The sequence below is a fragment of the Burkholderia singularis genome (genome assembly GCF_001718875.1).
Taxonomy (GTDB): Bacteria; Pseudomonadota; Gammaproteobacteria; order Burkholderiales; family Burkholderiaceae; genus Burkholderia; species Burkholderia singularis.
This window is the reverse complement of the sequence record NZ_CP013448.1, coordinates 339,326-1,262,071: the sequence shown is the minus strand read 5'-3', so window position 1 is coordinate 1,262,071 and position 922,746 is coordinate 339,326. Positions and strand designations below refer to the sequence as shown.

Below are 922,746 nucleotides of genomic sequence, written 5' to 3'. Positions count from 1 at the left end.
CGTTCTGAACGCCCATCGCCGCGGCGCCGAGCAGGCCGCATAGAATCGTGCGCGGCGCGTCGGCGTCGGCGATCGGCGAGGCGATCACGCCGGCCAGCATGAATCCGGCCAGCAGCATCGCCTGTAGCGCATACAACGCACGTGCCCGCGCGCCATGACCGAGCAAGCGCATCCGATGGTCGAGCATGCGCGCGCCGACGATGCCGGCAATGAAAGCCGGAAACGCGAGCCACTTGATCGCGAGACCTTGTCCGACGCCGGCCAGACCCGAACCGATCAGGATGAAGTTGCCGGTCACGTGCGCGGTAAACAGGCCGAACAACGCGACGAAGCCGAGCGTGTCGACATAGCCGGCGATCGACGCGAGAAACACGTCCTCGCCACGCACGCGGTCCGGCGCGGCAGCAGTGCGCGCGGTTACTTGCTGCGTCGGCATGACCCGGCTTCCTGGAATATGTCGACTGCGCCGGCAATGGCGGCGCGCGACGAGATCAGATAACGCATGTTTCGCTCCGGTTTCGCCGGCGGGTCCGGCTTGCCGAGTGGCGTCCGGCCGATGCGGCAGTTCGGGAGCAAGACTAGTGAAGGCCGGCCTGAATGTCATGGCGGCGGGCTGAATTTTTCTGAATGCCCCGCTCGCGCACCGGACGTGCGGCTTAACGGCGACGCTCCCGCAACGGAGCGCGCGACGGCAACGGCCGGGTCGCGCGCCGTATTCCATGCCGCAATCGTGCTATTTTTCGCTCGATAGTTTAAGCATGCGCGCCATCGGGCGCGCATGCATGACGGAAAGAAAACGCAGTACGCCGGCCCGCGAACGCGGAACGGACGCCGACGGCAATGCCGTCCCGCCAGGCCGGCGGCTCGTGCCGGAGGCGCGCGAGCGGCAGAGCGTCGAAAAGGCGATCTAGCACTTCGCGACGCATGGCTTTCCCGGCAGCACGCGAGACAGATCGGTGTCACCCGGCCGCTGCTGTACCGCTACTTCCCTGGCAACGAAACGCCGATCGACCGCGTCTACGACGAGATCGATATGCGGATCCCCGACTGGAAAAAATTGATCGCCGACCGCACGCTGTCGCTGCAGGAGCGGCTCGTCGCGTTCTCCTGCGCTCACCCGCATTCAGTCACAGCGTCTTAACCAGGAAGACGCGTGCCGTGCCCGCCGGCAGGCACGGCACCTCGCCGAAAACCTTGTAGCCCTGCTTCTCGTAGAATTTCGGCGCCTGAAACGAAAGCGTATACAGGACGGCGCTGACGCATCCGCGGCGCTTCGCCTCTCAATCCTCGCCGACATCGTCTCCAACGACAGTAGGCCGAGTATGTGCTTGCGCCTTCATCATCAGAACTGTGCCGTCACCTGAAAACCGACCGTGACACGCGCGGTCGGGAACCGGACGGCTTGTAGATTGGCGTACCGGCGGCGCGCTTCCTCCATTAAGTTGAGCTGTTGCTGGGAGTGGCAGATGGCACCGCTCTAAACGATCGGAATCAACCTGCTCCGGCAATACTCCATTAGGAGGGCGATATTGATATATCCGCCTGCGCCGCATTTGTGCTGTCACGCCGTTGGATTACCGAGATTTTTAAGTATGACCATCGGGGCGTTCATGCTGCCGATTTGATCGCAAGCAGTGACGCAAAGTAAACCTCACCTCGCATCCGATCTTTCAGATTTGAAAAAGATCGTCTCGGGTTGTACAAGGTAATGTCGTCACCGAACGAATGCCGGGCATGGCTGGCCGGCTCATATGCCTTGAGGTTCCTTATACTTGGCACTTCGTCAGACAAACACGATGCCGCGCCAAGCTCCCTTGCCGCCCCATGAACAGTCTGATATCTCGATCCAGCACTGCGTCCGTAGTGGCGATTGCAGGGAGCTAACTGCGCTGGTCGCTGTTAGCAATTTCCGACTGCCCATATTTTGAGAAGGTCCCTTCCAACACTCCGACCGCATGGACTGCTTCTAGCGTAATCACCATTCGATGGGCCAATACCCTGCCGCTAACGCAGGCTACCGCAGCCGTCAAATATACGAAGCCTCGCGCCGCCGGAATGTCGCTGGTGTCGAATGCCCACACCTGATTGGCGCGGTTGATCGTCATCCCCAAAGTAGATACGGCCGGATCTTGTGCTACTTGTCGCGGCGGTTCGTATTCGGTTTGCAATACTGCACTTCGATGCCCATACGCTTCATCAGCGTGCCACGTGCCGATGTCCCATCTTGATACTTTCTCGGCACAGCAGACGCGCCAGCATGCGCGCGCTCGAAAGTGGGGTCCGTCTCGCTGACCGACCGCGATTTGCAATAGACGCTTGAGCGGAAAAATCCACTGAGCCTACCCGCTGTACGGCAGCCAGTGCGTATTCGTGGTCAATCATTGCCTTGCGCTCAATACTCCACCTTGCTGAGTGCGCTTTCTATTCTAAAAAGCGTTCTCCAACATCAATTGCTCGATCCTTGCGTGAAGCACCTTGATATCCACGGGCGGCTCGCCTAGGTCTGTTGTGTTCGCTCCAAATATTTCCGCCACGCGCTCCTGCAACTGCTTTTTCCATTCCGTGATTTGATTTGGATGGACGTCGTACTGCTGCACCAGTTCTGCCAGCGTCTTATTCCCTTCAGGGTCGCAAGCGCTATCGCGCCGAGCAATCGCTTTGGCGATGAGTGTCATAACCACTCCAGTTTGCCGATTGCCGAAGGCAGCCCACGAAAAAGATATATTTAATTTGAAACTTATATCGACTCGAAAATAAAATCAAACGCCTTATAAAATATCCACCATCATTAAATTATAAGTCCTATTGTTAGGCATGCTTGTTATGTGTTAATTTGATTACACAACACCAAATTTCAACCTTCCTGAGAGAAATGACATGCATTCGAGATGCTCGGCGTACCGTATTTTTATCATACATGCGCTATCCATTTTATCGATCATCGCCTCTGCGCCCGCACACACGGCAAGCCTGTCTGGTCCTAATGGAGAGTTATATGTCCCCGAGGCGCATCACAACAAAATCAGTGTAATCGATACCAAAACATCCAAAATAATTCGAAGCATCCCGATCAACGATATCCCTGTCCTTCCGCTAGGCAGCAGGCCAACAGTACTAGTTGCGACACCAGATGGAAACAAGATTTATAGTGACAATTTCGGACTGATTCCGCCGACGATCACTGCCGTCAATAGAAAGACTGGCAGCGTCAAATCGATTCAATTGTCGAGCGTTCCCCTCGGCGCCTCGATCTCGAACGACGGCAAAGAAATCTATCTGCCGCAAGGCACGTACAGCGTCGAAGTCGTCGCCACCGATAGCGACAAGGTCGTCCGCCGACTCTCGTTTTCCGATGTCCCGGTCGCAGCAATCGAAGGTCCCGACGGGCACTTGTATGTCGGATTCGCGAACGGCGAACTTGGCTCGTTCAACGTCCAAACGGGAAAGACCATACGCAAACCGATCAAGATCGGCGGAACATTACCGGCGTGGTTCACGTTCACGCGGGACGGCAAAAAGTTATATGTTGATGCCGTGAACGCAATTAGCGTCATCGATCTGCCGAGTTGGACGCTCGTCAAGCAGATCCCAACGGGCGACGAAGCATCACAACGCTCGACAGATCCATGGCCGTTCACATCGACGCTCGCGCCCGACGGCAAAAAACTCTACGTCACGCTGCTCGGCGAGTCCGGCGTGCTGGTGATCGACGTTGCGACAGATACGGTCATCGCAAAGATCAAAACGGCAGGCTCCACCACAGGCGTCGCGTTCAGCGCGGACGGCTCGCGCGGCTACATTACAGACATGGGCCCCTCGTTGTCGTTCCTAAAGAACCCGACGGGCGGTGCACTGCTAGGAAACGTCTGGATCGGCTTTGGTCTGCTGGGTTCCGGACAGGTGGTCGTATTCGATCCGAAAACGGACGAACCGATTGGCGAGCCCATTCCGACCACACCAGGCCCCGGCATCCCGGTCTGGGTTCCTCCGCTTGGTTAGCGGCGCGTTCCGGCCACTCGGACGCCCGTCGGCCGATTCGGCCCGCCGTCCTTCGAGAATCCGCTGCGCACATCGCGCTTAGCGCGTTCGATACCGATCCACTCGTTCATCTTCTGTTATGTCAGCACACAAGCACGATCATGCGATAGTCATCGGCGGCAGCATTGCGGGTTGTCTAACGGCTGAAGTACTGTCGCACCATTTCACTACGGTAACGATAATCGAAAAGGGAGATTTCGACGACGACACGAGCGACCGGCAGAGCGTGCCCCAGGAAAAGCACACGCACGTGCTCCTGCTCGAAGGGCAACGCCTGATGGAACAAATCTTCCCCGGCTTGACTGAAGATCTGACACGCGCCGGCGCGATAACAGCCGATCTGATCAATGACGTCCGATGGTTCCAATACGGACGCTGGAAGAAACAGTACGCCAGCGAGTTGCATTCGGTGTTCTTCAGCCGGCGCCTTCTCGACAATCAATTTCACCGTCGGATACGCAAAAATTCAAAGGTAGATGTTCTATCGAACACTGCGGTCACGGATTTGATTATTTCAAGGACGAACGGCCGTTTGAGCGTCGCTGGCGTCAAGATATCGAAGCCGGACGACAGTATCGCGACGCTGTATGGTGCACTCGTCGTCGATGCCAGCGGCCGCGGGTCCCGTATGGCGAATTGGCTATCGGCTGCGGGAATCGACGAGCCGCAACAGATGTTGGTCAAGACGAATCTGGGATATGCATCGAGAATCTATCGGCGGCGCCCCGAACATCGAGACTGGCCGGCCGTGGTAATTTGGCCGACACCACCCGAGCAGATGCGCATCGGGCTCATGCTGCCTATCGAGGGAGACCAATGGATGGTGTCCGCGGGCGGCTGGTTCGGATCGTTTCCCAATCCGGATCCAGATGAATTCGTCGAATTCATGCGCACACTGCCCGTCCCAGACATATACGAGCGCATTCGCGACGCCGAGCCGGGAACCGGCGTGTCGGGATTCAGGATGCCAGGCAGCCGATGGAATCGCTTCGATCGGCTCGAAGATTTCCCGGATGGGCTGATTGTCATTGGTGACGCGTTTTGCAGCATCAACCCTTTTTTCGGCCAAGGCATGACGCTGTGCGCAAAGCAGGCGCACACGCTTGAGCGCCACGTTCCACGATGGCTTGCAGCCCACTGCTCAACACGGGAAATTCAATCGCAATTCGTGTCGGCCATACGCCCCTCGTGGAGCATGGCAACGTCTGAAGACATGCGTTTCCCGCAAACCGAAGGAGAACGGACGCTATTGACGCGGATCATGCATTGGTACGGCGCAGGAGTGGCGCGCGTATCCGCATCGAACCATCGGGCAAGGCAAACTCAACTCGAGGTCATTCATATGTCGAAATCCCCGAATCACCTGCTCCACCCGAGCATCTTCGCCCGAATCATCGTCGACAGCATGACGGCCGTGAAATAGCCCACGTCGGCCGCGCACCAAGGCCACGGCGCATAAAACCGGATTCGCATCCGATGCCGAGCATTCCTCTTTGCGTCGACGCATTCACTACCTCACCGCATCTTTCCAGGAGACCGCCATGAGTTCCGACATCGCCGAGCGGGACGATCACGGCCCCGCAGTCGAAACCGCCGGCCTCTCACCGAGCACGTCGTTTGACGATATCGACGGATGGACGAAGACGGCTATCCGGCAGACTGAAACCACGCTCGATCGCCTCTTGCCGTCAGCCGATGCGCAGCCTTCCATCCTGCACGCCGCCATGCGATATGCAATGTTTGGCGGCGGAAAACGCCTGCGCCCCTTACTTTGCCACGCGGCGGGTGAACTGGTCGGGGCTTCGTGTGAGGCTTTGGCGCAGGTCTCTGCCGTGATCGAGATGATCCATGTATTTTCGTTGATTCAGGACGACTTGCCTGCAATGGACAACGACGACCTGCGACACGGCCGATTGTCTCTGCACAAACAGTACGATGTTGCGACCGCGCTCCTCGCAAGCGACGGCCTCATTTCGCAGGCGTTTCACACACTGAGCGAAGTTCCGTTGCCGCCGGACATCCGTGTCACGCTGATGCGCGAACTGGCGTCGTCAATAGGCTCATCGGGCCTGACCGGCGGGCAATACATCGATTTGACGAGCATTGGTACACATCTCGATCGAACGGAACTTGAACAAATGCATCGGATGAAGACCGGTGTGTTAATACGGGCCGCCGTCAGAATGGGGGTGCTGTGTGGCCCCGCCTCCGGAGAGAAGCTCAGTGCGGCTTGGCCCGCCGTGAGTGAATACGGTGATCGTCTCGGGCTCGCTTATCAGGTCGTCGACGATATCCTCGATTCGACCGCCACCACCTCAGCGCTCGGTAAGACCGCCGGTAAGGATGCTCAAGCGAACAAGGCGACCTACGTCACGGTGTTAGGTCTGGACGCGTCTCGCGCTTGGGCGCGGCAACTCGCCAACGAAGCGCTGGCGGCGCTTGCGCCATTCGGCATCCAGGCACATTTCTTGAGAGAAATGGTCAAACGCGTCTTGTACAGACTGTTCTAAGCGTCGCGCAACCCGTGCGCGCGCCCGCTTCGACTCGTTTCGACGCGTGCCGCTGCCACGGTGCCATGCGATTTCCTTTTAAGAACATACCGCAGACTCTACGCAGGAGGGAAATCCGGTGGTCACACCTTCGACTCAAACTGTAGCGTCGATACTCTGCCCGTTTCCTTTGCGGGAAATCCGGCCAGTTGACGCACACATCACCCAGACATCGGAATGGATGATTCAATCGGGCCTCGTTGGAAGCGATGCCCACGCACGTGCGCTGGCCAGCGTAGGCGCACATTACATGATGTGCTGCTATCCGGATATCGCGGCCGATCGGATGCGGGATTTGATTGATTTTGCCGCATGGAATTGCCTGTTGGACGATTTTGTGGAAAACGGGCCGTTGAGTAATGATCTCCCCGGGATGACGCATTTTCTGAAGTCCATCGGATACATTTGCGACACGTCAAACTACCTCTGCCCTTCCGATTTCGGATTCGATCGCGACTATCGCATCGCCAAGGCCCTAGTCGACGTGAAAAGCCGAATTTCCGCGTGGGCATCCTCCGTACAGATCCACAACTTGATGTGCGCCACCAGCCATTTCATGTCAGGCCTTGCATGGGAAGTCGCGTATACGAACATGAAACAGACTCCTGATCTCAATACGTACTGTGCAATCAGAACGGCAAACTCCGGCATGTACATGGCGAACGCGCTGGCGGAATGCGTCAACAACGTGGAGCTGACGCCGGCTGAACGCGCGTGCCCTGAGATTCAGGCGCTAACACAATGCATATTATTCGTGCTCGTCATCGACAACGACCTCTATTCGCATCACAAGGAAAAAAGCGGCTGTGCCGCGTTTCCGAGCATGATCGATATCCTTATGCATTCACGCGGCAGTAAAGACACACACGCCGCGCTATTGGAAGCGCTCGATCTGAGAAACCAGTGCATGCGCTGCTATCTAGCGCTGAAAGCGAAATGCCGGCGATCCTTCGGTAATCGACTCGATATATATTTCAAGGGACTCGAAGACATCATCAGCGGAAATCTGGTATTCGGCAGCACATGCGCTCGATATGCAGCACCGGGAAGCCCTCAATTTCTCGGCACGACGAACGCGCCATACGTTAGAGCCGACAGCATTCAAATCCCCGTGGCCGACGCACTCGACCTTCCTGTATCTCCCCCTCGGCACATTCCGTCAATCGACTGGTGGTGGACATTAGTCCACTGAAACAGACGAGTCGTACCGGATGCGATGCGAAGAATCGGTGTTCCATTTCAACGGAGCAGCCTGCCGGTTGTACCTGCGAATGTCGCGCATGAGCTTTTTGTCGATATCCTTCGTGCGGGTAAGTACGTCCCGCGTAATGACGTCTCGCTGGATGCAGGCGAACCAATTCTCGACCTGATTGAGCCGTGACGAATATACGTGGGAGTGTAATGTACCGAGACCCTCGCGAGGCCTAGCAGAAAACTTGAACTGCGTCGGTCTCGTGGCTGCTCACGTTGTCGCAATTAACGTGAATCTCCTTTCTAACGAGCAGTGCCAATCTCACCTCGATGAGGAACACGGCCAACTGGGCGCCGGTGTGACATAGCGCAGTTTTGCCCAGTACCTCGCCGATGGCGATATTCAATGTAGTACCAGGCCCAACGTACCGTTACCCGTTACGTTCGTACTCCAAGCAACCGTCGTCCCCCGCTGAACGCCCGCGCAACCTCGCGGCTGCACATGTGCGATAATTCAGCCCAGAACGTAGTCCATACAGATAGGCCCGTTCCTGTAGAACGGTTTTAAATCGAAGAGCCGGGGGTTAGGTTCGGTTCCCCTCGCCCGCTCTGCTTTTCCAGCCCTGAGCGCAATCCGTTCGCAGCCGTGGCATCGCGAAGCCGCCTCGTCGAAGGCGGCTTTTTTGTATTTCCGAACTCCGGCGCAGACCGGCCCGGCTGCCCGCTTCGCTTTCACCGCTACGATGATTCACGACGACCCGATCCCTCCCGGCACGCCGCACGACGACGCCAACGATATCGCCCCCGACGCCGCAGCGGCCACGCCCGCCGCCGATGCCGACAACCCGCTGCGTCTGCGCCGCATCCGCAGCTTCGTCACGCGCGCCGGCCGCGTATCGACCGGCCAGCGCCGCGCGCTCGACGAACTAGGTCCGCGCTTCGTCGTCCCGTATGCGAATGCGCAGCCGGACTGGGACGCGATCTTCGGCCGCCGCGCACCGCGCGTGCTCGAAATCGGTTTCGGCATGGGCGCGTCGACGGCGGAAATCGCCGGGCTGCGCGCTAATGAAGATTTCATCGGCGTCGAAGTGCACGAGCCCGGCGTCGGCGCACTGCTGAAGCTGATCGGCGAGCAGCAGCTCGCGAACATCCGCATCGTTCAGCACGACGCGGTAGAAGTACTGGAGCAGATGATCGCGCCCGAAAGCCTCGACGGCGTTCACATCTTTTTCCCGGACCCGTGGCACAAGGCGCGCCATCACAAACGCCGGCTGATCCAGCCGGCGTTCGTCGCGCGGCTCGCGACGCGTCTCAAGCCGGGCGCGTACCTGCATTGCGCGACCGATTGGCAAAACTATGCGGAACAGATGCTCGACGTGCTGAGCGCCGACCCCTCGCTCGACAACACCGCCGACGGCTACGCGCCGCGCCCCGACTATCGTCCGGTGACGAAGTTCGAGCGCCGCGGCCTGCGGCTGGGGCACGGCGTATGGGATCTGGTGTTCAAAAAGCGCGGACGCTGAGCGTTCACGCCCAGTCGATCCAGCCGCTGTATCCGACGAGCAGCACGAACAGCCCGAACACGATCCGATACCACGCGAACGGCGTGAAATCGTGCGACGCAACGTAGCGCAGCAGCCAGCGCACGCACGCGAACGCGCTGACGAACGCCGCAATCAGGCCGATGCCGAACAGGCCGAGCAAATCGGCGTCGAACGCACGCCAATCCTTGACGGTTTCGTAAAGCGTCGCGCCGAAGATCACCGGAATCGCGAGAAAGAACGAGAATTCGGTCGCGACGCGCCGCTCGAGCCCGAACAGCATGCCGCCGATGATCGTCGAACCGGAACGCGACATGCCCGGTATCAGCGCGAAACATTGCGCGAGGCCGACCTTGAGCGCATCGAGCGGCGTCAGCGCATCGATCGATTGCACGCGTGCGGGCGCAGCGCGGTCGCGCCGTCCCTCGACCCAGAGGATCACCGCGCCGCCCGCGATCAGCGCAACCGCGACCGGCACCGGCGCGAACAATACCGATTTGATGGTCTTCTCGAACAGCAGCGCGAGCGCGACCGCGGGCACGGTCGCAATCACGACATTCAACGCGAAACGCCGCGCCAAAGGCTGAGTCGGCAATCCGGTCACGACGTTCGCGATCCTGCGCCGGTATTCCCAGCAAACGGCGAGAATCGCGCCAAACTGAATCACGACGTCGAACGTTTTCGCATACTCCGCATGGAAATGCAGAAAGCTGCCCGCGACGATCAAATGCCCCGTGCTCGATACCGGCAGAAACTCCGTCAATCCTTCGACGATGCCCAGCACCAGCGCCTTGACAATCAATACCCAATCCATTCGTGACCTCTCTCGTAGTGTGCGGGACGGGGCCACTGCACCGCCGCGGCCACGTCGGCCGCGCGCGGCGCGATGTCACTTTTCGACGATCGCCACACGTATGCCGTTTGTAAGGATTGTGATTGTACCGGGTTCGTAATTGACACCGGCAAATTGCAATTGCTCCGGCTTGAACGTATAGATCGGGTAATCGGTCAGCACGCGGGTGGCAAGCAACCCTGCCGCCGCGCTGATCTGCTGCGCGTAGGCTTGCGCATCGCCGTCGACGTTCACGCTGTCGACGGCGGGCGCCTTCAGCACGACCGAACGGCTCGGCGGGTCATAGGCGAGCTGGCCGGACACCGTGAACGTGCCGTTGACCGGCTCGCGCAGGAACGGGCTCGCGAAACGCGCATCGAGCTTGACGGCGACCCGGTTGCGCTCGGGTTGCAGCCCGACGACCGGATTGGCCAGCGCGACGTCGACCACCTGCGCAACCGTCTTCTGATACGGAAACTTGCGGGCAACCGCTCTTTGCACGTCGCTTTGCGAAAACGTGTAGTGGTCCGGAACAAACGGAAACGTCGACGCGCACGCGGCCAGCGACACAGCTGCGCCCGCGGCCGCGCACGCGGCAATCAGAAAGCTGCGCCGTCCCGGCGCGCTCGTGTGGGTCATGCTTGACTCTCCTGCTGACGCAAACGGCCCGGCGGCGGCGCGGCAGGCTGCGTTGCCGCTTCGAGCCGGGTGAGCCACGCAAGCGCGTCGGCGCGCGACGCGCCGCACATCTCGTCGCTCGGCTGCAGGCCCGAGCAGCACGCGGGCCGCTCCGGACGGCCGAAGATCGCGCAGCGCTCGCCGTCGAGCAATTGCGCGCAGCGCACGCCGGCCGGCTTGCCGGCAGGCATGCCGGGAATCGGGCTCGAAATCGACGGCGCGATACAACACGCGCCGCAGCCCTGCCGGCACGCATGCGCGGTTATCTGGTCCGAACGCTCGGCAACTTCGCCCGTCATCACATCAGGTATCCGAAAAACATCGACGACAATCGAGCACGCCGGTTACAGGCGCGCTCACGCAAAGCGGTATTGTGCCATCGGCGGCTGCGACGTTATTACACAATTCGATGAAATCGCCGCTTTATATACTGGCTGACGTCAGAGAGCACGAGCCGAGCCTTCCCCATGACGCCGCCGAACCCGACCGAAGCGCTGTTGCGCCCCGACCTGCTCGCCAAATATTCGGCGAACGGCCCTCGCTATACGTCCTACCCCACCGCGCCGCAATTTCGAGACGATTTCGATCCCGCCGACTACGTGCGCGCGGCCGCGGACCCCGGCGCGTCGACGAGCGATCTGTCGCTTTATTTTCACATCCCGTTTTGCGCGACCGCGTGCTTCTATTGCGGCTGCAACAAGATCGCGACCGGCAACCGCAAGCGCGCACGGCCGTATCTCGATCAATTGAAGCAGGAGATCGCGCTGCAGGCGGCGCTCTTCGATCCCGCGCGCACCGTCACGCAGCTGCACTGGGGCGGCGGCACGCCGACCTTCCTGTCGGACGACGAGACGGCCGAGCTGATGGCGGCGATTCGCGAACGCTTCACGCTCGCGCCGGATCACGCGGGCGAATTCTCGATCGAAATCGACCCGCGCACCGCGTCGAGCGCGACGCTTGCGCATCTGCGCACGCTCGGCTTCAATCGCGTGAGCCTCGGCGTGCAGGACATCGACCCCGCGGTGCAACTCGCGATCAATCGCGTGCAGCCGCTCGAGATGACGGCCGAGCTGATCCGCGCGGCCCGCGCGATGGCGTACCAATCGGTCAGCGTCGATCTGATCTACGGGCTGCCGCATCAAAGCGTATCGGGCTTCGCGCGCACGCTCGACGCGATCGTCGAACTTGCGCCGGACCGGCTGTCGGTGTTCGGCTATGCGCATCTGCCGCGCCTGTTCAAAATGCAGCGCCAGATCGATGCCGCCGCGCTGCCCCCGCCGGCGACGCGGCTCGCGCTGCTCGGCACTGCCATCGAGCGGCTGACGCAGGCGGGCTACGTCTACATCGGCATGGACCACTTCGCGCGTCCGGGCGACGAGCTGGTGCGCGCGCAGCGCGACGGCACGCTACAGCGCAATTTCCAGGGTTACAGCACGCGCGCGGATACGGATTTGATCGGCGTCGGCATGTCGTCGATCGGCAAGGTCGGCGACGTCTATGCGCAGAACGCGAAGGATCTGCCGGGCTACGGCGCGGCGCTCGCGCGACGGCGCGTGCCGATCGCCCGCGGCATCCGGCTCACGGCCGAGGACCGGCTGCGGCGCGACGTGATCACGCATCTGATGTGCAATCTGGTGCTGCGATACGCGCCGTTCGACGCCGCATACGGCATCCGCTTTGCACACAAGTTCGCGCACGAACTCGACGCGCTGCGCGGCTTCGAGCGCGACGGCCTGCTGTCGATCGAAAGCGATCGTCTGACGATTCATCCGCCGGGGCGGCTGTATGTACGCAACGTCGCGATGGCGTTCGACGCGTACCTAGCGGGCGCGCACGACGCGCGCTATTCGAAAACCGTCTGACCCGATGTGGCCGAATAGCGGCAACGGCGCCGCGCGCGACGCGCCGCCGGCCGCGCAACGCAATATGCTGCGCACCGCGCGCATTCGGCCGCCGTTATTGATAAAGTGACGGTTTTCCCGCACTTTCCGTTTCCGACGCACGATGCGCACGACGCAAGCGACCCGCGCGGTCGAACGCCTGAAAACCCGCAGCGGCAACCCGCAGTACACGGCAGTCGGCATGCCCGGGGGCCTGTTTTATCTGGTCGACCGCTCGGGCGGCGCGGCCGAGAAGCTCTGCGCGCCGTTACCGCTCGACGCCTTCGTCGCCTTCGTCGACGAGTTCGGCCCGAAAAAGCCGCGCAAGGCCAGCAAGCTCGATCTCGCATTCGAGGCGCAAATCAAGAACAGCAAACGCTAGGGCCGCAACCGGTTCGCGGCAGGATCTCGCCCCCGTTTGGTACAATTCCACCGTTTTTCGTCCCCCGCCCACGGCCGTTCAGGCTGCATGACCCCATGATGAATATCGAAAAAGCACGTTTCAACATGATCGAACAGCAGATCCGCCCCTGGGATGTGCTGGACCAGGACGTCTTGAGCCTGTTGTCGGTCGTCAAGCGTGAGAACTTCGTGCAGGCCGCGTACCGCGACCTAGCATTCGCCGACGTCGAACTGCCGCTGCCCGGCGGCCAGAAGATGCTGTTTCCGCGCGTCGAAGCGCGCATCCTGCAAGAGCTTGCGGTGAAGAAGCACGAGAACGTGCTCGAAATCGGCGCGGGCTCCGGCTACATGGCGGCGCTGCTCGCCGCGCGCGGCCAATTCGTGACGACGGTCGAGATCGACCCGGCGCTCGCCAAGTTCGCCGAGGACAATCTGAAGAACAACGGCGTGACGAATGCCGAGGTCGCCACGGGCGACGGCTCGCGCGGCTGGCCCGCGAAGGCGCCGTATGACGTGATCTGCGTGTCGGGCGGGCTGCCCGCGATTGCGCAGGAATTGCTCGAGCAACTGAAGGTCGGCGGCCGTCTGGCCGCCTTCGTCGGCGGCCGGCCGGTGATGAAGGCGCAAATCGTCACGCGAATCGACGACAAGCAGTACCGCGTCGCCGACGTGTTCGAAACCTACGTCGATCACCTCGTCAACGCGATCGAGCCGTCGCGCTTCAAGTTCTGAGCCGGCGGCCGACGATGCAGATCCTCACCGCCTCCGCGCTCGCCGAATGGCTGCGCGACACGTCGCGCGCGGCGCCTGTGGTGCTCGACGTGCGCGAGCCGTGGGAAGTCGCAACAGCGAAGATCGACGGCAGCGTGTCGATTCCGATGCAGCAGATTCCCGCTCGCAGCGAAGAACTCGACGACGATGCCGAGATCGTCTGCGTCTGCCATCACGGCATGCGCAGCGCGCAGGTCGCGATGTTTCTCGAATCGCGCGGCTTCACGAAACTCTACAACCTGCAAGGCGGCATCGACGCGTGGTCGCGCGACGTCGATCCGTCGGTGCCGCGCTACTGAGCGGCTGAGCCGAAGCGGCACGCGGCGATAACCGAAGCAACGCACGCCCGGGCCACGCGAATCGAGCCGCGCGAGCGATCCAAGCGCGGCGGGCGCCGCCTCCGATATGCGGCGCTTGCCGCGCCCGCCGCGCTACTCCGTTTCCTTCAATGCTTCGGCGACGATCGCGAACAGTTCGACGAGTTGCGCCTCGTCGACGATCAGCGGCGGCGAGAACGCGAGGATGTCGCCCGTGTAGCGCACCATCGCGCCCTTCTGAAAGCATTTGACGAAGACCTCGTAAGCGCGTGCGCCGGGCGCGCCGTCGCGCGGCTTGAGTTCGACGCCGCCGACGAGGCCGAGATTGCGCACGTCGATCACGTGGCGCGCATCCTTCAGCTTGTGGATCTCGCGCTCGAACACCGGTGCGACCTGCGCGGCGCGCGTGAGCAGCCCCTCGCGCTCGTACAGATCGATCGTCGCGACGGCGGCCGCGGCCGCGAGCGGATGTCCCGAATACGTGTAGCCGTGGAACAACTCGATCCCGGCGGGCGCGCCGTCCACGATCGCGTCGTGGATAGCGCCGCTCGCGGCGACCGCCCCCATCGGCACCGCCGCGTTGTTGGTGCCCTTGGCCATTGTCAGCAGATCGGGCGTGACGCCGAAAAACTGCGACGCGAACGGCGCGCCGAGCCGCCCCCAGCCGGTGATCACCTCGTCGAAGATCAACAGGATGCCGTGCTTGTCGCACAGCGCGCGCAACCGTTCGAGATAGCCTTGCGGCGGAATCAGCACGCCTGTCGAGCCCGCGACCGGCTCGACGATCACCGCGGCGATCGTCGACGCGTCGTGCAGCACGACGAGCCGCTCAAGCTCGTCGGCGAGATGCGCGCCCCAGGCGGGCTGCCCTTTCGAGAACGCAGCCTCGTTCAGATTCAGTGTATGCGGCAGATGATCGACCGACGGCAGCAGCGCACCGCTATAGGCTTTGCGATTCGGCGCGATCCCGCCGACCGAGATTCCGCCGAAGCCGACGCCGTGATAGCCGCGTTCGCGACCGATGAAACGCGTGCGTTGGGCTTCGCCGCGCGCGCGGTGATACGCGAGCGCGATCTTGAGCGCGGTATCCACCGCTTCCGAGCCCGAGTTGGTGAAGAAAATGTGTTTCAGGTCGCCCGGCGTGTGGCGCGCGATCCGCGCGGCGGCTTCGAACGCCTTCGGATGGCCCATCTGAAACGTCGGTGCGAAGTCCATCTGAGCGGCCTGCGCCTGTACCGCGGCGACGATCTCGTCGCGGCCGTGACCCGCGTTCACGCACCAGAGGCCGGCCGTGCCGTCGAGAATCCGGCGGCCGTCGTGCGACGTGTAATACATCCCCTTGGCCGAGACCAAAAGACGCGGTGCCGCCTTGAACTGCCGGTTCGCGGTGAACGGCATCCAGAACGCGGAAAGATCGGGGGTCTGCGAAACAGGCTCGGTCATCAAAGGCTCCTTGGAGAATCGTTCGAATGATGGGCACGCGGCCGCGCCGCGCGAGCGGATCACGCGCCCGGCAAGCCGGCCGCAGCCACGCACGGCAAAAACGATTGGGCAGGCACGTCGAGAGTGTAAGCACGCCCCGCCCGGTGCACAACCATGCAGCACGCGCGCGCGCCGCGCTGCACCGCTTCGGACCATGCCGCGCCCGCGTGCGTGCGCACACGCACCGCCGCACGCGAGCAAGCCCCGCCGACGGGCACGCACGCACGCCGGGCCGATCTGGCACATGCCTTGCGTAATCGGACGCGCCGCACGCTCGCGAGCGTGCGTCCACACCACTCCAACCGGCAAGGGGAACTCGATGAAACGTCGCAGTCTTTTGAAGTTCGGGTCGATGGCAGGCGCGCTCGCCCTCACGGGTCGCAGCCCGTTCGCGCGCGCGGCGGACGCGGGCAAAGGCCCGATCAAGGTGGGTATCCTGCATTCGCTGTCAGGCACGATGGCCATCTCCGAGACTTCGCTGAAAGACACCGCGCTGATGACGATTGCCGACATCAATAAAAACGGCGGCGTGCTCGGGCGGCCGCTCCAGCCGGTCGTCGTCGATCCCGCGTCGAACTGGCCGCTGTTCGCCGAAAAGGCGCGGCAGTTGCTCACGCAGGACAAAGTCGCGTGCGTGTTCGGCTGCTGGACGTCGGTGTCGCGCAAATCGGTGCTGCCGGTGTTCGAGGAGCTGAACGGCCTGCTCTACTACCCGGTGCAGTACGAAGGCGAGGAAATGTCGCGCAACGTGTTCTATACCGGCGCCGCGCCGAATCAGCAGGCGATTCCCGCCGTCGAATACATGATGAGCGCCGAGGGCGGCGGTGCGAAACGTTTCTTCCTGCTCGGCACCGATTACGTCTACCCGCGCACGACCAACAAGATCCTGCGCGCCTTCCTGAAATCGAAGGGCGTGAAGGATGCCGATATTCAGGAAGTCTACACACCGTTCGGCCACAGCGATTATCAAACGATCGTCGCGAACATCAAGACCTTCGCGCAAGGCGGCAAGACCACCGTGATCTCGACGATCAACGGCGATTCGAACGTGCCGTTCTACAAGGAACTCGGCAATCAGGGGATCAAGGCGGCCGAGGTTCCCGTCGTCGCGTTTTCGGTCGGAGAAGAGGAGCTGCGCGGGATCGATACGAAGCCGCTCGTCGGCCATCTCGCCGCGTGGAATTACTTCATGTCGGTCAAGGGGCCGGCGAACGCGAAGTTCAAGGACCAGTTCGCCGCGTGGGCGCAATCGCAGAACCTGCCCGGTGGCGCGAAGCGCGTGACCAACGATCCGATGGAGGCGACCTTCGTCGGCATTCACATGTGGAAGCAGGCGGTCGAGAAAGCCAAGAGCGCCGATGTCGACAAGGTGCGCGCCGCGATGATCGGGCAATCGGTCGCCGCGCCGTCGGGCTTCACGCTGACGATGGACGGCAACCATCATCTGCACAAGCCGGTGATGATCGGCGAAATTCGCGGCGACGGTCAGTTCAACGTCGTCTGGAAGACCAAGACGGCGATCCGCGCGCAGCCTTGGAGCCCGTACATCGCCGGCAATCAGGGCAAGCCCGACGTGATCGGCTCGATTCCGGCATTTCTGCGGCGGCGCGCGGCGGCGCTCGCGTGACGTACTTCGCGGGCGGCGCGTCCGTGGCTACATGCGGACGCTTTGCGCGCGCCGACGCGCCACGGCGCACGGCCGCACGGCGGATTTTCTTTTCATTCATGAGGACAGGCTGATGCTCACGCCCTTGAGCCGCGCGGTGCGCGCCTTTGCCGTGCGCACCGCCGCGGCGTTCGCCGTCTGCGGCGCGCTCGTGCTCGCCGCGCCTTGCGCGGCGTTCGCGCTCGCGAATGCCGACGTCGCCGCGCTCGCCGGCGACGACTTCGACGCGAAGCTCGCCGCGATCGATCATCTCGCCGCCGACGGCAGTGCCGCCGCCGTCGCGCTGCTGCACGCGCTCGCCGACGGCAATGCGCTGGCCACCGACGCGGGCCGCCTGCTGATTCAGGCCGGCGACGGCAGCACCCGCGACGTGCTCACGCAAGCGGGCACGCCCGCAGGCGACGCGCAACCGGTGACGCTCAACAATCTGCTTCGCACGAAGATCGCGAATGCGCTGTCGGGTATCGATCTGGCATCGCCCGACGTCGCCACGCGGCGCAACGCGATCGATGCGCTGTTGAAGAATCCCGACGCGTCGGTCAAGCCGATGATCGACGCGGCGCGCGCGAAAGAGACCGATCCGGCGCTCAAGCGCCGCCTCGACACATTGTGGGCGATCGCCGCGCTGCACGACGCGGACCCGGCGCGACGCCTCGAAGCGGTACGGCTCGTCGCCGCGCGCAACGATCTCGACATGATCGAGCAATTGCGCCCGCTCGTCGCCAAGCGCGCCGACGCAAGCGATGCGGAGCCCGACGCGCAGGTGCGCGCCGCCGCGCAGCAGGGCCTCGACGCGCTGTATGCGATCCAGCGCCGCGGCGAAATCGCGGGCACGCTGTTCGCGGGGCTTTCGCTCGGCAGCGTGCTGCTGCTTGCGGCGCTCGGACTCGCGATCACCTACGGCCTGATCGGCGTGATCAACATGGCGCATGGCGAATTTCTGATGATCGGCGCCTATGCAACCTACGTCGTGCAAACGCTCGTGCAACACTATCTGCCCGGTGCGTTCGACTGGTATCCGCTGATTGCGATTCCCGCGTCGTTCGTCACGGCTGCCGCGGTGGGCATCGCGCTCGAGCGGCTCGTGCTGCGGCATCTGTATGGCCGCCCGCTCGAAACGCTGCTCGCGACGTTCGGCGTGAGCCTCATCCTGATCCAAGCGACGCGGACGATCTTCGGCGCGCAAAACGTTCAGGTGACCAATCCGGCATGGATGAGCGGCGGCGTCGCGGTCATGCAGAACCTGATCCTGCCTTACAACCGGCTCGCGATTCTCGCGTTCTCGCTCATCGTCGTCGGCATCGCATGGGCCGTGTTGACGAAGACGCGGCTCGGGCTGTTCATGCGCGCGGTCACGCAAAACCGCCAGATGGCCGCGTGCGTCGGCGTGAAAACCGCGCGTGTCGATTCCCAAGCATTCGCGTTCGGCGCAGGCATCGCGGGCCTGGGCGGCTGCGCGCTGTCGCAGATCGGCAATGTCGGCCCGGATCTTGGCCAGAGCTACATCATCGATTCGTTCATGGCGGTCGTGCTCGGCGGCGTCGGCCAGATCGCGGGCACCGTGCTTGGCGGCTTCGGCCTCGGGCTCGTCGGCAAGGCCATCGAGCCGTTCTGGGGCGCGGTGCTCGCGAAGATCGCGGTGCTCGCAATGATCGTGCTGTTCATCCAGAAACGCCCACAGGGCATGTTTGCGCCGAAAGGCCGAAGCGCGGAGGCGTGACGACATGAATTCGACGACTCAATCGTTTTCCACGGCCGCGGCAAGCGCCCCGCGATCGAGTGGGCAAGCCCACGCCGAACCGGCTGCCGGGCCGATCACGCCGCCGAGCGCGCCGCGCTTCACACTCGATCTGCCGCCGCGCGCCGCGCTGCTGCCGCGGCGCGCGTGGCTCGCGCTCGTCGCGCTGTGCGTGGCGGTCGGCATCGGCGTGCCGCTCGCCGCGCTCGTCGTGCCTGAATCGAGCGCATTTCATCTGTCATCCTACGCAATGACGCTCGGCGGCAAGCTGATGTGCTACGCGATCGCGGCGCTCGCGCTCGATCTCGTCTGGGGTTACTGCGGCATCCTGAGCCTCGGGCACGGCCTGTTCTTCGCGCTCGGCGGCTATGCGATCGGCATGTACCTGATGCGCGAGATCGGACGCGACGGCAAATACGGCAGCGATCTGCCCGATTTCATGGTGTTTCTCGACTGGCATGCGCTGCCGTGGTACTGGCAAGGCACCGAGCACCTCGCGTATGCGCTCGCGCTCGTCGTGCTGGTGCCCGCCGCCCTCGCTTGGGTGTTCGGCTTCTTCACGTTCCGCTCGCGCGTCAAGGGCGTGTATCTGTCGATCATCACGCAAGCGCTGACATTCGCTGCGATGTTGCTGTTCTATCGCAACGAAACCGGCTTCGGCGGCAACAACGGTTTCACCGATTTCAAACGGATCGCCGGCTTCGCGATCACGTCGCCCGGCACACGCACCGCGCTGTTCCTGCTCACGTTCGCGGCGCTCGCCGCGTCGTTCATCGCCGCGCGCGCGATCGTCGTGAGCAAGCTCGGACGCGTCGTCACCGCGATCCGCGACGGCGAGACGCGGCTGATGTTCGTCGGCTACAGCCCGCTTGCGTACAAGCTATTCGTGTGGACCGTATCGGCCGTGCTGTGCGCGATCGCGGGCGCGCTCTACGTGCCGCAGGTCGGCATCATCAATCCGAGCGAGATGTCGCCGGGCAATTCGATCGAGATGGCGATCTGGGTGGCCGTCGGCGGGCGCGGCACGCTGATCGGTCCGATCATCGGCGCATTCGCGGTCAACGGTGCAAAGAGCCTGTTTACCGCTTACTTCGCCGAATATTGGCTGTTCTTCCTTGGCCTTATTTTCGTGCTCGTGCCGCTCGTGCTGCCGCGCGGGATCATGGGCGCGGGCGCGGCGCTCGCGCGCAAAGGAGCGAGCCGATGAGCCCGCGCATGATCCGGCCGCGCCGCGCCAAGCAGGCGGGCGACGCCGGCCCGAGCGCCGTCAGCGGCACCGCGGCGCTGTCGCATGTCGTCGAGCCGGGCGCGATCGATACCTCGCACGGCACGATCCTGTATCTCGAAGACATCGAAGTCAGCTTCGACGGCTTTCGCGCGTTGAAAAAGCTGTCGCTTGCGATCGACGCGGGCGAGCTGCGCTGCGTGATCGGTCCGAACGGCGCGGGCAAGACGACGATGATGGACGTGATCACCGGCAAGACGCGTCCCGACTCGGGCTGCGCATTCCTCGGCCAGACCCTCGATCTGACCCGGATGAACGAACCGCAGATCGCGCGCGCGGGTATCGGCCGCAAGTTCCAGAAGCCGACCGTCTTCGAGCAGCATCCGGTATGGGAGAACCTCGAACTCGCGATGCAGGCCGACAAGCGCTGGTTCGCGTCGCTGCGCGCTCGGCTCGAGCGCGCGGCGCAGGCGCGCATCGAGGAAACGCTCGCGCTGATCCAGCTCGAGGACAGCGCGTACCGGCTCGCGGGCGAGCTGTCGCACGGGCAGAAGCAGCGCCTCGAAATCGGCATGCTGCTGATGCAGCGCCCCGCGCTGCTGCTGCTCGACGAACCGGCGGCCGGGATGACCGACCACGAAACGATGATGCTCGCCGAGCTGTTGAACACGCTGCGCGGCAGTTGCTCGATGATGGTCGTCGAGCACGACATGGAGTTCGTCGCGGCGCTCGCGGGCGATACCGGCCGCGTGACGGTGATGGCCGAAGGCGCCGTGCTCGCGCAAGGCACGCTCGATCAGGTCAAGCGCGACGAAGCGGTGATCGAGTCTTATCTCGGACGATGATGCGATGCTGACGATCGAATCACTGAATCAGTATTACGGTGGCAGCCATATCCTGCGCAACGTGAGCCTCACCGCCGACGACGGCAAGCTGACCGTGCTGCTCGGGCGCAACGGCGTCGGCAAAACGACGCTGTTGCGCTGTGTGATGGGCGTCGTCGCCGCGAAAAGCGGCGCCATTGCATGGGGCGGCAAGCCGCTCGGCTCGCTGCCGCCGTATGCGCGCGTCGCCGCGGGCTTGGCGTATGTGCCGCAAGGCCGTGACATCTTTGCGCGGCTGACGGTCGAGGAAAATCTGCTCGTCGGCGCGGCAAGCCGCCAAGCACCTTCCAAGGTGCCGGACCGAATCTACGATTTATTTCCAGTCCTGAAGGATATGCGTGCACGGCGCGGCGGCGATCTGTCCGGCGGTCAGCAGCAGCAGCTTGCGATCGGCCGCGCGCTGATGAGTGAGCCACAACTGCTGATCCTCGACGAGCCGACCGAAGGCATCCAGCCGTCGATCATTCAGGACATCGGCCGCACACTCAGGCAACTCGTCGACGAAACGCGGATGACGGTGCTGCTCGTCGAGCAGTACTACGATTTCGCGCGCTCGATTGCCGATCGCTACTGGGTGATGAGCCGCGGCGAGATCGTCGCGGGCGGCGCGGGCAGCGAGATGGACGCGCATCGCGTGCGGGAGATGATCGCGGTTTGAGCCGATTGTTCGAGCGGTTTTCCGGCGTGCGGCGAAGCAACCGGGCCGGGCCGCCCCCGCACGGCCGAACAGTGCGGCCGAACGCACTCGCCGATGCGCTCGCGCAGTGCGGCCGATATCCTGTAGCATGAGTGCGCCCGCCTTTTCCGCGCCTGACGATGTCCGCCCACGAACCTCATGCCACGCTCGCCCGCCCTGCCGCCAAGGCGTGGCACGCCCGTCTCGAACTTGGCTTCGAACTGCATGGCGCGCGCACGGCGCTCGTCCATCGGCGGCATGCGGGTCCGCTGCGCGTTCAGCGCGCGCTCTACCCGGAAGGCGACGCGATCTGCCATGCGGTGATCGTCCATCCGCCCGGCGGCATTGCCGGCGGCGACACGCTCGACATCGACGTTCGGCTCGCGCCCGGCACGCATGCGGTGCTGACCACGCCCGGTGCGACCAAGTGGTACAAGTCGAACGGTCTCGATGCGCGGCAGCGGATCGCAATCGAGGTCGGCGCACACGCAAGGCTCGATTGGCTGCCGCAAAACAACCTGTTCTTCGACGCCGCGCACGCGTCGCTCGATTTCGCGCTGACGCTTGGCGCCGGCGCGAGTGCGCTCGGCTGGGATGCGACGCAGCTCGGCCGTCAGGCGGCGGGGGAAACTTGGGCGGCAGGCCGCATCGCGTCGATCTCGACGCTCATCGGGCCATCCGGGAAGCCGCAATGGATCGAGCGTGCGCGCCTCGATGCGGCCGATCCGCTGCGCACCGCGCCACAAGGGCTCGACGGCTTCTGTGTCTACGGCACGCTATGGGCGTTAGGCGCGGCTTGCACCGACGCACTCGCCGAGACGATCGCCCCCACGCTGCCGTTCGACGACACATTGCGCGCGGGCGTCACCTGCGTGGCGCCCGGCACGATGCTGATCCGCGCGCTCGCGCATTCGATGGAGGCGCTGCAGCGTCTGTTCATCGAACAATGGCTCGTGCTGCGGCCGCTCGTGCACGGCGTCGACGCGATGCCGTTGCGGCTTTGGCAAACCTGATGCGCGCCGCACGATTCTGACACACGCCTTTCGGCGAAATACCCCATGACGGTGCGCGGCGCACCGGTTTGCGGCATCGCACCGCCCGAAAATCGCATGGCACACGCCTTGCTGACTTACCTGCGCGCCTGCTTGCGTATTTGCCCAGTTGCGGTGCTACGATAACCGCGCGGTGAGCGCCAAATTCACCATCCAGATATTACGTTTTCCAAAATGTTTCTTTCATGAAACTGACTCCCCGAGAGAAAGACAAGCTGCTGATTTTCACGGCGGCGCTCGTCGCCGAACGTCGCCGCGCGCGCGGTCTCAAGCTCAACTATCCCGAGACGGTCGCGTTCATCACGGCCGCGCTGATGGAAGCGGCGCGCGACGGCAAGACCGTCGCCGAGGTGATGCACTACGGCACCACCCTGCTCACGCGCGACGACGTGATGGAAGGCGTGCCGGAAATGATTCCCGATATCCAGGTCGAGGCGACCTTTCCCGACGGCACGAAGCTCGTCACCGTCCACCATCCGATTGCGTGAGCCTGCGATGATCCCCGGCGAAATCCTCACCGACGACGGCGAGCACGAACTGAATGCGGGCCGTCAAACGATCGCGCTGGTCGTGGCGAACACGGGCGACCGTCCCGTGCAGGTCGGCTCGCACTATCACTTCCACGAAGCCAACGACGCGCTGTCGTTCGATCGCGAAGCCGCGCGCGGCTTCCGGCTGAACATCGCCGCCGGCACCGCGGTGCGCTTCGAGCCCGGCCAAGCGCGCACGGTCGAACTCGTCGCGCTCGTGGGCGCGCGTGCAGTCTACGGCTTCCAGGGCAAGGTGATGGGGCCGCTCTGAACGCCGTGGCCGCACCGCATGCGACGCGCGGCCCCTCCTTTCCGGAACATCCAAGCAACGCAAGGATTCGCAACATGACACTACGCTTGAGCCGCCGCGCGTATGCGGAAATGTACGGGCCGACCACAGGCGACCGCATCCGCCTCGCGGATACCGATCTGCTGATCGAAATCGAGCGCGACTACACGGTCTACGGCGATGAAGTGAAGTTCGGCGGCGGCAAGGTGATCCGCGACGGGATGGGCCAATCGCAGCTCGTGGCGGCCGACGTTGCCGATACCGTGATCACGAACGCGGTAATCGTCGATCACTGGGGCATCGTGAAAGCCGATATCGCGATCAAGCACGGCCGCATCGCCGCGATCGGCAAGGCCGGCAATCCGGACATCCAGCCCGGCGTGACGATCGCGATCGGCGCGGCCACCGAGATCATCGCGGGCGAAGGATTGATCGTGACCGCGGGCGGCATCGACACGCACATCCACTTCATCAGCCCGCAGCAAATTGACGAAGCGCTCGCCTCGGGCGTGACGACGCTGATCGGCGGCGGCACGGGTCCGGCAACGGGCACCAACGCGACCACCTGCACGCCCGGCCCGTGGCATCTCGAACGCATGTTGCAGGCGGCCGACGGCTGGCCGGTCAATCTCGGTTTTCTCGGCAAGGGCAACGTGAGCCTGCCGCAGCCGCTCATCGAGCAGATCGAAGCCGGCGCGATCGGCCTGAAGCTGCACGAAGACTGGGGCTCGACGCCCGCCGCAATCGACAACTGCCTCACGGTTGCCGACGACACCGACACGCAAGTCGCGATCCATACCGACACGCTGAACGAAGCCGGCTTCGTCGAGGCAACGCTCGCCGCGTTCAAGGGCCGCACGATCCATACGTACCACACCGAAGGCGCGGGCGGTGGCCACGCGCCCGATATCCTCAAGGCGTGCGGCGAGCCCAACGTGCTGCCGTCGTCAACGAATCCGACGCGCCCGTACACGATCAACACGCTCGACGAGCACCTCGACATGCTGATGGTCTGCCATCACCTCGATCCGTCGATCGCCGAGGATCTCGCATTTGCCGAATCGCGCATCCGCCGCGAGACGATCGCGGCCGAAGATATCCTGCACGATCTCGGCGCGCTGTCGATGCTGTCGTCCGATTCGCAGGCGATGGGCCGCGTGGGCGAAGTGATCGTGCGCACTTGGCAGACCGCTCACAAGATGAAGGTGCAACGCGGCGCGCTGCCCGAGGACAACCCGCGCCACGACAACTTCCGCGCGAAGCGCTATGTCGCGAAATACACGATCAACCCGGCGCTCACGCACGGCATCGCGCACGAAGTCGGCTCGATCGAACCCGGCAAGTGGGCCGATCTGGTGCTCTGGGAGCCCGCGTTCTTTGGCGTGAAGCCCGCGATGATCATCAAGGGCGGCATGATCGCGCTCGCGCAGATGGGCGACCCGAACGCGTCGATCCCGACGCCGCAGCCCGTCCACTACCGCGATATGTTCGCCACGCGCGGCGGCGCGCTCGCGCGCACGTCGCTCACGTTCGTGTCGCAACTGTCGCTCGATGCGGGCATCGCCGAGCGCTACGGACTCGCGAAGCGGCTCGTGCCGGTGCGCGGCTGCCGCACGGTAACCAAGCGCGACATGATCCACAACGCATGGCAGCCGGCGATCAGCGTCGACCCCGAAACCTACGACGTCGTCGCCGACGGCACGCTGCTGACCTGCGAGCCGGCTCACGTGCTGCCGATGGCGCAGCGCTATTTCCTGTTTTGAGTCCTGAATAACCGACCATGCGCACGATCGACAAACGTATCGCCCCGCACGTGAAACTTGCTGCGTCGCTCGTCGCGCGCGCGCCGACCCTCACGCTCACCTACGATGCGCGCTGCAAGAGCCGGCTCGCCGCAACGCTCGACAACGGCGAGGAAATCGCGCTCGTGCTGCCGCGCGGCACGGTGCTCGCCGACGGCGACGTGCTCGTCGCCGACGACGGCGCGCTGGTGCGCGTGGCCGCGGCCGCGCAAGCCGTGCTCGTCGTGCGCGCCGCCGATACCCTGACGCTCACGCGCGCCGCCTATCACCTCGGCAACCGGCATACGCCTATCGAAGTGGGCGCCGATTATCTGAAGCTCGAATACGATCCCGTGCTCGCCGACATGCTGACGCGCCTCGGAACCACGGTCGAACGCACGCACGCGCCGTTCCAGCCCGAAGCCGGCGCTTATGGCGGCGGGCACCGGCACGGCCACGATGCGACGTTTGCCGAAGATTACGCGCTCGCGCAGCAGGTGTACGGCGAGCACCACGGGCACTCGCACTCGCACTCGCACTCGCACTCGCACGAACACGATCACGATCACGATCACGATCACGATCACCAGCATGGTCCTTCCTGCGCACACGCTCATGGCCATCGACACGACTGAACTCGTCGCGCTGCTGCATCTGGCATCGCCGGCGCTGCCGATCGGCGCGTACAGCTATTCGCAAGGGCTCGAGGCCGCGCTCGATACGGCGCTGATCCGCGATGCCGACGGCGTGCGCGACTGGATCGCAAGCGGCCTCGCCGACGTGCTCGCGCATGGCGAACTGCCGTTGCTCGCGCATCAGCTCGAACGCTGGCGCAAGCACGATGCCGATGCGCTCGCCGCCGCGAACGACGAGTTCGTCGCGAGCCGCGAATCGGCGGAACTGCGTCGCGAAACCGAGCAGATGGGCTGGTCGCTCGCCCAGCTTTGCGTGTCGCTCGAATGGGGCGATGCCGCACGTCGTGCGACGCTCGCGCGCCTGTCGCCCATCGCACTGCCGAGCGCGTTCGCGTTCGCCGCCGCCGCGCACGGCGCGAGCCCCGATGCGACGCTCGCCGCCTACGCATTCGGCTGGATCGAGAATCAGACGGCCGCCGCGATCAAAGCGGTGCCGCTCGGCCAACTGGCCGGCCAGAAGATCATCGCGGCGCTGCGCGAGCCGATCCGCGACGCCGTGCGCCGCGCGCTCGCGACGCCGCCTGCCGCGATCAACACGTTCGCACCGCAGCTCGGCATTCTGTCGGCTCGCCACGAATCGCAATACTCGCGCCTGTTCCGCTCCTAAGCCGCGGTTCGCATGAATCGCCCAAGCATCCCGATCATCATGAACACACCTGCCTCAAACGTTCCCGCCTCCACGGCGCCCCGCCGCACGAAAAAACTTCCGCCGTTGCGGGTGGGCATCGGCGGCCCGGTCGGCTCCGGCAAGACGACGCTGCTCGAAATGCTCTGCAAGGGCATGCGAGATCGCTATGACCTCGTCGCGATCACGAACGATATCTATACGAAGGAGGATCAACGGCTGCTGACCATCGCGGGCGCGCTGCCGGAGGAGCGGATCATGGGCGTCGAGACGGGCGGCTGCCCGCACACGGCGATTCGCGAGGACGCATCGATCAATCTCGAAGCCGTCGAGCGCATGCTCGCGCGTTTTCCGCAGGCGGACATCGTATTCATCGAATCCGGCGGCGACAACCTCGCCGCGACGTTCAGCCCGGAGTTGTCCGATCTGACGATCTACGTGATCGATGTCGCGGGCGGCGAAAAGATTCCGCGCAAGGGCGGGCCCGGCATCACGAAATCGGATTTGCTCGTGATCAACAAAACGGACCTCGCGCCGCTCGTCGGCGCGAATCTCGACGTGATGGCCGCCGACACGAAGAAAATGCGCGGCGAGCGCCCGTATGTGATGTGCAATCTGAAGGCGCTCGACGGCGTCGCCGACGTGATCGCGTTCATCGAGAAGAAAGGATTGCTGAGCGTCTGACGTCCGGCAACGGCGCGCCCATTGGCGTGCGCGGCAGCAGCCACAGCTGCGCGGCCGCGCGCGACGGCCGGCGCGGAAGCTGGAGCCGGGCTGACAGCCGCCACGCATCCGCGCGATAGCCTGCCGCCCTGCGGCACTCAAGCGCCGAGCCCGCCCGCCTCTTCGTCGATACCGGCCACATCGCCGCCATCGCCGCCGGCCGCGCTTGCGACACACGGCGGCGGCAGCAACGCGCTCAGCACGTCGATGGTGCGCGCGGTCGCGCCGCGGTGCCGCGCGGCGAACGCCGCGCCGGCCGCGCCCATCGCCGTGCGGCGCGGATGGTCGGCAAACAGTGCATCGGCCGTGCGCGCAAGCTCCGCCGTATCCTGCACCTGCACACAAGCGCCTGCCGCGACCGCGTCGGCCGTCGCCTGCGTGAAATTGAACACGTGTGGCCCAATCAGCACCGGCACGCCCACCGCGCACGCTTCGATCAGATTCTGCCCGCCGAGCGGCAGCAGGCTGCCGCCGATGAACGCGAGGTCCGCGGCTGCGTAATACGCCACCAGTTCGCCCATCGAATCGCCGAGCAGCACCGCGACATCCGCCGGCAGCGGCGCGGCGGCCGGCCGGCCGGCCGCCGCGGCAGCGCCGTCGTCCGCCCATTCGGTGCGCCTCATGCAACGCAGCCCGCGACGCTCGACGAGCGCCGCGACTTCGGCAAAACGCTGCGGATGGCGCGGCACGAGCACCAGCAGCGCGCCGGGCGTGTTCATCGCGGCGAACGCATCGAGCACGAGCGCTTCCTCGCCCTCGCGCGTGCTCGCCGCAATCCACACCGGCCGGTTGCCGATCGCCGCGCGCCACGCGCGCCCGCGTGCGGCAAGCTCGGGCGGCGGCGCCATATCAAACTTCAGATTGCCGAGCACCGCGACGTTGCGCGCGCCGAGCGCATTCAGCCGCTCGGCATCGGCCGGGCTCTGCGCGAGCACGCGCGAGAAACCGCCGAACACGTCGCGCACGGCCGCGCCGAACTTCGCCGCGCGCTTGAACGAGCGCGCCGACATCCGCGCGTTCGTCAGCACCAGCGGCACGTCGGCACGGCGGCATTCGTCGATCAGCGTCGGCCACACCTCGGTCTCCATCACGAGGCCCAGCGACGGCTGCCATGTGCTCAGAAAACGCCGCACCGCAAGCGGCAGGTCATAAGGCAGGTAACAGCGCAGCACGCGAGAGCCGAATAGCTGCTCGCCCGTCGCGCGGCCGCCCGGCGTCATATGCGTGAGCAGGATGCGCACATCCGGGCGCGCGCGCAGCAGCGCATCGATCAGCGGTTGAGCGGCGCGCGTCTCGCCGACCGACACCGCATGCACCCACACGATCGGCGTGCGTTCGTCGACGCCGCGCGCGCCCGCGCGCCCCGGCCCATAGCCGAAGCGCTCGCCGATATGTTCGCGATAGCCGCGCTCGCGCCGCGAGCGCCATAGCAGACGCAACACCGCGACCGGCGCGATCAGCCACCACAGCACACGATAGATCGCTCTCAACATCGCCCGGGCGCTCCCGCCGAAACGTCGCGCGCGCTCAAACGAGCGTCCTGCCCGTCAAACGTTCGAGAATGCCGAGCGGCGCGCGCTCGGGACGCACCATCGAATCCACGGGCAAAAAGAACGTCTGCTCGAGCATGAACTGGCCGGACATCACCGCGTGCGACGTTTGATCGGAAAAGCACACCCATACGCTGCCGGGCGGAAACGGCATGGTTTGTTGCGGGCTCGTTCTTTGATAGTCGAGATCGGCCTTCATGCAGTCGTGCAGGTTCAGCATCAGATGGTCATACGCGCTGCGCTTGGTCTTCGTCACGCGCAGCAGCGCGAGCAGAAACGCCGAGCCCGGCAGTTGCGGCCTGATCCGCGGCAAGAAGCGCTTTGCGACGTCCTCGAACGGCTCGCCAACGCGCCACACGCGCGGCACGCCTGCCGGATTCACGTTCGTGAACACGCGCAGGATGCGCTCGCCGTAATTGGGCCGCGACGGAAACGCGTCGACGTGCAAGCGGCTGTCGTCCTTGCGCCACGACGTCTGCCGCGTCTCGACCTGCATGAGGCGCAGGCTCGTCGGCGCGACGCGCAGCTTGCCGCGGTATTCGGGCAACAGCCCGTCGACGAGCGTGCATGCATGCTGCGCGAAGCGCGCGACCAGCGCGCGCACCGCCGATTGCGTGACCGCATCGCCGATCACGCCGGCGAGCGCGCCGCCCATCGGCGCGAGGCTGATGTTCTTGCGCTTCGGATCGGCAAGCGCCGGATCGAGCAGCGCTTCCTCGCCGCCGTCGATCGGAAAGCGCAAATGCGGGAAAAACAGCACCTTGCCGTCCTCGAGTGCGGCAAGCAGTTGCTCGCGCGGCACGGACAAGCGCTGGCCGCTCCAGTCGGCGGAGTCGATATGGATGATCTGGGATTCGCTCATGAGATCGCGTCAAGAATTACAGCAAGCCGAACGACGCGAGCGCGTCCTTCACCTGCGAAAGGGACGGCGGCGCGCCCGCCGTGCCGAGGTTGACGACGTTGGGCGACCAGTAGCCGCCCGTGCGCCAAGCCGTCGCGAAATTGTACAGTTCGACGGTCGGGCGCTTGAGCGCCGCCGCGATGTGGACGAGGCCCGTATCGACGCCGACCGTCGCCGCCGCGCCGTCGATCAGGCCGACCACGGCGGGCAGCGACAGCTTCGGCGGCACGATGGCCGCCGCGCCGAACGCGTTGGCGAGCCGCTCGCTCGTCGCGCGCTCGGCGTCGCTGCCCCACGGCAGCACGAGCGACATGCCGCGCCGCACGAGCGCCTCGCCCAGCGCCAGCCATGCGTCGTCGGGCCATTGCTTGTCGGTGCGCGACGTCGCATGCACGAACACCACATACGGCACGGGCAGGTTCAGATCGAGCGTGGCGAGCGCGCGCGACGCGGCCGCCGTGTTCAGCCCGAAATCGACCGGATCGCCGGGCGCGGGCGCCGGAACGCCCAGCGCCGCCGCGACGAGCTGCCGCGAGCGTTCGACGACGTGCGTGCGCGGCGCGATCGGCACACGCCGGCGATAGAAGAAGCGCACTGGCCATTCGTAGCCGGCGCCGTCGGTGCGGTTGCCAAGGCCGACGAGCGGGCCGCGCGCCCAGCTCGCGACCCACGCGGTCTTGATAAGCCCCTGGCAGTCGATCACGAGGTCGTAGCGCTCCTCGGCAAGCCGGCGCCTGAATGCGCCGATCTCACGCCACGTCGCGACGGAGCCGAGCCGCTTGCGCCAGCGCCGCAACGAGAATGGCAGCACGTTGCGCACGCCGTCGACGAGTCCGACGAGATCGGCGAATCCCTCCTCGACGAGCCAGTCGATCCGCGCATCGGGATGATGCCGGCGGATGTCGGCAATCACCGGCATGTTATGCACGACGTCGCCCAACGACGACACGCGCACGATCAGAATTTTTTGCACGCTGAAAACAAAGCCGGCGAAGGCCGGCTCGAGGCCGAAAGGACGGATTTTATCGCGCCCGGCGGCCGACATAGACAAAAAGCGGCGAACGCCCGCTGGCGTCGCCGCTTTTGTCGGTAAAGCTTGCGAAAGCGCAAGCGCGGCGCGCAACCGTGGTTGCGCGCCGCGCCGTCGCTCAGAACGGCAGGTCCGCGTCCGGCTTGGCCGCCTTCAGCGCACGGCGGAAATCGTCCTGAATGCGTGCGAGCCCATCGGCGGTGGTCGCCTCGAAGCGCAGCACGATAACGGGCGTCGTATTCGACGAGCGCGCGAGGCCGAAGCCGTCCGGATACTCGACGCGCAGCCCGTCGATCGTCACGATCTCGTCCGCGCCGTCGAACTTCGCGTTCGCGCGCAGCGCATCGATCAGCTTCACGTTCTCACCCTCTTCGAGCTTCAGGTTCAGCTCGGGCGTCGACACCGCGTTCGGCAAGCCGTTGAGCAGCGCGCTCGGGTCCGCGACGCGCGCGAGAATCTCGAGCAGCCGCGCGCCGGTGTAGAGGCCGTCGTCGAAGCCGTACCAGCGATCCTTGAAGAACACGTGGCCGCTCATCTCGCCTGCCAGCGGCGCGCCGGTCTCGCGCAGCTTGGCCTTCACGAGCGAGTGGCCCGTCTTCCACATCAGCGGCTCGCCGCCCTTCTCGCGCACCCAGTGCGCGAGATTGCGCGTGCATTTGACGTCGTAGATGATCTGCGCGCCCGGATTGCGCGACAGCACTTCCTGCGCGAACAGCATCAACTGACGGTCCGGATAGATGATCTGGCCGTCCTTCGTGACGACGCCCAGGCGATCGCCGTCGCCGTCGAACGCGAAGCCGATCTCGGCATCGGTTTGCTTGAGCTTGCCGATCACGTCCTCGAGGTTCTCCGGGTGCGCCGGGTCCGGATGATGGTTCGGGAAATTGCCGTCGATATCCGTATAAAGCTCGACCAGCTCGCAGCCGAGCGCCTTGAACAGGCGCGTGGCGAGCGGGCCGGCCACGCCGTTGCCCGCGTCGACCACGAGCTTCAGCGGCCGCGCGAGCTTGATGTCGCTCGTGATCCGCTCGACGTACTGGTCGGCGACGTCGTATTGCTCGTAAGCGCCGCTGCCGCTTTCGAAGCGCTCGTCGACGATCCGCTTGTAGAGCGCCTGGATCTGCTCGCCGTAGATCGCCGCGCCGCGCAGCACCATCTTGAAGCCGTTGTAGTCGGGCGGATTGTGGCTGCCGGTGACGACGATGCACGAATCGACCCGGCGCTCGCCCGCCTTGAGCGCGAGCGGCACGCTTGCCGCGAAGTAGCCGACCGGCGTCGGCACCATGCCGACGTCGACCACGTCGACGCCCGCGGCACGCAGCCCGTCGGCAAGCGCGGCCGACAACTGCGGCCCGGACAGGCGGCCGTCGCGCGCGATCACCACGGCGTCGCCGCCGGCTGCGCGCACTTCGCTGCCGAACGCACGGCCGATCGCGCGAGCGACGTCGGCATCGAGCGTCTTGCCGATCACGCCCCGAATATCGTATGCCTTGAAAATGGATTGGGAAATCATCGATTCACTCTCAGTCTTGCATTGGAAAAATTTGCCGCCCCGGACGGAACATCTGGCGCCGGCTGCCGCGAACCCCGGACAATTTATAATCGCAGGTTTGCGGCAAGCCGATCGCACTAACGGATCATCTCATTCTAATGCCTAGTTGCTTCATTGCAGCAAAACCGTTCATTAATACAGCGCGTTCGGTGATCTTGGATACAGTTTCCTTTTCAATTCTTTTATGCTGAAGCGGATCGCCAATCCCGAGGTCGGGCGAGCCGTCGCCAACCTGGCTTGGCTCGGCATCGAGCGCGTCACGCAAATCGGCGTCGCGATCGTCGTGAGCGGGCTGCTCGCCCGCTATTTCGGTCCGGACGCGTTCGGCAAATGGCAGTACGCGAACACGCTGCTGCTCGTGCTCGCCCCGCTCACGTGGGTATGCGGCGCCGAAATCCTGGTGCCCACGATCGTCCAGCGCAGCGGCGCGGAGTTGGGCGCCGTGCTCGGCAGCGCGTTCGCGCTGCGCTTCGCGGTGTCGGTCGCGGCGCTCGCGCTCACGTGGGCGGCAATCGCCGCGGGCGCGCTCGATCCGCTCGTCGGCGCGATGCTCGCCGGGCTCGCGCTCACGCTCGCGCTGCGCGAGCCGTTTGTCGGCGTCGTCAACGCGTGGCTGCAGAGCATGACTTACAGCAAGCCGCAGCTCGTCGCGAGCATCGCGGCCGCGCTCCTGAAAATGGCGCTCGTCTGGCTGCTGGTGCGCGCGAGCGTCGCGCCGGCGCGCTTCGGCTGGCTGTGGGCGCTCGAAGCCGCGCTGATCGCGGGCGCGCTGATCGCGTACTACCGCGCCAAGCATGGCGGCGTGCTCGGCTGGCGCATCGAGCGGCCGCTCGTGCGCGAGTTCGCGACGACCGGCACCGTGTTCTGGCTCGGCCTCGTCTGCATGTACCTGTTTCTGAAGCTCGACCGGCTCATGCTCGAGCGCTACGTGACGTTCGCCGAACTCGGCCGCTATGCAGCCGCGCAGCAGTTGAACGAGAACTGGATCACGCTCGCGCTGATGCTCGCGCAGACAATCGCGCCCGCGTTCGTCTATCGCGTGCACGACGCCGCGCAGCTCGCCCGCAACATCCGGCGGCTCGTCGGCATGACCGCCGCGCTGATGATCTCGGGCGCGCTCGTGCTCGACCTGCTCGCGGGTTTCATCATCCGCAAGGTGTTCGGGCCCGGCTTTGACAGCGCGGTCGAAATCTTCCGCTGGGCGGTGTGGCTGTCGGTGCCGGCGGGCATCGAGGCGATCAGCAATCTCGTCGTGCTCAAATATCAGGCGAAATTCGTGTTGCTCGCGAAATGGGTGATCGCCCTGGCGCTCGCGGCGCTCGTCAATCTGATCGCGATTGAGCGCGCCGGGCCGCACGGCGCGCTCGCCGGCCTAGCGGCCGGCTATCTCGCCGCGGCGGCCGTCAATTTCTACTATATCCGCTTGAAGCTGCGCCCATGACGCCCGCACCCGACTTGCCCGATACGCACGGCGCCGCCCGCTCGCTCGACGACGTCGCGGTGCTGATCCCCGCCTACAACGCTCAGGACGATCTCGTGCGCACGCTCGCGTCGTTGCGCGAGGACGCGGGCGTGCGCGTGCTCATCGTCGACGACGGCAGCACGCCGCCGATCGTCGCGCCGCAGCTGCCCGGCCTGTCGATCGACGTGCTGCGGATGCCGCAAAACGGCGGCATCGAGCGCGCGCTCGCCGCCGGCATCGACGCGCTCGCCGCGCGCGGCTTCCGTTACGCGGCGCGCATCGACGCAGGCGACCTCGCCGTGCCGCACCGGCTCGCGAAGCAGCGCGCGTATCTCGCCGCGCACCCGCGCGTCGCGTGCGTCGGGATGTGGACGCAGGTGGTCTCGCGCGACGGCCGGGCACTCTTCATGCTGACCCCGCCCGCCGAGCCCGCCGCGCTGCGCCGCACGCGCTTTTTGCGCTCGCCGCTCGTGCATCCTTCGGTGATGCTCGATATCGACGCGGTGCGTGCGGTAGGCAACTATCGCGTTAAATATCGCGCCGCGGAGGATCTCGATATTTTCTTGCGGCTGATGGAACGTTACGATTGCGCGAATTTACCCGAACTCGGTTTGTATTACGAATTGAACGAGGGCGGCATCAGCGCGACCAAGCGACGCCGGCAGATTGTGTCGACGCTCGCCCTCGTCGTGCGCCACTTCGACGCGCTCAACCCGTGCGACTGGCTCGGCCTCGCGAAGAACCTGCTGCATTTCGTGACGCCGTATACGCTGTTGCAGCGTATCAAGCGCAGGCTGTTCGCGCGGCATGCGCGAGCGTGACGCGCCGCCCCGTAATTTTGCCCGACATGACATTCGCCTCATCTTTGCCCAACGCAAGCAGCCTTCGGCCCCGGCCTTCCGGCAGCTCGGCGTGCCCGCCCTCAGACGGCCCGGGCCGCACGCTTCGTCCACTGCCCGCGCGCGCGGCATCGGCGCGCACGCGCCGTTCCGACGCCGCGCCACGCTCATGAACGCCCCCGCCGCCTTGCGCATCGTCCTCGTCTGCAATACCGCATGGGCGATCTACACATATCGGCACGGCCTGATCCGGATGCTCACCGCGCGCGGTGTGCAAGTCACCGTGCTCGCGCCGCGCGATCGCACCGCCGAGCTGCTGGTGCAGATGGGCTGCCGCTACGTCGAGTTGCCCATCGCATCGAAAGGCACGAACCCGCGCGAGGATCTGCGCACGCTCGGCGCGCTGTACCGCGCGTATCGCGACATCCGTCCCGATCTCGTGTTCCATTACACGATCAAGCCCAACATCTACGGCTCGATCGCGGCGCGGCTCGCACGCGTGCCGTCGGTCGCGGTGACGACGGGCCTCGGTTACGTGTTCATTCAGCCCAGCCGCGCCGCTCAAATCGCCAAGCGCCTCTACCGCTTCGCCTTCCGTTTCCCGCGCGAGGTCTGGTTCCTGAACCGCGACGATCTCGACACGTTCGAGCGCGAGCGCCTGCTCGCGCATCCCGGGCGCGCGCGGCTGCTGCACGGCGAAGGTGTCGATCTCGATCAGTTCGCGCTCGCGCCGCTGCCCGCGCGCGACACCTTCACGTTCGTACTGATCGGACGCCTGCTGTGGGACAAGGGCGTGCGCGAATACGTCGATGCAGCGCGCGCGCTGCGCGCGCGCTATGCACATGCGCGCTTCGCGCTGCTCGGCCCGGTCGGCGTGGACAATCCGAGCGCGATCTCGCAGGCCGACGTCGATGCATGGACGCGCGACGGCGTGATCGACTATCTCGGCGAGACTCACGACGTGCGCCCGTACATCGCGCGCGCCGACTGCGTGGTGCTGCCGTCTTACCGCGAAGGCGTGCCGCGCACGCTGATGGAGGCGTCGGCGATGGGCCGGCCGATCGTCGCGACCGACGTGCCGGGCTGCCGCGACGTCGTCGACGACGGCGTCACGGGCCTGTTGTGCGCGGCGCGCGACAGCGCGAGCCTTGCCGCCGCGCTCGCGCGCATGCTCGACATGAGCGTGGCCGAGCGCCGCGCGATGGGCGAGCGCGGCCGGCAAAAGGTCGCTCGCGAGTTCGACGAGGCGAAAGTCGTCGAGCGTTATCATCAAACCATTTCCGCCCTGACGGGCGTCACACTTTGACGGAGCAACCAGCATGAGCACGAAGGGCACGATCCTCGTCACGGGCGGTGCGGGCTACATCGGATCCCATACCGCCGTCGAACTGCTCGATTACGGCTACGACGTCGTGATCGCCGACAACCTCGTCAACAGCAAGCGCGAAGCGATCGCACGGATCGCGCAGATCACCGGCAAGACGCCCGCGTTCCATGAAATCGACGTGCGCGACGAAGCCGCGCTCGAGCGCGTGTTCGATGCGCACCCGATCACGGCGGCGATTCATTTTGCCGCGCTGAAGGCGGTCGGCGAATCGGTCGCGAAGCCCGTCGAGTACTACCGGAACAACCTCGACAGCCTGCTCGCGCTGCTGCGCGTGATGCGCGAGCGCAATGCAAAGCGCATCGTGTTCAGCTCGTCGGCAACCGTCTACGGCGTGCCCGAGCGCTCGCCGATCGACGAATCGTTCCCGCTGTCGGCGACCAACCCATACGGCCAGACCAAACTGATGGCCGAGCAGATCCTGCGCGACGTCGAAATCGCCGATCCGCAATGGCGCGTCGCGACGCTGCGCTATTTCAATCCGGTCGGCGCGCATGCGAGCGGCCTCATCGGCGAGGACCCGGCCGGCATTCCGAACAATCTGATGCCGTATGTCGCGCAGGTCGCGGTCGGCAAGCTCGAGAAACTGCGCGTGTTCGGCAACGACTACCCGACGCCCGACGGTACCGGCGTGCGCGACTATATCCACGTCGTCGACCTCGCACGCGGCCACATCGCCGCGCTCGACGCGCTCGACAAGCGCGATGCGAGCCTGACCGTCAATCTCGGCACGGGCCGCGGCTACAGCGTGCTCGAAGTCGTGCGCGCATTCGAGGCGGCCTCGGGCAAACCGGTGCCATACGAACTCGTTGCACGCCGACCGGGCGACGTCGCCGAGTGCTACGCGAACCCGGCCGCCGCCAAGCAGATCATCGGCTGGCAGGCCGAGTACGATCTCGAGCGCATGTGCGCCGACCACTGGCGATGGCAGGAGAACAACCCCAAGGGTTTTGTATAATCCGCTGTCCAATTCGCGGGCACGCTCATGCTCAGTTTCGCCGCCGGTTTCATCGTCTCGCTTCTCGTCACGCTGCTCATCGTCCGCTATGCGCATCTGCACGAGAAATTTTCGATCGACAACGATCTTGCCGGCGTGCAGAAATTCCACGCGCGGCCGGTGCCGCGCGTCGGCGGCATCGGCATTCTGCTCGGGTTGACGGTTGGCACCGCGCTGTTGTCGCGCAAGTATCCGGCCATCGCCGGCAGCATCCTCGGGCTCGCCGCGTGCGGATTGCCCGCTTTCGCTTCGGGACTGATCGAGGATCTGACGAAAAAGGTCACGCCCGCCGCGCGCCTCGTGTGCACGATGGCGGCCGCGGCGCTCGCGTTCGTGCTGATGGGCGTCGCGATCACGCGCATCAGCGTGCCGCCGCTGGATTTCCTGCTTGGCTACGCCGCCATTTCGGCCGCGATCACGGTGCTCGCGGTCGCCGCGCTCGCCAACGCGGTCAACATCATCGACGGCTTCAACGGCTTGGCTTCGATGGTCACGTTCATGATGTTCGCCTCGCTCGCCTACGTCGCGTTCCAGGTCCGCGATCCGGTCGTGATGTCCGCGTCGTTCGTGATGATGGGCGCGATCATGGGATTTTTCATCTGGAATTTCCCGGCCGGCCTGATCTTCCTCGGCGACGGCGGCGCCTACTTCATCGGCTTCATGCTCGCCGAGCTTTCGATCTCGCTCGTGATGCGGCACCGCGAAGTGTCCGCGTGGTATCCGGTGCTGCTCTTCATGTATCCGATCTTCGAGACCTGCTTCTCGATCTACCGGAAGAAATTCGTGCGCGGCATGTCGCCCGGCATCCCGGACGGCGTGCATCTGCACATGCTGATCTACAAGCGGCTGATGCGCTGGGCGGTCGGCACGCGCGCCGCGCATGAACTCACGCGCCGGAACTCGCTGACGTCGCCGTATCTGTGGCTGCTGTGTCTGATCGCGATCATTCCCGCGACGCTCTTCTGGCAGCACACGATCCATCTGTTCGCATTCGTGATCGTGTTCGCCGTGACCTACGTATGGCTGTACATGAGCATCGTGCGCTTCAAGTCGCCGCGCTGGATGGTCGTGCGCAAGCAGCATCTGCCGAAACAGTGACAAAAAAGCGCGGGCAGAAAATCCTGCCCGCGCTTTTTTACGTCGATGATTCACCCGCCTGCGAATAGCCGGGCCAGCTCAGCGATTGCCTTGCCGCGACACCGGCTGCGTCCTCGCGCGGCCCCGGCCCGCTGCGGCGTACCGCCTGCGACGACCCACCTCTCGCAGCCTGAACGACAACGGCCCGCTCACGCCTCCCGGCCACGGCTGCCGGCGCGGCCCGCGGCGGGCGGCACGCTCTGCAGCGTCGGGCCGACCGCCGGCTGATATTCCGGCACCCAGCGGCGCAGATCGCGCCGCACCTCGTCGTCGCTCAGCACCCGGTGCTGCATCAGCCACGGCAGCAATTCGTCGAGCAGATGGTCGGGCACTTCGCGCGCCTTCGCGGTACGCAGCTTCGGATGCGGCGTGCGGGTAGTCGTTTCGTCGTCGGCGAGCAGTTCCTCGTAGAGCTTCTCGCCCGGACGCAAGCCGCTGAACTCGATGCGGATCTGGTCCTCGGTGAAGCCATACAGACGAATCAGATCGCGCGCGAGATCGACGATCCTCACCGGCTCGCCCATGTCGAGAATGAAGATCTCGCCACCCTGCCCCATGCTCGACGCCTGCAGCACCAATTGCGACGCTTCCGGAATCGTCATGAAAAAGCGCGTGATCTCCGGATGCGTGACCGTCACCGGGCCGCCCTTCGCGATCTGCTGCTGGAATTTCGGGATCACGCTGCCCGCGCTGCCGAGCACGTTGCCAAAGCGCACCGTTTCGAACTGCGTGCGCGTGCTCGTCTGCTGCAATGCCTGGCACGCCATCTCGGCCAGGCGCTTGCTCGCGCCCATCACGTTCGTCGGATTGACGGCCTTGTCGGTCGAAATCAGCACGAAATGCCTGACGTCCTGACGAATCGCCGCGCGCGCGACCCGATAGGTGCCGAGCACGTTGTTGCGCAGCGCCTGCCACGCATTGAGTTCCTCCATCAGCGGCACGTGCTTGTAAGCGGCCGCGTGGAACACGATATGCGGCGCATAACGCGACATCACCTGATCGAGCAGCAGCGAATCCTTCGCATCGCCGATGATCGGCACGACGGGCTGATCGGGGAAGCGCTCGCGCAGCTCTTCCGTGAGCCGGTACATCGCATATTCGGACAGATCGAACGCGATCAGTTGCGCGGGCTGGAACCTCAGAATCTGGCGGCAGAGTTCCGAGCCGATCGAGCCGCCGGCGCCCGTGACCATCACGACGCGGCCGCGCAGCAGCGCTTCGACGTGTGGCGTGTCGATCGTCACGGCGTCGCGGCCGAGCAGGTCTTCGAGGTCGATCTGGCGAATTTGAGACAGAATGCCCTGGCCCGGCATCAGCGCCTTCAGCGACGGCAGCACCAGCGCCTTCACGCCTGCCCGCACGCACAGCGTCGCGACGCGGCGCTGCACTTCGACCGGCGCGGACGGAATCGCGATGATCGCGTATTCGACCTTGGTCGTCTCGGTCCAGTGCGCGAGATCGCCGATCGGACCAAGCACCTTGTAGCCGTAGACTTCACGGCCCTGCTTTGTCGCATCGTCGTCGAGCAGGCCGACAAGACGCCACTCGCCGGAGCGCGACAGCTCGCGCGCCAGGTTCGCGCCGGCCGTGCCGGCGCCGAGCACGAGCACCGGCTTGCCTTGTCCGACGAGGCCGCCGTACAGGTAGAACTCCTTGGTGGCACGGTAGAGCGCACGCGCGCCGCCCATGATCAGAAACAGCAGCAATGGCGAAAGCAGCAGAACCGAACGCGGAATAATCGGCGTCGGCTGGAACATCACGGCACCGATCATCACGATGATGCCGCCGCCCGCGAGCGCCTTCGAGATCCGCATCAGATCGGGCAGACTAGCGAACACCCACAGGCCCCGATACAGCCCGAACACGTGGAACATCAGCGCGTAGACGGGCAGCACCCACGACAGCGCGCTCAGCGAGCCGTGCAGGAACTCCGGCGGGACGCTACCGTTGAATCGGACCAGATAGGCAAGCAACCAGGTGGCGACGACGGCCACCAGATCGAACAGAAAAGCACTGAGCGAAAGCCATGATGCTTTGCGTCGCAACATCGGCAGGAAACCTCATGAGTTGTTTTCAGCGTCGGCTAGAGCCTCGCGCCAGCGCCTATCGATCGCAACGCCGATACACGCGAGAACGCCGTACCACGCGATAAATAGAAGCCATTGAAGCAGCGCGTCGCAATTCAGCGCCCACAAGGCAAGTATTATGCCTGTGAGCATGACGAGGTACCAATATACGGCAGTACGCCCATGACCGATCCCGGAGCGCACCATTCTCTGATAATAATGCTCGCGGTGCGCCTGCCAAAACCGTTCGCCTCGTAACAAACGTCTCAGGAGTGTTACAGATGCATCGGCGATGAAAGGCGCAAATACCATCGCGGGAAACCATATCGGCCAAACCGCCGTCCGCCATCCCCAAAAACCCAGCGCTCCGGCTAGAAAGCCGAGCGGAATCGAACCGGCATCGCCAAGAAACAGCTTCGCCGGATGAAAGTTCAGCAGCAGAAAGCCGAATGCCGCTCCGGCAACCGCCGCGCCGGCCACGGCCAAATCCGCGGAGCCGGAGGGCCCGATCTGTGCCGCCACCGCGTAAGCGCCGAATCCGAACAGCGCCATACCGCCCGCAAGGCCGTCCGCTCCATCCATGAAGTTATACAGATTGATCAGCCAGACCATTACGAAGCCGATGCTTCCGAGCAGCCACCATGGCGCGGCGGCCGGATACGCGAACAGCAGCGCGGCAACGGCGGCCAGGTGCGCGGCAAAGCGCACGCGGGCGGATAAGCCGCGCCTGTCGTCGAACTGCGATAACGCGGCGAGCGCCGCTGCCGCAACCGCGATCAGCCACAGCCGCGGCGCAAGCAACAGGATTGCCGCGATGCACACCGGGACGATGCCCCATCCGCCGACTCGAGGCGTCGGCCGCGAATGCAGCGAGCGGTGGTTGGGTATGTCGGTCGCAAGCCGCCAGGCCAACCCAGTGGCAAGAAGCGTGCGCAAGACGAGCGTCGACGAAATGGCGGCAATGCCCGCCACCGCCATGGTTTCCAACGATGTTGCCATGGTGAAATGCATGCCCCCTAGCTCTCGATATTGCGCGCCCGGTACCAAGCCGCCGTCGCTGCCAGACCCTGCCAGGTCGTGAACGGCGGCTGCCAGTCGAGCACCCGCTTGATCCGGCCGGTATCGAGTTGCAAACTTCCCGTCAGACGATCGATCTGCGCGGTACGCCCCGTCAGCCTGCCAGCCGCGCGCAACACGCCGGCGGGCACCGGGAGCAATCTCGCCGGACGGCCGATCGCCTCGCCCGTCATACGCAGCAGCGCGGCAACCGACGGTGCATCGTCGTCCGCGACATGAAAACAGCCTCCCGCCGCGCGCGGATCGATCGCACATCGGGCTAGCGCATCGGCAAGGTTGTCGACGTAGACGATGCTGCGCCGCGCGGCGATCGCGCCGAGCGGCAGCGGTATGCCCCGCGCCACGGCGTCCATCATCCGCAGGAAGTTTGCGCGCACACCGGGGCCGTAGACGAGCGGCGGGCGCACGATCACGACGTCGAGACCGCAAGCTTGCCCGAACTGCCGCAGCGCCGCCTCCGCATCGCGCTTCGATCGGCCATACGGATCGTCCGGCAATGCCGGATCGTCTTCACGCAACGGCCGGCCACCATCGGTTTCGGCAATCGCCTTGATGCTGCTCACGAACACGAAGCGACGCGCGCCGTGGCGCCGCGCGGCTTCGGCCACGCGCAACGAGCCCTCGACGTTCGTCGCGCGGAAAGCCGCTTCGGGATCGGCCGCCGTGTCGTTCATCACGTGCACCCGCGCGGCCAGATGCACAACGCAATCGAGATCCGGCCATCGCGCCTCGGCGAGTCCGGCAAAATCGCGGCCGTCGTGCGCCCACTCCCGCACGCCTTCGACGCATTCGCCCGTCCGCCGAACGAGCCCCGTCACGATATGTCCGCCGGCCAGCAACGCACGGCACAAGGCGCGGCCGACGAATCCGTTCGCCCCAGTCACGACGACTCGGCTCATAACCATTTCCAGCCGAATCGGTTATAGAACTTGAATGCCGACGCAACGAACATGCGAATGTGCGCGAATCCCTTGCGCGCCGCCCCTCCGCCGTGATGGAGAATGCATACTGCGGGCACATAGGCGATGCGCGCGAGTTCCGCGGCGCGCAAACTCAGATCATAGTCCTCGAAGTACAGGAAATAGCGCGCATCGAAGCCTCGCAGCCGCTTGAGCAGCTCGGTGCGAAACAGCATGAAACAGCCGCTGACGATCGGCGGATCCCATACGATCTGCGTTTCGTCGATGCATTCGCGCATCTCGTATCGGGACAACCGGCGCGCGAACGGCCGGCGCAGCGAGGTCGGCAGAAACCCCCGCACGAACAGGTCCAGCAGCGCCGGATAGCGGCGGCACAAATACTGGAGATGGCGCTCGCCGTCATAGATGCGAGGCGACAACAGCCCGGCCTCGGGATGCGCGTCGAGAAAATCGAGCGCCTGGACGAGCGCATCGGGCTCGAGATCGATATCGGGATTCAGCACCAGATGATAGCGGCTTCGCGCGCGTTCGATGCCGAGGTTATGGCCGCGTGCATATCCGACGTTGCCGTGCCCCGCGATCAGCGTGCAACCGATGCCCGCACGGGCGAGCGCTCCGAGACGCTCGGACAGATCGGGCAAGCCGCCGTTGTCGATGAGAAAGATGTCGAGCGCGATGCCGGGGCGGGCTGCTTGCAGGCACTCGCACGCCGAGATCAGGCTGGTCAGGGTTTGCACAATCTGCGCGCGGTCAGGGTAATACGTCACGACCGAAATCGATAATCCTTCGCCGCTGGACGGTGGAGAACGGCGAGACGGAGATTCGACGAAATGGGATGCCACGTGCTGACGGAACCTTCAATAAGGGCGGAAATCATCGGCGCGATTGCGCTTGCCCGCCGCGGCGCTCCATTGCATTGGGGCCTGCGGCGATTATCGTGCGTTTGCCAAAGCGATTGGCCTACCCGGCGCGGCTTGCGTATCGGCCGATATGCTTCGGAGGTCGAACCAGACGGCCGTGCATAGCGCCCTTGCCGCGGGGACGCCGCGGCGAGCTGTCGGCGCAGCCGCCGCCCGCACGGTCTACGCCCGCCCCACACCGCGAGAGCGCGCCGCATTCTACCACTGTGGCCCGCCGCGCCCGCCGCGCCGGCGCCGCCGAATCGCGATGCTATGATACCCGATGCACCTATGTCGGATTGGACGATGACCCCCCCGAAGCTCGGCTTTATCGACTCGTTGCGCGGCCTTGCCGCGTTGTATGTTCTGCTGTACCACTTCACGCCCATCACGACGCCGTCGGCAGCGGCGCCTCGATGGCTCGCGCCGTTTACAGGGCTCGGCGGCTCGGGCGTCACGCTTTTCTTCGTCGTCAGCGCGTTTACGCTCTGCCTGTCGATGGACACGCGCAAGCAGGACGAATCGACACCGCTTCTCAATTACTATCTGCGCCGTTTCTTTCGCATCGCTCCGCTTTTTTATGTCTGGATGGTCTTGTACTGCATCCGCGACAAGGCCATATTCGGCGCTGTCCATTCGCCGGCGGAGATCCTGCGTAGCCTGTTCTTCGTATTCAACCTAAGCCCCGGTCACGAGCAAGGCTTCGTCTGGGCAAGCTGGACGCTCGGCGTCGAAATGCTTTTCTACGTATTCTTCCCGGCGGTGTTCCGCTACGCGAGCAACGTCGGCCGGGCCTTGGCGTTCTTGTTCGCCGCGCTGCTCGTGCGCTCCTTTTGGCATGCGCTCGTGCCGCATCTGATATCCGACCCGGCCGTTGCCGCCACGTACTACAATTTCAGCCTGCTGCGCCACTTGCCGACATTCGCATTCGGCATCGTCGTCTATCGTGTATATGGCTTGCTCGATATCGAACGCGCACGGCGATATGGAATCGGTGAATTGTTGGTCGCCGCCGCCGTCGCGTTGCTGCTTGCCCTCGCATACGGTTTCGTCCAAATCGGCGAACTCGAAGGGCTGACGATCGAAGCCGTCATTTACGGCATGCTGTTGGTTGGCTTGGCGATCAAGCCGCCGGCCGCGCTGGTCAACCCGCTGACGCGTTTCTACGGAAAGATCAGCTACTCCGTCTACCTGAGCCATGCAACGACGCTGTTCCTGATGTCCAAGCTGTTCGCGGCGATCTATGCGCGCATCCCCTACGTGACGCTCGCCTATGCTCTGTCGGTGACGGCCGGCGTGGCTGTCGTCACCGCGCTGTCGTGGTTCACCTACACGTTCGTCGAGACGCCGGGCAACAATCTCGGCAAGGCGGTGATCCGCGCCATTCGTCGGCGCGGGACCGGCAGCCTCACGGCCTGAAAGCCGATGCGGCCAATCAGGGGCGGCGCCGCCCCCGCGCGCGCCTCGCTCACGCGTCAGTGAACCAGCTCGTCGCGCACGCGCGCGTCGACGTTGAATTGCTCGCAAAGCTGCTGCATATACCGATCCGCCAACTCGGCGACCGACGCGCCGATCGCGTGATGCTGCCGCACCCAGAGCTGAATACTCCGGATCTCCTTGAGCAACGCTTCGGCATTTCCACCGATCGTCACGCTGCTGCCGTGCCGGCGATGCAGATTCAGCGCATTCGACGAGAATGCGATCATGCCCTGGCTGACGACCCGCAGATACACCATCCAGTCGCCCGCGACCCGGAACTGCCGGATCTCGTCGAAGTGGCGCTGCAAGACTTCGTCGAGCGTGGACCGCTTGAACACGACCGCGCTGACGTTCGGGATGGTGTTTTTCACCGCCAGCGCGCCGGCGATTTCGTCCGCGCCGGCGCCGTGGTAGGACGCATTCCATTTGACGCTGGAGATGTCGGCCACATAGTCGCGATAGTGCTCGCAGACGACTTCGCCCGACTCCGTCATCTGCTTCGATTCGCAGTAGCTCAACACGGTACGCTCGTCCTCGAATCCCGCCATCACCGTCTCGAGAAATTCGGGTTGGGCCAGATCGTCCGCTTCGGCAATCCACACATAGTCGCCGCGCGCGAGTTCGACGCCACGCTTCCATTGCGTGAACACAGAACCTGAATTGACGCTGTTGACGATCAAGCGATTGTCGACGCTCCGGTTCGCCAGCTGCTCGCGGATCGCGCGCACGCTGCCATCGGACGAATTGTCGTCGAGCACGATCAGTTCGTAGACCGGATAGGTCTGCTCGAATACCGAATTCAGACGCTCCCCGATATAGCGCTCGTAGTTGTAGTTCGGCACGACCACCGACACGCGCTTGAATCCGCAGCCAAGCATGTCGAGCAGATCGAATACGTAAGATCGGAACGAAAACGCTTCGGCAACGATCGCCGCCCCTTTCGCACCAAGCTCCCTTGCATGCTCGGGCCGCTCGATCAATTCGCGCAGCGCGCGGGCAAGGGCGTCCACGTCCTCGAACGGCACGACGACGCCGCACCCCTGCTTCAACAAATCGCAACTGCCGCTCGCACCTTCGAAGCCGACGACCGGCACGCCGACCTCGAGCGCCTCGAGCACGACGGACGGGAATGGGTCCTCGCGCGACGTCAGGACGAGAACGTCCGCCCCCGCGTAATAGAAATCCGTATCGGATTCGAGCCCGGTCACGACGAATCTGTCCGTCAACCCATGCTTTGCAATCAGCGCGTCGACCTTGGCCTTCGCGTCGCTGTCCCAGTGTCCGACCCACACGAAATAGACATCGTCCCGGTCGGCGAATGCGGCAGCGGCTTGCGCAAACAGGTCGACACCTTTGCGTAGATCGGCATAGCCTACGCCCAGCATGATTTTTGCGCCGCTCGGCAAACGCAGCCGCTCGCGCAACATCGAACGCGCCCGCTCGATATCGTGGCGCAGACGGTTTCGCTTATAGAGCCCCTGCGGCCGCACGCGCACGTTGCGATCGTTCAGCCGGGTAAATCGGCCAAACGACTGGTGCACCATCTCCGCGGGAAACACGACAGCCCGCGCGTGCTCCGCGATCTCGGCGGCGTGCCGCTCGAGCTTGTACTTCGACAGCATTCCCTGCAGTTCGTGAATCAGCGCGATGCAGTTCACGCCGCTGCGAGACAGCGTACCGACGAACAATCCCGAAACCGTCGTATTGCAGATCGCGAATCGGAAACCCTGCTGTGCAAGCTCGTCGGCCAAGCCGCGCGCCTCGTCGCCTTCAGGATCGACTCCGGACAGATCATGCACGATGCCCCAGCGTTCGAACTCGGCCTTCAGCGGCCCCTCGCCGAGCAGCACCGTCGTGACCTCGATGCCGAAATCCGTCGTCAGCGTCTTGACAAGATTCAGCGCGAGATACTGGGCGCCGTGCGCGTAAGCGTCGTGCGAAACCACCAGCACGCGACGCGTGGCCGCGTTGCGATTGGCCTGCGTCAATGCATTGCGGGTCGCTTGCAGCCACGCATAGCCGTATCGGCGATCCGGCTCGAGATGCGCGCCTTCCGCCCATTCGTTCCACGCATTGATGAAAACGAGACGCTCATCGGGATTGTCGATGCGTTGCACGGTATCGGTCGCGGCGTTGTACAACCACTCCTCGTATAGCTTCGGCGTCGAACCGACGAATACCGCGCCTCGCCCAGGCTTGCGCGCCTCGTTGTCCCACGAAGGCGTCACGCCGCGCAACAGCCGGTATTCCGTGTCCGGATAAGCGCGGCTGCGCTCGACGAAATGCGTCCAGTCCATGATGTAGCCGGAATACTCCGGGTTGATCAACGTGACGCTGTCGGCCTTCGACGGAGGCTGACTGTTGTTCGGCGGAAACTCGATCGCCGCATCGAACCCATATTCGCGCGGGTCTGCTTTCTCGAACGACTGGGTATAAGCGAGATACAACTCTCCCAGGCCGTTCGCGCGCGCCCAATCGCGCCACCGCTTGACGGTCGCGCGCGCATCGGGCAGCAGATTGGGACGATATACGAGCAACAACGGGCGGCCGTTGATGCGGATGTAGCGCTCATCCCGCATGTATTGCGCGATGTGCTCGATGAACGCCATATCGTCCTCGGGCGAATGATGCTGCGAGATCAGCAGTTCCTGATCGAGGCCGTCCCAACGCCGCGACCAGTTCTCGTTCGCCCAGCACAGACAGAACGGCAGATCGAATTCCCGATGATCGAGGTATTGTCGAATCGGCGCCTCCATCAGGCGCTTGCCGCCAAACCAATAGAAGTAGAAACAAAAGCCGCCAAGGCCCGCCGCCTTTGCAAGCTCGACCTGCCGCTGCTGCACGGCAGGAATGCGCAGATCATAAAATCCCAGCTCTCCGGGCAAGTGGGGCTGATAGTGGCCGACGAACTGAGGCACCGCACGCGTGACATTCGTCCATTCGGTAAACCCGCGCCCCCACCACTCGTCGTTTTCCGGAAACGGATGGAACTGCGGCAAATAGTAGGCGATCGCCCGCACCGGCACTTGTCGCGGCGGGCTCGGCGGATGAGCCTGATAATCGGATGACGGCGTCACGGCCGTGACCGGGAACTCACTGGGAGCGGACGTCTTCGTCTGCGTCGCCGGAGCTGCTGGCACCGCTGGCTCGGGCGCGCGAGCGGCCTGAGCGGCGCTCGCCCGATTTGCCGCCTCCTCTCGCAGACGGCTGCGCAACGCGGCCCACTCCTGATAGGCGCGCGTGTGCGAAAACAGCCCCGGCAGCAATCGGAAGAAAGCGCCTTTGACCTTTCGCTTAAACGGCGCCGGCATGGGCAATCTGCGATACACGAGCTTGCCCGCCGATCGGATCGCGGCCGAGCGCGCCTCGCCGCCCTGCATTATCCGCTTGGCAAAGCGCAACGGCTTGGTCAAACGCCAAGACGTACTCGAAAGAATCTCGCCGATTTGCGCATCGAGTTCGCGAAGCCGCGCTTCGTCGTGAATCTGACCGTTGCGGCGGCCTAATTCGGCGACGACGCGAAAATGCTCGTTCACGATACGCTCACGCTCTCGCTCGAGCGCGAGCAGCCGTTCGGATTTGTCGGCGAGTTGAGCGCTCACCCCCTCCAATTGCGCATTCTTCTCGTCGAGCGCCTTTCCGAAGCGCATGCGCAGCGAGCGCTCCGTGACGGCAAACAGATCCGTCAGCTCGGACAATCTGCGCAGCATGTGGTCGATATCGGCATCGGCCGTGGAAGACTCGGCACGATCTTGCGACTCCTTGCGCGCGCCGAGCAGCTGCATCGCCTCGCCGATTCGCGCCTTCAACATGTCCAGTTCCGCCTGCGACGCCATCGCAAGACCAGCGATCGCCTCGACTTCCGAGCGCACGACGAATCGAACGGATAATGCCCAGTTGTTCGCGATGCGGCTCAACACGCGTTCCGGCACGGGTATTTCAAACCACGGGTTGCTCCCGGGCACGACAAGCGTGATGGGCCACCCGCTGCCGAGCCGATGCGCGCCGAATATCTCGGGCGCCGCGTCCGCGTCGTCATGCCAGGACCACACGGTGCGGCCGTCCGCATCGAGCAAATCGACCGCATGCAACTCGACGACGCCCGGACGATCGCTCGGATCGAACCGCAGCCTGCGGACATGCAACTCGGTGGACGGCTCTCGCAACTCGAGACGCGCGACGCGTTCGGTATTGTCGGCCAGCACGTGGCAGCCCATTGCGTGACGTTCCGACCATTTGTCGTCGACATCCGTCTGCCAATAGATCTTGCATTCGATGCGCGCGCTGTCGGCGGATTCGCCCGCGCCGGCAACGGCCTCGTACATCGTGGCGTCGAGCGCCGGCAGCGCGACGTCGGCCGCGAGCGCGATGAAGTACAGCGGGCGGGCAACACCGACATGCTCCGAATCCTTGCCCGGACCTTCATGCGTCAGCGTGCGCACCCCGGTTTCCCGCGGCTCCAGTCCGGCGAGCATCGATCCCGTCACGACCCGCTGACCGTAAAGCGCCACCTGCGAAAACCGCGTGCGCAACAGCGATTCGAATTCGTCGAGATAGAGTTCCTTCACATGCCACGGGTTCGAATAGCCCGTCACATCCGAGTATTCGTGCTTGTTAGGGCTCGAAATGATCAGGAGTCCGCCCGGGCGCAACACGCGCTTGATCTCACGGATCATCGCCTCGTGCTGATCGTGGTGCTCGATGGTCTCGAAGCTCACGACGAGATCGACGCTCGCGTCGCCAAGCGGAATGTCGGCAGCCGATCCGACGATGAACTCGAGGTTGCCGGTGCGATGACCGTAAGTGGCCGCCGCATGGCGAACGGCCTCCTCGCTGATATCGACGCCGACCACGGAGGCCGCCGTTTGCGCGAGCGCAAACGAGCCATAGCCCTCGCCGCACGCGATGTCCAACACGCGCAGGCCAGCAGCAAGCTTGCGCGCGACCAGATATCGATGCATGTGCTCAACTTCGATCTGCGCCGACATACCGGGGATGTATCGTTCGCCGTCCCAGGCCAAATCGTCGTTGTGCTCGGACATGTTTCCTTGCTCCTTGCCGGATGGGGACAACGTGTCCTCCAGATTTTTCAAATAATCGTTTGACATATGAATCGCGCCGTTTACGCGTTGGCCGCTATGGCCGACACGCCGACGCGCAGCATCGGCACGGCGAGAAGATAATTCGCGACGCTCGACGAATGCACGCGTATCGGCAACGCGTCGTGAATCCAGTGCAACTGAACGTGGTCCTGCTGCGTCCCATCGGCAATGGCGACGTTGACCGAATACTCGCCAACCGGCAATACCGGCATGGCAAACGAGAAACTCGCGACGAGCGTATCGCCCGCGCCGCACGACGCGCGCTTGTCCCGATACGTCAGATAGGTGTTCTCGCCGAATAGCGGCTGCCCGAGCTGATCGTTGAAGAAAAATCCGACGATGGGCGAGCGCACGTCCTCATTGATGAATGCGGACACGCGAAGCGTGACGTCTTCCCCGCCCACGGCCCATGCAAGCGGCCGATTCTCGCGGTCGACGAACCGGACGTCGACGATACGCGCCGCACCGCTGCCGAACGACGCCGCATGCGGCTCGAAACGCAGAATCTCGATGTCGTTGCGATAAGGCGTCCGATTGATCGTCGCCAGGCGTGTATCGCGCGCCGCGTCGACCGGCGCGGCAAGCGCCGCGCGTTTGGGCGCCGGCCGCGCTCCATCGTCCGGCACCGTGGGAGCGGTATCGAAATAAGCATCCAGATAGGCTTCGCAGACCTCATCGGGATCGCCCTCGAGGCGAACCTCCCCCTTGTCGATCCAGATCACGCGCGAACACAACTTCTTCACGGTCGACGTATCGTGACTGACGAATAGGATAGTTCCCTTTTTCCGGAACTGATCCATGTATCGCAAGCACTTCTGATTGAAGAACGTATCGCCGACGGCCAGCGCCTCGTCCACTACCAGGATGTCGGCATCGACATGCGCGATCACCGCGAACGCAAGGCGCACGAACATCCCGCTCGAATAGGTCTTGACGGGTTGATCGATAAACTCGCCGATGTCGGCGAACTCGATGATCTTGTCGAGCCGCTCGTCGACTTGGCGGCGGGTAAGCCCGTGCAACTGCGCGTTCAAATAAACGTTCTCGCGGCCGGTGTATTCGAGATCGAATCCCGAACCCAGTTCGAGCAGGGCCGCGACTCTGCCTACCGTCTCGATCGAACCGCTGCTCGGGTTCAAGGTTTGGCAAACGATCTGAAGCAACGTGCTTTTCCCGGAGCCGTTTCTCCCGATGATGCCGATCGTTTCACCCTTGGCGACCGTGAAGCTGACGTCGTTGAGCGCCCAGAAGACACTGCCATATGACGCCGCCTTGGCCCGCGCGTACTCACGCGATGCGCCGGGCAGCACGCGGCTCGCGGCGCCGAATGCGGCTTGCTTGAGCCGATTCGCCGGCAGATCGTACGAACGGAATCCCTTTGCCACCCTTGACGCGCGAATGACAATCTGCTTAGACATCAAAGCCACTTCCTGGAAGACGCGATCGCCTCGCGACCACAAAAGAACCCGGTTCGTCTGAGCCAGGTGTAACAGATTATTTTAACAAACCGTCGATGGATCGGTGCTGAGTATACTTCATGCGGCATTGGGCTCCCGCACGCCGCGCCGCCTCCTGCCGTTACCGAACGTAACGGCGCGCACCGTGTCGATGTACGAATCAACTGCGAGGCGATGCCGCTGCGCGCCCTTCTCGATCCCGACGCAAGGTTGTTCAGCCATGTTCATCATCTTCGGCTCACCCCGCTCCGGCACGACATTACTCAAGGAAACGCTTAACCTGCATCCGGATTTGTTCATACCGATGCAGACGACCCTGATCAGCACGAGTGCGCATATTGCCGGCAGCATTTCCCAATGGGACGAGGCCGCCGACGTCATCGCCCGCTCGCTCGTCGCGTCCGACGATTTCCCGGTCGTTTTCGGCGCCCATTTTACGAAAGCGGAGATCGTCGACGTCATCCAGTCGGCGCCTCATTCACTCGCCGGCGTGCTTCAGGCGCTCTACGGCGAATTCGCCCGCCGACTCGGCAAGCGGGAATGCGGCGACAAATCGCCCGACGACCTGCTTTCGATTCGCAAGCTCGAACAAGTCGGACTGCTGAACGCCTCGATCAAGTTCGTTCACATCGTCCGCGACGTGCGGGGCTCGGTCGCATCCCTGCTCAACGTGGACTGGGCACCCGCCGATATCGAAGAATGCTTCCCGCGAATCTGGAATTACACTAATTTGCATTTGTATCACGCGCTCAAGGACAAACCGAACTACCTCCTCGTACGCTACGAGGATTTCGTCTCCCAGCCCGAGGCAACCATCAAGCGCCTCACGGCATTTCTCAACGTGCCGTTTCTCGAATCGATGCTCGACGCGAACCAGCGCGGCCTCGAATTGCGCGCCAATCCGAGCCATCAAAATCTCGCACGGCCGTTCATGCCGGATCGCATCGAAGCATGGCGCAATCAGCTGCCACAAAACGTGGTGAAACACTGCGAGTACAGCGCGCAGGAAGGACTGCAAACATTCTGTTACACCTGATGCCGCGAATCCGCGGCGCGGTCATGCGGCAGCAAACGGTCCAAACCTCTATGAGATAATGCGGTTGCGCTCGGCCGCCCAGGGCGCACGCCGCGTCTTCGTCGCGGCGTCCATGCCGCGGCAGCCCGCAATTCGCTCATCTCTCGTACCACCACGCTGTACTTGCCCGCACACCCATGCAAAGCTTTAGTGCCTCGCCGATGTACCTGTTGACATCGCTCGTGAAGAATCGCCGGCTCATGCTCGACCTCGCACGGCGAGACGCAGTCGGCCGCTACAAAGGGTCCGCGCTCGGCATCCTCTGGTCGATGCTGACCCCGCTCTTGATGTTGAGCGTCTACACCTTCGTGTTCAGCGGCGTATTCAAATCTCGCTGGGGCAACGCATCGACGCCGGGATCGCACGGCGAATTCGCCGTCGTGCTCTTTGCGGGCATGATCATGTTCAACGTATTTTCCGAATGCGTGAATCGCGCGCCGTCGATCGTTCTCGTCAACACGAACTTCGTGAAGAAGATCGTCTTCCCGCTCGAGATTCTGCCGTGCATCTGCCTGCTGTCGGCGCTCTTTCACGCATTCGTCAGCATCACGATCCTGTTGATCGCCGAATTCCTGATACAAGGCAGCGTGCCTGTAACGGCGCTGATGTTGCCCATCGTTCTCGCGCCGCTCTGCTTGCTGATTCTCGGCATTTCTTGGATTCTGTCGGCCACCGGCGTGTATCTGCGCGATATCGGCCAAACGATCGGCATTTTCGTGACGGCGCTGATGTTTCTCTCGCCGATCTTCTTTCCGGTGTCATCGCTGCCGCCGAGCGTTCAAGCGCTTGTGTACTGGAATCCGTTGACCTTCCCGATCGAACAAAGCCGCAACGTGCTGATCTGGGGGAAATCGATCGATTGGACGATGTGGTGCTCGTATCTCGCCGTCAGCTTGATCGTCGCATGGATCGGCTTCGCATGGTTCCAGAAGACGCGAAAAGGGTTTGCGGATGTCATCTGAGCACGTTATTCAGGTCGCATCGCTGAGCAAGGGTTTCAAGACCTACGATCGTCCGTCGGATCGGCTGCGCCAGCTCGCGTTCAATTTCGCCGCGCGCCTGGCCCCGGCCGCCTCGTTGAAATCGTGGCTGCATCGCCGCGCCGACAACGCGGGCCGTACCTTCTGGGCGCTGCGCCACATCGATTTCACGGTCAAACGCGGAGAAACGGTCGGCATCATCGGCCGCAACGGCTCGGGCAAGAGCACGCTGCTGCAGATGATCTGCGGAACGCTGTCGCCGACGGAAGGCACGATCCGCACGACCGGGCGCATCGCCGCGCTGCTGGAGCTGGGTTCCGGCTTCGATCCGGAGTACACGGGGCGCGAGAACGTCTACATGAACGGCCAATTGCACGGCCTAACGCAGGAGCAGATCGACGAGCGCTTCGCGGCCATCGAGGCGTTTGCCGATATCGGCGAATTCATCGATCAGCCCGTCAAGACCTATTCGAGCGGGATGTTCGTGCGGCTCGCGTTCGCGGTGATCGCGCACGTCGACGCGGATATTCTGGTGATCGACGAAGCGCTGGCCGTCGGCGACGCGTTCTTTACGCAAAAGTGCATGCGGTTTCTGCGCAAGTTTATGCAAAGCGGCACCGTTCTGTTCGTCAGCCACGATTCCGCGGCAATCCGCAGCCTTTGCACGCGGGCGATCTGGATCGATCACGGCAAGATCATCGACGAAGGCGACCCGAAAGCCGTCAGCAACCGCTATCTCGAGGCATTCTACGAAGCACAGCAAGGCAGAAGCAATATCGCCGCGTCCGCCACCGCTGCGCTTGCCGTCCAACCCGCCGCGCATCAAGAGGATCGGTACGATCAACGCAGCCAGTTCCCGTGCCACGATACGGCAGCGAGCGGCTTCACGCTCGACCCGGAACGAGCGGATTCGTCGCACGTTGACAACGCGATCGTCCATTCCGTCGAACTGACGAAGGAAGACGGCAGCCGGCTGCTCTGGACGGCCGGCGGAGAAATCGCGACGCTTCGCATCGACGCGTCGGTACGCCGGCGCGTGTCGGAGGCGGTCGTTGCGTTCGTCGTCAAGGACAAGCTCGGGCGCATGCTGTTCGGCGATCACACGTATTGGGCGTCGTACCATCATCCGATCGATCTCATCAATCACGGACACCTGGCAGCGGAATTCACATTCGAAATGCCAATTCTCGCGCCGGGCGATTATGCGATCGACGTCATCGTCGCGGACGCCGGAGCGACCGGTAATCAAACGCTGCGGCACCAACACGACGCTTACGTGTTCAAGTCGGAAGCCGCGTCGTCTTCAACCGGCCTGATCGGCTTGCCGATGCGGCAGATCTCGCTGTCCGTCGACTCCGCAGCGCCTGCGCAGGCCGATACCCTGCCGTCATGAATTCGAAGGCGGTTTCGGCAAGCGCTTTCGCACGTCGCGGCCGCCTCTGTCGAAAACATCCGGCAAAAGGATGAACGCGGCCCGCCGCCCGGCTTTTCCGCTCAAATTCCCAATCGCTCGATCGCATCGAACAAGCTCGCGATTCGCACGAATCCTTCGTCCGCGTTCGCCGCCGCCGTAGGACCAAGCAGATAGCGCGCACCGACGCCTGCCGATGCAGCAGCAGCCATGTCTGTGACGGAATCGCCGATCATCGCGGATCGCGCCATGTCGATCGCGTGCTCGCGCTGGGCGGCAATCAACATTCCCGGTGCGGGCTTGCGGCACGTGCATGTCGTCAGATACTCGCCCAGCCCAGCCGTCGGATGATGAGGGCAGTGATACACCTGGGTAATGGATGCGCCTTCGGCCGCGAATCGCTGCAGCAACCACGCAGTGAAGGCGGCGAACGTCGCTTCCGAGTAAAATCCGCGCGCGATGCCCGCCTGATTCGTAACGACGAACACGTCGTAGCCCGCATGTCCCGCCCGGCGAACGAGTTCGAATATGCCGTCGATGAACACGCAATCTTCGGGACGGTGAAGATAGCCAATGTCGACGTTGATGACGCCGTCGCGATCCAGGAACAGCGCCCGCCGCGCATTACTCGGCATTGTCGCTCGCCATTGCCGGCACGCGCGTCTGCGCAAGAGCGTAATCCTCCGGCACACCGATATCGATCAGTTCGCTGACGCTCGGCACCGCGGCAACGTGTAGCTCCGGCAGGCATGCGTAAAGATAATCCTGCTCGAACGAAAAGCGCTCGCCGGGCACGCGCCGCAGGAACGGCTCACGCTTGAGCAGGTAGACGCCGGCGTTGATGAAGCCGTGACCTTGCCGCCCCTTCTCGCGAAACGCGATCACCCGATGCGACATCGCATCGAAATCCACCGCGCCATAGCGCGACACGTCCGGCAATTCGGCAACCGCCATCGCGAGATCCACGCCGGGCTGCGCCGCAGCCGCCGACAGCGCGGCCAGTTCGACGATCGCCATCGTGTCGCCGTTCAGCACGTAAGCGGATTCGGCGTCGACGCGGGCCATCGCCTTCGCAATGGCGCCACCGGTGCCGAGCGGCGCGTCTTCGACGACGTAATGCAGCCTGAGCGCGCCAAACGTCTCGCCGAAATGGCTTTCGATGATTTCGCGTTTATAGCCCACCGCCAGATAGACGTCAGTGAGCCCCTGTCGTTCGAGACGCCGCAGGATCCACCAGAGAAACGGCTTGCCGGCGACATCGGCCATCGGCTTTGGAAGATCGGGAACGACGCTGCGCAACCGCGTTCCCAGCCCGCCAGCAAGGACGATCGCGGGCGTCATGAGCGGGCGAACACTGCGGATTCGACGAGGCCGCACACAACGTGTCCGAGCAGGATATGCGTTTCCTGGATCTTCGGCGTTTCGCATGACGGCACCTCGATACACACGTCGGCTAGCTCGCGCATCGCATTGCCGTGCTCGCCGGTGAATCCGGCGACGTAAAGCCCCTTGTTGCGTGCCTCTTCCATCGCACGCAGGACGTTCGGCGATTTGCCCGATGTCGAGATGCCCCAGAACACGTCGCCCTTCACGCCGACCGCCTGAACCTGACGAGAAAACAGCTTCTCATAGCCGTAATCGTTGCCGATCGCCGTCATCACGGAGGTATCGGTCGTCAGCGCAAAAGCCGGCAATCCGGGGCGATCGAAATTGAAGCGGCTCACGAATTCGCCGGCAATATGCTGCGCGTCCGCCGCGCTGCCGCCGTTGCCGGCAATCAACACCTTGTTGCCCGACTCGAATGCGCGCACGATCGTCCGGGCAAAACCGGCCACCTTGTCGAGCAACGCATCGTCGGCGCGGATGGCCGTGAAGATGTCGACGGCCTTGGTGATTTCGCGACGAATCGCATCCTTCATCATGTTCTCCACGAATAGGCCCCGTGTTTCGTGAAATTGCAAGTGAATGCCTGGCCGTTGAATGGCTGGAGCGCGCGGATGACGTTCGGACGCTTCGTGGGATCGACGATGAACATCATGAAACCGCCGCCGCCCGCGCCCGACACCTTGCCGGCTCTCGCGCCCGCCGCGATCGCGGCGTCGTAGATCGCATCGATGTTCGCATTGCTGATGCTGGTCGCCATCTTCTTTTTCGATTCCCACGACAGGCGCATCGATTCGGCAAAGCTGTCGAAATCGCCCTTGAGAATCGCCTCCTTCATGCGAAGCGCTTCCTGCTTGACGCGATGCATCGCTTCCACCGAGACCGCATTGCCGCGCTTCATGCTTTCGGTCTGTTCCTGGATGATCTTGGCGGACTCACGCGACACTCCGGTATAAAACAGCACAAGCGCCGACTCCAGTTCAGCGAGCACCGACTGCTTCACACGCAACGGATTGACGATGACGCGATCCTTGTAGAACTCCATGAAATTGAAGCCGCCGAATGCCGCCGCATATTGGTCCTGCTTGCCGCCGGCGAGCGCCAGATCAACCCGTTCGATATCGTATGCGAGGTGCGCTATCTCATACTCGCCGAGCGGAATTTGCAGATATTCGACGAACGCATGCAGCAGCGCCACGACCATCGTCGACGACGAGCCCAACCCCGATCCGGGCGGCGCCTCCGAGTGCGTCGTCACCTGGACAGCCAGCGGCTTGCCGCCGTTGTAATCGCGGACCACCCGGTTGTAGACGCCGACATGCAACTCGAGCCCTTTGACGAGTTTCAACGGCGCGGCCATCGGGCCACTCCACGCCACGGAGTTGTCCGCGGCGACGAGTTCCACCATGCCATCGTGGTACGGCGTGATCGTCGCGTATGCATATCGATCGATCGTCGCGTTCAGCACCAGTCCGCCGAAATCGTCGGAGTACGGGGAAACATCCGTCCCCCCGCCCGCCAGCCCGAGACGCAGCGGCGCGCGAGCGCGCACGGCTTCCTTCTTCTGACCAATGCTCATCGGGGTCATCGCTAGTTCGTTTGTAGGTCGAGTGCGAACACATCGCGCATCGCGTCGCTCGAAAAATGACTCGCCACATACGCGCGTCCCGCATCCGAAAGCGCCTGCCAGCGGGCGTCGTCGCGAATCAAATCGATCACGTACTGCGCGAATGCGGCCGGATCGTCCGTCGCAGGCACCAGCTCGTCGAGCCCAGGCAGCCCTTGGAGCCCCACCGGCGTCGTCACGAGCGGCGCGCCGAAATTCAACGCCTCCACCACCTTGTTCTTCACGCCCGCGCCGAAGCGCAGCGGCACGACCGCGACGCGCGCGCCGTCGTACAACTCGGCGAGCCGCTCGTCGGTCACGTAACCGGTCACGGTAACGTTCGATGCGGCGAGCGCCTTCACCTCGTCGGTCGGATTCGAGCCGATCAACATCAGGTCCGCGTCCGGCACCGCTTCAACGATTCTCGGCAGGATATCGCTCACGAACCACTTTGCCGCGTCGACGTTGGGCGGATGCCCGAACCCCGCGACGAAGATGATGCGGTTGCGCTCGCGCGCATACGGCCTGGCGGCGGACGCCGCCCTCGGCTGGAAGAAGTAAGGCGGCAACGTGCGCGCATTCACGCCTGGCGCCATTTCGTTGACCACTGCGGTCTCGTCGTCCGACGGATAATAGACGACGTCGACACTTCGCCAAATCTTCATTTCGAGCGCGCGCATTGCTTCGGCATCCTTGCGCAGGCGCGTATTGCCCGAGACCTCGAACTCCTTCAGCGCACGGGCAAAATGGAGATCGTGTCCGTAGTACAGCAGCTTTGCCTTGGGCGCGTACTTGCGCAGCGGTGCGATGAATGCCTTCGACACGTGCGGCCGGTTCAGGAACACGTAATCGATCGCCTGGTCGGCATGCCGGACCCACTCGTCGAAGCCGTCGATGAACTGCGGACCGTAGAACACTTCGATGCCAAGTTGCTGCAGTGGCTTCACGTATGCTTCGTCATACCAAATATTGCTCGGCCAGAATTTCACGTTGAATCCCATCTGGATAAACACGTGAATGAAGCAGACAAGCGATCTCGAGCCCGCATCCCGATCCGGCTGCGGAACATAGTGATCGACGATCAGCAGTGTCTTGCGGTGGCGTGTGCGGTCTCGGGCTGCGCCGACATGCGTGCCGTTGTCGAAATGTTCGCGGCTCAGTACGTTGTGCCAGCGCTCGCGGAATTTCTTCTGATTCTCGACCTGATAGGCCTTGATACCCGTGCTCGTGTCCGTGCCGTTCGACACGCCTTCGTAGTGAATGATCATCGATTCGGGCTGGTAGTACACCTTCTTGCCCGCGCCGCGCACCTTGAACGCAAGATCGGAATCCTCGCAGTAGGCCGGCGCGTAGCGTTCGTCGAACCCGCCGAGCGCGTCGAACAGTTGCTTCGGCAACAGCAACGAAGCGCCCGACGCGTAATCGATTTCCTTGACGTAGTTGTACGCGCTCTTCGACGGATCATCGAGCCGGCCGAAATTCCACGCCGAACCGTCCTTCCACATGATGCCGCCCGCCTCCTGGAGGCGGCCGTCGGGATAGACCAGCTTCGAGCCCACCATGCCGCAATCCGCACGGGTGGCGAACAACGCGAGCATCGAGTCGAGCCAGCCGGAGGTCACTTCGGTGTCGTTGTTCAGAAAATACAGGTACTCGCCGCGCGCGAACGTCGCCGCACGATTGCACGAGCGCACGAAACCGAGATTTTGTGGATTCTCGACAAAGCGCAACCCCGGCACGTTTCGCAAGCGCAGGATCTGCTGGCAACCCGATGCATCCTCCGCGACGATCACTTCGATCGGCACGGCCGGCAGATGCTCCGCAATCGATCGCAGACATGACAGCGTATAAGGAAGATTGCCGTAGGCGGGAATGACGACCGAAACCTTCGGTGCATCGACTTCGGCAAATCGCAGGCTCGCCAGCACCGCGTCGATTTCTTGCGCCTCGGCAAGCGGCGCTCGGCCAAGCACTTGTTGAAGCGGCGCATTTTGCCGCTTCCACGTCTCGTAATAGACCGTGCCCTCAAACAACGATCCTGCCAGCGTGAATACGGCGTTGGTCAACCGAGCCTTGTTGCGCGAACTGAGCGGGACGGCCTGGTAGAGCTTGCGCCCGATTCGTCTGGCATGCGGCCGCAGCGAACTCAGCAGCCGATTGCGCATTTGCATAAACCCATCATCCTGTTGCGAAACCGCGCGTCAGCGATCCTCGAGCCCGAGATCGTCGATCACGAGCGCCAGCGCCTGACGCCAATCGAGTCGCTGGAGCATGAACCGCCGATCGAATTTTCCGTTGTCGAGAATCGAATTAGCCGGGCGGCGCGCCGGCGTCGGATAGGCGTCGGACGAAATGGGCTCGACGGTTTCCGTCTTGACCGCTTCGGCGCGCGCCGCACGTGCGGCGTCGACGATCGCCGATGCAAACCCGTGCCATGATGTCGCGCCGGCCGCGGTCATGTGAAAGAGGCCGGATTCGAACTGGCCGGCCCGGCGCTCGCGCTGAGCGTGGGCGACCACGTGCGCCGTGAGGTCCGCGATCATGCGTGCGGACGTCGGCGCGCCGATCTGATCGGCGACGACGCGCAGCGTATCGCGTTCATGCGATAGACGCAGCATCGTGCGCAGAAAATTGCGGCCGCGTGCGCCGTAAACCCATGTCGTGCGCAACGTCAGCCAGTCACCCGCAACCGCTTCGATCGCCTGCTCGCCGGCGAGCTTCGTTCGACCATATGCATTGACAGGCGAGGTCGGCATGGTTTCGACATATGGAACACCAGAGGTGCCGTCAAACACGTAGTCGGTCGAATAGTGAACAAGCAATGCATCGTGCGCACGTGCGGCTTGCGCCAGCACGCCGACCGATTCCGCATTCACCCGATGAGCGAGTGCTTCCTGCTCCTCCGCCAGATCGACCGCCGTATAGGCTGCCGCATTGACGATGACGTCCGGCTTGACGGATGCGACCAGCGCGACCAGCGTCTCGGGCTTGGACAGGTCGGCCGTTTCGCGACCGCACGCGACGACGTCGCCAAGCGGCGCGAGCGCTCGACACAATTCCCATCCGACTTGCCCGTTCCGACCAGTAACCAGAATCCTCACGCGAAAACCTCCGCGTCGCTCAGCTTCGCGCCAGCCACATCTTTCGCGGCAAGCAACGGCTCGAAATCGATCGGCCACTCGATCCCGATCGCGGGATCGTTCCACACGATGCTTCGCTCGAATTCGGGATACCAGTAATCGGTAGTCTTGTAGAGGAACTGCGCGGACTCCGACAACACGACGAAGCCATGCGCGAAGCCAGGCGGCACCCATAGCTGCCGATGATTGCCGCTCGACAGCATGACGCCCACCCATTTACCGAAGTTCGGCGAGCTTTTGCGGATATCCACCGCGACGTCGAACACTTCGCCTTCGACAACGCGCACGAGCTTGCCCTGCGCATGCTGAATCTGATAGTGCAGCCCACGCAACACGCCCTTCGCCGAGCGCGAATGATTGTCCTGGACGAACTCGACGCCCGCCTCCACCCGCTGCGCGAATTCGCCCGCATTGAAGCTTTCGAAGAAGAAGCCTCTCGCGTCGCCGAACACCTTCGGCTCGATGAGCTTGACTTCAGGCAGCGCCGTGGGCGTTACTTGGATGGCCATGCGACTTGGTCCGTGAGAATGTTTTTCAGATACTGGCCATAGCTGTTTTTCAACAAAGGCTGGGCGAGCTTGAGCAATTGGTCTTGATCGATCCACTGCCTCCGGTACGCAATCTCCTCGGGACATGCGACCACGAGCCCCTGGCGCTTTTGCAGCGTCGCGATAAACGTCGCGGCCTCGATCAGCGAATCGTGCGTGCCGGTATCGAGCCACGCGTAGCCGCGGCCCATGATCTCGACATCGAGCGTGCCCGCCGCGAGATAGCAGGAATTCACGTCGGTGATCTCCAGCTCACCGCGCGCTGACGGCTTGATGTCGGCCGCGATGTCGCACACCTGGTTATCGTAGAAGTACAGCCCCGTCACCGCGTAGTTCGAACGTGGCTTTGCGGGCTTCTCCTCGATCGACAGCGCGCGGAATTCACGATCGAACTCGACGACGCCATAGCGCTCCGGATCGTGCACGTGATATGCGAACACCGTCGCGCCCGCCTGCTGCGCCGACGCCCGCTCGAGTTGCTTCGCGAGATCGTGGCCGTAGAAGATGTTATCGCCGAGAATCAGTGCGGACGGATCGTTGCCGACGAATTCCCGGCCGATGATGAACGCCTGCGCGAGCCCGTCCGGCGACGGCTGCACCGCGTAGCGGATGCTCATTCCCCACTGGCTGCCATCGCCCAGCATCGCCTCGAAGCGCGGCGTATCCTGCGGCGTCGAGATGATCAGCACGTCACGGATGCCCGCCACCATCAGCGTCGACAGCGGATAGTAGATCATCGGCTTGTCGTAGACCGGCAGCAGCTGCTTCGACACTGCATGCGTGATCGGATATAGCCGCGTGCCGGACCCGCCGGCGAGAATGATGCCTTTACGTGCCATCGCGAATGCCCTCAAGCGCGTTGCGCGTAGTTTGTCTCGACCCATTTGCGGTATTCGCCCGACGCCACTTCGTCGACCCACACCTGGTTATCGAGATACCAATCGACGGTCTTCGCCAGCCCCGTCTCGAACGTCTCGGCCGGCTTCCAGCCGAGTTCGCGCTCGAGCTTGCGCGCGTCGATCGCATAACGGCGATCGTGACCGGGACGATCCTTCACATAGGTGATCTGATCTCGATACGAACCGGCAGCCTTCGGCCGAGCCTTGTCGAGCAGATCGCACAACGTATGCACGACGTCCAGATTCTTCTTCTCGTTCCAGCCGCCGACGTTGTACGTCTCGCCCGGCACGCCGCGCGCGAGCACTTCGCGGATCGCGCTGCAATGATCGCCGACATAAAGCCAATCGCGCACGTTCTGGCCGTCGCCATAGACGGGCAACGGCTTGCCCGCGAGGGCATTGGCGATCATCAGAGGAATCAGCTTTTCTGGAAACTGATAGGGGCCGTAGTTGTTCGAGCAATTTGTCGTCAGCACCGGCAGCCCATATGTATGATGATAAGCGCGCACCAAGTGATCGGACCCCGCCTTGGTCGCCGAATAGGGGCTGTTCGGCGCATACGGCGTCGTTTCGGAGAACTGCGGATCGGTCGCGGACAGCGAGCCGAACACTTCGTCCGTCGACACATGCAGAAACCGGAACGCGGCTTTCGCGTCGGCGCCGAGCCCATTCCAGTATTGGCGAGCCGCTTCGAGCAACGTAAAGGTGCCGACTACGTTCGTCTGCACGAAATCCGCCGGTCCATGAATCGAACGATCGACATGACTTTCGGCGGCGAAGTGGACGATGGCGCGCGGCGTGTGCCGCGCGAGCAATGTATCGATCGCGGCGCGCTCGCAAATGTCGACCTGCGCAAACACATGCTTCGGATTCCCTTGCAACGATTTCAGCGTGCCGAGATTTCCCGCATACGTCAGCTTGTCGACGTTCAGCACCGCTTCGTCGGATTGGGCCAGCCAGTCGAGCACGAAGTTGGCGCCGATAAACCCGGCGCCGCCCGTTACCAATATCATGGGATTCCTTTGCTGAAATTGGGAGTCGGTCGAACAACCGGCTAATGCAGCATGGCGTGCGTCTTCGTGCCAGACCGCTCAAGTCAAACCGCCGGTTGCGGTCGCGCAGTTCTTCGAGCCGCACGTCCAAGTTCGGCAGCGCACTACCGCTACTGCCCTACAAAGCCATAATTATACGGGCGCGGAAGTCAAAAAACATCCCTCTGACATCTGGAAACAGCTTGACAAACGTTCTCTCAATTGTCGCAAACCCGAGATACTTTCCCCATGAAAAAGGGTTACGCATCAAATTTTCTTCGCGCGGCGCTTACTCTGATTAACACGATTTCCTGTGTTACCGTCGATTTCCGTTTCGCTACAAACGTCAAACAATGACAAATTTTTCTCGCCCCGCTCCCGTCGCGTTCGGCGACATCCAGGGCTGCCATGCCGCCTATCGGCGGCTCGCCGACAAGCTCGCGCCATCCGCCGATACCCCATTGTGGTTCGCTGGCGACCTCGTCAACCGTGGCCCGGCGTCACTTGCAACGCTGCGTGAAATCGCCGCGCTCGGGGAGCGCGCGGTCGCCGTGCTCGGCAATCACGACCTGCATCTGCTCGCGGTCGCGGCAGGCATCCGTTCTCCGAAGCCGGGCGACACGATCGGCGAAATCCTCGATGCACCCGATGCGGACGCGTTGCTCGAATGGGTTCGCCATCGGCCGTTCGCGCATTTCGAGCAAGGGATGTTAATGGTGCATGCGGGCGTGCTGCCTCAATGGGACGCAACGCTCACGCTCGAACTCGCCGACGAACTGCAACGGGCGCTTCGGGCACCGAATTGGCGTGATACGTTGTGCGAACTATATGGTAACGAGCCCAATCAGTGGCGCCCGGATTTGAAGCGCAAGGAAAGGCAGCGCGTCGCGTTCAACGCGTTCACGCGGATTCGCTTCTGCACTGCCGAAGGCGCGATGGAATTCCGCTCGAACGGCGGCCCTTCGTCGGCGCCCGACGGCTATCTGCCCTGGTTCGACGTGCCTGGACGCAAAACGGCCGAAGTCACGGTCGTGTTCGGTCATTGGGCTGCGCTGGGCCTGATGCTGCGCGATAACCTGGTGGGGCTGGACTCGGGATGCGTATGGGGCAACCGGCTGTCGGCAGTGCGGCTGACCCATGATCCGAGCGCGCGCGAAGTCATGCAGGTCGCGTGCGAGCGCTCCAGCGCCGCAAAGGAATAAGCGAAACTCCGTATGAGCGCCGCCGGCCTACCCCCCTTCTCGACGCGGCACCGCCCCGACGTCGCCGCCGGCGTCGATTCCTTGCGCGTCCCCGCTGCCGCCCTGCTGCGCGCCCGCCGGATAAGCCGCGTCCCGCAGCCGCGCCAGCTCCGCATCGAGCGGCCGGCCGGCGTCGCGCTGCATCTGCGCGAGCGCGTGCGCGACCGCGGCGCGCGCGCGCGCCGCCATCTCGCGCCGGTCGCCGGTCGCCGCGATCGGCTCGCCGACGTACAGATGCGCGGTCAGCGGCCCGCTCTCCAATACCCGGTCGAGCGACTTGCCAAGCGACAGTTCACCGACATACGCCGGCGCCAGCGACTGACGCCCGTGCGCATCCTCATACATCAGGCAAATCGGTTGCACCGCGCACTGGGCCTCGACCACGGCTTGGAACATATTCGAATGGAACGGCAAAAGCCCGAGTCCATCGGACGTCGTGCCCTCCGGAAACACGCACATCAGTTCGCCGTTGCCGAGACGAGCGGCCAGCTCGTGCATGATCCGCTTCGCCTCGCTGCGCTTCTCGCGCTGAATGAACACGGTGCCCAAACGCTCGGCCAGCCAGCCGATCACCGGCCAGTCCCGCACCTCGGCCTTGGAGACGAACGGCGTCGGCCGCCACGCATTGATCACGTAAATATCGAGCCACGACACATGATTGCCGACCACGAGCGCGCGCGCGTCGAGCCGCGCGCTGTCGTTATGCACGACGAGCCGCATCCCGCAGAGCCGCAGCATCTTCAGGGTCCAGCGCTGCGTGAGTTGCCGGCGCCGCGCGGGCGCCGCGCGCCGAAAACGGATGGCGACGATCGCCATTCCAGCCAGCAGATGCAGGACGAGGCGCGCCTTGCGGAGGGCTTTCATGATGGGCGCTCGCGTCAACGGCGCTCGAAAGCGACCTGGCCGGCAACGAGCGTCGCGCACACCTGCGTCGGCAGTTCGTAGCCGAGGAACGGCGTATTGTGCCCCTGGCTCTTCAGCGCGCGCGGCTCGACATACCAGTGCGCGCGCGGATCGAACACGCACAGATCAGCTGCCGCGCCCTCCGCGATCCGGCCGGCCGGCAGCTTCAGCACATCGGCCGGCGCCGAACTGATCTTCGCCAGCGCCTGCGCGAGCGGCACGCCCGCCTCGCGCGCCCACTTCACCGTCAGCGACAGCAGCAGTTCGAGTCCCGTCGCGCCCGGCGTCGCTTCCGCGAACGGCAGCAGTTTTTCATCGTCGTCGACGGGGGTGTGGTCGGAGCAGATCGCGTCGATCGTGCCGTCGGCCAACGCCGCGCGAATCGCTTCGCGGTCGCGCTCATTGCGCAGCGGCGGATCGAGGCGAAATTGCGCATCGAAATAGCCGATGTCGACGTCAATCAGATGCAGGTGATTCACGCCGACGTCGCAGGTCACATTCAGGCCCTCGGCCTTCGCCGCGCGCACAAGCGCGATACCCGCCGCCGACGACAGCCGCGCGACGTGCACGCGCGCGCCCGTCACGCGCATCAGCTCGAACAGCGTATGCAGCGCGATCGTTTCGGCCGCGACCGGCACGCCCGACAGGCCGAGCCGCGACGCAACCGGCCCGCTCGCCGCGACGCCGCCCTTCGCGAGAAACGCGTCGACCGGGCGCAGCCACACCGTATAGCCGTAAGTGCTCGCATATTGCAGCGCGCGCAGCAGCACCTGCGTATCGGTGACGGGCACGTTCGCCTGCGTGAAGCCGATGCACCCCGCTTCGGTCAATTCGACCATCTCCGTGATCACGCTGCCCTTCAGGCCGACGGTCAGCGCGCCGAGCGGATACACGTGCGCCTGATGCAGATTGCGGGCGCGAAACTTCAGCATCTCGACAAGGCCGGGCTCGTCGAGCACGGGATCGGTGTCGGGCGGACACACGAGGCTCGTCACGCCGCCCGCGACGGCCGCGGCCATCTCCGATTCGAGCGTCGCCTTGTGCTCGTAGCCGGGTTCGCGCAGCCGCGCCGACAAGTCGACGAAGCCCGGCGCGACGATCATCCCGGTCGCGTCGATCGTCTTGGCCGCGTTGAAATCGGCGGGCGCGCTCGCGCCGATCGCCGCGATTTTTCCGGCCGCGACGAATACGTCGGCCTGCCGTTCGGTGCCGGCCGCCGGATCGATCACCGTGCCGCCTTTGATATGAATCTTCATGCGCTGTCTGCTTATGCGTTGAATGCGTGAATGCGTCGAGTCCGATGCGCGGCGCACTGCGGCGGGTACGAGCCCGCGCCGCCGCGCGCGGTCAGTCGCTGTTGCCCGCGACGGTGCCCATCACCGCCATGCGCACGGCAATGCCGAAAGTCACCTGGTTCAGGATCACGGATTGGGGACCGTCGGCCACCTGCGAGTCGATCTCGACGCCGCGGTTCATCGGGCCGGGGTGCATCACGATCGCGTCGGGCGCGGCCAGCGCGAGACGCTCGGGCGTAAGCCCCCAGCTTTTGAAATACTCCTGCGCGGACGGCAGCAGCGCGCCGCTCATCCGTTCGTTCTGCAAACGAAGCATGATGATCACGTCGACGCCCTTCAGACCTTCATCGAGATTGTGGAATACCCGCACGCCCATCTGCTCGAGCCCGCCAGGCAGCAGCGTGCGCGGGCCGATCGCGCGCACCTCGGGCACGCCGAGCGTGGTCAGCGCGTGGATATCCGAGCGCGCGACGCGCGAGTGCAGGATATCGCCGACGATGGCCACGCGCAGCTTCGTAAAATCGCGCTTGTAGTGGCGGATCGTATACATGTCGAGCAGGCCCTGCGTCGGATGCGCATGGCGGCCGTCTCCCGCGTTGATCACGTGCACGTGCGGCGCGCAGTGCTCGGCGATCAGGTACGGCGCGCCGCTCGACGCATGGCGCACGACGAACAGATCGGCATGCATCGCCGACAGGTTGTTGATCGTGTCGAGCAGCGATTCGCCCTTGCTCGTCGACGACGCGTTGATATTCAGATTGATCACGTCGGCGGACAGGCGCTTCGCCGCGATCTCGAACGTCGTGCGGGTGCGCGTCGAGTTTTCGAAGAACAGGTTGAATACCGATTTGCCGCGCAACAGCGGCACCTTCTTCACTTCGCGGTCGGTCACGCTGACGAATTGCTCGGCGGTGTCGAGGATCTGGTTGACGATCGCGCGGGGCAACCCCTCGATCGTCAGCAGATGCTTGAGCTCGCCGTTCTTCGTGAGCTGCGGATTGCCCTTCAGGAAGCCGTAGCGATGGCGCTCGGCGGGCGCGGACGCAGCGGAGGTGCCGGTGCGGCCGGAAATGTCGGTCGTCATGATGTGCGTGATTCCAACGTGTTGCTGAACGGCACGCCCGCGCAAATCGGGCGCGGGCGGCCGGAATGCATGACGCTGCGGCCTCAGAGGCCGCGCGCCTCGGTGCGAAGCGTGAACGCGGCGGCGTCGGTGCGCTCGAGCACGAGCGTCGCGTCGGCCGCGACGTCGAGCGTGCCGCCGACGAAGCGCGCCGCCACCGGCAGCTCGCGCCCGCCGCGATCGGCAAGCACCGCCAGTTCGACGGCGGCGGGACGCCCGTAGTCGAACAGTTCGTTGAGCGCGGCCCGCACGGTGCGCCCGGTGTACAGCACGTCGTCGACGAGCACGATCCGGCGCCCTTCGACCTCGAACGGCAGCGAGGTCGGACTCGCCTGACTGTGCAGCCCCTTTTTCGCGTAATCGTCACGATGCAGCGCGACGTTGACGACGCCGAAGCCCGGCGCGGCCAAATCGCGCGCCAGACGCTCCGCAAGCCATGCACCGCCGCTGTAAATGCCGGCAACGACGGGGCCGTGCGGCGCTGAGAACGCGGCTTGCCCATAGGCGCCGCGAATCTGGTCGAGCAGGACGCGGTAAAGCGCCTCGGCATCAATGAAGCTCATGATGGTCGGACAACTCGTCGAGATATTGTTGAAGAATGATGCGGGCGGCCTCGGCATCGATGCGCGCCGCGGCCGCGCCGCGCGCGCGCAAATCCGCGCGCGCGTCGACCGACGAGTAACGTTCGTCGACCCAGCTCACGGGCAGATTGAAGCGTCCGTTCAATTGATTGCCGAAGCGCTTGGCCTGCTGCGTCATCTCGTGCGGCGCGCCGTCCGGATGAAGCGGCAAGCCGACGACGAGCGCATCCGGCTGCCACTGCGCGATCAGCTCGCCAATCGCCTTGAAGCGATGCTCGCGGTTTAGATTGGGGATGATGACGAGCGCACGGGCCGATCGAGTCAGCCGATTGCCGATCGCCACGCCGATACGCTTTTCGCCGTAGTCGAACGCAAGAAGCGTCGCGTCGCGCGCAAGCGCCGCGCTCATGCGTGCCCTGCCTCGCCGGAGAGCATCGACGAACTGACTCCAAGCAAACCGAGCGCCGCCTCGAAACGCTCCTCGGCGGGCGTATCGAACACGATGCGCGGATCGGCCTCGACCGTGAGCCAGCCGTTCTTCGAGATTTCCTCTTCGAGCTGGCCCGCGCCCCAGCCGGCATGACCGAGCGTCAACAGGAACCGCTTCGGGCCCGTACCCGTCGCGACCGCCTCGAGCACGTCCTTCGACGTCGTCATCTCCAGCCCGCCTTCGACCGTCATCGATGAGTTGTACGAACTGCCCTCAACCGGCTCGTGCAGCACGAAACCGCGCTCGGTCTGCACCGGGCCGCCGAAATACACGGGGATGTGCAGAAGCGGCTCGATTTCGAGCTTCAAATCGATACGGTTGAAAAGCGATTCGAGATCGATATCAGTCGGACGATTGATGACGAGGCCGAGCGCACCGCGCTCGCTGTGATCGCAAAGATAGACCACCGTTCCTGAAAACGTCGGATCGGCCATGTTCGGCATGGCGATCAGAAACTGGTTGGTGAGATTGATGCGATCGGAACTCTTGGACATAGTTTGAATTTTAGCAAAGACCTCGCACGCCACGGTCGCCGCGCGAGTCGACACGATGTTCACTCACTCTATCACGCGTTCGAAACCCATCGATGTACCGTCCCGCGCGCTGTTGCCCGGCACCGCGCAATACATGCTGCCACGACTTTCGCGATTTTTCGGTACGCGTCTTCAAGGTTCTTGTAACACACTTTGACACACCTGCTCGGCTCACCCGGCCCGCGCAGCTTATACCGGAGGGGCGTCCAAGCCCGACAATGCATGGGCGAGCGCCGCGCGCGCCGCCGATAGATCGGGCGGCGCCATGCCGGCTGCGATCTTGTGCAACGCGGCACGCAGCGCTTCGGCCGCCTGGGCGCAGGCCACCGGGCTGGGCGCAAGCCCGGCGCCGAGATGGGCGCGGCGCCGCCATGCAAGCCCCAGCGCATCGGCGAGCAGCGCCGTATGCCCGAGGCCGAGCGCACACGCGGCCGAACCGACGCGATACGCGGCCTGCGCCGCGCGCAATGCCGCGCCGGCATCGACCGTGCGCGCATCCAGCGTAAGCTCGCTCATCGATGCATCCGCCGTTTGCAAAAAATCCTCATATGCATGACCGTTGACGACTACCGCGCCGAGTTCACGCGTCGGCTCGACGCGCACCGCGTCCGCCTCGGCGCGCGCGGCGCCCGCCTCCCACAACGCCTCGGAAGCCTGCGTCCCCGCAACATGCCAAGCGACGGTCAACCCGTAGTCGTGCAGCAGCTCCACATCGGCGCCGTCCTCCGCCGCCGCGCCGTACAACGCGTAATCGCGCCAAAAGAGCGCGAGCGTCTGCCTGACGAGCGCGTCGGGCGCGATTCGCAAGCCGTGCGCCTGCTCGCCGAGCAGCAGATTGCAGCGCGCGAGAAAACGCTTGAGTTCGACACCGCCGCTCGCGCGCAGCACCCGGATGCACGCAAGCGCAAGCCGCCAATAATCGTAAGGAAACGGACCCGCGAGTTCGGCCACGCAATCGGCAAGCCCGTCGAGCGCCGCGCTGGACGCTGCTTGCGGCGCGCGCAGCGCACCGAGCAATGCCTGCTCGTAACGTGCGCGCAAATGCGCGAGCGCATGTTCCGACAACGGATACAGCGTCGCGGCCGGCACTGGCCGCCCGGCAAGCGCCAGCGCGTCGGGCGGCGTGTCGGCGCGCAAATCGCCCGCGGCCTGCACGCGCAGCGCCCGATAGTGCTCGAACAGAACCGGCGAGCACGCAAGCTCGCGCAAATTGCGCCTCTCGACCGCCGCCCGGAAATCCCGCAACGCCGTTTCAAACTCGACCGGCTGCAACTCGATCGACGCAAGCGGCGCGGCTTGCGCCAGGGCATTGCAGAAGCGCTCGGCCGCAAGCCAGCCCGCTTCGCGCAACACGGCGGCCGCCGCGGCAAGCGAGGCGGCCGGATCGGCACGCCGCGCGAACGACTGCTGCGCGGCTTGCAATGCCGCATCGGCAGCCGGTACCGCACCGCCTCGCGGATTGGGCAACGCGTCCGGGATCGGGAGTGATGCGAATTCGCGGAAAGTGGGCACGAGCGTCAGCACCAGAAACATAGCCGCGCCGCAAGCAGCGCAGGAAGACCGCCGATGCCGTTGCGCCTTACCGCCCGCCCTCGCTCACGCGGGACCGGGCGGCCGGAGATGGCGGTCAGATCTGAACCATCTCGAAATCTTCCTTACGCGCGCCGCACTCGGGGCATGTCCAATTGATGGGAACATCTTCCCAACGTGTGCCCGGAGCGATCCCCTCTTCCGGCAACCCAGCTTCTTCGTCGTAGATCCAACCGCAGATCAGGCACATCCAGCTTTTATGTTCCATCTTAAGCCGCGTAAAGAAAAGTCGTCGATTTCAAAAGAGCCATGATGGTACCGTGTCGGCGCCGGGCTGCCTAGCAATCCGCCTTCTAGCGCGCCAGCGTGCCGGATCACGTTAAAAAAAAGCTCGATTCGGCAAATTCCGCCTCATAATGGCTGCGCGCACGCACATCTCAGGCGCATCTGGCCCGCTTCACCGTTTTTTCTTTCCCCATTTCCATGTCCAGCAACACCCCTCCGATCGTCCTCACTTTCGGCCTGTCCGACCCGACGGGCGGCTCCGGCTTGCAAGCCGACCTGATGACCCTGGCAAGCATGGGCTGTCACGGTGTGTCCGTCCTGACGGGCTATACCGTGCGCGACTCCGCCGCATGCGACGAAGTCACCGGGCTCGATCCCGACACCGTCGCCGCGCAAGCGCGCATGCTGCTCGAAGACATGCCCGTCGCCGCCTTCAAGATCGGCGCCGCGACGCGCGCCGAGGTCGTGAGCGCGATCGCCGAGGTGGCCGCCGACTACGACGGCGTGCCACTCGTCCTCGCGCCGGATTTCACGCTCGACGACGAGCACGTGCTCGCCGCCGACGAGTTGCGCGAATCGATCGCCGACCTGCTCGCGCCCCAGACGACGTTGCTCGTTGCCGATCATGCGACGCTTCTCGCGCTCGCGCAGCCCGACGGCGACGCCGAAGCGCCCAATCTGGACACCGCGCTGGCTCATTTGCTGAGTCAAGGCTGCGAGTACATTCTGGCGACGGAAACAGGCTCGCACCGGCTCGTCAACTCGCTGTACAGCGAGGAAGGCCAGATCCGGCAGGATTTGTGGGAACGCACGCCGCACCGGCTGATGGGCATCACCGACACGCTCGGCGCGGCGATCGCCGCACTGCTCGCGAACGGCCAGGAGCCGCCGGAAGCGGTGCGCGAAGCACAGGAATATCTGTACCAGGCGGCGCGCGGCGCATTCCGGCCCGGCATGGGCGCCTATCTGCCGGATCGGTTTTTCTGGGCGCGCAGCAATGATGACGAAACGCCGATGGCGTCGGCGATCGGCAAGCGCGCGCGCTGACGCCGCCCCGCCGCCCGCGCTCGATCACCGCGCCGCGCGAGCTTGCCGAAGAGACGAAGGCGCGCGCCGCGCCGGCAATGTTCTATCGTTGGACGCCCGGGCTGCGGCTTCCCGCTTTCTGCTTCAGGCCTGCGGCGTTCAGCCGCTCCAAACGAAAACACCCGCGTCGCCGCGGGTGTTTTCGTTTGGGAGAACGCGCGTCGCCGCGCGTTCCTCGATGCAACCGGCGTGATGCCGATTACATGTCCATGCCCATGCCGCCCATGCCGCCCGGCATACCGCCCGGCGCCGGAGCGTCTTCCTTCGGCAGCTCGGCAACGGCTGCGTCCGTCGTCAACAGCAGGCCAGCAACCGATGCCGCGTTTTGCAGCGCGGTGCGCGTGACCTTGGTCGGGTCGACGACGCCGGCTTCGACCATGTCGACGTACTCGCCCGTCGCCGCGTTGTAGCCGTAGTTGCCCTTGCCTGCAGCAACTGCCGCCACCACGACGCTCGCTTCTTCGCCACCGTTCGTGACGATCTGACGCAGCGGCTCTTCCATCGCGCGCAGCACGATCTTGATACCGGCGTTCTGGTCAGCGTTCGCGCCGCTCAGCGATGCGATCGCGGTACGTGCGCGGATCAGCGCAACGCCGCCGCCCGGGACGATGCCTTCTTCAACGGCCGCGCGCGTGGCGTGCAGCGCGTCTTCGACACGCGCCTTCTTTTCCTTCATTTCGACTTCGGTCGCAGCACCGACCTTGATCACCGCCACGCCGCCGGCCAGCTTCGCCACGCGCTCTTGCAGCTTTTCACGGTCGTAGTCCGACGTTGCCTCTTCGATCTGCGTGCGGATTTGCTTGACGCGCGCTTCGATGTTCGCAGCTTCACCTGCGCCGTCGATGATCGTCGTGTTTTCCTTGCCCACTTCGATGCGCTTGGCCTGACCGAGTTCGGCCAGCGTAGCCTTCTCGAGCGTGAGGCCGGTTTCTTCCGCGATGACCTGGCCGCCGGTCAGGATCGCGATGTCTTCCAGCATTGCCTTGCGGCGGTCGCCGAAGCCCGGCGCCTTGACCGCAACGGTCTTCAGGATGCCGCGGATGTTGTTGACGACCAGCGTTGCAAGCGCCTCGCCTTCGACGTCTTCAGCGATGATCAGCAGCGGACGGCCTGCCTTCGCGACTTGTTCGAGCACCGGCAGCAGATCGCGAATGTTCGAGACCTTCTTGTCGTGCAGCAGCACGTAAGGGTTCTCGAGAACAGCGACTTGCTTGTCCGGGTTGTTGATGAAGTACGGCGACAGGTAGCCGCGGTCGAACTGCATACCTTCGACGACGTCGAGTTCGTCGGCGAGCGACTTGCCGTCTTCGACGGTGATCACGCCTTCCTTGCCGACCTTGTCCATTGCCTCAGCGATGCGATCGCCGATCGACGAATCGCTGTTCGCCGAGATCGCGCCGACTTGCGCGATTTCCTTGTTCGTCGTGCACGGCTTGCTGATCTTCTTCAGCTCTTCGACTGCCGCAGCAACGGCCTTGTCGATACCGCGCTTCAGGTCCATCGGGTTCATGCCCGATGCGACGTACTTCATGCCTTCGCGAACGATCGATTGCGCGAGAACGGTTGCCGTCGTCGTGCCGTCGCCTGCGTTGTCGCTGGTCTTGGAAGCAACTTCCTTGACCATTTGCGCGCCCATGTTCTGGAGCTTGTCCTTCAGCTCGATTTCCTTGGCGACCGACACACCGTCCTTGGTGACCGTCGGGCCGCCGAAGCTGCGCTCGAGCACGACGTTGCGGCCCTTCGGACCCAGCGTGACCTTCACTGCGTTGGCGAGAATGTTCACGCCTTCGACCATCTTCGCGCGAGCGGAATCGCCGAATACGACGTCTTTAGCTGCCATCTTCTAACTCCTTGGATTCTTGAGAATATGTACCGTTAAGTGAACGCTTACTTGGCGTTGACCACAGCCATGATGTCTTCTTCGCGCATCACGAGCAGTTCCTGGCCGTCGACCTTGACGGTCTGGCCAGCGTACTTGCCGAACAGCACACGATCGCCGACCTTCACGTCGAGCGCGATCGCCGCGCCTTTGTCATCGCGCTTGCCCGGACCGATGGCGAGCACTTCACCTTGATCCGGCTTTTCAGCTGCCGCATCGGGAATCACGATGCCCGAGGCGGTCTTGGTTTCCTGATCCAGGCGCTTGACGATCACGCGATCGTGCAACGGACGAAGGTTCATATTCACTCCTCTCTTGAATGAGACTGAAGAACGCTGGGAAACTGCCGGCCAGTGTACCGTCCGGCAGGAATTGTTAGCACTCTCGTGCAGCGAGTGCTAATTATATGGACGGGTTTTGACAAATTCAAGAAGCGGGAATTGCAGAAATTTCGGAGGGGTTACGGCGCACGGAAACCAACGGCTCGCGCTTCCCCATTGAAGAAAATTTTTTAAGAACAAGGATCTGCGAAATAACCCGCCCGCGCTGCAACCGCAGAGGGGGCTTCTGCCGCCCCGGCGTCGACCCATATCTCGGTGCTCATGCGGATCGATCCGCTATGCGAAGCCGGGGCGCTGCGTGCGGACGCCGCACAGCATCTTAGGGATGGATCGGATTATCGCGAGCAGCCGCCGCGCACGATCTTCCGCCCTCTAATCCGCAGACAAATGCAGCCCATATCGGCGCGGGCAAACAAACGGCATCGGCCCGCGGCCGTGCCGTGTCACTCCGTTGACTCGGGTTAGCTTCCGCATTGCAAAGGCGCGTACGCGTCACGCGGCACCCTCGCCCGCCGGCCAGCGAACTTTATCTCGACAGAACGCCTGCCCGCGTCGGGGCAGGCGCGGCGTCGGAGGCACGCAGATTCGCCGCCCCCACACCTGAGCCCGCAATCGGCTTCGGTATCGTGCTCCCCAGGCCCGGCAATGCGCGCAGCACCGTTTCGGCCGACGAACCGACCGAATCGATGGCGCTGCCGATCGCGGCGGCTCCCGTCGAGAACGCCGAACGCGCGATATTCGCAGTGCTGCTGCCGAGCGCGGCACTGCCCAATGAGATTGCACTGTCCGCAGCTGTACGCAAGCCGGCGTAGCCCGGTTGCGTGTCCGGCAGGACGCCCGTCCCGCCCGCGCCCGTCAACGCGCGGGCAACCGCGCCGAGCGCCGCCGCGGCGGAGTGGCGCAGCTCGCCGGCCGCCAGCGTATCGATCGCGCCGCTCACGACATTGGCAATCGGGACGATCGGATTGCCGCCCCCCGAGCCAACGCGGCCGAACGCCTCCGCAACGTTATTGAGCGCGCTCGTCAAAACGCCCGCCGGGTTGATGGCCGGCAGCACGTTCATGACATCGCCGAGCGCATTCGCCACCGGGCTGGCATTCGCCGCGACAGCCAGCACGTCCACCGACGAACCCGCCGTCGCTTGCGCCGCGGCCGCACTGCTCGCGATGGTCGCGCTCGACGGGTCGCCCGAGGTATTCGAAAGCAAGCCGCCGGCATGGCTCACGGCGTCGCCCGGCGCGCCCGCCGAAGGGCCGCCGCCCTGCAACGCGACGGCCGGCTCGCGCACGTACCCTGGCATATCCGTCGAGCCGCGAACGCCAGCGCGTGCCGCAACATCCGGCACGCCGTCGGTCGATGCGGCCCACGCGCCGCCCAAGCTGGCGCTACCGGGTTCACCGGCCGAAACCCGGGCCGTGCCGAAGCCCGTCCGTTGCGCAACGGCAGGCGCCGGCATCGCGCTGAATGCCGCTGTGGCCGATAGCGCGATGGCCGTCGACCTGAAGCGATGTTTCATTGATGTGATCTCGTGTGAAGGGATGCTGCCGCCGTCGCGACTAGAATCTCCGCGCACAAAGCATGCCAACCGATTTCGGCCGTCGCCCACACACCATTCCACCCAACGAAACCGAACAACAGAGTATTTAGTGTTTCAACTCCACGCAGGCACAATCGCCCTTACGCCGCCCACCGGCGTCGTTACGTTTTGCGTAACGTAACAAATGAATTTTCCGTTACATGATCGCTGATGAAATGCATATCACGGTCCTATACGCCGCTCGCCAGAAATTCATCAAAAATAAAATCAAACATACCGAGACTTCATAAAAAAACGGCTCATCCGACTCAGCTCACCACCAATACGGCATCGCACGCTGACACCATTCACGCGCACCTCTGCCGGCCGGACGCGCAAATTCACTCTCTTTCATTCGTCGTTAATTGTTTTTCATTCGGCCAGCTACCAACCATTTGCATAAATGGCGATCTCCTCATCGCGCATTCAATGTCGATATTTCTTATCTGAGCAATCAAATCCGATTTCGTAGGATTTCAAAAATTCCCAAAAAATCTAAATCGATTGCGATCGCGCCGCCCGCCTATCCGGCAATCCGAAAGACCGTCGGCCGACGACGAAAGCAATGCGCGATGCCGCGCTATGCCGCATTCTCCATGCCGGACGCCCGCTTTTGCTTCAACGGAATGTCTTCGCACGCCGGCCGGTCGTTCACGGCACCCGTCTGACGCTCCCGATACGATTCGCCCCACTCGCGCAGGCTGATCAATACCGGCGCGAGCGTCTGGCCAAGCGGCGTCAGCTCGTATTCAACCTTCGGCGGCACCTGCGGATAGACATGGCGCGCGACGATGCCATCCGCCTCCAGCTCGCGCAACTGCAAAGTCAGCATCCGCTGCGTCGTATTGGGCATGAGCCGCGTCAACTCCATGAAGCGCCGCTTGCCACGCAGCAAATGAAACAGAATGACGGGCTTCCACAATCCGCCGATCACGGAAAGCGTCACTTCGACATCGCATCCGCTCTTGCTGTCCAGTCGCTTGGGTCGCATGTTCATACCTACATAATTGACAGTACCAGCTTTAATTGTACGTTCTTGCGCACATCGAAGTACGTCGAGACAATTCGATCAACGTCGATCTCGCAGCGCACCACCGTGCGCTCGCCATTCACAGGAGTCGGAACATGAAAGCCATCATGCTGCGCCAGCCCGCTGGCCTCGAACAGCTCGCCCGCGTCACGCTCGCCGATCCGGGCGCGCCGGGCGCCGGCGAAATTCGCGTGCGCATCCACGCAAGCTCGCTCAATTATCACGATCTCGGCGTCGTCACCGGCAGAATGAACACGGCCGACAAGCGCATTCCGATGTCGGATGGCGCGGGCGTCGTCGAAGCGATCGGCGAAGGCGTCACGGAGTTCGCGCCCGGCGATGCGGTGGTATCGACGTTCTTCCCGCAATGGCTCGACGGCGCTCCGACGACCGCGGATTTCGCGACGGTGCCTGGCGACGGCGTCGACGGCTATGCGCGCGAAACCGTCGTGCGGCCCGCGCACTGGTTCACGCGCGCGCCAAGCGGCTATACGCACGAGCAAGCCGCGACGCTGACGACAGCCGGCCTGACTGCATGGCGCGCGCTCGTAGTCGACGGCCGCCTGAAGGCCGGCGACACCGTGCTCGTACTCGGCACGGGCGGCGTATCGATCTTCGCGCTGCAATTCGCAAAGCAAATGGGCGCGCGCGTGATCGTCACGTCGTCGTCGGACGAGAAGCTCGAGCACGCGCGGACGCTCGGCGCCGATCACGTCGTCAATTACCGGCGCGACGCAAACTGGGCCGCGAAGGTGCTTGAACAAACGAGCGGCGTCGGCGCCGATTACGTGATCGAAGTGGGAGGGCCCGACACGCTGCCGCAATCGATCGCCGCGTGCCGGATCGGCGGCCACATCGCGTTGATCGGCGTGCTCACGGGCATCGCAGGCCCCGTGCCGACCGTCACGCTGATGACGCGGCAGCAAAAGCTGCAAGGTCTCATTGTCGGCAGCCGCCGGCATCAGATCGACATGGTGCGCGCGATCGACGCGACGGGCATCAAGCCGGTGATCGACAGCACGTTCGCACTCGACGACATTGCCGAAGCATTCCGTCATCAGGCCGCGGGCAAGCACTTCGGCAAGATCTGTCTGTCGATCTAGCCGAAACGCGCGGCAGCGCGGCGAACCCGGCGGCACCGCGCGCTTGGCCCGCGCGATCGGATTGCATCACGGCGAAGCTCGTCGGCGCGCTCGGCGTCGAACAAGCGGGGGCGTTGCCGTGACCGGCGCACGCTGCCTGCGGGTGCGCAGAGGCGCCAGTCTCGGTGCCTGCGGGCAGCGTGCGCCGCACGCCGTGCCAGCCGCGCGGCGCGCTGCCGCGAAACCGCGTCGCCATCGCGACCTTCATGGCCGGCGCCACGATCATCACATCATCACGTCCGCGCGCAAATGGTAAGCCGGGTGCGCCTACATGCTGGGCGGCGCGCGCGACGCTACACCGCCGTCACATTCCGCTGTTCGTCGTAGGCGGCGCGCGCATCGAGCACCGCGCCGATATTCGACTCCGCCCATGCGATGAGCGGCCAGACCGAGGCCGCGAGCGTCTGACCGAGCGGCGTGAGCGCATATTCGACCGAAACCGGCATCGTCGGATAAGCCGTGCGGGCAACGAGGCCGTCCCGCTCGAGCCGCTTGAGCGTTTGCGACAAGACCTTCTGCGACAAGCCTTCGATATGCCGCAGCAACGTATTGAAGCGCAGCGGCCGATGCGCAAGCAACGCAAGAATCAGGACAGTCCATTTGTCCGCGATGCGGTCGAGCACATGCCGGGTCGGGCATTGCGCCGCGTAAACGTTGCCGTCGCGCGGCGCGTCGAGCAGCGACGGTTGCTCGCCGGTAACCTGCTGACTCTCAAGTACGCTCTTTTCCATCATCGCCACCCCGTCTATAGTTTCCGCTGGTAACTACCAGTATCGCAGATACTATCACCGGCTCACCCGCCTAGCGCGCCATGCGCCACGCGGCCGGTGCGAACCCATGCTTTTTTACCGCGGAGTCCTTTATGCCCTTGCGCATCATCGCAGCACTCGCCGTCACGGCGGCATCCGTCCTCGGCTCGAGCCTCGTCCATGCGCAAAGTAACCGGTCGACGCTACGGATCGATGTCTACAACCCCGGAGAAAAAAGCGTCTTTCCCGTTTCGTCCGAGATCGTCACCGGCCGCACGGGCGCGATCCTGATCGACGCGCAATTCCAGCGCAACGACGCGCAGGCGCTGGTCGACAAGATCAAAGCAACCGGCAAGCCGCTCAAGCTCGTCTACGTGAGCCATAGCGATCCGGACTACTACTTCGGCCTCGATACGATCAAGGCCGCGTTCCCGGACGCAAAAATCGTCGCGACACCGCAAACGGTCGCCGCGATCAATGCCAACAAGGACGACAAGCTCGCCTACTGGGGGCCGATCCTGAAGGACAACGCCCCGCATGCGCTCGTTGTCCCGCAGCCGCTCGACGGTGACACGCTGACGCTCGACGGCCATAAGCTGCGCGTCGTCGGCCTCGACGGCCCGACTCCCGAGCGCACGTTCTTATCGATTCCGTCCGAGCGCGCCGTGGTGGGCGGCATTCCCGTCGCGGCGAACATCCACGTGTGGATTGCCGACACGCAAACGCCCGAGTCGCGCCGCCACTGGATCGAGACGCTCGACCGGATTGCCGCGTTGCATCCGGCGCGCGTCGTGCCGGGCCACTACCTCGCGAATCCGGACGGCAGCAAGCCTTACTCGCTCGCGGCCGTGAAGTTCACGCGCGACTATCTGATCGCGTTCGAGGCGCAAGCGGCCAAGGCCAAGAATGCCGCGGAACTGATCGCGGCGATGAAGGCGCGCTATCCGAATCTCGGCGACGTGTCGTCGCTCGAGATCAGCGCGAAAGTCATTAAAGGCGAGATGCAATGGCCGGTCGTGCGCGCATCGGGCGCGGCTGCGGCGGCAAGCCAATAAGCCCGCGGGCGATTTGGCGCCGTCGGCATGCGTGACGAGGATATCGAACGCGGCAACGTTCGCGCGGATGCGCGCATCGCGCGCCGAAGCGGCTACGCATTCCGCGGTGCGCGCAATCCGGATCGATGGCCCGGTCTGATGCATGACCCGCCACGCATACCGTGAGCCGCTTTCCGTCGCAATCTAGTATTTTGGATTTTCCTCCAATATACTAGACCGCATGAATGTCAACCAATTGATCGCCCGGCGCGTGCGCGCATTGCGCGATTTCCACGGCTATTCGCTCGATGCACTAGCCGAGCGCAGCAAGGTGAGCCGCTCGAACATCTCGCTGATCGAACGCGCGCAGAGCAGCCCGACGGCCGTTGTGCTCGAGCGGCTCGCCACCGCGCTCGGCGTGCCGCTCGCGTCGCTGTTCGAGGACGAGCCCGCCGAACGAACCGCCTCGCCGCTCGCGCGCGCGGCCGAGCAGCCGGTCTGGAAAGATCCGGCGTCGGGCTACGTGCGCCGGACGTTGTCGCCGTCGATGCCATCGCCGCTCACGCTCGTCGAAGTGCGGTTCCCCGCCGGCGGACGTATCGCCTACGATGCCGGCGAGCGCAACGCCGACGTTCATCAACAAATCTGGATGCTCGACGGCGAGATGGACATCACGACTGGCGATGACACGTGGCGCGTCGCGGCCGGCGACTGCCTCGCGATGCGCATCGATCGTCCGACCCTCTTCTTCAATCCGGGCCGCAAGACCGCGCGTTATGTCGTCGCGCTCGCATCAGCGCCCGCCGCGCACACAGGACGATCCGGATGAACGACGCAATCGACGCCATCGGCATACGCCGGATCGGCCCAAACGAGGCGGCCGCATATGTCGACGCGCTCGCCGACGTGCTGCTCGACTGCGTCGACGGCGGCGCGTCGGTCGGCTTCATGGCGCCGCTCGCGCCCGAGCGCGCGTGCGCTTTTTGGCGCGATGTGGCCGCGTGCGTCGCGCGCGGCGAGCGCGTGCTGTTCGTCGCGGAGCAGGCCGATGGGCGCGTTGTCGGCACCGTGCAGATGATCGTCGGCCTGCCGGAAAACCAACCGCATCGTGCCGACGTCGCGAAGATGCTGGTGCGACGCGACGCGCGCCGCCAGGGCGTCGCGCGGCGGCTGCTGGCGGCACTCGACGACACCGCGCGCGAGCTCGGCAAAACGCTCCTCGTACTCGATACGGCAACGGGCAGCGACGCCGAGCGGCTCTACCAGAGCGCCGGCTGGCAATGCGTCGGCGTCGTGCCAAACTACGCGCTGATGCCCGACGGCGCGCCCTGTTCGACGACGTTCCATTACAAGCGGCTCTGAGCCCGGCGGCACCCGTCTTGCGCTGCGGTTCGTTCGATTGTCCGGCCGCGTCGCCATACTGTAAGCCCGTCGTCTCGGCCGTTGCGTCTGCGAGCCCATGCGTGGGAGCATCCGAACACCTCTCTCACGACGAGCGATTCCCGATGACGTTGAGCCCTACGTTCGCATTCATCGTAACTTGTCTCGGCTTCGGCTTCATTCCGGGCCCGGCGTTGCTGCAAACCGTCTCGCTGACGCTCCAGCATGGGCGGCGCGCGGGCGCGCTGTCGGCGCTCGGCATCCATCTCGGCGCGCTCTTGCAGATTGGCGCGGTTGCGATCGGCGCAGTCGTCGTGCTGAACACGTCGCCGTGGCTCTATCACACGCTGCGCATCGCGGGCGGCGCCTATCTGATCTGGCTCGGCATCCAGCGCGTGCGCGCCAGACCCGACGCCGGCGGCGCGCCATCGCAGATGCCGAAAAACGTGATCTCGTCGAGTGCGCTGATCGAGGCATCGAATCCGAAGTCGGCGCTCTTCTATTTGTCGTTCCTGTTGCAATTCGTCGATCCGTCGGCGCCGCTCGATGTCGGCTGGCAGCTTTTCCTGCTCGGCGCATCCGCGAATCTGCTGTTCTCGCTCGCCGATCTGGTCTGCATCGCGCTCGCCCATCCGCTGCGCAAGCGCGCGGCGCCCGGCGGCCTGGCAATGACCGTCGGCCGCTATCTGGCGGGCGCGCTCTTTATCGGGCTTGGCATCGCCGCGATCGTCACGCGCTGACGTTGCGTCGAAGTCGGGCCGCGCTCGCACGCGCTTCGTTTCGTTTACCTGATCGTCCGGCATCGAGCCTTCGGCATTGCCCGATGCCGGCGAGCCACGCCGCCGCGCATCGCATCGAGGCGCGGCTCCCGCCGGCCGCGCAGCCGCGCTGATAGCCGCGCTTATCAGGCTGCGCCCGGCATCGAAAGAGCACAGACAGAACAAGTAATATATATGTAATGATTCGCTGCGAGGATCGCATCCCGGTCGGCAGCGGCAACCCGTGTCGGCATGCCCGTGCTCCGATGTCTCCTTGTTCTTCCCCCTTTCATCTCACAGGATCGACGATATGCTCTTCAAACGCTCGTTCGCATGCGCGCCCGTCGTGCTCGGCTGCGCCGCGGCGCTCACACTTGCCGCGTGTGGCGGCGACGACGACCCGAACTACACGCGCCCGATCGCCGCGAAGGTACAGGTCATCGGCCATCGCGGCGCGAGCGCGCTGCGCCCCGAGCACACGCTTGCGTCATATCGCAAGGCCATCGAGGACGGCGCGGACGTCATCGAGCCCGATCTCGTCGCAACGCGTGACGGCGTGCTCGTCGCGCGCCACGAGAACGAAATCTCCGGCACGACGAACGTGTCGACACTGCCGCAATTCGCGAGCCGCAAGACGACAAAGACGATCGATGGCGTCCGCTTGACCGGCTGGTTCACCGAGGACTTCACGCTCGCCGAACTCAAGACGCTGCGCGCGCGCGAGCGGATTGCGCAATTTCGTCCGGCAAACACCAGCTACAACGATCAGTTCGAGATCCCGACCTTCGACGAGATCATCGCGCTCGCCAAGCAGATGTCCACGCAGGTCGGCCGCACGATCCACCTCTATCCGGAAACCAAGCATCCGACCTACTTCCAGTCGATCGGCCTGCCGCTCGAGGACCGCTTGATCGACGCACTGCGCAAGGACACCTACACCGCGCGCGACGCGACCATCTACATCCAGTCGTTCGAAGTCGCGAATCTGAAGGCGATCCGGAACCGCATCGGCGCGAGCCAGCCGAACTGGAAGCTCGTGCAACTGATGGACGAGCCCAAGCAGCAGCCATACGACTTCGTGAAGGCGGGCGACGCGCGCACCTATGGCGATCTGTCGACACAGCGCGGCATGCGTGAAATCGCAGCGTATGCGAATGCGGTCGGCCCGTACAAGACGTCGATCATTCCCGTCGACGCGAACGGCACGCTGCAGCAACCGACCGACTACGTGCGCAACGCACACGAGGCGGGACTGCTCGTGCATCCGTATACGTTCCGGCCGGAAAACAATTTCCTGCCCGCCTCGCTGAAGGACGGCGGTGCGCCGAGCGCGCGCAATACGTCCGGCTCGGTGCGCGAAATTCAGGCATACCTGCGCGCGGGCATCGACGGCTTCTTCACCGACGATCCGGCCGTCGGCCGCACGGCGCTCGACACGTTGCGCCGCTAAGCCGCCCTTCCGAGCGGCGCGCCCAGTACGCGCGACATGCGCGAGCCCGCCATGCGCCGCGGCTCGCGCGTTCGTCGCGCGGCGCGGCCCGCGCATGCCGTGCGGGTGTCAGCAACCGGCAGCAGCGGCCGCCCCAACCCGCTTACAATGCTGCGCGTTCCGTATCAAACAAAGGAGACGCGCGCGATGACGCACGGCATTCATGGTGAAAAGCGCTGGTATGCGCTGATCGTTCTTTGTCTGGGCGTGCTGATGATCGTGCTCGATTCGACGATCGTCAACGTCGCGCTGCCGTCGATCGGCACGGACCTGCATTTTTCCGAAACCGCGCTCGTGTGGGTCGTCAACGCGTACATGCTGACGTTCGGCGGCTGCCTGCTGCTCGGCGGCCGGCTCGGCGATCTGTACGGCCATCGACGGATATTCCTCGCCGGCTTGACGCTTTTCACGCTCGCGTCGCTCGCCTGCGGCATCGCGCAATCTCAGGCGGTGCTGATCGCCGCGCGCGCGGTGCAGGGAACGGGTGGCGCGGTGGTCTCGGCGGTGTCGCTGTCGCTGATCATGAATTTGTTCACCGAGCCCGGCGAGCGGGCGAAGGCGATGGGCGTCTACGGCTTCGTCTGCGCAGGCGGCGGCAGCCTCGGCGTGCTGTTGGGCGGCGTGCTGACGAGCGCACTGAGCTGGCACTGGATCTTCCTCGTCAATCTGCCGATCGGCGTGGCCGTCTACGCGCTGTCCGCCGCGCTGCTGCCGAAAATCCGCGCGCAGGCGGCCGGCGCACGCCTGGACGTCGCGGGCGCCATCACCGTCACCGCGTCGCTGATGCTTGCCGTCTACGGCGTCGTCAACGGCAACGAAGCCGGCTGGCTGTCGACGCAAACGATCGCGCTGCTTGGCGCGGCGGCAGCGCTGTTCGCGGCGTTCATCGGCATCGAGGCGCGCGTCGCGCATCCGCTGATGCCGCTTGCGCTCGTCGCCAAGCGCAATGTCGCGATCGCGAACGCGATCGGCGTGCTGTGGGCCGCCGCGATGTTCGCGTGGTTTTTCCTGTCCGCGCTCTATATGCAGCGCGTGCTCGGCTACCAGCCGCTCGAAGTCGGCCTGGCGTTTCTGCCCGCCAATCTGATCATGGCGGCATTCTCGCTCGGGCTGTCGGCGAAGATCGTGATGCGCTTCGGTATCCGCGCGCCGATCGCCTTCGGGCTTGCCGCCGCCGCGCTCGGTCTCGCGCTGTTCGCCCAGGCTCCGGCGAACGGCAGCTTCGTCGCGCATGTGCTGCCCGGCATGGCGCTACTCGGCTTCGGCGCGGGCATCGCGTTCAATCCGGTGCTGCTCGCCGCGATGAGCGACGTCGCACCGAACGATTCCGGGCTCGCGTCGGGCATCGTCAACACGTCGTTCATGATGGGCGGCGCGCTCGGCCTCGCGGTGCTCGCCAGCATCGCCGCCGCACGCACCGACGCGCTCGCTGCCGCGCACATTTCGGCACAATCCGCTCTCAATGGCGGTTATCACGCGGCATTCGTCTGCGGCGCGATCTTCGCCGCGCTTGCCGCATGTCTCGGGTTCGCGCTGCGCGCCCCGGCACGGACAGCCGGCGACGCCGAGCTGCGCAGCACCGCGCATTGACGCGACCGGCATGGCAAAGCGGCTCGCGCGGAGATCGGTGATACGCGCGCCTGCCGGGCGATTGAAGCCGCCTGTTTCACCGACGCAAAGGCGCGGCGGACGATGCGTTATTCCGCGCGCGATTCACCCGGCCCGGTGACGTCGCACGCTGCGCGCCACTTGCCTGCGTCAGATCCGCGGCTCCTCACGCGCGGCCGACGGCGGCCCGGTTCCCGTTGCCCGCCCGCCGCCGACGCCCCGGCGTTCGCAATTCGCGCCTCGCCGCGCGTGAAACCTCGCGCGCCAGCCGCGGCGCGACACCGCGCTTGCACGCGCCTGTCGAACGCAAGCCGGCGCCGCGCGCGCGATACCATCCGGCGGCCCGTTTTTGCGCGCTCCGGCGCCGGCGCGCGAGTTTTGCGACAATGGCGGGCCTTGGCAGCCCGCCGCCCGTCACTTTCAAACGCCTAACGCCCCCGCCGATGCCGTTGCCTCATATCGATCTGCTGTACTCCCTGTCCGGCCTCTTCGTCGGCTTTCTCGTCGGTTTGACGGGCGTCGGCGGCGGCTCGCTGATGACGCCGATTCTCGTCCTGCTGTTCAATGTCCATCCGGCGACGGCGGTCGGCACCGATCTGCTGTACGCGGCGGTCACGAAAGCCACCGGTACGTTCGTGCACGGGCTCAAAGGCACGGTCGACTGGCGAATCACCGCCCGGCTCGCGGCAGGCAGCGTGCCCGCCGCCACCGCCACGCTATGGATTCTGCATACGCGCGGGTTGCATGCGCAGAGTACGGGCCGGATGATCGAGTGCGTGCTCGGCGCGGCGCTGCTGCTGACCGCGCTGTCGCTGTTGTTCCGGCCGCAGCTCGCGGCGCTTGCCGCGCGGCATGCGCGCGCGCTGCCGCCGAGCCCCGCGCGCACGCTCGTCGCGACTGTCGTGACGGGTATCGTGCTCGGCGTGCTCGTGTCGCTGACGTCGGTCGGCGCGGGGGCGATCGGCGTGACCGTGCTGCTGCTTCTCTACCCGGCGCTCACGACGACCCGGATCGTCGGCTCCGATATCGCGCACGCGGTTCCGCTCACGCTCGTCGCGGGTATCGGGCATTGGCTGCTCGGCTCGGTCGATTGGTCGATGCTGGCATCGCTGCTGCTGGGCTCGCTGCCCGGCATCGTGGCGGGCAGCCACCTGTCGGCGCGCGCGCCGGAAAGCCTGCTACGGCGGGTGCTGGCGGCGACGCTGGTTGCGGTCGGCGCGAAGCTGGTGCTCGCGTAGCGCCCGCGAGCCGAATCTGCAACGCGGCTGGCCGGGCCGAGCCGCCGCGAAGGCCGCCCGCTATTTGGCGCGTACCGCAGCGTATCGCCGCGCCCCCCGCTCGCCGGGTTTGGACGGCGGAGGCCTGCATGGCGTGCGGGTCAGCTCAGCGTTCAGGTTGACGAACGCTCAGGGCTGCACTTCGGCGCGCAAGCGCCCGGCAAACGGCCGACCGCGCTCGCCGCGTTCGGACAATCGGCAATCGGCGCTCGCCGCGTCATCCGATTCAGCCCGATCCGCGCCGGGCGGCCGGCCGGCAAAAACCGGCATTCCGCCCGTCGGCGCGGCCGGCAATGACAATGCAAAACGCATAACGAAAAAAACCGAAATCGCGCGCCGGAGCAAAATCAGAGCGGCACGTCGATCACGCCCGCGCTCGCCTTGATCGCATTGGCCGCACCCGGCGCCGGATCGATCGGCGGCAGATTCGCCGCCGACAGCGCGGGCGCCGAGCCCGGTGTGCCGCCGCGCGGCGTCGTGCGAATCACTTGTGACGGCGGCAGCGGCGTGCCGTTTTTCAGATGACTCCACATCAGATTCAGCGCGAGCAGATCGTAATAGTGGACAGGCACGTAACGCGTATCGAAACCCGGCGCGGACAGGAACGCATCGAAATGCTGGCCGTTCGTCACTTCGTAGAACGAAAGCTGGCTCCGGCTGCCTTCGGCCAGGCTGTTCTGCGCGACGTAGGCACGCGACGCGTGATTGACGGGCACGAGCGCGTCGCTTCTGCCATGCACGATGATCGCCGGCTTGTGTCGCAGATTCGCGTTGACGCGCACCGCATCGACGCTCGCGCCGATGCCGAGCTGATTCGCGCTCCAGATCTGACGCAGGCACAGCGCGCCCGCGAAGCTTGCATCGGGCGTCGCCAGCCGATGATCGACGCCGCCCACGGCGCCGTTGAACACGAGGTTGATGCCATTGGTCGGCGCAATGCCGTTGCCCATTCCGTACAGATTCGTCATCGGCGACACCGACGCCGGTGCGACCGCACCCGTCGCCGGGTTCGTCGTCGCGAAACTGAAATTGCAAAGATTGTCGGTGACGCCGGAACGCGTGTAGGCGTTCGCATACGTGACGGCGATCGCCGGAATCGCCTGCGAATCCCACATCGGCGCGTGCAACAGATCGGAATCGGCAAGATAGCCGGCCGCATGAAGCTGCGCAAGCGCGTCGCTTGCCTGGCTCGGCGTGTCCGCGCCCGCGACGAGCCCGGCTGCAGCGAGCGTCGCGCAGCGCTGCGCGCGGATCGCTTGCGTCTGCGCAAGCGGCAGCGTGCCGAGATACGGCGCGCCGGCCACCGCGGGCGCGGCGGCCGCGCACGGCTGAAGCAGGTTCGCGAGACTCGCGTAGTCGGCGAGCGGCCGGCCGAACGACGGCACGCTCACGCCATTCTGCTCGACCGTCACGCCCGGCGCGAGCCGCACGTTGATTTGCGGCTCGCCGACGACGACCGCCGTGATCCAGCCGCGCGTGTCCTGCTCGGCCGCCGCGAGCGCCGCGCCGCCGCCGTTGCTGACCGATGCGGCGATCGTCGTGATGTCGCCGGGCCGGTAGCGGATGCCGTGGTGCCGGTCGCCGATGCGCGGGCCGTACTGCTCGTTGAGCGCCCAGTACGCGAATTCGACTGCCTGCAGCGTCACGCGCCCCCAGTCCTGTTCCGGGTTCTGCTGCGAATGCGCATGCTTGTACGCATAGCGGTACGGATACGCGCTATTGAACGCGGCAAGCGCGGAACCCGGCTCGCTCGCGGTGAAGAGGCTCGCGTGCCCGGCGCTCGACGCGTCCGCGAGCGTGCCGTCGATCCGCGTGATCCGGTTCGTGCCGATTTCGTGCGCGCCGTTGCCGCCGCCCTTGTCGTTGTATGCGACCGCGCATCCGCGCTTGAGCCCCCATTCGCCCGCCGTCGCGATTGCGCCGTACACGCCGCGCGAGCCCGACGACGTCGCCGTCACGATGCAAGGATTCGCCGGATCGAAGCTCGCCGGCACCTGCACGAGCAGCGTGACGTTTTTGCGGCCGCTGCCGTCGTCCGAGTAGGCAAGATATTCGGTGCCGGGGATCTTGCCTTCGCCGAGCGTATCGTGGCCCGCGAGATCGACGTTCGGTCCCCAGAAGCGCCCGTAACCGCCGTTCGGCGTCATATCGACGAGCGCGCGATAGTTCGTGTAGATCGCCAGACGGCGCAGTTCCGCCGCGCTCGGCTGCGCCGGATTCGCGAAGCCGGGCCGCGTCGCGCTGCCCAGCCCGGTCTTGCCGAGCCCGGCCGTCAGCAGATCGTCGCTCGCGCCGTCGTAAGCGCTCACGCTCACATTGCCCGCGATGAAATCCGGCTGCGTATTGACCGGTGCGCCATCGTCGCCGTTGCACGCGCCGAGCAGCGCGCTGCTGACGCACGCGAGCGCCAGCAGCCATGCCCGCTTCGATCGGACTGCGATCCTCGTCATTTCCCGCCCCCTGTTGTCTTGCGCTGTCCGCGGCGAACGCCGTCGCCTCCCGGCCAGCGCGCGCCGCGGGCGGCGGCGCGCCGGATGCGCGCTGCCGCCCCGCGCGCGTCACCGCCTCACTGCATTTGCACGGACAGCTTGTTGGTCACCGACGTCACGCCCGCGACGCTCTTGGCCGCCGAGACCGCCTTGTCGATCTGCGACGCATCCGGCACCGACCCTTCGAGCGTCACGGCGCCGCCGCCTTTCGAGCGCACGGTAATGTTCGACACATCCACCCCGTTGGCTTTCGAAATCGCCTTGCGCACCGCGTAGCCGAGCTTGCGGTTCGCGTGCCGCGCGCTCTTGGCGGCTGCCTTCGACGCGCTTTGCGCAGCCGCCGCGGGCGCCGAGGCGCCCGGCGCCGCGTCGCTTGCCTGCGCAAACACGTTGCCGCCCGTGAGCGCCAGGACGATCACGCCCCCGAGTGCCTTCGATACGATCGATTTCATATGCTCTCCTGATTTCTGATTGATTTTGACGGGCACCACGGCCGGCGCAGCACAACGGGTTCGCGATAAGAACACCGACGCGACGGCCCCGCACAATGTAATCCACAGTCCGCACGTGCGCCAAGTATTCGCGCAACGGGCATGCGGTGCGGCACCGCGGCGGCCCCAAGCGCCGCAATGGCGGCGAACTCGGGTACTATCGCCGCGAGCAGATCGCCAGCCGTCACCCCGCCCATGAAGCCAACCCCGCCACGCCGCTCCCGGCAGCATCCGATCGTCGCCCGCTTCGTCGCGGTGTCGTGGCGCGATCTCGCGATGTCGATCGGGCCGACCGTGCTGCTGACAGCCGCCGCGATCTGGCTCGCCATCGCCCTCCTGCAGCCCGCGCCGCCGACATCGCTGACCATCTCCGCAGGCCCGCCCGGCAGTTCGAACTGGCTTGCCGCGCAAAAATATAAGCAGATCCTTGCAAAAAATGGCGTCACGCTCAACGTGCTCCCGTCCGCCGGCTCGGCCGAGAATCTCGCGCGGCTGTCCGATCCGGCGCAGCGCGTCGACATCGGCTTCGTGCAAAGCGGCATCGACCGTAAGGACAAGCACGAGAATCTCGTATCGCTCGGCAGCATCGGCTACGTGCCGCTCGCGATACTCTACCGCGGCCCCGTGGTGGAGCGGCTGTCGCAGTTCAATGGCAAGCGGCTCGCGATCGGCGCCGAGGGCGCGGGCGCGCACGAACTCGGCCTGGCCCTGTTGAAGATGAACGGCATCGTGCCGGGCGGGCCGACCGAGCTGCTGCCGCTGTCGGGCGAGGACGCGGCGCGCGCGCTGACCGAAGGCCGGATCGACGCCGCGTTCCTATCCGGCGATTCGACGCAGATTCCAGTGATGGCGAAACTCTTTCGCGCACCGGGCGTGCATTTCTATTCGTTTACGCAGGCGGAGGCGTACACGCGGCGCTTCCCCTATCTGACGGAAATCACGCTGCCGATGGGCGTCTATGATCCCGGCACCAACCTGCCGCCCACGGACATCCACACGCTGTCGCCCACCATCGAGTTGATTGCGCGCGACACGCTGCATCCGGCGCTCTCCGATCTGCTCATCGAAGCCGCGCGCGACGTCCACCATCGCGCGACGATCCTGCAGCGCGCCGACGAATTCCCGTCGCCCGTCACGCGCAGCAGCTTCCCGCTGTCGGACGACGCCGCGCGCTATTACAAATCCGGCAAGACCTTTCTGTACCGGAAGATGCCGTTCTGGGTCGCGAGCCTCGTCGACCGGCTGCTCTTTATCGTGGTGCCGCTCATCGTCGTGCTGATTCCGGGGCTGCGGCTCGTGCCGGCGCTATACGGCTGGCGTGTGCGCTCGCGGATCTATCGCTGGTACGGTGCGCTGATCGCGCTGGAGCGCGGCGCGCTCGGCGAGCACACCGCCCGGCAGCGCGCCGCGCTGCTCGATAGGCTCGATAACGTCGAGAACGCGGTCAACCGGATGAAGATGCCGCTCGCTTACGCGGGGCAGTTCTACGTACTGCGCGAGCACATCGGCTTCGTGCGCGAGCGGCTGATCGCACGCGAGCCGCAATCGCGGCCGGCGCACGCAAGCGGCGCGCCGGCCGCCGCGGGCAGCCCGCCCGCGCACGACGCGCCGCATGGCGATAGCACTGCGCCGCACGGCGATAACGGCGATAACGGCGATACGCAGCCCGCCGGCACGCCCGCCGCCGATGCGCCGTTCGCGAACGCGCCGCGGCCCGGCCCCGCTGAAGAACGGCACAAGCATCCGTGACGTTCGTATGACCCATGCCGCGCCGGCCAGTACCCGGTTCACCGGAGCGCGGCGCAATACGCCCGAGCCGATACGTATCGGCCCCGGCCATCCCCGCGACGGCTGCATTTGTCCCCGCCGCCGCGTAACATTGCGACACGACGCCGCCCGTTGCGTCCCTTCCGTCAGGAGATCCTCGATGACCGTCGGCATCGACGCTTCGCAGCCGGCATGGTTTTACGATTTCGTGTCGCCGTTCTCGTACCTGCTGCTCGAACAGCATGGCAAGTGGCCGCGCGTATCGTTCGCGCTCACGCCCGTATCGCTGCTGGATCTGCATCGTCACTGGGGCCAGCGCCCGACGTCCGACGTGCCGGCGAAACGCGTTTTCACTTATCGGCACGCGCTTTTTCGCGCCGAGCAGCTCGGCATTGCGTTCAAGATGCCGCCTGCGCACCCGTTCGACGCGTCGCGCGTGCTGTTGCTCGCGACGCTGCTGAATGGCGACTTCCATGCGATACGCGAGATTTTCCGCTTCATCTGGCGAGAAGGCCGTGATCCGGTTGAACCTGGTAATTTCGCTGAACTCTGCGGACGAGTCGGAATCGCGCACGACGATCCGCGGCTCGCGTCGGACGAAACCCGTGCACAGTTGCGCCGCAATACGGACGATGCAATCTCGCTCGGCGTGTTCGGCGTGCCGACGTTTTGGCTGAACCGTCAGCTATTCTGGGGCGAGGATGCGCTGCCGATGGTGCTCTATTGCGCACGCACGCCGAGCTGGCTGGAATCGAAGGAAGTCACGCGGATCAGCACGCTGCCGTCGGGCCTTGCATGACGGCGCGTCGTGCGTCGCGGGCGGGCGTGCTTCGCTGACGGCGCGGCGCGCCATGATCGACGCTCATCGAGCCGGCGGTCGGATCAAGCGTGACAGAAAGTTTCCTGCAGATGGGACCAACGCACCCGCCCCGTGCGCAGATCGCGCTCGAACACCGCCGTCGACCGGCGCGACGGCAGCGCACCCGTCGCATCCGTTTGGTGCTCGACGTAGCTGACGATCGCGAGTTCGCCGAGCACGGTGAGCGCGCGCATCTGCGAAAACGTGATCGCCAGCCCCGGCTTGCGGCCCGCGAGCCGGGCGAACAGCGCGCGCAACGCGTCGTGATCGTAGAGATGGCCGTCCGTGCCGATCATCGTGAAGCCGGGCGCGAAATGCGCCATCAGCGCGTCGAGCGCGGCGGGCCCGGATGCGTCGCCCGCGAGCCAGTCGCGAATCGCGTCGCAAGCGGCGACGAGTTCGTCGAAATAGGGTTGATGCGCTTGCATGGATCTCTCTGCCGTTTTGAACGAGCGCGACGCACGCCGCGCGAACTGAACTCGCGAGTGTACCTGCGACGTCAGCGGCATGCCGCCGACGCGCGCCGCGATACGCGCGGCTGGCATCGCCGCGCACGGGCCGCCAAGGCGGCGAGTCTTCGCCCCGCGCCGGCGTCGCCAGCCGCCGCCCGGCGGCGCAAACGCCCGATACGGCTGCGTCACGGAACCGCCCCGCGATGCCGGTCCGCGATCCATGAGGCGCCCCGCCGCCATCGCGCCGGGACATCGTGCATCAGCGCGCGGGAACCGGATCGAGCCCGGTCTTCCGGATATCGGCCGCGGCGCCCGGCGATGCAAGATAGTCGAGCAACGCGCGCGCTTCACGCGGATGCTGCGCGCCGACCGGAATGCCGCCCGCATAGCGCGTGATCGATTGCAACGGCTCCGGAATCTTGCCGACGAACGTCACCCCCGGCACCGGCAACAATTCGCTCACCTGCTGGAAGCCGAGTGCATACGTGCCGTCGGCGACCTTCGTGGCGACCGGAACGCGCGGCACCATCGTCGCCTTCGGCCCGACCTGGGCCTCGACGCCCAGGCGCTTGAAAAGCGCGTCGCGAATATACACGCCGCTCGCGCTATCCGAATACGCCACCGATTTCGCCTGCAACAGCGCCGCTTTCAGCGCCTCGGGCGTGCTGATGTCGGGCGCGGGCTCGCCGTCGCGCACGACCGCCCCGATACGCGAATCGGCCAGCTCGACGCGTGAAGCCGGATCGATCTTGCCTTCGCGGATCAGCTTGTCGAGCGCGTAGCCGACCATGATCACGACATCGGCCGGCTCGCCGCGCGCGAGCCGATTCGGAATCGCCTCGGGCGTCGCGCCCATCGACGGTCCCCAGGCGATGTCGAGCGTATTGCCGCTCGCCGCTTCGAATTTCGGCGCGAGCAGCTTGTACGCAGCCGTGAAGCCGCCGGAATTCATCACGTGCAATTCGGCCGCGCCGGCCGGCGCGGCGGCTACGCCAACGGCAACGGCAGCAGCAATGGCTGCGGCAAGCCGCGGCGCGCGGCGAAGATACTGTGTCAGCGAAGATCTCATCATCATGGCGGTGCCCGGCGCGAGGGTTGGAAGGCAAACGCCGACGATCTTCGCTGAAACCGGTTCTTCCGGAAATCAGGGGCTGCCAGGATAGGAGCCTCGGCCGGAACGCTTCGCAACGCCGACGCCAAGGCCACACCCGGCAACCTCAGGATTGCGGCGCGCCCTTAAGCCCCCAGTCGCGGCAGGCCGGGCAACCTTGGCGCCTCTGGCCGCCGCACGACGCCCCATTCACCGCGCCCGCCCCCCGCTCACCGCCTGCACCGCGCGCAGAATCGCCTCGCCCGTCGCGGGCGCCGTGAGCGGCGGATTGATCGCATCGCCGCCCACCGACGCAATCGCATCGCGAATCGCGAAGAACACCGAAAACGGCAGCAGCAGCGGCGGCTCGCCGACCGCCTTCGACCGGTGAATGCTGTCCTCGGCATTGCGGTTGTCGAACAGCTTCACGCGAAAATCCGGCGGGCAATCGTTGACGGTCGGGATCTTGTAAGTCGACGGCGCATGCGTCATCAGCGTGCCGTCGTCGCGCCACCACAGCTCCTCGGTCGTGAGCCAGCCCATCCCCTGGATGAACGCGCCTTCGATCTGCCCGATGTCGATCGCCGGATTCAGCGACGCGCCGACGTCGTGCAGCACGTCCGCGCGCAGCACGCGCATCTCGCCGGTAAGCGTATCGACGATCACTTCCGAGACGGCCGCGCCGTATGCATAGTAGAAAAACGACCGGCCCGTCAGCGTCGCCTGATCCCAATGCAGCTTCGGCGTGGCGTAAAAGCCGTCGGACCACAGCTGCACGCGCGCGCGATAGGCGTGCGCCACCACCTCGTCGAACGGCACGACGGCATCGCCGATCCGCACGCCGTCATAGGCGAAGCGCACGTCGGCCGGCTGCGCGGCGCCGTTGCCGAAATGCCCGGCAGCGAACGCGGCGAGCCGCTCGCGCAACTGGCGCGCGGCGTCCTGCGCGGCCTTGCCGTTCAGATCCGAGCCGGTCGACGCCGCGGTTGCCGACGTGTTCGCGACCTTGCTCGTATCGGTCGCCGTCACGCGGATGCGCTCGAAGCTCACGCCCAACTCGTGCGCCACCACCTGCGCAACCTTCGTGTTGAGCCCCTGGCCCATCTCCGTGCCGCCGTGATTCACGAGGATCGAGCCGTCGGTATAGATATGAACGAGCGCGCCCGCCTGATTGAAATGCGCGACGTTGAACGCGATGCCAAACTTCACCGGCGTCAGCGCGATGCCTTTTTTCAGCACCGGACTTGCCGCATTGAACGCACGCGTCGCGGCTCGGCGCGCGCGATAGTCGCTCGTCGCCTCCAGCTCGTCGATCAGCTCGTGCAGCACGTTGTCCTCGACCGTCTGGCCGTAGGGCGTCACGTTGCGCTCGGTCTTGCCGTACAGGTTCGCGCGGCGCACGTCGAGCGGATCGCGGCCGAGCGCGCGCGCGATGTTGTCGATGATGTACTCGATCGCGAACGCGCCCTGCGGGCCGCCGAAGCCGCGAAACGCGGTGTTCGACTGCGTGTTCGTCTTCCCGCAGCGGCCGGTAATCGACACGTCGGGCAACCAGTACGCATTGTCGAAATGACAGATGGCGCGCGTCATCACCGGCCCGGACAGGTCGGCGGAAAACCCGCAGCGCGACGTCATGTCGACCGAGACGCCGGTGATCACGCCCGCGTCGTCATAGCCGACGTCGTACCGGTAATGGAAATCGTGGCGCTTGCCGGTGATCATCATGTCGTCGTCACGATCCGGGCGCAGCTTGACCGGGCGCTGCAGCTTCCATGCGGCAAGCGCCGCGCAGCACGCGAACAGGCCCGACTGCGATTCCTTGCCGCCGAAGCCGCCGCCCATGCGGCGGCATTCGACGAGCACGTCGTGCGACGCCACGCCAAGCAGGCGCGCCACCACGTGCTGCATCTCGCTCGGATGCTGCGTCGAGCTGTACACATGCATCGCGCCGTCTTCCTTCGGCACCGCGTAGGCGATCTGCCCTTCGAGATAAAACTGCTCCTGGCCGCCGAGCGTCAGCTCGCCCGCGTCGCGATGCGCGGCGCGTTCGATCTGCGCGGCCGCCTCGCCGCGCGCGAGCGTCATCGGCGGCACCACGTAGGATTCGGCGGCGCGCGCTTGCTGCGCGGTGAGGACCGCCGGCAGCGGATCGTATTCGATCTGCGCGCGGCGCGCGGCACGCCGCGCGGCGTCGTGCGACGTGGCGACGACGACGAAAATCGGCTGCCCGACATACTGAACGACGCCGGGCGCGAGCACCGGATCGTCGTGGACGACCGGCCCGCAATCGTTCACGCCCGCAATGTCGTCCGCGGTCAGCACCGCAACGACGCCGGGCGCCGCGCGCACCGCGTCGAGCCGCATCGACGCGATCTTCGCATGCGGCTTCGCGGACAGGCCAAGCGCCGCATGCAACGTGCCGGCGACGAGCGCGATGTCGTCGGTATAAGTCGCGCGGCCGCTCACGTGCAGATGCGCGGATTCGTGCGGACGCGACACGTGCACTTGCTTGAAGCCGTCGGTGTCGGCAGCCACGCTCAGGAAAGGTTCGGTTTGCTGATTCATGATTCGATGCTCCATACGCTTCGTGCCGGCCGCTCAGGATGCGGCCGGCTCGGCCGCCGCCGTCGCGCGCACGTTCACCGCCGACGCGGGCAACGGATCGTGCGGCCGGGTTTCCAGCCAGAAGCGGTACAGCAGGTTCTTCGCGGTCGCGAGCCGGTATGCACTTGTCGCGCGCATGTCGGTGAGCGGCGCGTAGTCGTCTTCGAGCGCGCGCATGGCCGCGTGCGCGGCGGCTTCGTCCCAGACCGCGCCGGCAAGCGCAGCCTCGGCATGCGCCGCGCGCCTGGGCGTTGCCGCCATGCCGCCGAACGCGATGCGCGGCGCGCGCACCTTGTCGCCGTCAGCGATGAACGCGAACGCCGCGCAGACCGCGGAGATATCGGAATCGAAGCGCTTCGACAGCTTGTATGTGCGCAATTTCAGCTTCGCGCGCGCACCGGTGCGCTTGGGCACCTTCAGCGCAACGACGAACTCGTGCTCGGCCATGTCTTTCTTTTGATAGCCCAGATACAAATCCTCGAGCGGCAGCTCGCGCATCGCATCGCCGCCGCGCAGCACGGCCCGCGCGCCCAGCGCGATCAGGCCCGGCATCGAATCGCCGATCGGCGAGCCGTTCGCAACGTTGCCGCCGAGCGTGCCGGCGTTGCGGATCGGCAGCGACGCGAAGCGCTTCCACATCTCGGTAAGCTCCGGGTAATGCACGCAGAGCGCCGCATACGCCTGCTCGACGCTCACGCCCGCGCCGATCTCGATCCAATCGCCGTCGTCGGCGATGCGGCGCAGCTCGGCGATCTGGCCGACGTAGACGATATCGCCCAGATCGCGCAACTGCTTGGTCACCCACAAGCCGACGTCGGTGCTGCCCGCGAGCAGGCGCGCGGCGGGCTTGGCGGCCTTCAGCCGCGCCAGCTCGTCGAGCGTGCGCGGCGCATCGAACGTGCGGCCCGCGTGCTCGTAATGAAACGTGCCGCGGCGCGACAGCGTCGCGAGCGTGCGCGCAAGCGCGGCGAAGTCGGCCGGCGCACGCGGCGGCTCATGCGCGCCGCGCGCATCGAACATCCGCACCGCCGCGTCGACGATCGGCCGGTAGCCAGTGCAGCGGCACAGATTGCCCGTCAGCGCGTCGGCAATTTCGGCGCGCGACGGCACTTCGCCCGGCCCGCCGCATTGCGCGCGCTGCACGTGCCGCTCGTACAACGCCCACATCGACATGACGAAGCCCGGCGTGCAAAACCCGCACTGCGAGCCGTGACACTCGATCATCGCGCGCTGCGCCGGATGCAGCGCGCCGCCCGGCTCGCGCAGATCCTCGACCGTGAACAGCGCGCGGCCGTCAAGCGTCGGCAGGAACTGGATGCACGCGTTGACCGCCTTCAAATCGACGCCGCCTGCATCGTTAGGCTCGCCGATCACGACCGTGCACGCACCGCAATCGCCCTCCGCGCAACCTTCCTTCGTGCCGGTGCAATGCGCGTCCTCGCGCAGATACTGGAGCACCGTGCGGGTGACCTCCGCGCCGCTGACCTCGCGGATCGCCTGACGATGATAAAAACGGATCGGCTCGCTCATGCTGTGTATATCAGTCGTAGTCGTTCGATGAAAAAAGAAACGATTCCGGGTACGCGGGCCGGCCCGCGCGGCACCCTGGGCACCGTCACGCTCACAACGCTATCACCGACAAATTCCCGAACCCATAGCCGGCCCCGCATGGGCGTTATATCGCGGCGGCGATATCGCCCCGGCGGCCATGCATTGAACTAAACGGTCCATGCAGGCAAACCGGTTCCATGTGAGAATCCGATTTTCGCATCCGCCGATGCGCGCTTCGTTCCGTCCCCTTCCATGCCCGCCGATTCCGACTCCTTCGCCCGCAGCGCGTCCGCGACGACGCTGCAAATCGTCAGCGTCGTATCGTTCACGTTCATCTGCTATCTGACGATTGGCCTGCCGCTCGCGGTGCTGCCCGGTTTCGTACACGCCGAACTCGGCTTTTCCGCGATCGTCTCGGGCGCGGCAATCAGCATCCAGTATTTTGCGACGCTCGCGTCGCGGCCGCTCGCCGGGCGCTTCGCCGATACGCTCGGCCCGAAGCAAACCGTGCTGCGCGGCCTTGCCGCCAGCGGCGCGAGCGGCGTGCTGCTGCTCGCGGCGTTCGCCGCCGCACGCTGGCCGGCCGCGAGCATCGCGCTGCTGGTGGCGAGCCGGCTCGTGCTCGGCGTCGCCGAAAGCCTCGTCGGTACGGGCGCGATTCTTTGGGGGATCGGCCGCGTCGGCGCCGCGCACAACGCGCGCGTGATCTCGTGGAACGGCATCGCGACCTACGGCGCGCTCGCGCTCGGCGCGCCCGTCGGCGTCGCACTCGCGCATGCGTTCGCGCCCGCCGTGCTCGGCCTGCTGATGATCGCGCTCGCCGCGGCCGGCTATGGAGCCGCGCGGCTGATCGCGCCCGTGCCGCTCGTGCATGGCGAGCGGATGTCCTATGCGAGCGTGGTCGCACGCGTACTGCCGCATGGCCTCGGCCTCGCACTCGGCTCGGCCGGCTTCGGCTCGATCGCAACGTTCATCACGCTTTATTACGCGGAGCGCCACTGGCCGAATGCGGCGCTGTCATTGACGCTGTTCGGCACGCTGTTCATCGGCGCCCGGCTGCTGTTCGCGCATACGATCCAGACCCACGGCGGATTCCGGGTGGCGATCGTGTCGTTCGCGTTCGAATCCGCGGGCCTGCTGCTGCTCTGGCTCGCCCCCGTGCCGCATATCGCACTCATGGGCGCGGCGCTGACCGGCTTCGGCTTTGCGCTGATCTTCCCCGCGCTCGGCGTCGAAGCCGTCGCGCTGGTGCCACCCGCGAGCCGCGGCGCGGCGCTGTCCGCGTACTCGGTGTTCCTCGACCTGTCACTCGGCATCACCGGGCCGCTCGCCGGCTACGTTGCCGGCGCATTCGGCTATCCGCAAGTATTCCTCTGCGCGGCCGTCGCGGCGGCCGCGGCGGTGGCGCTGTCGATCGCGCTGCACCAACGGCAAAAGCGCACGGGCGAAAGCGGCGCGGCCGCCTGAGCGGCACGCGCAACCCATCGGCCGCATGCATCGGCCGCCCGGCGTCCGCCAATACAGGCGCGCCGCGGGCTCGCGCAGCAAGCGCCCGCTTCGTCACGCGCGGCTGGACAGCGCCTGTTCGAGCGCCGCGACGCCCGCCGGCAAATCGACGCGCGCATGCAGATCGATCATCGTGCGCCCAAGCGCGTGCAGCGTGCGAAACAGATTGTGTTCGCGGCACTGCTCGCCCATCTGCCCGATCCGCACGATCGGCGGGCCGAACGAACCCGAGATCTCGACTTGATGCTGCTTCGAGATATGGCCGCAAATGAGGCCCGGCGTCAGCCCCTGCGGCACGGTGATGCCGACCACCGAGTTCAGCCTGCACGATTCGGGCGCGTAGAGTTCGAGCCCCATCGCGGTAACCCCGGCCTGCAGCGCAAGCGAGCAGCGCTGGTGGCGCGCGTAACGGCTCTCGAGCGTCTCCGCGCAGACGAGCCGCAGCGCCTCGTGCAGCGCCAGCACGCCTGATACGGGCGCCGTGTAGTGATAGCCGGCGTTGTGCCAGAAATTCTCGGCGAGCGCCATGTCCAGGCACCAGTGCGTGTTCGGCTCGGGGCGGTGCTTCATCCGCTCCCACGCGGCGTCGGAAAACGCGATCAGCGAGACGCCCGGAATCGACGACAGCCCCTTCTGACCGCCGGTGATCACCGCGTCGATACCCCACGCGTCCATATCGAGCGGCATCGTCGACAGCGTGCACACCGCGTCGACGACGACGAGCGCACCCGCCGCTTTCGCGAGCGCGGCAATCTCTTTGAGCTCGCGGTTCCAGACCGTGTTCGACGTCTCGCCGTGAACGATCGTGACGATCTCGGGACGCTCGCGCGCGAGCGCCTCGGCAATCTCGTCGAGACTCGCGACCTTGCGATCGGGCACATCGACGAGCACGACGCTCGCGCCGACGCGCGTTGCCATCTCGGCCATCCGCGCGCTGAAAAAGCCGTTCTTGATCGACAGCACCTTCGTGCCGGGCCACGCGAGATTCGACACCGCCATTTCCATCGCAGCCGAGCCTGGGCCGGCGACGCCGAGCACCCATTTCGAGCGCGTCTGGAACACATAGCGCGCCATTTCCTTCACCTGCTCGATGATCTTCGCCATCGTCGCGCCCAGATGGTTGATCACGATCGCATTCGCCTTCGCGACCGCCGCCGGAATCGGCACGGGCCCGGCGCCCATCATCAGAAGCGGCTCCTCGGGCAGGATTGCATCGAGCGGAACGACGACAGGGCAGGGAATCGGCGAGTGATCGGGGCTGGACATGGGAGCGAGAGCAAAAAACCGTTAGAGGAAAATAGCAGCGAGTTCATCGATCATTCCTTGAACTGTTGCAATACGCAAGCGTTCTATCCTGTCATCACTAACAGGATGGATGCGGCGCACTGCGACTTGACGCGCCGCAGCAATTCATTTCGCCGAAGCCGGCCGGAAAATACCTGCATCCGGACTAAATAGGCCGAAACGTCATCAAAACCGATTCGACTATTAATGGAAGAGAACCGGTTTTTGCGACCCGAATCCTCAAATTTTTGACAGTCTTGCATTAATCATTCGATGCGCCGCAGCAAGTCTTTACGTTCGCATTCGGAAATGCATTTTTGATGATTTTGCAATTCATCCGTAAAAATCACCGCTGACGAATATGTGAGCCGATAGGTTATCCGCGCGTCTCGCCCTCCGAACATAAGGAGCAGATGTGTCCCGAACGCCTTTCCCGGCTCCGCCCGCCGGCTTGAGGAAGCGCCCGGCCGCCTTATAAGCCAGCACTCGTGAATGCGCACCGATTTATATCATTTTCAGCCAAATAATTATTTAGTTGACTAATGCGACCAGCCTATTGAACAATTTACGCAGCCTTCGACGATTTGATATTTACACGTCCCGCGGGTCGATCCGACGGCCTGCGGGATGTCTTCGCCGGAGGTGAGAAAAACACAAGATAATCATTTAATGGGCCAACCTAAACCATGAACCAGATCCAGACCATGCGTGTATTCGTATGTGTCGCCGAGCTGCAAAGCTTCCGGCGAGCAGCTCGCAAGCTCGGCGTATCGAATGCGCTAGTCACGCGTTCGATCGCAATGCTCGAGACGCATCTGAACACACGCCTCATCCATCGCACCACGCGCAATCTGTCTCTGACCGAGGCAGGCATCCGCTATCTGGATGGCTGTCGCGCGCTGCTGGAGGAATTCGACCAGCTCGAGGCGTCCGTCGAGCGCGCGGTGCACGAGCCGGTCGGCACATTGCGCATCGCGGTGTCCGGGCTCTTGCCGCCCAGCCGGATCACGCCCCTCGTCGACAGCTACCGGCGTCAGTATCCGAAAGTGCGCGTTCAGCTCACGCTGACCGAAGGGCCAATCGACGTGATCGACGCCGGCTATGACGCCGGCCTCGTCACGGGCGGCCATCTCGACGGCAATCCGACGCTGATCGGCCATCCGCTCGCGCCCAACACACTCGCGCTCTACGCCGCGCCGTCCTATGTCGAGCGGCATGGCGCGCCGCATCGCCCCGACGATCTGGCACGCCACACGTATATCGCGCTGCCCGCCGATCAGCACGCGCCCACTTGGCGTTTCATCGATCCCGATCACCAAACGCACGTCGTTTCGCTGCAACCGGTTTATACGGTCAACAGCACGTCGATGCTGCTCGCCGCCGCGCTTGCCGGCACCGGCGTCGCGGTGCTGCCGGAGAGCTATATCGCCGATGCGCTCCAGAGCGGCGAACTCACGCGGCTCCTCGGCGACTACCGGATCGACGATCCCGACACGCAGCTATCGATCGTCTACCCGAATCGCCAATTCCTGCCGCCGCGTACACGCAGCTTCGTCGAGCATGCGCTCTACCACCTCGGCGGCCAGAAATCCGATTCGAACGGCCATTACTACATGCATGACGCGAGCGCGGGCAGCCGGGCAGACGTCGTCGTCGGGCTACAGTGACATTGGGCTGCAGTCCGGCTCAAGCCGGCTGCAGTAAACTGGCGCGCACCTGTAGCGGAGGCGACGCGTGCGCGTGATTCTTTTCAGCAGCCGGCAATACGACAACGATTCGTTCACCGCGGCCAACCGGCCGTTCGGTTACCGGCTGCATTTCCAGCCCTCTCATCTCGACGCGGAAACGGCAGTGCTCGCGCGCGGCTATGACGTCGTCTGCGCGTTCGTCAACGATACGCTCGACGCGGCCGTCCTCGATACGCTCGCCACCGGCGGCACGCGCGTCATCGCGCTGCGCTCGGCGGGCTTCAATCACGTCGATCTCGCGGCGGCCGAGCGGCTCGGGCTCACCGTGGTGCACGTGCCTGCCTATTCGCCGCATGCGGTCGCCGAACACGCGGTCGCGCTGATCCTGGCGCTCAACCGGCGCCTGCCGCGCGCCGTCGCGCGCACCCGCGAAGGCGATTTCTCGCTCACCGGCCTGCTGGGCTTCGATCTGTTCGGCAAGACGGTCGGCGTGATCGGCACGGGCCTGATCGGCAGCGTGTTCGCGCGGATCATGTCGGGCTTCGGCATGCGGGTGCTCGCCCACTCGCTGCCGCCGCACGACGACGCGCTGATCGCGCTCGGCGTGCGCTATGTCCCGCTCGACACGCTGCTCGCGCAATCCGACATCGTCAGCCTGCACTGCCCGCTGCTGCCCGGCACGCATCATCTGATCGACGCCGGCGCGCTCGCGCGCATGAAGCCGGGCGCGATGCTGATCAACACGAGCCGCGGCGGCCTCGTCGATACGCAAGCGCTGATCGATGCGTTGAAACGCGGCCAGCTCGGCCATCTCGGGCTCGACGTCTATGAGGAGGAAAGCGGGCTTTTCTTCGAGGATCACTCCGACCATCCGCTGCAAGACGACGTGCTCGCCCGCCTGCTCACATTCCCGAACGTGATCGTCACGGCCCATCAGGCGTTCTTCACGCGCGAGGCGCTTGCGCAGATCGCGCAAACGACGCTCGCGAATATCCGCGCGTGGCAGGACGGCACGCCGTGCAACGTGGTCGCCGTCCGGCGGGGATAACGCGCGCCGCGGAGGTGTACCGGGCGATGCGGATTGGCAGTGAGGTGCGGGTATTCGCGACGTGGACGGTTCGGGCGGTTCGGACGGTTCGGACGGTTCGGACGGTTCGGGCAGGCCAGGCGGGCAAGCTCGCGGCAAACGCCTGCGCGGCGCACCGTCCTTGCGCTCTTAGACGAATCGCCTGACCCGGCCGACGTAATCGCATGATCGATGCTCGACTGCGCGCCCCGCCCGCCTCCGCTGCCCACGCCTTTCAGCCAGCCCGAAACGGCGCATTTTTTCCGCATCCCGAGCCCGCGCCTCGCGGCGCATCCGCCCCGGCGCCCGTGTCCGCCGCCGCCATCGGGCCAGCCATCGCTTTTTATCGGCCTGTCTTCGGAGTCTGCTATCGTGGCGGCGATTCCAGCTTCCGGCCCACTCTGCATCACCGCTGAGCACCTGCCTATGCGTTTCGACGACTCCGCGCTCGCCGCCGTCTACCGGGCGATCTTCGAGCGGCGCGACATGCGCCATTTCACGTCCGCCCCAGTCGATCCCGCCGTGCTCGCGCGGCTGCTACGCGCCGCGCACCACGCGCCGAGCGTCGGCTTCATGCAGCCTTGGCGATTCATACGCGTGACCGATCCGGCGCTGCGCGAGCGCATTCACGCGCTCGTCGACACCGAGCGCCGTGCCACCGCCGACGCGCTCGGCAAACGGCACGACGAATTCATGCGGCTGAAGGTCGAAGGCGTGCGCGAATGCGGCGAGCTTCTCGTCGTCGCGCTCGCCGACGGACGCGAGCAGCACGTATTCGGCCGCCGCACGCTGCCGGAGATGGATCTCGCGTCGGCCGCCTGCGCGATCCAGAATATATGGCTCGCCGCCCGCGCCGAAGGGCTCGGCATGGGCTGGGTGTCGCTGTTCGATGTCGACGCGCTGCGCACGCTGCTCGCAATGCCCGACGGCGCCAAGCCGATTGCCGTGCTGTGCCTGGGTCATGTCGACGAATTCTACGCAAGGCCGATGCTCGAGGAGCAACGCTGGGCGGCGCGCATGCCGCTCGAAGCGTGCGTGTTCGAGAACGGCTGGGGCCACCCGTCCGCGCCTGCGCGCACCCTCTGATCCGTCCCCAAACGTCAGGGTTTTTACTCAGGTAAAATCGCAACGATCCGCCTGCATGTCACGCGCACCGCAATCCCGCGGCGCGATGCGCGCGGTGCTGCGCCGAGTTCCCGCGATGCCCCTACCCCTCTTTGCCCTTGCCGTTGCCGCATTCGGTATCGGTACCACCGAGTTCGTCATCATGGGACTCCTGCCGAACGTCGCGCGCGATCTCGGCGTATCGATTCCGGCAGCGGGCATGCTGGTGTCCGGCTACGCGCTCGGCGTCACGATCGGCGCGCCGATCCTCGCGATCGTGACCGCCCGAATGCCGCGCAAGGCTGCGCTCCTCGCGCTGATCGGCGTATTCATCGCCGGCAACCTGTTCTGCGCGATCGCACCCGGCTATGCGGCGTTGATGATCGCGCGCGTCGTCACCGCGTTCTGTCATGGCGCATTCTTCGGGATCGGCTCGGTCGTCGCGAGCAGCCTCGTCGCGCCGAACAAGCGCGCGCAGGCGATCGCGCTGATGTTTACCGGCCTGACGCTCGCCAACGTGCTCGGCGTGCCGCTCGGCACCGCGCTCGGCCAGGCGTTCGGCTGGCGCGCGACGTTCTGGGCCGTCACCGGCATCGGCGCGGTCGCGGCGGCGGCGCTCGCCGTGTGCGTGCCGAAACACCTCGACATGCCCGCGGCCGGCATTGCGCGCGAATTCGGCGTGCTGCGCCATCCGCAAGTGCTGATGGTGCTCGGCATCAGCGTGCTCGCGTCGGCGAGCCTTTTCACGGTGTTCACCTATATCGCGCCGATTCTCGAGGACGTGACCGGCTTCACGCCGCATCACGTCACGCTCGTGCTGCTGCTGTTCGGCCTCGGCCTGACCATCGGCGGCACGGTGGGCGGCAAGCTCGCCGACTGGCGGCGCATGCCGTCGCTCGTCGCATCGCTCGCGTTGATCGGCATCGTGCTCGCGCTGTTCTCCAGCACGATGCACGCGCCGTATCCCGCGCTCGTCACGATTTTCGTATGGGGCATGCTTGCGTTCGCGATCGTGCCGCCGCTGCAGATCTTGATCGTCGATCGCGCGAGCGAAGCGCCCAATCTCGCGTCCACGCTCAATCAAGGCGCATTCAATCTCGGCAATGCGCTCGGCGCATGGCTCGGCGGCGCGGCAATCCATGCAGGCGTGCCGCTCGCGAAGCTGCCATGGGCGGGCGCGGCGCTCGCGCTCGCCGCGCTCGCGCTGACGCTGTGGTCGGCCTCGCTCGAGCGGCGCGCGGTTGCGAGTCCGGCCTGATCACGCCCGGCTGCGAACCGCTCGCGCGGACCGCGATGTACGAACGGTCCGCAAGCGTCGGACGACGGCTCGCGGGACGAGCGCCCACATCGCACCGCGTCGTGGCCGCTGCGCGCGCGAAGCATGAGACTTGCAGTCGTCAGCGTGACAGGTTCGAAAATAGGCATCGCGGGGCCAATCCGGTTCAGTTGCGGTTCGATTCACGCATCGCCCGTGACGTCCGGCACGCGCGCGGGTCGATCATACGGAACCTGGAGCAATCACGCAGGCCGGTGTAGCATCTGCGCCGTTATGAAAACCATCGTCACACGCGATTTTCTCGCGCTCATCCTCAGCGTGGCGGTCGTCGGCCTCGGCACGGGCGCCACCCTTCCGCTCACCGCGCTCGCACTGATCGAAGCCGGCCACGGCACCGACGTCATCGGTATGCTGACCGCCGCGCAAGCCGGCGGCGGCCTTGCGATCGTACCGTTCGTGTCGCGCATTGCGAAGCGCCTCGGCGCGCGCCGGGTGATCGTCGCGTCGACACTCGTGCTCGCGGCGGCAACGATCCTGATGCAGCTCACGTCGAATCTCGTCGTGTGGGGCGTGCTGCGCATCGTCTGCGGCGCGGCGCTGATGCTGCTTTTCACGATCGGCGAAGCATGGGTCAATCAGCTCGCCGACGATTCGACGCGCGGGCGCGTCGTCGCGATTTACACGACCAATTTCACGCTATTCCAAATGGCGGGCCCGGTGCTCGTCAGCCAGATCGCCGACTGGACGAGCACACGCTTCGCGCTCACCGGCGCGCTGTTTCTGCTGTCGCTGCCGACGCTCGCGTCGATCCGGCAGGCGCCGCTCGCCGACGATGCGCATCACGAGCCGCACGATCACTGGCGGCGCGTGCTGCCGCAGATGCCCGCGCTCGTCATCGGCACCGGCTTCTTCGCGCTGTTCGACACGCTTGCGCTATCGCTGATGCCGATTTATGCGATGAATCACGGCGTGGCGAGCGAAGCGGCCGTGCTGTTCGCGTCGATCATCCTGCTCGGCGACACCGCGATGGCATTCCCGCTCGGCTGGCTCGCCGACCGGCTCGGCCGGCAGCGCGTGCATCTCGGCGCGGCGTGTATCGTGCTCGCGCTGCTGCCGCTCGTGCCAGTTACCGTCGCGACGCCGTGGCTGCGCACGCCATTGCTGTTCGTGCTCGGCGCGGCGGCGGGCGGAATTTATACGCTGTCGGTCGTGGCATGCGGCGAGCGCTTTCGCGGCGCGGCGCTCGTGACCGCGAGCGCGCTCGTGTCGGCGTCGTGGAGCGCGGCAAGCTTTGGCGGGCCGCTCGTCGCGGGCGCGCTGATGGCGCATTGGGGCAGCGAAACGCTGATCGGCGTGCTCGCCGCCGGCGCGCTCGCGTTTCTCGCGGCGGCGCTGTGGGAACATCGGACGATTGGACGACGCGCGGCCGCATCGCCGCGTTGACGGTTTCGTGATGACGCGCGTCGACGCGCGAGCCCGTGCAACCACTTGAAGCGCGCAACGCTCACCACCCACCCTGCAAGCTCATGCGGGCCGGCGGCCCCCATACCGCCGCCGGCCCGCGAAGCGCGCGTCTTGCGCACGAACCCCGCACGCACGGCCGCCGCCGCGTCATCACGTCATCGCGTCATCGCGCCGTCAGCCCGGCAGCGCAGGCAGAACCTTGCCGGCACACGTCCCGAAACCGACTCGATACCCGTCGCCTTGACACCAACCGGCCAGCGTCAGTTCATCGCCGTCCTCGATGAACGTGCGCGCGCCGCCGCCGGTGAGCGGCACCGGCTCCTTGCCGTTCCAAGTCAGCTCGAGCAGGCTGCCGAATGCGTCCTTCGTCGGCCCGCTGATCGTGCCCGAGCCCATCAGATCGCCGATTCGCGTATTGCAGCCGGATACCGTGTGATGCGCGAGCTGCTGCGCGATCGTCCAGTACAGATACTTGAAGTTGGTGCGAGAGATCGTCGTCGCGTCGGGCGCGCCTTCCGGCTTCAGCCGCACCTCGAGCGTGATGTCGAACGCGCTCTCGCCCGTATCGCGCAGATACGCGAGCGGCGGCGGCGTCTGCTGCGGCTGCGCGGTGCGAAACGGCTCGAGCGCGTCGAGCGTGACGATCCAAGGCGAGATCGTCGTCGCGAACGTCTTGGCGTTGAACGGCCCGAGCGGCACGTATTCCCATTGCTGGATATCGCGTGCGCTCCAGTCGTTCAGGAGCACCATGCCGAATACATGCGACTGCGCGTTCGCACATGCGATCGGCTCGCCGAGCGCATTGCCGCGCCCGATGATAAAGCCCGTCTCCAGTTCGAAATCGAGCTTGCGACACGCGCCGAACACCGGGCGCTCGTGGTCCGGCAGCTTCAGTTGCCCGTTCGGCCGGCGCACCGGCGTACCGCTGACGACCACCGACGATGCGCGCCCGTTGTAGGCGATCGGCATCTCCGACCAGTTCGGCAACAACGCGTTCTTCGGGTCGCGGAACATCGAGCCGACGTTCGTCGCATGTTCTTTCGACGAATAGAAATCGGTGTAGCCGGGGATGTCGACGGGCAAATGCAGCGTCGCGTCGCGCTGCGCGACGAGCACACGCTTGCGCAACACCCCGTCGTCACGCAGCCGCGCGTTGCCGCGCTCGAGCAGCTCGCTCAATTGGACGCGCACGCTGCGCCAAGCGTCACGGCCAAGCGCGATGAAATCGTTCAGCGAAGGCCGCTCGAACACGGCCGCCGAACCGGCGCCCGGCACCGTCAGCAAGCCCGTGCGCTGCAGCGCCGCCAGATCGACGATCGCGTCGCCGAGCGCGACGCCCGCGCGGCGCGTCGAAAAACGCACGTCGCTGAAGATGCCGAACGGCAGGTTCTGAATCGGAAAATCGCATGCAGGATCGTTCGCCGAATCGAGCCAGCTTTTACGCGCCGGATCGATGCTTGCCTGCCATGCCGCGTGCAGCATTTCGCTCTGTTGATCGGATTGGATGCTCATCGACGCTCCGGATTGAAGTGTTTATTCAGGCCTTGCCAGCATTCGAAATAATTCGCCTGCAACTGAGCGCTCTCGAGCGCGAAGCGGGTTGGACGGATCAGCGTGCGGGTCTCGAACATGAAGGCCATCGTGTCGGCCACCTTGTGCGGCTTGGCCGTATCGCTCGCGCACGCCTTCTCGAACGTGTCCGCATCCGGCCCGTGCCCCGACATGCAATTGTGCAGGCTCGCGCCGCCCGGCGCGAAACCTTCGGCCTTCGCGTCGTAGACGCCGTGCACGAGCCCCATGAACTCGCTCGCGACGTTGCGATGAAACCACGGCGGGCGGAACGTGTCCTCCGCCACGAGCCAGCGCGGCGGGAAAATCACGAAGTCGAGCGTATCGACGCCGGGCGTGTCGCTCTGCGCCTGCAGCACGAGGAAGATCGACGGGTCCGGATGATCGTGGCTGATCGAGCCGATCGTGTTGAAGCGCCGCAAGTCGTACTTGTACGGCGCATAGTTGCCGTGCCATGCGACGACGTCGAACGGCGAATGGCCGATCTCGGCGCGCCAGAAACGGCCGTTGAGCTTCGCGACGAGTTCGAACGCGCCTTCACGGTCTTCATACGACGCATGCGGCGTCAGGAAATCGCGCGGATTCGCAAGCCCGTTCGAGCCGATCGGCCCGAGATCCGGCAGGCGCAGCAGCGCGCCGAAGTTCTCGCAGATATAGCCGCGCGCCTGCCCGTCCGGCAGCGCGACCGCAAAGCGCACGCCGCGCGGAATCACCGCGATCTCGAACGGCTCGACGTCAAGCCGCCCCAGCTCGGTCATGATGAAGAGCCGGCCCTGCTGCGGCACGATCAATAGCTCGCCGTCGGCGCTGTAGAAAAAGCGCTCGTGCATCGAGCGGTTTGCCGCGTACAGATGGATCGCGCAGCCGCTCATGGCCGCGGCCGAGCCGTTGCCGCCCATCGTCACCCAGCCGTCGACGAAATCGGTCGGCTGCGCGGGCATCGGCAGCGGGTCCCAGCGCAACTGGTTCGGCGGCGTCGGCGGCACGTCGTGCGAATCGGCGAAATCGGCGATTACCCGGCGCTCGCCCGGCACGGATTCGAACGGCCGATGCATGGCCGCGGGCCGAATCCGGTACAGCCACGAGCGGCGGTTGTGCGCGCGCGGCGCAGTGAACGCGGTGCCGGACAACTGCTCCGCATAAAGTCCGTATGGCGCGCGCTGCGGCGAATTGCGCCCATGCGGCAGTGCGCCCGGCAGCACCTCGGTCGCGAATTCGTTTGCGAAGCCGCTCTGATAGCCGGCCTCGCCCGGTTTCGAAAAATCCAGCGTCATGATGGTCGTTTTCTCCATTCAGGCAACATGCGGCGCGGCCGGATCGCGCCGGCGCGCAACGCCCGCGAGGCCAAGCACGAAGATCGCCGAGCCCAGCACCGGCACCGCGGCCGCGTGAAACAGCGCGTCGTGCGTCCAGCCCAGCGCGATCAACTGCCCGCCGACGAGCGGGCCGAGCACCGAACCGACGCGGCCGATGCCCAGACTCCAGCCGATGCCCGTCGAGCGCAGCGACGTCGGGTAATAATGGCCCGCGAGCGCATTGACGGCCGGCTGTCCGCCGACGATACAAAACCCGCCGACGAATACCGCCGCGAGCAGCAACGGCAGCACGTGCGCGACCGGGCCGATCAGGCCGACCGCGAGCGCGGCGCACGCGAAGCAGGCGAACAGCACGCGCGCGAAGCCGTGCCGCTCGATCAACCAGCCGAGCAACAGCGTGCCCGCCACGCCGCCCGTCTGCAGCACCGTGCCGACAACCACCGCCGTCTCGTTCGCATAGCCCGCATCGCGGATCACAGTCGGCAGCCAGTTCGATAAAAAATACAAGTCGATCAGATTCATGAAGCTGATCGCCCACAACAGCAGCGTGACGCGCGCGCGCCCCGCGCGAAACAGCTCGGCCACCGGCGCGCCGCGCGGCGCGGCCTCGCGCACGACGAGCATCGTATCGGCGGCGAGCGGCAGTTGCGGCGCGAATCGCGCGAGCCACGCGCGCGCCGCCCGCTGTCGGCCGCGCAGCACCAGAAACTGCGGCGACTCGGGCAAACGTGCGGCCATCGCCAAGGCAAGCACGAGCGGCGCCGCGCCGCCGACGAAGAACACCGCGCGCCAACCGAACGCGGGAATCAGCGCAGCGCTGACGAAACCGCCCAACGCCGCGCCGAGCGTGAAGCCGCACGACACGATCATCATCCGCTTCACGCGATGCGCAGCCGGGCTGCATTCGCCGACGAGCGCCATCGCGTTCGGCATGATGCAGCCGAGCCCCAGGCCCGTGACGAAGCGCAGCGCGATCAGCGCGGGAATCGTCGGCGCGAACGGCGTGGCGAGCATCGTCGCCGCGAAAAACAGCGTCGCGCCGATCAGCACCGGCCGGCGGCCGATCCGGTCGGCCAGCACCGACAAGCCGAGCGCACCGATCAGCATCCCGAACAGGCTCGCGCTGAACACGGGGCCGAGCGCCTGCTTCTGCACGCCCCATTCGGCGATCACGCTCGGCGCGACATAGCCCATCGCTTGCGCGTCGAAACCGTCGAGCACGAGACTCAGCCCGCACAGCGTCAGCAGTAGCGCGTGGAACGCGCGATGGTGCGTGCCGTCGATCACGCGCTCGACTTCGAGCACGCGCGCCGCCTCGGGTGCCCGCGCGCTCATTGCGTTGCCCGCCCGGCCCCGGCAAGCGGCGACGCCGCGACAGCATGCGCGCCGCCGCGCGCGAGCGCCATCGCCTCGCGCAGCACGTCGAGATCGCCGACCTGGTTGGCCAACAGCAGGATCAGCTTCGCGTTGACGCGTTGGCTTTCGTCGTCGGACAGATCGCGGTGCATGTCGATCAGCGCTTCGTAGAATGCGTCCGGGTCCGCCAGACGCGGGCGGGTGTCGAGATGGCGCATCGGGTACCTCCTGTCTCCATTAGTATGACGGGGCAGCATGTTCACGCGGCGCCGATCGCGCGCAGCAGCGCGGCGCGCACCGCGCGCGCATCCGCCGATCGCATGCGCGCGCACACGTGCTGATCCGGACGCAGCAGGTAGAACGTGCCGGGGCGCGCGTCGTAGCGCTGCGCGGCGAGCCCGTCGACGTCCTCGATCACATCGACGCCCGGCACCGCGCGCCCCTGCGCGCGCGGCACGACGAGCACCGGCGCGATGGGCAGCGCCTGATCGCGCGTCAACTCGACGAGCGCCTGCGCATCGTCGATCGAGCCGAACCAGAGGCCCGAGAAGCCGCCCCGCACATGCTGCAGCAGCCAGCCGGGCTCGCCGCGCGCGACGACGGGCGCATCGATCGCGACCGCGCCCGGCACCGGAGCGCCGTCGAACGCGTCGCCCGCGCGATCCGCGGTATTGAGCGGCGAATCGGCGAGCACCGCGGGCACCGACAGTCGCCCGCTATTGACGAACCCGCGCGCGAACTCGCAATCGCGGGCCAGTTCGAGCGTGGCGTCGCGAAACGTGCGCGACATCGCGCACTTCGGCGTGATGAAATCGGTCGCGCGCGTCGAATGGCGGATGTTCTCGTCGGCGGCGAATTCGCGCTCAGTCGCGTAGGTGTCGAGCAGCGCATCGGGCGCGCGTCCGCTTAGCACGAGCGCGAGCTTCCACGCCAGATTGTCGGCATCCTGCACGCCGCTGTTCGCGCCGCGCGCGCCGAACGGCGACACGCCGTGCGCCGCATCGCCCGCGAACAGCACGCGGCCATGCCGGAAGCTGTCCATCCGCTGGCAACGGAACGTATAGACGCTGACCCATTCGAGTTCGAACTCGGCATCGGGGCCGAGCAACGCGCGCACGCGCGGGATCACGCGCTCGGGCGCCTTCTCCGCGACCGGGTCGGCATCCCAACCGAGTTGGAAGTCGATCCGCCAGATGCCGTCGGGCTGCCGATGCAGCAGCACCGACTGGTTGCGATGAAACGGCGGATCAAACCAGAACCAACGTTCGGCCGGAAACGGTGCGCTCATCTTCACATCGGCGATCAGGAAGCGGTCCTTGAACGTGCGGCCGCGGCTGTCGAGCCCCATCATCGCGCGCAGCGGGCTCTTCGAGCCGTCGGCCGCGATCACGTATCGCGCGCGCAGCGTGTACGGGCCATCGGGCGTCTCGACCTCGAGCGTCACGTGATCGGCCGTCTGCCCGATGCCCGTCACGCGGTTCCTCCAGCGCAGATCGAGATTCGGCAGCTCGCTCGCACGCTCGGCCAGATAACCTTCGACGTAATATTGCTGCAGATTGACGAACGCGGGCCGCTGGCATCCCGCATCCGGCAGCAGATCGAACGCGTAGATCAGCTCGTCGCGCAGGAACACCTTGCCGACGTTCCAGCCCACGCCCTTTTGCGCAATCCGCTCGCCGCAGCCGAGCCGGTCCAGAATTTCGAGCGTGCGCTTCGCGAAGCAGATCGCGCGCGAACCGGTCGCGAGGGTGTCGTCGTCGTCGAGCAGCACGACGGGCACGTCGCGCTGAGCCAGATCGATCGCCGCCGCCAGTCCGACCGGCCCCGCGCCGACCACCACCACCGGATGCGGCGCGAGTGCGTCGGCGTATTCGGCGCGCGGCCGGCAACCGAACTTCAGCGTCTGGTAATCGGTGCTCATGGTCGCCGCGCTCAGCCTTCGAGGGTTTGCCACATGTCCTTGTCGCGCTCGGCCGTCCAGATCCGCGGGTGCGGATATTGGGTCGCCTCGTCGAACGCGCGCGTCACGTCAAACGGCATGCAGTGATCGAAAATCACCCATTCGCCGAATTTCGGCTTCAGCGCCGCGTAGGTTTCCTTGTACAGCGCGTTCAGATCCTTGCCCGCCGCCGCGCCCGCCTTCACGCTCGCATACAGCTCGCTGACGAACGCGCGCGTGCCGGCAAGCCCGAGGGCGACCTCCTGCGGTGTCTTCAGCGCCGCGCCGCGGCCCGGCACGAGCTTCTCCGGCTTGAGCGCCGCGATCGCGTCGAGCGTATGCGGCCAGTCCTCGAAGTACGCATCGCCCGCATACGGCGTTGCGCCATATTCGACGAGATCGCCCGACAGCAGCACTTTCTCCTGCGGCAGCCAGACGACCGTGTCGCCCTTCGTGTGCCCGCGTCCCAACTGCAGGATCTTCACCTCGAGTTTGCCGAGCCAGAGCGTCATCTCGCCTTTGAACGTCAGCGTCGGCCACGTCAGGCCCGGCACCGACTCGACCGAGCGGAACAGCCGCGGAAAGCGCTCGATCTCGCTTTTCATGTCGGCCGCGCCGCGCTCGACGATCAGGTCGTAGGTGTCCTGGCTCGCGATCACGTGATCGGCGCCGTACGCCGACGCGCCCAGCACCCGCACCGCGTGGTAGTGCGTGAGCAGCACGTACTTGATCGGTTTGTCGGTGACTTCGCGAATGCGGCGGATCACGTCCTGCGCCATCACGGGCGTCGCCTGCGTATCGGCCACGAGCACCGCATCGTCGCCGATGATGATCCCGGTGTTCGGGTCGCCTTCGGCGGTGTAAGCGTAAGCATGCTCGGACAGGCGCTCGAACGTCACCTGCTTGTCAGTCAAATCCGCCTGCGAGGCGAATGTCTTGTCACCGGCCATCTTTCCTCTCCTTGCTCCGCTCGGCAAAAGCGCCGCTTCGATCCGTAGTGGGCAGAACCACACGTCTGGTCTCCCGATGGGCGACCCATTGATTACGAATAGTACAATCGATTTCGATTAGTGAAATTAACGTATACCCTAATCCCCCGGCCAGGCCCGATATCGATATGAGCAAATCGCGCAACCAATCAGGCGCGGCGCTGCTACTATCATTCGTATAGACGGCGGCCGATTCGGCCGCCTTTCTTCCATCCGGAGTCCATGGTTCCGCCCACCATTGCCGAACTCGTCGCCCGCGCGGGCAAGCTGCCGTTTCTGCGCGAGCACCTCGCGCTCGACGACGACGCGCACGGCGCGCACGCGTATGCGCAGCTGCGCGATGCGCGTCTCGAAAGCGCGTATGAGCCGATTTACGACGTGTCGATGCCGGGCGCGCCGCAATCGGCGTCGCTCACCGACGCGATCGAGCGCTACGGCGACGAGCTAGGCTTTCAGGCCATTACGCAGATGGGCGGCGCGCCGTTCGATCCGTTTGACGCGGTGGCCGACGATCAGTCGCTCGTCGCGCTCGACCGGCTCGCGCGCAGCCTGCATGCGATCAATTTCTTCGGCGCGCAGCGGCACGGGCTGCTGTTCCTGCGCGTGCACGAACGGCTGCTAAAGAGCGTCAAGTACGACCACGGCAAGCATTTCTCGAGCGTGCTCGAGAGCTTCGGCCTGAGCCCCGAGCGCATCGTGATCGAGCTGCCGGCCGCGGCCGTCGCACATAAGACCTTTCTCGGCTATCTGACGAAGAGCTATCAGCACTACGGATTCAAGGTCGCGGACAAGCTGCCCGATCCGGGCCGCATTCTCGCCGTCGAATCGGAGATGGCGCGCCCCGACTACATCAAAATGGACGCGTCTGCCGCGCTGCGCGAAGGCATGGTGAAGGCGCTCGTCGGTTATGCGCAGCGCGTGCACATTCCGCTCATCTTCGATCACGTCGTCGATGAAACGCAGTTCGAGCTGTTGCGCCAATATGACGTGAGGCTCGTGCAAGGGCCGGTGTTCTCGCACCCGGCTGCGGTTTGAAAAAGCAGAAGAACGGGCGACTGATGCGCGGCCGCCCACGTCGCGCCGCGCATCAGTCGCCGCCGTCGAACACCGGCAGGCTGCCCGCCACGTCAAGTCCCGGCACACGGTTGGCGTACCAGGTGTGCGCGCCTGGGCGAATCCGTGACGGATCGTCGAGCGTCGCGTAATTGAATTCGACCGTCTCGGGCGCATTCGACCGTCGATATTCGAGCTGCGTGCCGCACTGCACGCAGAAACGCCGCTCGGCCCACGTGCTCGACGCGTACACGCGCGGCTCGCCCTTCACGTATTCGAATGCGCCAATCGGCACCGACGCCCACGCAAGCACGGCGGCGCCAGTCGTCCGCTGACATAGCCGGCAGTGGCAAAAGCCGGCGCTCGCGGGCTCGACGGTGATCCGATAGCGAATCGCGCCACATGCGCAACCGCCCGTCAACGGTTGGAAACTCGGCATCATCGATCTCCTGCACACATATTTTGCTGCGGCGATCGCGCCGCAATGGGGCTGCGGCGTTCAGATTACAACCGATTTCAGGCAACGGGCACCATCGGCGGACCGCAACTGGCAACTGGCAACTAGCTACCGGAATGCGCACCGGTGCGGCGCGGCAACCGACAGCCCGAGTTCACGTGCAACGACGCATGCATAAATAGGACGGCGCAACGCGACTGACGTAACACCGTCGACGCCCCCGTAAACGCGCCCCCCTGCGCGCCATCCGCCCGGCCGCCCGGCATTCGGCGCAAGCCGCCGCCTCGCACCGCAAACGGCCGGCCTGCTATGCGGTGGGCCCAAGCCGCTTCGCAAGCGCCTTCAACTTCGGCCCGATCCGGTCGCGAAACACGTCCTCGCCCATCGACGACGCCGGCCCGCTGCAACTCAGGATCAGCCAGCGCCCTTCGCGCGGTTCGCGAAACGGCACCGCGACCGCATTCACATCGGCGTGCCAGTCGCGAAACGAATAGCAGCAGCCTTGCACGGCGAACGCGTCGACCGCGCGCTGCGCCGCCTCGACGAGCGCGGCCGCCGCCCGCCCCTTGCCCGCCGCCTTGCGCAGCTCGGCGAACAGCGCCGCGCGCACATCGGGCGGCTGTACGGCGAGATACGCCCGGCCCATCGAACTCGTCAACATCGACAATCGCGAACCCGACGCAAGCCCAAGCGTCAATGCCGTCTCGCTACGGATCGTCTCCAGATAGATCATGTCGAGACCGTCGCGGCACCCCAGCGACACGGCCGCGCCGATCTCGCGCGCCAGCGCCTGCATGTGCGGCCGAGCGAGCGCGAGCGTATCCGAGCCCGCGAGCAGCGCATAACCGAGCGACAACACACCTGCATCGAGCGCATATTTGCCGAGCGTGTCGTCGTAACGCAAATAGCCGAGTACGGTGAGGGTATAGGCAAGCCGGTTGACGGTCGCCTTCGGCAGGCCGGTACGCTCGACGAAATCGCGATTGCCGAGCATCGTCTCGCCCGGCCGGAACGCGCGCAGCAGATCGAGCCCGCGCGCAAGCGCGACGACGAACTTGCGCGCATCGAGCGCATCGTCATCGATGGTCGGAACATGCATGCGATGGTACACTGAGGCCGAAATGCAGAACATTGTTCCGCACAGCAGAACTTCAGTCAAGTGAGGAGACATCGCGATGGCCGCTGCAAGCTTTCATTGGGACGATCCGCTGCTACTCGATCAGCAGCTCACCGGCGACGAGCGGATGGTCCGCGACGCCGCGAGCGCCTATGCGCAACGCAAGCTCGCACCGCGTGTGACCGAAGCGTTCCGCCACGAAACCACCGACGCGGCGATCTTTCGCGAAATGGGCGAGCTGGGCCTGCTCGGCCCGACGATCCCCGAGCAGTACGGCGGCCCCGGCCTCAACTACGTGAGTTACGGACTGATCGCACGCGAGATCGAACGCATCGACTCGGGATATCGCTCGATGATGTCGGTTCAGTCGTCGCTCGTGATGGTGCCGATCCACGAATTCGGCTCCGACGCACAAAAGGAGAAATACCTGCCGAAGCTCGCGACGGGCGAATGGATAGGCTGCTTCGGCCTCACCGAGCCGAACCACGGCTCCGATCCAGGCAGCATGGTGACGCGCGCGACGAAAGTGCCAGGCGGCTATTCGCTGTCCGGCGCGAAGATGTGGATCACGAACGCGCCGATCGCCGACGTGTTCGTCGTCTGGGCGAAGCTCGACGAAGACGGCCGCGACGCGATCCACGGCTTCATTCTCGAAAAGGGCTGGAAGGGGCTCACCGCGCCCGCGATCCACGGCAAGGTGGGCCTGCGCGCGTCGATCACGGGCGAGATCGTGCTCGATGAAGTGTTCGTGCCGGAAGAGAACCGGCTACCGAACGTCACCGGCCTGCGCGGCCCGTTCACGTGCCTGAACTCGGCACGCTACGGCATCGCGTGGGGCGCGCTCGGCGCGGCCGAGTCGTGCTGGCACACCGCGCGCCAGTACGTGCTCGATCGGCATCAATTTGGCCGCCCGCTCGCCGCCAATCAATTGATTCAGAAAAAACTCGCCGACATGCAGACCGAAATCACCCTCGGCCTGCAAGGGGTGCTGCGTCTCGGACGGATGAAAGACGAAGGCACGGCCGCCGTCGAGATCACGTCGATCATGAAGCGCAACTCGTGCGGCAAGGCCCTGGACATTGCGCGGCTCGCGCGTGACATGCTGGGCGGCAACGGCATTTCCGACGAGTTCGGCGTCGCGCGGCATCTGGTCAATCTCGAGGTGGTGAACACCTACGAGGGAACGCATGATATCCACGCGCTGATCCTCGGCCGCGCGCAAACCGGCATTCAAGCATTCTTCTGAGCGGCTCGCGGCCCATCTCGATACCGGCCGCGCAACGCGCCGACTTGGCCGGCGCTCGCCGCGAGCGGCTTCGGTGGCAACCAAGCACTGTTCGCCCGCACGGGTCACGCGCACGCTTCATCGCTTCATGGATTGGGTTCGAGCCCGCTCCACTGCCCGTCGCACGGGCGGCATCGAAACCGCCGCTCGCTTCGCCAACAAAAACCCCGGCACTGCTGGCCGGGGCTTTTCGTCAGACGACAATCACGCCATGCCAAACCACACACGGCGCGCGCCGGTCATTTGTTCGGCTGCGGCGTCAGGCGCAGATACGGGCGCACCGCGTTGAAGCCTTTCGGGAAGCGCTGCTTCAGTTCGTCCGGGTCCTGCAGCGACGGCACGATCACGACGTCGTCGCCATCCTTCCAGTTGCCGGGCGTCGCCACTTTGTAGTTGTCGGTCAGTTGCAGCGAATCGATCACGCGCAGCACTTCGTCGAAATTACGGCCCGTGCTCGCCGGATACGTGATGATGAGGCGCACCTTCTTGTTCGGATCGATCACGAACAACGAGCGCACGGTCAGCGTTTCGTTCGCGTTCGGATGGATCATGTCATAGAGCTGCGACACCTTGCGGTCGGCGTCGGCGATGATCGGGAAACCGACGCTCGTGGCCTGCGTCTCGTTGATATCGTCGATCCAGCCCTTGTGCGACTCGACGCTGTCGACCGACAGCGCGATCACCTTTACGTTGCGCTTGTCGAATTCGCCCTTGAGCTTCGCGGTCAGCCCAAGCTCCGTCGTGCAAACGGGCGTGTAGTCGGCGGGATGCGAAAACAGCACGCCCCAGCTATTGCCGAGCCACTCATGGAATTTGATGCGGCCGAGACTCGAATCCTGTTCGAAATCCGGCGCGAGGTCACCAAGACGCAGACTCATATTGCAGCTCCTTGATCTAGCATGGATTGGGCGCCCAGGCACAGGATATGCCCGGACAAGCCTTCAGGTTAAGGGATGAGGCATCCGGCGAAAACGATTATTCCGTCAGATATTCATTCCTTTTTATCATTTTTGCCGGGTGCGGTTTGACTATTTTGGAAACTTTTTCGTTCCGGAGCGTCTCTCTAAGTGATCGCAAGTCGTTTACCATGTTAGCCAAGCGCGATCCTGCGCCGCCTGCGACGGGACGCCGCGCCCGAACACAGGCGCGGGTCTTGCTGCGATCCCGTACCGGGCCCGCGCCCCCAAGCAAGAAGGGAGTCGCAATGTCGGAAGTCAACAAGGAGAAACTGATGTCGGATATCAAAACTGTTCTCGCGGATGCGGAAGACTTGCTGAAACAGGCCGCAAGCAGCACGGGTGATCGCGCGAACGAACTGCGCGACAAGGCGCTCACGCGCTTGAAGCAGGCAAAGGAAAAAGCGGCCGACGTCCAGGTGGTTGTGGTCGAGAAAGGCAAGAAGGCCGCACGCGCCACCGACGACTACGTGCACGAGCATCCTTGGACATCGATCGGCATCGCAGCCGGCGTCGGCGTGCTGATCGGCCTTTTGATCAACCGCAAGTAACATCGGCACGGCTCCAAGGGCGGCTCGATCCCGCTCGCGCCCATGCGGCGCACCGGGCGGTGCCGTAGCGCACCGCCGTCCTTCATAGGCACGCACTTCATTCATGACGACAGAAACCTCATCGCATGGGCCGCTGCGCCGCCTGCTCGGTTCCGCGTTCGCACTGTTGCAGACCCGGCTGGAACTCGTCGGCATCGAGATCGCCGAGGAGAAGGAGCGCCTGCTGGCCATGCTCTTTCTCGGACTCGCCGCAATGACGCTCGCAACAATGGCGCTCGTCAGCCTCACGGCGCTCGTCGCGATCGTGTTTTGGGATAGCTATCGCTGGCAAGCGCTCGCCGCCATTACCGGACTCTATGCGTTTGGCGCGCTCGTCTGCGTGCTGAAGGTGCGCGCCGGGCTGCGCAACGCGCCGGCGATATTCGATGCCACGCTGAACGAACTGGAAAAAGACCGCGAGCTGTTCCGCGGCAAGCCGTGAACGCCGGCATTCGTTTTCCGTTCTGTTTTCGGTTCCGCCCTTCTCCATTTTGTCACGCGCCATGAGCCACTCCGCTACGGACCCACGATTTCGCACCGCCTCGCACAAGCGACGCATCAGTGCCGCCGAGCACCGGGCGCTGCGCAAGGAATTGCTGCTGCTGCGCTCCGGCGCCGAGCGCGCCGAATTCGCCCACGCCGGCGCCGAATTGCGTCAGTCCGTCACGCAGTTCAAATGGCTGAAACTGATTGTGCCGGGCCTGTCTGCGAATGTGTTCGGCAAATCGGCGAGAAACGTCAATACGGTGTTGGGCGCGCTCGTCAATCAATATCCGCTGCTGAGTTCGCTCGCCTCGATCCTGCTTGCGAAGCCCGCACGAACATTGCTGCGCGTGAGCGCGCGCCCCGCGCTCAAATGGGGCGCCGTCGGGTTTGCCCTGTGGAATGTTTATCGAATCTGGAAGCAGATGAAAAGCGATAACCGGCAATCCGGTTCGCAGACGCGGAACCGCAAATCGTAACGCGTGGGCAGGTAGCGGGGATCACCGAATGGCACTTTCGCGTCTGGCACTTCGCATGGAATCGGCCGGCCATGCAGTGCCTGCGGTATAGCCATCCCGCGCGCGCCATCTCTATCTCTGCCCGCGCTCCGGCCGCGCATATCCCCGTTGTTTCGCCTCGCAGTCGCGCTGGTTGTCTGGCCTCGCCCCGTCGGCATTCGCCTATCCTATCGAGCACTCAATTCGTCAACCAGCAAGCCCCCACACCGGAGGTTTGCTGCCCGGCTGCGCCGTCCATTGCGCGATTCTCGCGCGTGCCGTCCGCATACAGCACAAAGACACCGCAACCATCGTCGCGCATCGGGCCATTCGTCGCCGGGCCCGCCTCCAGCGCGTATCCGCCGTGCGCTTCTTCGGCCGTCATTTTCAGCCAATAGACCGCACCACCTGTTTCAGGTGCCCGACTCAACCCGTCAGGCAATGCGGCGGGCAAGGTTTCGCCGAATGCATCGACATATTGCGCCGCGCGATATAGCGCGGCGACCGCACTCAACCGATGCCCTCGTTCGACGTGACGCCGATACGATGGAATTGCGAATGCCGCGAGCACCGCCACGATCGCAAGCGCGACAATCACTTCAATCAGCGAGAATCCGCGACAATTCGCGGCACCTTTCGTTGACGACATCGCCCCTCTGCACTAAGCCGGCCTACCTACGACTCGCCGCCACCGACGCTCGACCCGCCCGCGCTCGACAACGATCTGCAGTTGCAGCCACTCGCCCGTATCCCGCGTCGCGCCGATACCCCGTGCAGTCACGACATACGCGCGCGCACCGGGCCGCGCGGGCAGGCGCCACGCCTCGATCACACAGCTCGGCGCTTGTGCTGCATTAGGCCAATTTGGATATGGCGCGAATGCGCGGCTACCGTCGAACGCGCCTGGGCTTCGCCATTCGGCCGGCTCGCCGGCAGCGTCTTCCGCTGGCGCGGCATCGTGGGCGGCCGTGCCGTTCAGCAGCGCATCGGCGCAGGCATCGAGCGCCGCGTCGGCTGCATGAAAAGCAATCAACCGGCTGGCAAGACTCGTCGTGCGCCGCATTTCCGTCGCCGCGATTTCGAACCATGCGGACGACATCACGGCAAGCGAAGCCGTCACGGCCAGCACGCCCGGCAACGCGACGCCCCGCGAACGATATCCGCAACGCGCCCACCGCTTGGTTGCACAGCGCATGCGCCAGCATTCGGCGCTTACCGAAGTTCGGTTCGATGGCAATACAACCGCCGATGAAGCACTCATCCGTTCCTCCGATTGCGAACCGCAACATAACGGCGCAATACGAGCCTTGCTCGAGTATCCGTGGCCACCACTGCTCGTCCCGAACAGTCGACATAGCGCGCCGCACGGCCAGTCGGCCTTCCGCGCACCTCAATACAGACGGCAACGGCTGCGACGCTATCCCAGGCCGAAGCAGACAGCGCCGATGCATCAACCCACTCCGAGGCACCGCGCAACCGGTAACGCAACCACAATCGCTCGACACCTTCGACGAGTGGCTGCGCAAGCCCGCGCCTGCCGCTGCCTTCGCAATACAGCTCAGGCTCGCCCGTCGACGCGCTGACACGCGTGTAAAAGCGATTGACGATCAACGGTTTCGCATCAGCCGCACCGACACCCTGACCGAGGCAATCCGTCGCCTGGCCGGTTACCGTAAGCCACGTCGACACGCCGTCGCCAACGTAGCGCACGACGAGCCCGTCCGAGCCACTCGCAAGCGGATCGCATGCCGGCTGAGTATCCGCACCGACAGCCCGTGCCCGCACACATCCGAAGAGTCCAGGCGCCGGCAGCACATCGTGCGCATCAAGTGGCACGAAACCGGCCATCTGAATCTGCTGAGCGAGCAACACAAGCGCCGCTTGCGCCGAATCGCGCATCCGTGCGGCATCCGCCGCCGCCGCATACGCTGCCCGTTGGACGCGATAAAGCGACACCGCCGTTAGCAAAATCAGCAAACCGAGCGTCATCGCGACCATTGCCTCGATCAACGTATGGGCGCGCCAATGCGATATCCGATTCATCCGCCGCCCGCAGTCGCAAAGGCAAGCGCCACACATCGCACGCCGCCCGCCGTTACAAAAACCCCAGTGCAACTCGATGGACCTTCGGCTGCCGGCTGTGCACCGGCCCACTCGATTCGCAGCGTCGCCATGCCGCCGCCCGCGCCGACAAGCGCCAACTTGCCATGCGGCAACGCAGTCACCGCTGCTTGCCAGTCAATGCCCGCCGGTCCGACAGACCGGGCCGTTTCAGCCCAGGAATCGGCGAGAAGCCATGCCTGCTCGCGATATACGGCATCACGCTCGCTGCGTATCGCCGCAAGCAATGCGGCAATCACACTGAGCGCGGCCATCGCAAGCAGTGCCGACGCGACTGTCACCTCCACCAGCGAGCCGCCCCGCGTCATACGGCGGCGCTTCACGCCGGCGCTCCACAACCGCCCTCCGTGATCCGCACGCGGCCGCCCGACGCGATCCGCAAACAACGCAGCCAGCGCTCGCCGCGCCATACGCCCGATGCATCGTGTGGCGTAAATTCGAAACTCCGAAAACCGCCGATCACTTGTCCTGCCGGCGGCGTGAACACAATGTCGCCGCCCGCACCCGTCACGGCCACCTGCGAATCGCGCGCGAAACGCCGCAGCACGCGCGTACCGCGAGCGCCATCCGCAACGACCACCAACCAGCCGCACGACCAATCGGTCGCACTATCGTTACAGGGCCGGCCCGCCGCGATACATCCGGCTGCCGTGCCGGCCCGGCATAGCACGACGCGAGTGCCGAGTCTGAACGCTTCTGCACGCGCATAAGCCAACGCCGCGCCGAATATGCGAGCGCGCGCCTCGACCCGATCGCGCATTCGCGCTCCGGAGAGCGTCGATGCCGTCAACGTCGTGGCGAGCGCGATCAGCACAAGCACAACCATCAGCTCGATGAGCGTAAATCCCGCCGCTACCCGCCAGTTGCTGCCCGCCTGCATCGTGCGCCTCCGTCAATCCAATGCGTCGACTCTACCGGTACGTGCACATGCATACCATCTGCCGATTGGCCGAGTCGCGCGTCATGGCGACGCGAACGACAATCGTCCAGGCGAGCATGGTTGCCGCGCGATAAGCCCGGGCAATGCACACAAGAAACGGACGGATTACGGAATGAAAAAGGAAAGGAAATATGCAAGCTCAACGCTTGCGCGGCGGCTTCGCGGGCGCCGTGCGCCGGAATTCTTCGATCACGTCCGCGAACTCGGACACGTCCTCGAACCGCCGATAGACAGACGCGAAACGCACATAGGCAATCGTATCGAGAGCGCGCAGCTCGTTCATTACGAGTTCGCCGAGCCTTTCACTACGGACCTCGCGCTCGCCGGATGCGAGCAATTGATATTCGATGCGTGCGACCGCCGCGTCGATCGCGTCAGCCGCAACGGGACGCTTGCGCAGCGCCAGTTGCATGCTTGCGACGATCTTGCGGCGATCGAATTCGGTGCGGCTGCCATCTTTCTTCACAACGGCAGGCAACGCCAGCTCGACCCGCTCATACGTCGTGAAACGCTTATCGCAGGCCGAGCAGCGGCGGCGCCGGCGTATCGCGGCGCCGTCCTCCGACACGCGAGAATCCACTACTTGCGTGTCGTCGTGCCGGCAAAACGGGCAGCGCATGGCCGATCAGCGGTAAACCGGGAACCGCTTCGTCAGCTCGGCGACCTGTGCACGCACACGCGCGATCGTCGCTTCGTCCTCCGGATTCTCCAGCACGTCGGCGAGCAGATTACCCACGAGTTCGACCTCCTGCGGGCCAAAGCCGCGCGTCGTCATCGCCGGCGAGCCAAGACGGATACCGCTCGTCACGAACGGTTTTTCCGGATCATTCGGAATCGCATTCTTGTTGACCGTGATGTGCGCCGCGCCGAGCGCCGCTTCCGCCGCCTTGCCGGTAATGTTCTTCGCGCGCAGATCGACGAGCATCACGTGGCTTTCGGTACGGCCGGACACAATGCGCAGGCCGCGCTTTACGAGCGTGTCGGCCAGCACGCGTGCGTTCTCGACCACCTTCTGCTGATACGTCTTGAACTCAGGCGACAGCGCTTCCTTGAACGCCACGGCCTTCGCCGCGATCACATGCATCAGCGGGCCGCCCTGGATGCCCGGGAAGATCGCCGAATTGATCTGCTTCTCGTATTCGGCCTTCATCAGGATCACGCCGCCACGCGGGCCGCGCAGGCTTTTGTGCGTGGTCGTCGTGACGAAATCGGCGTGCGGCACCGGGTTCGGATAGACGCCCGCGGCAATCAGCCCCGCGTAGTGCGCCATGTCGACCATCAAGTAAGCGCCGACCGACTTCGCGATCTTCGCGAGACGCTCGAAATCGATCTTCAACGCGAACGCCGACGCGCCCGCGACGATCATCTTCGGCTTGTGCTCTTCAGCGAGCTTCTGCGCGGCGGCGTAGTCGATGTCCTCGCTTTCGTTCAGGCCATAGCTGACGACGTTGAACCACTTGCCCGACATGTTGACCGGCGAGCCATGCGTCAAATGGCCGCCGTGCGCAAGGCTCATCCCCATGATCGTGTCGCCCGGCTTGAGCATGGCGAAAAACACGCCCTGGTTCGCCTGCGAGCCGGAGTTCGGCTGCACGTTCGCGGCTTCGGCGCCGAAAAGCTGCTTCACACGATCGATCGCAAGCTGCTCGACGATGTCCACGTACTCGCAGCCGCCGTAATAGCGCTTGCCCGGATAGCCTTCCGCATATTTGTTGGTGAGCTGCGAGCCCTGCGCCGCCATCACGGCCGGGCTTGTGTAATTTTCCGAAGCGATCAGCTCGATATGCTCTTCCTGGCGAGTGTTCTCTTGCTGAATCGCTTGCCAAATTTCGGGGTCCACATTCGCAATGGTGCTCTGGGCTCTGTCAAACATACGGTTTCCGTTAAGTGTGTACAGGTTGACCGAAAATGGCCGAATATGTCGCCCGGCCAGCTCGACACGGTGGAGAGCCAGCTCGACGTAGCGGAGGATTCCGTGGAACGCGAGGCAGGACAGCCACCGGCGATGCGCACGCGACACGGCGCACAACGGCTGCCCAGGCGAACGGCAAAAGCGAACCCCGCGCTTCACGGTGGGACGCTCCACCTTGGCCCCGAAAGGCCTTATCGCCAGTCACGCAGGGAGATATTGAGCGCATTAGTTTATTGGATGCACGGTGAATAGGCAACCAAACGGAGCTTGCCGGACCATGCCGGCCAAAAAAAGGGGCAAATTGATTGGCACCGCCAGCCCGGTCTGCGCGGGGCGCGCGTCTGGCGCATCCCGGCCTTGTCGCACCGCCGCAATGCCAGTAGGCTAGCGTGTTCCACCAAGCAAGCGTCCCAAGCGTCCATCAAGGAGCAGCAGCAATGATCGTGTTCGTCACCGGCGCGTCGGCGGGTTTCGGCGCCGCCATCGCCCGGATCTTCGCCAAAGGCGGCCATCGCGTCGTCGCCACCGCGCGCCGCAAGGATCGTCTCGACGCGCTTGCCGCCGAGCTAGGCAACGCGCTTTTGCCGCTCGAACTCGACGTCCGCGACCGGGCGGCCGTCGAAGCCGTGCCGGCGTCGCTGCCCGCGGAGTTTGGCGCGATCGACGTGCTCGTCAATAACGCAGGCCTCGCGCTCGGCGTCGAGCCTGCGCACAAGGCAAGCCTCGACGAATGGCAAACGATGATCGACACGAACTGCTCGGGCCTCGTCGCGGTCACGCGCACACTGTTGCCGGGCATGATCGAGCGCGGCCGCGGCCATATCTTCAATCTCGGCTCGGTCGCGGGCAGCTATCCGTACCCCGGCGGCAACGTCTACGGCGCAACCAAGGCGTTTGTACGCCAGTTCAGTCTGAATTTGCGCGCGGATCTGGTCGGCACGCCGCTGCGTGTGACCGATATCGAGCCGGGCCTCTGCGGCGGCACCGAATTCTCGAACGTGCGCTATCGTGGTGACGACGCAAAGGCGGCAAATGTCTATGCGAACGTCGCCCCACTCACCGCGCAGGACATCGCCGACACGATCTACTGGATCGCCACCCGCCCCGCGCACGTAAACATCAACACGATCGAGATGATGCCGGTCGCGCAAGCCCCTGCCGGGCTGACCGTTCATCGGAGCTGAGCCGGGTCGAGCGCGCGGGGGCCCGCAAAGCCGCCCCGCGCGACGACATACCGTTACGAATCGAAATCGCCGTTCCGGTAGAATGCGCGCCATGATTGAGCCCACCCAACAGCCAGACGCAGCGCCAGACTTTGTGTGGCCCGTTCGCGTGTACTACGAGGATACCGATACCGGCGGCGTCGTCTATTACGCGAACTACCTGAAATTCTTCGAGCGCGCGCGCACCGAATGGCTGCGTGCGTGCGGCGTCGACCAACGGCGCGTCGCCGACGAGACGGGAGCGATCTTCGTCGTCTGCGATGCCGCGCTCAACTACCGCGCCCCGGCGCGGCTCGACGACGCGCTCACGATCACCTGCAAGATCGACCGGCTCGGCCATGCATCGGTGACGTTCACCCAACAGGCGTGGCGGGACGATATGCTCCTCGTCACCGCCAAGGTGAGAATTGCCTGCGTCGATCGCACCGTGTTCCGATCGAGCCTGATCCCGCCGCCCGTCTTCGAGGCGCTCAAGCGGGGGCCGGCCGCGCGCGGCCTGCGCGGCGGCGGTGTCAACGCCGAGCGCCCGGGTGCCGTTTAGACACTGCCGATGAACTTCACCCCCGTGACCCGCTACTAAGCTAGGTTCGGCGGGGTGCCTGCGGCGCGCCAAACCGAATGGCCCTGCAGCGCGCCGCCGGAATATTCCGGCCGGGCACCCTGGTCAGGCCCTCCCCGAAGGGGACGTTAATCAAACCTCTATGAACACTGCTCAAGACCTGTCGATCATCTCCCTCGTCCTCAATGCGAGCGTGCTCGCTCAGGCGGTGATGGGGCTCCTGCTCATCCTGTCGCTGATGTCGTGGACCTTCATTTTCCGCAAATGGTTTGCGATCCGCCGCGCCCGCGCGCAAACCGAGCGCTTCGAGCGCGACTTCTGGTCGGGCGGCGATCTGCAGGCGCTGTACCAGAGCGCGGCAAACAATCGTCACACGATCGGCGCGCTCGAGCGGATCTTCGAATCGGGGATGCGGGAATTCCTCAAAGCGAAGGAAAAGCGCCTGAGCGATCCGACACTCCTTCTCGATGGCGCCCGCCGAGCGATGCGCGCATCATTCCAGCGTGAAATGGACGTTCTCGAATCCAACCTGTCGTTCCTCGCGTCGGTCGGCTCGGTCAGCCCGTATATCGGTCTGTTCGGCACCGTCTGGGGGATCATGAACTCGTTCCGGGGGCTCGCGAACGTGCAACAAGCCACGCTCGCGAACGTCGCGCCCGGCATCGCCGAGGCGCTCGTCGCAACCGCGATCGGCCTGTTCGCCGCGATTCCGGCAGTCGTCGCGTATAACCGCTACGCGCACGATATCGACCGCCTCGCGATCCGCTTCGAGACGTTCATCGAAGAATTCTCGAACATCCTGCAGCGCCAAGCGCAATAAGGAGCACGCGATGGCCGGCACTCCCATTCGTTCCAGCATGCGCGGCGGCCGCTCGCGCCGCTCGATGGCCGACATCAACGTCGTGCCATACATCGACGTGATGCTCGTGCTGCTCGTCATTTTCATGGTCACGGCGCCGCTCGTCGCGCCGTCGATCGTCAATCTGCCGACCGTCGGCAATGCGGCGCCGCAGGATCAGACGCCGCCCGTCGTCGTCAACATCCGCGCCGACGGCAAAATAAGCGTTCGCTACAAGAGCGAATCGGGCGCGTCGCAGGAAGATGCGATGACGAAAGCCGAGCTTGACAGCTTCATCGTGTCGCGCCAAGCCGATCACCCGGATCAGCCGGTTGTGATCGCGGCGGACAAGACGGTTCAGTATGACGCGGTCATGTCGGTGATGTCCGATCTGAAGGCGCGCGGCGTGAAGCGCGTCGGCCTGCTCGTCAAATCGCAATGATGTCGAGCCAACCACGCGCCGCCTATCCGCACAAGCCGCCGCGCGAACGCGGCACCGGCCGCGCGTTCCTGCTCGCGGCGCTGATGCATGTTTTGCTCGCGCTCTTTCTTTATCACGGCATCCAGTGGCCAAACAGCACGCCCGCAGGCGCGCAGGCCGAGCTTTGGACCGAGATTCCGGACACATCCGTGCCGCGCCCCGCGCCACCCGTGAAGGCGGCCCCTGCTCCCGAGCCCGTCAAGAACGACGAAGCGGATATTGCGTTGCAGCAAAGGCGGCGCGCACAGCAGGCCGCGGCCCGCGAAGCCCAACTCGAAGAGCAGCGCCGGCAGCGGCTGAAGGCACAACAGCTTGCCGCCCAACAAGCCGCGCAGCTTGCCGCCCAGCAGGCGGCGGAGCGCGAGAAGCAGAAGCAGGCCGACAAGCTCAAGCAACAACAGCTCGCCTCGGAACAGCAGCGCAGGCTCGAGCAACAAAAGCTCGAGCAGCTGAAGAAGCAAGAGAAGCAGGAGCAGCTTGCCGCCCAGAAGAAGGCCGAGGCCGAAAAAGCGGCGAAGGCCGCGGCGGCGGCCAAGGCGAATGCGGCGGCGCGCGCGAAGCTCGACAAGGAACGGCAGGCCCGCCTCGCGCAACTGCAAGGGATGGCCGGCTCGGGCGGCGGCGAAGGGCTCGCGAAGAGCGGCACCGGCACCGGCTCGGGCGGCACCGCGGCGTCCCCCGGCTACGCGGACAAGGTACGGCGGCGCGTGAAGCCGCACATCGTTTGGGGCGGCGAGCGCGAAGGCCTCGTCACCGTCGTCTCGATTCGTTGTACGCCGTCGGGCGACGTGCTCAGCGCGTCGATTCGCCGTTCCAGCGGAAATTCGGGGTGGGATCAGGCCGTGATCAACGCGATCCAGGCATCGGTGCCGCTGCCGCCCGACACCAACGGCCAAACCCCCAGCCAGATTACGATTACCTTCAGGGCGGCGGAATAGACGTATTTACGCGTACACTCGCGCCGTCGCGACGGGAACGAATCGGGTATCTTTGAGTCTTTCGCGCAAGCAAGCACATACGGGAACAGGAAGCATGAGTTTGATGACGAAGCTAGGTTTTAGGGCACTCGTGGCCTCGTGTTTGATCGCGGCGGGCGCCGGCGCCCACGCGCAAGTGAACGTATTGATCACGGGCGTCGGCTCCACCCAGTTTCCGATCGCCACCGCCAATTTCGTCAACGAAGCGAGCCTGCCTCAGCAGGTCACGTCGATCGTGCGCGCCGATCTGGCCAGAAGCGGCAAATTCACGAACGTCGACGCAGGCAGTACGCCCGTGCCCGAAACGGCGTCGCCGGACTTTGGCGGATGGAAGGCGAAAGGCGCGAACGCGTTCGTCGCGGGCAGCGTGACCCGCGAATCGGGCGGCCAGTACAAGGTCAACTTCATCCTGTACGACACGGTCAAACAACAAAGCCTGGGCGGCCTGTCGCTGACGGCGTCGAACGACGGCGAAGCGATGCGCAAGGCCGGTCACAAGATCGCCGATTACATCTATCAAAAGCTCCTCGGCGTGCGCGGCGTGTTCAACACCCGCCTGTCGTATGTACAGCGCACCGGCAATTCGTACCGGCTGCTGATCTCCGACTCCGACGGACAAAATCCGATTCCCGCGCTCACGAGCAAGGAGCCGATCATCTCGCCGGCGTGGTCGCCGAGCGGCACCAAGGTCGCGTATGTGTCGTTCGAGCTGAAAAAGCCGGTCGTCTACATTCACGATCTGCCGACCGGCCGCCGCTACGTGATCTCGAATCAGAAAGGCAATAACAGCGCGCCCGCGTGGTCTCCGGACAGTCAGACGCTCGCGGTTGCGCTGTCGCTCACGGGCAACACGCAGATTTATTCGGTCAATGCGTCGGGCGGCGGGCTCAAGCGCCTCACGCGCAGCGGCTCGATCGACACCGAACCGTTCTATTCTCCTGATGGCAAGTGGATCTACTTCACGAGCGACCGCGGCGGCGCACCGCAGATTTACAGAATGCCGGCCGAAGGCGAAAGCGCCGGCGCGGCGCAGCGCGTGACGTTCACCGGCAGCTACAATACAAGCCCGCGGGTCAGCCCGGACGGCAAGCTGCTCGCGTACATCTCGCGTACCGGCGGGGGCTTCAAGCTGTATGTCCAAGATCTGCAAACAGGGGCGGCGAACGCCGTCACCAACACGACGCGCGACGAGTCGCCGAGCTTTGCGGCGAACGGCCAGTACATTCTGTACGCCACTCAGTCGGGCGGCCGCAGCGTACTTGCTGCCGTCCCCTCCGACGGCAGCGCGCCGCCGCAGATCCTGTCCATTCAGGGCGGCGTGCGTGAGCCGTCCTGGGGACCCTTCATGCAATAACCACAAGGAGAATCAATATGATGTCGAAAAAACTTCGTCTTGCGCTCGCGATGCTAACGATCGGCGTGCTCGCCGCGTGTAAGTCGGGCGTGAAGGTCGACGAAAACGCCAATCAAAACGCATCGCAAACGAATCCGGAAAACGTCGCGCAAGTCACCGTCGACCCGCTCAACGATCCGAACAGCCCGCTCGCAAAGCGCAGCATCTATTTCGATTTCGACAGCTATTCGGTGCAGGATCAGTACCAGCCGCTGCTGCAACAACACGCGCAATACTTGAAGAGCCACCCGCAGCGCCACGTCCTGATCCAGGGCAACACCGACGAGCGCGGCACCAGCGAGTACAACCTCGCGCTGGGCCAGAAGCGGGCCGAAGCCGTGCGCCGCGCGCTGTCGCTGCTCGGCGTTGCGGATACGCAGATGGAAGCCGTGAGCCTCGGCAAGGAAAAGCCGGTGGCGCTCGGCCACGACGAAGCGTCGTGGGCGCAGAACCGCCGCGCGGACCTCGTCTATCAACAGTAAGTCACGGAAGAATCGCTGTATGACGCACCGTTTTTCCTGGATGCACACCGCCGCTTCGTTGTGCATGGCCGGCGCGGCTCTTGCGGCTGCGCCGGCTCATGCCGGCCTTTTCGACGATGACGAGGCCCGCCGCGCGGTGCTCGACCTGCGCAGCAAGACCGAGAACCTGACGAGTCAGCTGTCGGCCGCACAACGCACGATCCTCGACCAGTCAGGCCGTCTCGACCAACTGAATCAGCAGGTCGCGACGCTGCGTGGCGAAAACGAGGATCTGACGAACCGCCTGACGACGCTCGAGCGTCAACAGAAGGAGTACTACACCGATCTGGACGCGCGCCTCAAGAAGTTCGAGCCGCAGCAAAAGACGGTGGACGGCGTCGAAGGCACGGTGCAGCCGGGGGAAACGGACGCGTTCAACGCCGCGTCTCAGCAATTTCGCAACGGCAACTTCAAGGGCGCGGCGGCTTCGTTTCGCTCATTCATCGCGAAATATCCGCAAAGCCCCTATCAGCCCACCGCGCAATATTGGCTCGGCAACGCGCAGTATGCACTTCGCGACTACCGTGGCTCGAGCGCGACGTGGCAAAACCTCGTAAAGAACTACCCGCAGCATCCGAAGGCGGCCGACGCGCTCGTCGCGATCGCGACGAACCAGATCGAACAAGGCCAGAAAGCCGCTGCGAAGAAGACGCTCGAGCAGGTCGTCTCGCAATACCCGGGCACGGATGCCGCACAGGCTGCGCAAAGCAAGCTGGATGCGGTCAAGTAGCGGAAAAATGCGGTTCGCGACGATCGAATTTATTGACAACCCTGTAAAGCGGCCGCTATAATTTTGCCTCTTTGGGTCGTTAGCTCAGCTGGTAGAGCAGCGGACTTTTAATCCGTTGGTCACTGGTTCGAATCCAGTACGGCCTACCAAAGAATTAGAAGTAGATTCATGATGTTACCACGAGTATATAAAGCGAGTCACTTTACCGTGGGTAGCTTTACCGTGGGTAGCTTTACCGTGGTGCCAGTTGTGGGGAGTGGGTGCATCGCGCACCCATGACCTTCGGATCACTTCCGAAGCCCCGGCGTACAGGGTCGTCACCCTGTGCTGAGTTATTTCCTCCTTCTGCGAGGCAGCCGTGATCGAACCCGATGATTGGCGCTCCCTCGTCGCTGCTTCACTGAAAACCATCTGCCCCGCCTGTAATTCCCCGAAGGTAACTGCTGGTGCCTGCGCCGTTGGCAGCGCCACCGTCCATCAGGAATACATCTGCGAGGACTGCCAGTACGAATTTACTGCGCTGTTCGCCCTCGTGGGCTACTACCCCGGCCAGCCGGCGTAGCAGACGCCGCATTTCGATGTCACACGACGACCGTGGCCTCGCCCCAAATGGTGTTGTAGGCCTCGACTTTGAGTGAAGCGGTGCCCGCGTCGACCCTCACTATGGTAGCGGGCGAACGCGCTGCAAAGTCCTTGAGGGATTGGGTAAGGGTCCACACCTGCGCATCGTCCACGACAATTAGACGATCGTGCAACAGGCCCCGCGCCGTGAGTCGTACTTCGACGGGCCTGCCCGCGCCATACTGTTCCGCCCATCGTTGAGCCACTGGCCGCAGCCCCGACGCTACGGTTCGCTTGTCGGACAGCACGCGGACCCGCTTACCTTCAGGAACCAACACCGCATAGTCGGTCAGAACCTTCTCGTCAGCGTAAGGGTCGACAATGAGGACGTTGGAATCAGTAGCCGACATGATCTTCGATATTTTGGCGATTGCTGTGAACGACTCGCCTACCGGAATAAACGCGCCGGTCGTCGCCGCGGACACTTTCAGTTCCGCCCGCGCAAGAGCACGATGAAGAACGGCGACGATCTTTCCCGCGTGTTTCTGGCGCAGGACCGAGTCCAGACTGTCGCCCGCGCCCTTAAGCGCGACCGCATCGATCAAATCCCCAGATTCCTCCACAAGGGCGACCGCCCTTCCTAACCACATGCTAGTGTCGGCCGTCACGGGTGCCTGCAAGTCGGGCATAGTCTCAATGAGTCGGCCAAGTTGAACGTACAGCGATTCAGGGTCGAGCGGCATAGGATAAATGTGCGAGTTCGGTTCGTGCCACGTTACGGTGTAAGCGGGAATTCTGCCATCAGACCGCTTCTAACCGATACCAATATGAACGAACCGCGAACTGCGACGCGGGTGTCCGCTCGGGTCGTCACCCTGTGCTGAGTTAATCAGCGTGCAAACTGTCCAGAATGTCGGCGGCCTCGCGGCCCGTGTTGTCCGGGCAGAGATGCGCGTACTTCTGCGTCATCGTTGCGTTGGCATGCCCGAGCAGGTGCTGCACCTTCACCAGCGAGACGCCCTTCTGCACCAGCCGGGACGCGAACGTGTCCCGGAACGTATGAGGCGTCACGCGATCCCGCGACGGGTCGTCGTTGAGACCGCAGGCGTCGATGGCCGCTTGGATCGCGCCGGTAGCATGGCCTCGGCACTCGTCACCATCCGCCCACCGCGTCTTCCCCTGCCCCGCTATCTCCTGCGCCGGGAAGACGTACGACTTCGGCCGCACATCGTCCCTACGACGCTTCAGGATGTCCAGCGAGCGCCGCGTCAGGCGCAAGCCGCCCTCGTTGTCCACCTTCGATCGGTACAGGTACAGAAGGCCCGCATCGAGGTCAACCTGCGGCCAACGAAGGCCGGCGATCTCCTCGTACCGCGCCCCGGTGTCGAGCAGCAGCGTCACGAGGTCCAGGTTGTCCAGTCCTGACACGTCGTCGGGACGCACGCACTTCCGCAGCTCCTTCAGGAGGAGCGCCTCCTCCTCCAGCGTGAGCCATCGCAGCTTGCCCTTCGACTCCTTCATCTTCAGGCTGGCCGCGCGGTTCCGGCGGTCGCTCCAGATGATCGCCTTGGACGGCATCACGACATTCAGGCTTGCCGCGTATCCCATGAGCGTCTGAACGAGGCTGATCTCGCGGTTGATCGTTGCCGGCGAGTTGCCCTCGGTCATGCGTTGCGACTTCAGCTCGACCAGATGACCCTGAGTCAGTTCGTGCACCATTAGCGTCTTGGCGAGGCCATAGCGCTTCCCTTCCACCAGCTCCCAGACCCGGCCGACCTGGACCAGCTCGTCCCCAAACAGCTTGCGGACGCGGCTCGTGTTGTTCTTGTGGTCTCGGTGAGTGATCTCGGATGCAGCGAGCCATTTCTCGGCTACTTGATGCAGTGTGAGCCGCTTCACCCCGTCCCGCGCGAGTCGCTGATCCTCAAGCGCCTCACGTCTCTTGTCGACTTCCACTGCCTGCGCATCGCGCTTCGAAGTGGTCTTCGTGCTGCCCCGGTAGCGCTTGCCGCTAACGACGAACTCGTACCACCACACTTCCGAATCAGGCCGCTTGTACAGCGTCATACGCCCTCCCCGTGGGACAGAGGCTGCGCCCCGCCGCGCAGGGATTCGAGGCATGCCCACACAGGGCCGCTACCGTGCTCTGCGGGCGCACTGAGAATCATGCGGAAGTCCGACGTGCGGATGACATAGCTGTCATCAGTCGGATAATAAGAGACCGTCAGTTCGAGGTCCCCGAGAACTACTGAAAACCACGGCCAGCCAGGTATGTCTTCGACATACTCACCGACGCAGGCGGCGGCCAAGGCTTCACTCGCCCGTCTATGCAGACTTTCGAGCAGACTTCTTTGGTGCTGGTTTGATTGTTTTTCCGCTTCGCGGAAGTTTTTCAAGTGCATAAGGGTCTTTCCCATACATGGCTTCGTACACAAACGGCCGGCAGTAGTACAGGTACTGTTTTGCGAACTCCGCCGAATCGACCCGAAGCAACTCCGCCCACTGCCGGATATCGTGTTCCGGCAAAAGGGAGGCACCGCGCTCGACCTGGCTAACGAACACGGGGTATCCGTAGTTGAGATGCACAGCCATTTCGAGCTGCGTCATCCCGGTCTCCTCGCGCTTGGCCTTCAACCACTGGCCGAAGCGCGTGCGAAGCTTTGTTGTCGACTCGTCAACTTTCATGGTCATGGCGAAACTCCAGTAACGCAAGGTTGTTAGAGTTCGCTAATGTACACCAATACGCTGTACTATGAAAACGTATAAGCAATTCGCTTTACGTCATCCTCTCAGGTTACTCACTACTGACGACTCATGGCCGTTGGGAGATAGTAAGACATCGTTTGCAAACTCCCAAATGGTATCTCATAATTACCTTTCGGTAACTTATAGCAACATTTTATCGATTGAAAACTCCCAAATGGTTCCTTGCTTCACGTACAATCGCGCGAGATTCACGCCCGAGCGGGCAGGAGGAAGTCATGCACGCCGTAGCTCCCGCTGCGATATTCCTGGAACGTCTCTACGAAGCAATAGGCCACGACAACCTTTACAGTTGGGGTCGTAGCGTCGGCATCACAGATGGCACCCTGCAAACGATTAAGCGCGGAAGTGTGCCGAAGGCAGAGGGACTCATCGCTATCGCTGACGCAACGAGTAAATCAATTGATTGGTTGCTTGGCCGAGATGAATTACCAAATGGTAGCTCCACCGGTAGCAAACCGGCAACGAACACCCCGGCCAATGAGTTCGTGTATGTCCCGCGCTACGACGTGAAGGCTTCGGCTGGCGTAGGCTTCTGGCTAGGTGATGAAGGCAAGGCGCGTTTCACAATGGCGTTCCGGCGTCACTGGGTTGAGCACTATCTCCATGCGGACCCAAAGGACCTAAGCGTCCTACGTGTCCATGGGGACTCCATGTATCCGGTACTCCACGAAGGCGACAACATCCTCATCAATCACGCTCACACGACTCCACAAGACGGCATTTACGTGCTAAGGCTTGATGGGCAAATTCTGGTCAAACGTCTCCAATGGATCGGGTCATCGACAATCCGGGTGATCTCTGCAAACCCGGATTACCCACCCTACGAAGTGACGCTAAATAGCCCCGAAGATCAACGGGACTTCTCAATCATCGGGCGGGTCGTGTGGTACGGACGACAGCTCTAAGAGGTCTTATAGAGGCGTAGGCGGCCCAGGGAGGTCAACCTGTGCGGAGTTAATCCGCGTGATGGTTTGGGCGGGCTCAGGCTGTTCGGGAACGGCGCATCGGGGACCCGCGCTTTGCGCCGGACATGTAGGAAAGCTCCCCCGCCGCCCCCCTCAGAAAAACGAAGCGCGGGGATGCGCGTGTTTGTCCGCGTTCGCGGCGCGGCCCAAAATTCTAGACGAGAAATCATGCGCCCGCGTGCAGGTACAGCCAGCCGCGATAGAACTGCGGCGCGAGATACCAGCGCCGCCAGTCGCGCCGTATCGCGTTATCCAGACACGTGCGCAGTTCGAAGGGCAGTTCCCGCCGATCCGAAAAGCCGACACCGTGACCGGCACATGTCAAAAACAGGTCGTGCCCGAATGCGGCGGCCGGGCTTCCCGCGTCCGGATGGGTGCCGTAGCCTTCGCATTCCATCGCGGCGGCGCACATATCCGGGTGCGCTTCAGCGAAGCGCCGGACGAACGCGGCGGCCGTGTCGTGCGCCTTGCGCGTTGCGCGGGGGCGCGTGCCTTCCGGGCAATCCGCCCAAATTGCCGCGATGATGAAATGACGCGCGGCCGTGTCGATTTGATCTGCTGTAAGCATGGCCGTTACTCCCCGTCCTGTTCGTCGTCGCGTGCCGACCATTCGCGTTCCGATACGCGTTCGGCCATGTCATCCGCCGCGCGGGCCGCGTCGCGCTCGTCGTCGTATACGTGCGAATATTCGATTTCGCTCGCCATACGTTCGCCCATCGACCAACCGGGCAGAAAGCCGCGACCGTGAGGCAAGCGGAAAACAATGCCGCGTATTGTGTTGCCGTCGCCGTGTTCGTCCGTGAACCATCCCGTATGCTCGATGTTCGCGCCGTCGATCTCGTCGCACCATGTCCAGCGCAAGGCCGGCATACCGTCCGATTCGAGATAGAAGCCTTTGCCCGTGCTATTCGGTTTCGGCGTGTGGTAATACTCACCGCACGGGTACGCGACGCGTTCGGCAATGCTCGCAAACCGTTTCGGCATGCATGCGACGTGGCGGGGCCAAGCGAACCCCGCGAAATGAAACTCAGTTTTGAGTGTGGAAAGGCGAACCATTGCCGTGCTCCGTTTGATTGGTCTCGTCAGTAGCGGCACCACCGCTAGACCCCGCGAAGGGGTTTCGACCTAAGTAACTCGCTTTACTTGCGGGCGCACTAAATCCACCGCGACGCCGAAAATCTGAGGCGCGGGAATAGCTCGCGAACGTGCGCTCGTGCTTCCTCAACGCTTTCGTGATCGAACGTGATCTCTTGCCACCCGCCGCGGTTACCCTCTCTCCAGCAGACCGCGCGGCCGTGCATGACGTCGAATAGCGCCTGTGCGTTCGCTTCGCCCTGAAGCTTGATCGTTACGCGCATCGTGGTCCCCTTACCGATGCCAGTACGTCACGCCGTCGAACTCGACGCTTGAATAGTCGTGTTGCAATTCCCGCGCAGCCTGCGCCCAATCGATGCAGTTGTTCGGCCACTTCGCGCTACTGTCGATTGCTCCGATGTCTTCCGCGAGTTGCACCGCGTGTTCCTCAAAGTGGCTGTCGCGAATCAACATGAGCGGATACCAGTCCCCTTCCCATTGGTGATCGCCGCCATAGCCCCGGATGTCATCGAGCAGCGATTCAAGCGCTTCCAGCTCTTGCGGTTCGCCATCCTCAATCTTTGCCCATGCGCCGGCCCCGTGCTGCTCGTCGTATTCTTCGCGCGATTCGCGCAGCTCTTCAACGCGGTCCGTGATGTCGCGAACGTCGATGATGTCGTCGTTACTCGTAATGTCGGTCATGCTCTACTCCGTTTCGTTGCTAGTGGACTCATCAGCGCACGCCTGACGTGCGGACCCGGAATGCTCCGGGTTTCGTCCTTTCGACTCATCAACTCGCTTTACTAGCGGGCGCACACTGCCCACTGGTCAGCGTCCTGCGCCGCCGGTAGCTCGATAACATCTGCGATCTCTTCGAGCGTCAACGGCTCAACCAGCTCGACGGGAATCAACGTCTGCCGCTGGAACAGTTCAGCATTGCTCATCGCCCTTCCTCCTCATTCGCCCGTAAGGTCAATCGCGACCGGCCATCCGAACGCATCGCGGATTTGCGCGGCGTATGCGCGGGCACGTGCGGCCGTGGCCGTCTACATCGATCATGAGAAACTTTTCCATATCATTCACTCGCTTCACTTGATAGCCTCAAAATACCCGGCGCGATACGCCAGAGAATCACCGCACGGCGGTCGGTTGCTCATTGCATCATTCCAACCCGCTGCCCACTGCTTTATCTGTTGTGCGTCCATCAATGCCCCGGTCAATATGTGCTCAACCAGACCGGATCAACGGCCGCACGCCAGCTAGGGCGGAACCAGACACCGTAGCGCTCACGCAAAATGCGGTTTGCGCGGCCCCGAATTAGCGGGGATTCCCCGTGCGTCGCAATGTAAGCGACTCGCCCCATAATTTTCATCTCATTGACTCACTTTATTTACAGGCGAACCGATGCCCGCCCGACCCGGCTCAGTGTACGAACAGCTTTGCAATCGCCGTCGCCGCGCCCACCAGCGCCGCCCCGTACACCAGCGGCATCCACCGGCTTTCACGGTTCAGCTTTTGTGTCTCCGCGAGCAGCTTACCGGCTTCAACTTGCAGCTTGGCAATCTCCGCCTCAGTCTTGAGAATATCCAAGGGCTTCCCCTGTTGCGATGTTGTCTGACTCATTCTAACTCCGTCGTAACGTCAGTGATTCGCTCTATCCGTCAGCGCGTCGTGCGCTTCGGTAGGTCGAATAGTGAACGTGAAGCGATGTAATGTCAATCACTCGCTTTATTTGTTGACTGCATTGTGGGGTCTTTGTGTCCCCCGTAGATGCCCGTGACTCTCCGTGAGTCACCGGATAGCAAGGGATGAGTCAGGGCTGCGGCATACAGCGACAAGCGAAGCGCAGCACAGGCGAACCATGCGGCCTAGGCGGTCTCAGAGACATCCTATAGAGGCATAGGCTCCCCGGCGGTATCACCTTGTGCTGAGTTAATCGGGTGTCCGTGATGGCCCGTGACGGCCCATGCTCGCCCGTGTGAGCGAGCGCGAAGCGCGAGCGGCGCAGAGAACAAAAAAGCAGAGGCACGTAAGCACACGCGTGCGAATGAAAGCGAGCGCGGCGCAGTGACGCCCGTGCTGCTCAGGGCAGCCCGTGACGGCCCGTGCCGTCCGCCGTTACTGGGCCACCGTCTACCTAGTCCGATGGCCGTTGCGCGTAGCGCCTTATGAATCAATGAGTTATCGAGCGCCGCTAGTGCGACGTGGGGCCTTTCGTGGGGTCTAGGGTGCCGCCACGCCCTACCGTGGCCGTGCCGGGATTGCTTCATCCGGCCAGAGAAGCGCTCGGGGCCGCATGGGGGGATTTTGGCTCGCGCGGCCGGGAACACCTTGTCGCGCATTTTCCGGACAAAAATGAGCCTGCGCTTCCCGTGGACTCCCGTCACTTCCCGAGATGTCCAGGACGCGCCAGGAAGGCCCAGGACGGGCTGCTGCGCTTTCGTAATACCAAACCAGCGGCATCGTGTAAGATGCCCGCCTCGAACGCTACGAGGACAACAATGACAACCACGAGGACACCAAGAAAAATCACTACGGCTGCTGCGCTCGTCGCGTGCTTGGCGGCTGCTTTTCCGGGGATTGGGGAGGCCGCAATCGCCAGCGTTGACGACGTGGCGGAGTGCAGCAGCACTGGCGCGATGGCGGGCAAGGTAGCAGTGGCACTCGCGGCCGGCACATACACCGTACAGCAGCTTCAAGCCGAAGCAGCAAAGGCGTCCGGCGCTCGCGCACGCAAGCTCGGTTTCATTCTCGAACAGGTGCAAACCGGACAAGCCGCAGGAGAAGACGACCCACTGCTTTACGCATCCCACACCGCTGCTTTGTGCATGCTCGCTCGATAACCTTCGGAGGGCCATGTGAAATACATCGCAGTCTGGGTACTGGGCGTCGTCCTTCTTGCGGTTTTGCCGATCGGATTCGGTGACAACGTATTCGCGCGTTACGCGATAGGCGTCGGCGTCGTTACGGCCGGAGTGATCGCATGGGCAATGCTCGGCGGCAGAGGAAAGTCCGAGCCGTCCTGAAGCTACAAGACGGCCCGTGACCTTCAGAGGTGGTAATGGTCGGTGTGCTGGTGAACCAGCTCCCCGTCGAAAGTACGCAGCGAGTAATCGCCCGCAGCATTTCGCAGACACCCTTCGATGAACTCCTCCAGGAGGGCATCCTCCTCGGCCTCCTTCATCTCACGGGCCGCTTGATCTACGTCGACGCGGAGCGTGTTGACCAGTTCGGCCACGGCACCGGCGAGAGCATCCAGGCGGTCGTCATGCTGGAGACAGTTGCGCTCGCGGGTCACGTGAGTCAACTGGTACATCAGCACGCCATCCGCCGCGACTGACTCGTCCACAACCAGCCGGTGTGTCGTCATGACCGGCTCCAGCGTCTCGATGATCCGGACTTCCTTCTGGGTGCGGCTCCACTCCGCCTCCCGCACGGTACAGCCCGAGGTATCGCCGGGCTTCTCGGCGGGCCACAGCTTCGCCAGGATCGGCTCGAACGCGCTGATCCAGACTGCACCGGCGTAGTTCGGCTCGACCACGATCTCGTGGACTTTGTGCGTCTTCGCCGCGACCGCGATCTCGGCCATCGCCGTGCCGGGGTCGCCGGAGACGCCGCCGGTCGCCACGGCGTACAGCATGCCGTTGAGCGTCTTCACGATGGCCCAGGCGGTCTCGTCCTTCCCGCGTCCCGAGGGGTCAACGAATAGGAGCGACTGCTCGTACTCGCGCCACTCGGTGTCCACGAACAGCGGGGCCACCCAGTGGTCTCCCGTGAACCCGAAGTTCTTCAGGTCGATGCGGCGGTTGCGTCCGTTGGAGTCGTGCCCCCACTGAACGATCTGCGGTGCCTTGAACGGGTTGCAGGCCATCACGATCAGGTCACCCTGCTTCAGCGGATAGCGTTCGGCATCCGAGAGCGAAGTGTCGAGCTGGAACTGGAGGGCAAAGTACGACCGGCCCTTGGCCTCACGCGCCTGGAGTTCAATCTCGTTGAATCGCTCCGGGTCCGTGGGCTTCCACTGGATGCTGTCATCCAGGTCCACTCGACGCGCACGAGGCGCGAGGCAGTCCAAGTCGTCCATCCCTTCGCGCTTGAACACGTAGGACTGGCGCTTGTCCGCCATCGGATACCGCGCCGGGAGAATCCAGCCGGTAGCGCCCATCTCACGAATCAGCTTCGTGTAGATCGACTCCTCGGTCTGCGGCGTACCCAGGTAGATCACGTCTGCCCCGCCGGTGACCTTGATCGCGGCGAACTCGTTCGTCTTGTGAAGCAGACGCTCGCGTGCGTCCTCTGTTCGCGAGTTGTCCACGACCTCGATGTCGTCAGCTACGATCAGCGTGGCTCGGGAGCCGGTGATCTGTCCGGTGATACCGACACTTCGCACGGAGGGAGATTGGGAGATTGAGGCCCCATTCACGTCGAAGGAGATCGCCGTATCGCGCTGGTCATCTCTTGGCCGCAGGTGCTGCAAGATGTCCATGTTCATCAGGATCATCTTCGTCATCGAGACGAACTCTTTCGCCTTGTTGCCCGACGCTGAGACCACGAGAATCTTCTCGCGAAATGGGTCGCGGTATAGACGCCAGATGACGAAGCCCGAGGTCACGTAGGACTTCCCGATACCTCGGAACGCCTCAATGATGTCTTCGCGGAACAGGTCGTCCGGGTCGCCCATTCGGACACACCCAGTTCGATCCGGCTCCTCTGCTTCGGGACCGAACCACTCGAAGTAGTTGCCCTCGGCGTCGATGCCGTACCCGGCCCATCCGAACATCAGGAAGTACGCGATGTCGTATTGGGCCGGGGTCGGCTCGGGCAGACTTAGATGCTCCCAGATGAGCGCGAGGAGGTTTCGGAAGTCCTCGCGAATCGGGTCATCGGTCTGCCACCACCACGGTCGGCTCAATTCGGACGCGCACCGAACGGCAGCTTGCGTTCATACGCAGCGAGCATGCCCTGCGCCTTGCCGGTCTGCGGGACCTTTTCCTTCTCCTGCGGATTCAGAAGATCCTTGAGATACGCCCGGACAACGGACAGAAACGAAGAGTCCGGGGGACTCATCAGAATCTCGCCCGTGGTCGGGTCGAGTACAGGGCCATCCTTGTTCGTTACCGGTTGGCCCTTCAGACCATCCAGGAGGCATTGCTCGAACTTCTCCTGGATGGCCGTGCGCTTGTCGCTCACGTCTTGTCGTGTTTGAGTGTCGTCGTGATCCACCGGACGAGTCCGGGGTTGTCGCGGAATACGTTGGTAAGCCCCGTTGCCAGGGAGCGCACGTAGTCCTCCTCAACCTCGCCGCCATACTCACGGCCTTGGGTGAAGCGGATTGCGTGCATGATTTCGTGGAGGGTTGTATCGACCTCATCGAAGCCAGTCTGCCCGTCCGTGATGTAGATCGTCCGGGAGTCCTGGTCCATGAGGCCGTAGACGGCTTCATCGTGCTCGTCGGGCGTCGGCGCAATGCCGAAGTACCGCCCGAGAATCCTAAGCCGTTCGGGACGGCCAGCGCTCAATTGCCGGAGCCGCCCGCCCGGAGGTGGATGAGCTTCTCCAGGAACTGTTCACCGAGCACCGACGAGGCCGCTGCGAGACCGATGACGGCCATCTGGCTCATCCCTGGGATGAATGCCAGTAGCGAGCCAGCGGCAACCGCAAGACCCGCGCTGACGATGGAGCGGCCGATGGCAAGCCGCCACGTGAACTTCTCGTTGGAAGCCAGCAGCTTCCCAAGGCCGATGATGACGCCCATGCCGATCAGTACCGCGAGGAACTGGCGAAAGGTGAACTGGTCGGTCATTACTTCTTCGTCGCTTTCTTCGCGCCCAACGTGTCAGCCGAGGCTTCCTTCGGCGGGTAAATGTCGCCCACGCCGACCGGGAAGTCCAAGTCTACTTCGGCCGCCAATGTACCGTAGGTACTGTCAGTACGCTCGCCAGGGAACGTGATCGCGTAGACTTGATCGTTCTTGGTCCAGATTAGTTTCTTGTCTGCCATATTGATGTTAAGGTGAATTAAGAAAGGGTAGTGACATGCTGAACAGCAACTGGAGATGCACGCGTAAGTGATGATCAGCAACATCGTTTGACCCTGGGTCAGGCGAAACCGATGGCCAGCAACTGGCGCTGACCCAGGGTCACGCAACATGCTGGGCATCAACTTGGTGACCCAGGTGGGTCAAATCTAATGTGCTGCACAACGGCCCAAGTGGGTCACTTCTAAGTTGCTGTTGACAATGCACGGAGGCGGGCTCCGCCTCAAGATTTGCTACGCGGCGCAGCAAGTTCTTTAGAACTACTGCGTGTATAGGGATGATCTGGGTGTAGTCCACTGTAAGAGCCGCACCAGCGGGAGAAACGAAGCCATCACGGTCTACCATCTCTATGAGGTTGGGGTCTTCATCAGGCGTCGCGTTCAACATCTCGACGCCATTGTCACTCGCAGCCGCGCCAACTTCCTGCGCAAGGAAACCGCGCTGGACGATATCCGAGTCGCCCTTCTTAAAGGAGTAACTATTGACTTCTTGGACAAAGCGGAGCGCATACTCCTCGGGGATTGGAGTTACGTCCCGTTTCAGGCGCACATCGGATGTGGTCCAGAACTGTTGCGCCATAGCTCCACTATTTGGGGCGTACAGTCCGACCCAAAGGGTATTACTGCTCGCAATCACGCCAGTCCCACCATTGTTGAGGTAGCCGAAGTTAGCCACCGTTTGGCTAGTGCCCCCTTGCGCCATGAGCCGCCCAGGAACCTGCACGTTTCCCGCTGCATCAATGACGGTATACATATAAGCCGAACTCGGGCCGACACGTATCACAAAATTCCGTTGGCCCGTGTCGTTATATAAGAATGATGCATCTGAAGCACTCACACCCTGGCCAAACGCGAGACTACCTTTGAGAATACCACCAGTGTTTAGGTCCAGCGGAGTAAGGTTTGTCCTGTCCCACACGCGAGCGCCGTCAACGTAAAAGCCTCCTTTCACATCCCATTTTCCCGTCCGTGCATCGTAATAACCGTTGATATTCCCCTGGTGGTCAGATATGCCTATACCGCACCATGCGCGAATTTTGAGGTTGTACGTGCTATAAGAGGCACCGTCCCCTGTACCATTACCGATGCCGTTTGAACCATACGCATTCCAAGTTAGATCGCCACCAAGGGTGGCCCCCTCCTTAAATGTTTGTAGCGTGGCCCAAGTGTTTTTTGCGCTCAATACGGGCACAACATCGCCACTGTTGCCCGTACCGTATGTCGCGGCGGTCCCTAGGCCCAGGTTAGTTCTGGCGGCTGCCTTGTCCGCGATGTCCGACAGATTTTTTTCCCGGATCAACGCGCTTGCAAGAGTTGCTGCCGCGTCCGCAGCGCTAGCGGAAGCAGCGCTGGCAGAGTTTGCCGCACTCTTGGCCGCCGCCACAGTGTTGACTTCGGATGTTTTAGCATTCGATGCGCTGGCAGCCGCCGCAGCCATTGATTGCGCAGCACTGGCCGCAGAATCTCTCGCATTCGACTCCGACTGCGCAGCAGCAGCGGCCGACGATGCAGCACCCGCCGCGCTAGAACCGGAGGCCGTCGCGGAGTTCTCTGCGGTAATAGCCGAAGCAGCCGAGGCCGTCGCAGCATTAGTCGCAGCGGTAGCTGAATCCGATACCGTCTGCGGGAGCGTCTGGTACAACAAAAGCAAGTCTGCCACCTGACTCGCTAGAGTCTTCAGGAAGGATGCGGACGGGATGACGTCATAACCGAGTCGCGTGCCATCCGTACCCGCATAGGGCCGCTTGAGAGTTAATTGAGTCGAGGAAATTACTTGGTCAATCTCGTAGAGATGACCATCGTTGACGACAGCGAAAATGTCACCGGACTTCACGTTCGTAATGAACTGGGTCCCTTCAGCAGCGACAACGTTCGAGCCGTTGGTCACCGAGACGGTCCCCGTTGAATACCATGCCATGCTTTAGAGGTAAGAAACGTCCACGATAAGCCCCGACCAATAGGACGGAGAAGGGTTGATAACTACGTTGTCGATAGGGAGGACGTTGCTGTTTTGGGCTACGGCGCACATGTAGGCGGTCCCGCCAGCATGCAGCCAACACGAGATCAGCCCTTGGACACGTCCGAGCCTCATCTCTGGATTGGTGTACCCGCGCGTCACGTACTGCCACGATGACATCCCGAAGACCGTGGCGATCTTCGATACTCCGTAGGTATATTGAGTCCGCTGATAAATTCCCTCGGGTTGCTGCGTATTTATTGGCGGCAGGTTCCCTTGCGCAAACCCGAGCACGTTTAGGAACGGAATACGCGTATCCGCTACCAGTTCACCCGACGCGCTCCAGCACTGGAGTCCACAGTTGGGGCCTGATACTGGGCAGTTGGACATCCGGTCGAACACGTACACCTCAAACGTCGTCGCTTGCCAGGACCAAAAGGTCGCAACCCACGAGTTGCCGCCCTGAACCTGGAGCGCGAGCAGAGCCACCGGAGTCCCAGGCGCGTACACCGCCAAAATAGGGTTAGCTGCCGAAAATTGGTACGTGCAGTTGCAATGGAACTGAGCGGAATTATTTCCGTCACTGGGCACCGTAGTCAGAGTCGTGCGCTGCCTGAAACCAAAGTTGATCGTGTCCCCGTCGATCTGATAGAAGCCCGTATCGGTCCACGCTTGGAAGCCCGACACTAGTAGACCCCCATCAGCAAATAACCAGGTGTCGCATTACCCGCAGGGTATGAATAAGAAATGGTATCCCCCAAAATAGAGATATTTGGATAGACGCTAAGGCCACCCCACGGAATTAAATCAGGCTGAAAACACGCGAACGCTTGTCCCTGCGCAAAACGGCCGTCCACGAAAGCCCCAGACCCACCGCTGATTCGCTGGAGCGAAATCACACGCCCGCAGCGTTTGGTAGCGTCGAACACAAGGTTTCCTGCCGCATCCCAAATCTGTAGACCTGCCGCCATTACCAAATACCTAGGCGAACACGCATAACATTGTTGCCGTCATACGCGCGAACCTGCTGACTGTCGATCTCCATGCGCTGCCCAGAGGCAGAGGTACGTAGCAAGCCGATGTTTGCAGACAGCGCGGACAGGGACGGCGTAGAAATTCCCTCGGGTGTAATTAAAGTCCCAAGGCCAGAAGGCGAGTATGGCGACAGACGCGTCGCACTCGGGAACGTTTCGGCCAACATGGGTTGCGTGATGAACAGCCACGAGTCCACAGCGGGCGCTACGTTCATGCCCTTGTGGAATTGCAGCCGCGCAGATGCTGCATTCGATGGTGCCTGCGCGATAGCGCCGATACGGACGTAACCGGTAAGTGCCTTGCCCCCGGCAGCCTGTCCCACGGTGGTCGTAGTACCGACTGAGCCAAACCCGGCGAAGCCAATGACGGCCCCATTGCTATCGCACCACTCTACGCCAACGTTAGCGGCACAGCGATGTATGCCCACGTAGCCAGAAAACTCATAGAAGTTGCCACCGATAACAGGAACGAGGTCGGTGTACACGCCCACCAGCGGACCATTGGGATCAGTGCCACCCCATTGGCCCCTGGAGTACACGTACATCGTGTGCCCCCCTGCTACGGTCCAGTCCGGGTTGTCCAGGCCCAAGTCGCCTGAGCCTCCATTGCCCGCCCATGTGTACCAGCCCTGTAGGTTCATCAGGCGTGAATTTTTGAGCAGGTTTACGCCGAGGCCCACTTGAAGCTTGTCAGTCGAGATAGAACCCGCCACGAGCTTGTCGCCCGTGATGGAGTTCGCTTTGATGGTTCTGGCCTCCACTGAGCCGTCAACCAGAACACGACCCGGCAGCGTCTTATCCCCTACCCTGACTGAAGGCACCACGAGCGTCGGAGAGCCGTCCACGATGCCAGATTCGAGGAATGGGACGAGCGGCCCGTTTGCATTATTTGGATCGCAGAAAACGACGCCGTTCGCCATTAGCGCGATCTTCGAACCAACGTAGTCGTTGTTTGCCGTCGCCGCGATGCCGATCCCGCCCATAACGATCGTGCCATCGTCACGCTTCACTTGCGCCTTCAGCGTGTACTGCGCCTCCAGATTAGAAACCTTGCCGTTCGTCGCGTCGATTTGCGTGTGCATGTCCTGCACGACCAGAGCAAGGTTGCCGTCAATCTGCGACTGCAACGTCGTGATCTGGGACGCAAGCGCGGCATCTTCCTTAACCCTGGCTTCTTGCTCAGTCTGAACAAGCGCCGAAATTTCGGTTAGCTTGCCATCGAGAGTATGGTTCACCTTTGCCTCAAGCGTGTCCACCTTCCGCGCCAAAACCGCGTCCTGCTTTACTTGCGTAATGGCGGCGGAAATGACCGACGCGGCGAGTTCCTCGCTACCGTCTAGTGAGTCGAGAGCGTCAAGGTGTGCCGACAATTGATCCGTCTTCGCCGCGAGAATCTCGTTCCCTGTTTGTAGAAGCGTGATGTCCGAGCGGACTGCGGCTGAGAGGTTGCCAACCTTCAGGTCCATTGCGTCCATGCGCTGGTATAGCGCAGACTCCCCTGCTGTTCGGCCGTCTATCTCCTGCTGAATCTGGTCGAGCAGTGCCTGAGCGCCGTTCTCGACCTTCGTGAGTCTACTGTTCAAGCCGTCAAACTGACCCAGGCCAGCTTCAAGGACGCCTTGGATGTACGAGAGATCGTTAAGCGCCCCGGAAATTGTCTCGATCTCATTGGTCAGGTTCGAGATCACAGTGCCCACGGCACCGGTCATACCGCCGCTGCGCTCCTGAATTAGGAATAGGCACTGAAGCCTTGCGCGGTTGAGGTCTTCCGCAGTGAGATTCGCTGCATCCCGAAACTCCGCGAGCGACACGAGGTCCGGCGTGGACCGATTGATGACAAGGGGCAAACCGGCAGGGAACGGATTCCCATACAGGTCTGCACACTTGATGGTGTGGTCGTCAATGAACGAAAACTTTCGTGCCGCGCCATTGACGGTTACGAACACGTCCGACCGATTCAGATAAGGCCAGTCGAACTCCCAGACGGTCGTGGTGCCGTCCGTCTGGTACGTCGTCGGAAAGGTCATTGGTCTGCTGAGATCATCCTTGCGATCATTTGGAGTTGTTGATTCAACGGCGCGAGCTGGAGCGCCTTCTTTCCCACCTTGTCGAAGTCGCCGTTCAACGAGTTCGCGGCGATGCTTTCCAGCGTCTCGACGTTGCCCTTCCACGGCCCCATGAGGTTCGCGAGCCAGGAGTTCTGCGAGAACTTAGATGCGCCGCCACCGAGCGTCCAGCCGAGGTGATCGTTCAGCACGGGGTCCACGAGCTTCACTGCGGCGTCCGTGTAAGAACCCGCCATACCGAGGAGACCCGAACGCTGGATCACGTTGTACGCGAACTGCTGCGGATCCTGCTCCGAGATGTCCTGTCCCTTGCGGAACGTCGCGATGACGTTCATGAGCACGCCGGCCGCCAACGCCGTCCCGAGAGCCGACGCGAAGCGCATGTGGTCGCCGGTGACGAATCCGTGCTGCACACCAGCTCGGATGAAGTTGTTGGAGAACTGCATCGCCATCGACTGGAACTGGAGAAACATCTTCCCGTACCACTTGTCCATCAGGAGCGGCTGATTGCCGTAGCCGGACGTGTACGATGCTCGCTTCTGCGCCTTGATGAGTGCAGACTCCAGCACGTACTTCATGTGGTCGCCGTCGCGCTCATTGAGCCACTTCGAGATGCCCGGCGAGAACAGGCCGCGCCGCTGCTCTGTTCCGTACTTCGAGAACAGCTCATTGAGGCGCTTCGCCTCCGGTTCCCCGATGCCGAGTGCGCCAAGCTGCGCAACCCTGCTCTTGTCGAGCCTGTCGTATTGCGCGACCCACCTGCGGATGTTGGCGAGTTGGACGAGTCCGGCCGTGCGCCGAATGTTGTCCGACCACGACTTCATCAGGGACAGCTTGTTTCCGTAGTCGGCCATCGTGTTCATGGCCGTCTCGATAGCACGCGTCGCCTGACGCACGCGCCCCGTGCCGAAGCCCAGGATTCCCTCGGCCTCGCCACGCCCGAGAGCACGGTCTGAGGAGTTCAGGTGTGCGCCAGTCTCCAGAGAGCCGAGAATCATCTCCAGCCCCTGCGCGTCCTTATCGCCCTTGGCCGCCTGCTTCAGGATGTACTGATAGTCCCGTGCTCCCTTGAACGCGAGGGTCTTGATGATGGAACCCTTGGCAGTCAGTGCGGCTGAAGCCAAGTCCCCAATGGCAGAGAACACGAAGCCGCCCATGTATCGAATGACGCCCATCTGCCGAAGGCGATCCGCAATCCACACGACGCCGTTGTGGTCCTTGACATCGTACTTGCCGAGTATGCGGTCGTGGGCGTGACGCACATCCTCCAGAGCCGAGGCCTTCTCTGCTTGGTACGCTGCCCGTTGCTTCGGGTCCGTCGTGCTACCGATGAGCGCATCGTAGTCGTCCTGCACTTCGCGCAGGATGTCATCGATACCTCGTCCGCCCAACGCCCGATGCGCCGCAAGCTGACCGCCCAGGTCCTTCATATAGCCTTGGAATGCGTCGTCGGCATTGCCAGCCAGGAAACCATCCTCAACGAGGCGGTTGTATTCCTCGAAGCTGAACTGGAACTGGCGTTCCTTCAGGCGACCCGAGGTTGGCGACTTGTCGAGCAGAATGCCGCGCGGCGCTCGGTCCGTGCCGCGCAGGGAATTCACGAGGTCGTCTACGTACTTTGTGAGCGGCGACGCGTTGGCGACACCCCTCCTAGCCTCGAACGCGGTTTGCCGAAGCTGACGCGTCGCGCGGTCAGCAGCCTTCGCCGCAGCCCGCGCCTCCATGCCCGTGAGTTTCATGACATCGAACGCCAAGCGTCGCGCGTCCCGCGCTTCGTTCAACGCCTTCTTCAATTCCGCGACCGCTGCAAGGTGGTCGTTGACCTCCTTGCGCAGTCCCGGATTCAACAGGGACTCGGCTTCGTTCTCGATGATGGTGTTGACCTCCTTCGCTGCCGCGTCGTGCCAGCGCCGCATGTCCGCCTGTTGCTGTGCCAGGCGGTCGAAGGTTGCGTTGGCTACCCGGAGATCGCCTTGAGCAGCCGAGCGCTCTGCCAAAGCATCGCGGATTTCCTGACGGAGCTTCTGAATCTCCGCCCGGTTCGCGGTTCGCTCGGCGTGCAGCGCTGCTCGTTGCTGATTGAGCGGGTTCTTGGCTCGGGCGAGTTCGCGCCCTTCGAGGTTCGCGGAGACATCCCTGAGTTCCCCCAGGACATCTCGCTTCTCAGCGAGGATTGAATCGCCCTTCGCCTTCAAGGCGTCAACGAGCGACTTTGCTTCGCCTACGTCAGCAGTTGCCTTCAGCGCCTCAGCATGACGCGCACGCGCTTTCGCCACCGCAGTCGCTGCATCATCCAGCGCGTAACCGCCTTCGACCAGCTGCCGCTGGATGTCGCCCAAAGCGGCCTCGTCGCCGCCCAGGCGATGGAGCGCCGATTCGATGGCGTCGCTCGCCCGCTGCGCCCTGAGTTGGGCGGACGCCACGGAACGAAGCACGGCTCGGCGCTCGATGTCCCGAGCCGCCACGCGCATCTCCTTGATTTTCGCGTCACGCCAGTCCTTCTCAGTCCCCTTCAGCCAGTCCAGGACGGTTGCTGCTTTGTCCTGCGCTTTGAGCTGGCGCTGCTGATAATCCGCGAGCTTCGACAGCAGGTACTGATTCTTGAAGTCCTGCTGCTCACCGGCCCATTGGCGGAGGACGGAATTGACCATCGTGTCGTCCCCGGACTTCTTCAGTTCGTCCCAGGACGCCGGTAGCGGTTCTTCGCCCTCGACGCGCGGACGCGCCGGGTCAGCGATGAACCCATTCTCGCGCAGCCAGTCGTCTGTCGGCTTGGATTCCAGGTGCTCCATGAAGAATGCCTTGAGCCGCTCGGCGTTCTCATCGACCGCGTTCCGCATCCAGCGCTGCGGCATCCCGTATCGACCCTCTACGAGGTTCTCCGGATCAAGGAGACCGTGCTTGACGGCCTCATCCTTCATCGACTCGTAAGCGTCGTGGTAGACCTTCTCGGCCTCGTAGACGCGCAGGTGTACTAGCTTCGCCTGCTCCAGCGAAAGCCCGTCCGCCGTCAGCCTGTCCATGACGGCCTGGGAAATCACGTCGTTGGACGCGCGTGCATTCGAGCCGCGCTGGATCAGCGAGATCGCCTCGTTGAACGTGGTCTGCGACACGGCATTGATATCCTTGGACCCTTGCGTGATCGTGTTGACCACGTTGCCAACGCCGGTTCGCGCCCCGGACTGCCCCAAGTCGGCGTTCGCCGCTGCGTAGACCGAGGAGACCTTGCGCCGCACATTACCCATCTGCTGCTCGTAGATCGTCTTCAGCGTCTCCGCTTCGAGGCCTGTGGACTTGCCCTCAGCCATCGCACGAGTCAACAGGCCGCCCGTGTCCATCAAGCGCAGCATCGTGTCTCGCGTGAGCGAATTCGAATAGCCTCCCAGGCGTTGCAGCGGCGTGTACTTTCCGAGCGTCGTCGCCCAGTCCACCGCCCGAGCAATGGGGTTCTTCGATGTAGCTATGAGCGTATCGGTGTCGGCCGTCGATCGCGCAGCGCCGATGGAGTCTGCACCGAATGTCATGCCCTCGTCAGGCATCTGCCCGATGTGGTGCTCGTTGATCGGGATCGGGCGGTCCAGGTTGTCGGGGTGCAGCGGATTGTCGGGGTGCCCCGCGACGAGCGGGTTGTCAGGTTTGGCGTGCCGGAAAATCGCACCGAGTCCAGCGCCTAGGGTCATGCCGACCCCGATGTTCATGAACGCTTCCTCAGCCGTTTGCGCGTCGTTGAGCGCCGAGACGCCCACTTGCTGCAACGCGATCTCCGAGCCGCCGGCGACTGCGCCGCGCACCGCACCAGCCAACAGACCGGACCCGATCCTGGCCGACGCGAGAGCACCTGCGCCTTCGGCGACCGGGCCGAGCAACAGCGTCGCGTCGAGCATGGCGACCGGCATGGTCGCCACTGACTGCCAAGTATCGGCGGCAGCCAGCGTCTCGCGATCCTTGAGGTTCCGGCGCTGCGCCGCCGCCCACGCCTCGAACGCTGCTTTCGAATCGATGTTCTCGAAGGTCATCGAGCCGCCCGTAACGAGCGGCAAGAGGTCCTGGTACTGGTCCTTGTTCTGCTCGATGAACGCGTAGGGATTGAACGTGGGGTCAGCCTGCGCCCGGATGTCGTCGTCGTGGTAGTTGTTGATGAGCTGCCCCAGAAGTGTGCTGGAGCGCCACGTCGCGGCAGCCACGTCCATCGTGTCCGGGCGGTTCAGATGCGCGTACTCGATGTCCTCGGGCACGTAGCCCGTCTGCGCTGCTTTGAGCGGGACGCCGGAATAGGCGGGAACCGCTTCGACCACGTTGGGGGTGTTGTTCGTGTCTGCCATAGTGTGAGAGACCCGCCGAAGCGGGAGGTGTTACTTCGTGTAGTTGGAGGTCGTGGACGCCACCTGCACCGCTGCGCCCTTCACGCCGAGGAACAGATTGGCCTCTGCATTGCGCCGCGCCTGGAGCGCCTTCTGACTCGAAGAAGCCGAACGAATCTTCTGCGCGATCGCTTGCGGGTCCGCGCCCTGCTTCACAAGATCGGGAATGCCGGTCTTCTTGAAGTTGCCGTAGCCGAAGTTGTAGAGCATAGACACCAGCGCTGCCCGCTGGTAATCGGTCAGCGGCTTGTTGCCGGTCAGGTGATCCAGTTGTGCATTGACCTGATAGATCATGTACTGCCGCAGCTTCATGCCTTGCTCCGGCGTGATGCTGGCTACGCCGTTCACGATCTTGTCGTAGCCGGACGAGTCAATACCGAGCACCTTCTGGAAGACCTGGCGCGAGTCTCGGTTGCCGGTGAGGTTGTAGCCGTAGCCGATGGAGACCTCGCTCGTCGTCTGCGGCGTGACCTGTCCCGGCTTCACGAAGATGTCGCCGGGTTTCCGGAGGGGCGAATAGACGCCGTGATAGGCACGACCTTCGAAACCTTCGGTGCCGCCGATGGCCTTGTCTGCCTGGGGGAACCAACCGTTGCCGTCTTGATCGGCCCCGGGGAACGGGGGAACCACTGAGGTGTTCTCCTTCAGATATTGGAAAAACGACGGGAGGTCCCAGAGAGAGCCTGCCGTCGCGGGTTGGTCTGCAACCTGTCGCTGAACACGCAGCTCCCCGTTCATCGTCTTGCTATCGATGATGTTCTGGAGAGCGTCATGCGTGATCTGCGCAGGATCGAGTGATGGGTCAGCCGGAAGAGCCGACCCTTGATCAAGGGAATCTGTCATCGAATGAACAGCGGATTTGCGTTGTGTGCCTTGATGGCTTCGCGCTCCCTTTGCGTCGCCTCGAAGTCCTTGGCCTTCTGAGCGCGGATGGCTTCGGCCTCGACATGCCCGACCTTCAGATGGAAGCCGTAGTTGAGCGTGTACTGGTTGAGGTCCCGGTCATAGACCGCGAACACACCGGGAGGCAGGTTGTCCTTGAAGAACTGGGCCGCCGCCTTCGGGTCCGCAGGAACCTCGCCTTGCACGAGGTCGCCCACACTGGGTCCCTTCCCGAGCGCTGTAGCGCCGCCTGCTGCGTCCGGAGTCGCCGCGCCGGTAGCGCTGACCGGAGCTGCCTTCCTGTTACGAATGGCGAGCTTCTGGCCGACGTGGAGGATGATCGGGTTGTCCAGTGAGTCGTGAATCTCTGACAGCCCAGTGCGGTCCGGGCGCTTTAGCGAAAGCCCTGCGGAATCCGGAACGATGCCGGGCAACGCTTTGCTGAGGCTTCCCAAGTCGTCTTGCGCAGTCTTGAACGGGTCCTCCTCCGCATTGGCGGCGTTCGCCATCGGGAACGACGAATAAATCGGGGCGTAGCCCTTGGTGATCGAGTACGGGTGGTCCGGCGCTGCGTTAAGCGGCGAACCAGCAGCGCGACCCTTACCGCCGAACGGGTCCTCGATGATCTTCACCGTCCCGTTCATGCCGACGGTTGCCATGCGGGTGCCCTTGAAAACCGTGGCAGCGTTCGCGACCGCGGTGTCCAAGTCCACCTTGCCGTTGGCCCGTTGCGCCATGAGCTGCTTGATTACGATGCCTTGGAACTGCTGGCGAAGATCAGAGGACATCGACGTCGCCGGGTTCCAGATGAGACCTTTGCGCCCAACGTCTTCGAGCATCGCCTTCGACATCGCCTTGTTGACTGCGGCGTCCACGTCGGACTGCTTCTTCCCTGGAAGCAGCGGCTCCCAATTGATGCTGCCGCCGTTGCCGATCTTCTCCAGCACCTTCGCATCCATGCCGCCGTCGCGAATGCTCTTGTAGACCTGCGACACGTCGCCGTTCGTCGGGGCGGTCGCTTTCACGCCCCAGTACATTGCAGCGGCTTCGTCATCCTTGCCTAGGTACTGGCCGAAGGCGTGATCGCCTACTACGTCGTGGATGCGGTCCATGATGCGCCAAGCTCGTGCGGCACGGTCAGGGTCGCCGGATTTGATGGCGGACTGGAGGTCGTTCTGGATTCGCGGGGGCATCGTGCCATCCGAGATGTCCCGGATACCAGGCGCAGTGACCCATCCCACAAACTCCGAACCGGCTTGGTCCGACGCAAGCGGGTCAGGGAGACCTGCGTTGCTCTGCATCGATTGCAGCAGCGCGGGGAATCGAGCGCCGCCGTCCTCGCGCAGCTTCTGGACCATGTACGGGTCGTAGGATTTCTTGACCGCCTCGGCCGGGTCTACGCCCGCCAGCGTCGCGATGGTGTGGATATTGTGCGTGCCGTTCACGCCGCGCTCCGCGAGGCCCATGTAATTGATGACCGCCTTCTGTTTCGCGGCAGCCTCCAGACCGGCGAATACCGGCCCGAACTTGTCCAGGCCGACGCCGTGATTCGCGTCTACACGGTGTGCCTGATAGACCAGTCGCGCCCAGTCCTCCGGCGTCGCGTTCGGGTTCATCTTGAGGGCGATAGCTGCGAGCCGAACACCATCGACCTCCTCAGCCGCCTGGACGGACTTGATCGTCTGAATCTGTCGTACTGCGTCCTCGGACATCTTGTCGTATGCGACCGGATTACGGTCAGCCCACCCCGACTTCTCCAGCACGTTGAGGAGACCCAGGGCCTGCGTCTTGTTGCGGACGCTGCCCATGAAACTGCCGATCATCTTGTCCGCGAGCTGCTGGTCGCCGCGTGTGAGCGCGAGCGTGCGTTGCTCCAGCATGGCGAAGCCCGCTTCAGACAGACCCTGCGGCGAGTTGATCTGCGCGTTGGCGCTGTTCTGAATCTCGAGCGCCTGGTTCCGCTCCTGCGTCTGCGCTACCTGCTCGGTCGCTTGCGCCACCATCGTCTGCGCGGCAGGCGCAAAGCGCCCTACGAGTGCCGAATCGAAGTCCTGGTCCCCGGTGCCCGCGCCGTAGAAGTCTTTCCAGACTTCCTTGGCTACGTCCTGGGGGTTGACCGAGCCGTCCTGCGGCATCTCGCGGAGGCGCTTGCTCAGCTCCTGCTGCATCGCGAACGCTTGATTCTGGGCGAACGATTGCTGATACGCGTTCCAGTACGACTCGCGGTTCGCGTGTTCCGGGTTTGGAGCGCGGCCCGCAGCTTGGTCAGCCTGAGCTTTCTTCGCGAGCGCTTCATTTTCCTGGTGGATGTCCGCTACTCGCGCGGACTCAGTTGCCGCGTTGATGCGTTGGAGATCGCCTTGTAGATTGCCGAAGAAGCTGCCGAACGAGTTGGCGAGCGAGTTGAGGGCGGACACTTCCCCGGAAGCATCCACGCGAGCGGCGACCGAATGCGCGGGCGTCGTTTGTACGCTCGGGGCCGCCACTACATCGAGGGAAGGAAGACGCTGGTCGCGAAATGCTTGTTGTTGTTGGCCTGCCATTTAATTCCCTACGGTTAGGTACGGGCGATTTGAGCGGAGCGCCTTGGCAGTGTTCTCCTGTTGCACGTTGCTGTAGTACATGGAGCCAACGCTAACGGCCGCGTTCGCAATAGCCGCGCCGGCCCCGACCGCTCCCGCTCGCCCTTGCGCGGCGAAGCCGCTCATCGCGCTCTGGTTGGAGACGGCCGACGCACCCATCTGCGAGCGGATCGTGGATTGCTGATTCGCAGTACTCGCGTCGATGCGCGAGAAGTCATCCGCTTCCGCGCCGGTGATGTTCACCGCCATAGCCGCGAGTGAGCCGCCGCCTTGCGCCGCGAGGACGCGGGCTTGGGCAAGTTGACGCGCCGCCGCGCGGGCGCGATCGGTACGCTGCTCGAATGCCTGCTCATCGAGCGCTCGCTGGTTATCCTGCGCAGCGAGGTACGACATTTCGAGGTTCTTGTTAGCCGACTCGGCTTGCGCCTCGATCGACCGGTTCTGCATCTGGCTTTGCACCACTGCGCTCGCTGCCGTTACGGCGAGCATCACGAGTGGCACTGCTGCTGGACCGCACATGCGTGTATCCGATAAATGGGCCGTGGCCCGGATCGAATGCGGTGAATCCGCACCAGTTGAGCCACGCGAGGTGGAGGGTGTTCTCGCGCCACGGAGTGCAGGCGAGGATGTCGTATGTGGCGTGCGCTTGGTCTATGCGGCCGAGGCACGCGCGGAGGAACGGGAGCGCAACCGCGTTAATCGAAGGCGTCCCGAGCATCCAGATAAGGCCGACCCCATCGGAGGGGCCAGGACTCGTCCCCCACGTCCCCGCGACCACGCCCGCATCCGTGAGAATCGCTTCGCAGCGGTCGCAGTCGAGCCACAATCTGAGGATGTGCTCGTAGGGGTCCGAGTCGCCAATGGACAGGTGAAGCTCCGCGCGGTCGCACGCACGGAGATTCGCCGCGAGCGTTGCGAGATGGTGAGTCTTTGCGGGGGTGAGGATCATGCGTTAGCGAACAGATTCGAGTAACGAGCCGCCAAGGTGTACCCAGTGACCACCATCGGAGCCGTGGAGTCCGTGGTAACCGTGAGGGTCGCCTTGTTTCCTTGGCTGTTGAAAGGAATCGCGTAGGTCTTGTCCTCCCCGCCATTCGCAACAAGCACATCGCCTACGATTCGCGGTGTGAGCTGGACAATCATGTCTACGCGGTCAGGCCGCGAGAGAGTTGCAGTGAAGTCACCGGAGCGCAGGCAGTCCAGGAGGACCTTGTGGACTTGGAAGCGCCCCATCGGAGTCGTGGACTGACCGACACTCGGATAGAAAGGCGAGAAGCGGAACGACCGCGCGAACCGCAAGCCGATGTAGCTCTGACCAGCGCGTGTCGTCTCGGGAAAGTGTCCAATCCACTGCTTACCGTCCCAGACCTTCGTGATCGGGTGTTCTGCAAACCATCCGCCAGAGTCCGGCGTACATACAACGAGGCCGTCGTGTTGGTAGTAGCCGTCCGGGAGGGCCACCTCGCTCCGGCTACGCGCCTCATTCCAGGTAACCTGAATCGGCTGCCGCATGTCGAGCCGCAAGTCGATGTTGGGGTTCTCGCCCAGGTTCGCGTCGACCGGCATGGACAGCAGCGATAGATAACCGATGCTGGTCTGCGCGAGGACGTACAACGCGCCCTCGTCTACCCAGTGATGCCAGATGGAAGTGACGTGCGCGAAGTTCAGCTTGCACCACGCATTCTGCGCACGCTCCTGACCCTTCCAATAAGAAGTTTGCACATACAGCGTGGCCGGGTCCAAGTGCGTCCAGAGGAATGCACGTCCGGACTGCGCCGACCCCACGATGCGTCGGATGCTGCCAGGGCAGTAGCGCGGAATATGCTTGCTCAGGTCCTCCGCGTAGTTGTTCTGGACGGCCTGCTCGTACTGGTATTCCCAAAGGACGGAGTGTCCTTCTTGTGAACCGGTGTAAAGCAGCACTGTTCCAACAACTTCCGGTGGGCATGCGTCGTCCACGTTGTATCGCGTCGCAACGCCAAGAGCCGCCGTGTCGGGCTTGACCGGCTGCGAGCCATCCAACGCGCATTGCGCCCCTCGCATGAAAACCATGAGGTCGTCGCGGAACCCTACGAGGTGGTTGACGTTGCCGAGGTCTGCTTCCGCCTGAACCTTTACCGGGTCGGATGCCACGACCTCACACGCACTGCTCTGCCAAAAGTTGAACAGGTCGTCCGGCTGAGAGCCGACGACCCACGAGGAAGACGAGAACCACAGCCGTCCTTTCCACAGGGCCATGTCCGTAATGGACGCATCCTTGAACGGTGCGGGTGCATTGCTGTCGTCGTCTCCCGCTTTACGCGGCACCCAGTCGATGGGCTGAATCTCGAATGAGTTCGGGCCAGTCTGGTGAATCCGCATGGGCATCGTGGACTTATCCCAGTTGCCCGACGTGGCGAAATTGTCCAGCCATGACGTTTCCTTGTATGAGTTCGTCGCACGGTCGTAAGTGACCCAATAGGACGACTTCGCGTCACCGTTGCCAAGATCGACGAGGATCGGCTCGCCGTGGAACATTTGGGCCGGGAGATCATTGATTGCGCTGACGCGTCCCTTGATGAGGACGAACGCCGTCTCGTCCCAGTCGTTGCCGCCGTTGAGTGTCGCGATAATGTTCTCGGGACCCTCGATCTTGATGACGTTGGCTACACGCCAGAACGTCAGACCGGGCATGCGAGCGATGCACTGCTCCATGAGCTTCTGCGCGACCCACTCGCGGGACTGCGTAGCGGATCGTCCGTCGTACAACTGCACGGCGCTGCCTACGTCGGAATTCAGGTAGAACGACTGGTAGTTCGCTGGTAACTTGCGAATCACAGCATAAGCGCGCGTCTTCGTTATGCCGACGGATGGCGCTGCGAACTTCGTGGTGACGCTCGGATTGAGCACGAGCGTCGTGTCGGCCAGCGTAAGGAACTTCAATTCCGACGCCGAGTTGATGTAGTTCTGCGCGAACGGCCCGACAGTGACCGCCGCCGCAGCTCCATTGTCGAGGCTGCGAATCTCAGGATAACCCTGGTCAGCGCGACGGATGAACAGCCAGCGCTGACCATCAGTCGTTCGGAACATATACGTTCCGTTGGACTTGTACGGTGCCGCCGCGATGTTTGCGATACAGGTGGTGCCCACGCGATCAGCGAGGCCACCGATCTCGACTGAAGGTAGAAAGTTGATGATCTCGTCCATCTGGGACGGAGACCGGAGGAGCGGAGCTTGACGGCTCACGCCCGCATGCAACGACCCGATGCGGGGTTGCAGCAGGCCGTCAATCGGCATTAGTTGATTGTTCCGTTGTTGAAGGTTCGGCGGCGGAGCCAGGACAGTTCGGCAGTTTCCAGGAGGTTGTAATCCTCCGTGTCGGCCTCAGCATCCTCCGCGATGGACGCGGCGACAGCCTCGTCTTCCTTCAGGAAGGTGTCTGCGGTCTGTGAGCCGACGTAGAACTTCTGGTAGCGCCGGGCGGCTTTGGTCACTATCTCCAGTTGCAGCGAGAACGGAATGTCCTCAAAGCGGAGGCCGAGGGTGACCTCGACCTCTACTGGGGCAGTGAATACGTCCGTGGCATTCGCACGGTCATAAAGTCGGCCCGCCCGGAACGTCACGTCGAGATACGGGTCCACCGGGTCCACCTTGAGGACCTCCGGAGGAACCTCAATGTGGCCGTCTGCGTCGGGGACCAGCGTGCGAGTCTCCGTGTTGCACTTGTAATCCTTGAGCAATACCTCCGGGGTGACTTGATCGAGGATGTCAGAACAGTTGGCGTAGTCGCCAGCGCCCGCGACCTCTACCAGGATCACGGACTCACCTACCGCCGTCAGCATGCGATTGACAGCTTGGAGTCGGGTAAGAGCCATTGCGAAAGAATCAAAAAAAATGGGGACCACTAGAAAATTCCAGTGATCCCCCAAGGGGTTATGCCGTGGCGAATTCCACCGCACACTCGGCGCGGAGCGTGCCGTGGCCCACGGCCTGCTTTGACACGATGAAGTCTTCCTGACGACGAACGTCTCGCGTGGTTTCCGTCGAGATGCCCATGAGTGTCAGTACGGCTACCGCTTCCGGCTGCCACATGAGCGCCGAGGTCTTCGAGAAATCCGCGCGGTACTTCGAGAACACCTTCGTGTTCGCCGTATCGTCTCTTTGCGGGATCAGATTCGAGTCGAAGATCAGGACACCCTCGAAGCGGATAGCCTCGGTCGGGACGGCACCGGTGCCGGCCGTCGCCAGTTGGATCATCGAGTTCAGGTTGACGTACTGACCCGCCGAGTTCTTCGCGTACTTGATCGCGTCGAACACTTCCGGCGTGACGACCATGTACCACGGCATGCCCTTCGGCAGGTTCTTCTTTTGCTTCAGGAGCTTCGCCTTGCGGATCGCGTCCATCCAGGCGTTGCCGTCCAGCTTGTCGCCCGACGCCGCGAGCGACGCGTCGATCACGCGGTCGCCGCCCGGAAACTCGCCCACTGCGGCGGTACGCGCAGCGAGCGCGATCTGGCGGAAGTTGTTCTGGTCGTACATGCGAGCCAGCGCCTGCCCCATATCGGTCGTCATCGGACCACGCACGTCGAAGTGCGACATCGCAACGTCGAAGTCCCACAGGGCGTGGTGAGCGACCAGCGGGCCGTCGATGGTGACTTCCACTTCACCCGTCGCGAACGGGTTCCCGAGCATCTCCTGACCGCGCTGGAGGTACTCCGCCGTCGAGGTGCCGGTACGCGGGAACTGATACGACTTGCCCGACGTGATGTTCTTCTCACGCGTCTTGCCCTTCGTGAGCGTCGCGGCCGTGAATGCGGTGAGGACTTCACCCGAGAACATCTTCAGAAACAGCGAGCGCTCGTCATTGGCCGATTGGCCTTGACCGAACGCAACCGGATTGCCCGGATTATTCGAGAACGACATTGATTGTCTTTGAGATAGAGGAGGTTTGCCGTCCCGCGAACGGGGACGGCGGAGGGAGGAAGTGGTGGATCGTCTAGGATTCGAACCTAGCTGCCCCGAGGGGCGACGGATTTACAGTCCGTTGCAGTCACCAATGCTGCTCACGATCCGGTGATCGATTAGAAGCGGGAGTGCCGGAGCTTCTCTGCGACCTCGCGGCGGTACGCTTCGGAGGTCTGGTAACGCGGGTCGGACATCGCGGCCATCATTTCGCTTTGGTCGCGGAACGCAACCGCCGCAGGCGTGGTGCGACCGCTAACGTTCACGAGGCTCGGGTCGGCCGACGCCTGCATCTTCTGCTTCAGGATGCCGATAGCCGACGCCGCGTCCGGGCCGTTCAGGAGGTTCTCGTAGAACACCTTCTGGTCCTGGGACAGATTCTTTTGGCCCCACGCGATAACCGCGTTGAACTCGTCGCGGCCACCAGCAGCCTCGAACAGCTTCGTCTCGGCCTCGCGCACCAGTGCCGCTTGGCCTGCGCGGAACTGCGCCTGCATCTGGAGCACTTGCTCGTTGGAGACGCCCAGAGCCTTCGCCATGCCGTCGATGAGCACCTCGCTCGGTTTCTCGGAATTGAACTCCGAGACCAACGAGCCGTCATCGAACGCCTTGGCGAAGTCGTAGGCGGCGGGAGCATCGCCCTCGCCGTCCTTCTTCTCCGTTGCGTTCTCCGTTCCTTCCGGCTTCGTCTCGCCCGCCGGCGCGTCCGTCAGCTTCGGCGTCGGCGCGTTCAGGTCCACGTTTGCCGTGGTTGCGGGATTCGCATCGTCGGTCTTCGGGGCAGGCTCCGATGGCGTGACGCCGTTCGACGCGTCCGCTGCTGCGATCATGGCCGCGCGATATTCCGGAGAGTCCGGGACGAGCGCGGGAGTTTCAGGGGTCCCCGGCGTCGCCGGGGTATTCGGGTTGATGATGTCGGTCATTGGGCCGGTGCAAGGGTGTTAGCCGCAATCTGCCCCGCCACAGGACCGGCAGCGGCGCGTGCCATATCGGCCTGCATCGCTTGCTCCTGAGCGGCAGCTTGTTCCTTCGCGACTTCATCCGCAGTCTTGATGGACTGCGGGAAGCCGAGCGCGGCGGCGGCAGGCGTGAGGATCGTGTCGAACTTCACGTAGCCAGCGGCCGTCTGCTGGAACGCTTGCGGCGTTTCGTTGAGGAGGGAGAGGAACGACTGAACCTTCTTTAGCTTGGCGTCCTTGCCGAGAGCTGCGAGACCGGTGGTCACGGTGATCTGGGTCTGGTCCTTGCCGATGGAGGGCAGCTCGTCCTTCGATTGCATCTGGGCGACCAGCTTCTTCAGTCGCCAGCCGACCATCTCGGGGCCGAGGTACGAATAGACGCCACCCAAGGACTGCTCAATCTCGGTAACGAGCATCTGGAGTTCGTAGGCGGTCACCCGCTCGGCGTCTCGGCGCAGGTCATTCGTGAGCAGGAAAGCGACGGAAAGGTCGCGCTTGAGGTCCTGCTTCTCGATGTTGAGCGCCTGCATCGCCGCCGTGTTGTTGAACTGGAATGGCTGGACATCGCCTTGCGCACCACCACGTGCGGAGATCACCGAGCCGTTACGAGCCTCCGTGATTCGCTTCCGCAGGTTTCCGCCTGCCGCGTTCGGCGCGACGAAGATCAGGTTCCGTGCGGCGATTGCACCGCACTCCAGGAGCTGCTGCGAGGTCTTGTCGAGTGCGATGAGGTCCGAGTAGTTCTGCTCGACGTGCGAGCGACCATAGGACTCACCGGGGACCAGTTCCCACGCCAGCGCATTCGCGGGCATCAGCCCGTTATGCTCTTTGTACGGGGTCACCGATACGTCATCGAGGTCCTGCTGGACCGCGTAGACATCCTCGGACACATACACGAAGCGCGTGTACAACGAAACGTCTTCGTGCTCCTTCTTCGAGGTAAGCTTGCGCAACTCCGGTGTCAGCTCGCGTACCTTCAGGCGCTCGGCCGTAACGATCTCCATCGTGCGGCCATTGAAGTCGCGGACGCAGACGTACTGCGAAAGCGAGAACAGCTTGAGGCGTCCGTCCGGCTGGATGTACTCGCAGACGTTTCCCGCGACCACGAGGTGTAGGAGCGACAGGTACGTTTGGCGTCGCCAATTAAGCGCCTCGATCTTCGCATTGATGAGCTGCTCGCACTGCGCGAGGCCCTTGATGATCTCGGGCGGAGGCGATAGGATGCCCTCGCGCAGCAACACCTTGGTCGAGACCTCGATGTTGAACGCCGAATCGCCGGGAGGCATGAACGCCATCATGAGCTTCGAAGCAACGTTGGTCGCACCTCGGTGCCCGAAGGACGTGTATGCCTGCGGGAGAACTTGTTGCGGGGTCTGCCCTTGCGGAGGGCAAACTGAAGGCACCGTGAGCGCAGCGCACGCTTGAGCGCGTCGCCAGTGAGCATCACGGTCCGGGACCAGTTCTTGATACCGGTCCTGGAGCTTCATCGTCAAAGATTGACGCCCACCCCTTGCGTGGGGTTCTGCGACGGGCCAGCCGTCAGATAACGGCGCAGGTTCGTCTTGTTCTTCGCCGCCGTCACCGGGCTATCCTCGACCGGCTGAATCAGTCGGGCGGCCGGGGCGTCCGGTTGCGGCGGGTCAGGAGTCTTGGGGAGGTCGGGTTTGCTCATAGAGGCACAGGTGGTATTTCGTCCCCTCCCTGGAGAAGCCAAGCCGCTCCAGGTAAGGGGTGTGTTGGGGAAGCGGGCTGGCCGTCAGGACGACGTACCCGACAGTCCGGGCGCCGTCGCTGAGAGAGCGCAGGACGCGGGGGCGAACCCATAGTCCGCGAGCGTCACGGGCGGCGCATAGGTGAAGCGCTGCGCGTCCGTCGCCCAATCGCTCCAGCCAAACCGCAGCCTTAATGCCATCACTGCTACGGAGAGTCCATAGATCGCAGCGGCGCAGTAGACGGAGAGGCCAATCCGCATGAAACGGATAGCCGCAACGGCCCAAGAAGGCGTGAAGTTCACGAAAAGCCCGCTTCCGCTGCCGCCGCGTCTGCGCCCCGTTGGGCCTCGTCCACGTCATCCGCCAACTGGAAGATGGCTTGAATGGCATCGTGGGCACCGACGAGTTCATGGGCGGCCTGGTAATCGCGTGCATGCACGAGGTCCACCAAGCTGCTCAGGGGGTATTGGGAGAGGAGCCAATCGCCTACGGTACGGAGATCCGTCGAGCTAGGGCAATCGGCCGGGATATTTTCCTCGTCCCCTTCTCTTAGAGGTCTAAGAGAATATAGGGACCCTCTACCATGTGCGGAGTTATTCCGCGCTCCCTGAATTGCCCGCCCGGAGGCGCTCGTACCAGTCCTGCAAAGCCTCAAGCTGCGCAGAATTCTTGCGGCAAATTGCGTAATTTTCTTCGTCATTCCGCATCAGGTCCGCGAGGGTGTAAGAGGCTTCAGCGGGAGCGGTCGTCGCGCCAGCTCCGGGGGCATCGCGGGCAGGTCCCGGACGACCGCTGACGGCTGCGTCGTGCAGGCGGGTAAGCTGCTGAGACAGGCCGACACTATCGGCGCGAGCAGCAGCAAGCGCAGTCTCCAACTGAGACGTGCGAGCTTTGTGCGCATCGGTTTCTTCCTTGAGCTTGGCGCGGAGGTCGGCCTCCGCTTTGTCTGAGATGAGCTGGTCCGTCTTGCGGGCGAACGCGAGTTCCGAGGCATGCTTCTGTTGCTCGGTTCTCTGTCCGTCCGCGTAGCCAGCGCTATAGACGTGGGCGCGATAGGACAGCGCGGCGACGACCAGGCCGGCCGCTAGGAGAACCCCGGCGACGGCCTTGGTCGCCCACGAGGACAGCGGCAACATCAGACCGTCTGCGCTTCCCGCTTGGCGATCTCGCACTCGATGTACCACTTCGCCTTCTTCAGGTCCTCGATAGCATCGTTCTTGAGGTCGCAGCGCCAGATGTACTTCAGGGCGTTGCCTAAGTTGAAGCCCATGTGCTGCGTGATCTGGATGCACTCGATGCCACTCGGATGCGACGTGTAGTGTTTCGGATGATTCACCACGTCCTCCTGCGCCGCAGAGGCACCGGTGAGCGTGTGCAGGGTCAGCGGAACGTAGCCGCTACTTTGCGAGGACTTTTGCATTGAACGAGATGTCGTTGAGGCCGGGCAACGCGTATCGCACGTCGCCCGAGTCCGGGTTGTAGTCGGATGGTCGAAGGATGCGGGCGAGCGCCGCCATGCACCGAAAGTCTTGGCGGTTCTGGGTGACGGCCTTGTACTTGCCCTTCTTCTGTTCGAGGTAGCGGAGCAAGGCGTTGTGCGCCATCTCCGGGAGGTTGCGGCAACCTTCGAGCACGGCCTCGGCACCGGCAGGGCCGCAGCCGATACAGCCGCCGAAGCCGTCCGTGGAGTCGCCCATGAGCGTCTGGTACATCCACTGCCAGTCAGCGCGGGTCTCGGTGATCGTGACGAGCTTTTGCTTGCCAGTGATATACAGGCGGCCCGGAACGGTCTTCATGTCCTTGTCGTTCGAGCAAATGACCGTGTTCTCGCCCGAGAGCACGCCCATCACGTCGTCGGCCTCCAGGCCCGGATACCACTGGATGCGTTCGTTGGCGAACACCCAGTCTTCCAGCGGCTTGTACTGCTCGGGTTTCTCGCCGCGAGCACCCTTGTACTGCACGTAGATGCCGCGCCGGAACAGGCAGCGCTCGCGGGGGCTGAGACACACGATGTACTCGTCGGTGTCCACGGCGTCGCACCATGTGCGGACGATCTCGTGGAACTTGACCTTCGCTTCCTTAAAGGTCGGGGGTCGGTCGATGACCGTCTCGGCCTCCCAGTCGGTCTCCTCGACCTTGACGACAGTGGCCTTGTAGATGGCCTCGTCGCCGTCGATAAGGGCGATGGTCAAATCCAATCACCCTTCGAGTGATAGACGGTCTTCGTGATCTCCTGCGGCTCGACCTCGGCCAGCATCGGCACGGTGTAGTCGTAGTCCGACCAGTAGCTGCCGCTACGAGACTCCGCAACGGTAACGAACCTGCCCGATGGTTTGTGGCGGTACACGGTCGTGCGGGACTGATACTTGTGATCCGCCTCCCACGGCTCGGCCGCGATCTTCTCGAACTCGTCCAGGTCGTCGAGCACGTCGATGGGGTCGTCCGTGGACGTAAGCGCGTCCTTGAACTTCTTCAGGTCGAACTCAGTCATCACACAGCCCTCGCTTCGAGGCCCGCGCAGTTGCGGAAAAACCACGTTGGATACTTCTCCTTCAAGCGTTTCAGGCGCTTGGCAGACGAGTCGATACGCCATGACGCCTTGTCGTTGTCACCCATGTAGGTGATGTGGAGAAGTTCTTGGTCATGGAGGAACGCCGGGGTCATCAGGACGCCGCTCGGGAGCACGGCGATCTGCGACAGACCGAAGTCGAAGTCGAACAGGTTCTCGATGGGGTCCGTGATCTCGAAGTTCTCCAGGGAAATCACGTTGAGACGCGGGATGCCGTTGGGCATCTCGATCTCGTACTCGAATTGTGCGTCGCCCGACGGGTCCTGCGGCCCCGCGTAGTGAAACTTCCCACCTACCGCGCGGGCCAACGATGTCAGCACGTCGGCATCTCCGCCGCAGTAGTGTCCGATACGCGACGTCATCACATCGATATCCTTTACCGGCTTATCGAAGTAGACATCACGTGGGGCACCACCAGAGATCACTGCGTCCGGGAGAACGTTGCGAATCTCGGTGATGAGGTTTTGAAGGTCACGGATTGTTAGCATCAATGTGTCTCGTGCCAGTTGTTTCCGATGTCGAAAGCACCATCGAGACGGCAGCGGAAATTCCAGTGCTCGCCTGCTTTGGTGATCGCGTTCTTGAAAGTCGTGCCGATGAGTTCCGCGTACTGCGGCAGGCACTCTTGCTGTACTTCGTCGTGGACGTTCGCCAGGAATCCGAAGTCCCGGCCATGAACCAGGCCATGTACCTCGGTAATCTCATGCCAGTAGATCGCGAGGGCCTTCTTCATGATGATTGCGCCCGTCCCTTGGAGAAGGGTGTTCAGCGCGGCATGGGCGTGCCTCACGCGGATGCGGCGACCGTCGATGCCCTTGAGCCAACCGCGCGACTTCGCAGCCTTCTCGATGTCAGCGATCAGCTTGCGGAACCCAGTGATACCATCGAGCAGCTTCGCCTTGACCACCTTGCCGATGGCCTTAGCAGGCTTCAGCTTGCCGTTGACGTGACACCAGGACGGCCATTCCGAAACGGGCTTGCCGCTAGTCCGCCAGTCCGCGATCCAGATGTTGCCGGCCTTCTCGTCGCCTGCGCCGTACAGAGCGCCGTACAGCAGGGTCTTTGCACCGTCTCGCGAGAACAGGTCGGTGTTTTGCCGGTTCATCGAGTGCGCGTCGGTGCCGAGCGCCTTGTCACCGTCGAGCAGCGCCCGTGTGAGCGCTCCGCCGTCGTAGCGAGCCAGATAGTGTGCGAGGACACGGAGTTCCAAGCCCTCGGCGTCGCACCCGACCATCTTCCACATCTCGCGTGGAACCCAGATGTGGCGCATCTCCTTGTCGATGCTCGCGGAGTTCGGGCGCGAGTGCGTCATCCGGCCAGTCACTGCGCCGTTGGAATTGACGTACCCGTGGACACGGTGATTCTCGTCGGCGTGGTGAATCCATCCGCCGCCCGTGCCGTTCTTCTTCGGCGGAGCCGCGAGCTGAGTCCACTGCTTATCGACGCGGGCGAAGTGGAGGAGCGGCTGAACCTCCGGGAAGTCCAGTTTCTTCAGGACCGCTTCAGTGATGTTGGGGTTGCCCTTCTCCGTGAGCGGCGCTCGCCAGTCGTACTTCTTCTTCAGGCGGTTGGCGACGTGATACTCGGAGCCAGGATTGAACTCCTGGAGCACGATCTTCGTGTACGGCGCACCGGCGGTGTACTCGAATCCGTTGCGCTTCTGCGACCGCTTCGGCGTCGCGACGCCCGCGCTGACGTAGATCGGCGGAAACACGCGCTGCATCTCGGCCAAGTAGCCGTCCCGGCGTTCCCATAGTTCCGCCGCGAGCGTCATGGCTTCGCGCATATTCAACGGGAAACCGTTCTCCATCTGGAGATCGATGAGGTACGCAACGGTGTGTTCGAGGTCACAGGACTCGCCCCAGGTTCGGACACGTTGGAGCTTCTCGTATAGGGCCTTCGTGACTACGATGTCCTGGGCGTTGTAGGCCCGCATCTCCTCGGAGTAGCGATCCCACTCGTCGTGCGTCCCCTTCAGGATGCCCATCTCGATCCCGTAGGATTCGAGGCGATGGCCGCCGAGACGCTCGGGTTCCGCAAGGCGGCCCATCACGAGCGTGTCGAGAATCGACGTGTACGGGATGTCCAGGCCCGTGCATTTCAGCAATGCCTTTCGGTCGAAGTTGATGCCGTTGTGGGCCACGGTCAGCCCGCCCGCTTCGACGTGTTTGCGCAGGCGTTCTGCGCCTTCCGAGAGCGGCGGGTAGTTCGGATCGTGGTCGGTGTACGTGGTGACTTCATCGGTGCCGACCTCCCCGATAGCCATCACCCAGATTCGGGTCAGCTCATTGAGGAGACCGTCCGTCTCTAAGTCCCAGGCCAGCAGGGAGGTTGGCTTCATCACGCCCCCTGCTCGGGAGCGACGTACACGATGATCTCCACCATCACCGGCGTCCGCTTCTCCGCATACGCGACCGCGTAGGCGCGTTCCGCTGCGGACTTCATCGCCTTAACGAACGGCTGAGTGTCGGTCACGGTCGCGTGGCGATGGATTTGAAACTGCTTGTCAACGAGAACTTCTTCGGTCATGTCTTCCGGTCAGCGATGTGTTGGTAAAAGGAGCAGATGCGCTCCAGTTCTTCGAGGGAGGCGTCCTTCTTGACCTCGTTCGCCCGCCAGCTCACGACCACGACGTTCCCTGGGACGTAGCCCTTGGAGGAATCAATGCGGTCGAGAGAGGGGGAATTGGGACCAGCGCGTCCCGAGGAGGTCTTCAGTCGCACACCTAGGACGGGGCAATGCGACGGCACAGCAATGTCAGAGAGGGTTAGCGTGTGGCGAAGGCCGTCACGCTTGGCGCGGTACTTGGAGTTTCGGAGCAGCGTTCGTGCGACGGAGAGTTCAGAACTCCCCTTCGGCTTCCGCTGACTCATCAACTTCCAGTTGATCGCGCGGTACGGGCCGGAGCCGTCCCGTCTTCCGCTCATACTTCAGGCGATCCGCAAGACCGGTACGTCCGGTGTAGCGGCACTTCAGGAGACGCAGGTCCGAATAGTCGGACTCGCCGTCCTCTGCCTGCTGGTTGCGCTCCTTGGCGACCACAACGTCGCTGAGCTGCTTGAGGGCACCGGAGCCGCGCAGGTCATCGAGCGAGATTTGCCCGCCCTCTTCGAACGATCTCCCCTGGCCGCCTGTCTTGCGAAGATGCGAGATCGCGATGATTGAAACGTCGAGTCGCTCGCAGAGAGAACGCAGGTTCGTCATGAGCTTGTCGATGGCTCGACGCTCGCCCTCTTCCATGTCCAAGCCGGACACAGCGATCGAGAGGTGATCTACGAAGATCAGCTTGCACCCCTGCGCCGCGAGGTACGTGAGCTTGCCGATCAAGTTGTCGCCATCTACGGAGCCGAAGTGGTCATACGCGAGATAGCGACCGTGAGCGATGAGTTTTTTGTGGCTCTTAGCCCACTGCTCGGGCGCAAGCATCTTTGGGTCGTCGCGAAGCTCCGATGCCGGGACGTTGTTGTCCAACGCAATCAGGTGCTTCGCCGTGTCTTTGACCGACTCCTCCAAAAACACCATCCCGACCTTCATACCGTCAAGCAGCGCTTTGTACGCCCACTCGCGAGCGTCGGTGGATTTGCCTACGCCTGAACCGGCGGTGAGAAGCCAGAGTTGGCGCGGACGAATGCCCTTCGTAAGTGCGTTGAGCGCGGGGTACGGGGTCAACCAACCGGGAGGCTCAGGCTCCAGGAGCACCTCCAGGGTCAGCTCGTCCTTACCTACGATCCCGTCCGGGCGATAGTCCTTCGCTTCCCAGGTCGCGTTCACGACAGCCGTGGGGCCGTGCTCGCGCAATAGGTCGTTCGCATCCTTCAGGTCGAACGGCGTCGTCACGAACTTCACGCGCCCCGGAGGCAGGATCGTCGCGCATGCCTCAACCGCCGCGCGTCCCGGCTCGTCGTTGTCGAACCAGAGAACGATCTCTTCGAAACCCGAAAGCCAATCTAGCTGTGCAGCGAGCGACTTGGCCGCGCCTTGCGCCCCGTTGGGGACAGAGACCACCGGCCACTTCAGCGACAACGCCTGCGCCACGGAAAGGCAGTCGATCTCGCCTTCCGTAACGATGACACGCTTGCCCTTCGAGCGGAACAGGTGCTGCCCGAACAGGCCCGCGTGCTTCAGCTTGCCGAGAACCGTGAAGTCCTTGTCGGCGTTGCGTAGCTTCTGCGCTACCGGGCTTCCAGCGGAATCGCAGTACGTCGCGATCTGGACAGGGACCCCGTCGCGGTCTTCACCAACGAAGTAGCCGTAGCGTCGGCAGGTTTCTTCTGCGATGCCGCGCTTTCCGAGGGCGCGATACTCACCGCGCAAAAGACCGGTTTCACGTAGGTCGGACTGTTCGTCCGTTCGATGTACCGATCTAGCGCCTCCCGGTTGAACAGTGTGTCCGCAGCTAAAGCAATGGGTGTGTCCATCGTCATACTCCGCGTTGGCGTCGGATGATCCGCAGTTGTCGCACGGACCCTTCGACACGAGGTTGGATTCGGATTCGTGCGTGTGGGGCATCAGAGTTTCGGCTCGTGGGTGATCGTCCGCTCGTAGACGAATCGCGTCTCCACGATCCGGTACTTCGAGAAATCTTCGTGCGTCACATGGCCCGCCGCCTTCAGTCGGTCGTGATACGCCTGGAGGCTGCGCAAGATACGTGTGCATGCCCCTTTGCTGCGGTACGGGCCACGGAACGTCAGGCCGTTAGGCGACTCGACGTGGAATCGCGACAGATACATGACGCTCATCGCGCACTTCCCTTGCGCTTCGGACGCGCGTTGACGACGTTGAGGAGTTCGCTATGCGTGACCACGCGGCGCTCGCCGCGACCGCGCAGGAACCACTGGTCAGTGCCAGTCTTCGCGGCGAAGTAGCCACGGAATTTCAGGGTGACAGTCGGTTGTTGTGCTTTCTTCATTCGTCAGCTTTCGGGTATGCGGTGAAGATGGGATAGGAGCGGGCGAACTCGACCTCACACTCCTCGTAGATTCGGGCGGCCAAGGCGTAGTCGCCGGCCTCCAGTGCTTGATCCAGCGAGCATCCCGGCTGGACCAGGACATCGCGGTAGCGGCGCATTACTGGCCTTGTTTGCGCAGGCGTTCGCGGCGGGCACGCTTGCCCGAGGCGTGGTCCATCATTTCGGAGTGGACCTTGCGGACTGTATGGACGAAGCCGCCTTCGAAGCAGCGGCGCAGGTCTTCCATGATCTCGCTCAAAGCGCGAACGCAACCCGTGACCACGTGGCAGGTGACAGCGAACGGCAGTGCCACCAACAGGCCAGCCGTCTGCGCGGCCGCGATGTAGCGGTCCTTCGGTTTTCCGTAGGGTCGATTCATTGCGGGTTGATCCAGATGATGTTCTTGGCGTCGTGGAGCGGGTCGTCTTCGGGCCATTCGAATCCCGAGCAGGCGTGAGTTACGCAGCCGATGTTGTCGTTCTTGAGATCGAATACGCATCCGGCGCACGACGATTCGTCGCCGTTGCTTACCGCGCGATACGTGTGGTGTTCAAGCCGCATCACTTCTCCAGGCTGTAGCGGACGTACTGCTGGCCCGTGCAATCGCGGCGACGAACCTTGTTGATCCGATAGCCGGCGTCCTGGATTTCGGTGATTCGGCGCGACAGCGAACGCACGCGATGGACGGCATTTGCTTCGACGTTCGTGATGCTGCCCACCGACTGGAGGTGACGGAGGACGATCTGCGCTTGCGGGGTGAGTTTCATGGTCTGCGTGTCTTTCATGGTGGGTGGAGTGAGAGACGACGGCTTCGGTGTCCGGTGCCGTCGAGACCGGTATTACTGCTGCGGTGCCTGGGACGCGGCCGGGCCTGCGACGACATCCTTCAGCGCTGCTGCGACTTGTCGTGCCTGACGCGTCGCCGCGCGATGTGCGTTGGCCTGCGTCACCTTTGCTGCGGCAGCAGCGAGTGCGGCCTCGCACTTCTTCTGCTCCTTCTCGGCGGCAGCTTCGAGGGCGGCGGCGAACTTGACGAGGAGCTTGAGGAGGAACTGGATCATGTGAGTTCTCGGATAAAGATGCGGATGTGTGGGTCTTCGCCCTGCTCGGGGAAGCGCTTGCGGACTGCGAGCTGCATGATCTGGCGGTCGTCTTCCCACCAGCCCTCATCGGTGAGGGTGTCCATCACGCCTTTCGCGAGGTTGTCCACGTCTCCCATCGGCGTCGTGTACTTCGACTTCGCGATGGGCTTACAGATGAACTCCAAGGTCAGTTCGAGTTCGCCAGTGAATTGCAAGTCCAGCTTGGGAAGCGCCGCCGCGATGGCCTTCTGATAGACCTTGTACGCAGCGGGCATATAGGTGCTGCCGAACTTCGTCACGCGTGGGCGCGGAGCCGGTACAGGCACCACGTCCACGCGTACATTAGAAGTCTTTGTCGTCACCCGCAGCACTCGAATCGTCCGACTCGTCTTCGTTCAGCGACGGCGTACCTTCATCGTTCTCGTAGTCTTCCGACTCGTCTTCGAAGCCGAGGTCCGACTGAGCGCGGCGCTCCAAGAGCTTGACGCCGTTCAGATACAGCGTGACGCCCTTGTTGCTGCCGGTGTCGTACTCGGCAGCGGCAACCGACAGGCGGCCGAAGTCGCCGCTCTTTGCGGTCTCCTTCAGGCTCGTCTTACCGTCTGCCGCCTTCTGCTCGGGCTTCTGCTTGGACTTGGCCGTGATGACCCAGAAGCCGCGCAGCCGCTCCTTCTTGTCGTTACCTTCCTCGGCGGCCTCGTCCGCCAGCGCCGAACCGTCCTTCGCAGGCTTCGCGTCGTTCTTGCCGCGTGCGGCCTTGTGGAGGTCGTTCAGCTTCTTGGCGAACTCGTCGTTCTCCTTGACGCCTTGCTCCAGCAAGATCGCGCACTTGTACTTGCCCTTCCCGTATTCCGAGTTGTCCGGCTTGTCGAGCCACGCGTACTGGAAGACGCCCTTCGGCGTCACGAACTTTCCGACGATCTTGGACTTCTTCTTTGCTTCTGCCATGTGTGTGCTAGGTATAGATGTGAAAAAGCCCGCTTGCGCGGGCCAGGAGGGTTGTCAGGGTCATCACCCTGTGCGGGGTTTATTGCGGTTCGCGGATCGTCGTCTCGCCCACCTTCGTCGCGTTCGAGATGCCCCGGATGTTCGGAATCACTTCGCCGTCGCGGATCACGAACAACGAGCCGTTGTAGGCGTGGCGGTAGATAAAGACCTTGCGCTCCACCAGCTTCGGCGGGAGCTTGCCTGCGACCAGGTTGCGTTCCGGGCGGAACTTGTGCGTGCCGTCGAGGTTGTAGCGGGGCGTCACGCGCTCCTTGCCGTTCTCGTCGCGCAGCGTCACGTTGAGGCGGTTGTGGCCCCGCTCGAATGCCACGCCCACCACGACCTCACGTGTATGTGGCGTATGGAACGCTGTACCTGCGATGAAGCGTTCGAGGAACGGCATCACGGGGGCGGCCACGGCCGCAACGTTCACCGTAGCTGCGGTCAGCTTGCCTTTGAGTTGATCGGCCAGGCTCGGAGCCATGGACTCCACGTAGATGAACGCATCACTGGCGTCGTTGGAGCCGTCCGGGTTGAAGTAGCCGTAGTGGCGTCCGTTGTCGTCGTAGTACACGCTAGATGTCTTACCGGAGCCGAGTGGCACGATATGGGTCACGCGGTGATTCTTTGCGCCGTCCTTAATACGCAAAACCGTGCCCGCTTCGAGCGCGGCCTTCATCTGGTGGAAGTCGGTGTATGCGAGTTTCTTGAAGGTCTGCATTGCGTCGTCCAGGTGATTTGTTCAGTTATAAGTAACTCGCTTTACTTCACGAGAAGAAAAACTCGGATTCCAGGACGCGCTGTACGTCCAGGTTGCCGAGTGGTGGAATTTCAGGGATGTCCGGGCACCCCGAGTGCTTGATGACGGACTGTCGCCATTGCTCCAGGGTATCGCCGCTGTACAGCGCAACAAACTGCTGCTTGGTGACTTCGAGAAGAAGGTCGCTGTTCTGGGCGTGACAGCCGAAGGAGTCGTGAACGAACGCGAGATCGCGGACGTCTCGGTGCTTCATCTCGACGCACACGAGGGCAAGGTGGGCCGCGTCGAACGAATGGACGACATTCGGAGCCGCGCCGAGCTTCTGCTTGCCCGGCTTGAAGCCCGCTGCGGGTTCTTCGAAGCGCACGGTGACATCGCCGTGAAGTGTGCGAATACGCTTCTCGGCAGTCTTGTAGTACGCCTGCTTTCCCGTGAACCCGCTCGGCGTGTCCCAGACCAAAGGAAGTCCGCGCTCCTCCAGGAACACGGCTACCGAGCGGAAATAGTCCATCGCGCGGCGCGGAGCCTCAATGGATTCGTCCAGCGCACCGACGATCTTCTGCGTCAGGTACTCGGCGGCGGCGTACCGCTCCTTCCCGTTCTCGATGTGGTCCGCGAAGCCGTCCTGGACCAACTGGGTCAGGATGCCGCGCTCGGACACGCCGTAGGGGGTCGTCATAACGGCCCGCTTCACGGTCTTACGCTCCACCTTACCGATCCAGAGGGACGCCATAGCCATCGTGGCGCTATTCACCACGTCGCGCTGCACTTCAGCGGCCACTACCTCACACACGGCCTTGTAGATGTCCTCGCGCTTGCCCGTGGGGAGCACGTTGACGCGCACAGCTGACTTCTCGTCCTTCATGAGAGCCGCGAGATGCTGGATACCGGAGCACGTCGCGTCGTAGCGGCAGACCATGCGGGACTCGAAGCCCTCACACGTCCCGTTCGCCAGCATGAAGTCAGCGACTCGCTTTACTTCCAGGCACGCCGCGAGGAACTCCCACGGGGAGTCGCAGGTGCTCCAGAACTCGAACGCCTTGTGGTCGTCCAGCGGGTCCGTGGCAACGGCCAGGATGCCCTCCAGGTGATCCATCGTCCACTGCGCCCGCTCCTCAATAGGCAGCTTGTCCTGGCCGAAGTAGTTCGCGGTGTTCACGCGAATCCAGTACCAGCCCCGGTCAGTCAGCGCGACCGGCTCGGAGAACTCCAGGAGGCCCTTGACCAGAGAATCGCCCTGCGTGTGAAGGTCCTGCGGACGCGGATAGAAGCGCCCACGGAAGTCGGCGTAGTGCGGGAACCAGAGCGCGGGAAAGTCCGCCAGCTCCTCGGCCATCTGAAGCATGCCCCACAGCTTCAGGCGCATTCCGGCGTTGCGGGCGTTCTCGGTGTGGATACGCTCGCGCTCGCGGATATGCGCCTTGAACTCGTCGGACTTCTTGTCCAGATAGGCGGGGTACTCCGGTAAGGCCAGCTCGTCGCTGCTCGGAAAGCCCGAGACCTCCAGCCCCTGCGCCTTGCACTGCAACGCGACGTTAAGTACGTCCCGATTGATGCGCCAGCGGGTCTTCTGGATATGGTTCAGGGCTTCCAGATGCGCCCCTTTCAGCGGGGCGTCCAGAGCAGCGGTGTGAGCGTTCGCGAACTCCGTGGACTTCACGGCGTCGGTCTTCAGAGTCAGGTAGCCGCCTTGCAGCTTCGTCATGGTTGCAGTCTCCAGTCAGCGTCTTCGGGGTGCCCGGATGGGCATGGAGTGTTACTCGTTGCGCCCTTCGGCGTCGAGCTGGTCGGCCAGCTTCTTGAACAGCTTCGCCGCGTGGCGCAGGTCAGCAGCGGTGAACCAGTGGCCGACGGTAGTCACCTGGATAGGCGCAAACGACGCTCCGTCGTCGTAGAGTTCGACGGGCGCTCCCGTCGCCTTCGTTACAAACGAAGCATTGCGGCTGGTTGCGAGGTCATTCAGGGCTTTCTGGATTCGGCTCATTTCGCTTCCTGGTCGAAGTGTTCGAGGACAGCTTCCGCGACGGCGAAAGCCAGCTTCTGCTCGTACTGGGGGTCCCCGACTCGCACGGGCACCGGAAGCTTCAGGTCGATGGTTTTGTCGCCCACGGTCAGCGTGGCGCGGCGATGGTCAGCGGTATTCATGTCAATAACTCACTTTACTTTTGGATGCACTAAGGCCATGGGAGCGTCATGTGACGCCCGTGATTATAAGTGACTCGCTTTATATTTGGGTGCAGTAATCCTGCGGCTCACAGATCATGGGGGCCAAGAACGGACGTTGCAGCTCACAGGTCTCCTGGAGGGATTCGGTGAGAGCCAGGGCGGTCTCGGTCATCCCGAAGACCAGCTTGGGCCACTTGCTGCCCTCCTCGCGCTGCTCCTTCACCTCGAACCAGCCGTTCGATTCGACCAGGAGCGCCATCACCGAATCCCCGATGTGGACTTTCTGCTCGTGAGTCCAGTCCAGCTTCACGAGCGTCTGGGTCTTCTTCGACCACTTGTCGAACACCCGTTTATCGACCTCGCCGTTGTTCCGGCGCAACATCAGTTTGAACATGTTGACGCCATCTAGGGCGTGCTCTTTGCGATACTTTTCCACCTCCTTTTCAGCCCGTGCCCACTCCTGGTACTCCAGCTCGTGGCGCAGGCGAGCGGCGCAAGCGACTCGCACGCTGGTCCAGCCGGCGCCTACCGGGTTCGCCAAGGCCGTGAGGACGGCACAAGCCGCAATGGTCTCCGCATCGAGCGCCCCGAACACCGCTTGGGCGTCCGCGATACGCTTCGTGCTCGGGTCTTCCAGCTTGGAGGCGTAGTCGGCCTGAGCCTTTTTTACTGCCTCCACCATCGGGCCAATCAGCTCCGATGCGATGCGCTGACCATGCTGGACTTCACCGAGGTCTCGGGAAGTCACCGTGCCGTCCTCTTTCTCGCGGACGAGGGTCCTGCGGTAGCGGTCGATGCCGCGCTGAACCTGGAAGTGCTCCCAAGCTCGCTGTGCGGCTGTGTCATGTGCCCCTACAGGAACCGGCTTTGCCGTGGGGGGAAACGTGGGGTATGTAACTGCCTGATCCGATTCGCGGTCAGATGCGGCCATCAGATTATCCTTATAAATCAAAGGTGTACATTCAATTCATCGTACTTTTAATCCGTTGGTCACTGGTTCGAATCCAGTACGGCCTACCAAGATGTACAAGGGTCTCCTATGGAGACCCTTTTTCATTTCCGTTCCGCGCCGTAAAACCCCTCAATTCACTTCGACGCGGCACGACACGATATCGAGCGCGTCGCTCCAATTCGCGACCGCCCGATGGGGAATGCCGGACGCCCGCGTTACGCCCCTGCCGCTCACGCGCGCGACCTCGCGCAACACATCGTCCGCCTCGACCGTGACGAGCACCTTGCAGCTACGGGCCAGCGCGTCCGCATGCTGTTTGAGCCAGATGCCTCGCCGCTTGCGATCCTCATGCGCCTCATCGCTTTGCGCGCCGACATAAATCACGGCGAACGGCTCGCCTCGCGCGATCAGCGCATTCATTTCCGCCACCCACTGAACCGCGTAACCCGGACGAATCGCCTCCGATTGCACCCGAACGACAGGAAACCATTCGACGTCATGCACGACGAACGTTGAAGCATCGAAAGTCATATCGTCTCTTAGAGAAAATCAAACGGCCGGGCCGGATGCGCATCGAGCGCGGGGGCGTGTCATGCAGCGCTGCAATGCACGGTGCCGCCTGTCCGGTTTCGAGCAGCGCACGTATCGCCGAGTTGCTCGGCACCGGTGCAAGCGATCCTCACGTTCGGCGCCACCGATTTTCGGCGACGGTTCGCCGGGCGGTTAAGCTGTCGCTCCAGCCGCGCGCAAGCGCTGCGATAGCGGACGCGCGCCGACGCTGCGCCGGCTTCAAGCGTCATCGATATTTTTCTCATGCGCAAACGCCCGCTGTCGGCAGCCGCAGCCATCCGGGCTAACGGCATAGCGGACAATCGCCGCGCGCGGCCATCATCGAGCATCGCCGCCGGCATCGAAGCGCATTCGAACCGATGCCAGTTCCTTCGGCAATCGCGCGGACCGCGCCCGCGTCCGGGGTATCGCGACGAAGCCAAGACGCTCGTAAAGCCCGCGAGCGCGAACATTATCGACCAGCACATCGAGCACTACGTCCCTGCCCGCTTCGGCGCCAAACAGACCCGCCGAGCGCGCATCGTCGAACAACGCGCTGAACGCGCCGCAGCCACGCCAGCGCTCGTCGGTCGCGCAATGCGCAATCAGGGTCTGCGTGCGCTTCGGCGCCGGCAACTCGCTTTCCAGCACGAGCCCGCGCAGCAGCATGCCAACCGTGCGCAGCGGGCCGAACCAACGCAGCAACATCCAAGCGACATGCAGATCGTCGAAACGGGTTTTGCGGCCGTCATGTGCGGCCAGCACCGCGCAGACGTCGCCGCTCTCCGTGACGGCGACGTAATGACGCCGCCACGAGAACCGTCCGTATTCCGACGCAAACGCAAATTTCAAAAACCCGATGCATCGCTCGGGCGATTCACCGAGAAAAAAGCTGAACTCCCGCACGCCTGACGCGAACACGAGCGGCGCGCATGCGCCCGCGTCGCCCGCAACGGCGGCGCGAAAAAGCCGCGCCGGCGATAGCCGGCCGGCCTGTCCGCTCGCCGCGGCACGCCCGCGCTCCAACGGTTTGGTCATCGCGCCGGCATTCAGCGCGCGAGCCGCACGAGCGCCGCGATCGTTCGATCGATCTGCTCGGGCTCGTGGGTCGAGCAAATGAAAAAGCGCAAGCGCGCGGTCCGCTCTTCGACGGCCGGATAGAAGATCGGCTGCACGTTGATTCCATCGTCGAACAGCGCATTCGCCCACTGCGCGGCCTTAATCGAGCTGCCGGTAATGACGGGCACGACCGCGTAGCCGACGCTCGTGCCGGTATTGAGCTTTGCCGCACGTGCCTGCGTGAGGAATTGCAGCCCGCGCTCGCGCAGCGTCGCGATGCGTTGCGGCTCGGCCTGCAGCTTGCCGAGCGCGGCGAGCGACGCGGCCGCGAGCGCGGGCGACAGGCCGACGCTGTAAAGAAAGCCCGGCGCGAGATGGCGCAGGATATCGACGAGCGGCTGGCAACCGGCGATAAAGCCGCCGCATCCGGCCAACACCTTGCTCAGCGTGCCCATCCACAGATCGACCTCGTCGGACGGCACGCCGCAATGTTCGCGTATGCCACGGCCAGTCGCGCCGAGCACGCCGAGCGAATGCGCTTCGTCGACCATCAGGAACGCGCCGTAACGCTTCTTGATCTCGACGAACCGCTCGAGGTCGGGCAAGTCGCCGTCCATGCTGTAGAGGCCTTCGATCGCGATGAGCACGTGCCGGTAATCTCGCCGCACGCGCGCGAGCAGCGCGTCGAGCGCGCGCCAATCGTTGTGAGCGAAGCTCAAACGCTTCGCGCCGCTCAACTGCGCGCCCTGCACGATGCTGTTGTGCGCGAGCGCATCGTGGATGACCAGATCGCCCGGCCCGAACAGCGAGCCGATCACGGTCACGTTCGTCGCGTGCCCGCTCACGAACACGACGCAGTCGTCGGTTTCGTAAAACGACGCAAGCGCCTGCTCCAGTTCGCGTTGCACCGGCCGCTCGCCCGCGACCATCCGGCTCGCCGATGCGGACGTGCCGTAGCGGTCGATCGCCTCCTTCGCGCGCGCCGACACCGCCGGATCGCCCGCGAGACCGAGATAATTGTAGTTCGCGAAATTCACGTATTCGCGACCGCCGATCTGCGTCGTCGCGCCAGCCACGCCGTCGTGCACGCGAAAGAACGGCGATGCCACACGCAGCTTCTCGCCCATCTCGCGAATCAGCTTCACCTGCTGATATTGCGGCATTGCCTCGAACCAGCTTCGCGGATCGCCCGTCGCATGCGCGGTGGACGTGGGCAAAGCGCGACGCGCGCCGCCATCGTCGGACACGCGATCCAGTTGCCGCTTCAGTGCTTTCGCCGCGAGCTGCTGGCGCAGGTGATCTCCCAATCCCATCTGAACCGTTCGCCTGTCTCGTGAGTGAAGTTCATATATTACGCGACGAACTCCGCCCATTCCCATGCTCCCGGCGTCGACAGCAACTTTTCGACGAGCCGGAAGTTCATCTCATGGCTCGGCCGCCATGCCGATACGCGGGCGAGCAACGGCGCGCCGGCAAGCGCGAGATCGCCGATCAGGTCGAGCACGCGGTGCCGGACGAATTCGTCCGGTTGCCGCAAGCCGCCGACGACGCGCTTGCCGATGATCGACGCGGTGCATGACGGCCGCGCGCCGCGCAGAATCGGCACGCCGCGCAGATAACCGGCAACGATCGCCGGAATCGCCCATTTGATGCGCCCGTAAGATCGCGACGGAGCGATCTGCGTGGCGAACACGTCGGGCGTCAGCACGCCGTGCCAGTGCATGTCGCCGAAGCCTTTCAGATCGTTGCGCACGCTAAGCTCGTAGCGCTCGGCGGGCTCGATGCGCATCTCGCGCCGTGCCGCGCCGGCGCCGTGCGCCTCGACGACAGGCTCGAGCACCCGAATGAAGCGCTTCGGCGCGGGCAGCGCCGCGCGGCCGCAGGCGCGCAGCGCATCGACCCACGGCTGCGCGCTGCCGTCGAGAATCGGCAGTTCTTCCGCATCGAGCTCGACGGTCGCATGGTCGATCTCACACGCGAGCAGCGACGCGAGCAGATGCTCGATGGTGCGCACGCCGACGCCGTCGGCATTGCGCAGCATCGTGCATAGCGGCTGCGCGCGTCTCAATGACGGATCGGCAGCGAGCGTCGCCAGCTCCCGGCCGCCTTCGAGGCGGCGGAACACGACGCCGTGCGCGCGCGCGTCGGCGGGCAGAATCCGAACGTTGACGCGACGCCCGGTGTGCAGGCCGCGTCCCGCGATGGCAAGCTCGCGCGCGAGCGTGCCCTCGCGCATCTGCCAGCCGGCCGGCGCGCTCATGCGGTCAACGCAAGCGGATTCGGCGCACTTGCTGCCGCCGCGCCCGCAGGCTCGGCGCCGCCGGCTGGGCTCAGCATTGCGTCGCGCGCAGCGCCTTCGAGCCCGTGCTGCTCGACCAGCGACGCGCGACGTGCCGCTTCGCCGTCGAACGCGGCCGACGCGTTAGCCGCGCCGGCAATCAGATCGACGATACGCTCGGCCAGCGAATGCACGGTCGCACCATCGGCGATCGCCATCACCGACAGCTTGACTTCGAACGTCTCCTCGATCGCCATTCCAAGCTCCATGCCCATCAGAGAATCCATGCCGAGATCGAGCACCGACCGATCGAGCGCGATCCGGTCGGGCGACAGATGCAGGATGCGCGCGATCTGCGCGCGCAGATTGTCTTCGACGGTGCCGATCGCGTCGTTGCGTGCCAGTGCCTGCACTTGCGCGCGCAAGCGCGTGCCGCCTTCGCGCGCGGGCTCGCTCGCGCCGAACGCCCGCAGCAGCGCATACCGGCGCGCGCCGGCAGCCGGCATGCCGCGCGACACCGCCTGCCAGTCGAGCCGCACCACGGCCTCGCCGGCTTCGCCCGCGCACAGCACCCGCTCGAGCGCGGCCAGCGCCTCGCCCGACGTGATCGACACGCCGCCGATCCGCGCCTGCAACGCGTCGCGCGTGCCGGTGTTGCGCGCGAGGAAGCCAACGTCGTCGACGGGCCCCCACGCCATGACCGTGCCCGCCAGTCCGGCCGCGCGGCGCGCGGCCACGAGCGCTTCGACGAAGCTGTTCGCGGCGACGTAGCTTGCCTGCCCCGGATTGCCGAGATAGGTCGTCACCGACGAATAGACGATGAAGAAATCCAGCGCGAGATCGCGCGTCGCGCGATGCAGATTCCACGCGCCCGCGACCTTCGGCGCGAGCACCGCGTTGAAACGCGCGTCATCGAGATTGCGCAGCAGCCCGTCGTCGATCTGCATTGCCGAGTGCAGCACGCCCTTGAGCGGCGTGCCGCGTGCGCCGATTTCGCCGACCACGCGCGCGAGCGCCGCCGCATCGGTCGCATCGCACGAGACGACGTGCACCTGCACGCCAAGCGCATCGCGCCACTGCGCCGTCTCGTCGCGCAGCGCCGGCTCGAGCGTGCCGCCGCGGCTCGCAAGCGTCAGGTGCCGCGCGCCGCGCGACACCATCCAACGCGCGCTCGCAAAGCCCAGGCCGCCCGTGCCGCCGACGATCAGATAGCCCGCGGCCGGATCGAGCCGCAGCTCGCCGGGCGCCAGCGCGCTGCTGCGCGTCGGCGCCGGCGTGCCCGCGGGGTAAGTGACCAGCACCTTGCCGATCTGCCGCGCCTGCTGCATATAGCGGAACGCATCCTCGACGCGCGAAGCCGGAAAGGCGCGATACGGCAGCGGATGCAGCGCGCGTTGCTCGAACAGCGCGATGACGTCGCCGAACAGGTGCGCGGTGAGATCCGGCCGCGCGTTCATCAGTTGATCGGCGTCGATACCGAAATAGCTGATGTTGTTGCGCAACGGCCGCAGACCGATCTGGCTGTTCTCGTAGAAATCGCGCTTGCCGAGTTCGAGGAAGCGGCCGAACGGGCGCAACGTGTCGATGCTGCGCACCATCGCCTCGCCCGCGAGCGAATTGAGCACGATGTCGACGCCTTCGCCGTGCGTCAGCGCGAGAATCTCGTCGGCAAACGACAGGCTGCGCGAATCGAAGACGTGATGCGCGCCGACAAGACGCACGAACTCGCGCTTCTCGTCGTTGCCCGCCGTTGCGAACACCTCCGCGCCCAGGTGACGCGCGATCTGAATCGCCGCGATGCCGACGCCGCCCGCCGCGCCATGCACGAGCACCCGCTCGCCAGCGCGCAGCCGCGCGAGTTCGGCGAGCGCGTAATACGCGGTGAAGAACGTCGTCGGAATCGTCGCCGCTTCCTCGAACGACAGCTGCGACGGCTTGTGCGCGAGCGCCGAGGCGCGCGTCCTGACGCGCGTGGCGAATGCCGCGCTCGCAAAGCCGAGCACGGCGTCGCCCACCGAGAATCCGTCGACGTCTCGCCCGACGCGCACGACGCGCCCCGATAGCTCCATGCCGATCGTCGCGCCGGCGAAGCCCGCTTCGACCGCCTCGTCCGACAGCAGGCCCATCGCGTACATCACGTCGCGAAAATTCAAGCCGGTCGCAACCGGTTCGATCTCGACTTCGTCGGGCTCGAGTTCGCGCGGCGGCTGCGCGAACCATTCGAGATTGCGCAGCGACCCAGGCGCATCGAACGCGAGCACGGCGGCCGGACGCACGCCGAGCGTATCGGTGCGCGCGTCGGCTTGCGCGGCGCTCAGCATGCGCGGCACGAAACGGCCCTGCGGCGTGAGCAGCACTTCCTCCTCGTCGTCGTTCGCGAGCAATTCGCGCACCAGCGCATCCAGCGGCAATTCGAGCGCGGGATGCACGTCGATCAGTTGACACGACAGATCCGGATGCTCGTTCGCGAGCACCCGGCCGAACCCCCAGAGCCCGGCCTGCGCCGGATTCAGCGGCGCGCCTTCGGCCTCGAACGGCGCGCCGCCGCGCGTGACGACCGACAGCCTCGCGCTCGCGGTGGCATCGACGACGCACAGCTCGCGCACGAGCCGCGCGAGCGAAACGACGCCCGTTTGCTGCGCGCGCATCAGCTCGCCGCCGTCGGCATCGTCGTCCACTGCCGCGTCGGGCGCGACGAACACCAGGTGATGCGGCTGCGCGGGCGATGCAAGCGCGACGATTTCCGCCACGCGCTCGAGCGGCACGGCTTGCGCGTAGCAGCCGGTGCCCACGAGCGCGCTCGCAAGCGCCGCGCACGCATCGTTGTCGTCGCCCGTCACGACGAGCCAGCGCTCCGCATAGGCAGCGGTATCGAGGCTGTCCCACACGGCGCCATCGAGCGCCTCGCGATCGTCATGCACCCGCGCCGCCGGCTTGCGCGCGACGATGAAAGTCGGCACGCCTTCGAGATCGAGCGATTGTTCGAGATAGCGCGTGACGTCGATGAAACCCGCGTGCGCGAGCAACGATTCGATCTCGCCCGGCGCGGCGCACGGCAGCGGCGACGCGGACGTGGCGCCGGCCGCGTGCGCGCCGCCCGAAACGACGGCAAACACGATATCGGCGAAACGGCTGCCGCTTTGTTCCGTTACGACGACGATGCCGCCGGGCGCCAGACGCTCGAGCACGACCGTCACCACGGCAAGCGGATCGGACCGCGCGCTGAGCGCACGGTCGATGACCACGATGTCGAACGGCGTGCGGTCATCGGTCGAGAATGCGAAGGCGTCGCCGGTCTGAAGCGCGATCGTTTGTACCGACGGGTACGCATGCGCATCGAAGCTTGCGAGCTGACGCGGCGTGCCGGCAATCGTGTAATCGCAGCGCACCGCGCTGGGCACGACGCCGAGCGGGCGCAGCACGTCGCGGCCCGGATCGCCGATCTCGAGCACGCGCAGCCGGCGCGGCAGCCGCCACGTCGCGAGCGCCTCGTCGACGCATGCCGCCAGCAGCGCGTGCGCGTGGCTCCAGGTCGGCGACGCGTCGAAGAAGTGATCGACGAGGCTGTCGCCCGTCGACGACAGCGGGCGCGACGCCGCTTCGCCGCGCAAAACGGCCGGCAGCGTCGCGCCGCAGTGCGCGAGCAAGGTCAGCTCCGCGACATGGCCGGGCGACTCGGCGATCAAGCCGCGCCAAAGTTCGTCGAGCGCGGGCAGCAGCGCGCACGATGCGTCATTGCGCACGAGCCGTGGGCCGTCCCAGTGTGCGAGCCCGTCCTCGACCAGCATCGCCGCCAGACGGGCGACGAGCGCCGCGCGCTCGCCCGCCAACGGCGCAGGCTGCCCGAACGCGCCCGTTGCATCGAGCGCCGCCAGCGCGTAGCCGCTCGCGAGCACGTCCAGAAGCGGCAGCATCTCGGTCAGGTGACGCGTGCGACGCGTGAAATCCTCGCGCGACGCAAGCGACGCGAGCGCGCGCTCGACGAGCAGCGCCGGCGCGGGCAGCACGCTTGCATCGAATGTGGAAGGCAGCGGCTTCGCGTCGAGCGCATAGACAAAGCGCGCGGGCGGATTGAGCCGCCGCGCGACCAGATCGATACGCTTGAAGCGGCATCCGGCAAGCCGGGCGACGATCGCGTCGGCCGCGTCGAGAAACTCGAACGACGCGACGATCGAATGCGGATTGCGCCGCTCGATGCGCGCCAGCACGCGCACGATCGCGTCGCCGCGCAGGTAATCGATACGGCCGAGATGGACCGGCACGTATGCCGCGGGCAGCGTGCCTGCGTCGGCCTGGGTTCGGGCTCCAGCTTCGGCTTCGGCGGCACGCTGCGCGAGCAGCGCGAACAGCGGATGGAACCCGCTGTCCATCAAGGCCGGATGCAGCAGATAGTCAGCCCGTTCGAGCGCATCACCGCATGCTGGCGGCGCCGCGACATCGGCGAGCGACGTGTTGCCCGCCAGCCGCACCGCGCGCACCCAGCGGAACGCCGGGCCATACGCAAGCCCGAGCGCCGCCGCCGCGTCGTACAGTGCCGCGGCGCCCGCATCGGGCCGCGCGAGCAGCCGCTCCATTTCGCCACGCGGCACCGCACTCGACGCATCGAGCGTATTGCCGCTTTCGAGCAGGCGGCCGACGACATTCTCGACCCACGGCGCATCGCTCATCCTGTCGCGCGTCTCGATCCGGAATCTCGCCGTGCGCGGCTCGATCGTGAAGCGGAAGCATTTCGTCTGCTGCCCCTGGAACACTACCGGCGCACGGATCTCGAGGTGCTCGAGCGCGCAATCCGGCGTGCCGAAAAACGCGCGGGCGGCAGCCAGCGCCATTTCGACATAGCCCGCGCCGGGAAAGGTCGCGCCGCCATCGACGACGTGATCGGCAAGCATCGGCATGCGCAGCGGATCGAGCTCGTTTTCCCACGCCAGCGCGGGCCCGCTCAGCCGGTATCCGAGCAGCGGATGCTCGCGGCGGCGATTGACGAGGTTGCAGCCCTCCGGGCTCGATTCGAGCCAATAGCGCTCGCGCTGCCAGGGATAGGTCGGCAATGCGACGCGCGGCGCGTCGGGCACGAAACGATCCAGATCGACCGGCGCGCCATGGGCGACAGCCGACGCAACCGCTTGGCGCAACATCTGCGCGCCGTCCTGGTTGCGCTTGAGCGTGGGCAGCGTCGTACCGGGCAGCTTCAGCGCGGCGAGCGTCTGCTTCACATAGGTGCGCAGGATCGAATGCGGCGACACTTCGATGAACAGACGCACGCCGCTCGCCGCGATACAGGCGATCGCGTCACTAAAGCGGACCGGCTCGCGAATATTGCGCCACCAGTATTGCGCACCGAGCGCGTCGCCCGTCAGGCGCTCGCCGGTCACGGCCGACACGAAGCCGCCCGAGCCCGCGCGCGGTGCAAGGTCCGCGAGCTGCTTGAGCACCACCGGCTTGATCGGCTCCATCTGCCGGCTGTGGAATGCGTAATCGAGATCGAGAAGCTGAAAGAACTGGCCGCTCGCACGCAGTGCCGCGTCGATGGCCAGCAGCGCATCGAGCGGACCTGCGAGCGTCACGGCCTGCGGGCTGTTCACGCCGGCGATCTCGACGCTCGGCTCAAGCCCCAGCCGCCCGATCAGCGCGCGCGCGTCCGCCTCGTCGAGGCCCGCAGCGGCCATGCGCCCGCTGCCGCGGGTCAGCGCCTGCGCGCGGCTGCGGATTTTGATGACCCGCACTGCATCGGCAAGCGTCAGCGCGCCCGCCGCCCAAGCCGCGGCAATCTCGCCCACGCTGTGGCCGGTGACGGCTTCGAAACGCACGCCGTGCGCGTCGATGACGCGCGTGATGCCCACCTGGATCGCAAACAACAGCGGCTGCGCGTGCTCGGTGGCGGCAAGCCATTCGGCGCTCGCGCCCGCGCGCAGCACGCCGACGAGCGACGCGCTGCCGTCCGCGCTCCAAAGCGCGTCCACTTCGGCAACCGCATCGCGAAATACCGCGTCCTCGTCGTAAAGCTGGCGCCCCATTCCCGCCCACTGCGAGCCGTTGCCGGAATACACGAGCGCGACGCGCGCGTCGTGACCGTGCTCGAGCGTGTGGGCCGTCGCCACGCATGCCGGCGTCGACGCGCCGGCCGCGAGCGCGGCGAGCGCTTCGCGGCCCGCCGCGACGCTCGACGGCGCAACCACCGCGCGCGCGTCGAACCATTGCCGGCGACGCGCGGCCCCTGCGGCAAGCGCCTGCCATGCGCAACCGCCTTCGAGGCGGCGCAGATAATCCGCGGCCAGCGCGGCGAGCGCCTGCGGCACGCGCGCGGTCAGCACGAGCGGCGCGGGCGCATTCGCCGCATGCGGGCTTGCGTCGCCCGGCTCGATCACTGTCATCGATGCGGCGGGTTCCTTCGCGCGCGCCGGCGCCTCGGTCAACACCACGTGCGCATTGGTGCCGCCGAAGCCGAACGAATTGATGCCGATCGTCAGCGGCGCATCGCGCTCGCCGAGCGGCGTGTAGCGATCGACCACGCGCAGCCGCCCGCCGGCGAAATCGATGTTCGGATTCGGCGTCTCGAAATGCAGCGAGCGCGGAATCGCACGATGCTTGAGGCAATACACGGCCTTCAGCAGCCCCGCCATGCCGGATGCCGTTTCCAAGTGGCCGATGTTGGTCTTCACCGAGCCGATCAGCAGCGGATCGTCGTCCGGGCGCTGCGCGCTGACGACGTCGATCAGCGCGCGCGCCTCGATCGGATCGCCGACCGCCGTGCCGGTGCCGTGCGCCTCGAGATAGACGAGCGAGCGCGGATCGATGCCCGCGCGCCGGTACACGTCGCGCAGCAGCGCCCCCTGCGTCGCCGCGCTGGGCACGCTGATGCCGCCAGGCGAATAGCCGTCCGAGTTCACTCCTGAGCCCGCGATCACGGCATGAATCGTGTCGCCGTCGGCGAGCGCGCGATCGAGCGGCTTGAGCAGAACGAACGCGCCGCCTTCGGCACGCACGTAGCCGTCGCCCGTCGCATCGAATGCGCGGCAGCGGCCGCGCGGCGACAGCATCGACGCTTTCGAGAAACTGACGAAGCCGAACGGATGCGCGAGCAGATTCACCCCGCCCGCCAGTGCGAGTTCGGCGTCACCCGTCTGCAGCGCATTGACCGCCTGATGCAACGCGACGAGCGACGACGAGCACGCAGTGTCGATCGACATGCTGGGCCCGCGCAAATCGAACAGATACGAAACGCGATTCGACGCGATGCTAAGCGCATTGCCGGTTGCCGAATACGGATCGACCGCGCTCAGATCGTCCATGCTGCGATTGCCGTAGTCCGGGCTCGCGACGCCGACGTACACGCCGCAATTGCGCCCGCGCATGTCGGCCGGCCGCACGCCGGCATCCTCGAACGCCTCCCACGCCAATTCGAGCAGCAGCCGCTGCTGCGGGTCCATCTGCGTCGCCTCGCGCGGCGAGATGCCGAAGAAAGCCGCATCGAAATCGGCAACATTTTCCAGGACGCCAGCCGCAAACGTGTAGCTTTTGCCGGGCTCGCGCTTCGACGGATGCCAATAGAAATCCGTGCCCAAGCGCTGTGCACTCACCTCGGTAACGGCATCGCGCTCGTCGCGTAGCAGCCTCCAGAACTCGTCCGGATTTTGCACGCCACCGGGAAAGCGGCACGCCATCCCGACAATTGCAATCTTTACGTTCATCGTTGCGTCGTATTTTCCGATGCACTTGCAGTGGGGTTGCTCGCTTGCGAGGCTTCGATCATTTGAAGCAGCATCGAACCGAGTTCTTCGACACGCGCATTTCGTCGGCAGGCGGCCGGCGTTCCGAAATTCCGCCAGATAAAGTAGTCGCTGCGTTCAGGTGCAATCGTTAGCTTATCGAAAATATGTGGCAATGCCGGAACGTGATCGCCGTAAAAACAAACGACCGTATCCCGCCGTCGGGCTCGCACATGATCGAGCAGCCGCCCGATCATTGCATCCGCATTTGCGGCGTGACGCAAGTAAACCGTCAAATCGCGCCATGCGAGACCATCGCCGAGCGTGTGATACCGGCCCGATTCGCCCGGCTCGACCGGCTCCAGATGCAGCGGCCCGTGGTTCTCCATGGTCATCGCGAACGCGAAGAGCGGCTTGTCCCGCGGCGCGTCGAGTTCCGCGATCAGCGCATCGGCGAGCGCGCGATCGGCAATATACGGGCCGGCTCGCGGCGCGTCCTCGAAGTGGCGGATATCGACGAACCGCTCGAAATGCATGAGCGGAAACACGCGATCCCGGCCGAAGAAATCCGCGTAGTAAGGATGCATCGCGAGGGTCCGATAGCCGGAACGCTGAAACCAGCCTGCAAGCGACGCGCACGCGCGGCGCACGAATGCATAGGGATAGAAGCGCGCGTAGCCGAGACGCTCGGACGCCAGCCCCGTCAACATCGCGAACTCGGAACGCATCGTATTTGCGCCCCACGCCGGAACCGTAAGCTCTCCGTAATAGTGTGACTCGCGCTGCGCGGCGTCGAAATGCGTGAAGATCGATGGCTCGATGCCTGCGATCACGCGGCGCGCATCGAAGAACGACTCGCTCTGAATCACGATCACGTCCGGGTAGCCGGCGGCCTGCCCGTCGGCGAACGGGCTTAGCGCCGCCGCGCGCTCGAACGCGCGCAATGTCGCCGGCCGCAGCCCGTTCAGCAGATAGGCGATGAACGTGGCGAGAAAACCGTGACGCCGTTGATCGACATTCGCATCCAGCGTGAGCGTCAGACGCTTCGCGAGCACGACGCCGCACGCCAGGCACGCGGCGAGCGCCGCCAGCACGCCGGCAAACGACCGCGCCGCCACCGGCGGCTCGGCTATGCATCCCGCCGCAAGCAGCGCGACGCCGACTGCGATCGCGGCGATCTTGCCGGCGCCGAGGAAAGGCAAATACAGGCGCGGATGCGCGAAAAGCTGACTGAAAAGGCTCAAATCGGTGAATACGAACGGCTCGCGCAACGATTCGTACTTCGCATTGCTAACGGCTGCCAGTAGGCCGACGAGCGCAAGCGCGACGAAAGTAGAAAACCACGCGCGCGCGGTGACGGCGAACACGCATACGCCGAAGAACGCGACGGCAAGCACGTGTAATGCGATGGCAGGCAACGGCCGGCGCCACGGCGCGCGCGGTATCGCGAGCGCATCGAGCACGAACGACAGTGCGATTGCAAAGGTCAACGCCAACGCAAGCCCGCTGCTCATCTCAGCGCTCCTCGCGCGGTAGATACGACAGCCGGCCGAGAATGGGGTCCGCGAGCGCGGCGGGCAGCACCGACAGCAAGCGCATGCCGAGCGACAACAGCCCCGGAAACGCAATCTCCGCGCGCCGCGCGGCGAGCCGGCGCCGGATGTGATCGGCGGCCTTGTCCGCCGGCCATAAGAACGGCTTATCGCCCGGAAAGACATCGCTCATCGCGGTCTTCACGAAGCCGGGCAGGATCACCGACAGCGTGACGCCATCGCGCGCGAGCAACGGCCGGACCGAGTCCGCATAAGCCTTGATCGCCGCCTTGCTCGCGCAATAAGCAGGAGAAATCGCCATCCCGCGCAATGCGGCCAGCGAGCTGACCATCGCGATCTGGCCGCGCCGGCGCAACCGCATCCGCGCGACAACCGGCAACACGGTACGCAGTGCGCCATAAAAATTGGTATCGACGACGGTGGCGATGCGCTCGAAGGTCTCCCAGTCGGCCGCCGAAGCGAGCGTGCTCGCGACGCCCGCGTTCGCAACCAGCAAATCGATCGGGTAGCGCTCGTCGAACTGGATGAGCCACGTGTCGACCTCCCCGTCGTTACGCACATCGAACTGTCCGGCGACGACGAGCGCGCCGCGCGCGCGGCACGCTGCCACGCATTCGTCGAGCCTCGCGCCATCGCGCCCGACGAGCCCGAGCACGACGCCGGGCGCCGCATATGCCTGCGCGAGCGCGCGGCCGAGCCCCGAGCTTGCACCCGTGATGACGACGTGGCGCGGCGCGCCGCTAGTCACGCGCCGCCTCCAGCCGCTCGAGCGCGCCCGCCGTCGCCATTTCGATGCCGGTACGCGTGTAGAAATCGCCGTTGATCTGGGTGTGATGCATGACGTAGTCGAGAAACGCGTGATAGAGAGTCATGTCGGGCGGCTCGGCCTGCGTCCAGAAATCCTCGAGACCGCCTTGCCACGTGAGCCCCGGCAGCGCATACACGGCCGCGCCGAGCGCGATCAGCGGGCGGCGGTGATGCAATGCCGACAATCCCACCGTACTGTTGACGACCACGACGCCCGCCGCATGCTCGAGCAGGGTTGGCAGATGGCCCGAGTCGATGAAGCGCACGCGCCTGTCGATGCCGAGTTCCGCCGCGAGCTTGTACGTAAAGCGCCGATAATCGATCAATCCCGTGTCGAGCGGATGGTTCTTGATGACAAGCAACGCATCGGAACGCGCATTCCGTGCAAACGAGCGCATCACCCGCCCGATCGCGTCGCGAATGCCGTCGAACGGCGAATGGACGACGATCTGCGCGTCCGAGCCCAGTTGCAGCGGAAACAAATAATAGGAGCATTGCGTACCCAGCAACTCCTGCGTCACTTTCTCCGCTTTACTGCGATGGCGGCGATACTGCAGCGCGCGCATCGCAAGACCTGCATATTCGACCAAGCCGTTCCTCGGACGATGGCTGCAATAGTGAGGAAAGCGGCTTGCATAAAACGCGTTTGCACTACGATACCGGATATCGTGGAATGTGCGCTCGTAAAGGTTGTAACCGGTTGGCCGCCCCGGCTGGCTCGGCGGCGTGACGGCCCGTTGCTCGACATACCAGGCAGGGTCGCGCGGCAGCAGCGAGCGGCCGTTGACGCCGTGCCGCTCGAGCGTCAGCCAGTGCGGGCGAATGTAACCTTCCTCGAACACGTGCATGCGCAGGCCGCATGCCTGCGCGATCGGATGCATCGGCCGGTGAACCTCGCGACAGTCGCCGAACATAATGACATCGGTCACCCCCTCCGTTCGGACTGCTTGCGAGTACCAGTCGGGCAGTTCGTCGAGCGCGCCTTGATAATCCCAAGCCGCACCCGCTCCGCTGTACAAAAGATCGCCGCCACAAAAATTGACTCGGCGCACCGCGTGCCCCCGCCGGGACAAAGCTTCGGACAACCGGCTAAAAAACGGCGAAGCCGTTCCCTGCAGCACAAGAAATGAGCGAGCCATCGAAAAAAGTCAACCGACGAAATGGACCCGCTCGAGGGAAAAATCGCCGCCGCCCCTCGAAACGAACCTTTTATGAATATTAACGCTGGCACTTGGCTGCTCCTCTTTTCGGGAGCAAAATGAATATAGCATCCTGCCAAAAAAAGCAAAACAGATGTCCTGAATGATCTATCGCGTATTGCACAAATCTGACGAAGCGCCCCATGCGATGGCACGATTCATTCTCGCTGGCTATAATCAGCCGCCCAGTGACCTGCCGGCCTCGCCGGTAGAAAAAACGTACTTGCCGGAAGTCATCCGTTCGCGGTTCAATGCGACAAAGCGATCAAGCAGGCGAAGACAATACGTCTATTTGCGCTATACCCGTTGCATGACCGTGCCATTTGATCGAATCCGCTCTTAAGTCGAAAGGTAATTGTGTCTTTTGACAGAATGCAAAGAGCCAATCAGCCTGGATGGAAGGGAAGTTGGAAAACGTATCTGGCAACGCATCCTCAGTCCCGACGACCGAAAAGCGCGCGAACGCAAGCGTTCTCGGGCGGATCAAGCGACTCGACAAACTGTTCGTCTTGACGGTGGCGGTCCCCACCGTCATCGCGACCCTCTACTACGGCCTCATCGCGTCAGACGTTTACGTGTCCGAATCGCGTTTCGTGGTCCGAAGCGCCCAGCGGGCCGCCCAGCCGAGCGTGATGGGCGCGCTGCTGCAAGGCACGGGGCTCGTGCGCGAGCAGGACGACACGTATTCCGTCATCGATTACATCCAGTCGCGCGACGCGCTGCGCGAGCTGGGCCAGAACTATGTGCTCGACGCCTATTCGAAGCAAGGCGACTTGATCAGCCGCTTCAACGCGTCGCTCGACAACAGCTTCGAATCGCTATGGAAGTACTACGACAAGCGAATCGTGTCGGTGACGCTCGATTCGTCGTCGGGTATCGCCACGCTGAAGGTGCGCGGCTATACGCCCAACGACGCATACGCGATCAACTCGAAGCTGCTCGGCTTGAGCGAGCAGCTCGTCAACAGATTGAACCAGCGGGCCGCCCACGACATGGTGAGTTTCGCGCAAAACCAGGTCAATCTGGCTGCCGCGAAAGCGAAGGATGCAGCCGTCGCACTCGCCGCGTACCGCAATTCGAATGCAGTCTTCGATCCGGACAAGCAATCGGCACTGCAATTGCAGCAGGTCACCAGCTTACAGACTGAGCTGTTCAACGCGCAGACCCAGTTGCGCCAGCTTCAGGTCATTGCGCCGCAGAACCCGCAGATCTCGGTGCTCAAAAACAACATCGTGGAAATCGAGCGGCAGATCCGGGAATCGGCGAGCGGCGTCGCGGGCGGCAAGAATTCGCTGTCGAACAAGAGCGCGAGCTATACGCGGCTGCAACTCGACTCGCAAGTCGCAGACAAGCAGCTTGCGTCCGCGATAACGGCCATGGAAACCGCACGCGGCGAAGCGCAGCGCCAGCAGCTCTACCTCGAGCGCCTCGTGAATCCCAACACGCCGGATATCGCAATCGAGCCGAAGCGCCTCAAATCGATCTTCGAAGTGTTCGCGCTCGGCATGATCGCGTGGGGTATTCTGAGCCTGCTGCTCGCCGGCGTGCGCGAGCACCACGACTGAGCGCGCCCGGCAATGGCGACTCACGACACTCCGCTGTCACGTTCGATCGCAATCCAGACGCGCGTGGTCGGCGCGCTGCTGATGCGGGAGATCTTGACGAGATTCGGCCGGCACAACATCGGCTTTCTGTGGATGTTCTTCGAGCCGATGATGTTCACGGTCGGCGTGCTCACGCTCTGGACGGTCACCAAAATGACGCACGGCTCGTCGCTGCCCGTCACCGCATTCGCGGTAACGGGCTACTCGCCCGTGCTGCTGTGGCGAAATTGCGCGAACCGCTGCGCGCTCGCGATCCTGCCGAACCAAGCGCTCCTCTATCACCGGAACGTGCGCGTGCTCGATTTTTTCTTCGCCCGCCTGCTGCTGGAAATCGGGGGCGCGACGATGTCGTTTACATTTCTCACGATTCTTTTCATCACCGTCGGCATGATGAAGCCGCCCGAAGACGTGCTGCTCGTGCTCGGCGGATGGCTGCATTTCATCGTGTTCGGCAGCAGCCTCGCGCTCATCATCGGAGCGCTGTCCGAGCGCAGCGAAGCGATCGAGCGGGTCTGGCACACCGTTTCGTACCTGCTCTTTCCACTGTCCGGGTCGGTCTTCATGGTGTCGTGGATTCCTCAAAAATTCCAGCCTTACGTATTGCTGCTGCCGATGGTGCATGGCTCCGAGATGCTGCGCGCCGGATACTTCGGCTCGCTCGTGACGCCGTACTATAGTGTCCAATACATGGTGTTCAGCGACGCAATTCTATTGCTGGTCGGCCTGTATCTCGTTCGCGACACGGGCAGGAGGGTGGAACCGGAATGATCGAGCTTGAACGCGTCTGCAAGGACTATCACACGCGGCAAGGCAGGCGCCGCGTACTGAATCAGATCGACCTTCGCGTCAAGCCGGGGGAAAAAGTCGGCATTCTCGGCCGCAACGGCGCGGGCAAATCGACGCTGATCCGGTTGATCAGCGGCGCCGAGCTGCCGACGTCGGGCCGCATCCATCGCAGCATGCGCGTGTCCTGGCCGCTCGCGTTCGGCGGCGCGTTCCAAGGCAGCCTGACCGGCATGGACAACCTGCGTTTCATCTGCCGCGTCTATGGCGCCGATCCCAAAGCAGCCGAACCGTTCGTCCTCGAATTCTCGGAGCTGGGCTACTACCTGCGCGAACCGGTCAAGAGCTACTCGGCCGGTATGCGCGCGCGTCTGGCGTTCGCGATCTCGATGGCGATCGAATTCGACTGCTTCCTGATCGACGAGATCGTCGCCGTCGGTGACAGCCGCTTTCACGACAAATGTCACCATGAGCTGTTCATTCGTCGCAAGGAGCGCGCGCTCATCATCGTCAGCCACGATGCAAGCTACATCCGGCAGCATTGCGATCGCGCTTCGGTGTTGGCCGACGGCAGGCTGCATTCGTTCGATTCAGTCGAGCATGCCTACGAGTTCTATCAGAAAAGCGCCGCGTGACGGTACGGCACATCCCGCCCCTTCCCGCGAGCACGTGAACCGAGTGCCGGTGCGCCAGCCATCCTCGCGCGTGCGGCCGCTGCGCATTGGCGTGGCTGCAGCCGCGCAATATGCCGCTGCCTGGGGCGGACAGGCGTTTGCCGGCGCCGCACGGCGCGCCGTCTCGGCTATCACGCCGATGCTCGCGGCTGCCGATGGACAACGCCGCACGCTGTTCGTCGACGTGTCGATCATCGCTTCGCACGATGCGGGCACGGGCATTCAACGCGTCACGCGCAACCTGCTGCTCCAGTTGCTCGAATCGCCGCCGCCGGGCTTCGACGTGCGCGCCGTGCGCGCGACGCGGCGCCATCGCTATCGATATGCCGACCGTTACCTCGCCAAATTGACGGGCACGCCCGGCCCGCGCAACGACGAGCCGGTGCAGCCGGCCGCGGGAGATGTCTTTCTGGGCTTGGACCTGACAAGCCGGATTCTTCCGAGCCGTCAACTCGACCTGCTCCAATGGCGCGCACGCGGAGTACGCTTCGCATTCGTCGTCTATGACCTGCTGCCGGTATTCCGCCCTGACTGGTTCACACGCCGCGCGAGCCGCTCGTTCCGACGCTGGCTGTCCACATTGGCCGTGCATTCGGACGCGCTCTTCTGCATTTCCAGCGCTGTGGCGAATGAAACGGAAAATTACATGCGCGATCACTTCGGATTGCGCACGAATGCGCCGCTCGTGCGCTGGTTTCACCTGGGCGCCAATCTTCCCGTCGCCGCCGATCTCGCCGAAGCGCCGGCGATCGCCGCGCAATGGCCCGCCGATGCGAAAGTCGTCCTGATGGTAGGCACCGTCGAGCCGAGAAAAGGGCACGCACTCGTGCTCGACGCATTCCAGTCGCTATGGGAAGCGGGCGAAGACACCGCGCTCGTCATCGTCGGACAACGCGGTTGGCATGTCGAAGCCATTGCGGCGCGTCTGCACGGCCATCGCGAACTCGGGCGGCGGCTGTTCTGGCTGACCGAGACTACCGATACCGAGCTTGCGTGGCTCTATCGGCATGCGCACGGCCTGCTCGCCGCCTCCGAAGCCGAAGGTTTCGGCCTGCCGCTGATCGAGGCCGCGACCTGCGGCATTCCGCTGTTCCTGCGCGATATTCCTGTATTCCGCGAAATCGCCGGCCCAAACGCCGTCTACTTCCGCGCCGACGACAGCACCACGCTGAGCGGGCAACTGCGCGACTGGCTCACGAACTTGCGAAACGGTTCGGCAAAGAACAGCAACGCGCTGGCTCCATTGACGTGGAAAGCCAGCGCCGCACAACTGGAAGCACTCATCGTCGAAACGGTGGCCTGCGAGCGTCGTTGACCCATCACGCGAAACGACGGCAGACTGCGAGCGTGCCGCGTGCGCAGCGCTCCCACGTCATCCCCGCCGCCACTGCGATACCGCGCTCCACAGCCGCCGCGCGCCAGGTTTCGTCGCACAGCACATGCTCGACGCCTTGTAACAAGGCCGAATGATCGTCCGGCGCGACGAGCCACGCGGCGCCGCCCGCCACCTCCGGCAGCGACGAGCGATCCGACGTGAGCGTCGGCACACCGGAGGCGAGCGCCTCCAGCACCGGCAGCCCGAATCCTTCATAGAACGACGGCATGAAAAACGCGCGCGCGCCTGCGTAAAGCATCGGCAGCGATGCCTCCGGGACGAAACCCACGTAGCGCAACCATCCCTGCCGGGCAGCGCACTCGATGTCGGTCATCAGCTCGTCGTTGAGCCACCCTTTGCTTCCCGCCAGCACAAGCGGATAGCGCGCGCGCAATGCGTGAGGCAATGCGCGATAGGCGGCGATCAGCCGGTCGATCCCCTTGCGCGGCTCGAGCGTCGATACGCACAGGCCATAAGCGCCCGGCTGCAATCCAAGCTCGGATAACGGTTGGGCCAGTTCGCCGGCTGCACGCGGGCGAAAACCGTCGGGCACCCCTAACGGGACTGCCGTGATCCGATCGGATGGCCATCCGAAATATGCCGCCACTTCGGCGCGAATCGCTTCGGAATCCGTAATCAAATGCACAGCACGCTTCAGTGTCGATGCGAAGCCGCTCTCGAACTGCCTGATCCGCTCCGACGGATGCGTTTCCGGATATTTGAACACCGAGAGATCATGAATGGTGACGATCCCCCGCTCGACCGATTGAGGAAGGAAATAATTCGGCGAATGAAACAAGCTGCCCGCCATTCGCCGCTGCTCATTCCAGCGGCGCAGCATCGCCGGCGCACGAAACAGCTTGCGCCTCCTGCGACGCGGCGAAGCTTCGTCCAACAAATGCGCCGGATCGTCGAACCAGCGGCCGCCCGCATAAAAGCGCACGGAACCGATCGCGTCCCGGTGCGCGGCGTAGTAACGCGCAAGTTCCCACGCGTAGCGCCCGATGCCTGTCAGCGGCACGGCCACCGCATCGACACCGAGCACCAATTTCACCAACGATGCTCCAGCATCCACTCGAGCGTATCGCGCAGCGCAATCGGCTGAATCGGGCCGATCGCCTGCTGCAGGCGAACATTGCTGCCGATCAGCTTGTGCACTTCGTTTCCGCGGACGAATGCGGGATTGACCCGAACCTCCGGATGATGGCCCGTGATGTCGCTCGCCATCGCGAGCACATCCTGCAGCGACGTGCCCACGCCCGAGCACACGTTGAATGTCTGCCCGGCATGATTGCCTTCGAGCACGGCCGCATATGCGCGGACCACGTCCCGAACGTCCGAAAAATCGCGGACCACGTGCAGGTTGCCCAATTCGATCACGGGCGCGCGATCCTGAAAATGCGAAACGATCTTCGGAATCAGAAAATTGTGCGCTTGCCCGACGCCCGTATAGTTGAACGGCCGCACGACCGTGATCGGCAGCCGCCCTTCCCATAGCTTCGCGACATATTCCATCGCCAGCTTGCTGACCGCGTAGTCATTCGCAGGCGCCGGCATGACCTGCTCGTCGATCACACCCTCGGTCGCATTGCCGTAAACGTTCGCACTGCTTGCGACGATCACCGATTTCGGCTGCGCATCGGACACGTCGATCGCATGCAATACGTTTCGGGTACCGACGATATTCGTCTGGTACACCGAGCCGGCGTCGCCGTGCGCGACGAACGCGATCGCGGCAAGATGCACGAGCACTTCCGGCCGCTCGGCGCTCAGGATGTCGGTCAAACGATCGCTGTCGAGCAAATCGCACGCGTGGACGCGAAATGCCGATTCGGGCATCGGACGATGCGCGATGCCGCAGACCTCGTGTCCGCGCGCCACCAGTTCACTGGCGAGATAGCGGCCGGTAAAGCCGCCGATCCCAGTAATGAGAATTTTTGCCATGCATTAGAACGAAAAGCCGGCTTCGTTGCGACGGATGTCTGCGTCGACCATCATCTGGCAAAGCTGCTCGAGCGTGGTCTTCGGCTCCCAGCCGAGTTCGCGGCGCGCCTTGACCGGATCGCCGATCAAAAGATCGACTTCCGCAGGCCGATGAAACTTGGGATTGATACGGACAATCGGCTTGTTGGTACGCATATCCACGCCCACCTCGGCGATATCCTTTCCTTCCCAAGCCAATTCGAAACCCGCCGCGCGCGCGGCCATCGACACGAAATCCCGCACCGTCTCGGTCCGGTTCGTCGCGAGAACGTAGGTGTCGGGCTTGTCCGCCTGCAGCATACGCCACATCCCCTCGACGTACTCTTTGGCAAATCCCCAATCACGCTTTGCATCCAGATTGCCGAGTTCCAGCACGTCGAGCTTGCCGACGCGAATCTTCGCAATGCTATCGGTGATCTTGCGCGTCACGAACTCACGGCCACGTAATGGCGATTCGTGATTGAACAGAATCCCGCTGCTGCCGAAGATGTTGTAACTCTCACGGTAGTTCACCGTGATCCAATGCGCATAGAGCTTGGCGACGCCGTAAGGGCTGCGCGGGTAGAAAGGCGTGGTTTCCGTCTGCGGAATCGCCTGCACCTTGCCGAACATTTCCGACGTGCTCGCCTGGTAGAAGCGGATTTTCGGATTCACGATCCGGATCGCTTCGAGCAGATTCAACGGGCCGATGCCGGTGATTTCCGCCGTGGTGACCGGCTGGTCGAACGACACGCCGACAAAACTCTGCGCGGCGAGATTGTACACCTCGGTCGCGTTCGTCGATTGAAGCAGCCGGATGCTCGCGCTCAGATCGGTCAGATCGTATTCGACGAGATGCAGGTTCGGATGCCCTTCGACCCCCACCTCCGCGATGCGCCAAAAATTGACCGAACTGGTACGGCGATACGTGCCGTACACCACGTACCCCTTGTCCAGCAGCAACTGAGCCAAGTAAGCGCCATCTTGCCCAGTGATTCCGGTAATAACAGCAACAGGATTCATATCAACCCTTCGTGTCGTGGTTCATCCATTATCAATCCAAGCTTCCTGCCGCACGATGCGGCAGGAAGCGTGAGCCCGTGCTGCGTCAACGCACTGCGGCCGCTGCGCTGGCCTTGGCTGCCGTCGCCCTGGCTTCGGACAGCGGGCGCATCGCCTCGACGAAACCTTTCAGTTGATGCTTCCAGTAATACTTCGAGCGCACCTCCAGCGGCGTCGCATCCGTCTTCCTCGGCCGGTCCAGCGCGCGCCGCACCGCCACACGGAAATCCCGCGCGTTGTCCGCGATCTGCACGTGCGGCAGCGACATCGCCGCCTCGAATCCGCGAAACGCCTTGCTCGTCGCCACGATCGGACAGCCCGATTCCAGCGCCTCCGCCGTCTTCAGATTCGAGCCCTCCCCATCCGTGATCGGCAGCAGCACCACGTGGCTCGCCCGCACCAGCGCCTGCAGCTCCGTCTTCTCCCGCGGCCCCGCTATGTTCAGCCGGCTCAGGTTCACGTCCGCATACCGCTGGTAGCCCGGCGCCTGCATGATGATCGAACTCACCCCGCCCACCACCAGAATGTCCTCGTCCGGGCGCAGGAACGTCAGCCCCGGCGCCATCATGTCCCAGAATCCCTGCGCGTTCGGCAAGTGAGCACTGCTCACGAATACCGGAATCGGCCGACTGAAGAACGCCAGCCACTCCGCCACCCGCTGCGGCGTGCATGAGAACGGCTCCACCCCGTTGCCCGCCACCACGCCGTTGAAGGCCGGCTTGCCCGACACGTCACGGTAATACGCCAGGTCCGACTCCGTGCACGCCACCACCAGATGCGCGTCGCGCGCCGCCGCGTGCTCCATCTCCCGGATCGCCTCGATCAGCGTCTCCCGCTGCGGATGGCCCGTTCTCGCGAACAGCTTGTCCTTGAGCCGCCACTCGATGTTCTGCGACGAATAGATCAGCTTCGTGCCCGGCGGCGCCACCCGCTGCACCGCCTTGAACAGCCACGGCTGCTCGACCACCACCGCCTGCGGCCGATACCCATTGATCACCGCCTGCAGCCGCGCCGACGCTTTCGCGTCGCGCGCGCCGAACACCCCGCTGTAGTAATCCGACAGCCACGGCAGATCGTCATGCCAGTATTCGGACTTCGAATCGAACGCGATGTCGTCCTCGCCCGCCTGCGGATAATCGTCCGCGACATACACCGCGACGCTCTTGACCTCGTAGCCGGCCGCGCGCAACTCGGCGGCAATCTGCGCCGAGCGGATCTGGCCGCCGTGACGGGGATCGATCGTCGGATAAGGGGTAACCTGCAGAATTCGTGCGGCGTGTTCTCGCATGGCGTCGGTCAAAGCAGTTTCGTCGAAAATTCGCGGCCGAAATCGTCCCACGTGCGTTGGACGAAGCCGTTCACGATCCGGGTTTCCAGCCCCTGGCGATACTCGGGCTCGTCGATCAGGCGCCGGATCTCGCGCTCCCACGCGGGCAGATCCAGCGGATGGTGGCTCGGCGACAAGCCGCCCGTCGCCTCGCTCAGCGCGCTGTTGTTCGACGTCACGCACACCTTGCCGAAGCTGGCCGCCTCCGTCGCCGCCAGCCCCCAGCCTTCGTAATGGCTCGGCAGCACCGCGAACAGCGCGTTCGCGTACAAATGCATCAGCAGATCGTCGCCCACGCCTTGCAGCCACTCGATCTTGCCGTCCCGCGTCGCGTTCATCTGCCCCATCTGCTGGATCATGTTCTCCGCGCCCCAGCCGCGCATGCCCACGAAGATCAGCCGCGGGCAGCGCGCGCCGCGCTCCAGGTGCAACTGGCGCCAGATGTCGAGCATCAGCTGGTGGTTTTTTCTCGGCTCCAGCGTGCTCACCAACATCACGTATTCGCCCGCGTGGCAGAGGCTGTGCAACTGCGCGCGCTCGGCCGCGCTCAACTGCGGCAGCGCCGCTTTGCGCGGCAGCCCCGCCAGCGGCACCACCTCCACGCGTGGCAGCGGCCCGCTCAGCCCGGCGCGCTGCCAGAATTCGAGCAGGTCCTGCTTCGAATGCTCGGAGATCGAGAACACCGATTGCGCGTATTTCGCGACGTCGCGGTAATGGCGGTGGAACTGATCGAAAAATTCCGGGCCGGGCGTGAACTCCGGAAACAGCAGCGGAATCAGGTCGTACAGCGCGGCGACGAGCGCCTTGTGCTGGCCGTACAGGCGCATCACCCGGTCCGGGATGTCGAACGACCAGTCGCTGCCGACGGTCACGAACTTGTCGGTGGGGCTCGGCTTGAACGGCGCGAGCGGCTTCTTCAAGGCTTGCGGCACTTCATCCGGGTTGTCGGCCAGCACCCATTCGTCCGAGCAGATCTCGTCGAAGAGCGGCACGCCCGCGAGCTTCCATTCGCCGCTTTGGCGATCGAGCAGCACCGGTTCGATGCGCGTGGGGTGCAGGCGCCGCAGTTGCTTGACCAGCTCGCGCTCGACCCGGATGATGCCGACCGGGCGTCGGCGCCAGCCGGCGCTGGCCGTCACGTTGACGACGATGCGTTGTTTCGAGGTGACTTGTTTGACCATGTCGTGTGTGGGCGCAACGGCAGCGGTTAAACGTTGACGAGCAGCTTCTCGCAGAACTCGCGCGAGAAGTCGGCCCAGGTTCGGGTCACGTATTGGCTCGCGATCTTGCGCTCCAGTTCGAGACGGTAGGCATGGTCGTCGATCAGGCGCGTGATCTCGTTTTTCCAGCCGAAGAAATCGCCCGGGTGGTACTGCGGCATCAGCCCTTGCGCGGCTTGCGGCAGCGCGCTGTTGTTCGCGATCACGCATGCCTTGCCGAACGACATCGATTCCGTCGCCGCCAGCCCCCACCCTTCGTACATGCTCGGGAACACCGTGAACAGGCAGTTCGCGTACAGGTGCGCCAGCAGGGCGTCGCTGACGTTCTGCAACCAGACGATCTTGCTGTGATTCTTGAACACCGGCATCCGCCCGATCTGATGCAGCATGTCGTCGATACCCCAGCCCTTCATGCCGACAAAGATGAGCTGCGGACAGTCGGCGCCACGGTCGCGATACAACTCGCGCCAGACATTGACGAGCAGCCGGTGGTTCTTGCGCGCTTCGAGCGAGCTGACGTACAGCACGTACTTGCCGTGATACAGCACGTGCCGCAACGTATCGACATCCTTTTCGTTCAACTGAGGAAGCCCGGCGCCGCGCGCCGGCGCCGCGAGCGGAATGACGTGAACGTCGGGAAAATGCGTCTCGACGCCGGCCTCCTCCCAGAAATTGATCAAGTCCTTGCGGGACGTGTTCGAGATGGCAAGCACTTGTGTCGCCGTATGCGCCATATCGACGAAGTGACGACGAAACGTTTGCGCCATTTCCTGACGCGCGCTGAATTCCGGGAACAGGATCGGCACCAGGTCGTAGCAGCAGCCCACCATCTTCACGCGGTACTTGCGCAAATATTTTGCGATGTCGTGAATCGGCGAAAGATCCCAATCGATGCCGACCGAAACGAAGGTGTCGGCACCCGACAGTTCGAGCTGCGGCAAGGTCCCGTGGTGATATTGGGCAACGGAGGTATCCGTGTTATCGCACCAGCGTTCGGACAGAATGTTGTCCACGTGGCGGCGGTCAAGCTCCCGCAATACCTTCGCGGCGGCATCCCACAGCGCGAACCTCACGTTCTCGTAATCGGCGAGATATTTCGCGAGTTCCCGCTCGACGCGCACGATGCCAACCGGTTGCGCACGCCAGTGATGGCTGGTGGATAGATTGAACACGAACCGTTCATTCGTCCGGCCGAGCACCGGGCCGCCGCCATGCAGCGCGTATCGGGACTGCCGCATCTGCAGATTGACAATCTCCCGCAATTGTTCGAGCAATTCCTGCGTATGCGACAAACGCGCATTCACCTGATTCAGATGCGTGGCGGTCTCGCTCGACAACACGGCGAGTGAATTTTCGACACGCTGCAACTTCTGCTCCGCGCCAATATACCGCCCGACATCCGATGGCCCGAACAGCTTGCCGACGAGTGGCCATCGGGAACGGCGCCAATGCAACATCGCATATTCAAGGCCGGGCAGCGCACGCCGCTCCGGCTTCATCTCCGGCGACGAACACAGCTGATCGATGATCTGGAGCTTGTTGACGCCGCTTTCCAGTCTCGACAAATAGTATGACGCGCCCTCCTGATCGGGGTCCCGTCCCAGCAGCGTGCGATATGCGCAATAGACAAACTCTATGCCGTCGTACACCAACATCTCTTCGAGTGTGGCAGCCGACGCAATATTCTCGTACCGGGTATTAGTCAACATGATTACGCTAGACAATTTTTCACGCCTCTGGGAGCCGTGGCGGCGAATTGAGCCAAACGGCAATCGTCATCCTTCGTATCTCATTGCTGCTTGCTGTCTCCTTTCGCATGCGAAGCGAAGGGGCATCATGGCCCATTCTCGCCGCACATTGCCTAAAACATTTTTCAACAGCTCTATCGCATTCCTTAATTCATCATTCCGACAACATCGCCTTGCGCCTGCTTCATATGCATGCTACGTCGACGAGCCAAGCAAGCCCGCCGCCGCATCGCGCGATTATCCTGCTATGGCATCCTGAACATCGATCGAACATTCGAGAGCAACGAGCAAGGGCCCGGATAATTCCGAGGCTGCTTGCATTTCGTCATCTCCGTCGCATCCGTCCCACGACGCGAGAAAACCAAGCAGGCGCAACCCACCGCTCACTGGAGCACAAAAGGACATGCAACGGTGGCCGCCGTCGTCCTGCCCAAACACGATCTTGTCGACTTCGTTGCCGTCGACGTCGAGCGCAAGCGTCGGCCGCCATCGAAGCGATTCGCGAGGCACCGATGCTGTCAATTTCCCCCGCAGCATCACCTGTTCGCATGCTTTGTCGAGCGGCATTTGCATGACGGCTCTCGCCCAGTCGATCCGAACACCGTCCGGCTCATGTGCGGCAAAACCATCAAGCAAATAATGTTCGACAGCGGACTTCGAGAAATCGAATGCGATCCGCTCGCCCATGCGCAAAGGCCGCGGAAGCTGCTCGACTTCCATCTCGCCCATCCGCTGCGAGCGCAGTTCGACGCGATCCGACTGCGCGTTGCCCACCGAGGCCGCCGGGATCAACCGCCGGCGGCTTGTCTGCTGAATCTCTCCTCTGTCCAATTCATGGAAAGCCCAGGATTCCAAACTGCTGCGCAGATAATTGTTGCCGGCCGCAAAACAGCCGACATCCGATTCATCGCGCCGAATCACCTCGTCGCCGGCCCGGCCGAGCAAACGCTCCCAAAAAGCATCGAACAAAACGCCATGCCCGATCGCCGATGCACCGCGATCTATACCAGGTACCATGAATTTATTTAACGGATGCGACAACAGAAAATCGCATCGCTGTCCCGCATGTTGGGCTTCAAGCCCTAACGATGAAGATAACGATAAAAAAAACGGAATGTCGCAACTGGAAAAAATAAATCCGTATCCGTTCGCACGAACGGACGTCACACTCTTGCCAAGCTCCGAACGCAGAAATTCCGTGACGGCTCCATTTTTAACTTCATACGGATGTTCGAGAAAGAAAATTTCGTCATATCCGGCCAATTGCGCATCCAGGCTCTGCCGGCAATCACGCCATTGCACGAAGCGGCCGTCGCGAATCAAAGCGGCATCGCACGGTGTTTGCCCAATCAGAACGGGCGTTTGCGCGGGCACATCGAAGGCTGGAATATGTCTACGGAAAAAAAGAGCACGCAGCCGACGAACCTGCATGGCGATCTCGTGATCCGGCACGCCAAACGCCGAAAGCATGTCGCAAACTTCAGCCGAATTCGAGTATCCGTAGAAGCATAGATCGCGCAGAAACCGCAGCGGATGAATGTGCAAGCTCAGATAGGTCTTGCCGCCGCGCGCAAGCAGACGCTTGAGCACGGGAGGCAATTCGAAACCGACGATCAGATCGTATTCGAGCAGCGCGGCCACCGTGTCCGCAAACGCCGGCAAATCGTCCGCATCGTAAAGCGCGGCCCAGGCAGCCGGCGAATCGGCCAGATATTGCGCGTGAATATCGCTGGTGAGCGACGCACGCAATCCCGCGCTGTCGAGCGGCGGCACGATCACGTCGGCACGCACGCCCCATTTCGATTCGAATGCGAGTACGCCTAGAATCTGGACCAGCCAGTCCAGATTCCGATATTGGCCGTTGTCCGCTTTCCCTCTGCTCAAATCGACTCGAAGGAAATCGCACGTCAGCGCGATTCTGCGTATCGTCTGCATCGTACCGCCGCCCTCTCTGCGAATCCGGCAAAGAGCGGCCCAGGCACGCCGGGCCGCAAACCACCCTGCCGGTCGGAATCATGCGCCCGCCTGCACGAAATGCCGCGGCATGAATCCCATGCCGCTACGCGAGGCGGGAACGACGTCGATCTGATCGTCGACTATCTGAAGGTTTGTACGCCGGTCGTCACCGGGTAGGCTACGCTGAACACCAAGTTCAGAATTTTCTGCAGCTCGGTGACCGGAGCGTTCGAGATATACAACAAGTCTTTGTTGTCCATCATGAAGCTTTGCGTAACGAAAAACGATTCCGGGTCTCGCAGATTGACCCGATAAATAACAGGAACCTTACCGTCGGCCGTGGTGCGGACCGGCTGCGAAGGCCACGTCAATGCCTTCGCGTCCTCGAGACGGTAAATGAACACGCCGCGCGCATCGGAGCGCGAATCGTCGAGCCCGTTCGCGCGTGCCAGCGCTTGAGCGAGCGTGATACCTTGCGCCTCGAACTGAACTTCCTGATTCTTGCCCGTTGCACCCAACGCCGTGAAGCTGTACGGCTGGTACAGCAGCGTCACGACATCACCCGCGCGCAGCGGAATATTCTGCTTCGGGTCTTGAATCACGGACTGCAACGGCAACGACGCGACCGTCTTGCCACGCGTCACCTGGATCGTCATCTTGTCGACCGGCTGACGCACGCCGCCGGCGGACGCAAGCGCATCGAGCAGACGCTCTCCACGCGCGGTCAACGCCATGCGATCGCTCTTGACGACCTCGCCGACGACCGTCACATACGACGTCGTATTCTTCGACAACCTCACCAACACCTGCGGATCGTGCGCGATGTGCTTGAGCCGAGCCACGATATCGCGCTGCAATTGCACCGGCGTGCGGCCGGCGGCCTTCACGTTGCCGACGAAGGGCACGCTGATCATTCCGTCCGCGTCTATCGACTGCTCCGGCAGCACCGTCGCGCGCGCATTGCCCGGCGCGGCAATCGCAGAACTCGACGCGCTTCTCGCATCGGTCAGTCCCGCGGCTCCGAATAGCGCCGCCGGGGGCGCTTCCCAAATCACCACCTCGATCGTGTCGCCAATACCGAGCTGCTGCTGAAACGCGGGATCATTGCCGAGCGCGCCGGAAAAGTCGTCGGTCCGACGCTCCGCAAGCAGCTTGCGCGTCACGTCATCCGTCAGATCCACGATCTGTATGCCCGCCGTATTCGGCGATTCGGAGACCTGCGCAATTCGCGCCGCGCTGGGCCCCGATGTCGGAATTGCCGAGCAGCTCGTGAGAACCACGATACCCGCAGCGTACGCCAATAACAGAGGAACCCGATATAAAGTAAATGGCATTTGATACGAGTATAGATTTGGGATCGGCACAAATTGTCGCACGTTGCGCGTTCGCATAGAATAGTCGATCACGAATATCGTGCGCAATGCAGCAAGCAAAATTCACTACACGATTCTTCGCGGCGTGGTTCTTCACCAATTTCACATGGTTGAAAACTTGCAACGAATATATAACGCGTTTGAGCGGCAAAGCCTATGTTTAAGTCGGCATCCGTTGGGATGCCGTAAGAAAAGTCTCAGATAGAAATCGGGCGAAACATTGTGCGAAATGGAAAGAGATCGCAGTCGGTTGCGGCATCGGACTCAAACGCGCGGCCGCGCACCGGTCACACATCCCGCCACACCTGCTCCGCCACAACGCCCACCTTGCGCCAGGGAATCGCAATCGAGTGACGCCCATCCTTCTCGACATCACGCGCCTGCTGTCACGCCTGCATGCCGGCCTGATTCCAACCGGCGTCGATCGCGTGGGGCTCGCCTATATACAAAGATACGGCAACGGCGCGCGTGCCGTCGTCAGCGAGCAGGGCTTCTTCACGATCATGACGGAGCAGGACTCGCGGCAGATATTTTCCCGCTTGTTGTCATCCACGCATGACCGGCCGTTCATTCGCCGCACCGTCATACGCGCGTGGGCGGCACTTGCGCTCACGCGCACGCGCCGCATCGAGCGCGGCATCCTGTTGCACACGAGCCATACCGGTATGGAGTTTCCTCGCTACTATCACGCGATGGCCAAGCACAACATCCGCTCGGTATTCATGGTGCACGACTTGATTCCGCTGACGCATGCCGAATATTGCCGCCCGGGCGTAGGCAATGCTCATCGCCGGCGCATCCATACAGCGCTGCGTCACGCTGACGGTCTGATCGCCAACTCGCAAGCAACGCTCGATTCGATCGCGAGCGAAGCGAGGCAGGCGCGCCTGAGGTTGCCGCCGAGCGTCGTCGCGCATCTGGCGCCCGGCATCGAGCATGGCGCAGCGCAAGCCGCTCCGCTCGACAAACCGTACTTCGTGATGCTGGGCACGATCGAGCCGCGCAAGAATCACTGGCTGATGCTGCATGTCTGGCGCGATCTGGCCGAGCGCCTGGGCGACGCCGCGCCGCGGCTCGTTCTGATCGGCCGCCGCGGCTGGGAATGTGAAAACGTCGTCGACATGCTCGAACGCTGCGAGCATCTGCGCGGCCTCGTCATCGAACAAGCGCAGTGCCCCGATGCGCGAATGCGCGCGTGGCTGCAGCATGCGAAGGCGCTGCTGTTTCCGTCGTTTGTCGAAGGCTATGGGATGCCGCTCGTCGAAGCGCTTGCGCATCGCATCCCGGTGATCGCAAGCGATCTTCCCGTGTTCCGCGAAATCGCATCGGATATCCCCGATTATCTCGATCCGCTCGATGGTCCCGGCTGGTTTTCGAAGATTGTTTCGTATATGCAACCATCGAGCGCCGCGCGCGACGCGCAGCTTGCGAGAATCGAACAGTTCAGCGCGCCGACCTGGTCGACACATTTCGAAAAGGTCGATCGCTTCATCGAGTCGCTGGGCTAGATGTTTCGCTTCGCGACACGCCGGCCGCATGCGCACGACACCGAATTCGATTTGCGCGGCATCACGCGCGGATCACGGCTGCTGTGCTGGGTGCAGGGCCGCACGGATCTGCTATGGCAGGACAGCCGCTGCGGCAGGATCGTGCTGCGCATCGCCCACCGCATTGGGCGTCCGGCGCGGGCCGCATGGCCCGGCCCCATCGTGCTGCGCCCTGCGCCGCGCGCGCCGTTGCTGTCGTGGTTCGTCTTGCCCGGCGATGCGTCGGACGCAACGTCACTCGTCGCGCAACTCGATCAAGCGCTGAAATCTCAGATTACTTGGGATACCGAAGCGCTGGCGACGCGCCTGATGCGCCGCTTGCTCGATATGAGCGGCGGCGTCATGCCTAGGCACGAAGGGCCGCAAGGCGCCACCCCGCCCGCGCAGGCAGCCGGGCAGATCGTCGCGCTCGTCGACGAGCGCGTCACGTCGCCGCTGGACCCCGCATCGGCCCACGAGCGCAGACAACGCTTCAAGCGGATGCTCGATATCGCCCGCACACGCCATCCCGGCGCACGATTCGAAATCATTCGCTCGAACGATGCCGGCACGGGCCCCTGGCTCACATCGTCCTGGGCCGCAGCGATCCCGTGCGACGCGCAGACGCCGACGCAATCGCATCGCCGCTGGGCGGCGCTGCTCGACGCCGATCACGTCTATGTGCTGAGCGCCTCGGAAGGCGTGCTGCCGATACTCGCGAGGCGGCCGGTTCATGTCTACGGCACGCCCTACTATGCCGGATGGGGCTTGTCCGACGACGATGCGCCGATGCCGGAGCGGACTGCGCGCCCGACCTTGCCGGCGTTCTTCCATGCCGTGTTCGTCCAGTTCGCGCGCTATCTCGATCCGCACACGCATCGCCCCGGCACACTGGATGCTGCGATCGACTGCGTGCAGCTTCAGCATGCGGTCGAAGCGCGTTTTTCCGCGTTGGAGCACATCGCCGGCGTTCGCTTCCAGTGGTGGAAGCGCCCGTTCGCCACGCCGTTTCTGAGCGCGGGCGGCGGCACACTGCGCTGGATACGCGGTTTGTCCGAGCTGCGCACCGGCGAATACGCCGCACTCTGGGGCGCGCGTCACAGGGACGACATCGGCGGGGGGATACACTGCGTCCGGATCGAAGACGGCTTCATTCACTCGAACGGCCTCGGCTCCGATATGAGCGCGCCGTGGAGCCAGGTCATCGACACACGCGGCTTGTATTTCGATCCGAGCCAACCGAACGATTTGACTGATATCCTCAATCATTCGGAGTTCGACGCATCCGAGCTGCAACGCGCCGCCAGGCTACGCGCGAGCATCGTCGAAGCCGGCATCACCAAATACAATCTCGGCAGGCGCACGCCCGACTGGCGGCCGCCGAGCGGCCGGACCGTCGCGTTGGTGCCCGGCCAAGTGGCGGACGACGCATCGATCAAATTCGGCACGCTCGGCATCACGACGTCCGACGCACTGCTGCGCGAGGTGCGCGTCCGGCGTCCCGATGCATTCATCGTCTACAAACCGCATCCGGATGTGTTGTCCGGCAACCGGCAGGGCTTGATCGACGCGCAGACGCTCGCCGACGTCGTCGATACGCACGCCGATCTGCTTTCGTTGATCGAAATCGCCGACGAAATTCACACGCTATCGTCGCTCGCCGGTTTCGACGCGCTACTGCGCGGCAAAACCGTCTTCACCTATGGCCTGCCGTTCTACGCCGGCTGGGGGCTGACGCACGACGCGATCACGCCCCTTGCGTGGCGCGAGCGAAGGCTGTCGCTCGATATGCTCGTCGCTGGCGCATTGATCCGTTATCCTCTCTATTGGGACTGGCGCCTGCACCTCTTCTCCACGCCGGAGGCTGCGGTCGCCCAGCTCGCGCCGCACGCGCGCCGGCCGCTCGGCACGATTCTCGGCAACCGCACGCGAATCTTCGTGAAGATCTTTCGCTGGACGCGCAATGCGATCTCGCATTGGGTAACGCGCATCGGATAACGTCAACGGTGCAGCGCGTGAGCGCCCGCGCGCATCGCCACGGAGCATTCGATGCGCATCAATACAGCCTGTACCACGTCGCATTGCCGCCGTGGCACAGATAGGCGTTCCCGGTGCCCGGAACGAGCGACGTCGCCGCCCCCGCGACCGCACCCGACGACGCATCGACCGACAGCGCTCCGACGGCCTTCGACGACGTATAGCGCACCACGGCCCCGTCGTATTGCGCCGCGCATGCGGGCAACTGGATACGCAACGCACGCAGGTCGCCTTTCGGCGCCATCACGAGCGAGCCGCTCTTCGCCGCAAACGTAACGGTTTGCCCATCGGCAGGCGTCGCGAACGTGTACGACTTGTCCGCTTCGCGCCCCGTATGGCTGATGCCGCCGTCCACCGTCAAATCGCCGTGCAGATTGCCGGGCACGCCGCCGTCGACGCCATTCGCGTTACCGAAAGCCGTCATACGACGCGATGTCGGCGGAAATGCGAACCGCCAGCCCACGCCGACGTTATTCGCGATCACGTGGTTTTCGTCGGTTGCGACGTCGATGAACACGCCCGAGCCACTGCCCACGCCGATGATCCGATTGCCGACGATCGTGCCCTGGCTGTTCGGCCCCAGTTCGACGACCGGGTGAGACAGGCGCGGATTCGCGTCCGTTTCGAATTGACTGCCCGACAAAATCAGCGTGTTCCAGCCCGTGCCGCTGGCGGCTATGGCCGTCATATCGCCCCACGTGCGAAAGTGGCCGTTGGAGATCTGCAAATATCCGCCGCCGGGGCCGGACAGTTGCACCATCGGCCGAGCGAGCGGCGTGACCGCCGCGAACACGCAAGCAGAACAGCGCACGTATCCGCCCGTCATGTTGATCGCCTGATAGTCGCGGTAGCCGACCGAAAAAATGCTCGACGCAATCGCCAACGAGCCGCCCTGCACGATCAGGCCGCCGAAGGAATCGAGATTGAGATTGGACAGCTCGCCGAATGTCGTGCCGCTCGCAGTCTTGATGAACTTGAGCTGACTCGCGTATTGAAGCAGGTTGTCGACGTGAATGTCGTCACAACGGCCGGATTGAATCGACACCTGCGCCGCGGCGTTCCAAATCGCATATTGACGCTGCGTGATGTCGAACGGCCAAAAATGCAGATGACTGATCCGAACCGAATCCGTTGCGCCGTCTATGTCGATGCCCACGCGGTATGCAGACATCTCGAGATTGTCGATGCGCGCGCCGCCCGAATCGCCGCGCATGTCGATGCCGACCGTCGCTTGGCTGATCTGCATGTCGGACATCGTGAAGCGAGGCACATTGCGCAGATAAAACGCGGGGGGGTAGACGTTCAGCTCGGCGCGCGACGACGTATCCGGTTGCTCGAACGTCACCTTGAAATCGCGAAATTGCGGCCCTTCGCGATTATTCGACGCCGGCCCCATGGCCGGTGTGTAGAACACGCCCGGCGCGGATTTCCGGAATCGCGCCGACACGCGCACGATCGTCCTGCCTCGGCCATTGCCTTGCACGATCTGGCCGGGCTGCACGCGAATCGCATCAGTCACGACACAGGTGCCGCCCGGCAGCTCGACGCTCGAGCCGCTGTCGACAGCCGCCTGCAATGCCCGCGTATCGTCGCCCGTTCCGGAGCACAGTGCGCCGAAATCCCGCGCGCTCACCCGATCCCGGCCCCGCCGCATCGCCGCCTGCAGGTTATCCGCCGCCGCATCGGCGGCACTCTGCGCGCTTGCCGCAGCACCGGGCGCCGATGCGCCGGCGGTGTCCGGCGCACCCTCCCGGGCGCTCGACGCGAACGGAGCGCATCCGATCGCCAAACCCGCGAACCACGCGCAAAACGCCCGTTTCATCCCGATCCCTTCACTTTTCGCAGCCAATTCCGTGCCCGTCACACAATGTTAGGTTCAGCTTACAATCTACAGCCCGAGCGCGATATTTCATGCTTGGAGCGGCTTTACGTGCGGCCGCCGTCACCGAAGTTGCAATTATTAAACCTCAAAGCAGCGAAAATGATGAAAAATAGCGCCGTCATTATCGAGCACCGGCCGGTCCACGGCCCTATCCGAGGCAACGTATGAACATTTATCCCACCATTCTGTGCGGCGGCAGCGGCACGCGGCTCTGGCCCATGTCGCGCGGCGGCTATCCGAAGCAGTACCTGAAGCTCGCCGGCGAACACACGCTCGTCCAGCAGACTGCGTTGCGCGTGCGCGACGTCGCCGGCATTCGCGCGCCGATCGTGGTCACCAACAACGAACAACGTTTCCTCGTCGCCGAACAGCTTCGCCAAGTCGGCGTCACGCCGTCGTCGATCGTGCTCGAACCGGTAGGCCGCAATACCGCGCCTGCGATCGCGATCGCCGCACTGCTCGCCTATCGCGAGACCCCCGACGCGCTGTTGCTCGTGCTGCCGTCCGATCACGTGATCGACAACGAATCCGCATTCGTCGACATCGTGCAGACGGCCGCGACCGTGGCGGCCGACGAGCATCTCGTCACGTTCGGCATCACGCCCGCGCAGGCGCATACGGGCTACGGCTACATCCGCCGCGGCGCCGCGCTCGCGGGCAGCGCGGAGGTCTATCGCGTCGACGCGTTCGTCGAAAAACCGGATGCGCCGACCGCCGAGCGCTTCGTCTCCGACGGCGGCTACTACTGGAACAGCGGGATGTTCATGCTGAAGGCATCGACCTATCTCGACGAGCTGCGCCGTCTCGCCCCCGACATCGCGCGCCAGGCCGAACTCGCGCTCGATGCCGCGCATCGCGACCACGACTTCCTGCGGCTCGACAAGGAAACGTTCGCCGCCAGCCCGAACGTGTCGATCGACTATGCGGTGATGGAGAAGACCGGGCACGCGGCGGTCGTCGCCGCGGCCAATCTCGGCTGGAACGACATCGGCTCGTGGAGCGCGCTCGCCGATATCGCCACGACCGACGACAAGCGCAACGCGCTGATCGGCGACGTGTTCACCGAATCGGTCGAGAATTCGTACATCCGCGCGGAGCACCGGATGGTCGCCGCGATCGGCATCGAGAACATCGTGATCGTGGAAACCGCCGACGCCGTGCTCGTCGCGCACCGCGACAAGGCGCAGGACGTGAAGAAGGTCGTCGAATGGCTGAACGCGTCGGGCCGCCAGGAATCCGTCACGCACCGCCGCGTGATCCGGCCGTGGGGCTCGTATGAAGGCATCGATCAGGGCGAGCGCTTCCAGGTCAAGCGCATCGTCGTCAATCCGGGCGCGCAGTTGAGCCTGCAAATGCATCACCATCGCGCCGAGCACTGGATCGTCGTCAAGGGCACCGCGGTCGTCACGAACGACGGCAACGAAATCATCCTGACCGAGAACCAGTCGACCTACATTCCGCTCGGCGCGACGCACCGGCTGAAGAACCCCGGCAAGATTCCGCTCGAGTTGATCGAGGTGCAGTCGGGCGCGTATCTCGGCGAGGACGACATCGTCCGTTTCGAAGACACATATGGACGCACCTCCAACACGTAACACGCGCGGCGGAGGGACTCGCGATGTGTCGCTGGCTCGCCTATACCGGCAATCCGATTCAACTCGAAAGCGTGCTGTTTCGCGCGAAACACTCGCTGATCGACCAGAGCCTGCATTCGCGGCTGGGCGCGACGACGACCAACGGCGACGGCTTCGGAATCGGCTGGTATGGGCAGCCTGATGAAATTCCGTTCCGCTACCGCAGCGTGAGTCCCGCGTGGAATGACCGTAATCTGCGCGAAGCGGCGCGCGCGATCCGCTCGCCGCATTTCGTCGCGCATATCCGCTCGGCAACCGATACGCCCGCGCAGGAGACCAACTGCCATCCGTTTCGCCACGGCCGTTGGCTATTCATGCACAACGGGCTGATCCGCCGCTATCACACGTTGCGGCGCGATCTGATGATGCGCATCGATCCCGCGCTTTTCCCGTCGATCGAGGGTTCGACCGATTCGGAAGTGATGTTCCATCTCGCGCTGACGTTCGGACTGGAGCAGGCGCCGCTGCCCGCGCTCGAACGCATGGCGGGCGCGATCGAAGAGGCGGCCGCGCGCCACCGCGTCGACACACCGCTCAACATGACCGTCTGCGCGACAAACGGCGAGCAGATCATCGCGGTGCGCTATTCGAGCGAGCGCGACTCGCGCACGCTCTTTCACAGCACATCGTTTCGCCATCTGCACGAACTCTATCCGCATGATCCGCGCATCCTGGCGGTTGGAGACGACGCGTTCCTCATCGTGTCCGAGCCGCTCGTCGAGCTGCCCGATGCGTGGGAATCGATTCCGGAAAGCACCGCGATCGTCGCACGACGCGGCGACATCCGGCAATTTGCGTTCACGCCGCGCCATCCGGCCGCCCGCGCCCCCTGACAGCGCGGGAGGTTGTTCGATCCGCGCGAGTCGGCTATAAAAAAGGCGCCTCCTTTCGCGGCTTCGTTGCTTGCGTGACTGCACGGTCTCGCGGCCACCCTGGTTCATCCCGCCATTCTGGAGTTTTGATCTTGAACCTGGATCTCACTTCCATTCAAACTTTCATTCTCACTCGCGGCGTCGATTTCGGTCTCGAAGTCATCGCGTCGATCACACTCTGGATCGTCGGGCGCTGGGCGATCAGGATCGCCACGAATCTGCTCGGCAAGCTCATCCGCAACAGCGGCAAAGTCGATCCGACGTTGTCGGAGTATCTGACGTCGGTCGTCAGCGTATTGCTCACGCTGCTGCTGGTGCTCGCGATCCTGCAAGTGTTCGGCGTGCAGACGACTTCGTTCGCTGCGTTGCTTGCGGGCCTCGGCCTCGCGGTCGGCACGGCGTGGGGCGGCCTGCTCGCGCACTTCGCGGCCGGCGTGTTCATGCAGGTGCTGCGCCCTTTCAAGGTGGGCGACCTGATCTCGGCGGGCGGCGTGACCGGCACGGTCAAGGAGCTGGGGCTGTTCGTCACGACGATCATCACGGCCGACAACGTGGTCACGCTCGTCGGCAACAACAAGATCTTCTCGGACAACATCTCGAACTACAGCGCGACATCGATGCGGCGAGTGGATCTGAGCGCGAAGATTGCAAACGGCGTCGATCCGGACGATGCGATCGAGCGCCTGAGAGCCGCGATCAAGCAAGTGCCGAACGTCGTCGCGACGCCGGCACCCGATATCGGCATTTTGTCGTTTACACCGGAAGGGCCGCTATTGTTCGTGCGGCCGTTCGCGCATCCGTCGCACTACTGGCAAGTGTATTGCGACGTCAATCGCGCGATTCTCGATACATTCCGCAACGCCAGCTACCCGACGCCGGAAACGCCGGTCGCGCATCGCACGGCGTCGTGACGCGAGCGGCCGACGAGCGGGCGGGCCGCCCGCCCCGATCACCCGGCACACGCTGCGGGCGGCCCGCTTACCGGGCGCCGGCCCGTGTCGGCGCCGGCGTTATGCGCGGCGCTTGTCCGACTTGCGGCGCAGCAGTTTCCATAGCGCGCCAAGCGCGACCGGGATCACCGCGGCACCCACCCCGACGAGCACGATCACGTTCAGATACTGGCGAATGAACGGAATGTTGCCGAAGAAGTAGCCGAGCAACACGAGGAGCAGCACCCAGACCAGCGCACCGATCACGTTGAAGAGCTGAAAGCGCGCGGCGCTCATCTCCGAGGCGCCCGCGACGAACGGCGCGAACGTGCGCACGACCGGAATGAAACGCGCAAGCACGATGGTCTTGCCGCCGTGCCGCGCGTAGAAATCGTGGGTTTTCTGCAGCGCTGCGCGATCGAGGAAGCGCTCGATCCCCGGAATGTGCGTATTGAACACCTTCGGCCCGATCTTGCGGCCGATCAGATAGTTGACCGTGTTGCCTCCCACGGCCGCGACGAGCAACAGCACGATCAAGCCCGCCAGCGACATCTCGCCCGTCGCGGCGAACGCGCCGCCGATGAACAGGAGCGAATCGCCCGGCAGGAACGGAAAGATCACGAGCCCGGTTTCGCAGAAAACGATGAGAAACAGCACCAGATAAACCCAGGCGCCGTATTGCCGGATGAAATCGCCGAGGAACGTATCGATGTGCAGGACGAGATTGACGAAATGTAACAGCGTTTCCAAATGCGTTTCCTTGTTGTGTCGTAACGGTGAGCGCGTGCCGGCCACCGCGGCCGGGGGCCAAAAATCCGCGTTGTCATGATACCGAAAGTGCCTTAAGGGACCGTGAAATTTGGTCGTAGTGTGACGGCGCGCGCCAAGCGATCGGGCCCCACGGCGGCCACGCTCCGAGCGATCGCGCCGCCAGGCGGCGGGCGACGCCCGGCGGCGGCATCGCTATAATTCCGCCATGTCCGAATTCGCCGAATCCGCCCCCGGCAGCGTGAGTGCCGCATCCGCTGCGCCAGCCGCCCCCGCGTCCGCTGCGCGCCCGCCGCGCGCGATCCAGCCGTTGCCCGACCAGTTGATCAGCCAGATCGCCGCGGGCGAGGTCGTCGAGCGCCCCGCGTCCGTCGTCAAGGAACTGCTCGAAAACGCGCTCGATGCCGGCGCAAGCACACTGCGTATCGTGCTCGACGAAGGCGGCGTCAAGCGCATTTCAATCACCGACGACGGCTGCGGCATCCCCGCCGACGAGTTGCCGCTCGCGCTGATGCGCCACGCGACCAGCAAAATCCGCTCGCTCGCCGAGCTGGAGGCGGTCGCCACGCTCGGGTTCCGTGGCGAGGCGCTCGCGTCGATCGCGTCGGTCGCCGAGATGTTCATCACGAGCCGCACCGAGGACGCGCCGCATGCGACGAAAATCGACGCGCAGACGGGCGCGCTCACGCCTGCGGCCGGCTCACGCGGCACGACGATCGAGGTGCGCGAGCTGTACTTCAGCACGCCCGCGCGCCGCAAATTCCTGAAAAGCGAGCAGACCGAATTCGGTCATTGCATCGAGATGATCCGCCGCGCCGCGCTCGCGCGGCCGGATGTCGCGATCTCGGTGCTGCACAACGGCCGTGCGGTCGAGCACTGGAATGCGAGCGAGCCCGCGGCGCGCGTCGCGAAAATTCTCGGCGAAGGCTTCGCGAGCGCCCATCTGCCGCTTGACGAGCGCGCAGGGCCGCTTGCCGTCTACGGCTGCGCGGGCCTGCCGACCGCGAGCCGCGGCCGAGCGGATCAGCAATACTTTTTCGTCAACGGCCGCTTCGTGCGCGACAAACTGCTCACGCACGCGGTGCGCGCCGCCTACGAGGACGTGCTGCACGGCGACCGTTACCCGTCGTATGTGCTGTTCCTCGATCTGCCGCCGGAGGCCGTCGACGTGAACGTGCATCCGTCGAAGATCGAAGTGCGCTTTCGCGATTCGCGCTCAATCCATCAGTTCGTTTTTCACGCGGTCCAGCGCGCCCTCGCGCGGCATGCGGGCGCGTCCCCCGAAACGACGGCGGGCGGGCACGCGGCGCACCTGGAGGCAACGCAAGCAACCGGGGCCGACGCCACGGGCACGGCATTCGTGCGACCGAGCCCTGCCATGCACGGCGCGGGCCAGCCATCGGGCGGCAGCCCGGCCGGCCATCCGTCGCCCGGCAATACCTGGCTGCGGCAATCGCGGATGACGCAAGGCACGCTGCCCGTTGCGCAGCCGCTCGCGCTGTACGATGCGCTGTTCGGCCGCAAGGAACCGGGCGCGGCAACAGACAGCGCGGCACTGGAAGCGCGCGACGAAGCGCCCGCGCAAGCATGGCCCGGCGGCACGCCGGGCATTGCGTCGCCCGCGTGGCCAGCGCCGTCGTCCACCCCCGCCGCCTTCGACGAGCACGAGCAGCCGCTCGGCTTCGCCATCGGTCAAATCCACGGCATCTACGTGCTCGCGCAGAACGCGCGTGGCCTCGTGATCGTCGACATGCACGCGGCACACGAGCGGATTCTCTACGAGCAGTTCAAGGCCGCGCTCGCCAACCGCGCGCTCGCGGTGCAAACGCTGCTGATTCCGGTTTCGATGACGGCTACGCCGGTGGAGATCGGCACGGTCGACGAAGAACGCGAAACGCTCGATGCGCTCGGTTTCGACCTCGCGGTGCTGTCGCCGACGACGCTCGCGATCCGCGCGGTGCCCGCGCTGCTGAAGGACGCCGACTTGCCCGCGCTCGCGCGCGCGGTGCTTGCCGATCTGCACGCGTTCGGCGGCTCGCGCGTGCTGACCGAGCGGCAACACGAACTGCTCGGCACGCTCGCGTGCCATCACGCGGTACGCGCGAATCGGCGCCTGACGCTCGACGAGATGAATGCGCTGCTGCGGCAGATGGAAGCGACCGAACGCGCCGACCAGTGCAACCACGGCCGGCCGACCTGGTATCAGCTCACGCTCGGCGATCTCGACCGGCTCTTCATGCGCGGCCAATGAACGCAAGCGTTGCCGCCCCCGTCGGAACGGTCGCATGCCTGCTCGGGCCGACCGCATCCGGCAAGACCGCCGCCGCGCTCGCGCTCGCCGCTCGCCGTCCGATCGAGATCATCAGCGTCGATTCCGCACTCGTCTACCGTGGGATGGACATCGGCACCGCGAAGCCGACGCCCGCCGAACGCGCGGCCGTCCCGCATCATCTGATCGATATCGTCGATCCGGCCGACGCCTACTCGGCCGCCGCCTTCCGCGCCGACGCGCTGCGCCTGATCGCCGACATCGCCGCGCGCGGCCGCACGCCCATCCTCGCGGGCGGCACGATGCTCTACTACAAGGCGCTCACGCAAGGGTTGAACGAGTTGCCCGCGGCCGATCCCGGCGTGCGCGCGACGCTCGACGGCGAAGCCGCGCGCGACGGCTGGCCCGCGTTGCACGCGCGGCTCGCGCAAGTCGATCCGGCCACGGCGGCTCGGCTCGCACCGAACGATTCGCAACGGATTCAGCGCGCGCTCGAAGTCTATTTGTTGACCGGACGGCCAATGTCGGCGCTCCTCGCCGCAACGCCCGCCGCCCCCGATGACGGCCGCGACGCAATGCGTGTGCGCTTCGTGCCCGTTGCGCTCGAGCCGTCGGAACGCGCGGTGTTGCACACGCGAATCGCCGCGCGCTTCGACGCAATGCTGGCGGCCGGCTTCATCGACGAAGTCGAGCGGCTGCGCCGGCGCGACGATCTGCATCCGGGGCTGCCGTCGATGCGCTGCGTCGGCTACCGGCAAGCATGGGCGTATCTCGACGGCGAAATCGATTATCAAACGATGCGCGACACCGGCATCTTCGCCACCCGCCAGCTCTGCAAGCGGCAATTGACGTGGCTGCGCGCGATGCCGGAGCGTATCGTCGTCGATTGCTGCGCGGCGGATGCGACCGCGCGGGCGCTCGATGCGCTCGAACGGGTGCTGGACGCGCCGCACGCCCGCTGACGCCGGCATCGCCGCTTGCGCCGCCCGCGCATGCCGCGAATGAAACGCGAATAAAAAACCCGGTTCGTACTGAACCGGGTTTTTTACGTCGGCGCCGCAGTTTGCCTAAACCGGAGCGCCCCTCCATTCATCCGGCGGCACGGTGCAACTTCAACGCCGCGCTGCCCGACGATCTCAGACCACTACCGTCTGCGCCTCGCCGTCGCGGCTCTCGCGCACCGCGCCGATCTTCCAGACCTGTTCGCCGGCTGCCGTCAGCTCGGCGATCGCCGTCTCGGCGTCGGCTGACGCGACGATCACGGCCATCCCGATCCCGCAGTTGAACACGCGGTGCATCTCCGCATCGGCAACGCCGCCGTGCTGTTGCAGCCACTGGAACAGCGGCGGCAGCGGCCACGCCTGCTGGTCAAGCTCGGCGGTCAGGCCCGCGCGCAGCACGCGCGGGATGTTCTCGACCAGGCCGCCGCCCGTGATGTGCGCCATCCCCTTCACCGCGATCTTCTCCATCAGCGCGAGCAGCGGCTTCACGTAGATGCGGGTCGGCGCCATCAGTGCATCGGCAAGCGAGCGGCCGTGGAAATCGGCGGACAGATCCGGATTGGCACGCTCGATGATCTTGCGCACCAGCGAGAAGCCATTCGAATGGATGCCGCTCGACGCAAGACCGAGCACCACGTCGCCCGCAGCAATCGTACTGCCGTCGATGATCTTGCTCTTCTCGACCGCGCCCACCGCGAAGCCCGCCAGATCGTATTCGCCGTCCGGATACATGCCCGGCATCTCGGCCGTCTCGCCGCCGATCAGCGCGCAGCCCGACAGCTCGCAACCTTGCGCGATGCCCTTGACGACGGTCGTCGCCGTATCGACGTCGAGCTTGCCGCAGGCGAAGTAATCGAGGAAGAACAGCGGCTCGGCGCCTTGCACGAGGATGTCGTTGACGCTCATCGCGACGAGATCCTGGCCGACCGTGTCGTGTTTGTTCAGGTGAAACGCGAGCTTGAGCTTCGTGCCGACGCCGTCGGTGCCCGACACGAGCACGGGCTCGCGATATTTCTTCGGCACCTCGAACAGCGCGCCGAACCCGCCGATGCCGCCGAGCACGCCGTCGCGCAGGGTTTTCTTCGCAAAGGGCTTGATCTTGTCGACGAGCGCGTCGCCGGCATCGATATCGACGCCGGCATCGCGGTAGGACAGGCCCTGGGCATCGGGAGCGGATTTCGGAGGATTCATGGGGAAATGCGAGAAGGTCGGTAAAATGCGATTTTACCCGAAGCCGGCCGGGCGTCGAACGGGCGACCGAACGCGCCGCCCGCCGGACAGCCTTACCCGATCCGATCCGCACCGTGACTGCCTCCCGTCAACTGACGCTCGATCTCGGCACGCCGCCGCCCGCGACGCTGGACAATTTCTTCGTCGGCGACAACACCGAGCTTGTCACACGCCTGCAAAAGCTCGATCTCGCGCTCGCCGCCGGGCCCGTGCCGGACCGGTCGTTCTACGTGTGGGGCGAGTCGGGCAGCGGCCGCAGCCATCTGTTGCAGGCGCTCGTGCACGACGCCTCGTATGGCAACGCGCGCTATCTGACGCCGCAAAGCGGGCTCGGCGCGTTCTCGTTCGATCCGCGCGTGTCGATCTATGCGATCGACGATTGCGACGCGATGAACGACGCGCAGCAGATCGCGCTTTTCAATCTGTTCAACGAAGTGCGCGCGCATCCGGGCTGCGCGTTCGTCGCGGCGGGCAACGCCGCGCCGCTCGCGCTCGCCGTGCGCGAGGATCTGCGCACGCGGCTTGGCTGGGGGCTCGTGTTCCATCTCGCGCCGTTGCCGGACGAAGGCAAAACGGCCGTGCTCAAGCACGCGGCGAAGGAGCGCGGCCTGGTGCTCGCCGACGACGTGCCCGCCTATCTGCTCACCCATTTCCGTCGCGACATGCCCAGCCTGATGGCGCTGCTCGACGCGCTCGACCGCTTCTCGCTCGAGCAAAAGCGCGCGGTGACGCTGCCGCTTTTGCGCGCGATGCTGGCCGCGCCCGAGCACGACGAAGCGCCGCCCGGGCGGGCAGCTTCCGGCCGGTTCAAGTAGCTTCAAGTAAAATGCGTCTCCATGACTAATTTGGCACTTTTTGACCTGGATCACACGCTGATCCCGACCGACAGCGACCACGAATGGGGCCGCTTCATGGTCAGGCTCGGCATCGTCGAGGCCGACAGCTTTTCGCGCCAGAACGACCGCTTCTTCGCCGACTATCAAGCGGGCAAGCTCGACATCCACGCATACCTGGCGGCGATGCTCGCGCCGCTCGCAAAATACTCGCGCGCGCAGCTTCGCGCGTGGCACGATCAGTTCATGCACGAAGTGATCCGCCCCGCGATGCTGCCCGCCGCGATCGAACTCGTGCGCCGGCACCAGGACGCGGGCGACCTCTGCTGCATCGTCACCGCAACCAACGAATTCATCACGCGCCCGATCGCCACCGCGTTCGGCGTCGATACGTTGATCGCCTGCGAAGTGGAAACGGTCGACGGCCATCCGGATTCGGCGCTCACCGGCCGCGCAAAAGGCACGCCGAGCTATCGCGAAGGCAAGATCCTGCGCACCGACGCGTGGCTCGCGTCGCTCGGCAAACGCTGGGACGACTTCGAGCACAGCTATTTCTATAGCGATTCGCACAACGACATCCCGCTTCTCGAAAAAGTTACCGACCCGATCGCGACCAATCCCGACGATACGCTGCGCGCCCATGCAAGCGAACACGGCTGGCGCATCCTCGATCTATTCCAACCGTCGTGATCAAGAAACTCATCCGCAAGCTGTTCGGACAGGACACGCCGAAGAAAGACCCGTCGGGGGACGCACCCGATCACCGGGGCGCTACGCCGTCCGACATTCCGTCGACGGCATCCGCTGCGACCGCACGCCGCGCCAAATCCGTGCGCGGCAAGACGAAGAATGCCGGCGGCGGCGAGCCGACCGTCGTCCCCGCGAGCGTGCACGGCATCGATCCGTCGCTCATCTCGAAAAACGCGATTCGCGTCACCGACACCCTCCAGCAAGCCGGCTTCCGCGCGTTCATCGTCGGCGGCGCGGTGCGCGACCTGCTGCTCGGCATCGCGCCGAAGGATTTCGACGTCGCCACCAACGCGACGCCCACCGAGGTCCAGCAGCTGTTTCGCCGCGCGCGGCTGATCGGCCGGCGCTTCCAGATCGTCCATGTGCAGTTCGGGCAGGAATTGATCGAGGTGTCGACGTTCCGCGCGCTCGTCGATACCCCGCAAGAGCCGTCGCCGGGCGACGCCCCGACGGGGCGGGCGCCGCATGCCGCGGGCGCGAGGCGCCTGAAGCGCGACGAACTCGACCGCCGCACGCACGCAGTCGACGCGAGCGGTCGCGTGCTGCGCGACAACGTCTGGGGCGAGCAGCACGAGGACGCGGCGCGCCGCGACTTCACGATCAACGCGATGTACTACGACCCGACGACGCAAACCGTGCTCGACTATCACAACGGGATGGTCGACATGCGCGCCCGCCTGCTGCGGATGATCGGCGATCCGGCGACACGTTTTCGCGAGGACCCGGTACGGATGCTGCGCGTCGTGCGCTTCGCGGCGAAGCTCGGCTTCGAGATCGAAGCGAAGACGCGCGCGCCGATTCAGGAACTCGCGGAACTCATCAACAACGTGCCGGCCGCACGGCTGTTCGACGAAATGCTGAAGCTGCTGCTGTCGGGCCACGCGCTCGCGTGCCTGCAACGGTTGCGCAGCGAAGGCCTGCATCACGGCCTGCTGCCGCTGCTCGACGTCGTGCTCGAGCAGCCGCAAGGCGAGAAATTCATCACGCTCGCGCTCAACAACACCGATGCGCGCGTGCGCGCGGGCAAGCCGGTATCGCCCGGCTTCCTGTTCGCGACGCTGCTCTGGCACGACATGCGCCAGCGCTGGGAGCAATACGCGGCGAACGGCGAATATCCGGTGCCCGCGTTAAGCCGCGCGATGGACGACGTGCTCGACATGCAAACCGAGAAGCTCGCGATCCACAAGCGCTACTCGGCCGACATGCGCGAGATCTGGGGGCTGCAGTTGAGGCTCGAGAAACGCTCGGGCCGCAGCGCGCTGAAGCTGCTCGAACACCAAAGATTCAGAGCGGGGTATGATTTCCTCCTGCTGCGCTGCGAATCCGGCGAACTCGATCCCGCCATCGGCCAGTGGTGGACGGATTTCATCGAGGGCGACGCCGCCGAACGCGAAACGCTTCTGTCGCAGGGCAGCCGGGACAAGACGCCGCGCAAGCGGCGGCGGCGCGGCGGGCGCGGACGGCGCACGGCAGAAGACGTCGCCGCGCACGGTGAATCCGACGCAAACGACTGACGTTCGCGGTCGAACGACGTAGGAAGGGAAGCGATGACGGTTGCTTATCTCGGCCTGGGCGCCAACCTCGGCGATGCGCGCCAGGCCTTGAAAGACGCGGTGGTGTGCCTCGCGCAGCAGCACTCCATCGTGGTGCTCGACAAGTCGAGCCTGTACCGGACGGCGCCCGTCGATGCAGACGGCGGCGATTACTACAACTGCGTCGTGAAAATCGACACGGTGCTCGCCGCGCCTGCGCTCCTCGCGCTGTGCCAGAAGATCGAGCATCACTTCGGCCGCGAGCGGCCGTACCGCAACGCGCCGCGCACGCTCGACATCGACATCCTGCTATACGGCGATCTCACGATCGACGAGCCCGATCTCGTCGTCCCGCATCCCCGGTTAACCGGGCGCGCGTTCGCGCTCGTGCCGCTCGTCGAACTCGATCCGACGCTCGTGATCCCCGCGCTTGGGCGCGCGGACGCATTTCTCGCGGCCGTCGCGGATCAGCGTATCGAGAAAGTCCAAACCTGCCAGTGCATGGCGATGCGCGCCGCCGACGAAAAGAACCGCTGCCGATGAACGCGATACCGCTTACCGTCACCGCCCCCGACTCGCGGCCGCCGTGCCGTTATCTGGCGATCGAGGGGCCAATCGGCGTCGGCAAGACGACGCTCGCGACGCTGCTCGCCGAGCGCTGGTCGATGCGCACGCTGCTCGAGCGCCCGCAGGACAACCCATTTCTCGAGCGCTTCTATCGGGACAACGCGCGCTACGCGCTGCCCACGCAGCTCGCGTTCGCGCTGCAACGCGAGCGTCAAGCACACGAGCTTGCCGCCGCATACCAAGCGCATGCGCCGATCGTCGCGGACTTCCTTCCGCAGAAGAACGATATCTTTGCGCGACTCACGCTGCCCGACGACGAATGGCAGCTCTATCGCGCGCTCGCCTCGCATTTAAACGCGCCGGCGATCGCGCCCGATCTCGTCGTCTATCTGCAGGCGAGCCCCGAGGTGCTGTTCGCGCGGATACAGAAACGCGGCGAGCCGATGGAGCAGCAAATCAGCGACGCGTACCTGCGCTCGCTCTGCGACGCATACAACGAATTCTTCTATCACTACGACCGCACGCCCGTCTTGACTGTCGCGGCCGAGCACCTGAACCCGCTCGGTTCCCCGGAGGATCTCGCGCTGCTCGCCGATCGCATCGCCACGATGCGCGGTCGCAAGGAATCCTTCGTCAAAGGCGGCGGCGACCGCTGACAGCGCGCGGCACGAGCCGATGCCGCGCCTCGTCAGATCCTATACCAACGAATCGGACCTCTCATGACCTATCTCCAGGAATCCAGCCGACCGGCCGTCACGGTGCCCAAGCTGCAGGCAATGCGCGATGCGGGCGAGAAAATCGCGATGCTCACCTGCTACGACGCGAGCTTCGCCGCGCTGCTCGACCGCGCGAGCGTCGACGTGCTGCTGATCGGCGATTCGCTCGGCAACGTGCTGCAAGGACACACCACGACGCTGCCCGTCACGCTCGACGACATCGCCTATCACACCGCCAGCGTCGCGCGCGCGCAGCCGCGCGCGCTGATTGCCGCCGATCTGCCGTTCGGCACCTACGGCACGCCTGCCGACGCGTTCGCAAGTTCGGTCAAGCTGATGCGCGCGGGCGCGCAGATGATCAAGCTCGAGGGTGGCGAATGGCTTGCCGACACGGTGCGCTTCCTCGTCGAGCGCGCGGTGCCGGTTTGCGCGCATATCGGGCTCACGCCGCAGTCGGTACACGCATTCGGCGGCTTCAAGGTGCAGGGCAAGACCGAAGCCGGCGCGGCGCAACTGCTGCGCGACGCGCACGCTCTCGAACAGGCGGGCGCGCAGCTCGTCGTGCTGGAGGCGGTGCCGGCACTCGTCGCGGCCGAGGTCACGCGCGAGTTGAGAATTCCGACGATCGGCATCGGCGCCGGGGTGGACTGCTCGGGCCAAGTGCTCGTGCTGCACGACATGCTGGGCGTGTTTCCCGGCAAGCGGCCGCGCTTCGTCAAGGATTTCATGCAAGGGCAGCCGAACCTGCTCGCGGCGGTCGAAGCGTATGTGCGCGCTGTGAAGGACGGCAGCTTCCCGGGGCCCGAGCATACGTTCTGATTGTTCCGGCTACGCGAGCCCGGCAATTCGCGCGATGACAGTTTGGAACAAAAAACGCGGCATCCGTCGAGATCGAATGTCGCGTTTTTTTGGGCCTTGGATTTGAGATTGGGTTCGCGAGGCGCTGGGGCTTGCGGCTTGCGGCTTGCGGCTTGCGGCTTCCGGCTTCCGGCTTCCGGCTTCCGGCTTCCGGCTTCCGGCTTCCGGCTTCCGGCTTCCGGCTTCCGGCTTCCGGCTTCCGGCTTCCGGCTTCCGGCTTCCGGCTTCCGGCTTCCGGCTTCCGGCTTCCGGCTTCCGGCTTCCGGCTTCCGGCTTCCGGCTTCCGGCTTCCGGCTTCCGGCTTCCATTATCGATCGTCAAGCGCCGAGCGCAAGCGGCACGGTCCCCGCGTCACCCCGCGCCGGCACTTACCGTCATCCCGGATCGCCCGCCCGCACGAGTTTCGCGGGCAACGCGCCGCGCAGCGCATTCGCGAGCATCAGCGCTTCCGCTTGCAGCAGGTCGTCGAGTGTCAGGATTCGTTCAGCGGCCGCGAGCCGCTCATCGTCGAGCAGCGCGCCGCGCATCACGCCCGGCAGCAGCCCCGATGACAATGGCGGCGTAAACCAGCGCCCCTCGAGCTTCACGAACACGTTCGAGCGCCCGCCTTCCGTCAGTTCGCCGCGCTCGTTGAAGAACAGCATGTCGAACGCGCGTTGCGCGTCGGCGGCCTGCCACGCACGGTCGAAATCGGCGCGGCGCGTCGTCTTGTGCGCGAGCAACGGATCGTCCGAGCGCACCGGCGCGAAGCCGTGCTCGCACGCGAGTAGCACGTCGAGCGTCTCGCCCGTGAGCGGCGCGAGCGGCGCGGTGACGATATCGAGCGCGCCGTCCTTCGCCAGCGCGATCCGCATGCGGTGCTCGCCATCGGCAAGCTGCGCACAGCGCTCGCCGATACGATGTCGGACGAGCGCTTCGTCGAACACGAAATCGAACGCGCCGGCGCTCGCGCGCAAGCGCGCAAGATGGCGTTCGAAATGACGCACGCCGGCGTCGCGCGTCGCATACGTGGTCTCGAACAACCGGAAGCCGGGATCGACGCCCGTCAGGAAACGCGCCTTCACCGCGCATTCCGTATATTCGTCTGCCGCTATGCTGTCGAGCACGATCCCGCCGCCGACGCCCATCGTGCCCCGCCGCCCGCCGCCTGCCGCCGGCTCGAGCGTCAGCGTGCGGATCGCGACCGACAAACAAAAATCGCCGCACGCATCGCGTAATGCGTCCTCGGTGCGGAAAGTCGTTTGAGCGCTTTGAGCGTCGACGGCGGCTCGCGAACCGGGCCACACCTCGGATCGCAAATCGGCCGCAGCCGCGCTCGAAGCCGCGCCGGCGCTCGACGGCACCTCGCCCCGTATCGCAACACGCGGCCGCCCACCGGCCGAGCGAGCGTCATCCTGCGCCGGCGAGTCCCCCGGCGAGCATTCGCGCGGCACGTCTGCCGAAACATTCTGCGCGGCGCCGGCGCCCGCTGAGGCAAACGCGTGCGAAGCGTGCGCCGGCAACGCTTCCCGCGGCGCATCCAACCAACCGAGCAAGCCCGTATAGAGCCCGCGCGGCGTCGTCTCGAGCGCATCGATCAACTGCATCGTCTTGTGCTTCGGCGCGCCCGTGATCGAGCCGCACGGAAAAAGCGCGCGCAACACGTCGGCAAATGTCGCGCGCTCGACCAACTCCGCTTCGACCGTCGACGTCATCTGCCACACCGACGCATAGGGCTCGATCGAAAAACGCCGGGGCACCGTCACCGATCCGGTACGCGCAATGCGCGCCAGATCGTTGCGCAACAGATCGACGATCATCAGATTCTCAGCGCGATTCTTGGCGTCGCTCGCCAAAAACTCGGCCGCCGCCGCGTCCAGACGGGAATCGGACGAACGCGGCGCAGTGCCTTTCATGGGCCGCGCGCGCAGCCGCGTCCCCGTCTTCTCGACAAAAAGCTCCGGCGAGCACGACACGATCCACGCGCCGCCCGGCAACGCGATCAGCGCACCGTGGCGCACCGGCTGACGCGCGCGCAAGCGGCGGTATAGCGCGAGCGGCGCGCCGAACGTGTCGAAATGAAGCCGATAGGTGTAATTGACCTGATACGAATCGCCCGCGCGCAGCGCCCCGTGGATCGCGGCGATCGCCGCATCGAATGCCTCGCGCGTCACGCTTGCGCGCATATGCGCGATACCCGCGACCGACGGCTCGGCGAGCCCGCCGTCGCGCTCGGCAAGCCATGCGTCGACTTCGCCGCGCGACAGCTTCGTGCAAGTGGAGAACAGCAGAAACCGCAGCGCGCCGCCGCCCTTTGCCGCGGATGTCGCTGCGAATTTCGGCCCAAGCTGCAGATCGCGTCCGAACTCGTAATCGCCGATCACGACCGGGTGCAGTCCCCGCCGCGCATCGGCGGCGACCGCCGCGCACAGTGCGTCGAGCTGGGCAGGATCGGTCGCGACGCGCTGATGCGAAAAGCCGGCATACAAACGACTCGACCGCGCCGCCGCGGTCGAGTCGCAATCGTCGAAGAGCGCGAAAACCGCGCCCGCTTGGTCAGTCATCCTGTGCTGCCTGAAACCTGAAAACCAGCTGCGCCGTGCCGGGCGTCACTCGAAGAAGCTCTTCACGCGGTCGAACCAGCTCTTGCTTTGCGGGCTGTGACGCGAGCCGCCCTCCGCGAGCGACTTCTCGAACTGCTTGAGCAGATCGCGCTGCTGATCGGTCAGCTTCACGGGCGTCTCAACCTGCACGTGCACATACAGATCGCCCGCGATGCTCGAGCGCAGCCCCTTGATGCCCTTGCCCCGCAGACGGAACGTCTTGCCCGACTGCGTGCCTTCCGGCACCGTGAAGCTCGCGCGGCCGGCAAGCGTCGGCACTTCGATTTCGCCGCCAAGCGCCGCCGTCGTGAACGGAATCGGCATCTGGCAATGCAAATCGTCGCCGTCGCGCTCGAACACCGAATGCGGCTTGATGTGGATTTCGACGTACAGGTCGCCCGACGGCCCCCCGTTGATGCCCGGCTCGCCATTGCCGGCCGAGCGGATCCGCATCCCATCGTCGATGCCCGGCGGAATCTTCACTTCGAGCGTCTTGGTTTCCTTCACCTTGCCCGAGCCGTGGCAGTTCGTGCACGGCTCCGGAATGTAGGTGCCGGTGCCGTGGCACTTCGGGCAAGTCTGCTGGATGCTGAAAAAGCCTTGCGACATGCGCACCGTGCCCTGTCCATGACAGGTCGGACAGGTTTCCGGTTTCGTGCCGGGCTTCGCACCCGAGCCATGGCAAACGCCGCACGACGTCCAGTTCGGCACGCGGATCTGCGTATCGTAGCCGTGCGCCGCCTGCTCGAGCGTGATCTCCATGCTGTAGCGCAAATCCGCGCCGCGATACACCTGCGGACCGCCGCGGCTGCGTGCGCCGCCCGCTGCCTGGCCGAAGATATCGCCGAAGATATCGCCGAACGCATCGGCGAAGCCGCCGAACCCTTGCGCGCCGGCTCCCCCCATGTTCGGATCGACGCCCGCGTGGCCGTATTGATCGTATGCCGCGCGTTTCTGGCCGTCCGACAGCATTTCATAGGCTTCCTTCGCCTCCTTGAAACGCTCTTCCGCATCCTTGCTGTCAGGATTGCGGTCGGGGTGGTACTTCATCGCGAGCTTGCGATATGCCTTCTTGATTTCGTCGTCGCTCGCATTCTTCGCGACGCCCAGAACCTCGTAGTAATCCCGTTTCGCCATATCGGTTCGCCATAAAACAAATGTGCCCGGAGAGCCGCGAGGCTCGCCAGGCGCAAGAATGATCCGCCTATCCGGAGCGAAGAAACGGACCCGGGAAGGCTGCGCCGCGCATCGATGATACGCGGCGCAGCCCGATCTCGGCCCGGCCTCAGTCCTTCTTCACTTCCTTGAAGTCGGCGTCGACAACGTCGTCGGCCGCCTGCGCGCCGCTGTCGGCCGCTGCTGCCCCCGATGCGCCAGCCGCGCCCGCCTGCGCTTGCATGTCGGCGTACATCTTTTCGCCGAGCTTCTGCGAAGCCGTCGCAACCGCCTCGATCTTCGCATCGATCGCCGCCTTGTCACTCGACGTGTTCTTCAGCACGTCCTCAAGCTCCTTGAGCGCCGCCTCGATCTTCTCCTTCTCGCCCGCCTCCAGCTTGTCGCCGTACTCGGTGAGCGCCTTCTTCGTGCTGTGGACGAGCGCGTCGCCCTGGTTGCGCGCATCGGCAAGCTCACGCAGCTTGTGATCCTCCGCCGCGTTCGCCTCCGCGTCCTTGATCATCTGGTCGATCTCGGCTTCGGACAGACCCGAGTTCGCCTTGATCGTGATCTTGTTTTCCTTGCCGGTGGCCTTGTCCTTCGCGCCGACATGCAAAATGCCGTTCGCGTCGATGTCGAAGGTCACTTCGATCTGCGGCACGCCGCGCGGAGCGGGCGGAATGCCTTCCAGGTTGAACTCGCCGAGCAGCTTGTTGCCGGCCGCCATTTCGCGCTCACCCTGGTACACCTTGATCGTCACCGCGCTCTGGTTGTCGTCCGCGGTCGAATACACTTGCGCGTGCTTGGTCGGGATCGTGGTGTTCTTGTTGATCATCTTGGTCATCACGCCGCCCAGCGTCTCGATGCCGAGCGACAGCGGAGTCACGTCGAGCAGCAGCACATCCTTACGATCGCCCGACAGCACCTGACCCTGGATCGCCGCACCGACGGCGACGGCTTCGTCCGGGTTCACGTCACGGCGCGGCTCCTTGCCGAAAAACTCCTTGACCTTTTCCATCACCTTCGGCATGCGGGTTTGGCCGCCGACCAGGATCACGTCGTCGATATCCGACACCTTGACGCCCGCATCCTTGATCGCGGTCCGGCACGGCTCGATCGTGCGCTCGACCAGATCCTCGACGAGCGCCTCGAGCTTCGCACGCGTGATCTTCAGGTTCAGGTGCTTCGGACCCGACGCGTCGGCCGTGATGTACGGCAGGTTGATTTCGGTCTGCTGGCCCGAAGACAGCTCAATCTTCGCCTTCTCGGCCGCTTCCTTCAGACGTTGCAGCGCGAGCACGTCCTTCGACAGATCGACGCCCTGCTCCTTCTTGAACTCGCCGATGATGTAGTCGATGATGCGCTGGTCGAAATCCTCGCCGCCCAGGAACGTATCGCCGTTGGTCGACAACACTTCGAACTGCTTTTCACCGTCGACGTCCGCGATCTCGATGATCGACACATCGAACGTGCCGCCGCCGAGGTCGTACACCGCGATCTTGCGGTCGCCCTTCTCGGCCTTGTCAAGGCCGAATGCGAGCGCGGCGGCGGTCGGTTCGTTGATGATCCGCTTGACCTCGAGGCCGGCAATGCGGCCGGCGTCCTTGGTCGCCTGGCGCTGACTATCGTTGAAGTACGCGGGCACCGTGATCACGGCTTCCGTGACGGGCTCGCCCAGGTAATCCTCGGCCGTCTTCTTCATCTTGCGCAGCACTTCGGCCGACACTTGCGGCGGCGCGAGCTTCTGGCCGTGCGCCTCGACCCACGCGTCGCCGTTGTCGGCCTTGATGATCGAGTAGGGCATCAGGCCGATGTCCTTCTGCACTTCCTTCTCTTCGAAACGGCGGCCGATCAGGCGCTTCACCGCGAACAGCGTGTTCTTCGGGTTCGTCACCGACTGACGCTTGGCCGGCGCGCCGACGAGCACTTCGTTGTCGTCCATGTATGCAATGATCGACGGCGTGGTGCGCGCGCCTTCCGAGTTCTCGATGACCTTGACCTGGTTGCCTTCCATGATCGCGACGCACGAGTTCGTGGTGCCGAGGTCAATACCGATGATCTTTCCCATTTTTCCTAATCTCCAATAATCTCTGTTTGCTGCGGCGCGCCGGTTTTCCACCCGTTGCGCCGCGCTCAATTCGGCTCTGCACCCGAAATAGGTGCGGCTGTGTCGTTTTCAAGACCCCAAAACAGACGTGGCCATTAAATTTTTTCAATCGGCGCCGCGGCCGGTTTGCGCAGCGACAGCCTTCGCGCGCGCGGCGGCCACGGCCGCCTCGAACTGCGCGAGCCCGTGCCAGCCGGTCGCCCGGCCAAGCCGCCTGCCGCGGTGAAAGAAAAACCACGTCGGCACGCCGTGCAGGCCGAAGCGCCGCCCGAGTTCGCGGTGCTCGGAGATGTTGCAGTGAAACCACTTGAGGCCGAGCGCGCGGATCGCGTCCGGGTTCGCGAGCATCGCCTTTTTCGCGATTTCGCAGTTGAAGCAGTCGACACCCCAGAAGAACACCACGGCAAGCCGGTCGCCCGCGGCCGCGAGCCCCGCGTCGAAATGCGCGGCGTCGAGCGCCTGCATGTCGAATGCCGCGAAAGCCGCCGAATCGATGCCGATCTGCGCCAATGCCGTGCCGCCTCGCCGTTACTTCGCCTGCGCCACCGTCACGAGCGCGGGACGCAATACGCGGTCAGCGATCGTGTAGCCTTTTTGCAACACGGCGACAACCGTGTTCGGCTCCTGATCGGCCGGCACCATCGAAATCGCCTGGTGCAGATGCGGATCGAACTTCTCGCCGACCGGATTGAGCGCGACCACACGCCCTTTCTCGAGCGCGCTTTGCAACTGGCGCAGCGTCAACTCGACGCCTTCGCGAACCTTCGCCAGATCGCCGGAGGTGTCGTTGAGCGCCGCCTCGAGGCTGTCGAGCACCGGCAGCAGGTTTTCCGCAAAGCCCTCTATCGCGAACTTATGCGCCTTCGCGACATCCTCCTGCGAACGGCGACGCACGTTTTCGGTTTCCGCCTTCGCGCGCAGAAAACTCTCCTGCAACTCAGCGAGCTTCGCTTGCGCATCGGCAAGCGCCGCGCCGTCGCCCGAAGTGCCTGCCGAGGAGGCTGCCTTCGACGCGTCGGCCGGCGCGGCGGCCTGCTCAGCCGGCGCCGCGGCCTGTCCAGCTTGGGCCGCCGGCTCCGCGGCCCGGGCCTCGCGACCGTTTTCGTCAATCGTTTGGCCAGTCGGATTGTCTTGCGTGTTTTCCATGTCGCTTCGAAAGTCGGTTAGAGGTTAAATCCCAAGCGGCGCACCGACCTCGCGCGAAACCGCGCTGTCGGCCGATACCACTATCCCGGTGCGAAATGGGGCTCCACCCGGCGATTTCAAGAGGCGATCCGTAAGAATCGCGTCCCGCCCGACGGACTTGCGCCACGCCGGCAGCGCGCGCCACGGGCGCCGCCTTCCCGGCTGGCGCAGATCGAAACGTGCTGTAACAACCCTTACCGGCCGCCCTCTGGATCGCGCGGGTGCGCTGAACTACACTTCGAACAGGCGTTTCGATGTGCGATTTCGACGTGGGCACTCCCCGCTCTGACAAACGCCTGACGCCCATTCCCAGGCCCTTTCACCCGTCTTCTCGAGGGGGAGTACCGTGAAGCTGACCTTCGCTATCTCGGCAGTCGCGCTGGTACTCGTCGCCGGCACGACGACCATTTGCCTTTCGGGAGCCGTCACCGAGCACACGACCGAATACGGCGGCGCGCTCGCGACATTCGAGCAGCTTCTCAGCTCTCACTCGAAAGTTTGTCGATGATCCGGCGGTCCCGCTTCGTCGGCCGCCCATGCAGTTCCGCCGCCGGTTCGCGGAAATGCCGGCGCCGGTCGAGTTCCGCCAGCCGCTTTTCCCGCCCCGCGTCGGTTTCCGCATAGAGCGACTGCGCGACGCTCGCCGGCCCGCGCACATCGCATACCCCGAGCACGTCGACCTGCCAGACAACGCTTTCGATCGTCACATCGACCCGGTCGCCTATGCGCACCTCCTTCGCGGGTTTGACGGGCAAACCGCCGATCTTCACGCGCCCTTTATCGACTGCGTCGGCCGCGAGCGATCGGGTCTTGAAAAAGCGCGCGGCCCACAACCATTTGTCGATACGCAGCCGCGCGCCGGGTTCGGTCGAAATCTTGAAATTCATCGCGTGTATCCGGCGATCAGGCGACGGCTTCCGGCACCGCCACGCGCACCGGCCAACCTTGCAGGTTTTCGGCCGCGATCTCGCCGAGCGCGGCAATCCAAGCGGGCGACGTATTCAGGCACGGAATCCGATGAAATTCGTGGCCGCCGCCATGCAGAAACTCATCGCGCCCTTCTATCCCGATCTCCTCGATCGTCTCGAGGCAATCGGCGGTAAATCCGGGGCAGAACACGTCCGCGCGACGCACGCCAGCCGCGCCCAGTTCCTTGAGCGTCGGCGCCGTGTACGGCTGCAGCCATTCCGCGTTGCCGAAACGGGACTGAAACGTGACCCGGCACTCGAACGTCGTCAGCCCAAGTGCGGCCATCAGCAGCGCGGCCGTCTGCTGGCACTGGTCGTGGTACGGATCGCCGAGATCGAGCGTGCGCTTGGGCACGCCATGGAAGCTCAGCACGAGTTTGTCGCCTGAATCGAACGCCGGCCGCCCATGCGCCGCCCAATACTGGCGGACCTGTTCGGCAAGCGCGTGAATATACGCTGGATGGTCCGCGTAGTGGCGTACCGTGCGCACTTCCGGCTGATTGCGCATCCTCCTGAACGCGGCGAATGCGGCGTCGAACGCGGTCGCCGTCGTCGACGCCGAATATTGCGGATACATCGGCATCAGCAGCACCCGCTCGACACCGGCGCGCTTCAACTGCCCGAGCACATCGGCAATACCGGGCGCGCCGTAGCGCATCGCGTAATCGACCCTCACCCGGTAGCCGTTGGCCACAAAAAGGGGCCGCACGGCATCGACCTGGCGCTCGGTATAGACGCGCAGCGGCGAACCCTCGGGCAGCCAGACGGCTGCATACTTCTTCGCCGACGAGCGGCCGCGCAGCGGCAGAATCAGCGCGCGCAGGACAATCTGCCAGAGCGCCTGCGGAATCTCGACGACCCGCGGATCGGACAGGAACTGCGCGAGGTAGCGGCGCACCGCGCGCGGCGTCGGCTCGTCGGGCGTGCCGAGATTGATCAGCAACACCGCGACGCGCTGCGCGGCCGCGGCATGCGACGGTGGTTCGAGGTCAAAACGCATGAATGAGCGTGCCAGGGGCACCGAATCGAACGTCATTCATTATAACGGGACGCTCCACCCGGGCCAGCCGGCCGTTTGGCCGATTGCGCGGCAACCGGCGCGCCGGCACGATTAACCGGCAGGCGCGGCATTCGGGCGCGCGCCGCAGGCAAAGAAAGCCGGAGAAATAAATGAATGACGGACGAAATGCCGGACGAAGCCGGTTACTGCTGGCTGAGCGTCATCGACAGCAGGCGGGCCGTGATGTCGACGATCGGAATCACGCGGTTGTAGGCCATCCGTGTGGGCCCGATCACGCCGAGCGTGCCGACGATCTTGCCGTTCACCTCGTATGGCGCGGTCACGACACTCATCTCGTCGATCGGCACGAGCGTCGATTCGCCGCCGATGAAGATCTGCACGCCTTGCGCATGGCTCGACACATCGAGCAACTGCAGCAAGCTCGTCTTCTGGTCGAACACGTCGAACAACTTGCGCAGCCGCGCCATGTCGGAAGACAGATCGGCGACTTCGAGCAGGTTGCGCTCGCCGGAAATCAGCACGGCGTCCTCGTCGTCGGACGCCTCCGTGCCCGCCGTGACGGCTGCGTGCATCAGCGCCGTCATGTCGCCGCGCAGCTCGTCGATTTCCTCGCGCAACCGGACGCGCACCTCGTCGAACGACAGCCCGGCAAAGTGCGTATTGATGTAGTTCGACGCCTCGGTGAGCTGCGATGGCGCGTAATCGCGCTGCGTCGCCATGATCCGGTTCTGCACGTCGCCTTCAGGCGTCACGATGATCAGAAGAATCCGCTTGTCGGACAGCCGCAGGAACTCGATCTGCTTGAACACGTGGCTGCGGCGCGGCGTCAGCACCACGCCGGCGAACTGCGACAGGCTCGACAGCACGCTCGCCGCCGCCGCGACCACCCGCTGCTGCGGCTCGCCCGCCTGCAGCGTCGTCTGCACGTGCCGCGTGACGGCCTCCGCGTCGATCGTCGATTCGACCGTGAGCATCGTATCGACGAACAGGCGATAGCCGCGCGGCGTCGGCACGCGGCCCGCCGACGTGTGGGGGCTCGACACGAGGCCGAGTTCCTCCAGGTCGGACATCACGTTGCGGATCGTCGCCGGGCTCAGCTCGAGCCCGGAATAACGAGACAACGTGCGTGACCCGACCGGCTGACCGTCGGCGATATACCGTTCGATCAGGGTCTTGAGGAGGGTTCGGGCGCGCGGATCTAACATGATGGAAAATTCTAGCGCAACCGGGCGATAACGGCGAGTCTGCGGCGCTTGCCGCGCGCTGCGGGGCGCAGCAGCCGTTTTGCCGCGCCCGGCGCGCCGGGCGGTTCTTTTCGTCATCGAGCTATGGTGTAATGCCGGCATGAAAATCGGCCATCAATTCCACACCGTCGCGCTCGTCGGGCGCAGCAACACGCCGGGCATCGTCGAGCCGCTGACGACGCTTGCCGCGTGCATCGCCAAGCGCGGCTTCGAAGTCGTGTTCGAGGCAGACACCGCGCAGGCGATCGGTGCCGCCGGCCATGCGGCCGGCTACCCGGCGCTCACGCCCGCCGAGATCGGCGCGCGCGCCGACGTCGCGGTGGTGCTCGGCGGCGACGGCACGATGCTCGGCATCGGCCGCCAGCTCGCGCCGTATAAAACGCCGCTCATCGGCATCAACCACGGCCGCCTCGGCTTCATCACCGATATCCCGGCGTCCGACATGAAGGACGTCGTGCCGGCCATGCTCGCTGGCAGCTACGAACGTGAGGAGCGCACGCTGCTCGAAGCGCGGATCGTGCGCGACGGCGAGCCGATCTACCACGCGCTCGCGTTCAACGACGTGGTCGTCAATCGCAGCGGCTTTTCCGGGATGGCCGAGCTGCGCGTGTCGGTCGACGGCCGCTTCATGTACAACCAGCGCTCCGACGGCTTGATCGTCGCCACCCCGACCGGCTCGACCGCGTATGCGCTGTCGTCGTCGGGGCCGATCCTGCATCCGCAATTGCAAGGCATCGTGCTCGTGCCGATCGCGCCGCACGCGCTGTCGAACCGGCCGATCGTGCTGCCGGACGATTCGAAGATCGCCATCCGGATCGTCAGTGGCCGCGACGTGAACGTGAACTTCGACATGCAATCGTTCACCGCGCTCGAGCTGAACGACACGATCGAGGTGCGCCGCTCCAAATACATGGTGCCGTTCCTGCACCCGGTCGGCTACAGCTACTATGCGACGCTGCGCAAGAAGCTGCACTGGAACGAACATCCGTCGACCGAAGCAGACGACGATCCCGCTTCCTGACGTTCTCCTTCGCCGCCCAACACCCATGCTCCGCCATCTCTCGATCCGCGACTTCGTCATCGTCGCCGCGCTCGACCTCGAATTCGACACCGGCTTCACCGTCTTCTCAGGCGAAACGGGCGCCGGCAAATCCATCCTGATCGATGCGCTCGCACTCGCGCTCGGCGAGCGCGCCGACGCGAGCGTCGTGCGCACCGGCAGCAGCCGCGCCGACATCAGCGCAGAATTCACGCCGCACGAGCGCGTCGCGCGCTGGCTCGACGAACACGCGTTCGACGCCGACGACACGGTGATGCTGCGGCGCGTGATCGACGCGAACGGCCGCTCGCGCGCGTTCATCAACGGCACGAGCGCGACGCTCGCGCAACTGCGCGAAGTGGGCGAAATGCTCGTCGACATTCATGGCCAGCATGCGCACCAATTGCTGATGCGCGCGGACGCGCAGCGCGAATTGTTCGACACGCATGCGGGGCTCGCCGACGACGCGGCGGCCGTCGCGCGCCGTTTTCGCGCGTGGCGCGACGCGAGCGCCGCGATTGAAGCCGCGCTGTCGCACGAGCGCGAGCGTCAGCTCGAACGCGAAAAGCTCGCGTGGCAGCTCGCCGAACTCGACAAGCTCGCGCCGTTGCCGGGCGAATGGGACGAGATCAGCGCCGAGCACAAGCGGCTCACGCATTCGGCGAACCTGATCGACGGCGTGCAGGGCGCGCTCGCCGCGATTTCCGAATCCGACGGCGCGATGCTCACGCAACTGCGCGCGATCGTATCGAAGCTCAGAAGCCTCGCCGAATACGATCCGGCGCTCAACGACGTGCTTGCGTCGCTCGAACCGGCCGAAATCCAGTTGCAGGAAGCGTCGTATTCGCTGTCGCATTGCGCGCAGCGGCTCGATCTCGATCCGGACAGGCTCGCGCAAGTCGAAACGCGTCTGGACGCGTTGCACTCCACCGCCCGCAAATTCCGGCTGCCACCCGAGACGCTGCACGACGAGCATGCCGCGCGCCGCGCGCAACTGGCCGAACTCGACGCCGCCGCCGACCTCACCGCGCTGCACGCGGCCGCCGAGCGCGCGAGGGACGCGTATCTCGCCGACGCGAAGCGGCTGTCGAAAGCGCGCAAGGCGGCCGCCAAGGCGCTCGGCGCGGCGGTGACGGCGGGGATGCAGGAACTGTCGATGGCCGGCGGCAGCTTCGAGGTCGCGCTGGTGCCGCTCGAACAAGGCGGCGCGCACGGCCTCGAGCAGATCGAGTTCCGTGTCGCGGGCCATCCGGGCGTGCCGCTGCGGCCGCTCGCGAAGGTCGCATCGGGCGGCGAACTCGCGCGCATCAGCCTCGCGCTCGCGGTGATCGCGAGCGCGGCGAGCCCGACGCCGACACTGATCTTCGACGAAGTCGACACTGGCATCGGCGGCGGCGTCGCCGAGGTGGTCGGGCGGCTTTTGCACCAGCTCGGGCGCATGCGGCAAGTGCTGTGCGTCACGCATCTGCCGCAGGTCGCCGCGCGCGGCGATCAGCACTTCCAGGTCGCGAAGGCACAGGATACGCGGGGTGGCACCGTCTCGAGCGTCGTCGCGCTCGATAAAGCGAGCCGGATCGAGGAAGTCGCGCGAATGCTGGGCGGACTCGAAATCACCGCAACCACGCGCCGGCACGCGAAGGAAATGCTGACCGCGTGATACGGGGCTGGTGGCGGCCAACCGGCAGCGCCCGCCGCGCCAGCGCTTGCGGACCGCCGCGCGTTCGAGCCGCCGCGCGTCGCGCGCCCTACCCGAACACCCGCGCCCACAGCGCGGCCACCGCCGCGCGCTCGTCGGCAACCCGCTGCGGCTCGACCCGCGCCTTCTCCATCCCGTCGAGCCGCAGCCGGTGTTGCAGCCGCCGGTAAGTCCGGTACGCGGCGCCGACCGTCTCGGCCTCCGCCTCGCTCATCAGCCCGAAGCGCGCGACCTCGCGCAGCAGCGCGATATTGCCGGTATTGCGGATCATCCCCGGGTGCCGCGCCGCGTGCAGCAGCACCCAATACTGGACGATGAACTCGACGTCGACCATCCCGCCTCGATCGTGCTTCAGATCGAACAGCGCGCTGGTGTTCGGGTGCCCGGCGAGCACCTTGTCGCGCATTCCAACAATCTCCCGCGCGAGCACCGCCGCATCGCGCGGCATCGTCAGCACCTGCACGCGGATCGCCTCGAACGCCGCGCCGATCGCGGCGTCGCCCGCGCTGTGGCGCGCGCGCGTGAGCGCCTGATGTTCCCATACCCATGCGGTGTTCGCCGCGTCGCCCTCGCGCAATTGATAGCGCCGGAACGCGTCCAGATCGGTGACGAGCAGGCCCGCCTCGCCGTTCGGCCGCAACCGCAGATCGATGTCGAACAGCGTGCCCGCGCCCGTCGCGGTGGTGAGCCACGTGATCAGACGCCGCGCGAACGTCGTGTAGACGTCGGCCGCGCGCTCGTCCGGGTCGTCATACAGGAAAATCAGGTCGAGATCCGACGCGTAGCCCAGCTCCTTGCCGCCGAGCTTGCCGTATGCGATCGCCGCGAAGCGCGGCGTATCGCGGTGGCGCTTCGCGAGTTGCGACCAGACGACTTCGATCGTCACGTCGAGCACCGCATCGGCAAGCTCCGACAGGCGGTCACTCACATGCTCGACCGACAGCTTGCCCGCCAGGTCGATCAGCAGAATCCGGAACACTTCGGCATGCTGAGCATGACGCAGCAGGTCCATCTGCTGCTCCGCGCCGTCGGCGGCGGCAAGCCGCGCGCGCAGCGCGCCCTTGAACGCCTGCCAGTCGAACGGGCTGTCGATCGCCTCGTCGTCGAGCAACTCGTCGAGCAGTTGCGGATGGCGGATCAGGTAGCTGCCGCCCCAGCGCGTCGCGCCGAGCACCGACAGCACGCGTTCGAGCGCCGCCGGGTACTCGGTCAGCAGCGCGAGATACGCGCCGCGGCGGCCGACCGTCTCGAGCAGGTCGAAAAAGCGCGCGACGGTTTCGTCGCGGTGCGCGGCGTCGATGCGCGGCGCGGCTTCGAGCGCGCGCTGCGCGACGCGCTCGAAGCGCACCCGGCTCGTCTCCGGCAAGCCGGCATAGCGCGACGAGCGCCAGATTGCCTTGAGCCGCGCGAGCATCGCCGCCGGATCGGCGAAACCGAGCCCGCCCAGGCGCGCGGCGAGCGCGTCGTCGGCGCTGTCGTCGCCGAGCGCGGCGCTCCAGATTCGGCCCGCTTCGCCAGCGTCGGCGCGGCCTCGGCCGTCGGCCGCCTTGTCGGCGAACACCTGATCGAACTGCGCCTCGACGAATGCGCGGTGGCGCTCGAGCGCCACCGTGAGCGCCGCGTAATCAGCAAACCCGAGCGACGCGGCCAGCGCCGCGCGCTCGTCGGGATCGACGGGCATCGCGTGGGTCTGCGCGTCGTTGCGGTATTGCAGCCGGTGCTCGAGCGTGCGCAGAAACAGATACGCGTCGGTCAGGCCGGCGCGCACGTCGTCGCCGATCAGCCCGCGCGCGCTCGCGTGGCGCAACACCGCGAGCGTCGGCCGCACCCGGAAGCCGGCGTCCTGCCCGCCGCGTATCAACTGGAACACCTGCGCGCTGAATTCGATCTCGCGGATGCCGCCGCGGCCGAGCTTGATGTCGTCGGCCTTGTCCGGGCGCATCGTCGCGCGCCGCCGCGCCTCGTCGCGGATCTGCTCGTGCAGCGAGCGGATCGCGCCGATCACGCCGAAATCGAGATAGCGCCGATAGACGAACGGCTTGACGATCGCGTCGAGCTGCCGCGCGAGACGTTGCGCCGCGTCGCTGTGCTGCTCGGACACGAGCCGGCCCTTGATCCACGCATAGCGTTCCCACTCGCGGCCCTGCACATAAAAATATTCCTCGAGCATGCCGAGGCTGCATACGAGCGGGCCGGAATCGCCGTTCGGGCGCAGCCGCATATCGACGCGAAACACGTAGCCGTCGGCGGTCACCTCGGACAGCACGCCGATCAGCCGCCGGCCGAGCCGGGTGAAAAACTCGTGCGTGGAAATCGGCGCGCGGCTGCCGCCCGCCGTCTCGCCGTCGTCCTCGTAGACGAAGATCAGGTCGATGTCGGACGACACGTTGAGTTCGCGGCCGCCGAGCTTGCCCATCCCGACCACGCCGAGCACGAGCGGCTCGCCCGCCGGGCCGCGAGGCTCGCCGAACAGCGCGCCGAGTTCCGTGGACAGCAGCGCTAGCGAACGCTGGATCGCCAGTTCGGCCAGATCGGTCATCGTGCCAGTCACTTCGGCAACGTCGGCGCGGCCGGCCAGATCGCGCTCGGCGAGCGCACCGAACGCTTCGATGCGCAGCTGCCGCAGCGCACGCCTCAACGATTCCTCGGCCGGCGGCGCGCCGCCTTCGGCGAGCAGCTCGGCAAAGCGCGCGTCGAGCGCCGCGCGCGTGACGGGCGCGGCCGCCCACGCGGCGATCCGCTCGGCGAGCGCGGGCCGCGCCGCTGCCGCGCGCGCCAGATAATGCGAATACGAAAGGGACAGCAAAGCGGAGGCGTCGGTCATCGTCGGGCGCGCATTGCGCTGAGAAAGGCTGGACAGCCCACACAGGCGGCCGTCGAGGCCCGCCCGGGGGTAACCCGTGTGATACAGTTGGACGTTAGTCAGCAAGCGACCTAAAGCTACCACATCGCCCCTCCTTCGCCGCATGTCCGACCGCCAGGATTCCGCCTCAACGCCCGTAGCCGGACCTCCGCAGCACGATCACCCGGTCCTGCGTCGCGTGTTCAAGGGCGTGCTGGCGATCGCGATCGCGGTCTACTTCATCGCGGCCGCACTGTTTCTCGGGCTGCGCTACCTGCTGCTGCCGCGCATCGACGAGTTCCGTCCGCGGATTGAAAGCTTCGTATCGGAAAAGCTGCATGCCGAACTCAGGATAGGCCGGCTCGCGCCGCACTGGTCGGGAATGCAACCCGGCGTCGACATCACCAGCCTGACGATTCGCGACCGGCACGGCAAGCTCGCGCTGTCGGTGCCGCACGCAAGCGCGGCGCTGTCGTGGCGCTCGCTTGCGCAACTCGCGCCGACGCTGTCGAGCCTCGTCGTCGACGCGCCCGATCTGCTCGCAGAGCGCTCGGCCGACGGCACGCTGTTCATCGCGGGCGTCGCCGTTCCGACGACGACGAAAACCCATGCCGACGATACGTTCAGCGCGTGGCTGCTCAAGCAGGAGGCGATCGTGCTGCGCGGCGGCACGCTGCGCTGGCGCGACGCGCAGCACGACGCGCCGGAGCTTGCGCTCAACGGCATTCGCATCGCAGTGCTCAACGACGGACTCATCCACCGGCTCGCATTGCAGGCCCCCGCGAACGGCACGCTGCTGCGCGGCCCGCTGGATTTTCGCGCGCGCTTCACGCACAAGCCGCTTGCGCCGGTCGGCAAGCCGTCGAACTGGACGGGCGACGCATATCTGTCGACAGGCCCCGTCGATCTGCCCACGCTTTCCCGCTATGCGGACATCCGGCTCACCGCCTACGCGGGCCTGATCGACAACAAGATCTGGGCGCGCTTCGGCAACGGCCACCTGCAAACCGCGAGCGGCGAATTGCACGGCTACGACGTCGCGCTGCGCGTGCGCCCGACCCAGCCGCGCCTGGACATCCCGATCGCGCGCTTCGGCTGGGATCTCGCGATCGACCCGAAGCGCGACTACACGCTGCATCTGTCGCGGCTGCACGCCGAACTCAGCCAGCCTGCGCTGCCGGACGGCACGCCGCTGTCGCGCGCGCTCTCGCTGCACACGCTGAGCGCGCGCTATCGCGTGCCGAACGTCGACGAAGGCCAGTTGCTGTCGGTGTCGGGCGATCGCGTGGACTTCGGCATCCTGTCCGAGTTCGTCCGCGGGCTGCCGCTGCCCGCGCGGCTGCGCAACGAACTCGTGCGCTTCGATCCGCGCGGGCTCGTCGCCAACTACGCGCTGGAAGTCGAGCGCGCCAAGCCCGAGACCGCCGCGCTCGTCGATCAGGAGCGGCAAAGCGGCACCGCGCCGATCATCCGCTACCGGTTCCAGGGAGATCTGCAGGGCATCAGCATCGAAGCGCAGGAGCCGCCGCCGGGGTTGTCGGCGCACGGCCATCCGCGCGTCGGGATTCCGGGCGTCGAGAATCTGTGGGGACATGTGGACGCCAACGAGCAAGGCGGCTCGGTCAGCGTGGATTGCGTGGACGCGGCCGTCACCGTGCCGGGCGTGTTCGACGATCCGCGCCTGACGTTCGACCGGCTGCGCGGCCGCGCAAGCTGGACCGTCACGCCGGCGGCCGCCGGCGGGCAACATGCGCAAGTCGACGTCGCGGTGCCCGAATTGCGCGTCGAGAACGCCGACGCCGCGATCTCGGTCGCCGGCCGCTACGCGAACCCCGGTCACGGCCGCGGCTCGCTCGATCTGACGGCGAACTTCGAGCGCGCGGCCATCGCGCACATTGCGCGCTACCTGCCGACGAGCCTGTCCGAAAATCTGCGCCAGTACCTCGGCCATGCGTTGCAGGCCGGGCAGATCAACAAAGGCGCGACGATCGTCGCCAAGGGCCCGCTCGAAGAATTTCCCTATGAGCACGACCCGAACGCGGGCGTATTCCATATCGTCGCGCCATTTTCGGGCGGCCGCTTCGAGCCGACCCCTCAGCCGCCGCGGGAGCTCCAAAACGGCACGCCGAACGTCTGGCCGGCATTCGACGGCATCGACGGCCGGTTCGAACTCAAGCAGAACAAGCTGCGCTTTGACATCGCCCGCGCGCGCTACAAAGGATTCGCGCTCACCGGCGCGACCGGCCGCATCGACGATCTGGGCAATCCGGCCCGCTCGCCGCTCGTCATTGAAGGGCGCGGGCGCGGCCCGCTCGCCGATCTGCTCGATTACGCGAACCACAGCGCGCTTGCCGGCATCACCGGGCACCTCGGCGAGCGGGTGCGCGCGCAAGGCCCAGCGACGCTCGCGCTCAAGCTCGACATTCCGCAGCACGTCTCGCATCCGCACGTGGGCGTCGAGGGCACGCTCGGCTTCGACGGCAACACGCTCGAAGCCGACGGCGTGCCGAGTCTCTCGCAACTGCGCGGCAACGTGCGCTTCACGCAGCGCACCGCGTCGGTCGACGGGCTCACCGCGCGCTTTGCGGGCGGCGAGCTGCGCGCGCGCGGCTCACTCGCGGAAAACGGCCGCTATGCGTTCGACATCGACGGCCGCGCGTCGGTGGATACCGCTCGCGGCATGAACCTGAACCTGCGCGGCGCGGCCGCCGCCGCGCTCGAACGCGTCGTGGGCGAAGCGCCTTACCGGCTCGCGGTGCGCGGCGCGAAGGGCGGGCTGCCCGAAATCGACGCGCGCTCCGACTTGACGGGCATCGCGCTGAATTTTCCCGCGCCGCTCGCCAAGCCGGCCGGCACGCCGATGCCGCTGCACTTCACGTTCGCGCCCGAGCCGCAGCCGGGCGGCCAAACGCTCGAGCGCGCGAGCTTCACGCTCGGCCCGATCGCCGCGGCCTATCTGCTCGACGTGAAGCCCGGCTCGGCCATACGCGCGGTACGCGGCACGCTCGGGATGAACCGGATGCCCGACATGCCGCAGGAAGGCGTGAGCGCCGCGCTCGACATGCGCGAACTCGACGCCGACGCGTGGCTCGCGTTCGCGCAGTCGCTGCGCGCGCCGGCGGCCGCGCCGGAGCCGGCAGTGCAGGCGCGGCCACCCGCCATCGATCTCGCGAGCTTCGCGCCGAAGCGCTTCGCGTTCCACCTCGATACGCTGAAGCTGCTCAAGCGCAATTGGGAAAACGTGATCGTCGGCGCATCGCACGTCGATGAGCTGTGGCAGGCCAATATCGCATCGAATCAGGTATCCGGCTATCTGTCGTGGGCGCCGGGCGGCGGCCCGACGGGCGCGGGCGTGCTGAGCGCGCGGCTCGCGAAACTCGTGATCCCGGATAGCGCCGAGCACGATCTCGTCGGCCGCGCGATCGACCTGCCCACGCCGGCGAACCGCGCGATGCCCGCGATCGACGTCATCGTCGATCAGGTGGTGGCGCACGGCCACGACATCGGACGGCTCGAAGTCGACGCGCGCAACGTCGACGAAAACGGCATCCCGGTCTGGCAGCTCGACAAGCTCGAACTCAAGAACCCGGCCGCGAAGCTCACCGCAACGGCGAACTGGCGCACGTCGCGCCGCTCGCTCGCGCGCGGCGTGGACGAAGACGACGCGCCACGCCGCACGGTGTTCGACTTCACGCTCGCGATCGACGACGCGGGCGAGCTGCTCGAGCGCGTCGGCCTGCCGCGCACCGTGAAGAACGGGCGCGGCACGCTGTCGGGCAAAGTCGGCTGGCGCGGCGGCCCCACGTCGATCGACTATCCGACGCTCGGCGGCCACCTGTCGCTCGATCTCGAGCACGGCCAGATCCTGAAGGTCGATCCGGGCGCGGCGAAGCTGCTCGGCGTGCTGAGCCTGCAAGGCCTCGCGCGCTTCCTGACGCTCGACTTTCGCGACGTCATCGGCAAGGGGCTGCCGTTCGAGAAGATCACCGGCACCGGGCAGATCGCCAACGGCATCGCGCGCACGCAGGATTTCCAGATGACGGCGGCACCCGCGAAGGTCACGGTGAAAGGCTCGGTCGATCTCGCGAACGAAACGCAGCAACTCGACGCGCACGTCGCGCCGAAGATCAGCGCGAGCGCGGCGGCGATCGGCGCGGCCATCGTCAACCCGCTGCTCGGCCTCGGCGTGCTGGCCGCGAACCTCGCGCTGTCGGAGACGCTCGCGCACGCGTTCGCGATCGACTATGCGATCACCGGCTCGTGGGCGCATCCGCACATCGAGCGCACGCGCGGCGAACGGGTTAAGATGGACGACACGCCCGAAGCCCGCCGTTGATGTACGCGATAGGCGCGCTGGCGTCCCGGCTCGCACCCTATTTTGTGCCGCTGAATTCACCATGACCGACAGCCATTCGTCCAACAAGCCGTTTCGCGTCGCCGCGCTGCAGATGGTCAGCACGCCCGATCCGGCACGCAATCAGGCCGACGCCGGCCGGCTGATCGCCAGTGCGGCCGCGGCGGGCGCGCAGCTCGTGCTGCTGCCCGAATATTTCTGCCTGATGGGCATGCGCGACACCGACAAGCTCGCGCACGCCGAGCCTTACGGCGACGGCCCGTTGCAGCGCTTTCTCGCCGATGCCGCGCGCGAACACGGCGTCTGGGTGATCGGCGGCACGCTGCCGCTGAAAGCGCCCGAGCCCGCGCGCGTGCTGAACACGACGCTCGTGTTCGATCCGCAGGGCCGCGAAACGGCCCGCTACGACAAGATCCATCTGTTCAGTTTCGACAAAGGCAACGAATCGTTCGACGAAGCGCGCACGATCCGCCCCGGCAGCGCGGTGCGCACATTCGATGCACCGTTTGGCCGGGTCGGGCTGTCGGTCTGTTACGATCTGCGCTTCCCGGAGCTTTACCGGCAAATGGGCGATTGCGCGCTGATCGTCGTGCCGTCGGCATTCACGTACACCACGGGCCGCGCGCACTGGGAGACGCTGCTGCGCGCCCGCGCGGTCGAGAACCAATGCTATGTGCTTGCCGCCGCGCAAGGCGGCGTGCATGAAAATGGCCGCCGCACATGGGGCCATAGCATGCTGATCGATCCATGGGGCGAGATCGTCGCGGTGCGCGACGAAGGCGCGGGCGTCGTCGCGGGCGACGTCGATCCGGCGCGGATCGCCGAGGTGCGGCAAAGCCTGCCCGCGTGGCGGCACCGGGTGCTCGCGTAAGCGGCCGCAACCGGTGAAAAGCCGCCGCGCTCGCCCATTCATAACCGAAAACGTCCGACAACCGTTTCAGATTCCGACAATCCCCGAATCCGCATGAACATCATCGAACCTGGCATCCGCAATCTCGCGCTCGCGAAGGACACCCTGCTCACGCCGTATGGCCTCGACGAAGCGCTGCTCACGCGCACGCTCGCCGATATCTTCACGCACCGTGTCGACTATGCGGACCTGTATTTTCAGGCGACCCGCAGCGAAGCGTGGAGCCTCGAGGAAGGCATCGTCAAATCGGGCAGCTTCAGTATCGACCAGGGCGTCGGCGTGCGCGCGGTCGCGGGCGAGCGCACCGCGTTCGCCTACTCGGACGACCTGTCGCCGGACGCGATCGCCCAGGCGGCCGCCGCGACGAAGGCAATCGCCGCGGCAGGCGGTGGCAAGCGCAAGATTCGCGCGGCCGCGTCGCTCACGGGCGTCTCGGGCCGCGACCTGTATCTGCCCGCCGACCCGCTCGCGTCGCTCGACGCGACCGCGAAAGTGAAGCTGCTCGAGCGTGTCGAGCAAATGGCGCGCAGCCGCGACCCGCGCATCAAGCAGGTGATGGCGGGCCTCGCGGGCGAATACGACGTCGTGCTCGTCGCGCGCAGCGACGGCGCGCTTGCCGCCGACATCCGCCCGCTCGTGCGGGTGTCCGTCACCGTGATCGCCGAGCACAACGGCCGCCGCGAGATCGGCACGGGCGGCGGCGGCGGCCGCTTCGACTACGGCTATTTCACCGACGACGTGCTCGCCCGCTACGTCGACGATGCGGTGCACGCCGCGCTCGTGAATCTCGACGCGCGCCCCGCGCCCGCCGGCGCGATGACCGTCGTGCTCGGCCCCGGCTGGCCCGGCGTGCTGCTGCACGAGGCGATCGGCCACGGCCTGGAGGGCGACTTCAACCGCAAGGGTTCGTCGGCATTCGCCGGCCGCATCGGCGAGCAGGTCGCGGCGAAGGGCGTGACGGTCGTCGACGACGGCACGCTGCCGAACCGCCGCGGCTCGCTGAACATCGACGACGAAGGCAACCCCACGCAGTGCACGGCGCTGATCGAGGACGGCATCCTGAAGGGCTACATCCAGGACACGCTGAACGCGCGCCTGATGAAAATGCCCGTCACCGGCAATGCGCGGCGCGAATCGTATGCGGCGCTGCCGATGCCGCGCATGACGAACACCTACATGCTCAACGGCGACAAAGATCCGCAGGAGATCATCGCGTCGGTCAAGCATGGGCTGTACGCGGTGAATTTCGGCGGCGGCCAGGTCGACATCACGAACGGCAAGTTCGTGTTCTCCGCATCCGAGGCGTACATGATCGAGAACGGCAAGATCACGTATCCGGTAAAAGGCGCGACGCTGATCGGCAGCGGCCCGGAATCGCTGAAATACGTGAGCATGATCGGCAACGACATGAAGCTCGATACCGGCGTGGGCGTCTGCGGCAAGGAAGGCCAGAGCGTGCCTGTCGGCGTCGGCCAGCCGACGCTGCGTCTCGATAACATGACGGTGGGCGGCACCGCGTCGTAATGCGGCGTTGCCGCATCGGCGCGCGGACAATTCGCACGAATGCAGAGCGGCGCGCGGATTATCCGCATTTTTGAAGGCGCGGGATTGCCAGCCGCGTTGCGACCGGGTATAAATCGTCTATCGCTTATTTCGCGCTTGTCTCGTTACAGCACCGCACATTCGCCATGTCTGCCAAGTTTTATTTTTACTTTTTTTGGTATCTCAGGCCGCTGGCGGATCGAGAGGAGTGATGGCGCACGAAGCGCAACCGAAATTCCGAAAAAACCGCCGGCGAACCCGGCGGTTTTTTTTCGCCCCGCCGCTTTCCCGTATCCGATTTGACGCATTGATTTGACTCGCGAGCCGCACCAGCCTGCACCGGGCGGCGCCTAGAACTGGAGAACCCAAGCATGCCCCCGCACAATACCGACGACGTCCGCATCCGAGAGCTGAAAGAGCTGATTCCGCCCGCGCACCTGATCCGCGAATTCGCACTCGGGGAAGCCGTGTCGGAACTCATCTACAACGCTCGCCAGGCGATGCACCGGATTCTGCACGGAATGGACGATCGCCTGATCGTCGTCATCGGCCCGTGTTCGATCCACGATACGAAAGCGGCGCTCGAATACGCGAACCGGCTCGTCGGCGAGCGCGAACGCTTCAAGAACGAACTCGAGATCGTGATGCGCGTGTACTTCGAGAAGCCGCGCACGACGGTCGGCTGGAAGGGGCTCATCAACGATCCGCATCTCGACAACAGCTTCAAGATCAACGACGGCCTGCGTATCGCGCGCGAGCTGCTGCTTCAGATCAACGCGCTCGGCCTGCCGGCCGGCACCGAATACCTCGACATGATCAGCCCGCAATACATCGCCGATCTGGTCTCGTGGGGCGCGATCGGCGCGCGCACGACCGAGTCGCAGGTGCACCGCGAACTCGCATCGGGACTGTCGTGCCCGGTGGGCTTCAAGAACGGCACCGACGGCAACGTGAAGATCGCGGTCGACGCGATCAAGGCCGCGTCGCAGCCGCACCATTTCCTGTCGGTGACGAAGGGCGGCCATTCGGCGATCGTGTCGACGGCCGGCAACGAGGACTGCCACGTGATCCTGCGCGGCGGCAAAACGCCGAACTACGACGCCAACAGCGTGAACGCCGCGTGCACGGACATCGGCCGCGCCGGTCTCGCCGCGCGCCTGATGATCGATGCGAGCCATGCGAACAGCTCGAAGAAGCACGAGAATCAGATTCCGGTATGCGCGGACATCGGCCGCCAGCTCGCGGCGGGCGACGAGCGGATCGTCGGCGTGATGGTCGAATCGCACCTCGTCGAGGGGCGGCAGGATCTGAAGGAAGGCTGCGCGCTCACCTACGGCCAAAGCATCACCGATGCATGCATCAACTGGGACGACAGCGTGACGGTGCTCGAAGGGCTCGCCGCGGCGGTAAAGGCGCGGCGAGTGGCGCGCGGCAGCGGAAACTGACCACGCCGCGAGCCGGCCCGGCGCGCACGACGCCGGGCTTGTCCTGCCCGGCTCAGGGCAAGCCGGGCTTTTGCGGCTTGGCGTTGACCGGCAATCGGCCGTCAGCGTGTCACGAAAGCACGCCCGAGCCGAAGATTTCCGTATGCACGCGCTGCGGCGCGACGCCAAGCGCGACGAGCGCGTCGCACTGCGCCTTCATGAACGCCACCGGGCCGCATACGTAGTAGTCGGCGTCCGGCACGAGCGCGTATTGCGCGATGCGCTCCGGCGTGAACCGCCCCTGCACATCATGATCGACGCCCGCGCGATCGTCAGGGCCGACCTGCTCGTAGAGCACCGTGCGCTTGACGTTCGCATGCTCGCGCGCCACGTCGTTCAGCCAATCGCGGAACGCATGCACCGCGCCCGAGCGGCATGCGTGAATGAAGCGGATGTCGCGCGGGCTGCCATCGGCAATCAACGTCGACGCCATCGACACCATCGGCGTGATGCCGACGCCGCCCGAGATCAGCACGACCGGCGTGCCGGCCTCGCGCTTGAGCGTGAAATCGCCCATCGGCGCGGTGACCTCGACGGTCGCGCCCTCCTCGACGCCGTCATGCAGCAGCGTCGAGACCTTGCCGGCCGGCACGGCATCTGCGTGGCCGGCCTCGCGCTTGACCGAGATGCGCAGCCATTTGCCGTGCGGCGCATCGGACAAGCTGTACTGGCGCGGCTGATCCACCCCGAGATCGCCGACGAAGCGCTTCACCGTCACGTACTGGCCCGGCTCGAACGACGGCGCCGCGCCGCCGTCGGCGGGCGTCAGATAGAACGACGTGATCTCGTCGCTTTCGCGCACCTTGCGCACGACCCGGAACGGCCGAAAGCCGCTCCACGCCGCGCCCGCGTACAGATTCGCCTCCGCGCCGATCAGGATCTGCGCGAGCTGGCCGTATGCGACGCGCCATGCTTCGAGCGTGTCGGCATCGACCGCGTCGCCGAGCACTTCGACGATCGACGCGAGCAGGTTCTCGCCGACGATCGGATACTGCTCCGGCCGGATGTTCAGGCTCGCGTGCTTGTTCGCGATCCGCGACACCGCGCCGCTCAGCGCGCCGAGATCGTCGATGTGTGCCGCATACGCGTAGACCGCTTTCGCGAGCGTCTCGGGCTGGTTGCCGGTTTTCTGATGAGTCTGGTTGAACACATGCTTCAGCTCCGGATGGCGCCCGAACATCCGGCTGTAGAAGTGTTTGGTGATCGTCACGCCGTGTTGCGCGAGAACCGGAGCGGTCGCTTTCACGCGCGCCATTTGATCAGCGGTGAGTTGTGTCATCGAAGTGTTCTCCCTAAAAAAGATGCTTTAAATTTACATATTTAAAGGCGCGACATCGACGGTCAAATTGTCGCACTGCAATATAACACCATTGATCGGAAGATTGAGCGATGCTCACGGCGGCTTCGTGCCGCCGCGCTCGCCGCGCTCACTGGGCGCGCGTGCGGTCCCACAACACGTCGGCGCCGCCCGCCGCGCGGTTCAGCACGCGCGCCAGCACGAACAGCAGATCCGACAAGCGGTTCACGTAACGGCACGGCGCGGCGCCAAGCGCCTCATGCGCGCCGAGCGCGACGATGGAGCGCTCCGCGCGTCGGCACACGGTCCGGCACACGTGCGCGAGCGCCGCGCTGCGCGCGCCGCCCGGCAGGATGAACTCCTTGAGCGGCGGCAGTTGCGCGTTGTAATGCGCAAGCCACGCGTCGATGCGCGCGAGATGCGCATCGGTGATCGCCGTGTGCCCAGGTATGCACAGCTCGCCGCCCAGATCGAACAGATCGTGCTGGATCGACGCGAGCGCCGCGCGGATCTCATCCGGCAGCGGCTCGGCAAGCAGCACGCCCAGGTGCGAGTTCAACTCGTCGACGTCGCCGATCGCCGCGATCCGCGCGCCGTCCTTGCGCACGCGGCTGCCGTCGCCGAGGCCCGTCGTGCCGTCGTCGCCCGTGCGCGTCGCTATCTTGCTCAAGCGGTTGCCCATCCATGTCTCCATGATCCGCGGCGGTCCGCGCCGCGTCGGTGAAATCCCTATTATCGCAGCGGCGCTCGCGCCGGGACGCGCGCTTTCGAGCGTAGAATGATCCGGCCGCCCCAACCTGCCTCACCGCGGACTCGACGAAACGTCGATACAACAAACAACTCGCACCGGAGACGCATGTGAACCACCCCGAGCCGCCTCAACGCGCGCTGCCGGCCGGCTTCATCGACGCGCTCGCCGCGCGCTTCGGCACGCGGATGTCGACGGGCGCCGCGGTGCGCGCCCACCACGGCCGCGACGAATCGCCATTCGATCCGCAATGGCCCGACGCCGTGGTATTCGCGCAAACGCTCGACGACGTGCGCGACGCCGTGCTGCTCTGCGCGCGCCATGACGTGCCGCTGATTCCCTACGGCGCCGGCTCGTCGCTCGAAGGCCATCTGCTTGCCGTGCGCGGCGGCGTGTCGGTCGATTTGTCCGGGATGAACCGCGTGCTGTCGATCGACGCGGAAGACCTCACCGCCACCGTCGAGCCCGGCGTCACGCGCCATGCGCTGAATGCCGCGCTGCGCGATACGGGCCTGTTCTTCCCGATCGATCCGGGTGCGGATGCCAGCCTCGGCGGCATGACCGCGACGCGCGCATCCGGCACGAACGCCGTGCGCTACGGCACGATGCGCGAGAACGTGCTGGGCTTGAGCGCGGTGCTCGCGGACGGCCGTGTCGTGAAAACCGGCACGCGCGCGCGCAAATCGGCGGCGGGCTACGATCTGACGCGGCTGTTCGTCGGCTCGGAGGGCACGCTCGGCGTCATCGTCGACGTCACGGTGCGGCTGCATCCGCAGCCCGAAGCGATTTCGGCGGCAGTCTGCGCGTTCCCGTCGATGGGCGCGGCGGTGCGCACCGTGATCGAAACGATCCAGATCGGCGTGCCGATCGCGCGCGTCGAGTTCGTCGACGCGCTCGCGATCCGCGCGATCAATCGCGCCGCGCATCTCACGCTGGCCGAAGCGCCGACGCTCTTCTTCGAATTCCACGGCACCGAGGCGGGCGTGCGCGAGCAGGCGCAGCAAGTCGAGGCGCTCGCCGCGCAGCATGCCGGCTCGGACTTCGAATGGGCAACGCGCCCCGAGGACCGCACGCGCCTCTGGTCCGCGCGTCACCACGCCTACTTCTCGATGCTGCAACTCAAGCCCGGCTGCCGCGCGGTGACGACCGACGTGTGCGTGCCGATCTCGCAGCTTGCCGCGTGCGTCGAGCAAACCGAGGCCGATCTGAACGCTTCGTCGCTGCTGTGCCCGATCGTCGGCCATGTCGGCGACGGCAACTTCCACGTGCTGATGCTCACCGATCCGGACAAGCCCGAAGAGTTCGCCGAGGCGGAAGCGCTGAACGACCGGCTCGTCGCGCGCGCGCTGCGCATGGGGGGCACCTGTACGGGCGAGCACGGCGTCGGGCTGCACAAGATGCGGTTTCTTGCCGCCGAGCATGGCGAATGTGCGCTCGATGCGATGCGCGCGATCAAGCGCGCACTCGATCCGCGCAACCTGATGAATCCCGGCAAGATCTTCACGATGGACGACGCATGACGACAACGAACGCAAGCCGCCGCCCGATGCCGTCGTCCGATACCAAGGAGCAGACATGAACGCCCCCGACGCGCTGTCGGCCGAGTTGCGCACGCAGCGTCAGCGCGAAGTCGTGCAGGCGCTGATGGCCGTGCTGCCGACCCATTGCCTGCTGTACCGCGACGAGGACACCGCCGCGTACGAATGCGACGGCATGTCCGCCTACCGGCGGCTGCCGCTCGCCGTCGCGCTGCCGGAAACCGAATCGCAGGTGCAGCGCATCGTGCAGATCTGCCACCGGCTCGACGTGCCGATCGTGCCGCGCGGCGCGGGCACCAGCCTGTCCGGCGGCGCGCTGCCGATCACGCTCGGCGTCGTGCTGTCGCTCGCGCGGCTCACGAAGATTATCGAAGTCGATTCGTATGCGCGCACGGCAACCGTGCAGCCCGGCGTGCGCAATCTCGCGATCTCCGAGGCCGCCGCGCAATATGGGCTTTATTACGCGCCCGATCCGTCGTCGCAGATCGCCTGCACGATCGGCGGCAATGTCGCGGAAAATTCGGGCGGCGTCCATTGTCTGAAGTACGGGCTCACCGTGCATAACGTGATGCGCGTGCGCGGCGTGACGATCGACGGCGAAATCGTCGAATTCGGCTCGCTCGCGCTCGACACGCCGGGGTTCGATCTGCTCGCCGTGACCATCGGCAGCGAAGGCATGTTCGTCATCGTCACCGAGGTCACGGTCAAGCTGATCCCGAAACCTCAAACCGCGCAGCTCGTGATGGCGAGCTTCGACGACGTCGTCAAGGGCGGCGACGCGGTGGCGGCGATCATCGCGTCCGGCATCGTGCCGGCCGGCCTCGAAATGATGGACAAGCCCGCGACGCAGGCAGTCGAGGCGTTCACGCAGGCGGGCTACGATCTGGACGCCGCCGCGATCCTGCTATGCGAATCGGACGGCACGCCCGAGGAAGTGGCCGAGGAAATCATGCAAATGACCGCCGTGCTGCGCGAGCACGGCGCGACGCGCATCCAGGTGTCGCGTGGCGAGCGCGAGCGGCTGCGCTTCTGGTCCGGCCGCAAAAACGCGTTTCCGGCCGCGGGCCGCATCTCGCCCGACTATTACTGCATGGACGGCACGGTGCCGCGCCGCGCGATCGGGCCGCTGCTCGCGCGCATCGAGCAGATGGAAGCGCGCTACGGGCTGCGTTGCATCAACGTGTTCCACGCGGGCGACGGCAACATGCATCCGCTGATTCTGTTCAACGCGAACGACCCCGGCGAGCTGCACCGCGCGGAGGCGTTCGGCGCGGACATCCTCGAAACCTGCGTCGAGCTGGGCGGCACGGTGACGGGCGAGCACGGCGTCGGCGTCGAGAAACTGAACGCGATGTGCGTGCAGTTCTCGCAAGCGGAACGCGACGCGTTCTTCGCGGTCAAGCGCGCGTTCGATCCGCCCGGCCTGCTCAATCCCGACAAAGGCATTCCGATCCGCGCGCGCTGCGCGGAATACGGGCGGCAGCACGTGCGCGGCGGGCTGTTGCCGCATCCCGAGCTGCCGCGCTTTTGACGGCGCGCGCGCGTGGCTGCCGGTCTTGCGTGGCTGGCCCGGCTTGCCGCTCGCCCGGCCGGCCGGCAGCCGGCTGGCCGCCGCAAGCCTTTGCGCCCGGCTGCAACGGGGAAGTTTCTAAGGGGTTCGCCCAACTGTACGATCGCAACAGCCCGGTAGAATCGACCGAACGATCAACGCACCGATACGCGATGGAACAGGACGATATCGTCGCCGACTGGGCGGCGCGCATCCGCGAGGCCGCGGCAAACCGCCAAGCGCTGCGAATCCGCGGCGGCGGCACGAAGGATTGGTATGGCCAGACGCTCGACGGCGAGATTCTCGACACCCGCGCATACCAAGGCATCGTGTCGTATGACCCCGCCGAGCTTGTCGTCACCGCGCGCACGGGCACGCCGCTTCGCGAGATCGAAGCGGCGCTCGGCGAATGCGGCCAAATGCTGCCGTTCGAGCCGCCCCACTTCGGCCGCGGCGCGACGATCGGCGGCGCGATCGCGACGGGCCTCGCCGGCCCGCGCCGCGCGAGCACCGGCGCGCCGCGCGATTTCATGCTCGGCGTCACGCTGCTCGACGGGCGCGGCGACGTGCTGCGATTCGGCGGGCAAGTGGTGAAGAACGTCGCGGGCTATGACGTATCGCGGCTGATGGCGGGCGCGCTCGGCACGCTCGGCCTGATGCTCGAGGTGTCGATCAAGGTGTTGCCGCTGCCCGCCACCGAAGTCACGCTGAAGTTCGACATGAACGCGACCGACGCGGTTCGTAAGCTCAACGAATGGGCTGGCCGCCCGTTTCCGCTGTCCGCGAGCGCGTGGCGCTACGACACGCTGGTGCTGCGTCTGTCCGGCGCGCAAGCCGCGGTCAAGAGTGCGAAAACCGCGCTTGGCGGCGAAGCGGTGGACGCGGTCGAGGCCGAGCGTTTCTGGGAAGGGCTGCGCGAGCAGAGCGATCCGTTCTTCGCGTCGCTCGCGCCCGGCCATGCGCTATGGCGCTTGTCGCTGCCGTCGATCACCGAGCCGCTGCACCTGCCCGGCTTGCAAATGATGGAATGGGGCGGCGCGCAGCGCTGGTGGATCACCGACGCCGACGCGCAGACGGTGCGCATGAGCGCGAAACAGGCGGGCGGCCACGCGACGCTGTTCCGCTCGAGCGGCAGCTACGACCGCAGCGCGGGCACCTTCACGCCGCTGCCCGCGCCGCTGATGAAAATCCATCGCGGCCTGAAGGCTGCATTCGATCCGGCGCGCGTATTCAACCGCGGCCGGCTCTATTCCGATCTCTGAGGCCGGCATGCAGACGAATCTCGCCGAGTTTATCCGCGACACGCCCGATGGCGACGATGCCGATGCGATACTGCGCAAATGCGTGCACTGCGGCTTCTGCACCGCAACCTGCCCGACCTATCAAATGCTCGGCGACGAACTCGACGGCCCGCGCGGACGCATCTACCTGATCAAGCAGATGCTCGAAGGCGCGAGCGTCACGCGCAGCACGCAGCAGCACCTGGACCGCTGCCTCACGTGCCGCAGCTGCGAGACGACCTGCCCGTCGGGCGTGCAGTACGGCCGGCTCGTCGAGATCGGCCGCAAGATCGTCGAGACGAAGGTGCCCCGCACGCTGTCGCAACGGCTGCTGCGGCGCGCGCTCGCGAGCTTCGTGCCGAACGCGGCAGTGTTCGCGCCGATGATGCGGCTCGGCCAGCACGTGCGGCCGCTGCTGCCCAGGCGGCTGCGCGACAAGGTGCCGCCGCGCGCACGCCTGCTCGCGTGGCCGAGCGCGCCGCACGCGCGCAAGGTGTTGATGCTCGCCGGCTGCGTACAGCCGTCGATGATGCCGAACATCAATATCGCGACCGCGCGCGTGCTCGACGCGCTCGGCATTGAAACCGTCATCGCGCCCGAGGCCGGCTGCTGCGGCGCGATCCGGCTGCATCTGGGCTTTCACGACGAAGCGCTGCACGACGCGCGCCGCAATATCGACGCATGGTGGCCGCACGTCGAGCGCGGCGTCGAGGCGATCGTCATGAACGCGTCGGGGTGCGGCGCGACGGTGCTCGAATACGCGCACCTGCTGCGCGGCGACCCGGCGTATGCCGACAAGGCGCGCCGCATCGTCGAGCTGACGAAGGATCTTTCCGAGCTGCTCGGCAACTTCGAGCCCGAACTGGCCGCGCTCGCGCGGCGGCGCGGCATCCACACCGTCGCCTACCATCCGCCCTGCACGTTGCAGCATGGCCAGCAATTGCGCGGGCACGTCGAACGTCTGCTCGAGTCCCTGGGCATCGAAGTCCATTTGCCCGCCGACAGTCATCTATGCTGCGGCTCGGCCGGCACCTACTCGCTCACGCAACCGTCGCTCGCCTACAAGCTGCGCAAACAGAAAATCGCGAAGCTGCAGGCAACCGAGCCGCAAATGATCGTATCGGCGAACATCGGCTGTATCGCGCATTTGCAAAGCGGTACGCAGGTGCCTGTCGTGCATTGGGTGCAACTCGTGGATACGCTGCTGCATGAATGAGCGCGGGCGGAAACTCGTCGTTCGCCGTTCGTCGTTCGTCGTTCGCCGTTCGTCGTTCGTCGTTCGTCGTTCGTCGTTCGTCGTTCGTCGTTCGTCGTTCGTCGTTCGTCGTTCGTCGTTCGTCGTTCGCACGCAGTATCGATCATCTGATCGCCGCCGACATGCGCATCCGGCAATCGCCGCCGCGTGTCGGCCCGCTGCGCCCGCATGTCCGTATAATTCCCGCATTGCCCGCGCGCCTCGGCACGCTGCCCGGCGCGCGCCACGTTCCGTTCGTTCTGCCATGTCCGATCTCGCCTCCCGTCTCGCCTCCGTTCATCGCCGCATCGACAGCGCCGCGCGCGCGGCCGGCCGTGAGCCGGATTCGGTCACGCTCGTCGCCGTGTCGAAGACATTCCCCGCCGACGCCGTGCGCGCCGCGCATGCCGCCGGCCAGCGCGCATTCGGCGAGAACTACGTGCAGGAATCGATCGACAAGATCGACGCGCTCGCCGATCTGCGCGCCGCGCTCGAATGGCATTTCATCGGGCCGCTGCAATCGAACAAGACGCGCGCCGTCGCCGAGCGCTTCGACTGGGTGCATACGATCGACCGGCTGAAGATCGCGCAGCGCCTCGCGGAGCAACGGCCCGCGCACCTGCCGCCGCTCAACGTGTGCGTGCAGGTGAATATCAGCGGCGAGGCGTCGAAAAGCGGCGTGTCGCCCGACGATGCGGCCGCGCTCGCGCGCGCGGTCACCACGCTGCCCGCGCTGCGGCTGCGCGGCCTGATGGCGATTCCCGAGCCCGCCGGCGATTCCGACGCGCAGCGCGCGCCGCATCGCGCGCTGCGTGCGCTGTTCGAGCGGCTGCGCGCGGAAGGGTTCGCACTCGATACGCTGTCGATGGGCATGTCGGCCGATCTCGAAGCCGCGGTCGCCGAAGGCGCGACGATCGTGCGGATCGGCACGGCGATCTTCGGTACGCGCGACTACTCGCACTGAATCCGCCGCCTTTTTTCTTTCTATTACCGGCTCCATCATCATGAAAATTGCATTCATCGGCGGCGGCAATATGGCTGCTGCGCTGATCGGCGGACTCGTCAAACGCGGCGCCGCGGCGCCCGACCTGCTTGCCGTGGACGTCAACGAAGACGCGCGCCAGCGCGCGCAAGCCCAATTCGGCGTGCGCACGGCCGCCGCAATCGACGCCGCGCTCGCCGGCTACGACGCGATCGTGCTCGCGGTCAAGCCGCAAGTGCTCAAGGACGTCGCGGCCGCGCTCGCGCCGCACCTGTCGACGCAGTTGGTCATCAGCATCGCGGCCGGCATTCGCGGCGCGGACCTGTCGCGCTGGCTAGGCGGCTATGCGCGCGTGGTGCGCACGATGCCGAATACGCCGGCGCTCGTCGGCATGGGCGTGACGGGACTCGCCGCGCTACCGGGCGTCGACGCGGCGGGGCGCGAACTCGCCTCGAAGGTGCTCGGCGCGGTCGGCGAGACGATATGGTTCGACGACGAAGCGCGACTCGACGCGGTCACCGCGATTTCGGGCAGCGGCCCGGCCTACGTGTTCTACTTCATCGAAGCGCTGCAGGAAGCGGCGCGCCAGCTCGGAATGAACGACGAGCAAGGCCGCGCACTCGCCGTCGCGACGTTCACGGGCGCGGCGCAGCTTGCCGCGCAGTCCGGCGAGCCGGCGAGCGTGTTGCGCGAACGCGTGACCTCGAAGGGCGGCACGACGGCCGCCGCACTCGCATCGTTCGACGCGCAGGACGTCAAGCAGGCGATCGTGCGCGGCGTGCTCGCCGCGAATGCGCGGGCAAAGGAGATGGGAGACGAACTCGGCGGCGCGTGATGCGTCGGCAGCGCCGGCGGGATGCGATGCGATGCGCATGCCGCGCGCCGCGAGCCGCGCGCTCAGACGCTTGGCTCGCGGCGCCCCCCCGCAGTTCACCGGTGCGACACGTCATCGCCGCTCCGTTACTCATCCAGTACGGGCCAAGACCGTCGATACGCGTCGCGCGCCGGCGCTGAAGGCGATTGCCCGCCACATTCGATGCGTGTGACAGCCGTTTATCAAAGCTTTCCGCCGGCTTTGAGCCTATACGACTTGTTTTCTTCGGATTCGGTATCCGGAAACGGCACGAATTTGATTTCGATCGGATGCCTTCCCCGGTTCCTGACGGAATGGGTTTTTCTGCTGTTCGTCATCTGGGTGTCGGGGTGCATCTCCGGGAACGCCCGGATCAACATGTGCTCGTAATCGTACGGATGGCCGTCGAGAAAAATGGTGGTGCGGTTGCCGTTATAGCGCTGCTCGTATTCCCATGCCGTCGCCCCGTGATTGTGGTATCGCACTGATCCGATATAAACCTGCGCGCCCCGGAGCGCGTCGCGCGGAATACACAGCTCGAAACAAGCGCCCTGCCGCTGCTGAAACCGCTTCCTGACGTCTTTCGACACGCCGACGTAAGCCTCATTCCCGTTTATCACCACGTAGATGCCGGGCTCACTCACGATTTCGTCTGGAATGCTGGTCGATTCGCCCGCGCGCTCCGGAATCATGCTTTCAAGCAGGGCGTAATAGTCCAGCACGTATTCGATAACGGCCATCTTGTGTCCTCCGTCCGATAGTCACATAGAGCTACCGTAGAAGGACGCGCATACTCGCCGGTTGTGAAAGCGCGCTCACCGGCGGCGCGGGATAATGTGGCGCGACGCCGCACAACACTCCGTGGCGCGGGCACGGCGCGACGCGCGCGCGGCCGTTCGCGCGTAGGCGCGGCTAACAGGCCGTCATCAACGACGCGTGCGCCACGCCGCGCGCAAAGCGTGAACAGCAAGCCGCGCCGCGCGGAACCGGGCCAGTGGCGCGATGGAGCCGCGCCGGGTTTCCTGTCCCATGCGCGTGCGCAGCCATATCCGACGCCGAACCCGCCCGCGCTCATGCCACCCGCTGCCCGGTGACATACGTGGCGCGAGGCACCGGCAACGTGCGCTGCATCGCGACGCGCACGAAATCCGCGCGCAGCCCCGGCGCGATCTCGCCGCGATCGGTCAGCCCCGTCTTGCGCGCCGGCTCGAGCGACACCGTCGCGATCGCGCGCGGCAAGCTCCAGCCAGCCTTGTACGTGAGATCGAACGCCGCGCTCAACAGGCTCGACGGCACGTAATCCGACGACAGGATGTCGAGCAGCCCGGCCTGCGCGAGCGCCAGCGCCGACACGTTGCCCGAGTGCGAGCCGCCGCGCACCAGATTCGGCGCACCCATGATCGTCGCGATGCCCCGCGCGCGCGCCGCCTCGGCCGCGGCGAACGTGGTCGGAAACTCGGCAAGCACGATCCCTTCGGCCGCGGCCTGCTCGACATGCTCGACGAGCGTGTCGTCGTGACTCGCGACGGGCACGCCGAGCGCCTGACAACGCGCGATGATCGCGCGCCGGTGAGCGTCGGCGTAACGCTGCTGCTCGTCGGCAAGCTCGGCGAGCGCCGTCGCGGCTTCCTCGTCCGTCCACGTCTTGTGCCGCTCCTGATAGCGGCGCCATTGCTGCGGGTCCTGCCACTGCCGCTGCCCCGGCGTGTGATCCATCACCGATGCGAGCCGCAGGCGCGGGTGCTGCGCCAACGCGTCGAACACGTCGACGACATCGCCGGTCGCCACTTCGCAACGCAAATGCAGGAAGTGCTCGGCGCGCAGCAGAGCGTCGCTCGCAAAACGCTCGATCGCTTCCGCGCAGCGCGTTTGCACGTCGCGGCCGCGCACGCCGACGTTCAACCGCGTGCCGATCGCGAGCGCGTCGAATACGGTCGTGATTCCCGCCGCCGCGATCTGCGCGTCGTGCGTGACGAAAGCCGCATCGATATCCCAATACACGCCCGGGCGCGGCGCGAGATGCTTTTCGAGATTGTCCGTGTGCGTCTCGACGAGCCCCGGCAGCAGATAATCGCCGCCCCAGTCTTGCGCGTCGCGCGCGGCGGTCGTACCGCGCGACACCGCGCGAATCGCGCCGCCCGCGAGTTGCACGGTGCCGACGAAGACGTCGTCGCGCGTGACGACACGCGCATTGGTAATCAACATCGCTCGCTCCGATGGAAGCATCGTTTGATGACGGAACATCACGCCGCGCGCCGCGACGGCGCACGCAATTCGAAACAACGCGTCGCGACCCGCTCGCGCATCGCGTCGTCGTGGAAGATGCCGACGATCGCGGTGCCGCGCCGCCGCGCCTCGACGATCAGCTCGGCGACGACGTCGCGATTGGCGGCATCGAGCGACGCGGTGGGTTCATCGAGCAACAGGATCGGCTGCTCGGCAATCAGCCCGCGCGCGATGTTCACGCGCTGCTGCTCGCCGCCGGAGAACGTCGCGGGCGCAAGCGGCCATAGACGCTCGGGCACGTTCAGGCGCGCGAGCAGGCTCGCCGCGCGCTCGGCCGCGTCGCGCTCGGCCACGCCGCGCGCAATGAGCGGCGCGGCCACCAGCGCAAGCGCGGGCACGCGCGGAATCGCCCGCAGGAACTGGCTGACGTAGCCGATCACGTCGCGCCGCAAGCGGATCACGTCGTGCGCGCCAACGTGGGTCAGCACCACATGGTCGCCCGCGCGCGGCCCCGTGCGCACCGCGATCGCCCCCGCGCTCGCCAGATAATTGCCGTACATGCATCGCAGCAGCGTGCTCTTGCCCGCGCCGGACGGCCCCGTCAGCGCGACGCATTCGCCTGCGCAGACGTCGATCGACACTTGTGATAGCGCGTCGATCGTCATGCCGCCCTGCCCGTGCAGCGTAAAAATCTTGGACACGCCGCGCGCGTGCAGCATCAGCGCGGCATTGCCGGCGAATGCGCGCGCGAGCGCGAAGGATTCGATCATTGGCACGGCGAACCTCATACCGGTAACACGGACGAGACGAGCATCTGCGTATAAGGATGTTGCGGATCGTCGAGCACCTGATCGGTCAGCCCCGCCTCGACGATCTCGCCGCGCTGCATCACCATCAGCCGATGCGCGAGCAGCCGCGCGACGCCGATGTCGTGCGTGACGATCAGCATCGACAGCGACAATGTCGACGTCAGCGTGCGCAGCAAGTCGAGCAGCCTCGCCTGCACCGATACGTCCAGGCCCGCCGTCGGCTCGTCCATGAACACGAGGCGCGGCTGCGTCACGAGATTGCGTGCGATCTGCAAACGCTGCTGCATGCCGCCCGAGAACGTCGACGGCAGATCGTCGAGGCGCTGCGCTTGCAGCTCGACGCGCGCCATCCAATCGGCGGCGCTCGCGCGCAGCCGCCCGTAATGGCGTGCGCCGAGCGCCATCAGCGGCTCGCCGATGTTCGCGCCGGCCGAGACGTCGGCGCGCAGCCCGTCGCGCGGATTCTGCGTGACGAAGCCCCACTCGGTGCGCATCAGATGCCGCCGCTGCGGCTCGGCGAGCGCGAACAGATCGACGCGCGCACCGTCGCGGCCCGTGTAATGCAGCGTGCCCGCATCCGCGGCGGTTCGCAGCGACAGCACGTTCAGCAGCGTCGTCTTGCCCGATCCCGATTCGCCGACGATGCACAGCACCTCGCCCGGATACAGTTCGAAGCTCGCGTTCGCGAAACCGTTTCGTCCGCCAAAACGTTTCGTCAGGCCGCGGGCGCTCAATAGCGGCGTCATGTCGTTTCTCCGGCCGGTTGCTCGATGCCGACGCGCGGCGGCGGCTGCATATCGGCACCGCCGATGCCGCCCGTGCCGGCGCCAGCGTCGGCGGATTGCGCCGCATCGCCGCCACGCCGGCTTTCGCAGTAGTCGCTGTCCGAGCAGACGAAACGGCGCGTGCCGTGATCGTCGACGATCATTTCGTCGAGAAAGCTTTCGCGCGAGCCGCACAGCGCGCATGCGGCGTCCCAGCGTTGGATCTCGAACGGATGATCGTCGAAATCGAGACTCACGACTTTCGTATACGGCGCGATCGCGTAGATGCGCCGCTCGCGCCCCGCGCCGAACAGTTGCAGCGCGGGGTTCATGTGTAGTTTGGGGTTGTCGAATTTCGGAATCGGCGACGGCGACATCAGATAGCGGTCGTTGACGATCACCGGATAGTTGTATGTCGTCGCGATGCGGCCGTGGCGCACGAGGTCTTCGTACAGCCGCACATGCATCAGCCCGTAATCGGCGAACGCGTGCAGCTTCGCGCACTCGGTCGTGCGCGGCTCGAGCCTGAAGAGCGGCTCGGGCATCGGCACTTGGTAGACCAGGATCTGCCGCTCGGTCAACGGCGTTTCCGGTATGCGGTGACGCGTCTGGATGATCGACGCGTCGGCCGTTCTGGTTGTCGTCGCCACGCCCGCGCAGCGCGCGAAGAAGCGGCGGATGTTGACCGCGTTCGTCGTCGCGTCGCAGCCCTGATCGATGACTTTCAGTGTATCGCCCGTGCCGATCAGCGCGGCCGTCACCTGGATGCCGCCCGTGCCCCAGCCGAACGGCAACGGCATCTCGCGCGATGCGAACGGCACTTGATAACCGGGCACCGCGACGGCCTTGAGCAGCGCGCGGCGGATCATTCGCTTGGTCTGTTCGTCGAGGTACGCGAAGTTATAGCCGCAGGCGGCGTCCGCGCCTGCGTCGTGTGCCGCGTTCATCGTGTTCGGCATGCTCGTGCAAGCCGGATCGGGTGCGTTCATCGCGATGAGTCCTCCTGCGCCGCACGCGGCGCGGCGGCGTGCGGTTCATTTCCGTTCGCGCGCGCCGCATGCGTCGCGTGTTGCGCACGCATCCGGCGCACGAGCTCCAGCTCGGACTGGAAATCGACATAGTGCGGCAGCTTCAGATGCTGAACGAAGCCGGACGCTTCGACGTTATCGCTATGCGCCAGCACGAACTCCTGATCCTGCGGCGGCTGCGTTACGTCTTCGCCAAGCTCGGGCGCGCGCAGCGCGCGATCGATCAGCGCCATCGCGATCGCCTTGCGCTCGGCGTGACCGAACGCGAGGCCGTAGCCCTGCGTGAAGCGCGGCGGTTCGCCGTCGCCGCCTGCGAATTGATTGATCATCTGGCATTCGGTCACGTCGATCTCGCCGATTTCGATCGCCTCGCCGCCCAATTCGTCGAGCGGCATCTCGACGGCGACCGTCCCGTAGCGCAGCTCGCCCGCAAACGGATGCGTGTTGCCATAGCCTCGCTGCGTCGCATAGCCCATCGCCAGCAGGAAGCCTTCGTCGCCACGCGCGAGATTCTGCAACCGTGTGGCGCGATCCGCGGGAAACGCGAGCGGCTCGCGCGACAGATCGCCCGGCTCCGGCGCGCCGGGCGTCGGCCGCTCCTGCTCGATCAACCCCTCGTCGTTCAGCAGCGTGACGATGCGCGGCGCCGGCTGCGTGACATCGAGCGACTGCGGGGTTTCGGCGCATGCCGTTCGTGCGCCGGGCGCGGGCGTCTCGGCGTGTTCGTCGTGTTCGTCGTGTTCGTCGTGTTCGTCGTGTTCGGCGTGCTCGGCGTGCTCGGCGTGTTCGGCGTGTTCGGCGTGTTCGGCGTGTTCGGCGTGCTCGGCGAGCAGCGCGAAGTCGAGCAAGCGTTGCGTGTAGTCATAAGTCGGGCCGAGCAGCTGTCCGCCCGGCACGTCCTTGAACGTGGCGGAAATCCGTCGGTCGAGCCGCATCGCGCCCGTATCGATCGGCAACGTATAGCCGAAGCGCGGCAGCGTCGTGCGGTACGCGCGCAGCAGAAATATCGCCTCGACGAGATCGCCCGCCGCCTGCTTGATCGCGAGCGCCGCCAACGTTTCGTCGTACAGCGCGCCTTCCGTCATCACGCGCGCGACCGCAAGACGCTGCTGCTCGCGAATCTGCGCAACGCTCAACTCCGGCACCGCCGGATCGCCGCGCCGCGCTTTGTCCAGCAAACGCCACGATGCCTCGATCGCGCGTTCGCCGCCTTTCACCGCGACATACATCAGTGCACCTCCACGTGCGTCGTGCGCGGCAGGCCGATGCACGCGTCGCCGCAAACGAGATAACAATCGATGCCACAAGGAAAATGCGGCGCGAATTCGGCGCGCTCGCGCCAGAACGCGGCGGGCAGGCCTGCAGGCGCGATCGTGCACGCATGCCGGATGCCTGGTCCGCGCAGCGTCAGCGGCGTGCCGCCCGTCAAAGACGCGACACGCACGAACAGCGTGACCGCCTGCTCGGGCGCCTGCGCGACGCCGCTCGAAAAGCGATGCAGCGGCAGCAGCGCGGCGGGATCGTCGATATACGCGAACTGCGCGGCGTATGGATCGTCGACGATCGGCGCGCCGGTATGAAAGCGCAGTGCCGACGCGAGTGCGGCGTCCGGCGTGCCGAGAAAAACCGGCGTCGAGTAATCGCACAGTGCGAGCAATGCCGCGAATGCCGCAGGCGCCGCGCGTACCGGCCGTGACGCATCGGCGCGCGCGGGCGCGATGCGGCCCGTCGTACCTGGCCGCGCGAGCGCGTCGAGCAGCGCACGGAACGCACGCTGCGTGTCGTGCACCGGATCGGCGAAACCCGGCGCAACGTCGGTCAGGGAAATCGGTATATCGGCCATCGTCATTCGCCCCGCACCATCGTGAAAAATTCGACGCGCGTGGCCGCGGCGTCGCGCGCGCGGGCTGCGCGCCGTTGAGCCAGCCGCGCGCGATATGGCGCAATCACCTGCGCTTCGACGCGCGCGCGGTACGCCGGCAATTGCAGCAGCGCATCGGCAAGCGCGGCCAGCTCCGCGCGGCGCTTGTCGCGGCCCAACTGATACGCGATGCCGAGCACCGTGGGCGCGCCGTCGTGCGCGAGCCGCAGCACCGCGCGCGTGACGCTCGCCTCGCCGAGATTGAACGGATCGCCCGTGCCGCCGATGCGGCCGCGCACCATCGCAAGCCCGGTCTCGGGCGGGCGCAGCCAGTCGTATCCAGGCGCCGGCGCACCGGCAAGCGCCTGCTCGAGCGAGCGCTCGAGTTCGTCGCGGGGCATGCCCGCCAGCAACGCGAGCCAATCGCGCCGCGCGGCGAACGAAGGAGAAGCGGAGGATGTCGTCATCGAAGCTCCGTCGTGATCGGCTGCTCAATGCATCAATGCTTGATGTCGGCGAATCGGTTGCCTGATTTAACCATCTATTTGTCTAAACGTCTAGACGTCTGGATGTAAAACGAGGCGATGCAAATTAGCCGGCATGATTCATCGAATTGCCGTCGGCCGCGCACTACAATGCGGCGAAGACAGTAATTGGAACGCAAAGGAATGACAGCACCATGACATCCGCCGACCCTTCCGTCCAGGATTCGCCGCTCGAGCGCGGCAGCGGCGTCTCGGTCTGGCGGCAGATCGAGCAAATTCTCGCCGCGGAAATCGCCGCGAACGGCTTCGGCGAAAACGGACGGCTGCCGAGCGAGGGCGAGCTTGCGAAGCGTTTCGACGTCAACCGGCATACGGTGCGGCGCGCGATGCTCGGCCTGGCCGCGTCCGGGCTCGTCAGCGTCGAACAGGGCCGCGGCACGTTCGTCCAGCCGGGTGCGATCGATTACACGATCGGCCGCCGCACGCGCTTTACCGAGAACCTGAACCGCCATCACCAATCGGCAACCGGCCGCATGCTGTCGGCCGAGCGCGTGAAGGCCGATCCGGCGGCCGCGCGCGCGCTCGGCCTGCGCGCGGCCGCTTACGTGTACCGGATCGAGTCGATACACGAAGCGGATGGCGTCGCGCTCACCTACGCGAAAAGCGTCTACCCGGCCGCCCGCTTCGCGGAGCTGCCCGCCGTGCTCGATCGGCACGAGCGCATCACCGACGCGCTCGCCGAATACGGCGTCACCGACTATCTGCGCAAATGGAGCCGCATCGGCAGCGTGCTGCCCGACGCGTCGATCGCGCGGCGTCTGAACGTCAACAAGCAACAGCCCGTGCTGTGGGTCGAAAACGTCGACGTCGATCTCGACGGCACGCCGATCAAATACGGCACGACCTATTTCGCCGCGGACCGCGTGCAATTGCTGGTCGAAAACGACACGGCGCCCGGCCATGCGCGTTGAGCCCGCCGGCCACGCGCACGCTCGCGCATGGTCCGAACACGCGCGCTTTGCGATCTACTATACGCCGCCGCGCACATCCGCATGGTGGCAAGCAGGCTGCGCATGGCTCGGCCGCGACCCCGAGGACGGCACGGCGCTCACGCCGCCGCAACCGGCCGCGCTCGCGCGGCGCGTCGAGGCGCTGACGCTCGCGCCGCGCCGCTATGGCTGGCACGCAACGCTCGTCGCGCCATTCGCGTTGCGAACCGGCGTCACGCCCGACGGTCTCGTCGCCGCGGCCACCCGCTGGGCGCGCGACTGCGCGCCGTTCTGCGTCGCAGTCGACATCGCGGCGCTCGGCTCGTTCGTCGCGCTGCGGCCCGCGACCGAACACGGCGACGCGAAGCTGCGAGCGCTCGCGGCGAGCGCGCTCCATGCATTCGCGCCGCTGCGCCGCCCGCCATCCGATGCGGAGCGCGAAAAACGCCGCGCCGCGCCGCTGAGCGCGCGCCAGCGCGCGCTGCTCGACGCCTGGGGATATCCTTACGTGTTCGACGAATACCGGTTTCATATGACCCTGTCCGATTCGCTCGCCGACCCCGCCGAGCGCGACGCGCTGATCGACTGGTGGCGCGCGGCGGCCGCGCCGCTCGGGCCGCTGCCCGTCGATCACGCCGCGCTGTTCGTCGAGCCTGAGCCGGGCGCGCCGTTCGTGCTGTACAAGCGCGTGCCGTTCGGCGGGCAGCCCGAACCGGCTGCCGGTCGCGACGAGACACAAGCATGAGCGAACGGCCGACGAGATCGACGCGCGGCTCGCGCGCAGCGTCGAATGGACGATGCCGGCCGGCACCGCGCTCACGGCGATCGACAATTCCGGCCCGCTCGAGGCTGCCGGCACCGCGCTGATCGAGCTGTTGCGCAGCCTAGCCTGACGCGCCGCGCGGCGCCGGCGAGTGCGTCAGACGAGGCCAGCCGTCACAGCGCGGCCGCCGCGTAATGCGCGGCAATCCCGGCGAACAGCGCGCCGCCCAGCCAGTTGTTGTGCCTGAACGCCGCGAAGCACGACATCCGCTCGCGGTCCTTGATCAGCGTGTAGTGATAGGCCGCGCAGCCGGCCGCCGCCGCCCACCCCGCCCAGTAGAACGCCCCCAGGCGCAGCGCAGCGCCGAGCCACGCGTAGATGCCGAGCATCGCCGCATAGCACAGCATGATCGCTAGCACGTCGAAGCGGCCGAACGTGATCGCCGACGTGCGCATGCCGATCTTGATGTCGTCGTCGCGATCGACCATCGCGTAAGCCGTGTCATATGCGACCGCCCAGAACACGTTCGCGGCCAGCATCACCCACGCGATGGCCGGCACCGCGTCCAGCACGGCCGCGAACGCCATCGGAATACCGAAGCCGAACGCGATGCCGAGATAAGCCTGCGGAATCGCGAAGAAACGCTTCATGAACGGATAGGTCGCCGCCACGAACACGGCCACGACCGACAGCTCTTTCGTCAGCGCATTGAGCGGCAGGATCAGCAGGAACGATACGAGTGCCAGGCCCACGGCGATCGCCACGGCTTCCCATGCATGGATCTTGCCCGACGTGAGCGGCCGCTCGGCGGTGCGCTTCACGTGGCGATCGAAATCGCGGTCAGCATAATCGTTGATCGCGCAGCCGGCCGAGCGCATCAGGATCGTACCGATCACGAAGATCACGACGAGCGATGGCGACGGGCGGCCGTCCGACGCGATCCACAGCGCGTTGAGCGTCGGCCACAGCAGCAACAGGCTGCCGATCGGCTTGTCCATCCGGATCAGCCGCAAATAAAGGGGAAAACGGGCAAGCATCGGGCAAGCGCGCGGAGCGCTGTCGAACATAACTCCGGCATTGTAGAACCGGGCGGGATTTGCCGCAAAAACGCGGCTGCCGGCGCAGCCGGATGGACGCGCCAGGATAGGCGAAGCTCAAAAGCGAACCCGCGCGTGGCGGCTGACGCTCGGCGGCACACGCGAAACCGCCCCGCCGGCTAACGCGCCGCCGCCTCGTGATCGACGATCGCATCCTCCGGCCGCAGCACGCGGCCGCCTTGCGTGCGTGGCGTCATCACCGCGACCGGCCGGCCGCTGCGCCGGTCGACAAGCTGCGAATGCGTCTCATGGGCCCCGTACAGATGCGATTCGCCCCATTGCCGCAATGCGACAACCACCGGAAAAAGCGCCCGCCCCTTGTCCGTCAGCACGTATTCCTGATACGCGGAGCCGTCGGACGCAGGCGCCGATTCGAGCACGCCCTCGTCGACCAGCATCTTCAGCCGGTCGGCCAGCATGTTGCGGGCGATGCCGAGATTGCGTTGGAATTCGCCGAAGCGGCGCATGCCGTCGAACGCGTCACGCACGATCATCAGCGACCAACGGTCGCCGATCGCGTCCACCGCGCGCGCGACGGGGCACGCGTCGGCACTCATATCTTTACGTCGGGCCATGCTGTCGAAGAAATGGGGACCGAAATACGCGGCACCGGGCCGCGCGCATCGTGATCGATGTGTTGCATTCTAAAACTTTGCCGGGCAACGACCGCGCCGAATCGATCGAAAGCGGGCTCGCGCACTCAGCCCCGGCCGGCTGTCATGCAAGCAGCGAGCGCAGCATCCACGCGGTCTTTTCATGCGTCTGCAGGCGTTGAGTCAGCAGATCGGCGGTCGGCTCGTCGCTCGCGGCCTCGGCGGCCGGGAAGATCGCACGCGCGGTGCGCACCACGGCCTCATGCCCTTCGACGAGCTGGCGGATCATCTCGTCGGCGGCCGGCACTCCGTCAGCCTCCGGAATCGACGACAGCTTCGCGAACTCGCGATACGTGCCGGGCGCGACGACGCCGAGCGTGCGAATCCGTTCGGCGACGAGATCGACGGCAAGCCATAGTTCGTTGTACTGCTCCTCGAACATCAGATGCAGCGTGTTGAACATCGGGCCGGTTACGTTCCAGTGGAAATTGTGCGTCTTCAGATACAGCGTGTAGGTATCGGCGAGCAGGCGCGAGAGCCCTTCCGCGATCTTCTTGCGATCCTTGTCGCTGATGCCGATGTTGATCTGGGTAGCGTTTCCTTTCTTGACCATATCGCTGACTCCTTGTCGATGTGAATGGAACCGGCACGGCACGCGGCAGCAGCGGCTCGAGCGCGCCGCGCGCCTCAAGCACGCTGTCCCGCCGAGTTTAACGTAGAACCGGTCCCGCGCCATTGCGCAAAACCGGCGTGGCGGGCGTCAGCCGAAATGCCGGGCGAGCTGCGTGATCAATGCGGCCGCGCCGCTGCCCGCAATCGCGAAACCGATCAGGCGGCGCACCACGGCGGTGGCAAGCGCACGGGATTGAATCGCAGGCGGGCGCCGGACTACTGCCCGCCAGTCGAGCGTCGATGGGTTCATATTCATCTCCTTCGCATACGGAACGATGTCCCGCGTTGGCGCATGCCGGCGCGCATCGTTCGATCCGGCTGCCTGCGCCGCCGCGGCGAGTCGCGAGAGCGGCAAATCCGACCTCGGCCGCGCCGGCGCCGCGCCGGTGTGTCGGCAACGGCCTAAGCGCATGCCGAGCGGCTTCGGCCGCGGCGCGTCAGCGCCCGTCGGCCCGGACAGCTTACGGACTGATTTTATATTTATCTATCACATTTTTGTTTTAATTAAATTTATCTATTTAATAGGCAAAACTAAACCGGGGCACGCCCCGGTTCGCCGGCCGCTATCACGGCGCTCAGTTGACCGTCGCCGGAATGTCGAGCTTTGCCACGCCGGGCAACGCGCACGCGCTGATCGCATCGCTGATCGCGTCGATCGCCGGCATCCGCGTGAAACTCTTGCGCCACGCGAGCACGACGCGCCGGTCAGGAACCGGTTCGTCGAACGGCACATAGGACAGCAGATCGGCGTCCGCGCCGTTGCCATGAGGGCCGAGCTGCGCGACCGACATCCGCGGCAACACCGTGATCCCCACGCCGCTTGCCACCATGTGGCGGATCGTTTCGAGCGACGAGCCCTCGAAGGTCTTCTGGATACCGTCGGCCGTCTGCGAGAAGTGCATCAGCTCCGGACACACGCCGAGCACGTGGTCGCGAAAGCAATGGCCGCTGCCGAGCAGCAGCATCGTCTCCTGCTTCAGATCGGCCGGGTCGATCTTGCGGCGCTTCTCCCACGGGTGCCCCGCCGGCAGCGCGACGACGAACGGCTCGTCGTACAACGGCCGCACCGTCAGGCCCGTCTCGGGAAACGGCAGCGCCATGATCGCCGCGTCGATCTCGCCCTGCTTCAACAGTTCGAGCAGCTTCAGCGTGTAGTTCTCCTGCAGCATCAGCGGCATCTGCGGAACGCTGCGGATCATCTGCTTGACGAGCGTCGGCAGCAGGTACGGCCCGATCGTATAGATCACGCCGAGCCTGAACGGCCCGACGAGCGGGTCTTTGCCCTGCTTGGCGATTTCCTTGATCGCGAACGTCTGTTCGAGCACGCGCTGCGCCTGCGTGACGATCTGGTCGCCAACCGGCGTCACGCTCACTTCGCTCGCGCCGCGCTCGAAGATTTGCACGTTCAATTCGTCCTCGAGCTTCTTGATCGCCACCGACAACGTCGGCTGGCTGACAAAGCACGCTTCGGCAGCCCGGCCAAAATGCCGTTCGCGGGCGACCGCGACGATGTATTTCAATTCGGTAAGCGTCATCGTGAGTTAATCAATCGTTTCGTGACGATAGATTAAATTTATACACCGATTGGGCCGATTCGCCAACCTCTGTGCATAAGACACGCTGCCGCATCGCGCCGCTTCGCCCGCGCGCTCAGGCTTTCAGATACTGCTCGCGCGCGCCGAGCCAGCGCGCGAGATGCTGCGCGACGACGTCCGGGTAGCCCGCGATGAGCCGCGCCGCCACTTCCCGCGCCGGTTCGATCAGCCAGCCGTCGTGCTCCAGATCGGCAAAGCGCAGCATCGCCGCGCCCGACTGGCGCGCGCCGAGAAACTCGCCGGGCCCGCGGATCTCGAGATCGCGGCGGGCGATCTCGAAGCCGTCGGTCGTCTCGCGCATCGTCTTGAGCCGCGCGCGGCCCGCGATCGACAGCGGCCCGCTGTACATCAGCACGCACACCGAAGCCGCCGTGCCGCGCCCGACCCGCCCGCGCAACTGATGCAACTGCGCAAGCCCGAAGCGCTCCGCGTGCTCGATGACCATGAGCGACGCGTTCGGCACGTCGACGCCGACCTCGATCACCGTGGTCGCGACGAGCAGCTGCACGTCGTTGCGCGAGAACGCGTCCATCACGGCCGCCTTGTCGGCGGGCGGCAGACGGCCGTGGACCAGGCCCACCTTCAACTCGGGCAGCGCGGCGGCGAGCGTCTCGTAGGTTTCGACTGCCGTTTGCAACTGCAGCGTCTCGCTCTCCTCGATCAGCGGACACACCCAGTACACCTGCCGCCCCGCGAGCGCCGCCTCGCGCACGCGGCCGATCACTTCGTCGCGCCGCGCATCGGAGACGAGCCGCGTGAGAACGGGCGTGCGCCCGGGCGGCAGTTCGTCGATCGTCGACACGTCGAGATCCGCGTAATACGTCATCGCGAGCGTGCGCGGAATCGGCGTGGCCGACATCATCAGCTGATGCGGCTGGAAGCCCGTCGCGCCGTCTGCCGCATTGGCCGCCTTCGCGCGCAGCGCGAGCCGCTGCTCGACGCCGAAGCGATGCTGTTCGTCGACGATCACGAGCCCGAGCCGCGCGAACTCGACCGTATCCTGGATGATCGCGTGCGTGCCGATCACGAGCTGCGCAGTGCCGAGCGCGGCCGCCTCGATCGCCGCGCGTTTGTCCTTCGCCTTCAGGCTGCCCGCGAGCCACGCGACCGACACGCCGAGCGGCTCGAGCCAGCCGCGCAGCTTGCGCGCGTGCTGCTCGGCGAGGATCTCGGTCGGCGCCATCAGCGCGGCTTGATAGCCGGCGTCGATCGCCTGCGCGGCGGCAAGCGCCGCGACCACCGTCTTGCCGCTGCCGACATCGCCTTGCAGCAGCCGCTGCATCGGGTGCGGCTCGGTCAGATCGCGCGCGATCTCGGCGACGACGCGCTCCTGCGCCGCCGTCAGCGCGAACGGCAGCGCCGCGTACAGACGCGCGGACAGCGACGCCGCATCCGAGGTCGAAGCGTCGCGCGCGCGGCGCGGCATCGCGGGCGCGGCGCGCGTGCGGCGCTCCTCGTGCGCGCGCTTGAGCGACAACTGCTGCGCGAGCAGTTCGTCGAACTTGATGCGGGTCCACGCGGGATGCGAGCCGTCCATCAGCGCGGCTTCGTCCGAATCGGCGCGCGGATGATGCAGGATTTTCACGGCGTTCGCGAGCGACGGCACGCCAAGCGGCCTCAGATACTCGCGCTCGATCTCGGGCGGCAGGATTTCCGGCAACGGCGTGCGCTCGAGCGCGTTGTCGATCGCCTTGCGCAGATACGCCTGCGACACGCCTGCCGTGCTCGGATAAACGGGTGTCAGCGCCTGCGGCAGCGGCGTGTCGGCATCGACGACCTTCACCGCCGGATGCACCATCTCCAGGCCGAAGAAGCCGCCGCGCACGTCGCCGCGCACGCGCAGCCGGCGCCCGGTCGCCATCTGGCTCGCCTGCGAGCCGTAGAAGTTCAGAAAGCGCAGCACGAGCTGCGCGCCGTCGTCGTCGCGCAGCTTCACGACGAGTTGGCGGCGCGGCCGGTAAGTGACTTCGTTGTCGAACACGACGCCTTCGGTCTGCGCGGTTTCTCCGGGCAACAACTCGCCGATCGGCGTGAGGGCCGTTTCGTCCTCGTAGCGCATCGGCAGATGCAGCACGAGGTCGATCGAGCGCGTGAGGCCGAGCTTCGCGAGCTTGTCGGCGGTCTTGAGCGGTTTCGATGCGGCTTTGGCGGCCGCTTTCGCGGTGGACGCGGTGGACGCGGTGGACGCGTCAGTGGCGGTGGTGGCAGCGGTGACGCCAACGGTGGTGCCGGCGACGCCGTCGTCGGTGACGCCAGCAGCGGCGACGGGTAAAGCCGAAGCCGGCGATGCCGCGGCCGGCTTCGATGCGGATTGGGCCGCCCGCCTGCGGCCCGGCGTCGCGGGCGAGTCTGCCGCGCCGCCTTGCCCGCCTTGCCCGCCGCCCTGCCCGCCCGCCGGCGCGCCGCGCCCGCCGGCCGCGCGGCCGCGCCCCATCGCGGCGCGGCGCGGCGCGCCGGCGTCGGCAGTTGCCTGAGCTGACACGGCATCGCCGTCGAACACATCGGCTTCGGCTGGATCGGCAACGGAACGGCGAACGGGTACGGGCATCGGTCAGAGAAGGCTTCGTCGAGCAAGTACAATAGCGGCTTTCACGTCACGCGAACGCACCACGCCGGCCGGCCGCGCAACCCCGCCATCATAGCGGCTCGCGCACGCCGCCACGCGCTTTGCTTGTGCGGCCGGCCGTCCCGACCCCGTTTGCAGTCCCGGTTTGCAATCCCGTTTCGCAGCTTTATTTCGCATGCTTACGCTTTCCGATTTCGATTTCGATCTGCCGCCCGAGTTGATCGCGCAAACCGCGCTGCCCGAGCGCAGCGCGAGCCGCCTGCTCGAAGTCGGCAACGCACCCGCGGGCGCCCGGCTCGTCGACCGGCGCTTCGCCGAGTTGCCCGGCTGCATTGCGCCGGGCGATTTGCTCGTCTTCAACGATACCAAAGTGCTGAAGGCCCGCTTGCTCGGCCGCAAGGCGAGCGGCGGCAAGATCGAAGTGCTGATCGAACGCGTGACCGGGCCGCGCACCGCGCTCGCGCAGATCCGCGCGAGCAAGAGCCCGGCCGCCGGCACGACGCTCACGCTTGCCGACGCGTTCGACGTGACGGTCGGCGAGCGGGTCGAGCCGTTCTTCACGCTGCATTTTCCCGACGACTGCGGCACGCTGATCGAGCGCTACGGCCGCCTGCCGCTGCCGCCGTACATCGAGCACGCGCCCGATGCGATCGACGAGACCCGCTATCAGACCGTGTTCGCGGCCAATCCCGGCGCCGTCGCCGCGCCCACCGCCGGACTGCATTTCGACGATGCGGTGCTCGCCGCGCTTGATGCGCGCGGCGTCGAGCGCGCGACGCTCACGCTGCACGTCGGCGCGGGCACGTTCCAGCCGGTGCGCGCCGAGAATATCGCCGAGCACCGGATGCACAGCGAATGGTACGAACTGAGCGGCGCGCTCGTCGACCAGATCGCCGCGACGCGTGCGCGCGGCGGCCGCGTGATCGCGGTCGGCACGACATCGCTGCGCGCGCTCGAGGCCGCCGCGCGGGACGCCGAAGCGGCCGGCCGGCCGCTTGCCGCGACGCGCGCGGAAACCGATATTTTCATCACGCCGGGCTATCGTTTTCGTGTCGTCGACCGGCTGGTGACGAATTTCCATTTGCCGAAGTCGACGCTGATGATGCTGGTCAGCGCGTTTGCCGGCCTCGAGACGATCCGTGCCGCGTACCGGCATGCGATCGACGCTCGCTACCGCTTCTTCAGCTACGGCGACGCGATGCTGCTCACGCGGCGCGACGTGCCCGAGGAGAATCGCCGCGACGCATGAGCGCAGCATGTCGGTGATTGGGCGCATCGGCAGCGCCGCTGCGCGATCTCGCGCAAACCGGGCCGCAATCCACCGCCTTTCTTACCGCCGCCGGCCCTCGCCGGCGGCGCTTTCAACATGCGCCGGACTGGGCCGGCCGCAGCCGGCGCTTCGGCGCTTACCGCGGCCCCGTGCAAACGGCTCTCCGGCGGCAAGGAGTTCAAACAGATGACCGAAGGCTCATCCCACGATACGCATACGCACGTGCATGCGCACGGCGGCCTCAAATTCGAACTGCTGACGACCGACGGCCGTGCGCGCCGCGGCCGCGTCACGCTCAATCACGGCGTGGTCGACACGCCGATCTTCATGCCGGTGGGCACCTACGGGACCGTGAAGGCGGTCAAGCCGAGCGAGCTTGAAGAGATGCGCGCGCAGATCATTCTCGGCAACACGTTTCATCTGTGGCTGCGCCCCGGCCTCGAGACGATCGGCGCGCACGGCGGACTGCACCGCTTCATGGGCTGGAACAAGCCGATCCTGACCGATTCGGGCGGCTTCCAGGTATTCTCGCTCGGCGAGCTGCGCAAGATCACCGAGGAAGGCGTCACGTTCGCGTCGCCGATCAACGGCGACCGGCTGTTCCTGTCGCCGGAAGTGTCGATGCAGATTCAGAAGGTGCTGAACTCGGACATCGTGATGCAGTTCGACGAGTGCACGCCTTACGCGACCAACGGCGTGCCGACCACGCACCGGGAAGCGGCCGACTCGATGCGCATGTCGCTGCGCTGGGCGAAGCGCTCGCTCGACGAGTTCCAGCGGCTAGGCAATCCGAATGCGCTCTTCGGCATCGTTCAGGGCGGGATGTACGAGGATTTGCGCGACGAATCGCTCGCCGGGCTGTCCGAACTGGGCTTTCACGGGCTCGCGATCGGCGGGCTGTCGGTCGGCGAGCCGAAAGAGGACATGATGCGCGTGCTCGAGCACGTCGCGCCGCGCCTGCCCGCCGACAAGCCGCATTACCTGATGGGCGTCGGCACGCCCGAGGATCTGGTCGCCGGGGTCGCCGCGGGCGTCGACATGTTCGACTGCGTGATGCCGACCCGCAACGCCCGCAACGGCTGGCTGTTCACCCGCTTCGGCGACGTGAAGATCCGCAACGCGTCACACAAGAACGCGCTGAAGCCGCTCGACGAGACGTGCGGCTGCTATACGTGCCGGAATTTCTCGCGCGGCTACCTGCATCATCTGCACCGCGTCGGCGAGATTCTCGGCGCGCAGCTGAACACGATCCACAACCTGCACTACTACCTCGAGCTGATGCGCGAGATCCGCGAGGCGATCGATACGCACACGTTCGACGCATTCAGGAAGCGCTTCGCGCAAGATCGCGCGCGCGGCGTCGACTGACGGCCCGCCACGCCGGTTGCGCCGCAACACCTTACAATATTCTTTCGACATGCGCGCAAACGCGCGCCAATCGGCGTGAGCGGCCCGTGAACGGTTCGTTAACAGCTTGAAACCAAAGCGCATTTGCGCCGCTGTCGCAATGAGGGCCGGTGGTAGAATAACCGGCTTGTTTTTTTCGATCTTCCCACGGAGAGACCAACGTGTCGTTCATTTCCAATGCCTATGCGCAAGGCGCAGCGGGCGGAGCCGAATCGAGCCTGATGAGCTTCCTGCCGCTCGTGCTGATGTTCGGTGTGCTTTACTTCATCATGATCCGTCCGCAAATGAAGCGGCAGAAGGAGCACCGGAACATGCTCGCCGCGATGGCCAAGGGCGATGAAGTGGTGACGAGCGGCGGGCTCGTCGGCAAGGTGACGAAGGTGACGGATGCCTATATCGGCGTCGAAATCGCGTCGGGCACCGAAATCACCGTGCAGAAGGCCGCCGTGACGGCCATCCTGCCGAAGGGCACGATCAAGTCGCTGTAAGCCCCGCCGCCGCGTTCGCGCGCCCGAGCGCCCCGCCGCATGCGCGGCGCGGGCGGCGCCGGATGCGGCGCAATCCCAGCCAACCCACCCGTTCGGCCCCCTCATGAATCGTTATCCACTCTGGAAATATGTCGTGATGGTCGTGGCGCTCGCCATCGGCTTCCTGTACACGCTGCCCAACTTCTTCGGAGAAGCGCCGGCGGTGCAGGTGTCGAGCGGCAAGGCCACGGTCAAGCTCGGCGCCGACACGCTCGCGCAGGTCGAAACCGCGCTCAAGGCCAACAACGTCGCGGCCGACGACGTCACGTTCGACAACGCGTCCGCGAACGCGACCATCCGCGTGCGCCTGAAGGACACCGACACGCAGTTGCGCGTGAAGGATCTGCTGCAAAAGACGCTGAACGCCGATCCGAACGATCCGCAGTACGTCGTCGCGCTGAACCTGCAAAGCGCGTCGCCGCGCTGGCTGAGTGCGCTGCACGCGCTGCCGATGTATCTCGGTCTCGATTTGCGCGGCGGCGTCCACTTCCTGCTGCAGGTCGACATGACGGGCGCGCTGACGAAAAAGCTCGACTCCGACGCGTCCGACGCGCGCACGCTGCTGCGCGACAAGGGCATCCGCGACGGCGGCGTGAACCGCGTCGACCAGGCTGTGGTCGCGAATTTCGCCGACCAGGACACCGCGGAGCAGGCGCGCAAGCTGCTCGCGCAGTCCGTCTCCGAGCTGCAATGGGCCACGCAGCCGGGCGGCGGCGGCTATCAGGTGGTCGGCACGTTCACGCCGGCCGTGCAAAAGGCCGTCGAGGACGCCGCGCTCAAGCAGAACCTGACGACGCTGCACAACCGCGTCAACGAGCTGGGCGTATCCGAGCCGATCCTCCAGCAGCAGGGCAACGACCGGATCGTCGTCGAGCTGCCGGGCGTGCAGGACACCGCGAAGGCGAAGGACATCATCGGCCGCACGGCGACGCTCGAGGCGCGCCTCGCCGATCCGCTCAACACGCACCCGAATCCGAACGATCCGGTGCCGCCCGGCGAGGAATTGTTCACGCAGGGCAACCAGACGCCCGTGCTGCTGAAGAAGCAAGTGATCTTCACCGGCGACCGGATCATCGACGCGTCGGCCGGTTTCGACGAACATCAGCGTCCGTCCGTCAACATCCGCCTTGATGCGGCGGGCGGCCGCGCGGTGCGCGCGGTGTCGCGCGAGAACATCGGCAAGCCGATGGCGATGGTGCTGTTCGAGAAGGGCCGCGGCGAAGTGCTGACCGTCGCGACGATCCAGTCCGAGCTTGGCGACCGCTTCCAGATCACCGGCCAGCCGACGCCGCAGGCGGCCACCGATCTCGCGCTGCTGCTGCGCGCGGGCTCGCTCGCCGCGCCGATGGACATCATCGAGGAACGCACGATCGGCCCGAGCCTCGGCGCGGACAACATCAAGATGGGCTTCCATTCGGTGGTCTGGGGCTTCGTTGCGATCGCCGTGTTCATGATCGCGTACTACATGCTGTTCGGCCTGGTGTCGGTGATCGGGCTGTCGGTGAACCTGCTGCTGCTGATCGCCGTGCTGTCGATGATGCAGGCCACGCTCACGCTGCCCGGCATCGCCGCGATCGCGCTCGCGCTCGGCATGGCGATCGACTCGAACGTGCTGATCAACGAGCGCATCCGCGAGGAGCTGCGCAACGGCGCGGCGCCGCAAACCGCGATCCAGCAAGGCTACGCGCACGCGTGGGCGACGATTTTCGATTCGAACGTCACGACGCTGATCGCCGGCCTCGCGCTGCTCGCGTTCGGTTCGGGCCCGGTGCGCGGCTTCGCGATCGTTCACTGCATCGGCATCGTCACGTCGATGTTCTCCGCGGTGTTCTTCTCGCGCGGGCTCGTGAATCTCTGGTACGGCGGGCGCAGGAAGCTTCAGTCGCTCGCGATCGGGCAGGTGTGGCGCCCCGCCGCCGACGCGCCCGGCGCGCCCGCGCAACTCGGCGACGACGCGCGGGCGAACGCGCCGCTTGCCGGCACGCACGCCGCCACGCCGAAGCAGCCCGCCAATGCGCCGCGCGCCGGCAAGCCGGTCGCGCGCCGCCGCTCGGGGCCGGGCGTGCCGCCGAAGCAAGGCCCGTCCAACTAAGCGCCGGAGACCATCATGGAATTTTTCCGCATCCGTAAAGACATCCCGTTCATGCGGCACGCGCTGGTCTTCAACGTGATCTCGCTCGTGACGTTCGTGGCCGCCGTGTTCTTCCTGTTCCATCGCGGGCTGCATCTGTCCGTCGAGTTCACGGGCGGCACGGTGATCGAAGTGCAATACCAGCAGGCCGCGCAGCTCGAGCCGGTGCGCGCGGCGCTCGGCCAGCTCGGCTATGCCGATGCGCAGGTGCAGAACTTCGGCACGTCGCGCAACGTGCTGATCCGGCTGCCGCTCAAGCAAGGGCTCACGTCCGCGCAACAGAGCGACCAGGTGATGGCGGGGCTGAAGGCGCAGAGCCCGGACGTGCAATTGCAGCGCGTCGAGTTCGTCGGCCCGCAGGTCGGCCGCGAACTCGCGACCGACGGCCTGCTCGCGCTCGCGTGCGTCGTGATCGGCATCGTGATCTACCTGTCGTTTCGCTTCGAGTGGAAATACGCGGTCGCGGGCATCATCGCGAACCTGCACGACGTCGTGATCATTCTCGGCTTCTTCGCGTTCTTCCAGTGGGAGTTCTCGCTGTCGGTGCTGGCCGCGGTGCTCGCGGTGCTCGGCTACTCGGTCAACGAATCGGTCGTCATTTTCGACAGAATCCGCGAGACGTTCCGCCGTGAACGCAAGATGAGCGTGCAGGAAGTGATCAACCACGCGATCACCAGCACGATGTCGCGCACGATCATCACGCACACGTCGACCGAAATGATGGTGCTGTCGATGTTCTTCTTCGGCGGCCCGACGCTGCACTACTTCGCGCTCGCGCTGACGGTGGGCATCATGTTCGGCATCTACTCGTCGGTGTTCGTGGCCGGTTCGCTGGCGATGTGGCTCGGGATCAAACGCGAGGATCTGATGAAAGAGAAAAAAGCCGCGCACGACCCGAACGACCCGAATGCGGGAGCCCAGGTTTGAGCGGGATTCGCGCCGCTTGAAAGCGTTGCTCGTGCTGCGTTGAACGTGCCGCTCGGCGGCGACGCTTGAAAACGATGAAGGCCGGTTCGTTGCGAACCGGCCTTTTTTTGTGCGCATCCCGGCGCACAAAAAAAGCCGCGCCCCTTGCGAAGCGCGGCCGCGTAGCCTGCTCCACCGCGCAGCGCAAGCACGCGCGGTTTCGCATCACGCTTACTGCTTCACCGCCTCGGCCGTGATCAGCAGCTTCGTCTTCATCTTGAAACCGTACTGCTTGCCGTAGTCGAGGCCGAAATCGTCGCGGTTGAACTCGCCGGCTGCATCCACGCCGCATACTTCCTTCTTCAGCATCGGATGCGGCATGCACTTGAACGAAACGATCTTCAGCGTCAGCGGCTTCGTCACGCCATGCAGCGTCAGATTGCCGACCACTTCCGCCGGTTTGTCGCCTTCGAACTTGATCGTGCCCTTGTAGTTCGCATCCGGATACTTGGCCGAATCGAAGAAATCGGCGGTCTGCAAATGCTCGTTGAGCTTCGTATTGCCCGTCGCGATCGACGCAACCTTCGTCGTCACGTCGACCGTGCCCGTCTTCGCCGCGCGGTCGAGCGTCACCGTGCCGCTCGACTCGTCGAACTTACCGCGCCACACCGACAGCCCGCCGAAGTGGTCGGCCTCGAAGCTCGGGTACGTGTGGGTCGGGTCGAACTTGTAGGTGTCGGGGGCGGCGTGCGCCGAGAACGACAGTGCGGCGGCCAGCGCACCCGCCGCGATCATCAGTTGCTGGTTCAAATCAATCTCCTTGTGACGGGGCCGCCCGCCAGGGCGGCGTGGTGGTGCGAAAAAATCTCCCGGCCCGCCCAGAGCCGTGAGTCGAGTGAAACAAACCGAGTGAAACAAAAACAGCGCGGAGCCGCGACGCGGCGGCCTAAGCCGCCCGCGTCATTTCGCGGCGACGATATGGAACTTGATCTGCACTTCGTCGGCAACGATCGACGTATCCTTCCACTCGCCAGTGCCGACGTTGAATGCCGAACGCTTGATCGGCAGCACGCCGTCGAACGTCTGCGTCGCGCCGCTGGAGGTGACCGTCACGGGCAAAGTGACCGCCTGGGTCTTGCCCTTGATCGTCAGCTTGCCCGACACGTTGTACTTGTTGCCGCCCGCGGGCGCGATCGCGGTCGACACGAAACTCGCCTGCGGATACGTCTTCGCGTCGAACCAGTCCTTGCCCGCGACCTGGTCGTTGTACATTTGATCGCCGAGATCGTAGCTCGCGACATCGATCGTCACCTGGGCGCTGCCCTGCGCGGCCTTCGCCGGATCGAACTTGATCTGCGCGTTGAACTTCTTGAACACGCCTTCCGTCGGCACGTTCATCTGCTTGGACACGGCCGACACCTTGCTCTTGGCCAGATCGACCTGTGCAAGCGCATCGCCCGACAAGGCAACCGAAGCGGCTGCAAACGCCGCGAGCATGTAACGGTAGAACGAGACTTTCATAAGCGTTCCTGATTTCCGGGTTATTTGAGAAAGGGAAGCATACGCGACAGCACGCCGTCGCGATCGAGCCACTGGTGCTTGACGGCCGCGGCGACGTGCGCGGCAACGAGCGCAAGCAGACCGTAGTTGAGCGCGACGTGCGCCGCCTTCAACGTCGCCTTCAGCGCCGGGTCCGGGTCGATCAGGCGCGGCAGCGGCACGAGACCGAGGTAGACGACCGGAATGTTCGCGGCCGAGCTGTACAAATAGCCCGTGGCCGGAATCGCGAGCATCAGCACGTAGAGCAGCGCATGCACGCCATGCGCGCCCGCTCGCTGCCACGCAGGCATGCCGGCCGGCATCGGCGGCGGCACGTGGGTGGCGCGCCACAGCACGCGGGCGATCGCGAGCGCGAACACGGTCACGCCGATCCATTTGTGCCACGAGTAATACTTGAGCTTGGCCGGCGTGAAACCGGGGATATCGGTCATCACCCAGCCGAGCGCGAAGCCGCATACGATCAGGAGTGCGATCAGCCAATGAAGCGCGATCGCGGTGCGCGTATACGCCGCTGGCGGGGGCGAGGCAGACGAAAAAAGCGAGGTCATGAATTCTCCAGTTATGCGAAGCGCCGCGTCGGCGCGCTCGTATCCGTGCGACGCATTCATTCCACGGCCGCCATGCTACCGTAACCGGCCGCGCTTGGCAGAAGCGCGGCCGGCGGTGCAAGACGGTTCGCGGCTCGAGCGGCCGGCCGGCGCCGTCAGCCGATTGCCGTGTACTTGACGCCGTGCAAATCGCCCTTTTGGTAATATGGGCGCGGATTCCAGCCCTGCGGGCATGCACCGGCAATACCGCGCAACCGTCCCTTTCTATGGAACGACACACTCTCATTGCCTGTCATGAGTGCGACGCACTGTTGCACAAACCACGCCTTAGCGGCAAACAAACCGCACGCTGTCCGCGCTGTGATGCACTACTCTACAGGAGCAGCTCGGCGCAAATCGATCGCCTTTGCGCCCTCACGCTCGGCGCGCTCATCACATTCCTGATCGCGCAAGGGTTTCCGATCCTCGAAATGGACGTCAACGGCATGCGCGTGCAGACGACCGTGATCGGCGCACTCGATACATTGTGGCGTCAGGGGATGGAAATCGTCGCGGTCATGGTGTTCTGCTCGACGCTGCTGTTTCCGCTGATCGAACTCGCCGCGCTTCTCTACGTGCTTTTTGCGCTGCGCGCCGGCATCGTCCCGCCCGGCTTCAACCGCGTGCTGCGGGCAATCCAGTTCGTGCGGCCGTGGGGAATGATCGAGGTGTTCATGCTCGGCATCCTCGTCACGATCGTGAAAATGGTGAGTCTGGCGCGCGTGATTCCGGACGCCGCACTGTTCGCGTTCGCCGCGCTCACGCTGATACTCGCGGTCGTCGTCATGGTCGAGCCGCATACGCTGTGGGATATCGCCGACGAGCTGAACGAACGCGGGCGCAAGCCGGGCGAGCGCCCATCGGCCGGCCCGGCCGAGGAGGCACGCTGCCGATGAGCGAGATCGTCACCGCCGCGCGTGCCGGCATGGCGAGCTGCCACGCATGCGCGCACGTGCAAAAACTGGCGCCCGTTTCGCCCGGCGCGCCGCACCCGAAAACACGTTGCGAGCGCTGCGGCGCGACACTGCACCTGCGCACGCCGGACAGCATCGCGCGCACATGGGCGTTCCTGATCGCCGCGACGATCCTCTATCTGCCGGCGAACTTGCTGCCGATCATGCACACGACATCGATCGTCGGCTCGCAGGACGACACGATCATGAGCGGCGTCGTCTATTTCTGGATATCGGGCGAGTGGCCGCTGGCCGCCATCGTTTTCATCGCCAGCATCCTCGTGCCGATGCTCAAGCTCGGCGTGCTGCTCATTCTGGTCGTCACCGCGCAGCGCCGCTCCGCGTGGCGGCCGATGCAGCGCACCAAGCTGTACCGGATCGTCGAGCGCATCGGCCGCTGGTCGATGCTCGACATCTTCGTCGTCACGCTGACCGTCGCGCTCGTGCATTTCCGCTCGCTCGCGACGATCACCGCCGGCCCCGCCGCGCTCGCGTTCGGCGCAGTCGTGATTCTGACCATGATCGCGTCGATGCAGTTCGACCCCCGACTCATTTGGGACAACGTAGAAGAAACGTCAGGGAATCCTCATGAATAGTCCGCAAGGCCCGCAGCACGACCCGAATGCGGCTCCCCCCTCCCCATCCGGCGGCGAACCGCCGAAGCTGCCCGAGCCCGTCGTCAGCCGGCGCACCGGCTGGCTGCCGTCGCTCGTCTGGCTCGTGCCGCTCGTCGCGGCGCTGATCGGCATCGGGCTCGTCGTGAAATCCGTGCTCGATCGCGGCCCCGGCATCACGATCAGCTTTCGCAGCGCCGAAGGCCTCGAACCCGGCAAGACGCAGGTGAAATACAAAGACGTCGAGATCGGCATGGTGAAGACGATCAAGCTGTCGAATGATCTGTCGCACGTGCTCGTCGACGTGCAACTGAAGAAGGAGGCCGAGCGCTTCGCCGCGAAGGATTCGCGCTTCTGGGTCGTGCGGCCGCGGGTCGGCGCGAGCGGCGTGTCGGGGCTCGGCACGCTGCTGTCGGGCGCGTATATCGGCGCCGACGCCGGCCGCTCGGACGAAACCGTGCGCTCATTTACCGGGCTCGAAACGCCGCCCGCCGTCACCGGCGACCAGAAAGGCACGCAGTATGTGCTGCGCGGCGATTCGCTCGGCTCGATCGACATCGGCTCGCCCGTCTACTACCGGCGCGTGCAGGTCGGCCAAGTGGTCGGCTTCTCGCTTGACAAGGAGGGCACGGGCGTCACGTTCAACGTGTTCGTCAACGCGCCGTATGACCAGTACGTCGGCCTGAATTCGCGCTGGTGGCAGGCAAGCGGCGTCGATCTGCAGCTCGACTCGAGCGGCTTGAAACTGAACACGCAGTCGCTCGCGACCGTGATTCTCGGCGGCCTCGCGTTCCAGGCGCCCACCGGCCAGTCGGCGGGGCCGGTCGCGCCCAAAAACACGACGTTCCGTCTCGGCGCCGACCAGGCCGACGCGATGCGCGATCCGGACGGCGAGCCCGTGCAGGTCGTGATGAGCTTCAACCAGTCGCTGCGCGGGCTGTCGATCGGCGCGCCGGTCGATTTTCGCGGTATCGTGCTCGGTCAGGTGACGAACATCGGCATCGACTTCGATCCCAAGACGAAGAATTTCATCATGCCGGTGACGATGAATCTGTACCCCGACCGGCTCGGCAGACGCTTTCGCGACGCGACGGACAGCAGAGGCGAAACGGCGCGGCGCGAGCTGCTGCAGCGCTTGGTCCAGCATGGGCTGCGCGGGCAGTTGCGAACCGGCAACCTGCTGACGAGCCAGCTCTACGTCGCGCTCGATTTCTTCCCGAAAGCCTCGCCGGTGAAGCTCAACCTGGCGCACGAGCCGGTCGAGCTGCCGACGGTGCCCAATACGCTCGACGAACTGCAACTGCAGGTCGCGGACATCGCGAAGAAGCTCGACAAGGTGCCGTTCGACCAGATCGGCAACAACCTGAACAGCGCGCTCACGAACGCGGACAAGCTGTTCAAACGGCTCGACACCGAAGTCGCGCCCGAAGCGCGCGATACGCTGTCAGCAGCCAAGCAGACGTTCACCACCGCCGAGGCGACGCTGCAGCAGGATTCGCCGCTGCAATCGGACGTGCGCGGCGCGCTGAAGGAGCTGACGCGCACGCTGCAATCGCTGAACGCGCTCGCCGACTATCTCGAACGGCATCCCGAATCGCTGCTGCAAGGCAAACCAGGAGACAAGAAATGACCGCACACACGATCCGAGCGGCCCATTTCGCACGGGCCGTGCGTGCGGTGCGCGGTGCCGCGCGCCTCTCGCTCGCGGGTGCGGCGGCGGCGCTCGCAGCCTGCTCGTCGCCGCCCGCGCGCTTCTATACGCTCGACGCGGCGGCGGCCGCTGCCACTGCCGCATCGGCACCGGCACCGGCACCGGCCGTCAGCGCGAATCCCGCATTTTTGATCCAGGTGCCCGCGATCGACGTGCCGGAACAAGTCGCGATGAATCAATTCGTCGTCCAGAAGAGTCCGTCGCAGGTGGACGTGCTCGAGCAAACGCGCTGGGTGTCGCAGCCTGCCGACGAGATACGCCGCGCGCTGTCGTCGGCGCTCACGCGGCGGCTCGATACGATTGACGTCGCGAATTCCGCTTATCCGGCCAATGTCCCCGTCTACCGGATCAGCGTGAACGTTCAACGCTTCGAATCGTGGCCGGACCGGCATGCGGCGCTGACCGCCGTCTGGAGCGTGCGCGCGCTGCCGAGCCAAATGGTCATGACGTGCCGCACCGACGTCGTCGAGCCGGTGCAGCCGGGCTACGACGCGCTCGTCGACGGCCATCGCCGTGCGATCGGCGTGCTCGCAGATCAAATCACGGCCGGTGTGCATGCGATCGCTGCCGCGCGCGCGCCAACTCAGGCTGCGGCCCCCGCAAAGCGGCCGGCAGCCGGCGGCGCGGCAGCGGCGGCAGCAGCGCCCGCCACGCCTGTCGTCCGTTGTCCGGCCAGCCCGGCGGCGCGGAACGCGCAGCCCGTCGACGGCACGTCGTAACCGGCCGCCGGCGCGCTCGAATCCAACGCGGAATCCGGTCGGCGCGCGCCGTCTGCGCGCTGCCCTCGCGCCGCGGCTTCGGCGCACTACCGCCGAAGCGCCCGGCCTGCGCCATCCTGCGACCGGCGCTCGCCGCCGGGCCGCCGGGCCGCCCAAGCTCAGGCAAGCAACTGCTCGATCGCGATTCGAACCGGATAGCCCTGCGGAAGCGTCGCGGCATACGCCAGATAATCGCCGCGGGTCAGCGGCCGGTCCGGATGCACCCAGTTGATCTGCACGACCTCGCAGGTGGCGGCGTAATGCCTCGCCAGCACCTCCAGGCTTTGCAAATCCACGTCGCCGTAGCCGGCAAACGAACCCTCCATCCGGTCCTGGATCACCCGGCTGCGTGCCGCTTCGGCAAACAGAAACAGCAGCTGCGTTTTCTGATTCAGATTGACGGCGGCCGGGTTGACGGGAAAAGCGAACGGAAACGTCCCGCAGTCGAACGCCGGCAACTGTTGCGGATAGTTGTAATCGATCGGCTGACCGTTGATCTCGCTTACCTCGAAATTGTGGTTGGAGAACCGCAACGTGATCCACGGCGGGTTCGGGGAAGGCAACGCATGCCCGTACACGTTGACGTGGTTGTGCTGCAATGCGCCGCCGGCATGAACGAAGGCCCGCATAGCTTGCAGCGTGTCCCGGTAGCCGACGATCTTATCCATGGGGGTGCTGTCCCCCGTAATGACCCAATTTGGCATGTTTCGCTCCTTTCGTGTTTAGCGAACGTTCGAGTAGGCGATCAGGTCGCCCGACGCGATCGCCCGCGTTGAAGAACGCCAGAGCGAAAGGTTCGTGAAGCACCGCATCGCGCAAATCGGCTCGCGAGCCATGCGCATACGCCATCTGCGCATCAATTGGGCGGCCATCGCACGCGACGCCCGGCCCGCCGATTGCCGTTCATGCTTAGCGGGTAATATGTCTGGTTTTTTGACGCGAAGCCCCAAGTCGCGCCGCCGGTCTGCTGGCCGGACTCGGCGTCAAGCGGCATCTATCTCTTTATGTTCGAATCCCTGACGACCCTGATCAAGAAATGGCGGGCGTCGCGAAACGCGAGTCACCAGCTCGACGCGCTCCTTGCGACCGCCGACGCCAACGCGCCGTATGCGGAGCGCGCCGAATGGCTGATCGAGTTCGCGCATTGGCTGCGGCGCAGCGGCGCGATGCCGGCCGCGGCGGCGGGGACGCCGCCCGATGGCGACGCCCCCGACGAGCGCACGCTGACCGCGCATGCGCGGCTGCGCTATGCGCTGCACGTGCTCGAGCGCAATCCCGCGTGGAAAACCAATGTCGCGCGCGTGATCCGCGGCGTGCTGCGCGACAGCGACGGCATCTCGCTGCTGTGCGATGCGGGCATGCCGGTGCATTCGGGCTTTTTCGGCGCGCTCGTCGAGCGGTTCGACTCGTCGCTGATCCCGCCCGCGCCGAACCGCCGCGAGCTGGCCGCGCTGTTCACGCTGATGTTCCCGCTCACGAGCGACGCCGCGTGGATCGACGCGCTGCCGGACGATCTGCTCGCGCGTCTGTCCGATCTGTTCGCCTTCGACGTGACGGACCAGGAGCGCCACGAGCCCGGCGCGTTCTCGCGCGACCTGCTCGCCGCGCTGCATAACCTGACGTGCCAGATCAGCTCGACCGGCCTGTCGCAGACCGTGCGCAGCCGCCTGGCGACCGACGACGCGCGTGCGCCGCTCGAAGCGCAGCCGTTCTTCCGGCTCACGCGCGCGATGCTCGCCGTCGAAACCGCGAACGCGGCGCTCGAGGAAAGCGCGGGCGGCGATCCGAGCAAGCTGCTGCACGAAGTGAACTATCTGCGTGTGCTGCTCGACGAATGCGGGCAATCGATCGAAGACGTATACGCGCACCTGTACCGCAACGGCGTGTCGGTCGACATCGTGTTCCAGGTCGAGCGCATGCGCATGCGCATCAAGCGCGCGGAGACGCTGCTGAACGCCTGGATGGCGCGCGACGATCTGCGCGGGCTCGCGCGGCTGACGGCCGAACTGGTCGATGCGAATCACAACAGCCAAAGCGTGTCGCATCTCATGCGCAGCAATTTCGCGCTGTTCGCGCGCAAGCTCGTCGAGACGAACGCCGATACCGGCGAGCACTACATCACGCGCGGCCGCGCCGACTATCTGAAGATGCTGCGCATGGCCGCGGGCGGCGGCCTCGTGACGGTCGCAACTGTCTGCATCAAGTTTTGGATCACCGGCGCGCACCTGCAATCGATGCTCGAAGGCCTGCTCGCCGGCGTCAATTACGCGGCAAGCTTCCTGCTGATGCACTTCCTGCATTTCACGCTCGCCACCAAGCAGCCGGCGATGACCGCGCCGACGATCGCGCGCGAACTGGACGGCACGTCGCACGACGCAGGCGTGAAGCAGTTCGTGTCGTCGGTGATCGCGCTGATCCGCACGCAGGCGGCCGCGATCTGCGGCAACGTGCTCGTCGTGCTGCCCGTATGTTTCGCCGTGCAGATGTTCGCGCAAACCGTGCTGCATACAAACGTGATCTCGCCGCAAAAGGCGCATGCCACGTTGCAGTCGTTCTCGCTGATCGGCCCGACACCGATCTACGCCGCGTTGACGGGCGTGCTGCTGTGGGCGTCGAGTCTCGTCGCCGGCTGGGCCGACAACTGGTTCGTGCTGCACCGCGTCGGCGACGCGCTGGCATACAACCGGCGCCTGCGGCTCACGCTCGGCATCGCGGGCGCGGCCAAGCTCGCGCACTTTTGCCGCTCGAACGTCGCGGGCGTGGTCGGCAACGTCGGCCTCGGGCTGATGCTCGGCCTCGTGCCGGCAATCGTCAGCGTGTTCGCGTTCTCGTTCGAGGTGCGCCACGTGACGCTGTCCGCCGGCTCGATCGGCGTCGCGCTCGGCGTGCTCGGCGAGCAAACGCTGCGCTCGAGCGAGCTGTGGTGGGCCGTCGCGGGCGTGCTCAGCATGGCGATCCTCAACGTCGCGGTGAGCTTCGCGCTCGCCTTCACGATGGCCGTGCGCTCGCGCAGCCTTCGGCCAACGAAGGTGCGCTCGCTCGTCGCCGCGATCGGCCGCGCGGTGCTCAAGCGGCCGATCAGCCTCGTTTGGCCACCGCGCGGGGCGGCGGGAGAAAGCGGCGCGCATTGAGCGGCAACGCTCGTCCGGAAATGTCGGGGAGCGCCGGAAAAACGCCAGGGCAGCCGTCGAGGCAGCATCGGGGCAGCCGCCGAAGCAGCCCCGGCCATGCGCCACGGCAAACGCGCCGTTTCCTGTTGTTATCCGGCGTGCGCGCCCGCGCACGCGCCCCCGCTCCCTGCCCGGCCGCCGCCCGCGCGGCCACCCCCGCGCGCCCGCGTACAATGGCGTACTTTTGCCCGCATCCGCCCGTCCTATGTCCTTGCCGACCCTATTCGATTTTTTCGCTCCTTGCCCGCGCGGGCTTGAAGCCGCGCTCGCCGGCGAACTCGCCGAGATCGCCGCGCGCCACGCCGTCGCCCCGTTCGAAACGGGCGCGCAGGTGCCGGGCGGCGTGCATTTTCGCGGCGGCTGGGCGGCCGGCATGGCGGCCAATCTGCATTCGCGGATCGCAAGCCGCGTCCTGCTGAAAATCGCCTCGCGCCCGTACCGCAACGAGCAGGACGTCTACGCGCTCGCGCTCGAACAGCCGTGGGAGCGCTGGTTCGCGGCGACGCAGACGCTGCGCGTCGACATTACCGCAATCAAGTCGCCGCTCAAGAGCCTCGAATTCGCGACGCTGCGCGTGAAAGACGCCGTCTGCGACCGTTTGCGCGACAAAACGGGCGCGCGTCCGAGCATCGATACCGCGCAGCCCGACGTGCGCGTGTTCGCGTTCCTGACGGCCGCAGACTGCACGCTGTACCTCGACACGTCCGGCGAGCCGCTCTTCAAGCGCGGCTGGCGGCTCGACAAGGGCGCCGCCCCGCTGCGCGAGAATCTCGCCGCGGGCATCCTGCGGCTGACCGGCTGGACGCCCGGCACGCCGTTGTACGATCCGATGTGCGGCAGCGGCACGTTCGTCGCGGAAGCCGCGCAGATCGCGCTCGACGTGGCCCCCGGCGTCGAACGCCGTTTCGGCTTCGAGAAGCTCAAGCAATACGACATCACCGCGTGGCAAACGCTCAAGGTCGCCGCGATGGACGCGAAGCGCGCGGCGCGCGGCAAGCGCGACGATCTCGCGATCTTCGGCAGCGACATCTCCGGCGACATGCTCGACAAAACCCGCGCAAATCTCGAGCGTGCGGGCGTGCCGCCGATGTGGCTCAAGCAGCTCGACGCGCGCCACATGGCGCCGCCCGTCGGCACACCCGGCGTGATCGTCGCAAATCCGCCGTATGGCGAGCGAATCGCCGTGCGCGGCCGCGGACCGCGCGGCGACGTGCGCGGCGCGGATCGTGCGCGCAGCGACGACGCGTTCCGCCGCACCCACACCGACGCGCCGGACAGCGAGTTCTTCCGCGCGCTCGGCGATGCGCTCAAGCAGCACTTCACCGGCTGGCGCGCGTTCCTGCTGAGTTCGGACCGCACGCTGCCGGGGCAATTGCGGTTGCGCGAATCGGCGAAAACGCCGCTGTTCAACGGCGCGCTCGAATGCCGGCTGTTCCGCTTCGATCTGATCGCGGGCAGCACGCGGCAACGCAACAACGCATCCGCGAGCGACGACGCCGATCACGACGCTTGACGGCGGCGGCAAACCGCCGGCCATGCCGCGCCCGCGACATGGCCGGCATTACCGGCGCGCGCCGCGCTTCGGACCGTTCAGAGCGGCGCGCGCGTGATTGCATCGCCCCATCGCGTTGCGATCTCATGGATCGGCAGCGCATTGCGCGCCGTACCGCCGCTTTCGTTCGCGCCGCACGATCGCGACTCGAGACTCGAGACTTGAGCCGCTTGCCAGCCCCGGTGCGAAGCCGCCGCCCGACATCGCACCACTGCGCTCACGCGTCATTCGCATTCGGCTCGATCGCGCCCGCCAGTTGCGAATAGGCCGCACCCCGAACAAGCAAACGCAAGCCGCATCCACGTGCGCGTTGGCCCGTTACAACGCCCGTTCGGCCGCCCGCCCACCGCGCTTCGCCCCGTAGCCGAACGCGCGCGCCCCACGCTGCGACGCTACTGACAACACGCTGTCAGCAGGCCTCGCGCACACTGCGAAACCGTCGCGATGCGGCCCATCTCCCGGCCGGACGTCGCCTTCACCCATGTACTCAGGAGCCTGTCATGACCACGGCAAACAGCGAACATGTGATCGCATGGTTCGACATTCCGTCGCTCGATTTCGAACGCGCGATCCGTTTCTACGAAGCGATGCTCGACACCGCGCTGCAACGCGACGTGATCGGCGGCGTGCCGACCGCGGTATTCGTGCATCCCGAAGCGGCCACGGGCGGCGCGCTCGTCTACGATCCGCAGCGGCTCAGGCCCGGCGAGCATGGCGTCGCCGTCTATCTGAACGCGAACGGACCGGTGACGGCCGCGCTCGAGCGCGCCAAGCGCGCGGGCGGTATCGTGCAGGGATCGGTGATCGAGCTGCCGAACAACTACGGCTACATCGGCTATCTGATCGACACCGAAGGCAACCGCATCGGCCTGCATTCGCGCACATGCCGTTGAGCGCGGCGACGCCCGCGCGCGCACGGCCGGGCGCCGCAAACAGACGTGCCGGCCGTCGCGCCCGGCGCTATCATCGCGACATTGCCAATCCCGCTCACTCCTCGAAAGCCCCGCGATGACGCGCCGCGCCGACCGCTTGTTCCAAATCGCCGAATTGCTGCGCGGCCGGCGTCTGACGACCGCGCAGCAACTCGCCGACTGGCTGTCGGTATCGCCGCGCACCGTGTACCGCGACGTGCGCGATCTGCAGCTGTCCGGTGTGCCGATCGAGGGCGAAGCCGGCATCGGCTATCGCCTGAACCGCGCGGCGAGCCTGCCGCCGCTGACGTTCACCGCCGAAGAGCTGGCCGCGCTCGCGGCCGGCGCGCGGATGATCGAGACCTGGGGCGGCGCGCGCTTCGCGGGCGGCGCGCGCTCGGCGCTCGCGAAAATCGCCTCGGCGATGCCCGCCGACAAGCGCGCGACGCTCGAGCGGCTCGCGGTGTTCGCCCCGTCGTTTCACATCGACCGCTCATTCTCGGAGAAAGTGGATGCGCTGCACGAGGCCGTCGACAGCCGGCGCACGGTCAGCTTCGCGTACCGCGACCGGTTCGGCGCGCAGACGGCGCGCCGCGTATGGCCGCTCGGGCTGCTGTATTGGGGCGGGCGCTGGACGATCGGCGCGTGGTGCGAGATGCGCGGGGATTTCCGCACGTTCGATATCGCCCGGATGAGCGAGGTTGCGGTGTGCGAACCGTTTCCCGATCAGGAAGGCCGGCGGCTCGCCGATTATCTGCGCAACGCGAATGCGCCGATGCATCAGCGCTAGGCTCCGTCCACGCCCGTAACGGGCCCGGCTGAGCGGCCGCGCGAGGCGGCCGCTCGGCAAGCGCGCCGCCCCGCGCGTCGCGCGCGCTCACTCGACCGCCTTCACCATGTCCTCGATGACCTTCTTCGCATCGCCGAAGACCATCATCGTCTTGTCCATGTAGAACAGCTCGTTGTCGAGCCCCGCGTAGCCCGCCGCCATCGACCGCTTGTTGACGATCACCGTGCGCGCCTTGTACGCCTCGATGATCGGCATGCCCGCGATCGGCGATTTCGGATCGTTCTTCGCCGCCGGGTTGACGACGTCGTTCGCGCCGAGCACCAGCACCACGTCGACCTGGCCGAACTCGCCGTTGATGTCCTCCATCTCGTGCACGATCTCGTATGGCACTTCCGCTTCCGCGAGCAGCACGTTCATATGCCCCGGCATCCGCCCGGCGACCGGGTGAATCGCATACTTCACGTCGATGCCCTTGTCGGCCAGCTTATCGGTCAACTCCTTGAGCGCATGCTGCGCACGCGCCACCGCAAGACCGTAGCCCGGCACGATCACCACCGTCTCCGCGTTGCCGAGCATGAATGCGGCGTCGTCGGCCGAGCCCGATTTCACCGGCCGCTGCTCCTTCGCGCCGCCCGGCGCGGCCGCGCCCGCGTCGCCTCCGAAGCCGCCCAGGATCACGTTGAAGAACGAGCGGTTCATCGCGTGGCACATGATGTACGACAGAATCGCGCCCGACGAGCCGACGAGCGACCCGGCGATGATCAGCATCGCGTTGTTCAGCGAGAAGCCGATGCCCGCCGCCGCCCAGCCCGAGTACGAGTTCAGCATCGATACGACGACCGGCATATCCGCGCCGCCGATCGGGATGATGATCAGCACGCCGAGCACGAACGCGATCGCCGTCATCACGATGAACGGCAGCCACGCCTGGGTCAGGAAGAACAGCACGCCGAAGCCGAGCATCGCGAGCGCGAGCATCAGGTTGATCAGATGCTGGCCGGGGTAGACCACGGGCGCGCCCTGGAACAGCCGGAACTTGTATTTGCCCGACAGCTTGCCGAACGCGATCACCGAGCCGGAGAACGTGATCGCGCCGACGAACGTGCCGATGAACAGCTCGATGCGGTTGCCGTATGGAATGAAGTTCGGCGATGCCGCATCCTGCGGCACCAGGCCGAACGCCGCCGGCTCGGCCACCACCGCATACGCGATGCACACCGCGGCCAGACCGATCAGCGAATGCATCGCGGCGACGAGTTCCGGCATCTTGGTCATCTCGACCCGCGCGGCCACCACCGCGCCGACCGCGCCGCCGACGACGAGCGCGCCGAGCACGAGCGCAAGCCCGAGCGGCAGATTCGCGCCGAGCCATGCGGCCTGCTTGACGATCAGCGCGACGGTCGTGAGAATCGCGATCGTCATGCCGACCATTCCGAATAGATTGCCTCGTCTAGCGCTCTTCGGATTCGACAGACCTTTGAGCGCCTGGATGAAACACACCGACGCGACCAGATACAGCAGCGTGACGACGTTCATGCTCATCGCGCGCCCTCCTTCGCGTTGCCGCCGGCTTTCGGCTCCTTCTTCCTGAACATCTCGAGCATGCGGCGCGTGACGAGAAAGCCGCCGAACACGTTGACGGCCGCGAGCGCGACGGCGAGCGTGCCGAAGAACTTGCCGACGCCGCCCACCGTGAGCGCGGCGGCGAGCATCGCGCCGACGATCACGATTGCCGAGATCGCGTTGGTCACCGCCATCAGCGGCGTGTGCAGCGCGGGCGTCACGTTCCAGACCACGTGATAGCCGACATACACCGCGAGCACGAAGATGATCACGTTAATGACCGTGTGATTGATGAGTTCCATCGCCGCCTCCCCGTTATTTGCGCGTGACTTCGCCGTCGCGGCACAAAAGCGTCGCGGCGACGATGTCATCCGAAAGATCGATGTTGAGCGCGCCTTCCTTCGTGACGATCAGCTTCAGGAAGTCGAACAGATTGCGCGCGTAGAGCGACGACGCGTCGGCGGGCACCATCGCGGCCAGATTCGTGTAACCGGCGATCGTCACGCCCTGGTGGACGATCACCTGATCGGCCACGCTCAGCGGGCAGTTGCCGCCTTTGCGGCCGTCGATCTCGGGCCCGCGGCCCGCCGCGAGATCGACGAGCACCGAGCCGGGCTTCATCGACTGGACGGTCTGCGCGGAGATCAGCGTCGGCGCGGGGCGCCCCGGAATCAGCGCGGTGGTGATGACGATGTCGGCCTGCTTCGCGCGCTCGTGCACGAGCGCCGCCTGGCGCTCGAGCCACGATGCCGGCATCGGCCGCGCATAGCCGCCCACGCCATCGGCCGCGTCGCGCTCCTCCTGCGTTTCATACGGAACGTCGAGAAACTTCGCGCCGAGCGATTCGATCTGCTCCTTCACCGCCGGGCGCACGTCGGACGCCTCGATCACCGCGCCCAGACGCTTGGCGGTCGCGATCGCCTGCAAGCCCGCGACGCCCGCGCCGAGCACCAGCACGCGCGCGGCCTTCACGGTGCCGGCGGCCGTCATCAGCATCGGCAGAAAGCGCGGATACAGCGACGCGGCGACCAGCACCGCCTTGTAGCCGGCGATATTGGCCTGCGACGACAGCACGTCGAGGCTCTGCGCGCGCGTGGTGCGCGGCGCGGCCTCCAGCGCGAAACCGGTGACGCCCGCCGCCGCGAGCCGCGCCGCCTGCTCGGCGTTGAACGGCTCGAGCATCCCGACGAGCGTCGCGCCGCGTTTCAGATGCGCGGTCTCGGCCTCGGTCGGCGCCTGGACCTTCAGCACGAGATCCGCGCCGAGCGCGGCGGGCGCATCGGCAAGCTCCGCGCCGGCCGCCGCATACGCGTCGTCCGGAAAGCTCGCGCCCGCGCCGGCGCCGCGTTCGAGCGTCACGCGATGGCCGCCCGCCACGTATTTCTTGACCGTCTCCGGCGTCGCCGCCACGCGCGCCTCGTTCGCCCGCGTCTCGGCAGGCACTCCGATATGCATCGTCGATCCCTCCTCTGCATGATTTTTGCTGCTGGACTGCGGGCGAGCCGGACGACTGGACATACCGGCTCGAAGGCAACGGCTGTTTCAGGCGCCACTTTAACCGAAAGCGGCTGCGATTCCGCAACGGGGCGGGTTCGCAGCGGCCCGACCGGCGCGGCCCGGCAACGCAGGGGCTTGCGCCGGGGTCGGAACCGCGCTATGGGGTTACGGCAGCCCACGCGCGCAACCGGTAAAATGCGGGACCATGAAACCCGAAATCTGGACTCCGCACGTGACGGTCGCCGCGATCGTCGAGCGCGACGGGCGCTTTCTCGTCATCGAAGAGCACACGTCATCGGGCCTGCGAATCAATCAGCCCGCAGGCCATCTCGAAGCCGGCGAAACACTCGTCGACGCGGTGATTCGTGAAACGCTCGAGGAAACCGCGCGTCCGTTCGAGCCCGACGCGCTCGTTGGCATCTATCTCGCGCACTACGAGCGCCCGGCGCGCGCCGGCGCGACCTATCTGCGCTTTGCGTTCTGCGGCCGCGCGGGCGACGCGCTCGCGGGCCGCGCGCTCGACGACGGCATCGTCCGCACGCTGTGGATGACGGCCGACGAGTTGCGCGCCTGCGCGCAGCACCACCGCTCGCCCACCGTGATGCGCAGCGTCGACGACTACCTCGCCGGGCGCCGCGTGCCGCTCGATTTCGTGCACACGCACTCGGTCGCGCCCTACCGCACGGGCAGCACGGCCGACGTCCGGCAGGCGGTGGACAAATGAGCAAGCGCCGGGTGGTGGTGGGCATGTCGGGCGGCGTCGATTCGTCGGTGACCGCATGGCTCTTGAAGGAACAGGGCTACGACGTCGTCGGCCTCTTCATGAAGAACTGGGAGGACGACGACGACGGCGAATACTGCTCGACGCGGCAGGACTGGATCGACGTCGTATCGGTGGCGGATCTGATCGGCATCGACGTCGAGGCGGTCAATTTCGCGGCCGAATACAAGGACCGGGTATTCGCCGAATTCCTGCGCGAGTACTCGGCGGGCCGCACGCCGAATCCGGACGTGCTCTGCAACGCCGAGATCAAGTTCAAGGCGTTCCTCGATCATGCGATGTCGCTCGGCGCGCAGACGATCGCGACCGGCCACTACGCGCGCGTGCGCGAACGCGACGGCCGCTTCGAGCTGCTCAAGGCGTTCGATCACACGAAAGACCAGTCGTACTTCCTGCATCGGCTGAATCAGGCGCAATTGTCGAAGACGCTCTTCCCGCTCGGCGAGATTCCGAAAACGCGGGTGCGCGAGATCGCCGAGCGCATCGGGCTGCCGAATGCGAAGAAAAAAGATTCGACCGGCATCTGCTTCATCGGCGAGCGGCCGTTCCGCGACTTCCTGAACCGCTATCTGCCGACGCAGCCCGGCCCGATGAAGACGCCCGACGGCAAGACGGTCGGCGAGCACATCGGCCTCGCGTTCTACACGTTCGGGCAGCGCAAGGGCATTGGCCTGGGCGGCAGCAAGGACGGCAGCGGCGAGCCGTGGTTCGTCGCGGCGAAGGACATCGCGTCGAACACGCTGTACGTCGTCCAAGGCCATGACCATCCGTGGCTGCTGTCGCGCGAACTCGTCGCCGGCAACGTCAGCTGGATCGCGGGCGAGCCGCCCGCCGACGGCGTGCGGTGCGGCGCGAAAACCCGCTACCGGCAGGCCGACGCGCCATGCGCGTTCGGCCGCGCCCCGGCCGGCGCGCCGAGCGGCGAGCGCTTCTCGCTCACGTTCGACACGCCGCAGTGGGCGGTCACGCCCGGCCAGTCGGCGGTGCTGTACGACGGCGACGTATGCATCGGCGGCGGCATCATCGAATCGGCGGCCGGCGGCCCGGCCAGCCGCACCGCTTGCGCCGCGCCCACTTCCGCGTTGAGCGCCGCGCAGCCGGCAAGCGGCGCGGCCACGCTCGCCAGCGCGCGCTGAGCGGCGAACGGTTTAGACTGGCGGCACGCGCACGGCGCCGCGTCGAGCGGCGCGCCGTGGCGGCTGCCGCACCGCCCGGCCCTGCCGGGCATCGCGGCGTCTCAAAAAACGATGATTGGGAGTCCCCATGTTTTCTCGACGCTATCTGGCGATGTGGTGCGCCGCCGTTCTGCTCGCCGCGCTCGCGCTGCTTGCCGCGCGGCATGCGATTTCGTGGCTGTGGATCGTGCCTGTCGCCGCCGCCGTCGCGCTCGGCCTGTACGACCTGAAGCAGGACCGGCACGCGATCCTGCGCAACTATCCGATCTGGGGCCACCTGCGCTTTCTGTTCGAGTTCATCCGCCCGGAAATCCGCCAATACTTCGTCGAGGACGATACCGACGAAAAGCCGTTCTCGCGCGCGCAGCGCAGCCTCGTCTACCAGCGCGCGAAAAACGTCGCCGACAACCGGCCATACGGCACCGAGCTGGACGTGAAAGCTGTCGCGCATCAATGGATCAGCCACTCGCTCGCGCCGACGAAGCTCGACGGACATGATTTCCGGATTCGCGTCGGCGCATCGCGCAAGCAGCCTTACGACATCTCGATCTTCAATATCTCGGCGATGAGCTTCGGCGCGCTGTCGGCAAACGCGATCCGCGCGCTGAACCTCGGCGCGAAGCTGGGCGGCTTCGCGCACGACACCGGCGAAGGCTCGATGTCGAAGTACCACCGCGAGAACGGCGGCGACATCATCTGGGAAATCGGCTCCGGCTACTTCGGCTGCCGCCGCGCCGACGGTACGTTCGATCCGGACAAGTTCGAGAAGCAGTCGCGCGAGCCGCAGGTGAAGATGATCGAGGTGAAGCTCTCGCAGGGCGCCAAGCCCGGCCACGGCGGCGTGCTGCCGGCCGCGAAGATCACGCCCGAGATCGCCGAGACGCGCGGCGTGCCGATGGGCAAGGATTGCGTGTCGCCCGCCGCGCATTCGGCGTTCTCGACGCCGCGCGGGCTGCTCGAATTCGTCGACCGGCTGCGCGAGCTGTCGGGCGGCAAGCCGACCGGCTTCAAGCTGTGCGTCGGCCATCCGTGGGAATTTTTCGGCATCGCGAAGGCCATGCTCGAAACGGGCATCGTGCCGGACTTCATCGTCGTCGACGGCGCGGAAGGCGGCACGGGCGCCGCCCCGCTCGAATTCACCGATCACGTCGGCGTGCCGCTGCAGGAAGGGCTCCTGCTCGTTCACAACACGCTCGTCGGAATCGGGCTGCGCGAGCGCGTGAAGCTCGGCGCGAGCGGCAAGATCATCACCGCGTTCGATATCGCGCGCACGCTCGCGATCGGCGCGGACTGGGTGAACTCGGCACGCGGCTTCATGTTCGCGGTCGGCTGCATCCAGGCGCAGCACTGCCATACCGACCGCTGCCCGACCGGCGTCGCCACGCAAGACCCGGTGCGTCAACGCGCGCTCGTCGTACCCGACAAGGCCGAACGCGTGCACAACTTCCATCGCAATACGCTGCATGCGCTGCAGGAATTGATCCAGGCGGCGGGGCTGCGCCATCCGAGCGAGCTGCGCGCGCACCACATCGTTCAGCGCATCGCGCCGCACGAGGTGCGGCTGATGTCGCAACTGCTCAAATATCTGCCGCCGGGCGCGCTGCTCAGCAGCAGCCCGTGCGGGCTGTCGCTGTACGACACGTGGTGGCCCGCCGCGCGCAGCGATTCGTTCACGCCCGGCGAAATCGTCTACGCGCAACTCGGCTGAGCCTGCCCGCGTCCCAAACGACAACGCCTCGCGGCAAGTGCCGCGAGGCGTTGTCGTTGGCCGCTTGCCGGCCGCTGCCTATCGGTCTATCGGTCTATCGGTCTATCGGCCTATCGGCCGCGCGCCGCCGTCACTGCGGCACGGTATCGACGAACGACGGGCGCTGCGACAGCTTCGCGTAATGCTTGTCGAGATGCGGATGGCGCTCGCGCCAATTGATTTCCGGCATCCGGAAGTCGAGATAACCGAGCGTGCAGCCGAGCGCGATGTCGGCGAGCGTGTAGTGATTGCCGACGCACCACGGCTTGCCGCCGAGCCCCTGCGACATCGCGACGAGGCCGTCGTCGATCTTGCGCTGCTGACGCGCGATCCACGCGTCGTTCCGCTGCTGCGGCTCGCGCTGCGTGTGCTCCACGCGAATCGCCACCGCCGCGTCGAGCACGCCGTCGCCAAGCGCCTCCCAGCACCGCACCTCGATGCGCTCGCGCCCGGACGGCGGAATCAGCTTGCCCACCGGCGACAGCGTATCGACGTATTCGCAAATCACGCGCGAATCGAACACCGCGGCGCCGTCTTCCATCACCAGGCAGGGCACCTTGCCGAGCGGGTTCGACGCGTGGATGTGGGTGTCTGGCGCCCAAACGTTCTCGAGTTCCAGTTTGTAGTCGATCTTCTTTTCAGCGAGCACGATTCGCGCCTTGCGGGTGAATGGGCTGCTGAGCGAGCCGATTAATTTCATCATTGCCTTCTGTCGGGTTCTATCGAGAATACCGCCCGAGAGTATACGTTGCCGCCGATCATAACCGGGGGGCGTTGACTGATTGACAATCGGCTGCCCGGCCTGTGGATGGTTTGCAACAATTTCCGCCGCCCATTGCGCTCGCGCGCATGCGCCGCGACGGCGCTACAATCGCGTGATGAACCAGCCGACCGAACCCGCCATCGCCCTCGACGTCTACCGCCAGCGCCGCGACCGCGTGCTGGCCGCGCTGCGCGCGCAAGGCGGCGGCGTCGCGATCATCTGCACCGCGCCGGAAGTGATGCGCAACCGCGACAGCGCTTATCCGTACCGGCACGACAGCTACTTCTACTACCTGAGCGGCTTTGCCGAGCCCGATGCGCTCGTCGTGCTCGACGCATCGTCCGAGGCAAGCGCGCCGCGCACGATTCTGTTCTGCCGCGCGAAAAATCCCGAGCGCGAGATCTGGGAAGGCTTCCATTTCGGCCCCGACGCCGCGCGCGACGCCTTCGGCTTCGACGCCGCGTTCGCCTACGACGCGCTCGATGCCGAGATGCCGCGCATCATTGCCGACGCGCCCGCGCTCTTCTATCTGTTCGGCGCATCCGCCGAACTCGAGCGCCGCATCGCCGGCTGGCTCGACGCGGTGCGCGCGCGCGAACGCACGGGCGTCGCACCGCCGCGCGCGGCGTTCGATCTGACGCCGCTCGTTGACGACATGCGGCTCGTCAAGGACGCGCACGAGCAAACCATCATGCGCCGCGCCGCCGACATTTCCGCGCTCGCGCACCGCCGCGCGATCGCCGCATGCCGCCCCGGCGTGCGCGAATACGAGCTGGAAGCCGAGCTGCTGTACACGTTCCGCCGCCACGGCGCGCAATCGCCGGCTTACGGCTCGATCGTCGCCGCCGGCGCGAACGCCTGCGTGCTTCATTACCCGGCCGGCGACGCGGTCGTTCAAGACGGCGATCTGGTCCTGATCGACGCGGCGTGCGAACTCGACGGCTACGCGTCCGACATCACCCGCACGTTTCCGGCGAACGGCCGCTTCTCGGGCCCTCAGCGCGAGCTGTACGACATCGTGCTCGCCGCGCAGGAGGCTGCGATCGCGGCCACGCGCGCCGGCGCGGCATTCGACGATCCGCACGACGCCGCGGTGCGCGTACTCGCGCAAGGCATGCTCGACACCGGCCTCGTGCCGAAAGCGCGCTTCCCGAGCGTCGACGACGTGATCGCCGAGCGCGCGTACACGCGCTTTTACATGCACCGCACCGGCCACTGGCTCGGCATGGACGTGCACGATTGCGGCGACTATCGCGAGCGCCATGCACCGCGCGGCGAAGACGGCGCACGGCCGTCGCGCGTGCTGCAACCGGGCATGGCGCTCACGATCGAGCCGGGCCTCTACGTGCGCCCCGCCGACGACGTGCCGCCGGCGTACTGGAACATCGGCATCCGGATCGAGGACGACGCCTTCGTCACGCCCGGCGGCTGCGAGCTGATCACGCGCGGCGTGCCGGTGGCCGCGGGCGAGATCGAGGCGCTGATGCGCGATGCGCGCGCCGCCGCGCCGTCACCGCCGCAGCAGCCGTGACGCTCGCGCCTCGCCTTCCCGCCAGAACGAACCACCCCTCACGATGACGACCGCCGCCTCCTCACCTGCGTTCGATTTCGATATCGCGATCGTCGGCGCGGGCCCGGTCGGGCTCGCGCTTGCCGGTTGGCTCACGCGCCGCAGCGCCACGCGCGCGCTGTCGATCGCGTTGATCGACGCGCGCGCGCCGCAAGCGAGCGCAAACGATCCGCGCGCGATCGCCGTATCGCAAGGCAGCCGGATTCTGCTCGACACGCTCGGCTGGCCCGCCGACGCGACGCCGATCGAGCATATCCACGTGTCGCAGCGCGGCCGCTTCGGGCGCACGCTGATCGACCGGGACGAGCACGACCTCGCCGCACTCGGCTATGTCGCGCGCTACGGCTCGATCGTCGAGGCGCTCGCACGCGCGGTGCGCGGCGCGCCGGTGCACTGGTTCATGTCGGCTTGCGCGCAAACGCCCGCGCAGGACGCCGACGGCGTGAGCGTGACGATCGAGACGCCGGATGGCACGCGCACGCTGCGCACGCGCGTGCTCGTCAATGCCGAAGGCGGGCTTTTCGGCGACCGCGAACGCAAGCTCGCCGAGCGCACGCGGCGCCGAGACTACGGACAAACCGCGCTCGTCGGCACCGTCTCGGTATCGGCGCCGCGCCCGCGCGTCGCATGGGAGCGCTTCACCGCCGAAGGCCCGCTCGCGCTACTGCCGCTGGGCGGCCCGCGCCAGGCGGACTATGCGCTCGTCTGGTGCTGCGCGCCCGACGCCGCGCAGCGGCGCGGCGCGTTGCCCGACGACGCGTTTCTACGCGAACTCGGCGCCGCGTTCGGCGAGCGAATGGGCCGCTTCACGCATATCGCGGGACGCGCGTCGTTTCCGCTCGGACTCGCCGCGGCCGGCACGCTCGTCGACGGCCGTATCGCAATCGTCGGCAACGCCGCGCAAACGCTGCACCCGGTCGCGGGCCAGGGGTTGAATCTCGGCTTGCGCGATGCGCACACCCTCGTCGAGGCGCTGTCCGAACATGGCGCAACGCCGCTTGCGCTCGCGGCGTTCAACGCGCGCCGCGCACTCGACCGGCGCCTCACGATCGGCGCAACGGATACGCTCGCGCGCCTCTTCACGATCGATTCGACGCCGCTCGCGCTGCTGCGCGGCGCGGCGCTCACCGCGCTCGAATGCGTGCCGCCGCTCAAGACGGCCATCGCACGGCAGATGATGTTCGGACAGCGGCGCTAAAGCGTGCCGCGCCGGTCGAATCGTCGGCCGGCCATTTTCCGTTTTCCCAAAAACTCACGGGCCCGATCCGGTGAAAGCCGCCCGGCATGCGCGGGCGGTGCGTGGCGCGACGCGCCGGCACGCTCGCCGGCGCCCGCCATAACCGGCGGAACATGCGCCGATATCGCGCCGCATCGCCCCGCCGCGCACGCTGCCGCTTGTCGACGGGCTGCGTTGCTTCGCTGCGTCGCTTCGTCATGCCTGCGATGCATAAACCGCTGCCCGGCTCGCGCGCCGATCGCCGCGAATCGTCGAAGCCCCGGGCAATCGCCAATGCCGTGCGCATCATCCGCCGTCGCACGGTGGCGCGACACGCTCGCCCGCACATTGCGTTGCCGCAAAAACGCCGCGATACGCCGCATTACCGCGAGCCGCCTGCCGCGACCATGCGCCGCGCCACTTTCGCGCCCTGTTCATCGCCGATTTAACGATCACCGACATTTGCACAATTCGGCGGCATCGGCGGTTACGGTAAAATGCGCGTTTTCCCGTCCGTCGACCTCCTGCCCGCACCCGTGCGGGCAGCCCCATTGCGATGCCCGTTCTCGGCTCTCACGTTCTGCGCAACAACCTGTTCGTCGCCCCGATGGCGGGCGTCACGGACCGGCCGTTCCGCCAGCTTTGCAAGCGCCTCGGCGCGGGCTACGCCGTGTCCGAGATGGTCGCGTCGAACGCGCAGCTCTGGAAGAGCGAGAAGACGATGCGCCGCGCGAATCACGCAGGCGAGGTCGAGCCGATCGCCGTGCAGATCGCCGGCGCCGACCCGGCGATGATGGCCGAAGCCGCACGCTACAACGTCGCCAACGGCGCGCAGATCATCGACATCAACATGGGCTGCCCGGCAAAGAAGGTTTGCAACGTCGCCGCGGGCTCCGCGCTGCTGCAAAACGAGCCGCTCGTCGCGCGGATCGTCGAGGCGGTCGTCGCCGCGGTCGGCACCGGGCCCAATGCCGTGCCGGTCACGCTGAAGATCCGCACCGGCTGGGATCGCGAGCACAAGAACGCCGTGACGGTCGCCAAGCTTGCCGAAGCGGCCGGCATCTCGATGCTGACCGTGCACGGCCGCACGCGCGCCGACCTGTACCACGGCGACGCCGAATACGAGACGATTGCCGCGGTGAAGGCCGCGGTGCGCATTCCGGTCGTCGCCAACGGCGATATCACGTCGCCGGAAAAAGCCAAGGCCGTGCTCGACGCGACGCACGCCGACGCGCTGATGATCGGTCGCGCCGCGCAAGGAAGGCCGTGGCTCTTTCGCGAAATCGATCATTTCCTGCAAACCGGCGAGCGAATGCCGCCGCCGCGCATCGACGAGATCCGCCAGGTCATGAACGAGCACCTCGAGGATCACTACGCGTTCTACGGAGAATTCACGGGCGTGCGCACTGCGCGCAAGCACATCGGCTGGTACACTCGCGGCCTTTCCGGCGCGAATGGGTTCCGGCACCGAATGAACACGCTCGATTCCACCCGCGAGCAGCTTGCCGCCGTCAACGAGTTCTTCGACGCGCAACAGGCGCTGTCCGATCGTCTCGTCTATGTCGACGAAGCGGACGGCGGCCGCGGCGGCTCGGGCGATTCCAACCAGTTAGCAGCATGAGCAAGCACAACATCGAACAATGCGTCCGCGACAGCCTGGATGGCTACTTCCGGGATCTCGACGGCTCCAATCCGCATGACGTCTACGAAATGGTGATGTCGTGCGTCGAAAAGCCGATGCTCGAAGTCGTGCTCGAGCAGGCGGGCGGCAATCAGTCGCTCGCCGCCGAGTACCTCGGCATCAATCGCAACACGCTGCGCAAGAAACTGCAGCAGCACGGCCTGCTGTAGTGCCGCGCGCGGCCGCGCCCCCGTTTTCCTGGTTATCCTGCCTATTGGTGGCTCCATCATGATCAAGCAAGCGCTCCTCTCCGTTTCCGACAAGACCGGCATCGTCGACTTCGCAAAAGCGCTGTCCGGGCTCGGCGTCAAGCTGCTGTCGACGGGCGGCACCGCGAAACTGCTCGCCGATGCCGGCCTGCCCGTCACCGAAGTAGCCGATTACACCGGCTTCCCGGAAATGCTCGATGGACGCGTGAAGACGCTGCACCCGAAGGTGCACGGCGGCATCCTCGCGCGCCGCGACCTGCCCGAGCACATGCGCTCGCTCGAGCAGCACGGCATCCCGACGATCGATCTGCTCGTCGTGAATCTGTATCCGTTTGTCGCGACGGTCGCCAAGGACGACTGCACGCTCGCCGAGGCGATCGAGAACATCGACATCGGTGGCCCGACGATGCTGCGCTCGGCGGCAAAGAACCACCGCGACGTGACGGTGATCGTCGATCCGGCCGATTACGCCGTGGTGCTCGACGAAATGAAGGCGAGCGGCAACGCGCTCAGCTACAAGACGAACTTCCGGCTCGCGACGAAAGTATTCGCGCACACCGCACAGTACGACGGCGCGATCACCAACTATCTGACGAGCTTGACCGACGAATTGCAGCACGCGTCGCGCCACACTTATCCGGCGACGCTGAACCTGGCGTTCGACAAGGTGCAGGATCTGCGTTACGGCGAAAACCCGCACCAGAGTGCGGCGTTTTATCGCGACCTCGCGGCGCCGGCCGATGCGCTCGCGAACTATCGCCAGTTGCAGGGCAAGGAACTGTCGTACAACAACATCGCCGATTCGGATGCGGCATGGGAATGCGTGAAGACGTTCGACGCTCCCGCCTGCGTGATCATCAAGCACGCGAACCCGTGCGGCGTCGCGCTCGGCGCGGATGCGGCCGAAGCTTACTCGAAGGCGTTCCAGACCGATCCGACCTCCGCGTTCGGCGGCATCATCGCGTTCAACCGTGAAGTCGACGAGGCCGCCGCGCAAGCGGTCGCCAAGCAGTTCGTCGAAGTGTTGATCGCACCGTCGTTCTCGGACGCCGCCAAGCAGGTGTTCGCGGCAAAGCAGAACGTGCGTCTGCTCGAAATCGCGCCGGGCGCCGCAGCGTCCAGCGACAGCCGTCCCTTCGATCTGAAGCGCGTCGGCGGCGGCCTGCTCGTGCAATCGCTCGACACACGCAACGTGCAGCCGCACGAATTGCGTGTCGTCACGAAGCGCCACCCGACGCCCAAGGAAATGGACGACCTGCTGTTTGCCTGGCGCGTCGCGAAGTACGTGAAGTCGAATGCCATCGTGTTCTGCGGCAACGGCATGACGCTCGGCGTCGGCGCGGGCCAAATGAGCCGCGTCGATTCGGCGCGCATCGCGAGCATCAAGGCGCAGAATGCGGGCCTCACGCTCGCCGGCTCGGCGGTCGCATCGGATGCGTTCTTCCCGTTTCGCGACGGCCTCGACGTCGTCGTTGCGGCGGGCGCGACCTGCGTGATCCAGCCGGGCGGCTCGGTACGCGACGACGAAGTGATCGCGGCGGCCGACGAGCACAACATCGCGATGGTGCTGACGGGCGTGCGCCACTTCCGCCATTGACGAACGGCTTGCGCGCTGCCCTCCGGCGCGCGCGACGCAAACCGGCGCCCCGGCGGCAACCCCGCCGGGTTTTTTATCGGCCCGCGCGCTTATCGGCGCTCGTGCGCCGCTGCTGCGCACCGCGCCGCTCGCCGGCACAGCGAGCGCGCACGCCTCTAGCCGCCGCATCATTCGTGTAGTATCGATCGCAGACAGTTTCCCCGTTTCTTCATGCGAATTCTCGGCATCGACCCTGGTTTGCGCGTCACCGGCTTCGGCGTGATCGACGTCAGCGGCCATCGGCTCGCGTATGTTGCGAGCGGCGTGATCAAGACCCCCACCGCCGATCTGCCGACCCGCCTCGGCACGATCTTCGACGGCGTCGCGACGCTGATCCGCGAACACTCGCCCGAGCAGGCGGCGATCGAAAAGGTGTTCGTCAACGTCAATCCGCAATCGACGCTGCTGCTCGGCCAGGCGCGCGGCGCCGCAATCTGCGGGCTGGTGTCGGGCGGTCTGCCGGTTGCGGAATACACGGCGCTGCAGCTCAAGCAGGCCGTAGTCGGCTACGGGCGCGCGACGAAAACGCAGATGCAGGAGATGGTTGCGCGCCTGCTGAATTTGTCCGGGCTGCCGGGCACCGATGCGGCCGATGCGCTTGGGATGGCGATTTGCCACGCGCACGGCGGCGGCACGCTCAACACGCTCGGCGGTATCGCGCCCGCGCTCGCGAAAAAAGGGCTGCGCGTGCGGCGCGGGCGGCTCGTCGGCTGAGCGCGACAAGCCGCGCGCTCGCGCCTGACCGCGCTGGCCGCCGATCGCGCCCCGCACCGCCGTTGCGCTGCGCGTCGGGCACGTTCGGCCGCACCTTCGGCGATCATATGCGATCGCGAGCGGCGTCGCGCCGCCCGCGTCGCGCGGTACGCTACACTCGCGGTTTCCGTCACGTGTCACCACCGCCATGATCGGTCGCATTGCCGGCATCCTCCTCGAAAAAAATCCTCCGCATCTCCTCGTCGACTGCAACGGCGTCGGCTACGAGGTCGACGTGCCGATGAGCACGTTCTACAACCTGCCGCACACCGGCGAGAAGGTCGTGCTGCTCACCCAGCAGATCGTTCGCGAGGACGCGCATCTGCTATACGGCTTCCTCACGCCGCAGGAGCGTTCGACGTTCCGCGAGTTGCTCAAGATCACGGGCGTCGGCGCGCGGATGGCGCTCGCCGTGCTGTCCGGGATGAGCGTCGCGGAACTGTCGCAGGCCGTCACGCTGCAGGACGCGGCGCGCTTGACTCGCGTGCCCGGCATCGGCAAGAAAACCGCCGAGCGCCTGCTGCTCGAACTCAAGGGCAAACTCGGCGCCGATCTGGGCGCGCTCGCAAGCGCCGCGTCCCCGTCGGACCACGCGACCGACATCCTCAACGCGCTCGTCGCGCTCGGCTACTCGGAAAAAGAAGCGCTCGCGGCAATCAAGAACGTGCCGGCCGGCACCGGCGTGTCCGAAGGCATCAAGCTGTCGCTCAAGGCGCTGTCGAAGGCATAGCCGTCACGGTGTGGCGCGGTGTCGGAACCCAGCTTCGCACGCCGGGCCCGGCCGGGCAATTAGGCCATTCGGCCGGATTGGACGACACGCGCCACGCGGTACAATGGCCGCATGATCGAAACCGACAAACTCGCCGCCGAGCGGATCATTTCCGCCACGCCCGCGTCTTCGCGCGAGGAGGCGTTCGAACGCGCGCTGCGCCCGCGCCAGCTTGATGAATACGTCGGGCAGGAGAAGGTGCGCGGCCAGCTCGAAATCTTCATCGAGGCCGCGAAACGCCGCGCCGAGGCGCTTGACCACGTGCTGTTGTTCGGGCCGCCCGGCCTCGGCAAGACGACGCTCGCGCATATCATCGCGCGCGAAATGGGCGTAAACCTGCGCCAGACATCCGGCCCGGTGCTCGAACGCGCGGGCGACCTTGCCGCGCTCCTCACGAATCTCGAAACGAACGACGTGCTGTTCATCGACGAGATCCATCGGCTGTCGCCCGTCGTCGAGGAAATCCTATATCCGGCGCTCGAGGATTATCAGATCGATATCATGATCGGCGAGGGACCGGCGGCACGCAGCGTCAAGCTCGACCTGCAGCCGTTCACGCTCGTCGGCGCGACCACGCGCGCGGGCATGCTGACCAATCCGCTGCGCGACCGCTTCGGGATCGTCGCGCGGCTCGAGTTCTATGACGCCGAGCAGTTGTCGCGAATTGTCAGCCGCTCGGCCGCGCTGCTGAACGCGCAGATCGATCCGATGGGCGCGCTGGAGATCGCCAAGCGCTCGCGCGGTACGCCGCGCATCGCGAACCGGCTGTTGCGCCGCGTGCGCGACTATGCGCAAGTGAAGGCCGACGGCAATATCACCGCGGCCATCGCGGACGCCGCGCTCGCGATGCTCGACGTCGATCCGGTCGGTTTCGACCTGATGGACCGCAAGCTGCTCGAAGCAATCTTGCACAAGTTCGACGGTGGCCCGGTCGGCGTCGACAATCTCGCCGCCGCGATCGGCGAGGAGCGCGACACGATCGAGGATGTGCTCGAGCCATACCTGATCCAGCAAGGCTTCTTGCAGCGCACGCCGCGCGGCCGCATCGCGACGCTGCTCACGTACCGGCATTTCGGGCTCGCCGCGCCGGACGCCGCGAGTGCCGTGCGCAATCTCTGGGACGCGCCCGACACCGGGCGCTGAGCCACGAACTCCCGGCGAGCCGATCGATGTCCGAGCCCCTGCGCAGGCACCCCGCCGCTCCGCCGATCAGCCATCCGTTCGTCGAACGCGTGCGCGCGCGCGTCGCGGGAGGCGTCACCTATCTGACGACGGACGGCGGCGGCCCGTCGCTCGACTATTCGTCGCCGCCCGGCGATCCTGGCCTGTTCGGCCCCGATTCGGTGTGCTGGAAGGTGCATGCGGACTTCACGTCGATGATGACGGGCGGCATCGCCGCATTGTTGCTGCAGGCGTTGCATCCGCTTGCGCTCGCGGGCGTCTGGGATCATTCGACGTTCCGCACCGACATCCTCGGCCGGCTGCGCCGCACTGCGACCTTCATCGCCGGCACCACATACGGCAGCCGTGACGACGCAATGCGGCTGATCGCGCGCGTGAAAGCGATTCACGAAGCCGTCGTCGGCACCGGAACCGACGGGCGCCCTTATCGCGCGAGCGATCCGGCGCTGCTGACCTGGGTGCACGTCGCCGAAGTCTCGAGTTTTCTCGCCGCGCACCTGCGTTACGTCAACCCGCGTCTGTCAGGCGCCGATCAGGATCGATACTACGAGGAAACCGCGCGCATCGCCGAGCTGCTCGGCGCGGCCGCTGTCCCCAAGACGCGCGCCGACGTCAGTGCCTATTTCGCCGCAACGCGCGCCGAACTCGACGCAAGCGAGCGCACGCAAGAGGTCGTGCGCATTTTGTTGAACGCGCCGGTGCCAAAGCCGGCGTTGCGCCCAGCGGCCTCGCTCTTCTTCAATGCCGGCATCGATCTGCTGCCTGACTGGGCGCAGCGGATGCTCGGGCTGTCGGCGCTCGCGCCGGTGCGCCGCGCGTTGGTGCGGCCCGGCGTGCGGATCGTCGCGCCGATGGTCCGCTGGGCGCTCGTCAACGGCGTATCGAAGCGCGCGCGCCGGCGCGTCGCCGCCGCGCCGGCAACGCCAGACCGAAGCAGCCAATAAGCCGACTTTCGGCATTATTTCAAACACCCGTCACATTCATTCGCGATGCTGACAATTTGTGTGCTCGTCAGCAGCGCACCGTCCACCTTCACACACTCACGCCCGATGCCACGTCTGCACCTCGTTTTCGCTGTTTTTCCGATCGTCGCCATGCTGGCCGGATGCGGCGGCGACGAGTTCTCCGCTGCTTCGTCGAACGTACTCGCCGCCCCGGCGGGCCCGGCATCCCGCGCCGACGGCGCGAAGCCGAGCCAGCAGCCCGGCGGCGCAGCGAATGCCGGCAATCCGGCACAACCGGCACAACCGGCACAATCAGAGCCCGAGCCAAGCAAATGGAAAAGCGCGCGCGCGGGCGACATGCTCGACGTAACGCTTGGCGATCTGCGTCCGACTCAAGGCGCGATCGGCTATGACCAGATCTATTACAAGCTCGGCCGCTACGAGCGCCAACCGGACAAGAAATTCGACGATTTCTGTGCGGACGAAGGGCTTGGCGGCATCGCACCGAACGGCTACGCCGCGCAATCCACGCTGCGCGACCCCGCGAGCTACCAATGCGCGGCGAGCGCCGATTCGCGCGAGCGCTCGGTCCTCAATCCCGTCGTCGTCGGCCCGAACGGCGACACGCTCTATGTAACCGACGGTCACCACGGCTTGTCGGCCTATTACGAAACGCCGGACGGCGGCGCGCCGCTGCACGTGCATGTCGTCGTCAAGGACAACCTCAGCGCCTATTCGGGCAACGCGTTCTGGCAGCAAATGCAAGACCGCGGCTATCTGCGGCTGAAGGACGGCGACGGCCAGCCGATCACGCCGGACCGGCTGCCCACCGGACTCGGCCTGAAGCTCGGCCTGCGCAACGACCCGTACCGGTCGCTCGTCTATTTCACGCGCGACATCGGCTACGCGAAGCCCGCTGGCGCAACCGACTACCTTGAGTTTTACTGGGCCGATTGGCTGCGCATGCAACCGGAAAAGTTCTCGCTCGCGAGCTACGACGTCACGCGCGCGGGCTCGACCGACCCGAACCCGGCAACGGCCGACACGGGCTATCTGAACGCTGTCTGGAATGCATCCGCCCGCATGGTCGCGTCAACCGATCCGGTGATCGACGGCAAGACGGGCGCCGACCTCGGGCGTGCCGATCAACTTAATGACGGCAAGAAATACAACAAGGGGGAATTCGACAAGCTGCGCCAGCCGATCACCGCCGACAAGCCGGGCAAGATAGCCTATGCGCTCGATTACAAGGCGCGTCACGGGCTGCGCTGACGCGCAGCGCGCGCCGCAGCAAAAGTGCGGCAATGCAATGCGACGCGCGCATCGCCGGTACGAGCGCAGGCAGTGCGGCCGCCCCCTCGCGAGGCGCGATAGCGAGTGAGTACGGCCGACGGCGGCCAATGCGCTGCCGTCGGCCCAGAAACCGGCCGTCGGAGCAGCCGCGTGCGGGTAAGCAATGACGGACGCAGACGATATGCACGCCGCGACGGCGCGCAGCGCCCCTTATCGTCCTACGCTGCGCGCCGCGCCCATCACCGCGTTACAGCACCTTCCGATATCCGTCGTCGTCGCTCGCGGCGCTCAAATGATCGACATCAGCCCAGCGCACGACGCGCGCCCGGCTGCCATCGTAATCAACCACATTCACGCTCGTATTCAGCAGCGCGTAGTGGCGCGGCGCGTCGAGCGGCAGGTCGTTCGCGAACCGGTAGACGCAGTCAAGCACGCCGCCGTGCGCGACGCACGCAATGCGCGCGCCCGGATGAGCGGCAACGATCCGCTCGACTTCGTGCAGCACACGATGGTAGAAAGCGCGCTGGGACTCGCCGCCTTCCGGCGCGAAACCCGGGTCACGCGTCTGCCAGCGTGCATACGCATCGGGAAAGCGCGCTTCGATCTGCGCGCTGTCATAGCCTTGGAACACGCCGTAAGCGCGCTCGCGCAGCCCCGCTGACAGCGTGAGCGGCAAACCGAGCGCATCGGCCGCCGGCTTCGCGGTCTGCTGCGCGCGCATCAAATCGCTCGAATAGATCGCATCGATGCGCACGCCCGCGCGCGCATCGCGCGCGAGCCGCTCGGCGAGTTGCGCGGCCTGCACAAGCCCCGTTTCGGCGAGCGGGATATCGATATGCCCTTGAATCCGCTTGATGCGGTTCCACTCGGTTTCGCCGTGCCGGATGAAGAAAATCTGCGTCGTGGCCATCGTCATCGTGGGGTCTCGCATCGGAATCAGGCGCGCACCTGCAGCCAGAACGTCACCGGCCCGTCGTTGACGAGCGACACCTGCATGTCGGCGCCGAACTCGCCCGTCGCGACGATCGGGTGGCGTGCGCGCGCGGCGCGCACGAAGTAGTCGAAAAGCCGTGCGCCGTCGGCGGGCGGCGCGGCGGGCGTGAAGCTCGGCCGCAGGCCGCTTGCCGTATCGGCCGCGAGCGTGAACTGCGACACGAGCAGCAGGCCGCCCGCGCGCCCCGCGCCGTCAAGGTTCGACACGGGCAGGTTCATCTTGCCCGCGGCGTCGCTGAACACGCGATAGCCGAGCACCTTGGCGAGCAATTTGTCGGCAACCGCTTCGGTATCGCCGCGCTGCGCACAGACGAGCGCGAGCAGCCCCGGCCCGATCTCGCCCGTCACGCGCTCGCCGACGCGCACATCCGCACGCTTGACGCGCTGGATCAGCGCGATCATGCCGCCGTCGCCCGCGACGGCGCCCGCCCGCGCGCCGCCGCGCTTGCCGCGCCCGCTTGCACGGTGCATGCGGGCACCGCCACGGCACACGTTTTCGCCATGCTCACGGCGCGCAGCGCGGCCGCGCACGCGCCGCCGCCGTGCCCCAACCGCCGGCCGGTGTGCCGCGCGCTCATGCGGTGAGCGTCACGCGCGCGAAGCGGCGCTTGCCGACCTGCACGACGAACTCGCCGGCCTCGACTTTCAGCGCCTTGTCCGACACCGTCGCGCCGTCGATCTTCACGCCGCCCTGCTCGATGTTGCGCAGCGCCTCGCTGGTCGACGGCACGAGCCCCGCCTGCTTGAGCAACCGGCCGATCGCAAGCGGCGCGCCGGCGAGCGTCACCGACGGGATATCGTCCGGCACGCCGCCCTTCGCGCGATGATTGAAGTCGTCGAGCGCACGCTGCGCATCCGCGCGCGAATGGAAGCGCTCGACGATCTCCTGCGCGAGCAGCACCTTGAAGTCGCGCGGATTGCGGCCGCCTTCGGCCTCGCGCTTGAACTGCGCGATCTCGTCGAGGCTGCGCAACGACAGCAGCTCGTAGTAGCGCCACATCAACACGTCGGAAATGCTCATCAGCTTGCCGAACATGTCGTTCGGTTTCTCGCTGATGCCGACGTAGTTGCCCTTCGATTTCGACATCTTCTCGACGCCGTCGAGCCCTTCGAGCAGCGGCATCGTCAAGATGCATTGCTGCTCCTGCCCGTACTGCTTCTGCAGCTCGCGGCCCACGAGCAGATTGAATTTCTGATCGGTGCCGCCGAGTTCGAGATCGGCATTCAGCGCGACCGAATCGTAGCCTTGCATCAGCGGATACAGAAATTCGTGGATCGAGATCGGCACGCCGCTCTGGAAGCGCTTCGTGAAATCCTCGCGCTCGAGGATCCGGGCGACCGTGTAGCGCGACGCGAGCTTGATCATCCCGTCCGCGCCGAGCGGCATCGACCATTCGCTGTTGTAGCGGATTTCGGTCTTCTCGCGCTCGAGCACCAGCGCCGCCTGCTCGAAATACGTCTTCGCGTTCGACTCGATCTGCTCGCGCGTAAGCGGCGGCCGCGTCGCGTTGCGGCCCGACGGATCGCCGATCAGCGAGGTGAAATCGCCGATCAGGAAAATCACCGTATGGCCGAGATCCTGCAACTGCCGCATCTTGTTCAGCACGACCGTATGGCCAAGGTGAATGTCGGGCGCGGTCGGATCGAGGCCGAGCTTGATGCGCAACGGCTTGCCCGTCGCCGCGCTTCTCGCGAGCTTGCCTGCGAATTCTTCCTCGATCAGCAGTTCGTCGACGCCGCGCTTCGTAACGGCGAGCGCGTGGCGGACTTCATCGGTGATCGGGAACGCTGGCTTCGAAGTGGGATCGGTGCTCATCGGTGCAGGAAAAAGAAATGTCGCAAAAAGAGCGATTTTCCCATAAGTTGCGGGTCGCCCGCTTAACGCCGCGCCCGCTTGCGCGGATAATCGGGCGCGATAGCGCGCGGCAACGCGCCCGCGCTGCTCAACCACGATTCCGGAGCGATCAACGTGACGTCCTCTCACACGCAACCCGGCCATCCCGCGGATGGCGTCTACTTCGGCCTGATGTCGGGCACGAGCATGGACGGTGTGGACGGCGTCGCCGTGCGGTTCGACGCCGGCAAGCCGCCAGCCGTGCTGGCTCAGGCGTTCGCCGATTTCGACGGCGCGCTGCGCGACGCGCTCTTCGCGCTACAGCAGCCGAGCGGCGACGAGATCGAACGCGAGGCGCTCGCCGCGAACGCGCTCGCCGCGCGCTACGCGGCATGTTGCCGCGCATTGCTGCACTCGGCCGAACTCGCGCCAGGCGACGTGCGCGCGGTCGGCGTGCACGGGCAGACCGTCCGGCATCGGCCGGAGCGCGGCTATACGCGCCAGATCAACAATCCGGCGCTGTTGGCCGAGTTGACCGGCATCGACGTGATCGCCGATTTTCGCAGCCGCGACGTCGCCGCGGGCGGCCAGGGCGCGCCGCTCGTACCGGCGTTCCATGCGACGATGTTCGGCTCTCCCGGCACCACACGCGTCGTCTGCAATCTCGGCGGCATCAGCAATATCACGATCCTGCCCGCGGCCGCTGCGCACGGCGGCACGGTGCGCGGCTTCGACTGCGGGCCCGCGAACGCATTGCTCGACGCATGGGCGGCGCGCCATCTGAGCCAGCCGTATGACGACGGCGGGCGCTTCGCGGCGCGCGGAACACCCGACGCCGCCCTCCTCGCCGTGCTCCTCGACGAGCCTTACTTTCGCGCGCCGCCACCGAAAAGCACGGGCCGCGACCTGTTCAACCCGGACTGGCTCGACGCGAAGCTGCGCGGCTTCGCCGCGCTGCCGGCGGAAAACGTACAAGCGACGCTCGTCGCGCTCACGGCCGAAAGCATTGCCGATGAAATCGCGCGGCACGCGCGCGATTGCGAGGCCGTCTACGTATGCGGCGGCGGGGCGCGCAACCCGGTATTGCTCGACGCGCTATCGGCCGCCGTCGCCGCGCGCGGGCTCGATGCGGCCGTCGACACGACAGCCGCGCTCGGCGTACCGCCGCAGCAAGTCGAAGCGCTCGCGTTCGCGTGGCTCGCGCGCCGCTTCGCCGCGCGCGAGCCGGGCAACCTGCCGGCCGTCACGGGCGCGGCGGGCGAGCGCGTGCTCGGCGCGTTGTATCCTCGCTGAGCCGGCGGCAAGGCCAGTCCCGCCGCGATCGATACGGCGCCGACGCACCGCCCGCCCCAGTCAGCGCGAGCCGGAAGCGGACGGCAGCAACCCGCCGACGCCGGTTGGATTCGGCCCTTGCACTTCGCCCACATACAGCGTCAGTTGCGCGCGAAAGCGCTCCACCTCCGCCCGATCGCTCATGAAACGCGCGAACGCCGCCGGGTCCGTATTCCGATAGGTCCAGATCGGCTGATATCCCGCCGCGGGCGCCACATCGCTTCTGATTGGCCATTGCGTGGTCAGATCGCTGCTCTGGAATTCGCGGGACAACAGCCAGTTCACGTACAGCTTCGCGGTGGCGGGATGACGCGTATTCTTGAAAATAGCCGCCGTCTGCGGCCAGGTCATGAACGTGTCCTGCGGCGTGACATAGCGCGCGGTGCTGCCCGCGGGCGCTTTCAGCGGCCACCATGCGTCGAGACTGACCGCGTACTTTCCCGACGCCACATCCTGCCCGGCACCGACCGAGCCGCGCCTGAAATACGGCCGCTGCGCGATCAAATCGTCCAGATATGCCCATCCGTACTGCTGGACGATTTGGTGGAAAATGAACAGCGCCGCATCGTCGTCATTCGGATAAGTCAGCACGATCTTGCCCTTGAATCTCGGCTGCAAAAGATCGCGCGCGGTACGCGGCACCTCGCCCGCCGGCACGAGCGTCGGATTGACGACATAGCCGAGACTGAAAATTCCGATACCCGTGTAATAGCCTTCCGGATCTTTCAAATCGACCGGTATGTTCCGCCATCCGATCGGCGGAACATAACGCAAAAGCACACCCTCCCGTTTCCAGCGAGGGAAATCCTGCAATGTCTGCAAATGCGCAACGTCGACCGATAATCTATCGCGCGCGATTTGATTATCGATGCGCGCATCGTGGAATTTACTGAGATCCGTGATAATCGCGATTTTTACGCCGGGAAAACGCTGTTGAAAGCGCGTCACCACGCCATCCCAGGCATTGGCCGTATCGCCGCCGGCATAGACGGTCAGCGCGCCGCCTTCGGCCAGTGCATCGTGATAAAGCTGATTCAGGATTACGGTTTCGCCCACCGAAACCTGATCGGCCCCGCTCGCATTCGATATCGATATGACAAATGCGAAAACCACCATCCATAATTTTTTCATTAACCCTCCGCAATTTTATTGAATTCAATTTTCCAGCGCGGCCAGCTTATATCAGCCTGCTTCGATAATTGAATAACCGGAGGAAATTCATTTTTTCCCGCTGACTTCATTCACGCCCGGGTGTCCCGGCTCGCCCCGAGCCGGCACGCCGGCTCGCTGCTGCCGCAGTCCCGATACAATGAACGGCTCCGCCGCGTCGACCGGAACCGTTCCATGCGCTCCTCCAAATTACCGAACAGCGGGCTGTCCATCTTCGCCGTGATCGCCCGGCAGGCCGCCGACTATCAGGCGATCAATCTCTGGCAGGGCGCTCCCAACTTCGCGCCCGCCCCCGAATTGATCCGCGCCGCGGCGCAAGCGATGCAGGATGGTTTCAACCAATACGCACCGATCCCTGGTCTGCCGGCGCTGCGCGAAATTCTCGCGGAAAAAACCGCCGCGCTATATGGCGCCCATTACGACGTCGATCGCGAAATCACCGTGACCGCAGGCGGCAGCGAAGCTATCTATTCGGCCATCAGCGCGCTCGTGAGCGCCGGCGACGAAGTGATCTTCTTCGAGCCGGCGTTCGAATGCTACGAACCGGCGATCCGGCTGCAACGCGCAACGCCCGTTGCGCTCAAGATTCGGCTCGATACGCTGCGCATCGATTGGGACGAAGTGGCGGCGTCGATCACGCCCCGAACCCGGATGCTGATCGTCAATACGCCGCACAATCCGACCGGGGCGGTCTTCGATCAGCACGACATCGACCGGTTGATCGCCGTGACACGCGGCACCGACATCGTGATCCTCGCCGACGAAGTGTACGAACACATGGTCTACGACGGACGCACACATCACAGCATGTCGCGCTATCCGGAGCTGGCCGAGCGCAGCGTCGTCGTGCTGTCGCTCGGCAAGACTTACAGCGTGACGGGCTGGCGGGTGGGCTATTGCGTGGCGCCGGCCGAACTGACAACCGAAATTCGCAAGGTCCATCAGTACCTGGTGTTTTCCGCGTCTGCGCCGCTGCAAGCTGCGCTTGCCCGCGCGTTGACGCGGCCAGCGAGCTATCTTGACCTGCCGGCGTTCTATCAGCGCAAGCGCGATCTGCTCACGGACGCGATGGCCGGCTCGCGGCTCGAGATCGTTCCGAGCCAAGGCAGTTTTTTCATGTTGGCGCGTTTTCGGGGCTTTTACGACGCGAGCGACCAGGATTTCGTGCTCGATGTGCTGCGTCGCAAGCAGGTCGGCGTGATTCCGCTGTCGAGCTTTTACCGCGACGGCGCGGATACCGGCCTGGTGCGTTTGAGTTTTTGCAAGGACGACGCGACGCTGCGCGAAGGCGGCAGGCGCCTGGCCGAACTCTGAGCGGCGTAGCCCCGCCACGGCGTTGCGGCGCTGGGGCGCGGCTTTGCACCTGCCGGCTGCCGCCACCGCCCGGCAATCGAGCCGAATCGCTCACCCGGTTTGGCTGCCGCCAAAAAGAAACGGGGCATTGCGCCCCGTTTCCGACTATCCGGCAATGACACCCGGCATTAAACCGAGAATGACGAGCCGCAACCGCAAGTCGTCGTCGCGTTCGGATTCTTGATAACGAATTGCGCGCCGTTCAAATCGTCCTTGTAGTCGATTTCGGCGCCAACCAGATACTGATAGCTCATCGAATCGATCAACAACTGGACGCCGTTCTTGTTCATCACGGTGTCGTCCTCGTTGATTTCTTCATCGAACGTGAAGCCGTACTGGAAACCCGAGCAGCCGCCACCCTGCACGAACACGCGCAGCTTGAGGTCGGGGTTGCCTTCTTCGTCGATCAATTGCTTGACCTTGTCGGCCGCCGCATCGGTAAAGACGAACGGGGCCGGCATCTCGGTAATTGCCGCGGATTCGGTGACAGCGTTCATGCGAACTCTCCAAAAAGCATTGGCGCTATTGTAGGACCGATCCGCAGATCGTGCTTGCGCAGGAGAAATCAAGATGCACACGAACATTTTTTGCGCATTCCTTGCGCAAACACAAACCGTGCGCACATAAAAAAACCGCCAGTGCAAAAACTGGCGGTTTTTCTTGCTGCGGCACCGCGTGCAGCGGCACGCGGCACAAGCGATTAACGCTTCGAGAACTGCTTCGCGCGGCGTGCCTTGTGCAGACCGACCTTCTTACGCTCGACTTCACGCGCATCACGCGTGACGAAGCCTGCGTTCGACAGCGCCGGCTTCAGCGTCGCGTCGTAGTCGATCAGCGCGCGGGTGATGCCGTGACGCACCGCACCTGCCTGCCCCGTTTCACCGCCGCCCGACACGTTCACCTTGATGTCGAACGTCTGCGCGTGGTTCGTCAGTTCCAACGGCTGACGCACGATCATCAGCGACGTTTCGCGCGAAAAGTAGTCGGAAATGGGCTTGCCGTTGACGACGATGTCGCCCTTGCCAGCCTTGATGAAGACACGAGCGACTGCGCTCTTGCGGCGGCCCGTACCGTAATTCCAGTTACCGATCATGTGGGCTCCCCTTAGATCTCGAGCGCCTTCGGCTGTTGCGCCGAATGCGGATGCGTGGCTTCAGCGTAGACCTTCAGCTTCTTGATCATCGCGTAGCCGAGCGGGCCCTTCGGCAGCATGCCCTTGACCGCCTTCTCGAGCGCGCGGCCCGGGAAGCGTTCCTGCATCTTGCCGAACGTCGTTTCATAGATACCGCCCGGGTAGCCCGAGTGACGGTAGTACTTCTTGTCCAGAGTCTTGTTGCCCGTGACCTTCAACTTGCTCGCGTTGATGACGATGATGAAATCACCGGTGTCGACGTGCGGGGTGAACTCAGGCTTGTGCTTGCCGCGCAGACGGCGTGCCACTTCGCTGGCGACACGGCCGAGAACCTTATCCGTCGCGTCAATCACGTACCATTCGCGCGCCACCTCATGGGCTTTTGCGGAAAACGTCTTCATGATCGATCCAATAAATTTGCTGTGCCCGATGTTCTTTTCCTGCTTGTCTGTGTGCGCTTCGTGGCGCGGTGCAGGCTCTCCCTGTTCTTTTTCCGTGGGCATGAATGCGGAAAAGCCCTGAATTATAAAGAGATTTGCATTGACTGGTCAATGGCAATCGGCATCGGCCACCGTGGCCGGCTAACGCCGGGTGCGTATTGACGGCGGCGCATGCGAAAAATGTCCGCCGAAACTTGCATTCGACGAAAAATCAGACGAAAAAAAACCCGAACCGCCGGTTCGGGCTTAATCCACCAAAGGAGGAGGGTGGAGGAGACATGCAGAGGTTGCCGCAACGCGACAACCAATGTCTCGCATTATACGAGGCCGATCTTAGTAGGACAAGAAAAACCGCATTGAGAAATATGATTTTATAATACGAAAATACCAGGCCATGTGAAGAAATCCCTATTTTTCTTTCGAATCAAATAGATAAGTTACCGTCTGTAAAGCGCCCTTTTTTCTTCTCGAGCCAAACCCCTAGATCCGGCAGGGGCTTGCCGACTCGTCGAATCGCTCGCGAAGCCTCGCCGGGCGCGGCGCTCAGCCATATTGCATCGCATCAACCGCATGCCCGGTGCAGGGCTACAATGCCGGTTGACAATTAAATCAAGCAACGCTGGAGCTCACGCATGGAATGCAAGATTAGCTGGATGGGACAGGATGGCATGGCGTTCGCCGCCCAAACGGGCAGCGGCCACCTTGTCTCGATGGACGGCGCGCCGGAAGGCGGTGGGCACAACCTCGCGCCGCGTCCGATGGAAATGGTGCTGGTCGGCACGGGCGGCTGCACCGCGTATGACGTCGTGCTGATCCTAAAGAAGAGCCGCCAGGAAGTGACCGGCTGCTCGGTGTCGCTCAAGGCCGAGCGCGCGAGCGAGGACCCAAAGGTCTTCACGAAGATCCACTTTCACTTCACGGTGACGGGCCGCAATCTGAATCCCGCAACCGTCGAACGCGCGATCAATCTGTCTCACGACAAGTACTGCTCGGCTTCGATCATGCTGGCAAAAACGGCCGAGCTTACGCACTCGTTCGAGATCGTCGCCGTATAAGCCTGCCGCGCCCAAGCGGGCGCCGGGATCGCCGAACGAAAAAAGGCCGCCGTTGCACGATGCAGCGGCGGCCTTTCGTTTATCGATCGGCAAAGCGGGCCGATAAGCCGGATTTTGTGCAGACCGCCCGCTCGAAAGCGCGCGGTCCGTGGCAGCCATTCCTCTAGGCGCGCCATTGCTGACGCGCTCAAGCTTCCTACCCGCAGACGAGACGGGGGCACCGTCCTGCATCCGAAAATGCGCGCCTGCCTACTTGGAATTGCTCCGGGTGGAGGTTACCGTGCCGGTCTGCGTCGCCGCAGCCGCGGTGCGCTCTTACCGCACCGTTTCACCCTTACCTGATCCCGGCTTGCGCCGGGCCATCGGCGGTTTGCTTTCTGTTGCCCTGTTCCGCGTGTCGCCACGGATGGCCGTTAGCCATCACCCTGCCCTATTGGAGTCCGGACTTTCCTCGCCCTTCGCGGCACAACCGCGAAAGCCGCGACTGCCTGGCCTGCTTTGCGAACGGAATTTTAGCACCGCGACGCGGCACCCGTTCAAGCCGTGAGTGCCGATCGGCGGCACCACAACATTGTCATCGCGAGGCTGTTGCCGGAGACAGCGCTTTTCAGCCCGTGAGCGCATCGGCCGGCGACAGCGTGCAGCCGGCCGCTAGTTCCGGCCACGTTTGCATCTTCTCGCTCGCCTCATCGCAGACTCGGGCCGCGTGGGCACCAACGCTCAAGCGGCCCGCGAGCGCCGGCCGCTGCGAAACACCTGGGGATCGTCGTAAAACGACGGTGATGCGTTCGCCGCCCACCAGCCGGGCACGCCGAGCACCGGCAAAGGGGAGAACGCGCGGCTCGTCGGCAGCGCGTCGCCCAACGCCACCGCGGCATGCTCGTCGAGCCACGCGCGGCGCGCCGCTTCGTTCCATTCGAAATAAACCTGCGGCACGTCGACGATCCACGCATGCGCGGTGCACCCCTTGTACGGCTCAACGAGCTTCTCCAGCAGCGCGTGGCCGACGATCCGCGCCTCGCAGCGCGTGCCCCACGCGGCGCGCGACGCGAGCATCAGCGTGCGCCAGTCGAAGCTGCGCAGCGCAGCCGCGAGCGCGGGGTCGGATGTCGCGAACAGCGCCCCATTTTCGTCGAACAAGGTCAACGCATCCCGGACGGCGCCGCGCGCCGGGCCGACGCCGGTGACGTCGATCGCCGCCGCTTGGCGCGCGTTGAGCATCGCCTTGATCCGCGGATAGGCGAACCAGACGAGCGCGTTGAAAAAATCATGCGTGTTGTGGCGCGTCGGAACCGCGCCTGTCGCCGCAATATGCGTTTCGTAGGCAACGCCGTTGGGCAGCGCCGCCTGCGCAATGAAACGAAGCGGCAGCCCGGCCGCCGTCGCGACGGATTCGACGCGCGCATCGTCGTTCAGGGTGCGCAGCCACGCCAGCTCGCCCTGCCGCGCGGCCCGTGCCCAGCGCTCGCCACGCCCGGCAAACGGCGCGAGCCACGCTGCGCGCCAGTCGATCTCGAAGCCGGCGCTCGTGCCTCTTTCCATGCCGATCAACCCGCAGCGGCCAGCCAGATGCCCGTGCCGGCGCGTCAGACGAGCCGCCAGCCGATCGGCTCGCCGCCGCGCAGCGGCACGACGCTCAAACCGCCCGCGTCGATCTCGCCCGGCAATTCCCACGTCTCGCGGCGCAGCGTGACCGTCTCGCCGCTGCGCGGCAGCCCGTAGAAGTCCGCGCCGAAGAAACTCGCGAAACCTTCGAGCTTGTCGAGCGCGCCCGCCTGATCGAATGCCTCCGCATACAACTCGAGCGCGTGCAGTGCCGTGTAGCAGCCCGCGCAGCCGCATGCGGCCTCCTTCAGCCCCTTCGCGTGCGGCGCGCTGTCGGTGCCGAGGAAAAAGCGCGGATTGCCCGAGGTCGCCGCAGCCACCAACGCGGCCCGATGCGTCTCACGCTTGAGCACCGGCAGGCAATAATAGTGCGGACGAATCCCGCCGATGAATAGCGCATTGCGGTTGTACAACAGATGATGTGCGGTGATCGTCGCGCCGACGCGGCCGTGCGTGGTGTCTGCATCGCGCACGTAATCGGCCGCGTCCTTCGTCGTGATGTGCTCGAACACCACGTTGAGGGCCGGAAACGCGCGGCGCAGCGGCTCCATCACGCGGTCGATGAACACCTTCTCGCGATCGAACAGGTCGATCGACGCGTCCGTCACCTCGCCATGCACGAGAAGAGGCATGCCGGTATCCTGCATCGCGTCGAGCGTCTTCGCGCATTTGCCGATGAGATCGGTCACGCCGGCGTCGGAGTTCGTCGTCGCGCCCGCCGGATACAGCTTCACGCCGTGCACGAAGCCGGCCTCGCGCGCGCGGCGGATCTCGTCGGGCGGCGTGTTGTCGGTCAGATACAGCGTCATCAGCGGCTCGAACGCGGCGCCCGCCGGCAGCGCGGCCAGGATGCGCTCGCGATACGCGTGCGCTTGCGCCGTCGTCGTGACGGGCGGCTTCAGGTTCGGCATGATGATCGCCCGGCCGAATTGGCGGGCGGTATGCGGCAGGACGGTGGCCAGCATTGCGCCATCGCGCACGTGCAAGTGCCAGTCATCGGGGCGCGCGAGGGTGAGCGTGTCGGAAGCGGAAGCGTTCATGGTGTCGTGTGGGTGTAACGGGCGGCAAAGCGGGCGGCACAGGCGATGCGCACCGCGCGGGCGGCGCCGACTGACGGCCAAACTGCAACCGGGGCACGCGCATGGATTGCGTCGTTTGCCGGCACGGATTCCGCCTTTTGCCGCTCAGGGCTCGGTGATATGCTTGAACCCGTCATTGTACCGGCTCAGCCCGGTATCCTTACCCGCCAGCATTCAGCCGCCCCAGCAATATGTGTCAACTTTTCGGAATGAACTGCGCCGAACCGACGGACGTGACGTTCTCGTTTACCGGCTTCGCGGCCCGCGGCGGGCTCACCGATCACCATGCCGACGGCTGGGGCATCGCGTTCTTCGAGGACAAGGCGTGCCGGCTGTTCATCGACCAGCAGTCATCGGCGACTTCGCCCGTCGCCGAAATGGTCAAGCGTTACCCGATCAAATCGAAGAACACGATCGCGCACATCCGCAAGGCGACGCAAGGCCATATCCTGCTCGAGAATTGCCATCCGTTCATGCGCGAGTTATGGGGCCGCCACTGGATCTTCGCGCACAACGGCGATCTGCCGGGCTATGCGCCCGATCTCGGGGGCGGCGTCTATCAGCCGGTCGGCACGACCGATAGCGAAAAGGCGTTCTGCATGCTGATGCGTGGCCTGCGCGATGCATTCCCCGACGCACAGCCGCCGCTCGCCGAGCTGTTCGAGCAACTCGGCGAACTCACGCGCGGCATCACGCAGCACGGCGTGTTCAACTTCCTGATGTCGAACGGGCAAGCGCTCTTTGCGCATTGCTCGACGCGCCTGCATTATCTGGTGCGGCGCTGGCCATTCTCGACCGCGCACCTGATCGACGAGGACATCTCGATCGATTTCGCGAAATACACGACGCCTGAAGACCGGGTTGCCGTGATCGCAACGCAGCCGCTGACCGACGACGAAGTGTGGACCGCGCTCGAACCCGGCGAGCTCGTGATGTTCCAATGCGGCGACGTCGCCGCGCGCATGCGCATTCCGGTGCCGGAAATCGTGCTCGAGAAGCTCAGGAATCCTGCGCTCGATGCGTCCGCATCGGCGCCGCGCCGGGCAGCCGCGCTCGCCGCGGACGGCGCGGACGATCCGGGCGACGATCCGATCGATTTTTGACGCCGCGGCTCCCGCCAATCGCGCCTTCTTATCCAACGGCGTTCGCCGCGACTGACGCACGGACGCGGCGCTGATCCCTCATAACAGGCACCGGGCAAACCGGCGGCAAAACGATGATTGCGCTTTATCAGATCAAACCGGTTCGATCCGCGGCCGACAAATTCCGGTCTCAATAATCGCAAAAGCAATCCACGCGCGCCAACCCCCGCATTCGATAAAATGCCGCCGGCTCAGGCCGTCCTTGCCGGACGAACATCCGTGATCAGAGCATCTCCTTGATCGAGCCGTCATCCTTTACGAAACTAAAAACGGCGGCGGGATTATGATTGACTTTCCATTCGTCTATGCGTTTTGCCGCCGCGAGCGCCCACGCCTGCTCCAAAGTCGGTAGCTGACGATCCTGCCCGGCCGCTCCTTCATGAAAATCTCCATCGATCACGATAGGATTGATATCGTCGTTCAACGAATCCAGCGGGCCTTGCTCGTATAGTTTTTGAACCGAAACAGGTCCGAAGTCCGTATCGATTCCATCCATTTCATATCCGTCGGCACTCTTCAGCGGCCGCAGCGCCCACTCCCCGGCCGATATCTTCTTAAACCCCAGCCGGGTCATCATATTGGCTTGCTTGGTCAACACCGCTTCAGGCGTTCTCCATTTTGTATCGACAGCACGGGCTCTCCATTGAATATTGCCCTCGCTCATCTCCTTTACATACAAAGCGCGAGGATCGGCCGGCATATTCAACAACCTACTCACGATCCCTCGAAATTTCGCGCTCGATACCGCTGCCGACACATCTTCGCGCCGAGGAAGATCCGGCAAGATATCTGCGCTGTAGTTTTTTTTAGTTATGCTGCCGACATGATCATGCAATACCCAGCTTATCGAATCGGCGGCCTGCGGCGCCCCTTTATCGATAGATTTGACCTTGAATCCCATGGTCGCCCATGCGAAACCGAGTCTTCTAATTAAATTGCCGGCCCCCTCAACCAGAGGATCGATATTCATCTTATACACGGCGCGCCCCATCTCATTAATCGGAATGATCAAACTCAATGAGATATCGCCGTTACCCTTGTCGTATTCATGTACAAACCCTTGCCTATCAAGATAAGCAAAATAATCCTGCAAATTATAACTTCCACCTTCTTTGCCGGCCTGGGCGGGTCGAACATCAATCGCGCGAGCAGGGGGCGAGGATTCGAGTAAGTCCGTCAACAGACCGCCTCCCATGCTGACTGTCTGCGGTTGCGCGGCTGTCAACGCCGCAGCGGCAGACGAGGAACTCGGGCGCTCGGTCGTTGACGACTGCGCACCGACATTTTGATTAATAGGATGAGTATTCATTTAATGCATAGCCTCATTACCTTATAAGGCGTTCAGCGTAATCCTCGATCCTCCGATAAAAAAATAGCCGTGCGAAACGAAACCCGGTCGAACGAAATCCGCGAGAGTCCGATCTGCTTGAGTAAGCCTGGCCCGGCTCGAGCAGGCCCGTCTAAAGAAAAACACCCTGCGGCGCAGCCCGCCCGCAGGGTGAAAATATCTGTCTACCTGCAGCCGCCGAACGCCCGACGGACTTGTTCTTTGCCGACCGGCACCGCCACGCCTGTCGATACCTACCCGCCCGTATCGGCCCCGATCGGCACTCGGGCGCTCAGTGCAGGATCTTCGCGAGAAAGTCCTTCGCACGATCCGATTTCGGATTCGCGAAGAAATCCTCCTTGCGGTCGTCCTCGACGATCGCCCCCTTGTCCATGAAGATCACGCGATGGGCAACCTTCTTCGCGAAGCCCATCTCGTGCGTCACGCACATCATCGTCATGCCTTCCTGCGCGAGTTCGACCATCACGTCGAGCACCTCGTTGATCATCTCGGGATCGAGCGCGGACGTCGGCTCGTCGAACAGCATCGCGATCGGGTCCATCGACAGCGCGCGCGCGATCGCCACGCGCTGCTGCTGGCCGCCCGAGAGCTGCCCCGGGTACTTGTCCGCATGCGCCTTGAGCCCGACGCGATCGAGCAGCTTCAGCCCCTTCGCGGTCGCCTCGTCCTTGCCGCGGCCGAGCACCTTGATCTGCGCGAGCGTCAGGTTTTCGGTGATCGACAGGTGCGGGAACAACTCGAAGTGCTGAAATACCATCCCGACCTTCGAGCGCAGCTTCGACAGGTTCGTTTTCTTGTCGCCGACCGATTCGCCGTTGACGAGAATCTCGCCCTGCTGGAACGGCTCGAGGCCGTTCACCGTCTTGATGAGCGTCGACTTGCCCGAACCCGACGGCCCGCAGACGACCACCACTTCACCCTTCTTCACTTCGGTCGTGCAATTGGTCAGCACCTGAAACTGGCCGTACCACTTCGACACGTTCTTGATTGAAATCATCTTGTGACCTTTTTCTGGAAACCCTTGACCAACATCGACGCGACCGAGCACACGACGAAATAGCATGCGCCCGCGAACAGGATCATCTCGACGTTCGTGCCGTCGCGATCGCCGATATTCGCGGCCGTGCGGAAGAAGTCCGCGAGGCTGATCACATAGACGAGCGAGGTATCCTGGAACAGCACGATCGCTTGCGTGAGCAACAGCGGCACCATCGCGCGAAAAGCCTGCGGCAGGATCACGAGGCGCATCGCCTGCGCGTAGTTCATGCCGAGCGCGAATGCCGCGTTGACCTGCCCGCGCGGCACCGCCTGAATACCGGCGCGGATGATCTCCGAATAATACGCAGCCTCGAACAGCGAGAACGCGACCATCGCCGACGCGAGCCGGATGTCAAGCGTCGGCGACAGCCCGAGCACGCCTTGCAGCACCTGCGGCACGATCAGGAAGAACCACAGCAGCACCATCACGAGCGGAATCGAGCGGAACACCGTCACGTAGCCTTGCGCGAACCATTGCAACGGCTTCACGCCTGACAGGCGCATCAGCGCGAGCAGCGTGCCCCAGACGATCCCGACCACGATCGCGATCAGCGTGATCTTGAACGTGACGATCGCGCCCGTCCAAAGCGTCGGCAGCGCGCCGGGAATACTACTCCAGTCGAACTGATGCATCACTTGCCTCCGATATAGCCGGGCAGCCGGGACTTGCGTTCGACCCAGCGCATGAACGTCATCACGATCAGATTGATGATCACGTAGGCCAGCGTCACCGCGATGAACGACTCATAGGTCTGCGCGGTGTAGTCGACGAGTTGGCGCGCCTGCGCGGACAAATCGAGCAGACCGATCGTCGAGGCCACCGCGGAATTCTTGAAAATGTTCAGAAATTCCGACGTGAGCGGCGGCACGATGATCCGGTAGGCAACGGGCAGCAGCACGTAGCGATACGTCTGCCATTGCGTGAAGCCCATCGCGAGGCCGGCCGCGCGCTGGCCCTTGGGCAGCGCGTTGATCCCCGAGCGCACCTGCTCGCACACGCGCGCGCCGGTGAAAAGCCCGAGACAGACGACCGACGCCGTGAAGAACTGCGTGCCCGGCGGCAATTGCTTGATCCATGTGCCGATCGACGCGGGCAACAGTTCCGGCACGACGAGATACCAGACGAAGAACTGCACGATGAGCGGGATATTGCGGAAAATCGATACATACAGCGTACCGATTGCCGCGAGCCCCTTGTTCGGCACGGTGCGCAGCACGCCGAACAACGAGCCGACGGCGAGCGCGATCACCCAGGCGACGAGCGACACCTTGACCGTCACCCAGAACCCCGACATCAGCCAGCCGAGGTAGGTGGTCGGTTCGCCAGTCGAAACGGGGGAAAGGAAAATGCCCCAGTTCCAGTGGTAAGACATAGCGAGACTCCGGCAAAAAGAAACGGAAGAAGCCGAGCCTCTTCCGTTTCATCAGCGCTAAACAGGTTCGAACAGCGATACGCTCAGTCGAGCGCCTTGTCGTTCGGAGCGGCGTAGAGCTTCTTCATCGCGTCGGAGAGCGGGAAGTTCAGGTTCAGCCCCTTCGGCGGAATCGGATTCTCGAACCACTTCGCGTAGATCTTCGCGGCTTCGCCCGATTTCTCGACATCCGCGATCGCGTCGTCGACCACCTTCTTGAACGCCGGATCGTCCTTGCGCATCATGCAGCCATACGCTTCCTGAGACTGGGCCGTGCCGACGATCGCCCAGTTGCCCGGCTGCTTGGCCTTCGCGCGCTCGCCTGCGAGCAGCGCGTCGTCCATCATGAACGCGGCCGCGCGGCCCGTCTCGAGCGTCTGGAACGACTCGCCGTGGTCCTTCGCGCTGATGATCGTCATGCCCATCTGCTTTTCGTTGTTCATCGCGCGCAGCAGACGCTCGGACGTGGTGCCCGCCGTGGTCACGACCGTCTTGCCCTTCAGATCGGCGAAATCCTTGATGCCCGAATCCTTGGCCGTCATCAGGCGCGTGCCGATCACGAAAATCGTGTTCGAGAACGCCGCCTGCTTCTGGCGGTCGAGGTTGTTCGTCGTCGAGCCGCACTCGATGTCGACCGTGCCGTTCTGCACGAGCGGAATGCGGTTCTGCGACGTCACCGGAATGTTCTTCACCTGCAGGTTCGGCAGACTCAGCTTCTTCTTGACCGCGTCGACGACCTTCATCTGGAAGTCGCGCGAATAGCCGACCACCTGCTGGTTCTGATCGTAGTACGAGAACGGAATCGACGATTCGCGGTGTCCGAGCGAAATCACGCCGGAATCCTTGATTTTTTTCAGCGTGCCCGTCTCCTGGGCAATGGCGCCGCCGGCGAACACGCTCAGCATCGCGGCCATCAGCATGGCTTGTTGGAATTTCATTGTGGTCATCTCCTTGGCGAAAACCCGCGCCAGTTTAGCAAAGTCATATTTTTGAAAGTAATGGTCGTAAACCACACTCCCGGCGGGGCAGGTTGCGCATACGCAATACATCCATACATAGTAGATGCTTCGCATACGCGCGCGGGCGGCCTCGTACTCGAGGCCGCCCGCGAAAAAACGAGGCGCCGCCCGCAAGGCCGCGCCGCCGCACCGGCCAACCGGCCGGTCAAAGGATCAGGGGTACAGACCGCGCATTTCGCGCGCCATCAGAATGCGCTTGCACGCAACGATGAACGCGGCGGTGCGCACCGACACCTTGTGCTCCTCGGCCACCGCCCACACGCCGGCGAACGCTTCGCGCATCACCCGTTCGAGACGGTGGTTGATCTCGTCCTCGGTCCAGAAGAAGCTCGAGAAGTCCTGCACCCACTCGAAGTACGACACGGTCACGCCGCCCGCATTCGCGATCACGTCGGGGATCACGAGCACGCCGTTGGCGCTCAGGATGTCGTCGGCCGCGGTCGTGGTCGGGCCATTCGCGCCTTCGACGACAATCTTCGTGCGGATCTTCGACGCATTCTTTTCGGTAATCTGGTTTTCAAGCGCGGCCGGAATCAGGATTTCCGTCTCGACCGTCCAGAACTCATCGTTCGGCATCGGCTCGGCGCCCGTGAAACCGGCGACACCTCCCGTCTGCGCGACGTGATCGAGCAGCTTGGCCGTATCGACGCCTGCCGGCTGGTAAATCGTGCCGGTGTGATCCTGAACCACGATCACCTTCGCGCCCGCTTCCTGGAACAGCCGAGCGGCGATTCCGCCGACATTGCCGAAGCCCTGTACCGCGATGCGCGCGCCCTCGATCTCAACGCCCTTCTTCTTTGCGGCTTCGCAGCCGACCACGAAAACGCCGCGGCCCGTCGCCTCCTTGCGGCCGAGCGAGCCGCCCAGCGAAATCGGCTTGCCGGTCACCACGCCCGTCGCCGTCTGGCCCTGGTTCATCGAGTAGGTGTCCATCATCCACGCCATCACCTGCTCGTTGGTGTTGACGTCGGGCGCCGGAATATCGGTGTTCGGCCCGATGATGATGCCGATCTCGCTCGTGTAGCGGCGCGTCACGCGCTCGAGTTCGCCGCGCGAGAGCTTGCGCGGATCGACGCGGATGCCGCCCTTCGCGCCGCCGTATGGCACGTTGACCGCCGCGTTCTTCACCGACATCCAGGCGGACAGCGCCATCACTTCGGACAACGTGACATCCTGGTGATAGCGCACGCCGCCCTTGCCCGGCCCGCGCGACACGTTGTGCTGCACGCGATAGCCTTCGAAGTGCGCGACGGTGCCGTTATCGAGCTCGATCGGCACGTCGACGACCAGAATGCGCTTCGGGCGCTTGAGCGTTTCGAGCCAGCGCGACAGCGAGCCGAGGTACGGCGCGACACGGTCGACTTGCTGCAAATAGTTGCCCCAGGGCCCGAGATCGTCCGCGTGCAGGTATGACGGAATGGATTGCGCAACGGACGGGGACTGCGAATGCGAAGACATGGAATCTCCAACGGTCGAAGAATGCGCCCATTGTCGAAAAAGCCCATTTCGAAATCCAATGCCGTTTGCTTATTCGATTATGCATTTCTTGCATGATCGGGCTTTTGCACGAAAAACCGTCGATACGCAGCGCGAACGCACGCAATTGCGGTGCGATCGGCCGCCGCAATTTTCATGTGCGCAACGGCGGGCGGCGTAACGGCACACCGGCCTCGCGCGTGCCGCGGGCTCAGCGCGCGTCCAGTTCGTCGCGCACCACGTCCCAGAGCGCGCTCACCAACTGGCGGCGTGACTCGTCGCCCTGCACGGCGAGCTTGTCTCGATAAAGACGGATCTCCATGGTCAGCGTGAACGGCTCCGCACCGCCTTTCGCCGCGCGGCCGAGCCGCACGAGCCGCCCGCCCGCGACCGCATCCTCGACCGCGCTGTGCGGCAGGAACGCGACGCCGTGCCCAGCGAGCGCCATCGCCTTCAGCGCCTCGGCCATGTCGGTCTCGTACACCTTGTCCAGATAAAGCGGCGTGTGGGCGTTCGCGATGATCACCTCGGTCATCCGGCCCAGGTACGCGTTCGGCGTATAGGACAAGTAAGGCACGGGCGCATCGGCCGCGCCGGGCAGCGCGTAGCGCGCGCGGCCGCCGCGCCCGGGCGCCGAGAATGGGCTGATCGGCTCCGCGCCGAGCGTGAGCATGTCGTAGCGCGCGGGATCGAGCGCGACGGGATGGCTCGGATGGTGGTAGCCCATCACCAGGTCGCAGCCGCCCTCGACGAGCGACAGCACCGCGTCGTGTACGTTGAGCGCGCGCAGCCGCGTATGCACCGGCCCCATCTTCGCTTCGATCCGCTGAAGCCAGCGCGGAAAGTACGTGAGCGACAGCGTGTGCGGCACGGCGAATTCGATCGTCGGCACCGGCGCGCCGATATGGCCGCGCAACAGCGTGCGCGCCTCGTGCGCCTGCGACAGCATCGCGAGCGCCTGCTCGTAGAACACCTGGCCTGCCTGCGTGACGCGGGTGGGGTAGACCGAACGATCGATCAATTCCGTGCCGAGCCACGCTTCGAGCGCCTGGATGCGCCGCGAAAACGCCGGTTGCGAAACGTGACGCAGTTCGGCCGAGCGGCTGAAGCTGCGCGTTTCCGCGAGCGACACGAAATCCTCGAGCCATTTGAGTTCCATACGAGCCCTTTTGCGCCTTTGCGCGATCTGCGCCAGCCGTGAAGCCCGCATTTTAAACAGCGGCGGGCGGCGGCAAGCCATGGCGGCACGCATTCGTCAGACTTCTTGCACCGCACCAACGACGCACCGCGCGCACAGACGCGGTGCCGGCAGGCGCGCCGCGCGCCTGCCGCCGGTGCGCGCCGCGTCTCGCCTCGTCGCGTCTCGTCGTGGGACGCGCCATGCGGCGCGCTCGTTGCGCGGGCTTTCGCGCCACGCGCCGCGGCTGACCTGCGGCTGCACTGCGGCTGGCATAGGCCTTGCAAAAGACTGCTGGCTCCGTTGCTCGCCGCGGAGCGGTTTCGATCCGGCTCCCACCCTGCCTTCAAACGGCAACCGCATACGCGAGGCTCTCTCGATGGATACACTGCGCAGCTCTGTCAAAAGCGGCAACTGGCGCTCGCTGCTCGCCTGCTTCCTTTATTTCGACACCGGCTTCACCGTCTGGGTGCTGTACGGCCCGCTCGCGCCGTTCATCGGCAAGGACATCGCGATGACGGCCGCGCAGCAAGGCTTTCTCGTCGCGGTGCCGGTGCTCGCGGCGGCAATCCTGCGCGTGACGCTCGGCAATCTCTATCAGTCCGCCGACGGCCGGCGCATCGCGCTGATGGGCGTGCTGCTGTCCGCTCTGCCCGCCGTCGTACTGCCGTTCGTGCCCGGCACGCCGTCGTACACGCTGCTGCTCGTGCTCGGCGTGTTTCTCGGCATAGGCGGCGCGAGCTTCGCGGTCGCGCTGCCGATGGCGGGCAGCAGCTATCCGCCAAAGGTGCAAGGCCTGGTGCTCGGGCTCGCCGCGGCGGGCAACATCGGCGCGGTGCTCGACGGCTTCATGTTCCCGCACATCGCCGCCGCGCTCGGCTGGAAGTTTTCGACGGCCGCCGCGCTGCCGCTGCTCGCGATCGCGGGCTTCGCGCTGTTCGCATGGGCCGACGACCGCGGCGAAAAATCGGGCAGCGCGCCGCGCGCGCTTGGTGCGTTCGCGCTCACGCTCGCCGCGCTGATCGCGCTCGTGCTCGCCGTGCACGCCGGCGCGTTCGGCTCCGGCAAGGCGGGCGTGCTGCTGCTGCCGGTGATGGGCGCGCTCATCGCGATCACGGTGCTGCCCGGCCGCTATCGCGCGGTGCTCGCCGAGCGCGATACGTGGGTGATCATGCTGATCTACAGCATTACGTTCGGCGGCTTCGTCGGCATGTCGTCATATGTGACGCTGTTGCTCACGACGCTCTATCAGATGCCGAAGATCGAAGCGGGCCTGTTCATGTCGATGCTCGCGTTCATCGGCGCGATCGTGCGGCCGCTCGGCGGCTATCTCGCGGATCGCGTCACCGGCGTGCGCGCGCTGATGGCGATCCTTGCCGCGATCGCCGCGGCCGACTTCGCGTTCGCGGCCATGATGCCGCCGCTCGCAGGCGGCATTGCGCTGCTCGTGTGCCTGTATATCGCGTTCGGCCTCGGCAACGGCTCGACATTCCAGCTCGTGCCGCACCGCTGGCCGGGCAAGACGGGGCTGCTGTCGGGGATCGTCGGCGCGGCGGGCGGCATCGGCGGCTTCTATCTGCCGGTCGTGATGGGCATCGCCAAGGAAAGCACCGGCAGCTATCAGCTCGGCTTCGCAACGTTCGGCGCGCTCGCGGCTTGCGCGCTCGGCGCGCTCGTGTTGCTGCGCGCGCAGTGGCTGCGCTGGGCCGCGCCGGGACATACGGCGCCGACAAGAGGCGTGGCGGGTGCAGCCGGCATGCCGATCGGCGGCGCGGCGCGCGCGGGCGACTGACAGCGGACAGACGATGTTCCGGCGCAGGCGGGCGATCGGCGGCAGGTCGCCAGCGGCGCGGCACGCACCATCGGCCCGCGCATTCCGTAGACAAAGATGTTGCGCATGGTGACGGCGGGCGGCGAGTGAACCGCCGCCCAGCGCGAGCCGGCGAACTCCCGATGTGCGGGCAGCGGCGTCGCGCACGCGGGCGCTCGACGACACGCCGCTCGCCGCGCGATGCGGCAATCGCCCCGCCCGCGCAGCGGTCTTGCCGCCGAGCGCGCGGCAGCCCCCGAGCCGGCGCGCCCTGCCCGCGCAACCGCCGGCCCGGTTCGCGCCGATGGTAAAATTCGCGGTTCACCCCTTCTCGTTTGAACCGCGGCCGCACGCGCCCAAGCCCCATCATGTCCGACACCCGTCCCGATACCCTTTTCGCCCTCACCGCGCTATCGCCGCTCGACGGCCGCTACGCCGCCAAGACCGAGGCGCTGCGCGACTGGCTCTCCGAAGCCGCGTTCATGCGCCATCGCGTCACCGTCGAGGTGCACTGGCTGATCGCACTGTCTCACGCCGGCTTTGCCGAAGTGCCGCGCTTCTCGGCCGCCGCCGAGCAGTTCCTGCTCGATCTCGTCGCGCGCTTCACCGCGCACGACGCCGCGCGCATCAAGGAAATCGAGCGCGTGACGAACCATGACGTGAAAGCCGTCGAGTACTGGCTCAAGGAATCGGTGAAAGGCCAGCCCGAACTCGAGAAAGCCAGCGAATTCATCCATTTCGCGTGTACGTCGGAGGACATCAACAACACGTCGCACGGCATGATGCTGGCCGGCGCGCGCGCGCATGTCATCCTGCCGTCGCTGCGCACCGTCCACGGCCGCCTCGTCGCGCTCGCGCACGCGCACGCCGACCAACCGATGCTGTCGCGCACGCACGGCCAGCCGGCCAGCCCGACGACGCTCGGCAAGGAAATCGCGAACGTCGCCGCGCGTCTCGCACGCGCGATCGAGCGGATCGAGAAAGTCGAAATCCTCGGCAAGATGAACGGCGCGGTCGGCAACTTCAACGCGCACCTGTCCGCGTATCCGGAATTCGATTGGGAAGCGTTCTCGCGCGACGTGATCGAAAACCGTCTGAAGCTCACGTTCAACCCGTACACGATCCAGATCGAGCCGCACGATTACATGGCGGAGCTGTTCGACGCCGTCGCGCGCGCGAACACGATCCTGCTCGATCTCGACCGCGACGTGTGGGGCTACATCTCGCTCGGCTACTTCAAACAGAAAACGAAGGCGGGCGAAATCGGCTCGTCGACGATGCCGCACAAGGTCAACCCGATCGATTTCGAAAACTCGGAAGGCAATCTCGGCCTAGCGAACGCGACGCTGCGCCATCTCGCCGACAAGCTGCCGGTGTCGCGCTGGCAGCGCGACCTCACCGATTCGACGGTGCTGCGCAATATCGGCGTCGCGCTCGGCTATTCGCTGCTCGCCTACGACGCGCTGATCCGCGGCCTCGACAAGCTCGAAGTGAATCCGCAGCGGCTGAACGAAGACCTCGACAACTGCTGGGAAGTGCTCGCCGAACCGGTGCAGACCGTGATGCGCCGCTACGGAATCGAAAATCCATACGAGCAACTGAAGGAATTGACGCGCGGCAAGGGCATCACGCGCGACGCGCTGCGGCAGTTCATCGGCACGCTCGCGATCGCGCAGGATGCGAAGGAACGGCTGCTCGCGATGACGCCCGCGTCGTACACCGGCAACGCGGCCGAGCTGGCGAAGCGCATCGCGTGAGCGCCGGCTGACGCGCCGGCGTGCCCGGCGCGCCCGCTCCACGACAAAGGCGCCCCGCGGGGCGCCTTTGTCATTTGCTACGGAACGGCGAGCCGCCGCCGCAACGGCCGCCCGCGCTCACTGCTGTTGCTGCTGTTGCTGCTCCAGCGCGATTTGCGCGATCACGCGCGCGACGATCTCGTCGGGCGGCAGCTCGATGCTGACCTCGATCGCCTCGTCCGGGCCCGGCTCCTCGAGCGTATCGAGCTGGCTCTGCAGCAGCGACGGATCGAAGAAGTGGCCGGTGCGCACCTTCAGCCGCTCGCGCAGCACGTCGAACGAGCCCTTCAGATAAACGAAGCGCACGTCGCGGTCGCCGCCGCGCAGGATATCGCGATACGCGCGTTTCAGCGACGAGCACGTGAACACCGCCGTCTGCCCGTCACGCTGCTTTTCCTCGATGGCCGCGCGAATCGCCGCGAGCCACGGCCAGCGGTCCTCGTCGGTGAGCGGAATGCCGTGGTGCATCTTGTCCTTGTTGGCCGCGCTGTGAAACGCGTCGCCATCGGTGAACGTGCACGACAGGCGCTGCGCCAGCAATTCGCCGATCCGCGTTTTGCCCGCGCCCGACACGCCCATTGCGATCAGAATCATTGACTACCCCTTGTTGTTACAGGACGGCGCCGATCAGCAGCGTGAACGTGAGCCCGAGGAGCGAAATCAGCGTCTCGAGCAACGTCCAGGTCTTGAACGTCTGCCCCACCGTCATCCCGAAATATTCCTTGATGAGCCAAAAACCGCCGTCGTTGACGTGCGAGAAAATAAGCGAGCCCGAACCGGTCGCGAGCACCAGCAGCTCGGGCTTCACGCCCGCGCCGGCCGCCGCCGCGATCGGCGCGACGATCCCGCAGGCGGTGGTCATCGCGACCGTCGCCGAGCCCGTCGCGAGACGGATCAGCGCGGCGACGAACCAGCCGAGCAGCAACGGCGACAAATGCGCATGCGAGGCGCTCGACACGATCTGCTGCGAGATGCCGCTATCGCGCAGGATACCGCCGAAGCCGCCGCCTGCGCCGACGATCAACGTGATGCCCGCGATCGGCGCGAGGCAGTCGCCGCAGAACTTCTGGATCTGATCGCGATTGAACCCCTGCTTCGCGCCGAACGTCCAGAAGCTGACGAGCACCGCGATCAGCAGCGCGACGTCGGACGTACCGGCAAAACGCAGCAAATTGTTCGGCAGCGTCTTCGGCGCGAACAGCAGGTCGGCCCAACTGCCGACGAGCATCAGCGCAACGGGCAGCAAAATCGTGAAGAGCGTGATGCCGAAGCTCGGCAATTCGCGCTGCGCGGCCGGCTTGTCGTGCGAATCGACGAACTGCGCGGCGAGCGGGTTGTTCTGCGGCAGCTTCACGTACTTGTGGATCACGAGCGCGAACAGCGGCCCGGCGATCAGCGCGGTCGGCACGCCGACGATGAGGCCATAGGCGATCGTCTTGCCGATGTCCGCGCCGTACTGCTGAACCGCAAGCAGCGCGGCCGGATGCGGCGGAATCAGCCCGTGCACGACCGACAGCCCCGCGACCATCGGCAGCCCGACGAGCAGCAGCGACTTGCCGGTGCGCTTGGCGACGTTGAACGCGATCGGAATCAACAGCACGAAGCCGACTTCGAAGAAGACCGGCAAGCCAACGATGATCGCGACGAACATCATCGCCCAATGAATGTTCTTCTCACCGAACCAGCGGATCAGCGTCGTCGCGATGCGCTCGGCGCCGCCCGATTCGGCCATCATCTTGCCGAGCATCGTGCCCAGGCCGACGACGATCGCGATATGGCCAAGCGTGTTGCCGTTGCCCGTCTCGAACGACTTGACGATCTTGTCCATCGGCATGCCGACCGCAAGGCCCAGGCCGAGCGACACGATGATCAGCACGAGGAACGGATAAATCTTGTATCGCGCAATCATCACGATCAGCGCCGCGATCGCGATCACGGTGTAAATCAGCAGCGTGCTGCCTTGGACAGCCCCCATATGGCACTCCTCCTTGGGATTTTTCGAGCCGGGCGCGCGGCAAGCCGCGTGACGCCCGGCGCTTTAAGTCTCCGATACAGAACGCGGATGCCCGCCTGTCAGGACGCTGAATTCTACTTTTGTTCAGTGCTTCGCGATAGAACCGGTTCCATCAGCGGAAACCCTCACCAAACAAGGACTAGGGAAAACCTCTCCATTTGCGGATTCTAGGGGAATCCGGTCCGATGCTTAGTGCGCGAGCCCGCTTGCCTCGCGCGCGAGACGCGTGATCTCGGCCCAGTCCTGCGCGGCGAGCGCCGCCTTCGGCGTCAGCCACGAGCCGCCGACGCACACGACGTTCGGCAGCTTCAGGAAATTCGGTGCGGTTTCGGCGGTGATGCCGCCCGTCGGGCAAAACTTCAACGTCGGGAATGGGCCGTGGAACGCCTGCAGCATCGGCACGCCGCCTGCCTGCTGCGCGGGAAAGAACTTGACGATTTCATAGCCCAGCTCGAGCGCGGCGATGATATCGGTGGGCGTCATCACGCCCGGCAAAAGCGGCAGGCCGGCATCGAGCGCCGCCTGGTGCATGTCCTTCGTCAGGCCGGGCGATACGCCGAACTGCGCACCAGCAGCTTTAGCCTGCGCGCACTGCTCGGGCTTCGTGATGGTACCGACGCCGACCACGATGTCGTCGGCGAGTTCGCTCGCGCGCTTGATCGCATCGAGCCCCGCCGCGGTGCGCAGCGTGATTTCCAGCACCTTCACGCCGCCCGCGTGCAACGCGCGCGACACCTGCTCGCCCTGTTCGGCCGAATCGAACGCAAGCACCGGGATCACCGGGCCCAGCTTCACGATCTCGCCTATCGTCTTCATCGGTGTAACTCCTTTTTTGTGACTTTCGTAGCTTTCGCAGCGTTGTGCGGCTTTTTTCGCCGCGGCGGCCGCTGCAACGCCCGCGCGGTTAGTTGGGTGCGGCGGTATGCCGCAAATCCCGGCAATCAGGTGACGCTCACGCGCGCGGCCTCGCCCGCCATCGCGCCGAACACCGACGCGCCCTGCTCCGCCGGCGCCGCCGCCGCGCGAAACACGCCGAACAGCTCGCGGCCAAAGCCGACCTCGTTATCCGCCTGATGCGCGGGCTGCGCGAGCGGGCGCGCGGCCCAGGCTGCGTCGTCGATCTCGACGTCGAGCACGCCGGCCTGTGCGTCGATCACGATCGTATCGCCCGTCTGCACCTTGCCGAGCGGACCGCTCAACAGCGCCTCGGGCGACACGTGGATCACCGCGGGCACCTTGCCCGAGGCGCCCGACATCCGGCCGTCCGTCACCAGCGCGACGTGAAAGCCCTGATCCTGCAACACGCCCAGCAGCGGCGTGAGGCGGTGCAGTTCGGGCATGCCGTTCGCGCGCGCGCCCTGGAAGCGCACCACCGCAACGAAGTCGCGCTTGAGTTCGCCCGCGTCGAACGCGGCCTGCACCGCTTCCTGCGAATCGAACACGATCGCGGACGCCTTCACCTTCCGGTGCTCGGGCGCCACCGCCGAAATCTTGATCACGCCGCGCCCGAGCCTGCCCTGCATCAGACGCAAGCCGCCGTCCGGCTGGAACGGCGCGCCGATCGGCCGCAATACCTTGTCGTCGCCGCTCGCGTCGGCGCCCGGCACCCACGCGAGCTTGCCGTCGACCAGCCGCGGCTCGCGCGTGTAGTGCGACGACAGCCCGTCGCCCGCCACCGTCTTCACATCGTCATGCAGCAAGCCGCCATCGAGCAGATTGCGCACCAGGAACGCGATGCCGCCCGCTGCATGGAAATGGTTCACGTCCGCCTTGCCGTTCGGATAAATCTTCGCAAGAAGCGGCACCGCGCTCGACAGCGCGTCGAAGTCGTCCCAGTCGATCACGATGCCCGCCGCGCGCGCGATCGCGACGAGATGCAGCGTATGGTTCGTCGAGCCGCCCGTCGCGAGCAGCGCGACGATTCCGTTGACGACCGCCTTCTCGTCGACCACCCGGCCGATCGGCGTGTAATGGCCGCGCTCGGCCGTCAGTTCGAGCACACGCCGGGCGGCCTCGGCCGTCAGCGCGTCGCGCAGGGGCGTGTGCGGATGGACGAATGCCGCGCCCGGCAGATGCAGCCCCATCACCTCCATCAGCATCTGGTTGCTGTTCGCGGTGCCGTAGAACGTGCAGGTGCCGTGGCCGTGATACGCGGCCGATTCCGCCTCGAGCAGCGCGTCGCGCCCCACCTGGCCGGTGGCGAACTGTTGGCGGATCTTCGCCTTGTCGTCGTTCGACAAGCCGCTCGTCATCGGTCCGGCCGGCACGAAAATCGTCGGCAGATGGCCGAATTGCAGCGCGCCGATCAGCAGGCCCGGCACAATCTTGTCGCAAACGCCGAGGCACAGCGCCGCATCGAACATGTTGTGCGTGAGCGCGACCGCCGTGCTCATCGCGATCACCTCGCGCGAGAACAGCGACAGCTCCATGCCCGGATTGCCCTGCGTGACGCCGTCGCACATCGCCGGTACGCCGCCCGCGAACTGCGCGACGCCGCCCGCCTCGCGCGCGGCGCGCTTGATGATGCCGGGAAAATCAAGGTATGGCGCGTGCGCGGACAGCATCTCGTTATACGACGACACGATGCCGACGTTCGGCTGCTTGATCGCCTTGATCGAGAACTTGTCGCTGCCTTCGAGGCCGGCGAAGCCGTGCGCGAGATTCGCGCACGACAGCGCGCCGCGCGCCGGAAAGCGGCCTTGCGCGGCGTCGATGCGGGCGAGATAGGCTGAGCGCGTCGGCCGGCTGCGCGCGATCACGCGCTCGGTCACGGACGCAAGAGTGGGGTGCAGCGAGGCCATGCTGGGCGCTCCTCACATGAGCCGGCTGGGGCCGGCAAGCTGGAATCGTGGGTTCGTCCGCTTCAGCGAACAAACGGCGCGAGTTTAGTAGAAAAACTACAAGCCTGCAATCTCGCGGCGCAGCATGAGCATCGAAATTTCATCGCTACAGCCTGAAAATTAGGGATATTAACTCAGCGTTAACCCTAATCAGTCCACCAGCGTTATTGCATTGAGCGCTAGAAAATTCTTGTAGATTTTCTACAATATCGCCGCAATACTACCGTCCATTCGATCCACCTCCACGCCCTTTCACGTCATGCTCCCCAGAATCGAGGCGATTCGCGCCCAACTCCGCCCGTCCGAGCGCAAGCTCGCCGACTACGTGCTCGCCGCGCCGCGCGAAGTGCTCGACTTGTCGATGACCGCGCTCGCCGCACGCGCGGGCGTGAGTCAGCCGACGATCGCGCGCTTCTGCCAGGCGCTCGGCTGCAGCGGCTTTCGCGAATTCAAGATCCGGCTCGCGCAAAGCATCGCGCCGGGCGTGGCGTCCGTCTACCGCGACGTCGAGCCCGACGAACCCGCGCCCGGCATCATCGGCAAAGTGTTCGACCGGACCATCGGCGCGCTGATCGAGGTCCGCAACAGCCTGTCGGCAACCAGCGTCGCCGACGCGATCGAACTGCTGTCGCGTGCGTCGCGCATCGAGTTCTACGGCGCGGGCGGCTCCGGCATCGCCGCGCAGGACATTCAGCACAAGTTCTTCCGGCTCGGCGTGCCCAGCGTCGCGTACTCGGACCCGCATACGTTCTCGATGTCCGCCGCGCTGCTCGGCGCGAAAGACGTCGTCGTCGCGATCTCGAACACCGGGCGCACGCGCGACATCGTCGACGCCGCGCGCGCCGCGCGCGCATGCGGCGCGAACGTCGTGTCGATCACGCATAGCCATTCGCCGCTCGCGCAACTGTCGACGGTCAGTCTGGCGTCGAACGTCGCCGAGGAAACCGACGTGTTTTCGCCGATGACCTCGCGCATGTCGCATCTCGCGATCGGCGACATTCTCGCGGTCGGCGTCGCGCTCAATCGCGGGCCCGATCTCGTCGACCGGCTCGGCCGCGCGAAGGAGGCGATCACGCGGCGGCGCATCGGGATGGAGCCGAAGGCGCCGAAGGATACGGCCCACGAGCCGCTATAGCCGCGCGAGAGCAGCCGATTGCCGAATACGAAAAACGAAAAAGCCCCGGCCTTGAACTGCCCTCCCAAGCTGGATCGATGTCCGACTTGTGGAGGGCGGTTCAAGGCCGGGGCTTGCCGGCGCGCTCACCGCGGCGCAACCGCCTGCGCGCCGCCGATTCAGAACGGCTTGATCACGACGAGCGCGACAGCCGCCAGCATCGCCAGCACCGGCAATTCGTTGAAGAAGCGATACCACTTGTCCGAGCGCCGGTTCTCGCCGCGCTCGAAGACTTTCAACAAATGCCCGCAATACGCGTGATAGACGATCAGCAGCAGCACGACGCCGACTTTCGCGTGAATCCAGCCCTGCCCCTGGCCGATGCCGATCACGAGCCACAGCCACAGGCCGCACGCGAGCGCCGGCACCGCGATGAAGGTCATGAAGCGAAACAGCTTGCGCGCCATCACGAGCAGGCGGCGCACGGCGGCGGGATCGGTCTCGAGCGCCAGGTTCACGTAGATCCGGGGCAAATAGAAGAGCCCCGCGAACCACGCGGCGATCAGCACGATATGAAAGGTCTTGACCCAAAGCATTGCCATCGATCTTTTGCGTTCCTGTTTGCGCCTGCTTGCGTTACTGACGCCCTTCGCCGTGCCCGAGCACGATGTATTTCATCGACGTCAGCCCCTCGAGCCCGACCGGGCCGCGCGCGTGCAGCTTGTCGTTGGAGATGCCGATCTCGGCGCCCAGGCCGAATTCGAAGCCGTCGGCAAAGCGCGTCGATGCGTTGACGATCACGCTCGCCGAATCCACCTCCCGCAAGAAACGCATCGCGCGATCGTGATCCTCGGTGACGATCGCGTCGGTGTGCGCGGAACCGTATGTATTGATGTGCTCGATCGCGGCGTCGAGACCGTCGACGATCTTGATCGCGAGCACGGGCGCGAGATATTCGGTGCGCCAATCCTCCTCGGTCGCATCGACGAGCGGCGCGACGCCCGCATCGGCGAGCACGGCGCGCGCGGCCGCATCGACGCGCAGCTCGACGCCCTTGTCGCGATACAGCCGCCCGAGCTGCGGCAGCACGGCCGGCGCAATGCCGCGCGCGACGAGCAGCGTCTCCATCGTGTTGCAGGTGCCGTAGCGATGCGTTTTCGCGTTATCGCAAACGGTCAGCGCCTTGCGCGGATCGGCGCGATCGTCGACGTACACGTGGCAAATGCCGTCGAGATGTTTGATCATCGGCACGCGCGCCTCGTTGATCAGCCGTTCGATCAAACTCTTGCCGCCGCGCGGCACGATCACGTCCACGTATTCGGTCATCGTGATCAGCTTGCCGACTGCCGCGCGGTCGGCCGTCTCGACGACCTGCACCGCGTCGCGCGGCAGCCCCGCCGCATCGAGCCCCTCGCCGATCAGCCGCGCGAGCGCCGTGTTCGATTCGAGCGCCTCCGAGCCGCCGCGCAGGATCGTCGCGTTGCCGGACTTCAGGCACAGCGCGGCCGCGTCGATCGTCACGTTCGGCCGCGACTCGTAGATGATCCCGATCACGCCGAGCGGCACGCGCATCTGGCCGACCTGAATCCCGCTCGGACGATACTTGAGATTGCTGATCTCGCCGATCGGGTCGGGCAGCGCCGCAACTTGGCGCAGCCCTTCGATCATCGTGTTCAGCGCCTTGTCGGATAGCGTCAGGCGATCGACGAACGCGGCGTCGAGCCCCTTGTCCTTCGCGCGCGCGACGTCACGCGCATTGGCCGCCTTCAGCGCATCGGCGTCGCGCGCGATCGCCCGCGCAACGGCTTCGAGCGCGGCGTTCTTCGCGGCGGTGGACGCGCGCGCGATCGCGCGCGATGCTTGCCGCGCGCGGCGGCCAACGTCCGTCATGTACTGATCGATATCCATCATGAGACTCGCCATGCAAGCCGCCCCGTACCGAGCGGCAAAAACGTTGTCGGAAAAACCATGCGGCGCCAATCGCCGGATGCCGCGGCTCGCGCGCGAACCGCGGCTCGCAAAATGCCCATCCATGTGCCGCGCCGCTGCGGTCGCGCTCGCCGCTATCGCCCGAGACCGCTCGATTGTAAGCGCCTGCGCGCAAGCCCGCTCAGCCGGCCCGGCGCGGCGTATCGCCGCCGGGTCCGCCCGCGCGCGCCACCGTCATCGCAAGCTGGAACAGGCCGTCCCAAGGGTCGGGCGGCGGCTCGCCATGCGCGCGGCCGCGCGGCACCGCGGCAAGCCCCTTGACCTGCCGGTCAAGCCGCGCGGCAAACGCGAGCGCCTGCTCGAGCGCCGTCTCGGACACGCGCGCCAGCGCCGGCCCGACGAGCCGCTCGCGCGGCCCCCAGACACGATTCTCGCGCACGAGCGCCGCGAGCGGCTTGCCTGCCGCGACGCCGCGCTTGATCCTGAGCAGCGTGCGCAACTCGTCGACGAGCGCCCATAACACGAGCACCAGCGCCTCACCCTCTCCCTTGAGGCCGTCGATCATCCGCGCGAGCCGCGCGGCGTCGCCTGCGAGCATCGCCTCGTTGAGCTTGAATACGTCATAGCGCGCGACGTTCAGCACCGCGTCATGGATCTGCTCGAACGTAAGCACGCCCGCCGGATAGAGCAAGCCAAGCTTCTGGATTTCCTGATGCGCGGCCAGCAGGTTGCCTTCGACACGCTCGGCAACGAATGCGAGCGCGCGACGCCCATCGTCGCCCGCCGCGACCCGCTGGCCTTGCAGCGCCAGCCGCTCGCCGATCCATTTCGGCAATTGCGCGCGATCGACCGGATCGATCTTGATCGCAACGCCCGCATTCGCGAGTGTGGTGAACCACGCGGATTTCTGCGTCGCCGCATCGAGCCGCGGCAGCGTGACGAGCATCAGCGTATCGGGATTGTGCGTGCCGGCAAGCGTTTTCAGCGCATCGGCGCCGTCCTTGCCCGGCTTGCCGGACGGAATCCGCAGCTCGACGAGCTGCCGGTCGCCGAACAGCGACATCGCCTGGCTCGCGCCGATCAGCACGCTCCAGTCGAAGCCACGCTCGACGGTATGCACCGAACGCTCGACGAAGCCCGCCGCGCGTGCGGCCGCGCGAATCCGGTCGCACGCCTCCTGCACGAGCAGCGGCTCGTCGCCATACGCGACGTACAAGCCGGCGAGCCCTTTCGCCAGATGCGGCTCTAATGCGTCAAGTCGCAATTGCATCGGTTACGCGCCTATCGACGAAACGAAATGGCGAACGCGGCCGATCACAGCGGCGGCGGCGGCAGCGGCGCGCGCGGCCAGACGGCCGGTACGCCCTGGCCCGGCTCCGGATGCAGCGTGCGCACGATCGCCAGGCGCCGCATCAGTTGATCGATCGCATCGTTGCGCATGTCCGCGTACAGGATCTCGGCTTCCTGCGACTTCGCGTTCGTATATTGCGCGCTGTACGTCATCGCGCGGTTCAGCGCGATCACGCTCGGCGGAATCAGCGCCGTGCCGTCCTTGCCTAAAAGCGTGTAGTTGAGCGTGTAGTTGAGTTGATACTCCTGCACCGTGCCGTAACGGTCGAGCGTGAGCGTGCCCTGGCTCTGCGCTTCGGCGAGGTTCAGCACCGCGTCGGCGTCGTCGGGCGACTTGACGATCTTCGTGTCGCTGCCCCCCTCGACGAGACGCGTGAGCCGCGCCGCCGCCGCGGGCGGCCCGCCCGCGATGTACAGGCGCTTGAACGCATAGTCCTGCTGCCCGCGCAGCTTGAAACCGCACGCCGACAACAACATCGCGCTGCCCACGAGCATCAAAAACGATCTGCGGATCACCTTCGCTCCTTGCTGATTCACCATGCGCCGCCAAACGACACCGGACGCCGTCAGACGACGACGTTGACGAGACGCCCTGGCACGACAATCACCTTTTTGGCCGGCTTGCCTTCGGCAAACTTCGCGAACGTCTCGTCGGCGAGCGCCGCCGCCTCGATCACGTCACGACTCGCGTCCTTCGCAATCTTGATCGCGCCGCGCACCTTGCCGTTGACCTGCAGCACCAGTTCGATCTCGGCCTGCTCGAGCGCGGCTTCGTCGACCTTCGGCCACGGCGCGTCGAGCAGCCCGCCGAATTCGTCCGCGTAGCCGAGCGTTTGCCAAAGCCGATACGTGACGTGCGGCACGACCGGATACAACACGCGCAACAGCACGCCGTAGCTTTCGCGCACCACGCCGGGCGCGGCGCCCTTCGCGCCTTCGAGCGCGTTCAGCATCTTCATGGCCGCCGACACGACCGTGTTGTACTGCAAGCGCTGGTAGTCGAAATCGGCTTGCTTCAGCACGCCGTGGATCTCGCGGCGCAGCGTTTTGTCGGTATCGGCCAGCTGGGCGGCGTCGAACGTCGCGCGCGCGGCGAGCGCGTCGCGATTCGCGTAACCGAAGCTCCACACCCGGCGCAGGAAGCGGCTCGCCCCTTCGACGCCCGCGCCCGACCACTCGAGCTGCTGCTCGGGCGGCGCGGCGAACATCGTGAACAGGCGCGCGGTGTCGGCGCCGTACTGGTCGATCAGCACCTGCGGATCGACGCCGTTATTCTTCGACTTCGACATCTTCTCGATGCCGCCGAGCACGACAGGCTGGCCATCGGATTGCAGCACCGCGCCGACGGGGCGCCCCTTGTCGTCATACGACACGGTGACGTCGGCCGGGTTGTACCAGGTCTTCTTGCCGGACGCGTCCTCGCGGTAGAACGTCTCGTTGAGCACCATGCCTTGCGTGAGCAGGTTCTTCGCCGGCTCACCGAACGACACAAGGCCGAGATCGCGCATCACCTTCGCCCAGAAGCGCGAGTACAGCAGGTGCAGAATCGCGTGCTCGATGCCGCCGATGTACTGATCCATCGGCATCCAGTAATTGGTGCGCGCGTCGACCATCGACGTCGCGTCCGGCGCCGCGTATCGCGAGAAGTACCACGACGAATCGACGAACGTGTCCATCGTGTCGGTTTCGCGCTTCGCCGCCGCACCGCATTTCGGGCACACGCAGTTCAGGAACGCATCGGACTTCGCGAGCGGGTTGCCGCTGCCGTCCGGCACCAGATCCTCGGGCAATACGACTGGCAAATCCACTTCGGGCACCGGCACGTCGCCGCACGACGGACAGTGGATGATCGGAATCGGCGTGCCCCAGTAGCGCTGGCGCGAAATGCCCCAGTCGCGCAAGCGCCACGTCACCTGCTTGTCGCCGAAGCCGCCCGCGCGCAGATCGGCGGCGATCGCGTCGAGCGCGGCTTCATATGCGAGGCCGTCGTACTTGCCGCTGTTCACACAGGTGCCGCGCGTCTTGTCGCCGTACCATTCCTGCCACGCGTCGGTCGAGTACGTCTCGCCTTCGACCGCGATCACCTGCTTGAGCGGCAGGCCGTATTTCTTCGCGAACGCGAAATCGCGCTCGTCGTGCGCGGGCACGCCCATCACCGCGCCTTCACCGTAGTTCATCAGCACGTAGTTGCCGATCCACACTTCGACGGGCTCGCCCGTCAGCGGATGCGATACGGAAAAGCCGGTCGCGACGCCCTTTTTCTCCATCGTCGCGATATCGGCCTCGGCGACGCCGCCGCGCTTGCATTCGTCGATGAACGCCAGCAGTTCCGGCTTACCCTGCGCGAGCCGCGCGGCGAGCGGGTGTTCGGCCGCGATCGCGCAGAACGTCACGCCCATGATCGTATCCGCGCGAGTCGTGAAGACGCGCAGCAGCTTCTTTTCACCATCGAGTTCGTATGGGAAGCCGAAGTTCACGCCGAAGCTCTTGCCGATCCAGTTCTGCTGCATCACCTTCACGCGCTCCGGCCAGCCGAGGCTGTCGAGGTCGCTCAGCAGTTCGTCGGCGTATTGCGTGATCCGCATGTAGTACATCGGGATCTCGCGCTTTTCGACGAGCGCGCCCGAGCGCCAGCCGCGGCCGTCAATCACCTGCTCGTTCGCGAGCACGGTCTGATCGACCGGATCCCAATTCACGGTGCCCGTCTTCTTGTAGACGATGCCCTTCTCGAGCATCTTCAGAAACAGCCACTGGTTCCACTTGTAATAGTCGGGCTTGCAGGTCGTGACCTCGCGCGACCAGTCGATCGCGAGACCCATCGACTGCATCTGCTTCTTCATGTACGCGATGTTGTCGTAAGTCCACTGCGCGGGCGGCACGCCGTTGGCCATCGCGGCGTTCTCGGCAGGCATCCCGAACGCGTCCCATCCCATCGGCATCAGCACGTTGTAGCCGTTCATTCGCAGATAACGGTACATCACGTCGTTGATCGTGTAGTTGCGCACGTGGCCCATATGCAGCTTGCCGGACGGATAAGGCAACATCGACACGCAATAGAACTTCTTGCGTTGCGCGTCTTCCGTCGCGCGGTAGGCGTCGGCGGCGCGCCAATCGCCTTGGGCGGCAGCTTCGACGTCGGCGGGTACGTATCTTTCGTGCATGGTGTGATTCGGGCTGGGCTTTGGAGCAGCACGCAGCGGCGGATCGGGCACGCGCGTTCGAGCGGATCGGCAAGCGCGCATTCCCGCGTCGCCGGCGGCGCGGAGAAAAGATCGATTATACCGTCCGTCACGGCGACTCATGCCGCTGTCGCGCACCCGGGCGCGTTTGGACGGTGAGCGGCGGTGAGCGAGAAAGGTTTCGGCGCGAGGAGCGTATTTTATGGCGCAGGCTGCGGGCGAAAATGAGACGGGAGGGGGAAGGATGGACCGGGGGTGAGGTCGATGCGGGAGCGAGAGCGAGAGCGGGAGCGGGAGCGGGAGCGGAAGCGGAAGCGGAAGGGGGAGCAGGAGCCAGGGCCGGAGCCGGAGCCGGAGCCGGAGCCGAAGCCGAAGCCGAAGCTGGAGCCAGAGCCGAGGCCGAGGCCGATACGGAAGCCAACACCGAAGTCAAAGGCAACACCAACGCCATGGTCAGCAATGTAGCCGGAGGCGCCGCAGAGAGAGGAAGAGAGAAACAGCGCGGATACGCTCGCGAACGGCTCGGCCCGTCAGGCAACGCTGCCGCCCAGGCGCCGGGGCGCGCGGCAAACCGCGATTCGACTCAATGCGGCACCGCAAGCGCGGCGGCGGGCGCCGCCGGCTCCGCCCGCCTCGCCGGCTGCCCCGCGCCCGGCGTCCCGTCCGGCTTGGGCGAATCGGTCACGAAGCCGATCCGCGCGACGCCCGCCTGCTGCGCGGCGCCCATCACCTGCACGATCGCATCGTAGCGGGTGTCACGCGCGGCGCGCAGATGCAGCTGCGGGTCCTTGCCGCCCGACGCCGCGTCGCGCAAGCGTGCGCTCAGCGCGCCGAATGCGATCGGCTCGCCGTTCCAGTACAGCTTGCCCGCCGCGTCGATCGACAGCGTGATGGTCTGCGGCGTATCGCGCGCGGGCGCCGCCGCGACTTTCGGCAAATCGAGCCGGATCGCATGCGTGAGAAGCGGCGCGGTAATGATGAAGATGACGAGCAGAACGAGCATCACGTCGATCAGCGGCGTCATGTTGATGTCCGCCATCGGTTGCGCGGTCTGCTGGTGGTCGAGTCCGCCGAACGCCATATATACCCTCCGTTGCCGGATCGGATGCGTGAAATGCGTTGAATACCTGTTGCGCGATGCCGCGACGGCGAATCTCGGCGACCGACGCCGTCGCCGCGCGCCCCGTTGCAGCAACCGCCCCGCGGCGCCTATCGGCACAATCGAACGCAGGCGGCGAAATCCGCCGCATCCGGCCGCAAAAGCCTGTTACGAAACCGGCTGCAAAAGAGGCCGCGAAAAAGACAGCGGCAGACCGCGAAACAGCGGCTACGAAGCCCGTTGCGCAACCGGCTGCCCGGCCGACTCACCGCAAACGAACACATGCAGATCGCGCGCGAAGCCGTCCAGTTCCTCGACGAGTTGCCGCACGAGCCGGCCGAGAATGTTGTACGCGAGCACGGCCGGAATCGCGACGACCAGGCCGAACGCCGTCATGATGAGCGCCTCGCCCACCGGGCCGGCCACGTTCTCGATCTGCGCCTGCCCGCTCGCCGCGATACTGCCGAGCGCGTGATAGATCCCCCAGACCGTGCCGAGCAGGCCGACGAACGGCGCCGTGCTGCCGATCGACGCGAGCAGCACCTGGCCGAATTCGAGCCGCCGCTGCGACATGCGCAACGCGGCACGCAACGAGCGCAATACCCGCTCGCCGCGCTCGACGCGGGCGGCCAGCGTGCGCGGCCCGGCTTCCGGGATGGCGTCGGCATCGCGTGCGGCCTGTGCAAGCGGCGCGAACACGCGCTCCTTGTCGGCCGCGCGCAGCGCGGCCACCCCCTCATCGAGCGTCGCCGCCCGCCAGAATGCGGCGAGCGCGGCGGGCGCCTGGCGTTTCGCGCGCACCAGCAGCCACGCCTTCACGAGCAGAAAACACCAGCTCGTAACCGACATCGCGAGCAGCACGTAAGCAACCGCGTGCGTGACGGCGTCGCCGCTTTCGAGGTAATGCAGGATGCCGGTCGGGGTGGAGATCGCCATCGATGCGTTCGGCTACGGACGGATGGAACGGCAGGCGCTCAGCGCAGGCCGAGCACGTCCTGCATGTCGAAGAAACCGGCGTCATGGCCGGCGAGGAAGCGCGCGGCGCGCAGCGCGCCCTGCGCATACGAGACCCGGCTCGCCGATTTGTGCGTGATCTCGATGCGCTCGCCGGTGCCGGCGAACAGCACCGTGTGGTCACCGACGATATCGCCGCCGCGAATCGCCGAGAAGCCGATCGTCGACGGATCGCGCTCGCCCGTCACGCCGTGGCGGCCGTACACCGCGCAATCGGCCAGCGAGCGCCCGAGCGCGCCCGCCACCGCCTCGCCCATCATCAGCGCGGTGCCGGACGGCGCATCGACCTTGTGCCGATGATGCGCCTCGACAATCTCGATGTCGTAGCCGTGCGAGAAGTGCTTCGCCGCGAACTCGAGCAGCTTCAGCGTGACGTTCACGCCGACGCTCATGTTCGCCGAAAACATCACGGCGATCCGCTCGCCCGCCGCGCGAAGCTGCGCCTTCTGCGGTTCGCTGAAACCCGTGGTGCCGATCACGAGCTTCACGCGGTGGCGCAGCGCCGCCTCGACATGCGCGAGCGTGCCTTCCGGGCGGGTGAAGTCGATCAGATAATCGGCGTCGGCGAAAACGTGCTCGATATCGTCGGTGAGCGTCACCCCGGTTTGCCTGCCGAGAAACGCGCCCGCATCCTGGCCGAGCTGCTCGGAGCCCACGCGATCGAGTGCGCCGACGAGCGTGGCGTCGGGCGCGTCGAGCACCGCTTCGATCAGCATCCGGCCCATCCGGCCCGATGCGCCTGCAATCGCAATCTTCATGGACGACATGCGCTACCTGCTACGAATAAAGAGCGAGCGGCGCATGCCGCCCGGTTTGACTGAAAGGGCCGGCTCAGTTGCCCGTTTCCTGCGGACCGACGGCCTCGCCCGCGCCCGGCGCGGGCCGCTGCGGCGGACGATGGAACTGGAACTGCGGCTGGATCGCCGGGCTCGCGCCGGGCGGCTGGCCGCCCGGCGTCGGCGCGCTCGGCGCCGACTGTGCGGACGGACGGAACCGCACGGACGCGCCGCCCTGGCCGGACACCTGCGCGGTCGCCCGATTTGCCGCGCGCGCGGCCTGTTCGTTCGCGCCACTGTCCGGCGCCGGCTGCACGGCCGGCGTGCCCGCATCGGCATGCGCCGGCGCGGCGTCCGCAGCCGGCACCGCCGACGACGACGCGGTGGCAGCAGCGGCCTGCGACGCGGCCTCGGCCGAGCTGGCGGCGGCCTGCGCCGCCTTTTTCGCCTTCTTGCCCCGCCTGTCGCCGTCGATATCGGCAAGCAGATCGAGTTCGGACGGCAGATTATCCGCGCCGGTCCAGCTCACGAGCCGATCGTTCGAGAAATTCAGCACGAGGTCGCGCTGCTGGACGACCGAGGTCGAGCCGCGCTTGAAATAGAACAAATAGTCCCAGCGATCCGCGTGGAACACGTCGGTCAACAGCGGCGTGCCGAGCAACGCGCGCACCTGGTCGCGCGACATGCCGGCCTGCAGTTGCGACGCCATTTCCTGCGACACGAAATTACCCTGGACGACGGTAATCCGATACGGTGTGATGCTTTGCGCGACCCGTTGCGTCAAGCTGTCATAAGACGAGCAGGCAGCCAATCCGGCGACGGCGACAGCAGCGATGACAGCGCTTCGCATGCGGCTCCTCTGAAGTTGCAAAAGAGATCTTGGAATCATTTCCCTCACCGTGCCGGCCATGGCGCAGGCCGCGCGCGAATAGATGTCGAAGGTGACCTGAATGGCAAAAAGCCGGTACTATTGAAGCCCAGCATTGTACTCTAGGGACGCCTAGCCATGACCAATCCGACCGATCTCAAGAATATCGGGCTCAAGGCCACCCTACCGCGCCTCAAAATTCTCGAAATTTTCCAGCAGAGCCCGGTACGCCATCTGACGGCCGAAGACGTCTATCGCAACCTGCTGCATGAGGAACTCGACATCGGCCTTGCGACCGTCTACCGCGTGCTCACCCAGTTCGAGCAAGCGGGCCTGCTGTCGCGCAGCAACTTCGAATCCGGCAAGGCCGTGTTCGAATTGAACGAAGGCTCGCACCACGATCACCTGGTTTGCCTCGACTGCGGCCGCGTCGAGGAATTCTTCGACGCCGAAATCGAAAGCCGCCAGCAGATGATCGCGAAGGAACGCGGCTTCAAGCTGCAAGAGCATTCGCTCGCGATGTACGGTTCGTGCAAAACGGAAAACTGCCCGCACCGCAAGCACGAAGGCAAGCACTGACGCGGCACCGGCCGCGCTGCGCGTGTTTTCCGCGCAAGCAGATCGTATAGGCCCGGCGGACGCAAGCCCGACCGGGCCTTTGTTCGATTGGATGCGACCTGTCCCGCGGGAGTTTGCGTATCGGCGGATTCTGCCGCCGATGGGTCAGGCCGCTTTTTTGCGGATTATCCGCACGCCGTGCCATGCCGGTTGGATGCCGTGCGAATTTCGGCTCGGACCCGGCCAGCCGCCGCGCGTGAACGCAGCCGCATGTGCCGTGCGCCCGTTCAATTTTCGCGCTCCCGCCCCCCGCTCGGCGCAGCCGCTTCCCGGCGTCTCACGCCTGCCGGCCCGCTGCGCAACTTAAGGGCCGCAGCCTTTCGACGGCCACCGCTGCCGGTTCTGGGGCCGGATGGACACACGCAGCGCCCGCCGCCGGACAGGCGGCCCGCGCCACCCGAGAACGCGCGCCGCGCGTCTACGCCGGATTCGCTCCGGCTGATGCACCCGTCAACGCCCGGCACGTGACGGCAAGCAAGCGCTACGCGACGACACGCATCCGTTCTCCGTCATCGACCAATCGCCACCGGGCGCCAAGCGAAATTTCGTCGCAATTCGGCTGTTCGCCGCCACGGTCGACCACGATGAAATCGCTTACGGCGTCGAGCGCGAGCAGCGGATGGTGCCAGACGCCTTTCGCGTAATTGACGCCCTGGCCGTGCTGCGCGACAAACGCGCGCATCCGTGCCGGGTCGAACTCGCCTGCCGGCGCGACGACGAGCAGGTAGCGGGCAACGGCCGCGAGCGGAATGAACGCCTGGCTGCCGAGCGGATGACGCTCCATCATGTCGATCTCGACCGGCCATGTGCGCGGCTGGGCGCGGAACATGCTGATGAGCGGCCGCCCCTGCGCGTCGCCGACGTCGACCGACGCGAGATCGTGAAAGCGCTCGGTCGTGCCGCCGTTGATCAGGAAACGGCGCGCGCCGTCGAGTTGGATCACGTCGCCGAACGGCGCGAACGCGTCGCGCGTGAGCGGCTCGACACGCAACGTATGCACTTTGTCCATGCGCGCCTGTGTCATGCCAGTTCCCCCCAGATGCGCAGCCGCGATACGCCACCGTCCGGATGAATGTTGAGCCGCACGTGCGTGACGGGGCCGAGCGCCGCGAGCTGCGTGTCGAACGTGTGAATGCTGTCCATCTTGAGCGGCTGCTCGTCGAGCAGCGCCGGCCAGAACATTGCCTGCGTGACGAGCGACGCGTCCGTGCCGCCCACGACGCTCGCCGCCTGCAGCGAACAGCGGTCCGGGAAATTGCCCTTGAAGTGCGCCGTATCGATTTCGACCCGGCGAATCACGCCCGGGCGCGCCAGCGCGACGATCGCCCAGTCGTTGCCAGGTTCGCGGCGGCGGCGGGTTTCCCAGCCGTCGCCCATGTTCGCGCCGCGCCCCGGCATCAGCATCCGCGATGCCGGCCCGAAATGCTCGTTGTTCGCCGCAACCAGATATGCGCCGTTCTCGATTGCCGCAAGATCCAACAGTTCGCCGCGCACCGCGCGCGTCCAGTCGCGCTGCGGCTGACCATACACGCGCAGCCGCGCGAGCCCGCCGTCCGGATACAGATTCACGCGCAGGTGCGTGTACGGCCGCGGATCGCTCACCGCGACGTAGTGATGCTGATTGCCCTGCAACGTCGTCGCGGGCACGAGCGTGTGCCAGTCGGCATGATCGGACGGCGTGTCGCTGTCCGACACGCACGCCTCGATCGACGCGGCCGGCGGGAAATTGCCGGTGAAGTGGCTCGTATCGAGATCGACGCCGTACACGACGCCCGGCCGCGCAAGCTTGATTACACAGAAATCGTGGCCCGTCGTGCGCTTGCGGCGCGTCTCCCAGCCGTCCATCCATTTACCGTGATCGTCGTATTTGCCGGGGATGAACACGGCCGGCTCGGGATCGAGCATTCGCTCCTTCGGTGCGAAGAATTCGTCGCTCGCGAAAAGCGCCTTCGCGCCCAGGCGCGGATCGGCGAGATTCATGTAGCGGCGCGTGAAAGCGGGCGCGTTCGGATCGAGAATCGGGGCGGCCATGTCGTCTCCTGTCTTTGTTCGGCGGTTTGTCCATTCAAGCGAAGCGGCGGCGCGCAAACCACGAGGCGCGCCGCCGCCATGTCGGGCAGCGCGGCGTCAGAGCGCGGGCGCGTTGCCCTGCGCGATCGCGCCATCCGGCTGGTCGTCGCCCGACGGCACATAGCGCAGTTCGTCATTCAGCACGCGCGTGGCGCGCGCCTTGTCGATATCGTGCTCCCATACCGCGACGACGATCGTTGCAACGCAGTTGCCGAGCAGATTCGTCAACGCCCGCGCGATACCGACAAACCAGTCGACCGGCAAAATCAGCACGAGGCCGAGCACCGGCAGCGCCGGAATCGCCGACAGCGTCGCGGCGAGAATCACGATCGCCGAGCCGGGAATGCCGTGCGCGCCCTTCGACGTGAGCAGCGACACGAGCAGCACGACGATCAGGTCGTGCGTCGATAGCGGCGTGTTGGTCGCCTGCGCGATAAACAGCACGGCGAGCGTCAGGTAAATCGAGAAGCCGTCGAGGTTGAACGAATAGCCGGTCGGGATCACGAGGCCGACCGTCGAATCCTTGACGCCCAGCCATTCGAGCTTGCGCATCACCTGCGGCAGCACCGCGTCGGACGACGCGGTGCCGAGCACGATCAGCAGTTCCTCGCGCAGATAGCGGATCAGCTTGAATACCGAGAAGCCCGCGAGCCGCATCACCGCGCCGAGCACGATCGCGACGAACGCCACGCAACTCGCGTAGAACACGATCACGAGCAAGCCGAGCTGCTTGAGCGACGCGACGCCGTACTTGCCGGTCGTGAACGCGATTGCGCCGAGCACGCCGAGCGGCGCGAGCTTGATGATGAAACCCATCACGCGAAAGCATACGTGCGCGAACTCGTCGATCAGCACGTTCACATGCCTGGCCTTATCGCCGAGCAGCGAGAGCGCCGAGCCGAACAGCACCGAAAACACCAGGATTTGCAGGATGTCGCCCTTGGCGAACGCATCGAACGCGGTGTCGGGGATGATCTTCAACAGGTAGCCCGCCGTGTCCTTCAGGCTCTGCGCGTTCTTCGCATAATCGGCGAGCGACGCGGGATCGAGCGAGTGCAGATCGATGTTCATCCCCGCGCCCGGCTTCGTCACGAACGCGAGCACAAGGCCGATCGCGAGCGCGAGCGTCGTCATCACTTCGAAATAGACGACCGCTTTCAGCCCGACGCGGCCGACTTTCCTCAAATCGCCCGCGTTCGCGATGCCGTGCACGACGACGCAAAACACGATCGGCCCGATCACCATCTTGATGAGCTTGAGAAATCCGTCGCCGAACGGCCGCAGCGACTGCGCGAAATGCGGGAACAACGCGCCGAGCGCGACGCCGATCAACAGCGCGACGACCACCCGGCCAAACAGCGAATTAAGGAACTTCGACACGGCGCTCTCCCATCACGGCAGTTGCGGATAAGTGGCGGACCGATGCCGATTCATCTGTTCATACTGGTCCGACCAGTGCTGTTATCGACGATAGTAGGAAGCCGATATAGTCGCGTCAAGCACACAAAAATAGGGATTTCCCCGTGGTTTTCGACACCGCGCCGGCGGGCGGCCGAGCATCGGAAAAGCGCCGGATCATCGCTTTCCCGATGCTGCGGCGCATGGTCTGAACGACGGTTTACAATACTGGTCAGACCGCATAATCGCCGCCACATCCGACGAAATCGATGAAGAACGTTCCGCACACCGTTACCGACGCCGCCATCGCCACGATCCGCGAGCGGATCGAGACCGGGTTCTATCCCGTCGGCAGTCTGCTGCCTGCGCAACGTCAGTTATCCGAAGAACTGGAGATCAGCCGCGCGTCGTTGCGCGAAGCGTTGTCGACACTCGAAGCGCTCGGCCTGCTGCGCATCCGCCCCGGCAAAGGCGTGTATGTCGAGCGCGCGCAGGCAAACGCCGCGCATGCATGGCGCTTTGCCGAACAGTCGTCACTGCCCGATACGTACCAGATGCGTTACGCGCTCGAAGGTTTCGCGGCGCGCATGGCCGCGCTCGCGGTCATCGACGCGGATCTCGAATGGTTCGAGACGAACGTTGCCGCGCTGCACGAAGCGCTCGCGAATGATGAGCTTGACGACGCGGCGCAACTCGATTTCGACTTTCATATGCGCATCGTCAGTCTTGCCGGCAACGCGGCGATCGAATCGATCCTGCGCGGCAGCGCGGACATCATGAAAGAAAGCCAGCGGATGCCGTTCTATCGGCGCGAGTTCGTGCTGTCGACCTATCACGAGCATCGCGCGATTCTCGATGCGCTGATCGCGAAAGATTCCGCCGCGGCCGGCGCGGCGATCGAAGCGCATATCGCGAATGCCGCGCAACGGGCCGGCGTGTTCTTCCCGACGCCGAAAGGGTAACGGGATGCGATGCACGCGGCTCCTCGGGCGGCGCGTATAAAAAAACGCGCCGGCGATATCCGCCGGCGCGTGCCCGATCATTGCCGCTTGCGCGCGCCGCCCTACCGACTCCGGCGGCGCAGCGCAAGCCCGGCCGCTTACTTCGCGTTCGCGAGCGCGACCGCCGTATCAAGCATCCGGTTCGAGAAGCCCCACTCGTTGTCGTACCAGCTCGACACCTTGACGAGACGGCCCGACACCTTGGTCAGCGTCGCGTCGAACGTCGACGAAGCCGGGTTGTGGTTGAAGTCGATCGACACGAGCGGCGCGGCGTTGTAGCCGAGAATGCCCTTCAGCGCGCCTTCCGACGCTTCCTTCATGATCGCGTTGACTTCGTCGACCGTCGTATCGCGCTTCGCGATGAACGACAGATCGACGATCGACACGTTGATGGTCGGCACGCGGATCGCATAGCCGTCGAGCTTGCCGTTCAGCTCCGGCAGCACGAGGCCGACAGCGGCGGCCGCGCCCGTCTTCGTCGGAATCTGGCTGTGCGTAGCCGAACGCGCACGACGCAGATCCTCGTGATACACGTCGGTCAGCACCTGGTCGTTCGTATATGCGTGGATCGTCGTCATCAGGCCGGTTTCGACGCCGATCTTGTCGTTCAGCGGCTTGACGAGCGGCGCGAGGCAGTTCGTCGTGCACGATGCGTTCGAGATCACCGTATGCTCGGCCTTCAGCACGTTGTGGTTCACGCCGTAGACGATCGTCGCGTCGACGTCCTTGCCGCCCGGCGCCGAGATGATCACCTTCTTCGCACCGCCCTTCAGGTGCGCGCTCGCCTTTTCCTTCGTCGTGAAGAAGCCCGTGCACTCCAGCACGACGTCGACGCCCAGCTCGCCCCACGGCAACTCGGCCGGGTTGCGGTTCGCGAGCACGCGGATCTTGTCGCCGTTGACGACGAGATAATCGCCGTCGACCGACACTTCTCCCGGGAAGCGGCCGTGCGCGGTGTCGTATTGCGTGAGGTGCGCGTTGGTCTTCGCATCGCCCAGATCGTTGATCGCGACGATCTCGAGGTCGTGCTTCTTGCCGTTTTCATAGAACGCGCGCAGCGTGTTGCGGCCGATGCGGCCGTATCCGTTGATGGCAACGCGAATCGTCATGTCTATCTCCTGATGGCTGAAAAAATTCGTTTCGTGCAGCTTCACGGCGTGACGCGCGGCGCAGCGCGCGTCACGCGTCGCATTTAGGCGAGAACGGCCTTCACGGTCTCGACGACGTGCTCGACGGTGAAGCCGAAGTGCTTGAACAGCACGCCGGCCGGCGCCGATTCACCGAACGTGTCGATCCCGACGACGCCGCCTTCGAGGCCGACGTACTTGCGCCAGAAACTCGTCACCCCCGCTTCGATCGCGACGCGGCGCACGCCCTGCGGCAGCACGCGCTCGCGGTACTCGGCGTCCTGCCGGTCGAACACGGTCGTCGCCGGCATCGATACCACGCGCGCCGCGATCCCCTGCTGCGCGAGCGGCTCGACTGCCTTCATCGCAAGCTCGACCTCGGAGCCCGTCGCGATCAGGATGATCTTGCGCGCGACGATCTCTTCATTCCAGTCACGCAGCACGTAGCCGCCCTTGTCGACGTTCGCGATCTGCGCGTCGCTGCGCACATTGAACGCGAGGTTCTGGCGGCTGAAGATCAGGCTCGACGGACGATCCGCCGCGATCGCATGGGTCCACGCGACAGCCGTTTCGACCGTATCGGCCGGACGCCAGACGTCGTGGTTCGGGATCAGCCGCAGGCTCGCGACCTGCTCGATCGACTGGTGCGTCGGGCCGTCCTCGCCCAGGCCGATCGAATCGTGCGTGAACACGAAGATCGACGGCACCTTCATCAGCGACGCGACGCGCAGCGCGTTGCGGCTGTAGTCGGAGAACGTCAGGAAGGTGCCGCCGAACGGCTTGTAGCCGCCGTGCAGCGCAAGGCCGTTGAGCGCCGCGCTCATGCCGAACTCGCGCACGCCGTAATTGATGTGGTTGCCCCACTGGATGCCCGGGCCGTCCTGATTCGCGCGCACCGGCTTGGACGCCTTCCAGTTGGTCAAATTCGAGCCCGTCAGATCGGCCGAGCCGCCGAGCAATTCCGGCAGCACGGCCGCGAGACCTTCGATCGCCTGCTGCGACGCCTTGCGCGTGGCGACCGTCTCGGCACGCTCGTTCGCGCCGGCGATGATGGCCGCCGCCTTCTGCGCCCAGTCGGCAGGCAGCTTGCCGGCGGTGCGGCGCTCGAATTCGGCCGCTTCCTGCGGGTATTTCGCGCGATATTGCGCGAACGTCGCGTTCCAGTCGCCTTCGCGGCGCTTGCCGGCTTCCTTCGCATCCCATGCCGCATAGACTTCCTGCGGAATCACGAAAGGCGGCCATGTCCAGCCGAGCGCCTCGCGCGTCTTCGCGATTTCTTCGGCGCCGAGCGGCGCGCCGTGCACGTCGTGGCCGCCCGCCTTTGTCGCCGCGCCCTTGCCGATCGTCGTCCGGCAACAGATGAGGGTGGGCTTGTCGGATTGCTTCGCCTGCGCGATCGCCGCGTCCACCGCGTCGACGTCGTGACCGTTCACGTTGCGGATCACGTTCCAGCCGTATGCTTCGAAACGCTTCGGCGTGTCGTCATGGAACCAGTTGACGACGTCGCCGTCGATCGAGATGCCGTTGTCGTCGTACAGCGCGATCAGCTTGTTCAGCTTCAGCGTGCCAGCCAGCGAGCACGCCTCGTGCGAGATGCCTTCCATCAGGCAGCCGTCGCCGACGAACACGTAAGTATGATGATCGACGATCTTCGCGTCGGGCTTGTTGAATTCGTCCGCGAGCAGCGCCTCGGCGAGCGCCATCCCGACCGAGTTCGCGAGGCCCTGGCCGAGCGGGCCCGTCGTCGTCTCGACGCCCGGCGTGATCCCGTATTCGGGATGGCCCGGCGTCTTCGAATGCAGTTGCCGGAATTGCTTCAGCTCGTCGATCGGCAGATCGTAGCCCGTCAGATGCAGCAGCGAATACAGCAGCATCGAGCCATGGCCGTTCGACAGCACGAAGCGGTCACGGTCGGCCCAGTGCGGATTCGCCGGATTGTGCTTCAGATGGCGGGCCCACAGCGCGACGCCGATTTCGGCCATGCCCATCGGCATGCCGGGGTGGCCGGAATTCGCTTGCTGAACGGCGTCCATCGCGAGCGCACGGATCGCGTTGGCCATCAAAGTGGGAGAGGCGGGAGACGAAGTCGTCATGTCGAGTCCGGAAAACGAGTCGAGAAAACCTGTGGCGCGCGGCATCCGGCAACTCGCTGGCCGACCGTTCCCGGCGCGCAGTACGGCGCCGACAGGACGCGGGGCGGACGAGCAAACGGACAAGGCTGCAAAGCGGGCAGCCCTGCAAACAGCTCCGCCGCTATGGAGCCTGTCATTCTAACAGATGACCTGCCGCAAGCTCGGCCGCAACGAGCCGCCTGGCGCGGTTTCCGTCAAGCCGATGCGGGCTGCGATTCCGGTCCGCGCGCCAGCCTTCTATCCTTCTATAATTCTGACCATCCCCCGCTTCGCCGCCCGCCGCCTTGAGCACCGCCCTTCTCTTCCATCCGACCCCCGATACCGTGTACGGCTTTCCGAACGCCCGCCGTGTCGCACGCGTCGCGTCCGGGTATCAAACGATCGAGGTTTGGGAAACGGCGCAGCTGGGCCTGCTTTTCACGCTCGACGGACAACCGATGACCTCGGTGGGCGACGAATTCGTCTATCACGAGTGCATGACGCATCCGGCCGCGCTCGCGCATCCGTCGCCCCGAAAGGCGCTCGTGCTCGGCGGCGGCGACGGCGGCGCGGCGCGCCAGTTGCTCAAGCACCGGTGCATCGAGCGGATCGTCGTCGCCGAACTCGACCCCGCCGTCGTCGACATGGCGCGCCGCTATCTCGCCGACGTCCATCAAGGCGCGCTCGACGATCCGCGCGTCGAACTCGTGATCGGCGACGCCGCGCATTACGTCGATCACGCGTGCGAGCATTTCGATCTCGCCGTGTTCGACCTGACGCCGCCCGATTCGCCCGCCGCCGGCCTCTACACCGCCGAGTTCTATACGCGCCTGAAGCGCATCTTGACGCCGCGCGGCGCCGTATCGCTGCACCTGGGCTCGCCGCTTTTTCACCCGCCGCGCATCGCTGCGCTGCTCGCGGGCTTGCGCGCGAGTTTCGCGGTGGTGACGCCGCTTTGCGCGCACGTGCCGCTGTACGGCTCGCCGTGGCTGATGGCGATCGCGAGCGACGCGCTCGACGCGGCGTCGCTGTTTTCGCACGATATCGAGGAACGGCTTGCGCAGCGGCGCATCGACGGCCTGCGCTTCTACGACGCGAAATTACATCCGGCGCTTTTTACACTGCCGCGTTCGCTGCGCGATACACTCGGCATGCATCGCTGAACCTATGTGCGGGGCCGAACGTCGGTCAACCGCACGCATTTTCCCGCAGGAGACTTTGTATGACCGACCCACGGCCGGCTGACGTGCCATGGCTGACCCCTTATCTGACGGTGCGCGACGCCCGGGCGTCGATCCAGTTCTTTAGCGCCGCATTCGGCTTCAAACAGCGCGAATTGATCGACGAAGACGGTGCGATCATGCATGTCGAGATGTCGTATCACGGCCAGTTGATCGTGATGTTCGCGCCTCAAGGCGCGTTCGGCTCGACGGCCCGCACGCCGAGAAGCGCGGGGGCGACCGCGCCGCAGTCGTTCTATCTGTATGTCGACGATGTCGACGAGACCTATCGCCGGGCGCTCGACGCCGGCGCGAAATCGCTGAGCGAGCCGCAGGATCAATTCTGGGGCGACCGCTTCGCGCAGATCGAGGATCTCGACGGCTATCGCTGGTCGCTCGCTCGGCGGATCGGCGCATGAGCGGCGGTGGCGCCACGACCGCGGCGGTGCCCCGCTTCTTCGTCGATGCGGTGTTGCGCACCGATGCCACGCTGCCGCTGCCCGCCGAGGTCGCGCGTCACGCCCTCGTGCTCCGGCTGCAGCCAGGCGACGCGCTGGTGTTGTTCGACGGCACGGGCGGCCAGTATCGCGCGCAGCTCGTGGAGATCGACAAGCGCGGCGCGCTCGCGCGGATCGGCGCGTTCGAAGCTGCGGACGCGGAGCCACCTTACCGTGTCACGCTCGCGCAGGGCATCGCCGGCGGTGACAAGATGGATTGGGCGATCGAAAAGGCGGTCGAGCTGGGCGTCGCGGCGATCATGCCGCTGACGACCGCGCGCGGGGTCGTCAAGCTGTCGGGCGAGCGTGCGGACAAGCGCGTGTCGCACTGGCGCGGCGTCGTGCGCGCGTCGTGCGAACAGTGCGGCCGCAATCGCGTGCCCGACGTCGCGCCGGTATGCGGCTTCGATGTGTGGCTTAATGCACTGCCTGCCGCGCCGGCCGATGGCGAGCGGCGCTTGCTGCTGTCGCCGCGCGCGAGCGTGCCGTTTGCATCGCTGCCCGACACGCCGCCCGCGGGCGAAGTCACGTTGCTGATCGGCCCGGAAGGCGGGCTGTCGCCCGACGAGGAACAGGCTGCGCGCGCGCGAGGCTTCGCCGCACTGTCGCTTGGTCCGCGCGTGTTGCGCACCGAGACAGCTGGCGCGGCAGTACTGGCCGCGCTCGCCGCGCGCTGGGGCGGCTGGTGACGCACGGCCGCAGGCTGCCGCCGCGTCGGACGGCTTTGGACAGCGCCTCGCGGCGGGTACGACTGCCAGCGAACGCACTATTTCGTTGAGGTGCGCGATTTTCGCTGTGCCATCGTTGACGAAGACGTCGAATAGACGTTGACCGTTTGCTGCCGCAAGCGTGGCGCGGCGTATGCCGCCGCACCAAGCCTGCCGGTGCGTGCTGCGGCGGATCGAGTACACCAAAGCGTGCGCCGCGCGACCGCGCGGCGCACAAAATGGACGAAGAGCATCGAAAAACGGCCTTTCGCCGGCGAATCGAATGGTTTCCGCGGCAAAAAGCAAAGTGCCGTGCGAACCGAGCCTCATCTCCCCGAAAAACGGCATACGATGAAGAACCGTTGCGGGGAAAACGCGGAAAAATGCAGGAAAACTCGCACATGCGCCGCCCGCGTGCCGGTATCGCCGCACACGCAAAAAACCCGCGCAAAGGCGGGTTTTCCGGCGGATCGTGCGGTGCGGAATTACGCGAACGAGTAGAACACGCGGAACGCGACCCGGCGCTCCGCCCAGAACTCCGCCGCTTCGCGAAACACGTCGAGTAGCGTTTCGCGCCCTTCCTTGTCGAATTTGTGCGCGATCGGTAGCGCTTCGAGCACGATCACGAACCCCGGCTGTGAGCCGGCCTTGTGGACGAGATCCGTCAAACAGTCATACAGCGCGTCATAGTTCTTGCCGAAATGCTTGGGAAACAAGAACGAGGTTGCGATCGTCTCCAGCACTTCCTGCTTCGATTGGGCATTTCCACAGTACGCATACAGGAAATGCTGGCCGAGCTGATTCGCTTCGTCAGCAAGATCCTGCACACGGAATGCGCGGATCGACTGCACGAGATTCGGTCGCACGGTCGCAAAAAGGCTCATAGGCTCCTCGATGGATGAAAGCCCGGGGCTGGCCGCGCCGTCAGGCGCATGGCCCGCGTGCGCCGCCATGCGCAGTTGCATGACACGCTGAAACAGGTTGCCGTCGCCAGCCGCGAACAGATCCGCCGCAGCCGACATATCGCGCGCGTAGATGTTGTCGCTCATGCCGCTCATCCCGAAGTCAATCAACGATACGTTTGAAACTGTTGTAGTGGTCGTCGGTGTAATAACAATTGTCGACACGCCGCAACGGGCCGCCGCAAACGATGCGGCGCGCGCCACGATTGCGCGCCCTCGGCGTTGGCACCGTGTATTCGTGGTAATAGCCACGCCGCATCTTCGGCAGCGCACGTTCGTAATTGCCGAACACCACGCCGTCTTTCTCATACGGATAGGGGCCGCCCGCGGCGATCAGACTCAGCGTGGCCGTTGCTTCACGCGGCAACTGGGACGCGGGGATCGTATCGACCTGCGCTGCCGCCCCGTTGAGGGGAGCGGCTTCCCGTGCGTATGCGGCGGAAACCAGACTGCCCGGCATGACGCCGACATTGCCTATCGCGGCGATCGCGAAGACGGACGCGAGCGCGCCGTTGCGGAGCCACTTGCGTGCCATAAACGAAGGTTCCCGCTGTTAAATCAATAAGTTGACGACCAAGAAAGGCGTAAGCGTAGCGCTAATGCCAACCGGAATCAATGCCAGTCAGGAAATTGAAAGGCGAAAACAGCAACTGACAGCAAAATTTTTATCTCAATTAAGATAAAAATCTCCCGCATAGGGTAATATTAGCGCAGCGACGTCCACTGCGGCGGGTTCTGCCTCCTCGCCGTCCCTTGCGGCCCAAGGGGGGCGTTGTCTATTAGGGAAGGCTTCTCTCTGCTGCCATGCCCGACGGCGCGCCTGCGACAGGCGCGCCGTTTTTTTATCCGCGCCTATTCGCGCACAAAAACACCCAATTGCCGCCAATAGGCGTCAACGCGCCGCATTCACGTCCGCCACCAGCAATGCCGTCATGTTGACGATGCGCCGCACGGTAGCTGACTCGGTCAGCACATGCACCGGCTTCGCCGCGCCCAGCAAGATCGGTCCGATCGCGATATTGTTGCCCGCCGCGGTTTTCAGCAGGTTGTACGCGATGTTCGCCGCGTCGATATTCGGCATCACCAGCAGGTTCGCTTCACCCTCGAGCGTCGACTCGGGCAGGATTTCCTTGCGCAGCGCCGCATCGAGCGCGACGTCGCCGTGCATCTCGCCATCGACATGCAGATCGGGCGCACGTTCTTGCAAGATCGCCAGCGTATCGCGCATCTTCTGCGCAGAAGGCGCATTGCTCGTGCCGAAATTCGAGTGCGACAGCAACGCCACCTTCGGCTCGATGCCGAAGCGCCGCACCTCTTCGGCCGCCATGATGGTGATTTCAGCCAATTGCTCCGGGGTCGGATCGACGTTGACGTGCGTATCGACGAGGAAAATCTGCCGGCCGGGCAGCACGAGCGCGTTCATCGCGCCGTAGACGCTGCAGCCGTCGCGCTTGCCAATCACTTGGTCGATGAAGTGCAAATGGCGGTGCGTCGTGCTGATCGTTCCGCAGATCATTCCGTCCGCTTCGCCCTTGTTCACCAGCATCGAGCCGATCAGCGTCGTGCGGCGGCGCATCTCGACACGCGCCAGCTGCTCGCTGATGCCCTTGCGCGCCATCATCTTGTAATAGGTCTGCCAGAAATCGCGATAACGCTCGTCGTGCTCGGTGTTGACGACCGTGAAATCGACGCCCGGCGTAAGGCGCAGCCCGTAGCGCTGAATCCGGTGCTCGATCACGGCCGGACGGCCGATCAAAACCGGCTTCGCGAGATTTTCGTCGACGACGATCTGCACTGCGCGCAGCACGCGCTCTTCCTCGCCCTCCGCGAACACCACCCGCTTTCTCTCTGCGGGCGCGCTGCGCGCGAGCTGGAACACGGGCTTCATCGTCGTGCCGCTGTGATAGACGAACTGCTGCAAATGAACCTTGTATGCGTCCATGTCCTCGATCGGACGCGTCGCAACGCCGCCGTCCATCGCCGCCTGCGCGACCGCGGGCGCGATCGTCACGATGAGGCGCGGATCGAACGGCTTCGGGATCAGGTATTCAGGCCCGAACGACAGGTCCTGGATACCGTAGGCAGTCGCGACAATATCGCTCTGCTCGTGCTGCGCAAGCGCGGCGATCGCGTTGACCGCGGCGATCTCCATCTCGCGCGTGATCGTCGTCGCGCCGACGTCGAGCGCGCCGCGAAAAATGAACGGGAAGCACAGCACGTTGTTGACCTGATTCGGATAATCGGTGCGCCCCGTCGCGAGCACCGCGTCCGGACGCACTTCGAGCGCGACTTCCGGCAGGATTTCGGGCGTCGGGTTCGCGAGCGCGAGAATCAGCGGCCGTTCGGCCATCCCCTTGACCATCTCGGGCTTCAGCACGCCGCCCGCCGACAGCCCGAGGAAGATGTCGGCGCCGCCGATCACGTCCGTCAGCGTGCGCGCGTCGGTTTCGCGGGCGAAACGCTCCTTGTCCGGGTCCATCAGCTCCGTGCGTCCCTTATAGACGACGCCGGCGAGATCGGTGACGGTGATGTTCTCCAGCGGCAAGCCCAGATCGACGAGCAAATCCAGGCACGCGAGCGCGGCGGCGCCCGCGCCCGACGCGACCAGTTTCACGTTCTTGATGTGCTTGCCGACGACCTTCAGTCCGTTCGTGACCGCCGCCGCGACGACGATCGCGGTGCCGTGCTGATCGTCGTGGAATACCGGAATCTTCATCCGCTTGCGGCATTCGCGCTCGACTATGAAGCAATCCGGCGCCTTGATGTCCTCGAGGTTGATCCCGCCGAAGGTGGGCTCGAGCGCGGCGATCACGTCGACGAGCTTGTGCGGGTCGGACTCGTTGAGTTCGATGTCGAATACATCGATACCCGCGAATTTCTTGAACAGGACGGCCTTGCCCTCCATCACCGGCTTCGACGCGAGCGGGCCGATGTTGCCGAGGCCGAGTACCGCGGTGCCGTTCGTCACGACGCCGACGAGATTGCTGCGCGCGGTGAAGCGCGCGGCGTTCAGCGGATTCTCGACGATCTCCTCGCACGCGAACGCGACGCCTGGCGAGTAAGCAAGCGCGAGATCGCGCTGGTTGATCATCTGCTTGGTCGGCGCGATCGCCACTTTGCCGGGCGTGGGGAATTCGTGGTAGTCGAGGGCGGCTTCGCGAAGCTTGGCTTTGGGCGAGGAGGACGTGGTGGACATGAGTCTTAGCGGGATCAGCGGATTAGAATATCTGTTCGGCACAATTGTATCGCCAATCCCGCGCGCGAATTTGACGATTAAGGTTCGACAGTCACGACCGAAATGCGACGAATCCGCTGCGATCGCGGCGGATGCCGGCCCGAACCATCCTACAATGTGCGTCATCGCAACACTTGAACGCCCCCGTGCCCACCTCTTCTCTGTCGGAATTCTCGCTGATCGATCGCTTCTTCGCGCGCCGCGCGCAACGGCCGCGCGCGCGCGCGGCGCTCGGCATCGGTGACGATTGCGCGCTGCTCGCGCCGCAACTCGGCAAGATGCTGGCAATTTCAACGGATATGCTGGTCGAAGGGCGGCATTTCTTCGCCGATGTCGCGCCGGACGCGCTCGGGCACAAAACGCTCGCCGTCAATTTGTCCGACCTGGCCGCGATGGGCGCAACGCCGCGCGCATTCACGCTCGCCTGCGCGCTGCCGCGCGCCGATGCGGACTGGCTCGACGCATTCTCCAATGGCCTCTTCGCCCTCGCCGAGCGCCACGGTTGCGAACTCGTCGGCGGCGACACGACGAGCGGGCCGCTCAATCTGTGCGTGACCGTGTTCGGCGACGTCGCGGCCGGCGACGCGCTGCGCCGGGACGCCGCGCGCGACGGCGACGACGTCTGGGTGTCCGGCGTGCTCGGCGACGCGCGCGCCGGCCTTGGCGTGATCCGCGGCGAATGGCAAGCCGGCACGCGTGAGGCCGCCGTGTTCCGCGCGGCGCTCGAGCGTCCCGAGCCGCGCGTCGCGCTCGGCGTTGCGCTCGCGGGCATCGCACACGCGGCGCTGGACGTATCCGATGGCCTCGCGGGCGATCTCGCGCACATCCTGCGGCGCTCGAACGTGCATGCCGATATCGACGTCGATGCGGTGCCGCACTCGGCAGCGCTCGCGACGCTGCCCGCCGACGTGCGGCGGCGCTGCATGCTCGAAGGCGGTGACGACTACGAGCTGTGCTTCACCGCCGCGCGCAGCGCGCGCACTGCGATCGAGGCGGCCGGCGCGCGCGCCGGCGTCCGCGTCACGCGGATCGGTACAATACACGCGTTGTCCGCGCCGGCGCACGCGCCCGCCATCACATGGCGTGACGCATCGGGCGCGGCGCTTCCGCTCACGTTGCACGGTTTCGATCATTTCGATGCAAATTGACCCGACGCCCCGCCCGGCCGATAACGCCGGCGAGTCTGCCCGCCCGGCTAGCGCGCCCGCGCCGCAAGACACGCAGAAAACCGCGCGCCGCCGCGCTACCGTGCGTTTCATGTTCTCGCACCCGGTTCATATCGTGTCGCTCGGCTTCGGCAGCGGCCTCGCGCCGTTCATGCCGGGCACGTTCGGCACGCTGTTCGGCTGGCTGTCGTTCGTCGCGTTGAACCGCTATCTGACCGTGCCCGAATGGTGGGCGCTGATCGTCGCCGGCTTCTTCGCCGGCATCTGGCTCACGGGCTTCACCGCGAAGAAAATGGGCATCGCCGATCCCGGCCCCGCCGTCTGGGACGAAATCGTCGCGATCTGGCTCGTGATGCTGTTCGTCACGCCGGCCACGTTCGTCGAGCAGCTTTGGGCGTTCGTCGTGTTCCGCTTCTTCGATATGGTCAAGCCGCCGCCGATCCGCTACTTCGACCGCAATCTGAAAGGCGGCTTCGGCATCATGTTCGACGACCTGATCGCCGCGGTGATGACGCTGCTCGTGATCGCGCTGTGGCGCTCGTTTTTCCCGTAATGCCGCCCGCGGCTCAGTTCCCCGCGGCTCGCCCGGATTTCTTGCCATGCCAACCGACTCCGCCGTCCATCAACTCGCGATCAGCGCCGGCGACAAGCTGCGCGATGCCCATCTGACGCTCGCCACCGCCGAATCCTGCACGGGCGGGATGATCGCGGCCGCGATCACCGATATCGCCGGCAGCAGCGGCTGGTTCGAGCGCGGCTTCGTCACGTATTCGAACCTTGCGAAGGTCGAGATGATCGGCGTGCCCGCCGATCTGATCGACAAGCACGGTGCGGTGAGCGAGCCCGTCGCGCGCGCGATGGTCGAAGGGGCACTGCGCAACAGCCGCGCGCAGGTGGCATTGTCCGTCACCGGCATCGCGGGGCCCGGAGGCGGCTCCGAGTTGAAACCCGTCGGCACGGTATCGTTCGGCTGGAGCAACCGGCTGCACACGTCGGTTCAAACGTGCGTGTTCGCCGGCGATCGTGAGCAGATTCGCACGCAAGCGGCCGCGCACGCGTTGCGCGGCCTGATCAAGCTGATCGACGAGCAGGAGCGCTGAGCGAGTTGCGGTTCGTGGTTCGCCGCTTCGAACGTATTGCCTTGCTGGAATGCACCAAGCGCGGTCACGAACCGGTAGCGGCTCATGAGCCCTGGGCCGCCGCGCTGATTCACCGCCGGGCAAACCGCGCTTGCGCGCCGCGCACGGCCGATTCCTTCCGACCGCACGCAGCCTTCATCCGTCGGCGGGCCGTTCTCGCCGCCGGGCCTTGCAGGCGCATGCGCCGCCACCCGCCAGGCTGCTGCCGAGCGCTCAGCGCTCAACGCTCAGCGCTGGGCGTTGATCGCGTCGCGCGTCGCGCGCGCCGCATGCGCGGCCGCGTCGGCGAAATCGTCTTCGCGGCTCGCGTACAGGATCGCGCGCGACGAATTGATCATCATCCCGGCGCCGTCGGCGGTGCGGCCCGCCGAGACGGTCGCCGCCACATCGCCGCCCTGCGCGCCGATGCCAGGAATCAGCAGCGGCATGTCGCCGACGAGCCCGCGCACGATCTCGATCTCCTTCGGAAACGTCGCGCCGACGACGAGCCCGAGCTGCCCCGTCCGCTTGTTCCATTTGTCCGCCGCCAGCGACGCGACGACCTGATACAGCGGCCGCCCGCCCGTGTCGAGGAACTGCAGATCCGAGCCGCCCGGATTCGACGTGCGGCACAACACGATCACGCCCTTGTCGTCGTAGGCCAGGTACGGCTCGATCGAATCGAAGCCCATGTACGGATTGACCGTCACGGCGTCCGCGCGATAGCGCTCGAATGCCTCGCGCGCGTACTGCTCGGCGGTGCTGCCGATATCGCCGCGCTTCGCGTCGAGTATCACCGGCAGTCCCGGATGCTGAAGATGGATGTGCGCGATCAGCCGCTCGAGCTGATCTTCCGCGCGGTGCGCGGCAAAATATGCGATCTGCGGTTTGAACGCGCTCGCGAACGGCGCGGTCGCATCGACGATCTCGCGGCAAAAATCGAAGATCGCATCGGGCTGGTTCGCGAACTGCGCGGGAAACTTCGTCGGCTCCGGATCGAGACCGACGCACAGCAGCGAATTCGTGCGCTGCCAGGCGGCGCGCAACGAATCGATAAAGGTAGACGTGGAAGACATGGCGCTCACTCGCGACGGGGCGATTAAATCCGCGTATTTTACCCGCGCCGTTCCCGGATACCGTTTGCCGGTCGTGGTGTGGATCGGAGCGCGCGCGGCCGAGCACTGCAATGCGACGCGTGCAGTGCGCCGCGATCGCTCGATGGGCGATGGGCGGCATGACGCACGCTGCCCGGTTCATCAAAATCCGGTACGGCCGCGCTTCGCGGTCGCCGCAATTCGCCACGGTTCGATGCGGCCCGATCCTGCCCACGCCCGCCGCCCACGCCCACGCCCGCCGCCCTCCGCCCGCGCCTGCCGGCCGCCGCGCCGCTGCCCGCCAGCCCAGCCGGCTCGCCCAAGCCTCGCGCCATCCGCCGGGCCGCCCGGCGGCAAGCGGCGCATGCCGCACACCGCCGATGCGCGTCAGCCGAATGCCCGCGCGGCCGCCTGGCGCGCAACGGGCGCGGCGCGCGCATCGGTGCGCGCGACGGTAAAGCGAAAGCGGCGCGTGAGCCGCTCACCAGGCGCAAGCAACGTCATCCCGTGCGCAGCGCCGCCGCCCGGCAGATTCACCGCATCGATCGGATGATCGACGGGCTCGAAGCAGAAGAACGCTTGACCGGGCGGCGTGTAAAGCACATAGCAATCGGCGTCGGCCGCCACCGTCAGCGCGAGGCGGCGTAACGGCCAGGCGATCGTCGCGCCACCGCCCCAGCCGGTAAATGCGTGATTGACGAGCGTGTCCGGCAGCGGATACGCAATGCCGAAGCGCCATGCGGCCGGCGCGCCGATATGCCGCGACGGCAGCCAATCCGGCGTCGACAGCCACAGCCCGCTCGCGGCGGCCGCAATCTCGGTGGCCGCGTCGCGGACGATGAACGGATGCAAGCCGAGCCCGAACGGCAGGCGCATCGGCCCGGCATTCTCGACCGTGAGCGCGATCGTCAGCGTCGCGCCGTCGAGCGCGTAGATTTGCGTTGCGCGCAGCGCATACGGTTCGCCGTCGCTGAGATCGAGCGACAGCCGCAATTGCCGCGGTGTCGCGTCGTCGAGCTGCCAGCGCGCGAGCCAGCCGTCGCCGTGAATCGGCAGCGGTTCGGTGTCGCGATTACGCGGCACGCGCACGAGCCGCCCGTCGCACCGGAAGCGCCCTGCGCCGATCCGGTTCGAGTAAGGCAGCAACGGATAGCAGGCAAGCTCGTTCGGATCGGTGCGCGGCCCAGGCGCTTCGCAGCGGCGAAAGATTGGCGTGAGCACGCCGTCGTCGCGCCAGTCGAAGCGCGTGATGCCGCCGCCCAGATGCGGCGCGACGTCGAGCCTCAGCTTGTCGTTGGTCAGCGTCGCAATGGCCGCGTCGGCCGTGCCCAGGCCGGCGCCTCGCGCGACCTGCGACGTCTGCGGCCCCGCGCTCACCTGATGCGAGACGGCCGCGCGTCGCGCGCGGCGCGTCTGCCTGATCTGCATCGCATCGTCAACCGATGGCCGAATGTGCGTCGACGTCATGATTCGATTCTCCTGCTTCGTCCCGGGCCGCGCTCCCGGACGCAAACGTCATGCCCAGCCGCCGTCGACGACGATGTCCTGCGCGGTGATCATCCGGCTATCGTCGGCGGCAAGAAAGAGCGCCATTCTGGCGAGATCGTCGGGCAGCAGCTCGGCGTCCAGACACTGCCCCGCCTTGATCGCCGCGCGCCCCGCATCGTCGAGCCAAAGCCGGCGCTGCTTGTCGGTCATCACCCAGCCCGGCACCAGCGTATTGACGCGAATGCCGAACGGTCCAAGTTCGCGGGCGAGCCCGCGTGTCAAACCCTGCACCGCCGCCTTCGCAATCGCGTAGACCGGATAGCCGCCGTTCTTCAGCATCCAGCCGATCGAACCCAGATTGACAATCGAGCCGCCGCCTGCGCGCTTCATGTCGTCGATCACCGCCTGCGCGGCAAAGAACTGATGACGCAGATTCACCGCGATGCCAGCGTCGAACGACTCGGGCGTGACGGCGTCGATCGCATGGCGCGCGTCATTCGCCGCATTGTTGATGAGCGCCGTGATCGGGCCGATGCCCGCGCGCACCGTGTCGATCGCATCACGCAGCGCGCCGATGTCGGTGACGTCGCACGCGACGAACACCGGCGCGTGCGCGGCATGCGCAAGCCGGGCGGCGAGCGCCTCGCCCGCTTGCGCATCGAGATCGACGAACGCGACGCGCGCACGCTGCCGCACGAAATGCTCGACGAACGACGCACCGATTCCGGTCGCGCCGCCCGTGATCAGCACCGTGCGCTGCACGAGGCTCGGATAGCTCGCATCGCGCCGATGATCCGCGTCGCGCGCTTCGGGTTCCGAACGGTCGACATTCATTTCGTCATCCTTGTCGTCATGATGTGCCGCGGCGCTCAATCGCGCGCGCCGCGATTCTTCAACTGGTCGAGCAGCACCGCCGTCAGCAGAATCGCGCCGCGCACGAGATACTGGTAGAACGCATCGATATCGAGCAGGTTCATCACGTTTTCGACCGTGCCCATGATCAGCACGCCGATCACGACGCCGGAGATCGTCGCGCGCCCGCCCGCGAGCGACACGCCGCCCAGCACGCACGCGGAGATCACGTTCAGCTCGAAGCCCTGCGCGGCGTTGGGCTGGCCGGACGTGATCCGCGACGCGAGAATCACGCCGGCGAGCGCCGTCACCGCGCCTTGAATCAGGAAGATATAGACGCGCGTGCGCTCGACGTTGATCCCCGCGAGCCGCGACGCTTCCGGATTGCCGCCGATCGCGAGCGTGTTGCGCCCATAGACGGTCTGGTTGAGCAACACGCCGAACACGACGAAGCACACGAGCGTCACCCAGATCGGCAACGAAATCCCGGCGAACGTGAGGCCGCCGAGCGCGATGAACGTCTCCGACGATACCCCGACCGCCTGCCCTTTCGACACGATGAAACCCAGCCCGCGGACGATCTCCATCGTCGCGAGCGTCGTGATCAGCGCGTTGATCCGCAAATACGCGATCACCGCGCCGTTGACGAAGCCGATTGCCGCGCCCGCGACCACGGCCGCGGCAATCGCGACGAACGTGTTGTTGGTCGCGTTGAGCACGATCGCGCACAGCACGCCCGAGAACGCGACCGTCGAGCCGATCGACAAATCGAAATCGCGCGACGCGAGGCAAAACATCATCGTGCAGGCGACCATGCCGATCTGCGAGATCGACAGCGCAAGGCCGAGCATGTTGTCGATCGAGAAGAAGTGATCGACCGTCAGCGACATCACGACGAACATCGCCGCGAAGATCGCAACGAGGCTGTACTCGGCGATCTGCTGACGCCAGCGCTGTTGCTCGCCGGCGCGCGCGATGCTCGCGGGCGGCGCGGCTTGTGGAAGATTCTCTCTGATTTGCATGTGGTTTGCTCCTCTGCAGGCGGCAGTTTCGCCGCCGTTGTCTACCTTCGGCTCACCGGGCTGCGCATCGCGGTGTTTCCCGTCATGCCGCGCGCGCCGCGCCGCCCTGCGGCAACGCAAGATTGAGCACTGCCTCTTCGGTGGCGCTCGCGCGCGCCAGCTCGCCCGCGATGCGCCCTTCGCGCATCACGACGATCCGGTCCGACACGCCGAGCACCTCCGGCAATTCCGACGACACCATCACGATCGCGCAGCCGCGCTGCGCAAGCGCGTAGATCACGCCGTAGATCTCGTGCTTCGCGCCGACGTCGATGCCGCGCGTCGGCTCGTCGAGAATCACGACTTTCAGCTCCGGCTCGGCAAGCCAGCGCGCGAGAATCGCCTTTTGCTGATTGCCGCCCGACAAAAAGCGGATCTTCTGCCGGCGGTTAGGGGTCTTGATCTTCAGCATGTCGATGAAACGCTCGGCGGTTTCGGCCTCGCGCTTGCGATCGAGAAACAGGCCCGCGCGCAGCGTATGCCGCCGGCAACTGATATTGATGTTCTCGGCAACCGACGCCTGCGCGACGATCCCCTCCTCCTTGCGATCCTCCGGGCACAGCACGATCCCGTGGCGGATCGCGTCGCGCGTCGAGCGAATGTCGAGCGGCTTGCCGTCGAGCGCGAGCGTGCCGCCCGTTTTGCGATCCGCGCCGTAGATCACGCGCATCAGCTCGCTGCGCCCCGCGCCGACGAGCCCGAAAAAGCCGACGATCTCGCCCGCGCGCACGTCGAAGTTCGCGCCCGCGCTCAACGCGCCGCCCGCAAGCGCATTCACCGACAAGCGCACGTCACCGAGCGCGCGCGGCGCATAGTGATAGATGTCGCTGATCTCGCGGCCCACCATTTGCCGCACGAGCGTCTCGCGCGGCACGTCGGCGAGCGACGCATGCGAGGCCACCTGCCGGCCGTCGCGAAAGATCGTGCAGGCGTCGCAGAGCCGGTAGATCTCGTCCATCCGGTGGGAGATATAGATGAGCGCGCGGCCGTCGCGGCGCAGATCGTCGACGAGTTTGAACAGCACCTCGGTCTCGCGGTGCGACAGCGAGCTGGTTGGCTCGTCGAGCGCGATCACGCGCGCGTTGCGCAGCAGCGCCTTGCAGATCTCGACCATCTGGCGCGCGCCGATCGACAGCTGCCGCAGCTTCGCGTTCGGATCGAGATCGACGCCCATCGCCGCGAGCCGCTCGCGCACGAAACGTAGCGCATCGCGCTTCTTGACCCAGCCGAGCGTTTGCGGCAACCGGCCAAGCAGCAGGTTTTCCGCGACCGTCAGGTCGGGCACGTACTGCAATTCCTGATGAATCACCGCGATGCCCGCCGCGATCGACGCCGCCGCGCTCGAAAAGCGCATCGCGCGGCCATCGACCAGCACGCTGCCCGAATCCGGCTGATATTCGCCGCCGAGAATCTTGAGCAGCGTCGATTTGCCCGCGCCGTTCTCGCCCATCAAACCATGCACCTGCCCCGCGCGCACATCGAACGAGATGCCGTCGAGCGCGCGCACGCCGGGAAAGACCTTGCCGATATTGTCGAAACGCAGTACCGCTGCCACGTCGCCTCCGTCTGCCGCCATCCAATCAATCGGATTGCCCTGTGCATTGCCGCCGCGCCGCGCCGCGCGCGGCCGCAACACTCACCGCGCCGCGCGGCGCTTACTTCGCGGCAAGCCCCATCGTCTCGCGCACCTGGCCGACGTTGTCGCGCGTCGCGAGCATGCCGGTCGTGAGCGTGAGCGGCGGCGGCGCCTTGCCTTGCGTAATCCACGCGTACATCAGCTCCGACGTCTCCTCGCCATGCCGCTTCGGGCTGATGATGACGGTGCCGAAAAAGCCCGTCGGCTGCGGCTTCTTGAATTCGTTCAACGCCGAATCCGAGCCGCCGATGCCGATGCCGATCATGTCGGCCGCCTTGAAGCCGCGCCCTTCGGCCGCGCGCACCGCGCCGAGCACCGCTTCGTCGTTCAGGCCGTATGCGACCCAATGCTTGAACTGCGGATGCTTCGTGAGCGCGATGTTCGCCGCGTTGAATGCGTTCTCGGTATCGGTTTTCGCCTGCGGCGCGGCAATCACGTTCGCCTTCGGAAAGCCCGCCGCGACGAGCGCGTCGGTCGCGCCCGCCGTGCGATCGTGCGCGGTCGGCAATTGCTCATACGTGATGTCGATCGCGCCGACTTCGTTGACGTTCCAGCCGCGCTTCTTGATCTCGGCCGCGATGCCGTTGCCGACCTGCTTGCCGATGTCGTAAGCGGAAATGCCCATGTGCGGCACCGATTCGATCGGCTTGCCGCCGCCGTCGACGAGACGATCGTCCACGGTCATCATCTTCAGATTGTGCGACTTCGCTTTCGCGACGATGCCCGGCCCGAGCTTCACGTCGGGCGTGCAAATGACGAAGCCTTGCGCTTTCTGCGCGGCGAGATTGTCGATCGCGCTCATCACCTTTTCGCCGGAAGGCGCGCCGATCTTCACGAGCGTAAAGCCCTTGTTTTTCGCGGCAAGCTCGGCGAATTTCCACTCATCCTGAAACCACGGCTCTTCCGGTTGCTTGACGAGAAAGCCGATCTTCACCGGGTCCGCCGCGTGCACGGGTGCGCCTGCAGCCGCGGCCATCGCGGCCGCCGCCAACGTGATGAACATTCTGCGTTTCATGTTGCTTGTCTCCTGATTGTCTCCGTCGACGGAGTGCCGGCTGCTTCATTGTCCCGACGCGGCGCGTGCAGCCGTCGCGCGCCGCGTTCGCGCACCGTCCGCCGGAGCGGACGTGCGCGAGCGAATCAGTCGTGATACAGCGTCGCTCGGCCGCCGTCGATCGTGATGCAAGTCGCGTTGATGAACGGCGCCTCGTCCGAAGCGAGGAATACCGCAGTCATCGCGACTTCGTCGGGGCGGCCGATCCGCTTCATCGGCGAAAGCGCAAGCGTTTGCTGCCGCGCCATCGCCGGATCGGGTTGCGCGTCCCACCAATCGCGCGTCGCCTGCGTTTCGATGTAGCCCGGCGCGATCGCGTTCACGCGCACGTTGCGCGCCGCATACTCGATGCCGAGCGCGCGCGTGAGACCCAACACGCCATGTTTGGCGACCGGGTACGGAAAGCATCCCGGAATGATCTTGAACGCATGCGTCGACGCGATATTGACAATGCTGCCGCGCCCGCGCTCGACCATGCCCGGCAGCGCCGCGCGGCAGCCGTTCCATACGCCATCGAGATCGACCGAAAGGCAGCGGCGCCACGCGTCGTCGGCGAGCGTGAGCGGATCGTCGAACACGTTGATGCCGGCATTGTTGACGAGCACGTCGAGCGGGCCGAACAGCCGCTGCGCATCGGCGCACGCAGCCGTTATCGACTCCGCCTGCGTCACGTCGGTCTGCACCGCCAGCACGCGCGCGCCGGCAACGTCGCGTTCGATCTCGCCGGCCGTCTCGCGAGCAAGCGCGGCATCGAGTTCCGCCAGCACCACCGCAGCGCCTTCGCGCGCAAACGCATGGGCGATCGCCGCGCCGATGCCGCGCCCCGCGCCCGTCACGAGCGCGACCTTGCCCGCGAGCCTATTCACCGCGCCGCTCCGTTGCGCGCGATCTGCCATCCATCGACGAACGCCTGCGCGCGCGTCGCGGTAAGGGCGCTCGGCTGCCCCGGCGCATACAGCGCCGAGCCGATTCCGAAGCCGCTTGCACCGGCCGCGAGATACGCGCCCATGTTGTCGGGCGCGACTCCACCGACCGGCACGATCGGCACCCGTGCATCGATCACCGCCCGCCATGCCTTGAGCGTCACCGGCCCGAGCTGTTCGGCGGGAAACATCTTCAATACGTCGGCGCCGCTTGCGAGGGCGGCGAACGCTTCGGTCGGCGTCGCGACGCCGGGCGCGCACGCGATATCGAGCGCTTTCGCGCGGCGCACGACCTGCGCATCCGCATGCGGCATCACAATCAGGTTGCCGCCCGCGCGCGCGACTTCGTCGACATACTCTGCGCGCAGCACGGTGCCCGCGCCGACGATCGCATCGGCGGGCAGCGCTGCGCGCAAGGCGGCGATGCTGTCGAACGGATCGGGCGAATTGAGCGGCACCTCGACGATTCGAAAGCCGGCGTCGTAAAGTGCCGCGCCATGCGCGGCCACCTCGGCTGGCGTGATGCCGCGCAGGATCGCCACCAGCGGACATTCGGCCAGCGCGCGCATCAGGCCGCGATGCGGCTCGTATGGCGCGGGAAAGCGATATTTTTCAGCATCCATCTGCGACATTTCCTCCAGCGGTCCAGTCCATCGGCTCGCGTGCGGCTTGGCTTATGACGGCCGGCGAAGCCGCTCGGCCGCCATGCCGACCAGTCCGGCCCGCGTCGCAATGCACCACAGGCCGCGCTCGGCCGCCTGCTCGACGGCGCGCGCGCCGTCGCAATCGAATGCCGCGAGCGCGCGCAGATAGCGTTCGCACAACGCGCTCGCGCCGACGATACGCGGCGCGAGCGACGCCAACGACGCCCCCTGCTTCGCGAGCAGCACGTCGAGCGCGCTCAGTTCGTGACCGATCAGCAGTCCGGACAGATAATCGCCTTGCGCGCGCGGCGTAAGCCGGCCGGTCAATCCAAGCGTGCGCGTGCTGAACAATGTCGCGAGCAAACCCTCGTCGCGCCTGCCGCGGGCGGTGCGCACGCCGCGACCGAACGCGTCCCAATCGGCGGCGTCCGACGGCTGCATCGTGCGGCCGAGAATCGTGTGCTCGCGCAATGCCGCGTACAGCTCGCCCGTCATATAAGTGCGGAACCACTCGATCCGGCCGTCGCACACCCACGCCCATTTCGCATGCGTGCCGGGCAGGCCGATCAACGCGCCTGGGCGAGCGAGCGCGAGCGACGGCTCGGCGGCGAGCGCGCCGACGATCTGCGTCTCCTCGCCGCGCATCACGTCCGGCAGATCACCCGGCGACAGCGCGCCCGGCACGATCGCAAGGGTTGCGCCGCGCACGGTCTTCACGCGCACGAGACCCGCTGCGAACCCGTCAGCGGTGGCCGGCACCGGCACATACGGCGCCTCGCGCCATCCCTGCGCACTGCCAACCATCCCGGATGCGAGCGCCGGCACATCCGGCTTGCGATCGAGCCATGCGCCGCACGCACGCTCGAACGCCTCATCGAACACCTGCGGCGCCCGTGCTCCGTCTGCGCCTCCGGGCAGGCTCATCACGCCCGCCGCGTCGGTCCGCGTATCGAGCACGGAGCCGTCAACGGCGAACAGATACGCGCGCAGCGACGTGGTCCCCCAATCGAGCCCGATCAGCGCGGGCGTATCCCAGGCCGCCGTCATCGCTTGATCCGGCGCGTGGCTTGCGGCGCGCTCCAGCCGAGATCGGCCGAAATCGCACGCGCGGTCCGATGCACGAGCGGCACCAGCTCGTTCATCCGGTCAAGCGACATATAAGGAATCGTGCTCGCGACCGACAGGCCGGCGACGATCGCCCCCGACGCATCGCGCACGGGCGCCGCGACGCAACGAATCGACGTTTCGTTCTCCTCGAGATCGAACGTATAGCCGCCCGCCGCGTAATGGGCCATACGTTGCAGGAACGTGCCAACGTCGGGCCGACGGTCGGGCTTGAAATTCACGCCCGACAGAGCGCGCTTTGCTGCTTCGAACAGCGTGCGCCACATGTCGGGATCGAGATCGAGCATCAGCGCCTTGCCTATGCCGGTCGACGCGAGCGGCATCCGATGACCGATCCGCGAGCGCATCTCGAGGCCGCGCGTGCCGGGAATTTTGTCGATGTAGAGCACGTCGTCGCCGTCGCGCACCCCCAGATGAATCGTGTCGAGCGTCGCTTGAGCGAGCGCGTCGAGATGCGGGCGGGCGACCGCCGTAAGCGGCATCTGTTCGAGCGCGATCGTGCCGAGCTCGATCAGTTTCGGGCCGAGCAAATAGCCGCCCTGCACCTGGCGCAGATAACGCGCCTGCGCGAGGCTGCTCACGAGCCGGTGCGTCGTACTGCGGGTCGTGCCGAGCGCGGCGGCGATCGCACGCATGTCGCGCGCGCCGCCGGCCACCGCTTCTAGAATCGCCAGCCCGCGCAGCAGCGTCTGCGTGCCCGCCTGCTGAGCGGCGAGATCGAGCGGCGTGCCGGTTGCGCCGATGCTGTCCGCAAGTGCGGCATCGGGCGTCGCGCAATGCGCGTCGGGCGTGTCGTTCAGGGCAAGCGTCATGGGCAATTTGTTCATGATGCGATCAACTCCGGCAAACCGGATGGGCAAGCCCTCGGTCTCGCGAAGGCCACGCATCCGCCGAAGCATGTCGATGTGCTTCGGATTGTAGGGGGGGCAGTCGTGATATCCAATATTTGAGTGTTTGTCTCATATATTGGGAGATTCGTACGCCGTTGCATAACGGGGCGCGGATGAAAAAACGGGCTGAGCCGGTTGTCCGGCCAAGCCCGCTTGCCTATTGCCAGCTTCGCGCGCGTCGCGCAGTCGCTAGATGTGCTTATTGTCGCGTCGCGCTTTGCGACTGGAGATAGCGTTGCACGTCGGAAAACGACACGCGCCCCGTCCGGTTCACGTCGATCTGCTTGAAGTTTTTCGCGACATAGCCAAGGCCCGCAGCCTTCGCCTGCGCTTCAGTCAAACCTGCATTGCCGGCATCGGCCGCCGCGAACTGGCGCTGCAGCTTGCGCACGACCTGCGCGTGCAGTTCGTCGCCGGTGGTTTGCGTGCCGGCCGTCGGCTTGCGGGCGGCGGGCGGCACGTATGGATCGCCCAATTGCGCCTGCCCGTGGCGGGCCGGTTGCGTGTCACTTGCCGCTTGCTGGGCAAAAGCGGTTTGCGTCAGCGCGAAGCCCGCGGCGGCAAGCACCGTCCAGGCAACTAGCGATTGGATGTTCATATCAGCTCCGATCAGAAATGGGGTCGTCGTGGTCCGCCGCGCACGGCGCTCGAGCGCCCCTGCGCGACGGACATGGGCCAGCCGGCATCATCGAGCAGCCGGCGCCGCGTTATAGAACGTCACCAGATCGCCCTTTTCCTGCGGCCGCGACGTATCGTCCAGATAGACCATATGGCCGCCCTGATAATCTTTGATCGTCAGATTGGGCTGCGAGCCGAGACGGGCAAGATCGAGTTCCGTCTGATAAAACGGCGTCGCGATATCGTGGTAACCGTTCAACGACAGGATCTTCAAAGAAGGATTGAGCGTAAGCGCCGCAGCCAAATCCGGAATCGTGTCGGGCATCGACAGGCCGTCGTGGCTCCAATCCCACGTATTGATCGCGTTGCTGTCCACCGAATAGGACGTTTGCGCCGAATACTTCAGTTCGTTCGGCAAATAGGCGCCGATCGTGTCGGTGAACGGCTTCGTGATGAAAGTGCTCGACGGATCGCCTTCGGCCGCGAGCGGGCTGTTGATCGGCGCGTTCACGCGCGCATCGTAGCGGCCGATCAGCGTGCCCGGGATCAACGCAATCTGATAGCTATTGTCGTAATAGGTCGGCAGCAGGTTGAAATCCTTGTTCCACAACGCCCTCTGCGCGCCAGTCGCATTCGACATCTGCGTCACCAGCGTCGGCCCAGGCGGCGTGTGATTCGCGAGATACGCATTGACGGCCGGCGAATAGGTGCCCGCCGTGAGCAAGCGCATCTGGTCCGCGTACTGCACGGTGTCGGAAGGATTCGGATTGTCGAGCTTGTAATAGGCACCAATCTCGCCGTAGCTCGGTACAAAGCCGGCACAACTGATCGACGTCGTGCCCTGCATCGATTGGCTGTTGCTGCCGCTGTTGTTGACGGTGCCGTTGTTCGTGCTCGCCATGTCGCAGTTGCTGTTGTAGTTCAGGATCGACGATTGCAGCACGATCCCGGCAAGATTCACGCCGGCGGTCTCGAGCAGATTCGCGAGCACGTCGGTGCGCGGCGTGCCGTATGATTCGCCGAACAGATATTTCGGCGAATCGCCGCGCTTGTTCGCGGCCAGATAGCGGACCACGAAATCGCGGAATAGGCCGGCGTCCTGGTCGACACCCCAGAACGTTTGGTTCGTGTTCGGCGCGATCGCCTCCGAATAGCCGGTGCCGACTGCGTCGACATAGACGAGATCAGTCGTGTCGAGCAGGGTTTCCTGGTTTTCGACGAACGGGAACGACGCGTTGTTGGCGTTCGGATCGCCGGTGACGATGCGCTTCGGCCCGAACGAGCCGAGGTGCAGCCACACGGTCGACGAGCCGGGGCCGCCGTTGTAGAAGAACGTGACGGGGCGCTTGCTGGCGCTCTGGTTGTCGGCGGTATACGCGACGTAGAAGACCGACGCCTCGGCAGCGCCCGTCTGCGGATTGCGCGCGATCAGATGGCCTGCGGTCGCGGTATAGCTGATCGTCTTGCCGTTGACCGTGATTTGATGATGCGTGACCGCGGCACGCTCGAGCGCCGCCGACGCCGGCAGCGACGCGCCGGGCTCGGAAGAATAACTGTTGGGATCTTGATATGGCTGGTCGACGCTGGTGGCGCTTGTCGATGCGTCCGCGCTCGCGGCGATTTTCGCACCCGGCCCGGCATCGTCTCCATTACACGCTGCAAGCAACAGCGTGGAGAACGTCGCGGCTAATAGCAGCTTCGCTTGACGTGCTGGCATAGTCGTTTTCCTTCTCTCTCAGTTTTTTGTCGAGCAGCCGGATAGGCGCCCCCTACCTTGTTACATCGGCTCGATAAGCCAAGGTGACGGCCAATATACTCGACAACTTTCGATTTGGAAAACGGCCAAATCTTCGAAAGAAATTAGGTTTACTTAATTCTTTCAATTTTATTTGTCATTCTGACAAACCATGCGCCAAACTGGCTTTTATGCCGCGTTTTATCAACGAAACCGCATTGAAAAGAAGCAATCGCGTTGCCGATTCGATATCCGATCGGCAGCGCGCAGGTAAATTAATCAGCTAAGCGAAATAAATAAAGGATTACCCGTATTCACGGCATGCCGGCGCCGAAAGCTTGAGGCGGCGAGCCACCGAGCCTGTCAGGGCGATGCGGGCAACTCCGCCGCGCCCATCCGCCGCATGATTACGCCGGTGCGCTGCGCGAGATAAGGCGAGCCGCGATGCGTATCGAAATATTTAGGATTCGGCAGCATGACCGCGAGGCGCGCCGCCTGCCACGCCGAGAGCCGGCTCGCCGGCAGCCGATAGTAGTACTGTGCAGCCGCCTGCGCTCCATAGACCCCTCGGCCGAACTCGACCGAGTTCAAATAGATCTCGAAGATACGCTCCTTGTCGAGCAGCGTCTCCAGCATCCAAGTGATGATGAGTTCCTGCCCCTTGCGGATATAGCTTTTTTCTCTCGACAGGAACAGGTTGCGCGCGAGCTGCTGCGAGATCGTCGAGCCGCCCGACACGATCCGGCCGCGCGCCCGGTTCTTCTCCCAGGCTTGCAGGATGGCGTCAATTTCGTAGCCCGAATTGTTCGCAAAATCCGCATCTTCGGATGCGATCACCGCGCGCTTCAGATTGCGCGAGATGCGCTCGTATGGCACCCATTGATGCCGGATCGACACGGCCGGCTGCTCGGCCGACAGACGCCAAGCGTCCGCGCGCATAAAGGCGCTCGATCCGGGATCGAGCGCCGCCCAGATCGCGATCTGCACAAAATAATAGAGTTGGGTCGCGCACCATGCGCCGCCGAGCACGCCACCCGCATACGCAAACCAGCGCGCCAGGCCATTCTTGCGCGCACGGCCTGCTCCATATGCCGCCGGCATGGCCTCCTGCACCGGCGAGGCAGACGAAACAGGCGAAACGGCGTCGTTGCGCATCGGCGTGCCGCCTCGCACACTCAATGCGACGCTGGCGCCGCCAGCGCAGCGCGCAATGCGGCAAGCACGGGCGCGCTATCGGGCCGCACGCCGCGCCACACCAGGAACGATTCCGCCGCCTGCTCGACGAGCATCCCCAGCCCATCCGCCACACGCGCACCGAGCGTGCGCGCGTGTTCCATGAAGACGGTCGGCCGCGCGCCGTACATCATGTCGTAAGCGAGCGTCGCCGGTCCGAACGCGGCGGCGTCGCATTCGGGCAATGCCGCATCGAGGCTGCCCGCTGTCGCATTGACGATCACGTCATAAGGCTCGCGCTCCACCTGCTCGGCGCCGCCGCCCGCAAGCAGGCAGCCCGCGTCGCGCGCCGCCGCTGCGAACTGGTCGACGAGCCCTTGCGCCTTGTTCGCCGTTCGATTGACGATCGTCAGCACGGCCGGCCCGCGCTCGAGCATCGGCAGCACGACACCGCGCGCCGCGCCCCCAGCGCCGAGCAGCAAGATCCGCGCGCCCGCGAGGCTCACGCCGAGATTGGTCTCGATATCGCGCGTCAAGCCGGCGCCGTCGGTGTTGTCGCCGAACACGCCGGTTTCGTCGAAGCGCAGCGTGTTCACCGCGCCCGCTGCCATGGCACGCGGCGACAGCGTATCGGCAAGCGCATGCGCATCGAGCTTGAACGGCACTGTGACGTTTAACCCGCGGCCGCCCTGCGCGGCAAATTCACGCACGGTCGTCACGAAGCCGTCGAGCGGTGCGAGCAGGTGCGCGTATTCGATCGCCTCGCCGGTCTGCTCGGCAAAGCGCGCGTGAATGAACGGCGATTTGCTGTGGGCGATCGGATTGCCGATCACCGCATAACGGTCGTGCGCGCGCTCGCCGCCTCCGGCAATCATTGCGCTCACGGCGCAGGCTCCGCACCGCCGGCCGACGCGCCGCCGTCGCCCGCCTCGCTGCCCGCCTCGGCAAGCGCTTGCGTGTCGCTTTCGGCGGATTCTCCGGCTGCGTCGAGCAGCGCATCGCCGGCCGCTTCGGTATCGTCGTCATCGTCGGCAGGCTCGCCACTCGATACCGTCGGCGCGTCGAGCACGCTCACGAGCCGTACCGACGCCTCGACCGTCAGCTCGTCGATCGACATCACGTCGAGCAGCACGCGCGTGCCGCGCGCATGCACGCCGAGCGCAGGCACGTGCAGCAGCAGCGGCACTTCGTCCAGCCGCACGAGATCGCCCTTCACGACGGTCGCGCTTACCTGCTTGCGGCCTTCCTGCTTGATCCAGCGCAAACACCAGAAATACTCCATCCGGCGCTGATGATCGGCATAGGCGGCATACGTATCGTCAAACCCCTGCACGACCGCGTACAGATCCGCGTCCTTCGGCTTGAACGGCGCGGCAAGCTTCGCCGTCACGCCGTGCTGCACGCACGCGAGCAGTTGCCATTGGTTGACGAGGTCGACATAGCGGCGCAGCGGCGACGTGCTCCATGCGTATTGCGGCACGCCGAGCCCTTCGTGAGGCGCGGCGCTCGTCTGCATCCGCGTGCGCTTGGGCCCGCTCGGCATGCCGAACGCGCGCTGCGTGCGATAGATTCCCGGCACGCTATGATCGTGCAGGAACGCGCCCCACGTCGAATTGGCCAGGATCGCGAGTTCGGACACGATCAGATCGAGCGGCGAACCGCGCCGGCGCGGCGTGATCGTCACATGCTCGCCTTCGACGTAGAAATTGAAATCGGTGTTGCGCTGCACCTCGCGCTTCAATCCGTAGCCTGCGCGCGCGACCTGACGCTTTTCGAAGAGCGCCTGCGCGAGCGGCCAGAGCACCGCGATATCGTCCTTATGCGGATAGTCGCCCGTGCCAGCCGCCAGCGACTCTTCGGTCACCAGTTCGTCGAGCGTGTTGTGCCGCAGGTTGCTCTTCACGTACACCAACTCGGCGCGCGTTTCGTTCGCGACGATCTCCTGCGTGTCGCGGTTCACGATGATGTAGAGCGACAGCGCCGGGCGATAGTCGCCCTCTTTCAGCGTGAAGATGTCAACGACGTCGTCCGGCAGCATCGTGATCTTGTCGCCGGGCATATAGACGGTCGACAGCCGCGCGCGCGCGATCGCGTCGATCGGGTCGCCGCGCGTAATGCCGAGCGCGGGCGCCGCGATATGCACGCCGATCCGCACGCGGGCGTCCGCCAAATGCTCGACCGAGAACGCGTCGTCGATCTCGGTGGTCGTGATGTCGTCGATCGAGAACGCGCTGACGTCCGCGCGCGGTAGATCGTCCGGCAGCTTGCCGACGGACACGCTCGGAAAGCCCGTGCCATGCGGAAAGTACTCGGCAAGAAAACGCGCCTCATGCAGCGCGCGCGCCGACGCAATCCCGCCGCAATCGAGCATCAGCCGCGCCGGCGACACGCCACGCGCGGCGGCGGCCGCCTCGAGCGCCTTGTATTCGATCGAATTCTTGTCCGGCTTCGTCAGCAGATTCAGCGCGCGGCCGACGAACGCGTCGGGCAGCCGCCCCGCCTTCAGCTCTTCCTCATAGCCGGCTTGCACGAGCGCCTGCTGACGCTTGCGCTCGAGCGCGGCAAGCGCCATCTGGAGCTGCTCTTGCGGCGCGCGCTGATACTGGCCCCGCCCCTTGCGGCGAAAATAAACGGGCGAGCCATGCAGGCGCAGTACAAGCGCGGCACGTTCGACAGGACCATAATCCGCGCCGAAATATTCGTCAGCCAGCGTCGAGTACGCGAATTCGTCAGCAGGCGCGCACTCCCACAGAAAATCCGGGTCGATCTGCTGCGCTGCCTCGTCCGCCTGCTGCATCAGTTCGCCTGCGGCGGGCTTGTCGAATTCGATCAGCACATCCTTCGCGCGTACCTTCGCGCGCCGACCGCCCGGCAATTCGACCTGAAACGCGTCGCCCTGCCGAGACAGCACACTGCCGGCCTTGAAACTGCCCGATTCCTCGAAGAAAACGTTCACTCAATACTCTCGTCTTTCGTTCAGACTGTCGTGCGCCGCGCTCCGGCCGGAAGCGGCGCCATGTGTGGTGCCGTCGGTTTAGAACGCCGGCCTCGTATCCGGCGCTGCTTGTCCGGCATCGCAAAACGCAAGAACGTCGTCGATATAGTCGGCAAATTCGCTGATGCCATGGTCACTGCCTTCGATGACGCGAGTCCGTGCACCGGGATAGCGCGCCAGCATCTCGCGGTAATCGAGCACCTCGTCGCCCGTCGCCGCGAATAGATAGTAGCGCTGCGGCCGCGTGATCGTCGGCACGTGCAACGCATTCAGCTCATCCAGATGATGCGGCTCGACAACGATCGTACCGCCCCCGTGCCAAAGCGGCTGCTCGCCGAGATAGCGCTGCAAGTCGCGCTGCGGCTGCGTCGCAGGATTCAGCAGCACCGCGCGCCAGCCGTGCTTCTGCGCAAGCCAGGTCGCGTAGTAGCCACCGAGCGAACTGCCGATCACGGTCACTTCGTGCGCCGGCACGCCCGCGGCCTGCGCCTCGGCAACCGCAACCGCATCGAGCGGTGCGACCGGCAGCGCCGGGCAGCGCCACTCACCCGAGCGGCCGAGTTCGGCAAGCCGCGCGGCCAGCGCGCGCGCCTTGAACGACTGCGGCGACGAACGAAAGCCGTGCAGATAGAGAATCACGCGCCGCTCCGGCTGCGCGCGCCGAGCGCATCCAGTAGCTTCTGATGAACGCCGCCGAAGCCGCCGTTGCTCATCACGAGCACGTGATCGCCCGGCCGCGCCGCGCGCGTCACCGCATTCACGAGCGCATGCAGATCGTCGAACGCGCGCGCCTTGTCGCCAAGCGGCGCAAGCGTATCCGCAAGATGCCAGCCGAGCGCGTCGCGGCCCGTGGATGCGCCGTAGCCGAACACGAGATCGGCGTCGGCAAGACTCGCCGGCAACTGCGCCTTCATCACGCCGAGTTTCATGGTGTTCGAGCGTGGCTCGAGCACGGCGAGGATGCGGGCATTTTCCCGGCCGATACGCGCACGAAGGCCGGCGATCGTGGTTTCGATCGCGGTCGGATGATGCGCGAAGTCGTCATAGACCGTCACGCCGTCGACGCTGCCGCGCACCTCCATCCGGCGTTTCACGTTACGGAACGTGGCGAGCGCGGCGGCGGCACGCAGCGGCGGCACGCCGACATGGCGCGCAGCCGCGATCGCAGCGAGCGCATTCATCCGATTGTGCTCGCCCTGCACCTGCCACTCGACGACGCCAACCCGCTCGCTACGCGAATAGACGGCAAAACGCTCGTCGACAGGCACGCCGTCATCCGCGGGCAACGCCTGCCAGCCGCCGTCGACACCGAAGCGCTCGACCTCGCTCCAGCAGCCGCGCGCCAACACGCGCTCGAGCGCGTCGTCGCGGCCATTCGTCACCAGCCTGCCAAGGCCCGGCACAGTACGGATCAAATGATGGAATTGCGTCTCGATCGCGGCAAGATCAGGGAAAATATCGGCATGATCGAACTCGAGATTGTTGAGAATCGCGGTACGCGGCCGGTAATGGACGAATTTCGAGCGCTTGTCGAAGAAAGCGGTATCGTACTCGTCGGCTTCGATCACGAAGAAAGTCGAATCGGTAAGCCGCGCGGATACGCCGAAATTCAACGGCACACCGCCAATCAGAAAGCCCGGATTCAGGTCCGCGTCTTCGAGAAGCCACGCGAGCATCGAACTCGTCGTTGTCTTACCGTGCGTGCCGGCGACAGCGAGCACCCACTTACCGGCGAGCACGTGCTCGCCGAGCCATTGCGGCCCCGACACATAAGGCAACCCGCGATCGAGAATCGCTTCCATCAGCGGATTGCCACGCGATACGACATTGCCGACCACGAACAGATCGGGCTTCAGATCGACCTGCTCGGCGCCATAACCTTCGATCAACTGAATGCCCTGCGCTTCGAGCTGCGTGCTCATCGGCGGGTAGACACCCGCGTCGCACCCAGTCACCGTATGGCCCGCCGCGCGGGCGAGCACGGCAAGACCGCCCATGAAAGTGCCGCAGATGCCAAGAATGTGGATATGCATAGAGCTTTTTGCGCCGCATGGGCGTCGAATCGAACCGGGAGGCCGGCCGCGACGTGCGCCGATTGCCGGGACTACGCGCATGAGCGCTCGCTCGCGCCACCGCCCAAAGCGCACTATTGTAACTGACGTCTCCGGCGGCTCCGCCAAGGCGCGGCAGCCGCATCGCGCCGTTCTAGTATGATTGTCGAATCATGTCTCGCAAAACCCTACTCGATCCGCAACGCGTGCGCGACGAAATTGCGCTCGCGGCGGCACGCCTGATTGCCGAAGACGGGCTCGATTACGCTGGCGCAAAACGCAAGGCCGCCCGGCAGGTATTGGGCGGCGACAGCCGAATAGCCGGAGAATGGCTGCCGGATAACGACCAGATCGAAGAAGAACTGCACGAGTATCTGGCTCTGTTCCAGGCTGACACCCAGCCCGTCGAACTGAGGCGGCTGCGCGCCATCGCGCTTGCGTGGATGGAGCGGCTCGCCCCGTTCAACCCATACATCGCCGGTGCGGTGCTGAACGGCACCGCTAATGTGCATTCCGATATTTATTTGCAGATCTTTTGCGACAATCAGAAAGATGTCGCCATTTATCTGCTGAATCAGAACGTTCAATATGACGTTTCCGAAACCCGCCATTTCGCGGGACGCGGCGACGTCGAAACGCTCAGCTTCCTGTGGCGCGGAGCGCGCGGCGAAGCACCCGTCGGCATTCATTTGACCCTCTATACGAGCAACGACCTGCGCGGCGCCCTGAAGGCGGACGCCCGCGGCCGGCTTGCCCGGGCCGATGCGGCGGCCTTGCGCGCCCTGCTCGACGCCGCTCCCCTCTCACCGACCGACCCCAATCGATGACGAACAGCAAAAGGATTTTCGCGGCCGTCGCGGTTGCCGCCATCGCGACCGCCGGCGGCTTGGCCGCCGGCCATTGGTGGCGCGGCAGCGCGGGCAATGAAGACGCCCAGGCGGCCGCGCCGGCTGCAAGCGCGGCGCCCAGCGCTCCCGTCGACGCACTATGGGCTGCGTCTTTCCCCGGTGTCGACGACAAATCGCACGCGCTCGCCGCCTATAAGGGCAAGAATATTGTCGTCAATTTCTGGGCATCCTGGTGCGGCCCATGCGTCGCAGAAATGCCCGAACTCGTCAGCCTGTCCCATGAATACGCGAAAAAAGATATTCATTTCATCGGAATAGGCGTCGATTCGGAGCAGAATGTGAAAAACTTCCTGAAGAAAGTGCCGGTCGACTATCCGATCTTCGTCAGCGGCTATGCGGGCGCAGATCTGGCCCGAAATTTTGGCAATACCGCGGGCGCGTTACCGTTTACAGTCGTGATCGACGCCAGCGGCAAGATCCGTATGACGAAGCTGGGTCAAATTCACACGGACGAACTCAAACGCCTCCTCGACACGCTCTGATCAGTCGAACCGATTCTCGGCGCATTATGAACAATTTCTAGCAGATTGAAGCAAAATTGCCCGACGTTAGCCGATTCTGAGCCTATTGGCAGGCCGCCGTCGGCGCGCCGGCGCCGTCGGCCATTCGGCGAAACTAGACAAATTTCTCTAATTGGCGATAAAGTTCGCGCAATTGCGCAGAAAAAGAAGCGACCATGACTCGATTGCTGGTGCTCCACGGCCCTAATCTCAACCTTCTCGGCACCCGGGAACCGGATGTGTACGGCCGCGTCACGCTCGAGCAGATCGATCAAGCGCTGGCTGCGCGCGCGCAACAGGCGGGCGCAGCCCTCGAGTCGTTTCAAAGCAATCATGAGGGTGCGCTGGTTGATCGCATCCAGGCTGCAAGAGCCGACGGCACCGCGTTCATTCTGATCAATCCCGCTGCGTATACACATACGAGCGTCGCGATTCGGGATGCGCTCGCGGGGGTCGGCATCCCGTTTGTCGAGATTCATCTGTCGAACGTGCACCGGCGCGAACCGTTCCGGCATCACTCTTATTTTTCCGATCAGGCCGAAGGCGTGATTTGCGGCCTTGGCTGGAAAGGCTATCTGTACGCACTCGAATACGCGCTCGACAAGCTGCAACAGGCCGCGCGCGGCTGAGATTTACAAGAACTCGATTCAGCGCCGGTTCCGAACCGGCGTTTCACGTATTAAAAGGGGAATTCCCGATGGACCTTCGTAAGCTGAAAACTTTGATCGACCTCGTCTCCGAATCCGGCATCTCCGAGCTGGAAGTCACCGAAGGCGAAGGCAAGGTTCGCATCGTCAAGAACGCGCCGCCGGTCTACGTCCAGCAATCGGGCGGCTTTGCGCCGCAGGTGAGCGCCCCAGCCCCCGCCGTCGCGGTGCAGCCCGAAAGCGCAAGCGCGCCGGCCGCCGCTGCGGTTGCGCCGGCCGCGCCGCAAGGCCACGTCGTCACGTCGCCGATGGTCGGCACGTTCTACCGCGCGCCGTCGCCGGGCGCCGATCCGTTCGTCCAGGTCGGCGACACGGTCAAGGAAGGCCAGACACTCTGCATCATCGAAGCAATGAAGCTGCTGAACGAAATCGAATCGGACAAAGCCGGCGTCATCAAGGAAATCCTTGCCGAGAACGGTCAGGCCGTCGAATACGGCCAACCGCTTTTCGTGATCGGCTAACGTCTGCCCGCGCGGCGCGCGCGTCGAGAGCGCCGCCGCCCTGCTCCTCAAGGCACGCACAGCGTGTGCCCATCGAAGAGACGAATACTCGCTATGTTTGAAAAAATCCTCATTGCCAATCGCGGGGAAATCGCGCTGCGCATCCAGCGCGCGTGCCGCGAGCTCGGCGTCAAGACGGTGGTCGTCTATTCCGAGGCCGACAAGGAAGCCAAGTATGTGAGGCTCGCCGACGAGGCGGTCTGCATTGGGCCGGCCCCGTCGAACCTCAGCTATCTGAACATGCCGGCCCTCATCAGCGCGGCCGAAGTGACGGACGCCGAAGCGATCCACCCCGGCTACGGCTTCCTGTCGGAAAACGCCGATTTCGCCGAGCGCGTCGAGCAGTCGGGCTTCACGTTCATCGGCCCGCGCCCGGATACGATCCGGATGATGGGCGACAAGGTCACCGCGAAGCAGACGATGATCAAGACCGGCGTGCCGTGCGTGCCGGGCTCGGACGGCGCGCTGCCGGACGATCCGAAGGAGATCGTGAAGATCGCGCGCTCGATCGGCTATCCGGTGATCATCAAGGCGGCGGGCGGCGGCGGCGGGCGCGGGATGCGCGTCGTCCACACCGAGGCGGCGCTCGTCAACGCGGTCAACATGACGCGCGAGGAAGCGGGCCGCGCGTTCGGCAATCCGCAGGTCTACATGGAGAAGTTCCTCGAAAACCCGCGCCACATCGAGATTCAAGTGCTGTCGGACTCGCACCGCAACGCGCTGTGGCTGGGCGAGCGCGACTGTTCGATGCAGCGCCGCCACCAGAAGGTGATCGAGGAAGCACCCGCGCCCGGCATCCCGCGCCGCCTGATCGACCGGATCGGCGACCGCTGCGCGGACGCGTGCAAGAAGATGGGTTACCTCGGCGCAGGCACGTTCGAATTCCTGTACGAAAACAACGAGTTCTACTTCATCGAAATGAACACGCGCGTGCAGGTCGAGCATCCGGTGACGGAGCTAATCACGGGCGTCGACATCGTGCAGGAACAGATCAAGATCGCGGCCGGCGAAAAGCTGTCGATCCGCCAGCGCGACATCCAGTTCCGCGGCCACGCGATCGAATGCCGGATCAACGCCGAGGATCCGTTCAAATTCACGCCGTCGCCAGGCCGGATCACGTCGTGGCATACGCCGGGCGGCCCCGGCATCCGCGTCGATTCGCACGTATACAACGGCTATTTCGTGCCGCCCAATTACGATTCGATGATCGGCAAGCTGATCGCCTACGGCGCGACGCGCGAGCAGGCGATCAACCGGATGCGGATCGCGCTGTCGGAAATGGTGGTCGAAGGCATCCAGACCAACATCCCGCTGCATCGCGAATTGATGCTCGACTCGAAGTTCGTCGAAGGCGGCACCAGCATCCATTATCTCGAGCACCGGCTCGCGCAGCGGCAGCAGCACGCGCCGGAAGAAGCGGCGTCATGAGTTACCGGGAACTCGTCGTCGAGCTGCCGCGCGAGCACGCGGAAGCGTTGTCCGACGCGCTCGTCGAGCTGGGAGCGCTGTCGGCGTCCGTCGAGGACGCCGACGCCGATACGCCGGACGAACAGCCGCTCTTCGGCGAGCCGGGCCTCGCGCCGGAGCACACCGCGTGGCAGCGCTCGCGCGTGGTCGCGCTCGTCGACGCGACGCACGACCCCGCCGTGCTGCTTGCCGCCGCCGCGAACGAAATCGGCCTCGCCAAGACGCCGCGCTTCGACGTGCGCGACGTCGAGGATCAGGATTGGGTACGGCTGACGCAATCGCAATTCGATCCGATCCATATCGGCGAACGAATCTGGGTCGTGCCGTCTTGGCATGATGCGCCGGCCCCCGAAGCGCTCGTACTCGAACTCGATCCCGGCCTGGCATTCGGCACGGGCAGCCACCCGACGACGCGCCTTTGCATGGAGTGGCTCGAACAGACGGTGCAACCGGGACAGTCGGTCCTCGATTACGGCTGCGGCTCCGGCATCCTCGCGATTCTCGCGAAGAAATGCGGCGCGGGCAGCGTGACCGGCATCGACATCGACCCTCAAGCTGTCGAAGCCGCGCGCCAGAACAGCGCGCGCAACCGCGCCGAAGTCGTCTATGGCCTGCCCGACGCTTGCCCCGACAGTGAATTCGATATCGTCGTCGCGAATATCCTGTCGAATCCGCTGAAGCTGATGGCGTCGATGCTCGCGTCGAAAGTGAAGCCGGGCGGACGGCTCGCGCTGTCTGGCGTGCTCGCGCGGCAAGCGGACGAAGTCGCGAGCGCCTATGCGCGTTATCTCGACATCGCCGTCTGGCGCGAACACGAAGGTTGGGTCTGTCTCGCCGGAACGCGGCGCGAAAGCCATTAGAATAGGCGCAGTCCAACCTTAACGGTTTAGCTGGCGGCCCGGCTAACATGAACTCACCTCGTTCGTCGTCCTCCGAAGAAGACAGTCAGCGCGCTTGGGGCGGCCAGACGCCAGCGCACGCGCGCCTCGCGGCGCGCTGCCCACATTGCGAAACCGTCTTCCGGCTACAGCGCGAACAACTCGCGCTGCGCGGCGGGCTGGTGCGTTGCGGGCATTGTCAGCAAGTGTTCGACGCGACCTGCTCGCTCGTGTCCGACGAACCGGCCGTGGCCGCCGCGCTGGCGGCCGAAGCCGTGCGCGGCGCGGCGCCCGCCAAGCCGCCTCGCCTCTTTGCCGCCACGTCGCCCGGGCACGTACCGCTCGGAGCCGGTCATCGCGACTTCACGCCGCACGCGTGGGACATGCGTGCACCCTGGCTCGACGGCAACGTCGAACCGGAGTTGCAAGTAACGAGCGCGGGCATCGGCGCGGCGGCAAACCGCGTGGTTGCACAAGGGGAAGCCGCGTGCGGTGCGATCGGCTCGGCGGCACGCGGTGCGACGGCAAACGGTCCGGCCCCGGTCATTCAGGACGCGCCGCCCGGCGCGGCCATTGCCAATCGCGCGTCCGAAGCCGCAAGCGGCGTGGCAATCGGCGATCCGGCGACCAACGGCATTGCGGGCGCAAGCGCTCCGCCGACAGACCGCGTTGAATCGAACCGCTCGGCATCGAGCCTCTGCGCGACGAACGGTGCTGCTTCGAACGGCCAGGCAATGGGTAGCGGCGAGACGGCCAATCACGCCACCGTCAACGAAACTGGGCCGGCATCGCCCGACTGCCGCGCGGGCGACAGCACATCCGCCGACGCGTGCGAGCCGTCCCGCCCCCTCGCCTCCACCGCCGCTTTGCACACCGCACCCGCCGATGCCCCCGTCGCCCGGCCCCCGCACCCGATCGAGCCCGTGCCCGTATCGTCCGCTGCGGCATCGGCGCCGTCCGCACCGGCCGACGCACATCCCGGCCGCGAGCCGCATTTCAGCGCGCCCGCCGCCGCAACGGCCGAACCGTTCGCGGCATCGCCCGAGCCCGACAATCGCGAACACTTCGCGCTCACCCGCGAGACTCGCACCGGCGCGATGCGCGGCAGCTTCGCGCATGCGTTCGGCGTCGCCGCCGCCATCGCGCTCGCCGCGCTGCTCGTCGCGCAGATCGCCTGGTGGCAACGCGAAACGCTGATGATCTACTGGCCCTCGACGCAACCGCTCTTCAGCGCGGCCTGCGCGCAGTTGGGTTGCGCCGTCACGCCGCCGCGCGCAATCGACGGCTTGCGGCTCGATGCGTCGGACTTGCGCCAACTCGACGGCCCCCAGACGCTCGAGCTGAAAATGCCGCTCACGAACCGTTACCGGGTTGCGCTCGCGTATCCGTCGATCGAACTGACGCTGCTCGATGAGGCGAACAACATCACCGCGCGCCGCGTGCTCGCCCCGCTCGACTATGCACGCCCCGGCACGCCCATCGAAGCGGGTCTGCCCGCCGGCACAACGCAGACGATGGTCGTCAAGATCGAGACCGCCGGTGTGGCCGCATCGAATTTTCGCGTGCAGATTTTTTATCCGTAACGCAACACGGCGCGCCGCCCGCGGCGCGACACCCGTCAACCCGTGCGCCGCTACGGCGCACATATTTGGAGTACGAACATGAGCAAAGTGACGCTGGGTGGCAATCCGATCGACATCGCCGGCACGTTCCCGTCCGTCGGCTCGCAAGCGCCCGACTTCAAGCTGGTCGGCAAGGATCTCGCCGATCTGACGCTGGCGAGCTTCGCCGGCAAGCGCAAGGTGCTGAACATCGTCCCGAGCCTCGACACGCCGACTTGCGCGACGTCGACCCGCAAATTCAACGAAGCGGCGAGCAAGCTCGACAACACGGTCGTCATCGTCGTCTCGGCGGACCTGCCGTTCGCGGCGTCCCGCTTCTGCACGACCGAGGGCCTCGCGAACGTCGTCACCGCGTCGACGTTCCGCGGCGGCCGCGCGTTCGCCAATGCATACGGCGTGGACGTGACGAGCGGCCCGCTGAACGGTCTGACCGCGCGCGCCGTCGTCGTGCTCGACGAGCAGGACAAAGTCACGCATGCCGAACTCGTCGGTGAGATCAAGAACGAGCCGAACTACGACGCGGCGCTCGCCGTACTGAAATAAGCGTCGCCGAACGGCCACGCGCCGCCCGCACGCGCACCGCGTGCGCCGGCGCGTGAGCACGCCCGTCCACCTCTCTCACAGGAACGCCCAACTTGGCTACGCTGATCTGCGGCTCGATTGCCTACGACAACATCATGACCTTCCAGGGGCGCTTTCGCGAGCACCTCCTGCCCGACCAGCTGCATCTCATCAACCTGAGCTTTCTCGTGCCGACGATGCGCCGCGAATTCGGCGGCTGCGCGAGCAACATCGCATATGCACTGCATCTGCTGGGCGGCGATGCGCGGATGATGGGCACGCTCGGCGCGATCGACGCTCAGCCGTACCTCGAGCGCCTCGACGCACTCGGTCTGTCGCGCGAATACGTCCGGGTACTGCCGGATACGTATACCGCGCAGGCGATGATCACGGCCGATCTCGACAACAATCAGATCGCCGCATTCCACCCCGGCGCGATGATGCAATCGCACGTGAATCACGCCGGCGAAGCCCGCGACATCAAACTCGCGATCGTCGCGCCGGACGGCTTCGAAGGGATGATCCAGCATACGGAGGAACTCGCGAAGGCCGGCGTGCCGTTCATCTTCGATCCGGGCCAGGGTTTGCCCCTTTTTGACGGTGCGACGCTGCGTCGCAGCATTGAACTTGCGACGTATGTCGCTGTCAACGATTACGAAGCCAAGCTGGTGTCCGACAAAACAGGCTGGTCCGAAGACGAAATCGCCAGCCGGGTCCAGGCGCTCATCATCACGCGCGGCGAGCATGGCTCGACGATCCGCCATCGCGATGGCGAAGAGCAGATTCCCTCCGTTCCTGCCGAGCGCATCGTCGATCCGACGGGCTGCGGCGACGCATTCCGCGGCGGCTTGCTGTACGGCATCGAGCAAGGCTTCGATTGGGCGACGACGGGGCGCCTCGCCAGCTTGATGGGCTCGCTGAAAATCGCCCATCAGGGCCCGCAGACTTATACGCCGACCCGCGACGAAATCGATGCACGCTTCGCGGCAGCGTTCGGCTATAGCCTGAAGTGAAATTCGTTTGGAGAAGATGAAACATGTTGACCAGGAAAAACCTCACGCTCGCCGCGATGCTGACTGCTGCGGTAACGCTCGCGGGCTGCTACACGCCGGGCTCGGCCGACGTGTATAGCGCCGGCCAGGCGCAACGGGAACAAACCGTCCGGATGGGTACGGTCGAGAGCGTGCGCGCGGTTCGGATCCAGGGCGACGGCGGCGGCTCGGCGCTCGGCACGGTTGGCGGCGGCGCGCTCGGCGCCGTGGCCGGCAGCGCGATCGGCGGCGGCAAGGGCTCCATCCTTACCGCCATCGCGGGCGGCCTCGCGGGTGCCGTCGCGGGCAACGCAATCGGCCAGGGCATGAGCAATGCGAACGGTGTCGAAATCACGGTGCGCCTCGATAACGGCGATCTGCGCTCGATCACGCAGGCTGCGACAGCCGAGGTGTTCCGCGCGGGCGACCGTGTGCGTCTGCTGTCGAGTAGCGGCGTCACCCGCGTCACGCACTGACGGGCCTGCGTCGCGCTCTGCCGCGGCACGGCAGCGGCGGCAATCCGGGCTAAGAACGCATGCGCCTAACGCGCATGCGTTTTCTTTTGTGCGTATGCTCGTCTTCGCCGCTGGGCAACCGGCCAATAAAAATCCCGCCACCGACAAAGCCGGTGGCGGGATTTGATCGAGTAGCCTTACTCGATCCAGCAAGACACAACGAGTGTGTCCGGTTTTAGCGCAGCAGGTGTTACGGACGGCTGCCGGTCGGGAACGGCCACGCCGCTGCCGGGTTGAGCGCCGTCTTCACGCCCGATGCCGGAGCAACCGATGCCGTCGACGCAGTGGTGGCCGGCGCAGCCTTCTTCACGACCGCCTTTTTCGCAGCTTTCTTCGCCGGTGCGGCTTTCTTCGCAGCAGGCGCAGCCTTCTTCGCAGCGGGAGCAGCCTTCTTCGCCGGTGCAGCCTTCTTCGCCGCAACCTTCTTTACCGCGACCTTCTTCGCTGCGACTTTCTTAGCCGCCACCTTCTTCACCGCGACTTTCTTCGCCGCAACCTTCTTTGCCGGCGCCTTCTTAGCCGCCACCTTCTTCACCGCGACCTTCTTCGCCGCGACTTTCTTAGCCGCCACCTTTTTCACCGCAACCTTCTTCGCAGCGACCTTCTTTGCCGCGACTTTCTTCGCCGGCGCCTTCTTAGCCGCGACCTTCTTAGCTGCTACCTTCTTCACCGCGACCTTCTTCGCAGCGGCTTTCTTTACCGGCGCGGCGGCTTTCTTCGCTGCGGGCTTCTTAGCGGCGGCCTTCTTGGCGGCCGGTTTCTTCTTGGCAAGTGCCATCATGTTCTCCTTCAGGTTCAGATGAGAGTCAGTTCAAACTACACCCTTCGTCAAAACCCGCTTCCCGCGGACGTTTATCAGGACGTGCGCTACGAAGCGGGCTATTCATCGGCGTACGCGGTCGACGCATGCTTACGCTAATGAATACGGTATGGCGTGCGGTGCCCACCGGCATCGCACGCCAAATCAAGTCGGTGGCAGGCGCACCCTTCGCCGCCACCCCTAATCGCTTGATCGAGCCGGCGGCGGTGCAGCCGCCGGCTTTTCGCGGAGGGAAGTTTGCCCATCCCACTGAAGGGTTCGCAAAGTGCCTGTCGTATACGTGGGCCCCTGGGGCACCGGACATGCTTTGCATCAGGCGTTCTTGCTCCTAAACCTTGTGCCGGGCGCAACGCCCGGCTCTAAATATCGTCATTCGCCGGCGCGTCGGGTCATTCCCACGACAGCGCGCCGCCCGTCTGATACTCGATTACCCGCGTCTCGAAGAAGTTGCGTTCCTTCTTCAGATCGATCATCTCGCTCATCCACGGGAACGGGTTCTCCTCGTTCGGGAACAGCGGATCGAGGCCGATCTGCTGGCAACGGCGGTTACAGATGAAGCGCAGGTAACTCTTGAACATCGACGCGTTCAGGCCCAGCACGCCGCGCGGCATCGTGTCCTCCGCGTAGCGGTACTCGAGATCGACCGCATGCTTGAACAGCTCGCGGATCTCGGCGCGGAACTCGGCTGTCCACAAGTGCGGGTTCTCGAGCTTGATCTGGTTGATCAGGTCGATCCCGAAATTGCAGTGCATCGACTCGTCGCGGAGGATGTATTGGTATTGCTCCGCCGCGCCGGTCATCTTGTTCTGCCGGCCGAGTGCCAAGATCTGCGTAAAACCGACGTAGAAAAAGAGGCCTTCCATGATGCACGCGAACACGATCAGCGACTTGAGCAACTTCTGATCGGCCTCCAGCGTGCCCGTCTTGAACGCCGGATCGGTCAGCGTGTGAATGAACGGGATCAGGAACTCGTCTTTCGCGCGGATCGACGTGACTTCATGGTACGCATTGAAGATCTCGCCCTCGTCGAGGCCGAGCGATTCGACAATATATTGGTAAGCGTGCGTGTGGATCGCCTCTTCGAACGCCTGCCGCAGCAGGAATTGCCGGCATTCGGGCGCCGTGATGTGGCGGTAGGTGCCGAGCACGATGTTGTTCGCCGCAAGCGAATCGGCCGTCACGAAGAACCCGAGGTTGCGCTTGACGATGCGGCGCTCGTCCTCGGTCAGGCCGTTCGGGTCTTTCCACAGCGCGATGTCGCGGGACATATTGATTTCCTGCGGCATCCAGTGATTCGCACAGCCGGCCAGATACTTCTCCCACGCCCATTTGTACTTGAATGGCACGAGCTGGTTGACGTCGGTCTGGCCGTTGATGATGCGCTTGTCGGCAACATTGACCCGCGCTTGCGAATCGACAGACGCTGCTTGCCCATCGGCAGCGCGAGGTGCGACAGCGAAATCGCCTGCGAAGATGTCGCGCGCCGACGAAGTTTGATGAGCGGCAGGCGCCGCGGCCTGCAATCCGACAACCATTCCTGCGGGGTCGCGCATCGCGTTTTGCTGCGCTCCGCTCGCGGGAGTTACGGCGGTCATCTCGTCATCCCAGTTGAGCATAAATTCTCACCATCAATTTAGATCGGTTTGTACCATCTTTTCCTGAGCGTTAAAAGAGTTCGCTCAGGAAAATTCCTGTTTTCGATTCGCGTTGCGACCTCGATACAACACTTTGAGCAACGCATCGTCATTCATCGCGTGTGTGATGTGTGCAGCACGTGATTCGCGACGTCCATCGAAGCTCGTTCGTCGCGTCGAGCGCAACTCGAAATGTGGCGCCTTCGGTGATGCGTTGATCGTGTTTCGCGTGGTCTGCAACGTGTGCGCTGCGTTACAGAATCCTTATCATTTTTTTAGTAGAGAGCGGCGCGCACTTCAACCTATATCGGTCTTGCTGCGCGCCGCGTCGTCGCTGCTACGCGCGCCGCATCACTGGCACGCTTCGCATTCGTCGAAACCGGGGTCGCCCGGGCGCATCGTGCACACCGGACCGTCCGCTTCAATCGGCGCCGCATTCAACGCGCCCGACTGCGCATCGCCGCCCGCCGCGCCAAAGCCGCCCGCGCCTTGCGCACCGCCCGCCGCACCGCCGCCGCTCACGCCGCCGGAAGTCGGCACCGCGTTCAGCGCGCCGTGCGCGACGGTCGATTTCTCGACGTGCGTTGCCGCCATCGTGCGCAGATAGTAGGTCGTCTTCAGGCCGCGCAGCCACGCGAGCTTGTAGACCTCGTCGAGCTTCTTGCCCGACGCACCCGCCATATAAATATTCAGCGACTGCGCCTGGTCGATCCACTTCTGACGGCGCGACGCCGCCTCGACCAGCCACTTCGGATCGACTTCGAACGCGGTCGCGTAGATCGCGCGCAGGTCGGACGGAATCCGATCGATCCGCGACAGCATCCCGTCGAAGTATTTGAGATCGGCGACCATCACCTCGTCCCACAGGCCGCGCGCCTTCAGGTCGCGCACCAGGTATTCGTTGACGACCGTGAACTCGCCCGACAGGTTCGACTTCACGTACAGGTTCTGGAAGGTCGGCTCGATGCACGCCGACACGCCGATGATGTTCGAGATCGTCGCCGTCGGCGCGATCGCGACGCAGTTCGAGTTGCGCATCCCGAACGAGTCGATCCGCGCGCGCAGCGCCGGCCAGTCGAGCGTCGCGCTCGTGTCGACCTCGACGTAGCCGCCGCGGGCTTCGGTCAAAAGCTTCAGCGTGTCCTGCGGAAGGATGCCCCGGTCCCACAGCGAGCCGCGGTAGCTCGAGTAGCGGCCGCGCTCCTCGGCCAGCTCGGTCGACGCGTAGTACGCGTAGTAGCAGACCGCCTCCATCGAGCGGTCGGCGAACTCGACCGCGCCTTCCGACGCATACGGCGTGCGCAGCAGGTGCAGGCAGTCCTGGAAGCCCATGATGCCCAGGCCGACCGGCCGGTGCTTCAGGTTCGAGTTGCGCGCCTTCGGCACCGCGTAGTAATTGATGTCGATCACGTTGTCGAGCATGCGCATCGCGACGCCGATCGTGCGCTTGAGCTTGTCGTGGTCGAGCGCGTAGCTGCCGTCGGCCTGCTTCGCGAGGTGCGCGACCAGGTTCACCGAGCCCAGGTTGCAGACGGCGATCTCGGTGTCGCTCGTGTTCAGCGTGATTTCGGTGCACAGGTTCGACGAGTGGACGACGCCGACGTGCTGTTGCGGCGAACGCACATTGCACGGGTCCTTGAACGTGATCCACGGGTGGCCGGTCTCGAAAAGCATCCCGAGCATCTTGCGCCAGAGCTGCTGCGCCGGAATCTTTTTAAACAGCTTGATCTCGCCGCGCGCGACCTTGTCCTCGTAGGCCAGGTAGGCCGCCTCGAACTCGGCGCCGAACTTGTCGTGCAGATCCGGGCAGGTCGACGGCGAGAACAGCGTCCAGTCCGCGCCTTCCATCACGCGCTTCATGAACAGATCGGGAATCCAGTTCGCCGTGTTCATGTCGTGCGTGCGGCGGCGATCGTCGCCGGTGTTCTTGCGCAGTTCGAGGAATTCCTCGATGTCGAGGTGCCACGATTCCAGATACGCGCAGACCGCGCCCTTGCGCTTGCCGCCTTGGTTCACTGCGACGGCCGTATCGTTGACGACCTTCAGGAACGGCACGACGCCCTGCGACTTGCCGTTCGTGCCCTTGATATGCGAACCGAGCGCGCGCACGCGGGTCCAGTCGTTGCCGAGGCCGCCCGCGAACTTCGACAGCAGCGCGTTTTCCTTCAGCGCTTCATAAATACCGTCGAGATCGTCGGCAACCGTCGTCAGATAGCACGACGACAATTGCGAGCGGCGGGTGCCCGAGTTGAACAGCGTCGGCGTCGAACTCATGAAATCGAAGCTCGACAGCACGTTGTAAAACTCGATCGCGCGCGCCTCGCGGTCGATCTCGTTGAGCGCAAGGCCCATCGCGACGCGCATGAAGAACGCCTGCGGCATTTCGATGCGCGTGCCGTCGACATGCAGGAAGTAGCGGTCGTACAACGTTTGCAGGCCGAGGTAGCCGAATTGCAGGTCGCGGTTCGCGTCGAGCGCCTCGCCCAGGCGCTTCAGGTCGAACTGCAACAGCTTGTCGTCGAGCAGCTCGGCTTGGACGCCGCGCTTGATGAACTGCGGGAAATATTCGACGTAGCGCGTTTCCATTTCCGCCTGCGTCACTTCCTCGCCGAGAATTTCGCGTCGAATCGTGTGCAGCAGGATGCGCGCCGTGACCTGGCTGTACGCCGGGTCCTTCTCGATCATCGTCCGCGCCGCCAGGATCGCCGAATCGTAGACCTGGGTCATCGGCACGCCGTCGTACAGGTTCTTCACCGTCTCCGCGACGATCGGCTCGGCGCTCACCGCATCGCCAAGCCCTGCGCACGCAGATACGACGAGCGCGCGCAGCGCGTTCAGGTCGAGCGGCCGGGTGACGCCGTTGTCCGTCACGTTGATGCCGCCGCCCCCTTCGTGCGCGTCGGCCGCCGCTTCGCTCTCGTGGGCGCGCTCGAGGTGGCGCTTCTCGCGGTACAGCACGTAAGCGCGCGCGACGTTGTGCTCGCCGCCGCGCATCAGCGCAAGCTCGACCTGATCCTGGATATCCTCGATATGGAACGTGCCGCCGTTCGGGCGGCTGCGCACGAGCGCGCGCACGACGGATTGCGTCAATTGCTCGACGAGTTCGCGCACGCGAGCCGACGCGGCACCTTGCCCGCCGTTGACGGCAAGAAACGCCTTCGTTACCGCGATCGCGATCTTCGTCGGCTCGAACGCCACCACGCTGCCATTGCGGCGGATCACCTTGTAATCGGCATACGTCGTCTGCGGCGCGAGCGCCGGCGCGCCTTGTGCGCTCCCGGCAAAAGAACGGCTCGCCGCGCCCTCGAATTGGGGCGTCGCGTTGTCGGTGGTTTGCATGGGCAAAGCTCCTGGTGTTGGGTGGTGCGAAAGGAGGTGTGGACGCAGCGCGCCGGATCGATCGCCGGATGCGCTGCACGAAGAATGTCGCGTTCGGCATGGCCGCCGGACGCCGCCGGGGGTCAAAATGCCCCCGATCGACACACTATATCTAGTGCAGTGCTGCTCGATTGGCACCAAGTATAGTGGAGGCATGCGGTAGCGCAAACGAAAAAATTTGCGCGGGACGTATTGACAAGCGCGTTATCGCAGACAGGGCAAGGAAAGAGGCAAGCCGGCGCGCGCGCGAAAAATTTCGGCGCGCGGGCTCAGCGCGGCTGATAGGGAAAACGCTGCGCCGCAAAGCCGGCGGCGGCGGCAAAACGCCGCCAGTCGAAGTGCGGCCCCGGATCGGTCTTGCGCGTGGGCGCGATGTCCGCATGCCCGGCAAACGCGTCGATTGGATACCGGGCGACGAGCGCGCGCGACAGCGCAGCGAGCGTCGCGTATTGCCGCTCGTCGAATGCAACGTCGTCCGTACCCTCGAGTTCGATGCCGATCGAAAAATCGTTGCAACGCTCCCGGCCGAGGAAGCTCGATGCGCCCGCGTGCCACGCACGCGCGTCACACGACGCGAACTGGATCAGCATGCCATCGCGCCGGATCAGGAAGTGCGCGGATACCCGCACGCCGCGCAGATGCGCGTCATAAAAAGGATGCGCGTCGCAATCGAGACGATTCTGGAACAGTTCGACGATCGCGTCGCCGCCGAACTCGCCGGGCGGCAGGCTGATGTTGTGGATCACGACGAGCGTCGGCATGACGCCCGCGGGCCGCTCGTCGACGTTCGGCGATGGTTCGCGCCGCGCGCCGGCCACCCAGCCGCCGGCATCGACCACCCAGCGCGACGCGTCGCTCATGACCGGCCGCGGCGGTTTGCGTGCGCGGCGTGACGCGCCGCGTGCTCCGGGCTGCAGAAATAGTCGCCGCCCGCCGCGACCGCGTCGCTCTTCGGCGCGTGCACGCCGCACTCGGCGCAGCGAACCATCGGCTCGGCCAGCGCGCCGCCGTCGGCGGCCGCGCCGCCCGCCGCGCCGCCGGATGCCGTGCCGGGGTCGTCGAAGCCGCCCGGGAACGGCGCGCGCGCGTTTCCGGGGAACGAGCCGCCGCGCGTCTGCACTTGGCGAATCTTTCTCGCGAGCCACGAACTCGCGAAAAACAACAGAATCAGGAGAAGGATTTGTCGCATCGAAAATCAGGCCATCAAACCACGGAACGGTGCAGCAGCACCTCGAGAACGAAACGGCTGCCGACATACGCAAGCAACAGCGCGACGAACGACGCCAGCACCCAGCGCGCGGCACCGCGGCCGCGCCAGCCGGATGTCTGGTGCGCCACGATGAGCCCGCCGAACATCAGCCAGGACAGCACCGCGAACACGGTCTTGTGATCGAGCTTGAGCGCCGGCGCGCCGATCTGCTCACTGAACAGGATGCCGGACACCAGCGTGAGCGTGAGCAGCACGAAACCCGCGCCGATCAGCCTGAACAGCAGCTTCTCGAGCGTCAGCAGCGGAGGCAGGGTATCGAGCCAGCCGGCAATCCAGCCGGCCGAGTCGCGCTGCAACGTGTGCAAGCGCCGTTCGACCATCAGCATCAGCACGGCATGCAGCGCGGCGATCGCAAAAAGACCATACGCGACATTCGCAATCAGGAAGTGCGCCTTGAAAAGCGGCGACGCAGCATACGGCAGCACGCGCACGCCGCCGAACACCAGCGGCAACAGCGACGCGACGCATGCAAGCGGCAGCACCAGCAGCCGCATCCCGTCGAGCGGAAAAAAGAAGCTCTCGATCCAGTAGATACCCGCGCCCAGCCAAAACATGGCCGACAACGCGAACGCGAAGCCGAACAACATCGCATCGCGCGGGAAGATCGTCATGTGCAGCAGCACCCCATGCGCGAGCAACGCGGCGCCCAGCAGCACGCGTCCGAATCCGCCGATCCCGGCGGCGGCAGGCTCGCGAGCTTGCGCGCCGACGGCAGGTCCGCTCACGACGAGCGGCTGCGCGCCGGCATGGCGCGCCCGCCCGCCGGCCACGGCGAGACCAGCGTATAAAAGCGCGGTAAGGGCATACAGTACAATATCCATGTTCGAAGTTTACACTAGGCCCCCTGCCCGCGACGGCCGGCTTTTCGCCCGACCCGCGCCGGTGGCTTCACTGTCCATCGCTCCCCATGCTCGACAATCTCACCCAACGGATGGCGCGCGTCGTCAAGACGCTGCGCGGCGAAGCCCGGCTCACCGAGGCGAATACCCAGGAGATGCTCCGCGAAGTGCGGCTCGCGCTGCTCGAAGCCGACGTCGCGCTGCCCGTCGTGCGCGAGTTCATCGCGAAGGTCAAGGAAAAAGCGCTCGGCGAGGACGTGATCGGCAGTCTGTCGCCCGGCCAGGCGCTCGTCGGCGTGGTCCAGAAGGAACTGATTGCCGTGATCGGCGGCGACTACGAAGGCAAGGCCGCCGAACTCGATCTCGCCGTCACGCCGCCCGCGATCATCCTGATGGCCGGCCTGCAAGGCGCCGGCAAGACGACGACCGCCGGCAAGCTCGCGAAGCTGCTGCGCGAGAAATACAAAAAGAAGGTGCTCACGGTGTCGTGCGACGTCTACCGTCCGGCCGCGATCGCGCAGCTCAAGACGGTGAGCGAGCAGGTCGGCGCCGATTTCTTCCCGTCGACACCGGAGCAGAAACCCGTCGATATCGGCCTTGCCGCCGTCGATTGGGCCAAGCGCCACTACCACGACGTGCTGATCGTCGATACCGCCGGGCGTCTGGGCATCGACGAGGCGATGATGCAGGAAATCACCGCGCTGCATGCGGCGCTCAAGCCGGTGGAGACGCTCTTCGTCGTCGACGCGATGCTCGGCCAGGACGCGGTGAACACCGCGAAGGCATTCAACGACGCGCTGCCGCTCACCGGCGTCGTGCTGACGAAGCTCGACGGCGACTCGCGCGGCGGCGCGGCGCTGTCGGTGCGTCACGTGACGGGCAAGCCGATCAAGTTCGTCGGTGTCGCAGAGAAACTCGACGGCCTGGAAATTTTCCACCCGGACCGGATGGCGAACCGTATTCTCGGCATGGGCGACATCCTCGCGCTCGTCGAGGAGGCGCAGCGCGGCGTGGATGTCAAGGAAGCGCAGAAACTTGCCGACAAGGTCAAAAAAGGCGGCGATTTCGATCTGAACGATTTCCGCGCGCAGATCTCGCAGATGAAGAAGATGGGTGGACTGTCGACGCTGATGGACAAGCTGCCCGCGCAGTTCCAGCAAGCCGCGGCGGGCGCCGACATGGGCCAGGCCGAAAAGCAGATCCGCCGGATGGAGGGCATCATCAATTCGATGACGCCCGCCGAGCGCGCGAAGCCCGAGATCATCAAGGCGACCCGCAAGCGCCGGATCGCGGCAGGCGCGGGCGTGCCGGTGCAGGAAGTCAACCGGATGCTGAATCAGTACGACCAGATGCGCACGATGATGAAAAAACTCAAAGGCGGAAACCTGCAGAAAATGATGCGCGGCATGAAAGGCATGATACCGGGCCTGCGCTGATGCGCGCTGCCCGGCGCACGGGTTTATGCTATTTGCCATGTGCGGGCGCGCGTCGCCCGCGTCCGTTTTACCCTAGTCCGTCCCCGACCGCTCGTCCGAACCCATGAATCGCGAAGAAGCCCTCCATATTTTCAAACACTCCGAAGAGATCGTCTCGGCCGACGCGGTCAGAGCGTCGATCGGCAAGATGGCCGACGACATCCGTGCGCAGATCGGCGACGCGTTTCCGCTCGTGCTGTCGGTAATGGGCGGCGCGGCGGTGTTCACGGGGATGCTGTTGCCGCACCTCGATTTTCCGCTCGAGTTCGATTACATCCACCTGACCCGCTACCGCAACACGACGCAAGGCAGCCCGGAAATGCATTGGCGGGTTGCGCCGCGCGAATCGGTGAAGGACCGGATCGTGCTCGTGCTCGACGACATCCTCGACGAAGGCGAAACGATGGCCGCGATCCGCGACCGCCTGCTCGAGATGGGTGCGCAGCAATTCCTGTCCGCCGTGCTGTGCGAGAAGATTCTGACGAAATCGAAGCCGCTGCATCCGGACTTCTGCGGCTTTACGGTGCCGGATCGCTATGTATTCGGCTGCGGGATGGACGCGAAAGGCTACTGGCGCAACCTGCCGGCGATCCGCGCGCTCACTGCCGGCGCGTGAGCGACGTTGCCGCGTGCTCGAAAGGCGCCGGCCCGATAAGCGGTTTAAGCGCGGCTTAAGCGGGCCGCCTCAAACGGGCCGCAATCGGCGCAAACGCCATTGAACCGCCGCTCCCTCGAAACGGCGCCGAACGCTTCCCCAAAAAAGCGGCTTCGCATTTCTCGCGAAGCCGTTTTTTTCGCCCATCGCCCGCGTCGTTCCGGACGATCAGACCGGCCGCCGCTCATCGGCCATTGGCCGCTACAACTGGTGCACGAACACCCGGACGCCCGCCATCATCATCTCGACCGAAATCGCCACGAGCACAAGCCCCATCAGCCGCTCGAACGCCATCACCGTCCGCTCGCCCAGCCACTGCTGAATTCGTTCGGCCATCACGAGCGTGACCGCGCAGACGAGCATCGTCACCGTCAGCGCGCCCGCCCATTCGAGCGTCTTGCCGGGAGCCTGCGAAGTCAGCAGCATCACCGTCGCAAGCGCCGACGGCCCCGCCAACGCAGGAATCGCGAGCGGCACGATAAACGGCTCGCCGCCCGCACGCGGATCATTGCCGAGCGCGCCGTCCGGATGCGGGAAGATCATCCGCAGTGCGATCAGAAACAGCACGATCCCGCCGCCGATCCGCAGCGACAAGTCCGTCAGGCTCATCATCCGCAAAAAGCGATCGCCCACGATCATGAAAAACAGCAGGATCACGAACGCGATCGCCACTTCTCGCAGGATCACCTTCACGCGCCGCTCGCCCGGCACGTCCTTGAGCGCGGCAATGAAAAGCGGGATGTTGCCGAGCGGATCGGTGATCAGGATGAGGAGCACCGTTGCCGACAGAAAATTCGACTCCAACGCGCGCCCCCTTGGCCGTCAGCGAGCGAGCGCCGCGCGCACCTTATCCGCGACCGCCGATGCGGCCGTGTCGGCCGGCAACAGCGTCGCTTCGGTGTCGCGCCGGCCCTGATACTCGAGCTTGCCTTCCTTCAACCCGCGCTCGCCGATCACGAGACGATGCGGCACGCCGATCAGTTCCCAGTCCGCGAACATCACGCCCGGACGCTCGCCGCGATCGTCGAGGATCACGTCGATGCCCGCTGCCGTCAGTTCCGCATACAGCTTATCGGCTGCTTCGCGCACGGCGTCGCTACGGTCATAGCCCATCGGGCACAGCACGACCTCGAACGGCGCAATCGCCTCGGGCCAGATGATGCCCTTGTCGTCGAAATTCTGCTCGATCGCCGCGCCCAGAATCCGCGTAATGCCGATCCCGTAGCAACCCATCATCATCGGCTGCGTCTTGCCAGCCTCGTCGATGAACGTCGCGCCCATCGCCTCGGAATACTTCGTGCCGAGCTGAAACACGTGTCCGACCTCGATCCCGCGACAGATGTCGAGCACGCCCTTGCCGTCCGGCGACGGATCGCCCGCCTTTGCGTCGCGGATATCGGCGATGACCGGCTCCGGCAGATCGCGGCCCCAATTCACGCCAGCAATGTGATAGTCGACCTCGTTCGCGCCGACGACAAAATCGCTCATGTTCGCCACCGTGCGATCGGCGACGACGCGCACCGGCTTCTTCGTGCCGATCGGGCCAAGATAGCCGGGCGGCGTGCCGAACCACTCGACGATTTCCGCCTCGGTCGCGAAGCGGTGCCCCGCGAGCCCCGGCAACTTCGACGCCTTGATCTCGTTCAAATCGTGATCGCCGCGCAGCATCAGCAGCCAAATAGTCGGCTCGGCGCCTTCGTTGTCGGTCGCAAGCACGATCGACTTGATCGTGCGTTCGAGCGGGATGTTCAGCAACGCGGCGACCGCCTCGCACTTCGCCTTGCCCGGCGTCGCCACCTTCGTCATCGCCTCAACGGGCGCCGCGCGACTCGTGAGGAGCGGCAGCGCCTCGGCCGCCTCGACGTTCGCCGCGAAATCCGACGTCGCGCAATAGGCGAGCGCGTCCTCGCCGGTATCGGCGATCACGTGGAATTCATGCGAGCCGCTGCCGCCGATCGAACCGTTGTCGGCCGCGACCGCGCGAAACTCGAGGCCGATGCGCGTGAAGATCCGCACATAGGCGTCGTACATCTTCTTGTACGACGCTTTCAGGCCGTCCGCGTCCTTGTCGAACGAATACGCGTCCTTCATGATGAATTCGCGCCCGCGCATCACGCCGAAGCGCGGGCGAATCTCGTCGCGGAATTTCGTTTGGATCTGGTAGAAATTCACCGGCATCTGCCGGTAGCTCTTGATCTGGTTGCGCGCGATATCGGTGACGACTTCCTCGTGCGTCGGTCCGATCACGAAATCGTTCTGCTTACGATCCTTGATACGCAGCAGCTCCGGACCATATTGCTCCCAGCGCCCGGACTCCTGCCACAGCTCGGCCGGCTGCACGGCGGGCATCAGCAATTCGATCGCGCCCGCCCGGTTCATTTCCTCGCGCACGATCGCCTCGACCTTGCGGATCGAGCGCAGGCCAATCGGCAGATAGTTGTAGATGCCGCCAGCCACGCGACGGACCATGCCGGCGCGCACCATCAACTTGTGGCTGACGATTTCGGCGTCGGCAGGCGCTTCCTTCAGGGTGCCGATAAAGAAACGAGAGGCTTTCATGCGAACGGTTCCGATGGCGGCGGCCAACGCGGGCCGCCGGAAAAAGTCTAAAAGTGGATGAACGACTGCGCACGGCATTAAGCGGCGCAGATGACATAGCAGACAAATCGGGGACAGTATAGATGACGCACCTCGCCCGGATTCGCTCCGTTCCGGTGCGCGGCGCCCGTTATCTGTTTATAATCAAAGCAATTTTAAAGGATTCGAAGGTGGTTGTATGCTGGATCGTGAAGGCTTTCGCCCGAACGTCGGCATCATCCTCTTGAACGCGCACAACGAGGTGTTTTGGGGCAAACGGCTTCGCGAGCATTCCTGGCAATTCCCGCAAGGGGGCATCAAGTATGGTGAAACCCCGATGCAGGCAATGTACCGAGAACTGCACGAGGAAACCGGGTTGCGTCCGGAACACGTCAAAGTCATCGGCCGCACTCGCGACTGGTTGCGTTATGAGGTGCCAGACAAGTTCATCAAACGCGAAGTACGTGGGCACTATCGCGGCCAGAAGCAGATCTGGTTCCTGCTGCGAATGGTCGGACGCGATTGCGATATCTGCCTGCGTGCGACGGATCATCCGGAATTCGACGCGTGGCGCTGGAACGAGTACTGGGTGCCGCTCGAGGCTGTGATCGAGTTCAAGCGGGATGTGTATCAGTTGGCGTTGACCGAGTTGTCGCGCTTTCTGCGCCGCCCGGCGCAGCGCGTGGACAAACCGCGTAACCCGCGCACGGTGCGCTATCCGCGCGCCGTAAACGGCTATCCGGCTGCGAGCGCGCCAGCGGCGGTTGACCCGTCCGCCGTCTGCTCGGAAATCGAGCCGGGCGCGAACGTGCTCGACGATCCCCCTCCGCGCCTGATCCTGCGCGACTGACGCGCACTCGTCTGCCGGAAATGACAAACGTTGACCGGGCGCGGCATTCAAGGATGCCGCGCTTTTTTACGAGGACCGCATATTGAAAGCGATTGCTGTTGCCGTGGCGTCGATGGCCGTGGCCGCCGTGCTGGCGGGCTGCGCCAATTCCAACACCCCGTCCAACAAGGACGATGGCGTGTTCACCTACCTGCTCGACCGCCAGCCGAATTGGACTGAAAACAAGGTCGAGACGCTGCCGCCGCTGCCGCAAACGGGCAACCTTCTGCCATTCAACGTATCGCAAAACACACCGCTGCAGTTCTTCGTCGACTCGAAATCACTCGACGTGGGCACCGACGGCATTGTGCGTTACACCATCGTCGTCACGAGCCCGAGCGGCGCGCGCAACGTCAATTACGAAGGCATTCGTTGCGACACTTACGAATGGCGTCAGTACGCAGGTTTGAATGCCGATCACGACGACTGGGACCGCACGGTCGAAACAGATTGGCGAAGAATCGAGAACGGCGAATTGAACGCCTATCGCTCGGCGCTCTATCAGGATTATTTCTGCGACAACAAGATGCCGGCGGGCCAGACTTCGACGATCCTCGACAATATCCGCCATCACCGCACGCGGCTCAGCCAAATCCGCTGAATCCCGCCGCGCGCCTCTCGTGCCGCCTGCTCCGGAATCAGGCGAGCACGAGATTGTCGCGGTGAATCAGCTCCGGCTCGAGCATGTAGCCGAGCACCGTCTCAATCTCGCCGCTCGGCTTGCGTTGGATCAGCTTCGTTTCCGCGCTGCTGTAATTGGTGATTCCGCGTGCGACCTCGCGCCCCGCACCGTCGACGCACGCAATCACTTCGCCGCGCGCGAACGCGCCCTGCACGTCGATCACGCCGATCGGCAGCAGGCTCTTGCCGCCCACCGTCAGTTTATCGACCGCGCCCGAATCGATCACCACGTGCCCTCGCACCTGCAAGTGATCGGCCATCCACTGCTTGCGCGCGGCCATCCGCGCGGTACGGGCGATCAATTGGGTGCCGATAGCCTCGCCAGCAGCAAGGCGCACCAGCACATCGGATTCGCGGCCGCTCGCAATCACCGTGTTCGCCCCACTGTGGGCAGCGCGCTTCGCCGCGAGGATCTTGGTCAACATGCCGCCGCGGCCGATACTCGAGCCCGCTCCGCCCGCCATTGCCTCTAATTCGGGCGCACCAGCGTTCGCCTCCGCAACGAGCGTCGCACCGGAGTCCTTGCGCGGATCGGCGGTATATAGCCCGGATTGGTCGGTGAGAATGATCAGCGCGTCACCTTCGATCAGATTCGCCACGAGCGCGCCCAGCGTATCGTTGTCGCCGAACTTGATCTCATCGGTAACGACGGTGTCGTTTTCATTGATGATCGGCACGACGCCGAGCCTAAGCAGCGTGAGCAGCGTGGAACGTGCATTCAGATAACGCTCGCGATCTGCAAGATCGGCATGCGTCAGCAGAATCTGCGCGGTGCGAATGCCATGTTCGGCAAAGCGGCTCTCGTAGACTTGCGCGAGCCCCATCTGCCCGACAGCCGCCGCCGCCTGCAACTCGTCAATTTCGCGCGGCCGCTTGGTCCAGCCAAGACGCTGCATCCCTTCCGCGATCGCTCCCGAGCTGACGAGCACCACCTCCTTGCCCGCGTTGCGCAGCGCGGCGATCTGCCCGGCCCAGCGGCCAATCGCCGCATGGTCGAGTCCGCGGCCGTCGTTGGTGACAAGGCTCGAACCAACCTTGACTACCAGGCGCTTCGAGTCGGCGATGATCGAACGCATCGTGCGCTATCTCCTGTGGAATGCGGCAAATCCGAATAAATGGTTCGCGAATCGTCGCGAATGGAATTGCGCGCGCCCCGACAATCCGCCGGACAGCGCGCGCCGCCTACCGCCGAACGGCAGATTCAAGACGCGTCCGAGCCGTGCTCACGCGGCGGCTCACCGGCAACCGGCGGCAGCGTTTCGCCTACACGATCGTCCGCTGGGCCCACCTCGCGAAACCGCACGTCCGCAGCCAGATTCTCGGCCACTTCGGCACGATGCGCGTCCGAATGCTTGGCCAAGTAGTCATGGACTGCGTAGACGAGATTCTCGCAACCTTGGCCCGTTAACGCAGAGATTTCGAAAACCGGGCCCGTCCAACCGAAACGCTCGACAAAATCGGCGACGCGCGCCCGGCGGGCGTCTTCCTGCACCATGTCGAGCTTGTTCAGCACGAGCCAGCGCGGTTTCTCATACAACGATTCGTCATATTTCCGCAGTTCGCCGACGATCGCTTTCGCTTCGGCGACGGGGTCGACGTTTTCGTCGAACGGCGCGAGATCGACGAGATGCAGAAGCAATCCCGTGCGCTGCAAATGACGCAGGAACTGATGGCCAAGGCCCGCGCCTTCCGCCGCGCCTTCAATCAGCCCCGGAATGTCCGCGATCACGAAGCTCTTGCCGGGCCCGACGCGCACGACACCCAGATTCGGCGCAAGCGTCGTGAACGGATAGTCGGCGATCTTAGGCTTCGCATTCGACACCGACGCGATGAATGTCGACTTTCCCGCATTCGGCATACCCAGAAGACCCACATCAGCAAGCACCTTCAGTTCGAGCTTCAACATCCGGCGCTCGCCGGGCTTGCCGTCGGTCTTCTGCCGCGGCGCGCGATTCGTGCTGGACTTGAAGTGCAAATTGCCGAGGCCGCCTGCGCCGCCCTTCGCGACGAGCACCTTCTGGTCGTGCTCGGTCAGATCGGCGATCAGCTCGCCGGTGTCCATATCGGTGATCATGGTGCCGACCGGCATACGCAGCGTGATATCGTCGCCGCCCTTGCCATAGCAATCGGACCCGCGACCGTTCTCACCGTTGCGCGCCATATGCTTCTTCGCGTACCGGTAATCGATCAGTGTATTGATATTGCGATCCGCAATTACGTAGACGCTGCCGCCGCGACCACCGTCGCCGCCATCCGGCCCGCCGAACGGGACGAACTTCTCGCGTCGCATCGACGCGCTGCCATCGCCTCCATCTCCGGCGATAACCTCGATTCGCGCTTCGTCAATGAACTTCATCCGTCACTCCGTCCGGTATCCAATAATAGCTGCACGTTTTCGCTATTGTGCCGCGTGCCGTTACGCTTGACCAATCGGCCGAACGGCCAATGTCACGCCCGCGAAGGGCCGCGCGCAAAATAAAAAAGGCCCCGCTGAAACCGCGGGGCCTTTGTGGCTACGAAGCCCGTCGCGCCTGAATTCAGGCAGCAGCCGGAACGACGATGACCGTATGCTTCTTGTCCGCACCCTTCGTCGCGAACTTCACGTGGCCGTCGACCAGCGCGAACAGGGTGTGATCCTTGCCCATGCCGACGTTCTCGCCTGCGTGCATGCGCGTGCCGCGCTGACGCACGATGATGCCGCCAGCGTTGATCGCCTGGCCGCCGTACACTTTCACGCCGAGGCGTTTCGACTCGGAGTCGCGGCCGTTCCGGGACGAGCCGCCTGCCTTTTTGTGTGCCATCTGATTGCTCCTTTACCGAGGCGCTTACGCGTTGATCGCGTCGATGCGCAGCTCAGTGTAGTTCTGGCGGTGGCCGCCGTGCTTTTGGTAGTGCTTCCGGCGACGCATCTTGAAGATGGTGACCTTGGCGTGACGACCGTGCGACACGACGGTGGCCTTGACGGAAGCCCCACTGACCAGCGGTGTACCGAACTTGATCGATTCACCTTCGCCCACTGCGAGAACCTGGTCGAGCGTGATTTCTGCGTCAATGTCAGCCGGTATCTGTTCTACTTTCAGTTTTTCGCCAACGGCAACCTTGTACTGCTTGCCGCCGGTTTTTATGACCGCGTACATTGAAAACCTCACTCTGGATCCATTTTTCCGCACACCGTGCACGGAAAACGCGTGATTATACATAGGGTTAGCGCTTCAGTCAAAGCAAACCGCCGAATCCCGCGTGCGCATGCATGACGCGCATCGGCCAAACGGCCAAAATACCAGCAAAAGCGCTGCACAACGACCCGGCTCGACGACGATTCGCCTTATAATCCGCGGCACTACCCATTTCCATCATCATGTCGTCGACTGCCACCCCCACCCTCAGCGCCGCTCACCTGCTCGCTCCAATCGTCAACGATATGGAGCAGGTAAATCGCGTCATCCGGCAAAGCCTCGCGTCAGACGTGCTGCTGATCAATCAGATCGCCGAATACATCATCGGCGCGGGCGGCAAACGGCTGCGGCCAGCGCTTCTGTTGCTCGTCGCGGGCGCGCTCGGCGAAAACACGAGCCATCGGCACGTGCTCGCGGCCGTCGTCGAGTTCATTCATACGGCGACGCTGCTGCACGACGATGTCGTCGACGAATCGGAATTGCGGCGCGGCCGTAAGACCGCGAATGCGCTGTTCGGCAATGCGGCGAGCGTTCTCGTCGGGGATTACCTCTACTCGCGTTCGTTCGAGATGATGGTGGGTGTCGGAAAAATGCGCGTGATGGAGATTCTGTCGGAAGCAACGACGATCATCTCCGAAGGCGAGGTGTTGCAGTTGCTGAACATGCACGATGCCGACGTCGACGAAACCCGCTACATGCAGGTGATTCGCTACAAAACCGCGAAGTTGTTCGAAGCGTCCGCGCGGCTCGGCGCCGTGCTCGCGGGCGCCGACGCGCGCACGGAAGCCGCCGCGGCCGAATACGGCCGCCGGATCGGCACCGCGTTCCAGATCATGGACGATTGGCTCGACTACGCCGGCACCGCGGAATCGATGGGCAAGAACGCCGGCGATGATTTGCGCGAAGGCAAGCCGACGCTGCCTCTCATCTATTTGATCGAGCGCGGCACGCAGGAGCAGGCAGCACTCGCGCGCGAAGCAATCGAACAGGGCGGCACCGATCGGTTCGAAACGATCTTCGACGCGATCACTCGCTCGGGCGCGCTCGATCACACATTGGAATGCGCACGCCAAGAAGCTCAGGCCGCCGCCGCTGCAATTTCGTCGTTCCCCTCTTCCATTTTTAAAGAGAGCCTGCTAGAATTATGTTCTTACTCGACGTCACGTCAGTCTTAATTTGGACTAAAGTGACAACGCAGTACGAATCGAGTCAAATCGGGGTGTAGCTTAGCCTGGTAGAGCGCTACGTTCGGGACGTAGAGGCCGGAGGTTCGAATCCTCTCACCCCGACCAGATTTTTTCTTGAGAAATCAAGACAAAAGCCGTCCACTCACCTGGACGGCTTTTTTGTTTTCAGCGGTTGTGCGTGAAATCTGCGTGAACCGCCCGTCCCGCCCCACCATCGGCCGGTATAACCCGCGCTCCCTATACGAGTTTTTCCACTACCGGAGAGACTCCCGCATGGCCAGCATCAACAACCGCAGCCGCTATTTCGTCCACGTCAAAAAGCCTACCGGCCTCGACCGCGACTTCCCCTTCAACCGGGTCAACGACGCCAAGGCGTATTACGCCCAGCTGGTTGCGCAGAAGTACAAGCCGGAACTCGGCCAGTATGAAGACTGCTGGGAGGTCCGTATCCAGCAGAAGGGGCACCCAAATTTCAGCGCCACTGCGCGCTCCCTCGAAGAAGCCAACGACATCGTCGAAACCATCCGGCAGGAACGCAAGAAAGGGCTTTTCCGCGACTACACCAAGGCCCACCAGGTCACGTTCGTCGACCTCATCCGGCGCTACATGGCCGAGGAAGGCCCGAAGCACAAGGGCTGGGCAAAGGTCGAAAAATACAAGTGCAGCGGGTGGCTGGCAGACGTGAAGGGTGACCTGGCGAAACGCGACACGAAGCGCCAAGCGGAAATTGCGGAACATGGACACGCCACCACCGCGCGCGGCGCGATGCGCAAGGCGGCGACGGGCCTCGAATGGATGGAGAAGCCGTTCGCACATGTGCACACCACCGACATCGAGGGCTACGTTCGGGACCGGCTCGAAATCGTGGCCCCGGCCACCGTGGACCGCGAGATTGACGTACTCTCTTCCATCTTCAACGTCGCCATCAAGGTCTGGAAATACAGAGTCGATGAGAATCCGATGACGGGCGTGCGCCGTCCGCGCTATTTCAACGAGCGCGACCGGCGCCTGAAGGCGGGCGAGGAGGCGCGGCTGCTTGCGTCCGCCCGCGAGGAGGACCGGTTGCGCTCGATTGCGTTGCGCACTGAGGCGCTGATGCTCGCTGCTCGCGACGAGGCCGCGCACCTGCCCACCGTCTACCAGAAGAAGGACTACATTAAGACCTCGCTCGCGGCCTGCCGCCGGCAGGCCGAGCAGGATTATGTCCACGTCCCGCTCTATGAGGCGTTCGCCACGTTCCAGCTCATGACCGGCGCGCGGCGCGGCGAATCGCTCGACTTGCCATGGGAATACGTGGATTTCGAGGAGCGCACGGCATACCTTGAGCAAACCAAGAATGGTCGCCCGCGCAAGCTTCCACTGCGCGAGAACCTCGTCGCCATTCTCGAGACGCTGCCACGTGACGACGTGCGCGTGTTTCCGCTCGGCACCAACGCGCTATCGGACGCGTGGAGACGCGTCACCGTTGCCGCAATCGCCATCGCTATAGTCGTCTTGCCCAACCCGGGTGAACCGGCGAGCAGGTGGTACTTGCCAGCGGCGAGCCATCCCGGCCAAAGCCAATCTACTGGCTGCGGTTTCAAGTCCGCCCCGTTCAGCAGCACAACGCCATCGCGCTCCTGCTTTCGTTCTCCCGGCAGTACTTGCCGACAGCCAAATGACGCATCCGTGTTGCTCCCTGCGCTCATGCCCGGGCCCTCCTCGCAGTGGCTCGGGGCAAACGGCCTGTCACGGCCGTGCCGCTTATCAAACGATGTTGAACGTATCGCGTTCGCATGCTAGACAACTCTCCTCGGTAAAAGAACCGTGATGTCTAGGGACGCGTTTTAGCGGATGGCCTTGGCAGCCATTTCGTTCAGTTTCCGGGCATTGCGCGCACGGGCGCGTTGGATTGCGTGAGCGGCCGATGGCGGCGACTGCGAGAAAACCACCGGGTTTGCGATAGCCGGCGACGCCGATGCGACCGCGCCCGGAACGTTCGCAGCCTCACCACTTTCCGTGCTGGCAACAACGAGGCCGAAACGCTGACCCAGCCACTTCTGGATGAGGTCGGCATGCCAGTATGGTCTTCTGCCGATATGTATCGGGGCAGGAATCTGCCCCTCCTTGACAAGATTTTCGATGGTCCGGATAGAGCAACGCAGCAACGCCGCGACATCATGTTTCGTCAGCAGGGGACCGGGATTGACAGACATCAAAGGCTCCATAGTTGAGATTCTCTGTATATCAACCGGAGGTTAGATTTCCACTGATGGCCATTTCGTCGCGGGCTTCAACGCCCCGCGTATTGGCGTGCGAAGCCGCTCGAGGAACTCCGTGCGGACCGGCTCAACTTACATCCAGTTACAATGGCTGCCGTTTGGAACCCTGATATCTAGAAGACCAAGGAATCGCAATGCCATCGGAAAGATACGTCTCTGCTGACGCGCTCAAGCTGGCGCTCGTCTCCTTGCGCGGCACAGCCGACGCCATGTTGAAGGTCTGGTTTACTCTCAAGCAGATGGGGTTTAAGCGCGAAAAGTCCGTGCTCGTCGATACCGGCAATCCAACGGACGCCGTGAATGCCCTGTTCTCATACGGCGCATCCGATACGGCAAAAGAATATTTTGTACCATTTGCCACAACCCGCTCCGATTTGACTATGGGACGTGATGCGCCTAGAACGGGTATCCAGACCAATATCAAGAAGTTCCATGACTCGACAGTCGGCTTTGACCCGAGAGGTTTCCTACGAATCGAACGCGACCCGAGTGGGCCATGGAAGGTATCCGCCCAACCCGGTTACCCACAAGGCCTAGGCATCAACAAGGACGGGTTTGCTAAGGCCGATACACAGCGGGTAGCGATACCTCTGCGCGCCTGGGCAACCTGGTATGGTCGGACAACGCCCGTACCCGGCGACGAACCGGACCCAGTGGCATATCTGGTCAGGGCTATGCTCACGGGACTCGATATCGACGCAGAAGAGCGCGCGGTCATCTTCGTTGATGATGTATCGTTTCAGCCCAGTTTCGAGAACAAGGTCGTTGACGCAGACCAGCTGCGCGCATTAGTTGAGGATGCTGTTTCTGGCAATAGCGAGGCAAGAGAAGACAGGGTTTTCAAGCTGGACGAAAGAACGTACCAGCGGCGTCTTGCGGCCATTCGCACGCGTTCAACCGGGCCGCGATGGATTTCCGGGGAGCCGCGAGACCAGCTGGAAACAGCGGTGAAGATGTCAAAGGCCATCTTGTTGTATGGACCGCCGCGCACCGGAAAAACAAGGGCTGTGACTCAGTTGTTCGGTGAGTCCGCTCCGGTTGTAATCCAGATTCATGACGGATGGGGGTATGAAAACCTGGTCGTCGGTCTGAAATCGGACGGGAAAGGTGGTTTCGCCTGGCAAGAAGGGCCACTTACGAGAGCTATTCGCGCAAACACCAAGGTAATTGTGCTCGAGGAAGCAAACCGGACGCAGCTTTCGCAAGCGTTGGGGGAGGTTTTCTCCTTGCTTGAAGACGCCTATCGAGGCGACCGGTTCTCGATAAGGCTTCGGAACGACACGTCGTTGTCTGTATCGCCCGACACGATTTTCGTCTTCACGATGAACACGCTAGATAACTCCACGGAGGAGGTGGACGATGCGCTGCTCGGTCGGGTCGCAAGTGTTGAATTTCCACCTCGTGTCGAAGACCTACGCGATATGCTGATTCAAAAGCAGCTCCCTGAAAAGAGCATAGACTCCATCGTCGAATTTTTTGCGGGTGTTCAGGAGAAGTATCCACTAGGGCACGGCTATTTTGCCCGACTCAAAAGCGGAGACGATTTCCGTGCGTACTATCTCGCTTTTATACGACCTGTGCTTCAAAAGCATTTTCGACATCGGCCAACGGAGTTGACTGAACTCGACCTGCTCGCGGAAGAACTTCTCTCTCCAGAGGCTTGATATGTTGTGGGATGTTCGCGAATGCGCAACCACCGAAATGCCTGGCTTCAATCTCGAATGGTTACCGAAGGGACTACCGGCGCAAATTCGGCCGTTCTATAGAGGAAACCGTGTAGGCCTTGAGGTGGATACGGTGGTAGGCAGCGTACCTCTCAAGAATGGTGATACCCTGCAACTTCGCCCAAGAGTTGGAAACGCGAATTTTATTCGAATGTTGGTTGAATCGGAGTCGACAAACGCAGCGCAAGGGAGTGTGGACGAAGAACTTGTTGGCTATTCTTTTTCTGAAGACGCATCGCTAGCGAGTCTTGTCGCGAGGCCGTTTGTCAGAAGTTTGCTGGCAGTGGATTCCGGAAGTGTGCGCTTTGCGTGGCAGAGGCGGCGCGAAGTCGCGGAAGTTGCGGGTGGGGAACTCGATGTTCTCTCAACAGCAATCAGATTGGCACAGAATAATGAAAGGCCCTTTGTATTCGCTCGAAGAACGCGGACTACCGATGTGCCGGAGAACGTGGTATTAGCAGCGGCCGCTCACAACGTTCTGCGGCGGCATTCCCGATTGCTGAGTCGAGAAGACCGGCAATTTCTGTTTGATTTCTCGCGTAAATTTGGTTCCGGCACCCTGACCGGTGAAACGCTCGAACATGTAAGAGTGCGCCTTTTGTCGGGCCAATACGACGGCGCACGAGGTTATTATGCAGGGGCACTTCGTCTTGCTCTTATTCTGCTTGGCGAGTCAGGTTTCAAACAAGGAGCAGTTGAGGAAGTGCGGGCGGAGCCCGTATTATTCAATTCGGCTACTATCTTCGAAGCCTACGTTCGACAACAGCTGAAGCTCGGCTATCAAACTAGAGGTCTGAGCGTTCGAAAAGGTTTTTTTCCACCAATGTCCCTCTTCAAAGAAGGAAGTTTGGTGCTCGACCCTGACATCGTTGTATCAAAGGATGAAAAGCTCCTTCTGGTGGGCGACGTCAAGTACAAGACGGACGGGTTGTCGGCGGCGGACTATTACCAGGCACATGTATATTCGCGCCGCGCTTCTCAACAATTCTTCGTCTTTTTTTGCACTGATGAACACGCCACCCGCGTTCAAGCCTCGCGTCGAAAATCGTTCCTCGATGTCGAGGTTTTCGAAATTAAGCTACCGCTCGCACACCTTCAAACTGCAACAGGGGCGCTACGCAATCTTGAGCAATTGGTTCCAGAGTTTCGTCCTCAATAAGCTTGCCTTCTGACGCGGCTTCTAGCCGGCGCCGTGCGACTGAGAGATACGTCTCACTTATGTCGAATCCGAGAAACTTTCGCCCCAATGCGAGTGCGGCCACACCTGCGGTTCCCGCGCCACAAAATGGGTCGAATACGTAATCGTTCGCCTCAGTCGACACAGCGATGCATCTGCCGGGGAGCGACAAGGGAAACTGAGCCCCATGTCCATCTCGCCCGGATGACGTCGGAAGTATCCAACTATCCGAAAGCTTGTTCGGCTCCCAAACAGGATTACGTCCGCCCAATTTTGGTGATGTAGTCCGAAAGGCTTCTTTCGCAAAAAATGGCGTGCGCTGTCGGGCGATGTGTAGGACGTATTCGACATTACGGCTCACTCTCGATTCCTGAGGCTCTGGCAACGAGCTCGTCTTTGCCCAACTAATTACGCTCTTAACATACAGGCCCATACGGCTTACGCGCTGCGCAATCGAGAATGGAATCAGACATTGCTCCCCGTCTTTCAGGAAGGAGTGCCCTGCGCTATAGCGACGACATTCGTAATCCTTCCAGCCACGAGTCTCTTTGCCTTGCATTGCCCGTAATGCTTCTGCCGCGTTTTCCCGGACTTGTGTCCGTGTATTAAACGTGTCCATGACGTTCCACCAGATGGACCCATCATCAGTTAGAACCTTGGACAATGCGAGAATCATTTCAGCCGAGTGCCGAACAAATCCTTCCGGCGTCTGCTCCATCCCATATGCACAATACTCCCCGTCTGCCCATTGAACTCGCTGCATGTCTTCGTACAGACGCATAGCCCAGTAAGGCGTGGATGTAACGATGCATCGAATGCTCGCTGGACTAATTGAGTTGACGAGTTGTAGCGCGTTTCCTTGGCAAAGACGATATTGCGCGCCCTCGTCGGTCCGACCAACCTCATGCGCGACAACCGGCGAAAGACTCACGAGTCGCTCGAGGTACGGCAGAATCTTGCTTCGAGGGATGAAAGTTTCGCTAAAGGCGTCCTGGTCCAGTAGAGCAATGACGTCCGCACGTGAGAGCTCGCGCTTCCTTCCAACCACCTTTCTGATGAAGCTTTCGGACATCCCCACTGCCGGCGCAACCACGTCCACAGCATAGCGGCCGACTGTGTCGGATGCTCCTGTACGGTCCAACGACGCGACGGGTGTTTCGGGCTTGATATCTCGGTATGGCTTATCTGTCGGTAAGGCAGTAGACCGCAGCGAATGCATACCGGCCTTCACGGTCTTCTTCTGTGTTCCGGCGTTCTTCTGTGTTCCGGCTTTCGTTCTGCTGGACATATTTTCAGTAAATCGATAATTGACGTTGGGAAGAATTGCTAGCCCTATTCCCGGGTGCGGGCGTGTGACCCCGCAGGCTGACGACCACTGTCCAAGGGAAGCACTTCCTGTTTTGGAAACTGCTGCACGTCAAGGTATTCCCGTATCAGACGGGCAATGAGCGTACTTTTCTTGAACCCATGCTCGTCGCAGTACGCGTCTAGTCGCGCGAATTCACTTGAAGATAAAAGAACCGTAACCTTGGACATAAGCCTTACTTCTGCGCAAAAGTGCGCACTTGTGCGTCATGGTGCGATGTTACGGCAGCGCCAACGCCGAATCAAGGCTTCATGGCTGCGACGCGGCGTCAGCGACAATGACCTTCCTTGACCCGTCTGCTTCCGGACTCTGCGTGAAATCTGCGTTAGGGCGCAAGAAATTCGTCATCTGCGCAGTGAAGCGAAAGCACGCGAAACCGAGCGTAAGTTGTTGTTTTTAAAAGAAGTCGCTATACTAATAAATCTCGTATAGAGGGCCGGATTGGCGTTCGGGACGTAGAGGCCGGAGGTTCGAATCCTCTCACCCCGACCAGATTTTGAAAAAACCGCGCATGAAATGCGCGGTTTTTTTTCGCCGTTCCGGATGTCGCCGGCCGGTTCGTCGCCGGCTGCCGCGCAAAACCGGCGCCGTGCGCCCCCGCCAAATCGCGCGCGCCCCTCTGCTATAGTCTTCCCCATTCCTGTTCATTCACCGACTTTCCACGCGTGGACCAAATTCCCTTATGGGCGCAAATCGGCGCCGTCCTCCTGCTTCTTCTCTGCTCCAGCTTCTTCTCCATTTCCGAAACCGCGATGATGGCGCTCAACCGTCATCGGCTCAAACACCTCGCGGCCCAAGGCGCGCTCGGCGCGAAGACAACGCAAGGGCTGCTTGCGCGAACCGATCAACTCCTCAGCGTGGTTCTGATCGGCAACAATCTGTTCAACACGATCATCCCGGTATTGACGACGTCGATCGCGCTACGCACGTTCGGCCATGACAACCTTGTGCTGTCGATCGCGACGGGGATCGTCGCGTTCCTCATCATCGTGTTCGCCGAGATCACGCCGAAAATCGTCGGCGCGACGTTCCCCGAGCGGATCGCATTGCCCGCCAGCATCGTCATCGCACCGCTGATGCGGGTGCTGATGCCGCTCGTGTGGTTCGTCAACGCGTTGTCCGGCACCATCCTCGCCACGTTGCGCATCAACACGAAGGCAGGCCGCGACCAGCGGCTGTCGGCAGAGGAACTGCGCACGCTCGTGCTCGAATCCGCGAGTTTCATGCCGACCAAGCACCGCAGCATCCTGCTCAACCTGTTCGATCTGGAAAACATCACCGTAGACGACGTGATGATTCCGCGCCGCCAGATCGAAGCGCTGAACATCCTCGCGCCGCTCGACGACGTGCTGCACCAGCTCGAGACCTGCTACCACAACCGGCTCGTGGTCTACGAAGGGGATATCGAGCGTGTGCTCGGCGTGCTGCACGTGCGCAAGACGCTCGCCGCGCTTCACAACCAGGATTTCGATCGCGCGACGCTGCGCGAGCTGCTCACCGAGCCGTACTATGTGCCGTCCGGCACGCCCGTCTACCAGCAATTGCAGTACTTCCAGGAAAGCCGCCAGCGCACGGCGCTCGTCGTCAACGAGTACGGCGAACTCGAAGGGCTCGTCACGCCGGAGGACATCATCGAAGAGCTGATCGGCGAATTCACGACGACGATGCCGAAAAGCGAAGGCTCGAAGGGCGGCTGGGACGAAAACGGCGAATGCATCGTCGCCGGCAGCATGCCGTTGCGCGAGCTGAACCGCTGGCTCCACCTGGATCTGCCGACGACAGGCCCGAAAACGCTTAACGGGCTGATTCTCGAAGTGCTCGAGGAAATTCCGGAAGGCGACGTCTGCTTGAAGATCGGCGACGTGATGATTGAAGTGATGCGCAGCGACGATCAGGGCGTGCGCACGGTCAAACTGTTCCAGCCACGCATGTCGCGCGGCCCAGCGCGCACACGGGGCCTGTAACGCGCCCCGTCGTCCCGGCTTTGGCCGAACGGCCGACTGGTCACCTGATACGCGCCACGCGATGATTCTCTCATCGCGTCGAACAGGCGGCCTTTGGGGCCGGAGCCAATGTCTGTCACGTCTTCTCCTTTCTTTTCCGCATGGCCGGAGCGCGCGGCGCCGGCATCGCCACCGTATGTGGCGGCCTCTTCCGCCGCGCCCCCCGCCCCTTCCCAGCCGCGCGCCGCGAGATTCGACGATGACGCACCAGCCATTGGCGCCGTCGCCGATATGCTGCGCACGGCGCACGAGCGCAACGCGTCGGACATCCATGTCGAGCCCTGTGAATCGGGCTGGCGTGTGCGGCTGCGCATCGACGGCGTGCTGCATGAGCTCGCTCGGCCGCCTGCCCATCTGCGCGATGCGTGCGTGACGCGGATCAAGGTGCTCGCGCGAATGGATATCGCCGAGCGCCGCGTGCCACAGGATGGCCGGCTGCGGCTCGCGCCGGCGCCGGGGCTCAGCTGCGACTACCGGGTCAGTTCATTGCCGACGCTGCATGGCGAAAAGCTCGTGCTGCGCCGTCTGGAAACACTGCCCGCCGCGCTGTCGCTCGCCGCGCTCGGCTTCGATAGGGCCCAGGCGCGCACCGTCGAAGCAGCGATCCGGGCGCCGCATGGCCTCATTCTGGTGACCGGGCCCACCGGTAGCGGCAAAACGTTGTCGCTGTATTGCTTCCTTCAGCAATTGAACGACGCATCGCGCAATATCTGCACGGTCGAGGACCCGGCCGAGATCGAACTCGATGGCATCAATCAGGTGGGAGTGCGGGAAAAGGCGGGCCTGACGTTTGCGGTCGCGCTGCGCGCGTTCCTTCGCCAAGATCCCGACGTGATCATGGTCGGCGAGATTCGCGATGCGCAAACCGCCGATGTCGCGCTCAAAGCCGCGCAAACGGGCCATCTGGTGTTATCGACACTGCATACGAACGATGCGCCGGCAGCGGTCACGAGGCTGCTCGACATCGGTGTCGCACCATACAATCTCGCCGCTGCGTTGAGACTCGTGACCGCGCAACGGCTGGTGAGACGCCTCTGCGCCGCGTGCCGCGCGCCCTCCGATACGTCGCGCGACGCGCTTCGCGCAGCCGGCATCGCCGCGGCGTCGCTCGATGCCGGTTGGCGGCCGTATATCGCGAGAGGCTGCGCCGAGTGCCACGGCATCGGCTACAAGGGGCGCGTGGGCATCCATCAGGTGATGCCGCTGTCAGCCGAGCAACGCGATTTGATCGTCGCTCGCGCAAGCGGCGCCGAGCTTACGCGCCAAGCGCGTTCCGAAGGCATGGCGAGCTTGCGCGAAGCCGCGCTCATCCGCGTGCGCGACGGCTCCACAAGCTTGAGCGAAGCGCTTGATGCAACCGAGGCCTCCGGATGAATACGCGCCGTTCTGCGCCGAGCGAAGCCCGTTATCGCTGGGTAGGCGTAACGGCGGACGGCGCACGCCGACGCGGCGTGCTGATTGCCGCCGATTCGGCCGCCGCGCGCACGGTGCTCAAACGCACCGGCATTACCGTGCTGCACCTCGAAGCCTGCGGGACGGCACCGCCCCCGGCAGTGCGCGCGCACGAGATCACGCGCTTCACGCGCCAGCTCGCAGGACTCCTGCACGCCGGGCTGGCACTCGCACCGTCACTCGAATTGCTGGCGCGCACGAACGCGTCGCGGCAACGCAATGCGATACCTCGCATCGCAGCGGGGTTGGCGCGCGAGATCGTCGCAGGGCGGCAATTCTCGGCCGCATTGAGCCGCTATCCGCGTCCGTTCGATCCGCTCTTGCGCCAGCTCGTCGCGGTCGGCGAGGCGGCGGGCGCGCTCGCCGCCGTACTCGCACGGATCGCCGACGACCGCGAACGCGCCGCCGCCCAATATGCGCGAGTCAGAGGGGCGCTCGCCTATCCGGTCGCCGTGCTGCTGTTCGCGCTCGCGCTGACTGCGGCGCTGCTGATCTGGGTCGTACCGACCTTTGAGCAGATTTTCTCCGGTTTCGGCGCCGCCCTGCCCGCACCGACCCGCTTCATCCTGGCGCTATCGGCCGGCGTGACACGCATGAGTGTGCCGGTCGGCATCGCCATAGCGCTCGTCTGCGTCGCAATGCGTCACGCCGCGCGCCGCTCCGAAACCGTGCGCGTCGCACTCGCACAAGCGCTACTGCGCATGCCGCTTGCCGGGCCGCTGCTGCGCACGCTCGCCGCCGCCCGCTGGAGCCGCGCACTCGGCACGCTGCTCGCCGCCGGCACGCCGCTTACCGATGCGCTCACCGCTTTGTCGCATGTAAGCGGCAATGTGCTCTTCGATCGCGCAACAACCGGAATCGCCGCGCGCCTGCAGCGCGGCGAACGGCTCGCCCAGGCAATGCGAGCCGAAGGCTGTTTCCCCGACGACGTCGTGCAACCGATCTCTGTCGCCGAAGAATCCGGCACGCTCGACACGATGTTGCTCGATATCGCGACACTCTGCGACCGGCGGATCGACGACCAGATCGGCATGATCGCGCACCTGTGCGAACCGGTTGTGATCGTCGTGCTGGGCGCGCTCATCGGCGCACTGGTGATCGCGATGTATCTGCCGATCGTTCAGCTCGGTAACGTGGTGTAGCATCGCAGCCGAATCCGACTCCATTAGCCATGACGACCACCTTGATCACGTCCAACCCGCTTCTTCCCGATCCGGCAACGCAAGCGCCCTTCGGGTTGCTCTCCACATTCGCGGCGCTCCCGTCGGGCGCGCAGTATGCGTTCGCGATCGTGTTCGGTCTTGTCGTCGGCAGCTTCGTCAACGTGGTCGCGCACCGGCTGCCGATCATGATGAAACGCGCGTGGCTCGCGGAAATCGCCGAAGCAACGGGCGAGCCGCCCGCCGCCGACGGCCTGCCGCCGCGCTACAACCTGTGCGTGCCGCGCAGCGCCTGCCCAAGCTGCGGCCATGTGCTGCGCGCGTGGGAAAACATCCCGCTGCTCAGCTATATCGTGCTGCGCGGCCGCTGCAGCCGCTGCCAGACGGCCATCGGCCTGCGCTATCCGCTGGTGGAACTTGCGGCCGCCGCGCTCGCGGCCGCCGCGCTCGCCCTTTTCGGGCCCAGCGGCGCGGCGCTCGCCGCATTCGGCCTGTGCACGGCGCTGCTCGCGATGAGCGCGATCGACATGCAAACCGGCTTCCTGCCCGATTCGTTGACGCTGCCGCTTCTTTGGGCCGGCCTGTGCGTCAATCTTTGGGGAACGTTCACCAGCCTGCGCGCCGCTGTCATTGGCGCGATCGCGGGCTATCTGTTCCTTTGGTGCGTTCTGTGGCTCTTCAAACTGTTGCGCGGCATCGAAGGCATCGGCTACGGCGATCTGAAGCTCCTTGCCGCGCTCGGCGCGTGGCTCGGCTGGGAAGCGCTGCCACAAGTCGTATTGATCGCCGCCGTGGCCGGCGCAACGGTCGGCATCGTCGCGACTTGGCGCGGCCGCATGCGATTCGAGGAGCCACTGCCATTCGGCCCGTTTCTTGCGGTCGGCGGGGCCGCCACGCTTTTTTACGGAACGCCGTTCTACTTGCTGCTTGGAGGTTGACCTATGTTCTCGGTGGGATTGACGGGTGGAATCGGCAGCGGCAAGACAACGGTCGCAAATCTGCTCGGCTCGCTCGGCGCATCGATCGTCGACACTGACCTCATCGCGCACCGCATCACCGCTGCGCACGGCCCCGCGATGCCGCTCATCGCGCGCGAGTTCGGCGCGGCGTTCGTCGCCGCCGACGGCTCGCTCGACCGCGCGAAAATGCGCACGCTGGTCTTCAGCGACGAAGGGGCGCGCAAGCGCCTCGAAGCGATCACGCATCCGCTGATTCGCGACGAAACCGAACGCGAGGCAAACGCGGCGCAAGGCGCTTACGTCGTGCTCGTCGTACCGCTGCTCGTCGAATCCGGCACATGGAAAGCACGCGTGGACCGCGTGCTTGTGGTCGACTGCGCAGTGGACACGCAAATCGCACGCGTGATGCGCCGCAACGGCTTCACACGCGAGCAGGTCGAGGCGATCATCGCGCGGCAGGCGTCGCGCAGCGCCAGGCTGGCTGCGGCCGACGACGTGATCGTCAACGACCACGCGTCGCATCGGCAACTCGAAGCCGAAGTCGCCGCGCTGCACCAACGCTATCTCGGCTGCGCCGCCGCCCGCTGACGCACAGCCAACATGCGCCGGCGGCGGGCGGCGCCCCGCGCCACGGGCGCCGCCACGAACGCCCCCATTGTCATGCGTCCCGCAATGGTCCGATTGCTAGGGTAGACCGCGAGCATTAGAATGTCCCTGCAATTTCGGTCATCCCCAACGCGAGAGGCGAGCGCGCTTGATTCTTTACGAGTATCCGTTCAACGAGCGAATCCGCACGCTACTGCGTCTCGAAGATCTGTTCGAGCGCTTTACGTTTTTTGTCGCCCAGGAAGACGCGAGAGAACATCATGTCGCGCTGACGACGCTGTTCGAGATCGCCGAAGTCGCGGGCCGCGCGGATCTGAAATCGGATCTGATGAAGGAGCTTGAGCGCCAGCGGCAAACGCTCGCGCCATTTCGCGGCAATCCCGGTATCGAACAGAATGCGCTCGAAGCGGTGCTCGGCGAGATCGAGCAGACGCTTGCGAACCTTGCGCAAATGCAAGGCAAGACCGGCCAGCATCTGATCGACAACGAATGGCTCGCGAGCATCCGCAGCCGCGCCGTGATCCCGGGCGGCACCTGCAAATTCGACCTGCCGTCTTACTACGCGTGGCAGCAGTGGCCGTCCGAGCAACGCCGCCAGGACATCGCGAAATGGGCGATGCCGCTGCTGCCGCTGCGGGACGCCGCGACGATCGTGCTGCGCCTCGCCCGTGAATCAGGACAGGCGGCGAAGGTCATGGCGATGCAGGGCAGCTATCAGCAGATGCTGTCCGGGCGCACCTATCAGCTCATGCAAGTGCGCGTCGCCCCTGAACTGCGCGTGATCCCCGAAGCGAGCGCGAACAAATACATGCTGTGGGTGCGCTTCACCACGCAGGACGGCGACGTCCGGCCGCGCGCGGTCGATATCAACGTGCCGTTTCAACTCACCCTTTGCAACCTGTAACGGCGCGTCGCGCCGCAATGTGATCTGCTGCTATGGTTACCGCCGTGAAATGCCCGTCCTGCGGCAAGGAAGTGCGCTGGACGCCCGAGAATCGCTTCCGTCCCTTCTGTTCATCCCGTTGCAAGCAATTGGACCTCGGCGCATGGGCGGCCGAGAAATACCGGATCGGCGGCGCCGATAACGAAGCGCTGTCGGACGACGACGCAGACGGCGAGGAGAAGGGAACCCGCGGGTAAATCCACCGACCCCAGAAAAACTGCGCATGAGCGAACCGGCATCGCTTGCGCCGGCGAATCGATCTGGCAGCCCGGCCTGTCGACGGCCCGAGACGGCCCGACGCTCACCGCCGTCCTCTGTCGAGCCGACGGCCAAGCGCGCGACCCATTGCGCGTGATAAGCCGCCCTCCGGCGGACCGAAAACCGTGCGCGCTGCTTACTACCGCGCGCCCCCCTGCTCCTGCGCGAGCAGTTCGAGCACGGGCAGCGCGGCCGGCAGCAACGGCGCCACGCCGACGGGCAGGCGCTGCCAGACAAACGCTTGGCCTTCGCGACTATGCGGCTCGCCCGTCCAACCCGTCACCTTGCAGAAATACAGCCGCACGTAGGCGTGCGGGTAGTCGTGTTCGAGCGTATGCCAGCGATGACAATCGGTCACGACGATGCCGAGTTCCTCGTGCAACTCCCGGGCGAGCGCCTCCTCGACGCTCTCGCCCGCCTCGAGCTTGCCGCCCGGAAACTCCCAATAGCCCTCGTAAGGCTTGCCGGGCAGACGTTGCGCGAGCAGATAACGGCCGTCCGGCTGCACCAGCACGCCGACCGCCACCTCGGTCACCTTGCGCGAGGCGCCCGTGCGCGCCGCGTCGTTCGATACATCCAAACTCATACGTTCTCCTTGCGGCCCGCGCGATCGCGCGCAAATTGCCATGCGACGCGGCCGGAGCGCGACCCGCGCTCGAGCGCCCAGACGAGCGCATCGCCGCGCGCCGCGTCGATCTCGGCGTCATCGCAGCCGAAATGCTTGAGCCAGTGGCCGACGATCGCCAGGTAATCATCCTGCTTGAACGGGTAAAAACTGACCCAGAGGCCGAAACGCTCGGATAACGAAATTTTTTCCTCGACCACCTCGCCCGGATGAATCTCGCCGTCGGGCAGATGTTTGTACGTTTCGTTGTCGCTCATATACTCCGGCAGCAGGTGCCGGCGGTTCGACGTCGCATAGATCAGCACGTTGTCGGACTGTGCGGCAATCGAGCCGTCGAGCGCGACCTTGAGCGCCTTGTAGCCCGACTCGCCGTCCTCGAACGAAAGATCGTCGCAAAACACGATGAAGCGCTCCGGCCGCGCCGAAATCAGCTCGACGATATCGCCGAGATCGTGCAGATCGTCCTTGTCGACTTCGATGAGACGCAATCCGTCGGCCGCGAAAGCGTTCAGACAAGCCTTGATCAGCGACGACTTGCCGGTGCCGCGCGCGCCCGTCAGCAGCACGTTGTTCGCCGGTTTGCGCAGAACGAACTGGCGCGTGTTCTGCTCGATCAGCGCTTTCTGGCGATCGATGTTCTGCAAATCGCCGAGCGTGATCGGCGAGCGCGCAGCGACGGGCTGCAGATAGCCGCGCCCCTGGCGCTTGCGCCAACGGAACGCGGACGCGGACGCCCAGTCGATCGCCGCGGGCGGCGGCGGCAGCAGCGCTTCGAGGCGCCCGAGCAGCGCTTCGGCGCGATTCAGGAATTGTTCGAGCTGGTCCATGAGGCTCGCCCCGTGTGCGTGTCGTTTATGAACGATAGTCGGCGTTGATGCTCACGTATTCGTGCGACAAATCGCAGGTCCAGACTGTGGCCTGCGCGTCGCCGCGGCCGAGCAGCACGCGGATCGTAATCTCGCTTTGCTTCATCACGCGCTGGCCTTCCTCTTCCAGATACGCGGGATTGCGGCCTCCCGCATGCGCGACCAGCACGTCGTCGAGATACAGATCGATCTTGCCGACATCGAGGTCCGCGACGCCGGCATAGCCGATCGCGGCGAGAATACGTCCGAGATTCGGGTCCGATGCGTAGAACGCGGTCTTCACGAGCGGCGAATGGCCGATCGCATACGCGATCCGGCGGCACTCGTCGGCGCTGCGGCCGCCCTCGACCTGCACCGTGATGAATTTCGTCGCGCCTTCGCCATCGCGAACGATCAATTGCGCAAGCGTCTGCGCGAGTTCGGTGACCGCGTCGCGCAGCGCCGCATACGCGGGCGAGTCGATCGACGTGATCTCGGGCAGGCTCGCCCGGCCGGATGCGATCAGGATGAACGAATCGTTGGTCGACGTATCGCCGTCGATCGTGATGCAGTTGAACGAGCGGTCCGCCACTTCCTTCACCAGCACGTCGAGCACCGGCTGCGCAACTTTCGCGTCGAACGCGAGAAAGCCGAGCATCGTCGCCATGTTCGGCTTGATCATGCCGGCCCCCTTGCTGATGCCCGTCAGCGTGACCGTATGGCCCTCGATCGTCACTTGGCGCGATGCGGCCTTCGGCTGCGTGTCGGTCGTCATGATCGACTGCGCGGCTTCGAGCCAGTGCGCGCCCGCACGATTCGCGAGCGCGGCGGGCAAGCCCGCCTTCAGTCGGTCGAGCGGCAGCGGCTCGAGAATCACGCCGGTCGAGAACGGCAACACCTGGTCCGCGTGGATTCCGATCAGATGCGCCAGCGCCGCGCAGGTTTCGCGCGCGTGCATCAGGCCCGGCTCGCCCGTGCCCGCGTTCGCCACGCCGGTATTGACGACGAGCGCGCGAATCCCGGCGCCGCCCGCCCGCGCCTTCGCGAGATGCTCGCGGCACACCGTGACGGGCGCGGCGCAGAAGCGGTTTTCGGTAAACACGCCCGAGACGCTCGCGCCTTCGTCGACGCAGACGACGAGCACGTCCTTGCGGTTCGGTTTGCGAATGTGCGCCTCCGCCCAACCGAGCGTGACGCCGGCGACGGGATGCAATTGCGCGGAATCGATCGACGGAAAATTGACAGCCATCTGAAGCACCTGCACCGAAGGAAAATGCCGGCACGCACGCCGGCATTGATGGATTGAAGAACGAGCGTCCGCTTACGCGCCGCCCACACCATGACCGCAAAAAACGCTATCGCACAGACGACGCGGCGCGCTCATCGCGCGCCGCCTTCGATCGGCACCTCGCCGCCGCGCGCACCGGCCACCCTTTCAGGCGGCGGCGCTCGACGCAACGCCGGGCCTGCCCATCACGTCAGTTTGCCGTGACAATGCTTGTACTTCTTGCCGCTGCCGCACGGACACGGATCGTTGCGGCCGACTCTCGGCACTTCGCCTGCCTGCCCGCCGTGACTCGCCGCATGGCCGGCCATATCGGCCGCCGCTTCCGCCACCGCCGCGCCTGCTGCCGTGGCCGTAGCAGCCGCGGTGAAATCGGCATGCTGATATTCGACGTGATCTAGATGGCCTCCGCCCTGCTCCTCGATCTGCTCGGCCGCCTCCTCGAGCTGCTCGGGCGACTGGATTTGCACGTTCATCACGATCCGCGTGACTTCGAGCTTGATCGCATCGAGCATCGCGGCGAACAGCTCGAATGCTTCGCGCTTGTATTCCTGCTTCGGGTTCTTTTGCGCATAGCCGCGCAAATGGATCCCCTGGCGCAGATGATCGAGCGCGGCGAGATGCTCGCGCCATAGGCGATCGAGCGTTTGCAGCATGATCGAGCGCTCGAACGCGTTGAACGACTCACGGCCGACGAGAGCGACCTTCGCCTCGTAATGTTCGTCGGCTGCCGTCGTGACAGCGTCGAGGATCTCGTCGGCGCTGATCGACGACGACTCGTTCACCATTTCCTGGATCGCGAGATCGAGCTGCCAGTCCTGGCGCAGCGCCTCTTCAAGCTCGGGAACGTCCCACTGCTCTTCGATGCTGCCTGCCGGCACGAACTGCCGGACCACATCGGCGATCACCCCATGACGCATCGCGCCGATCGTCTCGGCGATGTCGTGCGCCTCGAGCAGTTCGTTGCGCTGCTGGTAGATCACCTTGCGCTGATCGTTCGCGACGTCGTCGTATTCGAGCAGTTGCTTGCGAATATCGAAGTTGCGCGCTTCCACCTTGCGCTGCGCCGATTCGATCGAGCGCGTGACGATGCCCGCTTCGATCGCCTCGCCCTCCGGCATCTTCAGGCGGTCCATGATCGCGCGCACGCGGTCGCCCGCGAAGATGCGCAGCAGCGGGTCCTCGAGCGACAAGTAGAAGCGCGAGGAGCCCGGATCGCCCTGACGGCCCGCGCGGCCGCGCAACTGGTTGTCGATACGGCGCGACTCGTGCCGCTCGGTGCCGATGATGTGCAGGCCGCCCGCCGCCTTGACCTGCTCGTGCAGCGTCTCCCACTCGTCGTGGAGTTGCTGGATGCGGCGTGCCTTCTCGTCGGCCGGGATCGTGTCGTCGGCCTCGATGAACGCCGCCTGCTTCTCGGCGTTGCCGCCAAGCACGATGTCGGTGCCGCGGCCTGCCATGTTCGTCGCGATCGTGATGCGCTTCGGCCGCCCGGCCTCGGCGACGATCGCCGCCTCGCGCTCGTGCTGCTTCGCGTTGAGCACCTCGTGCGGCAACCCCGCCTGCTTGAGCAGATGCGACAGCAGCTCCGAATTCTCGATCGACGTGGTGCCCACCAGCACCGGCTGGCCGCGCTCGTAGCATTCGCGGATGTCGCGGATCACCGCGTCGTAGCGCTCTTTCGCGGATTTGTAGATCTGATCCTGCTTGTCGATACGCTTCGGCGGCCGGTTGGTCGGGATCACGACCGTCTCGAGACCGTAGATCTCGTTGAATTCGTAGGCTTCGGTGTCCGCGGTGCCGGTCATCCCCGACAGCTTCGCGTACATCCGGAAATAGTTCTGGAACGTGATCGACGCGAGCGTCTGGTTTTCGCTCTGAATCTTCACGTGCTCCTTCGCCTCGACCGCCTGGTGCAGTCCGTCGGACCAGCGGCGGCCCGGCATCAAACGGCCCGTGAATTCGTCGACGATGATCACCTCGCCGTTCTGCACGACGTAATGCTGATCGCGATGGAACAGCGTATGCGCGCGCAGCGCCGCGTACACGTGGTGCATCAGCGTGATGTTCTGCGGCGCATAGAGGCTTTCGCCATCGCCGATCAGACCCCACTCGGCGAGCATCCGCTCGGCCTTCTCGTGCCCCGATTCGGTCAGGAACACCTGGCGGCCCTTTTCGTCGAGCGTATAGTCGCCCGGCTTCTCGATGCCCGTACCGTCCGCCTTCTCCTCGCCGATCTGACGCTCGAGCAGCGGCGGCAGCGCGTTCATCCGCACGTACAGCTCGGTGTGGTCCTCCGCCTGGCCCGAGATGATGAGCGGCGTGCGCGCCTCATCGATCAGGATCGAGTCGACTTCGTCGACCACCGCGAAGTTGAGCGGCCGCTGCACGCGCGCGCCGGTCTCGTAGACCATGTTGTCGCGCAGGTAATCGAAGCCGAATTCGTTGTTCGTGCCGTACGTGATGTCGGCCGCGTATGCCGCCTGCTTCTGATCGTGCTCCATCCCCGACAGATTGATGCCGACGGACAGCCCGAGGAAATTGTAGAGCCGGCCCATCCACTCGGCGTCACGCTGCGCGAGGTAATCGTTGACCGTCACGACGTGCACGCCGCGGCCGGCAAGCGCATTCAGATAGGCGGCAAGCGTCGCGACGAGCGTCTTGCCCTCGCCCGTGCGCATTTCGGCGATCTTGCCGTAGTGCAGCACCATCCCGCCGATCAATTGCACGTCGAAGTGGCGCATTTTCAGCACGCGGCGGCTCGCCTCGCGGCACACGGCAAACGCTTCGGGCAACAGTTTATCGAGCGTCTCGCCGCCCGCGATGCGCTGACGGAACTCCTCTGTCTTGCCGCGCAACTGGTCGTCCGTCAGCTTCTCGATCTGCGTTTCGAGCGCATTGATCGCCGCGACGGTCTTTTGGTATTGCTTGACGAGCCGCTGGTTGCGGCTGCCAAAAATTTTCTGGAGAAAACCGGTTGTCATCGGATCGGGTTTGCGTCGGTGCAAGGCCCCGGAGCTGTGAACGACGTCGTCCCGGCACCTGAGCCTCGGCGGCTGAGCGTAGAGGTGAATTCAAACGACGAATTTTAGCACGCGCACTACTACGCACCGGAGACTTCGGCGGCAGGCGCAGCGGCCACGATTTGCGCTTGGCACCGAGCGCAGGCGTGCCGGGCGGCGCGCGGGCGCGCCGAGGTACAATCGGCGCATTGCCGCACCGCCCGGCCGCGCGAGCCGCCGCGCGCGAGCTGCCTGCTCTCCACCATGAACCGACCTCCGAAGCATCAGCATTTCACCCACTGGGCGCGACCGCAAGCGGCCGCCGACGTGCTCAAGCGCACCGATGCGTTCGCCGCGTTGCGCGCGGGCGTCGAGCAGGTCGCCGCGCTCAAGCGGGATCTCGCCGCATTGCTCCCCGATTACCTGGCCAACCATGTCGAACCGGGCTTCATCAAGGACGGCGCGCTCGCGCTCTTCGCCGCGCACAACGCGCTCGCCGCGCGGCTGCGGCAAGTCGAGCCGCGCCTGGTCGCAGACTTGCAGGCGCGCGGCTGGCCCGTTGCGTCGCTGAAAATCAAGGTCCGGCCGCGGCCTGCCCCCGAACCACCGCCGATTAAGCAGGCGCGGATGTCGCAGGCGGGCGCGGACGCGCTGCGCCGCCTCGCGGATACGCTCGAGCCGTCACCTTTGCAGGCGGCGCTCGAACGAATGGTCGCACGTCACGCAAAAGCACCGCGATGACCGGCGCGGGCGCGCCCCGCCGGCCGGCGGTTCGCGCTGCCGCTGCGCCCAGCCCGTCAGCCGCCCGCGCACCCCGTTGCGGCTCGATGCATATCGCCGTCAGCGAACCTGCGTCCGGCTCCGCCGGGCAGGCCCGAGCACCAAACCAAGGCGTGCCCCAAAAAGAAAAGCGGCCCGCAGGCCGCCTTTGCGATTTCCGCCGCGCTTTTCAGCGCGCTCAGCGCATCACGCAAATGCCGTTTGCGCATCGAAGCCGAAGCCGTTCGGCGCGGCCTTCGGATCGTCGAACGTGACGATCTCGTAAGCGTCCTCGTGCGCAAGCAACTCGCGCAGCAGCGCGTTGTTCAGACCGTGGCCCGATTTATACGCGGTATACGACGCCAGCAGCGGATGGCCGACCACATAGAGATCGCCGATCGCGTCGAGCATCTTGTGCTTGACGAATTCGTCGTCGTAACGCAAGCCGTCGTTGTTCAGGATACGGTATTCGTCGAGCACGATTGCGTTGTCCATGCTGCCGCCGCGCGCAAGCCCAAGCTCACGCATCATCTCGACCTCGTGCGCGAAGCCGAACGTGCGCGCACGCGCGATCTCGCGCACATACGACGTATTCGCGAAATCGACCTCGAGCGCCTGGCCCGTCTTATCGACGGCCGGATGGCGGAAATCGATCGTGAACTTCAACTTGAAGCCGAAGTACGGTTCGAGCCGCGCGAACTTGTCGCCGTCGCGGACCTCGACGGGCCTCGTCACCTTGATGAACTGCTTCGGCGCATTCTGCTCTTCGATGCCAGCCGACTGGATCAGGAACACGAACGACGCCGCGCTGCCGTCCATGATCGGGATTTCCTCGGCGGTCACGTCGATATACAGATTGTCGATCCCCAGGCCCGCACACGCGGACATCAGATGCTCGACCGTCGATACGCGCACGCCGTCCTTTTGCAGCACGGATGCGAGCCGCGTGTCGCCGATCGACAGCGCCGATGCGGGAATGTCGACGGGCGTCGGCAGATCGACGCGCGAGAATACGATGCCCGTGCCGGGCGCGGCGGGACGCAGCGTCAGCTCGACCTTGCGCCCCGAATGCACGCCGATGCCGACGGTCTTGACAATCGATTTGATAGTGCGCTGCTTCAACATGGTGACAGTCTTCTTGATTGAGATTTTCAATCAGGAGTTTTATTTGATAGATGAGATTATAGCGTAATTCCCTATTTCTCGCCGTGCCGATCAACGTTTCAAACTGTTTCGACGCATTACCCTGACGAATGCGAGACGGGCCGGCGCCCGGAACGGAGGCGTTCCCGGTCGTCGGCCCGTGTTACAACTTCGCAGCCGGCGCGCCGCTGCGTTGCTCAAAGACAACGGCGGGCAACGGCATCGCGCATGTTCAGCGCGTCAAACTCGCCAGCACGCTTGCCGCATCGCTGACTTCGAACTTGCCCGGCATATCGACGAACAGCGTCTTGACCACGCCGTCGTCGACCACCATCGCGTAGCGTCGGGAACGCGTCCCCATGCCGCGCGCGGACAAATCCTGCGTAAGACCCAGCGCATGAGTGAAAGCCGCGCTGCCGTCCGCCATCATACGCACCTTGCCCGCGGTGTGCAGATCGCGTCCCCAAGCGCCCATCACGAATGCGTCGTTGACAGCAACGCACCAGATCTCGTCGACACCCGCCGCGCGCAACCGCTCGGCATGTTCGACGTAGCCCGGCACATGCTGCGTCGAGCAAGTCGGCGTGAACGCGCCCGGCAATCCGAAGATCGCCACGCGCCTGCCCGCCGTCTGCTCGCGCACGCTGAAGGCGTTCGGCCCCAGCGTGCAGCCCACGCGCGCGTCGTCGAGATACTCGAAGAGTTCCGCGTCGGGCAGCGTGTCGCCCACTCGAATCATTGCTGGTTCTTCCTCTTGCGATACGGCCATTTGCAACAGACGACGCGGCCCGGCCAGCCTCGCACGAGCGAAGCGGGCAATGCGCCCGGCCCGGCGTCGCAAGCGACGCGGCCTGTGATGAGCCGTTTCATCCGTCACGTCGGCCCGTGCCGCGCGTGCATCACGCGGCGCGAAGCAGCTCGCGCGTCAGTCGGCCTGCTTGCGCAGGAAAGCCGGAATGTCGTAGGTGTCGACACCCTTCTCCTGCAGCGCCTGCACGTGCGATGCGGCCGTCTCGCGCGAATTGCGCCATACGGCCGGCGTATCGAACGCGCCATAGTCGCCGGTGCTCACGTGATGCGAGTTTGCGTAGCCGTGCTGTGCCGCGGCAACCGGCTGGTTGTCCGTACCGGTGCGCAGCAGCGTCATCGGCGCCGATTGCTGCTTCTTCACCGCGCGGCCCAGGCCGGTGGCCACCACCGTCACGCGCAGCGCGTCGCCCATCGCGTCGTCGTACACCGCGCCGAAAATCACCGTCGCATCTTCCGCCGCGTAGCTCTTGATCGTGTTCATCACTTCGCGCGTTTCCGACAAGCGCAGCGAACGGCTCGACGTGATGTTGACCAGCACGCCGCGCGCGCCCGACAGATCGACGCCTTCGAGCAGCGGGCTCGCCACCGCCTGTTCCGCCGCAAGGCGCGCGCGATCGACGCCTGCGACCGTCGCCGTGCCCATCATCGCCTTGCCCTGCTCGCCCATCACCGTCTTCACGTCTTCGAAGTCGACGTTCACGAGGCCATCGACATTGATGATCTCGGCAATGCCCGCGACCGCGTTATTGAGCACGTCGTCGGCGCACTGGAAGCACTTGTCCATCTCGGCGTCGTCGCCCATCACTTCGAACAGCTTGTCGTTCAACACGACGATCAGCGAATCGACGTGATCTTCCAGCTGCTGCGAACCGGCTTCCGCGACGCGCATGCGCTTGCCGCCTTCGAACTCGAACGGCTTGCTGACCACGCCGACGGTCAGAATCCCCATCTCCTTGGCGATCTGCGCGACGACGGGCGCCGCGCCGGTGCCGGTGCCGCCGCCCATGCCGGCCGTAATGAACACCATGTGCGCGCCGCGCAGCGCGTCGGCGATGCGCTCGCGCGCTTCCTCGGCCGCCGCACGGCCCATTTCCGGTTTCGCGCCGGCGCCGAGGCCGGTGTTGCCGAGCTGAATCACGGACGGCGCGCGCGAACGCGACAGCGCCTGCGCATCGGTATTCATCACGACAAAATCGACGCCCTGCACGCCTTTGTTGATCATGTGCTGCACGGCGTTACCGCCCGCGCCGCCAACGCCGATCACTTTGATGATCGTGCCGTTGGTCTCGGTTTCCAGCATTTCGAATTCCATCATTGCCTCCGTCAAGAAAATAACCGCTATTCGGCCGTTATTCGGCGAAAGATCGGGCAACCTTCCGTCGCGCGCCGGCCGCCGGCACCGGCGCGTATTGCGAAACCGCTTTGAAGAAAACACTGGGCCGCCCAGGTTTTCCCGCTTTTCGGATCTGGCGCACGCCGCCCGATCCGAACGTGTTTAAAAGTTGCTGAGGAACCAGTCCTTCATCCGCGAGAAGATCTGGCCCGCGGAGCCGGATTGCACCGCGACCTTGCGCCCGCGCATGCGTTGCGCGCTGCCTTCGACGAGCAGGCCCATCGCTGTCGAATAGCGCGGATTGCGCACGACGTCGGCCAAGCCTCCCGCGTATTCCGGCGCGCCGATGCGCACCGGCTTCAGGAAGATGTCCTCGCCCAATTCGACCATGCCCGGCATCATCGCAGCACCGCCTGTCAGCACGACACCAGAACTGAGTAACTCTTCGTAACCAGACTCGCGCACCACCTGCTGCACGAGCGAAAACAATTCCTCGACGCGCGGCTCGATCACGGCCGCGAGCGCCTGCCGCGACAGCGTGCGCGGCCCGCGCTCGCCCAGGCCCGGCACTTCGACCATCTCGTCCGGATCGGCGAGCGCCTGCTTCGCGATTCCATAGCCGACCTTGATGTCTTCCGCGTCCGGCGTCGGCGTGCGCAGCGCCATTGCGATATCGCTCGTGATCTGATCGCCCGCGATCGGAATCACCGCGGTATGACGGATCGCGCCTTCGGCGAAGATCGCGATGTCGGTCGTGCCGCCGCCGATATCGACGAGCACCACGCCGAGATCCTTCTCGTCCTCGGTCAGCACCGCAAGCGACGATGCGAGCGGCTGCAGGATCAAATCGTTCACTTCGAGCCCGCAGCGGCGCACGCACTTGACGATGTTCTGCGCGGCGCTCACCGCGCCCGTCACGATATGGACCTTCACCTCGAGGCGGATGCCGCTCATGCCGATCGGCTCGCGCACGTCCTCTTGGCCGTCGATGATGAATTCCTGCGTGAGGATGTGCAGCACCTGCTGGTCGGTCGGGATGTTGATCGCCTTCGCGGTCTCGATCACGCGCGCAACGTCCGTCTGCGTGACCTCCTTCTCCTTGATCGCGACCATCCCGCTCGAATTGAAGCTGCGGATGTGGCTGCCGGCGATCCCGGTGAAAACGTTCGTGATCTTGCAGTCGGCCATCAGCTCCGCTTCCTCGAGCGCGCGCTGAATCGATTGCACGGTGGCCTCGATGTTCACCACCACGCCTTTCTTCAGCCCCTTCGACTCGCTCTGGCCGAGGCCGATCACCTCATAGTGACCCTCGCCCTTCAGCTCGGCGACGACGGCCACCACCTTCGACGTACCGATGTCGAGGGCAACCAGCAGATCCTTGTAGTCTTTGCTCATAGAGTGCTCTTGCGTGTGATGTCGTGTTACTTCTTGCCTTTGTCGGCGTCGCTCAGAAACCGCATGCCGGCCGCCCGGATCGCAAACCCGTTCGGGTAGCGCAAATCCGCATACTCGATATCGCCGCCCCAGCGGCGCGTGACGGACGGCCACGCGGAGACGAGGCGGCGGACCCGGTCTGACAGCGTGTCGTTGTTGCGCTCGCGGCCAAGCTCCACCTGCATACCGTTGGACAGCTTCACCGTCCATGCGTAACGCGGCGACAGCGTCACTTCCTCCGGCGTCGCGTTGAGCGGCGCAAACCATTTGACGAAATCGCGATAATGCGCGACCACCTCCTTCGCGCTGCCCTCCGGCCCATCGAACGCGGGCAATTCGTCTTCGAGTTCGCCCTGATTCGCGGTAAAGAGTTCGCCGTCTACGCTCACGAGCTGATCGTGGCCCCAGGTGCCGAGCGGCTTGTATTCCTCGAGTGTCACGGCCAGCGCGTTCGGCCAAACCCGCCGCACGCTCGCATGGCGCACCCACGGCATCTGCTCGAACGCGGCGCGCGCGAGATCGAGATCGACGGTGAAGAAATTGCCCTTGAGCCGGCCGACGACACCCGCGCGCACGGTCGGCGTGTTGATGTGCTCGGTGTCGCCGTCGATCCGGATCTCGCGCAATGCGAACGCCGGGCGCTGGATCAGCCAATAGCAGCCGGCCGCCGCCAACACGAGCAGCAGCAGCGCGTACAACGCGCTGGCGGCAAGGTTCAGTTGGCGAACGTTATTCCACATGGTTCAAATCCGGTCCCGCATCCAATCAATCGAGCGTCAATGACAGCACTTTCACGACCAGCTCCGAATAGCCGATGCCGACCGCGCGCGCCGCCTTCGGCGGCAACGAGTGATCGGTCATCCCCGGCGCGGTGTTGACTTCGAGGAAGTACGGATTGCCGTCGGCATCCAACATGAAATCCGCGCGGCCCCAATCGGTACAACCGAGCACATCGAACGCGCGGCGCGCGAGGCGTTTGAATTCCGCTTCCTTCGCCGCGTCGATTCCGCACGGAATCAGGTACTGCGTATCGTCCGCGACATACTTCGCGTGATAGTCGTAGAACTCGCCGGCGGGCACGATCTTGATGAGCGGCAGATCGAGATCCGCGGCAATGCACGCGGTGTACTCGCCTCCGCCTTCGATGCTCTTCTCGACAATCACGATCTTGTCGTGTTTCGCCGCCTCCGCCAGCGCGGCAGGCAACGTATCGGCGCTTTTTACTTTCAGCACCGCGACGCTCGAGCCCTCGCTCGCCGGCTTCACAAACAGCGGCAAGCCGAGCTTCGCGACGATGTCGTTCGCGCGCGCCGTGTAATCGTCGCCGCGCATGACGGTCTCGAACGGCGGCGTCGGAATCCCCGTTTGCTGCCAGACGAGCTTCGTGCGGAATTTGTCGAGCCCGAGCGCTGAGCCGAGCACGCCGCTGCCCGTATAGCGAATGCCGTAAAAATCGAGCGCGCCCTGGATTTGGCCGTTCTCGCCATAACCGCCATGCAACGCGTTGAATGCACGCGCGAAGCCCTCGTCCTTCAGCGCCGACAGCGGCCGCTCCGCCGGATCGAACGGATGCGCATCGATGCCCGCGTCGCGCAGGCCTTGCAGCACCAGCCGGCCGGAATTCAGCGACACCTCGCGCTCGGCGGATTGCCCGCCGAGCAGCACTGCCACCTTGCCGAAACGTTTCGGATCGATCCCGCTCATGTCATCCCTTCTGTTGTGTGTCTCGCGCGAGCTTGCCCGGCACCCCGCCGATCGAGCCCGCCCCCATCGTAATCACCACGTCGCCCGCCGTCGCGATGCGCGCGATCGCCTCGGGCAGTGCGTCGATCGTGTCGACGAACACCGGCTCGACCTTGCCCGCCGCGCGCAGCGCGCGAGACAGCGCGTCGCCGTTCGCGGTCGGAATCGGCGCTTCGCCCGCCGCGTACACTTCGGTCAGCACGAGCGCATCGACCGTCGACAGCACGTTGACGAAATCGTCGAAGCAATCGCGCGTGCGCGTGTAACGGTGCGGCTGGAACGCGAGCACGAGCCGGCGGCCGGCAAACGCGCCGCGCGCGGCGGCGATCGTCGCCGCCATCTCGACCGGATGGTGACCGTAATCGTCGATCAGCGTGTACGCGCCGCCGTGCGCGAGCGGCACTTCGCCGTAGCGCTGAAAACGCCGGCCGACGCCGGTGAATTCCGAAAGCGCCTGCTGGATCGCCGCGTCGTCGACGCCGAGATCGGTCGCGATCGCGATCGCCGCGAGCGCGTTCTGCACGTTGTGCAGCCCCGGCAGATTCAACACGACGGGCAGCGGCGCGCGCCCTTCGCGCCGCACCGTGAAATGCATCCGGCCGTCGCGAGCCTCGACCTGCTCCGCGCGCACCTGCGCGTCCGCCGCGAGCCCGTAGCGCACCACGGGCCTCGAGATCAGCGGAATGATCTGACGCACGTTCGGATCGTCGACGCACACGACCGCGCTGCCATAGAACGGCAGCCGCTGCGTGAACTCGATGAACGCCTGCTTGAGCCGCGCGAAATCGTGGCCGTAGGTATCCATGTGATCGGCGTCGATGTTCGTGATCACCTCGATCACCGGATACAGGTTCAGGAACGACGCGTCGGACTCGTCCGCTTCGGCGACGATGAAATCGCCCGTGCCGAGCCGCGCGTTCGCGCCCGCGCTCGTCAGGCGCCCGCCGATCACGAACGTCGGATCGAGCCCGCCCGCGGCGAGCACGCTCGCCACCAGGCTCGTCGTGGTGGTCTTGCCGTGCGTGCCGGCGATCGCGATCCCCTGCTTCAGGCGCATCAGCTCCGCGAGCATCACCGCGCGCGGCACGATCGGCACGCGCAGACGGCGTGCGGCGAGCACCTCCGGATTGTCCGAGCGCACCGCGCTCGACACGACCACCGCATTCGCACCTTCGATGTTCGCCGCGTCATGGCCGATCGACACGCGCGCGCCGAGCGCCTCGAGGCGCTCGGTCACCGCGTTGCGCGCGAGATCGGAGCCGCTCACCTGGTAACCCAGGTTCACGAGCACTTCGGCAATGCCGCTCATGCCCGCGCCGCCGATTCCGACGAAATGAATATGTTTGACGATGTGTTTCATTGCTTTCCTTCCAGCCTCGCGCCCGCCGCCGCCGCGCACACCTGCGCGACTTCGTCGGTGGCGTCCGGCTTGGCGAGCGAGCGCGAACGCTCGGCCATCGCCGCGAGCGATTCCCGCGACTGGCCGCGCAACCAATCGGCGAGCAGTTCGGCCGACAGGTCGCGTTGCTGCACCAGCACTGCCGCGCCTTGTTCGGCCAGGAACGCGGCGTTGGTCGTCTGATGATCGTCGACCGCATACGGAAACGGCACGAACAGCGCCGCCACCCCCACCGCCGCGATTTCCGCGACCGTCATCGCGCCGGAGCGGCAAATCACCAGATCGGCGCTCGCATACGCGCTCGCCATGTCGTCGATGAACGGCACAAGCTCGACGTCGCGGCCGGCCGCGAGCCCGGCTGCCGCGTAATTCTCCCTGAGCGTATCGATGTGTTTCGCGCCCGCCTGATGGACCACTTGCGGCCGCTCGCCGGCAGCGAGCAGCGCCAGCGCGCGCGGCACGACCTCATTCAACGCCGCGGCCCCCAGACTGCCGCCGACGACGAGCAGCTTGAGCTTGCCGCTGCGCGCCGCATAGCGTGCTTGGGGTGATTCCGTGCGCGCAAGTTCCGCACGAATCGGATTACCCGTCCATTGCGCATGCGGCAACGCGCCGGGAAACGCCACGAGCACGCGCTTCGCAAGCTTCGCGAGCACCCGGTTCGTCAGTCCCGCGATCGAATTCTGCTCGTGCAGCACGAGCGGACGCCCCGTCAGCGTCGCCATCAGACCGGCCGGAAACGTGATGTAGCCACCCATGCCGAGCACGACGTCGGGCTTCACGCGCGACAGCGCGCCCAAACTCTGCGCACACGCGCGCAGCAGATTGAACGGCAGCGCGAGCTTCGTTTTCAGCCCTTTGCCGCGCAGCCCGCCGAAGTTCACATATTCCATCGGGATGCCGTGCTTCGGCACGAGCGTCGCTTCCATGCCGGCCGGATTGCCGAGCCAAACGACCCGCCAGCCCTGCGCCTGCATCCGGTGCGCGACCGCAAGCCCCGGAAACACGTGGCCCCCGGTGCCGCCCGCCATCACCATCAGCGTGCGCTGCGCCGCGCTCATACCTTCCCTCCGCGCATCAGCACCCTGTTTTCATAATCGACGCGCAACAGCACCGCCAGCGCGACGCAGTTGAGCAGAATGCCCGAGCCGCCATAACTGACGAGCGGCAAAGTCAAGCCTTTGGTCGGCAGCAAGCCCAGATTCACGCCCATATTGATGAACGCTTGCGCGCCGAACCAAATGCCGACGCCCTTTGCCATCAGGCCCGCGAACGTGCGGTCGAGCGCAAGCGCCTGACGGCCGATCTCGAACGCGCGGCGCACGATCCAGTAAAAAAGCAGGATCACGACGAGCACGCCGATGAAGCCCAACTCCTCGCCAATCACCGCGAGAATGAAGTCGGTATGCGCTTCCGGCAGATAGTTGAGCTTCTCGACGCTGCCGCCGAGGCCGACGCCGAACCACTCGCCGCGCCCGAACGCGATCAGCGAATGCGTGAGCTGATACGCCTTGCCCTGCGCATAGCGCTCGTCCCACGGATCGAGATACGCGAAGATCCGCTCGCGCCGCCACGGCGAAAGCCAGACCAGCATCGTGAACGTGCCGACCGCGGTCGCGACGAGGCCGCCGAACAGCTTGCCGTTCACGCCGCCGAGGAACAGCACGCCCATCGCGATCGCCGCGATCACCATGAACGCGCCCATGTCAGGCTCCAGCAGCAGCAGCGCGCCGACGAGGCCCACCGCGCACGCCATCGGCAAGAAGCCTTTCGCGAAGCTCTGCATGTATTCCTGCTTGCGAACCGTGTAGTTCGCCGCATAGATCGTCACCGCGAGCTTCATGATCTCTGACGGCTGCATGTTCGTGATGCCCAGCGGAATCCAGCGGCGCGCGCCGTTCACGCCCTTGCCGACATGCGGAATCAGCACGATCACGAGGCCGACGAGCGCGATCAGGAACAGATGCGGCGCATATTTATCCCACGTCGAAACCGGCACGCGGAACGCGATCACCGCCGCGACGAACGCGACGACGAGCGACACGACGTGACGCAGCAGGAACGCATAATCGTGATACGACGCGTATTTCGGCGAATCCGGCATCGCGATCGAAGCCGAATACACCATCACGACCCCGAGTCCAAGCAGCGCAACGGCAACCCACAGCAGCGAATAGTCGAAATCGAGCATGCGCGAGCGAGTCGGGCGCGCGCCGTTGACGACGCTTGCGAGCCCCGTCGTGATGCGCGACGAACCGGACGCGCTGCGGGCCGCCGAGCGCGATGCGCCGCCGCCCGCGTCGCGCGCGTTGTTGAAACGGAAAACGAAGCGATCGGACCAGCTCATAACGTCGTTCCTTTTTCCAAGGCGATGTCTTCGACCGCGCTACGGAACACGTCGGCCCGATGCGCATAATTCCTGAACATATCGAGGCTCGCGCATGCGGGCGACAGCAATACCGCGTCGCCCGGCTGCGCGAGCGCGCTCGCCGCGCGCACCGCCGCCTCGAGCGTCGCATGCTCGGCAAGCGGCACGCCGGCATCGGCCAGCGCCGCGCGGATCGCGCCCGCGTCGCGGCCGATCAGCATCACCGCACGGCACCAGCGCGCGACGGGCGCCGCGAGCGGCGCGAAATCCTGACCCTTGCCGTCGCCGCCCGCGATCAGCACCGTGCGCTGCGCCAGCCCGTCGAGCGCGGCGACGGTCGCACCGACGTTGGTGCCCTTGCTGTCGTCGACGTAATCGATGCCGTCGAGCGTCGCGATCACCTCGACCCGGTGCGGCTCGCCCCGGTATTCGCGCAAGCCGTGCAACAGCGGCGCGGCCGGCAGATCGATCGCGCGCGCGAGCGCATAGGCGGCGAGCGCGTTCGCCGCGTTGTGCAACCCACGGATGCGCAACGCGTCGGCGGGCATCAGGCGCTTCATGCCGATATCCGGCATGCGCGCGGCGTCCTGCCTGCGGCGCCGCGACGTCGGGGCGCCTGCATCGGCCGCGTCGCGGTCGACCGCCTCGACAAGCCACGCGATCCCGTTGTCGCGCGACAAACCGTAATCGCCGTCGGCGCCCGGCTCGTTCAAGCCGAACGTGACGGCGCGCGGCGCATCGGCCGCCGCGGGCGCGGGCGCGAACTTCATCACCTCGGCGTCGTCGCGGTTCAGCACGCGCACCGTGCGCGGCCCGAAGATCCGGCCCTTCGCGGCCGCGTAGGCGGCAAAGCCGCCGTGCCAGTCGAGATGGTCCTGCGTGATATTGAGAATCGCCGCGGCGTCGGGCGCGAACGTATGCGCGGTTTCGAGCTGAAAGCTCGACAGCTCGAGCACCCAGACGTCCGGCAGCGCGGCCGCGCCGATCGCTTCGGCGAGCTTGTCGAGCATCGCCGGGCTGATATTGCCCGCAACCGCGACCTTCCTGCCCGCGCGTTCGCACAACAGGCCCGTGAGGCTCGTCGTGGTCGTCTTGCCGTTCGTGCCGGTAATCGCGATCACCTTCGGTGCGTAGCCGCTCGCGCCAAGCGCCTTCAATGCCTGCGCGAAGAATTCGAGTTCGCCCCACACCGGCACGCCCCGCTCGCGCGCGGCAGCGACGAGCGGCGCGACGTCATCGGCAAGCGGCGACAAGCCGGGGCTCAGCGCAACGAGTTCGATCCCGCCGTCGAGCAGCGCCGGCGCAAACGCACCGCCGACGAATTCGGCGTCGATTCCCGCAGCGGCAAGCGCGTCAAGATTGGGCGGGGTCTCGCGCGTATCGGCAATGCGCAGCCGGCACCCGTGCGTCGCGCACCATCGCGCGATCGCGAGGCCCGATTCGCCGAGCCCCAACACGAGCACCATCGGCCGCTGCCGATCTCCGAACATCTCGCCAAACATCCTGAGCTTCCCTTTACCGCAGCTTGAGGGTGGACAAACCGAACAGGCAGAGCATCAACGTGATGATCCAGAAACGCACCACCACCTGCGTTTCCTTCCAGCCCGACAACTCGAAATGGTGATGCAGCGGCGCCATCTTGAAGATGCGCCGCCCTTCGCCGTAACGGCGCTTCGTGTACTTGAACCACGTGACCTGCAGCATCACCGACAGCGTCTCGGCAACGAAGATGCCGCCCATGATGAAAAGCACGATTTCCTGCCGCACGATCACGGCGACCGTGCCGAGCGCGCCGCCCAGCGCGAGCGCGCCGACGTCGCCCATGAACACCTGCGCGGGGTGCGTGTTGTACCAGAGGAACGCAAGCCCCGCGCCCCCCATCGCCGAGCAGAAGATCAGCAGCTCGCCCGCACCCGGAATGTGCGGAAACAGCAGATATTTCGAATAGACGGCGCTGCCCATCACGTAAGCGAACACGCCGAGCGACGCGCCGACCAGCACGACCGGCATGATCACGAGGCCGTCAAGGCCGTCGGTCAGGTTCACCGCGTTGCTTGCGCCGACGATCACGAAATACGTGAGCGCGATGAAACCCCAGACGCCGAGCGGATAGCTGATCGACTTGAGAAACGGCAGCAGCAGATCCGCGCGCGCGGGCAGCCCCATCGACAGCCCGCTTTGCACCCACGCGATGAACAGATCGAACACCCGCGCGTTATTCGCCTCGGACACGCTGAATGCCAAATAAACGGCCGCGAAGAGGCCGATCACCGATTGCCAGAAATACTTCTCGCGCGACGACATCCCGCGCGGGTCCTTGTAGACGACCTTCCGGTAATCGTCGACCCACCCGATCACGCCGAAGCCGAACGTGACAAGCATCACGATCCAGATGAAACGGTTCGTCAGATCGCCCCACAGGAGCGTCGCGACCGCGATGCCGATCAGAATCAGCACGCCGCCCATCGTCGGCGTGCCCGATTTCACGAGATGCGTTTGCGGACCGTCCTTGCGCACCGCCTGGCCGACCTTCATCTCGGTGAGCTTGCGAATCACCCACGGACCGCAGACGAGGCCGATCACGAGCGCCGTGATCGTGGCCATCACCGCCCGGAACGTCAGGTACGTGAACAAGCGCAAAAAGCTTGCGTCACTTTGCAGCCATTGCGCCAACGCCAGCAGCATGCTCTTACTTCCTTTCTTCAGTGTGCGCCGGGCGCAGTGCCCGGCGCGGTTGCGTTCGCGAGCGCGTCGACCACGCGCTCCATCTTCATGTACCGCGAGCCTTTGACCAGCAGCGTCGCGCGCGCGCCGAAGCCCGCCGCGCCGAGCGCGGCGATCAACGCCTGCGCGTCGTCGAAACGCTGCGCGCCGGCGCCATACGCATCGCATGCCGGCTGCGTGGCCGCGCCGAGCGCGAAGAGCGCATCGATTCCGCGCTCGCGCGCGTATGCGCCAATCTCGCGATGGAACGCCGGCCCTTCGTCGCCGACCTCGCCCATCTCGCCGATCACGAGCACCCGCGGGGCGGACTGCGCAGCGAGCACGTCGATCGCGGCGCGCATCGAATCCGGGTTCGCGTTGTAGGTGTCATCGATCAACGTCGCACCGGCGAGCAGGCCGGCGGTCGCGCGCTTGATCTGCAACCGCCCTTTCACCGGCTCGAATGCCTCGAGCCCGGCCTTGACCGCGGCAAGCGGCACGCCTGCCGCGAGTGCCGCCGCCGTCGCCGCGAGCGCGTTGCGCGCGTTGTGCTCGCCGAGCGCACGCAATTGCACGTCGATGCTGCCGTCCGGCGTCTCGATTGCCAAACGGTTGCCGTCGAGCGTGCCCGTCACGGCGGCGGACGTCGCGGGCACGGCGCCGTGCAGCGCGAAATCGACGATCCGGTTGCCGGTCGCGGCGACGCGCCAGATGCCCGCATACGCGTCGTCAGCCGGAAATACGGCGACACCGTCCGGCCCGAGCGCGTGAATCACCGAGGCATGCTCGAGCGCGACCGCCTCGACCGTCGCCATGAATTCCTGATGCTCGCGCTGCGCGTTGTTGACGAGCGCGACCGTGGGCGCGGCGATCCGCGCGAGCGTTTCGGTCTCGCCCGGATGGTTCATCCCGAGTTCGACAACCGCGAGCCGGTGCGCGGCGCACAGACGCAGCAGCGTGAGCGGCAGGCCGATGTCGTTGTTCAAATTGCCCGACGTCGCAAGCCGCGCCTGCTCGCCGACCGCCGCCGAAAAGATCGCCGCGATCATCTCCTTGACGGTCGTCTTGCCGTTGCTGCCCGTCACCGCGACGACCGGCACCGCGAAGCGCGTGCGCCAGCCGTGCGCCAGCGCGCCGAGCGCCGCGCGCGTATCGGCAACCTTCAGCGCAGGCAAATGCCACTCGGCCGGGCTGCGCGAGACCAGCGCCGCGCTCACCCCGCGAGCGGCGACGTCGTTCAAGAAATCGTGCGCATCGAAACGCTCGCCCTTCAGCGCGACGAACAGATCGCCCGGCCCCGCCGTGCGGCTGTCCGTCGACACTCGCGCAAACGATGCGTGCTCGTCGCCCAGCACGGTTGCGCCTGGGATCATCGCGGCGGCCTCGCGCAAAGTCAGCATTGTCATTCGCCACCTCCGCGCACCTGCGTCGTGCGTGCGGCCAGCGCGAGACGCGCATGGTCCTGATCGGAAAACACGCGCTTCTTGCCCATGATTTCCTGCGTCGCCTCGTGCCCCTTGCCGGCAAGCAGCACGACATCGTCGCGCGAGGCGCCGCGCACCACCTGCAGGATCGCACTGGCGCGATCCTCGAGCCGGCGCGCGCGCGCGGGCTCCCGCATCCCGGCGACGATCTGCTCGATGATCCTTTGCGGATCCTCGCTGCGCGGGTTGTCGCTCGTCACGACGACCTTGTCGGCGAGACGCTCGGCGATCGCGCCCATCAGCGGGCGCTTCGTCGGATCGCGATCGCCGCCGCAGCCGAACATGCAGACAAGTTCGCCGCCGCGCGCCTGGGCGATCGGGCGCAGCGCATCGAGCGTTTTCTCGAGCGCGTCGGGCGTATGCGCATAATCGACGACGACGAGCGGCTCGTCATTCTGCAGCCGGCCGCCGAGCCGCTGCATCCGGCCGTTCACCGGTTCGAGCCCTTCGAGCTCGGCAATCGCCGTGTCGAACGGCACATCGGCCGCGAGCAACGCACCAAGCACCGCGAGCAGATTGCTTACGTTGAACGCGCCGAGCGTGCTGGCCTCGACGTCCGCGTCGCCCCACGGCGACGTCACGCGGAACGCGGTGCCTGTCGCCGTCGCGCGGATATCGGTCGCGACAAGTTCGCGATCCGCGCCTATGGCATCGGTACCTGCGCCGATGCCATAGGCGAGCGTGTTCACGCGGCCGGCGAGCGACGCCAGCAAACGCCGGCCAGCCGCATCGTCGCGATTGACGACCGCCGCCCGCAGCCCGGGCCACGCAAAGAGCCGGGCCTTCGCCGCCTCATAGGCTTCGAATGTACGGTGATAGTCGAGATGGTCTTGCGTGAGATTCGTGAAGACCGCGATGTCGAACGCGGTGCCGTTCACGCGCCCCTGATGCAGCGCATGCGACGATACTTCCATCGCCACCGCCTGGGCGCCGGCGTCGCGCAATTTCGCGAGGCTGCGCTGCAGTTGCGGCGCATCGGGCGTCGTGAAACCCGTATGCACGAGTTGGCCCGGCATCCCGCTGCCGAGCGTGCCGATCACCGCGCACGGCCGCCGCAGCGCGGACAGCGCCGCGGCGATCCACTGCGTGCACGAGGTCTTGCCATTCGTCCCCGTCACGCCGATCGTGAGCAACGCATCGCTCGGATCGCCATACCAGCCGCTCGCTATCTCGCCCGCGAGCGCATCGAGCGCGGGAACGGCGAGAGACATCGCCGGATCGAGTTTCGCGGCATCGAAATTTTCCGGTTGATACAACACAGCGGCCGCGCCACGCGCGAGCGCGTCGGCAATGAACGGGCGATTGTCCGCACCGTCGACCGCATACGCGAAAAACACGTCGCCTGCCTGCACGCTGCGCGTGTCGGCGTGCAACTGCGCGCCCGCCGCCGCATGTGCGCGCAGCCACGCAAGCGCGGCCGCGATTTGAGGATGCGCCGGATGAGAACTGCGCACGGCGCTCATCGAACAACTCCAGGATGGTTATGTGTCGTACTCGACACGGTGATGCGCTTGGCCGGCGTCGCTGCAGACAGCTTGTGCGGCGCGGCGTCGTGCGCGCCGCTCGCGGCGTCGCCGGACACGACGAGCTGCTTGACCGGCATGTTGGGCGGCACATTCAGCGCGCGCAGCGTATCGCCTGCGATCGCCGAAAATACGGGACCGGACACCTGGCCGCCGAAGTGGCTGCCCGTCGTCGGCTCGTCGACCGACACCGCGACGACGATGCGCGGATTCGGCATCGGCGCCATGCCAATGAACGACGCGCGATACTTTTTGTGATCATAGCCACGGCCAACCTGCTTGTATGCGGTGCCGCTCTTGCCGCCGACGCGATAGCCGGGCACCGCCGCATCGGGCGACGTGCCGCCGGGCGCGACGACGGTTTCGAGCATCGCGCGCACTTCGCGCGCGGTCGTCGGCGCGAAAACCTGCGGGCCGCTTGGCGGCTGCTCGTCGTTGGTCTTGAAGATCGTGAGCGGCATCAGTTCGCCGTCGTGCGCGATTGCCGTGTACGCGCGCGCAAGCTGAAACAGCGACACCGACAACCCATAGCCATACGACATCGTCGCCTGCTCGATCCGGCGCCAGCTCTTCCACGGCCGCAAACGCCCGGCCGCCGCGCCCGGAAAACCGACCTTCGGCGCCTGCCCGAGCCCGATGCTCGTATACATATTCCACATTTCCTCGGGCCGCATCGTCATCGCAATCTTCGTCGCGCCGATATTGCTCGATTTCTGGATCACGCCGCCCACCGTCAGCGTGCCGAACCCCGCATCGTCGGTAATCGGCGCGCCGTCGAGCACGAAATGACCATTGCCCGTGTTGACGAGCGTCGAAGGCGTCACGCGATGCAAATCGAGCGCGAGCGACACCGTGAGCGGCTTCATGATCGAACCCGGCTCGAACACGTCGGTCAACACGCGATTGCGCAACTGCTCGCCCGTCAGGTGCGAGCGGTCGTTCGGGTTGTAAGTCGGATAATTGACGAGCGACAACACCTCGCCCGAGCGCACGTCGACCACGACCGCCGCGCCCGCCTTCGCATGGAATTTTTCGACGGCCGCCTTCAGATTCGTATAGGTGATGTACTGAATCTTGCTGTCGATCGACAACCCCACGTCCGTCCCGTCGTGCGGAGGAAGCTGCTCGTCGACATCCTCGACGATATGTCCCATCCGGTCCTTGATCACGCGCCGGCTGCCGGATGCGCCGGCGAGCAGCTTCTGGTCCGCGAGCTCGACGCCCTCCTGTCCCTCATCCTCGACATTCGTGAAGCCGATCAGATGTGCGGTGATCTCGCCTTCCGGATAGAAGCGCTTGTATTCGCCACGCTGATAGATGCCGGGAATGTCGAGCTTCGCGACCTGATCGGCAACATTGAGCGGCACCTGACGCTTCACGTAGACGAACGTCTTGTCCTCCGACAGCTTCGCCCTCAGTTCCTTCGTAGTCATCCCGAGCAGCTTGCCGAGCGCGACGAGCTTGTCGCCGCCGAAATCGTCCGGCACGTCGGCCGGAATCGCCCAGATCGCGCGCACCGGCAAACTCGTCGCGAGCACGAGGCCATTGCGGTCGAGAATCTTGCCGCGCGTCGCCGGCAACTCGAGCGTGCGCTGATAACGGCTCTCGCCCTGCTTCTGATAGAACGCGTTGCCGGGCCCCTGAATCCAGAACGCACGCGCGGCGAGCGCGACGAACGCCATGAACAGCAGGAACACGACGAACTTCGAGCGCCACATCGGCAGGTGCACCGACAACACGGGGCTCGATGCGAATTTCACGCCTTGCGCACGTTTCGACGCCGGCTTCATCGCGCGCCTCCCCGAGCCGCGACGGCGCTGGACGGCGGCGGCGCATCGGCCGCCTTCGCGTCGCCGGACGGCGCCGTCAGATATTGCGTGCGTCCCGTCGAGATCGGCTGCATCTTCAGCGAACTCGTCGCGAGCTGCTCGATGCGCGATGTCTTCGACAACGCGCTTTGCTGATACTGAAGCTGCGCGTAGTCCTGCTGAAGCTGATGCTCCTGAGATTGCGCGCGTTGCAGCTGAATGAAGATCTGCCGCTGCTGGTTCGTCGAATTGACGACCGACAGCGCGCACCCCATCACGATGATCAGCAGAAAGATATTGAGGCGGCTCATGGCGCGACGCGCTCCGCGATACGCATCACCGCCGAGCGGGCGCGCGGATTGGCCGAGACTTCCGCGTCGCCCGGGAATTTGCGGCCGAGCAGCTTGAGCGGCGGACTGGGCAGATCGACGGCGCGAATCGGCAGACGACGATCGACAGCAGGCGCACTCGCATGCGCCTGCATGAATCGCTTGACGATCCGGTCCTCCAGCGAATGAAAGCTGATGACCACGAGCCGCCCCCCTTGCTCCAACGCCGTCAATGCTGCCTCTAGAACGACTTGCAGGTCCGCAAGCTCTTGATTGACGTGAATCCGTATAGCTTGAAAGGTGCGGGTTGCCGGATCCTTGCCCTTCTCACGGGTCTTGACGACGTGACCCACGATTTGGGCAAGCTCGCGCGTGCTGTCGAGAGGCCCGAGACGGTCGGACTCTGCCCGGCGAGCAGCAATCGCCTTTGCAATCTGAAAAGCAAACCGTTCTTCCCCATAATCCCGTATCACCTCCGTCAATTCCTGCACCGACGCTCGCGCGAGCCACTCAGCCGCCGATTCACCGCGCGTCGGGTCCATCCGCATATCGAGCGGGCCGTCCGCCCGAAAGCTGAAGCCGCGCTCCGGATCGTCGACCTGTGGCGACGACACGCCCAAATCCAGCAACACGCCCGACACCCGCCCTACTCCACGCTCGGCCAATGCGCCGGCGAGCGACGCGAAGCTGTCGTGAACAATCTCGAAGCGCGCGTCCCCGATGCCCGCAGCCGTTTCGATCGCACGCGGATCCTTGTCGAACGCGATCAGCCGGCCTGCCGGCGCGAGCCGCGCGAGCACCGCGCGGCTATGACCGCCGCGCCCGAACGTGCCGTCGACATAAATGCCGTCGGGCCGCGCCACGAGCGCATCGACCGCCTCATCCAACAGCACCGTGCGATGCTGCAATTCGTTTCCCATCGCGGGCGCCTTCCTCACCGCAATCAGAACGTGAAATTCTTCAGCGCCTCGGGCATGCCCTGCGCCATCGCTGCCTGCTCCTTCGCGATGTAGGTCTGCGCATCCCACAGCTCGAAGTGACTTCCCATTCCCAGCAACATGACTTCCTTTTCCAGCCCGGCCGCCATCCGCAGCTCGGGAGACACGAGAATCCGGCCCGCGCTGTCGAGATCGACATCCATCGCGTTGCCCAGAAAAATGCGGCGCCACCAGTGCGCGTCCATCGGCAGCGCGGCAATCTTCGCGCGGAACACTTCCCATTCAGGACGCGGAAACAGCAACAGGCAGCCGTCCGGGTGCTTGGTCACAGTCACCCGTCCTTCTGCCTGTCCTTGCAGCGCCTCGCGATAGCGGGACGGCACCGACATCCGTCCTTTCGCATCGAGCGTCAGCGCCGACGCCCCTTGAAACACGTTTCCGCTCTCCCGATCAGGGCGCCGAAGAACCCGCCCAACGCTGAAAATTTAGCCGGAAAACCCCGGCAAATCACACAAAAATACACTTTCTCACACTGTCTCCCACTTTAGAGGAAGGCCTATGGACGGTCAAGGGAGACGGCCGATTTTTTGACGAATTTTGTTATTCAGAACAAGGACTTACGCGCATCACCTCAAGTCACCCGTCATGCCAAAAAACGTTATAAATGAATGGACTAGTGCAATTTGTGAAAGTGGTACATGAGAAGCACGCCCCAGATCGGCGCGGCGGCAGGGATTTCAGAAGGGAAAACAGCAGAGGAAAAACGGCGGGGATCGTCAGCGTCCGGAGCGGCACGAATACGGCCGTTCCGGACCGACTATTTAAAGATAGTAGGCAGTGCTTGTCATCACTTTCGACGCGGCGCGCATCAGCATACGCGCCGGCCGCGGCAGCTCGATTCCACCCGCTTCGGTCGCCGTCTTGCCGTGCTTGATTTCGTCGATGCGCATTTGCTCGACGATCGCGCGCGACTCGACGTCCGCCGCCGGCAAAGCGGATAAGTGGCTGTCGAGATGGCTCTCGACCTGACGCTCCGTTTCAGCCATGAACCCGAGGCTCACCTTGTCGCCGAACCGCCCGGCAATGACGCCGATCGCGAGTGCGCCCGCATACCACAGCGGATTCAGCAAGCTCGGCCGGGAATCGAGCGTCTTCAGGCGGTGCGCGGTCCATGCGAGATGATCCTCCTCTTCGCACGCAGCCTCGTCGAACATTTCCTTGAGCGCACTCGATGACGTCGTGAGCTTCTGCGCCTGATAAAGCGCCTGCGCGCATACCTCGCCGACATGATTCACCCGCATCAATCCCGCCGCATGCTTGCGCTCGGCAGCGGTAAGTTCGGCGCTCGCCTCAACGGCAGGCGCGGGCACCGGCCGGCTCATTCGGCTCACGCCCGTCATCGAGCGCAAGCCCCGGTCAAATTCACTGATCAACTCGTCGAACACCATTGCGTTTCTCCATGCCGACGCGCCGCTTTTCGTAAGGAAAGCGTAACAAATCAATTGCTTATGCTTATTACGGTAGCGCCGGAAATAGCGGTTAACCCGTGATTTTACCCATTGTTGCATAAAGGAAACATGAGGAATCTCATGTCGCGCTTTCCCTTTGTCGCCTTTAGTCCATTTGCTAAATTACGAGCGCTTCTGTCGAAGTTCGAGCAGGCCCGAGACCTCAATACATACGATGGCCGCCACAAAAAATTTCATATTTGGAGATCTTTCAATGAAGAAATCGCTTTTCGCGCTCGTCGCGTTGAGCGCGTTTGCTGGCGCGGCGCACGCGCAAAGCAGCGTGACGCTCTACGGCATCATCGACGAAGGCTTCAACATCAATACGAATGCGGGCGGCAAGCATAAGTACGACCTGACGAGCGGCGTCATGCAGGGCAGCCGCTGGGGTCTGCGCGGCACCGAAGATCTCGGCGGCGGACTGAAAGCCGTCTTCGTGCTCGAAAACGGCTTCAACGCCAGCACCGGCCAAATCAACCAAGGCGGCCTTGAATTCGGTCGCCAGGCCTATGTCGGCCTATCAAGCGGCTTCGGCACGGTCACGCTCGGCCGCCAATATGACTCTGTCGTCGATTTCGTCGGCCCGCTCGCCGTCGGCGATCAGTGGGGCGGCTACATTGCCGCGCACCCCGGCGACCTCGACAACTTCAACAACGCCTATCGCGTGAACAACGCAATCAAGTTCACGAGCGCAAACTACGGCGGCTTCACGTTCGGCGGCCTGTACAGCCTCGGCGGCATCGCCGGCGATTTCAGCCGCAACCAGACTTGGTCGCTCGGCGCCGGCTACACGAACGGCCCGCTCTCGCTGGGTGTCGGCTATTTGAACGCGCGCACGCCGTCGACATCGGGCGGCCTGTTCGGCAACAACACGACGTCGAGCACCCCGGCTGCCGTGACGTCTCCCGTCTATGCCGGCTACGCTTCCGCGCATACGTACCAGGTGATCGGCGCGGCCGCGGCGTACACGATCGGCGCTGCCACGATCGGCGCGACGTACTCGAACATCAAGTTCATGAACTTCTCGAGCGCCGTGTTCCCGAACCAAACCGCGACGTTCAACAACGGCGAAGTCAGCTTCAAGTATCAATTGACCCCGGCCCTCGTCGCCGGCGCCGCGTATGACTACACGCAAGGCAGCAAGATCGCGGGCCAGTCGGCGGCAAAATATCACCAGGGCTCGGCGGGCGTCGATTATTTCCTGTCGAAACGCACCGACGTCTATGTCATCGGCGTGTACCAGCACGCATCGGGCAACGTGATCGAAGCCAACGGCAATACCATTGGGCCGGCAACCGCTGCGATCAACGGCATCACGCCGTCGTCGAACCGCAATCAGTTCACGGCGCGAGTCGGCATCCGCCACAAGTTCTGATATATGCGCATCAGCGGGTGATGAATATCCCGCAGTTGCTTAAAAGGCGCCCGAGGGCGCCTTTTTTATTGACGATGCCGCTACGCGAAAAAGATCGTGCCCGAAAACGAATGCGCCGCCCCACACGCGCGGCACACAATGAGCCGCTCAACGACGCGCGGCACGCGGCGCTTGTCACGCCTTGCCGTCACGTAACTCGCGACGCAGAATCTTGCCGACGTTGGTCTTCGGCAGCTCAGTGCGGAATTCGACGTATTTGGGCCGCTTATAGCCGGTCAGGCGCTCCTTGCAGTAAGCGAGAATTTCCTTGTCCGTGAGCGCCGGGTCCTTTTTCACGACGAACAGCTTCACCGCTTCGCCCGAATGCTCGTCGGGCACGCCGACGGCCGCCACCTCGAACACGCCCGGATGCGACGCAACCACATCCTCCACCTCGTTCGGGTACACGTTGAAGCCCGATACGAGAATCATGTCCTTTTTCCGGTCGACGATCTTCACGTAGCCGCGCTCGTCCATCACACCGATGTCGCCCGTCTTGAAGAAGCCGTCCGGCATCATTACCTGCGCGGTTTCGTCCGGCCGATTCCAGTAACCCGCCATCACCTGCGGGCCGCGAATGCAGATCTCGCCGGGCTGGCCGAGCGCGACGTCGGTGCCGGCATCGTCGCGGATCGCGATTTCGGTCGACGGCAACGGCAAACCGATCGTGCCGCTGTATTCGGTTGCCGTGACCGGATTGCAGGTTGCGACGGGCGACGTTTCCGACAACCCGTAGCCTTCGACGATCGGCGTTTTCGTCTTTTCGTACCAGCGTTTCGCCACGCTTTCCTGAACCGCCATACCACCCGCATTGGCGACCGCGAGCTTCGAGAAATCGAGCTGGTCGAAGTCCGGGTGATTCAACAGGGCGTTATAAAGCGTATTGACGGCCGGAAACGTGATGATCTGGATACCTTTTAGTTCCTTGATCGTGCCCGCGATGTCGCGCGGATTCGGAATCAGGATGCCGGTGCCGCCCGTGCGCAAGGTCAGCAGCCCGCAAACGGTCAGCGCGAACACGTGATAGAGCGGCAACGCAACCACGGTATTGAACTGCGTCACTTCCGGACGCAGCGTGTAGGCCGGCTGATGCCAAGCCTGCGCCTGCAACACGTTCGCGACGATATTGCGGTGTAGCAGCGTCGCCCCCTTCGCCACGCCGGTCGTGCCGCCCGTGTACTGCAGGAACGCGACGTCGTCCGGCTTCAGCTTGGCCGGCTTGAAACTCTGCTTGGCGCCTTCGGCAAGCGCCGCATTGAAGCGCGTAAACGATGGCAGGTGCCACGCCGGCACCAACTTCTTTACGCGGCGCACGACATAATTGACGATCAAGCCCTTGAAACCGAGCAGATCGCCCATCGCCGCGACGACGACGTGCTTGACCGACGTGCCGGCAATCACCGCCTGCAGCGTCGTTGCGAAATTCTCGAGGATCACGATCGCTTGCGCGCCGCTGTCCTTGAGCTGATGTTCAAGCTCGCGCGGCGTGTAGAGCGGATTGACGTTGACGACCGTATAACCCGCGCGCAGCACTGCCGCGATCGTCACCGGGTATTGCAGCACGTTCGGCATCATGATCGCGATCCGCGCGCCCGGCGCAAGCCCGCGCGACTGAAACCACGCGCCGAGCTTTTGCGATAGCGCGTCGAGTTCGCCATAAGTGATCGCCTTGCCCATGCAAATAAAGGCTTGCCGTTCGCGATAGAGGCGAAAGCTTTCTTCGAGCAGATCAGGAACGGACGAATACGGGGACGCGTCAATTTCGGCTGGCACGCCGGGGGGATACGACTTCAGCCAAATCTTCTCCATGCAACGCGTCTCCAGGCTCATTTTTCGAATGGTCGTGCTAAAAATTGCATCGTAGCCGGTCGGTCCCTCGGAGACAATCCAGTTAGACACTCCTTTCCAACTTTGCCAACGCTGCCGGGCGGGGGCGGCGTGCGGCGTCGTTCGATCATCCGGTGCGTCTTTTCCGCGGTTTTCCCCCACCCTTTACACACGCTCCACCTCGACCAGGCAATCGTAGAACGTCGCGCCGCGCCCGAGATCGGTCAACGCCTGGCTCGTCACTTGATTCGCGTTCCGTCCGTCTGGCGCAAGCTTCCTCCACCAGATCGATAAGCCGACGACGAGCCCTTCGCGCGCGCGCTCGGTTACCCGCGCCTTCGCCTGCAACGAGCCGCGGTCATTGAAGATCCGCACGATATCGCCTTCTTCGATGCCGCGCCGTATAGCATCAGCTGGGTGAATGTCGAGATAAGGCTCGCCTTCAACCGAACGCAAGCTCGCGACGTTGACGAACGTACTATTTAGAAAATGACGGGCCGGCGGGGAAATCATCGCGAGCGGATAGCGGGCTGCCAGTTCCGGCGCGCCGTCTGCCGATTCATAAGGCGGCAAATAGTCGGGCACCGGATCGAGCCCCATCTGTGCGAGACGTGCGCTGTAAAATTCGCATTTCCCGGATGGCGTCCGGAAGCCGCCGTTCGCAAACGGCGCATCGGCGAGCTTCAGCTTGATCCAGCGCGCCTGCTTGAGCGTATCCCAATCACTTTGCAGCGACGGATCATTCCAGTGCAGCGATGCGCGTGCGAGTGTTTCATCGTCTTCATACAGTGCGGGCTCGTCGAGTCCCATTCGGCGCGCGATACCGCGAAAGATCTCGGTATTCGGCCGGGCTTCGCCAACCGGCTCAATCGATGGCAAATTCGCCATCACATACGTGTGGCCATACGATTTATGGACATCGAGATGTTCGAGCTGCGACGTTGCCGGCAACACAAGATCGGCGTAGTCAGCCGTATCTGTCTTGAAATGCTCGAGAACGATCGTGAACAAATCTTCTCGCGCAAAACCCGCGCCCACTTTGCCGGAATCGGGCGCCACCGCCACCGGGTTCGAATTGTAGACGATGATCGCCTCTATCTTCGGACCGAAATCCTCTCCGCCCGGATGCAACAACGCATCGCCAATTGCATTCATATTGATCGAACGTGGTAGCTTGTTCGGCCAACCAGGCAGTAAATCCGGACGTCTGAGCGCCGCATGGTTAATCGGCGCCCATTCGGCCGAAGACAACAGCAGGCCGCCCGCGCGCTCCCGCCATGCACCGGTGAGCGCGGGCAGCGAAGCGATCGCGCGTACCGCGTTGCCACCACCCCGTGCGCGTTGCATGCCGTAGTTCAGACGAATAGAGGCCTTGCGCGTGCGGCCGTAAATACGGGCTAGTTCGATGATTTCCGACGCAGTTATCCCGCAGATCTGCGCGACTCGCTCCGGAGAGTAACTCATCGCACGCGCCTTCAACGCGTCGAAACCGAGCGTGTGATCGCGAATAAAATCATGATCGAGGAGTTCCTCGCCGATCAGCACGTGCATCATGCCAAGCGCGAGCGCGCCGTCCGTGCCCGGTTTCAGCGCGATGTGGCGATGGCATTTTTCGGCCGTCAGCGACCGGTACGGATCGATCGCGATCAATTGCGCCCCCCGACGTTTGGCTTCTTGAGCGCGCGTCCAAAAATGCAGATTCGACGCGATTGGGTTAGCCCCCCAAATCAAAATCAATTCGCTTTCTTCGTAAAACTCGACATGCATGCCGATACTGGCACCGTAGGTATACTGAAGTCCTGCGGCACCCGCAGCCGAGCAGATCGTCCGTTCGAGCAGTGACGCGCCCAAAACATTAAAAAAACGCTGAGCGATACTTTCGCCTTGAATCAGCCCCATCGTTCCGGCATAGCTATAAGGTACGATCGCTTCCGGAGCGCGGCGTGCGATTTCCGAGAGCCGTTCGGCCGCCAGCTCGTTCGCTGCCTCCCAGCTAATCGGCTCAAAGCGCCCTTCTCCTTTCCGTCCCACTCGCTTGAGCGGTACGGTCAGTCGCTCCGGATGATGAACGCGCTCAGCGTATCGGCTCACCTTCGTGCATAGGGCGCCTTGAGTGGGCGCATGATCCGGATCTCCCGTAACCTTGACCGCTCGACCGTTCTCGACGGTGACACGCATTGCACAGGTATCTGGACAGTCATGCGGGCAAACAGCACGAGCGATTTGGATTGGGGCGGACATGTTTTATCGACTCAGTTTCTGTGGGTCCGGCGATTTTACGCTTTGAACTTACTAAATTTCGGGTTCCAGGTAAGCGGCAGCGAAATCTTGACCTGCCCGCGAGCGCACCATGCGAGTCAGAAGCGAATAGATTCTGTTTCGGAGCAGAAGACGGGACCTTGAAGCAGCGCTTGACGAAAGAGCCAGCCATCGGGTTTCTGGAGGGAGCCGAGGCAGATATGCCGGTGAAGGGGCCATGCAGGAAACCCGGCTTCAGTGGCGCGTCGTCTGTACCTGGCACGCGAAGCGCGGCGGCATGGTGATCTCGGAAGCGCTGGGGCGATGAGGGGGGGTTTGTGGAGCTTGAAGAGTTTGAGGGCGTAAAAGCAAAAACCCCCGCTGGGTAGGCGGGGGTTTTTTAAGGGGGAGCCTGACGATTACCTACTTTCACACGGGGATCCGCACTATCATCGGCGTGGAGTCGTTTCACGGTCCTGTTCGGGATGGGAAGGGGTGGGACCGACTCGCTATGGTCATCAGGCAAAGCGGGTTGTTGCGTTGCTTCGCAGCGCAACCAATCTTGGAAGAAGCAGTAATCTTGGGTTGTGCGTATCGCACACGAGAATCAACAAGTTCTGTAAGACAGACTTGTTATAGGATCAAGCCTTACGGGCAATTAGTATCGGTTAGCTGAACGCATTACTGCGCGTACACACCCGACCTATCAACGTCCTGGTCTCGAACGACCCTTCAAGGGGATCAAGTCCCCGGGGATATCTCATCTTAAGGCGAGTTTCCCGCTTAGATGCTTTCAGCGGTTATCTCTTCCGAACATAGCTACCCGGCGATGCCACTGGCGTGACAACCGGTACACCAGAGGTTCGTCCACTCCGGTCCTCTCGTACTAGGAGCAGCCCCCTTCAAATATCCAACGCCCACGGCAGATAGGGACCAAACTGTCTCACGACGTTTTAAACCCAGCTCACGTACCTCTTTAAATGGCGAACAGCCATACCCTTGGGACCGGCTACAGCCCCAGGATGAGATGAGCCGACATCGAGGTGCCAAACACCGCCGTCGATATGAACTCTTGGGCGGTATCAGCCTGTTATCCCCAGAGTACCTTTTATCCGTTGAGCGATGGCCCTTCCATACAGAACCACCGGATCACTATGACCTGCTTTCGCACCTGCTCGACTTGTCGGTCTCGCAGTTAAGCACGCTTATGCCATTGCACTATCAGCACGATTTCCGACCGTACCTAGCGTACCTTCGTACTCCTCCGTTACGCTTTGGGAGGAGACCGCCCCAGTCAAACTGCCTACCATGCACTGTCCCCGACCCGGATCACGGGCCAAGGTTAGAACCTCAAACAAACCAGGGTGGTATTTCAAGGACGGCTCCACCGAAACTAGCGTTCCGGTTTCATAGCCTCCCACCTATCCTACACAGATCGGTTCAAAGTCCAATGCAAAGCTACAGTAAAGGTTCATGGGGTCTTTCCGTCTAGCCGCGGGTAGATTGCATCATCACAAACACTTCAACTTCGCTGAGTCTCGGGAGGAGACAGTGTGGCCATCGTTACGCCATTCGTGCAGGTCGGAACTTACCCGACAAGGAATTTCGCTACCTTAGGACCGTTATAGTTACGGCCGCCGTTTACCGGGACTTCAATCAAGAGCTTGCACCCCATCATTTAATCTTCCGGCACCGGGCAGGCGTCACACCCTATACGTCCACTTTCGTGTTTGCAGAGTGCTGTGTTTTTATTAAACAGTCGCAGCCACCAGTTTATTGCAACCCCTTCACCCTTCTGGCGCAGGCCAGTCAAGCTACCAGGGCGTACCTTATCCCGAAGTTACGGTACCAATTTGCCGAGTTCCTTCTCCCGAGTTCTCTCAAGCGCCTTAGAATACTCATCTCGCCCACCTGTGTCGGTTTGCGGTACGGTCATCGTTAGACTGAAGCTTAGAGGCTTTTCTTGGAACCACTTCCAATTGCTTCGCGACCGAAGTCGCTCGCGCCACACCCTTGAATCCTGCGCCCGGATTTGCCTAAGCGCCTTCTCCAATGCAGCGACCGGGACGTCCAACACCCGGACAACCTTCCGCGATCCGTCCCCCCATCGCATCTAACGACGGTGCAGGAATATTGACCTGCTTCCCATCAGCTACGCATTTCTGCCTCGCCTTAGGGGCCGACTCACCCTACGCCGATGAACGTTGCGTAGGAAACCTTGGGCTTACGGCGAGGGGGCCTTTCACCCCCTTTATCGCTACTCATGTCAGCATTCGCACTTCCGATACCTCCAGCACCCTTTACAAGGCACCTTCGCAGGCTTACGGAACGCTCTCCTACCATGCGAGCAAGCTCGCATCCGCAGCTTCGGTATATGGCTTAGCCCCGTTACATCTTCCGCGCAGGACGACTCGATCAGTGAGCTATTACGCTTTCTTTAAAGGGTGGCTGCTTCTAAGCCAACCTCCTGACTGTTTTAGCCTTCCCACTTCGTTTCCCACTTAGCCATATTTGGGGACCTTAGCTGGCGGTCTGGGTTGTTTCCCTCTTGACACCGGACGTTAGCACCCGATGTCTGTCTCCCGTGATTGCACTCTTCGGTATTCGGAGTTTGCTATGGCGGGGTAATCTGCAATAGACCCCCCAACCATGACAGTGCTCTACCCCCGAAGGTGAGACACGAGGCACTACCTAAATAGTTTTCGGAGAGAACCAGCTATTTCCAGGTTTGTTTAGCCTTTCACCCCTATCCACAGCTCATCCCCTAACTTTTCAACGTTAGTGGGTTCGGACCTCCAGTACGTGTTACCGCACCTTCATCCTGGCCATGGATAGATCACCTGGTTTCGGGTCTACGCCCAGCAACTGAACGCCCTATTCGGACTCGCTTTCGCTACGCCTGCCCTATTCGGTTAAGCTTGCTACTGAACGTAAGTCGCTGACCCATTATACAAAAGGTACGCCGTCACCCCTTACGAGGCTCCGACTGTTTGTATGCATGCGGTTTCAGGATCTATTTCACTCCCCTCCCGGGGTTCTTTTCGCCTTTCCCTCACGGTACTGGTTCACTATCGGTCGATCACGAGTATTTAGCCTTGGAGGATGGTCCCCCCATCTTCAGACAGGATTTCACGTGTCCCGCCCTACTTGTCGTACACCTAGTTCTTTCATACTGTTTTCGCCTACAGGGCTATCACCTGCTATGGCCGCACTTTCCAGAGCGTTCGGCTAACAATACAAATAAAGAGTACAGGCTCTTCCCATTTCGCTCGCCACTACTTTGGGAATCTCGGTTGATTTCTTTTCCTGCGGTTACTTAGATGTTTCAGTTCACCGCGTTCGCCTCACATGACCTATGGATTCAGTCATGGATACTCCATCAGGAGTGGGTTTCCCCATTCGGACATCCCCGGATCAAAGCTTGTTTGCCAGCTCCCCGGGGCTTTTCGCAGGCTACCGCGTCCTTCATCGCCTGTGATCGCCAAGGCATCCACCACATGCACTTGTTCGCTTGACCCTATAACGAGTCTGTCTCGTTACAGGTTGAGTTCTCGCGTTGTGCCGTATTCCAAATTGAGCCGAACAATGAAGTTCGAATCATCTTGAGATACATCGATACAATCACAACCCGGATAGTTTCCACGTCCATCTCATAAGACGCTTCCGCTATCCAAATTACTTACTTCTTCCTGATTGTTAAAGAACGACAGCCGATACAGTTGCCTGCATCACTCTGACTGGCTCAATCGCCAATGCGAAGCATTCGCTGATCGGTTCAGCAAACCCTTGGCATTGAGGATTGGTGGAGGCAGACGGGATCGAACCGACGACCCCCTGCTTGCAAAGCAGGTGCTCTCCCAGCTGAGCTATGCCCCCATACAGAGACCTCTCAGGCTTCCTTGTCCAGACAACTTGGTGGGTCTGGTTGGATTCGAACCAACGACCCCCGCCTTATCAAGACGGTGCTCTAACCGACTGAGCTACAGACCCCTGAGTCTGTCTTAATCAACAGCCGATAAGCGTGAGCGCTTCACTTCGCGGTAAGCTCGAGAAAGGAGGTGATCCAGCCGCACCTTCCGATACGGCTACCTTGTTACGACTTCACCCCAGTCATGAATCCTACCGTGGTGACCGTCCTCCTTGCGGTTAGACTAGCCACTTCTGGTAAAACCCACTCCCATGGTGTGACGGGCGGTGTGTACAAGACCCGGGAACGTATTCACCGCGGCATGCTGATCCGCGATTACTAGCGATTCCAGCTTCATGCACTCGAGTTGCAGAGTGCAATCCGGACTACGATCGGTTTTCTGGGATTGGCTCCCCCTCGCGGGTTGGCGACCCTCTGTTCCGACCATTGTATGACGTGTGAAGCCCTACCCATAAGGGCCATGAGGACTTGACGTCATCCCCACCTTCCTCCGGTTTGTCACCGGCAGTCTCCCTAGAGTGCTCTTGCGTAGCAACTAAGGACAAGGGTTGCGCTCGTTGCGGGACTTAACCCAACATCTCACGACACGAGCTGACGACAGCCATGCAGCACCTGTGCGCCGGTTCTCTTTCGAGCACGCCCAACTCTCATCGGGCTTCCGACCATGTCAAGGGTAGGTAAGGTTTTTCGCGTTGCATCGAATTAATCCACATCATCCACCGCTTGTGCGGGTCCCCGTCAATTCCTTTGAGTTTTAATCTTGCGACCGTACTCCCCAGGCGGTCAACTTCACGCGTTAGCTACGTTACTAAGGAAATGAATCCCCAACAACTAGTTGACATCGTTTAGGGCGTGGACTACCAGGGTATCTAATCCTGTTTGCTCCCCACGCTTTCGTGCATGAGCGTCAGTATTGGCCCAGGGGGCTGCCTTCGCCATCGGTATTCCTCCACATCTCTACGCATTTCACTGCTACACGTGGAATTCTACCCCCCTCTGCCATACTCTAGCCTGCCAGTCACCAATGCAGTTCCCAGGTTGAGCCCGGGGATTTCACATCGGTCTTAGCAAACCGCCTGCGCACGCTTTACGCCCAGTAATTCCGATTAACGCTCGCACCCTACGTATTACCGCGGCTGCTGGCACGTAGTTAGCCGGTGCTTATTCTTCCGGTACCGTCATCCCCAACGGTTATTAGCCATTAGGTTTTCTTTCCGGACAAAAGTGCTTTACAACCCGAAGGCCTTCTTCACACACGCGGCATTGCTGGATCAGGGTTGCCCCCATTGTCCAAAATTCCCCACTGCTGCCTCCCGTAGGAGTCTGGGCCGTGTCTCAGTCCCAGTGTGGCTGGTCGTCCTCTCAGACCAGCTACTGATCGTCGCCTTGGTAGGCCTTTACCCCACCAACTAGCTAATCAGCCATCGGCCACCCCTATAGCGCGAGGCCCGAAGGTCCCCCGCTTTCATCCGTAGATCGTATGCGGTATTAATCCGGCTTTCGCCGGGCTATCCCCCACTACAGGATATGTTCCGATGTATTACTCACCCGTTCGCCACTCGCCACCAGGCCGAAGCCCGTGCTGCCGTTCGACTTGCATGTGTAAGGCATGCCGCCAGCGTTCAATCTGAGCCAGGATCAAACTCTTCAGTTCAATGCCTGTTACTGTTTTCGGTTCCGTAGAACCGGTCGCTCACTCAAAGCTGACAGGTTATGAATCTCTTCATTAACCTGACTTACTTTAGTGTGAGACTCTTGATACTTTTGCTTATCCCGGTAAAACCAGGTCCGCTTCCATCAAGCGCCCACACTTATCGGCTGTTCATTGTTAAAGAGCATTTTCTGCCAAGCTTTCCTGCCCGCTCAGCAGCGCTGCGTTGTCAGCAGCAGAGAAGCGAAATTATGAACCCCTTTTCTTCGTCCGTCAACAACTTTTTATCCATCTCGTCGTCGCAAACCCGGGTCCCGCTTCCTGACTCGCTACGCCTACCGCTTCAACTCCCTCTCTAGCAGTCGGCTGCGCTTCCTTCTCTCTCCCCCGCTGTCCGTTTCCGTTTCAGCGAAAGAGGCGTGATTCTAGTCAGGCCCCGCCCTTCGCGCAACCCCTTAGCAAAAAAATTTGCGTCGGCGGCTTTATGCGCGCCGACATCCATGCAATCACCGATGCTTGAACACCGGCTTACGCTTTTCAACGAATGCGGCCATTCCTTCCTTTTGATCTTCAGTGGCAAACAGCGAATGGAATAAGCGTCGCTCGAAATGCACGCCCTCGGCCAACGTCGTCTCGTATGCTCGATTAACCGCTTCCTTCACCATCATCACGGCCGGCAGCGAAAACTCAGCAATCGTCGCGGCAGCGGCAATCGACTCATCCAGCAACTTGTCAGCGGGCAGAATCCGCGAAACCAACCCAGCGCGCTCCGCCTCCTCCGCATCCATGAAACGCGCAGTCAGGCACATGTCCATCGCCTTCGCCTTCGATACCGCACGCGTCAGGCGTTGCGTGCCGCCCGCCCCCGGCATCACGCCAAGCTTGATTTCCGGCTGGCCGAATTTTGCCGTGTCGGCCGCGAAAATGATGTCGCACATCATTGCCAACTCACAGCCGCCGCCCAGCGCAAATCCTGCGACAGCCGCGATGATCGGCTTACGGATCTGCCGCACGGTCTCCCAGTTGCGCGTGATGTAATCGCCTTTGTATGCATCCATGTACGAGTACTTGGCCATCATGCCGATATCGGCGCCAGCAGCGAACGCCTTCTCGCTGCCAGTAATGACGATCGCACCGATTCCCTCATCGGCATCGAACGCCTTCAGCGCAGCGCCCAGTTCGTCCATCAACGCATCGTTCAGCGCGTTCAACGCCTTCGGGCGATTCAACGTAATCAGCCCGACCCGGCCACGCGTCTGCGTCAGGATATTTTCGTAAGCCATCTCTTCCTCCTTGATCAAGGCAGCGCGAAACACCGCGCACACGCAAATAATTTAATGCTACCATTCATCGACCAACCGGTCGGTTAATTAATAACCATCGATCACTTCATCGCACATTAGGCCGCCGTCATGACACACTCCTTGTTCACGAAGCACGAAGCCACGCTGAAGCAAGCCCTTTCCGCGATCGAAACGCGCGGCTATTGGAGCCCGTTTGCCGAAATGCCGAGTCCCAAAGTGTACGGGGAAAGCGCAAACGCAGACGGTGAAGCCGCATTCAAAACGCAGCTCAATCAGCCGTTCACACTCGACCAGCCCGCGTCGGGCGGCACGGTCGGCGCCGAGCAATCGCCATATGGCTTCGCGCTTGGCATTCGATACCCGAAATCGTCCCCCGACGAATTGATCGCCGCAGCCGCAAACGCGCAACCTGCGTGGCGCGCTGCCGGTCCAACCGCCTGGGCAGGTGTCTGCCTCGAAATCCTTGCCCGCCTGAATCGCGCGAGTTTCGAAATCGCATACAGCGTGATGCATACGACCGGCCAAGCATTCATGATGGCGTTCCAGGCAGGTGGACCGCACGCGCAGGACCGTGCACTCGAAGCCGTCGCCTATGCGTGGCAGGAACTGCAGCGCATTCCCGCCGATACGTACTGGGAAAAGCCGCAAGGCAAGAATCCGCCGCTTGCGATGCACAAGCGTTATATGGTCGTGCCGCGCGGCACGGGCCTCGTGCTCGGCTGCTCGACGTTCCCCACGTGGAACGGCTATCCCGGCATGTTCGCCGACCTCGCCACCGGCAACACGGTGATCGTCAAGCCACACCCCGGCGCGATCCTGCCGCTCGCCATCACTGTACGCATCGCGCGCGATACGCTGCGCGACGCGGGCTTCGACCCGAATGTAGTCACGCTGCTCGCCACCGAAGGCGACGACGGCGCTCTCGTTCAGGCGCTCGCGCTGCGCCCCGAAATCAAATTGATCGACTTCACGGGCAGCACGCCGAACGGCAACTGGCTTGAGCGAAACGCCCATCAAGCGCAGGTGTATACCGAGAAAGCGGGCGTCAATCAGATCGTGATCGATTCCGTCGACGATCTGAAAGCCGCCGCGAGAAACATCGCGTTCTCGCTGTCGCTCTACTCGGGGCAGATGTGTACTGCGCCACAAAATATCTACGTACCTCGCGACGGCATTCGCACTGCGGACGGACACATCGGCTTCGACGAAGTCGCGCGGGCAATTGCCGATGCCGTGAAAAAGCTGACCGGCGATCCGGAACGTGCGGTCGAACTCATCGGCGCGCTCCAGAACGAAGGGGTCGCGAAGCGCATCGACGCAGCCCGCAAGCTCGGCTCCGTGCTCGCCGACAGTCAGGCACTCGTTCACCCGGCATTCGCCGGCGCCCGCGTGCGCACACCGCTGGTGCTGCAGCTCGACGCGGCGGACCAGGCGAAGTTCACGCAGGAATGGTTCGGTCCGATCTCGTTCGTCATCGCGACCGATTCGACTGCGCAATCGCTTGACCTCGCTGGTTCGATCGCGGCCGAACACGGCGCGCTCACGCTTTCCGTCTATAGCACGAATGACGCTGTCGTCGATGCGGCGCATGAAGCCGCCGTGCGCGGCGGCGTCGCGCTGTCGATCAACTTGACGAGCGGCGTGTTCGTCAACCAGTCTGCGGCATTTTCGGATTTCCACGGGACTGGCGCCAATCCGGCCGCGAACGCATCGCTGTCCGACGCCGCATTTGTCGCGAACCGCTTTCGCATCGTGCAAAGTCGACACCATGTTGCGCCCAAGGCCGCTCCCGCGGAAGCCGGCCAAACGGCATAGCCCGTTCGGCCAGGCTGTCTATCACGCCGTCGTTCGCTACGATGCATGAATCCCCCGAGAGCCGCGCAAGGCTATCTCGACTGACAGGAGACTTTCGATGTCCTATCAAGCGATTCGTGTCGAAATCGATCGGGCCGCACACGTTGCGACGATCGAACTCAATCGGCCCGACAAGCTCAATAGCTTTACGCGTGCGATGCATGGCGAACTCCAATCGGCATTAAACGATGTGCAAGCCGCGAACGCGCGCGCGTTGATTCTCACCGGCGCGGGACGCGGCTTCTGCGCCGGACAGGATCTCGCCGACCTCGACTCCTCGCCCGACTCGGCAACCGATCTCGGCGCGCTGATCGAAGCGCATTTCAATCCGCTGATCCGCCGGCTACAGGCGCTGCCGCTACCCGTCATCGCAGCCGTCAACGGCACTGCTGCGGGCGCGGGAGCCAATCTCGCATTGGCGTGCGACCTTGTGATCGCGGCTCAATCGAGCAGCTTCATCCAGTCGTTCGTGAAGATCGGCCTCGTTCCCGACTCGGGCGGTACGTGGTTTCTGCCGCAACGCATCGGCCTTGCGCGTGCGCTCGGCCTCGCGTTGACAGGCGAAAAACTCTCTGCCGAGCAGGCTCAGCGCTGGGGACTCATCTGGCGTGTCGTCGACGACGGCGAACTCATCGACACGGTCACCCAGCTTGCCCGGCAACTTGCCCAACAGCCAACGCGCGCCATTGCCGCCATCAAGCAGGCAATGCGCGCGGGCATGACCAACACGCTCGACCAGCAGCTCGACCTCGAACGAGACCTGCAACGCGAGCTGGGGCAATCGCACGACTATTCGGAAGGTGTCCGGGCATTCATCGAAAAGCGCGCGCCCCGATTCGAGGGGCGCTGAGATGACCGGGCATTCCGCAACCGGCGCGCTACCAGCAGAAGCACTCGCCGAAACCGTCGCCCAGGCGATGTATGCCGCCGATACCTGCAGCCGGGCGCTCGGCATCGAACTGCTTGAGGTACGGCCCGGCTATGCGCGCATGCGCATGTCCGTTAGGACTGACTTTCTGAACGGCCACCAGATCTGTCATGGAGGGCTCATCTTTACGTTGGCAGACTCGGCGTTCGCGTTCGCCTGTAACTCATACAACGTCAATACGGTCGCAGCCGGTTGTTCGATCGAATTCCTGCGGCCGGCAGCGGCAGGCGACACGCTGACTGCGGAAGCGAGAGAGCAGGCATTGAATGGGCGACATGGCATCTATGACATTCAGGTAACCAATCAGGCCGGTGAAATTGTCGCAATGTTCCGCGGTAAATCAGCACAAATTGCAGGAACGGTCGTCCCGCGAGATCGATAACATCGTTTTACGCGAACGGCCTATAAAAATATCGGAGACAACCATGCCCCCATCGCTTCCGTTAGAACCCATCGAACAAGCGAGCCGGGACGAATTGCTCGCACTTCAGCTCGAACGGCTCAAATGGTCGCTCGCGCATGCATACGAGCATTCGCCCGTCTACCGTCGCAAATTCGATGCGGCAGGGGTTCATCCGAACGATCTGAAAACGCTCGCCGACTTATCCCGCTTCCCGTTTACGACCAAGCAAGACTTGCGCGACAACTATCCGTTCGGCATGTTCGCCGTGCCGCCCGAGCGGGTCTCGCGCATTCACGCATCGTCGGGCATGACAGGCAAGCCGACCGTGGTCGGCTACACGGCGCGCGACATCGACACGTGGGCCGGCGTCGTCGCGCGGTCTATTCGCGCGGCAGGCGCGCGGCCCGGCGACAAAGTCCATGTCAGTTACGGCTACGGTCTCTTCACAGGCGGCCTCGGCGCGCACTATGGCGCAGAGCGCGCAGGGCTCACCGTCATCCCGTTCGGCGGCGGCCAGACGGAAAAACAGGTGCAGCTCATTCAGGATTTCCGGCCCGACATCATCATGGTGACGCCGAGCTATATGCTGTCGATCGTCGACGAGATGGAGCGACAGCATCTCGATCCTGCCCAGTGCTCGCTACGCATCGGCATCTTCGGTGCCGAGCCATGGACCAACGATATGCGACGGGCGATCGAGCGCCGGGTGGGGATCGACGCCGTCGACATTTACGGGCTGTCTGAAGTGATCGGTCCGGGCGTCGCGTCGGAATGCGTCGAGACGAAAGACGGCCCGACGATCTGGGAAGATCATTTCTATCCGGAGATCATCGATCCGAATACCGGCGAAGCGCTGCCTGATGGTGAATTCGGCGAGCTGGTGTTTACTTCGCTCACCAAGGAGGCGATGCCGATCATTCGTTACCGCACACGCGATCTGACTCGGCTATTGCCAGGCACGGCGCGCACGATGCGACGAATGGACAAAATTACCGGCCGCTGCGATGACATGATGATCGTGCGCGGCGTCAATGTGTTTCCGACTCAGCTCGAAGAACAGCTATTCAAGCAGCACGTATTTGCGCCGCATTATCAGATCGTGCTGACGAAGGACGGGCCGCTCGACGTGCTGACGCTCAATATCGAACCCAATCCGGACATTTCGCCAGACGCGGCCGCGATCGAAGCGGGCCGCCGGGCGCTTGCACATGACATCAAAGCGATGGTCGGCGTGACGGCGATCATCGATGTGCTGCCTGTCGGCGGTATCGAGCGCTCCGTGGGTAAAGCACGCCGTATCGTCGACAAACGTCGGCCGTGAAGCGAGATTTGTCTTTTTGACGAACCTGAACCACGAACCACGAACGCAAAAAATAATCGAGCATTGGACGCGTGAGTCAATAACCGCCGGCTCGCTAACCGCCGGTTCGCGTCGGCAAGGCCCGCCGCCGCGCATCGCATCCAGTCAGGCAAACCAAACCCGCCCCGCCCGGACGCAGCCTCACGCGAAAAACGCGTCGCGTGCCTCTGCCAGCCCCGCCGGCGGGCCGCTCACGCCAGCCGCCACGTCGTCGCTTACGAATTCGGGAAAAGCAGCCACATCCGGCCGACCTGCTTCATCCGCCCAGCCTGATCGCCCGCGTCGTCGCCGAGCCCCCAGAAATAGTCGGCACGCACGCCGCCCTTGATCGCGGTTCCCGTATCCTGCGCGAACACGAGCCGGTTGAGCGGTGCGTTCGTCATCGGCCGCGTCGTCTGCAGGAATACCGGAGTGCCGAGCGGAATCGACGACGGATCGACCGCGATCGACCGCTCGGGCGTGAGCGGCACGCCAAGCGCGCCGACCGGACCGTCCGCGCCGCCTTGCGGAACGGTTTCCTGCGACGGCATTTCACGGAAAAACACGAAGCGCGGATTGGTGTCGAGCAGCGCATCGACCCTGGCCGGGTTCGCGCGCGCCCACGCCTTGATTCCCTGCATCGTCGCCTGTCCGGCGCTGAGTTCGCCACGATCGAGCAGCCATTTGCCGATCGAGCGGTACGGCTGATTGTTCGTGCCGCCATAGCCGACGCGCATTACCGTGCCGTCGTCGAGCACGACCCGTCCGGAACCCTGCACTTGCAGGAAGAACGCTTCGATCGGATCGTCGACCCACACGAGTTCGTTGCCATTCAGCACGCCGGAGCGCATGAGCTGCGCGCGCGCCGGCAGCGGTGCGCCCGCCCGGTAGCCGGCGGGCCAGCGATAGAGCGCGTACTGGTACGGGCCGCGCCTCACCCGCGAACCGCGCAGCAGCGGCTCGTAATAGCCTGTCACGAGACCGTCGAGCGTGCCGTCGTTATTCGCGAACTGGAACGGCGTGAAATACGTCTCGAAGAACGTGCGTGCGCTGCCGACGTCGAGATCGTCGAGCCGCGCAGCCGCGGCGCACGCACGCCGCCAGTTCGGCTGGCGCTCGAGACGGACGCAATTTTGCCGCAGCGCGATCGTCGCGCCGACCAGGCTGTCGTCCTGCCAGCCCGGCACCTGCTGCCATGCCACCGGCGTCAGCCGAGCGGTGGCGATTTGCCCCGGCACGATCGCGGCGCCTGTCGGCGGCTTCGTGCGCACCGGCGAGCCGCCGCATGCCGCCAGAAGCACGGCGGCCGCCGCAGCAGCCGCCCACCCGGCAAACCGCCGGCTAAAACTCATACAATGTTCTTTGTTGATGGAAACTGCCATGTCCGATCTGCTCGACCAATACCCAATGCTCATCTTCGCGCTGGAATCTTTGCTGGCGCTCGCGCTACTCGTCTTCATCGTCGTCTGGACGACCTCGGGTAAAAAGAAATCATCCAGCCGGCCCGACAAGCCCCAGCGCTGAACGCGCCCCTGCCCGACATTCATCCCGCCGCGGCACGCTTCAATGCAGCGTCCGCGGCATATGCAGCGCAAATTCTTCGACAGGCGCCTCGAAACGCTCTCCATCCTCCGCGACACAAAAGTACGCGCCGCGCATCGTGCCCACCGGCGTCGCGATCACGGCCCAACTCGTATACTCGAACTGCTCGCCCGGCTGCAAAAGCGGCTGATGGCCGACTACGCCGAGCCCCTTGACCTCCTGTACGCCGTTCTCGCTGTCCGTAATGATCCAGTGCCGCGCAATCAGCTGTGCGGCGACCTGCCCGGTATTGCGTATCGTCAGCGTGTACGCGAATGCGTATTGACGGCGCTCGGGGTCGGATTGTTCCGGCAGATAGCACGTCTTCACCGACACGCTGAATTGGTACTGGCTCATGATGGTCTCGTCAGGATCGCCGCCCGCGTGCCACGCGGGCTTACGCGCGCGCGGCCGTCGCCGCATTGGTCGGCATTCTGCTTGATGAGGCTCTGGCCCGCAACCGGGCGGCACGCGCATGGGCGGTAAAATGGCGTCTTTCGTCGCCTCGCGACGCTCCCCACGCACGCTCCTGAAAGCCATGACGCAATTTCGCATCGCCCCCAGCATCCTGTCGGCCGACTTCGCACGGCTCGGCGAAGAAGTCCGCAACGTGATCGCCGCCGGCGCCGACTGGATCCATTTCGACGTGATGGACAACCATTATGTGCCGAACCTGACGATCGGCCCGCTCGTTTGCGAGGCGATCCGGCCGCACGTGCAGGCGCCGATCGACGTGCATCTGATGGTTCGGCCGGTCGACCGGATCGTGCCGGATTTCGCGAAGGCGGGCGCAAACGTGATCAGTTTCCATCCCGAGGCGTCGGACCATATCGACCGCACGCTCGGCCTGATCCGAGACCACGGCTGCAAGGCGGGCCTCGTGTTCAACCCGGCGACGCCGCTCAATTACCTCGATCACGTGATGGATCGCGTGGATCTCGTGCTGATCATGTCGGTGAACCCCGGCTTCGGCGGCCAATCGTTCATTCCGCACGCGCTCGAGAAGCTGCGCGAGGCGCGCGCGCGGATCGACGCATATACCGAGCGCACCGGCCGCGAGATTCATCTCGAGATCGACGGCGGCGTGAAGGTGGACAACATCGCCGAGATTGCCGCGGCGGGCGCGGACACGTTCGTCGCAGGCTCGGCGATCTTCGGCAAGCCTGACTATCGGCAGGTTATCGGCGAGATGCGCGACGCGCTCGCCGCCGTCAAGCGCGCGTGACGGCGATGGCGATGCTCCCTCGCCTTGCCGCGCGGCGGATCGACGCGGCGTTGATCGATCTCGACGGCACGATGATCGACACTGCCGACGATTTCACGGCGAGCTTGAACGCGATGCTCGCCCGCCTCGGTGCGCGGGCGGCAACGCGCGACGAAGTGATGCACTACGTCGGCAAAGGCTCTGAGAACCTGATCCAGCGCGTCCTGGCACCGCGCTTTGCGCAGCCCGACGCGCAAGCGCGCTTCGCCGACGCGCTTGCGCTCTATCAGGACGAGTACGCGAAGATCAACGGCCGCCACACGCGGCTTTATCCGGATGTCGCCGCCGGCTTGCAAGCGATGCGCGATGCGGGCCTGAAACTCGCGTGCGTGACAAACAAGCCGCACCGCTTCGCGGTCGATCTGCTCGCGCAATATCGGCTGGACGGCTATTTTTCAGCGGTGTTCGGCGGCGACAGCCTGCCGCGCAAAAAGCCCGACCCGGCACCGATGCTCGCTGCGTGCGAGGCGCTCGGCGTCGCGCCGCATGCGGCGGTCGCGATCGGCGACTCGGAAAACGACGCGCTCGCCGGCCGCGCGGCCGGCATGGCGACGCTGACCGTGCCGTATGGCTACAACCACGGCAAAGCTATACAAATGATCGAATCGGATGGTATAGTCGATTCACTTCTGGCCGCCGCGCAAGCAATTGCCGCACACAATTCGGCCAGTTCAGCCGTCTGATCATTTTTCTTCCATCCGCATGTTTCTGAACAAAAAACGGAGTCTGAGCAGCATCGACCGGGGAGCCTGGCCCTGGCGTCGCTGGTCGCGCCAACCTCGATGAGGTACGCTGAAGCTCGTCTTCAGCCCCGTTTTTTGTTTCGCTGCGCACCAAGCGCCCCGATCGCCGTCCAACCCGCTGGCTCACCGCATCCGAACGCATGCCGTTCGTGCGTGGGCCGATGCGCGGCGTGCGATCGCCGGGCCCTCATCCATCGGTTCGTCCTCCGCTCGTCGACGATCCCGAGAGACAGTGCCCGGGCCACGCGCAGCCCTACCCGATTCCCGGCGCGCCGCGCCGATCGTCCCGACGAAGGACCGGAACATGACTGAACTCGAATTTCAATCGCTCGCCAACGCCGGCTACAACCGCATTCCGCTGATCGCCGAAGCGCTCGCCGACCTTGAAACGCCGTTATCGCTATACCTGAAGCTCGCGCAACCCGAACGCGGCGGCGCGAACTCGTTCCTGCTGGAATCCGTCGTCGGCGGCGAGCGCTTCGGACGCTATTCGTTCATCGGTCTGCCCGCACGCACGCGGTTGCGCGTGAAAAACGGCGTATCGGAAGTCGTGGCGGACGGGCAAGTCGTCGAGACGAACGACGGCGATCCGTTCGCATTCATCGCGGCCTTCCAAAGCCGCTTCAAGGTTGCGCAGCGCGCCGGCTTGCCACGCTTTTGCGGCGGCCTTGCAGGCTATTTCGGCTACGACGCGGTGCGCTATATCGAAAAGAAGCTCGCGCACACCGCACCGCACGACGATCTCGGCCTGCCCGACATTCAGTTGCTGCTGACCGAGGAAGTCGCCGTCATCGACAACCTCGCGGGCAAGCTCTACCTGATCGTCTATGCCGACCCGGCAACGCCCGAGGCGTATACGAAGGCAAAGCACCGGCTGCGCGAGCTGAAGCAGCGGTTGCGAGCGAGCGTCGAGCCGCCCGTCACGTCGGCGAGCGTGCGCACCGAAATCTACCGCGAGTTCAAGAAGGACGACTATCTCGCTGCAGTCCGGCGCGCGAAGGAATACATCGCGGAAGGCGAACTGATGCAGATCCAGGTGGGCCAGCGCCTGTCGAAGCCGTACCGCGACAATCCGTTGTCGCTGTACCGCGCGCTGCGCTCGCTGAATCCGTCGCCGTACATGTATTACTACAACTTCGGCGATTGTCACGTGGTCGGCGCGTCGCCGGAAATTCTCGTGCGCCAGGAAAAGCGCGGCGACGACGAAATCGTCACGATCCGTCCGCTCGCGGGCACGCGCGCCCGAGGCAACACGCCCGAGCGCGACGCCGAACTCGCGACCGAGTTGCTGAACGATCCGAAGGAAATCGCCGAGCACGTGATGCTGATCGATCTGGCGCGCAACGACATCGGCCGGATCGCGCAAATCGGTTCGGTCGCCGTCACCGACAAGATGGTGATCGAAAAGTATTCACATGTGCAGCACATCGTCAGTTCGGTCGAAGGCAAGCTCAAACCCGGCATGACGAACTTCGACGTGCTGCGCGCGACATTCCCGGCCGGCACGCTGTCCGGCGCGCCGAAGGTGCGCGCGATGGAATTGATCGACCAGCTCGAGCCAGTGAAGCGCGGCCTTTATGGCGGCGCGGTCGGCTATCTGTCGTTCTCGGGCGAGATGGATCTCGCGATTGCGATCCGCACCGGCCTCATCCACAACGGCAATCTATACGTGCAGGCGGCGGCGGGCGTCGTCGCGGACTCGGTGCCCGAATCCGAATGGCAGGAAACCGAGAACAAGGCGCGCGCGGTGCTGCGCGCGGCCGAGCAAGTGCAAGACGGCCTCGATTCCGATTTCTGACCGGAGATTGACCACCCGGCTCACAAGCGGTGTCCGATAAAGGCAGCGCGGGAAAGCCTGCCTTCGACCGACACCCGCCGGGTGGTCGCCAGGAAACGCTGCATGCATTCGAATGCCTCCTCGCCTTCCATCGCGACAAGTTGCGCGCGCCGCTTCTCACGCGCGGCATGCCAGCGTTCGCTAAGCTTCACCACATTTGCCGTGAGATCGACTTGGCGCTCCAGTTTCAGCCCCGCTTCGGCGATCTGGCATTCATTCAAACCGACGGGCGTATACAGAAAATAACCTGGCGTACCACGCTCCACGACCTCGTCCTTGCTGACGATACCCGTGACCAACGTGGGATCGGTATAGACGAACCGTCCGCCGGGTTTCAGCAGCCGCCGCCATTCGTTCAGCAGCGCCTGCCGATCGCGCAGATGAACGACCGAATCGATGCACAGCAACGCATCGAAGCTGCCATCCGGAAACGGCAGCGGCTGACGCACGTCGCAGTCGACGAACCGGCTGCGATCTTGCAGCCCCTGCTCCCACGCAAGCCGTCGCGCAGTTTGCAGGCCGTCTGGCTGAATATCGACACCCGTGACCCGGCATCCGCTCTGCTTGGCAAGGAATAGCGCCGGCCCGCCCGAGCCGCTGCAAACGTCGAGCAGATGGGAATCGGCGCACAGGCCCAGCCACTGCCCAAACGCCCGAAAGTCATCGGCGGTCGACCAGTCGTTCTGCCCCAGATCCTCCCCGTAAGTTTCCAAGCGTACCTCCTCGATTGCCTGGACCGTGAAACCGCCAAATGCGCGTTCGTAGAAACCGGCGTGAAGATGAATAGGCTCGTGGGTCATCTGCGGGGCTCCTGGCGAAGAGAATTGATCTTGTGGACAAGATGGCCGATCGCCGTATCCAGCGTGGCCTCGTCGAGATCATGCGCGAAGCAGAACCGAGCGGATGCGTTGGCCTGCTCGCCGCTCAGGCCGATCGCGGTAAGCACGTGCGAAGGCAGCAGTTCCGCGGAATTGCAGGCCGAGCCCGACGAAATAGCGACCTGATGCATCCCGGATACCAGCGCCTCCGATGCAACGCCTTCGAAACGAACGTTCACGACATAGGGCGAGCTGCACGAGAGATCGGTGTTCAACACGGCATCCGGTACGCGTTGAAACAGACGCTCGATGAAATAGTTCCGCAATGTCACGACTCGCGCATGACGCTGGGCGAGCGAGGACTGCGCCATTTCGCACGCGAGACCGAACCCGGCAATGAGCGGAGTCGGCAGTGTCCCGCTACGCAGACGGCTCTGGCCGCCGCCGTAAATAAATGGCCGCAGCTTGGGAGCCACGCGTGTATCGACAAAAAGTGCGCCGATGCCTTTGGGCCCCTGTATCTTGTGAGCGGAAATCGACAGCATGCCGATACCGGTTTCCTTGACATTCAGCCCAATCTTTCCCGCCGACTGAACCGCGTCTATATGCAGCCATGCTCCCGAACGGCGAGTGATCGCCGCGATTTCGTCCACGGGCTGAATCGTGCCGAGTTCCGAGTTCACGTGACCGATGCTGACAATGCGCGTGTCGGCCGACAGCCGCGCCTCGACCTCCGCCGGTTGCACGCGTCCGCTTGACGTGACCCGCAGGGTGTCGACTGCGAGCCCCCGGCGCCTCAGTTCCCGGCCGACGGACAACACGGATTTGTGATCGATCGGGCACAGCAGCGCGCCCGAAGGCGCGCGTTCGTCATGCTCGAAGCTGGAGAACAGCGCGATGTTGTTTGCCTCCGTCGCCCCCGACGTGAAGACGATCTCGTCAGCGCGCGCGCCGATCAGCAACGCGACTTGCCGCGCCGCGGTCTCGACTGCATGTTGCGCGCGCCGGCCCATCGCATGGGCGGATGCGGGATTGCCGAACTCCCGCTCCATGTAAAACCGCACGATGTCGACCACTTCCGGCGAACATCGCGACGTGGCGCAGTGATCGAGATAGATCGCGTCACGGGAACTGTTGACGTTCACGACATCGCTCCCCGCTCGGATGTAATGACCTCGACGTTGACAAGCTTCGAGAAGATCTCGTCCGGCTGCATCTCGCCGCTGCCGCCCGGGTCCGCGATGATGACCTTCATGCCGGTCAGCCCATATAGGGACAGCGCGACCGATACCCCCGTTTTGACGGGCTGAAAGCACTCGCCGGGCGCAAACATCAGGAGCAAACGGTGCCCGCTCGCGTAAATCTCCGAGATCATCTCGGTGATCTCTCCGGCGCATCCGGTTACGCCACAGGTAATGAGCGGTTTATAGTCGCCGTTCTCGTCGATGAGAGAAATTTCGGTCCCCGCATCGGGGCCGTCGTCGAGCACGCGACGATCGAGGCGCCCCGCCTTGACCAGTTTGTCGGCGCTTTTCTGGAAGCGGTATTTGAGCCAGGTTTCCGGAAAAGCGATCGGGTGCTTGCGGCTGGCAAGCACGTTGTCCTCGGAAAATTTCCCGCTGCGCTCGAGAACCGCACGATACGACGCCGGGAGCCTGTCGAACTGCTCATAAAAAACACGCCGCAGCTCGGACGCGGAGCCGCTGGAAGTCGAAACGTATTGCCAATCATTGATGAGCAGCAGGAATCGGATCGAGTCAAAGCGCTGCTTGAACGCTTGCGCAATACGAACGCCAAGTTCCCATGTATAGCCGGGAAATATGCCCACCCGCCGCGCAATCCTTTCGCGCATGGGCGATTCGTTTTCTTCGATTACGCCGGGTACGAGGCATCCTCGGGACTCGTCGAGGAAAAGCATGAAGTGCCCGGCCATGATAATGAGTTCCCGATTCGACGCAGCCGATATTTCCGCCTGAAGCACGCCGAGCAGTTCCGCTTCGGATTGCACGAGGCAATGGTGATGGGCGTAGCTGAGCAGTTGGGGCTTGTCGGGAGGAGGCATAGCAGTTTTGCCGATATCCTTATGACTATATTGATAAAGTAGTCTTGTCTACCCCCCAACAGGTACCTATCAAGGTTGATAGGGTGCCCGCGTTTCCGGTAGCGACGCCGCACGCTCGGGCATTGCGCATTTCGACGAGCGAGGACCGGCACCGCCTGCCGGAGGATGCAAACCATTGCCCCCAATTCACCGCCAGAACACGCGCGCCACCGGTCCTTTTGTGCTGTTAGAATGCCGTTCATGCGACACAGCGCTCGATTCCCCTCCGTACTCCTCTTTTTTGGTTGGCGTTAAGCCTGCCAAGTTCTTTGCACGGCCCCGCAGCGGGCGGCCCCATTTCCAATCTGGCGAATTGGGGCGAATTCGGGGCAGGCATCCGTTGAACGCCCTGAATCCCAATCAAAAAATCGAGCCTTTTCAAGGAATTAGGAGGAATCATGCTGCTCATGATCGACAACTACGATTCATTCACCTACAACCTGGTCCAGTACTTCGGCGAACTCGGCGAAGACGTGCGCACCTATCGCAACGACGAAATCACGACGGCCGAAATCGCGGCGCTCGCACCGGCCGCGATCTGCCTGTCGCCCGGCCCGAGCAACCCGCAGCACGCGGGTATCACGCTCGACGTGCTGCGCGAATTCGCCGGCAAGACGCCGATCCTCGGCGTGTGCCTCGGCCATCAGGCGATCGGCGAGGCGTTCGGCGGGCGCGTCGTGCGCGCGAAAACCATCATGCACGGCAAGGTCAGCCGGATCGAAACCGACGGGCGAGGCGTGTTCGCCGATCTACCGAAGCATTTCGACGTGACGCGCTACCACTCGCTCGCGATCGAGCGCGAATCGTTGCCCGATTGCCTCGAAATCTCCGCATGGACCGACGACGGCGAAATCATGGGCGTGCGGCACAAGACGCTGCCGATCGAGGGCGTGCAATTCCATCCGGAATCGATTCTGTCCGAGCACGGGCACGCGTTGCTCAAGAATTTCCTGAAGGAAACGCGGCAGGCGGCCGCTTATCCGGCATAACGACGGCGGCCCGACTCCATGACCATCACCCCTCAGGAAGCGCTGCAGCGCACGATCGAGCACCGCGAGATCTTCCACGACGAGATGCTGCACCTGATGCGGCTCATCATGCGCGGCGACATGTCGCCCGTGATGGCGGCCGCGATCATCACCGGTCTGCGCGTGAAGAAGGAGACGATCGGCGAGATCGCCGCCGCCGCGACCGTGATGCGCGAGTTCGCGCACCATGTCGAGGTGCCTGACAACGCGCATTTCGTCGACATCGTCGGCACCGGCGGCGACGGCTCGCATACGTTCAACATCTCGACCGCGACGATGTTCGTCGCGGCGGCCGCCGGCGCGAAGGTCGCGAAGCACGGCAATCGCGGCGTGTCGAGCAAATCCGGCAGCGCCGACGTGCTGGAGGCGCTCGGCGTCAACATCGATCTGCCGCCCGAGCAGGTGGCCGCATCGATCGCCGAGACGGGCATGGGCTTCATGTTCGCGCCGAACCATCATCCGGCGATGAAGAACATCGCGCCCGTGCGCCGCGAACTCGGCGTGCGCACGATCTTCAACATCCTCGGGCCGCTCACCAATCCGGCCGGCGCGCCCAACCAGTTGATGGGCGTGTTCCATCCGGATCTCGTCGGCATCCAGGTGCGCGTGATGCAGCGGCTTGGCGCTTCGCACGTGCTCGTCGTCTACGGCAAGGACGGAATGGACGAGGTGTCGCTCGGCGCGGCGACGCTCGTCGGCGAACTCGTCGACGGCGACGTGCGAGAATACGAAATCCATCCGGAAGACTTCGGCCTGCAAATGGTGTCGAACCGCACGCTGAAGGTGGAAAACGCCGACGAATCGCGCGTGATGCTGCTCGGCGCGCTGGACAACAAACCGGGCGTCGCGCGCGAGATCGTCACGTTGAACGCGGGCACCGCGCTTTACGCGGCGAACGTCGCCACCTCGATTGCGCACGGCATCGAGCTTGCGCGCGAAGCCATCGCAAGCGGGCGCGCCCGCGCGAAGGTCGACGAGCTGGTGCGCTTCACGCAGCAGTTCAAGCGCTGAACGCCGAGCACCGGGCGCGCGCCGGCGGGCATCGCCCCGGCCGAACCGATTCAACTCAGCAGGAATACCGATGAGCGATATCCTCGACAAAATCATCGCGGTAAAACGCGAAGAAATCGCCGCCGCGCAGAAAAACGCGCCGCTCGAAGCGCTGAAGCAGCAAGCGTCGTCGCGCGATGCGCGCGACTTTGTCGGCGCGCTGCTCAAGCGGCATGCGGCGGGTGATGCGGCCGTCATCGCCGAGGTGAAGAAGGCGAGCCCGTCGAAAGGCGTGCTGCGCGAGCATTTCGTGCCCGCCGACATCGCCCGCTCGTATGAGCGGCACGGCGCCGCGTGCCTGTCGGTGTTGACCGACGAGCAGTTTTTCCAGGGCGGCGCGCGCTACCTCGAACAAGCGCGCGCCGCGTGCAGCCTGCCCGTGCTGCGCAAGGACTTCATCGTCGACGCCTACCAGGTGCTCGAAGCCCGTGCGATGGGCGCGGATGCGATCCTGCTGATCGCGGCCGCGCTCGACACGCCACTAATGCAGGATCTCGAAGCGTATGCGCATTCGCTCGGCTTGGCGGTGCTCGTCGAAGTGCACAATCGCGACGAGCTGCGAGAAGCGCTCACGCTGAAGACGCCGCTCGTGGGCATCAACAACCGCAATCTGCGCACGTTCGAAACGACGATCGACACGACGATCGGGATGCTCGACGCGATCCCGGACGATCGGATCGTCGTGACCGAATCGGGCATTCTGTCGCGCGCGGACGTCGAGCGCATGGAAGCGGCGGGCGTGCATACGTTCCTCGTCGGCGAGGCGTTCATGCGCGCCGACGATCCGGGCGCGGCGCTCGCGCAGATGTTTTTCTGACCCGCGGCGTATTCGACGATGGCGATCGAACAGGAAATCAAACTCGCGCTGCCCGCCGCGCAGGCCGACGCGGCGCGGCGCCTGCTCGATGCGCGCGCCGGCGCGCCCGGCCGTGACATCGCGCTCGCGAACGTCTATTTCGACACGCCGTCGCTCGCGCTCGCACGCGCGAAAAGCGCGCTGCGGCTTAGACGCGCGCCGCAAGGCTGGTTGCAGACATTCAAGACGGCCGGCACCGCCGAAGGCGGGCTGCATCGCCGGCACGAATGGGAAATACCGGTTGCGGGCGAGGCGCTCGACATCGACGCGCTGATCAGCGCCTGTGACGTCGCCGCGGCCGCCGACGCGCTGCGCGCCGCCGCGCCCGAACTCATCGCGCTCTTTCGCACCGATTTCTCGCGCACGCTCTGGCAAATCCCACACGCGGGCGCAACGATCGAAGCCGCGCTCGATCGCGGCGAAATCGTCGCACAAATCGGCAGCGACATGCGGCGCGAGCCGATCTGCGAGATCGAACTCGAACTCGTCGACGGCGACGCCTCGGCGCTCGTCGCGCTGGCTGACGAGCTGAGCGCCAAGTTGCCGGGCATCGCGCCGGACAACCTGAGCAAGGCGCAGCGCGGTTACCGGTTGCGCGGCGGCACGCCACATGCCGGCTGACCCGCCCGCTGCCCCCGCCTTCTCATGACTCAGCCCAAGCCGCCATCATCCCGCCCGATGCAACAGACTTCGCTGTTCGACGATCCGTCGCCCGAATCGCCCGCTTCGCCGTCCACTTCGTGCGCCGCGCCCACAACGGCAAACGCCGCCGCCGTGCCGTCTCTCGCCGCACAATTCGACGCGCTGCCGCCCGACTGGCGCGCGCTCGTCGAACCATTCATCGCAAGCCGCGCGTATGAACCGCTTTGCCGCTTCGTCGACGGCGAGCGCGCGGCGGGCAAACCGGTTTATCCGACCGACGTGTTTCGCGCGCTGCGGCTCACGCGCCCGGACGACGTGAAAGTCGTGATCCTCGGCCAGGACCCGTATCACGGCGAAGATCACGGCACGCCGCAAGCGCACGGGCTTGCATTTTCGGTGCCGCCCGGCGTGAAGCCGCCGCCGTCGCTGCGCAACATCTTCAAGGAAATCTCGTCCGACTTCGGCTATGCGATTCCCCGTCACGGCTGTCTCGATTCATGGGCGCGGCAAGGCGTGCTGCTGCTCAATACGGTGCTGACCGTCGAGCGTTCGCGCGCCGCCAGCCATGCGAAGCGCGGCTGGGAACCCTGCACCGATACGCTGATCCGCGAGCTTGCGAAGCGTGATCGGCATCTCGTTTTCATGCTGTGGGGCGCGCACGCGCAGGCCAAGCGCGCGCTCTTCGATGCGAGCGAGCATTGTGTACTCGAAGCCCCGCACCCGTCGCCGCTGTCCGCGCATCGCGGGTTTCTCGGCTGCCGGCATTTCGCGCTCGCGAACGCGTACCTGGAGCAACACGGCCGCACGCCGATCGACTGGCGGCTGCCGGACGACGCTCAAACGCTCGCGTAACTTCCAGCCAGCCGCGCGCAGCTGTGCAGACTGCGTCGGGCTCGGCGGCAGTCTGGCGCTCCAACGCGCAAACCGCGGCAAATCAAGCCGCTGCCCGGCATACGAAAAAGCTGTCACGGCGCTAGCCGGCCTCGTCTTCGCACCCCGCTTGCGCCGATGAAATACAAACGCCGCTCCCTTTTTACGGGCAAGCGGCGTTTTTGCATCGAAACGGATCGTGAAACGGACGCGTCGCGTCCGCGTGCGGCATCACGCGGCGGCAATCGCCTCACGCGCCGTGGCCAAGCCCGCGCTCTGCGCATCCGGGCCCATGTTCAAGCCTTCCGCGAAGATAAATTGCACATCGGTCATGCCGAGGAAGCCGAGGAAGGTCTTCAGGTAAGGCGTTTGGGAATCGTTCGGCGTGCCGGCATATTTGCCGCCGCGCGCGGATACCACATACACCTTCTTGCCGGTGACCAGGCCTTCGGGCCCGTTCGCGGTGTAGCGGAACGTCACCCCCGCGCGCGCGATCCAGTCGAAGTAGGTCTTCAGTTGCGACGAGATACCGAAGTTGTACAACGGCGCGCCGATCACGATCACGTCGGCGGCTTGCAGTTCGGCGACCAGCGCATCGCTCTTCGCGACGATCGCGTTCTGCTCCGCACTGCGCTTGTCGGCCGGCGTGAAGAATGCACCGAGCACGGCGTCGTCGAGGTGCGGCAGCGGATCGGCTTGCAGGTTGCGCAGCGTCACTTGCGCGCCAGGATTCGATTGTTGCAGCTTTGCCGTCAGCTCATCGGCCAGCAGCGTCGATTGCGCGCCTTGCGAGCGTGCAGCGGAATTGATTTGCAGAATGGTCGTCATGTCGAACTCCGATGAATTAGCGCACAAGCGGCGCGAGTGACGCCATTGTGCGTGGCCCCTTTGCATCGAAAAAGCTGAATTCCGGCGACGCATTGTTGCGGTAGAGGAACAATCGAGCGACTTAAATTTTTTTATCAATCGCGCCGCAAGTGCTTCCTCCTCCCGGTCCAACGGCGCCGCCCCTTCCTCTTCGAGCCGGCAGCTTCTACCCGGAACCCTTGCGGCCGCCCGCGCTCGAGCGGCGGTCACCGCAACGCGCGCCGGCGTCGTCCGCCACTTCCGGCTCAACCGATCAACCCGCCAACCAGCCCGCCATCGCCCGGCGGTGCGCCGGCGATGCCGCTTGCGCCACCAGCTTGTAACGCGCGATCTCCGGGCCGTCGAGCTTGAGTTTCGACACACGCAGTTCATCGCGTCTGAATGCATGGATCTCGACCTTGTCGCCCGGCCGGTAGCGCGCGAGCAGCGCATCGAGATTCGAGCCCGTCACGCGCAGCCCATCGATCGCCACGAGCACATCGCCCGCCGACAGCCCCGCGCGATGCGCGGCGCTGCCCTCGTGGACAACCGCGAGCGTGCACTCCGCGCCGCCGCGCGTGCGCGCGCCAAGCGCCGGCTTGGGCGGTTGCGCGCCGTTTGCCCCGGTATCGGGCGTGAGCGTCACGCCAAACGGCTCGAACAGCTCGGCGAGCGGCAGATCGCGCGTGCCCGACACCGCATCGTCGAACAACCGTCCCAGATCGACGCCGGTGGCCTCGGCGATCAGTGCCTTCACATCGTCCTCGCCGACGCCGCGCTGCGCGCCGCCGCGATAGAAATCGCGCCCGAACCGCTGCCACAACGCGCGCATCACGTCATCGAGCGATTTGCGCTGACGGCTTTGCGCGCGAATCGCCAAATCGAATGCCAACGCGACGAGCGAGCCCTTCGTGTAATAGCTGACGATCGCATTCGACGCATTCTCGTCCTGCCGGTAATACTTGATCCATGCATCGAACGAGCTTTCGGCGACGCTCTGCCTGAGCCGGCCGGCGCCGCGCAGCACGCCGCCGATCGTGCGGCCGAGCGCGCCGAAGTAATCGTCCTGCGAAATCAGGCCGCTGCGCACGAGCATCAGGTCGTCGTAATACGACGTGAACCCCTCGAAGAGCCACAGCAGCGACGTATAGTTTTCGCGCGACAGATCATACGGCGCGAACGCGGCCGGTTTGATCCGCTTGACGTTCCACGTATGGAAATATTCGTGGCTGCACAGGCCGAGATAGGTCCGGTAACCTTCCGTCGTCTCGGCGCGGCCCTTCACCGGCAGATCAGTGCGGCTGCAGATCAGCGCGGTCGACGCGCGGTGCTCGAGCCCGCCATAGCCGTCGCTCACCGCCTGCGTCATGAACACGTAGCGCGGCATCGGCGCGCGCTTCGTCTTCGGCTCGAACAGCGCGATCTGCGCTTCGCACACACGCTTCAAATCCGCCGCGATCCGCTCGAGATCCAGGCCGATCACGCGGCCCGAAATCACGATGTCGTGCGGCACGCCATGCGCTTTGAACGAGGTCAACGCGAATTCGCCGAGCGTGACCGGATGATCGACCAGTTCGTCGTAATTGTCCGCGCGATACGTGCCGAAGCCGTAACGTTTGGTGCCGCGCGCCTCCGTCAGCGAAGTCGCGACGCGCCAGCGCCGGTACGCGTCGCCCGCCGGACGCTCGATCGTCACCTCGCACGGCTCGCCCTCACGCCCGAGCGCGGCAACAAATACGCTGGTGCCGTTGAAGAAGCCGCCGCTGTCATCGAGATGCGCGGCACGCACCGACAGATCCCACGCATAGACGTCGTAGCGCAGCGTGACCGGTCCGTGCGCAGGCGCGGCTTGCCACGTGTGCTTGTCGATCTTGTCGATCCGCAGCTTGCGCCCCGCGTCGTTGAACGCGCGCAGCGTCACGATATGGCGTGCGAATTCGCGCACCATGTAGCTGCCCGGAATCCACACGGGCAGCATGAAACGCTGGCCGGCCGGATCGGGATCGGCAAGCGTGAGCGTGACTTCGAACAAATGGGCAGCGGGATCTTTCGGAACGATCGTGTAGCGAATGGGCTTCATCGTCGGAGTCGGTCGGGGCAGTCGGAAACGGATATGAAAAGAAGCGCCGGCTTGTCGCCGGCGCCTGCGCTGCTGCGAAGAATCTGCGTCACGCCGCTCGGTGACGCACGTTGCGCCGCGTCACTTCACGCCGGCCAGCGCCTGATTCAGCTCGTCGGCGGACACGGCGCCCGGCAGACGCGTGCCGTCGGCGAGGAACACGGTCGGCGTGCCCGTCACGTTCATCCCGCGTCCGAGCGCGAGGTTCTTGTCGAGCGCCGTCGTGTCGCACGTCGCGGCGGCGGGGGCGCGATGCTCAAGCATCCACGCCTGCCATGCCTTCGCGCGGTCACTCGCGCACCAGATCGATTTCGATTTCACCGTCGAATCCGGCGACAGCACCGGATACAGGAACGTGTAGACCGTCACGTTGTCGATCGATTGCAGCGTCGTCTCGAATTTCTTGCAATACGGACAATTCGGATCGGAAAACACCGCGATCCTGCGCGCGCCATTGCCCTTGACGACCTTGATCGCATTCGCAAGCGGCAGGCTCGCGAAATCGATCTTGTTGATCTCGGCCATGCGCGCGGCCGTGAGATTCTTGTGCGTCTTCGTGTCGATGAGTTCGCCGAGCAGCACGTAGTCGCCCGTGGCGTCGCTATAGATGATTTGCGAGCCGAGATTGACCTCGTACAACCCCGCAACCGGCGATTTCGTCACGCTCTTGACCGGCGCATCGGCGCCGAAGCGCGACTGCAGCGCGGCCTTCAGCTTATCGGTGGTCTGGTCTGCCTGCGCGGTACAGCCGAGCGTCGTCGCTGCAACGGCGAGCGCCAGCGAGGCGATGCGAATCGTTTTTTTCATGCTGGATATTCCTTCAGAACATGCGTCGTGCGTCGCCACAGTGTACGACGGCAGCGACGCAGTGTCGGACCGCCACGCCGCGCGAAGGTTCGCCCGGCCGCATATCGCCCGCTTAACCGAGCGCCGATGCGACCAGCCAGCGCTTGACGAGCGGCTGCGCGCCGACGAGCGCCATGCCCGTGTTGCGCACGACGCGCGCAAGCGTGCCGGGCAGCGCGAAGAGCCGCTGCAGGCCGTCGGTGGCGATCATCAGCGCGCGGATGTCCTCGCGGCGCGCGCGTTCGTAGCGGCGCAGCAGCACGGTATCGCCGAGGCCGCGGAACGCTTCGCGCTGCGCGATCGTGTCGACGAGCGCCGCGACGTCGCGCAGGCCCAGATTCATCCCCTGGCCGGCGAGCGGGTGGATCAGGTGCGCGGCATCGCCGACGAGCGCGACGCGCGGCGCGATCAACCGCTCGAGCGTCTGCAGCGCGAGCGGGAAGCCCTGTGCGGGCGTCACGCAATCAAGCGCGCCGAGCCGGCCGGATGTGACACGCTCGACTTCGGCCGCCAGGCGCGCGGGATCGAGTGCGAGCAACGCGTCGGCATGCGCAGTATGCGCGGACCAGACGAGCGACACATGGCCGTCCGGCAGCGGCAGCAGCGCGATGATCTCGCCGTCGCGGAACCACTGATACGCGGTCTCGCGGTGCGGCTGCGACGCCTTGAAGTTCGCGACCACGCCGGTTTGCCGGTAATCGCGCCGTTCGACCTTCGCGCCGATCTGCGCGCGCACCCACGAATGCGCGCCATCGGCGCCGACGACGAGATCCGCCGAGATCACATCGCCGCTCGACAGCGTGAGCACCGCCTCGTCAGGCTTCACGTCGAAGCCTTGCGCGCGCGCATCGAGCCACGTGAGATTGGGCTGGAAGCGCAGCGCGGCATCGAGCGCGGCCTCGATCAGCGACGATTCACCGATCCACGCGAGCTGCGGTACCGACGCCTGAAACGCGGAGAAATGCAGTTCGGCGTGCGCATCGCCGTAGACGCGCATGTCGTAGACGGGCGCAAGCCGGCTATGGTCGAGCGCCTGCCAGACGCGCAGCCGCTCGAGGAGCGCCTGCGAACTCGCCGACAGTGCGTAGATGCGCGCATCGAACGCGCCATCGGCCGAGCGCGGCGCGGCCGGCTGCGCGAGCAGCGCCGTCTTGTGGCCCGCCTGCGTCAGCGCGAGCGCGGCGGTCTTGCCGACAAGGCCGCCGCCGACGACGGCGACGTCGAAGGTCTGAGGGTAGGCAGTCATGGCGCGCATTATAGCCGGGCCTGCCGCCCCGGCCCGCGCGTCGATTTGCGCTCCGTCAGGCTCCGGCAAACTCGCGTGCGCGATCCATCGATTACCGGCCGATGCCAATGTAACCGGCGCGCGCGACGCAACCGGCGCAGCCGGGCAGCCGCATTACGCGCCGCACGTTTTCTTACAAACGCACACCGCCTGTCATACGGCCGGCCGCTACAGTGAACCGGCGTTATTCCGATAGGAGATATCGATGAAACGGATCGCCGCATTCGCCGCTGCCGCGCTCGTGCTGGGCAGCCTGCTTGGCGGTTGCATCGTGGTGCCGGACGGCGGCTACCACCATCACCGCGATTATTACTACGACCGCTACTGACCGGCGCGCCGCGCGGCGCAAGCCGTCGCGCCGGCCGCGCTCGGCGCTTTAAGTATTCCCCCCCACTGAACGGCCCCCTGATCCGGCCTGCCGCGTGCTATCGTTTCTATGACGGCGCGTGAATCGCGCGCGTCGAAAAACCGGTCTCGACCACCACCGTGAGCACGGCCATGAGCGACTTACGCCACCATCTCAATCAACAGGACCGAGTGGAGTTGCTCTGCTGGCTTTGCGTCGGCAACCTCGGTGCGTATTACCTGAACGAAAGCTGGCCCGGCGCGGCGTTCCAAGTTCAGTCGGCACACAAATGGCTCGATCGGCACGCGCGCGAAGCCGACTGGTTGTCGCTCGCGAAACTGTCGCTCATCGCGCTCGATATCGCGAAGCGGCACGCGGATTTCGTCAACGCGTCGTGGGCGCGTGATGCGGTCGAGGAAATTATCGATACTGACGATCTGAATTTCGAATCGCGCCTCGCGCTGCTCGTGCTGGACGATTGCCGCGCGGCGCTCGCCGACCGGCGGATCGCCGATTAGCGTTGCGTCAACCAGCGCCGATCGGAACGATCGATGCCGATAGCGGCGGTCAGCGTGGGCTAAAAGCGGATCATGGCCGCTCGCGGCGGCGGCCGGCGCGATCCGCTCGGCGCGCTACGTACACTGCGGACGGCGCGCTGCCCGCGCCAGCCATCGCCAGCCGCCGATCCGCCATCAAAAATCAGAAATCAGAACCGTGCCGCGCGGCGGTCATCACGTTCGGCCGACACCATTCGATGACCGCGGCGATCGGATATCGCTTGGAGCCGCTCCGCCCGTGAACCTGCCCCGCCAGCCCAAGCGCCACCGCCCGCCGCCCCGTTGCGCCCGTCACGCAGCGCACCGCCACCGGGCTTCGCGCGAATCGGCCCGCGCGGCACCCGTCATCCTTCGATCCGGATGGGCGGAAACCATTTGTCGCCGTTCTTGCCGAAAATCCGGCAGCGATGCGCGCCGTCGATATGCAGGCGGATGATGTCGGCGCCGGATTGCTTCGCGAGCCATTCCACGCCGGGGCGCTCGACGAGCGCATTGCCGTCCGGGCTGATACGGCCCTCCGGAAAGACCATGACGCTGTTGCCGTTCTTGAGTTCGCGCAGCAAACGGCGCATGCCGTAGGGCGAGCCGGAATCGACGGAAACCATGCGGCCGAGCCCCAGCGCCTGTCCGAGCAGAAGCGCCCAGCGGGTGCGCCTGAGGCGGCGCGAATGCAGCGTATCGATGCAAAAAACGAGCCGCACCGGACTCGCGAAAGCGACGAGCAAACCGTCGTGATAGGAAACGTGATTCGCACAAACGATATGGGGCGACGTCTTCAAGCGCGCCACGGTCTCGTCGGACAAAGAAACGCGGGTTCGAAACAGCCGCAGACCGGCCAAACTCAGCCAGCGCGTGAGAATAAATGTCGATTTCATTTCAGCCTCGTTGCTGAACGCCTATGCGATCGACTTCCGGCGCAGATCGATTGGGATAACTGAGCGTCAATGACTGAACGATTACGTCGGCAATGCCTCCTGCTGGCGATCTTCGGTGCCGTGTATCGCGGCCGCAAGCCGGCTGAACGCCTCCGAGCAGGCCGCGCAGCCGCTACTCTATATTTTTTCGCTGTTTTTTTCACCGTTTTCAACGACGTTTTAACACTATTAATCAAGCTCGGATTCAATTTCCGGCGATTAATAATGCTGCAACGCGGCAACCCGATGAATCGGCCGCCCGTTTTTCCTATCGAAAGAAATCAACCGACTTCGTGATTGCCGCCGGGCCGCACGATTTGCCACCGCGCGCGCCTTCTTTTAGGGCTGGATCATGGACGAAAGCGGGCAGCCGAACGCGTTACAATCGCTGCTTCACCGAATCTCCGAAATTCCGAAGGAACCCATGAGCCTCAAATGCGGCATCGTCGGCTTGCCTAACGTCGGCAAGTCCACTCTGTTCAATGCGCTGACGAAGGCCGGCATCGCCGCCGAGAACTATCCGTTCTGCACGATCGAGCCGAACGTCGGCGTCGTCGAAGTGCCCGATGCGCGCCTGAAGGCGCTCGCCGACATCATTCAGCCCGAGCGCGTCGTGCCTGCCGTCGTCGAGTTCGTCGACATCGCGGGCCTCGTCGCCGGCGCGAGCAAGGGCGAGGGCCTCGGCAACCAGTTTCTCGCGAACATCCGCGAAACCGACGCGATCACGCACGTCGTGCGCTGCTTCGAGGACGACAACGTGATCCACGTCGCGGGCAAGGTGAGCCCGCTCGACGACATCGAGGTGATCAACACCGAACTCGCGCTCGCGGACCTCGGCACCGTCGAGAAGGCGCTCGCGCGCTACTCGAAGGCGGCGAAGTCGGGCAACGACAAGGAGGCCGCGAAGCTCGTCGCGGTGCTCGACAAGGCCCGCGCGCATCTCGACCAGGGCCGCGCCGTGCGCGGGCTCGATCTGTCGGACGACGAAAAGGCGCTGCTCAAGCCGTTTTGCCTGATCACCGCGAAACCGGCGATGTACGTCGCGAACGTGAAGGAAGACGGCTTCGAGAACAATCCGCACCTCGACGCGGTGCGCCGGTATGCGGAGGCGGAAAACTCGCCGGTCGTCGCGGTGTGCGCGGCGATCGAAGCGGAAATCGCCGATCTCGACGAGGCCGACAAGGAAGCCTTCCTCGCCGATATGGGCATGGACGAGCCGGGCCTGGATCGCGTGATCCGCGCGGGCTTCAAGCTGCTCGGGCTGCAGACGTATTTCACCGCGGGCGTGAAGGAAGTCCGCGCGTGGACGATCCATATCGGCGATACCGCGCCGCAGGCGGCGGGCGTGATCCATACGGATTTCGAGCGCGGCTTCATCCGCGCGCAGACGATCGCGTATGACGATTTCATCGCGTACAAGGGCGAGCAAGGCGCGAAGGAAGCGGGCAAGATGCGCGCGGAAGGCAAGGAATATATCGTGCAGGACGGCGACGTGATGAACTTCCTGTTCAACGTCTAAGCAAAACTGGCCGTCCAGCGCAAACCGCGCCGCGCCAGCCAAGCCCGCAAACCCTTGTGGTTGCGGGCTTTTTTGTTGCCATGCGGTGCCAGCAACCGCCGGCCGCATCCACAAAAAACCGTATACAAGGCGGTATATAATAGGGGCACAAACCTCAAAACCGTATACGGCAGCCACCATGCCCAAGCTTAACGACGCGCAATGCCGCAACGCCAAGCCGCGCGTAGGCCACAACGGTGAAGCGACGCCTATACGGCTTGCGGACGGTAACGGGCTGTTTCTCGAGGTGAAATCCAAGGGAGCCGGTGTCTGGCGCTATCGGTTCGAACTCAACGGCAAAGCTGGCATATATACCCTCGGCAACTACCCCACTATCGGACTTGCCGAAGCGCGCAAAGAGCGCGAACGCCTGCGGGAGCTGGTGAAACAAGGCATCAACCCCGTTCACGACCGGCAGACGACAAAGGCAACGCGCTTGCTGGCGAATGCCGTGACATTCGAATCCATTGCGAAAGAATGGCTAGGCGCGAAGGACTGGCAGCCGGAGACGAAGGCCCGCCGCCTGGACATGTTCGAACGTGTCGTGTTCCCGTCGATCGGCAAACTCCCGGTCCGCGTCATAACACCGGCACTGGTATTGGAACTACTCAAAAAAGCGATGACAGCGAACGGGCCCAGCGTCGCAGCCGACGCCAAACGATCCATGTCGGGCGTCTTCGAACTGGCGATTGCGACGCTTCGTGCGGAAACGGACCCAGTCTATCCGGTGCGCAAGGCTCTACCGCCCAACAAGACGCAGCACAAGAGGCCGCTTACTACTGAGGAAATTGGCCAGTTCATGCGCGATCTCATTGGATACGACGGCAACTTCCAGACCGTCACTGCGTTCCGCTTAATGTGGCTGACGTTGTGTCGACCGAGCGAGGCCATCGAAGCCGAATGGGATGAGTTCGACCTTGATGCTGGAGTGTGGCGCATCCCAGCAACGCGCATGAAGAAACGAAAAGAGCATACCGTCCCGTTACCGCGACAGGCCATCGAAGGGCTACGTGCAATTCACGGTTTCACTGGCAAGCAACGATTCGTGTTCCCCCATCGCGACGATCGGACAAAACCGATGACGGCCGCTGCGCTACGTCAAGCACTCAAAACGCTGGGCTGGGCCGGAAAATACAGTCCCCATGCAACGCGCACCACCGGCAGTACCCGCTTAAACGAACTGAATTACCCGACCGACTGGATCGAACGACAACTCGCGCACATCGATCAAAACGGAGTTCGGCGAACATATAACCACGCCGAACACTTCGATAGCCGGGCGAAAATGATGCAGGACTGGGCGGACATGCTCGACGCACTTCGAGACGGAGCGAAGATCATTCCGGGACACTTTGGACGAGCCACCTAGACCCAACCATACGGCAGTATCCTGCCGGGAGACCTATAAGATGGTGACGAACAACACATCGACTCTAGCACCGAAGGACCAACAATTTCCCAATGGACTCGAGGTAGCAGACTACGTAGGTTGGGAAAGCTGGGATTATCGGCGGTGGGCGTGGGAATTTCTCCGGCGCAACAACAACTTCCGGCACGCCTGCAATTCGCTACCGCACGATCAGGAGGCTCGCACTGCCAAGAAACGCGAAATCGCCGGGATGTTTGGGCTCCGTCGATTCAAGCACTATGCCGAAGCCTACGATGAAGGCAAATCCGCCGAATTTAGAGCACTGGCGGTATCACCGCGCCCCAAAGGACAGTCCACATCATGGTCGCGCGAGTTACGCAATGACGAAGTCTGCATCGTTTTCAATCTGCGCCCATCACTCTTTGGCAGCGATGCGCTCGACCTCCAAATGAAGAATGCACGGCGCATCATTGAACGGCGAGCGGACGCGCTTCGAACGTCGCTTGGGGTAGACAGAAGAGCCGCCGCACCGAGACCCACGGCGAAGAGCCTTCTCCGCAAATTGATGCTCCTGGATGCCCGGCATCTCGATATTTCATGGGTAGATATCGCGGAAGCGCTTCGAACCCGACCCGGTCAGGATCTGTTTGAACTGAAAGAGGCTGAAAGAAAAGCATACGAACCCGCCGTCGAACTTGCTGAGTACGGGTACCTGGCTTTACTGACATCGAAATCCAGCAGAAAAAGCCTGCAACCGAAGGTCGGCAAAGTACCGACAGCCTGACAAAGCGACAACGGTCCGGCACCGAGCTTACCGGAGAAGACGGAGACGACTTTGGGTGAAGTTGTCTCCTCGAAATGCCTACTCTGAGATGGAAAAATCGAATCCATGCCGTTCCTCACACGGCGTTTTTCGAGGCCCATCCATGAATGAAAAGCATAGTACCGTCGAAGACAAATTGTCCTGCCGCGAGTTGGGTCAAGGCCAATTAGTCCGCATCTTGCCTCGCCCCGAGGTCGAGCGAGTTACGGGAATCTCCCGCTCACTCATCTACGAGCTTGCGAGAGCCGGATCATTTCCCAAGCCGGTTCGCCTCACGTCCAACAGAGTCGGGTGGCTTGAACACGAGGTCCAGGAATGGATTCGAGCAAAGGCCGCGCTTCGAAAGTTTGAATAATCCTCACCCCTCTCTTTCGATGCCTACCTGACACATTGTCGTGCACGCCACCGGCCTCTACGGCAAGCATTGGCGTCCGCAAGCTCTGTAATACATACCCTGTATAGCCAATATGACCCATACACAATGGTGAGAGATATGAGTAGCAATGCAGATCAAATACTCCCTGAGAAGTTCCAAGTCAACGTGGATACAGTGTGCTTCTCAGTAACGGGAGTACAGATGGACGTAGATGAAGTGACGAAAGTCCTTGTTTCAACGCCGGGAGGTGCTCAGCAACAGATTACCAATCGGAAGTCCGTGGCGGGAAAATACGGACGCCACGCCCTGCACTATCGCGTGAAATCAAGGTCTCCACATGACCACGAGTTGTTCGTTGAAGGCTCTCCATTTGCAAATCAATATGGACAGAATGTCTGGTCGAGCGGCAGCGTCAAACTGGCTTGCACATCTACCGTCCGGCGCCTTGTCCGCGAACTGAACATCGACGCAGCATCCGATAAAATCGCCGCATGGAGCGAAGGAAACATCGAGTTGCATCGCGTCGATCTTGCAGTGAATTTTCGGCTCGACTCGAGTCAACGGGTCGACGAGGCACTGACCGTACTCAAGCACATCCTGGTTGCCAAGCGTCGACAGTGCAGCACGCACCGCCGCTATGCCGCATATCGCCCCAAGAGTGGCAAGCAATATCAGATCGCTGTCTATGACAAAGGGGACCAACTGTCGCTGAAAAGTTCAGGCGACCATGCTGGCGATTTGTTTCGCAACCTATCTAAGGAATGCGAAGGAATTCTCCGAATCGAAGTCAGGTTGCGACGCGCTGAACTTCACAAGCTTGGGCTGCCCCTCGCCCGAGACTGGCAGTTGGATACGTCTCGCGAGGTATTCCGCAAATATTTTGCTCGGCTCCCGCTGCACGACGTCACGTTTGGCCCTCTGTCTGCCGCGGACTTCGAGGGCATTGACGAGCGTAGGCGTCCCGCAATGGCATTACATAAGCTCGGAGTTGATTGGAGATTGATCTACTGCGCACGAACACGCGCGCGTCACAAGGCATATTTCAAGGGACGCGGGATTGACTTGGATTGTCCAAACCTCCCCGGACCAGCGATCTCGCTTGCAGAGTTGCTATCGAAACCAGATGCGATAGCAAAAACTCCCCGCTGGTTGATCGAGGCAGACATGGCGCCCCGGCGTAGACGCAAACGACGGCAAGCTAGCTCCAATCACACGAGCTAGCTGCGGCCAGTTACCGCGACGAAAGCTCCCTAGCGAGCGTAAGCAGATTTTCCTTGTGCTCGCTAGGCAGGCGCCCATACAGATCGATCAACTCGGCCAGTTCCGAGTTATCCGCATAGAGATATGCAACGGAAACGCTGAGAACAGCAGCCAACCGCTTCGCGAACTGATAGTCAACTTTGTGAATCCCTAGTTCATATCGGTTGATTCGGGTACTGGCAACGAAAGGATCCAACCCGGCGGCAATCCCGAGTTGCTTCTGTGACATCCCCACTCTCAGCCGAGCCTCTTTGAGGCGCGCACCGAAAACCGACGTTTCCTTGCTGGACATCCCGTAGCCCGTAGACACCAAGGCTACGAATATCGTTGCGCCAACACGTCTGGCATACTACGTTTTTCGTAGTTTTTACAGCTAACTCACTCCGCCCCGATTTTTACGAGGCAAGTTCTTAGTTAACGGAGCAAAAAATGAAGACGCTTATCGCATTCGTCACCGCGGCAGTGACTCTCAGCGCCAATTTAGCCGCCGCTCAAACCGCAGCAGAGTTCCGATCTCAACTTGCGCGTCACGCGATCAACAGCCTCTGCGAACAAGAGATGAATCTACTCGGCCAATTTATCGGCAAACGGGCAGCAGGTATGTCCCGCGACCAATTGCTCGTCCAAATTGATGACTACGTAACCGCGAAGCAGCAACCAGCTGAGTTGGAGCAACTGCATGTGCTGATGCTGAACACGGCGTTCACGGGCACCAAACTAACCCCTGCGGATTTACAAGGAGACAAGCCAAGCCCGCATGCGCAAGCCATCGTAGCCAAAGGACATATAGCGTGCGTCCAATATATGAACACGCTGAACAGCGATCGGTGACCTTGCAGTCGAATCGTCACGACATCGCGCCATCGCGAGCGACTGGAATGCCTCACGCGTCTTGTATGACAAATCATCGGCAGTTGGCTGGCGCCGCGAAAAATCGCGGCACCAGAAGGTGCCGCGATTGCCTAGGCGTGGTTAGCGACTAGGCGAGGAACGCCAATGCTGGCAAACACATTCGATCCGGCCGAGCCGAATCCTCGTGTAGGCCACAACAAAGACATCCTTAATGGTGCTGGACGGAGTCATATCCGATCCCTCCCATAGCGGAAGCCAGGACAAGTGTCGCCACAGCACCATTCCACTTTTGGTAGAATGTTCGCACCAACGTAGCTGTGCGGCATCCGGTGTGTCCTTATCACCTTGCCGTACGCCCTGTGCGCCAACACAGGGATGTAGTGGTATGAGCCCAGACCGACGCCTCGCCAAAGGCTTGGTCTGGGCTTTTTCTTGTGCCCCACATCAGCTCCAAGACACAACGCTCCACTACGCGCTCACTGTAGCGTAGAAAAATCTCCCGAGTCAATCTCTTTATCTCAGACTAAGAGAACTTTCTGTATCTTGTGTTCCTGACCAGCCCGTCGTATAGTTCGGTGGAACCTAGGAGAGTACCGTGAGCGACAATACCGAATCTCGACGGATGAAAGAGCGAAGCCCCAACTTCCCTTTCATTACGCTAGATACTGCTCTGCAGCGTGCGCAGGTGTTTTATCAACATGAGCGACGGAGCAGTGCCCCGCAGGTGGCTGCGGCAAAGCACTGGGGCTACAGTGAATCCAGTAGCGGTTTCAAGCAGACTGTGGGCGCGCTGAAGAGTTACGGCTTGCTTGTCGATGAAGCGAGTCCACATGGAAGGCTTGTTCGCCTGTCTGACTCAGCTCTTAGAATCTTGTTGGACACTCGTCCAGACTCGCCGGACCGAGAACAACTCCTTCGCGAGGCGGCGCTTGCCCCGTCGATTGCCAGCGAAGTATTCAAGAGGTGGCCTGATGACCTGCCTTCAGACCACACATTGATTCACTTCCTAGTGCTTGAGCGAGGGTTCCATGAGGACACCGCCGTGCGTGCCGCGAAAATTCTCAAGCAAAATCATGCGTATATCGGCCGCTCACAAAGCCAGCCTCCTTACAGTGACGATGAAGAGTCACACGTAAGCATGCCGATGATGATGCCGACGACAGCCCCGACGGCTCCGACATACCAGACCATGCCCGGGATAACTGCAGCAAATATCCCATCGTCACAGCAAATGCACGACGAATCGCCCCATGTATCTCGGCCAACCGTTAGTCCAACATTAGTGATGCCAGTTTCGCACCACGCACCGACTGCCACGTCGAGCGAATCGTTCCGAAGCGAAAAAGTCATCGACCCTAACGGACTGGACGTCACCATAAGCTTCAGCGGAGAACCGACTCAAGAAACGTATGAATTTCTCGCAGACTACATCGAGTTGAGGCTGAAACAATTTCAGCGCAAAGCCGCGCGCTTCAATGCAGGCGGCTCCGATGCTTGACGCGATGGACTAACTATCAGCTGACTATCCAAGGAACACCGCAGCCCGAACTCGCACGCCCCCGGCGGACGACTGCAACTACCACCGGGCCACCCCGGCCCGCCTAAATGGCACAGGGGCCGCCACGCGGCTACGGGGGCCACTGGCGGCACTGCCCACCACTGGGCCAGCCCGGCCCGCATACGGCACGTACGCGGCAAAAAAACCGTATACAAAACCGTATCATCACCCGATAAGACTGTGATGCCACGTAGGGAGATTTTCGGAGAACTTTCCGTTTAACGTCTGACGATTTCTGCTGGATCTCGGTGGCGCTCAGTAGCGCTTGGTGGACGGATTAGCTCATTTGAAATCAATGGGTTGCGTAAACAATACGGTCTGCTGAGCGTTCCTATTGTTCATCGAGGTCCAGAAAATTCGGGGGTAGCGTTGGGGGTACTCGTGTTCAACCGTGGGGGTACTTTTCCCCGCAGTGGAGTCCAACAATGCCCGAGAATCTACTCACTGACACCAAGGTCAGGTCGGCCAAACCGACTGATCGAGATTGGAAACTTTCAGACGGCGGGGGCCTGTTCCTGCTAGTCAAGCCCACCGGCGGCAAGCTCTGGCGGTGGAAGTACCGTCTGCAAGGCAAGGAGAACCTCTTTGCTATTGGCGGCTTTCCTCAAGTAAGCCTTGCGGAGGCGCGCGCGGCCCGCGAGAAGGCGCGCGCCTTGGTAAAGCAAGGTATCCATCCAGCCCATGAACGGCAGCAGGTCAAGCAGCGCAACCTCGAAGCGCTGGAGGAACGCAAGCGCGCTTGTGAAAGCTTGTTTGCCAAGGTGGCGCAGGCGTATCTGGCCGAGATCAAGCCTGTCTTTGCGCTCAGTTCCTACCGCACGAAAGAGTCCTGTATCAGGAAGTACCTCTCGCCGAAGTTCGACGGAATGCCGATGAGCGACATTGACGTCAAACAGATTCGTCCGCTGCTGGAGGAGTGCAAGGGCCACGGCGCGTGGGCGGCCATTCACGTCAAAGGCGATCTGGCGGCGATCTTTGACTTCGCAGTGGTGCGTGGCCTGGTAGAGGCCAGTCCAATTCCCAGTCTTCGCGGGCTGCTGCGCGTGCCGTTCAGCGAGAGCAAGGCGGCGATGACGCGGGAGCAAATCCAGAAGTCCTATCAGGAGTTGCGCGGCTACCGTGGCTATCCGGAAACTTCATTGTGTCTGCGGTTGATTGCGCTGACCGCCTGCCGTCCAGGGGAAGCGGCGGATGCCGAGTGGGGCGAGTTCGACTTTGAGGATGCACTGTGGCGCCGGCCTACTGCGAAGATGAAAGCGCGACGTGATCATGTCAGCCCGCTATCCGCGCAGGCCATAGCGGTGCTGAAAGATTTGCAACACATCACGAGTGGCGGACGCTATCTGTTCCCGCACAGGAGCGGAAAAGGCTTCACCACGCCCAATCGGCTCACCTACGCGATGCGCGATATGAACCTGGGCCGGGGTACGACGCCGCATTGCTGGCGGACGACCTTTTCAACCTGGGCCAACGAGAACGGATACCGGCCTGATGCGATTGAGCGGCAGCTTGCCCACGTGGAAAGCAACAAGGTGCGGGCGACGTACAACAAGGCGCTGCTGCTGGATCAGAGAAGGTGTCAGCAGCACGTTGAAAATGACCCAGCGGCAGCACATTGGATTTGACCCACCCGGGTAGGATGGGCCCTTTTTGGAGGGCCGGTGCTTACGAGGGAGGTAATCGTGGAAATACGTGTGTTGGCCCGCCAAGGATTAGGAATCCGGGAGATCTCGCGGGAACTGGGGCTGTCGAGGAACACCGTGCGCAAATACTTACGCAGTTGTGCTGAGCAGGATCGTGCGCCGCGATCGGGGCGCACGCAGAAGCTCGATCCGTTCAAAGCCTATCTGCATGACCGGGTTCGCGCAGCGCATCCGGCCTGGCTGCCGGCGACCGCACTGCTGATCGAGATTCGCGCGATGGGTTATGACGGAGGCCTGACGCGGCTGCGGGCCTATCTGCGGTCGCTGAAGTCGATCAAGGCGCCGGAGCCACTGGTGCGTTTCGAAACCGATCCGGGGCAGCAGATGCAGGTCGACTGGATTGTGTTTCGACGTGGCAAGCTGCCGCTATCGGCATTTGTCGCGACGCTTGGTTACAGTCGGGCGAGTTACGTCGAGTTCGTGACCGACGAACGATTGCCGACGCTGCTGGGCTGCCATGAGCGCGCGTTCGACTTCTTCGGTGGGGTTCCTCGCGAGGTTCTGTACGACAACGTCAAGACGGTGGTGATTGGCCGAGACGCCTATGGTCCCGGACTGCATCGCTATCAACCGGCCTTCCTCGACTTTGCGAAGCACCACGGCTTCGTGCCGCGCCTGTGCAAGCCCTACCGAGCCAAGACCAAGGGGAAGGTGGAGCGCTTTAACGGGTACCTGCGCCGCAGCTTCTACAATCCGCTGGCAAGCCGGCTCGCTCAGGATCGCCTCTCGCTTGACGCGACCACGGCGAACGCCGAGGTCGTACGCTGGCTGAGAGATGTCGCCAATGTGCGCATCCACGGCACGACTGGCGAGTCGCCGCTCGAGCGGCTCCTGCTCGAGCAACCGAAGCTGCAGCAGTTGCCGGAGCCGTGGCGCGCGAACCTGCCGTCAGCTTCCATGCCGACGATGCCACCGCCGTCGCGGTTCGATGATACGCCGCTGCAGCATCAGCTGTCAGTCTATCAAGCCCTGCTGACGGAGGCGCGTTGATGGACATCCAGCACGAACGTATCCTCGAAGCCTGTCGACAACTGCGCATCGACACGATGGGCGAGCAGTACAGCATGTTGGCAACTCGCGCGGCGGCGAACCAACTCACGTTTGCCGACTTCTTCGAGGCGCTGTTGAAGTCTGCGATGGACGCGAAGCACACGCGGACCAAATCCATGTTGCTGCGCACGGCCGGCTTCCCTGTACTGAAGACGCTGGAGGAGTTCGACTTTACGTTTGCTCACGGCGTTACCAAGAAATCGGTGCTGGAGCTGTCGTCGATGGCCTTCGTCGAGCGCGCCGAGAACATCGTGTTGCTCGGGCCGAGCGGCCTTGGCAAAACGCATCTGGCGATCGCACTCGGTTACATCGCAACGCAGATGGGGATCAAGACGCGCTTCATCTCTGCGGCGGATCTCGTCATTGCCTTGGCCGCCGCTTCCCGGCAGGATCGATTGGCCGACTTCCTGAAGCGCAACATCATGAACCCACGGCTGTTGATCATTGATGAGGTCGGCTATCTGCCGCTCGGCCGGGACGATGCCAATCTGTTCTTCCAGGTAATCGCCAAGCGGTATGAAAAGGGTTCCGTGATCGTAACGAGCAACTTGCCGTTCGGGCAATGGGACCAGACATTCGCCGGAGATCAGACGCTCACGGCCGCGTTGCTCGACCGCCTCCTACATCACAGCCATGTTCTACAGATCAAAGGCGAAAGCTACCGACTGAAGGACAAGCGAAAAGCCGGCGTGATCCGATCCCGTGCATCCGAAAGTGCTGAACAGCAACTGGAGATGCACGCCTAAGTGATGATCAGCAACATCGTTTGAACCTGGGTCAGGCGAAACCGATGGCCAGCAACTGGCGCTGACCCAGGGTCACGCAACATGCTGGGCATCAACTTGGTGACCCAGGTGGGTCAAATCTAATGTGCTGCACAACGGCCCAAGTGGGTCACTTCTAAGTTGCTGTTGACAAAGGACGCTGTTGCAGGACTGGGCGGACTATCTGAGTGCGGTGGAGGGCAGCGGCACGGCATAGGGACGGATTGGCCAAGTGTTGTAAACGAATGGACAGGGGCAGCCTTTTCCTTTTCTGGATAGGGCTGTTGTCCCTTGAAGGCCGTTCCCTTGCCGTTTGCCTTTTCCCTAGGTTGGGCCTAGGAATAGGGTAAACAGTGGAGTAAATGGGGCAATTCTTCATTTATTACCCCTTTGGGGATTCGTGTCGCCCATTTCCCTCTCTGGTTAGCCATGCCGGCCCCTCACGGCCGGTCTTGTGTTCAGGAAATGGGGTAGTCAAACACCGTTAATGAGGTATTTTTAGAGACAATGCCCCATTTAATGGCTATGATTACCCAATTTAGATAGCCCGGGCTTACATTTCAATGCACTCGCTCACCCCCGAGTACCTTGCCGCGCTTCGCTTCGATGGCACCCAGGCTGCCACGTTGCGCACACTGGGCGAGTACCGGGGCAAGCAGCAACTCTACGCTGCGCAGTCGCCAGAAGCCCTCAAGGGGCTACGCCAGATCGCGGTGGTGGAGTCTACGGAGTCATCCAACCGGCTGGAAGGTGTTGTCGTAGCGCCCTCGCGGTTGAAGTCTCTGGTCATCCGCAACGCAACGCCAAAGAGCCGTTCCGAACAGGAGATCGCCGGCTACCGTGATGCCCTGGCGCTGATCCACGAGTCTGCCGCGCACATGTCCTTCAGCGAGGGCGTAGTGCTGCAACTGCACACCCTGCTGTACCGCTATATGCCGCAGGCGGGCGGGCGCTGGAAGGCTACCAACAACGACATCATCGAGCGTCACCCAGACGGCACTTCGCGTCTGCGCTTCCAACCAGTCGCTGCGCACCTGACACCGATGGCAATGGCCGATCTGACCCGGCATTACGCCACCGCGCTGGACCAGCACCTGGCCGATCCGTTGGTGCTGGTGCCGCTGGCGATGCTCGACTTCTTGTGCATCCACCCTTTCCCGGACGGTAACGGTCGCATGTCCCGCTTGTTGACCTTGCTGCTGCTCTACCACTTCGATTACGCAGTGGGTCGCTACATCAGTCTGGAACGCATCTTCGAGGACACCAAGGAAGGCTATTACGAGACGCTGGAAGCCAGCTCGCAGGGCTGGCATCAGGCGCAGCACGACGTCAAGCCCTGGCTTGATTACTTCTGGGGTGCCTTGCTGCGGGCTTACCGTGAGTTCGAGGAACGTGTCGGCACCATCGAGCGTGGCCGCGGCAGTAAAGGCGACCGGGTGCGGGCGGAAGTCCTGGGTCGCAGTCTGCCGTTCTCGATTTCCGAAATTGAAGAAGCTTGCCCAGGCGTGAGCCGGGACATGGTACGACTGGTGCTGCGGGCGATGAAATCGGAAGGGTTGATCGAATCAACGGGCAAGGGACGGGGGGCGAAATGGAAGCGCATTACGGCAGCCGGCCCTGATAGCACGATCAACGAAGATCAATAGAGGACGAGACGATGGATGTTTTCTCACTCAGAAGCCAGTTGATCGAGGACTATAGCCAGTTCGCAAGTTCTTTCACTTCCATTCGGGCGGAAGATATCCGCTCGGGCGTTCATGCGGCCTATGACGGCGGTCGTTACTGGCCGGAGCCGCTGATACAGATCAATCCGCGCTATCGCCAGGGGCGTTCGACACAACAGCTTGCCGCCACGAACGAATTGTTGGCAGCAACGGCCGCCCTGTTTCCCATTGACCTCTACACCCACCAAGAACAGGCGATCGCGTTCTCCGCCCGAGGCGAGAGTTACGTAGTGACCACAGGAACCGGCTCGGGCAAGTCGTTGTGCTTCTTCATCCCGATCGTAGATGCGGTGCTGCGCGCCAAGGCCCACGACAGCATGCCCAGAACGCGCGCTATCGTGATCTACCCAATGAACGCTCTGGCCAACAGTCAACGCGAAGAGCTGATCAAGTTCGTAGGCAACGATGGGCCGGTAACCTTCGCGCGCTATACCGGCCAGGAAAGCAAGGAGGAGCGGGATCGGATCCGGGATAACCCGCCGGACATTCTGCTGACCAATTTCATGATGCTAGAAATGCTCATGACCCGGCAGAACGAGACTGACAGCCGGGTGATCGCCAATTGCGCCGGCCTGCAGTTTCTGGTGTTGGATGAATTGCATACCTATCGCGGACGGCAAGGTGCCGACGTGGCCATGTTGGTAAGGCGCGTTCGACAACGGCTGGCCCCGGAGCACCTGCAATGCATCGGCACGTCCGCCACGATGGCTTCGGGCGGCAGTCAGGAAGATCGCAACTCCAAAGTCGCCTCCGTTGCCTCCACGTTGTTCGCAACCCAGATATCGCCCTTCAATGTCGTCACCGAAGATCTGGAACGGGCGACAGAACCATCCGAGACTGCCGACTCTGTGAGATCGCAACTGGGCGCGGCCATCGACGCGGGCGTTCCAGCGCATGCCGATGATGTTGCGTTGCGGAAACATCCTTTAGCTATCTGGGTGGAAACACGTCTTGGCATCACGCGCGAACAGGGGGGGAAATGGGTTCGTGCCAATCCCCTGACCTTTGCCAAGGCCACCGAGCGCTTAGCCGAAGAGTCGGGTAGGGATGAAGTGATTGCGGGTGCCACGCTGCGCGCCATGCTGCTGCTGGCAGCCCAACCCGAAAAGAGTCGTCGTCCCGACGGGCACGGCAGCGAAAGAGCCTTCTTCGCCTTTCGTCTTCACCAGTTCATCAGCGGTGCTGGCGTCGTGTTCACGACCCTCGATGCCCCGGGGACACGCCCCGTTGAGTTGGAGGGACAGCAGTTCTTGCCCGGAGATGAGCAAAAACGGTTGTACTCCACGCACTTCTGCCGGAATTGTGGGCAGGAGTACCACCCGGTCAGGATGCGTCGGGACGATGCCGGTTGGGAGGTGCTAGCCCGCGACATCGATGACATGCCAAAAATGCGGGACGACGACACGGACGCCTCCGAAGTCGAAGAGGATGCCATTGGCGAACGGCTGGGCTTCCTGCTGCCCCTGAACGCCAACGATCCCATCGAATTTACCGGCAAGGTAGAGGACTATCCGGAGTCCTGGATCGAGATCACGCGACATGGTGAGGTGAGGTTCAAGCGCACCCATCAGCGCCTGGAGGCAGAACAACTCTCGATTCAAGCCAATGGCAGAGTCGGGCGAGGCCAGGAGGCCTGGTTCTTGCCCGGCAAGTTCCGTTACTGCTTGCGTTGCCGCACGGTGCATGGCGCCCAGGGCAAGGACAGCAATCGTCTTTCGGCACTGTCTGCGGAAGGTCGAAGCTCGGCGACGACGCTGCTGACCACCAGTGCTCTGCGCTGGATGCACGGCCAGCCATCCATTGGCTCGGACAAGCGAAAACTGCTCGGCTTCACCGACAACCGCCAGGATGCAGCACTCCAGGCGGGCCATTTCAATGATTTCACCTTCGTCAGTCTGTTGCGCGGCGCCATCTATCGGGCGCTGGTACAAGCTGGAGCGGCGGGTTTGGGCGACAGTGGACTGGGTGCGGCAGTGCGAGCGGCCTTGGGGTTCGATCAGCCGCTGAGCACGACGGCCCCCCCGGAAGAAAGCCACCGGGGGGAGTGGATGCAGGAACCGCAATCAGTCGGTCAGAATCTGGCGGATGCGGAGGAAGCCTTGCGCTTCGTGCTCGCGTACCGCGCCTGGTTCGATCAGCGTCGTGGTTGGCGCTACACCAATCCGAACCTGGAAGAACTGGGGTTGCTGGAAGCGGACTACTCCGGCTTGCAGGTATTCTGCAATGAGGCGGTGCGTTTCGACAAAGCGCCTGACCTGCTGCGAAACGCGACGCCACTGGCGCGTGAAAAGGCTTTCCGCTGCCTCTTCGACTACATGCGCAAAGGGCTGGCAGTGGATGCCGCCGCCCTCGACCCCAACCTGTTGCAGCAGCGTAAGGACGAAGCCTTGCGCTTGCTGCGCAACCCATGGGGCATTGGCCGGGAAGAGCGCCTGCTCGGTTGGCGCTGGCTGTTCCTTCAGCCTCCCAATGCGAATGCATTGCGCGGCAAGGATGAAGAACTGGTGCTGCGCGGCGGACTGCAGACGGCACTGGGCAAGAGCCTGCGTAGCTCGACCATATGGGAGCAGCCGGCGGCGGCCAACCTGCGACGTGCCGACTATCAGACCTTGCTGAACGCCATGATCCGCGCTGCACAAGAGGGCGGATTCATTCGCAGGGATGAACACACTCTGTTCAACGTACCGGGCTTTCGGCTCAATGCCGGCCGGGTGCGATTCCATTTGGGCGATGCATCCGCCACCCGGCCGAACGCGTTCTTCAAACAGCAATACCAAGCCATCGCCGCGATGCTTGGGCAACGGGATCGTTTCCTGTTCGGGCTGGAGGCACGCGAACACACCGCTCAGGTCGATGGTGAACTGCGTGCGCTGCGCGAAAGCCGCTTTCGCTTCGGCAACAGCGAGCGGGAAGCATTGACCGACGGCGAACTGCACGATATCGCCCACAAGCAGGGCGAGCCCACGCGCTTCCTGCCCCTGATGTTCTGCTCACCGACTATGGAACTGGGTGTGGATATCTCGGCGCTGAATGCCGTGTACCTGCGGAACGTGCCACCCACGCCCGCCAACTATGTACAGCGCGCCGGCCGTGCCGGTCGCAGTGGTCAGGCGGCGCTGGTGGTGACCTACTGCGCCGCACGCAGTCCGCATGACCAGTATTTCTTCCGTGACCCCACCGCCATGGTGCATGGCGTGGTCAAGGCGCCGCTGCTGGATCTGGCCAACCAGGATCTGATCCAGAGCCATCTACAGGCTGTCTGGCTGGCCGCCAGCCGCAAGGAGCTCGACAGCTCGATTTCCAACATCGTCGATCCCGGCGTACCGCAACTGCCCGTGCGAGCGCACATCGTCGAAGCCTTGGGTCAGGAGGGGGTGACGGCCGAAGCGACCCGGCAAGCCATCAACGTGCTGCACATGGTGGAGGAACACCTGACGCCCGAGCGCGCTCCGTGGTTCACCGATTGCCAGGCCTATGCCCAGGCGGCCATTGCATTGGCACCGGAGGCCTTCCATCGTGCGTTCAATCGCTGGCGGGATCTATTCACGTCGGCGGAGCGGCAAAAGCGCCTGGCCAACGAAACCTTGAACAACTACGCCATCACCGATAAGCGCGAGCGCGACGATGCCAAGCGCCGTTGGCGGCAGGCCTCCGATCAGATCGAGTTGCTCCTGCACGGCCGCGACTCCTTCTCCAGCGACTTTTACACCTACCGCTATTTGGCCACCGAGGGCTTCCTCCCAGGCTACAACTTCCCGCGGCTGCCGCTGATGGCCTACGTGCCCGGTCGTGCCGATGTGCGGGGTGGCAATACCTTCCTGCAGCGCCCGCGCTTTCTGGCGCTTTCCGAGTTCGGACCGCGCAGCCTGGTGTATCACGAAGGCCGCGCCTACAGGGTGGTTCGCGCTCGCATTGCCTTGTCATCTGATGATCCCGGCAGTGCCGGTGGCACGCTTAGCACCCAGTCGGTACGCATCTGCTCGAACTGCGGCGCCGCGCACTTCGAGTCCCATTGGAACGACTGCCACGCCTGCGACCAATCGCTGTTGGATGCGCTGAAGATCAACAGCCTGTATCGCATCGACAACGTCGATACTGAGCCCACCGAGCGCATCACCGCCAACGACGAGGAGCGCCAGCGCCAGGCCTTCGAGCTGCAGACCACCTTCCGCTGGGCGATCCGCAATCGCCGCATCGACGTGCGCACCGTGTTGGCCAGAGACAACGAAGGCGAGATATGTACCCTGCGCTACGGTGCCGGTGCCACCATTACCCGCATCAACAAGGGATTGCGCCAGCGTCGGCAACCGAATGATTTCGGCTTCTTCATCAACTCCCGGACGGGGTGGTGGGAAGGAGAGGAGCGTCGTTCGGCCAACACCGCCAACGAAGGGGATCGCCTACCGCCGCAACGCGTTGTTCCCTATGTCCAGGATCACAAGAACGCCCTGCTGCTGCAACCTTGCGGTGCCTGGGATGAACAGACCTTCGTCACCCTGCAGCATGCGCTTAAGCGTGGCATTGAAGCAGCCTTCCAGCTCGAAGAGGCTGAGTTGCTGGCCGAGGCCTTGCCCGATCTCCGCCACCGCAATGGCGTGCTGTTCTATGAAGCGACCGAAGGCGGCGCAGGCGTGCTTACCCGGCTGGTCAACGATCCATTGGCGCTGCAACAGACGGCGCGCTACGCGTTGCGCATCATGCACTACGACGTACCGGTCGACGGTGGCCAATGGCCGACGTTCGAGAGCCGCCAGGAACAGCCGGACACTCGCTGCGTCGCGGGGTGCTACCGTTGCCTGTTGTCCTATTACAACCAGCCCGATCACGAACTGATCGATCGCCGCGACGCAGAAGCGGTTCACATTCTCTGGCGCCTGGCACAGGTCGAATCCATGGCCCAGCAGCAAGAGGCCGAACCTTTACTGCCTCCCGAACCGGAAGCCACGTCAGGCTGCGCAGGCCAGTGGCGACAGGCCGCGGCTACGCACCTGCCGGATGGTCAGCCCCCGGCAAGCGTGGATATCGAAGGTCTGACCTTGTTGCACTGGCCCGACCATTACGCCGCCATCGCCCTGCCCGATACCCCGCGCGACTTGCAGGCTGCCTGGGAAGACCGCGGCTATACCTTTATCCGTTTCCCTGCCGACACCGACGCCTGGCCGATGCTGTTCCAGCGCCTGAGTCGTCTGCTGGGACTATGAGAACCATCGAGATGTCCATTCCTCAATACACCCCGGGTTCGCTGATCCATGCGCGCGGGCGCGAATGGATCGTTCAGCCAGGCAGCGTTCCTCCGTTGTTGCGCTTGCGGCCCTTGTCCGGCACCGAAGAAGAGGGCGCACTGATCCACATCGATCTGGAACCTGGCATCGAATCCGCTCACTTCCCACCACCCGATCCCTCGCTGGAGGGCAGTCAGGGCGAAGCCATCCTGCTCTCCGATGCGCTGCGCATGGCGCTGCGTCGCGGTGCCGGCCCTTTCCGCAGCTTCGGCAACATCGCGGTGGAGCCGCGTACCTATCAACTAGTGCCGCTGTTGATGGCGTTGCGTCTTGATCCGGTGCGCCTGTTGATCGCCGACGACGTGGGGATCGGCAAGACCATCGAAGCCGCCCTGATTGCACGCGAACTGCAGGATCGCGGCGAGATCCAGCGTATGGCCATCTTGTGTCCGCCGCACCTTGTCGAACAGTGGGTGCGCGAACTCAACGACCGCTTTCACCTGCACGCGGTTGCTGTCACCGCGACCAGTGCGGCCCGATTGGAGCGAGGCATCCCGGTCGGTGAATCGTTGTTTCAGGTGCATCCGGTCACCGTCGTCAGCCTCGACTACATCAAGTCCGAGCGCCATCGTCACGACTTCATCCGCGCCTGCCCGGAATTCGTCATCGTCGACGAAGCCCACACCTGCGTCAGCGCGGGCCAGGGCCGGCAGCTGCGCTTCGAGCTGCTGCGTGCGTTGGCAGCCAACGAAGCACGCCACCTGGTTCTGCTCACCGCCACTCCTCACAGCGGCGACCAGGACACGTTCTACAGCTTGCTGGGGCTGTTGAAGCCGGAGTTCGCTGCGCTGGCGACAGCCAGTGGCGATACCAAGGAACGGCTGCGCGATCAGTTGGCATTGCATTTCGTGCAGCGGCGCCGACCCGACATCGACGAATGGCAGGACGGCAGCATCTTCCCCCAGCGCGAAACGGCCGAGCTGACCTATCGCCTTGGTGGCCTGTGGGAAAACTTCTTCCAGGACGTGCTCGACTACTGCCGTGAAGTGGTACAACGCGCCGGTGGGGACGAGCGGAGTCAGCGCCTCAGCTTCTGGGGCACGCTGGCGCTGATGCGCTGCGTCGCCAGTAGCCCGGCGGCGGCCGTACAGGCCCTGCGCACCCGTCTGCTGGCCGATCAGGTGGAACAGGCGCCTGAAGAGATTCTCGGCCCGTTGTTCGATGGCACGGAAGATGCCCTGAGCGAAGACGATGTGGTGCCAGCTGCTGACATCGGTGATCCTGCCCTGCTCGACCTGTTGAACAAGGCCGAGACGCTGGCCGGCGAAGAGAGCGATCCCAAACTGCGCCTGCTCGGCAGCCACCTCAAACAGCTTATCGACGATGGCTTCAATCCCGTGGTGTTTTGCCGCTACATCGCCACCGCCCGCTACCTGCATGACCATCTGGCGGGCAGATTCCGAGGCGTCACCGTGGACGTGGTGACGGGTGAATTTCCGGCTGCAGAGCGGGAGCGCCGTGTCGATGCCCTGGGCGAAGCCGAGCGTCGCCTGCTGATCGCTACCGACTGCCTGTCCGAAGGCATCAACCTGCAGGAAAACCTCGATGCCGTGGTCCATTACGACCTGTCCTGGAACCCCACGCGTCATGAGCAGCGCGAAGGTCGGGTCGATCGCTTCGGTCAGACCAGCCCCAAGGTGCGCGCCACCCTGATCTATGGCGCCAATAACCCGGTGGATGGTGCCGTACTGCAGGTCATCTTGCGCAAGGCGGAAAAGATCCGCCAGGAACTGGGCGTGCCGGTGCCACTGCCCGACGACGACCATACCCTCACTCAGGCGCTGATGAAGGCTGTGATGCTGCGCAGCGAGCGAGCAGGCGGCCCACAACGCTCCTTTGATTTCGATCAGTACCCAGAAAGCCGGGCACTCGACGTTCGCTGGACCGACCTGGCTGAAAAAGCCAAGAAGAACCGCACCGTCTTTGCCCAGCGCCGCTTGCGGCCTGCTGACGTGCTGCCGGAATGGGAGCGCATGCGTGCCGTGCTTGGCAGCAGCGATGACGTCAAGCGTTTTGCCACCCAAGCCATGGCGCGTCTGGGGGCAGGATTGTCGCTGCGCGCCCGCGGAGCTACCGCGCCCATCAGCGCTTTGCCTCCAGCATTGCGCGAGCGGCTGGCAGCCGAAGGCGTGGACGGCGATTTGCGCATCGACTTCAACCAGCCCCCGGCGTCGCGCTGCCGCTTCATCCACCGTAGCCATCCGCTGATCGCCACCCTGGCCGACGAACTGCTGGAGCGTTCCTTGGTGGCGGAAACCCATGACGGCCAGCAACTGGCCACGCTGGGCCGGATCGGCGTCTGGCGCAGCCCGGCGGTGCAGAGTGTCACCTCGGTGCTGTTGCTGCGCCTGCGGCACCAGATCAGCACCACCCGGGAGGGCCGCAACCAGACCTTGCTGGTCGAAGAAGCCTTGCCCGTGGCCTGGCAGGGCCGTACCGATCCGGTCGAGATCCAGGGCGATCAATTGCTTGCCTGGCTGGAGGCGCCAGCCCAGGGCAACCTGCCGGACGTGGTGCGTCAGCGCGAAATGCACAACCTTCTGGAGACGTTGCAGCAGCGCCAGGAGCAACTGGAACACCTCGCCGATGCCCAGGCCGAAAGACTGCTGGCAGATCACCGGCGTGTGCGCGAAGCAGCCGATGCCCGGGGCCGCTATGAAGTACGCGCGCTCAAACCGGTGGACGTCATTGCCGCCTATGTCCTGATGCCTGGAGGTGCTGCATGAGCCGTCGCAAGGATGCCGTGCTGCAGTTCGATGCGATCGCCATCGAAGGTGGACTGCTGCCGGCGGAGTGGCTGGCCAAGGTGGCCGCCCTGCAGGCTCCGCACCAGGCCCCAACGGACTATGGGGTGCCCAAGGGCCTGAATCTGCGCGACGAACTGGGGCGTTACTGGCGTATCGCCGAAGCACACTGGAACGATTTCGCCGCCACCTGCGCGGGTGCAAGCGATGCCCAGGCATTGACACAACGCTTCGTCACTCAGTTGCTGCGCGAAGTGTTCGGCGTTACCGATATCGTTGCCGGCGTCGAGCCGCAAATCCTGGCTGAGCGCAGCTATCCACTCACGGCCACCGCTTGCGATGGTCGGTTGCCGCTGGTGGTCGCTCCCTGCGACCAGCGTCTGGAGGAGCGTGACCGCCGCTTGGGCGATGGCGGGCGCCAGCGCAGCGCCTTCGGGCTGTTGCAGGACTATCTCAATGCGGCCGACACCACCTTGTGGGGCATCGCGAGCAATGGCCTGTCGCTGCGGGTGGCGCGCGACAATGCCAGCCTGACTCGCCCGGCCTGGATCGAAGCCGATCTGGAGCGCATCTTTACCGAGCAGCGCTTCGCCGACTTCTCACTGTTGTGGCTGCTGATCCACGCCAGCCGCTTCGGCCAAGGCCAGCAACTGCCGCAGCAATGCGCACTGGAAGCCTGGTACGCCGCCAGCCGGGAGCAGGGCACCCGTGCCCGTGAAAAACTGCGCATCGGTGTGGAGGACGCGCTCAAGACCCTGGGCCAAGGCTTCCTGTCCGAAGCCGGCAATGGCGCCTTGCGTCACCGCCTGGCGAGCGGCGAACTCACGCCCGACGATTACTTCCAGCAACTACTGCGGCTGGTCTACCGGCTCATCTTCCTGCTGACCATCGAGGAGCGTGGTCTGCTGCACCCGGATCATGCCGACCCTGAAGCCATTCGTCTGTATCAGGACGGCTACAGTCTGCGTCGTCTGCGTGAACGCACCCGCCACCGCCGCATCTGGGATCGCCATACCGACCTCTGGCAGGGACTCAAGCCGGTGTTTGCAGGGCTGGCCAGCGGCCAGCCGCTGTTGGCGCTGCCGGCGCTGGGTGGCCTGTTCGCGACCGATCAATGCTCTGATTTGGATCACGCAGACCTGGGCAACAATACCCTGCTGGCCGCGACTCACCGGTTGGCCTGGATACCTGACGGCGGCAGCCTCACCCGCATCAACTGGCGTGACATGGGGCCGGAAGAACTGGGCAGCGTCTATGAAAGCCTGTTGGAACTGGTGCCCCAGGTCGCCCAGGATGGCCGCGTGTTCCGCTTTGCCAATGCCGAGCAAAGCCAGGGCAATGCCCGCAAGACCAGCGGCAGTTACTACACGCCCGATCCCCTGGTACAGGAGCTGCTGAATTCCTCGCTGGAACCGGTCATTCGCCAGCGCATAGCGGGTGCCTGCGACCCGCAGACCGCACTGCTGTCGATCACCGTTTGTGACCCGGCCTGCGGTAGCGGCCATTTCCTGCTCGCCGCCGCCAGGCGATTGGCCAATCACTTGGCTCAATTGCGCGCCCAGGGCACGCCCAGCGGCGACGACTACCGTCAGGCACTGCGCGACGTCATCGGCCACTGCATCTACGGTGTGGATCTGAACCCGCTGGCGCTGGAACTGGCGCGCATGTCCCTATGGCTGGAAGCCATGACGCCCGACAAGCCCTTGGGCTTTCTCGATCACCACCTGCAATGCGGCGATGCCCTGTTGGGCGTACTCGATCCCGCCATCCTCGACCGAGGCCTGCCGGATGCCGCCTTCACTCCTCTGAGTGGCGACGACAAGACCCTTGCCAGCGAACTCAAGAAACAGAACAAGCGCGAGCGCGAGAGCTGGCAACGGGCACTTGCGAGTGGCGACCTGTTCCGCGAGGAACAACTGGCCATCCGAACCGGCGCGGTGGAGCAACTCACCGACGATGATCTGCTGCAGGTGGCCGCTAAACAGGCCACCTGGCAGCAGGCCCGTAGCGCTGCCAATCAAAGCCGCTTGGCGCGCCTGGCTGATCTTTACCTGGGGGTCTTCCTGCTACCCAAGGCAGATAACAAGCCCGTCCCCAGCTCCCGCCACCTGTGGGCCGTAGCGAATAGTGAGAATGAGCCGACCCTGGCGCTCGTCGAAGCCACTGCCCGCGAAGCCTGCGCCCTGGCCCGCGTGTTGCATTGGTGGATTGCATTCCCCCATATCGCCGCGCAGGGCGGCTTTAGCGTGATGCTGGGCAACCCGCCATGGGAGCGCATCAAGTTGCAGGAAGAGGAATTCTTCGCCAGCCGCAATGGCGATATCGCCAACGCCAGGAACAAGGCGGAACGCAGCCAGCGTATCCAGTGGCTGAGCGAGGGGATACTGGCCCAGCATCTGGAGCCGGACAGGGTTCAGACCGAACTGGTTTGCAGCAACGAGCGGCGGTTGTACCAGGAATTCATTACCGCCCGCCGTACCGCTGAGGCCACCAGTGCCTTCGTCCACGTCAAGGGCGGCGAGGGCGGGCGCTACCCACTGACTGGCGTCGGTGACGTCAATACTTATGCGCTGTTTGCCGAGACTTTTGCACAACTGGCGGGACGACCGGGCCGAGCGGGGCTGATTGTACCCACCGGGATCGCCACCGACGATTCCACCAAGGCGTTCTTCTCCGCCATCAGCCAATCCGGGCGGCTGGTCAGCCTGTTCGACTTCGAGAACCGTGAAGAGGTCTTCCCGGCTGTGGATAGCCGCCAGAAGTTTTGCCTGCTGACACTGGGCCAAGCAGAAGCCGCGCGTTTCGTCTGCTTCGCTACCCAAGTGAGCCACTTAGCCGACCCTCGCCGCCACTTCACCCTGACCCCTCAGGAATTCGCTCTGATCAACCCCAACACACGCACTTGCCCAGTCTTTCGCAGCCAGCGTGACGCAGAACTGACCAAGAAACTCTACCGCCAAGCGCCGGTGCTGATACGCGAAGCGCAGGTGGACGAAAACGGCGATATCGTGGAACCGGAAGACAGCCCTTGGGGGATTCGCTTCCAAACCATGTTCCACATGTCCAATGACAGCCACCTGTTTCGCGACGGTGATTCACCGGATAGCCTGCCCCTGTACGAAGCCAAGATGATCCACCAGTTCGATCATCGCTGGGCCAGTTACGTGGAAGACCATTCCAGCCAGGATGGCCTGACGACAGTGGACGTGAGCGAGGAGCAAAAAGCCGATCCGACCTTCTTCATACGTCCACGCTACTGGGTGGGACAGCGCGAAGTGCTAGCTCGCATCGCTCGCGTGCCCCGCGCCATCAGCAAGACTTGGCTGGTCGTGCACCAGGCCAGCGTAGACACACGGCGCAGCGCGCTAGACGCCTTGTGGTTGGCGTTGGCCCAGTGGATTGCCGGGGAACTCTTCCGCCGCGAAGCCGGCAATCCCGAGCCCGACGGCAGCTACAGCGACGCCTGGAAACTGCACACCGCCCCACGTGTGGAACGCACCTTGGCCAGTGACTACCCTGCCTGCGCCATCTCCCTGCGCGACAACAAAATCACCGGCAAAAAGGCCATCACCGAATTCGCCAAATGGGCCCATCAGGACAGAGACCAATCCCTGTCCGACGACGAACTCGCCATTCTGCAACGCTTTGCCGCGCAAGCCGCGAGTGAGACCCGCGATAAAGGTGTTCATACTGAACTCGATACCTGGATGGACCGTCGCAGCCCACGCTGGCTGATGGGTTGGCGGGATATCTGCCGTGCCACGGACGAGCGCACCGTGATCGCGTCGGTAATTCCGAGAGCGGGGGTGGGGAACAACATGCCCTTGATGCTACTTGGAGCAGACCTTGATTCCCGGAAAGCGGCTGCCCTGTTGGGCAACTTGGGCTCACTCGCTCTTGATTTTGTGGCTCGCCATAAAGTCGGTGGGACGCACCTTAATTACTTTATTTACAAACAGCTTCCTATTCTCTCGCCAGACCGCTACACCGAATTCGACCTGGCTTTTATCGTCCCGCGCGTACTGGAACTGACCTATACCGCCCACGACCTGGCCGACTGGGCTGTCGACCTTGGCTATACCGGTTCACCCTTCCCTTGGCACCCCGAACGTCGCGCCCATCTGCGTGCCGAACTCGATGCCTGCTACGCCAGACTCTACGGCCTGACCGAGGAAGAACTGCGCTACATCCTCGATCCGGCCGACGTGGCCGGTGAAGACTATCCCAGCGAGACTTTCCGTGTGCTCCGAAACAATGAGTTGCGGGATTTCGGGGCTTACAGGGAGACGTCAACCACGCCCCTTCGATTGGCCAGTGTCGATGGTGAAACCCGTCGCAATCATGTGCAGTACCGCACCCAGCATCTGGTGTTGGAAGCCTTCAAGCGAGGTTTCCAGGTAGAAGACGCATTGCCTGCTCAGGAGGAAGCCACGGTTCGGCAGGTCGTCGATCGAGCGGCCCTGCCCGATGGAATCTGGGCACGACCACAACAGAATGAAGTGGCGGAGACAGGGGCGGCCCTGGCCGCCTTGCTCAAGGCTGCAGGGGGGCCATGGCCAGTGCGCCAGGTACGCCTCGCCGCCGTCTTGGTGCTTGAGCCTAGGCTGATGACGCCTTTGCTGGATGCGCAGGATGCTTTGGATTGGCAACGCTTGATAGGCGAAGAAGCCAGGCCGCTCTCCGGAGCGGTGTTGAGCTTCATCCCACGTGCAAATCAGGCTTGGGGCAGGGCTGTGCGTTTTCTGCGAAGTAATGGCCACCTAGTTGAAGATCTGGGGGCGGGCACTTGGGCCAAAGGTGCCGAACTGGATGTGCCTGCCGCCGAATGGGCCGAAGGGCGCGCCCAGATGATTCTTGTTTTCTTGCAAGCCCGAGGGCAGGACTTCGATCGTGTCATTCACGAGTTGCCTGACGAGATAGGGGGATGGATTGAAGCCACAGCCTGACATGTTCCAGCAACAGCTATGTCTCACCCCGTCGGCCCAGATGCATGAGCCACGCTTATGGGTGAAGCGGTTGGTGATATGGGAAAAACCTGGAGAGCCGCCCTTGCGGGATGTTCCATTACGTCCAGGCCTGAATATCATCTGGACGCCAGACGACAACGGCATCGGTCATGGCGGAGGCAAGACCTTGTTCTGCAGACTGCTGCGCTATTGCCTGGGCGAGGACAAGTTCGCTCCCGAAGATCAGCGCAACGGAATCAGTTCGGCATTTCCCAACGGATGGGTTGGTATGGAAGTCATGCTGGATGGTGTCTGTTGGGCCGTCCTTCGACCCTTGGGCATCCGGCGGCGGCATTTCGCGGTACTGGATGGCAATCTCGATGAACTTGTTCTCAGCGAAATGCCGGGCACTGGCCTGTCTCCATTGCTCAACGCCATCGAAGAGAATCTGCTGACACCAAGCGTCAGAGTTTTGATCGCTGGCAAGAAACAAGAGCATCAGGCCTGGCAGATTGCCTTGGCGCTGTTGAGCAGGGACCAGGAATGCAGATTCGACCATGTTCTTGAATGGCGATCCGCACTATCCGACTCGGAGTCGCCGGCGCGGGGGCTGAATCGAACCGAGAGGCTGGAGGCACTGCGAGCCCTGTTGAACGCCATCGACCCCTCCGAACAGACGCTCCGTGTCGACACCGCCGCGATGAGCGAGTTGAGCCGCAGCCAGGAGCAGGAAATAGGCCATCGTGCCTGGGAGATCCGCAAGCTAAGAAAGCAGCTTCTGGAAGTGCTTGGCGTTACGGACGATGAACTTGCGCAGGGCACCCTGGGTGTCGAAATCCTGCGTCGGGCGGCGCAGGAGCGGTTGGCAGCGCAAACCCAGTCCAGCGGGGCGGGCGCAACTCCGGATATTGATTCCGTGCGGCAGGCGCACGAAAACGCCCAAGCTGAGGTGGCAAGAATCCAGGCTGATATTGGAAGGCAAGAGGTTGTGATACCAGCCATCGAGCGTGCGATATCCGCGATCAAGGGCGAATATCCGGCATTGGTCTACTCGATCAAGGAAGCGGAGAATTATCCTTGTCCCATTTGCGAGGTACCCATTGACCGCGTTCTGGCGAGCCAATGCGGATTGTCACACAAGGTTCCAAATGTGGAGGCCTGCAAGGCCAGGCTGGAGAGCGGTAGCAAGGCACTGGAGGATGAACAGGATCGCCTCGAGTCTGCTCGATCCCTGCTGAATCAATTAAAGCCGGAGCTAGCGCTGGCGAAACAGGATGCAACGCGCAGGGAGCAGCATTACCAGAACCTGCTGAAGCTTCGCGAGCAGCGCGATGGGGCGTGGTATGCCGCGCGCAAGGCGGCGGACGATGTAGAGCGCCTGGCCTTGCTGCTCGAACAGCAGCAATCTGCCGAAGCCCGCCTAGACAGGCACCAAACCGAGATTGAGCAAGCGCGAGAGCGGATCGCGGCGCTGCAAAGTCAGAATGCGACCGCTTTCTCGAAGCTTGCCCAGAAGTTCGACCCGATCATTCGACGTTTGGTCGGACCTGAAGCCAGCGGCGAGATCCGATTGACCGGAAACGGGCTGAGCCTGGTTGTCCAGATGGGCGGGGATCGTTCGACGTCGGCCATCGACTCGCTGAAAGTCGTGGCCTTCGATCTTGCGACCCTTTGCATGAGCATCGAAGGTGACACGAAACTGCCGGCTTTCCTGCTTCATGACAGTCCACGTGAAGCCGACCTGGGGCTCGCCCTGTACCACGGCCTGTTTCATCTTGTGCATGAACTGGAAGAGTTCGGCTCGGCCCCGCTGTTTCAGTACATCGTGACGACGACCACCCCACCGCCGCCGGCGTACGCACAGGCACCTTGGGTCGCCATACAACTGCGCGGCTCCCCTGCTTCCGATCGTCTCCTGAAACGAGATCTTTGAGGGGCAAGCGTGATGCCACGCGAACTGAAACTGCCTACCCTTGTCGTCAAAGCCTTGACCGACAGCGGCTACGATTTGCTCTCCACAGCCGAAGACGGCTGGTTTCTGGCTGGAATCAGTGGAACCCCCATTCGGGTGGCAGTGCGTGTCTCCGGGCAGGGTATCTTGCTTGCAGGGCCAGAACCCAACGCGATGGAACGTATCGGTCTGATCCCCGCAATACAACAGCTACCACGCGGCATGGCCAGTGCAGGTCTGGCCGCAGATGCTGCTCAACTCTATGACGTGCTACGTGTTCTTCATTCCTTGCAAACGCATCCAGCTTCAGTCTTGTCGGCCAAGGTGGAAGCGCGACTGGCGGCAATCCCAGCCACGGAGCGCACCAACGAAGTACGCCAGCGCATAGGGCAAGATGTTTTTCGTGAAGCCCTAATGAAGCTGTGGGAAGGACGATGCGCCCTCTCCGGCAGCGACTTGCCACTCTCCCTGCTGCGAGCCAGCCATGCCAAGCCTTGGTCGCTGGCTGACGATAACGAAAGGCTCGATCCGTTCAATGGCTTGCTATTGGCGGTCCACTACGACGCGTTGTTTGACCAAGGCCTAATTACTTTTGGCGATGACGGAAGCCTGTTAGTCTCATCATTACTGTCACAGGATGCACGGAAGACATTGCATTTGGACGATTTCACGAGTTTGCGCTTCATCCTTCCGGGGCATATCGAGTACCTGAACTTCCACCGCAAAAATATTGCCAAGCAGTAATCGGCGTCCAATGCTGCCTATCTTCCGCAGTACACGCTGGTAATTTGTGGTCGATCGTGCACTAACTCCCGACTGATGGTGCGTCTCGCATGGGTGTCGAGTTCGCGTTGTTCCGCCGACAGCGCATGGCAAGGTGGGCCTCCTGCTGCGGATGCTGCCCATCCCGTCAGCGCCTCGTACCGTACCTGTGCATAGCGATGCCGTAGCCCGCGCATGTTGCTCAATCCCGCCACTTTACACTGACCATCGTAGACATGCCGCTGCTGGATGTAGCTTTTGTGTGCCGGGATCATTGATCCAGCGCCTGCCAGACGGTGCGCAGCCCGGAGCACTTCGTGCTGTTCGGGCGTTGTGATCGGTAGGGTTCGTACCCTTCCGCCTTTCGTCCATGACCCTTTGAGAGCGAGATGATCGCCCCGGTCTGCATAGCTGGGCTGGAACTTGATGGATTCTTCTCGGCGCAGGCCAAACGTGGCCTGCAGTCGCAGGCTCATGCGCACATGGACATCGGTGATCTGATCAAGTGCTGATCCCAGTTCGCGGGCCTTGCTGATGTTGGTCACATAACGGCGTTCAGCCACGCCAAGCTGTGCGTTGTCCATCGGAAGGACGCCAGCCTTGCCGATCTTCTCGGCCCACCAGCGCAGATGAGAGAGCCGATTCTTGATAGTGCCAGACGACAAACCTTCGCCTTGCCAGCGATCCAGCAACGCCTGGACGTGCTTGCCCTTGAGCGACGAAGCCTTCATCTGCCGGAAACCGGCCTCGCGTAGTTGCCGCGCAGCCAGCGCGAGAGAACGCATCCGGTCGGCCTGTGTGTTGTAGCTGCCGTCACGATTGCGCTGGCAAAGCTGCCGCAGGGTGTAGGTCAAGTCGTCCATCTTCCGGCCTCCATGCAAAGCGCCGTAATGCGTTGTCCTGAAATTCATTGGTTAGTGTTAGTGCCAACTCGCCAAGGCGAGATCCCGTGAGGGCAAGGGCATGGTGTTCAGGAGACACCAGAGCCTCGAATGAGGCGTCCGTCTTGCTCCCTGTTGGAAGTCCAGACGGAGGTACTGCAAGACGAAAGTGATGCGAACGTGGACGAGTCCTTCGATGAAGTGAGTGGGATGAGAAATGCAGCGGGAACCCTGTGCGTTGCGCACAGGCAATTGCCGCAAAGGACAGTGCGCCAGACGGCGCGGTAGGGCTGAGTTCAAACGGACGAAGAAGGCTCCGCCCTGGGTGGGGCCGGTATGCGATCGGAGCCTGGGCATACCTGGGGGTGGTTCCGCCCTGACGGGCCAGCGCTTGCAGGGACCTGCGCTGTTGGAGGTGCCGATGTACGAAGCCCATCGGTCTTGGCAACTGCCCGGTCAGTGTAGGGCGACCATCATCATGTCTGCCGCACGCAATAGGATTCGGCATTCGCCCGCATTGTTGCTGGCGTGTGCGGGGCCGTCACTGCGGCTGGCAGTGACGGCCCATTTCGCGGCAGCATTTACTACGCAAGATGCGGCTGCCATCCCCTGGTCTGCATTGCCTGCGCTGCAATGTCCCCAGCGTTCGTCGAGGCGTTCAGCATCTTGCGGATATTGGCGATGTGCGCCAGGGCGGTTTCACGCGATGCCGGTTGCGCAGTCGGTACTAGGCGGTCTTCGGTGCGTAGCGCACCAGCAGGCCGATTCTCGGCAGCCCTTGGGGCGGCAGACGTCTCCTTGCGTCCTGCCCACAAGCGGAACTCGCCCGCAAATACGCGCTTCACCAAGGCGACGAAGTAGGCTACGACATTGCGTATGGTGCCGCTCTGGCTGCGTGCCTGCAACTCATCGAGCACTTCCTGGCGATGCCGCGGCGGCAGCCGCCGCAAGGCGGCCTGCACGTCCTTTTGCTGGTCTGCCTGGGCATTGCTCAGGCAGGGCGGCAAGCTCACCGACGGCGATGCCGAATGGCCGTCGCCTTTGCGCGCGCGGTACGTACGTTCTTTTTTATACATATACGTCTTATACGTACTGCCCTGCTCAGCCGTCATGTGGCGAGCGTGTTCGGTCTGTTGCGGAACAAGCGTGCTGCTAGCGGAATCGCCAGACAATGGCAGTAAGTCGGCTGCCTCGCTAGCCTGCGACGGTGGCGTAGGGGGCAAATCATCGTCATCGTGGCGCTGATCGTGGGTCGTAATGAAGGCGGCTTCAGGTGCCTGCGCCAGCATTGCCTGAATGTGGACAGCCACCCGATCCACCTGGTTGTTTTCGTGGCCGATAGACGCTTGCAGAAGCGCGGACAGACTGGCATCGAGCGCGCAGGCTTGTTGGAAGTCCAGGGTACTTTCGTGAACCTGATACAGCTCGCTGAGCACATGGCCGGTAAGGGGATCGCGTTGCTGGCCCACCAGACTGATCCACCCCGTCAGCCGAAGCACGACGAGGACGCGCCAAGCAGTCTCGTATCCGGCCCGCTGCCCCAGCGGGGTAGACGTGAGATAGCGACGCAACTGCCCCAGGTTTGCAAGCGGACTGATGCCGTCCGCAGAGCGCAGCATGCGTAGAACCTGCCAGCCATTGCGCTCCAGCGGCGTGAGGCGGGCATCGAGCATAAGCGAGGCCGGCGTAGTGAACAAAGCATCTTGCCCCAGCGTGTTGTGGCGGGCGTGATGATCTGCCATGAGTGTTCTCCAAGGTATGGGCCACAGCGGCCCGTTCCCCTGTATCTCATCGCGTACCGTTTCAGACGTCAGCCAACAATGCGGTCTGCGCCATAACCGTTTTATCCGGCAGGCGCAGCGCTGGCACCGGCATCCAGACTGATCTATCATCCCGATACCCCTATGGGGGTACAACTGGGGGTACTTCCAGCGATTCCCGCAAAGGCCGTGGCTTGATTTCCCCGCGAAACCTAGCCTTCACGGCCCTTTGCCGACCGATCAACGTTTAAACGTGTGATCAACGTCTGACGCAACGCGCCCAGGCGCCCAAGCGCCGGGAGGAGCCCACTGGTATCCCGGCCTTTCGCGAACCGCACGAAAAAGCTCGATGAAGGGATCGTGCCGTTCAGTTAGGGTAAAAAGGCCGCTCCGGTTGACGTCGGAGCGGCCTTTTTCCTTTGTTTCGAACGCAGTTCGAATGGTTGCTGGCCCGCTAAGCCGCGCTTAACTGAATTGAACGGCATGACCGCACGAAGCAGGCTGTTTCGTCTCTTCCAACGTCATCATCCGCACTTGCGGGAACCGCGCGGCGCCTACCGCGCCGGCGCCGTGCACGCGCGTGCCGCCGCACCGCCGCCCGCATCCGTTCGCGACGCGGGCGACGCGGCCATCGCGTCCATCACCCGCCGAAGCCGAACACCGGCTCCGCAAGCCCGTACACGCCGGGCTGCGCGGCAAACACACCGCCCGCATGCGGATCGGCCCGGCGCGCGGCATCGGCAAGGCCAACGGCGGCACTCGTCACATAAAGCGTGCCGAGCCGCGGCCCGCCGAACGCGACGCAGCTCGGCTGACGGGTCGGCACGGCGATGCGCGCGGCCTCGCTGCCGTCATGCGCATATCGCACCACGCGCGATGCGCCCCATTGCGCATTCCACAAATAGCCGTCCCGGTCGACGGTTGAGCCGTCGGGCACGCCGTCGGCGCCATCCAGTTCAACAAACACCCGGTTGGACGCGAACGTGGGATAGTCGCATGCGTGAATCCGCCGGGTGGGCGAATCGCAGTAATACATCGTCCGGCCGTCCGGCGCGAAAGCGATGCTGTTCGAAATCGCGCAGTTCGGCAACGGCAAACGCTCGAGCGTCAGATCGGCGTTCAGCCGATAGAAGCCGCCGATCGGCTCGGGCTCGTCGACATCATGCTTGGTGCCGAATACGAAACGGCCCTGCCGGTCGCAGCGGCCGTCGTTCAAACGCGTCGGCAGGCCGGGTTCGACATCGACGATCGCCGTCATCGCGGCGTGTTCCGTATCGAAATAGGCCAGATGCGTCGCCAGCCCGAGCAGCAGGTAGCGCGGATTGGTGCACAACGCGAAGCACGCAAGCCGTTCGGGCATCGGAAACGATACGCTTGTGTTCGTGCCGGGATCGTGGCGCCACAGTTGCCGGCCTTCGATGTCGGTCCAATACAGCAGGCCGCTGCGCCAGCACCAGGTCGCGCCCTCTCCCAGCGCGCACCGGCTGTCGATCAGCAAATCGGCGCGTATCTCGTTCGTCATGCGTTTGTCTCCATCGATTCAACAATCGTTATTCTTGATTCTTGGCTGCGGCAACACCGCGGTCCGGCTCCGGCATATCGCAGCCTATCAAGCCGCGCGCGGGCACGATCCGGGTATCGGCGAGGCGCCGGGCGTCTCGCGCCCGGCACGGCGTCTTGGCGTCCCGTCAGCCCCGCGCGGCCGGCGCCCGCTCGATCAATCGGGCACGTCAACCCGCTCCACAGTGCGCAGCAGCCGCAGGATATCGCTCAAGCCGAAACCGCCGGGGTCCGGCCGCGGCTGGCCATGCTCGGCGGCGATGCGCATCGCGAAATTCAGTGCGTCCGAGCGCTCGCGCAACAGCAGGCGCAATGCGTCGGCGACGATGCGTCTGTCCGGCGCGCTGCTCAGATCGAGGACGAATTGGGTCACCAGCGGGGCGGTCGATTCCACGGCGTCCAAGGCATCGATGTCGAATCCGGTTTCCGGTTGCATGTTTTTTTTCCTCGTTGTCAGGTGGCTCTGAACCCACATCATCTCATCGATACGAGACCGGCATCATCATCGGCGCCGTTGGGCCGCGACACCGCGGCGCCCGGCGGCTGCGGCGCGGCGTCGAACCCGCCGCCGCCGGCCGGGCGCCGCGCGGCGTGCCGCTCGATGATCCGCTGCAGCAAACAGAAAGCGCAGAGCAGCGCGCCAATCACGATGCGCGTCCACCACGAGCTGAGCGTGCCGTCGAACGTAATCAGTGTCTGAATCGTGCCGAGTATGCCGACGCCGAACACCGAACCAACCACGTAGCCGACGCCGCCCGTCAGCAACGTGCCGCCGATCACGGTCGCCGCGATCGCGTCGAGCTCCATGCCTTGCGCCTGCAAGCCGTAGCCCGACAGCACGTAAAGCGTGAACACCACGCCGCCGAGCGCCGAGCACAGGCCGCTGAGCGCATACACGCCGATCTTGGTGCGCGCGACCGGCAGCCCCATCAGCAACGCCGAGCGCTCGTTGCCGCCGATCGCGTAGACGTTGCGTCCGAAGCGCGTGAAATGCGCGACGTAGATCGCCGCCGCGAGCACCGCGAGCGCGATCAGCGCGCCCGCGTTCAGCGCGCCGCCGCCGAGGGGCACGCTCAGGCCGGCGACCGCATGAAACGTCGGTTCGTTGATCGTGATCGACTGCGTGGTGATCAGAAAGCACGCGCCGCGCGCGAGGAACATGCCCGCCAGCGTGACGATGAAAGGCTGCAGGCGGAAATAATGGATCAGCGCGCCCATCGACGCGCCATACAGCGTACCCATTGCGAGTACGGCCGGCACGACCGCCCAGATGGGCCAATGCAGCCATTCGGCGCCGAGCGCGCAGAGAATCGTCGTCAGCGCGACGACGGAGCCGACCGACAGATCGATCCCGCCCGATACGATCACGAACGTCATGCCAATCGCCACGATCAGCAGGAACGCATTGTCGACGATGAGCCCCGACAGCACCTGCAACGAAAAGAATCCGGTGTACATCACGCAGCCGAAGCCGAACAGCACGGCGAACAACGCGATCGTCACGACAATGGGCAGGACTCGGGGGTCGGCCAGCCGGCCGGTCAGCTTGCTCATGGCGTGCGTGCTCCTGTTCTGGTGGCCGTGCGCGGCCGTGTGAAGCGCAGGTAACGCGCCGCCGCCCGCACGAGCAGCGCGCGCGCCGATTCGGACTGGATCACGCTCACCGCGATCACGACGATCGCCTTGACCACAAGCGTCGCCTCCGGCGGCACGCCGATCGAATAAGTCGTGTAGGTCAGGGTCTGGATGATCAGCGCGCCGAGCACGGTGCCGGCGAGGCTGAAGCGCCCGCCCGCGAGCGACGTGCCGCCGAGCGTCACCGCGAGAATCGCGTCGAGTTCGAGCAGCAGCCCCGCGTGATTGCCGTCGGCGCTGCGCACGTTCGAGCTGGCGATGATGCCGGCGAGCGCTGCCATCAAGCCGCAAAACACGTAGACGCCGAACACGATCGCGCTGGATCGCAGGCCCACCAGCCGGGTGGCGACCGGATTCACGCCGATCGACCGGATGAACAGGCCGAGCGCCGTGCGATTCGCGAGCCACGCGGTCACGGCCGTCGCGCCGGCCGCGATCCATATCGCGCACGGCACGGCCGCGAGGTAGCCGTCGCCGAGCGCCAGGTAGCCGGGCGCTTCGATCGGAATGATCTGGCCGCCCGTGAGCAATTGGGCGATACCGCGCCCGGCAACCATCAGGATCAACGTGGCGACGATCGGCTGCATTCCGACGAACGCGACCAGCATGCCGTTCCATACGCCAGCCAGCAGCCCGACGCCCGCCGCCGCGAGCAGCGCCGCGCCGATATCCGCGCGATGCGCCAACGGATGGGCTTCGAGAACCACTGCGGCGGCGGCCCCGGCGATCGCGACCACCGCGCCGACCGAAATGTCGATGCCGCGCGTGGCGATCACGAGCGTCATGCCGAGCGAGACGATCGCGAGCGGCGCCGCGCGGTTCAGGATATCGACCGGCGCGCCGAACAGATGGCCGTCGAGCAACGTGATCGACAGGAAGTCGGCGCGGTGCGCGACGTCGATCGCGAGCAGCAGCGCGAGCGTCAGCGACGGCCAGACGAGCGGATGACGCACCAGCGCGCGCAGGGACGTCATAGATGCCGTGGATGTCATGCGTCGTCTCCCGCAATGAGCCGGTACACGCGGTCTTCGGCAATCGCGCCGCCCGCCAGCTCGGCGACCTTGCGCCGGTCGCGCAGCACGGCGATCCGGTGGCTCACGCGCACCACCTCGGCGATTTCGGACGAAATAAAGAGGATCGCGAGCCCCTTTGCGCACAGCGCCAGCACGCGCTCCATGATGTCGAACTTCGCGGCGATATCGATGCCGCGCGTCGGTTCGTCGAGAATCAGCAGCTTCGGCTCGGTGACGAGCCAGCGCGCGAGCAGCACCTTCTGCTGGTTGCCGCCCGACAGCAGGCCGACCGGCTGCTCGGCGTCGCGCGCGCTGATGCCGAGCCGCGCGATCCATTCGTCGGCGATCTGACGCTGGCGCGCGCGGCCGATCATGCGCCACCAGCCGCGCCGCGCCTGCAGCGCGAGAACGATGTTCTCGCGAATCGACAGCGTGGCGACGATTCCCTCTTTCTTGCGATCCTCCGGACAATACGCGATGCCGTGCCGCACCGCGTCGCGCGGCGACGCCAGTTTCACGGGCCGGCCGTCGATGCGTATCGTGCCCGCGTCGGCGCGCTCGGCGGCGAACGCGAGCCGCGCGGTCTCGGTGCGCCCGGAGCCGAGCAGCCCGGCGAGCCCGAGAATCCGGCCCGCGCGCACGTCGAGATCGACGGGCGGCAGCATGCCGCGCCGCGCCACGCCGCGCATCGACAGGAACGGTTCGGCCGAATCGCCGCCGCACGCGGCGGCGGGCGCGCCGCCGTCGAGCCGCCCGCCCGCCGGCTCGCGGCCCGTCATCTTCGCGACGAGCTGCTCGACGCTCAGCTCGCTGGCCGGATAGTCGCCCTCGCGCTCGCCGTTGCGCAGCACCGTAATGCGATCGGAAATCGCATAGGTCTGTTCGAGAAAATGCGTGACGAACAGAATCGCGAGCCCCGCTTGCTTCAGCCGGCGCAGCACATCGAAGAGCCGTGCGACCTCGCCGTCGTCGAGGCTCGATGTCGGCTCGTCGAGGATCAGCACGCGCGCGTCGACCGACACCGCCCGCGCGATCGCCACCATCTGCTGGACGGCGATCGGATAGGCGTCGAGCGAGCGCGTGACGTCAATCGACAGCTTCAGATTCGCAAGCGCCTCGCGCGCGCGCGCGTGAATCGTCCGCCAGTCGATCGCGCCGCGCCTGGTCGGCTGCCGGCCAGCGAAGATGTTCTCCGCGACCGACAGATTCGGGCACAGATTCACTTCCTGGTAAATCGTCTGGATGCCCGCCGCCTCGGCCTCGCGCGGCGTGGCGAAGCGCACCGGGCGGCCGTCGAGGCGAATCTCGCCGGCATCGTGCGCGCACACGCCCGTCAGCACGTTGATGAGCGTCGATTTGCCGGCGCCGTTCTGCCCCATCAACGCATGAATCTCGCCCGGCGCGAGGCGCAGGCTCACGCGCCGCAGCGCGCTCACGCCGGGGAAGGTTTTGTCGATGCCGATCATCTCGAGCACAGGAGCACGCGTCATGTCGAAGCAATCCTCAAGGATGAAGAAGCGGGCCGTCTTGGCCGGGCAAACGCGCCGGCGCCCGGCGCGCGCGTGAGACGCCTGCGCTTCGGCTTCAATACTTGCGGCTCGGCAGCACTTGCGCGGCCACGTTCATCGGGAACACCGTCTCGTTCGTCACGATGCGCTTGGGCAGCGGCTTGCCCGCGACCACGTCCTTCACCGCGCTCATCAATTGCGGGCCGAGCAGCGGGCTGCACTCGACATCGACGTTGATCTTGCCGGCGACCATCGCCTGGAAGCCGCCCTTGGTCGCATCGAACGACACGACGCTCACGTCCTTGCCCGGCTTGATGCCCGCTTCCTCCATCGCCTGAATCGCGCCAAGCGCCATGTCGTCGTTGTGCGCGTAGACGACGTTGATCTGCTTGCCGTAGCTCTTCGCGAATGCTTCCATCACCTGCTTGCCGCCGGCGAGCGTGAAATCGCCGCTTTGCGACGCGATGATCTTGAACTTCGGATCGTTGCGGATCACTTCCATCAGGCCCGCGTGGCGATCGTTGGCGGGCGCCGAGCCGACGGTGCCCTGCAGCTCGACGATATTGACGGGGCCCGCGTCGGCCTTGTAGCGCTCCTCGAGCCAGCGGCCCGCCCGCCGCCCTTCCTCGAGAAAATCGGAGCCGATCATCGTGACGTACAGCGATTTGTCTTTCACGTCGATCGCGCGGTCGGTCAGAATCACCGGAATATGCGCCGCCTTCGCCTCGGTCAGCACCGGTTCCCAGCCGGATTCGACGACCGGCGAGAACGCGATCACGTCGACCTTCTGCGCGATGAACGAGCGGATCGCGCGGATCTGGTTCTCCTGCTTTTGTTGCGCGTCGGAGAATTTGAGCGTGATGCCGGCGTCCTTCGCCGCGCTTTTCACCGACACTGTATTGGCCGTGCGCCACGCGCTCTCGGCGCCCACCTGCGAAAACCCGACGGTGATCGGCTTGTCCTGCGCCGATGCCACGGCACTCACCGCCAGCGCCGAACCGACCAGCGCGCCGAACGCGAACCGCTTGATGGCTTTCATGATCTGTCTCCTATGTAGTCGTTATCCATACAGGGCAGGGCCGCGCCGTCCGCACCCCGGCGCGGCCTGTTTTTCCGCACGCCGCGTGGGCGTCGCGCCGCGCGGATCAGACCGCCCGCCGGCTGCGGCGGAACCGGTCGAACAGCACGGCGAGCAGCAGAATGCCGCCGCGAATCAGGTATTGATAGAACGTCGGCACGTTCATCAAGCTCATCGCGTCCTGCACCGCCCCCATGATGAGCACCCCCACCAGCACGCCCGAGATGGTCGCGACGCCGCCCGTGAGCGACACGCCGCCCAGCACGCACGCGGAAATCACGCCGAGTTCGAGCCCAACCGACGTCTTCGGATCGCCCAAGCTCATGCGCGACGCGAGCATCACGCCGGAGAAGCCCGTCACGAGCCCCTGCAGCACGAACACGGCGATCTTGATCCGCGTGACCGGCAGCCCCGCGAGCCGTGCGGCCTCGCTATTGCCGCCGACCGCCAGCACGTTCTTGCCGAACACGGTCTTCTTCAGCAGGAAGCCGAACACGGCAAAGCCGACGATATTGCTCCAGATCGGATACGAAATGCCGAGGAACGAGCCGCCGCCGAGATCGAAGAAGCGTTCCTCGGAAATCATCACGGCGTCGCCGTTCGACGTCAGAAACGCGAGGCCGCGCACGGCTTCCATCATCGCGAGCGTCGCGATCAGCGAATTGATCTCGAAGCGCGCGATCAGCACGCCGTTCACGAGGCCCACCGCACCGCCCGCGAGCACGCCCGCGGCCACCCCGAGCAGCACGCTGTGCGACTGCGTGATGACCGTGGATGCGACGACACCGGAGAACGCGACGATCGACGCGACAGACAAATCGACCTCGCCGAGCGCGAGCACGAACATCATCGTGACGGCGATCGAGCCGATCAGCGTGACCGACAGCAGCAATCCCTGGATGTTGCGCACGGTGAGAAAATCGGGCACCACGGCGCAGAGCACCGCGAACAGCACAATGAACACCACGACGATGCCCGACCGGTTGATCGCGTCCCACACGCGCACGCGCGGCGCGGCGGCTTCGGTGACAGAGGAGGTGCGCTGAGGTTGCATCGCTTGACTCATTTCAGGTTCATCCATTCATTCAAGGTTCGGTCCGGCCGCGCGGCGCGACGTAGCGGCCACGGCGCGCGTCATTGCGGCAACGCAAGCCGGATCAGTTCGTCGGGGCTCGCCTGCGCTTTCGGCACGCAGCCGGCAATGCGCCCCTCGCGCATCACGACGATGCGATCCGACACGCCGATCACTTCGGCGAGATCGCTCGACACCATCACCACCGCGCGCCCCGCTTGCGCGAGTTCGTACAGCAGGTTGTAGATCTCGGCGCGCGCGCCCACGTCGATGCCGCGCGTGGGCTCGTCCATCAGAAACACGTCGATACGCTCGGCGAGCCAGCGCGACAAAATCACTTTCTGCTGGTTGCCGCCCGACAGCGTGCCGATCGGCGTATCGCCGTCGCGTGTCTTGATCGCGAGCTTCGCGATGTAGTCGCGCGCGAGCGCGCGCTCGCGGCGCGTGTCGAGCAGCACGCGCGCGGGGCTGAAATGGCGGCGCACGCTGATGTTCAGGTTGTCGGCAACCGATGCGATCGCGACGATTCCCTCCTGCTTGCGGTCCTCCGGGCACAGCGCGACGCCGGCGCGCACCGCGTCGCGCGGGCTCGCGAACGTGACACGCTTGCCGTTCAGTTCGATGTGACCCGCGCTCGCGCGCGTCGCGCCATACAGCAGCTTCATCAACTCCGAGCGCCCCGCGCCGACGAGCCCGAAAAATCCGACGATCTCACCGCGCCGCGCGGCAAACGACACCGGCTCGGCCAGCCCCGGGCCGAGCAGCCCCTTGGCTTCGATCAGCACGTCGCCGGCCGCGCGCGGACGATAGCCGTACACGTCATGGATGGAGCGGCCCACCATCGCGCTGATCAGCCGGCGGCGATCGAGCGTCGCGATCGAGTCGAACGTATCGATGCGCCGGCCGTCGCGGAACACCGTCACGCGGTCGCACAGCGCGTCGACTTCGTCCATCCGGTGCGTGACGTAGATAATCGCGCAGCCTTCGTCGCGCAGCGTGCCGATGATCCGGAACAGGCGCTCGGTTTCGCGCGCGGACAGCGAGCTGGTGGGCTCGTCGAACGCGATCACGCGCGCATCGCGCATCAGCGCCTTGCCGATCTCGATCATCTGGCGCTGGCCGATCGACAGCGCCTTGACCGGCGTGCGCGGATCGATGCGCTCGCCCAGACGCTCAAGCTCGCCGAGCGCGCGCGCGACGAGCGCTTTCTCGTCGAGCACGCCGAAGCGGCTCGGCAACTGCCCGAGCATCAGGTTTTCGGCAACGCTCAGCTCGGGGACGAGATGCAATTCCTGATAGATGATCGCGATGCCCGCGTCGAGCGCGGCGCGCGTGCTTGCAAAGCGCTGCTCGACGCCCGCCACGCGCAGCGTGCCTTCCTTCGGCTGATTCACGCCGGAGAGCACCTTGAGCAGCGTCGATTTGCCCGCGCCGTTCTCGCCCATCAGGCCGTGCACTTCGCCTGCGCGCACGTCGAGCGAAACCCGGTCGAGCGCGCGCACGCCCGGAAAGCTGACGGTGATGCCGTCGAGTTCGAGATACGCGGCGCGCGCCGCGCTGGTCGTCGTTTCAGTCATCGCGTTTTTCGTTTCGTCGCCCACGCTGTTTCATTGCCTCACCGTTTCATCGCCTCGCCGTTTCATCGCCCGTGCCGTTTCATTGTTCATGCCGTTTCATCGCCTCACCGTTTCATCGCCCCGCCGTTTCATCGCCGGACGCTTCCGTCGACGTACCGCTTCAAGCGCCTGCACCGATCCCTCTCCGCGCCGTTTCATTGCTGAGCCATTGCCCGGCCGGACGCTTCCACCACCGCGCCGCGCCCACGCTCATCCGCCGCCGCGGCGCCGGAAAACCGCCGCTCAAATGCCAAGCTCGGTTCGCACCGCCTTCCAGTTCTCGCGCGTCATCAGCTTGCCGGTGGTTTGCGTGTCGGCAGGCGGCTGCTTGCCGTTGCGAATCCAATCCACCAGGTTCTGTGCGCTCGCCTTGCCGTGGTTCGTCGAGCTGACCGCGATCGTGCCGAAAAAGCCCGTCGGCTCTTTTTTCTGGAATTCGGCGAACGCCTCGCCCGCACCGTTGATTCCCACGCCGATCACGCTCGCCGCCGGAATATGCAGTTGCTCGGTCGCACGCACGGCGCCGAGCACGGTCTCCTCGTTGAGCGCGAAGATCACCCACTGCTTGATGTTCGGATGCTGCGCGAGCACGGGCGACGCCGCGTTGAAGCCGCCTTCGTCGTCCGTGGTCTTTTGCGGCGCGTCGAAGATGTTGTCCTTCTTGAAGCCGCGCGCGAGCAGTGCCTGCGTCGCGCCGTCGGTGCGCAGCTTCGCCGTGGGCAGCTCGTAATCGGTGATGCGCAGCGCGCCGACCTCCTCCGGCTTCCAGCCGCGCTTTTTCATCTCGTCCGAGATCGCGTCGCCCACCTGGTTGCCGATCTTGAATGCCGACATCCCGAGATGCGGCACGCCCGCGAGCGGCTTGCCGGCCGAATCGACCAACTGGTCGTCGACCGTGACGAACTTCATGTTGTAGCGCTTCGCGCGCGCGGCGATCGCCGGCCCGAGCCGCACGTCGGGCGCGCAGATCACGAAGCCCTGCGCGCCTTGCGCGCCGAGATTGTCGATGGCGGCGAGTACCTTCTCGCCGTCGGGCGTGCCGATATTCACGACCGAGAAGCCGGCCTGCTTGCCGAGCGCGGTCGCCGCCTTCTGCTCGTTGATGAACCACGCCTGCTCCGGCATCTTCACCAGAAAGCCGATCTTGACGGGCGCATCCGCCCTCGCCGCCACCTGCATGCCGAGCGGCGCCACGCACGCGGCGGCAAGAGCGGCGCGAAGCGTGAGCCGGCGAAATTTGCTGATCATCGTGTGTCTCCAAGGTTTGTGGTTGAAATATCGAATTCATTGCCGGCGCGCGAGCGGCGCAGGCACCCGCGCTCGCGCGCCGGCTCGCATCAGCGGCCGAACGCGTCGGTTTCGACGCGCACGCCAAGCAAAAACGCATCGGCGACGATGCGCAGCGGCCGCACGTCGACGTCTTCGCCGCGCCCCGCGATCAATTGCCGGAAATGTTCGTAGAGCGCCGGATATTCGCGCTGCGGCCCGAGTTCCACCGGCTGGCCGGCGATCGAAAGACACTGGCCGCCTGCGCTGATCGACAGCCGTGCATCGTCGGTGTCCACGTCGATTTCCCACTGTTCGACGGGACCGTGACGCCAATCGAATTCGGCATGCACAGGGACGCCGTCGGTGTCGACGCAGTCGAGCTGCGCGGCGATCGGCGTCGAGCAATCGGCGGGCACGAGCAGCGTGGCTGCGCGCAGCACGAGTTCGCGCGGCAAAATGCGCGTGACGATCGACAACGCATTGATGCCGGGATCGAACACGCCGAGCCCGCCCGGCTCCCAGATCCATTGCTGGCCCGGGTGCCAGCGCCGCACATCCTCCTTCCAGCGCACGCGCACCGCGCGGATCGCGCGTTGCGACAACCATTCGCGCGCCGGCTCGACGGCGCTCGCGAAGCGCGAATGCCAAGTCGCAAAGAGCGTGCGGCCTTGCGCGCGCGCCAGCCCGCGCAGCGCTTCAACCTCGCTCAGCCCCGCGCCCGGCGGCTTTTCCAGCATCACGTGCTTGCCGGCGAGCAGCGCCGCGCGCGCCTGCGCGTAACGCACTTGCGGCGGCGTGCACAGCGATACGGCATCCAGCTCCGGCTCGGCGGCGAGCAACGCGTCGAGGTCGGGGTAGTGACGCACGCCGTCGATGCGCGCATGGCGGCTCGCGGCGGCGACAAGCGTAAAGCCGGCGTTGCCGGCGATCGCGGGCAGATGCTGATCGCGCGCGATCTTGCCGACGCCGACGATCGCGATCTTGCAACGCGGTGGCGAGGCGCCGTGGCTATCGCGTGGGCTTGCGGCTCCGGCCGGACGTTCGTTCGCATTCATCGCATGGACCCTTTCGGCATTCATTGCGCCCAGCGCAGTACGAGTGGGTCAAGCCGCCGCGCGATCGTGATCAGCTCGGCGCGCGTGTGCGGCGACAGCGTCGGCATCGGATGACGCGGCAGCTCGCACGCGATCACGCCGCCCTCCTTCATCAACGCCTTCGCCGCCAGCAGGCCCGCTTGGCGATTCTCGTGATTGATGAGCGGCAGCCAGTACTGATAGAGCGTGAACGCATCGTCGGCGCGGCCGTCGCGGTGCGCATCGACGATCTGGCGGATTCCGTCGGGAAAGCCGCCGCCCGTCATCGCGCCGGTCGCGCCGGCGTTCAGATCGGCCAGCAGCGTGATGCCCTCTTCGCCGTCCCACGGCCCCTCGACGGCTTCGCCGCCCAGCCGGATCAGCTCGCGCAGCTTGTTCGCCGCGCCGGGCGTCTCGATCTTGAAATACGCGACGTGCTCGATCTCGCAGGCCATCCGCGCGAGCAGCGGCGCGGACAGCGCGGTGCCGGCGGCGGGCGCGTCCTGAATCATGATCGGGATGTCGATCGCGTCGGACACATGCGCGTAGAACGCGTGGATCTGCGCGTCGGGCACGCGAAACGTCGCGCCGTGATAAGGCGGCATCACCATCACCATGGCCGCGCCGAGCGTCTGCGCGCGACGGCTGCGCTGCGCACAGACCCGCGAGCTGTAGTGGGACGTCGTGACGATCACGGGCACGCGGCCCGCGACGTGTTCGAGCACGGTGCGCGTGAGCACGTCGCGCTCGTCGTCGGCAAGCGAGAACTGCTCGGAAAAATTCGCGAGAATGCACAGGCCGTCGGAGCCGGCGTCGATCATGAAATCGACGGCGCGCTTTTGGCTGACGAGATCCAGTGCGCCGGTCTCGGTAAACGTGGTCGGCACGACGGGAAACACGCCGCGGTAGCGGGGGGAGCGGCTTGCCGTCATCGCGCAGCTCCCGTGACGAGTGCGGGTGCCTGCGCCCGGGCTTGCAGGCGCTGCGCCGCGAGGCGGCCGGTAAGCCGGCCGGCTGCCGCTCGCGCGCCGAATGCGGGCGCGCCGTCGAATCGCTCATAACGCGCGGACTGCCGCGAAACGGCAATCCACGCGCGGGATGCGTCGGATACCCCGGTCGCGCCGAGCGCACCGGAGCACGGAAAACGCCGGCATCGCGCGCGGCGCTGCATTTTCGTCATGTCGTCTCCTTGGGCTGCGCCGCCTGGCGGCTCGCCCGCTTTTCGTCTGTTCTCTTAACTGTGCTTTCGATGGTTTTTTGTCCATCCGCCGCCGATGCCCGCATCTGGCCACTCGCCCGACGCCCTGCGGCCACCGCGCGCTGCATCCGTTCAATCAATCCGTCGATTCCGGTCTGCCGCCGCGACGGCGACGCAAGCCGAGCGGATTCGCTTCGCGCAACGCCGGCGGCAACAGCGCGTCCGGCAGATCCTGGTAACACACCGGACGCAAAAAGCGCTCGATCGCGGCCGTGCCGACCGACGTGCTGCGCCCATCGGACGTCGCCGGATAAGGGCCGCCGTGGACCATCGCGTCGCACACCTCGACGCCGGTCGGAAATCCGTTCGCGAGCACCCGGCCGGCCTTGCGCTCGGCAAGCGGCAGCAGCGCGCGCGCAAGTTCGGTGTCGCTTTCGTCCAGATGCAGCGTGATCGTCAGTTGCCCCTCCAGCCCGTGCAGCGCCGCATGCAGCTCGTCGGCGCTCGCGCACTCGACGAGCAGGCTGCTCGGCCCGAACACCTCGTCGCCGAGCGTGCGATCGGCAAGCCAATCGCGCGCGCCGACGCGCATCAGCGCCGCCTGCGCGCGCCCCGGCGCCGCGCCGCCGCGCGCGAGCGTCGTCACGGCCGGATGCCGCGCGAGGCGCTCGACGCCGTGCTCATACGCGCGCAGGATGCCGGGGCTCAGCATCACGCCGGCCGGCGCTTCTCCGAATGCCTGCGCGGCGGCGCGGGCGAACCGCTCGAACCCGTCGCTCGCGATGCCGAACATCAAACCGGGATTCGTGCAGAACTGCCCGCAGCCGAGCGTCGCGGACGCGACGAACGCGCGCGCGAGCGGCTCGGCGCGCGCGGCGAGCGCGCCGGGCAGCAGCAGGTTCGGATTCACGCTGCTCATCTCGGCGTAGACGGGAATCGGTTCGGCGCGCGCCGCCGCAAGCTCGACGAGCGCGAGGCCACCCGAACGCGAGCCGGTAAAGCCGACCGCGCGAATCGCCGGATGCCGGACCAGCGCGCGCCCCACGTCGTGGCCTGCGTCATGCAGCAGCGCGAATACGCCGGGCGGCAGGCCGGCGGCCGCGGCCGCCTGCTGAATCGCGCGTCCGACCAGCTCGGAGGTGCCAGGATGCGCCGGATGCGCCTTGACGATCACCGGGCAGCCCGCCGCCAGCGCGGAAGCCGTATCGCCGCCCGCCACCGAAAACGCGAGCGGAAAATTGCTGGCGCCGAACACGGCCACCGGCCCGACGCCGATCCGCCAAAAGCGCAGATCGGCGCACGGCGGCTGACGCTCGGGCAACGCGGGTTCGATTCGCGCGTCGAGCGCGTCGCCGCTGCGCACGAGCGCGGCGAACATCCGCAATTGATTCGCGGTGCGCGCGCGCTCGCCTTCGAGACGCGCGCGCGGCAAGCCGGTCTCGGCCACCGCGCGCTCGATCAGCGCGTCGCCGAGCGCTTCGATGCGCGCGGCGCAGTCTTCGAGAAAGCCCGCGCGCGTGTCGGCGGGCTGCGCGCGGTACGGATCGAACGCCGCGTCGGCGAGCCGGCACGCGTCGTCGACGTCGCGCGGCTGCGCGCCGTGAAAGGTTGGCTGCGCGATCGGCTGGCCCGTGGCCGCGTCGAGCGCGTGGAACGGCTCGCCTTCGCCGCGCCGCGCGACGCCCGCGATCAGCAGATCTCCGCTCGGTTGCATCATGATGTTTCTCCGTCCTGGCGCGCTGGCCGCGCGCTTCAATGCGAGTGACGCGGCACGGCGGCGCCGCGCATGCCGACAAGGAAATCGAGATCGCAGCCTTCGTCGGCCTGCAACACGTGATCGACATAAAGACGCGCATAGCCGCCGTCGCCCACGCCGTTGTGCTGCTGCGCATCCGCCTGCGGGACGGCGTCGACCAGCCGCCGGCGCAGTTCGTCTTCGCTGACGTCGAGATGCAGTCTGCCGGCCTCGCAATCGAGTTCGATCCAATCGCCGTTGCGCACCGCGGCGAGCGGGCCGCCCGCCGCGGCCTCCGGCGCGACGTGCAGCACCACCGTGCCGTATGCGGTGCCGCTCATCCGCGCATCCGAGATCCGCACCATGTCCTTCACGCCCTGACGCAGCAGCTTCGGCGGCAGGCCCATGTTGCCGACCTCGGCCATCCCCGGATAGCCGCGCGGCCCGCAGTTCTTCATCACGAGCACGGAGTTCGCGTCGACGTCGAGCGATTCGTCGGCGATCGTCGCCTTGTAGTGATCGAAGTTCTCGAACACCACCGCGCGGCCGCGATGCTTGAGCAGCGCGGGCGTCGCCGCCGACGGCTTGAGCACCGCGCCGCGCGGCGCGAGATTGCCGCGCAGGATGCAGATGCCGCCGTCGCGCACGAGCGGCCGCTCGAGCGGGCGGATCACTTCGTCGTTGTGGATCGGCGCATCGCGCACGTTGTCCCACAGCGTCTTGCCGTTCACGGTGAGCGCATCCGGATGCGCAAGCAGCCCGCCTTCGCCGAGGCGGCGCAGCACCGCGGGCAGCCCGCCAGCGTAATAGAACTCCTCCATCAGGAAACGGCCCGACGGCATCAGATCGACGAGCGTCGGCGTGTTGCGGCCGATGCGCACCCAGTCCTCGAGCGCGAGCGGCACGCCGATGCGCCCGGCGATCGCCTTCAGGTGGATCACCGCGTTGGTCGAGCCGCCGATCGCCGCATTGACGCGGATCGCGTTCTCGAACGCGTCGCGCGTGAGGATCTTCGACAGCTTCAGATCCTCGAGCGCCATCTGCACGATGCGCATGCCCGACATGTGCGCAAGCACGTAGCGGCGCGCATCGACGGCCGGAATCGCCGCGTTGTGCGGCAGCGTGACGCCGAGCGCCTCGGCCATGCAGGCCATCGTCGACGCGGTACCCATCGTGTTGCAGGTGCCGGCCGAGCGCGACATGCCCGCCTCGGCCGACAGAAAACGGTGCAGATCGATCTCGCCCGCCTTCAGCGCTTCGTGCAGTTGCCATACGGCCGTGCCCGAGCCGATGTCCTTGCCGTCGAGCTTGCCGTTCAGCATCGGGCCGCCGGAGACGACGATCGCCGGCACGTCGCAGCTCGCCGCGCCCATCAGCAGGGCGGGCGTGGTCTTGTCGCAGCCGCACAGCAGCACGACAGCGTCGATCGGATTGCCGCGGATCGCCTCCTCGACATCCATCGACGCGAGGTTGCGCGTGAGCATCGCCGACGGCCGCAGGTTCGACTCGCCGTTCGAGAACACCGGAAACTCGACCGGAAAGCCGCCCGCCTCGTAAATGCCGCGCTTCACGTGCTCAGCGAGCTTGCGAAAATGCGCGTTGCACGGCGTCAGCTCGGACCACGTGTTGCAAATGCCGATAACCGGCCGGCCGTCGAACTCGTGATCGGGAATGCCCTGATTCTTCATCCAGCTCCGGTACATGAAGCCGTTTTTGTCCGTGGTGCCGAACCACTGTTGGGAGCGCAGCTTGGGTTTTGTCTCCGACATCGTCTCGCCTGAGTCATCTCAATATTCGGCCCAGTCTAAGGACAAGTCTGATAACCTTCCAATGAAAAATTGGATGCAATCGATATCGCTATCGGCATTGGTATAAACACTTAGCCCGCGCGTTCGGCGCGCGTCGAGTCATGTTGGATACGAGCCCCTGGTATGTGCGCACCCGTCTGAAAACGCGGCAATTGCTGCTCGTCGTGGCGCTTGCCGAGGAAGGCAATATCCATCGCGCGGCGGCGGCGCTCAGCATCACGCAGCCTGCCGCGTCGAAGCTGCTGCGCGAGCTGGAGGATACGCTCGGCGCGGCGCTGTTCGAGCGGCTGCCGCGCGGCATGCGGCCCACGCTGTATGGCGACGCGTTGATCCGCCACGCGCGCGCGGTGCTCGGCAGCCTGGATCAGGCGCAGGAAGAATTGAGCGCGCTCAAGGCGGGGCGTCTCGGCCATGTGGCGGTGGGCGCGATCACGTCGCCCGGCGTGCGCGTGCTGCCCGCGGCGGTCGCGGCCGTCAAGCGCACGCATGCGAACCTGCGCGTCGCCGTGGAGATCGACGCGAGCAACGCGCTGCTGGAGCGGCTCGGACAGGACAAGCTCGATATCGTGATCGCCCGGCTGTCCGCCGAGCACGACAAGGTGCAGCTGCGCTACGAACCGCTCGCAAGCGAGCCGGTGTGCGCGGCGGTGCGGCCCGGCCATCCGCTCGCGGGCGGCGCGCCGATCCCGCTTGCCGACGCGCAGCGCGCGACATGGCTCGTGCCGCCCGTGGGCAGCGTGCTGCGGCACCGGTTCGAGCTGATGTTCCAGCGTGCGAGTCTCGCACCGCCGTCGAACCTGGTGGAGACGGCGGCGCTCCTTTTCATCACGCGCGTGCTCGAGCAAAGCGACATGATCGCGGTGCTCACCGACGATGTCGCGCGCTACTACGCCGCGCACGGCATGATCGAGATCCTGCCGCTCGCGATGGACTGCCAGATGGACGACTTCGGCCTGATCACCCGCGCCGACCGGTTGCCGTCGCCCGCCGTGAGCCTGATGATCGATGCGCTGCGCGAAGCAAGCCGCGATAGTTACGGCCAAGCTCACGGCGGGAGCGCCTGGCCGCAGCGCGCGCATTCCGGGCGGGTTGCGTAAGGCGCGCGGGCGCGGGCGGGTATGAGGGCCTGAGGGCCTGAGGGCCGGGCGATCGTTAGCGGCGTTGCGAACGCGTAAGCCGCTGCCGTCATCACCGGGGCCGCCCCTCCAACCGCCGCGCCGAACCGCCGCCGGCGCCGCTCTGTCGGCCGTTGCGGCCAACGCCGGCGTCACCGCCACGATCGGCCATTCAACAGCCGCCCCGTCACTCCCGGCGCCGCCAATCCGGCAGCCGCGCCGCATCCCGATGGCGCCGCCGCGCCGACCCGCCGCGCCCATTCCCCGCTCGTCACCGTCGGTTCGACCCGGACACCACGTCGATCCACACCGCGAGCACGAGCACGCCGCCTTTCACGATCATCTGCCAGTACGCATCGACATCGAGCATCGACATCCCGTTGTCGAGGCTGGCCATCACGAGCGCGCCGATCAGCGCGCCGTGGACGGTGCCCGAGCCGCCGCGCATCGACGTGCCGCCGATGAAGCATGCGGCGATCGCGTCGAGTTCGCCCATCGTGCCCGCCGAAGGCGAGCCGGCCGCGAGCCGCGCGGTATTGACGAGGCCGGCGAATCCGCACATCAGCCCCATCAGCGCGAAGATCGCGAGCTTCACGCGATCCGTGTTGACGCCCGACAGCCGCGTCGCCTCGAGATTCGAGCCGACCGCATAAATGCGCCGGCCGAACACGGTCTGCGTCGCGATCCACGAGAATGCGCCGAGCAGCGCGAGCAGCAGCAACACGGGCACGGGAATGCCGCCGTAGCGGTCCAGCATCGCGACGAACGCGAACAGCACCGCCCCCGCGCCGGCCACCTTCGCGGCGTCCTGCCAGAGCGGCGCGAGCGCGAGCCGATAGCGCCGCCGGTTGCCGCGCTGCCGCACCACGAGCGATACGGCGAGCGCGAACAGCAGCACGGCGAGCGCGTCGCCCGCGGCACGCGGCAGATAGCCCTGTCCGATGAACACGAACGGCTCCGACACCGGCGCGATCGTCGAGCCGCCCGTCACGCCGAGCAGGCAGCCGCGAAACGCAAGCATGCCGCCCAGTCCGACGATGAACGACGGCACGCGCCGATACGTCGACCACCAGCCGTTGAACAGGCCGATCAGCACGCCGAGCGCGAGCACCGCCGGCACGGTCGCGGCGACCGGCCAGTGCCGGTTCGCATCGAGGATCGCCGCGACGCCGCCCAGCAGGCCGAGCAGCGAACCAACCGACAGATCGATCTCGCCGGCGATGATGACGAACACCATCCCGCACGCGAGCATCCCGGTGATCGACATTTGCCGCAACAGGTTCGACACGTTGCGCGGCGTGACGAACGCCCCCTGCGTCAGCACCGAGAAGAACAGCCAGATCGCCGCGACGGCGAACAGCAACGCGACGATCTTGTAGCGCGCGAACCATTGCCTGAAGCGCTGCGCGCCGGCCAGGCGATCATTCGCGCGAGGGTTGCCGGCCGGCCGGGAAGTGATGTCGGGTGTCATGCTGCGCTCGCTGCGGTGGAGTTCGGGGCGGGCCGCGCGCGTTTGAGCGCGGCGCCGAGGAGATGTTCCTGCGTGAGGCCGTCGTTGACGAAATCGCCGCGCAACTCGCCCTCGCCCATCACGAGCACGCGATCGGCCAGCCCGAGCACTTCGGGCAGCTCCGACGACACGACGACGATCGCGACGCCGCGCTGCGCCAGCGCGAACACGAGCTTGTAGATCTCGTACTTCGCGCCGACGTCGACGCCGCGCGTCGGCTCGTCGAGAATCAGCACCTGCGGATCGGTCAACAGCATCTTCGTGAGCACCGCCTTTTGCTGATTGCCGCCCGACAGGCTCGCGATCGGTAGCAACGGATGCGCGGCGCGCACCGACAGCCGCTGCATCTCGGTGCGGATCACGTCGAGTTCGGCGGCCGCGTCGATGCGCCCGCGCTTGGCAAAGCGCTGCAGCACCGACAGCGTGATGTTGTGGCCGACGCCGAGCTGCGGCACGATCCCGTGCCGCTTGCGGTCCTCAGGCACCATCGCGATGCCCGCGCGGATCGCATCCTCGGGCGAGCGGATCGCGAGCGCGCGGCCATTCATCCGCACGCTCGCCGTGCTCGCGCCCGGATACGCGCCGAACACCGCCTGCATCAGCTCGGTGCGCCCCGCGCCGACCAGCCCCGCGACGCCGAGAATCTCGCCGCGCCGCACCTGGAACGACACGTCGTCGACGCGCTTGCGGCGCGGGTTCGCCACGTCCACGCAGGTTACGTTGCGCACGTCGAGCACGACGTCGCCGATCTCGTGCGGCTCGCGCGGAAACAGATTGCGGATCTCGCGGCCAACCATCATCGCGATGATCTGCTGCGTCGTCAGCGCGCGCATCGGCTCGGTCGCGACGTGGCGGCCGTCGCGGATCACGGTGACGGTATCGCACACCGCCCGCACCTCGTCGAGCTTGTGCGAGATGTACACACACGCGACGCCGCGCCGCTTCAGGCCGCGCACGATGTCGAGCAGGATGCGCGTTTCCGCGCCGGTGAGCGACGACGACGGCTCGTCGAGAATCAAAAGCTTCGCGCGCTTGTTCAGCGCCTTCGCGATCTCGATCAACTGCTGATGGCCGCCGCCGTAGTGCAACACCGGCTGCGCGACGTTGATCCCGTCGATTCGCAACTCGCGCAGCAGTTCGTCCGCACGCGCATACATCGCCGCGTAATGCATTCGGCCGCCCGGCAGCGTGATCTCGTTGCCGAGAAAGATGTTCTCCGCCACCGACAGCTCGGGCACCAGCATCAGCTCCTGGTGAATGATCACGATGCCCGCGCGCTCGGTGTCGCGCACGCCGCCGGCAACGAGCGGCGCGCCTTCCCAGCGGATTTCACCGCTCCAGGTGCCGTGCGGATACACCCCGGAAAGCACCTTCATCAGCGTCGACTTGCCGGCGCCGTTCTCGCCGCACAGCCCGACGCACTCGCCCGGATACACGCTCAGGTCGATGCCGTCGAGCGCTTTCACGCCGGCGAAGTCCTTGACGATGCCACGCATCGTCAGCAATGGTTCGGTCATAGGCTCGTGTCTCGCTGCACCCGCGCGGCACGCCGCGTCATGCCGGCGGCCGGCCGCGCGTGGCCAGTTGCCTGGCCGATTGTCGCGTTGCTGCTCCAGAGCTTTGCCGCGCAAGCGGCGGTCATCGTCGAATGGCGCCGGATGCGCGCCGGCCATCGGCCCTACGCGGCGCGTTGCCGGCAGCGGCCGAGGCGGCCTTCGGGCCGCTATCCCGCGGCGGCCTGCACCGGTGTTGGCCGGTCCCTGCGATAGCCTGCATCCGCTTTGACCGGCTCACCGGCATTGGCCTGCGCGCCGCGCCCGCCCGCCATCCGTCACTGACTCGCCAATTGCGCCTGCGTATAGAAGCCATCCTTGACGACCAGATCGACATTGCGCTTGGTCAGCAGCGTCGGCTGCAACAGCACCGTGTCCACCTTCTTTTTCCCGTTGTCGTATTGCGCGTTGTACGCGGGCTTCGCGCCCTTCGCGAGATCCACCGCGAGCTTCGCGGCCTCGCCGGCGATCAGCTTCAGCGGCTTGTAGACCGTCATCGTCTGCGTACCCGCGATCACGCGCTTGACCGCGGCGAGATCCGCATCCTGCCCCGACACCGGCACCTTGCCCGCGAGATGCTGCGCGGCCAGCGCCTGGATCGCACCGCCCGCGGTGCCGTCGTTGGACGCGACGATCGCGTCGATCCGGTTGTTGTTCGCGGTCAACGCGTCCTCGACGATGCGCAGCGCCGTCGAAGCGCTCCACTCCGGCACCCACTGCTGGCCGACGAGCTTGATGTCGCCGCGCTCGATCGCCGGCTTGAGCACCTTCATCTGGCCTTCGCGCAGCATCTTCGCGTTGTTGTCGGTCGGCGCGCCGCCGAGCAGGAAGTAGTTGCCCTTCGGCTTCACGTCGTAGACGCCCTGCGCCTGAAGCTCGCCGACCTTCTCGTTGTCGAACGAGATATACGCGTCGACGTCGGCATCGAGAATCAGCCGGTCGTATGACACGATCCTGATGCCCGCCTTCTTCGCATCGGCGACTACGTTGCCGAGCGTCTTCGAGTTGAACGGCACGATCACGATCACGTCGACGCCGCGCGCGATCAGATTCTCGATCTGCGCGATCTGGCGCTCCTCGCTCGCGTCCGCCGACTGCACGGACACCTTCGCGCCAAGCTTGGTCGCGGCGGCGACGAAATAGTCCCGGTCGCGCGACCAGCGCTCGACGCGCAGATCGTCGATGCAAAAGCCGATTTCCGGCTTGTCCTTGCTCGCGTGCGCGAGCGGTGCGGCAAGCGGCAGGCTGCCGAGCGCCGCGCTCCAGAGCAGCGCCTTCAATGCGGTACGACGCGTGACGGATTTCATGTCTCCACTCCTCTCTTTATTGGCTCTCTATTGGCGGTTCATACTGGCGTTCCATCCACTACCGCCGGCTGCCGTCGACGCCCGGCCGGCCGGATCACGCACGCCCGCCGCAGCGCCGCCGCGCCGCGTGCAAACCCGCCGCGTCAGCGCAGCGCGTAAATTGCCTGGTTCACGATGTTCTCGAGCCGCTCCTGCGCGCCGCTCGCATGCTGCGGATTCACGCCGCGCGCGAGCGCGTCGGCCGCGAGCGACGACAGCGAATAGCCGCCCGCGAGAATCTTGCGGCCGAACTCGGTATCCCATCCGGCGTAGCGCGCGCGGCGCAATGCGTCGAGCCGGCCGTTCTCGACGAGCACCGCCGCGCGCTCGAACGCGAGCGCGAGCACATCGATCGCGCCGATATGTCCGTAGAACAGATCTTCGAGATCGACGCTCTGGCGCCGCACCTTCGCATCGAAATTCATCCCGCCCGTCGTGAAGCCGCCGTGGCGCAGGATTTCGTAGAACGCGAGCGTCAGTTCCTCGACGCTGTTCGGAAACTGATCGGTATCCCAGCCGTTTTGCGGATCGCCGCGATTCGCGTCGATGCTGCCGAACACGCCGAGCGCGAACGCGTTCGCGATCTCGTGATGAAACGAATGGCCGGCGAGCGTCGCGTGATTGGCTTCGATGTTCACGCGGATCTCGTCCTGCAACCCATACTGCGTGAGAAAGCCGTGCACGCTCGCCACGTCGTAGTCGTACTGATGCTTGGTCGGCTCCTGCGGCTTCGGCTCGATCAGCAGCGCGCCGGTGAAGCCGGTGCGATGCTTGTGCTCGACCACCATCGACAGAAAACGCGCAAACTGCTCGCGCTCGCGCACGAGATCGGTGTTCAGCAGGGTTTCGTAGCCTTCGCGGCCGCCCCACAGCACGTAGTTTTCGCCGCCGAGGCGGCGCGTCGCGTCGAGCGCGTGGCACACCTGCGTGGCCGCCCACGCGAACACGTCGGGATTCGGGTTCGTCGCCGCGCCCGCCGCGTAGCGCGGATGCGAGAACAGATTCGCGGTGCCCCACAGCAAGCGCACGCCGCTTTGCTGCTGGCGCTCACCGAGATAATCGGTCATCCGCGCGAAGTTTTCGACATACTCGCGCAGGCTCGCGCCCTCCGGCGCGACGTCGGTATCGTGAAACGTATAGAACGGCGCGCCCAGCTTCGTGAAGAATTCGAACGCCGCGTCGGCCTTCTGCCGCGCGCGCTCGAGCGGCTCGCCCGCCTGCTGCCACGGCCGCTGGAATGCGCCGTGACCGAACATGTCGTGCCCTGGCCAGACGAATGTGTGCCAGTAGCAAACCGCAATGCGCAAATGCGCTTCGAGCGTCTTGCCGAGCACCTGCTTCGTGCGATCGTAGTGACGATACGCGAACGGATTATCCGACTGCGGGCCTTCGTAACGGATTGCGGGAATATGTTCGAAATACGGCATGGCGTCTCCATCCAGTGTCTTGTTGCGGCGCGGCGGCGCGGCGCTGACGCCCGTGCCCGCCGCGCGCCCGGCGGCCTGCGCTTGCCGCGCGGCGCGGCAGCACATGCCGGTGGCATGACCGGTCAGGCGCCATACTGCTCGCGTCGCGCAGGCGCCGGCAATTGCGAAATTGCGCAGCGCTCGTAACGTTTCTTGCCAGTCGCGCACGCGGCGCGCGCGATCGAGCCAATCACGTCCTAAAATAAGCTCGACCCAACCACCGCGCGGCACAGGCATGGCGCGCGCCAACCAGGAGACACCGGCACCGGCGCCGCCCGCGGCCGTCACCGACATGAACCGCGCCCCCTTCGCCCAGACACCGCACCGCATCGCGCTGCTGTTCAACGCGAACAAGGTCTACGATCGCGAGATCATCAGCGGCATCGGCCACTACCTGCGCTCGACGCGCGTCGCGTGGGATCTGTTCCTCGAAGACGATTTCCGCTGCCGGCTCGCCGGTATCGAGCGCTTCGGCGGCGACGGCATCATCGCCGATTTCGACGATCCGGCCGTCGCCGATGCGCTCGCCGGCTCGCCGCTACCGGTCGTCGCGGTCGGTTCGTCATACGAAAACCCGGCGCACTATCCGCCGGAGTTGCCGTACATCGCCACCGACAACTCGAAGCTCGTGTCGCTCGCCTATACGCACCTGATCGGCGCGGGGCTCGAGCGCTTCGCGATGTACAGCCTGCCCGCCGCGCAACAGAACCGCTGGGCGCAGCAGCGCGAACTGGCGTTCGAGCAGCTCGCGCGCGCCGACGGGCTCGACGCGCCGGTCTATCGCGGGCTGCCGACGAGCGCGTCGGTGTGGAATCACGCGATCGAACAGTTGATCGACTGGCTGCACGGGCTGCCCAAGCCCGTCGGCGTGATCGCGGTAACCGATGCGCGCGCGCGGCATCTGCTGCAGGCGTGCCTGATCGCGGGAATTCCCGTGCCCGAGCAGGTCGCGATCATCGGCATCGATAACGATCCGCTGACGCGCACGCTCACGCGCATTCCGCTGTCGTCGGTCATCCAGGGCACCGAGGAGATGGGCTACACGGCCGCGCACCTGCTGCACCAAATGCTGGGCGGCGCGCGCTTTCCCGGCCGGCGCATTCTCGTGCCGCCGGTCGGAATCAACGTGCTCGAATCGACGCGCCATCAGCCGCTCGCGAGCCCGCATGTGATGCGCGCGCGGCATTTCATCCGGCAGTACGCGTGCCAGGGCATCAAGACCGAGCAAGTCGCCGATTACGTCGGCGTGTCGCGCTCGCTGCTCGAAGAGCACTTCCGCCGCGAACTGCAATGCACGGTCCACCAGGAAATCCTGCGCCACAAACTCGACGCGGCGAAAACGCTGCTGGCCAGCCGCGACGCATCGAGCGCCGAGGTGGCGATCCGCTGCGGCTTCACGTCGCTGCAATATATGTACGCGGTATTCCGGCGCGAACTCGGCTGCACGCCGCGCGAATACCAAATGCGCGTCGCGCCGGTGAACGGATGACTGGTACGCATTCGGATGCCGCGGAGTGCGGGGGCGAAGCGAGCCGTTGACGAACCGGTGCGGGTGCCGCTGCCGTGCGGCACGGACCGCCGGTCATCGGCGATACCGATGACCAGGGGCGAACGTCCGCGAATCGGCACCGCCGACGGCCTGCGCCGGTCACGCGCGAGCCGTCACGCGTGAACCGCTGTTATGGGCTGTTGTTGTGAACCGCCGTTGCGGATCATCGTTATGGGACGCCGTTGTGGGCCGTTGTTTCGGATCGCCCTTATGAACCGCCGTTACCGACCGCTGTTGTGAAACCCGCTGTTGTGAACCGCTGTCATGGACCACTGTTGTGAGACCCGCCGTTACGGACCGCTGTTATGAACTGCCGCTGTGGGCCGCTGTTGTGAACCGGCGTTGTGGACTACCGTTGTAAGAACCGCCGTTGTGGATCGCCGTTGTGAACCGCTGTTGAAACCGCCATTACCGACGATTTACACGAACCGCCCATACCACGGCCATCGCCCAAACCCGACGTCAACCGAGCCGCCCATCCACCGACGCCGCGAATAACCGAAGCCAATCATTTTCGCCAACGCCCGCCCGTCCCCCTCCACCCGACGATATCGCCGATGACCGCCGCCCCGACCACCCACGAGCCGACACCGCCCATGCATCCCGCCACCGACACCCTCCGCCCGACGCTCAGCACCGCCCGCCTCTCGTGCGAGCCGTGGGGCACGCTGCCGGGCGGCGACCCAGTGCAGCGCTTCACGCTGCGCAACGCGCGCGGCACGAAAATCGCCGTCAGCGATCTCGGAGCGACGATCGTATCGTGGCTCGCGCCCGACCGCGCGGGACGTCTGGCCGAAGTCGTGCTCGCGCACGATACGCCCGCCGATTACCTCGCGTCGCCCGCCTACCTGGGCGCGACCATCGGCCGCTGGGCGAACCGGATCGCGGGCGGGCGCTTCACGCTCGGCGGCATCGATTACACGCTCGATCGCAACGAGCGCGACAACCTGCTGCACGGCGGCGCAAGCGGCTTTCATCGAGCGCTCTGGAACGCGCGCGACGAAAACGGCGCGCTCGTGCTGCGGCTCGATTCCCCGGAAGGCGACGCGGGTTTTCCGGGCAACGTGAGCGTGCAGGTGCGCTACTCGCTCGACGAAGACGATACGCTGACGATCGAATACGAAGGCATCACCGACGCGCCCACGCCGCTCAACCTGACCAACCACGCGTACTTCAACCTGACCGGCCAGCCTGCGGCCGATGTGCGCGGCCATATGCTGACGATCGACGCCGACGCGTTCCTCGAAGTCGACGACGCGTTGATCCCGCTGCGCGAAGCCGACGTGAGCGGCACCGCGTTCGACTTCCGGCACGGCGCGCCGCTCGGCGCCCGGCTCGACTGGCCGCACGCGCAGCTCGCGCGCGCGGGCGGTTTCGATCACTGCTACGTGCTGCGCGACGGCGACGCGCGCCGGTTGCGGCGCGTCGCGCGCGTCTACGATCCGGGCAGCGGCCGGGAACTGAGCGTCTCGACCGATCAGCGCGGGCTGCAATGCTATACGGGCAATCATCTGGAAGGGCTGCGCGTGCGAAACGGCGCGCGATGCGTGCGGCACGCGGCGCTGTGCCTCGAGGCCGGCGCGTTTCCGAATCAGATCAACATGCGCAATCGATGCGACGAAGTCGTGCTGATGCCCGGCGCGACATACCGGCAAGTCACGCAGTATCGGATCAGCCCGGCGGCCTGACGGGCGCGCCGCCGCGCGCCGATCAGCGCACGCGCACCGGTGCCCGCTGCGCCGGTGCGGCTCGGCCGCCCGTGCGCCGACCGAGCCGCGACGCGGCAACCACGATCGCCGCCAGCACCGCGGTCGCCGTCACCTCCATCCGGTGGTCCTCACGCAGCAGCATCGTCACGAGCACACCGCAGATGAACAAGATCACCGCCCACGTCAGCCACGGAAAGCACCACATCCGCAGCGGCGGACGAACGCCGTTCGCATCGAGCACCGCGCGCATCCGCAATTGCGACACCGCGATCACCAGATAAACGAGCAGCGCGATCGCGCCTGACGTCGCGAGCAGAAAGCTGAACACCTGCTCGGGCATCGCGTAGTTCGCAATCACCGTCAAAAAGCCGAATGCGGTCGACGCGAGCACGGCTGCCCGCGGCGTGCCCGTCGCATCGGTGCGGCTCAGCGACGCGGGCGCGTCGCCGCGCGTGGACAGCGAAAAGATCATCCGCGACGCGGTATAGAGCGCCGAATTCAGGCAACTTGCCACCGACACCAGCACGATCACGTCGATGATCCCCTTCGCGTGCGGCACGCCGATCAGCTCCATCGCGCGCTGATACGAGCCGTGCGCGGGCAACAGCGGGTCGTTCCACGGCACGAGCGCCGCGACGACGAAAATCGAGCCCAGATAAAAGAGCGAGATCCGCCAGATCACCGAGTTCGTCGCACGGACGATCTGGCGCTCGGGGTGCTCGGATTCGGCCGCGGCGATCGTGACGATCTCCGTGCCGAGGAACGAGAACATCGTCGTCAGCATCGCGGCGAGCACCGTGCCGATTCCGTTCGGCATGAAGCCGCCCGCGTTGAAGAGCCGCGCCGCGCCGGACACGTTCGAGCCCGGCAGCACGCCGATGATCGCCGCGCCGCCGATCACGAGGAACACGACGATCGCCACCACCTTGATGAGCGCGAACCAGAATTCGAATTCGCCGTAGTGCTTGACCGAAAACAGATTGGTCAGCGTGAGCACCGACGTGATGCCGAGCGCGAACACCCACGTCGCGACGCCGGGGAACCACGCATTGAGGATCGTCGCGGCGGCCGTCGCCTCGATCGGAATCACCAGCACCCAGAACCACCAATAGAGCCAGCCGATCGTGAAGCCCGCCCAATGGCCGATCGCGCGGTCTGCGTAGGTCGAGAACGAGCCGCTGTCGGGCTGCGCGACCGCCATTTCGCCAAGCATGCGCATCACGAGCACGACGAGCAGCCCCGCGATCGCATACGCGATCAGCGCAGCGGGCCCGGCCTCCGCGATCGCATGGCCGGAGCCGACGAACAGCCCCGCGCCGATCACGCCCGCGATCGACAACATCGTCACGTGGCGCTGCTTCAAGCCGGTGCCGAGGCCCGTGCCGCTATTTGCTTTCATGTCTCCTCCAAAAACGGATGCTTTGGGCGCCGATACCGGCACGCCTATGCGTTCGGCTGCCCATCGGGGTAGCGCGGTGCAGCGCGGTGCAGTTTACGCAGCCAGTGGTCCGATCAATTAGAGCCAATCGAGTTTTTTTAATAGAGCCATTTCGGCAGTCGCCGCGCCCGTGCGTTGGCCGGCGGCACCGGTCCGCGCCAAGGCGAACGTCCGAAATCGGCACGCCGGCGCGCCCGCGCGGCAGCGCGGCAGCGCCGGTTATGATCCGCTGCGGCCGGCGCGGCGCGCCGCGCCAGCCTGGATACAACCAACCAAGCATTCGACTCATCATCGAACGAGAGAGACCATGTCCAATCGACCATCCGTCACCCGCGCGTGGCGCGCCGTCGCGCCGCACGTGCTCGCGCTCAGCTTCGTCGCGGCGACATTGCCGCTTGGCGCACCCGGCGCGCATGCGTATTCGTCGTCAACCTCCCGCCATGCCGACGAAAGCGAACTCGACAATCACCGCAGCTACCGCAATCGCGACGGCGACACCATCCACGCGCCCGCGCATTCGAAATCGAACCGTATCCCCGAAGGGGCGACGGCCCGCTGCCGGGACGGTGCGTACAGTTTCAGCCGCCACCGACGCGGCACATGCTCGGGGCACGGCGGCGTCGACGCGTGGCTTTGACGCCGCGGCAGCTAGCGCCAGCGCGGCCTGCCTGAGTTCGTCGTCAGTCATTGCGCCAGCCGATCCGCGCGCCGATTGCGTCGCGATATGCGAATGCGAAACACGCTAACGCGCGCCACCGCGCTTTTCAAGTTGCCCGCCGCGCGTCACAACCGCCTCGCGCCGCGCCGCCCCGCTTACGCCGCCGGCCGACGCAGTACAATGACGGTTCGCGCCGCTTTCGCGCGGCAAGCCGCCCGCCATCGCCGCGCCGGCCTGCGACCAGACCAGCCGAATCGCGCGTCACGTCACCGCGCCCCGCGTGCCGGACCTACGCGGCGCCCATTTTGACTCTCTCACTGACACACATGGCCCAATACGTTTTTACGATGAACCGGGTCGGCAAAATCGTGCCGCCCAAGCGCCAGATCCTGAAAGACATTTCGCTGTCGTTCTTCCCCGGCGCGAAGATCGGCGTGCTCGGGCTGAACGGCTCGGGCAAATCGACGCTGATCCGCATCATGGCGGGCGTCGACAAGGACATCGAAGGCGAAGCAACGCCGATGCCGAACCTGAACATCGGCTATCTGCCGCAGGAGCCGCAACTCGATGCGCAGAAAACGGTGCGCGAAGCCGTCGAGGAAGGTCTCGGCGATATTTTCCAGGCGCAAAAGAAGCTCGATGAAATCTACGCCGCCTATGCGGAGCCGGACGCCGATTTCGACGCGCTCGCCGCCGAGCAAGCGAAGTACGAGGCCATCCTTGCCGCGAGCGACGGCGGCAGCCCCGAGCAGCAGCTCGAAGTCGCCGCCGACGCGCTGCGCCTGCCGCCATGGGATGCGAAGATCGAGCATCTGTCGGGCGGCGAGAAACGCCGCGTCGCGCTATGCAAGCTGCTGCTCGAAAAGCCCGACATGCTGCTGCTCGACGAGCCGACCAACCACCTCGACGCCGAATCGGTCGACTGGCTCGAACAGTTCCTCGTGCGCTTCCCCGGCACGGTCGTCGCGGTCACGCACGATCGCTACTTCCTCGACAACGCCGCCGAGTGGATTCTCGAACTCGACCGCGGCCACGGCATTCCGTGGAAAGGCAACTACAGCAGCTGGCTCGACCAGAAGGAAGCGCGCCTGAAACAGGAGGAGGCCGCCGAATCCGCACGCCAGAAGGCGATCAAGAAGGAACTGGAGTGGGTGCGCCAGAACCCGAAGGGCCGCCAGGCGAAGTCGAAGGCGCGTATCGCGCGCTTCGAGGAACTGAGCAGCCAGGAATACCAGAAGCGCAACGAGACGCAGGAAATCTTCATTCCGGTCGGCGAACGCCTCGGCAATGAAGTGATCGAGTTCAAGAACGTCAGCAAGTCTTATGGCGAGCGCCTGCTGATCGACAATCTGAGCTTCAAGATTCCGGCCGGCGCGATCGTCGGCATCATCGGCCCGAACGGCGCCGGCAAATCGACGCTGTTCCGGATGATCACCGGCAACGAGCAGCCGGATTCGGGCGAGATCGTGATGGGCCCGACCGTGAAGCTCGCTTACGTCGATCAGAGCCGCGACGCGCTCGACGGCTCGAAAACCGTGTTCGACGAAATCTCGGGCGGCGCGGACGTGCTGACGGTCGGCAAGTACGAAACGCCGTCGCGCGCGTACATCGGCCGCTTCAATTTCAAGGGCGGCGATCAGCAGAAAATCGTCGGCAACCTGTCGGGCGGCGAACGCGGCCGGCTGCATCTCGCGAAAACGCTGATCGCGGGCGGCAACGTGCTGCTGCTCGACGAACCGTCGAACGACCTCGACGTCGAGACGCTGCGCGCGCTCGAAGACGCGCTGCTCGAATTCGCCGGCTCGGTGATGGTGATCTCGCACGACCGCTGGTTCCTCGACCGGATCGCCACGCACATCCTCGCGTTCGAAGGAGACTCGCAGGTTGTCTTCTTCGACGGCAACTACCAGGAATACGAAGCGGATAAACGCGCGCGTCTGGGCGAAGAAGCGGCGAAGCCGAAACGGATCCGCTACAAGCCGATCAGCCGGTAAAACGGCATCCGCGCGCGGCGCCCGAGGTCCGGCGCTCGGCGTGGAACGTCGAGCATTTGGCGCTCCGCGTTCGATGTTCAGCGCTCGCGCGGCCGCACCGCCGATCGGCGCCGTCGGCCGCCGGGCTCGCCAAGGCCGTCGCGCGCAGCGCGGGCCACGCCGGCGGCATACGCGTTATCTGCGGCATATCGCGGCGCAAAGCATGCGATGGGCGGCACAAAAAAAAGCGGGCAACCGGAATTGCCCGCTTTTTTCATGGCCATCGCCGCCGCGCCGTCAATCGAACACGCCCAACTCGCGCAGCCGCGCCTCGGTCGCCTCCGCGCTCGTATGGTGGATGCCATGCCAGCCGAGCGCCGTCGCGGCCGCCGCGTTCTTTGCGTTGTCGTCGATGAACACGATTTCATCCGCGGCGATGCCGGGCAAATGCGGCTCGATCCGCGCGTGCATTTCCCGATAGATCGCCGGATCGGGCTTCACGAGCTTCACCCGCCCCGACACGACGATCTCCTTGAAGCGGCGCAATACCGCAAAACGCTCCCATGCATACGGAAACGTCTGCGCCGACCAGTTGGTGAGCCCGAACAGCGGCACGCGATGCGCGTCGAGCTGCTCGACGAGCGCCGCGCCGCCGTCGAGCACCCCGCCGATCATTTCGTGCCAGCGTGCGTAGAACGCGCGAATCATCGCCTCGTGCTCGGGAAACTGCGCGATGCGCTCGGCCGTGCCTTCGTCGATCGTCTGCCCGCCGTCCTGCTTGATCACCCAGTCCATCGGGCAAACGTGCGTGAGAAACCAGCGGCGCTCGGCGTCGTCGGGAATCAGCTTGCGGTACAGATACTCCGGATTCCAATCGATCAACACGCCGCCGAAATCGAATACCACTGCCCTGACGCTCATGCGAACTCCATCGCGAGCACGTCGTCGAGCGGACGCGGCACGACGCCGTTGCCCGAGTACGTGCAGTTTTTCCAGGTGAGATTGTGATGCGTGATAATTTGCGCGGCGCTCAGATGCGGCCAGTCGCACGTCGTGTGCAGATCGGCGACGACCGTGGTGCGGTAGCCGATCAGCGCGGCCCGGCGGGCGGTCGCATCGACGCAGAACTGCGTCGCGTAGCCGCACAGGATCACGTGCGAGATGCCGTGGCGATCGAGCCCGGCCGCCAGCGGCGTGTCCTGGAATGCGTCGCTCACGCGCTTGCGGATCGACCAGTCGGCGGGCGCGCGCACGAGATCCGCGTGCAGTTCCCAGCCCGGCGTGCCGGGCGCGATGTCGTCCCCGTCATCCGGCTCGCCGTCATGCTGAACGAAGCACACCGGCGCATGCGCCGCGCGCGCGGCGGCCGTCAGCCGGTTGATGCCGGCGACGATTTCGCCAAGCCCGTGCGCCGGCCGCGCCCCTTGCAGCAAACCGCGCTGCATGTCGATCACCAGGACTGCCGCGCCCTTCATCTATTGCTCTCGCCGTTGAACCCGCCGTTATGGAAAAGCGCGGCCCCGGCATGCGCCGGCAAGCCCAGCGCCGCCACGCCGCGCGCCGCCGCTCAGATCGGCTGCGTGCGCGCGTCGAGCCAGGCCTTCGCATCGCCCGACACATGCGGCGCGATCCGCTCGCGCACCGTTGCGTGATACGCGTTGAGCCACGCGCGCTCGTCGTCCGTCATCAACGCCGGCAGCACGCAGCGCGTGTCGATCGGGCACAGCGTCAGCGTCTCGAATTCGAGAAAATCGCCGAATTCGGTTTGCCCGGCCGCGCGGTTGACGACCAGATTCTCGATGCGCACGCCCCACTGGCCGGGCCGGTACACGCCCGGCTCGATCGACGTGATCATCCCCTCTTCCATCGCCGTGTAGGGCTCCGCGCTCGCATAGTGCGAAATCACCTGCGGCCCTTCGTGGACATTCAGGAAATAGCCGACGCCATGCCCGGTGCCGTGCCCGTAATCGAGCCCGGCCGCCCACATCGGCGCGCGCGCGATCGCGTCGAGCATCGGCGAGCGGATGCCGCGCGGAAAGCGCGCGCGCGACAGCGCCATCATCGCCTTCAACACGATCGTGAAATCGCGCCGGTGAGCGTCGCCGATCGCGCCGACGGGCACGACCCGCGTGACGTCGGTCGTGCCGCTCAGATACTGGCCGCCTGAATCGATCAGCAACAAGCCGTCGCCGTTGATTGTCGCGTGCGCGCCGCGCGTGGCCCGATAATGCGGCATCGCGCCGTTGCCGTTGAAGCCCGCGATCGTCGCGAAGCTCGGCGACACGTAGCCGGGCCGCCGCGCGCGCGCGGCCGTCAGCCGCTCGTCGATCGTCAGCTCGGTAATCGTCTCGCGGCCGAGCGCGCCTTCGAACCACGCGAAGAATTCCGCAAGCGCCGCGCCGTCCTGCACCATCGTCGCGCGCACGTGTTCGATTTCGGCCGGCGTCTTGCGCGATTTCGCGAACGTCGACGGATTCACCGCCTCGATCACCCGCACTTCGCTCGGCACGGCCTGCAACAGACCGTGCGTGACGCGGCGCGGATCGATCAGGAGCGCCGAGCCGGCCGGCAGCGCCGCGAGCGCGGCGGCCGCGGCGGCATACGGCTGCACGTCGACGCCGTCTTGCGCGAGCGACGCCGCAAGCTCCGCGGACACCTTGCCGTCGGCGACGAAGAGCGTCGCGCGCTCGAGGCCGACGAGCGCATGCGCGACGAACACCGGGTTGTAGTTGACATCGGTGCCGCGCAGATTGAAGAGCCAAGCGAGATCGTCGAGCGCCGACACGAAATGCCACTGCGCGCGCTGCTCGTGCATCGCGCGGCGCACCTGCGCGAGCTTGCCAGCACGCGACGCATCCGCGTGCGGCGCGGCGTGCTCGAAAACCGCCGCGACAGGCAGCGACGGACGCCGCGGCCAGATCGTGTCGATCAGATCGACGTCGGCGCGCAGCGCGATGCCGCGCGGCGTCAGCGCCGCGTCGAGCGCGCGCGCGGCCGCCACGCCGAGCACGGCCCCGTCGACACCGACCGTGCCGCCCGCTTCGACATGCGTCGCAAGCCATTCGACATACGGCTGGGTCTGCTGACCGCCCGTCATTTTCATCAACTGCACGCCGCTGCCCGCGAGCTGCGCATCGGCCTGCACCCAATAACGGCTATCGACCCACAGGCCAGCGAAATCGGCGGTCACGACGAGCGTGCCGACCGAGCCGGTGAAGCCGGACAGCCATTGGCGCGCCTGCCAGCGCTCGGGCAGATATTCGGACAGATGGGGATCGGCGGACGGCACCAGATAGGCGGCCAGATTCTCGCGCGCCATCGCGTCGCGCAATGCGGCAAGGCGCGCCGGCACGGTCGACGAGTTGGGGACTCGGGCATTCATGATTTTTTTCACCTGCAAACATTCAGCGGCGGGCCGACAAGCCCACCGTCAAAGTAACGGCAACGAACGCGACGACGGCGCAAACGGGCCATTCGAGCGTCCCGCCGTCATAAAAGAATCCGGCGACATTGCCCACCATGCGCGCGGCGGCCGCACCGAGCACGCCGGCCGCGACGGCCGCCCACAGCGGCGCACGGCTCAGGCGGCGCAGCGGATGCAACGCCCAGCCAAGCAAGCCAACGGCGCAACCCAGCACCACGACTCCAAACCAGTTCATCCAATGCCTCTTTTTCGCGACCGGGATCGTTCCGTCGGCACTGAGCAATGTTTCCGTTTCGCGACTGTCATTTTCGCACTGTTTTGGGGCTGCTTCTCACCCTATCAAAAAAAGCGCGTCATGACGTCGCAACGGCCCCAAGTTGCGGCACGCACCGCCGGGCCCTGCGTGCGCCGAGCCGCCTAATACCGCTGGCGCGGCACGCGCCGACGATCGCTCGTCGTCAAAACGCTATAATATGGGCCTAAACGATAGCCCCTTGCCATGCAGCTCCTCACGATCGGAATCAACCACCACACTGCGCCTGTCGCCCTGCGCGAACGCGTGGCGTTTCCGCTCGAGCAGCTCAAGCCGGCGCTCGCGACGTTCAAGAGCGTCTTTCCGAGCCGTCAGGCGCCGCATGGGCCGGAGGCCGCGATCCTGTCGACCTGCAATCGCACCGAGCTGTACTGCGCAACCGACGAGCGCGCGGCGCGCGACGCCGCGATCCGCTGGCTGTCCGACTATCATCGCATTGCCGCCGACGAACTCGCGCCGCACGTCTACGCGCTGCCGCAATCCGAAGCGGTGCGTCACGCCTTTCGCGTCGCGTCGGGACTCGATTCGATGGTGCTCGGCGAAACGCAGATCCTCGGCCAGATGAAGGACGCCGTGCGCACCGCGTCCGAAGCCGGCGCGCTCGGCACCTATCTGAACCAGCTCTTTCAGCGCACGTTCGCCGTCGCGAAGGAAGTGCGCGGCACGACCGAGATCGGCGCGCAATCGGTTTCGATGGCCGCCGCCGCGGTGCGGCTCGCGCAGCGGATTTTCGAAAAAGTGTCGAATCAGCGCGTGCTGTTCATCGGCGCGGGCGAAATGATCGAGCTGTGCGCGACCCACTTCGCCGCGCAGAGCCCGCGCGAACTCGTCGTCGCGAACCGCACGGCGCAGCGCGGCGCGAAGCTCGCCGAGCGCTTCAGCGGCCGCTCGATACCGCTGGCCGAGCTGCCAGCGCGGATGCACGAATTTGACATCATCGTGTCGTGCACCGCATCGACGCTGCCGATCATCGGCCTGGGCGCCGTCGAGCGCGCGGTGAAGGCGCGCCGCCACCGGCCGATCTTCATGGTCGACCTCGCGGTGCCGCGCGACATCGAGCCGGAAGTCGGCAAGTTGAAGGACGTGTTCCTCTATACGGTCGACGATCTCGGCGCGATCGTCCGCGAAGGCAATGCGTCGCGGCAAGCGGCCGTCGCGCAGGCCGAGGCGATCATCGAGACCCGCGTGCAAAACTTCATGCAATGGCTCGACGCGCGCAGCATCGTGCCCGTGATTCGTCACATGCACACCCAGGCCGACGCGTTGCGCCGCGCCGAAGTCGAAAAAGCGCAAAAGATGCTCGCGCGCGGCGACGATCCGGCCGCCGTGCTCGATGCGCTGTCGCAGGCGCTGACCAACAAGCTGATTCACGGCCCGACGAGCGCGCTCAATCGCGCGAACGGCGCCGAGCGCGATTCGCTGATCGACCTGATGCGCGGCTTCTACCAGCACGCGCCACGCTCGACGGATACGTCGGGCCGTTAGCGGCGCCGAACCCGTCGCGCTTTCTTCCCTTTTTCGAATTCCTCTCCGGGAGCCCCGCTCCGCACCATGAAGACGAGCATGCAAAGCAAGCTCGACCAGCTTACAACCCGGCTGGCCGAACTGAACGATCTGCTAAGCCGCGAAAACGTCACCGCAGATCTCGACCAGTACCGGAAACTGACGCGCGAGCACGCCGAGATCGGCCCCGTCGTCGATCACTATGCGCGGTGGCGCACGGCCCGCGCCGACGAACAGGCCGCGCAGGAACTGCTCGGCGATGCGGCGATGCGCGATTTCGCCGAAGACGAGCTGCGCGGCGCGCGTGAGCGGATGAGCCGCCTCGAGGCCGAACTGCAAACGATGCTGCTGCCGAAAGACCCGAACGACGAGCGCAACATCTTCGTCGAAATCCGCGCGGGCACGGGCGGCGACGAATCGGCGCTGTTCGCGGGCGATCTGCTGCGCATGTATCTGCGCTACGCGGAGCGGCAGCGCTGGCAGGTCGAGATGATGTCGGAAAGCGCATCGGATCTCGGCGGCTACAAGGAAGTGATCGTGCGCATCGCGGGCTACGGCGCGTACTCGCGGCTGAAGTTCGAATCGGGCGGCCACCGCGTGCAACGCGTACCGGCAACCGAAACGCAGGGCCGCATCCACACGTCCGCATGCACCGTCGCCGTGATGCCCGAGGCCGACGAGATCGGCGAAGTGGAGATCAACCCGGCCGATCTGCGCATCGACACGTTCCGCGCATCCGGCGCGGGCGGCCAGCACATCAACAAGACCGATTCGGCGGTGCGCGTCACGCACATTCCGACGGGCATCGTCGTCGAATGCCAGGACGACCGCTCGCAGCACAAGAACAAGGATCGCGCACTGAAGGTGCTCGCCGCGCGGATCAAGGACAAGCAGTACCACGAGCAGCACGCCAAGGAAGCGGCGACGCGCAAGAGCCTGATCGGCTCGGGCGACCGCTCCGAGCGCATCCGCACGTACAACTTTCCGCAGGGCCGGATGACCGATCACCGGATCAACCTGACGCTGTACAAGCTCGAGCAGATCATGGACGGCGATCTCGACGAATTGATCGCCGCACTTGTGAGCGAACATCAGGCCGAACTGCTCGCATCGCTCGGCGACGCGGAATGAGCGCCCGTGCCCTGCCATGAAGCCCGCGCCCGCCACCGTCGCCGAACTGCTGCGCGCGTCACCGCTCGATGCGCTCGATGCGCGCGTCCTGCTCGCGCACGCGCTCGGCTGGAGCCGAACGCAACTCATCACACGCGCCGACGCGCCGCTCGACGCGCACGCGCTCGCGCGCTATCGCGCGCTCGAGGCGCGCCGCGCAGCGGGTGAGCCGGTCGCGCAGCTCACCGGCACGCGCGAATTCTTCGGACGCCCGTTCGAGATCACGCCCGACGTGCTGATCCCGCGGCCCGAAACGGAATTGCTCGTCGAAACCGCGCTCGACGCGCTCGACGGCATCGCGCAGCCCTGCGTGCTCGATCTGGGCACGGGCAGCGGCGCGATCGCGGTCTCGATCGCGGCCGAACGGCCCGACGCGCGCGTCTGGGCGCTCGAACGCTCGCCCGCCGCGCTCGGCGTCGCGCGCCGCAACGCCGCGCGCCTCCTCGATCCGGCCCGGCCGGGCGGCCCGCTGCGATGCGTCGAAAGCGATTGGTACGCATCGCTCGATCCCGCGCTGCGCTTTCACGTGATCGTCAGCAATCCGCCGTATATCGCGCGGCACGACCCGCACCTCGCGCAGGGCGATCTGCGCTTCGAGCCGCGCGGCGCGTTGACCGACGAGGCCGACGGCCTCGCCGCGATCCGCGCGATTGCCGCCGGCGCACCGGCGCGGCTCGCGCCGGGCGGCGCGCTGTGGATCGAGCACGGCTACGATCAGGCCGCAGCGGTGCGCGCGATCCTCGACGCGGCGGGTTTTCGCGGCGTCACATCGCTCACCGATCTTGCGTCGATCGAGCGCGCCACGGGCGGCCGGATGGCCGGCTGAACGCCGCTGGCCACCTCGGTCCGCGCCGGCCGTCCCCCATGAAATCCAGTATCATTTCTCCTTCACGCCCAGCTACAGCAAGGTCAGCCATGGATACCCAACAACGCATCAAGCAAATCGTCGACGAAAACCCGGTCGTGCTCTTCATGAAAGGCACCGCGCAATTTCCGATGTGCGGCTTTTCGGGCCGCGCCGTGCAGGTGCTGAAGGCGTGCGGCGTCGATCAGTTCAAGACCGTCAACGTGCTCGAGGACGAAGAGATCCGTCAGGGCATCAAGGAATTCTCGAACTGGCCGACGATTCCCCAGCTCTACGTGAAAGGCGAATTCGTCGGCGGCTCGGACATCATGATGGAGATGTACCAGTCGGGCGAATTGCAGCAGCTCTTCGCCGCCGCGTAAGCGCGCCGGCCCTTTCTCTGCGTCTCCTGTCGATGGAATCCCGCCCGGCGGCACCGCCGCGGCGCCTGATCGTCGCGATCACCGGCGCCTCCGGTGCGATCTACGGCGTGCGCGCGCTCGACAAGCTGCGTGCGTCGGGCGGCGTCGAGACGCATCTGTTGATCTCGCACGCCGGCTGGCTCAATCTCCAGCACGAATTGCAGCTCACGAAGGACGATATGCAGGCGCGCGCCGATGTCGTCCATTCGGTGCGCGACGTCGGCGCGAGCATCGCGTCGGGCTCGTTTGCGACCGACGGCATGATCGTCGCGCCATGCTCGATGAAAACGCTCGCGAGCATCGCGCACGGCCTGTCCGACAACCTCATCGCCCGCGCCGCCGACGTGACGCTCAAAGAGCGCCGCCGGCTCGTGCTGCTCGTGCGCGAAACGCCGTTCAATCTCGCGCACCTGCGCAACATGACGGCCGTCACCGAGATGGGCGGCGTCATTTTCCCGCCGCTGCCCGCGTTTTACGCCATGCCCAAGACGATCGACGAGATGGTCGATCACACGGTTTCGCGCGTGCTCGACATGTTCGCGCTCGGCACGCCGCACACCACGCCGTGGCCAGGGCTGCGCGAATTGAACTGATGCGGCGCGCCGCCGCGATCGCCGTTTCGTTGCGGCCTTGATCGCCAATCGCGCTGCGCCCCCTATTTCCGGCCTGCCGACCATGACCGCTTGCCGCTTGCCGCATCAATTAAATACCGACGCGACACAATAAAATCCATTTTTCTAATTTATCAATCCGATGCGCATGCTTATAGTCTGAACTCTATCGATATCAAGCGCGAAGCCCGATCACCATGAACCGTCTACCGTCGCTTTATCTGTCGCATGGCGCGCCAACGCTGCCGATCGATCCGGCGCTGCCGTCCGGCGCGTTTGCCGAACTGGGTGCGGCTCTGCCGCGCCCCCGCGCGGTGCTGATGCTGTCCGCGCACTGGCTGACGCAGCAACCGGTCGTCAGCACTGCGCAGCGCCCCGACACGATCCACGATTTCCATGGCTTTCCGCGCGCGCTGTACGAAATCCGCTATCCCGCGCCCGGTGCGCCGGATATTGCGGCCCGCGCGGCCGCGCTGCTCGCCGAGGCGGGAATCGAAACGGCGGCGCTGCCGCACGGGCTCGATCACGGCGCATGGGTGCCGATGCTGCTGATGTTTCCGCACGCCGACGTCCCGGTCGCGCAGCTTTCGATCCAGCCGCGCGCCGACGCCGCGCACCACTTCCGCGTCGGCCGGGCGCTGCGGCCGCTGCGCGATGAAGGCGTGATGGTGATCGGTTCGGGGCAGATCACGCACAACCTGCGCGCGGCCGACTTCTCGGCGGCGCCCGGCGAAGCCGACCCGCGCGTTGCCGAATTCACCGATTGGTTCGACGCAAAGCTCGCCGCGCGCGACATCGACGCGCTCGTCGACTACCGCCGCCAGGCGCCGCACGCGCTGCTGATGCATCCGACCGACGAGCACCTGCTGCCGGTGTTCTCGGCGCTCGGCGCGGCCGACGACGATTACCGGCTGCGCATTCAGCCGCTCGGCACCTACCAGCGCGTGCTCGCGATGACGAATTACGTGTTCGATCCGGCAACGGCCTGATACGCGCGGGCGAGCCGCGCGAGCGCTACCAAACGGCACTGCAAAAAACAAAGCCCGCCCGGTACGACCCGGGCGGGCTTTGTTCATATTGCGCGGGCCGCCGGCGGCGGGCCCGCGCCGATTACGCGCCGATCCCTTCGAGAATCTCGTCGTGCGACTCACGCTCGTCGAGATACGGGGTGCGATAACCGGCATGCACGCCCCAGAAATAAAATCCGAGCGACACCACCGCCACCACCACCATATCCCAGCCATACGGCAGCACATCGCGGCCGCCGAACTCCTTGCTGCCGATCAGCGACAGCACGGCCATCGCGGGCAGATACGCGACAAGCCACCACGCCGCTTTCAGATCGGTGCCCCAGCCGCTCCAGCCGGCCTTGCCCTGATAGTAGAAGTACACCGGCAGCGCCACGACCATCAGCAGAATGATCTGCCCCGTCAGCGGCCACTTCGCCCAGTACAGGATCAGCGACGCGCACACGAACGCGAACGGCGCGATCAGGTTCATGCCGGGAATCGACAGCGGCCGTTCGAGGTCGGTTGCCGCGCGGCGCAGCGCCATCAGGCAGATCGGGCCCGTCAGGTACGAAATCACGGTCGCCACCGAGATCACCGCCGCGAGCGAACTCCAACCGCGGAAGAAGAACAGGAAGATGAACGACACGAGCAGGTTGAACCACATCGCGTTGCGCGGCACGCCGTACAGCGGATGCACGCTGCCGAACATCTTCGGCATCGTGTTGTTGCGCTCCATCGCGTAGATCATCCGCGTCGTCGTTGCCATATAGGTCGTGCCGGTGCCGCTCGGGCTCACGAACGCGTCGATGTACAGCAGGATCGCCAGCCAGTTCAGGTTCAGCGCGAGCGCGAGTTCCGCGAACGGCGACGCGAAGTTGAAGTGCTTCCAGCCCTTGGCTACTTCGAGCGGATCGACCGCGCCGATATACGCGACCTGCAGCAACACGTAAATCACGAGCGCGATCAGGATCGACGAAACCACCGCGAACGGCACGCTGCGCGACGGATTGCGCGCTTCGCCCGCCAGGTTGACGGGGCTCTGGAAACCATTGAACGCGAACACGATGCCGCTCGTCGCCACCGCGGTCAGCACGGCCGACCAGCCATACGGCGCGAAGCTTTCGCTCGTGGTCATGCCCAGATTTTCGCCGTGGAAGCTCGTGAGCAGCAGGCCAAGAATCGTGAGACCGGGAATCAGGAACTTGAAGATCGTGATCGCCGAATTCGCACGCGCGAAGAGCTTCACGCCCCAGTAGTTGAGCATGAAGTAGACGACCACGAGCACGGCCGACAACAACAATCCGGGTGTCGTCAGCTCGCCGTTGACAAACAGGCTGTGCGCCCATTCGTATGGCCAGGTGCTCATATATTGGATCGATGCCTCCGCCTCGATCGGAATCACCGAGACGATCGCAATCCAGTTCGCCCATGCGCTGATGAAACCGACGAGCGAGCCGTGCGAATAACGCGCATAGCGCACCATGCCGCCCGATTCAGGGAACATCGCGCCGAGTTCCGCGTAGGTGAGTGCAATAGCCAGAATCACGACCGCGCCGATGATCCACGCGCAGATCGCCGCAGGTCCGGCGATCTTTGCCGCCTTCCAGGCGCCGAACAGCCACCCTGATCCGATGATCGAACCCAATCCGGTCAGCATCAAAGCGAACGGACCAATGTTCCGTTGAATAGAACTCTTCACAACCTCTCCTGTGTCTCACAAAAGCAGAGTCGGCACCACCGACGATCGGGCCGGATAACGCCGCACATGCATTCTTGAAAACGGGTCAGCCGATCAGGCGCAACCCGTCCGCGCGCGGCGCGTAGTTTAACGGTTGCACTGGAGATTGGCCGCAAAAATCGATCACCCCCTATAAAAAAACAATGACACTCGCAAGCTTTGTAAGTTGGTTTAGGGCTACTTCTCAGCAATAACCCTGAGTTGTCATCGATTCCGATTGACCTCGGCATCGAATAGTCGTATAAACGATGCGCAGGATTTCAAGCGGCGAGTGAATAGGTTCTTTCGTAGTTCGCCCATCAACGGTACTCCGGCTGGTCCCATTACCCCTTCCTTGATTTTCATGCGCTCCCCGGGCTTCGGCCCTGTCTCACATTTTTATTTAGGTTAGGAATACGTTATGGCAACCGGTACCGTCAAATGGTTTAACGACGCGAAGGGTTTTGGTTTCATCACGCCGGAAGGCGGCGGCGAGGATCTGTTCGCCCACTTCTCGGAAATCCGCGTCGACGGCTTCAAGACGCTGCAGGAAAACCAGAAGGTCGAGTTCGAAGTGAAGACCGGCCCGAAGGGCCTGCAAGCCGCGAACATCAAGCCGCTGTAAGCCGGCGCGAGAGCTTCGCTGCATACGAAACCCCGCCTTGCGCGGGGTTTTTGATTTTTGGCGCGCGGTTTGCCAGCAGCCGGCGGCAATGCCGCGGCGCCCCGATTTACGGCGCGCCTGCGCGCCACTACTCAGCCGAATACGCGCTGTGCATGAATCCCGAGCCCCGTTGCAACGCTCGCCAGACGATCGCCATGCACCGGCTGCGCATCCGGGAATGCCGCCGCGAGCGCGCCCGACAGAAACGCCAGCCCCGTGGAGCCGCCAGTGAAATACAGCGCGCCGACCTCGCGCGGCGCCACGCCCGCAAGCCGCACCGTCTCGCGCGCCGCATCGACGATGCGCGCGGTTTCGTCGCGGCTCGCATCGACGAGCTGCTCGGCATCGAATGCGATCTGCAGGTCTTCGTCGACATCGTTCAAATCGATGGTCGTCTCGCCACCCGCCGACACGCCGATCTTCGCCTCCTCCGCGCGCGCGGCAAGCGCATGGCCGAGCCGGTGCTCGACGACGCGCAACAGCCGCTCGAAGTGACGCACGTCTGTATACAGATGCTTCATCAGCTTGAGTTCGCCCACGCGCTTCGGCGTATAGACCGTATTGATCAGGTGCCAGGTCGCCAGATCGAAGTAAATGCGGTTCGGCAGCTCGCGGCCTTCCGGATCGAGCGCGCGGTAGCCGAACTCGGGCAGGATCACCGACAGTTCGACGCGTCGGTCGTAATCGGTGCCCGCGACATGCACGCCGTGGTGCGCGAGCACGTCGTCCTTGCGCTCGAGCCGGCGCATGCGCTGCGGGCCGACGCGCACCAGCGAGAAATCCGACGTGCCGCCGCCGATATCCGCGACGAGCACGAGCCGCTCGGACTGCTGCCGCGATTCGTAGTCGAACGCGGCGGCAATCGGCTCGTATTGAAACTCGACGTCCGCGAACCCCACCGCCCGCGCGGCCGATTCGAGCTGCTGCTGCGCGAGGCGGTCGGCACGCGGATCGCCGTCGACGAAGAACACCGGGCGGCCGAGCACGGCGCGGCCGATCTCGCTACCCGCGCAGGCTTGCGCCTTTTGCTTCAGATGCAACAGAAACAGCGCGATCACGTCCGTATAGGCGATCGCGGAGCCGTCGCCGAGATCGGTCGTGGTTTGGGCGAGCGGCGAGCCGAGGATGCTCTTCATTGAGCGCATCAAGCGGCCTTCGAAGCCGTCGATGTAAGACGCGAGCGCCGCGCGGCCGTAGTCGCGGACGCCTTCGTCGGTATTGAAGAAGATCGCGGTAGGCAGCGTCAATTGCTCGCCTTCGACGGGCACAAGCTGCATGCCGCCCGCGGTGCCGGCGCGCGGCAACGCGACGGCGGAATTGGACGTGCCAAAATCGATCGCGCAATAAGTCATCGGGCGGGCCGCCGACAGGCGGGGCAAAAAAGGGAGGACCGGCTTTTTATCACGAAACGGTCCTGCGTCACAATCGGGTGCCGGCTGGCGCGGAATTGGGCGGAAAACGGTTTTGGAACAGTTGGCCGGAACGCGCGACGGTGAATTAAAAGGTGCCGATCGAGGCGGGACAGTGCGGCAGTCGGCGCGTCACAACCCCGATAGCCGGCGAATCGACGCCCCGAGCCATCAGTGACAAAGAACCGGCGCGATCCACCTGTTCGGTGGACAATCACGCACCGGCGTGAACTGCGCCCGCCTCACCGACACTGCGGCTGACGAGCCCACCGGCCAAGCCGGGCGCCGTCTGGCCGCCCGGCCCACGCACAGCGGGCACGGCCCTCGTCACGGCGCACGCAGCCCGCCCGCCGCGCCCCGTCACGCCGCCGTCGAAAACGGTTTCTGCCACGCGTCGGCGTAGACGATCTCTCCGATCGCATGACGCGTGCGCGGCGCACGCTCGCGCTCACGCAGCACCGGGTCGAGCTTGTCGGCATCGCCGTAGTGGCCAAGCGAGATGATCGCGAGAATCTCGATATCGGCCGGAATCTCGAATGCGTCGCGAAATGCCTTCGTGTCGAAACCGCTCATCTGATGCGCGGCGAGGCCGAGCGCATGCGCCTGAAGCACGAGCGACAACGCCGCCGCGCCCGCATCGTAGGCAGCCGTGGGGTTGGGCTCGCCCTTCGTATTCAGCTTGCGGGCGGTTACCGCGATCAGCACGGGCACCGGCGCGGTCCAGCCCTGATTGAACGGCACCAGCGTCGCGAACGCGCGCTTGAACGCGGCTTCGTCCCGGCTGCGCTCGAACACGACGAAGCGCCACGGCTGCGCGTTGTAGCCCGACGGCGCCCAGCGCGCCGCCTCGAGCACCGCATGCAGATGCTCGGCGCTGACGGGCTCGTTTGAATACGCGCGCGGGCTCCAGCGGCCTGCGATCAATTCGTGGATCGAAACGGAAGTGGGAGCGGGTTTATCTGACATGCGTTTCCTCTCCAATAGAACAGGGCTCGATCGCCCGAAAAAGAAACGCCAGCATAACCGCTTGTCGTGTAACTTGCCGCATATTGCACGCGAAAGCAAATCGCCCGGCGCGCAAAGGAGCGAAGCGGGCGTCGGAGCCCGCGCCAGCCTTCGGCTTTGCGCCCCGTGCTCCCCCTCTTTGCCGTGTGCAGCCTGGCGCTCAGCCGCACAAAACCTTCGATGGCTCACATCCGGCGCCTTTAGTGCGGGACGCGTGCCTCCTCGCGAGCCGACCCAGGCTCTGCCGCTTGCCCATCACGGCGCTCGCGCATTGCGCGCCCGTCAGGATCGCTGCCGCGGCTCGATCGGCGCAGCCGCCCTCGGGTCCGCCAAGCGCCCGCGCCCGATCCCGTCAAGCCGCGCTCGCCGACACTTCCACCCCGCGGCGGCGCGCCGATCCGCGGCCGATCCGCAGCACGATCAACGCGCCGGCGAGGCAAAGCCCGCCCGAGATCATCGACGCAACCGTGTACGTGCCGAGGCTCGCGCGCAGCATGCCCGCGCCCAACGCGGCAAATGCGGCGCCGAGCTGATGGCCGGCCACGATCCAGCCGAACACGACGGGCGCGGCATCCTTGCCGTATGCGTCGGTCGTCAGGCGCACGGTGGGCGGCACCGTCGCGATCCAGTCGAGCCCGTAAAACATCGCGAAGAGCGGCAATCCAAAGAAATCGATGCCGAACGCGTGCGGCAGATAAATCAGCGACAAACCGCGCAGCCCGTAGTAGCAGAACAACAGCAGGCGGCTGTCATAGCGATCGGACAGCCAGCCGGACAGCGTCGTGCCGATCAGATCGAACACGCCCATCGTCGCGAGCAGCGACGCGCCCTGCACTTCGGTCATCCCGTAATCGCTGCACATCGCGATCAAATGCGTGCCGACATAGCCGTTCGTGCTCGCGCCGCAGATGAAGAAGCTGAAAAACAGCAGCCAGAAATCGCGCGTCTTCGCAGCCGATACGAGCGTGCCCAGCGCAACCGCAAGCGGGTTTTGCATGGCCGCGGCGCCGGTGCGGCCTGCGTCGGGCGGCTCGCCATAAGGACGCAGCCCGACGTCGGCCGGCCGCTCCGGCAGCAGCAGCGCGACCAGCGGCACCACGATCGCGATTGCCGCCGCAACCGTCAGCACGACCGGCCGCCAGCCATGCCGCTGCGCAATTGACGCGAGCAGCGGCAGGAAAACGAGTTGCCCCGTTGCCGAACTCGCGGTCAGCACGCCCATCACCAGGCCGCGGCGCGCGACGAACCAACGGTTGACGAACGTCGCCGCCAACGTCAGCGCCGCAATGCCCGTCGCACCGCCAACCATCACACCCCAGACCAGCACCATCTGCCACGTCGCCGTCATCATCGACGACAGCGCAACGCCCACGCCCATCACGCCGAGCGCGCCGAGGATCGTCGGCCGCACGCCGAAGCGCTGCATCGCGGCCGCCGCGAACGGCCCAGTGAGCCCGTAAAGCGCGATATTCACCGAGATGGCCAGCGAGATCGTCGCGCGGCTCCAGCCGAGTTCCCGTTCGAGCGGCACCATCAGCACGCTCGGCGACGCGCGCGTGCCCGCCGCCGCGAGCAGAACCAGAAATACCACCGCCGCCGCGAGCCAGCCGTAATGGAAACGCCCGCGTATCCTGCCTGCCGCCCAATTCATGTCGAATCGCTCCTGGGGCCGACAGGCCGGCCTCGATGAGCCCGTCGGCAGTTGAGAGGAAAGATGCGCCGACTCTTGTTACCGACCGGTCACAAATTCGTTGCAATCCTAGTGACCGATCGGTAACATGTCAAGCGATCCATTTCGAAATCGGAATCACTGATGAGCACCATCGCCGCCAAGCCCTCAACAGCGCGCCGGCCCCGTCGCAGCGCTCAGGTTGCGGGAACTCTGGCGCAGCAGCATCTGCTGCGCGCAGCGCAAGAGCTGTTCTATCAGGAAGGGATTCGCGCAGTCGGCATCGAAGCAGTCGTCGAGCGTGCCGGCGTCAACAAGATGAGCCTGTACCGGCAGTTCGCGTCGAAGGACGAACTGGTGCTCGCCTATCTCGAGCAGATGGACGCGTGTTTTTTCGGACGCCTCGACGAAAGCATCGCCAAACATCCGGGCGATCCGAAAGCGCAACTCATTCAGTATTTCGACGATCTCGCACAGCGCGCGCTCGAGCCCGGCTATCGCGGCTGCCCGTTCGTCAACGTCGCCGTCGAATTTCCGGAACTCGATCATCCGGCGCGCGTCGCGGTCGCCGACAACAAGACCCGGCTGATGGCGCGACTCGTCGCACTCGCGCAAGCGGCGGGCGCGCGCGAACCCAAGGCGCTCGCCGACGCACTGGCGCTGCTAATCGAAGGAATCTACGCGGCGAGCCAGACCTATCAGCGGCAGGCAAACCCGATCGGCCACGCGCCGCGCATGGCGCGCCAGTTGATAGAGGCGGCCTGCGCATAGCAAACGGCACATGGCGCGCCCGCCGCGCCCCGCTACAATCGCGGCTTGACCGCCACGCCGCTTTGATCATGACCGACGCTGCCCGAACCGATGCCGACATTCTCGCGGCCACCCGCCATTGGCTGACGCGAGCGGTGATCGGACTCAATCTGTGCCCGTTCGCCAAAAGCGTTCATGTAAAACAGCAGATCCGTTATGCGATCAGCCGTGCGGCCTCGCTCGACGCGGCGCTCGCCGATCTCGAAAGCGAGCTGCGGCTGCTCGAGGCGGCCGACCCGGACGAAATCGATACGACGCTCGTGATCTTTCCGGATACGTTCGACGATTTCGTCGACTACAACGATGCGCTCGGGTTCGCCGATCGCCTGCTGCGGCAACTGCGGCTCGATGGAACGCTGCAGATTGCGAGCTTCCATCCGCGCTACCAATTCGAAGGCACCGAGCCGGACGACATCGAGAACTATACGAACCGCTCGCCGTATCCGATCCTGCATCTGCTGCGCGAGGCAAGCATCGAACGGGCCGTCGACGCGTTTGCGGACGCGGCTGTCATCTACGAGCGCAATCAGGCGACGTTACGCCGCCTTGGCCATGCCGGCTGGCGCGAGTGGATCGCGCAACGCGACGGCGGCGAAGACCAGCAAGACCACGCCCACGGCGGCAGCGAAACGACATAATCCGAAGCAACGCCGCACGTGCGCCGAACGGCGCTGAGTCCATCGCACAGCGGCTCACGCATTCGCTGGTTGAGCGTCGGGGGCGAAGAAACGTGAGCGCAATTCCGCGAGGCCGAACATATCGAGGATTTCGTTCAAGCGCTCACTTGGCTTGCGGCGCGGCAAATCCTTGTATTGCGCGATGATCAGCTCGTTTTTCATCGAGTGCTCCCAGCCGACAAGCTCCGTCACGCTGACCTGATAGCCGTGCGCCTCGAGTTGCAGGCAGCGCAGTACGTTGGTGATCTGGCTGCCGAACTCGCGCGTATGCAGCGGATGCCGCCACACTTCGGTCAACGCATTCGCGAGCGATTTGCCCTTGTTCTTGCGCAGCACGCCAGCCACCTCCGCCTGACAACACGGCACAAGCACGATATGCCGGGCGCGCTTGGCAAGCGCGAAGCGAAGCGCGTCGTCGGTGGCGGTATCGCACGCGTGCAGCGCGGTGACGACATCGATCGTTTGCGGCAATTGCGGCGACACGATCGAGTCGGCCACCGACAGATTCAAAAACGACATCCCACGAAAACCAAGCCGTGCGGCAAGCTCGATCGAACGCGCGACCAGCGGCTCGCGTGTCTCGATTCCATAGATATGCGAAGCATCGGCGGGCTTCGCCTTGAAGAACAGGTCATACAAAATAAAACCAAGATATGACTTTCCCGCGCCGTGATCGACGAGCGTCACGCCCCCCTTGTCGCGCTCGACCTCGGCAAGCAGCGGCTCGATGAACTGAAACAGGTGGTACACCTGCTTCAGCTTGCGGCGGCTGTCCTGATTCATCTTGCCGTCGCGCGTCAGGATGTGCAGTTCCTTCAGCAGTTCGATCGATTGATCCGGACGGATTTCGTAAGTCTTGGTCGACATCGGGAAACGAACCGGCCGCTGCCCGGACGAGGCGTCTCGAGCAGCGGCGCGGTATGAGTGCGTGGGTCAGGCGCACAGTTTACCGAAAACCGCGCGCGCCGCCCGGGCCGGCGCACGCGCGCCTCAATCGCGTGCGACGAGACGCCAAAGCGACGTCGTCTCGGCGGCGCGCGCGCGATGCAACGGATCGCTCGGGTCCGACGCCTTCGGATGCACGGGTTTCGCGTCGTCGCGCCCCGCGACGCTCAGCCCCGCCGCGTCGATCCAGCCAAGCAGCTCGTCGCGCGTGCGCAAACCCAAATGCTCGGCGAAATCCGACAGGATCAACCACCCCTCGCCGCCCGGAGCCAGATGCGCGGCGAGCCCAGCAAGAAAGCCCTTCAGCATCCGGCTGTCAGGGTCGTAGACGGCGTATTCGAGCGGCGAGCTTGGCCGCGCAGACACCCACGGCGGATTGCACACGATCAGCGCGGCCTGACGTTCGCGCGTACTCGAATGCGGCGCATCTGCCGCCGGAAACAAATCGGCTTTGACGATCTCGACCTGCGCCGCATAACCCAGGCGCGCGACATTCTCAGCCGCGCAGGCAAGCGCGCGCGGGTCCTGATCGGTCGCGACGACGCGCTGCACGCCGCGCGACGCGAGCACCGCCGCGATCACGCCGGTGCCCGTGCCGATATCGAACGCGAGCGCGTTCGACGGCAACGGCGCACGCGCGACGAGTTCGACATACTCGCCGCGCACCGGCGAAAACACGCCGTAGTGCGGATGAATCCGCGCGCCGCCGAGCGCGGCGATCGGCACGCCCTTCTTGCGCCACTCGTGCGAGCCGACGATACCCAGCAGTTCGCGCAACGACGCGACCGAGCGTGCGCCGTCCGGCGCACCATACGCGTCTTCGCACGCCGCCCGCAGATCCGGCGCACGCCGCAATGTCATCGAATAATCGGCCTCGAGCGGAATCAGCAGCATACCGAGTATGCGGGCGCGTTGCGCTTGCGCGAGCCGATGCAGGTTGAACGCATCGATGCCGGTTGCCGCCTGCTTGCGCGGCTTGCGATCAATCCGGCGCGCAAGCGCCTGCAGCAGTTGCCGCGCATTCTGGAAATCGCCCTGCCAGACGAGCGCCGTGCCTTCGCATGCAAGCCGATAAGCGGCATCGGCGCTCGTGCGGTCGTCGGCGACGATGGCGCGGCGCGGCGGCTGCACGCCCGCTTCGGAGCGCCAACGGTCGGCATGTTCGACGCCGTTCGCGTCGGTCCAATGAAATAGGGAAAAAGCAGTCACGGAGAATCGGCGATATTGAATCGATAAGGGGACGATAAACGGCGCGATGCGCCATGCGGACGACACAGTATCGCGCTTTACCGCTCGGCCGGAAAAAAGCGCACGTCACGCGGCAGGTATCGGAACCGGACGCCGGATTTTCCGTTGTCGAATGCGCGGTGCCACGCATTGCACGCCGTGCGTCAAAGTGCGAACGTCGTTCGCCGCCCCTTTCCTTCTGCAACCCGTTCCTGTCTCGCTATCGGCATCGGCCACGCCACACCGCACGCCGATTGCGCCGGCGCATCCCGATCACCGAGCACGCGCCGGCAAACCGTGCGCCTTGACGATATGACGACGCGTCATGAACTTCCAGCGCCCGTGCCGCAAGCCCGCTCTATGGATGCAACCGCAGCGTGATATCCGCATTCGGCGTGGCCCCCACTTTCTCGAGCGCCGTCACGGCGGCCATATTGCCTTGCAGGATCGCCGTCTGCAGCACCGTGTGGCCGAGCGCGTCGACGTGGTCCGGATCGGCGCCGCGTGCGACGAGCCGGGGCAGCCAATCGAGGCGGCCGAACATCACAGCGAATGACAACGCGGTCTGCCCCGCATGGTTCGTCTGATCGATCGGGCAGCGCGTATCGATCAACTGCGCGGCGATCGCCTCCCGGCCCCTGAAAAGCGCGCCCATCAGCGCGGTGTTGCCGTAACGATCGCCGGCGCAAGGATTCGCACCGGCGCGCAACAGATAATCGAGCGCGGCGGGCTGATCGCGGTAGGCGGCAAGAATCACCGCGGTATAACCGTCATGCGTCGTCGCATCGATCGGATAGCCCGCGTTGACGAGTGCCTGCAAAATATCGACGCGGCCAAGACGCGCGGCGGCGAACCATTGCTCGTCGTAGCGGCGCGCATCGGCCGCCGAATCGGGCGGGACCGATACGGCAGACGACGCAACCGGCTTGAACGATGCACATCCCGCGATGAAGACCGCCGCGAGCGCGGTGCACGCACAACCAAGAAGAGAACGTAATCGCTTCATTATCGTGGCATGCCCGCGCATCTCGCACGGGCTTATCGGGTTTGAACAGGAAGGAATGCCGATCAATTCTCGACGAGCTTGTCCGCCAACGATTTCACGCGGGACAAGTCCGCATGCGTCGCGCGGGCAAGCCGCGCGCCGTAATCCGCGTCGGCCTTGTAGAAGTACGACAGCATCGTGTACTTGTTCGCTTCGTTGGTCACGCGATTCAGATCGGCCGACAACGCGCTCACCAGATCCTGCTTGTCTTGCACCGACAGCGTCCGGTAGTACTCGCCCGCTTGACGGAAATTGAGCGTCTTGCGAATCGCCGCTTGCTGCGTCGAGCCGGAAAGCGGCGTCTCGACCGGCTTGTAGCGCGGGTTCTGTTCGATCTCATGCAGCGTCGACGGCTCATAGTTCACTTCGCCCTTGCGATCGCCGGCATTCATCGCACCGTCCTGATTGTTGCTGACAACGGGCACGCGCGGACGATTAACCGGTAATTGACTGAAGTTCGCGCCGAGCCGGTACATCTGCGTGTCGGCATACGAAAACAGCCGGCCCTGCAGCATCCGGTCTTCTGACGGCTCGATGCCCGGCACCATCCGCGACGGTGCGAACGCCGATTCCTCGGTCGTCTCGAAGTAGTTGTCCGGCACGCGGTTGAGCGTCAGCGTGCCGATCCTGCGCTCGGGCACACCGGTCCAAACCTTCGTGTCGTCGAGCGCGTCGTAGTCGAACTTGCCGAGATCCTCCGGGTTCAGCACCTGGATATACAAATCCCACTTCGGATAATTGCCGGCCTTCAGCGCGCCATACAAATCGTTCGTCATCAGATTCCAGTCCGCGCCGATCGAGCCGGGAATATCCTGCGGCCGGATGCCGCGAACGCCTTGCAGGCTCTTCCAGTGGAACTTCACGTAATGCACGTTGCCCTGTGCATTGACCAGCTTGAACGCATGCACGCCAAAACCGTCCATATGCCTGTACGAATCGGGCATGCCCTCGTCGGTGTAAAGGCATGTGAGCATGCTCGTCGCTTCTGGCGTATGCGCGAAGAAGTCGAACGCGAGATTCGGGTCCTGCACGCCGGTCACGGCGCTTGGCTTGTTCGCGTGAACGAAGTCGGGAAACTTGATCGCGTCGCGGATAAAGAAGATCGGCCAATTGATGCCGACGAGATCCCAATTGCCCTGCGTCGTATAAAACTTGACGGCAAAGCCGCGCGGATCGCGCGCCTGCTCCGGAGAACCGCGATAGCCCATCACGGTCGAGAAACGCACGAAAACCGGCGTGGTCGTGCCCGGCACGAAGACCTTGGCAAGCGTCAGATCGCTGATGTCCGCGCTCGACACGAATTCACCGAAAGCGCCGGTGCCGCGTGCATGCACGACGCGCTCGGGAATGCGTTCGCGATCGAAGCGTTGAAGCTTCTCGATCAAATGCGAATCCTGCAACAGCGTCGGGCCGCTTGGCCCGGCAGTCTGCGAATTCTGGTTGTCACCGACCGGCGAACCGTTGTCGCGCGTGAGATTCTCGGCATGCGCCGAGTACGAGAGCGCGACGCACAGCGCGGCGACCACGCTCTTGAGCGTTCGATGAACAGGAACAGACATTGTTGGAACTCCTTGACGACAGTCATCGGTAATGGCCGTGCCATTACACGTGATTGGTCGATGGGATTCCAATTGATATTCGATATGCAGCCGATAGCGACCCCGCATGCGGCGAGGCGCCGATCATTCGGCCCGGGCGCGGAGTGAACGGCCGGCGCGGGTTTGCAAGCGCTCAAGCGCTCTTGCTTCGGCTGTACGATCCGTCATCTGCCTTGCGCGTTGAACCAGCCCGGCCCGACCGGCGCGTAGCCTGGTGTTGAGGCGGCAGCCGCAGCCGCCGCTTCGCCGGCATTGGGCCATGCCGGATAGTAGGGGCTCGACGGCGATTGATAGGTGCCGGCGATCTTTGATGCGCCGGGCGTACCGGTCATTACCGTCGCAGTTATGAATAGAAATCCTATTTAATGATCCAGCAACGACAACGCACCGGCGAATGCGTCAGCGCAAGGTTACCCCGTGTCACCCCCCGGCTCCCCAAGCTGGCGCAGCCGCACCGATCGGCTTTCTCGATAAACGCGCGCGTATCCCGCTTCCCGCATCGAAAGCGGCAGTAACACTGCGTCAATAGTTCCGAATCGGCGTGGATGGCGAGGCCGGCAAACTCAACGTGCCCGAATCGGTAAAGCGCGCGCCGCCGAATACACCCGCCGCGAGCTTACCGCGCAGCACATAGGGCAGTTTGCCCGCGGACGTCACATCCGGTAGCCCAAACGCCTGCCGTGCCACGGAAAACGCCGATACCGTGACGGGTACGCTCAGCACCTGCTCGCCGAAGCGCGGCACCGTGCCCTGCGCATCGCTCACTCCGCTTGCGAACGGCTTGCCGTTCAGCTCGAGATCGAGCGCGACGCCATCGTAGTCGATCGGCGCATCGTTCGGATTTTGTACGCGCAGCTTCAAGTTGAAACGCATTTCAAGCCCCTGTCCGGCGAGCGGCTCGATGCCGACGACATTCACGCGCACCGGATCGCGCATCGTCAGCGCGGCACAGCCTCCGAGCGTGAGCAGCACCGTAAGTATGGCGAACAGTTGACCGGCAACCCGGCGGGAACGACTCAGTGCGCGCATCGGCGAAGAACCTCGATAGCAGTCCATAGGAGCGTGCATTGTACCGACCCGGGTTGGAGCGAAGCAGCCGCCATGCGCGGCAGCATCTCAATTCGAGACCGGCATGCCACGCGCCCGGATCGATGCCCGGCTCACGTCGATCTCCAGCCGAAAATGCTTATTAAAAATCAATAAGAATGAATGATGCCGATGATGAAATTGGTGGAAGGAATCGGGTCGTCCCATCTCATCAAATTTTTTTTGATTCCTTTACGTATAGCCATCAAGTATATTGGATCATCTTTCGATTCGCCTGACGCACCCTAACGATGCTGGACGAATCCGTCGCCTCGCGACACGGCGCGGGACGGGCTTCCTCCAGGCCACCCATGGGTTGGCGGGCAACGAGAGCCGCCGGCGCGTCCCTCACATCGCGACCGGCCACCTTTCACAAACCAGAATCAAAAGGGGGCAATAAACGATGAGCTTCTTCACGTAAACAATCCGAAATCGTTTCGAATATCACTGACGTCATTCGTTTCACCGTCGCTCGACGGTGAAGGCGGATTATTGTCTGTCGAATTCGCACAAGACTGAACCGCTGTCTTCTAATTCGAGGCATTACTATGTGGATAAACGATCGTAGATTTCGGTATCTACCGCTGCTTGGCGCGCTCGCGCTGACAGCCTGCGGCGGCGACGACGGCAGCTCAGGCTCCGCCGTGTCGTTCGGTGCTGCACACAGCCCGTCGAGCAATTCGACGAACAACGCGAACAACGCGGCGCCCGCGGCAGCCGCCGACAAGAGCACCAAACCCGTCGAAATGCCCGACACCGTCGTACCCGTCAACTACAAGCTATGGTTCCGTCCGAACGCGGATCTGAACCAGTTCGACGGGCGCGCGGATGTCGAGATCAAGGTGCTCAAGCCCGTCAATGCCATCGTCGTGGCCGGCCATCGGATCAAGTTCTCAAACGGCAGAACGACGCTGCAGCCCGGCAATGTGCAACTCATCGCCACGCCGCAGGACAAGGGGGATTTCTACCAGCTCCGCCCGGTGAGCGGCCAGATCGCACCGGGCAACTATTCGCTGCATATGGAGTGGCAGGGGATCATCAACTTCAAGTCTTACGACGACCCCGTCAATCACACGGGCGGCAGCTGCGGCAACGATCCGTATCCGGGTTGTTCAGCCGCCGAAGGCGTCTTCCGCGTCGACCTGAAGGGCACCGACGGCTCGACGAGCGGCGCAATCCTCACGCAAGGCGAAACCAATCTGTCGCGCCAATGGTTCCCCGGCTGGGACGAACCCGCGTTCCGCCCGACCTATGAAGTAACGGCCGAAGTCCCGCAGGCATGGCGCGTCGTATCGAACGCGGCCGAAAAGCCTTCGGTAAATGTCGGCAGCGGCTACAAGCTGGTGTCGTTCGAGAAGACGCCACCGATGCCGTCGTATCTGCTGTTCTTCGGCGGCGGCCAGTTCGACGTACTCGAAGACGATTTCACGAGCCCGTTGCCCGACAGCCGCGGCCTGCACCTGCGCATCTTCACGCCCCCCGGCATGAGCGAATGGGCACGCCCCGCGATGCAACGCACGAAGCAGGCGCTCGATTATTACTATCGCTACACCGGCATCCCGCTGCCGCTCACGAAGTTCGACACGGTCGCCGCAAACGATGCATTCAAGGCCGAGAAGAATTTGAACTTCGGCGGCATGGAGAACTGGGGAGCCATTCTCGAGTTTGCGGACGACATCCTGCCCGAACCGGGCAAGCCGATGTCGGACTATGGCGACACGGTGCTCACGCACGAAGTCGCGCACCAATGGTTCGGCGATCTCGTGACGACCGACTGGTGGGACGATGTTTGGCTGAACGAATCTTTTGCGAAGTTCTTCGAAACGAAGACGTCGATCCAGTTCTATCCGGACAAGTTCAACTGGCTCAAGGTGATCGATCGGAAGTATCGCGTAATCAATAAGGACATCGGACCGGACGCGTTCCCGGTTCAGCCGAACTTCAACGGCTGGGCGTCGAACGATTTCGTGCTGAGCGCGAGTTCGTTTACCTACTACAAGGGCAGTTACGTGCTGAAGATGCTCGAGGGCTACCTCGGTGAACAAACGTTGCGCAAAGGGCTTCAGCAATACCTGAACGCATACGCATTCGGCAACGGTACACCCAAACGCCTGTGGGACGCATTGTCCGCCGCGAGCGGCCAGCAGATCGGGCCGATCGGCGACAGCTTCGTGCGCCAGACGGGCATTCCGCTGCTGTCGCTCGACACGCAATGCGATCTGACGAAGAACCAGAACGTCGTGACGCTCAAACAGGCGCCGTTCCCGAATAAGAACCAGTACCCCGGTTCGCAGTGGACGGTGCCCGTCACGCTGGCATACGGCAACGGCCTGACCAACCGCAAGACGCTCGTGCTGAAGGACACGCAAACGCAAATCCGCGTTGACGGCTGCTCGGCCGTGGTGGCGAACCCAAGCGGGCTCGATTACTACGTGACGAACTACAGCGACGCCGCGTGGAGCGCGCTCCTTACGCAGATCAACAGCTCCAGCGATCCGGTGCTGCTCGCGAACCTGAAAGCCGAGGCGGGTCTGCTCGTCAATTCGAACCTCGCACCTGCGTCGCGTCAGACGAGCATCTCGTCAGTTGCGTCGCCGGCCGCGATCAAGCTGCGGCAGACGCCGAACGTCGATACGGCGTTCGAAGGGCCGGTGTTGCGCTACCAAGGCAAATTCACGCCGCGGCGGCAACGCACCGAATAAATCGCTCGCCGATCATTCGTAGCAGCAGCGCGGCACAGCGCGCGAAACGGGCCTCCAGTCGGAGGCCCGTTTTTTATTATCTGTAGCGCCGGAAGATCGCTGTCTCATAAAAAAGAGAAGCACTGCGTCGTGACATCTGAATGACACGACTGTCATTTTTATCGGACACCTACACATTTTCTTAATATTCCTCAAGTGCTATCCACCCATTCTTTTATCTTTCTCACTTTCTTTTGAAATTGTTTAACACAACATATTCCTTTGAAGCTGCGCGCCATCTCACTTTAATGATGAGTACGCTACCGAACTTTTCGTTGCATGCCGACCTTTGATAATGCGCAGCAAGACGATTCCATTGGTAACGAGTTGTCTTTGGTTGGATCACGCCGTAGCGCACGCGATTGCTTGCGCTTACGACGCGATCTTGAAATTGATTCGATTTGTCGCGTTTCATTCACCAAGCGCGCAGGTCTACCCCGCCAGAGGGGCCATCTGGCAATTACTAGGAGAAGGGCAATGCAAGAACTCACTCTGCAAGAGATCGATCTGGTTGGTGGTGCTCAAACTGGTGGCGGCCTGATCGGCGGCCTCACGGGCCTGATCGGCGTCTATGGCAAGGGCCTGTACGACCTCGGCGCAGGGATCACGGACACGCTGGCTGGCGGCATCATCGGCGCGGTCCAGATCGTCACCGACCTGCCGGGCCAAGTGATTGGCGGCATCGTCAACGGCATCGCCACTGGCGTGGCCAACGGCTAAGCCATTTAACATTCGTTAAGAATATCTTTTTAGGAAGACTATCATGCAAGAACTCAATCAACAAGAAATCGCAATGGTTGGTGGTGCTAACCTCGTGGGTGGCCTGTTGACCGGCGTTGTTCTGGCTGCGCAAAACACCATCAGCGCGGTTGGCGGCGCCGCTTACAACTTCGGCCAGAACCTGACGGATACGGCAGGCCTCCTCCTGACCGGCGCAACCAACGTCATCGCTGGCGTTGCCACGGACACGATCGGCGTGATCGCTGGCGTGCTGACCGGCAACTAATTGCCAGTCAAGGCACGACTTACCAGGCGCTGACGGCAATCTGCCAGCCGCGCCTGAACGAGTCGGACCAAACGCGTGCCCGGCCTTAGCGCCGGGCACGCGTTTTTATTTTCATCGTCAGCCGCGCAACGCCGCCTCTGGCAAGTGCTCGAGCGACCTCCAACTGCCGGCACAATCTCGACGTCTCCGGTTTCTCTGCCCGCGCGAGCCGTGTGCAACGTCTCATTCGATTGCCTACCGATTCGATCGTTAAATAGAGGAAAACTCATCAAATATGGTTAAAACGTAGGCCGACGCGCTTTCCTCTTTCGCCGCACTCCGATAAGTTTCGGGATAGCTGCTGCGCGATCTCGAGCGGTGCCTGTCCGGGATGGCGAATGCTACCGCGCTCATCGCGTCCTCATGGCGCAACATCGCTCGGACATCGGACGCCGCATCGTCATCATGTCGTTTGTCAAAACATCGACTCGACACCTACGTTAATCGGATATGCAAAAATTTACTCGAGCGGAATCGGGGTCATGCAATATGACGCTTTATTGCAGATACAACCCGCATCGAGCCACGGCAATCATCGAACAGTTCGCTACGCTTGCGACACGGCGCTCGAACGCCACGCTCGCAACCAACGTCACGCTTAATAAGCTAATTTCGGCTGTCCATTCATGACGCCCAACACACCCCTCTTCCGAACGGCCGCGCAAGAAGCCCAACGCACGCAAACGCTGGGCGAGATCGTGCTGATTCGGCCGGTATCGTTCGCGGTCCTGACCACCGCGGCCATCGCCATGGCCCTCGGCGTGATCCTGCTGTTCAGCTTCGGCACCTATACCCGCCGCACCACCGTCGACGGCACCCTCACCCCCGATACCGGCCTCGTCAAGGTCTACACCCAGCAGACCGGCATCGTGCTCAAGAAGAACGTCGTCGAAGGCCAGCACGTCACGCGCGGCCAGGTGCTCTACACCGTCTCCGCCGATCTGCAAAGCGCCGCGGCCGGTGAAACCCAGGCCGCCCTCATCGCCCAGGCCCAGCAGCGCAAGTCTTCCCTCGAGCAGGAACTCGACAAGACCAAGCTCCTTCAGCAAGACGAGCGCAGCACCCTGCAAGCCAAGATCGCCAGCCTGCGCACCGAGCTTGCCGGCATCGACGAGCAGATCGCCGCCCAGCGCACCCGCACCTCGCTTGCCGCCGATGCCGCCCGCCGCTACGACGGCCTGCTCGCCCAGGACTACATCTCCAAGGATCAGGCCCAGCAGCGTCAGGCCGATCTCCTCGACCAGCAGTCCAAGCTCCACAGCCTGCAGCGCGAGCGCGCCGATACCGCCCAGTCGCTCACCGAGGCCCTCAACCAGCTCTCCGGCCTCGCGCTCAAGCAGCAGAACCAGCTCGCCCAGATCGACCGCAGCGTCATCGACGTCGACCAGAGCCTCGTGCAAAGCGAAGCCAAGCGCGAGTTCGTCGTCACCGCCCCCGAGACCGGCACCGCCACCGCCGTCATCGCCGAGCCCGGACAGACCGCCGACACTCAGCATCCGCTGGCCAGCATCGTCCCCGCCGGCGCGCATTGGCAGGCCTATCTGTTCGTCCCCAGTTCCGCGGTCGGCTTCATCCATGTCGGCGACCCCGTGCTCGTGCGCTATCAGGCTTATCCGTACCAGAAGTTCGGCCAGTACGAGGCCCGCGTCGTGTCGATCGCCCACACCGCGCTGTCCGCCGCCGAACTCGCCACCAGCGGCGCACCCGCCGCTCAGGCCTCCAACGGCAGCACTTTCTACCGCATCACCGTCGCGCTCAAGGATCAGCACGTGACCGCTTATGGCAAGGCGCAGCCCCTGCAGGCCGGCATGGCCCTGCAGGCCGACATCCTTCAGGAGCGTCGCCGCCTCTACGAATGGGTGCTCGAACCCCTTTACAGCCTGACCGGCAAACTCTGACCGCGCCCCCCGCCATGTCTCTACTCGATCGTCTTTCGTTCGGCGTCGGCCACAAGCTGCCGATGCTCCTGCAGACCGAGTCCGCCGAGTGCGGCCTCGCCTGCCTGGCGATGGTCGCCGGCTTTCACGGCCACCACGTCGACCTCGCCACCATGCGCAGCCGCTTTCCGGTCTCCCTCAAGGGCGCCGGCCTGGGCCGCGTGATCGACATCGCCCAGCGCCTCGATCTGGGCACCCGCGCACTCAAGCTCGATCTCGATCAGCTCAGCCAGCTGCGCACGCCCTGCATCCTGCACTGGAACTTCAATCACTTCGTCGTGCTCAAGGAAGTCAACGGCAAGAGCGTGACGATCCATGATCCCGCCCAGGGCGTGCGCAAGCTCTCCTTCGACGAGGTCTCGCGCGCCTTCACCGGTGTCGCGCTCGAACTCTGGCCCACCGGCAGCTTCAAGCCGCTCGACGCCAAGCCCTCCGTCAAGCTGCGCTCGCTGCTCGGGCCCGTGGCCGGCCTGTCGCGCTCGCTCGGCCAGATCTTCCTGCTCGCGATCGCCCTCGAGATCTTCACGCTCGTCTCGCCGTTCTTCCTGCAGTGGGTGATCGACGAGGTGATCGTCAGCGCCGATCGCGATCTGCTCACCGTGCTCGCCCTCGGCTTCGGCCTGCTGCTGCTCATGCAGCAGGCCACCAGCGCGATCCGCGCGTGGGCGCTGATGTATTTCGGCACCACGCTGAACGTGCAGTGGCGCGCCAACGTGTTCACGCACCTGCTCAGCCTGCCCGTCAAGTACTTCGAGCGCCGCCATCTGGGCGACGTCGTCTCGCGCTTCGGCTCGATCGACACGATCCAGCAGACCATGACCAGCTCGTTCCTGTCGGCCGTCATCGACGGGCTGATGACCATCGTCACCCTCGCGATGATGTTCGTCTACAGCCGCACGCTCGCCTTCGTCTCGCTCGGCACGATGCTGCTCTACGCGCTGATGCGCTGGCTCTGGTATCGCCCGCTGCGCCTGGCCACCGAGGATCAGATCATTCACACCGCCAAGCAGCAGAGCCACTTCCTCGAGACCGTGCGCGGCGTGAAAACCATCAAGCTGTTCAACCGCCAGAGCGAGCGCCGCTCGAGCTGGCTCACCCTGCTCGTCGAGCAGGTCAACGCCGGGCTGCACGTGCAGAAGCTGCAGTTGCTGTATCAGCAGATCAACGGCTTGCTGTTCGGCATCGAGAACCTGCTGATCATCTGGCTCGGCGCGCGCCTGGTGATGGACGGCCAGTTCACCGTCGGGGTGCTGATGGCGTTCAACGCTTACAAGGGCCAGTTCGACAGCCGCGTCGGCAGCCTGATCGACAAGTTCTTCGAGATCAAGATGCTGCAGCTGCAGGGCGAGCGGCTCGCCGACATCGTGTTCGCGCAGGCCGAGACCGACACCAGCCTGCGCCACGTGCCGGGCGAGGCCGAGAACCTGGAGGCGAGCATCGAGGCCGAGAACCTCACGTTCCAGTATGCGGAGGGCGAGCCGGTCGTGCTCAACGGCGTGTCGCTGAAGATCCCGCCGGGCGAATCGGTGGCGCTGGTCGGGCCGTCGGGATGCGGCAAGACGACGCTGGTGAACGTGCTGCTGGGCATTCTCGAGCCCACCGGCGGCAAGATCAAGATCGGCGGCGTCGACGTCGAGCGCCTGGGCATCGATCGGCTGCGCACGCTGGTGGGCACGGTGCTGCAAGACGACGTGCTGTTCGCCGGCTCGATCGCGGACAACATCAGCTTCTTCGATCCGAACGCCGATCCGAACTGGGTGGCGCAATGCGCGCAACTGGCTGCGGTGCACGCGGATATCGTGGCCATGCCGATGGGCTACAACACGCTGGTCGGCGACATGGGCACGGTGCTCTCGGGCGGGCAGAAGCAGCGGGTGCTGCTGGCCCGCGCGCTGTACAAGCGGCCGAAGATCCTGGTGCTGGACGAGGCGACGAGCCACCTCGATGTGCAGCGCGAGCGGCTGGTCAATGCGGCGGTGAGCGCGCTGAACATGACGCGGCTGATCGTCGCGCACCGGCCCGAGACGATCGCGACCGCGCAGCGCGTGATCATGCTCGATGGCGGCAAGGTCGCGCTCGACCAAAGCACCGCGGCGCTCGCCGAGATGCAGAAGAAGGCCGCGCAGCAGGCTCAAGAGCAGGCGCAGCAGGCCGCCGCCGCGCAAGCGGGGCAGGCGGCCGGGCAGCCCGCGCCGGCGCAACAGCCGGCAGGACAGGCCGGTGCGCCGCAGGCGCAGCCGGCGCCCGCCGCCGCGCAACCGGCCGCCGACCCGCACGCGCCCGCCGAGCCAAACGCGTCGCAACAAACGACGATCGGAAGGTGAGCGTGATGAAGTATTTCCATCCGTTCGCCGCCGCGGCGTGCGCGCTGCTTGTTGCGTCGCACGCCGCGCACGCGCAGTGGCTCGACGTCTACGGCACGAAGAAGCTCACGTCCGCGACGCCCGCCGCGCCGATGCTGAAGAACGCCGCGTGCCAGCCCGAGTTGGCGAACCATCCGATCGAACTCGAGGACGCGGTCCTGCAGGCCATCTGCGCGAATCCGAAAGCCCGGCAGGCATGGGCGAACGCACGCGCGCAGGCCGCGCAGATCGGCGTGGCCAAGGCCGCTTATCTGCCGACGATCAATGCCACCGGCGGGTATGAGCGCGACAAAGTCACGCCTACATATGGTGTGATTGGCACCGGCCTTTCCGCCTCGCAAACGCAGAGTACGAACAGCAAATACGGCATGCTCAATCTAAGCTGGGTGCTGTTCGACTTCGGCAAGCGCAGCGCGCAATTGCGCCAGGCGCGGGATCTGCTCGCCGCGGCCAACGCCACCCAGGACGACACGCTGCAGACCATCCTCTTCAGCGTCGCGCAGGCGTACTACGACGTACGCAGCAAGCAGGCCGCGGTCGATGCCGCGCGCGAAACCGAGCAGGCCGCCAAGGAGAGCCTGGCCGAAGCGAAGGCCAAGCACGACGCCGGCGCCGGCACGCTCGCCGATCAACTGCAGGCGCAAACCAGCTATCGCCGCGCGCTGCTCGAGCGCGTGAATGCCGAAGGCGACGTGTTGAGCGCGATGGGCGCGCTCGCGAACGCGATGGGGCTCGATGCGAATACGCCCCTCACGCTCACCTCTTCCGAGCCCAAACTCGATCATAACGAGTTCGCGCAGAACGTCGCGGATCTGATCGACGAAGCCAAGCGCCGGCATCCGAAGCTGTTGGCCGCCCGCGCGAAATTCGAAGCCGCGCGCGCGAATGTCGATGTGGTGCGCGCACAAGGGCGGCCGACGATTTCGTTGGTGGGCAATCTGTCCCGCAACAATCCGTCGTATCAGCAGCAGCCGCAGCAGTTCGGCACGCAATTGAACTCGAGCCGCAGCAGCTCGATCGGCGTTCAAGTGACGATCCCGTTGTTCGAGGGCTTCGCGTCTGGCTATCGCGTCGCGCAGGCGCAGGCGCAGGCCGATGCGCAGGAAGCCGACATGCAGAACACCGAGCTTGGCGTCTCGCTCGACGTGTGGCAAAGCTATCAAAGCCTGCAGAGCGACACCGCGAATCTCGACAACTCCAAAGAGTTGCTCAGCGACGCGCAGCATTCGCTGCAAATCGCACGCGGCCGCTACAAGGCCGGCGTCGGCACCATCACCGAACTGCTCAACGCCCAAACCGCGCTGGCCGATGCGCAAAAGCAGCGCGTGCAGGCCGTCGCGAAATGGCAGACCTCCCGCCTTCGCTTGGCGCAAAGCCTGGGCAGCCTCGATATGTCGTCTGCTTACTAAAAGCGGCGATTAAGAAAAAAGACGGAGGAGACGATCCGGCCGAACGGAGCGTGCGCATTCGTGCTTGCTCGCATGAATGCGCACGCCGAGTCGGTCAATCAGTTCGCATTGCACCGAATCGATTTGCCACTTTGCTTGCGCTGACGGCCTTTCCCACCATCGCCCCTACGCTCACAACTGCGCGATCGGCGACAAATAACAAGAGAAACGTGTGGCAGCCGCAATAATCATGAAGTATGCCTAACGATATTCGCGTCGGTTCGTTTGCATGATCGAAGAACTCGTTCCGCCTGCTCAACGGGACGCCGGCATATTGAACGCTTCGCCTGCAGCGCCCCACCTTGATCAAGACAGCACGGCCGCCATCTCTTTTTGCTGTTCAATTTGACGACGTCGTAAAAGATACGCGACCGTCTGCAATATGCATTTGTAAACTCATTTCATCGCATTGAAAGACGAACTCCCCGAGTGACGAATCGCGATTGCACGCCTATGTGGCATGCCATACAAAACAATTATTTTTAAACGTGCTCGCATAGCGTTTCTACCTAAAAGGCCGCGCGTTGCTCCTTTACCTTCCGACACATCACAACTATCGTATGGAACTGTCGAAGTCTGATGATTTGTCAAACGGCAAGTGGCGGCCGTCCCGGCCTCTCACGTCCGACGCTTCGCCCTGCTTCAACGCTCCCTTCTAAATAATTAGTTTTACCAATTAATTTGACAACTGCCCCAGCATAGCAAACAGTCATAAACGAATCGACGATCACAAGCGAATCCCTGAGACAAGCAAGCAGCCTCGCTGCAGCCGAATCAGCCGACCTGCGTCAATTGTCCAAGCGCATCGTGGTAGCGCAAGCCTGGGCGAGTGCGTTCCTTCTGTTGTTGTGGCCATTGCTCAACCTCTGGCACCCGACCCAGTTTCGTTGGCATGCGACGGTGCATGCACTATCCGCCGTCGGCATGGTGGTGTTCGGCAGCTATGCGGGCCATCAAGCCATTTACCTGCTGCGCGGTGCTGCATCGCGACTCCCGACGATTCGGCGGCTGATCTTGTGGTGCGTCGGCTTGTCCGCGCTGGTGGTGATCAGCGGCAACTGGGCGTACATGCCCTATCGTGGCGTAGGCGGTGCGCGCCAGCGTCTGCTGGATTCCGCGCCATTCTTCCAGAACGTGGTGATGGAGTTCAAGGAATTCATCTGCCTGCTGCCACTGCCTCTATACATCGGTGCCGCCTTTCTGCTGTACTACTACGGCCAGCAGTCGGCTCGGGATCAGCGTGTCGCTGCGGTGATCGGCGTACTGCTGATCGCCGCTTGGGCATTCCTGATGGCGGGCGCCGTCATGGGGATGTCAATCGCCAAAGTTCAGTTCCTGTAGGACGAAGTCCATGACCACGACCTTAAACAGTACTATCAGCGAACTGCGCCCGACCGGCCCGTTAGTGGCCGCCCTGTTCGCGGTCCCCTGTGCCGAATTCGCGTTATTGCTCGCTGATAAGATCGCAAACCGCTCCAAGGCAATCGAAGCGATCGTATATCAGGCCGGAAAGTGGATTCCCGGTGCGACCGGCACCGGACCGGGCGGCTCCATCGGGCCATACTCCGGCAAGGAAATCATCGCGCTCGCGGCATGGCTGCTTAGCTGGGTGATCCTGCATTCATTCCTCCGGGACACGTCGCCTAATATCACGAAGAGCATCAAGATCTTCCTGATCGCGATGCTGCTGATCACGCTCAATTTCATCGACCCGATCGCAGACGTTACCTTCGCATTCGTGAACTGGATTCCGAAGTAGACGCGTAGATCGATCAATGACGGGGCTGATCGAGCGTCTGCTCGCCTGGCGCAGTTCGAAGGTCGGACATCTCGCCTTACCTGTTGCGAGACGAGGAAGGCTATCCGCTCACGAGGGGCAAGCTGCGTTCGGGCTTCGATAAGGCGCGCGAGCTTGTCGGCATCGACAAGGCGAAATTTCCATTCCGCGATCTTCGCGTGCGCGGCGTCACGCACAGGACGATCGACGAAGGATGGAAGGCCGGACAGCATCTGGCAGGACACAGCGGACTGGATATGATAATGCGGTACGTATGCGGCGCAAGGGCGGTAAAACGGTCCCGCTGACGCGCATTGGAAACGTGAGGGGGTGATTGAAAACGCGAAGGGGTTACGCAAACATCGCGTAACCCCTTGATTTTATTGGTGCCGGCTGCAGGACTCGAACCCGCCACCTGATGATTACAAATCAACTGCTCTACCAGATGAGCTAAGCCGGCAAGACTGACAATTCTACCTCATTTCACGATCTTGAGGCGCGGCCGTCCGCCTTTATTCGCACCGTCACCGTCGGACATCGGCGGATCGCCGGCGCCGTCAGGATCGTCGGCCGCCGGTTCGGCAGCAGCCGACCCCTCCGCCACATCTTCGGCCACATCTTCAGCCACTGCACCGCGCCCGTCACCCTGGCCGCCGTCATCCGCCGCGCTTTCCCCGTCCTCGCCGAACTCCGCCGCGACATCGACCTGGAACGCCATTCCCTGCCCATTCTCGCGCGCATAAATCGCGAGCACATTGGCAACCGGCACCTCGATCTTGTGCGCCTTGCCGGAGAATCGCGCGGTAAATTCGATCCATTCATTGCCCATCTGCAACTGGCTCGTCGCCTCGAAGCTGATGTTCAATACGATCTCGCCGTCGCGCACGAACTGACGCGGCACGCGCGTCGCCTTGTCAACCCGCACCGCGATGTGCGGTGTATAGCCGTTATCCGTGCACCATTCGTACAGCGCGCGCAGCAAATAAGGCTTCGTGGAAATTTCTTGCATCGCCATCCTCGAATGGAAGCGAACAGGCGAGCACCTGCCGTATCCGCCTCCCAGTCACCCAGCTTAACGACGCATGACCTTTTCGGACGGCGTCAGCGCTTCGATATACGCAGGACGGCTGAAGATCCGCTCCGCGTACTTCATCAACGGCGCCGCATTCTTCGACAGCTCGATTCCGTAGTGATCGAGACGCCAAAGCAACGGCGCGATCGCGACGTCGAGCATCGAGAACTCTTCGCCGAGCATGTACTTGTTCTTCAAGAAGATGGGGGCGAGCTGCGTCAGCCGATCGCGGATCGCGAGGCGCGCCTTCTCGTGGTTCTTCTCCGCTGCCTTGCCCTTCTCGTTCTCGAGCGTGCTCACGTGCACGAACAATTCCTTCTCGAAGTTAAGCAGGAACAGGCGCGCGCGCGCGCGTTGAACCGGATCGGCTGGCATCAGTTGCGGATGCGGGAAGCGCTCGTCGATGTACTCGTTGATGATGTTCGATTCGTACAGAATCAGATCCCGCTCGACGAGAATCGGCACCTGTCCGTATGGATTCATCACGGCGATATCTTCCGGCTTGTTGAACAAGTCGACGTCGCGAATCTCGAAATCCATGCCCTTTTCGAACAGCACCAGCCGGCAACGCTGGGAGAACGGACAAGTCGTACCGGAATACAGAACCATCATGTTTGCGTTTCCTCAAAAACCGAAGGCCAGCGCTCGGAAGAGCCGCTGGCTCTTCGTTGCACTGGCCCCACGCCGGTCAAAGCGTGATTACTTGATATCTTTCCAGTAGGCGGCATTGAGCCGCCATGCAAGGAAGGTCAGGACGCCGAGGAACAGCAGTACCCATACGCCGAGGCGCTTGCGGGTCTGTTGCTCGGGCTCGGACATCCAGCTCAGGTACGCGACCAGATCGCCAACGGCGGTGTCGTAATCCACCGGCGACAACGTGCCCGGCGTTACCTGCTGGAATCCGACGAGCTTGCGCACCTTCTCGCCCGTTTCGTCGTCCGTCTTTTCCTCGAATTTCGCAATGCGCTGCCCCTGAAGCTGCCACAACACGTGCGGCATCCCGACATTCGCGAACACCGCGTTGTTCCAGCCGGTCGGCCGCGTATCGTCGCGGTAGAAACTGCGCAGATACGTGTATAGCCAATCGCGGCCGCGTGCACGCGCTTCGACGGACAGATCGGGCGGTGCGACGCCAAGCCAGTTCTTCGCATCGTCCGGCCGCATCGCGACGCTCATCGTGTTGCCGACCTTATCGGTCGTAAACAGCAAATTCGCCTCGATCTCCTTTTGCGAGATGCCGAGATCCGTCAGCCGGTTATAGCGCATCAGGTTTGCACTATGGCAGTTCAGGCAATAGTTCACGAACAATTGCGCGCCATGTTGCAAGGAGACGAGATTCTCCACGTTATCGGGAGCCCGGTCGAGCGGAAATCCGCCTTCGTCGGCCCGCGCGGGCGCACTCGCCAGCAGACATACCGCCACAGTAAACATTGCGAGCGTCAAAAGCAATTTCTTCATACGAATTCTCCTCGCTCGCGACGATCAATGGGGTTTGAACCGCACGCGTTCGGGCGGCTGCTTGAATCTGCCCAGCGGCGTCCAAAACGGCATGCCGAGGAAAAACGCGAAGTAGACGAGCGCGCAAATCTGCGCGATCAGCGTCGCGGCGGGCGAAGGCGGCCGCGTGCCGAGGAACGCAAGCGTCAGGAACGCGGCAACGAAGATCCCGAAAAACACCTTGTGAAAAAACGGCCGGTAGCGGATGGATTTGACCGGGCTCCTGTCGAGCCACGGCAGAAAGAACAGCGTGACGACGGCCGAGCCCATCACGACGACGCCCCAGAACTTCGATTCGGTCGCATACATGAAGACGACGAGCGCGGCAGCGAGCACCGGCAGCGCGATCTTCCACTTGCCGCGCGCGCGAATGAGCGCAAGCACCCCGAGCAGCGCGATGACGATCATCAGCACGATCTTGAACGGATCGGTGGTCGCGCGCAGCATCGCGTAGAACGCGGTGAAGTACCAGACGGGCGCGATTTCGGGCGGTGTCTGCAACGGATTCGCGGGAACGAAATTGTTCGCTTCGAGGAAATAGCCGCCCATCTCCGGCATGAAGAACACGATCAACGCGAACACCATCAGGAACACGCAGACGCCGAAGAAGTCGTGCACCGAGTAGTACGGATGAAACGGAATGCCGTCGAGCGGAATGCCGTTCTCGTCCTTCTTCGCCTTGATCTCGATACCGTCCGGATTGTTCGATCCGACTTCGTGAAGGGCGACCAAGTGCGCGACGACAAGCCCCACGAGCACGAGCGGGATCGCGATCACGTGAAACGCGAAGAAGCGGTTCAGCGTGACGTCGGACACGACGTAATCGCCGCGAATCCACAGCGACAAGTCCGGGCCGACAAACGGAATCGCCGAGAACAGGTTCACGATCACCTGCGCGCCCCAGTACGACATCTGTCCCCACGGCAGCAGATAGCCGAAGAATGCCTCGGCCATCAGGCATAGGAAAATCGCGCAGCCGAAGATCCACACGAGTTCGCGCGGCTTACGGTACGAGCCGTACAAAAGGCCGCGGAACATGTGCAGATAGACGACGACGAAGAACATCGACGCGCCCGTCGAATGCATGTAGCGGATCAGCCAGCCCCAAGGCACCTCGCGCATGATGTACTCGACCGACGCGAACGCGAGCGTCGAGTCGGGCTTGTAGTTCATCGTCAGGAAGATGCCGGTGACGATCTGGTTGACGAGCACGAGCAGCGCGAGCGAGCCGAAGAAGTACCAGACGTTGAAGTTCTTCGGCGCGTAATACTCGGAAACGTGCTTTTTCCAGGTGGAAGTGAGAGGAAAGCGCTGGTCGACCCAGCCTAGCAAGCCTGTCGTGGAGATCTCTTTGTTATCGGTCGCCATTTACGCCTCTCCTTTCTCGTCCTTGCCGATCACGAGCGTGGTGGCCGACGTGAACATGTACGGCGGGACGTCCAGATTCTGCGGCGCCGGCTTGTTCTTGAAGACGCGGCCGGCGAGATCGTACGTCGAGCCATGGCACGGGCATAGGAAGCCGCCCGGCCAATCGTCGGGCAAGTTGGGCTGCGGCCCCGGCGTGAAACGCTGGCTCGGCGTGCAGCCGAGGTGCGTGCACACCGCCATCACGACCAGGATGTTCTTGTGCTCGGCGCGCGACCGGTATTCGTTCGCGCAATACGCGGGCAGCGGCATCGAATACGGGGATTTCGACAGCGGATCGGCGACTTCCTTGTCCGCCTTCGGAACGTCGGCAAGCATCGCGTCGGTGCGGTTCAACACCCAGACCGGCTTGCCGCGCCACGCGACGGTCAGCATCTCGCCGGGCTTCAGCGCGCCGATGTCGACTTCGACCGGCGCGCCGGCCGCCTTCGCCTTGGTGGACGGCGCGAGCGACGCCGCAAAAGGTATGACGGTGGCGACGCCGCCGACGCCGCTTGCCACCGATGTCGCAATCAGCCAGGTCCGGCGACTACTATCGACGTGCTCCTCTTCCTTGTCTCGCATTACACGCCCCAATTCTGAGTTGGATTTTCGTCACGGCATTTCGTACCGCCGCTAGTTTGCTCGAATGGAGTCGTCATTTACAAGAGCCGAATGCGAAATCTCTTCGGACTCGATTATTAATCAAGGGTTTCCCCGAACTATCGGCAAGCACCGCCCGATAAGCCCTTGAGCGTCGCCGCATCCATTTCCATTTAGATGCGGCGCATCAATTTACCGAATTAAACCGGGTTATGAATATCGATAAAAATATGTTCGAGATCGAATCGCTCGGATAAATGGCGGCCGAGCGCCTGAATGCCGAATCGTTCGGTCGCATGGTGCCCTGCGGCAACGAACGCGACGCCGCTTTCCGCCGACGCATGCGTGACGAATTCGGACGCCTCGCCTGTCAGGAACACATCGGCGCCCGCGTCGATCGCCGCGTCGAAATAGCTTTGCGCGCCGCCCGTGCACCACGCGACGCGGCGCAACGGCTGATCCGCATCGCCGAGCACGAGCGGCGTGCGTCCAAGCGTGTTTTCGACCTTCGCCGCGAAATGCTCGAGCGTGACCGGCATTGGCAGCGTCGCCATCCAGCCGAGGTCCTGATCGCCGAAACGGCTGTCGCCGATCAGGCCCAAGCGCTCGCCCAACTGCGCGTTGTTGCCGAGTTCCGGATGCGCGTCGAGCGGCAGGTGGTACCCGAACAGATTCAGGTCGTTCGCAAGCAGGCGCTTCAGGCGCTGCTGTTTGCGCCCGGTGATCTGCGGCGCCTCGTTGCGCCAGAAATAGCCGTGATGGACGAGCACCGCATCGGCGCCCCATTCGAGCGCGCGATCGATAAACGCAAGCGAGGCTGTCACGCCGGTCGCGATCTTTTCAATCTTCCGCCTGCCTTCCACCTGAAGACCGTTGGGGCTGTAATCCTTGAACCGCGACGTTTCGAGGGTATTGTTCAAGTACAATTCAAGTTCGATCCGATCCATATAAACCTCTAATATCTTCAAATGCTTAGACGCTTCTGGCTGTTCTTCGCCCAAGCGGTGACGGTGCTGCTCGCACTGATGTTCATCGTCGCGACGCTCAAGCCGCAGTGGCTGCAACGGCAGGGACAACTCGGCAAGCAACTCGCATCGCCGATCGTCGCGCTGCGGGAAGTGGCGCCCGGCGTGGGCGGCGCGCCTGCGCAAGCGTCGTATGCGGACGCCGCACAGAAGGCGATGCCCGCGGTCGTCAACGTATTTTCCAGCAAGGACGGCACGCTGCCGTCCGATCCCCGCGCGAAGGATCCGCTCTTCCGCTATTTCTTCGGCGACCGCAACGCGCGCAAGCAGCAGGAAGAACCGGCGGCGAACCTGGGATCGGGCGTCATCGTAAGCGCGGAGGGTTACATTCTAACGAACCAGCACGTCGTCGACGGGGCGGACCAGATCGAAGTCGCGCTCGCCGACGGCCGCACCGCCACCGCGAAAGTGATCGGCAGCGATCCGGAGACCGATCTTGCGGTACTGAAGATCAGCACGCCGAACTTGCCGACGATCACGCTCGGCCGCTCGGATCAATCGCGCGTCGGCGACGTCGTGCTGGCAATCGGCAACCCGTTCGGCGTCGGCCAGACGGTGACGATGGGCATCATCAGCGCGCTCGGGCGCAACCATCTCGGCATCAACACGTTCGAAAACTTCATCCAGACCGACGCGGCGATCAATCCGGGCAATTCGGGCGGTGCGCTCGTCGACGTGAACGGCAACCTGCTCGGCATCAACACGGCGATCTACTCGCGCTCGGGAGGCTCGCTCGGCATCGGCTTCGCGATTCCCGTATCGACCGCGCGCAACGTGCTCGAAAGCATCATCACGACGGGTACCGTCACGCGGGGCTGGATCGGCGTCGAGCCGCAGGACGTGACGCCCGAAATCGCCGATTCGTTCAATCTGTCGCAGAAATCGGGGGCGATCGTCGCGGGCGTGCTGCAAGGCGGCCCGGCGGACAAGGCGGGCATCAAGCCGGGCGACATCCTGATGTCGATCGAGAACGAGTCGATCACCGACACGACGAAGCTCTTGAACGTCGTTGCGCAGATCAAGCCGGGCACGCCGACGAAGGTGCATGTGGTGCGCAAGGGCAAGGAGTTCGACGTGACGGTGGTGATCGGCAAGCGACCGCCGCCGCCGAAGCAGGCAATGGACGACCAAGGCGACGAGCAGGAGTAAGGGCGCGCGCAGCGGCGCGGCTGCGCCCGAGCCGACAATTCGACTCCGGGCAGCATCCTGCGGGGCGATCCGGCATCGAACGAGTTGCCTCATGGTTCCAAGCCCGGCCACTGGAACCGCGCGCGGCATGCCGGAGAAGATCCGGCAAGCCGCCACGCGCCGGTCGTTCAACCCGCTGCCGGCGTTCCCTCGTCCTCTTCTTTCGCTTTTGGCGCGCTCACGAACAGGCGCGCGGCGATGATTCCCGCTTCGTAGAGCAGAACGAGCGGCAGCGCGAGCATCAGCTGCGAGAACACGTCAGGCGGCGTAACGACCGCGGCGACGACAAACGCGCCGACAATCACATACGGCCGGATCTCCTTGAGCTTCTTCACGCTCAGCACACCCATGCGCACGAGCAGCACGACGACGACCGGCACTTCGAACGTCACACCGAACGCGACGAACATGCCGAGCACGAAACTCAGATAGTTGTCGATGTCGGTCGACATTTCGGCGCCGAGCGGCGCGTTGTAATGCGCCATCACGCGGAAAATCGTCGGGAACACGACGAAATACGCAAACGCCATCCCGCAAAGGAACAGCACGTAGCTGCTGCCGACGAGCGGCGCGACAAGTTTCTTCTCGTGCTGGTAAAGGCCTGGCGCGACGAACGCCCAGATCTGGTACAGCACGACGGGCAATGCAATCACGAGCGCGACGAGCATCGTCACCTTCATTGGCACGAAGAACGAGCCGGTGACGTCGGTGACGATCATCCTGCCGCCTTTCGGCAAGTTCTCCATCAACGGCCGCGCAAGCAGCCGGAAAATATCGGGCGCCCAATAGACGAGCCCGAGGAACACGACGATCACGGCCGCACCCGCACGGATGATGCGGTCACGCAGTTCGACGAGATGGGAGATGAAGGATTCTTCCGGCGCTTCGTCCGGATTGCGCTGGGGGTCGCTCACACCGGCCCTCGGTTGAAATGACGCACGTGCATCGTCGCTCAGAAAAAGCGCACAGGACGCCGCAGGCTTGCCGGCCGATGCCGCGCGACGCGCGCCGCGCCGGATTGCACTTGAGTGCGACGCATGGTCGCACGCTTATACCAAATGGGGGTTGCAGACTTCTTGACGCGCCAGTTGCGCCGCTTGGCCGGCACGGCGGACGCCAAGCTCCACGACGGATCGGCGAGCGGCGCGCCCGCATCGCCCAGCATGCCGCCGGAACCGCCCGAAACGCCACCGGCCGGCTCGCCCGGCGATACCGCCGATTGCCACGCGGCATTGAGATCGCGCTCATGCTCGCGCAAATTGTCGTGAATCGTATTCTCGACGTTGCGCGCGGCTTGCTCGAAATCGCTCTTCATCGAGCGCAGCGCATCGAGTTCGATCTCACGCGCGACTTCGGACTTCACGTCGTTGATATAGCGCTGCGCGCGCCCGAACAGGGCGCCCGCCGTGCGCGCGACGCGCGGCAGCCGCTCGGGGCCGAGCACGACGAGCGCGACGACGCCGATCAGCGCCATCTTCGAAAGACCGAGATCGAGCATCGCGGCGCCCCGTCAGTTTCGATACGTCACGCCTTGTTCGAGTCCGACGAACGCGCCGCATCCTTCGCGTCGACGTTCACCGAGCCCGAGCGCGGCAATTGCTGCGCGTCCGCCGGCGCGTCGGCATCGCGCATGCCGTCCTTGAAGCCCTTGACCGCACCGCCGAGATCGCTGCCGATATTGCGCAGTTTCTTCGTGCCGAACACCAGCGCGACGATCAGCAATACGATCAGCCAGTGCCAAATACTCAATCCGCCCATGATGAAACTCTCCTAACCGCGCCGGCCTCGCGGCGCCATTTCTCAATCCGGCCAACCCGCGCCGGCTTCGCCCGAACGGCGCACGCTCGCCGCTCAACCCATCCGGCGCCACGGACGCGGCCCGGCCAGAATATGCGCATGCAGATGGTAGACCTCCTGCCCACCGCCCGGCCCGGTGTTGATCACTGTCCGGAAGCCGGTTTCGCCGCTCGCGCCATTGCTGCTCACATAGGCGCAGCCTAGCTGTTCGGCGAGCCTCGCGACGAGGACCAACATTCTACCAAGCAGCGGCGCGTCTTCCGCGGTGACGGACGACAGCGTCGGCACGTGCCGGCGCGGGATCACGAGCACATGCGTGTCGGCCGCGGGCCGGATGTCGCGAAACGCGACGAATTCGTCGTCCTCGTGCACTTTCGTGCTCGGAATGTCGCCCGCTGCGATCTTGCAAAACAGGCAATTCGGATCGTGACTCATCGTGCTCCCTGACGCGCGCTCGCGTGGATCAGAACCAGGCCTGCGGATCGAGCGTCTTGTTGTCGTTCAAAAACAGCCAACCTTTGATGATGCGATACAGCGTCCAAATCCACACCGCGCCCAGCACGATGAAACCGACGCCGACGATCAGCAGCGCGAACCCGATCAAGTAAGCAATCAGCGCGCGCCAGAACGTGCGGATCTGCCATTCGAAATGCGCTTGATACGCGGTGCCGACCGTATCGTCGCGCTTCACGTAGTTGATGATGATCGCGACGATGCCCGTAATACCGCCTGTCAGCCAATGAATCGCATAAAGCAGGTAGAGAATGTGCGTCAATGTACGCAGCGATTGCAGGCGTTCGCTGGAAGCCGCAGTCGAAAGCGACGGCAGCGAATTCGGCGACTCTTGCATGATGCTATTCTCCTTTGATGACAAATTTCACGCGCACGCAATCGCGCACCGCTCTCATCCGCCGTTCGCCTCGCGCTCGCGGCGTTTGCGCAGCGCCTTCTCTTCGATGCCGGACATTCCCTCGCGGCGCTCGAGTTCGGCGAGCACATCGGCGGGACTGAGATCGAAATGAGACAGCGCGACGAGGCAATGAAACCATAGGTCGGCAACTTCGCCGACGAGCGCGGACGGCGCGCCGCCCTGGCGCACGTCCTTCGCGGCGAGCACCACTTCGGTCGCTTCCTCGCCGATTTTCTTCAGCACCGCGTCGTCGCCCTTATGGAAGAGCCGCGACACGTAGGATTGCTCGGGATCGCCGCCCTTGCGGCTGTCGATCACCGCGGCCAGGCGCAGCAGCGTATCGGTGGTCGTCGATTGCGTCGTCATTTGTAGATCTGTTCGGGGTCTTTGAGCACCGGATCGACCGCGATCCATTCGCCGCCGTCGACGGTGCCGTCGAATTTCTGGAAGAAGCACGAGCGCCGGCCGGTATGGCACGCGATACCCGCGACCTGCTCGACCTTCAGCAGCACGACGTCCTCGTCGCAATCGAGCCGCACCTCGTGCACATGCTGCACGTGGCCCGACTCTTCGCCCTTGAACCACAAGCGCTGCCGCGAGCGCGAGAAATACACCGCGCGCTGGGTCTCGACCGTCTTGGCCAGCGCCTCGCGGTTCATCCACGCGAACATCAGCACGTCGCCGGTCGCCGCATCCTGCGCGATCACCGGCACGAGCCCGTTGTCGTCCCAGCGCACCTTGTCGAGCCAGCCGCCCGGCTTGCGTTCGTCACTCATCCCTGCCTCACCGGAATACCGCGCGCGGCCATGAAGCGCTTCGCCTCGCCGACCGTGTGCTCGCCATAATGAAAGATGCTTGCGGCCAGCACGGCATCCGCGTGGCCATCGACGATGCCGTCAGCCAGATGCTCGAGCGAGCCGACGCCGCCCGACGCGATCACGGGCACCGGCACCGCGTCCGATACCGCGCGCGTGAGTGCGAGATCGAAGCCCGCCTTCGTGCCGTCGCGATCCATGCTCGTCAGCAGGATCTCGCCCGCGCCCAGCCCGGCCATCTTGCGCGCCCATTCCACCGCTTCGAGACCGGTTTGCTTGCGGCCGCCGTGCGTGAACACTTCCCAGCGCGGCGGCTCGCCGTCGGCGGACACGCGCTTCGCGTCGATCGCGACGACGATGCACTGCGAGCCGTATTTATCGGCCGCGTCGCGCACGAGTTGAGGGTTCGCGACCGCCGACGAATTCATGCTGACCTTGTCCGCGCCGGCGTTCAAAAGCCGCCGGACGTCCTCGACCGCGCGCACGCCGCCGCCCACCGTGAGCGGGATGAATACCTGCGACGCCACCGCCTCGATGATCGGCAGGATCAGATCGCGGCCGTCCGACGTCGCGGTAATGTCGAGGAACGTGAGTTCGTCGGCGCCTTGCTCGTCGTAGCGACGCGCGATCTCGACGGGATCGCCCGCGTCGCGCAACTCGACGAAATTGACGCCCTTGACGACACGCCCGGCGGTCACGTCGAGACAGGGGATGATGCGTTTAGCTAAAGCCATGATGTTGCGCGGCATGCCGCGAGTAATGCCGGCCGCGCCCGCATGGCCGGCTGGCGAAAAAACGATCGGCGGATCGGGCGTGCGTCAGGCGTCGTCGAGTTCACCGCTCAGTTCGTCCGCGCGTTTTTGCGCGGCGGCGAAATCGAGATCGCCCGAGTAGATCGCGCGGCCGCAAATCACGCCCTCGATGCCTTCGTCCTCCACGCTGCAGAGCTTGTCGATATCGGCGAGGTTGGACAGCCCGCCGCTTGCGATCACCGGAATGCTGACCGCCTGTGCGAGCTTGACGGTCGCGTCGATGTTGATGCCCTGCAGCATCCCGTCGCGGCCGATATCGGTGTACACGATCGACTCGACGCCGTAATCCTCGAACTTCTTCGCAAGATCGACCACTTCGTGACCCGTCAGCTTGCTCCAGCCATCGGTCGCGACCTTGCCGTCCTTCGCGTCGAGGCCGACGATAATGCTGCCCGCGAACGCGCTGCACGCGTCCTGCAAAAAGCCCGGGTCCTTCACCGCCGCCGTGCCGATGATCACGTAGGACAACCCTGCATCCAGATATTTCTCGATCGTCTCGAGGCTGCGGATGCCGCCGCCCAGTTGCACGGGGATCTCGTCGCCGACTTCATCGAGAATCGCCTCGATCGCGTCGAGATTTTTCGGCTTGCCGGCGAATGCGCCGTTCAGATCGACGAGATGCAACCGCCGCGCCCCGAGATTGACCCATTTACGGGCCATCGCCGCGGGATCCTCGGAAAAAATCGTCGCCTGGTCCATATCGCCTTGTTTGAGGCGCACACACTGACCGTCTTTAAGATCGATGGCCGGAATCAGCAGCATAGCAATCGGGTGTTATCAGGGGAAAATGAAGTGATCGAAAGGCGTGCGCCGGCCCATCCGGTGCGATGCCGTGTCGCTAGTTTAGTACAACTCGTTGCGCGCAACTGCCCGGAAAGCCCGTGTGACGGGCGTTTTGCGTAAATTGCGTGTCGCTGCCGCGCCACGGTCACGGGTTCCAATGGACAAAATTCCGGTACAGCCGCAAGCCTGCCTGCGCGCTTTTTTCCGGGTGAAATTGGGTCGCGAAGAGATTGTCGCGCGCCACCGCCGACGTAAACACGCCGCCATAATCGGTTTCGCCCGCAATGTGCGCCGGATCGTCCGTTACGACGTAATAGCTATGCACGAAATAGAAGTAAGTGTCGTCCGGCACGCCGTCCCACAACGGATGCGGCCGCGTCTGGCGCACGCGGTTCCAGCCCATCTGCGGCACCTTGAAGCGCGAGCCGTCGTCCTGCAGCCGGCCGTCAAGCTCGAAGCGCAGCACCTTGCCCGCCATCAGACCGAGGCCCGGCGTATCGCCTTCCGAACTCCAATCGAACAGCATCTGCTCGCCGATGCACACCCCGAGCAGCGGCTTGGTGCGCGCTGCGTCGACCACCGCATCCCTGAGGCCGGACTCGTTCAGGCAGCGCATGCAGTCCGGCATCGCGCCTTGGCCCGGCAGCACGACGCGGTCCGCCGCGCGAATCCCTTCAGGCCGATCGACGATCGCCACGTCGGCGGCCGGCTCCGCTTTCATGAGCGCCTGCGCGACCGAGCGCAGGTTGCCCATCCCATAATCCACAATCGCAATCGAAGTTTTCATGTCAGCTTTGCAAGGGACCGGAGCCGGCGCGGCAGCGCCCGTTCCAGATCGACAAATACTTACCGGGCCGCCCCCGGCGAACAGTCCTGCCCGGCAAGCGGGCCCCATCCGTCGGCAATAGCGGCCCGAGCCGGCGCGGCGGCGGTTTCATTTCAGTCCAGGCAACAAGGCCTTGATGCCGTTGGCAATGAATTCGACGGCCAGCGCGGCCAGCATCAAACCCATCAGCCGCGTGACGATGTTGATGCCGGTGCGGCCGATCCAGTTCGCGATCGGCTCGGCCAGCTGCATCGCACCAAAACACAGCAACGCGAGCACCGCGCCGATCGCGACGAGCCCGAACCGGTCATACCAGTGGTGAGCGCCCGCCGCATAAACAATCACCGTGCTGATCGAGCCCGGCCCGGTGAGCAGCGGAATGGCAAGCGGCACGACCGCGATGCTGTTCTTCGATTCCGCCTCGTCCCGCTCCTCCGGCGTCGAGCGCGTGTTGCTGGTCTGCGCGTTGAGCATCGAAATCGCCATCAACAGCATGATGATCCCGCCGCCCGCCTGCAGCGAGCCGACCGAAATACCGAAGAAATCGATGATCTGCTGGCCGAGCAACGCCGTCACCGCAATCACGCAGAACACCGACACTGTCGCGATGCGGATGGTGTGATGGCGCTCCGCGTCCGACTGCTGAGCGGTCAGGCTCAGAAAAAACGGCACCGCGCCGAGCGGATTGATCAGCGCGAGCAGTGAAATGAACGATTTGAGCAGGTCCATCGCGATCCGGCGCAACCGCCGAAGCCAGTGGGTCGTTGTCTGTTCAGCCTGAACTCAGAGGCTGCCTTTCGTCGACGGAATCTGCCCCGCCGCGCGTTCGTCCAGCTCCACCGCCATTCTCAGCGCGCGGCCGAACGCCTTGAACACCGTCTCGAGCTGATGGTGCGCATTGACGCCGCGCAGATTGTCGATATGCAGCGTCACACCCGCATGATTGACGAAGCCGCGGAAAAATTCGATCGACAGATCGACGTCGAACGTGCCGATCCGCGCGCGCGTGAACGGCACATGGAATTCGAGGCCCGGACGCCCGGAGAAATCGATCACGACGCGCGACAGCGCCTCGTCGAGCGGCACATAAGCATGGCCGTAGCGGCGAATCCCCTTCTTGTCGCCGACCGCTTTCGCCACGGCCTGGCCAAGCGTGATGCCGACGTCCTCGACCGTATGGTGATCGTCGATGTGGGTGTCGCCATGCGCTTCGATATCGAGATCGACGAGACCATGGCGCGCGATCTGATCGAGCATATGGTCGAGAAACGGCACGCCGGTCGCGAGCTTTTGCTTGCCCGCGCCGTCGAGGTCGATCTTCACACGGATCTGCGTTTCGCTAGTGTTGCGAACGACTTGCGCCACGCGCATGGTGATTCCTTGAATTGACTGAATTAAATGGGGACCCGAAACGCGGCGCCCCGAGGTGGCCCGTCAGGGCAGCGCCAGCTTCAACGCGGCCAGAAGACGCGCATTTTCGTCGGGAGACCCAATCGTTATGCGCAAGCAATCGGCCAGCAACGGATGCATTTTACTCACGTTTTTGACCAGCACCCGCTCGGTCAAAAGGACATCGAACGCGGCAGCCGCGTCCGGCACCCGCACCAGCAGGAAATTCGCCGCGCTCGGAAACATCGTCGCGCCCGGCAGCGCGCCGATCGCCTGCGCCAGGCCGGCGCGCGCCGCGCGCAACTCGGCGGCCTGCGCATCGAGCACGTCCAGATGCGCAAGCAGATATTCGGCCGCCGCCTGCGTGAGCACGTTGACGTTATAAGGCGGGCGCACCTTGTCGAAATGCGCGAGCCACGCCGGCCGCCCGACGAGATAGCCCAGGCGGATGCCCGCGAGCCCGAGCTTCGACATCGTGCGCATCACCACCACGTTATCGAACTCGTCCGCGCGGGGCAGCCAGCTATGCTGCGCGAACGGCTGGTACGCCTCGTCGATCACGACGAGGCTCGCGCGCGCGGCCGCGATGATCCGCTCGATGTCGCGCTGCGCGAACAGCGTGCCTGTCGGGTTGTTCGGGTAGGCGAGATAGACGAGCGCCGGCTGGTGCTCGGCAAGCGCCGCGAGCATCGCGTCGACGTCGAGCGTCAGATCGGCCGCGAGCGGCACGCCGACGAAGTCAAGCTGCGCGAGCCGCGCGAGTTGCTCGTACATCGTGAAGCCCGGCACCGGCGCGAGCACCTTCGCGCCCGGTTTCGCGCATGCGGTCGCGAGCATCGCGATAATTTCGTCCGAGCCGTTGCCAAGCAGCACGTCGCAGCCGGCGGGCACGCGCATCGCCGTGCGCAGCGCGTCGATCAGCGCGGCGGGACGCGGCGCCGGATAGCGGTTCAGCGCGACCTGCGCAAGGCGCGCGCCGAGTCCGGCCGCGAGCGGCTGGGGCAGCCCATACGGGTTCTCCATCGCGTCGAGCTTCACGAAGCCCGTCGCGTCGGGCACAGGATAGCTGGTCATCGCGAGCACATCGCGGCGGATGATGTCTTCTGGCGTGGTCATGGCGGCGGCGGCGTCATGCGCCGCATGGTTCCGGCAAAGCGCGCCCGCGCGAGGCCCGGCATCGCGCGAGACGGCTCGGCCGGCCGGGTCTCGGGGGATCGTCTTTCTGGTTGCTCCAGCTCGCGTCGCGCTTGCGCGGCGCTCAGCCGTTTTGTCTCATCCGGTACTCGGCGCTTTTTGCATGCGCCTGCAATCCTTCCCCGTAAGCAAGCTCGGAGGCGATCTCGCCAAGCGTTTGCGCACCTTCCGCGCTGACTTCGATCACGCTCGAACGCTTGAAGAAATCGTAGACCCCGAGCGGCGACGAGAAACGCGCGGTGCGCGACGTCGGCAGCACGTGGTTCGGGCCCGCGCAGTAGTCGCCGAGACTCTCGCTCGTGTAGCGGCCGAGGAAGATCGCGCCCGCATGACGGATCAGCTTGCTCCATTGCTGCGGCTCGAGCGCGGAGATCTCGAGGTGCTCGGGCGCGATGTCGTTCGCGATCCTGCACGCCTGCTCCATGTCGCGCACCTTGACGAGCGCGCCGCGGCTTTCGAGCGACGCGCGGATCACATCCTGGCGCGGCATCGACGGCAGCAGCTCGTCGATCGCCTTCTCGACGCGCGCGATGAACGCGTCGTCCGGGCACAGCAGGATCGATTGCGCAAGCTCGTCGTGCTCGGCCTGCGAGAACAAATCCATCGCGACCCAATGCGGATCGGTCGTGCCGTCGCACAGCACGAGGATTTCCGACGGTCCGGCAATCATGTCGATGCCGACCGTGCCGAACACGCGGCGCTTCGCCGACGCGACATAGGCGTTGCCCGGCCCGCAAATCTTGTCGACGGCAGGCACCGTCTCGGTACCGTATGCGAGCGCGGCCACGGCCTGCGCGCCGCCGATCGTGAACACGCGGTCGACGCCGCCCAACAGCGCAGCGGCGAGCACCAGATCGTTCTTCACGCCGTCCGGCGTCGGCACGACCATCACGATCTCGCCGACGCCCGCGACCCGCGCCGGAATCGCATTCATCAGCACCGACGACGGATAAGCAGCCTTGCCGCCCGGCACGTACAGGCCGACGCGGTCGAGCGGCGTCACTTTCTGCCCGAGCACCGTGCCGTCGGCTTCCGTGTATTGCCAGCTATGGCTGCCGCATTCGATCTTCTGCTTCTCGTGATAGGCGCGCACGCGCGCGGCGGCGGCCTCTAGCGCCGCACGGCGCTTCGGCTCCAGACCGTCGAGCGCCGTCTGCAGCGCGTCGAGCGGCAGCTCGAGCGCCGCGACGTTCGGCGCGTCGAGCCGGTCGAAGCGGTTCGTGTAGTCGAGCACCGCGGCGTCGCCGCGCGCCTTCACGTCCGCCAGAATCTGCGCGACCGAGCGCTCGATCGCGTCGTCCTCGCTCGCCTCGAACGCAAGCACCGTGCGTAGTTCGGCGTCGAAACCCTCGTTTGCCGAATCGAGTTTGCGAATCTTGATAGCCATGCTGTCATCCGTTCCGTAATACGCCGAAAGCCTTTCAGGGTCAGATTCCGTCTCGTCTGGACGCACGTTCGAACGCGTCGAGGAACGGCTTCAGCGCGGCGCGCTTGAGCTTCAGCGCGGCCTGGTTCACGACGAGGCGTGACGAGATCGGCATGATCTCCTCGACCTCGACCAAATTGTTCGCCTTCAACGTGCCGCCCGAGCTCACCAGATCGACGATCGCGTCGGCAAGGCCGACGAGCGGCGCAAGCTCCATCGAACCGTACAGTTTGATCAGGTCGACGTGCACCCCCTTCGCGGCGAAATGCTCGCGGGCGGTCTGCACGTACTTCGTCGCCACGCGCAGCCGCGCGCCCTGACGCACCGCGTTCGCATAATCGAAGCCCGCCGGCACCGCCACCGACATCCGGCAGCGCGCGATGTCCAGGTCGATCGGCTGGTAGAGCCCCGAGCCGCCGTGCTCGATCAGCACGTCCTTGCCGGCCACGCCGAAATCGGCCGCGCCGTACTCGACGTAGGTGGGCACGTCCGTCGCCCGCACGACGATCACGCGCAGGTTCGGATCGGTGGTCGGCAGGATCAGCTTGCGCGAACGCTCCGGATCCTCGGCGACCGTCACGCCCGCTGCCGCGAGCAGCGGCACGGTTTCCTCAAAGATACGCCCTTTCGACAACGCCAGCGTCAACGGTGCGCTCGTCATGCTTGGCTCCCCGAAATACGGCGCACGCTCGCGCCGACGGCCGTCAGCTTCGCTTCCATCCGGTCGTAGCCGCGGTCGAGATGATAGATCCGCTCGACGAGCGTCTCGCCGTGCGCGGTCAGCCCCGCGATCACGAGGCTCGCGGACGCGCGCAGGTCGGTCGCCATCACGTTCGCGCCGGACAGCCTCGGCACGCCCGCGACGAGCGCCGTGTTGCCGTCGATCGTGATATTCGCGCCGAGCCGGTTCAGCTCCTGCACGTGCATGAAACGGTTCTCGAAAATCGTCTCGATCACCGGCGCGGTGCCGTCGGCGACCGCGTTAAGCGCCATGAACTGCGCCTGCATGTCGGTCGGAAACGCCGGATATTCGGACGTGCGGATCGCCACCGCCCGCGGGCGGCGGTCCATCCGCACGCGCAGCCAATCGTCGCCTTCGTCGATCGTCACACCGGCTTCGCGCAGCTTGTCGATCACCGCGTCGAGAATGTGCGCGCGCATGCCGGTCAGCGTCACGTCGCCGCCCGCCGCCGCGACCGCGCACAGGAACGTGCCCGCCTCGATCCGGTCCGCAATCACCGTGTGCGCCGCGCCGTGCAGCGCGTCGACGCCCTGGATCACGAGCCGGTCGGTGCCGATCCCGTCGATGCGCGCGCCCATCGCGACGAGCAGGCGCGCGAGATCGGCCACTTCCGGCTCGCGCGCGGCATTCTCGATCACCGTCTCGCCGTCGGCGAGCGTCGCCGCCATCAGCAGGTTCTCGGTGCCGGTGACGGTGATCATGTCGGTGACGATCCGCGCGCCCTTCAGACGTTTCGCGCGCGCCTCGATGTAGCCGTGCTCGATCTGAATCTCCGCGCCCATCGCCTGCAGGCCCTTGATGTGCTGATCCACCGGCCGCGCGCCGATCGCGCAACCGCCCGGCAGCGACACCTTCGCACAACCGAAGCGCGCAACGAGCGGCCCGAGCACGAGAATCGACGCGCGCATCGTCTTCACGAGTTCGTAGGGCGCGACCGGATTGTCGACGCGCGATGCGTCGAGCGCGACGCGCGCGCCGCTCGTCTCTTCGCGCACCCCCATCTGGGCGAGCAGCTTGAGCATCGTGCGCACGTCCTTCAGGTCCGGCACGTTGTCCAGATGAACGGGTTGCGCGCTCAAAAGGCTCGCGCAAAGAATCGGCAGCGCCGCATTCTTCGCGCCCGACACCGCGATCTCGCCGGCCAGACGCCGGCCGCCGTCGATCGCGAGCTTGTCCATCCCTGATCCCTGCGCTTCCCGATTATCGGCCGGGGCTACCGTGGCGACGCGCTCGACGGCGTCGCGTTCGTTGACGGTGACTTGCACTAGGCGTTTCCGGTTATACGTTCTGCCATTCGGCGGGCGTCAGCGTCTTCATGCTGAGCGCGTGGATTTCCTGCTTCATGCGCTCGCCGAGCGCCGCGTACACGAGCTGATGCCGCGCGACCGGCCGCTTGCCCTCGAACGCGGGCGACACGATCGTCGCGTAAAAATGCTGGCCGTCGCCTTCGACTTCCAGATGAGTGCAGGCAAGGCCCGCCTCGATGTATTGCTTGACCTGTTCGGGAGTCGGCAACATGACATGCTCCTCTGTGCATCAATGTGCGTCGCGCCGCGTCGGGCGTGCAGGCGTGCGCGAGCGGCGCGCGGCAGACGCGGCGGACGGAATTGGCTTCATTTCAATGGCGCAGCTTATAGCCGGTCGCGAGCAAACGCATCGCGATCAGCGCAAGCAGCACGAAAAATCCGGCGACGATCGCGAGGCTCGCGGCGGGATTGACATCGGCGACGCCGAAGAACCCGTAGCGAAAGCCGTCGATCATGTAGAAAAACGGATTGAGCCGCGACAACGTGCGCCAGACGTGCGGCAGCGAGTGCGTCGAATAGAACACGCCAGACAGGAACGTGAGCGGCATGATGAGGAAGTTCTGAAATGCGGCAAGCTGGTCGAATTTCTCGGCCCAGATGCCGGCGATGAGGCCGAGCGTGCCGAGGATCGCCGAGCCGAGCAGCGCGAACGCGACGATGTAGAACGGCGCGGCGAAGCCGACCGGGATAAACCAGATCGTCACGGCGAACACGCCCGCGCCGACCGCGAGCCCGCGCACCACCGACGCGAGCACATAAGCGCCGAAGATATCCGCATACGACAGCGGCGGCAGCAGCATGAACACCAAATTGCCGGTGATCTTCGATTGGATCAGCGACGACGAGCTGTTTGCGAACGCGTTCTGCAGCACGCTCATCATCACGAGGCCCGGCACGAGAAAGCTCACGTATTCGACACCCGGATACACGTTCACGCGCCCGGTGAGCGCGTGGCCAAAGATCGTCAAATACAGCAGCGCGGTGACGACGGGCGCGAGCACCGTCTGGAACGACACCTTCCAGAACCGCAGAATCTCCTTGTGGAACAACGTGCGAAACCCGTTCATGCCAAGCCCTCGACGACTTCCGCGCCGTTCATGATTTGCATGAACACATCCTCCAGATCGGCCTTGCGGATCTCGATCTCGTCGAAGCCGCAACCGGCCGCACGGCATCGCGCGAGAATCCTCTCGACCTCGTCATAATCGCCGACGCGCAGCAGATGGCCGGGCGCGGACGCGGGCTCAGCCTCGACTTCGAGCGCACGCAGTTCGGCGGGCAGCACACCGCGCGACAGGCGCACGAACAGTTGCAGCCCCGAGAAGCGCTGCAGCAGCGCGCGGGTGCGCTCGAGCGCGACGACTTCGCCGCGCCTGAGCATCGCGATCCGGTCGCACAGCGCCTGCGCCTCTTCGAGATAGTGCGTCGTCAACACGATCGTATGGCCTTCGCGGTTCAGCCGCGAAATGAACTTCCACAGCGTCTGGCGCAATTCGACATCGACGCCCGCGGTCGGCTCGTCGAGCACGATCACGGGCGGCCGGTGAACGAGCGCCTGCGCGACCAGCACGCGCCGCTTCATCCCGCCCGACAGCGCGCGCATGTTCGAATCGGCTTTATCGGCCAGGCCGAGGTTGTCCATGACTTCGTCGATCCAGTCGTCGTTGCGGCGCAGCCCGAAATAGCCCGACTGAATCCTGAGCGTCTCGCGCACCGAGAAGAATGGATCGAACACCAGCTCCTGCGGCACGACGCCGAGCGCGCGCCGCGCCGCGCGAAAATCTCTGACGACATCGTGGCCGCGCACCGAAACGGTGCCTTCGTCGGCGCGCGCGAGGCCGGCAAGAATGCTGATGAGCGTGGTCTTACCTGCGCCGTTGGGGCCGAGCAAGCCGAAAAACTCGCCTTCGTCGACCGACAGGCTGACACCCTTGAGCGCCTGAAGCGATTTGTAGCGCTTCTTGACGTGACGGATTTCTATCGCTGACATGACTGAGCGCGGCCCGGCGGCCGCGATGCATTCTTTATGCTGATGCGCAAGGAGGAAATGGGGACCGTTCGGCAGTCCTGCAAAACGGTTGATTATAGGGCAAACCGGCCAAGCCGGCCGGGGAACCCCAATGAGCAAGCCGGAGCCCGGCGGCCCGCTTGCGGCGGCGCGTCAGCCGCCGGCGGGCCTCGATGCGGGCGTCAATGTCGCTGTGGGAGAAGGGTGTCGATGCCGTAAGCCTGCGCGAGACTTGCAAGCTTCGGCGGCACGTTGAGAACGTCGAGCGTGGCGCCGCGCTCACGCGCGGCGCGCTGCCATGCGAGCAGCACCGCCAGCGCGGAGGAATCGAATTGGGTGAGCGCGCCGCAATCGACTGCCGTCGCGCCCGCGTCGATATGCGCGAGCCCTTGCGCAAGCACGGTCTTCGCGCTTGCGTGGGTCAGCGTCGCACCAATGCCGAAGCGGCTCACGACGACTGCTTGCCCGAAGCAAGCTGCTGGTTGCGTTCGGTCAGGAACTGGATCAAGCCATCCACGCCGCTTTGCTGGATTTTTTCGTTGAACTGCTGCTGGTACGTTTGGATCAGCCACGCGCCCAGCACGTTCAAGTCATACACGCGCCAGCCCTGCGGCGCCTTGTACAGACGATAGTCGATCTGCACCGGTTGACCGTTGTTCATCGCCACCGTGCGCACGACGACGTCCGTTGCATCCGGATCAGCGCGGAACGGCGGATACTGGATCTGCTGGTCGGGCTTCAATTGCGCGAGCGCGCCCGAGTACGTGCGGATCAGCAGCGTCTTGAACTGCTCGAGCACCTGCTGTTGCTGCGCGGGCGTTGCGGTGCGCCAGTTGCGGCCCATCGCAAGCTGCGTGGTCCGGCGAAAATCGGTGTACGGCAGGATGTCCTTGTTGACGATCGTCATGATGCGCGCGGTGTCGCCCTGCTTGATCGTCTGCGTGCGCACTTCGTCGAGCACCTGCTGCGTCGCGGTCTTGATCAACGCCTGCGGATTCGATTGATCGACTTCGGCATGCGCGGCGGCCGCGCCAAACGAGAACAGCGCGGCGAAAACGGGGATCAGAAACAGTTTCTTCATAGGTATGTCCTGCGTATGTGATCAGTGCCAGAACTTGGAACCGGCAGCGGCGGCGCAAGTTCGCGCCATCCGCCGTCAGAATCGTTTCCGGCTGTAACGAATGTAAGCGCCGGGGCGCATTCAATGCAGCCGGATGCTCGGCAGGCGAATCCCGCCCGGCGACGGCGGCACCACCTGCTGCGGCGGCACCTGCGTCGCGCTGGCCGGGTTCGGCTCAGCCGCGGCCGGTGCGGACGCGGCGCCCGCCGTTGCCGCACCGGCCGCGGGCGCGGCTGCCGCGCCGTCGTCCGGCATATCGTACTTCGGCAGTGCCTGGTCGCCATAGTTCGGCAGATCGGTCGGCGCGTTGCCGCCGATCAGCAGCTGACGGCGCTGCAGATACGCATTGCGCACGAACGAATATTTGTCGATGGCGGCCGCATCGAGCACGTCACCCGCGCCGAGCAGATTCGCGCGCGTATTGACGAGATTCAGGCCAAACAGCCCCCAGCTCACCGAATTCGGGCTCACGTAGGTAAGCGGGTTGCCCGCGTAATCCACCGCGAGGCCCGCCGTGTCGCGCACCGTGCTCGGGCCGAGGAACGGCAGCACGAGGTACGGGCCGCTCGGCACGCCGTAATGGCCGAGCGTGATGCCGAAGTCGTTCGTGTGCTTCGGCAGCTTTGCGAGCGTCGCGACATCGAACAGGCCGCCGACGCCGAACACCGTGTTGATCACCACACGCATGATGTCGCCGACGCCGTCGGCGATCTTCAACTGCACGATGTTGTTCGCGGCAATATAGACGTCGCCGATATTCGAGAAGAAATTGGTCACGCTGTCGCGCACCGGCTGCGGCACCGCCCACTGATAGCCGCGCGCGACGGGCTTCAGCGCATAGGTATCGACCGTGTCGTTGAACTTGTACATCGTCCGGTTGAAGCCTTCGAAAGGATCGCCTTTCGTGGGCGTTTGCACCGTCGCGCAGCCGCTCAATGCCGCCGCGGCCGTGAGCGTCAGCATTGCGTGGCTGATGCGAATCGTCTGCATGATGTTCTTTCCCTCGCGTTTTCTATCGTCTGTCACCGGCTGGCGCGCCGCACGCTCAATGCGCGGCCGCGCCTGACGTGGCGGCCGCCCCTGACGCCGCGGCCGGCTTCGAGCCGCCCGCGTCCGCCGCCTTGCTGTAGAGAAACTGGCCGATCAGGTTCTCGAGCACGATCGCCGATTGCGTCATCGTAATCGTGTCGCCGGATTTCAGCATTTCCGTGTCGCCGCCGGGCTCGAGGCCGATGTACTGCTCGCCGAGCAGCCCGGACGTCAGGATCTTCGCCGACGAGTCCTTCGGAAACTGATACTGTTTATCGAGATCGATCGTCACGAGCGCCTGATAGGTGTTCGAATCGAAGCCGATCGAGCCGACCCGGCCGACCACCACGCCCGCGCTCTTGACCGCCGCGCGCGGCTTCAGCCCGCCGATGTTGTCGAATTTCATCTTCACTGTATAGGTCGGCTGAAACGACAGCGAACTCATGTTGCCGACCTTCAGCGCGAGGAACAGCAGCGCGAGAAAGCCCAACACCACGAAGAGGCCGACCCAGAAGTCGAGAGCAGTCTTTTTCATCGTCATCCCAAAAAGGCTTAGCTGAACATCAACGCGGTCAGCAGGAAATCGAGGCCGAGCACGGCAAGCGACGCGTACACGACGGTCTTGGTCGTCGCGCGCGACACGCCTTCGGGCGTCGGCTTCGCTTCGTACCCTTGAAACAGCGCAATAAACGTGACGGCAAAACCGAACACGACGCTCTTGAGCACGCCATTGCCGACGTCCGCCCATATCGAGACGCCGCCCTGCATCTGCGACCAGAACGCGCCGGAATCGACGCCGATCAGCAGCACGCCGACGACGTAGCCGCCCAGCACGCCGACCGCGCTGAAGATCGCCGCGAGCAGCGGCATCGCGATCACGCCCGCCCACATCCGCGGCGCGATCACGTTCTTCAGCGGATCGATCGCCATCATTTCGAGCGCGGTCAGTTGCTCGCCCGCCTTCATCAGGCCGATTTCGGCCGTCAGCGACGTGCCCGCGCGGCCGGCGAACAGCAGCGCCGACACCACCGGGCCCAGCTCGCGCACGAGCGACAACGCGACGAGCAGGCCGAGCGCCTGCTCGGAGCCGTAGCGGTTCAGCGTGTAATAGCCTTGCAGGCCGAGCACGAAGCCGACGAACAGCCCCGACACGGCGATGATCACGAACGAATAATTGCCGAGAAAATGAATCTGTTTCGTGACCAGCCGCGGCCTTTTCAGCAACGAGAAGAATTCGAGCACGACGCGCACGAACATCCGGCTCGCGTAGCCCGTGCGCTCGAGTCCGCCGATCACGAAACGTCCGATCGTGCTGATCATCCGCGCCCTCCGCCTAGTCCGAAGTCCGCCGCGAGCGGCTGGCTCATGTAGTGAAATTTGAACGGGCCGTCCGGCGCGCCGTCGATGAATTGGCGCACGCTCGGCTCGGTCGACGCGCGCAGCTCGTCGGGCGTGCCCTCGGCCAGAACGCCGCCGTTCGCGAGGAAGTACACGTAATCGGCGATCGCGAACGATTCCGGCACGTCGTGCGTGACGAGGATCGACGTCGCGCCGAGCGCCTGATTCAGCGTGCGGATCAGGTTCGCGGTGATGCCGAGCGAAATCGGATCGAGCCCCGCGAACGGCTCATCGTACATGATGAGCTGCGGATCGAGCGCGATCGCGCGCGCAAGCGCGATACGCCGCGCCATCCCGCCCGACACCTCGGACGGCATCAGCTCGCGCGCGCCGCGCAGGCCGACCGCGTTGAGCTTCATCAGCACGAGATCGCGGATCAATGCTTCCGGCAAATCGGTGTGCTCGCGCAGCGCGAACGCGACGTTGTCGAACACCGACATGTCGGTAAACAGCGCGCCGAACTGGAACAACATCCCCATCTTGCGGCGCAGCGCATAAAGGCCGTCGCGCGTTTGCGCGCCGACGTCGTCGCCGTCGAACAGCACCTGGCCGCGACGCGCGCGCACGAGCCCGCCGATCAGGCGCAGCACGGTCGTCTTGCCGCAGCCGGAACCGCCCATCACCGCGACCACCTGGCCGCGCGCGAAGCGCATGTTCAGATTCGACAGCACAAGACGATCGCCGTAGCCGAAATCGACGTCGCGAAGCTCTAGCAGGGACTCAGAGGAGGAGGCGCTCACGGAGCTGACATTCCTGTTACGCGGAACGTCGAATTATAGGGCCTGCACCGGAATGTTGTTGCGACGCCCCCTGCGGGCCGGTCAGAGATTGTCAAATTGACCGGCAAATATCTTCTGCATTGCAATAATTGCCGATCGATAGTCGGCCGCGCCGGTGACCGCGCTGACGACCGCCGCACTGCCCACCCCCGTCGCGAGCACGGCCGCGAGCGTGTCGACGGTGATTCCGCCGATCGCGACGAGCGGCGCGCGCCCGGTGGCGATGCGCGCATAGCGCGCGATGCGCGCGAGCCCTTGCGGCGGCGCGGCATCGGCCTTGGTGCGGGTCGCGAACACCGGGCCGAGCGCGAGATAGCTCGGCTTGACGTGCAACGCGACGAGCATTTCGTAGTAGCCGTGGCTCGACAGCCCGAGCCGCGCGCCCGCCTGCGCGATCGCGGCCAGATCGGCGGTGTCGAGATCCTCCTGACCGAGATGGACGCCGTAGGCGCCCGCCTCGAGCGCAAGCCGCCAATGATCGTTGATGAAGAGACGCGCATGCGGATAGCGGCGGCTCGCGGCGACGGCACGCTCGATTTCCGCGCGTAGCCTGTCGGGCGCCGCCCCCTTCACGCGCAACTGAACGGTCGTCACGCCGCAATCGAGCACTCTTTCGACCCAATCGGCGCTCGGCAGCACCGCGTAGAGGCCCAGCCGCTCCGGGCATGGCGGAAAGCCGGGCGCGGGTGCGGCAGGCGCGCTCAACGCGTGCGGCAGGCGCGCGAAATCGGTTGGCCACGGCGGGAGGTTGCCGTCAGCACGCGCGTCGGCGGGGTGGCAAGGATCGGCGCAATCCGTGCCGTTACCGCGCGCTTCGCCGCGATTTACGCCCATGCCGCGCATGCCGCCGCCAAGCAGCGGGCCGGCATTGCGCATCGGGCCCGCAGAGGCTCTGGCATCGTGCGCATCATCGCGATGCGCGCCGGCGCCGGCCGCCTCGTCGCCGTCGCGCCATGCAAGCGCGAGGACGAGCGCGTCGCGCGTGTCGAAGCCGCAATCGATGAATGCGGCGAGCGCGGCGATCCAATCGTCCGCGAGCGGCCCGCGCGAAGCGAGCGCGCAGCGTGAGCCGCCCGCATGGAGCGTCGCCGATGCATCGTCGATCACGATCACGGCCGCCCCCGCCGCCGTCAGCCGCGCGAGCGACTCGCCGCGCGCGGCGGCGTCGCCCGCCGCCGCGACGACGACATCGCCCGCGCGCGCAGGCTCGGGCGGCGCAAGGCAGATGCGCGCCGGCGCGGTTGACGCCGGCCATACGCCGAGCCTCGCGCGAATCCGCTCAGCGGCTTCGGCCAGCTCGTCGGCAGGCGGCCAGAATATTTCGGACAGCGCGGCGCTCATACCCGCCCGCCCAGCGCACCGGCGAATCCGGCCGCGAACGCCCCCGGCCGATCGGACAGCGCGGCGCCGATGCGCGTGCCGCGCCCCGCATCGACGGCCCTTCCCGCCGGCGTCTCCGACCCGCTGAATTGCGCTGCGCTCATACACGCCCCCCATCCTGATGCCAGAACGGCATTCCAACGACGGGCGTGCTCGCTTGCGCGGCCTCGCGCGGCTCCATCTGGCCCGCGAGATAAGCGGCGCGCCCCGCATCGACGCCCAGCGCGAACGCGCGCGCCATGATCTCCGGATGCGTGGCCTGTGAAACCGCCGTATTGAGCAGCACGCCGTCGAACCCCCACTCCATCACCTGGCACGCGTGCGACGGCACGCCCAACCCTGCGTCGACGATCAGCGGCACGTCGGGCAGCCGCTCGCGCAGCACGCGCAGCCCATACGGATTCACGATGCCCTTGCCGGTGCCGATCGGCGCGCCCCACGGCATCAGCACCTCGCAACCGGCGTCGAGCAGACGCCGGCCGATCACGAGATCCTCGGTGCAATACGGCAACACCTTGAAGCCGTCCTTCACGAGCAGCGCCGCGGCCTCGACCAGGCCGATCGGGTCCGGCTGCAACGTGTAATCGTCGCCGATCAGTTCGAGCTTGATCCAATCGGTGTCGAATATCTCGCGCGCCATCTGCGCGGTGGTCACCGCCTCCGCGACCGTCTGGCAGCCGGCGGTATTCGGCAGCAACGGCACGCGATGCTGCTTGAGCAGCTCGAAGAAACCGGCCTCGGCCGTGCCGGCGTTCATTTGCCGGCGCAGCGCGAGCGTCACCATGCCCGGCCGCGCGGCCGCGATCGAATCGGACAGCGATTGCAGCGACGGATAGCGCGACGTGCCGAGCAGCACGCGGCTCGCGAGGGTTTTGCCGTAAAGCGTGAGCGTGTCGGCGCAAGGAATGGAGGTCATCGAAGCATCCTTGGTTGAAACTGAAGCCGCGGCCGAAGCAGCCATCAAGCGGCGAATCGATCGTCAAATCGGGCGGCGCGCGCCATGCGCGGAGGCGGCATCAGCCGCCCGCCACCGGATGCACGACGTCGAGCTTGTCGCCCGCCGCGAGCGCGCGCGTGGCGTGCTCCGAGCGCGCGACGAACGCGCCGTTCAGCGCAACCGCATAGGGCGGGCGCGCGCCGTATGCGGCAAGCGCATCGGCAATCGTCGCGCCGCCGGGCAGCGTCAGCGTCTGCTGATTGATCTGGAAATTGATCGGATTGTCCATCGTGTCGCCATCTTCTTTGCCGTAACTGTCTGTCAGGTTCGTCATGCTCTCGCATGGCTCGATCCGCACGCCGCGCCCGCTTGCTGACGCTCGGCGCCGAGATGCAGCAGCGCGGGCCAACGTGCATCGGCGCGCCAGGCGGCAAACGTGTCGGCATCGTGGACCGTTCGCTCGAGCAGCGCCTGCGCAAAGCAAGCCGCGGTATCGGCAACCTCCGGCGCGATCATGAAACCGTGCCGGTAAAGCCCGTTGACCGCGAGCGTCGCGCCGCCATGCCAAACGAGCGCCGGCCGATGATCGGGCAGCGTCGGCCGGCACTGCGCATTCAATTCGAGGATGCGCGCCTCGCCGAACGCCGGATGCACCGAAAACGCGGCGCTCAGCAGTTCGAGCGCGGAGCGCACGCTAACGGGCGACATGTCCTCGCCCTCGATCTCGGTCGCGCCGATCACGTACAAATCGTGCTCCTTCGGCGCGACGTAAAGCGGATAGCGCGGATGCAAAAGCCTGACGGGCCGCGTGAGCCCGATGCCTGGCGCATGCACGCGCGCGACTTCGCCGCGAATCCCTCGCAACGCCGGCCATTGCGCTTTCGCGCCGAGCCCGCGGCAGTCGATCGTGATGCGCGCGGCGCGCGGCGCATGCGCGTCGACGCCCGCGTGCCAGTGCACGTCGACGCCCCGCTCGTCGAGGCCCGCCGCGAGTGCGTGCAGCGCCTGGCGGTTATCGAGCTGGCCTTCGCGCTGCAACAGCAGGCCGTGCGCGAAGCGCCCCGCGAGCGCCGGCTCCGTCGCACCGATCTGCGCGGCCGCGAGCGGCACGAGGCCGCCGTCGAGCAGATCGGCGCGCGCGTTCGCGCGCACGCGGCGCTCGAAAAGCGGCGCTTCCGCGCGATCCGCGTGATGCCAAACGATGAGTGTGCCGTTGCGCTGAAAAAAAACCGGCTCGGGCAACTCGGCAAGCCAGCGCGGCCAGCGGTCGAGCGATGCCGCGCCCAGATCGGTGATAAAGCGCTCGGCGCTTGCCGCCTCGGCGAGCGGCGCGAGCATCGCTGCGGCCACCCACGCGGCAGACGACGTGCCGGCGGCGTCGCCGCGCTCGTAAAGCGAGACGCGGTGCCCCGCGAGCGCGAGACGCCATGCGATCAAACGGCCGACCAGGCCGCCACCCAGCACGGCGAAATCCGGTTCGGCCGAGCGCGGGTTCATCGCGCCCGTCCGTCGAACGTGTCACGGCCAAGCCGCTGCGGCGCCGGCGCGCCGGACGCGAGTAGGCAGGCGGCCGATAGCAGGCTGCCGCGCCAAAGAACTGAAGAATGAACGCTCATCGATTCCATCCGCCACGCGCGAACGCGTATTCAAAAGGACGAAACCGGCGAAAGAGGCCGGCCGCAACCGTACTGTGCTGTGCACGTTGCACACGATCGCGCCCGGATCGGGCGGCGCCAGGAAAACAGGGCCGGCGGGATCGGAAACTTCCCGCGCCGGTATTATCCGGATCGGGTGCGAAGGGACTCTCTCAGCCTCGTTGCGCGTATGCCCAAGCCGATCATCGGCCGGGTCGCGGCGCACGAAGCACCCCTGTTTCGTCGTCGGCCATTAGACCATAAAAGCGCAAACGGCGGCAAACCGTGCATGCCCGCGCATTCGCGCGCCGCGTGCGAGGCTGGCACAATGCGCGTGATCGTGCGCGTGATCGCCGCGTCGGCCGGCGAATCGCGCGCGCCGCTCGGCGGGCATCGCCCACGGCGCGGGCCGGCGTGATCGGCACCGCGCGCATCGAGCGGCATCGGGCACCGGCGGGCATCGCCCGGCTCACGCATCATCGCGCGCCGTTTGAGATTAAGCGCCGTTTAAGACGCCGCCGACAGAATTCGCCGCACGCCAACAGTAGTCGCAAGCCGTGCGCCGCGACGCCAGCAACGTCCGATCAGGAAGCACATGACTCAGCCACCCTCGTCCGCCGTCTCGCATCCGGCCCATCCGTCACCGGACGGAAACGGCAAGATTTCCGCCTGGAGTCTCATCAAGCCCTATTGGGTCAGCGACGAATGGAAGACGGCGTGGGGGCTGCTCATCACGATCATCGCGATCAACCTGACGATCGTCTGGATCAACGTGCGGATCAACGCATGGAACACCACGTTCTACGATGCGCTGCAATCGAAGGACGTGCACGACTTCCCCCGTCTGCTGGGCACATTCACGGCGCTGGCGTTCGGCTACGTGATTCTCACCGTCTACAGCCTCTATCTGCGCCAGATGCTCGGTTTTCGCTGGCGCCAGTGGCTGACGTCGCGCTATCTGCGCGACTGGCTCGGCGAGCGCAATTTCTACCGCATCGAGCGCGACCGCCTCGCGGACAACCCGGACCAGCGGATCGCCGACGATTTGCAAGCGCTCGCATCGACGACGCTGTCGCTGTCGCTCGGCCTTCTGTCGACGGTCGTCACGCTGATCACGTTCATCACCGTGCTGAAGACGATCGCGGGCGCGGCCACGTTCTCGTTCAACGGTCATGTGATCACCATCCCGAACTACATGGTGTGGGCGGCGCTGATTTACGCAATCGCCGGCTCTTACGTGATACACCGGTTCGGCCATCCGCTCGTGTCGATCAACTACCAGCAGCAACGCGTCGAGGCGGATTTCCGCTTCGGCCTGATCCGCATCCGCGAGAATACAGAGCAGATCGCGTTCTACAACGGCGAGCCGACCGAAGCCGCGCACGCGCAAAACCTCTTTCAGCGGATTCGCGACAACTGGTGGCGCGTGATGCAATACACGAAGCGTTTGACGTTCGTATCAAGTGTCTATGGACAGATCGCGCTGATCTTTCCGATCGCGGTCGCGGCACCCCGCTATTTCGCCGGCGCATTCTCGTTCGGCGTGGTGATGCGCATCGTCGACGCATTCGGCAACGTCAGCGATTCGTTCTCGTGGTTCATCGGCAATTACGGCACGCTCGCCGAATGGCGGGCAACCGTCAATCGTCTGAGCGAGTTCAAGCGGGTGATGGATGCGTCGCATCTGAAGGAATCGCTGTCCCCCGCCACCGAGCACGGCGGCATCAATCTGCATTACGTCGACGCGAACGCGTTGACGACGGCGCACCTCAAGCTCGCGCTGCCGGACGGCACGCCGCTCGCGTCGATCGGCAGCGTGACGATCGAGCCCGGCTCGCGCTGGCTCGTGCGCGGGCCGTCCGGCTCCGGCAAAAGCACGCTGATGCGCGCGCTCGCGGGCCTCTGGCCATTCGGCGACGGCGCAATCGACGCGCCCGTCGGCGCGCGGATGATGTTCGTGCCGCAGCAAAGCTATTTGCCGATCGGCACGCTGAAGGCGGCGCTCGCCTACCCGTCGGCCGCCGATGCGTTCAGCGACGACGCGTGCCGCGACGCGCTCGCCACGTGCGGCCTCGCCGGCTACGCGGCGCGCCTCGAGGAAACCGGTCACTGGACGCGCATGTTGTCGCCGGGCGAGCAGCAGCGTCTCGCGGGCGCGCGGGTGCTGCTGCACCAGCCTGACTATCTATTCCTCGACGAAGCCACGAGCGCGCTCGACGACGACAACGAAGAACGCCTATACCGGCTTTTCAACGAGCGGCTGCCGAACGCGGCAATCGTCAGCATCGCGCATCGTAAGTCGCTCGCGGTATTCCATCGGCAAACGCTCGATATACGCCGCGACGATACGCGCGCGGCGGCTTGAAAATCCGTCGCGGCGCGCGCCGCATCGTCGATACGTTGCCGAGACGACGCGATGCGCCGGCGTGACGAAGCGGCGCCGCCGGCCGCCACCGTCAACGCGCTGAGCCGGAGCCGAACGGCCCGACGGCCCGCTGCGCGCCGTGCGCATGCGCGTTGGCACCGCGTCCGGCCGCGGAATCGTCGGCGGGCCGCCCGCCCCGGGGCAATGGCCCATGCTCGCCCCAAACGTCGTTGGGCAGCACGTGTTCGAGCGCGGGAATCGTCTTGCGCGTGAAAACCGGCTCGGCCACGCCCGCCGCCCGCTGCCGCTGATAATCGCGCCACGCGGCAAGCGCGTACTTGCCGAGCGCGAGAATCGCGAGCAGGTTGATCAGCGCCATGATGCCCATGCTGGTATCGGCCATCGCCCACACCAGCGGCAGTTCGCCGACGCTGCCGAACATCACCATCGCGAGCACCGCGACGCGAAACACCGCCAACACGCCGCGCCGCTGCGCGACGAATTCGACGTTGCCTTCCGCATACGCGTAATTGCCGATCACCGACGAGAACGCAAGGAAAAAGATCGCCACCGCCATGTAGATGCCGCCCCAATCGCCGACGTGGCTCGAGATCGCGCGCTGCGTGAGCGCCGCGCCCTCCATCGACGAACCCGGCACGTACTGACCGGACAGCAGGATCACGAACGCGGTCGCGCTGCAAATCACGATCGTATCGACGAATACGCCGAGCATCTGGATCAGCCCCTGCGTGACCGGATGCCGCGTGCTCGCGGTTGCCGCCGCATTCGGCGCGCTGCCCATCCCCGCTTCGTTCGAAAACAGGCCGCGCTTCACCCCGATCGCGACCGCCTGGCTCACCGCGTAGCCCGCGAGGCCGCCCGTCGCCTGCTCGAAACCGAACGCGCTTTTCACGATCAGCGCGATCATCTGCGGCACGAGCGCGACGTGCGTGGCGACCGCGTAGACGGCGAGCGCAAGATAGCCGATCGCCATGACGGGCACGATCACCTGCGCGACGTGCGCGATCCGGCGGATGCCGCCGAAGATGATCGGCGCCGTCAGCGCCACGAGCCCGAGACCGACCGCCGCGCGGCTGAAGCCGAACGACGTATGGAACGCGTCGGCGATCGCGTTCGCCTGCACCGCGTTAAACACGAAGCCGAACGCAAGCACCAGCGACAGCGAAAACAGCACGCCCAGGCCGCGCGAGCGCAGCCCGATCTGGATGTAGTACGCCGGGCCGCCGCGATAGGTGCCGTCATGGTGAGACACCTTGAAGATTTGCGCGAGCGTGGCTTCGACGAACGCCGACGACATCCCGATCAGCGCAGTCACCCACATCCAGAAAATCGCGCCGGGGCCGCCGAGCGTCAGCGCCACCGCCACGCCCGCGATATTGCCGGTGCCCACACGGCTCGCCAGCCCGGTGGCGAATGCCTGAAACGACGAAATGCTGCCCGGCTCGCCCTTGCTGCCGACCACACGCATGCTGAGCAGCAACGCGCGTAACTGAATCATCCCGAAGCGCAGCGTGAACCATGCGCCTGCGCCCAGCAGCAGCGCGATCAGCACGTAGCTCCAGAGAATGCCGTTGATTCCGTTGATCAACGTGCCCACCATACCGTCCATTCGTCGGCCTCCTTGTTGGGGTCAAACCATTGCTTACCCGACCGGAAGCCGGCCGAAGCGCGTCATGATATGACAAGTTGGCCTGAATATTACGAAATAGAAAGATTTGGATGGGAAACGAAAGAAATCGCCGTCACGCGCGCCGGCGGACGATGCGCGCGGCCGCCATCTGCCTGCGCACGCCACGGCGGGCGCAAAAAAACCGGGCGTCCCCGCAGAGACGCCCGGCTCTCACAGGCCCGCGATGCCGCCGCGTCGATCAGCGCGGCAGCTCCGAATGCCCCATCAAATACGCATCAACCGACCGCGCGCACTGACGGCCTTCGCGGATCGCCCAAACCACAAGCGATTGGCCCCGGCGCATGTCGCCCGCGGCAAACACCTTGTCGACCGACGTGTAATACGCGCGATCGCCTTCGGTGCCCGCACGCGCGTTGCCGCGCGCATCCTTCGCGACGCCGAACGCGTCCAGCACGGGCGCGGCCGGTTGCGTAAAGCCCATCGCGAGCAGCACCAAATCGGCCTTGATCTCGAATTCGGAGCCCGGCACTTCCTGCATCTTGCCGTCCTTCCATTCGACGCGCGCCGCGATCAGCTTCTCGACCTTGCCGTTCTTGCCCTCGAAACGCTTCGTCGCGACTGCCCAATCGCGTTCGCAGCCCTCCTCGTGCGACGACGACGTGCGCAGCTTGATCGGCCAATACGGCCACACGAGCGGCTTGTTCTCCAGCTCAGGCGGCTGCGGCAGCAACTCGAACTGCGTGACGTGCTTCGCGCCGTGCCGGTTCGACGTGCCGACGCAGTCGGAGCCCGTATCGCCGCCGCCGATCACGACGACGTGCTTGCCCTTCGCGGTGAGCTGGTCGACAACCTTGTCGCCCGCATTGACCTTGTTTTGTTGCGGCAGGAATTCCATCGCGAAATGGATGCCCGCAAGCTCGCGCCCCGGCACCGGCAGATCGCGCGGCGTCTCAGAGCCGCCCGCGATCACGACCGCGTCGAACTCGTCCTTCAGCGTATCGGGCGACACGGTTTGCTGCGCCGCATTGCCGATCGTCTCGGGCAACGGCTCGCGGCCGATGAACACGCCGGTGCGGAACGTCACGCCTTCTGCTTCCATCTGGCGCATCCGGCGGTCGATCAGCCACTTTTCGAGCTTGAAGTCGGGAATGCCATAGCGCAACAGTCCGCCGATCCGGTCGTTCTTCTCGAACACCGTCACGTCGTGGCCGGCGCGCGCGAGTTGCTGCGCGGCCGCCAAGCCCGCGGGACCGGAGCCGACGATCGCCACCTTCCTGCCCGTCTTGTGCTTGGGGGGCTGCGGCTGAACCCAGCCCTGCGCCCATGCCTTGTCGATGATCGCGTGCTCGATCGACTTGATGCCGACGGGATCGTCATTGATGCCGAGCGTGCACGCCGCCTCGCACGGCGCGGGGCAGATGCGGCCCGTGAACTCGGGAAAGTTGTTCGTCGAGTGCAGCACGTCGATCGCATGCCGCCAGTCCTGCCGGTAAACGAGATCGTTGAAGTCCGGAATGATGTTGTTGACCGGACAGCCGTTGTTACAGAACGGAATCCCGCAATCCATGCAGCGCGCGCCCTGGATCTTCGCATCGTCATCGGCGAGCGCGGCGACGAATTCCTTGTAATGCTTGACGCGCGTGAGCGGCGCTTCATACGCCTCGTGACGGCGTTCGTACTCCAGAAAACCGGTGATCTTGCCCATGGGGTTCTCTTCTGAATCGATTGTGATCGGTAACGGTGACCGCGCCCGCCGCTCAGGCAGGCGCGGTCGCCAAGTCGTCGAGCCGCCCGGCGCCCGGCCGGGCCGCACCGGGCCGCGTCAGGCGGCGAGCACCTCGCCCGCCTTCTTCTTCGCGCCGATTTCGCCGAGCGCGCGCTTGTATTCGTGCGGGAACACTTTCACGAATTGGCGGCGCGCAGCGTCCCAGCTCTCCAGCATCGATTTCGCGCGCGGCGAACCGGTGAACTGGAAGTGACGCTCGACCAACCCCTTGAGCAACGCTTCGTCCGCCACGCCCGCATGCCAGAGCGCGGGATCGACGGTTCGCTCCTGCTCGGCCTGCGGCAGCACCGGATCGAGCGCGACCATCGCCTTGTTGCATTTGGTCGCGAACGTGCCATCCGGGTCGTACACATACGCGACGCCGCCCGACATGCCGGCCGCGAAGTTGCGCCCCGTCTCGCCGAGCACGACGACCGTGCCGCCCGTCATGTATTCGCAACCGTGGTCGCCCGTGCCCTCGACCACCGCCGTCGCGCCCGAGTTGCGCACGCAGAAGCGCTCGCCCGCGACGCCGCGGAAGAACGCCTCGCCTTCGAGCGCGCCGTACATCACCGTATTGCCGCAGATGATGTTTTCCTCGGACTTGCCGCGAAAATCATTGGTCGGGCGGATGATGATCCGGCCGCCCGACAACCCCTTGCCGACGTAGTCGTTGCCGTCGCCGACGAGATCGAGCGTCACGCCCCGAGCAAGGAATGCGCCGAAGCTCTGGCCGGCCGTGCCCTTCAACTGGATATGCACCGCGTCGTCGGCCAGGCCGTCGTGGCCGTGCCGCTTCGCGATCACGCCCGAGAGCATCGCGCCGACCGTGCGGTTCACGTTGCGCACCGGCTGGATGAACGACACGTGCTCGCCCTTCTCGATCGCGGCCTTCGCCTTTTCGATCAGCGTGTGATCGAGCGCGCGCTCGAGGCCGTGATCCTGCGTGTCGACGTGGCGGCGCGCCACGCCTTCACAGCCTTCGGGCTGATGGAACACGCGCGAGAAGTCGAGCCCCTTCGCCTTCCAGTGCTCGATGCCCTTACGCATGTCGAGCAGATCCGCTCGGCCGATCAGATCGTCGAACTTCGCGATGCCGAGTTGCGCCATCAGCTCGCGCGCTTCCTCGGCGACGAAGAAGAAATAATTGACGACGTGCTCGGGCTGGCCCGAGAACTTCGCGCGCAGCACCGGGTCTTGCGTGGCGACGCCGACCGGGCACGTGTTCAGGTGGCACTTGCGCATCATGATGCAGCCCTCGACGACGAGCGGCGCCGTCGCGAAGCCGAACTCGTCCGCGCCGAGCAGCGCGCCGATCACGATATCGCGGCCGGTCTTCATCTGGCCGTCGGCCTGCACGCGGATGCGCCCGCGCAGCCGGTTCAGCACGAGCGTTTGCTGCGTCTCGGCAAGGCCGAGTTCCCACGGCGTGCCCGCGTGCTTGACCGACGACAGCGGCGATGCGCCCGTGCCGCCGTCATGGCCGGCGATCACCACGTGATCGGCCTTCGCCTTCGCGACGCCCGCCGCGACCGTGCCCACGCCCACCTCCGATACGAGCTTCACCGAGATGCTCGCCGCCGGGTTGACGTTCTTCAGGTCGTGGATCAGTTGCGCGAGATCCTCGATCGAATAGATGTCGTGGTGCGGCGGCGGCGAGATGAGGCCCACGCCCGGCACCGAGTAACGCAGCTTGCCGATGTACTCGGACACCTTGTGGCCCGGCAATTGGCCGCCCTCGCCCGGCTTCGCGCCCTGCGCCATCTTGATCTGGATCTGGTCCGCCGACGCGAGATACTCGGCCGTCACGCCGAAGCGGCCCGACGCGACCTGCTTGATCTTCGAGCGCAGCGAATCGCCTTCCTTGAGCGCGATGTCGCGCACGATCTCGTCGCCGATCACCGATTTCAGCGTGTCGCCGGCCTTGATCGGGATGCCGCGCAACTCGTTGCGGTAACGGTTTTCGTCCTCGCCGCCCTCGCCGGTGTTCGACTTGCCGCCGATCCGGTTCATCGCGATCGCGAGCGTCGTGTGCGCTTCAGTGCTGATCGAGCCGAGCGACATCGCGCCCGTCGCGAAACGCTTGACGATCTCCTTGGCCGGCTCGACCTCGTCGATCGGAATCGCCTTCGCCGGATCGACCTTGAATTCGAACAGGCCGCGCAGCGTCATGTGGCGCTTGGTCTGATCGTTGATCAGATTCGCGTATTCCTTATACGTCTGATACGAATTGCTGCGCGTCGAATGCTGGAGCTTGGCGATCGTGTCGGGCGTCCACATGTGGTCTTCGCCGCGCACGCGGAACGCATATTCGCCGCCCGCATCGAGCATGTCGGCCAGCAGCGGATTGTCGCCGAACGCGTCGCGATGCAGGCGGATCGCTTCTTCGGCCACTTCGAACAGGCCAATGCCGCCGACCTTCGACGCCGTGCCCTTGAAGTACTTCTCGACCAGATCGCTCGAAAGGCCGAGCGCCTCGAAAATCTGCGCGCCGGTGTACGACATGTACGTGGAGATGCCCATCTTCGACATCACCTTCTGCAGCCCCTTGCCGATCGCCTTCGTGAAGTTGTAGATCGCCTTGTCCGGCGACAGGTCGCCCGGCAGCCCGTCGGCCATCTGCGCGAGCGTCTCCATCGCGAGATACGGATGCACGGCTTCCGCGCCGTAGCCCGCGAGCAGCGCGAAATGGTGCGTCTCGCGCGCGGAGCCCGTCTCGACCACCAGCCCGGTGCTCGTGCGCAGCCCCTGCCGGACGAGATGCGTGTGGATCGCCGAGGTCGCGAGCAGCGCGGGAATCGCGACGTGCTCGGCGTCCAGCTTGCGATCGGACACGATCAGAATGTTGTAGCCCGACTTCACCGCGTCGACGGCCTCCGCGCACAGCGACGCGAGCCGCGCCTCGATCCCTTCCTTGCCCCACGCGACCGGATAGCAGATGTTCAGCTCGTAGGCGCTGAACTTGCCGCCCGTGTAACGCTCGATCGAGCGGATCTTCGCGATGTCCTTGAAGTCGAGCACCGGCTGCGACACTTCGAGGCGCATCGGCGGGTTGATGTTGTTCGTGTCGAGCAGATTCGGCTTGGGCCCGATGAACGACACGAGCGACATCACCATGTTCTCGCGGATCGGATCGATCGGCGGGTTCGTCACCTGCGCGAACAGTTGCTTGAAGTAGTGATAGAGCGTCTTGTTCTTGTTCGACATCACCGCGAGCGGCGAATCGTTGCCCATCGAGCCGACCGCCTCCTCGCCCTGCTGCGCCATCGGCGCCATCAGGAACTTGACGTCCTCCTGCGTGTAGCCGAACGCCTGCTGGCGATCGAGCAGCGCCGCCGCCGCGCCGCGCTCGGCGGCGACGTCGTCGTCCTGCGGCTCGATCTCGTCGAGCTTGATGCGCACCGCATCGATCCAGCTCTTGTACGGCTTGGCGTTCGCGAGGTTGTCCTTCAGTTCCTTGTCGTCGATGATCCGGCCGTGCTCCATGTCGATCAGGAACATCTTGCCCGGCTGCAGACGCCACTTCTTGACGATCTTCGATTCGGGAATCGGCAGCACGCCCGCTTCCGACGCCATGATCACGAAATCGTCGTCGGTAATGATGTAGCGCGCCGGGCGCAACCCGTTGCGATCGAGCGTCGCGCCGATCTGACGGCCGTCGGTGAACGCGATCGCGGCCGGGCCGTCCCACGGCTCCATCATCGCCGCGTGGTATTCGTAAAACGCGCGGCGGTTGTCGTCCATCAGCGTGTGCTGCTCCCACGCCTCCGGAATCATCATCATCACCGCATGCGCGAGCGGATAGCCCGCCATCACGAGCAGCTCGAGGCAGTTGTCGAACGACGCGGTATCCGACTGGCCCGGATAGATCAGCGGCCAGAGCTTGGGCAGATCGTCGCCGAGCACGTGGCTCGCGATCGCGCCGGTGCGTGCGTTCAGCCAGTTCACGTTGCCCTTGACCGTGTTGATCTCGCCGTTGTGCGCGATCAGCCGGTACGGGTGAGCAAGTTCCCACGCGGGGAACGTGTTCGTCGAGAAACGCTGGTGCACGAGCGCGAGCGCCGACACGACGCGCTCGTCCTGCAAATCGCGGTAGTAGACGCCGACCTGGTCGGCGAGCAGCAGCCCCTTATAGACGATCGTGCGCGCCGACATCGACGGCACGAAGTATTCCTTGCCGTGCTTGAGCTTGAGCGCCTGGATGCGGTGGCTCGCGGTCTTGCGGATCACGTAGAGCTTGCGCTCGAGCGCGTCCGTGACCATCACGTCCTTGCCGCGGCCGATGAAGATCTGGCGGATCACGGGTTCGGTCGCTTTCACCGCGGGCGAGATCGGCATCGAATGATCGACCGGCACGTCGCGCCAGCCGAGCACCACCTGGCCTTCGGCCTTCACCGTGCGCTCAAGCTCCTGCTCGCACGCGAGCCGCGACGCGTTCTCCTTCGGCAAAAAGATCATCCCGACACCGTATTCGCCGGTGGGCGGCAGCGTCACGCCCTGCCGCGCCATCTCCGCGCGATAGAACGCATCCGGAATCTGGATCAAGATGCCCGCGCCGTCGCCCATCAGCGGATCGGCGCCGACCGCGCCGCGGTGATCGAGATTCTCGAGAATCTTGAGCCCCTGCTCGATGATCTCGTGACTCTTCTTGCCCTTGATATGCGCGACAAAGCCGACGCCGCACGCGTCGTGCTCGTTTTGCGGATCGTAGAGGCCTTGCGCGGCGGCACGCGCGCTCGTCGGCTCTTGATGGTCGTTCATGGGGACACCGTTCGAAAGGGGCCTCGCGGCCGTTTAACCATTTTGCTTGATCGCCCGTCGTCCCCCTTCGTGTGGATCGCGACGTGGCCGGCCGGGGCAGGAGCGGGTGTGTCCGGGACCGCCGGAATTCGGAATATACGCGACGAATCAATGGAATAGCAAATAAATTCCGATTATTTGACCCCAATTATCAAGTTGGTGCGCGATCATTCGCTTTTATTAGGGACGTATCAAAATGGGGCAAAAATTTGAGCGGCATCCTTGCCTGCCGCTCATTGACCGCCCGCCGGCTACGGTTACTGGACAGGCGGCGTATTCTCCCGCACCTTTCGAGGCCGCCCGCGCGGCAGCGGCGACACGCGCCGGTTCGCGGTGCGCGCGGCCCATTCGCGGTAAGTCTCGCCGCCGAGCACCCAGCCCTTGAGGGTCGCCTGCTGGAGTTGATCGGCCTGGCGCTCGTCGAGCGGCTGCTCGCACAGCTCCTTGTACGCGCGCTGACGCTCGAACGGCGTGTTGCCGAGCGCCCAGTAGAGCGGATGGTCGGTGATCAGGCTGTCGACGGTCAGTCCGATGTGATGCCGGTAGCTGGACCAGCGGTACGCGTCGGCGCTCGTCACGAGCTGCGCGCGTACCGGGCTCAGCTCGACGACGCGGCTCGCCAGCAGAAAATAGCGCTCGCCCTCGATCACCGTTGCGCGATAGCGCCCTTCCCAGAGGGTGCCGCGCCGCGAATAGCGCCGGTTGAAATGTGCGACGTAGCGCCGGCCGACCGCCTGCATCGCCTTCGGCAGGCTGGACTCGTCGCTGGGTGTCACGAGCAGTTGGACCTGGCGCGGCAACAGCACATACGCATGCACCGCCAGGTGATGATCGCGCGCCGCCGCCTTCAGACAGTCGATAAATAGTTCGTAATCCTGGTCGTCGACGAACGCCGGTTGCTGATCGAGGCCGCGCAATATCACGTGCTGCGGCTGATCGGGAACGTAAAGTCGTGCTAGCCGTGCCATGCTGAATGTCCGTTTGATCGCGTTAGGAAATACCCGAAGGCTCACATTGGTGCATCCGCGTAAACGCCCGCCGCGGCGCGGGAATGCGCACGATCGTGCGAATTTTAGGGAGAAACTTCTAACTTACAACTCTGTTCTGTTTGAAACGTCGTAGTCATAATGAGGTCGCCTTTTAATCGGAGGGGACTACAGATGAAACAAAAAATGGCCATTACGGGAGCGATTGCGCTGGTTTTCGCAGCCGCAGCAACCGCCGCGCATGCGCAATCGGCCGGCAGCTTTTACGTCACAACAGGCTGGATCCATCTTGCCCCTCAAGACAGCAGCGATCCACTCAAGGTCATGAGCGTCGGCGGCACGCCTGTCAACCTTACTGAACCCAACACCGGCGCCGGCGTCGACAACGCAGATACACTCGGTCTCGCCACCGGCTACTTCTGGACCGATCACATCGTCACTGAATTTGTCGCCGGGATTCCGCCAAGGTTCAATTTGAGCGGCAAAGGCCAGTTCGAACAGTTCGGTGTGCTCGGCCATGTATACCAATGGAGCCCTGCGCTCCTTCTCAAGTATTACTTCAACGACGCGAACGCGAAGTTCCGTCCGTATGTCGGCGTCGGCGCCACATACGTATGGTTCACCGGCGGGAAGATCACCAACAGCGCGTTCGAGCGGGGGGTGCTCGGCGGCCCGACCAGCGTGACGACCACCAACCAGTGGGCGCCCGTCCTCAACGTCGGCTTCACCTATAACTTCACCAAGCATTGGTTCGGCGGACTGTCGCTGTCGTACATCCCGGTTAGCGTGAAGGCGACGCTGACGACCCAACGCCCGACGCCGATCGGCACGCTCACGCAAACGTCGCAGGCAAAGATCAATCTGAATCCGATCGTCACCTATCTGCAGCTCGGCTACCGCTTCTAAGCGTAGTCGAATATTTGGGGAATGGTTAATTCCGCTGCAATTTGTAGCGGAATTTTTCCACCGTGATCGGGAGCTATCTTCTCTTGCTCCGGTAGTTCGCTCCCGGAGCGTTTTTGTTCGTCCGCGCGGGCAATCACCTATTTCATCCGTCAGCCGCCAAATCTGGTCAGACCGGCAAGACCGGGGCGGATCAGCTCGATTCGGTCCGTGCAGATGAGATCCACGTCCCATTCAGCCAGCTCGCGCGCCCGCTCAAGGTCATTGACCGTATACGCGAGCAGGCGCAGCCCCGCCGCTTTCACGTCGCGCACGATCTCCCGCGTCAATTGCAAGTGATGCGCGTGTAATGACACGCAAGCCAATCGGCGCGTCTCGTCACGCCAATCGGCAGGAATCGCGTCGTACAACATGCCGCGCGGCAGATCGGGAGCCGTGGCGCGCGCCGCATCGAGCGCATCGGCCGAAAACGACGACAGCAGCGGCGGCACCGTCGCACCGCGCCAGTACGCAGCCGCTTCGCGCGCGACAACGCGCCCCGTCTCGACGTCGCGCCCCGCGCAAGGCTTGATCTCGATGTTCACGGCCAGTCTCAGCTCGATGCAGCGGGCGGCCGCCTCGGCAAGCGTCGGCATTCGCTCGCCCGTGAAACGGGCATCGAACCACGCTCCCGCATCGAGCGCGGCCAGCGCGGCGTAGCGCAGATCCGCCGCCCGCCCCGTGCCGTTCGACGTGCGCTCGACCGTGTCATCGTGCAACAGGAATGCCACGCCGTCGGCGCACAGCTTCGCATCGAATTCGACCATCGTATGGCCGTAGCGCGCGCCCGTGTCGAGCGCGGCCAACGTATTCTCCGGCGCGAGCGCGCCGCCGCCGCGATGTGCGAGCACGCGCGGATAAGGCCACGATTGCAGGACGGTCATCGGACATACCCCGTTGGAAGCGCTCAGCCGGCCCGCTTGCCGGTTGCCGGATCGAAGAAATGCAGATGCTGCGCGGGCAATGCGACGGGCAGCGTCTCGCCGCGCGCCACGCGCGCCGTATGCGGCAAGCGTACCGCAACATCGTGCGGGCCCCAGCGGCCGTGCGCCAAATTGTCCGCGCCGAGCAACTCGCACGAATCGACGCTCAGCGTGGCGTGCGCGACGCCTTCCGACACCGCCATATGCTCCGGCCGCACGCCGAGAATCCATTCGCGCCCCGGCGCGATCGCCACACCGGCGCCTGCCGTGCCCGTGCCGGCTGCCGCCCGGCCGCTACCGGTCGCGTCGAGCGCGTCGGCCACAATCGGCAGGCTCGGGCCGCCGCCCGCGACGTCGAACTTCGTGCCGTCCTCCGACAGCCGCCCGTTCAACAGATTCATCGCCGGCGAGCCGATGAAACTCGCGACGAACGTGGTCGCCGGCTTGTCGTAGACGTCGATGGGTGAGCCGATTTGCTCCGCATGGCCTCGATTCATCACGATCACGCGCTGCGCGAGCGTCATCGCCTCGATCTGGTCGTGCGTCACATAGACGCTCGTCGTCGCGAGCCGCGCGTGCAGCCGCTGGATTTCGAGGCGCATCTGCACGCGCAGCTTCGCGTCGAGATTCGACAGCGGCTCGTCGAACAGAAACACCGCCGGCTCGCGGACGATCGCCCGCCCCATCGCGACGCGCTGCCGCTGCCCGCCCGACAGCTCGCGCGGGCGCCTCGCCAACAGCGGCTCGAGTTCCAGAATCCGCGCGGCGGCCAACACGCGCGCGTCGATCTGCGCACGCGCGACGCCGCGGATCTTCAGCCCATAGCCCATGTTCTGCGCAACCGTCATGTGCGGATACAGCGCGTAATTCTGAAACACCATCGCGATATCGCGATCCTTCGGTTCGAGCGCGTTCACCACGCGGCCGCCGATCGCGATTTCGCCGTCCGACACCGTCTCCAGCCCCGCGATCATCCGCAGCAGCGTCGATTTCCCGCAGCCGGACGGCCCGACGAGCACGACGAATTCGCCGTCGCCGATCTCCACGTCGATGCCGTGCAGCACGTATTGCGCGCCGTCGTAAGTTTTCCTGACGCCCTTCAAGCTCAGCGCGGCCATGCGTTCACACCCTCCAGGTTGCGTGTCACTTTTCCGAATCGACGAGCCCGCGCACGAACCAGCGCTGCATCGCGAGCACGACGGCGAGCGGCGGCAGCATCGCCACGAGCGTCGCGGCCATCACGAGATGCCATTCGGTCGCGGCGTCGCCGCTCGCGATCATCGATTTGATGCCGACGACGGCCGTTGCGAGCGACGCGTCGGTCGTGATCAGGATCGGCCATAGATACTGGTTCCAGCCGTAGATGAACGTGATCACGAAAAGCGCCGCGATGCTCGTTCTCGACAACGGCAGCACGACGTCCCAGAAAAACCGCAGCGGCCCCGCGCCGTCGATCCGGGCGGCATCGACAAGCTCGTCGGGCAGCGTCAGAAAGAACTGGCGGAACAGGAACGTCGCGGTTGCCGACGCGATCAGCGGCAGCGCGAGCCCCGCGTAGCTGTTCGTCAAATGCAGCGTCGAGACGACCTGCACGGTCGGAAAGATGCGCACCTCGACGGGCAGCATCAGCGTGACGAAGATCAGCCAGAATGCCGCATTGCGCAACGGGAAGCGGAAATAGACGATCGCGTAAGCGGACAGGATCGACACCGCGATCTTGCCCGCCGCGATCGCGAGCGCCATCACCGCGCTGTTGGCGAGCGCGACGCCGAACGGCGTCGTCATCGCGCCGCTGCCGTGGCGCCAAACGGCCGCGACGTTCTCGAAGAGATGCGTGCTCGGCACCAGCGACAGCGGCACAGTGAACACCTCGCGCGCGCTCATCGTCGCGGCGCAAAAGCCGACGTACACGGGAAACACGATCACCGCGACGCCCGCGAGCAACACCGCATGGCAGAACAGGTCGAAGCCCTTGCGATTCTCGATCATGCGTATTGCACCCTGCGCTCGACGAAACGGAACTGGATCACCGTCAGCACGACGACGATCGCCATCAGCACGACCGACTGCGCGCCGGAGCTGCCGATATCGAGCCCCTGAAACCCTTCCGCGTAGATCTTGTAGATCAGCGTTTTCGTGCTTTGCGCAGGACCGCCCGCGGTGGCGGCGTCGATCACCGGGAACGTATCGAAGAACGCGTAGACGAGATTGACGACGAGCAGAAAGAAGCTCGTCGGCGACAACAGCGGCAGCGCGATATCGAAGAAACGCCGTACCGGGCCCGCGCCGTCGATCGCCGCCGCCTCGATCAGCGAACGCGGCATCGCCTGCAGGCCCGCATAGAAAAACAGAAAGTTGTAGCTCAATTGCTTCCACACCGACGCGATCACGACGAGCAGCATCGCCTGTTCGCCGTTCAACGCATGATTCCAGACGATGCCGGCTCGCGCGAGCGCGTAGGTGAGCACGCCGATGCTCGGATTGAACAGGAACGCCCACAATACGGCGGCGATCGTCGGCGCGACGGCATACGGCCAGATCAGCAGCGTGCGATACGCGCGCGCGCCGCGCACCACCCGGTCGGCGCACGCGGCGAGCACGAGCGCCACGGCGAGCCCGGTCACGGTCACGCACGCGCTGAACACGAGCGTCGTCTTAAACGATTCGACATAGAGCGGATCGGCAAAGAGGCGCGTGAAATTGCCCAAGCCGACGAATTCGCTCGACGTGCCGAACGCATCCTGCATTTGCGTCGATTGCCAGAGCGCGACACCTGCCGGCCAGACAAAAAAGACCGCGGTGATCGCGAGCTGCGGCGCGACCAGCAGATACGGCAGCACACTCGCGCCGAAATGGGAACGGGAAGTCATCGGATCGATATCGAACGCGCAGGGGAGGAAAGCGGCCGCGTGCCGGCGGTGCTGCCGTCGCTGCCGCTGGGCGGACACCGCGCGGCAGTGGCCATGAACGCGGGCGTAGTCATCGCGGTTTCAACGGGGGCGGGCTTAGCGGCCGTCATCATCGCAGCAGCCACAGCGGCGGCGAAGCGCACCGCGCACGCGCGCCGGCGACAGCACGTTTCGCGCGCGGCGCACCACGGCGGCCGATCACTCAGCTACCCGATTTCTCGAAGCGGCGCAGCAGTTCGTCGCCGCGCGCCACGGCCGAATCGAGCGCGGCTTTCGGCGTCTTTTTCTGTGCCCACACCTGCTCAAGCTCTTCGTCGACGATCGTGCGGATCTGCGGCATGTTGCCAAGCCGCAATCCCTTCGTATACGGCAACGGCGGCTTGTTCATCATCTGCCTGATCGCGGTGTCCGAACCCGGATGCTTCGCGTAGAAGCCCTGCTCGCGCGTGAGATCGTATGCGGCCGTCGTCACCGGCAGATAGCCCGTATCCTGGTGCCACTTCGCCGCGACGGCCGGCGAGCGCAGGTACGACAGGAATTTCGCAACGCCCTTGTACGTGTTCGCATCCTTGCCCGCCAGCACCCACAGGCTCGCGCCGCCGATGATCGCATTCTGCGGCGCGCCCTTCACGTTCGCGTCATACGGCATCATTCCAGTGCCGAAATCGAACTTCGCGTATTTGCGGATCGTCGCGAGCGCGCCCGACGACGTGGTCATGATCGCGCAGTCGCCGCTGTAGAACTTCGCGCTTGCCTCGTCCTTGCGGCCAACGTACGTGAACGTGCCTTCCTTCGCCATGTCCTGCAGGAACTGGATGTGCGCGACCTGTTGCGGCTGGTTGAACGAAAGCGCGGCGTCCGCGCCGTCGAAGCCGTTATTGCGCGTCGCGAACGGCAGCCCGTGCCATGCACTGTAATTTTCGAGCTGGATCCAGCCCTGCCAGCCCGTCGTATAGCCGCACACGTAGCCCGCTTTCTTCAGCTTTTGCGCGTCGGCTCTCACGTCGGCCCAGGTTTTCGGCGGCTGGTTCGGATCGAGTCCCGCTTTCTTGAACGCATCCTTGTTGTAATACAGCACGGGGGTCGAACTGTTGAAAGGCATCGAGACGAGATGCCCCGTCCTCGCATCGCTGTAATAGCTCGCGATCGTCGGCACGAAAGCCTGTTCATCGAGCGGCACGCCCGCATGCGCGAACACGTCGGAGACCGGCAGCACGGCCTTTTTCGCCTGCATCATCGTCGCGGTGCCGACTTCGTACACTTGGAGAATCGCCGGCGCGTCGCCGCTGCGGTACGCGGCGATGCCCGCCGCGAGCGCCTGATCGTAGGCCCCCTTGTAGACCGGCACGATCTTGTAATCGCCTTGCGACGCGTTGAACTGCGCCGCGATCTCGTTCACGCGCTCGCCGAGCGCCGCCTCCATCGCGTGCCAGAACTGAATCTCGGTTGCAGCATACGCGGCGTGCTGCGCGCCGAACCATAGCGCAGCGGCGCACGCGAGCGAACGAACCAGCCTCTTGTTCTTGTATTTCATCGACTTCTCTCCTTGACTCCCCCACGAGGGCAAAATCGCGCCGCCCAGCCCGGCGTGCGTTGCACCGGCGCCGGACGCGGCGAATCCGGCAGTCTAGTTTTCGTCTATGACAAACAGGCGTTGATGCTCTTTGACCGCGAAGCGGTCGGTCATGCCGGCGATGTAGTGCGCGACGAGACGCGGCTGCCGCGCAGTGTCGGGCGTCTGATAATCGGGCGGCAACAGGCGCGGATCGCCGATGAACGCGTTGAAAAGCGCGGTGATGATCCGCTGTGCCTTGCTCGCCATGCGCATCACGCGATAGTGGCGGTACAGGTTCTTGAACAGGAAGCGCTTGAGCGCCGCGGCCTGCGCAGCGATGCGCTCGCTATGCGCGACGATGGGCGGCGCCGCGCGCACGTCGTCGAGCGAGGTGGGCGCATGGCGCGCGAGATTGCGCATCGTCTCGTCGATCAGATCGACGATCAGCGTATTGATGATCCGGCGCACCGTCTCGTGAACGAGACGCCGGCCTTCGAGATGCGGATACTCGGCAAGCGCCGCCGCGTAATGGCTCTGCCATAGCTCGAGTTCGGCGAGCTGCGCGATCGTGATGAGGCCGGAGCGCAAGCCGTCGTCAACGTCGTGATTGTTGTATGCGATCTCGTCCGCGATGTTCGCGAGTTGCGCCTCGAGCGACGGCTGACGGCCTTGCAGGAACCGCTCGCCAAGTTCGCCGAGCTTGCGCGCGTTGTCGCGCGAACAATGCTTCAAAATGCCTTCGCGCGTCTCGAAGCACAAATTGAGTCCGTTGAACGCGCCGTAGTGCTCTTCGAGTTCGTCGACGACGGCAAGGCTCTGCAAATTGTGCTCGAAGCCGCCGTAGTCACGCATGCACGCGTTGAGCGCGTCCTGCCCCGCATGGCCAAACGGGGTATGGCCGAGATCGTGCGCGAGCGAGATCGCTTCGACAAGATCCTCGTTCAGGCGCAGGTTGCGCGCGACCGAACGGGCAATCTGCGCGACTTCGAGGCTATGCGTGAGCCGCGTGCGGAACAGGTCGCCTTCGTGGTTCACAAACACTTGCGTCTTGTATTCGAGACGCCTGAACGCGGTGGAATGGACGATGCGGTCGCGATCGCGCTGGAATTCGGTGCGCGCGGCAGGCGGAGGCTCGGGATGGCGCCGGCCGCGCGACTGCGACGCGTGCGCCGCATAGGGTGCAAGATGCGCTTCGAGCGCGGCGGTCGTCGGCGCGGCGACGGGCACGCAGCCGGCCTCGCCTATGCGTGCGTGCCGCGCATCGTGGGAATCGCCGCGCGCTTGGCCCGGAATGCTGCCGGATGTTTCGCTCACCGTATCGTGTCCTCCACGTCAATGGCGCCGGCTCGGCCCGCGCCGCGTTACCGGATGCTGGCCGCAAGCGTCGCGGCAACGGCATCGTCCGGCGCCGCGGTGACGATCGCTTCGCCCAGGCGCTTGAGCAAGACGAACTTGATCGCGCCCGCTTCCGCCTTCTTGTCGACGCGCATCAGCTCGACATAGCGATCGTCGCCGAGATCGGGGGCCCGCGTCGGCAGATGCGCGGCCTCGACGAGCCTCGCAAGCCGCGCCCGCGACGCATCATCGAGATGGCCTGCGCGCACCGACAGATCGGCCGCCATCACCATTCCGCAGCCAACCGCCTCGCCGTGCAGCCATTCACCATAGCCGAGGCCCGCCTCGATCGCATGCCCGAACGTATGGCCGAAATTGAGGATCGCGCGCAGGCCGCCCTCGCGCTCGTCCGCCGCGACCACGCTCGCCTTGATCTCGCACGAGCGTTTGACCGCGTGTGCGAGCGCCTGCGGATCGCGCCGGTTCAGCGCGGCGATGTTCGCCTCGATCCAGTCGAAAAACGCCGCGTCGGCGATCGCGCCCGTCTTGATGACCTCGGCAATGCCCGCCGCAAGCTCGCGCGCGGGCAGGCTGCCGAGCGCGCCGATGTCGGAGATGACCGCTTGCGGCTGATAAAACGCGCCGATCATGTTCTTGCCGAGCGGATGATTGATGCCCGTCTTGCCGCCGACCGATGAATCGACCTGCGCCAGCAGCGTCGTCGGCACCTGGATGAAAGGCACGCCGCGCATATAGCACGCGGCGGCAAAGCCCGTCATGTCGCCGATCACGCCGCCGCCCAAGGCGATCAGCGTCGTCTTGCGATCCGCCCGCTCGCTGAGCAAGCCATCGAAGATCAAATTCAGCGTTTCCCAGTTTTTGTACGCTTCGCCATCCGGCAATACGACACTCGACACGCGCTTGCCGAGCGGCGCGAGCGCCGCGCGCAACGTATCGCCATATAGCGGATCGACGGTCGTGTTCGTGACGAGCGTGACGGACGAACCCGCGAGGTGCGGTGCATAAAGCTCGGTGCGGCCGATGAGGCCGGTGCCGATATGAATCGGATAGGCGCGCTCGCCCAGATCGACGTTGACGGTAATCATATGAAGTCTGCTGACAAATGAAACGGGCACGGGTGAGCGCGACGCCGGCCGCTCGCCGCTCCCTGCAGGGAATTTCCGTTGGGCGACGCTCGGAAAACCGCTCCGCGAAAGAAGGCCCGCTTCGAAGACGCCTCGAGCGGTATTCGCTGCGCAGCACGCAACGCCGGGCATTCGCACACACGCTTCATCTGTCGACAGACCCGAGCATCGGCTTCGCGACGACGCCCGCCATTTCGAGCTGCATCAGCACCATGTTGACGAGCCCGTTGACGGACGGCCTGCCGGTTTCGATAACAAAATGCGCGCATTCGCGATAAAGCGGATCGCGCGCTTCGAAAAGCGCCTCGAGCTTGGCCCTGGGGTCGTCCGTTTGCAGTAGCGGGCGGTTTTTGTCTTTGCGCGTGCGCAGCCACAGATCGTGCGGATTTGCGCGCAAATAGACAACGAGACCGCGCGAATGCAGCAGCGCGCGGTTTTCGGCACGCAGGATCGCGCCGCCGCCCGTCGCGATCACGACGTTCTCGCGCTGCGTGAGTTCGGCGATCGTTTGCGCCTCTCGATCGCGAAAACCGGCCTCGCCCTCGAGTTCGAAGATAACCGGAATGCGTGCGCCGGTGCGCGCCTCGATTTCGTGATCCGAATCGAAGAAGGGCCTGTCGAGCCGGCGCGCGACCGCCCGGCCCACGGTGGTTTTACCCGCCCCCATGAGCCCGACGAAAAATACGTTGACGTTTGAGTCCCGCGCTTGCAACGGCTTCCTCTGCTTCAATGAATAGTCTGGCGCAGCTTACTGGCAAAGCGCCTGCGTTGTCGAGCCTGGCTGCGCGCGATGCGCGGGCGCATCAGGGCCCGATCACGACGGTCGGCGTAATGTAGACGACGAGTTCGCTGCGCTGCGCGCGCAACGCCCGATGCCGGAACAACGCCCCCAACACCGGTATTTTGCCCAAGAGCGGCACGCGAGTCACATCGTCACGGTCGTCGCTCGCGTAAATCCCGCCGATCGATACGGTTCCACCGTTTTCGACCTCGACTCGCGTCTGCACATGCTTCGTATTGATCGCAGGGCCTGACGCGGTGTCCTCGCCGACGCTGTCCTTCGCGATGTCGAGATCCAGGATCACGCGCCCGTCCGGCGTGATCTGCGGCTCGACCTCGAGCTTGAGCGTCGCGCGCCGGAACTGGACGCCGGATACGCCTTGCCCGACCTTCGCCTGATAGGGGAGTTCGGCGCCCTGCTCGACGACGGCCCGGGTCCGGTCGGCCGTTACGACACGCGGGCTGGATACGATCTGGCCCCGCCCCTCGGATTCGAGCGCGCTCAACTCGACGTCGAGCAAACGGCTCGCCCGTGCGGCAAAGAGCGTGAGGCCGGCGCTCGCGGCGGCGAAACCGCCGACGGGCCGCGCCGTCAAGTCGGCCAACGTGCCGCCGTCGCGGTTACCGACGATGCCCGTCGCCCGATCGCCAGCGTCGGTCGCCCGTAATGCGAGACGCGCTCCCAGATTGCGCGAAAACCCCCGGTCGCCTTCGACGATCCGCGCTTCGATCAGCACCTGCCTCGACGGCGCGTCGAGCTTGCCGATCAGCTCGGCAAGTTGCGCGACACGCATCGGCAAATCGGTGATGAACAGCAGATTCGTTCGCGGATCGGCCAGTAGCGAACCACGCCTGGACAACACGCGCTGTCCGCCCGAGCCCGTGAGCAGGCGCTGCAGGTCGGCCGCGCGCGCGTAGCGCAGCACGAAACTGCGGCTTTCGAGCGGCTCCAGTTCGGCGGCACGCGCGTGGGCGTCAAAACGCAAGCGCTCCCGTTCGGCAAGCTCGGCAATGGGCGCGACCCAGATCACCTGCCCGCGCCGGGCCATCGCGAGGCCGTGCGCATCCAGCAGCGCATCGAATGCGCTGCGCCAACGCACGTTCACAAGACGCAGCGATACGGTGCCCCGCACCCGTTCGCTGACGATGATATTCAGACCGGTAAAGCGCGCGAATGCATCGAAAACGGCAGCGAGACTCGCTTGTTGCAGGTTGAGCGAGATCGGGCGGTCATCGCCGGATGCGAGTGCAGTTGCGGCAGCGTCGCCCGGCGCCGACCGATCGAGCGGCGTGTCGCCCATGCGCAACACCGGTGCGAGCGGTATCGGCGGCCCTTCGAGCGTCGCGCCCGCGGCCTGGGCAGGGCTTGGTTGCGCCACGCTCGATGAAGCGCCGCTCGCCGGCTGGCTTTCGCTCGATAAGTACTCAGCCGATGCATCGGCTGCGTGCTCACTGCTGCCGGATGCTCGCGCCGCGCCGCCATACTGCTCGCCGGCACCTTCCCCGAGGCCGTTGTCCTCGCCCACGCCGCCAATGCTTCTGCCGTCGCCCCCGCCATGCGCCGCGCCGCCGCCGTCGCGCATGCTCTGAAGCGAAGCGCCTCGCGCCGCGCTTGCGGTCTGCCACGCGAATTTCCCGGGCAGCGGCACGAACCCCGGCACGCCAACCGGGGCAGTCCAATGCGTGCCCGTTGAAAGGTCAGCGGGCAACGGCGGCATCGAAGGCAAAGGCGACGCGGCGGCCGAGCCTGCCGTCGCGATCGTAACCGTGATCGCGATCGCACCGCCCAACCATAAGCGAACGTGTACGCGCATCACTTCGCCCCTCCACCCACGCGCACCACCCGCTGCCCGCCATCGTGCGTCACGAACGTCACGCCGCCTGCGTCGATCCCGGCGAGACGATCGCCGCCAACCGCTTGCCCGGCCGCGACCGACCACGCTGCGCCGCCGCGCTCGAACAACGCAAGACCACTGCGCCGATCGCTCAGCACACCGACGAGCCGCGCACCGTCCTGCGCCTCGCCGGCTGCGAACATAGGCATCGCGGCAAACGGGTCGGCCCTCGGCATATCCGGCACGCTCGCCCATGGCCGCCCCACTCGGCCAGGCAACTCTGGCCACACGTCCAGCCGCGTTTCGAGCACGTTTGTCTCGCCGTCGCGCTTCACGCTGAGCGTAACCGGCACAACAAGCTGTGACAGCAGCACAAGCCCGGCAAAAAAACGCAGGAACGCAGAGAAATCCCCTTCCGCGCTCAACGCAAGGGTGTACGCTCCGCCGTCGCGCCGCCCGTCAGCGGATTCGCCGCCAAGCCGGTCAAGCTGACGCACGCGTAAGCCGCTCGTCTGCGCATGGGCGGCGAGCCGCAGCGCGAAATCCGCTGCTGTTTCGCGCCGATCCGGCGCGTCAGCGTCGGCCGCCGCCGGTGACGCGGCCGCAGGTTGCCTGGAGGCGGCCGCGAGAAGCTGCCGGGCACGCGCATCACGCGACGCCGCCACGTCCAGCGCGCTCTTGCTGCGCGCAACGCCGCCCCAGTCCGCGTCGCGCCCGACATGCACGCCGCACGCAAATACGCCGCATGCAAGCGCAGCGCCCGCCGCGATACGCCATCCGGCGCTGGAAAGGCCGCGTAACCGGCTGACCTGCGCCGTTGTCCGTGACAACATCCAGCCAACCGATCGTTCCGTTGCGAGGCTCATGCGCCCTCCCGCCTGTCATGCTGCACGCACGCGACGGCGCCGCCGACGCGTGCGCCCGGCGGAAGCGGCCAGCGGATCCGCACCGAAAACGCCAGCGAGCGACCAGCGTGCAGCCCGCCGCCAGCCTGAGCGTCGCGCGCCGCCTGCAAACCCGCTACTTCGATTGTCCAGCCGCGTTGTGCGCGCTCGAGTTCGTGCAGCCATCGCACGGCGGCCGCGTGCTCAAACGCGTTCGCCTCGAGCCGCGCGTCATGCCCGTCGCTGCGAATCGATGTCAGGCGCACGCTGTCGTAATTCAACCGCTGCAACGCCTCGAACAGATCCACCGTCCGCGTCCGGGAGACAGCGCGCTCGGCCGCGCGAGCGATGCGATCGCGCTCGGCATCGCGCAAACCCGCGAGACGCTGCGCCTCCTTCAATTGAGGCGCCCATGCGGCCAACCGGCGTTCCATCGATACACGCTGCGCGTCGAAATGCGCCCGCTCGATCACGCGACCGGCACACCATAGCGCCACCCCCGCCATCCCGATGCACACGGCGGCGGCCATCTCACCGAACACGCGCCGCCGGAGTCGCCGGGCAGCGCGGGCCCGATACGGCAGGAGATTGAAGCCGCCAAGCCGGGCGCGCTGTTTCCGTGGATCGAGTGGCGACGCGAAGCCGCTCGCAACCCGCAGCGTCATTCGAATACCCCGCGCAGCGCCAGCCCGAACGCCACCGCAAAGCCCGGCGACCGGGCGAACACATCGTCGACCGAGCCGAGCGGCGCGCAAGCCGCGCATTCGAACGGCAAAGCAATGCAGCCAAGCAAATCGCCGACGTCCGCGAGCGAAACCCGCGCACTGCCGAACGATTCGAGATCGCCGGCGACGAATGCGCAACGCGGCGCACCGGCCTGCGCAAGCGCGCGCAACGCATCGGCGGGATGCTCATGCTCGGGAGCCGGATAGCGGGCCTGCGCGGCGATGGCGTCACCGCAAATGAGCCAGCCGTGCATGCCGCCGTCGCCGATCCAGACGGCAAGATACGGCTCGCCGCCGTCGATTTCACGTGCGGCGGCATGACGAACGGCCCGCAGTGCCGCAGGCGGCTCGCCGTCGATTGCAACGAGCTCGACGCCGGCCGATGCAGCCGCGTCGATGCGCACGTCGAGATGCGCGTGCGCCGCCGCCGCGAATGCGACTTCGCCCGGCGCCGCTGTATCGCCGATGTCCCAATCGACTGCCAGTGCGTCGCGCGCCAGCCCCGTGAGCTGCTCGGCCGCCGCACGCACGGCGGGCTCGATGCCCGCCCGCGACGCGCCGCGCGGCCACGAAAGCGTCGCCATCGAAAACGCGCCGTCCGGTATCGCCATCACGCCCGGGATGGGCCTTCGGCGCCAGCCGCCGGCCGGCCGCGTCAGCGCGGTACCGCCCAGCACGGCCGACAGCGCGGCCGACACTGCCTGCCAGCCGCCATCGTCGGGCGTGTCGAACGCGCCGGCGGGCAACGGTCGCGCATCAAGCGCCTCGATCCGCAATGCGCCGCCGTGCCCCCGCCGGCTCAGCACCGCAACGCGCACCGCGCGCCGGCTCACGTCGATCCCCGCCGCCATCCGGCGGCCGAGCGCCCACCACGAACGTCCCTGCATCGCTTGCCCTCCATGAACGCACTCCGGCCGGAGCACGGTATGGAGCCATTTTGCGAAGCCGCCGATGCGGCCGGGAGTCGGCCGAATGGCTAACGCGTGCCTTCCGGATGCGCAATCGCCCATCAAGCGCGCTACAGTGAATCGTCGGCGCCGCGCCCCGGCCGTGCGTCGGCTTCCGGTCAGCCAGCGTCCGGAGTGCGCCCAAACCGGGCGGCTATAATCGCGGGACCGTATTTTTGGTGTGCCTATGCAATCCACGAATCCTACGCCTCAGCCTTCGTCGCCCGAGTCCCGCCGACGCCCGTTGTGGCTGAAGCTGCTCGTCGGCGTCGCCGGCCTGGGCGTGGCGCTCGCCGTTTGCGCCGGGCTCGTGCTCCTCTACGCGCTCGTCGTCGTCTCGCCCAACATCCCGTCGCTCGATGCGTTGACCGACTACCGCCCGAAAGTGCCGCTGCGCATCTATACGGCCGATCACGTGCTAATAGGCGAGTTCGGCGAGGAGCGGCGCGACATCGTCCACCTGCAAGACGTGCCCGATTCGCTGAAAAAAGCCGTGCTGGCGATCGAGGATGCGCGCTTTTACGAGCACGGCGGCGTCGATCTGACCGGCATCATCCGCGCAAGCGTCGTGGCGCTGACCAACGGCCACGCGTCGCAAGGCGCGAGCACGATCACGATGCAGGTCGCGCGCAACTTCTTCCTGTCGAGCGAAAAAACGTACACGCGCAAGATCTACGAGATGCTGCTCGCGTACAAGATCGAGCACGCGCTCACGAAGGATCAGATTCTCGAGGTCTATATGAATCAGATCTATCTGGGCCAGCGCGCATACGGTTTCGCCGCCGCCGCGCACGCTTATTTCGACAAGGATCTGAAGGACATCACGCTCGCGCAGGCCGCCATGCTCGCGGGGCTGCCGAAGGCGCCGTCGGCGTACAACCCGGTTGCCAACCCCAAGCGCGCGAAAGTGCGTCAGCAATACATCCTTCAGCGGATGCTCGAACTCAATTTCATCACGCAGGCGCAATATGACGAGGCGATCGCCGAGCCGCTCGTCATCAAAAGCCCGAGCCGCGTCTACAGCGTGCATGCGGAATACGTCGCCGAAATGGTGCGGCAAATGATGTACGCGCAATACAAGGACGAAGCGTATACGCGCGGGCTGAGCGTGACGACGACGATTGATTCCGCCGATCAGACGCTCGCCTATCACGCGCTGCGCAACGGCATCCTCGCGTATGACCGGCGGCGAGGCTATCGCGGGCCGGAAGGCTTCACCGAGCTGCCCACGAACGCCGACGATCGCGAACAGGCGATCGACGACGCGCTCGCCAACCATCCGGACAACGGCGAGCTGCTCGCGGCCGTCGTCACCGACGCGAGCCCGCGCCAGGTTCGCGTCGTGCTCGCCAACGGCAGCGACGCGACGCTCGACGGCGACAACCTGCGCTTCGCCGCCAGCGCTCTGTCGTCGAACACGCCACAGAACAAACGGATTCGTCCCGGCGCGATCGTGCGCGTCATCAAGAACGACGACGGCTCATGGGCAATCGCGCAGCTGCCGCAAGTGGAAGGCGCGTTCGTTTCGATCGTCCCGCAGAACGGCGCGATCCGCGCGCTGATCGGCGGCTTCGATTTCAACAAAAACAAGTTCAACCACGTGACACAGGCGTGGCGGCAGCCCGGTTCGGCGTTCAAGCCGTTCATCTATTCGGCGTCGCTCGACAAGGGCCTTGGGCCGGCGACGATCATCAACGACGGCCCGCTGTACTTCAGTGCCGCAGAAACGGGCGGCCAGCCATGGGAGCCGAAAAACTACGGCGGAGGCTTCGACGGCCCGATGACGATGCGCACCGCGCTGCAACGTTCGCGCAATCTGGTGTCGATCCGGATACTCCACCATATCGGCCCGAAATACGCGCAACAATACATCACCCGTTTCGGCTTCGACGCGGACCGCCACCCGGCCTATTTGCCGATGGCGCTCGGCGCAGGCCTCGTCACGCCGCTGCAGATGGCCGGGGCCTATTCCGTGTTCGCCAACGGCGGCTACCGGATCAATCCGTTCCTGATCGCCGAAATCACCGATCCGAACGGCAATGCCGTCGCACGTGCGCAGCCGCTCGTCGCTGAGCAGAACGCGCCGCTCGCGATCGATCAGCGTAACGCCTACGTGATGAACAGCCTGCTGCAGAGCGTCGCGCAGCGCGGCACCGGCGCACGCACGAACGTGTTGAAACGCACCGATCTCGGCGGTAAGACCGGTACGACGAACGATTCGCGCGACGCCTGGTTTTGCGGCTATCAGCACACCCTCGCGGCGGTCGCGTGGATCGGCTACGACAATCCGCGCAGCCTCGGCGACAAGGAAACCGGCGGCGGACTCGCGCTGCCTGTCTGGATCGACTACATGGGCCCCGCGCTCAAGAATGTGCCGCCATACAAAATGCCAATGCCCGATGGCATCAAAACGCTCGGCAACGAACTGTATTTCGATCAGTTCACGCCGGGCCACGGGTTCGTGTCGACCGTCGGCGTGAGCCTGCCGGCGGCGTCATCGTCCGACGATTCGGAAGACTCGGCCCCGTCGCACGTCAACGAACAGGAAAAGCAGGACATCATGAACCTGTTCCGCGGCGGCAACTGACGCCGCGGCTGCCAACGCGCCGCGCCATCGAGGCCCGGTGGCGGCAACAAACGACAAAGCGGCCCCAGGGCCGCTTTGTCGTTTGGAAAACGCGTGGCCGGCACGCCGGCCACGCGCGCATCACATGTGAAACGTCACCGGCGTGCCGGCCTGCTGGGTCGCATAACCGGTCAATGCATCGAAGAACTCCTGCCCGGTGCGGGTATCGCGCCACCTGCCGTCGACGAACCGGTAGTGGAAACCGCCCGCCTTCGCGGCAATCCACACCTCCTGCATAGGCGGCTGCAGGTTGATGATGATCTTCGAACCGTTTTCGAACGTCAGCGTCAGCACGCTGCCGTTGCGTTCGAGATCGATGTCGGCGTCGCCTTCATTGACTTCGTCGACCGAGCGCTCAACGGCCGCCAGCACGGCCTCGGCGCGGGTCAGGTATTCAGTGTCGGGCATGCTAAACTCTGTCGATTCAATTGTTTAGGGACGGTCATGCGAATTGCTTGGCAAATGCGCGCTTTGCCGATCAGCGCGATTGTAGCGGCTTTGATGCTAGCAGGCTGCGGTCAGCGTGGCCCGTTGTACTTACCGGAAGTGCCGCCGCTGCCACCCAAGCCGACCGAGCGCGCGCAGCCGCCCGCGGATGCCGCCGATGCGGCTTCGTCCGACGACGGCAGCGCAGCCGACTCGCCGCTCGCGCTGTCGCCCGAATTGTCGGCGCAGCGGGCGTCAAAAGCCATGCCCGCTTCCGGTGCGTCTTCCGCTCAATAACCGAACTCGCATGAATCAACCCGCATTCGATTATGTCGACGGCACGCTCCACGTGGAGCGCGTGCCTGCCGAAGCGCTCGCCGAGCGCTTCGGCACCCCGCTGTTCGTCTATTCGCGCGCCGCGCTCACCGCCGCGTATGAAGCTTACGCCCAGGCCTGCGCGGGCCGCCGTGCGACGATTCACTTCGCGGTGAAATCGAACGGCAATCTCGGCGTGCTCAACGTATTTGCGCGCCTGGGCGCGGGCTTCGACATCGTGTCGGGCGGCGAACTTGCCCGCGTGCTCGCGGCGGGCGGCCAGGCGCGGAACACGGTGTTCTCCGGCGTCGGCAAGAGCGCGGATGAGATGCGCGTCGCACTCGATGTGGGCGTGAAGTGCTTCAACGTCGAATCGATCCCCGAACTCGACCGGTTGAACGCCGTCGCGGCGTCGCTCGGCAAGCGCGCGCCCGTGTCGCTGCGCGTGAATCCGGACGTCGATCCGAAAACGCACCCCTACATCTCGACCGGCCTGAAGGCGAACAAGTTCGGCATCGCGTTCGACGACGCGCGCGCCGCTTACCGGACGGCGGCCGCTCTGCCGAACCTCGACGTGATCGGCATCGACTGCCACATCGGCTCGCAAATCACCGAGCTGAGCCCGTATCTCGACGCGCTCGACAAACTGCTCGATCTCGTCGAGCAGGTCGAGGCGGACGGCGTGACGATCCGCCATGTCGATGTCGGCGGGGGGCTCGGCATCGTGTACGACGCGGAAACGCCGCCCGATATCGGCAGCTACGTGCGCGCGGTGCTCGATCGCATCGACGCGCGCGGACACGGCCATCGCGAAGTGTGGTTCGAGCCGGGCCGCTCGCTGACGGGCAACGCGGGGGTGCTGCTCACGCGGGTCGAATTTCTGAAGCAGGGCGAGGAAAAGAACTTCTCGATCGTCGATGCCGCGATGAACGATCTCGCGCGCCCGACGATGTACGACGCGTATCATGCAATCGATCCGGTGAAGCCGCGCACCGACGTTGCGCCCAAGGTCTACGACGTCGTGGGCCCCGTCTGCGAAAGCGGCGATTGGCTCGGCCGCGAGCGCACGCTGGCGATCGAGCCGGGCGATCTGCTCGCGATCCGCTCGACGGGCGCCTACGGATTCACGATGAGTTCCAACTACAACGCTCGGCCACGCGCGGCCGAGGTGATCGTCGACGGCGCTAACGCGCATCTCGTGCGGCTGCGCGAAACGATCGAGAGCCTGTTCGAGCACGAGACGATCCTGCCGGAGGGTTGAGCGGCGAAGTACACAAAGGAAGCCTGCTGACGCGCGCATCCGGAATTCATCGTCCGCAGACCGAAGGCGATGTCCGTTCACCGGACATCGCCTTTTTATTTGGCCATCGGACAATCCGGCCCGCGCCCGCATCGCGCGCGGCGCGGCCGGCCTATGCGCGCCGCCAGCGCTCCCGCGCCCAGAGCAGCAGACGCCAGCCAAGCAGCGCGACGACGATCGCGCCATACAGCTTCGGCAGCGCGAGATCGTGCTTGCCCGCCTTCATCCACCAGAAATGCAGGATGCCGAACGATGCGATCAGATAAATCGCGCGGTGCAGCGTCTGCCAGTGCCTGCCGAGCCGCCGCGCGGCCGCGCGCGGCGACGTCGCGGCGAGCGGGATCAGCAGCACGAACGCGGCGAACCCCACGGTGATGAACGGGCGCTTCACGATATCCTTCGCAATCTCCATCAGGTCGAACCATTTGTCGAACCAGATGTATGTCGTGAAATGCAGCACCGCGTAAAAAAACGCGTAAAGCCCGAGCATGCGCCGCAGCCGCAGCAGCGCGTTGACGCCCGTTAGCCGTCGCAGCGGCGTGACGGCGAGCGTGATGCACAGAAACACGAGTGTCCAGAGCCCTGTCGAGCGCGTGATGAATTCGATCGGATTCGCGCCGAGTTGGCCTGTCGCGCCGAAAAACACGATCCGCGCGAGCGGGTACAACGAAGCGGCGAATACCGCCACCTTCACGGGCATGAGCCATTGCGGCACGCCGTTCGTGCGGCCTGCGCCGCGGCGCGCCGCGTTGCCGCTGGAGTCCGCGCTTGTGTTCGTCTTTGCGAATGCCGTCGGTTGCATGGGATTCTCCATTCGCCAAGACTCAAAAATAACGCTTCAGATCCATGCCGCGATACATCGACGCGACCCATTCGCCATAACCGTTGTACATCAGCGTCTTGCGCTTCGGCGTGAAGAAGCCGTCGTCGCCGATGCGCCGCTCGGTCGCCTGGCTCCAACGCGGATGATCGACATTCGGATTGACGTTCGAATAGAAGCCGTATTCGTTCGATGCGTATGTATTCCAGCTCGTCGGCGGCTGACGCTCGACGAAACGGATCTTCACGATCGACTTCGCGCTCTTGAAGCCGTACTTCCACGGCACGATCAGCCGCACCGGCGCGCCGTTCTGGTTCGGCAGCACCTGGCCGTAGACGCCCATCGTCAGCAATGTCAGCGGGTTCATCGCCTCGTCCATGCGCAGCCCTTCCGAATACGGCCAATCGAGGATCGGCGCGGACAGTCCGGGCATTTGCGAAGGATCGGCGAGCGTGATGAACTGCACGAATTTCGCGTTGCCGGTCGGCTCGACGCGCTTGATGAGTTCGGCAAGCGGAAAGCCGATCCACGGCATCACCATCGACCAGCCCTCGACACAGCGATGCCGGTACACACGCTCCTCGAGCGGCGCGAGCTTCAGCAACTCGTCGATGTCGTACACCTTCGGCCGCTTGATCTCGCCTTCGACCGACACGCGCCACGGATGCGGCCGGAGTGTGCCGGCATTGCGCGCCGGATCGCTCTTATCGGTGCCGAATTCGTAGAAATTGTTGTAGGTCGTGATGTCCTTGAACGGCGTGACCTTGTCCGGCACGACGAACTTCGGATTAGTCTGCGCGGCGAGCTTGCGCGCCTTCGCGTCGGGCGACGCGTATTCGGCGAACGCCAGTCCGGGCGCGCCGCCGGCAAGCCCGCCCGCGGCGACGGCGCCCGCCGCCCGTAAGATCCGGCGTCGATTCTCGAAAACCGCTTGCGGCGTGATTTCGCTGCGTGGAATGTCGTCGCCGGCGAGCGCCGCACGCAGCGTGTTTCTGATCATCATAGTGATGCTCCGTTCTGTCCGGCGACGCGGGCTTCGCTCGCCAAAACGTTGGACCCGATTTCGCACCGCCTGTTCGCCGGCATCGCGCCAAACCGCCGGTGCAAGAAAAAACCGCCGAGCATTGAATGCGTCGGCGGTTATTAGTCGTGCGAGCGGCGCGGATCTTACAGCTTGCCGTAACTATGCAAGCCGGACAGGAACATATTGACGCCGAGGAACGCGAACGTCGTGACGAGCAGGCCCGTCAACGCCCACCACGCGGCAACCGCGCCGCGCAGCCCTTTCATCAGACGCATGTGCAGCCACGCCGCATAGTTCAGCCAGACGATCAGCGCCCAGGTTTCCTTCGGGTCCCAGCTCCAGTAACCGCCCCATGCCTCGGCCGCCCATAGCGCGCCGAGAATCGTCGCGATCGTGAAGAACGCAAAGCCGACCGCGATCGACTTGTACATCACGTCGTCGAGCACGTCGAGCGCGGGCAGCCGATCGGCCAGCATGCCGCGCTCCTTGAGCAGATACGCAACGGCGACCATCGCGGACAACGCAAAGCTGCCATAGCCGATGAAATTCGCGGGCACGTGGATTTTCATCCACCAGCTTTGCAACGCGGGCACGAGCGGCTGGATCTGCTGCGCGTCGCGCGCGATCGAGTACCACATCAGGAAGCCGACCGCCGCGCTGATCACGAGCAGCACGAACGCGCCCATCGCCCGCGTGCCGTAGTGCCCTTCGTAGTACAGATAGAGCAGCGCAGTGATCAAGCTGAACAGCACGAACACTTCATACAAGTTCGATACCGGAATATGGCCGATATCGGCGCCGATCAGATACGACTCGTACCAGCGCACCATCAGGCCGGTAAACCCCATCAGCACGGCCGCCCATGTGAGCTTCTGACCGATCGCGCCACCCGAGCCCGAGCGTGACAACATGCCGATCCAGTAGAACACGGTCGCGAGCACGAACAGCGCGCTCATCCACAGAATCGCGGACTGGCTGGACAGGAAATATTTGAGCAGGAACGCCGAATCGGCGCGCGATAAGTCGCCCTGGTAAATCTGCAACGACAGCAGCGACAGCGCGGCGATCGCCGCCATCAAGAGCCGCGCGGGCTTCCAGCGCCAGCCCAGCGCGATGAGCGCGGGCACGGTGCCGATCAGCACGGCCTTGTCGTAATAATTCATCTGCGCGCGGTAATGCGTGAGCGCGAAGCCCGCGCCGACGACGAGCGCCAACGCGAACAGCCAGTCGATAGCCGACAAGCGCCGCAGGAACGGCCGCTCGTCAAAGGCCGACGTTTCGGCCGGCGTTTCGGCGAGAGCGCGCGGCGCGCGCGATGACGATACTTGGGTCAGATCCATGATGTCAGCGAGTCGAATCGTTGGTCCCGGCGCGATCGGGCGCGGCGGCCGGTTTGGCGCGCAGCGCGGCGGCGGCCGCGTCGCGTGTTTGCACGAATTCTTTTTCGAAGTCGAAAGTCTTGCGCGCGGTGGACATTGCCATCAGCACGCTCGCGCCTCCATCCGCATCCTTGATCCAGAACCAGAGACGCCGCTCGCGCACGTAGAACATCGCGAAAATACCGGCGACGAGCAACAGGCTGCCAACGTATACCAGATTCTTGCCGGGTGCGCGCGTGAGCTGGAACACCGATGCCTGCACCTGTTTGAACGAATCGAGTTGCAAGTAGACCGGCGCGCCGTACAGAAAACTGTCCGACAACGCGTTGATCGCATTCTGCACGAAGCGCACCGTGGGCTGCGCCTGCTGCGCGGCCGGCTCGTTCGCGCGCTCGCGGGCAATTTGCCAAACCTCCCACATCGAGCCTTCAAGCATCCGCAGCAGCAAGCCGGCGGCCTTTTCCTTCTCGTCTTTCGGCACCGAGCGGTCGATGAACGTCGCGACCGCCTGAAAGCCGCCGAGCGGATTGCCGTCCGCGCCGCGGCCGATGCTGCCGTCCGCTCCCGCGAATAGGGTCAAAACGCGTAACGCACTGTCCTCGAGGCGTCCGCGCAGCGACGCATCTCCATTGCCGAGCGAATGCTGCGCGAAGCGGCGTGCCGCGTCGATGCGCACCGCCGGGTCCTGGAGCGCCGCCCGCAGCCGCATCCATTCGCCGACCGAATCACGGCTGTCGGCCGGAATCCGCAGATAGCGGAACGGATCGTTCGGGCTCGCCCGCACGCCTGCGAGGAACACGCGATCGCCGCCGATTTCGACCGGCAACATGTAGTTGTTGAATTCGCGCGCCTGGCCGTCCTTGCCGCGCACCTTGTACTGAACCGACGGCCCGACGTTGTGCAGTTCGAGCGGCTTCGACGACTTCGCGCCCGAGCCGAGCCGCTCATCGAGGAGTTCCTTGACGGATTGGCGCGTCGCGACGCCGCGCGCATCGGTCTTGCCGCTCGCATCCGACACGTTCTCGACGTTGATCGCGCGAAAATCCGAAAATTCGACCGTATCGCCGCCGGAGCCGGGCAACGGCGTCGCATTACCGATCGCGCCCTTGAACGGAAACGTCGAGGCGCTCGCGCCTTCCATCGGATAGGCGGTCATCTCCATCAGCGAGCCGCCGTCCTGGAAGCTCGACTGGTAAATCGACACGCCCTTGTACTCGAACGGCTTGTTCACCTCGACGCGCGCGGGAATCCGCTTGCCCGTCTCGCGATCGACGACGACGATGTCGCTCGCGAAGAGCTTCGGCATCCCGGTCGAGTAATAGTCGACGATGAACTTCTCGAGTTGGATCGAAAACGGCAAATCCTGAATCAGCGAGCCGGTCGGCTGATTGAGGATCGCGGTCGACACGTACTGCCCCTCGGGCACCCATGCATAGCCGCGAAACGTCGGATTCGACTCGGACAGCCGATGCTCGGCGCCGATCTCGCTAATCGTCGCACTTGTATTGACGGGGCTCTTGCCGAGCAGCCACATTTGAAATTTGATCGGCAGGTTGCTGTCGACGAGGCCGCCCACGCAGATCACGACGATCGCAAGATGCGCGGCAATGTAGCCGAACTTCGTCAGCGCGCCGCGCTTTGCGCTGATCAGCGTCGCGTCGCCGGTCTCGCGAACGACATGCTTGTAGCCCGCCTTCGCGACGAGCGCCGCGAGCGCGGCGGCGGCCGCCGCGCGCGTGCCGCCCGCCGCGAATTCCGCTTTGTGGTGGAACGCGCGCAGGCTGCCCTCGCGAACCTTGTCTTTCCAGCTCTTCGCGTCGGCGAGCATCTTTGGCGCATTGCGGATCACGCACAGAGAAATCGATGCGACGAGGAAAATCAGGATCAGCATGAACCACCACGCGCTGTAGACCGTGTAGAGGCTCAGCCCGCGGAAGATGTCGGCCCAGAACGGGCCGAACTGATTGACGTAGTTCGGATACGGATCGTCCTGCGTGAGGACCGTGCCAATGATGCTCGCAATTGCGAGGATCACAAGCAATGCGATCGCAAAGCGCATCGAGCTGAGCAGCTCGATCGCGCGCTTCGCGGCGGACGGTCCCGCCGCCGATTGCATCCCCGATGTGGTAACGCTCATTCAAACTCCAACTCACAACAAAAAAGGGCAAGGCGGCCGTTCGACGGCGCCCCACCCTTTTCTTGTTCTTGCGGCCACCCCACGGGCAGCCGCCTCGTTCATCCGGCTCGCCAGCCGAACCGGTTCAGTGCAAGCCGGCGATGTAATCGGCCACAGCCTTGAGTTCGCCATCTGTCAGCTTCAGCGCGATCTGATGCATCGGCTCGTTGTTGCGCGTGCCCTGTTGGAACGCGCTCAGCTGCGCAACCGTGTATTCCGCCCACTGTCCCGACAACCGCGGATACTGGATCGGTATGCCCTGACCGGCCGGACCATGGCAGCTCGCACATGCGGGCACGCCCTTCTCCGCGATGCCGCCGCGATAGATCTTCTGCCCCAGCGCGACCGTCGCCGCATTGCGCGCCGCGCCCGGCTTCGGCTGCTGCGCGCCGTAATACGCGGCAACATTGCGTGCGTCCTGGTCGTTCAGCGCGGCCGCGAAACCGGCCATCACGGAGTTGACGCGCGCCGGCCCCTTCGCGCCCGGCTGCGTCTTGAAATCGCCCAATTGCTTGACCAGATACTCGGGATGCTGGCCGGCCAGCTTCGGAAACGAACCCGTTGCGCTGTTGCCGTCCGCACCGTGGCACGCGGCGCACACCTGTGCCGCGATCGCCTTGCCGCGGTCGAGATCCGGCTTTGCCGCATCCGCCGCTTTTGCCTCCGCCATGAAACCAACGAGCGCTGCTACTGAAAACTGAAGCACTGCCGAAAACTTGCTCAGTCGATTCATTCGCACACCTTGTCTCTTGTGGGAATTGTGATGTTCTGCAGAAAACGACGGCGCCCAGTCTACCGTAGAAAGCGCGCGATGCGGCTTTTCGCTGGCTGCGGCAAAGGCACCGTATTGTACAATACCCCGATGAAAGTCCCGACGCCCATCCGGGCTAACCTCGGGGCTCCCGCCTTCACCGCGCCGCCTGGCGCCGCCCGTCGCCGTCCTTCTCATGGCCTTCTTGCTCCATCAAGCCCGCTTCTTCACGACCGTCAACCATCTGCGCGATCTGCCGCCGACCGCGCAGCCGGAAGTCGCCTTCGCGGGCCGCTCCAATGCCGGCAAATCGACGGCGATCAATGTACTTTGCAATCAGAAGCGGCTCGCTTTCGCGTCGAAGACGCCCGGACGCACGCAGCACATCAACTATTTCTCGGTCGGCCCGCAAGCCGCGCCCGTCGCCAACCTCGTCGATCTGCCAGGCTACGGCTACGCCGAAGTGCCGGGAGCTGCGAAGGCGCACTGGGAACAGCTCCTGTCGACGTATCTGCAAACCCGCTCGCAGCTTTGCGGAATGATTCTGATGATGGATTCGCGCCGGCCGCTCACCGAACTCGATCAACGGATGATCGAATGGTTCGCGCCGACCGGTAAGCCGATTCACACGCTGCTGACGAAATGCGACAAATTGACGCGGCAGGAGAGCATCAATGCGCTGCGTGCAACGCAAAAAAGCCTCGACGCTTATCGCGACGCCGGGTACGCGGGCAAGCTGAGCGTGCAGCTCTTCTCGGCGCTCAAACGCACTGGCCTCGACGACGCGCACGCACTGATCGAAAGCTGGGTGCGACCCGCAGACGCGGACGCAAATCGCGCCGATGAAGCAAAATAATCGCCACGCGATGCATTCCGCTCACGTCCCGAACTCGGCGGACAGCCTGCACAATTCGTGCGGCGCATAAAAAAACCCGCCGTTCAACGGCGGGTTAAACAGCCTAATCGAATAACGACAGGCACCCGCTCAGGGAGGAGAAGCGGGGAGCATTGCGCGATATGCACTTTGCCCGATCGCTATCATATACCAATGTCTCAAAAATTGACCGGAGGAAACCGAAAGCTTCCTCGGTTCCACATCGCCCCATTCCATCTGATCCAGCCATGAGCATCCATCCTTTGCACCGCCCGCGCCGCATGCGCCGTGACGAATTCTCGCGCCGCCTGATGCGCGAAAACCTCGTCACCACGAACGATCTGATCTATCCCGTGTTCGTCGTCGAAGGCACGAACGTGCGCCAGCCGGTGCCGTCGATGCCGGGCGTCGAGCGCGTGTCAGTGGATTTGCTGATGGGCGTCGCCGAGCAGTGCGTCGAGCTTGGCGTGCCCGTGCTGTCGTTATTTCCGGCCATCGAGCCGTCGCTGAAGACGCCCGATGGCCGCGAGGCGACCAATCCGGAAGGCTTGATTCCACGCGCCGTGCGCGAGCTGAAACGCCGCTTTCCCGAACTTGGCGTGCTGACCGACGTCGCACTCGATCCGTACACGAGCCACGGCCAGGACGGTGTGCTCGACGAGTCCGGCTACGTGCTCAACGATGAAACGCTCGAGATCCTCATCGAGCAGGCGCGTGCGCAAGCACAGGCCGGCGTTGACATCGTCGCGCCGTCGGACATGATGGATGGCCGCATCGGCGCGATTCGCGAGATGCTCGAAAGCGACGGCCATATCCATACGCGAATCATGGCGTATTCGGCCAAGTATGCGTCCGCGTTCTACGGCCCGTTCCGCGACGCGGTCGGCTCTGCATCGAATCTCGGCAAAAGCAACAAGATGACCTACCAGATGGACCCGGCCAATAGCGACGAGGCGCTGCGCGAAGTGCGGCTCGACATCGAAGAAGGCGCGGACATGGTGATGGTGAAGCCCGGCATGCCTTATCTCGATATCGTGCGCCGCGTGAAGGACGAGTTCCGGTTCCCGACTTACGTCTATCAAGTCAGCGGCGAATACGCGATGCTGAAAGCCGCGGCGCAGAACGGTTGGCTCGATCATGACAAGGTCGTGCTCGAATCGCTGCTCGCGTTCAAGCGCGCCGGCGCGGACGGCATCCTCACGTATTTCGCGCTCGACGCTGCACGGCTGTTGCGCGCGCAGCGGTAACAAGCCTGAGCGTCTGCGCGCTGCGCATCGAGCGGCGCGCAGGCATGCGAAAACGGCGACGCGTCGGTTCAACGAGCGTCGCCGTTTCTTATATTCGGCTCACCATCGATCGTGCGACAACCGCGCGTGCCCGCAGCGGTACATCAGCAATGCTTGCGCCGCGCGGCGGCTCATCGCGGCAATCGCCATGCGCGGCACACGCCGCGCCGCGCTCGCACATCAAGCAGCCGGTGACGTCGGCGGCAACGACATGCGCTCCAGACTGCGCAAAAATCGCTCGGCAGACTGATAGCCGACCACCCGCCCGCGCTCCTGCCCGCCATCGAATACGATGATGCCCGGCGGCCCGAACAGCTCGAAGCGCTTGAGTAACGCCTGGTCATCCGCGCTGTTCGCCGTGACGTCCGCGCGCACGAGGCGCATTTGCGCGAGCCGCGCCTGAACGCGCGGATCGGTGAACGTCAGATGCTCCATCTCCTTGCAGCTCACGCACCAGTCCGCGTAAAAATCGAGCATCACGGGCTGCGCCGATGTTTTCAGAACCTCGTCGAGTTCGGCGACCGAACGTACCGGCGCGAACGCCGGCCCTTCATGCCCGGTCGCGGCAGCCGCCGAGCCGATCGGCGCACCGCGCGACGCGAGCACCGCGAGCGGGCGCAGCGGGTCGGTCGAACCGGCCGCGAGGCCGACGATGAGCGTCGCGGCCCAAATCGCGAGCGCGGCCCCCAGTCCGCGCCCCAAACGCCGCCACACCGAAGATCCGCCCGCATGCGGCGTAAACAGGCCCAGCGCGGCCGCGGCAATCAGCAGCCACAACGCGGCAAGACCGAGACGCGCCGCGCCATTGAGCACCGGCCAGACGATCCACAACGCCGCGGCAAGCAGCACGACGCCGAAGAACACTTTGACGCCGTCCATCCACGCGCCCGCGCGGGGCAGCAGCGTACCGGCGCCGACGCCGATCACGAGCAACGGCACGCCGAGGCCAAGCCCCATCGAGAAGAGTGCCACGCCGCCAAGAAACGCGTTGCCGGTATGCGCGATGAACGCGAGCACCGCGAACAGCGGCGCGGTCATGCATGCGCCGACGACGAGCGCCGACAGCGCGCCCATCGTCGCGACCGCCATGAAGCGCCCGCCCGAGCGGCGGCCGGACGCTTGTGCGGCGCCGTCCTGCCAACGCTGAGGCAACGCGATATCGATACCGCCGATCAGCAACAGCGCGAAAGCGCTCAGCAGCAGCGCGAATGCGCCGAGTACCCACGGATTCTGCAGCCACGCGCCAAGACTTTGCCCGACGAGCGCCGCCGCAACACCGAGCGCGGTATAGACCAGCGCCATGCCGATCACATAAGTCAGCGACAGCGAAAACGCGCGCGCGCGCGTCACCCGCACGCCTTCGCCGACGATGATCGCCGACAGGATCGGAATCATCGGGTACGAGCACGGCAGCAGGCTCAACACCATCCCGGCAACGAAATAAAGCGCGACGATCGTCAGGAATCCGTGTCCGTCGAGCAGCGAGCGCGTATAGTCGGCGCTCGTCACGCGCTCATACCAACTCCCGCCATCCGCGCTTGCGCCGGCAGCAGGCGATGCGGCCGCAGTCGGGCCGGCAGCCGCGCCTCCGAGCGCCGCGCCTTCGATCCGCGCGACATGCACGGCGGGCGGATAGCAGATGCCTTCGTCCGCGCATCCTTGCGACGTCACCGCAAGCTCGAACGGCCCCGACGCCTGCTTGACCGGCACGTGAATCGTGAGATCGCCGCGATAGGTTTCGACCTCCTTCTGGAACGTCTGGTCGAACTTCACGTGACCAGCCGGCATCTGCGCTTCGCCGAGCGTGGCCGTGCCGCCTTTTACCTCGAACCCGAAACGCTCGCGATACAGGTAATAGCCGTCGGCGATCTTGAAATGCACGTCTACTTGCCCCGGCGCCTCGCTCGTGCTGAATTTGAAAGCGACCGCGGGATCGAGAAAATCATCGGCGGCGCGAGTCGCAAGCGGCGCGCCGAACAGCATGCCGAACCACGCCACGACGGCAAGCCATCCATGAATACGGGAGCGCAGGGTGTTAAGCGAAGAACGATTAAACATGAAATAGCCGCTGAGTTTCGTTGGCAACCCACTCGCCATAAGACGCCGACGCCGTTGCCTGCCAAGATACGATCTCGGGAACATCGTAAGGATGACGGGACTGAATGAAGCGCTCGAGTTCCAGCGCACGCACGGCGCTCGTCTTGAACAGCAACTGGATTTCGTCGGCCGTCTCAACCTTGCCTTGCCAATGGTAGCGCGATCGAATCGCGCCCAGTTCGGACACGCACGCGGCAAGCCGCGCCGCCAGCGCGCCGTCCGCAAGCGCGCGGGCGGTTTGCGCATCGGGCACCGTCGTCAACATCAGGACGATCACCATTGGCGCCTCCGTGACTGTGTTGAAAACCTCATATCGTATCGCACGCAGCGAAAGCGCGTGAATGCCGTCTCGCGTGGATCGGTGCGCAAAACCGGCGGCCCAAACAAAAAGGGCCAAGCCTTCGCTTGACCCTTGATGCGATGTTGCCGAAACGGCTTATTCAGCTTCCTGAACGTTTTCCGTTTCCTCGACTTCCGGACGATCGAGCAGTTCGACGAGCGCCATCGGTGCATTGTCGCCGACGCGGAAACCGAACTTCAGGATGCGCAGATAGCCGCCCGGACGGTTCGCGTAGCGCGGGCCCAGCACGTCGAACAGCTTCGTGACGGAATCGCGGTCGCGCAGGCGGTTGAACGCGAGGCGGCGGTTCGCGAGCGACGGCTTCTTGCCGAGCGTGATCAGCGGCTCGACGACCTTACGAAGTTCCTTCGCCTTCGGCAACGTGGTCTTGATGACTTCGTGCTCGATCAGCGAGTTGGACATGTTACGAAGCATAGCCAGGCGATGGCTGCTCGTGCGGTTCAGTTTCCGCAAACCATGACGGTGACGCATTTCAGTTTCCTTGATTCAAAGTTTTGATCCAGCTCTTCTATCGCTTGGCGGCATTGCGCGCTGCACGGGCCGGTATGAAAAAAGCAAGATACGGATTTTAAAGGAAAATCCGCATCTTTGCCAGTTGCGGCTAGCGCCGCGCCTACTTACTTGTCGAGACCGGCCGGCGGCCAGTTCTCAAGCTTCATGCCCAGCGTGAGGCCACGCGAAGCCAGCACTTCCTTGATCTCGTTGAGCGACTTGCGGCCGAGGTTCGGCGTCTTCAGCAACTCGTTTTCGGTGCGCTGGATCAGATCGCCGATGTAATAAATATTCTCGGCCTTCAGGCAGTTCGCCGAACGCACGGTCAGCTCGAGATCGTCGACCGGACGCAGCAGGATCGGATCGATCTGCGGCGCGCGCGACGGCGCCTCGGCAGCCGTTTCCGTGCCTTCCAGCGCAGCGAACACCGACAACTGATCGACGAGAATGCGCGCCGATTGACGGATCGCCTCTTCCGGCGTGATCACGCCGGACGTCTCGATGTTCATCACGAGCTTGTCGAGATCGGTACGCTGCTCGACCCGCGCGCTTTCGACGGCGTAGCTCACGCGGCGAACCGGGGAGAACGACGCGTCAAGCACGATACGGCCGATGATCTTCGCGGTTTCGTCGCCATAGCGGCGCACGTTGCCCGGCACATAACCGCGGCCCTTCTCGACCTTGATCTGCACGTCGAGCTTGCCGCCCTTCGACAGATGCGCGATCACATGATTCGGGTTGATCACTTCGCAATCGTGCGCCAACTCGATGTCGCCGGCCGTCACGACGCCTTCGCCTTCCTTGCGCAGCGTCACCGTGACTTCGTCGCGGTTGTGCAGCTTGAACACCACGCCCTTCAGGTTCAGCAGCAGGTTGACGACGTCCTCTTGCACACCATCGAGCGTCGAGTACTCGTGCACGACGCCAGCGATCGTCACTTCGGTCGGCGCATAGCCGATCATCGACGACAGCAGCACACGGCGGAGCGCATTGCCCAAGGTATGGCCGTAACCGCGCTCGAACGGCTCCATGACCACTTTCGCATGGTTCTCGCCCAGCGATTCCACAGCGATGATCTTGGGTTTCAACAAACTGGTTTGCATAGGTTTTCCTTTTCAATACCCTCGGCTCGTTACACCGATAAGGCTGACCGGTAACAACCTGAAAATGAACAGCCGAGGCCCTGCCTTGCTAAACGCAATCGGCAGGAAGCCTCGGCTCTCAAACGGATTAACGCGAATACAATTCGACGATCAGGCTTTCGTTGATGTCGCCGGCGATATCGGCGCGCTCCGGCACTTGCTTGAACGTGCCTTCGAACTTCTTCGCATCGACTGCGACCCAGCTCGGCAAACCGCCTTGCTCGGCGAGCGACAGCGCTTCGACGATACGCGCCTGCTTCTTCGCTTTTTCACGGATCGCGATCACGTCGCCGACCTTCACTTGCTGCGACGGAACATTCGCGACGATGCCGTTGACCGTGATCGCCTTGTGGCTCACGAGCTGACGCGCTTCAGCGCGGGTCGAGCCGAAGCCCATCCGGTACACGACGTTGTCGAGACGCGATTCGAGCAATTGCAGCAGGGTTTCACCCGTGTTGCCCTTGCGACGGTCGGCTTCAGCGAAGTAACGGCGGAACTGGCGCTCCAGCACGCCATAGATACGCTTGACCTTCTGCTTTTCGCGCAGCTGCGTGCCATAGTCCGACGTGCGCGCGCCGGACGTGCGGCCATGCTGGCCCGGCTTGCTGTCGAGCTTGCACTTGTCGGCGAGCGAGCGGCGAGCGCTCTTCAGGAACAGGTCGGTGCCTTCACGGCGAGACAGCTTGGCTTTGGGGCCGATATAACGTGCCACTTTGCATTCCTCTATCTATCAGTCACGCGGATTTCCATCCGCGCTAGTTCGCTCCCTTTGGGGCGAACGGTGGGCTTAGTCAATCAGATGCGCAAACTGCGCATTAAAACAGCACAGCCCGTCGGCGCGATGCGGCGACAGGCAATGCGCGGGCGCATCGGTTAGATGCGACGACGCTTCGGCGGACGGCAGCCGTTATGCGGAATCGGGGTGACATCCGAAATCGCGGTGATCTTGATGCCGAGGCCATGCAGCGCACGCACTGCCGACTCGCGGCCCGGGCCGGGCCCCTTGATCCGGACTTCGAGATTCTTCACGCCGTATTCCATCGCGACACGGCCAGCCGATTCGGCTGCAACCTGTGCTGCGAAAGGCGTCGACTTGCGCGAGCCCTTGAAGCCCTGGCCGCCCGACGTCGCCCATGCCAGCGCGTTGCCCTGGCGATCGGTGATCGTGATGATCGTGTTGTTGAACGACGCGTGAACGTGCACCACGCCTTCAGCAACGTTCTTCTTGACCTTCTTGCGAACGCGTTGCGCCGCGGAGTTGGAAGCCTTAGCCATTACGTTTTCCTGTCTCTATCAGTGCCGCTTACTTCTTCAGCGCTTGCGCTGCGCGACGCGGACCCTTGCGAGTACGAGCGTTCGTGCGCGTGCGCTGGCCGCGCATCGGCAGGCCCTTGCGGTGACGAACGCCGCGGTAGCAGCCAAGATCCATCAGGCGCTTGATGTTCATCGTCACTTCACGGCGCAGATCGCCTTCGACGACAAACTTGCCCACTTCTTCACGCAGCTTTTCGAGATCTGCGTCGGTCAGGTCCTTGACCTTCTTCGAGAATTCGACGCCAGCTGCCACGCAGATGCTGCGCGAGCGCGTGCGGCCGATACCAAAGATCGCCGTCAAGCCGATCTCGGTATGCTGGTGATTCGGGATGTTAACCCCTGCGATACGAGCCATTGTTTTTCCTCAAACAAAAAGCGCAAACAAACGCGCAGTCAGCCTTGGCGCTGCTTGTGACGCGGATCCGAGCTGCAGATCACGCGAACCACGCCTTTGCGCTTGATGATCTTGCAATTGCGGCAAATGCGCTTAACCGATGCCATCACTTTCATGATATTACCCTTTTTACAAATCACTTCGCCCGGAACACGATCCGCGCACGCGACAGATCGTAAGGCGTCAATTCAACCGTCACCTTGTCGCCAGGAAGGATGCGGATGTAGTGCATCCGCATCTTTCCGGAGATATGCCCCAATACGACATGGCCGTTTTCCAGCTTCACCCGGAAGGTCGCATTCGGAAGGTTTTCGATCACCTCACCCTGCATCTGGATTACATCGTCCTTGGCCATAAGTCCTTTTTAACGCATTGGGATATTGCCGCCCTTGAAATTGGCTTTCTTGAGCAGCGATTCATACTGTTGCGACATAACGTACGACTGCACCTGCGCCATGAAGTCCATCGTGACGACGACAATGATCAGCAGCGACGTTCCACCAAAATAAAACGGCACGTTCCAGCGCAGCACCAGAAATTCCGGCAGCAGGCACACGAAGACGATGTAGATCGCACCGGCCAGCGTCAGACGCGTGAGAATCCGATCGATGTACCGCGCGGTCTGATCGCCCGGACGGATGCCCGGCACGAACGCCCCGCTCTTCTTCAGGTTGTCCGCGGTTTCCCTGCTGTTGAACACCAGCGCGGTGTAGAAGAAGCAGAAAAACACGATTGCCAGCGTGTACAACAGCACATACACCGGTTGCCCGGGCTTCAGCGCCTCTGCCACGTTGTGCAGCGTATCCGACAGCCAGCTCTTGCGCTCGCCCGAGCTGAACCAGCTCAGGATCGTCGCCGGGAACAGGATGATCGACGACGCGAAGATCGGCGGAATCACACCCGACATGTTCAACTTCAACGGCAGATGCGACGACTGCCCACCGTAGATCTTGTTGCCAACCTGGCGTTTCGCGTAGTTCACGAGAATCTTGCGCTGGCCGCGTTCGATGAACACAACCAGGTAAGTCACCGCGGCAATCAGAACGACGATGATGATCGCCGAAATGATGCTCATCGAACCCGTGCGCACCAGTTCGAACAACCCACCGACGGCATTCGGGAACCCTGCTGCGATCCCGCCGAAGATGATGATCGAAATGCCGTTGCCCAGGCCGCGCTCAGTGATCTGCTCGCCGAGCCACATCAGGAACATCGTGCCCGTCACCAACGTAACGACCGTCGTCAGTCGGAACACCATGCCCGGCTCGGTCACGAGCCCCGGCTGGTTCTCCAGCGCGGCGGCGATGCCGAATGCCTGGAACGTCGCGAGCACCACGGTGAAATACCGTGTGTACTGCGTGATTTTCCGCTGCCCGGCCTGCCCTTCCTTCTTCAACGCTTCGAGCTGCGGCGATACGATCGCCATCAACTGCATGATGATCGACGCCGAGATATACGGCATGATCCCCAGTGCGAAGATCGTGAAACGCGACAGCGCGCCACCCGAGAACATGTTGAACATGCCCAGGATGCCGCCCGCCTGGCTCTGGAACAGCTTGGCCAGTTGATCCGGATCGATGCCCGGCACCGGAATATGCGCGCCGATGCGATAGACGATCAGCGCCAGCAGCAAAAACATTGCTCGCCGGCGCAGATCGCCGAACTTCGCCGTGCTTCGACCGGGTTTTGCGAGACTCGGGCTGTTAGCCAAGTATCTTCTCCGATGCAAATGCTAGTGACGGCACGCGTTGCGCGTCACTCGGCAAACGAACCGCCGGCTGCTTCGATCGCAGCGCGCGCACCCTTCGTCGCACCGAGACCCTTGACGACGATCTTGCGCTTGATTTCGCCCGTCGCAATGATCTTCGCGCTCTTCGTCAGTTCGCCGACGAGGCCAGCTTGCTTCAGCGCCAGCAGATCGACTTCGTCGACCGGCAGCTTTTCCAGGTCCACGAGGCGCACTTCACCGACGAATTCCTTCGTCAGCGACGTGAAGCCGCGCTTGGGCAGACGACGCTGCAGCGGCATCTGACCGCCTTCGAAGCCAACCTTGTGGAAGCCGCCCGAACGCGATTTCTGACCCTTATGACCACGGCCGGCCGTCTTACCGAGGCCCGAACCGATGCCGCGGCCAACGCGACGCTTAGCGTGCTTCGCGCCTTCTGCCGGCTTCAGGTTATTCAATTCCATATCAACTCCTTGATCCGTAGTCGGCCGCTTAACCGATGACCTTCACGAGGTACGAGACCTTGTTGATCATCCCGCGCACCGCCGGCGTATCCTGCAGCTCGCTGACCGAGTTGAGACGGCGCAGACCGAGACCGCGCACGGTCGCACGGTGCGATTCGCGAGTCCCGATCAGGCTCTTGACGAGCTGAACCTTGACAGTTTTTTCAGACATGGTGACCACCTGGGCTTAGCCCAAAATTTCTTCGACGGACTTGCCGCGCTTCGCCGCGATGTCGGCCGGGGTCGACTGCTTGCGCAGGCCGTCCAGCGTCGCACGGACGAGGTTGTACGGATTCGTCGAGCCGTGGCTCTTCGCGACGACGTTTTGCACGCCCATCACGTCAAACACCGCGCGCATCGGACCACCGGCGATCACGCCGGTACCGTCCTTCGCCGGAGCGAGGAGGACCGTCGACGCGCCATGCTTGCCGTGCACTTCATGTTGCAGCGTGCCATTCTTCAGCGGCACCTTGAACATGTTGCGACGAGCCTGCTCCATCGCCTTCTGGACAGCGACCGGCACTTCCTTCGCCTTGCCCTTGCCCATACCGACGCGGCCGTCACCATCGCCAACCACGGTCAGCGCAGCGAAGCCGAGAATCCGGCCACCCTTCACGACCTTGGTCACGCGATTGACCGAAATCATTTTTTCGCGAAGGCCGTCGTCGCGCTCGTCAGCCTGAACTTTCGCTTGCATCTTTGCCATGACGAATTCCTTCCTTAGAACTTGAGCCCGGCTTCGCGAGCTGCCTCAGCCAGCGCCTTCACGCGGCCGTGGTAGCGGAAGCCCGAGCGGTCGAAGGCGACGGATTCGATGCCGGCGGCCTTGGCCTTTTCGGCGATACGCTTGCCGATGAGCGTCGCGGCGGCGACGTTGCCACCCTTGCCCGACTTGTCCGCAAGCTCTGCGCGCACTTCAGCTTCCAGCGTCGACGCGCTTGCGAGCACCTTGGTGCCGCACGGCGAGAACACTTGAGCGTAGATGTGCGTATTCGTGCGATGCACGGCGAGACGCGCGACCTGCAACTCGGCGATCTTGATACGCGTCTGGCGAGCGCGGCGCAGGCGAGATTGAGTCTTATCCATGATTGCGCACCCTTACTTCTTCTTCGTTTCTTTGAGGATCACAACCTCGTCGGCATAGCGCACGCCCTTGCCCTTGTACGGCTCGGGCGGACGGTAGCCGCGAACTTCCGCAGCCACTTGGCCGACTTTCTGCTTGTCGATCCCCTTGATCACGATTTCGGTTTGCGTCGGAGTTTCAGCCTTCACGCCTTCCGGCATCTGGTGCACCACCGGATGCGAGAAACCCAGCGACAGGTTCAGCTTGTCGCCCTGCGCTTGCGCACGATAACCGACGCCGACGAGCGCCAGCTTGCGCTCGAAACCCTTCGTTACGCCGTGCACCATGTTCGCGATGATCGCGCGCATCGTGCCCGACATTGCATTCGCCTCACGGCTTTCGTCGACCGGTTCGATCTTCAGAAAACCGCCGTCGACGACAACCTTAACCAGCTTGCTCAGGCGCTGCGAAATCGTGCCGAGCGCGCCCTTCACGGTGATGAGGTCGTCGCTGATTTTCACTTCCGCGCCGTTGAGCGCGATCGGGCTTTTACCTACTCGAGACATATTCCTCTCTCCTTTCGGTTAAGCGACGTAGCAGATGACTTCGCCGCCGACGCCCGTAGCACGTGCCTTGCGGTCGGTCATCACGCCCTTCGGCGTCGACACGATAGCCACGCCGAGGCCGTTCATGACCTGCGGAATCTCGTTGCGGCCGCGGTACACGCGCAGACCCGGCTTCGACACGCGCTCGAGGCGCTCGATCACCGGACGGCCCGCGTAATACTTCAGCGCGATGTTCAGTTCTGCCTTCGCGCCATCCGCCTTCACGGCGAAGTCGTCGATATAACCTTCGTCTTTCAGGACCTGCGCGATCGCAACCTTGACCTTCGACGAGGGCATCGACACCGAAACCTTCTCGACCATCTGCGCGTTGCGGATGCGAGTCAGCATATCGGCGATAGGATCACTCATGCTCATTTACGTTTCTCCTATTACCAGCTCGCCTTGGTCAGGCCAGGAATCTCGCCACGGAACGCGATTTCACGAATCTTGTTGCGCGCGAGGCCGAATTTGCGGAACGTGCCACGCGGACGGCCCGTAATCGCGCAGCGATTGCGCTTGCGGGTCGGGTTTGCATTGCGCGGCAGTTGCTGCAGTTCCAGACGAGCGGCATAGCGCTCTTCCTCGGACTTGCTCGCGTCGTCGATGATCGCTTTCAGTGCCGCGCGCTTCGGCGCGTACTTTTGCGCCAGACGAGCGCGCTTCTTTTCACGTTCGATCAGTGCCAGTTTAGCCACGGTAACCTCAGTTTCTGAACGGGAACTTGAAGCTGGCGAGCAGAGCCTTCGCTTCTTCGTCGGTCTTCGCGGTCGTCGTGATGCTGATGTTCAGCCCACGCAGCGCGTCGATCTTGTCGTAATCGATTTCGGGGAAAATGATCTGCTCTTTCACACCGATGTTGTAGTTGCCGCGACCATCGAAAGCACGGCCCGACACGCCGCGGAAATCGCGCACGCGGGGCAGTGCGACCGTCACGAAACGGTCCAGGAATTCGTACATCGCGCGGCCGCGCAGCGTCACCATTGCGCCGATCGGATAGCCCTGGCGAATCTTGAAGCCGGCGATTGCCTTACGAGCCTTCGTCACAACCGGCTTCTGGCCTGCGATCTTCGTCAGATCGCCAACGGCATTCTCGATGACCTTCTTGTCGGCAACCGCTTCGCCAAGACCCATGTTCAGGGTGATCTTGGTGATGCGCGGCACTTCCATGACCGACTTGTAGCCGAACTTCTCGATCAGGCCGGGAACAACCTTCTCTTTGTAAAACTCTTGAAAACGTGCCATTTTTCTACTCCGCAGCGTCAGGCGCTCAGCACGGCACCGGTCGTCTTCAGGAAACGGACCTTCTTGCCGTCCTCGACCTTGATGCCAACACGCGAAGCCTTGCCGTTCGCGTCGACCAATGCGACGTTCGAGATATGCAGCGGCATCGTCTTCGCTTCCACGCCGCCCGTCGTACCCTTCATCGGGTTTGGCTTCACATGCTTCTTGACGAGGTTGACACCCTCGACCGTCACATGCTCGGCGCCGACTGCCAGCACGACGCCGCGCTTGCCCTTATCCTTGCCGGTGATGACGACAACTTCGTCACCCTTGCGAATCTTGTTCATCGCGACTCCTTACAGCACTTCCGGCGCCAGCGACACGATCTTCATGAATCGTTCGCTACGCAGCTCACGCGTGACGGGCCCGAAGATACGGGTGCCGATCGGCTCGAGCTTGTTATTCAAAAGCACAGCGGCGTTGCCGTCGAACTTGATCAGCGAGCCGTCTTGACGACGCACGCCCTTGGCGGTGCGGACCACCACGGCGTTGTAGATTTCGCCTTTCTTCACACGCCCGCGCGGCGTTGCCTCTTTGACGCTCACCTTGATGATGTCGCCAATGCTGGCATAACGACGCTTCGAGCCGCCGAGCACCTTGATGCACATGACTTCACGCGCACCCGTGTTGTCGGCCACTTCAAGCCGAGTTTCGGTCTGGATCATGGTTTGTCTTTCCCAACTTAATCCGGATGCACCACCATGGCGCATACGGTCAGTCTTGGTCCCGTCAGCCAATCGGCTGCTTGGGTTGGAACAGCAGCGACGGCAAACGAAACCCGCCATCGCAAATTCGGTGATTCTTTCGGAGCAGGCAGGACGCCAGTCCGCTTCCCCCACCAGTACCTCGCCCGCGACGGGGCTCCCACAAGAGGGAAGACCGGGATTATAACAAATAATCCCGGTCACGCAAGCAAAAACTTTGCGATTTCAAGCACTTCTCGTCGAAGTGCCTGTTACGGCCTGCCCGCTTAGATCACGCGGGCTGCCTCGACAAGGCGCGCCACCGTCCAGGCTTTCGTCTTCGAAACAGGACGGGTTTCCTGGATTTCGACGAGATCGCCTTCGTTGTAGGTGTTCGCTTCGTCATGCGCATGGTACTTCTTCGAGCGCACGACATACTTGCCGTAGATCGGGTGCTTCACGCGGTGCTCGACCAGCACGGTGACGGTCTTGTCCATCTTGTTGCTGACGACCTTACCGACGAGCGTCCGCTTCAGCGAGGTTTTCACGCTATCGTTCATTTCTGGTTCGCCTTCTGAGTCAGGACGGTCCGCACACGTGCGATGTCGCGACGAACCTTCTTCAGCTGGCTCGTGTTCGTGAGCTGCTGGGTCGCGAGTTGCATGCGCAGGCCGAATTGCGCCTTCAGCAGGTCCGCCAACTCCTTGTTGAGCGCGGCCTGGTCTTTCTGGAGAAGTTCGGAAGCCTTCATGTTTTCTCCTTAGGCGCCGAGCTGACGCACGATGAACGTCGTCTTCAGCGGCAGCTTCGCTGCAGCCAGACGGAACGCTTCGCGTGCCAGTTCTTCGGATACGCCGTCCATTTCATACAGCATCTTGCCCGGCTGAATCTCGGCGACGTAGTACTCCGGGTTACCCTTACCGTTACCCATCCGTACTTCGGCCGGCTTCTGCGAAATCGGCTTGTCCGGGAAAATGCGAATCCAGATGCGGCCGCCACGCTTGATGTGACGCGTCATGGCACGACGCGCCGCTTCAATTTGACGCGCGGTCAAACGGCCGCGACCGATCGCCTTCAGGCCGAATTCACCGAACGACACCGCGTTGCCGCGCGTCGCCTTGCCGGTGTTACGACCCTTCTGCTCTTTGCGATACTTCCTGCGTTTCGGTTGCAGCATCGTTATTCTCCAGTCTTGCCGTCTTCCGGCTTGCCGGCGCCACGGCGCGGGCCGCCACGGCGGGCGCCCGGAGCGCCGCCTTCGCCGTCACGGCGCGGACGACGGTCGCCCGGGCGCGCGTTGCGACGCGGACGCTTGTCTTCGGTCACTTCCTCGACCACCGGTGCATCGTTGCGGCCGAGCGTGTCACCCTTGTACACCCACACCTTGACGCCGATGATCCCGTAAGTCGTCTTCGCTTCCGACGTCGCGTAATCGATATCGGCGCGCAGCGTATGCAGCGGCACGCGGCCTTCGCGATACCACTCGGTACGTGCGATTTCGATACCGTTCAGACGGCCGGCGCTCATGATCTTGATGCCCTGAGCACCCAGACGCATCGCATTCTGCATCGCGCGCTTCATCGCGCGACGGAACATGATCCGGCGCTCGAGCTGCTGCGTGATCGAATCGGCGATGAGCTGCGCATCGGTTTCCGGCTTGCGGATCTCTTCGATGTTGACGTGAACCGGCACGCCCATGCGGCGCTGCAGTTCCGTCTTCAACAGTTCGATATCCTCGCCCTTCTTGCCGATGACGACGCCCGGACGCGAGCTGAAAATCGTGATGCGCGCGTTCTTCGCCGGACGCTCGATGACGACGCGGCCGACCGAAGCGTTCTTCAGCTTCTTCTTCAGGTATTCACGAACACCGATGTCTTCCTGCAACATCGCCGCAAAATTGTTGTTGTTCGCGTACCAACGCGACGCCCAATTGCGGCTGACGGCCAAACGGAAGCCAGTCGGATGAATTTTCTGTCCCATCGTATGACCCCTTAATTCCCGACCGTCACAGTGATGTGACAGGATTGCTTCTCAATGCGGTTGCCGCGGCCTTTCGCGCGCGCGGTGAATCGCTTGAGCGACGCAGCCTTGTCGACGTAGATGCTCTTGATCTTGAGCTCGTCGATATCGGCGCCTTCGTTGTGCTCCGCATTCGCGATCGCCGACAGCACGACCTTCTTCACGATGCCTGCCGCCTTCTTCGGCGAGAACGTCAGAACGTTCAGCGCCTTGTCGACCGGCAAACCGCGGATCTGGTCAGCCACAAGGCGCGTTTTCTGCGCCGAGATGCGGGCACCGCGATGAATTGCTTTCACTTCCATCTTGATTGCCCCTTATTTCTTGGCCTTCTTGTCGGCCGCGTGACCCTTGAACGTGCGGGTCAGTGCGAACTCGCCAAGCTTGTGGCCGACCATGTTTTCCGAGATGTACACCGGAACGTGTTGACGGCCGTTGTGAACGGCGATCGTCAGGCCGATGAAATCCGGGAGGATCGTCGAGCGACGCGACCAGGTCTTGATCGGCTTCTTGTCGCGCGAAGCTGCAGCCGCCTCAACTTTCTTCAGCAAATGGGCGTCGCAGAACGGACCTTTTTTAACAGAACGTGCCATTGCCTACTCCTTAACGCTTGTGACGGCGCTGGACGATCATCGTCGTCGTGCGCTTGTTGCGACGCGTACGGAAGCCCTTCGTCGGCGTGCCCCACGGGCTCACCGGGTCGCGGCCCGCAGCAGTACGGCCTTCACCACCACCGTGCGGGTGGTCGATCGGGTTCATGGCCACGCCACGCACCGTCGGACGGATACCGCGCCAGCGGTTCGCACCGGCCTTGCCGATCTGGCGCAGGCTGTGCTCTTCGTTACCGACTTCACCGATCGTTGCACGGCACTCGATGTGCACGCGGCGGATTTCGCCCGAACGCAGACGAACCTGCGCGTACACGCCTTCGCGTGCAAGCAGCATCGCCGACGTACCGGCCGAACGCGCCATTTGCGCACCCTTGCCCGGCAGCATTTCGATGCAATGGATCGTCGTACCGACCGGAATGTTGCGGATCGGCAGCGTGTTACCCACACGGATCGGCGCTTCCGAGCCCGACAGCAGCTGCTGGCCCACCGTCACGCCCTTCGGCGCGATGATGTAGCGACGCTCGCCGTCTGCGTACAGCACCAGCGCGATGTTCGCGCTGCGGTTCGGGTCGTACTCGAGACGTTCGACCTTCGCCGGAATGCCGTCCTTCGTGCGACGGAAATCGATCACCCGGTAGTGGTGCTTATGGCCACCACCCTGATGACGCGTCGTGATGCGGCCATTGTTGTTGCGGCCAGCCTTGGAGCTCTGCGTATCGAGCAGCGCCGCGTGCGGCTTGCCCTTGTGCAGATCCTTGTTGACCACCTTGACCATCGCGCGGCGACCCGGCGATGTCGGCTTGACTTTGACGATTGCCATGATTACTTGGCCTCCGCTTCAAAGTTGATTTCCTGGCCGGGCTTCAGGCACACGTATGCCTTCTTCACGTCCTTGCGGCGGCCCATCGAACGGCCGAAGCGCTTTTGCTTGCCCTTCTGAACCAGCACGTTGACGGAATCAACTTCAACCTTGAACAGCAGCTCGACGGCCGCCTTCACTTCCTGCTTCGTGGCATCCGGCGCGACTTCGAACACGACTTGCTCGTTCTTGTCGGCAACCAGCGTCGCCTTTTCGGAAATCACCGGTGCGAGCAGGACCTGCATCAAACGATGATCGTTCTTGCGAATCTCGCTCATGACAGCAACTCCTCGATCTGTGCGACCGCAGCCTTCGTGACCAACACTTTCTTGAAGTAGATCAGCGACAGCGGGTCAGCGTAGCGCGGCTCGACAACCGCCACGTTCGGCAGGTTGCGCGACGCGAGGTACAGGTTTTCGTCGACCGTGTCGGTAATGATCAACACGGAATCGAGGCCCATGGCCTTGAATTTGTCGGCCAGCAGCTTGGTCTTCGGCGCTTCGAGGACGATATCCTCGACGACCGACAGACGGCCTTCGCGGGCCAACTGCGAGAAGATCGAGCAGAGGCCTGCGCGATGCATCTTCTTGTTGACCTTGTGCGAGAAGTTTTCTTCCGGCGAGTTCGGGAAGATACGGCCACCGCCACGCCACAGCGGGCTCGACGACATACCGGCACGAGCGCGGCCCGTACCCTTCTGGCGCCACGGCTTCTTGGTCGTGTGCTTGACCTGCTCGCGATCCTTCTGCGCGCGGTTGCCCTGGCGAGCGTTCGCCTGGTAAGCGACGACGATCTGGTGGATCAGCGCTTCGTTGTAGTCGCGGCCGAACACGACGTCCGACGCATTGACTGCCGCACCTTCCTGACCATTCGCATTCAGGAGCTTGAGTTCCATTATTTCGCCCCCTTCGTCTTGACGGCCGGCGTCACGAACACTTTGCCGCCCTTCGCGCCCGGCACCGCACCCTTGACGAGCAGCAGCTTGCGCTCTGCATCGATACGGGCGATTTCGAGGTTCTGCACCGTCACCGTCTCGTCACCCATGTGACCCGTCATGCGCTTGCCCGGAAACACGCGACCCGGATCCTGCGCCATACCGATCGAGCCCGGAACGTTGTGCGAACGCGAGTTACCGTGCGATGCACGGCCGGAACCGAAGTTGTAGCGCTTGATCGTGCCCGCGTAGCCCTTACCGATCGACACGCCTTGCACGTCGACCTTCTGGCCCACTTCAAAGAGATCGGGACCAATCACGGCGCCGTTCGACAACTCGGCAGCCTTGTCGGCTTCGATGCGGAATTCCTTGAGGATTTCACCGGCTTCAACGCCGGCTTTGGCGAGATGACCTGCCAACGGCTTCGTCACACGCGACGCACGGCGCGTGCCGAATGCAACCTGCACGGCCGTGTAGCCGTCGGTTTCAACAGTCTTGATCTGCGTCACTCGGTTGTCCGACACGTCGAGCACGGTGACGGGAATCGAATCCCCTTCAGCCGTGAAGATACGGGTCATGCCAACCTTGCGACCTACGAGTCCAAGGCTCATCGTTTTCTCCATTCCCGACTGCGATTGGTCGGGGCTAATTTACAAAACGCCGGGCTTGCGACGAAATCGCCCGCACCGGCTTTTTACGCAAATACGCGAAAAGCCTTGCATTATAGCGAGGCCTTTCGTTTTCCGCAAGCAATCAAAGACTTAGCGCGACCTACGGGGGCAGATCACGTCGGCAGCCTTGTAGCGAGCTGTTACGCGCGCCTTATTGCAGCTTGATTTCCACGTCGACGCCTGCCGGCAGGTCGAGCTTCATCAGCGCGTCGACCGTCTTGTCGGTCGGATCGACGATGTCCATCAAGCGCTGGTGGGTGCGAATTTCGAGCTGATCGCGCGACGTCTTGTTCACGTGCGGCGAGCGGAGGATATCGAAGCGCTGAATACGCGTCGGCAGGGGCACGGGGCCACGAACGATCGCGCCGGTCCGCTTCGCCGTATCGACGATCTCGGCTGCCGATTGATCGATCAGGCGATAGTCGAAAGCCTTCAGACGAATGCGGATTTTTTGCTGCTGCATGGCGATTCCTTCAAAAGAGCGAGGCGATATTGCATCGCCGGATCAAAAAAAGAACGTGGGGCCGGGCATCCGCGGAGAGCGGGCGCCCGGCCCCGGGCGCTGAATATTACTACAAACTACGCAAGACCGCCGAGCTTACTCGATGATTTTGGCGACGACGCCTGCGCCGACGGTACGACCGCCTTCACGGATCGCGAAGCGCAGACCTTCTTCCATCGCGATCGGCGCGATCAGCTTCACCGTGATCGACACGTTGTCGCCCGGCATCACCATTTCCTTGTCCTTCGGCAGCTCGATCGAGCCCGTCACGTCCGTCGTACGGAAGTAGAACTGCGGACGGTAGTTGTTGAAGAACGGCGTGTGACGACCGCCTTCGTCCTTGCTCAGCACGTACACTTCCGCCGTGAAGTGCGTGTGCGGCGTGATCGAACCCGGCTTGGCCAGAACCTGGCCGCGCTCCACGTCCTCACGCTTCGTGCCGCGCAGCAGGATACCGACGTTGTCGCCCGCCTGACCCTGGTCCAGCAGCTTGCGGAACATTTCCACGCCCGTGCAGGTCGTCTTCGCCGTCGGCTTGATCCCGACGATTTCGATTTCCTCGCCAACCTTGATCACGCCACGCTCGACACGACCCGTCACCACCGTACCGCGGCCCGAGATCGAGAACACGTCTTCCACCGGCATCAGGAACGTACCGTCCACCGCGCGCTCCGGCGTCGGGATGTACGTGTCCAGCGCGTCGGCCAGGTTCATGATCGCCGTTTCGCCCAGCTCGCCCTTGTCGCCTTCCAGCGCCAGCTTCGCCGAACCCTTGATGATCGGCGTGTCGTCGCCCGGGAAGTCGTACTTCGACAGCAGCTCGCGCACTTCCATTTCGACCAGCTCGAGCAGCTCGGCGTCGTCGACCATGTCGCACTTGTTCAGGAACACGATGATGTACGGCACGCCAACCTGACGCGCCAGCAGGATGTGCTCACGCGTTTGCGGCATCGGGCCGTCCGCGGCCGAGCACACCAGGATCGCGCCGTCCATCTGCGCCGCACCCGTGATCATGTTCTTCACGTAGTCGGCGTGGCCCGGGCAGTCAACGTGCGCGTAGTGGCGGTTTGCCGTTTCGTACTCGATATGCGCCGTGTTGATCGTGATACCGCGCGCCTTTTCTTCCGGTGCCGCGTCGATTTCGTCGTACTTCTTCGCTTCGCCGCCGAACTTCGACGACAGAACCGTCGCGATCGCCGCCGTCAGCGTCGTCTTGCCGTGGTCAACGTGACCAATCGTTCCTACGTTCACGTGCGGCTTGGTCCGCTCGAATTTCTCTTTTGCCATGACTCTCTTCTTTCAAAAATAAGCGGTTGGGAGATGCAGCTTTACTTCGACTTCGCGCTGATGATCGCGTCGGCGACGTTCTTAGGAGCTTCAGCGTAATGCTTGAACTCCATCGTGTACGTCGCACGGCCTTGCGTCAGCGAGCGCAGCGACGTCGAATAACCGAACATTTCCGACAGCGGCACCTCGGCGCGCACGATCTTGCCACCGCCGACCATGTCTTCCATGCCCTGCACGATGCCGCGACGGCCCGACAAGTCGCCCATCACGTTGCCCATGTACTCTTCCGGAGTTTCTACTTCGACCGCCATCATCGGCTCGAGCAACACCGGATTCGCACGGCGCATGGCTTCCTTGAACGCCATCGAACCGGCCATGCGGAACGCGTTTTCGTTCGAGTCAACGTCGTGGTACGAACCGAACGTCAGGTGGACCTTCACGTCGACGACCGGGAAGCCCGCCAGAATGCCGCTCTTCAGCGTGTCCTGGATGCCCTTGTCGACCGCCGGAATGTATTCACGCGGAATCACGCCGCCCTTGATCTCGTCGAGGAACTCGTAACCCTTGCCCTGCTCGTGCGGCTCGAGCGTAATGACCGCATGGCCATACTGACCGCGGCCGCCCGACTGCTTGACGAACTTGCCTTCGACGTCCTTCGCCGTCGAACGGATCGTTTCGCGGTACGCGACCTGCGGCTTGCCGACGGTTGCTTCCACGCCGAATTCGCGCTTCATCCGGTCGACCAGAATTTCGAGGTGGAGCTCGCCCATGCCCGAAATGATCGTCTGGCCCGATTCTTCATCGGTCTGCACGCGGAACGACGGGTCTTCCTGTGCGAGACGGTTCAGCGCGAGGCCCATCTTTTCCTGGTCGGCCTTCGTCTTCGGCTCGACAGCCTGCGAGATCACCGGCTCCGGGAACACCATGCGCTCGAGCACGATCGGATGCGCGGGATCGCACAGCGTGTCGCCCGTGGTCGCTTCCTTCAGGCCGACCGCGGCAGCGATATCGCCGGCGCGGACTTCCTTGATTTCCTCGCGGTTGTTCGCGTGCATCTGCAGAATACGGCCGAGGCGCTCCTTCTTGCCCTTGGTCGAGTTCAGCACCGTGTCGCCCGAATTGACGACGCCGGAGTACACGCGGAAGAAGATCAGCTGGCCGACGAACGGGTCGGTCATGATCTTGAACGCGAGCGACGAGAACTTCTCGTCGTCCGACGCCTGGCGCTCGGCGGTTTCGCCGTTGTCCAGTTCGCCCTTGACCGGCGGAATGTCGACCGGCGACGGCAGGAAGTCGATCACGGCGTCGAGCATGCGCTGCACGCCCTTGTTCTTGAACGCGGTACCGCACAGCATCGGCTGGATTTCGCACGCGATCGTCCGGTCGCGCAGCGCCTTGACGATGTCGGCTTCCGGCAGATCGCCTTCTTCCAGGTACTTGTTCATCAGGTCTTCGTTGGCTTCCGCAGCCGCCTCGACCATCTTTTCACGCCATTCCTGGCAGGTTTCGGCGAGTTCGGCCGGGATGTCGACGTAGTCGAACTTCGTACCTTGCGACGCTTCGTCCCAAATGATCGCCTTCATCTTCAGCAGATCGACGACGCCCTTGAAATTCTCTTCCGCGCCGATCGGCACCACGACCGGAACCGGGTTTGCCTTCAGGCGCAGCTTGAGCTGGTCGTAGACCTTGAAGAAGTTCGCGCCGGTACGGTCCATCTTGTTGACGAACGCGAGACGCGGCACGCCGTACTTGTTGGCTTGGCGCCACACCGTTTCCGATTGCGGCTGCACGCCGCCCACCGCGCAGTACACCATGCACGCGCCGTCGAGCACGCGCATCGAGCGCTCCACTTCGATCGTGAAGTCGACGTGCCCCGGCGTATCGATGATGTTGATGCGGTGTTCCGGATAATTGCCGCCCATGCCCTTCCAGAACGCCGTGGTAGCAGCGGACGTGATCGTGATGCCACGCTCCTGTTCCTGCTCCATCCAGTCCATCGTCGCCGCACCGTCGTGAACTTCACCAATCTTGTGGTTCACGCCGGTGTAAAACAGAATGCGCTCGGTCGTCGTCGTTTTGCCGGCGTCGATGTGAGCGCTAATACCGATGTTGCGGTAGCGCTCGATGGGAGTCTTACGAGCCACTTTGATCCTCTATTGGGTTGGCGCGATGCGACCCTTGCATACACGTCGCAGCACGCCTCAACACAAACGGGCGAGGCGCCAAATCAGCGCACCCGCCCGGAATTTTTCCGCTAAAAACCCAGCTTGGCGCTTAGAAGCGGAAGTGCGAGAACGCACGGTTGGCTTCCGCCATCCGGTGCACTTCGTCGCGCTTCTTCATCGCACCGCCGCGGCCTTCCGCGGCTTCGCTGAGTTCACCGGCCAGGCGCAGAGCCATCGACTTCTCGCTGCGCTTCTTCGCAGCCTCGCGCAACCAGCGCATCGCCAATGCCATACGACGCGACGGGCGCACTTCGACCGGAACCTGATAGTTCGCACCACCAACGCGACGGCTCTTCACTTCGACCACCGGCTTCACGTTGTTGAGCGCGACCGTGAACACTTCCAGCGGGTCCTTGCCACCCTTGGTCTGGATTTGCTCGAATGCGCCATAAACAATGCGCTCAGCAACCGACTTCTTGCCGGACAGCATCAGCATGTTCATGAACTTGGCTACATCTACGTTGCCGTACTTCGGATCCGGCAACACTTCCCGCTTGGGAACTTCGCGACGACGCGGCATGTTTCTTCCTTTACCTGTTCAGTTGGAGCTTTTTTGAAGCCCCGCGGCCACCAACTAACCCGATCACATCTTCACGACTAACCAGCTTGGCCGGGTGACCACTTACTCGACAGCACCGGCAATCCGGCACCACCGCCTTGACCGCCCTACGAGGCGATCTCCATTCTGCTCTGCTTACTTCGCAGCCTTCGCGCGCTTCGCGCCGTACTTCGAGCGGGCCTGCTTACGATCCTTGACGCCCTGCGTATCCAGCGAGCCACGGACCATGTGGTAACGCACACCCGGCAAGTCCTTCACACGGCCGCCGCGGATCAGCACGACAGAGTGTTCCTGCAGGTTGTGGCCTTCACCACCGATGTACGAGATCACTTCGAAACCGTTCGTCAGACGCACCTTGGCGACCTTACGGAGCGCCGAGTTCGGCTTCTTCGGCGTCGTCGTGTACACACGGGTGCACACGCCGCGACGCTGCGGGCAGTCCTGCAAGGCCGGGCTCTTGCTCTTCGCCGTTTCCGACGAGCGGCCTTTGCGAACCAGTTGATTGATGGTTGGCATTGTGTATTCCTGAAATTGACCAAAATCGGCACGCCGGCCCTCGGGCAAAGCGAAAACCAGCGTGCGTAACGTCCCGGCTCACGTGCGCGCGACCCCGGACTTGCGCCCGCGAATCAACCCACCGAGAACCGGAACCCGGCATAATATTCCGAAAATTGCAAACGAGTCAATAGCTTGCGTGATTTTCGCGCCGAAGCCGGCGTGAATTATTGGTGACACATCTGCGACATGTCACGCCGATTCGACGACCTCGAGCAACTCGTCACCGAAGCGGTCGAGCTTGCGCGCGCCGATACCTGGGATATGACGCAGATCGTCGATCGATTCCGGCGCGTTGCGGGCAATTTCGGCAAGCGTCGCATCGTGAAAGATCACATATGCCGGCACGCCGTCGCTTTTCGCGGTCTCGGCTCGCCAAGCGCGCAGTCGCTCCCAGCGAGCGCGCTCGCGCGGGCTCATGCCAGCCGTCGGATCGACGCGCGCGCCGCTGCGCCCGCGCGCGTCACGGGTACGCGCTGGCTTGACGTAGCGGCGCAACGTGACTTTTTCGGCACCCTTGAGCACCGGCTTGCTCGCCTCGGTCAGCACGAGCGCGCCAAAACCGCCGTGATCCACGGCCAGATAGCCGAATGCGACCAGTTGCCGGAAGATCGCGCGCCATTCGGGTTCGGACAGCTCGGCGCCAATGCCGAACGTGCTCAGATTTTCGTGGCCGCGCTGCAGTACCTTTTCGGTGCGCGCGCCGCGCAATATCTCGATCAGGTGGCTCGCGCCGAAATTAAAACCGCTCGCGCGCTGCGCGCGGAACACGCACGACAGCGCCATTTGCGCCTCGCGCGTCGCATCCCAGGTTGCAGGCGGCTCGAGACAGGTATCGCAATTGCCGCAGGGCGCGCTCGTTTCGCCGAAATAGGCAAGCAGCCTCACGCGCCGGCACGACGGCGTCTCGCACAGCCCGAGCAACGCGTCGAGCTTTGACGTCTGGATCCGCTTGTGCGCGTCGTCCGCATCCGATTCGTCGATCATCTTGCGCTGCTGAACGACGTCGCCCAGCCCATACGCCATCCACGCATTCGCCGGCATGCCGTCGCGGCCCGCGCGCCCCGTCTCCTGGTAATAGCCTTCGACGCTCTTCGGCAAATCGAGATGCGCGACGAAACGGACGTCCGGCTTGTCGATGCCCATTCCGAACGCGATCGTCGCGCACATCACGATCCCTTCCTCGCGCTGGAACATCTCCTGATGCTTCTGCCTGACTTCGAACTCCATGCCGGCGTGATATGGCAGCGCACGCACACCTTGCGCCTTCAGCCATTCGGCCGTCTCCTCGACCTTGCGGCGCGACAAGCAATAGACGACACCCGCATCGGTCGTGCCATCCGCATTCGTGTGCTCTGCACGAATGAAATCGAGCAGCTGCGAGCGGGCGTTATCCTTCTCGACGATCCGGTAGCGGATGTTCGGCCGGTCGAAGCTCGACACGAAAATGCGCGCGTCGTCGAGCGCGAGACGCTGAACGATCTCGTCGCGCGTCAGCGCGTCGGCCGTCGCGGTCAGCGCGATCCGCGGAACGCTCGGGAAACGCTCGTGCAGCACCGAAAGCTGGATGTACTCGGGACGGAAATCGTGCCCCCATTGCGATACGCAATGCGCTTCGTCAATCGCGAAAAGACCGATCTTCGCGCGCTCGAGCAGATCGAGAAAACGCGGCGTCATCAGCCGCTCGGGCGCAACGTAGAGCAGATCGACGTCGCCGTCCCGCAGCGCGCGCTCGGTCGCGGCCGCCTCGGCTCCGGAGAGCGTCGAATTCAGATACGCGGCCCGCACGCCGACCTCGGACAAAGCCGCAACCTGATCTTGCATCAGCGCGATCAGCGGTGACACCACGATGCCCGCGCCGCGGCCGGCTTCGGAACGCACGAGCGCCGGAATTTGATAGCAGAGCGACTTGCCGCCGCCCGTCGGCATCAGCACGAGACAATCGCCGCCCGCCGCCACGTGCTCGACGATCTCGCCCTGTTGGCCACGGAAGGCGGGATAGCCGAAGACTTCGTTGAGAATTTCTAGCGCGCGGGACATGAGATCGGATGGAGAACTGCGAGAAAGGGCTGGTGAGCGGGATTTTACCAACGCCGCCGCAACCGAAGGGGATCGCGGCCAAACGTTAGCCGTTCGGATAGGCGATCAACGCAGCATGCATCTGCAACAATCGGCCCGAACGAACATGAGAGACGCCCCAACGCGCCCGAGCCCAATCCGTCAAGACGGTGACGGGCTGGCCAGGTCGAGCCCAATGCCGCACGAGCGCCGCCACGCTGGTGCGGCAGCCGGCAACGATCGACAGAAAACGATTACAGACGAACCGATCCCCGAGACCGATGCCGTCAACACACCCGCATGCTCTGCTCGAATATAGTGGCGCGAAAAAGCATGATTAATATCATGCCTTTAATTATTTCCAGATCTGAGTTCGTGCGTAAATGAAATCGTTATCGTGCCGCCTTTTTGCCACGCAATGCCACTCATATTAAATGCCGGCGGTCTACCGACTGCCGGCGCACAACATCAACGGTTATATCAGCGCTTATTGCACGGTGAATTGCGGCGACGTCACCATCGTACCGTTGATCTGGCAATCCGGCGTCAGTTGGGCGTTATTGAGCGTCAGAGACGAAGCCTTATTGTCCCAACCGGCGACGACTTTGCTTGGTCCGCACGTGCCGAGAAACAGCACCTGCACCTGCGCATTGTTGATCGTCAACTGAGTGGTACTGTCGGCTTGGCCCGTCCACGGCGACGAGCTGGTTGCGTTACTCGAGATCCACGAGCAGGTGCCGCCGCCCGCAAACTGCGTGGAGGTAATCGTCACGATCCCGCTCGACGTGATCGTGCCGTTGAAGGTCGTATTGCAGGTTGCGCTGATACCGCTCTTGGAAAGCGCCATGGGACCCGATACCGAGAACGGCTCGCCATTTGGGTTCATCGGCTGCCCGTCCGCGCGCGATACCGTGACGGCATAAGCAGACGAGATCGAAGCGCAAACCACAGCAAGCGCAGCAACGGCCTTGGAAAAATGAAGCGCACCCATTGCACTACCTCCTCGGAAAAGTGACGACGCGTCGTCAGGCGTGCGGCATCGGAATCGACACCACACAGGTTGGTAACAATTAAACGGGAATACGAATTTAAGCGACCGACACGCAACCGTCATCCGGATCGGCGCTCTTATTATCTAATTCGCGTGCATGCATACCATTTGTCTCTCAGGTTCAGGTTGTATGGTAGATTTGCCACTACGCTTTTTTCTTACTCATCATAATGATATGAATCATCGCACATGTAAAGCAGTGCTTAATTTAATTTAGCGCACGCAATATCCATCATTTCCGGAAAATCGCCAATTAATAAAGTATTGGCGAAGATGTTTTTCAATGAGAATGAATTGACGCATCATAGTGTTTCGATGGTCAGTTTCATCGTTTTCGCTACCCAGGTTTTCCCGAGTCCCCACATAAAAAAAGCCGCCCGGTTGAAACCGGGCGGCTTTTACCAGCCGTGGTGCAGGCAAAGCGGCTCGCGCCGCCCGGCTCACTCCGCCGCCGGATGCTGCTGCTCTTCGGCGGCCGGCGTTTCCGGCGTACCGAACTCGAACGCTTCTTCCGCTGCGATCTGGTCGAAACGCTCGCGATCCGACAACTCCTTCGCCTTGCGCGCCTTGTGGAACGCGAGACCCGTACCGGCAGGAATCAGACGGCCGACGATCACGTTTTCCTTCAGGCCACGCAGATCGTCACGCTTGCCCATGATCGCCGCTTCGGTCAGCACGCGGGTCGTTTCCTGGAACGATGCCGCGGAGATGAACGAATCGGTCGACAGCGATGCCTTCGTGATACCCAGCAGGATATTGTCGTAAGTTGCCGGACGCTTGCCCTCGGCGATCATGCGATCGTTTTCGTCCAACATGTCCGAACGCTCGACCTGTTCGCCGGGGATGAAGCGCGTATCGCCGTTGTCGGTGATCTGCACGCGACGCAGCATCTGGCGAACGATCACCTCGATGTGCTTGTCGTTGATCTTCACGCCCTGCAGACGATACACGTCCTGCACTTCGTCCACGATGTAACGCGACAGCGCCTCGATACCCTGCAGACGCAGGATGTCGTGCGGATCGGCCGGGCCATCCACGATCATTTCGCCCTTGTTGACGACCTGACCGTCGTGGACCAGCACCTGCTTTTCCTTCGCAATCAGGAACTCGTGCTGGTTGCCCTCGAGATCCGTGATGACGAGACGCTGCTTGCCCTTCGTGTCCTTGCCGAACGACACCGTCCCAGTGACTTCCGCGAGAATGCCCGCATCCTTCGGCGAACGCGCTTCGAACAGCTCGGCCACTCGCGGCAGACCACCGGTAATGTCGCGGGTCTTCTGCGATTCGGTCGGGATACGTGCGAGCACTTCACCGACTTGCACCTGCTGACCGTCCTTCACGGTGATCAGCGCGCCGACCTGGAAGCCGATCTGCACCGAATGCTCCGTGCCCGGGATCTTCACTTCGTCGCCGTTTGCGTCGAGCAGCTTCACCTGCGGACGCACGCTCTTCGACGCCTGCGAGCCGCGACGCTTCGCATCGATCACGACGAGCGTCGACAAACCGGTCACGTCGTCGATCTGCTTGGCGACCGTCACGCCTTCCTCGACGTTCTCGAACTTCACCGTACCGCCGTACTCGGTGATGATCGGACGCGTCAGCGGGTCCCACGTGGCAAGCTGCGTGCCGGCCTTGACGGTTACGCCGTCGAGTTGCAGCAGCGTTGCGCCATACGGCACTTTGTGACGCTCGCGCTCACGGCCAAAGTCATCAGTGATCATCGCCTCACCCGAACGGGAAATGACGATCTGCTCGCCCTTCGCGTTGGTGACGTAGCGCATCGTCGACGTGAAGCGCACGATACCGTTGCTCTTCGCTTCGATCGACGAAGCCACTGCCGCACGCGATGCCGCACCGCCGATGTGGAACGTCCGCATCGTCAGCTGCGTACCCGGTTCACCGATCGACTGCGCCGCGATCACGCCGACCGCCTCGCCGACGTTCACGAGCGAGCCGCGGCCGAGATCGCGGCCGTAGCACGCGGCGCAGAGGCCGTAACGCGTTTCGCAGGTCAGCGCCGTGCGCACGCGCACTTCGTCGATGCCGAGACGCTCGATGTCTTCGACCGCCGTTTCGTCGAGCAGCGTGCCCGCTTCGTACAGCGTTTCCTGCGTTTCCGGATTCACGACGTCCGCCACCGCGACGCGGCCGAGAATCCGGTCGCGCAGCGCTTCGACGACTTCACCGCCTTCGACGAGCGCCTTCATCGCGACGCCGTTCGACGTGCCGCAATCGTCCTCGACCACGACCAGATCCTGCGTGACGTCGACCAGACGCCGCGTCAGGTAACCCGAGTTCGCGGTCTTCAGTGCCGTATCAGCCAGACCCTTACGTGCGCCGTGGGTCGAGATGAAGTACTGCAACACGTTCAGGCCTTCGCGGAAGTTCGCGGTAATCGGCGTCTCGATAATCGAGCCGTCCGGCTTCGCCATCAGGCCGCGCATACCGGCCAGCTGACGAATCTGCACCGCCGAACCCCGGGCGCCCGAGTCGGCCATCATGTAAATCGAGTTGAACGATTCCTGGCGCGTCTCGTTGCCGTCGCGGTCGATCACCGGCTCCGTCGACAGCTGCTCCATCATCGCCTTGCCGACCGCCTCCGACGTCGCCGACCAGATGTCGACCACGTTGTTGTAGCGTTCCTGCGCGGTGACGAGACCCGACATGTACTGGCGGTCGTACTCCTTCACCTTCTTCGCGGCGTCGCCGACGATCGTTTCCTTCTGCGGCGGCACGAGCATGTCGTCGACGCAGATCGAGATGCCGGCGCGCGTCGCGAGACGGAAGCCCGATTGCATCAGCTGGTCGGCGAACACGACCGTCGCGCGCAGACCGCACTTGCGGAATGCGGTGTTGATCAGACGCGAGATTTCCTTCTTCTTCAGCGGCTTGTTCAGCACCGAGAACGGCAGGCCGTGCGGCAGGATTTCCGACAGGATCGCGCGGCCGACAGTGGTCGCGTACAGCGTGATCTTCGGCACGAATTCCGGCGCGCCTTCCGACTTGTCCTCGTTGCGGACCATTTCGGTAATCCGCACGTTCACGCGCGACGCAAGCTCGACTTCCTTGTTCTCGTATGCACGGATCACTTCCGACACGCCGGTGAACGACAGGCCTTCGCCCTTCGCGTTGATCGCTTCGCGGGTCGCGTAGTACAGACCCAGCACGATATCCTGCGACGGCACGATCGACGGATCGCCGTTGGCCGGGAACAGCACGTTGTTCGACGCCAGCATCAGCGTGCGCGCTTCCATCTGCGCTTCGAGCGACAGCGGCACGTGAACGGCCATCTGGTCACCGTCGAAGTCGGCGTTGAACGCCGCGCAGACGAGCGGATGCAACTGAATCGCCTTACCTTCGATCAGCACCGGCTCGAACGCCTGGATACCGAGACGGTGCAGCGTCGGCGCACGGTTGAGCATCACCGGGTGCTCGCGGATCACCTCTTCGAGGATGTCCCACACCACCGGCGTCTGGTTCTCGACTTCCTTCTTCGCCGCCTTGATGGTCGTAGCTACCCCCATCACTTCAAGCTTGTTGAAGATGAACGGCTTGAACAGCTCGAGCGCCATCAGCTTCGGTAGACCGCACTGGTGCAGCTTCAGCGTCGGGCCGACCACGATGACCGAACGGCCCGAGTAGTCGACGCGCTTGCCCAGCAGGTTCTGACGGAAGCGGCCGCCCTTGCCCTTGATCATGTCGGCGAGCGACTTCAGCGGACGCTTGTTCGCGCCCGTCATCGCCTTGCCGCGACGGCCGTTGTCGAGCAGCGAGTCGACGGCTTCCTGCAGCATCCGCTTTTCGTTGCGGACGATGATTTCAGGCGCCTTCAGCTCGAGCAGACGCTTCAACCGGTTGTTACGGTTGATCACGCGGCGATACAGGTCGTTCAGATCCGACGTCGCGAAACGGCCGCCGTCCAGCGGCACGAGCGGACGCAGTTCCGGCGGCAGCACCGGCAGCACTTCGAGGATCATCCACTCGGGCTTGATGCCCGAGCGCTGGAATGCCTCGAGGACCTTCAGGCGCTTCGCGTACTTCTTGATCTTCGCTTCCGAGCCGGTGTTCTTCAGCTCGGTGCGCAGCGTCTCGACCTGCTCGTCGATGTTGATCGCGCGCAGCAATTCACGCACGCCCTCCGCGCCCATCTCGGCACGGAATTCGTCGCCGTATTCCTCGACCTTGTTGTAGTAATCCTCTTCGGTCATGATCTGCCGCGCCTTCAGCGGCGTCATGCCCGGTTCGATCACCACGTATGCTTCGAAGTACAGCACGCGCTCGATGTCGCGCAGCGTCATGTCGAGCACCATGCCCAGACGCGACGGCAGCGACTTCAAGAACCAGATGTGCGCGACCGGCGAGGCCAGCTCGATGTGGCCCATCCGCTCACGGCGCACCTTCGCCAGCGTCACTTCCACGCCGCACTTCTCGCAGATCACGCCGCGGTGCTTCAGGCGCTTGTACTTACCGCACAGGCACTCGTAGTCCTTGATCGGCCCGAAGATCTTCGCGCAGAACAAACCATCGCGTTCCGGCTTGAACGTGCGGTAATTGATGGTCTCCGGCTTCTTCACTTCGCCGAACGACCACGAACGGATCTTGTCGGGCGAGGCCAGACCGATCTTGATCGCGTCGAAAACTTCTTCCTGTTGGACTTGCTTGAATAGATCGAGCAGAGCTTTCATTGCCTTCTCTCCGTAGTCCGATTAATTGCGGTCGAGATCGATATCGATACCGAGTGAGCGGATTTCCTTCACCAACACGTTGAAGGATTCCGGCATGCCTGCATCGATCACGTGATCGCCCTTGACCAGGTTCTCGTACACCTTGGTCCGGCCGGTCACGTCGTCCGACTTCACCGTCAGCATTTCCTGCAGCACGTAGGACGCGCCGTATGCTTCGAGTGCCCACACTTCCATTTCACCGAAACGCTGACCGCCGAACTGCGCCTTACCGCCCAGCGGCTGCTGCGTGACGAGCGAGTACGGGCCAGTCGAACGCGCGTGCATCTTGTCGTCGACCAAGTGGTGCAGCTTCAGGTAATGCATGTAGCCGAGCGTCACGCGGCGCTCGAACGGCTCACCCGTGCGGCCGTCGTACAGGCGAACCTGGTTCTTCGACGGATTCATGTCGAGCTGTTGGGCGATCTCGTCCGGGAACGCGAGATCGAGCATCTTCGACATTTCCTCCTCGGTCGCGCCATCGAACACTGGCGTCGCGAACGGCACGCCTTCGCGCAGATTCTTCGCGAGTTCGAGGATCTCGTCGTCGGTAAAGCTCTCCAGATCTTCCGCGCGGCCCGACTCGTTGTAGATCTTCGTCAGGAACGAGCGCAGCTCCTCGATCTTCGTCTGGCGCTGCAGCATTTCGCCGATACGCCAACCGAGACCCTTCGCGGCCCAGCCGAGGTGCACTTCCAAAACCTGACCCACGTTCATCCGCGACGGCACGCCGAGCGGGTTCAGCACGACGTCGGCCGGACGGCCGTCGGCCATGTACGGCATGTCTTCGATCGGGACGATCTTCGACACGACACCCTTGTTACCGTGACGGCCGGCCATCTTGTCGCCAGGCTGCAGGCGGCGCTTCACCGCGAGGTACACCTTGACCATCTTCAGCACGCCCGGCGGCAGTTCGTCGCCTTGCGTGAGCTTCTTGCGCTTCTCTTCGAACGCGAGATCGAACTGATGACGCTTCTCTTCGATCGAGTTCTTGATCGCTTCGAGCGATGCTGCTGCTTCGTCGTCCGCGAGGCGGATGTCGAACCAGTGGTAGTGATCGAGATCTTCGAGGTACGCCTGGTCGATCTTCGTGCCCTTCGCGAGCTTCTTCGGACCGCCGTTGGCGACCTTGCCCACCAGCATGCGCGCGAGACGCTGGAACGCGTCGCCTTCGACGATGCGCAGCTGGTCGTTCAGGTCGAGGCGGTAGCGCTTCAGTTCGTCGTCGATGATCTGTTGCGCACGCTTGTCGCGCTGGATGCCTTCGCGCGTGAACACCTGCACGTCGATCACCGTGCCGCTCATGCCCGACGGCACGCGCAGCGACGTATCCTTCACGTCCGACGCCTTCTCGCCGAAAATCGCGCGCAGCAGCTTCTCTTCGGGCGTCAGCTGGGTTTCGCCCTTCGGCGTGACCTTGCCGACCAGCACGTCGCCCGCTTCGACTTCCGCACCGATGTACACGATGCCCGATTCGTCGAGACGGCCGAGTTGCACTTCCGCCAGGTTCGAGATGTCGCGCGTGATTTCTTCCGGCCCGAGCTTCGTGTCGCGAGCAACGACGTTCAGCTCTTCGATGTGGATCGACGTGTAGCGATCGTCGGCCACGACCTTCTCCGAGATCAGGATCGAATCCTCGAAGTTGTAGCCGTTCCACGGCATGAACGCGATCAGCATGTTCTGGCCGAGCGCAAGCTCGCCCAGATCCGTCGATGCGCCATCAGCCAGCACGTCGCCGCGCGCGACCTTGTCGCCCATCTTCACGATCGGACGCTGGTTGATGTTCGTGTTCTGGTTCGAGCGCGTGTACTTGATCAGGTTGTAGATGTCGACGCCGACCTCACCCGCCACCGCTTCGTCGTCGTTCACGCGAATCACGATACGGCCCGCGTCGACGTAATCCACCACGCCGCCACGCAGGGCCTGCACCGTCGTGCCCGAGTCGACCGCCACCGTGCGCTCGATACCCGTGCCGACGACTGGCTTCTCCGGACGCAAGCACGGCACAGCCTGACGCTGCATGTTCGAGCCCATCAACGCGCGGTTCGCATCGTCGTGCTCGAGGAACGGAATCAGCGATGCTGCGACCGACACGATCTGCGACGGCGCGACGTCCATGTACTGGATGCGGTCCGGCGTGACCATCATCGTTTCGCCGGCTTCACGCGACGACACCAGTTCGTCGACGAGCGCGCCGTTGTCATCGATCGCCGCGTTCGCCTGCGCGATCATGTAGCGGCCTTCCTCGATTGCCGACAAATAGTCGATCTGGTCGGTCACCTTGCCGTCCGCGACCTTGCGGTACGGCGTCTCGAGGAAGCCGTACTCGTTCAGGTGCGCATACAGCGCGAGCGAGTTGATCAGACCGATGTTCGGACCTTCCGGCGTTTCGATCGGGCACACGCGGCCGTAGTGCGTCGGGTGCACGTCACGCACTTCGAAGCCTGCGCGCTCGCGCGTCAAACCGCCCGGGCCAAGCGCGGAAACACGGCGCTTGTGCGTGATTTCCGACAGCGGGTTGGTCTGGTCCATGAACTGCGACAGCTGCGACGAGCCGAAGAACTCGCGAATCGCCGACGAAATCGGCTTCGAGTTGATCAGGTCGTGCGGCATCAAGTTTTCGCTTTCGGCTTGGCCGAGGCGTTCCTTGACCGCGCGCTCGACGCGCACGAGACCTGCGCGGAACTGGTTTTCCGCAAGTTCGCCGACGCAGCGCACGCGACGGTTGCCGAGGTGGTCGATATCGTCCACTTCGCCCTTGCCGTTGCGCAGCTCGACGAGAATCTTGATCGTCGCGAGGATATCGTCATCCTGCAGCGTCATCGGGCCCGTGATTTCGTCACGGCCGACGCGGCGGTTGAACTTCATACGGCCGACCTTCGACAGGTCGTAAGCATCCTCGCTGTAGAACAGACGATTGAAGAGCGCCTCGACCGCTTCTTCGGTCGGCGGCTCGCCCGGACGCATCATCCGATAGATCGCGATGCGCGCGGCCGTCTTGTCGGCGGTTTCGTCGACACGCAGCGTCGACGAGATGTACGGACCTTGATCCAGATCGTTCGTGTAGAGCGTCTGGATTTCCTTGATCTTCGCTTCGCGCAGCTTCTCGAGCACGCTTTCGGTGATCTCGTCGTTCGCGTTCGCGATCACTTCGCCGGTATCGCCGTCGACGACGTTCTTCGCCAGCACGCGGCCAAGCAGATAGTCTTCCGGCACCGAGATGAACTTCGTCTTCGCCGCTTCGAGATCGCGGATATGCTTCGCATTGATCCGCTTGTCCTTCTGGACGATCACCTTGCCTTCGCGATCGGTGATGTCGAAGCGCGCGACTTCGCCACGCAGGCGCTCGGGCACGAACTCCATCTGCGCGCCTTCGTCCATCAGCGTGAAATTGTCGAACACGAAGAAGTTCGCGAGGATCTGCTCAGGCGTGAGGCCGATAGCCTTCAGCAGGATCGTGACCGGCATCTTGCGGCGGCGGTCGACGCGGAAATACAGCACGTCCTTCGGATCGAATTCGAAGTCGAGCCACGAGCCGCGGTACGGAATGATCCGCGCGGAGAACAGCAGCTTGCCCGAGCTGTGCGTCTTGCCCTTATCGTGCTCGAAGAACACGCCGGGCGAACGGTGCAGCTGCGACACGATCACGCGCTCGGTGCCGTTGATCACGAACGAACCGGTAGGCGTCATGAGCGGAATTTCGCCCATGTACACTTCCTGTTCCTTCACTTCCTTGACGACGGGTTTGTTCGGCGACTCTTTGTCGAGCAACACGAGGCGCACTTTCGCGCGCAGCGCCGAGCAGTACGTAAGGCCACGCTGCTGACACTCTTTGATGTTGAACGCGGGCGACGACAGCGCGTAGCTCACGAACTCCAGGCGAGCAAAGCCGTTGTGCGAGACGATCGGGAATACCGACGTAAAGGCGGCCTGCAAGCCTTCGGATTTACGTTGCGCAGGCGGCACATCGGCTTGCAGAAATGTGCTGAATGATTCAAGCTGGGTGGCCAGCAGGAAAGGTACTTGGTGAACGATGGAACGCTTCGCGAAACTCTTGCGAATGCGCTTCTTCTCGGTGAAGGAATATTGCATACGATCTCCGAATCACGACGGGCGATGTCGAGGCGGGATACCTTGACGCGTCAAACCCGAGTGTTCACCGACTGAGACCCGATGGCCGTCCGACGGCACGAGCCGAGAAGCTTGGTGGTTGGCCGCTACCAACCGCTGGCTGACGGCAACGGAACCTGCATGACCTGTTGCCCGACCAAACTTGCCTTCTGCAGTCGCTTCAGAAGACAAAGAAAATCGCCGATCGCATGGGATAGACGGTTTTCTTTGGCTTCTGGGGGCGTCTGCCCGACCTCCGCAAAGAGTGTCAAAACACTGCCCCCACAAAGCACAAAAAGGCCGGCGGTGAAAAACCGCCAGCCTTCGCACAGCGCGCGTGAACTTACTTGAGTTCGACCTTCGCGCCCGCGTCTTCCAGCTTCTTCTTGGCTTCTTCTGCAGCAGCCTTGTCAACGCCTTCCTTGACGGGCTTCGGTGCGCCGTCAACGAGGTCCTTCGCTTCCTTCAGGCCCAGGCCCGTGATTTCGCGAACGGCCTTGATGACTGCAACCTTGTTGCCGCCTGCTTCAGCCAGAACGACCGTGAAGTCGGTCTTCTCTTCAGCAGCAGCTGCTGCGCCGCCACCCGCCGGACCTGCGACTGCGACTGCAGCAGCCGACACGCCGAACTTCTCTTCGAACGCCTTGACCAGCTCGTTCAGTTCCAGGACCGTCATGCCTTCAACGGCTGCCAGGATGTCTTCTTTTGCGATTGCCATTTGGAATACTCCTAAATTGAATTCGGATACAGCCAGCGATCTGTTGTGCTCAGATACGTTCGCTTATGCGGCTTCGGCCTGCTTCTTTTCCGCCAGCGCGGCCAGAGCGCGCGCAAAGCCGGAAACAGGTGCCTGCATGACGAACAGCAGCTTCGAGAGCAGTTCTTCGCGGCTCGGGATGCTAGCGAGCGCTTGCACGCCTGCTTTGTCCATCACCTTGCCATCGAACGAACCAGCCTTGATGACCAACTTGTCATTGCTCTTGCTGAAGTCGTTGACGACCTTCGCAGCAGCAATCGCATCTTCCGAGATGCCGTAGATCAACGGACCAGTCATCTGCTCTGCCAGCGGAGCAAACGGCGTACCTTCAACGGCGCGGCGCGCCAGCGTGTTCTTCAGCACGCGCAGGTAAACCTGTTGCTCGCGCGCCTTCGCGCGCAGCGTGGTCAGATCGCCAACCGTAATCCCACGATACTCAGCGAGCACAACGGTCTGGGCCTTCGCGACTTGCGCGGCAACCTCAGCAACGACGGCTTGCTTGTCTTCTCTATTAAGCGGCACGGTTAGCCTCCAGAAACGATACGCTTCGCATCGCGCGTCGCGTACCTCGTTCAACAACGGCGTCCGACTCGTTAGGAGTATTTCCGCCGAACATCGCCGATCGCTCGTCGATCTCCGGCTTCACCACTGCAAAACTTTTTCGGGTTCGCCATCTGCGTTGGCTTTGCATTAAGGGATCGCCCGACTGCCGCTTTCCCGCCAACGGTCTTTGATAACCGGTTGCTCGACCATACTGCGCCGAACAACCGCCCAAAGCCCTTTTGAGCCGCTTCCGTCGAGAAGCGGCCCGAATACTTCGCTTACTGCGCGGCCAGCGTGGCCTGGTCGACTCGCACGCCGACGCCCATCGTGCTCGACAGCGCGATCTTGCGCAGATAAACGCCCTTGCTCGTCGCCGGCTTCGCCTTTTGCAGCGCTTCGATCAACGCCGACAGGTTGGTGCGCAGCGCGGTCGGCTCAAAAGACGCACGGCCGATCGTCGCGTGAATAATGCCCGCCTTGTCGACACGGAACTGCACCTGACCCGCCTTCGCGTTCTTCACTGCAGTCGCGACATCCGGCGTGACCGTACCGACCTTCGGGTTCGGCATCAGGCCGCGCGGACCGAGAATCTGACCCAGCGTACCCACGATACGCATCGTGTCCGGAGAGGCGATCACGATGTCGAAATCCATTTGACCGGCCTTGATCTGCTCAGCCAGATCTTCCATGCCGACCACTTCCGCTCCGGCAGCGCGTGCCTGCTCGGCCTTCTCGCCTTGAGCAAACACGGCGACGCGAACCGACTTACCGGTACCTGCCGGCAGCACGACGGAACCACGAACGACCTGATCCGACTTCTTCGCATCGATACCGAGCTGAACCGCGACATCGATCGATTCATCGAACTTCGCGCTCGCGCATTCCTTCACGAGTGCGAGTGCATCGTCGATCGGGTACAGCTTCTGGCGATCGACCTTAGCGGCAAATGCCTGACGGCGCTTCGAAATCTTGGCCATTTACACGCCCTCCACAGTGATGCCCATCGAGCGTGCGCTACCTGCGATGGTGCGAACAGCCGCATCGAGATCAGCCGCCGTAAGATCCGGCATCTTGGTCTTTGCGATCTCTTCCGCTTGAGCGCGGGTAATCTTGCCGACCTTGTCGGTATGGGGCTTGCTCGAACCCTTGTCGATCTTCGCCGCCTTCTTGATCAGAACGGTCGCCGGCGGCGTCTTCATCACGAACGTGAAGCTCTTGTCCGCATAAGCCGTGATGACGACCGGAACAGGCAGGCCCGGTTCCATGCCTTGAGTCTGCGCGTTGAACGCCTTGCAGAACTCCATGATGTTCAGGCCACGCTGGCCCAGAGCCGGACCGACGGGCGGCGACGGATTGGCTTTACCTGCAGGGATCTGCAGCTTGATAAAGCCGATGATCTTCTTTGCCATTTGGAAACCTCGTTGGAACGCATCGAAGCGTTCGATGAGTGATAACGCGGGTTCGTCTTGCGACTACTGGCGCTCCTCAACGGCCATTACGCGGGCCGTAAGCGCGACGACAGGCAGCCTTCGAAGCCGCCCATCCGAATCTGCTCAAACTTTCTCGACTTGACCGAACTCCAGTTCGACCGGCGTTGCGCGCCCAAAAATAGTGACCGACACGCGCACTCTCGATTTCTCGTAATTCACTTCTTCGACCGTGCCGTTGAAATCCGTGAATGGGCCTTCCTTCACGCGCACCATCTCACCGACCTCGAACAGGGTTTTCGGACGCGGCTTCTCCACGCCTTCCTGCATCTGGGACATGATCTTTTCGACTTCCCGCGGGGAAATCGGACTCGGGCGATTACGCGCCCCGCCGACGAAACCAGTGACCTTCGCAGTATTTTTAACGAGATGCCAGGTTTCGTCCGTCATCTCCATTTCCACCAGCACATAACCGGGAAAGAAACGACGTTCGGTCACGGCTTTGTGACCGCCTTTGACTTCAACCACTTCTTCGGTCGGAACCAGAATCTGACCGAACTTATCCTGCATGCCGGCACGCTCGATGCGCTCCTGAAGCGCGCGTTGCACGCTCTTCTCCATGCCGGAGTAGGCGTGCACGACGTACCAACGTTTTCCACTCGGGGATGCCGGAGTATCGCTCATATCATTTCCAACCCAGAATCACCGAGAAAATCACCCACTCGATGGATTTATCACTAATCCAAAGAAAGAGCGCCATGACCAGCACAAAGCCAAACACGACAAGTGTGGTCTGCGTGGCTTCCTTGCGTGTGGGCCAAACAACCTTGCGCACCTCGCGATACGAGTCCTTGGCAAAGGCGATGAAACTCTTGCCCGGCATCGATGCCAGCGCAACGCCGACACCCGCAATCACCCCTACCGCCAACGCAGCGCCGCGGATATACCACTCCTTGCCGCCCAGCAAAAAAAAGCCTGCGAACCCGCCCAAGACCAACAATACGCCCAGGGCCAGCATCAGCTTATCGCCGGAGGTATTAACAGTTTCGACGGAAGGATTCGCCATAACACCCTAAAACAACAAACGCCACGCTGAACGTGGCTTATGTGGCAGGGGCAGAGGGAATCGAACCCCCAACCTTCGGTTTTGGAGACCGACGCTCTGCCAGTTGAGCTATACCCCTAGACCATGTTGGAGCCGGCTTTCGCCGGCCCCTAAACTGTCGATCAACGAATAACTGGCTTACTCGATGATTTTGGCGACGACGCCTGCGCCGACGGTACGACCGCCTTCACGGATTGCGAAGCGCAGACCTTCTTCCATCGCGATCGGCGCGATCAGCTTCACCGTGATCGACACGTTGTCGCCCGGCATCACCATTTCCTTGTCCTTCGGCAGCTCGATCGAGCCCGTCACGTCCGTCGTACGGAAGTAGAACTGCGGACGGTAGTTGTTGAAGAACGGCGTGTGACGACCGCCTTCGTCCTTGCTCAGCACGTACACTTCCGCCGTGAAGTGCGTGTGCGGCGTGATCGAACCCGGCTTGGCCAGAACCTGGCCGCGCTCCACGTCCTCACGCTTCGTGCCGCGCAGCAGGATACCGACGTTGTCGCCCGCCTGACCCTGGTCCAGCAGCTTGCGGAACATTTCCACGCCCGTGCAGGTCGTCTTCGCCGTCGGCTTGATCCCGACGATTTCGATTTCCTCGCCAACCTTGATCACGCCACGCTCGACACGACCCGTCACCACCGTACCGCGGCCCGAGATCGAGAACACGTCTTCCACCGGCATCAGGAACGTACCGTCCACCGCGCGCTCCGGCGTCGGGATGTACGTGTCCAGCGCGTCGGCCAGGTTCATGATCGCCGTTTCGCCCAGCTCGCCCTTGTCGCCTTCCAGCGCCAGCTTCGCCGAACCCTTGATGATCGGCGTGTCGTCGCCCGGGAAGTCGTACTTCGACAGCAGCTCGCGCACTTCCATTTCGACCAGCTCGAGCAGCTCGGCGTCGTCGACCATGTCGCACTTGTTCAGGAACACGATGATGTACGGCACGCCAACCTGACGCGCCAGCAGGATGTGCTCACGCGTTTGCGGCATCGGGCCGTCCGCGGCCGAGCACACCAGGATCGCGCCGTCCATCTGCGCTGCACCCGTGATCATGTTCTTCACGTAGTCGGCGTGGCCCGGGCAGTCGACGTGCGCGTAGTGGCGGTTTGCCGTTTCGTACTCGATGTGCGCCGTGTTGATCGTGATACCGCGCGCCTTTTCTTCCGGTGCCGCGTCGATTTCGTCGTACTTCTTCGCTTCGCCGCCGAACTTCGACGACAGAACCGTCGCGATCGCCGCCGTCAGCGTCGTCTTGCCGTGGTCAACGTGACCAATCGTTCCTACGTTCACGTGCGGCTTGGTCCGCTCGAATTTTTCCTTGGCCATTTTCAACTCCCAAAAGGAATTTCACTTGTTGCGCCGCGCGCAAACAGACACCGACTACTGCTGGTGCCCATGGGCAGGATCGAACTGCCGACCTCTCCCTTACCAAGGGAGTGCTCTACCACTGAGCCACATGGGCGCTTTACGCTTCAACCACAGAACTGGAGCGGGTGAAGGGAATCGAACCCTCGTCGTAAGCTTGGAAGGCTTCTGCTCTACCATTGAGCTACACCCGCAAGGGTCTGCAACGATTCCCTATACCGCCCTGCTGCTTATGTCTTTGGTGGAGGAGGTTGGATTCGAACCAACGTAGGCGTAAGCCAACAGATTTACAGTCTGCCCCCTTTAGCCACTCGGGCACCCCTCCGTAGAGAACTGACGATTATGGGGGTACATCGGCTTTGTGTCAAGCATCCCGGAAAGATTATTTTCATTCTCTTCGAGGAAGCCTGCCGGTGTATCCGACATCTTATCGATGACCCATCGACGTTCAACCTTTGAGCCTCAAAAACCGCCGGACTCTCTTTCAAGCCCACATTTTTCGCCAGATTCCGCGCTCGGCGCGCCAAAAAATCCACGCAGCCGAAAAACGAAAGACCGTTATCTTACGGCCTTCACCTCATAAAGCCAAGCAGCCGCTATAAAATTCGGGCCGATTTCCTGGCCGGAACATCGAACTCGTGGCGGCTTCAGCCGATCTTTTCAGCCGATCTCAGGGCCTTCCCTTTATGGACAGCCTCTCGAAACATCGCGCAGCAGAGCGGACGCTCCTGTATTCCAGGAGCTGGGTTAATCGGCGGCATGGCGGCATGGGAAGCGAGCGGCCCGCGCGGAGCGGAGCCGGAGCGCTGGGGCGATGAGGGGGGGTTTGTGGAGCTTGAAGAGTTTGAGGGCGTAAAAGCAAAAACCCCCGCTGGGTAGGCGGGGGTTTTTTAAGGGGGAGCCTGACGATTACCTACTTTCACACGGGGATCCGCACTATCATCGGCGTGGAGTCGTTTCACGGTCCTGTTCGGGATGGGAAGGGGTGGGACCGACTCGCTATGGTCATCAGGCAAAGCGGGTTGTTGCGTTGCTTCGCAGCGCAACCAATCTTGGAAGAAGCAGTAATCTTGGGTTGTGCGTATCGCACACGAGAATCAACAAGTTCTGTAAGACAGACTTGTTATAGGATCAAGCCTTACGGGCAATTAGTATCGGTTAGCTGAACGCATTACTGCGCGTACACACCCGACCTATCAACGTCCTGGTCTCGAACGACCCTTCAAGGGGATCAAGTCCCCGGGGATATCTCATCTTAAGGCGAGTTTCCCGCTTAGATGCTTTCAGCGGTTATCTCTTCCGAACATAGCTACCCGGCGATGCCACTGGCGTGACAACCGGTACACCAGAGGTTCGTCCACTCCGGTCCTCTCGTACTAGGAGCAGCCCCCTTCAAATATCCAACGCCCACGGCAGATAGGGACCAAACTGTCTCACGACGTTTTAAACCCAGCTCACGTACCTCTTTAAATGGCGAACAGCCATACCCTTGGGACCGGCTACAGCCCCAGGATGAGATGAGCCGACATCGAGGTGCCAAACACCGCCGTCGATATGAACTCTTGGGCGGTATCAGCCTGTTATCCCCAGAGTACCTTTTATCCGTTGAGCGATGGCCCTTCCATACAGAACCACCGGATCACTATGACCTGCTTTCGCACCTGCTCGACTTGTCGGTCTCGCAGTTAAGCACGCTTATGCCATTGCACTATCAGCACGATTTCCGACCGTACCTAGCGTACCTTCGTACTCCTCCGTTACGCTTTGGGAGGAGACCGCCCCAGTCAAACTGCCTACCATGCACTGTCCCCGACCCGGATCACGGGCCAAGGTTAGAACCTCAAACAAACCAGGGTGGTATTTCAAGGACGGCTCCACCGAAACTAGCGTTCCGGTTTCATAGCCTCCCACCTATCCTACACAGATCGGTTCAAAGTCCAATGCAAAGCTACAGTAAAGGTTCATGGGGTCTTTCCGTCTAGCCGCGGGTAGATTGCATCATCACAAACACTTCAACTTCGCTGAGTCTCGGGAGGAGACAGTGTGGCCATCGTTACGCCATTCGTGCAGGTCGGAACTTACCCGACAAGGAATTTCGCTACCTTAGGACCGTTATAGTTACGGCCGCCGTTTACCGGGACTTCAATCAAGAGCTTGCACCCCATCATTTAATCTTCCGGCACCGGGCAGGCGTCACACCCTATACGTCCACTTTCGTGTTTGCAGAGTGCTGTGTTTTTATTAAACAGTCGCAGCCACCAGTTTATTGCAACCCCTTCACCCTTCTGGCGCAGGCCAGTCAAGCTACCAGGGCGTACCTTATCCCGAAGTTACGGTACCAATTTGCCGAGTTCCTTCTCCCGAGTTCTCTCAAGCGCCTTAGAATACTCATCTCGCCCACCTGTGTCGGTTTGCGGTACGGTCATCGTTAGACTGAAGCTTAGAGGCTTTTCTTGGAACCACTTCCAATTGCTTCGCGACCGAAGTCGCTCGCGCCACACCCTTGAATCCTGCGCCCGGATTTGCCTAAGCGCCTTCTCCAATGCAGCGACCGGGACGTCCAACACCCGGACAACCTTCCGCGATCCGTCCCCCCATCGCATCTAACGACGGTGCAGGAATATTGACCTGCTTCCCATCAGCTACGCATTTCTGCCTCGCCTTAGGGGCCGACTCACCCTACGCCGATGAACGTTGCGTAGGAAACCTTGGGCTTACGGCGAGGGGGCCTTTCACCCCCTTTATCGCTACTCATGTCAGCATTCGCACTTCCGATACCTCCAGCACCCTTTACAAGGCACCTTCGCAGGCTTACGGAACGCTCTCCTACCATGCGAGCAAGCTCGCATCCGCAGCTTCGGTATATGGCTTAGCCCCGTTACATCTTCCGCGCAGGACGACTCGATCAGTGAGCTATTACGCTTTCTTTAAAGGGTGGCTGCTTCTAAGCCAACCTCCTGACTGTTTTAGCCTTCCCACTTCGTTTCCCACTTAGCCATATTTGGGGACCTTAGCTGGCGGTCTGGGTTGTTTCCCTCTTGACACCGGACGTTAGCACCCGATGTCTGTCTCCCGTGATTGCACTCTTCGGTATTCGGAGTTTGCTATGGCGGGGTAATCTGCAATAGACCCCCCAACCATGACAGTGCTCTACCCCCGAAGGTGAGACACGAGGCACTACCTAAATAGTTTTCGGAGAGAACCAGCTATTTCCAGGTTTGTTTAGCCTTTCACCCCTATCCACAGCTCATCCCCTAACTTTTCAACGTTAGTGGGTTCGGACCTCCAGTACGTGTTACCGCACCTTCATCCTGGCCATGGATAGATCACCTGGTTTCGGGTCTACGCCCAGCAACTGAACGCCCTATTCGGACTCGCTTTCGCTACGCCTGCCCTATTCGGTTAAGCTTGCTACTGAACGTAAGTCGCTGACCCATTATACAAAAGGTACGCCGTCACCCCTTACGAGGCTCCGACTGTTTGTATGCATGCGGTTTCAGGATCTATTTCACTCCCCTCCCGGGGTTCTTTTCGCCTTTCCCTCACGGTACTGGTTCACTATCGGTCGATCACGAGTATTTAGCCTTGGAGGATGGTCCCCCCATCTTCAGACAGGATTTCACGTGTCCCGCCCTACTTGTCGTACACCTAGTTCTTTCATACTGTTTTCGCCTACAGGGCTATCACCTGCTATGGCCGCACTTTCCAGAGCGTTCGGCTAACAATACAAATAAAGAGTACAGGCTCTTCCCATTTCGCTCGCCACTACTTTGGGAATCTCGGTTGATTTCTTTTCCTGCGGTTACTTAGATGTTTCAGTTCACCGCGTTCGCCTCACATGACCTATGGATTCAGTCATGGATACTCCATCAGGAGTGGGTTTCCCCATTCGGACATCCCCGGATCAAAGCTTGTTTGCCAGCTCCCCGGGGCTTTTCGCAGGCTACCGCGTCCTTCATCGCCTGTGATCGCCAAGGCATCCACCACATGCACTTGTTCGCTTGACCCTATAACGAGTCTGTCTCGTTACAGGTTGAGTTCTCGCGTTGTGCCGTATTCCAAATTGAGCCGAACAATGAAGTTCGAATCATCTTGAGATACATCGATACAATCACAACCCGGATAGTTTCCACGTCCATCTCATAAGACGCTTCCGCTATCCAAATTACTTACTTCTTCCTGATTGTTAAAGAACGACAGCCGATACAGTTGCCTGCATCACTCTGACTGGCTCAATCGCCAATGCGAAGCATTCGCTGATCGGTTCAGCAAACCCTTGGCATTGAGGATTGGTGGAGGCAGACGGGATCGAACCGACGACCCCCTGCTTGCAAAGCAGGTGCTCTCCCAGCTGAGCTATGCCCCCATACAGAGACCTCTCAGGCTTCCTTGTCCAGACAACTTGGTGGGTCTGGTTGGATTCGAACCAACGACCCCCGCCTTATCAAGACGGTGCTCTAACCGACTGAGCTACAGACCCCTGAGTCTGTCTTAATCAACAGCCGATAAGCGTGAGCGCTTCACTTCGCGGTAAGCTCGAGAAAGGAGGTGATCCAGCCGCACCTTCCGATACGGCTACCTTGTTACGACTTCACCCCAGTCATGAATCCTACCGTGGTGACCGTCCTCCTTGCGGTTAGACTAGCCACTTCTGGTAAAACCCACTCCCATGGTGTGACGGGCGGTGTGTACAAGACCCGGGAACGTATTCACCGCGGCATGCTGATCCGCGATTACTAGCGATTCCAGCTTCATGCACTCGAGTTGCAGAGTGCAATCCGGACTACGATCGGTTTTCTGGGATTGGCTCCCCCTCGCGGGTTGGCGACCCTCTGTTCCGACCATTGTATGACGTGTGAAGCCCTACCCATAAGGGCCATGAGGACTTGACGTCATCCCCACCTTCCTCCGGTTTGTCACCGGCAGTCTCCCTAGAGTGCTCTTGCGTAGCAACTAAGGACAAGGGTTGCGCTCGTTGCGGGACTTAACCCAACATCTCACGACACGAGCTGACGACAGCCATGCAGCACCTGTGCGCCGGTTCTCTTTCGAGCACGCCCAACTCTCATCGGGCTTCCGACCATGTCAAGGGTAGGTAAGGTTTTTCGCGTTGCATCGAATTAATCCACATCATCCACCGCTTGTGCGGGTCCCCGTCAATTCCTTTGAGTTTTAATCTTGCGACCGTACTCCCCAGGCGGTCAACTTCACGCGTTAGCTACGTTACTAAGGAAATGAATCCCCAACAACTAGTTGACATCGTTTAGGGCGTGGACTACCAGGGTATCTAATCCTGTTTGCTCCCCACGCTTTCGTGCATGAGCGTCAGTATTGGCCCAGGGGGCTGCCTTCGCCATCGGTATTCCTCCACATCTCTACGCATTTCACTGCTACACGTGGAATTCTACCCCCCTCTGCCATACTCTAGCCTGCCAGTCACCAATGCAGTTCCCAGGTTGAGCCCGGGGATTTCACATCGGTCTTAGCAAACCGCCTGCGCACGCTTTACGCCCAGTAATTCCGATTAACGCTCGCACCCTACGTATTACCGCGGCTGCTGGCACGTAGTTAGCCGGTGCTTATTCTTCCGGTACCGTCATCCCCAACGGTTATTAGCCATTAGGTTTTCTTTCCGGACAAAAGTGCTTTACAACCCGAAGGCCTTCTTCACACACGCGGCATTGCTGGATCAGGGTTGCCCCCATTGTCCAAAATTCCCCACTGCTGCCTCCCGTAGGAGTCTGGGCCGTGTCTCAGTCCCAGTGTGGCTGGTCGTCCTCTCAGACCAGCTACTGATCGTCGCCTTGGTAGGCCTTTACCCCACCAACTAGCTAATCAGCCATCGGCCACCCCTATAGCGCGAGGCCCGAAGGTCCCCCGCTTTCATCCGTAGATCGTATGCGGTATTAATCCGGCTTTCGCCGGGCTATCCCCCACTACAGGATATGTTCCGATGTATTACTCACCCGTTCGCCACTCGCCACCAGGCCGAAGCCCGTGCTGCCGTTCGACTTGCATGTGTAAGGCATGCCGCCAGCGTTCAATCTGAGCCAGGATCAAACTCTTCAGTTCAATGCCTGTTACTGTTTTCGGTTCCGTAGAACCGGTCGCTCACTCAAAGCTGACAGGTTATGAATCTCTTCATTAACCTGACTTACTTTAGTGTGAGACTCTTGATACTTTTGCTTATCCCGGTAAAACCAGGTCCGCTTCCATCAAGCGCCCACACTTATCGGCTGTTCATTGTTAAAGAGCATTTTCTGCCAAGCTTTCCTGCCCGCTCAGCAGCGCTGCGTTGTCAGCAGCAGAGAAGCGAAATTATGAACCCCTTTTCTTCGTCCGTCAACAACTTTTTATCCATCTCGTCGTCGCAAACTCGGGTCCCGCTTCCTGACTCGCTTGCCTACCGCTTCAACTCCCTCTCTAGCAGTCGGCTGCGCTTCCTTCTCTCTCCTCCGCTGTCCGTTTCCGTTTCAGCGAAAGAGGCGTGATTCTAGTCAGTCGATCCCAACTATGCAAGGCTTTTTTCAATGCCGCCCGGCAGCAGCCATGAGCGGCTCCAGCGGCACCGCGTCGGCCATCGCCTGATAGCCTGCATCGTTGGGGTGAATATCGTCGCCGCTGTTATAGCGACGCTGCAATTCGGAGGGCTTCGCCGGATCGCGCAAAGCAGCGTCGAAATCCATCACGCCATCGAAGGCGCCAGACGTCCGAATCCATTCGTTAACCTGCCGACGGATCGACTCACGCGACTGGGGCAACGACGCCGGCGTCAGCGTCGCACCGAACATCGCCACGCCGCGGGCATGTGCGGCAGCAATCAGCCGACGGTAACCGTCGATCAACGACTGCGCGTCGACGCGCGTATGCGGCGCATCGCAATCGAATCCGGCGCGCGCCGGCATCGCCGCGAAATTGATGTCGTTGATGCCGATCATCACAACCGCAACCTTCACGCCCGAGCGCGCCAGCACGTCCCGCTCGAAGCGCCGCTCCAACGCGACGCCGTAGCAGCGGGAATCGCTCAGCAGCCGATTGCCGCTGATGCCCAAATTGAGCACGCCGAATGCCGCCCCGTCCACCCCCTCGATACGCGCGGCCAGCACGTCCGGCCAACGTCGATTGCGGTTCAAGCTCGAGCGCATGCCATCGGTGATCGAATCGCCGATGGCCGCTATTGCCGCCGCCTTCGCCGGTTGCGCGTCGACCGCCAGCTCCGCCACCCAGGCGGACTGCGTAAAGCGCGTCCGATAGGCATCAGGGGCCGCATCGACAGCATGGTTGCCGAGCGACGACACATAATTGATCTGATTGGCAACCCGATGCCAGACCGTCATCGTCTGACGCGGGCCCATATACAGGCTGAGCGCGTAAGGCTTGCCGCGCGCCACATCGAACGCGATCGGATCGCTCTCCCGCTCCTGCCCTGGCGCGACTTCGACGCCGGATTTTCCACCGAATGTCAGCGCCACCGAACTGTCGGCGACAACCGCCGCGCCACCCGCCGAACGGCCGATTCGAAGCTCGCCAATCACAAGCGGCGTCTTGCCGTATGCATTGCTCACGCGCACACGGATCGCACGCCCCGCAATTGTCGGGTAGACGATCTGACGAACGGTGCGGCCCGCGACATCCGGCGCCCGATAAAGCGGCGGCGGCGCAGCAAGATCAGGGATCGGCTGCAAGGCCGTTGCCCACGACGCCACCCATTGCGATTGCTGCGCCGGTGCATCGGTCGCGGCGGCGCCTGCCGCCATCGGCGCGGCAAGCGCGATGCCACCGGAAAAAGCAATAAGCCAACGTCGGAACATCATTCGATCCTCTCTTAAAAAAGCTGACGATTATGCATGAGGCAAAAACGATCCACCGACGCCTGTCGATCGGCGGCATCGAATCATCGGCGGAAAAGGATTGAAATCATATATTGACCGACCGGTCGGTTGATTTATACTGCGTACCAGCCTCACTTGGATGAACCCATCTCCATGTATACGCAATCGCTCGACCTTCCTGGCCAAGCCGTACCATCCGACACCACCGCCGATTCGCCCGAGCAGGCCGGATTCGACGCCGTCATCGCCGCCGACGGCAAGATCGAACCGCAAGACTGGATGCCCGACGCCTACCGCAAAACGCTGGTGCGGCAAATCTCGCAGCACGCGCACTCGGAAATCATCGGAATGCTGCCGGAAGGCAACTGGATCACGCGCGCACCGAGCCTCAAGCGCAAGGCGATCCTGCTCGCGAAAGTCCAGGACGAAGCGGGCCACGGCCTTTATCTGTATAGCGCGGCGGAAACGCTCGGCGTCTCGCGCGACGCGCTGATCGACGCGCTGCACGCCGGCCGCGCGAAATATTCGAGCATCTTCAATTATCCGACGCTCACCTGGGCCGACGTCGGCGTAATCGGCTGGCTCGTCGACGGTGCGGCGATCATGAATCAGATTCCGCTCTGCCGCTGCACGTATGGTCCGTATGCACGCGCGATGATCCGCGTCTGCAAGGAGGAGTCGTTCCATCAGCGCCAGGGTTTCGATGCGCTGCTCGCCATGATGAAGGGCACCGACGCTCAGCGCGAGATGGTGCAGGACGCGGTGAACCGTTGGTGGTGGCCGGTGCTGATGATGTTCGGGCCGCCTGACGCCGATTCGGTTCACAGCAACCAGTCGGCCAAATGGGGAATCAAGCGGATCTCGAACGACGATCTGCGCCAGAAATTCGTCGACGCGACGGTCGAGCAGGCCAAGGTGCTGGGCGTCACGCTGCCCGACCCCGATCTCAAATGGAACGATGCGCGCGGGCACTTCGACTACGGCGCGATCGACTGGGACGAATTCTGGCGGGTCGTCAACGGTGACGGGCCCTGCAACCGCGAACGGCTTGCGACCCGCGTGCATGCGCACGAAAACGGCGCATGGGTTCGCGAGGCGGCGCTCGCGCACACGGAAAAGCGGCGCCGCCGCGAACAGCCGCAAGCGGCATGAGCCGGGCGGCCGTCGCGCCAAACACCGTGGAAGTATCGTGAAACGCCGCGGCGCGCGCCGCCGGCATCCGCGTCTGTGGAATTCAGCAAATCAGGAGCAAGCGATGAGCAACGAATGGCCGATCTGGGAAGTTTTCGTGCGCAGCAAACAGGGGCTCGACCATAAGCACTGCGGCAGCCTGCACGCGGCCGATGCATCGATGGCGCTGCGCATGGCGCGCGATGTCTACACGCGCCGCCAGGAGGGCGTGAGTATCTGGGTCGTGCCGTCGGCGGCGATCACGGCATCCGATCCGAATGAGAAAGCGGAGCTGTTCGAGCCGGCGGGAGACAAGATCTACCGCCATCCGACGTTCTACACGCTGCCCGACGAAGTCAACCACATGTGAGCGAGCCGCCTGTCATGACGATCACGCCCCAGCATCTCGCTTACGTGCTGCGCCTCGCGGACAACGCGCTGATCCTCGGCCAGCGCAATGCCGAATGGTGCGGCCACGGCCCCATCCTCGAGGAAGACATCGCGCTCGCCAATATGAGCCTCGATTTGATCGGGCAGGCGCGTCTGTTGTATACGCACGCGGCCGATCTCGAACGCCAACTGACCGGCATCGAAAAGACCGAGGACGATTACGCCTATTTCCGAGGCGAGCGCGAATTCACGAACTACACGTTCGTCGAACTGCCGCATTACGGCCCGCTCTGCGGCACCGCGCATGCGCCGCTCGACTATGCGGTGACGATCGTGCGCAATTTCCTTTATTCGACGCTGATGCTGCACGTCTTTCAGGCGCTCGAGACATCAAGCGACGCGCAACTCGCGGCTATCGCGTCAAAATCGCTGAAGGAAACGCGCTATCACGCCCATCACGCACGCGAATGGCTGATCCGCCTCGGCGACGGCACCGACGAATCGCACGCCCGCACTCAAGCCGCGCTCGATTATCTGATGCCGTACACGCGCGAGTTTTTCGTCGCGGACGAAATCGACGCCGCGGCCGCGACGGCGGGCATCGGCCCGGCAATCGCATCGCTCGACGCCGCGTGGCGCGCAGACGTCGACGCGGCGCTCGACGAAGCGACGCTCGTGCCGCCCAAATCCAGCCTGCATGTACCGGCCGGCAAGCGCGGCGAGCACTCCGAGCACTTCGGCTATCTGCTCGCGCAAATGCAGAGCACCGCACGTCAGCATCCAGGCGCGTCCTGGTAAGTCCGTGCAGCGAATGATGAAATTCGAAACGACCTCGTCCACGTTGCCGCCCTCCGCCGTATCCGGCCAGCCGGCGCTCGCGCCCGTCACGCCCGGCCGGCAGAAGCAAACGTCGGGGCTGGCGGATCGCCCGTCCCATCGATCGATCGGTGAAACCGGCCAGCCGGTTCGCGATCCCGATCGGCCTGGGCCAACAGCGCCGAGCGCTCAATCGTCTTGTGCCGGCGGCCTGCCGGCTGCCGGCACGGATCGCTCAGCTACCCGGCCGCAATGGCTCGCCGCCTGCGCCAACGGCAGCAACACTGCGCACGACGACGAAACACTTGTCGCGCGCGCGAGGCAAGCGCTCGAATCCGTGCCCGATCCGGAAATCCCGGTCGTCTCGATCCGCGAGCTGGGCATCCTGCGCGATGTCCGACGCGCCCCGGACGGCACGCTCGAAATAGTCATCACGCCGACTTACTCCGGCTGCCCGGCGATGCAGCAGATCGCCGACGATATCGGCGCCGCGCTGCGGGGCGCCGGGCTCGCGCCGCACCGGATCGTGACCGTGCTCGCGCCAGCGTGGACGACCGACTGGATCACCGCCGATGCGCGTGAAAAGCTTCGTGCGTATGGAATCGCACCGCCCGCCGAACGATGCGACGGCCATATGCCGGGGTCCGCTTTGGCGGCCGCCCCCGCTGCCGAGCGCACGATCCGCTTCGTGCCCAAGCCGGCCACGCCTAAGCCGGCCGCGCCTAAGCCGGTCGTAGCCAACTCGGCCGCCGCCCCCGCTTGCCCGCGCTGCGGCTCCGCGCATACCGAGCGGCTTGCGCAATTCGGCTCGACCGCTTGCAAGGCGCTCTATCGCTGCATCGATTGCCGCGAACCCTTCGACTACTTCAAACCCTATTGACCATGTCGACTCCGCAATTCCATCCGCTGCGCATCCGCGACGTGCGGCCCGAAACCGCCGACGCCGTCACGGTATCGTTCGACGTGCCGCCCGAGCTGCGCGACGCGTACCGCTTCACGCAAGGCCAATTCGTCACGCTGAAGGCGCACATCGGCGGCGAGGAGACGCGCCGTTCGTATTCGATCTGCATCGGCACGACGGATTACGATCGCGACGGCGAGCTGCGCATCGGCATCAAGCGCGTGCGCGGCGGCCGTTTTTCGAACTTCGCGTTCGATACGCTCAAGCCTGGCCAGACGATCGACGTGATGACGCCCGACGGCCGCTTTTTCACGCATCTGAATGCGGGGCACGGCAAGCACTATGTCGCCTTCGCCGGCGGCTCGGGCATCACGCCCGTACTCGCGATCGTCAAAACGACGCTCGAACTGGAGCCGCGCAGCACGTTCACGCTGATCTACGGCAATCGCAGCGCCGATTCGATCATGTTCGCCGAGACGCTCGAGGACCTGAAGAACCGCTTCATGCAACGCTTCGTGCTGTATCACGTGCTGTCGGACGAGATCCAGGACGTCGAACTCTTCAACGGCGTGCTCGACCAGCCGAAATGCGCGACGTTTCTCCAGACGCTCGTGCCCGCCGCGACGATCGACGAAGCGTTCATCTGCGGCCCCGCGCCGATGATGGACGCGGCCGAGGCCGCGCTCGCGGCGGCCGGCGTGCCGCGCGAACGGGTGCACGTCGAACGCTTCGGCACGCCACTGCCGCAGGCAGGCGCGCCCGCGGTCGAGATCACCGAAGCGACGCCCGCCGCCGATCTCGAAATCGTGATCGACGGCAAGACACGCAAGCTGCGCCTGCCGTATGAAGGCGCAAGCCTGCTCGACGTCGGCCTGCACGCAGGCATTGCGCTGCCTTACGCCTGCAAGGGCGGCGTGTGCTGCACGTGCCGCGCGAAGGTGCTCGAAGGCGAAGTGCGGATGGACAAGAACTACACGCTCGAGCCGCGGGAAATCGCCGATGGTTTCGTGCTCACCTGTCAATGCCATCCGGTCAGCAGCAAGGTGATCGTCAGCTTCGACGAACGCTAGATACCGCACCGATCGCGCGGCAAGCGGTTCCTTCCCGCCCCGCATCTCGCTTACACTAGGGGCCGCTTGCCGGACGGCCTCGACGAAAATCTGCGCTGCGCGGCAAGCGGTTTTTCTTTGCTGACGACAGGCCGGATGAGGACCCTTCACGTGACCCAAGGCGGCAGCGCCGCCGCCTCGCTGCGCATCGCGCTCTCGGCCGCCGGCCGCGACCACGATACCGTCATCGAGCTGCTCGACGATCTCGCTGTCGGCCCGCTGCGCGGCGTGGACGACGCGCCGGACGCGCGCGCCGCGTTCTGGGAACGCGTGATCGGCGATACGTTACCGGTCTGGATCGCCAGGCTCGCCGCCGAACGGGCTAAATTCGACGCGCTCGCCGCCGGTTCCGAACAGATCGTGATCTGGCATGGCCAAAGCGCGGCCGACCAACTGATGCTTCGGCGCGTTGCCTATCATCTGCGCAGCGCGCCGCAACGGCTCAACGAGGTGCGGCTGTCGATCGCCGATATGGACGATCCGCGCGCGTGGGCAAGCGTGCGAGCCGATCAAGCCACCGCAACCGGCATTTTTCCGCCCGAGCGGCTGCGCGCGAAGCTTGCCGAAGCCGCGCCGATCTCGGTGCTGCGCATCAGCCGGCTCGCGCTCGAATGGCTGGAGGCCAGGCAAGCGAATGCCGAGCTGCGCTATCTCGTCAGCAATACGTTCAAGAGCGGCCTGTATACCGATCTCGACGCGCTCGTTCTCGAGCATGCCGGCAGCGAATGGCGGCCGGCCGCGCGCGTGGCCGGTGCGGTGATGGCACTCGCGGATCGCGGCCAGCTGTTCGTCAGCGACACCGTCGCTTTCTGGCGCTGCCGCGAACTCGCGGCAGCCGGCCGCCTCGAATTGCGCGGCGACGCCCGCTCGATCGAGCATTGGCGAACGGCAACGTTGCGCGTCGCGCCCGCCGCCGCCCATCGCTAACCTCTCTTAACGACGCTTCACGTCCCGAATCCGATGGCCCGCACCCGAGCGCCCGATCACGAATCCCAACGCGAGCAGATCCTGGATCTCGCCGCCGCCAAATTCGCGCAGACAAGCTACCCAAGCACGTCGATGACCGACCTCGCGAATGCGAGCGGCACATCGAAAGCGCGTCTATACCACTACTACGAGAGCAAGGAAGCGATCCTGTTCGATCTGCTCGACCGCTACACCAAGCAGTTGATGCTGATCATCGCCGAGGTCGAGGGCGCAAGCCAGCGGCGCGGGCTCACCGAGCGCGAGACGTTCGCCGAACTCATCCGCGCATTCCTCGCCGAGTACGAGACGTCGCACAGCCGCCATGTGGCGCTGCTAAACGACGTCAAATACCTTGAGGACACGCAGCGCCAGATCATCCTCGACCGTCAGCGCGACATCGTCGCCGCGTTCTCGCGGCAGCTCGCGCGCGCCTATCCGCAGCGGATCCTGAAAGCCAACCAGACGGCGGCAACGATGATGGTGTTCGGGATGATCAACTGGACCTTCACGTGGCTGAAGCCGGGCGGCCGCCTTGGTTACCGTGACTTCGCCGAAATGGTGATCGATATGATCGAGCATGGCCTGGGGGACGGCCGCGCAACCTGATTTTTGCGCAGCAGCATTTGTTGCGCATACGTAACAATGCGGCGTCTTATTGCCGCGATCATCAACCTCCAATAAATAATCAACAAAAACAAAGGCTTAAAGTTTTATTTGACAAATTTAGAGCCTGACCTCCATCGAATGTACGGGTTTCCCCTAATCTCAAACTAACCGTTCGATTAAAATTACGCTGCGACGCACAAACGCGTCGTACTGCTGTACGGTCTATTTGAGGAACCCACGATGAACAAGCCCGAGTCTCGCTCTGCCGACGCGGTCGGCATCGCCGGTCCCGCGCCAGTTCTCGTCCGGGAACTGGCTTCCGGCGACCGCCCGCAACTGCTTGCCCACTTTCTCGCGCTCGACGGCGAAGACCGCCTGTTGCGCTTCGGACAGGCCGTGCCCGACCATGTGATCGAAAACTATGTCCGGACGATCGATTTCGGACGCGACACCGTGTTCGGCGTGTTCAACCACGCGCTCGAATTGATCGGCGTCGGCCATCTCGCGTATCTGCCCGACGAAGACGGCAAGCGCACCGCCGAGTTCGGCGTGTCGGTGCTCGAATCGGCGCGCGGCCAGGGTGTCGGCTCGAAGCTGTTCGAGCGCGCGGCGATCCGCAGCCGCAACACGCATGTGACGACGCTGTACATGCATTGCCTGTCGCGGAACGCGACGATGATGCACATCGCCAAAAAGTCGGGAATGCGCATCGAGTACGCGTATGGCGAAGCCGATGCGTATCTGTCGCTGCCGCCCGCCGATCACTCGACGATCATCGCCGAGATGATGCAGGAGCAAGCCGCGGTGTTCGACTACGCGCTCAAACGCCAAGCGCACCGCGCGACGCAGATCTTCGAATCGCTGCTGCCCGCCAGTCTCACCGCGTGAGCGCGTGGCGCTGACGCTCCACGCTCGCAACGGGCGGCCCATCGGGCCGCCCGTTTTCGTTACCGGACTGCGTCGCCGCGCCGGATTCAGCGGATCGGCAGCGCGGTGGTCTCCTTGAAGCGTTCGAGCGAGAAGCTCGTCTTCACGTCGATCACCGACGGATGGTGCAGCAACTGCTCCTGCATGAAGCGCGAGAAATGCGCCATGTCCTCGACCTGCACACGCAGCAGGTAATCCATGTCGCCCGTCATCGCATGGCACGCGACCACCTCGGGCCACGCCTGCACCGCCGCGCGGAACAGATCCGCATGCGTCGCGCCCGCGCGCGCGGACGGCTCCTCGCCGCGCGCGAATGCGACGCCGCCCCGCTTCTCGAGCCGCACGCTCACATACGCGAGCAAATCGAGCCCGAGCTTTTGCGGATCGAGCAACGCGACGTAGCCGGTGATCACGCCCATTTCCTCGAGCCGACGTATCCGGCGCAGACACGGACTCGGCGACAGGCTCACGCGGTCGGCGATGTCCTGGTTGGACAAACGCCCATTCTCCTGGAGGATCGCAAGAATGCGCCGGTCAATTGCATCCAATTCCACGTGCGCCATTTTCTACCTCCATCAACTCAATTTAAGATGGAAAATTGCTCGAGCGTAACGTTGTACGATTAAGTTCGCAAGTTTTCGCCCGGCCGCCCCCGCTACACTTTGCCGCAGTCATTCATTGAGCACGCGCAGCGCGCTCGGAGCAAGCGCCGAAGCGCCCGCTCCGCTATCGACACAGGAGACACCATGCAAATCCCCACTTGGGACAACCCTGTCGGCACCGACGGCTTCGAATTCATCGAATACACCGCGCCCGATCCGAAAGCGCTGGGCGCGCTGTTCGAGCGGATGGGCTTCACCGCGATCGCGCGCCATCGCCACAAGGACGTGACGCTCTACCGCCAAGGCGACATCAATTTCATCGTCAACGCGGAAACCGATTCGTTCGCGCAGCGCTTCGCACGGCTGCACGGCCCGTCGATCTGCGCGATCGCGTTTCGCGTGCAGGATGCGGCGAAGGCGTACCGGCACGCGCTCGAACTCGGCGCATGGGGCTTCGACAACAAGACCGGCCCGATGGAACTCAATATCCCGGCGATCAAAGGCATCGGCGACTCGCTGATCTATTTCGTCGACCGCTGGCGCGGCAAGAACGGCGCGGCGCCCGGCAGCATCGGCGACATCAGTATCTATGACGTCGATTTCGAGCCGATTGCGGGCGCCGATCCGAATCCGGTCGGCCACGGCCTGACCTACGTCGATCACCTGACGCACAACGTCCATCGCGGCCGGATGGCCGAATGGGCGGAGTTCTACGAGCGTCTGTTCAACTTCCGAGAAGTCCGCTACTTCGACATCGAGGGCAAGGTGACGGGCGTGAAATCGAAGGCGATGACGTCGCCGTGCGGCAAGATCCGGATTCCGATCAACGAGGAAGGCTCCGACAACGCGGGGCAGATTCAGGAATATCTCGACGCGTATCGCGGCGAGGGCATCCAGCACATCGCGCTCGGCGCGAGCGACATCTACCGCGCCGTGGACGGCCTGCGCGGCGCGGACGTGAAACTGCTCGACACCATCGATACGTATTACGAACTCGTCGATCGCCGCGTGCCGAACCACGGCGAGCCGCTCGACGAACTGAGAAAGCGCAAGATCCTGATCGACGGCGCGCGCGACGATCTGCTGCTGCAGATCTTCACCGAAAACCAGATCGGGCCGATCTTTTTCGAGATCATCCAGCGCAAGGGCAACCAAGGCTTCGGCGAAGGCAACTTCAAGGCGCTGTTCGAATCGATCGAGCTGGATCAGATCCGGCGCGGGGTCGTGAAAGACACCGCGTAACGCGCGGTGCGCGGCGCATAGCGCGCCGGCCTCAAGACAAAGGGCGGGAACTGCGAAGTTCCCGCCCTTTTGATTATCCGGTTCTCGAATCGCGCGCAGATCGCCCGGCGGCAGCCGTCGCGAGCGCGCGACGCTCAGTGGCCGCGCCGCATGCCGCGCACGCAGGCCGACGGGTTCGCGAGCGCATCGATGCCGCCCGCCGGCGCGAGTTGCAGCACCCGGCCATTGGCCGCCGCGCACGCGCGCGCATCGTCCGCGCGCACCGGGCCGCTGATCGCGAAAAACGCGGCCGACACCATCAAGAAGTTCTGGATATACCGACTGTTCATTTGCACCTCCATTGCAGCCGCCCGGCGCGCGTGCCGATTGCCGGCTCGCGCCGGCGCCGACCGCGCAACCGGACCGGGCCGCCAAGACTAACGGCAATCGCCGGGCGGCGCGCGTCGTTTTACATGCGCTTACAGCCTGTAACGCATTGATCCGGCATGTTTTCGGCCGGGCGGCACCGATTTTTGACGGCCCTGCGGCGGGTTTATCCCAGTGCTACTATCGAACTGAGTCCGCCAGCATTCGATATTGACCGACGCGTCCACAAGACGCCGACGCATCGACATTTTGGCGATCCCAACCCGGGTGGAGGAGACACACCGAATGAATGCCCCGCTAGACGCCGGCCAGCGCGCGACGCTGGAAGCCGCGCTGAAATCCGTCACGCTAGATGACAAATACACACTCGAGCGCGGCCGCGCTTATATGAGCGGCATCCAGGCCCTCGTGCGCCTGCCGATGCTCCAGCAAGAGCGCGATCGCGCCGCCGGTCTGAATACGGCCGGCTTTATTTCCGGTTACCGCGGCTCGCCGCTCGGCGGTCTGGATCTATCGCTATGGAAGGCGAAAAAGCATCTCGCCGCGCACCAGATCGTATTTCAACCCGGCCTGAACGAAGATCTCGCCGCAACGGCCGTCTGGGGCTCGCAACAAGTCAATCTGTATCCGGGCGCGAAATATGACGGCGTGTTCGGCATGTGGTACGGCAAGGGCCCGGGCGTCGATCGCACGGGCGACGTGTTCAAGCATGCGAACTCGGCAGGCACCTCGGCGCACGGCGGCGTTCTGGTGCTCGCCGGCGACGATCACGCGGCGAAATCGTCGACGCTCGCGCATCAGTCCGAGCATATTTTCAAGGCATGCGGGCTGCCCGTGCTATTCCCGTCGAACGTCCAGGAGTATCTCGATTTCGGGCTGCACGGCTGGGCGATGAGCCGCTATTCGGGCCTGTGGGTCGCGCTCAAATGCGTGACCGACGTCGTCGAATCGTCGGCTTCCGTCGATATCGATCCGCATCGCACCGAAATCGTGCTGCCGTCCGATTTCATCATGCCCGAAGGCGGGCTGAACATCCGCTGGCCCGATCCGCCACTCGTGCAGGAAGCGCGCCTGCTCGACTACAAATGGTATGCGGCGCTCGCCTATGTGCGCGCGAACAAGCTCGACCGGATCGAGATCGATTCGCCGCACGCGCGCTTCGGGATCATCACGGGCGGTAAGGCTTATCTCGACGTGCGCCAGGCGCTCGTCGATCTCGGTCTCGACGACGAAACCTGCGCGCGCATCGGCATCCGGCTCTACAAGGTCGGCTGCGTGTGGCCGCTCGAGGCGCAAGGCGCGCAAGCATTCGCGCGCGGGCTCGACGAGATTCTGGTCGTCGAGGAAAAGCGCCAGATTCTCGAATACGCGATCAAGGAGGAGTTGTACAACTGGCCGGATGGCCAGCGTCCACGCGTGTTCGGCAAATTCGACGAAAAGGACGGCGCGGGCGGCGAATGGTCGGTGCCGATGGGCAACTGGCTGTTGCCCGCGCACTACGAACTGTCGCCCGCGATCATCGCGAAGGCAATCGCAAAGCGGCTCGACAAGTTCGAATTGCCGTCCGACGTGCGCGCGCGGATCGCCGCGCGCATCGCGACCATCGACGCGAAGGAAATGGCGCTCGCGAAGCCGCACGTGACCACCGAGCGCAAGCCGTGGTTCTGCTCGGGTTGCCCGCACAACACGTCGACCAACGTGCCCGAGGGTTCGCGCGCGATCGCGGGCATCGGCTGCCACTACATGACGGTCTGGATGGACCGCAACACGAACACGTTCAGCCAGATGGGCGGCGAAGGCGTGCCGTGGATCGGCCAGGCGCCGTTTACCGACGAAAAGCACGTGTTCGCGAACCTCGGCGACGGCACCTATTTCCACTCGGGGCTGCTTGCGGTGCGCGCGGCGATCGCGTCGAAGGCGAACATCACGTACAAGATTCTTTATAACGACGCGGTCGCGATGACGGGCGGCCAGCCGGTCGACGGCGTGCTGACGGTGCCGCAAATCACGCATCAGCTTGCCGCCGAAGGCGCAAAGAAGATCGTGATCGTCACCGACGAGCCAGACAAGTATCAAGGCAACATGGCGCTGCTTGCGCCCGGCGTGACGGTGCGCCACCGCGACGAACTCGACGACGTGCAGCGCGAGCTGCGCGACATCGAGGGCACGACGATTCTCGTCTACGACCAGACCTGTGCGACCGAGAAGCGCCGCCGCCGCAAGCGCGGCGCGTATCCGGACCCGGCCAAGCGCGTGGTGATCAACGAAGCGGTTTGCGAAGGCTGCGGCGATTGCTCGGTGCAATCGAACTGCCTGTCGGTCGAGCCGCTCGACACCGAGTTCGGCACGAAACGGCAGATCAATCAGTCGACATGCAACAAGGATTTCTCGTGCGTGAAAGGCTTCTGCCCAAGCTTCGTGACGGTCGAAGGCGGGCAATTGAGAAAGCCGAAAGCCGTGGCGGCCGACGCGAGCGCGCTGCCGCCGATTCCCGAACCCGCGCTGCCGGCCATCGACCGCGCTTACGGCGTGCTGGTGACGGGCGTCGGCGGCACGGGCGTCGTGACGATCGGCGCGCTGCTCGGGATGGCCGCGCACCTCGAGAACAAAGGCGTGACGGTGCTCGACGTGACCGGCCTCGCGCAAAAGGGCGGCGCGGTGATGAGCCATGTGCAGATCTCGCACGCCCCCGCCGACATCCATGCGACGCGCATCGCGATGGGCGAAGCCGATCTCGTGATCGGCTGCGACGCGATCGTGACGGCGGGCGACGAATGCACGTCGCGGATGCGGCATGGCGTGACGCGCGTCGTCGTCAACAGCGCGAAAACGCCGACCGCCGAATTCATCAAGAATCCGAAGTGGTCTTTCCCGGGCGCGAGCGCCGAACTCGACATCCGCACAGCGGCAGGCGATTCGGTCGACCTCGTCGATGCGAACCATTTCGCGGTCGCGCTGCTGGGCGACGCGATCTACACGAACCCGTTCGTACTCGGCTATGCATGGCAGCGCGGCTGGCTGCCGCTATCGCATGCGTCGCTCGTGCGCGCGATCGAGTTAAACGGCGTGCAGATCGAACAAAACCGCGCCGCGTTCGAATGGGGACGCCGCGCCGCGTTCGATCTCGCGAGCGTGCGCGCGATGGCGGCCAGCGGCGCGCAGGCGGGCGCGGGCGCAACCGTGATTTCGCTGCATACGAAAAAGGCGGTGGATACGCTGATCGCGACGCGCGTCGAGCACCTGAGCGCGTATCAGAATGCCGCGTATGCGGCGCGCTTCTCGGCCCTCGTCGCCAAGGTGCGCGCCGCCGAGCGGACGCTCGACGGCGACGCCGCGCAGGAGCCGCTGACCGAAGCGGTCGCCCGTAACTTGTACAAGCTGATGGCGTACAAGGACGAGTACGAAGTTGCGCGGCTGCAATCCGATCCGGCGTTCGTCGCGAAGCTCGCCGCGCAGTTCGAGGGCGACTGGAAGCTCAAATTCCACCTTGCGCCGCCGATTTTCGCGAAGAAGGACAAGCACGGCCATCTCGTGAAGAAGCAGTACGGTTCATGGATGATGCCGGCGTTCCGCCTGCTCGCGAAACTGAAGTTCCTGCGCGGCACCGCATTGGACGTGTTCGGCCGCAGCGACGAGCGCCGCACCGAGCGCGCGCTGATCGGCGAATACGAGGCGCTCGTCAGCGAACTGATCGGCGAACGGCTCACGCGCGCCACGCTGCCGCTCGCGGTCGAGCTTGCGAGCCTGCCCGATGGCATTCGCGGCTACGGGCACGTCAAGGAGAACAACTTGCGCGCGGTGCGGGTGAAGTGGGACGAGCTGCTCGCGCGCTGGCGTTCACCGCAGGGCGGGCAGACGTCGCGGCACGTCGCTTGACACGCGTCGCCGTGACGGGCGGGTATGGCGAGCGTTTTCGGCGCGCCGGCGAAGGCTACCCGCGATCCGCGGTGCCGCGCCCGCTGGCCGCCGCGGCTTTACAGGCGGGATGGCGAACGCGGGTAAGCCGCATACCCGCGCCGGAGCGCCGCCACCGCCCGGCGGATCGCGTGCGGCACTGCCGGCGTGCCGCATCTGCAGCGCGGACACCGGCGGCTGCCGCCCCGTAGACTGCGGCCTTTCACGGCCGCTGGCAGCCACAAAACTTGCAGCGATGAAAAAAGGCGGCCGCCCCACTCGGGCGGCCGCCTTTCCTTTTACGCACCAGCATGCGGTTCGCGCTGGCAACCGAACCGGCCAGGAACGGCCCACGCGCCCGCGCGTTCGCGTTACTTTACCTGCACGTTCGCTGCGGCCACCGCCGTCATATTGATGATCCGGCGCACGGTCGCAGCCGGCGTCAGGATATGGACCGGCTTCGCCGCGCCCAGCAGGAACGGGCCGACGGTCACGCCTTCGCCGCCGACCATCTTCAGCAGGTTGTACGCGATGTTCGCCGCCTCGACGTTCGGCATGATCAGCAGATTCGCCTCGCCCGTGAGCGTCGTGCCGGGGAACGCCGCCTTGCGGACCGCCTCGGACAGCGCCGCGTCGCCGTGCATCTCGCCGTCGACTTCGAGATCCGGCGCACGCTCGGCGATCAGCCGGCGCGCTTCCGCCATCCGGCGCGACGACGCCGACGGCGCGCTGCCGAAATTCGAATTCGACAACAGCGCCGCCTTCGGCACGATCCCGAAGCGTTCGATCTCGGCGGCGGCCTGAATCGTCATGTCGGCAAGTTGCTCGGCGCTCGGCAGCTCGTTCACGTAGGTGTCGCACATGAACAGGTTACGGCCCGGCAGCATCAGCAGATTCATCGCCGCGAAATGCCCGGCGGCCGGCGCGCGGCCGATCACCTGCTCGATGAACCTCAGATGGCTGTGATACGTGTCGATCATTCCGCAGATCATCCCGTCCGCGTCGCCAAGATGCACGAGCATCGCGCCGATCAGCGTGTTGAACTTGCGCAGCGCCGCCTTCGCGACCTCGGGCGTCACGCCGTCGCGCGCGCCGATCTCGTGGTATGCCTGCCAGCAGCGCTGGTAACGCGGATCGTCTTCCGGATCGACGATCTCGAAATCGACGCCGACCGTCAGCTTCGAGCCGATCTTCTTGAGCCGCATCTCGACGACCGCCGGACGGCCGACGATGATCGGCTTCGCGATCTTCTCCTGCAACACGAACTGCGCGGCGCGCAACACGCGTTCGTCCTCGCCCTCGGCGAACACGATGCGCGCGCGATTCGACTTCGCGGTCGCGAACACGGGCCGCATCACCATGCCGGTGCGGTAGACGGTCGCGCCGAGCTGCTCGCGGTACGCGTCCATATCGGCGATCGGGCGCGTGGCGACACCCGAATCCATTGCCGCCTGCGCGACGGCGGGCGCGATCTTGATGATGAGGCGCGGATCGAACGGCTTCGGAATCAGGTATTCCGGGCCGAATTCGAGCGAATGGCCTTCATACGCCTTCGCCACTTCCTCGCTCTGATCGGTTTCCTGCGCCAACTCGGCGATCGCGCGCACGCACGCGAGCTTCATTTCCTCGGTGATCGTCGTCGCGCCGACGTCGAGCGCGCCGCGGAAGATGAACGGGAAGCACAGGACGTTGTTGACCTGGTTCGGATAGTCGGAGCGGCCGGTCGCGACGATCGCGTCGGGGCGCACCGCTTTCGCGTCTTCCGGGCGGATCTCCGGCTCGGGATTCGCGAGCGCAAGAATCAGCGGCTTGTCCGCCATGGTCTTGACCATGTCTTGCTTGAGCACGCCCGCGCTCGAACAGCCGAGGAACACGTCCGCTTGACGAATCGCGTCGGCGAGCGTGCGCGCGTCGGTGGTGGCCGCATAGCGCTGCTTCGACGGATCGAGGTTGCCGCGCCCTTCGTAGATCACGCCCTTCGAATCGGCAACGAGCACGTTCGATTTCGACAGGCCCAGCTTCACGAGCAGATCGAGACACGCGATCGCCGCCGCGCCCGCGCCCGAGCAGACGAGCTTCACGTCCGCGAGCTTCTTGCCGACCACCGTCAGGCCGTTCAGGATCGCCGCCGACGCGATGATCGCGGTGCCGTGCTGATCGTCATGGAACACGGGGATCTTCATCCGCTCGCGCAGCTTCTGCTCGATGTAGAAGCACTCGGGCGCCTTGATGTCTTCGAGGTTGATGCCGCCGAGCGTCGGCTCGAGCATCGCGATCGCGTCGACGAGCTTGTCCGGATCGGATTCCGACAGCTCGATGTCGAACACGTCGATGCCCGCGAATTTCTTGAACAGGCATCCCTTGCCCTCCATCACCGGCTTGGCCGCGAGCGGGCCGATGTTGCCGAGGCCCAGCACCGCCGTCCCGTTCGTCACCACGCCGACCAAATTGCCGCGCGACGTGTATTTCTGCGCGTCGAGCGGATCCGCGTGAATCGCCTCGCACGCGGCGGCCACGCCCGGCGAGTACGCGAGCGACAGGTCGAGCTGGTTCGACAGCGGCTTCGTCGGCGTGACGGAGATCTTGCCGGGCTTCGGATTCTGGTGATAAGCGAGCGCGCTCTGTTTCAGTTGTTCGTCCATGATGAGCTTGCGAGAGACATGCGTTATAGAGGAATTGGAGACTCAGTACCGAGCACCAGAGGCCACGAATGCGGAGATCGAAGGGATGGTCGACTGCGGCGGCCGTCGCGCGCCGGATCGGCGCGGCATTGAACCTTGGCGGATGGCAAGCGGGAAGTACAAAGCACCGAGCGAATACTTAGGGTCGCCTAGTGTACACCTGCCGGCGGCCCGCACGATGCTGCGGCGCGGCAGCGGCAATTGCTTCGGGATACTGGCTTTCGGCGGTTTGCGCGGCTTGCCCGCGCCCGTTGCGCCGCCAGCAAAACGGCCCGATCGCGGCAAGCGCGCCGAGGTCCGCCGGACGGATCGCACATCGGGTAAAATAGCCGGCTGCGCGCGCAGCGAAGCGGCTCGATGCGGCGGGCGGCGGGCGGCAGTCACAACGCGCGCGCGCCCGCGCCATCCGCGCCCGGCTCTTGCAACCGGATTCCCGTAAGCTGCGCCACCGGGCCCGCGCCTGCCCTCGCTCATCATCCAAGGAACGCCCCATGACAGGCTTCGATCGCCAGACGATCTCCGACACGACCGCCAAAATCCTGCTCGAAGTGCAGGCGGTGCACTTCAATGCCGACAAGCCGTTTATTTTCACGTCCGGCTGGGCGAGCCCCGTCTATATCGACTGCCGCAAGCTGATCTCGTTTCCACGCGTGCGCCGCGGTCTGATGGAAATGGCCGAATCGACGATCCTGCGCGACGTCGGTTTCGAGCAGATCGACGCGGTGGCGGGCGGCGAAACGGCCGGCATCCCGTTTGCCGCATGGATCGCCGACCGGATGATGCTGCCGATGCAATACGTGCGCAAAAAGCCGAAGGGTTTCGGCCGCAACGCGCAAATCGAAGGCTTTCTGGAAGAAGGCTCGCGCGTGCTGCTCGTCGAGGATCTGACGACCGACAGCCGCAGCAAGGTCAATTTCATCAACGCGCTGCGCAATGCCGGCGCGCAGGTGAACCATTGCTTCGTGCTGTTCCACTACGACATCTTCAAGGAAAGCGTGTCGGTGCTGAAGGATATCGGCGTGGATCTGCACGCGCTCGCGACATGGTGGGATGTGCTGCGCATGGCCAAGGCATCCGGCTACTTCGAGACGAAGACGCTCGACGAAGTCGAGAAATTCCTGCACGCGCCGGCCGAATGGTCGGCCGCGCATGGTGGCGCGACGGGCTTGCAGGAGTAAGCTTCGGTAAGTGCGTGCCGCCTTCGCGCCGTTGCTTGACCTCGCAACGCCTGCCGGTATCGGCAGGCGTTTTCTTTTGGCGCGCCCAGCGCGCTGGCAGCTCGTCAGCCTTGCCCACATACGCTCCCGCCACGCACACCGACTGGTTTGCGCGACTCACGCCGCCATGCGTCCCCTAATGCTAGACTTGCTCCCATAATCGGATTCAGACATCGAATCGCTGTCGATCAGCGCCGGGACGCGCCGGCATACATGACAGGAGAAGGGCCATATGCGTGTGGGTCGCCGAGTGGTTCCGCCGGGTTCGCGCCGGCGCTTCTTCTCGCTCGCCGTCGCCAGCGCTTCGCTCCTCGGCCTCCTCCATGGTCCGCGCGCGCTCGCGCAAAACCCGTTCACGCTGACAAGCAACGATCTGCATCCCGGCGGGCGCGTCGGGGCCATCCATCTGTTCAACCAAGGCGATTGCAAGGGCGGCAACCGTTCGCCGCAGCTCACGTGGCGCGACCCGCCGCCCGGCACGAAAGGCTTCGCCGTCACGATGTTCGATCCCGACGCGCCCGGCCGCGGCTGGTGGCATTGGGCCGTCGCGGGCATCCCGGCAAGCGTATCGAGCCTGCCCGCCAATGCGAGCGCGTCCGGCTATCTGCGGCGGATCGGCGCAATCGAAGCGCGCAACGACTTCGGCACCGACGGCTATGGCGGCCCCTGCCCGCCGCCCGGCAAACCGCATCGCTATGTGATCACGGTATACGCGCTGAGGGCGACCGACCTGCGCGTCGCCACAGGTCGCCCCGCGCAGATGTTCGACCATGAGATCGGCACGGAGACGCTTGGCTCCGCGCAACTCGTGGTCACTTACGGGCGCTAACGCGCGCAAGCGGGCAGACGCGGCGACAGCGGCCATTGCCGGCGCTCCTCTACCACGGCTGCCAGAAGGCTTTGCCGCTTGCGAAGCCGCCCGGCTGCGACTGACGGCGGCACCCGCGGCAATCGCAACCGCCATCGGAGCCGCCGCCAGCACGATGCGCCACCCGGCTGCCTACCTTCCGATGCACGCCCCGCTGCGCGCTCAACCGCTTCCCACCCATGCCCGGCGCTCGCCAACGCGACGGCAAACCGCCGCGCGCATCGCGCCCGACATTCGTTTCACCTGCGCAATTCAGTTATGCGTCGAAGGTCTCGCTCGCGCCATATCGCACAGCTAGACTCTAGCCGGTCGTCCCGCGCCGCTTGCTGGGGCGCATCGTTGCGCGCGGCCGGTTCGCGCGCGATTTCGTCGTTTCATTGTGGAGAAACAGGCATGTCGAACATCGTCATCGTTTATCACAGCGGCTACGGCCACACGAAAAAGCTGGCCGAAGCCGTGTTGGCCGGCACGCAACAGGCAGGCGCGAGCGCGCAACTCATCGCGGTCGGAGACCTCGACGACGCCGGCTGGGCCGCGCTCGACGCCGCCGACGCCATCGTCTTCGGCGCGCCGACCTACATGGGCGGGCCGTCCGCCGACTTCAAGAAGTTCGCCGACGAGACGTCGAAGGCATGGTTCACGCAGAAGTGGAAAGACAAGCTGGCGGCCGGCTTCACGAACTCGGCAACGATGAACGGCGACAAATTCTCGACGATTCAATACTTCGTCACGCTCGCGATGCAACATGGGATGGTGTGGGTCGGCACCGGCCTGATGCCGGCGAACACGAAGGCGGCAACCCGCAACGACGTCAATTACGTCGGCGGCTTCACCGGCCTGCTCGCGCAATCGCCGTCAGATGCGTCGCCGGACGAGGCACCGCTGCCGGGCGATCTCGAAACGGCGAAGGTGTTCGGCGCGCGCGTCGCGGCAGCCACCGCGCGCTGGCTCGCCGGCCGGTAACCGAGCCGGCCCGGCGGGCGCGCGCCGGGCTCGCGGGCAACCGCGCGCGCTCGGTGCAGCCAGCGCGCGTCGGTTGCCCAGCCTTGGCCGGCCGGCAATGCCGATTGCTCAAGACTGAAACCGGCCTGCGAGCACAGCGAGCGCCGATATCCTGATCGGCGCGCTACCGTCGCCGGCCGCGGCGCAGGCAAGTGATCGGCGCGCGTCGGCAGCCGTGCCGCCGACGCTCGATAGGCGGCACCGATCGACCCAAAAATCAGGGCCGGGACAGCGGGCGCAACCCGCCCGCGCAGCCGGATCGGCACGGCGTCATCGGCAGCCGCGCCAACCGGAGACGCAAACAGAACAGGGACGGATCGATGAATGGCGCGGATTCAGCACTAGCGATGGCGAGCGGGATAACCCAGCGGTATTTTTCCCGCCAATCCGGTTACGATGCCGCGCGTTGCATCTTAAAATAGCGGTTTTCTCGCGGCGGCGTCACGCCGGCCGCTCCGATCCAGCGCAATCCAGCGAGAGCGAGATGAGCACGAAAGTTTTTGTCGACGGCCAGGAAGGCACGACAGGTCTCAAGATCTTCGAATATTTGTCCGCGCGCGGCGACATCGAAATCCTGCGCATCGACGAAGCGAAGCGCAAAGACGTCGACGAGCGCCGCCGCCTCATCAACGCGTCGGACGTCACGTTCCTGTGTCTGCCCGACGCCGCATCGCGCGAATCGGCGGCGCTCGTCGACAATTCGCACACGACGCTGATCGATGCGAGCACCGCGTTCCGCACGAGCGCCGATTGGGCGTATGGCCTGCCCGAGCTGAACCGCGCGCAACGCGAGCGCATCCGCACCGCCAAGCGCATCGCGGTGCCCGGCTGCCACGCATCGGCGTTCGTACTCGCCATGCGCCCGCTCGTCGATGCGGGTATCGTCGCGCCCGAATTCTCCGCGCACTGCTATTCGATCACGGGTTACAGCGGCGGCGGCAAGAAGATGATCGCGGACTACGAGGCGGGCGGCGTCAAGCTCGCGAGCCCGCGTCCGTATGCGCTTGGCCTCACGCACAAGCACCTGCCCGAAATGGCCGCGCATACCGGCCTCGCGAACGCGCCGCTCTTCACGCCGATCGTCGGGCCGTTCTACAAGGGTCTCGCCGTCACCACGTACTTCACGCCAGCGCAGCTCGCGAAACGTGCAACGCCGCAGGACATCCAGCACACGCTCGCCGAGCACTACGCGGGCGAGGCCTTCGTGCGGGTCGCGCCGTTCGACGCGGCGCAGAATCTCGACGAAGGCTTCTTCGACGTACAGGCGAGCAACGACACGAACCGCGTCGACCTGTTCGTGTTCGGCACGGCGGAGCGCTTCGTAACCGTCGCACGCCTCGACAACCTGGGCAAAGGCGCGTCGGGCGCGGCGATTCAATGCATGAACCTCAACATCGGCGTGGCCGAGGACACGGGGCTCAAGCGCTAAACCGTCCCCGGATTGCAGCGTGCGATAACGAGCCGGCCCGCGAGGCCGGCTTTTTCATGCCACATTAAATCCGAAAGCAATTAAAAGAATACCGGGCGGTTTACATATATTCACAAGCTTTCGAATTAACCAAAAGCAAAGCGCAAAGAATTATCGATTTAATGATTATCCCGGATAGGGATTCACCTGATCCACGCTTCAAACGCTTGCAGCGATCCGCAAAAACCCCGATAAAACCTCGAAAAAACAACACTTCCCGGCGGCCGCCGCGAAAACATCAAACAGCCCTTCCGTTTTAATTTCCTTCGTCACGGCCCATCATTTCGGGCTGCCAACCACTTCGAATCGTTTAAGTCCGCCCATTTAGACGATTCCATCGATTGACAGGAAAAAACGACATGCCCAAATTATTGAAACAAATAAGCACATTGGAGACAGAGGCATGTCGGAAGCCTTTTCGAAAGGGGTGGCAATGGCCATGGCCCTTACCCCGATGCTCGTCGCGTGCAGTGGCGGCGGCGGCTCCCCAGCCGCCATCGATGTTCCGCAATGCTCCGGCGCGAGCTGCGGCGTGCAAGGTCCGCCAAGCTCGACGCCCGCCAACACGGCGCTCTGCCCGGCGAATGCGGATATCGGCAGCAGCACGTATCTGGGCGGCGCGGGCGGCGGCGAGATCGTCAGCCTGAACATCAACGCGACCGCCATGACGTACACGCTCAAGTGGCTCGAATCGCCGGTTCCGCTCACGACCGGCACCGTCACGCCGTCGCGCGCCGGCACGACGATCACGGGCCAAGTCACGCATCCGCCCGCCGGCACGCTGCCGACGGCCGAACAAACGCGCTGCGCGTTCGTGCTGCTGCCCGGCAGCGGCACGTCGCCGTCCGGCGCGACCTACTCGAGCGCCGCCGATTTCAACCAGGCAAACCCGCCGATGATCCTGATCGGCTTCGGCGTTGCGGGCGGCGGCATTCCCGGCGCGACGATTCAATTCAGCGGCCTGACGATCATTCCGGGCCTGTTGCAGAACGTCGGCCAAGTGCCGCAACGTCACTTCGACTTCTATCCGTTCCTCGGCTTCGCGAACACGACGACGGATCTCTCGAAACTGCCCGGCACGTACAACGCGCTGATCTATCACTCGGTGCCGTCGGCCAGCTATGCGACGCAGGGGATCAATTCGAGCGAGACGTTCGATGCGAACGGCGCTTGCACTTCCACGAGCGCGTCGGGCTGCATGACGACGGGCAAGCCGTGGACCGCAAGCGGCAACGGCTACTTCAACAGCGCCCAGGCTGCGCAGATCCTGCCGCAAACGAAATTGCCGATCGTCGGCGCGACGGGCCAATCGGCGAGTGCGCACATGGTGCTCGGCCAGTTGAACGGCGCGACCGTGCCGATCATCGTGCGCACGGGCGACGTCAACCTCGGCACGCCGCCGCTGCATCTGGACGCGAAGGTCGACGACGAATCCGGCATCGCGGTGCTCGGACTCGCGAAGGCGATCGCGTCGGGCAGCATCGACGGCGGCTATGCCGGCGCCGACTCGAACTTCAAATACACGGCAACGGTAATCAAGGCGGCGGCGGGCACGTTCGTCAACCCGAGCACGCAGCAAGCGGAAACGGGCTTCAGCCTCGACTACGGCCAGTCGACGCCCGGTCTGCTCGGCGCCTCGACGTCGGGCTCGCCCGCGTCCACCGGCTACGTGATCGCGAGCGGCGGCCTCTATGCGGCGCTGATCCAGGGCACCGTCAACGGCGGCATCACGCAAAGCTCGGCGATCGCCGGGCAAACGCCGTCCGCGCCTTACTTCGGCGTGGGCGCGCAAGTCAGTAAGTAGCGGGCGCTTGGGAGCGCGACGGCGCGCGCGAATGCCGCGCCGCCGCGTCAGCCCGCAGCCAGCCCGACGACGAGCGGCCGACAGGGAGCCGGCCGCCGCATAACGACAATTTTGTGGAGTTTGGAGGAGCATCATGAAGCGGAACGTCATTCTGGCGCTGGCCTGCGCTACCCCCCTCATTTCGGCATGTGGCGGCGCGGACAACAGCAGCGAAGCGCAGCCTGTCGTCGAGACGCCGCTCTGTCCGTCGACAGTCGATTACGGCACGGTCTATACGGGCGGCAGCGGCAGCGGTGAACTCGTCAAGTTGCAAATCGACACAACGAAGATGACTTGGCAGATCACGTTCGTCGCGTCGCCGGTTCCGCAAACCACGGGCACCGCCGCGCCGACACGCGCAGGCACCGTCCAGAGCGGCACGCTCACGCATGAGACGCTGCTGCCGACGCAAAAACTCAATAACTGCGCGTTCCGCTTGAACGGCGCGAGTCTCGACCCGAACCGCCCGGCGCGGATCTTCCTCGGAATGGGCGTCGTCGGCGGCACGGTCCCCGGCAAGGAGATCCAGTACGGCGGCCTGCTCGGACAAGGCGCGATTCCCGACACGAAATTCCCGTACTACCCGTTCATTGCGTTCTCGTCGCTGGAGACTAATGTCGCGAATCTTGCCGGCACGTACAGCCAGCTCGGTTACGGCCAGGTCGGCTCACAGAATTTCGCGCCCGTCACGATCGACGCGAAGGTCACGATCAATGCGAACGGCACATGGACCCGCTGCGATTCGACGGGCATCTACGCCGGCGCCTGCCGCCAGCCCGGCACCAACCTCGTGCAATCGCCCAACGGCACGGGCGCGTTCGAAACCGATCATTTCCAGAGCCAGGCAAAGCCGACGCTCGCGACGGTGCCGCAGGCCAAGGGCTTCGTGATCGTCGGCAAGCTGCGCAACCAGCTGGTGCCGATCATGATCCGCACGGGCGTCGCGAACCCCGGCCCGACACCCGACGCGAACGGCGTGCCGGGCCTCACCGCCGACGACGAGGCGAGCATCTCGATCCTGTCGCCGCAAACGGCGCTCACGACCGGCTCGCAAAACGGCGAGTACATCGGCGTGGACAGCCAGTTCGACTATCGGACGACCGCGCTGACCAACACGCAGGCGACGCTGCTCGACCCGTTCAATGCGTCGCAGGCGTCGCTCGCGACCGCGCTGAACCTCGACTACACACAGACGGTGCCAGGCACGATCACCTCGACGCACGTCGGAGCGGGCAGCTCCGCGCCCACCGGCAAGTTCATTTTCACGGGAGGGGTGTTCGGCTTGCTCGACACGTCCAATTCGTCGTCGCCGTATTTCACGATCGGCGCGTTCGTGCAATAAGCGACCGGGAGGCCGTATGAAAAAAGCACTCCGCGCGGCGCTCGGCGCCGCCGCGCTGGCCCCGTTCGCCGCGCATGCGCAAAGCGCGGGCAGCAACGTCATCACGCTTGGCTGGTTTCACGTGATGCCGCAGCAAAGCAGCACGCCGCTCACGACCAACGTCGCGCCTACGCCGATCAACACGCCGCTGCGGCTGCCGCCGTCGTTCACGTCGGACGGCACGGGGCTGCGCACGAGCGGCTCGGACACGCTCGGCATGACGATCAGCCATTTCGTGACCGACCACATCGCGGTGACGTCCGTGGCGGGCGTGCCGCCGGTGTTCTCGGTCAAAGGGCACGGCACGATCGTCCCGCCCGGCCCGGCGGGCGCGCTCGGTACGCAAAACATCGGGCTCGCGCAGGTCAATCCGAACGTGAAAAGCGTGCGGCAGTGGAGTCCGGCCGTCGTGTTTCAGTATTATTTCGGTCAACCAACGACCAAGTTCCGGCCGTTCGTCGGCATCGGCGTGTCGTACAACTGGTTCAGCGATCTGCAACTCAACACGAACTTCATCAAGCAGACGCAGGACAATCTCGGAGCGATTCTCGCCGCAGGCGCGGGCAAGCCGGGGCTCACGCAGGTGTCGGCAAAGGCGTCGTCGTCGTGGCAGCCGGTGTTCAATGCGGGCCTGACGTACAACATCACCGATCACTGGGGGCTCGTCGCGTCGGTCACGTACATTCCGCTGAAGACGACGTCGACCGTGACGATCAAGGCAGCCGACGGCACAACGCTCGCGGAATCGAAATCGGACTTGAAAGCCGATCCCCTCATCAGCTACCTGGGGATGTCGTACAAGTTCTGAGCGCGGCTCCCCCGATCGACGGGCAAAAAAAAGCCCGCCTGAAAAGGCGGGCTGAATCCATATCAGAGGAGACATGGAGGAGACAGTTCGTACTATACGATATCCTTTGACGCGTTGCAACATTTCTGTCGTGAAAATACGGATTTTCCCTCGAGCAACTGCTCTAATGCGCCGGCAGCCGCGCCACCGACGCGGTTGGCGCGCCGTTTTCCGCTTCCAGCACCGCGCTCCACTGGTCGCGCAGCAGCTCGACCGGGCACATCTGCCGCCCCGGCAACACGCCGTGTACGGGCCATACGTGGCTTTCGGGCGCGATTCCCGGCGCTTCGATCACCTTCAACGCCGCCCGGTGCGGGTTGCGCGCCAGCGCCGACACCGCCGCGACGCCCAGCCCAGCCCCGCGCGCAACGAGCGAGAGCGGCAAATCCAAGCTGAGCGCCTCAACCACGACGTCGAACGACAACCCCGCCGCGCTAAACGCGCGGCTGAGCGCCGAGCGCATCCCGCAGCCGTCCTGACTCTTAGCGCCCGCGGATAGCGCGCGAGCGTGTCGAGCGACAGCGGCCCTGGCGGCAGCGCAAATTCGCGTGCCGCGACGAGCACGGTCGGCTGCATGCCGAGGCTCCGGCTTGGATTCGCGTGGGCGGCGCTCGTGCTGGACTGGCGGCGCGAGGCGCGGTGAGCGACGGGTCCGCCGGCCGGTAGGGGCCGCACCGGTTGGCGGGCTCCAGTGGCCGGTAGGGGTCGCGCCGGTTGGCGGACTCCAGTGACGCTTGCGCCGACGCGACGCGCGGCAGCCCACTGTTGACGCCGGACCGGCAGGCAAGCCGGTTGTTTGCGCAAGACGGCCGGCAACCGCACGGCGCGTACGAATCTCGTGCGCGAAATCTTGCGTATGAATCGCATCAGTCGGAACGCCGCAAAACGGCCGCGCCGCATCAAAAGCCGCGCGACCCACACCGCCTGCCTATCGCAAACCGGTTCGACGCCCCGTTAGTGCCGCACCAACGCCATCATCGCGCCGAAGCCGACGAAGATCCCGCCCGTCAGCCGGTTGAACGCCCTGGCGACGCTTGCGCTCCGAAGCGTCGCGCCGATCCGCGTGCCGAACGACGCATAGACGATGTACCAGCTCACCTCGATGACCGCGAACGTCGAAACGAGAATACCGAACTGCGGCAGCGTGGAAGCGGACGCGTCGATGAACTGCGGCAGGAGCGCCGCGGCGAACAGGATCGCCTTCGGGTTGCTGCCCGCGACGAGAAAGCCGTTGCGAAACAGCGCCCAGCGCGACACCTCGGCCGCGCACGCGCCGCCCGCACGCGGCTCGGCGCCCGGCGCGCCGCCTTTCTCGTCGACGCCCGCCCGCCACGCCTTCACGCCCAGATAGACGAGATATGCGGCGCCCGCATAGCGCAGCGCGTCGAACATCGCCGGCCACGTCTCGAGAAACACGCCGAGCCCCGCCGCGGATACCGACAACATCGCGACAAGCGCGCTCAGGCAGCCCGCCATCGTCGCGGTCGAACGCGGCAAGCCGTGGCGCGCGCCGTGCGTCATCACGAGCAGCATGTTCGGCCCGGGAATCGCCGATACGACAAAAACCGTCGCGACAAACAGCCACCACGTATGCAGATTCATAACGTCCTTTTCGAAAAAAGAAAGGCAACGCCGATTATGCCGGCAACCGCTGACCGGGGCAGGGCGAGCGGCGGACAAGCGCAACGGCCGCCGTGCATCCAAGACAAATGGCCGCCGCGTCACGCCCCGTCATCGTGCCGCCCGCCGCGCCGCTACCTGCCCGAGCACCGCGAAATCCTGCTCGCCGTGGCCATGCGCGAGCGCTTCGATCAAGCTGTCCCGCACGACGCTCGCGATGGGCAGCGGCACCGCCCCCGCGTCGCCCGCCTCGAGCGCGAGCCGAACGTCCTTGAGCCCGAGCCGCGCCTTGAACAACGCGGGCTCATAGCGCCCTTGCGCGATCATCTCGCCGTAACCCTGGTAGACGGGGCCGGGAAACACGCTGTTGGTGATCACGTCCAGATAGTCGCGCATCGCGACGCCGTGCGCGGCAAGCAGCGCGGCGGCTTCGCCCATCGTCTCGATCGCCGACGCGAGCGTGAAATTCGCCGCGATCTTCACCGCGTTCGCATGCTGCGGCAACGAGCCGATCCGCCAGGTTTTCTGGCCGATCGCGTCGAACACCGGCTGCATCCGGTCGATTGCCTCGGCAGGCCCGGCCGCGATGATCGTCAGCCGCGCCGCGGCCGCAACGTCCGGCCGTCCCATCACCGGCGCCGCAACGTAATGGATGCCGCGCTCCGCGTGCATTTGGGCGAGCGTGCCGGCCAGGGAAATCGAGATCGTCGCCATATTCACATGAATGAGGCCGCGCGGCGCATGTTCGAGCAGCGCTGCATCGAACACGCCGCGCGCGGCCGCATCGTCGGCGAGCATCGAAAACACCGCATCGCCCGCGAACGCGTCGGCAACCGTCGCGGCCTGCTGCGCGCCCAGCGCGACCAGCGGCGCGACGCGCTCGGGCGAACGGTTCCATACGCGAACGCGATGCCCCGCTTTCAGCAGATTCGTCACGATCGCCACGCCCATTTCGCCCGTACCGATAAATCCGATGTCCATATCTGTCGTGTTCCTTTCATTCGCCGTGTCACGTCACCAGCACGAGTAAAGCACAGGCGTGTGATGTTTGCTCGCGGCCGTCATCCATCCGCGCGCGATGCGGCCAGCGCGCAGCGGTGCGATACTGGGCCATGATCACCGTGACCTTCCGCTTCCATGCCGAGCTGAACGATTTCCTTGCGCGGCCGCTGCGCAACCGCGAATTCGAACGCACGCACGCGCGCGGCACGAGCGTCAAACATGCGATCGAAGCGCTCGGCGTTCCGCACACGGAGGTCGAGCTGATTCTGGTCAACGGCGAATCGTCGACGTTCGAGCGCACGCTCGACGACGGCGACCGCGTCGCCGTCCACGCGCGCGTCGAATCGCCGGGCATCGGCCCACTGTTGCGCGTGCGCGCCGCGCCGTTGCGCGTCACGCGCTTCATCGCCGACGCGCATCTCGGCGGCCTCGCGCAGCTACTGCGTCTGGCGGGCTTCGATACGCTCTACGACAATCACTATCCGGACGCGCGGATCGAAGCGATCGCCGCGCGCGACGCGCGCATCGTGCTCACCCGCGACCGCGAATTGCTCAAGCGCCGCACCATCGTGCATGGCTGCTATGTGCGCGCGCTCAAGCCGCCCGCGCAACTGCGCGAACTGTTCGACCGGCTCGATCTTGCCGGCCGCGTGCAACCGTTCCGGCTATGCCTGTCGTGCAATGCACCGCTGCGGCGCATCGAACCGTCGCAGGCCGCCGCACGCGTGCCGCCCGGCGTGCTCGAGCGGCATACGCGCTTCGTCACCTGCGATATCTGTCGGCGTGTGTTTTGGGAAGGCTCGCACTGGCGGCACATGCGCACGCTGATCGACAGCGTGTCGCGGCCGGTACCGCCCGGCGTATGACCGGCGCGCGGGCGCATGGCTGACAAGCGTAAAAGAATCGCGCTTGGGTTTGTGCCTATGCTTGAAATGCCGCCCGCTCGGCAGTGGTTTGAATATTCGTGACAAAAAACAAACCCCGCCCTGCGCAAGGAGGACGGGGTTTGTCCGAGAAGCGGCGGCGGCGCATCGCACCGCCGCGGGCCAATGCTTACTGCTGCGTGCCCTTGTCGTTCGTACCGGCTGCCGACGCGGCTTGCGCCTTCATCTTGGCCTTTTCCGAACCGTGCTTCTTCAGCTCGTGCTTCGGCTTGCTCTTGTCGTGCTTGGCGGCCGATGCGGCAACCGGTGCGGACGCGGCCGGCGCGGACGCCTGTGCGAGCACGGAAGCCGAAGCGAGTGCGACAGCAGCAGTGGCGATCGAAGCAATGATCTTCTTCATGTTTTTCCTTGACTATCCAAAACGGAAAGATCCGATTAAGAACGATGCGTTGGAGCGCATCTGGCGCCGGTATTGTCCGAGATCCGGCCGCGCGCCCGGCTGTTCGCCGGGCATTCGTCGCACCGGATGCTCGTGCGCCGCTTCTATAACGCAGTGCGTGCGCGCGGCGTTGACACATCGTGCACAGCCTTTTTCAAGCTTGCGCGTCGCGCGCCGTCAGCGAAATGAAAACACTTTTTAACACCCTTGGCGCGCGTGTCTTGTTAGGCTCGGAGCACATCCGGATGCACGAGCGTCGTGTTTCGCACGACATTTCGCTCACGTTACCCGCCCAATCGGCGCAAAGCGGCATGCGCCGGGTGGAATCCGGATGTGCCGTCAACGCATGACTTTGCAACGAATCACTTTGGAATCGCCTATGAAATCGATCAAGATTCTCGTGCGCTGCGCGCTCGTCAGCGCCGCAGCGACGCTCGCCGGCTGCGCCGGCTCACCGGCGAACGGCCCGCAGGGCAGCTCGGCAAACGGCCGAATCATTTATGTGTCGTCGGCGCGCGAGCCGCGCGACATCGAACGCTGCCTGACGAGCCGCCTGCCGCAGGCGCGCGTCGCGCAGCAAAACCCGACGACCGTGCTGATCGGACCGTACTCGACCGATGCGGATTGGACCGTCACGCTCTCGCCATCCGGCTCGAGCGGCACGACGCTCGGCGTCTATCGCCCGAGAAGCGGCGACGGCGATCCGGAAGAATCGGAGCTGCGCTTTCATATCGCTCGCTGCTCGGTATGACGCGCGGCGCGCTGGGCAGCGTCGATTCGACGCGCTTAGCCGCTTAGCGCGTCCAGCATAGTCGATCGACGCGCCCGCGTGCCGATATGCCGGCGCGCCGATATTTCAGCCCGCCGGCGCTGCGTATTCGCGCCCGCCGTCCGGCCGGCGCAACTCACGCCCCCACCGCTCGACTCCGCCGCCCGGCGTATGCCGCCGTGCCCGCCGTTGCGCGCCGGGCAACCCGCGTCACGGCTGCGCATGCATCCGCCGTGTGCGCGGCCACGTCGCGCCGCACACCATCAACAACATCCCGCCGATAACCACAAACGGCGCTTGCGCGCGCCAGTCATACAACGCTGCACCGATGAGCGGCGCGGCAACCATGCTGAGCCCTTGCGCGGTGGACATCGCCCCGGCGCATGCGCCCTGCTCTCGCGCATCGACCGCCGCGCTCGCGAGCGCGGCCACCGCGGGAAACGACGCGCCCATCCCGCACGCGGCGACGAGATAGCTCACGCAGACGGCCATCGGCTGCGCCGGCCCGACGAGCAGCACCGACGCGAATCCCGCCGCACCCGCGAGTGCTCCCCAGCGCAGCCACTGCAGCGGTGCGACGCTCGGCAGCCGGCCGACCACCGACTGCATCGCGATCATGCCCAATCCCGCGCTGCCGAGCGCGTAGCCCGCGACGACAGCCGCTTGCCGCGCCGGAACGTGCAGCCGGTCGATCACGTAAAACCCGAACGCGCTGTTCGCGATCCCGATGACGCTGTACAGCATCAAGGCGCAGAGCCAAGGCTTGCGTATCCGCGCATCGGCGATCTTCAGCCGCGCCGGCGCATCGCGCCGCTCCCGCGGCCCGGTATCGCGCAGACGGCCGAGCCCCGGCCAGCCCGCGAGCGGCAACAGCGCGAACACGGCAAGCATCGCCGCCATATCGTGGCCGGCGATCCAGCCGGCGACGGGCGGCGCGATCACCATGCCGAGCGCACCCGCCGCGCCGAAACGCGCCATCGCCGCCGCGCGCGCGTGCGGCGCGGTGCGATCGGCAATCCACGCAAACGCCGCGACCGGCAACGCGGCGAAATATCCGCCCATCGCCGCGCGCGTCGCCAACAGCACCGCCACGCTCAGCGCGAGCGCAGGCGCGCGAGCGCGCAGCGCCCACCCGACATACAGCGCGAGCAGCAGATAAGACGCGGTAAAACCGGCCATCGCGATGCGCATCACCGGCACGCGACCGCGCAAATCCGCCAAGCGTCCCCAGCGGCGCGCGGTCGCGACCCAGACCAGCCCGACCACGGCAATGATCGCGCCCATATGCGATGCCTGCAGATTCAGCAAGCGCGCGAGCGGGGCCGCAACGGCGAAGAACGCATAGCTGCCCGCCATCATCGCGAAATTCGCGATGAGCAGCGGCGTGAGCGCCGGGCCGGTTGCGGCTGTCGACGCGGTGTCAGCGGAAGTCGTGGACATGTCGTTCCTGATCGATATAAAGCGGCGAAGGCGCGGATTGGCGACGGTGCGTGACATGAGCGGCCAGACGCGCATGCGCGCTCATCAGCGCCGCCTCGGTCGCCTGCCAGCCGAGGCACGGATCGGTGATCGAGCAACCGTAGCGCAACGCGGCCGGCCCGTCGTCGAGCGACTGCCGCCCTTCTTCGATGAAACTCTCGAGCATCACGCCACGAATCGAGCGATTGCCGGCGCAAATCTGTTCGACGACATCGTCAAGCACCGCGACCTGCCGCGCGGCATGCTTGCCGCAATTCGCGTGAGAACAGTCGACGATGATGTTCTGCGGCAACGCATTCGCGCACAGCGCGCGCTCAGCCGCCGCGACGCTCGCCGCACCGTAGTTCGGGCCGTCGCGGCCGCCGCGCAAAACCAGGTGCGCATGTGGATTGCCGTCGGTATCCAGCATGGCCGGATAGCCTTCGTCGTGCAGGCCGATGAACGTGTGCGCCTGCATGCTGCTGAGCATTGCGTGAATCGCGACGTCGACGTCGCCGTCCGTGCCGTTCTTGAAGCCGACCGGCATCGGCAACCCCGAGGCCATTTCGCGATGCACCTGGGATTCGGCCGTGCGCGCGCCGATCGCGGCCCAGCTCACCAGATCGCTCAGATAATGCGGCGTGACGAGATCGAGTGCCTCGACCGCGGCCGGCAGCCCGAGCGCGCTGACTTCGGTGAGCAGCCGGCGCGCGGTCGCAATCCCTTCGTCGATCCGATGGCTGCCGTCCAGGCGCGGATCGTTGATGAGCCCTTTCCAGCCGAGCGTCGTGCGCGGCTTCTCGAAATACACGCGCATCACGATGCAGAACACATCGCGCACCGCCGGCGCCAGGCGGGCCAGGCGCAGCGCGTAATCGAGCGCGGCCTGCGGATCGTGAATCGAACACGGCCCGACGATCGCGATCCAGCGCGGATCGCGTCGCTCGAGAATCGCCTGCAATTGCCGCCGGCCAGCGTCGACGCTCGAGCGCATCGCCGCCGTGAGCGGATAGCGCCGGCGCAACGCGGCAGGCGCGGGCAACGGCATGCGAACGCGCTGCCGCGCGCCGCGCGCGGGCTCCCCGGCCGCCCCGCCGTTCGAGTACAGGATGATGTTTTTCATAACCGGATATCGAGAAGAAAACGAAGAGGCCGGCGCGCCGACGCTGCGGCGCGCGCCGGCCGTGTCATGCGCCGAGCGTCGCGCCGCCGTCGACCGTGAAGCTATGCAGCGCCACATGCCGCGATGCGTTCGACAGCAGGAACAGCACGGCGGCCGCGACATCGTCCGGATCGGCGATCCGGCGTAACGGAATGCCGGTGCGAAACGCCGGCAGCGAGCCGTCGATCACGGCGTCGGCGCTGCGCGCATCGGTCCAAAGCTGGCGCTGCATCTGCGTATCGGTCGAGCCGGGCGCGACGATGTTGCAGCGAATCCCGTATTCGGCAAGCTCGAGGCCCAGGCATTTCGTGAATTGATGCGCGGCCGCCTTCGACGCCGCATATGCCGCCATCCGCATTCGCGGCACGAGCGCCGCATTCGAGCCGACCGTGACGATGCTGCCCGCGCGCAACGGGATCATCCGCTGCGCGACCGCGCGCGACAGATAAAAGACGCCGCTCGTGTTGACGGCGAAGCTGTGCGCCCAATCGTCATCGCTCAGCGTGCTCGCGTCGGCCACGCGCAAGATGCCCGCGACATTGGCCAGCATGCCGATCGGGCCGAGCGTCGCATCGATGCGCTCGACGGCGGCGCGCACGGCGTCGGCGTTCGCGACGTCGACGGCAAACGGATGGATGCGCGCGCCGGCCGATCCGGCGTCGGCGGCCAACTGCGCGAGCGCATCGGCGCGCACGTCGAGCGCCGCGACGCTCACGCCGCGCGCGGCAAGCGCGCGCGCAACGGCCGCGCCGATACCCTGCGCGGCGCCGCTCACCACCGCGACCGTGCCGGGAAATTCGGGAAAGGTGCCACTCATCGGATCAAGCTCCTGAATATCGTGAATGCCGGAGAATCGTGAAAAAGCGTCGAAGACGCGCAGGCGCCGGTTTCGCGCGCCAGCGCTATCCGAGACGCTCGGCGAGCACCGCGCCGATCTCAGCCATCGGCGCGGGATCGGACATGCCTTCGTGCGAGCATGCGAGCACGCGGCATTGCAGCGCGCCCGGGCGCAGATGCGCGGACCACGCGTCGGCACGGGGCGCATGCGCGGGATGGCGGGCGGCGCGAAACAACAGCACGTCGCCGTCGTAGCGCGGCGTATCGCTTGAGCGGAACATCTGCATCTGCCGCAGCGCCTGTGCGGCGAACGCGTCCAAGCCCGCCGGGCCGAGCGAGGCAAATGCGCCGTTCGCGCGCAGCAACCGCTCGCGCAGCGCATCGGCGGCCATGCCGTCGGTATCGAAATCGCCGTCGGCGCTCAGCAGGATCTGCAATACGTCGCGCAACGCCGGCATCGGGTGGGCACGCCACGCCGATGCGGGATAGCTGTCCATCAGCGCAAGCAGACCGATCGGGTGCCCGTCGCGAGCCAGCTTCGCCGCGACACCATGCGCAAGTGCGCCGCCGAGCGACCAGCCGAGCAGGTAATACGGCCCATGCGGCTGCAACGCGCGCACGCGCGCCGCGTAGCACTCGGCCAGCGCGTCGAAATCGGATGCTTGGCGCGTCTCGTCGGCCGACATCTGCAAGCCATACACAGTGGTCTGCGGCACATGCCGCGCAATGCGTAGATAGCCCCACGCAATGCCGTCGGCCGGATGGAAACAAATCAGCGCCGGCCGGCCCGCGTCGCCGGTCTGGATCGTCAGCGTCGGCGCGAACGCATCCGGTGTGGTATGCGGGCGGTGGTACGCAAGCGGCACGCTCAGCGCCTGCGCGAGCGCGCGTACGCTCGCATGGCGAAACAGCATCGAGACCGGCACGTCGCGCCGCAATTCGGCCGCAAGGTGCGCGGCCGCCTGGATCGCTTGCAGCGATTTGCCGCCCAGATCGAAGAAATTCGATGCGCCCGTGAGCGGAACATCGCCGAGCACGTGCAAAAACGCGCGCTTGACTTGGCGCTCCAGCCCGCTCGCATCCGCGTCGGCGTCGGCGCTGTCCGTGCGTTGCGCGGTTGCATGCGCCAGCAGCGCCTTGCGGTCGGTTTTGCCGTTCGGGTTGCGCGGCAGTGCGCCGAGCACGTGCCACGCATCGGGGACAGCCGGTGCGGGCAGCGAGCGCGCAAGGAACGCGCGCAGCGCAGCCACGTCAGGCTCGCCCGCGACGAACGCGCTCAACGTGCAAACTCCGCCGCCGCGCGATACCGGCACGATCGCCGCCTCGCGCACGTTCGGCATCCTCAGCAGCAGGTTTTCGATTTCGAGTGGCTCGATGCGCAAGCCGCTGATCTTCACTTGGTGATCGATGCGCCCGAGAAACCGCAATTGCCCGTCGTGCAGCCGGGCGAGATCCCCGGTCCGATATGCGCGCTCGCCGGTGTCGGGCAGCATGACGAAGCGCGCGGCGCTCAGTTCGGGATCGTGCAGATACTCGAGCGCGAGTGCGTCGCCGACGAGCACAAGTTCGCCGGTTTGGCCCACTGCAACCGGATAAAGCCGCTCGTCGACGAGCCGCGCGTCCACCCCCGGGCGCGGCAGGCCGATCGGCACCGCATCGCCGTCACGCCAAACGGCGCGCGGGCCGCCGACGCGCGCCGTGGTCGCGACGATCGTCGCTTCGGTCGGCCCGTAAGTGTTGAGCAGCACTTGCTGCGGCAGCAGTGCGCGCCAGCGCGCGATCCGCTCGGGCAGCGCCGCCTCGCCGCCGATGATCACGAGCCGCACGCCGCTGAGCCGCCGCGCGGCATCGGCGTCGAGCGCATGGGCAAGCACGTGCCAGTATGCGGTCGGCAAATCGAGCACCGTAATGCGCAGACGCTCGATCGCAGTGGCGAAGGTCGCGACCGAATCGAGCATCGCGTCATTGCGCAAAACGAGTGTCGCGCCATTGCATAGCGCGGAGAAGATTTCCTCGATGCTCGCGTCGAAATGCAGCGGCGCGAACTGCAGCACGCGGTCGGACGGCCCGATGCCGTACAACGCGCGCGTACTCGCAACGAACTGCGCGAGCGCGCGACGGCCGACCAGCACGCCGTTCGGCTTGCCGGTCGAGCCCGACGTGTAGAGCAGATACGCGGGTTGTCGGGCGCACGGCTCGGCATTCGTTTCGCTATCCGTAACGATGCGCGACGCAGCGTCCGGCTCGGCGTCCGCTTCGCTGAACGAGGCGACGCCCGTTGTGGCATTCGCGGCCATGCTTGGAGTCGCGCCGACGCGCGGCGCGGCGCTCGAGCCGGCGCACGGCGCGGCCATCGAATCGACGCGGCTCGGCACCTTGTCCGCCACGGTGCCGAGCGCCGCGCCAGCCAAATCGATCGCGTCGAGATCGACGACCGGCAGCGTGCCCGCCGCGCCTCGCCACTGCGTGCGCGTCAGCACGAGATCGGGCGCGGCATCCGCAAGCATGTCCTCTATCCGCTGCGCGGGGCCTCGGGGATCCAGCGGCACGAACGCCGCGCCGACTTGCAAGGCGGCCAGCATCGACACGATCGCATCCGCTGAGCGCCCCGCCATAATCGCAATCCGGCTGTGCGCGGCCGCGCCGCGTTGGGTCAGCACCTGCGCGAGCGCATCGACGCGCGCGATCAACGCGCGATAATCGAGTCGCACGTCGCCGGCTTCGATCGCGATGCTGTCCGGTACGCGCGCCGCCGCCTGCCGAACAAGCGCGAGCACGTCGATCACGGGCTCGCGCAGCGGCTCGCCTCGGCAGACCGACAGCGGCGGCAGATCGTCCAATAGCGGCTCGAGCGGCCTATCCGGCTCATGCGCGGCGAATGCGGCCAGCCAGCCGGACAAACTGCGCGAGAGTGCCGATAAACGCGCATCGTCATACGCATTGGGATTCGCTTCGAGCGTCACGCGCCATGCGCGATCACGCACGACGAGCGTCACGTTCAGATCTTTCACCGGCCCGGCGCTGACGGGATGCACATCGCTCGTCAAGCCGGTGAACGTGATGCGCCGATCGAAGGGCATCAGATTTACCACCTGGTTAAACACGGGCTTGTCGTGTTCGAGCAAACCGAGATCGCCGCAAATCCAGCTATAGCGATAATGCAAATGCGGCCGGATCGCGCGCAATTGACCGGCAGTCTCGGCCACGAGGGTATGCGGTGACGCATCGGCGCGAACGTGTACCGCGAATGGCACGAGGTTCATCGCCATGCACGGCACATCGAGAACGGGGGTGCCCAGCCGGTTCATCACCGGCATGCCGAACGTCAGGTCGCGCCGGCCCGCTTGCTTGGCCAGCCACAGGCCGATCGCGGTGAGCATCCATGCGCTCCAGTCCGAGCCGGCGCGTGCGGCCGCGGCCGTCAGCGCATCGGCACGCGCCGGCTCGAATGTCAGCGTGCGCCGCCGCGGCATATCGTCCGAGCGCTGTTGCGGCGCGATCTGCGCAGGTGCGGGCAAGCCGCGCAAATGCTCTCGCCAAAACGCGCGATCCCGCTCGAATCCGCCTGTCTCGCGGTATGTGGCGTCCGCGTCGACCGCCGGCTCGATGCGCCATGTCGGCAGCGCAGGCAGCGGCGCGCCGCCGACACGCGCGTTGTAGCGCGCGGCGACAGCCTGCTGTAGCAGACCGTAACCGAATCCGTCGAGCGCGATGTGATGAACCTGCAAATACCACCAGTGGCGCAGTGGCGATAACCGCAGCAGCGCGGTCCGATACAGCGCATCGGACGTCACGTCGCAGCGGGCCGACAGCGATGCATGCATCCACGCATGTGCGGCCTGTTCGGGATTGCCGTGCTTGCTGAAATCGACGGTCGGCAGCGACGCATCCGCGGCAACACGGCGCTGCCATAAGCGGCGCTGCGTGCCGGACGCGCCGTCATCCCATTCGAAGCGCATGTGCAGCGTATCCGCATGGTCGAGCACATCGGTCACGCTGGCTTGCAGCGCGCCGACGTCAAGCGCGCCGTTTAACTCGATCGCCTCGGCCGTCAGATAGTTCGCGCCTTCCGGGTCGACTTGTTGCGCGATCCAAATGCCGTATTGCGCGGCCGTCGCATGAATCCGTTCACTCGTTTGCTGCATGTGGCGTGTTGGCGAAATAATTGGCGATGCCAAGGAAAAGCCGGGCGCGCGGTGCGTCAAGCGCGCCGCCAGTCGACGGTCAATTGCGTGTTGCGCGCCATCAGCGCAAGGTGCTCGTCCATCACGTATTGGATCCGCTCGAGCTTGTCGGCCGAATCGGCTTCACAGCGGATGCTCAGAACATCGTCGGTGCGGATCACGTAACACTTGCCGACGGGAAAATCGATCGTGGCGCGATGCTCGTCGAATGACACCGGCACCTTGATCGCGTAGTGCTTGCACATCTTGAACAGCACGCGTTCGGCCTGCGGTAGCGCGACCTCGGCCGTGCTGACGAACGGCGTGTCCGACGCGGGCAAGGAATTCGGTGTCTGCATGGCGATTTTGTCCATCATGCGGGCACCCCGGCCGTGCTTTCCAGGAGCGCGGTCCAGGCGGCGAGCGTCGGCGCTTGCGCGAGTTGCACGAACGACACGTCATGCCCAGCCTGCCGCCACGCGTCGGCAAGCATCATGATCCGCACGGAATCGAGCCCGTGATCCAGCAGGTTGTCGTGCGGCTGCAAATCCGGCGCATCGAGCTGCAATATGCGCGAGACTTGCTCGGCGACGGCCGCCAGCGATATCGGCGCACCCTGCGCCATCGATGCCGGCGCTTGCGGCGTTGCCCGTACCGCACCGGCAAGCTCGTGCGTGCGCACGACCCGTCCGCAGCGTTGCGCAACATAATCGAGCGCCATCTTGTGCTCATGCGCGGAGAAATCGGCAAGCGCATCGGCCACGAAAAACGGCTGAATGTCTTTCATGAACGCCTCGCTGGCCGTCATCAAGCAGCCGATATGCGCATAGACACCGCAAATCACGAGTTGATCGCGTTGCGCATTGCGCAGCATCGTTTCGAAATCCGAACGTTGAAACGCGCTGTATCGCCATTTGTCGAGCACGATATCGCCCGGCAGCGGTGCGAGCGCGTCGCAAATCGACGCGTGCTCGGGCTGCGCGGTCAGCCCCGGCCCCCACATGTCGGTCAACAGCCCGCGTTCGGCGGCCGTTTGCCGCGGCGATTGCGCGGTGTAGTACACCGGCATGCCGCTGGCGTGCGCGAGATCGATCAATCGCCGCGCGTTCGCGATCAGATCCGGAATCGGCGCGGCATCGCGATCGTAGAAATCGACGAAGTAATCCTGCATGTCGTGCACGAGCAGCGCCGCTCGCGACGCGTCGAAACGCCACGTCACGCGGCTGTCGGGAATCTCCTCGGGCAGCGGATAGGAAGAAATTTTCGGAATGGCCATATCGATTGTCGAAAAATTATTGGAGTCGTGAAGTCGTCAAAAACGCGTGCCGCTCAGCCGTCCATCGCGACGGCAGGAGCCACGCGATTCGCGATATCGGCACGCAACGCTTTCTTGTCGGTCTTGCCGACGGGCGTTTTCGGAAACACGTCAACGAATTGGACGCGATCGGGAACCTTGTACCCGGCGATTCCCTGCTCGCGCAGGAAACGCAACAAATCCGCCGCGCGCAGCGTCTGATCGGCGCGAATCACATATGCACAGCTCTTCTCGCCGAGATACGGATCGGGCATCGCGACGAGCGCGGCATCCACGACACCGGGATGCGCAATCAGCCAGTGCTCGATTTCCTCGGCCGCGATCTTCTCGCCGCCGCGATTGATCTGATCCTTCGCGCGTCCCTCGACGACGAGATAACCCGTGGCTGTCATGCGCACGCGATCGCCCGTCCGATAGAAGCCGTCCGCCGTGAATGCGCGCGCGTTATGCGCATCCGCGTCGTAATAGCCGCGGATCGTGTAGGGCCCACGCGTCAATAGATGCCCGACTTCGCCTGGCGCGACGGGGCAGTCATCGTCGTCGACGATGCGGATTTCGTCGTCCGGCGAAATCGGCCTCCCCTGCGTATGCAAGACGACTTCGTCGGCATCGTCGAGGCGCGTGTAGTTGACGAGTCCTTCAGCCATCCCGAACACTTGCTGCAGCTTCGCGCCGAGTTCCGGCTCGATGCGCCGCGCCAGCGTCACGTCGAAACGCGCGCCGCCGACCTGCACGACGCGCAGACTGGCGAGCGCCGCGCGCCGCTTCGGCGCGGCGCTCAGCCACACCGGCACAAGCGACGGCACGAGCGCGGCGATCGTCACGCGCTCGCGCTCGATCAGCGCAAACGCCTGATCGGGGCTGCCGCTGTCGCACAATACGGCCGTGCCGCCCGCATACAGCACGCCGAGCGTGCCGGGCGAACTTAGCGCGTAGTTGTGCGCGGCCGGCAACACGCACAGGTAGACGCTGGATTCATCGAGCCCGCAAATGCGCGCGCTCTCGCGAATGCTGTATAGATAATCGTCATGGGTGCGCGGAATCAGCTTCGGCGTGCCGGTGCTGCCGCCCGACAATTGCAGGAACGCCGGTTCGTGCGCGGCGGGCGCGACGGGCAGCATGATCGCGTCGCCGTCGGGCAGCCCGGCGAGCGACAGATGTTCGCCCGCATCGCCGACGATCAGCACGTGCTCGAGCGTCGGCGAATCCGCTCGCACTTCGCTCGCGAGCGCGCGGTAGTCGAAGCCGCCGTGCTGATCCGCCGCGATGTACGCGACCGCTTTCGCGTGCCGGCAGAAATGGCCGATCTCCTGCTTGCGATGCGCGGGCAGTGCGAACACGGGCAGCGCACCGAGCCGAAACAATGCAAACACGACCGCGAAAAACTCCACGCGGTTCGGCAATTGAACGACCACGCGATCATGCGGACGAATACCCAGCGCGGTGAAACCGCGTGCGACGCGCGTGGCTTCGTCGGCTAGCCGCCGATACGACCAGCGCGCCGTTGCGTCGACGAGCGCGATGCGCCCGCCGTGACGGATCGCCAGCTCATCGAGCAGCTGTGCGAACGATTGCCCCTGCCAATACCCCTTGCGCCGGTATTCGGCAGCGACCTCATCCGGCCACGGCGTCCAATGCGCGAGCGTCATGCGGGAACCTCCACGGTCGAATCGATCGCCACCGCACGATCGACGCCGATCGCATCGAGCATCGTGCGGAATTTCGCCGCCGTTTCCGCCAGCTCGGCGTCAGGACTCGAATCGCCGACGATGCCCGCACCGGCGAAGAGCCGCAGCGTTTCGCCATGCGTCTCCGCGCATCGCAGCGTGACGACCCACTCGCCGTCGCCGCGCGTATCGACCCAGCCGAGCATCCCCGTATAGAAGCTGCGATCGAATGGCTCGGCGCGCAAAATCGCTTCGCGCGCGCCACTGCGCGGATAGCCGCAAACGGCCGGCGTCGGATGAAGCGCGAGCGCGAGCGTCAGCGCATCGGCATCGGTTTCACCGACCACCTCGGTCGACAAATGCCACATCGTGCGCGTATGAACGAGCGACGGACGCGCAGGCACGGCAAGCTGCTTGCAAAACGGCGCGAGACTCTCCTTCACCGCGTCGACCACGACGCGATGTTCGTCGAGATCCTTCGTCGATTCGAGCAACGCGTCCGCACGCCGACGGTCTTCCACGGGATCGTTGCTGCGCGGCGCCGATCCGGCAAGCGGATTCGCCCGCAACACGCCGCCGAAGCGGCTGACGAGCAACTCGGGGCTCGCACCGATCAGCGTTCGCGCATCGCCCAGGTCCACCGAAAACGTATAGCCGTGCGGGTTGCACGCGGCGAGCCGCTCGACGAGCGCGCCCACTTCCACCGGATGCTCGCCCGTCAGCTCCAGCGTGCGGGCGAGCACGACCTTGTCGAGCCGGCCGGCGCGAATGTCCGCCACCGCCTGCGCCACCGCCGATGCGTACTCGGCTCCCGGCGGCACCGCGCGCGTCACGTAACGATCGCGAGCGGGCAGTGACGCGCGCACGCCCGTCAACGGATTGCCGCGCGACATCGAGCCGACCACGCGCAGCGCGGCGGGGCGTTCGACATCGAACGGCACCGCGCCCACCACGGCCGCGCCGCCGCGCCCCTGCTCGCGGGCGTGCGACAGCGCGCGCCGCACCCGCGCGCCGAGCGGCTCACCCAAATGCGGCACGGCTTCGACGATATCCTGCGCGATCAGCGTGTAGCGTGGCGTGGCGAAGAGAAACGGTGTAGCTGTGCGGTATGCGTCCGCTATATTTTGGATATCTGAATAAAATTCCGGATTGGAAAGCGTGCTCAAGTATGACCTCCAAATTCGATCCGTCTGAATCGACGCGCCGTGCGCGACGGCGCGCTCGCGTTACATTTCGGCCGTCAGGCTCACCGCTACCCGGCGGCCCTGGTCGAACAGCCAATTGCCGGACAAACCGTTTGCCCGCGCGCGATCGTCAACCGGCACCATCTTGTTGGTCAGGTTCAACAGCGCGAAATTGACCGAAAAATGCTTGTCGATCCGGTAACGGCCGCCGATGTCGAAGGTCGTCGTCGACGGCCGTTCGCGCACGCCGCGCGCACCGTTACGGAACGCGGCCCAATATTGCGAACCGGTGTAATTAACGTTCGCGTACAGATCGAGACGCGGCGCGGGCGTCCAGTCGACCTGCACGTTGAGCATGTGCTTCGGTGTCTTGTCGAGCGGAAAGCCGTTGAGCGAGCTGCCGTCGAACGCCTTTTCGCCGCTGCCTTCACGGCGCGATTGCGTAAACGTATATGCGCCGGAGATCTTCAACTGTTTCGCCACTCTCGCGCCCGCGCCCAATTCGACGCCGTACAGCTTCACGCGCTCGACGTTGTCGTATGTATAGATGTTGCGGCCCGGCGAACGCGGATCGGCCACGCCCGTGTCGTAGCTCGCGACCTTGTTCTTGAACAGATTGTTGAACAGCGTGATGCTCGCGTGGCTTTCGCCGCGGTCGTAACGAATGCCGAGTTCTTCGGTCAGACTCGTTTCCGGCTTCAGGCCCGGATTGCCGCAAAGCGTGCCCGGCACCGCCCCGGCCGCGCCGCCCGATGTCATGCAATAGCCGGCCGTGCTCTGGCGCAGCGTGGGCGGCTTGAAGCCGGCGGACACGCCGCCGCGCAACGTGAGCGCCGGGCTCAGCTTGTAGACGCCGTATGCGCGCGGGCTCACGTGGCTGCCGTAACGCTCGTCGTGGTCGAGCCGCACGCCCGTCGTCAGCGTGAAGCGGGAATTGAAGAAGTAATCGTTTTCGGCGAAAACCGCCCATGCATTGCGGCTCACGCTATCCGAATTGACGCCATAGCCTTTCGGCACCGCGTCCTGACGCCCCGCACCGGACAGCCGCGACCAAATATGCTGCGCGCCCGCCGTCAGGATGTTGCGCTCACCCCACCATGGCACCTCGACCTTGCCTTCGAGCACGGTATCGGTAAGCGTCGGCTTCACGGCCGACGGCGCCAGCGCCGTCCATTGCGACTGCGTACCGCGCTCGCCGTACAACGACAGCGTCGAATTGCCGAATCCCCAGCGCCCGTTGTGCGTGATCCCCCAGTAGTCGCGCACGTGGCGCGTCTCGACGACCGTCGACGCCACATCGCCGGCAGACACCGGCGCGGTGCTCTTGCCCGGCGTGCTGAGGTAGCTCAGTTGCTCGCGCCCGACGTTCAGCGAGATATCCTGGTTGCTCGCGGGTTTCGCGTTCAGCTTCACGTCGAAGTTCGCGATGCGTTGCCCGCTTGCGCCATCCGCGCGGCTTAGCGGGAAATAGATCCGGTCCTCGCCGCGATGCAGCGCGCGGCCCGATACCTGCAAGCCGAGCACGTCGTTTTTCAGCGGGCCGCCGATCCAGAAATCCGCGCTCTGCGTGTCCCCCTGGTTCGATTCCAACTGGAACACGCTGCCCGCGGTGACCGTGCCGCCCCAACGCTTGGGCACCTTGCGCGTGATGACGTTGATCACCCCGCCCATCGCATCCGCGCCGTACAGCGACGACATCGGCCCGCGCACCACCTCGATGCGCTCGATCGCGGACAGCGGCGGCAGCAGATTGCCTTGCACGCCGCCGGTGCCGCGATTCATCGTCTCGCGCGTGCTCTGGCGCCGGCCGTCGACGAGGATCAACGTGTACTCGCCGGGCATGCCTCGAATGGAAATATCCATGTCGTCCGGCGACGAGCCGACGACGCTCACCCCCTCGACCTTGCTGACGATCTCGGCCACCGACGTATAGGGCTTCGCCGCGATGTCCTCGCGCGTGATCACCGAGATGCTCGCGGGCGCGTCCTTGATGGCCTGCTCGCGCTGGCTGGCGGTGACGACGATCGTCTTGAGCGCGACGCCGCTTTCAACCGGCGCACTCGCCGGCGCCTGCTGCGCCCATCCGGCCGACGCCCCCACCATAGACAGACCGGCGACCACGGCCGGCTTCAGCGCAAAGTCTGAAAGATGACTCGACATGACAGCTACTCGATCGATAAATAGAATTGATTCTCATTTCCATTATCGAGAATGAAAGCTGCCGATAGATTTGTGAAAGATACGAAGTTGTTTGCGCCGTGCGCGCCGCACGCGCCACGCACCATGCCGGCCCGGAACGCCGCGTCAGTGCTGGCAACTGCGCCGTGCGAGCTTCGGCGTTACGCCGAAGCGGCGCTTGTACGCAGTCGCGAAATTCGCCGCGCTCGTATAACCGGCAAGCGCCGCCGCCTGCTTGACGCTGACCGCATCACGCTCGAGCGCGACGCGCGCCCGCTGCAAACGGCTTTCGCGCAGGAAGTCGAAGATCGTCGTGCCGTAGACCGCCCGGAACTGGCGCTGCATCGCGTTCGCGTTCATCCCGGCATGACGCGCGATATCGTCGAGCGACAGATGGTGCGCGTGGCCGCTGCCGAGAAATGCGCGCAGGTCAGCCATCCGGCGATAGCCTCTCGAATCGAGCAGCGCAACCTCCGGCGCCGCACCGGCTCCCGGTTCGTCCGGGTCCGCCTGCAGCGGCGCGAGCGCCTCGGCAAGCAAATCGAGCACCCGGCTTTCCAGATAGATCGCCTCCAGCAACGGCTGATACGCGGGCGGACGCACGATCTGCTCGGCGAGCGCGATCGCGCGCGGCGTCGGCTGCCAGAAGCGCACCGACAGATGCGCGGACAGCAGCGAGTCGAGCCGCTGCGGCATGGCCGCCAGGCTCGCGGCCTGCACATGCCGCAACCATTCGCCGGATACGCCAAGGCTCAAGCGGCGGGCATAGCCGCCCTTGCAGACGCGCCGCCGGAACGTCTCCGGCTCCAGCGCATTGACGAGAAACGCCTGCATCTCGCAGCCGGGCACACGGCCCGCCGGCGGCCGCAGGTCGCGCCGGCGGGCGGTTGTCAGCACGATGCGCCGGTCGCCATACGACACGTCGAGCGCTCCTTCGAGCAGCAGCACCAGATACAACCCCGGTGCGCACTGCCCGGACATGATCGCGTCGAATTCGTCGATCGCATCGTCGGCGTGGATACGCAGGCCCGGCCGCACTTCGCGAACCTTCGCCACGTGCGCCGCATGCCCAGGGTAGCCATGTCCCGGCAGCTCTTGTACGTGTGCATTCACTTTCTTCACCCCCGTCCGGTGATCGCACTCCGTCGGCATTGCGACTCGGCAGCGCAGGGCGCCTTTCGCGCAAACCATTCCGTTGCCCGGCCAAACATCGGGCACGGTTGCAAAGGCGTCATTCCGGTTAGAATTAAATGAGAATAATTATCATTAATATCGTATCGGGAACAGCGTGAGAAACACAAGCAGATTTTGGCGACAGCTTTGCGTCGGCTTGGCCGCGTGCCTGGCCGTATCGTTCAGCGCGTGGAGCCGGCCAGCGCATGCACAGCAGACTATCACCGATTTGGCGGGCCGCACCGTCCGCGTGCCTGCTCATGTCGAGCGCGTGCTGCTTGGCGAAGGACGCCTGCTGCCCGCGCTCGCGATCGTCGAGCACGGCGATCCGAGCCGCCGGCTCGTCGGCATGATGGGCGACTTCGAGCAGCTCGATCCGGCCAGCTACACGCAGTGGCGCGGCCGCTTCCCGCATCTGCAGGAGGTGCCGCGCATCGGCCGCTCGCAGGCAGGCAGCTTCAGCGACGAGCGCGCGCTCGCGCTGCGGCCCCAAGTGACAATCTTCGCACTCGGCGGCGGCCATGGCCCCGGCGAACACGACCGGGAAACGCTCGCGCGGCTTGAAGCGGCAGGCGTTGCGGTCGTGTTCGTCGATTTCCGTCACGATCCGCTGCGCAACACCACACGCAGCGTTGACGTGCTCGGCCGCATATTCGGTGCACCCGAGCACGCCGCCGCGTTCAACGCCGAATGGCGGCAGCAGCTCGATCTCGTCACGAAGCGCCTCGCCACCGCCCGCCCCGCTGCACCGAGCGTGTTCCTCGAAAGCCGTGTCGGCCTTGCGACCGATTGCTGCGATACGATGACGGGCATGATGGGACGCCTGCTCGACGCCGCGGGCGGCGCCAATATCGCGAAGGGGCTCGTGCCCGGCGAACACGGCATGCTCAATCCCGAATATCTGCTGAGCCGCCAGCCGACGGTCTACATCGGCACCGCGATCGGCTCGATGCAAACTCTGGCGGGTGCACCCCAGCGCATCGCGCTCGGCGCGGGCGTGCCGGCCGACGCCGCGCGGCGCTCGCTCGAGCGTTCGCTGAGGCGGCCCCAGATCGCCCCGCTGCGAGCCGTCCAGGAGGGACGCGCGCATGCGATCTGGCATCACTTCTACAACTCTCCGTTCAATGTCGTCGCGGTGCAAGCGATGGCCAAGTGGCTGCATCCCGAATTATTCGCCGATCTCGATCCGCGCCACACGTTCGAACAAATGTACGCGCGCTACCAGCCGCTCGCACTCGACGGCGAATACTGGACGACCAAGGCGCCGTGAAATGACTGCATCGATATGCAATATGCGTATGGCCGCCGGCCCGCACGGCCGGCGCGCCGCCGTCGCGCAGGATTGCCGCCCATTCCGGACGCCGTGGAAATACGTTGACCGCCCCGGCTATCCTGCCGCGGCACGATGCAGCACGGCGTGCGTACTTGCCCGCGCCCACGCCGCCTTCACGGCCGTCGCCACCCTCGCTGCCGGAATTCACCGATGAGTGCGCTGCCTGCTTCCCCGCCTTCGCTCAGAACGCGCTACCGCGCCGTCATCGTGCGCCGCATCGTCGCGCTCGTGCTGCTGACCGGCTTGCTCGCGGCGCTCGTCATCGTCGACATCGCAACCGGGCCATCGACGCTCACACCAGCCGACATCGTCGCCGGCCTGCTGAACCCCGATAGCTTGCCGCTCGAACAGCGCGTGATTCTATGGAGCGTGCGGATACCTTATGCGTTGATGGCCGTGCTGGTCGGCGCCGCGCTCGGCCTGGCCGGCGCGGAAATGCAGACCGTGCTGAACAACCCGCTCGCAAGCCCGTTCACCCTTGGTTTGTCCGCCGCCGCGAGCGTTGGTGCGTCGGTCGCCGTGCTCGCGAACTGGCACTGGCCGGTGTGGAACGAAAACCTCGCGGTCCCGCTCGGCGCATTCGTCACCGCAACGGGCGCGACGCTTCTCATCGTCTGGCTCGCATGGCGGCACGGCGCGACGACCGAAACCGTCGTGCTGTTCGGCATCGGCCTGATGTTCAGCTTCGAGGCGCTGCTGTGGCTACTGCAGTTCATCGCCGACAGCAACGCACTCGAACAAATCGTGTTCTGGAGCATGGGCAGCCTCGCGCGCACGAGCTGGAGCAAGATCGCGATCCTGGCGGTCGTACTCGCCGGCTGCGCGCTCTGGGCAAGCGGCCATGTCTGGTCGATGACCGCACTGCGCGCAGGCGAGGAACAGGCGCGCAGCATGGGCATCGCAGTCGAACGGCTGCGCCTCACGACGCTCGTGCGAATCAGCTTCCTGTCGGCAACCGCGCTGTCGTTCGTCGGCACGATCGGCTTCGTCGGTCTCGTCGGCCCGCACATCGCACGCCTACTCGTCGGCGACGATCACCGCTATTACCTGCCCGGCGGCATGCTCGCCGGCGCGTTGATGATGGCGGGCGCGTCGATCCTCAGCAAGACGCTCGTCAGCGGCATCGTGCTGCCGATCGGCATCATCACCGCACTCGTCGGCGTGCCGCTTTTCATGACGTTGATCAGCCGGCGCAAACGTCATGACTGAACTGCTCATCGACGCTTTGAGCGTCACGCTCGGCCGCCGCCGGATTTTCGACAAGCTCACGCTACGGCCAGTGCGGCCCGGCTGCATGCTGGCAGTGCTCGGGCCAAACGGGGTCGGCAAATCGACGCTGCTGCGCGCGGTTGCGCGGCTCGTAAGCGCACGCGGCAACGTGTCGCTTGGCCGGATCGACTTGCTACACGGCTCCCACGGCGATCACGTCAAGCACGTCGGTTACTTGCCGCAGACCTTGCCGCAGGCATCGACGCTGCTCGTCTACGAGGCCGTGAGCGGCGCGCTACGGGCGACTTGCGGCCGGCTGTCGAATGTCGAACACGACGCGCGCGTGCAGGCCGTGTTTGCGCAATTGCATCTGGATGGGTTGGCGATGAAGCCGCTCGATCGTTTGTCGGGCGGCCAACGTCAGATGGTCGGGCTGGCTCAGGTGCTGGTGCGGCAAACGCCGCTGCTCCTGCTCGACGAGCCGACGAGCGCGCTCGATTTACGTTGGCAATTGCTCGCACTCGAAGCGATGCGGAATGCCACAAAGCGAAAGTCGGCCATCGTTGTGGTCGCGATGCATGATCTCAATCTCGCGTCGCGTTTCTGTGACCGGGTGTTGCTGCTGGGCCCGCAGGGCGTGCTTGCGGATGGGCCACCGTCCGACGCACTCGAACCGGATCAGTTGAGGCGCGCGTATTCGGTTGACGCACGGCTTGAGCGAACCGCGAGGGGAGAATGTCTGGTGGTGGTTGAGCGGGCGGTGGTGCGGGCTGACGATTGACGCTGCGGAGTTCGTTGATTGCTCTGTCCGTCGCTCGCCATGCTGAGTGGCGACTGTGCTGTTCACACGTTGGAATTTTGAGCTAGCGCACATGGTGCGCACACGGCGAAAGCGACGCGGCCAACGTGCTTCTTAAAGGGTTTACCTGATGTATATGTATACATAGTAGGGTTAACAAGTATGCGCCACCCCTGTGGAAAACTGTGATTTCTTCAATCCGATCAGTGAATAATCGATTCGATAACCCTAACGAATGCGCGTGAATATTCGCTGTGGGTTGAGGATAACTTTGACGAGCATGGCGCACGGACGCGCGTTATCAAGATTGGCTCCACAGATAAGCCGATGATTTATCCAGGGGATTTCCAAAGCGTTTTGTGAATAACTCGCGAGCGGAAAGCGTGGATTCGCCTGTGCGACGGCCCATGGCGGCTTGTGCCGCCAATGCCATTACGCCGTGCCAGCCCGGCATAGCGTATTCATTGCATCCATTGATTACCATCCGGCGAGCCTTCGCGAACCGGAAAAGCCTCACGCGTATTTCGCGACTGTTCTGGCAGGAATAGGACGGCTGCGCTCTTGCGTAACAAGCGCGCAATACAAATTCCAATGGAAATGGGTATGGCTTAGAGGCGGATGACGAGGGTGCTCAATTGGCGTCTATCGCCCAGATACCGAGCGCAGAAATATAGTCGCCATACCGGGTACCCGTGTCGATTCGTTAACCGTCCGGGTAGCGGCAAGTATTCGATGTGCGCTGAAGTTGCTCGGGCGCAATTTGGTTTGCACCGCTTGGCGAAGGCTGTGGCTGGAGCTGGTTTAATGCCGGCAAACAAAAAGGGTTGCAGGCGATATACCTGTAACCCTTTGAAATTCTTGGTGGAGCGGAGGAGGATCGAACTCCCGACCTTCGCATTGCGAACGCGACGCTCTCCCAGCTGAGCTACCGCCCCCACACTAACAGCCCACGATTGTACATCATTTAGTGTGGGCCACAGCAATAAATTTGTGACTCCACCCCCATTACTCCGGTATTGTCTACTTCGGAGCAGGCGCTCCTGCCAATACCCACTGAACAACCGACTTCGCATCCGCATCGTTCATCCGCGGGTGCGCAGGCATCGGAATCGCGCCCCAAACGCCCGAGCCGCCGTCCTTCACCTTTTTCACAAGTTTCGGCACCGCCTGCTGATCGTTTTTATAGCGCTCAGCAATCTGCATAAACGAAGGTCCGACGAGCTTGCGATCCACTGCATGGCATCCCATGCATGCATTGCTGCGAGCAACTCTCACGCCGTCGCCTGCATCCGCGTGCGCGGGTGTGCCTGCGACCGTGCAAGCGAGCGCCAGCAGTCCGAGCGCTGTTGCGGCCCGCGCCGTCTGCCGTTTCATGGCCATCCCCATCATGGCTTCGCCGCCTTCGGATTCCCGGGATGCACACTGCTCGAATTGGAAATCGGCGCGGGCGCTTGCAATGGCGTCGCGGTCACCGTCGAATCCGGCACGGCGGCGCCTACCGTCGCGCCGTCCGTTGCCGCCGCCCCTGCCGACGCGGCCGACGCGCCGCTCGCCGGTGCGGCCGCCTTCAATGCCTGCGCCTCGGCCGGCTTGATGTACTGGAACACCTTGACGACCTTCTCGACGCCCGGCACTCGGCTTGCGACATCCGCGCCGCGATCACCCTCGTCGCTCGTCACCAGCCCCATCAGATAAATGTTGCCGCGCTCGCACACCACCTTGTAATCGTTCGCGGAAATACCCTTCTCAGCGATCATCGCGGTTTTCACGCGCCCTTCGAGATACGAGTCGTTCGCGCGATCCGACAGCGAACTCGCCGGCCCCACCGCGAGTTCGTTGACGATCGCATTCACGTTGTTGATCCCGCGCACGATTTCCTCGGCGCGCTGCTTCGCCGCATCGTTGGGCACCTCGCCTGTCAGCAGTGCGCGGCGGTTGAACACCGTCACGTTCACATGCGAACCGTCCGGCAGCCCGTTGTTCAGTTGCGTCAGCGCCTTCACTTGAATCTCGCGGTCCTCGGTCTGTGCGCCGAGTGTGCGGCGATCGGTCGCCACGAGCGCGCCGCCGCCCGCCGCCGCGCCGACCGCCAGCAGGCAGCCTTGCAGCGTCGTCGCGACGCAAGCCGCGAGACCGATTGCGAGCGTGGTTTTGACTAGCGTCTGTCTGACGCGGCTGTAACTCATCTACGGCTCTCCTTCGAATCAATCTTCGCCCAGCAGCATCGCGTCGATGCCGTCGCACAGGCAATGAATGGTCAGCAGATGGACTTCATGGATACGCATCGCCCGATCGGACGGCACGCAGATCTGGATGTCGGTGTCAGTGAGCGCCTTGCCGGTGCGCCCCCCGCCTCCGCCCGTCAACGCGACGACGATCATCTCGCGCTCGTGCGCGTCGCCGATCGCGGCGAGCACGCGCGGCGATTCGCCGAGCGGGTCGAGCACGAGCAGCACGTCGCCCGTTTGGCCGAGCGCGCGCACTTGTTGCGCGAAGAGCTGGTCGGCGTCGCCGGCAACGCCCGAGCGGCTTGCATCGGTATGAAGCGCAACGCCGGCAAGACCGGGCCGCTCGCGCTCGAAGCCGTAGACGAGCGCGGCGGCAAGCCGTTCGGCCGCGGCGGCAGAGGGGCCGTCGCCACATGCGACGATTTTGTTGCCGTTCGCAAGCGCCATGAACATCGCGTCGACGGCCGCGGCGATCGGTAGCGACAGCGCGTCGAGCGCGTCATGGACGAGCGAGGCGCTATCACGGATATGTTGCTGAATACGTTCGACTGACATCGATTCCTGTCGGAATATTGCGCGCGCGAGCGTGAAATCCGATCCGCTCGCGCAACATCATGAGTGCGGCGAGTTTACCGCACTCCGGCGCCTTCTCCCGGAGGTTGCCGCATCTCCTTACATCTCGACACAGGCCGAGGCGGTGATTCGACCGGTTCGCCGCGAGTGCGGCGTGGCGCGCGGGCCATCACGCGTCGTCGATCCGGAATGCGTCGCGCAGCCAGACGAGACGGCCGCCGTCGAAGCCGACGACATCGAAACGGCACGCGCAGGCGCCACCCGATTTCGCCCAGAACACGTGCGCCGCAAGCGCGATCCGCTGCCGTTTGCGCGCGCCGATGCTGGCTGCCGCACCGCCGTAGCGGCCGCTCGTTCGCGCGCGCACTTCGACAAATACGAGCGTGCCGTCCTGCTCGCGCATCACGAGATCGATCTCGCCGCCGCGCACGGTCACGTTGCGGGCAACGAGCACGAGGCCCGCGTGCTCGAGATAGCGTTGCGCACGCGTCTCGAACGCGGCGCCGATCGCACGCGTGGCGCCCACTGCCGCCATCCGGGCACGGCCGTGCACCGGCGCCGCTTTTGCTTCCGTTTTTGCCTCCGCGTTCGCCGCCGCGCCGGCGGCCGGCCGGCGGCGCGCCCGCGCATGGCACAATGCGGAGCTTCTTCCGTTTGCGCCATCCGTGGGCGCCTTTCGTGTCATGACTTCCCTCCTTGAACTCGCGCACGCGCAGCATTACCCGGCGGGCGCGCTGTACATCGTCGCGACGCCGATCGGCAACGCCGCCGACATCACGCTGCGCGCGCTTCACGTGCTGACGCTTGCCGACCGGATCGCCGCGGAGGACACCCGCAACACGGGTCAGCTTCTCGCACGCTATGGCATCTCGAAGCCGCTCGTCGCGATCCACGAACACAACGAGCGCGCGGCCGCACTGAAGCTCGTCGACTATCTGCGCGCGGGTGAGCGGATCGCCTACGTGTCGGACGCCGGCACGCCCGGCATCTCCGATCCCGGCGCGAAACTTGTCGACGCGGCGCGCGCGGCCGGCTTCGGCGTGATTCCGTTGCCGGGCGCGAGCGCGGCGGCCGTGGCCGTGAGCGTCGCGGGCGACTGGGCAGGCATGTTCACGTTCGCCGGCTTCTTGCCGTCGAAAGCCCGGCAGCGCGACGCGGCGCTGGCGCAACTGAAAACCCATCCTTACGCGCTCGTGTTCTACGAAGCGCCGCACCGAATCGTCGAGACGGTCGAGGCGCTCGCGGCGGCGCTGGGCGGCGCACGCCGCCTGCTGATCGCGCGCGAGCTTACCAAGCTACACGAGGAACTGTTCGAAGGCACGCTGGCCGAAGGGCCAACCTGGCTGCGCGCCGATGCGAACCGGCAGCGCGGAGAATTCGCGCTCGTCGTCGAAGGTGCGCCGCAGCGCAACAGCGACGACGATCAAAGCGCGCACGACGCGCTGCTCAGCATGCTGTTGGAAGAATTGCCGCTCAAGAGCGCCGCGAAGCTTGCGGCAGCGCTCACGGGCGCATCGCGCAATGCGCTCTATACGCGGGCGCTCGTGCTGAAAAAAGCGACGGACGAGTAAAAGGCGGCGCGTCGTCGGCCGAATTCGGAAGGAAAAGAGCAAGGGCCGCGCGAAGCGGCCCTTGGCGGCAATCGATGCGACGCGCGAATCGCGCGTTTCGCCGTTATTTGACGGAATTCGCCGCCAGCATGTCGGCGCGTGCCACGCGGGCCTCTTCCGGCGACAGCCCTTGAACCTTCACGCGCGCGATACCCGAGTGAACCAGCCCGATCACCTTCGCCGCCGCATACGACAGATCCAGTATCCGGCCGCGCGAGAACGGCCCGCGGTCATTGATCTTCACGACGACGGACTTGCCGTTCGCCTGATTGGTGACGCGCACGTAAGACGCGAGCGGCAGCGTGCGATGCGCGGCCGTCAGTTCGTTCATATTGAAGCGTTCGCCGTTCGCGGTGCGCCGGCCGTGAAAGCCGTCGCCCTTGCCGTACCACGATGCCTTGCCGACCTGGCTGAAGCCCGACGCGTCCGCCGCATCGAGCGGCTTCGCGTCCGCAAGCGACTGGCGCTTGGCGTCTCGCGAGCCGACGGGCGGCAGGGAAGCGAGCGCGGTATCGAAGCTCAGCGGCATGCCGTTCACATCCGTATTGTCCTTCGCTGAACCTGAGGCGCTCGCCGTGCGCAGCGCGTCCTTTGCCGACATCGGCTGCGTCTGCTCCGCGGTCGGTGCGTTCGGCGGCATCGCGCAACCTGTCAGCGCGAGTAATGCGGCCAGCATCCCGACCTGCTTCGGTAATCGAAATTTCATCGACGTGTCGCCTGTTCTGACGGGCCGCCTGCTACGTTCATATTCGCGGCCCGGACGGGTACACCGATCCTCGCCGCGTCAAGACGCGGGCGACGATCTGCATGGATGCGGCTCACGTACTGCCGCAACCGTCCTGATTAGCTTTCACGTCTGGCACAACCTGTCCCCGGCAGCCTGACCAGACCCCACATGCCGCCAACCGAACATGGCTAAGGCCATGTTCGTGCGCGTCGTTGACTCAAACGCGCAGGAACGGCGGCATAGGCCTCACCCGACGTCGCGGCAGCGTGGCCGCAGCAGGCGCGCCGCGCCTGGCCGGATAAGACGTGAGCACCGACGAATCGGTACTGGATGCACCGCCGGTCATCGGCGGGCAATTGCATGGACGGCACCCCGGAACTTTGTTGCAAAAACACCACAAATAGAGTTCCAGCATGCCTATTGGCGGCGTGGTTTCCCACGCGCATTGGACGGCATTATACATAAATGAAAATTGCGGCCTCACAAATGGCGCGCTTCGACCATTGATTCTCGCTATGGCTGTAACAATCGACATTGAGTCGGTGCGCGTCTGCACCCGCGCTTTCCGGCCGGTACAATCGGGACTTTTAGCCGGCGTCCGCCCATGAAAGTCACGCTCGTTCCAGTCACGCCGTTCCAGCAGAACTGCTCGCTGCTCGTCTGCGAAAACACGGGGCGCGCGGCCATCGTCGATCCCGGCGGCGACCTTGGGCGCATCGAGCAGGAAGTCGCGCGGCAAAATATTCAGGTCGAGAAGATTTTGCTCACGCACGGCCATGTCGACCATTGCGCGGGCGCGAAGCAGATCGCCACGCATTACGGCGTGCCGATCGAGGGGCCGCACGAAGACGAACGCTTCTGGATCGACATGCTGCCGATGCAAAGCGAGCGTCTCGGCTTTCCGGCTGCCCAGTCGTTCGAGCCGGACCGCTGGCTCGACGACGGCGCAACCGTCTCGTTTGGTGACGAAACGCTCGAGGTCTACCACTGCCCTGGCCATACGCCAGGCCACGTCGTATTTTTCAGCCGCGCGCACCGGCTCGCGATCGTCGGCGACGTGCTGTTCGCCGGCTCGATCGGCCGCACCGATTTTCCGCGCGGCAATCATGCCGACCTAGTCCGCTCGATTCGGGACAAGCTCTGGCCGCTCGGCGACGACGTGACCTTCGTGCCCGGCCACGGCCCTGTCTCGACGTTCGGCGACGAGCGCCGCACGAATCCGTTCGTCGCCGACGGAGTCGCGCAATGACCGCCGACACGGCCGCCAGCCCGGAAATCTACGTCAGCACCGATGTCGAAGCGGACGGGCCGATTCCCGGCCCGCATTCGATGCTGAGTTTCGCGTCGGCCGCGTACACCGAAGACAAGACGCTGATCGCGACGTTCTCCGCGAATCTCGAGTTGCTGCCGGGCGCGGCGCCGCATCCGGTGCAGGAGGCGTGGTGGAAGACGCAGCCGGATGCCTGGGCCGCATGCCGGCGAGATCTGCAATCGCCCGAGGTGGCGCTCACGGCCTATGTCGAATGGGTCGAAGCGTTGCCGGGCAAGCCGGTATTCGTCGCGATGCCCGCAGGTTTCGATTTCACGTTCATGTTCTGGTACATGATGCGTTTCGCGGGGCGCTGTCCGTTTTCGTGGTCGGCGCTGGATATCAAGACACTCGCGTTTGCGTTGACGGGGCTGCCGTACCGGAAAGCGATCAAGCCGCGCTTTCCGAAGCACTGGTTCGATGCGCATCCGCACACCCATATCGCGCTCGACGACGCAATCGAGCAAGGCGCGCTGTTCTGCAACATGCTCGCCGATCTGCGCGTGTTGCAGCGCGCCGCGCGAGCGCCTGCCGCAGCGAGCGCTCAATCGGGGGATTTAGTGGAAAATTCCGTCGGCATCCCAAAAAATTAGCAAATATCGCTCAATTTTACCGCTTCGGATTGCCTTTCCTTTCACCCGCCTCTACCATTGACAAATAGTTGCAGCCGCCCTGGAGGCGCAGGTGACACTCGATACCTTCTCGCAAAAAATCCTTCGGCTGCTGCAGCTTGACGCGCGCCGCTCCGTGCAGGAAATTTCCGATCAAGTTGGACTTTCCAGCACGCCGTGCTGGCGCCGCATCAAGGACATGGAGCAGTCCGGCGTGATCCAGCGTTACACCGCGCTCCTCGACCGCGAGAAACTGGGGCTTCATATTTGCGCGCTTGCACACGTGCATTTGACCCGCCACAACGAGGGCGGTGTAGAACAGTTCGAGCGGGAAATCGCCACCTGTCCCGAAGTGACCGAGTGCTACAGCACTACCGGTGAGGCCGATTACATCCTCAAGATCGTCGCACCCGATATCAAGGCCTACGATATCTTCCTGCACGAGCGAATCTTCAAGATTCCGGCGGTATCCCAAGTGCGCACGAGCGTGGTGCTGCGCGAGATCAAGTTCGATACGCAATTGCCGCTCTAATTTCGATTATTGGGCGCCTTTAGGATGGATTGCGGCATTGGCATACCGCAACAGCGATTCGGCTGGTTTGGCGCGTTGGATTGATTCACGCGTTTCTGTGTACGCTTTGTGCCAGATTTTGCGCTTGCTCGAAGGCTTTATCGCCATATGGCTGCACTGCAATACTTCGCCGGAAAATCCGCCGAACCCATTTGCACGAGAAGCAGCCCGCTCCCGAAATCGAAGCAACCGGCGCGCAGCGGCGTGCACGATTGCGATCTCGTTGCAGAAAACCGTATCGGCGCCCATCTTGACTTAGCCCGTTCGTCAATCTGTCCGAGCTGCCGATTGGCCGATGCCGTTCGAATAATCAAGCCGGCCGGTCCGAAACGGCGGCGTCGCGTGCCGCAAGCGCGCGCGATACGCCGATGCGCCGCGCGCCGAAGCGCCGCCGCAACGCTTCGATATCCAGACGAAGCGCCGCCGCACTGTCGCTGCGCGGCTCTGCGCACGCATCGGCGGCCAGCGTAATGTCGATCTCGAGTCCGGTGCTCAAGTAATGCAGATCGATGGTGCTCGCGCGTAATCCCGCATCCGACAGCGCCGCCTCGATCTGCCCCTCGATCTGTTCGCGAGACGGCAGTTTGAGCACCGCGCTACGCGCCACATCATGCTCCGGATCGACGTGAATCAGCGCGTCGAGCACCCGCTTATCGGTAAGCACACGCGCACGCGCAGTCTCCGCGATGTAATGCCCTTCCGACACCGACACGAGTGGATCGACAAGGATATGCGCATCGACGAGCGCCGAATCGCCCATCTTGCGCGTGCGCAATTCGTGCACGTCGCGAACGCCCGGCGTCGACGTGATCAGCGCGCGAATCTCGGCCGACGCGTCCGCGTCGAGCGCGCGATCGGACAGATCCTGCAGCGCATCCCAGCCGAACATCCAGCCCATGCGCGCCACCATGAAGCCGACGATGGCCGCGGCAATCGGATCGAGCAGCCGCGCGCCCGCCAAGCTGCCGACGATGCCGATCGCGACGACGAGCGACGAAGCCGCATCCGACCGCGCATGCCACGCATTCGCCACCAGCATGGCCGAGCGCACCCGCTGCGCTTCGCGCAACATGTAGCGGAACAGCGCCTCTTTGGACGCGAGCACGGCCGCCGCGACAGCCAGTGCACTCGCATGGACGGGGGGAATGTCTTCCAGATGGACAAGCCGGTCGCCCGCGCGCCACAGCATGCCCACGCCGACCGCTATCAGAATCGCGCCCAGAAAGAACGACGCAACGGTTTCGTAACGGCTATGGCCATAATTGTGATCGGCATCGGGCGCTATTCCGCTATGCCGGTTCGCGAACAGCACGACGAAATCGGATACCAGATCGGACAGCGAATGGACACCGTCCGCCACCAGCGCTTGGGAATGCGCAATTACCCCGATCACCATCTGCAGCGTCGCGAGAATCACGTTGACCGCAATGCTGACGAACGTGGTCTTACGCGCAACGGCCTGTTTATCCGTGCCGGCCCCGCCGTTTGAAAATATGGACATGAAATCTAACAAATGCGCGAAAGATATCGCGATTCTATCAAGCCGAGCGCGAAAACGATCAGGCTTCGATAAAAAAACCATAAAAATCAATCGCTTATAAAAACGCAACGCATTTTTATTTACAATCGAACATGACAATCTCGTGACAAATGCTAAGCGCTGATACTAATTTGAAAACGCAAAAGGCCACGCTCCCCACCAGGGGGCGTGGCCTTTTGATCCGACAACCGGAATCTTGGCGTTTAGATCGCGAATTGCTCGCGATTCTTGCCGGCAATCCAGCGCGGCGGTTTTCCGCGGCCCGACCAAGTCGCACCGGTTTCAGGATCGCGGTATTTTGCCGCGACGCCAGCCCGGGGACGCGCTGCTTTTCCGGCTTTACCACGGCTAAGGCCGAGTTCGGCAAGCGTAAAACCGTAATCAGCGATCTTTTGTTTCACATCGCCCAATACTTCAGCGTATTCGCGCGAGCGAGCTTCTTCGATCTGCTTCTCCAGCTTTTCCCGCTGGGCCAGAAGATCCTTGTACGAAGACATAAATTCCCTTTTATATGACCAAATGGCACCACTCTTTGGTGGCTTGCCATCACAATGTAATGATGCCTCGGATAATTGGATCGAAGATTAGCACAAAACAGAATTGGGTGAATACTGAGACATCGAAATAAATGTTGTATTTTGTGATTCGATTGTCTGAATTGGCCAGCATCTGCTAGATCCGAAGTTATTGAGAGTCTTACAAGCGGATTAGTTGATTGCAGCACATAATTTAAGCTCGCAAAGTGCGCAACCGAACAGTACTCCCGATTTGGAAGTTTTCATCAAACGAAAGGTTTTCGCTTTGAAAGTACGATTTCACATGTTCAGTTTAAATACGAAACCTGTCGCAAAAGCGTTCAAAATCGGAAGTTCTTTTTTAAGCCGGTGAAACAGTTGCGGCTTCCCGCAATGCAGCGGCAAGCGCGTCGATGTCCATTTTCGGCGAATCGAATGGCGTGCGCCGCCGGATTCCGTGCCAACGCCAATCCGCGCCATAGCGATCGACACCCAGCAGTTCGAGTTTGGACCTCTGCTGCTGCGATGCAGCATATTCATCCCATTCGTCCCATAATGCGCGCTCGTCGTCGTAACTGACAGGCGCGAGCGGATCGAGCGCGGCCGCATCCAGCCAGCCCATCCGGCCAAATCCGCCGATATAGCGCAGCCGCTCGCACGTCAGCGCCCAGAACGAAAAATCGCCGAGCGCGAGATAGCGCGCGGCGTCCGGGTGATAGCGCAGGTAGCGAGCGGCCACGTGCGCATCGGTGCCGACCGGCTCGATGCGGCCAACGAGCGTCGCGCGTTCAGCGTCGAGTACGTCGCTCTCGGTTGCATCGGCGGTTGCGGTGCCCAGGCCGTCGGCAACGAGAAACCCCACGCGCGGATCAGCCATGAAATTGCGCGTGTGTTCGGCAAGCCCGCTCACCAGCATGATGGGCCGATGGTGCGCATCGAGCGCGTATGGCATGACGCTCGGATATGGATAGCTCGCACCCTCAGTGCCTTCGAGCGGGCGAGACTGCGTGGCGAGCGTGCCGAATTTATTGCGATGCAGCAAATGAAGTGGCAGGACGGCGGGAATATTCACGTGAAAGCCTCTTATAAAAAAAGAACGAGCCGGGGAACATGGCCGGATGCGGCAGTCGGCAAATATCGACAAGCCCGGCCGGTTGCGCGATCGGCTCGACGTATCTGCAGCCACGCGCGGCACGCCAATCAGAACCCGCGGCCGCGTTTGCATTGAGACTAGCCGATAACTCAGCATCGCTTGCCCGGGCGCGCGGCGCAACCGGGTCAGCCAAGCGGCGGACCGCACGCTCCGTTAGAATCGGCGCTGATCTTCGTGGAAGCGCGCCGTAAGCTGCGAGCCGTTTCCCTCCCGTTCATCCCGCTGCCTTCGACGAGTTTTCTGTGTCAGACCAGTCGCCCGATCTTGCCTCTTCCTGCGCGATTCATCGCGGGCTTCCCGCGTCGACGCGCCAACGCGCGCGTGCCGCGACCATGGCGCTTTTTTTCGTCGCCGGCATGATGTACGCAACCTGGGGCGTGCATGTGCCGACTGTCCGCGACAAATTCGCGCTGTCGCCGGCGCTGCTGTCGTTCGCACTCCTCGCGGTCGCGGTCGGCTCGATCGTCGCGATGACGACCAATGCGCGCTGGATCGCGCGCGTCGGCTCCCGCACCGCGTGTCTGGCGGGCGGCATCGGGATGTGCGTATGCGCGGCGCTGATTCTGGTTACGCCGACTTATGCGCTGCTGCTCGCGGTGCTCGCGCTATTCGGCTTTTCGATGGCGACGCTCGACGTCGCGATGAACGCCGAGGCGAGCGCCGTGGAAACCGCATTCGACAAGCCGATCATGTCGATGTTGCACGGCATGTTCAGCGCGGGCGGGATGGCGGGCGCGGCGGCGGGCGGCGCGCTGCTGTCCGCCGGCATGGCGCCCGCCGCCCATCTCGCGCTTGCCGCGCTCGTCAGCGCGATCGTGCTCACCGTCGCCTGCCCGGCGGTGTTGCCGCACGTCCCGCATGCCGCCGCGCACGGCAACGGCCCGCGCACGAACCGCTGGCGCTCTGCCGCGCTGTGGATGCTCGGCGCGATTGCGCTCGTCGCGCTGATCGCGGAAGGCGCGATGTACGACTGGGCCACTGTCTATATGCGCGACGTGGTCGCCGCGTCGCCGGCGCTTGCAAGCGCAGCCTATGCGGCGTTTTCGGGCGGAATGGCGGCAGCGCGCTTCGCGGGCGATGCAGTGCGCGCCCGTTTCGGCGCACCGCAGCTCATCTGCGCGAGCGCGACGCTGGCGTGCATCGGCATGGTCGGCGCACTGCTGATGCCGTATCCGGCTGTCGCGCTCGTAGGCTTCACGCTGATGGGGCTCGGCCTCGCGAACATGATGCCGGTGCTGTTCGCCGCCGCCGCGCGCGTCGAAGGCATTCATGCGGCCGAAGGTCTCGCGCATGTCGCCGGGCTCGCTTATTTCGGGTTGCTGTTCGGCCCCGTCGTGATCGGCGCGGTCACGCAAGCGGCCAATTTGTCGATCGGACTGTCCGTCGTCGCGCTGTGCGCGGCGTTTGTCGCGTTTATCGCGCCTAGGGTGTTGAGCCGGTTAAAGATTTGATGCGGCTTGACGCGGCGACGGCACGCCGTCGTTTGCCGTTCCGTGGCCGGCGCGCTTTTCGTCCGGCAGCGTGCCGTGAGCTTTTACGTTGCCGCTCGAGCTTGAAGCAGCCGCGAACGGCGCGGCGGCCGTGCGTGCCGCCGGGCCGTCATGTCGTGATTTCGACAGGCAAGCAACCGGCTAATCCATGCGCCGGGCCGTTTCGCGGGCAGCCCGCCGCCTATCGCGCAGCCGGCGCGTATTTTTGCCGCGCCGACCGCGCGGGTGAACCCGGCGGGCGGAATCGAGCAGGTCAGTCGGCTCGCGCCGGCGCGTGCGAAATCGCCGCCCGCCATTCGGCATCGAGCGCATCGACCAACTGAGCGGCCGTTTGCGCGGCGCCGCGCCGCCGGCCGAGCGGCGCGCCCTGGCCCGACCATAGCGACAGATATTCGCCGTCGCCCGCGCGTGCGGCCGCCTGCCGCAATTCCTGCGTCAGCGCATTTTGCACCGGATAGGGCGCCACCGAATCGGGTTGCGCCGACAGCCGCGCGATCAACGCATTGCGAATCCCGCGCGCATGCCGACCTGTGATCGCGCGCGTGACGGTCGTCGATGTATCGCTGCTCGTGGCGATGCGGGCTTTCCATGCTTCCGGCGTCGCGCTTTGCGCGCACGTGATAAAAGCAGTGCCGAGTTGCGCAGCCTGTGCACCGAGCGCAAGCGCGGCCGCCATCCCGCGTCCGTCCATGATTCCGCCCGCCGCGAGCACGGGCAATCCGGTCGCGTCGACGAGTTGCGGCACGAGTGCGATCGTGCCGATCAGCGCATCGTCGGCCGCGCCGATGAACGTGCCGCGATGGCCGCCCGCCTCCGCGCCTTGTGCGCAAATTGCGTCCGCGCCCGCATCGCGCCAGGCGAGCCCCTCGGCGACATGCGTGGCCGTGCCGATCACATAAGTGCCCGCGGCCTTGAGCCGGTCGACATCGGCACGATCGAGCACGCCGAACGTAAAGCTTGCGACCGGCACGCGCGCAGCGACGAGCGCATCGAACTGCGCGCGAAAATCCGGCGCGTAACGCGCAAGCGGCGCGCCGGGCGGCAGTTCGAATGCGGCGCGCAACGGATCGATCACGGCGAGCGCGCGGCGCACGGCCGCCTCGTCCGGATGCACATCGGGCAGGACGAACAGATTGACGGCGAACGGCCGGCTCGTCGCCGCACGCACTGCCGCGATCTCGGCCGCGAGTTTGTCGGGCGAAAACGACCCGCCGGCGAGACTGCCGAGCGCGCCGGCATTCGAGACGGCCGCAACCATTGCGGACGTCGTCACGCCGACCATCGGCGCTTGCACGAGCGGCAAGCGCAAATCGAAGCGGGCGGCGAACGGGGTAGGATCAAAGCGGGAAATCATCGCGAACCTCGACAAGATAACGCCGCGCACGAGAGGGATCGGCCGGTATGGGGACTGTACCCGCGTGCGACGCGGCTGGAAAATGAATAATCCAGATCGATTCGATCGCGTAGCGAGAAGGCAGGGTGTGCGACGGATGGCTGCGGCGCTGCGTCGGCGCGAGTTTGATGGCACACTGGCTCGCCGTTTTCCGACCCGCGGGACGTGGCCGGTTCTGGCCGGAGACGGAAGAGCGGGAGAGCACGGGATGGGAGTTGGCGCTGAAGCGTTAACTCCCGTCGACCGCCGTAGGACTGGGGTAGCTGCTGAAGCACCACTCCAGCCAATCACGGCATGGGACGGGAGTAAGCGCTAAAGCGCCAATTCCCGTCGACCGCCGTGAGGCTGGAGTAGCTGCTGAAGCACCACTCCAGCCAATCACGGCATGGGACGGGAGTAAGCGCTAAAGCGCTAACTCCCGTCGACCGCCGTGAGGCTGGAGTAGCTGCTGAAGCATCACTCCAGCCAATCACGGCATGGGACGGGAGTAAGCGCTAAAGCGCTAACTCCCGTCGACACACAGGAGATTCAGCATGGCGTCACAATGGATCGATATCCCCGCAGGCAACGATACGTTCGGCGGCTATCTCTCGCTGCCCAGGCGCGGCAAGGGCCCGGCCATCGTCATCATCCAGGAAATCTTCGGCGTCAACAGCCACATCCGGTCGGTCGCCGACCAATATGCGGCCGATGGCTACGTCGCGCTCGCCCCCGACGTGTTCTGGCGCACGCAACCCCGCGTCGAGCTGGGCTATGAAGGCGCGGACCGCGACCGAGGCATCGAGCTGCTGCAAAAAACCAACGTCGCGCAAGCCGTCGCCGACGTCGGCGCAGCCGCTGCGGCATTGCGCGCACGGCCCGAGGTCGAAGGCAAGCTCGCCGCGATCGGCTACTGCTTCGGCGGCCGCCTCGCGTATCTCGCCGCGTCGCAGCAGCACGTCGACGTCGCAGTCGCCTATTACGGCGGCGGCATCCAAAATCACGTCGATGCCGCCGCGAAAATCGCGCAGCCCATTCTCTTTCACTACGCGGGCCACGATACGTCGATCCCGCTCGAGGCCGTCGATAAGGTCAAAGCCGCGTTCACCGGCCGCGCGAATGCCGAGTTTCATCTGTATCCGCACGCGCAGCACGGCTTCAACTGCGCCGAGCGCGCTTCGTATGATCAGCGCGCCGCGGCATTGGCGCACGGCCGCACGCTGACTTTTCTCGCCGAGCATCTGTAATCTGTCGCTTCGATGAAATCACCATAAGCCATCACCACGAAATCGGCGAGCATGCATTCCGCGCGCCTGCGCCCGGCGTCGGATCGCACCGTTCGCCGCGTTCGACCACACGGGGGATCGCCTTGCTGGCCGACTATCTGTCACATGACGCAATCGGGCTCGCGCAGCTCGTCGCTCGACGCGAAGTCAGCGCACGTGAACTGCTCGATGCCGCAATCGACCGCGCCGACGCGTTGAATCCGGCACTCAACGCAATCGTACTGAGCGACTATGCGGCCGCGCGCGAGCGCGCGGCACAGGGCGCGCTGCTCGGGCCGTTCGCCGGTGTTCCGTATCTCGTCAAGGATCTCGGCGCCGCGGTGGCCGGGCTGCCGCTGTCGATGGGCAGCCGGCATTACCGTCATTACGTGCCCACCGAGGATTCGCCGCTCATCGCCCGCACGAAGGCCGCCGGGTTCAACATCTTCGGCAAGACCAACACGTCCGAGTGCGGACAGGTGCCGTACACCGAGTCCGCACTCTTCGGCGCATGCCGCAATCCGTGGAGTCTCGATCACACGCCGGGCGGTTCGAGCGGCGGAGCGGCGGCGGCGGTCGCCGCCGGCATCGTGCCGCTCGCCCATGCGTCCGACGGCGGCGGCTCGATCCGGATTCCCGCGTCATGCTGCGGGCTGTTCGGCTTCAAACCATCGCACGATCCGGCCGCCGCGCTCCGGGCCACGCCGGGCAATCTCGTCGTCGAACATGCGATTTCGCGCAGCGTGCGCGACAGCGCGTTCCTGCTCGACGTGACGTCAGGCCGGGCCGCGTCAGGCCGGGCCGCGTCAGGCCGGGCCGTGTCGGGCGATGCCGCCGTGTACGGCGGCGCCTATCTCGATGCGCTTAACACGCCGCCCGCCTCGCTCAAGATCGGCTACATCACCGACCCGATGCTTGCCCCCGCGCTCTCCCCCGACGTGCGCGACGCGCTCGACGACGCGGCCAAGCTCGCCGCGTCGCTCGGCCATATCGTCGAACCGGCGTCGTTCAATATCGATTTCGAGCAGATCGGCGAGGTATTCCTTACGCTATGGGCCACCTTCGCTGAAGCAGCCGTACTCGACGCGCAGCAGATGACGGGGCGCAAGCCCAAGCGCGCCGAGTTCGAACCGGCGACCTGGGCGATGGCTCAGGTCGGCCGCCGGTTCGCACGCGAGCAATTGCCGCGCGCGCTCGAACTGCAGCGGCAGATCACGGCGCGCGTGGCGGGCGTCGTCTCACGCTACGACGTGATTCTGTGCGCAACCCTGGCCGGGCCGCCCGTCAAGATCGGCGAGCTGTTGCCGACGCCGGTCGAAACCGCGCAGATGAAAGCGGTCGGCATGCTGCCGGTGAAGCCGCTGCTGAAGCAGATGCTGGTACAAACGTCACGAAAGGCATTCGCGTGGGCGGGTTGTACCGAGCTTTTCAATCTGACCGGGCAGCCGGCGATGTCGGTGCCGCTTTACTGGACGCCGCGCGGGCTGCCGGTCGGCGTGCAGTTCGTCGCGCGGCATGGCGACGATGCGCGCCTGTTCGCGCTGGCGCATCAGCTCGAACTCGCGCGGCCCTGGTTCGACAAGCGGCCGCCGCTCGCGCGCGCGCAGCCTTAAGGCCGCGACGGCGGTAAGCAGCGGCAGGCCGCGCACCCGCCCGCGCCGCGCGGCAATGCGCGTGCGGCGTGCCGTCTTCCGCTCACATGTAAAAAAAGAGGCGAAACCGGCTGGTTTCGCCTCGTCATTGCGGATGCACAACAGGGGGCTGTGGCCGCCGCCCCGCAAACTCAGAAGCCGAGCCGCTCGCAGACCGCTTTGGTCGCCGCCGCGCCGTTCAGCGTGTAGAAATGCAGCCCGGGGACGCCCGCGTCGACCAGCCGCCGGCACAACCCGGCAACGACGTCGGTGCCGAACGCGCGAATCGATTCCTTATCGTCACCGAAACTCTCGAGCCGGCGTGCGATCCAGCGCGGCACTTCCGCGCCGCACATCTCGGAGAAACGCACCAGTTGCGAGAAATTCGTGATCGGCATGATGCCCGGCACGATCGGCACGTCGGCGCCGAGCTTCGCCGCATCGTCGACGAAACGGAAGTAGGCGTCCGCGTTATAGAAATACTGCGTGATCGCCGCGTTCGCGCCCGCCTTCACCTTACGCACGAAGTTCTCGAGATCGGCCTTCGGCGAACGGGCCTGCGGGTGGTACTCCGGATATGCGGCGACTTCGATCCGAAACCAGTCGCCATGCTCCGCGCGGATGAAACTGACGAGTTCGGACGCGTAACGCAGCTCACCGACCTCGCCCATGCCCGACGGCAAGTCACCGCGCAGCGCAACGATGTGGCGAATGCCATGCGAGCGATATTGGTCAAGAATCGCGCGCAAGCTGTCCTTCGACGAGCCGATACACGACAGATGCGGCGCGGCTTCGAGCCCCGCCTTCTGCATGTCGAGCACGGTGTCGAGCGTGCCTTGCTGCGTCGAGCCGCCGGCGCCGAACGTGACGGACACGAATTTCGGCGCAAGCGGCGCGAGCTGCGCGCATGTCGTGCGCAGCTTGTCGACGCCTTGCGCTGTCTTGGGCGGAAAGAATTCGAAGGAAAGTTCGATCGGGTTCATGATGGATAAGCCCAACGGTCAGCCGATGCTGCGCTGGCCGAAGACGAGAGCGGACAGCAGCCACGACACGATGCTGTACAAGATCGAGCCGAAGAACGCAGACCAGAACCCCGACACCTCGAAGCCCTTGAGCAGCGATGCCGCTAACCAGAAGCACAGCGCGTTCACGACGAGGATGAACAAGCCGAGCGTCAGCACGGTCACTGGCAACGTGAGCAGGATCAGAAGCGGCCGGATGACCGCATTGATGAGCCCCAGCACGACCGCGACGATGAGCGCCGTGCCGAAGCTCTTGATGTGGATCGACGGCACCAGATACGTGATGCTCAAAAGCGCGAGCGCGTTGATGATCCAGGTCAGGATAACGGTCATGTAACAAAGCTCCTAGCGTAAGGCGATCGGGCCGTGCGCGTTCGCTCCCCGATGACGGAAAACGCGCGGGGCGCCGAGCGGCGCGTCCGGCATGTGCCGCGCATGCGCAACGACATGCGCGGCACATGCCGGGCGGCTCGCCGCCCGGTGCCTGCGCGCCGGGTACGGACGGCGCCCGTGCGGGATCAGTAGCGATAGTGATCCGGCTTGAACGGGCCCGCCTTCGGCACGCCGATATATGCCGCCTGTTCTTCGGACAGCTCCGAGAGTTGCGCGCCGATCCGCGCGAGATGCAGGCGCGCGACCTTCTCGTCGAGGTGCTTCGGCAACACGTACACCTTGTTCTCGTACTCGGCGCCGCGCGTGAACAATTCGATTTGCGCGAGCGTCTGGTTCGTGAACGAGTTCGACATCACGAATGACGGGTGGCCCGTCGCGCAGCCGAGGTTCACGAGACGGCCTTCGGCCAGCAGGATCACGCGCTTGCCGTCCGGGAAGATGATGTGGTCGACCTGCGGCTTAATGTTTTCCCACTGGTACTGACGAGTCGACGCGACGTCGATTTCCGAATCGAAGTGACCGATGTTGCAGACGATCGCGTTATGGCGCATCGCCTTCATGTGATCGTGGTTGATCACGTGATAGTTGCCGGTCGCCGTCACGAAGATGTCGGCCTTGTCGGCCGCGTATTCCATCGTCACGACGCGGTAGCCTTCCATCGCCGCCTGCAGCGCGCAGATCGGATCGATCTCGGTGACCCAAACGGTGGCGCCCAGGCCGCGCAGCGACTGCGCGCAGCCCTTGCCGACGTCGCCGTAGCCCGCGACGAGCGCGATCTTGCCCGCGATCATCACGTCGGTCGCGCGCTTGATGCCGTCGACGAGCGATTCGCGGCAGCCGTACAGATTGTCGAACTTCGATTTCGTCACCGAGTCGTTCACATTGAACGCCGGGAACGGCAGACGGCCGTCCTTTTCCATCTGGTACAGGCGATGCACGCCCGTCGTGGTCTCTTCGGTCACGCCCTTGATGTGCGCGAGGCGCTTCGAGTACCACGTGCCGTCGATGTCGAGATGGCGCGCGATCGCCTTGTAGAGCGCGACTTCCTCCTCGTTGGTGGGCTTCGCGATCGCCGAGCGGTCCTTCTCTGCTTTCGCGCCGAGGATCAGCAGCAACGTGGCATCGCCGCCGTCGTCGAGAATCATGTTCGCGAACTCGCCGTTCGGCCATTCGAAGATGCGGTGCGTGAATTCCCAGTATTCGTCGAGCGATTCGCCCTTGAACGCGAACACCGGCGTGCCCGATTCGGCGATCGCGGCGGCCGCGTGATCCTGCGTCGAGAAAATGTTGCACGATGCCCAGCGGACTTCGGCGCCCAGCGCCTTCAGCGTTTCGATCAGCACGCCCGTTTGGATCGTCATGTGCAGCGAGCCGGCGATGCGCGCGCCCTTCAGCGGCTGCTGCGCCTTGTATTCGTCGCGGATCTGCACGAGGCCGGGCATTTCGGTCTCGGCGATGTTCAGCTCCTTGCGGCCCCAGCCGGCAAGCGAGATATCGGCGACGACGTAATCCTGTGCGGAATGGGAATCGATGACAGCGGCGTTCATCACGCCCTCCTTTCTAAAAAAGTTCTAGAAAATTGTGACGTGAGCGCCGTTCAAGTAAGCGGCCGGCAATGACGATGCCAAACCGCCTGGTTGACCGTTTCCGAGCCTGGCGGGCCGTGCCCGTCGCAACGCTCCTCGGAAACAGGAAAGGATTGTAGCAAATCGAGATGGATTTTTCCGCCGCGCGCGGCAAGCGCGCGCGAAGACCGGCCGCTCAGCCTTCGGCGGCCACCCACGCCTGCTCGCGCAGCTTCGCTCTGAGCCGCGCGACCGCCTGGCTATGCAACTGGCACACGCGCGACTCGCTGACCTCCAGCACCGCGCCGATCTCGCGCAGATTCAGCCCGCGCTCGTAGTACAGCGACATCAGCAGCTTCTCGCGCTCCGGCAGATTGTCGATCGCATCGACGAGCGCGCCGCGCAAATGATCGTCGAGCAGCGCGGCGAGCGGATCGGCGTGATCGGCACGATAGCGGTCGAGGAACGGTTCGTCGTCGGCGCAGCGGTCGAAATCCTCGTAGTAGATGAGCTGGCTGCCGTGCAGATCCTGCAGCATCGCCTGATACTCGGCGAGCGGCATCTGCAGGTGCGCGGCGATTTCGGTTTCGTGTGCCGCCCGCCCAAGCCGCTGCTCGACCTGATGCACCGCCTGCTCGACCTCGCGCGACGTCTTGCGCAGACTGCGCGGCAGCCAATCGTTGCTGCGCAGCTCGTCGAGCATCGCGCCTCGGATGCGCTGCGTGGCGTAAGTTTCAAACTGCGCGCCCTGATCTTCCTTGTAGCGGCCCGCCGCGTCGAGCAGGCCGATCATTCCGGCCTGAATCAGGTCGTCGAGATCCACGCTCGCCGGCATTTTCGCGACGAGCTGCAATCCGAGACGCCGCACGAGCGGCGCATATTGCGTCAGCACTTCGTCTTGGGAAATCTTTCCTTGAGCGTTGTACATCGTGGCCTCTGTTCGTCGTGGCATTCGTGGCGTTCAGGCGGCCCGCGCCGCGCCGTGCCCGAGCGCCGGATTGCCCGTGCGGCCGCGCCCCGCGCCCGGTGTGGCGCGCATCGGCCAATACAGCAGATCGGCGGCGATGCGCCGGTAGTCGCGCGCGGCGGCGGCCGACGGAAACGCATCGACGACGGTGCGCGCAAGCGAACGGGCGCGCTCGATCAGCGGATCGGCGGCAACGCACCCGGCATCCGCGAGCGACACCTGCAAATAGCGGCCCGCGACGCCCGCGAGGTTTTCGTAGGCGGCCCGCGCGTCGGCGGCGCTGTGCACGTGGTTGATCAGTACGCGGAATTGCGCAAATGCGTGCGCGTAATGCAGCCGCTTCATCCGCGCGTAAGCTTCGGTGATCGCCGATGCCGATACGCGCGTGACGACGATCACGTCATGCGCGTCGCGCGCGAGCATCGACAGCGCGCCGTCCGCATCGGGCTGCGCGTCGATCAGCACGACGTCGGCGGCGCCGTCGGCGAGCGCATCGCGCTGTGCGCCGCTGTAGCCGTCGCGCGCCAGCCGCGATGCCGCGCAGACCGAAAACCCGAGTTCGTGCCGCACCGGCTCGCCGTCGCGCAACCACGAGCCGCACAGCGTTGCCGCGATCGAGCGGACGTTCGCGCGCTCGTCGACGACGAGCACGTCCTTGCCGAGCGCGGCGAGCGCAGCGGCAAGGTTCGCGACCGCCGACGTGCAGCCGATGCCAGACGGCCCGCCCGTCACCACGACGAGCCGCGCGCCGCGCTGCGCGAGCAGGCGCCGCAGCCCCTCGGCCTGGTCGGCGATCCGCTTATCCAAAGCGGACCTCATGCGGCTCGGCGCCGGCGCGCGCGCTCAACGCGCTCAACATCGCCGGCAGGTCGTCGTCGCCGGGCACGAACGGCGAATCGTCGCGCGGTGCGCAGAATGCGCTCTTCAGCAGGAATTTTTTCGTCGCGACATACAGGTTCTCCGGCACCTTCTGGCCAGTCGATACGTAATGCACCGGCAGCTTGTAGCGGATCACCGTGTCGAGCGCGCCGCCCAGGTTGCTTGCCTCGTCGAGCTTCGTCAGGATGCAGCCGGCGAGATCCGGCGCGGCGGCATCAGGCCGGCCGGCCGCGCGGCGGTAAGCGTGAACGACTTCGTTGAGCGTATCGCCGTGACTCGTCGCGTTGAGCAGCAGCAGGCGCTGCACCGGCGTATCCGCGCCGTGCAGCATCGCGATCTGGTCGGATACCGCGCGGTCGCGCTGGCTCATGCCGATCGTATCGATCAGCACCATGTGCTTGTTGCGCAACTCCGCGAGCGCGAGCTGCAGATCGCCGCCGTCCTTCACCGCATGCACCGGCACGCCGAGAATCCGGCCGAAGATCCGCAGTTGTTCGTGGCCGCCGATCCGGTAGCTGTCGGTCGTCAGCAGGGCGACCTTGCTCGCGCCGAAGCGCATCACGCAACGCGCGGCGAGCTTCGCGGTGGTGGTCGTCTTGCCGACGCCCGTCGGCCCCATCAGCGCGAATACGCCGCCGCGTTCCATCAGCGCATCCTCGCTGTCGAGCACCGGCAGGTTCGCCGCGAGCACCGATTGCGCCCAGTCGGTCGCCGCGTCGAGCGTGCCGAGGCTGCCGCCTTCCGGCAGATGGTCGACGACGGTGCGTGCGAGCTGCGCGGAGAACCCCGCCGCGATGAGCCGCTTGGTCAGCGCGCCGTGCACCGGGCTGCGGCGCTGGCGCTCGTTCCATGCAAGGCCCGCGAACTGTTCGTCCATTCGCTCGCGCAGCGAACCGAGCGCCTGCATCACGGTATCGTTGACGACGCGCTCGAGCCGCGCGTTCACCGCATCCGCGACGCTGAGCGCCGTATCGTGCGGCTCGTGCAGGCCGGCTGGCTTCGATTTCGGCACGGACGCACCGGCCGCGGCCGGCATCCGGCGCGCGACGTTGCGCACGATGTCGCGCGCCCAGACGGGCGGCTCGCCCGCCGACGCAAGCGATTCACGCGACGCGGCGGCGCCTGTCGTCGCTGCGCGCGGGCCTGTGCCCGTGCTGGACGGCTTCTCGTGCTTGGCCAGCTGTTGCGTCAGCCGCTTCGCGTGCTCGACGAGCCACGGTGCCGGTTCGGACGGCGCGGCGGCGGGCGCGGCGGCCGCTGCGGGCGGGGTGTCGGCGACGGCTTGGCCGTCGTTGGCAAGCGAGGCATCGGCGGCCAGTCGGCCACGGACGGCAAATCGCGCGTCGGCAGCAGGCCGTTCGCCGGTTGCAGACCGGCTATCCGCAACGCCGCGGCCATCGGCAACCAATCGGCCATCGGCTGCGAATCGGTCGTCGGCTGCCGAGCACGCATTCGCGACGGGGCTGCCGTCGCTTGTCGCGCCGTCCGCAGCGGCAGACTGGAACGCGTGCGCGCCGATTCCTGCGGCGATGTCGGTTATCGCATCGGCCGACAGGTCGGCGCTCGCGCCGAACACCGATGAAAACACGTCCGGCAGCCCGCCCGTCGCATACGGATTCGAATTCGCCGCGATGCGCGGCGCCGACGCAGCCGCCGCGCCCAGCCCCGGCAGTGCGGCAGCCGAGGCCGACATCGCAAAAGGCGCGGCGCTTCCCGACGCCGCCTGCAATGCCGCCGGCGCGCCGGACACAGGCGCCGGGCCCGCCGTCTGCACGGGCCGCGGCCCCGCCGCGCGCACGCGCGCCTGCTGCTGCGCCTGCGCGCCGCCGTGTGCCTCGTCGCCAGCGGGACGGCGCGCCGAAATTTCCGCGAGTTCGTCGGCGGGCACCGCGACGATCTCGACGCGGCCGTCTTCGAGCGTCTTGTTGGACAACACCGCGGCGTCGGCGCCCATCGCCTCGCGCACGAGGCGCAGCGCATCGCGGCTCGTCGGACCAATGAATTTGCGAATGTTCAAGCGCTACTCCCGATGACGTTCATGACCTTGATCGCGCGCGTGTCCGGCACTTCGGCGTAGGACAGCACCTTCAATTGCGGCAGGCTGCGCCGCAGAAAGCGCGCGAGCATCGCGCGCAGCGCGTGCTGGACCAGCAGCACGGGCGGCAGCCCCATGTTCTGCTGGCGCAGCATCGCGTCCTGCGTGCCAACGAGCAACGTGTGCGCGAGCCCCGGCTCGAGGCCCGGATTCGGGCCGGTCGCGAGCGCCTGCGACAGCACGCGCTCGAGATTGGCGTCGAGCCCCATCACCTGCATCTCGCCCGAGCCTGGATACCATTGCTGCGTGATCGCGCGGCCAAGCGCGAGCCGTACCGCGGCGGTGAGGTCGTAGGGATCGGTGAGGCGGCCGGCCTGCTCGGACAATGCCTCGATGATCGTGCGCATGTCGCGGATCGGCACACCTTCGTCGAGCAGGTTTTGCAGCACTTTTTGCAACGTCGTCAGCGACACCGTCTTCGGCACCAGATCCTCGACGAGCGACGGCGCGTCGCGCCCGGTGCGCTCGATGAGCGCCTGCACTTCCTGCCGGCCAAGCAGCTCGGCCGCGTGCTGGACGACGAGGTGATTCAGGTGCGTGGCGACGACCGTGCTCGCGTCGACGACCGTATAGCCGTACACCTGCGCCTGCTCGCGCAGCGACGTATCGATCCACACGGCAGGCAGGCCGAACGCCGGGTCCTGCGTCGGCGCGCCGGGCAGCGCGGCCGTCACCTGCCCCGGATTGATCGCGAGCCACTGCCCCGGATACGCTTCGCCAACGCCGACCTCGACGCCCTTCAACGCGATCCGGTATGCGTTCGGCCGCAGTTCGAGGTTGTCGCGGATATGGATGACGGGCGGCAAGAAGCCGATTTCCTGAGCGAATTTCTTGCGGATGCTCTTGATGCGCTTGAGCAGCTCGCCGTCGCCATGCTTGTCGACGAGCGGAATCAGCCGGTAACCGACCTCCAGCCCGAGCGGGTCGATCAACGTCACGTCCTCCCAGCTCGCTTCGTGGCTGTCGGCCGGCAGCGCGGCGGGCGGGGCGATGTCGGCGATCGCGCCGGCCGCGCGCTTCGCGGCTTCGCGCCGGGCCATGGTCCGCGCGAGTGCGAGCGCGCCGCCGCCGAGCAGCAGGAATGCGGCATGCGGCATGTTCGGAATCAGCCCCATCAGCACGATGATCGAGCCGGTGATCGCGAGCACGCGCGGGTTGGTGAAAAGTTGCGTCGTGAGTTGCGTGCCGATGTCCTGGTCGGTCGCGACGCGCGACACGATCACGCCCGCCGCGGTCGAGATCACGAGCGACGGAATCTGCGCGACGAGGCCGTCGCCGATCGTCAGCAGCGTGTAGTTCTTGCCCGCCGCCGCGAAGCTCATGTCGTGCTGGGCGATTCCGACGATGAGCCCGCCGATCACGTTGATCGCCATGATGATGAGGCCCGCGATCGCATCGCCGCGCACGAACTTCGACGCGCCGTCCATCGAGCCGTAGAACTCCGCCTCCTGCGCCACCGCCTGACGGCGCTTTTTCGCCTGCTCCTCGTTGACGAGGCCGGCATTCAGATCGGCGTCGATCGCCATCTGCTTGCCGGGCATCGCGTCGAGCGTGAAACGTGCGGACACCTCGGCGATCCGCCCCGCGCCTTTCGTGATCACCATGAAGTTGATGATCATCAGGATCACGAACACGACAATGCCGACCGCGAAGTTGCCGCCGACGAGAAAATGGCCGAACGCCTCGATCACCTGGCCGGCCGCGTCCGGGCCGGTGTGACCCTCGAGCAGCACGATGCGCGTCGACGCGACGTTCAGCGACAGCCTGAGCAGCGTCGAGAACAGCAGCACGCTCGGAAATGCCGCGAAATCGAGCGGTTTCATCGTGTACATGCTGACGAGCAGCACCATCACCGACAGCGCGATATTGAACGTGAACAGCAGATCGAGCAGCAGCGGCGGCAGCGGCAGGATCATCATCGCGAGGATCATGCAGATGAGCACCGGACCCGCGAGCGCGCGCAGGTTCGTACCCGCGAGTAGCTGCGGACGCTTCGAGAGGAAAGTGGCCGGCGTGCTCATGCCGCGCCTGCGGCGTCGCCGTCGCGACGGTTGCGGTTTTCCCGGCCTGCGTGGCTTTCATCGCCGGCCATACGGCGCATGCCGCGCCCATGATCGCCGCCCGCGCCGCCGAGCGCATCTTCGGCCTCCTCGCGCTCGTCTTCGGACGCCACGCGCGCGCCCTTGTCGAGTTCGGCGGGCACGTCGAGATCGACCGGCATCGCGGGCGCCTCGCCGCCTTGTGCATGAAAGCGCTTCAGTTGATACACCCACGCAAGCACTTCCGCGACGGCCGCATAGAGCGCGCCCGGAATCTCGCGTTCGAGTTCGACGTGGTGATAGAGCGCACGCGCGAGCGGCGGCGCTTCGAGCAGCGGCACGCGGTGCTCGGCCGCCAGCTCGCGAATCCGCGCGGCGACGAGATTCACGCCTTTCGCGACCACCTTCGGCGCGCGCATCTCGCCATCCGTGTATTTGAGCGCGACCGCGAAATGCGTCGGGTTCGTGACCACGACGTCGGCCGTCGGCACGTTCGCCATCATCCGGCGGCGCGCCAGCGCGCGCTGCTGCTGACGGATTCGCCCCTTCACATGCGGATCGCCCTCGTTTTCGCGATGCTCGCGCTTCACCTCTTCCTTCGTCATCCGCAACTTTTTGTCGTGCTGCCAAAGTTGGTACGGCACATCGAGGCCCGCGACGACGAGCATCCCCGCAACCGTCATCCCGCAGCACACGGCGACGAGGTGCAGCGCGTCGGCCAGCGCCTGCACGAGCGGCTGCGACACGAGACCGAGCAGATCGTCTTTCGCACGCCAGATCGCGACACCGCCGATCACGCCGACAACGAGCGTTTTCGCGATCGCCATTCCAAGCTGGATCAGGCCGCGCATCGAAAAAATGCGGCCGAGGCCCGCCAGCGGATTCAGCCGTTCGAGCTTCGGCTCGAAGGTCTTCGTCGATATCAGCCAGCCGCCGAGCGCGAGCGGCGCGGCGAGCGCGGCGATGCCCGTCAACGCGAGCACCGGCGCAAGCGCGTACAGCCCTTCGGCGCCCGCGCGGCCGGCATCGGCAAGCATGCGGCTGGTGTCGAACGCGCGGGCGCGGTCGAACGAGAATGCCGCCGCGAGCATCGTGCACAGGTGCGCGCCGATCGGCGCCGCGAGCAGCCACGCGCCGTAAAAGCCCGCCGACAGCAGCGCGAACGACGCCAGCTCGCGCGAACGCGCGACCTGCCCTTCGTCGCGCGCTTTCTCGCGGCGTTTCGGGGTGGCGGCTTCTGTCCGGTCGAGATCGCTGTCCTCTGCCACGCGGGCCTCCATGCGGGCGCGGCGGGCTGCCGCTTGCCAGTGACGACGATTATTCCCGCGCGCGTCAATCGGCGATCGGTCGAGCAAAGCAGGGAAACGGGGGTATTTCTCCGGATCGGGAAAACGGGCGCGGCGGCATGCAATCGACGAAATGTGCCGGCGCTAATCCGGCCGACGGGGCGCCACGCTCGGCGGATCGGTCCGGCAGACCGGCGCTACCGGCATGCATCCCTGGGTGGGCGATCGACGGGGCGTGCGGCGAGAGGGGCGGAGCGCATGCGCGATGGGCGGCGTCCCGCGGATTGCGCGCGGCAAACGCAGGGCGGTATGGGCAACGCCGCGTGATCGGCGAGCCTGTTGGTCTAGAGATGAGGCGCGAGACGGCACGCGTCCGGCGGCATGTTCGGACTACACCCGGCACAACGCAGAGCGATATGAACAACGCTGCGCGTTCGGCGGCCCCGTGTCTGACTACACGAGATGCACACGCCCGGCGGCATGCTCGACGAGCTTGGCGGAGTGAACGGACAGATGGGACGGACCGGTTAAGCCGACGGGTTGGGCGTGCGGGTCAAGCCGGCAGACGAAACAGGCTGGCGGCATGAAACGCCGCTCGCTCAGCGCCGTTGCCGAACACACGGCCGCGCGATAGCGTCCTGGCGCCCGGGCATGCCGCCGCTGGCGGCCGCCCGGCCCGCTCAGCCGCCCGCCGCCCGTTGCAGCGCGGCAAGATCGATTTTCTTCATCTGCATCAGCGCTTGCATCGCGCGCGCCGCGCGTTCGGGATCGGCATCCGCAACGAGCGCCGGCAACTGCTCCGGCACGATCTGCCACGACAGGCCGAAGCGATCCTTGAGCCAGCCGCATTGCTGCGCGCGTGCATCGCCGCCTTCGGACAGCTTGTCCCAGTAGTAATCGATTTCGTCCTGCGTCGCGCAGTTGACGACGAACGACACGGCCGGATTGAACTGAAACACCGGTCCGCCATTGAGCGCGACGAAGTCTTGGCCGTCCAGCTCGAAGGCAACCGTCATCACGGCGCCTTCCTCCTGGTTGGACACCCGCGCGCTGGCTTTGTCATACCGGGCGACGCGCGTGATTCGCGCGTTGTCGAACACGGATATGTAGAACGTCACCGCTTCCTCGGCATTGCGGTCGAACCACAGGAAGGGTGTGATGCGCCGCACGGACGCGGTCATGGCGCTTCTCCTCGTCGAGACAACTTAACGATGATAGGCGCTGGCCGCGCGGATTCCGTGCTGCGCCGCAAAAAGGGCGCGGTCGCGCCCTTTTTGCCGTGAGCGCGAGTCGTCCGCCCGCCGGCGCTACCCGGCGGGCGCGCCAAGTCACGACGCGAACGCGATGAACGGTGCCGCGCCGCCGTTGCTGCGCAGATCCATGCCGAAATACAGCGTCTTGCCGAAGAAATGCGGCAGGCCGAAGTCGAGTGTCTGCGCCCCGCCGAACGGCCCGCCGAGATTCGCGATCGCGTAGGTGCTCGCGCCGAACAGCGCGTTCGCGTTATCGATCAAGATCGGCAACGACGCTTGCGCGCCATTCAGTCCGGTGACGGTCGCCGTAATCGCCGTCAGCCTCGACGGGCAATAGAACGACACGTTGTTGCTGCAAGTCGGCAACGAGACGGCGGCGCTGCTGGTGGTGTCGAAGAAGTATGCATTCGAGCCCGAATCGAAGAACACCGTGCTGACCATGCGTCCGAGCAGCGTGCCCGTCAGGTCGCCCGACGTCGTCGACGTGAACACCGCCGCGTTGGACGGCAGCGCATTGTTCGCCTGCGTATTGATGCCGAACGTCAGCGTGCCGGAGGCGACGCCGTTTGCGGGCGTGGTGAACGCGACGCTCACACCGTTGTTGTCGGTCGCGAAGCGCGGCACCGGATTGGCGACCTGCTGCGACAGCGGCACCGCCGCAGGCTGGCAGCTCGAATTGCCGCCCGCGCACTCGTAGTAATTGCTGTAGAGCGGCGAAGCCGCGCAGTTCGCGCCGCAGTCGTAAGGCGCGGGCCCGATCCCGAGAATACCGTTCGCGCCGAGATCCGCGACCGTGTTGGACGACGGGTTGCCGTTCGAACACGAGTTCGGCACGCCGGCCGAACCAAGATCGCCGATGATTTGGATCGGCAAACCGCTTGCCTGCTCGCCGGCGATCTTCACGTCGGCGGTGCGCACCGTGCCCCACGTGTAGCTCGTCACGAACTGGCCGCACTCCGCGAGCGCGCCGCCATTGCTGCCGGCGGACACGGGCAGGCTGCCGAGCACGCCCGTGGCGGCCGAGCCGATGAGCCGCAGCCCGTATGACGCGGTGTCGACGAGCACGTTGTCGATCGTCTGGCAAGCCGACGTGCCGGGCGCGCAAACGGTCACGCTGACGGTTGGCATGTTGACGACGTTCGCCACGCCCCTACCGACGGTGATTGCCGCCTGATTCGATGCGAGCGGCGTGCCGCCGCCTGCCGAGCCGCCGCCCGTCGGGTTGGTCGCGCCGCCGTTCGAACCGGACGAACCGCTCGAGCCGGACGAACCCGACGAATTAGACGAGCCGCTCGACGCCGACGTATTCGAGTTGCCGCTATCGCCGCCGCCGCACCCGGCAACGAGCACGGCCGTGGCCGCCGCGATGCCGAACGCGCCGAGCCAGCGAGTCAGAATGTGATTGAAGCGCAAGATTCGTCCTCCGTCGCGATCATTGGATGTCGTTGGCGGAGAAACCCGCCGGCAACGACTGCGGCAGCCAAGCTTGGCCGGAGAACGCACCCATGTGGCCGCCCGTGTGGACGACGAGCCCGCTCGTTTCGATCGTGGCCGGCGCGCGCGGCCCGCGCGCGTCGCGCGACGCCTTCACGCCCGCCTGGTACTGCGGGAAATAGCTGCCGAGCAGATCGGAGAGGTTCGGCACGACGGGCCCGCGCCACGACAGCGCGAACACGGTGCCCGCCGTCGACACGTACTCGCGCACGACCGTGCCCGAGCCGAACGTGGTTTCCCGCACCGCGTAGCCGGCCTGAGCCGACGCCGCCGCCGAGCCTCCCGCCGCGCGGGTACTGCGCTGCAACGTGTGCACTTTCGCGGCCGAGTCGGCAGCGGGCGGCGTGATCGGCGCGCCGCCGAGCGCCGCATGAGCGGGCAATGCTGCAACGAGCCATGCGCCCGTGAAACCGGCCGCTATCGCGGCGAGCCGGCTTGATCGATTCAATCTCAACAATCTGCCTCTCCTCACATCCAGATCTTCGTCGTGAGCGCACGGCACGGTGGCCCGCGTCCGCCGCCTCGGCCATTATCGACAATTGAAATGAAAATAAAAGTTCGCAAGACCCCACGAACGAGGAGAGTAGTATGCCTGCCAATCGGGGCCGAATTCTACCGGCAGCAATCTCGATAATTGTTTTTTATTACGAACCGATACCGCCGGCCCTCCGGTCAAAAACCGAGGCTCGCGAGCAAATCGTCAACTTGCGCCTGGTCTTGAACGACGTCCGTCTTGCCTTCCGGGTTGATCTGCGGGCCGTTCAGCAGCGAATCCGGCGTCCCCGGCGCGCCCGCCTGTTCGGCGGCAAGCGCGGCTGCCGTCGCGGCAAACTGCTCTCGCCGCTGCGGCGCGATGTTCTCGACCAGCACGCTCAGCAATTGCTGCTCGATCAAGTAGACCATCTCCATGATCTTCTTGATGACCTGACCGGTCAGATCCTGGAAGTCCTGCGCGAGCATGATCTCGAGGAGTTGCGCGTTGGTCGCGCCGGTCGCCTGCGGCAGCGCGCGCAGGAAGGCGCGGGTGTCGTCCATCAGGACGCGCACTTCCGCGCGCTCGATCGGCGTCTCGTACCACCTCGCCCAGCGCGCATCGAGCGCCGCCGCTTCCTCCTGCAGACGCGCCTGCACCGGTTTCGCGATCTCGATCGCGGTGAGCACCCGCTCGGCCGCCTGCTCGGTCATCGCGACGACGTAGCGCAGCCGGTCGCGCGCGTCGGGCACCGCTTCCGCCGCCTGCGCGACGTGCTTGTCGAGTCCAAGCTCGCGCATCGAATCGCGCAGGGTGCGCGTCACCTGGCCGACGCGCGCGAGGATGCGGTCGCTCGCCAGATCAGCCGCCTCAATCGAGCCGGTGGATCCGGCCGCTTCTGTCATGTCGGCCGGCTGGCCGTGCGCACCGCCGACGGCGGGCGCCGCATGGGTCGGCTCGTTCACGTCAGCTCCCCGCCTTCGCCAGCTTTTCCAGGATCTTGTTGAGCTTCTCGTCGAGCGTCGCCGCGGTGAACGGCTTCACGACGTAGCCGCTCGCGCCCGCCTGCGCGGCCGCAATGATGTTCTCCTTCTTCGATTCGGCCGTCACCATCAGCACCGGCAGATGCGCGAGCGACGCATCCGCGCGAATCTCCTTGAGCATCGCGAGGCCGTCGAGATTCGGCATGTTCCAATCGGAGATCACGAAGTCGTAGCCGCCGCCGCGCAGCCGCGCGAGGCCGGCCAAGCCGTCCTCCGCCTCGTCGACGTTCGAATAGCCCAATTCTTTCAGCAGGTTGCGCACGATTCGACGCATCGTCGGAAAATCGTCCACCACCAGTATCTTCATGCTCTTGTCCATCTTCCGTTCCTTTCCAGATTCGAATTCCGTGACCGGGGTTTTGCCGTGATGCCGGTCACGCCGCCGCAGGCTCCGCCGGATCGGCGCGCCGCCCGGCGCGCTCGCGCTACACGCGCTGCACGCGCTCGCCCATCGACGCGAGGCGCGCCATGATGCGCCGGCTCAGATCGGCAAGCGGCGAGATGTCGTCGACGCCGCCCGCCGCAATCGCCTCGCGCGGCATCCCGAATACGACGCAGCTCGCCTCGTCCTGAGCGAACGTGTACGCGCCCGCCTTCCTCATCTCGGCAAGCCCGGCCGCGCCGTCGCGCCCCATTCCGGTCAGAATCACGCCGAGCGCGTTCTTGCCCGCGTGCTGCGCGGCCGAGCGGAACAGCACATCGACCGACGGCCGGTGGCGGTTGACGGGCGGCTCGTCGGACAAGTGCGCGATATAGTTCGCGCCGCTTCGCGCGAGCAGCAGGTGCGCGTGACCGGGCGCGATGTACGCATGCCCCGGCAGCACGCGCTCGCCGTGCTCCGCCTCCTTCACCGAAATCCGGCACAGCCCGTTCAGACGCTGCGCGAACGAGCGCGTGAAGCCGGGCGGCATGTGCTGCGCGATCAGCACCGCGGGCGCGTCGGGCGGCAGCGGCGTGAGTACTTCGCGGATCGCCTCGGTGCCGCCCGTCGACGCGCCGACGATGATCAGCTTCTCGGTACTGACGAGCGGGTTGTTCACGAGCGGCGCGCCGCCGGCGGGCTGCCCGGCCGAGGCCGCCGCCTGGGCCGGGCGCGTGTGTTGCCGAACGCGCGCGCGCGACGCCGCGCGTACCTTGTCGGCGAGCTTTTCCGCGTAATCGAGCATCCCGTCGCGAATGCCGACGCGCGGCTTCGTGACGAAATCCACCGCGCCCAGCTCGAGCGCGCGCAGCGTGATCTCCGAGCCGCGCTCGGTCAGCGACGACACCATGACGACCGGCATCGGCCGCAACCGCATCAGCTTCTCGAGGAAATCGAGCCCGTCCATGCGCGGCATTTCGACATCGAGCGTCAGCACGTCCGGGTTGTGCTGCTTGATCAACTCGCGCGCGACCAGCGGATCGGGCGCGGTCGCACACACCTCCATGTCCGGCTGGCCATTGATGATCTCGGTCATCAGGCTGCGGATCAGCGCCGAATCGTCGACGCACAGCACTCGGATTTTCTTTTGCACAGTGTTCAAGCCTCCTGCTTTCCCGTGACGGACTGCGGCGCAGCCCGTGTACCGAACCTTTCCATGCGCGCTGGCGCGGCCGGGTGCGGCGCGCCCGCGCCGAACAGCTCGACGCGCGCGCGCGGACCGCCGCCGTCGCGCGCGCCGCGCGCCGCGGCCGTCTCGCGGGCAAGCAGCGCCGCTTCGCGTTCGGTCACCGCGGGCATCTGCACGCGCAGCTTCTTCACCATCGCCTGGCCGGTATACGGCATGAACGCGACCTTGCGCGGATGCACGCCCTGCAGATCCTCGGCACTCAGGCGGATGCGTTCGAGCGCGAGATAACGGCGCACGAAATCGGCGTTGCGATCGCCGATGTTGATCGTCGTCATGCCGGCAAGCACCGCCGCGCCGCCGAACACCTTCGCCTCGAAGCGCTCGCGGCGCCCGCCCGCCTTGATCAGCTCGTTGATCAGCACTTCCATCGCGTAGGCCCCATAGCGCATCGATTCGGATGCGGCCGCGCCCGGGTCCGCGCCGTCGTCCGGCAGCATGAAATGATTCATCCCGCCGATCCGCGCGACGGGATCGTGCAGGCACGCGGCAACACACGATCCGAGCACGGTTACGAGCACCATGTCTTCATTGGTCGTATAGAACTCGTTCGGCAGCAGCTTCACGCCGCGCCGGCGAAAGTGCGTATCGAAATAGAGATTGGCCGCGATCGGCAGCGCGCTCATCGTGGCGCTTCCCCGCTCGGCGCCGCGCCCCGTGCAAGTTCGTAGACCGTCTGGCCGCGCAACTGAAACGCCCGCGTGACATACGAGAAGTTCTCCGAATGGCCGGCGAATAGCAGGCCGCCCGGCTTCATCAGCGGCTCGAAGCGCGCGAGCACTTGCGCTTGTGTCGGCTTGTCGAAGTAAATCATCACGTTGCGGCAAAAGATTGCGTCGAACGGTTTCGAGAAACCGTAGTCGGCATCCGTCAGGTTGAGCTGCGCGAAGCGAATCATCGCGCGCAACTCCGGGCGCACTTTCACGCGCCCGGCCTGTGCGCCCGTTCCCTTCAGAAAGAAGCGCTTGAGCCGCTCCGGCGACAAATGCCTGACCTGCTCGAACGCATAGACACCCGCTTGCGCCTTCGCGAGCACTTGCGTGTCGAGATCCGTCGCGATCACGCTTGCCGAGCGTGCGGCATGCTCGCCCAGCGCCTCGACGAGTGTCATCGCGATTGAATACGGCTCCTCGCCCGTCGACGCCGCCGAGCACCACACCGATACCGGCGGCTCGCGGCGCTTGACGAACTCCGCGAGGATCGGAAAGTGATGCGCCTCGCGAAAAAACGCGGTCAGATTGGTGGTCAGCGCATTCGTGAAAGCTTCCCATTCGGCCGGATCATCATCGCGCTCGAGCAGTTCCAGATAGTCACAAAAGCGGGTCAGCCCGCGCGCGCGCAAACGCCGTGCGAGCCGGCTGTACGCCATATCGCGCTTATGCTCGGACAGCGAGATGCCGGCGACCCGATGGATCAGCGTGCGGATCTTTGCGAAATCGGCCGACGTAAACGAGAAATCCCGCGCGGCGTCGCCCGGCAGCGCGAGCGGTTCGGGCGCATCAGGCACGTCGGAGCGAAGAGCGGCACGGGCGGACGTCATGTCGGATCAGAAATCAAAAGGTTTCCCAATCGTCATCCGAGGAGGACGCGGCGAACGCCGGCTGCGACTCGTTCGACAATACGGGACGCTTGAGCGCAAACGCCGATGCGGTTTCGGCCGGCTGAGCCGCGCTCGCCCGTTGCGGCGCACGCGCGGCCGATGCCGGTTTCGCGAGCTTGGGGGCATAAGCCGGCGCGGGCGACGCGGGCTTCGGTGCGGCCTCGCTCGTCTTCGCGAAAGCCGCCCGGGCGGCTGCGCCGGCATGGACGGCTTCGGACGCGGAGCGAGCCGGCGAACCGGCGGCGCTCATCGCGGCTGCCGTTGAAGCCGATGATCCGGGCTGCGCGGCACGCGCGGACGTAGGCATCGCTTGCGATGCCGCGAGCGCCGCCGTCGCGGACGATACGGCCGCCGCGGCGGAAACGGACGCCGCATGCGGCGCGCCCTCCGCTGTTGAAACCAACGGCGGGCGCGGCCCGGCCGCAGCCCGCGTGCCGGCCGCACCCGTCCTGTCGGCCAGGAACGGCTCGCCTGCCGCTCCGCGCGCCCGCGCGGCGTTCTCGCCAAGCGCGCCGGTTGAGCCGGACACGATCGCGCCGTCGATGTGCCACCCCGCGACCACCTGCTTCAATTGCCGCGTTTGCTCTTCGAGCGATGCGGCGGCGGCCGCCGCCTGTTCGACGAGCGCCGCATTTTGCTGCGTGACGGCGTCCATCTGGCTCACCGCGCGCGTGACCTGGACGATGCCCGTCGATTGCTCTTCGGACGCCGCACTGATCTCGCCCATGATGTCGGTCACGCGCCGCACGGCCTGCACGATCTCGGCCATCGTCGCGCCCGCGCGCTCGACAAGCGCCGAGCCGCTTTGCACCTTGATCGCCGAATCGCCAATCAGTTGCTTGATCTCCTTCGCCGCGCCCGCACTGCGCTGCGCGAGCGAGCGCACCTCGCCCGCGACCACCGCGAAGCCGCGCCCCTGCTCGCCCGCGCGCGCCGCCTCGACGGCCGCGTTGAGCGCGAGAATGTTGGTCTGAAACGCGATTCCTTCGATCGTGCCGATGATATCGGCGACCTTCGTCGAACTCGCCGCGATATCCTGCATCGTCACCACGACCTGACCGACGACCTCGCCGCCTTGCGTCGCGATATCGGACGCATTCACCGCGAGCTGGCTCGCCTGCCGGGCGTTTTCCGCGTTCTGGCGCACCGTGCCCGTCAACTGTTCCATGCTCGACGCCGTTTCCTGCAGCGATGCCGCCTGTGATTCCGTGCGCTGCGACAGATCCGCGTTGCCGCTCGCGATTTCGTGCGCGCCGGCATCGATCGCCACCACGCCGCGATGCACGGCCGTCACCATTTGCGAAACTGCCGCTCGCATCCGGCCAATGCCTTCGAACAGCCGGCCGATTTCGTTGGTGCCATGCGCGCGCTCGACCGGCGCGAGATCGCCTGTCGCGATACGCTCGAACTGCGCGGCCGCGGCAGCGAGCGGCTCGACGATCAGCCCGCGCAGCGCGAACCGGGTGCCGATCACGATCGCGAACGCGAGCGCGATGCCCGCGGCAATCAGCGTGGTCATCAGCGAAATGCGCGCCTGCGTCGCGCCGAAGCGGCCTTCCGCGCGGCTCGCGTGGGCGGCCGCCACGGCCGACGCCGCGTTGCCGTAAGCGACGAACATCGGGCTGATCTTCGTCTCGGCGATCGCGCGGTACGCCGCCAAATCGCCGGCGCGCGCGGCCGCGAATTCGGGCTCGACGCCATCCTTCACGAGCGCGGCGTAGCGTGCGGCAAGCTCGTCGGTAAGCGCCGGATCGATGCCGTCCTTCGACGCGGCCAGATACGTCTGCCAATGCTGCGCCGATTTCGCGTACAGCTCCTGCGCGCGCGCGAGCACCTTCTGCGCTTCGTCGACGTTGCCCGATTCGGTCAGCGCCTTGAAGCGATCGAGCGACACCCGCGCGCGCAGCAAATACGACGACGCCTCGTCGAGCGTATGGATCGTCGGCAGATCGCCGTGCGCGATCGCATCGAGCGAGCCACTCGCCTGGCGCAGCGCGTAAAGCCCGAGCCCGCCGACCAGCGCGGCCACGAGCACCATCATGGTTCCGATCGCCGTCAGCGTCGTGCGGATCGACCAGTTGTCCAGCATCGTCAGCTCCCTTGTAGTTCCATTGCGGCCGCCGCGCACCGGCGCGGCTCGCGCGCTCGCGCCCGTGCAAACCGGCCGGCACAGTTGCGCGGACTCACGCGCCGAGCGTCTCGATGAGCGCCATCTCCTTGCTCGTCATCAGTTTCTCGATATCCATCAGGATCAGCATCCGGCCGTCGACCGTGCCGAGGCCCGTCAGGTATTCCGTCGTCAGCACGCCGCCGAACTCCGGCGCCGGCATGATCTGCTCGGAGGCGAGCGTAAGCACGTCGGATACGCCGTCGACCACCATCCCGACGACGCGATGCGCAACGTTCAGGATGATCACGACCGTCTGATGGTCGTAATCGACGCGGCCGAGATGGAACTTGATCCGCATGTCGACGATCGGCACGATGATTCCGCGCAGATTGATCACGCCCTTGATGAAATCGGGCGCGTTCGCGATCCGCGTCACGCTGTCGTAGCCGCGGATTTCCTGCACTTTCAGGATGTCGATGCCGTATTCCTCGTCACCGAGCGTGAATACGAGGAACTCTTGTCCCGTCGCGTCGCCCGCTTCGGTGTCGCGGCGGTTGGCGGCCGCGCTCGCGGCGGCCGGATGAGTCGTTTGGACTTCGGACACGTTAGCCCCCAGGTCGATGAATCACGTAATGATTGGCGTCGGTCACGACGCGGCGAGCACTGCGCCCGGATGCACGCCGTGCGTCGTGCGGGTCTCGCGGTTGAGCGCCGCGACATCGACGATCAGCGCGACGCTGCCGTCGCCGAGTATGGTCGCGGCGGAAATGCCGTACACCTTCCGGTAGTTGGTTTCGAGATTCTTGACGACCACCTGCTGCTGACCGACCAGTTCGTCGATCAGCATCGCAAAGCGCCGGCCCTCCGTCTGCATGATCGTGACGATGCCCTGCGTCGGATCGGTGCGCGCATCGGCCACCGAGAACACCTCATGCAGCGCGATGAGCGGCAGATATTCGCCGCGCACGCGGACCACGCGCTCGCCATTGCCGATCGTGTAGATATCGTCGGCGCAAGGCTGCAGCGATTCCATCACGAAGTTCAGCGGCAGAATGAAAATCTCGCTGCCGACCTTCACCGACATTCCGTCGAGAATCGCGAGCGTGAGCGGCAGTACGATCCGCGTGGTCGTGCCGCGGCCGGCCACCGAGGCGATCTCGACGTGCCCGCCCATCGATTGGATATTGCGCTTGACGACGTCCATGCCGACGCCGCGTCCCGAAACATCGGTCACGACTTCGGCCGTCGAGAAGCCCGGCGCGAAGATCAGGTTCCACACTTCCTCGTCGCTGATGTTCTCGGGGATTTGCATGCCCTGCTTGTGCGCCTTCGCGAGAATCCTGTCGCGATTGAGCCCCGCGCCGTCATCACTGACTTCGATCACGATGTTGCCGCCGTGATGCGCGGCAGACAGCACGAGCTGGCCGACCGGGTCCTTGCCCGCCGCGCGGCGCTTGTCGACCGTCTCGACGCCGTGATCGAGGCTGTTGCGCACGAGGTGCGTGAGCGGATCGATGATCCGCTCGATCAGGCTCTTGTCGAGTTCGGTCGCCTGCCCGAACGTGACCAGCTCCACCTGCTTGCCGAGCTTGCCGGCGAGATCGCGGACAAGCCGCGGGAAGCGGCTGAACACGTAGTCCATCGGCATCATCCGGATCGACATCACCGCTTCTTGCAAATCGCGCGCGTTGCGCTCGAGCTGCGCCATTCCGTTGAACAGGCGGTCGTGCAGCGTCGGATCGAACGTGCTGGCGGTTTCGGCGAGCATCGCCTGCGTGATCACCAGCTCGCCGACGAGATTGATGAGCTGATCGACCTTCTCGACGCCGACTCGAATCGAGCTGCCTTCCGCGCTTGCGGCGGCGGGGCGCGGCTTGCGGTCGTCGGCGTGATGGACGGCGGCTGCGGTGGGAACCGGCGCGGCGCCGGAGGGGGGACTCGATGCGAGGGCAGCCGGTTCGGACGGGACCTGCGGCGCTGAAGGCGTGGCGTCACGGCCGGCCGGCGCCGATGCTGCCGCGAGCTGTGCGGCGGGCTGCGCAGCAGGCGCCGCAGCGGGTTCCGGTATTGCGGGTGAGTCTGCCGATGCCGAGGTCGATGCCTGCGTCGGCGTCGGCGTCGGCGCGAAGCCGGCTGCATGCGCGTGCAATGCCGGCTGCCCGGCGGCACCGGCATCAGTACCGGCACCGGCATCGGATCGGGCGGCCGCTTCGGCATCCGCGCCGGCTGGCGCGATGCCGCGTCCGATGGCGATCTGGCTTTCGTCGATCACGAAACAGCACACGGCGACGATGTCGTCCGACGGCACGTCGGTTTCGAGCCAAAGCGTCAGCGCGTCACCCGAGCGCGTGCGCCCGGCGATTCGGCCGAGGTTGCCCAGCTCCTCGGTCAGCAGCGCCTGGTCCTTGTCTCCGACGCCCGTCAGCACGATCCTCAAATGCGGGCCCTCTGCGGCATCGGCATCCGTATTCGCGCCCGGCGCCGGATGAGCCGCATCGACTGCCTGTTCGACGACATGCTCCGGCGTATCGAACGCGCGCGCGGCCGGCGCGGCGGCCGCGCCGCCTGCGGCCGAAGCCGCCTCGGAGGCGCCGGCAGGCGCGCGAGCCGCACCGGCGCCATCCGCCGACGCCTTCAGCCGCTCCAGCTTCGCGCAGATCGCGGCAGCCGCGGCCGCATCGGGCTCGGCGCTCGCGCGATAGTCGGCAAGCTGGTCGGACAGCACGTCCTTCGTTTCGAGAAACGCATCGACCATCTCCTTGGTCAGCGTCAGCTCATGGTTGCGCGCGCGATCGAGCAACGATTCGAGGATGTGCGTCGTCTCGGTGAGCGCCGTGAAGCCGAATGTCGCGGCACCGCCCTTGATCGAATGCGCGGCGCGAAAAATCGCGGCCAGATCCTCGGGATCGGGCGCGGCGACGTTCAAATTCAGCAGCAACTGCTCCATCTGTGCGAGCAGCTCGTCGGCTTCATCGAAGAACGTCTGATAGAACTGTGTGATATCGAGGGTCATGCCGTTTCACCGCGTAAAAACGTCGTGTTCGTCATGCATGGCTCGGACCTGCGGCAAGCGTCGCCACCAGCTCGAGCAGCGCATCGGGATCGAGCGGTTTTTCGATCCAGCCAGTCGCGCCCGCGGCGCGCGCGGCATCCTTGAACGCATTACCGTTCTCGGTCGTGAGCACGAGGATCGGCGTCGCTTCGTAGGCGCGGCGGGCCCGCAAGGCGGCGATGACTTCCAGGCCGTTCTTGCTCGGCATGTAGTGATCGGTCAGTACGAGATCGAATGTCTCGTGCGCTGCGGCGTCGAGGCCTTCGTCGCCGTCCGCGGCAACCGTCACGTCGTATCCCGCATCGCCAAGCGTTGCGCGCAGCAGCGTGCGCATCGTCGCGGAATCGTCGATGGCGAGAATGGATCGGATCATGTCGCTTCTCCTATGCGTCACGGTTTTTGCGCGCTGCCGGCGGCGGCAAATGGAGTGGCCGCGCCCGATGCGCGAGCCGCCACGGACGCGCGGATGATTGCCGATGTGCCGCCCGCGCTGACCGCGCCCGCCTGGCTTGCCGCGCCGCCCGCCGCCATGCCGCCGGATGCGCCGTGCGCGCCGGACACCCCCGCGCCCGATATGCCGGATGGGCCCGCCGCCGCCTCCGGCGCGGCGATCTGCTGCGCGACGCGCGCCGAGCCGGCCGCGTCGGACGATAGCGTCGTCGTTGTCGTGTCGTCGCGCATCAGCGCCTCTTCCGAACGCCGGTTCAACACGATGATGCTGATCCGTCGATTCTCCGGATCGAGCGGATCGGCCTTGTTCAGATTCTGCGTCGATGCGAGACCGAGCACGCGCAACACCTTGGCCTCGTCCATGCCGCCCGCGACGAGTTCGCGCCGCGACGCGTTCGCGCGATCGGCGGACAACTCCCAATTGCTGTAGCCTTTGTCGCCGCCCGCATAAGGAACGGCGTCGGTATGCCCCTGAACGACGATCCGGTTCGGCACGTCGTTCAGCGTCTTGCCGATCTCGCGCAGGATGTCGCGCATATACGGTTCGACCGCATCGCTCGACATCGCGAACATCGGCCGTTTTTGCGAATCGACGATCTCGATGCGCAGCCCCATCAGCGTCGAATCGATGCGGATCTGCTGTTTGAACTGGCGCAGCGTCGGGTTCGCCTCGATCGCAGCCATCAGTTTGATTTGCAGATCGTGCAGCCGCACCTGCTCGCGGCGCTCGAGCGAGCCCTGCGCGTGCGCGCGCGATTCGTCGTCATCGCGCCGGACGACACGCTCGGCGAGATTCGTCGCACCGTCGGTGCGGCGCGTCGCGCCGGCGTCGATGCTCGACAGATCGCGGCCGCCGCCCTTGATGATGCTCGAATCGTCGGCACTGCGGTCTCCGCCGAAGAGCGCGGCCTTCAGCGGCGTGTTGAAGTATTCGGCGATGCCCTTCAACTGCACCGGTGTCGCCGCGGACAGCAGCCACATCAACAGGAAAAACGCCATCATCGCGGTCATGAAATCCGCGTATGCGAGCTTCCAGGCGCCGCCGTGATGCCCTTTCCTCTGCGGGCTCACCCGCTTGACGATAACCGCCTGATCCTTGCCCTTGCTCATTGCCCGGCTCCGCGCTTATTTCGCCTTCACGCGGCGCACGTGCTCTTCGAGTTCCGCGAACGACGGACGCTCGGTCGAGAACAGCACCTTGCGGCCGAATTCCACCGCGATCGCGGGCGCGTAGCCGTTCAGGCTCGCGAGGATCGTCACCTTGATGCACTGGAACATCTTGGTCGACTCCGCGACGCGCTGCTCCGCCAGGCTCGACAACGGGCCGATCAGGCCATAGGAAAGCAGGATGCCGAGAAACGTGCCCACCAGCGCCTGCGCGATCATCGCGCCGAGCACCGCAGGCGGCTTGTCGGCCGACGCCATCGTATGCACGACGCCCATCACCGCGGCAACGATCCCGAACGCCGGCATCGCATCGCCTACGCGCATCAGCGCATGTGCGGGGCCTTCGCCTTCCGCGTGGTGCGTGTCGATCTCCTCGTCCATCAGGCTCTCGATCTCGAACGCGTTCATATTGCCGCCCACCATCAGGCGCAGATAGTCGGTGAGGAATTCGACGATGTGCTTGTCGGCGAGGATCTTCGGGTATTGCGTGAAAATCGGGCTCTTCTCCGGCTCGTCGATGTCTGCCTCCAGCGTGAGCGTGCCTTCCTTGCGCGCCTTCGCGAGCAACACGTACAGGAGCCCCATCAGCTCCATGTAGATGTCCTTGTTGTACTTCGATCCCTTGAACAGCGACGGCAGCACGCGCAGCGTTGCCTTGATCGTTTTGAAGCCGTTGCCGAGAATGAACGCGCCGACACCCGCGCCGCCGATCATCAAGATCTCGACAGGCTGGACGAGCGCGCCGAGATGTCCGCCCGCCAGTGCGTAGCCGCCGAACACCGACAACACCGTCACGAGAGTTCCTAGGAAAATCAGCACTGCCTGTTCCTCACGAATGAGCAGCCGGGAGGCCGCCGTTAAGTGGTTTACGGCAGTCGAACCAAAAACTTTGGCGTGTGTGGGAATGCGCCGCAAACGCCGGCCTGCGCGGCGCCGGTCGACACGTGCGGCGCGGCGCGCCGGCACGCCGGCTGAAAGTGAACACCGCCCGCAGATACGGCCGAGCCGGGCGTCCGCACGGCGCTCGGCGGTGCGCGAGCACTCCCGCCTCATCCGCACGGCATCCGCCCGGGCGCGAGCGCTTCCGCCCTCTCGCCACGCCCGGCCGCGCCGCCTGCGCCATGCGTTACGCCGCGATCGCGGCCTGCCCGGCTTGGGCCGCCTTGCGGGTCTTGCCCGCGCGCGACGGCGGCTGACACAGGCCGCACACGTAACCGTGCTGCGGATCATGCGCGTGCGCGACAAAATGTCCGCCGCAACGCGTGCATGGCGTCGTCTGCAACATCCCCGAATCGAAGAAGCGCACCAGCGTCCACGCGCGCGTCAGGCTCAACGCCGGCTCGTCGCCCGACAGGCCGACGTGTTCGAGATACAGCCGATAAGCCTTGACGATCGCATGGATCGATTCGCAGCCCCCGTGCTCGCGCATGAATCGGTAGATGTTGTAAAACAGCGACGAATGGATGTTCGGCTGCCAGGTCATGAACCAATCGGCCGAGAACGGCAACATGCCCTTTGGCGGCGATGCGCCCTTCAGCTCTTTGTAAAGTTTGATGAGCCGATCGCGCGACAGGCTCGTCTCGGCTTCGAGTAACTGCAGCCGCGCGCCCAATTCGATCAGCTCGATCGCCAGGGTGATCTCCTTGACCTCGATCACCACGCTCTTGGAAGCCATCGTTACGCTCCGCTATTTCAATGAATCGGCTATGCGGCCGGCCGCGCCCACGCACGCGCATCCGGTGCGCGCGCCGCACGCCAGGCCGCTCAGCGCAGGCTTTCGACGGGTTGGCTGGCCATCAGGATCGCCGAATGGGCGTGGGCGACGGCGGCACTGCGGCCTTTATCGGCAAGCGACGACAGCAGGGTGTGGTCGTCGAAGCGAAAACGGCAAAGCATCTGATTCGACGCGGCAAGCTTGACGGTTTGCGCGAGCGTCAGATTGCCGAGCACGTCCGCGAGCGCTTCCGAGATCCCCATTCTGAACATACCCATCGCTTTGTCCTCGCGCAGCAACCGTTGAGCGAGCAGTAAGTAGGACAGATTGACTTCGTTGATCTCGGCGAGCATTTCGCTGGTCGCACCCATGATTCGATTTCCCCGTAAGAAAGCTTGGCCTATCGGTAATGCTTATGAAAACGTTTGCCAGATGACTCACAAACGCACGGGCGGTTGACCCGTTTATAGTCTTACAAGCATTTTGGACAATTGCCCGGTGTGCCGCTATCAGTGAAGGGGAATGCGCGTTGCCGGATTTGTCTGTAAACCGTGTAGGAATTTTTCTGACACGCGGCATGTTTTGGCCATGATGCGCGAATCGACGGCCGAACCGCTCCGATTCGGCCGCGGTGCGGTGCGATCTTCAATCCGGCGAGTCCCGTTTAGCGCAATCCACTCGCATTCGAAACGCTTTTTTTTATCTCTCGCTTTACTTCTTCGATGCTGATCGGCCGGTTTGGCGATTTCCGCGGATTTTCGCGTATTTCATCCTGTAACAAGGGTTAAGTGTTTGAAAAATCGCTCAGATACCGTCTGATCCATCCCGATAATGGGTCGAAACGACAGGTGCGGCGATGCTCGCCGCCCCTTCTCGCTTGCCCCGCGGCAAGCGCCCGCCGGCTCGGGATACGCACGGCCGGCCTTGCCCTCTTCGCCACGGAGTCTGCTCATGCGCATCGCCCAAATCGCCCCGCTCTATGAAGCCGTTCCGCCCAAGTTCTACGGAGGGACAGAACGTGTGGTGTCCTATCTGACTGAGGCGCTCGTCGAACTGGGCCATGACGTCACGCTGTTCGCAAGCGGCGATTCGGTCACCTCAGCCCGGCTCGAGGCCGCATGGCCGCGCGCGCTGCGGCTCGATCCGTCGATTCGCGACGCGATGGCACCCCATATACGGCTACTCGAGCAGGTCGCCCGCGTCGCCCATACGTTCGACGTCCTGCACTTCCACCTCGATTACCTGCCGTTCCCGCTGCTCTCGCGGATGAACGCGCCGTTCGTCACGACGCTGCATGGCCGCCTGGATCTGCCGGAACTGCAACCCGTGTTCGACGCGTTCCCGCACGTGCCCGTCGTCTCGATTTCCAATTCGCAACGCAAGCCGTTGCCGCAGGCCGGCTGGGCGGGCACCGTCTATCACGGGCTGCCCGCGACGCTTCTCACGCCACAGCCCGAACGCAAGCCCGAGTATCTCGCGTTCCTCGGGCGCATCTGCCCGGAAAAGCGCGTCGATACCGCGATCCGGATCGCCGCGCAAAGCGGCCTGCCGCTCAAGATCGCGGCTAAGGTCGACAAGGTGGACGAAGCATATTTCAAGGCCGAGATCGAGCCGCTCCTCGGCTCCGCGCACGTGGAGTTCGTCGGCGAGATCAGCGAGGCGCAAAAACCGGCATTTTTGTCAGGTGCAAAGGCGCTGCTCTTTCCAATCGACTGGCCGGAGCCGTTCGGTCTCGTGATGATCGAGGCAATGGCGTGCGGCGCGCCTGTCATCGCGTTCAACCGCGGCTCCGTGCCCGAGGTGATCGACGACGGCGTGACGGGTTTCATCGTCGAAGACGTGCAAGGCGCAGTGGGTGCGCTGCACCGGATCGACGAATTGTCGCGGGAAACAATTCGCGCACAATTCGAGATGCGTTTTAGCTCGCGCACCATGGCAGCGCGATATACCGACATCTACGAAACATTGCGCGAAACGGCCAAACAATCGCAATGGCGGCGGGTGGCGGCCGGCTGAGCGCCATTGCACCGCCATTGCCAGCCGCATGGCGGAAATTATATGTGCGGCATGCCGCGCGCATAGAAGAAAGCCGCATTGGCAAATGCGGCTTTCATTTCGTTAAATACAGAAATCAGCTGATCAAAAAACGATCGCGATTTTTTCCAGAGATCCAATGCGGCGGCTTGCCGCGACCACTCCAAGTACTACCGGTTTTCGGATCGCGATATTTGGGCGGCAACGGCCCTTTCTTCGGCGGACGCCCGCGCCGCGCACGCTCGGCAAATCCCAAATCTTGCGCCGTGAGGCCATATTCAACGATCTTCTCTTGCAATTCGGCGATCACAGCCTCGACCTCTCGGCGACGCGCCTCTTCCGCCTGTGCTTGCAATTCGGCAATCTGCGCCTTGATTTTCGCATATTGAGACATCTCAACTCCCTGTTTCATGATCTGCCTAGCGTTTCCAGCCTAGACACAAAGAATCTATATTGCAATCGGCATTGCCACGAAATTCGCTAAAAATATAATTTGTCTGATAAATTTAACAATTGCAAATGAAATACTGTTGCAATGCGGCGCTATTCTAATAAAAAGCATTGCCCATCAATGTCCATTTAACAATCGTTGACCCTTCACAATTCGCCAAATTTTCTATAATTCGGACGGTATTCGTGGATGCAGCTCTTCATTCCGGCTGCAATCCGCTTTCGATTCTCCATGACCAGGAACCTACTCCATGAAATTACCTCAACGTCTAGCAGCGGAAGTGTTCGGCACGTTCTGGCTCGTTTTCGGCGGTTGTGGCAGCGCCGTGCTGGCCGCCGCGTTCCCGAGTCTCGGCATCGGTTTTACTGGCGTGGCACTCGCGTTCGGCTTGACGGTCCTGACTATGGCGTTTGCGATAGGTCACATATCCGGCTGCCATTTGAACCCGGCGGTGAGCGTCGGCTTGACCGTTGCGGGCCGCTTCCCGGCGCGCGACCTGGTGCCCTACATCATCGCGCAGGTGATCGGCGCGACGCTCGGCGCGTTCGTGCTGTATCTGATCGCAACCGGCAAGCCCGGCTTCGAACTAGGCGGCTTCGCGACGAACGGTTATGACGCCCACTCGCCCGGCCATTACACGCTGGCCGCGGCCTTCATTGCCGAAGTGGTGCTGACGGGCTTCTTCCTGTTCGTGATTCTCGGTTCCACCGACAAGCGCGCGCCGGCGGGTTTCGCGCCGATCGCGATCGGTCTGTGCCTGACGCTGATCCACCTGATTTCGATTCCGGTCACCAACACGTCGGTGAATCCGGCGCGCTCGACGGGGCCGGCGCTTTTTGTCGGCGGCGATGCGATCGGCCAGCTGTGGCTGTTCTGGGTGGCTCCGATCGTCGGCGCGATCATCGCCGGCGTCGTGTATCCGCTGATCGCGGGCCGCGACGACAATTAACGCTATTGCAGCCGGCCTCGAGCCGGCCTGCCGCCGCCCCACTCCGGGGTGACGCGACAGAGAGGAGAGCGCCCGCCAGTCTCAACCAACATGCCGCGAGACGGTCGACGGGACGAAAAAAGGGCGCCGTGACGGCGCCCTTTTTCTTTGCCATTGAACTGCTTCGCTGTGCAACCGTGCCTTTCGGCAGAGCGAAAATCAGGACATCGCCTTATCCTCGAGCGCGAACAACGAGCGCAGATGACGTGCGACGCCCGCATCGAAGTTGTTGCCGATACGCGGCACGTCGGGCAACCGCGTGACGAGATCGGGATTCGCGTTATTCATCATAAAAGGGTGTCCGGCCGTCTCGAGTAAATCGATGTCGTTCATGTTGTCGCCAAACGCGACGCAGTGCGCCGGATCGATGCCGAGCCGATCGAGCACGACGCGCAGCGCGCGCCCTTTCGAAACGTTCGCCGTCATCACTTCGAGACAATCGGGCAGCGAATACGTGACATACAGTTCATCGCCGAAGCGGCGGGCGAGATTCGCCGATACGACCGCCAAATCGTCGGGTTCGCCGATGTAGAGCACTTTCGCGATATCGGCGCCGTCATGCGCGAGCAAATCGGCGACATCGTAGCGAAATCCGGAATCCTGATGGAATGCCAGCAGATGCGGCGCATCTCGATCGATTAACCAGCCGTCGTTAGTAAATAAATTAACGATGACTCGCCCGTGCGAGCCGACAAGCTCCGGCAGCACCAGTTGCCGCACGGTCTCGGCAGGCACATCCTGCGCGTGAATGCGCGTGTCGTCCGGCGCATGCACGCGCGCGCCGTTCGACGTGATCAGATACGGCCGAATCCCGAGCAGGTCGCGAATCCCGACAGCGTCCGCGTAGTGGCGTCCGGTCGCGATCACGAAATTCACGCCGTCGTCCGCGAGCCTGCGCACGGTGTCGATCGTGTATGGATCGAGCTGGTGGTTGCTGTTGAGCAGGGTTCCGTCGAGATCGGTAGCGATGACTTTATACATGGCGGACTTCGGGAGAAGCGGGACGCGAGGCAGGCAGACATTCTATCGCGCCGGCAAATGGGCCGCGAAGACACAAATCTTGCCCTTTCATTTTCCGCCCGCCGCCGTGATGCCGAGCCGCTGCGCTTGCCGTGCGGCAAGCCGCAGCGCGCCATGCGTGGAATCGGCAAGCGGCGCGACGAGCCGCGCACGGTGCGACTCGGGCACGACGCCCGCGAACGCGTTGGCGAGCCCGCCGCACAACGCGACGGGCAGTACCGCATCCGAATCGAGCGCATCGATCATCTTGCCGATCTCGATGCCTGCCAACTCGATCAGCGCGGCCGCGACGGGATGATCGCGATGTGCGAACACGACGGGCGCCACCCGCGCATACTCGGTTTGGTTCGCGTTGCACGACCAGACCACGAGCGCGTCGCGGTCGGTTGCGCCGGTATGCGCGATCAACGCCTGCGCAAACGCGTCAAGTGGCGCGCGTCCGTCGAGCGCCTGCTGCGCATATGACAGCGCGCGCAGCCCGAGCCACGCGCCGCTCGCTTCGTCGCCGCACGGAAATCCGTAGCCGCCGGCGATCCGGCAGACGCCTGCGGCGTCGAGCGCCGCGGCGATGCTGCCCGTACCGAGCGCGACGATCACGCCTGGCGCGCCGCCGTGAGCGCCAAGCACGGTCGTGTAAGCATCGCTTTCAACGGCGAGCGCGGCAACCGGAGGGGCGCTCGCGCGAAACGCATTCAGCCAGTCGTGATGATTGACGCCGGCCAGTCCGCAACCGAGTATGCAGCGCCGCCAATCAAATGTGGCGCCCGCGCGCGCATGGGCGTCGGCGCATGCGGCTTCGATCGAGCGCCATGCGGCGTCGACGCCGAGCGCGAGCCCTGACGGCCCGCCCACGCCTCGCGCCAACTCGTGCCCTTGGATATCGGCGAGCACTGCGCGCGTACCCGTGCCGCCACCGTCGATGCCGATCAAAAAAATGTCATTACTCATGGCTGCTTCGAGTCAGATCCGCTGTGATTCGTCGATGTATCGAGACGGAAGCTTAACCGCAACGGCCAGCCCCGCCCATCAGCCGAACGGCCAGGCTTGCGCGAGCAAGCCGTTACGTTATGCTGACGCGTCGCAATCGACGGCAGACGAGACAAACCGATGCACGAACGCTGTTGTTGGGTAAAAACCGAAGCGGATGCTCACTATCACGATACCGAGTGGGGCGTGCCGTCGCACGACGACCGGTATTTATTCGAAATGTTGATTCTGGAAGGTGCGCAAGCGGGCTTGTCGTGGTCAACGATCCTGAACAAGCGGGCCGGCTATCGCGCCGCATTTGCCGATTTCGATGTCGACAAGGTTGCGCGCTTCACGCCGAAGCAAATCGACGCGCTGATGCTCGATCCAGGCATCGTGCGCAACCGTGCGAAGCTCGAGGCGGCGGTTGCGAATGCCCGCGCGGTTCAGCAGATCCGCGCCGAGCACGGCTCGCTCGCCGCGTTTCTATGGTCGTTCGTCGACGACGTGCCGGTGCAGAACGCATGGGCGTCGTATCGCGGCGCGCCTGCGTCGACCGAGCGCTCCGATGCGCTCAGCAAGGCGCTCAAGCGTTACGGCTGCAAATTCGTCGGCTCGACGATCTGCTATGCGCTGATGCAGGCGATCGGCATGGTCAACGATCACGAAACGAGTTGCCCATGTCATGCGCGTTGCGCGGCACTCGGCAAGAAGATCGGTAAGCGGCACGCCACCGAGTGATTCGTCCGAATTTTATTGACCGCGAGTCCGCGCATCAGCGACGCCCAAACACCGCATCGAGAGCGAATCGTCATGACCGGCCGCCCAACCCGGCCACCAAAACAAAACGGCGATGCGAGTTCTATCGAACACGCATCGCCGCAGCGAGCGGAACCGCCCCGAAAACGCCTTAGTGGAGCTTCTTCGGCAGCATTTGGCTGCGCAGACGCTTGTGCAGGCGCTTCACGGCAGCCGCCTTCTTGCGCTTGCGCACGGCAGTCGGCTTTTCGTAGGACTGGCGCTCACGCAGCTCGGCGATCAGGCCGTTCTTCTCGATCGCGCGGCGGAAGCGGCGAATCGCCACTTCGAACGGCTCGTTTTCTTTCAAAAGAATCGTCGTCATGTCGTTCCTAATTTGCTTGATACGGTCAAAAACGTAGCGGCCAAGCGCCACGCACCGGCCTTCCGAGCGTTTCCACGAACGGGCGAAACGAGCGGGTAAAAGGCCTCGGAGGCCGGAAAAGAGAGGCGAAATGCACCGCGAAACGCTCGGCAACCGGTTGATCCCAGGCACCGCCGCATCACGTTTGACTGTCAGCAGACATGCCGAAATTGGCAAAGGCTTGACAGAAATCTCAATTCAGCCCGCCATCATAGCAGGTAAACATCGGTCAGGCCAGAGGTTTACCGCTTTTTCGTTTGGATGCCATATCGATGCGTTTGAGCAGGCTCTGCGGGTGCGCGCAATCGTATGCGTAAAAAATCGGGCCGAATCTGTTCGCGTCCCTCAAGTTTTGTTTGCGAGCGCCGAAATCCAGCACAAGGCGGCCGGCAAAGAACGAGTGCTCCCGCCCTCGCCAATGTTGGCACATGACGGGCTTTTCGGCTCAATCAGGAGAATTTCATGCTTGGAATCAATAGCAATATCAATTCGCTGATCGCTCAGCAAAACCTGAACGGCTCGCAAAGCGCGCTGTCGCAAGCGATCACCCGGCTGTCGTCGGGCAAGCGCATCAACAGCGCGGCGGATGATGCCGCCGGGCTCGCAATCGCCACGCGGATGCAAACGCAAATCACCGGCCTGTCCCAGGGCGTGTCGAACGCGAACGACGGCGTGTCGATCCTGCAAACGGCATCGAGCGGCCTTGCTTCGCTGACGAACAGCCTGCAACGTATCCGCCAACTCGCGGTGCAAGCGTCGAACGGCCCGCTGAGCTCGAGCGATGCGGCTGCGCTGCAGCAGGAAGTGGCGGTGCAGATCGCCGAAGTCAACCGTATTGCTTCGCAGACGAACTACAACGGCAAGAACATCCTCGACGGCTCGGCGGGCACGCTCAGCTTCCAGGTCGGTGCGAACGTCGGCCAGACGGTCAGCGTGGATCTGTCGCAAAGCATGTCGGCCGCGAAGATCGGCGGCGGCATGGTTCAATCGGGCCAAACGCTCGGCACGATCAACGTCGCGATCGACTCGGCCGGCGCCGCCTGGACGCCCGGCACCAGCACCGGCCAGGAAACGACGCAGATCAACGTTCTGTCCGACGGCAAGGGCGGCTTCACGTTCACCGACCAGAACAATCAGGCGCTGTCTTCGGCGGCTGTCACTGCCGTCTTCGGCGCGACGACCGGCGGCACGGGCACGCCGTCCGCGCCCGCGTTTCAGACGCTGACGCTCGCCACCGCCGCAACGAGCGCGCTGAGCCCGGCGCAGCAAGCGGCGGCGACGGCAATGGTCGCGCAGATCAACGCGGTCAATCAGCCGCCGACGGTCTCGAACCTGAACATCAGCACGCAAACGGGCGCATACGAGGCGATGGTGTCGATCGACAATGCGCTGGCGGCGGTGAACAACCTGCAAGCGACGCTCGGCGCCGCGCAAAACCGCTTCACCGCGATCGCGACGACGCAGCAGGCCAGCTCGACGAACCTGTCGCAAGCGCAATCGCAAATCCAAAGCGCGGATTTCGCGCAGGAAACCGCGAACCTGAGCAAGGCGCAAGTGTTGCAACAAGCCGGCATCTCGGTGCTCGCGCAAGCGAACTCGCTGCCGCAGCAGGTGCTGAAGCTGCTGCAGTAATCGCGCCGTAACCTGTACCGAACGACAGGCCGCGCTGTTCGGCGGCCAGTCTTTGTGCGGCGGTGCAAGTCCTCGTGGCCGCCGCACTTTTTTCCTTTCCGAATTTCGCGATTTTCGCCAGCGTATCGACTTGGCGAAGGGAGCCATCCGATGTCCACCCCCGTCTCCGGCACAACAAACTCAGCGCTGCAACAGCTCAAATCGGCGCAGCAGCAAGCGGCGCAGTCGATCATCAGCGGCGCGACCGGCAATTCGCAATTGGACGTGGGCACACTCGTGACCACGTTCGTCAATGCGAAGACGGCGGGGCAGGCCGCGGCACTGTCGGCTTCAGTGGCCGCCGACCAATCCAAACTGTCCGCGCTCGGCACGTTGCAAGCCGCGCTCTCCGCGCTGCAGGCCGGCATCGGCTCGCTCGGCGACGGCACGCTGACGCAAAAATTCGTCGCGAGCGCAACCGGCAACGGCCTCACGGCGACGACGGCTCCAGGCGCGGTCGCGGGCAGCTATTCGATCTACGTGAGCCAGGTCGCCGATTCGCAGACGCTGTCTTCCGGCGCATTCAATGCGACGCAGCAGCTCGGCACCGGCACGTTGTCGCTCACCGTCGGCGGCAAATCGACGTCGATCGCGATCGATTCGACGAACAACACACTGTCCGGCGTGGCTGCCGCGATCAATGCCGCGCCGAACAATCCCGGCGTGACGGCAACGATCGTCAACGGCACGGACGGCGCGCATCTGGTGCTGCGCTCGAACTCGCCGGGCGCCGCGAACGCGATCAGCGTCGGCGTCAGCAACCTGTCCGGCGACAACGGCTTGTCGAGCCTGGCGGTGACGTCGACGGCGAGCACCACGGGCGGCCAGTCGACGATCCAGTCGGGCGGCAGCATCGCGTGGAAGCAAAGCACGGCCGCGCAGGACGCGCAATTCACGATCGGCGGCATCGCCGCATCGAGTTCGACCAACACCGTGTCGGGCGCGATTACCGGCGTCACGCTGAATCTGTCGCAAACCGCCGTCGGCACGACACAGACGCTCAACGTGACGGCCGACACGGCCGCGCAAGCCACCGCAATCACCAACTTCGTCAATTTGTACAACACGGTGGTCGCGACCGTCGCAAAGTTGTCGGCGCTGTCGACCGACAGCAGCGGCGCGCAAAGCGCGGGGCCGCTGCTCGGCGACTCGGCGCTCAATACGGTCAGCAATTCGCTCGCGCGGATCGTCGGCGGCAGCGTCAAGACAGACGGCATGAACGTGTCGCTCGCGTCACTCGGCATCAAGTTCGCCGACGGCTCGACGTCGGGGCAGCCGGACGGCTCGCTGACGATCGACACGGCCAAGCTCAATACGGCGTTGCAAAGCAATCCGTCGTCAGTCGCCGCGCTGTTCAACTCGACGAACGGTATCGGCAAGCAGTTGAACGACTCGATCCAAAACACGGTGCAGACGGGCGGCATCTTCGATATCCGCACGAAAGCGCTGAACCAGGATCTGAAAAGCCTTGGGCAACAGCAGGCGCAGCTCACGAGATATGCATCGCTGCTCACCGCTCAGTACAACGCGCAATTCACCGCGCTCAATTCGCTGATGGCGAAGATGAACTCGAATTCGAACTATCTGACGCAACTGTTCGGCGGCACGAACAGCGCCGGCGCGCTCGCGAACAACAAGTAACGGGGCAGACGCGATGAACCAGCCGAATCAGTCGACTCTGGACCAGACGTCCTTGATCGAGCGTGTGCTGTCGATCACCCGCGAAATCGATCAAGCGGTGCAGTTGGCCAATTGGTCCGAAGCGGCGCGCCTAGCCGACGAGCGCTCGCCGCATCTGATGTCGATCACGGGCGAGCAGACGCCCGCCGCGCTCGCGCTCGTGCGCCAGATCCAGGCGATCGATGCGGCGCTCGTCGCCAACGCGAAGGCCGCGCAGGCCGAACTGCAGGTCGAATACCGGAATGCGATGGACCGGCTGGGGGCGGCAAGCGCCTATCAGGCGGCTGCGCAATTTTGACGGTTTTCCTGAATCGACAACTATAAATCACGCGTTTCGTCGCGTGCTCGTTCAACTCCCGCCCGCCGCAAGGCGGGTTTTTTTGTCCGCCCTTCTTTTCGTTGCCCTTTCCGATCGCTTTGTCGATCGGCCGTTGCGCGGCCATCTGTCGTATCGGCAACCGGTTCGCGCGCTTCGCTGGGTTTCGGGTATGGCGTGAGCATTGGCGCTCGGAATGGGCGGGAACGCGTGAATTCGAGCCGCGCGACTATGACGCGCGACGCGCGGACACGGCCCGCGTTCGGACGGCGGCACCGCGTGCCGACGCGCGCTTGACGGCTGTTTTCCGTTGTGAATCACTGGAATTTTACGCATATGACGGAGGCGGCCATGTCCGTCGCAACGTGGCTCGCGTTCGCTGGCGCGAGCATCGTCCTGCTGATGATCCCCGGTCCGACGATCCTGCTCGTGATCGGCGATTCGCTCGCGAATCGCAACCGCTCGCCGTGGAGCACGGTGGCAGGCGTCGCAGCCGGCGACACTACCGCGATGGCGATCTCGCTGGCCGGCGCGGGAGCGCTGCTCGCGATGTCGGCCGCCGCGTTCACGGCGCTCAAGCTCGCCGGCGGCGGCTATTTGATCTGCCTCGGCGTGCGGTCGATTCTGCATGCGCGACGCAGCGGTGCGACGACGGTGCGCATGCAAAACCGCTCCGCCGCGCGGTGGTTCCTGTCCGCATGGGCCGTTACCGCGCTGAACCCGAAAAGCATCGTGTTCTTCGTCGCGTTCGTTCCGCAGTTCATTTCGCCGCACCAGACTTTCGTCCGGCAATGCGTGGTGCTGCTGCCGACCTTCGTTTGTCTCGCGGCCGTCAATGCCGCCTGCTATGCGCGCATCGCGCGCTTTGCGGCAACGCGGCTGACGGGCGCCGCCGCGCAACGCCGCTTCGGCTATGGCGGCGGCGCGGCGCTGATCGGAGCCGGCACGCTGACACTCGGGATGTCGAGTCACTGATGCCGCCGTATTTCGCGCGTTGCATGCGATGCCGGCACGCCGGGACATGCGTGCACCCGCAGCGCGGTGCGCACCGCTCAGGCGGCTGAAACCGGCGCGCCCGATAACGCAAAGGCTGCCTCGGCAAAGGCGGCACGCCGCCGACCGCGCACCGCTGCCTCTGCGTCAGCCGAGATCGAGCGCCGCGGTGAGATCGCCCGGCGGCACTTCGCCGCGGGCCACGAACGCGCGCGTGCGCGACGCGACACCGTCGAGCGGCCTCAACCCGTGCACGCGCGAGATGAAACGCAAAATCGAGTTCGTGTCGTACAGCGTATGGTCCACATAGCCCTGTTTGGCGAACGGTGAAATCACGAGCGCAGGAATCCGCGAACCCGGCCCCCAGCGGTCGCCCTTCGGCGGCGCGACCGGGTCCCACCATCCGCCGTTCTCGTCGACCGTCAGGATCACGACCGTATGCGCCCATTGCGGGCCGCGCCGGATATGGTCGATCACGGTCGCAATATGCCGGTCGCCCGATTCGACGTCCGCATAGCCCGCATGCATGTTCAGATTGCCCTGCGGCTTGTAGAACGTAACGGCGGGCAGGCGGCCGGCATCGATGTCGGCGATCAGGCGGTTGGTCGACGGATCGTCGCCCAAGCCCGCGTCGCGCAGATGCCGGCGCCGCGCCTGCGTGCCTGGCGCATAGTTCACGAAATAGTTGAACGGCTGATGGTGATACTGGAAATCCGGCACCGCGCCCGTGTCGCGATGCTCGAGCGCGTACTGCCATGCGCCGCCATACCACGCCCAGTCGACACCCTTCTCCGACAATCGGTCGCCGATCGTCGCGTAACGTTGCGGCGGCAGCACGCGCGGGTCGGACGGATCGGCATAAGCCGGATCGCCGTCCACGGGCGGCCGCACGCTGCTCGGCTGATACGGCGGTGCCATCGTGTTCACCGCGTAGCCGTCCGGCGTGAACAGCCCGTCGTTCTCGAACTTCGGCGGGCCATCGAGCGCCGAGGCGGGCGAATCCGCCGCGAGCTTGAGCCGCGTGCCCGTCGGGTCGTCCCCTTCGATGACCGACACCAGATGCTTCGCCGGGCTCATGTGGACGTCCGGATAAAGCGGCGCTTGCGCGGAAATCAGGAAGATGTGGTTCAGCCACGAGCCGCCGAACGCGGCCATGAAAAAGTTGTCGCAAAGCGTGTATTGCCGCGCGAGGCTCCAGAGCCGCAATGTGTCGGCCGAGTTCCGGTAATGACCCATCACGAGCGCGCCGGAATCCGCCCAAGCGACGAACTGGTCGTTGCGCCCCGCGTTGATCTGCATCTGGTTCTGATAGAAGCGATGCCACAAATCGCGCGTGATGACGCCGTTCGGCAGCGGCCTGCGTTGCGCGTCGGGAATCACGAACGGCGCGTTGGGCAGCCCCGTGATGTCGCCCTCGCCGATCATGTAGCGCTTGCCGTCGACAACCTGCGCCTGCGGCACGAGGCCGCCCCAGATCGCGGGCAGCGCAGGCAGCGGCGTCTTGCCGTCGCGGTCGAGTTGGATGTAGCGCGGCGGCGGCACGGTGCGCAACGGATGCCGTACTCCCGGAAAATCGCCGAATAGATTGGCGAAGCTGCGATTTTCCGCGTAGATCACGACAATGTTGCGCACTTGCTGACGCAGCGCGGCGTCGAGCCGCAGATCTTCGGTCGAGCGCGGCTCGGCCTGCGCGTTCGTCTCGCAGCCGCCCAGCGCGACGCTTGCGCCGAGCGCGGCGATGCCGCCGAGTATGCGGCGGCGCTCGGGATCATTCGGAAGATCGTCGGCGGGAAGATCGGGACGCTGGGTCGACGGGGAATGCGGGTCGGTCACGGCTGCTCCTTGTTCTGGTTTGTCATCGGGGTCGGTCGTGCATCGTCACAAAAATGACACATTCGTGACTATAACGCGTCACCTTCGGCAAACCCGGCGCAAAAGCCCATGAAATCGCAAGCGGTGGCCGATGCCGGCGGCCGTGGCCGCCCCGCCGGCACCAGCCCAACGCAGCCCGGCCTGCCGATTGCACTGCCGGGGCGCGTTGGGCCTGCGCCGACGGCGCCGAGCCGCGTCAGTCCGTCCCGTACTTCGGCGAATGCGGGCCGTACAGCAGCCCGCCCGGCTGGCCGGCCGACAGCAGGCGGCTGCTCGTCAGCCCGGCGACATCCACCGCTTCGTCGGTCAGCGTATGCGCGATCTGCTTGATCGCCGCCTGCGCGAGCGCGCCGATCAGCCCGCCCACGCCGACGTTCACGTTGCCGCCCAACTCCTTGCCGGTTGCCCGGCCGATGCCCTGCCACAGCACGTCGCCCGTATGCAGATCGACCAGCTTCGCGGATGCTGCGACGGCCGTCGTGCTGTCGAGAATCGTGTAGACCGAACCGTACTGGGTCACCGTCGTGTATAGCGCCGCGTCCGCCCCGAAAATCTCGCGCAGCTTCGCGGCCGGCACCGTCTGGATGTCGGCCGCATTCGTCAGCCCGTTCTGCTTGAAGGTCTCCTCCATCACGGCGACGGGCACGACGTAATAGCCCGCCTCGGCCACGGGCAACGTCATTTGCGACAGCACGCCATAGGTCGCCTTCACGTCCGACGTGTCGTTTTGCGGCGGCAGCAGCAGGATCGAGCGCGGCTGGCTCTTCTTGAACGCGGTGTAATCGACATGCTGCGCCGGCGCCGCGCATGCAGCGAGCAGCACGAGCACGGACACGGCCGACAGCAGTCTTGCGGAAATGAACTTGAGCATCGCGGATCCTTATTGTTGTTTGGATTTCTTCTTCAGCAGGAAGTCCATGTAGGCCGCCGATTCGGGAAATGCTTCCTTTTCGGCCTCGAACGCCTGCACGGCTTGCTGCTCCTTGCCGACGCCGGCATACAGCATGCCCAGATGCGCCTCGAAACCGGGCGGCGGCCGGTTGCCTTTCGCGCGGATCTTTTGCAGCGCCTGCTCGAGCGCGCCGATCTGCTCTTCCGGGCTCTTTTGCCCCTTGAAGTACTCGTAGACTTGCGGCTGATAGCCGTCCCACTGATAAAGCGGCTTCGGTTGATTCGCCGCGCACCCCGTCAGCAGCGCAACAGCGGCCGTCACCGGCACGCATGCTGCCGTGCTGAATTTTTTTTTCTTCGTTGTCATGGTTGATGAGTCGATGGATGGAACGATCCGGCTCGCGCCGTTCATTTGCCGGACGCAAGCGCGCCGGAGTCGACCTGTTCGGCCAGATGATCGACGGCTTCCTGAATCGCGAGATCGAGCACCTTGCCGTTGAGCGTCGAGTCATAACCGGCCGTGCCGCCAAAGCCGATGATCTCGCGGTTCGACAAGCTGTATTCACCGGCGCCCTGGCTCGACAGGACCACTTCCGACGTGCCCGTATCGACGACGTTGAGATTCACCTTCGCGTAAGCGATCTGGCTCTTGCCGCGCCCGAGAATGCCGAACAGCTGCTGATCGCCGACTTCCTTGCGGCCGAACTCGGTCACGTCGCCGGTCACGACGTAATGCGCGCCCTTCACGTTCTGGCGCTGCTTCAGAAAGGCCGCTTCCTGCTTGATCTCGTCGAGATTTTCGCGATCCAGCACGTTGAAGCGGCGGCTCTGCTGCAGCTTGGTGACGAGAATCGTCTTGGCCTGGCCGCCGAGGCGATCGACGCCGTCGGTGAAGATGCCGCGCATGTAGCTGGAGCGGTTGTCGAACTTGCCGACCGCGATCTGAACCGGCTTGCCCGCATACGGCTTTTGCGCGCTAGGCGTCGGGGGCACGGCGAGCGTGCGCGACTCCTCGGTGGCACAAGCGCAAAGCGCGACGGCGGCAGCCGTCATGAGCAGCGTCACATAGGATTTTGAAGTTTTCAAACGATGAGTCCTCCAGGGAAAGAGCCAAAAAACGAGCGGGCGACGCCGCCGGCGGGGTGCCGCCTGCCGGCATGCGTGAACGACAAGCAACGCGGCGCCGTCCATTCGCCGGTCTATCCGGCGCGTGGAAAACACCGGCGCAACGCATGCGACGGCTCGCATGACGGACGGCACCGGCCGTGCGTGCGTCCCGCTACCCGCTTCACGTGAAGCGAACGCGTGGCCACGCGCAGTGAAGCGTCAGATGCGTCAGATAAGCGGTGAAAGGGGATGGGCGAATCGTGCGGTTGCGCGATTCGCGGCGGACGTGTGGGCATGCGCGGCAGCGCGCGCAAACGCATGACGGCGAACCGGTCGGCCTGCCGCGCTTCGCGCCGGCCCGCCAATGTTCGCCGCCCCCCGGTACCCGGACGTATCCAGGCATGGTCTGTTGTTATTTGCTGTCAATTTATTCCCGCGACATGCAATAGTTATCATTCGATGCAACGATAACGGCAATCGGTGCCGCGCGACAACAGAAAATTGCCGATGTCGGGCCGCCGCCACGCTCCGGTCCTGCCCTGCCGGTACGCACATGAAGTTCCGGCCAAACCTGACATCAGGCCCGTGCCGGAAGTCGCTCCGCACGGCGACACCCTTGCGGCTGGTACGCGCACCGCTTCACGCAACCTTGAACCGCCCCACCGCGTCGGCCAGTTCCGCCGCCTGGGTTTGGAGCGCAGAGGCGGCCGCCGCGGATTGCTCGACGAGCGCCGCGTTCTGCTGAACCATCTCGTCAAGCTGCGCGACCGCGCGATTCACTTCCTGGATTCCGCGCGTCTGCTCGTCGGCCGCGTTCGAGATGTCGCGCATGATCGACGTTACGTTCGAGACGGTGCCCACGATGTCGTCCATCGTCTGGCCGGCCTGTTGCACGAGCGTCGCGCCCGCCGACACGCTCGACACGCTCGAATCGATCAACGCCTTGATTTCCTTGGCCGCCTGCGCGCTGCGCTGCGCGAGCGTGCGCACCTCGCCGGCGACCACCGCGAAGCCGCGCCCTTCCTCGCCCGCGCGCGCGGCTTCGACCGCCGCATTCAGTGCAAGGATGTTGGTCTGGAACGCGATGCCGTCGATCACGCCGATGATGTCGCTGATCTTGCCCGACGCGCCCTCGATCTCGCGCATCGTCGTCACGACATCGGCCACGACCGTGCCGCCGCGCGACGCGACCGACGCCGCGCTCGTCGCGATATCGTTGGCCTGACGCGCGGCGCTCGCCGATTGCGTGACCGTCGACGTGATCTCCTCGATCGACGCGGCCGTTTCCTCAAGGCTCGCCGCCGCCGATTCCGTGCGACGCGACAAATCGTGATTGCCCGACGCGATCTCGCTCGCCGCGTGCCGCACCGATTCGCTCGCGTCGCGAATCATCCGCATCACGTCGTTCAGCTTGCCGACGAATGCGTTGAACGAGCGCGCGATCTGCGCGACCTCGTCGCGCCCCGCGTCGGGCAGCCGCTGCGTCAGATCGCCCGTGCCGGAGCCGATCGACTCCATCGCATCGCGAATGCGCGCCAGCCCCTTGAACGCCACGCCCGTCACCGCGCCGACAATCGCCGCCGCGACGGCGGCGAGCAGCACCAGCGCGCCGATCGACGTGAAGAGCGTCGAATGCATGCCAGCCATCGCATCCGCCCTGTCGAGCGCGACGACGACAAGCCAGTCCGCGCCCGGCACGGCGCGTGCGCGCATCAGCTTCGCCGCCCCCGCGACGTGCGCGACGACCGGCTCCGCGCCATCGTCAGCCGACGACGCGGCAAGGCTCTCGACGCTCAGGTCGTCCGACAGCTCGTTGACCGGCTTGAGCGTGAGCTTCGAATCCGCATGCGCGACAATGCGGCCGCCGCGATCGACGAGCATCCCGAAGCTTCCGGGCGTCGGGTGGATCGCCTTGACGTTCGCGATCACGCTGTCCATCGCGACGTCGCCGGACACGACGCCCTTGAGCACGCCGTCGCGCACGATCGGCGCGGCGAACGCGACGACGAGCTTGCCGGTTCCGACATCCACGTAGGGCGGCGTCACGACCGGCTTGCCCGCCTGCACGGCCTGCGTGTACCACGGCCGGCTGGTCGGATCGTAGTCGGCGGGAATGCCGGATGCGTCGGAGAACTTCGCGGTCTTGTCCGCATAGCCGACGTAGACGTTCGTGAAACCGCCCGCGGCGGCAATCAATTTCAGCGCCGGGACCGGGTCGGGCGTCAATGCCGCGTCTTCGGCCGACACCACCAGCTGCGTCTTCGAGGCGACCCAATCGGCAATGCCCGTCTGATGCCCGGTCAATACCGCGCTGAGATTCTGGCGAATGGCATCACGGTTGTAGCGGCTCGCGACGGCATAATTGAGCGCAGTATTGACAACAAGCGCGCCGACGACAATGGCAACGCACGCGGCAAGGATGCGGGAGCGAATCGAGGAAAGCATGGCAGGCGACGTTGGAAGGGTGCGAATCCTACGGTTTACGGCAGCAGGGCCGGGGGACTTGACCCGTGCGCGACAGATGACCGTGACTCTTTTGTGACGCCGGCGGCGGAAGAACGGCCCGCGCCGAAGGCCGCGCGTGATTCGCGGCGGCGGGCGGATTTTCGATTTCTGCTTTAACTGCTTGATTATTTTATTGATTCCGACTCGCCCGGGCGCGAACCCGCGCCGCCGCTCAAATTCGAAATGCAAAGCTGACGGGTTTTATGTGAATGCACGAATCGCCCTCGCACTAAATGCCGGGGCAAATCGCCCGGCTTCGGCCGCCGCGAGCCCAATTCGATCAAAAATACACGAAAGCGCGATCCCGGCTTGGGCGAATGCCTTTGTGCGAACGCCGGCTGAACGTCGCATTACCGACCTTTGCCGATAGCCGGCGAACGCCAAACGAACATTGCCGTTGCGCTGCCGTCGGCTTCGATCCGATCCTCGATACGCTGCATGCCTGCCTTGCGCAACACGCCAAGCGAAGCCGAATTCTGCGGCATGACCGTGGCAATGATCGTGCTCAGGCCGAATGCATCGCGGCCGTGGCGCAGCGTGCTCGCGGCCGCTTCGGTCGCATAGCCGTGGCCCCAATGCTCACGCCGGAACGCATATTTCAATTCGGCGTCGTCCTGGCCGCCGGGATGAACCAGGCCGCAAAAGCCGATAACCGTAGCGTCGGCCAATAACTCGACGGCAAACATGCCATAGCCGCGTTGCGCGTAGTTGCGCTCCGTGACCGCCAGCCAGCGAACGCAATCCGCTTCGGTCAACGCGACGCCGTCGCCGACCCAGCGCATCGCCTCGGCGTCGCCATACACGGTCAGCAATGCGCCGAGATCGTCAGCGCGCCAGCGGCGGACGTGAAGCCGCGGCGTTTCGAATAGATAGGCGTCGTGCATGATGAGCCGTAAGGTGGGCAGGCTGTGCGCGGAGCATTCGACAACGGCCGGAATGCGGACGCCGTCTATCGCAATCATTCCGGAAAGATACAGGAATAGCCAGACGGCGGCCGGGATGGTTGAAATGGCTGAATTCCGGCGGCACAGCCCAATAGAATGATTGAAAGCGAATGAAAAGAATGGCTTGGGCGCATCCGGTTACGTTCGAACCGATCATTCGCTTTCGATTGTCTGATTCGTTGTCGCGCGCAGTCGTCGATTATCGTGGGTGGGCAGGCAGCGTATTTTTCAGAAAAACGCGCATCCCAAGGGTTCCATAAGTCTGATTCACCTGCACGGTCTAACCACCAATCGTGCGGCATCCCGACTGCATTACCGACAGGGGGCAACCTTCAGCCGACGCAACCGCTGCGACTGAATGGCAGTCGATCATTCGGCTGCATGGGCACGCCGTGCCGCCGAAGGCGACATGATTGCCGCATGTCAAACGCGCAATCGCGAGTGGCGATGTTTCGGAAGCTGCGCACCACGCGATATCTGAAGATCGACGTTGACGGCGCCAAGCTCGCGATCGGCTCGCCTCTCGCCTGTTGCGCATCGTGCGCATCCACCAGGAGGACCGAAAGCGTCGGTCGATCCGGGCGGACCGCTCGCACAATACCCGGTTCGCGTCGTGCCCGGCTTGGCCAAGGAAGATCAGGAGTTCGTCCGGGATCGGTTAATGCACTACTTCAACCGCCAAATTAAAACTCGCAAGGAAGTATACTAAAAAAGTATTAATAGCCAATTTGCCATTTTTCGATAATTTCGCGTTTAGAATATCGGCTTGTCAGATTTATACTCCCTTGAATTCGCTCAAGAAAATAGTTTATATATTGCATAACTACTTCTTCGATTTTCGCCGGCATCCCGAAACAGATTTTACATCATTGCCGGCCAAGCACGAAAAGTAGGCGGGCACCTAAAATATCAACAAAAACCTGCGCTTACGACATCCCCTTGCAAACCGCGGCAGTCCTTCAATGCTTCAGGCCTCCATGCTCTAGCCGAATTAAGATATGTCTGACATAACTTTGTAAATTCTTTTCCTTTTGCACGAGCACGCTCAACACTTCCCGCTAATTCGCTCATCCGATGGCGGCTTGAATCACACTTACCTTGATCTCTACCGTGGATCGGTGTCGCATACACAGAGTGATATTCCATCATCAAAATAATACATATACCCACTAACATTACTATTGGTCGCGCCACATATTTGTTGCATCTATGATTTTTTGCATCGGATGCATACATTTTCCATCTCCTATGCTCAAGCACTGTGGAGCAGTTGCTCTGAAGAAGACAACCAATACCGATGAAGCCCGAATCAATAAATCACGACGGTGCTCAGGGGATGATCGCCAAAGTTGCATCCAGGTTCTCGCTGCTATTCTCGGCGACACCCGTAGCGTACATTCCATTGTTCGATATAGCATCGCAGCTATCATTGAGTCCCCCACCCTCGAATCCCTCTGCGATTGCGCCCCCCGAAAGCGACCAAACTTCGCATTCCCAATGTTGGCCAGTCACTTCACTGTTCAGCAGTGCCTTATCGGCATCGCGAGCAAGCGCGGCTGGGAGAGCACTAGTACCGCCCGGCAACGGTTGAATGAACGATAAGGTATGGGAGGCCGGGTCCCAAAAACCGGTACTGCTTTGCCCGTTTGAATTTTCATACGTTACCAACACGTGCCCAAGGTTGTTCAACGCAAAGGCCGAGTGACGCGGAAAATTTGCGAGAGTGAGTAACTGCGGAGCACTGGTTGGCCCGGCCCAGAATGCCGCTTTCGGTAAATCCGGCGCTGAAAAATGACATGTGCCGGCAAATTGAGTTTTGTTATTGACAGAAGTCACTGTGCAATAAGTAGCATTAGCCGGCAGAGGAAGCGCGGTAATGGTAAATGCCCCAAGTATCCCGTTATTTTGCGCATATGAAGCAGTTGTCGTGCCACTTGCATTGGGACAATTCAGAGCGACGGTTGGCAAGCCACCATTGACGGGCGTATCGTTGACGTCCACTGGCGAACAATTATCGCCAGGGCTAGATACGGAGATTGGTGTTTTGCTATTGGCAGCGTACATGACAGCTGTACGATTTCCCGTCACACTTTCGCTTTGCCCGACAACCACCCCTAATTCACTGGCAGCCGCAAGGTGGGTACTAACATCGGCCCCCAATCCCACTAAGCCAGATAGCGGCTCAAGTTTTGTCGGAGCAGCAGGGGTGGAAGTCGCCATCCAAGTAACAGCAAACCACACATCATTCGCGCTCTCACATTCACCTGTGATAAGGCCTGAATTGCTGATCGTACCCACCAGGCACGGCTGCCCAGGTACAAGCGGAGGTAAAGAAATTTCGCTTCCTGGTTTGAGTGCGACCCACGCCTGGACTGGATTATTAGCGTTGCTCGGCATGCAATTGCCGACCACACTACCAGTATTGTTCACACCTATTGATTCGCATTGAATTCCTGCAGCATTTCCTTCATTAATGATGGTCGCTGCTTGAGTCGAGTCGACAATACCGATTGCAAATGTGCCCCAAGCCAAAACAGGTAATAAATTCAGCTTTATCCATTTGATAGTGGTTAGCATAAATTCCCCCTGTTCAAACCCTATGGCATGAATTGGCCGACTTGATTAGCCACGGCAATTGCTAGGTTTCAACGAACACCAATTCTCAAATACTGGAATTCATGCTCGGTTTGCATAAACTCGATTGGATAAGAAACGGGCAACAACAAATATTTAGTTCGTTTCACCATTTTTTTCAAGAATTCTTATTCGCCTGGATGTACCGACGCGCGCGAAGGCGCAATTCTCGTGAAAGGCCCGTTCGCCTTCAAATCCGGCATGAACGGCAAGGGCGGCGCCGCGATGAAAATCGACGGCCGCGCCGACTTCACGGGCGACGTAACTGCGAGCGGTGTCAGTCTCGTCGAGCACCCGCACCGGACGCAACGCGAATTCGCGCGCATGTCGAAGTCGATTCGGAATGACGCATGAAAGGCATAAACGCCGTCACCGGACGCGCGATTTCCGGCGTCGACCACCTGTCGCAGTCAGCCGGATTTTCACGACCCCGCTCGGCTCGTGCATCCAGCGCCGATCGCTCGGCCCCGAGCTGCCTGAGCTGATCGACGCACCGACCAACGGCGCGACGCGGATTCCCTGTACGCGGCTGTCACCACCACCCTGATGCGCCGGGAACCGCGCGTGACCGTCACCCGCGTGCAGCTTGTGGCCACGAAGGTCTTACAGGAGAGCGCTTATCGCGAAGTCCTGCCGTGCCAGCGCGCGAAGAAACGTGCGCCCGAGTTCGTCGACAGCGTGCTCGCCTACCAGGGCCGGCCGGTGTATCAAACCATGACGGCCAGCTGGTGCAAGGCACTGAAGCGCGCCCGCATCCGCGACTTCCGCTGGCACGATCTGCGGCACACGTGGGCGAGTTGGTATGGGCAGCGCGGTACACCGCTGCAGGTGCTCAAGGAGCTCGGTGGATAGGAAACGCTGGAGATGGTGCAACGATACGCGCATCTCTCGGCCGACCATCTCGCGCAGTGGGTGACGCCGCACACGCCCGTCGCGGCGGTAATCCCGATGCCGGTACCAGCGGAACGAGAGGCAATGCGGATGACCGGATAACGGCAGCGTAGGTGTACTTTAGCTACACCGAGTAAGGCGGGGAGACGGGTGAAATCGCTGAGAGGCTTGTCAGACTTGGCGCGCCCGGCTGGGATCGAACCAGCAACCCCTGCCTTCGGAGGGCAGTACTCTATCCATTGAGCTACGGGCGCTTTAGAGAAGTGCTGCGGCCCCAAAAAAGCCACAGCTTTGGCAAGACCGAGAGAATACCTTGTTTCAGCCAGACCGTCCACCGTTGCACGCCTGCCACCGCGCTTGCCCCGCCTCCTTCACATGATCTGCATGCCGGTCGCAGGCACCGTGCGGGTAAACACGCGCAGTTCGCCCGCTCGCCGCTATGTAAACGTTCCGTCTATAATCGTCCGAGCTTCACCCGACAGCATCAGCCATTCATTGCCGTACCGCTCACAATTCTTATTCATGGAGACGAGGCAAGCATGAGCGAAGCACCCCACGAAGCCCCCATCAAGACCCCCGGGCAACTCATCGCAGTTGTCATCGCCTCGTTTGCGATTCCGATCGCAATCATCGTTCTATTCGCCTCTTACGCCAATCACGCGTTCCGCACGGGCGCCGGTACCGACGGCCTGTCCGACGACGCCGTCGCGAAGCGCATCGCGCCCGTCGCGCAGGTCAGCGTGAAGGATGCGAACGCGCCGCGCGTCTACAAGACGGGCGAGGAAGTCTACAAGGCCGTATGCGTGACCTGTCACGGCACCGGGGCGGCCGGCGCGCCGAAGTTCGGCGACGCCGCCGCATGGGCGCCGCGGATCACCGCCGGCTACGACGAAGTGCTGCATATCGCGTTGACCGGCAAAGGCGCTATGCCGCCGCGCGGCGGCACGAACCCGGACGACTACAGCGACTACGAGATCGCGCGCGCGGTCGTCTATATGGCCAATCAAGGCGGCGCGAAGTTCGCCGAGCCGGCTCAGCCTGCCGCGAACGCGGCGCCGGCCTCGGGCGCTGCGGCTGCGCCGGGCGCGTCCGACGCATCGGCCGCCAATGCGCAAGCCGCCGCGGCCATGGCCGCGATCGCGGCGATACCGAAGCCAGGCGACGCGCCTGCCGCCGGCAAGAGCGCCGAAAGCTCGGCGTCGGCCGGCCAGGCGCTGTACGAATCGACTTGCCAGGCGTGTCACGCAAACGGCGTGCTGAACGCGCCGAAATTCGGCAACAAGGCCGACTGGGCGCCGCGCCTGAAGGATTCGATGGACACCGTCTACAACTTCGCGTTGCACGGCAAGGGGGCGATGCCGCCGAAAGGCGGGTCGAACGCGTCTGACGCCGACGTGAAGGCCGCCGTCGATTACATGGTCAACGCCGTAAAATAGGCGCTTACCGCCGGGCCGCCCGCGAGCGGCCCGGCAAGGTCCGGCCGCTGGCAATTGTCCGCGGCCCAAACGCTGGCGTTGCCTGCCTGTGCGCTTACGCGCCCTTACTTCTGCAACAACGCCTTCAAACTCGCGAGACGGTCTTTCGGCGTCATCGGCGCTTCTTCAGGCGAAGGCGGCGGCGCGTCGTCCAGGTTCATTTCGGCGATGAAGCGCGACGGCTCGCAGACGATCGTTTCCCGCGCGCGCTTGCGCTTCTTGCACCAGTTCAGATGCAGACTGCGTTGCGCGCGCGTGATCGCGACATACATCAGCCGGCGCTCTTCCGCGATGCGCTCGTCGTCGATCGGGCCGTCGTCTTCGGTGCCGCCGCGGTGCGGCATGATTCCCTCCTCGACGCCGACCAGAAATACGTGCGGATACTCCAGCCCCTTCGACGCGTGAACGGTCGACAGCCGCACCGCATCCGGATTCTCCTCCTTGCCCTCGAGCATCGACATCAGCGCGACCGTCTGGATCAGCCCGAGCAGGTTCTTGCCGGTATCCGCGAGGCCGTCCGCGTTGTGAAAGCCGTCGGCGTCGCCGTCGGGCGCCTCTTGCGTGTCGGGCTTGGTGCCCTTGCGCTTGAGCCATTCGAGAAATTCGAGCACGTTTTGCCACTTCGTCTGCGCCTGCCGTTCGTCGTATGTGTCGTACAGATACGCTTCGTAGTGGATGGCCTCCATCATGTCGTCGAGCACGACGGTCGCGGGCTCCTTGTCGGCGCGCTCGGCAAGGCGTTGGATGAAGTCGCAGAACATCCTGAGCGGCTCGACTTGCCGCGCGGACAGCCGCGCCTCGATTCCGCCCATATAAACCGCCTCGAACAGCGACACCTTCGCCTGCCCCGCGAACGCGCCGAGCGCCTCGAGCGTCGTGTTGCCGATGCCGCGGCGCGGCGTGGTGACGGCGCGGATGAACGCGGGATCGTCGTCCGCGTTCGCGATCAGGCGCAGGTAGGCGCACAGATCCTTGATCTCGGCCTTGTCGAAGAACGACTGGCCTCCGGACAGCACGTACGGAATGCGCTCGCGCCGCAGCACCTGCTCGAAGATCCGCGCCTGGAAATTGCCGCGGTACAGGATCGCGTAATCCCGAAATTGCGTTCGCCGCTCGAACTTATGCGCGCTCAGGCGAAACACGACCGACTCGGCCTCATGTTCCTCGTCATTGCACGGGGTGACGGTGATCGAATCGCCCATTCCGTGCTCGGACCACAGCTTTTTCTCGAACAGTTTCGGGTTGTTCGCGATCACGTTGTTCGCCGCGCTCAGGATTCGCACGGTCGAGCGGTAGTTCTGCTCGAGCTTGATCACGTGCAGCTTCGGAAAATCCTTGCCGAGCTGCGCGAGGTTTTCGAGCGTCGCGCCGCGCCAGCCGTAGATCGCCTGGTCGTCGTCGCCGACCGCGGTGAACGCGGCGCGCGGGCCGGCGAGCAGTTTCAGCAGTTCGTACTGGCACGCGTTGGTGTCTTGATACTCGTCGATCAGCAGGTAGCGCAGCTTGTTCTGCCAGCGCTCGCGCACCGGTTCGTTATTCGCGAACAGTTCGGTCGGCAGGCGGATCAGATCGTCGAAGTCGACGGCCTGGTACGCGTGCAGCGTCGCGACATAGTTGCGGTAGACGAGCGCCGCCTGGTGCTCGTCCTCGTTCGCCGCGATCGCCAGCGCCTGCTCGGGCGTGACGAGGCCGTTTTTCCACAGCGAGATGATGTTCTGGATCTTGCGGATCAGACCCTTGTCGGTCGTGCCGATCTGCTCCTGGATCATGCCGAAGCAATCGTCCGAATCCATGATCGAGAACTGCGGCTTCAGACCGACGTGCTCTGCCTCCTGGCGCAGGATCTGCACGCCGAGCGAATGGAACGTGCAGACCGTCAGCTGATTGACGGGCACCTTGCGGCCTTCCTTGCCGGGAGTGGTGAGCGTCTTGCCTTCGAGCAATTTGCCCACGCGCTCGCGCATTTCGGCGGCGGCCTTGTTCGTGAACGTGACGGCGGCAATATGGCGCGGCTCGAAGCCTTTCGCCTCGATCAGGTGCGCGATCTTCTGCGTGATGACGCGGGTCTTGCCGCTGCCCGCGCCGGCGAGCACGAGGCAGGGACCGTCGAGATAGCGCACCGCTTCGCTTTGAGCGGGATTCAGGCCTGCGGACATGATGGCGAATGGTGTTGCGGTTGGCGGCGGCGAAGCCGGATGGCGGCGGGCACGACGGCGCGCCGCGCGCGAAACGGCGGCGGGGCGCGCTCGAAGAACGGCTCGCGGGACGCGCATGTTAACACGGCGGCGGCAGACGTTTGATCGCGCGCGACGGTGCGAAGAGGCGGGCGTCGCGCCCCGCATCCCGTCCCATCGCCCGGCGCGGCAACGCCAGAGTAAGCACTCGCACTGCTATCATCGCGCACGCCCTTCACTCACATCGCCCCTCACGCCGTATGGGATACCACTTCGCCACCGCCGCGCTCGGCCCGCTGCTGCTCGCGCAAGGCCGCTACGTGCGGCGCGTGACGCCGCGCCTGGCGGAAGCCGGCGGGCCGCGCAGCGGCGCCGAGGGTGACGGGCCGACGCTGCGTCTGCTCGTGCTCGGCGATTCGGCCGCGGCGGGCGTCGGCGTCGCGACGCAATCCGACGCGCTCGCCGGGCAGCTCGTGCGCGCGCTCGCGCCGTTCTACCGCGTCGAATGGAAGCTCATCGCGCGCACCGGCGCGACGACGCAGGACGCGCTCGACTGGCTCGCCGCCGAGCCCGCCGCGCGTTTCGACGCAGTGGTCACGTCGCTCGGCGTCAACGACGTAACGGCCGGTGTTTCGCCCGCCCGCTGGCGCGACCGGCAGGCCGCGCTCGTCGCCCTGCTGACGGCGCGTTTCGGCGCGTCGCACGTGATGCTGTCGGCCGTGCCGCCGATGCATCGCCTGCCGGCGCTGCCGCAGCCGCTCAGGTGGTATCTCGGCTTGCGCGCGAAGCGGCTCAATGCGTCACTGCGCCGCTGGGCCGCCGGGCAGCGCGCGTGCGAGTTCCTGCCGGTCGAAATACCGCTCGCGCCCGATGCGATCGCATCGGACGGCTTCCATCCGGGCGCGCAAGCCTGCGCGCGATGGGCCGATCAGGCTGCCGTCGCGCTCAGGCGCCGGCTCGAGCGCTGACGCGCGCGCGGTGCGGCACGCACGGGCGCGGCCCCGCCTCTTATATCGTCCGGCCAACGTCGCGGCAAAACCCGGCGCAACCGTTGCGCCCCTTATTTGTCATGCCACAATAGCCGCTCGCTGCCGCCCGGCGTTCAATCGACGCTCAAGCCGCGGCGCTCTCATTTCGCAAGCAGACAGGATCGGTTCATGTCGTCAACGCTCAAGATTGGTTTGATGGGTTTCGGTTTCGCCGGCGCGACGTTTCACGCGCCCGTCATCGCTCACAGCGGCCGCACGCACATCGCGGCGATCGCGACCGGCCAGCCGCAGCGCGCGCAGGCCGCGTATCCCGGCGTGGCGGTCGTGCCGGATTTCGACGCGCTCGCCGCGCTCGACGACGTCGAATGCATCGTGATCGCGACGCCGAACGACACCCACTTCGATTTGGCCAAGCGCGCGCTCGAAGCGGGCAAGCATGTGGTCGTCGACAAGCCGGTCACGCTGACGGCCGCCGATGCGCTCGCGCTCGCCCGCCTTGCCGTGGCGCGCGAGCGCGTGTTCGCGCCGTTCCACAACCGCCGCTGGGACGGCGACTTCCTAACGCTGCGCAAGCTGATCGAAAGCGGCGAGCTTGGCCGCATCACCTATTTCGAATCGCATTTCGACCGCTTCCGCCCGCAGGTGCGCACGCGTTGGCGCGAGGAAGCGGCGCGCGGCGGCGGGCTGCTGTTCGACCTCGGCCCGCATCTGATCGACCAGGCGCTGGTGCTGTTCGGTGTGCCCGACACCGTCAGCGCGTCGATCAAAACACGCCGCGACGGCGGCAACGCCGCCGATTTCGTTCATCTGCTGCTGGGCTATCCGGACAAGGAGGTCGTGCTGCACGCGAGCGCGCTCGCCGCGATCGAGCCCGCGCGCTTCACCGTTCTCGGCACCCAGGGCGGCTATCAAAAGTACGGTCTCGACACGCAGGAAGATCAGCTCAAGGCGGGCCTGACGCCCGACGACGTGCCGTTCGGCGGCGGCAATCCGCCCGGCGTGCTGCGCGGGCTCGACGGCGAACTCGAGGTGGAGCGCCCCGTGCCGACGCTCGACGGCCAATACGCGGAGTTCTATCGCGCGCTCGCCGCGTCGATCCACGACGGCGCGCCCGTTCCCGTCGCCGCGCAAGATGCCGTCGACGTGATGACGGTCATCGAGCTGGCCGAGCGCAGCGAACGCGAAGGCCGGCGCGTGCCGTTCGTCCGCGCAACGATTTGACGGCCCGGGCCGCCGCGCCCAATGTCAAAAACCGTTACAAACAATTCGCACCGAGTGTCATCGTATCGAGGGTCCGGACCGTTCCTGTCATGCTTGCCCGGCATCGGCACGTCGACACTCAGGAGAATGCAATGCATCACCGGTTGATCCGCGCGGCGGCATGCTGCGCCCTCGTCTCGTCGCTCGCGGCGTGTGTCGTCGCGCCGCCGCCGGCGCCGCGTCCCGCGCCGGCACCCCGCCCGAGCCCCCAGGTGGTCGGATATGAACGGATGCAGCAGATCCAGGGCCGTATCGACAATCTGAGCCGCCGCATCGACGCGCGCGTGAACGCCGGCTACTATCCGCCGCCGACCGGCGCGGCGCTGCATCGCCGGCTCGACGTGATCCGCCAGGAGTCGTCGGACATGGCGGCGCAGCACGGCGGCGGCTTGTCCGGCGACGAGCAGCGCGTGCTGAACCAGGAACTCGACACCGCCGCGCGCGCGATCGGCGAGTAAGCATCCGGCAGCCGGCCGCCGCGCGCGCACCGGGCCGGGCCGGGCCGCACATCTTGCCTCCCAATCCCATTGCGCGTTGCCGGCCCGCTTGCCGCGAAGCGACATTGATTTGTCCAAATTGACAACCCATTCACGCTCGCGTACATTCGCCCGCACGCGTCGGGAGAGCGTGCGGCACATCGTTCGTCGATCGGATGGCTTGCCGCGCCGCCGAAGGGGCACACCCGCAAACTCTCAGGCAAAAGGACCGGCCGCGTCGAAGAATCTACCTGCCGCAAGCCGTGACGGCGTCGGGCAGTCTTCGCACTCTGGAGAGCGGCAGTAGCCAGGCGCGCGCATCGCGCGGCGCCGACAGGCTGCCCACCGAAGGGGCGCGCGCAAGCCGAAGCGATTTCGCTGCGCAATCTCTCAGGTATCGAGGACAGAGGGGCATTCAGGATCGCAGGCCGCCAAGCAGCATCGAGCGCCGGCGATCGCCGACTTGCCGTTTTGTTTTCGCGGCCGGGCCTAACCCGGTCACGCTGCCCGAGATCCCGATGACCGCTCTCAAAACCACTCCGCTTCACGCCGCGCACCGTGCCCTCAATGCCCGCATGGTCGATTTCGGCGGCTGGGATATGCCCGTCAACTACGGCTCGCAGATCGACGAGCACGACGCCGTGCGCACCGATGCCGGCATGTTCGACGTCTCGCACATGTGCGTCGTCGATTTCACCGGCGCGCGCGTGCGCGCGTTCTTCGAGCATGCGCTCGCCAACAACGTCGACAAGCTCAAGACACCCGGCCGCGCGCTGTACTCGTGCCTGCTGAACCCGCAAGGCGGCGTGATCGACGATCTGATCGTCTACTACTTCACCGAGGAATTCTTCCGCGTCGTCGTCAACGCCGGCACCGCCGACAAGGACATCGCGTGGTTCAACCGGCTCAACGACGAGCAACGCTTCGGCGTGACGATCGCGCCGCGCCGCGATTTCGCGATCGTCGCGGTTCAGGGGCCGAATGCGCGCGCCAAGGTGTGGGACACGGTGCCCGCCGCGCGCGCGGCGACAAGCGAACTCAAGCCGTTCAACGCCGCGCAGGTTGTGGGCACGCCGTTCGGCGATCTCACCGTCGCGCGCACCGGCTACACGGGCGAGGACGGGTTCGAGATCATCGTCCCCGCCGCGCACGTCGACGCCCTATGGAACGCGCTGATCGCGAACGGCGTGCGCCCGTGCGGACTCGGCGCGCGCGACACGCTGCGCCTGGAGGCCGGCATGAACCTGTACGGCCAGGATATGGACGACACGGTGTCGCCGCTCGACGCGGGCCTCGCCTGGACCGTCGATCTCTCGACGCCGCGCGCATTCGTCGGCCGCGACGCGCTCGAAGCCAACGGCTCGCGCGCCGCGTTCGTCGGCCTCGTTTTGCAAAAGGAAAACGGCCGCGCGGGCGGCGTGCTGCGCGCGCATCAAAAGGTTCTCACGCCGCATGGCGACGGCGAGATCACGAGCGGCACGTTTTCGCCGTCGATGCAGGAGTCGATCGCGTTCGCGCGCGTGCCGAAGGCAGTCGCCATTGGCGACACCGTGCACGTGCAGATCCGCGACAAGCAACTTCCCGCACGCGTGGTAAAACTGCCGTTCGTGCGCAACGGCAAGGTGCTCGTCGCGTAACGGCAACGGGCCGGGCCGCGCACCGCCCGGCGAAACGATATCCGGCGCGCCGCCACGGTGCGCCGCAGCAAAGAATCACACCCTTTCTATTCAGGAGTATCCGATGAGCAACGTCCCGGCCGATCTGAAATACACCGACGAACACGAGTGGATCCGCACCGAAGCCGACGGCACGCTGACGATCGGCATCACCGATCACGCGCAGAGCACGCTTGGCGACATCGTCTTTCTCGAGTTGCCGTCCGTCGGCAAGCAGGTGAAGGCAGGCGATGCCGTTGGCGTCGTCGAATCGGTGAAAGCCGCGTCGGACATCTATTCGCCCGTGTCGGGCGAGGTGGTCGCCGTCAATGCGGACGCCGTCGACACGCCGGAAGCCGTGAACAGCGATGCTTACGGCGCGTGGCTTTTCAAGATCAAGCTGTCGGCCGACGCGTCGACCGACGGCCTGCTCGACGCCGCCGCGTACACGAAATTGGTCGGCTGACCCAACCATTTACGGACCGCGTGGCGCGCTGGCTTGGCAGCAACGGGCAGCGCGCCGCGTGCGGCCAGAGCCGGAGCCAAAGCCGGCGCGCCGGCTCCAGCCGGCTGCAAAGCAGGAAGCCGGAGCGGCGGCGAAGCGCCAATTCCGGCTGCCCCAAAGCACGGGACCAGGCTAAGCGCCAAAGCGCCGGCTCTGGCTGTCCCAAAGCATGGGACCAGACTAAACGCCAAAGCGCCAACTCTAGCCAACCCAAAGCATGGGACCAGACTAAACGCCAAAGCGCCAACTCTGGCCGACCCAAAGCATGGAGCCAGACTAAACGCCAAAGCGCCGACTCTGGCCGACCGCGAAGCATGGGGCCAGACTAAGCGCTAAAGCGCTAACTCTGGCCGACAAGGACTGTCATGAAGCTCGAACACCCGGATCGTCTGATGAACCGCACGCCCCTCTCGCTTGCCGCGCTCGAAACGCACGACGCGTTCGCCGAGCGCCACATCGGCCCTGACGCCGCCAGCCAGCAAGCCATGCTCGACGCGCTCGGCTTCGCGTCGCGCGCCGCGCTGATCGACGCGGTGATTCCCGCGCCGATCCGCCGCGCCGGCGCGTTGCCGCTCGGCCCGTTCGCCCAACCGAAGAGCGAGGCGGAAGCGCTCGCCGCGCTGCGCGCGCTCGCCGACAAGAACCAGGTGTTCCGCTCGTACATCGGCCAAGGCTATTACGACACGCATACGCCCGCGGTCATCCTGCGCAACGTGCTCGAAAATCCGGCGTGGTACACCGCGTACACCCCGTACCAGCCGGAAATCTCGCAGGGCCGGCTGGAGGCGCTCCTGAACTTCCAGCAGATGATCATCGATCTGACGGGCCTGGCCGTCTCGAACGCGTCGCTGCTCGACGAGGCAACCGCCGCCGCCGAGGCGATGACGCTGCTGCAACGCGCCGGCAAACCCCAATCGAACGTGTTCTACGTGGCCGACGACGTCCTGCCGCAAACGCTCGAAGTGGTCAAAACGCGCGCGAAGCCCGCTGGCATCGAAGTGAAGACGGGCCCCGCCGCCGACGCCGCGCACGCAGGCGCCTTCGGCGTGCTGCTCCAGTATCCGGGCGCCAACGGCGACGTGCGTGACTACCGCGCGCTCGCCGACGCCATCCACGCGGCGGGCGGCCATGTGATCGCCGCGGCCGATCTGCTCGCGCTTACCGTGCTCACGCCGCCCGGCGAATGGGGCGCGGACGTCGCGGTCGGCAACTCGCAGCGCTTCGGCGTGCCGATGGGCTTCGGCGGCCCGCACGCCGCGTATCTCGCGGTGCGTGACGAATTCAAGCGGCAGATGCCGGGGCGCCTCGTCGGCGTGACGGTCGACGCGCAGGGCAAGCCCGCGCTGCGCCTCGCGCTGCAAACGCGCGAGCAGCACATCCGCCGCGAGAAGGCGACGTCGAACGTCTGCACCGCGCAGGCGCTGCTCGCGATCATGGCGAGCATGTACGCCGTCTATCACGGCCCGCGCGGCTTGAAGACGATCGCGCTGCGCGTGAACCGCATCGCGGCGCTCTTCGCGGCAGGCGTCAAAACGCTCGGCTACGCAAGCGTCAACGACACGTTCTTCGACACGCTGACGATCGACACGGGCGCGCGCACCGCACGCATCCACGAACTCGCGAACGCGCGGCGCATCAACCTGCGCCGCGTGAGCGACACGCAAGTCGGCGTATCGGTCGACGAAACCACGACGCGCGCCGATCTGGCCGATCTGCTCGACATCTTCGCGCAGGCGGCAGGCGGCGCGGCCGCGCCCGACGTCGACGCGCTCGACGCGCAGTTGCCGGGCGTGCCCGCGCTGCCCGCGGGCCTCGAGCGCACGAGCGCGTATCTGACGCATCCGGTGTTCAACCGCCATCATTCCGAGACGGAAATGCTGCGCTATCTGCGCAGCTTGTCGGACAAGGATCTCGCGCTCGACCGCTCGATGATCCCGCTCGGCTCGTGCACGATGAAGCTGAACGCGACGTCGGAGATGCTGCCCGTCACGTGGCCCGAGTTCGGCCGCATCCATCCGTTCGCGCCCGCCGAGCAGACGCTCGGCTACCGCGAAATGATCGACCAGCTCGAACAGATGCTCGTCGCGGCAACCGGCTACGCGGCGGTGTCGCTTCAGCCGAACGCCGGCTCGCAAGGCGAGTACGCGGGCCTTCTGATCATTCATGCCTATCACGAATCGCGCGGCGAAGGCCATCGCGACGTGTGCCTGATTCCGGCGTCCGCGCACGGCACGAATCCGGCGTCCGCGCAGATGGCGGGGATGAAGGTGGTGGTCGTCGCGTGCGATGCGCAAGGCAACGTCGACATCGCCGATCTGAAGGCGAAGGCCGAGCAGCACGCGAGGGATCTCGCGGCCATCATGATCACGTACCCGTCGACGCACGGCGTGTTCGAGCAGAACGTGCGCGAGATCTGCGAGATCGTGCATGCGCACGGCGGCCAGGTGTACGTCGACGGCGCGAACATGAACGCGATGGTCGGCTTGACCGCGCCCGGCCAGTTCGGCGGCGACGTGTCGCACCTGAACCTGCACAAGACCTTCTGCATCCCGCACGGCGGCGGCGGCCCGGGCGTCGGCCCGGTTGCGGTCGGCCCGCATCTCGCGAAATTCCTGCCGAATCAGCGCTCCACCGGCTACGCGCGCGACGAAGCCGGCATCGGCGCGGTGTCGGCCGCGCCATACGGTTCGGCATCGATCCTGCCGATCTCGTGGATGTACATCGCGATGATGGGCGCGCAAAACCTCACTGCGGCAACCGAAACCGCGATCCTCAACGCGAACTACATCGCGAAGCGTCTCGCGCCGCACTATCCGGTGCTGTACTCGGGCCCGGGCGGGCTCGTCGCGCACGAGTGCATTCTCGATCTGCGGCCGATCAAGGAGACGAGCGGCATCACGGTCGACGACGTCGCGAAGCGTCTGATGGACTACGGCTTTCACGCGCCGACGATGAGCTTCCCGGTACCGGGCACGCTGATGGTCGAGCCGACCGAGTCCGAATCGCAAGAGGAACTCGACCGCTTCATCGACGCGATGATCGCGATCCGCAACGAAATCCGCGCGATCGAGGAAGGCCGCGCGGACCGCGAGGACAACCCGCTGCGCCACGCGCCGCACACGGCCGCCGTCGTCACGGCGAACGAATGGCCGCACGCGTATTCGCGCGAGGAGGCCGCGTATCCGGTCGCGTCGCTGTCGGCGAACAAGTACTGGCCGCCCGTCGGCCGGGCGGACAACGCGTATGGCGATCGCAATCTGTTCTGCGCGTGCGTGCCGGTAGCGGATTACGCCTGATGCGGCGGCGCGGCGGCCCGGCCGCGCCGGTTTTGCAATGCTGCCGATGACGCCGCGCCGTTCGCCTCCGCCGTTTCGGATGGCGCGCGCCCCCATTCGCCGGCAAGTCCGGCTAACATCTCGTACCGCGATCCAGCCAACAAAGGAGTTCCGCATGGTGCGTCAGATGTATCCGGGCCTCGCGCGCGCGCCGCAGCCGCGCTTTCGCGCGTTCGCGCCGGCGCTCGTGGCCTACGCGGCGTTGATCCTGGCCCATCCCGCGCGGGCGGCGATGAATTTCTGCGCCGCGCCCGCGATGCAAAGCAGCGAAACGACGCAGGCGGAACCGGGCGTGCAGGCGCTGATCCGCAGTGTGGACGCGCGCGTCAACGAGCCGCCGAAGGCGATGCCGCGCGTGCATACCGAAGGCACGCTGCCGCACGAGGGCATCTACGATCAAAGCGCCGACGCGCTGAAGGACATGGAACTGATGCGCGATGCGGCGCTCGCGTGGCGCGTGACGAACGACGCGCGCTACCTCGCGCTCGTCGACCGCTTCCTGTTCGCGTGGGTGACGACATATCAGCCGAGCTACAACCCGATCGACGAAACGCGCTTCGAAAGCCTGATCCTCGCATACGACATGACGGCGAGCGTGCTGCCGGTGAAGACGCGCAACGCCGCGGCGGCGTTCATCGCCAAGCTCGGCAGCGGCTACGTGCAGCAGATCGACGCGCAGAAGCGTCCGCTGATGCACACGTGGCGCAACAATTGGCAGAGCCACCGGATCAAGCTGATCGCGCTGGCCGCGTTCACGCTCGGCGACCGCAAGATGATGAACGCCGCGCAGCGCCTGTTCGTCGAGCATCTCGGCGACAACATCGAGCCGGACGGCACGACCTACGATTTCGTCGAGCGCGACGCGCTGCACTACGCGCTCTACGATCTGCAGCCGCTCGTGAGCGCCGCGCTCGCCGCGCGGCGCTTCAACCGCAATTGGCTGCGCGAGCGCGCGGCGAACGGCGCGACACTGGCCGCCGCGCTCGATTGGCTCGTGCCGTATGCGCGCGGCGAGAAAACGCACGAGGAATTCGTCCATTCGCCGGTGCCGTTCGACGCGAAACGCCGCGAAGCTGGCCTGCCCGGCTACTCGGGCCAATGGGAGCCGAAGAGCGCCGCCGAGCTGTTCCATCTCGCCGCGCGCCTGGACGGCCGCTATGCAAGCGTCGCACAACAACTTTCCCCGATGCCGCCCGCTTGGCTCGCCGCGTGCCTGCCACTGCCGGCGCGGTGATCCCCGCAATATTCAGCAAGTCAGGAAATCTCATGGCAGTCAGCGTGTTCGATCTTTTCAAAATCGGTATCGGCCCGTCGAGTTCGCATACGGTCGGGCCGATGCGCGCCGCATTGATGTTCGCGCAAGCGCTCGAGCGCGACGAGCTGCTCGCCGCGACGGCCGGCGTCAAGGTGGAGCTGTACGGCTCGCTCGGCGCGACGGGCAAGGGCCACGGCACCGATCGCGGCGTGATGCTCGGCCTCATGGGCGATGCCCCCGATACGGTCGATCCGGCGACGATCGCCGCGCGGCTCGAAACGGTGCGCACCTCGAAGACGCTCGCGCTGCTCGGCACGCATGCGGTGACGTTCGTGCCGAAGGAGCACATCGCGTTCTACCGGCAGGCGCTGCCCGAGCATCCGAACGCGATGAAGCTCGTCGCGACCGACGCGAGCGGCGCGGTGCTGCGTGAATCCACCTATCTGTCGGTCGGCGGCGGTTTCGTCGTCACCGCCGGCGCGCCCAATACGAAGGTGCTGGGCGCGGTCGAGCAGATGGCGCATCCGTTTCGCACCGGCGCCGAGTTGCTCGCGCTCACCGCGTCGACCGGCAAGTCGATCGCGCAACTGATGTGGGAAAACGAGCGCGTCTGGCATTCCGACGACGAGACGCGCGCGGGCCTTCTCAAGATTTGGGATGTGATGCAATCGTGCGTCGCGCGCGGTTGCGGCATCGGCAATCCGGATGCCGACGGCAACCTGCCCGGCCCGTTCCAGGTCAAGCGCCGCGCGCCGCAGCTCTATCGAACGCTTACCGGCAACCCGGAGCAAGCGTTGCGCGACCCGCTGTCAATGGTCGACTGGATCAACCTGTACGCAATCGCCGTCAACGAAGAGAACGCGGCAGGCGGCCGTGTCGTCACCGCGCCGACCAACGGCGCGGCGGGCATCATTCCCGCCGTGCTCCACTACTACACGCGCTTCACGCCCGGCGCGAACGATCAAGGCGTGATCGAATTCCTGCTGACGGCCGCGGCGATCGGCATTCTGTACAAGTTGAACGCCTCGATTTCAGGCGCGGAAGTGGGTTGCCAGGGCGAAGTGGGCGTCGCGTGCTCGATGGCGGCGGGCGCGCTCGCGGCCGTGCTGGGCGGCACGCCGCAACAGGTCGAAAACGCCGCCGAGATCGGCATGGAGCACAATCTCGGGCTCACCTGCGATCCGGTGGGCGGGATGGTGCAGATTCCGTGCATCGAGCGCAACGCGATGGCATCGGTGAAGGCGGTGAACGCCGCGCGCATGGCGCTGCGCGGCGACGGCAGCCATTATGTGTCGCTCGACTCCGTCATCAAGACGATGCGAGAAACCGGCGCGGACATGAAAACGAAGTACAAGGAAACGTCGCGCGGCGGCTTGGCGGTGAATATCGTCGAGTGCTGAAGCGCGCATCGCCCGCCCAACGCCGGGTGCGCATGCGCGGCCCGGCTGCTGCCCCGTATGGCTCTTGCGCGCGGCCGCCCGGCGCGCGGCTCAATCCGCGCCGCCGCCGCCGTCGCGCTTCTGCGCGCGCAGTGCCGAAGGGCTCGCGCCATAGCGCTCTCGAATCGCGCGGCTGAAATGCGCGTGGCTGGAAAATCCCCACCGGAAGGCAATCTCACCGATCGCGACGCCGCGTAGCGCCGGATCGAGCAAATCGGCAAGCGCAAGCGACGCGCGCTTGCTCCAGATGTACTCGTCGAGCGACTGCCCGTCGGTCGCGAACAACCGGTTCAAATGGCGCAGCGACAGCCCGAGCGCATCCGCGACCGCTTGCGGCCGCAATGCCGGATCGGCGAGCCGCTCGGCGATCAACTGCTTGGCGCTCAGCAGATACGACAACGCCGGTGTCGACCCCGCCGAGCCCCGCATCTCGCAGCGCAGCATCGATTCGAGCAGCACCGTGGCATGCAGCACGAGCGGCGCGGTTGCCGCATGCGTCGGCTGATGCACGAACGCGTCGAGCCGGTGGCGCAGCGTGCGGCCGAGCAGCATCTCGCGGCCCGCGCGCGCGGCAAGCTTGAGCGGCAGCCGCGCCGGATCGACGCCGAAGCGCAGGCGGAAATCATCGGCGGGCAGATCGATCAGGAACTGGCGCATCCCGGTCGGGAAGCCGAAGATGTACGGCCGGCGCGTGTCGTAGACGATCGTTTCGCCCGCATCGACGATCTCGCAACGTTCGTGCTGAATAAAGTACGCCCGGCCCTCGACCACCTGGCACGCAAAAATCGAATTCTTCGGACAACTGCGCACGAGCGCGGGGCTGCGCTCGATCTGGTGCGTGTTGCCCGAGATGTCGGCAAGCCGCATGCCGTCGAGCATGTAGTTCGCGAGGCTCGCATCGAGCCCCGTTTCGCTGAGCGACGAGCAGCGCAGGCCGACGAGCGCGTCGGCGTTGTACGCCTCCCAGAACGCGATCCGCTCGCCGGGCGGCACGCCCGCCGTCGACATGCGCGTGACCGCGCAATGGTCCGCGCCATGATTCGCGCGCGAGGCCGCGCGATAGTCCGCGCAATAGTCCGGATAGCCAGCCGTGTTCATCGTGTCTCCTAGCCCCTGCTCATGCTGATGAGGCGCTTACGTCCGCCGCCGCGCGGGCCGCGCGCAAGGCCGACGCAGGGTGCGGGCATACCGCGGCGCCTGGCCCTCCATCCCGCAAGCCGTTTCGTTGGGCGATGGCGGCCACCGTCATCAAAGCACTTTTAAACCGAAGGCTGTGCGTTTTCGCTCGCATTTGAGCGCCGTTCGTCGCGGCCATGAGCCGAGTTGCCGCGCTTCGCGCACGGTGGCGTGCCGGGAAAACGCGCGTGCGCCGCCTGCAATCGGCGTGAACAGACCCTTTATCCGGCCCTGCGGCAACATCGCACGATAAGCCCGCGCGCAGGCCCACCGGCCCGGGCCGTCCCTGTCGATCAACAGAAAAGTCCCGGTCGATCAAGCGGTTGCGCCCGCTGACGCTTAAATTTTAGCCATGATCAAAATTACCGGGAGACAAGCATGGTAGCCCCCGCTCACACCGAATTCTGGCGCGACCTGAAGCCGATCGCGAACGCGCTGATGCCCGACGCGAAACCCGAGGCTTATATCGCCGACGCGGCAGCCGATGATCCGCGCCTGTACGTACCGTTCACCGAGACGGTATCGTCGCGCCCGCTGTGGATCTCGCCGACCCATAACCAATGGTGCGACATCCTGTGCGCGCGCAGCGCGGGCCTGGTGAATCGCCACTATCACCCGCATGAGGTGTTCGCGTACACGATTTCGGGCAAATGGGGCTATCTCGAACACGACTGGACCGCGACCGCCGGCGATTTCGTCTACGAATCGCCGGGCGAGGGCCATACGCTCGTCGCGTTCGAGCACGAGCAGCCGATGAAGGTGTTCTTCATCGTCAAGGGGCCGCTCATCTGGCTCGACGACGAAGGCAACGCCACCGGCTACTTCGACGTGCATTCGTATATCGCGATGTGTCGCGCGCATTACGAGCGCGTCGGCCTGGGGGCCGCGGCGATCGACAAGCTGTTCCGCTAACGCCGCGCAGGGGTCATCATGAATTCCGTGCCGGCCGCCAAGACGGCCCGCTGGCTCAGCTACGAGAATCTGCTGCTCGCGATCCTGTTTCTCGCATTTGGCTTCGTATTCTTCGACCGGCTGGCGTTATCGTTCCTGTTTCCTTTCATCTCCGCCGAACTGCACTTGAGCCATACGCAGCTCGGCATGTTGTCGTCGGTGCTTGCGCTGATGTGGTCGCTGTCCGGCGCGGTGGCGGGCGCGTATTCCGACACGCGCGGCACCCGCAAGCCGATCCTGGTCGTCGCCGTGATCGTCTTCTCCGTCTGCTCGGCGTTGTCGGGCCTCGTCGGGGGCTTCGCGACGCTGCTCGTGTTCCGCGCGCTGATGGGCGCCGCCGAAGGGCCGGTGTTGCCGCTGTCGCAATCGCTGATGATCGAAAGCTCGGCGCCGCATCGGCGCGGCCTCAACATGGGTTTGCTGCAAGGCTCGGCGGCCGGGTTGCTCGGCGCGGTCATCGGCCCGCCGGTCGTGATCCATTTCGCGACCGAATACGGATGGCGCACCGCGTTCTATCTGTCGTGCCTGCCCGGCTTCGTGATCGCCGCGCTGATCGTGCTGTTCGTGCGCGAGCGGCCGCCGCGCGACGCTAACGCGGCAAGCTCGGCCGTCACGGGCAGCCATGCGGGCAGCCACGCGCATGACGCGGGCGACGGCGCTCGCCAACCCGGCGCCGGCCGCGCGAACCGCTGGCAACTGCTGAAGCACCGCAACATCCTGCTATGCGTGCTGATCAGCTGCAGCTTCGTCACGTGGTTCATCGTGCTCGTGTCGTTCGCGCCGACCTTCCTCGTCGAGGCGCGCCGGCTGACGCCGCAGCAGATGAGCGGCGTGCTGAGCTGCCTCGGCGCCGCTTGGGTGCTGTGGGGGTTCGCGGTGCCCGCGATCTCGGATCGCGTCGGCCGCAAGCCAGCGATGGTGCTGTTCGCGGCAATCGCGGCGCTCTGCCCGATCGTGATGATGTACGCGCAATCCACATGGGCGCTCGGCGCCGGCGTGCTGCTCACCTATACGGGCCTCGGCTGCTTCACGCTGTTCATGGCGACGATCCCCGCCGAGACGATCGACCGGCGCTCCGTCGCGACGGCGCTCGGATTGATCATGGGCATCGGCGAGCTGATCGGCGGCTTCTTCGCGCCGACGATCGCGGGCCTCGCAGCCGACCGCTTCGGCCTGCCAGTCGTGATGTGGATCGCGGCGGGCGGCGCGCTTATCGCCTGCGCGGCGTCATTCTTGCTCGTCGAAACGGCGCCTGCGGTGCTGAGCCGCCGCGCGGGCCTCGGCGCCACCGCCACGCCGGCCTCGGCGCGCGACCACGACCTCGGGAGTTTGTCTTGAAAGCACTGCAATGGCATGGCGCGCGCGATCTGCGCGTCGTCGATCTCGACCCGGCGCCCGTCGGCCCGCATGAGGTGCGCGTCGCCGTCGTGTACTGCGGAATCTGCGGCAGCGACGTCCATGAATACGCCGACGGGCCGCACGCGATCCCGATCGATAAGCCGCATCCGGTGTCCGGCCGCCGCGCGCCGCTCACGATCGGCCACGAGTTCTGCGGCATCGTTGCCGAAGTCGGCGCGCAGGTCAACGGCCTGCGGCTTGGCGAGCGCGTCGCGGTGGAGCCGGAATACCGCTGCCGGCGCTGCGCATACTGCGCGGGCGGCGCATACAACCTGTGCGAATCGATGGGCTTTGCCGGCCTGATGGGCGACGGCGGAATGGCGGACTACGCGACCGTGCCCGCTTACATGCTGCACAAGCTGCCGGACGACATCACCCTCGAACAGGCCGCCGTGCTCGAACCCGCGGCGGTCGCGCTGCACGCGCTGCGGCGCAGCGGGCTGCGCGCGGGCAACGCATGCGCGATCTTCGGGCTCGGGCCGATCGGTCTGCTGCTGGTGATGCTCGCGAAGGCGCACGGCGCGTCGGTGGTCGCCGCAGTCGATGTCGCGCCGCAACGCATCGAGGCCGCACTGCGGCTTGGCGCGACGCTCGCATGCGATGCGCGCGATCCCGGCTTCGTCGACACGATCCGTGCGGCGGCCGGCGGCCTCGGGGTGCCGATCAGCTTCGAGGCGGCCGGCTTGCAAGCGACGCTCGATGCGTCGATGCGGGTGCTGCGCAAGGGGGGCCGGATGGTGATGGTCGGCCTGATGCACGATGCGCGCTTCGACGCGTTCCGCGCCGTCAACGACGAATTGTCGATCACGACGAGCGTCGGCTACCGCGACGTCTATCCGGCACTGTTCGATCTGATTCGCAGCGGCGCGCTCGATCCGGCGGCGATCGTCACGCGCACGGTGCCGCTCGCGCGGGCCGTCACCGACGGCTTCGAAGCGTTGCTGCACGACAAGCAGCAGATCAAGGTGCTCGTCGCGCCAGGGCTCGACCGGTAGACAGCGCGGGGTGCGAGCGCCGCGCCCCCCCGTCGGCCGGCGCCAGTCCGCCATTGACGTGAGCCGCCCGCTAACCGCCTCGCGGCTCCTGCGCGACGGAGCCGGACGCGCGCGACGGCGGCTCGGGCTGAGCGGACGACGACGGCGCCAATTGCCAGTAACCGATGCCCGCCAGCAGCAGGATCAGGCATGCGCAGATCGCGCGCGCGGCCAGACGCTCGCGCCGCGCGCGTGCCAGTTCCCGCTCCAGCGCGTGGTTTTTCGCTGCAGTCTGCATCTGCGCATCGGAGATTTCCTTCAACCGCGCCTTCATCTCGCTCAGCGCCGCGTTCGCGTCAAGCAAGCGTTCGTCGCTCTTGGCTTTCGCGTCGGCGGCTTGCTGCAATTCGGTTTCGCGCCCGGCGAGCTGGGCCTGGAGCTGCTCCAGCGCCCGCCGCTGCTCGGCAAGCTCGTTGCGCTGGCCGTCGACGAGCTTTTTCAGATACGCGTTCGACGAAGGATTGCTCAACACGACAGCCTTCAGAAAACCGTTGTCGCTCTCGAACATCCGCTTGAGCCGCGCGCGGTGCCGGCTTTCCAGCTCGTCGGTGGTGGCGTCGTCGTCGATCGGATACGCGTATGGCGGGCCGCTGACGTCCACTTCGATCACCGGCATGCCGAGTGCGCGCAGTTCGTCCTGTTTTTGCGCGTCGACCGCATGCGAATGCTTGATCTCGACGCACATCCGGCCGTCCCATTTGAGCCCGAGGCTGTCGGCCGTCTCGAACTCGACGTAGACGTCCGCCACGAAAGGCGCGCCCGCCTGCCGATGCACCGGCGCCTCGGTCCGCGCGGCCTTGATCCGGACCGGCACCAGTTTCTTCCAGCGCACCGGCCCCTGCGGCGTAGGAACGTAAAGCTCGAGCCGCGTGTGCGACACGGTGGCAAACGCCTCCTTGAACAGCACGTGATTCAGCGATTCGCCCTGCGCATCGCCGCCGGGCGCGCCGCCCCCCGTGCCTTTGTATGCGAAATAGCCGGCGCCCTTCAGCACATGGACGACTTCCTTGCGCTGTCCCGCCCGGTGCAGGCTATAGTAGGTCTTCCCGGTCGGCTCCCCGTTGTAGCGCAGCTTGCGCTCGCGCGCGACGGCCTCGGCCGACACCATCTCTTTTCCGCTTGCGCTCGTATAAGCCCGTTTCTTGGTCATCTGGTCCCTCGGTCATCGTGGCCCGCGCTGTTTTACTGGACGCGGCCGATCCGCTCGCCGGCCGCGCGCGTCCGATCTCGTTTGTTGCCGTTTGTTGCCGTTCGTGCCCGGGCGGGCAGCGTGCGCGGCCGGACGCCCGAGGCGTCGATATTAAGGAACATCGGCGCAACGTGCGCGCGGCCGCGCGAAATCCGCCGCGCTTTTCGGCGCGCTTCTCGCCGCGGCCGCAACCGGCGTAAGCTGTACGTCCCGCCATGAAGGGAGTCCGCCGTCCATGTCGATTTCCCCGGATTTCGAACCGCGTGCCGTCACCGGTGCGCGGCTGATCGTCGATGCGCTGCTCGCCAACGACGTCGAGCGCGTGTTTTGCGTGCCCGGCGAAAGCTTTCTCGCCGTCCTCGATTCGCTCGCCGACGAGACCGAGCGCATCCAGACCGTCGTCTGCCGGCACGAAGCCGCCGCCGCGAACATGGCCGAGGCACTCGGCAAGCTCACCGGCAAGCCCGGCGTCGCCTTCGTCACGCGCGGCCCCGGCGCGACGCATGCGTCGATCGGCGTGCACACCGCCTTCCAGGATTCGACGCCGATGATTCTGTTCATCGGCCAATGCGCGCGCGAGCATCTGGATCGCGAAGCTTTCCAGGAAATCGACTACCGGCGCATGTTCGGCCAGCTCGCGAAGTGGGTCGCGCAGATCGACGACGCGCGCCGCATCCCCGAATATCTGAGCCGCGCGTTTCATGTCGCGGTGTCCGGGCGGCCCGGCCCGGTCGTGCTCGCGTTGCCGGAGGACGTGCTGTCCGCGCCCTGCGCGCCGCAACCGGCCGCGCCGGCCGCGCAGCGCGTTGCCGCGTCGCCTTCGGCCGCGCAGATGCGCGCGCTGCGCGATACGCTCGCGCGCGCCGAGCGGCCGCTCGCGATCGTCGGCGGCAGCGGCTGGACGCACGCCGCCTGCGATGATCTGCGCCGCTTTGCCGAGCGCTGGCAGCTTCCCGTCGCATGCGCGTTCCGCTTCCAGGACACGTTCGACAACGCACATTCGAACTACGCGGGCGACGTCGGCCTCGGCATCAATCCGGCGCTCGCCGCGCGCATCCGCGAAGCCGACGTGCTGCTCGCGCTCGGCCCGCGGCTGGGCGAGGCCACGACGGGCGGCTATACGCTGATCGACATCCCGAAGCCGGCGCAGACGCTGATTCACGCGCATCAGGGCGCCGACGAACTCGGACGCGTTTATGCAGCCGATTTGCCGATCGTCTCGGGCATGCCAGAAATCGCCGCGCCGCTCGCCGCGCTCGAGCCGCCGGTGTCGCCCGCCTGGGCGGGCAGCGCGGCCGACGCGCATCGCGCGTATCTGGAATGGCAGGCGCCGCGGCCGATGCCGGGCGACGTGCAGCTCGGCGACGTGATCCGGCAACTGCGCGCACGGCTGCCGGACGACGCGATCGTCACGAACGGCGCGGGCAATTACGCCGCATGGCTGCATCGCCACTTCGACTATCGGCATTTCCGCTCGCAACTCGCGCCGACGAGCGGCGCGATGGGCTACGGCGTGCCGGCCGCGCTGGCGGCGAAATCGCTGTATCCGCAACGCACGGTCGTCGCGCTGGCGGGCGACGGCTGCTTCATGATGGCCGGCAACGAACTGGCGACCGCGGTTCAGTACGGGCTCGCGATCGTCGTGATCGTCGTCGATAACGGCCATTTCGGCACGATCCGCATGCATCAGGAACGCAATTATCCGGCCCGCGTGCACGGCACCGGCCTCACGAACCCGGATTTCGCCGCGTATGCGCGCGCATTTGGCGCGCACGGCGAGACGGTCGAGCGCACCGCCGATTTTCCGCCCGCGCTCGAACGCGCGCTCGCAAGCGGCCTGCCCGCGCTGATCGCCATTCGTGTGCCGCAGGAAGCGAGCACGCCGGCCGCGACGCTGACGCAAATCCGTGCGCAGGGGTTGCGCGCGCGTCGCACATGAACATGACGCGGGCTTGATCGGCGGCTGCATACGTCCATGACGAAAAAAAATGCCCGGGCCGCGCCGCGTTCGAACGGCGAACCTGCGTCGTCGCCGGACCCGGCCGCACATCGGGCCGCCGACGGCACGCCACCGCCCGGCAACGCCGCGCTGTCGCCCGCCGACGCGCTCGCGTACCCCGGCACGCTGCTGTCGCCCGACGGCAAGCTCGTCGCGCCATACGATCTCGAATGCGCGCCGGCAGCCCACCCGCACGGCCATGCCGGCGCGGCCGCTCGCGTCGGCCTGCTGCATGCGGCAAGCCGTCCGTTCACGCTCGATTACGCGGCGATATCGGCCGTGCATGTGGTCAACGGCATGGGCGTCGCGCTCGGCGATTCGGTGGTCGGCATCACCGCGCTCACGGCTATCCGCGCCGCTCATGCGCATCTGCGCGTCGTGCTGTACCGGCCTGCGCACACGCCCGGCTATGTCGACGCGCTATACCGGCTCGCGGCCGGCGCATCGGTGATCGCGCCGCCGCGCGCGCTGCCCTGGCCCGCCGCCGCGCTGCCCTCGGGCGCACGCGACGCGCGGATCGATCTCGGCAATCATCTGTACTGGCCTGCGTTCGCCGCGACGCCGATGATCGATTTCTTTTTGTCCGCGCTCGGCGTGCCGCCCGAATCGGTTCCGGCCAGCGCCAAGCGCAATCGCTGGCTCGCCGGGCTCGCGCTGCCCGAATTGCCGCCCGCATGGCACGGGCGCCGCTATGTGCTGTTCTGCGCGCGGGCCAGCACGCCGCTGCGCAGCATCCCTGCCACGCAGCGCGCCGCGCTCGTCGACCGGCTCGCGCGGATCTACCGGCTACCGGTGCTCGGCTTCGAGCCGATCGATCATCCGGACTACGTCGACGTGAGCAGCTACTGCACCGACACCGGCCAGTTCATCGGCTGGGTGAAGCATGCGCGCGCCGTATTCAGCGTGGATACGGCGGCGGTGCATCTCGCCGACGGGTTCGACGTGCCGACGCTCGCGCTGTTTTCAAGCATCCCGCCCGGCTTGCGCGCGCGCGACTACCCGCATTGCACGTCGGTTACGCTCGATTTGCCCGATGCACTGCGCAGCCGTCACGCAAGCGATAGGCTCGACGATCTTGCGCAACTCGAAGCCGCTTATCGGCGCATCGACTGGGATGCGCTCGCCTGGCCGAGGCCGCGGGATTGACGGTCTGCCGAACGGCGCAGGCGTGCGAGGCGGCCGATGGCGGATGCGTCGCCGGCGGCTCGGGCGGCATGACAGCGCGCATGACCGCCGCAGCGGCAAAACGGCCGTCGCGCCCCACGCCCGCCAGACAGCCGAAGCGCCGCCGTACCGCCCGCGGCTCACCGCGCTCAGCACGCGAGCGCATTGCGCAGCGTCTCCGACGGCCGTGTGCCGAACATCCGCCGATAGTCGGTCGCGAACTGGCTTAGATGCCAGAAGCCCCACGCTGCCGCGACGTCCTGCACCGATTCGGCCGCGCGCCGCCGCAAGTCGCGCCGCGCGCCGTTCAGGCGCAGCGCGCGCAGATACATCGCCGGCGCCATCCCGAGCACATCCTGAAAGCAGTACTGCAGCGTGCGCCGGCTCACGTGCAACTGCTCGCACAGTTCCGGCACGCCGACCGGCCGCGAACGATGCGCGAGCACATAGTCGCGCGCGGCCGCGACAATCCTGCGCCGCCGCGACGCGTGAACGCCGGCCGCGCCATCGGCGGGCGACGCGCACAGATCGAACAGCGCCGCCAGCACCTGCGCCTGCAAATCGTCGCGCGCGCAACCGGACAGCGGCGCGTGCGCCGCGCTCATCGAACCTGCATCGTCGAGCCGCTGCGCGAGCAGCGCGCAAAGCTCGCTCAGCCGCGCCGCGCCGACCGGCACCACCGCCCGCTGCGGCAGCCGCTCGTCAAGCTCGCAACGTTCCACCTCCCGTGCGTAGCGGCGCAGCACCGCGCCGCGCACGACCACCCCGTAGATCGAGAATTGCGCGGGCGTCAGCAGTTCGAATTCGACGTTGCCGGGGCGCAGCGCGAGCGCGTCGGCGGCAATCGGTTGCGCGTCGATGCGCGCCGCGCCGTCGCGCGCGAGCGGGATACCGAACCAGTACGCGTCGCCGCGCACTTCGCACGCCTGCCTGAGCGTGTGGCTCGTCGTCTCGCGAAACAGCTTCATCGTGTCGAGCGGCAGTTCGGTCAGCGTGCCGATAAAGCGGCCCGCCGCGAGCTGATCGTAAGCCTGGCGCCAGCCGATCAAGTTGCGCGCCTGTTCGTCGGCGTCGTGCGCGACGCTGACGAGCGCACGCCCGGTAACGCCGTCGCCGTCCGCGCTGCGTCCCGTGTCCTCTGCCGTCGTCTCGGCGCTGGCGTGCTCGCGATTCATTGCGCCTCCCTTTGCGTTGCCGAAAATGAAACGATCGATGCGATCACGCAATTCCCGTGCCGAAGCGCGGCGCGGCAGCGGCGCTGCCGCGTGGCCCGATTGCGCGCCACGCTGTGCCGCCGCTGAACAATTCGCGCGGGGCGGCTGTTCCACAACGGCACAATCGAGCCCAGCACCGCCGCCCCCCGGCACGCCCGCTTCGCGCCGCCGCACACGCCGCGCGGCCGGGCTGCACCGCCGCCGCGCACGCTGGCACGATTTTGGCGTATCGCAACGCGAGCGCCGCATCGCGCGGCGCATCACCGATACCGACATGCGAGGAGCAACGATGAATCACGCGGACATGCAACATCTGACGATCGAATTTCCGTACCGCAAGCAATATGGAAATTTCATCGGCGGCGAATGGGTCGCCCCGGTCGGCGGCGAATATTTCGACAACGTGTCGCCCGTCACCGGCCAGCCGTTCACCGCGATCCCTCGCTCGCGCGAAGCCGACATCGAACTGGCGCTCGATGCCGCGCATGCGGCGAAGGCCGGCTGGGCCGCGACGTCGCCCGCCGATCGCGCGAACCTGCTGCTGAAGATCGCCGACCGGATGGAGGCGAACCTCATGCGCCTCGCGGTGGCCGAGACCATCGACAACGGCAAGCCACTGCGCGAAACGACCGCGGCCGACGTGCCGCTTGCGATCGACCATTTCCGTTACTTCGCGGGCTGCATCCGCGCGCAGGAAGGCTCGATCGCCGACATCGGCGGCGACATGGTCGCGTACCACTTCCATGAGCCGCTCGGCGTGGTCGGCCAGATCATCCCGTGGAACTTTCCGCTGCTGATGGCCGCGTGGAAGCTCGCGCCCGCGCTCGCGGCCGGCAATTGCGTCGTGCTGAAGCCCGCCGAGCAGACGCCTGCGTCGATCCTGGTGTTCGCCGAGCTGATCCGCGATCTGCTGCCGCCGGGCGTGCTGAACATCGTCAACGGCTTCGGCCTGGAGGCGGGCAAGCCGCTCGCATCGAGCAAGCGGATCGCGAAGATCGCGTTCACCGGCGAAACGTCGACGGGCCGGCTCATCATGCAATATGCGAGCGAAAACCTGATTCCCGTCACGCTCGAGCTGGGCGGCAAGAGCCCGAACCTGTTCTTCGCCGACGTGATGGACCGCGACGACAGTTACTTCGACAAGGCGCTGGAAGGCTTCGCGATGTTCGCGCTGAACCAGGGCGAAGTGTGTACGTGCCCGTCGCGCGCGCTTGTCGAGGAAAGCATTTACGAGCGCTTCATGGAGCGCGCGTTGAAGCGCGTCGAATCGATCCGTCAGGGCCATCCGCTCGACTCGCGGACGATGATCGGCGCGCAGGCGTCGGCCGAGCAGCTCGACAAGATCCTGTCGTACATCGATATCGGCCGCAGCGAAGGCGCGCAATGCCTGACCGGCGGCGAGCGCAACGTGCTCGCGGGCGAACTCGCGCAAGGCTATTACGTGAAACCGACCGTGTTCCGCGGCCACAACAAGATGCGCATCTTCCAGGAGGAGATCTTCGGGCCGGTGCTCGCGGTCACGACGTTCAAGAACGAGGAAGAAGCGCTCGAGATCGCGAACGACACGCTGTATGGCCTGGGCGCCGGCGTATGGACGCGCGACGGCAACCGCGCATACCGGATCGGCCGCGGCATCGAGGCTGGCCGCGTGTGGACGAACTGCTATCACGCGTATCCGGCGCACGCGGCGTTCGGCGGCTACAAGCAATCGGGGATCGGCCGCGAAACGCACAAGATGATGCTCGATCATTATCAGCAGACGAAGAATTTGCTCGTCAGCTATAGCGACAAGCCGCTCGGATTCTTCTGACGCGGCACGGCAAGGCCGCCGCACGCGGGGCTGCTCACAACGCGGCGGCGGCTGGCGGCCGGGCGGCGAACGGTGGCGTGCCGCCGGGCGCGGCACGCCGATCGCTCAGCCGCACTCGCGATCGAACGCGGGCCGTTGCATGCGCTGCGCCGGCGCGTCGATCGGCGTCTGGTCCGGCGCTTCGCCGTGCGCGCGCGTGCGGCTCAAAAACGCAAATGACGCCAGCGCGCACAGCGCCGTCACCACCGTCAGCCCGTCAAGCACGCTGCCGAACGCGGCCGCGTAGTCTTGCCGCAGCGCCGTATGCGCGACGCCCGGCACGAGCGCTGCGGCGTGCGCCACATCGCCCGCCACAAGCCGCGCGGCCGCATCGTGCACGACGTCGGGCGCGGCGGACGAAGCCGCACCCGCATGCAACCGGGCCTGAACGAGCGCCGCCAGCAGCGCGTTGACGAGCGCAAGCGCGATCCCTTCGCCCGCCACTCGCATGGTGCTGAAAATCCCCGTCGCCATGCCCGCGCGCGCCTTCGGCACCACGCTCACCGACAAGCCGTCCATCAGCCCCCACGGCATCCCCGCGCCGACGCCGATCGTCAGCATCGGCGCGATCAGCCCAAGCGGGGCGGCCGCGCCGCCGGGCGCCGCGCTTCCAAGCGCGCGGTTCAGCCAATGCAGCCCGGCTGCCGCGATCAACAGCCCGATCCCCGAGATCACGCCTGCCGACATCCAGCGCGTGAGCGTCGCGGCGAGCGTCGGCACGACGAGCATCGGCGCGGAGATCGCGAGCATCAGCCAGCCGGTATCGAGTTCGCTCAGGCCGTCCACGCCGATGAAACGCAGCGGCAGCACGACGAGCAATACGATGTAGCAATAGCAGGTGGCGATCGGCAGCACCTGCACGCCGACGAAACTCGGATAGCGAAACAGCGTGAGATCGAGCATCGGGCGGGCAACGCGCGTTTCGATCACGACAAAAACGATCGCCAGGCCGGCCGCGCCCGCGAGCAGCCCCGCGACAACCGGATTCGACCAGCCGCTCGCCTGCGATTGGATCACGCCGAATGTGAAGCACGACAGCATCGCCGTAAATGCCGCCGTGCCCGCCCAATCCAGGCGCTGCGCGTTGGGATCGCGCGACTCGCGCATCCGCGGCACACCGAAGGTGAGCGACAGCACGCCGAGCACCGCGCCCGTCGCGAAGATCGCGCGCCAGCCAAAGCGCTCGATCAGCATGCCGGCGAGCACCGGACCGAACGCGAGCCCGACGCCGAATGTCGTGCCGAGCAAACTGAACGCACGCGTGCGCGCGGCGCCGTCGAATTCCTGCGCGAGCGCGGCCGTGCCGCCCGCGAGCGCCGCCGCCGCCGCCACGCCTTGCGCGGCGCGCAGCAGATCGACGGCGACGATCGACGGCGCAAAGCCCAGCGCAAGCGCGCACGCGGTAAAACCGCCGACGCCCGCCGCAAACACGCGCTTGCGGCCGAACTGGTCGGCCAGCGCGCCCGCCGCCATCAACAGGCTGCCGAAGGTCAGCATGAACGCGTTCGTGATCCAGCTCATCGCAGCCGGGCCGCCGTCCAGATCGCGACCGATCGCGGGCGTGGCGACCGCGCCGCCCGAAAAACTGAGCGGCAACGCGAGCGCGGCCAGGCAGACGGCCGCGAGTATCGCGAGCCGCGCGGAAGAAAAAGGTGAGTCCGTATCCATCGTTCGTCGAATCCTTCAAAAAACGCCGGTCTCCGTGACGCACAAGCGCGCGCCACACGCTACCCAGCCGAGCGATGAACGATAATTCAGATTCAATTGATGAAAAACGACATCAAATTCCTGATATTACGGAATTCAATTCTGCAATTGGCATCACTTGAAAGGATCGAAGCGGCATGGACAATTTGAACGGCATCGTCGCGTTCGTGCGCACGGCGGAAACGCTGAGCTTCGTCGCGGCGGGCCGCAAGCTCGGCGTTTCGGCATCGGCGGTCGGCAAGACGATCGCGAAGCTGGAGCACACGCTCGGCGTGCGGCTCTTTCACCGAACCACGCGCAAGGTCACGCTGACCGACGAAGGGCGGCATTTCCACGAACGCTGTCACCGTATCCTCGAAGAACTGCGCGACGCCCAAGCCGCCGTCTCGCAGAGTGCGCAGACGCCGCGCGGCCGGCTGCGCGTGAGCCTGCCCGTGATCGGCTACCGGTTCCTGCTGCCGGTGCTGCCCGAATTCAAGCGCCGCTATCCGGAGGTGGAACTGGATCTCGATTTCAACGATCGTCTCGTCGACGTCGTCGACGGCGGTTTCGATGCGGTGATCCGCAGCGGCACGCTGACGGATTCGAGCCTGATGTCGCGCCGTCTCGGGCCGTTCCGCTTCGTGCTGTGCGCGTCGCCCGCGTACCTAACGCAGGCCGGCACGCCGCGCACGCTGCGCGATCTGGGCACGCACGGCTGCGTGCGCTACCGCTTCCCGACCACCGGCAAGCTTCAGCCTTGGGCGCTGCTGCCGGATGGCGGCGAGCCGCCGAACCTGCGCACCGCGATGACGTGCAACAACATGGAGGCGCTGCGCGCCGCCGTGATCGCGGGATTCGGCATCGGCTACATGCCGGATTTCCTCGCCCACGACGCGCTCGAGCAGCACAAGCTCGCCACCGTGCTCGACCAGTATTCGATCGATCCGGGACAGTTTTCGGTTTTGTGGCCGTCGAGCCGGCAGTTGTCGCCGAAAGTGCGGGTATTCGTCGATTTCATCTGCGAGCGGTTGTTTCGCGGCGATTGAGGTTCGCCAAATTCGATTGACTCGACTGGCTTCGCATCCGGTCGTGCGCCGCGCCGCGCCGGATCATTCCACCGTCAACCGCCCGGCGCGCGCCGCGGGCGGCAACGCGTCGCTGTCGTCCTTGAGCCCGACGCCCGTCAGCCCGAGCCGCCGCGCGTGCGTCAGCAGATAGTGCAGCTTGTGCGCGGCCGCCTCATACGGCAGCCCTTCGGGCCGCACGTTCGAGATGCAGTTGCGCTGCGCGTCATGACAGCCGACCTTCGGCGCATGCGTCAAATAAACCCCGAGACTGTCCGGCGAACTCAGCCCCGGCCGCTCGCCGATCAGCATCGCGACGAGCCGCGCGCCGAGCAGTTCGCCGATCTCGTCGCCGAGCGCGACGCGCGCCTGCCGCGCAACCACCACTGGCCCGATCCGCCAGCCGTCGAGCTTCGGCCGTACCGCGTTCAACAGCGGCAGCGCCTGCTTGGCCGCGGCGAACGCCGACAGGCCGTCGCCGATCACGAACACGACATCGGGGCGCGCCGCGCCGCCGCTTGCGGCCGCTGCCTGCGCGAGCGCCGCGCGGCTCGCGTCGGACAGCCTGCGGCCGAGGTCCGGCCGGCGCAGGTAATGCTGGCGATCCGGCGCCGCGCTGTCGGCCGCGAGCGTCGCGAAACCGGCTGCGTCCAACTCGCGGCGCAGCGCATCGGCATCGAGCGGCTGATGCACCGCGTCGCGCGCCTGCGCGTGCGACAGGTTGAACGCGAGCAAAGGCGCGGTCGGCAAGCTGTTGCCCGCGCGGCCGAGCGCAATCCGCGCGTTCGTGAACGCGCGCAGCTCACTCCACGGATTCCTTTCGACCGCGTCGCTCATGCGCCAATCCCCATCCAGTCGTTCACGCCGGCCAGCAGCGGCGCGCGTGGCGACGCAGCGCGCAACGCGCCGCGCGCATCGACGATCTCCATCGTCTCCAGCCATTCCTCGAACTCGGGCGCGCGGCGCAGGCCCAGCACCTCGCGCACGTACAGCTGATCGTGAAACGACGTGCTCTGATAGTTGAGCATCACGTCGTCCGCGCCCGGAATCCCCATGATGAAATTGATGCCCGCCGCGCCGAGCAGCGTCAGCAGATTATCCATGTCGTCCTGATCGGCCTGCGCGTGATTCGTGTAGCAGATGTCGCAGCCCATCGGCACGCCGAGCAGTTTGCCGCAGAAGTGGTCCTCGAGCCCCGCGCGGATGATCTGCTTGCCGTCGTACAAATACTCCGGGCCGATGAAGCCGACCACCGTGTTGACGAGAAACGGCTCGAACGCGCGCGCGAGCCCGTATGCGCGCACCTCGCAGGTCTGCTGGTCGACGCCGTGATGCGCGTTCGCCGATAGCGCGCTGCCCTGGCCCGTCTCGAAGTACATCAGATTGTCGCCGAGCGTGCCGCGCTTGAGCGCAAGGGCCGCGTCGCGCGCCTCGGCGAGCAGCGCGATCGAGATGCCGAAGCTCGCGTTCGCCTGCTCGGTGCCCGCGATCGACTGAAACACGAGATCGACCGGCGCGCCTTTGTCGATCGCGGCGATCGTGTTCGTCACGTGCGTCAGCACGCACGATTGCGTCGGCACGCGGTAGCGTTCGCGAAACGCGTCGATCATCGCGAGCAGCTTCGTGATTGCGGCGAGGCTGTCGGTGGCCGGATTGATGCCGATCATCGCGTCGCCGCAGCCGTACATCAGCCCGTCGAGCATCGACGCGGCAATGCCCTTCACGTCGTCGGTCGGATGATTCGGCTGCAGCCGCACCGACATGCGCCCAGGCAGTCCGACGGTGTTGCGAAAGCGCGTGACCACGCGGCGCTTTCTCGCCGCGGCGATCAGATCCTGGTTGCGCATCAGCTTCGACACCGCCGCGACCATCTCAGGCGTCAGTCCCGGCGCGATGCGCTCGAGCGCGGCGGCGTCGGCCGCGCTCGACAGCAGCCAGTTACGGAAATCGCCGACCGTCAGATGCGAAATCTCGGCGAACGCGTCGCGCGAATGCGTATCGACGATGAGGCGCGTGACCTCGTCGTCCTCGTAAGGAATCAGCGCCTCGTTGATAAACGCCGTGAGCGGCACGTTCGCGAGCGCCATCTTCGCGGCGACGCGCTCCTCCTCGGTCGCGGCCGCGACGCCCGCCAACTCGTCGCCGGAGCGCAGCGGGCTCGCTTTCGCGAGCAGCGTCTTCAGGTCCGCGAAGCGGTAGGTGCGCAAACCGATCGTCTCCGTATATCGCATTTGCGTGAATCCTCCTTATGTCGTGCTTGCCGCGCCTGCCGTGCGCCGCGCGTCCATCGGCATCGCCATTCAACGAATGCCCGGCGCCGCGCGCGTTGCGTCGGCCATGCACGCCCGGCCATCCGCCGTCGAGCCGCGTATGCCCCAAGCGCGCCGCGCATACCGGCGCGCTGCCGCCGAACGCGCCGCGCGCCACGCGTGTCCCGGTCGCGCGCCCCGTCTGCGGCCCGTTCATTCCTCCAACAATGCGTCGATGGGTGCGGCCGCGCGCTGCGAGCCGGTGGCCAGAAAATAGCCGTAGCCAAGCACGAGGAACGCGACAAAGATCAGCGCAACGAGCGCGTTGAAATACACCATCGTCGCGAGGCACACCACCGCGGCCACGAGCGCGAATGCCGGAAACAGCGGATACAGCGGCGCGCGGAACGGCCGCGCCATCCGCGGCTGCGTGCGGCGCAGCTTGAACAGCGCGGCCATGCTGACGATATACATCACGATAGCGCCGAATACCGACATCGTCACGATGTTCGCGGTCAGCGTCTGGCCGGCGAACTGAATCAGCTCGTCGCTATAGATCGCGGCAATGCCGATCACGCCGCCCGCGACAATCGCGCGATAAGGCGTCTTGAAGCGCGGATGCACTTTCGCGAGCCATTCGGGCAGGTAGCCTTCGCGGGCCAGCGCGAAGATCTGGCGCGAATAGCCGAGGATGATCCCGTGGAACGACGCGACCAGGCCGAACAGGCCGAGCCATACGAGCATGTGCATCCAGCCGCTGTTCGCGCCGACGATGTACTTCATCGCCTGCGGCAGCGGATCGTTGATGTTCGCGAGCTTCGTCCAGTCGCCCGCGCCGCCTGCGAACACCATCACGCCGATCGCCAGCGCGACGAGCGTGAGAATTCCCGCGACATACGCGATCGGAATCGAGCGCTTCGGATTCTTCGCTTCCTCGGCCGCCATCGCGACGCCTTCGATCGCGAGAAAGAACCAGATGGCGAACGGAATCGCCGCGAACATGCCGTGGAACGCACCCATGCTGAAGTGATCGGCGCCCGCCCAGCCGCCCTTCGTGAAGTGGCTCCACGCGAAGCCCGGCGACACGACGCCCATGAACACCAGCAATTCGAAGATCGCGAGCAGCGTGACGATGAGCTCGAACGTCGCCGCGATCTGCACGCCGACGATATTGAGCGCCATGAACACGAGATACGCGCCCATCGCCGCATGCTTGGGTTCGAGCCCCGGAAACTGCACGTGCAGATACGCGCCGATCGCAAGCGCGATCGCGGGCGGCGCGAACACGAACTCGACGAGCGTCGCGGCGCCCGCGAGATAGCCGCCCGCCGGGCCGAACGCGCGGCGCGCGTAGGCGAACGGGCCGCCCGCGTGAGGAATCGACGTCGTCAGCTCGGTGAAGCTGAAGATGAACGTGGTGTACATCGCCGCGACGAACAGCGCGGTGACGACGAAGCCGAGCGTGCCCGCGCTCGCCCAGCCGTAGCTCCAGCCGAAGTATTCGCCGGAGATCACGAGCCCGACCGCAATGCCCCACAGCTGCCAGGTGCCGAGCGTTTGCTTGAGCGCCGGTTGGGCCGCGCTGCCGTCCGCGCCGGGGCGGCCATTCGATTCCGTCTGCATGACTCTCTCCTCGAAAGCGGCGGAACGGCTGCCGTGACGGGCCGTTCCGCGACTGAGAATCGATGCTAGTGAGTCATTAATCGACGTGTTATCGAAAATCGGCAAACGTCCATTCTTTCGTTTTCCCTACGAAACGTGCGCCAAGCCCGGCCGCGCGCGCCGCGACAGCCGGCTTGTGTCTCCCGCCATACAGACCGTGGCCGGCCCAGCGCATACAGTGTGGGCCAACGTCGAGCCCCATCGGCCGCGTCCGTCCGATTCGACGACGGCACTGGGGCCTGATCACGTCCAACGATCACCGATTATTCCATTCAGACCATGCGGGCCTCTTATCTCGATACCGCTCGGGGCGCGGGCATCATCCTCGTCGTCTACGGGCATGTGCTGCGCGGCCTCGTCTCGGCCGGGCTGGTCCCCGCCGGGCTGAGCGACTTCCTCGCGGCAACCGACTACACGATCTACACGTTTCACATGCCGCTGTTCTTCCTGCTGTCGGGGCTGCATGTGCCGAAATCGCTGCAACGCGCGAGCGGCGGCGAATTTCTTTCGTCGAAGCTGCGCACGATCGTTTATCCGTACCTCGTCTGGTCGGTGCTGCAAGGCGGCGTGCAAATCGCGCTGTCGTCGCACGGGATGAACCACCCGTTCACGCTGCACGATCTGCTCGCCATCGGCTGGCGGCCGTTCGGCCAGTTCTGGTTCCTGTACGCGCTGTTCATCTGCATGCTGGTTGCCTGGGCGGTCGCGGCCGTCGTGCCGGGCTTGGGCGCGCGCGGCGGCGCGGTATCCGGCGGCGTGCGAGCGCTGCTCGTCGCGCTCGCGATCGGCTCGCTCGCGCTCGCCCCGTTCGCCCAGCCGGACATCGTGGCGAAAACGCTCACGTACCTGCCGTTCTTCATATTCGGCATGCTGATCGGCGACAAACTGCCCGCGCTGCTCGCGCGCACGTCGAACCTGCTCGCGATCGGCGTGGTGGCGGCGGCGTTCTGCGCGGCCGTGGTGTTCGCGCATCGCTTCGGTGATTCGACCAGCGTGTGGGCCGTGCCCGCCGGGCTCGCGGGCACCGCGCTCGTGCTGATGCTCGTCTATCGCGCGTCGCTGCGCGGCGGCCGCGCGCACAGCGGGCAGAGCCGGCCGTCGTGGCTCGAACGGATCGGCTTCGCGTCGATGCCCATCTATCTCGCGCACATCCTGGCCACCGCAGGCGCACGAATCGTGCTCGTCAAGCTGGGCATCACGAACGTCGGCGTGCATCTCGCGCTCGGCACGCTTGCGGGCGTGGTCGCACCGATGGTGCTCTACGCGCTCGCGCTGCGCTCGGGCACCGCGCGCTTCATCGGCTTCCCGCCGCTGCCGCGCACGCAAGCCGCCGCAACGGCACAAAGCCGCATCCGCAATGCGGACGCGGCGTAGGTTCCGCCCACACGAATAACGGGCATGCAAACGCGCGCCGCGGGTTGCCCGTCAATCGGGCTCCGTCCGGGTGCGCGCAGGAAAAAGAGCGCTGCTCGGCCGCCCCCGACAAGCGACGGTCGACGCGTGCAACGCGGCCGGCGATGCAGGTTTCGCCGCTTTCGAAAAGCGTGCTCGGGGCGAGCCGCCACAAGCAAAGGACGCAGCGAACAGCGCATGCATTCGCAAACGGCATGACGCGAACGCCGCGCTGAGCGCCGATGCACCCGGCGCTCGCGGGTTATCCGTGCAAACACGCTCAAGGTGAGCGCGCCGCCAGCCAGGCAAGCTATCCCGTTGGCCACCGCCAACGAACGCGGCGCGCATTGCGCACGCCGCCCGCCGATTACCTCACTCCTGCCTGATCACTCCTGCCTGCCGCGCTGATTGAACCAGCGATCGAGCAGCTTGCCCGCCGCTTCACGGCCGCCAAGGCCGAACGACAGCGCCACCGCAACCGCAATCGCGCCGAGCACGAGCCCGAACGCGAGCTGCACGATCTCGTTCGCAATGCCCATCGCGCGCAGCCCCATCGCGAAGACCAGGCCAAGAATGGCGAACTGCGCGATGCGCGACAGCAGCACGCTGTGGTCGTGATCCGCCTGCTCGATCACGCGGCGCGCGAGACTCGCGAGCCAGAAGCCGATCACGAGAATCACGCCGCCCATCAGCACGTGGCCGCCGAACTCGATGAACAGCGTGACGACGTCGCGCACCTGCGTAAAACCGAGCCGGTTTGCGGCCTCGACGGTTGCGAACAGCATCGCGAAGAAAATCACGAGCCGGCTGGCGAGCACCGACGGCTGCAAAACGCCGGAGAACACGCGCTCGATGCCGAGCACGGCAGGCAGGCCGTCGACGCCCGCCGCGACGAGCAGCTTCTGCACGAGCGCGCCGACGAAGCGCGCAACATAAAACGTGACGAGCACGATCACGACGGCCGCGACGATGTCGGGCACCGCGCCAAGAAACTGGCCGAGCAGATCGGTCGCCGGGCGCGAGATCGCCTCGATCTTCAGCGCGTCGAGCGCGGAGATCAGCGTCGGCACGAACACGAAGATATAGACCACCGTGCCGATCAGACTCGACAGCTTCACGGGCGTCGCGCTGCCGACGTTTTGCGTGAGTTTGTCCGCGCCCGCCGCGACCAGCAGATTCGTCACCAGCCCGCGCAGCACCTTCGCGACGAGCCAGCCGACAAACCCGATCACGGCCGCCGCGAACACGTTCGGCACGATCGCGAGGATCTTGTCGATCATGCTCTGCACGGGCGCGAGCAGCCCGTTCAGATCGAACGCGGCCAGGATCGCCGGAATGAACAGCAGGATCACGAGCCAAAACAGCACGTCGCCGAGAAACGTGCTCATCGGCTGCGTGCCGGTTGTCTGCGAGAGCTTGCTGTCGATCTTGCTCGCCTTCAGCGCCTTGTCCGCGACGCTGCGCAACAGCGACGCAATGAGCCACGCGATCAGCGTGAGCGCCGCACCGCCCAGCAGGTTCGGCAAATAGTTGACGATCTTGCCGACCAGTTGCGAAAACGGGTTCGACATCGCGTAAAGATTCAACGCATTGAAGATGCCGATCGCGGTCATGAGCAGCACGAGCCAGAAAAGCCCGCCCGCGATGATGCGCTCCACCTGCGCGCCCTGCCCGGTGCTCTCGGAGATCCGCGCATCGACCTTCAGCGCGGCAAGCAGCTTACGCGCGCCGGCCCGGACCAGCACCGCGATGACCCAACCTACGATCAATATGCCGATCGCGCCGGCGATTTTGGGCAGATAGACGCCCAAGGTGTTTTGTAGCGACGTCAGGAAGCTGGACGATTCCATTTGTTCTCTCCCGAAAGCGTGGGCTGCGGTTGGAAACACTGACGAACGGATAAACCCTGCGGACTCCGAATATAGGCGGCGTGCACGCGAGGCTGAACTTACACGGTCAACGATGACCGGTGCAATCGCGTAGCGGGCGCCGATCTTAAACTTTAGACGCGGAATCGACCCTATTCCTAAAAAATTGTGAAATCCGAATGGGGCCGGATGCGAACGCAAATGAAAGATGAAGGAGAGCGCCGCGCAACGGCGCGCGATGGCGGCAAAGGAAAACGTGCCGGCATCGGCAGGCGTTCGGCGTTTTGCGACTTTGCCGGCTTTACGGCTTCGCGGCTTTACGGTTTGACGGTCTTATACGCGCACCGCCAGCGGAAAGACGCACCGCTGGCGCAGCCCGTTTCCTAATGCGGTTCAATCGAGCGCACAATCGCATCCGTGCGCTCGATACATCGCCCGTCCGATCCACAACGCCTTTGCGAGCGAGCCGGCTTGCCGACGCCGCCCGCATGTCGCGGTATCGCGGGTGCCGGATCACCGGCTATCGACGAACGGCCGCGCACCGGCGGCGCGGTCGGCACGCCTGCCTCGCAGACCGGCGAACCGATCGGCGCCGGTCGCATCGTTCCGCCTTCGACAGGAGATCAACCGATGACCGAGTATGAGTATCGAGTGGAAATTCGCCAAGCCCGTGCAATCGACGTGCTGGCCGTCGATCACGTCGGCCCGTATCCGGAAATCAACCGCGCATTCGATACGCTTTCCGCATGGATCGGCGAGCGCGGGCTATTCGGCCCCGAAACGCAATGCATCGGCATCTTTCACGACGATCCCCACACGACGCCCGCCGAGCAGTTGCACGCCCAAGCGTGCTTCGCGCTTGGCCCGGCGACGGCGTCAATCAACGTGACGCCGCCCGTCACGCATGCGACGGTCGCGGGCGGCGAGCACGCCGTGCTCGTCCATCGGGGGCCGTATGCGGATCTCCAACAGGCTTACGATTGGCTGTACGGCACGTGGCTGCCGAACTCGGGCCGTGAAAGCGCCGATGCGCCGCCGTTCGAGCTTTATCTGAATTCGCCCGCCGATACGCAACCCGCCGATTTGGTGACGGAGATTCACGTACCGCTGCGATGAGTTGGCGGCAAGCGGCGGATCTTCCGGCAAGACGCCACAGCGGCTCATCGCGGCAAAACAAACCGCAACGGCACGCCCGCTGCGGCCGAATGGCCGGCCGGCACAGGTTTGCGGGCCCGGTATCTGCGGCGCGCATGCGCTCGACCTCCCCGCCCGGTGCCCCGAACCAATCGGCCTACCCACGCGCGCCGGCCACGGCCGCGCCGCATTGCGGGCAATATCGCGCGGCCGCATCGAGCGGCGCTCGGCAGCCTGCGCACACAGGCTGCGCCTGCGATGCGCCGCACTGCGCGCAAAACTTCGCCTGCGCGCCGTTGATCGCCCCGCATTTCGCACATGCGGCACTCAGCGCGGGTGCGGCGGGGTCCGACGGCGATGGGAAACCGCCCAGCCCGCGATCGTGACCGCGCCGCCCCCAGCCATCGCCGCCGTGACCGCCGCCGTAGCCACCGTGGCCGCCGCCGTGATGGCTGCCACCCGCTGCGCGGCCATGGTGCCCGCCCATCATTCGTTTAAGCCAGTCCATATTGCCTCCTGCTAATCAGCCGAGCTGCATTAATTCGCGCGGCGCAACAGCCGCAGCCCGTTGCCAACGACAACGAGACTCGCGCCCGCGTCGGCGAACACCGCCATCCACATCGTTCCCATCCCCGCGATCGTCAAGCCGAGGAACAGGGCCTTCACGGCGAGCGCGAACGCGATGTTCTGCACGAGCACGCGATGCGTCGCCCGCGACAGCCGCACGAACTCCGGAATCTTGCGCAGATCGTCATCCATCAGCGCGACGTCGGCCGTCTCGATCGCCGTGCCCGTGCCCATCGCGCCCATCGCGAAGCCGATGTCGGCCCGCGCGAGCGCCGGCGCATCGTTGATTCCGTCGCCGACCATGCCGACCGCGCGGCCGCTCGCCGCCAATTCGTCGACGGCCGCGAGCTTGTCCTGCGGCAACTGGTTGCCGCGCGCGTCGTCGATGCCGACCTGCTGCGCGATGGCCGCGGCGGTATGCGGGTTGTCGCCCGTCAGCATCGCGGTCTTGATGCCGAGCCCGTGCAGCTCGCCGATGGCCGCACGGCTCGTGTCCTTCACCGTGTCCGCCACCGCGAACAGGCCGAGCACGCGCGCGCCGTCGATCAGCATCACGACTGTCTTGCCCTGCCGCTCCAGTTCGTCGAGGCGCGCTTCGAGCGCGGCCGAGCAGCGTTCGAGTTCTTCGACCAGCCGGTGATTGCCGAGCCAGTAAGGCGTGCCGTCGATCGTCCCGCGCACGCCGCGCCCGGCGATCGCCTCGAAATCGGCAACGTCGGCCAGCGGCGCGCCCTCCTGGCCACGGTCGGCCGCGCCCGGCGCGGCAATCGCTTGCGATACCGGATGGTCGGAGCGCGCGGCAAGACTTTTCGCGAGCCGGCGCACGCGCGCCTCGTCGACATCGTTCGCGCGCATCTCGAAGTCGGTCATCACCGGCTTGCCGCGCGTGATCGTGCCGGTCTTGTCGAGCGCGATCCACGCGAGCCGGCGGCCCTGCTCCAGATACACGCCGCCTTTTACGAGAATCCCGCGGCGGGCGGCGGCCGCGAGGCCGGAGACGATCGTCACGGGTGTCGAGATCACGAGCGCGCACGGGCACGCGATCACGAGCAGCACGAGCGCGCGGTAGATCCAGTCGCGCCATGCGCCGTCTAGCAGCAGCGGCGGCGCAACGGCGACGAGCAGCGCGATCGCGAACACGATCGGCGTGTAGACGCGCGCAAAGCTGTCCACGAAACGCTGCGTCGGCGCCTTCGAGCCCTGCGCCTGCTCGACCGCATGAATGATCCGCGCAAGCGTCGTGTTGCTCGCAACCGCCGTCACGCGGTATTCGAACGAGCCCGATTCGTTGATCGTGCCCGCGTACACCGCATCGCCCGGGCTTTTCTCGACGGGCAGGCTTTCGCCCGTGATCGGCGCCTGATTGACGCTCGAACGTCCTTCGACGATCTCGCCGTCGAGGCCGATGCGTTCGCCCGGCTTCACGCGCACGATCGCGCCGAGCGCGACCTGCGCGGCATCGACGCTCACCCACGTGCCGTCGGGCTGCTTCACCGTCGCGGTATCGGGCGCGAGCTGCATCAGGCCCTGGATCGCATTGCGCGCACGGTCGAGCGATTTCGCCTCGATCAGCTCGGCAATCGTGAACAGCACCATCACCATCGCCGCCTCAGGCCACTGGCCGATCACCATCGCGCCGGTCACCGCGATGCTCATCAGCGCGTTGATGTTCAGGTTGCCGTTCTTCAGCGCGATCCAGCCCTTGCGGTAGGTGCCGAGGCCGCAGACCGCGACGGCCGCGAGCGCGAGCACGGCGCCCACCCACACCGGCAAGCCGAACCAGGTGGCGCCCTCCGATGCGATCGCCGCCACGCCCGCGATCGCGAGCGGCCACCACGGGCGCGACGATTGCGCCGGGCGCGCCGCCGGCGCGGCGCCGGCGGCGGCATTGCCCGCTGCGTCGTCCGCCTGCTCGGGCGTCATGCCCAGCGAGCGGATTGCACCGACGATCCGGCTTTGCGCGCCCGGCGCGTGCTCGACCGTCAGCAAGCGCTGCATCAGATTGAATTCGAGGTCCGCGACGTCGGACATCCCGCCCAGCTTCTTGCGGATCAACGCCTCTTCGGTCGGGCAATCCATCTGCATGATCCGGAATGCCGAGCGCACCCGGCCGGCGGTAGCCGGTTGCGTGCCGGGCAGCGGCGCGAATGCAACGGGAGCGGGCGTGCAGCAGGCTTCGGCGGAGGATGCGTGATCGTGATCCTGGCCGTGATCGTGGTCATGATCTGCGCGATGATCGTGGCCGGCGTGGTCGTGCGCGCAGTCTTGGCCATGTTCGTGGGCATCGTGCCGGTGACCGGGCGCCGGGCGCTCGCGTTGCGCTGCGTCGTGCCCGGCCGGGTGCGCGTGCGCGCCGGCACGCGCCGGCGCCTGATTGGGCGGATCGCCCGCACGAGCGCCGTCATCGACGGGTTTAAGCGAATGGGGCCGGTCATCTGCGCGGATGGCCTCGGTCATGGCAACCTCCTGTGTGTCTGACGGTGTACAGTTAACACCTTGAAGTCACTACAGGGTCAACCCTCTTTTGCGGGAGATTCGAATGAAGATTGGCGAACTGGCGAAAGCGGCCCGCTGCACCCCGGAGACGATTCGTTTCTACGAAAAAGAGGGGCTGATGCCCGGCGCACAGCGGACCGATTCGAACTACCGCAGTTACAACGACACCCACGTCGAGCGGCTGCGCTTCATCCGCAATTGCCGCGCGCTCGACATGACGCACGACGAGATTCGCGCGCTGCTGCGTTTCACCGACGATCCGGCGCACGGCTGCCATTCGGTCAACGTGCTGATCGACGAACATCTTGGCCACGTCAATGCGCGCCTGGCCGAGCTGGAGCATCTGAAAGCCCAGCTCACCGCGCTGCGCGAACAATGCCAGGGCGAGCACACTGTCGAGGATTGCGGGATCGTCCATGGCCTCTCGACAATGGAAACGCCCGAAGCGCCGGCCAAACGCACGCACGTCGGCTAAAACGGCGCCGGGCGCGACGCCGGACGGCCCATGGCGCGCCGGTGCCGTCATCAAGCTCGACAGCCATTCGATTGCGTTAACTTATATCTAGTTATAAATTAACTAAATATAAGTTAACCAGTCATACTATGCCTCGTTTTTCCCCTCTGGCGCTGGCCGTGCTGGCCATGCTCACCGAAGCGCCGATGCATGCATATCGGGTCCAACAACTGATCAAGCTGCGCGGCAAGGACGAGGTCATCAACGTCAAACAGCGCAACAGCCTGTATCAGACGCTCGATCGGCTCGAACGCGACGGGCTCGTCGTCGTCAGCGAAACCGGACGCGACGGCGCCTTTCCGGAGCGAACCGTCTATGCCATTACCGACGCAGGCCGCGACACCGCCCGCACGTGGCTGCGCGAGCAACTCGCGCAACCCGCGCGCGAATTTCCAGCGTTTCCGGCCGCGCTGTCGGTCCTGCCGCTGCTGTCCGTCGACGATGCGCGCCGTCAGCTCGAGGCGCGCACGGCTGCGCTTGAACAAGAAATCGAGCGTCTCGAAGCCATCCGCAATGCGGCGCTGGCAATGCAGATCCCTCGTCTGTTCCTGCTGGAAACCGAATTGATGCAGCTCACCGTGGAAACCGAACTCAACTGGGTACGCAGCGTCGTCGATCATTTGAAGGTCGGTGCGCTCACCTGGAGCGAAGCGTGGCTGCGCGAAGTGGCCGAACGCCTTTCCCAAACGGCGCCGCGCGCCGAGTCGATGTGACTGCCCGCCCCGCGTTGCCGTTCGATGCCGTTGGCCGGCGGCACGCTCGGGCTCGCCGCACCGAAATGTCGATGCCACGGCAATCTTTCGAGCCAAGCGCGCGGGCGGCGCCGTCCGCCTTCAGCCTACCGATGGCCGCGCTCAAGCGCGTTCGACGCGGCGGCGCGCCGCACGGACCCGCCATCCTCCGGCACACGCGCCGCTCGCTGCCGGCACGCCGGGCAGCCATGCAAATCGAGCGCCGGCCGATCCATGTGGATCAGCCACCGAAGGTTTGTCATGGATGCCATGAGAGAGACAAAAGAGAAACTCATGGCGTCGAGGATGAAGATCCGTGACATCGCGCCACGGGCACGCGAGCGAGCGTCGCTCGCGATTCGGATTCGATCAATGCCCCTGCTTGGTTGCTGCGACCGTCGAGCGAAGCATCAAATAGCGCTGCTTGGTCGTGCCGTCCCCCGTGATCAGGCCGAACGGGCCGCGGCTGTTCGGATTGTCGTACATTTCGTACCAAGCAAAGCCAAGCAGGTTGTACTGCGACCTGGCTGCGACCAGCTGCGGAATCGTCTTTTGGATATAGGCGTTGGCCTGCTCGTCGGTGTTATCGGGATCGACGCCGACTTCCGTGAACACGATCGGCAGGTTGTACGTTTTCTTCAAGCGGTCGAGCACATTGTAGATACCGCCCGTCTTCGCATAGGCGTGTTCGAAGTCTCCGCCGTTCGAATACCAGTGCCATTGGATGGCATCGGGCGAGATCTTCGGATGGCCGGTCGAGCCGTCAGGCTGCGTGCCCGACATCAGCGCGTCGAGGAAGCCGAAATTCAGCCAGCCCGTCGACGCGTTCGCCATCAGAATCGTCTTGCGTTGCGTGTCGACCGAGCGCCAGCCGTCGAGCGAGCCGCGCAGCGCGCCGCGCCAGATCGGGAACGTCGTGTTGTCGAAATCGGACGGATTGAGGCCGTCGCCCTTCACCGGCGCATTGTGCCAGTCGGTATCGAACTCGTTGCCGAACTCGACCACCGGAATGCCGTCAAGCCGCTTCGCCGCATAGGCCGCAACCCGGTACGCATACGCATAGGCGCTCTGTTCGGTCGGCTGCGCGCCGTTGAGCGACGGATCGTCGTAGGGGTACGCCGAGATCATCGGCAGCACCGTCACATTCGTGCCCAGCGCGGGCATGACCTTGTCGACGAGCAGATCGATATGCTCGGGGATGTACACGTCCTGCCGGAAAAAGCGCATGCCGAGATCGGTGACATGCGTGGCTTGCGAATTCAGCGGCATCGACATGTAGATGCCGCCTTGCATGTAATGGCCGTTCACGCCGAAGAAGGGTAGGCTCGACGCGAGGATCGATGCGGCCGCCGTGCCCGCGGGCGGCGTCGTCGCCGATGAACCGGACGACGTCGATGAACCCGACGAACCCGAAGAATCCGGCGTAGATCCGGACGCGGAACCCGTCGTCGAGCCCGATGACGTTGCGGAGCCCGCCGCCGTCCCGGACGATGCGCCGCCTTGCGCGGTTTGCTGGGCGACAAACTTCGTCGTCGATCCGCCGTCTTCGCCTCCGCACGCGCTCAGCACGCACGAGACGAACAGCATGCCGATGAATTTTCGCCAGCGAGACATGGGCACATGCGCATCCGATTGCGCAAGAGCATCGATATGCTCCATCTTTGAACTCCTATCTAAAAAATAGGCGCTCATTCTATGGGCGCAGACCCGGAGATAAACATCGCAATCGGTAAGCACATGTAAAAGATTGCTACTTATGTGTTCAAAATCGCGCAATCACCCTTCAAGTTCGGCTAATTCCATCTCCATATTCGCCAATTACAGAAATTCCAGCCGGCCGGCGGCCACGTCGCGCCGCATTTTCCATTGCCGGATCGCTTTTGATTCTTAACTGATCGGCAGTATTAATCCGTTCAAATAAAAAAACCCCGAAAACCGGAACGAATCCCGGCCTTCGGGGTGGGGGACGGCTGCGCGGCGCGCTTTACTTGCCGCCGATGCTCTTAAGCGGCTTCCATTCGCCCTTCTCGACCTTGTAGATCGTGATGCCGCCGTTCTTCAGGTCGCCCTTTGCATCATATGCAATGTGCGTCGACGTGACGCCTGCCATATCGGTCTTCGCAAGCAGCGGCAGATACTTCGCCGGATCGGTCGAGTTCGCCTGCTTCATTGCGTTGAACAGCGCCATCGCGCCGTCATACGCATACGGCGAGTACGTCTGCACGTCTTCGCCGAAACGCTTCTTGTACTTGTCCGCATACGCCTTGCCGCCGGGCATGTCGGCGAGCGGCAAGCCGGCGAGCGAGGCGATCGACCCCTCGGCGGCGTCGCCGGCGATCTTCAGGAAGGTCGGCGTATGGACCATCTCGCCGCCCATCAGCGGCGCCGTGATGCCAAGCGACTTCATCTGCTTGGCCATCGGCGCTGCTTGGGAATCCGCGCCGCCGTAGTAGACGAGGTCCGGCTTCACCGATTTCAGCTTCGTCAAAATCGCCTTGAAGTCGACCGCCTTGTCATTCGTGAACTCGCGATCGACAATCGTCGCGCCCGCCGCCTTCGCCGCCTTCTCGAACTGGTCGGCAAGGCCCTGGCCATACGCGGTGCGATCGTCGACGATCGCAATCTTTTTCATGCCCAGATCCTTCGCCGCGAACGCGCCCGCCACCGAGCCCTGCTGCGTGTCGGACGTCATCATCCGGAAGGTCGTCTTGTAGCCCTGCTGCGTATATTCCGGGGCCGTCGCCATTGCGATCTGCGGAATGCCCGCGTTCGCGTAAATGCGCGAAGCCGGGATCGTCGTGCCCGAATTGAAGTGGCCGAGCATGCCCTTGATGCCGTCGTCGACGAGCTTCTGCGCGACCGTCGTGCCGGTGCGCGGGTCGGCCTGGTCGTCCTGCGTGTCGAGTACGAATTTCACCGGCTTGCCGCCGATCATGGGCTTCGTCGCATTGAAATCCTCGATCGCGAGCACGATGCCGTTCTGCATGTCCTTGCCGTAATGCGCCTGTGCGCCCGTCATCGGCGCTGCGAAACCGATCTTGACGTCATCCGCGTGCGCCGTCCCCGCCAGCGACATGACCGCAACGAACGTTGCGCCTGCCAGCTTTTTCATCGTGTGTTGCATAGTTTCTCCTATACCAGGGTAAATGGAGCGGCTTCGGATTCGCCTTGCCGCTTCCGTTTATTGAGGCGATTGGCAGGGCGTGCTCAGCCGATCGTCATCAAATTCGCGTTGCCGCCCGCCGCCGCGGTGTTCACGCTGACCGAGCGCTCGGTGAGCAACCGTTCGAGCGCGTAATCCTCGTCGCCGTTGTCGAACGCGCCCGCCGCGACGCCCTGCACCGACACGATCGGGCCGGGGCGTTGCGCAACCGCCTTCACCAGCGCGAGCAACTCGTCGCTGTCGCCTTCGAACAGCACGGCGTCGAACTGCGCGTCGGCCTGCTTGCGCACGCTCACATACGCCTTCAACGGCGCGGGCAGCGACGCGGCGAGCGCTTCGCCCGCCGCGCCCGCGAACAACGCGCGATTGCCGGTGGCAAGCACGGCCGCGAGCTGCGCGAGCGCGCCGCGCTTGGTCGCCGCGATGCACAGCACGGTGCCGCGCGGGCCGAGCGTATACGTATTGCGCTCGCCCGTCGGGCCGGCGAGCACCGCGGTCGCGCCCGCCAGCACGTGCGACAGATAGCCGTCGCAACGCGCGGCAAGCGCCGGCTCGCGCTCGTCGAGCAGCCAATCGCGCAGCGCGGTCAACGCGGCGCACGGATTATCGCTCGACTCGCCTTCGGGCGGAGCATCGGCCACGAGCGACGCTTCGAGCGATCTCGGCAAGCCAGCCGGGCGCGTCGCGAGCAAGCGCTGCAAATAGAGCGCGCCGCCCGCCTTCGGCCCGGTGCCCGACAGCCCTTCGCCGCCGAACGGCTGCACGCCGACCACCGCGCCGATCACGTTGCGGTTCACGTAGATGTTGCCGACGTGCGCGCGCGCGATCACATGCGCGATGGTCTCGTCGATCCGCGTGTGAATGCCGAGCGTGAGGCCGTAGCCCGTTGCGCGGATCTGCTCGAGCAGCTTGTCGAGCTGGCTGCGGCGGTAGCGCACGACATGCAGCACCGGGCCGAACACCTCGCGCTTGAGTTCGTCGACGCTGCCGATTTCGATGATCGTCGGCGGCACGAACGTGCCTTGCGTGCATGCCTGAGGCATCGACAGTTGCGTGACCGCGTGCCCCTTGTCCTTCATCGCCGCGATGTGCGTATCGATCGTGCGCTTCGCGTCGGCATCGATCACCGGGCCGACGTCGACCGACAAGCGATCCGGATTGCCGAGCGAAAGCTCGCGCATCGCGCCCTTGAGCATCTCGAGCGTGCGATCGGCGACGTCGTCCTGCAGGCACAGCACGCGCAGCGCGGAGCACCGCTGGCCGGCCGAATCGAACGACGATTGCAGCACATCGGCGACCACCTGCTCGGCGAGCGCCGACGAATCGACGATCATCGCGTTCTGCCCGCCCGTTTCGGCAATCAGCGGAATCGGCTTGCCGTCTGGATCGAGGCGGGAAGACAGCGTTTTGTTGATGAGGCGCGCGACTTCGGTCGAACCGGTGAACATCACCGCACGCGTGCGGGAATCCGCAACGAGCGCCGCGCCGACCGTCTCGCCGTCGCCGGGCAGCAGTTGCACCGCGCCCGCCGGCACGCCGGCTTCGCGCAGAATGCGCACGGCCTGCGCGGCGATCAGCGGCGTCTGCTCGGCCGGCTTGGCGAGCACCGTGTTGCCGGCCGCGAGCGCCGCGGCCACTTGGCCCATGAAGATCGCGAGCGGGAAATTCCACGGGCTGATACATACCACGGGGCCAAGCGGGCGATGCGTATCGTTCGAGAACTCGTCGCGGATCTGCGCCGAGTAATAGCGCAGGAAATCGACCGCCTCGCGAATTTCCGCGATCGCGTTCGGCAGCGACTTGCCGGCTTCGCGCACGATCAAGCCCATCAGCGTGTGCATCTGCGCTTCGAGCAGATCGGCCGCGCGCGCCAGACAATCGGCGCGCGCGTCGACGGGCGTTGCCTGCCAGATCGGCGCCGCCGCGACTGCATGCGCGAGCGCCGCGCTCACTTGCTCGGGCGTTGCATCGCTGACCGTGCCCACCACGTCGCGCAAATCGGCCGGATTGCGCACGTCGCGCGGGCTCGCGTCGGCGAGCGCCTCGTCGGCGAGCATCGGCGCCGCACGCCACGGATGATGCGCGCTCGCGAGCAGCGCCGACGACAGCGACGCAAGCCGATGCTCGTTCGACAAATCGAGCCCCATCGAATTGACCCGCGCGGCGCCGTACAACTCGCGCGGCAGCGGGATCTTCGGATGCGGCGCGCCGAGCGGCAGAATTTTCGCGGCCTCTTCGACCGGATCGGCGACCAGCTCCTTCACCGGCACCGATTTGTCGGCGATCCGGTTCACGAACGACGTGTTCGCGCCGTTCTCGAGCAGGCGCCGCACGAGATACGCGAGCAACGTCTCGTGCGTGCCGACGGGCGCGTACACGCGGCACGGGCGATTCAGCTTGTCGCGGCCCGTCACTTCCTCGTAAAGCGGCTCGCCCATGCCGTGCAGGCATTGGAATTCGTACTGGCCGGGGTAGTAATTCTGGCCCGCGAGGTGATAGATCGCGGACAGCGTGTGCGCATTGTGCGTCGCGAACTGCGGATAGACCGCGTCGGGCGCGGCGAGCAGCCGCTTCGCGCACGCGAGATACGACACGTCGGTATAGATCTTGCGCGTGTAGACCGGATAGCCCTCGAGGCCGTCGACCTGCGCGCGCTTGATCTCCGAATCCCAATACGCGCCCTTTACGAGCCGTACCATCAAGCGGTGGCGGCTGCGGCGCGCGAGATCGATCAGGTAGTCGATCACGAACGGGCAGCGCTTCTGATAGCCCTGCACGACGAAGCCGATGCCGTTCCAGCCCGCGAGATCCGGATCGAAGCACAGCGCCTCGAGCAGATCGAGCGACAGCTCGAGGCGATCGGCCTCTTCGGCGTCGATGTTCAGGCCGATATCGTAGCGGCGCGCGAGCCGCGCGAGCGAGCGCACGCGCGGCAGCAGCTCGCTCATCGTGCGCTCCTGCTGCATGCGCGAATAGCGCGGATGCAGCGCCGACAGCTTGATCGAAATGCCCGGCCCTTCATAGATGCCGCGCCCGCCCGCCGCCTTGCCGATCGCATGGATCGCCTGCTCATACGACGCGTAGTAGCGCTGCGCATCCTCCTCGGTCGTGGCCGCCTCGCCGAGCATGTCATACGAATAGCGAAAGCCGCGCGCCTCGTACTTGCGGCTGTTCGCGAGCGCCTCGGAGATCGTCTCGCCGGTGACGAACTGCTCGCCCATCAGCCGCATCGCGATATCGACGCCCTTGCGGATCAGCGGCTCGCCGCCTCTGCCGATCAGCCGCGTGAGCGCCGACGACAATCCCGCCTCGCTGTTCGTCGTGACCAGCTTGCCGGTAATCATCAGCCCCCAGGTCGCAGCGTTGACGAACAGCGACGGCGCATGGCCGACATGCGAGCGCCAATCGCCCTTGCTGATCTTGTCGCGAATCAGCGCGTCGCGCGTGGCGCGGTCCGGAATGCGCAGCAGTGCCTCGGCAAGACACATCAGCGCGACGCCTTCCTGGCTCGACAGCGAAAACTCGTGAATCAGCCCCTCGACGCCGCCGCCCGAATTCTTCTCGCGCAGCGCTTCGACAAGGCGCGCGGCCATCGCCTGCACCTGCGCCGACAGATTCGCGGGCAAGCGCGCCTCGCCGATCAGGAACGGCACGCATTCCGGCTCGGGCCGGCGGTATGCAGCCGTGATCGCCGCGCGCAACACCGACTGCGGCTGCACGCTCTGCGCGAATTCGAGGAACGGGTGGGGCGCGCCGTCTTCGTCATGCTCCGCGTGGATCTCGGACACATCCGCGCCCCCCGCGTGGCCGGACAGCTCCGGCGGCAGTTGGCCGTGCTCGATCCGCTCGAGATACGCGAAGATTGCCTGCTTGATCAGCCAGTGCGGCGTGCGCTCGAGCCGCGATGCCGCGTCTTTCAGCCGCGAGCGAAGCAGGTCGTCGACTTTGACGCCCAAAGTGGTGCTTGCCATGATCTTTTTTCTACGCCGGCTCGATGCCGGTCAAGGACGTTAAAGATCGCAAAATCCTAAGGCACCCAATAAAAAGGTGCAACCAAATTACCCGATCGGTTGCACCCGACAAAAACCATTATTTATCAAAGGTTTGGCAAATGATATAAACGGTTAGTTTAGGTTTCGCGCATCGGGATTTTCCCTGATCCTGTCAGTTTTGACGGGTCGATTTTCCCGGCAAACTGGCGTGATATCGCAGCTGCGCGCCCGCAGCCTTGGGACGCGAAGGAGAAAAAGATGGGTGAATGGATCGTGATCAGCATCGTGCTCGCCGCCTGGGTGGCGTGCGCAGCCATATTCATACGTCGCGCGTCGGCCGTGTTCTTCCAGGCATTAGGCGATCCGCGCGAGACCGGCAGCAGCAAGCAGAAAACCACTTGGCACGCCGGGCTGCGCCAGGCCCACGAATAAGCCTGCGCAGGCCGCGCCGTCAGATATCGAGCGGGTCAACCTCGACAGTCCAACGCAACACCCCCTTCAGTTCGCGCAATCGCGGCTGCCACGCGTGCAATGCGCGCTGAAGCGCCGCGCGAGACGCACTCTCGACCAGCAACTGCGCCCGGTGAACGTTCGCCACCTTGACGATCGTCATCGGAACCGCGTCGTAGACCGTCGCGCGATCCGCTCCCGGCAACGGCGCAAATGCGTCGGCCGCCTGCCGCAGAAACCCAAGCGCCGCCTCGAGCGTGCGCGCTTCGGCGCGCAACAGCGCCTGATAGACGAACGGCGGCAGATGCGCATCGCGCCGTTCGCCGAGCGTGGCGTTCGCGAAGCCGACGTAATCGTGCCGCGCCAGCGCGTGATAAAGCGCATGACGCGGATAGCGCGTCTGGATCAGCACTTCGCCCGGCAATCCGGCACGCCCCGCGCGGCCGCTCACCTGCATGAGCTGCGCGAACAACCGCTCGCTCGCCCGGAAGTCGTGCGAAAACAGCGCGGTATCCGCATTCAGGACCCCGACGAGCGATACGCGCTGGAAGTCGTGCCCCTTCGCGATCATCTGCGTGCCGATAAGGATATCGACCTCGCCTGCGTGCACATCGGAAAACAACGCCTGGGCGCTGCCCTTGCGGCGCGTGCTGTCGGCGTCGATGCGCAGGATGCGCGCGCCCGGCACCGCGAGCGCGAGCGTTTCCTCGACGCGCTGCGTGCCGCGCCCGAGCGGCGCGATATCGACATTCCCGCATTCGGGGCACGCATGCGGAATCCGCGCCTCCCAGCCGCAATGATGGCAACGCACCGCACGCTCGGGTTTGTGCATGACGACGTATGCGCTGCAACGCGGACAACCCGCGACCCAGCCGCACGCGTCGCAGGCCAGCGCCGGCGCATAGCCGCGCCGGTTCAGGAACACGAGGCTCTGCTCGCCGCGCTCGAGCCGCGCCTTCAGGGCCGCGACCAGCGGCCCCGACAAGCCGCCCATCGACGCACGGCCGCGCCGCCGTTCCTGCTCGAGATCGATGAGCGTCACCGTGGGCAGCGCGGCGTCCGCGACCGCCCGCTTTGACAGCGTGAGGCGCCTGTAGCGCCCCTGGTCGGCCTGCCACCAGCTTTCGAGCGACGGCGTTGCCGAGCCCAGCACGACCGGAATCGCAAGCTGCTTTGCGCGCCACACGGCGAGATCGCGCGCCGAGTAACGCAGCCCCTCCTGCTGCTTGTACGCGGGCTCGTGCTCCTCGTCGACGACGATCATCGCAAGCGCCGGCAGTGATGCGAGCACCGCGAGGCGCGTGCCGAGCACGATTCGCGCACGGCCCGTGTGCGCGGCAAGCCAATGCCGCGCACGCTCGCCTTCGGCGAGACCGCTGTGGAGCGTGACGATCGCATCGGGCGGCAACGACGCCGCGAACCGCGCGCGAAACGCCACTTCGAATTGCGGAGTCAGGTTGATTTCGGGCACGAGCACGAGCGCCTGGGCGCCAGGCTGCCGATCGAACAGCGCCGCGAGCGCGCGCAGATAAACCTCGGTCTTGCCGCTGCCCGTCACGCCATGCAGCAGGAACGGCGCAAAACCGGCGGCCGACGCAATCGCGTCGACCGCTTCGGTCTGCTGATCGGTCAGTTGGGGCGGCCGTGCAACCGCCGGTGCGCGACTCTCCGGCATCCAGTTATCCACAGGATGCGCACCGGCATCCGCGGCCGCGATCTCGTCGCATGCCACCCAGCCTCGCGATTGCCAATCGTCCAGCACCGCGGCAGCTTTCGGGTGCAGCGCGCGCACGTCGGCAAGCGATAGCGACGGCGCGCCGGCAAGCGCCGCCGCAAGCCGGCGCAGCGCGGCCGCGCGTGCCGGCAACGCATCGGGCAGCGCCGCGCGCCCGGCGTCGATGAGACGGTAGCGCCGCTCAGGCGCAAGCAGGCGCCCCCAGCGCGACACATCGCGTAGCGCCTGCGGCAACGCCGGCAGCGCAACTTCGCCGAGCCCGCGCTGGTAGTAATCGGCGGCGAACGCCGCCAGATCGAGCCATGACGACGAAAGCGGCGGCAGCTCCGCGCATACGGCCTCGATCGTCTTCAAGCGATCGGCGGGGACGTCGCTGTGAGCGGTTACTTCGCAGATCAGCCCGACCGCTTGCCGCTTGCCGAACGGCACCTGCACCAGCATGCCGGGCACGGGCGCAATAGCGCCACGGTAGCGGTAATCGAACAGCGTCGGCAGCGGGTGATCGAGCGCGACGCGCACGAACGCGTCAGTCATCGGCGCCGCACCGGCCACGCAGCGTCGGCCCGGCGGATTCGACAGGCCCGGCGCCCATGTCGTCCGCCAAGTTAAAGTAAAACATCACTTTCGACGCTAAGTTTTGGATTCTCATTAAGAATCGCGGCAGGGCCGCCGAATCTGTGGATAACTTTGTTGAGAACTTGTCCGCCAAGACCGTGGTTAGGCGCTGCGACCGGTCATCCGCCACGTTGGCCGAATCGGTCGGCCCAGTCGCTCAGCCTTGTCCGATAAGGCTGCTATCCGATTGCAGCTGCCATAGCACGACATATTTACCGACGCCTCTATCTTCCGCGCTGCAACGTCGAAAATGTGTATAAGTCAAGTCTTGACAATGGTAAGAGGCCCTTCCGACGGACGCTTGCGCCCTGTTTCGACGCCCGCGCCCCCGCCCGCCGCACGTCGATTTGCGGCATTGCGCAACCTCCAATGTTTCCGGTCACGCCGCCGCGCCGCGCATCGCGCGGCTATGACGATGCACTTCGTCGACAAGCTCCGCGACATGCTCAGGCGGCGTGAATTGCGAAATCCCGTGCCCCAGATTGAACACATGCCCTGGATGGTTGCCGTAACTGTCGAGCACCGCGCGCGCCTCGGCGCGAATCGTCTGCGGCGGCGCGAATAGAATCGTCGGATCGAGATTGCCTTGCAGCGCGACGCGGCCCGCCACCCGCTCGCGCGCGCGGCCGAGATCGATCGTCCAGTCGAGCCCAACCGCGTCGACGCCCGTTGACGCGATATCCTCGAGCCACAAGCCTCCGCCCTTCGTGAACGCGATGGCCGGCACGCGCATGCCGTCGTGTTCGCGCTTGAGGCCGGCGACGACGCGGCGGATATAGTCGAGCGAGAAGCGCCGGTAGGCGCCATCGGCAAGCGCGCCGCCCCAGGTGTCGAAGATCATCACAGCCTGCGCGCCCGCTTCGATCTGCGCGTTCAGATAGGCGGCCACCGCCTGCGCATTGATCTCGAGAATCCGGTGCATCAAATCCGGACGGGCATACGCCATCGTCTTCACGGTGCGGAAATCGTCCGAGCCGCCGCCTTCGACCATATAGCACGCAAGCGTCCACGGGCTGCCGGAAAAGCCGATCAACGGCACGCGCTGGCGATCCTGGCCGTCGGTCAACGCGCGGCGGATCTCGCGCACCGCGTCCGTCACGTAGCCGAGCGTTGCGCCGATGTCCGGCACCGCGAGCTTCGCGACGTCGGCTTCCGTGCGCACCGGCCGCGCGAACTTCGGCCCTTCGCCTGCGGCGAAGTCGAGACCAAGGCCCATTGCGTCGGGAATCGTCAGGATGTCCGAGAACAGAATCGCCGCATCAAGTGCATAACGCTCGAGCGGCTGCAACGTGACCTCCGTCGCGTAATCCGGGTTCTTTGCGAGGCCGAGAAAGCTGCCGGCCCGCGCGCGAGTCGCGTTGTACTCGGGCAGATAGCGGCCCGCTTGTCGCATCAGCCAGATCGGCGTGTAGTCGGTCGGCTCGCGCAACAGCGCGCGCAGGAAGGTGTCGTTGATGAGAGTCTGGGCCACGGTGGGGGCAACGGAGCGAAACGTAATCACGCATTTTACCGGAGCCCGCGCCGCGCCAAGCATTCGCCGCCCGGCGCGCCGGTTTACCGGAGACGACGATTGGGTGCCCGCGGCCGCTTCGCTATGATCTGGCGTCCGGGCCGCGTGCCCGAAGTCAGGAGACACGATGAAAAAGAATCGATTGCTGTTCGCGCTTGCCTGCGTGGCCGGCCTGGCTCACGCGCAAATTACGCCGCCGGCCGGCGCGGGCGCGTCGCGGCTCGACGACGTGCTCGCACGCGGCACGCTGCGCATCTGCACGACGGGCGACTACAAGCCGTACACATACCGCCGCGAAGACGGCCAATACGAAGGCATCGACATCGACATGGCGGCATCGCTCGCGAAATCGCTGGGCGTGAAGGCCGTCTTCGTGAAAACCACATGGCCGTCGCTGATGGACGACTTCATCGCGAAATGCGACATCGCGATGGGCGGCATCTCGACAACGCTCGAGCGGCAAAAACGCGCATTTTTCACGGCTGCATACGCCGTCGACGGCAAAACGCCGATCGCGCGTTGCGCGGACATCGAGCGCTATCAGACGATCGCGCAGATCGATCAGCCGCACACGCGTGTCATCGTCAATCCCGGCGGCACGAACGAGCGCTTTGCGAAGCAGCATTTCACGCACGCCCAAATCACCGTTTATCCGGATAACGTCACGATTTTCAAGCAGATTCTTTCGGGTAACGCCGACGTGATGGTGACCGATGCGTCGGAGACGCTGCTCCAGCAAAAGCTCAATCCGGGGCTCTGCGCGGTGCATCCGCACGAGCCGTTCCAGTTCGGGGAGAAAGCGTACCTGGTGCCGCGCGGCGACGTCGTGTTCCAGCAATACGTCGATCAATGGTTGCATCTCGCACGTGAGACAGACGAGCTTCGGGCAGTGACGGACAAGTGGCTCAAGTGACAATTCGATATGCCAACCAACGCATCTGCACACCGCGAGCCGCCGGCACAATCTCGATATAGAGCGGCCGGCAGCCGCGCCCAGTTCCGCCGCGAGCGTCTTCGCGGCGCTTTCCGGCCTGCTTGGCGCGTGTGCGCCCGAGCAGCCGGCGGCCGCAGTTACCCGCGCACGTTTCAAAATTTTTCTGAGATTGTCGTGTGATCTTATCAAAGTAATTTATATGCATGTTTTAACGGGTCTGACGGCCTTACCAGGCAAGACCGGCCCTTCGTAAAAGCAGCATGGATAGCCCCGAAAATGCCCTTTTCCAGTTAGGTAAAAATGACCGATTACACTTCTTTCAAAATAGCAAAAAATCCCGCAAAGCCTTATCCGGCGGGGGTTACAACCTGAAACACTTTGTTACCGCGATCCCAGGGTAATTCGCCCACAATGCCTCTCACGGTTTCAACACGGATGCGGTCTCCGGTGCGGCGTGTGAGCGGACATCAAGCACGAAAGAGCCCGTCGGTTTTTTACCGAATCCCTTCTTAGGGGCATCCTTGTTGAAGTCGTCGTCGGTGCCGGAGCATCGATGCCCTTCACCTTTGGTCTCCTCGCGCTAACCCCGTAGCGTGTGGTTTTTAGCGGGCTCATGAGCCCGCTTTTTTTCGTCTATCGAAAGCGTGCGCGGTGTTCCGCCGCTTGCGTCACGCCGTTTTGGCCACGCTCAGCCCCAGTTCGGCAATCATCCGGTCGCGCATCACGAATTTTTGCGCCTTGCCCGTCACAGTCATCGGCAACTCGTCGACGAAGCGCACATAGTGCGGCACCTTATAGTGCGCGATTTGGCCTCGGCAAAATTCGCGCAATTCGTCGTCGGTCATCGTCTCGCCCGCGCGCAGCACGATCCACGCGCAGACTTGCTCACCGTATTTCGGGTCGGGTACGCCGAACACCTGCGCACTCTGAATCTTCGGATGCCGAAACAAAAATTCCTCGATCTCGCGCGGATAGATATTCTCGCCGCCGCGAATCACCATATCTTTCAGTCGCCCGACAATATTGCAATAGCCTGCTTCATCGAGCGTCGCGAGATCGCCGGTGCGCATCCAGCCGTCGACAATCGCTTCGCGCGTCCTTGCTTCGTCATCCCAATAACCCAGCATCACCGAATAGCCCCGTGTGCATAGCTCGCCCGTCGCGCCAACCGGCACGATCTCGCCCGATGCATCGACGATCTTCGCCTCGAGATGCGGCTGAATGCGTCCAACCGTCGTCGTGCGCTTGTCCAGCGGGTCCGTGGTCGCGCTCTGGAACGACACGGGGCTCGTCTCCGTCATCCCGTAGGCGATCGTGACCTCCGACATATGCATGCTCGCGACCACGCGCTTCATCGTCTCGATCGGACACGGCGAGCCCGCCATGATGCCGGTGCGCAGCGTGGAGAGATCGTAGCGGCCAAATTCCGGATGATCGAGCTCGGCGATGAACATCGTCGGCACACCCTGCAGCGCGGTACAGCGCTCGTCGCACACCGCCGCGAGCGTCGCCCCCGGGTCGAATGCCGTGCCCGGAAACACCATCTTCGCCCCTGCCGATACGCACGCGAGCACCGACAGCACCATCCCGAAGCAGTGATACAGCGGCACCGGAATGCACATTGCGTCGGCTTCGGTGAGCCGCATCACCCGCGCGATCGCAATCGCGTTATTGACGATGTTGTGGTGCGTGAGCGTCGCGCCCTTCGGATTGCCGGTCGTGCCGCTCGTGAACTGGATATTGATCGGCTCGCGCGAATCGAGCGTCGCGCCGATCGCCTCGAGATCGACCTGCGCACGCTCACGCGCCGTGCGGCCGCTCGCCAGCACGTCGGCAAAGCGCAGCATCCCGGCTGGCGCAACATCGGCCATCGCGACGACCGCACGCAACGCCGGCACCCGCTTCGCATGCAATGCGCCGCCTGCGCAACTTGCAAGCTCGGGCGCGATCTGGGCAATCATCTCCACGTAAGCCGACGACTTGAAGCGCTCCGCCGCAATCAGCAGCTTGCAGCCGACCTTGTTCAGCGCATATTCGAGTTCGGTAAGCCGATAGGCGGGGTTCACGTTGACGAGCACGGCGCCAAGACGCGCGGTCGCGAATTGCGTGAGCAGCCATTCAGCACGATTGGGCGCCCAAATGCCCACGCGATCGCCTTTCTCGATGCCAAGCATCGCCAAGCCGGCGGCGAGCACATCGACTTCTTCCGCGAATTCCCGCCAACTCCAGCGCACGTTCTGCTCGCGAAACACCACGGCCGGGCGATCGGGAAAACGCGCGACGGTATCACGCAGAAATTGCCCGACCGTCGCCTCGGAAAGCGGCACGTCGGTCGCACCGCGGACATAGGACAAACCGTTCACGGGTGCGATCAATGCATCCGTGCGCGATGATGCGGCCATAGCGTCTCCTGGGTTGTAATCGATGCATGCAACGAATCATTCTGGGCTCTGCCGCCCCACTCTGACATCGATTGTTACCCGCAAGGAAAAATCGCACGAACGGACGAAAAGCGGACGAAAAAAAAGCAGCCCGAAGGCTGCTTTTTTAGGCGGAAACGGCGAACGTCAGTGCTTCGCGCGAATCTTCGCCAGACGCTGAATCGCTTCGAGCTGCGCCATCGCAGTCGCAAGTTCCGACTGCGCCTTCGCAAGGTCGAGGTCCGACTTCGCGTTCTGCAGCGTTTCTTCGGCGCGCTTTCTCGCTTCCTCGGCCTTCGCCGCGTCGAGATCCTTGCCGCGGATCGCGGTGTCGGCGAGCACCGTGACGGCGCCCGGCTGCACTTCGAGAATCCCGCCCGCGACGAACACGAACTCCTCGTCGCCGCCTTCAGCCTCGATGCGCACCGCCCCCGGACGAATCCGCGTGATCAGCGGCGTATGGCCCGGCAAAATGCCCAGCTCTCCCGCTTCACCCGGCAGCGCGACGAACTTCGCCTGGCCCGAGAAGATCTGCTCTTCCGCGCTGACGACGTCTACTTTGATGGTTGCCATATCGACTCCTGTCGATCGGCGCAAGCGCCAAAGCGCTTACCCGATCCCATGCAAGGCACGGTTGAGCGTACTGCGCGGGCTCCGGTGCACGACACGCCACCCCAAGGATAGCGTTCGCGAACGCATCGGCGCCCGCCGCGTTACACCCGACCTTTACTGGATCTTCTTGGCCTTTTCGAAGGCCTCGTCGATCGTGCCGACCATGTAGAACGCCTGCTCCGGCAGATGATCGCACTCGCCATCGACGATCATCTTGAAGCCGCGGATCGTTTCCTTCAGCGGCACGTACTTGCCCGGCGAGCCCGTGAACACTTCCGCGACGTGGAACGGCTGCGACAGGAAACGCTGGATCTTACGCGCACGCGCGACCGACAGCTTGTCTTCCGGCGACAGTTCGTCCATGCCCAGAATCGCGATGATGTCGCGCAGTTCCTTGTAACGCTGCAGCGTTTGCTGAACGCGGCGCGTGATCGTGTAGTGCTCTTCGCCGATCACGTTCGGGTCGATCTGGCGCGACGTCGAATCGAGCGGGTCCACCGCGGGGTAGATACCGAGCGACGCGATGTCACGCGACAGCACGACCGTTGCGTCCAAGTGGCCGAACGTCGTAGCCGGCGACGGGTCGGTCAAGTCATCCGCAGGAACGTACACGGCCTGCACCGACGTAATCGAGCCCGTCTTCGTCGACGTGATGCGCTCTTGCAGCTTGCCCATTTCCTCGGCCAGCGTCGGCTGATAGCCCACCGCGGACGGCATCCGGCCCAGCAGCGCCGACACTTCCGTACCGGCCAGCGTGAAACGGTAGATGTTGTCGACGAAGAACAGCACGTCGCGGCCTTCGTCGCGGAAATGCTCGGCCATCGTCAGGCCCGTCAGCGCCACGCGCAGACGGTTACCCGGCGGCTCGTTCATCTGGCCGTACACCAGCGCGACCTTGTCGAGAACGTTCGAGTCCTTCATTTCATGGTAGAAGTCGTTCCCTTCACGGGTCCGCTCGCCCACGCCCGCGAACACGGAGTAACCGCCGTGCTCCTTCGCGATGTTGTTGATCAGCTCCATCATGTTGACGGTCTTGCCCACGCCTGCACCGCCGAACAAGCCGACCTTGCCGCCCTTCGCGAACGGGCAGATCAAATCGATAACCTTGATGCCCGTTTCGAGCAGTTCGGTCGACGGCGACAGCTCGTCGAACGCAGGCGCTTTCTGATGGATCGAACGGAGATGTTCGCTCTCGATCGGACCGGCCTCGTCGATCGGACGGCCGAGCACGTCCATGATGCGCCCGAGGGTCGGCTTGCCGACCGGCACCGAGATCGGCTTGCCGGTATTTTTCACCGTCACGCCGCGGCGCAGGCCGTCGGAGGCACCCAGACAGATCGTGCGGACCACGCCGTCACCCAGCTGCTGCTGGACTTCGAGCGTCAGTTCCGAGCCGTCGAGAATGAGCGCGTCGTAGATCTTCGGCATGCTCTCGCGCGGGAATTCCACGTCGATAACGGCGCCGATGCACTGTACGATCTTGCCTTCTACCAAAGCAGCAGTACTCATCGCTTTTCCTTTCAATACCTGATTCTTTACTCGCGCAAAGGCGCAGTTCCCTGAGGCGTCCCGAGCGCGCCGCTTACACGGCGGCGGCGCCGCCGACGATCTCCGACAATTCCTTCGTGATCGCGGCCTGACGGCTCTTGTTGTACGACAGTTGCAGCTCGCTGATCACCGTCTTCGCATTGTCCGATGCGGCTTTCATCGCGACCATCCGCGCCGATTGCTCCGACGCCATGTTTTCCGCCACCGCGGAATACACGAGCGCCTCGACATAGCGCACGAGCAGCTCGTCGACCACCGTCTGCGCATCCGGTTCGTAGATGTAATCCCACGAGGTCGCGGGCGTGCCGTCATTCGCGTCGAAATGTTCGGTCGACAGCGGCAGCAATTGCTCGATTACCGCCTCTTGCTTCATCGTGTTGATGAAGCGCGTGTATGCGAGATAAACCGCCGACAACTTGCCTTCCGAGTACTGATCGAGCTGGACCTTGACAGCGCCGATCAGCTTGTCCAGGTGCGGCGTGTCGCCGAGATGCACGACCTGCGAAACCACCTTCGCGCCGAAGCGGTTCAAAAAGCCGAGACCCTTGCCGCCGATCGCGGTCGCCTCGACCTTATGTCCCTTGTCGCCGATTTCCTTGAACTTCTGTACGGCCGCGCGCAGCACGTTCGTGTTCAAGCCGCCGCAGAGGCCCTTGTCGGTCGTGACGAGGATGACGCCCGCGGTATCGGCGCCTTCGTTCGCCACCATGAACGGGTGGCGGTACTCCGGGTTCGCGCGGCTCATGTGCGCGGCGATTGCACGGACCTTGTCGGCATACGGACGGGCCGCGCGCATGCGTTCTTGCGCGCGGCGCATCTTCGACGCCGCCACCATCTCCATCGCCTTGGTGATCTTGCGCGTGTTTTGCACGCTCTTGATCTTGCCGCGAATTTCCTTCATTCCAGCCATTGCTTGCTCCTTGACCGAAGCGGCGCGGGGCGCTATGCGGCCCGCTCCGCCTCATCGTGTCATTCGCGGATCAATAGGCACCGGACTTCTTGAAGTCCTTCAGAGCGGCGTGCAATGCGCCCTCGTCGTCCTTCGACAAGTCCTTCGTGTCTTCGATGCGCTTGATAAGCTCGGCGTGGCTCGTCTTCAGATATTCGCGCAAACCCTTCTCGAACGGCAGCACGTCCTTGACGTCGAGGTCGTCGAGATAACCGTTGTTCGCCGCGAACAGCGATACCGCCAGCTCCCACACTTGCAGCGGCTGGTACTGCGGCTGCTTGAGCAATTCCGTCACGCGGCGGCCGCGCTCGAGCTGCTTGCGGGTCGCTTCGTCGAGATCGGAGGCGAACTGCGCGAACGCCGCCAGCTCGCGATACTGCGCGAGGTCGGTACGGATGCCGCCCGACAGCTTCTTCACGATCTTCGTCTGCGCGGCACCGCCGACGCGCGACACCGACACGCCCGCGTTGATCGCGGGGCGGATGCCTGCGTTGAACAGGTCGGTTTCAAGGAAGATCTGGCCGTCGGTGATCGAGATCACGTTGGTCGGCACGAACGCGGTCACGTCGCCCGCTTGCGTTTCGATGACGGGCAGCGCCGTCAGCGAGCCGCTCTTGCCCTTCACTTCGCCGTTCGTGAACTTCTCGACGTACTCCTCCGACACGCGCGCGGCGCGTTCGAGCAGACGCGAGTGCAGATAGAACACGTCGCCCGGATACGCTTCACGGCCCGGCGGACGGCGCAGCAGCAGCGAAATCTGGCGATACGCCCACGCTTGCTTGGTCAAGTCGTCATAGATGATCAGCGCGTCTTGGCCGCGATCGCGGAAGTACTCGCCCATCGTGCAGCCCGCATACGGCGCGAGATACTGCATCGCCGCCGAATCCGACGCCGACGCCGACACGACGATCGTGTACTCGAGCGCGCCGGTTTCTTCGAGCTTGCGCACCACGTTCATGATCGACGAAGCCTTCTGGCCGATCGCAACGTAGATACAGATGAGATCCTTGCCCTTCTGGTTGATGATCGTGTCGATCGCCACCGCGGTCTTGCCGCACTGACGGTCGCCGATGATCAGCTCGCGCTGGCCGCGGCCGATCGGCACCATCGAGTCGATCGACTTCAGCCCGGTCTGCACCGGCTGCGACACCGACTTACGCCAAATCACGCCCGGGGCGATCTTTTCGATTGCGTCGGTCAGCTTCGTGTTGAGCGGGCCCTTGCCGTCGATCGGGTTGCCGAGCGCATCGACCACGCGGCCGATGAGTTCCGGGCCGACCGGCACTTCGAGAATGCGGCCGGTCGTCTTGACGATGTCGCCTTCGGAGATGTGCTCGTACTCGCCGAGAATCACCGCGCCGACCGAGTCGCGCTCGAGGTTCAGCGCGAGGCCGAACGTGTTGCCCGGGAATTCGAGCATTTCGCCCTGCATCACGTCCGACAGCCCGTGAATGCGCACGATGCCGTCGGTCACGGAGATCACAGTGCCCTGGTTGCGAACGTCCGCGCTCGCTTCAAGGCCCTGGATCCGGCTCTTGATCAGCTCGCTGATCTCAGAGGGATTGAGTTGCATTATTCGCTCCTGATATTCAATTCTGTTGCGTGCCGGGCGCCGGACTCAGGCGGTCAAAGCAGTCTGCAGGCCGGCGAGCCGCGCGCGGACCGAGCTGTCGAGCACTTCGTCGCCGACCGTCACGCGCACGCCGCCGATCAGCGACGGATCGACTTCGACCGTGGCTTTGAGCTTGCGCTTGAACTTGCGCTCGAGGCCCGCGACGAGTTCGCCGAGCTGGGCGCCTTCGAGTGCAAACGCACTGACGATCTTCGCGTCCGCCGCGCCTTCGCGGGCATTCTTCAGTTCGTCGAACTGCTCGGAGATGGCGGGCAGCAGCGCGATCCGGTGATTGTCGATCAGCATCTGCACGAAGTTCTTGGCTTCCGCGCTCGCCGCGAGCGGCGATTTCGATGCGGCGAGCAACAAATCGCGAACCTGCTCGCGCGTCACCTTCGGATTCGACGCGACGGACAACACTTCGGGCAATTGCGCAACCTGAGCCAGCTCTTGCACGAGCGTGGACCAGGCGGCGACGTCACCCCCCTCGGCCACGCGGAACAGCGCTTCTGCGTAAGGGCGGGCGATGGTTGCAAGTTCGGCCATGATCAGAGCTCGGCTTTCAGTTGATTCAGCAGTTCGGCGTGGGCCGTTTGATCGACTTCGCGCTTCAGGATCTGTTCGGCGCCTTTCACGGCGAGTGTCGCGACTTCGTTGCGCAGCGCTTCGCGAGCCTTCACGATTTGCTGTTCGGCATCCGCCTTCGCCTGCGCGACAATCCGCGCGGCTTCGGCCTGCGCGTTCGCCTTGATTTCGTCGGCGACAGCGAGTGCGCGTTTTTCAGCGTCAGCAATGCGTTGCTGGCCGTCGTTGCGGGCTTGTGCGAGTTCCTGGTCGACGCGCTTGTGCGCCGCCTCGAGTTCCGCCTTGCCCTTTTCCGCAGCGGCCAAGCCGTCAGCGATCTTTTTTGCGCGTTCGTCGAGTGCGTTGATCAGCGGCGGCCACACGAACTTCATCGTGAACCACGCGAGGATCAGGAACACGACCATTTGCGCAAACAGGGTTGCGTTGAGATTCACGGTGTTTCCTTATGCTATTGCCGGAAAACATGAAACGGTAAGGCGCTCATCGAGTTGCATTCGATCAGCGCCCCATCTGCCGTTCCGCCCGCGCCCGGTGTGCCGGGCGCATTATTTCCGAGGAACCTTAGCCTGCGAGCTTCGACAGGAGCGGGTTCGCGAACGCGAACAGCATCGCCACACCCACACCGATCAGGAATGCAGCGTCGATCAGACCAGCCAGCAGGAACATCTTCGTTTGCAGCGGGTTGATGAGTTCCGGTTGACGCGCGCAGGCTTCAATGTACTTGCCGCCCATCAGGCCGATACCGATACAGGCGCCGATAGCACCCAGGCCGATGATGATGCCGATACCGACAGCGGTCAGACCTTGGATGTTGGCGATGAAAGCTTGCATGATCACTCCTTTGTGAAAAGACTTGGAACTGAGATTTAAAAAACCAAAAAAACGAAACTCTTCTTGTTGGCCCAGCGCGCCGTTTAGTGCGCGTCGTGTGCCTGGCCGAGATACACCAGCGTCAACATCATGAAGATGAATGCCTGCAGCAGAACAATCAGGATGTGGAAGATTGCCCAGACGCTGCCCGCGATCACGTGGCCGATAAAGCCGAGGAACGTTGCGTCGCCGCCGAAGCTCCACATGCTGCCGAGCAGGGCGATCAGCAGGAACACCAGCTCACCTGCGTACATGTTGCCGAACAGCCGCATGCCGAGCGACACGGTCTTGGCGACGAATTCGACGATATTGAGCGCGAGGTTCGGAATCCACAGCAGCGGGTGCGCGCCGAACGGCGCCGACAGCAGCTCGTGCACGAAGCCGCCCGCGCCCTTGATCTTGATGTTGTAGTACAGCATCAGGAAAAACACGCCGAGCGCAATGCCGAGCGTACCGTTCAGGTCGGCGGTGGGGACGATGCGATGGTGGGAAATCACGCCCGACAGACCCAGCCAGCCGATCACGCGGCCCGGCAGATCGACGGGAAGGAAATCGAGGGAGTTCATCAGGAAAACCCACACGAACACAGTCAGTGCGAGCGGTGCGATGAAGGTACGGTTGCCGTGAACGACCGCCTTCGACTGGTCCTCGACCATCTCGACGATCATTTCGATCAAGCATTGGAAGCGGCCCGGCACGCCGGAAGTCGCCTTGCGGGCGGCCAGGCGCAGCAGCACGATGGTCACGAGGCCACAGACGATCGACCAGAACAGCGTGTCGATATTCCAGACATGAATGTCGAAGATCGACGTCTGATGCGTGGTGGAAAAATTCTGCAAGTGGTGCGCAATGTACTCGGACGGATCCGGAGCACGCGTGCCTTCGCTAGCTGCCATAGTCGTTAATGCCACCCAAATTGTCGAAAATCGTTTTTTGCGCGTTCCCGCAATAGTTCATTACGGGAACACACCGGCGCGAATACGAGTCAAATTCGCGCACTACTTGTTCTTTACCGCCAGGCCAGCGCGAGCCAGTACGTTTTCAGTACGACGAAATACGTGACGAGCAGCGCCGTCCAATGCACGCCCGGATATTCGAGCGCAACCGCAACGAACATCGCTATCGTCACGCCGAGCTTGAGCGCTTCGCCGGACATCCAACCCATCACCGAGCCCGCGCCAGCCAGCCTCAAACGTGCTGCGAACAACGCACTCGGCACCCAGCCGATCGCTCCGCCCAACAGAGCCGACTGCGCAGCGGCGCCCGGCGACTTTGAAAACAGCCACCACGCCAGCGTTGCAACCAGGGACAGGACCATTTGCGCGATCACCACCCGACTAGGCGTAACGCGCGATGGCCGGCTCACTTCGGTTCCGAAAAGCGCTTGCGCTTCGGCCCGCGTGAGCGGAACGATATTGTTATCTTGCTGCTCGGCATCCCAGTCGTCACCGTCGAGCTTGCGTCGCTCGTCAGTCACCGGAGCGGTGCGCGGCGCGCGCTGATGATCGTCATGCCTTTGATCCGGCGCCTGACTCGCCATCGCAAACTCCGCTAAGTCCGTCGTCGCCCGAAAGCTTTCCGCTAACTTTCAGGGGTGCCTTACTAACAAATCCGGGCGATTGTAAGCGATAGTTGCAGGCGATTCAAGACTTTAGACGCGACAAAAACCGCGTGAAACAGCGCTTCATGATGCGGTAACTTCCGCGATCTCGTGTGATGCCGCAACTTGCCGTGCGGCGGGACTTTCAGGTTCGGGCACGCAGGTCAAACGGCCCGCGCCGATCTTGCCGCCACGTTTTGCAAGCTCAGACATAACGCAGCACGAGCGCCCCCAACGCAGCGCTCACAAGACCGAATGGAATGCTCACGAGATGAAACGGCAACCACATGCGTGGCGCACGCGACAGCCGGACCGCGATCAGATTCGCAAGCGAGCCGATCGCGATACCGAATCCGCCGACACTCACGCCGAACGCCAATGCACGCCAATCATGCGTGAATTCGGATAGCACGATCGCCGCCGGCACATTGCTGATACCTTGCGATAGCAACGCGCCAGCGGCATATACGCGCAGCGGCGAATCGAGGCCGATGCTCTCGATTGTCCGATGAACGGCGGGCAGCGCCGCCGCGCCGCGCAGCACAATGAACATCAGCACGAAGATCATCAACAACAGCCAGTCGATCTTGAATACCGCATCGCGACATACGAACAGCAGCATCACAGCGACGGCAATCAAACCGGCAAGCGCATGGTGGCTGTCGGCCAACGACACGAAGCCAGCGAACGCGATAGCTGCGGCAAACGCCAGCGGACGATTGACGAGGCTTACCGCTCGATCCTTCGATAAATCGAGCGCGCGGCGCTTGAACGAACATGCGGTCAATACGAGCAGCAGCGCCATCAGCGCGGCCGCGAGCGGCCCGAGTTCGATCACGAAGCGGCCAAACGAGACGCCGCTCAATTGCCAGAGAAAAAGGTTTTGTGGATTGCCGAGCGGTGTTGCGACTGAGCCTGCGTTCACCGCAAGCGCGATATGAATCACCAGCCGCTTGAACGGCAGCGGCGTCAGCTCACGCAGCGACATGACCAGCGGAATCACGACAAAGAGCGCGACATCATTGGTGAGCCAACTCGACAACACTGCGGCAAACACGACGAGCAACGCGGCTAGCCCGCGCTCCGAGCGCACGCGATGCACGATCCGGTGCGCGATCCACATCAGAACACCCGACAGCTCAAGCGCCTTTGTCAGCATCAGCAACCCGGCAAGCGTCGCGACAGTCTGCCAGTCGACGAGCCGGGCGAGCATATTCGCCGATTGCGGATGAACGAACTGCAGCACGATCACCGCGGCGATGAGTATCGACAGCACCGGTTCGCGTGCAATGAAGGCAACGAGCGCGGCGATACACGCCGTGCGCCTGTTACTGGCCGGATTCGACACGTCGGTCGTTATGCAGCAGCTACGTTGCCGCGCAGCCGCACGAGTATGCCCTCGAGCGCGTCGAGATCGCCGAAATCGATCGTCACCTGCCCACGCCCACGGCGCCCAAGCTTGATCTTCACGCTCGACGCAAGCAGATCCGACAGCTCCTCTTCGAGACGCCGCGTATCCCGGCCGCCGTCGTCCTTTGCGCGCGCCTTCACGGCCGGCTCGGCCTTCGTGACTTGCGCGACGAGCTTTTCCGTCTCGCGCACCGACAGCCGCTTGTTGACGACCTGATGCGCAAGCGTGATCTGCGTCGCCGCATCGACAGCCAGCAGCGCGCGCGCGTGTCCCATGTCGAGATCGCCCGCCAACAGCATCGTCTGCACGGGCGCGGCGAGATTCAGCAAGCGCAGCAGGTTCGACACCGCACTGCGCGAACGCCCCACCGATTCTGCCGCCTGCTCGTGCGTGAAACCAAATTCGTCGAGCAAACGTTGAATGCCCTGCGCTTCTTCAAGCGGGTTCAGATCTTCTCGCTGAATATTCTCGATCAGCGCCATCGCCGCAGCGGCCTGATCGGACACGTCCTTCACGAGAACCGGCACTTCATCTAGGCCTGCCAGCCGCGCCGCACGAAAACGCCGTTCTCCGGCGATGATTTCATATTTGTCTGATGAAATGGGCCGTACCAGGATCGGCTGCATCACACCCTGCGCACGAATGCTCGCGGCCAACTCCTGCAAACTCCCCTCGTCCATTCGGGTCCGCGGCTGGTACTTGCCTGCTTGCAGCTTACCGAGCGCAAGCACGCTCGGCGCACCTTCGATCTTCACCGCTTCGGTGATATCGGCACTGCCGCCAAGCAATGCTTCAAGGCCTCGCCCCAGACCTTTTTTCTTTGCTACCGCATTCATGTTCCGTTACCTCGATTCTCGTCCAGGGACCCGTTCAAAGCGCCCGCACCCGCTCAATCATTTCAGCGCCGAACTGGATATATGCCTGTGCGCCACGCGACGCGCGATCGAACACCACGCCAGGGAGCCCATAACTGGGCGCTTCGGCAAGGCGGACATTGCGTGGAATCACAGCATCGAACACCTTGTCGCCAAAATGCGCCTTCAATTGATCGGAAACCTGCTGTTGCAAAGTGATGCGCGGATCGAACATCACGCGGAGCAAGCCGATCACCTTCAGATCGCGATTCAGATTCGCGTGCACCTGCTTGATCGTATTGACGAGGTCAGACAGCCCCTCTAGCGCAAAATATTCACACTGCATCGGAATCACCACGCCGTGCGCCGCGCATAAGCCGTTCAGAGTCAGCAGCGATAGCGCCGGCGGGCAATCAATCAAAACGAAATCGTAGTCGTTGGCGACTTTCTCGAGCGCGGCTCTCAATTGGCGCTCGCGATTTTCGATTCCGACAAGCTCGATCTCCGCGCCGGCCAATTCGCGATTCGCCGGCAACACGTCATACTTCACCGCCTCCGGGCGCACGCGCGCATCCGCCACCGTGACACCGTCCACCAGCACCTCGTAGACCGTCGACTCGCATTCGGCCTTGTCGATACCGCTTCCCATCGTGGCATTGCCCTGCGGATCCAGATCGATCAGCAGCACGCGCTGCTCCTGCGCCGCGAGGCTCGCGGCGAGATTGACCGTCGTCGTCGTCTTGCCGACACCGCCCTTCTGGTTCGCCACGCAGAAGATTTTTGCCATCGTTGGTGTGTTCCTTTCTCTTCTTCAAATGAGCCGGGCACTCTCTCGCGCCGGTTAAATTGCTTCGTCGAGTTCGACTTCGATTAGATGCCGCTGCGCATCGAGCAACGGAACCGTCAGACGAATTACCTGTTTGACGCGCGCGCCGGCCGGCAAGCGGCTTATCTCATCTTCGGGATGAACGCCCTTCATCGCCCAGATCGAGCCGCCCGGCGCAACCAAATGCCGGGCCAGTGTAACGAAGTCTGCCAAGTCCGCGAATGCCCGCGACACGATCACATCGAATTTTCCCGGAATCGCCTTGCCGGGATGCAACGTCTCGACCCGCCCTGTCACGACAGACAGATTGCTGAGCTTTAATTCGGCCTTCGCCTGCGTCTGGAATGCGGATTTCTTGTGAACGATATCGTTCAACGTCACCTGCCATTCGGGCAACGCAATCGCAAGCACAATTCCCGGCAAGCCGCCGCCGGAGCCAACATCGAGCACGCTCGATGCTGCTCGCACGCCGATATACGGGACGATCGACAATGAATCGAGAATGTGCTGAATCAGCATCTGATGCGGGTCGCGGATCGCGGTCAGGTTATACACCGCGTTCCACTTCGCAAGCAGTTCCACGTAGTTGAGCAGCGCATTGCGCTGCTCACCGCTCAATGCAACGCCTAGCGCATCCGCTCCATTGGACAGCAGCGCTTCCAGTATTTCCCGGCTGGCATTCGGGTTCTGACGATGTTGCACCGTCATTGTTGCTGCGCCGCCGTGTTATCGGCCGTCGTGCCAGCGCTCGAAGCGGTCTCGGCGAGCTTACGCCGGCCAAGCCCGCGCTTCAGATGAACCATCAGCAAAGAAATGGCAGCGGGCGTAATACCCGAGATTCGCGATGCCTGGCCGATCGTTTCCGGGCGGAATTGATTTAGTTTCTGGCGCGCCTCAAACGACAACCCTCGTACTTCTGCGTAGTCGATCCCTTCCGGCAGACGCGTATTTTCATGAGCACCATTGCGTTCGATTTCGCCAGCCTGACGCTCGATATAGCCCTGGTATTTGATACCGATTTCGATTTGCTCCTTGATTTGCTCGAGCAGAATCTTATCGTCCGCCAGCGGCTCGGCCGGGCGACATTCGCCGCCACGCAATCCGCAAACGCCTTCGTAGCTAATGCCCGGCCGACGCAGCAGCTCCGCGAGGCTGTATTCGTGCTCGATCGGCTTGCCCAGCAGTGCTGTGGCTTCGTCTGCGGGTAAAGTCTTCGGCGTTACCCATGTCGTGCGCAGCCGCTCGGTTTCACGTGAAACAGCATCGCGCTTTCGATTGAATGCATCCCAGCGAACGTCGTCGACAATTCCCAGTTCACGGCCGATTTCGGTCAGTCGCATGTCGGCGTTGTCTTCACGCAAGCTTAGCCGGTACTCGGCACGACTCGTGAACATGCGGTACGGCTCGGACACACCACGAGTTACCAAGTCATCGACAAGCACGCCGAGATAAGCCTCATCGCGGCGCGGGCACCATGCATCTTTCTCCTGAGCGTAGCGACCTGCGTTGACGCCCGCCAGCAATCCCTGCGCTGCAGCCTCTTCGTAGCCCGTCGTGCCATTGATTTGGCCCGCAAAAAATAGCCCTTGAATCGCCTTCGTTTCAAGCGATGCCTTCAACGCACGCGGATCAAAATAGTCATACTCGATCGCATAACCGGGGCGCAGGATATGCGCCTGCTCCAAGCCGCGCATGGAGTGCACAAGCTCCAACTGCACGTCGAACGGCAGACTGGTCGAAATCCCGTTTGGATAGAACTCGTTCGTCGTCAACCCTTCCGGTTCGAGAAAAATCTGGTGCGATTCTTTTGACGCAAAACGGTGAATCTTGTCCTCGATCGATGGGCAATACCGCGGGCCCACACCTTCAATCACGCCGGTATACATCGGCGATCGGTCCAAACCACTACGAATGATGTCGTGGGTTCGTTCGTTCGTATGGGTAACCCAGCAAGGCAATTGCTGCGGATGTTGTTCCGCGCGGCCGAGAAACGAGAACACCGGAATCGGATCAAGATCGCCCGGCTGTTCTTCGAGCTTCGAAAAATCGATCGTGCGACCATCGATACGCGGCGGCGTCCCGGTCTTCAGCCGCCCCTGCGGCAGCTTTAGCTCCTTGAGGCGTCCAGACAGCGAAACCGCTGCCGGATCGCCCGCGCGTCCGCCGGTGTAATTATTGAGGCCGACATGAATCTTGCCGTCCAGGAAGGTACCTGCCGTCAACACGACCGCACGAGCGCGAAAACGCACGCCGACTTGCGTAACCGCACCGACCACTCGATCCCCTTCGACCATCAGGTCGTCAACCGCCTGCTGAAATAGCCACAGATTCGGCTGATTTTCGAGGCGCCGACGAATCGCCTGCTTGTATAGCAATCGATCGGCCTGCGCCCGCGTGGCACGAACCGCCGGCCCTTTCGAAGAATTGAGAATCCGAAACTGGATACCACCTTCGTCGGTTGCGGCGGCCATCGCACCACCCAGCGCATCGACTTCCTTGACCAGATGTCCTTTACCAATCCCGCCGATCGACGGATTGCAGCTCATCTGCCCAAGGGTTTCAATGTTATGCGTCAACAATAGCGTCTTTGCGCCCATGCGTGCCGAAGCCAAGGCGGCTTCCGTGCCAGCATGGCCACCGCCGACGACGATGACGTCAAATTCAGTTGGATAAAGCATTGCGGACTTCGCGCGCAGAACGACGCACGAACCTATCAGAGAAATGTATGGGCGGAATTATAGCGGGTTCGCTTTTGGCCCGACGCTCATGCAAATGGCTAAACAGCAAAAACGCCATGTTTCACGTGAAACACGCGGCCCGTTTTATACGCGGCCTTGTCTCTACGCCGGATTTTTTGCGAGCCCGAGATAGGTTTGGACTACTCGCGGGTTGTTTACAAGCTCCACTGCGCTACCTTCAAGTATCTGCTCACCGGTTTCGAGCACGTAACCGTAATCAGAAATTTGCAGGGCCGCTCGCGCATTCTGCTCCACCAGCAATGTTGCGACACCCGTCTCGCGCAATGCACTGATAATCCGGAACATATCTTTCACGATCAACGGGGCAAGGCCAAGACTCGGTTCGTCGAGCATCAACAAGCTTGGCTTTCCCATCAGCGCGCGCCCAATCGCAAGCATCTGTCGCTCGCCACCCGATAGCGTACTCGCCGCCTGCTTGCGTCGCTCCTTCAACCGGGGAAACAGTGTAAATACCGGTTCAAGCTGGTCGAGAAAATTCGCGTCACCCGCCAACTTGCGTCGATACGCCCCCAAAACGAGATTGTCTTCAACCGACATCAAACCGAACAACTCACGCCCTTCGGGCACGAGGCACATGCCGCGCACGACGCGCTCCTCCACCGAGCACGCACTCACGTCGTCCCCACCGTACCGAATCACGCCAGTCGCATGGCCAGAAGTCGGCAATATACCCATCACTGCATTGAGCAGCGTCGATTTACCGGCACCGTTCGGACCAATCACGGCGACGATTTGCCCAGCGCCTACGTCGATCGACACCCGGCGAACCACCTCGACCTTGCGATACGATGCCGATAAATCCCGCACCTCGAGCACGAACGGGCATGCTTGCGCCATCACGTCACTCCGCCGAGATAAGCCTCCTGTACCGCAGGATCGTGACGGACCTCTTGCGGCAGCCCTTCAGCAATCCGGGTGCCGAAATCCATGACGACCAGCCGATCAGCCAGATTCATCACGAAATCCATATCGTGTTCGACAAGCAGCACGCTCACGCCTTCTTTTTTCAGCATCCGCAATAGTTCAGCCAACTGCTGCTTCTCCTGATATCGCAGCCCGGCGGCCGGTTCGTCGAGCAATAGCAGCATCGGATCGCTGCATAGCGCGCGAGCGATTTCCAGAATCCGCTGTTGGCCCAGCGCCAAGCTGCCCGCTTCATCATACAAATGCGAACCGAGCCCTACCCGCCCAATCTGCGCCGCCGCCTCGGCCATCAGTTGCGCCTCTTCGTTCGCGTTCAATCCGACAATGCTGCGCCAGATTCCGGCCGAGCCTCGCACATGTGCGCCGAGCGCAACGTTGTCCAGCACGGTCATACCGGGCAGCAGTTTGACGTGCTGGAAGGTACGGCCTATACCCCGGCGAACGATTTCACGAGAAACCAACCCGTCAATCCGCTCACCGCAAAACGAAATCGCACCGCCCGTCGGCCGCATCACGCCCGTTACAAGATTAAACGTCGTCGATTTGCCCGCCCCGTTCGGGCCGATCAAACCGACAATCTGCGACGCACGCACCTCGAAGCTCACGTCGTTGACGACGACAAGCCCATCGAACTGCTTGCGTGCGCCGTCGACGACGAGCAGCGTCTCGCCAGGTCGCGGCAAGTTCCGCCTCGGCAACGGCGGCTCGTGATCCGGCGCTCGCCCGGCTGGCCCGCGCGGCAAAAGGCGCGCGACGAACGGCCAAACACCCTGCCGCGCGTATTGCAGCAGCACCACCATCAATACGCCGAACACGATGATTTCAAAGTTGCCTTCTACACCGAGCAACCTTGGCAGCAGCGTCTGCAAAGCGTCCTGCAACACCGTGACGATTGCCGCGCCCAGCACCGCCCCCCACACATGCGCAATGCCGCCCACCACCGCCATGAAGAGATACTCGATCCCGTGATTCAAACCGAATGGCGTCGGATTAACCGCACGCTGCAGATGCGCATACAAAAAGCCCGAAATCGATGCCAGCACCGCCGCATAGACAAAGATCGCAACCCGCATCCACCCGACGTTCACGCCCATCGCCCCGGCCATCACGCCACCGCCCGGCAATGCGCGGATCGCCCTGCCGGGCCGGCTGTTCAACAGATTGCGGACCGACACGATTGCCGCAAGCACGGCACTCCAAATCACGTAATAAAAGCTGCGGCCCGTATCGAGCGGCCAGCCGAACAGCGTGAGTGACGGAATGCCGTTGATGCCATCGTATTTGCCGAGCCAGCCGAGATTGCCGAACAGAAAAAACAGTGCGAGCCCCCAAGCAATCGTTCCGAGCGGCAGAAAATGGCCGGACAGCCGCATCGTAACGACGCCGAGCACAAACGCGACGAGCGCCGTCAACACGACGCCGACAGCCAGACCAAACCACGGCGACATGCCCCACCGCGTCGTCAGATACGCGGTCGCATACGCACCGATGCCGACGAATGCCGCCTGCCCGAAGCTCGTCATTGCGCCGATACCGGTCAGCAGCACGAGTCCGATCGCAACGAGCGCATAGAGCCCGATATAGTTCGACAGCGTGATCCAGTATTCGGGAACGCGCGCGACGCCCGGCAGAACAGGCAGCGCGATCAGCACGGCGAGAAACAGCCAGAATGCGCGATTACGCAAGATCGGCTTCATCGCATCATGCTCCGCCGTCTTCCGCCTGCGTGCCGCTCAAACTTCGCCACAGCAGCACCGGCACGATCAACGTGAAAACGATGACTTCCTTATACGCGCTCGCCCAGAACGACGAATACGCCTCGAGCACGCCGACGAGCAGCGCGCCGGCTGCCGCCAGCGGATAGTTGACGAGGCCGCCAACGATCGCGCCCACAAAGCCTTTCAAGCCGATCAGAAAACCCGAATCGTAATAAATCGTCGTCAACGGTCCGACAAGCACGCCCGACAACGCACCGAGCGCCGCGGCGAACGTGAACGCCCGTCGCCCGGCTTGGGCCGCACCCATGCCGACGAGACGCGCGCCGACACGGTTGAGCGCCGTCGCGCGCAACGCCTTGCCGAACAGCGTGCGCTCGAAATACAGATAGAGCGCGGCGATCAACGCCAGCGCGGCGCCGATCACCCAAAGACTTTGCATCGAAACCGATGCATGACCCAATGCGAATGCGGCATCGGAGAATGGCGTCGTGCGCGAGCCCTCGGCGCCGAACATCACGAGTCCGAGCCCAACCATCACGAAATGCACGGCCACCGACACGATCAGCAACAACAGCGTCGTTTCTTCGGCAATCGGCTGATAGACGAGCCGGTAGACGAACGGCCCGAGCGGCACGACGATCGCGAGCGTGAGCGCGATCTGGGCCGGCATCGGCAGCTGCTGCGACGCGACGCTCGCCGTCAACACGTAGATCGCGAGCGGCAGCAGCACGTAGCGGCCTGCGAGCGCCGTCAGCGTGCGGCCGAGTCGACGGCGGCGCGCGCGATAACGAATCAGCCCGCCCGCTTCGAGCAAAAAGCAGGCAGCCCCCGCGACGAGCAGCAGCCAACAGGTTGCCGGAAACTTCTGCGCCTGCAACGCCGCAAGTGTCAGTGCGCCATAGGTGACGAATTCGCCCTGTGGAATGAAGATCACGCGCGTCACGGAAAAAACGAGTACGAGCGCAAGCGACAGCAGTGCATAGACTGCGCCGGTTGTGATGCCGTCCTGCGCAAGAATCGCCGCGATAGAGAAATCCATCTGGCTTCTCCGGTTGAACCTGCGTCGACGAAAACCGCCACCCGACAGACGCACGGCCGCCGGCTCATCCATTCACATGAAACTGTTCTCAGCGCACTGCGTCGTATTTGCCGGTGCCTGTGCTGATCGCACCGGCCCGCGCCATCGGCGAGCAGCGCGGCCCAGCCCATCCGAGCCACAGGCAATGCCGGCGACGGTCAATCCGCCTGCAACTTCCATTTGTCGCCGACAATCTGGACGATCACACGGGCGCGCGTATCCAAGCCGTTGTGATCGGCGGGTGTCGTATTGATCACGCCGTGCGATACCGGCAGATTCCGAATATCTTCGAGTGCCGCGCGCAGCGCATCGCGAAATGCCTGCGTGCCCGGTTGCGCGTTCTTCAGCGCATCAGGAATCGCCCGCTCCAGCATCAGGCCCGCGTCCCAAACGTGGCCGCCGAAGGTCGACACGGCAGCCGCTCCGTATGCGCGCTCGTATGCAGCCTTGTACGCAAGCGCAGGCCGCTTCGCCGGGTTCGAATCAGGCAACTGATCGGCAACGAGCACCGGGCCTGCCGGCAGCAGCTGCGCGTCGCAATCCTTGCCGCAAACACGGAGAAAATCGTTGTTCGCAACGCCATGCGTCTGATAGATCCTGCCCGGATAGCCGCGCTCTTTCAGCGTCTTCGCGGGCAGCGCGGCCGGCGTGCCTGCGCCGGCGATCAGCACGGCGTCGGGATGGACGGCGAGTGTCTTCAGCACCTGCCCCGTTACCGAGGTATCGGTGCGGTTATAGCGTTCGTTCGCGACAATCCGGATTCCATTTGCCGCCGCGGCCGCGCTGAACACGTTCGACCAGCCATCGCCGTAAGCATCCGCGAAACCGATGAAGCCCACCGTCTTCACACCATGCTTAGCCATGTAGTTCGCGAGCGCATCGGCCATCAACCGGTCGTTTTGCGGCGTCTTGAAAACCCATGCGCGCTTCGCATCCATTGGCGCGATGATTTGCGCGCTGGCGGCAAGCGAAATCATCGGCGTCTTGCCCTGCGCGACGACATCGATCATCGCGAGCGAATTCGGCGTAATCGTCGAGCCGACAATCGCATCGACGTGCTCCTCGTCGATCAGTTTGCGCGCATTCTGCACCGCGCGATTCGTATCGGATGCGTCGTCGAGCACGATATATTCGACGCGCTTGCCGCCGATCTCTTTCGGCAACAACGCGACCGTATTCTTCTCAGGAATGCCGAGCGACGCGGCGGCGCCCGTTGCCGACACCGTGACGCCGATCTTCACTTGCGCTTGCACCAACGTGATGCCCGCGATGCAGGCGATTGCGAGCGCGATCTGCATCCAGCGATTCATTCTCATAACGGTCTCCGTTACGCTGCGAAACGCGCAATAAAAAAGCGCTGTTGGACGGAATCCAACAGCGCTTCGGGTCGGGCAGTCTATGCCTCGAATGTCTCCTCGTTCTCCACCTGCAAATTCGTTTCGCGGTGCATCAGAACTGAGACGAAGATTAAAGCAAGCGCGCTGGATGCGACAACCTAGCATTTACCCCTATGGTGCATCGCCGCACGAAAATAGGGCATGCCAAAGCCTGCTCCAATGGGCATTCGCGCTGCCCATTGCATCGGAATCCGAAATATTTTCATGCACTGCACGATTCCCTTCAAGACGAGCGCAGCGGCCGTATCCGCACGATCGCCTCACCGACGATCCCGCGCCTGAATGCGAGCACGCAGGCGATGAAAATGAGGCCCGTGACAATCGTCGCGGATTCGCCGAGCGAATGGAACCAGTTGATGCCCGTGACTGACGCGAGCCACCCGCCGATGTCGCCAAGACGATCCTCGAGCGCGACGATCAGCGCCGCGCCCACGAGCGGGCCGAACAGCGTGCCCATGCCGCCGACGAGTGTCATCAGCACCACGAGACCGGACATCGTCCAATACGCGTCGCCAAGCGTTTCGAAACCCAGCACGACGACCTTCAGTGCCCCTGCGAGCCCGGCAAGCGCAGCCGATAAGATAAATGCGAGCAGCTTGAAGCGATCGGTGTCGTAGCCGAGCGAAATCGCGCGCGGCTCGTTTTCCTTGATCGCAACGAGCACTTGTCCGAACGGCGAATGGACGATGCGCACGATGAACGCACAGGCGCACGCGACGACGGCGAGCACGACGTAGTACAGCGTCAAATCCGACGACAGATCGACAAGCCCGAAGAGCCGGCCGCGCGGCACGCCCTGCAGGCCGTCTTCACCATGCGTGAACGGAGCCTGCAGATAGATGAAGTACACCATCTGCGCGAACGCGAGCGTGATCATCGCGAAATAGATCCCTTGCCGCCTGATCGCGAACAGGCCCACCACCACGCCGAGCAGCGTCGCGGCAGCCATGCCCGCGAGCACGCCGAGTTCGGGCGTCGCATGAAGCGACTGCATCGCATAACCCGTCATATAGCCCGCCGTCGCGAGAAACATCGCATGGCCGAACGACAGCAGGCCCGTATATCCGATCAGCAGATTGAAGGCCGCGGCGAACAACGCGAAGCACAACACCTTCATCACGAACACCGGATAGGCACCGATCAGCGGCGCGACGACGAGACCGGCCAACAACAGTCCGTAGAGCGCATTTTTCTGCATCATCTTTCCTTGCCGAACAAGCCTGCCGGCCGGATCAGCAGCACAATCGCCATGATCACGAACACAACCGTCGCCGACGCCTCCGGATAAAACACCCTCGTCAACCCTTCGATCACGCCGAGCATCAGGCCCGTGACGATCGAGCCCAGGATCGAGCCCATGCCGCCGATCACGACCACTGCGAACACGGTGATGATCATCGGCTGCCCCATCAGCGGCGAGACCTGGATCACCGGCGCGGCGAGCACGCCCGCGAATGCGGCAAGCGCGACGCCGAAGCCGTAAGTCAGCGTGATCATCAACGGCACATTGACGCCGAACGCCTCGACAAGCTTGGGGTTTTCGGTGCCCGCGCGCAGGTACGCGCCAAGCCGCGTCTTCTCGATCACGAACCAGGTTGCAATGCATACCGCGAGCGATGCCGCGACCACCCACGCCCGATAATTCGGCAGGAACATGAAGCCGAGATCCGTCGCACCCGAAAGCAGCTCGGGCACGTCATAAGGCTGTCCGGACGAGCCGTAGACCGAGCGGAATACGCCTTCGACGACGAGCGTGAGCCCAAACGTCAGCAGCAAACCATACAGATGATCGAGCCGATAAAGCCAGCGCAGCATCGACCGCTCGATCAGGATTCCAAACAGACCGACGATTGCGGGCGCGAGCACGAGCATCGCCCAGTACGGCAGGCCAAGATACGCGAGCCCCATCCACGCGAGCATCGCGCCCAGCATGAACAGCGCGCCGTGCGCGAAGTTGATCACGTTCAGAAGCCCGAAAATCACGGCGAGCCCAAGACTCAGGATCGCGTAGAACGAGCCGTTGACGAGCCCGAGCAGCAATTGGCTCAGCATCGCCGACGCCGGAATACCGAAGATATTCATCGAGTCTGCCGTCAGTCAGAAATCAGTGGCCGCAAGCCGAAACGGTTTATTTCCATAACGCGCAACGCGTCTCCTGCTTCGTCGCGAACGCCTGCTCGCCCGGAATCGTCGCGAGGATCTTGTAGTAATCCCAAGGTTCTTTCGATTCGGACGGCTTCTTCACCTCCATCAAATACATGTCGTGAATCATGCTGCCGTCCGCGCGAACATAGCCTTTCGCGTAAAAATCGTCGATCTTCGCCTTGCGAAGCTGCGCCATCACCTTGTCCGAATCGGTCGAACCTGCTGCCTGCACGGCCTTCAGATACGTCGTCACCGCCGAATAATCCGCCGCCTGCAAGCTCGACGGCATCTTCTTCATTTTTGCGAAGTAACGCTGCGCCCACTGCCGCGACGCCTGATCGCGATTCCAGTACCAGCTATCGGTGAGTACGAGACCTTGCGTCGTATCGAGGCCGAGGCTGTGAATGTCATCAATGAAGACGAGCAGCGCTGCGAGCTTCATCGTCTTCGTGATGCCAAACTCCTTGGCCGCCTTGATCGAGTTGACCGTGTCGCCGCCCGCGTTCGCCAGACCGAGAATCTGCGCCTTCGAGCCCTGCGCCTGCAACAGGAACGACGAAAAATCCGACGCGGACAGCGGATGGCGCACTTCGCCCAGCACCTGGCCGCCATTCGCTTTGACGACATCACTCGTATTCTTCTCGAGCGATTTGCCGAATGCGTAATCCGCGGTCAGGAAAAACCACGTCTTGCCGCCGCGCTTCGTGACGGTCGAGCCCGTGCCCTTGGCGAGCGCCATCGTGTCGTATGCATAGTGGATCGTGTAGGGCGTGCACTGCTCGTTCGTCAGCGTGTCCGCGCCCGCGCCGATATTGATGTAGACCTTCTTCTTTTCCGCCGCGACCTGGTTCGTCGACAACGCGGTCGCTGAGTTCGTGCCGCCGACGATCATGTCGACGCCGCCTCGATCGATCCATTCGCGCGCCTTCGACGCCGCGATGTCGGCCTTGTTCTGGTGATCGGCATAGACAAGCTCGATCGGCTTGCCGTTGACCTTGCCGCCGAAATCGGCCACCGCCATCTTGATCGCCTCCAGGCCGCCCTGGCCGTCGATATCGGCGTACAGGCCCGACATATCGGTGATGAAGCCGATCTTCACGGTATCCGCGGCATGCGCGGCTTGCGCCAACCACGCGGCGGCGGCGGTTAGACACGCGTAAGCAAGGGTCTTGAATTTCATTCACGTCTCCTGATCGGTATTGTCTTTATCGAGTTCCAGCATCGCACATCGGGGCCGCCCGTGCGGCCGGCAAGCGCCGCACCGGGGCCGTCTTGATACGAACCATCGCTAAATGCCGAGCAGATCGTGCAGCACGGGCATCTTGCCGTCGAGTTCGGCTGCGCCGAAATGCTCGACGATGCGCCCGTGCTCCATCACGTAAAAGCGGTCGGCGAGCGGCGCCGCAAAACGGAAGTTCTGCTCGACCATCACGATCGTGTAGCCGCGCGCCTTCAGGGTGACGATCATCGCGGCGAGCGTCTGCACGATGACGGGCGCAAGCCCCTCGGAAATTTCGTCGAGCAGCAGCAGGTTTGCGCCCGTGCGTAAGATGCGCGCAATCGCGAGCATCTGCTGCTCGCCGCCCGACAGCCGCGTGCCCTGGCTCGCACGTCGCGCCGCGAGATTCGGAAACATCCGATAGATATCGTCGACAGGCATCGCATGCGCACGCGCGCCGACGACAGGCGGCAGCAGCAGATTCTCTTCGCACGACAGGCTCGAGAAGATGCCGCGCTCCTCCGGGCAATAACCGACACCGTGATGCGCGATCTTGTGCGTCGGCAATCCGACCGTCTCGTGGCCCGCGACCTTGATCGAACCGCTGCGCCTGCCGGTCAAGCCCATGATCGCGCGCAGCGTCGTCGTGCGCCCGGCGCCGTTACGGCCGAGCAGCGTGACGACCTCGCCGCGGCGCACCGTCAGATCGACGCCATGCAGAATGTGCGATTCGCCATACCACGCTTCGAGCCCTGCGATGTCGAGCGCAGGCGCGCCGCCTTCGGCGCTCTTCAGCGCCCGCTCTTCCCGTTCGCTGTGATTCATGCGTGCGCTCCCGCCAGCGCCGCGTCGGTACTGCCCATGTACGCCTCGACCACGAGCGGATTTTTCGATACCTCCGCATACGTGCCTTCGGCCAGCACCTCGCCGCGCTGCAGGACCGTGATCGTATCGGAGATGCCCGCGATCACGTTCATGTTGTGCTCGACCATCAGAATCGTGCGGCCGCTCGCGACCTTCTTGATGAGCGCCGTCACGCGATCGACATCTTCGTGTCCCATCCCCTGCGTCGGCTCGTCGAGCAGCATCAGTTCTGGCTCCATCGCGAGCGTCGTCGCGATTTCGAGCGCGCGCTTGCGGCCATACGCAAGCTCGACCGTCGGCACATGCGCGAAATCGGACAGGCCTACCTGTGTGAGCAGATCCATCGCACGATCGTCGAGTTGCCTCAGCGAGCGCTCGCTGCGCCAGAAACAGAATGCCGTGCCGAGCGAGCGCTGCAGGCCGATCCGCACGTTCTGCAGCGCGCTTAGATGCGGAAACACCGCGGAAATCTGAAACGAGCGGATCACGCCGCGCCGCGCGATCTGCGCGGGACGCTCGTCGGTGATGTCGATGCCGTTGTAGACGATTTGGCCCGCGGTGGGCTTCAGGAATTTGGTCAGGAGATTGAAACACGTGGTCTTGCCCGCGCCGTTCGGTCCGATCAGCGCATGGATCGAGCCTCGCCGCACGCGCAGGTTCACGCCGTTGACGGCAACGAAGCCTTTGAATTCCTTCGTGAGTTCCCGCGTTTCGAGAATCGTGTCGCCGAGAATCATGTTCCCTTCCTGCGAATTGAGGCGAAGCGCCGGGCGATATCGCTCAAACGGCCACGAAGCGTTCAGCGGGTATGAGTCTGCCCCCGAGCTTGATGTGTCGCATCGAGACTGGTCTCCTCGAAGCAAGCCGCGGATTCGGAATGCGTGTCATTGTCGCGCCGTTGGTGCAGTGCATTCATTGGGATTTGCACTTATAGGGTGCGGCAATCGTCAATGCCTGCCCAGCCACGCGCCGCGTGCGTTTTACCGAATGCGTCCCCGCGCTTTTGGGTTAACCCTCAGCCGATTTTTTATTGCATTTTATTGACGATTTTTTATTGACCGAGGATTTCAATGGCGGATCACGCCGTTTTCAAATCGGCGTCGCGGTTTCTTCGGACCATGTCGTCGCACCATCGCGCGGCGCCGCGCCGCGGCGGTCCGCGCGGATCATGTCGCTTGCGCGCTCCGCGATCATCAGCGTCGGCGAATTCGTGTTGCCCGACGTGATTACCGGCATCACCGATGCATCGACGACGCGCAGCCCCGTCACGCCCCGCACGCGCAAGCGGCTGTCGACGACGGCGTCCGGATCGTCGGCGCGGCCCATTCGGCATGTGCCCACCGGATGAAAAATCGTCGTACCGATCGCGCCGGCCGCTTCGATTAATTGCTCTTCACTCTGATAATGCGAACCCGGCAAGATTTCCTCGGGCGCATACCGCGCGAGCGCAGGCGCGGCCGCGATCCTGCGCGTCAGCCGCAGCGCATTCGCGGCAACGCGGCGGTCATGATCGGTCGACAAATAATTCGGTGCGATTGCCGGTGCGCGGGCCGGGTCCGGCGATACCGCGTGAACGCTGCCGCGCGAGGTCGGCCGCAGATGACAGACCGACGCGGTGAACGCATTGAAGCGATGCAGCGGCTCACCAAAGCGCTCGAGCGACAACGGCTGCACGTGATACTCGAGATCGGGCCGCGTGAGCGCCGGGTCGTGCGGGTCCGATTTCGCGAACGCGCCCAATTGCGACGGCGCCATCGACATCGGCCCGCTTTTCGTCAACGCATATTGCGCGCCGATCATCAGCTTGCCCCACCAATGCGCGGCGAGCGTGTTCAGCGTGCGCACCCCGCGCACGCGAAACGCCATGCGTAATTGCAAGTGATCCTGAAGATTCTCGCCGACGCCGCGTAACGCGTGCGCAACTTCGATGCCGAGCGCGCGCAGCCGCTCACCGTCGCCGATGCCGGAAAGCTCGAGCAACTGCGGCGAATTGACCGCGCCCGACGCAAGCAGCACTTCCGCACGCGCGCGCGCGACACAGCGCGAACCGTCGTCGCGGCGGTATTGGACGCCCACACAGCGCCGTGCGTCGAACACGAGCCGCTCGGCCTGCGCGCCCGTTACTACGGTGAGATTCGGCCGCGCGAGCGCCGGGCGCAGAAACGCCTTCGATGCATTCCAGCGCACGCCGCGCTTCTGGTTGACTTCGAAATAACCGACGCCGGCATTGTCGCCGCGATTGAAATCGTCGGTCGCCGAGATGCCGGTCTGCTGCGCCGCTTGCGAAAACGCCTCGAGAATCTCCCAGCGCAACCGCTGTTTTTCGACGCGCCACGGACCGCCCGCGCCGTGCGCGTCGCTCGCGCCTGCGTGATGATCCTCGCTGCGCTTGAAGATCGGCAGCACCGCGTTCCACGACCACCCGTCATCGCCCGTCACGCGCGCCCAGTCGTCGTAGTCGCCGCGCTGGCCGCGCATGTAGATCATCCCGTTGATCGACGACGAGCCGCCGAGCACGCGCCCGCGCGGATACGACAGCGCGCGGCCGTTCAATCCCGCTTCGGGCTCGGTCTTGTAGCGCCAGTCGGTGCGCGGATTGCCGATGCAGTACAAATAGCCGACTGGAATGTGAATCCATCGGTAATCGTCGTTGCCGCCCGCCTCGATCAGCAGCACCGACACGTCGCGCTCCTCGCTGAGCCGGCTCGCGAGCACGCAGCCCGCGGTGCCCGCACCGACGATCACGTAATCGAATTCGCCCTCGGGCGTGCGTTCTGCCACCATCGTCGTGTCTCCTCGATCCCGATTTCCGGTCTGATTTTCGCTGCGGCGGGCTCGCGCGCACCGCCGTCTCCGTATCGCGCGGCGCGCGACGGCACGTGCCACTCAAGCATAGACCGCGCGGCGCCCGAACGGGGGCCGCGCGGCATCGCGTAAATCGCTTCGGCGTCACTTCGCCACGGGCATCGTGAATTCCGCTCCCTTCGCGATGCTATCCGGCCAACGCTGCATCACGCTCTTGTAGCGCGTGTAGAAACGCACGCCCTCTTCGCCGTAAGCGTGGTGATCGCCGAACAGCGAGCGCTTCCAGCCGCCAAACGAATGCCAGGCCATCGGCACCGGAATCGGCACGTTGATACCGACCATACCGACTTGGATCTGCCGCGCGAACGCGCGCGCGACGCCGCCGTCGGACGTGAAGCACGACACGCCGTTCGCGAACTCGTGCGCGTTGATCAGCGCCACCGCGCTCGCGAAATCCGGCACCCGCACGACCGCGAGCACCGGCCCGAAGATTTCCTCGCGATAGATCGACATGTCGGTCTTGACGTGATCGAACAGCGTGCCGCCGAGGAAAAAGCCGCGCTCGTAACCATCGACGACATGCCCTCGCCCATCCACCACCAGCGTTGCGCCCTCGGCCACGCCCGCGTCGATGTATGCGGCCACCTTCGCACGATGCGCGGCCGTCACGAGCGGGCCCATTTCGACACCCGCGTCCATGCCGTTGCCGATCTTCAGCGCCTTCGCGCGCTCGGCAAGCTTGGCGACAAGCGCATCGGCCACGCCGCCCACCGCCACCGCGACCGAAATCGCCATGCAGCGCTCGCCCGCCGATCCATACGCAGCGCCGACGAGCGCATCGACCGCCTGCTCGAGGTCCGCATCCGGCATCACGACGAGATGATTCTTCGCACCGCCAAGCGCCTGCACGCGCTTGCCGCGCCGGGAAGCTTCCGCGTGGATGTACTCTGCAATCGGCGTCGATCCGACAAACGACAACGCAACGACATCCGGATGCGCGATCAGCGCGTCAACGGCCGTCTTGTCGCCATGCACGACGTTGAACACCCCGTCGGGCAGCCCCGCCTCCTTCAACAGCTCGGCGAGCCGCACCGACGCCGACGGGTCCCGCTCCGACGGTTTGAGCACGAACGTGTTGCCGCATGCGATCGCGATCGGGAACATCCAGCACGGCACCATCATCGGAAAATTGAACGGCGTGATGCCGGCAACGACGCCAAGCGGCTGACGCAGGTTCCAGTTGTCGATCCCGCCGCCGATCTGGTCGGTGAAATCGGTTTTCAGCAGATTCGGCATCCCGCAAGCGAATTCGACCACCTCGATGCCGCGCATCACTTCGCCGTGCGCGTCCGAGAAAACCTTGCCGTGTTCGCGGCTGATCAGCTCGGCAAGCTCGTCGTGATGACGCTCGAGCAGCTCCTTGAACTTGAACATCACGCGTGCGCGCTTGAGCGGCGACGTCTCGCTCCAGGCGGCGAATGCGGCGTGCGCGGCGGCGACGGCCGCGTCCACTTCGGCCGTGCTCGCGAGCGGCGTGCGGGCCGTCACCACGCCAAGGGCCGGGTTGAACACGTCGCTATAGCGATCGCTCGCGCCTTCCACAGCGCGGCCGCCGATGAAATGCGCCAATGCGCGCACACGCGCGTCGTTCGCGGGGCTGATTGTCATGCCTTCCTCCGTTCTCCGTTCGTTCCGTTTGCTCGGCTTGCGCCCTGCACGCAAGCGCGTGCTTCGAAGACGAAGCGTACCTGCGGCGGCCGCTCCCGATCCAATGAGTTATCCTCAAATGCAATATAAGCCGCGCTAATATTGCTCGATGGATCTGATACTGCTTCGCGCCTTCGTCGCGGTTGCGCGCGAAGGCAATCTGACACGTGCCGCCGCCCGGCTGCACTTGACGCAGCCCGCCGTCAGCCTGCAAATCAAGAATCTGCAGGATGCGCTCGGCATCACGCTGTTCGAGCGGACATCGCGCGGGCTTGTGCTCACGCGCGACGGGCAGGCGCTGCTGCCGCACGCGGAGCGCGCGCTCGACGCCGCCGCCGACGTTGCGCGCGCCGCCGCCGCGCTCAAGCACGAGGTGCGCGGCCGATTGCGGATCGGCTCGATTCTCGACCCCGAATTCCTGCGGCTCGGCGGCTTTCTGAAACGGCTCGTCGAAGCCTATCCGCAGATCGAAACCGCGTTGCGGCACGGCATGTCCGGCTGGGTGCTCGATCAGGTCCGCGCCCGCGAACTCGATGTCGGCTACTACATTGGCCGGCCTGACGAGGACGATCCGCGCGAAGCCGGACGCTTCCATACGCTGACGCTCACGCAATTCCGTTATCGCGTGCTTGCGCCCGCCGGTTGGAAGGAACGCGTGCAGCGCGCGCGCTCGTGGCGCGAGCTTGCCGCGCTACCGTGGATCTGGACGCCCCCGGCGTCGGCGCATCATCGGCTGCTCTCGCGCCGCTTCGCCGACGCGGGCGTGCAGCCCGTCAAAGTGGCTGAAGTCGATCAAGAAACGTCGATGCTCGATCTCGTCAAATCGGGCGTAGGGCTGTCGCTCGCGCGCGATTCGGTTGCGTTGCGCGAAGCGCACGCGCATGCATTGGCGATCGTCGAGCACGTATCGGTGCCAGCCGAGCTGACGTTCGTCGCGCTTGCCGAACGATGCGACGAGCCGGCCATTGCGGCCGCGTTGCGGCTTGTCGACGAACAGTGGGCGGTTTAACGCCAGTTCGCGCCAATGGCACGGCGCCGTTGCGCGACGCGTCCCGTCAAACGGCGCGACACGAGGGCCTGAAAAGACGAGCCACCTCGGCAGCCCCCTGCAAATGTGCTGCGGCCGGATATCCGCCGGGCGGCTGCACACGGGCGCACGACGCGCTTGCGATCGCTTTCGCGCTCGCGCCGCCGCCCGCCGATAGAATGAGGGTTCTGGATGGTTCGTCCGGACCCGCAAATGCCTTTCCCAGAAGGAGACACGCATGGCCCGCAACATCGAGATCAAAGCCCGCGCGCGCGAATTCGAGCAGATCCGCGAACGCGCCGCCGCACTCGCGACCGACGCACCGCTTTTCTACCGTCAACAGGATTTCTTCTATGACGTCCCGCGCGGCCGCCTGAAGCTGCGCCGCTTCGAAGACGGCACACCCGCCGAACTGATCTTCTACCAGCGCGACGATCAGGACGGCCCGAAGGCGTCGTACTACACACGCAGCCCGGTAACCAACCCGGATGCGATGCACTCGCTGCTCGCAACCGCGCTGACCACGCGCGGCATCGTGACGAAAGAGCGGCACGTCTATTTGGCGGGCCGCACGCGGATTCATCTCGATCGCGTCGACGGCCTCGGCGATTTCGTCGAACTCGAAGTCGTGCTCGCGCCCGATGACGACGAGGAAGGCGGCCACGCGGAAGCGCACACGGTGTTCGAAAAGCTCGGCGTGCCGAGCGACGATCTCGTCGCGCTTGCTTATGTCGATCTGCTCAACGCACAAACCAAAACACCTGCGTAATGCGTTATCGCGAGCGGCTCCGCCATGCGCGGCAGGCCGCCGGCCGCCACCCGCGGCAGCGTGGCGGAGGAACGACAGCTCGCGCCGGCGTGGCCGCTTCGCGTCACGCCGCAGGCGCGCCCGATTCCAGATGACTGAGCGGCAGCGGCCCGTTGCGCTTGAACGTCGTCAATACGATGTTCGAACGCACGCTGTCGACGCCCGGCACCCGCATCAGCTTTTTCATGACGAACGACGACAGCGCATTCAGATCCGGCGCGACGATCCGCAACAGATAATCGGCGTCGCCCACCACCGCATGGCACTCGAGCACTTCGGGCAACACGTCGATCTGCTGCTGAAACTGCTCGATGATCGAGTCGCCGTGATGTTTGAGCTTCAGGCTCGTGAACGCGGTGACGCCAAGCCCAAGCTTTTCGGGCCGCAACACGACCCGATAGCCGTCGATCACGCCCGTCGCCTCCAGCCGCTGCAACCGCCGCCCGATCTGCGACGGCGACAGCGGCACTTCCTCGCCGAGCTGCTGATGCGTCGCCCGGCCGAAACGCTGCAATACGGCGAGCAACGCCAAATCGAAATGATCGAGATCCACCATGAAAATTCTCCGCGAGAATTTATGATTCAATGCGCGATTATTGCATTGAATATCGTGAATTCAAAAATTTTGCGCCCAATCCGCACATAGGCCGCTCTACACTTGCATCTATCGAAACCGAATGAACCGATGCAAGGTCAGCGCCCATCATGTCCACCGCCGTCACCGCGAAGCTCAAGGAACAGTTCGACGCGGGTCTCGAAACCCGCGCGGATTTCACGATCGACCAGCCGTTCGGCCGCTACGGCCAAGCCGATCACGCGGTATGGCGGCAACTCTACGCGCGTCAGGTCGCGCTCCTTCGCGATCGCGCGTGCGATGCCTTCGTCAGCGGCCTCGCGCGCATCAATTTGCCCGCCGACCGGGTGCCGCTGTTCGCCGACGTCAACCGCGCGCTGAAGCCCGCGACCGGCTGGCAGATCGTCGCGGTACCGGGCCTCGTGCCGGACCGCGTGTTCTTCGAGCACCTCGCAAACCGCCGCTTTCCGGTGACCTGGTGGATGCGCCGTGCCGACCAGCTCGACTATCTGCAAGAACCGGACTGCTTTCATGATCTATTCGGCCACGTCCCGCTTCTCATCGATCCGGTGTTCGCCGACTACATGCATGCATACGGTCGCACCGCGCTCGCAGCCGCCGACGATCCCTTCGCACTTACGCTGCTTGCCCGCCTTTACTGGTATACGGTCGAGTTCGGCCTGATCCGTCACGCGGGCGACCGCAGCTTGCGGATCTACGGCGCGGGCATCGTGTCGAGCAGCGGCGAGACGCACTACAGCCTGGAAAGCGCCGCGCCGAACCGGCTCGGCTTCGATCTGGAGCGCGTGATGCGAACCCGTTACCGGATCGACACGTTCCAAAAGACATACTTCGTGATCGACGACTTCGCTCAGCTGTTCGCGCTTGCCGACGTGAACGCGCCCGATCTTGCCGCCCGGCTCGCCGGCGCACCCGAGCATCCGGCGGGCGCGATACTCGACAGTGACCGCGTCATTACGCGCGGTACGGGACAAGGTTGGGCCACGGACCCGGACGTTTGAGCGCAAATATGAAAGAATGGCCGGTACGGCGCCCGTCGCGCGACCGCGCGCGGCTGCGCCGCCACCGGACGAGGTAAGAAAAATGGTTCACAAGCTGACATCGGAAGAACGCAAGACGCAACTGGAAAACCTGCCTCATTGGGTGGCCGTTCCCGGCCGCGATGCGATCCAGCGCAGTTTCCGCTTCGCCGATTTCAACGAGGCATTCGGCTTCATGACGCGCGTGGCAATCAAGGCGCAGGAAATGGACCATCATCCCGAATGGTTCAACGTCTACAACCAGGTTGATATCACGCTGTCGACGCACGACGCGCACGGCCTCACCGAGCGCGACATCAAACTCGCGCATTTCATCGAGGAAGCGGGCCGGCACGCAAAGACTGCGTAATAATCCGAATAGAGTTTCGAAAACTGGTTCGTCAACGTAACGCTTTCAACCAGCGTTTTCTATGCTGAATGAAGCGAAAGCCTTCAGCTTTCCAAACTGTTTTTAAGGCGAACGTAAGATTCCCAAGCACTGCGCGCTTTAGGGTCCAATCCCTCCAGTCGCAGCGCACTTTGGCGCTGTACAATCAGCAGCGCATACGGTTTGGAAAGCGCGCTGGCCTCTTTGCAGAGTTCGAGTTCGTCGCCGCTCGACGGCGAGCGGATACGCCAGAAATTGATCGCGGCTTCGAGTTCGTGAATCGAAATATCGGACATGATCGAGGATTCGTAGCTGGCGGCTCCGCTTACCGGCCCGCATGCGACGTTTTTTCGTGGAAATGGCGTCGTGCTGCCTTGCGTGCCTGAACCGCCAACCCATTGTACTTGAGCGAATCTCATGCGACTCCTTCTGATTGAAGACGACCGCCCCATCGCACGCGGCATCCAAAGCAGCCTCGAGCAAGCGGGCTTCACCGTCGACATGGTTCACGACGGCATCTTTGCCGAGCAGGCGCTCGCGCAAAACCGCCACGAGCTTGTGATTCTCGACCTCGGCCTGCCCGGTATCGACGGCATGACGCTCCTGTCGCGCTTTCGCCAGATCAATCGTCACACGCCCGTAATCGTGCTGACCGCGCGCGACGAGCTGAACGACCGCGTGCAAGGTCTCAATTCCGGCGCCGACGATTACATGCTCAAGCCGTTCGAGCCCGCCGAACTCGAAGCGCGCATCCGCGCGGTGATGCGCCGCAGCGGCCCGCACAGCGACATGCCGCGCCCGGAAGTATCGCTTGGCGGCGTGCGCCTGTCGGGCGTCGATCGCCGCATCTTCAACGACGACAAGCCGCTCGAGTTGTCGCCGCGCGAATTCGCGGTGCTCGAAATGCTGCTGCTGCGTCACGGGCGCGTCGTCAGCAAGGCGCAATTGCAGGATCACCTGACGCATTTCGGCGGCGATCTCGGCGACACCGCGATCGAAGTTTACGTGCACCGGGTCCGCAAGAAGCTCGAACAATGCCGGGTCGAAATCGTGACCGTGCGGGGCTTCGGTTATCTGTTGCAGGAAATTCGCCAGACTGCGAGCGTTTGAACGCTTGTCTGACACCTCACCGCTTGCGCGGCCACGCGCGGTGATCCTCCGCCTTGCCCGCGCCGCTTCGCGAAGCGGCGCTCTTCTCATGCTTTTGCGCGATGTCCGCTGAACCGGCCGTGCCGACCAGTCTGCGCCGCACCTTGCTGCGGCGCCTCGCCGCGCCGCTATCGATGCTCGCATTGATGAGCGGCCTCATCGCATACTGGCTCGCGTGGCAATACACGCAGCACGTCGTCGACCGTTCGCTTGCCGATCTCGCCACGGCGATCTCGAAACAGATCCAGATCGCGGGCCCGGACGCGCCGTTCACGGTTCCGCCGCTCGCGCAAGCGATGTTTTCCGATCCCAACGAGCAATTGATCTACCGGATCAGCGACGGCGAGCACGAACTCGCCGGCGATCCGAAGCTGCCGCTGCAGGGCACGAGCGTGCGCCGGATGCATATTGCGTATGTGTTCGAGGCCGACTACGACAACCAGGCGGTGCGTGTCGCCCAGATCCGTGTCGAACAACCGTTGGAAGGCGGCAATCCAATGCTCGTCGAGGTCGCGCAGCCGGTTCGTTACCGTTACCGGATCGCAGCCGAGTTCCTTGTCGCGATCATGATGCCGCTGCTGCTGCTGCTGCTCGCCGGTTGGGGAATCGTATGGCGCGTCGTCAATCAGCAGCTCGGCCCGCTCACGCATCTGGCCGATTCGCTGAACCGCCAAACGCATACGTCGCTCGAGCCGGTCGACGAAACCGAGGTGCCGCTCGAAATTCAGCCGCTCACGAACGCGATGAACGCCCTGCTCGGCCGTCTGAAAACCGCGCTCGACGCCCAGCGCAAGTTCATTGCCGACGCCGCGCACCAGTTGCGCACGCCGCTCACCGCGATCAAATTGCACGCCGAGCAGGCTGCCGTCGCGCGCGAGCCGCAACAGGCGCTCAACGCGGTGCGTGAGCTGCGCTCGGCCGCTGACCGCGCGGTGCGGTTGTCGAATCAGCTTCTGTCACTTGCACGCGCGGAGCCGGGCGAACAGGCTGCGCGCTTCGTCGATGTCGATCTCGCCGGCCTCGCGTTCGAGACCGGCGCCGAATGGGTGCCGCGCGCCCTCGCCGCGCATGTCGATTTCGGCTTCCAGCGCGGCGACGGTCGTGCCGACGACGAGCCGCTGGTCATTCGCGGCAATCCGGTACTGCTGCGCGAAGTGATCGCCAATCTGCTCGATAACGCGTTGAAATACGTGCCGCTCTCACGGCCGGCAGGCGCGCGGATCACCGTAAACGTCTCGCGGATCGAACGCGGCGGCGACAAGCCGGCCGCGGAGATCGTCGTCGAAGACAACGGCCCCGGTGTGCCGGCCGGCCAGCAAGCCGATCTCTTCAAACGCTTTTTCCGTGGCGATGCGCAAAACGGAGGCGGTGTCGAATCGGGCGCGGGACTCGGTCTTGCGATCGTTCACGACATCGTCGCGATGCATGGAGGAACCGTTTCGTATGCGGACGCCGCCGGCGGCGGCTCGCGCTTCATCGTGCGCGTACCGCTTGCCGCAACGCCATCCGTGCCGTCGCCGCATGTTTCGGAATCGCCGGCGGCTTCCGTTTGAGCCGTTTGACCACGCGAAGGCCAGCCTGGCACAAACATGAAAACGCCCGCGCGGCGGCCAGCCCATCAGGTTGCACACGATTGCGCCGGCCGCCCGCAACCGTCTTCGCGTATCACGCCTTCTTTTTCTTCTTGTCCTTGCCGCCCTTCTTCGCCTTCTTCTTTTTCTTACCGCCGTCGTCTTCCACTGCTGCGAGCAGCGTGCCTCGGCACGTCGGCGCACCGCAATGGCACGCATATTCACGCTTGAGCTTCTTCGTCAGGCGTGCGTCGATCACCAGTCCGTAGTCGTAGAACAGTTCCTCTTCCTCGCTGATGTCGCGCAACGCGCGAATGAATACCCGCCCGTCGATCTCTTCAGCCTCGCAGTTCGGCGCGCACGAATGATTGATCCAGCGCGCGCTGTTGCCGTTGATCTTGCCGTCGATCACGCCGCCGTTGTCGAGTGCGAAGTAGAACGTATGATTCGGCTGATCCGGATCGTGCGGATGACGCCGCAGCGCCTCTTTCCACGAGATTCGTTCGCCCTTGTATTCGACCACGCGCTCCCCCGACTTGATCGGTACTGCGGCGAATACGCCCTTGCCGTGAACGCCGGAGAGGCGCACCACGATCCTGCGTGAACTCATCGAACGAATCCTTTGTGAAATAAGCTGGAATTGAAACGGCACCCCAACACGGCAACGGGCCGCACCGCCCGCGCGCCATGCACGCGCAGCGCACACCGGCGAGCGGCGAATCATCGAATGCTACACGGTCAGGATTGCATCGTTCAACTCGAATGGAAACGCAATGCGCACCAATTATTCGGCGCGGCGGCGATCGGCCATTTACCAGCGCATCAACGCTGGCCGAACGGTGCTTCGCCAAACAGCATCTTTTGATCGCGCGGTTGCGAGCGCCAGTATTGCGGCGGCGCGTCGACCGTCGCGCCGAGCTTGGCCGCCGCGTGCCAGGGCCAGCGCGGATCGTAAAGCATCGCGCGCGCCATCGCGACAAAATCGGCATCGCCCGTTTCAATCAGCCGATTCGCATGTTCGGGCTCCGAAATAAGGCCGACCGCGATCGTCGGCAAACCAACCGCGTGCCTGACGGCCTGCGCAAACGGCACCTGGTAACCGGGCGACAGCGGAATCTTCTGCCGCGGCGACACGCCGCCCGATGACACGTCAATCCAATCGCATCCATGCTTTTTCAGTTCGTGCGCGAACGCAATCGTATCGTCAAGTTCCCAACCGCCCGGCACCCAGTCGGTCGCGGAGACTCGCACACCGACCGGACGGTCTTGCGGAAACGCCGCGCGCACGATATCGAAGATCTCAAGCGCAAAGCGCATCCGGTTTTCGCGCGAGCCGCCGTAGGCATCGGTGCGCTGATTCGCAAGCGGTGAAAGAAACTGGTGCAGCAGATAGCCATGCGCCGCATGAACTTCGATTGCATCGATGCCAAGACGCGCCGCGCGACGCGCGGCCGCATCGAACGCACGTCGAATGCGCTCGAGCCCTGTCGCATCGAGCACGTGCGGGGGCGGCTCGTCTTCACGATGAGCCAGCCCGGACGGTGCAAATGGCCGCCAGCCGCCGGCTTCGGGCGCAATGAGCTTGCCGCCGTTCCACGGCACGTCGCTCGACGCCTTGCGGCCCGCATGCGACAGTTGGATCGCGACGCGAATCGGTGAATAGCGGCGGATCGCCGCCAACACGGGTTCGAGTGCCGCTTCGGTTGCGTCGTCCCACAAACCGAGATCGGCCGGGGAAATGCGGCCGTCCGGTTCGACCGCCGTCGCCTCGAGACACAACATTGCCGCGCCCGACAGCGCAAGGTGGCCAAGATGGATGAGGTGCCACGCGCCGGCCCTGCCATGCTCGGCCGAGTATTGGCACATTGGCGAGATCACGATGCGATTGGCAAGCGTCACGCCGCGCAGCGTGAATGGAGAAAACAAGGCGCTCATCGAATGGCCGCTCGCGAAATAGAGAACCCGATGAGATTAGCATGCGCTCAAACGGCTTGCCGGCCGCGACGCGGCAATGAACGGCGTGCGTGACAAGCGATGGGACACGCCAATCGGCGTGATTTCGTACTGCCTACATTGGCATCGGCGAGAACCGGCGGTCCGGCTACCTCGTCACAACCCGACTGAATCGAGCCACTCGCCAAACATCTTATGCGCCGCGCGTTCGAGCGTCGGTCCCAGTTGCGCCGCTGCTTCGCGCAAACGTTTGATATCGGTTCCAGGCGTAGCCGCGATCTCAGCGGCATGACCGATCAGCCAAAGCTCGAAATGATCCGCCCGGATTTCCGGATGACACTGCAGCGCAAGCACAGACGTGCCCCACGAGAAAGCCTGGTTGCGGCACGCCGGCGTCGATGCAAGATGAACCGCACCTGCCGGCAGATCGAACGTGTCGCCATGCCAATGCAGCATCGACGTCAACGCACCGTCAACATGGCGCAGCGGCGACGCACGCCCCGCCTCCGTCAGCGCAAGCGGCGTCCAGCCGATCTCCTTGTGCGCCGCCGGATACACGTGTGCACCGAGCGCGCGCGCGATCAACTGCGCACCGAGACACACGCCGAGCGTCGGCAATCCGGCATCGATGCGTTTGCCGATCAACTCGGCCAGCACACGGGTTGTCGGATACCGCGCATCGTCGTATGCGCCGATCGGCCCGCCGAGCACGACCAGCAGCGACGGCTCGAGCGCGTCGAGCGCCTCGATGCGCATACTGCCGACGTCGACATATCGCACCCGGCGGCCGCGCTCGCCGAGCACCCGTTCAAAACTGCCGAGATCCTCGAAATGCACGTGACGAACAGCAACGACTTCACCCTTCATCAGAGGCCTCCGGCTCGAACGGTATTGCGCTCGGCGCGCAGCATCAGGCCTGCGCGAAAATCTTCCAGGTCTTTTTCTGCGTCGCGACGTCCGCTTCCTCGTGCACCGTGCAATCGAGGCGCAAATCGGCGTCGGTCATCGTCAGATCGAGCAGCGAGCAACGATATCCGAGCTTGCGCCCCTGCTTGCCCGGTTGGAAGTGCTTGCAAGTCACGCACATTCGATGCGGCGGAATATCGCCGTTGATTTGCAGCTCGCGCAATGTTTTCAGCAAAGTGCGATACAGCAAGCCTTGCTCGTCACTGCCGAGCGCGCCAATCGCCTTTGACAGAAAGTCCGGCCACTGCAGCGCTTTTTTTGCCGCCGTGCGGCCGCGCGCGCTCAAGCGCACGGCGAGCGCACGGCCATCGTCGAGCGCTCGACGCTTTTCGACGAGCCCCTTGTGCTCGAGCGTGCTTACCGCGTCGCTCGTCGTCGCCGCGGTCAATTGCGTTTCACGCGCGATCTCACCGAGACGCATCGGCCCCTTGCGCTGCAAAAGCAGCACAAGGATTTCACCTTGTGTTGGCGTCAGCCCCGCGCCTTCCGCCCAATCCCAGGCCTGGCTACGCATGGCCGTGCCCAACCGCAACAGACTGTGGGTCACGCGCCCCGCAGCCTGATTCCCGTAAACACCTTCGCTCATAGTCTTTTCGCTGTTGCCGGCCGTCTTCTTGAGGCGGCCGTTTGTGGGGAGACCAGGTCTCGGTCTCTGACTCAAAAAAACGGCGCGCCAGAACAGCGCGTCCGCCATGTTCGCCGCGAGGCACACGCTGCGAACCTGTACGCGGCTTCGGCTCCCGTCGGAGCCAACCTCCACGAAGCTGACATTCTAAGCGAGAGCGGAAAATCGCACAGCTAAGTTATCCCACTCAACCTATGAACAACCACTGAATAACAACTCGAACAGACTGTGCACCACTTCTTGACAACCCGGCTACCGGCTGCGCATGGTCTCTTTCCATCCCGAACCATTCTCTGGCATCCCTTGTCCGATCCGCATTGTTGTCCAGTTCACAGGTCTTTGACTTTACGGTGAAATCGAAGGTTATCCACAGAACTGCCCCGTGCTTGTTAACTATTACTACGTTTACATACGGTATACAGCTCAGTAAACCTAGACCCGCCCGCACCGATCGTGTCCTCGATCAGAAAAACTGTTTTTTCACTCTCTCCATCGCAGACACTGTTGGCGCACTGTTTCGTTCAACGATTTTTCCTGCTTGAAAACCGTTCTCAACCATGTCGCATCGTTGACGCGCGCCTTCGCGAGCGCGCCGATCTCGTCGAGCGCCGCACGCGAGCCGAGCGCAGCGGCATGCGGCGCGATCCTGTCGAGCGTGTCGAGAATGTCCTCCGCAATCGTTTGCCGTTCGCCTGTTTGCGGGTTGACGCAGGTGCCGTCGAGCCCGAATCGGCACGCTTCGAAACGGTTGAACGTATAGACGAGGTAGTCGTCTTCGGAAAGCTTGAGCGGTCGGTCGAGCAGCAAATAGCGTGCGAGCGTTTGGATATAGCATGCGATCGCAGCAGCGCGGTCGACAGACAGCGGCGTGTCCATCACGCGAACTTCAATTGTTCCGTAACCGGGCTTCGGGCGGATGTCCCAGTAGAAATCCTTCATGCTGTTGACGACGCCGGTGTTGACCATCTTCGTGAAGTATTCCTCGAAGTCGCTCCACGACAGCACGAAAGGCGCGCGGCCCGACAGCGGAAACGCGAATACGGAATTCAGGCGTGCAGAATGAAAACCAGTGTCGACGTTCTGCACATACGGCGACGATGCCGACAGCGCGATGAAGTGCGGAATGAAACGTGACATCGAGTGCAGCAGGAACAGCGCGCTGTCGGCATCCGGGCAGCCGATGTGCACGTGCTGGCCGAACACCGTGAATTGTTTTGCGAGATAGCCGTACAGCTCGGAGATGTATTGAAAGCGCGGTGCATCGAAGATCTGCCGCTCGCTCCACTGCTGGAAAGCGTGCGTGCCGCCGCCGCACAGGCCGACGTTGAGCTGGTCGGCCGCGCTGACGAGCGTGTCGCGAATCGCGTGCAGCTCGCTCAATGCCTGATCGTGCGACCGGCATACGCCGGTCGATAGTTCGATCATGCTTTCGGTGATCTCGGGCGTGATGTTGCCGGGAAACTTCGCGTCCTTGATGAGCCGCATCAGATCAGACGACGCTTTCGTTAGATCGTAGTTGTGCGTGTTAACGATCTGGATTTCAAGCTCGACGCCGAACGTGAACGGTTCGGAATTGACGAAGGTTTCGAGTGCCATGACGAGTTCCGGATAACGAAGCAAAAAAACGCGCGGCGCGGATCAATTGGCATCGCGCCGCTCGCCGACGGTCGACAAACTGCGATAGACGAAAAGCGGCCCCACCAGTTGCAGCACGACGATCGTGCACATGATGACCTCGCGCAGCAGCGGGTCGAAATTCGGGTAGAGCTGGTAAGTATCGTCGACGAGCAGGTACGCGAGCGCGGACATCGGCACGAGCGAAAAACCGAGCGCGACGCCCTGCTTGACGCCGAGTCCGCTTGGCTTGGCGAACGCGAGCACGCCGACGAGTTTCGCGACGAAGCGCGTGACGATCAGCGCGGCCGCAATGACGCCGCCCGTCACTACGTCGTGCCATTCGAACGACGTGAGCGTCAGCACGAACAGGATGACGGTCAGCAGCCAGCCGGCCGTGCCGAAATGCTCGGGCCAAAGCTGCGGCCGCGCTTCGAGATTCTTCACGATGATGCCGGCCAGCAGCAGCGTCAGCATGGTCGACAGTTTCAGCGCCTGCGCGACCGCGATCGCAAGCACGACGAGCCCGAACAGTGCCACGAACGAGTGCTCGTCGCGCATCGTCGACGTAACGTGCCTGAACAGGAAATTGCACGCGCGCGCGAACAGATACGCGACGATAAGCGAGCCGGCGAGCAAATAGATCGGCTGCAGGATCGTTGCGAACACATTGCCGTAGGCTTCCTGATGCAGCCAGCTCGTGACGAGTTTCGTCAGGACCACTGCATAAACGCTGTTCAGCGCCGACAGCGTGATAAGCCGCTGCGACACCTGCCCTTCCGCGCGCAGTTCCGTCTTCAACTGGATCACCATTGCGGGCGATGTCGAAATCGCGACCGCGGCGACCACGATCGCGATCATTCCAGGCACCTTGAGCAGCAACAACACCGCGAGCACGAGCACGAACGTAAGCGTGGCCTCCGCAAGGCTTGAGGCGATCAACCACGGATTACGGCGGATCCAGCGCAAATCGAGACGGCTGCCGAGTTCGAACAGCAACAGTCCGAGCGCGACATTGATGAGCAGCCGCAGCGTGTCGTCGGTGCTCGCGTCGATCACCCCGAAGCCGAATGAGCCGGCGATGAGTCCGATCACCGCATAACCGGTGATCCGCGGCAGGCGCCACGCGCGATAGCAAAGCTCGCCACACAGGCCCGCCGCGAAAAGCGCGAAACCGGCCCAGAAAACCGCATCCGGGGCGAGCGGCCAATTGGGTAGAAACGAAAACGCTGACTTCATCGTGGTGACTTCTCCTTTGGAAGGCAACCTCCTCCGGCGACGCGGATCGAGCGAGTCGAGCGAATGATGCGCGCTGAATGCGGTTGCCCGGTTGTTCGTTGTTCCGGATGACCGGCAGGACATGGGGTAAGCCCGCGCCGCCGATAGCAGCGTGATGCTCAGTCGGGCCTTGACCGATCTAGGGTCGGCCTGGCGTGTGTGAATGGAAAGCGCGCTCGACTATCAGATTCGGATTCGCGCCGACCGTTCCGTTGATGCAAGCGTGGCAAAACGCCATGACCTGCGTGAAGGTGACCGATTGTGCCACAGCTGTTGCGGTCCGGTCCGGATTTGGTGCAGCCGGCTAGGCGCGCAAGCGGTGGCTGTCTTAAGGGTTGTGGTTTACCTGTATATATATGTAGTAGAAGTTAACAAACCACGCAAATTTCTGTGGATAACCCAGGTTTACATAAGCAGATCATCGGCTTGCATCTCGTATAACCGACTGTGCAGCCTGTTTGTCCGCACAGTGTTTCGATGAACAACTTTTCGGTTTCTGTGCGGCTCTGCCAAGTTACCCCGTTTACGTCCACATCGATTGCACAGCAATCAAGTATTTATTTCACCGAGTTATCCACATGAATGGGTGGATAACTCGATTGCCTGCCTGTGTGCGGCCCAGGTGGCGGCGATCAAACGGCCGTGCCTATAACCGCCCGTGCCGCAATGCGCGGAGCAGGAAGCGGGCCGGATCGATAGCCTCGGCGAGTTCGCGCTCGAGCGGCCACGGTTCCCCTTCGATTTGCGAAGCGATCAATTCCGCGCCTAGGGCTGCCCAGACGAGCCCGCGCGAGCCGTAGCCGAAAGCGCCATACAAGCCCGTGGCGCGCGGCACGTCGCGAAGCTGCGCGCCTGTCAGTGCGGCGGCATTCAGGCCGGCCGCGGCTTCGTCGGCAAGCTCGCCGATGAGCGGCAGCCGGTCGCTAGCAACGCAGCGAAAGCCGACGCGGCCGGCGAGCTTGCCGGGTGCGGTGGCCGTGGAGAAGGCCGGCAGCAATCGCTGGAGCCGTGCCAGATTGTCGCGGTGGCTTGCGTCGTTTGTGGCGAGGTCTGCGTTGTCGGGTTCGTATGTCGCGCCCGTGAGCGTCGTGCCATTGGCCAGTGGCACGACATAGCCGTCGCCGATCACGGGTACCGGCACGGCGGGCGCGATGCCTGCCGGCAGCAGCGTGAGTTGGCCGCGCACGCGTTGCGTCGGCGCATGCCGAACGCCGGCGACGCGCGCGGCGTCGCCGGCGTTCGCGACGATTGCGACGCTCGCCTGCGCGAGGGCCGTACCGGCCGCGTCGAGTGCGTGCCAGCGACCATCCGCGCTTTGCTGAAGCCGCGCCACATCAGCGCAGATGACTCGCGCTTGCGCCGCAGTGCATTGCGCGATGGCAAGCGCTGCCGGGTCGACCGAGCCGCCTTGCGGGAAAAACCAGCCGCCATGATCGACGCGCGTTTGCAATAGCGTTTGCGCACTGTCGTGCGACAACGCCGATGCGAGTTCGCTTGGCACATCGAGGGCGGCGAGGCTGTTGCACATCCGCTCGTATTCGTCGGCCGACGACGCAAGCTGTACGAGCCCGCTTTGGCTGCGGGCGAACGTATGGCCCGCGCATTCGAGCGCGCGCCAGCGCGTGAGTGCGTAGAAGAAGCCCGCGCGCGACAGACGGGCCGCGAGGTTGTCACCTCGCGCGATCATCGGGTGGAATACGCCGGCGGGATTGCCGGATGCTTCGCTGGCGAGCGAGGCGTGCCGCTCGATGAGCGTCACGCGCCAGCCGCGTGCGGCGAGCCGCTCGGCAATCGCGCAACCGGCAAGCCCGGCGCCGATCACGAGCGCATCGCGTGTGCCGGTGGCGAATGCGCGTGGGGGCTCGTGACGGCGCACGCGCCAGCGCGGCGCGAATTCGCCGACGAGCATCTCGCGTTTGCTGGCGAAGCCCGCGACTTTCCGGCACGCGAAGCCTGCTTCGTCGAGTGCACGCCTGACGGCGCTCGAGCTTGTATAGGTGGCGAACGTCGCGCGCTCGTCGGCGAGCCGCGCCAGCGATTTGAAGATGCTGGCTGACCATAAATCCGCGTTTTTGGACGGTGCAAAGCCATCGAGATAAAACGCATCCGCACGCAGCACAAGCGACGGCAGCATGTCGAGCGCGTCGCCGAACGCGAGCGTGAGCGTAACGCGGCCATCGTCGAATTCGAGCCGATGCAGGCCCGGCGTAAGTGCAGGCCACGCGTTCGCGAGCGCGTCGGCGAGCGGCGCAGTGGTTGTATGCGCAACGATATGCGCAGCGGCGCGCCGAAGATCGTCGCGCGTGAATGGATGCTTCTCGACCGATACGAAGTGAAGACGCTCGCAGCGGGACGAATCGTCGCGCCACGCGGCCCAGGTCGCGAGAAAATTGCATCCGATGCCGAAACCTGTCTCGACGATGGTGAAAGTTTGCCGGCCGCGCCAACGTTGAGGCAGGCCGTTGCCGCGCAGAAATACGTGGTCGGCCTGCGCGAGCGCGCCGGCCGCGCTGTGATAGATGTCGCCGTACCGCGGTGAAACGATGGTGCCGTCTTCGCGGACGACGAGCGTAGCGGGAACGATTCGGTCTGGCATGCGAAACAAATGGAAAGCGCAAGGCGCGCAAAGCCTTGTCCCGCCTGGCGTTGGCAAAAACCAACGGGGCGGCGCGCAGGCCGAGGACGACCCGCGGCAAAGCCGGCTTGCGCAGTTCGAAAACCGCGCGGCGCGCGGCGTGTACGTCAAAATTTACTCGAAATTCTTTGAAACCCTTGTCGTTATTGGGTTTGCGCTGCGCTATCATAGCAAGCGCCGTATCGCGGAGCGGCCGAAAGGCCCGCCCGGCGGTGCGTTGCGCGGCGCAGTACTTCTGCGCTGTGCCGTTGCCACACGCTGTAGACGGTGTAGACGGCACGGTTCGCGCACGTATAATCGGCGCGTTCGCGCTGTACGTGTCAACCCAACCTGGAAAGGAACCTTAATGAACAAACAGGAACTGATCGACGCCGTCGCCGCCCAAACGGGCGCCAGCAAGGCTCAAACCGGCGAAACGCTGGACACGCTCCTCGAAGTGATCAAGAAAGCTGTGTCGAAAGGCGACGCAGTTCAACTGATCGGCTTCGGCAGCTTCGGTTCGGGCAAGCGCGCTGCGCGTACTGGCCGTAATCCCAAGACGGGCGAAACCATCAAGATCCCGGCAGCCAAGACGGTCAAGTTCACGGCTGGCAAGGCGTTCAAGGACGCAGTGAACAAGCGCTGAGACGAGCTGTTCGCGAACGAGAACCCGCTGTAATCAGCGGGTTTTTCTTTTGGGATGCAGCTTTTTTGCTACGCTGCCTGCGCATTTTTTCAATCTTTGACGATCAGTGCCGATGCACGATTTCAGCATCGTGGCCGTGATCGTCGTCGTGATCATGATGGTCATGATCATCATGGTCGTCGATGTCCCATGCAGGGAATGGATCGGCATAGGCTGCCCATGCCTGCTCGCCGGCCGCATATTCGGCATCGGTCAGCAGGCATGCGTCGAACTTCGCACGCCATGCGGCCGCGTCGATTCCCACGCCGATCAGCACGAGTTCCTGCCGACGATCGCCGATCGACGTGTCGGCAAGATCGCCGTGCCAGTCGGCGACAATCTCGTCGTACAGTTCGTCGCCCGCCTCCGGCCATTCGGCGCGATCCTGCGCAGCCCACCAGTGCCCGGCCGGACCGTGCCGGCATACGCCGCCCGCCTGCGACAGCGAGCCGGCGACGTCATTGCGTGTCGCGAGCCAGAAAAAACCTTTGCTGCGCAGCACGCCGTTCCAGGTTTCATGCAGCAGCGCCCAGAACCGCTGCGGGTGGAACGGCCGGCGGGCACGATAGACGAAGTGGCCGATGCCGTATTCGTCGGCCTCGCTGTGCGCATGCGTATGGCCTTCGCTATCTTCGTGATCGCGATGTTCGAGCGACGTCAGCCAGCCCGGTGCATTGGCGGCTGCCTCGAAGTCAAAGCGTCCGGTATCGATCACTTCCGTGAGCGGCACGTCGCCGAAGCGGCTGACGACCTGCCGCGCGCGCGGATTGAGTCGCGCGAGAATGCGCTGCAGGCGCGCAAGCTCGTTAGCGTCGACGAGATCGGCCTTGTTGACGACGAGCACGTCGCAGAACTCGATCTGCTCGATCAACAACTCGACCAGCGTGCGGTCGTCGTCGTCGGTCGCGCCCAGGCCGCGTTCGGCGAGCCCGTCGTCGCGTGCGTAATCACGCAGGAAGTTGAAGGCGTCGACGACGGTGACCATCGTGTCCAGGCGGGCGAGATCGGCGAGCGTCGAGCCGTCGTCGTCTACGAACGTGAATGTCTCGGCGATCGGCATCGGCTCGGCAATGCCGGTTGATTCGATCAGGATCGCGTCAAAGCGGTTTTCGGCTGCAAGGCGTCGGATTTCGACGAGTAGGTCGTCGCGCAGGGTGCAACAAATGCAGCCATTCGACATCTCGACGAGACGCTCCTCGACGTGTGACAGCGCAGCGGCATCGCGCACGAGCGTGGCGTCGATGTTGACGGCAGCGAGATCGTTGACGATCACGGCAACCTTGAGGCTGGCGCGATTCGCGAGGATGTGATTGAGCAACGTGGTCTTGCCGGCGCCGAGAAAGCCGGACAGCACGGTGACGGGCAACGGCTGGTTCATTGCGGTGCGCACCCATGAAAAAGCGGAAAGCGAGCCGCCGCGCGCCATGAAAACGGGGCGGCACCGGCGCTGTGGCCGGCGCGGGCAAGCGGCGGGAAAAGCCGCATTGTGCATCAAATATTGACAGCTGGATTCGCGAGGTGGCGGTGGATTATGGCTTCGGCCCCGCCGATCGGATTGGCGTTCGCTCAGTTCGACTCGGTTTTGCCCATTCAGCGCTGCGCTTGCTGCGAAGGGATCAGCTTCCACTGAGTCAGGATATCGAAGATCTGCTTCGCATACTTGTCGCGCAGCGACGGGGTCTCGGAATGGTATGCGCCGACCGCCTGCCACGTATTGCCGTACTTATTCATCATGCGGCGCAGATGCCACGCGGCGATATAGACGTTCTTGCACGGCTCCATCAGCGTGTCTTTCGTGATTCCGTAGCGGGACAACACCGGCAGATGGACCGAGTTGATCTGCATGATGCCGTAGTCGGTCGTGCCGTTCGTATTTTTGTTGAGCGCGTCCGGGCGGTTGTGTGACTCTTGCCAAGCGATCGCGCGCAGAATCAGCGGGTTGACTTGGTGGTATCGCGCGGCGCTGTCGTAGCAATCGGCATAAGCCGGCGCGCTGACGAGCCATGCGGCGAACAAAAATACCGAGGCTAGGAGCGGTCGCATCGTTATCGAAAAATAAGAGTTCGGGAAAAGAGGCTAAATAGAGCCAACTAGTATCCAACTAGGGGGCTATTTGTTTTTTCCTGGCAAGGGCGAAGCGTTTTCGGATCGTATCATACCTGCCGCCCGGCGGGCTGCCTGCCGTTTGTTCGGGTGGCGGAAATTTTTTTCGCATATTTTGAAAAAATTTCATTTGCCGATTTAAACGAGGATTAACTTTCGGTATCGGTAAATGGGTGTGAATTCAATCGATTTTATTTGGATTAAATTTTTTGATATCGGGTAATTTTTGTATTAATTTAAAATGGATTTTTAATGGATTTCGCGTAATGTGATTGGTAATTTTAAAATATAAAATGGTGGTTTTTCGT

813 protein-coding genes, 14 tRNA genes, 6 rRNA genes, 1 other RNA gene, 12 pseudogenes and 5 riboswitches (1 of these 851 running past the window's edge) are annotated in these 922,746 nt (G+C 64.4%); of the genes and pseudogenes, 303 read left to right on the top strand and 543 right to left on the bottom strand.

The window, feature by feature from the left end; genetic code table 11:
• On the bottom strand, positions 1–436 hold the 5' portion of the coding sequence (locus AQ611_RS05780) for a YoaK family protein (protein WP_069233964.1). 302 nt of this gene lie to the left of the window's left edge; 436 of the gene's 738 nt are visible here — the first part of the coding sequence; its start codon is at positions 434–436; the stop codon falls past the left edge of the window.
• A 342-nt stretch (positions 437–778) separates the two neighbouring features.
• On the opposite strand from AQ611_RS05780, the gene AQ611_RS24480 reads away from it, so the two are divergent.
• On the top strand, positions 779–1,141 hold the full coding sequence (locus AQ611_RS24480) for a hypothetical protein (protein WP_180978170.1): 363 nt from the start codon (positions 779–781) through the stop codon (positions 1,139–1,141).
• Here AQ611_RS24480 and AQ611_RS26270 read toward each other — a convergent pair.
• Positions 1,128–1,280, bottom strand: a pseudogene (locus tag AQ611_RS26270) (GNAT family N-acetyltransferase); the annotation flags it as partial. The gene AQ611_RS24480 and the pseudogene AQ611_RS26270 sit on opposite strands and share 14 nt — an antisense overlap.
• 1,146 nt (positions 1,281–2,426) lie before the next feature.
• On the bottom strand, positions 2,427–2,675 hold the full coding sequence (locus tag AQ611_RS05765; RefSeq protein WP_102720196.1) for a hypothetical protein: 249 nt from the start codon (positions 2,673–2,675) through the stop codon (positions 2,427–2,429).
• Positions 2,676–2,877: 202 nt separating this feature from the next.
• Here AQ611_RS05765 and AQ611_RS05760 point away from each other — a divergent pair, with 202 nt between their 5' ends.
• The 5 genes from AQ611_RS05760 to trmB all read left to right on the top strand — a co-directional run bounded on the left by AQ611_RS05760 (position 2,878) and on the right by trmB (position 9,301).
• Entirely contained in the window at positions 2,878–3,999 is a 1,122-nt protein-coding gene (locus AQ611_RS05760) for a YncE family protein (protein ID WP_231935910.1), read from the top strand.
• Positions 4,000–4,117: 118 nt separating this feature from the next.
• The gene (locus tag AQ611_RS05755; protein ID WP_069233961.1) at positions 4,118–5,461 is read left to right on the top strand and encodes an NAD(P)/FAD-dependent oxidoreductase; all 1,344 of its coding nucleotides are present in this window, start codon (positions 4,118–4,120) and stop codon (positions 5,459–5,461) included.
• 118 nt (positions 5,462–5,579) lie between these two features.
• Positions 5,580–6,548, top strand: coding sequence for a polyprenyl synthetase family protein (locus AQ611_RS05750; protein WP_083237370.1), 969 nt, complete (start codon positions 5,580–5,582; stop codon positions 6,546–6,548).
• A 118-nt stretch (positions 6,549–6,666) separates the two neighbouring features.
• Complete coding sequence (locus AQ611_RS05745) at positions 6,667–7,779, top strand: terpene synthase family protein (protein ID WP_219726946.1); 1,113 nt, start codon at positions 6,667–6,669, stop codon at positions 7,777–7,779.
• A 742-nt stretch (positions 7,780–8,521) separates the two neighbouring features.
• Positions 8,522–9,301, top strand: coding sequence for a tRNA (guanosine(46)-N7)-methyltransferase TrmB (gene trmB / locus AQ611_RS05740; protein WP_059519953.1), 780 nt, complete (start codon positions 8,522–8,524; stop codon positions 9,299–9,301).
• A gap of 4 nt (positions 9,302–9,305) precedes the next feature.
• On the opposite strand, the gene AQ611_RS05735 is transcribed toward trmB, so the two are convergent.
• The 3 genes from AQ611_RS05735 to AQ611_RS05725 all read right to left on the bottom strand — a co-directional run bounded on the left by AQ611_RS05735 (position 9,306) and on the right by AQ611_RS05725 (position 11,128).
• Positions 9,306–10,133, bottom strand: coding sequence for an undecaprenyl-diphosphate phosphatase (locus AQ611_RS05735; RefSeq protein ID WP_059519954.1), 828 nt, complete (start codon positions 10,131–10,133; stop codon positions 9,306–9,308).
• A gap of 75 nt (positions 10,134–10,208) precedes the next feature.
• Positions 10,209–10,790, bottom strand: a complete 582-nt coding sequence (locus tag AQ611_RS05730) for a DUF1439 domain-containing protein (protein WP_059519955.1) — start codon at positions 10,788–10,790, stop codon at positions 10,209–10,211.
• Positions 10,787–11,128, bottom strand: coding sequence for a YkgJ family cysteine cluster protein (locus tag AQ611_RS05725; RefSeq protein ID WP_059519956.1), 342 nt, complete (start codon positions 11,126–11,128; stop codon positions 10,787–10,789). Before AQ611_RS05725 ends, AQ611_RS05730 begins: the two co-directional genes overlap by 4 nt.
• A gap of 168 nt (positions 11,129–11,296) precedes the next feature.
• Between AQ611_RS05725 and hemN the strand changes: the two genes are divergently transcribed.
• From hemN to AQ611_RS05705, 4 genes are all read left to right on the top strand, one after another.
• Positions 11,297–12,691 carry an oxygen-independent coproporphyrinogen III oxidase gene (gene hemN / locus AQ611_RS05720; RefSeq protein WP_069233960.1) on the top strand — a complete coding sequence of 465 codons (1,395 nt, stop codon included), beginning with the start codon at positions 11,297–11,299 and terminating at the stop codon, positions 12,689–12,691.
• 142 nt (positions 12,692–12,833) lie between these two features.
• On the top strand, positions 12,834–13,091 hold the full coding sequence (locus AQ611_RS05715) for a hypothetical protein (protein WP_069233959.1): 258 nt from the start codon (positions 12,834–12,836) through the stop codon (positions 13,089–13,091).
• Between the two features lie 98 nt (positions 13,092–13,189).
• The gene (locus tag AQ611_RS05710) at positions 13,190–13,843 is read left to right on the top strand and encodes a protein-L-isoaspartate O-methyltransferase family protein (protein WP_069235155.1); all 654 of its coding nucleotides are present in this window, start codon (positions 13,190–13,192) and stop codon (positions 13,841–13,843) included.
• Between the two features lie 14 nt (positions 13,844–13,857).
• Entirely contained in the window at positions 13,858–14,181 is a 324-nt protein-coding gene (locus AQ611_RS05705) for a rhodanese-like domain-containing protein (protein ID WP_059519959.1), read from the top strand.
• A gap of 132 nt (positions 14,182–14,313) precedes the next feature.
• On the opposite strand, the gene aptA is transcribed toward AQ611_RS05705, so the two are convergent.
• Complete coding sequence (gene aptA / locus AQ611_RS05700; protein WP_059520080.1) at positions 14,314–15,642, bottom strand: omega-aminotransferase AptA; 1,329 nt, start codon at positions 15,640–15,642, stop codon at positions 14,314–14,316.
• A gap of 358 nt (positions 15,643–16,000) precedes the next feature.
• Between aptA and urtA the strand changes: the two genes are divergently transcribed.
• The 12 genes from urtA (at position 16,001) to ureG (ending at position 27,526) form a co-directional block, all read left to right on the top strand.
• The gene (gene urtA, locus AQ611_RS05690; RefSeq protein WP_069233957.1) at positions 16,001–17,308 is read left to right on the top strand and encodes an urea ABC transporter substrate-binding protein; all 1,308 of its coding nucleotides are present in this window, start codon (positions 16,001–16,003) and stop codon (positions 17,306–17,308) included.
• Between the two features lie 112 nt (positions 17,309–17,420).
• Positions 17,421–19,067 carry an urea ABC transporter permease subunit UrtB gene (gene urtB / locus AQ611_RS05685; protein WP_083237369.1) on the top strand — a complete coding sequence of 549 codons (1,647 nt, stop codon included), beginning with the start codon at positions 17,421–17,423 and terminating at the stop codon, positions 19,065–19,067.
• A gap of 4 nt (positions 19,068–19,071) precedes the next feature.
• On the top strand, positions 19,072–20,292 hold the full coding sequence (gene urtC, locus AQ611_RS05680) for an urea ABC transporter permease subunit UrtC (protein ID WP_069233956.1): 1,221 nt from the start codon (positions 19,072–19,074) through the stop codon (positions 20,290–20,292).
• Positions 20,293–20,300: 8 nt separating this feature from the next.
• Positions 20,301–21,155, top strand: a complete 855-nt coding sequence (gene urtD, locus AQ611_RS05675; protein ID WP_059520082.1) for an urea ABC transporter ATP-binding protein UrtD — start codon at positions 20,301–20,303, stop codon at positions 21,153–21,155.
• Positions 21,156–21,159: 4 nt separating this feature from the next.
• Complete coding sequence (gene urtE / locus AQ611_RS05670) at positions 21,160–21,852, top strand: urea ABC transporter ATP-binding subunit UrtE (protein WP_059519963.1); 693 nt, start codon at positions 21,160–21,162, stop codon at positions 21,850–21,852.
• Positions 21,853–22,010: 158 nt separating this feature from the next.
• Entirely contained in the window at positions 22,011–22,883 is an 873-nt protein-coding gene (locus AQ611_RS05665) for an urease accessory protein UreD (RefSeq protein WP_069233955.1), read from the top strand.
• 224 nt (positions 22,884–23,107) lie between these two features.
• Positions 23,108–23,410, top strand: coding sequence for an urease subunit gamma (gene ureA, locus AQ611_RS05660; protein ID WP_059519965.1), 303 nt, complete (start codon positions 23,108–23,110; stop codon positions 23,408–23,410).
• Positions 23,411–23,417: 7 nt separating this feature from the next.
• Entirely contained in the window at positions 23,418–23,723 is a 306-nt protein-coding gene (locus AQ611_RS05655; RefSeq protein WP_069233954.1) for an urease subunit beta, read from the top strand.
• A 74-nt stretch (positions 23,724–23,797) separates the two neighbouring features.
• Positions 23,798–25,504 (top strand): urease subunit alpha, encoded by a 1,707-nt coding sequence (ureC, locus tag AQ611_RS05650; RefSeq protein ID WP_059519967.1) that lies wholly within the window; start codon positions 23,798–23,800, stop codon positions 25,502–25,504.
• Positions 25,505–25,521: 17 nt separating this feature from the next.
• Positions 25,522–26,157 (top strand): urease accessory protein UreE, encoded by a 636-nt coding sequence (gene ureE, locus AQ611_RS05645; protein ID WP_069233953.1) that lies wholly within the window; start codon positions 25,522–25,524, stop codon positions 26,155–26,157.
• Complete coding sequence (locus AQ611_RS05640; RefSeq protein WP_069235153.1) at positions 26,144–26,824, top strand: urease accessory protein UreF; 681 nt, start codon at positions 26,144–26,146, stop codon at positions 26,822–26,824. The genes ureE and AQ611_RS05640 overlap by 14 nt, the downstream gene beginning before the upstream one ends.
• Before the next feature lie 39 nt (positions 26,825–26,863).
• Complete coding sequence (ureG, locus tag AQ611_RS05635) at positions 26,864–27,526, top strand: urease accessory protein UreG (protein WP_069233952.1); 663 nt, start codon at positions 26,864–26,866, stop codon at positions 27,524–27,526.
• 137 nt (positions 27,527–27,663) lie between these two features.
• Here ureG and waaA read toward each other — a convergent pair whose 3' ends face one another.
• The 4 genes from waaA to AQ611_RS05615 all read right to left on the bottom strand — a co-directional run bounded on the left by waaA (position 27,664) and on the right by AQ611_RS05615 (position 32,559).
• Complete coding sequence (waaA, locus tag AQ611_RS05630) at positions 27,664–29,058, bottom strand: lipid IV(A) 3-deoxy-D-manno-octulosonic acid transferase (protein WP_069233951.1); 1,395 nt, start codon at positions 29,056–29,058, stop codon at positions 27,664–27,666.
• A gap of 34 nt (positions 29,059–29,092) precedes the next feature.
• Positions 29,093–29,977: a Kdo hydroxylase KdoO gene (gene kdoO, locus AQ611_RS05625; protein WP_059519971.1), complete on the bottom strand. Its 885-nt coding sequence runs from the start codon at positions 29,975–29,977 to the stop codon at positions 29,093–29,095.
• Between the two features lie 16 nt (positions 29,978–29,993).
• Positions 29,994–31,061, bottom strand: a complete 1,068-nt coding sequence (waaC, locus tag AQ611_RS05620) for a lipopolysaccharide heptosyltransferase I (RefSeq protein WP_059519972.1) — start codon at positions 31,059–31,061, stop codon at positions 29,994–29,996.
• A gap of 103 nt (positions 31,062–31,164) precedes the next feature.
• Entirely contained in the window at positions 31,165–32,559 is a 1,395-nt protein-coding gene (locus AQ611_RS05615; RefSeq protein WP_059519973.1) for a phosphomannomutase/phosphoglucomutase, read from the bottom strand.
• A 223-nt stretch (positions 32,560–32,782) separates the two neighbouring features.
• On the opposite strand from AQ611_RS05615, the gene AQ611_RS05610 reads away from it, so the two are divergent.
• From AQ611_RS05610 to AQ611_RS05590, 5 genes are all read left to right on the top strand, one after another.
• On the top strand, positions 32,783–34,039 hold the full coding sequence (locus AQ611_RS05610; protein ID WP_069233950.1) for an oligosaccharide flippase family protein: 1,257 nt from the start codon (positions 32,783–32,785) through the stop codon (positions 34,037–34,039).
• Positions 34,036–34,881 carry a glycosyltransferase gene (locus AQ611_RS05605; protein WP_059519975.1) on the top strand — a complete coding sequence of 282 codons (846 nt, stop codon included), beginning with the start codon at positions 34,036–34,038 and terminating at the stop codon, positions 34,879–34,881. Before AQ611_RS05610 ends, AQ611_RS05605 begins: the two co-directional genes overlap by 4 nt.
• Positions 34,882–35,068: 187 nt before the next feature.
• The gene (locus tag AQ611_RS05600) at positions 35,069–36,205 is read left to right on the top strand and encodes a glycosyltransferase family 4 protein (protein WP_059520084.1); all 1,137 of its coding nucleotides are present in this window, start codon (positions 35,069–35,071) and stop codon (positions 36,203–36,205) included.
• A 13-nt stretch (positions 36,206–36,218) separates the two neighbouring features.
• Entirely contained in the window at positions 36,219–37,241 is a 1,023-nt protein-coding gene (gene galE, locus AQ611_RS05595; RefSeq protein WP_069233949.1) for a UDP-glucose 4-epimerase GalE, read from the top strand.
• Between the two features lie 27 nt (positions 37,242–37,268).
• The gene (locus tag AQ611_RS05590) at positions 37,269–38,378 is read left to right on the top strand and encodes an MraY family glycosyltransferase (protein ID WP_059519977.1); all 1,110 of its coding nucleotides are present in this window, start codon (positions 37,269–37,271) and stop codon (positions 38,376–38,378) included.
• A 188-nt stretch (positions 38,379–38,566) separates the two neighbouring features.
• Here AQ611_RS05590 and AQ611_RS05585 read toward each other — a convergent pair whose 3' ends face one another.
• Genes AQ611_RS05585 through AQ611_RS05570 form a run of 4 tightly spaced genes read right to left on the bottom strand, consistent with a single transcriptional unit; the run spans position 38,567 to position 43,247 of the window.
• Positions 38,567–40,465, bottom strand: a complete 1,899-nt coding sequence (locus AQ611_RS05585) for a polysaccharide biosynthesis protein (protein WP_059519978.1) — start codon at positions 40,463–40,465, stop codon at positions 38,567–38,569.
• Positions 40,466–40,477: 12 nt separating this feature from the next.
• On the bottom strand, positions 40,478–41,494 hold the full coding sequence (locus AQ611_RS05580; RefSeq protein WP_069233948.1) for an MraY family glycosyltransferase: 1,017 nt from the start codon (positions 41,492–41,494) through the stop codon (positions 40,478–40,480).
• A gap of 5 nt (positions 41,495–41,499) precedes the next feature.
• Positions 41,500–42,459 carry a UDP-glucose 4-epimerase family protein gene (locus AQ611_RS05575; protein WP_059519980.1) on the bottom strand — a complete coding sequence of 320 codons (960 nt, stop codon included), beginning with the start codon at positions 42,457–42,459 and terminating at the stop codon, positions 41,500–41,502.
• Positions 42,456–43,247 (bottom strand): glycosyltransferase family 2 protein, encoded by a 792-nt coding sequence (locus tag AQ611_RS05570; protein ID WP_082712101.1) that lies wholly within the window; start codon positions 43,245–43,247, stop codon positions 42,456–42,458. Before AQ611_RS05570 ends, AQ611_RS05575 begins: the two co-directional genes overlap by 4 nt.
• A 438-nt stretch (positions 43,248–43,685) precedes the next feature.
• Between AQ611_RS05570 and AQ611_RS05565 the strand changes: the two genes are divergently transcribed.
• Positions 43,686–44,798 carry an acyltransferase family protein gene (locus AQ611_RS05565; protein WP_069235150.1) on the top strand — a complete coding sequence of 371 codons (1,113 nt, stop codon included), beginning with the start codon at positions 43,686–43,688 and terminating at the stop codon, positions 44,796–44,798.
• Between the two features lie 56 nt (positions 44,799–44,854).
• Here AQ611_RS05565 and AQ611_RS05560 read toward each other — a convergent pair whose 3' ends face one another.
• The 3 genes from AQ611_RS05560 to AQ611_RS25385 form a co-directional block, all read right to left on the bottom strand.
• On the bottom strand, positions 44,855–49,900 hold the full coding sequence (locus tag AQ611_RS05560) for a glycoside hydrolase family 99-like domain-containing protein (protein WP_069235149.1): 5,046 nt from the start codon (positions 49,898–49,900) through the stop codon (positions 44,855–44,857).
• Between the two features lie 80 nt (positions 49,901–49,980).
• Positions 49,981–51,378, bottom strand: coding sequence for an ABC transporter ATP-binding protein (locus AQ611_RS05555; RefSeq protein WP_069233947.1), 1,398 nt, complete (start codon positions 51,376–51,378; stop codon positions 49,981–49,983).
• 117 nt (positions 51,379–51,495) lie between these two features.
• A complete protein-coding gene (locus AQ611_RS25385) occupies positions 51,496–51,639 on the bottom strand; it encodes a hypothetical protein (protein ID WP_156789213.1) in 144 nt (47 codons plus the stop codon).
• Here AQ611_RS25385 and AQ611_RS05550 point away from each other — a divergent pair.
• The 3 genes from AQ611_RS05550 (at position 51,638) to AQ611_RS05540 (ending at position 54,865) form a co-directional block, all read left to right on the top strand.
• Complete coding sequence (locus tag AQ611_RS05550) at positions 51,638–52,453, top strand: sulfotransferase family protein (protein ID WP_059519983.1); 816 nt, start codon at positions 51,638–51,640, stop codon at positions 52,451–52,453. The genes AQ611_RS25385 and AQ611_RS05550 overlap by 2 nt on opposite strands.
• Before the next feature lie 176 nt (positions 52,454–52,629).
• On the top strand, positions 52,630–53,454 hold the full coding sequence (locus tag AQ611_RS05545) for an ABC transporter permease (protein ID WP_059519984.1): 825 nt from the start codon (positions 52,630–52,632) through the stop codon (positions 53,452–53,454).
• On the top strand, positions 53,444–54,865 hold the full coding sequence (locus AQ611_RS05540) for an ABC transporter ATP-binding protein (protein ID WP_069233946.1): 1,422 nt from the start codon (positions 53,444–53,446) through the stop codon (positions 54,863–54,865). Before AQ611_RS05545 ends, AQ611_RS05540 begins: the two co-directional genes overlap by 11 nt.
• 101 nt (positions 54,866–54,966) lie before the next feature.
• On the opposite strand, the gene AQ611_RS05535 is transcribed toward AQ611_RS05540, so the two are convergent.
• From AQ611_RS05535 to rfbB, 9 genes are read right to left on the bottom strand one after another with little or no spacing between them, the layout of a single operon-like run.
• The gene (locus AQ611_RS05535; protein WP_059519986.1) at positions 54,967–55,518 is read right to left on the bottom strand and encodes a D-glycero-alpha-D-manno-heptose-1,7-bisphosphate 7-phosphatase; all 552 of its coding nucleotides are present in this window, start codon (positions 55,516–55,518) and stop codon (positions 54,967–54,969) included.
• Positions 55,508–56,224: a nucleotidyltransferase family protein gene (locus AQ611_RS05530; protein ID WP_069233945.1), complete on the bottom strand. Its 717-nt coding sequence runs from the start codon at positions 56,222–56,224 to the stop codon at positions 55,508–55,510. The genes AQ611_RS05535 and AQ611_RS05530 overlap by 11 nt, the downstream gene beginning before the upstream one ends.
• Positions 56,221–56,802 carry a D-sedoheptulose-7-phosphate isomerase gene (locus tag AQ611_RS05525; protein ID WP_059520087.1) on the bottom strand — a complete coding sequence of 194 codons (582 nt, stop codon included), beginning with the start codon at positions 56,800–56,802 and terminating at the stop codon, positions 56,221–56,223. The genes AQ611_RS05530 and AQ611_RS05525 overlap by 4 nt, the downstream gene beginning before the upstream one ends.
• A complete protein-coding gene (locus tag AQ611_RS05520; protein ID WP_059519988.1) occupies positions 56,802–57,854 on the bottom strand; it encodes a GHMP family kinase ATP-binding protein in 1,053 nt (350 codons plus the stop codon). Before AQ611_RS05520 ends, AQ611_RS05525 begins: the two co-directional genes overlap by 1 nt.
• Before the next feature lie 2 nt (positions 57,855–57,856).
• Positions 57,857–60,043, bottom strand: coding sequence for a glycosyltransferase (locus AQ611_RS05515; protein WP_069233944.1), 2,187 nt, complete (start codon positions 60,041–60,043; stop codon positions 57,857–57,859).
• Between the two features lie 30 nt (positions 60,044–60,073).
• Positions 60,074–60,973 carry a dTDP-4-dehydrorhamnose reductase gene (gene rfbD, locus AQ611_RS05510; RefSeq protein WP_069233943.1) on the bottom strand — a complete coding sequence of 300 codons (900 nt, stop codon included), beginning with the start codon at positions 60,971–60,973 and terminating at the stop codon, positions 60,074–60,076.
• Positions 60,970–61,521 carry a dTDP-4-dehydrorhamnose 3,5-epimerase gene (rfbC, locus tag AQ611_RS05505; RefSeq protein ID WP_059519991.1) on the bottom strand — a complete coding sequence of 184 codons (552 nt, stop codon included), beginning with the start codon at positions 61,519–61,521 and terminating at the stop codon, positions 60,970–60,972. Before rfbC ends, rfbD begins: the two co-directional genes overlap by 4 nt.
• The gene (gene rfbA, locus AQ611_RS05500; RefSeq protein WP_069233942.1) at positions 61,506–62,399 is read right to left on the bottom strand and encodes a glucose-1-phosphate thymidylyltransferase RfbA; all 894 of its coding nucleotides are present in this window, start codon (positions 62,397–62,399) and stop codon (positions 61,506–61,508) included. The genes rfbC and rfbA overlap by 16 nt, the downstream gene beginning before the upstream one ends.
• A gap of 11 nt (positions 62,400–62,410) precedes the next feature.
• Positions 62,411–63,472 (bottom strand): dTDP-glucose 4,6-dehydratase, encoded by a 1,062-nt coding sequence (rfbB, locus tag AQ611_RS05495; protein ID WP_069233941.1) that lies wholly within the window; start codon positions 63,470–63,472, stop codon positions 62,411–62,413.
• Between the two features lie 371 nt (positions 63,473–63,843).
• Here rfbB and AQ611_RS05490 point away from each other — a divergent pair, with 371 nt between their 5' ends.
• Positions 63,844–64,692 carry a symmetrical bis(5'-nucleosyl)-tetraphosphatase gene (locus AQ611_RS05490; protein ID WP_059519994.1) on the top strand — a complete coding sequence of 283 codons (849 nt, stop codon included), beginning with the start codon at positions 63,844–63,846 and terminating at the stop codon, positions 64,690–64,692.
• 27 nt (positions 64,693–64,719) lie between these two features.
• On the opposite strand, the gene AQ611_RS05485 is transcribed toward AQ611_RS05490, so the two are convergent.
• The 8 genes from AQ611_RS05485 to AQ611_RS05450 form a co-directional block, all read right to left on the bottom strand.
• The gene (locus AQ611_RS05485; RefSeq protein WP_059519995.1) at positions 64,720–65,595 is read right to left on the bottom strand and encodes a lysophospholipid acyltransferase family protein; all 876 of its coding nucleotides are present in this window, start codon (positions 65,593–65,595) and stop codon (positions 64,720–64,722) included.
• A 14-nt stretch (positions 65,596–65,609) separates the two neighbouring features.
• The gene (locus AQ611_RS05480; protein ID WP_069233940.1) at positions 65,610–66,890 is read right to left on the bottom strand and encodes a dihydroorotase; all 1,281 of its coding nucleotides are present in this window, start codon (positions 66,888–66,890) and stop codon (positions 65,610–65,612) included.
• Positions 66,891–66,981: 91 nt separating this feature from the next.
• Complete coding sequence (locus tag AQ611_RS05475; protein WP_069233939.1) at positions 66,982–68,013, bottom strand: aspartate carbamoyltransferase catalytic subunit; 1,032 nt, start codon at positions 68,011–68,013, stop codon at positions 66,982–66,984.
• An 83-nt stretch (positions 68,014–68,096) separates the two neighbouring features.
• Entirely contained in the window at positions 68,097–68,615 is a 519-nt protein-coding gene (gene pyrR / locus AQ611_RS05470) for a bifunctional pyr operon transcriptional regulator/uracil phosphoribosyltransferase PyrR (protein ID WP_059519998.1), read from the bottom strand.
• Positions 68,602–69,042: a Holliday junction resolvase RuvX gene (gene ruvX, locus AQ611_RS05465; RefSeq protein ID WP_059519999.1), complete on the bottom strand. Its 441-nt coding sequence runs from the start codon at positions 69,040–69,042 to the stop codon at positions 68,602–68,604. Before ruvX ends, pyrR begins: the two co-directional genes overlap by 14 nt.
• The gene (locus AQ611_RS05460) at positions 69,039–69,617 is read right to left on the bottom strand and encodes a YqgE/AlgH family protein (protein ID WP_059520000.1); all 579 of its coding nucleotides are present in this window, start codon (positions 69,615–69,617) and stop codon (positions 69,039–69,041) included. Before AQ611_RS05460 ends, ruvX begins: the two co-directional genes overlap by 4 nt.
• Positions 69,618–69,845: 228 nt before the next feature.
• On the bottom strand, positions 69,846–71,180 hold the full coding sequence (locus AQ611_RS05455) for a hypothetical protein (protein WP_069235148.1): 1,335 nt from the start codon (positions 71,178–71,180) through the stop codon (positions 69,846–69,848).
• A 103-nt stretch (positions 71,181–71,283) separates the two neighbouring features.
• The gene (locus AQ611_RS05450; protein WP_069233938.1) at positions 71,284–71,454 is read right to left on the bottom strand and encodes a rubredoxin; all 171 of its coding nucleotides are present in this window, start codon (positions 71,452–71,454) and stop codon (positions 71,284–71,286) included.
• Positions 71,455–71,669: 215 nt separating this feature from the next.
• Here AQ611_RS05450 and thiD point away from each other — a divergent pair, with 215 nt between their 5' ends.
• Entirely contained in the window at positions 71,670–72,518 is an 849-nt protein-coding gene (gene thiD / locus AQ611_RS05445; protein WP_059520001.1) for a bifunctional hydroxymethylpyrimidine kinase/phosphomethylpyrimidine kinase, read from the top strand.
• A gap of 238 nt (positions 72,519–72,756) precedes the next feature.
• On the opposite strand, the gene groL is transcribed toward thiD, so the two are convergent.
• From groL to AQ611_RS05425, 4 genes are all read right to left on the bottom strand, one after another.
• A complete protein-coding gene (gene groL, locus AQ611_RS05440) occupies positions 72,757–74,397 on the bottom strand; it encodes a chaperonin GroEL (RefSeq protein WP_059520002.1) in 1,641 nt (546 codons plus the stop codon).
• Between the two features lie 47 nt (positions 74,398–74,444).
• Positions 74,445–74,738: a co-chaperone GroES gene (gene groES, locus AQ611_RS05435; RefSeq protein ID WP_059520003.1), complete on the bottom strand. Its 294-nt coding sequence runs from the start codon at positions 74,736–74,738 to the stop codon at positions 74,445–74,447.
• Between the two features lie 565 nt (positions 74,739–75,303).
• A complete protein-coding gene (locus AQ611_RS05430) occupies positions 75,304–76,293 on the bottom strand; it encodes a hypothetical protein (protein ID WP_069233937.1) in 990 nt (329 codons plus the stop codon).
• Positions 76,294–76,933: 640 nt separating this feature from the next.
• Entirely contained in the window at positions 76,934–77,344 is a 411-nt protein-coding gene (locus AQ611_RS05425; RefSeq protein WP_059520089.1) for a winged helix-turn-helix transcriptional regulator, read from the bottom strand.
• A gap of 134 nt (positions 77,345–77,478) precedes the next feature.
• Between AQ611_RS05425 and AQ611_RS05420 the strand changes: the two genes are divergently transcribed.
• Positions 77,479–78,486 (top strand): zinc-dependent alcohol dehydrogenase family protein, encoded by a 1,008-nt coding sequence (locus AQ611_RS05420; RefSeq protein WP_069235147.1) that lies wholly within the window; start codon positions 77,479–77,481, stop codon positions 78,484–78,486.
• Positions 78,487–78,818: 332 nt separating this feature from the next.
• On the opposite strand, the gene AQ611_RS05415 is transcribed toward AQ611_RS05420, so the two are convergent.
• Positions 78,819–79,256 carry a winged helix-turn-helix transcriptional regulator gene (locus tag AQ611_RS05415; RefSeq protein WP_069235146.1) on the bottom strand — a complete coding sequence of 146 codons (438 nt, stop codon included), beginning with the start codon at positions 79,254–79,256 and terminating at the stop codon, positions 78,819–78,821.
• Positions 79,257–79,387: 131 nt separating this feature from the next.
• On the opposite strand from AQ611_RS05415, the pseudogene AQ611_RS05410 reads away from it, so the two are divergent.
• The 7 genes and pseudogenes from AQ611_RS05410 to AQ611_RS05375 all read left to right on the top strand — a co-directional run.
• Positions 79,388–80,326 (top strand): annotated as a pseudogene (locus AQ611_RS05410) (MBL fold metallo-hydrolase); the annotation flags it as partial.
• Positions 80,327–80,549: 223 nt separating this feature from the next.
• Positions 80,550–81,137: a helix-turn-helix domain-containing protein gene (locus AQ611_RS05405; protein ID WP_059520007.1), complete on the top strand. Its 588-nt coding sequence runs from the start codon at positions 80,550–80,552 to the stop codon at positions 81,135–81,137.
• A complete protein-coding gene (locus tag AQ611_RS05400; protein ID WP_069233935.1) occupies positions 81,134–81,670 on the top strand; it encodes a GNAT family N-acetyltransferase in 537 nt (178 codons plus the stop codon). Before AQ611_RS05405 ends, AQ611_RS05400 begins: the two co-directional genes overlap by 4 nt.
• Positions 81,671–81,813: 143 nt before the next feature.
• The gene (locus tag AQ611_RS05395; protein ID WP_069233934.1) at positions 81,814–82,428 is read left to right on the top strand and encodes a LysE family translocator; all 615 of its coding nucleotides are present in this window, start codon (positions 81,814–81,816) and stop codon (positions 82,426–82,428) included.
• Between the two features lie 328 nt (positions 82,429–82,756).
• Positions 82,757–83,896: a glycerophosphodiester phosphodiesterase gene (locus tag AQ611_RS05390; protein ID WP_069233933.1), complete on the top strand. Its 1,140-nt coding sequence runs from the start codon at positions 82,757–82,759 to the stop codon at positions 83,894–83,896.
• Between the two features lie 186 nt (positions 83,897–84,082).
• Positions 84,083–85,525 carry a DHA2 family efflux MFS transporter permease subunit gene (locus tag AQ611_RS05385; RefSeq protein WP_069235145.1) on the top strand — a complete coding sequence of 481 codons (1,443 nt, stop codon included), beginning with the start codon at positions 84,083–84,085 and terminating at the stop codon, positions 85,523–85,525.
• A 461-nt stretch (positions 85,526–85,986) separates the two neighbouring features.
• Positions 85,987–86,781, top strand: a complete 795-nt coding sequence (locus tag AQ611_RS05375; protein WP_069233931.1) for a sulfite exporter TauE/SafE family protein — start codon at positions 85,987–85,989, stop codon at positions 86,779–86,781.
• Between the two features lie 386 nt (positions 86,782–87,167).
• Here the strand turns inward: AQ611_RS05375 and AQ611_RS05365 are convergent, their stop codons facing one another.
• On the bottom strand, positions 87,168–89,270 hold the full coding sequence (locus AQ611_RS05365; RefSeq protein WP_059520014.1) for a D-(-)-3-hydroxybutyrate oligomer hydrolase: 2,103 nt from the start codon (positions 89,268–89,270) through the stop codon (positions 87,168–87,170).
• Between the two features lie 116 nt (positions 89,271–89,386).
• Complete coding sequence (locus AQ611_RS05360; RefSeq protein WP_069233929.1) at positions 89,387–89,761, bottom strand: BON domain-containing protein; 375 nt, start codon at positions 89,759–89,761, stop codon at positions 89,387–89,389.
• Positions 89,762–89,995: 234 nt separating this feature from the next.
• Here AQ611_RS05360 and AQ611_RS05355 point away from each other — a divergent pair, with 234 nt between their 5' ends.
• Positions 89,996–91,549, top strand: a complete 1,554-nt coding sequence (locus tag AQ611_RS05355; protein ID WP_083237242.1) for a TAXI family TRAP transporter solute-binding subunit — start codon at positions 89,996–89,998, stop codon at positions 91,547–91,549.
• A gap of 178 nt (positions 91,550–91,727) precedes the next feature.
• A complete protein-coding gene (locus tag AQ611_RS05350) occupies positions 91,728–92,366 on the top strand; it encodes a 2-hydroxychromene-2-carboxylate isomerase (protein WP_069233928.1) in 639 nt (212 codons plus the stop codon).
• Between the two features lie 83 nt (positions 92,367–92,449).
• On the opposite strand, the gene AQ611_RS05345 is transcribed toward AQ611_RS05350, so the two are convergent.
• From AQ611_RS05345 to xdhA, 4 genes are all read right to left on the bottom strand, one after another.
• Positions 92,450–92,854: a nuclear transport factor 2 family protein gene (locus tag AQ611_RS05345; RefSeq protein WP_069235144.1), complete on the bottom strand. Its 405-nt coding sequence runs from the start codon at positions 92,852–92,854 to the stop codon at positions 92,450–92,452.
• Between the two features lie 283 nt (positions 92,855–93,137).
• Positions 93,138–93,947 carry a substrate-binding domain-containing protein gene (locus tag AQ611_RS05340; RefSeq protein WP_069235143.1) on the bottom strand — a complete coding sequence of 270 codons (810 nt, stop codon included), beginning with the start codon at positions 93,945–93,947 and terminating at the stop codon, positions 93,138–93,140.
• A gap of 231 nt (positions 93,948–94,178) precedes the next feature.
• A complete protein-coding gene (gene xdhB / locus AQ611_RS05335) occupies positions 94,179–96,533 on the bottom strand; it encodes a xanthine dehydrogenase molybdopterin binding subunit (protein ID WP_069233927.1) in 2,355 nt (784 codons plus the stop codon).
• Positions 96,534–96,566: 33 nt separating this feature from the next.
• Positions 96,567–98,102, bottom strand: coding sequence for a xanthine dehydrogenase small subunit (gene xdhA / locus AQ611_RS05330; RefSeq protein ID WP_059520017.1), 1,536 nt, complete (start codon positions 98,100–98,102; stop codon positions 96,567–96,569).
• Positions 98,103–98,375: 273 nt separating this feature from the next.
• On the opposite strand from xdhA, the gene AQ611_RS05325 reads away from it, so the two are divergent.
• On the top strand, positions 98,376–99,590 hold the full coding sequence (locus AQ611_RS05325) for an MFS transporter (RefSeq protein WP_069233926.1): 1,215 nt from the start codon (positions 98,376–98,378) through the stop codon (positions 99,588–99,590).
• Between the two features lie 93 nt (positions 99,591–99,683).
• On the opposite strand, the gene AQ611_RS05320 is transcribed toward AQ611_RS05325, so the two are convergent.
• On the bottom strand, positions 99,684–100,895 hold the full coding sequence (locus AQ611_RS05320) for a pyridoxal-phosphate-dependent aminotransferase family protein (RefSeq protein ID WP_069233925.1): 1,212 nt from the start codon (positions 100,893–100,895) through the stop codon (positions 99,684–99,686).
• Between the two features lie 704 nt (positions 100,896–101,599).
• Between AQ611_RS05320 and AQ611_RS05315 the strand changes: the two genes are divergently transcribed.
• From AQ611_RS05315 to AQ611_RS05295, 5 genes are all read left to right on the top strand, one after another.
• On the top strand, positions 101,600–102,580 hold the full coding sequence (locus AQ611_RS05315; protein WP_059520020.1) for a LysR family transcriptional regulator: 981 nt from the start codon (positions 101,600–101,602) through the stop codon (positions 102,578–102,580).
• Positions 102,581–102,647: 67 nt separating this feature from the next.
• Positions 102,648–103,649 carry a 2-hydroxyacid dehydrogenase gene (locus AQ611_RS05310; RefSeq protein ID WP_069233924.1) on the top strand — a complete coding sequence of 334 codons (1,002 nt, stop codon included), beginning with the start codon at positions 102,648–102,650 and terminating at the stop codon, positions 103,647–103,649.
• 444 nt (positions 103,650–104,093) lie between these two features.
• Complete coding sequence (gene bluB, locus AQ611_RS05305) at positions 104,094–104,753, top strand: 5,6-dimethylbenzimidazole synthase (RefSeq protein WP_069233923.1); 660 nt, start codon at positions 104,094–104,096, stop codon at positions 104,751–104,753.
• 115 nt (positions 104,754–104,868) lie between these two features.
• On the top strand, positions 104,869–106,029 hold the full coding sequence (locus AQ611_RS05300; protein ID WP_069235142.1) for an MFS transporter: 1,161 nt from the start codon (positions 104,869–104,871) through the stop codon (positions 106,027–106,029).
• Between the two features lie 291 nt (positions 106,030–106,320).
• A complete protein-coding gene (locus tag AQ611_RS05295; RefSeq protein WP_069233922.1) occupies positions 106,321–107,490 on the top strand; it encodes an MFS transporter in 1,170 nt (389 codons plus the stop codon).
• A gap of 195 nt (positions 107,491–107,685) precedes the next feature.
• Here AQ611_RS05295 and fahA read toward each other — a convergent pair whose 3' ends face one another.
• The 6 genes from fahA to AQ611_RS05265 are packed head-to-tail and all read right to left on the bottom strand — an operon-like array spanning position 107,686 to position 114,641.
• Complete coding sequence (fahA, locus tag AQ611_RS05290; RefSeq protein ID WP_059520097.1) at positions 107,686–108,993, bottom strand: fumarylacetoacetase; 1,308 nt, start codon at positions 108,991–108,993, stop codon at positions 107,686–107,688.
• 26 nt (positions 108,994–109,019) lie between these two features.
• The gene (hmgA, locus tag AQ611_RS05285; RefSeq protein ID WP_059520096.1) at positions 109,020–110,354 is read right to left on the bottom strand and encodes a homogentisate 1,2-dioxygenase; all 1,335 of its coding nucleotides are present in this window, start codon (positions 110,352–110,354) and stop codon (positions 109,020–109,022) included.
• A gap of 18 nt (positions 110,355–110,372) precedes the next feature.
• The gene (locus AQ611_RS05280) at positions 110,373–111,731 is read right to left on the bottom strand and encodes an MFS transporter (protein WP_069233921.1); all 1,359 of its coding nucleotides are present in this window, start codon (positions 111,729–111,731) and stop codon (positions 110,373–110,375) included.
• Positions 111,728–111,970 carry a DUF2783 domain-containing protein gene (locus AQ611_RS05275; RefSeq protein WP_059520098.1) on the bottom strand — a complete coding sequence of 81 codons (243 nt, stop codon included), beginning with the start codon at positions 111,968–111,970 and terminating at the stop codon, positions 111,728–111,730. The genes AQ611_RS05280 and AQ611_RS05275 overlap by 4 nt, the downstream gene beginning before the upstream one ends.
• 41 nt (positions 111,971–112,011) lie before the next feature.
• Positions 112,012–113,673, bottom strand: coding sequence for an FAD-dependent oxidoreductase (locus tag AQ611_RS05270; protein WP_069233920.1), 1,662 nt, complete (start codon positions 113,671–113,673; stop codon positions 112,012–112,014).
• Between the two features lie 11 nt (positions 113,674–113,684).
• On the bottom strand, positions 113,685–114,641 hold the full coding sequence (locus AQ611_RS05265; RefSeq protein ID WP_059520026.1) for an MBL fold metallo-hydrolase: 957 nt from the start codon (positions 114,639–114,641) through the stop codon (positions 113,685–113,687).
• Between the two features lie 261 nt (positions 114,642–114,902).
• On the opposite strand from AQ611_RS05265, the gene AQ611_RS05260 reads away from it, so the two are divergent.
• Positions 114,903–115,715, top strand: a complete 813-nt coding sequence (locus AQ611_RS05260) for an EAL domain-containing protein (protein WP_059520027.1) — start codon at positions 114,903–114,905, stop codon at positions 115,713–115,715.
• A 52-nt stretch (positions 115,716–115,767) separates the two neighbouring features.
• Here the strand turns inward: AQ611_RS05260 and AQ611_RS05255 are convergent, their stop codons facing one another.
• Entirely contained in the window at positions 115,768–116,172 is a 405-nt protein-coding gene (locus tag AQ611_RS05255; RefSeq protein WP_069235141.1) for a GFA family protein, read from the bottom strand.
• 325 nt (positions 116,173–116,497) lie between these two features.
• Positions 116,498–117,289, bottom strand: a complete 792-nt coding sequence (locus tag AQ611_RS05250) for an IclR family transcriptional regulator (protein ID WP_069233919.1) — start codon at positions 117,287–117,289, stop codon at positions 116,498–116,500.
• A 76-nt stretch (positions 117,290–117,365) separates the two neighbouring features.
• Here AQ611_RS05250 and AQ611_RS05245 point away from each other — a divergent pair, with 76 nt between their 5' ends.
• The gene (locus AQ611_RS05245) at positions 117,366–118,553 is read left to right on the top strand and encodes an acyl-CoA dehydrogenase (protein ID WP_059520029.1); all 1,188 of its coding nucleotides are present in this window, start codon (positions 117,366–117,368) and stop codon (positions 118,551–118,553) included.
• 278 nt (positions 118,554–118,831) lie between these two features.
• Here AQ611_RS05245 and AQ611_RS05240 read toward each other — a convergent pair whose 3' ends face one another.
• Complete coding sequence (locus AQ611_RS05240; RefSeq protein WP_059520030.1) at positions 118,832–119,470, bottom strand: peroxiredoxin; 639 nt, start codon at positions 119,468–119,470, stop codon at positions 118,832–118,834.
• Between the two features lie 326 nt (positions 119,471–119,796).
• Between AQ611_RS05240 and AQ611_RS05235 the strand changes: the two genes are divergently transcribed.
• The 3 genes from AQ611_RS05235 (at position 119,797) to AQ611_RS05225 (ending at position 121,100) form a co-directional block, all read left to right on the top strand.
• Positions 119,797–120,099: an ElaB/YgaM/YqjD family protein gene (locus tag AQ611_RS05235; RefSeq protein WP_059520031.1), complete on the top strand. Its 303-nt coding sequence runs from the start codon at positions 119,797–119,799 to the stop codon at positions 120,097–120,099.
• Positions 120,100–120,202: 103 nt separating this feature from the next.
• Positions 120,203–120,580 carry a phage holin family protein gene (locus AQ611_RS05230; RefSeq protein ID WP_069233918.1) on the top strand — a complete coding sequence of 126 codons (378 nt, stop codon included), beginning with the start codon at positions 120,203–120,205 and terminating at the stop codon, positions 120,578–120,580.
• A gap of 61 nt (positions 120,581–120,641) precedes the next feature.
• Positions 120,642–121,100 carry a DUF3318 domain-containing protein gene (locus AQ611_RS05225; RefSeq protein WP_069233917.1) on the top strand — a complete coding sequence of 153 codons (459 nt, stop codon included), beginning with the start codon at positions 120,642–120,644 and terminating at the stop codon, positions 121,098–121,100.
• Between the two features lie 217 nt (positions 121,101–121,317).
• Here the strand turns inward: AQ611_RS05225 and AQ611_RS05220 are convergent, their stop codons facing one another.
• The 7 genes from AQ611_RS05220 to glyA all read right to left on the bottom strand — a co-directional run bounded on the left by AQ611_RS05220 (position 121,318) and on the right by glyA (position 126,052).
• Positions 121,318–121,767, bottom strand: coding sequence for a prepilin-type N-terminal cleavage/methylation domain-containing protein (locus AQ611_RS05220; RefSeq protein WP_059520034.1), 450 nt, complete (start codon positions 121,765–121,767; stop codon positions 121,318–121,320).
• A gap of 12 nt (positions 121,768–121,779) precedes the next feature.
• Positions 121,780–122,313, bottom strand: a complete 534-nt coding sequence (locus AQ611_RS05215) for a hypothetical protein (RefSeq protein ID WP_069233916.1) — start codon at positions 122,311–122,313, stop codon at positions 121,780–121,782.
• A 62-nt stretch (positions 122,314–122,375) separates the two neighbouring features.
• Positions 122,376–123,161: a PilW family protein gene (locus tag AQ611_RS05210; protein ID WP_069233915.1), complete on the bottom strand. Its 786-nt coding sequence runs from the start codon at positions 123,159–123,161 to the stop codon at positions 122,376–122,378.
• A complete protein-coding gene (locus tag AQ611_RS05205) occupies positions 123,158–123,562 on the bottom strand; it encodes a type IV pilus modification PilV family protein (RefSeq protein ID WP_125910522.1) in 405 nt (134 codons plus the stop codon). Before AQ611_RS05205 ends, AQ611_RS05210 begins: the two co-directional genes overlap by 4 nt.
• Positions 123,559–124,119: a type II secretion system protein gene (locus tag AQ611_RS05200; protein WP_069233914.1), complete on the bottom strand. Its 561-nt coding sequence runs from the start codon at positions 124,117–124,119 to the stop codon at positions 123,559–123,561. The genes AQ611_RS05205 and AQ611_RS05200 overlap by 4 nt, the downstream gene beginning before the upstream one ends.
• Positions 124,120–124,318: 199 nt before the next feature.
• Complete coding sequence (gene nrdR, locus AQ611_RS05195; RefSeq protein ID WP_059520038.1) at positions 124,319–124,798, bottom strand: transcriptional regulator NrdR; 480 nt, start codon at positions 124,796–124,798, stop codon at positions 124,319–124,321.
• Between the two features lie 6 nt (positions 124,799–124,804).
• Positions 124,805–126,052: a serine hydroxymethyltransferase gene (glyA, locus tag AQ611_RS05190; RefSeq protein ID WP_069233913.1), complete on the bottom strand. Its 1,248-nt coding sequence runs from the start codon at positions 126,050–126,052 to the stop codon at positions 124,805–124,807.
• A gap of 154 nt (positions 126,053–126,206) precedes the next feature.
• Positions 126,207–126,306, bottom strand: a riboswitch (ZMP/ZTP riboswitch).
• Positions 126,307–126,528: 222 nt separating this feature from the next.
• Here glyA and AQ611_RS05185 point away from each other — a divergent pair.
• From AQ611_RS05185 to AQ611_RS25380, 10 genes are all read left to right on the top strand, one after another.
• Positions 126,529–127,275: an SDR family oxidoreductase gene (locus AQ611_RS05185; RefSeq protein WP_059520040.1), complete on the top strand. Its 747-nt coding sequence runs from the start codon at positions 126,529–126,531 to the stop codon at positions 127,273–127,275.
• Between the two features lie 82 nt (positions 127,276–127,357).
• Positions 127,358–127,855 carry a tol-pal system-associated acyl-CoA thioesterase gene (ybgC, locus tag AQ611_RS05180; protein ID WP_069233912.1) on the top strand — a complete coding sequence of 166 codons (498 nt, stop codon included), beginning with the start codon at positions 127,358–127,360 and terminating at the stop codon, positions 127,853–127,855.
• Positions 127,856–128,015: 160 nt separating this feature from the next.
• Complete coding sequence (gene tolQ, locus AQ611_RS05175; protein ID WP_059520042.1) at positions 128,016–128,693, top strand: protein TolQ; 678 nt, start codon at positions 128,016–128,018, stop codon at positions 128,691–128,693.
• A 10-nt stretch (positions 128,694–128,703) separates the two neighbouring features.
• Positions 128,704–129,153: a protein TolR gene (gene tolR, locus AQ611_RS05170; RefSeq protein WP_059520043.1), complete on the top strand. Its 450-nt coding sequence runs from the start codon at positions 128,704–128,706 to the stop codon at positions 129,151–129,153.
• On the top strand, positions 129,150–130,130 hold the full coding sequence (gene tolA, locus AQ611_RS05165) for a cell envelope integrity protein TolA (protein WP_069233911.1): 981 nt from the start codon (positions 129,150–129,152) through the stop codon (positions 130,128–130,130). The genes tolR and tolA overlap by 4 nt, the downstream gene beginning before the upstream one ends.
• 94 nt (positions 130,131–130,224) lie before the next feature.
• Positions 130,225–131,523, top strand: coding sequence for a Tol-Pal system beta propeller repeat protein TolB (gene tolB, locus AQ611_RS05160; RefSeq protein WP_069233910.1), 1,299 nt, complete (start codon positions 130,225–130,227; stop codon positions 131,521–131,523).
• Between the two features lie 17 nt (positions 131,524–131,540).
• Complete coding sequence (gene pal, locus AQ611_RS05155; protein ID WP_059520046.1) at positions 131,541–132,044, top strand: peptidoglycan-associated lipoprotein Pal; 504 nt, start codon at positions 131,541–131,543, stop codon at positions 132,042–132,044.
• A 19-nt stretch (positions 132,045–132,063) separates the two neighbouring features.
• Complete coding sequence (gene ybgF, locus AQ611_RS05150; RefSeq protein ID WP_069233909.1) at positions 132,064–132,813, top strand: tol-pal system protein YbgF; 750 nt, start codon at positions 132,064–132,066, stop codon at positions 132,811–132,813.
• A gap of 73 nt (positions 132,814–132,886) precedes the next feature.
• Positions 132,887–132,962, top strand: a tRNA-Lys gene (locus AQ611_RS05145).
• 209 nt (positions 132,963–133,171) lie between these two features.
• The gene (locus tag AQ611_RS25380; protein ID WP_146011811.1) at positions 133,172–133,375 is read left to right on the top strand and encodes a hypothetical protein; all 204 of its coding nucleotides are present in this window, start codon (positions 133,172–133,174) and stop codon (positions 133,373–133,375) included.
• 19 nt (positions 133,376–133,394) lie between these two features.
• Here the strand turns inward: AQ611_RS25380 and AQ611_RS05140 are convergent, their stop codons facing one another.
• The 3 genes from AQ611_RS05140 to AQ611_RS05130 form a co-directional block, all read right to left on the bottom strand.
• Complete coding sequence (locus AQ611_RS05140) at positions 133,395–133,979, bottom strand: phospholipase D-like domain-containing protein (protein WP_146011810.1); 585 nt, start codon at positions 133,977–133,979, stop codon at positions 133,395–133,397.
• 280 nt (positions 133,980–134,259) lie between these two features.
• The gene (locus tag AQ611_RS05135) at positions 134,260–135,441 is read right to left on the bottom strand and encodes a tyrosine-type recombinase/integrase (protein WP_180978162.1); all 1,182 of its coding nucleotides are present in this window, start codon (positions 135,439–135,441) and stop codon (positions 134,260–134,262) included.
• A gap of 258 nt (positions 135,442–135,699) precedes the next feature.
• Positions 135,700–136,065, bottom strand: a complete 366-nt coding sequence (locus AQ611_RS05130; protein WP_069233906.1) for a helix-turn-helix domain-containing protein — start codon at positions 136,063–136,065, stop codon at positions 135,700–135,702.
• A gap of 290 nt (positions 136,066–136,355) precedes the next feature.
• On the opposite strand from AQ611_RS05130, the gene AQ611_RS05125 reads away from it, so the two are divergent.
• On the top strand, positions 136,356–137,045 hold the full coding sequence (locus AQ611_RS05125) for a S24 family peptidase (protein WP_083237240.1): 690 nt from the start codon (positions 136,356–136,358) through the stop codon (positions 137,043–137,045).
• Positions 137,046–137,271: 226 nt separating this feature from the next.
• Here AQ611_RS05125 and AQ611_RS05120 read toward each other — a convergent pair whose 3' ends face one another.
• The 5 genes from AQ611_RS05120 to AQ611_RS05100 form a co-directional block, all read right to left on the bottom strand.
• Complete coding sequence (locus AQ611_RS05120) at positions 137,272–137,673, bottom strand: hypothetical protein (protein WP_069233905.1); 402 nt, start codon at positions 137,671–137,673, stop codon at positions 137,272–137,274.
• Positions 137,674–137,678: 5 nt separating this feature from the next.
• The gene (locus AQ611_RS05115; protein WP_197517127.1) at positions 137,679–138,089 is read right to left on the bottom strand and encodes a hypothetical protein; all 411 of its coding nucleotides are present in this window, start codon (positions 138,087–138,089) and stop codon (positions 137,679–137,681) included.
• Between the two features lie 384 nt (positions 138,090–138,473).
• Positions 138,474–138,881, bottom strand: coding sequence for a hypothetical protein (locus tag AQ611_RS05105; RefSeq protein ID WP_069233902.1), 408 nt, complete (start codon positions 138,879–138,881; stop codon positions 138,474–138,476).
• Positions 138,882–138,982: 101 nt separating this feature from the next.
• Positions 138,983–139,123: a hypothetical protein gene (locus tag AQ611_RS25375; RefSeq protein ID WP_156789212.1), complete on the bottom strand. Its 141-nt coding sequence runs from the start codon at positions 139,121–139,123 to the stop codon at positions 138,983–138,985.
• A gap of 478 nt (positions 139,124–139,601) precedes the next feature.
• On the bottom strand, positions 139,602–139,769 hold the full coding sequence (locus tag AQ611_RS05100; protein WP_231935907.1) for a hypothetical protein: 168 nt from the start codon (positions 139,767–139,769) through the stop codon (positions 139,602–139,604).
• 911 nt (positions 139,770–140,680) lie between these two features.
• Here AQ611_RS05100 and AQ611_RS05095 point away from each other — a divergent pair.
• A complete protein-coding gene (locus AQ611_RS05095; protein WP_146011808.1) occupies positions 140,681–141,022 on the top strand; it encodes a hypothetical protein in 342 nt (113 codons plus the stop codon).
• A 15-nt stretch (positions 141,023–141,037) separates the two neighbouring features.
• On the top strand, positions 141,038–141,205 hold the full coding sequence (locus AQ611_RS25370; RefSeq protein ID WP_156789211.1) for a hypothetical protein: 168 nt from the start codon (positions 141,038–141,040) through the stop codon (positions 141,203–141,205).
• A 23-nt stretch (positions 141,206–141,228) separates the two neighbouring features.
• Here AQ611_RS25370 and terL read toward each other — a convergent pair whose 3' ends face one another.
• The 49 genes from terL to AQ611_RS04850 form a co-directional block, all read right to left on the bottom strand.
• Positions 141,229–143,091, bottom strand: coding sequence for a phage terminase large subunit (terL, locus tag AQ611_RS05090; protein ID WP_069233899.1), 1,863 nt, complete (start codon positions 143,089–143,091; stop codon positions 141,229–141,231).
• The gene (locus AQ611_RS05085; RefSeq protein ID WP_069233898.1) at positions 143,088–143,369 is read right to left on the bottom strand and encodes a hypothetical protein; all 282 of its coding nucleotides are present in this window, start codon (positions 143,367–143,369) and stop codon (positions 143,088–143,090) included. Before AQ611_RS05085 ends, terL begins: the two co-directional genes overlap by 4 nt.
• Positions 143,366–143,698, bottom strand: coding sequence for a hypothetical protein (locus AQ611_RS05080; protein WP_069233897.1), 333 nt, complete (start codon positions 143,696–143,698; stop codon positions 143,366–143,368). The genes AQ611_RS05085 and AQ611_RS05080 overlap by 4 nt, the downstream gene beginning before the upstream one ends.
• Positions 143,695–143,982, bottom strand: a complete 288-nt coding sequence (locus tag AQ611_RS05075) for a phage holin family protein (RefSeq protein ID WP_069233896.1) — start codon at positions 143,980–143,982, stop codon at positions 143,695–143,697. The genes AQ611_RS05080 and AQ611_RS05075 overlap by 4 nt, the downstream gene beginning before the upstream one ends.
• A complete protein-coding gene (locus tag AQ611_RS05070; protein ID WP_069233895.1) occupies positions 143,982–144,263 on the bottom strand; it encodes a hypothetical protein in 282 nt (93 codons plus the stop codon). The genes AQ611_RS05075 and AQ611_RS05070 overlap by 1 nt, the downstream gene beginning before the upstream one ends.
• Before the next feature lie 55 nt (positions 144,264–144,318).
• Positions 144,319–146,103: a tail fiber domain-containing protein gene (locus AQ611_RS24450; RefSeq protein ID WP_180978161.1), complete on the bottom strand. Its 1,785-nt coding sequence runs from the start codon at positions 146,101–146,103 to the stop codon at positions 144,319–144,321.
• Positions 146,104–147,142: 1,039 nt separating this feature from the next.
• Complete coding sequence (locus AQ611_RS05055; protein ID WP_069233892.1) at positions 147,143–149,233, bottom strand: phage tail fiber domain-containing protein; 2,091 nt, start codon at positions 149,231–149,233, stop codon at positions 147,143–147,145.
• Positions 149,230–153,594, bottom strand: coding sequence for a hypothetical protein (locus tag AQ611_RS05050; RefSeq protein ID WP_069233891.1), 4,365 nt, complete (start codon positions 153,592–153,594; stop codon positions 149,230–149,232). The genes AQ611_RS05055 and AQ611_RS05050 overlap by 4 nt, the downstream gene beginning before the upstream one ends.
• A 30-nt stretch (positions 153,595–153,624) precedes the next feature.
• A complete protein-coding gene (locus AQ611_RS05045) occupies positions 153,625–154,476 on the bottom strand; it encodes a glycoside hydrolase family protein (RefSeq protein ID WP_146011807.1) in 852 nt (283 codons plus the stop codon).
• On the bottom strand, positions 154,473–157,058 hold the full coding sequence (locus AQ611_RS05040) for a hypothetical protein (protein WP_069233889.1): 2,586 nt from the start codon (positions 157,056–157,058) through the stop codon (positions 154,473–154,475). Before AQ611_RS05040 ends, AQ611_RS05045 begins: the two co-directional genes overlap by 4 nt.
• Positions 157,059–157,586, bottom strand: coding sequence for a virion core protein, T7 gp14 family (locus AQ611_RS05035; RefSeq protein WP_425248305.1), 528 nt, complete (start codon positions 157,584–157,586; stop codon positions 157,059–157,061).
• Positions 157,587–158,042: 456 nt separating this feature from the next.
• Positions 158,043–160,373 carry a phage nozzle protein gene (locus AQ611_RS05025; RefSeq protein WP_069233886.1) on the bottom strand — a complete coding sequence of 777 codons (2,331 nt, stop codon included), beginning with the start codon at positions 160,371–160,373 and terminating at the stop codon, positions 158,043–158,045.
• Positions 160,373–160,918, bottom strand: coding sequence for a hypothetical protein (locus AQ611_RS05020; protein WP_069233885.1), 546 nt, complete (start codon positions 160,916–160,918; stop codon positions 160,373–160,375). The genes AQ611_RS05025 and AQ611_RS05020 overlap by 1 nt, the downstream gene beginning before the upstream one ends.
• Positions 160,919–161,009: 91 nt before the next feature.
• On the bottom strand, positions 161,010–161,999 hold the full coding sequence (locus AQ611_RS05015; RefSeq protein ID WP_069233884.1) for a major capsid protein: 990 nt from the start codon (positions 161,997–161,999) through the stop codon (positions 161,010–161,012).
• Between the two features lie 62 nt (positions 162,000–162,061).
• A tRNA-Tyr gene (locus AQ611_RS05010) sits at positions 162,062–162,148 on the bottom strand.
• A 9-nt stretch (positions 162,149–162,157) separates the two neighbouring features.
• Positions 162,158–162,961: a capsid assembly protein gene (locus AQ611_RS05005; RefSeq protein ID WP_102720175.1), complete on the bottom strand. Its 804-nt coding sequence runs from the start codon at positions 162,959–162,961 to the stop codon at positions 162,158–162,160.
• Positions 162,958–164,484, bottom strand: a complete 1,527-nt coding sequence (locus AQ611_RS05000) for a portal protein (RefSeq protein WP_083237237.1) — start codon at positions 164,482–164,484, stop codon at positions 162,958–162,960. The genes AQ611_RS05005 and AQ611_RS05000 overlap by 4 nt, the downstream gene beginning before the upstream one ends.
• A gap of 2 nt (positions 164,485–164,486) precedes the next feature.
• Positions 164,487–164,669 (bottom strand): hypothetical protein, encoded by a 183-nt coding sequence (locus AQ611_RS25365; protein WP_146011803.1) that lies wholly within the window; start codon positions 164,667–164,669, stop codon positions 164,487–164,489.
• A 338-nt stretch (positions 164,670–165,007) separates the two neighbouring features.
• The gene (locus AQ611_RS25360) at positions 165,008–165,157 is read right to left on the bottom strand and encodes a hypothetical protein (protein ID WP_156789210.1); all 150 of its coding nucleotides are present in this window, start codon (positions 165,155–165,157) and stop codon (positions 165,008–165,010) included.
• A 145-nt stretch (positions 165,158–165,302) separates the two neighbouring features.
• Complete coding sequence (locus tag AQ611_RS04985) at positions 165,303–165,845, bottom strand: hypothetical protein (protein ID WP_069233879.1); 543 nt, start codon at positions 165,843–165,845, stop codon at positions 165,303–165,305.
• A complete protein-coding gene (locus AQ611_RS04980) occupies positions 165,845–166,129 on the bottom strand; it encodes a DUF3310 domain-containing protein (RefSeq protein ID WP_083237236.1) in 285 nt (94 codons plus the stop codon). The genes AQ611_RS04985 and AQ611_RS04980 overlap by 1 nt, the downstream gene beginning before the upstream one ends.
• Positions 166,107–166,907, bottom strand: a complete 801-nt coding sequence (locus tag AQ611_RS04975; protein WP_083237235.1) for a hypothetical protein — start codon at positions 166,905–166,907, stop codon at positions 166,107–166,109. The genes AQ611_RS04980 and AQ611_RS04975 overlap by 23 nt, the downstream gene beginning before the upstream one ends.
• A complete protein-coding gene (locus AQ611_RS04970; protein WP_069233877.1) occupies positions 166,898–167,200 on the bottom strand; it encodes a hypothetical protein in 303 nt (100 codons plus the stop codon). The genes AQ611_RS04975 and AQ611_RS04970 overlap by 10 nt, the downstream gene beginning before the upstream one ends.
• Positions 167,200–167,766 carry a hypothetical protein gene (locus tag AQ611_RS04965; RefSeq protein WP_069233876.1) on the bottom strand — a complete coding sequence of 189 codons (567 nt, stop codon included), beginning with the start codon at positions 167,764–167,766 and terminating at the stop codon, positions 167,200–167,202. The genes AQ611_RS04970 and AQ611_RS04965 overlap by 1 nt, the downstream gene beginning before the upstream one ends.
• A complete protein-coding gene (locus AQ611_RS04960; RefSeq protein ID WP_069233875.1) occupies positions 167,766–169,619 on the bottom strand; it encodes a DNA polymerase in 1,854 nt (617 codons plus the stop codon). The genes AQ611_RS04965 and AQ611_RS04960 overlap by 1 nt, the downstream gene beginning before the upstream one ends.
• The gene (locus AQ611_RS04955; protein WP_069233874.1) at positions 169,619–169,807 is read right to left on the bottom strand and encodes a hypothetical protein; all 189 of its coding nucleotides are present in this window, start codon (positions 169,805–169,807) and stop codon (positions 169,619–169,621) included. Before AQ611_RS04955 ends, AQ611_RS04960 begins: the two co-directional genes overlap by 1 nt.
• Positions 169,808–170,119: 312 nt before the next feature.
• On the bottom strand, positions 170,120–171,787 hold the full coding sequence (locus AQ611_RS04950; RefSeq protein WP_069233873.1) for a DnaB-like helicase C-terminal domain-containing protein: 1,668 nt from the start codon (positions 171,785–171,787) through the stop codon (positions 170,120–170,122).
• A complete protein-coding gene (locus tag AQ611_RS26050; protein WP_069233872.1) occupies positions 171,787–172,017 on the bottom strand; it encodes a hypothetical protein in 231 nt (76 codons plus the stop codon). Before AQ611_RS26050 ends, AQ611_RS04950 begins: the two co-directional genes overlap by 1 nt.
• Entirely contained in the window at positions 172,014–172,187 is a 174-nt protein-coding gene (locus AQ611_RS25355) for a hypothetical protein (RefSeq protein WP_156789209.1), read from the bottom strand. The genes AQ611_RS26050 and AQ611_RS25355 overlap by 4 nt, the downstream gene beginning before the upstream one ends.
• Entirely contained in the window at positions 172,184–172,345 is a 162-nt protein-coding gene (locus AQ611_RS25350; RefSeq protein ID WP_156789208.1) for a hypothetical protein, read from the bottom strand. Before AQ611_RS25350 ends, AQ611_RS25355 begins: the two co-directional genes overlap by 4 nt.
• On the bottom strand, positions 172,345–172,605 hold the full coding sequence (locus AQ611_RS04940) for a hypothetical protein (RefSeq protein WP_069233871.1): 261 nt from the start codon (positions 172,603–172,605) through the stop codon (positions 172,345–172,347). The genes AQ611_RS25350 and AQ611_RS04940 overlap by 1 nt, the downstream gene beginning before the upstream one ends.
• Positions 172,602–172,787, bottom strand: a complete 186-nt coding sequence (locus AQ611_RS04935; protein WP_102720174.1) for a hypothetical protein — start codon at positions 172,785–172,787, stop codon at positions 172,602–172,604. Before AQ611_RS04935 ends, AQ611_RS04940 begins: the two co-directional genes overlap by 4 nt.
• Positions 172,787–172,993: a helix-turn-helix domain-containing protein gene (locus AQ611_RS04930; RefSeq protein WP_180978160.1), complete on the bottom strand. Its 207-nt coding sequence runs from the start codon at positions 172,991–172,993 to the stop codon at positions 172,787–172,789. Before AQ611_RS04930 ends, AQ611_RS04935 begins: the two co-directional genes overlap by 1 nt.
• Before the next feature lie 72 nt (positions 172,994–173,065).
• Positions 173,066–173,287, bottom strand: a complete 222-nt coding sequence (locus tag AQ611_RS04925; protein WP_069233868.1) for a hypothetical protein — start codon at positions 173,285–173,287, stop codon at positions 173,066–173,068.
• Positions 173,284–173,670 carry a RusA family crossover junction endodeoxyribonuclease gene (locus AQ611_RS04920; protein ID WP_197517126.1) on the bottom strand — a complete coding sequence of 129 codons (387 nt, stop codon included), beginning with the start codon at positions 173,668–173,670 and terminating at the stop codon, positions 173,284–173,286. The genes AQ611_RS04925 and AQ611_RS04920 overlap by 4 nt, the downstream gene beginning before the upstream one ends.
• Positions 173,651–174,256: an ssDNA-binding protein gene (locus tag AQ611_RS04915; RefSeq protein ID WP_069233866.1), complete on the bottom strand. Its 606-nt coding sequence runs from the start codon at positions 174,254–174,256 to the stop codon at positions 173,651–173,653. The genes AQ611_RS04920 and AQ611_RS04915 overlap by 20 nt, the downstream gene beginning before the upstream one ends.
• 79 nt (positions 174,257–174,335) lie before the next feature.
• Entirely contained in the window at positions 174,336–175,016 is a 681-nt protein-coding gene (locus AQ611_RS04910; protein WP_069233865.1) for a hypothetical protein, read from the bottom strand.
• A gap of 46 nt (positions 175,017–175,062) precedes the next feature.
• Positions 175,063–176,760 carry a DNA-directed RNA polymerase gene (locus AQ611_RS04905; RefSeq protein WP_069233864.1) on the bottom strand — a complete coding sequence of 566 codons (1,698 nt, stop codon included), beginning with the start codon at positions 176,758–176,760 and terminating at the stop codon, positions 175,063–175,065.
• Positions 176,761–176,811: 51 nt separating this feature from the next.
• Positions 176,812–177,039: a hypothetical protein gene (locus AQ611_RS04900; RefSeq protein ID WP_069233863.1), complete on the bottom strand. Its 228-nt coding sequence runs from the start codon at positions 177,037–177,039 to the stop codon at positions 176,812–176,814.
• The gene (locus tag AQ611_RS25345) at positions 177,036–177,200 is read right to left on the bottom strand and encodes a hypothetical protein (RefSeq protein WP_156789207.1); all 165 of its coding nucleotides are present in this window, start codon (positions 177,198–177,200) and stop codon (positions 177,036–177,038) included. The genes AQ611_RS04900 and AQ611_RS25345 overlap by 4 nt, the downstream gene beginning before the upstream one ends.
• 79 nt (positions 177,201–177,279) lie before the next feature.
• The gene (locus tag AQ611_RS04895) at positions 177,280–178,152 is read right to left on the bottom strand and encodes a hypothetical protein (RefSeq protein ID WP_069233862.1); all 873 of its coding nucleotides are present in this window, start codon (positions 178,150–178,152) and stop codon (positions 177,280–177,282) included.
• Between the two features lie 150 nt (positions 178,153–178,302).
• On the bottom strand, positions 178,303–178,704 hold the full coding sequence (locus AQ611_RS04890; protein ID WP_069233861.1) for a hypothetical protein: 402 nt from the start codon (positions 178,702–178,704) through the stop codon (positions 178,303–178,305).
• A gap of 357 nt (positions 178,705–179,061) precedes the next feature.
• The gene (locus tag AQ611_RS04880; protein WP_069233859.1) at positions 179,062–179,760 is read right to left on the bottom strand and encodes a GNAT family N-acetyltransferase; all 699 of its coding nucleotides are present in this window, start codon (positions 179,758–179,760) and stop codon (positions 179,062–179,064) included.
• 11 nt (positions 179,761–179,771) lie between these two features.
• A complete protein-coding gene (locus AQ611_RS04875; protein ID WP_069233858.1) occupies positions 179,772–181,094 on the bottom strand; it encodes an aminotransferase class I/II-fold pyridoxal phosphate-dependent enzyme in 1,323 nt (440 codons plus the stop codon).
• 38 nt (positions 181,095–181,132) lie between these two features.
• Entirely contained in the window at positions 181,133–182,041 is a 909-nt protein-coding gene (locus AQ611_RS04870; protein WP_069233857.1) for a UDP-3-O-acyl N-acetylglycosamine deacetylase, read from the bottom strand.
• The gene (locus AQ611_RS04865) at positions 182,038–189,747 is read right to left on the bottom strand and encodes a type I polyketide synthase (RefSeq protein WP_069233856.1); all 7,710 of its coding nucleotides are present in this window, start codon (positions 189,745–189,747) and stop codon (positions 182,038–182,040) included. The genes AQ611_RS04870 and AQ611_RS04865 overlap by 4 nt, the downstream gene beginning before the upstream one ends.
• Positions 189,744–191,279: an LTA synthase family protein gene (locus tag AQ611_RS04860; protein ID WP_069233855.1), complete on the bottom strand. Its 1,536-nt coding sequence runs from the start codon at positions 191,277–191,279 to the stop codon at positions 189,744–189,746. Before AQ611_RS04860 ends, AQ611_RS04865 begins: the two co-directional genes overlap by 4 nt.
• A 1-nt stretch (position 191,280) precedes the next feature.
• Positions 191,281–192,066 (bottom strand): SDR family NAD(P)-dependent oxidoreductase, encoded by a 786-nt coding sequence (locus tag AQ611_RS04855; protein WP_069233854.1) that lies wholly within the window; start codon positions 192,064–192,066, stop codon positions 191,281–191,283.
• On the bottom strand, positions 192,059–193,264 hold the full coding sequence (locus AQ611_RS04850) for a capsule biosynthesis protein (RefSeq protein ID WP_069233853.1): 1,206 nt from the start codon (positions 193,262–193,264) through the stop codon (positions 192,059–192,061). The genes AQ611_RS04855 and AQ611_RS04850 overlap by 8 nt, the downstream gene beginning before the upstream one ends.
• 467 nt (positions 193,265–193,731) lie before the next feature.
• Here AQ611_RS04850 and AQ611_RS04845 point away from each other — a divergent pair, with 467 nt between their 5' ends.
• From AQ611_RS04845 to AQ611_RS04830, 4 genes are read left to right on the top strand one after another with little or no spacing between them, the layout of a single operon-like run.
• The gene (locus tag AQ611_RS04845; RefSeq protein WP_059520102.1) at positions 193,732–194,889 is read left to right on the top strand and encodes a KpsE/RkpR family capsule polysaccharide export protein; all 1,158 of its coding nucleotides are present in this window, start codon (positions 193,732–193,734) and stop codon (positions 194,887–194,889) included.
• Positions 194,890–194,901: 12 nt separating this feature from the next.
• On the top strand, positions 194,902–195,696 hold the full coding sequence (locus tag AQ611_RS04840; RefSeq protein ID WP_059520055.1) for an ABC transporter permease: 795 nt from the start codon (positions 194,902–194,904) through the stop codon (positions 195,694–195,696).
• Positions 195,693–196,346: an ABC transporter ATP-binding protein gene (locus AQ611_RS04835; RefSeq protein WP_059520056.1), complete on the top strand. Its 654-nt coding sequence runs from the start codon at positions 195,693–195,695 to the stop codon at positions 196,344–196,346. Before AQ611_RS04840 ends, AQ611_RS04835 begins: the two co-directional genes overlap by 4 nt.
• Positions 196,347–196,395: 49 nt before the next feature.
• Positions 196,396–197,700: a glycosyltransferase family 4 protein gene (locus AQ611_RS04830; RefSeq protein ID WP_231935904.1), complete on the top strand. Its 1,305-nt coding sequence runs from the start codon at positions 196,396–196,398 to the stop codon at positions 197,698–197,700.
• A gap of 4 nt (positions 197,701–197,704) precedes the next feature.
• Here AQ611_RS04830 and AQ611_RS04825 read toward each other — a convergent pair whose 3' ends face one another.
• From AQ611_RS04825 to AQ611_RS04790, 8 genes are all read right to left on the bottom strand, one after another.
• Positions 197,705–198,814: a glycosyltransferase family 4 protein gene (locus tag AQ611_RS04825; protein ID WP_069233852.1), complete on the bottom strand. Its 1,110-nt coding sequence runs from the start codon at positions 198,812–198,814 to the stop codon at positions 197,705–197,707.
• Positions 198,811–199,704: an NAD-dependent epimerase/dehydratase family protein gene (locus tag AQ611_RS04820; protein WP_059520057.1), complete on the bottom strand. Its 894-nt coding sequence runs from the start codon at positions 199,702–199,704 to the stop codon at positions 198,811–198,813. The genes AQ611_RS04825 and AQ611_RS04820 overlap by 4 nt, the downstream gene beginning before the upstream one ends.
• Before the next feature lie 3 nt (positions 199,705–199,707).
• The gene (gene gmd / locus AQ611_RS04815) at positions 199,708–200,745 is read right to left on the bottom strand and encodes a GDP-mannose 4,6-dehydratase (protein ID WP_059520058.1); all 1,038 of its coding nucleotides are present in this window, start codon (positions 200,743–200,745) and stop codon (positions 199,708–199,710) included.
• Between the two features lie 85 nt (positions 200,746–200,830).
• Complete coding sequence (locus tag AQ611_RS04810) at positions 200,831–202,072, bottom strand: glycosyltransferase (protein WP_069233851.1); 1,242 nt, start codon at positions 202,070–202,072, stop codon at positions 200,831–200,833.
• 8 nt (positions 202,073–202,080) lie between these two features.
• The gene (locus tag AQ611_RS04805) at positions 202,081–203,292 is read right to left on the bottom strand and encodes a glycosyltransferase family 4 protein (protein ID WP_069233850.1); all 1,212 of its coding nucleotides are present in this window, start codon (positions 203,290–203,292) and stop codon (positions 202,081–202,083) included.
• A gap of 26 nt (positions 203,293–203,318) precedes the next feature.
• A complete protein-coding gene (locus tag AQ611_RS04800) occupies positions 203,319–205,040 on the bottom strand; it encodes a glycosyltransferase (protein ID WP_083237232.1) in 1,722 nt (573 codons plus the stop codon).
• A gap of 276 nt (positions 205,041–205,316) precedes the next feature.
• The gene (locus tag AQ611_RS04795) at positions 205,317–206,852 is read right to left on the bottom strand and encodes a hypothetical protein (RefSeq protein WP_146011774.1); all 1,536 of its coding nucleotides are present in this window, start codon (positions 206,850–206,852) and stop codon (positions 205,317–205,319) included.
• Between the two features lie 323 nt (positions 206,853–207,175).
• Positions 207,176–208,369, bottom strand: coding sequence for a polysaccharide biosynthesis/export family protein (locus tag AQ611_RS04790; RefSeq protein WP_069235137.1), 1,194 nt, complete (start codon positions 208,367–208,369; stop codon positions 207,176–207,178).
• 389 nt (positions 208,370–208,758) lie between these two features.
• Here AQ611_RS04790 and AQ611_RS04785 point away from each other — a divergent pair, with 389 nt between their 5' ends.
• Both AQ611_RS04785 and AQ611_RS04780 read left to right on the top strand, forming a co-directional pair.
• Complete coding sequence (locus tag AQ611_RS04785; protein WP_069233848.1) at positions 208,759–209,916, top strand: glycosyltransferase family 4 protein; 1,158 nt, start codon at positions 208,759–208,761, stop codon at positions 209,914–209,916.
• Positions 209,917–211,932 (top strand): capsular polysaccharide export protein, LipB/KpsS family, encoded by a 2,016-nt coding sequence (locus AQ611_RS04780; protein ID WP_083237231.1) that lies wholly within the window; start codon positions 209,917–209,919, stop codon positions 211,930–211,932.
• 58 nt (positions 211,933–211,990) lie between these two features.
• Here AQ611_RS04780 and AQ611_RS04775 read toward each other — a convergent pair whose 3' ends face one another.
• A complete protein-coding gene (locus tag AQ611_RS04775; RefSeq protein ID WP_069233847.1) occupies positions 211,991–213,793 on the bottom strand; it encodes a glycosyl hydrolase family 28-related protein in 1,803 nt (600 codons plus the stop codon).
• 224 nt (positions 213,794–214,017) lie between these two features.
• Here AQ611_RS04775 and AQ611_RS04770 point away from each other — a divergent pair, with 224 nt between their 5' ends.
• From AQ611_RS04770 to AQ611_RS04760, 3 genes are all read left to right on the top strand, one after another.
• Positions 214,018–215,448, top strand: a complete 1,431-nt coding sequence (locus tag AQ611_RS04770) for a mannose-1-phosphate guanylyltransferase/mannose-6-phosphate isomerase (protein WP_069233846.1) — start codon at positions 214,018–214,020, stop codon at positions 215,446–215,448.
• Between the two features lie 23 nt (positions 215,449–215,471).
• A complete protein-coding gene (locus AQ611_RS04765; protein WP_059513301.1) occupies positions 215,472–216,320 on the top strand; it encodes a class II glutamine amidotransferase in 849 nt (282 codons plus the stop codon).
• A 137-nt stretch (positions 216,321–216,457) separates the two neighbouring features.
• Positions 216,458–217,270, top strand: a complete 813-nt coding sequence (locus AQ611_RS04760) for a mechanosensitive ion channel family protein (RefSeq protein ID WP_069235135.1) — start codon at positions 216,458–216,460, stop codon at positions 217,268–217,270.
• A 99-nt stretch (positions 217,271–217,369) separates the two neighbouring features.
• Here AQ611_RS04760 and AQ611_RS04755 read toward each other — a convergent pair whose 3' ends face one another.
• Entirely contained in the window at positions 217,370–218,038 is a 669-nt protein-coding gene (locus AQ611_RS04755; RefSeq protein WP_059513327.1) for a VTT domain-containing protein, read from the bottom strand.
• 226 nt (positions 218,039–218,264) lie between these two features.
• On the opposite strand from AQ611_RS04755, the gene mutL reads away from it, so the two are divergent.
• Both mutL and miaA read left to right on the top strand, forming a co-directional pair.
• Entirely contained in the window at positions 218,265–220,307 is a 2,043-nt protein-coding gene (mutL, locus tag AQ611_RS04750; RefSeq protein ID WP_069233845.1) for a DNA mismatch repair endonuclease MutL, read from the top strand.
• Positions 220,304–221,287, top strand: coding sequence for a tRNA (adenosine(37)-N6)-dimethylallyltransferase MiaA (gene miaA / locus AQ611_RS04745; RefSeq protein ID WP_069233844.1), 984 nt, complete (start codon positions 220,304–220,306; stop codon positions 221,285–221,287). The genes mutL and miaA overlap by 4 nt, the downstream gene beginning before the upstream one ends.
• Positions 221,288–221,461: 174 nt before the next feature.
• On the opposite strand, the gene purM is transcribed toward miaA, so the two are convergent.
• Entirely contained in the window at positions 221,462–222,517 is a 1,056-nt protein-coding gene (purM, locus tag AQ611_RS04740) for a phosphoribosylformylglycinamidine cyclo-ligase (RefSeq protein WP_069233843.1), read from the bottom strand.
• Positions 222,518–222,630: 113 nt separating this feature from the next.
• On the opposite strand from purM, the gene hda reads away from it, so the two are divergent.
• The 6 genes from hda (at position 222,631) to panB (ending at position 227,773) form a co-directional block, all read left to right on the top strand.
• Positions 222,631–223,371, top strand: coding sequence for a DnaA regulatory inactivator Hda (gene hda / locus AQ611_RS04735; RefSeq protein WP_059513309.1), 741 nt, complete (start codon positions 222,631–222,633; stop codon positions 223,369–223,371).
• Between the two features lie 21 nt (positions 223,372–223,392).
• Positions 223,393–224,079, top strand: a complete 687-nt coding sequence (locus AQ611_RS04730) for a histidinol-phosphatase (RefSeq protein WP_069233842.1) — start codon at positions 223,393–223,395, stop codon at positions 224,077–224,079.
• Positions 224,076–225,653 (top strand): polynucleotide adenylyltransferase PcnB, encoded by a 1,578-nt coding sequence (pcnB, locus tag AQ611_RS04725; RefSeq protein WP_069233841.1) that lies wholly within the window; start codon positions 224,076–224,078, stop codon positions 225,651–225,653. Before AQ611_RS04730 ends, pcnB begins: the two co-directional genes overlap by 4 nt.
• Before the next feature lie 33 nt (positions 225,654–225,686).
• On the top strand, positions 225,687–226,214 hold the full coding sequence (folK, locus tag AQ611_RS04720; RefSeq protein ID WP_059513316.1) for a 2-amino-4-hydroxy-6-hydroxymethyldihydropteridine diphosphokinase: 528 nt from the start codon (positions 225,687–225,689) through the stop codon (positions 226,212–226,214).
• Positions 226,211–226,894, top strand: a complete 684-nt coding sequence (locus tag AQ611_RS04715) for a deoxynucleoside kinase (RefSeq protein WP_059513318.1) — start codon at positions 226,211–226,213, stop codon at positions 226,892–226,894. Before folK ends, AQ611_RS04715 begins: the two co-directional genes overlap by 4 nt.
• 63 nt (positions 226,895–226,957) lie before the next feature.
• Complete coding sequence (gene panB / locus AQ611_RS04710) at positions 226,958–227,773, top strand: 3-methyl-2-oxobutanoate hydroxymethyltransferase (protein WP_069233840.1); 816 nt, start codon at positions 226,958–226,960, stop codon at positions 227,771–227,773.
• 413 nt (positions 227,774–228,186) lie between these two features.
• Here panB and AQ611_RS04705 read toward each other — a convergent pair whose 3' ends face one another.
• From AQ611_RS04705 to hrcA, 8 genes are all read right to left on the bottom strand, one after another.
• Positions 228,187–230,355 (bottom strand): chorismate-binding protein, encoded by a 2,169-nt coding sequence (locus tag AQ611_RS04705; protein ID WP_069233839.1) that lies wholly within the window; start codon positions 230,353–230,355, stop codon positions 228,187–228,189.
• Positions 230,356–230,400: 45 nt separating this feature from the next.
• Positions 230,401–231,531, bottom strand: coding sequence for a molecular chaperone DnaJ (gene dnaJ / locus AQ611_RS04700; RefSeq protein ID WP_059512885.1), 1,131 nt, complete (start codon positions 231,529–231,531; stop codon positions 230,401–230,403).
• 148 nt (positions 231,532–231,679) lie between these two features.
• Positions 231,680–233,617 carry a molecular chaperone DnaK gene (gene dnaK, locus AQ611_RS04695; RefSeq protein WP_059512887.1) on the bottom strand — a complete coding sequence of 646 codons (1,938 nt, stop codon included), beginning with the start codon at positions 233,615–233,617 and terminating at the stop codon, positions 231,680–231,682.
• A 144-nt stretch (positions 233,618–233,761) separates the two neighbouring features.
• Positions 233,762–234,166 (bottom strand): thioredoxin family protein, encoded by a 405-nt coding sequence (locus tag AQ611_RS04690; protein ID WP_083237230.1) that lies wholly within the window; start codon positions 234,164–234,166, stop codon positions 233,762–233,764.
• An 18-nt stretch (positions 234,167–234,184) separates the two neighbouring features.
• Complete coding sequence (grpE, locus tag AQ611_RS04685; protein WP_069233838.1) at positions 234,185–234,802, bottom strand: nucleotide exchange factor GrpE; 618 nt, start codon at positions 234,800–234,802, stop codon at positions 234,185–234,187.
• Between the two features lie 518 nt (positions 234,803–235,320).
• On the bottom strand, positions 235,321–235,728 hold the full coding sequence (locus AQ611_RS04680; RefSeq protein ID WP_069233837.1) for an RNA-binding S4 domain-containing protein: 408 nt from the start codon (positions 235,726–235,728) through the stop codon (positions 235,321–235,323).
• A 16-nt stretch (positions 235,729–235,744) separates the two neighbouring features.
• Positions 235,745–236,809, bottom strand: coding sequence for a ferrochelatase (hemH, locus tag AQ611_RS04675; protein ID WP_069233836.1), 1,065 nt, complete (start codon positions 236,807–236,809; stop codon positions 235,745–235,747).
• 203 nt (positions 236,810–237,012) lie between these two features.
• Positions 237,013–238,035, bottom strand: a complete 1,023-nt coding sequence (gene hrcA / locus AQ611_RS04670; RefSeq protein WP_059512940.1) for a heat-inducible transcriptional repressor HrcA — start codon at positions 238,033–238,035, stop codon at positions 237,013–237,015.
• A 139-nt stretch (positions 238,036–238,174) separates the two neighbouring features.
• Here hrcA and AQ611_RS04665 point away from each other — a divergent pair, with 139 nt between their 5' ends.
• Together AQ611_RS04665 and recN are read left to right on the top strand one after the other, a co-directional pair.
• On the top strand, positions 238,175–239,095 hold the full coding sequence (locus AQ611_RS04665; RefSeq protein ID WP_059512895.1) for an NAD kinase: 921 nt from the start codon (positions 238,175–238,177) through the stop codon (positions 239,093–239,095).
• Between the two features lie 25 nt (positions 239,096–239,120).
• Positions 239,121–240,770: a DNA repair protein RecN gene (gene recN, locus AQ611_RS04660; protein WP_069233835.1), complete on the top strand. Its 1,650-nt coding sequence runs from the start codon at positions 239,121–239,123 to the stop codon at positions 240,768–240,770.
• A gap of 88 nt (positions 240,771–240,858) precedes the next feature.
• On the opposite strand, the gene glnE is transcribed toward recN, so the two are convergent.
• Positions 240,859–243,633, bottom strand: a complete 2,775-nt coding sequence (gene glnE / locus AQ611_RS04655; protein ID WP_069233834.1) for a bifunctional [glutamate--ammonia ligase]-adenylyl-L-tyrosine phosphorylase/[glutamate--ammonia-ligase] adenylyltransferase — start codon at positions 243,631–243,633, stop codon at positions 240,859–240,861.
• 142 nt (positions 243,634–243,775) lie between these two features.
• On the opposite strand from glnE, the gene AQ611_RS04650 reads away from it, so the two are divergent.
• The 4 genes from AQ611_RS04650 (at position 243,776) to aroG (ending at position 251,902) form a co-directional block, all read left to right on the top strand.
• Positions 243,776–247,987, top strand: a complete 4,212-nt coding sequence (locus AQ611_RS04650) for a YhdP family protein (RefSeq protein ID WP_069233833.1) — start codon at positions 243,776–243,778, stop codon at positions 247,985–247,987.
• Positions 247,988–248,048: 61 nt separating this feature from the next.
• Positions 248,049–248,876 carry a carbon-nitrogen hydrolase family protein gene (locus tag AQ611_RS04645; RefSeq protein ID WP_069233832.1) on the top strand — a complete coding sequence of 276 codons (828 nt, stop codon included), beginning with the start codon at positions 248,049–248,051 and terminating at the stop codon, positions 248,874–248,876.
• A gap of 93 nt (positions 248,877–248,969) precedes the next feature.
• Positions 248,970–250,439, top strand: coding sequence for a metalloprotease TldD (gene tldD / locus AQ611_RS04640; RefSeq protein WP_069233831.1), 1,470 nt, complete (start codon positions 248,970–248,972; stop codon positions 250,437–250,439).
• Positions 250,440–250,828: 389 nt separating this feature from the next.
• On the top strand, positions 250,829–251,902 hold the full coding sequence (gene aroG, locus AQ611_RS04635; RefSeq protein ID WP_069233830.1) for a 3-deoxy-7-phosphoheptulonate synthase AroG: 1,074 nt from the start codon (positions 250,829–250,831) through the stop codon (positions 251,900–251,902).
• A 109-nt stretch (positions 251,903–252,011) separates the two neighbouring features.
• Here the strand turns inward: aroG and hmpA are convergent, their stop codons facing one another.
• Positions 252,012–253,220, bottom strand: coding sequence for an NO-inducible flavohemoprotein (hmpA, locus tag AQ611_RS04630; protein ID WP_069233829.1), 1,209 nt, complete (start codon positions 253,218–253,220; stop codon positions 252,012–252,014).
• Between the two features lie 148 nt (positions 253,221–253,368).
• The gene (locus AQ611_RS04625) at positions 253,369–253,920 is read right to left on the bottom strand and encodes a cob(I)yrinic acid a,c-diamide adenosyltransferase (RefSeq protein WP_059512942.1); all 552 of its coding nucleotides are present in this window, start codon (positions 253,918–253,920) and stop codon (positions 253,369–253,371) included.
• A 176-nt stretch (positions 253,921–254,096) separates the two neighbouring features.
• On the opposite strand from AQ611_RS04625, the gene AQ611_RS04620 reads away from it, so the two are divergent.
• The 6 genes from AQ611_RS04620 to proC all read left to right on the top strand — a co-directional run bounded on the left by AQ611_RS04620 (position 254,097) and on the right by proC (position 261,404).
• Entirely contained in the window at positions 254,097–255,506 is a 1,410-nt protein-coding gene (locus AQ611_RS04620; protein ID WP_069233828.1) for an FAD-binding oxidoreductase, read from the top strand.
• 55 nt (positions 255,507–255,561) lie between these two features.
• Entirely contained in the window at positions 255,562–257,055 is a 1,494-nt protein-coding gene (locus tag AQ611_RS04615) for an FAD-linked oxidase C-terminal domain-containing protein (protein ID WP_069233827.1), read from the top strand.
• Positions 257,056–257,246: 191 nt separating this feature from the next.
• On the top strand, positions 257,247–258,335 hold the full coding sequence (gene glcE, locus AQ611_RS04610; RefSeq protein WP_069233826.1) for a glycolate oxidase subunit GlcE: 1,089 nt from the start codon (positions 257,247–257,249) through the stop codon (positions 258,333–258,335).
• Between the two features lie 7 nt (positions 258,336–258,342).
• Positions 258,343–259,569, top strand: coding sequence for a glycolate oxidase subunit GlcF (glcF, locus tag AQ611_RS04605; protein ID WP_059512936.1), 1,227 nt, complete (start codon positions 258,343–258,345; stop codon positions 259,567–259,569).
• A 283-nt stretch (positions 259,570–259,852) separates the two neighbouring features.
• On the top strand, positions 259,853–260,551 hold the full coding sequence (locus AQ611_RS04600; protein ID WP_069233825.1) for a YggS family pyridoxal phosphate-dependent enzyme: 699 nt from the start codon (positions 259,853–259,855) through the stop codon (positions 260,549–260,551).
• Between the two features lie 40 nt (positions 260,552–260,591).
• Complete coding sequence (gene proC / locus AQ611_RS04595; protein ID WP_069233824.1) at positions 260,592–261,404, top strand: pyrroline-5-carboxylate reductase; 813 nt, start codon at positions 260,592–260,594, stop codon at positions 261,402–261,404.
• A 221-nt stretch (positions 261,405–261,625) separates the two neighbouring features.
• On the opposite strand, the gene AQ611_RS04590 is transcribed toward proC, so the two are convergent.
• The 8 genes from AQ611_RS04590 to phnG all read right to left on the bottom strand — a co-directional run bounded on the left by AQ611_RS04590 (position 261,626) and on the right by phnG (position 268,577).
• The gene (locus AQ611_RS04590) at positions 261,626–262,162 is read right to left on the bottom strand and encodes an RNA-binding protein (RefSeq protein ID WP_069233823.1); all 537 of its coding nucleotides are present in this window, start codon (positions 262,160–262,162) and stop codon (positions 261,626–261,628) included.
• 331 nt (positions 262,163–262,493) lie between these two features.
• Positions 262,494–263,627 (bottom strand): alpha-D-ribose 1-methylphosphonate 5-triphosphate diphosphatase, encoded by a 1,134-nt coding sequence (locus tag AQ611_RS04585; protein ID WP_069235133.1) that lies wholly within the window; start codon positions 263,625–263,627, stop codon positions 262,494–262,496.
• Between the two features lie 38 nt (positions 263,628–263,665).
• On the bottom strand, positions 263,666–264,436 hold the full coding sequence (phnL, locus tag AQ611_RS04580; protein WP_069233822.1) for a phosphonate C-P lyase system protein PhnL: 771 nt from the start codon (positions 264,434–264,436) through the stop codon (positions 263,666–263,668).
• Positions 264,433–265,203, bottom strand: a complete 771-nt coding sequence (gene phnK / locus AQ611_RS04575) for a phosphonate C-P lyase system protein PhnK (RefSeq protein WP_069233821.1) — start codon at positions 265,201–265,203, stop codon at positions 264,433–264,435. Before phnK ends, phnL begins: the two co-directional genes overlap by 4 nt.
• On the bottom strand, positions 265,200–266,210 hold the full coding sequence (locus tag AQ611_RS04570) for an alpha-D-ribose 1-methylphosphonate 5-phosphate C-P-lyase PhnJ (RefSeq protein ID WP_069233820.1): 1,011 nt from the start codon (positions 266,208–266,210) through the stop codon (positions 265,200–265,202). The genes phnK and AQ611_RS04570 overlap by 4 nt, the downstream gene beginning before the upstream one ends.
• Complete coding sequence (locus AQ611_RS04565) at positions 266,207–267,478, bottom strand: carbon-phosphorus lyase complex subunit (RefSeq protein ID WP_069233819.1); 1,272 nt, start codon at positions 267,476–267,478, stop codon at positions 266,207–266,209. Before AQ611_RS04565 ends, AQ611_RS04570 begins: the two co-directional genes overlap by 4 nt.
• Entirely contained in the window at positions 267,478–268,098 is a 621-nt protein-coding gene (gene phnH, locus AQ611_RS04560; RefSeq protein WP_069233818.1) for a phosphonate C-P lyase system protein PhnH, read from the bottom strand. Before phnH ends, AQ611_RS04565 begins: the two co-directional genes overlap by 1 nt.
• Positions 268,095–268,577 carry a phosphonate C-P lyase system protein PhnG gene (gene phnG / locus AQ611_RS04555; protein WP_059569118.1) on the bottom strand — a complete coding sequence of 161 codons (483 nt, stop codon included), beginning with the start codon at positions 268,575–268,577 and terminating at the stop codon, positions 268,095–268,097. The genes phnH and phnG overlap by 4 nt, the downstream gene beginning before the upstream one ends.
• A gap of 212 nt (positions 268,578–268,789) precedes the next feature.
• Between phnG and phnF the strand changes: the two genes are divergently transcribed.
• From phnF to AQ611_RS26600, 3 genes and pseudogenes are all read left to right on the top strand, one after another.
• Positions 268,790–269,566, top strand: a complete 777-nt coding sequence (phnF, locus tag AQ611_RS04550; RefSeq protein ID WP_069233817.1) for a phosphonate metabolism transcriptional regulator PhnF — start codon at positions 268,790–268,792, stop codon at positions 269,564–269,566.
• Positions 269,556–270,329, top strand: coding sequence for a DUF1045 domain-containing protein (locus tag AQ611_RS04545; protein WP_069233816.1), 774 nt, complete (start codon positions 269,556–269,558; stop codon positions 270,327–270,329). Before phnF ends, AQ611_RS04545 begins: the two co-directional genes overlap by 11 nt.
• A gap of 1 nt (position 270,330) precedes the next feature.
• Positions 270,331–270,477, top strand: a pseudogene (locus tag AQ611_RS26600) (phosphonate metabolism protein/1,5-bisphosphokinase (PRPP-forming) PhnN); the annotation flags it as partial.
• A gap of 43 nt (positions 270,478–270,520) precedes the next feature.
• On the opposite strand, the gene ubiA reads toward AQ611_RS26600, so the two are convergent.
• The 6 genes from ubiA to recG all read right to left on the bottom strand — a co-directional run bounded on the left by ubiA (position 270,521) and on the right by recG (position 276,852).
• The gene (gene ubiA / locus AQ611_RS04540; protein ID WP_069235132.1) at positions 270,521–271,384 is read right to left on the bottom strand and encodes a 4-hydroxybenzoate octaprenyltransferase; all 864 of its coding nucleotides are present in this window, start codon (positions 271,382–271,384) and stop codon (positions 270,521–270,523) included.
• Between the two features lie 179 nt (positions 271,385–271,563).
• Entirely contained in the window at positions 271,564–272,019 is a 456-nt protein-coding gene (locus AQ611_RS04535; RefSeq protein WP_059516038.1) for a winged helix-turn-helix transcriptional regulator, read from the bottom strand.
• 142 nt (positions 272,020–272,161) lie between these two features.
• Positions 272,162–272,650, bottom strand: coding sequence for a non-specific DNA-binding protein DpsA (dpsA, locus tag AQ611_RS04530; RefSeq protein WP_059516036.1), 489 nt, complete (start codon positions 272,648–272,650; stop codon positions 272,162–272,164).
• Positions 272,651–272,797: 147 nt separating this feature from the next.
• Positions 272,798–272,959 carry a hypothetical protein gene (locus AQ611_RS26045; RefSeq protein WP_180978131.1) on the bottom strand — a complete coding sequence of 54 codons (162 nt, stop codon included), beginning with the start codon at positions 272,957–272,959 and terminating at the stop codon, positions 272,798–272,800.
• A gap of 325 nt (positions 272,960–273,284) precedes the next feature.
• Positions 273,285–274,244, bottom strand: coding sequence for a hydrogen peroxide-inducible genes activator (locus tag AQ611_RS04520; protein WP_059516032.1), 960 nt, complete (start codon positions 274,242–274,244; stop codon positions 273,285–273,287).
• A gap of 115 nt (positions 274,245–274,359) precedes the next feature.
• Positions 274,360–276,852 carry an ATP-dependent DNA helicase RecG gene (gene recG, locus AQ611_RS04515; protein ID WP_069233814.1) on the bottom strand — a complete coding sequence of 831 codons (2,493 nt, stop codon included), beginning with the start codon at positions 276,850–276,852 and terminating at the stop codon, positions 274,360–274,362.
• Positions 276,853–277,045: 193 nt separating this feature from the next.
• Here recG and queA point away from each other — a divergent pair, with 193 nt between their 5' ends.
• The 5 genes from queA to secF all read left to right on the top strand — a co-directional run bounded on the left by queA (position 277,046) and on the right by secF (position 283,132).
• Complete coding sequence (gene queA, locus AQ611_RS04510) at positions 277,046–278,119, top strand: tRNA preQ1(34) S-adenosylmethionine ribosyltransferase-isomerase QueA (protein WP_059516028.1); 1,074 nt, start codon at positions 277,046–277,048, stop codon at positions 278,117–278,119.
• Positions 278,120–278,326: 207 nt separating this feature from the next.
• A complete protein-coding gene (tgt, locus tag AQ611_RS04505) occupies positions 278,327–279,508 on the top strand; it encodes a tRNA guanosine(34) transglycosylase Tgt (protein ID WP_059516137.1) in 1,182 nt (393 codons plus the stop codon).
• A 200-nt stretch (positions 279,509–279,708) separates the two neighbouring features.
• Positions 279,709–280,035, top strand: a complete 327-nt coding sequence (gene yajC / locus AQ611_RS04500) for a preprotein translocase subunit YajC (RefSeq protein ID WP_059516026.1) — start codon at positions 279,709–279,711, stop codon at positions 280,033–280,035.
• Between the two features lie 103 nt (positions 280,036–280,138).
• Positions 280,139–282,166: a protein translocase subunit SecD gene (gene secD / locus AQ611_RS04495; protein ID WP_059516024.1), complete on the top strand. Its 2,028-nt coding sequence runs from the start codon at positions 280,139–280,141 to the stop codon at positions 282,164–282,166.
• Positions 282,167–282,181: 15 nt separating this feature from the next.
• Positions 282,182–283,132: a protein translocase subunit SecF gene (gene secF / locus AQ611_RS04490; RefSeq protein ID WP_069233813.1), complete on the top strand. Its 951-nt coding sequence runs from the start codon at positions 282,182–282,184 to the stop codon at positions 283,130–283,132.
• Between the two features lie 210 nt (positions 283,133–283,342).
• Here secF and AQ611_RS04485 read toward each other — a convergent pair whose 3' ends face one another.
• The 3 genes from AQ611_RS04485 to AQ611_RS04475 all read right to left on the bottom strand — a co-directional run bounded on the left by AQ611_RS04485 (position 283,343) and on the right by AQ611_RS04475 (position 285,219).
• Positions 283,343–283,921, bottom strand: coding sequence for a YceI family protein (locus tag AQ611_RS04485; RefSeq protein WP_069233812.1), 579 nt, complete (start codon positions 283,919–283,921; stop codon positions 283,343–283,345).
• A gap of 150 nt (positions 283,922–284,071) precedes the next feature.
• The gene (locus AQ611_RS04480; protein WP_059516019.1) at positions 284,072–284,632 is read right to left on the bottom strand and encodes a YceI family protein; all 561 of its coding nucleotides are present in this window, start codon (positions 284,630–284,632) and stop codon (positions 284,072–284,074) included.
• A gap of 20 nt (positions 284,633–284,652) precedes the next feature.
• Entirely contained in the window at positions 284,653–285,219 is a 567-nt protein-coding gene (locus AQ611_RS04475; RefSeq protein WP_059516135.1) for a cytochrome b, read from the bottom strand.
• 266 nt (positions 285,220–285,485) lie between these two features.
• Between AQ611_RS04475 and AQ611_RS04470 the strand changes: the two genes are divergently transcribed.
• From AQ611_RS04470 to AQ611_RS04455, 4 genes are read left to right on the top strand one after another with little or no spacing between them, the layout of a single operon-like run.
• Positions 285,486–286,154, top strand: coding sequence for a paraquat-inducible protein A (locus tag AQ611_RS04470; protein ID WP_059516017.1), 669 nt, complete (start codon positions 285,486–285,488; stop codon positions 286,152–286,154).
• The gene (locus AQ611_RS04465; protein ID WP_059516015.1) at positions 286,151–286,807 is read left to right on the top strand and encodes a paraquat-inducible protein A; all 657 of its coding nucleotides are present in this window, start codon (positions 286,151–286,153) and stop codon (positions 286,805–286,807) included. The genes AQ611_RS04470 and AQ611_RS04465 overlap by 4 nt, the downstream gene beginning before the upstream one ends.
• Positions 286,800–288,455, top strand: coding sequence for a PqiB family protein (locus AQ611_RS04460; protein ID WP_059516013.1), 1,656 nt, complete (start codon positions 286,800–286,802; stop codon positions 288,453–288,455). The genes AQ611_RS04465 and AQ611_RS04460 overlap by 8 nt, the downstream gene beginning before the upstream one ends.
• Positions 288,452–289,255 (top strand): PqiC family protein, encoded by an 804-nt coding sequence (locus AQ611_RS04455; protein ID WP_069233811.1) that lies wholly within the window; start codon positions 288,452–288,454, stop codon positions 289,253–289,255. Before AQ611_RS04460 ends, AQ611_RS04455 begins: the two co-directional genes overlap by 4 nt.
• Before the next feature lie 158 nt (positions 289,256–289,413).
• Here AQ611_RS04455 and AQ611_RS04450 read toward each other — a convergent pair whose 3' ends face one another.
• Positions 289,414–289,962, bottom strand: a complete 549-nt coding sequence (locus tag AQ611_RS04450; RefSeq protein ID WP_069233810.1) for a hypothetical protein — start codon at positions 289,960–289,962, stop codon at positions 289,414–289,416.
• A 336-nt stretch (positions 289,963–290,298) separates the two neighbouring features.
• Here AQ611_RS04450 and AQ611_RS04445 point away from each other — a divergent pair, with 336 nt between their 5' ends.
• The 4 genes from AQ611_RS04445 (at position 290,299) to AQ611_RS04430 (ending at position 295,717) form a co-directional block, all read left to right on the top strand.
• A complete protein-coding gene (locus AQ611_RS04445; protein ID WP_069233809.1) occupies positions 290,299–292,425 on the top strand; it encodes a site-specific recombinase in 2,127 nt (708 codons plus the stop codon).
• A gap of 244 nt (positions 292,426–292,669) precedes the next feature.
• On the top strand, positions 292,670–293,977 hold the full coding sequence (locus tag AQ611_RS04440) for a THUMP domain-containing class I SAM-dependent RNA methyltransferase (protein ID WP_069233808.1): 1,308 nt from the start codon (positions 292,670–292,672) through the stop codon (positions 293,975–293,977).
• Positions 293,978–294,516: 539 nt separating this feature from the next.
• Positions 294,517–294,909: a VOC family protein gene (locus tag AQ611_RS04435; RefSeq protein WP_059516003.1), complete on the top strand. Its 393-nt coding sequence runs from the start codon at positions 294,517–294,519 to the stop codon at positions 294,907–294,909.
• Between the two features lie 115 nt (positions 294,910–295,024).
• Positions 295,025–295,717, top strand: a complete 693-nt coding sequence (locus AQ611_RS04430; RefSeq protein WP_059516001.1) for a helix-turn-helix transcriptional regulator — start codon at positions 295,025–295,027, stop codon at positions 295,715–295,717.
• An 87-nt stretch (positions 295,718–295,804) separates the two neighbouring features.
• On the opposite strand, the gene AQ611_RS04425 is transcribed toward AQ611_RS04430, so the two are convergent.
• The 3 genes from AQ611_RS04425 to AQ611_RS04415 are packed head-to-tail and all read right to left on the bottom strand — an operon-like array spanning position 295,805 to position 298,735.
• Entirely contained in the window at positions 295,805–297,259 is a 1,455-nt protein-coding gene (locus AQ611_RS04425) for an NAD(P)(+) transhydrogenase (Re/Si-specific) subunit beta (RefSeq protein ID WP_059515998.1), read from the bottom strand.
• Positions 297,256–297,582, bottom strand: a complete 327-nt coding sequence (locus tag AQ611_RS04420) for an NAD(P) transhydrogenase subunit alpha part 2 (RefSeq protein ID WP_059515996.1) — start codon at positions 297,580–297,582, stop codon at positions 297,256–297,258. Before AQ611_RS04420 ends, AQ611_RS04425 begins: the two co-directional genes overlap by 4 nt.
• A gap of 13 nt (positions 297,583–297,595) precedes the next feature.
• On the bottom strand, positions 297,596–298,735 hold the full coding sequence (locus AQ611_RS04415; protein WP_059515994.1) for a Re/Si-specific NAD(P)(+) transhydrogenase subunit alpha: 1,140 nt from the start codon (positions 298,733–298,735) through the stop codon (positions 297,596–297,598).
• A gap of 247 nt (positions 298,736–298,982) precedes the next feature.
• Here AQ611_RS04415 and AQ611_RS04410 point away from each other — a divergent pair, with 247 nt between their 5' ends.
• The 3 genes and pseudogenes from AQ611_RS04410 to AQ611_RS04400 all read left to right on the top strand — a co-directional run bounded on the left by AQ611_RS04410 (position 298,983) and on the right by AQ611_RS04400 (position 302,441).
• Positions 298,983–299,501: an NUDIX hydrolase gene (locus tag AQ611_RS04410; RefSeq protein WP_069233807.1), complete on the top strand. Its 519-nt coding sequence runs from the start codon at positions 298,983–298,985 to the stop codon at positions 299,499–299,501.
• Positions 299,498–300,694 (top strand): tRNA 2-thiouridine(34) synthase MnmA, encoded by a 1,197-nt coding sequence (mnmA, locus tag AQ611_RS04405; RefSeq protein WP_069233806.1) that lies wholly within the window; start codon positions 299,498–299,500, stop codon positions 300,692–300,694. The genes AQ611_RS04410 and mnmA overlap by 4 nt, the downstream gene beginning before the upstream one ends.
• Positions 300,695–300,750: 56 nt before the next feature.
• Positions 300,751–302,441, top strand: a pseudogene (locus tag AQ611_RS04400) (FMN-binding glutamate synthase family protein).
• A 130-nt stretch (positions 302,442–302,571) separates the two neighbouring features.
• Here AQ611_RS04400 and AQ611_RS04395 read toward each other — a convergent pair.
• Positions 302,572–303,183: a glutathione S-transferase family protein gene (locus AQ611_RS04395; RefSeq protein WP_059515985.1), complete on the bottom strand. Its 612-nt coding sequence runs from the start codon at positions 303,181–303,183 to the stop codon at positions 302,572–302,574.
• Between the two features lie 175 nt (positions 303,184–303,358).
• Here AQ611_RS04395 and AQ611_RS04390 point away from each other — a divergent pair, with 175 nt between their 5' ends.
• The 10 genes from AQ611_RS04390 to AQ611_RS04340 all read left to right on the top strand — a co-directional run bounded on the left by AQ611_RS04390 (position 303,359) and on the right by AQ611_RS04340 (position 314,475).
• Positions 303,359–304,774, top strand: coding sequence for an aminopeptidase P N-terminal domain-containing protein (locus AQ611_RS04390; protein ID WP_069233804.1), 1,416 nt, complete (start codon positions 303,359–303,361; stop codon positions 304,772–304,774).
• A gap of 43 nt (positions 304,775–304,817) precedes the next feature.
• Positions 304,818–306,011: a UbiH/UbiF/VisC/COQ6 family ubiquinone biosynthesis hydroxylase gene (locus tag AQ611_RS04385; RefSeq protein ID WP_069235131.1), complete on the top strand. Its 1,194-nt coding sequence runs from the start codon at positions 304,818–304,820 to the stop codon at positions 306,009–306,011.
• 574 nt (positions 306,012–306,585) lie between these two features.
• Positions 306,586–307,650 carry a tRNA dihydrouridine synthase DusB gene (gene dusB / locus AQ611_RS04375; RefSeq protein ID WP_069233802.1) on the top strand — a complete coding sequence of 355 codons (1,065 nt, stop codon included), beginning with the start codon at positions 306,586–306,588 and terminating at the stop codon, positions 307,648–307,650.
• Positions 307,647–307,880 (top strand): Fis family transcriptional regulator, encoded by a 234-nt coding sequence (locus AQ611_RS04370; RefSeq protein WP_004194052.1) that lies wholly within the window; start codon positions 307,647–307,649, stop codon positions 307,878–307,880. The genes dusB and AQ611_RS04370 overlap by 4 nt, the downstream gene beginning before the upstream one ends.
• 58 nt (positions 307,881–307,938) lie before the next feature.
• Positions 307,939–309,516 carry a bifunctional phosphoribosylaminoimidazolecarboxamide formyltransferase/IMP cyclohydrolase gene (purH, locus tag AQ611_RS04365; RefSeq protein WP_069233801.1) on the top strand — a complete coding sequence of 526 codons (1,578 nt, stop codon included), beginning with the start codon at positions 307,939–307,941 and terminating at the stop codon, positions 309,514–309,516.
• 210 nt (positions 309,517–309,726) lie between these two features.
• The gene (gene ruvC / locus AQ611_RS04360) at positions 309,727–310,269 is read left to right on the top strand and encodes a crossover junction endodeoxyribonuclease RuvC (RefSeq protein ID WP_069233800.1); all 543 of its coding nucleotides are present in this window, start codon (positions 309,727–309,729) and stop codon (positions 310,267–310,269) included.
• A gap of 187 nt (positions 310,270–310,456) precedes the next feature.
• On the top strand, positions 310,457–311,038 hold the full coding sequence (gene ruvA, locus AQ611_RS04355; RefSeq protein WP_059515971.1) for a Holliday junction branch migration protein RuvA: 582 nt from the start codon (positions 310,457–310,459) through the stop codon (positions 311,036–311,038).
• A 111-nt stretch (positions 311,039–311,149) separates the two neighbouring features.
• Entirely contained in the window at positions 311,150–312,220 is a 1,071-nt protein-coding gene (gene ruvB, locus AQ611_RS04350; protein WP_059515969.1) for a Holliday junction branch migration DNA helicase RuvB, read from the top strand.
• A 26-nt stretch (positions 312,221–312,246) separates the two neighbouring features.
• The gene (locus AQ611_RS04345) at positions 312,247–313,203 is read left to right on the top strand and encodes an oxygenase MpaB family protein (protein ID WP_069233799.1); all 957 of its coding nucleotides are present in this window, start codon (positions 312,247–312,249) and stop codon (positions 313,201–313,203) included.
• A 105-nt stretch (positions 313,204–313,308) separates the two neighbouring features.
• Positions 313,309–314,475, top strand: coding sequence for a ParB/Srx family N-terminal domain-containing protein (locus AQ611_RS04340; protein WP_069233798.1), 1,167 nt, complete (start codon positions 313,309–313,311; stop codon positions 314,473–314,475).
• A gap of 268 nt (positions 314,476–314,743) precedes the next feature.
• On the opposite strand, the gene AQ611_RS04335 is transcribed toward AQ611_RS04340, so the two are convergent.
• From AQ611_RS04335 to tyrS, 3 genes are all read right to left on the bottom strand, one after another.
• Positions 314,744–315,406, bottom strand: a complete 663-nt coding sequence (locus tag AQ611_RS04335; protein ID WP_069235130.1) for a histidine phosphatase family protein — start codon at positions 315,404–315,406, stop codon at positions 314,744–314,746.
• Positions 315,407–315,432: 26 nt separating this feature from the next.
• Positions 315,433–315,891 (bottom strand): D-aminoacyl-tRNA deacylase, encoded by a 459-nt coding sequence (gene dtd, locus AQ611_RS04330; protein WP_069235129.1) that lies wholly within the window; start codon positions 315,889–315,891, stop codon positions 315,433–315,435.
• A gap of 172 nt (positions 315,892–316,063) precedes the next feature.
• Positions 316,064–317,305 carry a tyrosine--tRNA ligase gene (gene tyrS / locus AQ611_RS04325; RefSeq protein WP_069233797.1) on the bottom strand — a complete coding sequence of 414 codons (1,242 nt, stop codon included), beginning with the start codon at positions 317,303–317,305 and terminating at the stop codon, positions 316,064–316,066.
• A 210-nt stretch (positions 317,306–317,515) separates the two neighbouring features.
• Between tyrS and AQ611_RS04320 the strand changes: the two genes are divergently transcribed.
• Positions 317,516–318,616, top strand: a complete 1,101-nt coding sequence (locus AQ611_RS04320) for an anhydro-N-acetylmuramic acid kinase (protein WP_069235128.1) — start codon at positions 317,516–317,518, stop codon at positions 318,614–318,616.
• A 60-nt stretch (positions 318,617–318,676) separates the two neighbouring features.
• Here AQ611_RS04320 and AQ611_RS04315 read toward each other — a convergent pair whose 3' ends face one another.
• Positions 318,677–319,711: an ABC transporter substrate-binding protein gene (locus AQ611_RS04315; protein WP_197517125.1), complete on the bottom strand. Its 1,035-nt coding sequence runs from the start codon at positions 319,709–319,711 to the stop codon at positions 318,677–318,679.
• A 288-nt stretch (positions 319,712–319,999) separates the two neighbouring features.
• Here AQ611_RS04315 and AQ611_RS04310 point away from each other — a divergent pair, with 288 nt between their 5' ends.
• Positions 320,000–321,139, top strand: a complete 1,140-nt coding sequence (locus AQ611_RS04310; protein ID WP_069235127.1) for a methionine aminotransferase — start codon at positions 320,000–320,002, stop codon at positions 321,137–321,139.
• Positions 321,140–321,306: 167 nt separating this feature from the next.
• Here the strand turns inward: AQ611_RS04310 and erpA are convergent, their stop codons facing one another.
• The 3 genes from erpA to rplM all read right to left on the bottom strand — a co-directional run bounded on the left by erpA (position 321,307) and on the right by rplM (position 322,711).
• The gene (erpA, locus tag AQ611_RS04305) at positions 321,307–321,675 is read right to left on the bottom strand and encodes an iron-sulfur cluster insertion protein ErpA (RefSeq protein WP_059569076.1); all 369 of its coding nucleotides are present in this window, start codon (positions 321,673–321,675) and stop codon (positions 321,307–321,309) included.
• A 203-nt stretch (positions 321,676–321,878) separates the two neighbouring features.
• On the bottom strand, positions 321,879–322,271 hold the full coding sequence (gene rpsI / locus AQ611_RS04300) for a 30S ribosomal protein S9 (protein ID WP_004194309.1): 393 nt from the start codon (positions 322,269–322,271) through the stop codon (positions 321,879–321,881).
• An 11-nt stretch (positions 322,272–322,282) separates the two neighbouring features.
• The gene (rplM, locus tag AQ611_RS04295) at positions 322,283–322,711 is read right to left on the bottom strand and encodes a 50S ribosomal protein L13 (protein WP_006025277.1); all 429 of its coding nucleotides are present in this window, start codon (positions 322,709–322,711) and stop codon (positions 322,283–322,285) included.
• 671 nt (positions 322,712–323,382) lie between these two features.
• On the opposite strand from rplM, the gene AQ611_RS04290 reads away from it, so the two are divergent.
• A complete protein-coding gene (locus AQ611_RS04290; RefSeq protein WP_059515953.1) occupies positions 323,383–323,805 on the top strand; it encodes an OsmC family protein in 423 nt (140 codons plus the stop codon).
• Positions 323,806–323,892: 87 nt separating this feature from the next.
• Here AQ611_RS04290 and rnpB read toward each other — a convergent pair.
• The 3 genes from rnpB to pyrC form a co-directional block, all read right to left on the bottom strand.
• An RNA gene (gene rnpB, locus AQ611_RS04285) (RNase P RNA component class A) lies at positions 323,893–324,305 on the bottom strand.
• Between the two features lie 220 nt (positions 324,306–324,525).
• Positions 324,526–325,347, bottom strand: a complete 822-nt coding sequence (locus tag AQ611_RS04280; protein WP_069233795.1) for a DUF3025 domain-containing protein — start codon at positions 325,345–325,347, stop codon at positions 324,526–324,528.
• Between the two features lie 44 nt (positions 325,348–325,391).
• Positions 325,392–326,450 carry a dihydroorotase gene (pyrC, locus tag AQ611_RS04275; RefSeq protein WP_069233794.1) on the bottom strand — a complete coding sequence of 353 codons (1,059 nt, stop codon included), beginning with the start codon at positions 326,448–326,450 and terminating at the stop codon, positions 325,392–325,394.
• Positions 326,451–326,680: 230 nt separating this feature from the next.
• Here pyrC and AQ611_RS04270 point away from each other — a divergent pair, with 230 nt between their 5' ends.
• The gene (locus tag AQ611_RS04270) at positions 326,681–327,592 is read left to right on the top strand and encodes a class II glutamine amidotransferase (protein ID WP_059515946.1); all 912 of its coding nucleotides are present in this window, start codon (positions 326,681–326,683) and stop codon (positions 327,590–327,592) included.
• Positions 327,593–327,854: 262 nt separating this feature from the next.
• Here the strand turns inward: AQ611_RS04270 and AQ611_RS04265 are convergent, their stop codons facing one another.
• The 7 genes from AQ611_RS04265 to AQ611_RS04235 all read right to left on the bottom strand — a co-directional run bounded on the left by AQ611_RS04265 (position 327,855) and on the right by AQ611_RS04235 (position 335,083).
• On the bottom strand, positions 327,855–328,940 hold the full coding sequence (locus AQ611_RS04265) for a hypothetical protein (RefSeq protein ID WP_146011777.1): 1,086 nt from the start codon (positions 328,938–328,940) through the stop codon (positions 327,855–327,857).
• Between the two features lie 310 nt (positions 328,941–329,250).
• Entirely contained in the window at positions 329,251–329,976 is a 726-nt protein-coding gene (locus tag AQ611_RS04260) for an amino acid ABC transporter ATP-binding protein (protein ID WP_059515942.1), read from the bottom strand.
• The gene (gene gltK, locus AQ611_RS04255) at positions 329,973–330,650 is read right to left on the bottom strand and encodes a glutamate/aspartate ABC transporter permease GltK (RefSeq protein ID WP_059515940.1); all 678 of its coding nucleotides are present in this window, start codon (positions 330,648–330,650) and stop codon (positions 329,973–329,975) included. The genes AQ611_RS04260 and gltK overlap by 4 nt, the downstream gene beginning before the upstream one ends.
• Positions 330,650–331,390 (bottom strand): amino acid ABC transporter permease, encoded by a 741-nt coding sequence (locus tag AQ611_RS04250; protein WP_059515938.1) that lies wholly within the window; start codon positions 331,388–331,390, stop codon positions 330,650–330,652. The genes gltK and AQ611_RS04250 overlap by 1 nt, the downstream gene beginning before the upstream one ends.
• Positions 331,391–331,473: 83 nt before the next feature.
• Positions 331,474–332,367: a glutamate/aspartate ABC transporter substrate-binding protein gene (locus tag AQ611_RS04245; RefSeq protein ID WP_059515936.1), complete on the bottom strand. Its 894-nt coding sequence runs from the start codon at positions 332,365–332,367 to the stop codon at positions 331,474–331,476.
• A gap of 234 nt (positions 332,368–332,601) precedes the next feature.
• Entirely contained in the window at positions 332,602–333,906 is a 1,305-nt protein-coding gene (locus AQ611_RS04240; RefSeq protein WP_059515934.1) for a Glu/Leu/Phe/Val family dehydrogenase, read from the bottom strand.
• A 229-nt stretch (positions 333,907–334,135) separates the two neighbouring features.
• Positions 334,136–335,083: a LysR substrate-binding domain-containing protein gene (locus tag AQ611_RS04235; RefSeq protein WP_059515932.1), complete on the bottom strand. Its 948-nt coding sequence runs from the start codon at positions 335,081–335,083 to the stop codon at positions 334,136–334,138.
• A gap of 397 nt (positions 335,084–335,480) precedes the next feature.
• Between AQ611_RS04235 and AQ611_RS04225 the strand changes: the two genes are divergently transcribed.
• Positions 335,481–336,893: an MFS transporter gene (locus tag AQ611_RS04225; protein ID WP_069233791.1), complete on the top strand. Its 1,413-nt coding sequence runs from the start codon at positions 335,481–335,483 to the stop codon at positions 336,891–336,893.
• Between the two features lie 386 nt (positions 336,894–337,279).
• The gene (purB, locus tag AQ611_RS04220; protein ID WP_059515927.1) at positions 337,280–338,668 is read left to right on the top strand and encodes an adenylosuccinate lyase; all 1,389 of its coding nucleotides are present in this window, start codon (positions 337,280–337,282) and stop codon (positions 338,666–338,668) included.
• Positions 338,669–338,785: 117 nt separating this feature from the next.
• Here the strand turns inward: purB and AQ611_RS04215 are convergent, their stop codons facing one another.
• From AQ611_RS04215 to edd, 4 genes are all read right to left on the bottom strand, one after another.
• Positions 338,786–339,301: a gluconokinase gene (locus AQ611_RS04215; RefSeq protein ID WP_059515925.1), complete on the bottom strand. Its 516-nt coding sequence runs from the start codon at positions 339,299–339,301 to the stop codon at positions 338,786–338,788.
• A gap of 16 nt (positions 339,302–339,317) precedes the next feature.
• The gene (locus tag AQ611_RS04210; RefSeq protein ID WP_059515923.1) at positions 339,318–340,682 is read right to left on the bottom strand and encodes a GntT/GntP/DsdX family permease; all 1,365 of its coding nucleotides are present in this window, start codon (positions 340,680–340,682) and stop codon (positions 339,318–339,320) included.
• A gap of 228 nt (positions 340,683–340,910) precedes the next feature.
• Positions 340,911–341,537: a bifunctional 4-hydroxy-2-oxoglutarate aldolase/2-dehydro-3-deoxy-phosphogluconate aldolase gene (eda, locus tag AQ611_RS04205; protein ID WP_069233790.1), complete on the bottom strand. Its 627-nt coding sequence runs from the start codon at positions 341,535–341,537 to the stop codon at positions 340,911–340,913.
• A 125-nt stretch (positions 341,538–341,662) separates the two neighbouring features.
• The gene (edd, locus tag AQ611_RS04200; RefSeq protein ID WP_069233789.1) at positions 341,663–343,522 is read right to left on the bottom strand and encodes a phosphogluconate dehydratase; all 1,860 of its coding nucleotides are present in this window, start codon (positions 343,520–343,522) and stop codon (positions 341,663–341,665) included.
• Positions 343,523–343,820: 298 nt separating this feature from the next.
• Here edd and AQ611_RS04195 point away from each other — a divergent pair, with 298 nt between their 5' ends.
• Positions 343,821–344,696, top strand: a complete 876-nt coding sequence (locus AQ611_RS04195) for a MurR/RpiR family transcriptional regulator (RefSeq protein WP_059515917.1) — start codon at positions 343,821–343,823, stop codon at positions 344,694–344,696.
• A gap of 158 nt (positions 344,697–344,854) precedes the next feature.
• Here the strand turns inward: AQ611_RS04195 and AQ611_RS04190 are convergent, their stop codons facing one another.
• The 9 genes from AQ611_RS04190 to AQ611_RS04150 form a co-directional block, all read right to left on the bottom strand.
• Positions 344,855–345,277, bottom strand: a complete 423-nt coding sequence (locus AQ611_RS04190; protein WP_082709743.1) for a CopD family protein — start codon at positions 345,275–345,277, stop codon at positions 344,855–344,857.
• Between the two features lie 34 nt (positions 345,278–345,311).
• Positions 345,312–346,583 carry a glutamate-5-semialdehyde dehydrogenase gene (locus AQ611_RS04185; protein ID WP_059516126.1) on the bottom strand — a complete coding sequence of 424 codons (1,272 nt, stop codon included), beginning with the start codon at positions 346,581–346,583 and terminating at the stop codon, positions 345,312–345,314.
• A 202-nt stretch (positions 346,584–346,785) separates the two neighbouring features.
• Positions 346,786–347,874, bottom strand: a complete 1,089-nt coding sequence (gene holA, locus AQ611_RS04180; protein ID WP_069233788.1) for a DNA polymerase III subunit delta — start codon at positions 347,872–347,874, stop codon at positions 346,786–346,788.
• 44 nt (positions 347,875–347,918) lie between these two features.
• Positions 347,919–348,470: an LPS-assembly lipoprotein LptE gene (locus tag AQ611_RS04175; RefSeq protein ID WP_059516122.1), complete on the bottom strand. Its 552-nt coding sequence runs from the start codon at positions 348,468–348,470 to the stop codon at positions 347,919–347,921.
• A 50-nt stretch (positions 348,471–348,520) separates the two neighbouring features.
• Positions 348,521–351,115, bottom strand: coding sequence for a leucine--tRNA ligase (leuS, locus tag AQ611_RS04170; RefSeq protein ID WP_069233787.1), 2,595 nt, complete (start codon positions 351,113–351,115; stop codon positions 348,521–348,523).
• A 601-nt stretch (positions 351,116–351,716) separates the two neighbouring features.
• On the bottom strand, positions 351,717–352,214 hold the full coding sequence (locus AQ611_RS04165) for an ExbD/TolR family protein (RefSeq protein ID WP_059515911.1): 498 nt from the start codon (positions 352,212–352,214) through the stop codon (positions 351,717–351,719).
• Between the two features lie 246 nt (positions 352,215–352,460).
• Positions 352,461–353,162: a MotA/TolQ/ExbB proton channel family protein gene (locus tag AQ611_RS04160; protein ID WP_069235126.1), complete on the bottom strand. Its 702-nt coding sequence runs from the start codon at positions 353,160–353,162 to the stop codon at positions 352,461–352,463.
• A 44-nt stretch (positions 353,163–353,206) separates the two neighbouring features.
• Complete coding sequence (gene dapB, locus AQ611_RS04155) at positions 353,207–354,004, bottom strand: 4-hydroxy-tetrahydrodipicolinate reductase (RefSeq protein WP_069235125.1); 798 nt, start codon at positions 354,002–354,004, stop codon at positions 353,207–353,209.
• A 73-nt stretch (positions 354,005–354,077) separates the two neighbouring features.
• Entirely contained in the window at positions 354,078–354,872 is a 795-nt protein-coding gene (locus AQ611_RS04150; RefSeq protein ID WP_069233786.1) for an outer membrane protein assembly factor BamE, read from the bottom strand.
• Positions 354,873–355,028: 156 nt separating this feature from the next.
• Between AQ611_RS04150 and fur the strand changes: the two genes are divergently transcribed.
• Positions 355,029–355,469, top strand: coding sequence for a ferric iron uptake transcriptional regulator (fur, locus tag AQ611_RS04145; protein WP_059569055.1), 441 nt, complete (start codon positions 355,029–355,031; stop codon positions 355,467–355,469).
• A gap of 520 nt (positions 355,470–355,989) precedes the next feature.
• Here fur and AQ611_RS04140 read toward each other — a convergent pair.
• From AQ611_RS04140 to AQ611_RS04130, 3 genes are all read right to left on the bottom strand, one after another.
• On the bottom strand, positions 355,990–356,517 hold the full coding sequence (locus AQ611_RS04140; RefSeq protein WP_059516116.1) for an ureidoglycolate lyase: 528 nt from the start codon (positions 356,515–356,517) through the stop codon (positions 355,990–355,992).
• An 11-nt stretch (positions 356,518–356,528) separates the two neighbouring features.
• Positions 356,529–357,539, bottom strand: a complete 1,011-nt coding sequence (gene alc / locus AQ611_RS04135; protein ID WP_069233785.1) for an allantoicase — start codon at positions 357,537–357,539, stop codon at positions 356,529–356,531.
• 96 nt (positions 357,540–357,635) lie between these two features.
• Positions 357,636–358,958: a C4-dicarboxylate transporter DctA gene (locus AQ611_RS04130; protein WP_059515902.1), complete on the bottom strand. Its 1,323-nt coding sequence runs from the start codon at positions 358,956–358,958 to the stop codon at positions 357,636–357,638.
• 287 nt (positions 358,959–359,245) lie between these two features.
• Between AQ611_RS04130 and AQ611_RS04125 the strand changes: the two genes are divergently transcribed.
• Positions 359,246–359,938, top strand: a complete 693-nt coding sequence (locus AQ611_RS04125) for a FadR/GntR family transcriptional regulator (RefSeq protein WP_069233784.1) — start codon at positions 359,246–359,248, stop codon at positions 359,936–359,938.
• Between the two features lie 137 nt (positions 359,939–360,075).
• On the opposite strand, the gene gap is transcribed toward AQ611_RS04125, so the two are convergent.
• Entirely contained in the window at positions 360,076–361,086 is a 1,011-nt protein-coding gene (gap, locus tag AQ611_RS04120) for a type I glyceraldehyde-3-phosphate dehydrogenase (protein WP_059515897.1), read from the bottom strand.
• A gap of 83 nt (positions 361,087–361,169) precedes the next feature.
• Positions 361,170–363,242 (bottom strand): transketolase, encoded by a 2,073-nt coding sequence (gene tkt, locus AQ611_RS04115; protein ID WP_069233783.1) that lies wholly within the window; start codon positions 363,240–363,242, stop codon positions 361,170–361,172.
• Between the two features lie 278 nt (positions 363,243–363,520).
• On the opposite strand from tkt, the gene speE reads away from it, so the two are divergent.
• From speE to AQ611_RS04100, 3 genes are read left to right on the top strand one after another with little or no spacing between them, the layout of a single operon-like run.
• Positions 363,521–364,378, top strand: a complete 858-nt coding sequence (gene speE, locus AQ611_RS04110; protein WP_069233782.1) for a polyamine aminopropyltransferase — start codon at positions 363,521–363,523, stop codon at positions 364,376–364,378.
• Positions 364,379–364,437: 59 nt separating this feature from the next.
• Positions 364,438–364,854: a VOC family protein gene (locus AQ611_RS04105; RefSeq protein WP_069233781.1), complete on the top strand. Its 417-nt coding sequence runs from the start codon at positions 364,438–364,440 to the stop codon at positions 364,852–364,854.
• Positions 364,851–365,621, top strand: coding sequence for a 16S rRNA (uracil(1498)-N(3))-methyltransferase (locus AQ611_RS04100; protein WP_069233780.1), 771 nt, complete (start codon positions 364,851–364,853; stop codon positions 365,619–365,621). Before AQ611_RS04105 ends, AQ611_RS04100 begins: the two co-directional genes overlap by 4 nt.
• A 503-nt stretch (positions 365,622–366,124) precedes the next feature.
• Here the strand turns inward: AQ611_RS04100 and AQ611_RS04090 are convergent.
• The 3 genes from AQ611_RS04090 to AQ611_RS04080 all read right to left on the bottom strand — a co-directional run bounded on the left by AQ611_RS04090 (position 366,125) and on the right by AQ611_RS04080 (position 369,797).
• On the bottom strand, positions 366,125–366,688 hold the full coding sequence (locus AQ611_RS04090; protein WP_059516114.1) for a barstar family protein: 564 nt from the start codon (positions 366,686–366,688) through the stop codon (positions 366,125–366,127).
• Positions 366,689–366,704: 16 nt separating this feature from the next.
• Positions 366,705–367,136 carry a ribonuclease gene (locus tag AQ611_RS04085; RefSeq protein WP_069233778.1) on the bottom strand — a complete coding sequence of 144 codons (432 nt, stop codon included), beginning with the start codon at positions 367,134–367,136 and terminating at the stop codon, positions 366,705–366,707.
• A 357-nt stretch (positions 367,137–367,493) separates the two neighbouring features.
• The gene (locus AQ611_RS04080) at positions 367,494–369,797 is read right to left on the bottom strand and encodes an NADP-dependent malic enzyme (RefSeq protein ID WP_059515882.1); all 2,304 of its coding nucleotides are present in this window, start codon (positions 369,795–369,797) and stop codon (positions 367,494–367,496) included.
• 185 nt (positions 369,798–369,982) lie between these two features.
• On the opposite strand from AQ611_RS04080, the gene thiL reads away from it, so the two are divergent.
• The 3 genes from thiL to AQ611_RS04065 are packed head-to-tail and all read left to right on the top strand — an operon-like array spanning position 369,983 to position 372,102.
• Positions 369,983–370,984 carry a thiamine-phosphate kinase gene (gene thiL / locus AQ611_RS04075; protein WP_069233777.1) on the top strand — a complete coding sequence of 334 codons (1,002 nt, stop codon included), beginning with the start codon at positions 369,983–369,985 and terminating at the stop codon, positions 370,982–370,984.
• Positions 370,974–371,555, top strand: a complete 582-nt coding sequence (locus AQ611_RS04070; RefSeq protein WP_069233776.1) for a phosphatidylglycerophosphatase A family protein — start codon at positions 370,974–370,976, stop codon at positions 371,553–371,555. Before thiL ends, AQ611_RS04070 begins: the two co-directional genes overlap by 11 nt.
• Before the next feature lie 46 nt (positions 371,556–371,601).
• Positions 371,602–372,102 (top strand): CinA family protein, encoded by a 501-nt coding sequence (locus AQ611_RS04065; RefSeq protein ID WP_059515876.1) that lies wholly within the window; start codon positions 371,602–371,604, stop codon positions 372,100–372,102.
• A gap of 266 nt (positions 372,103–372,368) precedes the next feature.
• Here AQ611_RS04065 and pyrF read toward each other — a convergent pair whose 3' ends face one another.
• From pyrF to mpl, 17 genes are all read right to left on the bottom strand, one after another.
• Positions 372,369–373,196 carry an orotidine-5'-phosphate decarboxylase gene (gene pyrF, locus AQ611_RS04060; protein WP_069233775.1) on the bottom strand — a complete coding sequence of 276 codons (828 nt, stop codon included), beginning with the start codon at positions 373,194–373,196 and terminating at the stop codon, positions 372,369–372,371.
• A gap of 405 nt (positions 373,197–373,601) precedes the next feature.
• On the bottom strand, positions 373,602–374,681 hold the full coding sequence (locus tag AQ611_RS04055) for an aldose 1-epimerase (protein ID WP_069233774.1): 1,080 nt from the start codon (positions 374,679–374,681) through the stop codon (positions 373,602–373,604).
• A gap of 48 nt (positions 374,682–374,729) precedes the next feature.
• On the bottom strand, positions 374,730–375,536 hold the full coding sequence (locus AQ611_RS04050; protein WP_069235124.1) for an SDR family NAD(P)-dependent oxidoreductase: 807 nt from the start codon (positions 375,534–375,536) through the stop codon (positions 374,730–374,732).
• Between the two features lie 35 nt (positions 375,537–375,571).
• The gene (gene araH / locus AQ611_RS04045) at positions 375,572–376,576 is read right to left on the bottom strand and encodes an L-arabinose ABC transporter permease AraH (protein WP_059515870.1); all 1,005 of its coding nucleotides are present in this window, start codon (positions 376,574–376,576) and stop codon (positions 375,572–375,574) included.
• An 82-nt stretch (positions 376,577–376,658) separates the two neighbouring features.
• A complete protein-coding gene (gene araG / locus AQ611_RS04040; RefSeq protein ID WP_059516110.1) occupies positions 376,659–378,170 on the bottom strand; it encodes an L-arabinose ABC transporter ATP-binding protein AraG in 1,512 nt (503 codons plus the stop codon).
• A gap of 100 nt (positions 378,171–378,270) precedes the next feature.
• On the bottom strand, positions 378,271–379,266 hold the full coding sequence (locus AQ611_RS04035; protein WP_069233773.1) for an arabinose ABC transporter substrate-binding protein: 996 nt from the start codon (positions 379,264–379,266) through the stop codon (positions 378,271–378,273).
• A 125-nt stretch (positions 379,267–379,391) separates the two neighbouring features.
• Positions 379,392–380,171, bottom strand: coding sequence for an SDR family oxidoreductase (locus AQ611_RS04030; protein ID WP_069235122.1), 780 nt, complete (start codon positions 380,169–380,171; stop codon positions 379,392–379,394).
• Complete coding sequence (locus AQ611_RS04025; RefSeq protein WP_069235123.1) at positions 380,168–380,851, bottom strand: 2-dehydro-3-deoxy-6-phosphogalactonate aldolase; 684 nt, start codon at positions 380,849–380,851, stop codon at positions 380,168–380,170. Before AQ611_RS04025 ends, AQ611_RS04030 begins: the two co-directional genes overlap by 4 nt.
• A gap of 51 nt (positions 380,852–380,902) precedes the next feature.
• Entirely contained in the window at positions 380,903–381,919 is a 1,017-nt protein-coding gene (locus AQ611_RS04020; RefSeq protein ID WP_069233772.1) for a 2-dehydro-3-deoxygalactonokinase, read from the bottom strand.
• Complete coding sequence (locus AQ611_RS04015; RefSeq protein WP_059516104.1) at positions 381,916–382,824, bottom strand: IclR family transcriptional regulator; 909 nt, start codon at positions 382,822–382,824, stop codon at positions 381,916–381,918. The genes AQ611_RS04020 and AQ611_RS04015 overlap by 4 nt, the downstream gene beginning before the upstream one ends.
• Positions 382,825–383,086: 262 nt before the next feature.
• A complete protein-coding gene (locus AQ611_RS04010) occupies positions 383,087–383,485 on the bottom strand; it encodes an EF-hand domain-containing protein (protein WP_059515860.1) in 399 nt (132 codons plus the stop codon).
• Between the two features lie 87 nt (positions 383,486–383,572).
• Positions 383,573–385,222 (bottom strand): S10 family serine carboxypeptidase-like protein, encoded by a 1,650-nt coding sequence (locus AQ611_RS04005; protein WP_069233771.1) that lies wholly within the window; start codon positions 385,220–385,222, stop codon positions 383,573–383,575.
• 381 nt (positions 385,223–385,603) lie between these two features.
• Positions 385,604–386,395 carry a monofunctional biosynthetic peptidoglycan transglycosylase gene (gene mtgA, locus AQ611_RS04000; RefSeq protein ID WP_083237363.1) on the bottom strand — a complete coding sequence of 264 codons (792 nt, stop codon included), beginning with the start codon at positions 386,393–386,395 and terminating at the stop codon, positions 385,604–385,606.
• A gap of 20 nt (positions 386,396–386,415) precedes the next feature.
• Positions 386,416–387,288: a shikimate dehydrogenase gene (gene aroE, locus AQ611_RS03995; protein ID WP_069233770.1), complete on the bottom strand. Its 873-nt coding sequence runs from the start codon at positions 387,286–387,288 to the stop codon at positions 386,416–386,418.
• 5 nt (positions 387,289–387,293) lie between these two features.
• Positions 387,294–389,369 (bottom strand): ribonuclease catalytic domain-containing protein, encoded by a 2,076-nt coding sequence (locus tag AQ611_RS03990; protein ID WP_069233769.1) that lies wholly within the window; start codon positions 389,367–389,369, stop codon positions 387,294–387,296.
• A 78-nt stretch (positions 389,370–389,447) separates the two neighbouring features.
• Positions 389,448–390,047 (bottom strand): YqiA/YcfP family alpha/beta fold hydrolase, encoded by a 600-nt coding sequence (locus AQ611_RS03985; protein ID WP_069233768.1) that lies wholly within the window; start codon positions 390,045–390,047, stop codon positions 389,448–389,450.
• Entirely contained in the window at positions 390,044–391,441 is a 1,398-nt protein-coding gene (gene mpl / locus AQ611_RS03980; protein ID WP_069233767.1) for a UDP-N-acetylmuramate:L-alanyl-gamma-D-glutamyl-meso-diaminopimelate ligase, read from the bottom strand. Before mpl ends, AQ611_RS03985 begins: the two co-directional genes overlap by 4 nt.
• A 191-nt stretch (positions 391,442–391,632) precedes the next feature.
• Between mpl and AQ611_RS03975 the strand changes: the two genes are divergently transcribed.
• The 10 genes from AQ611_RS03975 to AQ611_RS03930 all read left to right on the top strand — a co-directional run bounded on the left by AQ611_RS03975 (position 391,633) and on the right by AQ611_RS03930 (position 400,109).
• Positions 391,633–392,286, top strand: coding sequence for a UDP-N-acetylmuramate--alanine ligase (locus tag AQ611_RS03975; RefSeq protein WP_069233766.1), 654 nt, complete (start codon positions 391,633–391,635; stop codon positions 392,284–392,286).
• Positions 392,283–392,849 carry a TlpA family protein disulfide reductase gene (locus AQ611_RS03970; protein WP_069233765.1) on the top strand — a complete coding sequence of 189 codons (567 nt, stop codon included), beginning with the start codon at positions 392,283–392,285 and terminating at the stop codon, positions 392,847–392,849. Before AQ611_RS03975 ends, AQ611_RS03970 begins: the two co-directional genes overlap by 4 nt.
• Positions 392,850–393,043: 194 nt before the next feature.
• Positions 393,044–393,496: a type II 3-dehydroquinate dehydratase gene (gene aroQ, locus AQ611_RS03965; RefSeq protein ID WP_069233764.1), complete on the top strand. Its 453-nt coding sequence runs from the start codon at positions 393,044–393,046 to the stop codon at positions 393,494–393,496.
• 68 nt (positions 393,497–393,564) lie between these two features.
• Entirely contained in the window at positions 393,565–394,035 is a 471-nt protein-coding gene (gene accB / locus AQ611_RS03960) for an acetyl-CoA carboxylase biotin carboxyl carrier protein (RefSeq protein WP_059515841.1), read from the top strand.
• Between the two features lie 93 nt (positions 394,036–394,128).
• Positions 394,129–395,502 carry an acetyl-CoA carboxylase biotin carboxylase subunit gene (gene accC / locus AQ611_RS03955; RefSeq protein ID WP_059515840.1) on the top strand — a complete coding sequence of 458 codons (1,374 nt, stop codon included), beginning with the start codon at positions 394,129–394,131 and terminating at the stop codon, positions 395,500–395,502.
• Complete coding sequence (gene prmA / locus AQ611_RS03950) at positions 395,499–396,401, top strand: 50S ribosomal protein L11 methyltransferase (RefSeq protein WP_069233763.1); 903 nt, start codon at positions 395,499–395,501, stop codon at positions 396,399–396,401. The genes accC and prmA overlap by 4 nt, the downstream gene beginning before the upstream one ends.
• A 47-nt stretch (positions 396,402–396,448) precedes the next feature.
• A complete protein-coding gene (locus AQ611_RS03945) occupies positions 396,449–398,002 on the top strand; it encodes a DUF3426 domain-containing protein (protein ID WP_083237222.1) in 1,554 nt (517 codons plus the stop codon).
• A 78-nt stretch (positions 398,003–398,080) separates the two neighbouring features.
• Entirely contained in the window at positions 398,081–398,584 is a 504-nt protein-coding gene (gene tpx / locus AQ611_RS03940; protein ID WP_059515835.1) for a thiol peroxidase, read from the top strand.
• A gap of 92 nt (positions 398,585–398,676) precedes the next feature.
• Entirely contained in the window at positions 398,677–399,615 is a 939-nt protein-coding gene (locus tag AQ611_RS03935; protein WP_059515833.1) for a carbohydrate kinase family protein, read from the top strand.
• A gap of 23 nt (positions 399,616–399,638) precedes the next feature.
• Positions 399,639–400,109, top strand: a complete 471-nt coding sequence (locus AQ611_RS03930) for an outer membrane lipoprotein (RefSeq protein WP_069233762.1) — start codon at positions 399,639–399,641, stop codon at positions 400,107–400,109.
• 229 nt (positions 400,110–400,338) lie between these two features.
• Here the strand turns inward: AQ611_RS03930 and AQ611_RS03925 are convergent, their stop codons facing one another.
• The 7 genes from AQ611_RS03925 to AQ611_RS03900 all read right to left on the bottom strand — a co-directional run bounded on the left by AQ611_RS03925 (position 400,339) and on the right by AQ611_RS03900 (position 408,071).
• Positions 400,339–400,926 carry a histone H1-like DNA-binding protein gene (locus AQ611_RS03925; RefSeq protein WP_069233761.1) on the bottom strand — a complete coding sequence of 196 codons (588 nt, stop codon included), beginning with the start codon at positions 400,924–400,926 and terminating at the stop codon, positions 400,339–400,341.
• A 28-nt stretch (positions 400,927–400,954) separates the two neighbouring features.
• Positions 400,955–401,281 carry a hypothetical protein gene (locus AQ611_RS24425; protein WP_082711845.1) on the bottom strand — a complete coding sequence of 109 codons (327 nt, stop codon included), beginning with the start codon at positions 401,279–401,281 and terminating at the stop codon, positions 400,955–400,957.
• Between the two features lie 76 nt (positions 401,282–401,357).
• Positions 401,358–402,584 carry a ribonucleotide-diphosphate reductase subunit beta gene (locus AQ611_RS03920; protein WP_059515828.1) on the bottom strand — a complete coding sequence of 409 codons (1,227 nt, stop codon included), beginning with the start codon at positions 402,582–402,584 and terminating at the stop codon, positions 401,358–401,360.
• Between the two features lie 369 nt (positions 402,585–402,953).
• Positions 402,954–405,941: a ribonucleoside-diphosphate reductase subunit alpha gene (locus tag AQ611_RS03915; RefSeq protein WP_069233760.1), complete on the bottom strand. Its 2,988-nt coding sequence runs from the start codon at positions 405,939–405,941 to the stop codon at positions 402,954–402,956.
• 308 nt (positions 405,942–406,249) lie between these two features.
• Positions 406,250–406,840 carry a 1,6-anhydro-N-acetylmuramyl-L-alanine amidase AmpD gene (gene ampD, locus AQ611_RS03910; RefSeq protein ID WP_069233759.1) on the bottom strand — a complete coding sequence of 197 codons (591 nt, stop codon included), beginning with the start codon at positions 406,838–406,840 and terminating at the stop codon, positions 406,250–406,252.
• Positions 406,837–407,169 (bottom strand): PP0621 family protein, encoded by a 333-nt coding sequence (locus AQ611_RS03905; protein WP_059515822.1) that lies wholly within the window; start codon positions 407,167–407,169, stop codon positions 406,837–406,839. The genes ampD and AQ611_RS03905 overlap by 4 nt, the downstream gene beginning before the upstream one ends.
• Before the next feature lie 14 nt (positions 407,170–407,183).
• On the bottom strand, positions 407,184–408,071 hold the full coding sequence (locus tag AQ611_RS03900; RefSeq protein WP_059515820.1) for a cytochrome C assembly family protein: 888 nt from the start codon (positions 408,069–408,071) through the stop codon (positions 407,184–407,186).
• 86 nt (positions 408,072–408,157) lie between these two features.
• Here AQ611_RS03900 and ffh point away from each other — a divergent pair, with 86 nt between their 5' ends.
• Both ffh and AQ611_RS03890 read left to right on the top strand, forming a co-directional pair.
• Entirely contained in the window at positions 408,158–409,525 is a 1,368-nt protein-coding gene (gene ffh / locus AQ611_RS03895; protein WP_059515818.1) for a signal recognition particle protein, read from the top strand.
• Positions 409,526–409,628: 103 nt separating this feature from the next.
• On the top strand, positions 409,629–410,180 hold the full coding sequence (locus AQ611_RS03890; RefSeq protein WP_059515816.1) for a hypoxanthine-guanine phosphoribosyltransferase: 552 nt from the start codon (positions 409,629–409,631) through the stop codon (positions 410,178–410,180).
• A gap of 240 nt (positions 410,181–410,420) precedes the next feature.
• Here AQ611_RS03890 and AQ611_RS03885 read toward each other — a convergent pair whose 3' ends face one another.
• On the bottom strand, positions 410,421–411,023 hold the full coding sequence (locus AQ611_RS03885; RefSeq protein ID WP_059515815.1) for a MarC family protein: 603 nt from the start codon (positions 411,021–411,023) through the stop codon (positions 410,421–410,423).
• Positions 411,024–411,041: 18 nt separating this feature from the next.
• Positions 411,042–412,778, bottom strand: coding sequence for a proline--tRNA ligase (locus tag AQ611_RS03880; protein ID WP_069233758.1), 1,737 nt, complete (start codon positions 412,776–412,778; stop codon positions 411,042–411,044).
• Positions 412,779–412,995: 217 nt separating this feature from the next.
• On the opposite strand from AQ611_RS03880, the gene AQ611_RS03875 reads away from it, so the two are divergent.
• Both AQ611_RS03875 and AQ611_RS03870 read left to right on the top strand, forming a co-directional pair.
• Positions 412,996–413,646: an RNA pyrophosphohydrolase gene (locus AQ611_RS03875; RefSeq protein WP_059515811.1), complete on the top strand. Its 651-nt coding sequence runs from the start codon at positions 412,996–412,998 to the stop codon at positions 413,644–413,646.
• Between the two features lie 82 nt (positions 413,647–413,728).
• On the top strand, positions 413,729–414,286 hold the full coding sequence (locus tag AQ611_RS03870; RefSeq protein WP_069233757.1) for a CNP1-like family protein: 558 nt from the start codon (positions 413,729–413,731) through the stop codon (positions 414,284–414,286).
• A 37-nt stretch (positions 414,287–414,323) separates the two neighbouring features.
• On the opposite strand, the gene proB is transcribed toward AQ611_RS03870, so the two are convergent.
• From proB to rplU, 4 genes are all read right to left on the bottom strand, one after another.
• The gene (proB, locus tag AQ611_RS03865) at positions 414,324–415,442 is read right to left on the bottom strand and encodes a glutamate 5-kinase (RefSeq protein WP_069233756.1); all 1,119 of its coding nucleotides are present in this window, start codon (positions 415,440–415,442) and stop codon (positions 414,324–414,326) included.
• Positions 415,443–415,567: 125 nt separating this feature from the next.
• The gene (gene cgtA, locus AQ611_RS03860) at positions 415,568–416,722 is read right to left on the bottom strand and encodes an Obg family GTPase CgtA (protein ID WP_059515805.1); all 1,155 of its coding nucleotides are present in this window, start codon (positions 416,720–416,722) and stop codon (positions 415,568–415,570) included.
• A 181-nt stretch (positions 416,723–416,903) separates the two neighbouring features.
• A complete protein-coding gene (gene rpmA, locus AQ611_RS03855) occupies positions 416,904–417,167 on the bottom strand; it encodes a 50S ribosomal protein L27 (protein WP_006400419.1) in 264 nt (87 codons plus the stop codon).
• A 24-nt stretch (positions 417,168–417,191) separates the two neighbouring features.
• The gene (gene rplU / locus AQ611_RS03850; protein ID WP_006025184.1) at positions 417,192–417,503 is read right to left on the bottom strand and encodes a 50S ribosomal protein L21; all 312 of its coding nucleotides are present in this window, start codon (positions 417,501–417,503) and stop codon (positions 417,192–417,194) included.
• A 221-nt stretch (positions 417,504–417,724) separates the two neighbouring features.
• Here rplU and AQ611_RS03845 point away from each other — a divergent pair, with 221 nt between their 5' ends.
• From AQ611_RS03845 to AQ611_RS26595, 3 genes and pseudogenes are all read left to right on the top strand, one after another.
• On the top strand, positions 417,725–418,717 hold the full coding sequence (locus AQ611_RS03845) for a polyprenyl synthetase family protein (protein ID WP_059515803.1): 993 nt from the start codon (positions 417,725–417,727) through the stop codon (positions 418,715–418,717).
• Positions 418,718–418,757: 40 nt separating this feature from the next.
• A tRNA-Pro gene (locus AQ611_RS03840) sits at positions 418,758–418,834 on the top strand.
• A 168-nt stretch (positions 418,835–419,002) separates the two neighbouring features.
• A pseudogene (locus tag AQ611_RS26595) lies at positions 419,003–420,064 on the top strand (site-specific integrase); the annotation flags it as partial.
• Here the strand turns inward: AQ611_RS26595 and AQ611_RS26695 are convergent.
• Complete coding sequence (locus AQ611_RS26695) at positions 419,947–420,417, bottom strand: AAA family ATPase (protein ID WP_425248304.1); 471 nt, start codon at positions 420,415–420,417, stop codon at positions 419,947–419,949. The pseudogene AQ611_RS26595 and the gene AQ611_RS26695 overlap by 118 nt on opposite strands.
• A gap of 138 nt (positions 420,418–420,555) precedes the next feature.
• A complete protein-coding gene (locus tag AQ611_RS03830; protein WP_180978134.1) occupies positions 420,556–420,924 on the bottom strand; it encodes a helix-turn-helix transcriptional regulator in 369 nt (122 codons plus the stop codon).
• A gap of 200 nt (positions 420,925–421,124) precedes the next feature.
• On the opposite strand from AQ611_RS03830, the gene AQ611_RS03825 reads away from it, so the two are divergent.
• Positions 421,125–422,654, top strand: coding sequence for an AAA family ATPase (locus AQ611_RS03825; protein WP_069233753.1), 1,530 nt, complete (start codon positions 421,125–421,127; stop codon positions 422,652–422,654).
• 1 nt (position 422,655) lies between these two features.
• Complete coding sequence (locus AQ611_RS24410) at positions 422,656–423,873, top strand: 5-methylcytosine restriction system specificity protein McrC (RefSeq protein WP_083237221.1); 1,218 nt, start codon at positions 422,656–422,658, stop codon at positions 423,871–423,873.
• Here AQ611_RS24410 and AQ611_RS24405 read toward each other — a convergent pair.
• Positions 423,788–425,179: a DNA-methyltransferase gene (locus AQ611_RS24405; protein WP_197517124.1), complete on the bottom strand. Its 1,392-nt coding sequence runs from the start codon at positions 425,177–425,179 to the stop codon at positions 423,788–423,790. The two genes, AQ611_RS24410 and AQ611_RS24405, sit on opposite strands and share 86 nt — an antisense overlap.
• A gap of 743 nt (positions 425,180–425,922) precedes the next feature.
• Between AQ611_RS24405 and AQ611_RS03815 the strand changes: the two genes are divergently transcribed.
• The 7 genes from AQ611_RS03815 to AQ611_RS03785 all read left to right on the top strand — a co-directional run bounded on the left by AQ611_RS03815 (position 425,923) and on the right by AQ611_RS03785 (position 432,577).
• Positions 425,923–427,221: an HlyC/CorC family transporter gene (locus AQ611_RS03815; protein WP_069233751.1), complete on the top strand. Its 1,299-nt coding sequence runs from the start codon at positions 425,923–425,925 to the stop codon at positions 427,219–427,221.
• Between the two features lie 108 nt (positions 427,222–427,329).
• Complete coding sequence (locus tag AQ611_RS03810) at positions 427,330–428,634, top strand: GspE/PulE family protein (protein ID WP_083237220.1); 1,305 nt, start codon at positions 427,330–427,332, stop codon at positions 428,632–428,634.
• Entirely contained in the window at positions 428,631–429,854 is a 1,224-nt protein-coding gene (locus AQ611_RS03805; protein WP_069233749.1) for a type II secretion system F family protein, read from the top strand. The genes AQ611_RS03810 and AQ611_RS03805 overlap by 4 nt, the downstream gene beginning before the upstream one ends.
• A 44-nt stretch (positions 429,855–429,898) precedes the next feature.
• A complete protein-coding gene (locus tag AQ611_RS03800; RefSeq protein ID WP_069235119.1) occupies positions 429,899–430,810 on the top strand; it encodes a prepilin peptidase in 912 nt (303 codons plus the stop codon).
• A 3-nt stretch (positions 430,811–430,813) separates the two neighbouring features.
• Positions 430,814–431,419 carry a dephospho-CoA kinase gene (gene coaE, locus AQ611_RS03795; protein WP_059515793.1) on the top strand — a complete coding sequence of 202 codons (606 nt, stop codon included), beginning with the start codon at positions 430,814–430,816 and terminating at the stop codon, positions 431,417–431,419.
• A 166-nt stretch (positions 431,420–431,585) separates the two neighbouring features.
• Positions 431,586–432,341 (top strand): cell division protein ZapD, encoded by a 756-nt coding sequence (zapD, locus tag AQ611_RS03790; protein WP_059515791.1) that lies wholly within the window; start codon positions 431,586–431,588, stop codon positions 432,339–432,341.
• 32 nt (positions 432,342–432,373) lie between these two features.
• Complete coding sequence (locus AQ611_RS03785) at positions 432,374–432,577, top strand: DNA gyrase inhibitor YacG (RefSeq protein WP_059515789.1); 204 nt, start codon at positions 432,374–432,376, stop codon at positions 432,575–432,577.
• Positions 432,578–432,777: 200 nt separating this feature from the next.
• Here AQ611_RS03785 and AQ611_RS03780 read toward each other — a convergent pair whose 3' ends face one another.
• The 4 genes from AQ611_RS03780 to secA form a co-directional block, all read right to left on the bottom strand.
• Positions 432,778–433,224, bottom strand: coding sequence for an NUDIX domain-containing protein (locus AQ611_RS03780; protein ID WP_059515787.1), 447 nt, complete (start codon positions 433,222–433,224; stop codon positions 432,778–432,780).
• A complete protein-coding gene (locus AQ611_RS03775) occupies positions 433,221–434,090 on the bottom strand; it encodes an ATP-binding protein (RefSeq protein WP_069233748.1) in 870 nt (289 codons plus the stop codon). The genes AQ611_RS03780 and AQ611_RS03775 overlap by 4 nt, the downstream gene beginning before the upstream one ends.
• 25 nt (positions 434,091–434,115) lie before the next feature.
• On the bottom strand, positions 434,116–435,357 hold the full coding sequence (gene argJ, locus AQ611_RS03770) for a bifunctional glutamate N-acetyltransferase/amino-acid acetyltransferase ArgJ (protein WP_059515783.1): 1,242 nt from the start codon (positions 435,355–435,357) through the stop codon (positions 434,116–434,118).
• A 224-nt stretch (positions 435,358–435,581) separates the two neighbouring features.
• Positions 435,582–438,377, bottom strand: a complete 2,796-nt coding sequence (secA, locus tag AQ611_RS03765) for a preprotein translocase subunit SecA (protein ID WP_059515781.1) — start codon at positions 438,375–438,377, stop codon at positions 435,582–435,584.
• A 282-nt stretch (positions 438,378–438,659) separates the two neighbouring features.
• Here secA and AQ611_RS03760 point away from each other — a divergent pair, with 282 nt between their 5' ends.
• Positions 438,660–439,136: a DciA family protein gene (locus AQ611_RS03760; RefSeq protein ID WP_069233747.1), complete on the top strand. Its 477-nt coding sequence runs from the start codon at positions 438,660–438,662 to the stop codon at positions 439,134–439,136.
• Between the two features lie 225 nt (positions 439,137–439,361).
• Here AQ611_RS03760 and lpxC read toward each other — a convergent pair whose 3' ends face one another.
• The 18 genes from lpxC to coq7 form a co-directional block, all read right to left on the bottom strand.
• Complete coding sequence (lpxC, locus tag AQ611_RS03755; protein WP_059569006.1) at positions 439,362–440,279, bottom strand: UDP-3-O-acyl-N-acetylglucosamine deacetylase; 918 nt, start codon at positions 440,277–440,279, stop codon at positions 439,362–439,364.
• Between the two features lie 250 nt (positions 440,280–440,529).
• On the bottom strand, positions 440,530–441,036 hold the full coding sequence (locus AQ611_RS03745) for a peroxiredoxin (protein WP_059515775.1): 507 nt from the start codon (positions 441,034–441,036) through the stop codon (positions 440,530–440,532).
• Between the two features lie 186 nt (positions 441,037–441,222).
• Positions 441,223–442,419, bottom strand: a complete 1,197-nt coding sequence (gene ftsZ, locus AQ611_RS03740; protein ID WP_059516068.1) for a cell division protein FtsZ — start codon at positions 442,417–442,419, stop codon at positions 441,223–441,225.
• A 183-nt stretch (positions 442,420–442,602) separates the two neighbouring features.
• Positions 442,603–443,835, bottom strand: a complete 1,233-nt coding sequence (gene ftsA, locus AQ611_RS03735) for a cell division protein FtsA (protein ID WP_059515773.1) — start codon at positions 443,833–443,835, stop codon at positions 442,603–442,605.
• A 26-nt stretch (positions 443,836–443,861) separates the two neighbouring features.
• Positions 443,862–444,614, bottom strand: a complete 753-nt coding sequence (locus AQ611_RS03730; protein ID WP_069233746.1) for a cell division protein FtsQ/DivIB — start codon at positions 444,612–444,614, stop codon at positions 443,862–443,864.
• 25 nt (positions 444,615–444,639) lie between these two features.
• Positions 444,640–445,578 (bottom strand): D-alanine--D-alanine ligase, encoded by a 939-nt coding sequence (locus AQ611_RS03725; protein WP_059515770.1) that lies wholly within the window; start codon positions 445,576–445,578, stop codon positions 444,640–444,642.
• Position 445,579: 1 nt separating this feature from the next.
• A complete protein-coding gene (gene murC / locus AQ611_RS03720) occupies positions 445,580–446,977 on the bottom strand; it encodes a UDP-N-acetylmuramate--L-alanine ligase (RefSeq protein WP_059515768.1) in 1,398 nt (465 codons plus the stop codon).
• Positions 446,974–448,077 carry an undecaprenyldiphospho-muramoylpentapeptide beta-N-acetylglucosaminyltransferase gene (gene murG / locus AQ611_RS03715; RefSeq protein ID WP_059515766.1) on the bottom strand — a complete coding sequence of 368 codons (1,104 nt, stop codon included), beginning with the start codon at positions 448,075–448,077 and terminating at the stop codon, positions 446,974–446,976. The genes murC and murG overlap by 4 nt, the downstream gene beginning before the upstream one ends.
• Positions 448,074–449,363: a putative lipid II flippase FtsW gene (gene ftsW, locus AQ611_RS03710; protein ID WP_069233745.1), complete on the bottom strand. Its 1,290-nt coding sequence runs from the start codon at positions 449,361–449,363 to the stop codon at positions 448,074–448,076. Before ftsW ends, murG begins: the two co-directional genes overlap by 4 nt.
• Positions 449,360–450,874: a UDP-N-acetylmuramoyl-L-alanine--D-glutamate ligase gene (murD, locus tag AQ611_RS03705; RefSeq protein WP_069235118.1), complete on the bottom strand. Its 1,515-nt coding sequence runs from the start codon at positions 450,872–450,874 to the stop codon at positions 449,360–449,362. Before murD ends, ftsW begins: the two co-directional genes overlap by 4 nt.
• Before the next feature lie 25 nt (positions 450,875–450,899).
• On the bottom strand, positions 450,900–452,069 hold the full coding sequence (mraY, locus tag AQ611_RS03700; RefSeq protein ID WP_059515762.1) for a phospho-N-acetylmuramoyl-pentapeptide-transferase: 1,170 nt from the start codon (positions 452,067–452,069) through the stop codon (positions 450,900–450,902).
• A 17-nt stretch (positions 452,070–452,086) separates the two neighbouring features.
• On the bottom strand, positions 452,087–453,493 hold the full coding sequence (locus AQ611_RS03695) for a UDP-N-acetylmuramoyl-tripeptide--D-alanyl-D-alanine ligase (RefSeq protein WP_069233744.1): 1,407 nt from the start codon (positions 453,491–453,493) through the stop codon (positions 452,087–452,089).
• Complete coding sequence (locus AQ611_RS03690) at positions 453,490–455,034, bottom strand: UDP-N-acetylmuramoyl-L-alanyl-D-glutamate--2,6-diaminopimelate ligase (RefSeq protein ID WP_069233743.1); 1,545 nt, start codon at positions 455,032–455,034, stop codon at positions 453,490–453,492. Before AQ611_RS03690 ends, AQ611_RS03695 begins: the two co-directional genes overlap by 4 nt.
• Complete coding sequence (locus AQ611_RS03685) at positions 455,031–456,884, bottom strand: peptidoglycan D,D-transpeptidase FtsI family protein (RefSeq protein ID WP_069233742.1); 1,854 nt, start codon at positions 456,882–456,884, stop codon at positions 455,031–455,033. Before AQ611_RS03685 ends, AQ611_RS03690 begins: the two co-directional genes overlap by 4 nt.
• Positions 456,881–457,213, bottom strand: coding sequence for a cell division protein FtsL (gene ftsL / locus AQ611_RS03680; protein ID WP_059515754.1), 333 nt, complete (start codon positions 457,211–457,213; stop codon positions 456,881–456,883). Before ftsL ends, AQ611_RS03685 begins: the two co-directional genes overlap by 4 nt.
• Positions 457,210–458,151 carry a 16S rRNA (cytosine(1402)-N(4))-methyltransferase RsmH gene (gene rsmH, locus AQ611_RS03675; RefSeq protein ID WP_059515752.1) on the bottom strand — a complete coding sequence of 314 codons (942 nt, stop codon included), beginning with the start codon at positions 458,149–458,151 and terminating at the stop codon, positions 457,210–457,212. The genes ftsL and rsmH overlap by 4 nt, the downstream gene beginning before the upstream one ends.
• 23 nt (positions 458,152–458,174) lie before the next feature.
• On the bottom strand, positions 458,175–458,603 hold the full coding sequence (gene mraZ / locus AQ611_RS03670) for a division/cell wall cluster transcriptional repressor MraZ (RefSeq protein WP_038754498.1): 429 nt from the start codon (positions 458,601–458,603) through the stop codon (positions 458,175–458,177).
• A gap of 387 nt (positions 458,604–458,990) precedes the next feature.
• Positions 458,991–459,617: a 2-polyprenyl-3-methyl-6-methoxy-1,4-benzoquinone monooxygenase gene (gene coq7 / locus AQ611_RS03665; protein WP_059515750.1), complete on the bottom strand. Its 627-nt coding sequence runs from the start codon at positions 459,615–459,617 to the stop codon at positions 458,991–458,993.
• A 274-nt stretch (positions 459,618–459,891) separates the two neighbouring features.
• Here coq7 and AQ611_RS03660 point away from each other — a divergent pair, with 274 nt between their 5' ends.
• The gene (locus AQ611_RS03660) at positions 459,892–461,052 is read left to right on the top strand and encodes a porin (RefSeq protein ID WP_059515748.1); all 1,161 of its coding nucleotides are present in this window, start codon (positions 459,892–459,894) and stop codon (positions 461,050–461,052) included.
• Between the two features lie 174 nt (positions 461,053–461,226).
• On the opposite strand, the gene AQ611_RS03655 is transcribed toward AQ611_RS03660, so the two are convergent.
• The 8 genes from AQ611_RS03655 to AQ611_RS03620 form a co-directional block, all read right to left on the bottom strand.
• Complete coding sequence (locus tag AQ611_RS03655) at positions 461,227–462,900, bottom strand: long-chain fatty acid--CoA ligase (protein ID WP_059515746.1); 1,674 nt, start codon at positions 462,898–462,900, stop codon at positions 461,227–461,229.
• 183 nt (positions 462,901–463,083) lie between these two features.
• Positions 463,084–465,159, bottom strand: a complete 2,076-nt coding sequence (locus AQ611_RS03650; protein ID WP_069233741.1) for a molybdopterin-containing oxidoreductase family protein — start codon at positions 465,157–465,159, stop codon at positions 463,084–463,086.
• A gap of 407 nt (positions 465,160–465,566) precedes the next feature.
• A 5S ribosomal RNA gene (gene rrf / locus AQ611_RS03645) occupies positions 465,567–465,679 on the bottom strand.
• A 114-nt stretch (positions 465,680–465,793) separates the two neighbouring features.
• Positions 465,794–468,673: ribosomal RNA gene (locus AQ611_RS03640) — 23S ribosomal RNA — on the bottom strand.
• A gap of 283 nt (positions 468,674–468,956) precedes the next feature.
• Positions 468,957–469,032: transfer RNA gene (locus AQ611_RS03635), tRNA-Ala, on the bottom strand.
• 37 nt (positions 469,033–469,069) lie between these two features.
• Positions 469,070–469,146, bottom strand: a tRNA-Ile gene (locus AQ611_RS03630).
• A 61-nt stretch (positions 469,147–469,207) separates the two neighbouring features.
• Positions 469,208–470,738, bottom strand: a 16S ribosomal RNA gene (locus tag AQ611_RS03625).
• The 16S, 23S and 5S rRNA genes sit together here with 2 tRNA genes alongside, the layout of an rRNA operon.
• A 503-nt stretch (positions 470,739–471,241) precedes the next feature.
• A complete protein-coding gene (locus AQ611_RS03620; protein WP_069233740.1) occupies positions 471,242–472,018 on the bottom strand; it encodes an enoyl-CoA hydratase in 777 nt (258 codons plus the stop codon).
• A gap of 129 nt (positions 472,019–472,147) precedes the next feature.
• Here AQ611_RS03620 and paaN point away from each other — a divergent pair, with 129 nt between their 5' ends.
• From paaN to paaK, 4 genes are all read left to right on the top strand, one after another.
• Positions 472,148–473,854, top strand: coding sequence for a phenylacetic acid degradation protein PaaN (gene paaN, locus AQ611_RS03615; protein WP_069233739.1), 1,707 nt, complete (start codon positions 472,148–472,150; stop codon positions 473,852–473,854).
• A 97-nt stretch (positions 473,855–473,951) separates the two neighbouring features.
• Complete coding sequence (gene paaG, locus AQ611_RS03610; RefSeq protein WP_069233738.1) at positions 473,952–474,743, top strand: 2-(1,2-epoxy-1,2-dihydrophenyl)acetyl-CoA isomerase PaaG; 792 nt, start codon at positions 473,952–473,954, stop codon at positions 474,741–474,743.
• 67 nt (positions 474,744–474,810) lie between these two features.
• Positions 474,811–475,203: a hydroxyphenylacetyl-CoA thioesterase PaaI gene (paaI, locus tag AQ611_RS03605; RefSeq protein WP_082712184.1), complete on the top strand. Its 393-nt coding sequence runs from the start codon at positions 474,811–474,813 to the stop codon at positions 475,201–475,203.
• Positions 475,204–475,246: 43 nt separating this feature from the next.
• Positions 475,247–476,545 carry a phenylacetate--CoA ligase PaaK gene (paaK, locus tag AQ611_RS03600; RefSeq protein WP_069233736.1) on the top strand — a complete coding sequence of 433 codons (1,299 nt, stop codon included), beginning with the start codon at positions 475,247–475,249 and terminating at the stop codon, positions 476,543–476,545.
• A gap of 254 nt (positions 476,546–476,799) precedes the next feature.
• Here the strand turns inward: paaK and mltA are convergent, their stop codons facing one another.
• The gene (gene mltA, locus AQ611_RS03595) at positions 476,800–477,915 is read right to left on the bottom strand and encodes a murein transglycosylase A (protein ID WP_083237218.1); all 1,116 of its coding nucleotides are present in this window, start codon (positions 477,913–477,915) and stop codon (positions 476,800–476,802) included.
• Between the two features lie 28 nt (positions 477,916–477,943).
• Between mltA and AQ611_RS26255 the strand changes: the two genes are divergently transcribed.
• A complete protein-coding gene (locus tag AQ611_RS26255; RefSeq protein WP_231935900.1) occupies positions 477,944–478,087 on the top strand; it encodes a hypothetical protein in 144 nt (47 codons plus the stop codon).
• A gap of 39 nt (positions 478,088–478,126) precedes the next feature.
• On the opposite strand, the gene apaG is transcribed toward AQ611_RS26255, so the two are convergent.
• Positions 478,127–478,501 (bottom strand): Co2+/Mg2+ efflux protein ApaG, encoded by a 375-nt coding sequence (apaG, locus tag AQ611_RS03590; protein WP_059520702.1) that lies wholly within the window; start codon positions 478,499–478,501, stop codon positions 478,127–478,129.
• Here apaG and AQ611_RS26590 point away from each other — a divergent pair.
• The 4 genes from AQ611_RS26590 to trpE all read left to right on the top strand — a co-directional run bounded on the left by AQ611_RS26590 (position 478,427) and on the right by trpE (position 481,949).
• Complete coding sequence (locus tag AQ611_RS26590; protein WP_083237217.1) at positions 478,427–478,630, top strand: hypothetical protein; 204 nt, start codon at positions 478,427–478,429, stop codon at positions 478,628–478,630. The two genes, apaG and AQ611_RS26590, sit on opposite strands and share 75 nt — an antisense overlap.
• A 52-nt stretch (positions 478,631–478,682) precedes the next feature.
• The gene (gene rpe, locus AQ611_RS03585; RefSeq protein WP_069233735.1) at positions 478,683–479,369 is read left to right on the top strand and encodes a ribulose-phosphate 3-epimerase; all 687 of its coding nucleotides are present in this window, start codon (positions 478,683–478,685) and stop codon (positions 479,367–479,369) included.
• Positions 479,370–479,380: 11 nt separating this feature from the next.
• The gene (locus tag AQ611_RS03580) at positions 479,381–480,091 is read left to right on the top strand and encodes a phosphoglycolate phosphatase (protein WP_374755095.1); all 711 of its coding nucleotides are present in this window, start codon (positions 479,381–479,383) and stop codon (positions 480,089–480,091) included.
• 364 nt (positions 480,092–480,455) lie between these two features.
• Positions 480,456–481,949: an anthranilate synthase component I gene (trpE, locus tag AQ611_RS03575; RefSeq protein ID WP_069233734.1), complete on the top strand. Its 1,494-nt coding sequence runs from the start codon at positions 480,456–480,458 to the stop codon at positions 481,947–481,949.
• A gap of 20 nt (positions 481,950–481,969) precedes the next feature.
• On the opposite strand, the gene AQ611_RS03570 is transcribed toward trpE, so the two are convergent.
• Genes AQ611_RS03570 through AQ611_RS03560 form a run of 3 tightly spaced genes read right to left on the bottom strand, consistent with a single transcriptional unit; the run spans position 481,970 to position 484,868 of the window.
• Complete coding sequence (locus AQ611_RS03570; protein ID WP_069233733.1) at positions 481,970–482,788, bottom strand: class I SAM-dependent methyltransferase; 819 nt, start codon at positions 482,786–482,788, stop codon at positions 481,970–481,972.
• A complete protein-coding gene (locus AQ611_RS03565; RefSeq protein WP_059520681.1) occupies positions 482,785–483,951 on the bottom strand; it encodes a cysteine desulfurase family protein in 1,167 nt (388 codons plus the stop codon). The genes AQ611_RS03570 and AQ611_RS03565 overlap by 4 nt, the downstream gene beginning before the upstream one ends.
• Positions 483,948–484,868, bottom strand: coding sequence for an LPD16 domain-containing protein (locus tag AQ611_RS03560; protein ID WP_069233732.1), 921 nt, complete (start codon positions 484,866–484,868; stop codon positions 483,948–483,950). The genes AQ611_RS03565 and AQ611_RS03560 overlap by 4 nt, the downstream gene beginning before the upstream one ends.
• A 437-nt stretch (positions 484,869–485,305) precedes the next feature.
• Here AQ611_RS03560 and AQ611_RS03555 point away from each other — a divergent pair, with 437 nt between their 5' ends.
• The 5 genes from AQ611_RS03555 to AQ611_RS03535 all read left to right on the top strand — a co-directional run bounded on the left by AQ611_RS03555 (position 485,306) and on the right by AQ611_RS03535 (position 489,335).
• Positions 485,306–485,896 carry an aminodeoxychorismate/anthranilate synthase component II gene (locus AQ611_RS03555; RefSeq protein ID WP_059520679.1) on the top strand — a complete coding sequence of 197 codons (591 nt, stop codon included), beginning with the start codon at positions 485,306–485,308 and terminating at the stop codon, positions 485,894–485,896.
• 18 nt (positions 485,897–485,914) lie between these two features.
• Complete coding sequence (gene trpD, locus AQ611_RS03550; RefSeq protein ID WP_059520678.1) at positions 485,915–486,946, top strand: anthranilate phosphoribosyltransferase; 1,032 nt, start codon at positions 485,915–485,917, stop codon at positions 486,944–486,946.
• 70 nt (positions 486,947–487,016) lie between these two features.
• The gene (trpC, locus tag AQ611_RS03545; RefSeq protein ID WP_069233731.1) at positions 487,017–487,802 is read left to right on the top strand and encodes an indole-3-glycerol phosphate synthase TrpC; all 786 of its coding nucleotides are present in this window, start codon (positions 487,017–487,019) and stop codon (positions 487,800–487,802) included.
• Positions 487,803–487,820: 18 nt separating this feature from the next.
• Entirely contained in the window at positions 487,821–488,462 is a 642-nt protein-coding gene (locus tag AQ611_RS03540; protein WP_069233730.1) for a CYTH domain-containing protein, read from the top strand.
• 57 nt (positions 488,463–488,519) lie between these two features.
• Positions 488,520–489,335, top strand: coding sequence for a uracil-DNA glycosylase (locus tag AQ611_RS03535; RefSeq protein ID WP_059520675.1), 816 nt, complete (start codon positions 488,520–488,522; stop codon positions 489,333–489,335).
• Between the two features lie 249 nt (positions 489,336–489,584).
• Here AQ611_RS03535 and AQ611_RS03530 read toward each other — a convergent pair whose 3' ends face one another.
• The 4 genes from AQ611_RS03530 to AQ611_RS03515 all read right to left on the bottom strand — a co-directional run bounded on the left by AQ611_RS03530 (position 489,585) and on the right by AQ611_RS03515 (position 494,419).
• Positions 489,585–490,181: an FMN-dependent NADH-azoreductase gene (locus tag AQ611_RS03530; RefSeq protein ID WP_059520674.1), complete on the bottom strand. Its 597-nt coding sequence runs from the start codon at positions 490,179–490,181 to the stop codon at positions 489,585–489,587.
• Positions 490,182–490,473: 292 nt separating this feature from the next.
• Complete coding sequence (locus AQ611_RS03525) at positions 490,474–492,279, bottom strand: M61 family metallopeptidase (RefSeq protein WP_069233729.1); 1,806 nt, start codon at positions 492,277–492,279, stop codon at positions 490,474–490,476.
• 120 nt (positions 492,280–492,399) lie between these two features.
• Positions 492,400–493,125, bottom strand: a complete 726-nt coding sequence (locus tag AQ611_RS03520; protein ID WP_069233728.1) for a DsbC family protein — start codon at positions 493,123–493,125, stop codon at positions 492,400–492,402.
• Between the two features lie 112 nt (positions 493,126–493,237).
• Positions 493,238–494,419, bottom strand: coding sequence for a UbiH/UbiF family hydroxylase (locus AQ611_RS03515; protein ID WP_069233727.1), 1,182 nt, complete (start codon positions 494,417–494,419; stop codon positions 493,238–493,240).
• A gap of 235 nt (positions 494,420–494,654) precedes the next feature.
• Here AQ611_RS03515 and AQ611_RS26545 point away from each other — a divergent pair, with 235 nt between their 5' ends.
• Complete coding sequence (locus AQ611_RS26545; protein ID WP_069233726.1) at positions 494,655–494,777, top strand: hypothetical protein; 123 nt, start codon at positions 494,655–494,657, stop codon at positions 494,775–494,777.
• A 170-nt stretch (positions 494,778–494,947) separates the two neighbouring features.
• Positions 494,948–495,313, top strand: coding sequence for a hypothetical protein (locus AQ611_RS03505; RefSeq protein WP_059520670.1), 366 nt, complete (start codon positions 494,948–494,950; stop codon positions 495,311–495,313).
• 383 nt (positions 495,314–495,696) lie between these two features.
• On the opposite strand, the gene AQ611_RS03500 is transcribed toward AQ611_RS03505, so the two are convergent.
• Positions 495,697–496,227 carry a lysophospholipid acyltransferase family protein gene (locus AQ611_RS03500; RefSeq protein WP_059520669.1) on the bottom strand — a complete coding sequence of 177 codons (531 nt, stop codon included), beginning with the start codon at positions 496,225–496,227 and terminating at the stop codon, positions 495,697–495,699.
• Between the two features lie 69 nt (positions 496,228–496,296).
• Here AQ611_RS03500 and AQ611_RS25335 point away from each other — a divergent pair, with 69 nt between their 5' ends.
• From AQ611_RS25335 to AQ611_RS24380, 6 genes are all read left to right on the top strand, one after another.
• Complete coding sequence (locus tag AQ611_RS25335) at positions 496,297–496,563, top strand: hypothetical protein (RefSeq protein WP_125910551.1); 267 nt, start codon at positions 496,297–496,299, stop codon at positions 496,561–496,563.
• Positions 496,564–496,690: 127 nt separating this feature from the next.
• Positions 496,691–497,785: a redox-regulated ATPase YchF gene (gene ychF, locus AQ611_RS03495; protein ID WP_059520700.1), complete on the top strand. Its 1,095-nt coding sequence runs from the start codon at positions 496,691–496,693 to the stop codon at positions 497,783–497,785.
• 178 nt (positions 497,786–497,963) lie between these two features.
• Complete coding sequence (locus AQ611_RS03490; RefSeq protein ID WP_069233725.1) at positions 497,964–499,193, top strand: tyrosine-type recombinase/integrase; 1,230 nt, start codon at positions 497,964–497,966, stop codon at positions 499,191–499,193.
• A gap of 40 nt (positions 499,194–499,233) precedes the next feature.
• A complete protein-coding gene (locus AQ611_RS25330) occupies positions 499,234–499,977 on the top strand; it encodes a transcriptional regulator domain-containing protein (protein ID WP_146011825.1) in 744 nt (247 codons plus the stop codon).
• Between the two features lie 88 nt (positions 499,978–500,065).
• The gene (locus AQ611_RS03485; protein ID WP_317028968.1) at positions 500,066–500,371 is read left to right on the top strand and encodes a helix-turn-helix transcriptional regulator; all 306 of its coding nucleotides are present in this window, start codon (positions 500,066–500,068) and stop codon (positions 500,369–500,371) included.
• A 138-nt stretch (positions 500,372–500,509) separates the two neighbouring features.
• The gene (locus AQ611_RS24380) at positions 500,510–501,613 is read left to right on the top strand and encodes a phage/plasmid replication domain-containing protein (protein ID WP_180978175.1); all 1,104 of its coding nucleotides are present in this window, start codon (positions 500,510–500,512) and stop codon (positions 501,611–501,613) included.
• Between the two features lie 10 nt (positions 501,614–501,623).
• Here AQ611_RS24380 and AQ611_RS03475 read toward each other — a convergent pair whose 3' ends face one another.
• On the bottom strand, positions 501,624–501,944 hold the full coding sequence (locus AQ611_RS03475; RefSeq protein ID WP_069233723.1) for a helix-turn-helix domain-containing protein: 321 nt from the start codon (positions 501,942–501,944) through the stop codon (positions 501,624–501,626).
• Between the two features lie 137 nt (positions 501,945–502,081).
• On the opposite strand from AQ611_RS03475, the gene AQ611_RS03470 reads away from it, so the two are divergent.
• The 11 genes from AQ611_RS03470 to AQ611_RS03420 all read left to right on the top strand — a co-directional run bounded on the left by AQ611_RS03470 (position 502,082) and on the right by AQ611_RS03420 (position 524,970).
• Positions 502,082–502,483 (top strand): hypothetical protein, encoded by a 402-nt coding sequence (locus tag AQ611_RS03470; protein ID WP_069233722.1) that lies wholly within the window; start codon positions 502,082–502,084, stop codon positions 502,481–502,483.
• A gap of 616 nt (positions 502,484–503,099) precedes the next feature.
• Positions 503,100–504,002, top strand: a complete 903-nt coding sequence (locus tag AQ611_RS03465) for a hypothetical protein (protein ID WP_146011826.1) — start codon at positions 503,100–503,102, stop codon at positions 504,000–504,002.
• 485 nt (positions 504,003–504,487) lie between these two features.
• Positions 504,488–505,687, top strand: coding sequence for a tyrosine-type recombinase/integrase (locus tag AQ611_RS03460; RefSeq protein WP_069233720.1), 1,200 nt, complete (start codon positions 504,488–504,490; stop codon positions 505,685–505,687).
• Positions 505,688–505,723: 36 nt separating this feature from the next.
• Positions 505,724–506,755, top strand: coding sequence for an IS21-like element ISRme20 family transposase (gene istA / locus AQ611_RS03455; RefSeq protein WP_069233719.1), 1,032 nt, complete (start codon positions 505,724–505,726; stop codon positions 506,753–506,755).
• Entirely contained in the window at positions 506,755–507,561 is an 807-nt protein-coding gene (gene istB / locus AQ611_RS03450) for an IS21-like element ISRme20 family helper ATPase IstB (protein ID WP_059515728.1), read from the top strand. The genes istA and istB overlap by 1 nt, the downstream gene beginning before the upstream one ends.
• 581 nt (positions 507,562–508,142) lie before the next feature.
• Complete coding sequence (locus AQ611_RS03445; protein ID WP_069233718.1) at positions 508,143–509,225, top strand: Fic family protein; 1,083 nt, start codon at positions 508,143–508,145, stop codon at positions 509,223–509,225.
• 11 nt (positions 509,226–509,236) lie between these two features.
• Positions 509,237–514,504 carry a DEAD/DEAH box helicase gene (locus AQ611_RS03440; RefSeq protein WP_069233717.1) on the top strand — a complete coding sequence of 1,756 codons (5,268 nt, stop codon included), beginning with the start codon at positions 509,237–509,239 and terminating at the stop codon, positions 514,502–514,504.
• Positions 514,505–514,515: 11 nt separating this feature from the next.
• On the top strand, positions 514,516–517,311 hold the full coding sequence (locus AQ611_RS03435) for a helicase-related protein (protein WP_069235114.1): 2,796 nt from the start codon (positions 514,516–514,518) through the stop codon (positions 517,309–517,311).
• Positions 517,308–522,275 (top strand): Eco57I restriction-modification methylase domain-containing protein, encoded by a 4,968-nt coding sequence (locus AQ611_RS03430; RefSeq protein ID WP_069233716.1) that lies wholly within the window; start codon positions 517,308–517,310, stop codon positions 522,273–522,275. The genes AQ611_RS03435 and AQ611_RS03430 overlap by 4 nt, the downstream gene beginning before the upstream one ends.
• Before the next feature lies 1 nt (position 522,276).
• Positions 522,277–524,208 (top strand): chromosome segregation protein SMC, encoded by a 1,932-nt coding sequence (locus AQ611_RS03425; protein ID WP_231935898.1) that lies wholly within the window; start codon positions 522,277–522,279, stop codon positions 524,206–524,208.
• A gap of 12 nt (positions 524,209–524,220) precedes the next feature.
• A complete protein-coding gene (locus tag AQ611_RS03420) occupies positions 524,221–524,970 on the top strand; it encodes an HNH endonuclease (RefSeq protein WP_069233715.1) in 750 nt (249 codons plus the stop codon).
• A gap of 17 nt (positions 524,971–524,987) precedes the next feature.
• On the opposite strand, the gene AQ611_RS03415 is transcribed toward AQ611_RS03420, so the two are convergent.
• The 15 genes from AQ611_RS03415 to AQ611_RS03340 all read right to left on the bottom strand — a co-directional run bounded on the left by AQ611_RS03415 (position 524,988) and on the right by AQ611_RS03340 (position 544,155).
• The gene (locus tag AQ611_RS03415; RefSeq protein WP_069233714.1) at positions 524,988–525,851 is read right to left on the bottom strand and encodes a phage integrase N-terminal domain-containing protein; all 864 of its coding nucleotides are present in this window, start codon (positions 525,849–525,851) and stop codon (positions 524,988–524,990) included.
• Positions 525,852–526,453: 602 nt separating this feature from the next.
• Positions 526,454–527,611: an STY4528 family pathogenicity island replication protein gene (locus AQ611_RS03410; protein WP_069233713.1), complete on the bottom strand. Its 1,158-nt coding sequence runs from the start codon at positions 527,609–527,611 to the stop codon at positions 526,454–526,456.
• Positions 527,612–528,269: 658 nt separating this feature from the next.
• Positions 528,270–529,151, bottom strand: coding sequence for an SMP-30/gluconolactonase/LRE family protein (locus AQ611_RS03405; RefSeq protein WP_069233712.1), 882 nt, complete (start codon positions 529,149–529,151; stop codon positions 528,270–528,272).
• A gap of 195 nt (positions 529,152–529,346) precedes the next feature.
• Entirely contained in the window at positions 529,347–529,625 is a 279-nt protein-coding gene (locus AQ611_RS03400; RefSeq protein WP_231935896.1) for a hypothetical protein, read from the bottom strand.
• A 38-nt stretch (positions 529,626–529,663) separates the two neighbouring features.
• On the bottom strand, positions 529,664–530,743 hold the full coding sequence (gene yjfF / locus AQ611_RS03395) for a galactofuranose ABC transporter, permease protein YjfF (RefSeq protein ID WP_069233711.1): 1,080 nt from the start codon (positions 530,741–530,743) through the stop codon (positions 529,664–529,666).
• On the bottom strand, positions 530,740–531,798 hold the full coding sequence (locus AQ611_RS03390) for an ABC transporter permease (RefSeq protein WP_069233710.1): 1,059 nt from the start codon (positions 531,796–531,798) through the stop codon (positions 530,740–530,742). The genes yjfF and AQ611_RS03390 overlap by 4 nt, the downstream gene beginning before the upstream one ends.
• A gap of 14 nt (positions 531,799–531,812) precedes the next feature.
• Positions 531,813–533,327, bottom strand: a complete 1,515-nt coding sequence (locus AQ611_RS03385; protein ID WP_059520661.1) for a sugar ABC transporter ATP-binding protein — start codon at positions 533,325–533,327, stop codon at positions 531,813–531,815.
• A gap of 94 nt (positions 533,328–533,421) precedes the next feature.
• Positions 533,422–534,384, bottom strand: coding sequence for an ABC transporter substrate-binding protein (locus tag AQ611_RS03380; RefSeq protein ID WP_069233709.1), 963 nt, complete (start codon positions 534,382–534,384; stop codon positions 533,422–533,424).
• Positions 534,385–534,490: 106 nt separating this feature from the next.
• Entirely contained in the window at positions 534,491–535,489 is a 999-nt protein-coding gene (gene araH / locus AQ611_RS03375; RefSeq protein WP_059520659.1) for an L-arabinose ABC transporter permease AraH, read from the bottom strand.
• Positions 535,490–535,557: 68 nt separating this feature from the next.
• Complete coding sequence (gene araG / locus AQ611_RS03370; RefSeq protein WP_069235112.1) at positions 535,558–537,072, bottom strand: L-arabinose ABC transporter ATP-binding protein AraG; 1,515 nt, start codon at positions 537,070–537,072, stop codon at positions 535,558–535,560.
• 282 nt (positions 537,073–537,354) lie between these two features.
• Positions 537,355–538,359 (bottom strand): arabinose ABC transporter substrate-binding protein, encoded by a 1,005-nt coding sequence (locus tag AQ611_RS03365; protein ID WP_059520658.1) that lies wholly within the window; start codon positions 538,357–538,359, stop codon positions 537,355–537,357.
• 89 nt (positions 538,360–538,448) lie between these two features.
• On the bottom strand, positions 538,449–539,435 hold the full coding sequence (locus tag AQ611_RS03360) for a Gfo/Idh/MocA family protein (protein ID WP_083237359.1): 987 nt from the start codon (positions 539,433–539,435) through the stop codon (positions 538,449–538,451).
• Positions 539,436–539,455: 20 nt separating this feature from the next.
• Positions 539,456–540,385 (bottom strand): dihydrodipicolinate synthase family protein, encoded by a 930-nt coding sequence (locus AQ611_RS03355; RefSeq protein ID WP_069233708.1) that lies wholly within the window; start codon positions 540,383–540,385, stop codon positions 539,456–539,458.
• A 402-nt stretch (positions 540,386–540,787) separates the two neighbouring features.
• Positions 540,788–542,365: an aldehyde dehydrogenase (NADP(+)) gene (locus AQ611_RS03345; protein WP_069235110.1), complete on the bottom strand. Its 1,578-nt coding sequence runs from the start codon at positions 542,363–542,365 to the stop codon at positions 540,788–540,790.
• Positions 542,366–542,403: 38 nt separating this feature from the next.
• The gene (locus tag AQ611_RS03340) at positions 542,404–544,155 is read right to left on the bottom strand and encodes an IlvD/Edd family dehydratase (protein ID WP_069233706.1); all 1,752 of its coding nucleotides are present in this window, start codon (positions 544,153–544,155) and stop codon (positions 542,404–542,406) included.
• 140 nt (positions 544,156–544,295) lie between these two features.
• Between AQ611_RS03340 and AQ611_RS03335 the strand changes: the two genes are divergently transcribed.
• The gene (locus AQ611_RS03335; protein ID WP_069233705.1) at positions 544,296–545,291 is read left to right on the top strand and encodes a LysR substrate-binding domain-containing protein; all 996 of its coding nucleotides are present in this window, start codon (positions 544,296–544,298) and stop codon (positions 545,289–545,291) included.
• Between the two features lie 289 nt (positions 545,292–545,580).
• On the opposite strand, the gene AQ611_RS03330 is transcribed toward AQ611_RS03335, so the two are convergent.
• The 4 genes from AQ611_RS03330 to xylA form a co-directional block, all read right to left on the bottom strand.
• On the bottom strand, positions 545,581–546,780 hold the full coding sequence (locus tag AQ611_RS03330; protein WP_069233704.1) for a sugar ABC transporter permease: 1,200 nt from the start codon (positions 546,778–546,780) through the stop codon (positions 545,581–545,583).
• Positions 546,777–548,336, bottom strand: coding sequence for a D-xylose ABC transporter ATP-binding protein (xylG, locus tag AQ611_RS03325; RefSeq protein WP_059520695.1), 1,560 nt, complete (start codon positions 548,334–548,336; stop codon positions 546,777–546,779). The genes AQ611_RS03330 and xylG overlap by 4 nt, the downstream gene beginning before the upstream one ends.
• A 314-nt stretch (positions 548,337–548,650) precedes the next feature.
• Positions 548,651–549,679 carry a D-xylose ABC transporter substrate-binding protein gene (xylF, locus tag AQ611_RS03320; protein WP_059520652.1) on the bottom strand — a complete coding sequence of 343 codons (1,029 nt, stop codon included), beginning with the start codon at positions 549,677–549,679 and terminating at the stop codon, positions 548,651–548,653.
• Positions 549,680–549,822: 143 nt separating this feature from the next.
• Positions 549,823–551,145 carry a xylose isomerase gene (xylA, locus tag AQ611_RS03315; protein ID WP_069235109.1) on the bottom strand — a complete coding sequence of 441 codons (1,323 nt, stop codon included), beginning with the start codon at positions 551,143–551,145 and terminating at the stop codon, positions 549,823–549,825.
• 331 nt (positions 551,146–551,476) lie between these two features.
• Here xylA and AQ611_RS03310 point away from each other — a divergent pair, with 331 nt between their 5' ends.
• Both AQ611_RS03310 and AQ611_RS03305 read left to right on the top strand, forming a co-directional pair.
• Positions 551,477–552,673, top strand: coding sequence for a XylR family transcriptional regulator (locus AQ611_RS03310; protein WP_069235108.1), 1,197 nt, complete (start codon positions 551,477–551,479; stop codon positions 552,671–552,673).
• 656 nt (positions 552,674–553,329) lie between these two features.
• Positions 553,330–554,421, top strand: a complete 1,092-nt coding sequence (locus AQ611_RS03305) for an aldose epimerase family protein (protein ID WP_069235107.1) — start codon at positions 553,330–553,332, stop codon at positions 554,419–554,421.
• A gap of 22 nt (positions 554,422–554,443) precedes the next feature.
• Here AQ611_RS03305 and gabP read toward each other — a convergent pair whose 3' ends face one another.
• On the bottom strand, positions 554,444–555,841 hold the full coding sequence (gene gabP / locus AQ611_RS03300; protein ID WP_069233703.1) for a GABA permease: 1,398 nt from the start codon (positions 555,839–555,841) through the stop codon (positions 554,444–554,446).
• Between the two features lie 346 nt (positions 555,842–556,187).
• Between gabP and AQ611_RS03295 the strand changes: the two genes are divergently transcribed.
• Together AQ611_RS03295 and ettA are read left to right on the top strand one after the other, a co-directional pair.
• Positions 556,188–556,517, top strand: a complete 330-nt coding sequence (locus tag AQ611_RS03295; RefSeq protein WP_059520650.1) for a DUF3761 domain-containing protein — start codon at positions 556,188–556,190, stop codon at positions 556,515–556,517.
• 347 nt (positions 556,518–556,864) lie between these two features.
• Positions 556,865–558,532, top strand: coding sequence for an energy-dependent translational throttle protein EttA (ettA, locus tag AQ611_RS03290; RefSeq protein ID WP_059520648.1), 1,668 nt, complete (start codon positions 556,865–556,867; stop codon positions 558,530–558,532).
• 276 nt (positions 558,533–558,808) lie between these two features.
• On the opposite strand, the gene AQ611_RS03280 is transcribed toward ettA, so the two are convergent.
• The 4 genes from AQ611_RS03280 to AQ611_RS03265 form a co-directional block, all read right to left on the bottom strand.
• Positions 558,809–559,432, bottom strand: a complete 624-nt coding sequence (locus tag AQ611_RS03280) for an HAD-IA family hydrolase (protein ID WP_069233701.1) — start codon at positions 559,430–559,432, stop codon at positions 558,809–558,811.
• A complete protein-coding gene (locus AQ611_RS03275; RefSeq protein ID WP_069233700.1) occupies positions 559,429–559,986 on the bottom strand; it encodes a cysteine hydrolase family protein in 558 nt (185 codons plus the stop codon). Before AQ611_RS03275 ends, AQ611_RS03280 begins: the two co-directional genes overlap by 4 nt.
• Before the next feature lie 92 nt (positions 559,987–560,078).
• A complete protein-coding gene (locus AQ611_RS03270) occupies positions 560,079–561,893 on the bottom strand; it encodes an aminopeptidase P family protein (protein WP_059520691.1) in 1,815 nt (604 codons plus the stop codon).
• 22 nt (positions 561,894–561,915) lie between these two features.
• Positions 561,916–562,170: a hypothetical protein gene (locus AQ611_RS03265; protein WP_059520644.1), complete on the bottom strand. Its 255-nt coding sequence runs from the start codon at positions 562,168–562,170 to the stop codon at positions 561,916–561,918.
• A gap of 264 nt (positions 562,171–562,434) precedes the next feature.
• Between AQ611_RS03265 and hemA the strand changes: the two genes are divergently transcribed.
• The 6 genes from hemA (at position 562,435) to AQ611_RS03235 (ending at position 567,787) form a co-directional block, all read left to right on the top strand.
• Complete coding sequence (gene hemA / locus AQ611_RS03260) at positions 562,435–563,733, top strand: glutamyl-tRNA reductase (RefSeq protein WP_059520643.1); 1,299 nt, start codon at positions 562,435–562,437, stop codon at positions 563,731–563,733.
• Between the two features lie 66 nt (positions 563,734–563,799).
• Positions 563,800–564,882 carry a peptide chain release factor 1 gene (gene prfA / locus AQ611_RS03255; protein ID WP_059520642.1) on the top strand — a complete coding sequence of 361 codons (1,083 nt, stop codon included), beginning with the start codon at positions 563,800–563,802 and terminating at the stop codon, positions 564,880–564,882.
• A 16-nt stretch (positions 564,883–564,898) separates the two neighbouring features.
• The gene (gene prmC, locus AQ611_RS03250; protein ID WP_069233699.1) at positions 564,899–565,747 is read left to right on the top strand and encodes a peptide chain release factor N(5)-glutamine methyltransferase; all 849 of its coding nucleotides are present in this window, start codon (positions 564,899–564,901) and stop codon (positions 565,745–565,747) included.
• 89 nt (positions 565,748–565,836) lie between these two features.
• On the top strand, positions 565,837–566,148 hold the full coding sequence (gene grxD, locus AQ611_RS03245) for a Grx4 family monothiol glutaredoxin (protein ID WP_059520640.1): 312 nt from the start codon (positions 565,837–565,839) through the stop codon (positions 566,146–566,148).
• A 32-nt stretch (positions 566,149–566,180) separates the two neighbouring features.
• Complete coding sequence (locus AQ611_RS03240; protein ID WP_059520639.1) at positions 566,181–566,780, top strand: UbiX family flavin prenyltransferase; 600 nt, start codon at positions 566,181–566,183, stop codon at positions 566,778–566,780.
• Positions 566,781–566,995: 215 nt separating this feature from the next.
• Entirely contained in the window at positions 566,996–567,787 is a 792-nt protein-coding gene (locus AQ611_RS03235; protein ID WP_059520638.1) for a dioxygenase family protein, read from the top strand.
• Between the two features lie 121 nt (positions 567,788–567,908).
• Here AQ611_RS03235 and AQ611_RS03230 read toward each other — a convergent pair whose 3' ends face one another.
• Positions 567,909–569,507, bottom strand: coding sequence for an APC family permease (locus AQ611_RS03230; RefSeq protein WP_059520637.1), 1,599 nt, complete (start codon positions 569,505–569,507; stop codon positions 567,909–567,911).
• A 439-nt stretch (positions 569,508–569,946) separates the two neighbouring features.
• Here AQ611_RS03230 and AQ611_RS03225 point away from each other — a divergent pair, with 439 nt between their 5' ends.
• The gene (locus AQ611_RS03225; RefSeq protein ID WP_004196837.1) at positions 569,947–570,150 is read left to right on the top strand and encodes a cold-shock protein; all 204 of its coding nucleotides are present in this window, start codon (positions 569,947–569,949) and stop codon (positions 570,148–570,150) included.
• Between the two features lie 131 nt (positions 570,151–570,281).
• Here AQ611_RS03225 and AQ611_RS03220 read toward each other — a convergent pair whose 3' ends face one another.
• The 3 genes from AQ611_RS03220 to AQ611_RS03210 form a co-directional block, all read right to left on the bottom strand.
• Positions 570,282–571,541 (bottom strand): Hsp70 family protein, encoded by a 1,260-nt coding sequence (locus AQ611_RS03220; protein WP_069233698.1) that lies wholly within the window; start codon positions 571,539–571,541, stop codon positions 570,282–570,284.
• A 417-nt stretch (positions 571,542–571,958) separates the two neighbouring features.
• Positions 571,959–572,564 carry a nitroreductase family protein gene (locus AQ611_RS03215; protein ID WP_059520635.1) on the bottom strand — a complete coding sequence of 202 codons (606 nt, stop codon included), beginning with the start codon at positions 572,562–572,564 and terminating at the stop codon, positions 571,959–571,961.
• A 391-nt stretch (positions 572,565–572,955) separates the two neighbouring features.
• Positions 572,956–574,254: an MFS transporter gene (locus tag AQ611_RS03210; protein WP_069233697.1), complete on the bottom strand. Its 1,299-nt coding sequence runs from the start codon at positions 574,252–574,254 to the stop codon at positions 572,956–572,958.
• 162 nt (positions 574,255–574,416) lie between these two features.
• Between AQ611_RS03210 and AQ611_RS03205 the strand changes: the two genes are divergently transcribed.
• Together AQ611_RS03205 and AQ611_RS03200 are read left to right on the top strand one after the other, a co-directional pair.
• Complete coding sequence (locus AQ611_RS03205) at positions 574,417–575,043, top strand: TetR/AcrR family transcriptional regulator (RefSeq protein ID WP_059520633.1); 627 nt, start codon at positions 574,417–574,419, stop codon at positions 575,041–575,043.
• Positions 575,044–575,111: 68 nt separating this feature from the next.
• Positions 575,112–575,720: a DUF1415 domain-containing protein gene (locus AQ611_RS03200; protein WP_069233696.1), complete on the top strand. Its 609-nt coding sequence runs from the start codon at positions 575,112–575,114 to the stop codon at positions 575,718–575,720.
• Between the two features lie 54 nt (positions 575,721–575,774).
• On the opposite strand, the gene AQ611_RS03195 is transcribed toward AQ611_RS03200, so the two are convergent.
• The 6 genes and pseudogenes from AQ611_RS03195 to AQ611_RS03175 all read right to left on the bottom strand — a co-directional run bounded on the left by AQ611_RS03195 (position 575,775) and on the right by AQ611_RS03175 (position 581,603).
• Positions 575,775–576,626, bottom strand: coding sequence for a class I SAM-dependent methyltransferase (locus AQ611_RS03195; protein ID WP_059520631.1), 852 nt, complete (start codon positions 576,624–576,626; stop codon positions 575,775–575,777).
• A gap of 123 nt (positions 576,627–576,749) precedes the next feature.
• Positions 576,750–577,913 carry a methyltransferase gene (locus AQ611_RS03190; protein WP_069235106.1) on the bottom strand — a complete coding sequence of 388 codons (1,164 nt, stop codon included), beginning with the start codon at positions 577,911–577,913 and terminating at the stop codon, positions 576,750–576,752.
• A gap of 376 nt (positions 577,914–578,289) precedes the next feature.
• A complete protein-coding gene (locus tag AQ611_RS03185) occupies positions 578,290–578,937 on the bottom strand; it encodes an ankyrin repeat domain-containing protein (protein ID WP_069235105.1) in 648 nt (215 codons plus the stop codon).
• A 62-nt stretch (positions 578,938–578,999) separates the two neighbouring features.
• Positions 579,000–580,535: a catalase gene (locus tag AQ611_RS03180; protein WP_069233695.1), complete on the bottom strand. Its 1,536-nt coding sequence runs from the start codon at positions 580,533–580,535 to the stop codon at positions 579,000–579,002.
• 203 nt (positions 580,536–580,738) lie between these two features.
• Positions 580,739–580,933 (bottom strand): annotated as a pseudogene (locus AQ611_RS25325) (cellulase); the annotation flags it as partial.
• 163 nt (positions 580,934–581,096) lie between these two features.
• Positions 581,097–581,603, bottom strand: a complete 507-nt coding sequence (locus AQ611_RS03175; protein ID WP_059520628.1) for an LEA/WHy family protein — start codon at positions 581,601–581,603, stop codon at positions 581,097–581,099.
• 605 nt (positions 581,604–582,208) lie between these two features.
• Between AQ611_RS03175 and AQ611_RS03170 the strand changes: the two genes are divergently transcribed.
• The 8 genes from AQ611_RS03170 (at position 582,209) to AQ611_RS03135 (ending at position 592,953) form a co-directional block, all read left to right on the top strand.
• A complete protein-coding gene (locus AQ611_RS03170; RefSeq protein ID WP_059520627.1) occupies positions 582,209–584,362 on the top strand; it encodes a M1 family metallopeptidase in 2,154 nt (717 codons plus the stop codon).
• 516 nt (positions 584,363–584,878) lie between these two features.
• The gene (locus tag AQ611_RS03165) at positions 584,879–585,121 is read left to right on the top strand and encodes a hypothetical protein (RefSeq protein WP_069233694.1); all 243 of its coding nucleotides are present in this window, start codon (positions 584,879–584,881) and stop codon (positions 585,119–585,121) included.
• 43 nt (positions 585,122–585,164) lie between these two features.
• Complete coding sequence (locus AQ611_RS03160; RefSeq protein ID WP_069233693.1) at positions 585,165–585,407, top strand: hypothetical protein; 243 nt, start codon at positions 585,165–585,167, stop codon at positions 585,405–585,407.
• A 665-nt stretch (positions 585,408–586,072) separates the two neighbouring features.
• On the top strand, positions 586,073–587,344 hold the full coding sequence (locus AQ611_RS03155; RefSeq protein WP_069233692.1) for an HlyD family secretion protein: 1,272 nt from the start codon (positions 586,073–586,075) through the stop codon (positions 587,342–587,344).
• Between the two features lie 14 nt (positions 587,345–587,358).
• A complete protein-coding gene (locus AQ611_RS03150) occupies positions 587,359–589,707 on the top strand; it encodes a peptidase domain-containing ABC transporter (protein ID WP_069233691.1) in 2,349 nt (782 codons plus the stop codon).
• Entirely contained in the window at positions 589,704–591,155 is a 1,452-nt protein-coding gene (locus tag AQ611_RS03145) for a TolC family protein (RefSeq protein ID WP_425248302.1), read from the top strand. The genes AQ611_RS03150 and AQ611_RS03145 overlap by 4 nt, the downstream gene beginning before the upstream one ends.
• 831 nt (positions 591,156–591,986) lie before the next feature.
• On the top strand, positions 591,987–592,535 hold the full coding sequence (locus AQ611_RS03140; protein WP_083237211.1) for a hypothetical protein: 549 nt from the start codon (positions 591,987–591,989) through the stop codon (positions 592,533–592,535).
• A gap of 10 nt (positions 592,536–592,545) precedes the next feature.
• The gene (locus tag AQ611_RS03135; protein WP_069233688.1) at positions 592,546–592,953 is read left to right on the top strand and encodes a hypothetical protein; all 408 of its coding nucleotides are present in this window, start codon (positions 592,546–592,548) and stop codon (positions 592,951–592,953) included.
• A gap of 402 nt (positions 592,954–593,355) precedes the next feature.
• Here the strand turns inward: AQ611_RS03135 and AQ611_RS03125 are convergent.
• The 7 genes from AQ611_RS03125 to AQ611_RS03095 all read right to left on the bottom strand — a co-directional run bounded on the left by AQ611_RS03125 (position 593,356) and on the right by AQ611_RS03095 (position 598,494).
• A tRNA-Thr gene (locus AQ611_RS03125) sits at positions 593,356–593,431 on the bottom strand.
• A gap of 18 nt (positions 593,432–593,449) precedes the next feature.
• Positions 593,450–593,980: a ClpXP protease specificity-enhancing factor gene (locus tag AQ611_RS03120; RefSeq protein ID WP_059512446.1), complete on the bottom strand. Its 531-nt coding sequence runs from the start codon at positions 593,978–593,980 to the stop codon at positions 593,450–593,452.
• 63 nt (positions 593,981–594,043) lie between these two features.
• The gene (locus tag AQ611_RS03115) at positions 594,044–594,655 is read right to left on the bottom strand and encodes a glutathione S-transferase N-terminal domain-containing protein (RefSeq protein ID WP_027797364.1); all 612 of its coding nucleotides are present in this window, start codon (positions 594,653–594,655) and stop codon (positions 594,044–594,046) included.
• Positions 594,656–594,742: 87 nt separating this feature from the next.
• A complete protein-coding gene (locus AQ611_RS03110) occupies positions 594,743–595,501 on the bottom strand; it encodes a cytochrome c1 (protein WP_069233686.1) in 759 nt (252 codons plus the stop codon).
• Positions 595,502–595,525: 24 nt separating this feature from the next.
• Positions 595,526–596,908: a cytochrome b gene (locus tag AQ611_RS03105; RefSeq protein ID WP_059512376.1), complete on the bottom strand. Its 1,383-nt coding sequence runs from the start codon at positions 596,906–596,908 to the stop codon at positions 595,526–595,528.
• Entirely contained in the window at positions 596,909–597,529 is a 621-nt protein-coding gene (gene petA, locus AQ611_RS03100) for a ubiquinol-cytochrome c reductase iron-sulfur subunit (protein ID WP_059512377.1), read from the bottom strand.
• 218 nt (positions 597,530–597,747) lie between these two features.
• Positions 597,748–598,494 (bottom strand): Nif3-like dinuclear metal center hexameric protein, encoded by a 747-nt coding sequence (locus tag AQ611_RS03095; RefSeq protein ID WP_059512378.1) that lies wholly within the window; start codon positions 598,492–598,494, stop codon positions 597,748–597,750.
• A 21-nt stretch (positions 598,495–598,515) separates the two neighbouring features.
• Between AQ611_RS03095 and AQ611_RS03090 the strand changes: the two genes are divergently transcribed.
• A complete protein-coding gene (locus AQ611_RS03090; RefSeq protein ID WP_059512379.1) occupies positions 598,516–599,721 on the top strand; it encodes a Do family serine endopeptidase in 1,206 nt (401 codons plus the stop codon).
• Positions 599,722–599,888: 167 nt separating this feature from the next.
• Here AQ611_RS03090 and tatC read toward each other — a convergent pair whose 3' ends face one another.
• The 30 genes from tatC to AQ611_RS02945 all read right to left on the bottom strand — a co-directional run bounded on the left by tatC (position 599,889) and on the right by AQ611_RS02945 (position 621,909).
• Positions 599,889–600,674, bottom strand: a complete 786-nt coding sequence (gene tatC / locus AQ611_RS03085) for a twin-arginine translocase subunit TatC (protein WP_069233685.1) — start codon at positions 600,672–600,674, stop codon at positions 599,889–599,891.
• 38 nt (positions 600,675–600,712) lie between these two features.
• On the bottom strand, positions 600,713–601,258 hold the full coding sequence (gene tatB, locus AQ611_RS03080; RefSeq protein ID WP_069233684.1) for a Sec-independent protein translocase protein TatB: 546 nt from the start codon (positions 601,256–601,258) through the stop codon (positions 600,713–600,715).
• A gap of 26 nt (positions 601,259–601,284) precedes the next feature.
• Positions 601,285–601,518 carry a Sec-independent protein translocase subunit TatA gene (gene tatA / locus AQ611_RS03075; protein ID WP_059512382.1) on the bottom strand — a complete coding sequence of 78 codons (234 nt, stop codon included), beginning with the start codon at positions 601,516–601,518 and terminating at the stop codon, positions 601,285–601,287.
• Positions 601,519–601,611: 93 nt separating this feature from the next.
• The gene (locus tag AQ611_RS03070) at positions 601,612–601,992 is read right to left on the bottom strand and encodes a histidine triad nucleotide-binding protein (protein WP_059512383.1); all 381 of its coding nucleotides are present in this window, start codon (positions 601,990–601,992) and stop codon (positions 601,612–601,614) included.
• A gap of 28 nt (positions 601,993–602,020) precedes the next feature.
• On the bottom strand, positions 602,021–602,407 hold the full coding sequence (locus AQ611_RS03065) for a DUF4870 family protein (RefSeq protein ID WP_059512384.1): 387 nt from the start codon (positions 602,405–602,407) through the stop codon (positions 602,021–602,023).
• A 54-nt stretch (positions 602,408–602,461) separates the two neighbouring features.
• On the bottom strand, positions 602,462–602,833 hold the full coding sequence (locus AQ611_RS03060) for a phosphoribosyl-ATP diphosphatase (RefSeq protein ID WP_059512385.1): 372 nt from the start codon (positions 602,831–602,833) through the stop codon (positions 602,462–602,464).
• Positions 602,830–603,243: a phosphoribosyl-AMP cyclohydrolase gene (gene hisI, locus AQ611_RS03055; RefSeq protein WP_059512386.1), complete on the bottom strand. Its 414-nt coding sequence runs from the start codon at positions 603,241–603,243 to the stop codon at positions 602,830–602,832. The genes AQ611_RS03060 and hisI overlap by 4 nt, the downstream gene beginning before the upstream one ends.
• Complete coding sequence (hisF, locus tag AQ611_RS03050; protein ID WP_059512447.1) at positions 603,240–604,016, bottom strand: imidazole glycerol phosphate synthase subunit HisF; 777 nt, start codon at positions 604,014–604,016, stop codon at positions 603,240–603,242. The genes hisI and hisF overlap by 4 nt, the downstream gene beginning before the upstream one ends.
• An 84-nt stretch (positions 604,017–604,100) precedes the next feature.
• Positions 604,101–604,856 carry a 1-(5-phosphoribosyl)-5-[(5-phosphoribosylamino)methylideneamino]imidazole-4-carboxamide isomerase gene (hisA, locus tag AQ611_RS03045; RefSeq protein WP_059512387.1) on the bottom strand — a complete coding sequence of 252 codons (756 nt, stop codon included), beginning with the start codon at positions 604,854–604,856 and terminating at the stop codon, positions 604,101–604,103.
• 166 nt (positions 604,857–605,022) lie between these two features.
• Positions 605,023–605,664: an imidazole glycerol phosphate synthase subunit HisH gene (gene hisH, locus AQ611_RS03040; RefSeq protein ID WP_069233683.1), complete on the bottom strand. Its 642-nt coding sequence runs from the start codon at positions 605,662–605,664 to the stop codon at positions 605,023–605,025.
• Positions 605,665–605,811: 147 nt separating this feature from the next.
• On the bottom strand, positions 605,812–606,432 hold the full coding sequence (locus tag AQ611_RS03035; RefSeq protein ID WP_059512389.1) for a YchE family NAAT transporter: 621 nt from the start codon (positions 606,430–606,432) through the stop codon (positions 605,812–605,814).
• A 54-nt stretch (positions 606,433–606,486) separates the two neighbouring features.
• Complete coding sequence (gene hisB, locus AQ611_RS03030) at positions 606,487–607,074, bottom strand: imidazoleglycerol-phosphate dehydratase HisB (RefSeq protein WP_059512390.1); 588 nt, start codon at positions 607,072–607,074, stop codon at positions 606,487–606,489.
• A 63-nt stretch (positions 607,075–607,137) separates the two neighbouring features.
• Positions 607,138–608,208: a histidinol-phosphate transaminase gene (gene hisC / locus AQ611_RS03025; RefSeq protein WP_069233682.1), complete on the bottom strand. Its 1,071-nt coding sequence runs from the start codon at positions 608,206–608,208 to the stop codon at positions 607,138–607,140.
• A gap of 142 nt (positions 608,209–608,350) precedes the next feature.
• Positions 608,351–609,673 carry a histidinol dehydrogenase gene (gene hisD / locus AQ611_RS03020; RefSeq protein ID WP_069233681.1) on the bottom strand — a complete coding sequence of 441 codons (1,323 nt, stop codon included), beginning with the start codon at positions 609,671–609,673 and terminating at the stop codon, positions 608,351–608,353.
• A gap of 40 nt (positions 609,674–609,713) precedes the next feature.
• Positions 609,714–610,373 (bottom strand): ATP phosphoribosyltransferase, encoded by a 660-nt coding sequence (gene hisG, locus AQ611_RS03015; RefSeq protein ID WP_059512393.1) that lies wholly within the window; start codon positions 610,371–610,373, stop codon positions 609,714–609,716.
• A complete protein-coding gene (murA, locus tag AQ611_RS03010; RefSeq protein ID WP_069233680.1) occupies positions 610,370–611,719 on the bottom strand; it encodes a UDP-N-acetylglucosamine 1-carboxyvinyltransferase in 1,350 nt (449 codons plus the stop codon). Before murA ends, hisG begins: the two co-directional genes overlap by 4 nt.
• Positions 611,720–611,732: 13 nt before the next feature.
• Positions 611,733–611,972, bottom strand: coding sequence for a BolA family protein (locus AQ611_RS03005; protein ID WP_059512395.1), 240 nt, complete (start codon positions 611,970–611,972; stop codon positions 611,733–611,735).
• Positions 611,973–612,072: 100 nt separating this feature from the next.
• Positions 612,073–612,828: an ABC transporter permease gene (locus AQ611_RS03000; RefSeq protein WP_069233679.1), complete on the bottom strand. Its 756-nt coding sequence runs from the start codon at positions 612,826–612,828 to the stop codon at positions 612,073–612,075.
• Entirely contained in the window at positions 612,825–613,751 is a 927-nt protein-coding gene (locus AQ611_RS02995) for an ABC transporter ATP-binding protein (protein ID WP_069233678.1), read from the bottom strand. Before AQ611_RS02995 ends, AQ611_RS03000 begins: the two co-directional genes overlap by 4 nt.
• Positions 613,752–613,951: 200 nt before the next feature.
• Positions 613,952–614,221, bottom strand: coding sequence for an STAS domain-containing protein (locus AQ611_RS02990; RefSeq protein ID WP_069233677.1), 270 nt, complete (start codon positions 614,219–614,221; stop codon positions 613,952–613,954).
• The gene (locus tag AQ611_RS02985) at positions 614,218–614,850 is read right to left on the bottom strand and encodes an MlaC/ttg2D family ABC transporter substrate-binding protein (RefSeq protein WP_069233676.1); all 633 of its coding nucleotides are present in this window, start codon (positions 614,848–614,850) and stop codon (positions 614,218–614,220) included. Before AQ611_RS02985 ends, AQ611_RS02990 begins: the two co-directional genes overlap by 4 nt.
• A 120-nt stretch (positions 614,851–614,970) precedes the next feature.
• Positions 614,971–615,879, bottom strand: coding sequence for an MlaA family lipoprotein (locus AQ611_RS02980; protein ID WP_059512400.1), 909 nt, complete (start codon positions 615,877–615,879; stop codon positions 614,971–614,973).
• A 55-nt stretch (positions 615,880–615,934) separates the two neighbouring features.
• Positions 615,935–616,459, bottom strand: a complete 525-nt coding sequence (gene mlaD, locus AQ611_RS02975; RefSeq protein ID WP_059512401.1) for an outer membrane lipid asymmetry maintenance protein MlaD — start codon at positions 616,457–616,459, stop codon at positions 615,935–615,937.
• 11 nt (positions 616,460–616,470) lie between these two features.
• Positions 616,471–617,238 (bottom strand): lipid asymmetry maintenance ABC transporter permease subunit MlaE, encoded by a 768-nt coding sequence (gene mlaE / locus AQ611_RS02970; RefSeq protein WP_059512402.1) that lies wholly within the window; start codon positions 617,236–617,238, stop codon positions 616,471–616,473.
• A complete protein-coding gene (locus AQ611_RS02965; RefSeq protein ID WP_059512403.1) occupies positions 617,235–618,056 on the bottom strand; it encodes an ABC transporter ATP-binding protein in 822 nt (273 codons plus the stop codon). Before AQ611_RS02965 ends, mlaE begins: the two co-directional genes overlap by 4 nt.
• An 81-nt stretch (positions 618,057–618,137) precedes the next feature.
• Positions 618,138–619,436 carry a thiamine phosphate synthase gene (thiE, locus tag AQ611_RS26250; protein ID WP_231935894.1) on the bottom strand — a complete coding sequence of 433 codons (1,299 nt, stop codon included), beginning with the start codon at positions 619,434–619,436 and terminating at the stop codon, positions 618,138–618,140.
• On the bottom strand, positions 619,433–619,579 hold the full coding sequence (locus AQ611_RS25320; RefSeq protein ID WP_156789206.1) for a hypothetical protein: 147 nt from the start codon (positions 619,577–619,579) through the stop codon (positions 619,433–619,435). Before AQ611_RS25320 ends, thiE begins: the two co-directional genes overlap by 4 nt.
• Positions 619,576–620,391: a thiazole synthase gene (locus AQ611_RS02955; protein WP_069233675.1), complete on the bottom strand. Its 816-nt coding sequence runs from the start codon at positions 620,389–620,391 to the stop codon at positions 619,576–619,578. Before AQ611_RS02955 ends, AQ611_RS25320 begins: the two co-directional genes overlap by 4 nt.
• Positions 620,392–620,491: 100 nt before the next feature.
• Entirely contained in the window at positions 620,492–620,689 is a 198-nt protein-coding gene (thiS, locus tag AQ611_RS02950) for a sulfur carrier protein ThiS (RefSeq protein WP_059512450.1), read from the bottom strand.
• A gap of 53 nt (positions 620,690–620,742) precedes the next feature.
• Positions 620,743–621,909 (bottom strand): FAD-dependent oxidoreductase, encoded by a 1,167-nt coding sequence (locus tag AQ611_RS02945; RefSeq protein ID WP_059512405.1) that lies wholly within the window; start codon positions 621,907–621,909, stop codon positions 620,743–620,745.
• A gap of 250 nt (positions 621,910–622,159) precedes the next feature.
• A riboswitch (TPP riboswitch) is annotated at positions 622,160–622,293 on the bottom strand.
• 348 nt (positions 622,294–622,641) lie between these two features.
• On the opposite strand from AQ611_RS02945, the gene AQ611_RS02940 reads away from it, so the two are divergent.
• A complete protein-coding gene (locus tag AQ611_RS02940; RefSeq protein ID WP_083237210.1) occupies positions 622,642–624,411 on the top strand; it encodes an ABC transporter ATP-binding protein/permease in 1,770 nt (589 codons plus the stop codon).
• A gap of 91 nt (positions 624,412–624,502) precedes the next feature.
• Here the strand turns inward: AQ611_RS02940 and AQ611_RS02935 are convergent, their stop codons facing one another.
• From AQ611_RS02935 to AQ611_RS02920, 4 genes are all read right to left on the bottom strand, one after another.
• Positions 624,503–626,041, bottom strand: coding sequence for an alanine/glycine:cation symporter family protein (locus AQ611_RS02935; protein WP_069233674.1), 1,539 nt, complete (start codon positions 626,039–626,041; stop codon positions 624,503–624,505).
• Between the two features lie 259 nt (positions 626,042–626,300).
• Complete coding sequence (locus AQ611_RS02930) at positions 626,301–627,767, bottom strand: glutamate synthase subunit beta (RefSeq protein ID WP_069233673.1); 1,467 nt, start codon at positions 627,765–627,767, stop codon at positions 626,301–626,303.
• A gap of 117 nt (positions 627,768–627,884) precedes the next feature.
• Entirely contained in the window at positions 627,885–632,588 is a 4,704-nt protein-coding gene (locus AQ611_RS02925; RefSeq protein ID WP_059512408.1) for a glutamate synthase-related protein, read from the bottom strand.
• Between the two features lie 296 nt (positions 632,589–632,884).
• Entirely contained in the window at positions 632,885–633,595 is a 711-nt protein-coding gene (locus AQ611_RS02920) for a transposase (protein WP_059512409.1), read from the bottom strand.
• Positions 633,596–633,787: 192 nt separating this feature from the next.
• Here AQ611_RS02920 and AQ611_RS02915 point away from each other — a divergent pair, with 192 nt between their 5' ends.
• Entirely contained in the window at positions 633,788–634,519 is a 732-nt protein-coding gene (locus AQ611_RS02915; protein ID WP_059512410.1) for an OmpW/AlkL family protein, read from the top strand.
• Between the two features lie 149 nt (positions 634,520–634,668).
• Here AQ611_RS02915 and ugpQ read toward each other — a convergent pair whose 3' ends face one another.
• From ugpQ to AQ611_RS02855, 12 genes are all read right to left on the bottom strand, one after another.
• The gene (gene ugpQ, locus AQ611_RS02910; RefSeq protein WP_059512411.1) at positions 634,669–635,439 is read right to left on the bottom strand and encodes a glycerophosphodiester phosphodiesterase; all 771 of its coding nucleotides are present in this window, start codon (positions 635,437–635,439) and stop codon (positions 634,669–634,671) included.
• A 23-nt stretch (positions 635,440–635,462) separates the two neighbouring features.
• Entirely contained in the window at positions 635,463–636,596 is a 1,134-nt protein-coding gene (locus AQ611_RS02905) for a sn-glycerol-3-phosphate import ATP-binding protein UgpC (protein ID WP_069233672.1), read from the bottom strand.
• Between the two features lie 25 nt (positions 636,597–636,621).
• A complete protein-coding gene (gene ugpE / locus AQ611_RS02900) occupies positions 636,622–637,467 on the bottom strand; it encodes a sn-glycerol-3-phosphate ABC transporter permease UgpE (protein ID WP_059512413.1) in 846 nt (281 codons plus the stop codon).
• Positions 637,464–638,348: a sn-glycerol-3-phosphate ABC transporter permease UgpA gene (ugpA, locus tag AQ611_RS02895; protein ID WP_059512414.1), complete on the bottom strand. Its 885-nt coding sequence runs from the start codon at positions 638,346–638,348 to the stop codon at positions 637,464–637,466. The genes ugpE and ugpA overlap by 4 nt, the downstream gene beginning before the upstream one ends.
• Before the next feature lie 241 nt (positions 638,349–638,589).
• Positions 638,590–639,921, bottom strand: coding sequence for a sn-glycerol-3-phosphate ABC transporter substrate-binding protein UgpB (gene ugpB, locus AQ611_RS02890; RefSeq protein WP_069233671.1), 1,332 nt, complete (start codon positions 639,919–639,921; stop codon positions 638,590–638,592).
• 93 nt (positions 639,922–640,014) lie between these two features.
• The gene (locus tag AQ611_RS02885; protein ID WP_369828123.1) at positions 640,015–641,235 is read right to left on the bottom strand and encodes a deoxyguanosinetriphosphate triphosphohydrolase; all 1,221 of its coding nucleotides are present in this window, start codon (positions 641,233–641,235) and stop codon (positions 640,015–640,017) included.
• 68 nt (positions 641,236–641,303) lie between these two features.
• On the bottom strand, positions 641,304–642,383 hold the full coding sequence (gene aroB, locus AQ611_RS02880; protein ID WP_069233670.1) for a 3-dehydroquinate synthase: 1,080 nt from the start codon (positions 642,381–642,383) through the stop codon (positions 641,304–641,306).
• 184 nt (positions 642,384–642,567) lie between these two features.
• Positions 642,568–643,134, bottom strand: coding sequence for a shikimate kinase (locus AQ611_RS02875; protein ID WP_059512456.1), 567 nt, complete (start codon positions 643,132–643,134; stop codon positions 642,568–642,570).
• A gap of 91 nt (positions 643,135–643,225) precedes the next feature.
• Positions 643,226–644,920: a type IV pilus secretin PilQ gene (gene pilQ, locus AQ611_RS02870; RefSeq protein ID WP_425248303.1), complete on the bottom strand. Its 1,695-nt coding sequence runs from the start codon at positions 644,918–644,920 to the stop codon at positions 643,226–643,228.
• Between the two features lie 95 nt (positions 644,921–645,015).
• The gene (locus tag AQ611_RS02865) at positions 645,016–645,870 is read right to left on the bottom strand and encodes a hypothetical protein (RefSeq protein ID WP_069233669.1); all 855 of its coding nucleotides are present in this window, start codon (positions 645,868–645,870) and stop codon (positions 645,016–645,018) included.
• Between the two features lie 29 nt (positions 645,871–645,899).
• Positions 645,900–646,586 carry a fimbrial protein gene (locus AQ611_RS02860; protein ID WP_069233668.1) on the bottom strand — a complete coding sequence of 229 codons (687 nt, stop codon included), beginning with the start codon at positions 646,584–646,586 and terminating at the stop codon, positions 645,900–645,902.
• On the bottom strand, positions 646,583–647,533 hold the full coding sequence (locus tag AQ611_RS02855; RefSeq protein WP_069233667.1) for a type IV pilus biogenesis protein PilM: 951 nt from the start codon (positions 647,531–647,533) through the stop codon (positions 646,583–646,585). Before AQ611_RS02855 ends, AQ611_RS02860 begins: the two co-directional genes overlap by 4 nt.
• 247 nt (positions 647,534–647,780) lie before the next feature.
• On the opposite strand from AQ611_RS02855, the gene AQ611_RS02850 reads away from it, so the two are divergent.
• Positions 647,781–650,180 (top strand): penicillin-binding protein 1A, encoded by a 2,400-nt coding sequence (locus tag AQ611_RS02850; RefSeq protein WP_069233666.1) that lies wholly within the window; start codon positions 647,781–647,783, stop codon positions 650,178–650,180.
• A 120-nt stretch (positions 650,181–650,300) separates the two neighbouring features.
• Here the strand turns inward: AQ611_RS02850 and cyaY are convergent, their stop codons facing one another.
• On the bottom strand, positions 650,301–650,627 hold the full coding sequence (gene cyaY / locus AQ611_RS02845; protein ID WP_059512421.1) for an iron donor protein CyaY: 327 nt from the start codon (positions 650,625–650,627) through the stop codon (positions 650,301–650,303).
• Positions 650,628–650,663: 36 nt separating this feature from the next.
• On the opposite strand from cyaY, the gene lptM reads away from it, so the two are divergent.
• Both lptM and lysA read left to right on the top strand, forming a co-directional pair.
• Positions 650,664–650,942, top strand: a complete 279-nt coding sequence (lptM, locus tag AQ611_RS02840) for an LPS translocon maturation chaperone LptM (protein WP_069233665.1) — start codon at positions 650,664–650,666, stop codon at positions 650,940–650,942.
• A gap of 10 nt (positions 650,943–650,952) precedes the next feature.
• Entirely contained in the window at positions 650,953–652,221 is a 1,269-nt protein-coding gene (gene lysA / locus AQ611_RS02835; protein ID WP_069233664.1) for a diaminopimelate decarboxylase, read from the top strand.
• Between the two features lie 151 nt (positions 652,222–652,372).
• Here the strand turns inward: lysA and msrQ are convergent, their stop codons facing one another.
• From msrQ to AQ611_RS02810, 5 genes are all read right to left on the bottom strand, one after another.
• Positions 652,373–653,074 carry a protein-methionine-sulfoxide reductase heme-binding subunit MsrQ gene (gene msrQ / locus AQ611_RS02830; protein WP_069233663.1) on the bottom strand — a complete coding sequence of 234 codons (702 nt, stop codon included), beginning with the start codon at positions 653,072–653,074 and terminating at the stop codon, positions 652,373–652,375.
• A gap of 10 nt (positions 653,075–653,084) precedes the next feature.
• Positions 653,085–654,083: a protein-methionine-sulfoxide reductase catalytic subunit MsrP gene (gene msrP / locus AQ611_RS02825; protein ID WP_059512425.1), complete on the bottom strand. Its 999-nt coding sequence runs from the start codon at positions 654,081–654,083 to the stop codon at positions 653,085–653,087.
• Positions 654,084–654,247: 164 nt separating this feature from the next.
• Positions 654,248–655,444 (bottom strand): c-type cytochrome biogenesis protein CcsB, encoded by a 1,197-nt coding sequence (ccsB, locus tag AQ611_RS02820; RefSeq protein ID WP_069233662.1) that lies wholly within the window; start codon positions 655,442–655,444, stop codon positions 654,248–654,250.
• A 4-nt stretch (positions 655,445–655,448) separates the two neighbouring features.
• The gene (locus tag AQ611_RS02815; RefSeq protein WP_069233661.1) at positions 655,449–657,620 is read right to left on the bottom strand and encodes a cytochrome c biogenesis protein ResB; all 2,172 of its coding nucleotides are present in this window, start codon (positions 657,618–657,620) and stop codon (positions 655,449–655,451) included.
• A 124-nt stretch (positions 657,621–657,744) separates the two neighbouring features.
• On the bottom strand, positions 657,745–658,392 hold the full coding sequence (locus AQ611_RS02810; protein ID WP_059512428.1) for a c-type cytochrome: 648 nt from the start codon (positions 658,390–658,392) through the stop codon (positions 657,745–657,747).
• 214 nt (positions 658,393–658,606) lie between these two features.
• On the opposite strand from AQ611_RS02810, the gene yihA reads away from it, so the two are divergent.
• Both yihA and hemB read left to right on the top strand, forming a co-directional pair.
• Complete coding sequence (yihA, locus tag AQ611_RS02805) at positions 658,607–659,266, top strand: ribosome biogenesis GTP-binding protein YihA/YsxC (RefSeq protein ID WP_059512429.1); 660 nt, start codon at positions 658,607–658,609, stop codon at positions 659,264–659,266.
• Between the two features lie 266 nt (positions 659,267–659,532).
• Positions 659,533–660,531: a porphobilinogen synthase gene (gene hemB / locus AQ611_RS02800; protein ID WP_069233660.1), complete on the top strand. Its 999-nt coding sequence runs from the start codon at positions 659,533–659,535 to the stop codon at positions 660,529–660,531.
• Positions 660,532–660,750: 219 nt separating this feature from the next.
• Here hemB and dsbD read toward each other — a convergent pair whose 3' ends face one another.
• From dsbD to AQ611_RS02525, 55 genes are all read right to left on the bottom strand, one after another.
• The gene (gene dsbD / locus AQ611_RS02795) at positions 660,751–662,628 is read right to left on the bottom strand and encodes a protein-disulfide reductase DsbD (protein WP_069233659.1); all 1,878 of its coding nucleotides are present in this window, start codon (positions 662,626–662,628) and stop codon (positions 660,751–660,753) included.
• Positions 662,621–662,947 carry a divalent-cation tolerance protein CutA gene (cutA, locus tag AQ611_RS02790; protein ID WP_069233658.1) on the bottom strand — a complete coding sequence of 109 codons (327 nt, stop codon included), beginning with the start codon at positions 662,945–662,947 and terminating at the stop codon, positions 662,621–662,623. The genes dsbD and cutA overlap by 8 nt, the downstream gene beginning before the upstream one ends.
• Before the next feature lie 156 nt (positions 662,948–663,103).
• Positions 663,104–663,499, bottom strand: coding sequence for a 50S ribosomal protein L17 (gene rplQ, locus AQ611_RS02785; protein ID WP_059512433.1), 396 nt, complete (start codon positions 663,497–663,499; stop codon positions 663,104–663,106).
• Between the two features lie 146 nt (positions 663,500–663,645).
• Positions 663,646–664,623 carry a DNA-directed RNA polymerase subunit alpha gene (locus AQ611_RS02780; RefSeq protein ID WP_059512434.1) on the bottom strand — a complete coding sequence of 326 codons (978 nt, stop codon included), beginning with the start codon at positions 664,621–664,623 and terminating at the stop codon, positions 663,646–663,648.
• Positions 664,624–664,750: 127 nt separating this feature from the next.
• The gene (gene rpsD / locus AQ611_RS02775) at positions 664,751–665,374 is read right to left on the bottom strand and encodes a 30S ribosomal protein S4 (protein WP_059512435.1); all 624 of its coding nucleotides are present in this window, start codon (positions 665,372–665,374) and stop codon (positions 664,751–664,753) included.
• 161 nt (positions 665,375–665,535) lie between these two features.
• Positions 665,536–665,937 (bottom strand): 30S ribosomal protein S11, encoded by a 402-nt coding sequence (gene rpsK / locus AQ611_RS02770; protein WP_010106947.1) that lies wholly within the window; start codon positions 665,935–665,937, stop codon positions 665,536–665,538.
• Between the two features lie 28 nt (positions 665,938–665,965).
• On the bottom strand, positions 665,966–666,331 hold the full coding sequence (rpsM, locus tag AQ611_RS02765) for a 30S ribosomal protein S13 (RefSeq protein WP_059512436.1): 366 nt from the start codon (positions 666,329–666,331) through the stop codon (positions 665,966–665,968).
• A 38-nt stretch (positions 666,332–666,369) separates the two neighbouring features.
• Positions 666,370–666,486 carry a 50S ribosomal protein L36 gene (rpmJ, locus tag AQ611_RS02760; protein ID WP_004199844.1) on the bottom strand — a complete coding sequence of 39 codons (117 nt, stop codon included), beginning with the start codon at positions 666,484–666,486 and terminating at the stop codon, positions 666,370–666,372.
• Between the two features lie 20 nt (positions 666,487–666,506).
• On the bottom strand, positions 666,507–666,725 hold the full coding sequence (gene infA / locus AQ611_RS02755) for a translation initiation factor IF-1 (protein ID WP_004521905.1): 219 nt from the start codon (positions 666,723–666,725) through the stop codon (positions 666,507–666,509).
• Positions 666,726–666,734: 9 nt separating this feature from the next.
• The gene (secY, locus tag AQ611_RS02750; RefSeq protein ID WP_059570935.1) at positions 666,735–668,081 is read right to left on the bottom strand and encodes a preprotein translocase subunit SecY; all 1,347 of its coding nucleotides are present in this window, start codon (positions 668,079–668,081) and stop codon (positions 666,735–666,737) included.
• 44 nt (positions 668,082–668,125) lie between these two features.
• On the bottom strand, positions 668,126–668,560 hold the full coding sequence (rplO, locus tag AQ611_RS02745) for a 50S ribosomal protein L15 (protein ID WP_059512438.1): 435 nt from the start codon (positions 668,558–668,560) through the stop codon (positions 668,126–668,128).
• Positions 668,561–668,588: 28 nt separating this feature from the next.
• Positions 668,589–668,771, bottom strand: coding sequence for a 50S ribosomal protein L30 (gene rpmD / locus AQ611_RS02740; protein WP_004202755.1), 183 nt, complete (start codon positions 668,769–668,771; stop codon positions 668,589–668,591).
• Between the two features lie 15 nt (positions 668,772–668,786).
• Complete coding sequence (gene rpsE / locus AQ611_RS02735; protein WP_004197945.1) at positions 668,787–669,305, bottom strand: 30S ribosomal protein S5; 519 nt, start codon at positions 669,303–669,305, stop codon at positions 668,787–668,789.
• Between the two features lie 14 nt (positions 669,306–669,319).
• The gene (gene rplR, locus AQ611_RS02730; RefSeq protein WP_006400645.1) at positions 669,320–669,685 is read right to left on the bottom strand and encodes a 50S ribosomal protein L18; all 366 of its coding nucleotides are present in this window, start codon (positions 669,683–669,685) and stop codon (positions 669,320–669,322) included.
• Between the two features lie 12 nt (positions 669,686–669,697).
• The gene (gene rplF / locus AQ611_RS02725; RefSeq protein WP_009974367.1) at positions 669,698–670,228 is read right to left on the bottom strand and encodes a 50S ribosomal protein L6; all 531 of its coding nucleotides are present in this window, start codon (positions 670,226–670,228) and stop codon (positions 669,698–669,700) included.
• A gap of 18 nt (positions 670,229–670,246) precedes the next feature.
• Positions 670,247–670,642 (bottom strand): 30S ribosomal protein S8, encoded by a 396-nt coding sequence (rpsH, locus tag AQ611_RS02720; RefSeq protein ID WP_004185153.1) that lies wholly within the window; start codon positions 670,640–670,642, stop codon positions 670,247–670,249.
• A 14-nt stretch (positions 670,643–670,656) separates the two neighbouring features.
• Positions 670,657–670,962, bottom strand: coding sequence for a 30S ribosomal protein S14 (rpsN, locus tag AQ611_RS02715; RefSeq protein WP_059512439.1), 306 nt, complete (start codon positions 670,960–670,962; stop codon positions 670,657–670,659).
• Between the two features lie 7 nt (positions 670,963–670,969).
• Entirely contained in the window at positions 670,970–671,509 is a 540-nt protein-coding gene (gene rplE, locus AQ611_RS02710) for a 50S ribosomal protein L5 (protein ID WP_059512440.1), read from the bottom strand.
• A gap of 17 nt (positions 671,510–671,526) precedes the next feature.
• Positions 671,527–671,835: a 50S ribosomal protein L24 gene (gene rplX, locus AQ611_RS02705; RefSeq protein WP_069233657.1), complete on the bottom strand. Its 309-nt coding sequence runs from the start codon at positions 671,833–671,835 to the stop codon at positions 671,527–671,529.
• Positions 671,836–671,844: 9 nt separating this feature from the next.
• Positions 671,845–672,213 (bottom strand): 50S ribosomal protein L14, encoded by a 369-nt coding sequence (gene rplN, locus AQ611_RS02700; protein WP_038714987.1) that lies wholly within the window; start codon positions 672,211–672,213, stop codon positions 671,845–671,847.
• A gap of 305 nt (positions 672,214–672,518) precedes the next feature.
• Positions 672,519–672,791 (bottom strand): 30S ribosomal protein S17, encoded by a 273-nt coding sequence (rpsQ, locus tag AQ611_RS02695; RefSeq protein ID WP_059512442.1) that lies wholly within the window; start codon positions 672,789–672,791, stop codon positions 672,519–672,521.
• Entirely contained in the window at positions 672,788–672,982 is a 195-nt protein-coding gene (gene rpmC / locus AQ611_RS02690) for a 50S ribosomal protein L29 (protein WP_059512443.1), read from the bottom strand. Before rpmC ends, rpsQ begins: the two co-directional genes overlap by 4 nt.
• A gap of 9 nt (positions 672,983–672,991) precedes the next feature.
• Entirely contained in the window at positions 672,992–673,408 is a 417-nt protein-coding gene (gene rplP, locus AQ611_RS02685) for a 50S ribosomal protein L16 (RefSeq protein ID WP_040143049.1), read from the bottom strand.
• 2 nt (positions 673,409–673,410) lie between these two features.
• A complete protein-coding gene (rpsC, locus tag AQ611_RS02680; RefSeq protein WP_004185240.1) occupies positions 673,411–674,211 on the bottom strand; it encodes a 30S ribosomal protein S3 in 801 nt (266 codons plus the stop codon).
• A gap of 11 nt (positions 674,212–674,222) precedes the next feature.
• Positions 674,223–674,552 (bottom strand): 50S ribosomal protein L22, encoded by a 330-nt coding sequence (gene rplV, locus AQ611_RS02675; protein WP_004199272.1) that lies wholly within the window; start codon positions 674,550–674,552, stop codon positions 674,223–674,225.
• 12 nt (positions 674,553–674,564) lie between these two features.
• The gene (gene rpsS, locus AQ611_RS02670; protein ID WP_004199273.1) at positions 674,565–674,840 is read right to left on the bottom strand and encodes a 30S ribosomal protein S19; all 276 of its coding nucleotides are present in this window, start codon (positions 674,838–674,840) and stop codon (positions 674,565–674,567) included.
• Positions 674,841–674,850: 10 nt separating this feature from the next.
• Positions 674,851–675,678, bottom strand: a complete 828-nt coding sequence (rplB, locus tag AQ611_RS02665; RefSeq protein ID WP_059512444.1) for a 50S ribosomal protein L2 — start codon at positions 675,676–675,678, stop codon at positions 674,851–674,853.
• A gap of 2 nt (positions 675,679–675,680) precedes the next feature.
• Positions 675,681–675,995, bottom strand: a complete 315-nt coding sequence (gene rplW / locus AQ611_RS02660; protein ID WP_004199275.1) for a 50S ribosomal protein L23 — start codon at positions 675,993–675,995, stop codon at positions 675,681–675,683.
• A complete protein-coding gene (gene rplD / locus AQ611_RS02655) occupies positions 675,992–676,612 on the bottom strand; it encodes a 50S ribosomal protein L4 (protein ID WP_059512445.1) in 621 nt (206 codons plus the stop codon). The genes rplW and rplD overlap by 4 nt, the downstream gene beginning before the upstream one ends.
• Positions 676,612–677,262, bottom strand: a complete 651-nt coding sequence (rplC, locus tag AQ611_RS02650; RefSeq protein ID WP_059512460.1) for a 50S ribosomal protein L3 — start codon at positions 677,260–677,262, stop codon at positions 676,612–676,614. Before rplC ends, rplD begins: the two co-directional genes overlap by 1 nt.
• 211 nt (positions 677,263–677,473) lie before the next feature.
• Positions 677,474–677,785, bottom strand: a complete 312-nt coding sequence (gene rpsJ, locus AQ611_RS02645; protein ID WP_004199280.1) for a 30S ribosomal protein S10 — start codon at positions 677,783–677,785, stop codon at positions 677,474–677,476.
• 135 nt (positions 677,786–677,920) lie between these two features.
• A complete protein-coding gene (gene tuf / locus AQ611_RS02640) occupies positions 677,921–679,111 on the bottom strand; it encodes an elongation factor Tu (RefSeq protein WP_069233656.1) in 1,191 nt (396 codons plus the stop codon).
• A 41-nt stretch (positions 679,112–679,152) separates the two neighbouring features.
• Complete coding sequence (fusA, locus tag AQ611_RS02635; protein ID WP_059519682.1) at positions 679,153–681,255, bottom strand: elongation factor G; 2,103 nt, start codon at positions 681,253–681,255, stop codon at positions 679,153–679,155.
• 130 nt (positions 681,256–681,385) lie between these two features.
• Complete coding sequence (gene rpsG, locus AQ611_RS02630; protein ID WP_004198359.1) at positions 681,386–681,856, bottom strand: 30S ribosomal protein S7; 471 nt, start codon at positions 681,854–681,856, stop codon at positions 681,386–681,388.
• Positions 681,857–682,030: 174 nt separating this feature from the next.
• Positions 682,031–682,411 carry a 30S ribosomal protein S12 gene (gene rpsL / locus AQ611_RS02625; protein WP_059519681.1) on the bottom strand — a complete coding sequence of 127 codons (381 nt, stop codon included), beginning with the start codon at positions 682,409–682,411 and terminating at the stop codon, positions 682,031–682,033.
• A gap of 231 nt (positions 682,412–682,642) precedes the next feature.
• Positions 682,643–684,490, bottom strand: coding sequence for a DNA helicase RecQ (gene recQ / locus AQ611_RS02620; protein WP_059519680.1), 1,848 nt, complete (start codon positions 684,488–684,490; stop codon positions 682,643–682,645).
• A gap of 505 nt (positions 684,491–684,995) precedes the next feature.
• Positions 684,996–685,499, bottom strand: coding sequence for a hypothetical protein (locus tag AQ611_RS02615; protein WP_059519679.1), 504 nt, complete (start codon positions 685,497–685,499; stop codon positions 684,996–684,998).
• A gap of 500 nt (positions 685,500–685,999) precedes the next feature.
• Entirely contained in the window at positions 686,000–690,244 is a 4,245-nt protein-coding gene (rpoC, locus tag AQ611_RS02610) for a DNA-directed RNA polymerase subunit beta' (protein ID WP_059519678.1), read from the bottom strand.
• Positions 690,245–690,265: 21 nt separating this feature from the next.
• Entirely contained in the window at positions 690,266–694,372 is a 4,107-nt protein-coding gene (rpoB, locus tag AQ611_RS02605) for a DNA-directed RNA polymerase subunit beta (RefSeq protein ID WP_059519677.1), read from the bottom strand.
• Positions 694,373–694,733: 361 nt separating this feature from the next.
• Positions 694,734–695,108 (bottom strand): 50S ribosomal protein L7/L12, encoded by a 375-nt coding sequence (rplL, locus tag AQ611_RS02600; protein WP_059519676.1) that lies wholly within the window; start codon positions 695,106–695,108, stop codon positions 694,734–694,736.
• Positions 695,109–695,171: 63 nt separating this feature from the next.
• Positions 695,172–695,669 carry a 50S ribosomal protein L10 gene (rplJ, locus tag AQ611_RS02595; protein ID WP_059519683.1) on the bottom strand — a complete coding sequence of 166 codons (498 nt, stop codon included), beginning with the start codon at positions 695,667–695,669 and terminating at the stop codon, positions 695,172–695,174.
• Positions 695,670–695,968: 299 nt separating this feature from the next.
• The gene (gene rplA, locus AQ611_RS02590) at positions 695,969–696,667 is read right to left on the bottom strand and encodes a 50S ribosomal protein L1 (protein ID WP_059519675.1); all 699 of its coding nucleotides are present in this window, start codon (positions 696,665–696,667) and stop codon (positions 695,969–695,971) included.
• A complete protein-coding gene (gene rplK, locus AQ611_RS02585; protein ID WP_059519674.1) occupies positions 696,668–697,099 on the bottom strand; it encodes a 50S ribosomal protein L11 in 432 nt (143 codons plus the stop codon).
• A 144-nt stretch (positions 697,100–697,243) separates the two neighbouring features.
• Positions 697,244–697,801, bottom strand: coding sequence for a transcription termination/antitermination protein NusG (gene nusG / locus AQ611_RS02580; RefSeq protein ID WP_004525645.1), 558 nt, complete (start codon positions 697,799–697,801; stop codon positions 697,244–697,246).
• Position 697,802: 1 nt separating this feature from the next.
• Positions 697,803–698,183 (bottom strand): preprotein translocase subunit SecE, encoded by a 381-nt coding sequence (gene secE / locus AQ611_RS02575; protein WP_059519673.1) that lies wholly within the window; start codon positions 698,181–698,183, stop codon positions 697,803–697,805.
• A gap of 42 nt (positions 698,184–698,225) precedes the next feature.
• Positions 698,226–698,301, bottom strand: a tRNA-Trp gene (locus tag AQ611_RS02570).
• Positions 698,302–698,360: 59 nt separating this feature from the next.
• Positions 698,361–699,551 carry an elongation factor Tu gene (tuf, locus tag AQ611_RS02565; RefSeq protein WP_069233656.1) on the bottom strand — a complete coding sequence of 397 codons (1,191 nt, stop codon included), beginning with the start codon at positions 699,549–699,551 and terminating at the stop codon, positions 698,361–698,363.
• Between the two features lie 61 nt (positions 699,552–699,612).
• Positions 699,613–699,687, bottom strand: a tRNA-Thr gene (locus tag AQ611_RS02560).
• A 23-nt stretch (positions 699,688–699,710) separates the two neighbouring features.
• Positions 699,711–699,784: transfer RNA gene (locus AQ611_RS02555), tRNA-Gly, on the bottom strand.
• 45 nt (positions 699,785–699,829) lie between these two features.
• Positions 699,830–699,915 (bottom strand) — tRNA-Tyr (locus tag AQ611_RS02550).
• Positions 699,916–700,490: 575 nt separating this feature from the next.
• Positions 700,491–700,603 (bottom strand): 5S ribosomal RNA (gene rrf, locus AQ611_RS02545).
• 114 nt (positions 700,604–700,717) lie between these two features.
• Positions 700,718–703,597: ribosomal RNA gene (locus AQ611_RS02540) — 23S ribosomal RNA — on the bottom strand.
• A 283-nt stretch (positions 703,598–703,880) separates the two neighbouring features.
• A tRNA-Ala gene (locus AQ611_RS02535) sits at positions 703,881–703,956 on the bottom strand.
• Between the two features lie 37 nt (positions 703,957–703,993).
• Positions 703,994–704,070: transfer RNA gene (locus AQ611_RS02530), tRNA-Ile, on the bottom strand.
• Between the two features lie 61 nt (positions 704,071–704,131).
• Positions 704,132–705,662, bottom strand: a 16S ribosomal RNA gene (locus AQ611_RS02525).
• 59 nt (positions 705,663–705,721) lie between these two features.
• Here AQ611_RS02525 and AQ611_RS25315 point away from each other — a divergent pair.
• Entirely contained in the window at positions 705,722–706,081 is a 360-nt protein-coding gene (locus AQ611_RS25315; protein WP_156789205.1) for a hypothetical protein, read from the top strand.
• 36 nt (positions 706,082–706,117) lie between these two features.
• Here AQ611_RS25315 and AQ611_RS02520 read toward each other — a convergent pair whose 3' ends face one another.
• Positions 706,118–707,404, bottom strand: a complete 1,287-nt coding sequence (locus tag AQ611_RS02520) for an SGNH/GDSL hydrolase family protein (RefSeq protein ID WP_069233655.1) — start codon at positions 707,402–707,404, stop codon at positions 706,118–706,120.
• Between the two features lie 171 nt (positions 707,405–707,575).
• On the opposite strand from AQ611_RS02520, the gene paaA reads away from it, so the two are divergent.
• The 8 genes from paaA (at position 707,576) to AQ611_RS02480 (ending at position 714,268) form a co-directional block, all read left to right on the top strand.
• A complete protein-coding gene (gene paaA, locus AQ611_RS02515; RefSeq protein WP_059516299.1) occupies positions 707,576–708,574 on the top strand; it encodes a 1,2-phenylacetyl-CoA epoxidase subunit PaaA in 999 nt (332 codons plus the stop codon).
• 103 nt (positions 708,575–708,677) lie between these two features.
• Positions 708,678–708,962: a 1,2-phenylacetyl-CoA epoxidase subunit PaaB gene (gene paaB / locus AQ611_RS02510; RefSeq protein WP_059516297.1), complete on the top strand. Its 285-nt coding sequence runs from the start codon at positions 708,678–708,680 to the stop codon at positions 708,960–708,962.
• 14 nt (positions 708,963–708,976) lie between these two features.
• Positions 708,977–709,780 carry a 1,2-phenylacetyl-CoA epoxidase subunit PaaC gene (paaC, locus tag AQ611_RS02505; protein WP_069233654.1) on the top strand — a complete coding sequence of 268 codons (804 nt, stop codon included), beginning with the start codon at positions 708,977–708,979 and terminating at the stop codon, positions 709,778–709,780.
• 229 nt (positions 709,781–710,009) lie between these two features.
• Positions 710,010–710,678 carry a 1,2-phenylacetyl-CoA epoxidase subunit PaaD gene (gene paaD / locus AQ611_RS02500; RefSeq protein ID WP_069235101.1) on the top strand — a complete coding sequence of 223 codons (669 nt, stop codon included), beginning with the start codon at positions 710,010–710,012 and terminating at the stop codon, positions 710,676–710,678.
• Between the two features lie 2 nt (positions 710,679–710,680).
• Positions 710,681–711,769: a 1,2-phenylacetyl-CoA epoxidase subunit PaaE gene (gene paaE / locus AQ611_RS02495; RefSeq protein ID WP_069233653.1), complete on the top strand. Its 1,089-nt coding sequence runs from the start codon at positions 710,681–710,683 to the stop codon at positions 711,767–711,769.
• A gap of 135 nt (positions 711,770–711,904) precedes the next feature.
• Positions 711,905–712,735 carry a DUF1835 domain-containing protein gene (locus AQ611_RS02490; RefSeq protein WP_069235100.1) on the top strand — a complete coding sequence of 277 codons (831 nt, stop codon included), beginning with the start codon at positions 711,905–711,907 and terminating at the stop codon, positions 712,733–712,735.
• Positions 712,736–712,768: 33 nt separating this feature from the next.
• The gene (locus AQ611_RS02485) at positions 712,769–713,380 is read left to right on the top strand and encodes a TetR/AcrR family transcriptional regulator (protein ID WP_069233652.1); all 612 of its coding nucleotides are present in this window, start codon (positions 712,769–712,771) and stop codon (positions 713,378–713,380) included.
• Positions 713,381–713,620: 240 nt separating this feature from the next.
• Positions 713,621–714,268, top strand: coding sequence for a GNAT family N-acetyltransferase (locus AQ611_RS02480; protein WP_059516287.1), 648 nt, complete (start codon positions 713,621–713,623; stop codon positions 714,266–714,268).
• Positions 714,269–714,354: 86 nt separating this feature from the next.
• On the opposite strand, the gene AQ611_RS02475 is transcribed toward AQ611_RS02480, so the two are convergent.
• Positions 714,355–714,870, bottom strand: coding sequence for an Lrp/AsnC family transcriptional regulator (locus tag AQ611_RS02475; RefSeq protein WP_059516285.1), 516 nt, complete (start codon positions 714,868–714,870; stop codon positions 714,355–714,357).
• Between the two features lie 183 nt (positions 714,871–715,053).
• Here AQ611_RS02475 and hppD point away from each other — a divergent pair, with 183 nt between their 5' ends.
• Entirely contained in the window at positions 715,054–716,151 is a 1,098-nt protein-coding gene (gene hppD, locus AQ611_RS02470) for a 4-hydroxyphenylpyruvate dioxygenase (RefSeq protein ID WP_059516283.1), read from the top strand.
• A gap of 134 nt (positions 716,152–716,285) precedes the next feature.
• Here hppD and AQ611_RS02465 read toward each other — a convergent pair whose 3' ends face one another.
• A complete protein-coding gene (locus tag AQ611_RS02465; protein ID WP_059516316.1) occupies positions 716,286–716,480 on the bottom strand; it encodes a hypothetical protein in 195 nt (64 codons plus the stop codon).
• A 322-nt stretch (positions 716,481–716,802) separates the two neighbouring features.
• Here AQ611_RS02465 and AQ611_RS02460 point away from each other — a divergent pair, with 322 nt between their 5' ends.
• Positions 716,803–720,393 carry an indolepyruvate ferredoxin oxidoreductase family protein gene (locus AQ611_RS02460; RefSeq protein ID WP_069233651.1) on the top strand — a complete coding sequence of 1,197 codons (3,591 nt, stop codon included), beginning with the start codon at positions 716,803–716,805 and terminating at the stop codon, positions 720,391–720,393.
• Positions 720,394–720,782: 389 nt separating this feature from the next.
• Here the strand turns inward: AQ611_RS02460 and AQ611_RS02455 are convergent, their stop codons facing one another.
• Positions 720,783–723,053: an NADP-dependent malic enzyme gene (locus AQ611_RS02455; protein WP_069233650.1), complete on the bottom strand. Its 2,271-nt coding sequence runs from the start codon at positions 723,051–723,053 to the stop codon at positions 720,783–720,785.
• A 530-nt stretch (positions 723,054–723,583) separates the two neighbouring features.
• On the opposite strand from AQ611_RS02455, the gene AQ611_RS02445 reads away from it, so the two are divergent.
• From AQ611_RS02445 to AQ611_RS02415, 7 genes are all read left to right on the top strand, one after another.
• Positions 723,584–724,270 carry an orotate phosphoribosyltransferase gene (locus AQ611_RS02445; RefSeq protein ID WP_069233648.1) on the top strand — a complete coding sequence of 229 codons (687 nt, stop codon included), beginning with the start codon at positions 723,584–723,586 and terminating at the stop codon, positions 724,268–724,270.
• Between the two features lie 271 nt (positions 724,271–724,541).
• Positions 724,542–725,138: a YbhB/YbcL family Raf kinase inhibitor-like protein gene (locus AQ611_RS02440; RefSeq protein ID WP_069233647.1), complete on the top strand. Its 597-nt coding sequence runs from the start codon at positions 724,542–724,544 to the stop codon at positions 725,136–725,138.
• Between the two features lie 432 nt (positions 725,139–725,570).
• A complete protein-coding gene (locus AQ611_RS02435) occupies positions 725,571–726,140 on the top strand; it encodes a flavodoxin family protein (RefSeq protein WP_059516272.1) in 570 nt (189 codons plus the stop codon).
• A 523-nt stretch (positions 726,141–726,663) separates the two neighbouring features.
• Positions 726,664–727,608 carry an N-acetyl-gamma-glutamyl-phosphate reductase gene (gene argC / locus AQ611_RS02430; protein ID WP_059516270.1) on the top strand — a complete coding sequence of 315 codons (945 nt, stop codon included), beginning with the start codon at positions 726,664–726,666 and terminating at the stop codon, positions 727,606–727,608.
• A gap of 493 nt (positions 727,609–728,101) precedes the next feature.
• Positions 728,102–729,451: a DUF2957 domain-containing protein gene (locus AQ611_RS02425; RefSeq protein WP_374755069.1), complete on the top strand. Its 1,350-nt coding sequence runs from the start codon at positions 728,102–728,104 to the stop codon at positions 729,449–729,451.
• 133 nt (positions 729,452–729,584) lie between these two features.
• Complete coding sequence (locus tag AQ611_RS02420; protein WP_059516266.1) at positions 729,585–730,832, top strand: DUF2957 domain-containing protein; 1,248 nt, start codon at positions 729,585–729,587, stop codon at positions 730,830–730,832.
• 16 nt (positions 730,833–730,848) lie between these two features.
• Positions 730,849–731,679, top strand: coding sequence for an OmpW/AlkL family protein (locus AQ611_RS02415; RefSeq protein ID WP_059516264.1), 831 nt, complete (start codon positions 730,849–730,851; stop codon positions 731,677–731,679).
• 163 nt (positions 731,680–731,842) lie between these two features.
• On the opposite strand, the pseudogene AQ611_RS26035 reads toward AQ611_RS02415, so the two are convergent.
• The 3 genes and pseudogenes from AQ611_RS26035 to AQ611_RS02400 form a co-directional block, all read right to left on the bottom strand.
• Positions 731,843–732,309: pseudogene (locus AQ611_RS26035) on the bottom strand (LysR substrate-binding domain-containing protein); the annotation flags it as partial.
• 363 nt (positions 732,310–732,672) lie between these two features.
• Positions 732,673–733,320: a LysE family translocator gene (locus AQ611_RS02405; RefSeq protein WP_059516261.1), complete on the bottom strand. Its 648-nt coding sequence runs from the start codon at positions 733,318–733,320 to the stop codon at positions 732,673–732,675.
• Positions 733,321–733,449: 129 nt separating this feature from the next.
• The gene (locus AQ611_RS02400) at positions 733,450–734,319 is read right to left on the bottom strand and encodes an NAD(P)-dependent oxidoreductase (RefSeq protein ID WP_069233645.1); all 870 of its coding nucleotides are present in this window, start codon (positions 734,317–734,319) and stop codon (positions 733,450–733,452) included.
• Positions 734,320–734,450: 131 nt separating this feature from the next.
• Between AQ611_RS02400 and AQ611_RS02395 the strand changes: the two genes are divergently transcribed.
• Positions 734,451–735,206 carry a Mut7-C RNAse domain-containing protein gene (locus AQ611_RS02395; protein WP_069233644.1) on the top strand — a complete coding sequence of 252 codons (756 nt, stop codon included), beginning with the start codon at positions 734,451–734,453 and terminating at the stop codon, positions 735,204–735,206.
• Between the two features lie 187 nt (positions 735,207–735,393).
• On the opposite strand, the gene AQ611_RS26030 is transcribed toward AQ611_RS02395, so the two are convergent.
• Positions 735,394–735,624 carry a hypothetical protein gene (locus tag AQ611_RS26030; RefSeq protein ID WP_069233643.1) on the bottom strand — a complete coding sequence of 77 codons (231 nt, stop codon included), beginning with the start codon at positions 735,622–735,624 and terminating at the stop codon, positions 735,394–735,396.
• A 418-nt stretch (positions 735,625–736,042) separates the two neighbouring features.
• Here AQ611_RS26030 and AQ611_RS02385 point away from each other — a divergent pair, with 418 nt between their 5' ends.
• A complete protein-coding gene (locus AQ611_RS02385; protein WP_059516253.1) occupies positions 736,043–736,414 on the top strand; it encodes a hypothetical protein in 372 nt (123 codons plus the stop codon).
• Between the two features lie 228 nt (positions 736,415–736,642).
• Here the strand turns inward: AQ611_RS02385 and AQ611_RS02380 are convergent, their stop codons facing one another.
• From AQ611_RS02380 to AQ611_RS02335, 10 genes are all read right to left on the bottom strand, one after another.
• Positions 736,643–737,872 (bottom strand): MFS transporter, encoded by a 1,230-nt coding sequence (locus tag AQ611_RS02380; RefSeq protein ID WP_069233642.1) that lies wholly within the window; start codon positions 737,870–737,872, stop codon positions 736,643–736,645.
• Positions 737,853–739,013 (bottom strand): 3-deoxy-7-phosphoheptulonate synthase, encoded by a 1,161-nt coding sequence (locus AQ611_RS02375; protein ID WP_083237208.1) that lies wholly within the window; start codon positions 739,011–739,013, stop codon positions 737,853–737,855. The genes AQ611_RS02380 and AQ611_RS02375 overlap by 20 nt, the downstream gene beginning before the upstream one ends.
• Before the next feature lie 64 nt (positions 739,014–739,077).
• Positions 739,078–739,869, bottom strand: coding sequence for a 2,3-dihydro-2,3-dihydroxybenzoate dehydrogenase (locus tag AQ611_RS02370; RefSeq protein WP_059516249.1), 792 nt, complete (start codon positions 739,867–739,869; stop codon positions 739,078–739,080).
• 85 nt (positions 739,870–739,954) lie between these two features.
• Entirely contained in the window at positions 739,955–744,034 is a 4,080-nt protein-coding gene (locus AQ611_RS02365; protein ID WP_069233641.1) for a non-ribosomal peptide synthetase, read from the bottom strand.
• A gap of 56 nt (positions 744,035–744,090) precedes the next feature.
• The gene (locus AQ611_RS02360) at positions 744,091–744,411 is read right to left on the bottom strand and encodes a DUF2218 domain-containing protein (RefSeq protein ID WP_069235099.1); all 321 of its coding nucleotides are present in this window, start codon (positions 744,409–744,411) and stop codon (positions 744,091–744,093) included.
• Positions 744,412–744,425: 14 nt separating this feature from the next.
• Entirely contained in the window at positions 744,426–745,328 is a 903-nt protein-coding gene (locus AQ611_RS02355) for an isochorismatase (RefSeq protein WP_069233640.1), read from the bottom strand.
• 53 nt (positions 745,329–745,381) lie between these two features.
• Positions 745,382–747,016, bottom strand: coding sequence for a (2,3-dihydroxybenzoyl)adenylate synthase (locus AQ611_RS02350; RefSeq protein WP_069233639.1), 1,635 nt, complete (start codon positions 747,014–747,016; stop codon positions 745,382–745,384).
• Positions 747,013–748,200 (bottom strand): isochorismate synthase, encoded by a 1,188-nt coding sequence (locus AQ611_RS02345; protein WP_069233638.1) that lies wholly within the window; start codon positions 748,198–748,200, stop codon positions 747,013–747,015. Before AQ611_RS02345 ends, AQ611_RS02350 begins: the two co-directional genes overlap by 4 nt.
• 60 nt (positions 748,201–748,260) lie before the next feature.
• Positions 748,261–750,378 carry a TonB-dependent receptor domain-containing protein gene (locus AQ611_RS02340; protein WP_069233637.1) on the bottom strand — a complete coding sequence of 706 codons (2,118 nt, stop codon included), beginning with the start codon at positions 750,376–750,378 and terminating at the stop codon, positions 748,261–748,263.
• A 144-nt stretch (positions 750,379–750,522) separates the two neighbouring features.
• A complete protein-coding gene (locus AQ611_RS02335) occupies positions 750,523–751,548 on the bottom strand; it encodes a helix-turn-helix transcriptional regulator (protein ID WP_082711866.1) in 1,026 nt (341 codons plus the stop codon).
• Between the two features lie 271 nt (positions 751,549–751,819).
• Here AQ611_RS02335 and AQ611_RS02330 point away from each other — a divergent pair, with 271 nt between their 5' ends.
• The 3 genes from AQ611_RS02330 (at position 751,820) to AQ611_RS02320 (ending at position 754,892) form a co-directional block, all read left to right on the top strand.
• Positions 751,820–752,839, top strand: coding sequence for an ABC transporter substrate-binding protein (locus AQ611_RS02330; protein ID WP_231935891.1), 1,020 nt, complete (start codon positions 751,820–751,822; stop codon positions 752,837–752,839).
• Between the two features lie 213 nt (positions 752,840–753,052).
• The gene (locus AQ611_RS02325; protein ID WP_059516232.1) at positions 753,053–754,111 is read left to right on the top strand and encodes a FecCD family ABC transporter permease; all 1,059 of its coding nucleotides are present in this window, start codon (positions 753,053–753,055) and stop codon (positions 754,109–754,111) included.
• A complete protein-coding gene (locus AQ611_RS02320; RefSeq protein WP_069233635.1) occupies positions 754,104–754,892 on the top strand; it encodes an ABC transporter ATP-binding protein in 789 nt (262 codons plus the stop codon). Before AQ611_RS02325 ends, AQ611_RS02320 begins: the two co-directional genes overlap by 8 nt.
• 877 nt (positions 754,893–755,769) lie before the next feature.
• Here the strand turns inward: AQ611_RS02320 and AQ611_RS02315 are convergent.
• The 5 genes from AQ611_RS02315 to AQ611_RS02295 all read right to left on the bottom strand — a co-directional run bounded on the left by AQ611_RS02315 (position 755,770) and on the right by AQ611_RS02295 (position 758,348).
• A tRNA-Ala gene (locus AQ611_RS02315) sits at positions 755,770–755,845 on the bottom strand.
• An 85-nt stretch (positions 755,846–755,930) separates the two neighbouring features.
• Positions 755,931–756,299: a c-type cytochrome gene (locus AQ611_RS02310; RefSeq protein ID WP_374755065.1), complete on the bottom strand. Its 369-nt coding sequence runs from the start codon at positions 756,297–756,299 to the stop codon at positions 755,931–755,933.
• Positions 756,296–757,096, bottom strand: a complete 801-nt coding sequence (locus tag AQ611_RS02305) for a BON domain-containing protein (RefSeq protein WP_069233633.1) — start codon at positions 757,094–757,096, stop codon at positions 756,296–756,298. Before AQ611_RS02305 ends, AQ611_RS02310 begins: the two co-directional genes overlap by 4 nt.
• An 18-nt stretch (positions 757,097–757,114) precedes the next feature.
• Positions 757,115–757,693 (bottom strand): SIS domain-containing protein, encoded by a 579-nt coding sequence (locus tag AQ611_RS02300; RefSeq protein ID WP_069233632.1) that lies wholly within the window; start codon positions 757,691–757,693, stop codon positions 757,115–757,117.
• A 187-nt stretch (positions 757,694–757,880) separates the two neighbouring features.
• Positions 757,881–758,348, bottom strand: coding sequence for a YraN family protein (locus tag AQ611_RS02295; RefSeq protein WP_374755070.1), 468 nt, complete (start codon positions 758,346–758,348; stop codon positions 757,881–757,883).
• A gap of 46 nt (positions 758,349–758,394) precedes the next feature.
• Here AQ611_RS02295 and rsmI point away from each other — a divergent pair, with 46 nt between their 5' ends.
• A complete protein-coding gene (gene rsmI, locus AQ611_RS02290; protein WP_069233630.1) occupies positions 758,395–759,282 on the top strand; it encodes a 16S rRNA (cytidine(1402)-2'-O)-methyltransferase in 888 nt (295 codons plus the stop codon).
• A 103-nt stretch (positions 759,283–759,385) separates the two neighbouring features.
• On the opposite strand, the gene AQ611_RS02285 is transcribed toward rsmI, so the two are convergent.
• Positions 759,386–760,027: a septal ring lytic transglycosylase RlpA family protein gene (locus tag AQ611_RS02285; RefSeq protein WP_059516220.1), complete on the bottom strand. Its 642-nt coding sequence runs from the start codon at positions 760,025–760,027 to the stop codon at positions 759,386–759,388.
• Between the two features lie 625 nt (positions 760,028–760,652).
• Here AQ611_RS02285 and AQ611_RS02280 point away from each other — a divergent pair.
• From AQ611_RS02280 to AQ611_RS02270, 3 genes are all read left to right on the top strand, one after another.
• Positions 760,653–761,297 carry an MBL fold metallo-hydrolase gene (locus tag AQ611_RS02280; protein ID WP_069233629.1) on the top strand — a complete coding sequence of 215 codons (645 nt, stop codon included), beginning with the start codon at positions 760,653–760,655 and terminating at the stop codon, positions 761,295–761,297.
• Positions 761,294–761,950 (top strand): 3'-5' exonuclease family protein, encoded by a 657-nt coding sequence (locus AQ611_RS02275; protein WP_069233628.1) that lies wholly within the window; start codon positions 761,294–761,296, stop codon positions 761,948–761,950. The genes AQ611_RS02280 and AQ611_RS02275 overlap by 4 nt, the downstream gene beginning before the upstream one ends.
• 91 nt (positions 761,951–762,041) lie before the next feature.
• On the top strand, positions 762,042–762,500 hold the full coding sequence (locus AQ611_RS02270) for an Lrp/AsnC family transcriptional regulator (protein ID WP_004195771.1): 459 nt from the start codon (positions 762,042–762,044) through the stop codon (positions 762,498–762,500).
• Between the two features lie 6 nt (positions 762,501–762,506).
• Here the strand turns inward: AQ611_RS02270 and AQ611_RS25305 are convergent, their stop codons facing one another.
• The 4 genes from AQ611_RS25305 to AQ611_RS02255 all read right to left on the bottom strand — a co-directional run bounded on the left by AQ611_RS25305 (position 762,507) and on the right by AQ611_RS02255 (position 765,666).
• Positions 762,507–762,788: a hypothetical protein gene (locus AQ611_RS25305; protein ID WP_146011768.1), complete on the bottom strand. Its 282-nt coding sequence runs from the start codon at positions 762,786–762,788 to the stop codon at positions 762,507–762,509.
• 61 nt (positions 762,789–762,849) lie between these two features.
• Entirely contained in the window at positions 762,850–764,040 is a 1,191-nt protein-coding gene (locus AQ611_RS02265) for a cation diffusion facilitator family transporter (protein WP_069233627.1), read from the bottom strand.
• Positions 764,041–764,282: 242 nt separating this feature from the next.
• Positions 764,283–764,576: an H-NS histone family protein gene (locus AQ611_RS02260; RefSeq protein ID WP_059516211.1), complete on the bottom strand. Its 294-nt coding sequence runs from the start codon at positions 764,574–764,576 to the stop codon at positions 764,283–764,285.
• 379 nt (positions 764,577–764,955) lie between these two features.
• Positions 764,956–765,666 (bottom strand): HugZ family pyridoxamine 5'-phosphate oxidase, encoded by a 711-nt coding sequence (locus AQ611_RS02255; protein ID WP_069233626.1) that lies wholly within the window; start codon positions 765,664–765,666, stop codon positions 764,956–764,958.
• A 323-nt stretch (positions 765,667–765,989) separates the two neighbouring features.
• Between AQ611_RS02255 and AQ611_RS02250 the strand changes: the two genes are divergently transcribed.
• Positions 765,990–767,198: an MFS transporter gene (locus AQ611_RS02250; protein WP_069233625.1), complete on the top strand. Its 1,209-nt coding sequence runs from the start codon at positions 765,990–765,992 to the stop codon at positions 767,196–767,198.
• A 292-nt stretch (positions 767,199–767,490) separates the two neighbouring features.
• On the opposite strand, the gene AQ611_RS02245 is transcribed toward AQ611_RS02250, so the two are convergent.
• Positions 767,491–768,591 (bottom strand): NAD(P)H-dependent flavin oxidoreductase, encoded by a 1,101-nt coding sequence (locus AQ611_RS02245; protein ID WP_069233624.1) that lies wholly within the window; start codon positions 768,589–768,591, stop codon positions 767,491–767,493.
• A gap of 572 nt (positions 768,592–769,163) precedes the next feature.
• Here AQ611_RS02245 and AQ611_RS02240 point away from each other — a divergent pair.
• Entirely contained in the window at positions 769,164–769,856 is a 693-nt protein-coding gene (locus AQ611_RS02240) for a dienelactone hydrolase family protein (protein ID WP_059516203.1), read from the top strand.
• Positions 769,857–769,978: 122 nt separating this feature from the next.
• Positions 769,979–771,487 (top strand): amidase, encoded by a 1,509-nt coding sequence (locus AQ611_RS02235; RefSeq protein ID WP_374755066.1) that lies wholly within the window; start codon positions 769,979–769,981, stop codon positions 771,485–771,487.
• Positions 771,488–771,657: 170 nt separating this feature from the next.
• Here AQ611_RS02235 and metF read toward each other — a convergent pair whose 3' ends face one another.
• The 24 genes and pseudogenes from metF to flhD form a co-directional block, all read right to left on the bottom strand.
• Positions 771,658–772,488 (bottom strand): methylenetetrahydrofolate reductase [NAD(P)H], encoded by an 831-nt coding sequence (gene metF, locus AQ611_RS02230; protein WP_069233622.1) that lies wholly within the window; start codon positions 772,486–772,488, stop codon positions 771,658–771,660.
• Positions 772,489–772,506: 18 nt separating this feature from the next.
• Complete coding sequence (locus AQ611_RS02225; RefSeq protein ID WP_059516197.1) at positions 772,507–772,860, bottom strand: phage holin family protein; 354 nt, start codon at positions 772,858–772,860, stop codon at positions 772,507–772,509.
• 185 nt (positions 772,861–773,045) lie between these two features.
• A complete protein-coding gene (gene ahcY, locus AQ611_RS02220; RefSeq protein ID WP_069233621.1) occupies positions 773,046–774,467 on the bottom strand; it encodes an adenosylhomocysteinase in 1,422 nt (473 codons plus the stop codon).
• Between the two features lie 34 nt (positions 774,468–774,501).
• Positions 774,502–774,610, bottom strand: a riboswitch (S-adenosyl-L-homocysteine riboswitch).
• A 71-nt stretch (positions 774,611–774,681) separates the two neighbouring features.
• Entirely contained in the window at positions 774,682–775,413 is a 732-nt protein-coding gene (locus tag AQ611_RS02215; protein ID WP_059516193.1) for an RNA polymerase sigma factor FliA, read from the bottom strand.
• Between the two features lie 33 nt (positions 775,414–775,446).
• On the bottom strand, positions 775,447–776,259 hold the full coding sequence (locus AQ611_RS02210) for a MinD/ParA family ATP-binding protein (RefSeq protein ID WP_069233620.1): 813 nt from the start codon (positions 776,257–776,259) through the stop codon (positions 775,447–775,449).
• Positions 776,252–778,348, bottom strand: a complete 2,097-nt coding sequence (flhF, locus tag AQ611_RS25300; RefSeq protein ID WP_102720118.1) for a flagellar biosynthesis GTPase FlhF — start codon at positions 778,346–778,348, stop codon at positions 776,252–776,254. The genes AQ611_RS02210 and flhF overlap by 8 nt, the downstream gene beginning before the upstream one ends.
• Positions 778,345–780,447, bottom strand: a complete 2,103-nt coding sequence (gene flhA / locus AQ611_RS02200; RefSeq protein ID WP_069233619.1) for a flagellar biosynthesis protein FlhA — start codon at positions 780,445–780,447, stop codon at positions 778,345–778,347. Before flhA ends, flhF begins: the two co-directional genes overlap by 4 nt.
• The gene (gene flhB, locus AQ611_RS02195) at positions 780,444–781,733 is read right to left on the bottom strand and encodes a flagellar biosynthesis protein FlhB (protein WP_180978124.1); all 1,290 of its coding nucleotides are present in this window, start codon (positions 781,731–781,733) and stop codon (positions 780,444–780,446) included. Before flhB ends, flhA begins: the two co-directional genes overlap by 4 nt.
• Before the next feature lie 698 nt (positions 781,734–782,431).
• The gene (locus tag AQ611_RS02190; protein WP_069233618.1) at positions 782,432–782,932 is read right to left on the bottom strand and encodes a VOC family protein; all 501 of its coding nucleotides are present in this window, start codon (positions 782,930–782,932) and stop codon (positions 782,432–782,434) included.
• A 147-nt stretch (positions 782,933–783,079) separates the two neighbouring features.
• Positions 783,080–784,417 carry a DUF3443 domain-containing protein gene (locus AQ611_RS02185; protein ID WP_069233617.1) on the bottom strand — a complete coding sequence of 446 codons (1,338 nt, stop codon included), beginning with the start codon at positions 784,415–784,417 and terminating at the stop codon, positions 783,080–783,082.
• A 19-nt stretch (positions 784,418–784,436) separates the two neighbouring features.
• A complete protein-coding gene (locus AQ611_RS02180) occupies positions 784,437–784,952 on the bottom strand; it encodes a DUF2844 domain-containing protein (RefSeq protein ID WP_069235098.1) in 516 nt (171 codons plus the stop codon).
• A 218-nt stretch (positions 784,953–785,170) separates the two neighbouring features.
• Complete coding sequence (gene cheZ / locus AQ611_RS02175; RefSeq protein ID WP_069235097.1) at positions 785,171–785,875, bottom strand: protein phosphatase CheZ; 705 nt, start codon at positions 785,873–785,875, stop codon at positions 785,171–785,173.
• Positions 785,876–785,936: 61 nt separating this feature from the next.
• Positions 785,937–786,332, bottom strand: a complete 396-nt coding sequence (gene cheY / locus AQ611_RS02170) for a chemotaxis response regulator CheY (RefSeq protein ID WP_059516180.1) — start codon at positions 786,330–786,332, stop codon at positions 785,937–785,939.
• Between the two features lie 106 nt (positions 786,333–786,438).
• Positions 786,439–787,527, bottom strand: a complete 1,089-nt coding sequence (locus AQ611_RS02165) for a protein-glutamate methylesterase/protein-glutamine glutaminase (RefSeq protein ID WP_176704073.1) — start codon at positions 787,525–787,527, stop codon at positions 786,439–786,441.
• A 5-nt stretch (positions 787,528–787,532) separates the two neighbouring features.
• Complete coding sequence (gene cheD / locus AQ611_RS02160) at positions 787,533–788,246, bottom strand: chemoreceptor glutamine deamidase CheD (RefSeq protein ID WP_069233616.1); 714 nt, start codon at positions 788,244–788,246, stop codon at positions 787,533–787,535.
• Complete coding sequence (locus tag AQ611_RS02155) at positions 788,243–789,160, bottom strand: CheR family methyltransferase (RefSeq protein WP_069233615.1); 918 nt, start codon at positions 789,158–789,160, stop codon at positions 788,243–788,245. Before AQ611_RS02155 ends, cheD begins: the two co-directional genes overlap by 4 nt.
• Positions 789,161–789,701: 541 nt before the next feature.
• Positions 789,702–791,309: pseudogene (locus AQ611_RS02150) on the bottom strand (methyl-accepting chemotaxis protein); the annotation flags it as partial.
• Between the two features lie 94 nt (positions 791,310–791,403).
• Positions 791,404–791,934: a chemotaxis protein CheW gene (gene cheW, locus AQ611_RS02145; protein WP_059516173.1), complete on the bottom strand. Its 531-nt coding sequence runs from the start codon at positions 791,932–791,934 to the stop codon at positions 791,404–791,406.
• Positions 791,935–791,976: 42 nt separating this feature from the next.
• Positions 791,977–794,343, bottom strand: coding sequence for a chemotaxis protein CheA (cheA, locus tag AQ611_RS02140; protein ID WP_069233613.1), 2,367 nt, complete (start codon positions 794,341–794,343; stop codon positions 791,977–791,979).
• A 31-nt stretch (positions 794,344–794,374) separates the two neighbouring features.
• A complete protein-coding gene (locus AQ611_RS02135) occupies positions 794,375–794,755 on the bottom strand; it encodes a response regulator (RefSeq protein WP_059516169.1) in 381 nt (126 codons plus the stop codon).
• 17 nt (positions 794,756–794,772) lie between these two features.
• Positions 794,773–795,942 carry a flagellar motor protein MotB gene (gene motB / locus AQ611_RS02130; RefSeq protein ID WP_083237205.1) on the bottom strand — a complete coding sequence of 390 codons (1,170 nt, stop codon included), beginning with the start codon at positions 795,940–795,942 and terminating at the stop codon, positions 794,773–794,775.
• A 15-nt stretch (positions 795,943–795,957) separates the two neighbouring features.
• Entirely contained in the window at positions 795,958–796,818 is an 861-nt protein-coding gene (gene motA, locus AQ611_RS02125) for a flagellar motor stator protein MotA (protein ID WP_059516167.1), read from the bottom strand.
• Between the two features lie 307 nt (positions 796,819–797,125).
• Positions 797,126–797,674: a flagellar transcriptional regulator FlhC gene (gene flhC, locus AQ611_RS02120; protein ID WP_059516165.1), complete on the bottom strand. Its 549-nt coding sequence runs from the start codon at positions 797,672–797,674 to the stop codon at positions 797,126–797,128.
• An 89-nt stretch (positions 797,675–797,763) separates the two neighbouring features.
• Positions 797,764–798,084: a flagellar transcriptional regulator FlhD gene (gene flhD, locus AQ611_RS02115; protein ID WP_069233612.1), complete on the bottom strand. Its 321-nt coding sequence runs from the start codon at positions 798,082–798,084 to the stop codon at positions 797,764–797,766.
• Between the two features lie 580 nt (positions 798,085–798,664).
• Here flhD and AQ611_RS02110 point away from each other — a divergent pair.
• Positions 798,665–799,729 carry a glycosyltransferase family 4 protein gene (locus tag AQ611_RS02110; RefSeq protein ID WP_059516161.1) on the top strand — a complete coding sequence of 355 codons (1,065 nt, stop codon included), beginning with the start codon at positions 798,665–798,667 and terminating at the stop codon, positions 799,727–799,729.
• A gap of 115 nt (positions 799,730–799,844) precedes the next feature.
• On the opposite strand, the gene AQ611_RS02105 is transcribed toward AQ611_RS02110, so the two are convergent.
• Positions 799,845–800,141 (bottom strand): H-NS histone family protein, encoded by a 297-nt coding sequence (locus AQ611_RS02105; RefSeq protein WP_059516305.1) that lies wholly within the window; start codon positions 800,139–800,141, stop codon positions 799,845–799,847.
• Between the two features lie 307 nt (positions 800,142–800,448).
• Between AQ611_RS02105 and aqpZ the strand changes: the two genes are divergently transcribed.
• The gene (gene aqpZ, locus AQ611_RS02100; RefSeq protein WP_059516159.1) at positions 800,449–801,147 is read left to right on the top strand and encodes an aquaporin Z; all 699 of its coding nucleotides are present in this window, start codon (positions 800,449–800,451) and stop codon (positions 801,145–801,147) included.
• A gap of 198 nt (positions 801,148–801,345) precedes the next feature.
• Here aqpZ and AQ611_RS02095 read toward each other — a convergent pair whose 3' ends face one another.
• Positions 801,346–802,167 (bottom strand): Cof-type HAD-IIB family hydrolase, encoded by an 822-nt coding sequence (locus AQ611_RS02095; RefSeq protein ID WP_069233611.1) that lies wholly within the window; start codon positions 802,165–802,167, stop codon positions 801,346–801,348.
• A gap of 87 nt (positions 802,168–802,254) precedes the next feature.
• Complete coding sequence (locus AQ611_RS02090) at positions 802,255–803,154, bottom strand: glucosamine kinase nucleotide-binding domain-containing protein (RefSeq protein WP_069233610.1); 900 nt, start codon at positions 803,152–803,154, stop codon at positions 802,255–802,257.
• Positions 803,155–803,313: 159 nt separating this feature from the next.
• On the opposite strand from AQ611_RS02090, the gene AQ611_RS02085 reads away from it, so the two are divergent.
• Positions 803,314–803,913 (top strand): DNA-3-methyladenine glycosylase I, encoded by a 600-nt coding sequence (locus AQ611_RS02085; protein ID WP_059516152.1) that lies wholly within the window; start codon positions 803,314–803,316, stop codon positions 803,911–803,913.
• Positions 803,914–804,082: 169 nt separating this feature from the next.
• Here the strand turns inward: AQ611_RS02085 and rpsU are convergent, their stop codons facing one another.
• The gene (gene rpsU / locus AQ611_RS02080; RefSeq protein WP_006401410.1) at positions 804,083–804,295 is read right to left on the bottom strand and encodes a 30S ribosomal protein S21; all 213 of its coding nucleotides are present in this window, start codon (positions 804,293–804,295) and stop codon (positions 804,083–804,085) included.
• Positions 804,296–804,425: 130 nt separating this feature from the next.
• On the opposite strand from rpsU, the gene AQ611_RS26025 reads away from it, so the two are divergent.
• The 5 genes from AQ611_RS26025 to AQ611_RS02060 all read left to right on the top strand — a co-directional run bounded on the left by AQ611_RS26025 (position 804,426) and on the right by AQ611_RS02060 (position 808,976).
• Positions 804,426–804,830 carry a hypothetical protein gene (locus AQ611_RS26025; protein ID WP_180978125.1) on the top strand — a complete coding sequence of 135 codons (405 nt, stop codon included), beginning with the start codon at positions 804,426–804,428 and terminating at the stop codon, positions 804,828–804,830.
• Positions 804,797–805,966: a flagellin gene (locus AQ611_RS02075; protein ID WP_059516150.1), complete on the top strand. Its 1,170-nt coding sequence runs from the start codon at positions 804,797–804,799 to the stop codon at positions 805,964–805,966. Before AQ611_RS26025 ends, AQ611_RS02075 begins: the two co-directional genes overlap by 34 nt.
• A gap of 150 nt (positions 805,967–806,116) precedes the next feature.
• Positions 806,117–807,646, top strand: a complete 1,530-nt coding sequence (gene fliD / locus AQ611_RS02070) for a flagellar filament capping protein FliD (protein ID WP_069233609.1) — start codon at positions 806,117–806,119, stop codon at positions 807,644–807,646.
• Positions 807,647–807,659: 13 nt separating this feature from the next.
• The gene (gene fliT / locus AQ611_RS02065) at positions 807,660–807,983 is read left to right on the top strand and encodes a flagellar protein FliT (RefSeq protein WP_069233608.1); all 324 of its coding nucleotides are present in this window, start codon (positions 807,660–807,662) and stop codon (positions 807,981–807,983) included.
• A gap of 369 nt (positions 807,984–808,352) precedes the next feature.
• Positions 808,353–808,976: a LysE family translocator gene (locus tag AQ611_RS02060; protein WP_069235096.1), complete on the top strand. Its 624-nt coding sequence runs from the start codon at positions 808,353–808,355 to the stop codon at positions 808,974–808,976.
• A gap of 165 nt (positions 808,977–809,141) precedes the next feature.
• Here AQ611_RS02060 and AQ611_RS02055 read toward each other — a convergent pair whose 3' ends face one another.
• The 6 genes from AQ611_RS02055 to AQ611_RS02030 form a co-directional block, all read right to left on the bottom strand.
• Positions 809,142–810,827, bottom strand: a complete 1,686-nt coding sequence (locus AQ611_RS02055) for an acid phosphatase (RefSeq protein WP_069233607.1) — start codon at positions 810,825–810,827, stop codon at positions 809,142–809,144.
• A gap of 235 nt (positions 810,828–811,062) precedes the next feature.
• Positions 811,063–811,737, bottom strand: coding sequence for a DUF799 domain-containing protein (locus tag AQ611_RS02050; protein ID WP_069233606.1), 675 nt, complete (start codon positions 811,735–811,737; stop codon positions 811,063–811,065).
• 9 nt (positions 811,738–811,746) lie between these two features.
• Entirely contained in the window at positions 811,747–812,124 is a 378-nt protein-coding gene (locus AQ611_RS02045; protein ID WP_069233605.1) for a DUF4810 domain-containing protein, read from the bottom strand.
• A 41-nt stretch (positions 812,125–812,165) separates the two neighbouring features.
• The gene (locus AQ611_RS02040) at positions 812,166–812,810 is read right to left on the bottom strand and encodes a CsgG/HfaB family protein (RefSeq protein WP_102720123.1); all 645 of its coding nucleotides are present in this window, start codon (positions 812,808–812,810) and stop codon (positions 812,166–812,168) included.
• Positions 812,811–813,503: 693 nt separating this feature from the next.
• Positions 813,504–815,309: a methyl-accepting chemotaxis protein gene (locus tag AQ611_RS02035; protein ID WP_069233603.1), complete on the bottom strand. Its 1,806-nt coding sequence runs from the start codon at positions 815,307–815,309 to the stop codon at positions 813,504–813,506.
• 410 nt (positions 815,310–815,719) lie between these two features.
• Entirely contained in the window at positions 815,720–816,253 is a 534-nt protein-coding gene (locus tag AQ611_RS02030; protein WP_180978126.1) for a GNAT family N-acetyltransferase, read from the bottom strand.
• A 498-nt stretch (positions 816,254–816,751) separates the two neighbouring features.
• On the opposite strand from AQ611_RS02030, the pseudogene AQ611_RS26585 reads away from it, so the two are divergent.
• Positions 816,752–817,022, top strand: a pseudogene (locus AQ611_RS26585) (phage virion morphogenesis family protein); the annotation flags it as partial.
• Positions 817,023–817,222: 200 nt separating this feature from the next.
• Here AQ611_RS26585 and AQ611_RS26020 read toward each other — a convergent pair.
• Positions 817,223–817,549 (bottom strand): hypothetical protein, encoded by a 327-nt coding sequence (locus AQ611_RS26020; RefSeq protein ID WP_197517123.1) that lies wholly within the window; start codon positions 817,547–817,549, stop codon positions 817,223–817,225.
• A 93-nt stretch (positions 817,550–817,642) separates the two neighbouring features.
• The gene (locus tag AQ611_RS25295) at positions 817,643–818,890 is read right to left on the bottom strand and encodes a hypothetical protein (RefSeq protein WP_146011769.1); all 1,248 of its coding nucleotides are present in this window, start codon (positions 818,888–818,890) and stop codon (positions 817,643–817,645) included.
• 228 nt (positions 818,891–819,118) lie between these two features.
• Here AQ611_RS25295 and AQ611_RS02020 point away from each other — a divergent pair, with 228 nt between their 5' ends.
• From AQ611_RS02020 to AQ611_RS24330, 3 genes and pseudogenes are all read left to right on the top strand, one after another.
• Positions 819,119–819,301 carry a hypothetical protein gene (locus AQ611_RS02020; RefSeq protein ID WP_069233600.1) on the top strand — a complete coding sequence of 61 codons (183 nt, stop codon included), beginning with the start codon at positions 819,119–819,121 and terminating at the stop codon, positions 819,299–819,301.
• A pseudogene (locus AQ611_RS25290) lies at positions 819,298–819,541 on the top strand (GPW/gp25 family protein); the annotation flags it as partial. The gene AQ611_RS02020 and the pseudogene AQ611_RS25290, both read left to right, overlap by 4 nt.
• Positions 819,542–819,571: 30 nt before the next feature.
• Positions 819,572–819,940: pseudogene (locus tag AQ611_RS24330) on the top strand (tyrosine-type recombinase/integrase); the annotation flags it as partial.
• Positions 819,941–820,016: 76 nt separating this feature from the next.
• Here AQ611_RS24330 and AQ611_RS02010 read toward each other — a convergent pair.
• Positions 820,017–820,092: transfer RNA gene (locus AQ611_RS02010), tRNA-Arg, on the bottom strand.
• A 285-nt stretch (positions 820,093–820,377) separates the two neighbouring features.
• On the opposite strand from AQ611_RS02010, the gene AQ611_RS02005 reads away from it, so the two are divergent.
• Entirely contained in the window at positions 820,378–821,274 is an 897-nt protein-coding gene (locus AQ611_RS02005; protein ID WP_069233599.1) for a c-type cytochrome, read from the top strand.
• A 104-nt stretch (positions 821,275–821,378) separates the two neighbouring features.
• On the opposite strand, the gene AQ611_RS02000 is transcribed toward AQ611_RS02005, so the two are convergent.
• Positions 821,379–823,469, bottom strand: coding sequence for a UvrD-helicase domain-containing protein (locus tag AQ611_RS02000; protein ID WP_059516928.1), 2,091 nt, complete (start codon positions 823,467–823,469; stop codon positions 821,379–821,381).
• A gap of 278 nt (positions 823,470–823,747) precedes the next feature.
• Here AQ611_RS02000 and AQ611_RS01995 point away from each other — a divergent pair, with 278 nt between their 5' ends.
• From AQ611_RS01995 to AQ611_RS01960, 8 genes are all read left to right on the top strand, one after another.
• Positions 823,748–824,455: an SGNH/GDSL hydrolase family protein gene (locus tag AQ611_RS01995; protein ID WP_069233598.1), complete on the top strand. Its 708-nt coding sequence runs from the start codon at positions 823,748–823,750 to the stop codon at positions 824,453–824,455.
• A 189-nt stretch (positions 824,456–824,644) separates the two neighbouring features.
• Positions 824,645–825,697 carry an oxidoreductase gene (locus tag AQ611_RS01990; RefSeq protein WP_069233597.1) on the top strand — a complete coding sequence of 351 codons (1,053 nt, stop codon included), beginning with the start codon at positions 824,645–824,647 and terminating at the stop codon, positions 825,695–825,697.
• Between the two features lie 131 nt (positions 825,698–825,828).
• Positions 825,829–826,194, top strand: a complete 366-nt coding sequence (locus tag AQ611_RS01985) for a hypothetical protein (protein WP_059517882.1) — start codon at positions 825,829–825,831, stop codon at positions 826,192–826,194.
• A 150-nt stretch (positions 826,195–826,344) separates the two neighbouring features.
• Positions 826,345–826,455: riboswitch (glycine riboswitch) on the top strand.
• A gap of 37 nt (positions 826,456–826,492) precedes the next feature.
• Positions 826,493–826,629: riboswitch (glycine riboswitch) on the top strand.
• Positions 826,630–826,730: 101 nt separating this feature from the next.
• Positions 826,731–827,849 carry a glycine cleavage system aminomethyltransferase GcvT gene (gcvT, locus tag AQ611_RS01980; RefSeq protein ID WP_069233596.1) on the top strand — a complete coding sequence of 373 codons (1,119 nt, stop codon included), beginning with the start codon at positions 826,731–826,733 and terminating at the stop codon, positions 827,847–827,849.
• 103 nt (positions 827,850–827,952) lie between these two features.
• Complete coding sequence (gene gcvH, locus AQ611_RS01975; RefSeq protein ID WP_059516936.1) at positions 827,953–828,333, top strand: glycine cleavage system protein GcvH; 381 nt, start codon at positions 827,953–827,955, stop codon at positions 828,331–828,333.
• Between the two features lie 404 nt (positions 828,334–828,737).
• Positions 828,738–831,668: an aminomethyl-transferring glycine dehydrogenase gene (gene gcvP, locus AQ611_RS01970; RefSeq protein ID WP_069233595.1), complete on the top strand. Its 2,931-nt coding sequence runs from the start codon at positions 828,738–828,740 to the stop codon at positions 831,666–831,668.
• A 154-nt stretch (positions 831,669–831,822) separates the two neighbouring features.
• On the top strand, positions 831,823–832,941 hold the full coding sequence (locus AQ611_RS01965) for an alginate lyase family protein (protein ID WP_069233594.1): 1,119 nt from the start codon (positions 831,823–831,825) through the stop codon (positions 832,939–832,941).
• Between the two features lie 32 nt (positions 832,942–832,973).
• Complete coding sequence (locus AQ611_RS01960) at positions 832,974–834,362, top strand: L-serine ammonia-lyase (RefSeq protein WP_069233593.1); 1,389 nt, start codon at positions 832,974–832,976, stop codon at positions 834,360–834,362.
• A 90-nt stretch (positions 834,363–834,452) separates the two neighbouring features.
• On the opposite strand, the gene AQ611_RS01955 is transcribed toward AQ611_RS01960, so the two are convergent.
• Positions 834,453–835,409, bottom strand: coding sequence for a helix-turn-helix domain-containing protein (locus tag AQ611_RS01955; RefSeq protein WP_069235095.1), 957 nt, complete (start codon positions 835,407–835,409; stop codon positions 834,453–834,455).
• Positions 835,410–835,955: 546 nt separating this feature from the next.
• Here AQ611_RS01955 and AQ611_RS01950 point away from each other — a divergent pair.
• From AQ611_RS01950 to AQ611_RS01940, 3 genes are read left to right on the top strand one after another with little or no spacing between them, the layout of a single operon-like run.
• A complete protein-coding gene (locus tag AQ611_RS01950; protein WP_059571496.1) occupies positions 835,956–836,489 on the top strand; it encodes a 2,4'-dihydroxyacetophenone dioxygenase family protein in 534 nt (177 codons plus the stop codon).
• Between the two features lie 18 nt (positions 836,490–836,507).
• On the top strand, positions 836,508–837,866 hold the full coding sequence (locus tag AQ611_RS01945; RefSeq protein ID WP_069233592.1) for an MFS transporter: 1,359 nt from the start codon (positions 836,508–836,510) through the stop codon (positions 837,864–837,866).
• Positions 837,863–838,921 (top strand): 2,3-butanediol dehydrogenase, encoded by a 1,059-nt coding sequence (locus tag AQ611_RS01940; protein WP_069233591.1) that lies wholly within the window; start codon positions 837,863–837,865, stop codon positions 838,919–838,921. The genes AQ611_RS01945 and AQ611_RS01940 overlap by 4 nt, the downstream gene beginning before the upstream one ends.
• 70 nt (positions 838,922–838,991) lie before the next feature.
• On the opposite strand, the gene AQ611_RS01935 is transcribed toward AQ611_RS01940, so the two are convergent.
• Complete coding sequence (locus AQ611_RS01935; protein WP_146011770.1) at positions 838,992–840,110, bottom strand: hypothetical protein; 1,119 nt, start codon at positions 840,108–840,110, stop codon at positions 838,992–838,994.
• A 274-nt stretch (positions 840,111–840,384) separates the two neighbouring features.
• Between AQ611_RS01935 and AQ611_RS01925 the strand changes: the two genes are divergently transcribed.
• Together AQ611_RS01925 and AQ611_RS01920 are read left to right on the top strand one after the other, a co-directional pair.
• On the top strand, positions 840,385–842,088 hold the full coding sequence (locus AQ611_RS01925) for a thiamine pyrophosphate-binding protein (RefSeq protein ID WP_069233588.1): 1,704 nt from the start codon (positions 840,385–840,387) through the stop codon (positions 842,086–842,088).
• Positions 842,089–842,124: 36 nt separating this feature from the next.
• The gene (locus tag AQ611_RS01920) at positions 842,125–843,294 is read left to right on the top strand and encodes a glycosyltransferase family protein (protein WP_231935888.1); all 1,170 of its coding nucleotides are present in this window, start codon (positions 842,125–842,127) and stop codon (positions 843,292–843,294) included.
• 167 nt (positions 843,295–843,461) lie between these two features.
• Here AQ611_RS01920 and AQ611_RS01915 read toward each other — a convergent pair whose 3' ends face one another.
• Positions 843,462–844,487, bottom strand: coding sequence for a helix-turn-helix domain-containing protein (locus AQ611_RS01915; RefSeq protein ID WP_059517886.1), 1,026 nt, complete (start codon positions 844,485–844,487; stop codon positions 843,462–843,464).
• Between the two features lie 328 nt (positions 844,488–844,815).
• On the opposite strand from AQ611_RS01915, the gene adh reads away from it, so the two are divergent.
• Positions 844,816–846,336, top strand: a complete 1,521-nt coding sequence (gene adh, locus AQ611_RS01910) for an aldehyde dehydrogenase (RefSeq protein ID WP_059517887.1) — start codon at positions 844,816–844,818, stop codon at positions 846,334–846,336.
• 105 nt (positions 846,337–846,441) lie between these two features.
• Here adh and AQ611_RS24325 read toward each other — a convergent pair whose 3' ends face one another.
• Complete coding sequence (locus AQ611_RS24325) at positions 846,442–848,043, bottom strand: MFS transporter (protein WP_083237202.1); 1,602 nt, start codon at positions 848,041–848,043, stop codon at positions 846,442–846,444.
• Between the two features lie 176 nt (positions 848,044–848,219).
• Here AQ611_RS24325 and AQ611_RS01900 point away from each other — a divergent pair, with 176 nt between their 5' ends.
• Positions 848,220–849,110 carry a LysR family transcriptional regulator gene (locus tag AQ611_RS01900; protein ID WP_069233587.1) on the top strand — a complete coding sequence of 297 codons (891 nt, stop codon included), beginning with the start codon at positions 848,220–848,222 and terminating at the stop codon, positions 849,108–849,110.
• A 63-nt stretch (positions 849,111–849,173) separates the two neighbouring features.
• Here AQ611_RS01900 and eutC read toward each other — a convergent pair whose 3' ends face one another.
• From eutC to eat, 3 genes are all read right to left on the bottom strand, one after another.
• Entirely contained in the window at positions 849,174–849,965 is a 792-nt protein-coding gene (gene eutC, locus AQ611_RS01895) for an ethanolamine ammonia-lyase subunit EutC (protein WP_069233586.1), read from the bottom strand.
• Complete coding sequence (locus AQ611_RS01890) at positions 849,962–851,359, bottom strand: ethanolamine ammonia-lyase subunit EutB (protein ID WP_069233585.1); 1,398 nt, start codon at positions 851,357–851,359, stop codon at positions 849,962–849,964. Before AQ611_RS01890 ends, eutC begins: the two co-directional genes overlap by 4 nt.
• Before the next feature lie 231 nt (positions 851,360–851,590).
• A complete protein-coding gene (eat, locus tag AQ611_RS01885; protein WP_059516962.1) occupies positions 851,591–853,000 on the bottom strand; it encodes an ethanolamine permease in 1,410 nt (469 codons plus the stop codon).
• A gap of 318 nt (positions 853,001–853,318) precedes the next feature.
• Between eat and AQ611_RS01880 the strand changes: the two genes are divergently transcribed.
• Positions 853,319–854,413, top strand: coding sequence for an acyltransferase family protein (locus AQ611_RS01880; RefSeq protein ID WP_069233584.1), 1,095 nt, complete (start codon positions 853,319–853,321; stop codon positions 854,411–854,413).
• 404 nt (positions 854,414–854,817) lie between these two features.
• Here AQ611_RS01880 and AQ611_RS01875 read toward each other — a convergent pair whose 3' ends face one another.
• Positions 854,818–856,281 (bottom strand): mechanosensitive ion channel, encoded by a 1,464-nt coding sequence (locus AQ611_RS01875; RefSeq protein WP_069233583.1) that lies wholly within the window; start codon positions 856,279–856,281, stop codon positions 854,818–854,820.
• 648 nt (positions 856,282–856,929) lie between these two features.
• Between AQ611_RS01875 and AQ611_RS01865 the strand changes: the two genes are divergently transcribed.
• Entirely contained in the window at positions 856,930–857,415 is a 486-nt protein-coding gene (locus tag AQ611_RS01865; RefSeq protein ID WP_069235092.1) for an AraC family transcriptional regulator, read from the top strand.
• A 175-nt stretch (positions 857,416–857,590) separates the two neighbouring features.
• Here AQ611_RS01865 and AQ611_RS01860 read toward each other — a convergent pair whose 3' ends face one another.
• Entirely contained in the window at positions 857,591–857,941 is a 351-nt protein-coding gene (locus AQ611_RS01860) for a zinc ribbon domain-containing protein (RefSeq protein ID WP_069233581.1), read from the bottom strand.
• 29 nt (positions 857,942–857,970) lie between these two features.
• Positions 857,971–860,457 carry a heavy metal translocating P-type ATPase gene (locus tag AQ611_RS01855; RefSeq protein WP_069233580.1) on the bottom strand — a complete coding sequence of 829 codons (2,487 nt, stop codon included), beginning with the start codon at positions 860,455–860,457 and terminating at the stop codon, positions 857,971–857,973.
• Between the two features lie 82 nt (positions 860,458–860,539).
• Here AQ611_RS01855 and cadR point away from each other — a divergent pair, with 82 nt between their 5' ends.
• Positions 860,540–860,971 (top strand): Cd(II)/Pb(II)-responsive transcriptional regulator, encoded by a 432-nt coding sequence (cadR, locus tag AQ611_RS01850; protein ID WP_059516976.1) that lies wholly within the window; start codon positions 860,540–860,542, stop codon positions 860,969–860,971.
• 128 nt (positions 860,972–861,099) lie between these two features.
• Positions 861,100–861,723, top strand: coding sequence for a PadR family transcriptional regulator (locus AQ611_RS01845; RefSeq protein WP_069233579.1), 624 nt, complete (start codon positions 861,100–861,102; stop codon positions 861,721–861,723).
• A gap of 387 nt (positions 861,724–862,110) precedes the next feature.
• On the opposite strand, the gene AQ611_RS01835 is transcribed toward AQ611_RS01845, so the two are convergent.
• From AQ611_RS01835 to putA, 3 genes are all read right to left on the bottom strand, one after another.
• On the bottom strand, positions 862,111–863,400 hold the full coding sequence (locus tag AQ611_RS01835) for a glycoside hydrolase family protein (RefSeq protein WP_059516982.1): 1,290 nt from the start codon (positions 863,398–863,400) through the stop codon (positions 862,111–862,113).
• 325 nt (positions 863,401–863,725) lie between these two features.
• Positions 863,726–864,865: a branched-chain amino acid ABC transporter substrate-binding protein gene (locus AQ611_RS01830; RefSeq protein ID WP_059516984.1), complete on the bottom strand. Its 1,140-nt coding sequence runs from the start codon at positions 864,863–864,865 to the stop codon at positions 863,726–863,728.
• Positions 864,866–864,948: 83 nt separating this feature from the next.
• Complete coding sequence (putA, locus tag AQ611_RS01825) at positions 864,949–868,875, bottom strand: trifunctional transcriptional regulator/proline dehydrogenase/L-glutamate gamma-semialdehyde dehydrogenase (protein ID WP_069233577.1); 3,927 nt, start codon at positions 868,873–868,875, stop codon at positions 864,949–864,951.
• A gap of 279 nt (positions 868,876–869,154) precedes the next feature.
• On the opposite strand from putA, the gene AQ611_RS26015 reads away from it, so the two are divergent.
• Positions 869,155–869,328, top strand: a complete 174-nt coding sequence (locus AQ611_RS26015; RefSeq protein WP_096030775.1) for a hypothetical protein — start codon at positions 869,155–869,157, stop codon at positions 869,326–869,328.
• A 19-nt stretch (positions 869,329–869,347) separates the two neighbouring features.
• On the opposite strand, the gene AQ611_RS01820 is transcribed toward AQ611_RS26015, so the two are convergent.
• Together AQ611_RS01820 and hemE are read right to left on the bottom strand one after the other, a co-directional pair.
• Positions 869,348–871,615 carry a primosomal protein N' gene (locus AQ611_RS01820; protein WP_069235091.1) on the bottom strand — a complete coding sequence of 756 codons (2,268 nt, stop codon included), beginning with the start codon at positions 871,613–871,615 and terminating at the stop codon, positions 869,348–869,350.
• A 460-nt stretch (positions 871,616–872,075) separates the two neighbouring features.
• Positions 872,076–873,167: a uroporphyrinogen decarboxylase gene (gene hemE, locus AQ611_RS01810; protein WP_069233576.1), complete on the bottom strand. Its 1,092-nt coding sequence runs from the start codon at positions 873,165–873,167 to the stop codon at positions 872,076–872,078.
• Positions 873,168–873,333: 166 nt separating this feature from the next.
• On the opposite strand from hemE, the gene AQ611_RS01805 reads away from it, so the two are divergent.
• Positions 873,334–874,119, top strand: a complete 786-nt coding sequence (locus AQ611_RS01805; RefSeq protein WP_069233575.1) for a transporter substrate-binding domain-containing protein — start codon at positions 873,334–873,336, stop codon at positions 874,117–874,119.
• 689 nt (positions 874,120–874,808) lie between these two features.
• On the opposite strand, the gene AQ611_RS01800 is transcribed toward AQ611_RS01805, so the two are convergent.
• The 26 genes from AQ611_RS01800 to AQ611_RS01675 all read right to left on the bottom strand — a co-directional run bounded on the left by AQ611_RS01800 (position 874,809) and on the right by AQ611_RS01675 (position 904,004).
• On the bottom strand, positions 874,809–876,542 hold the full coding sequence (locus AQ611_RS01800) for an AMP-binding protein (protein WP_069233574.1): 1,734 nt from the start codon (positions 876,540–876,542) through the stop codon (positions 874,809–874,811).
• A 165-nt stretch (positions 876,543–876,707) separates the two neighbouring features.
• A complete protein-coding gene (locus AQ611_RS01795) occupies positions 876,708–877,133 on the bottom strand; it encodes a F0F1 ATP synthase subunit epsilon (RefSeq protein ID WP_059516996.1) in 426 nt (141 codons plus the stop codon).
• A 153-nt stretch (positions 877,134–877,286) separates the two neighbouring features.
• A complete protein-coding gene (atpD, locus tag AQ611_RS01790) occupies positions 877,287–878,681 on the bottom strand; it encodes a F0F1 ATP synthase subunit beta (protein ID WP_059516998.1) in 1,395 nt (464 codons plus the stop codon).
• A 73-nt stretch (positions 878,682–878,754) separates the two neighbouring features.
• Positions 878,755–879,630: a F0F1 ATP synthase subunit gamma gene (gene atpG, locus AQ611_RS01785; protein ID WP_059517000.1), complete on the bottom strand. Its 876-nt coding sequence runs from the start codon at positions 879,628–879,630 to the stop codon at positions 878,755–878,757.
• A gap of 70 nt (positions 879,631–879,700) precedes the next feature.
• Positions 879,701–881,242 carry a F0F1 ATP synthase subunit alpha gene (gene atpA / locus AQ611_RS01780; RefSeq protein WP_059517002.1) on the bottom strand — a complete coding sequence of 514 codons (1,542 nt, stop codon included), beginning with the start codon at positions 881,240–881,242 and terminating at the stop codon, positions 879,701–879,703.
• 45 nt (positions 881,243–881,287) lie between these two features.
• Positions 881,288–881,827 carry a F0F1 ATP synthase subunit delta gene (locus AQ611_RS01775; protein ID WP_059517004.1) on the bottom strand — a complete coding sequence of 180 codons (540 nt, stop codon included), beginning with the start codon at positions 881,825–881,827 and terminating at the stop codon, positions 881,288–881,290.
• A 2-nt stretch (positions 881,828–881,829) separates the two neighbouring features.
• Positions 881,830–882,300 carry a F0F1 ATP synthase subunit B gene (locus tag AQ611_RS01770; RefSeq protein WP_059517006.1) on the bottom strand — a complete coding sequence of 157 codons (471 nt, stop codon included), beginning with the start codon at positions 882,298–882,300 and terminating at the stop codon, positions 881,830–881,832.
• Between the two features lie 127 nt (positions 882,301–882,427).
• Entirely contained in the window at positions 882,428–882,697 is a 270-nt protein-coding gene (atpE, locus tag AQ611_RS01765) for a F0F1 ATP synthase subunit C (protein WP_012734176.1), read from the bottom strand.
• Between the two features lie 83 nt (positions 882,698–882,780).
• The gene (atpB, locus tag AQ611_RS01760) at positions 882,781–883,632 is read right to left on the bottom strand and encodes a F0F1 ATP synthase subunit A (protein ID WP_059517007.1); all 852 of its coding nucleotides are present in this window, start codon (positions 883,630–883,632) and stop codon (positions 882,781–882,783) included.
• A 113-nt stretch (positions 883,633–883,745) separates the two neighbouring features.
• A complete protein-coding gene (locus tag AQ611_RS01755; RefSeq protein WP_069233573.1) occupies positions 883,746–884,276 on the bottom strand; it encodes an ATP synthase subunit I in 531 nt (176 codons plus the stop codon).
• A 265-nt stretch (positions 884,277–884,541) separates the two neighbouring features.
• The gene (locus tag AQ611_RS01750; RefSeq protein WP_083237199.1) at positions 884,542–885,684 is read right to left on the bottom strand and encodes an SLC13 family permease; all 1,143 of its coding nucleotides are present in this window, start codon (positions 885,682–885,684) and stop codon (positions 884,542–884,544) included.
• Between the two features lie 8 nt (positions 885,685–885,692).
• The gene (locus AQ611_RS01745; protein ID WP_069233572.1) at positions 885,693–886,583 is read right to left on the bottom strand and encodes a ParB/RepB/Spo0J family partition protein; all 891 of its coding nucleotides are present in this window, start codon (positions 886,581–886,583) and stop codon (positions 885,693–885,695) included.
• Between the two features lie 34 nt (positions 886,584–886,617).
• Positions 886,618–887,388 carry a ParA family protein gene (locus tag AQ611_RS01740; RefSeq protein ID WP_059517010.1) on the bottom strand — a complete coding sequence of 257 codons (771 nt, stop codon included), beginning with the start codon at positions 887,386–887,388 and terminating at the stop codon, positions 886,618–886,620.
• 54 nt (positions 887,389–887,442) lie between these two features.
• Positions 887,443–888,135: a 16S rRNA (guanine(527)-N(7))-methyltransferase RsmG gene (rsmG, locus tag AQ611_RS01735; RefSeq protein ID WP_069233571.1), complete on the bottom strand. Its 693-nt coding sequence runs from the start codon at positions 888,133–888,135 to the stop codon at positions 887,443–887,445.
• Entirely contained in the window at positions 888,132–890,105 is a 1,974-nt protein-coding gene (mnmG, locus tag AQ611_RS01730) for a tRNA uridine-5-carboxymethylaminomethyl(34) synthesis enzyme MnmG (protein WP_069233570.1), read from the bottom strand. Before mnmG ends, rsmG begins: the two co-directional genes overlap by 4 nt.
• 162 nt (positions 890,106–890,267) lie before the next feature.
• The gene (locus AQ611_RS01725) at positions 890,268–891,023 is read right to left on the bottom strand and encodes an ABC transporter ATP-binding protein (protein ID WP_069233569.1); all 756 of its coding nucleotides are present in this window, start codon (positions 891,021–891,023) and stop codon (positions 890,268–890,270) included.
• Positions 891,023–892,807 (bottom strand): branched-chain amino acid ABC transporter ATP-binding protein/permease, encoded by a 1,785-nt coding sequence (locus AQ611_RS01720; protein WP_069233568.1) that lies wholly within the window; start codon positions 892,805–892,807, stop codon positions 891,023–891,025. Before AQ611_RS01720 ends, AQ611_RS01725 begins: the two co-directional genes overlap by 1 nt.
• Positions 892,808–892,811: 4 nt before the next feature.
• Positions 892,812–893,867, bottom strand: a complete 1,056-nt coding sequence (locus tag AQ611_RS01715; RefSeq protein WP_069233567.1) for a branched-chain amino acid ABC transporter permease — start codon at positions 893,865–893,867, stop codon at positions 892,812–892,814.
• A gap of 197 nt (positions 893,868–894,064) precedes the next feature.
• Positions 894,065–895,222 carry an ABC transporter substrate-binding protein gene (locus AQ611_RS01710; protein WP_069233566.1) on the bottom strand — a complete coding sequence of 386 codons (1,158 nt, stop codon included), beginning with the start codon at positions 895,220–895,222 and terminating at the stop codon, positions 894,065–894,067.
• Between the two features lie 304 nt (positions 895,223–895,526).
• A complete protein-coding gene (locus AQ611_RS01705) occupies positions 895,527–896,501 on the bottom strand; it encodes a branched-chain amino acid ABC transporter permease (protein WP_059517892.1) in 975 nt (324 codons plus the stop codon).
• The gene (locus tag AQ611_RS01700) at positions 896,501–897,385 is read right to left on the bottom strand and encodes a branched-chain amino acid ABC transporter permease (RefSeq protein WP_059571457.1); all 885 of its coding nucleotides are present in this window, start codon (positions 897,383–897,385) and stop codon (positions 896,501–896,503) included. The genes AQ611_RS01705 and AQ611_RS01700 overlap by 1 nt, the downstream gene beginning before the upstream one ends.
• Positions 897,386–897,431: 46 nt before the next feature.
• On the bottom strand, positions 897,432–898,628 hold the full coding sequence (locus AQ611_RS01695) for an ABC transporter substrate-binding protein (protein WP_059517027.1): 1,197 nt from the start codon (positions 898,626–898,628) through the stop codon (positions 897,432–897,434).
• Between the two features lie 108 nt (positions 898,629–898,736).
• A complete protein-coding gene (locus tag AQ611_RS01690; RefSeq protein WP_069233565.1) occupies positions 898,737–899,492 on the bottom strand; it encodes an ABC transporter ATP-binding protein in 756 nt (251 codons plus the stop codon).
• Entirely contained in the window at positions 899,489–900,268 is a 780-nt protein-coding gene (locus tag AQ611_RS01685; RefSeq protein ID WP_059517031.1) for an ABC transporter ATP-binding protein, read from the bottom strand. The genes AQ611_RS01690 and AQ611_RS01685 overlap by 4 nt, the downstream gene beginning before the upstream one ends.
• 352 nt (positions 900,269–900,620) lie before the next feature.
• Positions 900,621–902,315 (bottom strand): GMC family oxidoreductase, encoded by a 1,695-nt coding sequence (locus AQ611_RS01680; protein WP_069233564.1) that lies wholly within the window; start codon positions 902,313–902,315, stop codon positions 900,621–900,623.
• Between the two features lie 165 nt (positions 902,316–902,480).
• Entirely contained in the window at positions 902,481–904,004 is a 1,524-nt protein-coding gene (locus tag AQ611_RS01675; RefSeq protein ID WP_069235089.1) for a CoA-acylating methylmalonate-semialdehyde dehydrogenase, read from the bottom strand.
• Positions 904,005–904,152: 148 nt separating this feature from the next.
• Here AQ611_RS01675 and AQ611_RS01670 point away from each other — a divergent pair, with 148 nt between their 5' ends.
• Both AQ611_RS01670 and AQ611_RS01665 read left to right on the top strand, forming a co-directional pair.
• Entirely contained in the window at positions 904,153–905,052 is a 900-nt protein-coding gene (locus AQ611_RS01670) for a LysR family transcriptional regulator (protein WP_059517035.1), read from the top strand.
• Between the two features lie 256 nt (positions 905,053–905,308).
• Entirely contained in the window at positions 905,309–905,839 is a 531-nt protein-coding gene (locus tag AQ611_RS01665; protein WP_059517037.1) for a class IV adenylate cyclase, read from the top strand.
• Positions 905,840–905,942: 103 nt separating this feature from the next.
• On the opposite strand, the gene AQ611_RS01660 is transcribed toward AQ611_RS01665, so the two are convergent.
• The gene (locus AQ611_RS01660; RefSeq protein ID WP_059517039.1) at positions 905,943–906,434 is read right to left on the bottom strand and encodes an Lrp/AsnC family transcriptional regulator; all 492 of its coding nucleotides are present in this window, start codon (positions 906,432–906,434) and stop codon (positions 905,943–905,945) included.
• A 149-nt stretch (positions 906,435–906,583) separates the two neighbouring features.
• Between AQ611_RS01660 and phhA the strand changes: the two genes are divergently transcribed.
• Positions 906,584–907,474 (top strand): phenylalanine 4-monooxygenase, encoded by an 891-nt coding sequence (gene phhA / locus AQ611_RS01655; protein ID WP_069233563.1) that lies wholly within the window; start codon positions 906,584–906,586, stop codon positions 907,472–907,474.
• 82 nt (positions 907,475–907,556) lie between these two features.
• The gene (locus AQ611_RS01650) at positions 907,557–907,862 is read left to right on the top strand and encodes a 4a-hydroxytetrahydrobiopterin dehydratase (RefSeq protein WP_059517897.1); all 306 of its coding nucleotides are present in this window, start codon (positions 907,557–907,559) and stop codon (positions 907,860–907,862) included.
• An 83-nt stretch (positions 907,863–907,945) separates the two neighbouring features.
• Here the strand turns inward: AQ611_RS01650 and AQ611_RS01645 are convergent, their stop codons facing one another.
• On the bottom strand, positions 907,946–908,176 hold the full coding sequence (locus AQ611_RS01645; RefSeq protein ID WP_059517043.1) for a DUF3717 domain-containing protein: 231 nt from the start codon (positions 908,174–908,176) through the stop codon (positions 907,946–907,948).
• 121 nt (positions 908,177–908,297) lie between these two features.
• Here AQ611_RS01645 and AQ611_RS01640 point away from each other — a divergent pair, with 121 nt between their 5' ends.
• Complete coding sequence (locus tag AQ611_RS01640) at positions 908,298–908,990, top strand: response regulator transcription factor (RefSeq protein ID WP_059517045.1); 693 nt, start codon at positions 908,298–908,300, stop codon at positions 908,988–908,990.
• Between the two features lie 101 nt (positions 908,991–909,091).
• Positions 909,092–910,582 (top strand): sensor histidine kinase, encoded by a 1,491-nt coding sequence (locus AQ611_RS01635; protein WP_069235088.1) that lies wholly within the window; start codon positions 909,092–909,094, stop codon positions 910,580–910,582.
• Between the two features lie 112 nt (positions 910,583–910,694).
• On the opposite strand, the gene AQ611_RS01630 is transcribed toward AQ611_RS01635, so the two are convergent.
• The 4 genes from AQ611_RS01630 to AQ611_RS01615 form a co-directional block, all read right to left on the bottom strand.
• A complete protein-coding gene (locus AQ611_RS01630; protein ID WP_059571448.1) occupies positions 910,695–911,210 on the bottom strand; it encodes an SET domain-containing protein in 516 nt (171 codons plus the stop codon).
• Positions 911,211–911,422: 212 nt separating this feature from the next.
• Complete coding sequence (locus tag AQ611_RS01625) at positions 911,423–912,535, bottom strand: NADH:flavin oxidoreductase/NADH oxidase (protein WP_059517051.1); 1,113 nt, start codon at positions 912,533–912,535, stop codon at positions 911,423–911,425.
• 174 nt (positions 912,536–912,709) lie between these two features.
• Entirely contained in the window at positions 912,710–913,420 is a 711-nt protein-coding gene (locus tag AQ611_RS01620) for a glutamine amidotransferase (protein WP_069233562.1), read from the bottom strand.
• A 43-nt stretch (positions 913,421–913,463) separates the two neighbouring features.
• Positions 913,464–914,105, bottom strand: a complete 642-nt coding sequence (locus tag AQ611_RS01615) for a MarR family winged helix-turn-helix transcriptional regulator (RefSeq protein ID WP_059517898.1) — start codon at positions 914,103–914,105, stop codon at positions 913,464–913,466.
• On the opposite strand from AQ611_RS01615, the pseudogene AQ611_RS24315 reads away from it, so the two are divergent.
• A pseudogene (locus tag AQ611_RS24315) lies at positions 914,058–914,321 on the top strand (diguanylate cyclase). The gene AQ611_RS01615 and the pseudogene AQ611_RS24315 overlap by 48 nt on opposite strands.
• A gap of 303 nt (positions 914,322–914,624) precedes the next feature.
• On the opposite strand, the gene AQ611_RS01610 reads toward AQ611_RS24315, so the two are convergent.
• The 3 genes from AQ611_RS01610 to mnmC form a co-directional block, all read right to left on the bottom strand.
• Entirely contained in the window at positions 914,625–915,740 is a 1,116-nt protein-coding gene (locus tag AQ611_RS01610) for a YbdK family carboxylate-amine ligase (RefSeq protein ID WP_059517900.1), read from the bottom strand.
• Between the two features lie 42 nt (positions 915,741–915,782).
• A complete protein-coding gene (locus AQ611_RS01605) occupies positions 915,783–916,997 on the bottom strand; it encodes a cation:proton antiporter (protein WP_059517056.1) in 1,215 nt (404 codons plus the stop codon).
• Between the two features lie 685 nt (positions 916,998–917,682).
• Positions 917,683–919,632 carry a bifunctional tRNA (5-methylaminomethyl-2-thiouridine)(34)-methyltransferase MnmC2/FAD-dependent 5-carboxymethylaminomethyl-2-thiouridine(34) oxidoreductase MnmC1 gene (gene mnmC, locus AQ611_RS01600; protein WP_069233561.1) on the bottom strand — a complete coding sequence of 650 codons (1,950 nt, stop codon included), beginning with the start codon at positions 919,630–919,632 and terminating at the stop codon, positions 917,683–917,685.
• 385 nt (positions 919,633–920,017) lie between these two features.
• On the opposite strand from mnmC, the gene AQ611_RS01595 reads away from it, so the two are divergent.
• Positions 920,018–920,296 carry an HU family DNA-binding protein gene (locus AQ611_RS01595; protein ID WP_006401505.1) on the top strand — a complete coding sequence of 93 codons (279 nt, stop codon included), beginning with the start codon at positions 920,018–920,020 and terminating at the stop codon, positions 920,294–920,296.
• Positions 920,297–920,399: 103 nt separating this feature from the next.
• Here the strand turns inward: AQ611_RS01595 and AQ611_RS01590 are convergent, their stop codons facing one another.
• Together AQ611_RS01590 and AQ611_RS01585 are read right to left on the bottom strand one after the other, a co-directional pair.
• A complete protein-coding gene (locus AQ611_RS01590; protein ID WP_069235087.1) occupies positions 920,400–921,713 on the bottom strand; it encodes a GTP-binding protein in 1,314 nt (437 codons plus the stop codon).
• A gap of 212 nt (positions 921,714–921,925) precedes the next feature.
• Entirely contained in the window at positions 921,926–922,378 is a 453-nt protein-coding gene (locus tag AQ611_RS01585; protein WP_069233560.1) for a lytic transglycosylase domain-containing protein, read from the bottom strand.
• Positions 922,379–922,746 lie beyond the last annotated feature (368 nt).

Coding starts and splice junctions, on each gene's coding strand:
- fliD (WP_069233609.1), top strand. CDS start 806,117: ATGTCCACCCCCGTCTCCGGCACAACAAACTCAGCGCTGCAACAGCTC.
- AQ611_RS01675 (WP_069235089.1), bottom strand. CDS start 904,004: ATGACAATCAGCCCCGCGAACGACGCGCGTGTGCGCGCATTGGCGCAT.
- AQ611_RS05460 (WP_059520000.1), bottom strand. CDS start 69,617: ATGTCCAAGAGTTCCGATCGCATCAATCTCACCAACCAGTTTCTGATC.
- tyrS (WP_069233797.1), bottom strand. CDS start 317,305: ATGAGCACCGATCCCACTTCGAAGCCAGCGTTCCCGATCACCGATGAA.
- AQ611_RS02335 (WP_082711866.1), bottom strand. CDS start 751,548: ATGCCGACGGAGTGCGATCACCGGACGGGGGTGAAGAAAGTGAATGCA.
- AQ611_RS03925 (WP_069233761.1), bottom strand. CDS start 400,926: ATGGCACTTGCCAAGAAGAAACCGGCCGCCAAGAAGGCCGCCGCTAAG.
- atpB (WP_059517007.1), bottom strand. CDS start 883,632: ATGGCAGCTAGCGAAGGCACGCGTGCTCCGGATCCGTCCGAGTACATT.
- AQ611_RS05565 (WP_069235150.1), top strand. CDS start 43,686: ATGACCCCCCCGAAGCTCGGCTTTATCGACTCGTTGCGCGGCCTTGCC.
- rplE (WP_059512440.1), bottom strand. CDS start 671,509: ATGGCACGTTTTCAAGAGTTTTACAAAGAGAAGGTTGTTCCCGGCCTG.
- AQ611_RS03415 (WP_069233714.1), bottom strand. CDS start 525,851: ATGGACGACTTGACCTACACCCTGCGGCAGCTTTGCCAGCGCAATCGT.
- AQ611_RS05545 (WP_059519984.1), top strand. CDS start 52,630: ATGCAAAGCTTTAGTGCCTCGCCGATGTACCTGTTGACATCGCTCGTG.
- AQ611_RS04340 (WP_069233798.1), top strand. CDS start 313,309: ATGCCACGTCTGCACCTCGTTTTCGCTGTTTTTCCGATCGTCGCCATG.
- ftsL (WP_059515754.1), bottom strand. CDS start 457,213: ATGAGCCGCCTCAATATCTTTCTGCTGATCATCGTGATGGGGTGCGCG.
- AQ611_RS04840 (WP_059520055.1), top strand. CDS start 194,902: ATGGCGACTCACGACACTCCGCTGTCACGTTCGATCGCAATCCAGACG.
- AQ611_RS02305 (WP_069233633.1), bottom strand. CDS start 757,096: ATGAGTTACAGCCGCGTCAGACAGACGCTAGTCAAAACCACGCTCGCA.
- AQ611_RS03275 (WP_069233700.1), bottom strand. CDS start 559,986: ATGAAGGGCGCGGCAGTCCTGGTGATCGACATGCAGCGCGGTTTGCTG.
- AQ611_RS04420 (WP_059515996.1), bottom strand. CDS start 297,582: ATGGAACTCATCAATCACACGGTCATTAACGTGATCATCTTCGTGCTC.
- AQ611_RS05075 (WP_069233896.1), bottom strand. CDS start 143,982: ATGACCGACCAGTTCACCTTTCGCCAGTTCCTCGCGGTACTGATCGGC.
- AQ611_RS03620 (WP_069233740.1), bottom strand. CDS start 472,018: ATGGCTTACGAAAATATCCTGACGCAGACGCGTGGCCGGGTCGGGCTG.
- recN (WP_069233835.1), top strand. CDS start 239,121: ATGCTCCGCCATCTCTCGATCCGCGACTTCGTCATCGTCGCCGCGCTC.
- AQ611_RS04705 (WP_069233839.1), bottom strand. CDS start 230,355: ATGACTGACCAAGCGGGCGCGGTTTTCGCGCTCTTCGACGATTGCGAC.
- AQ611_RS03265 (WP_059520644.1), bottom strand. CDS start 562,170: ATGAACTGGTTTGGAGTCGTGGTGCTGGGTTGCGCCGTTGGCTTGCTT.
- dapB (WP_069235125.1), bottom strand. CDS start 354,004: ATGAAGATTGCGATTGCAGGCGCATCGGGCCGGATGGGCCGGATGCTG.
- AQ611_RS04430 (WP_059516001.1), top strand. CDS start 295,025: ATGACGCGCCGCGCCGACCGCTTGTTCCAAATCGCCGAATTGCTGCGC.
- AQ611_RS05360 (WP_069233929.1), bottom strand. CDS start 89,761: ATGAAATCGATCGTATCGAAGGCACTCGGGGGCGTGATCGTCCTGGCG.
- flhA (WP_069233619.1), bottom strand. CDS start 780,447: ATGAGCACGCCGGCCACTTTCCTCTCGAAGCGTCCGCAGCTACTCGCG.
- rfbB (WP_069233941.1), bottom strand. CDS start 63,472: ATGATATTGGTAACGGGCGGCGCCGGGTTTATCGGCGCCAACTTCGTG.
- waaC (WP_059519972.1), bottom strand. CDS start 31,061: ATGTCGGCCGCCGGGCGCGATAAAATCCGTCCTTTCGGCCTCGAGCCG.
- AQ611_RS04415 (WP_059515994.1), bottom strand. CDS start 298,735: ATGCATATCGGAGTGCCTGCCGAGACGCGGGCGAACGAGGCGCGCGTG.
- cadR (WP_059516976.1), top strand. CDS start 860,540: ATGAAGATTGGCGAACTGGCGAAAGCGGCCCGCTGCACCCCGGAGACG.
- AQ611_RS02050 (WP_069233606.1), bottom strand. CDS start 811,737: ATGCTCAAGTTCATTTCCGCAAGACTGCTGTCGGCCGTGTCCGTGCTC.
- hisF (WP_059512447.1), bottom strand. CDS start 604,016: ATGGCTTTAGCTAAACGCATCATCCCCTGTCTCGACGTGACCGCCGGG.
- AQ611_RS04890 (WP_069233861.1), bottom strand. CDS start 178,704: ATGACTTTCGATGCTTCAACGTTCGTCGTGCATGACGTCGAATGGTTT.
- AQ611_RS04935 (WP_102720174.1), bottom strand. CDS start 172,787: ATGCGGCTTGAACACCACACGTATCGCGCGGTAAGCAACGGCGACGAA.
- AQ611_RS01585 (WP_069233560.1), bottom strand. CDS start 922,378: ATGCGACCGCTCCTAGCCTCGGTATTTTTGTTCGCCGCATGGCTCGTC.
- AQ611_RS05530 (WP_069233945.1), bottom strand. CDS start 56,224: ATGACGCCCGCGATCGTCCTTGCTGGCGGGCTGGGAACGCGGTTGCGC.
- glcE (WP_069233826.1), top strand. CDS start 257,247: ATGGAACAGGACGATATCGTCGCCGACTGGGCGGCGCGCATCCGCGAG.
- AQ611_RS01800 (WP_069233574.1), bottom strand. CDS start 876,542: ATGGCCGCATCATCGCGCACGGATGCATTGATCGCACCCGTGAACGGT.
- ychF (WP_059520700.1), top strand. CDS start 496,691: ATGAGCCTCAAATGCGGCATCGTCGGCTTGCCTAACGTCGGCAAGTCC.
- AQ611_RS03500 (WP_059520669.1), bottom strand. CDS start 496,227: ATGAAATCGACATTTATTCTCACGCGCTGGCTGAGTTTGGCCGGTCTG.
- AQ611_RS25295 (WP_146011769.1), bottom strand. CDS start 818,890: ATGCTAACCACTATCAAATGGATAAAGCTGAATTTATTACCTGTTTTG.
- AQ611_RS04215 (WP_059515925.1), bottom strand. CDS start 339,301: ATGATTCTGATCGCAATGGGCGTGTCGGGCGCGGGCAAAACGCGGATC.
- AQ611_RS03435 (WP_069235114.1), top strand. CDS start 514,516: ATGTCCATTCCTCAATACACCCCGGGTTCGCTGATCCATGCGCGCGGG.
- AQ611_RS04425 (WP_059515998.1), bottom strand. CDS start 297,259: ATGAGCATGAACGTCGTCACGCTGCTGTATCTGGTCGCGTCGGTGTGT.
- ureC (WP_059519967.1), top strand. CDS start 23,798: ATGACACTACGCTTGAGCCGCCGCGCGTATGCGGAAATGTACGGGCCG.
- AQ611_RS05255 (WP_069235141.1), bottom strand. CDS start 116,172: ATGCCGAGTTTCCAACCGTTGACGGGCGGTTGCGCATGTGGCGCGATT.
- AQ611_RS05130 (WP_069233906.1), bottom strand. CDS start 136,065: ATGACCATGAAAGTTGACGAGTCGACAACAAAGCTTCGCACGCGCTTC.
- msrQ (WP_069233663.1), bottom strand. CDS start 653,074: ATGGAGAATCCCATGCAACCGACGGCATTCGCAAAGACGAACACAAGC.
- AQ611_RS05705 (WP_059519959.1), top strand. CDS start 13,858: ATGCAGATCCTCACCGCCTCCGCGCTCGCCGAATGGCTGCGCGACACG.
- tldD (WP_069233831.1), top strand. CDS start 248,970: ATGAACATCATCGAACCTGGCATCCGCAATCTCGCGCTCGCGAAGGAC.
- AQ611_RS05610 (WP_069233950.1), top strand. CDS start 32,783: ATGCTGAAGCGGATCGCCAATCCCGAGGTCGGGCGAGCCGTCGCCAAC.
- dnaJ (WP_059512885.1), bottom strand. CDS start 231,531: ATGGCGAAACGGGATTACTACGAGGTTCTGGGCGTCGCGAAGAATGCG.
- AQ611_RS01920 (WP_231935888.1), top strand. CDS start 842,125: ATGACGAAAAAAAATGCCCGGGCCGCGCCGCGTTCGAACGGCGAACCT.
- pal (WP_059520046.1), top strand. CDS start 131,541: ATGATGTCGAAAAAACTTCGTCTTGCGCTCGCGATGCTAACGATCGGC.
- AQ611_RS24410 (WP_083237221.1), top strand. CDS start 422,656: ATGTTGTGGGATGTTCGCGAATGCGCAACCACCGAAATGCCTGGCTTC.
- argC (WP_059516270.1), top strand. CDS start 726,664: ATGAGCACGAAAGTTTTTGTCGACGGCCAGGAAGGCACGACAGGTCTC.
- ugpQ (WP_059512411.1), bottom strand. CDS start 635,439: ATGACCGTCCTGCAATCGTGGCCTTATCCGCGCGTGCTCGCACATCGC.
- AQ611_RS01855 (WP_069233580.1), bottom strand. CDS start 860,457: ATGACCGAGGCCATCCGCGCAGATGACCGGCCCCATTCGCTTAAACCC.
- ettA (WP_059520648.1), top strand. CDS start 556,865: ATGGCCCAATACGTTTTTACGATGAACCGGGTCGGCAAAATCGTGCCG.
- AQ611_RS25385 (WP_156789213.1), bottom strand. CDS start 51,639: ATGGCTGAACAACCTTGCGTCGGGATCGAGAAGGGCGCGCAGCGGCAT.
- AQ611_RS05315 (WP_059520020.1), top strand. CDS start 101,600: ATGAACCAGATCCAGACCATGCGTGTATTCGTATGTGTCGCCGAGCTG.
- AQ611_RS03410 (WP_069233713.1), bottom strand. CDS start 527,611: ATGGCAGATCATCACGCCCGCCACAACACGCTGGGGCAAGATGCTTTG.
- AQ611_RS03520 (WP_069233728.1), bottom strand. CDS start 493,125: ATGAAAAAAACGATTCGCATCGCCTCGCTGGCGCTCGCCGTTGCAGCG.
- AQ611_RS05005 (WP_102720175.1), bottom strand. CDS start 162,961: ATGACCGACATCATCAACCCGAATACCCCGGCGACGCCGGGGACCCCT.
- AQ611_RS03470 (WP_069233722.1), top strand. CDS start 502,082: ATGAAGACGCTTATCGCATTCGTCACCGCGGCAGTGACTCTCAGCGCC.
- AQ611_RS01660 (WP_059517039.1), bottom strand. CDS start 906,434: ATGGTGGATCTCGATCATTTCGATTTGGCGTTGCTCGCCGTATTGCAG.
- AQ611_RS01710 (WP_069233566.1), bottom strand. CDS start 895,222: ATGAGAATGAATCGCTGGATGCAGATCGCGCTCGCAATCGCCTGCATC.
- AQ611_RS01935 (WP_146011770.1), bottom strand. CDS start 840,110: ATGACCAAGAAACGGGCTTATACGAGCGCAAGCGGAAAAGAGATGGTG.
- AQ611_RS05250 (WP_069233919.1), bottom strand. CDS start 117,289: ATGCATGTTCCGACCATCGATGACGATGCGCTCGATGCGCGCAAGTTC.
- AQ611_RS04800 (WP_083237232.1), bottom strand. CDS start 205,040: ATGTTGACTAATACCCGGTACGAGAATATTGCGTCGGCTGCCACACTC.
- hemN (WP_069233960.1), top strand. CDS start 11,297: ATGACGCCGCCGAACCCGACCGAAGCGCTGTTGCGCCCCGACCTGCTC.
- recQ (WP_059519680.1), bottom strand. CDS start 684,490: ATGTCCCGCGCGCTAGAAATTCTCAACGAAGTCTTCGGCTATCCCGCC.
- AQ611_RS03210 (WP_069233697.1), bottom strand. CDS start 574,254: ATGAATTGGGCGGCAGGCAGGATACGCGGGCGTTTCCATTACGGCTGG.
- AQ611_RS01845 (WP_069233579.1), top strand. CDS start 861,100: ATGCCTCGTTTTTCCCCTCTGGCGCTGGCCGTGCTGGCCATGCTCACC.
- cgtA (WP_059515805.1), bottom strand. CDS start 416,722: ATGAAGTTCATTGACGAAGCGCGAATCGAGGTTATCGCCGGAGATGGA.
- AQ611_RS05710 (WP_069235155.1), top strand. CDS start 13,190: ATGAATATCGAAAAAGCACGTTTCAACATGATCGAACAGCAGATCCGC.
- AQ611_RS03825 (WP_069233753.1), top strand. CDS start 421,125: ATGCCATCGGAAAGATACGTCTCTGCTGACGCGCTCAAGCTGGCGCTC.
- AQ611_RS04850 (WP_069233853.1), bottom strand. CDS start 193,264: ATGGCTCGCTCATTTCTTGTGCTGCAGGGAACGGCTTCGCCGTTTTTT.
- coq7 (WP_059515750.1), bottom strand. CDS start 459,617: ATGGTGTTCGACGAGTTGATCAGTGAATTTGACCGGGGCTTGCGCTCG.
- rpoC (WP_059519678.1), bottom strand. CDS start 690,244: ATGAAAGCTCTGCTCGATCTATTCAAGCAAGTCCAACAGGAAGAAGTT.
- xdhB (WP_069233927.1), bottom strand. CDS start 96,533: ATGAATCAGCAAACCGAACCTTTCCTGAGCGTGGCTGCCGACACCGAC.
- rplU (WP_006025184.1), bottom strand. CDS start 417,503: ATGTACGCGGTCATAAAAACCGGCGGCAAGCAGTACAAGGTTGCCGTT.
- AQ611_RS04955 (WP_069233874.1), bottom strand. CDS start 169,807: ATGACCGAAGAAGTTCTCGTTGACAAGCAGTTTCAAATCCATCGCCAC.
- AQ611_RS01755 (WP_069233573.1), bottom strand. CDS start 884,276: ATGGCGAGTCAGGCGCCGGATCAAAGGCATGACGATCATCAGCGCGCG.
- AQ611_RS03930 (WP_069233762.1), top strand. CDS start 399,639: ATGTTGACCAGGAAAAACCTCACGCTCGCCGCGATGCTGACTGCTGCG.
- AQ611_RS03505 (WP_059520670.1), top strand. CDS start 494,948: ATGAGCGACTTACGCCACCATCTCAATCAACAGGACCGAGTGGAGTTG.
- AQ611_RS04880 (WP_069233859.1), bottom strand. CDS start 179,760: ATGACCAAACCGTTGGAGCGCGGGCGTGCCGCGGCGAGCGGACAGGCC.
- AQ611_RS05765 (WP_102720196.1), bottom strand. CDS start 2,675: ATGACACTCATCGCCAAAGCGATTGCTCGGCGCGATAGCGCTTGCGAC.
- AQ611_RS01820 (WP_069235091.1), bottom strand. CDS start 871,615: ATGACTGACGCGTTCGTGCGCGTCGCGCTCGATCACCCGCTGCCGACG.
- AQ611_RS04065 (WP_059515876.1), top strand. CDS start 371,602: ATGCCAACCGACTCCGCCGTCCATCAACTCGCGATCAGCGCCGGCGAC.
- cheY (WP_059516180.1), bottom strand. CDS start 786,332: ATGGACAAGAGCATGAAGATACTGGTGGTGGACGATTTTCCGACGATG.
- AQ611_RS05260 (WP_059520027.1), top strand. CDS start 114,903: ATGGTTCCGCCCACCATTGCCGAACTCGTCGCCCGCGCGGGCAAGCTG.
- AQ611_RS03780 (WP_059515787.1), bottom strand. CDS start 433,224: ATGAGTTTGGATGTATCGAACGACGCGGCGCGCACGGGCGCCTCGCGC.
- AQ611_RS04025 (WP_069235123.1), bottom strand. CDS start 380,851: ATGGATGCTGAAAAATATCGCTTTCCCGCGCCATACGAGCCGCATCGC.
- glcF (WP_059512936.1), top strand. CDS start 258,343: ATGCAGACGAATCTCGCCGAGTTTATCCGCGACACGCCCGATGGCGAC.
- AQ611_RS05390 (WP_069233933.1), top strand. CDS start 82,757: ATGCTCTTCAAACGCTCGTTCGCATGCGCGCCCGTCGTGCTCGGCTGC.
- AQ611_RS02810 (WP_059512428.1), bottom strand. CDS start 658,392: ATGAATCGACTGAGCAAGTTTTCGGCAGTGCTTCAGTTTTCAGTAGCA.
- AQ611_RS04680 (WP_069233837.1), bottom strand. CDS start 235,728: ATGAATTTCAAGATTTCGACCGAACCCGGCGCGCGGCTGCGTATCGAC.
- AQ611_RS03270 (WP_059520691.1), bottom strand. CDS start 561,893: ATGAATGCCCGAGTCCCCAACTCGTCGACCGTGCCGGCGCGCCTTGCC.
- rplX (WP_069233657.1), bottom strand. CDS start 671,835: ATGAACAAGATTCGCAAGGGTGACGAAGTTGTCGTCATCACCGGCAAG.
- galE (WP_069233949.1), top strand. CDS start 36,219: ATGAGCACGAAGGGCACGATCCTCGTCACGGGCGGTGCGGGCTACATC.
- AQ611_RS04480 (WP_059516019.1), bottom strand. CDS start 284,632: ATGAAAGTCTCGTTCTACCGTTACATGCTCGCGGCGTTTGCAGCCGCT.
- glyA (WP_069233913.1), bottom strand. CDS start 126,052: ATGTTTGACAGAGCCCAGAGCACCATTGCGAATGTGGACCCCGAAATT.
- AQ611_RS02930 (WP_069233673.1), bottom strand. CDS start 627,767: ATGGGCAAGATCACCGGTTTTCTGGAGTACGAACGCCGTCACGAGGCG.
- AQ611_RS05300 (WP_069235142.1), top strand. CDS start 104,869: ATGCCCCTACCCCTCTTTGCCCTTGCCGTTGCCGCATTCGGTATCGGT.
- AQ611_RS01670 (WP_059517035.1), top strand. CDS start 904,153: ATGGATCTGATACTGCTTCGCGCCTTCGTCGCGGTTGCGCGCGAAGGC.
- AQ611_RS02385 (WP_059516253.1), top strand. CDS start 736,043: ATGAAATCGATCAAGATTCTCGTGCGCTGCGCGCTCGTCAGCGCCGCA.
- holA (WP_069233788.1), bottom strand. CDS start 347,874: ATGCAATTGCGACTTGACGCATTAGAGCCGCATCTGGCGAAAGGGCTC.
- AQ611_RS02480 (WP_059516287.1), top strand. CDS start 713,621: ATGAACAAGCCCGAGTCTCGCTCTGCCGACGCGGTCGGCATCGCCGGT.
- ureA (WP_059519965.1), top strand. CDS start 23,108: ATGAAACTGACTCCCCGAGAGAAAGACAAGCTGCTGATTTTCACGGCG.
- AQ611_RS04395 (WP_059515985.1), bottom strand. CDS start 303,183: ATGATGAAATTAATCGGCTCGCTCAGCAGCCCATTCACCCGCAAGGCG.
- miaA (WP_069233844.1), top strand. CDS start 220,304: ATGAACGCAAGCGTTGCCGCCCCCGTCGGAACGGTCGCATGCCTGCTC.
- AQ611_RS04210 (WP_059515923.1), bottom strand. CDS start 340,682: ATGGGGGCTGTCCAAGGCAGCACGCTGCTGATTTACACCGTGATCGCG.
- aroQ (WP_069233764.1), top strand. CDS start 393,044: ATGACTCGATTGCTGGTGCTCCACGGCCCTAATCTCAACCTTCTCGGC.
- ccsB (WP_069233662.1), bottom strand. CDS start 655,444: ATGGATCTGACCCAAGTATCGTCATCGCGCGCGCCGCGCGCTCTCGCC.
- AQ611_RS02325 (WP_059516232.1), top strand. CDS start 753,053: ATGAGTGCGCTGCCTGCTTCCCCGCCTTCGCTCAGAACGCGCTACCGC.
- AQ611_RS04820 (WP_059520057.1), bottom strand. CDS start 199,704: ATGGCAAAAATTCTCATTACTGGGATCGGCGGCTTTACCGGCCGCTAT.
- ftsA (WP_059515773.1), bottom strand. CDS start 443,835: ATGAGCAAAGACTACAAGGATCTGCTGGTTGCCCTCGACATCGGTACG.
- secE (WP_059519673.1), bottom strand. CDS start 698,183: ATGGCGAATCCTTCCGTCGAAACTGTTAATACCTCCGGCGATAAGCTG.
- purB (WP_059515927.1), top strand. CDS start 337,280: ATGTCCGACACCCGTCCCGATACCCTTTTCGCCCTCACCGCGCTATCG.
- hrcA (WP_059512940.1), bottom strand. CDS start 238,035: ATGTTAGATCCGCGCGCCCGAACCCTCCTCAAGACCCTGATCGAACGG.
- AQ611_RS05600 (WP_059520084.1), top strand. CDS start 35,069: ATGAACGCCCCCGCCGCCTTGCGCATCGTCCTCGTCTGCAATACCGCA.
- AQ611_RS02260 (WP_059516211.1), bottom strand. CDS start 764,576: ATGTCTTCGTACAAGGATCTTCTGGCCCAGCGGGAAAAGCTGGAGAAG.
- AQ611_RS05220 (WP_059520034.1), bottom strand. CDS start 121,767: ATGTCGTCAACGAAAGGTGCCGCGAATTGTCGCGGATTCTCGCTGATT.
- AQ611_RS04470 (WP_059516017.1), top strand. CDS start 285,486: ATGGAACGACACACTCTCATTGCCTGTCATGAGTGCGACGCACTGTTG.
- AQ611_RS02865 (WP_069233669.1), bottom strand. CDS start 645,870: ATGTTGTCACGGACAACGGCGCAGGTCAGCCGGTTACGCGGCCTTTCC.
- AQ611_RS01610 (WP_059517900.1), bottom strand. CDS start 915,740: ATGGCACTCGAAACCTTCGTCAATTCCGAACCGTTCACGTTCGGCGTC.
- eutC (WP_069233586.1), bottom strand. CDS start 849,965: ATGAGCGACGCGGTCGAAAGGAATCCGTGGAGTGAGCTGCGCGCGTTC.
- xdhA (WP_059520017.1), bottom strand. CDS start 98,102: ATGAGCGAGCCGATCCGTTTTTATCATCGTCAGGCGATCCGCGAGGTC.
- AQ611_RS05040 (WP_069233889.1), bottom strand. CDS start 157,058: ATGGCAGGCCAACAACAACAAGCATTTCGCGACCAGCGTCTTCCTTCC.
- AQ611_RS01620 (WP_069233562.1), bottom strand. CDS start 913,420: ATGAAGGGTGAAGTCGTTGCTGTTCGTCACGTGCATTTCGAGGATCTC.
- AQ611_RS02370 (WP_059516249.1), bottom strand. CDS start 739,869: ATGAGTGGCACCTTTCCCGAATTTCCCGGCACGGTCGCGGTGGTGAGC.
- rplQ (WP_059512433.1), bottom strand. CDS start 663,499: ATGCGTCACCGTCATGGTTTGCGGAAACTGAACCGCACGAGCAGCCAT.
- AQ611_RS03105 (WP_059512376.1), bottom strand. CDS start 596,908: ATGGCGACCGATAACAAAGAGATCTCCACGACAGGCTTGCTAGGCTGG.
- rplM (WP_006025277.1), bottom strand. CDS start 322,711: ATGAAGACGTTTTCCGCAAAAGCCCATGAGGTGGCGCGCGAATGGTAC.
- cyaY (WP_059512421.1), bottom strand. CDS start 650,627: ATGCCCGACACTGAATACCTGACCCGCGCCGAGGCCGTGCTGGCGGCC.
- hemA (WP_059520643.1), top strand. CDS start 562,435: ATGCAGCTCCTCACGATCGGAATCAACCACCACACTGCGCCTGTCGCC.
- AQ611_RS04050 (WP_069235124.1), bottom strand. CDS start 375,536: ATGAATGTCGACCGTTCGGAACCCGAAGCGCGCGACGCGGATCATCGG.
- AQ611_RS05420 (WP_069235147.1), top strand. CDS start 77,479: ATGAAAGCCATCATGCTGCGCCAGCCCGCTGGCCTCGAACAGCTCGCC.
- hisI (WP_059512386.1), bottom strand. CDS start 603,243: ATGAGTGACGAACGCAAGCCGGGCGGCTGGCTCGACAAGGTGCGCTGG.
- tolA (WP_069233911.1), top strand. CDS start 129,150: ATGATGTCGAGCCAACCACGCGCCGCCTATCCGCACAAGCCGCCGCGC.
- paaB (WP_059516297.1), top strand. CDS start 708,678: ATGAGCAACGAATGGCCGATCTGGGAAGTTTTCGTGCGCAGCAAACAG.
- AQ611_RS02085 (WP_059516152.1), top strand. CDS start 803,314: ATGCACGAACGCTGTTGTTGGGTAAAAACCGAAGCGGATGCTCACTAT.
- AQ611_RS04185 (WP_059516126.1), bottom strand. CDS start 346,583: ATGGATATCGATCAGTACATGACGGACGTTGGCCGCCGCGCGCGGCAA.
- AQ611_RS04240 (WP_059515934.1), bottom strand. CDS start 333,906: ATGTCTTCGCATTCGCAGTCCCCGTCCGTTGCGCAATCCATTCCGTCA.
- AQ611_RS04900 (WP_069233863.1), bottom strand. CDS start 177,039: ATGAGCCGAATCCAGAAAGCCCTGAATGACCTCGCAACCAGCCGCAAT.
- rpsI (WP_004194309.1), bottom strand. CDS start 322,271: ATGATCGGTAACTGGAATTACGGTACGGGCCGCCGCAAGAGCGCAGTC.
- AQ611_RS03005 (WP_059512395.1), bottom strand. CDS start 611,972: ATGTTGCCGACTCCCGAACAGGTCAAGCAATACATCGAGGCGGGCCTT.
- mlaE (WP_059512402.1), bottom strand. CDS start 617,238: ATGATCAGCACGATCGGACGTTTCGTGATCGGCGGACTCGAGCGCACG.
- AQ611_RS04835 (WP_059520056.1), top strand. CDS start 195,693: ATGATCGAGCTTGAACGCGTCTGCAAGGACTATCACACGCGGCAAGGC.
- AQ611_RS02780 (WP_059512434.1), bottom strand. CDS start 664,623: ATGCAAACCAGTTTGTTGAAACCCAAGATCATCGCTGTGGAATCGCTG.
- AQ611_RS05365 (WP_059520014.1), bottom strand. CDS start 89,270: ATGACGAGGATCGCAGTCCGATCGAAGCGGGCATGGCTGCTGGCGCTC.
- AQ611_RS04535 (WP_059516038.1), bottom strand. CDS start 272,019: ATGGCCCGACGTAAAGATATGAGTGCCGACGCGTGCCCCGTCGCGCGC.
- AQ611_RS04970 (WP_069233877.1), bottom strand. CDS start 167,200: ATGACTGAGTTCGACCTGAAGAAGTTCAAGGACGCGCTTACGTCCACG.
- AQ611_RS04545 (WP_069233816.1), top strand. CDS start 269,556: ATGCGCGTTGAGCCCGCCGGCCACGCGCACGCTCGCGCATGGTCCGAA.
- AQ611_RS02615 (WP_059519679.1), bottom strand. CDS start 685,499: ATGGGTGCGCTTCATTTTTCCAAGGCCGTTGCTGCGCTTGCTGTGGTT.
- paaA (WP_059516299.1), top strand. CDS start 707,576: ATGTATACGCAATCGCTCGACCTTCCTGGCCAAGCCGTACCATCCGAC.
- gmd (WP_059520058.1), bottom strand. CDS start 200,745: ATGAATCCTGTTGCTGTTATTACCGGAATCACTGGGCAAGATGGCGCT.
- AQ611_RS02815 (WP_069233661.1), bottom strand. CDS start 657,620: ATGAGCGTTACCACATCGGGGATGCAATCGGCGGCGGGACCGTCCGCC.
- AQ611_RS25315 (WP_156789205.1), top strand. CDS start 705,722: ATGAATCTCTTCATTAACCTGACTTACTTTAGTGTGAGACTCTTGATA.
- AQ611_RS05280 (WP_069233921.1), bottom strand. CDS start 111,731: ATGAGCGCGCGGGCACCCGAGGCGGCGCGCGTGCTCGAAGTCGAGCGC.
- rpsH (WP_004185153.1), bottom strand. CDS start 670,642: ATGAGCATGAGTGATCCTATCGCCGATATGCTGACTCGCATCCGCAAC.
- AQ611_RS03655 (WP_059515746.1), bottom strand. CDS start 462,900: ATGGAGAAGATTTGGCTGAAGTCGTATCCCCCCGGCGTGCCAGCCGAA.
- AQ611_RS05345 (WP_069235144.1), bottom strand. CDS start 92,854: ATGCAAGCGCATCAACCCTATTTCGACGAACTCGTCGCCGCTTGCGAC.
- AQ611_RS05750 (WP_083237370.1), top strand. CDS start 5,580: ATGAGTTCCGACATCGCCGAGCGGGACGATCACGGCCCCGCAGTCGAA.
- ruvC (WP_069233800.1), top strand. CDS start 309,727: ATGCGAATTCTCGGCATCGACCCTGGTTTGCGCGTCACCGGCTTCGGC.
- AQ611_RS05045 (WP_146011807.1), bottom strand. CDS start 154,476: ATGACAGATTCCCTTGATCAAGGGTCGGCTCTTCCGGCTGACCCATCA.
- ugpE (WP_059512413.1), bottom strand. CDS start 637,467: ATGATCGAGAATCGCAAGGGCTTCGACCTGTTCTGCCATGCGGTGTTG.
- trpC (WP_069233731.1), top strand. CDS start 487,017: ATGAGCGATATCCTCGACAAAATCATCGCGGTAAAACGCGAAGAAATC.
- AQ611_RS01900 (WP_069233587.1), top strand. CDS start 848,220: ATGGACAATTTGAACGGCATCGTCGCGTTCGTGCGCACGGCGGAAACG.
- murD (WP_069235118.1), bottom strand. CDS start 450,874: ATGTTCGGAGATCGGCAGCGGCCGATGGTGCTCGTGTTGGGGCTCGGC.
- AQ611_RS03150 (WP_069233691.1), top strand. CDS start 587,359: ATGTCTCTACTCGATCGTCTTTCGTTCGGCGTCGGCCACAAGCTGCCG.
- rplO (WP_059512438.1), bottom strand. CDS start 668,560: ATGGAATTGAATAACCTGAAGCCGGCAGAAGGCGCGAAGCACGCTAAG.
- AQ611_RS04925 (WP_069233868.1), bottom strand. CDS start 173,287: ATGATCCAGTTCCTCCTCAAGCTCCTCGTCAAGTTCGCCGCCGCCCTC.
- AQ611_RS02105 (WP_059516305.1), bottom strand. CDS start 800,141: ATGTCTCAATATGCGAAAATCAAGGCGCAGATTGCCGAATTGCAAGCA.
- atpE (WP_012734176.1), bottom strand. CDS start 882,697: ATGCAAGCTTTCATCGCCAACATCCAAGGTCTGACCGCTGTCGGTATC.
- AQ611_RS03945 (WP_083237222.1), top strand. CDS start 396,449: ATGAACTCACCTCGTTCGTCGTCCTCCGAAGAAGACAGTCAGCGCGCT.
- rplL (WP_059519676.1), bottom strand. CDS start 695,108: ATGGCAATCGCAAAAGAAGACATCCTGGCAGCCGTTGAAGGCATGACG.
- AQ611_RS01605 (WP_059517056.1), bottom strand. CDS start 916,997: ATGAAGTCAGCGTTTTCGTTTCTACCCAATTGGCCGCTCGCCCCGGAT.
- AQ611_RS04775 (WP_069233847.1), bottom strand. CDS start 213,793: ATGAAACGGGCGTTTTGCGCGTGGTTCGCGGGTTTGGCGATCGGATGC.
- AQ611_RS05760 (WP_231935910.1), top strand. CDS start 2,878: ATGCATTCGAGATGCTCGGCGTACCGTATTTTTATCATACATGCGCTA.
- AQ611_RS03425 (WP_231935898.1), top strand. CDS start 522,277: ATGTTCCAGCAACAGCTATGTCTCACCCCGTCGGCCCAGATGCATGAG.
- AQ611_RS04645 (WP_069233832.1), top strand. CDS start 248,049: ATGACCGACAGCCATTCGTCCAACAAGCCGTTTCGCGTCGCCGCGCTG.
- hmpA (WP_069233829.1), bottom strand. CDS start 253,220: ATGACACAACTCACCGCTGATCAAATGGCGCGCGTGAAAGCGACCGCT.
- AQ611_RS02995 (WP_069233678.1), bottom strand. CDS start 613,751: ATGTCAGCGATAGAAATCCGTCACGTCAAGAAGCGCTACAAATCGCTT.
- AQ611_RS01705 (WP_059517892.1), bottom strand. CDS start 896,501: ATGCAGAAAAATGCGCTCTACGGACTGTTGTTGGCCGGTCTCGTCGTC.
- AQ611_RS02485 (WP_069233652.1), top strand. CDS start 712,769: ATGGCCCGCACCCGAGCGCCCGATCACGAATCCCAACGCGAGCAGATC.
- AQ611_RS04225 (WP_069233791.1), top strand. CDS start 335,481: ATGGATACACTGCGCAGCTCTGTCAAAAGCGGCAACTGGCGCTCGCTG.
- AQ611_RS03695 (WP_069233744.1), bottom strand. CDS start 453,493: ATGACAATGCTGACTTTGCGCGAGGCCGCCGCGATGATCCCAGGCGCA.
- lysA (WP_069233664.1), top strand. CDS start 650,953: ATGAATCAACCCGCATTCGATTATGTCGACGGCACGCTCCACGTGGAG.
- fliT (WP_069233608.1), top strand. CDS start 807,660: ATGAACCAGCCGAATCAGTCGACTCTGGACCAGACGTCCTTGATCGAG.
- AQ611_RS03420 (WP_069233715.1), top strand. CDS start 524,221: ATGCCACGCGAACTGAAACTGCCTACCCTTGTCGTCAAAGCCTTGACC.
- AQ611_RS04895 (WP_069233862.1), bottom strand. CDS start 178,152: ATGGCCGCATCTGACCGCGAATCGGATCAGGCAGTTACATACCCCACG.
- AQ611_RS02475 (WP_059516285.1), bottom strand. CDS start 714,870: ATGGCGCACGTGGAATTGGATGCAATTGACCGGCGCATTCTTGCGATC.
- ubiA (WP_069235132.1), bottom strand. CDS start 271,384: ATGCTTGCCCGTTTTCCCCTTTATTTGCGGCTGATCCGGATGGACAAG.
- AQ611_RS01955 (WP_069235095.1), bottom strand. CDS start 835,409: ATGTCGACGGCGGGCGTGCCGCCCGGCGAGCGGATCGCGTTCTGGGAG.
- AQ611_RS02440 (WP_069233647.1), top strand. CDS start 724,542: ATGCGTGTGGGTCGCCGAGTGGTTCCGCCGGGTTCGCGCCGGCGCTTC.
- AQ611_RS03430 (WP_069233716.1), top strand. CDS start 517,308: ATGAGCCGTCGCAAGGATGCCGTGCTGCAGTTCGATGCGATCGCCATC.
- AQ611_RS02905 (WP_069233672.1), bottom strand. CDS start 636,596: ATGGCCGCGCTGAGCTTGAAGGGCGTCAGGAAAACTTACGACGGCGCG.
- AQ611_RS03090 (WP_059512379.1), top strand. CDS start 598,516: ATGCTTAGACGCTTCTGGCTGTTCTTCGCCCAAGCGGTGACGGTGCTG.
- AQ611_RS26695 (WP_425248304.1), bottom strand. CDS start 420,417: ATGAGCGCAGGGAGCAACACGGATGCGTCATTTGGCTGTCGGCAAGTA.
- hemB (WP_069233660.1), top strand. CDS start 659,533: ATGAGCATCCATCCTTTGCACCGCCCGCGCCGCATGCGCCGTGACGAA.
- AQ611_RS02945 (WP_059512405.1), bottom strand. CDS start 621,909: ATGAACCCGCGCTCGGCCGAACCGGATTTCGCCGTGCTGGGTGGCGGC.
- AQ611_RS05590 (WP_059519977.1), top strand. CDS start 37,269: ATGCTCAGTTTCGCCGCCGGTTTCATCGTCTCGCTTCTCGTCACGCTG.
- AQ611_RS02375 (WP_083237208.1), bottom strand. CDS start 739,013: ATGAAAAACATCATCCTGTACTCGAACGGCGGGGCGGCCGGGGAGCCC.
- AQ611_RS04600 (WP_069233825.1), top strand. CDS start 259,853: ATGTCCGATCTCGCCTCCCGTCTCGCCTCCGTTCATCGCCGCATCGAC.
- AQ611_RS03170 (WP_059520627.1), top strand. CDS start 582,209: ATGTGGATAAACGATCGTAGATTTCGGTATCTACCGCTGCTTGGCGCG.
- AQ611_RS05070 (WP_069233895.1), bottom strand. CDS start 144,263: ATGTTGCTGATCATCACTTACGCGTGCATCTCCAGTTGCTGTTCAGCA.
- pyrF (WP_069233775.1), bottom strand. CDS start 373,196: ATGTCTTCCACGTCTACCTTTATCGATTCGTTGCGCGCCGCCTGGCAG.
- AQ611_RS03540 (WP_069233730.1), top strand. CDS start 487,821: ATGGCGATCGAACAGGAAATCAAACTCGCGCTGCCCGCCGCGCAGGCC.
- cutA (WP_069233658.1), bottom strand. CDS start 662,947: ATGGTGATCGTCCTGATGTTGACGACGGTGCCCGATGCGCAAACCGCC.
- AQ611_RS04790 (WP_069235137.1), bottom strand. CDS start 208,369: ATGCCATTTACTTTATATCGGGTTCCTCTGTTATTGGCGTACGCTGCG.
- AQ611_RS02855 (WP_069233667.1), bottom strand. CDS start 647,533: ATGCAGGGACGTTCGTGGTGGGCGCTCGGCCGCCGGATGGCGGCGGGG.
- AQ611_RS03095 (WP_059512378.1), bottom strand. CDS start 598,494: ATGGATCGGATCGAACTTGAATTGTACTTGAACAATACCCTCGAAACG.
- AQ611_RS04055 (WP_069233774.1), bottom strand. CDS start 374,681: ATGACGTCGACGCACATTCGGCCATCGGTTGACGATGCGATGCAGATC.
- AQ611_RS03810 (WP_083237220.1), top strand. CDS start 427,330: ATGTCTGTCACGTCTTCTCCTTTCTTTTCCGCATGGCCGGAGCGCGCG.
- AQ611_RS03400 (WP_231935896.1), bottom strand. CDS start 529,625: ATGCAACCGGAAACCGGATTCGACATCGATGCCTTGGACGCCGTGGAA.
- AQ611_RS04765 (WP_059513301.1), top strand. CDS start 215,472: ATGTGTCGCTGGCTCGCCTATACCGGCAATCCGATTCAACTCGAAAGC.
- AQ611_RS02275 (WP_069233628.1), top strand. CDS start 761,294: ATGACCGCCGACACGGCCGCCAGCCCGGAAATCTACGTCAGCACCGAT.
- AQ611_RS04455 (WP_069233811.1), top strand. CDS start 288,452: ATGACCGCACACACGATCCGAGCGGCCCATTTCGCACGGGCCGTGCGT.
- AQ611_RS05105 (WP_069233902.1), bottom strand. CDS start 138,881: ATGACCGACATTACGAGTAACGACGACATCATCGACGTTCGCGACATC.
- AQ611_RS04410 (WP_069233807.1), top strand. CDS start 298,983: ATGAAACCCGAAATCTGGACTCCGCACGTGACGGTCGCCGCGATCGTC.
- AQ611_RS04010 (WP_059515860.1), bottom strand. CDS start 383,485: ATGAACATCCAATCGCTAGTTGCCTGGACGGTGCTTGCCGCCGCGGGC.
- prfA (WP_059520642.1), top strand. CDS start 563,800: ATGAAGACGAGCATGCAAAGCAAGCTCGACCAGCTTACAACCCGGCTG.
- murG (WP_059515766.1), bottom strand. CDS start 448,077: ATGAGCGCGGCGCAGCGCACGCTGATGGTGATGGCGGGCGGCACCGGG.
- AQ611_RS01720 (WP_069233568.1), bottom strand. CDS start 892,807: ATGAAGCCGATCTTGCGTAATCGCGCATTCTGGCTGTTTCTCGCCGTG.
- rpsE (WP_004197945.1), bottom strand. CDS start 669,305: ATGGCAAAGATGCAAGCGAAAGTTCAGGCTGACGAGCGCGACGACGGC.
- AQ611_RS03380 (WP_069233709.1), bottom strand. CDS start 534,384: ATGAAAGCCATCAAGCGGTTCGCGTTCGGCGCGCTGGTCGGTTCGGCG.
- gcvH (WP_059516936.1), top strand. CDS start 827,953: ATGAGCAACGTCCCGGCCGATCTGAAATACACCGACGAACACGAGTGG.
- AQ611_RS03070 (WP_059512383.1), bottom strand. CDS start 601,992: ATGAGTCACGATCCGAATTGCCTGTTTTGCAAGATCGCAGCGGGCGAC.
- phnG (WP_059569118.1), bottom strand. CDS start 268,577: ATGACGACATCCTCCGCTTCTCCTTCGTTCGCCGCGCGGCGCGATTGG.
- AQ611_RS03035 (WP_059512389.1), bottom strand. CDS start 606,432: ATGGACCTGCTCAAATCGTTCATTTCACTGCTCGCGCTGATCAATCCG.
- AQ611_RS25320 (WP_156789206.1), bottom strand. CDS start 619,579: ATGAGCGCAGCGCAATTCAGCGGGTCGGAGACGCCGGCGGGAAGGGCC.
- AQ611_RS05515 (WP_069233944.1), bottom strand. CDS start 60,043: ATGCAAATGCGCAATCGGCTGCTGAGTTCGCTGCGGCCGCATGCCAGA.
- AQ611_RS04780 (WP_083237231.1), top strand. CDS start 209,917: ATGTTTCGCTTCGCGACACGCCGGCCGCATGCGCACGACACCGAATTC.
- ftsW (WP_069233745.1), bottom strand. CDS start 449,363: ATGAGCTGGTCCGATCGCTTCGTTTTCCGTTTCAACAACGCGCGCGAC.
- purH (WP_069233801.1), top strand. CDS start 307,939: ATGATCAAGCAAGCGCTCCTCTCCGTTTCCGACAAGACCGGCATCGTC.
- AQ611_RS03195 (WP_059520631.1), bottom strand. CDS start 576,626: ATGTCGACCAAGACTTACGAAATCCGTCCGGATCAATCGATCGAACTG.
- AQ611_RS05555 (WP_069233947.1), bottom strand. CDS start 51,378: ATGTCTAAGCAGATTGTCATTCGCGCGTCAAGGGTGGCAAAGGGATTC.
- AQ611_RS05215 (WP_069233916.1), bottom strand. CDS start 122,313: ATGCGCTGTGCAACCAAGCGGTGGGCGCGTTGCGGATATCGTTCGCGG.
- AQ611_RS04570 (WP_069233820.1), bottom strand. CDS start 266,210: ATGAACGCACCCGATCCGGCTTGCACGAGCATGCCGAACACGATGAAC.
- AQ611_RS02860 (WP_069233668.1), bottom strand. CDS start 646,586: ATGACGCTGCGGGTTGCGAGCGGCTTCGCGTCGCCACTCGATCCACGG.
- AQ611_RS05715 (WP_069233959.1), top strand. CDS start 12,834: ATGCGCACGACGCAAGCGACCCGCGCGGTCGAACGCCTGAAAACCCGC.
- ruvA (WP_059515971.1), top strand. CDS start 310,457: ATGATCGGTCGCATTGCCGGCATCCTCCTCGAAAAAAATCCTCCGCAT.
- AQ611_RS04020 (WP_069233772.1), bottom strand. CDS start 381,919: ATGACGGCGGCCTGGGATACGCCCGCGCTGATCGGGCTCGATTGGGGG.
- recG (WP_069233814.1), bottom strand. CDS start 276,852: ATGCCCGTACCCGTTCGCCGTTCCGTTGCCGATCCAGCCGAAGCCGAT.
- AQ611_RS03525 (WP_069233729.1), bottom strand. CDS start 492,279: ATGAAGCCCATTCGCTACACGATCGTTCCGAAAGATCCCGCTGCCCAT.
- AQ611_RS01595 (WP_006401505.1), top strand. CDS start 920,018: ATGAACAAACAGGAACTGATCGACGCCGTCGCCGCCCAAACGGGCGCC.
- tolQ (WP_059520042.1), top strand. CDS start 128,016: ATGAACACTGCTCAAGACCTGTCGATCATCTCCCTCGTCCTCAATGCG.
- putA (WP_069233577.1), bottom strand. CDS start 868,875: ATGGCAAGCACCACTTTGGGCGTCAAAGTCGACGACCTGCTTCGCTCG.
- AQ611_RS01635 (WP_069235088.1), top strand. CDS start 909,092: ATGTCCGCTGAACCGGCCGTGCCGACCAGTCTGCGCCGCACCTTGCTG.
- AQ611_RS02465 (WP_059516316.1), bottom strand. CDS start 716,480: ATGAACAGTCGGTATATCCAGAACTTCTTGATGGTGTCGGCCGCGTTT.
- AQ611_RS04650 (WP_069233833.1), top strand. CDS start 243,776: ATGTCCGACCGCCAGGATTCCGCCTCAACGCCCGTAGCCGGACCTCCG.
- AQ611_RS04810 (WP_069233851.1), bottom strand. CDS start 202,072: ATGCGAGAACACGCCGCACGAATTCTGCAGGTTACCCCTTATCCGACG.
- AQ611_RS03180 (WP_069233695.1), bottom strand. CDS start 580,535: ATGTCTGTTCCTGTTCATCGAACGCTCAAGAGCGTGGTCGCCGCGCTG.
- dsbD (WP_069233659.1), bottom strand. CDS start 662,628: ATGTTTAATCGTTCTTCGCTTAACACCCTGCGCTCCCGTATTCATGGA.
- AQ611_RS02395 (WP_069233644.1), top strand. CDS start 734,451: ATGATCACCGTGACCTTCCGCTTCCATGCCGAGCTGAACGATTTCCTT.
- AQ611_RS02920 (WP_059512409.1), bottom strand. CDS start 633,595: ATGGCACGGCTAGCACGACTTTACGTTCCCGATCAGCCGCAGCACGTG.
- rfbC (WP_059519991.1), bottom strand. CDS start 61,521: ATGGCCATCCAAGTAACGCCCACGGCGCTGCCTGAAGTCAAGCTCATC.
- AQ611_RS04080 (WP_059515882.1), bottom strand. CDS start 369,797: ATGTCCACCACGTCCTCCTCGCCCAAAGCCAAGCTTCGCGAAGCCGCC.
- AQ611_RS04440 (WP_069233808.1), top strand. CDS start 292,670: ATGTCCTTGCCGACCCTATTCGATTTTTTCGCTCCTTGCCCGCGCGGG.
- ruvB (WP_059515969.1), top strand. CDS start 311,150: ATGATCGAAACCGACAAACTCGCCGCCGAGCGGATCATTTCCGCCACG.
- tuf (WP_069233656.1), bottom strand. CDS start 679,111: ATGGCAAAAGAGAAATTCGAGCGGACCAAGCCGCACGTGAACGTAGGA.
- AQ611_RS05120 (WP_069233905.1), bottom strand. CDS start 137,673: ATGCTTACAGCAGATCAAATCGACACGGCCGCGCGTCATTTCATCATC.
- erpA (WP_059569076.1), bottom strand. CDS start 321,675: ATGAACGCTGTCACCGAATCCGCGGCAATTACCGAGATGCCGGCCCCG.
- ampD (WP_069233759.1), bottom strand. CDS start 406,840: ATGAGCGACGCGTCGCGCTGGGTGGTCGATGCCGGCGGCTGGGTGGCC.
- flhD (WP_069233612.1), bottom strand. CDS start 798,084: ATGGGTGCGACCAGCGAAATGCTCGCCGAGATCAACGAAGTCAATCTG.
- AQ611_RS03490 (WP_069233725.1), top strand. CDS start 497,964: ATGCCCAAGCTTAACGACGCGCAATGCCGCAACGCCAAGCCGCGCGTA.
- AQ611_RS05450 (WP_069233938.1), bottom strand. CDS start 71,454: ATGGAACATAAAAGCTGGATGTGCCTGATCTGCGGTTGGATCTACGAC.
- AQ611_RS02155 (WP_069233615.1), bottom strand. CDS start 789,160: ATGACGTCCGCCCGTGCCGCTCTTCGCTCCGACGTGCCTGATGCGCCC.
- AQ611_RS01630 (WP_059571448.1), bottom strand. CDS start 911,210: ATGAGTTCACGCAGGATCGTGGTGCGCCTCTCCGGCGTTCACGGCAAG.
- AQ611_RS02455 (WP_069233650.1), bottom strand. CDS start 723,053: ATGGACGAACAACTGAAACAGAGCGCGCTCGCTTATCACCAGAATCCG.
- AQ611_RS05405 (WP_059520007.1), top strand. CDS start 80,550: ATGAATGTCAACCAATTGATCGCCCGGCGCGTGCGCGCATTGCGCGAT.
- AQ611_RS05020 (WP_069233885.1), bottom strand. CDS start 160,918: ATGCTGACGGCGGTAGGTGAGTCCGTGATCCTGGTAGAGGTCGCGGGC.
- AQ611_RS24325 (WP_083237202.1), bottom strand. CDS start 848,043: ATGGATACGGACTCACCTTTTTCTTCCGCGCGGCTCGCGATACTCGCG.
- AQ611_RS03745 (WP_059515775.1), bottom strand. CDS start 441,036: ATGATTCGAGTGGGCGACACGCTGCCCGACGCGGAACTCTTCGAGTAT.
- AQ611_RS04015 (WP_059516104.1), bottom strand. CDS start 382,824: ATGAACAAATTGCCCATGACGCTTGCCCTGAACGACACGCCCGACGCG.
- AQ611_RS05725 (WP_059519956.1), bottom strand. CDS start 11,128: ATGACGGGCGAAGTTGCCGAGCGTTCGGACCAGATAACCGCGCATGCG.
- AQ611_RS04245 (WP_059515936.1), bottom strand. CDS start 332,367: ATGAAATTCCAACAAGCCATGCTGATGGCCGCGATGCTGAGCGTGTTC.
- AQ611_RS05730 (WP_059519955.1), bottom strand. CDS start 10,790: ATGACCCACACGAGCGCGCCGGGACGGCGCAGCTTTCTGATTGCCGCG.
- AQ611_RS05615 (WP_059519973.1), bottom strand. CDS start 32,559: ATGATTTCCCAATCCATTTTCAAGGCATACGATATTCGGGGCGTGATC.
- phnL (WP_069233822.1), bottom strand. CDS start 264,436: ATGAGGTTCGCCGTGCCAATGATCGAATCCTTCGCGCTCGCGCGCGCA.
- AQ611_RS02045 (WP_069233605.1), bottom strand. CDS start 812,124: ATGACAACGAAGAAAAAAAAATTCAGCACGGCAGCATGCGTGCCGGTG.
- AQ611_RS26545 (WP_069233726.1), top strand. CDS start 494,655: ATGAAACGGATCGCCGCATTCGCCGCTGCCGCGCTCGTGCTGGGCAGC.
- AQ611_RS02490 (WP_069235100.1), top strand. CDS start 711,905: ATGAGGACCCTTCACGTGACCCAAGGCGGCAGCGCCGCCGCCTCGCTG.
- AQ611_RS01645 (WP_059517043.1), bottom strand. CDS start 908,176: ATGTCCGATATTTCGATTCACGAACTCGAAGCCGCGATCAATTTCTGG.
- AQ611_RS03355 (WP_069233708.1), bottom strand. CDS start 540,385: ATGACGGCAAGCCGCTCCCCCCGCTACCGCGGCGTGTTTCCCGTCGTG.
- AQ611_RS05550 (WP_059519983.1), top strand. CDS start 51,638: ATGTTCATCATCTTCGGCTCACCCCGCTCCGGCACGACATTACTCAAG.
- pyrR (WP_059519998.1), bottom strand. CDS start 68,615: ATGAGCTTCATTGATGCCGAGGCGCTTTACCGCGTCCTGCTCGACCAG.
- AQ611_RS05485 (WP_059519995.1), bottom strand. CDS start 65,595: ATGAAAGCCCTCCGCAAGGCGCGCCTCGTCCTGCATCTGCTGGCTGGA.
- rpmA (WP_006400419.1), bottom strand. CDS start 417,167: ATGGCACACAAAAAGGCAGGCGGCTCGTCCCGGAACGGCCGCGACTCC.
- AQ611_RS04865 (WP_069233856.1), bottom strand. CDS start 189,747: ATGAACGTAAAGATTGCAATTGTCGGGATGGCGTGCCGCTTTCCCGGT.
- AQ611_RS05560 (WP_069235149.1), bottom strand. CDS start 49,900: ATGTCCGAGCACAACGACGATTTGGCCTGGGACGGCGAACGATACATC.
- AQ611_RS05050 (WP_069233891.1), bottom strand. CDS start 153,594: ATGGCAGACACGAACAACACCCCCAACGTGGTCGAAGCGGTTCCCGCC.
- AQ611_RS26020 (WP_197517123.1), bottom strand. CDS start 817,549: ATGTATGCATCCGATGCAAAAAATCATAGATGCAACAAATATGTGGCG.
- AQ611_RS04195 (WP_059515917.1), top strand. CDS start 343,821: ATGCTCCCCAGAATCGAGGCGATTCGCGCCCAACTCCGCCCGTCCGAG.
- lptM (WP_069233665.1), top strand. CDS start 650,664: ATGCGAATTGCTTGGCAAATGCGCGCTTTGCCGATCAGCGCGATTGTA.
- urtC (WP_069233956.1), top strand. CDS start 19,072: ATGAATTCGACGACTCAATCGTTTTCCACGGCCGCGGCAAGCGCCCCG.
- ahcY (WP_069233621.1), bottom strand. CDS start 774,467: ATGAACGCCGCTGTCATCGATTCCCATTCCGCACAGGATTACGTCGTC.
- AQ611_RS04460 (WP_059516013.1), top strand. CDS start 286,800: ATGAATAGTCCGCAAGGCCCGCAGCACGACCCGAATGCGGCTCCCCCC.
- folK (WP_059513316.1), top strand. CDS start 225,687: ATGACGGTTGCTTATCTCGGCCTGGGCGCCAACCTCGGCGATGCGCGC.
- AQ611_RS01650 (WP_059517897.1), top strand. CDS start 907,557: ATGGTTCACAAGCTGACATCGGAAGAACGCAAGACGCAACTGGAAAAC.
- infA (WP_004521905.1), bottom strand. CDS start 666,725: ATGGCCAAGGACGATGTAATCCAGATGCAGGGTGAGGTGATCGAAAAC.
- AQ611_RS04070 (WP_069233776.1), top strand. CDS start 370,974: ATGCAAATTGACCCGACGCCCCGCCCGGCCGATAACGCCGGCGAGTCT.
- AQ611_RS03890 (WP_059515816.1), top strand. CDS start 409,629: ATGAATCGCGAAGAAGCCCTCCATATTTTCAAACACTCCGAAGAGATC.
- AQ611_RS03225 (WP_004196837.1), top strand. CDS start 569,947: ATGGCAACCGGTACCGTCAAATGGTTTAACGACGCGAAGGGTTTTGGT.
- AQ611_RS03975 (WP_069233766.1), top strand. CDS start 391,633: ATGTCTCGCAAAACCCTACTCGATCCGCAACGCGTGCGCGACGAAATT.
- AQ611_RS02240 (WP_059516203.1), top strand. CDS start 769,164: ATGGCGTCACAATGGATCGATATCCCCGCAGGCAACGATACGTTCGGC.
- AQ611_RS05355 (WP_083237242.1), top strand. CDS start 89,996: ATGAAGCCAACCCCGCCACGCCGCTCCCGGCAGCATCCGATCGTCGCC.
- thiE (WP_231935894.1), bottom strand. CDS start 619,436: ATGAGCGCCGCGCTGTCCGAAATATTCTGGCCGCCTGCCGACGAGCTG.
- AQ611_RS25350 (WP_156789208.1), bottom strand. CDS start 172,345: ATGCGCCGCTACCGCGATGTCCTGGTCCAGCCGGGATGCTCGCTGGAT.
- AQ611_RS01945 (WP_069233592.1), top strand. CDS start 836,508: ATGAATTCCGTGCCGGCCGCCAAGACGGCCCGCTGGCTCAGCTACGAG.
- rpsS (WP_004199273.1), bottom strand. CDS start 674,840: ATGGCACGTTCTGTTAAAAAAGGTCCGTTCTGCGACGCCCATTTGCTG.
- groL (WP_059520002.1), bottom strand. CDS start 74,397: ATGGCAGCTAAAGACGTCGTATTCGGCGATTCCGCTCGCGCGAAGATG.
- nrdR (WP_059520038.1), bottom strand. CDS start 124,798: ATGCGCTGCCCGTTTTGCCGGCACGACGACACGCAAGTAGTGGATTCT.
- AQ611_RS05210 (WP_069233915.1), bottom strand. CDS start 123,161: ATGAATCGGATATCGCATTGGCGCGCCCATACGTTGATCGAGGCAATG.
- AQ611_RS26025 (WP_180978125.1), top strand. CDS start 804,426: ATGCACCGCGAAACGCTCGGCAACCGGTTGATCCCAGGCACCGCCGCA.
- cheD (WP_069233616.1), bottom strand. CDS start 788,246: ATGAGCGCGCTGCCGATCGCGGCCAATCTCTATTTCGATACGCACTTT.
- mnmC (WP_069233561.1), bottom strand. CDS start 919,632: ATGCCAGACCGAATCGTTCCCGCTACGCTCGTCGTCCGCGAAGACGGC.
- AQ611_RS01690 (WP_069233565.1), bottom strand. CDS start 899,492: ATGAATCACAGCGAACGGGAAGAGCGGGCGCTGAAGAGCGCCGAAGGC.
- urtE (WP_059519963.1), top strand. CDS start 21,160: ATGCTGACGATCGAATCACTGAATCAGTATTACGGTGGCAGCCATATC.
- AQ611_RS03650 (WP_069233741.1), bottom strand. CDS start 465,159: ATGTCCGCCCCAATCCAAATCGCTCGTGCTGTTTGCCCGCATGACTGT.
- AQ611_RS03730 (WP_069233746.1), bottom strand. CDS start 444,614: ATGTGGAATAACGTTCGCCAACTGAACCTTGCCGCCAGCGCGTTGTAC.
- gltK (WP_059515940.1), bottom strand. CDS start 330,650: ATGCATCAGTTCGACTGGAGTAGTATTCCCGGCGCGCTGCCGACGCTT.
- AQ611_RS02040 (WP_102720123.1), bottom strand. CDS start 812,810: ATGACGGCTGCCGCCGTCGCGCTTTGCGCTTGTGCCACCGAGGAGTCG.
- AQ611_RS05415 (WP_069235146.1), bottom strand. CDS start 79,256: ATGGAAAAGAGCGTACTTGAGAGTCAGCAGGTTACCGGCGAGCAACCG.
- AQ611_RS05755 (WP_069233961.1), top strand. CDS start 4,118: ATGTCAGCACACAAGCACGATCATGCGATAGTCATCGGCGGCAGCATT.
- AQ611_RS05340 (WP_069235143.1), bottom strand. CDS start 93,947: ATGAGATCTTCGCTGACACAGTATCTTCGCCGCGCGCCGCGGCTTGCC.
- AQ611_RS05015 (WP_069233884.1), bottom strand. CDS start 161,999: ATGTCGTTCTCGAATAATCCGGGCAATCCGGTTGCGTTCGGTCAAGGC.
- hisD (WP_069233681.1), bottom strand. CDS start 609,673: ATGGCTATCAAGATTCGCAAACTCGATTCGGCAAACGAGGGTTTCGAC.
- AQ611_RS04475 (WP_059516135.1), bottom strand. CDS start 285,219: ATGACCTCGCTTTTTTCGTCTGCCTCGCCCCCGCCAGCGGCGTATACG.
- eat (WP_059516962.1), bottom strand. CDS start 853,000: ATGCAGACGGAATCGAATGGCCGCCCCGGCGCGGACGGCAGCGCGGCC.
- AQ611_RS01715 (WP_069233567.1), bottom strand. CDS start 893,867: ATGGATTTCTCTATCGCGGCGATTCTTGCGCAGGACGGCATCACAACC.
- AQ611_RS02380 (WP_069233642.1), bottom strand. CDS start 737,872: ATGTCCACGACTTCCGCTGACACCGCGTCGACAGCCGCAACCGGCCCG.
- AQ611_RS04260 (WP_059515942.1), bottom strand. CDS start 329,976: ATGATTTCAATCAAGAACGTGTCGAAGTGGTACGGCCAGTTTCAGGTG.
- AQ611_RS02925 (WP_059512408.1), bottom strand. CDS start 632,588: ATGAACGACCATCAAGAGCCGACGAGCGCGCGTGCCGCCGCGCAAGGC.
- rsmH (WP_059515752.1), bottom strand. CDS start 458,151: ATGGGAAACGAATTGCAGCATCGCACGGTGCTGTTGGATGAGGCGGTC.
- AQ611_RS01680 (WP_069233564.1), bottom strand. CDS start 902,315: ATGGTGGCAGAACGCACGCCCGAGGGCGAATTCGATTACGTGATCGTC.
- ureE (WP_069233953.1), top strand. CDS start 25,522: ATGCGCACGATCGACAAACGTATCGCCCCGCACGTGAAACTTGCTGCG.
- AQ611_RS01740 (WP_059517010.1), bottom strand. CDS start 887,388: ATGGCAAAAATCTTCTGCGTGGCGAACCAGAAGGGCGGTGTCGGCAAG.
- tolB (WP_069233910.1), top strand. CDS start 130,225: ATGAGTTTGATGACGAAGCTAGGTTTTAGGGCACTCGTGGCCTCGTGT.
- pyrC (WP_069233794.1), bottom strand. CDS start 326,450: ATGAACGCTTCCGCTTCCGACACGCTCACCCTCGCGCGCCCCGATGAC.
- AQ611_RS05125 (WP_083237240.1), top strand. CDS start 136,356: ATGCACGCCGTAGCTCCCGCTGCGATATTCCTGGAACGTCTCTACGAA.
- AQ611_RS03335 (WP_069233705.1), top strand. CDS start 544,296: ATGTTGGATACGAGCCCCTGGTATGTGCGCACCCGTCTGAAAACGCGG.
- AQ611_RS02000 (WP_059516928.1), bottom strand. CDS start 823,469: ATGTCCGCAGGCCTGAATCCCGCTCAAAGCGAAGCGGTGCGCTATCTC.
- AQ611_RS04125 (WP_069233784.1), top strand. CDS start 359,246: ATGAAGAACGTTCCGCACACCGTTACCGACGCCGCCATCGCCACGATC.
- mnmA (WP_069233806.1), top strand. CDS start 299,498: ATGAGCAAGCGCCGGGTGGTGGTGGGCATGTCGGGCGGCGTCGATTCG.
- rplD (WP_059512445.1), bottom strand. CDS start 676,612: ATGGAACTCAAGCTCCTGAATGCGAATGGTCAGGAAGGTGCGGCAGTC.
- AQ611_RS03445 (WP_069233718.1), top strand. CDS start 508,143: ATGCACTCGCTCACCCCCGAGTACCTTGCCGCGCTTCGCTTCGATGGC.
- rpsC (WP_004185240.1), bottom strand. CDS start 674,211: ATGGGACAGAAAATTCATCCGACTGGCTTCCGTTTGGCCGTCAGCCGC.
- AQ611_RS03685 (WP_069233742.1), bottom strand. CDS start 456,884: ATGAAGCCGGCGTCGAAACGTGCGCAAGGCGTGAAATTCGCATCGAGC.
- AQ611_RS05235 (WP_059520031.1), top strand. CDS start 119,797: ATGTCGGAAGTCAACAAGGAGAAACTGATGTCGGATATCAAAACTGTT.
- AQ611_RS04105 (WP_069233781.1), top strand. CDS start 364,438: ATGACCGACCCACGGCCGGCTGACGTGCCATGGCTGACCCCTTATCTG.
- AQ611_RS05265 (WP_059520026.1), bottom strand. CDS start 114,641: ATGGCCGGTGACAAGACATTCGCCTCGCAGGCGGATTTGACTGACAAG.
- AQ611_RS03365 (WP_059520658.1), bottom strand. CDS start 538,359: ATGATCAGCAAATTTCGCCGGCTCACGCTTCGCGCCGCTCTTGCCGCC.
- rfbA (WP_069233942.1), bottom strand. CDS start 62,399: ATGGCACGTAAAGGCATCATTCTCGCCGGCGGGTCCGGCACGCGGCTA.
- AQ611_RS03310 (WP_069235108.1), top strand. CDS start 551,477: ATGAACCGCGCCCCCTTCGCCCAGACACCGCACCGCATCGCGCTGCTG.
- alc (WP_069233785.1), bottom strand. CDS start 357,539: ATGGCCGCCCCGATTCTCGATCCGAACGCGCCCGCTTTCACGCGCCGC.
- AQ611_RS03555 (WP_059520679.1), top strand. CDS start 485,306: ATGCTGCTCATGATCGACAACTACGATTCATTCACCTACAACCTGGTC.
- proC (WP_069233824.1), top strand. CDS start 260,592: ATGAAAATTGCATTCATCGGCGGCGGCAATATGGCTGCTGCGCTGATC.
- AQ611_RS01995 (WP_069233598.1), top strand. CDS start 823,748: ATGGGATACCACTTCGCCACCGCCGCGCTCGGCCCGCTGCTGCTCGCG.
- atpD (WP_059516998.1), bottom strand. CDS start 878,681: ATGAGTACTGCTGCTTTGGTAGAAGGCAAGATCGTACAGTGCATCGGC.
- AQ611_RS02285 (WP_059516220.1), bottom strand. CDS start 760,027: ATGAAATTTCGATTACCGAAGCAGGTCGGGATGCTGGCCGCATTACTC.
- AQ611_RS03120 (WP_059512446.1), bottom strand. CDS start 593,980: ATGCAAGAAATTTCCACGAAGCCTTATTTGCTGCGCGCGCTGTACGAA.
- AQ611_RS03110 (WP_069233686.1), bottom strand. CDS start 595,501: ATGAAGAAATTGCTTTTGACGCTCGCAATGTTTACTGTGGCGGTATGT.
- AQ611_RS05095 (WP_146011808.1), top strand. CDS start 140,681: ATGACAACCACGAGGACACCAAGAAAAATCACTACGGCTGCTGCGCTC.
- AQ611_RS04625 (WP_059512942.1), bottom strand. CDS start 253,920: ATGGGCAACCGCTTGAGCAAGATAGCGACGCGCACGGGCGACGACGGC.
- AQ611_RS05225 (WP_069233917.1), top strand. CDS start 120,642: ATGAGCCACTCCGCTACGGACCCACGATTTCGCACCGCCTCGCACAAG.
- tuf (WP_069233656.1), bottom strand. CDS start 699,551: ATGGCCAAGGAAAAATTCGAGCGGACCAAGCCGCACGTGAACGTAGGA.
- AQ611_RS01745 (WP_069233572.1), bottom strand. CDS start 886,583: ATGAATGCGGTAGCAAAGAAAAAAGGTCTGGGGCGAGGCCTTGAAGCA.
- hmgA (WP_059520096.1), bottom strand. CDS start 110,354: ATGACGCTGGATTTTTCGAAACCGGGCGAGGCCGGCTATCAGAGCGGC.
- AQ611_RS01805 (WP_069233575.1), top strand. CDS start 873,334: ATGAAAAAGAATCGATTGCTGTTCGCGCTTGCCTGCGTGGCCGGCCTG.
- AQ611_RS01590 (WP_069235087.1), bottom strand. CDS start 921,713: ATGAACCAGCCGTTGCCCGTCACCGTGCTGTCCGGCTTTCTCGGCGCC.
- AQ611_RS05425 (WP_059520089.1), bottom strand. CDS start 77,344: ATGCGACCCAAGCGACTGGACAGCAAGAGCGGATGCGATGTCGAAGTG.
- AQ611_RS26255 (WP_231935900.1), top strand. CDS start 477,944: ATGTCCGATCTGCTCGACCAATACCCAATGCTCATCTTCGCGCTGGAA.
- AQ611_RS04585 (WP_069235133.1), bottom strand. CDS start 263,627: ATGTTGATTACCAATGCGCGTGTCGTCACGCGCGACGACGTCTTCGTC.
- purM (WP_069233843.1), bottom strand. CDS start 222,517: ATGAATCCTCCGAAATCCGCTCCCGATGCCCAGGGCCTGTCCTACCGC.
- AQ611_RS04320 (WP_069235128.1), top strand. CDS start 317,516: ATGTCGGGCACGAGCATGGACGGTGTGGACGGCGTCGCCGTGCGGTTC.
- AQ611_RS01890 (WP_069233585.1), bottom strand. CDS start 851,359: ATGCGATATACGGAGACGATCGGTTTGCGCACCTACCGCTTCGCGGAC.
- AQ611_RS03235 (WP_059520638.1), top strand. CDS start 566,996: ATGAACCGTCTACCGTCGCTTTATCTGTCGCATGGCGCGCCAACGCTG.
- urtD (WP_059520082.1), top strand. CDS start 20,301: ATGATCCGGCCGCGCCGCGCCAAGCAGGCGGGCGACGCCGGCCCGAGC.
- AQ611_RS03340 (WP_069233706.1), bottom strand. CDS start 544,155: ATGTCGGAGACAAAACCCAAGCTGCGCTCCCAACAGTGGTTCGGCACC.
- AQ611_RS25330 (WP_146011825.1), top strand. CDS start 499,234: ATGGTGACGAACAACACATCGACTCTAGCACCGAAGGACCAACAATTT.
- AQ611_RS01950 (WP_059571496.1), top strand. CDS start 835,956: ATGGTAGCCCCCGCTCACACCGAATTCTGGCGCGACCTGAAGCCGATC.
- rpsL (WP_059519681.1), bottom strand. CDS start 682,411: ATGCCAACCATCAATCAACTGGTTCGCAAAGGCCGCTCGTCGGAAACG.
- AQ611_RS05385 (WP_069235145.1), top strand. CDS start 84,083: ATGACGCACGGCATTCATGGTGAAAAGCGCTGGTATGCGCTGATCGTT.
- secD (WP_059516024.1), top strand. CDS start 280,139: ATGAATCGTTATCCACTCTGGAAATATGTCGTGATGGTCGTGGCGCTC.
- hemH (WP_069233836.1), bottom strand. CDS start 236,809: ATGCGTTTTGACCTCGAACCACCGTCGCATGCCGCGGCCGCGCAGCGC.
- AQ611_RS03160 (WP_069233693.1), top strand. CDS start 585,165: ATGCAAGAACTCAATCAACAAGAAATCGCAATGGTTGGTGGTGCTAAC.
- cheZ (WP_069235097.1), bottom strand. CDS start 785,875: ATGACAGAAGCGGCCGGATCCACCGGCTCGATTGAGGCGGCTGATCTG.
- AQ611_RS03345 (WP_069235110.1), bottom strand. CDS start 542,365: ATGCAACCGAGCGGAGATCTGCTGATCGCGGGCGTCGCGCGGCGCGGC.
- AQ611_RS04290 (WP_059515953.1), top strand. CDS start 323,383: ATGGAATGCAAGATTAGCTGGATGGGACAGGATGGCATGGCGTTCGCC.
- AQ611_RS25345 (WP_156789207.1), bottom strand. CDS start 177,200: ATGAATACCGCTGACCATCGCCGCGCCACGCTGACCGTGGGCGACAAA.
- hisB (WP_059512390.1), bottom strand. CDS start 607,074: ATGCGCGTGGCGCAAGTCGTTCGCAACACTAGCGAAACGCAGATCCGT.
- AQ611_RS05400 (WP_069233935.1), top strand. CDS start 81,134: ATGAACGACGCAATCGACGCCATCGGCATACGCCGGATCGGCCCAAAC.
- AQ611_RS03155 (WP_069233692.1), top strand. CDS start 586,073: ATGACGCCCAACACACCCCTCTTCCGAACGGCCGCGCAAGAAGCCCAA.
- cheA (WP_069233613.1), bottom strand. CDS start 794,343: ATGACCCTCGATATCACACAGTTCTATCAGACGTTCTTCGATGAAGCC.
- AQ611_RS05585 (WP_059519978.1), bottom strand. CDS start 40,465: ATGTTGCGACGCAAAGCATCATGGCTTTCGCTCAGTGCTTTTCTGTTC.
- rplV (WP_004199272.1), bottom strand. CDS start 674,552: ATGGAAGTGAAAGCAATTCATCGCGGTGCCCGCATCTCGGCGCAGAAA.
- coaE (WP_059515793.1), top strand. CDS start 430,814: ATGTTCTCGGTGGGATTGACGGGTGGAATCGGCAGCGGCAAGACAACG.
- AQ611_RS03875 (WP_059515811.1), top strand. CDS start 412,996: ATGCTGGATCGTGAAGGCTTTCGCCCGAACGTCGGCATCATCCTCTTG.
- AQ611_RS02935 (WP_069233674.1), bottom strand. CDS start 626,041: ATGGACGGTATGGTGGGCACGTTGATCAACGGAATCAACGGCATTCTC.
- rpsG (WP_004198359.1), bottom strand. CDS start 681,856: ATGCCGCGTCGTCGCGAAGTTCCCAAGCGGGAAGTGTTGCCGGATCCG.
- AQ611_RS24405 (WP_197517124.1), bottom strand. CDS start 425,179: ATGTCCAGCAGAACGAAAGCCGGAACACAGAAGAACGCCGGAACACAG.
- rsmG (WP_069233571.1), bottom strand. CDS start 888,135: ATGACGGTGCAACATCGTCAGAACCCGAATGCCAGCCGGGAAATACTG.
- fahA (WP_059520097.1), bottom strand. CDS start 108,993: ATGCTGCACGCGGCATGGCAGGCAAGCATCGATCCGGCGCGTAAAAGC.
- AQ611_RS01990 (WP_069233597.1), top strand. CDS start 824,645: ATGTCGTCAACGCTCAAGATTGGTTTGATGGGTTTCGGTTTCGCCGGC.
- aroB (WP_069233670.1), bottom strand. CDS start 642,383: ATGATTACCGTCAACGTCGATCTGGGCGAGCGCGCCTATCCGATTCAT.
- AQ611_RS02400 (WP_069233645.1), bottom strand. CDS start 734,319: ATGGACATCGGATTTATCGGTACGGGCGAAATGGGCGTGGCGATCGTG.
- atpG (WP_059517000.1), bottom strand. CDS start 879,630: ATGGCTGGAATGAAGGAAATTCGCGGCAAGATCAAGAGCGTGCAAAAC.
- AQ611_RS02035 (WP_069233603.1), bottom strand. CDS start 815,309: ATGCTTTCCTCGATTCGCTCCCGCATCCTTGCCGCGTGCGTTGCCATT.
- AQ611_RS03185 (WP_069235105.1), bottom strand. CDS start 578,937: ATGAAGCGATTACGTTCTCTTCTTGGTTGTGCGTGCACCGCGCTCGCG.
- AQ611_RS04390 (WP_069233804.1), top strand. CDS start 303,359: ATGAACCAGCCGACCGAACCCGCCATCGCCCTCGACGTCTACCGCCAG.
- AQ611_RS05035 (WP_425248305.1), bottom strand. CDS start 157,586: ATGCTCGCCGTAACGGCAGCGAGCGCAGTGGTGCAAAGCCAGATGCAG.
- AQ611_RS04235 (WP_059515932.1), bottom strand. CDS start 335,083: ATGGAACTCAAATGGCTCGAGGATTTCGTGTCGCTCGCGGAAACGCGC.
- AQ611_RS03830 (WP_180978134.1), bottom strand. CDS start 420,924: ATGTCTGTCAATCCCGGTCCCCTGCTGACGAAACATGATGTCGCGGCG.
- phnF (WP_069233817.1), top strand. CDS start 268,790: ATGACATCCGCCGACCCTTCCGTCCAGGATTCGCCGCTCGAGCGCGGC.
- AQ611_RS05230 (WP_069233918.1), top strand. CDS start 120,203: ATGACGACAGAAACCTCATCGCATGGGCCGCTGCGCCGCCTGCTCGGT.
- mnmG (WP_069233570.1), bottom strand. CDS start 890,105: ATGCTTTATCCAACTGAATTTGACGTCATCGTCGTCGGCGGTGGCCAT.
- AQ611_RS03200 (WP_069233696.1), top strand. CDS start 575,112: ATGACCGACGCTGCCCGAACCGATGCCGACATTCTCGCGGCCACCCGC.
- araG (WP_069235112.1), bottom strand. CDS start 537,072: ATGACTGAAACGACGACCAGCGCGGCGCGCGCCGCGTATCTCGAACTC.
- AQ611_RS03690 (WP_069233743.1), bottom strand. CDS start 455,034: ATGAGCGCCGTGCGCAGTTCTCATCCGGCGCATCCTCAAATCGCGGCC.
- queA (WP_059516028.1), top strand. CDS start 277,046: ATGCTTACGCTTTCCGATTTCGATTTCGATCTGCCGCCCGAGTTGATC.
- glnE (WP_069233834.1), bottom strand. CDS start 243,633: ATGACCGACGCCTCCGCTTTGCTGTCCCTTTCGTATTCGCATTATCTG.
- AQ611_RS04140 (WP_059516116.1), bottom strand. CDS start 356,517: ATGGACAAAGTGCATACGTTGCGTGTCGAGCCGCTCACGCGCGACGCG.
- fur (WP_059569055.1), top strand. CDS start 355,029: ATGACCAATCCGACCGATCTCAAGAATATCGGGCTCAAGGCCACCCTA.
- AQ611_RS04940 (WP_069233871.1), bottom strand. CDS start 172,605: ATGAATCGACCCTACGGAAAACCGAAGGACCGCTACATCGCGGCCGCG.
- AQ611_RS03530 (WP_059520674.1), bottom strand. CDS start 490,181: ATGACGACCATTCTGCAAATCAATTCCGCTGCACGCTCGCAAGGCGCG.
- apaG (WP_059520702.1), bottom strand. CDS start 478,501: ATGAGCCAGTACCAATTCAGCGTGTCGGTGAAGACGTGCTATCTGCCG.
- AQ611_RS25305 (WP_146011768.1), bottom strand. CDS start 762,788: ATGGGCGCCGATACGGTTTTCTGCAACGAGATCGCAATCGTGCACGCC.
- argJ (WP_059515783.1), bottom strand. CDS start 435,357: ATGGCTGTCAATTTTCCGTCGATCGATTCCGCGCAATTGCATCCCGTC.
- AQ611_RS03360 (WP_083237359.1), bottom strand. CDS start 539,435: ATGAATGCGAACGAACGTCCGGCCGGAGCCGCAAGCCCACGCGATAGC.
- AQ611_RS02320 (WP_069233635.1), top strand. CDS start 754,104: ATGACTGAACTGCTCATCGACGCTTTGAGCGTCACGCTCGGCCGCCGC.
- AQ611_RS02095 (WP_069233611.1), bottom strand. CDS start 802,167: ATGTATAAAGTCATCGCTACCGATCTCGACGGAACCCTGCTCAACAGC.
- AQ611_RS01795 (WP_059516996.1), bottom strand. CDS start 877,133: ATGGCAACCATCAAAGTAGACGTCGTCAGCGCGGAAGAGCAGATCTTC.
- AQ611_RS05605 (WP_059519975.1), top strand. CDS start 34,036: ATGACGCCCGCACCCGACTTGCCCGATACGCACGGCGCCGCCCGCTCG.
- AQ611_RS01665 (WP_059517037.1), top strand. CDS start 905,309: ATGGCCCGCAACATCGAGATCAAAGCCCGCGCGCGCGAATTCGAGCAG.
- AQ611_RS05580 (WP_069233948.1), bottom strand. CDS start 41,494: ATGCATTTCACCATGGCAACATCGTTGGAAACCATGGCGGTGGCGGGC.
- msrP (WP_059512425.1), bottom strand. CDS start 654,083: ATGATGATCAGAAACACGCTGCGTGCGGCGCTCGCCGGCGACGACATT.
- AQ611_RS05480 (WP_069233940.1), bottom strand. CDS start 66,890: ATGAAGATTCATATCAAAGGCGGCACGGTGATCGATCCGGCGGCCGGC.
- AQ611_RS03440 (WP_069233717.1), top strand. CDS start 509,237: ATGGATGTTTTCTCACTCAGAAGCCAGTTGATCGAGGACTATAGCCAG.
- AQ611_RS04280 (WP_069233795.1), bottom strand. CDS start 325,347: ATGGAAAGAGGCACGAGCGCCGGCTTCGAGATCGACTGGCGCGCAGCG.
- AQ611_RS02075 (WP_059516150.1), top strand. CDS start 804,797: ATGCTTGGAATCAATAGCAATATCAATTCGCTGATCGCTCAGCAAAAC.
- AQ611_RS04665 (WP_059512895.1), top strand. CDS start 238,175: ATGAAAATCGGCCATCAATTCCACACCGTCGCGCTCGTCGGGCGCAGC.
- paaC (WP_069233654.1), top strand. CDS start 708,977: ATGACGATCACGCCCCAGCATCTCGCTTACGTGCTGCGCCTCGCGGAC.
- AQ611_RS05295 (WP_069233922.1), top strand. CDS start 106,321: ATGAAAACCATCGTCACACGCGATTTTCTCGCGCTCATCCTCAGCGTG.
- waaA (WP_069233951.1), bottom strand. CDS start 29,058: ATGTTGAGAGCGATCTATCGTGTGCTGTGGTGGCTGATCGCGCCGGTC.
- pilQ (WP_425248303.1), bottom strand. CDS start 644,920: ATGCCGCCGTTGCCCGCTGACCTTTCAACGGGCACGCATTGGACTGCC.
- AQ611_RS05270 (WP_069233920.1), bottom strand. CDS start 113,673: ATGAGCACCGATTACCAGACGCTGAAGTTCGGTTGCCGGCCGCGCGCC.
- edd (WP_069233789.1), bottom strand. CDS start 343,522: ATGGCCTCGCTGCACCCCACTCTTGCGTCCGTGACCGAGCGCGTGATC.
- rplK (WP_059519674.1), bottom strand. CDS start 697,099: ATGGCAAAGAAGATCATCGGCTTTATCAAGCTGCAGATCCCTGCAGGT.
- AQ611_RS02190 (WP_069233618.1), bottom strand. CDS start 782,932: ATGACCGCGTCCGTGCGGCGCATCACACCCTTCCTGTGGTTCGACCGC.
- AQ611_RS01865 (WP_069235092.1), top strand. CDS start 856,930: ATGACCGAGTATGAGTATCGAGTGGAAATTCGCCAAGCCCGTGCAATC.
- AQ611_RS04985 (WP_069233879.1), bottom strand. CDS start 165,845: ATGTTGCCGCTGTCCTCGTGGGCGACCAAGGCCGTCGCCGGGGTTCTC.
- AQ611_RS01960 (WP_069233593.1), top strand. CDS start 832,974: ATGGCAGTCAGCGTGTTCGATCTTTTCAAAATCGGTATCGGCCCGTCG.
- prmA (WP_069233763.1), top strand. CDS start 395,499: ATGAGTTACCGGGAACTCGTCGTCGAGCTGCCGCGCGAGCACGCGGAA.
- AQ611_RS05200 (WP_069233914.1), bottom strand. CDS start 124,119: ATGCAGGCGGGCAGCAACTGGCGGGTAGCGGCGGGATTTACGCTCATC.
- AQ611_RS02300 (WP_069233632.1), bottom strand. CDS start 757,693: ATGTCAGTCGAACGTATTCAGCAACATATCCGTGATAGCGCCTCGCTC.
- gcvP (WP_069233595.1), top strand. CDS start 828,738: ATGAAGCTCGAACACCCGGATCGTCTGATGAACCGCACGCCCCTCTCG.
- ffh (WP_059515818.1), top strand. CDS start 408,158: ATGCTCGACAATCTCACCCAACGGATGGCGCGCGTCGTCAAGACGCTG.
- AQ611_RS04980 (WP_083237236.1), bottom strand. CDS start 166,129: ATGCAAAAGTCCTCGCAAAGTAGCGGCTACGTTCCGCTGACCCTGCAC.
- mraY (WP_059515762.1), bottom strand. CDS start 452,069: ATGCTGCTGGCGTTGGCGCAATGGCTGCAAAGTGACGCAAGCTTTTTG.
- rpmJ (WP_004199844.1), bottom strand. CDS start 666,486: ATGAAAGTGATGGCATCGGTTAAGCGCATTTGCCGCAATTGCAAGATC.
- AQ611_RS04905 (WP_069233864.1), bottom strand. CDS start 176,760: ATGACGAAGCTGCAAGGCGGCTACCTGACTCTGAAGACCGACGCCGTG.
- rpmD (WP_004202755.1), bottom strand. CDS start 668,771: ATGTCTGAAAAAACTGTCAAGGTTCAGCTCGTCAAGAGCCTGATCGGG.
- AQ611_RS05535 (WP_059519986.1), bottom strand. CDS start 55,518: ATGCCGAGTAATGCGCGGCGGGCGCTGTTCCTGGATCGCGACGGCGTC.
- AQ611_RS01830 (WP_059516984.1), bottom strand. CDS start 864,865: ATGCAACACACGATGAAAAAGCTGGCAGGCGCAACGTTCGTTGCGGTC.
- AQ611_RS05525 (WP_059520087.1), bottom strand. CDS start 56,802: ATGAAGGATGCGATTCGTCGCGAAATCACCAAGGCCGTCGACATCTTC.
- rpsJ (WP_004199280.1), bottom strand. CDS start 677,785: ATGCAGCAGCAAAAAATCCGCATTCGTCTGAAGGCTTTCGACTATCGC.
- AQ611_RS01685 (WP_059517031.1), bottom strand. CDS start 900,268: ATGATTCTCGGCGACACGATTCTCGAAACGCGGGAACTCACGAAGGAA.
- AQ611_RS01775 (WP_059517004.1), bottom strand. CDS start 881,827: ATGGCCGAACTTGCAACCATCGCCCGCCCTTACGCAGAAGCGCTGTTC.
- tpx (WP_059515835.1), top strand. CDS start 398,081: ATGAGCAAAGTGACGCTGGGTGGCAATCCGATCGACATCGCCGGCACG.
- tatB (WP_069233684.1), bottom strand. CDS start 601,258: ATGCTCGATCTCGGTCTTTCGAAGATGGCGCTGATCGGCGTCGTCGCG.
- AQ611_RS03570 (WP_069233733.1), bottom strand. CDS start 482,788: ATGACCCACGAGCCTATTCATCTTCACGCCGGTTTCTACGAACGCGCA.
- grpE (WP_069233838.1), bottom strand. CDS start 234,802: ATGGAAAACACGCAAGACAATCCGACTGGCCAAACGATTGACGAAAAC.
- accC (WP_059515840.1), top strand. CDS start 394,129: ATGTTTGAAAAAATCCTCATTGCCAATCGCGGGGAAATCGCGCTGCGC.
- ftsZ (WP_059516068.1), bottom strand. CDS start 442,419: ATGGAATTCGAAATGCTGGAAACCGAGACCAACGGCACGATCATCAAA.
- AQ611_RS03215 (WP_059520635.1), bottom strand. CDS start 572,564: ATGTCAGATAAACCCGCTCCCACTTCCGTTTCGATCCACGAATTGATC.
- AQ611_RS03915 (WP_069233760.1), bottom strand. CDS start 405,941: ATGCAAACCACCGACAACGCGACGCCCCAATTCGAGGGCGCGGCGAGC.
- phhA (WP_069233563.1), top strand. CDS start 906,584: ATGTCCACCGCCGTCACCGCGAAGCTCAAGGAACAGTTCGACGCGGGT.
- AQ611_RS05490 (WP_059519994.1), top strand. CDS start 63,844: ATGACAAATTTTTCTCGCCCCGCTCCCGTCGCGTTCGGCGACATCCAG.
- rplP (WP_040143049.1), bottom strand. CDS start 673,408: ATGCTGCAACCGAAACGCAGGAAGTATCGCAAAGAGCAGAAGGGTCGT.
- rpsM (WP_059512436.1), bottom strand. CDS start 666,331: ATGGCTCGTATCGCAGGGGTTAACATCCCGAATCACCAGCATACCGAG.
- AQ611_RS03000 (WP_069233679.1), bottom strand. CDS start 612,828: ATGAACGGGTTTCGCACGTTGTTCCACAAGGAGATTCTGCGGTTCTGG.
- dnaK (WP_059512887.1), bottom strand. CDS start 233,617: ATGGGAAAGATCATCGGTATTGACCTCGGCACCACGAACTCGTGCGTC.
- AQ611_RS02225 (WP_059516197.1), bottom strand. CDS start 772,860: ATGACCGTTATCCTGACCTGGATCATCAACGCGCTCGCGCTTTTGAGC.
- AQ611_RS03905 (WP_059515822.1), bottom strand. CDS start 407,169: ATGCGACAAATCCTTCTCCTGATTCTGTTGTTTTTCGCGAGTTCGTGG.
- AQ611_RS26050 (WP_069233872.1), bottom strand. CDS start 172,017: ATGAGCGTCATGTATCTGTCGCGATTCCACGTCGAGTCGCCTAACGGC.
- AQ611_RS01925 (WP_069233588.1), top strand. CDS start 840,385: ATGTCGATTTCCCCGGATTTCGAACCGCGTGCCGTCACCGGTGCGCGG.
- AQ611_RS05395 (WP_069233934.1), top strand. CDS start 81,814: ATGACGTTGAGCCCTACGTTCGCATTCATCGTAACTTGTCTCGGCTTC.
- AQ611_RS02215 (WP_059516193.1), bottom strand. CDS start 775,413: ATGTACAACGCTCAAGGAAAGATTTCCCAAGACGAAGTGCTGACGCAA.
- AQ611_RS02265 (WP_069233627.1), bottom strand. CDS start 764,040: ATGTCCATATTTTCAAACGGCGGGGCCGGCACGGATAAACAGGCCGTT.
- AQ611_RS03295 (WP_059520650.1), top strand. CDS start 556,188: ATGTCCAATCGACCATCCGTCACCCGCGCGTGGCGCGCCGTCGCGCCG.
- AQ611_RS26030 (WP_069233643.1), bottom strand. CDS start 735,624: ATGAAGAAGATCATTGCTTCGATCGCCACTGCTGCTGTCGCACTCGCT.
- AQ611_RS04965 (WP_069233876.1), bottom strand. CDS start 167,766: ATGCTAACAATCCGTGACCTTCAAAACCTCATCACCGAGATTCGCAAC.
- mltA (WP_083237218.1), bottom strand. CDS start 477,915: ATGAGTTTTAGCCGGCGGTTTGCCGGGTGGGCGGCTGCTGCGGCGGCC.
- AQ611_RS04960 (WP_069233875.1), bottom strand. CDS start 169,619: ATGAAGCCAACCTCCCTGCTGGCCTGGGACTTAGAGACGGACGGTCTC.
- xylF (WP_059520652.1), bottom strand. CDS start 549,679: ATGAAATCCGTCACGCGTCGTACCGCATTGAAGGCGCTGCTCTGGAGC.
- AQ611_RS04345 (WP_069233799.1), top strand. CDS start 312,247: ATGTCCGAGCCCCTGCGCAGGCACCCCGCCGCTCCGCCGATCAGCCAT.
- AQ611_RS02365 (WP_069233641.1), bottom strand. CDS start 744,034: ATGCAGCAAACGAGTGAACGGATTCATGCGACGGCCGCGCAATACGGC.
- AQ611_RS01625 (WP_059517051.1), bottom strand. CDS start 912,535: ATGAGCGCCTTGTTTTCTCCATTCACGCTGCGCGGCGTGACGCTTGCC.
- trmB (WP_059519953.1), top strand. CDS start 8,522: ATGATTCACGACGACCCGATCCCTCCCGGCACGCCGCACGACGACGCC.
- metF (WP_069233622.1), bottom strand. CDS start 772,488: ATGAACCCGATCGAACTTTCCTTCGAATTCTTTCCGCCCAAGACAGCG.
- AQ611_RS03460 (WP_069233720.1), top strand. CDS start 504,488: ATGCCCGAGAATCTACTCACTGACACCAAGGTCAGGTCGGCCAAACCG.
- kdoO (WP_059519971.1), bottom strand. CDS start 29,977: ATGAGCGAATCCCAGATCATCCATATCGACTCCGCCGACTGGAGCGGC.
- AQ611_RS04385 (WP_069235131.1), top strand. CDS start 304,818: ATGACGACCGCCGCCTCCTCACCTGCGTTCGATTTCGATATCGCGATC.
- AQ611_RS02340 (WP_069233637.1), bottom strand. CDS start 750,378: ATGTCGAGTCATCTTTCAGACTTTGCGCTGAAGCCGGCCGTGGTCGCC.
- AQ611_RS03515 (WP_069233727.1), bottom strand. CDS start 494,419: ATGCGCGCCATGACTGCCTACCCTCAGACCTTCGACGTCGCCGTCGTC.
- AQ611_RS05665 (WP_069233955.1), top strand. CDS start 22,011: ATGTCCGCCCACGAACCTCATGCCACGCTCGCCCGCCCTGCCGCCAAG.
- AQ611_RS04520 (WP_059516032.1), bottom strand. CDS start 274,244: ATGACGCTTACCGAATTGAAATACATCGTCGCGGTCGCCCGCGAACGG.
- AQ611_RS03205 (WP_059520633.1), top strand. CDS start 574,417: ATGAGCACCATCGCCGCCAAGCCCTCAACAGCGCGCCGGCCCCGTCGC.
- AQ611_RS26045 (WP_180978131.1), bottom strand. CDS start 272,959: ATGAACCCATCGACGCTCGACTGGCGGGCAGTAGTCCGGCGCCCGCCT.
- AQ611_RS05025 (WP_069233886.1), bottom strand. CDS start 160,373: ATGCCGATTGACGGCCTGCTGCAACCCCGCATCGGGTCGTTGCATGCG.
- AQ611_RS04035 (WP_069233773.1), bottom strand. CDS start 379,266: ATGAAACGCAGAATGTTCATCACGTTGGCGGCGGCCGCGATGGCCGCG.
- proB (WP_069233756.1), bottom strand. CDS start 415,442: ATGCGTTCGATCATCGCCGACTCGAAGCGCCTGGTAGTCAAGGTTGGT.
- AQ611_RS04335 (WP_069235130.1), bottom strand. CDS start 315,406: ATGGCCACGACGCAGATTTTCTTCATCCGGCACGGCGAAACCGAGTGG.
- rplW (WP_004199275.1), bottom strand. CDS start 675,995: ATGAGCGAGATTCGCAAGAACGATCATCGTTTGATGCAGGTCCTGCTC.
- AQ611_RS04090 (WP_059516114.1), bottom strand. CDS start 366,688: ATGAGCGACAACATCTACGCGCGCGATATGTCGGCTGCGGCGGATCTG.
- ugpB (WP_069233671.1), bottom strand. CDS start 639,921: ATGAAATACAAGAACAAGAGGCTGGTTCGTTCGCTCGCGTGCGCCGCT.
- AQ611_RS04730 (WP_069233842.1), top strand. CDS start 223,393: ATGACTAATTTGGCACTTTTTGACCTGGATCACACGCTGATCCCGACC.
- mlaD (WP_059512401.1), bottom strand. CDS start 616,459: ATGACGATGAAAAAGACTGCTCTCGACTTCTGGGTCGGCCTCTTCGTG.
- hppD (WP_059516283.1), top strand. CDS start 715,054: ATGCAAATCCCCACTTGGGACAACCCTGTCGGCACCGACGGCTTCGAA.
- nusG (WP_004525645.1), bottom strand. CDS start 697,801: ATGAGCGATACTCCGGCATCCCCGAGTGGAAAACGTTGGTACGTCGTG.
- xylG (WP_059520695.1), bottom strand. CDS start 548,336: ATGACCGAACCATTGCTGACGATGCGTGGCATCGTCAAGGACTTCGCC.
- AQ611_RS04085 (WP_069233778.1), bottom strand. CDS start 367,136: ATGGCACGCAAGTGGCTCCGCAACGGCGCGCTCGCGTCCGTCTTCGCG.
- AQ611_RS02985 (WP_069233676.1), bottom strand. CDS start 614,850: ATGAAGAAACTGTTTCTGATCCCCGTTTTCGCCGCGCTGTTCTCGTTT.
- AQ611_RS02420 (WP_059516266.1), top strand. CDS start 729,585: ATGAAGCGGAACGTCATTCTGGCGCTGGCCTGCGCTACCCCCCTCATT.
- AQ611_RS03785 (WP_059515789.1), top strand. CDS start 432,374: ATGGTTACCGCCGTGAAATGCCCGTCCTGCGGCAAGGAAGTGCGCTGG.
- AQ611_RS02355 (WP_069233640.1), bottom strand. CDS start 745,328: ATGGCCATTCCGAAAATTTCTTCCTATCCGCTGCCCGAGGAGATTCCC.
- AQ611_RS03280 (WP_069233701.1), bottom strand. CDS start 559,432: ATGAGCGTCAGGGCAGTGGTATTCGATTTCGGCGGCGTGTTGATCGAT.
- AQ611_RS03970 (WP_069233765.1), top strand. CDS start 392,283: ATGACGAACAGCAAAAGGATTTTCGCGGCCGTCGCGGTTGCCGCCATC.
- murC (WP_059515768.1), bottom strand. CDS start 446,977: ATGAAACACATCGTCAAACATATTCATTTCGTCGGAATCGGCGGCGCG.
- AQ611_RS01615 (WP_059517898.1), bottom strand. CDS start 914,105: ATGAGCGAAGGTGTTTACGGGAATCAGGCTGCGGGGCGCGTGACCCAC.
- urtA (WP_069233957.1), top strand. CDS start 16,001: ATGAAACGTCGCAGTCTTTTGAAGTTCGGGTCGATGGCAGGCGCGCTC.
- AQ611_RS02415 (WP_059516264.1), top strand. CDS start 730,849: ATGAAAAAAGCACTCCGCGCGGCGCTCGGCGCCGCCGCGCTGGCCCCG.
- AQ611_RS05375 (WP_069233931.1), top strand. CDS start 85,987: ATGCCGTTGCCTCATATCGATCTGCTGTACTCCCTGTCCGGCCTCTTC.
- AQ611_RS04310 (WP_069235127.1), top strand. CDS start 320,000: ATGCGCTCCTCCAAATTACCGAACAGCGGGCTGTCCATCTTCGCCGTG.
- AQ611_RS03725 (WP_059515770.1), bottom strand. CDS start 445,578: ATGAGCGGGATCGATCCGAAACGTTTCGGCAAGGTGGCAGTGCTGCTC.
- gabP (WP_069233703.1), bottom strand. CDS start 555,841: ATGAAAGCAAATAGCGGCACGGGCCTCGGCACCGGCTTGAAGCAGCGC.
- panB (WP_069233840.1), top strand. CDS start 226,958: ATGACCTATCTCCAGGAATCCAGCCGACCGGCCGTCACGGTGCCCAAG.
- ureG (WP_069233952.1), top strand. CDS start 26,864: ATGAACACACCTGCCTCAAACGTTCCCGCCTCCACGGCGCCCCGCCGC.
- mpl (WP_069233767.1), bottom strand. CDS start 391,441: ATGCATATCCACATTCTTGGCATCTGCGGCACTTTCATGGGCGGTCTT.
- AQ611_RS05135 (WP_180978162.1), bottom strand. CDS start 135,441: ATGACGCTGTACAAGCGGCCTGATTCGGAAGTGTGGTGGTACGAGTTC.
- AQ611_RS02425 (WP_374755069.1), top strand. CDS start 728,102: ATGCTCGTCGCGTGCAGTGGCGGCGGCGGCTCCCCAGCCGCCATCGAT.
- AQ611_RS02520 (WP_069233655.1), bottom strand. CDS start 707,404: ATGATGTTCCGACGTTGGCTTATTGCTTTTTCCGGTGGCATCGCGCTT.
- thiD (WP_059520001.1), top strand. CDS start 71,670: ATGTCCAGCAACACCCCTCCGATCGTCCTCACTTTCGGCCTGTCCGAC.
- AQ611_RS04590 (WP_069233823.1), bottom strand. CDS start 262,162: ATGGCCGTTATCGAATACGTGCTGGACTATTACGCCCTGCTTGAAAGC.
- AQ611_RS03805 (WP_069233749.1), top strand. CDS start 428,631: ATGAATACGCGCCGTTCTGCGCCGAGCGAAGCCCGTTATCGCTGGGTA.
- AQ611_RS04465 (WP_059516015.1), top strand. CDS start 286,151: ATGAGCGAGATCGTCACCGCCGCGCGTGCCGGCATGGCGAGCTGCCAC.
- groES (WP_059520003.1), bottom strand. CDS start 74,738: ATGAACCTTCGTCCGTTGCACGATCGCGTGATCGTCAAGCGCCTGGAT.
- AQ611_RS26015 (WP_096030775.1), top strand. CDS start 869,155: ATGGGTGAATGGATCGTGATCAGCATCGTGCTCGCCGCCTGGGTGGCG.
- rplF (WP_009974367.1), bottom strand. CDS start 670,228: ATGTCTCGAGTAGGTAAAAGCCCGATCGCGCTCAACGGCGCGGAAGTG.
- trpD (WP_059520678.1), top strand. CDS start 485,915: ATGACCATCACCCCTCAGGAAGCGCTGCAGCGCACGATCGAGCACCGC.
- phnK (WP_069233821.1), bottom strand. CDS start 265,203: ATGACGCCGCTATTGAGCGCCCGCGGCCTGACGAAACGTTTTGGCGGA.
- rpmC (WP_059512443.1), bottom strand. CDS start 672,982: ATGAAGGCTTCCGAACTTCTCCAGAAAGACCAGGCCGCGCTCAACAAG.
- tatA (WP_059512382.1), bottom strand. CDS start 601,518: ATGGGCGGATTGAGTATTTGGCACTGGCTGATCGTATTGCTGATCGTC.
- flhC (WP_059516165.1), bottom strand. CDS start 797,674: ATGGCTTCCAAGAGCGTGGTGATCGAGGTCAAGGAGATCACCCTGGCG.
- AQ611_RS04005 (WP_069233771.1), bottom strand. CDS start 385,222: ATGCCAGCACGTCAAGCGAAGCTGCTATTAGCCGCGACGTTCTCCACG.
- AQ611_RS05350 (WP_069233928.1), top strand. CDS start 91,728: ATGACCGTCGGCATCGACGCTTCGCAGCCGGCATGGTTTTACGATTTC.
- rpsU (WP_006401410.1), bottom strand. CDS start 804,295: ATGACGACGATTCTTTTGAAAGAAAACGAGCCGTTCGAAGTGGCGATT.
- paaE (WP_069233653.1), top strand. CDS start 710,681: ATGTCGACTCCGCAATTCCATCCGCTGCGCATCCGCGACGTGCGGCCC.
- AQ611_RS01640 (WP_059517045.1), top strand. CDS start 908,298: ATGCGACTCCTTCTGATTGAAGACGACCGCCCCATCGCACGCGGCATC.
- AQ611_RS24425 (WP_082711845.1), bottom strand. CDS start 401,281: ATGCAAAGCATGTCCGGTGCCCCAGGGGCCCACGTATACGACAGGCAC.
- AQ611_RS02090 (WP_069233610.1), bottom strand. CDS start 803,154: ATGAGTAATGACATTTTTTTGATCGGCATCGACGGTGGCGGCACGGGT.
- AQ611_RS04370 (WP_004194052.1), top strand. CDS start 307,647: ATGAGCAAGCACAACATCGAACAATGCGTCCGCGACAGCCTGGATGGC.
- AQ611_RS03060 (WP_059512385.1), bottom strand. CDS start 602,833: ATGACGACGCAATCGACGACCACCGATACGCTGCTGCGCCTGGCCGCG.
- araH (WP_059515870.1), bottom strand. CDS start 376,576: ATGCAAATCAGAGAGAATCTTCCACAAGCCGCGCCGCCCGCGAGCATC.
- ybgC (WP_069233912.1), top strand. CDS start 127,358: ATGCGCGCCATGATTGAGCCCACCCAACAGCCAGACGCAGCGCCAGAC.
- gap (WP_059515897.1), bottom strand. CDS start 361,086: ATGACGATTCGCGTTGCCATCAACGGATACGGCCGCATCGGCCGCAAC.
- motB (WP_083237205.1), bottom strand. CDS start 795,942: ATGAGCAAGGGCAAGGATCAGGCGGTTATCGTCAAGCGGGTGAGCCCG.
- paaK (WP_069233736.1), top strand. CDS start 475,247: ATGCCCCCATCGCTTCCGTTAGAACCCATCGAACAAGCGAGCCGGGAC.
- AQ611_RS25355 (WP_156789209.1), bottom strand. CDS start 172,187: ATGAAGAAAGCACAACAACCGACTGTCACCCTGAAATTCCGTGGCTAC.
- AQ611_RS05655 (WP_069233954.1), top strand. CDS start 23,418: ATGATCCCCGGCGAAATCCTCACCGACGACGGCGAGCACGAACTGAAT.
- AQ611_RS02955 (WP_069233675.1), bottom strand. CDS start 620,391: ATGACCTCCATTCCTTGCGCCGACACGCTCACGCTTTACGGCAAAACC.
- yihA (WP_059512429.1), top strand. CDS start 658,607: ATGGCCTTCTTGCTCCATCAAGCCCGCTTCTTCACGACCGTCAACCAT.
- paaG (WP_069233738.1), top strand. CDS start 473,952: ATGTCCTATCAAGCGATTCGTGTCGAAATCGATCGGGCCGCACACGTT.
- rpsQ (WP_059512442.1), bottom strand. CDS start 672,791: ATGAACGATAGCGTGAAAACCTCGCTGAAGCGGACGCTCGTCGGTAAG.
- AQ611_RS02850 (WP_069233666.1), top strand. CDS start 647,781: ATGCAATCCACGAATCCTACGCCTCAGCCTTCGTCGCCCGAGTCCCGC.
- AQ611_RS05430 (WP_069233937.1), bottom strand. CDS start 76,293: ATGAAACATCGCTTCAGGTCGACGGCCATCGCGCTATCGGCCACAGCG.
- leuS (WP_069233787.1), bottom strand. CDS start 351,115: ATGCACGAAAGATACGTACCCGCCGACGTCGAAGCTGCCGCCCAAGGC.
- AQ611_RS03535 (WP_059520675.1), top strand. CDS start 488,520: ATGCAACAGACTTCGCTGTTCGACGATCCGTCGCCCGAATCGCCCGCT.
- AQ611_RS24380 (WP_180978175.1), top strand. CDS start 500,510: ATGAGTAGCAATGCAGATCAAATACTCCCTGAGAAGTTCCAAGTCAAC.
- AQ611_RS25335 (WP_125910551.1), top strand. CDS start 496,297: ATGACTGAACGATTACGTCGGCAATGCCTCCTGCTGGCGATCTTCGGT.
- AQ611_RS03845 (WP_059515803.1), top strand. CDS start 417,725: ATGTCGTCGACTGCCACCCCCACCCTCAGCGCCGCTCACCTGCTCGCT.
- AQ611_RS03115 (WP_027797364.1), bottom strand. CDS start 594,655: ATGATGGTTCTGTATTCCGGTACGACTTGTCCGTTCTCCCAGCGTTGC.
- AQ611_RS02435 (WP_059516272.1), top strand. CDS start 725,571: ATGTCGAACATCGTCATCGTTTATCACAGCGGCTACGGCCACACGAAA.
- tolR (WP_059520043.1), top strand. CDS start 128,704: ATGGCCGGCACTCCCATTCGTTCCAGCATGCGCGGCGGCCGCTCGCGC.
- aptA (WP_059520080.1), bottom strand. CDS start 15,642: ATGACCGAGCCTGTTTCGCAGACCCCCGATCTTTCCGCGTTCTGGATG.
- AQ611_RS03475 (WP_069233723.1), bottom strand. CDS start 501,944: ATGTCCAGCAAGGAAACGTCGGTTTTCGGTGCGCGCCTCAAAGAGGCT.
- AQ611_RS05185 (WP_059520040.1), top strand. CDS start 126,529: ATGATCGTGTTCGTCACCGGCGCGTCGGCGGGTTTCGGCGCCGCCATC.
- rplC (WP_059512460.1), bottom strand. CDS start 677,262: ATGAGCCTTGGACTCGTAGGTCGCAAGGTTGGCATGACCCGTATCTTC.
- AQ611_RS02245 (WP_069233624.1), bottom strand. CDS start 768,591: ATGATTTCCCGCTTTGATCCTACCCCGTTCGCCGCCCGCTTCGATTTG.
- AQ611_RS01875 (WP_069233583.1), bottom strand. CDS start 856,281: ATGGAATCGTCCAGCTTCCTGACGTCGCTACAAAACACCTTGGGCGTC.
- AQ611_RS02360 (WP_069235099.1), bottom strand. CDS start 744,411: ATGCAGACACCGAATTCCTTGCCCGCGTCGGACACGCCGTTCGTCAGC.
- dusB (WP_069233802.1), top strand. CDS start 306,586: ATGCCCGTTCTCGGCTCTCACGTTCTGCGCAACAACCTGTTCGTCGCC.
- AQ611_RS03390 (WP_069233710.1), bottom strand. CDS start 531,798: ATGACGTCCCTGCGCGCGCTGGTGCGTCATCCGCTCGTCTGGCCGTCG.
- AQ611_RS05325 (WP_069233926.1), top strand. CDS start 98,376: ATGCCCGCCGATTCCGACTCCTTCGCCCGCAGCGCGTCCGCGACGACG.
- AQ611_RS03385 (WP_059520661.1), bottom strand. CDS start 533,327: ATGACGCGTGCTCCTGTGCTCGAGATGATCGGCATCGACAAAACCTTC.
- phnH (WP_069233818.1), bottom strand. CDS start 268,098: ATGACGATGGCCGATATACCGATTTCCCTGACCGACGTTGCGCCGGGT.
- AQ611_RS04445 (WP_069233809.1), top strand. CDS start 290,299: ATGTTCGAATCCCTGACGACCCTGATCAAGAAATGGCGGGCGTCGCGA.
- AQ611_RS24480 (WP_180978170.1), top strand. CDS start 779: ATGCATGACGGAAAGAAAACGCAGTACGCCGGCCCGCGAACGCGGAAC.
- hisH (WP_069233683.1), bottom strand. CDS start 605,664: ATGAAAACTTCGATTGCGATTGTGGATTATGGGATGGGCAACCTGCGC.
- lpxC (WP_059569006.1), bottom strand. CDS start 440,279: ATGTTGAAGCAGCGCACTATCAAATCGATTGTCAAGACCGTCGGCATC.
- AQ611_RS04915 (WP_069233866.1), bottom strand. CDS start 174,256: ATGGCAGAAGCAAAGAAGAAGTCCAAGATCGTCGGAAAGTTCGTGACG.
- AQ611_RS04860 (WP_069233855.1), bottom strand. CDS start 191,279: ATGAGCAGCGGGCTTGCGTTGGCGTTGACCTTTGCAATCGCACTGTCG.
- AQ611_RS02445 (WP_069233648.1), top strand. CDS start 723,584: ATGACAGGCTTCGATCGCCAGACGATCTCCGACACGACCGCCAAAATC.
- AQ611_RS04805 (WP_069233850.1), bottom strand. CDS start 203,292: ATGGTCAAACAAGTCACCTCGAAACAACGCATCGTCGTCAACGTGACG.
- AQ611_RS04270 (WP_059515946.1), top strand. CDS start 326,681: ATGTGTCAACTTTTCGGAATGAACTGCGCCGAACCGACGGACGTGACG.
- AQ611_RS05000 (WP_083237237.1), bottom strand. CDS start 164,484: ATGAAGCTCCAGGACCGGTATCAAGAACTGGTCCCGGACCGTGATGCT.
- AQ611_RS04450 (WP_069233810.1), bottom strand. CDS start 289,962: ATGGATAAGATCGTCGGCTACCGGGACACGCTGCAAGCTATGCGGGCC.
- AQ611_RS03405 (WP_069233712.1), bottom strand. CDS start 529,151: ATGACGAACGAGATACGCGCCGATTTGCTGATCGACAGCCGGTGCGCG.
- AQ611_RS03920 (WP_059515828.1), bottom strand. CDS start 402,584: ATGCTCAACTGGGATGACGAGATGACCGCCGTAACTCCCGCGAGCGGA.
- AQ611_RS04615 (WP_069233827.1), top strand. CDS start 255,562: ATGAACGCCCCCGACGCGCTGTCGGCCGAGTTGCGCACGCAGCGTCAG.
- AQ611_RS01915 (WP_059517886.1), bottom strand. CDS start 844,487: ATGAATCGCGAGCACGCCAGCGCCGAGACGACGGCAGAGGACACGGGA.
- ruvX (WP_059519999.1), bottom strand. CDS start 69,042: ATGAGCGCGGCGCTTGCGCGCGACGCGACGCTTCTTGCGTTCGACTAC.
- AQ611_RS01700 (WP_059571457.1), bottom strand. CDS start 897,385: ATGAATATCTTCGGTATTCCGGCGTCGGCGATGCTGAGCCAATTGCTG.
- petA (WP_059512377.1), bottom strand. CDS start 597,529: ATGCGAGACAAGGAAGAGGAGCACGTCGATAGTAGTCGCCGGACCTGG.
- AQ611_RS04165 (WP_059515911.1), bottom strand. CDS start 352,214: ATGGCGTTCGGCGGACTCGACCACCAGCAGACCGCGCAACCGATGGCG.
- AQ611_RS05055 (WP_069233892.1), bottom strand. CDS start 149,233: ATGACCTTTCCGACGACGTACCAGACGGACGGCACCACGACCGTCTGG.
- AQ611_RS04190 (WP_082709743.1), bottom strand. CDS start 345,277: ATGGCAATGCTTTGGGTCAAGACCTTTCATATCGTGCTGATCGCCGCG.
- trpE (WP_069233734.1), top strand. CDS start 480,456: ATGACTGAACTCGAATTTCAATCGCTCGCCAACGCCGGCTACAACCGC.
- AQ611_RS03240 (WP_059520639.1), top strand. CDS start 566,181: ATGGAATCCCGCCCGGCGGCACCGCCGCGGCGCCTGATCGTCGCGATC.
- AQ611_RS02110 (WP_059516161.1), top strand. CDS start 798,665: ATGCGCATCGCCCAAATCGCCCCGCTCTATGAAGCCGTTCCGCCCAAG.
- ugpA (WP_059512414.1), bottom strand. CDS start 638,348: ATGACTTCCCGTTCCCATTTCGGCGCGAGTGTGCTGCCGTATCTGCTG.
- secF (WP_069233813.1), top strand. CDS start 282,182: ATGGAATTTTTCCGCATCCGTAAAGACATCCCGTTCATGCGGCACGCG.
- AQ611_RS03330 (WP_069233704.1), bottom strand. CDS start 546,780: ATGACACCCGACATCACTTCCCGGCCGGCCGGCAACCCTCGCGCGAAT.
- aroG (WP_069233830.1), top strand. CDS start 250,829: ATGCCCCCGCACAATACCGACGACGTCCGCATCCGAGAGCTGAAAGAG.
- mutL (WP_069233845.1), top strand. CDS start 218,265: ATGTCCGAATTCGCCGAATCCGCCCCCGGCAGCGTGAGTGCCGCATCC.
- hisC (WP_069233682.1), bottom strand. CDS start 608,208: ATGACCACGCCAGAAGACATCATCCGCCGCGATGTGCTCGCGATGACC.
- AQ611_RS04250 (WP_059515938.1), bottom strand. CDS start 331,390: ATGTCTTACCACTGGAACTGGGGCATTTTCCTTTCCCCCGTTTCGACT.
- tkt (WP_069233783.1), bottom strand. CDS start 363,242: ATGCCGCGCGCCACAGGTTTTCTCGACTCGTTTTCCGGACTCGACATG.
- AQ611_RS04770 (WP_069233846.1), top strand. CDS start 214,018: ATGAACATTTATCCCACCATTCTGTGCGGCGGCAGCGGCACGCGGCTC.
- AQ611_RS05115 (WP_197517127.1), bottom strand. CDS start 138,089: ATGCCGAAACGGTTTGCGAGCATTGCCGAACGCGTCGCGTACCCGTGC.
- eda (WP_069233790.1), bottom strand. CDS start 341,537: ATGAAGACGATAGGCGAGATCGTGAAGCTGGGCCCGGTGATCCCGGTG.
- AQ611_RS01880 (WP_069233584.1), top strand. CDS start 853,319: ATGCGGGCCTCTTATCTCGATACCGCTCGGGGCGCGGGCATCATCCTC.
- AQ611_RS03775 (WP_069233748.1), bottom strand. CDS start 434,090: ATGGACCAGCTCGAACAATTCCTGAATCGCGCCGAAGCGCTGCTCGGG.
- AQ611_RS02280 (WP_069233629.1), top strand. CDS start 760,653: ATGAAAGTCACGCTCGTTCCAGTCACGCCGTTCCAGCAGAACTGCTCG.
- AQ611_RS25375 (WP_156789212.1), bottom strand. CDS start 139,123: ATGAGCAATGCTGAACTGTTCCAGCGGCAGACGTTGATTCCCGTCGAG.
- AQ611_RS03135 (WP_069233688.1), top strand. CDS start 592,546: ATGACCACGACCTTAAACAGTACTATCAGCGAACTGCGCCCGACCGGC.
- AQ611_RS02060 (WP_069235096.1), top strand. CDS start 808,353: ATGTCCGTCGCAACGTGGCTCGCGTTCGCTGGCGCGAGCATCGTCCTG.
- AQ611_RS04930 (WP_180978160.1), bottom strand. CDS start 172,993: ATGAAACTCACCCCGCAAGCGCAGATCGTCCTCCGTCACCTCCAGTCG.
- AQ611_RS02005 (WP_069233599.1), top strand. CDS start 820,378: ATGAGCGAAGCACCCCACGAAGCCCCCATCAAGACCCCCGGGCAACTC.
- AQ611_RS05735 (WP_059519954.1), bottom strand. CDS start 10,133: ATGGATTGGGTATTGATTGTCAAGGCGCTGGTGCTGGGCATCGTCGAA.
- AQ611_RS03580 (WP_374755095.1), top strand. CDS start 479,381: ATGCTCCCTCGCCTTGCCGCGCGGCGGATCGACGCGGCGTTGATCGAT.
- AQ611_RS01725 (WP_069233569.1), bottom strand. CDS start 891,023: ATGGCGCAAGCATGCCCGTTCGTGCTCGAGGTGCGGGATTTATCGGCA.
- AQ611_RS03560 (WP_069233732.1), bottom strand. CDS start 484,868: ATGCCTCCTCCCGACAAGCCCCAACTGCTCAGCTACGCCCATCACCAT.
- araH (WP_059520659.1), bottom strand. CDS start 535,489: ATGAGTCAAGCGATGCAACCTCAGCGCACCTCCTCTGTCACCGAAGCC.
- AQ611_RS01965 (WP_069233594.1), top strand. CDS start 831,823: ATGGTGCGTCAGATGTATCCGGGCCTCGCGCGCGCGCCGCAGCCGCGC.
- AQ611_RS04910 (WP_069233865.1), bottom strand. CDS start 175,016: ATGCAGACCTTCAAGAAACTCGCATACACCGACTTCCACCAGATGAAG.
- AQ611_RS02310 (WP_374755065.1), bottom strand. CDS start 756,299: ATGATGGGGATGGCCATGAAACGGCAGACGGCGCGGGCCGCAACAGCG.
- paaI (WP_082712184.1), top strand. CDS start 474,811: ATGTATGCCGCCGATACCTGCAGCCGGGCGCTCGGCATCGAACTGCTT.
- AQ611_RS05275 (WP_059520098.1), bottom strand. CDS start 111,970: ATGCGCCATCTCGACACCCGCCCGCGTCTGGCGGACCCGGACGCATTC.
- AQ611_RS02915 (WP_059512410.1), top strand. CDS start 633,788: ATGAAACAAAAAATGGCCATTACGGGAGCGATTGCGCTGGTTTTCGCA.
- paaN (WP_069233739.1), top strand. CDS start 472,148: ATGACACACTCCTTGTTCACGAAGCACGAAGCCACGCTGAAGCAAGCC.
- AQ611_RS04875 (WP_069233858.1), bottom strand. CDS start 181,094: ATGGGATTGGGAGATCACCTGCGCCAGCAGCTCGCGGCGAAAGCACTG.
- tgt (WP_059516137.1), top strand. CDS start 278,327: ATGACCGAAGGCTCATCCCACGATACGCATACGCACGTGCATGCGCAC.
- hisA (WP_059512387.1), bottom strand. CDS start 604,856: ATGCTGCTGATTCCGGCCATCGATCTTAAAGACGGTCAGTGTGTGCGC.
- dpsA (WP_059516036.1), bottom strand. CDS start 272,650: ATGGTCAAGAAAGGAAACGCTACCCAGATCAACATCGGCATCAGCGAC.
- rplB (WP_059512444.1), bottom strand. CDS start 675,678: ATGGCAATCGTCAAAGTCAAGCCGACATCGCCGGGTCGCCGCGCGATG.
- adh (WP_059517887.1), top strand. CDS start 844,816: ATGAATCACGCGGACATGCAACATCTGACGATCGAATTTCCGTACCGC.
- mtgA (WP_083237363.1), bottom strand. CDS start 386,395: ATGCGCAACGACGCCGTTTCGCCTGTTTCGTCTGCCTCGCCGGTGCAG.
- AQ611_RS03760 (WP_069233747.1), top strand. CDS start 438,660: ATGAACCGACCTCCGAAGCATCAGCATTTCACCCACTGGGCGCGACCG.
- AQ611_RS04950 (WP_069233873.1), bottom strand. CDS start 171,787: ATGCCCCACACGCACGAATCCGAATCCAACCTCGTGTCGAAGGGTCCG.
- AQ611_RS05320 (WP_069233925.1), bottom strand. CDS start 100,895: ATGTCCAGCCCCGATCACTCGCCGATTCCCTGCCCTGTCGTCGTTCCG.
- rpsK (WP_010106947.1), bottom strand. CDS start 665,937: ATGGCTAAGGCTTCCAACTCCGCGGCGCAACGCGTTCGCAAGAAGGTC.
- istB (WP_059515728.1), top strand. CDS start 506,755: ATGGACATCCAGCACGAACGTATCCTCGAAGCCTGTCGACAACTGCGC.
- AQ611_RS04870 (WP_069233857.1), bottom strand. CDS start 182,041: ATGAGCGCGCCGGCCGGCTGGCAGATGCGCGAGGGCACGCTCGCGCGC.
- AQ611_RS03900 (WP_059515820.1), bottom strand. CDS start 408,071: ATGGATATTGTACTGTATGCCCTTACCGCGCTTTTATACGCTGGTCTC.
- AQ611_RS02460 (WP_069233651.1), top strand. CDS start 716,803: ATGAATGCCCCGCTAGACGCCGGCCAGCGCGCGACGCTGGAAGCCGCG.
- rplA (WP_059519675.1), bottom strand. CDS start 696,667: ATGGCCAAGATTTCGAAGCGCCGTCAGGCATTTGCCGCTAAGGTCGAT.
- urtB (WP_083237369.1), top strand. CDS start 17,421: ATGCTCACGCCCTTGAGCCGCGCGGTGCGCGCCTTTGCCGTGCGCACC.
- AQ611_RS04265 (WP_146011777.1), bottom strand. CDS start 328,940: ATGAATACTCATCCTATTAATCAAAATGTCGGTGCGCAGTCGTCAACG.
- AQ611_RS03485 (WP_317028968.1), top strand. CDS start 500,066: ATGGAAAAATCGAATCCATGCCGTTCCTCACACGGCGTTTTTCGAGGC.
- AQ611_RS03880 (WP_069233758.1), bottom strand. CDS start 412,778: ATGAAAGCCTCTCGTTTCTTTATCGGCACCCTGAAGGAAGCGCCTGCC.
- rpoB (WP_059519677.1), bottom strand. CDS start 694,372: ATGCAATATTCCTTCACCGAGAAGAAGCGCATTCGCAAGAGTTTCGCG.
- grxD (WP_059520640.1), top strand. CDS start 565,837: ATGGATACCCAACAACGCATCAAGCAAATCGTCGACGAAAACCCGGTC.
- AQ611_RS02030 (WP_180978126.1), bottom strand. CDS start 816,253: ATGCACGACGCCTATCTATTCGAAACGCCGCGGCTTCACGTCCGCCGC.
- AQ611_RS04715 (WP_059513318.1), top strand. CDS start 226,211: ATGAACGCGATACCGCTTACCGTCACCGCCCCCGACTCGCGGCCGCCG.
- accB (WP_059515841.1), top strand. CDS start 393,565: ATGGACCTTCGTAAGCTGAAAACTTTGATCGACCTCGTCTCCGAATCC.
- AQ611_RS04565 (WP_069233819.1), bottom strand. CDS start 267,478: ATGTATGTCGCGGTGAAAGGCGGCGAACGCGCGATCGAGGCATCGTGG.
- xylA (WP_069235109.1), bottom strand. CDS start 551,145: ATGCCGTATTTCGAACATATTCCCGCAATCCGTTACGAAGGCCCGCAG.
- AQ611_RS02940 (WP_083237210.1), top strand. CDS start 622,642: ATGACTCAGCCACCCTCGTCCGCCGTCTCGCATCCGGCCCATCCGTCA.
- AQ611_RS05245 (WP_059520029.1), top strand. CDS start 117,366: ATGGCCGCTGCAAGCTTTCATTGGGACGATCCGCTGCTACTCGATCAG.
- yjfF (WP_069233711.1), bottom strand. CDS start 530,743: ATGAGCAAGCTGACCGGCCGGCTGGCCGACCCCCGAGTCCTGCCCATT.
- rpe (WP_069233735.1), top strand. CDS start 478,683: ATGACGCAATTTCGCATCGCCCCCAGCATCCTGTCGGCCGACTTCGCA.
- AQ611_RS03065 (WP_059512384.1), bottom strand. CDS start 602,407: ATGCAAGAGTCGCCGAATTCGCTGCCGTCGCTTTCGACTGCGGCTTCC.
- AQ611_RS01835 (WP_059516982.1), bottom strand. CDS start 863,400: ATGGAGCATATCGATGCTCTTGCGCAATCGGATGCGCATGTGCCCATG.
- AQ611_RS05475 (WP_069233939.1), bottom strand. CDS start 68,013: ATGACGACCGACATTTCCGGCCGCACCGGCACCTCCGCTGCGTCCGCG.
- AQ611_RS02980 (WP_059512400.1), bottom strand. CDS start 615,879: ATGCAGACGATTCGCATCAGCCACGCAATGCTGACGCTCACGGCCGCG.
- AQ611_RS25365 (WP_146011803.1), bottom strand. CDS start 164,669: ATGAGCAAACCCGACCTCCCCAAGACTCCTGACCCGCCGCAACCGGAC.
- AQ611_RS03660 (WP_059515748.1), top strand. CDS start 459,892: ATGAAGAAATCGCTTTTCGCGCTCGTCGCGTTGAGCGCGTTTGCTGGC.
- AQ611_RS04150 (WP_069233786.1), bottom strand. CDS start 354,872: ATGCGAAGCGCTGTCATCGCTGCTGTCGCCGTCGCCGGATTGGCTGCC.
- AQ611_RS01695 (WP_059517027.1), bottom strand. CDS start 898,628: ATGAAATTCAAGACCCTTGCTTACGCGTGTCTAACCGCCGCCGCCGCG.
- AQ611_RS05575 (WP_059519980.1), bottom strand. CDS start 42,459: ATGAGCCGAGTCGTCGTGACTGGGGCGAACGGATTCGTCGGCCGCGCC.
- gcvT (WP_069233596.1), top strand. CDS start 826,731: ATGACCGCTCTCAAAACCACTCCGCTTCACGCCGCGCACCGTGCCCTC.
- AQ611_RS05240 (WP_059520030.1), bottom strand. CDS start 119,470: ATGAGTCTGCGTCTTGGTGACCTCGCGCCGGATTTCGAACAGGATTCG.
- AQ611_RS03305 (WP_069235107.1), top strand. CDS start 553,330: ATGCATCCCGCCACCGACACCCTCCGCCCGACGCTCAGCACCGCCCGC.
- rsmI (WP_069233630.1), top strand. CDS start 758,395: ATGACTTCCCTCCTTGAACTCGCGCACGCGCAGCATTACCCGGCGGGC.
- dtd (WP_069235129.1), bottom strand. CDS start 315,891: ATGATCGCGCTGATCCAGCGCGTCAAGCGTGCGGATGTGCGCGTCGGC.
- AQ611_RS02405 (WP_059516261.1), bottom strand. CDS start 733,320: ATGAATCTGCATACGTGGTGGCTGTTTGTCGCGACGGTTTTTGTCGTA.
- AQ611_RS04435 (WP_059516003.1), top strand. CDS start 294,517: ATGACCACGGCAAACAGCGAACATGTGATCGCATGGTTCGACATTCCG.
- rplN (WP_038714987.1), bottom strand. CDS start 672,213: ATGATCCAGACCGAAACTCGGCTTGAAGTGGCCGACAACACGGGTGCG.
- AQ611_RS05520 (WP_059519988.1), bottom strand. CDS start 57,854: ATGACCCCGATGAGCATTGGTCAGAAGAAGGAAGCCGTGCGCGCTCGC.
- AQ611_RS05540 (WP_069233946.1), top strand. CDS start 53,444: ATGTCATCTGAGCACGTTATTCAGGTCGCATCGCTGAGCAAGGGTTTC.
- AQ611_RS02350 (WP_069233639.1), bottom strand. CDS start 747,016: ATGACGCTCGCGCATTGGACGCCGTGGCCGGATGAGGTCGCTGCCGAA.
- AQ611_RS01985 (WP_059517882.1), top strand. CDS start 825,829: ATGCATCACCGGTTGATCCGCGCGGCGGCATGCTGCGCCCTCGTCTCG.
- secA (WP_059515781.1), bottom strand. CDS start 438,377: ATGACAACCGGTTTTCTCCAGAAAATTTTTGGCAGCCGCAACCAGCGG.
- hisG (WP_059512393.1), bottom strand. CDS start 610,373: ATGACGAGCGCACCGTTGACGCTGGCGTTGTCGAAAGGGCGTATCTTT.
- aqpZ (WP_059516159.1), top strand. CDS start 800,449: ATGAAATTACCTCAACGTCTAGCAGCGGAAGTGTTCGGCACGTTCTGG.
- AQ611_RS03220 (WP_069233698.1), bottom strand. CDS start 571,541: ATGACTTATTGCGCGATCGATTTTGGCACGTCCAATTCCGCCGTCGCG.
- bluB (WP_069233923.1), top strand. CDS start 104,094: ATGCGTTTCGACGACTCCGCGCTCGCCGCCGTCTACCGGGCGATCTTC.
- AQ611_RS02135 (WP_059516169.1), bottom strand. CDS start 794,755: ATGATCCGATCCATTCTCGCCATCGACGATTCCGCGACGATGCGCACG.
- prmC (WP_069233699.1), top strand. CDS start 564,899: ATGAAGCCCGCGCCCGCCACCGTCGCCGAACTGCTGCGCGCGTCACCG.
- ybgF (WP_069233909.1), top strand. CDS start 132,064: ATGACGCACCGTTTTTCCTGGATGCACACCGCCGCTTCGTTGTGCATG.
- AQ611_RS03165 (WP_069233694.1), top strand. CDS start 584,879: ATGCAAGAACTCACTCTGCAAGAGATCGATCTGGTTGGTGGTGCTCAA.
- AQ611_RS01860 (WP_069233581.1), bottom strand. CDS start 857,941: ATGGACTGGCTTAAACGAATGATGGGCGGGCACCATGGCCGCGCAGCG.
- AQ611_RS03175 (WP_059520628.1), bottom strand. CDS start 581,603: ATGCGCGCACTGAGTCGTTCCCGCCGGGTTGCCGGTCAACTGTTCGCC.
- rplR (WP_006400645.1), bottom strand. CDS start 669,685: ATGGATAAGACTCAATCTCGCCTGCGCCGCGCTCGCCAGACGCGTATC.
- AQ611_RS04100 (WP_069233780.1), top strand. CDS start 364,851: ATGAGCGGCGGTGGCGCCACGACCGCGGCGGTGCCCCGCTTCTTCGTC.
- atpA (WP_059517002.1), bottom strand. CDS start 881,242: ATGCAACTCAATCCCTCTGAGATCAGCGAGCTGATCAAGAGCCGGATC.
- aroE (WP_069233770.1), bottom strand. CDS start 387,288: ATGATTGCCGGAGGCGGCGAGCGCGCGCACGACCGTTATGCGGTGATC.